Annotated in this window: 857 protein-coding genes, 4 tRNA genes, 1 other RNA gene, 16 pseudogenes and 1 other annotated feature (2 of these 879 only partly in view); of the genes and pseudogenes, 385 read left to right on the forward strand and 493 right to left on the reverse strand. The window is 55.7% G+C overall.

Annotation, left to right across the window (positions count from 1 at the left end; all coding sequences use genetic code 11):
• The 8 genes from ACW9E7_RS07605 to ldtE all read left to right on the forward strand — a co-directional run.
• Window positions 1-694, forward strand: partial view of a MerR family transcriptional regulator gene (locus tag ACW9E7_RS07605; protein WP_023311326.1) — the 3' portion only. It extends 35 nt beyond the left edge of the window; the window shows 694 of its 729 coding nt (coding positions 36-729); its start codon lies off the left edge, out of view; it ends in the stop codon at window positions 692-694.
• A gap of 313 nt (window positions 695-1007) precedes the next feature.
• Complete coding sequence (gene sufA / locus ACW9E7_RS07610) at window positions 1008-1376, forward strand: Fe-S cluster assembly scaffold SufA (protein ID WP_008500631.1); 369 nt, start codon at window positions 1008-1010, stop codon at window positions 1374-1376.
• Window positions 1377-1384: 8 nt separating this feature from the next.
• Window positions 1385-2875, forward strand: a complete 1491-nt coding sequence (gene sufB, locus ACW9E7_RS07615; protein ID WP_023311328.1) for a Fe-S cluster assembly protein SufB — start codon at window positions 1385-1387, stop codon at window positions 2873-2875.
• Window positions 2876-2884: 9 nt separating this feature from the next.
• The gene (gene sufC, locus ACW9E7_RS07620; protein WP_014831592.1) at window positions 2885-3631 is read left to right on the forward strand and encodes a Fe-S cluster assembly ATPase SufC; all 747 of its coding nucleotides are present in this window, start codon (window positions 2885-2887) and stop codon (window positions 3629-3631) included.
• Window positions 3606-4877: a Fe-S cluster assembly protein SufD gene (gene sufD, locus ACW9E7_RS07625; protein ID WP_458727508.1), complete on the forward strand. Its 1272-nt coding sequence runs from the start codon at window positions 3606-3608 to the stop codon at window positions 4875-4877. Before sufC ends, sufD begins: the two co-directional genes overlap by 26 nt.
• Window positions 4874-6094 (forward strand): cysteine desulfurase SufS, encoded by a 1221-nt coding sequence (sufS, locus tag ACW9E7_RS07630; RefSeq protein ID WP_458727509.1) that lies wholly within the window; start codon window positions 4874-4876, stop codon window positions 6092-6094. The genes sufD and sufS overlap by 4 nt, the downstream gene beginning before the upstream one ends.
• Window positions 6095-6108: 14 nt before the next feature.
• Window positions 6109-6525, forward strand: a complete 417-nt coding sequence (gene sufE, locus ACW9E7_RS07635; protein WP_458727510.1) for a cysteine desulfuration protein SufE — start codon at window positions 6109-6111, stop codon at window positions 6523-6525.
• Window positions 6526-6622: 97 nt separating this feature from the next.
• Window positions 6623-7636, forward strand: coding sequence for a L,D-transpeptidase LdtE (gene ldtE / locus ACW9E7_RS07640; RefSeq protein WP_248173622.1), 1014 nt, complete (start codon window positions 6623-6625; stop codon window positions 7634-7636).
• A 60-nt stretch (window positions 7637-7696) separates the two neighbouring features.
• Here the strand turns inward: ldtE and lpp are convergent, their stop codons facing one another.
• The 5 genes from lpp to ACW9E7_RS07665 form a co-directional block, all read right to left on the reverse strand.
• Window positions 7697-7933, reverse strand: a complete 237-nt coding sequence (gene lpp / locus ACW9E7_RS07645; protein ID WP_001082307.1) for a murein lipoprotein Lpp — start codon at window positions 7931-7933, stop codon at window positions 7697-7699.
• Between the two features lie 309 nt (window positions 7934-8242).
• Window positions 8243-9664 (reverse strand): pyruvate kinase PykF, encoded by a 1422-nt coding sequence (gene pykF / locus ACW9E7_RS07650; protein WP_115874849.1) that lies wholly within the window; start codon window positions 9662-9664, stop codon window positions 8243-8245.
• Between the two features lie 7 nt (window positions 9665-9671).
• Window positions 9672-9968 (reverse strand): protein YnhH, encoded by a 297-nt coding sequence (gene ynhH, locus ACW9E7_RS07655; protein WP_420889903.1) that lies wholly within the window; start codon window positions 9966-9968, stop codon window positions 9672-9674.
• A 73-nt stretch (window positions 9969-10041) separates the two neighbouring features.
• Window positions 10042-11187, reverse strand: coding sequence for a trans-sulfuration enzyme family protein (locus ACW9E7_RS07660; RefSeq protein WP_458728376.1), 1146 nt, complete (start codon window positions 11185-11187; stop codon window positions 10042-10044).
• An 11-nt stretch (window positions 11188-11198) separates the two neighbouring features.
• Window positions 11199-12569: a pyridoxal-phosphate dependent enzyme gene (locus ACW9E7_RS07665; protein ID WP_136194727.1), complete on the reverse strand. Its 1371-nt coding sequence runs from the start codon at window positions 12567-12569 to the stop codon at window positions 11199-11201.
• A 400-nt stretch (window positions 12570-12969) separates the two neighbouring features.
• Here ACW9E7_RS07665 and ACW9E7_RS07670 point away from each other — a divergent pair, with 400 nt between their 5' ends.
• The 4 genes from ACW9E7_RS07670 to fumD all read left to right on the forward strand — a co-directional run bounded on the left by ACW9E7_RS07670 (window position 12970) and on the right by fumD (window position 15809).
• Window positions 12970-13992 (forward strand): methionine ABC transporter ATP-binding protein, encoded by a 1023-nt coding sequence (locus tag ACW9E7_RS07670; RefSeq protein ID WP_045910313.1) that lies wholly within the window; start codon window positions 12970-12972, stop codon window positions 13990-13992.
• Window positions 13985-14653: a methionine ABC transporter permease gene (locus ACW9E7_RS07675; protein WP_008500617.1), complete on the forward strand. Its 669-nt coding sequence runs from the start codon at window positions 13985-13987 to the stop codon at window positions 14651-14653. Before ACW9E7_RS07670 ends, ACW9E7_RS07675 begins: the two co-directional genes overlap by 8 nt.
• A 23-nt stretch (window positions 14654-14676) precedes the next feature.
• Complete coding sequence (locus tag ACW9E7_RS07680; RefSeq protein ID WP_008500616.1) at window positions 14677-15489, forward strand: MetQ/NlpA family ABC transporter substrate-binding protein; 813 nt, start codon at window positions 14677-14679, stop codon at window positions 15487-15489.
• Window positions 15490-15599: 110 nt separating this feature from the next.
• Window positions 15600-15809 (forward strand): fumarate hydratase FumD, encoded by a 210-nt coding sequence (gene fumD, locus ACW9E7_RS07685; protein ID WP_023343959.1) that lies wholly within the window; start codon window positions 15600-15602, stop codon window positions 15807-15809.
• On the opposite strand, the gene ACW9E7_RS07690 is transcribed toward fumD, so the two are convergent.
• The 4 genes from ACW9E7_RS07690 to ACW9E7_RS07705 are packed head-to-tail and all read right to left on the reverse strand — an operon-like array spanning window position 15790 to window position 18884.
• Window positions 15790-16476 (reverse strand): amino acid ABC transporter permease, encoded by a 687-nt coding sequence (locus tag ACW9E7_RS07690; protein ID WP_458727511.1) that lies wholly within the window; start codon window positions 16474-16476, stop codon window positions 15790-15792. The two genes, fumD and ACW9E7_RS07690, sit on opposite strands and share 20 nt — an antisense overlap.
• Window positions 16460-17236 carry an amino acid ABC transporter permease gene (locus ACW9E7_RS07695; protein WP_458727512.1) on the reverse strand — a complete coding sequence of 259 codons (777 nt, stop codon included), beginning with the start codon at window positions 17234-17236 and terminating at the stop codon, window positions 16460-16462. Before ACW9E7_RS07695 ends, ACW9E7_RS07690 begins: the two co-directional genes overlap by 17 nt.
• Window positions 17236-18051, reverse strand: a complete 816-nt coding sequence (locus tag ACW9E7_RS07700) for an amino acid ABC transporter ATP-binding protein (protein ID WP_458727513.1) — start codon at window positions 18049-18051, stop codon at window positions 17236-17238. Before ACW9E7_RS07700 ends, ACW9E7_RS07695 begins: the two co-directional genes overlap by 1 nt.
• 2 nt (window positions 18052-18053) lie before the next feature.
• Window positions 18054-18884: an ABC transporter substrate-binding protein gene (locus ACW9E7_RS07705; protein WP_458728377.1), complete on the reverse strand. Its 831-nt coding sequence runs from the start codon at window positions 18882-18884 to the stop codon at window positions 18054-18056.
• Window positions 18885-19129: 245 nt separating this feature from the next.
• On the opposite strand from ACW9E7_RS07705, the gene ACW9E7_RS07710 reads away from it, so the two are divergent.
• A complete protein-coding gene (locus ACW9E7_RS07710) occupies window positions 19130-19297 on the forward strand; it encodes a hypothetical protein (protein WP_038419198.1) in 168 nt (55 codons plus the stop codon).
• Window positions 19298-19389: 92 nt separating this feature from the next.
• Here ACW9E7_RS07710 and ACW9E7_RS07715 read toward each other — a convergent pair whose 3' ends face one another.
• Entirely contained in the window at window positions 19390-19530 is a 141-nt protein-coding gene (locus ACW9E7_RS07715; protein ID WP_003857665.1) for a hypothetical protein, read from the reverse strand.
• A gap of 125 nt (window positions 19531-19655) precedes the next feature.
• On the opposite strand from ACW9E7_RS07715, the gene ACW9E7_RS07720 reads away from it, so the two are divergent.
• Both ACW9E7_RS07720 and ACW9E7_RS07725 read left to right on the forward strand, forming a co-directional pair.
• The gene (locus ACW9E7_RS07720; RefSeq protein WP_458727514.1) at window positions 19656-20438 is read left to right on the forward strand and encodes an MBL fold metallo-hydrolase; all 783 of its coding nucleotides are present in this window, start codon (window positions 19656-19658) and stop codon (window positions 20436-20438) included.
• A gap of 72 nt (window positions 20439-20510) precedes the next feature.
• Window positions 20511-21146 (forward strand): carbonic anhydrase, encoded by a 636-nt coding sequence (locus ACW9E7_RS07725; RefSeq protein ID WP_109844381.1) that lies wholly within the window; start codon window positions 20511-20513, stop codon window positions 21144-21146.
• Window positions 21147-21174: 28 nt separating this feature from the next.
• On the opposite strand, the gene ACW9E7_RS07730 is transcribed toward ACW9E7_RS07725, so the two are convergent.
• From ACW9E7_RS07730 to mdtK, 4 genes are all read right to left on the reverse strand, one after another.
• The gene (locus ACW9E7_RS07730; protein WP_458727515.1) at window positions 21175-22770 is read right to left on the reverse strand and encodes an FAD-NAD(P)-binding protein; all 1596 of its coding nucleotides are present in this window, start codon (window positions 22768-22770) and stop codon (window positions 21175-21177) included.
• Between the two features lie 119 nt (window positions 22771-22889).
• Window positions 22890-22966, reverse strand: a tRNA-Val gene (locus ACW9E7_RS07735).
• Between the two features lie 4 nt (window positions 22967-22970).
• Window positions 22971-23047: transfer RNA gene (locus tag ACW9E7_RS07740), tRNA-Val, on the reverse strand.
• A gap of 153 nt (window positions 23048-23200) precedes the next feature.
• Window positions 23201-24574 carry an MdtK family multidrug efflux MATE transporter gene (gene mdtK, locus ACW9E7_RS07745; RefSeq protein ID WP_458727516.1) on the reverse strand — a complete coding sequence of 458 codons (1374 nt, stop codon included), beginning with the start codon at window positions 24572-24574 and terminating at the stop codon, window positions 23201-23203.
• Between the two features lie 225 nt (window positions 24575-24799).
• Here mdtK and ACW9E7_RS07750 point away from each other — a divergent pair, with 225 nt between their 5' ends.
• Window positions 24800-25441, forward strand: coding sequence for a riboflavin synthase subunit alpha (locus ACW9E7_RS07750; protein WP_095442481.1), 642 nt, complete (start codon window positions 24800-24802; stop codon window positions 25439-25441).
• A 32-nt stretch (window positions 25442-25473) separates the two neighbouring features.
• Here the strand turns inward: ACW9E7_RS07750 and cfa are convergent, their stop codons facing one another.
• A complete protein-coding gene (gene cfa, locus ACW9E7_RS07755) occupies window positions 25474-26622 on the reverse strand; it encodes a cyclopropane fatty acyl phospholipid synthase (RefSeq protein WP_458727517.1) in 1149 nt (382 codons plus the stop codon).
• 298 nt (window positions 26623-26920) lie between these two features.
• Complete coding sequence (gene punC / locus ACW9E7_RS07760) at window positions 26921-28120, reverse strand: purine nucleoside transporter PunC (protein ID WP_143345013.1); 1200 nt, start codon at window positions 28118-28120, stop codon at window positions 26921-26923.
• 114 nt (window positions 28121-28234) lie between these two features.
• On the opposite strand from punC, the gene punR reads away from it, so the two are divergent.
• Entirely contained in the window at window positions 28235-29146 is a 912-nt protein-coding gene (gene punR / locus ACW9E7_RS07765; RefSeq protein WP_048222755.1) for a DNA-binding transcriptional activator PunR, read from the forward strand.
• Window positions 29147-29163: 17 nt separating this feature from the next.
• Here punR and purR read toward each other — a convergent pair whose 3' ends face one another.
• On the reverse strand, window positions 29164-30189 hold the full coding sequence (gene purR / locus ACW9E7_RS07770) for an HTH-type transcriptional repressor PurR (protein ID WP_194400987.1): 1026 nt from the start codon (window positions 30187-30189) through the stop codon (window positions 29164-29166).
• Between the two features lie 297 nt (window positions 30190-30486).
• Here purR and cydH point away from each other — a divergent pair, with 297 nt between their 5' ends.
• Both cydH and ACW9E7_RS07780 read left to right on the forward strand, forming a co-directional pair.
• Window positions 30487-30576, forward strand: a complete 90-nt coding sequence (gene cydH / locus ACW9E7_RS07775) for a cytochrome bd-I oxidase subunit CydH (protein WP_136194736.1) — start codon at window positions 30487-30489, stop codon at window positions 30574-30576.
• Between the two features lie 163 nt (window positions 30577-30739).
• Window positions 30740-31906, forward strand: coding sequence for an MFS transporter (locus ACW9E7_RS07780; protein WP_149366745.1), 1167 nt, complete (start codon window positions 30740-30742; stop codon window positions 31904-31906).
• Between the two features lie 38 nt (window positions 31907-31944).
• On the opposite strand, the gene sodB is transcribed toward ACW9E7_RS07780, so the two are convergent.
• The gene (gene sodB, locus ACW9E7_RS07785) at window positions 31945-32526 is read right to left on the reverse strand and encodes a superoxide dismutase [Fe] (protein ID WP_023311353.1); all 582 of its coding nucleotides are present in this window, start codon (window positions 32524-32526) and stop codon (window positions 31945-31947) included.
• Window positions 32527-32648: 122 nt separating this feature from the next.
• Window positions 32649-33422 (reverse strand): C40 family peptidase, encoded by a 774-nt coding sequence (locus ACW9E7_RS07790; protein ID WP_136194737.1) that lies wholly within the window; start codon window positions 33420-33422, stop codon window positions 32649-32651.
• A 338-nt stretch (window positions 33423-33760) separates the two neighbouring features.
• On the opposite strand from ACW9E7_RS07790, the gene grxD reads away from it, so the two are divergent.
• Window positions 33761-34108, forward strand: a complete 348-nt coding sequence (grxD, locus tag ACW9E7_RS07795) for a monothiol glutaredoxin 4 (RefSeq protein WP_458727518.1) — start codon at window positions 33761-33763, stop codon at window positions 34106-34108.
• Between the two features lie 45 nt (window positions 34109-34153).
• On the opposite strand, the gene rnt is transcribed toward grxD, so the two are convergent.
• The 5 genes from rnt to eptA all read right to left on the reverse strand — a co-directional run bounded on the left by rnt (window position 34154) and on the right by eptA (window position 38826).
• Window positions 34154-34804, reverse strand: coding sequence for a ribonuclease T (gene rnt, locus ACW9E7_RS07800; RefSeq protein WP_061098432.1), 651 nt, complete (start codon window positions 34802-34804; stop codon window positions 34154-34156).
• Window positions 34805-34899: 95 nt separating this feature from the next.
• On the reverse strand, window positions 34900-35307 hold the full coding sequence (gene gloA / locus ACW9E7_RS07805; protein ID WP_008500591.1) for a lactoylglutathione lyase: 408 nt from the start codon (window positions 35305-35307) through the stop codon (window positions 34900-34902).
• A gap of 100 nt (window positions 35308-35407) precedes the next feature.
• Window positions 35408-36505, reverse strand: a complete 1098-nt coding sequence (nemA, locus tag ACW9E7_RS07810; RefSeq protein WP_115874861.1) for an alkene reductase — start codon at window positions 36503-36505, stop codon at window positions 35408-35410.
• A 54-nt stretch (window positions 36506-36559) separates the two neighbouring features.
• Complete coding sequence (locus ACW9E7_RS07815; protein WP_111965654.1) at window positions 36560-37159, reverse strand: TetR/AcrR family transcriptional regulator; 600 nt, start codon at window positions 37157-37159, stop codon at window positions 36560-36562.
• 41 nt (window positions 37160-37200) lie between these two features.
• Window positions 37201-38826, reverse strand: coding sequence for a phosphoethanolamine transferase EptA (gene eptA / locus ACW9E7_RS07820; protein WP_127730531.1), 1626 nt, complete (start codon window positions 38824-38826; stop codon window positions 37201-37203).
• A gap of 149 nt (window positions 38827-38975) precedes the next feature.
• Between eptA and ACW9E7_RS07825 the strand changes: the two genes are divergently transcribed.
• From ACW9E7_RS07825 to sodC, 3 genes are all read left to right on the forward strand, one after another.
• Window positions 38976-39215, forward strand: a complete 240-nt coding sequence (locus ACW9E7_RS07825) for a DUF1289 domain-containing protein (protein WP_008500587.1) — start codon at window positions 38976-38978, stop codon at window positions 39213-39215.
• A gap of 48 nt (window positions 39216-39263) precedes the next feature.
• Window positions 39264-40160 carry an aldo/keto reductase gene (locus ACW9E7_RS07830; RefSeq protein ID WP_032638255.1) on the forward strand — a complete coding sequence of 299 codons (897 nt, stop codon included), beginning with the start codon at window positions 39264-39266 and terminating at the stop codon, window positions 40158-40160.
• An 80-nt stretch (window positions 40161-40240) separates the two neighbouring features.
• Window positions 40241-40759: a superoxide dismutase [Cu-Zn] SodC gene (gene sodC / locus ACW9E7_RS07835; RefSeq protein ID WP_115874864.1), complete on the forward strand. Its 519-nt coding sequence runs from the start codon at window positions 40241-40243 to the stop codon at window positions 40757-40759.
• On the opposite strand, the gene ACW9E7_RS07840 is transcribed toward sodC, so the two are convergent.
• The 3 genes from ACW9E7_RS07840 to ACW9E7_RS07850 are packed head-to-tail and all read right to left on the reverse strand — an operon-like array spanning window position 40738 to window position 43870.
• Entirely contained in the window at window positions 40738-42771 is a 2034-nt protein-coding gene (locus ACW9E7_RS07840) for an FUSC family protein (RefSeq protein WP_252092802.1), read from the reverse strand. The two genes, sodC and ACW9E7_RS07840, sit on opposite strands and share 22 nt — an antisense overlap.
• Entirely contained in the window at window positions 42771-43631 is an 861-nt protein-coding gene (locus tag ACW9E7_RS07845) for an efflux RND transporter periplasmic adaptor subunit (RefSeq protein ID WP_115874865.1), read from the reverse strand. Before ACW9E7_RS07845 ends, ACW9E7_RS07840 begins: the two co-directional genes overlap by 1 nt.
• Before the next feature lie 2 nt (window positions 43632-43633).
• Window positions 43634-43870, reverse strand: a complete 237-nt coding sequence (locus ACW9E7_RS07850) for a DUF1656 domain-containing protein (RefSeq protein ID WP_111965660.1) — start codon at window positions 43868-43870, stop codon at window positions 43634-43636.
• 186 nt (window positions 43871-44056) lie between these two features.
• Here ACW9E7_RS07850 and slyA point away from each other — a divergent pair, with 186 nt between their 5' ends.
• Window positions 44057-44497: a transcriptional regulator SlyA gene (gene slyA / locus ACW9E7_RS07855; RefSeq protein WP_111965661.1), complete on the forward strand. Its 441-nt coding sequence runs from the start codon at window positions 44057-44059 to the stop codon at window positions 44495-44497.
• 35 nt (window positions 44498-44532) lie between these two features.
• Here slyA and ACW9E7_RS07860 read toward each other — a convergent pair whose 3' ends face one another.
• Entirely contained in the window at window positions 44533-45894 is a 1362-nt protein-coding gene (locus tag ACW9E7_RS07860) for a sensor domain-containing diguanylate cyclase (RefSeq protein WP_271367736.1), read from the reverse strand.
• 198 nt (window positions 45895-46092) lie between these two features.
• Window positions 46093-46560, reverse strand: a complete 468-nt coding sequence (slyB, locus tag ACW9E7_RS07865; RefSeq protein ID WP_047348789.1) for an outer membrane lipoprotein SlyB — start codon at window positions 46558-46560, stop codon at window positions 46093-46095.
• A 254-nt stretch (window positions 46561-46814) separates the two neighbouring features.
• On the opposite strand from slyB, the gene anmK reads away from it, so the two are divergent.
• From anmK to pdxY, 5 genes are all read left to right on the forward strand, one after another.
• Window positions 46815-47939 (forward strand): anhydro-N-acetylmuramic acid kinase, encoded by a 1125-nt coding sequence (anmK, locus tag ACW9E7_RS07870; protein ID WP_458727519.1) that lies wholly within the window; start codon window positions 46815-46817, stop codon window positions 47937-47939.
• A 93-nt stretch (window positions 47940-48032) separates the two neighbouring features.
• Entirely contained in the window at window positions 48033-48356 is a 324-nt protein-coding gene (gene mliC, locus ACW9E7_RS07875) for a C-type lysozyme inhibitor (RefSeq protein WP_025758348.1), read from the forward strand.
• Window positions 48357-48413: 57 nt separating this feature from the next.
• Window positions 48414-49070, forward strand: a complete 657-nt coding sequence (pdxH, locus tag ACW9E7_RS07880) for a pyridoxamine 5'-phosphate oxidase (protein WP_111965664.1) — start codon at window positions 48414-48416, stop codon at window positions 49068-49070.
• A gap of 126 nt (window positions 49071-49196) precedes the next feature.
• The gene (gene tyrS, locus ACW9E7_RS07885) at window positions 49197-50471 is read left to right on the forward strand and encodes a tyrosine--tRNA ligase (RefSeq protein WP_136194739.1); all 1275 of its coding nucleotides are present in this window, start codon (window positions 49197-49199) and stop codon (window positions 50469-50471) included.
• Window positions 50472-50537: 66 nt separating this feature from the next.
• The gene (pdxY, locus tag ACW9E7_RS07890; RefSeq protein WP_458727520.1) at window positions 50538-51398 is read left to right on the forward strand and encodes a pyridoxal kinase PdxY; all 861 of its coding nucleotides are present in this window, start codon (window positions 50538-50540) and stop codon (window positions 51396-51398) included.
• 87 nt (window positions 51399-51485) lie between these two features.
• On the opposite strand, the gene gstA is transcribed toward pdxY, so the two are convergent.
• From gstA to blr, 12 genes are all read right to left on the reverse strand, one after another.
• A complete protein-coding gene (gene gstA / locus ACW9E7_RS07895) occupies window positions 51486-52091 on the reverse strand; it encodes a glutathione transferase GstA (RefSeq protein ID WP_135346211.1) in 606 nt (201 codons plus the stop codon).
• 105 nt (window positions 52092-52196) lie between these two features.
• Window positions 52197-53705 carry a dipeptide/tripeptide permease DtpA gene (gene dtpA / locus ACW9E7_RS07900; protein ID WP_302234800.1) on the reverse strand — a complete coding sequence of 503 codons (1509 nt, stop codon included), beginning with the start codon at window positions 53703-53705 and terminating at the stop codon, window positions 52197-52199.
• A gap of 591 nt (window positions 53706-54296) precedes the next feature.
• Window positions 54297-54932: an endonuclease III gene (gene nth, locus ACW9E7_RS07905; RefSeq protein WP_008500570.1), complete on the reverse strand. Its 636-nt coding sequence runs from the start codon at window positions 54930-54932 to the stop codon at window positions 54297-54299.
• Window positions 54929-55615, reverse strand: a complete 687-nt coding sequence (locus ACW9E7_RS07910; RefSeq protein ID WP_023617347.1) for an electron transport complex subunit E — start codon at window positions 55613-55615, stop codon at window positions 54929-54931. The genes nth and ACW9E7_RS07910 overlap by 4 nt, the downstream gene beginning before the upstream one ends.
• A gap of 2 nt (window positions 55616-55617) precedes the next feature.
• Window positions 55618-56238, reverse strand: a complete 621-nt coding sequence (gene rsxG / locus ACW9E7_RS07915; protein ID WP_458727521.1) for an electron transport complex subunit RsxG — start codon at window positions 56236-56238, stop codon at window positions 55618-55620.
• Window positions 56239-56248: 10 nt separating this feature from the next.
• Entirely contained in the window at window positions 56249-57301 is a 1053-nt protein-coding gene (gene rsxD, locus ACW9E7_RS07920) for an electron transport complex subunit RsxD (protein ID WP_458727522.1), read from the reverse strand.
• Entirely contained in the window at window positions 57302-59323 is a 2022-nt protein-coding gene (rsxC, locus tag ACW9E7_RS07925) for an electron transport complex subunit RsxC (protein ID WP_248173666.1), read from the reverse strand.
• The gene (gene rsxB / locus ACW9E7_RS07930; RefSeq protein ID WP_458727523.1) at window positions 59316-59894 is read right to left on the reverse strand and encodes an electron transport complex subunit RsxB; all 579 of its coding nucleotides are present in this window, start codon (window positions 59892-59894) and stop codon (window positions 59316-59318) included. Before rsxB ends, rsxC begins: the two co-directional genes overlap by 8 nt.
• Entirely contained in the window at window positions 59894-60475 is a 582-nt protein-coding gene (gene rsxA / locus ACW9E7_RS07935) for an electron transport complex subunit RsxA (protein WP_063438368.1), read from the reverse strand. Before rsxA ends, rsxB begins: the two co-directional genes overlap by 1 nt.
• Window positions 60476-60551: 76 nt before the next feature.
• Window positions 60552-60992, reverse strand: coding sequence for a DUF2569 domain-containing protein (locus tag ACW9E7_RS07940; RefSeq protein ID WP_115874872.1), 441 nt, complete (start codon window positions 60990-60992; stop codon window positions 60552-60554).
• Window positions 60993-61078: 86 nt separating this feature from the next.
• The gene (gene ydgT, locus ACW9E7_RS07945) at window positions 61079-61294 is read right to left on the reverse strand and encodes a transcription modulator YdgT (RefSeq protein ID WP_013096896.1); all 216 of its coding nucleotides are present in this window, start codon (window positions 61292-61294) and stop codon (window positions 61079-61081) included.
• Between the two features lie 231 nt (window positions 61295-61525).
• Window positions 61526-61651, reverse strand: coding sequence for a division septum protein Blr (gene blr, locus ACW9E7_RS07950; protein ID WP_168112406.1), 126 nt, complete (start codon window positions 61649-61651; stop codon window positions 61526-61528).
• Window positions 61652-61894: 243 nt separating this feature from the next.
• Between blr and ACW9E7_RS07955 the strand changes: the two genes are divergently transcribed.
• The gene (locus ACW9E7_RS07955; RefSeq protein WP_458727524.1) at window positions 61895-62935 is read left to right on the forward strand and encodes an oxidoreductase; all 1041 of its coding nucleotides are present in this window, start codon (window positions 61895-61897) and stop codon (window positions 62933-62935) included.
• Between the two features lie 51 nt (window positions 62936-62986).
• Here the strand turns inward: ACW9E7_RS07955 and add are convergent, their stop codons facing one another.
• The 3 genes from add to malX all read right to left on the reverse strand — a co-directional run bounded on the left by add (window position 62987) and on the right by malX (window position 66898).
• Window positions 62987-63988 carry an adenosine deaminase gene (add, locus tag ACW9E7_RS07960; protein WP_115874874.1) on the reverse strand — a complete coding sequence of 334 codons (1002 nt, stop codon included), beginning with the start codon at window positions 63986-63988 and terminating at the stop codon, window positions 62987-62989.
• A gap of 96 nt (window positions 63989-64084) precedes the next feature.
• A complete protein-coding gene (locus ACW9E7_RS07965; protein WP_458727525.1) occupies window positions 64085-65257 on the reverse strand; it encodes a MalY/PatB family protein in 1173 nt (390 codons plus the stop codon).
• A 48-nt stretch (window positions 65258-65305) separates the two neighbouring features.
• Window positions 65306-66898 carry a maltose/glucose-specific PTS transporter subunit IIBC gene (gene malX, locus ACW9E7_RS07970; RefSeq protein WP_133294255.1) on the reverse strand — a complete coding sequence of 531 codons (1593 nt, stop codon included), beginning with the start codon at window positions 66896-66898 and terminating at the stop codon, window positions 65306-65308.
• Window positions 66899-67076: 178 nt separating this feature from the next.
• Here malX and ACW9E7_RS07975 point away from each other — a divergent pair, with 178 nt between their 5' ends.
• The gene (locus ACW9E7_RS07975; RefSeq protein WP_115874877.1) at window positions 67077-68105 is read left to right on the forward strand and encodes a Mal regulon transcriptional regulator MalI; all 1029 of its coding nucleotides are present in this window, start codon (window positions 67077-67079) and stop codon (window positions 68103-68105) included.
• Between the two features lie 2 nt (window positions 68106-68107).
• On the opposite strand, the gene ACW9E7_RS07980 is transcribed toward ACW9E7_RS07975, so the two are convergent.
• Complete coding sequence (locus ACW9E7_RS07980; RefSeq protein ID WP_458727526.1) at window positions 68108-69004, reverse strand: LysR family transcriptional regulator; 897 nt, start codon at window positions 69002-69004, stop codon at window positions 68108-68110.
• Between the two features lie 108 nt (window positions 69005-69112).
• Between ACW9E7_RS07980 and ACW9E7_RS07985 the strand changes: the two genes are divergently transcribed.
• Both ACW9E7_RS07985 and ACW9E7_RS07990 read left to right on the forward strand, forming a co-directional pair.
• Window positions 69113-70093, forward strand: a complete 981-nt coding sequence (locus ACW9E7_RS07985; RefSeq protein WP_458727527.1) for an MBL fold metallo-hydrolase — start codon at window positions 69113-69115, stop codon at window positions 70091-70093.
• A 15-nt stretch (window positions 70094-70108) separates the two neighbouring features.
• On the forward strand, window positions 70109-70963 hold the full coding sequence (locus ACW9E7_RS07990) for an alpha/beta fold hydrolase (RefSeq protein WP_458727528.1): 855 nt from the start codon (window positions 70109-70111) through the stop codon (window positions 70961-70963).
• 38 nt (window positions 70964-71001) lie between these two features.
• Here ACW9E7_RS07990 and ACW9E7_RS07995 read toward each other — a convergent pair whose 3' ends face one another.
• Both ACW9E7_RS07995 and manA read right to left on the reverse strand, forming a co-directional pair.
• Window positions 71002-72534, reverse strand: coding sequence for a YdgA family protein (locus tag ACW9E7_RS07995; RefSeq protein ID WP_274242947.1), 1533 nt, complete (start codon window positions 72532-72534; stop codon window positions 71002-71004).
• 99 nt (window positions 72535-72633) lie between these two features.
• Window positions 72634-73809, reverse strand: a complete 1176-nt coding sequence (gene manA, locus ACW9E7_RS08000) for a mannose-6-phosphate isomerase (RefSeq protein WP_136194745.1) — start codon at window positions 73807-73809, stop codon at window positions 72634-72636.
• Window positions 73810-74008: 199 nt separating this feature from the next.
• On the opposite strand from manA, the gene fumA reads away from it, so the two are divergent.
• Complete coding sequence (gene fumA, locus ACW9E7_RS08005; RefSeq protein ID WP_024909338.1) at window positions 74009-75655, forward strand: class I fumarate hydratase FumA; 1647 nt, start codon at window positions 74009-74011, stop codon at window positions 75653-75655.
• Window positions 75656-75837: 182 nt separating this feature from the next.
• Window positions 75838-77232 carry a class II fumarate hydratase gene (gene fumC, locus ACW9E7_RS08010; RefSeq protein WP_458727529.1) on the forward strand — a complete coding sequence of 465 codons (1395 nt, stop codon included), beginning with the start codon at window positions 75838-75840 and terminating at the stop codon, window positions 77230-77232.
• On the opposite strand, the gene tus is transcribed toward fumC, so the two are convergent.
• The 7 genes from tus to ydgH form a co-directional block, all read right to left on the reverse strand.
• Complete coding sequence (gene tus / locus ACW9E7_RS08015) at window positions 77233-78162, reverse strand: DNA replication terminus site-binding protein (protein WP_059446677.1); 930 nt, start codon at window positions 78160-78162, stop codon at window positions 77233-77235.
• Between the two features lie 73 nt (window positions 78163-78235).
• The gene (rstB, locus tag ACW9E7_RS08020) at window positions 78236-79534 is read right to left on the reverse strand and encodes a two-component system sensor histidine kinase RstB (RefSeq protein WP_458727530.1); all 1299 of its coding nucleotides are present in this window, start codon (window positions 79532-79534) and stop codon (window positions 78236-78238) included.
• A gap of 75 nt (window positions 79535-79609) precedes the next feature.
• The gene (locus ACW9E7_RS08025; protein ID WP_045401321.1) at window positions 79610-79870 is read right to left on the reverse strand and encodes a hypothetical protein; all 261 of its coding nucleotides are present in this window, start codon (window positions 79868-79870) and stop codon (window positions 79610-79612) included.
• A 246-nt stretch (window positions 79871-80116) separates the two neighbouring features.
• Window positions 80117-80833 carry a two-component system response regulator RstA gene (gene rstA / locus ACW9E7_RS08030; protein ID WP_021241154.1) on the reverse strand — a complete coding sequence of 239 codons (717 nt, stop codon included), beginning with the start codon at window positions 80831-80833 and terminating at the stop codon, window positions 80117-80119.
• A 110-nt stretch (window positions 80834-80943) separates the two neighbouring features.
• The gene (gene folM, locus ACW9E7_RS08035; protein WP_111965687.1) at window positions 80944-81666 is read right to left on the reverse strand and encodes a dihydromonapterin reductase; all 723 of its coding nucleotides are present in this window, start codon (window positions 81664-81666) and stop codon (window positions 80944-80946) included.
• 39 nt (window positions 81667-81705) lie between these two features.
• Window positions 81706-83088, reverse strand: coding sequence for an amino acid permease (locus ACW9E7_RS08040; RefSeq protein WP_115874886.1), 1383 nt, complete (start codon window positions 83086-83088; stop codon window positions 81706-81708).
• A 185-nt stretch (window positions 83089-83273) separates the two neighbouring features.
• The gene (ydgH, locus tag ACW9E7_RS08045) at window positions 83274-84218 is read right to left on the reverse strand and encodes a DUF1471 family protein YdgH (protein ID WP_111965689.1); all 945 of its coding nucleotides are present in this window, start codon (window positions 84216-84218) and stop codon (window positions 83274-83276) included.
• A 535-nt stretch (window positions 84219-84753) separates the two neighbouring features.
• On the opposite strand from ydgH, the gene pntA reads away from it, so the two are divergent.
• Window positions 84754-86283 (forward strand): Re/Si-specific NAD(P)(+) transhydrogenase subunit alpha, encoded by a 1530-nt coding sequence (gene pntA, locus ACW9E7_RS08050; protein WP_115874887.1) that lies wholly within the window; start codon window positions 84754-84756, stop codon window positions 86281-86283.
• A 10-nt stretch (window positions 86284-86293) separates the two neighbouring features.
• Complete coding sequence (gene pntB, locus ACW9E7_RS08055) at window positions 86294-87682, forward strand: Re/Si-specific NAD(P)(+) transhydrogenase subunit beta (protein ID WP_458727531.1); 1389 nt, start codon at window positions 86294-86296, stop codon at window positions 87680-87682.
• A gap of 63 nt (window positions 87683-87745) precedes the next feature.
• On the opposite strand, the gene uspE is transcribed toward pntB, so the two are convergent.
• The 7 genes from uspE to ACW9E7_RS08090 form a co-directional block, all read right to left on the reverse strand.
• Entirely contained in the window at window positions 87746-88696 is a 951-nt protein-coding gene (gene uspE / locus ACW9E7_RS08060) for a universal stress protein UspE (RefSeq protein WP_032640084.1), read from the reverse strand.
• 109 nt (window positions 88697-88805) lie between these two features.
• Window positions 88806-88988, reverse strand: coding sequence for a hypothetical protein (locus tag ACW9E7_RS08065; protein WP_014883604.1), 183 nt, complete (start codon window positions 88986-88988; stop codon window positions 88806-88808).
• 146 nt (window positions 88989-89134) lie between these two features.
• The gene (gene fnr / locus ACW9E7_RS08070; protein ID WP_006174991.1) at window positions 89135-89887 is read right to left on the reverse strand and encodes a fumarate/nitrate reduction transcriptional regulator Fnr; all 753 of its coding nucleotides are present in this window, start codon (window positions 89885-89887) and stop codon (window positions 89135-89137) included.
• 183 nt (window positions 89888-90070) lie between these two features.
• The gene (gene ogt, locus ACW9E7_RS08075) at window positions 90071-90586 is read right to left on the reverse strand and encodes a methylated-DNA--[protein]-cysteine S-methyltransferase (RefSeq protein ID WP_115874888.1); all 516 of its coding nucleotides are present in this window, start codon (window positions 90584-90586) and stop codon (window positions 90071-90073) included.
• A gap of 10 nt (window positions 90587-90596) precedes the next feature.
• The gene (gene abgT, locus ACW9E7_RS08080; protein ID WP_458727532.1) at window positions 90597-92123 is read right to left on the reverse strand and encodes a p-aminobenzoyl-glutamate transporter; all 1527 of its coding nucleotides are present in this window, start codon (window positions 92121-92123) and stop codon (window positions 90597-90599) included.
• 41 nt (window positions 92124-92164) lie between these two features.
• Window positions 92165-93610 (reverse strand): M20 family metallopeptidase, encoded by a 1446-nt coding sequence (locus ACW9E7_RS08085; RefSeq protein ID WP_458727533.1) that lies wholly within the window; start codon window positions 93608-93610, stop codon window positions 92165-92167.
• Entirely contained in the window at window positions 93610-94920 is a 1311-nt protein-coding gene (locus ACW9E7_RS08090) for a M20 family metallo-hydrolase (RefSeq protein ID WP_458727534.1), read from the reverse strand. Before ACW9E7_RS08090 ends, ACW9E7_RS08085 begins: the two co-directional genes overlap by 1 nt.
• A gap of 175 nt (window positions 94921-95095) precedes the next feature.
• Here ACW9E7_RS08090 and ACW9E7_RS08095 point away from each other — a divergent pair, with 175 nt between their 5' ends.
• Window positions 95096-96007 (forward strand): LysR family transcriptional regulator, encoded by a 912-nt coding sequence (locus ACW9E7_RS08095; protein ID WP_111965698.1) that lies wholly within the window; start codon window positions 95096-95098, stop codon window positions 96005-96007.
• Between the two features lie 356 nt (window positions 96008-96363).
• On the forward strand, window positions 96364-96927 hold the full coding sequence (gene smrA, locus ACW9E7_RS08100; protein WP_133294270.1) for a DNA endonuclease SmrA: 564 nt from the start codon (window positions 96364-96366) through the stop codon (window positions 96925-96927).
• Window positions 96928-96954: 27 nt separating this feature from the next.
• Here smrA and tcp read toward each other — a convergent pair whose 3' ends face one another.
• Window positions 96955-98616: a methyl-accepting chemotaxis citrate transducer gene (gene tcp / locus ACW9E7_RS08105; protein WP_115874892.1), complete on the reverse strand. Its 1662-nt coding sequence runs from the start codon at window positions 98614-98616 to the stop codon at window positions 96955-96957.
• 144 nt (window positions 98617-98760) lie between these two features.
• Here tcp and ACW9E7_RS08110 point away from each other — a divergent pair, with 144 nt between their 5' ends.
• A complete protein-coding gene (locus tag ACW9E7_RS08110) occupies window positions 98761-99627 on the forward strand; it encodes an aldo/keto reductase family oxidoreductase (protein ID WP_458727535.1) in 867 nt (288 codons plus the stop codon).
• Between the two features lie 45 nt (window positions 99628-99672).
• On the opposite strand, the gene ACW9E7_RS08115 is transcribed toward ACW9E7_RS08110, so the two are convergent.
• From ACW9E7_RS08115 to ACW9E7_RS08125, 3 genes are all read right to left on the reverse strand, one after another.
• Entirely contained in the window at window positions 99673-99873 is a 201-nt protein-coding gene (locus tag ACW9E7_RS08115) for a hypothetical protein (RefSeq protein WP_458727536.1), read from the reverse strand.
• 211 nt (window positions 99874-100084) lie between these two features.
• Window positions 100085-101350, reverse strand: a complete 1266-nt coding sequence (locus tag ACW9E7_RS08120; RefSeq protein ID WP_458727537.1) for a Y-family DNA polymerase — start codon at window positions 101348-101350, stop codon at window positions 100085-100087.
• A gap of 2 nt (window positions 101351-101352) precedes the next feature.
• Complete coding sequence (locus tag ACW9E7_RS08125) at window positions 101353-101772, reverse strand: translesion error-prone DNA polymerase V autoproteolytic subunit (RefSeq protein ID WP_458727538.1); 420 nt, start codon at window positions 101770-101772, stop codon at window positions 101353-101355.
• Between the two features lie 158 nt (window positions 101773-101930).
• On the opposite strand from ACW9E7_RS08125, the pseudogene ACW9E7_RS08130 reads away from it, so the two are divergent.
• Both ACW9E7_RS08130 and ACW9E7_RS08135 read left to right on the forward strand, forming a co-directional pair.
• Window positions 101931-102059, forward strand: a pseudogene (locus tag ACW9E7_RS08130) (transcriptional regulator); the annotation flags it as partial.
• Complete coding sequence (locus ACW9E7_RS08135; RefSeq protein ID WP_458727539.1) at window positions 102060-102359, forward strand: P-loop NTPase fold protein; 300 nt, start codon at window positions 102060-102062, stop codon at window positions 102357-102359. It abuts the pseudogene before it with no gap.
• A gap of 277 nt (window positions 102360-102636) precedes the next feature.
• Here the strand turns inward: ACW9E7_RS08135 and ACW9E7_RS08140 are convergent, their stop codons facing one another.
• From ACW9E7_RS08140 to ACW9E7_RS08160, 5 genes are all read right to left on the reverse strand, one after another.
• On the reverse strand, window positions 102637-103164 hold the full coding sequence (locus ACW9E7_RS08140) for a helix-turn-helix transcriptional regulator (protein ID WP_458727540.1): 528 nt from the start codon (window positions 103162-103164) through the stop codon (window positions 102637-102639).
• A 193-nt stretch (window positions 103165-103357) separates the two neighbouring features.
• Window positions 103358-103624 carry a hypothetical protein gene (locus ACW9E7_RS08145; RefSeq protein WP_325813383.1) on the reverse strand — a complete coding sequence of 89 codons (267 nt, stop codon included), beginning with the start codon at window positions 103622-103624 and terminating at the stop codon, window positions 103358-103360.
• A gap of 107 nt (window positions 103625-103731) precedes the next feature.
• Window positions 103732-104340 (reverse strand): helix-turn-helix domain-containing protein, encoded by a 609-nt coding sequence (locus ACW9E7_RS08150; RefSeq protein WP_458727541.1) that lies wholly within the window; start codon window positions 104338-104340, stop codon window positions 103732-103734.
• Between the two features lie 154 nt (window positions 104341-104494).
• Window positions 104495-105040 (reverse strand): fimbrial protein, encoded by a 546-nt coding sequence (locus tag ACW9E7_RS08155; RefSeq protein WP_458727542.1) that lies wholly within the window; start codon window positions 105038-105040, stop codon window positions 104495-104497.
• 13 nt (window positions 105041-105053) lie between these two features.
• A complete protein-coding gene (locus tag ACW9E7_RS08160) occupies window positions 105054-105731 on the reverse strand; it encodes a fimbrial biogenesis chaperone (RefSeq protein WP_458727543.1) in 678 nt (225 codons plus the stop codon).
• A gap of 243 nt (window positions 105732-105974) precedes the next feature.
• On the opposite strand from ACW9E7_RS08160, the gene ACW9E7_RS08165 reads away from it, so the two are divergent.
• From ACW9E7_RS08165 to ACW9E7_RS08195, 7 genes are all read left to right on the forward strand, one after another.
• A complete protein-coding gene (locus ACW9E7_RS08165; protein ID WP_458727544.1) occupies window positions 105975-106520 on the forward strand; it encodes a fimbrial protein in 546 nt (181 codons plus the stop codon).
• 76 nt (window positions 106521-106596) lie between these two features.
• Window positions 106597-107133, forward strand: coding sequence for a fimbrial protein (locus tag ACW9E7_RS08170; protein ID WP_458727545.1), 537 nt, complete (start codon window positions 106597-106599; stop codon window positions 107131-107133).
• Between the two features lie 54 nt (window positions 107134-107187).
• Window positions 107188-107895 carry a fimbria/pilus periplasmic chaperone gene (locus ACW9E7_RS08175; RefSeq protein WP_458727546.1) on the forward strand — a complete coding sequence of 236 codons (708 nt, stop codon included), beginning with the start codon at window positions 107188-107190 and terminating at the stop codon, window positions 107893-107895.
• A gap of 20 nt (window positions 107896-107915) precedes the next feature.
• Complete coding sequence (locus tag ACW9E7_RS08180; protein ID WP_458728378.1) at window positions 107916-110534, forward strand: fimbrial biogenesis usher protein; 2619 nt, start codon at window positions 107916-107918, stop codon at window positions 110532-110534.
• An 11-nt stretch (window positions 110535-110545) separates the two neighbouring features.
• Complete coding sequence (locus ACW9E7_RS08185) at window positions 110546-111085, forward strand: fimbrial protein (protein ID WP_458727547.1); 540 nt, start codon at window positions 110546-110548, stop codon at window positions 111083-111085.
• Between the two features lie 37 nt (window positions 111086-111122).
• The gene (locus tag ACW9E7_RS08190) at window positions 111123-111623 is read left to right on the forward strand and encodes a fimbrial protein (RefSeq protein ID WP_458728379.1); all 501 of its coding nucleotides are present in this window, start codon (window positions 111123-111125) and stop codon (window positions 111621-111623) included.
• 159 nt (window positions 111624-111782) lie between these two features.
• A complete protein-coding gene (locus ACW9E7_RS08195) occupies window positions 111783-112757 on the forward strand; it encodes a fimbrial protein (protein WP_458727548.1) in 975 nt (324 codons plus the stop codon).
• 640 nt (window positions 112758-113397) lie between these two features.
• Here ACW9E7_RS08195 and ACW9E7_RS08200 read toward each other — a convergent pair.
• The 3 genes and pseudogenes from ACW9E7_RS08200 to ACW9E7_RS08210 form a co-directional block, all read right to left on the reverse strand.
• Window positions 113398-114969, reverse strand: a complete 1572-nt coding sequence (locus ACW9E7_RS08200; RefSeq protein ID WP_458727549.1) for an O-antigen ligase family protein — start codon at window positions 114967-114969, stop codon at window positions 113398-113400.
• A 414-nt stretch (window positions 114970-115383) separates the two neighbouring features.
• Window positions 115384-115562: pseudogene (locus ACW9E7_RS08205) on the reverse strand (type II toxin-antitoxin system RelE/ParE family toxin).
• A gap of 350 nt (window positions 115563-115912) precedes the next feature.
• On the reverse strand, window positions 115913-116104 hold the full coding sequence (locus tag ACW9E7_RS08210) for a hypothetical protein (RefSeq protein WP_458727550.1): 192 nt from the start codon (window positions 116102-116104) through the stop codon (window positions 115913-115915).
• A 420-nt stretch (window positions 116105-116524) separates the two neighbouring features.
• Between ACW9E7_RS08210 and umuC the strand changes: the two are divergent.
• Window positions 116525-117490: pseudogene (umuC, locus tag ACW9E7_RS08215) on the forward strand (translesion error-prone DNA polymerase V subunit UmuC); the annotation flags it as partial.
• A 12-nt stretch (window positions 117491-117502) separates the two neighbouring features.
• Here umuC and ACW9E7_RS08220 read toward each other — a convergent pair.
• Together ACW9E7_RS08220 and ACW9E7_RS08225 are read right to left on the reverse strand one after the other, a co-directional pair.
• Window positions 117503-117772 (reverse strand): hypothetical protein, encoded by a 270-nt coding sequence (locus ACW9E7_RS08220; RefSeq protein ID WP_458727551.1) that lies wholly within the window; start codon window positions 117770-117772, stop codon window positions 117503-117505.
• A gap of 82 nt (window positions 117773-117854) precedes the next feature.
• Complete coding sequence (locus ACW9E7_RS08225; RefSeq protein WP_458727552.1) at window positions 117855-118742, reverse strand: LysR family transcriptional regulator; 888 nt, start codon at window positions 118740-118742, stop codon at window positions 117855-117857.
• 97 nt (window positions 118743-118839) lie between these two features.
• Between ACW9E7_RS08225 and ACW9E7_RS08230 the strand changes: the two genes are divergently transcribed.
• Both ACW9E7_RS08230 and ACW9E7_RS08235 read left to right on the forward strand, forming a co-directional pair.
• Window positions 118840-119895 (forward strand): SDR family oxidoreductase, encoded by a 1056-nt coding sequence (locus ACW9E7_RS08230; RefSeq protein WP_458727553.1) that lies wholly within the window; start codon window positions 118840-118842, stop codon window positions 119893-119895.
• A 76-nt stretch (window positions 119896-119971) separates the two neighbouring features.
• Window positions 119972-120418, forward strand: a complete 447-nt coding sequence (locus tag ACW9E7_RS08235) for a hypothetical protein (RefSeq protein ID WP_045356940.1) — start codon at window positions 119972-119974, stop codon at window positions 120416-120418.
• A gap of 2 nt (window positions 120419-120420) precedes the next feature.
• Here the strand turns inward: ACW9E7_RS08235 and ACW9E7_RS08240 are convergent, their stop codons facing one another.
• On the reverse strand, window positions 120421-121857 hold the full coding sequence (locus ACW9E7_RS08240) for an aminotransferase-like domain-containing protein (RefSeq protein ID WP_047174619.1): 1437 nt from the start codon (window positions 121855-121857) through the stop codon (window positions 120421-120423).
• A gap of 96 nt (window positions 121858-121953) precedes the next feature.
• Between ACW9E7_RS08240 and ACW9E7_RS08245 the strand changes: the two genes are divergently transcribed.
• On the forward strand, window positions 121954-122721 hold the full coding sequence (locus ACW9E7_RS08245) for an arylamine N-acetyltransferase family protein (RefSeq protein WP_134866417.1): 768 nt from the start codon (window positions 121954-121956) through the stop codon (window positions 122719-122721).
• Between the two features lie 31 nt (window positions 122722-122752).
• On the opposite strand, the gene ACW9E7_RS08250 is transcribed toward ACW9E7_RS08245, so the two are convergent.
• The 4 genes from ACW9E7_RS08250 to ACW9E7_RS08265 form a co-directional block, all read right to left on the reverse strand.
• The gene (locus ACW9E7_RS08250; protein WP_458727554.1) at window positions 122753-125821 is read right to left on the reverse strand and encodes an efflux RND transporter permease subunit; all 3069 of its coding nucleotides are present in this window, start codon (window positions 125819-125821) and stop codon (window positions 122753-122755) included.
• Complete coding sequence (locus tag ACW9E7_RS08255) at window positions 125818-126966, reverse strand: efflux RND transporter periplasmic adaptor subunit (RefSeq protein WP_458727555.1); 1149 nt, start codon at window positions 126964-126966, stop codon at window positions 125818-125820. Before ACW9E7_RS08255 ends, ACW9E7_RS08250 begins: the two co-directional genes overlap by 4 nt.
• A gap of 78 nt (window positions 126967-127044) precedes the next feature.
• Complete coding sequence (locus ACW9E7_RS08260) at window positions 127045-128241, reverse strand: sensor histidine kinase (protein ID WP_458727556.1); 1197 nt, start codon at window positions 128239-128241, stop codon at window positions 127045-127047.
• Window positions 128238-128933, reverse strand: coding sequence for a response regulator (locus ACW9E7_RS08265; protein WP_458727557.1), 696 nt, complete (start codon window positions 128931-128933; stop codon window positions 128238-128240). Before ACW9E7_RS08265 ends, ACW9E7_RS08260 begins: the two co-directional genes overlap by 4 nt.
• A 124-nt stretch (window positions 128934-129057) precedes the next feature.
• Between ACW9E7_RS08265 and ACW9E7_RS08270 the strand changes: the two genes are divergently transcribed.
• A complete protein-coding gene (locus ACW9E7_RS08270; RefSeq protein WP_458727558.1) occupies window positions 129058-129843 on the forward strand; it encodes a MipA/OmpV family protein in 786 nt (261 codons plus the stop codon).
• A 37-nt stretch (window positions 129844-129880) separates the two neighbouring features.
• On the opposite strand, the gene yajD is transcribed toward ACW9E7_RS08270, so the two are convergent.
• Window positions 129881-130228 carry an HNH nuclease YajD gene (gene yajD / locus ACW9E7_RS08275; protein ID WP_023617218.1) on the reverse strand — a complete coding sequence of 116 codons (348 nt, stop codon included), beginning with the start codon at window positions 130226-130228 and terminating at the stop codon, window positions 129881-129883.
• Window positions 130229-130406: 178 nt separating this feature from the next.
• Here yajD and ACW9E7_RS08280 point away from each other — a divergent pair, with 178 nt between their 5' ends.
• Both ACW9E7_RS08280 and ACW9E7_RS08285 read left to right on the forward strand, forming a co-directional pair.
• The gene (locus ACW9E7_RS08280; RefSeq protein ID WP_008500518.1) at window positions 130407-131432 is read left to right on the forward strand and encodes an LLM class flavin-dependent oxidoreductase; all 1026 of its coding nucleotides are present in this window, start codon (window positions 130407-130409) and stop codon (window positions 131430-131432) included.
• Between the two features lie 25 nt (window positions 131433-131457).
• On the forward strand, window positions 131458-132405 hold the full coding sequence (locus ACW9E7_RS08285) for a zinc-dependent alcohol dehydrogenase family protein (protein WP_458727559.1): 948 nt from the start codon (window positions 131458-131460) through the stop codon (window positions 132403-132405).
• A 3-nt stretch (window positions 132406-132408) separates the two neighbouring features.
• Here ACW9E7_RS08285 and ACW9E7_RS08290 read toward each other — a convergent pair whose 3' ends face one another.
• Complete coding sequence (locus tag ACW9E7_RS08290) at window positions 132409-133443, reverse strand: AI-2E family transporter (protein WP_111965717.1); 1035 nt, start codon at window positions 133441-133443, stop codon at window positions 132409-132411.
• A 133-nt stretch (window positions 133444-133576) separates the two neighbouring features.
• On the opposite strand from ACW9E7_RS08290, the gene ACW9E7_RS08295 reads away from it, so the two are divergent.
• The 4 genes from ACW9E7_RS08295 (at window position 133577) to ACW9E7_RS08310 (ending at window position 136789) form a co-directional block, all read left to right on the forward strand.
• Window positions 133577-133747: a protein YdgV gene (locus tag ACW9E7_RS08295; protein ID WP_085930315.1), complete on the forward strand. Its 171-nt coding sequence runs from the start codon at window positions 133577-133579 to the stop codon at window positions 133745-133747.
• Between the two features lie 117 nt (window positions 133748-133864).
• On the forward strand, window positions 133865-134227 hold the full coding sequence (gene mdtJ, locus ACW9E7_RS08300) for a multidrug/spermidine efflux SMR transporter subunit MdtJ (protein WP_458727560.1): 363 nt from the start codon (window positions 133865-133867) through the stop codon (window positions 134225-134227).
• The gene (gene mdtI / locus ACW9E7_RS08305; RefSeq protein ID WP_024909144.1) at window positions 134214-134543 is read left to right on the forward strand and encodes a multidrug/spermidine efflux SMR transporter subunit MdtI; all 330 of its coding nucleotides are present in this window, start codon (window positions 134214-134216) and stop codon (window positions 134541-134543) included. The genes mdtJ and mdtI overlap by 14 nt, the downstream gene beginning before the upstream one ends.
• 83 nt (window positions 134544-134626) lie before the next feature.
• Window positions 134627-136789 (forward strand): bifunctional diguanylate cyclase/phosphodiesterase, encoded by a 2163-nt coding sequence (locus tag ACW9E7_RS08310; protein ID WP_458727561.1) that lies wholly within the window; start codon window positions 134627-134629, stop codon window positions 136787-136789.
• 1 nt (window position 136790) lies between these two features.
• Here ACW9E7_RS08310 and ACW9E7_RS08315 read toward each other — a convergent pair whose 3' ends face one another.
• From ACW9E7_RS08315 to puuD, 9 genes are all read right to left on the reverse strand, one after another.
• The gene (locus tag ACW9E7_RS08315; protein WP_127730589.1) at window positions 136791-137612 is read right to left on the reverse strand and encodes a trypsin-like serine peptidase; all 822 of its coding nucleotides are present in this window, start codon (window positions 137610-137612) and stop codon (window positions 136791-136793) included.
• 103 nt (window positions 137613-137715) lie between these two features.
• Entirely contained in the window at window positions 137716-137799 is an 84-nt protein-coding gene (ydgU, locus tag ACW9E7_RS08320; RefSeq protein ID WP_021241182.1) for a small membrane protein YdgU, read from the reverse strand.
• A gap of 92 nt (window positions 137800-137891) precedes the next feature.
• A complete protein-coding gene (gene asr, locus ACW9E7_RS08325) occupies window positions 137892-138323 on the reverse strand; it encodes an acid resistance repetitive basic protein Asr (protein WP_302234839.1) in 432 nt (143 codons plus the stop codon).
• A 230-nt stretch (window positions 138324-138553) separates the two neighbouring features.
• Window positions 138554-140041: a carboxypeptidase M32 gene (locus ACW9E7_RS08330; RefSeq protein ID WP_458727562.1), complete on the reverse strand. Its 1488-nt coding sequence runs from the start codon at window positions 140039-140041 to the stop codon at window positions 138554-138556.
• A 150-nt stretch (window positions 140042-140191) separates the two neighbouring features.
• Window positions 140192-141463, reverse strand: a complete 1272-nt coding sequence (gene puuE, locus ACW9E7_RS08335; protein ID WP_458727563.1) for a 4-aminobutyrate transaminase — start codon at window positions 141461-141463, stop codon at window positions 140192-140194.
• A gap of 25 nt (window positions 141464-141488) precedes the next feature.
• Entirely contained in the window at window positions 141489-142769 is a 1281-nt protein-coding gene (locus ACW9E7_RS08340) for an NAD(P)/FAD-dependent oxidoreductase (RefSeq protein ID WP_274243007.1), read from the reverse strand.
• Entirely contained in the window at window positions 142766-144259 is a 1494-nt protein-coding gene (gene puuC, locus ACW9E7_RS08345) for an aldehyde dehydrogenase PuuC (protein WP_458727564.1), read from the reverse strand. The genes ACW9E7_RS08340 and puuC overlap by 4 nt, the downstream gene beginning before the upstream one ends.
• A 157-nt stretch (window positions 144260-144416) precedes the next feature.
• On the reverse strand, window positions 144417-144974 hold the full coding sequence (puuR, locus tag ACW9E7_RS08350; protein WP_008502454.1) for an HTH-type transcriptional regulator PuuR: 558 nt from the start codon (window positions 144972-144974) through the stop codon (window positions 144417-144419).
• 25 nt (window positions 144975-144999) lie between these two features.
• Window positions 145000-145764 carry a gamma-glutamyl-gamma-aminobutyrate hydrolase gene (puuD, locus tag ACW9E7_RS08355; RefSeq protein WP_045910614.1) on the reverse strand — a complete coding sequence of 255 codons (765 nt, stop codon included), beginning with the start codon at window positions 145762-145764 and terminating at the stop codon, window positions 145000-145002.
• Between the two features lie 214 nt (window positions 145765-145978).
• Between puuD and ACW9E7_RS08360 the strand changes: the two genes are divergently transcribed.
• The 3 genes from ACW9E7_RS08360 to ACW9E7_RS08370 all read left to right on the forward strand — a co-directional run bounded on the left by ACW9E7_RS08360 (window position 145979) and on the right by ACW9E7_RS08370 (window position 149145).
• Window positions 145979-147397: a glutamine synthetase family protein gene (locus tag ACW9E7_RS08360; RefSeq protein WP_008502452.1), complete on the forward strand. Its 1419-nt coding sequence runs from the start codon at window positions 145979-145981 to the stop codon at window positions 147395-147397.
• Between the two features lie 181 nt (window positions 147398-147578).
• The gene (locus ACW9E7_RS08365) at window positions 147579-147764 is read left to right on the forward strand and encodes a YmjE family protein (protein ID WP_418251760.1); all 186 of its coding nucleotides are present in this window, start codon (window positions 147579-147581) and stop codon (window positions 147762-147764) included.
• A complete protein-coding gene (locus ACW9E7_RS08370) occupies window positions 147754-149145 on the forward strand; it encodes an APC family permease (RefSeq protein ID WP_458727565.1) in 1392 nt (463 codons plus the stop codon). The genes ACW9E7_RS08365 and ACW9E7_RS08370 overlap by 11 nt, the downstream gene beginning before the upstream one ends.
• A gap of 75 nt (window positions 149146-149220) precedes the next feature.
• Here the strand turns inward: ACW9E7_RS08370 and ACW9E7_RS08375 are convergent, their stop codons facing one another.
• Window positions 149221-150474 carry an MFS transporter gene (locus tag ACW9E7_RS08375; protein ID WP_111965727.1) on the reverse strand — a complete coding sequence of 418 codons (1254 nt, stop codon included), beginning with the start codon at window positions 150472-150474 and terminating at the stop codon, window positions 149221-149223.
• A gap of 121 nt (window positions 150475-150595) precedes the next feature.
• On the opposite strand from ACW9E7_RS08375, the gene ACW9E7_RS08380 reads away from it, so the two are divergent.
• From ACW9E7_RS08380 to bioD, 3 genes are all read left to right on the forward strand, one after another.
• Window positions 150596-151528, forward strand: a complete 933-nt coding sequence (locus ACW9E7_RS08380; protein ID WP_115874914.1) for a LysR family transcriptional regulator — start codon at window positions 150596-150598, stop codon at window positions 151526-151528.
• 94 nt (window positions 151529-151622) lie between these two features.
• The gene (gene mlc / locus ACW9E7_RS08385) at window positions 151623-152843 is read left to right on the forward strand and encodes a sugar metabolism global transcriptional regulator Mlc (protein ID WP_111965729.1); all 1221 of its coding nucleotides are present in this window, start codon (window positions 151623-151625) and stop codon (window positions 152841-152843) included.
• A gap of 130 nt (window positions 152844-152973) precedes the next feature.
• On the forward strand, window positions 152974-153669 hold the full coding sequence (bioD, locus tag ACW9E7_RS08390) for a dethiobiotin synthase (protein WP_111965730.1): 696 nt from the start codon (window positions 152974-152976) through the stop codon (window positions 153667-153669).
• On the opposite strand, the gene clcB is transcribed toward bioD, so the two are convergent.
• From clcB to ACW9E7_RS08430, 8 genes are all read right to left on the reverse strand, one after another.
• Window positions 153604-154914: a voltage-gated ClC-type chloride channel ClcB gene (clcB, locus tag ACW9E7_RS08395; protein WP_458727566.1), complete on the reverse strand. Its 1311-nt coding sequence runs from the start codon at window positions 154912-154914 to the stop codon at window positions 153604-153606. The two genes, bioD and clcB, sit on opposite strands and share 66 nt — an antisense overlap.
• Before the next feature lie 102 nt (window positions 154915-155016).
• Window positions 155017-156165, reverse strand: coding sequence for an osmoprotectant ABC transporter ATP-binding protein OsmV (gene osmV / locus ACW9E7_RS08400; RefSeq protein WP_111965732.1), 1149 nt, complete (start codon window positions 156163-156165; stop codon window positions 155017-155019).
• The gene (osmW, locus tag ACW9E7_RS08405) at window positions 156165-156812 is read right to left on the reverse strand and encodes an osmoprotectant ABC transporter permease OsmW (RefSeq protein ID WP_021241193.1); all 648 of its coding nucleotides are present in this window, start codon (window positions 156810-156812) and stop codon (window positions 156165-156167) included. The genes osmV and osmW overlap by 1 nt, the downstream gene beginning before the upstream one ends.
• Window positions 156813-156820: 8 nt before the next feature.
• On the reverse strand, window positions 156821-157720 hold the full coding sequence (osmX, locus tag ACW9E7_RS08410; protein ID WP_048030685.1) for an osmoprotectant ABC transporter substrate-binding protein OsmX: 900 nt from the start codon (window positions 157718-157720) through the stop codon (window positions 156821-156823).
• 18 nt (window positions 157721-157738) lie between these two features.
• Entirely contained in the window at window positions 157739-158449 is a 711-nt protein-coding gene (gene osmY, locus ACW9E7_RS08415; protein WP_143345036.1) for an osmoprotectant ABC transporter permease OsmY, read from the reverse strand.
• 276 nt (window positions 158450-158725) lie between these two features.
• A complete protein-coding gene (locus tag ACW9E7_RS08420) occupies window positions 158726-159463 on the reverse strand; it encodes a YoaK family protein (RefSeq protein ID WP_133294297.1) in 738 nt (245 codons plus the stop codon).
• Window positions 159464-159622: 159 nt separating this feature from the next.
• Window positions 159623-160246, reverse strand: a complete 624-nt coding sequence (locus ACW9E7_RS08425; protein ID WP_458727567.1) for a glutathione S-transferase family protein — start codon at window positions 160244-160246, stop codon at window positions 159623-159625.
• 142 nt (window positions 160247-160388) lie between these two features.
• A complete protein-coding gene (locus ACW9E7_RS08430; protein WP_288459461.1) occupies window positions 160389-160943 on the reverse strand; it encodes a VOC family protein in 555 nt (184 codons plus the stop codon).
• A gap of 9 nt (window positions 160944-160952) precedes the next feature.
• Here ACW9E7_RS08430 and ACW9E7_RS08435 point away from each other — a divergent pair, with 9 nt between their 5' ends.
• Complete coding sequence (locus ACW9E7_RS08435; RefSeq protein ID WP_115874924.1) at window positions 160953-161513, forward strand: TetR/AcrR family transcriptional regulator; 561 nt, start codon at window positions 160953-160955, stop codon at window positions 161511-161513.
• Window positions 161514-161567: 54 nt separating this feature from the next.
• On the opposite strand, the gene asd is transcribed toward ACW9E7_RS08435, so the two are convergent.
• The 3 genes from asd to ACW9E7_RS08450 form a co-directional block, all read right to left on the reverse strand.
• On the reverse strand, window positions 161568-162686 hold the full coding sequence (gene asd, locus ACW9E7_RS08440) for an aspartate-semialdehyde dehydrogenase (RefSeq protein WP_111965739.1): 1119 nt from the start codon (window positions 162684-162686) through the stop codon (window positions 161568-161570).
• A gap of 305 nt (window positions 162687-162991) precedes the next feature.
• Window positions 162992-163309: a YebG family protein gene (locus ACW9E7_RS08445; RefSeq protein ID WP_059365166.1), complete on the reverse strand. Its 318-nt coding sequence runs from the start codon at window positions 163307-163309 to the stop codon at window positions 162992-162994.
• 70 nt (window positions 163310-163379) lie between these two features.
• Window positions 163380-163733 carry a helix-turn-helix domain-containing protein gene (locus tag ACW9E7_RS08450; protein ID WP_458727568.1) on the reverse strand — a complete coding sequence of 118 codons (354 nt, stop codon included), beginning with the start codon at window positions 163731-163733 and terminating at the stop codon, window positions 163380-163382.
• A gap of 337 nt (window positions 163734-164070) precedes the next feature.
• On the opposite strand from ACW9E7_RS08450, the gene ACW9E7_RS08455 reads away from it, so the two are divergent.
• Window positions 164071-165246 (forward strand): efflux RND transporter periplasmic adaptor subunit, encoded by a 1176-nt coding sequence (locus ACW9E7_RS08455; protein WP_274243029.1) that lies wholly within the window; start codon window positions 164071-164073, stop codon window positions 165244-165246.
• Window positions 165247-165270: 24 nt separating this feature from the next.
• Window positions 165271-168426 (forward strand): multidrug efflux RND transporter permease subunit OqxB, encoded by a 3156-nt coding sequence (oqxB, locus tag ACW9E7_RS08460; protein ID WP_149366796.1) that lies wholly within the window; start codon window positions 165271-165273, stop codon window positions 168424-168426.
• Between the two features lie 67 nt (window positions 168427-168493).
• Here oqxB and ACW9E7_RS08465 read toward each other — a convergent pair whose 3' ends face one another.
• From ACW9E7_RS08465 to ACW9E7_RS08475, 3 genes are all read right to left on the reverse strand, one after another.
• Window positions 168494-168973, reverse strand: a complete 480-nt coding sequence (locus tag ACW9E7_RS08465; RefSeq protein ID WP_029739386.1) for an RrF2 family transcriptional regulator — start codon at window positions 168971-168973, stop codon at window positions 168494-168496.
• Between the two features lie 137 nt (window positions 168974-169110).
• On the reverse strand, window positions 169111-170499 hold the full coding sequence (locus tag ACW9E7_RS08470; protein ID WP_133294303.1) for a sensor histidine kinase: 1389 nt from the start codon (window positions 170497-170499) through the stop codon (window positions 169111-169113).
• Window positions 170499-171176, reverse strand: coding sequence for a response regulator (locus ACW9E7_RS08475; protein WP_111965744.1), 678 nt, complete (start codon window positions 171174-171176; stop codon window positions 170499-170501). The genes ACW9E7_RS08470 and ACW9E7_RS08475 overlap by 1 nt, the downstream gene beginning before the upstream one ends.
• Window positions 171177-171378: 202 nt before the next feature.
• Here ACW9E7_RS08475 and ACW9E7_RS08480 point away from each other — a divergent pair, with 202 nt between their 5' ends.
• Window positions 171379-172215 (forward strand): MipA/OmpV family protein, encoded by an 837-nt coding sequence (locus tag ACW9E7_RS08480; RefSeq protein ID WP_458727569.1) that lies wholly within the window; start codon window positions 171379-171381, stop codon window positions 172213-172215.
• Window positions 172216-172322: 107 nt separating this feature from the next.
• Here the strand turns inward: ACW9E7_RS08480 and ACW9E7_RS08485 are convergent, their stop codons facing one another.
• On the reverse strand, window positions 172323-172871 hold the full coding sequence (locus tag ACW9E7_RS08485) for a hypothetical protein (RefSeq protein ID WP_232057384.1): 549 nt from the start codon (window positions 172869-172871) through the stop codon (window positions 172323-172325).
• 257 nt (window positions 172872-173128) lie between these two features.
• Here ACW9E7_RS08485 and ACW9E7_RS08490 point away from each other — a divergent pair, with 257 nt between their 5' ends.
• Window positions 173129-173554: a VOC family protein gene (locus tag ACW9E7_RS08490; RefSeq protein ID WP_136194779.1), complete on the forward strand. Its 426-nt coding sequence runs from the start codon at window positions 173129-173131 to the stop codon at window positions 173552-173554.
• A 581-nt stretch (window positions 173555-174135) separates the two neighbouring features.
• Complete coding sequence (locus ACW9E7_RS08495; protein ID WP_136194780.1) at window positions 174136-175851, forward strand: SulP family inorganic anion transporter; 1716 nt, start codon at window positions 174136-174138, stop codon at window positions 175849-175851.
• Between the two features lie 42 nt (window positions 175852-175893).
• Here ACW9E7_RS08495 and dmsD read toward each other — a convergent pair whose 3' ends face one another.
• From dmsD to ACW9E7_RS08515, 4 genes are all read right to left on the reverse strand, one after another.
• A complete protein-coding gene (dmsD, locus tag ACW9E7_RS08500) occupies window positions 175894-176508 on the reverse strand; it encodes a Tat proofreading chaperone DmsD (protein ID WP_367897248.1) in 615 nt (204 codons plus the stop codon).
• Window positions 176509-176601: 93 nt separating this feature from the next.
• Window positions 176602-179040 (reverse strand): selenate/tellurate reductase subunit YnfE, encoded by a 2439-nt coding sequence (gene ynfE / locus ACW9E7_RS08505; RefSeq protein WP_133294308.1) that lies wholly within the window; start codon window positions 179038-179040, stop codon window positions 176602-176604.
• A 131-nt stretch (window positions 179041-179171) separates the two neighbouring features.
• On the reverse strand, window positions 179172-179441 hold the full coding sequence (locus tag ACW9E7_RS08510) for a DUF1161 domain-containing protein (protein WP_021241220.1): 270 nt from the start codon (window positions 179439-179441) through the stop codon (window positions 179172-179174).
• A gap of 131 nt (window positions 179442-179572) precedes the next feature.
• Window positions 179573-180361, reverse strand: a complete 789-nt coding sequence (locus tag ACW9E7_RS08515; RefSeq protein WP_136194783.1) for a hypothetical protein — start codon at window positions 180359-180361, stop codon at window positions 179573-179575.
• Between the two features lie 63 nt (window positions 180362-180424).
• Between ACW9E7_RS08515 and ACW9E7_RS08520 the strand changes: the two genes are divergently transcribed.
• The gene (locus ACW9E7_RS08520; protein ID WP_458727570.1) at window positions 180425-181135 is read left to right on the forward strand and encodes a YnfC family lipoprotein; all 711 of its coding nucleotides are present in this window, start codon (window positions 180425-180427) and stop codon (window positions 181133-181135) included.
• A 17-nt stretch (window positions 181136-181152) separates the two neighbouring features.
• Here the strand turns inward: ACW9E7_RS08520 and speG are convergent, their stop codons facing one another.
• The gene (speG, locus tag ACW9E7_RS08525; protein ID WP_048030664.1) at window positions 181153-181713 is read right to left on the reverse strand and encodes a spermidine N1-acetyltransferase; all 561 of its coding nucleotides are present in this window, start codon (window positions 181711-181713) and stop codon (window positions 181153-181155) included.
• Window positions 181713-182051 (reverse strand): DUF1283 family protein, encoded by a 339-nt coding sequence (locus tag ACW9E7_RS08530; RefSeq protein ID WP_008502414.1) that lies wholly within the window; start codon window positions 182049-182051, stop codon window positions 181713-181715. The genes speG and ACW9E7_RS08530 overlap by 1 nt, the downstream gene beginning before the upstream one ends.
• A gap of 152 nt (window positions 182052-182203) precedes the next feature.
• Here ACW9E7_RS08530 and ACW9E7_RS08535 point away from each other — a divergent pair, with 152 nt between their 5' ends.
• From ACW9E7_RS08535 to ACW9E7_RS08555, 5 genes are all read left to right on the forward strand, one after another.
• Entirely contained in the window at window positions 182204-182530 is a 327-nt protein-coding gene (locus ACW9E7_RS08535; RefSeq protein WP_458727571.1) for a YnfA family protein, read from the forward strand.
• 111 nt (window positions 182531-182641) lie between these two features.
• The gene (gene manD / locus ACW9E7_RS08540; protein ID WP_458727572.1) at window positions 182642-183856 is read left to right on the forward strand and encodes a D-mannonate dehydratase ManD; all 1215 of its coding nucleotides are present in this window, start codon (window positions 182642-182644) and stop codon (window positions 183854-183856) included.
• A 14-nt stretch (window positions 183857-183870) separates the two neighbouring features.
• On the forward strand, window positions 183871-184890 hold the full coding sequence (locus ACW9E7_RS08545; protein WP_458727573.1) for a Zn-dependent oxidoreductase: 1020 nt from the start codon (window positions 183871-183873) through the stop codon (window positions 184888-184890).
• Window positions 184891-184962: 72 nt separating this feature from the next.
• Window positions 184963-186330, forward strand: coding sequence for an MFS transporter (locus ACW9E7_RS08550; protein WP_458727574.1), 1368 nt, complete (start codon window positions 184963-184965; stop codon window positions 186328-186330).
• A gap of 220 nt (window positions 186331-186550) precedes the next feature.
• Complete coding sequence (locus tag ACW9E7_RS08555) at window positions 186551-188014, forward strand: mannitol dehydrogenase family protein (protein ID WP_458727575.1); 1464 nt, start codon at window positions 186551-186553, stop codon at window positions 188012-188014.
• 43 nt (window positions 188015-188057) lie between these two features.
• On the opposite strand, the gene ydfZ is transcribed toward ACW9E7_RS08555, so the two are convergent.
• Complete coding sequence (ydfZ, locus tag ACW9E7_RS08560; protein WP_014883679.1) at window positions 188058-188261, reverse strand: putative selenium delivery protein YdfZ; 204 nt, start codon at window positions 188259-188261, stop codon at window positions 188058-188060.
• Between the two features lie 287 nt (window positions 188262-188548).
• Between ydfZ and ACW9E7_RS08565 the strand changes: the two genes are divergently transcribed.
• Entirely contained in the window at window positions 188549-188980 is a 432-nt protein-coding gene (locus ACW9E7_RS08565) for a universal stress protein (RefSeq protein ID WP_111965759.1), read from the forward strand.
• Window positions 188981-189013: 33 nt separating this feature from the next.
• Here the strand turns inward: ACW9E7_RS08565 and ACW9E7_RS08570 are convergent, their stop codons facing one another.
• Together ACW9E7_RS08570 and ydfG are read right to left on the reverse strand one after the other, a co-directional pair.
• Entirely contained in the window at window positions 189014-189700 is a 687-nt protein-coding gene (locus ACW9E7_RS08570; RefSeq protein ID WP_008502405.1) for a GntR family transcriptional regulator, read from the reverse strand.
• A gap of 91 nt (window positions 189701-189791) precedes the next feature.
• Complete coding sequence (ydfG, locus tag ACW9E7_RS08575) at window positions 189792-190538, reverse strand: bifunctional NADP-dependent 3-hydroxy acid dehydrogenase/3-hydroxypropionate dehydrogenase YdfG (RefSeq protein WP_023292548.1); 747 nt, start codon at window positions 190536-190538, stop codon at window positions 189792-189794.
• 142 nt (window positions 190539-190680) lie between these two features.
• On the opposite strand from ydfG, the gene dcp reads away from it, so the two are divergent.
• Window positions 190681-192714, forward strand: a complete 2034-nt coding sequence (gene dcp / locus ACW9E7_RS08580; RefSeq protein WP_458727576.1) for a peptidyl-dipeptidase Dcp — start codon at window positions 190681-190683, stop codon at window positions 192712-192714.
• 316 nt (window positions 192715-193030) lie between these two features.
• Window positions 193031-195613 (forward strand): bifunctional diguanylate cyclase/phosphodiesterase, encoded by a 2583-nt coding sequence (locus tag ACW9E7_RS08585; protein WP_458727577.1) that lies wholly within the window; start codon window positions 193031-193033, stop codon window positions 195611-195613.
• A 60-nt stretch (window positions 195614-195673) separates the two neighbouring features.
• On the opposite strand, the gene ACW9E7_RS08590 is transcribed toward ACW9E7_RS08585, so the two are convergent.
• Window positions 195674-196345 carry an MgtC family protein gene (locus ACW9E7_RS08590; protein ID WP_136194788.1) on the reverse strand — a complete coding sequence of 224 codons (672 nt, stop codon included), beginning with the start codon at window positions 196343-196345 and terminating at the stop codon, window positions 195674-195676.
• 455 nt (window positions 196346-196800) lie between these two features.
• On the opposite strand from ACW9E7_RS08590, the gene ACW9E7_RS08595 reads away from it, so the two are divergent.
• A complete protein-coding gene (locus tag ACW9E7_RS08595; protein WP_458727578.1) occupies window positions 196801-198009 on the forward strand; it encodes an MFS transporter in 1209 nt (402 codons plus the stop codon).
• A gap of 19 nt (window positions 198010-198028) precedes the next feature.
• Here the strand turns inward: ACW9E7_RS08595 and ACW9E7_RS08600 are convergent, their stop codons facing one another.
• Entirely contained in the window at window positions 198029-199018 is a 990-nt protein-coding gene (locus ACW9E7_RS08600) for a 2-hydroxyacid dehydrogenase (protein WP_127730659.1), read from the reverse strand.
• A 210-nt stretch (window positions 199019-199228) separates the two neighbouring features.
• On the opposite strand from ACW9E7_RS08600, the gene ACW9E7_RS08605 reads away from it, so the two are divergent.
• The 3 genes from ACW9E7_RS08605 to ACW9E7_RS08615 are packed head-to-tail and all read left to right on the forward strand — an operon-like array spanning window position 199229 to window position 202381.
• Window positions 199229-201868 (forward strand): YdbH family protein, encoded by a 2640-nt coding sequence (locus ACW9E7_RS08605; RefSeq protein ID WP_458727579.1) that lies wholly within the window; start codon window positions 199229-199231, stop codon window positions 201866-201868.
• Window positions 201865-202056 carry a YnbE family lipoprotein gene (locus ACW9E7_RS08610; protein WP_014169918.1) on the forward strand — a complete coding sequence of 64 codons (192 nt, stop codon included), beginning with the start codon at window positions 201865-201867 and terminating at the stop codon, window positions 202054-202056. Before ACW9E7_RS08605 ends, ACW9E7_RS08610 begins: the two co-directional genes overlap by 4 nt.
• 7 nt (window positions 202057-202063) lie before the next feature.
• Window positions 202064-202381, forward strand: a complete 318-nt coding sequence (locus ACW9E7_RS08615) for a YdbL family probable chaperone protein (protein WP_127730663.1) — start codon at window positions 202064-202066, stop codon at window positions 202379-202381.
• Here the strand turns inward: ACW9E7_RS08615 and feaR are convergent, their stop codons facing one another.
• Window positions 202382-203290, reverse strand: a complete 909-nt coding sequence (gene feaR / locus ACW9E7_RS08620; RefSeq protein ID WP_143345721.1) for a transcriptional regulator FeaR — start codon at window positions 203288-203290, stop codon at window positions 202382-202384.
• Between the two features lie 241 nt (window positions 203291-203531).
• Between feaR and ACW9E7_RS08625 the strand changes: the two genes are divergently transcribed.
• The gene (locus tag ACW9E7_RS08625) at window positions 203532-205031 is read left to right on the forward strand and encodes an aldehyde dehydrogenase family protein (protein ID WP_271367795.1); all 1500 of its coding nucleotides are present in this window, start codon (window positions 203532-203534) and stop codon (window positions 205029-205031) included.
• Between the two features lie 39 nt (window positions 205032-205070).
• On the opposite strand, the gene ACW9E7_RS08630 is transcribed toward ACW9E7_RS08625, so the two are convergent.
• The 3 genes from ACW9E7_RS08630 to paaZ all read right to left on the reverse strand — a co-directional run bounded on the left by ACW9E7_RS08630 (window position 205071) and on the right by paaZ (window position 211210).
• On the reverse strand, window positions 205071-206177 hold the full coding sequence (locus ACW9E7_RS08630) for a GGDEF domain-containing protein (RefSeq protein WP_115874951.1): 1107 nt from the start codon (window positions 206175-206177) through the stop codon (window positions 205071-205073).
• A 118-nt stretch (window positions 206178-206295) separates the two neighbouring features.
• On the reverse strand, window positions 206296-208569 hold the full coding sequence (tynA, locus tag ACW9E7_RS08635) for a primary-amine oxidase (protein ID WP_458727580.1): 2274 nt from the start codon (window positions 208567-208569) through the stop codon (window positions 206296-206298).
• Between the two features lie 598 nt (window positions 208570-209167).
• Window positions 209168-211210 carry a phenylacetic acid degradation bifunctional protein PaaZ gene (paaZ, locus tag ACW9E7_RS08640; RefSeq protein WP_458727581.1) on the reverse strand — a complete coding sequence of 681 codons (2043 nt, stop codon included), beginning with the start codon at window positions 211208-211210 and terminating at the stop codon, window positions 209168-209170.
• A gap of 285 nt (window positions 211211-211495) precedes the next feature.
• Between paaZ and paaA the strand changes: the two genes are divergently transcribed.
• From paaA to ACW9E7_RS08710, 14 genes and pseudogenes are all read left to right on the forward strand, one after another.
• On the forward strand, window positions 211496-212425 hold the full coding sequence (gene paaA, locus ACW9E7_RS08645; protein ID WP_271367799.1) for a 1,2-phenylacetyl-CoA epoxidase subunit PaaA: 930 nt from the start codon (window positions 211496-211498) through the stop codon (window positions 212423-212425).
• 12 nt (window positions 212426-212437) lie between these two features.
• Window positions 212438-212725, forward strand: a complete 288-nt coding sequence (gene paaB, locus ACW9E7_RS08650) for a 1,2-phenylacetyl-CoA epoxidase subunit PaaB (protein WP_003857353.1) — start codon at window positions 212438-212440, stop codon at window positions 212723-212725.
• Between the two features lie 8 nt (window positions 212726-212733).
• Entirely contained in the window at window positions 212734-213480 is a 747-nt protein-coding gene (paaC, locus tag ACW9E7_RS08655) for a 1,2-phenylacetyl-CoA epoxidase subunit PaaC (protein ID WP_458727582.1), read from the forward strand.
• Window positions 213481-213491: 11 nt separating this feature from the next.
• Complete coding sequence (paaD, locus tag ACW9E7_RS08660) at window positions 213492-213989, forward strand: 1,2-phenylacetyl-CoA epoxidase subunit PaaD (RefSeq protein ID WP_458727583.1); 498 nt, start codon at window positions 213492-213494, stop codon at window positions 213987-213989.
• Window positions 213990-213996: 7 nt separating this feature from the next.
• Window positions 213997-215067 (forward strand): 1,2-phenylacetyl-CoA epoxidase subunit PaaE, encoded by a 1071-nt coding sequence (paaE, locus tag ACW9E7_RS08665; RefSeq protein WP_458727584.1) that lies wholly within the window; start codon window positions 213997-213999, stop codon window positions 215065-215067.
• On the forward strand, window positions 215064-215831 hold the full coding sequence (paaF, locus tag ACW9E7_RS08670) for a 2,3-dehydroadipyl-CoA hydratase PaaF (RefSeq protein WP_458727585.1): 768 nt from the start codon (window positions 215064-215066) through the stop codon (window positions 215829-215831). The genes paaE and paaF overlap by 4 nt, the downstream gene beginning before the upstream one ends.
• Window positions 215831-216619 carry a 2-(1,2-epoxy-1,2-dihydrophenyl)acetyl-CoA isomerase PaaG gene (gene paaG / locus ACW9E7_RS08675; protein ID WP_320739513.1) on the forward strand — a complete coding sequence of 263 codons (789 nt, stop codon included), beginning with the start codon at window positions 215831-215833 and terminating at the stop codon, window positions 216617-216619. The genes paaF and paaG overlap by 1 nt, the downstream gene beginning before the upstream one ends.
• Before the next feature lies 1 nt (window position 216620).
• Window positions 216621-218045 (forward strand): 3-hydroxyacyl-CoA dehydrogenase PaaH, encoded by a 1425-nt coding sequence (gene paaH, locus ACW9E7_RS08680; protein WP_458727586.1) that lies wholly within the window; start codon window positions 216621-216623, stop codon window positions 218043-218045.
• Window positions 218035-218457, forward strand: a complete 423-nt coding sequence (paaI, locus tag ACW9E7_RS08685; RefSeq protein WP_458727587.1) for a hydroxyphenylacetyl-CoA thioesterase PaaI — start codon at window positions 218035-218037, stop codon at window positions 218455-218457. Before paaH ends, paaI begins: the two co-directional genes overlap by 11 nt.
• Window positions 218457-219662 carry a 3-oxoadipyl-CoA thiolase gene (gene pcaF, locus ACW9E7_RS08690; protein ID WP_458727588.1) on the forward strand — a complete coding sequence of 402 codons (1206 nt, stop codon included), beginning with the start codon at window positions 218457-218459 and terminating at the stop codon, window positions 219660-219662. Before paaI ends, pcaF begins: the two co-directional genes overlap by 1 nt.
• A 27-nt stretch (window positions 219663-219689) precedes the next feature.
• On the forward strand, window positions 219690-221006 hold the full coding sequence (gene paaK, locus ACW9E7_RS08695; protein WP_063145626.1) for a phenylacetate--CoA ligase PaaK: 1317 nt from the start codon (window positions 219690-219692) through the stop codon (window positions 221004-221006).
• Between the two features lie 102 nt (window positions 221007-221108).
• Complete coding sequence (paaX, locus tag ACW9E7_RS08700; RefSeq protein WP_021241337.1) at window positions 221109-222044, forward strand: phenylacetic acid degradation operon negative regulatory protein PaaX; 936 nt, start codon at window positions 221109-221111, stop codon at window positions 222042-222044.
• Between the two features lie 9 nt (window positions 222045-222053).
• Window positions 222054-222650, forward strand: a complete 597-nt coding sequence (paaY, locus tag ACW9E7_RS08705) for a phenylacetic acid degradation protein PaaY (RefSeq protein WP_143345056.1) — start codon at window positions 222054-222056, stop codon at window positions 222648-222650.
• Window positions 222651-222752: 102 nt separating this feature from the next.
• Window positions 222753-223500: pseudogene (locus ACW9E7_RS08710) on the forward strand (SDR family oxidoreductase).
• 10 nt (window positions 223501-223510) lie between these two features.
• Here the strand turns inward: ACW9E7_RS08710 and ACW9E7_RS08715 are convergent.
• Window positions 223511-224752, reverse strand: coding sequence for a serine hydrolase domain-containing protein (locus ACW9E7_RS08715; RefSeq protein ID WP_458727589.1), 1242 nt, complete (start codon window positions 224750-224752; stop codon window positions 223511-223513).
• 137 nt (window positions 224753-224889) lie between these two features.
• On the opposite strand from ACW9E7_RS08715, the gene ACW9E7_RS08720 reads away from it, so the two are divergent.
• Window positions 224890-225372 (forward strand): glutathione peroxidase, encoded by a 483-nt coding sequence (locus ACW9E7_RS08720; RefSeq protein WP_458727590.1) that lies wholly within the window; start codon window positions 224890-224892, stop codon window positions 225370-225372.
• A gap of 152 nt (window positions 225373-225524) precedes the next feature.
• Here the strand turns inward: ACW9E7_RS08720 and ACW9E7_RS08725 are convergent, their stop codons facing one another.
• Window positions 225525-226421, reverse strand: a complete 897-nt coding sequence (locus ACW9E7_RS08725) for a LysR family transcriptional regulator (RefSeq protein ID WP_458727591.1) — start codon at window positions 226419-226421, stop codon at window positions 225525-225527.
• Window positions 226422-226550: 129 nt separating this feature from the next.
• On the opposite strand from ACW9E7_RS08725, the gene ACW9E7_RS08730 reads away from it, so the two are divergent.
• On the forward strand, window positions 226551-227123 hold the full coding sequence (locus ACW9E7_RS08730) for a flavin reductase family protein (RefSeq protein WP_047174584.1): 573 nt from the start codon (window positions 226551-226553) through the stop codon (window positions 227121-227123).
• Window positions 227124-227266: 143 nt separating this feature from the next.
• Here the strand turns inward: ACW9E7_RS08730 and ACW9E7_RS08735 are convergent, their stop codons facing one another.
• The gene (locus tag ACW9E7_RS08735) at window positions 227267-227704 is read right to left on the reverse strand and encodes a VOC family protein (protein ID WP_458727592.1); all 438 of its coding nucleotides are present in this window, start codon (window positions 227702-227704) and stop codon (window positions 227267-227269) included.
• An 82-nt stretch (window positions 227705-227786) separates the two neighbouring features.
• A complete protein-coding gene (locus ACW9E7_RS08740; protein WP_458727593.1) occupies window positions 227787-228944 on the reverse strand; it encodes an MFS transporter in 1158 nt (385 codons plus the stop codon).
• Between the two features lie 133 nt (window positions 228945-229077).
• On the opposite strand from ACW9E7_RS08740, the gene ACW9E7_RS08745 reads away from it, so the two are divergent.
• Window positions 229078-229614 carry a MarR family winged helix-turn-helix transcriptional regulator gene (locus tag ACW9E7_RS08745; RefSeq protein ID WP_458727594.1) on the forward strand — a complete coding sequence of 179 codons (537 nt, stop codon included), beginning with the start codon at window positions 229078-229080 and terminating at the stop codon, window positions 229612-229614.
• A 24-nt stretch (window positions 229615-229638) separates the two neighbouring features.
• On the forward strand, window positions 229639-230562 hold the full coding sequence (locus ACW9E7_RS08750; RefSeq protein WP_127730698.1) for a LysR substrate-binding domain-containing protein: 924 nt from the start codon (window positions 229639-229641) through the stop codon (window positions 230560-230562).
• A gap of 47 nt (window positions 230563-230609) precedes the next feature.
• Here ACW9E7_RS08750 and ACW9E7_RS08755 read toward each other — a convergent pair whose 3' ends face one another.
• Window positions 230610-231080, reverse strand: coding sequence for a hypothetical protein (locus ACW9E7_RS08755; protein ID WP_458727595.1), 471 nt, complete (start codon window positions 231078-231080; stop codon window positions 230610-230612).
• Between the two features lie 182 nt (window positions 231081-231262).
• Here ACW9E7_RS08755 and ACW9E7_RS08760 point away from each other — a divergent pair, with 182 nt between their 5' ends.
• Window positions 231263-232048 (forward strand): phosphotransferase family protein, encoded by a 786-nt coding sequence (locus ACW9E7_RS08760; RefSeq protein ID WP_136194808.1) that lies wholly within the window; start codon window positions 231263-231265, stop codon window positions 232046-232048.
• Between the two features lie 136 nt (window positions 232049-232184).
• On the forward strand, window positions 232185-232661 hold the full coding sequence (locus ACW9E7_RS08765) for a WbuC family cupin fold metalloprotein (protein WP_136194809.1): 477 nt from the start codon (window positions 232185-232187) through the stop codon (window positions 232659-232661).
• A gap of 65 nt (window positions 232662-232726) precedes the next feature.
• Here the strand turns inward: ACW9E7_RS08765 and ACW9E7_RS08770 are convergent, their stop codons facing one another.
• From ACW9E7_RS08770 to ACW9E7_RS08800, 7 genes are all read right to left on the reverse strand, one after another.
• Window positions 232727-233269, reverse strand: a complete 543-nt coding sequence (locus ACW9E7_RS08770) for a cysteine hydrolase family protein (protein ID WP_288461685.1) — start codon at window positions 233267-233269, stop codon at window positions 232727-232729.
• Between the two features lie 284 nt (window positions 233270-233553).
• Complete coding sequence (locus tag ACW9E7_RS08775) at window positions 233554-234153, reverse strand: NAD(P)H-dependent oxidoreductase (RefSeq protein WP_458727596.1); 600 nt, start codon at window positions 234151-234153, stop codon at window positions 233554-233556.
• Window positions 234154-234227: 74 nt separating this feature from the next.
• Window positions 234228-234821: a TetR/AcrR family transcriptional regulator gene (locus ACW9E7_RS08780; RefSeq protein WP_111964699.1), complete on the reverse strand. Its 594-nt coding sequence runs from the start codon at window positions 234819-234821 to the stop codon at window positions 234228-234230.
• 34 nt (window positions 234822-234855) lie between these two features.
• Window positions 234856-237945 (reverse strand): efflux RND transporter permease subunit, encoded by a 3090-nt coding sequence (locus ACW9E7_RS08785; protein WP_458727597.1) that lies wholly within the window; start codon window positions 237943-237945, stop codon window positions 234856-234858.
• The gene (locus ACW9E7_RS08790) at window positions 237942-239051 is read right to left on the reverse strand and encodes an efflux RND transporter periplasmic adaptor subunit (protein ID WP_458727598.1); all 1110 of its coding nucleotides are present in this window, start codon (window positions 239049-239051) and stop codon (window positions 237942-237944) included. The genes ACW9E7_RS08785 and ACW9E7_RS08790 overlap by 4 nt, the downstream gene beginning before the upstream one ends.
• A 74-nt stretch (window positions 239052-239125) precedes the next feature.
• Window positions 239126-239740 (reverse strand): TetR/AcrR family transcriptional regulator, encoded by a 615-nt coding sequence (locus ACW9E7_RS08795; protein WP_115874978.1) that lies wholly within the window; start codon window positions 239738-239740, stop codon window positions 239126-239128.
• Window positions 239741-239873: 133 nt separating this feature from the next.
• Entirely contained in the window at window positions 239874-240785 is a 912-nt protein-coding gene (locus tag ACW9E7_RS08800; RefSeq protein WP_136194814.1) for a LysR family transcriptional regulator, read from the reverse strand.
• 99 nt (window positions 240786-240884) lie between these two features.
• On the opposite strand from ACW9E7_RS08800, the gene ACW9E7_RS08805 reads away from it, so the two are divergent.
• The 3 genes from ACW9E7_RS08805 (at window position 240885) to ACW9E7_RS08815 (ending at window position 243320) form a co-directional block, all read left to right on the forward strand.
• Entirely contained in the window at window positions 240885-242000 is a 1116-nt protein-coding gene (locus ACW9E7_RS08805) for an alkene reductase (RefSeq protein WP_458727599.1), read from the forward strand.
• On the forward strand, window positions 241997-242716 hold the full coding sequence (locus ACW9E7_RS08810) for an SDR family oxidoreductase (RefSeq protein ID WP_458727600.1): 720 nt from the start codon (window positions 241997-241999) through the stop codon (window positions 242714-242716). The genes ACW9E7_RS08805 and ACW9E7_RS08810 overlap by 4 nt, the downstream gene beginning before the upstream one ends.
• Before the next feature lie 64 nt (window positions 242717-242780).
• A complete protein-coding gene (locus ACW9E7_RS08815; RefSeq protein WP_133295426.1) occupies window positions 242781-243320 on the forward strand; it encodes an ester cyclase in 540 nt (179 codons plus the stop codon).
• Window positions 243321-243359: 39 nt separating this feature from the next.
• Here ACW9E7_RS08815 and ACW9E7_RS08820 read toward each other — a convergent pair whose 3' ends face one another.
• Window positions 243360-243827, reverse strand: coding sequence for a nuclear transport factor 2 family protein (locus ACW9E7_RS08820; protein WP_143345068.1), 468 nt, complete (start codon window positions 243825-243827; stop codon window positions 243360-243362).
• A gap of 103 nt (window positions 243828-243930) precedes the next feature.
• Here ACW9E7_RS08820 and ACW9E7_RS08825 point away from each other — a divergent pair, with 103 nt between their 5' ends.
• A complete protein-coding gene (locus tag ACW9E7_RS08825; RefSeq protein WP_136194816.1) occupies window positions 243931-244509 on the forward strand; it encodes a TetR/AcrR family transcriptional regulator in 579 nt (192 codons plus the stop codon).
• Window positions 244510-244558: 49 nt separating this feature from the next.
• On the opposite strand, the gene ACW9E7_RS08830 is transcribed toward ACW9E7_RS08825, so the two are convergent.
• The gene (locus tag ACW9E7_RS08830) at window positions 244559-245338 is read right to left on the reverse strand and encodes an SDR family oxidoreductase (RefSeq protein WP_458727601.1); all 780 of its coding nucleotides are present in this window, start codon (window positions 245336-245338) and stop codon (window positions 244559-244561) included.
• A gap of 90 nt (window positions 245339-245428) precedes the next feature.
• Here ACW9E7_RS08830 and ACW9E7_RS08835 point away from each other — a divergent pair, with 90 nt between their 5' ends.
• Together ACW9E7_RS08835 and ACW9E7_RS08840 are read left to right on the forward strand one after the other, a co-directional pair.
• Complete coding sequence (locus tag ACW9E7_RS08835; RefSeq protein WP_115874985.1) at window positions 245429-245767, forward strand: winged helix-turn-helix transcriptional regulator; 339 nt, start codon at window positions 245429-245431, stop codon at window positions 245765-245767.
• Between the two features lie 69 nt (window positions 245768-245836).
• Entirely contained in the window at window positions 245837-246238 is a 402-nt protein-coding gene (locus ACW9E7_RS08840; protein WP_458727602.1) for a VOC family protein, read from the forward strand.
• A gap of 67 nt (window positions 246239-246305) precedes the next feature.
• On the opposite strand, the gene ACW9E7_RS08845 is transcribed toward ACW9E7_RS08840, so the two are convergent.
• Window positions 246306-247094, reverse strand: a complete 789-nt coding sequence (locus ACW9E7_RS08845) for a hypothetical protein (protein ID WP_115874987.1) — start codon at window positions 247092-247094, stop codon at window positions 246306-246308.
• Window position 247095: 1 nt separating this feature from the next.
• Window positions 247096-247293, reverse strand: a complete 198-nt coding sequence (locus tag ACW9E7_RS08850; RefSeq protein WP_023311615.1) for a hypothetical protein — start codon at window positions 247291-247293, stop codon at window positions 247096-247098.
• A gap of 257 nt (window positions 247294-247550) precedes the next feature.
• Here ACW9E7_RS08850 and ACW9E7_RS08855 point away from each other — a divergent pair, with 257 nt between their 5' ends.
• The 8 genes from ACW9E7_RS08855 to ACW9E7_RS08890 are packed head-to-tail and all read left to right on the forward strand — an operon-like array spanning window position 247551 to window position 253425.
• Entirely contained in the window at window positions 247551-247985 is a 435-nt protein-coding gene (locus ACW9E7_RS08855; protein WP_115874988.1) for a nuclear transport factor 2 family protein, read from the forward strand.
• Window positions 247982-248701, forward strand: coding sequence for an SDR family NAD(P)-dependent oxidoreductase (locus tag ACW9E7_RS08860; protein WP_458727603.1), 720 nt, complete (start codon window positions 247982-247984; stop codon window positions 248699-248701). Before ACW9E7_RS08855 ends, ACW9E7_RS08860 begins: the two co-directional genes overlap by 4 nt.
• On the forward strand, window positions 248698-249957 hold the full coding sequence (locus tag ACW9E7_RS08865) for an NAD(P)/FAD-dependent oxidoreductase (RefSeq protein WP_458727604.1): 1260 nt from the start codon (window positions 248698-248700) through the stop codon (window positions 249955-249957). The genes ACW9E7_RS08860 and ACW9E7_RS08865 overlap by 4 nt, the downstream gene beginning before the upstream one ends.
• 1 nt (window position 249958) lies before the next feature.
• Window positions 249959-250681 (forward strand): DUF1365 domain-containing protein, encoded by a 723-nt coding sequence (locus ACW9E7_RS08870; protein WP_458727605.1) that lies wholly within the window; start codon window positions 249959-249961, stop codon window positions 250679-250681.
• Window positions 250678-251898, forward strand: a complete 1221-nt coding sequence (locus ACW9E7_RS08875) for a class I SAM-dependent methyltransferase (RefSeq protein ID WP_458727606.1) — start codon at window positions 250678-250680, stop codon at window positions 251896-251898. Before ACW9E7_RS08870 ends, ACW9E7_RS08875 begins: the two co-directional genes overlap by 4 nt.
• Complete coding sequence (locus ACW9E7_RS08880) at window positions 251895-252380, forward strand: DUF2878 domain-containing protein (protein WP_111964682.1); 486 nt, start codon at window positions 251895-251897, stop codon at window positions 252378-252380. The genes ACW9E7_RS08875 and ACW9E7_RS08880 overlap by 4 nt, the downstream gene beginning before the upstream one ends.
• On the forward strand, window positions 252377-252901 hold the full coding sequence (locus tag ACW9E7_RS08885; RefSeq protein ID WP_458727607.1) for a hypothetical protein: 525 nt from the start codon (window positions 252377-252379) through the stop codon (window positions 252899-252901). Before ACW9E7_RS08880 ends, ACW9E7_RS08885 begins: the two co-directional genes overlap by 4 nt.
• On the forward strand, window positions 252898-253425 hold the full coding sequence (locus ACW9E7_RS08890) for a DUF3833 domain-containing protein (RefSeq protein ID WP_111964680.1): 528 nt from the start codon (window positions 252898-252900) through the stop codon (window positions 253423-253425). Before ACW9E7_RS08885 ends, ACW9E7_RS08890 begins: the two co-directional genes overlap by 4 nt.
• 2 nt (window positions 253426-253427) lie before the next feature.
• On the opposite strand, the gene ACW9E7_RS08895 is transcribed toward ACW9E7_RS08890, so the two are convergent.
• Together ACW9E7_RS08895 and ACW9E7_RS08900 are read right to left on the reverse strand one after the other, a co-directional pair.
• Entirely contained in the window at window positions 253428-253886 is a 459-nt protein-coding gene (locus ACW9E7_RS08895; RefSeq protein WP_127730741.1) for a DMT family transporter, read from the reverse strand.
• Window positions 253887-253889: 3 nt separating this feature from the next.
• The gene (locus tag ACW9E7_RS08900) at window positions 253890-254324 is read right to left on the reverse strand and encodes a DMT family transporter (protein WP_127730743.1); all 435 of its coding nucleotides are present in this window, start codon (window positions 254322-254324) and stop codon (window positions 253890-253892) included.
• A 95-nt stretch (window positions 254325-254419) separates the two neighbouring features.
• Here ACW9E7_RS08900 and ACW9E7_RS08905 point away from each other — a divergent pair, with 95 nt between their 5' ends.
• Window positions 254420-255352 carry a LysR family transcriptional regulator gene (locus tag ACW9E7_RS08905; RefSeq protein WP_458727608.1) on the forward strand — a complete coding sequence of 311 codons (933 nt, stop codon included), beginning with the start codon at window positions 254420-254422 and terminating at the stop codon, window positions 255350-255352.
• Between the two features lie 4 nt (window positions 255353-255356).
• Here the strand turns inward: ACW9E7_RS08905 and ACW9E7_RS08910 are convergent, their stop codons facing one another.
• The 4 genes from ACW9E7_RS08910 to ACW9E7_RS08925 all read right to left on the reverse strand — a co-directional run bounded on the left by ACW9E7_RS08910 (window position 255357) and on the right by ACW9E7_RS08925 (window position 258823).
• Window positions 255357-256385, reverse strand: a complete 1029-nt coding sequence (locus ACW9E7_RS08910) for a methionine synthase (RefSeq protein WP_111964677.1) — start codon at window positions 256383-256385, stop codon at window positions 255357-255359.
• Between the two features lie 23 nt (window positions 256386-256408).
• The gene (locus tag ACW9E7_RS08915) at window positions 256409-257383 is read right to left on the reverse strand and encodes a DUF1852 domain-containing protein (RefSeq protein ID WP_458727609.1); all 975 of its coding nucleotides are present in this window, start codon (window positions 257381-257383) and stop codon (window positions 256409-256411) included.
• A gap of 173 nt (window positions 257384-257556) precedes the next feature.
• Complete coding sequence (locus tag ACW9E7_RS08920) at window positions 257557-258048, reverse strand: Hcp family type VI secretion system effector (RefSeq protein WP_047651223.1); 492 nt, start codon at window positions 258046-258048, stop codon at window positions 257557-257559.
• 253 nt (window positions 258049-258301) lie between these two features.
• Complete coding sequence (locus ACW9E7_RS08925) at window positions 258302-258823, reverse strand: DUF2778 domain-containing protein (RefSeq protein ID WP_458727610.1); 522 nt, start codon at window positions 258821-258823, stop codon at window positions 258302-258304.
• A 269-nt stretch (window positions 258824-259092) separates the two neighbouring features.
• Here ACW9E7_RS08925 and ACW9E7_RS08930 point away from each other — a divergent pair, with 269 nt between their 5' ends.
• On the forward strand, window positions 259093-259632 hold the full coding sequence (locus ACW9E7_RS08930) for a DUF2058 domain-containing protein (protein WP_115875000.1): 540 nt from the start codon (window positions 259093-259095) through the stop codon (window positions 259630-259632).
• Window positions 259633-259639: 7 nt separating this feature from the next.
• Here ACW9E7_RS08930 and ACW9E7_RS08935 read toward each other — a convergent pair whose 3' ends face one another.
• Together ACW9E7_RS08935 and azoR are read right to left on the reverse strand one after the other, a co-directional pair.
• Window positions 259640-260326: an RluA family pseudouridine synthase gene (locus ACW9E7_RS08935; protein ID WP_367897267.1), complete on the reverse strand. Its 687-nt coding sequence runs from the start codon at window positions 260324-260326 to the stop codon at window positions 259640-259642.
• A gap of 90 nt (window positions 260327-260416) precedes the next feature.
• Complete coding sequence (gene azoR / locus ACW9E7_RS08940) at window positions 260417-261022, reverse strand: FMN-dependent NADH-azoreductase (protein ID WP_008502313.1); 606 nt, start codon at window positions 261020-261022, stop codon at window positions 260417-260419.
• A 205-nt stretch (window positions 261023-261227) separates the two neighbouring features.
• Here azoR and hrpA point away from each other — a divergent pair, with 205 nt between their 5' ends.
• Window positions 261228-265130, forward strand: a complete 3903-nt coding sequence (gene hrpA / locus ACW9E7_RS08945) for an ATP-dependent RNA helicase HrpA (RefSeq protein ID WP_367897268.1) — start codon at window positions 261228-261230, stop codon at window positions 265128-265130.
• 70 nt (window positions 265131-265200) lie between these two features.
• On the opposite strand, the gene ACW9E7_RS08950 is transcribed toward hrpA, so the two are convergent.
• The 5 genes from ACW9E7_RS08950 to ACW9E7_RS08970 all read right to left on the reverse strand — a co-directional run bounded on the left by ACW9E7_RS08950 (window position 265201) and on the right by ACW9E7_RS08970 (window position 271547).
• The gene (locus tag ACW9E7_RS08950; RefSeq protein ID WP_367897269.1) at window positions 265201-265860 is read right to left on the reverse strand and encodes an O-methyltransferase; all 660 of its coding nucleotides are present in this window, start codon (window positions 265858-265860) and stop codon (window positions 265201-265203) included.
• Window positions 265861-265935: 75 nt separating this feature from the next.
• Window positions 265936-267315, reverse strand: coding sequence for an efflux transporter outer membrane subunit (locus tag ACW9E7_RS08955; protein WP_367897270.1), 1380 nt, complete (start codon window positions 267313-267315; stop codon window positions 265936-265938).
• Entirely contained in the window at window positions 267315-268394 is a 1080-nt protein-coding gene (locus ACW9E7_RS08960; protein WP_367897271.1) for an HlyD family secretion protein, read from the reverse strand. The genes ACW9E7_RS08955 and ACW9E7_RS08960 overlap by 1 nt, the downstream gene beginning before the upstream one ends.
• A gap of 22 nt (window positions 268395-268416) precedes the next feature.
• Window positions 268417-270069 (reverse strand): MFS transporter, encoded by a 1653-nt coding sequence (locus ACW9E7_RS08965; protein WP_064790983.1) that lies wholly within the window; start codon window positions 270067-270069, stop codon window positions 268417-268419.
• A 158-nt stretch (window positions 270070-270227) separates the two neighbouring features.
• On the reverse strand, window positions 270228-271547 hold the full coding sequence (locus ACW9E7_RS08970; RefSeq protein ID WP_248174042.1) for an MFS transporter: 1320 nt from the start codon (window positions 271545-271547) through the stop codon (window positions 270228-270230).
• A gap of 328 nt (window positions 271548-271875) precedes the next feature.
• On the opposite strand from ACW9E7_RS08970, the gene ACW9E7_RS08975 reads away from it, so the two are divergent.
• Window positions 271876-272670, forward strand: a complete 795-nt coding sequence (locus ACW9E7_RS08975; RefSeq protein ID WP_367897272.1) for a YdcF family protein — start codon at window positions 271876-271878, stop codon at window positions 272668-272670.
• A 55-nt stretch (window positions 272671-272725) separates the two neighbouring features.
• Here ACW9E7_RS08975 and gap (ACW9E7_RS08980) read toward each other — a convergent pair whose 3' ends face one another.
• The gene (gene gap / locus ACW9E7_RS08980) at window positions 272726-273727 is read right to left on the reverse strand and encodes a type I glyceraldehyde-3-phosphate dehydrogenase (RefSeq protein ID WP_288461741.1); all 1002 of its coding nucleotides are present in this window, start codon (window positions 273725-273727) and stop codon (window positions 272726-272728) included.
• A gap of 189 nt (window positions 273728-273916) precedes the next feature.
• On the opposite strand from gap (ACW9E7_RS08980), the gene cybB reads away from it, so the two are divergent.
• Window positions 273917-274447 (forward strand): cytochrome b561, encoded by a 531-nt coding sequence (gene cybB, locus ACW9E7_RS08985; RefSeq protein WP_111964665.1) that lies wholly within the window; start codon window positions 273917-273919, stop codon window positions 274445-274447.
• A 44-nt stretch (window positions 274448-274491) separates the two neighbouring features.
• Here cybB and ACW9E7_RS08990 read toward each other — a convergent pair whose 3' ends face one another.
• Together ACW9E7_RS08990 and ACW9E7_RS08995 are read right to left on the reverse strand one after the other, a co-directional pair.
• Window positions 274492-275559 (reverse strand): oxidoreductase, encoded by a 1068-nt coding sequence (locus tag ACW9E7_RS08990; RefSeq protein WP_136194833.1) that lies wholly within the window; start codon window positions 275557-275559, stop codon window positions 274492-274494.
• Between the two features lie 13 nt (window positions 275560-275572).
• Window positions 275573-276316: a DeoR/GlpR family DNA-binding transcription regulator gene (locus ACW9E7_RS08995; protein WP_115875010.1), complete on the reverse strand. Its 744-nt coding sequence runs from the start codon at window positions 276314-276316 to the stop codon at window positions 275573-275575.
• 741 nt (window positions 276317-277057) lie between these two features.
• Here ACW9E7_RS08995 and ACW9E7_RS09000 point away from each other — a divergent pair.
• The 4 genes from ACW9E7_RS09000 to ACW9E7_RS09015 all read left to right on the forward strand — a co-directional run bounded on the left by ACW9E7_RS09000 (window position 277058) and on the right by ACW9E7_RS09015 (window position 300052).
• Window positions 277058-278395, forward strand: coding sequence for a TolC family outer membrane protein (locus ACW9E7_RS09000; RefSeq protein ID WP_133294365.1), 1338 nt, complete (start codon window positions 277058-277060; stop codon window positions 278393-278395).
• A 121-nt stretch (window positions 278396-278516) separates the two neighbouring features.
• The gene (locus tag ACW9E7_RS09005) at window positions 278517-296522 is read left to right on the forward strand and encodes an Ig-like domain-containing protein (protein WP_458727611.1); all 18006 of its coding nucleotides are present in this window, start codon (window positions 278517-278519) and stop codon (window positions 296520-296522) included.
• A 177-nt stretch (window positions 296523-296699) separates the two neighbouring features.
• Window positions 296700-298880, forward strand: coding sequence for a type I secretion system permease/ATPase (locus ACW9E7_RS09010; RefSeq protein ID WP_458727612.1), 2181 nt, complete (start codon window positions 296700-296702; stop codon window positions 298878-298880).
• On the forward strand, window positions 298877-300052 hold the full coding sequence (locus ACW9E7_RS09015; RefSeq protein ID WP_115875014.1) for an HlyD family type I secretion periplasmic adaptor subunit: 1176 nt from the start codon (window positions 298877-298879) through the stop codon (window positions 300050-300052). The genes ACW9E7_RS09010 and ACW9E7_RS09015 overlap by 4 nt, the downstream gene beginning before the upstream one ends.
• A gap of 35 nt (window positions 300053-300087) precedes the next feature.
• Here ACW9E7_RS09015 and ACW9E7_RS09020 read toward each other — a convergent pair whose 3' ends face one another.
• Window positions 300088-300972: a MarR family transcriptional regulator gene (locus ACW9E7_RS09020; RefSeq protein ID WP_367897275.1), complete on the reverse strand. Its 885-nt coding sequence runs from the start codon at window positions 300970-300972 to the stop codon at window positions 300088-300090.
• 276 nt (window positions 300973-301248) lie between these two features.
• Between ACW9E7_RS09020 and ACW9E7_RS09025 the strand changes: the two genes are divergently transcribed.
• The gene (locus ACW9E7_RS09025) at window positions 301249-302712 is read left to right on the forward strand and encodes an EAL domain-containing protein (RefSeq protein ID WP_458727613.1); all 1464 of its coding nucleotides are present in this window, start codon (window positions 301249-301251) and stop codon (window positions 302710-302712) included.
• A 29-nt stretch (window positions 302713-302741) separates the two neighbouring features.
• Here the strand turns inward: ACW9E7_RS09025 and ACW9E7_RS09030 are convergent, their stop codons facing one another.
• The 3 genes from ACW9E7_RS09030 to ACW9E7_RS09040 all read right to left on the reverse strand — a co-directional run bounded on the left by ACW9E7_RS09030 (window position 302742) and on the right by ACW9E7_RS09040 (window position 304403).
• Complete coding sequence (locus ACW9E7_RS09030; RefSeq protein WP_023311651.1) at window positions 302742-303014, reverse strand: DUF883 family protein; 273 nt, start codon at window positions 303012-303014, stop codon at window positions 302742-302744.
• A 119-nt stretch (window positions 303015-303133) separates the two neighbouring features.
• Window positions 303134-303802, reverse strand: coding sequence for an epoxyqueuosine reductase QueH (locus ACW9E7_RS09035; protein WP_008502293.1), 669 nt, complete (start codon window positions 303800-303802; stop codon window positions 303134-303136).
• Between the two features lie 124 nt (window positions 303803-303926).
• Entirely contained in the window at window positions 303927-304403 is a 477-nt protein-coding gene (locus ACW9E7_RS09040; RefSeq protein WP_458727614.1) for an N-acetyltransferase family protein, read from the reverse strand.
• 90 nt (window positions 304404-304493) lie between these two features.
• Between ACW9E7_RS09040 and ACW9E7_RS09045 the strand changes: the two are divergent.
• Window positions 304494-305420: pseudogene (locus ACW9E7_RS09045) on the forward strand (LysR family transcriptional regulator); the annotation flags it as partial.
• Here ACW9E7_RS09045 and ACW9E7_RS09050 read toward each other — a convergent pair.
• Entirely contained in the window at window positions 305411-305464 is a 54-nt protein-coding gene (locus tag ACW9E7_RS09050; protein ID WP_458728380.1) for a hypothetical protein, read from the reverse strand. The pseudogene ACW9E7_RS09045 and the gene ACW9E7_RS09050 sit on opposite strands and share 10 nt — an antisense overlap.
• 131 nt (window positions 305465-305595) lie before the next feature.
• Here ACW9E7_RS09050 and ACW9E7_RS09055 point away from each other — a divergent pair, with 131 nt between their 5' ends.
• Window positions 305596-306489 carry a LysR family transcriptional regulator gene (locus ACW9E7_RS09055; RefSeq protein ID WP_045354903.1) on the forward strand — a complete coding sequence of 298 codons (894 nt, stop codon included), beginning with the start codon at window positions 305596-305598 and terminating at the stop codon, window positions 306487-306489.
• Between the two features lie 4 nt (window positions 306490-306493).
• Here ACW9E7_RS09055 and ACW9E7_RS09060 read toward each other — a convergent pair whose 3' ends face one another.
• Window positions 306494-307084, reverse strand: coding sequence for a LysE family translocator (locus tag ACW9E7_RS09060; RefSeq protein WP_133294371.1), 591 nt, complete (start codon window positions 307082-307084; stop codon window positions 306494-306496).
• Window positions 307085-307374: 290 nt separating this feature from the next.
• Window positions 307375-308240 (reverse strand): annotated as a pseudogene (locus tag ACW9E7_RS09065) (AraC family transcriptional regulator).
• Window positions 308241-308464: 224 nt separating this feature from the next.
• On the opposite strand from ACW9E7_RS09065, the gene ACW9E7_RS09070 reads away from it, so the two are divergent.
• Window positions 308465-308770, forward strand: coding sequence for a nitroreductase (locus tag ACW9E7_RS09070; RefSeq protein WP_133294372.1), 306 nt, complete (start codon window positions 308465-308467; stop codon window positions 308768-308770).
• Between the two features lie 123 nt (window positions 308771-308893).
• On the opposite strand, the gene ACW9E7_RS09075 is transcribed toward ACW9E7_RS09070, so the two are convergent.
• On the reverse strand, window positions 308894-309808 hold the full coding sequence (locus tag ACW9E7_RS09075) for a LysR family transcriptional regulator (RefSeq protein WP_458727615.1): 915 nt from the start codon (window positions 309806-309808) through the stop codon (window positions 308894-308896).
• A gap of 169 nt (window positions 309809-309977) precedes the next feature.
• On the opposite strand from ACW9E7_RS09075, the gene ACW9E7_RS09080 reads away from it, so the two are divergent.
• The 6 genes from ACW9E7_RS09080 (at window position 309978) to ACW9E7_RS09105 (ending at window position 316772) form a co-directional block, all read left to right on the forward strand.
• Window positions 309978-311300 carry an amidohydrolase family protein gene (locus ACW9E7_RS09080; protein WP_458727616.1) on the forward strand — a complete coding sequence of 441 codons (1323 nt, stop codon included), beginning with the start codon at window positions 309978-309980 and terminating at the stop codon, window positions 311298-311300.
• 66 nt (window positions 311301-311366) lie between these two features.
• Window positions 311367-312566 (forward strand): arabinose transporter, encoded by a 1200-nt coding sequence (locus ACW9E7_RS09085; RefSeq protein ID WP_458727617.1) that lies wholly within the window; start codon window positions 311367-311369, stop codon window positions 312564-312566.
• Between the two features lie 55 nt (window positions 312567-312621).
• Window positions 312622-313392, forward strand: a complete 771-nt coding sequence (locus ACW9E7_RS09090) for an SDR family NAD(P)-dependent oxidoreductase (RefSeq protein WP_458727618.1) — start codon at window positions 312622-312624, stop codon at window positions 313390-313392.
• 100 nt (window positions 313393-313492) lie between these two features.
• A complete protein-coding gene (locus tag ACW9E7_RS09095; RefSeq protein ID WP_021242544.1) occupies window positions 313493-313768 on the forward strand; it encodes a metal/formaldehyde-sensitive transcriptional repressor in 276 nt (91 codons plus the stop codon).
• A 30-nt stretch (window positions 313769-313798) separates the two neighbouring features.
• Complete coding sequence (locus ACW9E7_RS09100) at window positions 313799-314917, forward strand: S-(hydroxymethyl)glutathione dehydrogenase/class III alcohol dehydrogenase (protein ID WP_458727619.1); 1119 nt, start codon at window positions 313799-313801, stop codon at window positions 314915-314917.
• 160 nt (window positions 314918-315077) lie between these two features.
• Entirely contained in the window at window positions 315078-316772 is a 1695-nt protein-coding gene (locus ACW9E7_RS09105) for a methyl-accepting chemotaxis protein (RefSeq protein WP_458727620.1), read from the forward strand.
• An 89-nt stretch (window positions 316773-316861) separates the two neighbouring features.
• On the opposite strand, the gene ACW9E7_RS09110 is transcribed toward ACW9E7_RS09105, so the two are convergent.
• From ACW9E7_RS09110 to ACW9E7_RS09125, 4 genes are all read right to left on the reverse strand, one after another.
• Window positions 316862-319243, reverse strand: a complete 2382-nt coding sequence (locus ACW9E7_RS09110; RefSeq protein ID WP_458727621.1) for a glucose/quinate/shikimate family membrane-bound PQQ-dependent dehydrogenase — start codon at window positions 319241-319243, stop codon at window positions 316862-316864.
• Between the two features lie 255 nt (window positions 319244-319498).
• The gene (locus ACW9E7_RS09115) at window positions 319499-320422 is read right to left on the reverse strand and encodes a LysR substrate-binding domain-containing protein (RefSeq protein ID WP_111964646.1); all 924 of its coding nucleotides are present in this window, start codon (window positions 320420-320422) and stop codon (window positions 319499-319501) included.
• 180 nt (window positions 320423-320602) lie between these two features.
• A complete protein-coding gene (locus ACW9E7_RS09120; protein ID WP_021242539.1) occupies window positions 320603-321487 on the reverse strand; it encodes an SDR family oxidoreductase in 885 nt (294 codons plus the stop codon).
• A 64-nt stretch (window positions 321488-321551) separates the two neighbouring features.
• Complete coding sequence (locus tag ACW9E7_RS09125) at window positions 321552-321941, reverse strand: YdeI family stress tolerance OB fold protein (protein ID WP_045910503.1); 390 nt, start codon at window positions 321939-321941, stop codon at window positions 321552-321554.
• A 138-nt stretch (window positions 321942-322079) separates the two neighbouring features.
• Here ACW9E7_RS09125 and ACW9E7_RS09130 point away from each other — a divergent pair, with 138 nt between their 5' ends.
• From ACW9E7_RS09130 to ACW9E7_RS09145, 4 genes are read left to right on the forward strand one after another with little or no spacing between them, the layout of a single operon-like run.
• Window positions 322080-322583 (forward strand): hypothetical protein, encoded by a 504-nt coding sequence (locus tag ACW9E7_RS09130; protein ID WP_458727622.1) that lies wholly within the window; start codon window positions 322080-322082, stop codon window positions 322581-322583.
• Window positions 322584-322592: 9 nt separating this feature from the next.
• On the forward strand, window positions 322593-323039 hold the full coding sequence (locus ACW9E7_RS09135; RefSeq protein WP_458727623.1) for a DUF421 domain-containing protein: 447 nt from the start codon (window positions 322593-322595) through the stop codon (window positions 323037-323039).
• Window positions 323040-323050: 11 nt separating this feature from the next.
• Complete coding sequence (locus ACW9E7_RS09140) at window positions 323051-323569, forward strand: 2-oxo-tetronate isomerase (RefSeq protein WP_458727624.1); 519 nt, start codon at window positions 323051-323053, stop codon at window positions 323567-323569.
• A gap of 17 nt (window positions 323570-323586) precedes the next feature.
• On the forward strand, window positions 323587-324573 hold the full coding sequence (locus ACW9E7_RS09145) for an SDR family oxidoreductase (protein ID WP_023311673.1): 987 nt from the start codon (window positions 323587-323589) through the stop codon (window positions 324571-324573).
• On the opposite strand, the gene ACW9E7_RS09150 is transcribed toward ACW9E7_RS09145, so the two are convergent.
• The 8 genes from ACW9E7_RS09150 to ACW9E7_RS09185 form a co-directional block, all read right to left on the reverse strand.
• Window positions 324574-326199, reverse strand: coding sequence for an alpha-amylase family protein (locus ACW9E7_RS09150; RefSeq protein ID WP_458727625.1), 1626 nt, complete (start codon window positions 326197-326199; stop codon window positions 324574-324576).
• Window positions 326200-326207: 8 nt separating this feature from the next.
• A complete protein-coding gene (gene cydB / locus ACW9E7_RS09155) occupies window positions 326208-327218 on the reverse strand; it encodes a cytochrome d ubiquinol oxidase subunit II (protein WP_133294382.1) in 1011 nt (336 codons plus the stop codon).
• Complete coding sequence (locus ACW9E7_RS09160) at window positions 327218-328621, reverse strand: cytochrome ubiquinol oxidase subunit I (protein WP_111964640.1); 1404 nt, start codon at window positions 328619-328621, stop codon at window positions 327218-327220. Before ACW9E7_RS09160 ends, cydB (ACW9E7_RS09155) begins: the two co-directional genes overlap by 1 nt.
• Before the next feature lie 67 nt (window positions 328622-328688).
• Window positions 328689-329561, reverse strand: a complete 873-nt coding sequence (locus ACW9E7_RS09165) for a manganese catalase family protein (protein ID WP_008502274.1) — start codon at window positions 329559-329561, stop codon at window positions 328689-328691.
• Between the two features lie 17 nt (window positions 329562-329578).
• Entirely contained in the window at window positions 329579-330085 is a 507-nt protein-coding gene (locus ACW9E7_RS09170; protein ID WP_014883791.1) for a ferritin-like domain-containing protein, read from the reverse strand.
• Between the two features lie 25 nt (window positions 330086-330110).
• A complete protein-coding gene (locus ACW9E7_RS09175; protein ID WP_111964639.1) occupies window positions 330111-330314 on the reverse strand; it encodes a hypothetical protein in 204 nt (67 codons plus the stop codon).
• A gap of 23 nt (window positions 330315-330337) precedes the next feature.
• On the reverse strand, window positions 330338-330832 hold the full coding sequence (locus tag ACW9E7_RS09180; protein ID WP_111964638.1) for a YciE/YciF ferroxidase family protein: 495 nt from the start codon (window positions 330830-330832) through the stop codon (window positions 330338-330340).
• A 94-nt stretch (window positions 330833-330926) separates the two neighbouring features.
• On the reverse strand, window positions 330927-331112 hold the full coding sequence (locus ACW9E7_RS09185; RefSeq protein ID WP_004150795.1) for a con-10 family general stress protein: 186 nt from the start codon (window positions 331110-331112) through the stop codon (window positions 330927-330929).
• A gap of 529 nt (window positions 331113-331641) precedes the next feature.
• Here ACW9E7_RS09185 and hglS point away from each other — a divergent pair.
• Both hglS and ACW9E7_RS09195 read left to right on the forward strand, forming a co-directional pair.
• A complete protein-coding gene (gene hglS / locus ACW9E7_RS09190) occupies window positions 331642-332985 on the forward strand; it encodes a 2-oxoadipate dioxygenase/decarboxylase HglS (protein WP_458727626.1) in 1344 nt (447 codons plus the stop codon).
• Window positions 332986-333028: 43 nt separating this feature from the next.
• The gene (locus ACW9E7_RS09195; protein ID WP_458727627.1) at window positions 333029-334534 is read left to right on the forward strand and encodes a carboxylesterase/lipase family protein; all 1506 of its coding nucleotides are present in this window, start codon (window positions 333029-333031) and stop codon (window positions 334532-334534) included.
• On the opposite strand, the gene ACW9E7_RS09200 is transcribed toward ACW9E7_RS09195, so the two are convergent.
• Complete coding sequence (locus ACW9E7_RS09200) at window positions 334521-335363, reverse strand: LysR family transcriptional regulator (protein WP_149366879.1); 843 nt, start codon at window positions 335361-335363, stop codon at window positions 334521-334523. The genes ACW9E7_RS09195 and ACW9E7_RS09200 overlap by 14 nt on opposite strands.
• Window positions 335364-335477: 114 nt before the next feature.
• On the opposite strand from ACW9E7_RS09200, the gene ACW9E7_RS09205 reads away from it, so the two are divergent.
• The 4 genes from ACW9E7_RS09205 to rimL all read left to right on the forward strand — a co-directional run bounded on the left by ACW9E7_RS09205 (window position 335478) and on the right by rimL (window position 339935).
• Complete coding sequence (locus ACW9E7_RS09205) at window positions 335478-336647, forward strand: methionine aminotransferase (RefSeq protein WP_458727628.1); 1170 nt, start codon at window positions 335478-335480, stop codon at window positions 336645-336647.
• A 22-nt stretch (window positions 336648-336669) separates the two neighbouring features.
• On the forward strand, window positions 336670-337443 hold the full coding sequence (locus tag ACW9E7_RS09210; protein WP_021242531.1) for a transporter substrate-binding domain-containing protein: 774 nt from the start codon (window positions 336670-336672) through the stop codon (window positions 337441-337443).
• A 242-nt stretch (window positions 337444-337685) separates the two neighbouring features.
• Window positions 337686-339341, forward strand: coding sequence for a glucan biosynthesis protein (locus ACW9E7_RS09215; protein ID WP_458727629.1), 1656 nt, complete (start codon window positions 337686-337688; stop codon window positions 339339-339341).
• Between the two features lie 45 nt (window positions 339342-339386).
• On the forward strand, window positions 339387-339935 hold the full coding sequence (gene rimL, locus ACW9E7_RS09220; protein ID WP_458727630.1) for a 50S ribosomal protein L7/L12-serine acetyltransferase: 549 nt from the start codon (window positions 339387-339389) through the stop codon (window positions 339933-339935).
• On the opposite strand, the gene ydcK is transcribed toward rimL, so the two are convergent.
• Window positions 339930-340910, reverse strand: coding sequence for a YdcK family protein (ydcK, locus tag ACW9E7_RS09225; protein ID WP_458727631.1), 981 nt, complete (start codon window positions 340908-340910; stop codon window positions 339930-339932). The two genes, rimL and ydcK, sit on opposite strands and share 6 nt — an antisense overlap.
• Window positions 340911-341044: 134 nt before the next feature.
• On the opposite strand from ydcK, the gene tehB reads away from it, so the two are divergent.
• Window positions 341045-341638, forward strand: coding sequence for a tellurite resistance methyltransferase TehB (tehB, locus tag ACW9E7_RS09230; protein WP_458727632.1), 594 nt, complete (start codon window positions 341045-341047; stop codon window positions 341636-341638).
• On the opposite strand, the gene pepT is transcribed toward tehB, so the two are convergent.
• Complete coding sequence (gene pepT, locus ACW9E7_RS09235; protein ID WP_458727633.1) at window positions 341635-342864, reverse strand: peptidase T; 1230 nt, start codon at window positions 342862-342864, stop codon at window positions 341635-341637. The two genes, tehB and pepT, sit on opposite strands and share 4 nt — an antisense overlap.
• A gap of 111 nt (window positions 342865-342975) precedes the next feature.
• Between pepT and ACW9E7_RS09240 the strand changes: the two genes are divergently transcribed.
• Window positions 342976-344571, forward strand: coding sequence for an ABC transporter substrate-binding protein (locus ACW9E7_RS09240; protein ID WP_458728381.1), 1596 nt, complete (start codon window positions 342976-342978; stop codon window positions 344569-344571).
• Between the two features lie 135 nt (window positions 344572-344706).
• Window positions 344707-345381, forward strand: coding sequence for a DUF3313 domain-containing protein (locus tag ACW9E7_RS09245; RefSeq protein ID WP_111964626.1), 675 nt, complete (start codon window positions 344707-344709; stop codon window positions 345379-345381).
• A 41-nt stretch (window positions 345382-345422) separates the two neighbouring features.
• On the opposite strand, the gene ACW9E7_RS09250 is transcribed toward ACW9E7_RS09245, so the two are convergent.
• On the reverse strand, window positions 345423-346319 hold the full coding sequence (locus ACW9E7_RS09250) for a DMT family transporter (protein WP_458727634.1): 897 nt from the start codon (window positions 346317-346319) through the stop codon (window positions 345423-345425).
• 174 nt (window positions 346320-346493) lie between these two features.
• Between ACW9E7_RS09250 and ACW9E7_RS09255 the strand changes: the two genes are divergently transcribed.
• Complete coding sequence (locus ACW9E7_RS09255) at window positions 346494-347366, forward strand: helix-turn-helix transcriptional regulator (protein WP_032657103.1); 873 nt, start codon at window positions 346494-346496, stop codon at window positions 347364-347366.
• On the opposite strand, the gene ACW9E7_RS09260 is transcribed toward ACW9E7_RS09255, so the two are convergent.
• Window positions 347346-348512 (reverse strand): benzoate/H(+) symporter BenE family transporter, encoded by a 1167-nt coding sequence (locus ACW9E7_RS09260; protein ID WP_458727635.1) that lies wholly within the window; start codon window positions 348510-348512, stop codon window positions 347346-347348. The two genes, ACW9E7_RS09255 and ACW9E7_RS09260, sit on opposite strands and share 21 nt — an antisense overlap.
• A gap of 92 nt (window positions 348513-348604) precedes the next feature.
• Between ACW9E7_RS09260 and ACW9E7_RS09265 the strand changes: the two genes are divergently transcribed.
• Together ACW9E7_RS09265 and ACW9E7_RS09270 are read left to right on the forward strand one after the other, a co-directional pair.
• Window positions 348605-349132, forward strand: a complete 528-nt coding sequence (locus tag ACW9E7_RS09265; protein ID WP_133294397.1) for a helix-turn-helix domain-containing protein — start codon at window positions 348605-348607, stop codon at window positions 349130-349132.
• Between the two features lie 80 nt (window positions 349133-349212).
• Window positions 349213-351177, forward strand: a complete 1965-nt coding sequence (locus ACW9E7_RS09270) for a peptidase U32 family protein (RefSeq protein WP_458727636.1) — start codon at window positions 349213-349215, stop codon at window positions 351175-351177.
• Here the strand turns inward: ACW9E7_RS09270 and ACW9E7_RS09275 are convergent, their stop codons facing one another.
• Entirely contained in the window at window positions 351178-351408 is a 231-nt protein-coding gene (locus ACW9E7_RS09275) for a DUF2554 family protein (protein WP_008502251.1), read from the reverse strand.
• Window positions 351409-351653: 245 nt separating this feature from the next.
• Here ACW9E7_RS09275 and ACW9E7_RS09280 point away from each other — a divergent pair, with 245 nt between their 5' ends.
• Window positions 351654-352016 (forward strand): hypothetical protein, encoded by a 363-nt coding sequence (locus ACW9E7_RS09280; RefSeq protein ID WP_458727637.1) that lies wholly within the window; start codon window positions 351654-351656, stop codon window positions 352014-352016.
• A 162-nt stretch (window positions 352017-352178) separates the two neighbouring features.
• Here ACW9E7_RS09280 and ACW9E7_RS09285 read toward each other — a convergent pair whose 3' ends face one another.
• Both ACW9E7_RS09285 and ftrA read right to left on the reverse strand, forming a co-directional pair.
• Window positions 352179-352715, reverse strand: a complete 537-nt coding sequence (locus ACW9E7_RS09285; RefSeq protein WP_136194852.1) for a dihydrofolate reductase family protein — start codon at window positions 352713-352715, stop codon at window positions 352179-352181.
• A 40-nt stretch (window positions 352716-352755) separates the two neighbouring features.
• The gene (ftrA, locus tag ACW9E7_RS09290; protein WP_133294401.1) at window positions 352756-353763 is read right to left on the reverse strand and encodes a transcriptional regulator FtrA; all 1008 of its coding nucleotides are present in this window, start codon (window positions 353761-353763) and stop codon (window positions 352756-352758) included.
• Window positions 353764-353836: 73 nt separating this feature from the next.
• Between ftrA and ACW9E7_RS09295 the strand changes: the two genes are divergently transcribed.
• From ACW9E7_RS09295 to zinT, 8 genes are all read left to right on the forward strand, one after another.
• Window positions 353837-354250, forward strand: a complete 414-nt coding sequence (locus ACW9E7_RS09295; RefSeq protein ID WP_271367859.1) for a rhodanese-like domain-containing protein — start codon at window positions 353837-353839, stop codon at window positions 354248-354250.
• Window positions 354251-354406: 156 nt separating this feature from the next.
• Window positions 354407-355510, forward strand: coding sequence for a cobalamin-independent methionine synthase II family protein (locus ACW9E7_RS09300; protein ID WP_111964617.1), 1104 nt, complete (start codon window positions 354407-354409; stop codon window positions 355508-355510).
• Window positions 355511-355713: 203 nt separating this feature from the next.
• On the forward strand, window positions 355714-356985 hold the full coding sequence (gene urtA / locus ACW9E7_RS09305) for an urea ABC transporter substrate-binding protein (protein ID WP_047958573.1): 1272 nt from the start codon (window positions 355714-355716) through the stop codon (window positions 356983-356985).
• 24 nt (window positions 356986-357009) lie between these two features.
• Window positions 357010-358584: an urea ABC transporter permease subunit UrtB gene (urtB, locus tag ACW9E7_RS09310; RefSeq protein WP_458727638.1), complete on the forward strand. Its 1575-nt coding sequence runs from the start codon at window positions 357010-357012 to the stop codon at window positions 358582-358584.
• The gene (gene urtC / locus ACW9E7_RS09315) at window positions 358584-359657 is read left to right on the forward strand and encodes an urea ABC transporter permease subunit UrtC (protein WP_136194855.1); all 1074 of its coding nucleotides are present in this window, start codon (window positions 358584-358586) and stop codon (window positions 359655-359657) included. The genes urtB and urtC overlap by 1 nt, the downstream gene beginning before the upstream one ends.
• Window positions 359657-360454: an urea ABC transporter ATP-binding protein UrtD gene (gene urtD / locus ACW9E7_RS09320; protein ID WP_458727639.1), complete on the forward strand. Its 798-nt coding sequence runs from the start codon at window positions 359657-359659 to the stop codon at window positions 360452-360454. Before urtC ends, urtD begins: the two co-directional genes overlap by 1 nt.
• A gap of 9 nt (window positions 360455-360463) precedes the next feature.
• Window positions 360464-361162: an urea ABC transporter ATP-binding subunit UrtE gene (gene urtE / locus ACW9E7_RS09325; protein WP_458728382.1), complete on the forward strand. Its 699-nt coding sequence runs from the start codon at window positions 360464-360466 to the stop codon at window positions 361160-361162.
• 52 nt (window positions 361163-361214) lie between these two features.
• Window positions 361215-361856 (forward strand): metal-binding protein ZinT, encoded by a 642-nt coding sequence (zinT, locus tag ACW9E7_RS09330; protein WP_115876066.1) that lies wholly within the window; start codon window positions 361215-361217, stop codon window positions 361854-361856.
• A gap of 46 nt (window positions 361857-361902) precedes the next feature.
• On the opposite strand, the gene ydeE is transcribed toward zinT, so the two are convergent.
• The gene (gene ydeE, locus ACW9E7_RS09335) at window positions 361903-363096 is read right to left on the reverse strand and encodes an efflux MFS transporter YdeE (protein WP_458727640.1); all 1194 of its coding nucleotides are present in this window, start codon (window positions 363094-363096) and stop codon (window positions 361903-361905) included.
• Between the two features lie 194 nt (window positions 363097-363290).
• On the opposite strand from ydeE, the gene eamA reads away from it, so the two are divergent.
• Complete coding sequence (gene eamA, locus ACW9E7_RS09340) at window positions 363291-364196, forward strand: O-acetylserine/cysteine exporter (protein WP_111964610.1); 906 nt, start codon at window positions 363291-363293, stop codon at window positions 364194-364196.
• 32 nt (window positions 364197-364228) lie between these two features.
• Here eamA and marB read toward each other — a convergent pair whose 3' ends face one another.
• Genes marB through marR form a run of 3 tightly spaced genes read right to left on the reverse strand, consistent with a single transcriptional unit; the run spans window position 364229 to window position 365317 of the window.
• Window positions 364229-364447 (reverse strand): multiple antibiotic resistance protein MarB, encoded by a 219-nt coding sequence (gene marB, locus ACW9E7_RS09345; RefSeq protein ID WP_111964609.1) that lies wholly within the window; start codon window positions 364445-364447, stop codon window positions 364229-364231.
• Window positions 364448-364480: 33 nt separating this feature from the next.
• Complete coding sequence (gene marA / locus ACW9E7_RS09350; RefSeq protein ID WP_008502237.1) at window positions 364481-364861, reverse strand: MDR efflux pump AcrAB transcriptional activator MarA; 381 nt, start codon at window positions 364859-364861, stop codon at window positions 364481-364483.
• 21 nt (window positions 364862-364882) lie between these two features.
• Complete coding sequence (marR, locus tag ACW9E7_RS09355; RefSeq protein ID WP_111964608.1) at window positions 364883-365317, reverse strand: multiple antibiotic resistance transcriptional regulator MarR; 435 nt, start codon at window positions 365315-365317, stop codon at window positions 364883-364885.
• 255 nt (window positions 365318-365572) lie between these two features.
• On the opposite strand from marR, the gene ACW9E7_RS09360 reads away from it, so the two are divergent.
• Window positions 365573-366238 (forward strand): MarC family NAAT transporter, encoded by a 666-nt coding sequence (locus ACW9E7_RS09360; RefSeq protein ID WP_023335699.1) that lies wholly within the window; start codon window positions 365573-365575, stop codon window positions 366236-366238.
• Window positions 366239-366282: 44 nt separating this feature from the next.
• Here the strand turns inward: ACW9E7_RS09360 and ACW9E7_RS09365 are convergent, their stop codons facing one another.
• A complete protein-coding gene (locus tag ACW9E7_RS09365; protein ID WP_136194858.1) occupies window positions 366283-367479 on the reverse strand; it encodes a sugar transporter in 1197 nt (398 codons plus the stop codon).
• 177 nt (window positions 367480-367656) lie between these two features.
• On the opposite strand from ACW9E7_RS09365, the gene ACW9E7_RS09370 reads away from it, so the two are divergent.
• From ACW9E7_RS09370 to ACW9E7_RS09380, 3 genes are all read left to right on the forward strand, one after another.
• Window positions 367657-368445, forward strand: coding sequence for a PhzF family phenazine biosynthesis protein (locus tag ACW9E7_RS09370; protein ID WP_458727641.1), 789 nt, complete (start codon window positions 367657-367659; stop codon window positions 368443-368445).
• Window positions 368446-368472: 27 nt separating this feature from the next.
• Window positions 368473-369264, forward strand: a complete 792-nt coding sequence (locus ACW9E7_RS09375; protein ID WP_111964605.1) for a PhzF family phenazine biosynthesis protein — start codon at window positions 368473-368475, stop codon at window positions 369262-369264.
• Between the two features lie 91 nt (window positions 369265-369355).
• On the forward strand, window positions 369356-369838 hold the full coding sequence (locus tag ACW9E7_RS09380; protein WP_127730865.1) for a GNAT family N-acetyltransferase: 483 nt from the start codon (window positions 369356-369358) through the stop codon (window positions 369836-369838).
• Here the strand turns inward: ACW9E7_RS09380 and ptrR are convergent.
• Entirely contained in the window at window positions 369792-370670 is an 879-nt protein-coding gene (gene ptrR, locus ACW9E7_RS09385; RefSeq protein ID WP_458727642.1) for a putrescine utilization regulator PtrR, read from the reverse strand. The genes ACW9E7_RS09380 and ptrR overlap by 47 nt on opposite strands.
• 98 nt (window positions 370671-370768) lie before the next feature.
• Here ptrR and sad point away from each other — a divergent pair, with 98 nt between their 5' ends.
• The 9 genes from sad to ACW9E7_RS09430 all read left to right on the forward strand — a co-directional run bounded on the left by sad (window position 370769) and on the right by ACW9E7_RS09430 (window position 381038).
• On the forward strand, window positions 370769-372157 hold the full coding sequence (gene sad / locus ACW9E7_RS09390; RefSeq protein ID WP_458727643.1) for a succinate-semialdehyde dehydrogenase: 1389 nt from the start codon (window positions 370769-370771) through the stop codon (window positions 372155-372157).
• 111 nt (window positions 372158-372268) lie between these two features.
• Complete coding sequence (locus tag ACW9E7_RS09395) at window positions 372269-373858, forward strand: methyl-accepting chemotaxis protein (protein WP_458727644.1); 1590 nt, start codon at window positions 372269-372271, stop codon at window positions 373856-373858.
• Window positions 373859-373920: 62 nt separating this feature from the next.
• Window positions 373921-374847: a glutaminase B gene (gene glsB / locus ACW9E7_RS09400; protein ID WP_111964600.1), complete on the forward strand. Its 927-nt coding sequence runs from the start codon at window positions 373921-373923 to the stop codon at window positions 374845-374847.
• Entirely contained in the window at window positions 374847-375104 is a 258-nt protein-coding gene (locus ACW9E7_RS09405; protein ID WP_458727645.1) for a DUF4186 family protein, read from the forward strand. The genes glsB and ACW9E7_RS09405 overlap by 1 nt, the downstream gene beginning before the upstream one ends.
• A 113-nt stretch (window positions 375105-375217) precedes the next feature.
• Window positions 375218-376657: a sensor domain-containing diguanylate cyclase gene (locus ACW9E7_RS09410; RefSeq protein WP_458727646.1), complete on the forward strand. Its 1440-nt coding sequence runs from the start codon at window positions 375218-375220 to the stop codon at window positions 376655-376657.
• Window positions 376658-376776: 119 nt separating this feature from the next.
• A complete protein-coding gene (locus ACW9E7_RS09415) occupies window positions 376777-377742 on the forward strand; it encodes a sensor domain-containing diguanylate cyclase (RefSeq protein ID WP_115875055.1) in 966 nt (321 codons plus the stop codon).
• Between the two features lie 82 nt (window positions 377743-377824).
• A complete protein-coding gene (locus tag ACW9E7_RS09420; protein ID WP_133294414.1) occupies window positions 377825-378352 on the forward strand; it encodes a GNAT family N-acetyltransferase in 528 nt (175 codons plus the stop codon).
• A 117-nt stretch (window positions 378353-378469) separates the two neighbouring features.
• Window positions 378470-379921 (forward strand): tagaturonate reductase, encoded by a 1452-nt coding sequence (locus tag ACW9E7_RS09425; protein ID WP_458727647.1) that lies wholly within the window; start codon window positions 378470-378472, stop codon window positions 379919-379921.
• Between the two features lie 202 nt (window positions 379922-380123).
• A complete protein-coding gene (locus ACW9E7_RS09430) occupies window positions 380124-381038 on the forward strand; it encodes a bestrophin family protein (protein WP_458727648.1) in 915 nt (304 codons plus the stop codon).
• Here ACW9E7_RS09430 and ACW9E7_RS09435 read toward each other — a convergent pair.
• Window positions 381026-381574 carry a GNAT family N-acetyltransferase gene (locus ACW9E7_RS09435; protein WP_458727649.1) on the reverse strand — a complete coding sequence of 183 codons (549 nt, stop codon included), beginning with the start codon at window positions 381572-381574 and terminating at the stop codon, window positions 381026-381028. The genes ACW9E7_RS09430 and ACW9E7_RS09435 overlap by 13 nt on opposite strands.
• Before the next feature lie 134 nt (window positions 381575-381708).
• On the opposite strand from ACW9E7_RS09435, the gene ACW9E7_RS09440 reads away from it, so the two are divergent.
• The 7 genes from ACW9E7_RS09440 to ACW9E7_RS09470 all read left to right on the forward strand — a co-directional run bounded on the left by ACW9E7_RS09440 (window position 381709) and on the right by ACW9E7_RS09470 (window position 387783).
• A complete protein-coding gene (locus ACW9E7_RS09440; protein ID WP_458727650.1) occupies window positions 381709-382296 on the forward strand; it encodes a hypothetical protein in 588 nt (195 codons plus the stop codon).
• Between the two features lie 11 nt (window positions 382297-382307).
• Window positions 382308-382778 (forward strand): N-acetyltransferase family protein, encoded by a 471-nt coding sequence (locus ACW9E7_RS09445; protein ID WP_458727651.1) that lies wholly within the window; start codon window positions 382308-382310, stop codon window positions 382776-382778.
• A gap of 12 nt (window positions 382779-382790) precedes the next feature.
• Entirely contained in the window at window positions 382791-383231 is a 441-nt protein-coding gene (locus ACW9E7_RS09450) for an N-acetyltransferase family protein (RefSeq protein WP_458727652.1), read from the forward strand.
• Between the two features lie 145 nt (window positions 383232-383376).
• Window positions 383377-384372: an alpha/beta fold hydrolase gene (locus tag ACW9E7_RS09455; protein ID WP_458727653.1), complete on the forward strand. Its 996-nt coding sequence runs from the start codon at window positions 383377-383379 to the stop codon at window positions 384370-384372.
• Window positions 384373-384416: 44 nt separating this feature from the next.
• Window positions 384417-385157, forward strand: coding sequence for a response regulator (locus tag ACW9E7_RS09460; protein ID WP_133294419.1), 741 nt, complete (start codon window positions 384417-384419; stop codon window positions 385155-385157).
• On the forward strand, window positions 385154-386455 hold the full coding sequence (locus ACW9E7_RS09465) for an ATP-binding protein (protein WP_458727654.1): 1302 nt from the start codon (window positions 385154-385156) through the stop codon (window positions 386453-386455). Before ACW9E7_RS09460 ends, ACW9E7_RS09465 begins: the two co-directional genes overlap by 4 nt.
• A gap of 137 nt (window positions 386456-386592) precedes the next feature.
• On the forward strand, window positions 386593-387783 hold the full coding sequence (locus ACW9E7_RS09470; RefSeq protein WP_458727655.1) for a cytochrome c biogenesis protein/redoxin: 1191 nt from the start codon (window positions 386593-386595) through the stop codon (window positions 387781-387783).
• A gap of 5 nt (window positions 387784-387788) precedes the next feature.
• Here the strand turns inward: ACW9E7_RS09470 and tam are convergent, their stop codons facing one another.
• Window positions 387789-388547: a trans-aconitate 2-methyltransferase gene (gene tam, locus ACW9E7_RS09475; protein ID WP_458728383.1), complete on the reverse strand. Its 759-nt coding sequence runs from the start codon at window positions 388545-388547 to the stop codon at window positions 387789-387791.
• A gap of 435 nt (window positions 388548-388982) precedes the next feature.
• Between tam and ACW9E7_RS09480 the strand changes: the two genes are divergently transcribed.
• Window positions 388983-389621, forward strand: a complete 639-nt coding sequence (locus tag ACW9E7_RS09480) for an acyl-homoserine-lactone synthase (protein WP_271367875.1) — start codon at window positions 388983-388985, stop codon at window positions 389619-389621.
• Between the two features lie 14 nt (window positions 389622-389635).
• Here ACW9E7_RS09480 and ACW9E7_RS09485 read toward each other — a convergent pair whose 3' ends face one another.
• Window positions 389636-390328 carry a helix-turn-helix transcriptional regulator gene (locus tag ACW9E7_RS09485; protein ID WP_111964585.1) on the reverse strand — a complete coding sequence of 231 codons (693 nt, stop codon included), beginning with the start codon at window positions 390326-390328 and terminating at the stop codon, window positions 389636-389638.
• Between the two features lie 305 nt (window positions 390329-390633).
• Window positions 390634-391218, reverse strand: coding sequence for an NUDIX hydrolase (locus tag ACW9E7_RS09490; RefSeq protein WP_127730894.1), 585 nt, complete (start codon window positions 391216-391218; stop codon window positions 390634-390636).
• 86 nt (window positions 391219-391304) lie between these two features.
• Here ACW9E7_RS09490 and ACW9E7_RS09495 point away from each other — a divergent pair, with 86 nt between their 5' ends.
• Window positions 391305-392078 carry a DeoR/GlpR family DNA-binding transcription regulator gene (locus ACW9E7_RS09495; RefSeq protein WP_458728384.1) on the forward strand — a complete coding sequence of 258 codons (774 nt, stop codon included), beginning with the start codon at window positions 391305-391307 and terminating at the stop codon, window positions 392076-392078.
• A gap of 38 nt (window positions 392079-392116) precedes the next feature.
• Here the strand turns inward: ACW9E7_RS09495 and ACW9E7_RS09500 are convergent, their stop codons facing one another.
• The 4 genes from ACW9E7_RS09500 to ACW9E7_RS09515 all read right to left on the reverse strand — a co-directional run bounded on the left by ACW9E7_RS09500 (window position 392117) and on the right by ACW9E7_RS09515 (window position 394576).
• Window positions 392117-392479 (reverse strand): TIR domain-containing protein, encoded by a 363-nt coding sequence (locus ACW9E7_RS09500; RefSeq protein ID WP_115875067.1) that lies wholly within the window; start codon window positions 392477-392479, stop codon window positions 392117-392119.
• A 149-nt stretch (window positions 392480-392628) separates the two neighbouring features.
• Window positions 392629-393000, reverse strand: a complete 372-nt coding sequence (locus ACW9E7_RS09505) for a VOC family protein (RefSeq protein WP_115875068.1) — start codon at window positions 392998-393000, stop codon at window positions 392629-392631.
• A 94-nt stretch (window positions 393001-393094) separates the two neighbouring features.
• Window positions 393095-393538 carry a PACE efflux transporter gene (locus ACW9E7_RS09510; RefSeq protein WP_115875069.1) on the reverse strand — a complete coding sequence of 148 codons (444 nt, stop codon included), beginning with the start codon at window positions 393536-393538 and terminating at the stop codon, window positions 393095-393097.
• 75 nt (window positions 393539-393613) lie between these two features.
• Entirely contained in the window at window positions 393614-394576 is a 963-nt protein-coding gene (locus ACW9E7_RS09515; protein ID WP_458727656.1) for an NAD-dependent epimerase/dehydratase family protein, read from the reverse strand.
• Window positions 394577-394670: 94 nt separating this feature from the next.
• Between ACW9E7_RS09515 and ACW9E7_RS09520 the strand changes: the two genes are divergently transcribed.
• Window positions 394671-395579: a LysR family transcriptional regulator gene (locus ACW9E7_RS09520; protein ID WP_458727657.1), complete on the forward strand. Its 909-nt coding sequence runs from the start codon at window positions 394671-394673 to the stop codon at window positions 395577-395579.
• A gap of 374 nt (window positions 395580-395953) precedes the next feature.
• Here ACW9E7_RS09520 and ACW9E7_RS09525 read toward each other — a convergent pair.
• The 6 genes and pseudogenes from ACW9E7_RS09525 to ACW9E7_RS09550 all read right to left on the reverse strand — a co-directional run.
• Window positions 395954-396289 (reverse strand): annotated as a pseudogene (locus ACW9E7_RS09525) (helix-turn-helix domain-containing protein); the annotation flags it as partial.
• A 76-nt stretch (window positions 396290-396365) separates the two neighbouring features.
• The gene (locus tag ACW9E7_RS09530; RefSeq protein WP_458727658.1) at window positions 396366-396680 is read right to left on the reverse strand and encodes a hypothetical protein; all 315 of its coding nucleotides are present in this window, start codon (window positions 396678-396680) and stop codon (window positions 396366-396368) included.
• A gap of 151 nt (window positions 396681-396831) precedes the next feature.
• Window positions 396832-397833: a fimbrial protein gene (locus tag ACW9E7_RS09535; protein WP_458727659.1), complete on the reverse strand. Its 1002-nt coding sequence runs from the start codon at window positions 397831-397833 to the stop codon at window positions 396832-396834.
• An 18-nt stretch (window positions 397834-397851) separates the two neighbouring features.
• A complete protein-coding gene (locus ACW9E7_RS09540) occupies window positions 397852-400386 on the reverse strand; it encodes a fimbria/pilus outer membrane usher protein (RefSeq protein WP_458727660.1) in 2535 nt (844 codons plus the stop codon).
• Complete coding sequence (locus ACW9E7_RS09545) at window positions 400387-401067, reverse strand: fimbrial biogenesis chaperone (protein ID WP_458727661.1); 681 nt, start codon at window positions 401065-401067, stop codon at window positions 400387-400389.
• Window positions 401068-401135: 68 nt separating this feature from the next.
• The gene (locus ACW9E7_RS09550) at window positions 401136-401648 is read right to left on the reverse strand and encodes a fimbrial protein (RefSeq protein ID WP_165556744.1); all 513 of its coding nucleotides are present in this window, start codon (window positions 401646-401648) and stop codon (window positions 401136-401138) included.
• 360 nt (window positions 401649-402008) lie between these two features.
• Here ACW9E7_RS09550 and ACW9E7_RS09555 point away from each other — a divergent pair, with 360 nt between their 5' ends.
• Window positions 402009-402596, forward strand: a complete 588-nt coding sequence (locus ACW9E7_RS09555) for a LuxR C-terminal-related transcriptional regulator (RefSeq protein WP_458727662.1) — start codon at window positions 402009-402011, stop codon at window positions 402594-402596.
• Between the two features lie 24 nt (window positions 402597-402620).
• On the opposite strand, the gene ACW9E7_RS09560 is transcribed toward ACW9E7_RS09555, so the two are convergent.
• Window positions 402621-406238, reverse strand: coding sequence for a transporter substrate-binding domain-containing protein (locus ACW9E7_RS09560; protein ID WP_458727663.1), 3618 nt, complete (start codon window positions 406236-406238; stop codon window positions 402621-402623).
• Window positions 406239-406241: 3 nt separating this feature from the next.
• Entirely contained in the window at window positions 406242-406865 is a 624-nt protein-coding gene (locus ACW9E7_RS09565; RefSeq protein WP_458727664.1) for a response regulator, read from the reverse strand.
• Window positions 406866-407285: 420 nt separating this feature from the next.
• Between ACW9E7_RS09565 and ACW9E7_RS09570 the strand changes: the two genes are divergently transcribed.
• The 4 genes and pseudogenes from ACW9E7_RS09570 to ACW9E7_RS09585 all read left to right on the forward strand — a co-directional run bounded on the left by ACW9E7_RS09570 (window position 407286) and on the right by ACW9E7_RS09585 (window position 410760).
• The gene (locus tag ACW9E7_RS09570; protein WP_458727665.1) at window positions 407286-408185 is read left to right on the forward strand and encodes an EAL domain-containing protein; all 900 of its coding nucleotides are present in this window, start codon (window positions 407286-407288) and stop codon (window positions 408183-408185) included.
• A 550-nt stretch (window positions 408186-408735) separates the two neighbouring features.
• Window positions 408736-409055 (forward strand): annotated as a pseudogene (locus tag ACW9E7_RS09575) (helix-turn-helix domain-containing protein); the annotation flags it as partial.
• 154 nt (window positions 409056-409209) lie between these two features.
• Window positions 409210-410175, forward strand: a complete 966-nt coding sequence (locus ACW9E7_RS09580; RefSeq protein ID WP_111963557.1) for a hypothetical protein — start codon at window positions 409210-409212, stop codon at window positions 410173-410175.
• Window positions 410176-410190: 15 nt separating this feature from the next.
• The gene (locus ACW9E7_RS09585; protein ID WP_136194875.1) at window positions 410191-410760 is read left to right on the forward strand and encodes a hypothetical protein; all 570 of its coding nucleotides are present in this window, start codon (window positions 410191-410193) and stop codon (window positions 410758-410760) included.
• Between the two features lie 40 nt (window positions 410761-410800).
• On the opposite strand, the gene silA is transcribed toward ACW9E7_RS09585, so the two are convergent.
• From silA to ACW9E7_RS09605, 4 genes are read right to left on the reverse strand one after another with little or no spacing between them, the layout of a single operon-like run.
• Window positions 410801-413941, reverse strand: a complete 3141-nt coding sequence (gene silA, locus ACW9E7_RS09590) for a Cu(+)/Ag(+) efflux RND transporter permease subunit SilA (RefSeq protein WP_458728385.1) — start codon at window positions 413939-413941, stop codon at window positions 410801-410803.
• A gap of 10 nt (window positions 413942-413951) precedes the next feature.
• Window positions 413952-415202, reverse strand: a complete 1251-nt coding sequence (locus ACW9E7_RS09595) for an efflux RND transporter periplasmic adaptor subunit (RefSeq protein WP_458727666.1) — start codon at window positions 415200-415202, stop codon at window positions 413952-413954.
• A gap of 11 nt (window positions 415203-415213) precedes the next feature.
• Window positions 415214-415552: a cation efflux system protein CusF gene (gene cusF, locus ACW9E7_RS09600; protein ID WP_458727667.1), complete on the reverse strand. Its 339-nt coding sequence runs from the start codon at window positions 415550-415552 to the stop codon at window positions 415214-415216.
• 28 nt (window positions 415553-415580) lie between these two features.
• Window positions 415581-416966 (reverse strand): efflux transporter outer membrane subunit, encoded by a 1386-nt coding sequence (locus tag ACW9E7_RS09605; RefSeq protein WP_458727668.1) that lies wholly within the window; start codon window positions 416964-416966, stop codon window positions 415581-415583.
• 162 nt (window positions 416967-417128) lie between these two features.
• On the opposite strand from ACW9E7_RS09605, the gene ACW9E7_RS09610 reads away from it, so the two are divergent.
• Complete coding sequence (locus ACW9E7_RS09610) at window positions 417129-417812, forward strand: copper/silver response regulator transcription factor (RefSeq protein ID WP_111963563.1); 684 nt, start codon at window positions 417129-417131, stop codon at window positions 417810-417812.
• Window positions 417802-419256, forward strand: a complete 1455-nt coding sequence (locus ACW9E7_RS09615) for a Cu(+)/Ag(+) sensor histidine kinase (protein ID WP_458727669.1) — start codon at window positions 417802-417804, stop codon at window positions 419254-419256. Before ACW9E7_RS09610 ends, ACW9E7_RS09615 begins: the two co-directional genes overlap by 11 nt.
• A 3-nt stretch (window positions 419257-419259) precedes the next feature.
• Here the strand turns inward: ACW9E7_RS09615 and ACW9E7_RS09620 are convergent, their stop codons facing one another.
• The gene (locus ACW9E7_RS09620) at window positions 419260-420165 is read right to left on the reverse strand and encodes a LysR family transcriptional regulator (protein WP_458727670.1); all 906 of its coding nucleotides are present in this window, start codon (window positions 420163-420165) and stop codon (window positions 419260-419262) included.
• Between the two features lie 117 nt (window positions 420166-420282).
• Here ACW9E7_RS09620 and ACW9E7_RS09625 point away from each other — a divergent pair, with 117 nt between their 5' ends.
• Window positions 420283-421698 carry an MFS transporter gene (locus ACW9E7_RS09625; protein ID WP_458727671.1) on the forward strand — a complete coding sequence of 472 codons (1416 nt, stop codon included), beginning with the start codon at window positions 420283-420285 and terminating at the stop codon, window positions 421696-421698.
• Window positions 421699-421729: 31 nt separating this feature from the next.
• On the opposite strand, the gene ACW9E7_RS09630 is transcribed toward ACW9E7_RS09625, so the two are convergent.
• From ACW9E7_RS09630 to ACW9E7_RS09640, 3 genes are read right to left on the reverse strand one after another with little or no spacing between them, the layout of a single operon-like run.
• Window positions 421730-422725, reverse strand: a complete 996-nt coding sequence (locus tag ACW9E7_RS09630) for a DUF2891 domain-containing protein (protein ID WP_458727672.1) — start codon at window positions 422723-422725, stop codon at window positions 421730-421732.
• Between the two features lie 9 nt (window positions 422726-422734).
• Complete coding sequence (locus ACW9E7_RS09635; protein ID WP_115875082.1) at window positions 422735-423721, reverse strand: DUF979 domain-containing protein; 987 nt, start codon at window positions 423719-423721, stop codon at window positions 422735-422737.
• Complete coding sequence (locus ACW9E7_RS09640; protein WP_023327494.1) at window positions 423718-424440, reverse strand: DUF969 domain-containing protein; 723 nt, start codon at window positions 424438-424440, stop codon at window positions 423718-423720. The genes ACW9E7_RS09635 and ACW9E7_RS09640 overlap by 4 nt, the downstream gene beginning before the upstream one ends.
• A gap of 200 nt (window positions 424441-424640) precedes the next feature.
• Between ACW9E7_RS09640 and ACW9E7_RS09645 the strand changes: the two genes are divergently transcribed.
• A complete protein-coding gene (locus ACW9E7_RS09645; protein ID WP_127730931.1) occupies window positions 424641-425186 on the forward strand; it encodes a winged helix DNA-binding protein in 546 nt (181 codons plus the stop codon).
• Here ACW9E7_RS09645 and glgX read toward each other — a convergent pair whose 3' ends face one another.
• Genes glgX through treZ form a run of 3 tightly spaced genes read right to left on the reverse strand, consistent with a single transcriptional unit; the run spans window position 425187 to window position 431530 of the window.
• Window positions 425187-427262 (reverse strand): glycogen debranching protein GlgX, encoded by a 2076-nt coding sequence (gene glgX, locus ACW9E7_RS09650; RefSeq protein WP_458727673.1) that lies wholly within the window; start codon window positions 427260-427262, stop codon window positions 425187-425189.
• Between the two features lie 15 nt (window positions 427263-427277).
• The gene (treY, locus tag ACW9E7_RS09655; RefSeq protein WP_458727674.1) at window positions 427278-429746 is read right to left on the reverse strand and encodes a malto-oligosyltrehalose synthase; all 2469 of its coding nucleotides are present in this window, start codon (window positions 429744-429746) and stop codon (window positions 427278-427280) included.
• Window positions 429743-431530: a malto-oligosyltrehalose trehalohydrolase gene (gene treZ, locus ACW9E7_RS09660; RefSeq protein WP_458727675.1), complete on the reverse strand. Its 1788-nt coding sequence runs from the start codon at window positions 431528-431530 to the stop codon at window positions 429743-429745. The genes treY and treZ overlap by 4 nt, the downstream gene beginning before the upstream one ends.
• 132 nt (window positions 431531-431662) lie before the next feature.
• Between treZ and ACW9E7_RS09665 the strand changes: the two genes are divergently transcribed.
• From ACW9E7_RS09665 to ACW9E7_RS09680, 4 genes are all read left to right on the forward strand, one after another.
• On the forward strand, window positions 431663-432190 hold the full coding sequence (locus ACW9E7_RS09665) for a GNAT family N-acetyltransferase (protein WP_458727676.1): 528 nt from the start codon (window positions 431663-431665) through the stop codon (window positions 432188-432190).
• 90 nt (window positions 432191-432280) lie between these two features.
• A complete protein-coding gene (locus tag ACW9E7_RS09670) occupies window positions 432281-433039 on the forward strand; it encodes a 5'-nucleotidase, lipoprotein e(P4) family (RefSeq protein ID WP_458727677.1) in 759 nt (252 codons plus the stop codon).
• Window positions 433040-433180: 141 nt separating this feature from the next.
• Window positions 433181-434167 carry an MBL fold metallo-hydrolase gene (locus ACW9E7_RS09675; RefSeq protein WP_458727678.1) on the forward strand — a complete coding sequence of 329 codons (987 nt, stop codon included), beginning with the start codon at window positions 433181-433183 and terminating at the stop codon, window positions 434165-434167.
• A 1-nt stretch (window position 434168) separates the two neighbouring features.
• Window positions 434169-435080, forward strand: a complete 912-nt coding sequence (locus ACW9E7_RS09680; protein ID WP_458727679.1) for a LysR family transcriptional regulator — start codon at window positions 434169-434171, stop codon at window positions 435078-435080.
• Here ACW9E7_RS09680 and ACW9E7_RS09685 read toward each other — a convergent pair.
• Window positions 435071-435955, reverse strand: a complete 885-nt coding sequence (locus tag ACW9E7_RS09685; RefSeq protein ID WP_458727680.1) for a LysR substrate-binding domain-containing protein — start codon at window positions 435953-435955, stop codon at window positions 435071-435073. The two genes, ACW9E7_RS09680 and ACW9E7_RS09685, sit on opposite strands and share 10 nt — an antisense overlap.
• Before the next feature lie 113 nt (window positions 435956-436068).
• On the opposite strand from ACW9E7_RS09685, the gene ACW9E7_RS09690 reads away from it, so the two are divergent.
• Window positions 436069-437559: a UbiD family decarboxylase gene (locus ACW9E7_RS09690; RefSeq protein ID WP_223582327.1), complete on the forward strand. Its 1491-nt coding sequence runs from the start codon at window positions 436069-436071 to the stop codon at window positions 437557-437559.
• Window positions 437560-437584: 25 nt separating this feature from the next.
• Here the strand turns inward: ACW9E7_RS09690 and ACW9E7_RS09695 are convergent, their stop codons facing one another.
• The 5 genes from ACW9E7_RS09695 to opgC are packed head-to-tail and all read right to left on the reverse strand — an operon-like array spanning window position 437585 to window position 441691.
• Window positions 437585-438010, reverse strand: a complete 426-nt coding sequence (locus tag ACW9E7_RS09695; RefSeq protein WP_111963579.1) for an ATP-binding protein — start codon at window positions 438008-438010, stop codon at window positions 437585-437587.
• Window positions 438011-438349 carry an STAS domain-containing protein gene (locus tag ACW9E7_RS09700; protein ID WP_133294445.1) on the reverse strand — a complete coding sequence of 113 codons (339 nt, stop codon included), beginning with the start codon at window positions 438347-438349 and terminating at the stop codon, window positions 438011-438013.
• On the reverse strand, window positions 438339-439553 hold the full coding sequence (locus tag ACW9E7_RS09705) for a PP2C family protein-serine/threonine phosphatase (RefSeq protein ID WP_458727681.1): 1215 nt from the start codon (window positions 439551-439553) through the stop codon (window positions 438339-438341). The genes ACW9E7_RS09700 and ACW9E7_RS09705 overlap by 11 nt, the downstream gene beginning before the upstream one ends.
• 9 nt (window positions 439554-439562) lie before the next feature.
• Entirely contained in the window at window positions 439563-440462 is a 900-nt protein-coding gene (locus ACW9E7_RS09710; protein ID WP_143345136.1) for a hypothetical protein, read from the reverse strand.
• Window positions 440463-440473: 11 nt separating this feature from the next.
• Entirely contained in the window at window positions 440474-441691 is a 1218-nt protein-coding gene (gene opgC / locus ACW9E7_RS09715; RefSeq protein WP_133294447.1) for an OpgC domain-containing protein, read from the reverse strand.
• A 280-nt stretch (window positions 441692-441971) separates the two neighbouring features.
• Here opgC and ACW9E7_RS09720 point away from each other — a divergent pair, with 280 nt between their 5' ends.
• From ACW9E7_RS09720 to ACW9E7_RS09760, 9 genes are all read left to right on the forward strand, one after another.
• Window positions 441972-443789 (forward strand): glycosyltransferase family 2 protein, encoded by a 1818-nt coding sequence (locus ACW9E7_RS09720; RefSeq protein ID WP_133294448.1) that lies wholly within the window; start codon window positions 441972-441974, stop codon window positions 443787-443789.
• On the forward strand, window positions 443786-445117 hold the full coding sequence (locus ACW9E7_RS09725) for a DUF3131 domain-containing protein (RefSeq protein WP_458727682.1): 1332 nt from the start codon (window positions 443786-443788) through the stop codon (window positions 445115-445117). The genes ACW9E7_RS09720 and ACW9E7_RS09725 overlap by 4 nt, the downstream gene beginning before the upstream one ends.
• Window positions 445114-446661 carry a DUF3131 domain-containing protein gene (locus ACW9E7_RS09730; RefSeq protein ID WP_458727683.1) on the forward strand — a complete coding sequence of 516 codons (1548 nt, stop codon included), beginning with the start codon at window positions 445114-445116 and terminating at the stop codon, window positions 446659-446661. The genes ACW9E7_RS09725 and ACW9E7_RS09730 overlap by 4 nt, the downstream gene beginning before the upstream one ends.
• The gene (locus ACW9E7_RS09735) at window positions 446646-448040 is read left to right on the forward strand and encodes a DUF3131 domain-containing protein (protein ID WP_458727684.1); all 1395 of its coding nucleotides are present in this window, start codon (window positions 446646-446648) and stop codon (window positions 448038-448040) included. The genes ACW9E7_RS09730 and ACW9E7_RS09735 overlap by 16 nt, the downstream gene beginning before the upstream one ends.
• A complete protein-coding gene (locus ACW9E7_RS09740) occupies window positions 448037-448462 on the forward strand; it encodes a globin family protein (protein ID WP_008501676.1) in 426 nt (141 codons plus the stop codon). Before ACW9E7_RS09735 ends, ACW9E7_RS09740 begins: the two co-directional genes overlap by 4 nt.
• A 10-nt stretch (window positions 448463-448472) precedes the next feature.
• Window positions 448473-451139 (forward strand): hybrid sensor histidine kinase/response regulator, encoded by a 2667-nt coding sequence (locus tag ACW9E7_RS09745; RefSeq protein ID WP_458727685.1) that lies wholly within the window; start codon window positions 448473-448475, stop codon window positions 451137-451139.
• Entirely contained in the window at window positions 451136-453310 is a 2175-nt protein-coding gene (locus ACW9E7_RS09750; protein ID WP_458727686.1) for a glycoside hydrolase family 2 protein, read from the forward strand. The genes ACW9E7_RS09745 and ACW9E7_RS09750 overlap by 4 nt, the downstream gene beginning before the upstream one ends.
• Before the next feature lie 94 nt (window positions 453311-453404).
• Window positions 453405-453692 (forward strand): VF530 family protein, encoded by a 288-nt coding sequence (locus ACW9E7_RS09755; RefSeq protein ID WP_032647326.1) that lies wholly within the window; start codon window positions 453405-453407, stop codon window positions 453690-453692.
• Between the two features lie 7 nt (window positions 453693-453699).
• Window positions 453700-454992: a glycoside hydrolase family 10 protein gene (locus tag ACW9E7_RS09760; protein WP_458727687.1), complete on the forward strand. Its 1293-nt coding sequence runs from the start codon at window positions 453700-453702 to the stop codon at window positions 454990-454992.
• A gap of 39 nt (window positions 454993-455031) precedes the next feature.
• Here the strand turns inward: ACW9E7_RS09760 and dsbG are convergent, their stop codons facing one another.
• The 15 genes from dsbG to ACW9E7_RS09835 all read right to left on the reverse strand — a co-directional run bounded on the left by dsbG (window position 455032) and on the right by ACW9E7_RS09835 (window position 471737).
• Window positions 455032-455790: a thiol:disulfide interchange protein DsbG gene (gene dsbG, locus ACW9E7_RS09765; RefSeq protein ID WP_115875116.1), complete on the reverse strand. Its 759-nt coding sequence runs from the start codon at window positions 455788-455790 to the stop codon at window positions 455032-455034.
• Between the two features lie 41 nt (window positions 455791-455831).
• Window positions 455832-456443, reverse strand: coding sequence for a DsbA family protein (locus ACW9E7_RS09770; protein ID WP_023292370.1), 612 nt, complete (start codon window positions 456441-456443; stop codon window positions 455832-455834).
• A gap of 7 nt (window positions 456444-456450) precedes the next feature.
• Complete coding sequence (locus ACW9E7_RS09775; protein ID WP_458727688.1) at window positions 456451-458475, reverse strand: protein-disulfide reductase DsbD family protein; 2025 nt, start codon at window positions 458473-458475, stop codon at window positions 456451-456453.
• A gap of 48 nt (window positions 458476-458523) precedes the next feature.
• Window positions 458524-458892 (reverse strand): hypothetical protein, encoded by a 369-nt coding sequence (locus ACW9E7_RS09780; protein WP_458727689.1) that lies wholly within the window; start codon window positions 458890-458892, stop codon window positions 458524-458526.
• Between the two features lie 87 nt (window positions 458893-458979).
• Complete coding sequence (locus ACW9E7_RS09785; protein ID WP_458728386.1) at window positions 458980-459540, reverse strand: RNA polymerase sigma factor; 561 nt, start codon at window positions 459538-459540, stop codon at window positions 458980-458982.
• A gap of 5 nt (window positions 459541-459545) precedes the next feature.
• Window positions 459546-459965 carry a hypothetical protein gene (locus ACW9E7_RS09790; protein WP_023327517.1) on the reverse strand — a complete coding sequence of 140 codons (420 nt, stop codon included), beginning with the start codon at window positions 459963-459965 and terminating at the stop codon, window positions 459546-459548.
• Window positions 459966-460113: 148 nt separating this feature from the next.
• Window positions 460114-460632: an AAA family ATPase gene (locus ACW9E7_RS09795; RefSeq protein ID WP_458727690.1), complete on the reverse strand. Its 519-nt coding sequence runs from the start codon at window positions 460630-460632 to the stop codon at window positions 460114-460116.
• Between the two features lie 118 nt (window positions 460633-460750).
• Window positions 460751-462301 (reverse strand): methyl-accepting chemotaxis protein, encoded by a 1551-nt coding sequence (locus ACW9E7_RS09800; RefSeq protein ID WP_458727691.1) that lies wholly within the window; start codon window positions 462299-462301, stop codon window positions 460751-460753.
• Window positions 462302-462390: 89 nt separating this feature from the next.
• Entirely contained in the window at window positions 462391-463407 is a 1017-nt protein-coding gene (locus ACW9E7_RS09805; RefSeq protein ID WP_115875128.1) for a LacI family DNA-binding transcriptional regulator, read from the reverse strand.
• 28 nt (window positions 463408-463435) lie between these two features.
• On the reverse strand, window positions 463436-464842 hold the full coding sequence (locus ACW9E7_RS09810; protein ID WP_458727692.1) for a sucrose-6-phosphate hydrolase: 1407 nt from the start codon (window positions 464840-464842) through the stop codon (window positions 463436-463438).
• Window positions 464842-466212 carry a sucrose-specific PTS transporter subunit IIBC gene (locus ACW9E7_RS09815; protein ID WP_032656958.1) on the reverse strand — a complete coding sequence of 457 codons (1371 nt, stop codon included), beginning with the start codon at window positions 466210-466212 and terminating at the stop codon, window positions 464842-464844. The genes ACW9E7_RS09810 and ACW9E7_RS09815 overlap by 1 nt, the downstream gene beginning before the upstream one ends.
• A 66-nt stretch (window positions 466213-466278) precedes the next feature.
• Complete coding sequence (locus tag ACW9E7_RS09820) at window positions 466279-467796, reverse strand: carbohydrate porin (protein ID WP_458727693.1); 1518 nt, start codon at window positions 467794-467796, stop codon at window positions 466279-466281.
• Between the two features lie 173 nt (window positions 467797-467969).
• The gene (locus ACW9E7_RS09825; RefSeq protein WP_458727694.1) at window positions 467970-468860 is read right to left on the reverse strand and encodes an aminoimidazole riboside kinase; all 891 of its coding nucleotides are present in this window, start codon (window positions 468858-468860) and stop codon (window positions 467970-467972) included.
• Between the two features lie 88 nt (window positions 468861-468948).
• Entirely contained in the window at window positions 468949-470160 is a 1212-nt protein-coding gene (locus ACW9E7_RS09830; RefSeq protein WP_458727695.1) for a diguanylate phosphodiesterase, read from the reverse strand.
• Window positions 470161-470255: 95 nt separating this feature from the next.
• Complete coding sequence (locus ACW9E7_RS09835) at window positions 470256-471737, reverse strand: alpha/beta hydrolase (RefSeq protein WP_458727696.1); 1482 nt, start codon at window positions 471735-471737, stop codon at window positions 470256-470258.
• Between the two features lie 266 nt (window positions 471738-472003).
• On the opposite strand from ACW9E7_RS09835, the gene ACW9E7_RS09840 reads away from it, so the two are divergent.
• The 7 genes from ACW9E7_RS09840 to ACW9E7_RS09870 are packed head-to-tail and all read left to right on the forward strand — an operon-like array spanning window position 472004 to window position 478837.
• Window positions 472004-472858 (forward strand): MurR/RpiR family transcriptional regulator, encoded by an 855-nt coding sequence (locus ACW9E7_RS09840; RefSeq protein ID WP_458727697.1) that lies wholly within the window; start codon window positions 472004-472006, stop codon window positions 472856-472858.
• A gap of 12 nt (window positions 472859-472870) precedes the next feature.
• Window positions 472871-473446, forward strand: coding sequence for a D-alanyl-D-alanine dipeptidase (gene ddpX, locus ACW9E7_RS09845; RefSeq protein WP_133294466.1), 576 nt, complete (start codon window positions 472871-472873; stop codon window positions 473444-473446).
• Between the two features lie 15 nt (window positions 473447-473461).
• The gene (locus ACW9E7_RS09850; RefSeq protein ID WP_458727698.1) at window positions 473462-474994 is read left to right on the forward strand and encodes an ABC transporter substrate-binding protein; all 1533 of its coding nucleotides are present in this window, start codon (window positions 473462-473464) and stop codon (window positions 474992-474994) included.
• A gap of 22 nt (window positions 474995-475016) precedes the next feature.
• Window positions 475017-476039 (forward strand): ABC transporter permease, encoded by a 1023-nt coding sequence (locus ACW9E7_RS09855; RefSeq protein WP_115875146.1) that lies wholly within the window; start codon window positions 475017-475019, stop codon window positions 476037-476039.
• Window positions 476036-476932, forward strand: coding sequence for a D,D-dipeptide ABC transporter permease (ddpC, locus tag ACW9E7_RS09860; RefSeq protein WP_458727699.1), 897 nt, complete (start codon window positions 476036-476038; stop codon window positions 476930-476932). The genes ACW9E7_RS09855 and ddpC overlap by 4 nt, the downstream gene beginning before the upstream one ends.
• Window positions 476929-477915 (forward strand): ABC transporter ATP-binding protein, encoded by a 987-nt coding sequence (locus tag ACW9E7_RS09865; protein ID WP_458727700.1) that lies wholly within the window; start codon window positions 476929-476931, stop codon window positions 477913-477915. Before ddpC ends, ACW9E7_RS09865 begins: the two co-directional genes overlap by 4 nt.
• Window positions 477908-478837: an oligopeptide/dipeptide ABC transporter ATP-binding protein gene (locus tag ACW9E7_RS09870; RefSeq protein ID WP_458727701.1), complete on the forward strand. Its 930-nt coding sequence runs from the start codon at window positions 477908-477910 to the stop codon at window positions 478835-478837. The genes ACW9E7_RS09865 and ACW9E7_RS09870 overlap by 8 nt, the downstream gene beginning before the upstream one ends.
• Here the strand turns inward: ACW9E7_RS09870 and ACW9E7_RS09875 are convergent.
• Complete coding sequence (locus ACW9E7_RS09875) at window positions 478834-479583, reverse strand: SDR family NAD(P)-dependent oxidoreductase (RefSeq protein ID WP_458727702.1); 750 nt, start codon at window positions 479581-479583, stop codon at window positions 478834-478836. The genes ACW9E7_RS09870 and ACW9E7_RS09875 overlap by 4 nt on opposite strands.
• A 115-nt stretch (window positions 479584-479698) precedes the next feature.
• Here ACW9E7_RS09875 and ACW9E7_RS09880 point away from each other — a divergent pair, with 115 nt between their 5' ends.
• A complete protein-coding gene (locus tag ACW9E7_RS09880) occupies window positions 479699-480604 on the forward strand; it encodes a LysR family transcriptional regulator (RefSeq protein ID WP_458727703.1) in 906 nt (301 codons plus the stop codon).
• A 23-nt stretch (window positions 480605-480627) separates the two neighbouring features.
• On the opposite strand, the gene ACW9E7_RS09885 is transcribed toward ACW9E7_RS09880, so the two are convergent.
• Window positions 480628-481056, reverse strand: coding sequence for an OsmC family protein (locus ACW9E7_RS09885; protein WP_023311893.1), 429 nt, complete (start codon window positions 481054-481056; stop codon window positions 480628-480630).
• Window positions 481057-481171: 115 nt separating this feature from the next.
• On the opposite strand from ACW9E7_RS09885, the gene ACW9E7_RS09890 reads away from it, so the two are divergent.
• Window positions 481172-482131, forward strand: coding sequence for a hypothetical protein (locus ACW9E7_RS09890; RefSeq protein ID WP_458727704.1), 960 nt, complete (start codon window positions 481172-481174; stop codon window positions 482129-482131).
• 19 nt (window positions 482132-482150) lie between these two features.
• Here ACW9E7_RS09890 and ACW9E7_RS09895 read toward each other — a convergent pair whose 3' ends face one another.
• Window positions 482151-483026 carry a LysR family transcriptional regulator gene (locus tag ACW9E7_RS09895; RefSeq protein WP_325848177.1) on the reverse strand — a complete coding sequence of 292 codons (876 nt, stop codon included), beginning with the start codon at window positions 483024-483026 and terminating at the stop codon, window positions 482151-482153.
• A 110-nt stretch (window positions 483027-483136) separates the two neighbouring features.
• Between ACW9E7_RS09895 and ACW9E7_RS09900 the strand changes: the two genes are divergently transcribed.
• From ACW9E7_RS09900 to ACW9E7_RS09955, 12 genes are all read left to right on the forward strand, one after another.
• Window positions 483137-483988 carry a Vmh family MBL fold metallo-hydrolase gene (locus ACW9E7_RS09900; RefSeq protein ID WP_127730997.1) on the forward strand — a complete coding sequence of 284 codons (852 nt, stop codon included), beginning with the start codon at window positions 483137-483139 and terminating at the stop codon, window positions 483986-483988.
• 232 nt (window positions 483989-484220) lie between these two features.
• Window positions 484221-484436 carry a biofilm-dependent modulation protein gene (gene bdm / locus ACW9E7_RS09905; protein WP_008501713.1) on the forward strand — a complete coding sequence of 72 codons (216 nt, stop codon included), beginning with the start codon at window positions 484221-484223 and terminating at the stop codon, window positions 484434-484436.
• A gap of 95 nt (window positions 484437-484531) precedes the next feature.
• Window positions 484532-484669 (forward strand): stationary-phase-induced ribosome-associated protein, encoded by a 138-nt coding sequence (gene sra / locus ACW9E7_RS09910; RefSeq protein ID WP_008501714.1) that lies wholly within the window; start codon window positions 484532-484534, stop codon window positions 484667-484669.
• A 176-nt stretch (window positions 484670-484845) separates the two neighbouring features.
• Window positions 484846-486543, forward strand: coding sequence for an NAD-dependent malic enzyme (locus ACW9E7_RS09915; protein WP_023311897.1), 1698 nt, complete (start codon window positions 484846-484848; stop codon window positions 486541-486543).
• Window positions 486544-486925: 382 nt separating this feature from the next.
• Window positions 486926-488638 carry an ABC-F family ATP-binding cassette domain-containing protein gene (locus tag ACW9E7_RS09920; protein ID WP_458727705.1) on the forward strand — a complete coding sequence of 571 codons (1713 nt, stop codon included), beginning with the start codon at window positions 486926-486928 and terminating at the stop codon, window positions 488636-488638.
• Window positions 488639-488836: 198 nt separating this feature from the next.
• A complete protein-coding gene (gene adhP / locus ACW9E7_RS09925; RefSeq protein ID WP_032647362.1) occupies window positions 488837-489847 on the forward strand; it encodes an alcohol dehydrogenase AdhP in 1011 nt (336 codons plus the stop codon).
• Between the two features lie 149 nt (window positions 489848-489996).
• Entirely contained in the window at window positions 489997-491616 is a 1620-nt protein-coding gene (locus tag ACW9E7_RS09930; RefSeq protein ID WP_458727706.1) for a TIGR04028 family ABC transporter substrate-binding protein, read from the forward strand.
• 10 nt (window positions 491617-491626) lie between these two features.
• Entirely contained in the window at window positions 491627-492571 is a 945-nt protein-coding gene (locus ACW9E7_RS09935; RefSeq protein WP_133294479.1) for an ABC transporter permease, read from the forward strand.
• The gene (locus ACW9E7_RS09940; RefSeq protein ID WP_115875177.1) at window positions 492568-493419 is read left to right on the forward strand and encodes an ABC transporter permease; all 852 of its coding nucleotides are present in this window, start codon (window positions 492568-492570) and stop codon (window positions 493417-493419) included. Before ACW9E7_RS09935 ends, ACW9E7_RS09940 begins: the two co-directional genes overlap by 4 nt.
• Entirely contained in the window at window positions 493416-495023 is a 1608-nt protein-coding gene (locus ACW9E7_RS09945) for a dipeptide ABC transporter ATP-binding protein (RefSeq protein ID WP_458727707.1), read from the forward strand. The genes ACW9E7_RS09940 and ACW9E7_RS09945 overlap by 4 nt, the downstream gene beginning before the upstream one ends.
• Entirely contained in the window at window positions 495020-496009 is a 990-nt protein-coding gene (locus ACW9E7_RS09950) for a putative FMN-dependent luciferase-like monooxygenase (RefSeq protein ID WP_458727708.1), read from the forward strand. Before ACW9E7_RS09945 ends, ACW9E7_RS09950 begins: the two co-directional genes overlap by 4 nt.
• Window positions 496010-496019: 10 nt before the next feature.
• Window positions 496020-497111: an alkylhydroperoxidase domain protein gene (locus tag ACW9E7_RS09955; protein ID WP_302235456.1), complete on the forward strand. Its 1092-nt coding sequence runs from the start codon at window positions 496020-496022 to the stop codon at window positions 497109-497111.
• 6 nt (window positions 497112-497117) lie between these two features.
• Here ACW9E7_RS09955 and araJ read toward each other — a convergent pair whose 3' ends face one another.
• Window positions 497118-498293: an MFS transporter AraJ gene (gene araJ / locus ACW9E7_RS09960; protein WP_458727709.1), complete on the reverse strand. Its 1176-nt coding sequence runs from the start codon at window positions 498291-498293 to the stop codon at window positions 497118-497120.
• A 188-nt stretch (window positions 498294-498481) separates the two neighbouring features.
• Window positions 498482-498952 carry a YqhG/Tai3 family protein gene (locus ACW9E7_RS09965; protein WP_458728387.1) on the reverse strand — a complete coding sequence of 157 codons (471 nt, stop codon included), beginning with the start codon at window positions 498950-498952 and terminating at the stop codon, window positions 498482-498484.
• Window positions 498953-499490: 538 nt separating this feature from the next.
• On the opposite strand from ACW9E7_RS09965, the gene ACW9E7_RS09970 reads away from it, so the two are divergent.
• Complete coding sequence (locus ACW9E7_RS09970) at window positions 499491-499730, forward strand: hypothetical protein (protein ID WP_133294485.1); 240 nt, start codon at window positions 499491-499493, stop codon at window positions 499728-499730.
• A 237-nt stretch (window positions 499731-499967) separates the two neighbouring features.
• Here ACW9E7_RS09970 and ACW9E7_RS09975 read toward each other — a convergent pair whose 3' ends face one another.
• Window positions 499968-500465: a YqhG/Tai3 family protein gene (locus ACW9E7_RS09975; protein WP_133294486.1), complete on the reverse strand. Its 498-nt coding sequence runs from the start codon at window positions 500463-500465 to the stop codon at window positions 499968-499970.
• Window positions 500465-500833: an NlpC/P60 family protein gene (locus ACW9E7_RS09980; RefSeq protein WP_133294487.1), complete on the reverse strand. Its 369-nt coding sequence runs from the start codon at window positions 500831-500833 to the stop codon at window positions 500465-500467. Before ACW9E7_RS09980 ends, ACW9E7_RS09975 begins: the two co-directional genes overlap by 1 nt.
• A gap of 260 nt (window positions 500834-501093) precedes the next feature.
• Between ACW9E7_RS09980 and ppk2 the strand changes: the two genes are divergently transcribed.
• A complete protein-coding gene (ppk2, locus tag ACW9E7_RS09985) occupies window positions 501094-501912 on the forward strand; it encodes a polyphosphate kinase 2 (protein WP_008501727.1) in 819 nt (272 codons plus the stop codon).
• A gap of 58 nt (window positions 501913-501970) precedes the next feature.
• Here the strand turns inward: ppk2 and fdnI are convergent, their stop codons facing one another.
• From fdnI to fdnG, 3 genes and pseudogenes are all read right to left on the reverse strand, one after another.
• Window positions 501971-502627, reverse strand: a complete 657-nt coding sequence (fdnI, locus tag ACW9E7_RS09990) for a formate dehydrogenase-N subunit gamma (RefSeq protein WP_458727710.1) — start codon at window positions 502625-502627, stop codon at window positions 501971-501973.
• The gene (gene fdxH / locus ACW9E7_RS09995) at window positions 502620-503504 is read right to left on the reverse strand and encodes a formate dehydrogenase subunit beta (RefSeq protein ID WP_458727711.1); all 885 of its coding nucleotides are present in this window, start codon (window positions 503502-503504) and stop codon (window positions 502620-502622) included. The genes fdnI and fdxH overlap by 8 nt, the downstream gene beginning before the upstream one ends.
• A gap of 11 nt (window positions 503505-503515) precedes the next feature.
• A pseudogene (gene fdnG, locus ACW9E7_RS10000) lies at window positions 503516-506563 on the reverse strand (formate dehydrogenase-N subunit alpha).
• 221 nt (window positions 506564-506784) lie between these two features.
• On the opposite strand from fdnG, the gene yddG reads away from it, so the two are divergent.
• Together yddG and ACW9E7_RS10010 are read left to right on the forward strand one after the other, a co-directional pair.
• Window positions 506785-507663: an aromatic amino acid DMT transporter YddG gene (gene yddG / locus ACW9E7_RS10005; RefSeq protein WP_115875195.1), complete on the forward strand. Its 879-nt coding sequence runs from the start codon at window positions 506785-506787 to the stop codon at window positions 507661-507663.
• A gap of 630 nt (window positions 507664-508293) precedes the next feature.
• The gene (locus ACW9E7_RS10010) at window positions 508294-509403 is read left to right on the forward strand and encodes a porin OmpC (protein WP_115875197.1); all 1110 of its coding nucleotides are present in this window, start codon (window positions 508294-508296) and stop codon (window positions 509401-509403) included.
• A 54-nt stretch (window positions 509404-509457) separates the two neighbouring features.
• Here the strand turns inward: ACW9E7_RS10010 and ACW9E7_RS10015 are convergent, their stop codons facing one another.
• Window positions 509458-510402: a LysR substrate-binding domain-containing protein gene (locus ACW9E7_RS10015; protein ID WP_111963631.1), complete on the reverse strand. Its 945-nt coding sequence runs from the start codon at window positions 510400-510402 to the stop codon at window positions 509458-509460.
• Window positions 510403-510572: 170 nt separating this feature from the next.
• Between ACW9E7_RS10015 and ACW9E7_RS10020 the strand changes: the two genes are divergently transcribed.
• Genes ACW9E7_RS10020 through ACW9E7_RS10050 form a run of 7 tightly spaced genes read left to right on the forward strand, consistent with a single transcriptional unit; the run spans window position 510573 to window position 517023 of the window.
• Window positions 510573-511523, forward strand: a complete 951-nt coding sequence (locus ACW9E7_RS10020; protein WP_458727712.1) for a branched-chain amino acid ABC transporter permease — start codon at window positions 510573-510575, stop codon at window positions 511521-511523.
• Between the two features lie 8 nt (window positions 511524-511531).
• Window positions 511532-512638: a branched-chain amino acid ABC transporter permease gene (locus ACW9E7_RS10025; protein ID WP_115875203.1), complete on the forward strand. Its 1107-nt coding sequence runs from the start codon at window positions 511532-511534 to the stop codon at window positions 512636-512638.
• Window positions 512635-513402, forward strand: a complete 768-nt coding sequence (locus tag ACW9E7_RS10030; RefSeq protein WP_248174293.1) for an ABC transporter ATP-binding protein — start codon at window positions 512635-512637, stop codon at window positions 513400-513402. Before ACW9E7_RS10025 ends, ACW9E7_RS10030 begins: the two co-directional genes overlap by 4 nt.
• Window positions 513395-514114 carry an ABC transporter ATP-binding protein gene (locus ACW9E7_RS10035; RefSeq protein WP_458727713.1) on the forward strand — a complete coding sequence of 240 codons (720 nt, stop codon included), beginning with the start codon at window positions 513395-513397 and terminating at the stop codon, window positions 514112-514114. The genes ACW9E7_RS10030 and ACW9E7_RS10035 overlap by 8 nt, the downstream gene beginning before the upstream one ends.
• A 28-nt stretch (window positions 514115-514142) precedes the next feature.
• Complete coding sequence (locus ACW9E7_RS10040; protein ID WP_458727714.1) at window positions 514143-515300, forward strand: branched-chain amino acid ABC transporter substrate-binding protein; 1158 nt, start codon at window positions 514143-514145, stop codon at window positions 515298-515300.
• A 17-nt stretch (window positions 515301-515317) separates the two neighbouring features.
• Entirely contained in the window at window positions 515318-515800 is a 483-nt protein-coding gene (locus tag ACW9E7_RS10045; RefSeq protein ID WP_458727715.1) for an L-2-amino-thiazoline-4-carboxylic acid hydrolase, read from the forward strand.
• Entirely contained in the window at window positions 515797-517023 is a 1227-nt protein-coding gene (locus tag ACW9E7_RS10050) for a Zn-dependent hydrolase (protein WP_458727716.1), read from the forward strand. The genes ACW9E7_RS10045 and ACW9E7_RS10050 overlap by 4 nt, the downstream gene beginning before the upstream one ends.
• Before the next feature lie 16 nt (window positions 517024-517039).
• Here the strand turns inward: ACW9E7_RS10050 and ACW9E7_RS10055 are convergent, their stop codons facing one another.
• Window positions 517040-518923, reverse strand: coding sequence for a potassium transporter Kup (locus tag ACW9E7_RS10055; RefSeq protein ID WP_458728388.1), 1884 nt, complete (start codon window positions 518921-518923; stop codon window positions 517040-517042).
• Between the two features lie 77 nt (window positions 518924-519000).
• Entirely contained in the window at window positions 519001-520488 is a 1488-nt protein-coding gene (locus tag ACW9E7_RS10060) for a SmvA family efflux MFS transporter (protein WP_458727717.1), read from the reverse strand.
• 116 nt (window positions 520489-520604) lie between these two features.
• Here ACW9E7_RS10060 and ACW9E7_RS10065 point away from each other — a divergent pair, with 116 nt between their 5' ends.
• On the forward strand, window positions 520605-521198 hold the full coding sequence (locus ACW9E7_RS10065; protein ID WP_458727718.1) for a TetR family transcriptional regulator: 594 nt from the start codon (window positions 520605-520607) through the stop codon (window positions 521196-521198).
• A 54-nt stretch (window positions 521199-521252) separates the two neighbouring features.
• Here the strand turns inward: ACW9E7_RS10065 and nhoA are convergent, their stop codons facing one another.
• On the reverse strand, window positions 521253-522098 hold the full coding sequence (gene nhoA, locus ACW9E7_RS10070; protein ID WP_458727719.1) for an N-hydroxyarylamine O-acetyltransferase: 846 nt from the start codon (window positions 522096-522098) through the stop codon (window positions 521253-521255).
• Window positions 522099-522206: 108 nt separating this feature from the next.
• On the opposite strand from nhoA, the gene ACW9E7_RS10075 reads away from it, so the two are divergent.
• Window positions 522207-522779 (forward strand): flavin reductase family protein, encoded by a 573-nt coding sequence (locus ACW9E7_RS10075; RefSeq protein ID WP_458727720.1) that lies wholly within the window; start codon window positions 522207-522209, stop codon window positions 522777-522779.
• Window positions 522780-522814: 35 nt separating this feature from the next.
• Here the strand turns inward: ACW9E7_RS10075 and fusA are convergent, their stop codons facing one another.
• Window positions 522815-524914, reverse strand: a complete 2100-nt coding sequence (fusA, locus tag ACW9E7_RS10080) for an elongation factor G (RefSeq protein WP_127731047.1) — start codon at window positions 524912-524914, stop codon at window positions 522815-522817.
• Window positions 524915-525074: 160 nt separating this feature from the next.
• On the opposite strand from fusA, the gene ACW9E7_RS10085 reads away from it, so the two are divergent.
• Window positions 525075-525374, forward strand: a complete 300-nt coding sequence (locus ACW9E7_RS10085) for a winged helix-turn-helix domain-containing protein (RefSeq protein WP_115875225.1) — start codon at window positions 525075-525077, stop codon at window positions 525372-525374.
• On the opposite strand, the gene ACW9E7_RS10090 is transcribed toward ACW9E7_RS10085, so the two are convergent.
• Together ACW9E7_RS10090 and ACW9E7_RS10095 are read right to left on the reverse strand one after the other, a co-directional pair.
• Window positions 525367-526008 (reverse strand): ECs1377 family protein, encoded by a 642-nt coding sequence (locus ACW9E7_RS10090; protein ID WP_458727721.1) that lies wholly within the window; start codon window positions 526006-526008, stop codon window positions 525367-525369. The two genes, ACW9E7_RS10085 and ACW9E7_RS10090, sit on opposite strands and share 8 nt — an antisense overlap.
• Window positions 526009-526129: 121 nt before the next feature.
• Entirely contained in the window at window positions 526130-527461 is a 1332-nt protein-coding gene (locus ACW9E7_RS10095; RefSeq protein ID WP_458727722.1) for a 2-hydroxycarboxylate transporter family protein, read from the reverse strand.
• Window positions 527462-527867: 406 nt separating this feature from the next.
• On the opposite strand from ACW9E7_RS10095, the gene ACW9E7_RS10100 reads away from it, so the two are divergent.
• Window positions 527868-528815, forward strand: a complete 948-nt coding sequence (locus tag ACW9E7_RS10100; protein WP_115875230.1) for an AEC family transporter — start codon at window positions 527868-527870, stop codon at window positions 528813-528815.
• 32 nt (window positions 528816-528847) lie between these two features.
• Window positions 528848-530533: an NAD-dependent malic enzyme gene (locus tag ACW9E7_RS10105; protein WP_248174313.1), complete on the forward strand. Its 1686-nt coding sequence runs from the start codon at window positions 528848-528850 to the stop codon at window positions 530531-530533.
• A gap of 44 nt (window positions 530534-530577) precedes the next feature.
• Here the strand turns inward: ACW9E7_RS10105 and ACW9E7_RS10110 are convergent, their stop codons facing one another.
• The 11 genes and pseudogenes from ACW9E7_RS10110 to ACW9E7_RS10160 form a co-directional block, all read right to left on the reverse strand.
• On the reverse strand, window positions 530578-531579 hold the full coding sequence (locus tag ACW9E7_RS10110; RefSeq protein ID WP_252093041.1) for a Kdo(2)-lipid IV(A) acyltransferase: 1002 nt from the start codon (window positions 531577-531579) through the stop codon (window positions 530578-530580).
• Between the two features lie 184 nt (window positions 531580-531763).
• Window positions 531764-531994, reverse strand: a complete 231-nt coding sequence (pptA, locus tag ACW9E7_RS10115) for a tautomerase PptA (RefSeq protein WP_458727723.1) — start codon at window positions 531992-531994, stop codon at window positions 531764-531766.
• Between the two features lie 37 nt (window positions 531995-532031).
• Window positions 532032-532649: a glutathione S-transferase family protein gene (locus ACW9E7_RS10120; RefSeq protein ID WP_458727724.1), complete on the reverse strand. Its 618-nt coding sequence runs from the start codon at window positions 532647-532649 to the stop codon at window positions 532032-532034.
• Between the two features lie 166 nt (window positions 532650-532815).
• Window positions 532816-533703: a transporter substrate-binding domain-containing protein gene (locus tag ACW9E7_RS10125; RefSeq protein ID WP_458727725.1), complete on the reverse strand. Its 888-nt coding sequence runs from the start codon at window positions 533701-533703 to the stop codon at window positions 532816-532818.
• A gap of 9 nt (window positions 533704-533712) precedes the next feature.
• A complete protein-coding gene (locus ACW9E7_RS10130; protein WP_023311967.1) occupies window positions 533713-534486 on the reverse strand; it encodes an amino acid ABC transporter ATP-binding protein in 774 nt (257 codons plus the stop codon).
• Entirely contained in the window at window positions 534470-535396 is a 927-nt protein-coding gene (locus tag ACW9E7_RS10135) for an amino acid ABC transporter permease (protein ID WP_458727726.1), read from the reverse strand. The genes ACW9E7_RS10130 and ACW9E7_RS10135 overlap by 17 nt, the downstream gene beginning before the upstream one ends.
• A 9-nt stretch (window positions 535397-535405) precedes the next feature.
• The gene (locus tag ACW9E7_RS10140; RefSeq protein ID WP_458727727.1) at window positions 535406-535915 is read right to left on the reverse strand and encodes a GNAT family N-acetyltransferase; all 510 of its coding nucleotides are present in this window, start codon (window positions 535913-535915) and stop codon (window positions 535406-535408) included.
• A 9-nt stretch (window positions 535916-535924) separates the two neighbouring features.
• A pseudogene (locus tag ACW9E7_RS10145) lies at window positions 535925-538188 on the reverse strand (NtaA/DmoA family FMN-dependent monooxygenase).
• A 16-nt stretch (window positions 538189-538204) separates the two neighbouring features.
• Window positions 538205-539326 carry an amidohydrolase gene (locus ACW9E7_RS10150; protein ID WP_136194937.1) on the reverse strand — a complete coding sequence of 374 codons (1122 nt, stop codon included), beginning with the start codon at window positions 539324-539326 and terminating at the stop codon, window positions 538205-538207.
• Window positions 539323-540324 carry an LLM class flavin-dependent oxidoreductase gene (locus tag ACW9E7_RS10155; protein ID WP_458727728.1) on the reverse strand — a complete coding sequence of 334 codons (1002 nt, stop codon included), beginning with the start codon at window positions 540322-540324 and terminating at the stop codon, window positions 539323-539325. Before ACW9E7_RS10155 ends, ACW9E7_RS10150 begins: the two co-directional genes overlap by 4 nt.
• Window positions 540325-540434: 110 nt before the next feature.
• Entirely contained in the window at window positions 540435-540974 is a 540-nt protein-coding gene (locus tag ACW9E7_RS10160; RefSeq protein ID WP_115875251.1) for an AAA family ATPase, read from the reverse strand.
• Between the two features lie 344 nt (window positions 540975-541318).
• Here ACW9E7_RS10160 and ACW9E7_RS10165 point away from each other — a divergent pair, with 344 nt between their 5' ends.
• A complete protein-coding gene (locus ACW9E7_RS10165) occupies window positions 541319-542854 on the forward strand; it encodes a methyl-accepting chemotaxis protein (protein ID WP_458727729.1) in 1536 nt (511 codons plus the stop codon).
• A 435-nt stretch (window positions 542855-543289) separates the two neighbouring features.
• Window positions 543290-544786: an L-asparagine permease gene (ansP, locus tag ACW9E7_RS10170; protein ID WP_111963662.1), complete on the forward strand. Its 1497-nt coding sequence runs from the start codon at window positions 543290-543292 to the stop codon at window positions 544784-544786.
• Between the two features lie 51 nt (window positions 544787-544837).
• Here the strand turns inward: ansP and yncE are convergent, their stop codons facing one another.
• Window positions 544838-545899 carry a 7-bladed beta-propeller protein YncE gene (gene yncE / locus ACW9E7_RS10175; protein WP_252093048.1) on the reverse strand — a complete coding sequence of 354 codons (1062 nt, stop codon included), beginning with the start codon at window positions 545897-545899 and terminating at the stop codon, window positions 544838-544840.
• Window positions 545900-546140: 241 nt separating this feature from the next.
• Here yncE and pqqU point away from each other — a divergent pair, with 241 nt between their 5' ends.
• Window positions 546141-548255: a TonB-dependent receptor PqqU gene (pqqU, locus tag ACW9E7_RS10180; RefSeq protein ID WP_458727730.1), complete on the forward strand. Its 2115-nt coding sequence runs from the start codon at window positions 546141-546143 to the stop codon at window positions 548253-548255.
• A gap of 119 nt (window positions 548256-548374) precedes the next feature.
• On the opposite strand, the gene ACW9E7_RS10185 is transcribed toward pqqU, so the two are convergent.
• The 3 genes from ACW9E7_RS10185 to ACW9E7_RS10195 all read right to left on the reverse strand — a co-directional run bounded on the left by ACW9E7_RS10185 (window position 548375) and on the right by ACW9E7_RS10195 (window position 550980).
• Window positions 548375-549043, reverse strand: coding sequence for a GntR family transcriptional regulator (locus ACW9E7_RS10185; protein WP_111963665.1), 669 nt, complete (start codon window positions 549041-549043; stop codon window positions 548375-548377).
• A 255-nt stretch (window positions 549044-549298) separates the two neighbouring features.
• A complete protein-coding gene (locus tag ACW9E7_RS10190; RefSeq protein ID WP_133294520.1) occupies window positions 549299-550339 on the reverse strand; it encodes an NADP-dependent oxidoreductase in 1041 nt (346 codons plus the stop codon).
• Between the two features lie 65 nt (window positions 550340-550404).
• Entirely contained in the window at window positions 550405-550980 is a 576-nt protein-coding gene (locus ACW9E7_RS10195; RefSeq protein WP_008501301.1) for a helix-turn-helix domain-containing protein, read from the reverse strand.
• A gap of 148 nt (window positions 550981-551128) precedes the next feature.
• On the opposite strand from ACW9E7_RS10195, the gene ACW9E7_RS10200 reads away from it, so the two are divergent.
• Window positions 551129-551647: a GNAT family N-acetyltransferase gene (locus ACW9E7_RS10200; RefSeq protein WP_127731077.1), complete on the forward strand. Its 519-nt coding sequence runs from the start codon at window positions 551129-551131 to the stop codon at window positions 551645-551647.
• Window positions 551644-552093 carry a DMT family transporter gene (locus ACW9E7_RS10205; protein ID WP_032656841.1) on the forward strand — a complete coding sequence of 150 codons (450 nt, stop codon included), beginning with the start codon at window positions 551644-551646 and terminating at the stop codon, window positions 552091-552093. The genes ACW9E7_RS10200 and ACW9E7_RS10205 overlap by 4 nt, the downstream gene beginning before the upstream one ends.
• A gap of 3 nt (window positions 552094-552096) precedes the next feature.
• On the opposite strand, the gene ACW9E7_RS10210 is transcribed toward ACW9E7_RS10205, so the two are convergent.
• Both ACW9E7_RS10210 and ACW9E7_RS10215 read right to left on the reverse strand, forming a co-directional pair.
• Window positions 552097-552330 carry a YdcY family protein gene (locus tag ACW9E7_RS10210; protein WP_008501298.1) on the reverse strand — a complete coding sequence of 78 codons (234 nt, stop codon included), beginning with the start codon at window positions 552328-552330 and terminating at the stop codon, window positions 552097-552099.
• Between the two features lie 50 nt (window positions 552331-552380).
• Entirely contained in the window at window positions 552381-553979 is a 1599-nt protein-coding gene (locus tag ACW9E7_RS10215) for an ABC transporter substrate-binding protein (protein WP_045908830.1), read from the reverse strand.
• 283 nt (window positions 553980-554262) lie between these two features.
• Between ACW9E7_RS10215 and ACW9E7_RS10220 the strand changes: the two genes are divergently transcribed.
• From ACW9E7_RS10220 to ACW9E7_RS10230, 3 genes are read left to right on the forward strand one after another with little or no spacing between them, the layout of a single operon-like run.
• The gene (locus ACW9E7_RS10220) at window positions 554263-555609 is read left to right on the forward strand and encodes an SrfA family protein (RefSeq protein WP_458727731.1); all 1347 of its coding nucleotides are present in this window, start codon (window positions 554263-554265) and stop codon (window positions 555607-555609) included.
• Window positions 555610-555613: 4 nt separating this feature from the next.
• Window positions 555614-558595, forward strand: a complete 2982-nt coding sequence (locus ACW9E7_RS10225) for a virulence factor SrfB (RefSeq protein WP_143345184.1) — start codon at window positions 555614-555616, stop codon at window positions 558593-558595.
• Window positions 558592-560769 (forward strand): virulence factor SrfC family protein, encoded by a 2178-nt coding sequence (locus ACW9E7_RS10230; RefSeq protein ID WP_136194944.1) that lies wholly within the window; start codon window positions 558592-558594, stop codon window positions 560767-560769. Before ACW9E7_RS10225 ends, ACW9E7_RS10230 begins: the two co-directional genes overlap by 4 nt.
• Before the next feature lie 71 nt (window positions 560770-560840).
• Here ACW9E7_RS10230 and ACW9E7_RS10235 read toward each other — a convergent pair whose 3' ends face one another.
• The 9 genes from ACW9E7_RS10235 to ymcF form a co-directional block, all read right to left on the reverse strand.
• Window positions 560841-561596 carry an alpha/beta fold hydrolase gene (locus tag ACW9E7_RS10235; RefSeq protein WP_133294525.1) on the reverse strand — a complete coding sequence of 252 codons (756 nt, stop codon included), beginning with the start codon at window positions 561594-561596 and terminating at the stop codon, window positions 560841-560843.
• 87 nt (window positions 561597-561683) lie between these two features.
• The gene (locus ACW9E7_RS10240) at window positions 561684-561857 is read right to left on the reverse strand and encodes a GhoT/OrtT family toxin (RefSeq protein ID WP_013096478.1); all 174 of its coding nucleotides are present in this window, start codon (window positions 561855-561857) and stop codon (window positions 561684-561686) included.
• Window positions 561858-562039: 182 nt separating this feature from the next.
• Entirely contained in the window at window positions 562040-563464 is a 1425-nt protein-coding gene (gene patD / locus ACW9E7_RS10245; RefSeq protein WP_127731088.1) for an aminobutyraldehyde dehydrogenase, read from the reverse strand.
• A 24-nt stretch (window positions 563465-563488) separates the two neighbouring features.
• Entirely contained in the window at window positions 563489-564295 is an 807-nt protein-coding gene (locus ACW9E7_RS10250) for an ABC transporter permease (protein WP_029741505.1), read from the reverse strand.
• Window positions 564285-565223, reverse strand: a complete 939-nt coding sequence (locus tag ACW9E7_RS10255; RefSeq protein WP_411800915.1) for an ABC transporter permease — start codon at window positions 565221-565223, stop codon at window positions 564285-564287. The genes ACW9E7_RS10250 and ACW9E7_RS10255 overlap by 11 nt, the downstream gene beginning before the upstream one ends.
• 7 nt (window positions 565224-565230) lie before the next feature.
• Window positions 565231-566244, reverse strand: coding sequence for an ABC transporter ATP-binding protein (locus ACW9E7_RS10260; protein WP_133294529.1), 1014 nt, complete (start codon window positions 566242-566244; stop codon window positions 565231-565233).
• Window positions 566245-566261: 17 nt separating this feature from the next.
• On the reverse strand, window positions 566262-567407 hold the full coding sequence (gene ydcS, locus ACW9E7_RS10265) for a putative ABC transporter substrate-binding protein YdcS (RefSeq protein WP_023344246.1): 1146 nt from the start codon (window positions 567405-567407) through the stop codon (window positions 566262-566264).
• A gap of 271 nt (window positions 567408-567678) precedes the next feature.
• Window positions 567679-569088: an aminotransferase-like domain-containing protein gene (locus tag ACW9E7_RS10270; RefSeq protein WP_127731091.1), complete on the reverse strand. Its 1410-nt coding sequence runs from the start codon at window positions 569086-569088 to the stop codon at window positions 567679-567681.
• An 82-nt stretch (window positions 569089-569170) separates the two neighbouring features.
• A complete protein-coding gene (gene ymcF, locus ACW9E7_RS10275) occupies window positions 569171-569359 on the reverse strand; it encodes a cold shock small protein YmcF (protein WP_028013309.1) in 189 nt (62 codons plus the stop codon).
• Window positions 569360-569751: 392 nt separating this feature from the next.
• Between ymcF and ACW9E7_RS10280 the strand changes: the two genes are divergently transcribed.
• From ACW9E7_RS10280 to hslJ, 4 genes are all read left to right on the forward strand, one after another.
• Window positions 569752-571152: a cytochrome ubiquinol oxidase subunit I gene (locus tag ACW9E7_RS10280; RefSeq protein WP_458727732.1), complete on the forward strand. Its 1401-nt coding sequence runs from the start codon at window positions 569752-569754 to the stop codon at window positions 571150-571152.
• A complete protein-coding gene (cydB, locus tag ACW9E7_RS10285; protein ID WP_115875298.1) occupies window positions 571152-572162 on the forward strand; it encodes a cytochrome d ubiquinol oxidase subunit II in 1011 nt (336 codons plus the stop codon). Before ACW9E7_RS10280 ends, cydB (ACW9E7_RS10285) begins: the two co-directional genes overlap by 1 nt.
• Window positions 572162-572290, forward strand: a complete 129-nt coding sequence (locus ACW9E7_RS10290) for a DUF2474 domain-containing protein (RefSeq protein ID WP_008501283.1) — start codon at window positions 572162-572164, stop codon at window positions 572288-572290. Before cydB (ACW9E7_RS10285) ends, ACW9E7_RS10290 begins: the two co-directional genes overlap by 1 nt.
• A gap of 124 nt (window positions 572291-572414) precedes the next feature.
• Window positions 572415-572852 carry a heat shock protein HslJ gene (gene hslJ / locus ACW9E7_RS10295; RefSeq protein ID WP_115875300.1) on the forward strand — a complete coding sequence of 146 codons (438 nt, stop codon included), beginning with the start codon at window positions 572415-572417 and terminating at the stop codon, window positions 572850-572852.
• Here hslJ and ACW9E7_RS10300 read toward each other — a convergent pair whose 3' ends face one another.
• Window positions 572853-573119 carry a putative hemolysin gene (locus tag ACW9E7_RS10300; protein ID WP_458727733.1) on the reverse strand — a complete coding sequence of 89 codons (267 nt, stop codon included), beginning with the start codon at window positions 573117-573119 and terminating at the stop codon, window positions 572853-572855.
• Window positions 573120-573390: 271 nt separating this feature from the next.
• On the opposite strand from ACW9E7_RS10300, the gene nifJ reads away from it, so the two are divergent.
• From nifJ to ACW9E7_RS10315, 3 genes are all read left to right on the forward strand, one after another.
• Window positions 573391-576915, forward strand: coding sequence for a pyruvate:ferredoxin (flavodoxin) oxidoreductase (gene nifJ, locus ACW9E7_RS10305; RefSeq protein ID WP_458727734.1), 3525 nt, complete (start codon window positions 573391-573393; stop codon window positions 576913-576915).
• A gap of 387 nt (window positions 576916-577302) precedes the next feature.
• On the forward strand, window positions 577303-578412 hold the full coding sequence (gene ompC, locus ACW9E7_RS10310; RefSeq protein ID WP_133294536.1) for a porin OmpC: 1110 nt from the start codon (window positions 577303-577305) through the stop codon (window positions 578410-578412).
• A gap of 147 nt (window positions 578413-578559) precedes the next feature.
• A complete protein-coding gene (locus ACW9E7_RS10315) occupies window positions 578560-578685 on the forward strand; it encodes a hypothetical protein (RefSeq protein ID WP_258525023.1) in 126 nt (41 codons plus the stop codon).
• 62 nt (window positions 578686-578747) lie between these two features.
• Here ACW9E7_RS10315 and ACW9E7_RS10320 read toward each other — a convergent pair whose 3' ends face one another.
• The 7 genes from ACW9E7_RS10320 to ACW9E7_RS10350 form a co-directional block, all read right to left on the reverse strand.
• Complete coding sequence (locus ACW9E7_RS10320) at window positions 578748-578825, reverse strand: hypothetical protein (RefSeq protein ID WP_223239581.1); 78 nt, start codon at window positions 578823-578825, stop codon at window positions 578748-578750.
• A 68-nt stretch (window positions 578826-578893) separates the two neighbouring features.
• On the reverse strand, window positions 578894-579316 hold the full coding sequence (locus ACW9E7_RS10325; protein ID WP_127731096.1) for a GFA family protein: 423 nt from the start codon (window positions 579314-579316) through the stop codon (window positions 578894-578896).
• Between the two features lie 3 nt (window positions 579317-579319).
• The gene (locus ACW9E7_RS10330) at window positions 579320-579517 is read right to left on the reverse strand and encodes a hypothetical protein (protein ID WP_023312007.1); all 198 of its coding nucleotides are present in this window, start codon (window positions 579515-579517) and stop codon (window positions 579320-579322) included.
• Window positions 579518-579607: 90 nt separating this feature from the next.
• Window positions 579608-580639 carry a methyltransferase gene (locus ACW9E7_RS10335; protein WP_458727735.1) on the reverse strand — a complete coding sequence of 344 codons (1032 nt, stop codon included), beginning with the start codon at window positions 580637-580639 and terminating at the stop codon, window positions 579608-579610.
• A 258-nt stretch (window positions 580640-580897) separates the two neighbouring features.
• Complete coding sequence (locus tag ACW9E7_RS10340; protein WP_115875309.1) at window positions 580898-581347, reverse strand: hypothetical protein; 450 nt, start codon at window positions 581345-581347, stop codon at window positions 580898-580900.
• Between the two features lie 100 nt (window positions 581348-581447).
• A complete protein-coding gene (locus ACW9E7_RS10345) occupies window positions 581448-581795 on the reverse strand; it encodes a DUF1294 domain-containing protein (RefSeq protein WP_127731102.1) in 348 nt (115 codons plus the stop codon).
• A gap of 475 nt (window positions 581796-582270) precedes the next feature.
• The gene (locus ACW9E7_RS10350; protein WP_115875312.1) at window positions 582271-583794 is read right to left on the reverse strand and encodes an EAL domain-containing protein; all 1524 of its coding nucleotides are present in this window, start codon (window positions 583792-583794) and stop codon (window positions 582271-582273) included.
• 680 nt (window positions 583795-584474) lie between these two features.
• Here ACW9E7_RS10350 and ACW9E7_RS10355 point away from each other — a divergent pair.
• From ACW9E7_RS10355 to ttcA, 3 genes and pseudogenes are all read left to right on the forward strand, one after another.
• Window positions 584475-584885 carry an ASCH domain-containing protein gene (locus tag ACW9E7_RS10355; protein WP_458727736.1) on the forward strand — a complete coding sequence of 137 codons (411 nt, stop codon included), beginning with the start codon at window positions 584475-584477 and terminating at the stop codon, window positions 584883-584885.
• Between the two features lie 87 nt (window positions 584886-584972).
• Window positions 584973-585123: pseudogene (locus ACW9E7_RS10360) on the forward strand (site-specific integrase); the annotation flags it as partial.
• Between the two features lie 35 nt (window positions 585124-585158).
• Window positions 585159-586094, forward strand: a complete 936-nt coding sequence (gene ttcA, locus ACW9E7_RS10365) for a tRNA 2-thiocytidine(32) synthetase TtcA (RefSeq protein ID WP_249576967.1) — start codon at window positions 585159-585161, stop codon at window positions 586092-586094.
• Window positions 586095-586136: 42 nt separating this feature from the next.
• Here the strand turns inward: ttcA and dbpA are convergent, their stop codons facing one another.
• From dbpA to ACW9E7_RS10385, 4 genes are all read right to left on the reverse strand, one after another.
• The gene (dbpA, locus tag ACW9E7_RS10370) at window positions 586137-587510 is read right to left on the reverse strand and encodes an ATP-dependent RNA helicase DbpA (RefSeq protein ID WP_458727737.1); all 1374 of its coding nucleotides are present in this window, start codon (window positions 587508-587510) and stop codon (window positions 586137-586139) included.
• 27 nt (window positions 587511-587537) lie between these two features.
• Window positions 587538-587720: a proline-rich small protein YnaL gene (gene ynaL / locus ACW9E7_RS10375; protein WP_115875320.1), complete on the reverse strand. Its 183-nt coding sequence runs from the start codon at window positions 587718-587720 to the stop codon at window positions 587538-587540.
• 273 nt (window positions 587721-587993) lie between these two features.
• Window positions 587994-588977 carry a zinc transporter ZntB gene (gene zntB, locus ACW9E7_RS10380; protein ID WP_111965070.1) on the reverse strand — a complete coding sequence of 328 codons (984 nt, stop codon included), beginning with the start codon at window positions 588975-588977 and terminating at the stop codon, window positions 587994-587996.
• Window positions 588978-589131: 154 nt separating this feature from the next.
• Entirely contained in the window at window positions 589132-590274 is a 1143-nt protein-coding gene (locus tag ACW9E7_RS10385; RefSeq protein ID WP_458727738.1) for a methyl-accepting chemotaxis protein, read from the reverse strand.
• A gap of 457 nt (window positions 590275-590731) precedes the next feature.
• Between ACW9E7_RS10385 and ACW9E7_RS10390 the strand changes: the two genes are divergently transcribed.
• The 4 genes and pseudogenes from ACW9E7_RS10390 (at window position 590732) to ACW9E7_RS10405 (ending at window position 595181) form a co-directional block, all read left to right on the forward strand.
• The gene (locus tag ACW9E7_RS10390) at window positions 590732-592861 is read left to right on the forward strand and encodes a putative bifunctional diguanylate cyclase/phosphodiesterase (protein WP_458727739.1); all 2130 of its coding nucleotides are present in this window, start codon (window positions 590732-590734) and stop codon (window positions 592859-592861) included.
• Window positions 592862-592953: 92 nt separating this feature from the next.
• Window positions 592954-594186, forward strand: a complete 1233-nt coding sequence (locus ACW9E7_RS10395) for a sensor domain-containing diguanylate cyclase (protein ID WP_115875325.1) — start codon at window positions 592954-592956, stop codon at window positions 594184-594186.
• 74 nt (window positions 594187-594260) lie between these two features.
• Window positions 594261-594401, forward strand: coding sequence for an Ecr family regulatory small membrane protein (locus ACW9E7_RS10400; RefSeq protein WP_143345725.1), 141 nt, complete (start codon window positions 594261-594263; stop codon window positions 594399-594401).
• 217 nt (window positions 594402-594618) lie between these two features.
• Window positions 594619-595181, forward strand: a pseudogene (locus ACW9E7_RS10405) (DJ-1/PfpI family protein).
• Between the two features lie 98 nt (window positions 595182-595279).
• Here ACW9E7_RS10405 and ACW9E7_RS10410 read toward each other — a convergent pair.
• Both ACW9E7_RS10410 and ACW9E7_RS10415 read right to left on the reverse strand, forming a co-directional pair.
• Window positions 595280-596035: a hypothetical protein gene (locus ACW9E7_RS10410; RefSeq protein ID WP_133294543.1), complete on the reverse strand. Its 756-nt coding sequence runs from the start codon at window positions 596033-596035 to the stop codon at window positions 595280-595282.
• Window positions 596036-596155: 120 nt separating this feature from the next.
• Window positions 596156-597772 carry a peptide ABC transporter substrate-binding protein gene (locus ACW9E7_RS10415; protein ID WP_458727740.1) on the reverse strand — a complete coding sequence of 539 codons (1617 nt, stop codon included), beginning with the start codon at window positions 597770-597772 and terminating at the stop codon, window positions 596156-596158.
• A gap of 185 nt (window positions 597773-597957) precedes the next feature.
• Between ACW9E7_RS10415 and mpaA the strand changes: the two genes are divergently transcribed.
• A complete protein-coding gene (gene mpaA / locus ACW9E7_RS10420; protein WP_214575916.1) occupies window positions 597958-598671 on the forward strand; it encodes a murein tripeptide amidase MpaA in 714 nt (237 codons plus the stop codon).
• Here mpaA and ycjG read toward each other — a convergent pair.
• Window positions 598662-599627 (reverse strand): L-Ala-D/L-Glu epimerase, encoded by a 966-nt coding sequence (gene ycjG / locus ACW9E7_RS10425; protein WP_458727741.1) that lies wholly within the window; start codon window positions 599625-599627, stop codon window positions 598662-598664. The genes mpaA and ycjG overlap by 10 nt on opposite strands.
• A 107-nt stretch (window positions 599628-599734) precedes the next feature.
• Between ycjG and tpx the strand changes: the two genes are divergently transcribed.
• Window positions 599735-600241, forward strand: coding sequence for a thiol peroxidase (gene tpx, locus ACW9E7_RS10430; RefSeq protein WP_023335907.1), 507 nt, complete (start codon window positions 599735-599737; stop codon window positions 600239-600241).
• Window positions 600242-600516: 275 nt separating this feature from the next.
• Entirely contained in the window at window positions 600517-601725 is a 1209-nt protein-coding gene (locus tag ACW9E7_RS10435; RefSeq protein ID WP_133294546.1) for an aldose 1-epimerase family protein, read from the forward strand.
• Between the two features lie 37 nt (window positions 601726-601762).
• Here the strand turns inward: ACW9E7_RS10435 and tyrR are convergent, their stop codons facing one another.
• The 3 genes from tyrR to ACW9E7_RS10450 all read right to left on the reverse strand — a co-directional run bounded on the left by tyrR (window position 601763) and on the right by ACW9E7_RS10450 (window position 605863).
• Window positions 601763-603304: a transcriptional regulator TyrR gene (gene tyrR / locus ACW9E7_RS10440; RefSeq protein WP_458727742.1), complete on the reverse strand. Its 1542-nt coding sequence runs from the start codon at window positions 603302-603304 to the stop codon at window positions 601763-601765.
• A 112-nt stretch (window positions 603305-603416) separates the two neighbouring features.
• Window positions 603417-604469: a TIGR01620 family protein gene (locus ACW9E7_RS10445; RefSeq protein ID WP_458727743.1), complete on the reverse strand. Its 1053-nt coding sequence runs from the start codon at window positions 604467-604469 to the stop codon at window positions 603417-603419.
• Window positions 604466-605863 carry a YcjX family GTP-binding protein gene (locus tag ACW9E7_RS10450; protein WP_458727744.1) on the reverse strand — a complete coding sequence of 466 codons (1398 nt, stop codon included), beginning with the start codon at window positions 605861-605863 and terminating at the stop codon, window positions 604466-604468. Before ACW9E7_RS10450 ends, ACW9E7_RS10445 begins: the two co-directional genes overlap by 4 nt.
• A 155-nt stretch (window positions 605864-606018) precedes the next feature.
• Here ACW9E7_RS10450 and ACW9E7_RS10455 point away from each other — a divergent pair, with 155 nt between their 5' ends.
• Window positions 606019-607029, forward strand: coding sequence for a LacI family DNA-binding transcriptional regulator (locus ACW9E7_RS10455; protein WP_458727745.1), 1011 nt, complete (start codon window positions 606019-606021; stop codon window positions 607027-607029).
• A 34-nt stretch (window positions 607030-607063) separates the two neighbouring features.
• Here the strand turns inward: ACW9E7_RS10455 and ACW9E7_RS10460 are convergent, their stop codons facing one another.
• The 15 genes from ACW9E7_RS10460 to pspA all read right to left on the reverse strand — a co-directional run bounded on the left by ACW9E7_RS10460 (window position 607064) and on the right by pspA (window position 621498).
• Window positions 607064-607978 carry an OmpG family monomeric porin gene (locus ACW9E7_RS10460; protein WP_136194961.1) on the reverse strand — a complete coding sequence of 305 codons (915 nt, stop codon included), beginning with the start codon at window positions 607976-607978 and terminating at the stop codon, window positions 607064-607066.
• A gap of 66 nt (window positions 607979-608044) precedes the next feature.
• Window positions 608045-609127, reverse strand: a complete 1083-nt coding sequence (locus ACW9E7_RS10465; RefSeq protein ID WP_115875346.1) for an ABC transporter ATP-binding protein — start codon at window positions 609125-609127, stop codon at window positions 608045-608047.
• A gap of 13 nt (window positions 609128-609140) precedes the next feature.
• Window positions 609141-609806, reverse strand: a complete 666-nt coding sequence (gene pgmB, locus ACW9E7_RS10470; RefSeq protein WP_302235380.1) for a beta-phosphoglucomutase — start codon at window positions 609804-609806, stop codon at window positions 609141-609143.
• Entirely contained in the window at window positions 609796-612075 is a 2280-nt protein-coding gene (locus ACW9E7_RS10475; protein ID WP_458727746.1) for a glycoside hydrolase family 65 protein, read from the reverse strand. The genes pgmB and ACW9E7_RS10475 overlap by 11 nt, the downstream gene beginning before the upstream one ends.
• Complete coding sequence (locus ACW9E7_RS10480; RefSeq protein ID WP_458727747.1) at window positions 612069-613127, reverse strand: Gfo/Idh/MocA family protein; 1059 nt, start codon at window positions 613125-613127, stop codon at window positions 612069-612071. The genes ACW9E7_RS10475 and ACW9E7_RS10480 overlap by 7 nt, the downstream gene beginning before the upstream one ends.
• A gap of 11 nt (window positions 613128-613138) precedes the next feature.
• The gene (locus ACW9E7_RS10485; protein ID WP_458727748.1) at window positions 613139-613927 is read right to left on the reverse strand and encodes a sugar phosphate isomerase/epimerase family protein; all 789 of its coding nucleotides are present in this window, start codon (window positions 613925-613927) and stop codon (window positions 613139-613141) included.
• A gap of 17 nt (window positions 613928-613944) precedes the next feature.
• The gene (locus tag ACW9E7_RS10490; RefSeq protein WP_458727749.1) at window positions 613945-614997 is read right to left on the reverse strand and encodes a zinc-dependent alcohol dehydrogenase; all 1053 of its coding nucleotides are present in this window, start codon (window positions 614995-614997) and stop codon (window positions 613945-613947) included.
• Between the two features lie 28 nt (window positions 614998-615025).
• The gene (locus ACW9E7_RS10495; protein WP_133294558.1) at window positions 615026-615868 is read right to left on the reverse strand and encodes a carbohydrate ABC transporter permease; all 843 of its coding nucleotides are present in this window, start codon (window positions 615866-615868) and stop codon (window positions 615026-615028) included.
• Window positions 615855-616736, reverse strand: a complete 882-nt coding sequence (locus ACW9E7_RS10500) for a carbohydrate ABC transporter permease (RefSeq protein ID WP_114977065.1) — start codon at window positions 616734-616736, stop codon at window positions 615855-615857. The genes ACW9E7_RS10495 and ACW9E7_RS10500 overlap by 14 nt, the downstream gene beginning before the upstream one ends.
• A gap of 22 nt (window positions 616737-616758) precedes the next feature.
• Window positions 616759-618051, reverse strand: coding sequence for an ABC transporter substrate-binding protein (locus tag ACW9E7_RS10505; protein WP_458727750.1), 1293 nt, complete (start codon window positions 618049-618051; stop codon window positions 616759-616761).
• Window positions 618052-618065: 14 nt separating this feature from the next.
• Window positions 618066-619763: a sugar phosphorylase gene (locus ACW9E7_RS10510; protein ID WP_458727751.1), complete on the reverse strand. Its 1698-nt coding sequence runs from the start codon at window positions 619761-619763 to the stop codon at window positions 618066-618068.
• Between the two features lie 196 nt (window positions 619764-619959).
• The gene (pspD, locus tag ACW9E7_RS10515; protein WP_111965095.1) at window positions 619960-620184 is read right to left on the reverse strand and encodes a phage shock protein PspD; all 225 of its coding nucleotides are present in this window, start codon (window positions 620182-620184) and stop codon (window positions 619960-619962) included.
• A gap of 12 nt (window positions 620185-620196) precedes the next feature.
• Window positions 620197-620556, reverse strand: a complete 360-nt coding sequence (gene pspC / locus ACW9E7_RS10520; protein ID WP_008501237.1) for an envelope stress response membrane protein PspC — start codon at window positions 620554-620556, stop codon at window positions 620197-620199.
• Window positions 620556-620780, reverse strand: a complete 225-nt coding sequence (pspB, locus tag ACW9E7_RS10525; protein WP_023312045.1) for an envelope stress response membrane protein PspB — start codon at window positions 620778-620780, stop codon at window positions 620556-620558. Before pspB ends, pspC begins: the two co-directional genes overlap by 1 nt.
• 49 nt (window positions 620781-620829) lie before the next feature.
• On the reverse strand, window positions 620830-621498 hold the full coding sequence (gene pspA, locus ACW9E7_RS10530; protein ID WP_136194969.1) for a phage shock protein PspA: 669 nt from the start codon (window positions 621496-621498) through the stop codon (window positions 620830-620832).
• A 166-nt stretch (window positions 621499-621664) separates the two neighbouring features.
• On the opposite strand from pspA, the gene pspF reads away from it, so the two are divergent.
• From pspF to ACW9E7_RS10580, 10 genes are all read left to right on the forward strand, one after another.
• Complete coding sequence (gene pspF / locus ACW9E7_RS10535; protein ID WP_136194970.1) at window positions 621665-622642, forward strand: phage shock protein operon transcriptional activator; 978 nt, start codon at window positions 621665-621667, stop codon at window positions 622640-622642.
• 205 nt (window positions 622643-622847) lie between these two features.
• Window positions 622848-623387 carry a DUF2778 domain-containing protein gene (locus tag ACW9E7_RS10540; RefSeq protein ID WP_370883573.1) on the forward strand — a complete coding sequence of 180 codons (540 nt, stop codon included), beginning with the start codon at window positions 622848-622850 and terminating at the stop codon, window positions 623385-623387.
• Window positions 623384-623599 (forward strand): hypothetical protein, encoded by a 216-nt coding sequence (locus ACW9E7_RS10545; protein ID WP_371898316.1) that lies wholly within the window; start codon window positions 623384-623386, stop codon window positions 623597-623599. The genes ACW9E7_RS10540 and ACW9E7_RS10545 overlap by 4 nt, the downstream gene beginning before the upstream one ends.
• Before the next feature lie 14 nt (window positions 623600-623613).
• The gene (locus tag ACW9E7_RS10550) at window positions 623614-623892 is read left to right on the forward strand and encodes a hypothetical protein (RefSeq protein WP_458727752.1); all 279 of its coding nucleotides are present in this window, start codon (window positions 623614-623616) and stop codon (window positions 623890-623892) included.
• Window positions 623893-624260: 368 nt separating this feature from the next.
• Window positions 624261-625901, forward strand: a complete 1641-nt coding sequence (sapA, locus tag ACW9E7_RS10555; protein ID WP_115875366.1) for an ABC transporter substrate-binding protein SapA — start codon at window positions 624261-624263, stop codon at window positions 625899-625901.
• Window positions 625898-626863 (forward strand): putrescine export ABC transporter permease SapB, encoded by a 966-nt coding sequence (sapB, locus tag ACW9E7_RS10560; RefSeq protein ID WP_069719064.1) that lies wholly within the window; start codon window positions 625898-625900, stop codon window positions 626861-626863. Before sapA ends, sapB begins: the two co-directional genes overlap by 4 nt.
• The gene (sapC, locus tag ACW9E7_RS10565; RefSeq protein ID WP_458727753.1) at window positions 626850-627740 is read left to right on the forward strand and encodes a putrescine export ABC transporter permease SapC; all 891 of its coding nucleotides are present in this window, start codon (window positions 626850-626852) and stop codon (window positions 627738-627740) included. Before sapB ends, sapC begins: the two co-directional genes overlap by 14 nt.
• Window positions 627740-628732, forward strand: coding sequence for a putrescine export ABC transporter ATP-binding protein SapD (gene sapD, locus ACW9E7_RS10570; protein WP_008501228.1), 993 nt, complete (start codon window positions 627740-627742; stop codon window positions 628730-628732). The genes sapC and sapD overlap by 1 nt, the downstream gene beginning before the upstream one ends.
• Before the next feature lies 1 nt (window position 628733).
• On the forward strand, window positions 628734-629540 hold the full coding sequence (sapF, locus tag ACW9E7_RS10575; protein ID WP_023312051.1) for a putrescine export ABC transporter ATP-binding protein SapF: 807 nt from the start codon (window positions 628734-628736) through the stop codon (window positions 629538-629540).
• Window positions 629541-629700: 160 nt separating this feature from the next.
• Window positions 629701-630642, forward strand: a complete 942-nt coding sequence (locus tag ACW9E7_RS10580; protein ID WP_458727754.1) for an ATP-grasp fold amidoligase family protein — start codon at window positions 629701-629703, stop codon at window positions 630640-630642.
• Here the strand turns inward: ACW9E7_RS10580 and ACW9E7_RS10585 are convergent.
• Both ACW9E7_RS10585 and ACW9E7_RS10590 read right to left on the reverse strand, forming a co-directional pair.
• Window positions 630623-631687: an ATP-binding protein gene (locus tag ACW9E7_RS10585; RefSeq protein ID WP_458727755.1), complete on the reverse strand. Its 1065-nt coding sequence runs from the start codon at window positions 631685-631687 to the stop codon at window positions 630623-630625. The two genes, ACW9E7_RS10580 and ACW9E7_RS10585, sit on opposite strands and share 20 nt — an antisense overlap.
• Entirely contained in the window at window positions 631684-632388 is a 705-nt protein-coding gene (locus ACW9E7_RS10590; protein WP_252093076.1) for a response regulator, read from the reverse strand. The genes ACW9E7_RS10585 and ACW9E7_RS10590 overlap by 4 nt, the downstream gene beginning before the upstream one ends.
• Window positions 632389-632659: 271 nt before the next feature.
• Here ACW9E7_RS10590 and crrC point away from each other — a divergent pair, with 271 nt between their 5' ends.
• The 7 genes from crrC to pdeR all read left to right on the forward strand — a co-directional run bounded on the left by crrC (window position 632660) and on the right by pdeR (window position 643715).
• Complete coding sequence (crrC, locus tag ACW9E7_RS10595; RefSeq protein ID WP_032668468.1) at window positions 632660-633046, forward strand: colistin resistant protein CrrC; 387 nt, start codon at window positions 632660-632662, stop codon at window positions 633044-633046.
• A gap of 123 nt (window positions 633047-633169) precedes the next feature.
• Complete coding sequence (locus tag ACW9E7_RS10600; RefSeq protein ID WP_239632638.1) at window positions 633170-634081, forward strand: ABC transporter six-transmembrane domain-containing protein; 912 nt, start codon at window positions 633170-633172, stop codon at window positions 634079-634081.
• 4 nt (window positions 634082-634085) lie between these two features.
• Complete coding sequence (locus ACW9E7_RS10605) at window positions 634086-637181, forward strand: multidrug efflux RND transporter permease subunit (protein ID WP_458727756.1); 3096 nt, start codon at window positions 634086-634088, stop codon at window positions 637179-637181.
• A 270-nt stretch (window positions 637182-637451) separates the two neighbouring features.
• Window positions 637452-638240 (forward strand): enoyl-ACP reductase FabI, encoded by a 789-nt coding sequence (fabI, locus tag ACW9E7_RS10610; protein WP_003856831.1) that lies wholly within the window; start codon window positions 637452-637454, stop codon window positions 638238-638240.
• Between the two features lie 151 nt (window positions 638241-638391).
• A complete protein-coding gene (locus ACW9E7_RS10615) occupies window positions 638392-639378 on the forward strand; it encodes a CMD domain-containing protein (protein ID WP_133294568.1) in 987 nt (328 codons plus the stop codon).
• Window positions 639379-639466: 88 nt separating this feature from the next.
• Window positions 639467-641401 (forward strand): exoribonuclease II, encoded by a 1935-nt coding sequence (locus tag ACW9E7_RS10620; RefSeq protein WP_143345206.1) that lies wholly within the window; start codon window positions 639467-639469, stop codon window positions 641399-641401.
• Window positions 641402-641723: 322 nt separating this feature from the next.
• Entirely contained in the window at window positions 641724-643715 is a 1992-nt protein-coding gene (gene pdeR, locus ACW9E7_RS10625) for a cyclic di-GMP phosphodiesterase (RefSeq protein ID WP_111965957.1), read from the forward strand.
• Here the strand turns inward: pdeR and ACW9E7_RS10630 are convergent.
• A complete protein-coding gene (locus tag ACW9E7_RS10630) occupies window positions 643712-644581 on the reverse strand; it encodes a crotonase/enoyl-CoA hydratase family protein (protein WP_325813548.1) in 870 nt (289 codons plus the stop codon). The two genes, pdeR and ACW9E7_RS10630, sit on opposite strands and share 4 nt — an antisense overlap.
• A gap of 193 nt (window positions 644582-644774) precedes the next feature.
• On the opposite strand from ACW9E7_RS10630, the gene ACW9E7_RS10635 reads away from it, so the two are divergent.
• The 3 genes from ACW9E7_RS10635 (at window position 644775) to osmB (ending at window position 646235) form a co-directional block, all read left to right on the forward strand.
• The gene (locus tag ACW9E7_RS10635; protein ID WP_111965955.1) at window positions 644775-644957 is read left to right on the forward strand and encodes a YciZ family protein; all 183 of its coding nucleotides are present in this window, start codon (window positions 644775-644777) and stop codon (window positions 644955-644957) included.
• A gap of 43 nt (window positions 644958-645000) precedes the next feature.
• Complete coding sequence (yciT, locus tag ACW9E7_RS10640; RefSeq protein ID WP_115875425.1) at window positions 645001-645753, forward strand: DNA-binding transcriptional regulator YciT; 753 nt, start codon at window positions 645001-645003, stop codon at window positions 645751-645753.
• A 263-nt stretch (window positions 645754-646016) separates the two neighbouring features.
• Window positions 646017-646235 (forward strand): osmotically-inducible lipoprotein OsmB, encoded by a 219-nt coding sequence (gene osmB / locus ACW9E7_RS10645; RefSeq protein WP_008501216.1) that lies wholly within the window; start codon window positions 646017-646019, stop codon window positions 646233-646235.
• A gap of 105 nt (window positions 646236-646340) precedes the next feature.
• Here the strand turns inward: osmB and yciH are convergent, their stop codons facing one another.
• The 5 genes from yciH to pgpB all read right to left on the reverse strand — a co-directional run bounded on the left by yciH (window position 646341) and on the right by pgpB (window position 649990).
• On the reverse strand, window positions 646341-646667 hold the full coding sequence (yciH, locus tag ACW9E7_RS10650) for a stress response translation initiation inhibitor YciH (RefSeq protein ID WP_115875427.1): 327 nt from the start codon (window positions 646665-646667) through the stop codon (window positions 646341-646343).
• The gene (gene pyrF / locus ACW9E7_RS10655; RefSeq protein WP_023335943.1) at window positions 646667-647404 is read right to left on the reverse strand and encodes an orotidine-5'-phosphate decarboxylase; all 738 of its coding nucleotides are present in this window, start codon (window positions 647402-647404) and stop codon (window positions 646667-646669) included. Before pyrF ends, yciH begins: the two co-directional genes overlap by 1 nt.
• A 185-nt stretch (window positions 647405-647589) precedes the next feature.
• Complete coding sequence (lapB, locus tag ACW9E7_RS10660; RefSeq protein WP_115875429.1) at window positions 647590-648759, reverse strand: lipopolysaccharide assembly protein LapB; 1170 nt, start codon at window positions 648757-648759, stop codon at window positions 647590-647592.
• Between the two features lie 6 nt (window positions 648760-648765).
• A complete protein-coding gene (locus ACW9E7_RS10665) occupies window positions 648766-649074 on the reverse strand; it encodes a LapA family protein (protein ID WP_458727757.1) in 309 nt (102 codons plus the stop codon).
• 148 nt (window positions 649075-649222) lie between these two features.
• Complete coding sequence (gene pgpB / locus ACW9E7_RS10670; RefSeq protein WP_133294571.1) at window positions 649223-649990, reverse strand: phosphatidylglycerophosphatase B; 768 nt, start codon at window positions 649988-649990, stop codon at window positions 649223-649225.
• Between the two features lie 197 nt (window positions 649991-650187).
• Between pgpB and ribA the strand changes: the two genes are divergently transcribed.
• Entirely contained in the window at window positions 650188-650778 is a 591-nt protein-coding gene (gene ribA / locus ACW9E7_RS10675) for a GTP cyclohydrolase II (protein WP_008501210.1), read from the forward strand.
• 37 nt (window positions 650779-650815) lie between these two features.
• Here the strand turns inward: ribA and acnA are convergent, their stop codons facing one another.
• From acnA to topA, 6 genes are all read right to left on the reverse strand, one after another.
• The gene (gene acnA / locus ACW9E7_RS10680) at window positions 650816-653491 is read right to left on the reverse strand and encodes an aconitate hydratase AcnA (protein ID WP_458727758.1); all 2676 of its coding nucleotides are present in this window, start codon (window positions 653489-653491) and stop codon (window positions 650816-650818) included.
• Between the two features lie 161 nt (window positions 653492-653652).
• Window positions 653653-653751 carry a small membrane protein YmiC gene (gene ymiC, locus ACW9E7_RS10685; protein ID WP_032623144.1) on the reverse strand — a complete coding sequence of 33 codons (99 nt, stop codon included), beginning with the start codon at window positions 653749-653751 and terminating at the stop codon, window positions 653653-653655.
• Window positions 653752-653889: 138 nt separating this feature from the next.
• Window positions 653890-654060 (reverse strand): hypothetical protein, encoded by a 171-nt coding sequence (locus ACW9E7_RS10690; protein ID WP_032656727.1) that lies wholly within the window; start codon window positions 654058-654060, stop codon window positions 653890-653892.
• A gap of 2 nt (window positions 654061-654062) precedes the next feature.
• The gene (locus ACW9E7_RS10695; protein ID WP_213327741.1) at window positions 654063-654203 is read right to left on the reverse strand and encodes a YmiA family putative membrane protein; all 141 of its coding nucleotides are present in this window, start codon (window positions 654201-654203) and stop codon (window positions 654063-654065) included.
• Window positions 654204-654541: 338 nt separating this feature from the next.
• Window positions 654542-655516, reverse strand: coding sequence for an HTH-type transcriptional regulator CysB (gene cysB / locus ACW9E7_RS10700; protein WP_008502814.1), 975 nt, complete (start codon window positions 655514-655516; stop codon window positions 654542-654544).
• A gap of 187 nt (window positions 655517-655703) precedes the next feature.
• Window positions 655704-658301, reverse strand: coding sequence for a type I DNA topoisomerase (gene topA, locus ACW9E7_RS10705; protein WP_143345209.1), 2598 nt, complete (start codon window positions 658299-658301; stop codon window positions 655704-655706).
• A 399-nt stretch (window positions 658302-658700) separates the two neighbouring features.
• Between topA and ACW9E7_RS10710 the strand changes: the two genes are divergently transcribed.
• A complete protein-coding gene (locus ACW9E7_RS10710) occupies window positions 658701-658952 on the forward strand; it encodes a YciN family protein (RefSeq protein ID WP_003856804.1) in 252 nt (83 codons plus the stop codon).
• 34 nt (window positions 658953-658986) lie between these two features.
• Here the strand turns inward: ACW9E7_RS10710 and sohB are convergent, their stop codons facing one another.
• Window positions 658987-660033: a protease SohB gene (sohB, locus tag ACW9E7_RS10715; RefSeq protein ID WP_458727759.1), complete on the reverse strand. Its 1047-nt coding sequence runs from the start codon at window positions 660031-660033 to the stop codon at window positions 658987-658989.
• A gap of 251 nt (window positions 660034-660284) precedes the next feature.
• Between sohB and ACW9E7_RS10720 the strand changes: the two genes are divergently transcribed.
• A complete protein-coding gene (locus ACW9E7_RS10720; protein ID WP_458727760.1) occupies window positions 660285-661046 on the forward strand; it encodes a YciK family oxidoreductase in 762 nt (253 codons plus the stop codon).
• A complete protein-coding gene (gene cobO, locus ACW9E7_RS10725) occupies window positions 661043-661633 on the forward strand; it encodes a cob(I)yrinic acid a,c-diamide adenosyltransferase (RefSeq protein ID WP_045908891.1) in 591 nt (196 codons plus the stop codon). Before ACW9E7_RS10720 ends, cobO begins: the two co-directional genes overlap by 4 nt.
• 35 nt (window positions 661634-661668) lie before the next feature.
• Here cobO and rluB read toward each other — a convergent pair whose 3' ends face one another.
• Window positions 661669-662544 (reverse strand): 23S rRNA pseudouridine(2605) synthase RluB, encoded by an 876-nt coding sequence (gene rluB / locus ACW9E7_RS10730; protein ID WP_023312076.1) that lies wholly within the window; start codon window positions 662542-662544, stop codon window positions 661669-661671.
• 372 nt (window positions 662545-662916) lie between these two features.
• Between rluB and ACW9E7_RS10735 the strand changes: the two genes are divergently transcribed.
• Genes ACW9E7_RS10735 through ACW9E7_RS10745 form a run of 3 tightly spaced genes read left to right on the forward strand, consistent with a single transcriptional unit; the run spans window position 662917 to window position 664779 of the window.
• Window positions 662917-663390 (forward strand): PAAR domain-containing protein, encoded by a 474-nt coding sequence (locus tag ACW9E7_RS10735; protein ID WP_133294577.1) that lies wholly within the window; start codon window positions 662917-662919, stop codon window positions 663388-663390.
• On the forward strand, window positions 663390-664523 hold the full coding sequence (locus ACW9E7_RS10740; RefSeq protein WP_133294578.1) for a PAAR domain-containing protein: 1134 nt from the start codon (window positions 663390-663392) through the stop codon (window positions 664521-664523). Before ACW9E7_RS10735 ends, ACW9E7_RS10740 begins: the two co-directional genes overlap by 1 nt.
• A complete protein-coding gene (locus ACW9E7_RS10745; RefSeq protein ID WP_133294579.1) occupies window positions 664507-664779 on the forward strand; it encodes a hypothetical protein in 273 nt (90 codons plus the stop codon). The genes ACW9E7_RS10740 and ACW9E7_RS10745 overlap by 17 nt, the downstream gene beginning before the upstream one ends.
• A gap of 50 nt (window positions 664780-664829) precedes the next feature.
• Here ACW9E7_RS10745 and ACW9E7_RS10750 read toward each other — a convergent pair whose 3' ends face one another.
• From ACW9E7_RS10750 to rnm, 3 genes are all read right to left on the reverse strand, one after another.
• The gene (locus ACW9E7_RS10750; protein ID WP_458727761.1) at window positions 664830-666470 is read right to left on the reverse strand and encodes a tyrosine-type recombinase/integrase; all 1641 of its coding nucleotides are present in this window, start codon (window positions 666468-666470) and stop codon (window positions 664830-664832) included.
• A 160-nt stretch (window positions 666471-666630) separates the two neighbouring features.
• Complete coding sequence (locus tag ACW9E7_RS10755) at window positions 666631-667251, reverse strand: L-threonylcarbamoyladenylate synthase (RefSeq protein ID WP_003856793.1); 621 nt, start codon at window positions 667249-667251, stop codon at window positions 666631-666633.
• Complete coding sequence (rnm, locus tag ACW9E7_RS10760; protein WP_133294581.1) at window positions 667248-668129, reverse strand: RNase RNM; 882 nt, start codon at window positions 668127-668129, stop codon at window positions 667248-667250. The genes ACW9E7_RS10755 and rnm overlap by 4 nt, the downstream gene beginning before the upstream one ends.
• A 139-nt stretch (window positions 668130-668268) precedes the next feature.
• On the opposite strand from rnm, the gene trpL reads away from it, so the two are divergent.
• The 8 genes from trpL to yedF all read left to right on the forward strand — a co-directional run bounded on the left by trpL (window position 668269) and on the right by yedF (window position 676563).
• Window positions 668269-668313, forward strand: coding sequence for a trp operon leader peptide (gene trpL, locus ACW9E7_RS10765; RefSeq protein WP_106993556.1), 45 nt, complete (start codon window positions 668269-668271; stop codon window positions 668311-668313).
• Window positions 668290-668384: a sequence feature (Trp leader region), on the forward strand. It overlaps the preceding gene by 24 nt.
• 23 nt (window positions 668385-668407) lie before the next feature.
• The gene (locus ACW9E7_RS10770; protein ID WP_136194979.1) at window positions 668408-669970 is read left to right on the forward strand and encodes an anthranilate synthase component 1; all 1563 of its coding nucleotides are present in this window, start codon (window positions 668408-668410) and stop codon (window positions 669968-669970) included.
• Window positions 669970-671565: a bifunctional anthranilate synthase glutamate amidotransferase component TrpG/anthranilate phosphoribosyltransferase TrpD gene (trpD, locus tag ACW9E7_RS10775; RefSeq protein ID WP_111965943.1), complete on the forward strand. Its 1596-nt coding sequence runs from the start codon at window positions 669970-669972 to the stop codon at window positions 671563-671565. Before ACW9E7_RS10770 ends, trpD begins: the two co-directional genes overlap by 1 nt.
• Before the next feature lie 3 nt (window positions 671566-671568).
• Complete coding sequence (gene trpCF / locus ACW9E7_RS10780) at window positions 671569-672927, forward strand: bifunctional indole-3-glycerol-phosphate synthase TrpC/phosphoribosylanthranilate isomerase TrpF (protein ID WP_458727762.1); 1359 nt, start codon at window positions 671569-671571, stop codon at window positions 672925-672927.
• A gap of 10 nt (window positions 672928-672937) precedes the next feature.
• Window positions 672938-674131, forward strand: a complete 1194-nt coding sequence (gene trpB, locus ACW9E7_RS10785; RefSeq protein ID WP_248174411.1) for a tryptophan synthase subunit beta — start codon at window positions 672938-672940, stop codon at window positions 674129-674131.
• On the forward strand, window positions 674131-674940 hold the full coding sequence (trpA, locus tag ACW9E7_RS10790; protein ID WP_045334893.1) for a tryptophan synthase subunit alpha: 810 nt from the start codon (window positions 674131-674133) through the stop codon (window positions 674938-674940). The genes trpB and trpA overlap by 1 nt, the downstream gene beginning before the upstream one ends.
• Window positions 674941-675121: 181 nt before the next feature.
• On the forward strand, window positions 675122-676333 hold the full coding sequence (yedE, locus tag ACW9E7_RS10795; RefSeq protein ID WP_458727763.1) for a selenium metabolism membrane protein YedE/FdhT: 1212 nt from the start codon (window positions 675122-675124) through the stop codon (window positions 676331-676333).
• The gene (gene yedF / locus ACW9E7_RS10800; protein ID WP_003856774.1) at window positions 676330-676563 is read left to right on the forward strand and encodes a sulfurtransferase-like selenium metabolism protein YedF; all 234 of its coding nucleotides are present in this window, start codon (window positions 676330-676332) and stop codon (window positions 676561-676563) included. Before yedE ends, yedF begins: the two co-directional genes overlap by 4 nt.
• A 156-nt stretch (window positions 676564-676719) precedes the next feature.
• On the opposite strand, the gene ACW9E7_RS10805 is transcribed toward yedF, so the two are convergent.
• From ACW9E7_RS10805 to ACW9E7_RS10815, 3 genes are all read right to left on the reverse strand, one after another.
• Entirely contained in the window at window positions 676720-676929 is a 210-nt protein-coding gene (locus ACW9E7_RS10805) for a hypothetical protein (RefSeq protein ID WP_458727764.1), read from the reverse strand.
• A gap of 145 nt (window positions 676930-677074) precedes the next feature.
• Window positions 677075-677707 (reverse strand): outer membrane protein OmpW, encoded by a 633-nt coding sequence (ompW, locus tag ACW9E7_RS10810; RefSeq protein WP_458727765.1) that lies wholly within the window; start codon window positions 677705-677707, stop codon window positions 677075-677077.
• A gap of 114 nt (window positions 677708-677821) precedes the next feature.
• Window positions 677822-678097, reverse strand: a complete 276-nt coding sequence (locus tag ACW9E7_RS10815) for a hypothetical protein (protein WP_168707998.1) — start codon at window positions 678095-678097, stop codon at window positions 677822-677824.
• Here ACW9E7_RS10815 and ACW9E7_RS10820 point away from each other — a divergent pair.
• The 4 genes from ACW9E7_RS10820 (at window position 677990) to yciA (ending at window position 680259) form a co-directional block, all read left to right on the forward strand.
• Window positions 677990-678394: a YkgJ family cysteine cluster protein gene (locus tag ACW9E7_RS10820; protein WP_021240310.1), complete on the forward strand. Its 405-nt coding sequence runs from the start codon at window positions 677990-677992 to the stop codon at window positions 678392-678394. The two genes, ACW9E7_RS10815 and ACW9E7_RS10820, sit on opposite strands and share 108 nt — an antisense overlap.
• Window positions 678395-678419: 25 nt before the next feature.
• Window positions 678420-679163 (forward strand): YciC family protein, encoded by a 744-nt coding sequence (locus ACW9E7_RS10825; protein WP_033145752.1) that lies wholly within the window; start codon window positions 678420-678422, stop codon window positions 679161-679163.
• 56 nt (window positions 679164-679219) lie between these two features.
• Window positions 679220-679759: a septation protein A gene (locus ACW9E7_RS10830; RefSeq protein WP_025756566.1), complete on the forward strand. Its 540-nt coding sequence runs from the start codon at window positions 679220-679222 to the stop codon at window positions 679757-679759.
• Window positions 679760-679863: 104 nt separating this feature from the next.
• Window positions 679864-680259 (forward strand): acyl-CoA thioester hydrolase YciA, encoded by a 396-nt coding sequence (gene yciA / locus ACW9E7_RS10835; protein ID WP_133294585.1) that lies wholly within the window; start codon window positions 679864-679866, stop codon window positions 680257-680259.
• Between the two features lie 38 nt (window positions 680260-680297).
• Here the strand turns inward: yciA and tonB are convergent, their stop codons facing one another.
• Window positions 680298-681020 carry a TonB system transport protein TonB gene (tonB, locus tag ACW9E7_RS10840; RefSeq protein WP_458728389.1) on the reverse strand — a complete coding sequence of 241 codons (723 nt, stop codon included), beginning with the start codon at window positions 681018-681020 and terminating at the stop codon, window positions 680298-680300.
• Window positions 681021-681240: 220 nt separating this feature from the next.
• Here tonB and ACW9E7_RS10845 point away from each other — a divergent pair, with 220 nt between their 5' ends.
• Window positions 681241-681537, forward strand: coding sequence for a YciI family protein (locus ACW9E7_RS10845; protein ID WP_023327637.1), 297 nt, complete (start codon window positions 681241-681243; stop codon window positions 681535-681537).
• 41 nt (window positions 681538-681578) lie between these two features.
• Here the strand turns inward: ACW9E7_RS10845 and ACW9E7_RS10850 are convergent, their stop codons facing one another.
• The 3 genes from ACW9E7_RS10850 to ACW9E7_RS10860 form a co-directional block, all read right to left on the reverse strand.
• Complete coding sequence (locus ACW9E7_RS10850) at window positions 681579-682532, reverse strand: bifunctional helix-turn-helix transcriptional regulator/GNAT family N-acetyltransferase (RefSeq protein ID WP_133294587.1); 954 nt, start codon at window positions 682530-682532, stop codon at window positions 681579-681581.
• Window positions 682533-682626: 94 nt separating this feature from the next.
• On the reverse strand, window positions 682627-683262 hold the full coding sequence (gene leuE / locus ACW9E7_RS10855; RefSeq protein ID WP_045404924.1) for a leucine efflux protein LeuE: 636 nt from the start codon (window positions 683260-683262) through the stop codon (window positions 682627-682629).
• A 110-nt stretch (window positions 683263-683372) separates the two neighbouring features.
• On the reverse strand, window positions 683373-683546 hold the full coding sequence (locus ACW9E7_RS10860) for a YciY family protein (protein ID WP_086379783.1): 174 nt from the start codon (window positions 683544-683546) through the stop codon (window positions 683373-683375).
• Window positions 683547-683704: 158 nt separating this feature from the next.
• Here ACW9E7_RS10860 and cls point away from each other — a divergent pair, with 158 nt between their 5' ends.
• Window positions 683705-685165 carry a cardiolipin synthase gene (gene cls / locus ACW9E7_RS10865; RefSeq protein WP_458727766.1) on the forward strand — a complete coding sequence of 487 codons (1461 nt, stop codon included), beginning with the start codon at window positions 683705-683707 and terminating at the stop codon, window positions 685163-685165.
• 33 nt (window positions 685166-685198) lie between these two features.
• A complete protein-coding gene (locus tag ACW9E7_RS10870; protein ID WP_006810881.1) occupies window positions 685199-685528 on the forward strand; it encodes an HI1450 family dsDNA-mimic protein in 330 nt (109 codons plus the stop codon).
• A 31-nt stretch (window positions 685529-685559) separates the two neighbouring features.
• On the opposite strand, the gene ACW9E7_RS10875 is transcribed toward ACW9E7_RS10870, so the two are convergent.
• The 7 genes from ACW9E7_RS10875 to ACW9E7_RS10905 all read right to left on the reverse strand — a co-directional run bounded on the left by ACW9E7_RS10875 (window position 685560) and on the right by ACW9E7_RS10905 (window position 693445).
• Window positions 685560-686429, reverse strand: coding sequence for an ion transporter (locus ACW9E7_RS10875; protein WP_458727767.1), 870 nt, complete (start codon window positions 686427-686429; stop codon window positions 685560-685562).
• A gap of 14 nt (window positions 686430-686443) precedes the next feature.
• Window positions 686444-687448, reverse strand: coding sequence for a murein tripeptide/oligopeptide ABC transporter ATP-binding protein OppF (gene oppF, locus ACW9E7_RS10880; protein ID WP_045404928.1), 1005 nt, complete (start codon window positions 687446-687448; stop codon window positions 686444-686446).
• Complete coding sequence (gene oppD / locus ACW9E7_RS10885) at window positions 687445-688458, reverse strand: ABC transporter ATP-binding protein (RefSeq protein ID WP_045404931.1); 1014 nt, start codon at window positions 688456-688458, stop codon at window positions 687445-687447. The genes oppF and oppD overlap by 4 nt, the downstream gene beginning before the upstream one ends.
• Before the next feature lie 11 nt (window positions 688459-688469).
• Window positions 688470-689378 (reverse strand): oligopeptide ABC transporter permease OppC, encoded by a 909-nt coding sequence (gene oppC, locus ACW9E7_RS10890; RefSeq protein ID WP_008502787.1) that lies wholly within the window; start codon window positions 689376-689378, stop codon window positions 688470-688472.
• Between the two features lie 12 nt (window positions 689379-689390).
• A complete protein-coding gene (gene oppB, locus ACW9E7_RS10895) occupies window positions 689391-690311 on the reverse strand; it encodes an oligopeptide ABC transporter permease OppB (RefSeq protein ID WP_008502786.1) in 921 nt (306 codons plus the stop codon).
• Between the two features lie 84 nt (window positions 690312-690395).
• Window positions 690396-692027, reverse strand: coding sequence for an oligopeptide ABC transporter substrate-binding protein OppA (gene oppA / locus ACW9E7_RS10900; protein WP_008502785.1), 1632 nt, complete (start codon window positions 692025-692027; stop codon window positions 690396-690398).
• 770 nt (window positions 692028-692797) lie between these two features.
• Window positions 692798-693445, reverse strand: a complete 648-nt coding sequence (locus ACW9E7_RS10905; protein WP_458727768.1) for a YchE family NAAT transporter — start codon at window positions 693443-693445, stop codon at window positions 692798-692800.
• A gap of 478 nt (window positions 693446-693923) precedes the next feature.
• On the opposite strand from ACW9E7_RS10905, the gene adhE reads away from it, so the two are divergent.
• Window positions 693924-696602, forward strand: coding sequence for a bifunctional acetaldehyde-CoA/alcohol dehydrogenase (gene adhE, locus ACW9E7_RS10910; RefSeq protein ID WP_059446810.1), 2679 nt, complete (start codon window positions 693924-693926; stop codon window positions 696600-696602).
• A gap of 68 nt (window positions 696603-696670) precedes the next feature.
• Here adhE and tdk read toward each other — a convergent pair whose 3' ends face one another.
• Window positions 696671-697285 carry a thymidine kinase gene (tdk, locus tag ACW9E7_RS10915; protein WP_111965933.1) on the reverse strand — a complete coding sequence of 205 codons (615 nt, stop codon included), beginning with the start codon at window positions 697283-697285 and terminating at the stop codon, window positions 696671-696673.
• A 549-nt stretch (window positions 697286-697834) separates the two neighbouring features.
• On the opposite strand from tdk, the gene hns reads away from it, so the two are divergent.
• On the forward strand, window positions 697835-698248 hold the full coding sequence (gene hns, locus ACW9E7_RS10920) for a histone-like nucleoid-structuring protein H-NS (RefSeq protein ID WP_458728390.1): 414 nt from the start codon (window positions 697835-697837) through the stop codon (window positions 698246-698248).
• A 202-nt stretch (window positions 698249-698450) separates the two neighbouring features.
• Here the strand turns inward: hns and galU are convergent, their stop codons facing one another.
• From galU to rssA, 3 genes are all read right to left on the reverse strand, one after another.
• A complete protein-coding gene (gene galU / locus ACW9E7_RS10925; RefSeq protein WP_008502780.1) occupies window positions 698451-699359 on the reverse strand; it encodes a UTP--glucose-1-phosphate uridylyltransferase GalU in 909 nt (302 codons plus the stop codon).
• A gap of 200 nt (window positions 699360-699559) precedes the next feature.
• Window positions 699560-700573 (reverse strand): two-component system response regulator RssB, encoded by a 1014-nt coding sequence (gene rssB, locus ACW9E7_RS10930; protein WP_127731313.1) that lies wholly within the window; start codon window positions 700571-700573, stop codon window positions 699560-699562.
• Between the two features lie 91 nt (window positions 700574-700664).
• Window positions 700665-701567 carry a patatin-like phospholipase RssA gene (rssA, locus tag ACW9E7_RS10935; RefSeq protein ID WP_133294612.1) on the reverse strand — a complete coding sequence of 301 codons (903 nt, stop codon included), beginning with the start codon at window positions 701565-701567 and terminating at the stop codon, window positions 700665-700667.
• Window positions 701568-701681: 114 nt separating this feature from the next.
• Here rssA and ACW9E7_RS10940 point away from each other — a divergent pair, with 114 nt between their 5' ends.
• The 5 genes from ACW9E7_RS10940 (at window position 701682) to ACW9E7_RS10960 (ending at window position 703567) form a co-directional block, all read left to right on the forward strand.
• Entirely contained in the window at window positions 701682-702140 is a 459-nt protein-coding gene (locus ACW9E7_RS10940; protein WP_111965930.1) for a YchJ family protein, read from the forward strand.
• A 46-nt stretch (window positions 702141-702186) separates the two neighbouring features.
• Complete coding sequence (gene purU / locus ACW9E7_RS10945) at window positions 702187-703029, forward strand: formyltetrahydrofolate deformylase (RefSeq protein WP_023312104.1); 843 nt, start codon at window positions 702187-702189, stop codon at window positions 703027-703029.
• Between the two features lie 158 nt (window positions 703030-703187).
• Window positions 703188-703272 (forward strand) — tRNA-Tyr (locus ACW9E7_RS10950).
• A 35-nt stretch (window positions 703273-703307) separates the two neighbouring features.
• Window positions 703308-703392 (forward strand) — tRNA-Tyr (locus tag ACW9E7_RS10955).
• Between the two features lie 44 nt (window positions 703393-703436).
• Window positions 703437-703567, forward strand: a non-coding RNA gene (locus ACW9E7_RS10960) — RtT sRNA.
• A gap of 84 nt (window positions 703568-703651) precedes the next feature.
• On the opposite strand, the gene ACW9E7_RS10965 is transcribed toward ACW9E7_RS10960, so the two are convergent.
• Entirely contained in the window at window positions 703652-704095 is a 444-nt protein-coding gene (locus ACW9E7_RS10965; protein ID WP_458727769.1) for an Lrp/AsnC family transcriptional regulator, read from the reverse strand.
• 107 nt (window positions 704096-704202) lie between these two features.
• Here ACW9E7_RS10965 and ACW9E7_RS10970 point away from each other — a divergent pair, with 107 nt between their 5' ends.
• Complete coding sequence (locus ACW9E7_RS10970) at window positions 704203-705099, forward strand: DMT family transporter (protein ID WP_458728391.1); 897 nt, start codon at window positions 704203-704205, stop codon at window positions 705097-705099.
• Here ACW9E7_RS10970 and narI read toward each other — a convergent pair.
• The 5 genes from narI to ACW9E7_RS10995 all read right to left on the reverse strand — a co-directional run bounded on the left by narI (window position 705096) and on the right by ACW9E7_RS10995 (window position 713533).
• Window positions 705096-705773, reverse strand: a complete 678-nt coding sequence (gene narI / locus ACW9E7_RS10975; RefSeq protein ID WP_023312107.1) for a respiratory nitrate reductase subunit gamma — start codon at window positions 705771-705773, stop codon at window positions 705096-705098. The genes ACW9E7_RS10970 and narI overlap by 4 nt on opposite strands.
• Window positions 705773-706483: a nitrate reductase molybdenum cofactor assembly chaperone gene (gene narJ / locus ACW9E7_RS10980; protein ID WP_458727770.1), complete on the reverse strand. Its 711-nt coding sequence runs from the start codon at window positions 706481-706483 to the stop codon at window positions 705773-705775. The genes narI and narJ overlap by 1 nt, the downstream gene beginning before the upstream one ends.
• Window positions 706480-708015: a nitrate reductase subunit beta gene (gene narH, locus ACW9E7_RS10985; RefSeq protein ID WP_458727771.1), complete on the reverse strand. Its 1536-nt coding sequence runs from the start codon at window positions 708013-708015 to the stop codon at window positions 706480-706482. The genes narJ and narH overlap by 4 nt, the downstream gene beginning before the upstream one ends.
• On the reverse strand, window positions 708012-711755 hold the full coding sequence (locus ACW9E7_RS10990) for a nitrate reductase subunit alpha (RefSeq protein WP_367896751.1): 3744 nt from the start codon (window positions 711753-711755) through the stop codon (window positions 708012-708014). The genes narH and ACW9E7_RS10990 overlap by 4 nt, the downstream gene beginning before the upstream one ends.
• Window positions 711756-712135: 380 nt before the next feature.
• Window positions 712136-713533 carry a NarK family nitrate/nitrite MFS transporter gene (locus tag ACW9E7_RS10995; RefSeq protein WP_048989619.1) on the reverse strand — a complete coding sequence of 466 codons (1398 nt, stop codon included), beginning with the start codon at window positions 713531-713533 and terminating at the stop codon, window positions 712136-712138.
• Window positions 713534-713842: 309 nt separating this feature from the next.
• Here ACW9E7_RS10995 and narX point away from each other — a divergent pair, with 309 nt between their 5' ends.
• Window positions 713843-715639, forward strand: a complete 1797-nt coding sequence (narX, locus tag ACW9E7_RS11000) for a nitrate/nitrite two-component system sensor histidine kinase NarX (protein WP_111965926.1) — start codon at window positions 713843-713845, stop codon at window positions 715637-715639.
• Window positions 715632-716282, forward strand: coding sequence for a two-component system response regulator NarL (narL, locus tag ACW9E7_RS11005; RefSeq protein WP_008499531.1), 651 nt, complete (start codon window positions 715632-715634; stop codon window positions 716280-716282). Before narX ends, narL begins: the two co-directional genes overlap by 8 nt.
• Window positions 716283-716285: 3 nt before the next feature.
• Here the strand turns inward: narL and ACW9E7_RS11010 are convergent, their stop codons facing one another.
• From ACW9E7_RS11010 to nasR, 7 genes are all read right to left on the reverse strand, one after another.
• Entirely contained in the window at window positions 716286-717692 is a 1407-nt protein-coding gene (locus ACW9E7_RS11010) for a YchO/YchP family invasin (protein ID WP_458727772.1), read from the reverse strand.
• Window positions 717693-717739: 47 nt separating this feature from the next.
• Window positions 717740-720265 (reverse strand): nitrate reductase, encoded by a 2526-nt coding sequence (locus tag ACW9E7_RS11015; RefSeq protein WP_458727773.1) that lies wholly within the window; start codon window positions 720263-720265, stop codon window positions 717740-717742.
• The gene (gene nirB, locus ACW9E7_RS11020; protein ID WP_458727774.1) at window positions 720262-724248 is read right to left on the reverse strand and encodes a nitrite reductase large subunit NirB; all 3987 of its coding nucleotides are present in this window, start codon (window positions 724246-724248) and stop codon (window positions 720262-720264) included. The genes ACW9E7_RS11015 and nirB overlap by 4 nt, the downstream gene beginning before the upstream one ends.
• 13 nt (window positions 724249-724261) lie before the next feature.
• Window positions 724262-725050, reverse strand: coding sequence for an ABC transporter ATP-binding protein (locus tag ACW9E7_RS11025; RefSeq protein ID WP_033145769.1), 789 nt, complete (start codon window positions 725048-725050; stop codon window positions 724262-724264).
• A gap of 9 nt (window positions 725051-725059) precedes the next feature.
• Entirely contained in the window at window positions 725060-725938 is an 879-nt protein-coding gene (gene ntrB, locus ACW9E7_RS11030) for a nitrate ABC transporter permease (RefSeq protein WP_127731329.1), read from the reverse strand.
• 2 nt (window positions 725939-725940) lie between these two features.
• Complete coding sequence (locus ACW9E7_RS11035; RefSeq protein WP_133294619.1) at window positions 725941-727188, reverse strand: CmpA/NrtA family ABC transporter substrate-binding protein; 1248 nt, start codon at window positions 727186-727188, stop codon at window positions 725941-725943.
• A 228-nt stretch (window positions 727189-727416) separates the two neighbouring features.
• Complete coding sequence (gene nasR, locus ACW9E7_RS11040; RefSeq protein WP_458727775.1) at window positions 727417-728601, reverse strand: nitrate regulatory protein NasR; 1185 nt, start codon at window positions 728599-728601, stop codon at window positions 727417-727419.
• Between the two features lie 72 nt (window positions 728602-728673).
• Between nasR and ACW9E7_RS11045 the strand changes: the two genes are divergently transcribed.
• From ACW9E7_RS11045 to ACW9E7_RS11055, 3 genes are all read left to right on the forward strand, one after another.
• Entirely contained in the window at window positions 728674-729027 is a 354-nt protein-coding gene (locus tag ACW9E7_RS11045) for a DsrE/DsrF/TusD sulfur relay family protein (protein WP_008499522.1), read from the forward strand.
• A gap of 106 nt (window positions 729028-729133) precedes the next feature.
• Window positions 729134-730918 carry a methyl-accepting chemotaxis protein gene (locus tag ACW9E7_RS11050; RefSeq protein ID WP_458727776.1) on the forward strand — a complete coding sequence of 595 codons (1785 nt, stop codon included), beginning with the start codon at window positions 729134-729136 and terminating at the stop codon, window positions 730916-730918.
• Window positions 730919-731129: 211 nt separating this feature from the next.
• Window positions 731130-731369 carry a DUF1883 domain-containing protein gene (locus ACW9E7_RS11055; protein WP_111965917.1) on the forward strand — a complete coding sequence of 80 codons (240 nt, stop codon included), beginning with the start codon at window positions 731130-731132 and terminating at the stop codon, window positions 731367-731369.
• A gap of 30 nt (window positions 731370-731399) precedes the next feature.
• Here the strand turns inward: ACW9E7_RS11055 and ACW9E7_RS11060 are convergent, their stop codons facing one another.
• Both ACW9E7_RS11060 and chaB read right to left on the reverse strand, forming a co-directional pair.
• Window positions 731400-732095, reverse strand: coding sequence for a gamma-glutamylcyclotransferase (locus ACW9E7_RS11060; protein WP_458727777.1), 696 nt, complete (start codon window positions 732093-732095; stop codon window positions 731400-731402).
• 177 nt (window positions 732096-732272) lie between these two features.
• Complete coding sequence (gene chaB / locus ACW9E7_RS11065; protein WP_458727778.1) at window positions 732273-732503, reverse strand: putative cation transport regulator ChaB; 231 nt, start codon at window positions 732501-732503, stop codon at window positions 732273-732275.
• Window positions 732504-732773: 270 nt separating this feature from the next.
• Here chaB and chaA point away from each other — a divergent pair, with 270 nt between their 5' ends.
• Window positions 732774-733874 carry a sodium-potassium/proton antiporter ChaA gene (gene chaA, locus ACW9E7_RS11070; protein ID WP_039024239.1) on the forward strand — a complete coding sequence of 367 codons (1101 nt, stop codon included), beginning with the start codon at window positions 732774-732776 and terminating at the stop codon, window positions 733872-733874.
• Window positions 733875-733964: 90 nt separating this feature from the next.
• Here the strand turns inward: chaA and kdsA are convergent, their stop codons facing one another.
• The 6 genes from kdsA to hemA are packed head-to-tail and all read right to left on the reverse strand — an operon-like array spanning window position 733965 to window position 739268.
• Entirely contained in the window at window positions 733965-734819 is an 855-nt protein-coding gene (gene kdsA / locus ACW9E7_RS11075) for a 3-deoxy-8-phosphooctulonate synthase (RefSeq protein ID WP_104950756.1), read from the reverse strand.
• A 36-nt stretch (window positions 734820-734855) separates the two neighbouring features.
• Window positions 734856-735665, reverse strand: coding sequence for an invasion regulator SirB1 (gene sirB1 / locus ACW9E7_RS11080; RefSeq protein WP_024907069.1), 810 nt, complete (start codon window positions 735663-735665; stop codon window positions 734856-734858).
• A 3-nt stretch (window positions 735666-735668) separates the two neighbouring features.
• Complete coding sequence (sirB2, locus tag ACW9E7_RS11085) at window positions 735669-736061, reverse strand: invasion regulator SirB2 (RefSeq protein WP_111965916.1); 393 nt, start codon at window positions 736059-736061, stop codon at window positions 735669-735671.
• Window positions 736058-736888, reverse strand: a complete 831-nt coding sequence (gene prmC, locus ACW9E7_RS11090; RefSeq protein ID WP_136194995.1) for a peptide chain release factor N(5)-glutamine methyltransferase — start codon at window positions 736886-736888, stop codon at window positions 736058-736060. Before prmC ends, sirB2 begins: the two co-directional genes overlap by 4 nt.
• Window positions 736888-737970: a peptide chain release factor 1 gene (gene prfA / locus ACW9E7_RS11095; protein WP_021240360.1), complete on the reverse strand. Its 1083-nt coding sequence runs from the start codon at window positions 737968-737970 to the stop codon at window positions 736888-736890. Before prfA ends, prmC begins: the two co-directional genes overlap by 1 nt.
• Before the next feature lie 41 nt (window positions 737971-738011).
• Window positions 738012-739268 (reverse strand): glutamyl-tRNA reductase, encoded by a 1257-nt coding sequence (gene hemA, locus ACW9E7_RS11100; RefSeq protein WP_024907067.1) that lies wholly within the window; start codon window positions 739266-739268, stop codon window positions 738012-738014.
• Between the two features lie 201 nt (window positions 739269-739469).
• On the opposite strand from hemA, the gene lolB reads away from it, so the two are divergent.
• The 4 genes from lolB (at window position 739470) to dauA (ending at window position 743824) form a co-directional block, all read left to right on the forward strand.
• Complete coding sequence (gene lolB, locus ACW9E7_RS11105) at window positions 739470-740081, forward strand: lipoprotein insertase outer membrane protein LolB (RefSeq protein ID WP_063621904.1); 612 nt, start codon at window positions 739470-739472, stop codon at window positions 740079-740081.
• Window positions 740078-740947: a 4-(cytidine 5'-diphospho)-2-C-methyl-D-erythritol kinase gene (gene ispE / locus ACW9E7_RS11110; RefSeq protein WP_458727779.1), complete on the forward strand. Its 870-nt coding sequence runs from the start codon at window positions 740078-740080 to the stop codon at window positions 740945-740947. The genes lolB and ispE overlap by 4 nt, the downstream gene beginning before the upstream one ends.
• 125 nt (window positions 740948-741072) lie before the next feature.
• Window positions 741073-742020: a ribose-phosphate diphosphokinase gene (gene prs / locus ACW9E7_RS11115; RefSeq protein ID WP_003856663.1), complete on the forward strand. Its 948-nt coding sequence runs from the start codon at window positions 741073-741075 to the stop codon at window positions 742018-742020.
• A gap of 124 nt (window positions 742021-742144) precedes the next feature.
• Window positions 742145-743824, forward strand: coding sequence for a C4-dicarboxylic acid transporter DauA (gene dauA / locus ACW9E7_RS11120; protein ID WP_458727780.1), 1680 nt, complete (start codon window positions 742145-742147; stop codon window positions 743822-743824).
• Here the strand turns inward: dauA and ACW9E7_RS11125 are convergent.
• Together ACW9E7_RS11125 and ychH are read right to left on the reverse strand one after the other, a co-directional pair.
• Complete coding sequence (locus tag ACW9E7_RS11125) at window positions 743810-744868, reverse strand: MerR family transcriptional regulator (protein WP_458727781.1); 1059 nt, start codon at window positions 744866-744868, stop codon at window positions 743810-743812. The two genes, dauA and ACW9E7_RS11125, sit on opposite strands and share 15 nt — an antisense overlap.
• Before the next feature lie 122 nt (window positions 744869-744990).
• The gene (ychH, locus tag ACW9E7_RS11130) at window positions 744991-745266 is read right to left on the reverse strand and encodes a stress-induced protein YchH (RefSeq protein WP_111965910.1); all 276 of its coding nucleotides are present in this window, start codon (window positions 745264-745266) and stop codon (window positions 744991-744993) included.
• A 274-nt stretch (window positions 745267-745540) separates the two neighbouring features.
• Here ychH and pth point away from each other — a divergent pair, with 274 nt between their 5' ends.
• A complete protein-coding gene (gene pth, locus ACW9E7_RS11135; RefSeq protein WP_133294627.1) occupies window positions 745541-746125 on the forward strand; it encodes an aminoacyl-tRNA hydrolase in 585 nt (194 codons plus the stop codon).
• A gap of 126 nt (window positions 746126-746251) precedes the next feature.
• Window positions 746252-747346 carry a redox-regulated ATPase YchF gene (gene ychF / locus ACW9E7_RS11140; RefSeq protein ID WP_003856650.1) on the forward strand — a complete coding sequence of 365 codons (1095 nt, stop codon included), beginning with the start codon at window positions 746252-746254 and terminating at the stop codon, window positions 747344-747346.
• Window positions 747347-747404: 58 nt separating this feature from the next.
• Here the strand turns inward: ychF and ACW9E7_RS11145 are convergent, their stop codons facing one another.
• From ACW9E7_RS11145 to ACW9E7_RS11155, 3 genes and pseudogenes are all read right to left on the reverse strand, one after another.
• Window positions 747405-747848: a hypothetical protein gene (locus ACW9E7_RS11145; protein ID WP_458727782.1), complete on the reverse strand. Its 444-nt coding sequence runs from the start codon at window positions 747846-747848 to the stop codon at window positions 747405-747407.
• Window positions 747849-747944: 96 nt separating this feature from the next.
• On the reverse strand, window positions 747945-748508 hold the full coding sequence (locus tag ACW9E7_RS11150) for a hypothetical protein (RefSeq protein ID WP_458727783.1): 564 nt from the start codon (window positions 748506-748508) through the stop codon (window positions 747945-747947).
• Window positions 748474-749535: pseudogene (locus ACW9E7_RS11155) on the reverse strand (RHS repeat domain-containing protein); the annotation flags it as partial. The gene ACW9E7_RS11150 and the pseudogene ACW9E7_RS11155, both read right to left, overlap by 35 nt.
• Window positions 749536-749537: 2 nt before the next feature.
• Between ACW9E7_RS11155 and ACW9E7_RS11160 the strand changes: the two are divergent.
• Window positions 749538-749639 (forward strand): annotated as a pseudogene (locus ACW9E7_RS11160) (DUF933 domain-containing protein); the annotation flags it as partial.
• A gap of 53 nt (window positions 749640-749692) precedes the next feature.
• Here ACW9E7_RS11160 and ACW9E7_RS11165 read toward each other — a convergent pair.
• From ACW9E7_RS11165 to ACW9E7_RS11390, 46 genes are all read right to left on the reverse strand, one after another.
• Window positions 749693-749986: a YciI family protein gene (locus ACW9E7_RS11165; RefSeq protein WP_133294630.1), complete on the reverse strand. Its 294-nt coding sequence runs from the start codon at window positions 749984-749986 to the stop codon at window positions 749693-749695.
• 99 nt (window positions 749987-750085) lie between these two features.
• Window positions 750086-750451: a hypothetical protein gene (locus ACW9E7_RS11170; protein ID WP_133294631.1), complete on the reverse strand. Its 366-nt coding sequence runs from the start codon at window positions 750449-750451 to the stop codon at window positions 750086-750088.
• Window positions 750452-750467: 16 nt separating this feature from the next.
• Window positions 750468-750812, reverse strand: a complete 345-nt coding sequence (locus ACW9E7_RS11175; RefSeq protein ID WP_232057346.1) for a hypothetical protein — start codon at window positions 750810-750812, stop codon at window positions 750468-750470.
• 120 nt (window positions 750813-750932) lie between these two features.
• Window positions 750933-751409 carry a hypothetical protein gene (locus ACW9E7_RS11180; RefSeq protein WP_163353908.1) on the reverse strand — a complete coding sequence of 159 codons (477 nt, stop codon included), beginning with the start codon at window positions 751407-751409 and terminating at the stop codon, window positions 750933-750935.
• 26 nt (window positions 751410-751435) lie between these two features.
• A complete protein-coding gene (locus ACW9E7_RS11185; RefSeq protein ID WP_070533130.1) occupies window positions 751436-751918 on the reverse strand; it encodes a hypothetical protein in 483 nt (160 codons plus the stop codon).
• Between the two features lie 146 nt (window positions 751919-752064).
• The gene (locus ACW9E7_RS11190; protein ID WP_126304651.1) at window positions 752065-752310 is read right to left on the reverse strand and encodes a hypothetical protein; all 246 of its coding nucleotides are present in this window, start codon (window positions 752308-752310) and stop codon (window positions 752065-752067) included.
• Between the two features lie 575 nt (window positions 752311-752885).
• Entirely contained in the window at window positions 752886-753092 is a 207-nt protein-coding gene (locus ACW9E7_RS11195) for a hypothetical protein (RefSeq protein ID WP_126304639.1), read from the reverse strand.
• A 381-nt stretch (window positions 753093-753473) separates the two neighbouring features.
• Complete coding sequence (locus tag ACW9E7_RS11200; protein WP_458727784.1) at window positions 753474-757952, reverse strand: RHS repeat-associated core domain-containing protein; 4479 nt, start codon at window positions 757950-757952, stop codon at window positions 753474-753476.
• A 3-nt stretch (window positions 757953-757955) separates the two neighbouring features.
• The gene (locus ACW9E7_RS11205; protein ID WP_111964743.1) at window positions 757956-758396 is read right to left on the reverse strand and encodes a DcrB-related protein; all 441 of its coding nucleotides are present in this window, start codon (window positions 758394-758396) and stop codon (window positions 757956-757958) included.
• 75 nt (window positions 758397-758471) lie between these two features.
• Entirely contained in the window at window positions 758472-759365 is an 894-nt protein-coding gene (locus ACW9E7_RS11210; RefSeq protein ID WP_136195742.1) for a hypothetical protein, read from the reverse strand.
• Window positions 759366-759368: 3 nt separating this feature from the next.
• Complete coding sequence (locus ACW9E7_RS11215) at window positions 759369-759923, reverse strand: hypothetical protein (protein WP_232057347.1); 555 nt, start codon at window positions 759921-759923, stop codon at window positions 759369-759371.
• 75 nt (window positions 759924-759998) lie between these two features.
• Complete coding sequence (locus ACW9E7_RS11220) at window positions 759999-760496, reverse strand: hypothetical protein (RefSeq protein WP_232057348.1); 498 nt, start codon at window positions 760494-760496, stop codon at window positions 759999-760001.
• Window positions 760489-762411: a type VI secretion system Vgr family protein gene (locus ACW9E7_RS11225; protein WP_163353909.1), complete on the reverse strand. Its 1923-nt coding sequence runs from the start codon at window positions 762409-762411 to the stop codon at window positions 760489-760491. Before ACW9E7_RS11225 ends, ACW9E7_RS11220 begins: the two co-directional genes overlap by 8 nt.
• 59 nt (window positions 762412-762470) lie before the next feature.
• A complete protein-coding gene (locus ACW9E7_RS11230; RefSeq protein ID WP_143345236.1) occupies window positions 762471-762920 on the reverse strand; it encodes a hypothetical protein in 450 nt (149 codons plus the stop codon).
• A 51-nt stretch (window positions 762921-762971) separates the two neighbouring features.
• Entirely contained in the window at window positions 762972-763508 is a 537-nt protein-coding gene (locus ACW9E7_RS11235; RefSeq protein WP_133294639.1) for a hypothetical protein, read from the reverse strand.
• Between the two features lie 16 nt (window positions 763509-763524).
• Window positions 763525-764622 (reverse strand): ADP-ribosylarginine hydrolase Tri1, encoded by a 1098-nt coding sequence (tri1, locus tag ACW9E7_RS11240; protein ID WP_133294640.1) that lies wholly within the window; start codon window positions 764620-764622, stop codon window positions 763525-763527.
• Between the two features lie 37 nt (window positions 764623-764659).
• Window positions 764660-765040 (reverse strand): immunity protein Tsi6 family protein, encoded by a 381-nt coding sequence (locus ACW9E7_RS11245; protein ID WP_133294641.1) that lies wholly within the window; start codon window positions 765038-765040, stop codon window positions 764660-764662.
• 80 nt (window positions 765041-765120) lie between these two features.
• Entirely contained in the window at window positions 765121-766191 is a 1071-nt protein-coding gene (gene tri1 / locus ACW9E7_RS11250) for an ADP-ribosylarginine hydrolase Tri1 (protein WP_133294642.1), read from the reverse strand.
• Window positions 766192-766391: 200 nt separating this feature from the next.
• Window positions 766392-766739: an immunity protein Tsi6 family protein gene (locus tag ACW9E7_RS11255; RefSeq protein ID WP_045404268.1), complete on the reverse strand. Its 348-nt coding sequence runs from the start codon at window positions 766737-766739 to the stop codon at window positions 766392-766394.
• A complete protein-coding gene (locus tag ACW9E7_RS11260; RefSeq protein ID WP_045404269.1) occupies window positions 766732-767994 on the reverse strand; it encodes a polymorphic toxin type 46 domain-containing protein in 1263 nt (420 codons plus the stop codon). The genes ACW9E7_RS11255 and ACW9E7_RS11260 overlap by 8 nt, the downstream gene beginning before the upstream one ends.
• A 2-nt stretch (window positions 767995-767996) precedes the next feature.
• Window positions 767997-768791, reverse strand: a complete 795-nt coding sequence (locus tag ACW9E7_RS11265) for a DcrB-related protein (RefSeq protein WP_458727785.1) — start codon at window positions 768789-768791, stop codon at window positions 767997-767999.
• A gap of 11 nt (window positions 768792-768802) precedes the next feature.
• The gene (locus tag ACW9E7_RS11270) at window positions 768803-770731 is read right to left on the reverse strand and encodes a type VI secretion system Vgr family protein (protein WP_143345238.1); all 1929 of its coding nucleotides are present in this window, start codon (window positions 770729-770731) and stop codon (window positions 768803-768805) included.
• Window positions 770732-770802: 71 nt separating this feature from the next.
• On the reverse strand, window positions 770803-771255 hold the full coding sequence (locus ACW9E7_RS11275) for a hypothetical protein (RefSeq protein ID WP_045404275.1): 453 nt from the start codon (window positions 771253-771255) through the stop codon (window positions 770803-770805).
• Window positions 771239-772042 (reverse strand): hypothetical protein, encoded by an 804-nt coding sequence (locus ACW9E7_RS11280; RefSeq protein WP_458727786.1) that lies wholly within the window; start codon window positions 772040-772042, stop codon window positions 771239-771241. Before ACW9E7_RS11280 ends, ACW9E7_RS11275 begins: the two co-directional genes overlap by 17 nt.
• A 20-nt stretch (window positions 772043-772062) precedes the next feature.
• Window positions 772063-773481, reverse strand: coding sequence for a serine/threonine protein kinase (locus ACW9E7_RS11285; protein ID WP_458727787.1), 1419 nt, complete (start codon window positions 773479-773481; stop codon window positions 772063-772065).
• 24 nt (window positions 773482-773505) lie between these two features.
• Window positions 773506-776121: a type VI secretion system ATPase TssH gene (tssH, locus tag ACW9E7_RS11290; RefSeq protein ID WP_458727788.1), complete on the reverse strand. Its 2616-nt coding sequence runs from the start codon at window positions 776119-776121 to the stop codon at window positions 773506-773508.
• Between the two features lie 38 nt (window positions 776122-776159).
• A complete protein-coding gene (gene tssG, locus ACW9E7_RS11295) occupies window positions 776160-777203 on the reverse strand; it encodes a type VI secretion system baseplate subunit TssG (RefSeq protein ID WP_458727789.1) in 1044 nt (347 codons plus the stop codon).
• Window positions 777200-779071 (reverse strand): type VI secretion system baseplate subunit TssF, encoded by a 1872-nt coding sequence (gene tssF, locus ACW9E7_RS11300; RefSeq protein WP_458727790.1) that lies wholly within the window; start codon window positions 779069-779071, stop codon window positions 777200-777202. Before tssF ends, tssG begins: the two co-directional genes overlap by 4 nt.
• Before the next feature lie 2 nt (window positions 779072-779073).
• Window positions 779074-779637, reverse strand: coding sequence for a type VI secretion system baseplate subunit TssE (tssE, locus tag ACW9E7_RS11305; protein ID WP_111964760.1), 564 nt, complete (start codon window positions 779635-779637; stop codon window positions 779074-779076).
• Complete coding sequence (locus ACW9E7_RS11310; protein WP_458727791.1) at window positions 779630-780442, reverse strand: type VI secretion system accessory protein TagJ; 813 nt, start codon at window positions 780440-780442, stop codon at window positions 779630-779632. The genes tssE and ACW9E7_RS11310 overlap by 8 nt, the downstream gene beginning before the upstream one ends.
• Window positions 780443-780451: 9 nt before the next feature.
• Window positions 780452-781450 (reverse strand): hypothetical protein, encoded by a 999-nt coding sequence (locus ACW9E7_RS11315; RefSeq protein WP_133294650.1) that lies wholly within the window; start codon window positions 781448-781450, stop codon window positions 780452-780454.
• Window positions 781451-781466: 16 nt separating this feature from the next.
• A complete protein-coding gene (locus ACW9E7_RS11320) occupies window positions 781467-782264 on the reverse strand; it encodes a PP2C family protein-serine/threonine phosphatase (RefSeq protein ID WP_014884226.1) in 798 nt (265 codons plus the stop codon).
• Window positions 782261-784024 (reverse strand): type VI secretion system-associated FHA domain protein TagH, encoded by a 1764-nt coding sequence (tagH, locus tag ACW9E7_RS11325; protein WP_458727792.1) that lies wholly within the window; start codon window positions 784022-784024, stop codon window positions 782261-782263. The genes ACW9E7_RS11320 and tagH overlap by 4 nt, the downstream gene beginning before the upstream one ends.
• A gap of 81 nt (window positions 784025-784105) precedes the next feature.
• Window positions 784106-784513 (reverse strand): putative T6SS immunity periplasmic lipoprotein, encoded by a 408-nt coding sequence (locus ACW9E7_RS11330; RefSeq protein WP_111964764.1) that lies wholly within the window; start codon window positions 784511-784513, stop codon window positions 784106-784108.
• Window positions 784504-785046, reverse strand: a complete 543-nt coding sequence (locus ACW9E7_RS11335) for a hypothetical protein (protein ID WP_021240381.1) — start codon at window positions 785044-785046, stop codon at window positions 784504-784506. Before ACW9E7_RS11335 ends, ACW9E7_RS11330 begins: the two co-directional genes overlap by 10 nt.
• 56 nt (window positions 785047-785102) lie before the next feature.
• The gene (locus ACW9E7_RS11340) at window positions 785103-785585 is read right to left on the reverse strand and encodes an Hcp family type VI secretion system effector (RefSeq protein ID WP_008502640.1); all 483 of its coding nucleotides are present in this window, start codon (window positions 785583-785585) and stop codon (window positions 785103-785105) included.
• A 180-nt stretch (window positions 785586-785765) separates the two neighbouring features.
• Complete coding sequence (locus ACW9E7_RS11345) at window positions 785766-786185, reverse strand: T6SS amidase immunity protein Tai4 family protein (protein WP_458727793.1); 420 nt, start codon at window positions 786183-786185, stop codon at window positions 785766-785768.
• Window positions 786186-786522: 337 nt separating this feature from the next.
• Window positions 786523-788022: a type VI secretion system contractile sheath large subunit gene (gene tssC / locus ACW9E7_RS11350; protein WP_014884232.1), complete on the reverse strand. Its 1500-nt coding sequence runs from the start codon at window positions 788020-788022 to the stop codon at window positions 786523-786525.
• Between the two features lie 3 nt (window positions 788023-788025).
• Window positions 788026-788550, reverse strand: a complete 525-nt coding sequence (gene tssB / locus ACW9E7_RS11355) for a type VI secretion system contractile sheath small subunit (RefSeq protein WP_008502644.1) — start codon at window positions 788548-788550, stop codon at window positions 788026-788028.
• Window positions 788551-788625: 75 nt separating this feature from the next.
• Window positions 788626-789642, reverse strand: a complete 1017-nt coding sequence (tssA, locus tag ACW9E7_RS11360) for a type VI secretion system protein TssA (protein ID WP_458727794.1) — start codon at window positions 789640-789642, stop codon at window positions 788626-788628.
• 11 nt (window positions 789643-789653) lie between these two features.
• Window positions 789654-790370 (reverse strand): type VI secretion system-associated protein TagF, encoded by a 717-nt coding sequence (gene tagF, locus ACW9E7_RS11365; RefSeq protein ID WP_029740102.1) that lies wholly within the window; start codon window positions 790368-790370, stop codon window positions 789654-789656.
• A gap of 16 nt (window positions 790371-790386) precedes the next feature.
• Window positions 790387-794007 (reverse strand): type VI secretion system membrane subunit TssM, encoded by a 3621-nt coding sequence (gene tssM, locus ACW9E7_RS11370; RefSeq protein ID WP_458727795.1) that lies wholly within the window; start codon window positions 794005-794007, stop codon window positions 790387-790389.
• 2 nt (window positions 794008-794009) lie between these two features.
• Window positions 794010-795248, reverse strand: coding sequence for a DotU family type VI secretion system protein (locus ACW9E7_RS11375; protein WP_045404313.1), 1239 nt, complete (start codon window positions 795246-795248; stop codon window positions 794010-794012).
• A 17-nt stretch (window positions 795249-795265) separates the two neighbouring features.
• Window positions 795266-796609: a type VI secretion system baseplate subunit TssK gene (gene tssK / locus ACW9E7_RS11380; RefSeq protein WP_111964768.1), complete on the reverse strand. Its 1344-nt coding sequence runs from the start codon at window positions 796607-796609 to the stop codon at window positions 795266-795268.
• 28 nt (window positions 796610-796637) lie between these two features.
• Window positions 796638-797141 (reverse strand): type VI secretion system lipoprotein TssJ, encoded by a 504-nt coding sequence (gene tssJ / locus ACW9E7_RS11385; protein ID WP_047652274.1) that lies wholly within the window; start codon window positions 797139-797141, stop codon window positions 796638-796640.
• A 23-nt stretch (window positions 797142-797164) separates the two neighbouring features.
• Window positions 797165-797659, reverse strand: a complete 495-nt coding sequence (locus ACW9E7_RS11390) for an SH3 domain-containing protein (RefSeq protein ID WP_111964770.1) — start codon at window positions 797657-797659, stop codon at window positions 797165-797167.
• Window positions 797660-798660: 1001 nt separating this feature from the next.
• Here ACW9E7_RS11390 and ACW9E7_RS11395 point away from each other — a divergent pair.
• Both ACW9E7_RS11395 and ACW9E7_RS11400 read left to right on the forward strand, forming a co-directional pair.
• Window positions 798661-800949 carry an FdhF/YdeP family oxidoreductase gene (locus tag ACW9E7_RS11395; protein WP_458727796.1) on the forward strand — a complete coding sequence of 763 codons (2289 nt, stop codon included), beginning with the start codon at window positions 798661-798663 and terminating at the stop codon, window positions 800947-800949.
• A 22-nt stretch (window positions 800950-800971) separates the two neighbouring features.
• Window positions 800972-801868 (forward strand): LysR family transcriptional regulator, encoded by an 897-nt coding sequence (locus ACW9E7_RS11400; protein WP_127731385.1) that lies wholly within the window; start codon window positions 800972-800974, stop codon window positions 801866-801868.
• On the opposite strand, the gene ACW9E7_RS11405 is transcribed toward ACW9E7_RS11400, so the two are convergent.
• The gene (locus ACW9E7_RS11405; protein ID WP_325848361.1) at window positions 801847-802605 is read right to left on the reverse strand and encodes a phosphate/phosphite/phosphonate ABC transporter substrate-binding protein; all 759 of its coding nucleotides are present in this window, start codon (window positions 802603-802605) and stop codon (window positions 801847-801849) included. The two genes, ACW9E7_RS11400 and ACW9E7_RS11405, sit on opposite strands and share 22 nt — an antisense overlap.
• Window positions 802598-803569: a fatty acid desaturase gene (locus ACW9E7_RS11410; protein WP_458727797.1), complete on the reverse strand. Its 972-nt coding sequence runs from the start codon at window positions 803567-803569 to the stop codon at window positions 802598-802600. Before ACW9E7_RS11410 ends, ACW9E7_RS11405 begins: the two co-directional genes overlap by 8 nt.
• A gap of 149 nt (window positions 803570-803718) precedes the next feature.
• Between ACW9E7_RS11410 and ACW9E7_RS11415 the strand changes: the two genes are divergently transcribed.
• Both ACW9E7_RS11415 and gap (ACW9E7_RS11420) read left to right on the forward strand, forming a co-directional pair.
• The gene (locus ACW9E7_RS11415) at window positions 803719-804699 is read left to right on the forward strand and encodes a GlxA family transcriptional regulator (RefSeq protein WP_252093123.1); all 981 of its coding nucleotides are present in this window, start codon (window positions 803719-803721) and stop codon (window positions 804697-804699) included.
• 78 nt (window positions 804700-804777) lie between these two features.
• Window positions 804778-805788, forward strand: a complete 1011-nt coding sequence (gap, locus tag ACW9E7_RS11420) for a type I glyceraldehyde-3-phosphate dehydrogenase (protein WP_458727798.1) — start codon at window positions 804778-804780, stop codon at window positions 805786-805788.
• A gap of 41 nt (window positions 805789-805829) precedes the next feature.
• Here gap (ACW9E7_RS11420) and ACW9E7_RS11425 read toward each other — a convergent pair whose 3' ends face one another.
• Window positions 805830-807017, reverse strand: a complete 1188-nt coding sequence (locus ACW9E7_RS11425; protein WP_143345249.1) for an MFS transporter — start codon at window positions 807015-807017, stop codon at window positions 805830-805832.
• Between the two features lie 115 nt (window positions 807018-807132).
• On the opposite strand from ACW9E7_RS11425, the gene ACW9E7_RS11430 reads away from it, so the two are divergent.
• Entirely contained in the window at window positions 807133-808089 is a 957-nt protein-coding gene (locus ACW9E7_RS11430; protein ID WP_111964777.1) for an AraC family transcriptional regulator, read from the forward strand.
• 102 nt (window positions 808090-808191) lie between these two features.
• Window positions 808192-809877, forward strand: coding sequence for an alpha,alpha-trehalase (locus tag ACW9E7_RS11435; protein WP_458727799.1), 1686 nt, complete (start codon window positions 808192-808194; stop codon window positions 809875-809877).
• A 63-nt stretch (window positions 809878-809940) separates the two neighbouring features.
• On the opposite strand, the gene ACW9E7_RS11440 is transcribed toward ACW9E7_RS11435, so the two are convergent.
• Entirely contained in the window at window positions 809941-812043 is a 2103-nt protein-coding gene (locus ACW9E7_RS11440) for a TonB-dependent siderophore receptor (protein ID WP_458727800.1), read from the reverse strand.
• A gap of 112 nt (window positions 812044-812155) precedes the next feature.
• Window positions 812156-812410, reverse strand: coding sequence for a GlsB/YeaQ/YmgE family stress response membrane protein (locus ACW9E7_RS11445; protein ID WP_008502662.1), 255 nt, complete (start codon window positions 812408-812410; stop codon window positions 812156-812158).
• 208 nt (window positions 812411-812618) lie between these two features.
• On the opposite strand from ACW9E7_RS11445, the gene ycgR reads away from it, so the two are divergent.
• Entirely contained in the window at window positions 812619-813350 is a 732-nt protein-coding gene (gene ycgR / locus ACW9E7_RS11450) for a flagellar brake protein YcgR (protein ID WP_023312174.1), read from the forward strand.
• 37 nt (window positions 813351-813387) lie between these two features.
• Here ycgR and emtA read toward each other — a convergent pair whose 3' ends face one another.
• Window positions 813388-813999: a membrane-bound lytic murein transglycosylase EmtA gene (emtA, locus tag ACW9E7_RS11455; protein WP_024909815.1), complete on the reverse strand. Its 612-nt coding sequence runs from the start codon at window positions 813997-813999 to the stop codon at window positions 813388-813390.
• A gap of 106 nt (window positions 814000-814105) precedes the next feature.
• On the opposite strand from emtA, the gene ldcA reads away from it, so the two are divergent.
• Window positions 814106-815020 carry a muramoyltetrapeptide carboxypeptidase gene (gene ldcA, locus ACW9E7_RS11460; RefSeq protein WP_458727801.1) on the forward strand — a complete coding sequence of 305 codons (915 nt, stop codon included), beginning with the start codon at window positions 814106-814108 and terminating at the stop codon, window positions 815018-815020.
• Window positions 815021-815117: 97 nt separating this feature from the next.
• Window positions 815118-816851 carry a potassium/proton antiporter gene (locus ACW9E7_RS11465; RefSeq protein WP_111964781.1) on the forward strand — a complete coding sequence of 578 codons (1734 nt, stop codon included), beginning with the start codon at window positions 815118-815120 and terminating at the stop codon, window positions 816849-816851.
• Here ACW9E7_RS11465 and ACW9E7_RS11470 read toward each other — a convergent pair.
• The 3 genes and pseudogenes from ACW9E7_RS11470 to ACW9E7_RS11480 form a co-directional block, all read right to left on the reverse strand.
• Window positions 816789-816938 (reverse strand): annotated as a pseudogene (locus ACW9E7_RS11470) (hypothetical protein); the annotation flags it as partial. The gene ACW9E7_RS11465 and the pseudogene ACW9E7_RS11470 overlap by 63 nt on opposite strands.
• Window positions 816899-817969 carry a catabolic alanine racemase DadX gene (gene dadX, locus ACW9E7_RS11475; protein WP_127731402.1) on the reverse strand — a complete coding sequence of 357 codons (1071 nt, stop codon included), beginning with the start codon at window positions 817967-817969 and terminating at the stop codon, window positions 816899-816901. The gene dadX and the pseudogene ACW9E7_RS11470, both read right to left, overlap by 40 nt.
• Before the next feature lie 9 nt (window positions 817970-817978).
• Window positions 817979-819277 (reverse strand): D-amino acid dehydrogenase, encoded by a 1299-nt coding sequence (locus ACW9E7_RS11480; protein ID WP_127731404.1) that lies wholly within the window; start codon window positions 819275-819277, stop codon window positions 817979-817981.
• Between the two features lie 321 nt (window positions 819278-819598).
• On the opposite strand from ACW9E7_RS11480, the gene ACW9E7_RS11485 reads away from it, so the two are divergent.
• Complete coding sequence (locus tag ACW9E7_RS11485) at window positions 819599-821131, forward strand: SpoVR family protein (protein WP_023293929.1); 1533 nt, start codon at window positions 819599-819601, stop codon at window positions 821129-821131.
• A gap of 44 nt (window positions 821132-821175) precedes the next feature.
• On the opposite strand, the gene fadR is transcribed toward ACW9E7_RS11485, so the two are convergent.
• Window positions 821176-821895 carry a fatty acid metabolism transcriptional regulator FadR gene (fadR, locus tag ACW9E7_RS11490; RefSeq protein ID WP_023336056.1) on the reverse strand — a complete coding sequence of 240 codons (720 nt, stop codon included), beginning with the start codon at window positions 821893-821895 and terminating at the stop codon, window positions 821176-821178.
• 200 nt (window positions 821896-822095) lie between these two features.
• On the opposite strand from fadR, the gene nhaB reads away from it, so the two are divergent.
• Both nhaB and dsbB read left to right on the forward strand, forming a co-directional pair.
• Window positions 822096-823634, forward strand: a complete 1539-nt coding sequence (gene nhaB / locus ACW9E7_RS11495; RefSeq protein WP_458727802.1) for a Na(+)/H(+) antiporter NhaB — start codon at window positions 822096-822098, stop codon at window positions 823632-823634.
• Between the two features lie 143 nt (window positions 823635-823777).
• Window positions 823778-824308 (forward strand): disulfide bond formation protein DsbB, encoded by a 531-nt coding sequence (dsbB, locus tag ACW9E7_RS11500; RefSeq protein WP_063408593.1) that lies wholly within the window; start codon window positions 823778-823780, stop codon window positions 824306-824308.
• Window positions 824309-824422: 114 nt separating this feature from the next.
• Here dsbB and ACW9E7_RS11505 read toward each other — a convergent pair whose 3' ends face one another.
• The 3 genes from ACW9E7_RS11505 to ACW9E7_RS11515 all read right to left on the reverse strand — a co-directional run bounded on the left by ACW9E7_RS11505 (window position 824423) and on the right by ACW9E7_RS11515 (window position 825939).
• Window positions 824423-824863: a YcgN family cysteine cluster protein gene (locus ACW9E7_RS11505; RefSeq protein ID WP_024909872.1), complete on the reverse strand. Its 441-nt coding sequence runs from the start codon at window positions 824861-824863 to the stop codon at window positions 824423-824425.
• Between the two features lie 93 nt (window positions 824864-824956).
• Window positions 824957-825616, reverse strand: coding sequence for a fumarylacetoacetate hydrolase family protein (locus ACW9E7_RS11510; protein ID WP_024909871.1), 660 nt, complete (start codon window positions 825614-825616; stop codon window positions 824957-824959).
• A 47-nt stretch (window positions 825617-825663) separates the two neighbouring features.
• Complete coding sequence (locus ACW9E7_RS11515) at window positions 825664-825939, reverse strand: YcgL domain-containing protein (RefSeq protein WP_029742143.1); 276 nt, start codon at window positions 825937-825939, stop codon at window positions 825664-825666.
• 123 nt (window positions 825940-826062) lie between these two features.
• Between ACW9E7_RS11515 and minC the strand changes: the two genes are divergently transcribed.
• The 3 genes from minC to minE are packed head-to-tail and all read left to right on the forward strand — an operon-like array spanning window position 826063 to window position 827879.
• Entirely contained in the window at window positions 826063-826770 is a 708-nt protein-coding gene (minC, locus tag ACW9E7_RS11520) for a septum site-determining protein MinC (RefSeq protein ID WP_111964785.1), read from the forward strand.
• Window positions 826771-826793: 23 nt separating this feature from the next.
• Complete coding sequence (gene minD, locus ACW9E7_RS11525; protein ID WP_023312187.1) at window positions 826794-827606, forward strand: septum site-determining protein MinD; 813 nt, start codon at window positions 826794-826796, stop codon at window positions 827604-827606.
• Between the two features lie 3 nt (window positions 827607-827609).
• The gene (gene minE, locus ACW9E7_RS11530; protein ID WP_008500504.1) at window positions 827610-827879 is read left to right on the forward strand and encodes a cell division topological specificity factor MinE; all 270 of its coding nucleotides are present in this window, start codon (window positions 827610-827612) and stop codon (window positions 827877-827879) included.
• Between the two features lie 74 nt (window positions 827880-827953).
• Here the strand turns inward: minE and rnd are convergent, their stop codons facing one another.
• The 5 genes from rnd to ACW9E7_RS11555 form a co-directional block, all read right to left on the reverse strand.
• Entirely contained in the window at window positions 827954-829081 is a 1128-nt protein-coding gene (gene rnd, locus ACW9E7_RS11535; RefSeq protein WP_127732801.1) for a ribonuclease D, read from the reverse strand.
• 71 nt (window positions 829082-829152) lie between these two features.
• Window positions 829153-830838: a long-chain-fatty-acid--CoA ligase FadD gene (gene fadD / locus ACW9E7_RS11540; RefSeq protein ID WP_072253790.1), complete on the reverse strand. Its 1686-nt coding sequence runs from the start codon at window positions 830836-830838 to the stop codon at window positions 829153-829155.
• A gap of 203 nt (window positions 830839-831041) precedes the next feature.
• Window positions 831042-831623 carry a Slp family lipoprotein gene (locus ACW9E7_RS11545; RefSeq protein WP_111964786.1) on the reverse strand — a complete coding sequence of 194 codons (582 nt, stop codon included), beginning with the start codon at window positions 831621-831623 and terminating at the stop codon, window positions 831042-831044.
• Between the two features lie 37 nt (window positions 831624-831660).
• A complete protein-coding gene (tsaB, locus tag ACW9E7_RS11550) occupies window positions 831661-832356 on the reverse strand; it encodes a tRNA (adenosine(37)-N6)-threonylcarbamoyltransferase complex dimerization subunit type 1 TsaB (RefSeq protein ID WP_149366594.1) in 696 nt (231 codons plus the stop codon).
• Window positions 832357-832422: 66 nt separating this feature from the next.
• On the reverse strand, window positions 832423-834333 hold the full coding sequence (locus ACW9E7_RS11555) for an ATP-dependent DNA helicase (RefSeq protein WP_023293935.1): 1911 nt from the start codon (window positions 834331-834333) through the stop codon (window positions 832423-832425).
• A gap of 133 nt (window positions 834334-834466) precedes the next feature.
• On the opposite strand from ACW9E7_RS11555, the gene ACW9E7_RS11560 reads away from it, so the two are divergent.
• Window positions 834467-834811 carry a RidA family protein gene (locus tag ACW9E7_RS11560; protein WP_008500498.1) on the forward strand — a complete coding sequence of 115 codons (345 nt, stop codon included), beginning with the start codon at window positions 834467-834469 and terminating at the stop codon, window positions 834809-834811.
• Window positions 834812-834817: 6 nt separating this feature from the next.
• Here ACW9E7_RS11560 and ACW9E7_RS11565 read toward each other — a convergent pair whose 3' ends face one another.
• Window positions 834818-835000, reverse strand: coding sequence for a YoaH family protein (locus tag ACW9E7_RS11565; RefSeq protein WP_008500497.1), 183 nt, complete (start codon window positions 834998-835000; stop codon window positions 834818-834820).
• Between the two features lie 61 nt (window positions 835001-835061).
• Here ACW9E7_RS11565 and pabB point away from each other — a divergent pair, with 61 nt between their 5' ends.
• The 4 genes from pabB to ACW9E7_RS11585 all read left to right on the forward strand — a co-directional run bounded on the left by pabB (window position 835062) and on the right by ACW9E7_RS11585 (window position 840250).
• On the forward strand, window positions 835062-836387 hold the full coding sequence (pabB, locus tag ACW9E7_RS11570) for an aminodeoxychorismate synthase component 1 (RefSeq protein WP_458728392.1): 1326 nt from the start codon (window positions 835062-835064) through the stop codon (window positions 836385-836387).
• A 6-nt stretch (window positions 836388-836393) separates the two neighbouring features.
• Window positions 836394-836972, forward strand: coding sequence for a CoA pyrophosphatase (locus ACW9E7_RS11575; protein WP_458727803.1), 579 nt, complete (start codon window positions 836394-836396; stop codon window positions 836970-836972).
• Window positions 836973-837156: 184 nt separating this feature from the next.
• Window positions 837157-838521: an L-serine ammonia-lyase gene (gene sdaA / locus ACW9E7_RS11580; protein ID WP_023312197.1), complete on the forward strand. Its 1365-nt coding sequence runs from the start codon at window positions 837157-837159 to the stop codon at window positions 838519-838521.
• Window positions 838522-838651: 130 nt separating this feature from the next.
• Window positions 838652-840250 carry an EAL domain-containing protein gene (locus ACW9E7_RS11585; protein WP_458727804.1) on the forward strand — a complete coding sequence of 533 codons (1599 nt, stop codon included), beginning with the start codon at window positions 838652-838654 and terminating at the stop codon, window positions 840248-840250.
• A gap of 6 nt (window positions 840251-840256) precedes the next feature.
• Here ACW9E7_RS11585 and yoaE read toward each other — a convergent pair whose 3' ends face one another.
• Window positions 840257-841816 carry a CNNM family cation transport protein YoaE gene (yoaE, locus tag ACW9E7_RS11590; protein ID WP_111964792.1) on the reverse strand — a complete coding sequence of 520 codons (1560 nt, stop codon included), beginning with the start codon at window positions 841814-841816 and terminating at the stop codon, window positions 840257-840259.
• Window positions 841804-842013 (reverse strand): protein YoaL, encoded by a 210-nt coding sequence (locus tag ACW9E7_RS11595; protein WP_072015543.1) that lies wholly within the window; start codon window positions 842011-842013, stop codon window positions 841804-841806. The genes yoaE and ACW9E7_RS11595 overlap by 13 nt, the downstream gene beginning before the upstream one ends.
• Before the next feature lie 266 nt (window positions 842014-842279).
• On the opposite strand from ACW9E7_RS11595, the gene manX reads away from it, so the two are divergent.
• The 5 genes from manX (at window position 842280) to mntP (ending at window position 846435) form a co-directional block, all read left to right on the forward strand.
• Window positions 842280-843245 (forward strand): PTS mannose transporter subunit IIAB, encoded by a 966-nt coding sequence (gene manX, locus ACW9E7_RS11600; RefSeq protein WP_271369288.1) that lies wholly within the window; start codon window positions 842280-842282, stop codon window positions 843243-843245.
• Window positions 843246-843291: 46 nt separating this feature from the next.
• Window positions 843292-844092 carry a PTS mannose transporter subunit IIC gene (gene manY / locus ACW9E7_RS11605; RefSeq protein ID WP_008500490.1) on the forward strand — a complete coding sequence of 267 codons (801 nt, stop codon included), beginning with the start codon at window positions 843292-843294 and terminating at the stop codon, window positions 844090-844092.
• A 12-nt stretch (window positions 844093-844104) separates the two neighbouring features.
• Window positions 844105-844956, forward strand: a complete 852-nt coding sequence (locus ACW9E7_RS11610; protein WP_028018668.1) for a PTS mannose transporter subunit IID — start codon at window positions 844105-844107, stop codon at window positions 844954-844956.
• Between the two features lie 55 nt (window positions 844957-845011).
• The gene (locus ACW9E7_RS11615; RefSeq protein ID WP_111964794.1) at window positions 845012-845470 is read left to right on the forward strand and encodes a DUF986 family protein; all 459 of its coding nucleotides are present in this window, start codon (window positions 845012-845014) and stop codon (window positions 845468-845470) included.
• Window positions 845471-845868: 398 nt separating this feature from the next.
• Window positions 845869-846435, forward strand: coding sequence for a manganese efflux pump MntP (mntP, locus tag ACW9E7_RS11620; RefSeq protein WP_127731419.1), 567 nt, complete (start codon window positions 845869-845871; stop codon window positions 846433-846435).
• Here mntP and rlmA read toward each other — a convergent pair.
• From rlmA to mgrB, 7 genes and pseudogenes are all read right to left on the reverse strand, one after another.
• Window positions 846432-847247: a 23S rRNA (guanine(745)-N(1))-methyltransferase gene (rlmA, locus tag ACW9E7_RS11625; protein ID WP_133294675.1), complete on the reverse strand. Its 816-nt coding sequence runs from the start codon at window positions 847245-847247 to the stop codon at window positions 846432-846434. The genes mntP and rlmA overlap by 4 nt on opposite strands.
• A 65-nt stretch (window positions 847248-847312) precedes the next feature.
• Complete coding sequence (gene ftsI, locus ACW9E7_RS11630; protein ID WP_458727805.1) at window positions 847313-849019, reverse strand: peptidoglycan glycosyltransferase FtsI; 1707 nt, start codon at window positions 849017-849019, stop codon at window positions 847313-847315.
• A 231-nt stretch (window positions 849020-849250) separates the two neighbouring features.
• A complete protein-coding gene (cspE, locus tag ACW9E7_RS11635; RefSeq protein WP_001062678.1) occupies window positions 849251-849460 on the reverse strand; it encodes a transcription antiterminator/RNA stability regulator CspE in 210 nt (69 codons plus the stop codon).
• A 13-nt stretch (window positions 849461-849473) separates the two neighbouring features.
• Window positions 849474-849618: pseudogene (locus ACW9E7_RS11640) on the reverse strand (DUF2627 domain-containing protein).
• A gap of 525 nt (window positions 849619-850143) precedes the next feature.
• On the reverse strand, window positions 850144-851133 hold the full coding sequence (locus ACW9E7_RS11645; protein WP_127731425.1) for an MBL fold metallo-hydrolase: 990 nt from the start codon (window positions 851131-851133) through the stop codon (window positions 850144-850146).
• 23 nt (window positions 851134-851156) lie between these two features.
• Complete coding sequence (locus ACW9E7_RS11650) at window positions 851157-851447, reverse strand: YebO family protein (protein ID WP_111964798.1); 291 nt, start codon at window positions 851445-851447, stop codon at window positions 851157-851159.
• Between the two features lie 74 nt (window positions 851448-851521).
• The gene (mgrB, locus tag ACW9E7_RS11655) at window positions 851522-851665 is read right to left on the reverse strand and encodes a PhoP/PhoQ regulator MgrB (RefSeq protein WP_013096124.1); all 144 of its coding nucleotides are present in this window, start codon (window positions 851663-851665) and stop codon (window positions 851522-851524) included.
• 161 nt (window positions 851666-851826) lie between these two features.
• On the opposite strand from mgrB, the gene ACW9E7_RS11660 reads away from it, so the two are divergent.
• Entirely contained in the window at window positions 851827-852066 is a 240-nt protein-coding gene (locus tag ACW9E7_RS11660) for a YobH family protein (RefSeq protein ID WP_111964799.1), read from the forward strand.
• Between the two features lie 61 nt (window positions 852067-852127).
• Here ACW9E7_RS11660 and kdgR read toward each other — a convergent pair whose 3' ends face one another.
• Window positions 852128-852919: a DNA-binding transcriptional regulator KdgR gene (gene kdgR, locus ACW9E7_RS11665; protein WP_136195770.1), complete on the reverse strand. Its 792-nt coding sequence runs from the start codon at window positions 852917-852919 to the stop codon at window positions 852128-852130.
• A gap of 179 nt (window positions 852920-853098) precedes the next feature.
• On the opposite strand from kdgR, the gene ACW9E7_RS11670 reads away from it, so the two are divergent.
• Window positions 853099-854472: an MFS transporter gene (locus tag ACW9E7_RS11670; protein WP_458727806.1), complete on the forward strand. Its 1374-nt coding sequence runs from the start codon at window positions 853099-853101 to the stop codon at window positions 854470-854472.
• A 50-nt stretch (window positions 854473-854522) separates the two neighbouring features.
• On the opposite strand, the gene htpX is transcribed toward ACW9E7_RS11670, so the two are convergent.
• The 4 genes from htpX to ACW9E7_RS11690 form a co-directional block, all read right to left on the reverse strand.
• The gene (htpX, locus tag ACW9E7_RS11675; protein WP_014884290.1) at window positions 854523-855404 is read right to left on the reverse strand and encodes a protease HtpX; all 882 of its coding nucleotides are present in this window, start codon (window positions 855402-855404) and stop codon (window positions 854523-854525) included.
• Between the two features lie 193 nt (window positions 855405-855597).
• Window positions 855598-857646: a carboxy terminal-processing peptidase gene (prc, locus tag ACW9E7_RS11680; RefSeq protein WP_025910096.1), complete on the reverse strand. Its 2049-nt coding sequence runs from the start codon at window positions 857644-857646 to the stop codon at window positions 855598-855600.
• Between the two features lie 19 nt (window positions 857647-857665).
• Complete coding sequence (gene proQ, locus ACW9E7_RS11685) at window positions 857666-858352, reverse strand: RNA chaperone ProQ (protein WP_028018656.1); 687 nt, start codon at window positions 858350-858352, stop codon at window positions 857666-857668.
• 96 nt (window positions 858353-858448) lie between these two features.
• Window positions 858449-858946, reverse strand: a complete 498-nt coding sequence (locus ACW9E7_RS11690) for a GAF domain-containing protein (protein ID WP_008500476.1) — start codon at window positions 858944-858946, stop codon at window positions 858449-858451.
• 132 nt (window positions 858947-859078) lie between these two features.
• Here ACW9E7_RS11690 and yebS point away from each other — a divergent pair, with 132 nt between their 5' ends.
• The 4 genes from yebS (at window position 859079) to ACW9E7_RS11710 (ending at window position 864831) form a co-directional block, all read left to right on the forward strand.
• Entirely contained in the window at window positions 859079-860362 is a 1284-nt protein-coding gene (gene yebS / locus ACW9E7_RS11695; protein ID WP_458727807.1) for a membrane integrity lipid transport subunit YebS, read from the forward strand.
• Window positions 860331-862964: a PqiB family protein gene (locus ACW9E7_RS11700; protein ID WP_302235259.1), complete on the forward strand. Its 2634-nt coding sequence runs from the start codon at window positions 860331-860333 to the stop codon at window positions 862962-862964. The genes yebS and ACW9E7_RS11700 overlap by 32 nt, the downstream gene beginning before the upstream one ends.
• Before the next feature lie 77 nt (window positions 862965-863041).
• A complete protein-coding gene (rsmF, locus tag ACW9E7_RS11705) occupies window positions 863042-864484 on the forward strand; it encodes a 16S rRNA (cytosine(1407)-C(5))-methyltransferase RsmF (protein WP_127731434.1) in 1443 nt (480 codons plus the stop codon).
• 107 nt (window positions 864485-864591) lie between these two features.
• The gene (locus tag ACW9E7_RS11710; RefSeq protein WP_008500472.1) at window positions 864592-864831 is read left to right on the forward strand and encodes a YebV family protein; all 240 of its coding nucleotides are present in this window, start codon (window positions 864592-864594) and stop codon (window positions 864829-864831) included.
• Window positions 864832-864865: 34 nt separating this feature from the next.
• Here the strand turns inward: ACW9E7_RS11710 and pphA are convergent, their stop codons facing one another.
• A complete protein-coding gene (gene pphA / locus ACW9E7_RS11715) occupies window positions 864866-865510 on the reverse strand; it encodes a protein-serine/threonine phosphatase (protein WP_458727808.1) in 645 nt (214 codons plus the stop codon).
• A 166-nt stretch (window positions 865511-865676) separates the two neighbouring features.
• On the opposite strand from pphA, the gene ACW9E7_RS11720 reads away from it, so the two are divergent.
• Together ACW9E7_RS11720 and ACW9E7_RS11725 are read left to right on the forward strand one after the other, a co-directional pair.
• Window positions 865677-866618 carry a VirK/YbjX family protein gene (locus ACW9E7_RS11720; protein ID WP_458727809.1) on the forward strand — a complete coding sequence of 314 codons (942 nt, stop codon included), beginning with the start codon at window positions 865677-865679 and terminating at the stop codon, window positions 866616-866618.
• 173 nt (window positions 866619-866791) lie between these two features.
• A complete protein-coding gene (locus ACW9E7_RS11725; RefSeq protein ID WP_133294683.1) occupies window positions 866792-867688 on the forward strand; it encodes a glycosyltransferase family 17 protein in 897 nt (298 codons plus the stop codon).
• 440 nt (window positions 867689-868128) lie between these two features.
• Here the strand turns inward: ACW9E7_RS11725 and ACW9E7_RS11730 are convergent, their stop codons facing one another.
• The 3 genes from ACW9E7_RS11730 to yobA are packed head-to-tail and all read right to left on the reverse strand — an operon-like array spanning window position 868129 to window position 869726.
• Complete coding sequence (locus ACW9E7_RS11730) at window positions 868129-868467, reverse strand: YebY family protein (protein WP_111964807.1); 339 nt, start codon at window positions 868465-868467, stop codon at window positions 868129-868131.
• Window positions 868468-868483: 16 nt separating this feature from the next.
• A complete protein-coding gene (gene copD, locus ACW9E7_RS11735; protein WP_458727810.1) occupies window positions 868484-869353 on the reverse strand; it encodes a copper homeostasis membrane protein CopD in 870 nt (289 codons plus the stop codon).
• Window position 869354: 1 nt separating this feature from the next.
• Window positions 869355-869726, reverse strand: a complete 372-nt coding sequence (yobA, locus tag ACW9E7_RS11740) for a CopC domain-containing protein YobA (RefSeq protein ID WP_458727811.1) — start codon at window positions 869724-869726, stop codon at window positions 869355-869357.
• A 137-nt stretch (window positions 869727-869863) separates the two neighbouring features.
• On the opposite strand from yobA, the gene ACW9E7_RS11745 reads away from it, so the two are divergent.
• The 3 genes from ACW9E7_RS11745 (at window position 869864) to exoX (ending at window position 871542) form a co-directional block, all read left to right on the forward strand.
• Window positions 869864-870094, forward strand: coding sequence for a DNA polymerase III subunit theta (locus ACW9E7_RS11745; RefSeq protein WP_008500465.1), 231 nt, complete (start codon window positions 869864-869866; stop codon window positions 870092-870094).
• 110 nt (window positions 870095-870204) lie between these two features.
• Window positions 870205-870855: a nitrilase-related carbon-nitrogen hydrolase gene (locus ACW9E7_RS11750; RefSeq protein WP_458727812.1), complete on the forward strand. Its 651-nt coding sequence runs from the start codon at window positions 870205-870207 to the stop codon at window positions 870853-870855.
• A 24-nt stretch (window positions 870856-870879) separates the two neighbouring features.
• Window positions 870880-871542 carry an exodeoxyribonuclease X gene (gene exoX, locus ACW9E7_RS11755; protein WP_010432611.1) on the forward strand — a complete coding sequence of 221 codons (663 nt, stop codon included), beginning with the start codon at window positions 870880-870882 and terminating at the stop codon, window positions 871540-871542.
• On the opposite strand, the gene ptrB is transcribed toward exoX, so the two are convergent.
• Together ptrB and ACW9E7_RS11765 are read right to left on the reverse strand one after the other, a co-directional pair.
• Window positions 871539-873599 (reverse strand): oligopeptidase B, encoded by a 2061-nt coding sequence (ptrB, locus tag ACW9E7_RS11760; RefSeq protein WP_458727813.1) that lies wholly within the window; start codon window positions 873597-873599, stop codon window positions 871539-871541. The genes exoX and ptrB overlap by 4 nt on opposite strands.
• Window positions 873600-873684: 85 nt before the next feature.
• On the reverse strand, window positions 873685-874332 hold the full coding sequence (locus tag ACW9E7_RS11765) for a tellurite resistance TerB family protein (protein WP_325848544.1): 648 nt from the start codon (window positions 874330-874332) through the stop codon (window positions 873685-873687).
• Window positions 874333-874503: 171 nt separating this feature from the next.
• Between ACW9E7_RS11765 and purT the strand changes: the two genes are divergently transcribed.
• Window positions 874504-875682: a formate-dependent phosphoribosylglycinamide formyltransferase gene (gene purT, locus ACW9E7_RS11770; RefSeq protein WP_127731444.1), complete on the forward strand. Its 1179-nt coding sequence runs from the start codon at window positions 874504-874506 to the stop codon at window positions 875680-875682.
• Between the two features lie 41 nt (window positions 875683-875723).
• Here the strand turns inward: purT and kdgA are convergent, their stop codons facing one another.
• The 3 genes from kdgA to zwf form a co-directional block, all read right to left on the reverse strand.
• A complete protein-coding gene (gene kdgA / locus ACW9E7_RS11775) occupies window positions 875724-876365 on the reverse strand; it encodes a bifunctional 4-hydroxy-2-oxoglutarate aldolase/2-dehydro-3-deoxy-phosphogluconate aldolase (RefSeq protein ID WP_063409039.1) in 642 nt (213 codons plus the stop codon).
• Between the two features lie 39 nt (window positions 876366-876404).
• Window positions 876405-878216, reverse strand: a complete 1812-nt coding sequence (gene edd / locus ACW9E7_RS11780; protein WP_115875686.1) for a phosphogluconate dehydratase — start codon at window positions 878214-878216, stop codon at window positions 876405-876407.
• 233 nt (window positions 878217-878449) lie between these two features.
• Window positions 878450-879925: a glucose-6-phosphate dehydrogenase gene (zwf, locus tag ACW9E7_RS11785; protein WP_008500457.1), complete on the reverse strand. Its 1476-nt coding sequence runs from the start codon at window positions 879923-879925 to the stop codon at window positions 878450-878452.
• Between the two features lie 356 nt (window positions 879926-880281).
• Here zwf and ACW9E7_RS11790 point away from each other — a divergent pair, with 356 nt between their 5' ends.
• Entirely contained in the window at window positions 880282-881151 is an 870-nt protein-coding gene (locus ACW9E7_RS11790) for a MurR/RpiR family transcriptional regulator (RefSeq protein WP_115875687.1), read from the forward strand.
• Between the two features lie 140 nt (window positions 881152-881291).
• Window positions 881292-882734, forward strand: a complete 1443-nt coding sequence (gene pyk / locus ACW9E7_RS11795) for a pyruvate kinase (protein ID WP_008500455.1) — start codon at window positions 881292-881294, stop codon at window positions 882732-882734.
• Between the two features lie 45 nt (window positions 882735-882779).
• Here the strand turns inward: pyk and lpxM are convergent, their stop codons facing one another.
• From lpxM to znuA, 3 genes are all read right to left on the reverse strand, one after another.
• A complete protein-coding gene (gene lpxM, locus ACW9E7_RS11800) occupies window positions 882780-883751 on the reverse strand; it encodes a lauroyl-Kdo(2)-lipid IV(A) myristoyltransferase (protein WP_029741765.1) in 972 nt (323 codons plus the stop codon).
• A 121-nt stretch (window positions 883752-883872) separates the two neighbouring features.
• On the reverse strand, window positions 883873-885192 hold the full coding sequence (gene mepM / locus ACW9E7_RS11805) for a murein DD-endopeptidase MepM (RefSeq protein ID WP_045326742.1): 1320 nt from the start codon (window positions 885190-885192) through the stop codon (window positions 883873-883875).
• Window positions 885193-885207: 15 nt separating this feature from the next.
• The gene (gene znuA / locus ACW9E7_RS11810) at window positions 885208-886152 is read right to left on the reverse strand and encodes a zinc ABC transporter substrate-binding protein ZnuA (RefSeq protein WP_127732807.1); all 945 of its coding nucleotides are present in this window, start codon (window positions 886150-886152) and stop codon (window positions 885208-885210) included.
• A gap of 77 nt (window positions 886153-886229) precedes the next feature.
• On the opposite strand from znuA, the gene znuC reads away from it, so the two are divergent.
• Together znuC and znuB are read left to right on the forward strand one after the other, a co-directional pair.
• Window positions 886230-886985: a zinc ABC transporter ATP-binding protein ZnuC gene (gene znuC, locus ACW9E7_RS11815; protein ID WP_458727814.1), complete on the forward strand. Its 756-nt coding sequence runs from the start codon at window positions 886230-886232 to the stop codon at window positions 886983-886985.
• On the forward strand, window positions 886982-887767 hold the full coding sequence (gene znuB / locus ACW9E7_RS11820; RefSeq protein WP_302235248.1) for a zinc ABC transporter permease subunit ZnuB: 786 nt from the start codon (window positions 886982-886984) through the stop codon (window positions 887765-887767). The genes znuC and znuB overlap by 4 nt, the downstream gene beginning before the upstream one ends.
• 52 nt (window positions 887768-887819) lie before the next feature.
• Here znuB and ruvB read toward each other — a convergent pair whose 3' ends face one another.
• From ruvB to aspS, 6 genes are all read right to left on the reverse strand, one after another.
• On the reverse strand, window positions 887820-888830 hold the full coding sequence (gene ruvB / locus ACW9E7_RS11825; RefSeq protein ID WP_045372540.1) for a Holliday junction branch migration DNA helicase RuvB: 1011 nt from the start codon (window positions 888828-888830) through the stop codon (window positions 887820-887822).
• An 8-nt stretch (window positions 888831-888838) separates the two neighbouring features.
• Entirely contained in the window at window positions 888839-889453 is a 615-nt protein-coding gene (gene ruvA, locus ACW9E7_RS11830) for a Holliday junction branch migration protein RuvA (RefSeq protein ID WP_023617042.1), read from the reverse strand.
• A gap of 80 nt (window positions 889454-889533) precedes the next feature.
• Window positions 889534-890055 (reverse strand): crossover junction endodeoxyribonuclease RuvC, encoded by a 522-nt coding sequence (gene ruvC / locus ACW9E7_RS11835; RefSeq protein ID WP_003859749.1) that lies wholly within the window; start codon window positions 890053-890055, stop codon window positions 889534-889536.
• A 34-nt stretch (window positions 890056-890089) separates the two neighbouring features.
• Window positions 890090-890830 (reverse strand): YebC/PmpR family DNA-binding transcriptional regulator, encoded by a 741-nt coding sequence (locus ACW9E7_RS11840; RefSeq protein WP_008500447.1) that lies wholly within the window; start codon window positions 890828-890830, stop codon window positions 890090-890092.
• A gap of 27 nt (window positions 890831-890857) precedes the next feature.
• Complete coding sequence (nudB, locus tag ACW9E7_RS11845) at window positions 890858-891301, reverse strand: dihydroneopterin triphosphate diphosphatase (protein ID WP_008500446.1); 444 nt, start codon at window positions 891299-891301, stop codon at window positions 890858-890860.
• Window position 891302: 1 nt separating this feature from the next.
• A complete protein-coding gene (aspS, locus tag ACW9E7_RS11850) occupies window positions 891303-893075 on the reverse strand; it encodes an aspartate--tRNA ligase (protein WP_111964818.1) in 1773 nt (590 codons plus the stop codon).
• A 263-nt stretch (window positions 893076-893338) separates the two neighbouring features.
• Here aspS and ACW9E7_RS11855 point away from each other — a divergent pair, with 263 nt between their 5' ends.
• From ACW9E7_RS11855 to cmoB, 5 genes are read left to right on the forward strand one after another with little or no spacing between them, the layout of a single operon-like run.
• A complete protein-coding gene (locus ACW9E7_RS11855; RefSeq protein WP_121932053.1) occupies window positions 893339-893905 on the forward strand; it encodes a hydrolase in 567 nt (188 codons plus the stop codon).
• On the forward strand, window positions 893902-894720 hold the full coding sequence (locus ACW9E7_RS11860; RefSeq protein ID WP_458727815.1) for a DUF72 domain-containing protein: 819 nt from the start codon (window positions 893902-893904) through the stop codon (window positions 894718-894720). The genes ACW9E7_RS11855 and ACW9E7_RS11860 overlap by 4 nt, the downstream gene beginning before the upstream one ends.
• 51 nt (window positions 894721-894771) lie before the next feature.
• The gene (locus ACW9E7_RS11865; protein ID WP_021240443.1) at window positions 894772-895167 is read left to right on the forward strand and encodes an MAPEG family protein; all 396 of its coding nucleotides are present in this window, start codon (window positions 894772-894774) and stop codon (window positions 895165-895167) included.
• A gap of 40 nt (window positions 895168-895207) precedes the next feature.
• Window positions 895208-895951 carry a carboxy-S-adenosyl-L-methionine synthase CmoA gene (cmoA, locus tag ACW9E7_RS11870; protein ID WP_111964821.1) on the forward strand — a complete coding sequence of 248 codons (744 nt, stop codon included), beginning with the start codon at window positions 895208-895210 and terminating at the stop codon, window positions 895949-895951.
• Window positions 895948-896919, forward strand: coding sequence for a tRNA 5-methoxyuridine(34)/uridine 5-oxyacetic acid(34) synthase CmoB (gene cmoB / locus ACW9E7_RS11875; RefSeq protein ID WP_111964822.1), 972 nt, complete (start codon window positions 895948-895950; stop codon window positions 896917-896919). The genes cmoA and cmoB overlap by 4 nt, the downstream gene beginning before the upstream one ends.
• A 205-nt stretch (window positions 896920-897124) precedes the next feature.
• Here the strand turns inward: cmoB and cutC are convergent, their stop codons facing one another.
• Both cutC and ACW9E7_RS11885 read right to left on the reverse strand, forming a co-directional pair.
• Complete coding sequence (cutC, locus tag ACW9E7_RS11880; protein ID WP_271369336.1) at window positions 897125-897868, reverse strand: copper homeostasis protein CutC; 744 nt, start codon at window positions 897866-897868, stop codon at window positions 897125-897127.
• Window positions 897869-897946: 78 nt separating this feature from the next.
• Complete coding sequence (locus tag ACW9E7_RS11885) at window positions 897947-898507, reverse strand: VOC family protein (protein WP_127731458.1); 561 nt, start codon at window positions 898505-898507, stop codon at window positions 897947-897949.
• Between the two features lie 239 nt (window positions 898508-898746).
• Here ACW9E7_RS11885 and argS point away from each other — a divergent pair, with 239 nt between their 5' ends.
• On the forward strand, window positions 898747-900480 hold the full coding sequence (gene argS, locus ACW9E7_RS11890) for an arginine--tRNA ligase (RefSeq protein WP_248174521.1): 1734 nt from the start codon (window positions 898747-898749) through the stop codon (window positions 900478-900480).
• A 56-nt stretch (window positions 900481-900536) separates the two neighbouring features.
• On the opposite strand, the gene flhE is transcribed toward argS, so the two are convergent.
• The 14 genes from flhE to ACW9E7_RS11960 form a co-directional block, all read right to left on the reverse strand.
• On the reverse strand, window positions 900537-900929 hold the full coding sequence (gene flhE / locus ACW9E7_RS11895; RefSeq protein ID WP_111964826.1) for a flagellar protein FlhE: 393 nt from the start codon (window positions 900927-900929) through the stop codon (window positions 900537-900539).
• Window positions 900929-903007 (reverse strand): flagellar biosynthesis protein FlhA, encoded by a 2079-nt coding sequence (flhA, locus tag ACW9E7_RS11900; RefSeq protein WP_111964827.1) that lies wholly within the window; start codon window positions 903005-903007, stop codon window positions 900929-900931. The genes flhE and flhA overlap by 1 nt, the downstream gene beginning before the upstream one ends.
• Window positions 903000-904148, reverse strand: a complete 1149-nt coding sequence (gene flhB / locus ACW9E7_RS11905; RefSeq protein ID WP_048992249.1) for a flagellar biosynthesis protein FlhB — start codon at window positions 904146-904148, stop codon at window positions 903000-903002. The genes flhA and flhB overlap by 8 nt, the downstream gene beginning before the upstream one ends.
• A 147-nt stretch (window positions 904149-904295) precedes the next feature.
• On the reverse strand, window positions 904296-904940 hold the full coding sequence (gene cheZ, locus ACW9E7_RS11910; RefSeq protein ID WP_111964828.1) for a protein phosphatase CheZ: 645 nt from the start codon (window positions 904938-904940) through the stop codon (window positions 904296-904298).
• Between the two features lie 10 nt (window positions 904941-904950).
• Window positions 904951-905340: a chemotaxis response regulator CheY gene (gene cheY, locus ACW9E7_RS11915; RefSeq protein WP_008500431.1), complete on the reverse strand. Its 390-nt coding sequence runs from the start codon at window positions 905338-905340 to the stop codon at window positions 904951-904953.
• A 17-nt stretch (window positions 905341-905357) separates the two neighbouring features.
• The gene (locus ACW9E7_RS11920; RefSeq protein ID WP_008500430.1) at window positions 905358-906407 is read right to left on the reverse strand and encodes a protein-glutamate methylesterase/protein-glutamine glutaminase; all 1050 of its coding nucleotides are present in this window, start codon (window positions 906405-906407) and stop codon (window positions 905358-905360) included.
• Window positions 906404-907270 carry a protein-glutamate O-methyltransferase CheR gene (cheR, locus tag ACW9E7_RS11925; RefSeq protein ID WP_111964829.1) on the reverse strand — a complete coding sequence of 289 codons (867 nt, stop codon included), beginning with the start codon at window positions 907268-907270 and terminating at the stop codon, window positions 906404-906406. Before cheR ends, ACW9E7_RS11920 begins: the two co-directional genes overlap by 4 nt.
• A 19-nt stretch (window positions 907271-907289) precedes the next feature.
• Window positions 907290-908891 carry a methyl-accepting chemotaxis protein IV gene (gene tap / locus ACW9E7_RS11930; protein WP_133294695.1) on the reverse strand — a complete coding sequence of 534 codons (1602 nt, stop codon included), beginning with the start codon at window positions 908889-908891 and terminating at the stop codon, window positions 907290-907292.
• A gap of 44 nt (window positions 908892-908935) precedes the next feature.
• Entirely contained in the window at window positions 908936-910603 is a 1668-nt protein-coding gene (gene tar / locus ACW9E7_RS11935; RefSeq protein ID WP_111964830.1) for a methyl-accepting chemotaxis protein II, read from the reverse strand.
• A gap of 84 nt (window positions 910604-910687) precedes the next feature.
• The gene (locus tag ACW9E7_RS11940; protein WP_133294697.1) at window positions 910688-911650 is read right to left on the reverse strand and encodes a Csu type fimbrial protein; all 963 of its coding nucleotides are present in this window, start codon (window positions 911648-911650) and stop codon (window positions 910688-910690) included.
• Window positions 911647-914031, reverse strand: coding sequence for a fimbria/pilus outer membrane usher protein (locus ACW9E7_RS11945; RefSeq protein ID WP_248174533.1), 2385 nt, complete (start codon window positions 914029-914031; stop codon window positions 911647-911649). The genes ACW9E7_RS11940 and ACW9E7_RS11945 overlap by 4 nt, the downstream gene beginning before the upstream one ends.
• On the reverse strand, window positions 914007-914762 hold the full coding sequence (locus tag ACW9E7_RS11950) for a fimbrial biogenesis chaperone (RefSeq protein WP_136195787.1): 756 nt from the start codon (window positions 914760-914762) through the stop codon (window positions 914007-914009). Before ACW9E7_RS11950 ends, ACW9E7_RS11945 begins: the two co-directional genes overlap by 25 nt.
• 16 nt (window positions 914763-914778) lie before the next feature.
• Entirely contained in the window at window positions 914779-915327 is a 549-nt protein-coding gene (locus ACW9E7_RS11955; protein WP_111964834.1) for a Csu type fimbrial protein, read from the reverse strand.
• A gap of 12 nt (window positions 915328-915339) precedes the next feature.
• Window positions 915340-915912, reverse strand: a complete 573-nt coding sequence (locus ACW9E7_RS11960; protein WP_115875706.1) for a Csu type fimbrial protein — start codon at window positions 915910-915912, stop codon at window positions 915340-915342.
• Between the two features lie 430 nt (window positions 915913-916342).
• Between ACW9E7_RS11960 and ACW9E7_RS11965 the strand changes: the two genes are divergently transcribed.
• The gene (locus tag ACW9E7_RS11965; protein ID WP_111964836.1) at window positions 916343-917608 is read left to right on the forward strand and encodes a dicarboxylate/amino acid:cation symporter; all 1266 of its coding nucleotides are present in this window, start codon (window positions 916343-916345) and stop codon (window positions 917606-917608) included.
• A 104-nt stretch (window positions 917609-917712) separates the two neighbouring features.
• Here ACW9E7_RS11965 and cheW read toward each other — a convergent pair whose 3' ends face one another.
• The 5 genes from cheW to flhC form a co-directional block, all read right to left on the reverse strand.
• The gene (gene cheW / locus ACW9E7_RS11970; RefSeq protein ID WP_458727816.1) at window positions 917713-918216 is read right to left on the reverse strand and encodes a chemotaxis protein CheW; all 504 of its coding nucleotides are present in this window, start codon (window positions 918214-918216) and stop codon (window positions 917713-917715) included.
• A 19-nt stretch (window positions 918217-918235) separates the two neighbouring features.
• Window positions 918236-920275: a chemotaxis protein CheA gene (gene cheA / locus ACW9E7_RS11975; protein WP_458727817.1), complete on the reverse strand. Its 2040-nt coding sequence runs from the start codon at window positions 920273-920275 to the stop codon at window positions 918236-918238.
• Between the two features lie 4 nt (window positions 920276-920279).
• The gene (gene motB, locus ACW9E7_RS11980) at window positions 920280-921209 is read right to left on the reverse strand and encodes a flagellar motor protein MotB (RefSeq protein WP_109845187.1); all 930 of its coding nucleotides are present in this window, start codon (window positions 921207-921209) and stop codon (window positions 920280-920282) included.
• Window positions 921206-922093 (reverse strand): flagellar motor stator protein MotA, encoded by an 888-nt coding sequence (gene motA / locus ACW9E7_RS11985; protein WP_008500417.1) that lies wholly within the window; start codon window positions 922091-922093, stop codon window positions 921206-921208. The genes motB and motA overlap by 4 nt, the downstream gene beginning before the upstream one ends.
• 123 nt (window positions 922094-922216) lie before the next feature.
• Window positions 922217-922746, reverse strand: partial view of a flagellar transcriptional regulator FlhC gene (gene flhC / locus ACW9E7_RS11990; protein WP_013096051.1) — the 3' portion only. It continues 49 nt past the right edge of the window; only the last 530 of its 579 coding nucleotides appear in the window; its start codon lies beyond the right edge, outside the window; its stop codon occupies window positions 922217-922219.

A 922746-nucleotide genomic window follows, 5' to 3' on the forward strand; every position in this document is an offset into this window, starting at 1 on the left:
ATGCGGTATCAACCCCGTTACGCTGCGTGCCTGGCAGCGCCGTTATGGATTGTTGAAGCCGCAGCGCAGCGAAGGGGGCCATCGTCAGTTTGACGATGAAGATATCCTGCGTATCGAAGAGATCAAACGCCTGATGAAAAGCGGCGTCTCGGTCGGAAAAGTCAAAGCCTTGCTGGAAAACAAAGAAGTATTGACTCAGGGCAACTGGGTTTCATTCCAGGAAGAGATGATGACCGTTCTGCGTTACGCCAGCCCGGCAAAGCTGCGTGCCAAAATTGGCGAGTTCCGCCGCGATCACGCGATAGACGCGCTGATTGACAATATTATTTCTCCCGTCCGTCAGCGCATGAACCAGGACCAAAATACCGTGCGTCACATGGCAAGCCTGTTAGACGGAGTTCTGATTGAATTCGCGATTGCAAGCCTGGCGGAGTCCCGCAAGAAAGCCGGTAAAGACGCACTGTTGATTGGCTGGGAATGCGATGACCGCACCCACCTGTGGCTGGAAGCCGCGCGCCTGGCGCAGAAGGGCTGGCACATTGACGTCCTGGCGGAACCCATCGATTCGCCGCGTCCTGAACTGTTCCCCGGGCAAAAAATCTTCGTCTGGACGGGGAAATCCCCAACGCCTCGCCAGCAGGAACAGCTCGACCACTGGCGTGAACAGGGATTTGCTGTCGCATTTCATCATTGAGTATTAAGAGGCCTTAAGGGCCTTTTTTGTTTTTGTCATTTTCTGTGCAAAATCTATCTCAAAAATAGGCATTTCCGATGCATATTTTACTTTTCTTCTCTTCGTTATGAATGCCGCGACGAAATGCATTATTAATCAATGCATTGAACAAATACATCCATCCTGACTGCATCCTCTCACAGGGTCTATGCTTAATAAAACCAGGTAAAAAGGGCGCTTTAGCCGAATGCCCCTGCTGACAGAGGGTTGAAGTGATAATCGTTATCACTAACATGGTGTTATGCCCTGATGGCTTATCAGATGAGGTGGACCTATGGAACTGCATTCAGAAACCTTTAATCCTGCCGATTTCGCCTGGCGCGGCTTAACGCTCACGCCAGCGGCGGCGGCACATATTCACGAGCTGGTGGCGAAAAAGCCCGAGATCCTCGGCGTGCGTTTAGGCGTCAAACAGACCGGCTGCGCAGGTTTCGGCTACGTGCTCGACACCGTCACCGAACCCGAGAAAGATGACCTGGTGTTCGAGACTGACGGCGCGAAGCTGTACGTCGCGCTGCAGGCCATGCCGTTTATTGACGGCACCGAAGTGGACTACGTCCGCGAAGGCTTAAACCAGTTATTCAAATTTCATAACCCGAAAGCCCAGAACGAATGCGGCTGTGGCGAAAGCTTTGGGGTATAGGCGGTACTATGTCTCGTAATACTGAAGCAACGAGTGATGTAAATACCTGGAGCGGTGGGCACCTCAACTATAAAGAGGGGTTCTTCACCCAGCTCCAGACAGATGAGCTGGCGAAAGGCATTAACGAAGATGTCGTGCGGGCGATCTCGGCGAAACGTAACGAGCCCGAGTGGATGCTGGAGTTTCGTCTGAGCGCATTCCGCGCCTGGCTGGAGATGGAAGAGCCGCACTGGCTGAAAGCGCATTATGACAAGCTGAACTATCAGGACTATAGCTACTACTCCGCGCCCTCATGCGGTAGCTGCGACGACACCTGCGCCTCACAGCCCGGCGCGGTGCAGCAAACCGGCGCGGAAAACAGCTTCCTCAGCAAAGAGGTTGAAGAAGCCTTTAACCAGCTGGGCGTGCCCGTGCGTGAGGGGAAAGAGGTGGCGGTGGACGCCATTTTCGACTCCGTCTCGGTGGCAACCACCTACCGCGAGAAGCTGGCAGAGCAGGGGATCATTTTCTGCTCCTTTGGCGAAGCGATTCACGATCATCCGGAACTGGTGAAAAAGTACATTGGGACCGTGGTGCCTTCAAACGATAACTTCTTTGCGGCTCTTAACGCGGCGGTGGCCTCGGACGGCACCTTTATCTATGTACCGAAAGGCGTGCGCTGTCCGATGGAGCTTTCCACCTATTTCCGCATCAATGCCGAAAAAACCGGCCAGTTCGAACGCACGATTCTGGTCGCGGATGAAGGCAGCTACGTCAGCTATATCGAAGGGTGCTCCGCCCCGGTTCGCGACAGCTACCAGCTGCACGCGGCGGTGGTGGAGGTCATCATCCATAAAGATGCCGAGGTGAAATACTCCACGGTGCAAAACTGGTTCCCGGGCGACGGCAATACCGGCGGTATCCTGAACTTCGTCACCAAGCGCGCGCTGTGCGAAGGCGAAAACAGCAAGATGTCGTGGACCCAGTCTGAAACCGGCTCGGCCATCACCTGGAAATACCCGAGCTGCATTCTGCGCGGGGATAACTCCATCGGTGAGTTTTACTCCGTGGCGCTGACCAGCGGCCACCAGCAGGCCGATACCGGCACCAAGATGATCCACATTGGTAAAAACACCAGGTCGACCATCATCTCGAAAGGGATCTCTGCCGGGCACAGCCAGAACAGCTATCGCGGGCTGGTGAAAATCATGCCGACGGCCACCAATGCGCGAAACTTTACCCAGTGTGATTCGATGCTGATCGGCGCAGACTGCGGGGCGCACACCTTCCCGTACGTTGAGTGCCGTAACAATACGGCCCAGCTTGAGCACGAGGCGACGACGTCACGCATTGGGGAAGATCAGCTCTTCTACTGCCTGCAGCGCGGGATCAGCGAAGAAGACGCCATCTCGATGATCGTTAACGGCTTCTGTAAGGATGTGTTCTCTGAACTGCCGCTGGAATTTGCCGTTGAAGCCCAGAAACTCCTCGCCATTAGTCTTGAACACAGCGTCGGTTAAGGAAAGCACATGTTAAGCATTAAAGATTTACAGGTCAGCGTAGAAGACAAAGCCATCCTGCGTGGCCTCAATTTTGACGTCAAGCCGGGTGAAGTTCACGCCATCATGGGGCCGAATGGTTCCGGGAAAAGTACGCTTTCCGCGACGCTGGCGGGCCGCGAAGATTATGAGGTAACCCATGGCTCGGTCGAGTTCAACGGCAAAGATCTGCTGGAAATGTCACCGGAAGATCGCGCGGGAGAGGGCATCTTCATGGCCTTCCAGTACCCGGTCGAAATTCCGGGCGTCAGCAACCAGTTCTTCCTGCAGACGGCGCTGAATGCGGTGCGCAAGTATCGCGGCCTGGAGGCGCTCGATCGCTTCGACTTCCAGGATTTAATGGAAGAGAAAATCAAGCTGCTGAAAATGCCGGAAGATTTGCTCACCCGCTCGGTGAACGTCGGTTTTTCCGGCGGCGAGAAAAAGCGTAATGACATTCTGCAGATGGCCGTTCTGGAGCCCGAGCTGTGCATTCTGGATGAGACCGACTCCGGTCTGGATATCGACGCCCTGAAGATTGTCGCTGACGGAGTTAACTCCCTGCGCGACGGCAAGCGTTCATTCATTATCGTCACCCACTACCAGCGCATTCTGGACTACATCAAGCCGGATTACGTCCATGTGCTTTACCAGGGGCGTATTGTGAAATCCGGAGATTTCACGCTGGTTAAACAACTGGAGGAGCAGGGTTATGGCTGGCTTACCGAACAGCAGTAATGCGCTCCAGCAGTGGCACCGGCTGTTTGAAGCCCAGGGCGGCACGCGCTCGGCGCAGGCGCAGCAGCATCTGCAGCAGATGCTGCGTCTTGGTCTGCCGACGCGTAAGCATGAGAACTGGAAATATACTCCGCTCGATGGCCTGCTAAACGCCGAGTTTGTGACTCGTCTGGCGGATCTCACCCCAGCACAGCGCGACGCGCTGGCCTTGCGTGTCGATGCCCTGCGCCTGGTGTTTGTCGACGGTCAGTTCCGTCCGGAGCTGAGCGACGCCCTTCAGGGGAGCGGATTTGAGATTGAGATAAACGACGATCGCCAGCCACTGAGCGCCCCGGTTCAGCCTGAGGTTTTCCTGCACCTGACCGAGAGCCTGGCCCGCAGTGTGACGCATATCGGCGTGAAGCGTAACCAGCGTCCGGCAAAGCCGCTGCTGCTGATGCACATCACCCAGGGGCTGGGCGGCGACGAAATCAACACCGCGCACTATCGCCATCATCTTGAGCTGGCGGAGGGGGCTGAGGCCACGGTGATTGAACATTACGTCAGCCTCAACGAGACGCGCCATTTTACCGGCTCGCGTTTGACGATGAATGTGACGGCCAATGCCCAGCTTCACCACGTCAAGCTGGCGTTTGAGAATGCGCAGAGCCACCACTTTGCCCATAACGACATTGTGCTGGGTCAGGATGCCGCAGCGTACAGCCATAGCTTCCTGCTCGGCGGGTCTGTGCTGCGTCACAATACCAGCACGCAGCTTAACGGTGAGAACACCACGCTGCGCATCAACAGCCTGGCGATGCCGGTTAAATCAGAGGTGTGCGACACGCGCACCTGGCTGGAGCACAACAAGGGCTACTGCAACAGCCGCCAGCTACATAAAACCATCGTGAGTGACAGAGGTCGCGCGGTGTTTAACGGCCTGATTAACGTGGCGCAGCACGCCATTAAAACCGACGGGCAGATGACCAACAACAATCTGCTGTTAGGGCGCCTGGCGGAGGTGGACACCAAACCGCAGCTGGAGATCTACGCCGACGACGTGAAGTGCAGCCACGGTGCGACGGTCGGGCGAATCGACGACGAACAGATGTTCTACCTGCGTTCCCGCGGTATCGACCAGCAGGCGGCGCAGAAAATGATTATCTATGCGTTTGCCGCCGAACTGACGGAAGCGCTGCACGATGGTCAGTTAAAACAGCAGGTGCTGGCGCGTATCGGTCAGCGTCTGCCTGGAGGCGAAGCATGAGTTTTCCCGTCGAGAAAGTACGGGCAGATTTCCCGGTTCTGACCCGTGAAGTGAACGGTCTTCCTCTGGCCTATCTGGACAGCGCGGCCAGCGCGCAGAAGCCGAATCAGGTGGTGGATGCCGAAGCCGAGTTTTATCGCCACGGCTATGCCGCCGTGCATCGCGGTATTCATACCCTGAGCGCCGAGGCGACCCAGCGGATGGAAAACGTGCGGACGCAGCTTGCCGCCTTCCTCAATGCACGTTCGCCGGAAGAGCTGGTCTTCGTGCGCGGAACCACCGAAGGGATCAACCTTGTCGCTAACAGCTGGGGCAACGCACAGGTCCACGCGGGGGATAACATCATCATCACCCAGATGGAGCACCACGCCAATATCGTGCCGTGGCAGATGCTCTGCGAGCGCGTGGGCGCCCAGCTGCGGGTGATCCCATTAAATGCTGACGGGACGCTTCAGCTTGAGCAGCTTGACGTCTTGCTGGATGACCGCACGCGGCTGGTGGCGGTTACCCAGGTCTCCAACGTGCTGGGGACTGAAAACCCGGTGGCAGCGATTGTCGAAAAAGCCCGTCAGGTGGGCGCAAAAGTCCTGATTGACGGCGCCCAGGCGGTGATGCACCACGCGGTTGACGTTCAGGCGCTGGACTGTGATTTCTACGTCTTTTCAGGCCACAAGCTCTATGGGCCGACCGGGATAGGCGTGCTGTATGTAAAAGAAGACATTCTGCAGGCGATGCCGCCGTGGGAAGGGGGCGGGTCGATGATCGCCACCGTCAGCCTGACGGAAGGCACGACCTACGCGCGCGCGCCGTGGCGTTTTGAAGCGGGCACGCCCAACACCGGTGGGATTATCGGTCTGGGGGCGGCGGTCTCTTACGTCTCTGCCATCGGTCTTGATGCCATTCAGGAGTATGAACGGCTGCTGATGCACTATGCGCTTGCGGAGCTTGCCAGCGTGCCGGATTTGACCCTCTACGGGCCTGTCGACCGGCAAGGGGTGATCGCGTTCAATCTCGGGAAACACCACGCCTATGACGTGGGCAGTTTCCTTGATAACTACGGCGTGGCTGTCCGCACCGGGCACCACTGCGCCATGCCGCTGATGGCGTTTTACCAGGTGCCGGCAATGTGCCGCGCGTCGCTGGTGATGTACAACACGACGGAAGAGGTCGACAGGCTGGTGGCGGGGCTTAAGCGCATTCACCAGCTGCTGGGCTAACGGAGAGGCAAACGATGGCAGAACTGCCGGACAGAGACAAATTGCTGCGCAACTTTGGGCGTTGCGCAAACTGGGAAGAGAAGTACCTTTATATCATCGAGCTGGGGCAGCGTCTGCCGCCGCTCGGTGAAGAGGCGCACAGCCCGGAAAACAGTATTCAGGGCTGTCAGAGCCAGGTGTGGATTGTGATGGAGCAGTCTGACGACGGCACGATAGAATTGCGCGGCGACAGCGATGCCGCCATTGTAAAAGGGCTTATTGCGGTCGTCTTTAGCCTTTATCAGCAGATGTCGGCGCAGGATATTGTCGCGTTCGATGTCCGCCCGTGGTTTGAAAAAATGGCCTTAACCCAACACCTCACCCCGTCCCGTTCTCAGGGACTGGAAGCGATGATTCGCGCCATCCGCGCCAAAGCTTCAATCCTTAGCTAGACTTACAGAACAGCATTCATTCTGTTTCGCGAGGTGGTTCCCGCCTCGCTGGTTTTTCAGCTTTCTGGCGTCCTGCCAGTGAATAAGGAATCTCAGCATGAAGCGCGCGTCTCTCATAACTCTATTACTCCTCAGTTCGCTCGGCGCACTTAATTCGGCCCGCGCGATGGACTATCCGTTGCCGCCCGCAGGCAGTCGCCTGATTGGGCAAAATCAAACCTACACGATACAGGAAGGGGATAATAAGCTGCAGACCATCGCCCGCCGGTTTAATACCGCGGCGCAGGTGATACTGGAAACCAACAATACCATTGCGCCGGTAAACCCTGCGCCGGGAACCGTCATTACCATTCCGTCGCAAATGCTGTTGCCGGACACGCCGCGCGAGGGGATTGTGGTGAATCTCGCAGAGCTTCGGCTCTACTACTTCCCGCCGGGAGAAAACATTGTTCAGGTCTTCCCGCTCGGCATCGGACAGCTGGGGCTGGAAACGCCGGTGACGACCACGCGGGTGAGCCAGAAGATCCCGAATCCCACCTGGACACCCACGCCGGGCATCAGAGCACGCTCTCTGGAGCAGGGCATTAAATTGCCTCCGGTGGTACCTGCCGGGCCAAACAACCCGCTGGGGCGCTTTGCACTGCGTTTAGGCGTGGGCAACGGGGAATATCTCATCCACGGCACCAGCGCGCCGGACAGCGTGGGCCTGCGGGTCAGCTCCGGTTGTATGCGGATGAACGCCCCGGATATCAAAGCGCTGTTCGAACAGGTGCGGGTTGGCACGCGGGTACAGATTATTAATGAACCCGTGAAGTTCTCCGTGGAGCCGGACGGTAAACGCTATATTGAGGTCCACCGTCCGCTGGCGCAGGTTGAGGGGGAAAATCCGCAGGTCTCGCCAATTGCCCATTCCGCGGACTTTGCGACTTTTGTTTCTCAGGCGGGAAGCGATAAGGCGCTGATTGAGAAAGCCCTGGCACGTCGTGCGGGCATCCCGGTTATCGTGTCGTCAGGGAGCGGTCCTTCAGCCAGCAATAGCGTATTGTCGGTGCAGAACAGCCGGGTGTCTGCTGCGGTAGCGGAAGATGAAGTGGAGAAGGTGACGCAGTAGCCGTTTGACTCAGGCAAAAAAAATGGCGCACAATGTGCGCCATTTTATTAACAGGTACTATTACTTACGGTATTTAGTAGCCTGGTTGTCCAGACGCTGGTTAGCGCGAGCTGCGTCGTCTTTAGCAGCCTGAACGTCGGAACGCATTGCGTTCACGTCGTTGCTCAGCTGGTCAACTTTAGCGTTCAGAGTCTGAACGTCAGAAGACAGCTGATCGATTTTAGCGTTGCTGGAGCAACCAGCCAGCAGAGTAGAACCCAGGATTACCGCGCCCAGTACCAGTTTAGTACGATTCATTATTAATACCCTCTAGATTGAGTTAATCTCCATGTAGCGTTACAAGTATTACACAAAGTTTTTTGGGTTGAGAATATTTTTTTGATGGGAATACACCTATTTTTGATCGTTCGCTCAAAGAAGCATCGAATCAGCCCTTTTCGGGCAAAAATCTAAGGAAAAAAAGGCATTTATCATCGGATTCATCTTAGATAATTCGCAATTAAATAGAAAAACCCGATTTGCATTTTGAATGCGTTTGGCTAATGCCAGGAATAAAAAAAGCGCCCGGAGGGCGCTTTTTATCCAAATTAATTCGTTCAGGAATTATTACAGCACGTGAACAGATGCGGTATTGGTAGTGCCGCTTGGTACCAGTGCGCCAGAAACCATGACCACAACGTCACCTTTCTGTGCCAGACCACGATCAACCAGCTCCAGAGCCACTTCTTTACCCAGACGGTAGAAATCATCCGTAGACGCGATCTCTTTCACCAGGTGTGGGATCACGCCTTTGCTCAGCACCAGCTGACGCGCAGTGGTTTCGTTGGTGGTCAGCGCCAGGATAGTCGCATCCGGGAAGTATTTACGCACGGCGCGAGCAGATTTACCGCCCTGGGTGGCAACCACGATCAGTGGGGCTTCCAGTTTCTCAGCCGTTTCTACCGCACCGCGGCATACCGCTTCGGTGATGCGCAGCTTGCGGCTGTCGTTGTTGTAGTCCAGACGGCTTTTCATCACGCGGTCGGTACGTTCGCAGATGGTGGCCATGATGGACACCGCTTCCAGCGGATATTTACCTTTGGCGGATTCGCCGGACAGCATAACCGCATCAGTACCGTCGAGGATGGCGTTTGCCACGTCGCCTGCTTCAGCGCGGGTAGGGCGTGGGTTTTTGATCATGGAGTCCAGCATCTGCGTTGCGGTGATAACCACTTTACGCGCGCGCACGCATTTCTCGATCATCATCTTCTGCGCGAAGATCACTTCTTCAACCGGGATTTCTACACCCAGGTCGCCACGTGCAACCATGATGCCGTCAGACGCTTCGAGGATTTCGTCGAAGTTATTCAGGCCTTCCTGGTTTTCAATTTTGGAGATGATCTGGATCTTCTCGCCGCCGTGGGCTTTCAGGTGCTCACGAATTTCAACCACGTCAGAACGCTTACGGATGAAGGATGCCGCAACAAAGTCAACGCCTTGTTCGCAACCGAAGATCAGGTCCTGTTTGTCTTTTTCAGCCAGCGCTGGCAGTGCGATAGAAACGCCCGGCAGGTTAACGCCTTTGTTTTCGCCCAGGTCGCCGTTGTTCAGTACTTTACAGATAACCTTGTTGCCTTCGATAGCGGTAACTTCCATACCGATCAGACCATCGTCTACCAGCACGGTGTTACCGACGGACAGGTCGTTGGTGAAGCCTTCATAGGTCACTGCAACGATTTCGCTGTTGCCGACAACGGATTTGTCGGTGGTGAAGGTGAAGGTCTGGCCTGCTTTCAGAGAGACGTCGTTACCGCCTTCCAGTTTGATAGTACGGATTTCTGGACCTTTGGTATCCAGCAGGATCGCGGCTTTTTTACCGGTCTTGCTCATCACGTTGCGCAAGTTCTGGATACGCTGACCGTGTTCTGCGTAGTCACCGTGGGAGAAGTTCAGACGCATCACGTTCATGCCGGCATCCAGCATTTTGCTCAGCATCTCTTCAGATTCGGTTTTCGGGCCGATAGTACAAACAATTTTCGTCTTTTTCATGACAGTCTTAGTCTTTAAGTTGGGAAGGATATGGAAATCTCGCTCCGGGGGCGCACCGCCGCGGAGTCAAACCTGTGTTGCAAAAGAGTATATGACACGCACTAAGGATAGGAGACATCAAATGAGCGTGCAGAAGAAAGTGTGCCTGAGTGACAGCCCAACGAAGGAGAGGAGAAGTTGTACGTTGTTTTTTGTATTCCAAGCGCTGAAACCATTCACCAGGGATTAGGCGCGCATTATACGCTGATTTGAAGATAAAAGGAAAATGGAAACGGTGTTTCAGAAATAATCTGTGCAGTTTCACATAATATTGTTATCAATGCGTTAAGCCATGATGACAACTTGTGGCGGCAGGTGAGGGACCTGCCGCATTTTGCTTATTTTTGCAGCGCCTGGCTGAGGTCGGCAATCAGGTCTTTGGGATCTTCAATCCCGACTGACAGGCGGATCAGCTGCGGCACAATGCCGTTTGCCTGGCGTTGCTCGAGCGGAATCGACGCGTGGGTCATGCTGTAAGGCTGGCTCACCAGACTTTCCACGCCGCCCAGGCTCTCCGCGAGGGTGAAAAGCTTCAGGTTACGAATCACCTCGGTGGCGCGTTGCGCATCGCCTTTTACCACGACGGAAATCATGCCACCGGGCAGGGCCATCTGGGTGCGGGCAAGCTGATATTGCGGATGCGACTCCAGGCCGGGATAGAACACCTTTTCGACCAGAGGGTGTTGCTCCAGCCATTGCGCAATCGCCAGCGCGTTGGTGCTGTGCTTTTCGACCCTCAGCGCGAGCGTGCGAATACCGCGCAGCGTCAGGAAACTGCTGAACGGATCCAGAACGCCGCCCACCGCGTTTTGCAGATAGCCCAGCTTGTCCGCCAGTTCCTTGTTATCCCCGACAATCGCCAGCCCGGCGACCACGTCAGAGTGGCCGTTAAGGTATTTGGTGGCAGAGTGCACCACGATATCGAAACCAGACTCCAGCGGACGGTGGATCACCGGCGACGCGAAGGTGTTATCCGCCACGCTGATGACGTTATGACGACGGGCGATTGCCGCGATGGCCGCCAGATCCGCCAGCTTCAGCAGCGGGTTGGTCGGCGTCTCGACCCACACCATACGCGTATCCGGGCGGATGGCGGCCTCGAGCCCGGCGAGGTCGTCCGGTTTAACCCAGCTGACCTGCAGGCCGGTGCTGCGTTTGCGCACGTTTTCGATCAGGCGGTACGTCCCGCCGTAAACGTCATCAATGGCGACGATATGGCTGTCTTTATCCAGCAGTTCGAGCACCGTGGAGATGGCCGCCAGACCGGAAGCGAAGGCGTAGCCGCGCGCGCCGCCCTCCAGTTCGGCGATCGCGGTTTCCAGCGCGTGGCGGGTAGGGTTGCCGCTGCGCGAATACTCATAGCCGGTATGCTCGCCGGGTGACGGTTGCGCAAACGTCGAGGTGGCGTAAATCGGCGGCATGACGGCGCCGTGCTGGTCGTTGAACTCGCCGCTGTGGACGCTCAGGGTAGCCAGGTTTTTCATCATCTGTTCCTTTATTGCTGAAGACGGTTGCGCCAGGCGGTCAGAACGTCGCTGCGCGTAATCAGACCGAGAAAACGGTCGTTGTCATTAATGACGGCCACCAGGCCGCGGTCGAAGATGGCGTGCAGGGCGCTTTCCGGGGCGTGTTTATCAAGAAACTCCACCTGACGCGTCATGGCTGCCGTCACCGGCAGCGCGAAGCGATCGCCGTCGCCGCCGATATGCCGCAGGAGATCCCACTCGTCGATAATGCCGACCACCTTGCCGTTCTCCAGCACCGGCAGCTGGGAGATGTCATACAGACGCATGCGTGCCAGAACGGTGGAAAGCGTGTCGTCCGGGGCCGCGGTAACGGTGGCGCCTTCATCGTGACGCAGGGCGATGTAGTCAGACAGGTCGCCGGCCTGAGGACGCGTGATGAGCCCCTGCTGTCGCATCCAGTCGTCGTTGAACATCTTCGAAAGATACTTATTGCCGCTGTCGCAGGCGAAGGTCACCACGCGCTTCGGCGTGGTCTGCGCCTGGCAATACTTCAGCGCGGCCGCAAGCAGCGTGCCGCTGGAGGAGCCCGCCAGAATGCCCTCCGTTTTCAGCAGCTCGCGCGCGGTGGTGAAGGCTTCGCGGTCGGTGATGCGCCAGGCGCGATTCACCCCTTCAATGTGGGCCAGCGGCGGAATAAAGTCTTCGCCAATTCCCTCAACCAGCCAGGAGCCCGCGTCGTGGTAGCATCCGGTTTCCACCTGGTCGGCTAGCACGGATCCGGCCGGGTCTGCCAGGACAAATTCAGTATGCGGAGAGTGCTCGGCGAACCACGCCTGCAGGCCGCCCAGCGTGCCGCCTGAGCCGACGCCCACGACGATGGCGTCGATCCGGCCGTCAAGCTGTTCATACAGTTCCGGCGCCGTGGTTGTGCGGTGCGCCAGCGGGTTGGCTTCGTTGTTGAACTGGTCGATGTAAAACGCGCCGGGCAGCTCACTGGCCAGGCGCTGGGCGTAATCCTGGTAATAGGCCGGGTGGCCCTTATTGACGTCGGAGCGGGTCAGCACCACCTGGGCACCCAGCGCGCGCAGGTGGAAAATCTTCTCGCGGCTCATTTTGTCCGGCACCACCAGAATCAGCGAGTAGCCTTTCTGGGCGGCGATCAGGGCCAGGCCGAGGCCGGTATTGCCCGCCGTAGCCTCAATTATCGTGCCGCCAGGCTTCAGCTTACCGGTACGTTCCGCTTCGTTAATCATCGACAGCGCAACGCGATCCTTAATCGAACCGCCCGGGTTCTGGTTTTCCAGCTTCAGAAAGAGCGAGCAGGGACCGGTATCAAGCTTATGCAGCTGGATCAGCGGGGTACGACCAATCAGTTCGGTGACGGAGTGATAAATCGTCATGATGTTTTCCTTTCTGGATGTCATGACGGGATGATAGGGCGGTGAAATTTTCTCAATAAAGAACCATTCACTGCCGTTTAGAACAGAAAGGAATATAAATGCCATTTCTGGATGGCAGGACAGCAAGACGTAAAGTTGTCTGGATGTGAGGATGGCTATATCGGGATAAAATGCTGCAAAAATGACCGTTTTTTGCGCCCGTCCGCCAGCAGATATGCATCCGGCAGATAATCATTGCTGAAATTGGTCTAAATGCTTCCCACCCGGTAAATCCGCTGTTTATTTCGGAAAGTTATAACACATTCTTTTTTGTTCATTTAAAAGCGGGTAACGGCTGTTTACTATCGTTTGGACATCCATACTGCTAAACCGCCACGGGCGGCACGGATAATGAATAAGAATGATTGTACTGAGCAATATTTCGAAGGTTTTTGACAACGGAAAGGTGGCACTCACAGCCGTTGATAACGTCAATTTGACGATAGCACAGGGACAGATATACGGGATCATTGGTTACAGCGGCGCAGGTAAAAGTACGCTTATCCGCCTGCTCAACGGGCTGGAAAAACCGAGCAGCGGCAGCGTAACCATCAACGGGCAGAACATTTCTGCCGCAAAAGGTGAAGCGCTGCGCCAGGCGCGTCTGAAGATCAGCATGGTGTTTCAACACTTTAACCTGCTGTGGTCGCGCACGGTCAGCGAGAATATTGCGTTCTCGATGCAAATTGCCGGCGTACCGAAAGCCGAAATAAAGGCCCGCGTGGCCGAGCTTATTGAACTCGTTGGCCTGAAAGGTCGCGAGCATGCCTATCCGTCGCAGCTGAGCGGTGGTCAAAAGCAGCGCGTGGGCATTGCGCGTGCGCTGGCTAATCGCCCGGATGTGCTGCTCTGCGATGAAGCCACCTCCGCGCTTGACCCGCAGACCACCGATCAGATCCTCGATCTGCTGCTGGATATTAACCGCCGCTTTAAGCTGACCATCGTGCTCATCACGCACGAGATGCACGTGGTGCGCAAAATCTGCGACCGCGTGGCGGTAATGGAGAACGGTAAGGTGGTGGAAGAAGGAGACGTGCTGAGCGTCTTTACCCATCCGCAGCAGCCGATTACGCAGCAGTTTGTGCGTCAGGTGAGCCAGTACGCTGAAGAAGAAACGTTCAATACCGAACTGGCAAACGATCTGGAAGGGACGGTCATCAGGCTGACCTTTACCGGGCACAGCACGCATAAGCCGATTGTGGGCGAACTGACGCTGCGCTACGGCCTGCCGTTTAACATCCTGCACGGAAAAATGACCCAAACCGCTCACGGCGTGTTTGGTCAACTCTGGGTGCACGTCGTGGCATCTGACGAACAACTGAACAATATCCTCGCCGACCTGCAGCACAGCGATATTGAAGGCGAGGTGATTAAACATGGCTGAGAATCTCTTTCCGCATCTCAAGTGGGATCAGCTCTGGGCGGCGACGCTTGAGACGCTGTACATGACCGCGCTGTCCGGGGTGGCGACCTTTGTGCTGGGCATCGTGCTGGGTCTGGCGCTGTTTTTAACCGCGCGCGGCGGATTGTTCCACAACCGCACGGTCTACAGCGTGATTTCGATTGTGGTGAACGTGTTCCGCTCGATTCCGTTCATCATTTTGATTGTGCTGCTGATCCCGTTCACCAAGACCGTCGTCGGCACCATTCTTGGCGCCAACGCGGCGCTGCCGGCCCTGATAGTGGGTGCCGCACCGTTCTACGCACGCCTGGTGGAGATCGCCCTGCGTGAAGTGGATAAAGGCGTGATTGAAGCGACGCGCTCGATGGGCGCACGACTGAGCACGCTCGTGTTTCGGGTTTTACTGCCGGAATCATCACCCGCACTGGTATCAGGTATTACGGTGACGCTGATTGCGCTGGTGAGCTACAGCGCAATGGCGGGGGTGATTGGCGCCGGTGGTTTGGGAAATCTGGCTTATCTGGAAGGATTCCAGCGCAACCATGGTGACGTCACGCTGGTGGCAACGGTGACCATTTTAATCATCGTTTTCATTATCCAGTTCTGCGGCGATGTCATTACTTCACTGTTAGATAAACGCTAATAAATACACACAGGAACCACATCATGAAAAAGACACTGACACTGATCGCCGCTGCAACCCTGAGCGCCCTGAGCTTCGCCTCCTGGGCCGACACCCTGACCGTGGGTGCATCCAACACGCCGCATGCGGAAATTCTGGAGCAGGCAAAGCCGATTCTGGCGAAGCAGGGTATCGACCTGGAGATTAAACCGTTCCAGGATTACATTCTGCCGAATACCGCGCTGGCGGGTCATGACATCGACGCGAACTATTTCCAGCATATTCCTTACCTGAACAGCGTGCTGAAAGATCATGCGGGCGATAAGGACTACGATTTTGTCAGTGCGGGCGCGATCCACATTGAGCCAATCGGCATCTACTCCAAAAAATACAAGTCGCTGAAAGACCTGCCGGAAGGCGGCAAGATCATCATGCGTGACGCGGTTTCTGAAGAGGGCCGTATTCTTTCCATCTTCGAGAAAGAGGGCGTGATCAAGCTGAAGCCGGGCATCGATAAAGTGACCGCGCGCATCAGCGACATCGTCGAGAACCCGAAAAAGCTGAAGTTCACGCCTAACGTTGAAGCGTCTCTGCTGCCGCAGATGTACAACAACAACGAAGGCGATGCGGTGGTGATCAACGCCAACTACGCGATTGACGCCGGTCTGGATCCGGTTCACGACCCGATTGCGGTAGAGAGCGGTGAAAACAACCCGTACGCCAACATCATTACCGTACACCGCGGTGACGAGAAGAAGAAAGATATCGTCGCGCTGGTGAACGTGCTGCACTCGAAAGAGATTCAGGACTGGATCCGCACCAAGTACAAAGGCGCGGTTATTCCTGTAAACAACTAATTTACTGATTTTACTGATGAAGCCCGGCGAGTCTATCGCCGGGCTTCTTTTTTGTATCCGGCTGGAGAATCATTTAAGCTCAACGTTTAACAGGCAATGGAGTGATGACGATGGGTAACGTGACCAAAGATGAAGCGCTGTATCAGGAGATGTGCCGGGTGGTCGGGAAAGTCGTGCTTGAGATGCGTGATTTAGGGCAGGAGCCAAAGCATATTGTCATTGCCGGAGTCCTGCGTACCGCGCTGGCGAACCAGCGCGTGAAACGCAGTGCATTGACAACCGAGGCAATGGAAACGGTGGTTAAAGCGCTGGCCGGGTAAGGCGCCAGCGTTTCGCAAGCTGCTCGAGCGAGCAGCAGAGCAGGTAGTAGACCACGCCCGTAAAGATTAAAATGGCCGCCGGATAGATTTGCACCCGGTTGTTGACCTGTCCCGCCACCGTGGTCAGTTCCGGGACGTTCACGATAAACGCCAGCGACGTATCCTTCAGCAGGCTGATAAAAATCCCCACCTGCGACGGCAGAATATTCCTCAGCGCCTGCGGCAGCAGCACGTGCAACAGGGTTTGTTGGGTGCTGAAGCCCTGAGACAGCGCGGCCTCGTACTGCCCGGTCGGCAGTGCGCTCAGCCCGGCCAGCACCGAGTGCATCACGGTGGCCGCCGTAAACCAGGCCAGTGCCAGCGTGACGGTCAGCGCCCCGGGAAGATCGCCCCCGGTGATGAGCGGCAGGAGATACCACATCCAGAAAATCACGAAGATGAGCGGGATCCCGCGAATCAGCTCTGCCCATAAAAAGAGGACTTTTCGCACGAGCCCGGTAAAGCGCCAGGCCAGGCACGCGAGCAGTATCCCTCCGGGCAGAGCGATAACCGCAGCGCCTGCTGCCATCATTAACGAAAGCAGCACGCCTCCCGGTTCACCGGCTGCCGCGCGTCCCCACAGCAGATAATCGAGGTTATCGGTGATGACATTAAGTCCGGCAATCATGTTTTTCACTCCCTGTGGTGGCGACGATCGGGCGTTTACGTTTCGCCTGTGGCCCAAGGCGTACCAGCACCATCCCCATGACCAGGCCGGTCAGCAGATAGAGCACGGTACCGAGGGTAAACGCCTCCAGCGCGTGCGCGTTATAGCTTTCGATCTGCCTGACCTGATAGGTGAGCTCGGCGAAGCCAATCCCGCTGGCGAGCGAGGAGAGCTTCATCAGATTGAGATACTGGCCCACAACGGGCTGCCAGGCGTTGGCCAGGCCCTGCGGCAGAAGGATGAAGCGAAACAAGCGCCACGTGGAGAATCCCTGGGCGAGCGCCGCCTCCCGCTGCCCGGCGGGCACGGAACGCAACCCGGCTTCCACCTCTTCGATTAAAAACGCCGAGGTAAAAACGCCCAGCCCCCAGGCAGAGCATAAAAATTCGGGCGTAAACCACCAGACGTCGCCGGGCAGAATGGACCAGCTGTGATCGGCGTTGACCGCGTCGCGAAACGCCTGCGGCAGCCCGTTCCAGGCGGCAAAATACCAGAACAGCAGCTGCACCAGCAGCGGCGTATTGCGAAACAGCGATACCCAGCCGCTGACGATCGCTTTCCCGACGCGTCCACCGGACAGGCGCAGGAGCATAAAGAGCAGTGCGAGCAGGCTGGCCAGCACGATCCCCGCCAGCGTCACCCACAGGGTGGTGAGAAATCCGGAAAGTATCCACTGCAGAGGCTGTCCGGTCAGTACCCCCTGCCAGTCGAGCGCGGGCATTACAGATGCTCCTGATGCAGCGGATCCAGCACCTTTTGCAGGAAGCGCTGCGCGCGCGGATGCGCTGGCTGGCTGAAAAACTGCGCCGGCGGCGCGGTTTCCAGAATTTGCCCGCCGTCGATAAAGACAATCCGGTCGGCGATTTCCCGGGCAAACTGCATCTCATGAGTCACCACGATCATCGTGATCCCGCTGTGGGCGAGGGCTTTCATCACGAACAGCACTTCACCAATCATCTCCGGATCCAGCGCGGAGGTGGGTTCATCGAACAGAATGATTTGCGGTGAAGAGGCGAGGGCGCGGGCTATCGCCACGCGCTGCTGCTGTCCGCCGGATAGCTCTGCCGGGTAATGGTGGGCCTTTTCCAGCATCCCGACCTTCTCCAGCAGGGCCAGCGCGCGCGCCTGGGCTGGCTGTGGCTTCCAGCCGTGAACGTGCTCCAGTGCCAGGGTGATGTTCTGGCTGGCGGTGAGATGGGCGTAAAGATTGAACTGCTGGAACACAAACCCCACGCGGCTACGCAGCTGACGCAGCCCGGTACCGGAGAGCTTTCCGGTAGGCTTGTTGTCGACCAGAATCTCCCCGCCGCTCAGGGTTTCAAGCTGGTTGATAAGACGGATCAGGGTGGATTTACCGGAGCCTGAAGGGCCGAGGATGGCAACCACTTCTCCGGGCGTGATGGTGAGGTTAATGTCGTTTAAAACCTGATGGTCACCGTAGCGTTTGTCCACATGACGAAACTCGACGCTGGCCTGTTCCAGATGTGAAAAATCCGCGGCACCGGCCGCGGAGTGTGAAAATAAACCTGAGAGCATAATTACCTGGCTTCTATTTTAAAGGCGCGCGGCTGTGGAGCAGGGGTGCCAGGACCAAACCAGACATCATAGATTTTTGCCGCCTGACCGGTCTTCTCGAGATTAACCAGTTCGTCGTTAACGGCTTTCAGCAGCGCCGTTTCACCTTTCTTCACCCCTACGCCAATCTCTTCTTTACTGAGCAGGTCGGGCAGGATTTTGAAGTTGGCTTTGTCCGGCGCCTGCGCCAGCAGGCCGGCCAGAATGGTGCTGTCCTGGGTAATGGCCTGTACGTTGCCATTGCGCAGTGCGGTCAACGCCAGCGGGATGTCGTCATAAGAGAGGACGCGGGACTGCGGGAAATGCTGGTGCAGCGCCTGCTCGCCCGTCGTTCCTTTTACTGCGCCAATGCGCGCCCGGCTATAGTCATCAAGCTTGTCCGGTGATTTTGCCGGAACGAGGAACTGCTGGCCGGTAACGAAGTAAGGCGTAGAAAAATCAATGACCTGTGCGCGTTCCGGGGTGATGGTGATATCCGCCACGATCAGGTCGGCTTTGCCGGACTGCAGCAGCGGAATGCGGTTGGCCGGATTGGTGGCAACCAGTTCAAGCTTCACGCCGAGCGATTTTGCCAGCGCTTTGGCAAAGTCCACGTCATAACCCACGATCTCATGCGTTTTGGCATCAATCGAGCCAAACGGCGGGTTGGCGTCAAACGTGGCCACTTTCACCACCCCTGCTGCCTTAATATCCGCCAACTGATCGGCCTGTGCCTGAGCTGAAAGCAGGCTCCCCGCCGCCAGTAATCCCAGAACCAGTGTCCGTTTGGTAAACCCTTTCATATTTGCTGCCATAGTCATTCGCCATCCCGTTGTTTTTGTTTTACCCCGTTACGCTCCCATAAGGGAAAGCTATCGCCAAATAAGAAATCGTTCTTTGCTATGAGCAAAAAAGCATTAGTGAACAAGGTGTTAATGAAGCGTGAAAAGGACGGGGTGCTATTTGCAGATCCTGCACATAGACAGTAGATTTTGGTATTTCCCCTGCACGGGATTTGGGTGCTTAACTGAGGTCAGACACGGCGAGAGAGGGTAAGACGATGAAAAAGTGGATCAGCACGTTACGGCGGTTTTTTGCGGCCCGGCCAGCGAATGCGGAGAACAGCGCGCAACGTGTTCTTGAGTCGATACTGCCTGTCGCCAGCCTGTATGGCGTAGACGTTGCCAACATTGACCCGGAGTGGTTCCATGATAAAACGTCACGCTGAACTGCGCCGCACGCGCGAAACCTACTGGAACGAGGTGTGCGTGACGTTTAACGAGTGAAATAAAAAAGCACCGGTTTCCCGGTGCTTTTTTATTAGATCTTGCAGGCGTCGCCGCAGTCATCGTCGGCGACAATCGCCTGCGCTTTTTTGTCTGCATCGTCCAGACGTTCCGCATTACGCTCTTCAGCTTCATCCAGACCGTTAAAGACTAAGTTATCGAGATCAATTTCCATGTTGCACCTGCTCTGTTCAGTTTTCGATACTGGCACAGTATAGGGCAAAAAAAGCCAGCAATGTACCTCGCAGCACATAAGGATAATCCCTGCCATACTCAGTGCTTTATCGCTGAGGAGAGCACATGATTACACTCTGTAAAACCTGTGGAACCGCCTACGATACGCAGCCGGACAGATGCCCGATTTGTGAGGATGAACGCCAGTATGTGCCCATCACGGGGCAGGCGTGGACCGATCTCGATACCGTCACCGCCACGCACAGCAACAAATGGCAGCAGCTGGAGCCGCGATTATTCGGTATCAAAACGGTTCCTGCGTTTGCGATTAACCAGCGGGCGCTGCTCCTGCAAACGCCCCACGGCAATATCCTCTGGGACTGCATCGCCAACCTCGATCCCGCAACCCAAACCCTCATCGCCGCCCTTGGCGGCATCAGCGCGATTGCGATTTCACATCCGCACTATTACACCACGATGCAGGAGTGGGCTGCGGCGTTTGATGCGCCGGTGTACCTGCACGCCAGCGACAAAGAGTGGGTGATGCGCGACAGCCCGGCCATTCATTTCTGGGAGGGGGAAACGCAGGAGATTTTCCCGTCGGTGACCCTGCTGCGTCTGGGTGGGCATTTTGCCGGGGGAACGGTGCTGCACTGGCAGGAGGGGGACGGGGTATTGCTGGTTGGCGATATTCTGCAGGTCACGCCGGGTAAAGACGCCGTCTCGTTTATGTGGAGCTACCCGAATTATCTCCCGCTGCCGGCCCGAACGGTGGCGTCGGTGGTGAGTCATCTCGAAGGCAAAACCTTTGAACGTCTTTACGGCGCGTTCGAAGGGCAGAACATCCTGGCCAGTGCGGACGAGATCGTGCAGCGGTCGGGCCAGAAATATATTGCTTGTCTGAAGTAAACCACGATGGGTAAACTTTACGAGTGTGATCTCGATCATGCCTAAACTAAAACAGATAAAAGAGACATTGCTATGCAACATATCATTGAAGGTTTTCTCAGCTTTCAAAAAGAGATTTTCCCGCAACGTAAAGAACTCTTCCGCAGTTTAGCGTCCAGCCAGAATCCCAAAGCGCTGTTCATCTCATGCTCCGACAGCCGTCTGGTCCCGGAACTGGTCACCCAGCAAGAGCCAGGACAACTCTTTGTCATTCGTAATGCTGGCAACATTGTGCCGCCGTTCGGACCGGAGCCAGGCGGTGTGTCCGCTACCATCGAATACGCCGTCGTGGCGCTGGGCGTCACGGATATCGTGATTTGCGGTCACTCCAACTGCGGCGCGATGAAGGCGATTGCCGATAACGCGAACCTGGAGCCGATGCCTGCGGTGTCACACTGGCTGCGCTATTCCGACGCGGCGAAAGCCGTGGTTGAGAAGAAAACCTGGGATAAGCCGATCGATAAGGTCAATGCGATGGTGCAGGAAAACGTCTTTGCGCAGCTGAGCAACATCAAGACCCATCCGTCCGTTGCGGTGGGCCTGCGTAATAACTCCATCCGACTGCACGGCTGGGTGTACGATATTGAAAGCGGCGAAATCCTCGCGCTGGATAAAGCGACGAAAAGTTTCGTTTCGCTGTCGGAAAACCCGGAAGTCTTCTTCGAGTAATTACCGACAGCAGGGCATGGAAGCCCTGTCAGATCTCAATATACGGCAAACTTCTCCGCGATCCCGACGCGGGTTTTTCAGCCGCCTTCGCCATCGCTTCTGCAATCTCTGCACATTCCGCCAGCCCCTGCACGAAGGGATGGTCGTGCATCAGCCACGGTATCGCGCCGAAGGTGATGCGTCCGCGCACGGTGTCAGGCGCTTTTAAGGTGTAATCCTCGCCGATATCGGGTATCTCATCGCCGGTTGCTTCCAGCTGTTTTCGCAGCGTCGGGAAAGGCAGATCTTTCGTTTTGAGCGGCTTTTGTCCGCGTGCGTCAATAAATACGTCGAAACGATAGACGGTCTCTTTTGTGGTTATCACCGTTCGATCGCTGCCAACGTCGAGCGTATAGTCGTCACCGAGCGCGGCCACGCTGATGATGCCGGCTTCGCGAAGTGCGAGCAGCCTGCGGATAGACTGCGGAGGAATGGCGGCATAATTGTCGATAAATACCCGAGCCAGCCCCTGACTGAAGCGTTCACCGTCTTGCTCATCGAGATGGGGGACGATCTCCTGAACCACTTCATGCAGCCGAAGCACGGTATAGCGCCAGGCCACGGTACGGCGTTCCCGTTTGTTGCGTTCAACCTCGTTGAGATTCTCTTCCGCCCAGGTAAAGGGGCCGTGCCGTTTACGATCCTCAAACCAGGCCTCACGAATAGTGTCCGCATTCAGCGTATGCAGAGACATTTTCTCGCACCATGCCGGATCGGCAAGCTGAAGCTCTTTGACCATCAGGGCAAAAATGCGGTCAAGCAGGCCATCCGGTCCTTTGGCTATCTCGCTTTCCACCACGAATTCGGTCAAAACCGACAGCGGTTCGTAAGGAATAGGGCAGTAAAAATCGGCTTCCGGCAGAATGCCCGTCCGGGACATCAGCGTAATGTGTAACCCTTCGCTGCCGTTGTCGAGGATGAATTTACCGTCACGAAACTCACCGTGCTGCATCACCACCGCCATAGCCGCGTCGAGACCGCTCAACGAGGTGCCCATAATGCCCACGCGGCAAGGGGGAATGCTGGCATCCATCAGGCCGGACCACGGGCTTGGGAAGAACGTGCGCGTGGCTTCATCCTCCTCTGGCCAGACGTGGCCGGTGGCGATAACCGCCAGGTCGAATTTATCCGGTAGGGTGCGGTCGTTGACCGAAATCGTCACGCCGGTTGTCGAAGGGTTGATGTCGGTGACCTTCGCTGATTCATGGATCTCAACCTGGAACCCCAGGTTTTTCGCCTCTTTTACGATTGATCGAAAGCTGTCGCGAAAATACTCCCCCAGCAGGATCCTCGGCAGGAACTGCCGATCGTGCAGGCGGGCTTTATCAACCTTAAAACGCGCCAGATGGGCGTCGCTCTGTTCCTTGAGCCAGTCGAGGTAGGTCATAAAAATGGGCGGGATTTCAATGCTCGCAATGTTCGCCAGCATCAGCCGGGAATTATCGCCTTCGTTATAGGGCATGCCCACGCCGGCTTCATCTGCCTGCTCGAAAACGGAAACGGAGAGCGGAGTGCTGTTTTGAAGCAGGTGATAAAAGGTGTAAATCCCTGTGGGGCCGGAGCCGATAATCGCGATTTTCTTCATCGACACGTTTCCTGTGTTTTTTTCCATAGGAAAAGCGTAGCAGGAGAATAATGATGAAAATAAAGGATTAAGAAAATTCAGGCTATCAGAGGAGAATTTGCACCATTTCAGGACTGAAATGGTGCGTCCGAGTGGACTCGAACCACCGACCCCCACCATGTCAAGGTGGTGCTCTAACCAACTGAGCTACGGACGCAGAATGGTGCGTTCAATTGGACTCGAACCAACGACCCCCACCATGTCAAGGTGGTGCTCTAACCAACTGAGCTATGAACGCAACGTGTTGTCGGTGACAACGGGGACGAATATTAGCGGCACAGCCCCGAGGTGGCAAGAGGGAAAATGCAATTTTCTCTCTGATTTCACGCGATTGCTGTATTACCGCGCAAAGTGAAGAGAAAGTAGCCGCCGGGCGGCGGCTACTGCGTATTTAACGGGCAGCGCGTTGCAAAATGATCGTTGATGGCTGGCGCTGCAGGAAGCGCATGCGCATCATCATCATAATCGCCGCCGACGTCAGGCCGATGATAAAGCCCATCCAGAACCCCGCCGGCCCCATGCGGTCAACCACCAGGTCGGTCAGGGCCAGAATATAGCCACACGGCAGACCCAGCACCCAGTAGGCGATGAAGGTGATAAAGAAGATGGAACGCGTGTCTTTATAGCCGCGCAGCACGCCGCTGCCAATCACCTGAATGGAGTCAGAAATCTGGTAAATCGCGGCCAGCAGCATCAGGTGCGATGCCAGCGTGACGACTTCCGGATTGTCGTTATAGAGCAGGGCGATCTGCTCGCGTAATGCAACGGTAAAGAGCGCAGTACAGATCGCCATGCAGACGCCGACGCCCAGCCCGGTTCGGGCGGCCGTTTGCGCATCGAGCGTTGAGCCCTGGCCCAGACGAAAGCCCACGCGAATCGTCACCGCCGCCGCCAGCGACATCGGCAGGACGAACATCAGGGAGCTAAAGTTCAGCGCGATCTGGTGCCCGGCGACGTTCACAATGCCCAGCGGGGAGACCAGCAGGGCGACCACGGCAAACAGGGTCACCTCAAAGAACAGCGCGAGGGCAATCGGCAGCCCTAACTGCACCAGACGCGTCATGATGTTCCAGTCCGGCGTGCTGAATCTGTGCTCGTTACGAATATCGCGCATGGAGCGGGCGCGCTTCACGAAGGTAAGCATCGAGAAGAACATTACCCAGTAAACGGCGGCCGTCGCCACGCCGCAGCCGACGCCGCCCAGCTCCGGCATCCCGAAATGACCGTAAATAAAGATATAGTTAACGGGAATGTTGACCAGCAGCCCGATAAAGCCCATCACCATGCCGGGCTTAGTTTTCGCCAGGCCTTCACACTGGTTACGCGCCACCTGGAAGAAGAGGTAGCCAGGCGCACCCCAGAGCAGCGCGCGCAAATAACCCACGGCTTTGTCCGCCAGTGCCGGGTCAATGTTATGCATAGCGCGAATGATATGGCCCGCGTTCCAGAGCACGACCATAATCAGCACCGAGACAAATCCTGCCAGCCAGAAGCCCTGGCGGACCTGATGGGCAATGCGCTCGCGGCGCCCCGAACCATTGAGCTGAGCGATAACAGGCGTGAGCGCGAGCAGCAGACCGTGACCGAACAGGATGGCCGGAAGCCAGATTGACGTACCGATAGCTACGGCCGCCATGTCGGTGGCGCTGTAGCCACCCGCCATTACCGTATCCACAAATCCCATTGCGGTCTGGGCCACCTGCGCGACGATCACTGGTATAGCCAGTGCCAATAGCTGGCGCGCTTCATTCATGTACTTCTGCACGTGAACACCTTTATTTTGTAGTTATATGAGAGACTAAAAAAGCCGCCGAAACTGGCAGCAAGAAGAAAATGCAGGGGGGTGCCAGCTATTGTAGCGGGCTTTAGCTATTTATCTAGTGAAAAAATCGCCAGAAAATGCGCTCTGCTGGCAACCTGTTTTTCCAACTGTTATTGTGGAGGGATTAAACGGTGTCATCACCGTTCGGAAAAAACAGGAGTTGTAAGCATGTTTACTGGTATTGTGCAGGGCACTGCCAAAGTGGTGTCCATTGATGAAAAACCTAATTTCCGTACTCATGTTGTTGAGCTGCCGGAATATATGCTCGAGGGCATTGAAACCGGCGCGTCGATTGCCCATAACGGCTGCTGCCTGACCGTTACCGAAATTAACGGCAACCAGATTAGCTTTGATTTAATGAAAGAGACGCTGCGCATCACTAACCTGGGCGAGCTGGTGGTAGGCGATACCATCAACGTTGAGCGCGCGGCGAAGTTCAGCGATGAGATTGGCGGTCATCTTATGTCGGGGCACATCATGACCACCGCCGAAGTGGCGAAAATCGTGACCTCGGAAAATAACCGTCAAATCTGGTTTAAAATGCAGGACCCGTCATTAATGAAATACATCCTCTATAAAGGATTTATTGGCATTGACGGGATTAGCCTGACGGTAGGGGAAGTGACGCCAACGCGTTTTTGCGTGCATTTAATTCCTGAAACGCTGCAGCGCACCACGCTGGGCGCGAAAAAACTGGGGCATCGCGTGAATATCGAAATCGATCCTCAGACCCAGGCTGTGGTGGATACGGTTGAGCGCGTGCTGGCAGCAAAAGAAGCCGCAATAATAAAGACCGCCGAAGAGGAATAAAAAAATAACCCCGGATATCCGGGGTTATTTTTTTAGCGTGCGACACGCAGTCCGTGTTCTATCCCACGGCTGAATACCACCTGCCAGAGCTGAATATCCCGTGCGCGAAACGCCCCCGCGCAGGCATTCAGATAATAGCTAAACATTCGTTTGAATCGTTCAGAATAGTTGTCCGCAATCTCTGGCCAGGCTTTCTGGAAACGTTCATGCCATGCCATTAAGGTGGTGTCGTAGTCCGCGCCAAAGTTATGCCAGTCTTCCATCACGAAATGGGGTTCACTGGCGTTGGCAATCTGGCGAACGGACGGTAAACAGCCATTCGGAAAGATGTATTTGTTGATCCACGGGTCAACGTTGTTGTCGGTCCGCTTAGAGCCGATGGTGTGCAGCAGGAAGAGCCCGTCCGGTTTCAGATTACGATCCACCACCTCAAAGTAGGTATCGTAGTTTTTTGGCCCCACGTGCTCGAACATGCCGACGGAAACGATCCGGTCGAACTGCTCGTTCAGGTCGCGGTAGTCCTGCAGCCGGATATCCACATCGAGACCCTGGCAGCGCTCTCGCGCCATTTTTTGCTGTTCCGCTGAGATCGTCACGCCGACCACGCTGACGCCATAGTGCTTCGCCATAAAATACGCCAGCCCGCCCCAGCCGCAACCGATATCCAGCACGCGCATGCCGGGCTGTAGCTGCAGTTTTTCACTGATCAGACGCAGCTTGGCCTGCTGAGCCTCTTCAAGCGTCGAGGCCTCTTTCCAGTAGGCGCAGGAGTATTGCATGAAAGGGTCCAGCATACGGCTGAACAAATCGTTGCCAAGATCGTAATGTTCTTTGCCAACGATCCACGCGCGTTTTTTACTCTGGAGATTGAAAAGTCGGGCAGAGGCGACGCGCAGGGTGTCTTTCAGGTTGCGAGGGAGTTGATTTTCAAGACCGGCACGCAACACGCTGGCGAAAAAGGTATCCAGACGTTCACACTCCCACCAGCCGTCCATGTAGCTTTCTCCCAGGCCTAACGACCCTTCCCGCAACACGCGTTTAAAAAAGTCGGGATGTTTAACCTGAGGATCGGATGGCGATGATCCATTGATAGTGATGCCTGCTCGACCTAACAGTTCACTGACGATCCGGGACCAGTTATCGTCCGGAACGCTGACTTCTTCTATACACGATGAACTCATAGCTTCTCCATCACCCTACTGTGATCAGAACCTTAAAACAGCGTAGACGCTTTTTTTGGTTTGTGAGAAATCTCACGGTAAATACCGCGAGGCTAGTATCCGACGTAGAACAGAGGAAGGGAGATAACCCTTGCCGAAATGCCTTCCATGGTAAAACGGGAGCACTCCGGCTCCCGTTAACACTTAATATTTATCGTATTTAATCGAACCAAATTTAGTATAGGCTTCAAAATTTGGTGATTCAATAGAAAATTGTTAGCAACCTAATCACTGAAATATAACATGATTTCTGGCGCAATCAGGCATGCGAGGTTTCCACCTGAGCACCGTTATCCTGCTCACGCTGCGCGGAGGCCTGCATGCGATAGCCCAATACCGCCAGCGCTACGGTGAACAGCATCACGCTGGTGGTGGTCAAAAGCGGCGTAGCAATCAGCGCCGAGACCACCAGGCTTGCCAGGAAGCACAAACCCAGCTGCAGGGTGTTCTGCAGCGCGGCGGCGCGGCCTGTTGCCTGCGGGAATGGACGCAGCGCCTGCGCCACAACGATAGGGTAAATCGCCCCGTTCGCAATGGCCATCACGCAGAACGGGATCAAAATTTCGGCCAGACCGGCACCCGGAATAAAGCCAACGGCCCAGGTCCCGATGACGCTCAGCGCATACAGCACCAGCAGCCACGGCAGCATCTGCTGGCCTTCCCATTTTTGCAGCGCCGCGCGACAGCCGTACCCGCCCACAAGGAACGCGATTGTCTGCGGAACATAGCTCAGGCCGATGGCTGCCGGGCTGTAGCCCATATCGTGCAGAATGAACGGCGAGCCGGTGAGCCATGCGAAGAAGCTTGCCGAGCAGGCGGCATAGATCAGGACATTCCCGCGATACGCTTTGGCGCTCAACAGTGAGGTGAAGGTAATCGGCTTCGCGTCGGCATGCGCCTCTTTTTTATGCGCAGGCTTGAGGGCAAACGCCGGCAGCATCAGCACCAGCGTGATGGCAAACAGCGTGGCAAAAATGGCCTGCCAGTCAAAGTGCGCGAGGATCCAGCTGCCCAGCAGCGGAGCCAGGGCAGGGGAGAGGCCCACCAGCGGCATAATGGTGGCGAAAATACGGTTTGTGCGGTTAGCCGGGTAGTAGTCGGTCACCAGCGCCTGCCAGGTCACGGCCGCGGCACAGACGCCCACGGCCTGAACGAAGCGCAGCACCAGCAGCCAGGTGGCGTCGCGTACCCATAACATCCCCAGGCAGCCCACGGCAAAAATGGCCAGACCCAGCAGCAGTACCGGTTTACGACCAAAGCGATCCGAGAGCGGTCCCCAGAGCAGCTGTGCAAAAGCAAAACCGGCGAGGAACAAACTCAGGCTGGCACTGATGGCGGCAGCGGGGGTTTGCAAATCTTCCTGCATCGCGGCAAAAGCCGGCAGGTACATATCGGTGGCCAAAAAGCCCAGCACGCTTAAGCCGCCGAGCCAGACTAAAAAACCGTTCCTGGGTTGCATTATTTTATTCTCCTGAGGAGGCAGGTATACATTGGCGCTGAGTGTAGGGAGTGCAAAGCCGCTTGTGAAACGCTAATATTTGGCGGGTGCATTCAAATTTTTTGCAGGCAGAAAATGTGGTCAGATTATTCTCTTGAAGTGGTCGATGCTGTCGCGCGTAACGGCAGCTTCAGCGGTGCGGCGCAGGAGCTGCACCGCGTCCCTTCGGCCATCAGCTACACGGTGCGTCAACTGGAGGAGTGGCTGGCGGTTCCGCTGTTTGAGCGGCGGCATCGTGACGTGGAATTGACGCCCGCCGGGGCGTGGTTTTTGAAGGAAGGGCGTTCTGTTATCAAAAAAATGCAGATCACCCGCGAACAGTGCCAGCAGATCGCCAACGGCTGGCGGGGACATCTTTCCATCGCGGTGGATAACATCGTGAAGCCGGAACGCACCCGACAGATGATTGTCGATTTCTATCGTCATTTCTCTGACGTTGAGCTGCGGGTCTCGCAGGAGGTGTTCAACGGGGTGTGGGATGCGCTGGCGGACGGCAGGGCGGAGATGGCGATTGGCGCGACGCAGGCGATCCCGGTCGGGGGACGTTACGCCTTTCGCGACATGGGGATGCTGAGCTGGAAATGCGTGGTGGCCAGCGATCATCCTCTGGCAGCGATGGACGGGCCGCTTAGCGACGATACGCTGCGCAACTGGCCCTCGCTGGTGCTGGAGGATACGTCCCGTTCATTGCCCAAGCGTATCACCTGGCTTCTGGACAACCAGCGGCGGGTGGTGGCTCCGGACTGGGAATCGTCGGCGACGTGCCTCAGTGCCGGACTGTGCGTCGCGATGGTGCCCGTTCATTTTGCGCGTCCGCGCATCGATACCGGCGAATGGGTTGAACTGACGCTGGAAAATCCGTTCCCGGACGCGGCCTGCTGCCTGACCTGGCAACAAAATGATGTCTCGCCCGCCATGGCCTGGCTGCTGGATTATCTGGGGGACAGCGAAACGCTGAACCGGGAATGGTTACGGGAGCCAGCGTAGCTGGCCCCGTAAAGGGATTAACGACGGTAGTCGCGGAACGGACCGTCCGCAACGGAACGGCGTTCAATCAGGCGCGGGTGAACTTCAATGGACTGCGACTCTTCGCGCTTGTTGACGATCCTGTCGAGCAGCATATTGAAGGCCGTTTCGCCCAGCGAATCTTTCGGCTGGTGAATGGTGGTCAGCGCTGGGGTGAAGAAGCGCGCGTTACGCACGTTGTCATACCCGATCACGGAAATATCCTGCGGTACGCGCAGACCCAGCTCATCGGCGGCGCAGAGCGCGCCCATGGCCATGATGTCACCCCCGCAGAAAACGGCGGTCGGACGGTGCGGCTGGGAAACGATCTGCTGCATCGCGCGGTAGCCTGATTCCGGCTCAAAGTCGCCCTGCACGATCCAGTTTTCCGGCACGTTGATCAGCGCTTCTTCCATCGCTTTCATAAAACCGGCAAGACGGCCCGCCCCGGTGTTGCGCTCCAGCGGACCCGGGATCACGCCAATCTCGCGGTGACCGCGTTCGATCAAATAACGACCGGCCATATAGCCGCCTTCAAAAGCGTTATCGATAACGGAATCGGTGAAGTCTGCGCGCGCTTCGCCCCAGTCCATCACCACCATCGGAATATGGCGATACTCTTCCAGCATCGACAGCACTGACTCCGGATACTCGGAGCACATTACCAGCAGGCCATCAACGCGCTTTTGCGCCATCATCGACAGGTAGGCACGCTGTTTTTCAATGCTGTTCCACGCGTTGCCCAGAATCAGGGTATAGCCTTTCTGGAAGCAGTTCTTTTCGACCGCTTCAATGATCTCGGCAAAATAGGCCGCTTCACTGCTGGTTGCCAGCAATCCAATGGATTTGGTGTGATTAACCTTGAGGCTACGCGCAACCGCACTTGGCGAATAGTGCAGCTCTTTGATCGCTGCCCAGACGGCGTTGCGCGTCTCTTCCGCCACAAAGCGGGTTTTGTTAATTACATGTGATACGGTTGTGGTGGAAACGTTTGCGCGTTTTGCTACGTCTTTAATTGTTGCCATTAAATGTCACTCCAGACCATATCCTAAGCTCCTGAAAAACTTGAAGGTAAACGTTTGCCTTCTCTCACCCTTATCTCGCAATGTTGAATTGCGGCACGCCGGGAAAACGACACGGGACGTCAGGAGGGGGTCAATGGCCGGTACGCTAATAAATTTAGCGTGGAATTTTGTCCTATCTTGATGAAAAGGGGAAGAGGTAAAGTGGTTATCAGTATAAATCCAGGAAGATTTTTGACGTAATCTGTGCAAAAATGAGCAAGCTCACTTTTCGTGTGGGGATTAAAAGGAGAAAAATTGATGAGTTCCGATCTTAAGTTTTCGCTGTTCACCACCGTTGTTGTGCTGGCTCTGATTGTTGTGGCCGGTCTGACGGCTGCGCTGCACTGATTTACGCGGAGGGAGAGCCTTCTCCCTCCCGACTCCCCGGATTGTTACTTCTCTGGCAAAAATCTTTTGCCATTTTGTTAACTTCTCATTTTTTGTGATTGATGTCATGCTTTCCGCTTCTTTGTTCTGTGTCACCACGTGACACGGCATCCGGAGTTGACGCATGAAAATCAATTTTCCCCTGCTGGCCCTGGCGATTGGCGCTTTTGGGATTGGCACCACTGAATTCTCCCCGATGGGGTTACTGCCCGTCATCGCCCGCGGCGTGGACGTCTCGATCCCCGCGGCAGGCATGTTGATCAGCGCCTACGCTATCGGCGTGATGGTGGGGGCGCCGCTGATGACGCTTCTCCTTTCGCACCGCGCGCGCCGCAATGCGCTGATTTTCCTGATGGCGATTTTCACCCTCGGCAACGTGCTATCGGCCATTTCGCCGGACTACACCACGCTGATGCTGTCGCGTATTCTGACCAGCCTTAACCACGGCGCGTTCTTTGGGCTGGGATCGGTCGTTGCTGCCAGCGTGGTGCCAAAACACAAGCAGGCGAGCGCCGTGGCCACCATGTTTATGGGTCTGACCATCGCTAACATCGGCGGTGTTCCTGCTGCAACCTGGCTGGGAGAAGCGATCGGCTGGCGTATGTCTTTCCTGGCGACGGCCGGGCTGGGCGTGGTCGCGATGGTGGCATTGTTCTTCTCCCTGCCGAAAGGCAGCGCCGGAGAACGTCCGGAAGTGCGTAAGGAGCTGTCGGTGCTGGTGCGCCCGCAGGTGCTTTCCGCACTGCTTACCACCGTTCTCGGGGCAGGGGCGATGTTTACCCTCTATACCTATATTTCACCGGTACTGCACGATATCACCCACGCAACGCCTCTCTTTGTGACCGCGATGCTGGTGCTGATTGGCGTGGGCTTCTCGATTGGTAACTATCTCGGCGGGAAATTTGCCGACCGTTCCGTGAGCGGGACGCTGAAGGGCTTCTTAACCCTGCTGATTGTCATCATGATCGCCATTCCGTGGCTGGCGCGTAACGAGTTTGGCGCCGCGATGGCGATGGTCGTCTGGGGTGCAGCAACGTTCGCCGTGGTGCCACCGCTGCAGATGCGCGTGATGCGTGTTGCGCATGAAGCGCCGGGCCTCTCATCCTCGGTCAATATCGGTGCCTTTAACCTGGGCAATGCGCTCGGTGCGGCGGCCGGTGGGGCCGTTATTTCAGGTGGTCTGGGATACAGCTTTGTGCCGGTGATGGGGGCAATCATTGCCGCGCTCGGCCTGCTGTTGGTGATGATGTCGGGTCGTAAACAGCCAGAAGCAGCCTGCGCTGCGGAATAAACCAAAAACGCAGAAGGGCGAACCCTTCTGCGTGTCTTTTACGCGGCGAAGTTCTTCGCCACAAAGTCCCAGTTAACCAGTGCCCAGAAGTGTTCCAGGTAGTTCGGGCGCGCGTTACGGTAATCGATGTAGTAAGCGTGTTCCCATACGTCCACGGTCATCAGCGGCTTCGCGCTGGTGGTCAGCGGGGTGCCCGCGTTAGAGGTGGATACGATAGCCAGTTTGCCATCCGCCTCTTTAACCAGCCACGTCCAGCCTGAACCGAAGTTCTTGATGGCGGCATCGGTGAATTTCGCCTTGAAGTCCGCGAAGCTGCCAAAGGCGGCGTTGATGGCGGTAGCCAGTTCACCGGCAGGTTCACCGCCGGCATTCGGCGCCAGGCAGTGCCAGTAGAAGGTATGGTTCCACACCTGAGCGGCGTTGTTGAATACGCCACCTTCTGAGCTGCGGACGATCTCTTCCAGCGTTTTGCCTTCAAAATCGGTGCCCTTGATCAGGTTGTTCAGGTTGGTGACGTAAGTCTGGTGATGTTTGCCGTAGTGATATTCCAGGGTTTCCGCAGAAATGTGCGGTGCCAGGGCGTCTTTTGCATACGGTAGTGCAGGTAATTCGAACGACATTGCTTCTCTCCTTATTGTATTTTGCGTTGCCAATAACCACACAGACAACAAGGACAGGATAGCAAATTGAAAGGGTATGCAAAAGAGGAACTTACCCTGCCAAGGGTGTGGCAGGGCAGGGGTTAGCGAATGGTTTTCGGCGTCATCACGCGGCGTGCGCCGACGTAGTGGCGTACCCAGTAGTCTTCACTGAGAGAGGTGATCTGAATATCCTGACCGCTACGTGGAGACTGGATGAATTTTCCGTTGCCGACATAGACGCCAACGTGGTCAGCCGTCCCGCGGCCCTGGGTGCGGAAGAACACCAGATCGCCATTTTCCAGCTCACCGCGGTCAACCGGTGAGGCATCGCGCAGGTGGTACATTTCGTTGGCGGTGCGCGGAATGCGGAACTTGACCAGATCTTTATAGGCGTAATAGACGAGGCCGCTGCAGTCAAAACCGGTACGCGGCGAAGTCCCACCCCAGTGATAAGGTTTACCAATCTGCCCCATCAGTTTATTCATTGCGGTTTTTTGCGCTTTCTGTACGCGCACTTTATGCACTTCCGCAATTTTGGTGACCTTCGTGCATTTCGCCTTATGGCCTTTACGCGTGATGCATTTTTCAGTAACGAGGTTAGCGGCGGTTTGCGAAGCTTTACTTTTGGCAGAGTGGGCAGTGCGGGAAGGTTTTGTTTTCGTTTTGCTGGAAGCGGTCTGTTTCGTCTGAGCCGGTGTTTTTTTCTTGTCGTTCTTAGCGGTGGTTTTTTTCTTACGTTCTGTGGCTTTCACCAGATGGTTTTTTTGTACAGCAGAATGCCGCGCCTGCTGAGAGGCGTTTGCCACTGGCGTGAAAGTGAGTGAAGTAAACAGTAAAGCACAGAGCGTGATCGAGATTTTATTTATCCGCGCCACTGGGCAGTCCCCTGATAAATGCAGGTCATCAATAATACCCGCGTGTGATTTACAAAGCCCGTCGATTCTAATCTATAAAAAGCCAGAAAGTTAATAGCATTTTTCAATCTACAATCGTGTTTCGTTAGCAAGTGCAAAAAAATTCATCGTTCTGTCGCACATTTGCCCGCTCCCTAAGCAAAACCCTGAATGCGGCAGGGGTAAACACCATTTGCAATGCAACTTTTCGTGACTCGGGGTAGAATGTATAAACGTGACAAAAATGTTATTTTCCGATGCCAGTCTGAACCGCTACAATGTCAGACGAATGCCGTAACAGAAGTTAAAGGAAGCAAGACATGAGCACCACTATTGAAAAAATCCAGCGCCAGATCGCTGAAAACCCGATTCTGCTGTATATGAAAGGTTCTCCGAAGCTGCCAAGCTGCGGCTTCTCCGCACAAGCGGTTCAGGCGCTGTCAGCCTGTGGTGAGCGTTTTGCTTACGTTGATATCCTGCAGAATCCGGACATCCGCGCTGAGCTGCCTAAGTACGCTAACTGGCCGACTTTCCCACAGCTGTGGGTTGACGGCGAACTGGTTGGCGGCTGCGATATCCTGATTGAAATGTATCAGCGCGGCGAACTGCAGCAGCTGATCAAAGAGACGGCGGCGAAGTACAAAACGGAAGAGCGGGACGCAGAGTAATTTTCTGCGCAAATAAAAAAGCGACCAGATAAGGTCGCTTTTTTTTTATTCTTCGCTGTCACCCATCGGCAGCGGCCAGCCGCCAAGACGCTTCCAGCGGTTGACGATCTCACAGAACAGCTCTGCGGTGCGCTCCGTATCGTATAGAGCGGAGTGCGCCTGCGTTCCGTCGAACGGAATGCCAGCCGTAATGCAGGCTTTAGATAACACCGTTTGTCCCAGCGCCAGGCCGCTCAATGCGGCGGTGTCGAAGGTGACAAAAGGGTGGAAGGGGTTGCGTTTGAGCGACGCGCGCTCCGCGGCAGCCATGGTAAAGCTGTGATCGAAGGTGGCGTTATGGGCCACCATAATGGCGCGGCTGCAGTTGCTCTCTTTCATGCCTTTACGCACCATTTTAAAAATGGCGTGCAGCGCATCATATTCACTGACGGCACCGCGCAGCGGGTTATGCGGATCGATACCGTTAAACGCCAGCGCTTCCGGCTGTAAGTTTGCCCCTTCGAAAGGTTCAACGTGGAAATGCAGCGTGGTGTCCGGTGTAAGCCAGCCCTGTTCATCCATCTTCAGCGTGATGGCGGCAATTTCGAGCAGCGCATCGGTTTTAGCGTTAAATCCGGCTGTTTCTACATCAATGACAACGGGATAAAAACCACGAAAACGGTCGCACAGACCGCTAAATTGAGCGTTATCGGACATCAGGGTCTCTTACATGGGGAAAAAGCAGAGCGCATTATGGCAAATTTTGCGGGGTGATGCAGTAAAACTACGGGCGCACGTTGCGCCCTGAGGGATCAGTTGCCCAGACCGCGACCGGCGTCTTTGGCTTCAATCAGCTCGATTTTGTAACCGTCCGGATCTTCCACAAACGCAATCACGGTGGTGCCGCCTTTTACCGGGCCCGCTTCGCGCGTGACGTTACCGCCATTTTTGCGAATGCGTTCGCACGCATCGGCCGCGTTATCCACTTCCAGCGCGATATGGCCGTAGGCCGTGCCCAGCTCATAGCTGTCAACGCCCCAGTTGTAGGTCAGCTCGATCACTGCTTCATCCGTTTCCGGGCCGTAACCCACGAACGCCAGCGAGTATTTGTATTCCGGGTTTTCGCTGGTGCGCAGCAGCTTCATGCCCAGGACGTTAGTGTAGAAATCGATAGAACGTTGCAGGTCGCCAACGCGCAGCATGGTGTGAAGTAGGCGCATAATTTCCTCATTAACCAATGGAATAAAAAAGCTTTTTGATCAGAAACGATGTTTTAGTATAGCGGCGAACTGTCGCCGCTATCAATGAACAATGGCGAGATTACAGTGAAGGGTAGTCGGTGTAGCCTTCCGCGCCGCCGCCGTAGAAGCTTTCCGGACGCTGCGGGTTGAGCGCTGCTTTTTTCTGCAGACGAGCAACCAGATCCGGGTTGGCGATGTAGTCACGGCCAAACGCGACGGCATCAATCAGCCCTTTATTAATCAGATCTTCGGCTTTCTCCGGCGTATACGCCCCTGCACCAATGATGACCCCGTGGAAACGTTCGCGCACTTTCTGACGGAAAGCCTCAGTGTATGGCTTGCCGCCGGCCCAGTCCGGCTCGGACATGTGCAGATAAGCGATGCCACGTTTAGCCAGTTCTTCGATCAGGTACAGTGCATCGGCTTCTTCGTTCGGACCGTTGTCGACGTTCTGGAAAGAACCGATTGGGGAAACGCGGATCCCGATACGATCCGGGCTCCACTCCTGACATACGGCATCAACCACTTCCAGTACCAGGCGAGCGCGATTTTCGACGCTGCCGCCGTACTGGTCGGTGCGATGGTTAGACGACGGTGACAGGAACTGGTGCAGCAGGTAGCCGTGCGCGGAGTGCAGCTCAATCAGGTCAAAACCGGCTTCACGAGCGTTGGCCACGGCCTGGCGGAAGTCGTTAACGATACCCGGGATTTCATCCAGCTCCAGGGCACGTGGCATAGAGGTATCCACGCGGATCGCATTACCATTTTCATCACGCAGGGAAGTGCGGGTATTTGCACTCAGGGCCGAAGCGGAGACCGGAGCCTGGCCGCCAGGCTGAATGCTGCTGTGAGAGATACGACCGGTATGCCACAGCTGGACCGCAATGCGACCCTCTTCAGCGTGAACGCCTGCGGTAATTTTCTGCCATGCGGCGATCTGTTCCGGGCTGTGAAGGCCTGGCGCGCCCGCATAACCCTTCGCCTGAGCAGAAATCTGTGTGGCCTCCGTAATGATCAGGCCAGAGCTTGCGCGCTGACGATAGTATTCGCCCATCAGGGGGGTGGGGATGTCACCCGGCTCAATGCTGCGCAGACGGGTCAGCGGAGCCATAAACACGCGGTTTGGCGCCGTGACGGCACCCACTTTCAATGGGGTAAACAGTTTTTCAGCTGACATAAAGACTCCTGAGTAGACCAGTCGACTAGTAATAAGGTAAATAAAAAGCGCCCGTTATACGCCTGGCGCAGTAATACTGTTTTTCACATGTGCCAGCGCGCTTTCCAGCGGCAGGGCACTGCGCGAAATTTTTGCCTGCAGGTTGGCTCCTAACCAGAGGGAGTAGAGCACCTGAGACTGCATTAAGGGGTCGCCGGAAAAGGCCAGCGTTTTTTCTTCGCGGCCTTTTTCCAGCGCCTGGGCCAGCAGGGCGATTACGCCGCGGGCACCCTTATCCATCGCCGAGCGCATATCTTCGGAAAGATCGCACACTTCGGCAGACAGTTTGACCGTCAGGCATCCGCTGATAATGCCCTGCTGGCAGAACTGGTTCAGCGTTTCCTGATAGTAATTCAGAACACGATCCCGGTAGTTTCCCTCACCCGACGCAAAGTGGGTCGCCAGACGCTGGTGATAGCCAGCATAATGACGCTCCAGCATCGCCACGCCAAAGGCCTCTTTGGACCGGAAGTAGTGATAAAACGACCCCTTCGGTACTTCAGCGGTTTTTAATAACTCGCTCAACCCCATACCGGTAAACCCGCGATGCATGCAAAGCTGCTCGCCGGTTGCCAGTAGATGTTCGCGGGTATCGTGTTCAGTATTTCTGCTCATGGCCGCACTCTAATAGACCGTTCGGTCTAATGCAAGCGAGTTTACTGACGACATGCACTCAGTATATCCAGCTGCGGTTGATAAACCGTTGATTTCACGTCCATCATACCCAATACGGTTGAGAACAAATTGTCCTGGGAAACCGCATTTTTTGCTGCCTGGTCACGCAAACACTGTCCGTTGATGCCAAAGTTTTTTGCATAATCCGGTGACAGCCAGAACATAAACGGAATATGAGTTTGCTGCTCCGGCGCCAGCATGTACGGCGTGCCGTGCAGATAAATACCGCTTTCACCCAGTGATTCACCGTGATCCGAAAGGTAAATCAGCGCGGTGTTCATGCTTGCCTGTCGCGCTTTCAGCGCATCAATGGTTTTGCTGACCATGCTGTCGGTATAGAGGATAGTGTTGTCATAGGTGTTTACCAGCGCCTGATGGTCGCAATCCTGAATTTCATTGGTGTCGCAGGTTGGGGTGAATTTCCGGAAATTGTCCGGGTAACGGCGATAGTACGCCGGTCCATGACTCCCCATCAGGTGGATAACCAGCACCGTATCTTGCTTCACGCCATCCAGCACGTTGTCCAGACGGTAGAAGTTCACGTCGTCAATACAGGATTTATCTTTACAGAACTGATCCAGATTCCACTGCGTCATATCGGTATGGGGGATGCGATCGCAGGCACCTTTACACCCGCCGTCGTTGTCGCGCCACAGCAGATTGATTCCCGCATGCTTCAGCACATCGAGCAGACCTTCCTGATGGTGTGCAAGGTCGGCATCGTACTTGCTGCGCGTCATGCCGGAGAACATGCACGGAACGGAAACCGCGGTTTCAGTGCCGCATGAGGAGGCCTGCGGGAAGTTAATCACATCCTGCTTTTTTAGCTCCGGGTTGGTTTCACGATCGTAACCGTTCAGGGAGTAGTTTGCCGCGCGAGACGCTTCGCCGACGACAAGCACCAGAACGGTTTTCTTTTGTTGACCGGAAATCAGTGGCCCTTTATGGGCATCTTCACCAATCCGCACCAGCGTCTGATCGCCGGCAAACCAGCGCATCTTGCTGTACTTCACCACGGCGCTGACATAGTTCGCCGGAGTGACCATTTTGACGATGCTTTTGTTATTGCGGAAAAGCGACGCGTAATCTTTATAAAACAGCGCGGCAACCAGAATAATCACCAGCAGAGCGCCGAGCATCGCGGCAACCCGCGTCAGCAGGGCATACCACCATTTCCCGGTACGAATGCGGGTAAGAGCCAGCACCACCGAGGGAACGAGGCCTGCGATAACAATCCACAGAATCATCTGCGGGGTCACCAGGGCGGTTGCTTCCTGAGAGTTGGTTTCGAAGACATTCACAATCATATTCTGATCGATCACCGCGCCGTAAGTGTACATAAAATACGTCGCAGCGGCGCAACCGATGGTTAAAACAATCAGCAGCGGTTTACGGATATACGGGATATTAAGCAGGCTAAAGACAATCACCCAGCCACAAAACAGCACCAGCGGTACGGAGGCGGCAAAGAGGAAGTCGTGCAGATGGATTGGGCCGATGATGGCCCAGCTGCGCTGGATAAACAGCCCGTTGATTAACGTAAAGAAGAGAGCACAACCCAGAGTAAATTTAATGTCGTTACAGTGTAACTTTTTGATTGACCACATCGATCGGTAAACCTGTTATTGTCATGATGGGCCGAGTATAGAGAGGGAAGATTAGTGAAACCTTAATGCCACAAATCTGTGCTACAGGCCTTGCACGTGGCGCGTTTAGCGTCTTCACTGTAGGTGAGAGTGGCTATCTGGAGGTGAGTGTGGCAGAGCAGCTGGAGTTTTTCCCCATCCAGAGCCCGTGCCGGGGTATTTGTCAGGTGGATGAACGCGGATATTGCCGTGGATGCATGCGTACCCGTGACGAGCGTTTCAACTGGCAAAACTTTAGCGACACGCAAAAGCAGGAGGTACTACGCCTCTGTCGACAGCGCCTTCTGCGCAAAATACGCGCAAACAAAGCGGGTGAGACCGAAGAACCCCAGCAACCTTCACTTTTTTAACACGGTAATTGCGTATACTCATGACATCACGTCCTTGAGGAAAATGTTATGGTTCAGCGAATTACCCTTGCCCCCCAGGGGCCAGAATTCTCCCGTTTTGTGATGGGCTACTGGCGCCTGATGGACTGGAATATGTCTCCGCTCCAGCTGGCGAGCTTTATTGAAGAGCACCTCGATTTAGGCATCACCACGGTCGATCATGCGGATATTTACGGTGGCTACCAGTGCGAGGCCGCGTTCGGCGAGGCGCTTAAGCTGGTTCCGGCACTGCGCGATCGCATGGAAATTGTCACGAAGTGTGGGATTGCCACCACGGCAAAGCCGGAACACGCCCTCGGTCATTACATCACCGACAGCGCGCATATCATCAAGAGCGCCGAGCAGTCGCTGGTCAATCTGGCGACCGATCGTATCGACCTGCTGTTAATCCACCGCCCCGACCCGCTGATGGATGCTGACGAGGTGGCCGAAGCTTTCCTGAACCTCCATCAGAGTGGGAAAGTGCGTCATTTCGGCGTTTCTAACTTTACCCCGGCGCAGTTTGCGCTTCTTCAGTCTCGTCTGCCGTTTACCCTGGCCACAAACCAGGTTGAGATCTCCCCGGTTCACCAGCCGCTGCTGCTGGATGGTACCCTCGATCAGCTACAACAGCTGCGCATTCGCCCGATGGCCTGGTCCTGCCTGGGGGGCGGACGCCTGTTTAATGATGATGAATTCCAGCCGCTGCGCAACGAGCTTGAGACGATCGCCCGCGAACTGAACGCGGAAAGCATCGAACAGGTGGTTTACGCGTGGATCCTGCGCCTGCCGTCAAAACCGCTGCCCATTATCGGTTCCGGCAAAATAGAACGCGTGCGTTCTGCACTGGCCGCTGAAGAGCTGCAGATGACCCGCCAGCAGTGGTTCCGCATCCGCAAAGCCGCTCTGGGTTACGACGTGCCATAAACCGCCAGAAGGTGACTTTCCGGTGAAATCTTTGCCCCTGGTATACACTTAAGGGGCAAAAAATAACCCGCGGAGGTCATATGAAGCGTTTTGCTCTGGCACTGATCACGCTGGTTGTTTGCGCAGGGGCGCAGGCAGCCAGCGACGAAGTGGAAATGAATCTCGTCACCCCACAAGGAGTGGGTCAGTCCATCGGGACGGTGAAAATCACGGAAACCGATAAAGGACTGGAGTTTGCCCCCAGCCTCAAAGCACTCCCGCCCGGTGAGCATGGTTTCCATGTTCATGCCAAAGGCAGCTGTCAGCCCGCTTTAAAAGAAGGTAAACCGTCGGCGGCGGAAGCGGCAGGAGGGCACCTCGATCCCCAGCATTCCGGTAAGCATGAAGGCCCGGATGGAATGGGGCATTTAGGCGATCTGCCCGTGCTGGTGGTCAATAACGACGGTAAAGCCACCGAACCCGTCGTCGCGCCGCGTCTGAAAAAGCTGGATGAGGTGAAAGGCAAAGCGCTGATGATCCATGTCGGCGGCGACAATATGTCCGATCGGCCTAAACCGCTTGGCGGCGGAGGGGCACGCTATGCGTGCGGCGTGATCTGATCCCCAATCGTTCCCGGCGGTGGTGCCTGCTCCAGCTGCGACAGCGAGCAGTGCAGCCGCCAGATTATCGAGGCCAAATCACGGGCTGCAGGCAGATGATGCTGTGCAAGCGTATCGCAGATCCGCTGCAGTTCATTAAGAGTGGTTGCCAGCGGGCGCTGCTGAACACCGCGTTCGCTCATCACATCGCGCAGCAGGGATATGCAAACATCACGAACCTGCGACAGCGGGTCGGAACGCGTTTCCCACCCGCGAAGCTGCCAGACCACGTGCGAGCAGTTCAACAGCACCACGCCCCAGCGCAGTAGCCAGCGCCGGGAAAGTGCGTCCTGGCTGCTGTTCAGCTGGCTGACGTGATGATAAACCAGCGATTCATATTCGTTTTCACTCATGTGTGGTTTACGGCTGAGCTGGTCGACAAACCCTCTGCGTAACTCTCGGATATGCCTGCGGCTCTTGCGTGCATCGGAGCCGGGACGCAACACCGCGAATGCCAGCCACGCCAGCCCCACGCCAAGGATCTTTGCCAGGTTGTCATTGAGAAAGTCGGCGTAATCATAAACCGGCGGATTCGTTACGGAGATAAACGAGCCCATAAAGACAATCAGCTGTCCCCAGAGGCCCGCCAGCTTCGGCATCTGCAGCTTCAGAAGCTGCATGGTGGTCAACAGGGGAAACAGGAACAGCAGGAACTGCCAAAGATCGCTTATCTGCACCATCAGGCCAAATTTCACCACGAAGCTGAACAGCGATAGCAGCACCAGCGTGCGCAACAGGAGAGTCAGAGAGTTGAACGGCGATGCCGCGACGGAGTAAAGCACGCAGCTGATGGCGGCAAGCGTCAGGGCCGCCGTACCGGACTCCCACTGCGTGGTAATGCTCCATGCTCCCACCAGCATCAGCGCACAGAAGGTGCGAAAACCGCTCCACAACGCTTCAAGATAGTCGGTATGGCGTGCAAGTGCCGGGCTGCCGGGGACGTTGAACTCCGTCAATGGGGTCGCATTCTCGACGGCCATAATCCAGCGGCTGCTGCGCAGGTACAGACGGCAGAAGTAGTTCAGGCGCTGCCAGAAGGCGCGATGGCGGTAGTCGTACTCATCAACCGGGGCGAGCGGGGCGATGATCTTCGCAACGGTGTAGATGTCCGCATCCGGGCGCGCAAGTGCCGCGAGCAGCGTTTCGATAACGGCACGGGTGTTATCCGGCGGCGTCGGCCAGTTGAGCAGCATCCGGCGCAGGCTGGAGATGGCGCTGGTCATACGCAGCTGCTGATGCAGCAAATAGTTAAGTAGGGTGTTCTGGCGGCGAAAGCGGTAGTGACTCCAGAACGCCTGAATACGCAACAGATTCATCGTCAGAATCTGTCCGATAACCTTTTCATGCGCGAGGCGGATATCGTCGCTGTTATCCGGTTGCCACAGCAGGCTCGCGTGTTCCAGTAGCCGGGTGTGCATGGTTTTTAGCGCAGTGATAAGCGCTGTGCCGTCGGATGTGCTGGGGAGGATCATCATCATGAAGCCGCCGCTGAGGATCCCGACAATCACTTCACAGACGCGCGCCTGGGCGATATTCCACAGCTCGGTGGTGTCGAGCACGTTAACTACCGGAAAGGCGATAATGGCGGCGGTATAGCCCGCCAGCTGAAAAGCGTAGGCGACGTTATTAGTAAAATGGGCGCAGGCCCAGGTACAGCCCCCCAGCCATGCCGCCATACTGAGCAGGAACAGCCACGGATCGTTCAGCGTATGCCCGGCGATAATTAACGCTGCGGTGGCGCCCAGCAGGCTGCCTGCGATACGGCCAAGGCTTTTACTGATCACCCCGCCCACCGTTGGGAAACTAACCACCGCCGCAGACGTCATCGCCCAGTAGGGCTCATCCAGGTTCAGGTAATAGGCGACGGTCAGCGCCAGACACATGGCAATGCCGTTACGTAGGGCGTAGCGCCACTGTGGGCGCGTCGCTTTCATCCACGGCGTGTTTTGCCAGGCGATCCCCTGCAGCTTCATTAACGGGTTCCAATGGAGACTGTGCAGGTGGTGCCGGACACCAGCGTAATGTCCTGCGGTAAACGGTCAAACTCCACGCGAACCGGAACGCGCTGGGCCAGACGCACCCAGGGTACGTTCGGCTTAATATCCGGCACAAGACCTGAATCCGTTTCAACGCTTTGATCGTAAATGGCACGGCCAACGCTGGATACGTGACCCTGTAACCTCTGAGAGCCGCTGTAAAGCGTTATCGTGGCTGGCGAGCCCTCGCGAATATGCCGAAGCTTGGTCTCTTCGAAATAGCCCACGACGTAGAAGGAGTGACTGTCGACGAGGGCGAATATCGGTTGTCCCGTGGTGGCATAATTCCCCACGCGGGCGGAGAGGTTGGTCACCCATCCATCGACAGGTGCTGTAATCACAGTTTGGGTCAGCTGCCACTGCGCCTGCTTCAGCGTCGCCTCCGCCACGTTGACGTTAGCCTGCATTGCCTTCACGTTGATATTGGCGGTATCTAAGTCTTCCGCTGAGATGTAGTTTTGCGACAGGTGACGGCGGCGATTGGCCTCGTTGTTGGCCTTTGCCAGATCCGACTGGGCTTTTGCCAGCTGGGCCTGGGCGTTCAGAATCGCAATGTGGTACGGGGTATCGTCGATACGGAATAAAACGTCCCCCTTTTTGACAAACTGGTTATCCTTAACTAAAAGCGTTGTGATACTTCCCGACACCTGAGGAGTAATGCTGACCTGTTCAGCGCGAACTTTGCCGTCACGCGTCCAGGGCGACTGCATATAAAAATTCCACATCCACCACCCCGCAACCAGCGCGAGGGCAAGGACAAAAAGGGTGGAAAAGTACTTTAGCGTTTTCAAGGACATATTCACCACACAGTCAAAACGGCAAGGCCCAGGCATACGGAAAGGGCAAACAGGGAAAGATCCATCAGCATGGGATGCCAGATTTCACCGGAGTACATCCAGTCGCGAAGCAGACGATGCGCGATGAGCCAGAGCAGAAAACCCACCAGAACGGCCTTAAACAGCGGAGGAAAATAGACTGACGCACCGAAGATCAGGTCCTGAAGGGGCAACCCCTCTGAGCGATGAAAAAACGTCACGGGCAGAAATCCTTTGCAGTGAACAGAATGCCGCGTTGGCTTGTCTTAGTATGATGAAGCATAACAATTCAGTGTAAGTCATACTTTTAAGTTCGATGAATGCAGTATTGCATTTGTTTTGGCAATACAAATGCTGCACACTATTCTAAAATCAGTATAATAACTTAGCAAGCTAATTATAAGGAGATGAAATTGGAATCGCCATTAGGTTCTGATCTGGCAAGGTTGGTACGCGTCTGGCGTGCTCTGATTGACCATCGCCTGAAACCTCTGGAACTCACACAGACGCATTGGGTCACGCTGCACAACATCCATCAGCTGCCGCCCGATCAGTCGCAAATTCAGCTGGCAAAAGCGATAGGGATTGAGCAACCGTCGCTGGTGCGCACGCTTGACCAGCTGGAAGAGAAGGGGTTGATCTCGCGGCAAACCTGCGCCAGCGATCGTCGCGCCAAGCGGATTAAACTCACCGAGAAAGCGGCGCCAATCATCACGGAAATGGAAGCCGTGATCACCAGGACGCGCGGTGAAATCCTGTCAGGCGTTTCACCCGCGGAGCTGGAAATGCTCATCAGCCTTATTGCTCGCCTTGAGCAAAACATCCATGAGCTGCATTCTCGCGACTAATAAACACCAAGGCCTTGCAGCAGCAAGGCCTTTTTTTATTTAAAGACGACCACACGATTACGTCCCGTCTCCTTCGCTTCATACATCGCTTTGTCGGCGTTTTCCACGCACGTTTCTGCGGCTATCGCGGGTGACGTCGCCGTATACACCCCCATGCTGATGGTGACTGGCTCCGGTAGTTGACCGCCGCTGCTGGTGTTATCGAAGCTGCTCAGATTTAACCGTATGCGCTCCGCCACCTGGTGCGCTGCTTCTGATGAGGTGTTGGCCAGCATCAGAACAAACTCCTCACCACCGATACGGGCCGCGATGTCCTGCGGGCGTACGGAATCCATCAGCAGGTTAGCGACAAACTGAAGGACTTTGTCGCCCTGAAGATGCCCGTAGGTGTCGTTGATACGCTTGAAGCGATCGAGATCGCTGACGATGACGGAAACAGGGCGGCTGGGTTTGGCAATATCCAGCGCCTGCTTTAATGTTTCATAAAAATAGCTGCGGTTATAAAGGCGCGTCAGCGGGTCGCGAATTGAGTTCTGGTACGACTGCTGATACTTGGCGTGCGAGTCGCGATACAGCCTGAAAACATCGTAGAGCAGAACAAAAATGAGCAGCAGCGTGGCGACAGTCTCAAATAAGCGGGCGCGATACCAGGAGATATCTTCGACATTTCCACCCGCTAACAGCATTGTGAGCGTGACGATATAGCAGACGCACAGAAAATTACCGCCCACCCAGAATAAGTTGCGTATGCGCGTAATAAACATCAGCGTTCCTAATGTCACCACCCAGAGTGCAATTAATGCAATATTAATGAAGTGGCTCCAGAGAACCATAAACTCACGGGTTTCATTATCCACCAGATCAATGGATAAAAATGAAGAGTGACTGGAATACATCCAGGCCAACCCTACTGCAAAGACGGTAAAGAGAAACTCGCCGCCCACAATAAGGATATGCGCCAGTCGTGAAAGAGGACAATTGCGCGTGGTATAGAGTATTGCCGAAACGATTATTAGCACCGCCATTAAAAGATGGCGGAACATATAGAAGATCATCGCATCGTTGTAGTTTACAGCGTTGAACTGATAGAGGTCCAGCCAGGCGGGAAAGCAGGACAACGTTCCGACCATCAGCGATGCCGCCCCGGCAAAGGCAAAAGCGATCGCTACCAGATACAACCGTTTTCGGTCACACCAGTATTTCATTGCCATAAAGAAGGCAATAAACAGGTTAAACACCAGCAAAAAAATGGTGAGCGTAGGGAACAAATGAGACGAGAAGCTAGGTACCCATTCGGCAATTTTCGAAAACAGGGCGTGTAATATGCCAATGACAACAATACAACCCAGACAGAACGAGGTATAACGACCCTTTACGGAACGATGATTAGAAAACATATACGTTTTTAATGGCTTTATAATGAATTAAGGTGAGGTAATTGCGAGAGTTTAATCAATTAGCCTGCTAAATACTTTGCGCAAAAACAATATATGATGTGGTTAAAAATTGGCGGGGTGAATTTATTTTGTAAATATATTTGTGGGAGTGATATATATTGTAAATGGATGTGGTCCGATGACCACATCCATTTTTAATTAACGTGGAGAAACGGTCACCTGGCTTCCGTTGCTTGCCAGAACGACGCGCTGGCCTGCAGAGAAGCGAGTGTTGCCTTGTTTCTGGACAACCATGATAGTGCTGCCATCGTCTTTACGAATTTCCAGCTCTACGCCCTGAGTTTTGTTCATTGCGCCCTGAACGCCCTGGCCAGCTACACCACCTGCAACGGCGCCTGCGGCCGTCGCCAGCGAGCGGCCAGTGCCACCGCCGACGGTATTACCCAGGAAACCACCCAGGACGGCACCGCCGATTGCGCCCATCACGTTGTTTTCATCACCACCCTGGATCTGTACAGGGCGTGCGTTAACAACGGTACCGTAAGTTACGTTCTGAACCTGTTTCGCTTCAGAAGCGCTGTAAACGTCGCCAGAGAGTGAACTGTCATTCACACAGCCAGCCAGAGTTAAACCAATCAGCGAAACGCCCAGTACACGTAAAATCATTTGAATCTCCTGTTCACCAAAAACGCCCGGTTGGGGCATCCGTTATGGCTAAATTATATGGCATAAGGAGCCATAGTTCATATCTTTGCACTAACAATAAGAAAATTGTACTTGAATTTGACTTAACGAGAGATAAACAGGAACCGCCCGCGTTACGCGTCTGACATTGTTAAAAAATATTATCGCCGGATGGCAAAGCTGCGCCGTTTATGGTTGAGTGGGTATCCTTAGCCCACGCAACGTAAGGAAAGCGCATGAAATCGGGTCGCTACATTGGTGTGATGTCAGGCACCAGTCTGGATGGGGTAGATGTCGTTCTGGCCGCCATTGACGAAAACATGGTGGCACAGCAGGCGAGCCTGACCTGGCCAATCCCCATTTCACTGAAAGAGGATATTTTGAGCATTTGTCAGGGGCAGCAGCTGACCCTCTCCCAGCTTGGACAGCTTGATGTTCGCCTGGGGGCGCTGTTTGCGGATGCGGTGTTGGCTTTAATGCAGAAAGAACATCTTCGCCCGCAGGATGTGGTGGCCATCGGGTGTCATGGACAAACGGTCTGGCATGAACCCGGAGGAGTTGCCCCGCATACGCTGCAAATCGGTGATAACAACCAGATTGTGGCGAAGACGGGCGTGACGGTGGTTGGCGATTTCCGTCGTCGCGATATCGCCCTTGGCGGACAGGGCGCGCCGCTGGTGCCTGCGTTCCATCAGGCGCTACTGGCGCACCCTTCAGAACGTCGTATGGTGCTCAACATTGGTGGGATCGCCAATCTGTCGATGCTGATCCCGGGGCAGCCGGTGCGCGGCTACGATACCGGCCCGGGCAATATGCTGATGGATGCCTGGATCTGGCGTCAGTGCGGTCAACCTTATGATAAAAACGCGGAGTGGGCGAGCGAGGGTAAGGTGATTATCCCGCTGCTGCAGTCCATGCTGAGCGACCCTTATTTTGCCTTACCGGCACCGAAAAGTACGGGGCGTGAATACTTCAACTTTGGCTGGCTTGAGCGCCAGCTGGCGTTATTCCCGGCGCTTGCACCGCAGGATGTCCAGGCGACGCTTGCCGAGCTCACGGCCGTGTCGATTTCCGAACAGGTGCTCCTCAGCGGCGGATGCGAACGCCTGCTGGTGTGCGGCGGGGGAAGCCGTAACCCGCTGGTGATGGCGCGTCTTGCGGGGCTACTGCCGGGTACCGAAGTGTCTACGACCGATGAGGCTGGCATCAGCGGGGATGACATGGAGGCGCTGGCTTTCGCCTGGCTTGCCTGGCGTACGATTGCCGGGCTGCCGGGCAATTTGCCGTCGGTAACCGGTGCTCGCGAGGCGAGCGTTCTTGGGGCGATTTTCCCGGCGAATCCGCGTCATAATCAGAGTTAACTGAAATTCAGCGCGGTGCGTCGCCGTTAGAATGAAACGAAACAGGAGGGCGGACATGCCCTCCAGGACCAGGAAAGTCTTCGGAATACGCCCATGAAAAAACTTCTTCTTATTGCCGCTCCTTTGTTGCTGTCAGGATGCAGCGTCTACAACCAGCTCCTTGAGCGCATGCAGACCGATACGCTGGAGTATCGCTGCGACGAAAAACCGCTGACCGTGAAGCTGAACAATCCACGCCAGGAAGCCAGTTTTGTTTACGACAATAAATTGCTTACGCTGAAGCAGGGCATTTCAGCCTCAGGCGCCCGCTACACTGACGGTATCTATGTCTTCTGGTCGAAAGGCGACAGCGCCACGGTCTACAAACGCGACCGCATTGTGCTGAACAATTGCCAGCTTGAAAATCCGAAGCGTTGAGATTTTTACAGGGGCGGCGCACAATAGCGCCACCCACTCTCAATGTCAGCTAACGCCATGTCAGATAACGACGAACTGCAGCAAATTGCGCATCTGCGCCGTGAATACACCAAAGGCGGCCTGCGTCGCCAGGATCTTCCCGCTGAACCCCTCGTGCTTTTTGAACGCTGGCTGAAACAGGCCTGCGAAGCGAAGCTCGCCGACCCCACGGCCATGGTTGTCGCGACGGTGGATGAAAACGGTCAACCCTATCAGCGCATCGTATTGCTCAAGCATTATGACGAGAAAGGACTGGTGTTCTACACCAACCTTGGCAGCCGCAAAGCGCACCATCTGGAAAACAATCCGCGTATCAGCCTGCTGTTCCCGTGGCACATGCTGGAACGTCAGGTCATGGTGACCGGCAAAGCGGAACGTCTTTCGACGCTGGAAGTGGTGAAGTATTTCCACAGCCGCCCGCGTGACAGCCAGATTGGCGCCTGGGTATCAAAACAGTCGAGCCGCATTTCCGCCCGCGGCGTGCTGGAAAGTAAATTCCTGGAGCTGAAGCAGAAGTTCCAGCAGGGTGAAATCCCACTGCCGAGCTTCTGGGGTGGTTTCCGCATCCCGATAGATCAGATTGAGTTCTGGCAGGGGGGCGAACATCGCCTGCACGACCGCTTTTTATACCAGCGCGAGAATGGCGGCTGGAAAATCGACAGACTGGCACCGTAATCCCCGAAATTTGTTGATTTAAGCGCTAGCGCACGCCGCGCTTGCGCTTTATTCTATGGGTCCTTTCGCATCAGGCGAAAAGTCGTGTACCGGCAAAGGTGCAGTCGTTTATACATGGAGAATTTGATGGCAAGCAGTAACTTGATTAAACAATTGCAAGAGCGGGGCCTCGTGGCCCAGGTGACGGACGAGGAAGCGTTAGCAGAGCGACTGGCGCAAGGCCCGATCGCGCTCTATTGCGGCTTCGATCCCACCGCTGACAGCTTGCATTTGGGGCATCTTGTTCCATTGTTATGCCTGAAACGCTTCCAGATGGCGGGCCATAAGCCTGTTGCCCTGGTGGGCGGCGCGACCGGTCTGATTGGTGACCCAAGCTTTAAAGCCGCTGAGCGTAAACTGAACACTGAAGATACCGTGCAGGAGTGGGTGGATAAGATCCGCAAACAGGTTGCGCCGTTCCTCGACTTCAACTGTGGTGACAACGCCGCGATTGCCGCCAACAACTACGACTGGTTTGGCAGCATGAACGTGCTGACCTTCCTGCGTGACATCGGCAAACACTTCTCTGTTAACCAGATGATTAACAAAGAGGCCGTGAAGCAGCGTCTGAACCGTGACGACCAGGGTATCTCCTTTACCGAGTTCTCCTACAACCTGCTGCAGGGGTATGACTTTGCCTGCCTGAACAAACTGCACGGCGTTTCCCTGCAGATTGGCGGTTCTGACCAGTGGGGCAACATCACCTCCGGTATCGATCTGACCCGTCGTCTGCACCAGAACCAGGTGTTTGGTCTGACCGTTCCGCTGATTACCAAAGCAGACGGCACCAAATTTGGTAAGACTGAGGGCGGCGCGGTATGGCTCGATCCGAAGAAAACCAGTCCGTACAAATTCTACCAGTTCTGGATCAACACGGCGGATGCCGATGTTTATCGCTTCCTGAAGTTCTTCACCTTCATGGATATCGCAGAGATCAACGCGCTGGAAGAAGAAGATAAGAACAGCGGTAAAGCGCCACGCGCGCAGTACGTGCTGGCGGATGAAGTGACCAAACTGGTTCACGGTGAAGAAGGTCTGGCCGCGGCAAAACGCATTACCGCTAGCCTGTTTAACGGCACCCTGAGCGATCTGAGCGAAGCGGACTTTGAACAGCTGGCGCAGGACGGCGTGCCAATGGTTGAGATGGAGAGAGGGGCTGACCTGATGCAGGCGCTGGTGGACTCTGAACTGCAGCCTTCCCGCGGTCAGGCGCGTAAAACCATCGCGTCTAACGCGATCACCATCAACGGTGAGAAACAGGCCGACCCGGAATACACCTTCGTTGACGGCGATCGTCTGTATGGTCGCTACACGCTGCTGCGTCGCGGCAAGAAAAACTACTGCCTTGTCTGCTGGAAGTAATTAACAGTCTCCAGGGGCGTGGGAAACCACGCCCCTTTTGTTTTTTCAGGGTTTGGTAAGAAAATAATGAAGAACATCCTCGCCATTCAGTCCCACGTCGTTTTTGGACATGCTGGCAATAGCGCAGCGGAATTCCCGATGCGTCGCCTCGGCGTCAACGTCTGGCCCCTCAATACCGTCCAGTTTTCCAATCACACGCAGTACGGCAAATGGACCGGCTGCGTGATGCCGCCTTCGCACCTTACCGAGGTTGTGCAGGGCATTGCCGATATCGACCAGCTCAAGCGCTGTGATGCCGTACTGAGCGGTTATCTTGGTTCAGCGGAGCAGGGGGAGCATATCCTCGACATCGTACGCCAGGTGAAAGCCGCAAATCCGTCGGCAAAATACTTCTGCGACCCGGTTATGGGTCATCCGGAAAAAGGCTGCATCGTGGCGCCAGGCGTTGCGGAGTTCCACGTCCGCCACGCTCTGCCCGGCAGCGATATCATTGCGCCAAACCTGGTAGAACTGGAGATCCTCTGCGAGCATCCGGTTAACAGCGTAGAAGAGGCAGTAACTGCATCTCGCGAGCTGATCGCGCAGGGGCCTGAGGTTGTGCTGGTAAAACATCTCGCACGCGCAGGGCTAAGTCAGGATCGCTTTGAGATGCTGCTGGTGACGAAAGACGATGCCTGGCACATCAGCCGTCCGCTGGTGGATTTTGGCAAACGCCAGCCGGTGGGCGTGGGGGATGTGACCAGCGGCCTGCTGCTGGTGAAATTACTTCAGGGGGCAACGCTGCGCGATGCGCTGGAGCATGTGACTGCGGCAGTATACGAAATTATGATGGCGACGAAAGAAATGCAGGAATATGAACTGCAGGTGGTCGCAGCACAGGATCGAATCGCGAAGCCGGAGCACTATTTCAGCGCAACCCAGCTTTAAACGATACCGGGTGGCGCTGCGCGTGAGGGGCTGTGAATTTTGTAGGCCGGGTAAGCGCAGTGCCACCCGGCAACAGAGGCCGCTCGGTTAGTTCAACCCTTCCGCTTTCAGCGCCGCAGCCACCGCAGGACGCTCTGCCACACGCTTCATATACGATGCAATGTGGTCTAACCCTTCCAGATTCAGCTTAATCGCGCGCGCCCAGCGCAGCACGGTGAACAGATACGCATCGGCAATCGTGAAGCGCGACCCGCCAATCCACTGTTCGTCTTTCAGCGATTCGTTAACGTACTGCAGCTTTTTCTCAAGCAGGGCACGCAGGGTAGGCTTAAACTCTTCCGGCGTATCCGGGCGGAACAGGGGGGTAAAGCCTTTATGCAGCTCGGTGGCAATGTAGTTCAGCCATTCCAGCGTCTTATAGCGAGAAATGGTACTGACCGGTGCCAGCAGCTGGCGATCGGGCACGCTATCGGCCAGGAACTGCATAATCGCCACGCCTTCGGTCAGCAGAGTACCGTCATCCAGCAGGAGCGCCGGAACTTGTCCTTTCGGGTTAATGGCAAGAAAGTCATCGCCATTTTCCAGGCGCTTTTTCATCAGATCAACGCCATCCAGCGTGAAATCTTTGCCGCTCTCGCGCAGGGTGATATGGGAAGCAAGAGAGCACGCGCCCGGTTTGTAGAACAGTTTCATCGGTAACTCCTTTTTGCTGAGGTTTCAGCTATGTTAGTGCGCGAACGGCTAAAAAAAAAGCCGCTAATGCATTAGCGGCTTCTGTTCAGTCGTTTCTCAATAATCTTACGCAGTAGCGGTTTTGGTCGCTTCAGCCGTCTTGTCGTCGTCCTGAGTCATACGATTCAGTTTCGGCGCGGTCAGCAGCATCAGCGCAGCGATCACCGCTGTCGCGATACCAATCTGCATGAACACGGTACCGTAGACGTTCAGGGAGACCAGTGGGTCAGTGACGTTTTCAGGCACAGCCATCAGGTTCGCAATTTTACCCGCAATGATTGCCGCGCCGGCAGTGGTCAGGAACCAGCTACCCATAATGAAGCCCATCAGACGCTGCGGCACCAGCTGTGCAACCATCGCCAGACCCAGACCGGAGATCATCAGTTCGCCGATAGACTGCAGCGCGTAGCTCAGGATCAGCCAGTTAACGGAGACGATGCCTGCTTCAGTGGCAAACTTGGTACCCAGCGGCAGCACCAGGAACGCGCCTGAGCACAGTACCATACCGATTGCGAACTTGTGCGGCATTGGCAGACGGTCACCCATCTTGTTATAGATAGCGGCCAGAATCGGGCTACCAATCATGATCCAGAACGGGTTCAGCGCCTGATACTGCTCCGGCTCGAATGCGATGCCCAGAATAGAGTGCTCAACGTTACGAATGGCGAAGAAGTTCAGTGAGGTTGGCATCTGGCTGTACAGCACGAAGAAGATAATCGCTTCCAGCATCAGAATGAACGCCACAATCATCTTACGACGGGCAGCACCCTGCATGGCGAACGCTTCTTTCGCAAAGATAACCACGATACCCAGTGCAACTACGCCCAGAACGGCGCGAGCGATACCCTGGTTGTGCAGTAGCCAGGTGGCGATTGCCGCGAGGACAACAACGCCCACGATAGTCGCCAGCAGTTTGCCCATGTGTACAGGCTCGAAGTCAGGTTTTGAACCGTAGTCTTTCACCCAGCTGCGGCAGAACAGGAAGTTCACAACGGTGATCAGCATACCCACGAAGCTCAGCGCAAACGCCACGCTCCAGCCGAATTTCGCGGCGAGCCATGGGGTTGCCAGCATCGAGAAGAATGAACCGATGTTGATGGACATGTAGTACATGGTAAATGCACCGTCCAGACGCGGGTCATCTTTGCTGTAGCAAGTAGAGAGCAGGGAAGACGGGTTCGCTTTGAACAGACCGTTACCCACGGCGATCGTCGCCATACCCATATACACGACAGCGGCATCGTGCCCTGACCATGCCACCAGACCATAGCCAATTGCCAGTACAATAGCGCCCAGCATAATGACGCGCTTAGTACCCAGAACTTTATCACCCAGCCAGCCGCCGATAGCAACCAGACCATAGACAAGGGCACTGAAGGAGGAGAACAGCGTGATGGAATCAGCTTCAGACATACCCAGCTGTTTGACCAGGTAAACCGCCATGATCCCTTGCAGGCCGTAATAACCAAAACGCTCCCATAACTCGATAGAGAAGATGAGATAGAACGCTTTAGGCTGTTTAAAAGCGTTAAGACTCACGCTTTCATCTGTTGGTTTATTGTTTGCAGTAGACACATATACCTCTTTTTTTACATCCCATATTAACGGGGGTGTTCATAGCGTGATGGCCGTAGTCCATACGCCTTATAGTTATATTGGGAGGAGAAACGGCGGGTAATGTTCACTATCCTGCCCCATCTGGCAATACGTTTGTAATAATCTGTTACATATATCTGAAGTGGTATAATCGTCGGTTCATGCAAATGTTATTCAGCGTTAAATTTTATACGATGTGTAAAGGTAGTTTTTTCGACTGGCAGAGAGCCATCAGGACCGGTGTATGGCGATATGTTCTGCTATTTGCCGCTTCTGGCAGTGATATAGCCCATATTCTGAAAAATAGATGGTCTTATCGTCGGCAAAAAAAGAAGAGTGTCTTGTCAGATAAAGGGTTTAGGTTGATTTTGACAACAAAAATACAACATGAAGTTATCAGGGTGATCGCGATCACAGATGTATAGAAATTTTTGGCTATGAAAAAACTATTAATCTGTTTGAGCGTTAAACAACCGAAGAAGTGACAGGTGAGGGTAAACGAAAGGCGGACAAATAGCGGGCAAAAGAAGGGCTTCTGGTAGCCCTTCTTTTGGTAAGGGATTGTGACATTCAGGGATACACTTTTTCTTTGTATTCGCAGAGATCTTCAATAATACAGGAGCCGCAGCGAGGCTTACGGGCAATACACGTGTAACGACCGTGCAGAATCAGCCAGTGATGGCAATCAACCTTAAACTCAGCCGGAACCACTTTAAGCAGCTTCTCTTCAACCTGCTCGACATTTTTCCCCGGCGCGAAGTTGGTCCGGTTAGAGACGCGAAAAATATGCGTATCTACGGCAATAGTGGGCCAGCCAAATGCGGTGTTGAGCACCACGTTGGCAGTCTTACGCCCCACCCCCGGTAAGGCTTCCAGCGCGGCGCGATCTTCCGGCACTTCGCCTCCATGCTGTTCCAGCAGGATCCGGCAGGTCTTAATGACGTTCTCGGCTTTGCTGTTAAACAGGCCGATGGTTTTGATATACGACTTCACGCCTTCCACGCCCAGCTCCAGCATGGCCTTCGGCGTATTGGCGACCGGATAGAGCAGGGCGGTGGCTTTATTGACGCTCACGTCGGTAGCCTGTGCAGAGAGCAACACGGCGATCAGCAGCTCAAACGGGGAGGTAAAATTCAGCTCCGTCGTCGGGTGCGGGTTCTCGTCCCGCAGACGGGTCAGGATCGCAATCCGCTTTTCTTTATTCATGAAGCCTTCTCGGGTGTCCCTTCCAGAACGCTGCGCTCAGCCGCGCGGCGCTTACGTTTCTCATCAATCAGGTATTTTATCGCCAGCATCATGCCAAGGCCAATAAACGCGCCGGGCGGCAGCATCGCCAGCAGGAACGGCGTATCGGTGTGGAACACTTCAACGCGCAGGGCTTTGGCCCAGCCGCCCAGCAGGGCATCTGCGCCGTCGAACAGCGTACCGTTGCCGAGGATTTCGCGCAGAGAGCCCAGCACGAACATGGCGCAGGTGGCGCCCATGCCTATGGAAAAACCGTCCAGCGCCGACATGGCGGGGCTATTTTTCACCGCGAACGCTTCCGCACGCCCAACGACGATACAGTTGGTGACGATAAGAGGAATAAAGATCCCGAGCGACTGGTACAGGCCGAACGCGTAGGCGTTAATCAGCATCTGAACAATACTGACCACCGACGCAATGATCATGACGTAAATCGGAATACGAATTTCCGACGGCGTCCAGCGTCGCAGCGCAGAGATGGAGAGGTTGGTCAGGGTCAATACCAGGGTGGTTGCCAGACCCAGACCGAGCGCGTTGGTGGCGGTGGACGTTACCGCCAGCAGGGGGCACATCCCCAGAAGCTGCACCAGCGCGGAGTTGTTCTTCCACAACCCCTGGACAATAACCTCTTTAACCTGGCTCATGATTACTCCTCACAGACCGGAAGATTGTTGATCTGCGCGGGCAGCGTTTCAGCGTACAGCCCGGCTCGTTTTACGGCATTTACCACCGCGCGCGGCGTGATGGTCGCGCCGGTGAACTGGTCGAACTCGCCGCCGTCTTTCTTCACCGTAAACGCGGTGTCACCTTCGCCATGGATCGCTTTACCGGCGAAGTGCAAAATCCAGTCGCTCAGACGGGTTTCAATTTTGTCGCCAAGACCCGGCGTTTCATGGTGTTCCGTTACGCGGGTACCCAGTATGGTGCCGGAGAAATCGCTGCCCACGAGCAGCTGAATGGCGCCGGAATAGCCGTCAGGCGCGGTCGCTTCCATCACCGCGCCGACCGGTTTATCCCCTTTGCGGGCGATAAAGAGGCGGTGCGGGCCTTTCCCAAGCTGCGGCGCGTCTACCACAAAGCAGCTTTTTTGCAGATCGTTATCGTAGAAATCGGACGGGATCACCTGATCGAACAGCGCCTTTTGCTGCTTCGAGGCCTGTTCTTCGATGGTCGTTTTGGTCAGCGCATTAACCAGTGCCGTCAGCCCCGTCAGCACCGCGGCGAAGACAGCCAGCGTGACGCCGTGTTTTTGCATCGTTTTTAACATGGCGAAACCCCTAGCGATGACCGTACACGCGAGGGCGCGTGTAGTAGTCGATGAGCGGAACGGTAATGTTGGCAAGCAGGACGGCAAAGGCGACACCGTCCGGGTACCCGCCAAAGCTGCGGATGAGCCAGACCAGCAGGCCCGCCAGCGCGCCGAAGATCAGGCGGCCGCGGTTAGTCGTTGACGCCGTCACCGGATCCGTCAGGATAAAGAAGGCTCCTAACATGGTGGCACCGGAGAGCAAATGCATCTGCGGGCTGGCCAGTGATTCAGGAGAAAAGACCCATCCCAGCGTGGCGCACACCGCCAGCGTCACGAGGAAGCTGACCGGAATATGCCAGCGGATGGCTTTCTGCTGCAGCAGGAACAGGCCGCCCAGCAGATACGCCAGGTTGACCCACTGCCAGCCCGCGCCCGCCAGCATGCCGCTGTAGATCGCGGACTTCATGATCTGCTCAACGCTGTGCCCGGCATGCAGGGATGTTTTAAAGGTATCGAGAGGCGTCGCCTGGCTGATACCGTCCACGCCCATGCGCAGGGCGTTCATATCCGCACCGAGTGTCGTATGGCCGGTAAAGATGACGTGCAGGGCATCCATAAAGCCCGGAACCGTGGCCGCAATCTCGTGCGGTGGCAGCCAGCTGGTCATCTGCACCGGGAAGGAGATCAGCAGCACCACGTAGCCAATCATCGCCGGGTTAAACGGGTTATGGCCCAGTCCACCATACAGCTGTTTGGCAATGATCACGGCAAACACGGTGCCGAGCACTACCATCCACCACGGGGCAAACGGCGGAATACTGATGGCGAGAAGCAGGCCGGTCAGCAGCGCGGAGTTATCGGCAAGAATGCGGGAGACAGCCGCCTTACGCAGCTTAAGCACAAGGGCTTCCGCCGCTAAGGCGCTGGCACAGCCCAGGATTATCTGGAACAGGGTTCCCCAGCCGAAAAACCAGCACTGAACGGCAATGCCCGGCAGCGCCGCCAGGCAGACCAGCATCATAATGCGCGACGTCTGGCGCTGATTGTGGGTGTAAGGGGAGCTTGCGATTCTGAAAACCATTTAATCCTCGTTAACTGCTTGCTGTGCGGCTTTCTTCGCCTGAACGCGCGCGATGGCGGCGGCCACGGCGGCTTTGCGCGGGTCATCGTTGGCGGCCTGCGGCTGCTCTTCCTGCTGCGCCGCCTTACGGGCTTTAGCCCGGGCAATCGCCGCTTCGACGGCGGCTTTACGCGGGTCGACCGGTGCTTCTGTTTCTGCAGCTGGCGTCTGCTGCGCCGCCTTGCGCGCTTTGGCCCGGGCAATCGCTGCCTCAACGGCCGCTTTGCGAGGGTCGACCGCTTCCTGCTCAACCACCACGTTCTGCTCGCCGGCTTTGCGCGCTTTGGCGCGGGCTATTGCCGCTTCAACTGCGGCTTTGCGCGGGTCAACCTCGGCATCCGTCTGGACCGTTTGCGCTTTTTCAGCCTGACGAGCGCGAGCCTGGGCTTTGCGAGCTTCACGCGCCGCGATGGCTTCACTGTTGTCAGGCTTCTCGCCAGCCGGGATCACCACAGGCTGCGCCGCTGTCGCTTTTTTCTCACGAACGCGCGCCAGTGCGGCGTTAATCGCATCCTGATCTTTCTCGCCGGGCTGAACCGCGGCCTGCTTATGGCGCTCCTGACGGGCGATTTTTTCGCGCTCCAGTCGCGCCTGGCGCGCTTCGAAACGTGCCTTAGCTTCCGCGGCGCGTTTTTCTTCCATGGAGATAGCATAAATCTCAGCCTTCTCCTGGCGGAAATACTGCACCAGCGGGATGTTGCTTGGGCAGACCCAGGCGCAGGCGCCGCATTCGATGCAGTCGGCCAGGTTATGGGCTTTTGCCTTGTCGTGCAGCTGCCCTTTGCTGTACCAGTACAGCTGCTGCGGCAGCAGATCCGCCGGGCAGGCATCGGCGCAGGCGCTGCAGCGGATGCAGCCTTTCTCTTCCTGCTCTTCGCCCATCTCGGTCGGGGAAGGGGCGAGCAGACAGTTGGTAATTTTCACTACAGGCACATCGAGCCACGGCAGGGTAAAGCCCATCAGCGGGCCTCCCATGATCACCATCTGGTCGCTGCCCGGGCAAAACTCAGCCTGCTCCAGCAGGTGACGCACCGGCGTACCCAGACGTGCCCAGACGTTGCCCGGACGAGAGACCGATTCCCCGGTCAGCGTTACCACGCGCTCGGTCAGCGGCTCGCCGTCGATCACCGCGCGCTTCACGGCGTACGCGGTGCCGACGTTCTGCATCAGCACGCCGATATCCGAAGAGCGTCCGCCGTGCGGCACCTGCTTACCGGTAAGGATTTGCGTCAGCTGTTTAGCACCGCCAGAGGGGTACTTGGTCGGGATGACGCGCAGGCTGATATCGTGGCTACCGGCCAGCACGGCGCGCAGCATCGAGATAGCCTGAGGTTTATTGTCTTCGATACCGATCAGCACTTCCCGCGGCTGCAGAATGTGCGCCAGGATGCGGATGCCTTCCACCACCTGGGCGGCGCAGTCCTGCATCAGACGATCGTCAGCGGTAATGTACGGTTCGCATTCGGCGGCGTTGATAATCAGCGTCTGAATATTATCGCCACCGCCGCGCAGCTTGACGCCTGTCGGGAAGCCTGCGCCGCCGAGGCCGGCAACGCCGAACTGATGAATACGTTCAATAAGTGCTTCGCGGCTCTGGCTGCGGTAATCGCTCCAGCCATCACGGTCGATCCAGCGGTCTTCACCGTCGGCTTCAATAATCACGCTCAGCTCTGAAAGCGCTGACGGATGGGCCACCGTATGGGGTGCGATGGCGACCACCTTACCGGAGGTGGGAGCGTGCACCGGCAGCATACGTCCGCGGCCAAAGGTCAGCGGCTGACCGCGAAGGACCGTATCGCCTTCTTTGACGCACAGCTCACCCTCAGCGCCGATGTGCTGCTTGAGCGGCATAACGAAACGGGTCGCCAGCGGAATTTGACGCAGCGGCGTGCCGCTAGACTGGGTTTTCATCTCCGGTGGGTGAATACCCCCGTCAAAATCCCAAATCTTCTCTTTTCTGAAAGCAGAAAATAACTTAAGCATGTTGTTCCATAGGAATATTGCGAACCGGAATGGTTTGAAGATCCCACTTCCAGCTTTCGGTAGTCGTTTCAACCGGGCGCAGCTCGATACATTGCGTCGGGCAGGGTGCTACGCAGAGGTTACAGCCGGTGCACAGGTCCGCCACCACGGTGTGCATGGCGCGCGTTGCGCCAACAATGGCGTCGACCGGGCAGGCCTGAATACATTTGGTGCAGCCGATGCAGTTCGCTTCGTCGATCAGGGCCAGCGCGCGGACCGGCTCCTGCACCTCCGCATCGCCGTCAACGGGCTGCGGATCAACGTTAAGCAGGGCCGCAATTTTCAACATCACCGCTTCGCCGCCGGGCGCACAGCGGTTAATTTTTTCACCCTGAATGCCTACCGCTTCCGCGTAGGGACGGCAGCCAGGGTAGCCGCACTGCCCGCACTGGCTTTGCGGCAGGAGTTCATCAATTTTCTCAACAACAGGATCGTCCTCTACCGCGAAGCGGCGGGAGGCGTAACCCAGGATAAGGCCAAACACCAACCCCAGAACGCTAATAGAGGCGATGGCAATCCAGATAGCACTCATTACAACTTCACCAGACCACTAAAGCCCATAAAGGCCAGAGACATTAAACCTGCGGTCACCAGCGCAATCGCGTTACCGCGGAAGGGGGCGGGGATATCCGCTGCCGCCAGACGCTCGCGAATCGACGCGAACAGAACCATAACAAATGAGAAACCGACTGCAGCGGAAAAACCGTACAGCGCCGACTGCATAAAGTTATGGCCAAGGTTGATATTCAGCAGCGCCACGCCGAGAACGGCGCAGTTGGTAGTGATCAGCGGCAGGAAGATACCCAGCAGGCGATAGAGCGCCGGGCTGGTTTTGCGCACCACCATTTCGGTAAATTGCACTACCACCGCGATAACCAGAATAAAGGCCAGCGTCCGGAGATAGGTTAACCCCAGCGGAATGAGGATCCAGGTATCAATCCACCACGCGCAGATGGACGCCAGAGTCATGACGAAGGTCGTCGCTAGCCCCATGCCCATTGCCGTTTCCAGCTTTTTGGAAACGCCCATAAACGGACACAGGCCAAGGAACTTCACCAGAACGAAGTTGTTAACCAGCACGGTGCCGACAAAGAGCAGTAAGTAATCGGTCATTATTTAGCCTGAAATAAAAAAGCCGCCTATTATCGGACAAACACACGCAGGCGACAACAGGTTATCTGTAGGGTTATTACGGGTTCACGAAGGTGTTTTTCACCCGCGTCGAACGCTTGAAGTAGGGTACCAGCAGCGCCGCGGCCAGCAACGGGAAAAGCAGCTGACGAACGGCCAGCGCGTCTGAAACGGGCGAAAAAGCAAACGCCTTAACCGCCAGCAGGACCGAAACCAGCAGCCAGATAATGTAGTGCTTAGGCACATTCTTACGGCGCTTAAAGAAGGCGATGGTCAGCCACAGCGTGTAGTACCACATCCCGATCGCGAAAACGAATGACACAAACCACAAAGCAATATTCAGCACGTTTTGCGACATCAGGGTCTGGATGGCGTGAGGGGTAATCAGTGCGGTGGTATAAAGCAGCAGCGCAAGTGATGCGCTTAATAAGGCAACCAGCAGCCATGCCAGTGGGGCGATTAACCAGCCTCCAATGCGTTCTCCAGGCGTTGCGGTCATGAACTCTCCCATAATCTGCGCGAAATGTTTTACAGCCAGTTGGCAGGGCGGAGAGTATATAACATTTCGCGCGGATGGCTACTTTCTTATAAAACGTAGCGCCATACGGACTTAGGCACTTCACCCACGTTGAACAAACGACCGCCGGAAACCAGCTCCGCACGGCGATGGTCAGCGGCACGATACATATTAATGATGTCCTGATTATCAGACAGGGTGTAGTTCAGATGGTCAAACAGTTTTTCCAGGCTCTCAAGCGAATTGATCTTGCGAAATTTTAATAAATAGTCCTGAACTGTCATATTAATAAGTTTCCATATAAAAGTGAGTAATACCAGTTAAGGTAATTCGTTCGAATAATAAACGGATTAATAAAGACGTAAACAGCCCACTCAGGTAACGCGACGAAATTAGGAGTTTTCTTTGCTGAAATTCAGGCATCAGACGATGCCTGGAAGAGAAGGTTAACCGTGTTCACCGGGGCTGGCAATAAGTAACTGACATATTATGTCACTCTTTATTGCGGTAACCGGTTACTTGGGTTGGGCGACTGTGACAGGCTCCGGCGGCTGGTAGTTATCGATATGGCTGGCAACACCCAGCAAAATGACCGAAACCCCAAGGACAATCCATCCCGCTAATTCAATGATTCGATTAATAATTGACGTCATGATTCGTAGTTGTACTTTATCCTTAAATACAGGGTGCAAATGTTACAGCGACGTTTCCCCGGCCGCAAGCGCTTTGGGAACGGTTCCCTTAAACAAAATCAGTAGGTTAATACTATGTAACAAAAACAACCCGTACGACCTGCTATTTTAAGTCATATGGCACATTATTAATCTGTGGTAATGCCAGGCTAGCCAGTGTGAAATAAGAACGTCATAAAAGAGGATGGCACTATGAGTGATAATATCCGCGTTGGGCTTATCGGCTACGGGTATGCAAGCAAAACGTTTCATGCGCCTCTGATAGCCGGGACGCCGGGAATGGCGCTGGCAGCGGTAACCAGCAGCGATGCCGCTAAAGTCCATACAGACTGGCCTTCCGTGCCGGTTGTCTCTGAGCCAAAACACCTTTTCAACGATCCGAATATTGATTTAATCGTTATCCCCACGCCGAACGACACCCACTTTCCACTGGCAAAGGCCGCGCTGGAAGCCGGCAAGCACGTGGTTGTCGATAAGCCCTTTACCGTTACGTTGTCTCAGGCGCGCGAGTTGGATGCGCTGGCAAAGAGTCTGGGCAGGTTGCTGTCGGTGTTCCATAACCGCCGCTGGGACAGCGACTTTTTAACGGTAAAAAGGCTTCTCAGTGAGGGCACATTAGGGGAGATCCTCTTTTTTGAATCGCACTTTGACCGCTTCCGTCCGCAGGTACGAAACCGCTGGCGCGAGCAGGCCGGTCCGGGCAGCGGCATCTGGTACGATTTAGCCCCGCATCTGCTGGATCAGGCCGTCAATCTTTTTGGTCTGCCGGTGAGCATGACGGTCGATCTGGCCCAGCTCAGGCCCGGAGCACAGACGACCGATTACTTCCACGCGGTGCTGAGTTACCCGCAGCGGCGGATTGTGCTCCACGGTACGATGGTCGCGGCCGCGGAATCGGCCCGCTATATTATGCACGGCACGCGCGGGAGCTACGTGAAGTTTGGTCTCGACCCGCAGGAAGACCGGCTGAAAAGCGGTGAACGTTTACCGCAGGAAGACTGGGGCTATGATATGCGCGACGGCGTAGTGACGCGGGTGGAAGGCGAGGAGCTGGTCGAGGAGACCTTTCTGACGATACCGGGTAACTATCCGGCCTATTATGCGGGCATCCGCGATGCGCTGAACGGTACGGGCGAAAATCCGGTTCCGGCCAACCAGGCGATACAGATTATGGAGCTGATTGAGCTGGGTATTGAATCTGCCAAACATCGCGCGACGCTCTGTCTGGCATAATTTTAAATATTTTAGTAGGCCGGGTAAGCGTAGCGCCACCCGGCAGCGGAGTTAACCGCGAGCCACTTTATCTTTCAGCGCCTGCTTCTCTGCAGGCGTCAGGAAGGCACTCTCCAGCCCGTTGATCTGCGCCTGACGGATCTGCTCGCGGCTCAGACCCGCCTGCGGTGCGGCGATGTTGTACTCATGGATGATATCCACGCCCTGTACCGCCGGATCGTCAGTGTTCAGAGAGGCCAGCACGCCGTGCTCAAGGAACGTTTTCAGCGGGTGCTGCGACAGCGATGCGACGGTGCTGGTCTGAATGTTAGACGTCAGGCACGACTCAATCCCGATACGCTGCTCCGCCAGGAAATCCATCAGCGCGCGATCTTCGACCGCCTTCACGCCGTGACCGATACGCTCGGCGCCCAGCTCGCGGATGGCCTGCCAGATGCTTTCCGGGCCAGCCGCTTCACCCGCATGTACGGTAATGTGCCAGCCGGCATCGCGCGCGCGGTTGAAGTGGGAGAGGAACAGACTGCCCGGGAAGCCCAGCTCGTCACCGGCGAGATCGACGGCGGTGATGGCATCGCGATGGGCCAGCAGCGCCTCCAGCTCCTGCAGGCAGGCGGCTTCACCGAAGGTACGGCTCATGATGCCGATCAGGCGAGCCTGAACGTCGAAGGTTTTACACCCTTCGCGGACCCCCTCAATGACGGCTTCCACCACGCCTGCAACGGGCAGGCTGTGGGTCATCGCCATGTAGCCCGGCGAGAAGCGCAGCTCGACGTAGTGCAGGCCGTTGCGGGCGGCATCTTCGATGTTCTCAAACGCCACGCGGCGGCAGGCATCCAGCGATGCCAGCATCTTTACGCCCCAGTCGAGTTTACTCAGGAAGCTGACCAGGTCCGGTTCATTAGAGGTCACCTGTACGTGAGGGATCAGGGACTCAAGGGTCTGAGCAGGAAGCGTTAAATTGAACTGGCGGCCAAGATCGAGGATGGTTTGGGCACGAATGTTACCGTCAAGGTGACGATGAATATCAGTTAAAGGCAGGCGTGTATCAATCATGGTCGCACTCTTTTCTGGTTAAAGTGCGCCATATTATAAAAACAAAACGGGGTAAAAAGCTATTTGCGCAAGGGAATATTCCGTTGCGCAAATTGATTACAGGATCGTATTAATCCCGGCAATCAGGCGTTGAACCCCTTGCTCAAGCTTGCTTCGCGGGCAGCCCGCATTCAAGCGTACGAAGCCATTTCCCTCTATTCCATAGGTATATCCCGGCATGATGGCGACCTTTTGCTGCTCGATCAGCACTTTTTGCAGCGCCCGATCGTCAATGTTCAGCGGGCGCAGATCGATCCAGGCCAGATAGGTCGCTTCCGGCGGCTGCCAGTTTAGTTTCGGAAAAGCGTGGTTTACTTCCTGCGCGATATACGACAAATTCCCTTCGAGATAACCCCGCAGGGCATCCAGCCACGGCTCCCCCTGCTGATAGGCCGCGATGTGGGCCGTAAGCGCCAGCACGGAAGGGGAAGAGAGTCCGTCCCGTCCTTTTAGCGCGCTGAGATAACCGTTACGGCTCTCTTCATCGCCAATCATGCCGTAAGCGCCCGTAAGAGCTGGAATATTAAAGCTTTTCGAGCCGGAAGTGAGAAGCGCCCATTTCCCGCGCGCCACCGCGATCCACGGCGTGTGACGATGCTCTCCCCACACCATATCCATATGAATTTCATCGCTGATCACCGCCACGTCATAGCGTGCGCACAGTTCCGCCATGTGCGTCAGCTCATCCCGCGTCCAGACCTTACCGGTCGGATTCTGCGGGCTGCACAGCAGCAAAATTTTGTTTTCCGGTTTCGCCAGCGCCGCTTCGAGGGCCGCCATATTGCCCTGCCAGCCTGCCGCCTGCTTTTCCATCTCAACCGCCACAACACGACGCGCGTTACCCTCTATGGCCTTATAAAACGCATCGTATGCCGGGGTGTGTACCACCACGCCGTCGCCGGGGTTTGACCAGAGGCGTATCAGTTCAGAGACCATGTAGATGACGGAGGGGCCATAAACCACGCTTTCGGTATCAATCCGGCTGTTAAAACGCTGCTGGAACCAGTGCGCGACGGCTGCGAGAAACTCGTCGTTTTTCCAGCGGCTATAGCCAAACACGCCGTGATGAATGCGCTGATGCAGCGCGTCGATTATGCAGGGGGCGGTGGCGAAATCCATATCCGAGATGGTGAAGGGCAGCAGATCCGCCGCGCCAAAGCGGTCGGCGACGTAGTCCCACTGCGTACACCAGGTGCCGTGTCGATCCACGACGGTTGAGAAATCAAACATGCTTTAATCCTTAACGTAAAACCCCCTCATGGAGAGGGGGCTGAGGCATCAGGCTTCTACTGTTCGCATCAGGGTAGCCAGCTCATCTTTCACTGACTGTACCTGCGGGCCGATAACCACCTGCAAATTGTGCTGATTTAACTGTACCACGCCGATGGCCCGGTTGGCTTTCAGGGCGTTGGTATCGACTTTTGACATATCCGCCACCGACAAACGCAGGCGGGTAATGCAGTTATCCAGCGAGGTAATGTTATCCGCACCGCCCAGCGCTGCCAGAATTGCTGGGGTGTTATAGCCGGATTTGCCCACGGTACCGGCTACCGCCTGCTCGACGCTGGTGGCCGTATCGGTATCGCGGCCTGGCGTTTTCAGGTTAAAGCGGGTGATGGCGAAGCGGAAGATCCCGTAGTACACCACGAACCAAATCGCCGCCACGACCGGCACCAGATACCACTTGGTGGAGAGGCCGTGCAGGATCCCGAACACCACGAAGTCGATCACGTTGCCGTCGGTGTTGCCGATGGTGACGCCCAGCACCGCCATCACGGTAAAGCCCAGACCGGTCAGCACCGCGTGGATGAGGTACAGCACCGGTGCGACGAACAGGAACAGGAATTCGATTGGCTCGGTGGTACCGCCCACAACGCAGGCGATCACGCCGGAAATCAGCAGGCCTTTAATTTTATGACGGTTTTCCGGGCGCGCGCAGTGGTACATCGCCAGCGCGGCACCCGGCAGGCCGCCGAGGAAGGCAGGCATTTTACCCTGAGACAGGAAGCGGGTTGCGCTTTCGGAGAAGCCGTGGGTGGTCGGGCAGCTCAGCTGCGCCTGGAAGATGGTCAGCGCGCCGCTCACATCGTGACCGCACACCTCCATGGTGCCGCCCGCTTCGGTGAAGCGAATCAGAGCCACCAGGATATGCTGCAGGCCAAACGGCAGGAGCAGACGCTCGCCGGTGCCGAAGATCATCGGACCAAAATCTCCCGCGCCGTTGATGATGCGGCCAATACCGTTAATGCCCATCGCAAAGACCGGCCAGATCAGCGGAATGATCAAACCAAACAAACCCATGACCACCAGGGTCACAATCGGCACAAAGCGGGTACCGCCGAAGAAGGCCAGGGCATCCGGCAGACGAATATTGTGGAAGCGCTCGTGCAGCATCCAGATAATCACGCCCGCGATCACTGCACCGAGGATCCCGGTATCAATAGACTGGATACCGATCACGCTCTGAATGTTGTTAGCTTTCAGCACGGCAGCGTCGGTGGTCGGCAGAATGCCTTTCGCGGTCAGCCAGAAGTTAACCGCCAGGTTCATCACCGCGTAACCCACAAAACCGGCAAACGCCGCGACGCCTTTGTTCTCGCGGGCCAGGCCCAGCGGGATAGCGATACAGAACATCACGGGAAGGAAACTAAATGCAAAGGAGCCGACTTTACTCATCCAGATAAAGATCGCCTGCAGCACGGGGGTGCCGAGGAACGGGATCAGCGTAATGACGTCTTTACTGCTGAGTGAACTGCCGATCCCCAGCATGATCCCGCAGAACGAGAGAAGTGCCACGGGCAGCATGAAGGTTTTACCCAGTTGCTGGAAAAATTCCCACAGCGATATTTTTTGTGCTGCTTTCGCCGTCATAAAACGACTCCTTTATTGTTAAAATCAGTTTGTCTGCCTCAATGCTGCGAGAAGATAAAACGTTTTATCAAAGTTTAGTGCGCGCTAAATCACATTCTCAGGCTTTGACTGGTAGTATAAAGATAACGTATTGATAAAACGTTTTACCGATCTCATTTTCAGGGAGTCACGCCAACACATGGCCGTAGCGAAAAAAGTCACCATCAACGATGTCGCGCTGGCGGCGGGGGTTTCCGTCAGCACCGTTTCTCTGGTACTGAGCGGAAAAGGGCGCATCTCTCCCGCGACCGGTCAGCGGGTGAACGAGGCGGTTGAACAGTTGGGCTTTGTGCGTAACCGCCAGGCGTCGGCGCTGCGCGGGGGGCAAAGCGGGGTGATTGGCCTGATCGTTCGTGACCTGACGTCACCTTTCTATGCGGAGTTGACGGCCGGGTTAACCGAAGCGCTTGAAGCGCAGGGGCGGATGGTCTTTCTGCTTCACGGCGGCCGCGAAGCCGATCAGCTGCTTTCCCGGCTCGATATGCTGCTGAACCAGGGGGTGGACGGGGTGATCGTCGCAGGGGCGTCGGGCGTGGGCAGCGAGCTGTGCGAGCGTGCCGCCGAAAAAGGCGTGCCGCTGGTGTTTGCCTCGCGCGCCAGCTACCTCGACGAAGCCGATACGCTGCGTCCGGATAACATGCAGGCCGCGCAAATGCTGACCGAGCATCTTATTCGTCGCGGTCATCAGCGCATTGCCTGGCTGGGCGGGAAAAGCTCGTCCCTGACCCGCGCCGAGCGGGTCGGCGGCTACTGTGCGACGCTGATTAAATACGGCCTGCCGTTCCACAGCGAGTGGGTCGTGGAGTGTGAGTCCAGCCAGAAGATGGCGGCGGAAGCGATAGGCGCGCTGCTGCGAAGCAGCCCGACGATCAGCGCCGTGATTTGCTATAACGATGTGATCGCTATGGGGGCCTGGTTTGGCCTGATCCGCGCCGGGCGTCAGAGCGGCGAGGGCGGGGTGGAAACCTTCTTCGGCCACCAGGTGGCGCTGGGGGCGTTCGCCGACGTCGGTGAAAACGCGCTGGACGATCTGCCGATCGTCTGGGCCACTACCCCCGCGCGGGAGATGGGTTACACCCTGGCGGACAGAATCATGCAGCGTATCGAAAATACGGATGTGCAGGCCGGGCACCAGATTGTGGCGGCGCGCCTGGTGCCGGTAAAATAGTATCAGGTGAGTTGCGTTAGCGGATTGAGCAACAGTTCGGCTTCCAGTGCCTCCACAAATTTTCGTATTTTTGCCGGGATCAGCCTGGAGGTCGGATAAACCGCCCAAACGGCCAGCGATTCCGGCCGGGCATCCTCCAGGACGATCCGCTCGAGTTTACCCTCTCTGAAGGCCGGTTCTACGTACCAGCGAGATAAATTGGCGATGCCCAACCCTCCAAGGCAGGCTTCGAAAATGGCCTCAACAGAGTTCGCGGAGAATCGACCCGACACCTTTTGCCTGTAGCGCTGTTCGCCCTGTTCGAATGACCAGTGGACGGTATCTGACGTGGTCAGACAGCTATGTGCCTCCAGATCGTTAAACGATTTTGGATAGCCATTTGCGGCAAGATACGCCGCGCTGGCGCAGAGATCCCGTGGGTTGTGACACAGGCGATGGGCAACTAATCGGTTGTCTCGCAGCGGAGCAATGCGTAACGCCACGTCTATGCCTTTACCGACAATATCCACCTTTTCGTCAGTGGCGAGTAAATCGACCTGCAGGGCGTGATGTTGCTGCATAAACCGGGTCAGCATGGGAGCAACGATCTTACGGCCAAACCCTGCTGAGGCGGTAATGCGCAGGCGTCCGGTAAGATGCGTCCCCTCGGGAAACAGATCGGCCAGCGCATTATTTTTATCTTCCAGCAGCGCCTGCGCATGGGGTAAAAAAACGTCCCCATCGCTGGTGGGTGAGAGGGAACGCGTGGTGCGGTGCACCAGCCTGACCCCCAGTTCCGCCTCAAGATTATTAAGAGACCGTGACGCCGCCATAGGGCTCACAGAGAGCCGACGCGCGGCGCCCGCCAGGCTACCCGCCTTGACGGCTTCGACAAACACTTCAACGTCTTCCAGCTTCATTGTATCGCTTTTCGTTATGCTGACCTATCAAAGTACATGTCTACATTATTAATCGTTACGCTGCCATAGTCTCTTCACAACCTGAAAAAATATCAGTCTGGAGTGAAGATGAAAAAGTTGAAAACGGTTCTGGCGTTCAGCGGCCTGCTCTTTGCAAGCACATCATGGGCAGATGCCCCCGCGCAGGTGAAACAGCAGGTCCCCGGTTATTATCGTCTGGCGATAGGGGAATATGAGGTGACGGCGCTGTTCGACGGCTATAACGATCTTTCGCCTTCCCTACTGCACGGGCTCTCAGGTGACAAGGTTCGCGAACTGCTGGCTCAACACAAAATTGATGCCGAACGCATGCCTACCGCCTTCAACGCGTTTTTGGTCAATACCGGTAAACACCTTGTGATGATTGACAGCGGAGGAGGCCACTGCATGTCGGAAACGGCCGGCCAGCTGGTCAGCAATATAAACGCATCAGGGTATCGTCCTGAGCAGGTCGATACCATTTTCCTGACCCACCTGCATCTTGACCACGTGTGCGGCCTGAGCGATGCAGACGGTAAGGCGCTGTTCCCCAATGCCACCGTCTACGTACCGCAGGGGGAGGCCGACTACTGGCTTGACCCTGCAAAAGAAGCGAGCGCGCCGGCTAACGCGAAGGAGTATTTCGCTATCGCCAGGAATGCGCTGTCTGCGTATAAAGCCACCGGGCATCTTAAAACCTTCGTCCCGCCAGCTTCGCCGATCCCGGAAGTCCAGACGACCTATGCCACTGGTCATACGCCTGGCAGTACCGTTTATCGCTTTGCGTCGCAGGGTACGGCTATCAACTTCATTGGGGATTTGATTCATGCGCCTGCCGTCCAGTTCCCGCACCCTGAAGTGTCTATTCGCTTCGATGTCGATCCGAAAAAAGCCATCTCGTCCCGGACGCAGGAATTTAACGCGCTGGCGAAAGACGGTGAGTGGATGGCCGCAGCGCATTTGCCTTTCCCCGGTATCGGGCATATCACTGCCGGGCGGCAGGGCTTTAGCTGGAACCCGGTAAATTACGGTCCTTATCAACGTGCGGCCAACGTGCCTCTGCTGAAATAATATGAGGTTATGAACATGAGAAGTTACACTGTAACGGCAAACGGTATCCGTCAGTATGTGGTCGAAGAGGGTGAAGGCGCACCGGTTATTCTCCTGCATGGTTTCCCTGAAACAAACTATGCCTGGCGCTACCAGATACCTGTATTGTCCCGGCACTACCGAGTGATTGCGCCGGATTTACGCGGGTATGGCGAAACGGATAAACCTGCTTCTGGCTATGATAAACGCAACATGGCGCGGGACATCCGGGAACTGATGCGTGTGCTTGGCTTACAGAAAGTGGTACTGGTGGGGCACGATCGCGGCGCGCGCGTCGCGACGCGGTTTGCAAAAGATTACCCTGAACTGGTGGATCGACTGGTGGTGATGGATAACGTGCCAACGCGTATTGTGGCGCGCGATCTGAATGCGTCGATTGCGCGTGCATACTGGTTCTTTCTGTTTCATCTTGTACCAGACCTGCCGGAAGCGCTGATTGCGGGTCGGGAGCATATCTGGCTGCGCCACTTTTTCTCGGACTGGACCTACGATCCGTCGACCATCAGCGGTGAGGCGTTTGATACCTATGTTCGGGCGTATACGGCACCGGGGACCGTGCGAGGCGCTATGGCTGACTATCGCGCCAACGCAGAGGATATTGCGCAGGATATGGCAGACGCTGAGGTGAAAATCACCTGCCCGGTAATGTCGCTGTGGGGTAATGATTTTCATGCGGTCGGCAAGCTTTTCGATATGGAAAGCGTCTGGGCCGAAATGGCGGAGAACCTGCGGGCGCATGGTATCGATGAGTGCGGCCACCTTCCGCAGGAGGAGCAGCCAGAGAAAGTAAACGCGCTTCTGCTGGATTTCCTGGCGGGATGGAAAAGCTAGCGGGCAATAAAAAACCCCTCATGCGAGGGGTTTTGACGTTACTGCTGCGGTGCCGCCGGTTCGGCTGGCGCTGCCGGTTCAGCCGGTTCCGGCATCCCCAGAGCAGGCATACCAAACATGCCGACGAAGTCTTCCAGCGGCATTTTGTCGCCGTTGAGCGTGACCTGGCCGTTGGCGTACTGCAGGCTGGTGGAAATCGCGTTGTTGTCCACCTTCGTGATGCGGAACATCTGGCCCATTGCCGCCAGGCCTTTCACCTGCTGGTTCGCCAGCTTGCCGGCATCTTCATCGCCGTAGCCTTCCAGCTTCGCAATCTGGGTCATGAACTCGGTTGCCATATCCATCGGAATGGTCAGCTTGCTGTCGAGCGACTTCACGCTGCGATCCACTTCCTGCGCCAGCGTCTGCGGTTCACCCGTTGCGGTGGCCGGATCTTTCAGGAACAGCGACAGGTTGAAGCTGGTTTCGCCTTTGCTGTTTTTCCAGCTCAGCGGCGCAACGGTGACCACCGGCTCACCTTTCAGCAGGATCGGCAGGTTGTTGAACAGCACCGCCATCGCCTGCTGCTGGTAGACTTCCGGGTTTTGCTGCAGGGCGGCATCGGTCAGCAGCGCCTGGCTCTCTTTGCTGTATTTCTGGCTAAACTCGTGCCACGCCTGACCGTCGATATTGCCGATCTTGAGCGAGAGTTTGCCGGTGCCCAGATCCTGATTCTGCACTTTCAGGCTCTTCAGCGTGTAATCCAGCTGGGTATTGATGCTCTTACCATCTTTAGAAACGTCGGATTTTCCGTTGACGTCCATGCCTTCCAGCACGGCCATCTCTTTTCCTTCAACAGCTATGGCGACTTTGTCGAGAGACAGTTTCTGATCGCCGATACGCTCCTGGAAATCGGTCATGCGGCTGTTGCCGTCGGCTTTCAGGTTATTGAAGGTGAGCTGAACTTTTTGGTTATATTCGTTCACGGCATTGACCAGGCCGCTTTCCGCTTCACCCGTCAGGGAGAACACGTTTCCATCGCGGTCAGCATCGAGTTTGAAGTGACCGCCGCTGAAGGCGACTTTCTCATTCTCTTTCTCGTAGTTCAGCGCTTTCAGAGCAATATCGGAACTCGTGTCACCGGAATAGCTAATGCGGGTATTAATGTCGAAAGGCGATTCATTCTTCGCCAGGTCAAAAAGCGGTTTGGTGACGTCATTATTCACCAGCACGGTATGGACGGACGCCATCGACGGGATCAGGTTAAAGGACTTCAGCTGCGCCAGCGGCAGGGGACCGTGGCTCACCACCTCGTCCAGCACCACGCTCTGGCCCGGTTTCAGCCAGCCGTTTGCAGCACCGGCAACCGGCTTCACTACCAGCTGCATGCGGCTGGTAAACACGCCGCGATGATAATTCTGGTAGCTCAGTTCCAGACCTGCTTCCGGCGCGCTGCGCTTAATCTCTCCGTTAGCCTGCGCCACCATCTCAGCCAGACGGCCTTCCAACTGTTTCCCGGTAAACCAGGAGGCACCCGTCCAGACCACGCCTAACGCTACAATCACTCCAACCGCTACGACCGATTTTTTCATTGCGACTATCCCTAAAATGAAACCAGGCGGTAAAAACCGCCTGGAGATATTAAGCCTGCAACTAGCTTAGCAAGAGTTGTTAAAAAATTCAGTAAGTGGTTAAAGCTTATTGAAAACGCGCGCCAGGCGACCGGTGCCGCTTACGCTAACCGGAGACTCATTGGCTGCAACGAAGGCTGACTCACCGGGCTTAAGCACCAGACGCTGTTCGCCTTTGTGCAGCGTCGCTTCGCCTTCCACGCAGAACAGGATCGCCGCGCTTTCCTGTGCGATGGCGGTTTCGGCCTGGCTCAGGTCGTGCAGGGAAAAGGCAAAATCTTCAACCGGAATCGGGAAGTCCAGCTCTGCGCCGTTTTTCACCGGCTGAGTCAGCAGCTCCGCGGCAGGTTTCGCCACGAACTTCACGTTGGCTACCAGTTCAGGGATGTCGATGTATTTTGGCGTCAGGCCCGCGCGCAGCACGTTATCGGAGTTGGCCATCACCTCCAGCGCCACGCCCTGAAGGTAGGCGTGCGGGGTTTCCGCGAAGAGGAACATCGCTTCACCCGGATTGAGCTTCACCACGTTCAGCAGCAGAGGGGAGAACAGGCCGCTGTCGTCCGGATAGAATTCGGAAATCAGACGGATGGTCTCCCACGGTTCACCTTGCTGGCTGTCCAGGGCGGCTTTCAGCACCGCCAGGGCGTGGGTTTTCTCTTCATCCTGCATATTCAGCAGGCTGGCAAACAGCTGGCTCAGCGCATCGGCGTTCGGGTTTTCAAGGAAATGCGCGATGGCTTTATGGGCACCCGCGACCGGCTGCAGCAGGGAGATAATTTCTGAAAACTCGCGGAACGCGTTCATCGCCAGGAACGGCGTCAGCGCGAACACCAGCTCAGGCTTGTGGTTAGGATCTTTGTAATTACGCTCAGCAGCATCTAACGGAATACCCGCCGCGTTCTCTTTCGCAAACCCGATTTCTGAGGCTTTCTTGTTCGGGTGAACCTGGATGGAGAGCGGCTGGTCAGCGCACAAAACTTTAAACAGGAACGGCAGCTCGCCAAAGCGCTGAGCGACTTTGTCACCCAGCAGCGCGGCTTTATCGGCATTAATCACGTCGCGCAGGCTGCGTACCTGGCCGCTGGCGTCTTCAATTTTTGAGCTGCTCTTCGGGTGCGCACCCATCCACAGTTCCGCCATCGGCAGGTTGTTCGGGTTCGCGATACCGTAGAGATCCGTTAACGCAGTTTTACTTCCCCAGGCGTAGTTTTGCACTGAGTTAATGAGTTTTTGCATTATCAAGCCCTGATTCAATTGTGGAATTAACTCCGGGTATTAAAGCAATAAACCTCATGGAAGTAACCTGTGGATGTAAAAAGTCGTACTAGTCTCAGTTTTTGTTAAAAAATTGTGTAGGATAAGCTGACTCGCTTTTAAGCCGGGCAGCGGAACATCTGCCCTGAATAAACAGACCGAAGCAGTAAGTGAGAGACCAATGTCGAATAAACCCTTCCATTATCAGGATCCTTTCCCCCTCAGTAAGGATCAGACCGAGTATTACCTGTTAACCCGCGATCACGTCTCCGTCTCTGAATTTGAAGGACAAGAGATCCTCAAGGTGGATCCGCAGGCGCTGACGCTGCTGGCGCAGCACGCTTTCCACGACGCCTCGTTTATGCTCCGTCCTGCGCATCAGCAGCAGGTGGCCGATATTCTGAGCGACCCGGAAGCCAGCGAAAACGATAAGTACGTTGCCCTGCAGTTCCTGCGTAACTCCGATATCGCGGCGAAAGGCATTCTGCCAACCTGTCAGGATACCGGCACGGCGATCATCGTCGGTAAAAAAGGGCAGCGCGTCTGGACCGGCGGCGGTGACGAAGCGGCGCTGGCACACGGCGTTTATAACACCTACACCGAAGACAACCTGCGCTATTCGCAAAACGCGGCGCTGGACATGTATAAAGAGGTCAACACCGGCACCAACCTGCCTGCACAGATTGACCTCTACAGCGTCGACGGGGACGAGTACAAATTCCTCTGTATCGCCAAAGGCGGCGGTTCGGCCAACAAAACCTATCTCTATCAGGAAACCAAAGCGCTGCTCACCCCGGGTAAGCTGAAGAACTACCTGGTTGAGAAGATGCGCACCCTCGGTACCGCGGCGTGCCCACCGTACCATATCGCGTTTGTGATTGGCGGCACGTCGGCTGAAAGCACGCTGAAGACCGTGAAGCTGGCCTCAACCAAATACTACGACGGCCTGCCAACCGAAGGTAACGAGCACGGCCAGGCGTTCCGCGACGTTCAGCTTGAGCAGGAGCTTCTGGAAGAAGCGCGTAACCTGGGTCTTGGCGCGCAGTTTGGCGGCAAATACTTTGCCCACGACGTGCGCGTGATCCGTCTGCCGCGTCACGGTGCTTCCTGTCCGGTCGGGATGGGCGTCTCCTGCTCTGCGGATCGCAACATCAAGGCGAAGATCAACCGCGAAGGCGTGTGGATCGAAAAACTGGAAAACAACCCGGGCAAATATATCCCGGAAGAGCTGCGCAAAGCGGGCGAGGGGGAAGCGGTCCGCGTTGACCTGAACCGTCCGATGAAAGAGATTCTGGCGCAGCTTTCGCAGTATCCGGTCTCGACCCGTCTCTCCCTGAACGGCACGATTATCGTGGGCCGCGACATCGCGCACGCGAAGCTGAAAGAGCGTCTGGACAACGGCGAAGGGCTGCCGCAGTACATTAAAGATCACCCGATCTACTACGCGGGTCCGGCGAAAACGCCTGAAGGCTACGCCTCTGGCTCGTTAGGCCCAACCACGGCGGGCCGTATGGACTCGTACGTTGACCAGCTGCAGGCCAATGGCGGCAGCATGATCATGCTCGCGAAAGGCAACCGCAGCCAGCAGGTGACGGACGCCTGCCACAAGCACGGCGGCTTCTACCTCGGCAGCATCGGCGGCCCGGCTGCGGTTCTGGCGCAGGGCAGCATCAAGAGCCTGGAGTGCGTGGAATACCCGGAACTGGGTATGGAAGCGATCTGGAAAATTGAAGTGGAAGATTTCCCGGCGTTTATCCTCGTGGATGACAAAGGCAACGACTTCTTCAAGCAGATCCAGTCGTCCCAGTGTTCGGCGTGTGTGAAGTAAATCTGTAAATTGCCGGGTGGCGCTGACGCTTACCCGGCCTGGATTTTCGTAGGTCGGGTAGGGCGCAGCCGACACCCGACACCAAAAAGAGCGCACAAAGCGCCATAACGTTTCTCAGAAGTCATCAATACTTATCCCTTAAGCATGTGAGCTATCCCTCTTTTGTTATCAAGGAGAAAGTAATGACCACGGTACGCCATGAGAAAGACTCGATGGGCGCCATCGACGTCCCGGCCGACAAGCTATGGGGCGCGCAAACCCAGCGTTCGCTGGAGCATTTCCGTATCTCGACTGAAAAAATGCCCGTCTCGCTGATTCAGGCGCTGGCGCTCACCAAACGTGCAGCCGCGAAAGTGAACCAGGATTTAGGCCTGCTGACGGCAGACAAAGCGACCGCCATCATCAACGCCGCCGACGAAGTGCTGGCGGGCAAGCATCCCGATGAATTTCCCCTCGCTATCTGGCAGACCGGTTCCGGCACCCAGAGCAATATGAACATGAACGAAGTGCTGGCGAACCGGGCAAGCGAACTGCTGGGCGGCGTGCGCGGCATGGAGCGCAAGGTTCACCCGAACGATGACGTCAACAAAAGCCAGAGTTCTAACGACGTCTTCCCGACGGCCATGCACGTGGCGGCGGTGATTGCTATCCGCGAGCAGCTTATCCCGCAGCTCAACGTCCTGAAGTCTACGCTCAACGAGAAGGCGCAGGCCTTCCGCGACATCGTCAAAATTGGCCGTACGCACCTGCAGGACGCCACGCCGCTGACGCTCGGCCAGGAGATTTCCGGCTGGGTGGCGATGCTGGAACACAACCTGAAGCATATTGAGAACAGCCTGCCGCATCTGGCGGGGCTGGCGCTCGGCGGGACGGCGGTTGGGACCGGGTTGAACACCCATCCGGAGTATGCGGTGCGCGTGGCGGAGGAGCTGGCAAACATCACCGGGCAGCCGTTCGTCACGGCGCCCAACAAGTTCGAGGCGCTGGCGACCTGCGATGCGCTGGTCCACACCCACGGCGCGCTGAAAGGGCTGGCGGCCTCGCTGATGAAAATCGCCAACGACGTGCGCTGGCTGGCCTCGGGCCCGCGCTGCGGCATCGGTGAAATCAGCATTCCGGAAAACGAGCCGGGCAGCTCCATCATGCCGGGTAAAGTCAACCCGACCCAGTGCGAAGCCATGACCATGCTCTGCTGCCAGGTATTGGGCAACGACGTGGCCGTTAACCTGGGCGGTGCATCAGGCAACTTCGAGCTGAACGTCTATCGCCCGATGGTGATCCACAACGTTCTGCAATCGATTCGTCTGCTGGCGGACGGCATGGAGAGCTTTAATGAACACTGTGCGGTGGGGATCGAGCCAAACCGCGAGCGCATCAGCCAGCTGTTGAACGAATCGCTGATGCTGGTGACCGCGCTCAATACCCATATTGGCTACGACAAAGCCGCCGAGATCGCTAAAAAAGCGCACAAAGAGGGGCTGACGCTGAAAGCCTCCGCCCTGGCGCTGGGCTATCTCACGGAGGAGGATTTCGATGCCTGGGTGCGCCCTGAGGCGATGGTCGGCAGCCTGAAATAGTCATCCCGCCACGTACAGGTGCAGCCGCGGAATAATCAGCTGCAGCGGCTGCGCCTGAGGTCGGTAACGGTGCTGGACATTTTCAGCATCGTAATTCAGCAACTCACCAATATCCGGCACGATAGCTCCCTGGTCGGCATCATAGAGCGCAATCAGCGGCGTAGGGCAGGCATGCTGAACCTGTTTTTGCTGGCCGGAATACCAGACGCGGGCGATAGGCTGCACCTTCACCGGGCGCTTTATCTTGAGGCGCGCGTCCGCCGGAAGCGAGGCGATGCTGTGGTACTCCTGCTCCAGGCGCTCAATCCACTGCTCGCGCGACCACGGTGCGACGGTGCGCGGCGTCTTCAGGCTTTTTTCCAGCTGCGCCAGAATCTCATCCCGGGTGAAGTTTTTAATGATGTGCTTATTCGCCCAGCCGAAGCGCAGCGTGGCGGGGTGACGCAGTACCGTCAGCGTGCGATAGGCGTTCAGGGTAATCAGCCCCGGAAGCTGACGGTGCACCCATTCAAACCGGGCGGCAGGGGCGAGGCCGGACTCTTCGGTAACGATCTTTTCAAAGGCCGCTTTCAGGGTGTTGATATGGGTAATCTGGCTTTCCAGCGCGTCACGCGTTGTCGCATCGGTTTGCAGGCAGATCACACCGGGCAGACGCACGGCGGCCTTACTGCTGCGGTTTTCTGACTGCTGCTGGATAAACAGTCGGCGATAGTGCTTCAGCGCCAGCTCAAGGGCGGCGCTGCCGATGTGCTGTTCAACCTCGATGGTGTCCAGCGGGTCGTGCTCGGCCCCTTTAGCCACCTCGGGCAGGGTAAAGACGCGCGCGGCCAGCAGGCGGCAGTTCTGCAAACGTTCGGTCAGGGTCAGGAGCTCGTGTTCTATTTCCCGAAACGTGCTGTTCAGCCGTTCGAGGAGATCGTAGGTCGCCATAAGCACTCTCGTTAGTTACAACATACTTATCATATAGCACAGCACGCCGGGTCAGGCCAGCGTGCGGTTGAGGTCAGGCAGGGACGGGAAGGGCGATGTTATGGTACACCGGCCAGCTAAAGCAGAAGTGCGCGCCGCCGAGCTCGCTCTCCTCGCAATGCACCGTACCGCCCATGGCCTGGGCGATAGAGTAGACAATGGCCAGCCCCAGGCCACATCCTCCGGTGGCGCGATCGCGGCTGGGATCGAGGCGGACAAACGGTTCAAACACGGTTTCGCGTGCCTCCGGGGCAATCCCCGGTCCGTCATCCTCTACCGTCAGGCTGGCCTGGTTTCCCTGCAAATCCAGCCCAATCTGCAGCGTACTTTCGCTGTAGCGCATGGCGTTGTTCATCAGGTTGTCCAGCACGCGCTCCATCAGGCGCATATCAAGCGCGCCGTAATCACCCGGCGTGACGCGCGTCAACAGCGTGCGCTGCGGGTTTACGCTCTGAACATCGTCAATATGGGTTTGCAGCCACGCGGGCAGATCCGGCGTGCTGAGGTTCAGTTCGTTTTGCGGGCGATCGAGGCGCGCATAGGTCAGCAGCTCCTCAATCAGCGCTTCGAGCTGGCCAATATCGCGGTTCAGAGCCTGAGACTCCGCTTCCGTCAGATTCTCGCTCATCTCCAGACGATAGCGCAGGCGCACCAGCGGCGTGCGCAGCTCATGTGCAATCCCGTCGATCAGCTGCTTTTTACTGGCGATCAGGGCATTAATGTTATCGGCCATCTGGTTAAAGGCCACGCCAAGGCGTTCAAAGCTGGAACCGCTGTCGAAGTGAATACGTTCGGTGAAATGCCCTTCGCCAAAACGCTGCGCGGCGGATTCCAGTTTCAGCATGTCCTGCCAGTGGGGGCGCATCCAGATAAAAACCGGAAAAGCGAGCGAAATGGCGATAAAGGCCATCAGCGCCATGTCCAGCAGACGCATCTGGTGGAGATAGTAGAGATAGGGCACCGGCCCGACGGCCAGCACGTAATGGCTGCGCGGTATGCGCTGGATAAAGGTGTATTTCTCATCCAGCGCGACGATGTCCCCGTCGCGCAGACGCTGCATAGCGGGCGGATCCAGATCGAAATCTTTCAACGGCTCGATGCGTAAATCGAACGACAGATTCAGGTCCAGCTCTTTGAGGGTTTTCGCCCAGTCGTGTGGGGGGATCTCTCTGAGCTCGCTGCGCATCAGGTAGAGCGAGCTTTTCATCAGATCGTCCAGCGACTGCCTGCCCGCACGTTCGGCGGTGAATTTATAGACCAGCCCGACCAGCATGGTCATGACCAGGAAGCAGACAAACAGTAAAAGATAAAACTGCACAAACAGCTTTTTCATTGGGTCTCACCGAAAAAACGCTATGTGCAGAATATACATGAAAACCCTTCGCGTTTTTCACGTCTGTCGCGCGTGTTACATGGCTTTCGCGCTGTTTTTTACCTTGGCGATGAGTTTTTCCGTCACGGCCAGGCCTTCTGCAATGTGCGTATCAATCACATCGGTACCGAATTCGTTAATTAAATCCAGGAGTATTTCGAAATACTGGATAAGTTCCAGCAGGTCAAAAAGCGCTTTTTGATCGGAGCGCGAGGGAGAGGCGCGCCTTAAAGCTGCCTGATTAACAATCCACTCGAGATTGGTTTTGATGGCTTCTACCTGATTGTAGCTATACATATGCCATAGGCTTAAATCCTCATTTCAAGATTGTATGGGAGAGATATCGTAACGCTTCGCGGTGAAAGCGAGTCTACATGCAGTCGGGGCGAGCTGAAGAAAGGAGAGTGGGAGACTTAATTATGGAATAGTTCGCGTGCTTAGCAAGTCAATTGTTGCGCAAACGGATAAATAAACGCGCGAAAGAGAGGGCATCGGTGTTTAATCCCTTCATTTCGCGCAGGTTATGCTAACCGGATAACGGAGTCAGGTTTCCCAGGCGTGCGGGGCAAACAGATAACCCTTGTTACGCACGGTTTTAATGCGGTAGGGCTCGGTAGCGTTATCCTGCAGCTTTTTGCGCAGACGCGAAATCGCCACGTCAACGCTGCGGTCCATTCCGTCATAGCTCACGCCACGCAGGTTTTTCAGCAGCGCGTCGCGGTCCATGATTTGCCCGGCGTGCGTTGCCAGCTCCCACAGCAGGTCAAAGTCTGCGGTGGAGAGGGCGATAAGCTCGCCGGAGAGCAGCACCTGGCGGTTAATAGGGTCGATAGACAGCGTACCGAAGCGCATCGCTTTGTGCGGCGTCAGAGAAGGCGCGGGCGCTTCGCGTTCGATGCTGGCGTGCTGGCGCAAATGCAGGCGCAGGCGGGCAAGCAGGACGGCAGGCGGTGTGGTTTTCAGAATGTAGTCATTTGCGCCCATCTCCAGCGACAAAATGTGGTTCATATCGCTGTCCAGTGAGGTGAGCAGGACAATAGGGCCCTCCCACCGGGCGCGCAGGTCACGGCAGAGCGTCATGCCGTCTTTGCCTGGCAACATGATATCCAGCAGCACCAGATCCGGGTTTTCACGGACGACCACCTCTTCGGCACGATCGCCGCGAGGTTCAACAATGACGTCCATATCATGTTTACCCAGATAGGCGGCGATCAGCTGCCCGACTTCGGGTTCGTCTTCAACATAAACAATCTTATTCATACAGCGTCTGTTTTCGTGAAAAAAGCCAACATACACCGCGAAACCTTAACCTTCCATTAATCTTTCAAAATTAACGCCGGTTCCGTAATTCTGGCTGTTATTCGCTTTCACTAGCGCAGCGGACGGCCACCGTCCACGGCAAAGGTTCTGCCGGTGACGTAGCAGCTGGTGAGCAGGTAATCCACGAGGTCGATGACCTCTTTCTCGCCGGGGGCGATTTTCATGAGCGACTTATTCAGCGCCTGCTGGCGATACTCTGCATCATCGTTTTCGTTAAACAAAATCATCGCCGGGGCGATGGCATTCACCTTCACCTCGGGGGCGAGCTTGCGGGCAAACGAGCGGGTCATGTTATCCAGCGCGGCTTTACTGGCCGCGTAGGCGATGTGCTTGTCGCTGCCACGCTCCACTACATAATCGGTGAAGTGAATGATGTCGCCCGCAGCGTGCCCGTGGCCGCGCAGCAGGTCCTGCAGAGCGTGGTTAAGCAGATAAGGGGCATTGACGTGGATCTGCAGCATGGAGGAGAGCGTTTCGCTAAGTGACGTACCGGGTTTTTCGGCACGCCATGCGCTGGCGTTATGGATCACGGCGCGCAGCCCCGTCGTGGTGGCTTTTACCGTTTCCGCGAAAGCCAGAATGCCTTCATCGGTTGAAAAATCAGCCTGAATGCAGACCGCCCCCGCTTTGCGTAACCCTTCAATCGACGGGTATTCCGTACGGTAGCTGACAATGACCGGATGGCGAAGGTTGAGAAAGTGATGGGCGAGGGCGAGGCCGATACGGCGGCCTCCACCGGTAATCAGTATTGGGCGAAGCGGTGCATTTCCCATCGTATTCTCCTTTACAGTTCAACAATGGGAAAGGCGATGCTATCCCATTAACATCCAGGTTGCCGGTAGGGCAGCAACCAGTAACAGTCCAATCAATGCCATCTCACGGCGTTTCAGCGCGTTCTCCAACTGATGCGTGCGGCGGGCATAGATAAACACCAGCAGACCCGGTGCGTACAGCACCACCGACAGTAGCAGATGCATAGGACCGGAAGCATACAACAACCAAAGGCCGTAAATACAGGCTCCGACACCCACAACATAATGCGCCGGGCGTGTGGCAATTTTTAACAGATACGCACCCACTAAGAAATAGGGTACCAGAATCATCTCCGAGGCGATGGTCAGCAAGGTGTTATAGTCTGAACCTGTGAGCCAGATCAGCACCAGACAGACCTGAACGCTGATGTTGGTCAGCCAGAGCGATGCCGACGGCGCGCTGTTTTGGTTTTGACGGGCGAAAAGGCGTGGAAACGCTTTGTGCGTCGCGGCCAGGAAAGGAACTTCAGCCGCCATGATGGTCCAGCTCAGGTACGCGCCGCAGACGGAGATGATAAGGCCAGCCGCAATCACCACGTCGCCCCAGGGGCCGAGCATTTTCACCATCAGCCCTGCCATTGACGGGTTACGCATTTCAGCCAGTTCAGGACGCGCCACCACGCCCAGCGACAGCAGCGTTACCAGCAGATAGACCCCGAGCGCAGCGAGTACGGCCAGCAGCGTGGCGCGGCCCACATCGCGTTTATTTCGGGCTCGGGCAGAAACCACGACCGCGCCTTCTACACCGATGAACACCCACAGGGTAATCAGCATCGTGTTTTTCACCTGCTCCCAGACGGGGACGCCCAGCGCAACACCGCTGAAATCAAGCTTAAACACGTCCATACGGAACGCAATGAAGGCCAGAACGATAAACAGGCCGAGCGGAACCAGCTTCGCGAGCGTCGCTACCAGGTTGATGCTGGCGGCCGTTTGTACGCCACGTAACACCAGCCAGTGGACGAACCACAATAACACCGAGGCGCCCACAATAGACTGCCAGGTATTTCCGTCGCCAAAGAGGCGCAGCTCAGGCGTATCGGTAAAGAAACTGAGCGCCGAGAAGACGATTACCAGATAGGAGACGTTGGCGATAACGGCACACAGCCAGTATCCCCACGCGGAACAGAAGCCAATCAGCTCGCCGAAACCTTCACGCGCATAGGTGAAAATGCCGCCGTCCAGATCCGGGCGAATGCGGGTGAGCAGCAGCATAGCGAAGGCCAGCAGCAATATTCCGACACCCGTAATGCCCCAGCCAATGATGAGCGCAGAAGGGCTCGCGACTGCCGCCATATTTTGCGGCAAACTGAATACGCCCGCACCCAGCATTGAGCTTAAAACGAGTGCAGTCAGAGCACTCAGGCCAAGTTTCTTTTCCATTGGCTTCCTGTTATGAAAGGTCAAAATCCAGAATAATTATTTCGCTCAGGCGCATAAAAATGGTGGATCACACTAAGGCGCGGGATTTTACGGAGTGTAACGAAAGCATGCAATGACGTGAGGCAGAAATTCAAAAAAAGTAACAAAAAAGGCGGCATTGCGCCGCCTTTCGTAAACGACTTTTGTTACTTGTACAGATCGGCGCTGATGGTCACGTTGTTACCACGTTCCTGCCACTGGCGGGTGATGTGGTAGTACTTCGCCCCTTTCTTCGCCGCACGCTTCGCGACCTGGTAAGAGACTTCCGTCATGTTGCCGTAGTTGCCGGTAAATTTGATGCTGTCGAACGGCACCATCTGCGCTGCAGTGGCGTTGTTCAACTCTTCAATTTTGGTACCGTCCGGCAGCGTAACGGAGTAACGGCCACCTTTCGTGGACTGCGTTTCAAAGAAACGACCCACTTCAGCGCTTGGGGCCGCCGTCGTTGCGACGCCTGGAATTTCAACTTTCTTCGCGGCTTCGCCACCTTTCGCTATCGCCGCGCGACCCGCTTCTGAATTCGCCGGGATGGCATCCGGGCTTTGCAGAACACGTTTTTTCGCATCTTTTTTATAGATGAACGCGGTAATGCGCTGGTTGCCACCCTGGTTAGCATCGACCTGACGCACGATGTAGAAAGAATAAGCTCCTTTCTCTTTCGCGGCTTTGGTGATGGCATCGTTCACTTCAGGCTGGCTGCGGTAAAAGCCCTGAACAGTGACGGTGTCGTAGGGTTCCAGCTCAATCGCCTGATCTTTCGGCAGTTCAACAACACCGTTGATCACGCGGTTTTTCGGTGCGTCAGCTTTTGGCGCATTGTCTTTGAATAGCGCGATGGTCACGCGCAGGTTACCGCTGTTGCCGTAATCGGACTGGTCAACGACATAAAACGAGGCCGCCCCGTTTTTATCAGCAGCTTTTGATGCAGCGGCGACGGCGTCGCCAATAGAATTATAACGACCCACAATGACCGTATGGTCAAAAGGTTTTAACGCTGCCGCTTGCTCCGGCGTTAACTCTGTTGCGGCATTCGCAGACAGGGCGGTCGCGGAAAGAAGTGCGGACGCCAGGAGTGTGTTCTTAAGCTTCATAAAAATGATCCTTCGCCTTGCGCAAACCATGTACTGGTATTGTTGTTAATTTAAGACGGTCCCGATTATTGCATTTAAAACCCGTCGCTGTCTGCGCCATTTTTCACTGCCTGTGCTCACTGAATCACCTTATTCGATAACATTTAGTGATATGTTGAAAAAACACGCGTTTGACAAGTAAAACTGATAAAGCATATGACTTTTACAAGTTAATTTAATGTTAATAAGTTGTTCTCTTACGGCGCTATATCATGTTTTTACCGCTTCGCTTGCGCGATTTATCGGTTCCGGCGATGAATTTAAGGTAAATATCACTGTCAGTGACGCCGATCGCTTATTTTTCACAGATAAAGTAAGAAATAGTGTTTTCTGGCGGTAGATCACGGGCGCTATTTTCAGTAGGTTATAGACAGTTTGTTACTGTTTTATTTTCCGGGGTTAATCATATCTCGTCGCTGGCGCGATGGTGAAAATTGATACAAACCGCGGGCATTTATCGATAAACCATCATCAAGAACCGATGGAAGGGAAAACTATGCGTATTGGGGTACCAAAAGAACGGTTAGCCAATGAAACCCGCGTAGCGGCAACACCGAAAACGGTGGAGCAACTGCTTAAGCTGGGTTTTACGGTCGCGGTTGAAAGCGGCGCGGGCAAACTGGCGAGTTTCGATGACGAGGCCTTTATCCAGGCTGGCGCGGAAGTGGTCGACGGTGCTGACGTCTGGCAGTCGCAGGTGATTCTGAAGGTCAACGCACCGGAAGAGGGTGAGATTGCGCTGCTGAATCCGGGGACAACCCTGGTGAGCTTCATCTGGCCTGCGCAAAACCCGGAGCTAATGGAGAAGCTGGCGGCCCGTGGCGTGACCGTAATGGCGATGGACTCCGTGCCGCGCATTTCGCGCGCGCAGTCGCTGGATGCCTTAAGCTCCATGGCAAACATTGCTGGCTACCGCGCCATTGTTGAAGCAGCCCACGAATTTGGTCGCTTCTTTACCGGTCAAATCACCGCCGCGGGTAAAGTCCCTCCGGCGAAAGTCATGGTGATTGGCGCGGGCGTGGCGGGCCTTGCTGCAATCGGTGCGGCAAATAGCCTGGGCGCTATCGTACGCGCCTTTGACACCCGTCCTGAAGTAAAGGAACAGGTCCAGAGTATGGGCGCCGAATTCCTTGAGCTGGATTTCAAGGAAGAAGCCGGCAGCGGCGATGGTTACGCGAAGGTGATGTCCGAAGCCTTTATCAAAGCCGAAATGGAACTCTTCGCCGCTCAGGCGAAAGATGTCGACATTATTGTCACCACCGCGCTTATCCCGGGTAAACCTGCGCCGAAGCTGATTACCCGTGAGATGGTTGATTCCATGAAGCCGGGCAGCGTGATTGTCGACCTGGCCGCCCAAAACGGCGGTAACTGTGAATATACCGTACCGAATCAGGTGACCACGACCGCTAACGGCGTGAAGGTGATCGGCTATACCGATCTGCCGGGCCGTCTGCCAACGCAGTCTTCTCAGCTGTACGGAACCAACCTCGTCAACCTGCTTAAGCTGCTCTGCAAAGAGAAAGACGGCAACGTCACCGTTGATTTCGACGATGTGGTGGTGCGCGGTGTGACCGTGGTCCGTGAAGGTGAAATTACCTGGCCTGCGCCGCCTATTCAGGTTTCTGCTCAGCCTCAGGCGGCACCAAAAGCGGCGCCTGAGCCAAAAGAACCTGCTAAACCGGCTTCACCGTGGCGTAAATACGCGATCATGGCGCTGGTAATTATTCTGTTCGGCTGGCTGGCTGACGTCGCGCCAAAAGAGTTCCTCGGCCATTTTACCGTCTTCGCGCTCTCCTGCGTCGTAGGCTACTACGTGGTGTGGAATGTCTCCCATGCGCTGCACACGCCGCTGATGTCGGTAACCAACGCTATCTCCGGGATCATCGTGGTGGGGGCGTTACTGCAGATTGGTCACGGCGGCTGGATCAGCTTCCTGAGCTTTATCGCGGTGCTGATCGCCAGTATCAATATTTTCGGTGGTTTCACCGTGACTCAGCGCATGCTGAAAATGTTTCGTAAAGGCTAAGGGGTAGCATATGTCTGGAGGATTAGTGACAGCCGCATACATTGTTGCTGCAATCCTGTTTATTTTCAGTCTGGCGGGGCTTTCCAAACACGAAACGTCTCAGCAGGGGAATAACTTTGGTATCGCCGGGATGGCGATTGCGCTGATTGCCACCATCTTCGGGCCGGATACCGGCAACGTAGCGTGGATCCTGGTGGCGATGATCATCGGCGGCGCGATTGGTATTCGTCTGGCAAAACGCGTTGAAATGACCGAGATGCCGGAGCTGGTTGCCATTCTGCACAGCTTTGTGGGTCTGGCCGCGGTGCTGGTGGGCTTCAACAGCTACCTGTATCACGAACCGGGTCTGGAACCGATTCTGGTCAACATCCACCTGACTGAAGTGTTCCTGGGCATCTTCATCGGTGCGGTGACCTTCACGGGCTCCATTGTCGCGTTTGGTAAACTGCGCGGAAAGATCTCCTCTAAACCGCTGATGCTGCCAAACCGTCATAAGCTGAACCTGGCGGCGCTGGTGGTGTCATTTGTTCTGCTGGTGGTCTTCGTGCGTACCGAAAGCGTCGGTCTGCAGGTGCTGGCGTTGCTGGTAATGACCATCATCGCGCTGGCATTCGGCTGGCACCTGGTGGCATCCATCGGTGGTGCGGATATGCCGGTAGTTGTCTCGATGCTGAACTCCTACTCCGGTTGGGCGGCAGCGGCGGCAGGCTTTATGCTGAGCAACGACCTGCTGATCGTCACCGGTGCGCTGGTGGGTTCTTCCGGTGCGATCCTGTCTTATATCATGTGTAAGGCGATGAACCGTTCGTTCATTAGCGTAATCGCCGGTGGTTTCGGGACAGATGGCACTTCTTCCAGTGCTGATGAAGAAGTGGGTGAGCACCGTGAAATTTCTGCGGAAGATACCGCAGACATGCTGAAAAACTCGCATTCTGTGATCATCACCCCCGGCTACGGCATGGCGGTGGCGCAGGCGCAGTATCCGGTTGCGGAAATCACCGAGAAGCTGCGCGCGCGGGGCATCAAGGTTCGCTTTGGTATTCACCCGGTGGCAGGGCGTCTGCCGGGCCACATGAACGTGCTGCTGGCGGAAGCGAAAGTACCTTACGACATCGTGCTGGAAATGGATGAGATCAACGATGATTTCGCCGACACCGACACCGTGCTGGTCATTGGTGCCAACGATACCGTTAACCCTGCTGCACAGGACGATCCGGGTAGCCCAATCGCCGGTATGCCGGTTCTGGAAGTGTGGAAGGCGCAGAACGTAATCGTCTTCAAACGTTCTATGAATACCGGTTATGCCGGGGTGCAGAACCCGCTGTTCTTCAAAGAGAATACCCACATGCTGTTTGGCGATGCTAAAGCCAGCGTGGATGCGATTCTGAAAGCGCTGTAAGTTACGCTGAAACGAAAAAACCGCCGAATTTGGCGGTTTTTTTATTGTCGGGCGGCGCAGGTGTTAATCGTCTTCCGGATCGTCCAGCTCAACCGGCGTCTGGTACTCATCCGGCTTAATGACCAGCAGGTCGCAGCGCAGATGGTCGATCACCTGTTCAGCGGTATTGCCGAGGAAGGCGGCAGAAATACCGGTCCGGCCGATAGTACCCAGCACCACAATCCCCGCCTGCAGGTGTTCCGCCAGGTCCGGGATCACCTCTTCAGGCAACCCTTTTTCCACGTGGGTCATTTTCTCATCAATGCTGAATTTCTGGCGCAGCGCTTTCATGGCCAGCAGATGCTGACCACGGATCGCGTCGTTGTACACGCTCGGGTCAAATTCAGGTAGCTCAATGGCAATGTTAATAGGGGTGACCGGATAGGCACCTACCAGGTGCACTTCAGTATGATTGACCTGGTCGGCAAGCTGGATGGTCTCCTTCACCAGCTTCTCGTTCAGGGAGTTGTGGTAATCCTCTTCGCTAGCGAGGTTTACCGCCACAACGGCTTTCCCGCCTTCAGGCCACGGCTGGTCTTTAACCATCCAGACCGGGCAAGGGCATTTGCGCAGCAGGTGCCAGTCGGTCGGGGTGAAGATCACGGATTCCAGCTTGTCGTGCTGGTGCGCCATCTTCAGCAGCAGATCGTGCCCACCGGCGACAACTTCCTGGATGATGGCTTCGAAAGGTCGGTTGTGCCAGACCACTTTAATATCAATGGGAACACCCGCTTCCAGGTAATACTTCGCCTGTTCTCGGATCCACGCGGTACGCTGGCTGATGACGCCCTGGCGCATAGCGGTGCGCTCGTCAGGCGACAGAAGGGTGGTCATCTCATACGAGAAGTCATAGATCGGCAAAAACGCTTTGATTTTGCCACCAATCCGTTGATGTAAATACACAGCACGTCGTAATGCCGGCTGATCGTCCTGGTTCGGATCGATAGCTACCAGCATGTTTTGATACTTGGCCATACAGGTCTCCTTACTACTGTCACCACAGTCTGTAATTAAAAGAGTAACCTATATATCCTGAATGAAACAGAGGGGAGGTTTTGCCAGATCAATATTTCATGAAAATTTATCAGAGGAAAAGTACCGTCGTCGTCACCGCGATAAACGCAATAAACAGCAGCACCATCACTGCTATCGCAAAGGTCGTGGAGTCCTGGACGTAGGTTTTTTCTTCCCCCTTCATTGGGCCGACAAGCATGATCCAGATGAAGATAAAGGTCACTGAGGCAATCACGACTGAAACGAAAAACAAACTTTCTCTCAATTCATAACCTCAACGAGAACCTTTCGGGCGCTGTGTGGGGACGTACTACGGTGAAAATATCTTGAAACGGAAGTGATTACACCAGACCAATAAATCACAAGAATTTATCAGTCTGGTCATCAATATGCGGAGTGTTACGCCACGTTACGGGCGTGCCCGGCAAGAACGGCCAGCGCTTCACCGTTTTCGATAGTGATGTATTTACCCTTAACGGCCAGCATCCCGCTTTTCTGGAAACGACCCAGCAGACGGCTGATGGTTTCCACGGTCAGACCCAGGTAGTTGCCGATATCGCCACGCGTCATCGTCAGACGGAATTCACGCGGCGAGAAGCCACGCTCGGCGAAGCGGCGGGAGAGGTTGTAGATAAACGCGGCCAGGCGCTCTTCGGCATTCTTTTTAGAAAGCAGCAGGATCATGTCCTGATCGCCTTTGATCTCACCGCTCATCAGACGCATCATCTGCTGACGCAGGTTAGGCATCTTGCCGGACAGATCGTCCAGGGTTTCAAACGGAATTTCGCAAACCATCGAGGTTTCGAGTGCCTGAGCAAAGCTCGGGTGGTGGCCCGTACCGATGGCATCAAAGCCTACCAGGTCACCCGCCAGATGGAAGCCGGTGATCTGCTCATCGCCCTGTTCGGTGATGGTGTAGCTCTTGATGGTGCCAGAACGGATAGCATAGAGCGATTTCAGTTCGTCTCCCGCTTTAAACAGAGTCTGCCCTTTCTGAATAGGCTTCTTACGCTCGATAATATTATCAAGCTGATCGAGTTCATGCTCATTCAGGGTAAACGGGATACAGAGCTGGCTGATGCTGCAATCCTGGCAATGGATAGCACAACCGCCAGACTGAATGCGTCGTATAATTCGCTTTTCCGGGATCATAGGTTTGCTCAAGCCTTAATTGATATTGGTCAATTTTAACATCTTTTTGGTAAGTACGTAAGCCTGACAAATCCTCAATAAGGACAAGAGACGACAATGCGTCGCCATCTTCTTGAAATTCCACAGCTTGATTATGGATTTTTAGCCTAACCGGTAGAAAATTAAGCACAAAAAGCCTGGGAACTAGAGCAAGAGATACCCTTCGTGACGCAGCAACCACTCTTTTCGCTGCACGCCACCGGCATAGCCTGTCATGGTACCGTTGCGGCCAATGACGCGATGGCAGGGCACCACTATGCTGACCGGGTTAGAGCCGTTAGCGGCACCCACCGCGCGTGCAGCGCCTGCGCGACCTAACTGCTCCGCGAGCTGGCCGTAATGCATGACCTGCCCGCACGGAATCGACCGCAGCGCCTGCCACACTTCGCGCTGAAAAGGCGTGCCAGCCGTGGCGGTCGGCAGAGTATCAATGATGCTGAGATCGCCTTCGAAGTACGCCGCAAGCTTGTCGCTCAGCCCACCCGGGTTGGTGGCGCTGATACGTTCATAACCCTGCAGGCGGTAATGAATATTGAGCAGCTCTTCCATGCGGTCGCTGTGCTCTTCCCACTCAACGGCGCGCAGGCAAAACTGCTCGTCCGCGATCACCCACAGCGGCCCAAGCGGCGTCGCAATCTTATCTTCGAGTAATCTCAGCATCCTCATTCCTTTAGTTTAGCCTCGGGTATATTCCCGGCCCAATCGGCAGGCCGACAAGATACCACGCCACCAGCATCACCAGCCATACCCCTAAAAAGATAAGCGGGTAGGGTAAAACCAGCGAATAGTAGGTACCCAGTTTGGCCTCGGGTTTATAGCGCTGGAGGAAGCCTAAAAACAGCGGAACAAACGGCGAAACCGGTGCCAGCGGTATCACCGAGGAGTCCGCGATACGGAACAGGATCTGGGCAAACGCCGGGTGAAAACCCAGCATCATAAACATCGGCACGAAGATCGGGGCCAGAATCGACCAGATGGCGGAGCCGCTGGCGATAAACATGCACAGCAGGGATGACAGCAGCGCCAGGCCGACAAACGCCGGTACGCCGCTTAGCCCTGCCGCTTCCAGCGCGTCGGTCAGGCCCACGGCCATAAACTTGCCCATGTTGCTCCAGTTAAACATCGCCACAAACTGCGCCAGCGGGAACACCATCACGATAAAGCCCGCCATCTCTTTCATCGGCTCGATCATCAGCTGCGGCAGATCGCCCTGGCGGCGGATTTTACCGGTGGCGATACCGTAGGCGAGCGAGACGACAAAGAAAAACAGAATAATCAGCGGCACGATGCCCTGGATAAACGGCGAAGGCAGGACCGTATGTTTAACCGGATCGCGCAGTATGCCGTTTTCCGGCACCACCATCAGCGCCACCGCGGCGATAAAGGCCAGCGAGACAATCCCCGCCACGCGCAGGCCAAAGCGCTGCGTTTCGCTCAGCGTCTCCAGCTTTTCATCGCTACGGCCTTCCCATTTGCCCAGGCGTGGCTCGACGATCTTATCGGTAATCAGCCCGCCGACAATCGTCAGGACAATGACCGAGCTTGCCATAAAGTACCAGTTGTCGATCACGCTGACGTGCATGGCCGCATCAATGGTTTTCGCCGCCTCCGTACTGATGCCCGAGAGCAGCACGTCGGTGGTGACGATCAGCAGGTTGGCGGTAAATCCACAGCCCACCCCCGCAATCGCCGACAGTAGGCCCGCCACGGGGTGGCGCCCGACGGCGAGGAAGATCAGCGCCCCCATCGGCGGCATGATCACCAGCGCGGCGTCGGAGGAGATATGGCTGAAGAAGGCGATAAACAGCACCATATAGCTGGCGTAACGCGCGCTGACGTGAGAAGCCATCTTCACCATTAATGCAGGCAGCAAGCCCACGCGTTCAGCCAGCCCGGCGCCCAGCACCAGCGCCAGAATGGCGCCGAGCGGGGCGAAGCCGCTGAAGTTTTTAATCACGTTGGGTAAAAACCAGTGCAGCCCGTCAACGCTGAGCAGGTTTTTTACCGCCACCAGGCTGCCGTCGGCCGGGCTGCGCACGCTCACGTCAAAGGCGGAGAGCACGGCGGTGGCGACCATCAAAATCACAATCAGATAGATAAACAGCAGGAAAGGGTGCGGCACTTTATTGCCGATCCTTTCAACCCAGCCATAGAGCTTACCGGATGGGGAATGCGAAGGTATGGATGACATACTCATGGGCGTTCCTCGGGAGTGTTGTGTTGTTGTGTTGTGTTTTTTTATTTTAAAGGTGACGGTGTCACGCCCTGTGGGATCGGACACGCGTACGGTTTTTCCTGTATTTGCTGTTCAAACTCTTCACGGCATTCTTTCAGCAGCGATGCGTCCTGCAGCAGGTTGAGCGCGGTTGCGCCCATCACTTTTCCGGCCAGCAGCATGCCTTTGTGGGCAATAGAGGTTCGCCCCTGAGACACCAGCTGCCAGGTGTGCAGCGGCGTGCCGACGGTAAAGCAGGGGCTGAAGCACTGGGCGACCGGCATTTTCCAGCTGACGTCGCCCACGTCGGTTGAACCCGCCAGCACGTTGTCGGTGACGGCGTAAGGCGCGACTTCATCCACCAGCAGCGTCGCCTGATGACGACGGGCAAAGGCTTTACCCGCGTCGCCACCCGTGGCGGCAATATTTTTCAGGCTGTTTTGCAGATCGTTGGGCGTCAGCGTGGCGCGGATCTCGCGGGCAAACTCTCGCTCTTCGTCGGTCCACTGCGGCGTGCCGTAGTGCTGCAGGGCGCGATACATCGCCGCCTCGAGCGTGCGGTTCGGCAGGTAGCTGGAGCAGGCTTTATCAAAGCGGCACTCGACGGTGGTTTCGGTCATCATTGCCGCGCCCTGGGCAATTTTCTCGATGCGCTCGTAGATCTGCTGCGCATCCGCCATCTCAGGGGCGCGGATCAGGTACAGTACCTCGGCCTGCGCCTGCACCACGTTGGGCGAAATCCCGCCGGTGTCGGTAATGGCGTAATGGACGCGCGCTTTCTCGATGATGTGTTCGTTAAGGAAGTTGGTGCCGGTGGTCATCAGCGTCACGGCGTCCAGCGCGCTGCGTCCCAGGTGAGGAGAGTTGGCCGCATGCGCCGCCACGCCGTGAAAGCGCCAGGCGGCCTGAATATTCGCCAGCGTGCTGACGTTAAACATCCCGGCAAAGGCTTCCGGGTGCCAGGTGACGGCGGCATCGACGTCATCAAATAGCCCTTCGCGCACCATAAAGGTTTTCCCGGAGCCGCCTTCCTCACCGGGACAGCCGTAGAAACGCACCGTTCCGCTGCCGCCGTGCTGCTCCAGCCAGCTTTTCACCGCCACCGCGCCCGCAAGCGCCGCGGTGCCTAAGAGGTTATGTCCGCAGCCGTGGCCGTTAGCCCCCGGCGTGGCGGTTTGCGCGGTCGCGCAGTGTGCCTGCTGGCTTAACCCGGCCAGCGCGTCGTACTCGCCCAGCAGGGCGATAACCGGTTTTCCGCTGCCGAAGCTGGCGATAAAGGCATTTGGAATACCGCCTGCCTCGCGGGTCAGCGTGAAGCCTTCTGCTTCCAGCTCGCTGGCCAGCCGTTCGGCGGACCAGAACTCTTCAAAGCGGGTTTCGGGACGATCCCAGATCGCGTCGGCAATATCGGTTAACGTCCGACATCGCGTGTCGATTGCATCGGCAATAAAAGCGTAGTTCTCCTGCATTACACACCTCGCGTCCACGGGAAATTAAGCGCAGTTCGCGCCAGCGTTTCGATGGCGACAGGCATCACCTGCTCATCGAAGTCGAATTTTTCGTTGTGATGCCCGGCGCTCAAATCCGTGCCAAACACCATATAGGACGCCATGCCGCCGTTCTGCTGCACGCGGGCCATCATCAGCGTGGCGTCTTCGGAGCCCGCTGGCGCCTTCACCTTATCGATGGCGTGAACAACCCCGGAAACCCGGCTCGCCTGTTCGCGCAGATAATCAACCCAGGCCGGCGTCGGCGCGCTGGAGGTGGCTGCCCCCATCAGGCGCATCTCCGCGCTCACGCCGTAGAGCGCCGCCGCGCCGGTAATCACCGCCTTCGCGCGTTCAAAGACGTACTGATTAATCGCTTCGCTTTCGCCGCGGGTTTCAACCTTAATCAGCGCATTCGCGGGGACCACGTTGCGCCCGCTGCCCGCCTGCATCACCCCGACGTTCACCCGGGATGCGCCGTCGCTGTGCGGGGCGATGCTGTGCAGGGCGAGGGCGGCCTGCGCGGCGGCGAGCAGGGCGTTACGACCGTCCTCCGGCTTACCGCCCGCGTGCGCGGCCACGCCGGTGAAGCTCACGTCGAACTTGGTGGTGGCCATAAAGTTATCGCTGCCGCAGATTACCGTCCCGGCAGGTACGCCGGTGCCAATATGGATAGCCGTGAAATAGTCCACGTCATCCAGCGCCCCGGCGGCAACCATGGCGCGCGCGCCGCGCGTTCCTTCTTCGGCAGGCTGGAAGATCAGCTTGATGGTGCCGTTGAGCCGGGCTTCATTCTGCTTAAGCACCTGTGCCAGTCCCAGACCAATCGTGGTGTGGCCGTCGTGCGCGCAGGCGTGCATCATGCCCGGATTGCAGGAGGCAAACCCGTCGCGGAACGGGCGATGGCTGTCGTCAAGCGCTTCGCTTAAATCAAGGGCGTCCATGTCGACGCGAAATGCCAGGGTTGAGCCCGGGCGGCCGGTATTCAGGGTGGCGACAATGCCGGTGAACCCGCCTTCAAACGGCGCCAGCCATTTCTCAGGCGCGCCCTGCGCCCGCGCGCGGGCAAACTCTCGCGCCAGGGTTGTGTCATCGGGTAACCCCATCCGGCTTTCGGCATCGACCACGTCGCGGCCCATCGCCAGTGCGTAACCCAGCGAGTCCAGTATTTCCGCGACTTTCGCGGCGGTACGAAACTCTACCCAGCCGGATTCCGCAAAATGGTGAAAATCGCGACGCCACGCGCTCAGCTGCGGCGTTAACGTCTGGATGTACTGCGCCAGTGTGTCCATATCTGTTCCTGTCATCATTAAAATATGTGAACTGCTTCACGCCGTGATAGTTTTTACTTATCACTAACCGATTTTTCACAGTTTTAACCATTCAGGAATTACCCTCGCACATCCCTTTCCATTAAAGTAGATGACAGTTTCTTTACTCTGATAAACAACGGTTATCGGTCGGGCTATGACATTCCAGATTAAATTTCATCAAATCCGGGCGTTTGTTGAGGTTGCGCGTCAGGGCAGCATTCGCGGTGCCAGCAGGACGCTGAATCTTTCGCAACCGGCGCTGACCAAATCCATCAAAGAGCTGGAGGAGGGCATGGCGGCGCAGCTTTTCGTGCGCAGGAGTAAGGGCGTCGCGTTGACCGAATGCGGTGAGGGCTTTTACCAGCGCGCCCGGTTGATTCTGGAAGAGCTGCGTGCCGCGCAGGATGACATCCGTCAGCGGCAGGGTGAGCTGGCCGGGCAGATCAACATCGGAATGGGGGCCAGCGTTTCGCGCACGCTTATGCCCGCCGTTATCACACGCTTCCATGCGCAGCATCCGCAGGTCAAGGTGCGGATAATGGAAGGGCAGCTGGTGTCGATGATCAATGAATTACGCCAGGGCGAGCTGGACTTCACCATCAACACCTATTATCAGGGACCTTACGACCAGGAATTTACGTTTGAAAAACTCTTCGAGAAGCCGTTTGCGGTATTTTGTCGCGAAGGGCATCCGGCAACGGGGGCAACGTCGATTAATGAACTTCTGCATTATAACTGGACAATGCCGACGCCGCGGGGAAGTTATTATAAGCAGTTAGAAGAGGTATTTAGCCATCGCTCGCAAATACCGCGAATTGGTGTGGTCTGCGAAACATTTTCATCCTGTATTAGCCTGGTCGCGCAAAGTGATTTCTTAAGCATATTGCCGCAGGAATTAGGCTGTGACCCGCTTCTGGCGCACCGCCTGGTCATGCTGCCGGTTGTCGAATCGCTTCCCAAAGCAGCATATTATTTAATTCAACGCCGCGATTCACGTCAGACGCCTCTGGCTGAATCGTTAATTACGCAATTCAGGAGGGAAGCGAGGAAAATAATCGTGGCGTGAAAGTGAGATAATAAAAAAACAGGATCTGCCCGACATCAGACAGATCCTCCAGTACACACAGCAGTGCGTCCTTTCGCCAATCCTGAGTATTATATCCATGAAGCAGGTATATTTAGGTATAACACCTTTTCCGCAAAATGAAAGGATATTGAGTGTTTGATTTTACGAAAATTTAACACAAATCACTTATTTCATCCTTGCTGAAATTTTAGTTAAGTCCGATTTAAATCCATTTTATAAATACTATATATATTCATCAGGTTAATATTTATGGCGCGCGGCGGCCTGTAACGGTGATTGAGGCCTGTCTCGGGCGCAGGTATAGTACCGTCCTCAGTTGTAGCCGGAGGATATCCATGAACCCTGACGACAAATCCTTTTTTCTTGACGCCATGGAAGATGTCCAGCCGCTGAAGCGTGGCCCGGATATTCACTGGCAGCCCAGCCGCAATACGCGGACGCGCCAGGAGGTGGATAGCGAACAGCTGGATAACTTCCTTACGCTGGATTTTCTTGACCTGCTTCCCCTGGAAGAACCGCTGGCGTTCCAGCGCGAAGGGGTACAGCAGGGCGTTATTGATAAGCTGCGCTCGGGTAAATATGCCCGCCAGGCCAGCTTAAACCTCCTGCGTCAGCCTGCCGAACGCTGCCGTCAGATGCTCTATTCTTTTATTCGCCAGGCCGGACGAGACGGGTTACGCAATCTGATTATCATTCACGGGAAAGGGCGCGAGCAAAACTCGCATCCCAATGTGGTGCGCAGCTATCTGGCGCGCTGGTTAACCGAATTTGAGGAAGTACAGGCCTTTTGCGTGGCGCTGCCGCATCACGGCGGCAGCGGGGCATGTTACGTTTCACTGCGTAAATCCGGTGAAGCAAAACAGGAGAACTGGGAGCGGCACGCCAAGCGCAGCCGCTAGCGGGCGATATTCTCGCCCGCCTGAAACTCAGAAGGTTTCCCAGTTGCTGTCGGTGGAGGCGTTTGCGGTTGCCGGGCGCAACAGCTGGGGCGTTTTCACGCTGGCCGGGCGCGGGGCTACCGCTTTTTCTTTGCCGTTCAGACGAAACGCGGCCACCGCCTGGCGCAGCTGCTCGGACTGATCTTCCAGCGCCGCCGCCGCTGTGGCGGATTCCTGCACCAGCGCGGCGTTTTGCTGCGTCACGCTGTCCATCTGCGAAACGGCCAGGCTCACCTGCTCAATGCCGCGGCTCTGCTCGTCAGAGGCAGAGGAAATCTCGCCCATAATATCGGTCACGCGGGTGACGGCGGCGACAATTTCCTTCATGGTGGAGCCCGCCTCGCTGACCTGCTCAGAACCGGTATTCACCCGGCTGACGGAGTTCTCGATAAGCCCTTTGATCTCTTTCGCCGCCTGCGCGCTGCGGCTCGCCAGGGTACGGACTTCACCTGCAACGACCGCAAAACCACGGCCCTGTTCCCCGGCGCGTGCCGCTTCCACCGCGGCGTTTAGCGCCAGAATGTTGGTCTGGAACGCGATGCTGTCGATCACGCCGGTAATATGCGCAATTTGCTGCGAACTGTCGGCGATTTCGTTCATGGTGCGAACCACGTTATCCACGACGTGACCGCCGCGCGCGGCCGTTTCAGAGGCATTTTTCGCCAGCAGCGTGGCCTGACGGGCGTTATCGGAGTTCTGCTTAACCGTCGCGGTCAGCTCTTCCATGCTGGCAGCGGTCTCTTCGAGCGAGGCGGCCTGCTGTTCGGTGCGAGCGGAAAGATCGTTGCTCCCTGCGGCAATTTCACCTGCGCCGGTGTAGATGGAATCCGTACTTCCCCGTACGGCGCTGACGGTGGTCACCAGCGACTGCTGCATCTCATGCAGGCCGGCGGCCAGCTGACCCATCTCATTGCGACCCGAGATAGCGATCTCCTGCGTCAGGTCGCCCCCTGCAATGGCGCGAATATGGTTCATAATGGAGTGGAGTGGTTTTAACAGCAGGTGCTGTAACCCCTGCCAGATGACCACCAGAACCGCGATCACGGCCAGCAGAATAGCCGCCAGCGTCCACTGCATCTGCGTGAAGCTGCTCTGGTTCTCTTCGGTTGCCGCCTTCAGCAGGGTATTGTTTTCGGCGCGCCAGCGGTTATAGACCGCTTCCATCTCGTCCTGTGCCTGCTGGGCGTCCAGATCGCCATAGGCCTGATAGTTGTCGGCGCGCAGATACTCAATTGATAAACGCATGACTTCGTGCATCTGGTTCCAGGATTTCTGCATCTCGTCGGTCAATGCCGCCTCCTGGCCCTTAACCTGCGGCAGTTTCTGCCACTCTTTGTTATAGGCTTCGGCTTTTGCCAGCGAGTCGCCTGCGGTGCCCAGCAGTTTATTGATCGCCGCAAGGGAAGCCGGGTCACGCTGGTTTTTCAGGTAGCGGATCGCCACGCGGGTGACGGTGACGCGCGTTTTCACCAGCGTGTTCACGCTGTCGCTCAGGCTTTCCTGCTGGGCGTTGAGCACGCCGGAATTCTGGAAGTTATGGCGATCGTTGCTGACGGCAGAGTAGAACAACCCTCCCGTGACAACTTGCAGCAGACAGAATATGGTGAGGGCAAAGATAATTCCGGTAATCACGTGCAGATTTTTCAGCATAGCGGTCGTCCGTTAGAAAGGATGCAGAGGTACACCAATACTATCGTCGTATAGAATTTAAACTTTAATTTAACTCGCGCTTAACTAAGGGCTCCGGTGAGGAACCTGTTGTAAATCCGGATCATTTTTATGAGGAAGGTCAACATGAGCAGCATTGATAAAAGCGGGACGTACGCGCTCGGGACGCGGACGGTTAAAAGACTGGGCTACGGTGCGATGCAGCTCGCCGGGCCGGGCGTCTTTGGCCCACCGAAGGATAAGCAGGCCGCGCTGGACGTGCTGCGCGAAGCGGTGACGGCGGGGGTGAACCATATTGATACCAGTGATTTTTATGGTCCTCATATCACCAACCAGCTGATCCGCGAGGCGCTTCATCCTTACCGGGACGATCTGACGATCGTCACCAAGATTGGCGCCCGTCGCAACGACAAAGGCGCCTGGCTGCCGGCCTTTTCCGCGCAGGAACTGACGCAGGCGGTGCATGACAACCTGCGTAATCTGCAGCTGGACGTGCTGGACGTGGTGAATCTGCGGATCATGTTTAGCGCACACGGGCCTGCGGAAGGGTCGATTGCTGAACCGCTCTCCACCCTGGCAGAATTACAGCAGCAGGGGCTGGTGCGGCATATTGGCCTGAGCAACGTCACGGCCACCCAGGTTGCAGAAGCGCAGAAGATGGTGCCGGTGGTGTGCGTGCAGAACATGTACAACATTGTGAACCGGGGTGACGACGCGCTGGTGGATCTGCTGGCGCAGCAGGGGATTGCGTATGTGCCGTTCTTCCCACTGGGAGGCTTTACGCCGCTGCAATCTTCCGGGCTGAAGGCTGTCGCGGATTCACTGGGCGTCACGGCAATGCAGGTTGCGCTGGCATGGCTGCTGCAGCGTTCTCCGAATATTCTGCTGATCCCGGGCACCTCTTCCGTGGCGCATCTGCGGCAAAACCTCGCGGCGGGGGAACTGCAGCTGCCGCCTGAAGCACTGGAAACGCTGAATTCGCTGATGGATTAAAGGTGACACGCGCAAAGCCTGAAGGATGCTTCCGGCTTTGCGCGCTTAGGCTCCTGTCTGACTTTTCTGCCTGTGCAGCGCTAATGCTTCCGCCACAATCTCCTGCTTGCTCTTACGCGTCTCAAAGGCGGTGGTTCTGATGTACTCCATCAGATCGGGATCGATGCGGGCGCTCAACATCCTGAGATCGGCCTCCTTTGCCAGACCGCGTGCAACAAGCTTGTCTGGATAGTCACGGGCTGGCATTGAAAATATTCTCCAGTAAGTCTTGTTAATTCGTTAGGTAAAATATGCTTTTATCTGACTTTAAAGTCAATGCTTAGTTATGTCGTAGTGAATTCTTTTTTATAAGTCATAAATAAGTGATTTGCTATTACTTGTATATGGCTTGTGCTGTTAAGTCCGTTAACGCATATCGGGGAGAACCGTAGGGCGGGTTAAGGGCGATTCAGTCTATTCATTTAACAGTGGGGAGATCAGCAAATCGTGTTGTGTATCGAGGTGAAAGCATTTCCCGTTTCATCTGCCATTGTTGCTGGATCCCTTGTCCAGCGAAATAGAGCGTTCCACGGCCATTTTCAGCATTCAAATGATCTAATACATCCATTAACTTTTGGCTATTTTTCCTTGGTGTATTGTCGTCAAACAGATTAAGTTGGGCGACACCTTGGCTATAAAAATCACCCAGCATGACGCCCGCTTTCTGATACCGATGCCCGTTTTTCCAGATAACATCCAGACAGCGGATGGCCGCATCGATGATATCTCTGCTGTCTCGGGTCGGTATGAGCAGTTTTACCGAAGCGCTATTACCATAATACGGTTCGTTAGGCGCGAAGGGGGAGGTTTTAACAAATGCTGAGATAAATCGGCAGTGCTGGTGTTCATTACGCAATTTCTCCGCGGCCCGGGTCGCATAACTACAGATTGCCTGACGCATCTCTTCGTATCCGGTGATGCGCCCACCGAACGAACGAGAACAGATGATCTCCTGCTTTACCGGTGTAAATTCTTCCAGCTCAAGGCACGGTTCCCCCCGCAATTCGCGGACCGTTCTCTCCAGCACAACATTAAAATGCTTTCTGATGAACCGAATATCGGTTTCCGCCAGTTGCAATACCGTTTTGATGCCCATAGCTTCAAGATTTTTGGTAATTCGTCGACCGATCCCCCAGACCTCTTCGACCGGCAGGACTGACATCAGTTTTCTCTGGCGATCCACATTCGATAGATCAACGACGCCTCCAGTCTGCCGCTGCCATCGTTTTGCCGCATGGTTTGCCAGTTTGGCCAGGGTTTTTGTCTGTGCAATACCGACTCCTATTGTCAGATGCGTACGCTGTAGTACTGTAGCTCTGATTTCACGCCCAAATTCGGAAAGATCGCGACAGTTCCTGACACCGGTTAGGTCACAAAATAATTCGTCAATTGAGTATATTTCACAGCGAGGAGACATCTCTTCCAGCGTGGTCATCACCCGGTTTGACATATCGGCGTAGAGTTCATAGTTGCTGCTGAAGCACACCACACCGTGCCGTCTGAAGATATCCTTTTGTTTAAAATAGGGCTCGCCCATTTTTACAAAAGGTTTTGCTTCGGCAGAACGAGAAATAACGCAACCGTCATTATTTGACAAAACAACCACGGGTCGGCCCTTCAGGTCCGGGCGAAAAACGGTTTCGCAGGAAGCATAAAAAGAGTTCACATCACACAGTGCAAACATGGTCAGCTCGCAGATTTCACGATATAGGTTACTACGCCGAAAACCTCTAGATTGTCTTCGCTACCGATCAGTATGGGCTTGTAAGCGGGATTTTCAGGCTTGAGCATAACAATAGGATGCAACTGCAGGCGTTTAACAGTGAACTCACCGTTGACGGTAGCAATGATAATGTTGCCGTGTTTAGCCTTGCGGGAGCTGTCTACAACCAGTAAATCGCCTTCGCCAATTCCTGCTTCAACCATTGAGTCACCGCTAGATTTGACGAAATAGGTCGCACTTGGGTGCTGGACCATAAGTTCATTCAGATCTATACGACGCTCAACATAGTCCTGCGCAGGACTGGGAAAACCGCAAGGAACAAGGTCATTGAACATGGGAAACGCCATTATCTGGCGTAGCTCGGTAGGCGCGAAGAACCGCATGATGATCACCGTTAATGATTACTGTATTTATATACAGTATTGTAGATCGATAGCAAAGATCAAGGGGGCAGATGAGTTCTGTGTAGCGAGGATAAGGGTGATAATCATGCCTAGCATTGTTGGCGATGCTAATCTGTCTGGAGGCACACAGTCACTAGGGTGAACGCGTGATGTTCTCCCCGCCGGGAAACGTCACGCCACAAGGAGGCTTTGGTATTGACGGGTTACGAATTTTTATGGTGGCGGAGGCCCTGACCGGTCTGCGCTGCCTGTACGAAGATTTGTAGATGGTGACTAAAAATGCACTGTCTCGCGCCGGCTTTGAAGGTCCGGTACTGAAGGCTGAAGATGACCGTTACGGGTATACGGCGATAGGGGAGGGGCTGGCCCACAGCATCAGCGTCTTGGATGAAAATGTCAGTACCGTTATTGGTATTGAAGGGAAGTGGGGTGCCGGCAAAACCAGCCTTCTGAATCTCCTGACAGACCACCTGAAAGTTCAGGTTCCGGCCACTACGAAGATCGTGGTTTTCTCCCCCTTGGTCAACTCACCTGATGAAAGTCCGGTAAACAGGCCGTCATCCTGAGGCCTGACAGTTATTCAGCGATGCAATTCGTATTCCTTTTCACCGTTACTGAATGATTCTATACGGATACGTGTAGAATCATTCGTGGGTTTCGGCGGTCAGATAAAATCACTTCATTTATGCTTGACGACCAGAGCCCACATTTCATCTATAACACGATACGGCAGTGATTACTCTCATTGAGGGAAACGGCATACCTTATTCCTCAGCAACTCTTACTAACATCGCGTCGTACTAACCAACGGGGGAAGATTATCATGTCTGAAGAAAAATATTGTTATTTAATTTTATTTATTTCCTTGGAAAGGAAGAGATTAAAGTGCATCTGGTTATTAATATGTAGTTTTTTTGCTAGTTTGTATTTCATGCCGTAAATGGTTTTGATAGATAAGCATTCAAGTTTTGCTACTTCTTTAATATCAATTTGAGCTAACAATCTGCATAATTTTTTTTCATTTAAAGTAAGCAGATCAAGAGCCTTGAGAGAAGAAATATATTCTTTAGCATAATCAACAGTGACTCCCTTGTTTTCAGTAAAAAAATGCATAATCTTATATCGACTATCATTCATTCTAACAGGATGTAATGGTGTTAATAATTCGTTGTAAATACTGTTGTTACCAATGAAAAAAACTCTGTATCTGGAGTTTATAACCTCTGTTGTTAGCAGTGAGTATATTTCTGTTAGGCTGCTGCAATAATTCAGATCTATGCAGCACCAGAAATGTTCTGTATTTAATGATTTTAAACACTCATTTAACCCTTCTCGTAAAAAACTGTTATTGCTGATGATAAAGTGATTCATATATTATAAACCATCCATAAAAATCATCTAGTGATGTTTTATTAGTGCTGAAGTAATTTCAAGCGTTAAACGTGTGCTTTGTTATAAATTTCGCATCCGTCCAATCTAAATTCTTACCATTATTGATTTTTAATTAAGTTATTTATTTGAAACGCATAAGATTGAAAAGCAACAAACTGTAATATTTTTTAGTTTATCTCTTTTTATCAAATATTACTCCTACACAATGTAGTATAAAATCGTTACTTAAATATAGCAATGCAATATCCTCCTTAATAATCAATGGGATGCACGGGTATTTTTCCGGCCTGTCATCCTGAATGGCTAGCTTTATTTCTTCTTCAGAAAACATACTGAAATCATATTGTTCTCGATACCAGTTTTCGAATTCATTTTCGGAGGATAATACGCGCATTTTTTTGTTGGTATTATCTGTAATGGAAATGATTTTTTTTGGCATATATAAAAAACCCATTAATAGTGACAATTGGTTTACCTCCCCCCCCAGAAAGAGTTTATTTCAGAGGGCTGATGTCTATCAAAGAAGGGGATGCTTCAAATCGCAATTTAAAACTTCGAAGGAAGTTTGTTGAGCCTGTTTAAGATACCTTTTGTAAGTTCTATGTACCCCCCAATTTTTAATTCGCGAAGAATGGCCATAATTCTGCTTCTTGATAGGTTTGTTTTTTCCTGGATGTAATCACAAGCATTTATATTTAAACGCACATATTCTTCTTCATCCATAAGATTTTGAAGGTTTATTTTTATCAATTCGTAAGTACTTAAACCTACGCTTGTTTCATATGATTCTACTAGCCGTTTAGCGCTAAACATTAGGATATATGATACATCCTTCCAGAGATTATCACGTTCAACAATAGCGAATAGTTCTCTGGTCGGTATGATTTCGTAGCAGACGTTTTCACCAGCCTTCAAATAGATTCCGTCATTTATATCCATTAGATCATTCAACCCGAAAATCATAACCCCTCTAATATAACGCATTAATAAATTATCATTGTTGCGATATATGGCCATGGTACCTTTATGTAAAATCATGGTCATCGGTTCAGGAGAATGACTAAGCGATATAATTTGGCGAGGCTGAGCACTACGAATATTTGATGGAACGGATGCTGCCATAATGACGTTTTCAATATGCCTCAGAGGTTTCATAGCTGTCTAACTCCACTTGAATTATTTACTAAGTATAACAAAAAAATAAAAAAACAATAAATTAAAAATTCGATGAATAGTTAAACAACCTAATTATAATGTTTTTTCGTTAAACAGCCAGTCACTAGGCTGTTTAACGAATTTTTAAAATGTTTTAATTGTAGGCGAAGGACATCGTAATCACTGAACTGATGGTTCCCGGGGTCACGCCACCTGATTTGCTGAATGCACGTGTCTGTAGATCCCAGGTTGGTTTACCGTCAGTGGCATCAGCAATAGTTATTGTGGATGTCTTACCGTTACCGTATGCCTCTCCGGACTTGCCTTCCAGTTGTACGGCCACGTTGGTTGCTGTACCGGTGTTGCTGTAGAGGGTGTCCGCATCACTTGCATCTGCGGTGCCGTGGAAGGTTGCCGTTACGCTGGATGTACCTGCAGGGCAATTTTCCAGGGAAACCTTAACAGGTATCCATGCAGAACTACTGCCTGCGGCATTCAGATCCGTGGTCTGCAGATCTTTACCGCCGCCCAAGTCAATAGTCATATTTTCGCTGGCGGCGCTGACTTCGCACGGAGATGCAACCACGTTGCCTGTTATGTTCAGCGTCACTGGGTCGGTGGCGAGGGCATAATGAGACAGACCCGATGCGATATAAAGCACTGTCAGTGTTGAAAGAAAATATTTATTAATGTGAATCATAGTCATAACTCGGTTATACAGATGTAGAATGCAGTGAGCCCACTGCGCCAAAGTCGCTAATAACACTAAATTCTAGATTTCCGCTCCTTACTCCTGAGGGGAGAGTAAAAGTCGTGGTTGTGCCTGGCGCAGCATAAGACACGTTCTGAAGTTTCTTTCCGGCAACGATAATTTCGTTGAAGTTGATAAAGCTCGGTGTCGGATTAGTGACTTCCAGTTTATCGCCGGAGACTCGCCAGCTGAGTTTTTCGCTCTCTTTTTCAACATTGATATCTTTTAGTCCCGCCGGGCGATAAATCAGCTTGATGCTGGTCGCGACGGCAATCTGCAAGGTATTTTTTTCACGAGGTGCAGAAGGAATAGCCTTAACGCGCAGCCAGTACATTGACTCTTTATCCTGCGGCAGGCTGCCGGACATGATGATTCGCATCAAGTTCTCTTTTCCACCATCCAACCGATACAACGGAGGGGTAATGATAAAAGGTGGTTTTTGCGAATCGTTAGTCAGGTTATCAACAACGGTTTGAATCAGATAAGGTGTACTATCCGGATTGCGTACACTTAATGACACCTCTTTTTTATCACCATTATAAAGCAGACGCGTGCCGCCAATATTGACGGTAGCGTTAGCGTTAAAACAGCTTGCCGAAATTATACAGCTAATTAGTGCAGATAATATTATTTTCAACATTAATCTCCCGGGTAGGTGAATCACTCCATAATAAAGTGGTAAGCAAAATCCGTGCTGATAAGGAAACTATATTCCTTGAGTTAGAAGATGTCTCAGGATTTTCTGTCCTGTTTGAAATCCTAAATAGGATTTATTTTTTGTGTGATTGAGAAGAGTAATCCTGGATAATTTTCCTGTCAGATGAACGCTTAACGCGAAATCTGTGACAAGGGAAAGTTAAATTTAGTTTCGGGAGTTTGAAAAATGAAAAAACGCGTTTTAGCCATTATTGCCACGTCCTTTATCGCTGGCACAACGTTCACTACTCAGGCAGCAAGCACGACGACGGTAAGCGGCGGCACAATTCAATTTGTGGGTTCCGTTGCTGATGCGCCCTGCTCTGTGAGTGCTGATTCTGAACATGGTATCGTGACTCTGGATCAGGTCACCCTTGATAGTTTGGGGACAAAAGGCACTGCATCTGGCCAGGCTAAGCCATTTAGCATCAATCTGGAGAATTGTGATGTGACGACCTATACAAATGCGACCGTGACTTTCCACGGTCAGTCCAGCCCAGACCAGGCGGGCGTACTGGCTAACACCGCAGGTTCCGGGGCGGCAACGGGCGTGGCGCTGCAGCTGTATGGTCCTGATGGTAACAAACTGGACGTAGAGAAAGAATCTTCCAGCCAGTCCTTATCTACCGGCACCAATAAGATCCCAATGAGTGTGGACTACGTGACGACTGCCGATACGCCAACCGCTGGTGCGGTTGAATCTATCGCGACATTCCAGATCACTTACTCCTGATCTGACAATGCTCTCCCGATACAAAGGGAGAGCGTTAGTTTCACACCGAATAATTATTTTTAAAGAGCAAGAGAAAATGTTTCGTCTTTTTTTAATGATAATTATCATCCCTTTATTCAGTTTTTTTGCCAATGCTAACAGTCCAGTAAATTTCAGCGGTGGCGACATGCATTTTTATGGTTCTGTGGTAAATGCACCTTGCTCCATAGAAGCACAAAGTCTTCACCAAAGCGTGATGATGGATCAGGTTAAGGCTGCAGATTTCCCGTCTCGTGGCAGCTGGTCTGCACCAAAAACCTTCTGGATTAAGCTGGATAACTGCGATAACGGACTTTTTCAGTTTGCCTCGGTCGCCTTTACGGGTTCAGTTGATGAGAATGACCCCCAGGTATTTAAAGCCGGTTTTGGGGCTGATTCAGCCAAAGGTATGGGGATCGGTATTTTCGACAGTAAAGGGGAGTTAATTATTCCTAACTCATCACCGATTTCACACTATCCGGTTCTTGATGGTAAGTCCGTCTTGTATTTTACCGCCAAATACCGATCGGTCTCTGAAAAAGTCGTTGCGGGCGACGCTAGCGCGGCAGTGAACTTTTCAGTGATTTATCAGTAAGCAGTACAGGAATGAAACAAGGATTAATTAATAATTTAATTTTCGGAATATCCAATGAAATCCACTTTTACATCATCACATCTTATACGACTTTCGTTAGCTGTTGCATGTATATCGGCTTCAGTTATTTCTCTCGCGCTGTCAAACAGTGCAGCTGCGGCGGGCGTTGCGCTGGGCGCTACCCGTGTGATTTATCCTCAGGACGCAAAACAGGCCAGTATCAATGTGACCAACAGCGATCCGCATGATGCTTTTCTGGTCCAGTCCTGGGTATCTGACGACAAGGGCAATAAAGTCTCCACGTTTGTTGTCACGCCACCGCTGTTTGTGTTGAAACCGGGCAAAGTCAATATCCTGCGTATGATCTATAGTGGCCCGGCGCTGCCCAACGATAGAGAGTCCGTTTTCTATCTCAATAATAAAGCCATTCCTTCGCTGGACAAATCGACTCCGGCGGGAAATTCCCTGCAAATTGCCACCCAGTCTGTGATCAAAATTTTTGTTCGCCCGACGCATCTGACCGTTAAGCCCGCTGATGCCGCCGCCATGCTGCGTTGCCGGGGCGAAGGTCCAAACCTAACTGTTTCTAACCCATCTCCCTATTTTGTCACCCTGGTCAACATTACCGTAGCAGGTAAAAAACAGCCGAACATGATGGTTCCGCCAAAAGGCAGTCAGACCATCAAGGCTGCTGGCGCTGTCGCTTACCAGACGCTGAATGACTTCGGCGCAGTGACTCCCGTGCTGACCTGTAAAGCTTAACAGTGGTAAGCGTGATGGCTATCCGAAAAGAAATACACATGATATCAGTGGTGCAATGGCGCATTTCGCCGTTGGCGCTGATGATTGGTGCCAGCCTGTTTTCAGGTTCTGTGCTAGCGGACGAATATTTTAATCCGGCTTTTCTGACCGACGGCAAAGGGCAGATAGCCGATCTGTCGAGCTTTGAGCGGGGCGGCGGACAGGCACCAGGCGTCTATCGCGTTGATGTTTACCTGAATAATGATTTCGTGGTCAGCCGCGACATCGAGTTTAAGGCGCAGGAAGCCGCGAACCCTGCCGTTGATGATACGGGGCTGTTGGCCTGTCTGTCGGCAAAAACTCTGTCAGATATGGGCATCGATCTCAATATTCCTGAAGACAAAGCGCAGGCTGTTGGCGGTCAGTGTGTCAACATCGCTTCCTTGATTGATGGCGCAACGGCTAGCTTCGACTTTGGTCATCAGCGTCTGGATCTCAGCGTGCCGCAGGCGGCGCTGAAGAACACCGCACGCGGCTACATTGCGCCCGAAAAATGGGATCAGGGCATTAATGCCCTGCTGATGAACTACAGCTTCAGCGGATCGAACAGCAAAGATCAGAGTGGTAAAAGCAGCAGTAACTTTCTCGGCCTGAACGGCGGGATTAACGTTGGCCCGTGGCGCTATCGCGACTATTCCACCTTTAACCGCAACACCAGCAGTAACGGACAAACCTCTACCGAGTGGGAGCATGTCAGTGGGTTTATTGAGCGCACGATTATCGCAATGAAAAGCGAGTTCACGGCGGGCGATAACTACACGTCGGGCGACGTGTTCGATAGCATTAGCTTTCGCGGCGTACAGTTGGCCTCAGATGACAACATGCTGCCGGACAGCCTGAAAGGCTTTGCGCCCACGGTGCGCGGAATTGCCAAAAGTAACGCGCAGGTTACCATCAAGCAGAACGGCTATATCGTTTACCAGACGTATGTTGCGCCGGGTGCCTTTGCCATAAACGATCTGTTCCCGACCTCTTCGAGCGGCGATCTAATGGTGGAAGTGAAAGAGCATGACGGAACAATTCGCACCTACAGCATCCCGTACTCGGCGGTACCGTTGCTGCAGCGTGAAGGTCGCATTAAATACTCTCTAACCGCTGCGAAGTATCGCACCAGCAATGCTCAGCAGGAGCAGACGCCGTTTGGCCAGGGTACCCTGATCTGGGGGTTGGCGCACGGTATTACCCTTTATGGCGGCACGCAACTCTCCAGCAACTACAAAGCCGTTGCGTTCGGGGCGGGAGTCAATATGGGGAACTGGGGGGCACTATCAGCGGATATCACCGGCGCGAAAAGCACGTTGAATGATGACTCTCAGCATAGTGGGCAGTCGCTGCGCCTGCTCTATGCCAAATCCCTCAACGAGTTTGGCACAAATTTCCAGTTGCTGGGGTACCGCTACTCGACATCCGGGTATTACACCTTCGCTGATACCACTTACAAACATATGGATGGTTATAACAGCGATCCGGAAAACGAAGACGCCGATCCCAATAATGACCATCCCCACTGGTATGACTATTACAACCTCTACTACACCAAACGTGGCAAGGTGCAGGTTGATATTTCCCAGCAGCTGGGCGGACTGGGTTCATTGTACGTGAGCGGCAGTCAGCAGACCTACTGGCATACCGAGGACAAAGATACCCTGGTGCAGGTGGGGTACAACACGACATGGCACGATATCAACATGGGGCTGAGCTACAACTACAGCAAATCCTCAGGCCAGCCGAAGGCGGATAAAATGATCGCCCTCAACGTCTCTTTGCCCATCGGCAAATGGCTGTCACCTAAAGACACCACTACGCCGAACAATGCTTTTGCGACCTATAGCGTTAACCATGACAACCACGGTAGCGCCACACGTAACGCCGGGATCAGCGGGACCCTGCTGGAAGGGAACAACCTGAGCTACACCGTGCAGGAAGGTTTTTCTAATAACGGTGCAGGCAACAGCGGCAATGCTAGCCTGGCGTATCAGGGCAGTTACGGCAGCTCGAACATCAGCTACAACTACAGCGATAACGGTGATTCCCAACAGGTTAACTACGGTATCTCTGGCGGCGTAGTCGCCCATCGTCATGGCGTGACCTTCAGCCAGCCGTTGGGGGAAACCAACGTGCTGATTGAAGCGCCGGGTGCGGACCGGGTACGTGTTGAAAATACCACCGGCGTAAGGACCGACTGGCGCGGCTATGCCGTGCTCCCTTACGCCAATACCTATCGCAAAAACCGCATTGCCCTGGACACCACCACGCTGGGAGACAAAGTGGACATTGACGATGCCGTAGTTGATGTGGTGCCGACCAAAGGGGCGCTGGTACGTGCTTCTTTTAAAGCCCATGTAGGTATCCGTGCGCTGCTGACGATGCTGCACAACAACGAGCCGATTCCTTTTGGTGCCACTGTCACCCGTGACGATGAGGGGGCTGGCAGCATAGTTGGGGAAGAGGGGCAGGTCTATCTCTCTGGACTTGCGCCGAAGGGCAAGCTGAAGGTGCAGTGGGGGGAGGGAACCGATCAGACATGCAGCGCAGCCTATCAGCTGCCAGCGGATAGAGAAAATGTTGCTATTACCCGGATGAACGTTATTTGCCTCTAATAAGGATTAACATGAAGAAGCCAATAATATTAACGCCAGGCGCAGCCCTCATAATATGTCTATTACTAACATCCGCTGTGTCGGCTTCGGACTCCACTCTGGCGGTCATCGGCAACGTGAAAGCCAGTAGCTGTGACGTGGACACCGGTAGTGCAGATCAAAAGGTGAAGATCGGTACTTTTTCTGGTCAGGATTTCCCGTCGGTGGGGAGCACCTCGGCATTTAAAGCGATGAACATCAACCTGTCGAATTGCTATGAGAAACTGAAGACGATTCAGGTGACATTTTCCGGTACTGCCGATGCTGATAACCCCACGCTCCTGGCAATAACTGATACCGGAAGTGGTAGCACACTGGCAACTGGCGTTGGAGTCGAGTTGCTGGACAATAGCGGTAAAACCATTCCTTTTAATAAGGCGTCCCCACGGACATTTGACCTGGATGCAGGGAATAACACGCTATCGTTTCTACTGCGCTACAAGTCCACCCGTTACCCGGTAACCCCTGGCGAGGCCTCGGCGGTGATGTATTTCGATTTAATCTATCAGTGAGTATCCGCGAATGACTTTAGGACAAGAGAAAGGTGTGATGATTCTGCTGATGGTTTTATGTATTTCAGCGGCTAACGCTCATGATGGTACGGTTAATATTTCTGGAACGATTCAGGATAATACCTGCGAGCTGGCACCGGATTCACGAAATAAAAGCGTTGATATGGGGACCGTAGCAGGTTCGCAATTCAAACGAGCAGGAGATATTTCCCCTGCTAAACACTTTACGCTTAACCTGCAAAACTGTGGCCCAGCAGCCAGCGAAGCGACGGTGACGTTTTCAGGCACAGCGGATATGCAAAACCCGAATCTGTTTGCTATTGAAGCAGGAGAGGATTCTGCAAGTGGCCTGGCGCTGGGCATCTATGACAGTAATGGTCAGCTTATTGCACCAGGAGAAACAAGCTCGAACATTGCACTTAAGCCGGGGCAAGTTTCGGTGGCGATAGATTTTTCTGCGCGATATATGGCTGTGATGGATAACGTTTCGGCGGGGGTGGCGAATGTGACAGCGACGTTTGTTATAAACTATGGATAAAGTAAAGTTATATTTTTATTGCCAAATAAAAATAAGTAATAGTATTTATAAGAGGCTCCTTATATAAGGTAAATTCGTTATCCATTAAAAAGATGATTGCTTTTTGATGTGTGTTAATTGCGTTATTTAAGTTCCCTGTGTTATCTTGAGGTAATGAATGTGATAAATTATAAACAGCTAAAGAAACTTGCTGCAGTTTTTGTTCTCTTTATATCTGGGTTGAATGTTGCGTATGCTAAATGCACAAATACAGGTGCGGTCACTTCTGCGACTATAGTAATTCCTCCAGTTTATGATGATGTGCAAACGCCTGTTGGCGCAACTCTCGGATATTTTGCAATAGGAGCATCATCTAGTGCTGATAATGTAATGTGTACAGGTGATAATACGATTTCAATAACTCCTATGTATACAGACCATTCGATGTATGATGAGCAAAATCATATTGTAACTACATCAGTGCGTGGTATTGGTCTTCAAGCGGTAATTGAGGGTGGTGCATATTTCACAGATAATGGTTCAAGTAAAGTCATCAAAACGGTTGATCCTCTGGAAAAAACGAACTTACATGATGTTAAAAAGATTTTCAGAGTGATTAAAACAGGGTCTATCCAACATATGCCATATGAATCAAGTCTTGCTACAATCAAAATTTATGCTGGAACAGACGCGAGTACTTCCCAGGCTACAATTTTCGCAGGTCAAGTACATATATTAGCCACTTATGAATCACCTTGCTATGTAGACACCAGTAATATTAGTATTCCTATGGGTACAGTTTTTGCTAAAACTGATTTTAATGGTGTGAACTCTACTTCAAAAACTGTGGATTTTACAATAAAAATGCAATGTAGTGGCAGATTAGCAATACGTGGTGAAATTGCTGCCACACCAGAGTCGGGTTATGATAATGCCATCAAGATAACTGATACAGTAAATCGAGCTTCAGGAATAGCTGTTCAGATCGTTCGTGATGGAACACCTATTACTCTTAATACACCTTTTACTGTTGTTGATCAAATACAGCAAAGTGTAATATCACTTACTTTAGGGGCGAGATATGTACAAACTCAACAGGAAATTACTGCGGGACAAGCAAACGCAGTTGCTGTAATTAATTTCTATTATAATTGAAAATATATTTAATTCCTGTGAGTAAATTTAAAAAAGTAATCGTAAGTCCTGGCCAAATACTAATTTCCAGAGATTAACCGGGCAGGATGCCCGGGCGCGAATTGATTACCCATGCTTCTTCTCAATCCGATCTATAAACTTCTTCAATTCTCGCGTTTTAAGTATAACCAGCGCAGACACAATCTCTTTCACCACCGATTTCTCGGGTTTAGCTATTACCTTCAGCTCCATTCACTCGTTTTCGACCACAATATCAGCCGATGTGGTCGTGATAAAACTCGCGGCTTCCAGCCATTTACCCTTCACGAGCCTCGAAGTAAAGAGCGTATATCCTGGCGAATTCACTGCATAACTGATCGCAAAACGGCGGATTTTATGTTTAACGCTTTCTTTGGCTGTGCGTTCTGAACTATCTTGCGTACTGCCATAATGACGACCTTTGCTAGTTATTGTGATAAGCGGTCCGGAGGTGTTTCGCCATCTTCGCGCCGCGCAAGATAATGATATAAACTACAGGTATAATAATATCGGACCATCAAGGAGAAGGTCCGTTAAGCAATAATTTAGACTGCATTTTATACACGCATCAATATATAAAATCCGCGTATAAAAACGCGGTTTAAATTTTCTGAATGTTCATTTATGGATTAAAACGATCGTCCCATGGCATCAGGCGGTGAGCCTCTGATTTCAAATTTTCCGCATCTGCTCGCCGCTGTAAGAAATAAAGTATATTGATCTGATCGTTATACGCATCTTCTTCCATATGCAGCGTTATCCACTGGCCATTACTTTGAGCATATTTTTCCAGTTCGACCAAATCGCCATGCTCATTGAAATCCGCCAGATGCAAAAGCGTAATATCTCGCTGATAACGCATCTGCATCAGCCATGGGACGTGCAGACGGGTAATAATGTGTGGATCTGCAAGCCGGGCCGTTTCAAAATTCCCCAGCGTGATGCTCGCGCAAAAGAGCTGAATAGAGAGCACTACGCCATATAATGCAACAGCCACGAGTGGCAACCGGAACAGGGTGGGGCGCAGGGTTAAAGCGGGAGCATTCCCTTCGGAGGCTGCCATCAATAGCAGTAAAGCAAAGAAATGCGCTACCGAGTAGTACAGCGGAAACTCCACCTGAGTGTGGAACAGGATCGGAAAAGTTGCTAACAGTGCTGACCACTGCCATATATTTTTGCGGCGACGGCATAGCACAATCCAGCCCCACAGCAGGCAAAGTCCACCTGCCAGCGCCAGCACGCCACCTTCTGCCCATATAAAGAGAGTTTCGTTGTGCGGATGCTGCATCATTTCCCGGCTTGGGTTACCACCGGGTAATGCAGCCATGTAATGCTGGAACGCCGACTCGAACATTCCCAGACCCCAGCCTTGCCATGGGTGTAAGCATATCATGCGCAGCGTGTATTCCAGGGTTAGCCAGCGCTGGCGATTAGAGCTTTCATGGAGCAGCGAAACAATGACTGACTGATGAATCATCAGCGTACCAAGCAGCCCGCCGAGCAGCGGCAGGGTTAGAATTAGCGCCCGCCGCATTCGGGTGGTACGGTGCCGAAAACGCGACTGGCTAAACAGTACTGACGAGCAACCCATTGCCGTGATCCCGCCGATCAAGCCAATGCGGGAGTGAAACATTACAAGGGTTGCCGTCAAAATCATGATGGTTACGCATATCACCATAAACCGCACACGCTCGGCTACCGGCCGATAAAACCCTCGCCGCACATCAGCGAGGAGATAAAGCAGTACTGCAAGTCCGGTCGCAAGAAACGAGGCGGTAACGTTAACCTGTTGAAATATGCCTGGGGCGTAGCCAGCGTATTTTTCTGCCAGCGAATTCAGAGGAAAAGGCAGATATTTTGGGCAGAATAACCCGGCAAGTGACAGCGCACATTCAATAACAGCTGCGGCGGCCAGCAGGTAAAACAGAGCAACGGTTTCCTTTTCGTGAAGAGGTTGCTGCAGAAGCGTAAGATAAGCGAAGAAACCACCCCAGATACCGACAAGTCTTGGCAAGGCGATAGGCAGTGCATCGTGAGAGGACCATAACGCTGGAATGGTAAATAACGCTGCACTTACCAGCATCAGCAAACCTGTAGTGGTGATGCGTACCGTTTTTACCCGCAGGAACAGCCATACCATCATCCCCAATAATGAAATAACACTCCAGCTTAGCAAGTTCATTGGCAGGTTCATGCCATAATCACCGCTGTTCGGCCAGGGGAGATGCATAAGTACCAGCCAATACAGGCTGATAATGAGATACAGGCTTGTGACCTGGATAGTGTCTCGATTGTGAGAAAAGAGAGATGAGTAAGAACGCATAAGAGTTGATGACCTAAAGCTTTATTTTATTTTTTTCATATCTTGTATCTCAAACGATCTTTAGTCCAATTTAGCATTAATGAAGTCTGTTTTACGCTCTGAAAATTTGTTTACATTTGGAATGTAGTGCAGCTATCGGTCATCTGTTCGTATTGGGAAAGTTGAGAAAGGGATGGTTCTTGCGTCAAAAATTAACTGAAGCATATGTGATGCATAACATTTTATACAGATGCGCTTAGAATGATAAGTTTTTAAATTTAATGTAATATTTCTACGGTATCCCGGTTATCTCCAGGGTCCATACCGCGCCGAATCCTGAGACTGACTGAGAATACGAGTGATCGTAATCACCGAATGTGAAGTCACAAAATAGAGCATGGGCTGTTTACCGGTAGAGAACAGATATTTTCTCCCAGCTCTGCGCGATGCGTGAAGATGTCATGAATAGCCAGCACATCAAACACAGCGGCTATACGACCGAAATACGCATCCGTCCGAACTTTCCCTAACTTTCTGAAGCTGTAATGCCAGATAGCCTCCGGAACTTCATCAGCTTTTAGTATCAGCTCAATATCCTTCATTTGCCATCTTGGCCTGACATTCTGCAGGAATGCATACCTGCAAAGCCAAAGTGACTTTTTTGCGACTATGAGTCATGAAATATGTACGGCGACAAATTATTATCGTAAAAGTGCTTTCAGTTCGGTGGTGTCATCCGAGAACAATATTGGCTGAACCACGAACAGTTTTTTCCGGAAGCTTGTATATATCAAGTGCGGTTATTGTAGCGATATTTTTATCAGAAAAACAATATTTAATAATTTCGCCAGATTTTCGCCCACCACCGCGCAAGTGGAACATCTTTAGTCACGACCGCATCCGCAGCCACTACCGCGTTTTCGCGGATAGTGACACTGGTCAGAATCATTGCACACATGCCGATCCAGCCTTCATCTTTAAGCGTGGTATCGCCGTTTGATATGTAGGCTTCCTTTATTGATCCCATTCACGAATATAGGCTTATCCAGTTCGTGAAATGGAGACTGTTTTCGCATGTTCAAATCCGATGTTCAAGAAGTTACTGTAATAACTGCGAGTGCTTTTAATATGAATATTAGGGTGCGAGACGGTCTGAGAAAGGTGTTCCATTTTTGACAAGTGTTTGTCAGTCATTTAGAGGTTTGTAATTATGTTAATTTGGAATTGACCAATAAATATTATGTACCGTGGTTGAAATGAAAATTACTCATTTTTACATTAAGCCATCACTCATACCTGTCTCCTTATCGGGAGAAGTTTTATCCCATGGACATACCTTGATAAGACAGTGTATAGAAGTTATTTTCTATGGACAAAGAAACATCAAATTAACTCTCTGATTTAATTGTTTTTAAAGATTGGCCACAGAGAATCATCTTACCTTTAGATTGATGAGGCGTTCGTGAACGTTTCAGGGGTCAGTCACTGCCTGTCACTGGAAGCGTTTGGTCACCAGATGCGCTCGCAGGTCTTTAAAAATACGGGATTAACCGTTGGCGTCGGTATTGCCCCGACCAAAACGCTGGCGAAGCTGGCCAACTATTCGGCGAAACGGTGGTCCGGCACCGGCGGCGTGGTCGATCTCTCAGGCCGCGAGCGGCAGCGTAAACTGCTGGAAAAGGTTCCGGTAGAGGGGGGGTGGGGGGTAGGCCGACGCATCACGAAAAAGCTCAACGCGATGGGGATCACCACGGCGCTGGAGCTGGCGGAGGCCTCCTCGTGGGTCATTCGCAAACATTTTAACGTGGTGCTGGAGCGTACGGCCCGCGAGCTTCGCGGTGAGCCCTGCCTTGACCTGGAGGAGTTCACCCCCACGAAGCAGCAAATTATCTGTAGCCGTTCGTTTGGACACCGTATTACGCAGTACGAGGAAATGCACCAGGCGATTTGCGCCTACGCGGAACGCGCCGCAGAGAAACTGCGCGGCGAGCATCAATACTGTCGTTTTATCAGCGTGTTTGTGCGCACCAGCCCGCATGCGGACAACGAAATTTATTACGGCAATCAGGCTTCGGTCACCCTGATGACGCCCACCAATGACTCGCGCGATATCATCCGCGCCGCCACGGAAGCGCTGGGGCGGATATGGCTCGACGGGTATCGCTATATGAAGGCCGGGGTCATGCTGGCGGACTTTTTCAGCAGCGGCGTCGCCCAGCTTAACCTGTTTGACGATAATCGCCTGCGCGCCAACAGCGCGGCGCTGATGGAAACGATCGACAGCGTAAATCATTCCGGCAAAGGGAAGATATGGTTTGCCGGGCAGGGTATTGAGAAACCGTGGGCGATGAAGCGGGAAATGTTGTCACCGGCCTATACAACGCGGTACGCCGATTTGCCGGTGGCGAGGTAGAGTATCGTTGCGTTATTTCTTTTGAATCAACCAGGTTGCCGCAGCCGCCAGCGCGCCGATCAGCGGCATTTCGCCCGCACCGGCCAGGAAGTTATGGCGATCGATCTCGTTATTTTTACGGATATCGGCAAGGCGGGTAAGCGCCTCTTTTTCATCCGCGGCGCCGATCTCCTCGAACTGTTTTTCGAACCCCTGGGCGATGAGCTGTTCAGCCGCATCGGTGTTTGCGCTTTCGATTGCTATGAGGTTTGGGCCTTTTTGGAAAAAAAAGTACTCCGGCATAAGTGCTCCAGAAAAAGGGGATACGGTAAAAATACTCTATTCCTGGCGGTTGAAAAATGCACGTAATTTACGGGGGGAATCATCAGCATTTCTTTAGTATTTCAGGCAGTAACTGCTCAATCACGCTGACGACCTTTCTGACGCGCTGCGGAATAAAGCGGGCATCAGGATAAACGGCATAGAGGAAGCGATCGGATAACCGCCAGTTGGGCAGCACCGGTACCAGCGTGCCCGCCTGCAGCGCCCTGGCCACGAGCGGTCGCTGCATGCCGCCGATACCCATGCCGGATTCCAGCGCCTGCAGCAGCGCGTCGCTGGTGTTGGCACGGAAAACGGTATTCACGTTGACCTCGACCGTTTCCTCGTCAGAAATCAGGCGCAGGGGGGCATCCAGCGGAATACCGCTGAACCGTACGTGTGGCAGCGTGGTCAGTTCGCTGACGGTGTGTACCGCCTGAGAACCGGGAGCGGCAAACAGCGCGGCTTCAATACGCGCCAGCACGCGAGCCGCGTGCGCCTGCGGAGGCTCGCTGCTCAGCCGTATCGCGACATCCACGCCCTCCGTCACCAGATCGGCAAGGCGGTCATCCAGGGAAATCATCAGCTGCAGTTCGGGATGCAGGTGCTGTAGCGCCAGCAGATGCGGCAAAATGATCTGCCCCAGGCCGCTCGGCAACTGGACATGGACGCGTCCCTGAACGCGATGATCGGCAGGATGTAAACGCCTTTCCGCTTCCCCCATAGCGTCCAGCACAAGCTGCATATCTCGCCGGTAACGTTCACCCTGTTCGGTCAGCTTCATCGTACGCGTCGTACGGTGCAGCAGCACCACGCCAAGTTCATCCTCAAGCGCCGCGATCTGTTGACTGACGGCGGACTGCTTAATACCGGTCTGACGGGCGGCCGCTGAAAACGAGCCCGCTTCAGCGACGCGTAGAAAGGTAGAAATGGCGGTGAGCTTATTATTCATTTAATGATTCTGCTTATAAGTGCCATCGGTTTCAGGGGATATCTCCAGAAAAAATAATAGATCACACTGCGTCTGTCACCCTTTCCGGAGAAACACCATGAATAAGATGCAGCAACACAACGTCGCCCTGGTCGCGGGGGCCAGCGGCATTGTCGGCAGACAGCTGGTCAATACGCTCCTGCACCATCAGTGGGAGGTGATTGGCCTCAGTCGCCGCGAGGTAACCCATCCGGACGGCATTCCCGTGGTGAACGTCGATTTACTGGATGCGCAGGATACCGCACGGGCGCTGCACGCCCTGAACGGTGTCACCCACATCTTTTACAGCGCCTGGGCGAATGCGGCTAACTGGACGGACATGGTTGAGCCGAACGTCACCATGCTGCGCAATCTGGTCAGCACCCTCGAAACAGCGGCACCTTTGCAGACGATAAGCCTGATGCAGGGGTACAAGGTCTACGGCGCGCATCTGGGGCCGTTTAAAACCCCGGCGCGGGAAAGCGATCCCGACGTACCGGGTGCCGAATTTAACGCCGCGCAGCTCGCGTGGCTCAGCCAGTTTCAGCGGGGAAAACGCTGGCACTGGAATGCCATCAGGCCGGGCGTGGTGGGGAGCGCGGTACCGGGTAATGCCATGAACCTTGCGCTGAGCATCGCCCTGTACGCCTCCCTGTGCAAGGCGCTGGGGTTACCGCTGCGTTTTCCCGGTTCGGAACAGGCATGGCACAGCATCGTTGACCATACCGAGGCCGGGCTGCTGGCCGAGGCCACGGTGTGGGCCGCCGCGTCACCTGCGGCACAGAATCAGGCGTTCAACGTAAACAATGGCGATATCTGGCGCTGGAGCGAGCTGTGGCCGCGCATCGCACGCTGGTTTGAACTGGACTCTGCGCCGCCGGTGAGGCTGTCATTTCATCAGCTGTTTAACGACTATCGCGGCGTATGGCGCGAGCTTGCCGAAGAGCGGCTGGTGGAAGCGGATATTCTGCAGCTGAGCGACGGGCGGTTTGCCGATTTTGTCTTTAGCTGGGATTACGACATGTTCGGTGACGGGAGCAAGCTGCGCAGGGCGGGTTTTACGCAAATGCAGGCGACCGATGAGATGTTTTTCCGCCTGTTCGCGCAGTTGAGAGCCGCGCGGATTATTCCCTGACCGTAAGGGTTGTTGTCATCAACGATCGGCGCGTTATACTCACGCGTTAATAAAAAAGGTATGGTGGGGCAGAGGGATGCACGAGAGTTTAAAAATTATATCAGTCGCGCTGCCCCTCATTGCGCTTTTCATTCTGTTAAGCTTTTTTGTCAGACGCATTCGCCAGGCAAAACGCATCATTTCAGACTGTAACGGGATGAAAAAGATATCTGCCAACCCCTCAATATTTGGCGGGAATGCAGGTAAAACCTGGTTTTATGATGACCTGTTTTTATATGAAGTTAAAAAAAACGCCACCCGTAAGATTGCGCTGGCTAACATCATTAAAATCGGGCCGGGAAATACCGAAATAAATAGCAGACGGGTCTGGATTGTTATTTACCGTGATGGTGCTAATGAAAAGCAAGTACAGTTTTATAACAATCTCACCCTCTGGAATCACAACTTCACGGCTTTTCTGGCAGCGGTAAAAAGTGCCAATCCTGAAGCAGTCGTTAAAGAACGATCAATCCTCAATCTGTGAAATTATCCCTGCCGGGCGGCCAGCTCGTGACACAGCGCTCCAATCTGTTCTACGGCGTTCAGCAGGCGGGGCGTGGGTTCGTTTGCGCAGTTTAGCCGCAGAAAGTGCGTGAGTTCTGCGGCAGGTGAAAACAGGGGGCCAGGGCTGACGCCAATGCCCAGCGCCAGCGCGCGACGATGCACCTCCAGCGCGTTGACCCGCTGAGGCAGTTCAACCCACAGCAGGAAACCGGCAGCGGGTACGTTAACGCGCGTACCGGGCGGAAAGCTCGCCTTGACCTGCGCCACGACGGCGCGAACGCCCTCTGAGATCCGGCGCTTCAGCCGCCGCAGATGGCGATCGTAGTCGCCGCTCGCCAGAACATCGCTCGTCGCCGCTTCCAGCAGCGGGGCGCCAGCCCATTCTCCGGCCATGCGGGCCTGTAAGACCTGCGGGGAGTAGCGTCCGGCGGCGATCCAGCCGATTCGCCATCCGGGCGCAAGCGTTTTAGACAGGGAACTGCAGTAGATCACATTCCCGCTCAGGTCGAACGCCTTGCAGGCCGGAGGGCGTTGCCCCTCGCCGACCAGATCACCGTAAACATCGTCCTCAATTAAAGGAATTTCAGCCTCTTCAAGCAGGGCAACCAGTTCCTGCTTGCGCGCGACGGGCATGCTGGCACCCAAAGGATTTTGCACCGTGGGCGAGGCCAGAACGGCCGCGGGGCGGTGGCAGCGAATAGCGTCCGCCAGCGGTTCCAGCAGCAGGCCTTCTACAGGGTCGGTGGGGATCGCTAAAGCCTTCAGGCCTAAATCCTCCAGCAGCAGGAGCGTACCAAAGTAGGCTGGCTGCTCAATCGCCACGACATCACCCGGCTGGCACACGGCCCGAAGTGCCAGGCGCAGCGCCTGCGTCGCGCCTGCGGTAATAATGAGATCGTCCGCGCCGAACCGGGCTCCCCACTGCGCAGAGCGCGCGGCAATCTTGCTTCGCAAATCCCGCCTTCCCGGAGGCAGGCTGTAGCTCTGTCCATGCGCGTCCAGACGACGGCCCGCAGAGTGCAACGCCCGCTGCAGCGCATCTCCCGGCAGCCACGCGGGATCGGGCAGGGCGGCGCCCAGCGGGATCAGCCGGGCTTCTGCACTGCTGAACAGCGACCGGGCCACGGCGGACATGGTGACGGGGACCGGGCCCGGCGAGGAACGCGCGGGCTCCGCGCGCGGAGGCTGGCTGGTCTGACGGATGTAATAGCCTGAACGCGGGCGCGCAACGATCAGCCCCTCAGCCTCAAGGCAGCGGAGGGCCTCCAGCGCCGTCGGAAGGCTAACGCGCTCGCGTTCGGCCAGTTTGCGCGCGGAGATCATCCTGTCACCGGCGCGCAGCGCGCCGGACGTAATGGTAAAACGCAGCATATCCGCAATACGGCGATAGTGAGGAGAGGACCGGGACGGGGCAGACATGGGGAACTGTTCAGGCTAATTTTCGATAAAACTGACTATACAGCCAATGATGCGCGCCATCTATAGTGTCCGGCATGTTCAGGACAAGGAGGCATTATGCAAAGCGATAACTTCAACATTTCCACCTATTTCAAACGCATAAACTATACCGGACCGGCGGGTGCCGATACGGTCACCCTGCATGCACTCATGCGCCATCAGCTCTTTTCCGTTCCCTTTGAAAATCTGGACGTACAGGCGGGCAAAGTTGTCTCGCTTGCGCCAGACGATATCGCCGATAAGGTGTTAACGCAGGGGCGCGGCGGCTACTGCTATGAGGTAAACGGGCTTTTTGCCATGGCGCTGGAGGCGTTAGGGATCCCTTACCGCTTCGTGGCGGCGCGCCCGATGTTCTACCCCGCGCGGCGGCCGAAAACCCACATGGCGATCGTTGCTGAGGTAGATAGCCGACAGTGGCTTTGCGACCTCGGTTTCGGCAGCTACGGTATTCGTGCGCCGATGGCGCTGGACACGCTTGATGTTGAGATCGTACAGGATTTCGACACGTTCCGACTGAGCCGCAGCGCGGAGGGTGAGTATTTGCTTGAGGCGAAGGTTGAGGGAGAGTGGGCCCGGCAGTACGGCTTTGATCTCACCCCTCAGGAATGGATTGATTTCGTTCCGGCCAACTATCTTAACTCCACGCACCCGGATGCCATCTTTGTGCAGAAGCGGGTGGTGGTGCAGCACAGCCCGGAGGGACGCCAGATTTTGCTGGGGGATGTGCTGAAAACCATCACGGCGAACGGCACTGAAACGCGGCAGCTGGCGGAGGAGGAAATCCGCCATGTCCTGAAAGACCGTTTTGCGCTGACCGCCGCGTAATCTGCCGGGAAACGGTGGAGCCTCAGCGCAGTCAGTCTTCTGCGGCGTTGCGCTGAGCTCCCCGCTGTAACAGCAGGCTAAACGACGCGGGTAACACGGTCAGCGTCACCAGCGTCGCGACCAGCAGCCCGCCGATAATGGCATAGGCCATTGGGCCCCAGAAGACCTGGTGAGAAATGGGGATCATGCCCAGAATGGCGGCGCAGGCGGTCAGACAGATGGGTCTGGCCCGGTGCTCCGCCGCCGCCATAATCGCGGCATCGCTTGTCATCCCCTGAGCAAGATTGCTGTCAACCTCGCTAATCAATATCACCGCGTTACGCGCGATCATCCCCGCCAGAGCGATGACGCCCAGCAGCGCGACAAACCCCATCGGCGTGCCGCCGGGCAGCATAGCCAGCACGATCCCCGGTAAACCAAACGGGGCCATCAGAAGGGCCAGCAGCATCCGGGAATATCGCCGCAGCTGAAGCATCAGCAGCAACAGCATGATGACCAGCGTCACCGGAAGAACGGTAAAGACGGAGCTGTTCCCCTTATCCGATTCGGCGACCGCGCCGCCTTCTTCAATGCTGTAACCTGCCGGCAGGCTCGCGCGCAGTTTATCCACCGTCGGACGCAGCGCGGCGGATACCGCTTCAGCCTTCAGCCCCGGGGCAAGGTCGGTTTGCACCGTGATAAAGGGCACGCGCTGGCGGCGCCAGATGACCGGATCGTCCACGCCCCAGACCGGCGTCGCGACGGCGCTGAGCGGAATTTTTTTACCGCCATTCCCCTGAATCGTGAGCGAGGAGAGGGTGACGGTGCTGTGGCGCGCGCTGTCCTCGGCCCGCAGCACCACGTCGACAAGGCGGTCATTATCTCTGATGGACGTAACAACGCTGCCGGACCAGACGGTATTCAGCGTGCGGGCGAGGCTTTCGGACGATATTCCCGCCGCCCTGGCCGCCGTCTGATTCACCTTAAGGGTGATGACGCTTTCAGGCTCTCCGGCCGTCTGGTTAACGTCGCGTGAGAACGGGGAGCGGCCAATCGCGTCCGTGAGACGGTTCGCAAACGCCCGGACCTGCAGATAATCCGGTCCGCTCACCCGGTATTTGATGGGCCAGCCGACGGGAGGCCCCAGCTCAAGGGGCGACACGCGGGTGATGATGTCGCTAAACTGCGTCGCCAGGATCGTGTTGAGCTGTGCGTGCAGACGATCCCGCGCCGCAAGATCCTTCGCGACCACAACCATCTGGGCGATATTTTCATTTTCCAGCAGCACGTCCATCGGCAGGTAAAAACGGATGGCGCCTGAGCCAACGTACGTCGAAAAGCGATCGATATTGCCGTTGCCGGCCAGCGCTTTTTCCAGCTTTTCCACCTCTCTGAGGGTTTCCGGCTGGGAGGCGTTGGCCGGAAGCGTCAGGCTGACCAGCAGCTCGGGCCGGTCCGAGGCGGGGAAAAACTCGCCCTGCATAAACGTCGTGCCGTACGCTGACAGCCCCAGCGCGGAAAGGGCGAGCAGCACGGTAGCGACTCGGTGACGCAATGCCAGGCGTAAAAGCCGTCCGTACCCGCGCGCGATCCTTCCGGGTCCTGCCGCGTGATGTCTGACTGTTTCCGGCAGCAGCCACGTGCCCGTTAGCGGCGAAAACAGGATCGCGACAACCCAGGAGCAGAGCAGGGCAATGAGCACTACCGCAAAGAGGGAAAAACAGTATTCACCGGCGCTGGAGGCCGCAAAACCAACGGGAATAAAACCGGCAATCATCACCAGAGTCCCGGTTAGCATCGGGAAGGCCGTCGTTTTGAATGCACAGGTGGCCGCGTGTCGACGGGAATCCCCCGCCTCCAGCCGGGAGACCATCGTTTCGACGGCGATCATGGCGTCATCCACCAGCAGGCCCAGGGCAATGATCAGCGCCCCGAGCGAGATACGCTGAAGGCCAATACCTGCGAGCATCATGCCGGCAAACGTCATGGCGAGCACCAGCGGAATGGCCGTCGCCACCACCAGTCCGGCCCGTAAACCCAGCGAGACAAATGAAACCGCCAGCACGATAACAACGGCTTCGATAAGCACCCGGATAAACCCGCTTACCGCGTCACTCACCACCGCGGACTGATCGGCGACTTTTACCATCTCGATACCGTGCGGCAGCCCGGCGCTGAGGGCCGCCATTTTTGCGTTCAGCGCAGCGCCGAAACGCAGCATGTTGCCCGTTGGCGCCATCGACACCGCCAGCCCGATAGCCGGCTTGCCGTTCACCCGGTAGGCCGGAGCCGGTGGCTCGGCGATTTCGCGGGTGACGGTGGCAATATCGGTCAGCGGAATATAGCGATTGTTAACGTACAGCGTGACGGCGCGTAAGCTCTCTTCGGTGGTGAGCGCTCCGCTGACCTTTATCGCCATGTTCTCCTGCCCGGTTCGCATAACGCCAGCCGGGACAACCGCGTTTTGCGCCCGGAGGGCGTCGGCAACTTCCTGAATATCGAGCCCCATACCGGCCAGACGTGCCGGAGAAAAGGCGAGGACCCACTGCTCCTGCTGTTCGCCCAGCAGGGTGGTCTTACCCATATCCGGCAGGGACATGAGCTCGCGACGTATTGTCTCTGCGCGATCCCGCACCTCCCGCAGGGTAAAACCGTCGGGAATAAAGGCATAAATAGTGCCGAACGTGTCGTCAAACTCGTCGTCCACGGCAGGGCCCTGCACCCCGTCAGGCAGGGACGGCGCGATGTCCTGCATTTTTTTGCGAACCTGATACCAGATATCGGGCACGCGTTGCGGGGGCGTATCGTCACGGAGGTTGACGTGGATAACGGTGCGTCCGGCCCGGGTTTCACTTTCGAGATAGTCCAGCCAGGGCGTTTCCTGCAGCTTTTTTTCAAGCGTATCGGTCAGCAGGCGGGTGGTATCCGTCACGGAGGCTCCCGGCCACTGCGCGGAGACGACGGCCGTTTTAATGGTGAATGCCGGATCTTCGTTACGCGGCAGCTTCTCATAGCAGAACACGCCCATCGCAATCACCAGCAGCATGAAAAAGCTGACCATCTGCTGGTTCTTAAGCGCCCAGGCGGAGAGGTTAAATTTGGCTTCCGCTCCGGTACTCATGGCTGAACCTCCCCTGGCACCACCGGCTCGCCGGATCGTAATGTGCTCACGCCCGCCGTAATCACCCTGTCGCCGGGCTCAAGGCCGGAGGCAATCATGACGGAGGAGGCCGTATAGCTCGCGGGCACTACCGCGCGCAGCTGCGCCTGCGACCGCGGGGTAATGACAAAAACGGCCGGTTTGTCGCCGACGCGGGTCAGCGCCGACGCGGGAAGGGTGTACCCGTGCGGGGATGACGATGGCAACGTAACGGTGACGCTGGCGCCCAGCGCCATAGCCTCCGGCGGGTTTTGCAGGGTGGCTCTGACGCGCCACGTGCGGGTCTGAGGATCGGCCTGCGGGGTAATATCCCGCAGCACGGCAGACGCCTGTACCGACGGGTCGCTGAGGAGGGAAACCCGCAATTCTGTCTTATCCAGAGGCGGGATCGCATCCGGAGTAGCAATATCAAACGCCACGTCGCGACCTTCCCCGGTCGCCAGCGTCAGCACGGACTGGCCGTCGCTGACAACCTGCCCCGCTGAGGCGCTCACGGCAGTGATGACGCCCGCTTGTGGCGCGATCAGGCGCGTCCAGCCGAGGCTTTCGCGAGCATTTCGCCACGCGGCCTCGCTGCTTTTTAAGCGCGCGCGGGCGACAAGCCAGTCAGCCCGGGCGCTGTCGAGCTGCGTGCGGGCTATCGCACCCGTTGGCATGAGCTTTTGCATTCGACTAACGTTAAGCGCGGCGACCTGGGCAGAGGCTTTGGCGCCTTCATAGTCGGCCGCGGCGCTGTCGAGCTGGTTTTGCCCGGTCGTATTATCAAGCGTGGCCAGCAGCTGTCCGGCAGTGACCCGGTCGCCAATATCAACGCTGCGCGTCAGTACCCGGCCTCCGGTACGAAAGCTCAGGGTCGTTTCATCGTGGGCATGGATCTCACCGGTTCTTTCCAGCGCGGGAAGGGTCTGGGCGGTCCCGACGACGACGTAGCGTACCGCTCGCGCAGGGTCGGGCTTATTTTCGTGTTTATCACCGCAGCCGGTCAGCGGAAAAATCGCCAGCGCAAGCAGGGCCAGGGGAAGAAAATGCAGCCAGGAAAGGGTGCGCGCCACGCCGTACAAATGATGCAGGCAGTGGCGGAGGGAGAGAAAAAATTCGTCTGACATAACGCCGCTCCATAAAGGGAATGGCGTTATTAAATGCGCGCTACGTCGAGAAAGATTCGACGTTCTGTCAAGGCTTTATCAAGAGTGGATATTTTCATTACCGGACGGGTGCCAGGGCAATACGATGCGTACGGCGAGGCCGCCCGTTTCGGATAATGACGCGCTAATCTCACCCCCATGCGCCTGGCAAATTGCCCGGGCGATGGACAATCCGAGGCCGCTGCCGCCAGAATGCCGCGCGCGGGACTGCTCCTCGCGGCTAAAGCGTTTAAACATTTCCGGTAAAAACTGGGGCGAAACGCCCGGCCCGTCATCGGTGAATTCGAGGATGTAACGCCCGCTGGCGTAACGCAGCGTCACCTCAAGATGTCCGCCCTCGCGCCCGTAGCGTAGTGCATTTTCCATGAGGATGGTAACAACCTGCCCCATGCGGAACGCATCGCCTCTGAACGGGCACGTACGCGGGTTACGCAGCGTAATCGTAAAATGATGCGCTTCGGCCTGCGGCATGATCCAGGCCGCCCGCTCCTGAATCAGCTCATCCAGACAGAACGGCTGGTTCTCCAGCACAAGGTTACCCGCGTCGGCGAGCGAGAGAAGATGGAGCTCATCGGTGAGACGATTGAGGTGCTGGAGCTGTTTCATCACCATGCCCAGCTGTGCCGGGCTGGCATCAAACACGCCGTCCAACATGCCCTGCAGACGACCAATGGCGGCCGTCAGGGGCGAGCGCAGCTCGTGCGCCATCGCGACGTGCGAGGCGCGGAGCTCTTTTTCATAGCGGGCGAGTTGCCCCGTCATGGAGTTAAAGTCGTTTGCAAAGCTGACCATTTCCGCTGGCGCATCCTTGACGAGTTCAGCCTGACGGCCAAACTGCCCGTCGGCTACATCTTTGGCGGCATCGCGAAGACGGCTGAACTGCAGCGCCAGCGGCCGGGCGTGTTTGAGCCCCATCACCACGATAAACGGGATCATCACCAGCACCAGCAGGGCCACCGTAACCCAGTCCGCAGAGGCGATGGATGGCGTGGAATAACTCAGCCCCCACCAGGTATCCACAATGCTGTGGAAGCGGGCCGGATCGGCCTGTGGGTTCTGGCTGAGAGTCAGGAATTCCTGGCGGACCGCCGGTGGCATCCTGCCCATGATCCAGTAGTTCTGGACCGCATAGCGCAGCCACATGCAGGTGGCAATGACGATCACGCTGCCGATAGCCAGAGCCAGGATGCGCGCGCAAATCCAGCGCCACAGAGAGGAGTGCCGGTTTTTTATCATGGCTGTCTGAACCTGTAACCCACGCCGCGAACGTTGATCAGCACGCCGGAGATGCCCGCCGCTTCGAGTTTTTTACGCAGGTTATAAATATGGGTGTCCACCACGCGCTCCAGCGCCTCGCTTTCCGGCAGACAGTGTTCCAGCAGGTACTGACGGGAAAAGGGGCGTGCGGGAGAGCGCAGCAGCGTTGCCAGAAGCGAGAATTCCGTTGGCGTAAGATCGAGCATCACGGGCGCGTCGTCGCCGTTGTCTACGCTCGCCACAATGGCGGCGACATCCACCGCCAGCGTTTGCCAGCGGAGGATCTCTTCGTCAGCCTCTTTTTTACTGCTGCGCCGCAGCACCGCCTGCACCCGAGCCACCACTTCGCCCGGATGATAAGGCTTCACAACGTAATCATCGGCACCGTACCGCAGGGCGCCAATGCGATCGGGAGTATCCCCCATGGCCGTGACCATAATCACCGGCACATCGCTTTTACGACGCAGGCCAGCCAGCACTTCGGTGCCGTTAAGCCCCGGCAGCATCACGTCCAGCAGAATGAGGTCTGGCTTCCACCGCTGTGCTATATCCAGCCCGGAATGACCGTCCCCGGTAATGGTCACGTCGTAATTTTCCCGCCGTAAATAGGCTTCGAGCACGCCGGCCGCATCGGCGTCATCTTCAATAATAAGCACTCTTCTGGACAACATCCGTTCACCTTGACCATTTCTTAACACTATCCCGACGATTCATTGATTCAGCCAAATCATACTGCGCCAACATTGTGTGGCCGCCCCCGTATCAGGAGGCGCCAGCGTCCGTATGGAGAGCAGTATGATAGCGATAAATAAAGTCCTGTATATGTCCGTCCCGCTTCTGATGGTCGTGACTTCCGGCGTGCAGGCGGATGATGGCACCGCTTCCGATTCCCTAACCGTCGGGCTGGGAGGGCAATACGCCCCGCGTTACTCAGGCTCAGACAAGCAGGTGTGGCAGGTGGTTCCTGTGCTGCAGGGACGCAAAGGCGCTTTCTTCGTTGATGCGCAAAAAGGGGTGGGGTATGACCTGCAAAACGACAGCGGCTGGTATTTCGAACACACGCTGGGCTACGACTTCGGAAGGGCTGATAAAAATTCTGGCTGGCGTGAGGGCGCAAACAATCTGAAAGGAATGGGGGACATTGATGCCACCCTGAATACCGGCCTTGCCGTCGGCTGGCAGGCCGCGCCATGGCTGAGTATGGAAGGCAAAACGACGCTGCCGTTAACCGACAGCCAGGGGGCAAGCTATCAGGCCTCCGTTACGCTGATCCCGGTACAAAATAACCAGGACACGATCGCCTTACAGTCTGCGGCCCTGTTTGGCGACAGCCGTTATCTGAATACCTGGTATGGGGTCAGCGAGCAGCAGAGCCGCCGCACCGGCTATCGCCGCTATGCTGCGCCGGGTGGATTTTACGGCGTCGACACCAGCCTGACCTGGAGCCATCAGTTTGATGCCCACTGGGGGACGGTCCTGAGCGCGGACTATACCTGGCTTGGCGACCATGCAAATGACAGCCCGATAGTGATGCGGCGCAATGAGGGGTCTGCAACCGCCGCTATCACCTGGACATTCTAAATTCGTGGATCACGATGTGAGCGAGGGGGCGAGAGGATTACTTCTTCTTATCCATCATCGCCTTTAAATCGGCAAACGGGTTAAACGTGGCGACGCCCACGTCTTTTTGCGCGTCTTCCCCGGCGACCACGGTGGTGCCGTACCGATCCGCTTCGGTGTATTTCGAATGCTCGTGATCGTGGCAAAACAGGCACAACAGCTCCCAGTTGCTGCCATCTTCCGGGTTGTTGGTATGGTCGTGATCGATATGGTGAACCGTGAGTTCGCGAAGATTGGAATAGACAAACTCGCGCGAGCAGCGTCCACACACCCATGGATAGATTTTTAATGCTTTTTCGCGATAGCCGCTTTCCAGCCGCGCGTAGTTTTTGGGGATCAAAGCCATTGCCGGTTTTACCTGCCATGAAAAGAGTGGGGAAGATTATATCCCATTATGGGGCGGAATGAAGAACCACGCTATTCTGTCAATTTATTTGATGCTTTCCGTTAAATAAACGGCATTTATTCTTATCGGGTAATGCGTAAAGTGGACAGAACGCAACGTATTATCAGGAAAAATGGTTATGAAAAAGATCGGATTTTTATCCTTTGGTCACTGGACGCCTTCGCCACAGTCGGGCACGCGCTCGGCGGCAGACACGCTGCTGCAGTCTATTGATTTAGCAGTGGCGGCTGAGGAACTGGGGGCAGACGGCGCCTATTTCCGCGTGCACCACTTCGCCCGACAGCTTAGCTCGCCGTTCCCTCTGCTGGCCGCTATTGGCGCAAAAACGAAAACCATCGAAATCGGCACCGGCGTGATCGACATGCGTTACGAAAACCCGATGTACATGGCCGAGGATGCGGGCGCGGCGGATTTGATTTCCGGCGGTCGCCTGCAGCTCGGCATCAGCCGCGGCTCCCCGGAGCAGGTTATTGATGGCTGGCGTCATTTCGGCTATGTCCCGCAGGAAGGGGAAAACGAGTCGGACATGGCGCGCCGTCATACCGAGGTGCTGCTTGAGGTGCTGCGTGGGGAAGGGTTTGCCAAACCGAACCCACAGCCAATGTTCCCTAATCCGCCGGGGCTGCTGCGCCTGGAGCCGTATTCTGAAGGGCTGCGCGAGCGTATCTGGTGGGGCGCCGGTTCCAATGCGACGGCCGTGTGGGCGGCAAAACTGGGCATGAACCTGCAAAGTTCAACCCTGAAGGACGATGAAACCGGTGAGCCGTTCCATATTCAGCAGGCAAAACAGATCCGCGCGTACCGTCAGGCCTGGAAAGACGCAGGGCATACGCGCGAGCCGCGGGTGTCGGTCAGCCGCAGTATTTTTGCGCTGATGGACGACCGTGACCGGATGTATTTCGGTGCCAGCCGCAACGACAGCGATAGCGTGGGTTACCTCGATGAGAAAACGCGCGCCATCTTCGGGCGCAGCTATGCCGCGGAGCCGGACAAGCTGGTTGAACAGCTGAAAAAAGACGAGGCAATTGCCGAAGCCGATACGCTCTTACTGACCGTACCGAACCAGCTGGGTGTGGATTATAATGCGCACGTGATTGAGTCTATTCTCAAGCATGTCGCACCGGCAATGGGCTGGCGCGAGTAGTTCCGCTATCAGCCTTGAGATCGTAATGGAAAATCTGGCCCTCTGGTATCGCCGTTTTGGCGAGCCAGAAACCGTTCTGCAACCTGAAACCACGCCCCCGGGCGCGCTTGCGCCGGGACAGCTCCGCGTGCGGATGCTGTTTTCTCCGGTGAACGCGTCCGATCTTATTCCCATCACCGGCGCCTATCGCCACCGAACCCCGTTACCGGCGATCGCGGGGTATGAAGGTGTTGGGGTTGTCATCGAGGCGCCCGCCTCGTTTAAGCATCTGGTGGGTCAGCGCGTCCTGCCGCTGCGCGGTCAGGGAACCTGGCAGCGCTATGTTGATTGCCCGGCAGAGTATGCGATACCCGTTCCGGACACCGTCGACGCACAGCTGGCCGCGCGGGCCTATATCAACCCGCTGGCGGCGCAGATGATGCTGACCCGCTACCCGCCTCGTGGAAAGCGGGTCTTGCTCACGGCTGCCGGATCGGATTGCGCCATTCTGCTGGGGCAGTGGGCGCGTCAGGCGGGGGCTGAAGCGGTGTATGGCATTCACCGTTCTGCCGTGCATGCTGAACGGCTGGAAGCGATGGGCATCACGCCTGTCGCGCAGCATGACGCAAACAGAATCGGCATCGTCGCCGCCCGTAGCGATATCGTCTACGATGCCACCGGCGGACCGCTTGCGGAAGCGATCCTCAGCGTGATGCACGAGCAGGGCATGTTTGTCTGCTACGGGCTGCTCTCCGGGCAAGCCTTCACACAGCGGCGGCCTGCGCCGCGCGTGGCGTGGTTCCATATCCGAAACGGTCTGGATGCGCTCGGCGTTGAGGCGTGGCGCGCGGAGTTCGAGCGCATCTGGCGGATGTTGCCCGGCAGTGAGTACAGCGACGTTACGGTATACCCGCTGGCGGATTGGCAGAGGGCGCTCAGCGCTTATCGTGAAGGTGGAAGGACCCGCAAGCCCCTCCTGTCGATGGAGGACTGAGCGCTATTTATGGCTCATATCGCTCAGCAGCACGGCGATACTTTGCCCGCCGGCCGTCTGTTCCAGACCAATCTTGACGATGATGGTTAGCGGGACGGAGAGCAGCATCCCAACGGGCCCGAGCAGCCAGCCCCAGAAAATCAGGGACAAAAAGACCACCAGCGTGGAGAGCCCCAGGCCACGACCCATCATGCGTGGCTCAAGAATGTTACCGAACACAAGATTGATGACCAGGTATCCGGCAAGCAGGATCAGCGCGTCATAAAGCCCGCTGAAAACCAGCACCTGGAGGATAGGGGGGATCGCCGCCAGCACGGAGCCAATGTTGGGAATGTAGTTGAGCGCAAACGCCAGCAACCCCCAGACAAACGCAAAGCGAACGTCCAGCGCCAGAAGCATCAACCAGACGACAACGCCCGTCACCAGGCTAATGGCGGTTTTCAGTACCAGATAGCGGGAAACGCTGTCCAGTGCGCGTTGAATCGCCCCCATTCCTTCGACCGGACGGACCATCATTTGCTGCAGCTTTGCTGGCAGCTGCGGCACCTCCAGCAGCATGAACACCACCGTTAAAAACAGCAGAAAAATGGAGGTCATGGCATTGGAAAGCTGCGCCAGCAGGCTGGTGACGATCGTCATCGCCGCGTTGGGGTCGATATATTTCAGCAGTTCTTCCACCGAGACTTCGATACCCGCCCGCTGCAGCCAGGGTTCTAGCTGCAGCAGGGGGATAGCCAGCGAAGAGCGGTATTTTGGCAGCGTTCGCGCCAGTTCATTGAGCGAGGTACCCAGATAAGCCACCAGCAGTACCATCGCCACAATAATGATGCTGATAAGCAGCGTGATGGCCAGCACGCGCGGAATGCGTAGCCGCGTCATGCGCTGCACCAGCGGGTTGAGGATCACCGCAATAAACAGGGCCAGAATAAAGGGCACAATAATGTCGGCGGCGAAGCGCACGCCTGTCAATATGATCACCAGCATGCCCAGCATGATGACAATTTTTAACCCGTTCAGGGTAATGATGGGTTTAGCCATGGTGACTCCGAAATTTTCTTTATATTTATAATAAAGGTGAAAGGCTTTGCAATAAACTAACCAAAATCAAACGGAGTGGGTAAAGAATTGCAAAGACTTTGAGTAAAATCCTGGCTTATGGTACAAATTCGGTGTGTTTAACTACCGAGGACAATTTTCATCCGCAAAGACGAGAAGCAACAACGCGGATAATTGTAATTTTATGGACAATATGTTCAGGACGTACTCTTCAAACAATACTGCTGTATACTCCACTTCTTTCTGCCTGCTTTCTGGTGAGCAACACTGGCGCACCGCACTATAGTCATTTCTTCTGCCTGAGCTGGCGCTAAGCGCTTAGCTGTCTGATTTCAATTCGTATTTTTGGGTTTGCTGCACGCAGCGGGCCACGATGGATTATATTCTCAAGCAGGAGAAAAACATGTTTTACTGGATTTTATTAGCGCTGGCTATTATCGCTGAAATTACCGGCACGCTGTCTATGAAGTGGGCAAGCGTCAGCGATGGCAACACCGGTTTTATTTTGATGCTGGTGATGATTTCACTGTCTTATATTTTCCTCTCGTTTGCAGTGAAAAAAATTGCGCTGGGCGTCGCGTATGCCCTGTGGGAGGGGATCGGTATTTTGTTGATTACGCTGTTCAGCGTGCTGATATTTGACGAAACATTAACAACAATGAAGGTCACCGGTTTAACGACGCTGGTCGCGGGTATTGTGCTGATTAAATCGGGTACCCGTAAGCCTGGCAAACAGCAGAAGGAGCAGAACCATGCAACAGTTTGAGTGGGTTCATGCGGCCTGGCTGGGGCTCGCCATCGTGCTGGAAATCCTGGCGAACGTTCTGCTGAAATTCTCGGATGGTTTTCGCCGTAAACTGTACGGCCTGATGTCGATTGCCGCGGTTCTGGGGGCATTCAGCGCCCTGTCCCAGGCGGTAAAAGGGATCGATCTGTCGGTGGCCTATGCGCTGTGGGGCGGTTTTGGTATCGCCGCCACGCTGGCCGCAGGCTGGGTGCTCTTCGGCCAGCGTTTAAACAACAAGGGCTGGATGGGGCTCATCTTGCTGCTTGCCGGCATGATCATGATAAAACTCGCCTGACGGTCATAAAGCCATCCTTTACAGGCAGCGAAATTCGCTGCCTGTATTACGCTTAGAAAAGCAAAACATGAAGAGGATGGCTGATGTATCGCACATTAAGCTGGCGCAATATTCCCAATGCGAGAACGTTGTTTGCCATGGTCTTTATGGCGGGCATCGGCTTAATCATCTCCGTCGTCGCACTCCTCTATCTTTCCCTGCATCTTATCAGCACCAAAACCAATGAAATTGATGAACACCGCACGGCGCTTTCCGTGCAGGGGGCTATTCAGACATCGGTTAACCGCGTCTCATCTCTGGTGCTTGACAACGCCGTCTGGGACGATGCTGTGCGGGAAGCTTACCGTCCCACGCTTAATACCGACTGGCTCTACGACACCTGGGGCACCGGCTTTAAAATTAATAACCTCTATGACGGCACCTTCGTGCTGGATGAACATTTCAACGTCCTCTGGGGATCGTTTAAAAGTCAGCCTTTTCAGGAGACGAATCTCGATTTTTTCGGTAAGGGGCTGAAAGCCCTTATTGCTCAGCACGCGCGCGCCTTATCAGGCGATAAAAATATCTATGCCGGGATCAGCAAAACGCGAAGCGGCGTCGCCTTTGTGGGCATTGGGCTGATTCGCCCAATGGTCGGAAGATTACAGGTTACCGACGGAACGCGCCGCTATCTGGTGATCACCCGTCATCTGAACGCCAGAATCTTATCCGACCTGGGGGCGACCTTTCAGATCGATAACCTTCACTTTACGCCAGATAAAGTTAACGAGATGAGTATGCCGCTGCGCAGTTCGGCTGGGGAGCTGCTGGGCTATCTGAACTGGCAGGCGCGGCTTCCGGGGGCGCAGGCCGCCCGGGCGGCATCCTCTGATATCACGCAGATTGTTGTGCTGGCATCGGCTCTGATCCTGCTCTTTATTCTGGTGAGCAGCGTGGGGCTGTACAAGCTTGCGCGAGCACAAAGCCAGGCACGTCTGGTGGCCAGAACGGACTGGTTAAGCCATCTGCCGAACCGGCGAGCGCTTATCGAGGCGCTGGATCGGGTGAGCTTACGCGGAGATATCGACGTCAAAAGCGTGGTGTTTATCGATCTGGATGGTTTTAAAGATGTGAATGATATCTACGGCCACAGCGTGGGGGACGATCTCATCGTGGCGATTGCGAAAACGCTGAGTGAACGGGTGCCGCCGGGCGGGATGCTGGCCCGCATGGGCGGGGATGAGTTTGCCATGACAATCGGCGGTGATGATGCAGAGGCCCGAGCCACCGCGTTTGCCGTTTCGGTGCTGGATTACCTCGCCACCCCGGTTCAGCTGGGGGAACGCACGATCCATATCGGGGCCAGCATCGGTATCGCCAGCGGAACTCTGATTGAATGCACCAGCTCAGAACTGTTTCGCCGCGCCGATATTGCCATGTATCACGCCAAAATGAGTGGGAAAGGGCGGATTACCCACTACGATGCGGAGCTGAACAGCGTCCGGGAACGCAAGCTGGCGATTGAAAATCAGATCCGTAGCGGTCTGGAGCGCGATGAGTTTGAGGTCTGGTATCAGCCGATCGTTGACGCCCGCACTCAGACAATGAGCAGCGTCGAAGCGTTGGTCCGCTGGCCGCGTCGCCCGGAAGGGCCGCTGGGCCCGGATACCTTCATCGCCATCGCGGAGACCAGCGGTCTGATTTACAAACTGGGCCAGTTTGTGTTGCAGCGCGCCTGTCAGGATCTCCAGCCATACGGTGACTTAAAGCTTTCCGTTAATATCTCTCCCGCGCAATTTCGCGATCCCGCCTTCGAAGACAAAGTGGCCAGCGTGCTGGAGAGTACCCGTTTCCCGGCCCACCGGCTGCAGCTTGAGGTAACGGAGAGCTATGTGCTGGAAAATCCGGATCGTGCCCGCATGGCAATAGCCAATCTTAAAGCGCTGGGTACCGCGGTGGCGCTGGATGACTTTGGCACCGGCTATTCCAGCATTGGCTATTTGCGGCGTTTTAACTTCGACACCATCAAGATCGATAAATCCCTGGCCGGGCTGGTGGACAACGATGAACAGGCAGCCGCGCTGGTGAGCGGCACGGTGCGGATCGCCAACGCGCTGGGGATGGCGGTGGTCGCCGAAGGGGTGGAAACCGAGAAGCAAATGAAACTGCTGCGGCTGGCTGGCTGCGATCAACTGCAGGGTTTTTGGTTCAGCCAGCCGATGCCGATTGAGTCAATCAGGGCACTGCATCAGGTCAGACGATGCTGATTTATTGCTGTGCCAGCGCTTCCAGCTTGTCGCGAAAACCGGTCACGGACAAGGCCCGGTTATCTGCGCGCCAGCGATCTTTCGCCGCCGGTGCAGAGCTCTGCACGCCAATCAACTGCCAGCCGTTATCTGTTTTCAGCATTAGCGGTGAGCCACTGTCACCCGGCAACGTATCGCACTGGTGCGAAAGTACGCTGTTTTGCGCCCAGCCCGTCACAATACAGTCGGTGTGGGTGTAAAGCGTATCCAGATGGTCGACAGGATAGCCGGACTGCGTCACCTTTCGGTCAGCGGCTTTCAGGGCAGCGGTGAGTGCGTCTTTGTCGCCGTCAAATAACGGCAGCGGCGTAATGCCGGAAGGGGGGTAGCGTAAAACGATCAGGCCAAAGTCCCATGAGGCGGCCGCCGGTGGCACGATCCAGCCGTCACCATCCGGCTTCAGGCGTTTGCCGAGAGACGGATCGACACGGCCTTCAATACCGTGGATTTCATAGCGCCAGGTCCCTTTTTGCGACACAAACCGCAAGGCCACCGCTTTATCCGGCTTGCCGTTTGGCGGCGTTAACAGACAGTGGCCTGCCGTCAGGGCAAGCTGAGGGGTGATCAACGTCGCAGTACATAAGTTACCGCTGGCGGTTTCCAGTTGACCTATAGCATCCCAGGGCGCCTGGGTCGGATCGGTGACGCGCGTGCGGTCGTCATGATTGAAAAAAAGCGTCTTGAGCTCTTTCGCGCTAATGGTGTCATCACCGCCATCATCCGCATGTGAGAATCCAGAAAAAAGACCAAACGTTCCCAGTAACAACACAACAGATTTACGCATATCTCACTCTGGTGGGGGGTAATTATGATTATTAAAAGTGAACCCTATGAAAATACTATAGACGGGACAGCGCTAAAGTGGGAGTAAAATCAGCGTGCTACAATCAGGAAAGATAAAAATGGCTGGCAATGAGCGCGCATAAAATAAGCAGGATCAGAATCAGCTCAAACCGATAGCGTCGCAGCATACGCCCTCCGGATAAAAAAAACGGCGCGGAACCTGTCCGGTTCAGCGCCGGTTTACCAACGTGCCCCGAAGGGCACGGTTAAGCTTGTACTCTTACGCAGCTGGCTGTGCAGCTGGTTTAGCAGCTTCGTGTTTTACTGCTTTTTTGTGATGTTTTTTAGCAGCCTGAGCTTTCTGTTCTACAGCCGGTTTGGTCGCTTTTTTGTGGTGCTTTTTAGCAGCCTGAGCTTTCTGTTCTACAGCCGGTTTGGTCGCTTTTTTGTGGTGCTTTTTAGCAGCCTGAGCTTTCTGCTCTACAGCCGGTTTGGTCGCTTTTTTGTGGTGCTTTTTAGCAGCCTGAGCTTTCTGCTCTACAGCCGGTTTAGCGGCTTTATGATGTTTCTTGTGATGGACAGTTTTTGCTGGCGCCGCGGTGGTCGTTGCAGCAGGTGCCGCAGCAGCCGGTGCAGCAGTGGTTTCAGCAGCGAACGCAGCAGAAGACAGACCCATAGCAGCGGCAACAACCAGAGCTAATACTTTTTTCATGTTCATACCCTCGAATTTGGTTTTTCATTTAACCCCACTGCGGGGCCGTTGAAATAACTATATCCCTGTAAATTCGGGGTTTCCGTGAGTGATTGGTATCGGCGTGTAACCATATGTACATTGCCGGGGTCCTGCTCAGACGGCTCCCTCTCCCATGAGGGGGTACGGGCTGGGGTGAGGGGGAACATACGGCTCTTTTACCTGAGGTCCCTCACCCCCGGCCAAACAGATTACAAATAACGGGAGGTCAGATGCTCGTGGAAGTAACGGATATTCAGATCTTCACCCGTCGCCTGGGTGATTAACTGCGACGTGCTGAAGCGACTGCCGTGCTGCCAGATGTTCTGGCGCAGCCACTCAAAGAGTGCGGAAAAATCGCCCTCAGCGATGGAGGCCTGCAGACCCGGAAGCGCCGTTTTCGCGGCGTGGAACAGCTGTGCGGCATACATGGCCCCCAGCGTATATGACGGGAAGTAGCCAAAACCGCCGTCGGTCCAGTGGATATCCTGCATGCAGCCGTTGCGGTAGTTGTCTTTGGTGGACAACCCGAGCCAGGCCTGCATTTTCTCGTCCCACAGGGCGGGAATATCGTCTACCTCAATCTCGCCGTTGATCAGCGCCCGCTCAATCTCATAGCGCAGCACCACGTGTGCCGGGTAGCTCACTTCGTCCGCATCGACGCGGATATAGCCCGGCTTCACGCGCTGGTTCCAGGCAATAAAGTTCTCTTCGCTGAACGCCGCCTGGCTGCCAAAACGGGCGTGCACCGCAGGGAGAAGATGTTTGAGGAAGGCTTCACTCCGTCCCAGCTGCATCTCAAAGAACAGGCTCTGCGATTCATGGATCGCGGTTGAGCGGGCCAGCGCAATCGGCTGTCCTGCCCACGCGCGCGGCAGGTTTTGTTCGTAGCGCGCGTGTCCGGTTTCGTGGATTACGCCAAACAGCGCGCTGAGCAGTTCATCCTCGTCGTAGCGCGTGGTGATGCGCACGTCTTCCGGTACGCCGCCGCAGAACGGGTGCGCACTCACGTCGAGGCGACCGCCGTTAAAATCGAAGCCGAGCATCTTCATGGCTTCCAGGCCCAGTTCACGCTGTGTTGCCGTCGGAAAGGGACCCTGCGGGGGAATAAATGACCGCTGAGCCTGTTTTTCCACCACGCTTGCCAGCAGGTCCGGCAGCCAGGACTTCATGTCGGCGAACAGAACGTCCAGACGCGCGCTGGTCATGTCGGGTTCAAAAATGTCCAGCAGCGCGTCGTACGGCGTACAGCCTTTGGCTCCAGCCCGCAGGCGAGCCTCTTCGCGGCTGAGTTTAACCACCTCTTTCAGGTTGGCGGAAAAGCCCTGCCAGTCGTTGGCGGGGCGCTGAGTACGCCAGGCGTGTTCACACCTGCTGCCCGCCAGGGATTTGGCCTCCACCAGCGATTCCGGCAGCAGGGTCGCCTGCTGGTAGTGGCGCGTCATTTCGCGCAGGTTGGCCTGTTCGACGTCATTCAGATCTTCTCCTGCCGCCGCGGCTAACAGGTCGCCGACTTTTTTATCGGTCAGGATCTGGTGCTGCAGGACGCTCATCTCCGCGAGTGCTTCACCGCGCGCGGCGCTGCCGCCGGGCGGCATCATGGTGAACATGTCCCAGCTGGCGATGGAGGAGAGGTGCGAGAAGCGGGAGAGACGCTGGAAGGTTTTGACAAGTGACTGATAGGCTGATGTTTTTTGCAATTCTTATTTCCTCATGCCGGGGATGTGTTTCAGGGAGCATACAATGAAACGGACCAAATTCCCCAACATTTCCCACGCGGAGGAAATCTGTTCCGATCTCCTCCGTTGAAACCGTCCCCGGCATTCCGGGAGACGGTTTTCGGTGGGCACTCAGGACTTATCGCGCATAACCTGTTGCAGGATCGCCAGCGCCTGGTTGAACTGGGCATCCGGGATGGTCAGCGGATAAAGGAAGCGGATCACGTTGCCGTACTGGCCGCAGATCAATAGCAGCAGGCCCTGAGCGAGCGCCTTTTGCTGGATCGCCTGCGCGATGGCGGCTGAAGGTTCACGGCTCTCGGGGTCAAAAAACTCCGCCGCAATCATCGATCCTCTTCCCCTTATCGCCACGAGCGCAGGGAAGGTGCCCTGAATCTCCTCCAGCGTGGCTTTCAGCCGATCGCCCAGCTGACGGGCGCGCGCGCACAGCGACTCGTTGTCGATAATCTTCAGCACCGCGTGCGCGGCGGCCACCGCAAGCGGGTTGCCGGCATAGGTTCCCCCCAGGCCGCCGGGAGCCGGCGCGTCCATGATGTCGGCGCGACCCACCACACCGGACAGCGGCATTCCGCCTGCCAGGCTTTTAGCCATCGTCATCAGGTCGGGTTTGTCCGTGTAGTGTTCCATGGCAAACAGCTTACCCGTACGGGCGAAGCCGCTCTGCACTTCGTCGGCAATCATCACGATCCCGTGCTCATCACAGATGCGGCGGATGGCGGCCACCAGCTCTGGTGGGGCGACGTTGAATCCGCCTTCACCCTGGATGGGTTCAAAAATAATCGCCGCCACCTGTTTCGCCTCAATATCCGCTTTGAACAGGCGCTCTATTGCCGTGATGGCATCCTGCGTCGTGATGCCGTGCAGCTCGGAGGGATACGGCACGTGATAAACCGACCCCGGGAAGGGACCAAATCCGAGCTTGTAAGGCGCGACCTTGCCGGTTAACGCCATGGTCATATAGGTTCGGCCGTGAAAACCTCCCCCGAAGGCAATCACGCCCGGTCTGCCGGTGTGGGCCCGGGCGATTTTAACGGCGTTTTCCACCGCTTCCGCGCCCGTTGTGAAGAACGCCGTTTTGGCCGGGCTCTGCACCGGGGCCAGCTCGTTAAGCTTTTCGGCTAATGAAACGTAGCTTTCATACGGCACAATCTGGTAGGCCGTGTGGGTGAACTGGTGAAGCTGTTTTTCCACTGCGGCCACCAGTTCAGGATGGCGATGGCCGGTGTTCAGTACCGCGATCCCGGCGGCGAAATCAATATAGTCGTTGCCTTCCACGTCGGTAAGCGTGGCATTCTCCGCCGTGCGGGCAAAGAAATCACACATTACGCCTACGCCGCGCGGGGTGGCAGAAAGTCTGCGCTGATGAAATTCCTGGTTACTCATGTCAGATACCCTTTTGTCGAAACGATCATACGCCAAGACGATCGCGCAGGCTGTAGTACGCCGCGCCCATCGCCGTAAATGGAATCCGCAGGCTGCGGCCGCCCGGGAAGGGGTAGTGCGGGAGGTTAGCAAACGCATCAAAGCGCTCTGCGTCACCGCGCAACAGTTCCGAGATCAGCCGTCCGGCCAGGTGGGTGCAGGTCACGCCGTGGCCGCTGTAGCCCTGCATGTAATAGATGTTTTTATCCAGACGACCAAACTGCGGCATACGGGACAGGGTCAGCAGGAAGTTGCCCGTCCAGCGGTAGTCGATTTTGACGCCTGCCAGCTGAGGGAAGGTTTTCAGCAGCTTTGGCATCACCAGGCGCTCGACATCGTCCGGATCGCGCGCGCCATACACTACGCCACCGCCGTACAGCAGGCGGTTGTCGGCGGTGAGACGGTAGTAATCCAGCAGGTAGTTACAATCTTCCACGCAGTAGTTATTGGGGATCAGCGTGCGGGCGACCTCTTCCGCCAGCGGGGCGGTGGTTACAACCTGGGTGCCGCAGGGCATGCTGCGTTTTGCCAGTTCCGGTTCGATCTTATCGCCGAGATAGGCATTCCCGGCGACGATCACGTAGCGGGCCGTCACCTGGCCATGCTGCGTGCTCACCACGGCCGGGCTGGTGTGCTGAATGGCGGTCACCGGGGACTGTTCATACACCCGCCCGCCGTTCAGGCGAATGGCGTCCGCTTCGCCGATCGCCAGGTTCAGCGGATGAATATGCCCCCCGCTGCGGTCCAGCAGCGCGCCGGTATAGCGTTCGCTGTCGACCTCCCGGCGGATGGCGCTGGCGTCCAGCAGCTCCAGCTGCGTGTTGCCGTAGCGTTCCCAGTTGGCTTTTTGCTCCTCCAGCGTCTCCAGCTGCTTATGGTTTAGCGCCACAAACAGCCCGCCGGGACGATAGTCGCACTGGATCTGATAGCGCTGGATGCGTTCCCGGATGATTTCCCCGCCTTCAAACATCATGCTCCCGAGCATTCTGGCGGCATCGGGGCCGTAGTTTTTCTCGATCACGTCGATATCGCGGCTGTAGGAGTTAACCAACTGGCCGCCGTTGCGTCCGCTGGCGCCGAAGCCGATGCGCGCCCCTTCAAGGAGCACCACGTCATAGCCCATTTCGGCGAGATGCAGCGCGGAGGAGAGGCCGGTATAGCCGCCGCCCACCACGCACACGTCACAGCTGATCGACTCGTTAAGCGTCGGGAAGGGTTCGTAAGCGTTCGCGCTGGCCGCGTAGTAGCTGGTGGTATGTTCGGTCATGATTGAGGCTCCAGGGCAATCCAGATGGTTTTCAGTTCGGTAAATTTTTCCAGCGCATGCAGGGACTTATCGCGACCGTTGCCGCTCTGCTTATAGCCGCCAAAGGGTACGGTCATATCACCGTCGTTATAGTTATTGACGAAGACCGAGCCGGCCTTCAGGCGGCGGCTCATGCGGTGCGCGCGGGAGAGATCGCGGGTCCATACCGCTGCGCCAAGCCCGTATTCACTGTCGTTGGCCAGCGTTAAGGCTTCCTCTTCGGATTTAAAACGGGTGACGACCAGCACCGGCCCGAAAATTTCTTCCCGGCACAGCGGGGAGGCGGGGTCGATGTCGACAAAAATGGTTGGACCGACAGCGGAAGGCCATGATTGTTCCCGCCCGTCCAACAGCAGCGTGCCTTTCCGGGTTCCCTCGCGAATGAACGTGTGGACGGTATCGGCGTGCGCAGCGTCGATGAGCATGCCCATCGTGCTGTCCGGGTCGAGCGGATCGCCCGGCTGCCAGTGACGAGCCTGCGCTTTTAGCCTGGCCAGGAACTCATCGGCGATGCTGTCTTCGAGCAGCAGACGGGTACCGGCGATACAGACTTGCCCCTGGTTATAAAAAATCCCGGCGGCGGTCGCGCTCACGGCCTTGTCCAGGTCAGGACAGTCGGCAAAGATAATGTTGGCGCTCTTGCCGCCTGCCTCCAGCCAGACGCGCTTCATGTTGCTTTCGCCTGCGTCCTTCAACAGCTGCTTGCCGGTATGGGTAGAGCCGGTAAACGTCAGCACCTCGACCTCCGGATGCAGCGCCAGCGCCTGGCCCGCTTCGTGGCCGTAACCGCTTATCACGTTCAGCACGCCGTCCGGCAGGCCCGCCTCTTTCGCCAGCCCGGCCAGCCGCAGGGCGGTGAGGGGGGATTTCTCCGACGGTTTCAGTACCACGCTATTACCCGCGATCAGCGCCGGGCCCAGCTTCCAGCAGGCCAGCAGCAGCGGGAAGTTCCAGGGGACGATGGCCGCGACAACCCCGATGGGCTCGCGCACGATCATCGCCAGCTCGCCCGGCCCCGTAGGCGCCACTTCGCCGTAGACTTTATCCGCCACTTCGGCGTACCAGCGAATGGCGCGCGCCGCGCCGGGAATATCGTCGCGCAGGCTGTGGCGGATGGGTTTACCGGTGTCCAGCGTTTCCAGTAAGGCCAGCTCTTCGCTATGGCGTTCCATCAAATCGGCGAGCGTATTTAGCACGGCCTTGCGCTGCGCCGGAGACGCCTGCGACCAGTCACCGCGCTCAAATACCTCGCGCGCGGCCTGAACCGCGCGGTCCACGTCCGCCTGCTTGCCCCGGGCGACGTTCGCCAGCGTCTGCCGGGTCGCGGGATTGACGGTTGCAAACGTGGCATTATCGGCGGCGTCACAATAGGCACCGTTAATAAATAACCGGGTCTCAATGGCGCTGTTTTTTGCTTTATCCTGCCAGTAAGTCAGGTGCTGAAAATGCATATTCACTCCTTTCTTTCGCAATCAGATAAATAAAGGCATGGCCGTTTCAGGCAATACGAAGCCGTGGGGCATCCCGGGAATTAACCCGTTAAATGCCGACATTGATCGTTTTTATATTTCCCGGCGTAAGCGCGCTTACGCCGGGACTGAGTGGTAATTAGAACGTGGTGGGGGTGTGGGCACTGATAATGCGGCAGATGCCTGCCGAGGTGTTGCTGAAGCTGTGCGGTATGCCGGTATTGATGGCATAGCTTTGCCCCGCAACCAGGTGATATTGCTGGCCATTGATGGTCAACAATATTTCACCTTCCAGTATCGTACCGATCTCCTCACCCTGGTGTTTGATCCTCTCTCCGGTCGTGGTTCCAGGCTGGTAAGTTTCAAAAATCATCGCCAGCGTACGGTTCGGATTTCCGTTATGAACCAGCTTCATCGAAACCCCCTGACTGCCTATTTCGATAAGGTCTTCCTGATTAATAACCACCTGCGGTTCATCAGGTTTTTCCGGTTCCGAAAAGAATTCCGAGAGCGACAGCCCATAAACTTTCAGCAGCTTTTGCAGCGTACTGATAGCAGGACTGACTTTGTCCTGCTCAATGGTGCTGATGGCACTGTGTGTTAACCCAGACAGTTCGGCGGCACGCCGCTGCGAGAGACCCAGCTGTTGGCGGATCTCAGACAGACGTTTCCCTGGCGCCAGTCCGTCATCGCTCATAGTTGCATTTCCTTTACGGTAGTGGTCAAAGCCGCTGCTTCTCGGCAATGTGGCTTTGACAGGCGGTGATAAAACCTTCAAACAACATACGGGACAGGGCGTACTCGCTGCTGTTCCATTCGGGGTGCCATTGCACGCCGAGGGCAAAAGGGTGGTCATGAACGCTGACCGCCTCGACCAGCCCATCCGTCGAGCGGGCCTCCACGCGAAGCCGTGGTCCTAACGTCCGTGCACCTTGCCCGTGTAACGAGTTTACCCAAAATGTGTTACAGCCTGGTATTAATTGAGACAGCAGTCCTCCCTCCTGAACCTGAACTTCATGAGACGGAGCGTATTGTAGCTCAACCGGCAGTTCAGGATCTTCCCGGTGCTCGAGCAGGTCGTTCTGCTCGAACAGGCGGCGATACAGCGTCCCCCCCGTCGCAACAACCAGCTCCTGCAGCCCCCGGCAGATGGCGAAAATGGGGATGCGCCTTTCGAGCGCGGCGGCAATCAGCGCCATACTCAGAAGATCTCGCCCGGGATCGGCGTTAGGCTCATCGCCGTTTTCACCATAAAGGTGCGGCTGCACGTTACTTGGGCTGCCCGGAAGGTAAATCCCGTCCAGGGTTGGGAGCAGAGCGGTAAGGAGCTCTGGCTCTGCCAGCGCATGCGGTAAGGCAATCGGTAAACCCCCCGCGTTAATAATGGCATTCAGGTACTTTTCTTGCAGGGTCTGGGTCTCATGACCCTTAAGCCTGTTTCTACACATCACCACGCCAATAACTGGCTTGTTCATTATATTTTCCATGATCGCCCTCACAAAGTGGACTAAATTTAGGCCATTTTCGCCTGATAAACGGCCTTTTCGTTCAATATTTTCTCAATCTAGCAACGAGATCTGCCTTTTGCAAACTTAATTTAACATTTGACAAACAATTTATTTGCATACAGATTCGATAGGGTGGACATTATATTTGACAGTCCAGAGCAGCGAACGCAAATCCCAAAAACGGTGGTAAATCATGGAAACCAATATCGTAGAAGTTGAGAACTTTGTGCAGCACACGGATGAGAGGCGGGGCAGCGCCTTTACGCAGGAAGTGAAGCGCTATTTAGAAAAGTATCCTGACACCCAGTTTATTGATGTCCTCCTGACCGACCTGAACGGCTGTTTTCGCGGCAAACGCATCCCGGTTGCCGGACTGAGCAAGCTTGAAAAAGGCTGCTATTTCCCGGCATCGGTTTTCGCCATGGACATTTTGGGTAACGTCGTGGAAGAGGCGGGCCTGGGACAGGAACTCGGCGAGCCGGACTGTATCTGCGTGCCGGTACCGGGCACCCTGACGCCGTCCGCCGCCGACCCGGAATACATTGGTCAGGTGCAGCTCACCATGGTCGATGAAGATGGCGCTCCCTTTGACGTTGAGCCGCGGAACGTACTCAACCGACTCTGGCAGCAGCTGCGCCAGCGCGGCCTGTTCCCCGTGGTAGCGGTAGAGCTGGAGTTCTATTTACTTGACCGTAAACGCGATGCCGACGGCTATCTGCAGCCACCCTGCGCGCCGGGCACCGACGTGCGCAACACGCAGAGTCAGGTCTACTCGGTTGATAATCTGAACCACTTTGCTGACGTGCTGAACGACATTGACGAACTGGCGCAGCTGCAGCTGATCCCCGCCGACGGGGCAGTGGCTGAGGCCTCTCCGGGCCAGTTTGAGATAAACCTGCACCATACGGAAAACGTGCTCGATGCCTGCGATGATGCGCTGGCGCTAAAACGTCTCGTCAGGCAGATGGCGGAAAAACATAAGATGCACGCCACGTTTATGGCAAAGCCGTATGAAGAGCATGCGGGCAGCGGGATGCATATCCACATCAGCATGCAAAACAACCGAGGTGAAAACGTGCTCGCAGATGCCAACGGCGAGGATTCCGCGCTGCTGAAACGCGCGCTGGCCGGGATGATCGACCTGATGCCTGCGTCCATGGCGCTGCTGGCACCGAACGTCAACTCCTACCGCCGTTTCCAGCCGGGAATGTACGTGCCGACGCAGGCGTCATGGGGGCACAACAATCGCACCGTTGCCCTGCGTATCCCCTGTGGCGATCGCCATAACCATCGGGTCGAGTACCGGGTGGCGGGCGCTGACGCGAATCCGTATCTGGTGATGGCGGCGATTTTTGCCGGCATTTTACATGGCCTGGATAACGATTTACCCCTTCAGGAAGAAGTGGAAGGCAATGGTCTGGAGCAGGACGGACTGCCGTTCCCGATCCGTCAGAGCGATGCGCTGTGGGAATTTATGCAAAACGATAGCCTTCGCGAGCGGCTGGGCGAACGCTTCTGCCACGTCTATCACGCCTGCAAAAACGATGAATTGCTGCAGTTTGAACGCCTGATTACCGAAACGGAAATTGAGTGGATGCTGAAAAACGCCTGATCACGTGCCCCGGTATGGGGCCGCTTTGTTTCATCTGACACGTATCACCAAACGGCCTGCGCGGAGCCTGGCCTGACTGTTCGCTGGCACGCCAGCTTTCTCCCGGGAGTCGCGTTATGGAGCGCAGGCGGCACAGGGATTTTCTTAACGACACTGTGTGACGAGGTAGGAAATGATGCAGATGTTCAACTATCCGCAGGGCGAAGGGGGCCAGTCAGGCGCCTGCTGTGAGTGCGAGCCAGAGACGGTGCGCTGGTACGATCGCGTGTGTTCTTTACAACTTCCCCCTTTGCTAAGCAGGTTTGCGTTAAGGACAGCGCGATTGCAAACCACGGTAAGCATGGGGGGGACGGTTTATGGCGACTAACACCTCTCTTGACTCGCCGCGCATGGCCGGAAGAACCCGGCTGCGCAGTTCCCTTAAGCTCTGGCAGGTGGTCATGATGGGGCTGGCTTATCTCACCCCCATGACCGTGTTTGATACCTTCGGCATTGTGTCCGGTATCAGCAACGGCCACGTGCCCGCCTCGTATCTCCTGGCGCTGGCTGGCGTCATGTTTACCGCCATCAGCTACGGTAAACTGGTACGACAGTTCCCGGAAGCAGGCTCTGCGTATACCTACACGCAGAAATCGATCGGCCCCCACTTAGGCTTTATGGTCGGCTGGTCATCGCTGCTGGACTATCTCTTCCTGCCGATGATCAACGTGCTGCTGGCGAAGATCTACCTTTCCGCGCTGTTCCCTGAAGTCCCGCCATGGATCTGGGTGGTAGGGTTTGTGACGATCCTGACGCTGGCGAACCTGAAGAGTGTGAATCTGGTCGCCAACTTCAACACCCTGTTTGTGCTGGTGCAGATCGCCATCATGGTGGTGTTTGTCATCCTCGTGGTGCACGGACTGCATAAGGGGGAGGGCGTTGGCACCGTCTGGTCGCTCCAGCCGTTTATCAGCGAGAACGCACACCTGATCCCGATTATTACCGGCGCGACTATCGTCTGCTTCTCTTTCCTCGGCTTTGACGCGGTCACCACGCTCTCGGAAGAGACGCCAAACGCGGCGCGGGTGATCCCTAAAGCGATTTTCCTCACCGCTCTGTATGGCGGGCTGATATTCATTGTTGCCTCGTTTTTCATGCAGCTCTTTTTCCCGACGATCGCGCGCTTCAAGAACCCGGACGCCGCGCTGCCGGAAATCGCGCTGTACGTGGGCGGCAAGCTCTTCCAGTCGGTGTTTCTGTGTACCACGTTTGTGAATACGCTCGCTTCAGGCCTGGCCTCGCACGCCAGCGTCTCGCGCTTACTGTACGTGATGGGGCGTGACAACGTGTTTCCGGAGCGGGTGTTTGGCTACGTGCATCCGAAATGGCGTACGCCGGCCCTGAACGTCATTATGGTTGGGATAGTGGCGCTGTCGGCCCTGTACTTCGATCTCGTGACCGCGACGGCGCTGATCAATTTTGGCGCGCTGGTAGCGTTTACGTTTGTTAATCTCTCGGTGTACAACCATTTCTGGCGGCGTAAGGGGCTGAACAAAACGTGGAAAGATCGGTTCCACTATCTCCTGCTGCCGCTCATCGGTGCCGTCACGGTCGGCGTGCTGTGGATAAACCTCGAAGCGACCTCCCTGACGCTTGGCCTCATCTGGGCGGCACTGGGTATCCTTTACCTGACGTGGCTCACGCGCCGTTTCCGCAAACCGCCTCCGCAGTTTGAAGCCGGTAAGATAGAGCAGGCCTGGGATTCCTGAACGTGAAACGGCACCAGTACGCTGGTGCCGTTTTTGTGGATGGAGCGTCTTAACGGACATCAGCCCGCAGGCGTATTATCTCAGACGTTTATGAAGACTTGCGCCAACCAGCAGCGCGGCGCACAGCATCAGCGCGATAAACCCGCCCACGCCGTTCCAGCCGTAGTTATGCCAGAAGACACCGCCGAGCGTCCCGGCGATGCTGGACCCCAGGTAATAGCTAAACAGATACAGCGACGATGCCTGACCTTTGGCGCGACGGGCGCGCGGTCCAATCCAGCTGCTGGCGACCGAATGCGCGGCGAAGAACCCCGCGGAGAAGAGCAGCATGCCGGCAAAAATCAGCCACAGGGAGGAGAAGAGCGTCAGCAACAGGCCGACCAGCATCATCGCCGTGAAGAACAGCATGACCGGACCGCGGCCATAGCGTGCGGTCATCGCCCCGGCCTTCGGCGAGCTCCAGGTGCCGGTAAGGTACGCCACGGAAAGCAGGCCGACCACCGCCTGGCTCAGATGCCACGGCGAGAGCATCAGGCGGTAGCCAATATAGTTAAACAGCGTGACGAACGAGCCCATCAGCAGGAAGCCGGTCAGGAACAGGCGCGGCAGCCCCTTGTCGCGCCAGTGCAGACGGAAATTGATAAACAGCGTTTTCGGACGCAGCGATGTCGGGCGGAAATGACGCGATTCCGGCAGAATTTTCCAGAACATCAGGGCAGATGCCAGCGCAAAACACCCGATGACTGCCAGCGCAATACGCCAGTTAAAGAAGTCCGTGAATACCCCGCTCAGCAGACGTCCGCTCATTCCGCCAATCGAGTTCCCGCTGATGTAAAGCCCCATAGAGAAGGCAACAAAGCTCGGGTGGATCTCCTCGCTGAGATAGGTCATCCCGACCGCCGCCACGCCGCTGAGCGAGAGCCCAATCAGCGCGCGCATCACCAGAATACCGTGCCAGCTGGTCATCATGGTAGAGAGTAACGTACAGACCGAGGCCAGCATCAGCGCGGTTACCATCACCGGTTTACGGCCAATGGCGTCGGACAGCGGCCCGGTAAAGAGCAGGCCAATCGCCAGCATGCCGGTAGAAATAGAGAGTGAAACGCTGCTGCTGGCAGGCGATACGCCAAACTCATGGGAGAGAACGGGCAGGATCGGCTGTACGCAATAGAGCAGGGCGAAGGTTGCCAGACCGGCGGAAAAGAGCGCCAGCGTGACGCGCATAAATTGGGGTGTACCACGTTTAATGAACTGAACCGGCTGCGATGCTGCGGGTAAATCATTGATATCTCTTGCCGGATCGATATCAATAGTAGTTGTACGACTCACACAGTTTCCTTGCTTAAACATCCCCGTGATTTCTGGTGACGGGTATGACCACCTGTTAAGGGTAGGAAAATGTAAATATTCTGTCTAATATATTAATAATCTCAAATGATACTTTAGAAATATGAATATCGAGCTGCGTCATCTCCGCTACTTTGTCGCCGTCGCCGAAGAGCTGCATTTTGGCCGCGCGGCGGCACGGCTAAACATCTCTCAGCCACCGTTAAGCCAGCAGATTCAGATCCTGGAGCAGCAGGTCGGGGCGCGCCTGCTGGCCCGCACCAACCGCAGCGTGAGCCTGACGGCGGCGGGTAAGCAGTTTCTGAACGACAGCCGACAAATTCTGAGCATGGTCGATGACGCCGCCGCCCGGGCAGAACGGCTCTATCTCGGGGAAGCCGGAGAGTTGCGCATCGGGTTTACCTCGTCCGCGCCGTTTATCAGCGCCGTCTCGGAAACCCTGTCGTCATTCCGCCGCCATTTCCCGGATGTTCACATTCAAACGCGCGAGATCAACACCCGCGAGCAGATCGCGCCGCTGAATGAAGGCTCGCTGGATCTGGGGCTGATGCGTAATACCCAGCTGCCGGACTCGCTGGCGTGGGAGGTGATCCTGCGCGAGCCGCTGATGGCCATGATCCCTCACGATCACCCGCTGGCGTCGCGTCCGGCGGTTTCGCTGGCAGAGCTGGCAAAAGAGCCGTTTGTCTTTTTTGACCCGCAGGTTGGAACGGGTCTGTATGACGATATTCTGGGGCTGATGCGCCGCTACGATCTTGCCCCGGTCATCACCCAGGAAGTCGGGGAAGCGATGACGATTATCGGCCTGGTCGCCGCCGGGCTGGGCGTCTCTATTCTTCCAGCCTCCTTTAAACGGGTACAACTGCGCGAAATGCGCTGGGTAACCATTGCCGAAGAGGATGCCGTTTCAGAGATGTGGCTGGTCTGGTCAAAACATCGCGAACAGAGCCACGCCGCGCAGCGCTTCAAACAGCAGTTGATGAACGCCTCCGCCGGGCAGCATTTTCAGGCAAAAGTGGGCAAAAATGTGCGGTAAATCACATGGCTAAGTAAATATTTGACGGCAACCATACAAGTGCTTCACCATAGCCAACAGTTTATTTCGAAGCTCGAAAATAAGGGAGTACGAGGTGGTCGCGGATAGTCAGCCAGGGCATATTGATCAGATTAAGCAGACCAACGCTGGCGCGGTGTATCGCCTGATTGATCAGCTTGGTCCGGTTTCGCGTATCGATCTTTCGCGCCTGGCACAGCTGGCACCTGCCAGTATCACCAAGATAGTCCGCGAGATGCTGGAAGCGCACCTGGTTCAGGAGACGGAAATTCAGGAGCCGGGCAGCCGTGGCCGTCCGGCCGTTGGGCTGGTGGTGGAAACGGAAGCCTGGCATTACCTGTCGCTGCGCATCAGCCGCGGCGAGATCTTCCTTGCGCTGCGCGACCTGAGCAGCAAGCTGGTGGTGGAAGACCGTCTTGAACTGCCGCTCAACGCCGAGGAGTCGCTCCTTGAGGCGATAGTCTCGCACATCGATCGCTTCTTTATCCGCCATCAGCAGCGCCTTGAACGCTTAACGGCGATCGCCATCACCATGCCGGGTATTATTGATACCGAAAATGGTATTGTTCACCGCATGCCGTTCTACGACGATGTGAAAGAGATGCCGCTGGGAGAGGTGCTGAAAAACCATACCGGCGTGCCGGTCTATATTCAGCATGACATCAGCGCCTGGACGATGGCGGAAGCGCTGTTCGGCGCGTCCCGGGGCGCGCGGGATGTGATTCAGGTGGTTATCGACCATAACGTCGGCGCGGGGGTGATTACCGACGGACGGCTTCTCCACGCCGGAAGCAGCAGCCTGGTGGAAATCGGACATACCCAGGTCGACCCTTACGGCAAGCGCTGCTACTGCGGGAACCACGGCTGTCTCGAGACCATTGCCAGCGTGGAAAGCGTGCTGGAACTGGCGCAGGTCCGGCTCAGCCAGTCCATGAGCTCCTCGCTGCACGGACAGCCCTTAACGGTGGATTCTCTCTGCGCCGCCGCGCGCCAGGGCGATCTGCTGGCGAAGGACATTATTACTGGAGTAGGGAATAACGTTGGCCGCATTCTGGCCATTATGGTGAACCTCTTCAACCCGCAAAAAATCCTCATTGGCTCACCGCTGAGCCAGGCGGCGGAAATCCTCTTCCCGGCGATCTCGGCCTGTATCCATCAGCAGTCGCTTCCCGCCTACAGCAAAAATATTGCGGTAGAAAGCACCCAGTTTTCCAACCAGGGCACGATGGCAGGCGCGGCGCTGGTCAAAGATGCCATGTATAACGGCTCGCTGTTGATCCGCCTGCTACAGGGTTAACTCTTTTCCGCTGATGTAAGAAAAATTGCGCTATCTCAAGCCGGGTAGCGCATGCATCCCGTAGACTTCCTCCACTGAATTATTTACCTGGTTTATATTTTCGAAGCATACCCAAGAGGTGGAGTGAGTCATGCTTAAGCGTTTCTTTGTTACTGGTACAGATACCTCTGTCGGCAAGACCGTCGTATCCCGCGCATTGCTGCAGGCGCTGGCAGCAAGCGGTAAACGCGTGGCAGGGTACAAACCGGTCGCAAAAGGGAGTAAAGAGACGCCAGAGGGATTGCGTAATAAAGACGCCCTGGTGCTGCAAAGCGTCTCGTCACTGGAGTTGCCTTATCACGCGGTCAATCCCATCGCGTTAAGCGAAGAGGAGAGCAGCGTGGCGCACAGCGGCCTGATTAATTATCCCCTGTTGTCCGACGGACTGGCGAACCTGAGCGAGAAGGTTGACCACGTAGTGGTTGAAGGGACGGGCGGCTGGCGCAGCCTGATGAATGATTTGCGCCCGCTGTCTGAATGGGTTGTGCAGGAGCAGCTTCCGGTGGTGATGGTGGTGGGGATCCAGGAAGGGTGCATCAACCACGCGCTGCTGACGGCGCAGGCGATTGCCAATGACGGCCTGCCGTTGATTGGCTGGGTGGCAAACCGCATCAACCCGGGCCTGGCGCACTACGCCGAGATTATTGACGTGCTGAGCACCAAACTGCCTGGACCATTAGTGGGCGAGCTGCCTTATTTGCCACGCGCCGAGCAGCGCGAGCTAGCGCAGTACATCGATCTCTCTGCCCTCGGTGGCGTGCTGACCGTAGACAGAGTCGTGGCGTAACGTCCGCGACAATACGGACGCCACCACGCAGGCGACCAGCAGGCCGGGCAGTAAAAAATACTGTCCGGTCATTTCACAGACCATCAGCGCCGACATAATGGGCGCATGCGTGGTCGCGGCGAGTAGCGTTGCCATCCCTGCCATCCCCAGCAAAATAGCCGTTTCAGAACCCGGCAGCCACAGCGCGAAAAGCTGCGCGAACAGCATACCCGTTGCCATACCGACAAACAGCGTCGGCGTGAACACCCCGCCCGGCGCACCCGATCCGCTGCTCGCCAGCACTGCCAGCAATTTACAGATGAACACTCCGGCAATCACCGACAGCAGCGGCGGCGCGAGCAGAAAAGCCTGAACCACGCTGTAGCCGTTCCCCCACACCTTCGGCGTCAGAAGAGACAGCAGCCCGACGATCGCACCGCCCAGCGCTAATTGCCACGGAGGCGAAAGCTTAAGGCGCAGGAACAGCCCGTGGCTGAATGCCATCAACCCCATCAGCAGCGGTCCGCAAAGCCCTGCCAGCAGCCCCATGGCGATCAGCAGGGCATAATCGGCTGCGGTGAGTGTGCCGCTCAAATGGACCGCGTAGAGCGTGCCGGTACCCGGCGCCAGAAGCTGCGTGGTGAGCAGCGCCACCACCGCCGCGATAACCACGGGCCCGAGCGAGGCCAGCATCAGGGTGCCAAACAGAATCTCCGCAATGAAAAGGCTTCCGGCTAACGGAGCATGGTAGGCGCTGGCCATCCCGGCCGCGGCGCCGCAGGCGATCCATAACTTCCATTCGGATTTGGGCGTAAAGCGCCGGGCAAAAAAGGAGGCGGCGAGGGCGGCAAGCAGGATCATCGCCCCTTCACGCCCGATGGCGCTGCCGCTGGCAAGGACAAGCAGAGAGGCAAGAGATTTCACCAGGCTGGCGCCGTAGTCAAACTGACCGTCGCCCGTCTCCAGCGCTTCCATGTAATCGGTAGGGGCATGAGGCCGCTGGGTGGTCAGCCGCTGCCATCCCCAGAGCAGCAGCCCGGCAGCCAGCCCGCCCAGAGCGGGCGTCAGCGCACGCCGCCAGGGTGAGAGCGACGCGGCGGCATTCACCAGGCTGCCGCTGTCGTTGCTGAGAAGCAGCCACTCCAGCAGATACATGCTGTGGCGGAACACCGCAACGGCCAGCGCGGCCAGCACGCCGGTGACGGTTGCAATCAGCAGTCGACGAAACATCGCGCGGATGTCGGGGTAGGTATGAAGACGTTGCATGGGGTGCGTTTTAACGGGGACGATACGATATTGTGGCGGGAAATCGCGGGGTTAGCAAAAGGTCTGCGTGCGAAAAGGCCGGGCAATGCCCGGCCAGAAAGGTTAGCTGTCGGTGTGAATATTCAGCGCCCGGCGCGTACGACCTGAACTCAGATACTCGGCAATATAGTCCTGAGAAATCTCGCCGTTGTAGCGCCCGTCCTCATCTACGATCGGCATCCAGCTGGTGTTGCTCTCATACAGGCGTGACAGCACCACGCGGAGGTTGTCTTCCGCCTTGCCGGTCATGCGGAACGGATGCAGGATGTCGGCGCAGGTCCCGCTGGCGTTACGCGCTTCGCGACGCTTCACAAAGCCCAGCGGCTTGCCGTGCTCGTCGACTACGGTAATTGCGCGAATATCATTATCATCCATGGTCGCAAAGGCTTCGGAAAGCGGAGTAGAGCCCCGCACCGTAATGGTCGGCTGCTGGTCGGTGACGTCGCCCGCCGATACCAGCAGCAGGCGCTTCAGGGTGCGGTCCTGACCGACAAACGAGCCGACAAACTCGTTTGCTGGTTTCGCCAGCAGTTCGTCCGGGCTGGCGCACTGCACGATTTTCCCCTGACGGAACACCGCGATACGGTCGCCGAGCTTCAGGGCTTCGTCGATATCGTGGCTCACCAGCATGACGGTTTTTTTCAGCTTGCGCTGCATCTCCAGGAACTGGTTCTGGATCACCTCGCGGTTGATCGGGTCCACCGCGCCGAAAGGTTCATCCATCAGCAGTACCGGAGGATCCGCCGCCAGGGCGCGGATCACGCCGATGCGCTGCTGCTGGCCGCCGGACATCTCGCGCGGATAGCGATTCAGGAACTTATGCGGATCCAGCGCCACCATATCCATTAGCTCTTCGGCGCGGGTTTTACAGCGCGCTTTATCCCAGCCCAGCATGCGCGGCACGACGGTAATGTTCTCTTCGATGGTCATGTTCGGGAACAGGCCAATCTGCTGGATCACGTAGCCAATGTTGCGGCGCAGTGTGACGGTGTCCATCCCGCTGGTGTCTTCGCCGTTGATCAGGATCGTCCCGCTGCTTGGGGTAATGAGGCGGTTAATCATCTTCAGTGTGGTGGTCTTCCCGCAGCCGGACGGGCCCAGCAGCACACACATTTCCCCTTCAGGCACGTTCAGGTTGACGTTGTCGACGGCCTTAAAGGTCTGGCCGTGCTTCTGTGAAAATTGTTTGGTGAGGTTTTCCAGTTTTATCATTATCGAATCCCCTTCGGAGTCAGAACCACCTGCAGACGGTGCAGCAGCCAGTCGAGCACAATAGCTAAAAGACAAATCATCAGCGCGCCCGCAATCAACATGCGGATATCACTTCCGCCGATGCCGTTGAGCAGCAGCAGGCCCAAACCGCCCGCGCCGATCACCGCGGCAATCGCCATCACGCCGATGTTCATCACCACGGCGGTGCGGATCCCGCCGAAAATCACCGGCAGCGCCATCGGGATTTCGACCCAGCGCAGGCGCTGCCAGAAGGTCATGCCGATACCGCGTCCGGCTTCACGCAGGCCGGGCGGCAGGCTGTCGAGCGCCGTATGGGTGTTACGCACAATCGGCAGCAGCGAGTAGAGAAATACCGCCGTGATCGCGGGCAGGGCGCCAATTCCCTGACCGATCAGCGAAAACAGCGGGATCATCAGGCCAAACAGCGCAATGGACGGAATGGTCAGCACGATGGTGGCAATCCCCAGCACCGGCGTTGCCAGCCACCTGTGGCGGACAATCAGAATGCCCAGCGGTACGCCGATGAGAATGGCTAAGCCCACGGCCAGCGCCACCAGCCACAGGTGCTGCAGCGTCAGGGTTAACAGGTAGTCCCAGTTGTCCAGAATGTAGTGAATCGTCTCCATAGCGCCTCCTACAGCAGCTGTTTGCTACGCAGGAAATCGCGGGCGACCTGCTGCGGTGACTGATGGTCGATATCCACCTTCTTGTTCAGCTCGGTGATAACGTCGTTGTTGAGCTGGGCCGAGAGGGTGTTGAGCGCCTCTTCCAGGCCGGGGTTGGCCTCCAGCGTGTCTTTACGTACCACCGGCGTCACCGCATAGCTCGGGAAGAAGCCTTTATCATCTTCCAGCACCTTGAGGTCGAAGCCCTTCACGCGGCCGTCGGTGGTATAAATCAGCCCGGCGTCGACGAAGCCGTCGCGCACCGCGTTATAGACCAGTCCGGGGTCCATCTGACGGATCTGCGGGCGGTCCAGGTCCATCTTATAGGCGGCCTGAAGCGGCTTCATACCGTCGCTACGCCCGGCGAATTCCAGGTCTAAGCCCAGCAGCCAGTTTTTGTCCGGGTTGGTTTTACGGATCTGCTCAATCTTCGCCACCATCTCCGACATGGTGTTGATATGTTCCGCCTCGGCGCGCTTGCGCTGCATGGCGAACGCATAGGTATTGTTCATGTCGGCGGGCTTGAGCCAGACCAGACCGTGCTTCGCGTCCAGGCGTTTCACCGTCTCGTAAGACTCCTCTGGCGACATGCGCTTGTTGATGTGGTTAAAGATGATTAATGACGTGCCGGTGTACTCCCAGGTCATGTCAATCTGCTTGTTGATCATCGCGTTACGGGAAATCACCGTGGCGATATTGGTTTGCGGCTGAACCTGGAATCCTTTCTTTTGCAGGTACTGCACGGTCATCGCCGAGAGAATATGCTGCTCGGTAAAGCTCTTGGTTGCCAGAATCAGCGGGGCCGCCATCGCCTGGCTGGTGAACAGCGCCGCGGCACACAGCGCCGTCAGGCCGGAAAACAGTCTCATAAAAGCTCCTTGTTATTGTTATCGGGGGAGATGGGGACTCATCACGCGACCCAGCGCCGCCAGCAGGGTATCGAGGATCAGGGCGAACAGGGCGGTGGCCGCCGCGCCGAGGATCAGGGTCGGGAAATCGTTCAAATAAATGCCGGGGAAAATTAGCTCGCCGTAGCTGCTGGCGCCAATAAGGAACGCCAGCGGCGCGGTACCAACGTTAATGGCGGTCGCAATGCGAATGCCGGAGAGCATCACCGGCCAGGCGGCTGGCAGCTCAACCTGACGCAGACGCTGCCATTTGGTCATCCCGATGCCGTTTGCCGCTTCCAGCAGCGACGGCGGGACCGAGCACAGCCCGGCATAAGTATTACGCACGATCGGCAGCAGCGAGGCGAGGAACAGGGCGATGATGGCGGGCGTATCGCCAATGCCAATCACCACCATCGCCAGGGCCAGCACGGCCAGCGGCGGCAGCGTGTTGCCTACGTTGAAGATTTGCATCACATATTCGGAGATTCCCCGCGCGGCCGGGCGGCTCAGCAGAATACCCGCCGGAATACCCACCAGCAGGGCAAAGAACATTGATGAGAAAACCAGAATCATATGCTGTTGCCCGAGATAGATCAGGTCAACCTTACGCGCCTTGATCGTTTCCAGCCCGATCCCCCAGACGAGGAGGGCGAGAACCACGATAATGGCGCCGACAAACAGCAGCGAACGTTTGAGTAATGGGTGCATTGCGGTGTGTCTCCCTGTGCGCATGCGTTATAGCAACCACCGGTTGCCTGTTGTTATGCCATGTTTCGGCAGGGGTATTTCACCTATAGCAAGCGTTTGGGAAGGGTTCCAGCGAAGGGGTAAAATCAGTAACCCTATGAAAACAGTGACAACCTGGTGTTAAGCCTTATGGCGTAAGGGCTGATTGTGTAGCGGGCAGAATAGTCCTAAAGCGAATCTTTCGATGTGACAACGTCACATCGAAAGAGCTCTTACACCGAAAATATGGCACAACCTTCATAGAGTGGCACGCACTCGTCGAACCCGCGACGAGACGGTGATAATTGATACCACGGCGACAACCGCAAGCATCAACCCCAGCGCCAGCATGGCGTTGAAGCCAATCCATCGGAACAGCAGCAGCCCCGCGATACCGCCCGTAATGAAGGAAAACAGGGTGGTTAAGTGGGTTTTTAGCTGACTTTTTTGTGCCGCCGTATCTTTGGAGTAATCCCTGCGCAGCATCGCCACCATTACGGAGGCCAGGGAAATCCCCGCGTCCGTTAGCGTGCCGGTAATGTGCGTCGATCTTACCCGTCCGCCGGAAAGCTGCGTGGAGGTGGAATTATGAATGCCCATCAGAAAGCAGAGAAAAAGAATAATTTCGCGGTTGCTATTGAGCGCATGGAAATACATTTCGTAGAAGGAAACGCCGGTCAGTAATATCCCCTCGACAAAAAGGATCTGGCAAAAAACCAGCCTGACGTTATGGATAATACCCCATATGACGATCGTGCGCGCAATAATGGCGCCAGCCACAAATGAGAGAATGATCGAGCCGAAGAAAATAATATCGCTCAGATCGGTAGAAGAAACTTCGCTGGATAACTGTGAGGTGTTGCCGGTCATGTGTGAGGGAAAAAAACCAAATGCCCCAAGGGCGATGGCGTTAAGCAAACCTGCCGAGGTCGCCAGCCAGAGAGCAAGCCGGCGATCCTCCTTATGCGTTCGTTCTTTCTTGAGTCTTATCAGCAAGAATACCTCCGGGTTGAGCTTTGCCTGCCTATTCAGGCTAGCAAAGCGATTCAACGGGCTGTCCAGGATAGAGCTTAATTATTATTCCCTCTGATGACTTTCAGGGTTTCGTAATTAAATAAAACAGCCCCGTTGCGGTATTCATTCAGGCATTAAGTTTTACACCATGCCGTTATTGCCGTGACGCAAAAATGCCTGACGCTGGTTAAGGCGCTCGAACCAGGCCACAATGGCGGGTACGTCTGGCTTATCAAACGGCGTCATTTTCCAGCGATTCACCGACAGCCCAAGCACCACGTCCGCAAGGGTAAACGTCTCGCCCGCCGCAAAAGCCCCGGTGCGCTGCAGCTGGTTTTCCAGAATGGTGATGCAGTGGTTCCACTCCTTGATTCCTGCCGCAATGCGCTCAGGGTCGTTAAAGTCCGGGTTTTTACGCCCCAGGGCCGGGAAGACATAGCGCCAGGCGTTGTTAAATTCAGTGGCCTGCCAGTCCATCCAGCGCTCAACGTTGGAGCAGGCCTGCGGTTCTGCGGGCAGCAGATCGTGACGTTCGGCCTTGCGCGCCAGATAACGGCAGATGGAATTGGACTCCCACAGCACGAAATCGCCATCAATCAGCACCGGCACCATGGCGTTGGGGTTCAGGGCGCGGAAGGCATCCGTTTCCGTCGAGGCGAAACCGCTGCCGTAATCTTCCTGCTGATAGGTTACGCCCGCTTCTTCGCAGGTCCAGAGCACTTTACGAACGTTGATGGAGGTGGTTTTGCCGAGGATGGTGATCATTGCGCAGGTGTCCTTTAGAGGAATGAATTGTCTAAAACAATACACCCGTTGTGCGTCAGAGGCTGGGGCAAAATTTGGTGGGGGCAGCTGAAGGTAGTAGTGCGAAGCATTTTCGGAGAGCACTTCGCAGTCTAAAACTGATTTAAACAGGCTGTTGGCTACAGTGGCTGGTATAGAAACTTATACCGTTTCCATCCGGATCCTGCAGGGAAAAATAATGATGTCCAAATAGCGTTTCCTGCGCAATTTCCTGAGCTGAATATCCCTTTGCGATGAGGCCAGTTCGATACGTTTCAAGTTCCGATCTGGAATGGCCCGCGATCATGAGATCAATTTTTTCTGCAGCAAAATCTGGCCGCTGACCAACGCGGCTGATATGCAGACTCTGCGTTTCAGGCACATCCTTTTCGGTCAACAATAAATGGGTGCCGCCGCGTAACTCAATAATCGCCATGCCCGGAAATTTGTCGAGCGCACGCAGGCCTAGCCCCTGGTAAAATGCATAGCTGGCATCAACATCGTTCACTTTCATCACAAAATGTGCGAGTGCTGCAGAGAGTAATAATTCATTCATTTTCTTGCCTTTCATAGGTTTATCAGGGAATGAACGCATTGCAATCTTGTCGGGCAAGGCTTGCAGTGCTAATGTGACTGGCCAGTCGAAAACATTATCCGACTGATCAGTCGAATTAAGCAAGGGGAAATCGTGACGCGCAAAAAAGAAATCGATCGGGAGCAGGTTTTAGATGCTGCTGAAAGCATCATCCTTGAGTCTGGAGGGCGCGTATTTACGCTGGATGCCGTCGCGGAACGTGCTGGCATCAGTAAAGGCGGCCTTGTGTATACCTTTTCATCAAAGGATGGCCTGATATACGCCGTGCTTGAGCGCGAAGTGACGCGTTTCCAGCAGGCAGTCAGTCAGCGTCTTACAGATACCGCCGCAGGGCCACGAGAATTAATTCTTGCGCACATCGAGGAAGCGCTGGAGGAAGAGGATGCTGTAACACAGATGGCGGCGTTTCTTATTACGGCTCTCGTGCATGCGCCAGGTATGCTGGCGCCCGTTCGCAACCTGTATCGCACACTTCTCGAACCGCTACGCGAGGCTGGAGAGGAGATGGCCGATGTCAGGCACGCGTTTCTCGCTGTAGAAGGCATATTCCTGCTACGCGGACTGGGGCTCGCTGATATCCCGGCAGGCGAAATAAAATCGGTATTGCGTCACGCGCGTGAAATGATTTTGGCGGCGTTGGCACGAACCTGCTGAGACAATACAATAAAAGCACCTGTTCAATAGATGCTTTTATTCAGAAAATATGTCTTAGATTTTGCCCAGCAGAATATTCAACATGCGGCGCAAGGGCTCCGCCGCTCCCCACAATAGCTGATCGCCAACCGTCAGAACCGAATATATTGGATCGTTGTTGAGAGACATTTTCTTGTAACGGCCAATACCAACCTGAAGCGAACCGCTGATATAAGCCGGGGTCAATTTACTGACGCTTTCAACCTTGTTATTGGGCACATAGTTAACCCAGGGATGAGAATGCGTCACTAACGCTGCAAATTCTTCTTCGCTGACGTCACGCCTGAGCTTCATGGTGATTGCGGCGCTGTGGCAGCGTATCACGCCAACACGAATACACAATCCATTTACCGGGATCGCACCAGGAGACAAACCAAGAATTTTGTTTGTTTCGGCTTCACCTTTCCACTCTTCACGGCTATTACCATCCCCTAAATCGCTGTCAATCCACGGTATAATGCTGCCCATTAAAGGCGCGCCGAAATTCTGTATCGGCATGTCAGCGCTGTTAATTAACGCACTGACTTTATTGACTAAAGGCAGCACTGAACCTGATGATGCCAGTTCATCAGAGGACAAATGCTCACTGATCCAGGCACTTTGAACAATTAATTCCCTGACATATTGCGCTCCCGCACCTGATGCAGACTGATAGGTCATAACGCTCATCCATTCGATCAGGTCAGCCTTAATCAACCCTGCCAGCCCCATAAGACTCAGCGTGATGGAACAGTTGCCACCGACAAAAAGTTTAATTCCCTCTTTAACGGCACGATCAATCGTGGGGCGATTGACGGGGTCGAGAATAATGCAGGCTTTCTCATCCATCCGTAGCGCTGAGGCCGCGTCAATCCAGTAGCCTTGCCAGCCACAATTAATCAAAGCAGGATAGATTGCTTTTGTGTAATCACCGCCCTGACAGGTAATGATGATATCCATTTCGGCCAGGTCACTGATAGAATTAGCATCTTTGAGTGTGTAGCTGACGCCGCCAATGACTGGACCGGCGGCCCCGGCGCTTGAAGTACTGTAAAAATGCGCTGAGATATCGTCGAAGTCGTTCTCTTCGACCATTCTCTGTAATAAAACAGAACCAACCATTCCTCGCCAACCAACAATACCAACCTGCTTCATTTGTTTAGCCTTATCAACGTTACAAGAATGTTAATTTCCGCAGCAGGTTATATCTCATCCAAACATGAAGATCACTACGAACTGCAGCTAATTCCTTCATTATTAAAATGTTTTATAAGACATCAGCAATATTTATACCTGATGAAGCCATCAGTTAAAAAACGATCGCAGGCATGACGTGCAATGACTGTCAATTAAGAATGAAAGAGCAATTATTAAGAAGCGAATCTCTGGCAAAGGGGGAGCCCGGAATTGGCTGCCGGGCCTGGTGAATAGTTCAAAATTGGTGATGATTGTTCAGACAATCAGGCCGCTTTCACTGCCCTGATTTTTTTCGTGTCAGCCGCATCGGATTCTGTTTTATCCGCTACCGCTGGAGCAGTGAGATCGGGAAGCTTGCTGGTACGAAGAATATGCTGCACGGTCTCTTTCTGCTCGGCGAGATACAGGCCAAGGTTTTCAGCCTGCGTTTCATCCATCTGCATTCCGCTTTGCAACAGCCAGTCGGTGAACGCGTCGGCCATATCAAGCAGCTTGTCGTGAGCGTCAGCCTCTTTCTTACTGGCAAATGTCATTTTCTCTTCACCTTTTCTTACGACAACAAATTTTGTTTCAACAGCCATCGTGCACCTCGCTATACTGTGTTTATATACAGTATATCAGCAACAGATCGACGTTGCAGCAAAATATGCATTATTGGTGAAGCTGCTGCGTTGCGGGGCCACCTATACTGCGCCGCCATGCCCCAGGCGCCTGACCATACTGACGCTTAAAGCTGCGGTTGAAGGACTGCTGGGAGTCAAAGCCCAGCGCGATCGCCACGTTCAGAATCGGTTCGTCGCTGTGGGATAACCGCTCAACCGATTTTTGCAGCTTTTGCGCACGAATATACCCGGCGAGGGGATAGCCCGTATGCTCTTTGAACAGGCGCTGGAGGTGCCATTTCGAGTAGCCGGAACGCCTGGCGACGGTCTCAATGTCCAGGCGACTGTCCAGGTTGTTGTCGATCCAGTCGAGTAAATCATGCATAAATGCGCCAGTGTTCATCTGGTTACCCCCACGCAGCGGATGAAAAAGTATCTTTGTCTGTTGCATTTAAAGGTGGCGCGTTTTTTCAGTAATTGCAAGTTTTATTGTTGCATTTAAATCCCTGACCGAAACGGGTCTTTTCACATCCGCTCAAATAGCACATAAAGTGCAACAATTATTCTTGCACTTAGTTAAGCGCCTTCCTACAATCGCCGCGAATAGTGTATTCGCAACTGTTACAGTTTTGTGGCGATGAACGACACAAATGGCCTGAAGACAGCCCCCGGACAAAGGAAGTGGCGCGGTGCCTCCTGCTGCGTCTTGCCCGGTGGCGACAATTACTGGAATAAAAATAATGAGCCTGCAAAAAACCTGGGGTAACTCTCCTCTGAGCGCGCTGGGGGCAATATTGCTCTCCGTGCTGCTCGTCGGATGCGATAACAGCGTCGCGCAAAATGCCGCGCCACCTGCGCCTGCCGTGAGTGCCGCTGACGTGGTGGTGAAATCGATTAGCCAGTGGGATAGCTTTAACGGCCGGATTGAAGCGGTGGAGAGCGTTCAGCTGCGCCCGCGCGTTTCCGGCTACATTGATAAGGTGAATTACACCGACGGCCAGGAAGTGAAGAAGGGCGAGGTGCTGTTCACTATTGATGACCGTACCTATCGCGCCGCGCTGGAACAGGCGCAGGCGAACCTGGCGAGGGCCAAAACGCAGGCCAGCCTCGCGCAAAGTGAGGCTAACCGTACCGATAAGCTGATCAATACCCATCTGGTCTCACGGGAAGAGTGGGAGCAGCGACGTTCGGCTGCCGTTCAGGCGCAGGCCGACATTCGCGCCGCGCAGGCGGCGGTTGACGCAGCCCAGCTCAACCTGGACTTCACCAAAGTGACCGCGCCTATCGACGGTCGCGCCAGCCGGGCGCTGATCACCAGCGGGAACCTGGTGACTGCGGGCGATACCGCCAGCGTCCTCACCACGCTGGTCTCGCAGAAGACGGTGTACGTCTACTTTGACGTGGACGAGTCAACCTATCTTCACTATCAAAATCTGGCCCGCAGCGGGCAGGGGGCGTCCAGCAATCACACGGCGCTGCCGGTTGAGATTGGCCTGACGGGCGAGGAGGGTTATCCCCATCAGGGCAAAGTGGATTTCCTGGATAACCAGCTCACGCCGAGCACCGGGACAATCCGCATGCGCGCGCTGCTGGATAACTCACAGCGTCAGTTCACGCCGGGACTGTTTGCCCGCGTACGCCTGCCGGGCAGCGCGGAATTCAAAGCCACGCTGATTGACGACAAGGCGGTGCTGACCGATCAGGATCGTAAATACGTTTATATCGTCGATAAAGAGGGGAAAGCGCAGCGTCGCGACATTACGCCGGGTCGTCTGGTAGACGGTTTACGCATCGTGCGGCAGGGGCTGAATCCTGGCGACAAAGTCATCGTCGAGGGTTTACAGAAAGTGTTTATGCCGGGTATGCCGGTTAACGCCAAAACCGTTGCCATGACCGCCACCAGCGCCCTCAACTGATCCCTTGACCTGAGAATCCAACCCATGGACTTTTCCCGCTTTTTCATCGACAGGCCGATCTTTGCTGCCGTCCTGTCGATTCTGATTTTTATCACAGGGTTAATCGCCATCCCGCTGCTGCCGGTGAGCGAATATCCTGACGTCGTGCCGCCAAGCGTGCAGGTGCGCGCGGAGTACCCGGGCGCTAACCCGAAAGTGATTGCCGAGACCGTGGCGACGCCGCTGGAAGAGGCGATCAACGGCGTTGAGAACATGATGTACATGAAATCCGTCGCGGGCTCGGACGGCGTGCTGGTGACCACCGTCACCTTCCGTCCGGGGACTGACCCCGATCAGGCGCAGGTTCAGGTACAAAACCGCGTCGCGCAGGCCGAGGCGCGTCTGCCGGAAGACGTGCGGCGTCTGGGCATTACCACCCAGAAGCAGTCGCCCACGCTGACGCTGGTGGTGCATCTGTTTTCGCCAAACGGTAAGTACGATTCGCTGTATATGCGCAACTACGCCACGCTGAAGGTGAAGGACGAGCTGGCGCGTCTGCCCGGCGTCGGCCAGATCCAGATTTTCGGCTCAGGCGAATACGCGATGCGCGTGTGGCTGGACCCAAATAAGGTGGCGGCGCGCGGGCTGACCGCTTCGGACGTGGTCACGGCGATGCAGGAGCAAAACGTACAGGTCTCCGCCGGTCAGCTTGGCGCCGAGCCGCTGCCGAAAGAAAGCGATTTCCTGATCTCCATTAACGCCCAGGGGCGTCTGCACACCGAAGAAGAGTTTGGCAATATTGTCCTGAAAACGACGGAGGACGGTACTGTCGTCCGCCTGCGCGACGTGGCGCGGATTGAAATGGGCTCCGGGAGCTATGCTCTGCGTTCCCAGCTTAACAATAAAGATGCGGTCGGGATTGGTATCTTCCAGTCGCCGGGGGCGAACGCCATCGATCTGTCTAACGCGGTGCGCGCGAAAATGGACGAACTGTCGACGCGCTTCCCGGCGGACATGAAGTGGGCGGCACCTTACGATCCGACGGTCTTTGTGCGCGATTCGATCCGTGCGGTGGTGCAAACGCTGCTGGAAGCCGTGGTGCTGGTCGTGCTGGTGGTCATTCTGTTCCTGCAAACCTGGCGCGCGTCGATCATTCCGCTGATCGCGGTGCCGGTGTCGGTGGTGGGTACCTTCAGCATTCTTTACCTGCTCGGCTTCTCGCTGAATACCCTCAGCCTGTTCGGGCTGGTGCTCGCCATCGGTATCGTGGTGGACGACGCCATCGTGGTGGTGGAAAACGTCGAGCGAAACATAGAAGAGGGGCTTGCGCCGCTTGCGGCCGCGCACCAGGCGATGCGTGAAGTGTCCGGGCCGATTATCGCGATTGCGCTGGTGCTGTGCGCGGTATTTGTGCCGATGGCGTTTCTCTCGGGCGTTACCGGTCAGTTCTACAAGCAGTTTGCGGTGACGATCGCGATATCGACGGTGATCTCCGCTATTAACTCGCTGACGCTCTCTCCGGCGCTGGCGGCACTGCTGTTAAAGCCGCACGGCGCGCCGAAGGATTTCCCGACCCGGCTTATCGATCGTCTGTTCGGCTGGATTTTCCGTCCGTTTAACCGCTTTTTCCTCCGCAGCTCAAACGGCTATCAGGGACTGGTGGGTAAAACGCTGGGACGACGCGGCGCGGTATTCGTGGTTTATCTGCTGCTGCTCTGTGCCGCAGGCGTCATGTTTAAAGCGGTGCCCGGCGGGTTTATTCCGACGCAGGATAAGCTTTACCTGATTGGCGGTGTGAAGATGCCGGAAGGCTCTTCGCTGGCGCGTACCGACGCGGTGATCCGCAAAATGAGCGAAATCGGGATGAATACCGAAGGCGTGGACTATGCGGTCGCGTTTCCGGGGCTGAACGCGCTGCAGTTCACCAATACGCCGAATACCGGTACGGTGTTCTTTGGCCTGAAGCCGTTCGATCAGCGTAAACATTCCGCTGCGGAAATTAATGCGGAAATTAATGCGAAAATCGCGCAAATCCAGGAAGGCTTTGGCTTCTCCATTCTGCCGCCGCCGATTTTAGGGCTGGGTCAGGGGTCGGGCTATTCCCTGTACATCCAGGATCGCGGCGGTCTGGGCTATGGCGCGCTGCAGAACGCGGTGAACACCATGTCCGGTGCGATTATGCAGACCCCGGGAATGCATTTCCCGATCTCAACCTACCAGGCTAACGTTCCGCAGCTGGACGTCCAGGTTGACCGCGATAAGGCGAAAGCGCAGGGCGTGTCGCTGACCGATCTTTTCGGGACGCTGCAAACCTATCTGGGGTCGTCGTACGTCAATGACTTCAACCAGTTCGGACGAACCTGGCGCGTGATGGCGCAGGCCGACGGGCAGTTCCGCGACAGCGTGGAAGATATTGCGAATCTGCGCACCCGCAACAGCCAGGGCGAAATGGTGCCGATTGGCAGTATGGTGAAAATCACGACCACCTACGGGCCGGATCCGGTGATTCGCTATAACGGCTATCCGGCGGCGGATTTGATTGGCGATGCCGACCCGCGCGTGCTCTCATCTGCGCAGGCGATGACGCAGCTGGACGCGATGTCTAAGCAGATCCTGCCAAACGGGATGAACATTGAATGGACGGATCTGAGCTTCCAGCAGGCCACTCAGGGCAATACGGCGCTGATCGTCTTCCCGGTGGCGGTGCTGCTGGCGTTCCTGGTGCTGGCGGCGCTGTATGAAAGCTGGACGCTGCCGCTGGCGGTGATCCTCATCGTGCCGATGACCATGCTCTCCGCACTGTTTGGCGTCTGGCTGACCGGGGGCGATAACAACGTCTTCGTGCAGGTGGGGCTGGTGGTGCTGATGGGGCTGGCCTGTAAAAACGCCATTCTTATCGTGGAGTTTGCCCGCGAGCTTGAAATTCAGGGCAAAGGCATCATGGAGGCCGCGCTGGAGGCTTGCCGCCTGCGTTTACGCCCGATTGTGATGACCTCCATCGCCTTTATCGCCGGGACCATTCCGCTGATCCTCGGTCACGGCGCTGGCGCAGAAGTGCGCGGCGTCACGGGGATCACGGTATTCTCCGGCATGCTGGGGGTGACGCTGTTTGGTCTGTTCCTGACGCCGGTGTTCTACGTGACGCTGCGTAAGTTCGTGACGCGTGGGAAAAAAGAGGAAAGGGACGTTCTGCCCGCGTAAGGACGTTGCCGATAATAAAAAACCGCCTTCATAGTGAAGGCGGTTTTTTTTCGCATCAGGTAAAACGTTATGACGTTTTTTGATACTGGGCAATAAGGTCGGGGAGTGGATCCCATCCGCTGCTGTCGGCGTTTTTCACCGCTTCCAGGGCGCTTGCCACGGTATGGCGGGCCAGTACTGCTAACGAAGCCTCTTCGGCTTCTTCAGAAATGGATTTGAAGTACCAGCAGGCGTTGGCGCTGACCACGCAGCGGGCCGGCACGTCAGGGCGGGAGGCCCACAGCTTTTTATCTTCGATGACCGAAAGGTAGATGTCGCGCAGGGTGATCTCTTCCGGCGGGCGACCAAGATGAATGGAGCCGTTACGGCCAAGCGTTGAGACGATAATGCCGTCTCGCGTCAGCGGAACCATCAATTTGCGGATGAAGCTCGGGTTCGCTTCCAGACCGTAGGCCAGAATCGCACTCGTCGAACGTTCACCCAATTGCTCCGCCATCGCTACGCTGAGAACCATCTGCAAAGCTGTCGGGAAGCGGTAATCTAACATTTCTCTGTCCTGGGTTGCGGTGAATCTTGTTCTTTTTGGCACCGCAGAGGTGAATAAGCAATAAACAACAATATAACAAACACGGTAATTTTTTTGAAGCAATCTGCGGCATTTGCGATCAAACCCCCTGTTCTGCTTTAGCTAAACGTGCGGTTCGGGAAGTCTACCGTCACCAGGAGGCCACCTTCTGCAGAGGTTGTCAGGTTTACGCTGCTGTTGTGTTGCTGCGCCACCGCTTTAACGATGGCAAGTCCCAGCCCGCTGCCGCTCTGCACCTGATTAGGATCGCGGAAAAAGCGGTCGAACACGCGCTCCTGCAGCTCGACCGGAATACCCGGGCCCGCATCGGAGACGCGCAGCTGGACGACGCGATCGCCCGCCCGCACGTCGACCTGAATCCGCCCGCCCTCGGGGCTGTACTTCACCGCATTCTCAATGAGATTATCAATCAACGACACCAGGCGTTCCCTGGCGCCGGGGATCCAGACTTCATCCTCGGCAAAGAATTCCAGCTCGATCCTGCGCGCAGACGCTAAGGGTTCCAGCTCGGCCATGCGTTCCTGGACGAGCGTCGTCAGCGGCACGGGCTCCATGACCGTATCAATACTCGCTTCACTGTGCATCATCAGCAGAAGCTGATTGACGAGACGTGCGGCGCGGCTGTTGCTGCGGATCACGCCGGCAAGCAGCTCCTGCTGGCTTTCGCTGATGACCCAGGACTGCAGCGCCTCCACGTTGATGCGCATCGCCGCGAGGGGCGTACGCAGCTCGTGTGCGGCATCCGCGATGAAAACCCGCTCCCTTTCCGCGCTTTCACGCACCCGGGCAAGGAAGTCATTGATCGCGTCCACCATCTGGCGAAGCTCTCTGTGCTTCGGTACGGCTTTTAACGGAGAGAGATCGTCCGGCGTGCGTAACGTAATTTCATTGACCACCTTATTCCACGGACGCATCGCAATGCGGATGGAGAGCCATGCGGGAAACAGCAGAAAAGGGAAACAAACCAGCAGCGGCAGAATGTAGTATCCGCGCGAGTTCAGGTAGATAAAGAAGTTCCAGCCGCTGGCAGGGGTGAAAAGGGTTACCTCCACGTCGGAGTTGGGCGATTTCAGGGTTCGGCTGGTCCAGATGCGACCTTCACTTTGAACGTGCTCCATTTCACCTTGTCGGGTATTTGTTACCCCTGCGGGTGCTCCGTCGGATGAAAAAATAACGGTATTATTTTTGCGAACGATGAGGTTAATCGACAGCAGGGGATCTTCCCCTCCGCCGTAACCTTCACGCAGCGCCTTGCTGAAGGCCTCCAGCACGGCGGTACGATCCTGCGGGCGTCCGTCCATACGCTCAGCCAGGGTAAAAACGGTTTCGTACGTTTTGCTGCCCGTGATGATAGGAGGGCTACGCAGGTCCTCCCACAGAATGAAGGTTAAAAAAAGACACCACAGCAGGGTAAGCAGCAGCATCTGGGCGATGGTAATTCGCCGTACCAGCGTCGGTCGCCTCAGGTGATACCAGACGTTTTGCATCAACCGGTCACCTTCTGTATTGAGACGGTATCAATAACGTACCCGACGCCCCGGACCGTTCGCACATAGCCGTCGCCGATTTTTCGCCGTAAATTTCCCATATGCACGTCGAGCGCGTTGCTGAGGTTCTCTTTGTTGCCGAATATCCTTTCTTCCAGAAACCGCCGGGTCAGCACGCGGTCCGCGCGCAGCATCAACGTTTCCAGCAGCGCGTATTCACTGGCCGTTAAATCGATATGGCGCGCGCTCACCGTCACGCGACGCGTCGGTATATGAAGAGAGAGCCCGCGAATTTCTATCGCCTCATTCTCAAAACCGTAGCTGCGCCGTGCAAGAGCCCTCACTCGCGCCAGCAGCTCGGCGAGAATAAAAGGTTTGACGAGATAGTCGTCCGCGCCGGCATCCAACCCCCGCAGGCGATCCTGCAATGTTCCTCGCGCCGTCAGGATGATGACCGGGATCCCCTTGAGCTGCTGACGCAAACGCGTCATCAGGCTCATGCCATCTCCGTCGGGCAGGCCGAGGTCGAGCAAAATAAGTTCCGGCACGCAGACGTCAAGCTGATGCAGCGCATCCTCTTTACGGCGAACCCATATGACGTCAAACCCTTGATCTGAGAGAGCGATACGTACGCCATTGCCGAGATCCAGGTCGTCTTCGATTAGTAGAATTTTCACATTGGTAACGGTATCAACCGTGAATGAAGAACATCTTAAGAAGAAACGGTATCAGGAAATCAGCCTGGTATACAGCACCTGCTTGCGCTTCAGCGTTTCTTCATTTTCGGCTCATAAGAACCTTAGGGTGAGTATTCAAAATGGGCGTTCTGGCGGTTAACCGCATGCATCGTCATCATTTGAATCCATAAGGACTTCCTTAATGAGAAACATCGAACTGCGTCATACGTTCCCTCATTTACTTTCGGGCCGCTGCCTGAAAACCATCGTGCCGGGCGTCGTTCTGGCGTTACTGGCTACGCCTGTGCTGGCGGAAGAACAGCGGCAGGGTAACGTCTTAACCCTGGGGGGCGGCGTGGACGTAGGACCACGCTATTCGGGTTCAGATAAAACCCGCGTCTCAGCGGCTCAGGTAGTGGATTATTCCATGGAAAATGGATTCTTTATCGGCACCACGCGAGGGATCGGTTACGGTAACAACATCGGCAACCTGGATTACAGCGCAGCGCTGAGCTATAGAACGGGCCGTAAAGATAAAGACGTGAGCAGCGATTCGATCGGCTCCGGCAGCGACGAGCTGCGAGGAATGGGGAAGATTAAAGGCTCGGCTATCGTAGTGCCCGGGCTTGAGTATAAGGTGACCGACTGGCTTCATCTGCAGCTGCAGGTTGAGGTACCGGTTTCTGAAAGAGACAACGGTGAAGCGGTACATTTTGGTATTTCCAGCCCGTTCTACACCTCACCAAAAAATGAGGTGGCGCTGGCGCTGACCGGCAGTTGGGGATCGGACAAGTATATGCAGACGTACTACGGGGTAAACGCCGCCCAATCGGCCGCATCGGGTTTTGCCCGACATGACGCCGGGGCCGGGATTTATGCCTGGTCGATGAACCTTGACTGGACCCACAAGCTCACCTCGCGCTGGAGCGTACTTGCCTCAGCGGGTGTGACGCAGCTGACGGGGGATGCAGGGGGCAGCCCGATTGTGCAACGCAAAACGTCACCTACGGGGAGTTTGAAGGTGACGTATAGTTTTTAGCTTGTGGTTTTGAGCGTGCACCAGCGGTAATTTAAGCCCCTCCGGTTGAGACGGTGGGGCGGTTCCCCTTACGGGCAGTTACAGCACTGCACACATGGTTGACGGATTTATCTAAAGCTCCATTGGGCCGTGATGACAAAAACGGAGGGGATGATAATACCCACATCCATACCAAAATAAGAGGTAAAATTATACTGAAATCCATGATATATGTAGGGAGAAAAACCTATCCCTGTTACTTTTTTAAAATCATGGTATGAACCATGGTCGCCACAATCATCGAAAGTATCAAAGAAAAATTCGCCTACATATCCATAGATTCCCTTAAAAACCCAACCGTTATTCCATCCAGCCCAGTCTCTTCTTACGCCGGCGGCCAGACATCTGTCATTAAAGCTGTTTTTCATTGTGCCTAGCACAACACTATATTTCGACGTATCCGAGAATTTCCGCTCCACGGATATAAACTTGTTTTCAAAGTTCTCCGTGTATTGTCCGTGATTATTTGTCAGATGATAAACGTATGAGCCAGTGTTAATTGAATACAGATTTATTTCATCTGCAGAGCAATTCAATGTCGCCAGATAGAAACTTCCGCACCAAAGCCATGCGGAGTATCTTTTCAGGACTATCTGCTTATGTGGAATATTATCCATATTCGCTCGCTTTGGCTAACGTACTGAAATTTTAAAGGGGGATTTTCGATCTGCAGTTGCAAAAATTTTAGCATATATACGGAAACTTGAGATACTCACGTAATGGGGCGGGGGCTGAGATCGCCTTACAGAACATGTTCAGCAAACCATTTCGCCCACACGCTTACAATGCTCAAAATCCGCTTTTTTATAACCCCTTAATTCATAGCCCCAGGTATAATGTCTGCTCAGATAAACGGCAAAGAGGAGGTGACAAGATGCTGACATATATCACCATAGGTACAAATGACCTTCAGCGCTCCGTGGCGTTTTATGACGCTGTTTTTAACGTGCTTGGCTATTCACGTTTGCCTGCCTGGACAGAGAACTGGGCAATGTGGGGAGATGAAAATCATCCGGATGAGGGATTCAGCTTCTGTATTTGCCCTCCTTTTGACGGGCATCCCGCAACGGCGGGAAACGGGACAATGTTCGCATTCCGTGCAGATAACGCGGACCTTGTCAGACGTTTCCATGCAGCAGGACTTCTTGCGGGAGGGAAAAATGAAGGCGCGCCAGGGACACGAACCGCGTACGGCCCCGATTTTTATGTTGCCTATCTTCGCGATCCTGACGGGAATAAGCTGGCATGTGTTTTTCAGCACTATTCGCCGGAATCAGATGAAAATTCAAAGGAACAATAGTTACTCCATGGATGAAATTTTAGGATGTTTAGCGGTGACGAAATCAGCCGTGCGATAAAGCTATATCAATAAAGGTGTCTACAGCAAATTGTGAAAGTAACGCTGTTGTTCCATAGTTGCTGAAGCAGTTTTGAGCGAGGAGTGGACGCTGGCCTTTTATACTCGCCGATCTGTCTGACGTATGTATCATAGATTCATAGGCTCATGACTATGCGCGGAGATTGCACATGCTTATTTATAACGTTTTGGACGTCATATGGCGTTAAGCGTAAGAACGATCGATGGCTGGTATTTCGCGCTAACCTGACCGAGATAGTTTTCTCGACTCTATGACATCGCTATTCCAGACGATATGAGAGAAGGTGAGATTACCAGCGTGCAGCACTGCAGCGTCCGGCCAGGCCAACCCCGGCTAAGGGGTAGTTTATGAACTATGTTTAATACCAGTCAGAAAAGTACGATGGCTGTAGTTTTATCAGGAACTGAGAGGCGGCGGCCTCAGTCCGGAGCATTTGAAAGCCAGAACCTCACTGAGAAGTGTGCCAGCATGACGTGGCAAATATCCCTGTCCGGAGAAGAATGTGTTCGGAAAACTATTGTTAAACTACATGCCAGGTTTACAAAATTTGTTAGCCTACGATAAAAGCTGGCTAAAACATGATGTTAAAGCCGGGTTATCCGTTGCGGCTGTAGCGCTACCCGTTGCGATTGCTTACGCTGAGCTGGCGGGTGTTGGGGCAATTGTAGGGCTCTATTCCTGCGTTTTACCAATGATAGCTTACGCACTGTTTGGCTCTTCACGCCAGCTTATTGTGGGCCCAGATGCAACGACATGCGCGGTGATTGCGGCCGTCGTGTTTCCGCTTTCTGCGGGGAATCCCGAACTACACTGGCAGCTGACAATTATCATGACATTGATGATGGGCGGGTGGTGCCTGCTTGCCAGTAAATTCCGCCTGGGCGCACTTGCCGATCTGCTTTCTCATCCCATTCTTACCGGCCTGCTTAACGGCGTAGCGGTGACGATTATTGTCGGGCAACTAGGCAAGGTGTTGGCGATTAAGCTTGATGAGGCGCAGGTTATTGAAAAAATAATCGCCTTGCCAGGCCGACTTTCAGATAGCCATTTATTAACCGTAGGGATATCCCTTTTTACGTTAATTATTTTAATGGCGATTAAAACGTATCGCAGCCAGTGGCCAGCGCCTTTAATTGCTATTGTGATAACAACGGCGCTGGTATGGGTGACCTCTGCGCAACAGTATGGAATTGCCACGATTGGGGGAGAAGGCTTCCATCCCGGTTTACCCATCGTTAACTGGGGGGCGTTCCAGCCCGGTCCGATGCGTGATTTAGTGATCCCGGCGCTGAACCTGGCGTTGGTCAGTTTTGTCAGCCTGATGCTGACCGCCCGCAGTTTCGCCGCGAAAAATGGCTATGAAATTAATGCTGATGCAGAGTTCCGCGCGCTGGGTATTGCGAACATTATGTCGGGGTTATCTCAGGGGTTTGCTATCAGTGGCGCCGATTCCCGGACCGCGGTTAATGATTCGGTTGGGGGGAAAAGTCAGCTGGTTTCGGTGGTCGCAGCTTTGATCATCGGTATTGTCGTGGTGTTTTTCACTCAGCCATTACAATACATTCCGGTATCTGCGTTAGGTATAGTTCTAATGTATGCCTCGTGGTCATTAATCGATTTACGTGGATTATGGAACCTGAGGCGCAGAAATAAGCAGGCATTTCGTCTGGCCTTTTTCACGTTTGGCTGCGTTTTAATTATCGGCGTTATCCAGGGGATCGGCCTTGCGGTGTTGCTTGGCCTGTTACAGTTCCTTCGTACAGTGTTTCGTCCCTCTGAGCACCTGCTGGGCACTGACGACGATGGAATGATTCACTCATTAGGAAATACGAACGATATTAAAATGGTCCCGGGCGTGCTGATGTATCGATTTAACTCGCCGTTGACCTATTTTAACGTGGCTTATTTTAAACGTCGGGTTTTGAACCTGGTTGATGGGGCTGCCTTACAGCCTAAATGGGTGGTCATTGATGCCGTTGCCTGCTTCACCTATTCAGACATCAGCGTTCTGGCAACCATTAATGAGTTAAAGCGCGATCTGAAAGGTCGACAGATAAAATTAATCCTTGCGGGCAGGAAAACAGAGTTAACCCGCTGGTTTAAAGAGAGTCGGCCAACAATGAATGATGATGACATGATTCTGGCGCCAGACCTCTACCTGGCACTTCGGTTCATTCAAAGTAAAGAGAGTGCGAGTGAATCAGGAGGAGAGGTTTAAACCATCCTGGCTTGCCCGCCATCCGCGAGCAAGCCACACCCCTTAGCGATACAGCGTCTTTTCCGCAACCGGAATAAGCAGCCCGGAGCGCCAGTCCGCGAGCGTCAGCTGCGCAAGCCTACCCAGCGCGGTATAAAACGGATGCCCGGCGTTGTCGACAAATACGGACAGGAAGCGGGTGCTCCATGGCAGCAGGTGCCAGGCCAGAAGCCGATCGCACTCAGCATCGCGACCATTCTCGGCCAGCCACGCTGCCAGCAGCAGCAATGTCCCAAAGTGGTCTTCCGGTTCGTTCTGCTGCATCTCAAACGCGATATTGTTCTCCCGCATCCACTGACGCAGGGCGAGGGTCGAGTCGCCGAACAGCACGGATTCGCGGTCGAGCCAGATGGAGCCCCACGGCGGAGCGGGCAGGGCGTAAGGGCCAATAAACAGCCGTTGCCACGCGTCCGTCAGCGGCTCGTCGGCAGGCGAGGCAAAGGATTCGTCAATGGGCTGCAGCGTTTCCGGCGGCAGAGGCCAGTCCTGAACCCAGTCGCCCGCGGTCAGGGCCTTGACCAGCGGAGCAGCCTGCTCGCTGTCGGGTGAAAAATAAAACAGCGCGCCCAGTACGCGGGCGCTAAACGCGAACGATTCACGCTGTGAGACGTCTTTCATTACATCTTCCTTGCTCGCGCGGATTTCGCCCGCGCGACTGTGTTAAACCAATTTATAGACCATAGAATAAACAACGGTCATGCGCTTCACTTTTTAGACCTTCTCGATCTGCACCAGATTGGTGTGCTGCGGGTTGCCTTTTGCCAGCGGCGACGGGCGGTGCGTGGTAAGCGTGTTGATGCATGAGCCGTGGTCGATACGATCGCCGTTCATGTTGGCGTCGTGCCAGGCACCCTGGCCCATGGCGCTCACGCCGGGCATGATGCGCGGCGTGACTTTCGCTTCAATTCTCACCTCACCGCGATCGTTAAACACGCGCACCGTATCCCCGTTCTTAATACCGCGTTTTTCGGCATCAACAGGATTAAGCCAGACCTCCTGGCGGCAGGCTGCTTTAAGCACGTCGACGTTACCGTAGCTTGAGTGGGTACGGGCTTTGAAGTGGAAGCCAAACAGCTGCAGCGGGAACCGCGCGCGCTCGGGCGCATCCCAGCCGTCAAAGGTCGAGGCATAGACGGGCAGAGGGCTGATGGTCTCATCTTTTTCAAGCTCCCAGGTGGCCGCAATCTCCGCCAGCTTGCTGGAGTAAATCTCAATCTTGCCCGAAGGCGTTTTCAGCGGATTGGCATCCGGGTTTTCGCGGAACTTTTTATAGGCCACAAAATGTCCGTTCGGATCTTTACGCTTGTAAATGCCCATTTTTTTCAGCTCGTCATAGGACGGCAGCTGAGGGTCTTTTTCGAGCATTTTGGCATACAGATACTGCAGCCACTGCTCCTGCGTGCGTCCTTCGGTAAATTTCTGATGGATATCCGGCCCGAGGCGTTTCGCCACTTCGCTCATGATCCAGTAGATGGGCTTGCGCTCAAACTTCGGCGCAGTCACGGGCTGGAGGAAAATCAGGTAGCCCATATTGCCCGCATAATCGTTAGGAATGATGTCTTCCTGCTCGACGGTCATCAGGTCCGGCAAGATGATATCGGCGTATTTCGCTGACGACGTCATGAAGTTATCGATGACCACAATCATTTCGCACTTGCTTTCATCCTGCAGGATATCGTGGGTTTTATTGATATCGGAGTGCTGGTTGATGATGGTATTGCCCGCGTAGTTCCATATGAACTTAATCGGCACGTCCAGCTTATCCTTTCCGCGTACGCCGTCGCGCAGGGCGGTCATTTCCGGCCCGCGGGCGATGGCGTCCGTCCAGCTGAAGCAGGAGATTTGCGTTTTGACCGGGTTATCCGGCAGCGGCATACGCTCAATGGTGATGGTGTAGGTCGACTCTCGCGCGCCGCTGTTCCCGCCGTTGATCCCCACGTTTCCGGTGAGGATCGGCAGCATCGCGATGGCGCGCGAGGTCAGCTCGCCGTTCGCCTGACGCTGGGGTCCCCAGCCCTGACAGATATAGGCCGGCTTCGCGGAGCCAATTTCCCGGGCAAGCTTAACGATGCGTTCTGCAGGAATGCCGGTGATGCGTGAGGCCCACTCCGGCGTTTTCGCCGTGTGGTCATCGCCCTGGCCGAGAATATACGCTTTGTAGTGACCGTTAGCGGGCGCGCCTTCCGGCAGCGTTTTTTGGTCGTAGCCAACGCAGTATTTATCCAGGAACGGCTGGTCGACCAGGTTTTCGTCGATTAATACCCAGGCAATACCCGCCACCAGCGCGGCATCGGTTCCAGGACGGATCGGGATCCATTCATCTTCGCGTCCGGCTGCCGTGTCGGTGTAGCGCGGGTCGATAACAATCATGCGCGCGTTGGACCGCTCGCGGGCCTGCTCAAGATAGTATGTAATCCCGCCGCCGCTCATGCGCGTTTCCGCCGGGTTATTGCCGAACATCACCACCAGTTTAGTGTTTTCGATATCCGAGGTGCTGTTGCCGTCGTTGCTGCCATAGGTGTAGGGCATCGCGCAGGCAATTTGCGCCGTGCTGTAGGTGCCGTAGTGGCTCAGGAAACCGCCGTAGCAGTTCATCAGGCGCGCCACCAGCGAAGCGTAAGGGGAAGAGCGGGTGATATTGCCGCCGACAATTCCGGAAGAGTAGTTGATATACACCGCTTCGTTGCCATATTTAGCCACCACGTCTTTCAGGCTGGCGGTGATAGTGTCGAGCGCTTCATCCCACGTGATGCGTTCAAACCTGCCTTCGCCGCGTTTGCCCACGCGCTTCATCGGGTAGTTCAGACGGTCAGGGTGATTGATGCGGCGGCGGATTGAACGTCCGCGCAGGCAGGCGCGCACCTGGTGATCGCCATACACATCCTCGCCGGTGTTGTCCGTTTCGACCCAGTACACTTCGTTGTCACGCACGTGCAGACGCAGCGCACAGCGGCTGCCGCAGTTGACAGAGCAGGCGCCCCACACGACGGTATCTTCAGGGGGCTGGACGGCGCCCTTCACCGCGGCGGCAGCGCTTTTAAGACCAAATGGAAGCGAGATCCCACCAGCGGCAAGCGCCAGAGAACCTATCGCCGTAGATTTCACGAGAGTTCGACGGCTAATTCCGCCGTGATTTTCAGCATCGGACATGGCTCACCCCATCATTATAATTGCGTATTATTTTTCCCGAAATGATATCCGGGCTAATGATGGGGTGAGTGTCACTAATTTGGGGAGACTAAATATTAATCCTTATCAAATCAAAGTGGATTGAAGCTCAATTACTGAGGTTCAGCTGCCGCACCGCTGCCAGTGCGGGTGTACAAAATCTTAAACGTGTCGTTAGCGCAGTGGCCCACCACCTGCGTGCCCGGCTGGTCGGCCTGGTCGTTCGGCACGATGTTCAGCGTAAAACCTGACTCAGGCACGCCGTTGTTGACGATCTTCTGCTGAATGTCGCTTTTCACGCGCTCGCAGGAATCCGGTGCCGCCAGCGCGGCCGTCGAGGCACTCATTAACAGCAGGGCGGTAATCCAGGGTAACCGTTTCATCTATAGCTCCTTTTCTCTGTGTGTTGAATTAGTGTAGCAGGGGAGACTTAAGTCTATGTTTTTATATGTAATTTTCTGATTAATCTTAATGCTGTTACGCGTAGCTGGCTCCCCCGCGCGGCGAGCCGCTATCATTTAATCGAACGGGAATGCTCTGGTGAGACATTCTCAAATATTTCATCAAAAAAACGATGAAACGCATTAAAACACTCAGCAATCATCTGGCTGGCTTTATTTCTTTCCTCTTCCGTTAAATTCAGGGTATCTACAATCTCATCCTCGCTCCCCATTGAATGTCCAGTCTCATGACTCAAATGTAAATGACCGCAGTATTCCAGCTGTTTATCCGTGCCCTTTGTTATGGATGCCAGCGTATCAAATGTCGCATTGCCGGTTGCCTCCATGACTTCAATTACGATTAAACGCATTTTGGCGCTTTGATTGTGAAGTGTCTGAATTAAATGGTAAGTCAGCTTTCGGCTGTTAATCAGGTTATCAGACCACAGAAAGCTCAGGTGTTCTGTGAGGCTAGCGGCGGAATTTTGCCCGCTGGTCTGCAGATCGTTTAGAAACCAGGGCCAGTGTTCGGCATCCTCCCTGGCATGGGTATTCACTGCCCGTTCCAGCGCATTGGCGGGCGTCGCAAACGGCAAAATATATTTATTAATATCGGCAAAGCTCATGACAAAATGTGAAATATAGGGTAAAAACCTCAGTCGCTCATCAAGCGATAATGCATCGTCATTGAGATAATTAAATAACGGATGATTCAGGAAGTTCGTTTTGTAATATTCAATCTCTTTTGAAATGCCCGTCATAATATATCCTTTAGCGTTGACCGTTCCCCATAAAATATAGCCTGGTTTCCCGTCTGCGTGGGCGAGACCGGTTTTCTCCGCGTTCAGATGATTCGTTTTCACTATCGCGTAAGCCGCTGTATTTGCTAATATGATTGGGAATAATCTCCCTTTACGGAAATGAATGTGAAGATATACGCAGCGATAACGCTACTGGCAGCAACACTGGTGGGGTGCGACAACAGCTCCGCGCCGCTGTCGTTTACGCCCGAGATGGCGAGTTTTTCAAACGAGTTTGATTTTGACCCGCTGCGCGGCCCGGTCAAAGACTTTACCCAGACGCTGTTCAACGAGAAGGGCGAAGTGTCCAAACGGGTCACCGGCACCGTCTCGTCGGAAGGGTGTTTCGATACGCTGGAGCTGCACGACCTGGAGGCCAACACCGGCGTGGCGCTGGTGCTGGATGCCAATTACTATCTTGACGCTGAAACCCAGCAGCGCAAAGTGAAGCTGCAGGGGAAATGCCAGCTGGCCGAACTGCCGTCAGCCGGGATAACGTGGGATACCGACGACAACGGTTTTGTGGTGGCGGCGCACGGCAAAGAGATGGAAGTGAAGTATCGCTATGACGCGGATGGCTACCCGCTGGGCAAAACCACCGTTTCCGGGGATCAGTACCTGTCCGTTCAGTCGACGCCGTCTAAAGATCTTCGCAAAAGAATGGATTACTCGGCCGTGAGCATGTTGAACGACAAGCCGCTGGGTAACGTGAAGCAGAGCTGCGACTACGACCGCCACAATAACCCGGTGAGCTGCGATCTGACGATCACGGACGACAGCGTCAAACCCGCCGTTGAGCGCAAGTACACCATCAAAAATACGATTGAATACTACTGAGAATAAAACCGCGCAGGTTACTGCGCGGTCGGTTTCAGCAGGCTGGCGCCAGACGGTTTATGTCCGGCCAGGTGCTGATGCTGGAAAATGCACATGCGAATGGTATTGCGGTATTCACCGTTAATAAAGAACTCGTGAATCAGCTCGCCTTCCACCATAAAGCCCAGCTTGCGGTAGATATGGATCGCTTTCTCGTTCTCTTTATCCACAATCAGGTAAAGCTTGTAGAGATTCAGAACGTTGAATCCGTAATCCATTGCCAGCTTAGCCGCCCGTGACGCAAGGCCTTTTCCCTGATGCTCAGGGGAGATGATTATCTGGAACTCCGCCCGGCGGTGAACGTGGTTGATCTCAACCAGCTCCACCAGCCCGGCTTTTTCACCTTCACACTCCACCACAAAACGACGTTCACTCTGATCGTGAATGTGTTTATCGTAGAGATCGGACAGCTCGACAAACGCCTCGTAAGGCTCTTCGAACCAGTAGCGCATTACGCTGGCATTGTTGTCGAGCTGGTGCACAAAGCGCAGGTCTTCACGCTCCAGCGGACGGAGTTTGACGTCGCAGGACACCGACATTACGGGGCTACCGTGCGGCCAGTGCGGCGATCCAGGCAGCGCAGGGTGTTTGGCTCCCAGTATGCATTGACGTTTGCACTTTGCTGACACTTATCGCGTGCGTCAAAAGCAACATCTTCTTTGTCCCACTCTTTTTCGGCACGTTTGTTGACCTTCTGGCGAAGGCTACGGGTGTCATTCCATTGTTCTTTGTCCATAGCGGCGTTCTGGCGGCTTTGCGCGCTGTCACCAGACTCAATAATGAGCTTGCTGGTTTCCGCTGTCGCAGAGGCGGCAAAGGCGAACGATGACAGCGCCAGCAGGGCTGTCAGACAAAGGCGTTTGCTTAATGTGGTCATAGCGTTTCCTTTTAAATGGGTGCAGGTAATCAGGTTACCCCGTACAGATTCTACACTAATGCGAAATGACGGCATACCCGCGGGGCAAGTATGGAAAAGTAAAGAGCATCATCAGGTATGATGGTTAAATAAATCCTCACCTGACGTGAAATATGCTTAAAACGACACTGCTTTTTTTTTCCACCGCGCTATGCGAAATCATCGGCTGCTTCCTGCCCTGGCTCTGGCTGAAGAAGGGGGGAAGCGCACTGCTGCTGATCCCTGCGGGCGTCGCGCTTGCCCTGTTTGTCTGGCTGTTAACGCTGCATCCGGCGGCCAGTGGTCGCGTTTACGCGGCTTACGGTGGTGTTTATGTGTGTACAGCGCTGCTGTGGTTGCGCGTCGTGGACGGCGTCAAACTCAGCGCATACGACTGGGCCGAGGCGCTGATTGCCCTGTGCGGTATGCTGATTATTGTGGTGGGATGGGGGCGCGCCTGAGCCCCCGGTTTTTGTGATCGTTAGCTGATTTTATGATCTTTATACTTGTATGGTAGTAGTGTAGTTGCGTAAGTTTCCAGCATCACAACGAGCGATGTAAGGAAAGGAATTATGAAGATTGTCGCGGCTGACGTGTTTGTTACCTGCCCGGGGCGGAACTTTGTCACCCTTAAAATCACCACCGATGAGGGGATTGTCGGTCTCGGTGACGCTACGCTAAACGGGCGCGAGCTCTCCGTGGCCTCATACCTGAAGGATCACCTTTGCCCGCAGCTGATTGGCCGCGATGCGCACCGCATCGAAGACATCTGGCAGTTTTTCTATAAAGGCGCCTACTGGCGTCGCGGCCCAGTTACCATGTCGGCCATCTCCGCCGTAGATATGGCGCTGTGGGATATCAAAGCCAAAGCGGCCAACATGCCGCTCTACCAGCTGCTGGGCGGCGCCTCCCGGGAAGGAGTGATGGTCTATTGCCATACCACCGGCCATACCATTGACGACGTGCTGGAAGATTACGTCCGCCATAAAGAGATGGGCTTCAAGGCGATCCGCGTGCAGTGCGGCGTGCCGGGCATGAAAACCACCTACGGCATGGCCAAAGGGAAGGGGCTGGCCTACGAGCCTGCGACCAAAGGCGACTGGCCGGAAGAACAGCTCTGGTCCACCGAAAAATACCTCGATTTCACGCCGAAGCTGTTCGACGCGGTGCGCAGTAAATTCGGGTTCAATGAGCATCTCCTGCACGACATGCACCACCGCCTGACGCCCATTGAAGCGGCGCGCTTCGGCAAGAGCATCGAGGAATTCCGCATGTTCTGGATGGAAGACCCAACGCCTGCGGAAAACCAGGCCTGCTTCCGACTGATCCGCCAGCACACCGTCACGCCGATTGCCGTGGGGGAAGTGTTTAACAGCATCTGGGACTGCAAGCAGCTCATCGAAGAGCAGCTCATCGACTATATCCGCACCACCATTACCCACGCGGGCGGGATCACCGGGATGCGTCGCATCGCGGACTTCGCCTCGCTCTACCAGGTGCGTACCGGTTCGCACGGTCCGTCTGATCTCTCGCCCGTGTGCCACGCCGCCGCGCTGCATTTCGACCTGTGGGTGCCGAACTTTGGCGTGCAGGAATTTATGGGCTACTCCGAACAGATGCTGGAGGTCTTCCCGCACAGCTGGCGCTTTGATAACGGCTATATGCATCCGGGGGATAAGCCGGGGCTGGGCATCGAGTTTGATGAAAAGCTGGCGGCGAAATACCCGTACGATCCGGCCTATCTGCCGGTGGCCCGTCTCGAAGACGGCACGCTGTGGAACTGGTAAGCGAGGAGAGAACGATGAAAAGCGTAGTGATTCAGCAGCCGAACGAACTGGTGATTGAAGAGCGGCCACGCCCGGAGCCAGGCGCAGGCGAAGTGCGCGTCAAGATTAAACTGGCCGGGATTTGCGGTTCAGACAGCCACATCTACCGCGGGCATAACCCGTTTGCTAAGTACCCACGCGTCATTGGCCATGAGTTCTTTGGCGCGATCGACGCCGTAGGCGAGGGCGTTGATGCTGCCCGCCTGGGCCAGCGCGTCTCGGTTGACCCGGTGATCAGCTGCGGGCACTGCTACCCGTGCTCGGTGGGAAAACCGAACGTCTGCACCTCGCTGGTGGTGCTGGGCGTTCACCGTGACGGCGGCTTCAGCGAATATGCGGCAGTACCTGCACAAAATGCCTGGCCCATTCCGGATGACATTCCTGATAAACACGCCGTTATGGTGGAGCCCTTCACCATCGCCGCCAACGTGACGGGGCAGGCCAGTCCCACCGGGCAGGACGTCGCGCTGATTTACGGCGCAGGCCCGATGGGGCTGGTCACCGTGCAGGCGCTGAAAGGCGTCTATCAGGTGAAGCAGGTTATCGTGGTTGACCGCATAGACGAGCGCCTGGCGATGGCCCGGCGCAGCGGCGCGGATTGGGTCTTTAATAACGGTGAGCAGTCGCTGCAGGCCGCGCTGGACGAAAAGGGCATCAAACCGACGTTAATCATTGATGCCGCCTGCCATCCAGCTATTTTGCAGGAAGCGATAACCCTGGCCTCTCCGGCGGCGCGCATCGTGCTGATGGGCTTTTCCAGCGAGCCGAGCCAGATTGTTCATCAGGGCATCACCGGCAAAGAGCTGGCGATCTTCTCCTCGCGCCTCAATGCCAATAAATTCCCGGTCGTCATCGACTGGCTGAAGAAAGGGCTGATCGACCCGGAAAAACTGATCACCCATACCTTTGACTATCACCATGTAACAGACGCCATCGAACTGTTTGAAAAAGACCAGCGGCAGTGCTGCAAGGTCTTACTCACGTTCGGCCAATAATCAAATACGCGGTTAAGAGCCTGCGCAGACAGGCTCTGGTGGTACGCATCTTACCTTTCAGAGATAGCCATTATGACGCAAGCACAACCTCAAAGAACCACCTCCGATCTGGTGAAAGCCGCCGTTTCCGGCTGGCTGGGCACCGCTCTGGAGTTTATGGACTTTCAGCTTTACTCGCTGGGGGCCGCCCTGGTCTTTCATGAGATCTTCTTCCCCGAACAGTCCGCCGCGATGGCGCTGATCCTGGCGATGGGGACCTACGGCGCAGGCTATATCGCACGCATTGTCGGCGCCTTTATCTTCGGCAGAATGGGCGACAGCATTGGCCGTAAGAAGGTGCTGTTCATCACCATCACCATGATGGGGATCTGCACCACGCTGATTGGCGTCCTGCCGACCTACGCGCAGATCGGGATTTTTGCCCCCGTGCTGCTGGTGACGCTGCGCATTATTCAGGGCCTGGGCGCCGGGGCTGAGATCTCCGGGGCGGGGACCATGCTGGCGGAGTACGCGCCGAAAGGAAAACGCGGCATCATCTCCTCGCTGGTGGCGATGGGCACGAACTGCGGGACGCTCAGCGCCACGGCGATCTGGGCGGTGATGTTCTTTGCTCTCGATCGTGAAGAGCTGATTGCCTGGGGCTGGCGCGTGCCGTTCCTCGCCAGCGTCGTGGTGATGATCTTCGCCATCTGGCTGCGTATGAATCTCAAGGAGAGCCCGGTCTTTGAGAAAGTAAACGATGCACAAAGCGTGCAGCCGGATACCTCGCTGGGTTCGATGGTGAAAAGCAAATCCTTCTGGCTGGCGACCGGCCTGCGGTTTGGTCAGGCGGGTAATTCGGGTCTGATCCAGACTTTCCTTGCCGGGTATCTGGTCCAGACGCTGCTGTTCGATAAGGCCATCCCGACCGATGCGCTGATGATCAGCTCCATTCTCGGGTTTATCTCCATCCCGCTGCTGGGCTGGCTTTCCGATAAAGTGGGGCGCCGTCTGCCGTATATTATCCTCAACATCTCCGCCATTCTGCTCGCCTACCCGATGCTGTCGATCATCGTCGATAAGAGCTATGCGCCGGGGACGATCATGCTCTCTATCATCGTTATCCATAACTTCGCCGTTCTGGGGCTCTTCGCGCTGGAAAATATCACCATGGCGGAGATGTTTGGCTCGGGAAATCGCTTTACGCGTATGGCCATCTCCAAAGAGGCGGGCGGTCTGGTGGCGGTGGGCTTTGGTCCGGTGCTGGCAGGGATCTTCTGCAATATGACCGGCTCCTGGTGGCCCATTGTTGCCATGCTGGTGGCCTATTCCGCGATTGGACTGGTCTCGGCGATCCTGATGCCGGAAGTGCGCGACCGTGATTTGAGCGCGGCGCATGACGCAGCCGAGTCTGCGCCAGAAGAGAGTGTGGGTTACGGCGCTGTCTCTTCGCGACGCTAGTGGTTTACAGCCTGCGCGACCTGTCACACAACTTTGTTTTTATGTCACACCAGATGAGCAAAAGTTAATATATATCAAAAAATCAAACGGCAGTTTCAGTATGGTTGATGGCAGTTCTCTTTTTACTCCAACTGCCATTCTAGTTGGTATAGTCAGCAGGCGCTGCCGCTTCAAAAAGAGCGGCAGCGATCCACAGCTTTCTAATTAACGAGTCTTAATCATGGAAAACACATTATTAGAGGCCAACGCGACGCTGCCTCAGTACGATCGCGACAGCCTTCAATCACGCATTGTACATTTAGGCTTCGGCGCGTTTCACCGGGCGCACCAGGCGGTATACGCCGACATCCTCGCCGCTGAGCACGGCAGCGACTGGGGCTACTGTGAGGTTAACCTGATTGGCGGCGAGCAGCAGATTGCCGATCTGAAGGCCCAGGATAATCTCTATACCGTGGCGGAGATGTCTGCCGATGCGTGGACTTCCCGCGTAGTTGGCGTAGTCAAAAAGGCGCTGCATGCGCAGGTTGACGGGCTGGAGACGGTGCTGGCGGCGATGTGCGAACCGCAGGTGGCGATTGTCTCGCTGACCATCACTGAGAAGGGGTACTGTCACTCACCGGCGACCGGGCAACTGATGCTCGATCATCCGTTTATCGTCGCAGACCTGCAAAACCCGCACCAGCCAAAATCCGCGCCGGGTGTCGTCGTGGAAGCGCTCGCGCGCCGTAAGGCGGCGGGTCTGCCGGCGTTTAGCGTGATGTCCTGCGACAACATGCCGGAGAACGGTCACGTGATGCGCAATGTCACCTGCGCGTACGCCCGAGCGGTAAACGGTGAGCTGGCGGACTGGATCGAATCCCACGTCACCTTCCCGTCAACTATGGTGGATCGCATCGTGCCCGCGGTCACTCCCGATACGCTGGATAAAATCGAACGGCTGACCGGCGTGCGCGATCCGGCGGCGGTGGCCTGTGAACCGTTCCGCCAGTGGGTGATCGAAGATAACTTTGTGGCGGGTCGGCCTGCGTGGGAAAAAGCCGGAGCCGAGCTGGTCTCGGACGTGATCCCGTTTGAAGAGATGAAGCTGCGCATGCTCAACGGCAGCCACTCGTTCCTGGCGTACCTGGGCTATCTGGCGGGCTATCAGCATATCAACGACTGCATGGAAGATAAGAACTACCGCCTCGCCGCGCACGCGCTGATGCTCAACGAGCAGGCGCCCACGCTGAAGGTCAAAGGCGTCGATTTAGGACGCTATGCCGATCTCCTGATTGCCCGCTACAGCAACCCGGCCCTGCGCCATCGGACCTGGCAAATTGCGATGGACGGCAGCCAGAAGCTTCCGCTGCGCATGCTGGATTCCGTGCGCTGGTACCTGGTGCATCAGAAGCCTTTCCCGCTGCTGGCACTGGGCGTGGCAGGGTGGATGCGGTATGTCGGCGGCGTGGACGAGCAGGGTAATGCGATTGACGTGAGCGATCCGCAGCTGGCAGTGATTCAGGCGGCGGTTAAAGGCAGTGCGGAAGGGGAAAGCCGGGTCAAGGCGCTGCTCGGCATCGAGGCCATCTTCGGCAAGGAGTTACCGCGTGAAGCCGTCTTTGTTGACGCGGTGATGAAGGCCTACCTGACGCTGCTGCAAAAGGGAGCGAAAGCGACCGTGGAGCAGTATGTGTCTCATCGGTAATTCAGCACATGCCGCCGTGCGCGGCGGCATGTCTGCGCACCGCTTAGTGCATACCCAGGCGAATCAGCTCAATCGGTTCGAACTTACCTTCGCATCCTTCCACTTCAACCGTTTTGCTGCGGCGCACCTGCGCGGCATCCAGCCCGTCGCTGTGGATCGCTTTAATCACGCCAGTTTTGCCCGTGCCGCTAATCATGACGCGGCTGCCGGTAGTGATTGCATTGCGGTTACGGTCGTATGTCATCATGGTATTTTCTCCTCTCTAACCTGTTCGTTACGGCGTTATTTCAGGGTTGCCGTTCACGGAGCATATAAATACGCCTGTCTGCATCACATGTTTTTGTTTTTGATCAAACTCACACTTTTTTCTTTATTGTGCCGGGCGCTGACGGTTCACTACAGCAATTTACAAAGCAGACCGTTATTTTCATTAAATGATAGTTTCAGCAGGGAAGCGTTGAGGGTTGGTTTATATTCCTGATGCCATTCTGGGTACAGGAAATAACCCTTTCATCGGAATAAGGAGTCAGGCTTATGTATAAGAAGATTTTGATGCCTGTTGATGTGTTTGAAATGGATTTGAGCGACAAAGCGGTTCGCCACGCGGCAAACCTTGCGAAGGCGGAGGGCGCCTCGATTACCCTGGTCAATATTCTGCCGGCCAGCAGCCGATCCCTGCTGCGTGGATTTAACGCCGATATTAAAAAGTTCGAAGAGTATATGACCGAGGAATCCGGTAAGAAGATGAACGCGTTAAAAAGACTTTTCGATATTTCGCCGGAGAAAATTGACAGCCTGGTTCGCTTTGGCAACGTCCGCGATGAAATCATCAGGCTGAGCAAAGAAGGGGAATATGACGCGATCGTCATCGGGTCGAAAAATCCGGGCATCAGCACCCATCTGCTGGGGTCAAATGCGGAATCTATCCTGCGCTACGCCACTATTCCGGTGTTAGTCGTTCGCTAAACCCATCGCCGCGTCCGAAAGGGGCGGCGAATATTACTCTTCGCTAAACCACTCGCTATTTTCCTGACGAATCAGCTGCACGGATTCGCTAATTTCCTGCAGATGCAGCGTCATCGCTTTTTCCACGCCGTCCGGGTCGCGTTTTTCCAGCGCGCTGAAAATATCATGATGCTGTCGAAGCAGCATTTCCGGCGGGGAGACGTGATCGAGGCTCATATAACGCACGCGGTCGATGGTGGCCTTGATGTTTTCGATGGTGTCCCAGGCAAGCTGGCAATCCGCAATCTGCGCCAGTTTCTGGTGGAATTCATCATCAAGCTGGAAGAAATCATTCAGCTGCTTACGGTCAATCGCAATTCGCTGCTGATGCAGGTTTTGCTCCAGCAGGTAACACTGCTTGTCGTTGATGAGCGTTGCGGCACGGCGCGCCACCGCGCATTCAATGGCCTGGCGAACAAAACAGCCGTTGCGCACCTGAGAGAGTGAAATTTTGTTCACGTAGCTGCCGCGCTGCGGGCGGATCTGAATCAGACCGTTTTCAGCAAGCTTAATAAACGCTTCACGCACCGGCTGACGGGAAACGTCAAAACGCACGGACACCTCTTTTTCAGAAAGCGGCGTTCCCGGTGGGATCAGGCAATGGACAATATCACGTCGCAAAATGCGATAGATTTGCTGGTTTACGGGCTGGGTGGGATTGAGTTGCGATTCAGCGGCCATGAGTTGTCATTTCTCAGAGAGTTAGCCCGAACATACTACCATTCTTTTATAGACCGAAACAGACCCGGCCCGCAGGCCGGGAAGGGCAGATTTAGCCACGATGGACGCTAAGTCCGGCAAAACTTTGGCTGACCGGCATCATTTCTACGGTATTGATGTTGACGTGTTTTGGCAGCGTCGCCACCCACCAGACCGTTTCGGTGACATCTTCCGGCGTCAGGGCGTTAGCGTTTTCGTAGGTTTTGTCTGCTTTCGCGTCATCGCCCTTGAAGCGCACGTTGGAAAACTCGGTGCCGCCCACGAGGCCCGGCTCGATGTCGGTGACGCGAATGGCGGTGCCGTGCAGATCGGTCCGCAGGTTAAGGCTGAACTGGCGCACAAACGCTTTCGTCGCGCCGTAGACGTTGCCGCCCGCATAAGGCCAGCTTCCGGCGGTGGAGCCGATATTGATAATGTGGCCGCGATTACGTTCAACCATGCCCGGCAGCACCGCGCGGGTCATATAGACCAGCCCTTTATTGTTGGTGTCGATCATGTTTTCCCAGTCTTCCACGCTGGCTTTATGGGCGGGCTCCATGCCCAGCGCCAGACCGGCATTGTTGACCAGCACGTCGATGGCGCGCCACTCGGCGGGCAGGTTAGCAATCATCTCTTCAATCGCCGCGCGGTTACGCACGTCCAGCTGCGCGGTCAGGATGCTGTCGCCTAATTCGTCCTTCAGCTCCTGCAGACGTTCCTGACGACGGCCGGTCGCAATAACCTTGTGCCCGTTGGCGACGAAGCGACGCGTGATGCTTTCACCAAAACCTGCCGTTGCCCCGGTAACTAAAATAATCATCTCACTGTTCCTCAACGCTTTTTGTGTTGTACTAACATAGCACGGCCGCAGAGGGTGCGTTAAGGCAACATTTGTATGACGGCGTTGCAGGGGATGGCGGCCTGGCCTACTCTGGGAGGATACCCGTACTCAGGAGCGAAAGATGACGGCCACGAATCCTTTTTTTGAAATCAGCCTGCTGCCTTACCAGGCACCCCATTTTGATAAGATCGACGACAGCCACTATCGTCCGGCCTTCGATGAAGCCCTTCGCCAGAAGCGGGCGGACATTAACGCTATTGTCTCTCAGGCCGCTGCGCCTGACTTCACGAACACCGTGCTGGCGCTGGAGAAAAGCGGCGCTTTGCTCGCGCGCGTCAGCAGCGTGTTCTTCGCCATGACTTCCGCGCACACCAATCCGTATTTACAGGAGCTGGAAGAACAGTTCTCCACCGAGCTTGCCGCGCTGGCAAACGATATCTGGCTGAATGACGTGCTGTTCGCCCGCGTGGAAAGCGTCTGGCAGGACCGTGCCGCGCTGGACGCCGAATCCCGTCGTCTGGTCGAGGAGACGTATCAGCGGTTTATTCTGGCCGGTGCGCGTCTGAATGAGACGGAAAAGGCCGAGCTGAAGGCACTGAATACCGAGGCTGCCTCCCTGACCAGCCAGTTTAACCAGCGCCTGCTGGCTGCCGATAAAACGGGTGGGCTGGTGGTGGATTACGCGCACCAGCTTGACGGGCTCAGCGCCGGTGAAATCGCGGACGCCGCGCAGGCTGCCGCGGAGCGAGGGCTGAACGATCGCTGGCTGATCCCGCTTCTGAACACCACCCAGCAGCCCGCGCTTTCCGCGCTGCGCAATCGTCAGACCCGCGAAAACCTTTTCAACGCAGGCTGGACGCGCACCCAGAAAGGGGATGAAAACGACACTCGCGAGCTGATCCTTCGTCTGACGGCGCTGCGCGCGCGGCAAGCCCGCCTGCTGGGCTTTGAGGATTACGCCAGCTGGAGTATCGCCGATCAGATGGCGAAAACCCCGGCCGCCGCGCTGGAATTTATGCGCGGCATTGTGCCTGCCGCGCGCGCCCGCGCGGAACGCGAACAGGCCGACATTCAGAAAGTCATTGACGATGAGCAGGGCGATTTCACCGTCCAGGCCTGGGACTGGGCGTTTTATGCCGAGCGCGTACGACAGGCAAAATATGCCCTTGATGAGTCGCAGATCAGGCCCTACTTTGCGCTCAATACCGTGCTGCAGGATGGCGTATTCTGGGCCGCCAGCCAGCTGTTTGGCATTCGCTTCGTCGAGCGCTTTGATATCCCGGTGTATCATCCGGACGTCCGCGTATGGGAAATTTTCGACCACACCGGTGAGGGCATGGCGCTGTTTTACGGTGACTTCTTTGCCCGTGATTCCAAACAGGGCGGGGCATGGATGGGGAATTTCGTCGAGCAATCCTTCGAGTTTGCTGCCCGTCCGGTGATCTACAACGTCTGTAACTATCAAAAACCGGCGAATGGCGGTGTCGCGCTTCTCTCCTGGGATGACGTGATAACCCTGTTCCACGAGTTTGGCCATACGCTGCACGGTCTTTTTGCCAGCCAGCGTTTCGCCACGCTTTCCGGCACCAATACGCCGCGTGATTTTGTTGAGTTCCCGTCGCAAATCAACGAGCACTGGGCCAGCCATCCACAGGTGTTTACCCATTATGCGCGCCATTACGAAACCGGGGAGCCGATGCCGGACGCTCTGCGGGAAAGCATGCTCAACGCGACCCATTTCAACAAGGGGTATGACATGACGGAGCTGCTGGCTGCCGCGCTGCTGGACATGAACTGGCACGGCATCGGCGAGGCCGTTTCGGACGTTGAAGGCTTTGAAGCGGTAGCGTTGAAAAAAGAAGGGCTGGATCTGCCCGCCGTACCGCCGCGCTACCGCAGCAGCTATTTTGCCCATATTTTCGGCGGCGGGTACGCGGCGGGGTATTACGCCTACCTGTGGACGCAGATGCTGGCGGATGATGGCTATCAATGGTTTGTCGAGCAGGGCGGCTTAACTCGTGAAAACGGGCAAAAATTCCGCGAGGCGATTTTGTCTCGTGGTAACAGCACGGATCTGGCTGAACTTTATCGCAGCTGGCGCGGGCGCGATCCGAAGATTGAACCGATGCTGGAGAATCGCGGGTTGAGCGAATAGCGACAGTTTCGTCAGAAAAAAGAGCCGGGCTTTACGCCCGGTTTTTTAATTTCATCTTGCTGGTAAATGCTTTAGCAAAAAAGTTTTAACAGGCATTCTTTATAAATAAAAAATGTGAGATTAAAACTCGCTTCTACCGGTATATATAATTTTCCAAGTGTAGTCTGTAAGTGAGTGAATAATTAATACTTTGATCTGGATTGTAAAAATAAAAAATCTTTTAACTGCGAATTTTTAGCTATAAATTTTTATTATTTTGTGCCGATAAATGAAAATGGCATAAGAATCGACGCAGTAGCAGTCAAGAAGGCGAAAGATGACCCTACCTCTGAACAATCCGGGCTTCACGGATACCGAGCCTTCTAAAGGCCTGATAAATAAAACTTTTAGCTATATAGTAACGTTGTTGATAAGTATTTTTATTGCAGCAATAATTTCCCTGCTCATAATAAAAGATAATGTTAATGAAATCAGCGACAAGCACGATGAATTTTTGTTAAGGAAGGCCCTGGATACCCGCCAGGAAAACATGCGAAGTCATTTGAAAGACAATGCCGAGTGGGGAGATGCCTACAAACATCTTCATCTGACCACTGACGTTCACTGGGCATGGGATAAGCAGAATCTGGGTAAGTCCCTGTATGACAACTTTGGCTACGAAGGGGTGTTTGTTCTCTCTCCGGAAGGGAGCACGCGATACAGCGTGGTTGACGGGAAACTGAAGCTTCAGGATCTGGAGCGCTGGTTAGACAAATCAACCAAAGACCGTTTACTGCGTGAGATAAGCATAAAAAATGGATTGCCGGTTTCTGTGCTAACGCTTATCAATTCGGTCCCGGCCATTGTTTCTGCTGAATGGATAACGACCGGCGATGATACGAGCGTGCAACCCTTACCGGGAAAATCTTCGACAATGGTGTTTATAGATAAGTTAACGGCTAAAAAACTCCTCACGATTGGGCAGGATGCCGGCATTCTGAATGTTCGTACCTCACCGACTACAGTGACTTCTCAAATAAATAATCAGACGGAATTTACCTTAAGCACCCAGAATGGTGATGTGCAAATTATCTGGGACGGTGAAAATCCCGGCCAGGCGTTGATAATTTATTTTTTGCCATTACTCATTCTTTCAGTCGTTCTGACGGTATCAATGACGCTAATATTAATGCGTCATATTATGCACAAGGCGAGAATGCTTGATGAAAATAGCTTTCTCCTTGAGCAGGCGCGATTAAATCTAATTACGAGTGAAAAACGATTCCGGGACGTCAGTGAAACAACCAGCGACTGGTTCTGGGAAACAGATTTATCGTTAAAGATAACATGGCTGTCAGGTCGTTTTACTACAATAACGGGATATGAAAATAGCAAATGGATAGGCCGCAGCCTGGATGAACTCTTTCCGTCGACTAGCGGGTTATCACATGCCTGTGCCAGCCAGCGGGACTTAACTGAGCGCTTTGAATTTAAAAACTGTCCTTATACTCACGCGCATCAAACCACGTCATATTGCACGCTCCTGGCAAAATTTTCTGCTCAGCCTGATGGAACGGTGGTTTTGCGAGGCGCGGCAACCGATGTCTCTCAGGAAGTTGAAGCAACAAAACGTGTGGAGTTTCTGTCACGTCATGATGAATTAACCGGTCTGCCGAACCGCTATCATATTAAGGAATTTCTGGCAGGCCAGCTGGCTAAAGAAGACCTTAACCATTATCCCTTTGCCATGATTTGTCTCGATTTAGACAAGTTTAAACCCGTCAATGATATTTTTGGGCACTCTACTGGGGATGCTCTGCTCGGTGAGGTCGCTTCACGTCTTAAATATTGCGTTCGACGAGGTGATTTTGTCGCACGGCAGGGAGGGGATGAATTTATGATTCTCCTCGGCAACACCAGCCAGCAAGACCAGATTGAAGAGGTGTGTCGCCGCATCGTGCAAGAACTGAACCGACCTTTTTCCATTGAAGGGAATGAGTTAGCGATAGGTGTAAGCATGGGCATTGCACAGGCTCCCCGGGATAGCATCAGCGCAAACGATCTTCTACGCTATGCAGATATTGCGCTGTATCAGGCAAAGCAATCCGGCAGAAACCGATGGGTCTATTATCGCCCGGATATGTCGGAAAAGCTGACCGAACGCAGGAAACTGGAAGTAGAGCTGAAGACCGCGATTCGCGAAGAACAACTCTACCTGGTTTACCAGCCCCGTTATAACCTCCGGTATTCTAAAATAGAGGCCGTCGAAGCGCTGGTACGCTGGCAGCACCCGACTCGGGGGACCATAATGCCCGACCAGTTTATTCCGCTGGCAGAAGAAACCGGGCTTATTATTAGCCTGAGCAACTGGGTCATACGCAAAGCGTGTGCGGAAACGAAAGAAAAATTGCCGGGATTATCGGTATCCGTAAATATTTCTGCTATCGAATTCCAGGCAAGCGATCTTGCTGAAAGGATAAAAGAGTTACTTCACGAAACAGGGCTTGAATCCAACCGGCTGGAAATAGAAGTGACGGAAAACGTAACGCTTTCCGATCCTGAAAAAACGCTGCAGACCATGAAGTCTCTCAAAAAAATGGGCGTCCGCATTCTGATTGACGATTTCGGAACCGGCTACGCCTCTCTGAGCTATCTGCGGAAGTTTCAGTTTGATGGGCTTAAGCTCGACAAGAGCTTTATTTTTACCCTGGGTGACTCGCCGCAGAACCAGTCAGTCGTGGAGAAAATTATCGACCTGGGGAAAGCCTATTCCATGGCGGTAACCGCAGAGGGGGTGGAGACCGTCGAACAGCTCTCTTTTCTTAAAGAAAATAAATGTGATGAGGTTCAGGGCTACCTGCTTGGAAAACCGGTCGCCATTACGGACTTAAATTTAAACGCAAGCAGAGTAAATCTCTAAATCGCGTTTTCACTCAGGTAAGCGTAACTGAAAAACCGGGCTTCTCGCCCGGTTGAGTATTTACATTGCGTGACAGCTAACGGACGCGATAATTTTATTCCCGCCCATATTGCCCATAATCAGTTCGAGTAATTTTCGGTATTCCTCACGGGTAATCACCTCAGCCCGAATTTCGGTTTTTCCCTCAGCCTGCGCCGTGGCGGAATAAATCGCTTTCAGACTTAACGTCAACTCTTTCGCCATATTTACGACGCTTTGCCGCACCGCATCTTCATGCTCGTCAGCACAGGTGATTTTCAGAACATAGCTTTTTTCGCCTTCATGGAGCACGGGCAGCTGATTAATCCGCTGCGCGGCTTCGCGAAGCAATATGTTGGCGCAGAGAATAATTAAGCTGGCCATAGCGGCATTCCAGAACTGGCCTAAACCACATAGCACGCCAATTCCGGCCGAGCACCACAGCGTGGCGGCGGTGTTCAGACCACGAATATTCATTCCTTCACGCATAATGACGCCTGCGCCAAGAAAGCCTATTCCGGAGACGATTTGTGCTGCGATGCGCCCCGGGCTATCAGGAGAGGTGGATACCGAGCTTAAGATGAACACTGCCGCGCCCGTGGCAACCAGTGCATTGGTACGAAGTCCGGCCATACGCTGGCGCCACTGTCTTTCCGCGCCAATAATTGCGCCCAGCAGCATCGCTGCGAGCAGATGAGAGATATAAGGGAACATCAGCCTGTCGCCTGTAAACGTTAATAAATAATAAGCGTCAGTGCTTTGCTAAGCACATCATAACGCCGTTTAAATGCTAAACGTGTCAGGACGACGGTGGCGGAAAGAGTGAATGTGTAAACATGAACATGCGATGCCCCACAAATTGAGTGGTTTTACTATTTCGGGATACAATCGCTTAAAGAGGATTGCTGCCCACCCTTTCAGGTAAGCAGCGAGAAAATTGCGCTAGCTTACCTTCGTATCGACGATAAAATGACTTTCCAACGAAGGTCTCCTGTGAAAATTTATTGCCAGTATAGTCAGGCGAAATAATGAGTAAAGCGAAAAAACAGCCTCCGTTATGAATTGTTTAAGTTCGAAAGGCATATTTTTAAGACGTCATCTGATTTTCAAAAATACCCGGTATACTACATTTCCTTTTTTTCAGGCGATAACAGACAAAGGCAGGAAGTATGTCTCTTCGTTCGCTGCGGGCATTGTGCCTGACAAGTTTTTTCATCGCGGATGTCCGCGATGGCCTCGGTCCTTTTCTCGGTATTTTTCTGACCGAACGCCACTGGACCCCCGATGATATCGGCATCCTGATGACGGCCGGTGGGCTGGCGGGACTACTCGCTACGCTGCCGGCGGGATTCATCACCGACACCTCGCGCAGCAAGCGGACCGTGCTGGCGCTGGTGTGCCTGCTCATCACCCTTAGCACGCTTCTGCTCTGGTTTAGCCAGCAGAGCGGCATTGTCGCTGTTTCGCAAATCGTCACCGGTATCTGTGCGGCGTTTGTCGGGCCGCTGATCGCCGGAATTACGCTGGGTCTGACCGGCCAGAGCGGGTTCAGCGCGCAGATGGGTAGAAACGAAGCGTTCAATCACGGCGGCAACTTTGTTACCGCACTGATTGCAGGCGGCATTGCCTGGTACTGGGGCGTCGGCGGGATTTTTCTGCTGATGACCTGTACCACGCTGTTAACGCTCTGCGCGCTGCTTGCCATTCGCAACCGGGATATTGATAACGACGCGGCGAGAGGACTGTCCTCTTCGGAGAGCCTGCCGGTTCCCGGCTTTGCCGTGCTGATTAAAAACCGGGCGCTGTTTGTGACAGGCCTGACGCTGCTGCTGTTTCATCTGGCGAACGCCGCGCTGCTGCCGATGCTGAGCATGAGGGTGGCCGCGGCACCCGCATCGATCAACCCCGGTTTGTACGCGGCGGGCACCGTTATCATCTCTCAGGCCGTGATGATCCCCGTCGCCATCTGGGTCGCCCACCGAATAGACCGCTACGGCTACTGGCGCTTGATTATGCTGGCGCTGCTGGTGATGCCGGTGCGCGCCGCGCTGGCGGCGTCTACGGACGCGCCGCTCATGATGATCCCGGTACAAATTCTTGACGGGCTGGCCGCAGGGATCCTGGGCGTCGCGGTACCGTCGTTTATCGTGGTGCTGTTGCGCGGGAGCGGGCACGTCAATGCCGGGCAGAGTGTGGTGATGCTGATGCAGGGGATTGGGGCATCCATGAGCCCGGCGTTAACCGGCACGATTGCAGGTCATTACTCATTTGCCACGGCATTCAGTGTCCTGAGCGCGCTTGCGCTGGTGGCCGTCCTGCTCTGGTGGCGCGTTGCGCACCGGAGCTGGGAAACGGACAGTACGCCGGGTGGGCCATAGCCGCCACCCGGCGTCACGCTTACGCCAGTTCGTTAGGGCACGCTTCGCCCTTTTCCAGCTGCTGCAGGTTACCCAGCGTGGTTTCCGAAATGCTGATCAGCGCTTCGGCAGTCAGAAACGCCTGGTGTCCGGTAAACAGCACGTTATGGCAGGCTGACAGGCGGCGGAACACGTCGTCCTGGATGACGTCATTAGACTTGTCTTCAAAGAACAGATCGCGTTCGTTCTCATACACGTCCATCCCCAGCGCGCCAATTTTCTGGGTCTTCAGCGCTTCGATAGCGGCCTGAGAATCAACCAGCCCGCCGCGGCTGGTGTTGATGATCATCACGCCATCCTTCATCTGGTCAAATGCCGCCTGGTTAAGCAGGTGGTAGTTCTCCGGCGTCAGCGGGCAGTGCAGGGAGATCACGTCGGACTGCGAGAACAGCGTCGGCAGGTCGACATATTCCACGCCCAGATCCAGCGCTGCGGCGCTCGGGTACGGATCGAACGCCAGCAGACGCATGCCAAAGCCTTTCAGAATGCGCAGGGCAGCCACGCCAATTTTACCGGTGCCGATCACGCCGGCGGTTTTGCCGTACATGGTAAAGCCGGTCAGTCCTTCCAGCGAGAAGTTAGCGTCACGGGTACGCTGATAAGCGCGGTGAATACGACGGTTAAGCGACATCATCATGCCAATCGCATGTTCAGCCACCGCTTCCGGGGAGTACGCCGGAACGCGCACCACCTTCAGACCCAGCTCTTTCGCCGCATCGAGATCCACGTTGTTAAAGCCCGCACAGCGCAGGGCGATGTACTTCACCCCTTGTCTTTTCAACTCTTCCAGCACCGGGCGACTGCCGTCATCGTTTACGAAAATGCAGACGCCTTCACAGCCGTGCGCCGTTTTGGCGGTTTTTTCGGACAGCAGAAAGTCGAAAAATTCAAGCTCAAACCCGTAAGCCTCGTTAACATGTTGCAGATACTTTTTGTCGTACTGCTTTGTGCTATATACCGCGAGTTTCATAAGACTTTCTCCAGTGATTTTGCATTCACGTTAGCATGATTAAAATTATCTTACAATTTCTAAAATATTATTTAATTCAATAAGTTCTATCAATTATTCTAGAGCATCTATCCTTAAAAATGGCATTCCCTTCAACTGACTGGCTAAACATGCGACAATGATCGGCACTGCCGGCTTAATTCTTTCGCTAAATCAGGATATTAACTGCCCATGAAGGGTAAATACAAAGCCGCTCTTGCGCTTTTACTGCTGTTCATACTGTTGCCGCTGACGCTGCTGATGACGCTCGCCCAGTGGGTCCCGACGCTCGCCGGGATCTGGCTGCCCGTGGGGACGCGCATCGCGTTCGAAGAGAGCCCGAAACTAACCCGCCACGCGCTGGTGATCCCCAATCTTCGCTATCTGGTTGAAGACTGCGAAATTGCCCGCATCGATAACGTGACGCTGTCACATCCGAGCCGCTGGAAGCTGGATATCGGCGCGCTGGATTTAAATTCCGTCTGTCTGAGCAAAATTCCTCAGTCAGCGCCTTCAACGGTCGCCCCGAAAACGCTCGCGCAATGGCAGGCAGTATTACCCAATACCTGGCTCACGATTCACCGTCTGACGCTCTCTCCCTGGCAGCAGTGGCAGGGCGAGCTGCGTGCGTCGCTGACCCCGTCCAGTCAGGAGATCGCCTATAAAGGCGAGCAGGTCAGCATTAAAGGCACGCTTCGCGGTCAGACGCTCTCGGTCAGCCAGTTCGATGTACAGCTCCCGGACCAGCCGCAGCCGATTAAGCTGGTGGGCGAATTTACCCTGCCGCTGGTACCGGATGGCGTACCGGTGAAAGGCCACGCGGTCGCGACCTTTAACGTGCCACAGTTGACGTCTCTGGTCGATGCCGATCTGGACTGGGAAGACAATCAGGGACAGCTGGTGGTGATGGCGCGGGACAATCCCGATCCGCTGCTCGACCTGCCGTGGCAGATCACGGCGGAACAGCTGAACATCAGCGACGGGCGCTGGAACTGGGATCTCTCGGGTATGCCGCTGAGCGGGCGGGTGTCCCTTCGCGCCGACAACTGGCAGCTGGGGCTGGAGAAAGCCACCCTGACCGGACGACTGAATGTGTTGACGCAAGGCGATGCGGGTAAAGGCAACGCGGTACTGAATATTGGGCCCGGCAGGCTCAGCATGGAAAACAGCGACATGCCTCTGCACCTGAGCGGCGAGGCAAAGCAAAACGATCTCATTCTTTACGCCAAATTGCCCGCAACGCTGACCGGCAGCCTGTATGAACCGCAGCTGGCCTTTGAGCCGGGCGCGCTGCTCCGCTCGCGCGGGCGCATCATTGACTCACTTGATATCGATGAAATCCGCTGGCCGCTGGCGGGCGTGAAGCTCACCCAGAAGGGGGTGGACGGTCGTTTACAGGCGATTCTGCGCGCCCATGAAAACGAGATGGGCGATTTTGAACTCCACCTGGACGGTCAGGCCAGCGACTTCTTACCCGATAACGGCCTGTGGCAGTGGCGCTACTGGGGGAAAGGCGGTTTTACGCCGATGCATGCCCGCTGGGATGTCGCCGGGAAAGGCGAGTGGCGCGACAACCTTATTGAGCTGACGGCGCTTTCCACCGGTTTTGACAAGCTCCAGTACGGCACGATGGAGGTCAGCAAGCCTCGCCTGGTGCTGGATCAACCGGTGCGCTGGTTACGTGACCCCGAAAAACCGACCTTCAGCGGCGCGCTGTCGCTTAACGCCGGGCAAACCCGTTTCTCCGGCGGCAGCGTGTTGCCGCCATCGGTCCTGACCTTTAGCGTCGACGGCACCGACCCGACTATTTTTCAGTTTAAGGGCGACCTCCACGCGGACAAAATCGGTCCGGTACAGGTAAACGGGCGCTGGGATGGCGTACGCCTGCGCGGGCAGGCCTGGTGGCCGAAACAGTCTCTCACCGTATTCCAGCCGCTGATCCCGCCTGACTGGAAAATGACGCTGCGCGACGGGGAACTGTATGCGCAGGTCGCCTTCTCGGCGGCGGCCGATCAGGGCTTTGAAGCGGGTGGGCACGGCGTGCTGAAATCCGGCAGCGCCTGGATGCCGGATAACCAGATTAACGGCGTCGATTTTTTGCTGCCGTTTCGCTTCAGCGACGGAACCTGGTCTCTGGGCACGCGCGGTCCGGTGACGCTGCGCATCGGTGAAGTGGTAAACCTGGTGACCGCGCGCAACATTACTGCCGATCTACAGGGGGACTATCCCTGGACGGAGGACAATCCGCTGCTGCTCACCAACGTGAAGGTGGAAACCCTCGGCGGGAAGATCACCATGCAGCAGCTGCGGATGCCGCAGCACGATCCGGCCCTGCTGCGGGTGGACAATATCTCTTCGAGCGAGCTGATTAGCGCCGTTAATCCGAAACAGTTTGCCATGTCGGGGCCAGTCAGCGGGGCGCTGCCGTTCTGGCTGGACAATGAAAAATGGATCATTGAAGATGGCTGGCTCACCAACCCGGGCCCAATGACGCTGCGCATCGACAAAGATACGGCCGACGCCATCGTCAAGGATAATATGGTCGCGGGTGCCGCGATTAACTGGCTCCGCTATATGGAAATTTCGCGTTCGTGGACGAGAATCAATTTAGATAATCTGGGTGAGTTGACCATGCAGGCGACCATCAAGGGGAACAGCCGGGTGGATGGCAAAAGCAGCTCCGTCAACCTGAACTATACCCATGACGAGAATGTCTTTACCCTCTGGCGTAGCCTGCGCTTTGGGGACAACCTGCAAACCTGGTTTGAGCAACATGCGGCGATACCTGCTCCCCGCAGTTTGACCGGCAAGGAAAGTGAGGAACAACAATGAAAAAGATGGCTGGTGTGCTCACCGTTGCCGTTGCCGCGCTACTGACCGGCTGTACGCCGCGTATTGAAGTCGCTGCGCCAAAGGAGCCGATTACCATCAATATGAATGTCAAAATCGAACATGAGATCCACATTAAGGTCGATAAAGACGTCGAAACCCTGCTTAAATCGCGCAGCGATCTGTTCTGAGGACGCCATGAAACGAGTAGCACTGATTTTACTGGCGCTGGGGATGAACGTGCAGGCGGCTGCGCTCACCCTGAACGATGCCCGGGCGCAGGGGCGCGTGGGGGAAACCCTCAGCGGTTATCTTGCCCCGATTCAGCAGGACGCCGAAACGCTGGCGCTGGTCAATCGCATCAACGCGGCGCGCACGGAAAGCTACCAGAAGCTGGCTGACAGCAATAATTTGCCGGTCGATGAAGTGGCCAAAATGGCTGGGCAAAAACTGGTTGCCCGCGCGCAGCCGGGCGAGTACGTGAAGGGTATTAACGGAAAATGGCTCAGAAAGTAGCTAGCGGTAGCGCCTGCGGTATTCACCCGGCGAGACGCCAAAACGCTGCTTAAACGCCGTTGAAAAATGGCTATGGTCGGTAAAGCCCCAGCTGTAGCCAATGCCCGCCAGCTTTTCATCATCGCCTGCAGTGCGCAGTACCTGCGCGCAGAGATCCAGGCGACGGTTTTTAATGTACTGCGCGACCACCAGCCCCTTTTCGGCAAACATGCGGTAGAGGCTGCGCACGGACATACCGCTCTCGGCGGCAATCCATTCAGGACGCAGCGATTCAGACTGAATATGGTCGTCAATCAGCGCCACCACATGCTGGAACTGGCGCTCCTTGCGCGGCTGAATGATTTCACGCTGCTGGAAAGCGGGGCGCAGCAGGCAGATCATCGCTTCGAGCGCCGCTTCGCTTTCACGATCGCTCAGGTCGGCATTGCTCATACTCTCCATCAACAGGCGATGGCTCAGCTGTACCGTGGGTAAGGTGCGGGAAAGGGCGGTCGCGCAGCTTATCTCCTGGAAACGACACTGCTGCTCAATAATCTGACGCGGAACCAGGAGCGAAATCTGGCGGGATTTTTCCTGCCAGTTGATTGAACAGGGACGCGACGCGTCAATCAGCGTGATATCACCGGTTTTGAGCAGCGCGCGACGGTCATCCTGCTCAATTTCTGCACTCCCTTCGAGCTGGAACACGGTATAGAACCAGGCATCGTTACTCTGTTTGATCTCCTGACGGGAGCGGAACAGGTTAACGCCACCCGCGGTCACGGTACTGAGCTTCAGACTGCGCGCATAGCTGGTCTCCAGCTCGCCGTAGAATTTACCCCCGGTGGGCTGCGCGTTAAAACGCCCGCAAACCTGGTTAATTTGCGCCAGCCAATGCTGATACTGTTCCTGCTCGCTTGCACACGCCATCGTTTCTCTCACTGCACCGTCAACGTTTTCGCATTGTTGCATTTGTGTTGCATTTTGTCAGAGCTATGAGGCTGACTATAGGAAAGAACACTCACCGGTTACAGCGATATAAGCGGCAATTATCGCGATTTGCGGAGCCTGTCACAGGTGGCAAAGCGAATGTCACAGAGACAAAAGCGAGAATGCAAAACCCCTCTTAGACTGGATGAACACCCTGCGAAGAATAACGAAGGAGTATCCTATGTCTGAATCACAGGTGGCTATTCAGCCTGCCGTGCAGCAGTTTTTAGACCGACATCATGGCCTGTGGATTGAAGGGCGTCAGGCCGCGTCGGACAGTGAAAAGCGGCTGAATGTCTTCAACCCGGCTACGGGCGAGGTGATTGCCTCGACTGCCGATGCCAGCGTCGATGACGTTGATCGTGCCGTCATGTCCGGCTGGCGCGCCTTTGTGGCCCGCACCTGGGCCGGAAAACTCCCGGCGGAGCGCGAGCGGATCCTGCTCCATTTCGCCGATCTGGTGGAACAGCACAGCGAGGAGCTGGCCCAGCTTGAAACGCTGGAGCAGGGCAAATCCATCAACATTTCCCGTATGTTTGAAGTCGGCTGCACCCTGAACTGGATGCGCTATACCGCCGGGCTGACCACCAAAATTTCGGGTAAAACTCTCGATCTTTCTATCCCGCTGCCGCAGGGCGCCCGCTATCAGGCGTGGACGCGTAAAGAGCCGGTTGGCGTGGTGGCCGGGATTGTGCCCTGGAACTTCCCGCTGATGATCGGCATGTGGAAAGTGATGCCAGCGCTGGCAGCTGGCTGCTCTATCGTCATTAAGCCGTCTGAAACCACGCCGCTGACCATGCTGCGCGTGGCGGAACTGGCCAGTGAAGCGGGCATCCCGGATGGGGTGTTCAACGTGGTGACCGGGAGCGGCGCGGTGTGTGGCGCGGCGCTGACCTCGCATCCGCATATCGCGAAGGTGAGCTTCACCGGCTCAACGGCGACGGGTAAGCAAATTGCCCGCGCGGCGGCGGACACGCTAACCGGCGTGACCCTGGAGCTGGGCGGGAAAAACCCGGCAATTGTGCTCAAGGATGCGGACCCTGCGTGGGTGATCGAAGGCCTGATGACCGGCAGCTTCCTGAACCAGGGGCAGGTGTGCGCGGCGAGCTCGCGCATCTACATTGAGGCGCCGCTGTTTGACACGCTGGTCAGCGGGTTTGAACAGGCGGTGAAATCCCTGAGCGTCGGGCCAGGCATGTCGCCGGAAGCGTTTATTAACCCGCTGGTGTCGCGCGCGCATTGCGACAAGGTGCAGACCTTCCTCGATGAGGCGAAGTCGCGCCACGCGGAGCTGATCGTCGGTAACCGGGGGCCGGAAGGCAAAGGCTATTACGTTTCACCTACGCTGGTGGTCAACCCGGATGCCTCGCTGCGCCTGACCCGCGAAGAGGTGTTTGGCCCGGTGGTCAACCTTGTGCGCGTCGCCGACGGGGAAGAGGCGCTCCAGCTGGCAAACGACACCGAATATGGCCTGACGGCCAGCGTCTGGACGCAGAATATCAGCAAGGCGCTGGAGTATACCGACCGGCTGCAGGCGGGCACCGTGTGGGTGAATAGCCATACGCTGATCGACGCCAACCTGCCGTTCGGCGGCATGAAGCAGTCCGGTACCGGACGCGATTTTGGCCCGGACTGGCTGGACGGCTGGTGTGAAACCAAGTCGGTGTGCGTGCGGTATTAAAAAGCAAGCCGGGTAAGCGCAGCGCCACCCGGCTTTTATCTACAGCGACCACCGATCCCGCCCGGCCTCCTTCGCCCGATACAGCGCCGCATCGGCGCGGGCGATGATCTCGGTGCCCGCTAACCCCTCGGCCATGCTCGCAATCCCCATGCTCACGGTGACATGGTCGCTGACCGTCGAGGCGCCGTGCGGTATGGCTTCCGTACGCAGGCCGTCCTGAATACGCAGGGCAACCTTTTCCGCGATGTTCTCCGGGCAATTAAACAGAATCACCAGAAACTCTTCGCCGCCGTAGCGTGACACCACATCGTCAGGCGTGCGCACGGACTGCTTCAGCACGCGCGCCACGCGCGTCAGACAGTCGTCGCCCGCCTGGTGCCCGTAGGTATCGTTGTAGCGCTTGAAGTAGTCGATATCCAGCATGATCACCGAGAAGGTTTTTTTCTGCTCAACCGCGTTCTCCAGCACCACCTCCATTTTCCGGCGATTGGCGGTTTTGGTTAACGGGTCCTGATGTGCCAGCGCGTCCAGCCGCGAAATAAGCAGCTGATTTTGCTGGTTACGTCGCCAGGCTTCGTCAAACCAGCTCAGCAGAATGAAACGCCCGCAGATCAGGATCAGCGTAAACACGCTCCAGATAACAACGAAGTGTAGGTTGAGGCCATCGTTTCGTATCCAGCTTGCTATCGGCAGGGTGATCCAGAGCGGGAGCACAAAGGCGAGCAGCCCTTCAGGGTAGAAATAGAGCGCCGTCAAACCGGCGAGTAACAGAATAACGCACAGCGGCCAGACGTGCGGGAGCAGCAGCTGGGTGATAAACCAGAAGCAGGAGACCGACCAGATGGCGCTACAGATAAACAACACCACGCTGATACCGGCGATACGCCGCCAGGCCATGAGGATCAGCGCGGCCGAGAGGATGATAATACCGAGCATGGAGGCATCAACCATTCTCGTCAGCTGGGGCGAGTGGGGATAAAGGGGATCGCTGGGCTTAAGCAGAACGTGTCGCAGCAGAATCATCACCGCAAAGCTGATATTGACGAAGGCCAGCCACGGCAGGTTCATCGCCAACCCGTGCATGACCATGGCATGGCGCGTTGGCCAGGTCGCCCGTTCCAGCGACGGTTTTTTTCTTTTTTCCATAAAGCCCTTTCCCGTCCGGGGGATAAATCATGTCGATGAGATATCTGTAACTATAAGCAAGCCAGGACGATCCTCAAACGCCAGGGCAAAAAAAACCGGGCTATTGCCCGGCGGGTGGTTATTTTTCGTCTTTTTTCTTCCCGAGCGTTGGCGTCTCGTCGAAGAAGTTCCACGGCTTAAGCAGGGTATGCACCCATTCCGTTGGCATGATCGGCCACTCTTCCGCGCGCGCCACGTGGGTGGTGCCGGTGGTTATCCAGACTACGTCGTCCCGATCGTTGAGCGACTCGTTATCCTTGCTGTACTGCCCGAGGCCCGTGTCGTGTACGGAGCGGTTAGGGAATTTACCTTCCGGGTAGAGCTCATCAGGGTGGTAGCGGGTCACCCACAGCTGTTTGTCCATAAAGCTCAGGCGATGGTAGATCCACTCGTCCGGGGCAAATTTCGCGCCGGTCGCCACCGGGTGCGTACCGCCCGCGTAAGGGATGATCTGGTACGAGACCGGGTTACCCATGCGGTTCTCTTTACTTGTGTTGCTCAGCAGGCGAATCGTGCCCGGGTCGAACTTCTGCGCCGCCTGCTGCTCGGTATCAATATCATACTGATTGATCTGCATGGTGCTGGTGCGAGGTCCACCGGCGGTATTCGGCTTCACTTCCGGATCCATGGCCACCAGCTTGTTGTTGATGCCATCCACGTCCATATCAAGACGGAAGTTGTAGATGTGCTGGTGCGTGGTGCCCACGATGTTGTGGTCGATCAGCGTACCGTATTTTGTATCGTCTTTGGCGGTGGCATCGTGCATGGTTTTCGCCTGCACGCCTTTCACCGCTTCGATACCCGTCGCGCCGGCGTCAATGCCGATGGTGCCATTTTCATGGAACACCCAGTCGAAGATGTAATCGTAGTTGCCCACGGTACTCACCCAGCGCACGACCAGCTCGCGGCGCTCGGTGCTGACGTTAGGCTGGCCCATCTCCTGATGCTTATATTCCGGGCCCGCGTAGCGTTCGAAAATGGCGATTGCGCGCGGGATCTCCATCGGCGCGCCGGTGTAATCCGGAATGGTTTCATTGAGCATCACCGCGTTGGACGGCACGTCTTTACCGCGCACCAGCGGCGAGGTCAGGGTGCCCATGCCGTAGTCGCCGGAATCAAGATAGGCCTTGAAATACCAGCCCACGTCCGGATCGCCGTAAGGAACGATCATGCCGCCGAGCGACCCCTGATACATAATCTGACGCTTTTTGCCGTTGTCGTTGTAGGTAACGGTCGAAATCATCGGACCGACGCGAGAGTCCAGGCTCAGGTGGAAATCCCAGTTCTGCCAGTGCACCATATCGCCGGTAATGGTGTAGTTCTTACCTTCCGGCTCGATGATGTCGAGCGGTTTTTTCGGCGTTTCTATACGATCTCGGCCATCGTAGGGGCGCGGCGTCATCGGAACCGGAACAACGGCACCTTCCTCAATCTTCTGGATTTTCTTCTGCTCAAGATCGACCACGGCCACCAGGTTCTCAATCGGGTGCGCCCAGTAGTTGCCGTCGCCCACATCCAGATAGCTCACCACCTTCAGCAGGCGATCTTCCTGCTTCAGGCCGTCTTTACCGTCGAAATAGCCGACGGTCAGCGGCGTGGTAATCACTTTTTTCGGGTCGGTGATGCCGTGTTTTTTAAGCACCTCGGCAAATTCCGTACTCTCGTTAACGATCTGCTGTACCGCGGTGAAATCATCCAGCAGCACCATGCCGTGCGCGTCTTTCACCGGCTCCCAGCGCAGGATTTTTTTATCCTTCAGATCCACCAGGCTTTCGATAACGTGCTTTCCATCGAGCATCACAATCTTTGCCTGACGCGGTGCATCCACCGCCGTACCGTTAAGCACAAAGTCCCACACTTTGGCTTTCTCTGGCTCTGCAAGGGCAATCTGGGTAAAGCGGGTATTAGGCTTAAAGTCCGCCGAGGCTTTCACAGTCTCAACGGCCTGCTTAATTTCGTCCGCCGTCAGCGCGTTTAGCGGGTGAGGGCGTTTTTCAACCTGGAAGGTCTGGTCAAGGCCGGACTGGAAAACATCATTGATGAAGCTGTCAGAGATAAAGGCTTTCTTGCCTTTCATCACCACCGGCACCTCGAGCCTGAGGGTTTTGCCGTTGACGATGGCGGTTTTGGCACCCGGTTTGACCTTCACAAAGGCACCGTCTTTCGCAATGGTGAACATCTGTGCGTAATCATCCCACTGAACGTCGGCGCCAAAGTCCTGCAGCGTTTTGTCCATCGGGACCATATGCGCCTCGCTGCCGTGGGCGAAAACAGGGGATTGCCAGGCGCAACACAGCGCAACGGCCATAGCCAGCGCCGTTCTACGGGCAGAAAAAGAAGAATTGCTTCCCATCGTAGACCTCATCTTGTTGTGTTTATTGTGTTGTGACAGCCTTATCCTGACAGGCGCCTGAGAAAAGCGTTTGCCTGCATCTGCCAGATTATTTGTCAGTCTTGCCAGGTTAAAAAAAGAGCGGGGATACATCACATGCCGGGCCATTTCCTCTCCCCACAAATGATGTCAGCACAGGCGACCCCCTCTCCCTTGAGGGAGAGGGCTGGGGTGAGGGGGAACATACGGCTGTGGTGGTCATTCCGTTCACTTTATGTTCCTTACTACTCTGTAACGACATGACCGGTGAACGTGCCAGGGTGGCTCAATCGCCACCACCCTGGCGACCCGGGCTCCCGGCGGTAAATCGCCGCTTCGCGGTGCCCTCAGCTTATTCCTTCAGGCTATCGGGTCGGGCATGAGCCTGCATCCCTGCAGGCCACGCCCTCTCGGCGCATCCCTGCGCCTCGCCCCGGCCTTACGGAAACGCTTCGGCGATTTACAGCCGGACCAGGGTATCGCTGTAAGCCATTAATTTTCCTGAAGCAATTTATCGCTTCTGGTTAAAAAAATTACAGGGATTCCTCCCCCTTTGGGGAGAGGGTCAGGGTGAGGGGCGTTAGCTGAAATCTCCCTGCTGGCGCGCCACCAGCGTCAGGATGGAGTAAAGCGCCACGGCCTGCTGGTGCTGGTTGAAGATCTCAACCGCCCATTCCACCACGCCGGTCGGTTTTTCCTCGGCGGTGCGCTGTTTCTTCAGCGTTTTACGCTTGCAGGTCAGACGTACCTGAATGGTATCGCCCGGTTTGACCGGCTCGATAAAGCGCAGGTTTTCCATGCCGTAGTTGGCAATCACCGGCCCGACGCCCGCATCGACGAACAGTCCCGCCGCGGCGGAGATCAGGAAGTAGCCGTGCACCACGCGCTCGCCAAAGATCGACTCTGCCGCGCCGATCTTGTCCATATGGGCGTAGAAGTGATCGCCGCTCAGGCATGCAAAGTTCACGATGTCCGCTTCCGTGAGGGTGCGGCGCGGCGTCAGCAGGCTGTCGCCCGGCTGTAGCTCCTCAAAGTATTTGCGGAACGGATGCACGCGATCTTCCTGCACCGCTGCGCCACGCACCCACTGCTTGCCGATGGCGGCCAGCATGGTCGGGCTGCCCTGGATCGCGGTGCGCTGCAGGTAGTGCTTCACCGCGCGCAGGCCGCCCAGCTCTTCGCCGCCGCCCGCGCGGCCCGGACCGCCGTGGACCAGCTGCGGCAGCGGAGAGCCGTGGCCGGTAGACTCTTTTGCTGATTCCTCGTTAAGGATCTGAATACGCCCGTGGGCGCCCGCCGCGCCGGCAATAAACCGGCGGGCAATCGCCGAATCGGTGGTGACCAGCGTACCCGCCAGGCTGCCGCCGCCCGCGCGGGCAAGCTGCTCCGCGTGCTGTGCATTGCGATACGGCATCAGCGTCGCTACCGGGCCGAAAGCCTCCGTCGCGTGGACGGCGGGGGTTTCATCCGGCTGCGGGCAGAACAGCAGCGTCGGCGGGAAGAACGCGCCAGCGGCCTGCAAATCCGCTTTGCCGCCCAGACGGACCTGGCAGCCTGCGGCGATCAGGTGATCCACTTTCTCCTGCACGTCCGCACGCTGTTCGGCGTTGACCAGCGCGCCCATTTTCACCCCTTCCTGCGTCGGGTCGCCCACCAACACCTTTTCCAGCCGGGCAATCAGCGCCTTGCTCACGGCCTCAATCTGGCTCTGCGGGACGATAATGCGGCGAATGGCCGTACATTTCTGCCCGGCTTTGGCGGTCATCTCGCGGACCACTTCCCGGATGAACAGGGCAAATTCCGGCTGCTCAGGGGTGACGTCTTCCCCCAGCACGCAGCAGTTCAGGGAGTCGGCCTCCATGGTGAACGGAATGGCATTCGCCACAATATTCGGGTGCACGCGAAGGCTTTGCCCGGTGCTGGCGGAGCCTGTAAAGGTCACCACGTCCTGGCTGTCGAGCTGGTCGAGCAGATCGCCCGCGCCGCCGCAGATCAGGCTGATGGCACCGTCCGGCACCAGCCCGCTGTCGACGATGGATTTCACCATCGCCTGCGTCACCTGCGCGGTGGCGGTGGCGGGTTTGATGATGGCGGGCATGCCGGCAAGCCAGGTCGGCGCCAGCTTTTCCAGCATCCCCCAGCAGGGGAAGTTAAAGGCGTTGATGTGCACCGCCACCCCGGATTTTGAGGTCAGGACGTGGCGCGCCGCAAAGCCGCCTTGTTTCGACAGCGGGATTAACTCGTCTTCCGGCCACACGGTGTCATCCGGCAGCTCGCGGCTGCCCAGGCTGGCGTAAGTGAAAAGGGTGCCGATCCCGCCTTCAATGTCCACCCAGCTGTCCGCTTTAGTCGCCCCGGTCTGGGCGGACAGGGCATAAAACGTCTCTTTCTCGCTAAGCAGGTGCTTTGCCACCGCCTTCAGCATGGCTGCGCGTTCGATAAAGGTCATCGAGTGAAGCGCTTCGCCGCCGCGATCAATCGCATAGCGGCGGGCGGCCGCCATATCCAGCCCTTCGCTGGTCACGCTCCACAGCGCTTCGCCACTGATGGCGTGATGAATAGTGCGTTCGCGGCCCCGGCCAGACTGCCAGGAACCGGACAAGAAGCTGGCTAACTGCTGCATCGCTTATCTCCAAATGTTACGTGATTTACTCATTAATAGTTTAATCATGAATCATAAAAATCAAGCGGCGTTTTTAATGAATTGTTAATGATGTGATCTGGCTGGATGAATTTCAGAATACGAAGGCCCGCTTATCAAGGCTTTCAGCAAAAGGCTTGCGAGCAGCGTCACAGAATCAGGAAACAATTCTTGGGGTTATATTTAACCTTTGTGTAACTTTTAAAAAACAAAGTGATTCAACATTACGCTTTAATTTGCAAACTAACGAATCATAAAGGTGATGACGTGACGCAAGAACAACGGTTTGAGCAGCGCATAGCGCAGGAGACGGCGATTGAGCCTCAGGACTGGATGCCTGACGCCTACCGTAAGACGTTGATCCGACAGATTGGCCAGCATGCGCACTCCGAAATTGTCGGCATGCTGCCGGAAGGGAACTGGATCGCTCGCGCCCCGACGCTGCGCCGAAAAGCGATCCTGCTGGCGAAGGTGCAGGACGAAGCCGGACACGGGCTTTACCTCTACAGCGCGGCGGAAACGCTGGGCTGCGCGCGGGAAGACATCTACCAGAAGATGCTCGACGGCAGGATGAAATACTCCTCCATCTTCAACTATCCGACCCTGAGCTGGGCCGATATCGGCGTGATCGGCTGGCTGGTGGACGGCGCGGCCATCGTCAACCAGGTGGCGCTGTGCCGCACTTCCTATGGTCCGTATGCCCGCGCGATGGTGAAAATCTGTAAAGAAGAGAGCTTCCACCAGCGTCAGGGCTTTGAGGCCTGCATGGCGCTGGCGCAGGGCAGTGAAGCCCAGCGCCAGATGCTCCAGGATGCCATCAACCGCTTCTGGTGGCCGGCGCTGATGATGTTCGGGCCGAACGACGACAATTCGCCGAACAGCGCCCGCAGCCTGGCGTGGAAAATCAAACGCTTCGGCAACGACGAGCTGCGCCAGCGTTTTGTCGACAACACGGTGCCGCAGGTGGAAATGCTGGGCATGACGGTGCCCGATCCCGACCTGCGTTTTGATGAAGAGAGCGGTCATTATCGCTTCGGCGAGATCGACTGGCAGGAGTTTGACGAGGTCATTAACGGGCGCGGCATCTGCAACCACGAACGCCTGGCCGCGAAACGTAAAGCCTGGGAAGAGGGCGCGTGGGTGCGGGAAGCCGCGCTTGCGCACGCCGAAAAACAGCGCGCCCGGCAGGCCGCGTAAGAGGAAACAACCATGAGCAATGTCTACTGGCCGCTGTACGAAGTGTTCGTACGCAGCAAACAGGGGTTATCCCACCGTCACGTTGGCAGTCTGCATGCCGCCGACGATCGCATGGCGCTGGAAAATGCGCGTGATGCCTATACCCGCCGCAGCGAAGGGTGTTCTATCTGGGTGGTTAAGGCGAGCGAGATTGTCGCCTCCCAGCCGGAAGAGAGCGGCGAGTTCTTCGATCCGGCGGAAAGCAAGGTTTACCGCCATCCGACGTTCTACACCATCCCCGACGGCATCGAGCATATGTGAGGCAACGAATGAATTCAGTGACTGCCTATGCCCTGCGTCTGGGCGACAACGGTCTGGTGCTATCCCAGCGTCTCGGCGCCTGGTGCGGCCACGCGCCGGAGCTGGAAATCGACCTCGCGCTCGCCAATATCGGTCTCGACCTGCTGGGGCAGGCGCGCAATTTCCTGACCTATGCCGCGGAGCTGGAAGGCCAGGGCGATGAAGACACGCTGGCGTTTGGCCGAGACGAGCGCCAGTTCCGCAACGTCCTGCTGGTGGAGCAGCCGAACGGCAGCTTCGCCGACACGATTGCCCGCCAGTACCTGATGGATGCCTGGAACGTGGCGCTATACGAACGCCTGACCCATAGCCGCGACGGCCAGCTTGCCGCCATTGCCGCCAAGGCGATTAAAGAGGCGCGCTACCACCTGCGCTTCAGCCGCGGCTGGCTGGTGCGTCTGGGGGACGGGACCGAAACGTCAGCGCAAAAAATGCAGCAGGCCATCGACAACCTGTGGCGTTTTACGGCCGAGCTGTTTGAAGCCGATGACGTCGAGCGGGAGCTGATTGAGTCCGGCGTGGCGGTTGACCCGCGCGTCCTGCGCCAGCCGTGGGAAAGCGAAGTCTTTGCCGGTCTGAATGAAGCCTGCCTGCAGGTTCCCGCAGAGGTGGCGTACCGCACCGGGGGTAAGAGGGGGCTGCATACCGAACATCTGGGCCCGATGCTGGCGGAAATGCAGTATCTCCAGCGCGCGTATCCCGGTCAGCAGTGGTAAAGGAGAACGCTATGCAACGCCTCGTCGACATCGCGCCCGCGCAAATCCCGCAGATCTGGGCGCTGTTAGGCCAGATCCCCGATCCGGAAGTGCCGGTATTAACCATCACCGATTTAGGCATGGTGCGCAGCGTGAAGGCGCAGGGGGAAGGCTGGGTCATTGGCTTCACGCCAACCTACTCGGGCTGTCCGGCAACGGAACACCTGCTGGGGGCGATCCGCGAGGCGATGACCGCGCACGGCTTTACCCCAGTGCACATTGTGCTCCAGCTTGAACCCGCCTGGACCACCGACTGGATGACCGCAGACGCGCGCGAGCGTCTGCGGGCGTACGGCATCAGCCCGCCCGTGGGGCATAGCTGCCACGCGCACGTTCCGGCAGAGGTGAGCTGCCCGCGCTGCGCCAGCACCGACACCGCGCTTATCAGTGAATTTGGTTCGACGGCCTGCAAAGCGCTCTATCGCTGCAACACCTGCCGTGAGCCCTTCGACTATTTCAAATGCATTTGAGGCTGCCATGACAACGTTTCATTCATTAACAGTGGCAAAAGTGGAACCCGAAACCCGCGACGCGGTGACCATCACCTTTGCGGTGCCGCAGGCGCTGCAGGAGGCCTACCGCTTCCGTCCCGGCCAGCACCTGACGTTAAAAACGACGCTTGGCGGAGACGAGCTGCGCCGCTGCTACTCCATCTGCCGGAGTACCGCCCCGGGCGAAATCAGCGTGGCGGTCAAGGCGATTGAAGGCGGGCGCTTTTCCCGCTATGCCCGGGATGAGATCAAAGCGGGCATGGCGCTGGAGGTAATGGTTCCTCAGGGGCAGTTTGGCTACCAGCCGCGGGCCGAACGCGAAGGCCACTATCTGGCAATTGCGGCAGGCTCCGGGATCACTCCGATGCTGGCGATTATCTCCGCGACGCTTGAGACCGAACCGAACAGCCATTTCACCCTGATCTACGGCAACCGCAGCAGCCAGAGCATGATGTTCCGCCAGGCGCTGGCGGACCTGAAGGACAAATACCCGCAGCGCCTGCAGCTGGTCTCCATCTTCAGCCAGGAGCGGCTGGACAGCGACCTGCTGTATGGCCGCATCGACGGGGAAAAGCTGCAGGCGCTGGCGAAAACCCTGATCAACTTCCGCCAGTACGACGAGGCGTTTATCTGCGGCCCGTCCGCAATGATGGACGACGCGGAAGCCACGCTGAAGGCGCTGGGGATGCCGGACAAATCCATTCACCTTGAGCGCTTTAACACCTCCGGAATCACCGTTAAGCGCGCGGCGCACGTGCAGGTGGATGGACAAAAAGTGACCGTTCGCCAGGACGGGCGCGACCGTGAAATCACCCTGACGGCGGACGACGAAAGCATTCTCGATGCCGCCCTGCGTCAGGGGGCGGATCTGCCTTATGCCTGTAAGGGCGGCGTCTGCGCCACCTGTAAATGCAAAGTGCTGCGCGGGAAGGTGGACATGGCAACCAACTACAGTCTGGAGCCGGACGAGCTGGCGGCCGGGTATGTGCTCAGCTGCCAGTCGCTGCCGTTAACCGCCGACGTGATCGTCGACTTCGACGCGAAGGGGATGGCATGAGCGAACTGATTGTTACCCGTCATGGCCGCGTGCTGCAGCTGACGCTAAACCGTCCGGCGGCGCGCAACGCTCTGAATAATGCGCTGTTGACCCAGCTTGCGGAACAGCTTGAGGCCGCCGCCGTGGATGCCGAGATTTCCGTCTGCGTGATTTACGGCAGCGAGCGCTGCTTTGCCGCCGGAGCCGATCTCAACGAAATGGCGGAGAAAGACCTGCCCGCCACGCTGAACGATATCCGCCCGCAGCTGTGGGCGCGTATCAACGCTTTTCCTAAACCGCTGATCGCCGCCGTGAACGGCTTCGCGCTGGGCGCAGGCTGCGAGCTGGCGCTGCTGTGCGACGTGGTGATTGCCGGTGACAACGCCCGTTTCGGCCTGCCGGAAATCACGCTCGGCATTATGCCCGGCGCGGGCGGCACCCAGCGTCTTATCCGCAGCGTCGGTAAATCGCTGGCCAGCAAAATGGTGCTGACCGGCGAGAGCATTACCGCAGAGCAGGCGCTGAGCGCCGGGCTGGTGAGCGATGTTTTCCCGGCAGCGCTGACGCTGGAGTATGCCCTGAAGCAGGCGGCCCTGATGGGACGCCACTCGCCGCTGGCTTTACAGGCAGCCAAACAGGCGCTGCGCCAGTCTCAGGAGGTGCCGCTTCAGGCCGGTCTGGCCCAGGAGCGCCAGCTGTTTACGCTGCTTTCTGCCACCGAAGACCGCCGGGAAGGCATCAACGCCTTCCTACAAAAACGCACTCCCGACTTTAAAGGACGCTAATTGTGGAATTTATTCTCAGTCATGTAGAACAGGGCGTGATGACCATTACGCTGAACCGTCCGGAGCGTCTGAACAGCTTTAACGACGTGATGCACCAGCAGCTGGCCGAGTGCCTGAAACAGGCCGAGCGCGATGACACTATCCGCTGCCTGCTGCTCACCGGCGCAGGACGTGGTTTCTGTGCCGGTCAGGACCTGAATGACCGCAACGTCGACCCCAACGGCCCGGCGCCGGATCTGGGCATGTCCGTTGAAACCTTCTACAACCCGCTGGTGCGCCGCCTGGCAAAGCTGCCGAAGCCCGTCATCTGTGCCGTTAACGGCGTGGCGGCGGGCGCGGGCGCCACGCTGGCGCTCGGGTGCGACATGGTGATCGCGGCGCGCTCCGCCAGCTTCGTGATGGCCTTCAGCAAGCTCGGCCTGGTGCCGGACTGCGGCGGCACCTGGCTGCTGCCGCGCGTGGCCGGACGCGCCCGCGCCATGGGGCTGGCGCTGCTCGGCGACAAGCTCAGCGCCGAACAGGCGCAGGCGTGGGGCATGATCTGGCAGGTGGTGGATGACGAGCAGCTCTCCACCACGGCACAGCAGATGGCCCTGCATTTTGCGTCGCAGCCGACCTTCGGCCTGGGGCTGATCAAGCAGGCGATCAACGCCGCGGAAACCAATACTCTGGACGCTCAGCTCGATCTCGAGCGCGACTATCAGCGGCTGGCCGGGCGCAGCGACGACTACCGCGAGGGCGTCAGCGCCTTCCTCGCGAAGCGCGCGCCGAACTTTACGGGGAAATAAGATGCTGAACATACGTACGGTCGCCGTGATTGGCAGCGGCACGATGGGTGCCGGGATTGCCGAAGTGGCGGCCAGCCACGGGCATCAGGTGCTGCTCTATGACATCTCCAGCGATGCGATATCACGCGCCATCGACGGGATCCGCCAGCGTCTGGCCTCCCGTGTGACGCGCGGAAAACTCTCCGCCGATGCCGGGAGCCAGACCCTTGCCCGGCTTGTTCCCGTCACGGAGATCGACGCGCTCTCCGCGGCCGATCTGGTGATTGAAGCGGCCTCCGAGCGGCTGGAGGTGAAAAAGGCGCTGTTTGCCCAGCTGGCTGAGATCTGCCCGCCGCAGACGGTGCTGACCAGCAATACCTCCTCCATCTCCGTCACGGCGATTGCGGCGGACGTCCACCACCCGGAGCGCGTCGCAGGGCTGCATTTCTTTAACCCGGCGCCGGTGATGAAGCTGGTGGAGGTGGTCAGCGGGCTGGCGACCTCCCCGGAAGTGGCCGACGCGCTGTGCGAGCTGGCGCTGAACTGGGGCAAACAGCCCGTTCGCTGCCAGTCAACGCCGGGGTTCATCGTCAACCGCGTCGCCCGTCCGTTTTATTCCGAAGCCTGGCGCGCGCTGGAAGAGCAGGTCGCGCCGCCGGAGGTGATTGATGCCGCCCTGCGCGAAGGCGGCGGCTTCCCGATGGGGCCGCTGGAGCTGACCGACATGATTGGTCAGGACGTAAATTTTGCGGTGACCTGCTCGGTATTTAACGCCTTCTGGCAGGAGCGTCGTTTTCTGCCTTCGCTGGTGCAGCAGGAGCTGGTGCTGGCTGGAAGGCTGGGCAAGAAAAGCGGGAAGGGCGTGTACAACTGGCAGGGCGACAAACCTGACGTGCAGTGGGTTGAGTCGGTGAACGACAGCTATAGCCCGATGCGCGTGGAAAAGCGACGTGACGGTGTCACGGAAATTGATGATGTGTACCTGATTGAAACGCAGGGAGAGACCGCGCAGGCGCTGGCGCTGCGGCTCAACGGCCCGGTGGTGGTGGTAGACCGCATCGAGCGTGACGTGGCGGTCATTGCCGCCGCCGCCAGCAACCCGCATACCGCAACGCAAAAATCCATCCGCTACCTGCAGCAGCAGGGACACCGGGTGGTGCGAATTGCCGATTATCCCGGCCTGCTGATCTGGCGAACGCTGGCGATGATTGCCAACGAAGCGCTGGATGCCCTGCAAAAAGGGGTCGCCAGCGAGAAGGATATCGACACGGCCATGCGCCTGGGCGTGAACTACCCGAGCGGGCCAATCGCCTGGGGTGAGCGCCTGGGCTGGCAGCGCCTGCTGACGCTGCTGGAGAACCTGCAGCGTCATTACGGCGAAGAGCGCTATCGCCCCTGTTCACTGCTGCGCCAGCGCGCGCTTCTGGAGAGTAGCTATGAGTCATAACGCATGGCATAACGCCCGCACCATGTACGAACGGGACGCCTGTGCTCAGGCGATGGGGATGGACATTGTCGAGATGGACGAGGGCTACGCGGTTGTCACCATGACCATCACCCCGCAGATGCTTAACGGCCACAAAACGTGCCACGGCGGACAGCTGTTTTCGCTGGCGGACACTGCCTTTGCCTACGCCTGCAATAGTCAGGGGCTGGCGGCGGTGGCCTCCGGCTGCTCGATTGATTTTCTGCATCCGGGCTTCGCCGGGGACACGCTCACCGCCACCGCGCGGGTGAAGCATCAGGGCAAGCTGACCGGCGTATACGACATTGAAATCCAGAACCAACAACAGAAAACCGTCGCCCTTTTTCGCGGAAAATCTCACCGCATCGGCGGCAGCGTGACAGGAGAGGCCTGATGCGTGACGCATTTATTTGTGATGGCGTTCGAACCCCGGTGGGGCGCTACGGCGGCGCGCTTGCCGCAGTCCGAACCGACGATCTCGGTGCCGTGCCGCTGCGCGCGCTGCTGGCCCGCTATCCGCAGCTCGACCTCGAGCGGATCGACGACGTGATCTTCGGCTGCGCCAACCAGGCGGGGGAAGATAACCGCAACGTGGCGCGCATGTCGTCCCTGCTGGCCGGGCTGCCGCAGACGGTGTCCGGAACCACCATTAACCGCCTGTGCGGGTCGGGTCTGGACGCGATTGGGTTTGCTGCCCGCGCCATTAAGGCGGGCGACGGCGACCTGCTGATCGCGGGCGGCGTGGAGTCGATGTCCCGCGCGCCGTTCGTGATGGGCAAAGCCACCGCCGCGTTTCAGCGTCAGGCGGAGATCTTTGATACCACCATCGGCTGGCGATTTGTGAATCCGCTCATGCATCAGCAATTCGGAACTGACAGTATGCCGGAAACGGCAGAGAATGTAGCTGAATTGTTAAATATCAGCCGTGCCGATCAGGACGCGTTCGCCCTGCGCAGCCAGCAGCGTACCGCGCTGGCACAGCAGAACGGCATTCTGGCGCAGGAGATCGTGCCGGTGCAGGTGCCGGGTAAAAAAGGGGCGGTCACAGCGTTCAGCGTGGATGAACATCCGCGGGCGGACACCACGCTTGAACAGCTTGCCGGGCTGAAAACGCCGTTCCGTAAGAACGGGGTGGTCACGGCGGGGAATGCCTCCGGGGTCAACGACGGCGCTGCGGCGCTGATCGTCGCCAGCGAGAAGATGGCGCTGGCGCAGGGGTTAGTCCCGCGCACGCGGATCGTGGCGATGGCGACGGCAGGCGTGGAGCCACGTCTGATGGGGCTCGGCCCGGTGCCGGCCACCCGCAGGGTGCTGGAGCGCGCCGGACTCAGTATTCACGATATGGACGTCATCGAGCTTAACGAAGCTTTCGCCGCGCAGGCGCTGGGCGTGCTGCGTCAGCTGGGCCTGCCGGACGATGCCGCGCACGTTAACCCGAACGGTGGCGCGATTGCGCTGGGCCACCCGCTGGGCATGAGCGGCGCCAGGCTGGCGCTGGCCGCGAGTAATGAACTGCACCGACGCGGCGGGCGCTACGCGCTGTGTACGATGTGCATCGGTGTGGGTCAGGGCATTGCCATGATCCTTGAGCGTGTTTGAGCATAAAAACAATGTGAGTACCCTACAATGACAAATACAACAAAGCTTGATCCGATTGAAACGGCCTCCCTTGACGAGTTACAGGCGCTGCAGACAGAGCGTCTGAAATGGACGCTGCATCACGCCTACAACAACGTGCCGATGTACAAACGCAAGTTTGACGCCGCGGGCGTTCACCCTGACGATTTCAAAGAGCTGGCGGATATCCGTAAATTCCCTTGCACCACCAAGCAGGACCTGCGGGATAACTATCCGTTCGATACCTTTGCCGTGCCGATGGAGCAGGTGGTGCGCATTCACGCGTCTTCCGGCACCACCGGCAAACCGACCGTTGTCGGCTATACGCAGGGCGACATTGATAACTGGGCCAACCTGGTGGCCCGCTCCCTGCGCGCGGCGGGCGGCAGCGCGAAGGACAAAATTCACGTGGCGTATGGCTACGGCCTGTTTACCGGCGGGCTGGGGGCGCACTACGGGGCCGAGCGTTTAGGCGCGACGGTGATCCCGATGTCCGGCGGCCAGACGGAGAAACAGGCGCAGCTGATCCGTGATTTCCAGCCGGACATGATCATGGTGACGCCATCCTACTGCCTCAACCTGATTGAAGAGCTGGAACGCCAGATGGGCGGCGATGCCAGCACCTGTTCCCTGCGCGTGGGCGTCTTCGGCGCCGAGCCGTGGACGCAGGCCATGCGCCGGGAAATTGAAAAACGCTTAGGCATTACGGCGCTGGACATCTATGGCCTCTCCGAAGTGATGGGGCCGGGCGTGGCGATGGAGTGTATCGAAACCGTCGACGGCCCGACCATCTGGGAAGATCATTTCTACCCTGAGATCGTCAACCCGAACGACGGCACGCCGCTGGATGACGGCCAGCAGGGCGAGCTGCTGTTCACCACGCTGACCAAAGAGGCGCTGCCGGTGATCCGCTACCGCACCCGCGATCTGACGCGCCTGCTCCCGGCCACCGCGCGCAGCATGCGCCGTATGGACCGGATCAGCGGCCGCAGCGACGATATGCTGATCATCCGCGGCGTCAACGTCTTCCCGTCGCAGCTGGAAGAGGAGATCGTGAAGTTCGAACATCTTTCGCCGCACTACCAGCTGGAGGTGAATCGTCGCGGACATCTTGATTCACTTTCCGTGAAGGTGGAGCTAAAAGAGAGCAGTCTGACGCTGACCCACGAGCAGCGTTGTCAGGTGTGCCACCAGCTGCGCCACCGCATTAAGTCGATGGTGGGGATTTCCACCGACGTCACGATCGTTAACTGCGGCAGCATCCCGCGCTCGGAGGGCAAAGCCTGCCGGGTGTTTGACCTGCGTAAAGTTGCGGCCAACGGCTAAGTTTCCTCTCACTCCGGCCCTCTTCCAAAGAGAGGGGGTTAGGGTGAGGGGCTATCCCAGAATCCTATGCTATGATTCATCCAGGACAAAAATAACAACAGAATGAATCACATGAATAAACTCGACGCCTTTATCCAGCACGCGGTCAGCTCCGTTCCCGTCAGCGGGACCTCGCTTATCTCCTCGTTATACGGTGACGCGCTTTCCCATCGCGGCGGTGAGATTTGGCTCGGCAGCCTGGCTGCCTTACTGGAAGGCATGGGGTTTGGCGAACGGTTCGTGCGTACCGCGCTGTTTCGCCTCAACAAAGAGGGCTGGCTGGACGTCTCGCGCATCGGACGACGTAGCTTTTACCGCCTGAGCGATAAGGGGCTGCGCCTGACGCGTCGCGCGGAGAATAAGATCTACCGCGCGGAACTGCCCGCCTGGGACGGAAAATGGCTATTGCTGCTCTCAGAAGGGCTGGACAAAACCACCCTTGCCGACGTCAAAAAACAGCTGATCTGGCAGGGGTTTGGCACGCTGGCGCCAAGCCTGATGGCCTCGCCGTCGCAGCATCTTGCGGACGTGCAGTCCCTGCTTCACGATGCTGGGGTGGCGGAAAACGTGATTTTCTTTGAAGCCCACTCGCCGCTGGCGCTCTCCCGCGCCGCGCTGCGTTCACGCGTGGAAGAGTGCTGGCAGTTAACCGAGCAAAACGCGATGTACGAGTCCTTTATCAATTCGTTCCGTCCGCTGCTGCCGCTGCTGAAAGAGGCCGCGCCCGAGGAGCTGACGCCGGAACGCTGCTTCCAGATCCAGCTGCTGCTGATTCACTTTTATCGTCGCGTGGTGCTGAAGGATCCGCTACTGCCGGAAGAGTTACTGCCCGCGCACTGGGCGGGGCAAAGCGCCCGACAGCTCTGCATAAATATCTATCAGCGTGTCGCGCCGGGAGCGCTGGCGTTTGTCAGCGAGAAGGGCGAAACCTCCGTCGGCGAACTGCCCGTGCCCGGCACGCTCTACTATCAGCGCTTTGGTGGTCTCACAAGCGCATAAGGAGGGAAGATGCCTGTTTATCAAATTGACGGCCTGACGCCGGTCGTGCCTGACGAGAGCTACGTTCACCCAACGGCGGTGCTGATTGGCGACGTGATTCTGGGCAAAGGCGTTTATGTCGGTCCTAATGCCAGCCTGCGCGGTGATTTTGGCCGTATCGTGGTGAAAGACGGGGCGAACATTCAGGATAATTGCGTGATGCACGGCTTCCCGGAGCAGGACACGGTGGTGGAAGAGGACGGGCATATCGGCCACAGCGCCATTCTTCACGGCTGCGTGATCCGCCGCAATGCGCTGGTGGGCATGAACGCGGTGGTGATGGACGGGGCGGTCATTGGTGAAAACAGCATCGTCGGCGCGGCTGCGTTCGTGAAGGCGAAAGCGGAGATGCCCGCCAACCATTTGATTATCGGCAGCCCGGCCAAAGCGATTCGCGAGCTGAGCGAGCAGGAGCTCGTCTGGAAGCAGCAGGGCACGCGGGAATACCAGGTGCTGGTGGAGCGCTGCAAGCTGACGATGCATCAGGTTGAACCGTTGCGCGAGGTTGAGCCTGAACGGAAGCGGCTGACGTTTGATGAGAATTTAAGGCCGAAGTCTGCGGTGTAGGACGGGAAGTCTGCGCCAGGGCACTAACGGGAAGATGTGACCCCGCCTCATCATGCTATAAATCCTCCGACATAGACTCATCACGATAAAGGACGCAGAGTTATGCTGAGAGGAAAACGCGCTGTTATCACGGGCGGCGGCGGGGGATTTGGTCAGGCGCTTTGCGTCTGGCTGGCGCGAGAGGGCGTTGACGTTGATTTTAGCGCCCGTCGCGAGGAGGATATAGAAAAAACTTGCGCCCTCATAGCGGCTGAAGGGGGGGGCAAGAGGGTATCTCTGTGATTTAGCCCAGCCGGAATCCGTTTCTCAGTTCTCTTCGCAAGTCTTACATTCAGACAGGCCAATCGATATTTTAATACTGAATGCTGCTCAGTGGCTGTCAGGAACAATAGACGAACAATCGAGCTCTGAAATCGTCAATACCGTCAGTTCAGGCCTGACAGGTTCAATCCTGCTCACCCAGACGCTGCTTTCAGGATTGCGACGCTCAGACGGCGCAGACATCATTGCGATTATATCCGCATGCGGTATTCCGAACTTTACAGATTCCATTGCCCATCCCGCTTTTTTTGCCAGTAAACACGGGCTAAGCGGCTTTCTAACGAAACTGTCAGCACACTTATCCAAAGAAAATATTCGGGTAAACGGGTTATATCCGCCTGATTTTGAACTGACCGGTTTAGATGCGCATGTCGATCGTCAAACAAGAATGGGGGAGCGTCTGGTGAATGGACGGTCCATCTGGGAAACGATGCGTTTTGTGCTGACTCAGCCTCGAAGTTGCCATATTAGTACCATCTACTTTCAGGGGCCGACTCGTGAAGATCTGGCGCATCAGGCCTTAATCTGACGGCGGGCACTCACCGTAATTGCTGATAAACGCGTTCAGACATCCCGTTATTCGCAAAACGGTTGCCAGAGATAATAAGGCTGTCTTTTTTCGCCATATCCATCAACAGCGCGATGCCAATGTAATTACTCCAGTTAAAGGTATTTTGCAGCACCACCACCGCATTGCCTTTTTCTTTGTCATAACCGATAAAGCTGGAGTAGCCGCCGATATAGCCGACCTGATAGGTGATTTTTTCCATACCGATAAAGTCGGTGGTCCAGGCAATACCCTGTATCCCGTCGGGACGTTGAATATCGGTATTTCTGACTTCGGCAAAGACGCTGTCCAGCAAGGGATTGTGTGTCGTCGATACGTGATAGCGCGCATAGGCCGCCAGATCTTCCGCGTTGCTGTATAAGCTTGCTGCCGCCACCATGTTGTTGGAAAAATGCCAGTCCGGCGTGAGCTGTCCGCGCGGGATGAATTTCGGCTGATCGCCCGCGTGGCCGAGGGCGCGCTGCGGGTATCCTTTTAGCTGCTGTGGCGTAAAGCTGCTGTTAGCCATTTGCAGCGGATGGAAAATATAGCGCGAGGCTAAACTCTGGATATCTTCGCATGTTTTGTGTTTCAGGATATAGCCGATCAGCGCGTAGCCGGTATTGGAGTATTGCGGCACTTTATTCTTTGGCGCTTGCCATTCGGCGAGGTAACGCAGCACGTTATCGCTATCCAGCTCGCCGTAGAAATTATCGCCCGTGCTTAAATAGCTGATGAATTTTCCAAGCATCGGAACATCCATATTCTGACGCGGCAGGCCGGAGGTGTGGGTTACCAGTTCAAGCAGAGTGATTTTTTGTGCATCCGCGCTAAGCGGCGTACCCGGCGGTAATAATGTTGCCAGGCTATCGTTCCAGTTCAGTTGCCCTTCATTGACCAGACAAGCCACTACTTCCGCCGTAATCCCTTTGCTGAGCGAGCCGAGTGCAAACAGGGTGTCGGGCCTGACCGGATAACGATTGACCGCATCGGTTACGCCCCAGGTGTAAAACTGCGGTGAGCCGTGATTATGAATGACCGCGACCGTCATTCCTGGAACGGATTTTTGCGCCATGTAGTGACGCACCACGCTGTCAACGTCGCCATCCAGCGAATCATGGGTGAGAAGTTCCTGAGTACCTTCCGGGGAGGACATTTGTGAAAGCGTGCCACAACCGCTGAGGAGTGGGAGAGTAAGCAGAAGCCAGCGAAATTTTTTTGTTATGTTCTGCATACCTGATAGCGAGTGTGGTGGTCATTGGCGCGCCAGGAATGTATCACAAATAGCCTGCTTGAATGTAAACTTTCTACACGGTGACGGCCCTGTGGATGGTCACCGTGACTTTTCGGCCAGCTTTGAGGGATTTTTGTATGACTCGCTTTTATCAACTTACCGCCACCCGTCTGGATGGACAGCTTACCTCTATGGCCGACTATGCCGGAAAGGTGGTTTTGGTCGTGAATACCGCCAGCCAGTGTGGCTTCACGCCGCAATATGCTGGTCTTGAAGCGCTGTACAAGAAGTACGCCGATCGGGGGTTAGTGGTGCTGGGCTTCCCCTGCAACCAGTTCGGTAAACAGGAACCCGGCGGCGCCGACGAAATCTCGAAAACCTGTTACATCAACTACGGCGTGAGTTTCCCGATGTTCGAGAAGGTTGAGGTTAACGGTAGCGCAGCGCATCCGCTGTTTCGTTATCTTAAAAACGAATTACCCGGCGTGCTGGGTGAGCGAATGAAGTGGAACTTTACTAAGTTTCTTATCGGACGCGACGGTAAACCACTGAAGCGCTTTGCTCCGATGACTACCCCAGAGAAAATGGAGGGGGCGATTGTTGAGGCTTTGCGGAGTTAGGTGCTGTGGTGACTGGAGCATTCCACAAATCCAGTGCTAACGAAAATGAATTATATGGAAGCTGGCAACGGACGCCCCTCGATTGTGGTAGATCTTACTGCCTTTTCTTATGACTGCTTTGTGCCAGCAGCGGACGTTGCGCGGTATGTTAGTTATGATACGAAATGTTTGCGTAAGATTTTTTCTAATAGTGAAAAAATTACTGTGACCCTTTTTGGAGTAATCGTCTGATAAGGCCGATATAAATAAAATTGCCATTTCTCCTGTCGCAGTTCTGGCAGGGGGTTTATGAGTTGACCATTTGCTAAGTACTCTCTACAGATAAAATCGCTGGACTGTACAACCGTTTTGCCAGCCAAAGCGGCCTGAATTTCTGCGTATGGGTCCGTAGTATAAAATTCAATATGACGAGGGACAAAGGTATTCACTGCGTCACTCATAAATTCAAAGATTTTTCCCGTTTCAGGATTAAGTAAACCACTGAATGGATAACGTTGCCGAAGATCTTCTAAATCCGTTGGAGCTCCCAGGCGCGCAACGAGTTCTGGGGATGCTACCAAAATATGTTCCACCTGCGTGATATTTTTAATGATAAAGTTTGGATTAGGTTCTCGCCCGACGCGTATACCTATATCGATACGATGCTCGACAGTATCAAGTTTCATCATGTCTAAACGCCAGTCGATAAATAATTCAGGATATGGGCGTAGCGCAGTCAATAGTTCATATAATACTTGTTCATGCTTTGGAAATCGAAGCGACGTGATACGGACAATGCCCTTCATTTCATTATCATCTTTCGCCGTCTGAAATAGTTTTTCCGAATCCTCAAGCAGTCGCCTGGCTTGAGGTAAAAAAAGCTCACCGAAGCTTGTGAGAAAGATCGAGCGAGTATTGCGTCTGAAAAGGGGTTCATCAAGCTGTTTCTCCAGCTCAGCGATTGTTCGTGTTACAACCGATGGTGAAACCGAAAGCTTTATAGAGGCTTCGCGGAAGTTGAGGGTCTCAGCGGCGATGATAAAAAACTTCAGAGCATCAAGTTTGTTCATGATTGTTGTGAAAGTTGCAATAATGTTTTTTGATATTAGCAATTAATTTGCAATTATTCCAGTCGTATAATCAAACCATCAAACAAGTAATCTATCGTATCCTTTTATCAGAACTTTGAAGAGTAATTTATGGCAATACAACCAGTAGAATTAAACAAAGCCTATCGTTTATTGCAGGTCGGGCCAACGACGATGATATCGGCTAAAAATAATGGTATTGAAAATGTCATGGCAGCTGCCTGGGTGGGATTAGTAGGCAATAACAAAGTGATGGCTTTTATAGGTCCACAGGCATTTACACGCGGCCTTGTCGAAAAAAGTGGATATTACGTTGTCCAGGTCCCAGTAGTAAATCAGATGGAAATGGTTTTATATGCAGGCGGTCACAGTTATTCTGACACACCCGAAAAAAACAATAAAATCCCACTTTTTTATCAGAAAGAGTTTGATCTGCCTTTAGTTGTAGGTTGCGCTGGCTGGCTAGTCTGTAAGGTTATACCCAATGAAGAAAATGAAAAGCAGCACAACTTGTTCATGGGGGAAATTGTCGGAGCATGGAGTGATGACCGCGTTTTCAGGAATGGGCACTGGATTTTTGATGATGCGCCTGATGAACTACGTACTGTCCATTACGTAGCTGGCGGACAGTTTTACGCCATTGGCAAAGGTACAAAATTTAATTATGGTCCGGGAAAAGACTAATCCTTACTTCTGTATAAATGTAGCGATAGAAAATGGCTACATAGAGGTAAGAACACCAAAATCAACCCATTAAAGATGTCCGCTCTTCGCTCAAAGCAGACATTATCCTCATCCAAGTCTGCATCGCGCCAGGATAAAACCCATTACCCCCGCAGCCACGGCGTAATCGTCAGCCCGGTAAGCAAACCTTCCGGGCTGAGCAGGCGAGTGACGGTTTGCCCCCACGGCTCTATACGGTTAGCCACCAGCAACCGATAGCCTTTTTCGCTCAGAACGCGGGTAGCCGAGTCCAGATCCTGTACCTCGTACTCAATCCATCCCTGTGGTATCGGGTGCTCCGTGGGCCACTGTTCTTCTCCAAAACAGGACGCAGCCGCCTGTGCGAGCGGCCAGACGGCAAAATGCTTCACGCCTTCCAGCTGGCCCTCTTCAGTGAGCAGATATTCGCTGTTCCCCTCCATCGGCCTCAGCGGAAGGCCGAGTGTCTGGACATAAAACGCGGCGCTGGACTCCGTATCCCGCGATATGGGCCCGAACCCGGCGACGGACAAGACATTAATACCCGGTAACGTCTGCAACATATCCACTCCTGAATGAGGTGAAATTCACCCTGAAATTATCTCACGATCGGCTGAAATACGACTCTAAATTCTGGTATCGCATTCACCGTGCCTGAACGTCCACGACGGGTTTAAAATTCAGCGCGATGACGATCAGCAGCACGACTCCCGCACTCATGATCAACCATGCGCTGGTCAGCGAGACCGAACTGTCGCGAACGATCCCCGCAATTAACGGCATAAGCGCGGCAATCATATATCCACCTCCCTGAACTTTAGACAGTAACTTCCCGGCCTGCGCGGGCGTTCGCGCATGATCGAACGTGACGATAAGCGACAGCGGGAAGAGGGCGCCGATCCCGGTGCCAAGCAGCAGCGTGGATAAGACGGGCGTTGTACCCGGCGAAAAGACCAGGCACAGGAGTCCCGCCAGCAGCAGCAACAATACGGCGATCAGCGGCACGCGGCGATCGGGGAATTTACCGATCAGCGCGGAGACGACAAACCCTGCAACAACCTCGGTTAACGTCAGCCAGGCCAGCATGTAGCCGCTGCTGCGTGCGGTCCATCCCGCCTGAATATAGAGCGGGGGCAGCCAGGCCAGTACCAGCGTATAGGCTCCCGTTCCCACGCCGAAAAAGAACAACAGTTGTGCCGTACGGGAGGACGAGAGCGTAACGGTTTCGCGTGCTGGTTTTTCCCCCTGAGGATGCTTAACCAGAGTTAACCACATTATCAACGCCAGCAGCGCTAACAGTCCTGCCATAGCCAGTGCGGGCTTGAGCGTGAGCCATGAAAACAGCGGCTCGGCGCTGGCGGCGGCGACAGCAGCTCCGGCCATAATGCCCGTGCTGAATAGCGACATAATCGTGCTGGCCGTTTGCGTATACTCCTTTTTTATCAGGGCGGGCATTAACGCCTGGATAGTGCCTATGCTGGCCCCGCCGAGTAACGCGGTGCACATAAGACTCTCCGGTGAGGCGCTAAAACCGCGTAATAAGCAGGCTACCAGCAGGATGAACAGCCCGAACATAATTCCCCGTACGGCGCCGACTGTGGCCAAAAGCCAGGGACCACACAGGGCGGCGAGTCCCATCATCGCCACCGGCAGGGTGGTCTGCAGGCTAAATTGCGTAGCGGTCAGTCCCGCTTCGCGCTGCAGCACGGAGAAAAGTGGTCCGACCGAGGCCAGAATGGGGCGCAGGTTCAGCCCGACGATAAAAGCGATAACGGCGAAGAGTAACGGCGATGTGCGTTTCAACAGGAGATCCTTTTCGGTTGTGAATGGCCCGGGCAAATCGCCGCGAGCATTTATCTTAACGTTAAGATAAAATGTGTTTTTGCGTAAGATGTACCGCACAACAGGATAAATACCCACCCCATTAGAGGTGAAAATGAAAGACCATGTAGATTTCGTCGTCGGCCAGTGGGGCCGCGCCATGCCGGAGCTGGACGCCTCGTCGATGAAAATTTTTGGCCGAATGCTCCGGCTGATGAAGCATCTTGGAAAAGAATGGGCGGAGGCGATGGCGCAGTTTGGCTTTCGCGAGGGCGAGTTTGACGTCCTCGCCACGCTGCGTCGCGCCGGGGAGCCGTACTGCCTTTCGCCCACGCAGCTCTATACATCGCTGTTGATCACCTCAGGGGCGATGACGAACCGGCTCAACCGTCTTGAACAACAAGGGCTTATCAGGCGGATTGCCGATCCCGATGACAAGCGCAGCTCGCTCGTCAGCCTGACGCCGCGCGGGCAGGCTCTTATCGAACAGGCGCTGGTCGTGCACACGGAAACGCAGAATGCGCTACTGAGCAGCTTGTCGGACGCGCAGCGCGCGCAGCTAGAGTCCCTGCTCAGGGAGCTGCTGCTGACGTTCCCATCTGAGGAATTGGGCGACAAGTCACCGAGTGCCGATAATACAAAAACTGCATGATTACACCTTACAGAAAGGGAACGTATGTCTTTACCGCCACTGTATGCGCTGCGCGCGTTTGAAGTTGCCGCACGGCTGAACTCCTTCAGCAAAGCGGCTGAAGTCCTGAATATCACGCCGGGTGCGGTCAGCAGGCATGTCCAGACGCTTGAAATGTGGTTCGACTGCGAGCTGTTTAAACGACAGGGACCGAGAGTGGAGGTCAGCGACGCCGGGCGTATTCTGGCCGGTCAGCTTAGCGAAAGTTTCTCGAATATTGAGTGGGCCTGTCGCGCATTTAAAAGTGAAAACCACCTTCTGCGACTCAAAGCGCCAAGCTCCCTGACGATGCGATGGCTTCTGAATGTGCTTAAATCCTTTCGCGAGAACCATGCGAAGCCGAAAATCGAAATTGCCAGCGTCTGGATGGACTTCGACACGGTTGACTTCAGCCGGGAACCTTACGATTGTGCGATCCTCCTCGGTAACGGCTATTTCGGCGAGTCAACGGAGAGCCGGCTGCTGTTCAGCGAATGGCTTATTCCGGTTTGTACCCCGTCTTTGCTGGAGTCTGCCCGGCATCAGCTTGCACAGTGCGAGCTTATCCACCCCTCACCGGACCGACGAGACTGGCGACGCTGGCTTAAAAGGACGGGCTTATTCCCCGGACTCGACATGAGTGGCGGGATCGTGTTCGACACCCTGGAGCAGGGAAGCCTTGCGGCCATGCACGGACATGGTGTTGCTATAGCCGATCTTCGACTCACGCTTGAAGCCCTGAAAAGCGGGCTGCTCGCATTGCCCTTCAGGGAAGCCATCGCAACCGGTGACGGCTACTATCTTGTCTGGCCCAAAAATTCGCTCAGAGGAGAGAGCATTGAACGGTTGCTGGCCTGGCTTAACCTTAATGCGCCTGTGGTGCCTTCTTTGGATATCGTCTGTCTTGATTTCAATGAAAAGCGGGTTTGATAAATAGCGGAATATTAATTGCGAGATATTCCGCATATTGAACGTATTTATGCGTAGGGGATATTTGCCATCTTTTTATATCTATCCGGCAGGGCGCTGTTCAGGTTGAGTAATTTATCCAGTATATAAAGCGCAGGCGTTCCCTTTGCGCGTTCAGCGTCGATCAGCGCAGAGCGTAACAGATTGGCAGCCGATGTCATTTCACGGAAGTACTCCTCAGATTCAGCCGTCTGAACTTCGCCTGACGCGGCGTAATGCACCCTTGGCCAGTCCGCAAAGTCAAGCAGCGGAAGGAGACCATCTTCTTTGGGCAAATGCGCTGAAAGCAACTCTTCAGCGTTACCCGGATTGCTTTGGGCGAAAGACAGAAGATGCAGTCGATGCAAGAAAGGCGAAAGCGCTTCTGAACTTTCTTTTTCTGCTGAAAGTAATGTTATTAACTCATGCATATTTGCATCGCCGCTAAATTTACGCGGCGAGATAATATTTATTACAGGGAATAAAACATCGAGAGTCATAGGTGCTCCATACAAGCTTAGTAATATTTTTTTTTATCCCAGGGATGAGGGGATGGTATTCAGGGCAATCACTTTTTAAAAACGATAAATAGTGGGAATCAATGTGAGTTTTACTCAACCTCGAATGTTGACACATCACGCTATACTTACGTTCTGTAACCAAACGAGTGGCTGAGGATGGTATGGCTGGCGAAAACCTGTCCAGAATGGGGGCAGCAAAAGTCCAATTGATTGCAGATCAACATGGCAACCAGGTAATAGAAAAATGCCCCGTTAGTGATGTTGAATACGGCTTTTATGAACATGCGGCGGAACCACTCATTGGCGTTGTTGAATCCCCTCGACTGTTGCACGCAGATACCCATCGACGCAGCCTGACGCTCGAATACGTTCCTCATAAGATCTCCCAGGAAGAGGTTGCAGGGGACGACATACTGAAACGACTTTCCCGCCTTCACGATTATCCTGCCGAACCGGGATGGATTTATCACAGCCATACCTGGTCTGAGTCAGCGCTTGAGAAATCCTTATCTCTTTTGGAATTACCCGTCCGCGCCGAGCAGCAGATGCGATGTTTTCAGCAGGCGGGCAGCGTTTTGTTTAGTCAGGAAGGTTTAATTTCTGGTGATACCAATGCGGGCAACTGGGGCAGAAGAGAAAACGGCGATGCGGTGCTCTTCGACTGGGAAAGGTTCGGCACAGGCAGCCCGGCCATTGACCTTGCTCCTCTGGTGAAGGGGATGGGCTCAAAACATAGCATTTCACAGCTTGCCGAGCGCTACTGTGTTTTTGCCACGCATTCGGCCACAGGCAGGTTAGCCAGAGAGATTGCTCTCGCTAAAGCATGGATTGTGACTGAAGTCGTATTACTTCTGCACGAAAGGAAAAAAAGTGATTTTCATCGCTACCTGAGCTGGTACAGAGAACATCTCCCCGGCTGGCTGGATGAGTCCATCACACTGCTTTGAGCACGATATAACAGAGCATGCGAAAACGTTGCAGCGTTTTGTTTCACAAACGCCATAGCTCATCGGCTTTTGAGGATGGTATAACGTCCTGCGGCAATCGGGTTGCCGTCCGCTGATCCCATCCACAAAGGTGTATATGAAACAAATTACTTTCAGTGACCTGCAGCAGCAAAGCGAGCAGGCGGCTAATTCCCCTCGCTTACGCGCGCATCGCAATTTACATCCTGAGCTTAGCGACCCGGTGCAGCGCCTGGCCATTGCAATGGAGCCCGGCACCTATGTTCGTCCCCATCGCCATCCGCACACCTTTGAACTGCTGACGGCGCTGAGCGGTCGCTTTCTGGTGTTGAACTTTGATGACAGCGGTAGCGTGACCCGGCGCGTCGTATTAGGCGAAGAGTGCAAGGTGCTGGAGATGGATGCCGGTACCTGGCATGCCGTTCTGTCGCTGGATAAAGGCGGCGTCATTTTTGAGGTTAAGCACGGGGGGTATCAACCCGTGCCCGAGCACGATACCGCCCCATGGTCACCTCCAGAAAACGAGCCCGGCACCGGGAAGCTGATGAAATGGTACGCACAGGCACAGGTGGGTGATGGTGGGTTTACCCTGTAATTATTCTCTTATGTGCCCGGCGCGCGGAAAGGCGAGCCGGGTAAAGAGATAAGCGATCACCTGAGTCAACTCACAGTACTAAAAAGCCAGTCACGAGCAGTCGACAGCGTCACAAACGGGCCTGACAGAGTGCTGTTGTGATGGGCGATAATATCGCTGGCGGATAAACAGTCATTATCCATTGTGGTATGCGCATCTGAAATCAATACCGTCCTGAAACCCAGCTCCGGTGCGGCACGGCAGGTGGTGTCGACACAAAATTCTGTTTTCATCCCGGCAATCACCAGCTGTTTGATGCCTCTCTGATTAAGTTCACGCAGCAATTTGGTATCCCGAAAACAGCTGGGATAGCGCTTGGTGAAAACAACGTCCTGCTTCTTCACGTCCAGTTCAGGTATCAGCTGTGTTAACGGCCCCTTTTCTGAGAAGGGGGAGTCGTCCGGCCCAATATGGCGGGCAAAAAAGACGGGTACCTGCGCGTCTCGGGCGTTGGCGATTAACAAGCGGATATTGGCCAGAACGGCATCGGCGGAGCGGGGGGAAACCGGGCCCCGAAAGAGGCCCTGCTGCATGTCGATAATCAAGAGAGCATTGTCAGATGAAACCATTTTCTTTCTCCATTCAAAGGGTGGTGAACGGAGAGAGATTTCCCCGTCCTGGCCGGCGGGGAGTGAGGTTCTGTTTGTCAGTCGTTTGCTACAGATACGCTCGCACCGCCGAAGGTTCCGGTGGTGGTGAGGGTGGTTGTTGGCTGAACTGACTGATACATGCAATGACCTTTGTTTATTTCGCTGTTAGCGTAACTATCGCGTAGAGTTATAGCGCTGGTGAGAGATTCTCTTCAATACACCAACATCAGTAGGTGCAACGTTAGCGTTGCGCCTGGCTGATATTATTTAATACTGTCGAGCCCTTTCAGGAAATCCTCAACCTGTTCAGGCGTCGCCGTGTCTGCCTGGTAAAGGATATCGAGCTTGACGTTCTTCAACCCGCAGAAGCCAAACACGCCTTCGATAATCTGCGTCTGAATCGCCGTCGAATAGCCGTGTTTATCAAATCCGGTCAGATCGCTACCGCCAGAGGCAATCAGGCGGACGGGAACATCCCGTAAGTTGCCCACAATCCGGCCGTCTTCGGCCACCTTATACGCCCAGTTCAGGGTTAACACGCGATCGAACCAGCCTTTCAACAGCGCGGGAACCGACCACCAGTACACCGGGAAGACGAATACCAGCATATCCGCGCGCTCGACGCGCTGCTGCTCGCGCAGAATATCGTCGGGGAGGGCGCTCGGATTGCCGTGATACAAATCGAGATCGGCGCGGGTCATCGCCGGATTAAACCCTTCAGCATGCAGATCGGCGAACTCAACCTGCGTACCTTCCTCGCGTAATTTCCCGACAATACGGGCTGCCAGCGTATGGGATAACGAATTGTCGAACGGGTGTGCCGTCACGATCAGCGCGTTTTTAATGGCATGTGTTGCAGACATAGCGACCTCCAGATGGGGGAGAAGTAACGCCTATATTACTATTGGTAACTTAGGTGTCAATCCGCCCCCGGCGATCATTTTGTGCTATTCGCGTAGGTCTCCAGCACCCCGGTCATGGCGCCGCTGAGCGTATCTTCCGCCACGTTCCGGGCGAGCACGCCGTTGCCCGCCGCGGTGCTGAGCGCCTCCGCCGCGCCAATAATAGCCGTCAGTACCGCTTCCCCCTGAACGCCTTTTAAGACGATAAAAGGGGAAAGCGCGGTGCGCAGGCAGTCGGCACATTCGGCCACGCATGCTTCCCGAAACGTCTGCAGCGCGCGAGAACCGGACAGCGCCGCGGCGATTGGCCCGGTTTCAGGCCCGGCGGCAATCGCACAGTCGATATAGGCCGCGCTGAAAAAGCGGATCGTCTTCTCCAGCGTTTTGCTGTCGACCGCCAGCGTCTCGCGGAATTTCGCGAGCTGCCGATCGCTATAATCCTTGTACAGCGCCATCAGCAACCCTTCACGATCGCCAAAGTGGTCGTAGGGGATAGGTTTGGTCACGTTGGCCCGCTCGGCCAGGTAGCCAAGCGTCAGCGCCTCCGTGCCTTGCTGACGCACGATCCCTCGCGCAACCTCCAGCAGCTGCACGCGGCGATCCTCTTTTCTTAAGCGCTTAACAACCATGTTTTCCTCAGAAGTATTATCTACTCATGGTAGTTTACACGTTTTCAGCAACGTGCTGCACGCGTTGTTCCGCGGGGCGGATCCGAAACCAGATCGCATACATCGCGGGCAGGAAGACGAGCGTAATAATCGTCCCGCCCAGCGTTCCGCCGATCAGCGTCCAGGCCAGCGTGCCCCAGAATACCGAATGCGTCAGGGGAATGAACGCCAGCACGGCCGCCATGGCGGTCAGTAAGACCGGGCGTGCGCGCTGGACAGTCGCTTCAACCACCGCCTGGAACGGCTCGAGGCCGTCCTTCTGGTTATGATCGATTTGACCGATCAGGATCAGCGTATTGCGCATCAGAATGCCGGAAAGGGCGATCAGACCGACCAGCGCGTTAATGCCAAACGGCTGATTAAATATCAGCAGGGTCGGCACGACGCCAATCAGCCCCAGCGGCGCGGTTAAGAACACCATGACCATCGCGGAGAGTGAGCGCACCTGCAAAATGATAATCAGCAGCGTCAGGGCAATCATTATCGGGAACAGCGGTAACATGGCCTGCGTGGCTTTACCCGATTCCTCAATCGAACCCGCCATGTCGATACGGTACCCGGCCGGCAGCGCATCGGCGATCGGCTGGAGCTCTTTCATGATGGCGACCGACACGTCCGGCGGCTGAAGATTGTCGGCGATATCACCCCGTACGGTAATTGTCGGGGTGCGATCGCGGCGGCGCAGGATCGGGTCTTCCATACCGATCTCAATCCTGCCGATTTGAGACAGCGGCACGCGCTGTCCCGCATTGCCGACCAGGGTAAAGCCTTCGATTTTTGCCGGGTCAAGACGGATATCGCCCGCCGCGCGGGCAATGACGTCTACCGATCGAATATCTTCCCGCACGGAGGTGACAGGCACGCCTGAAAGCAGAAACTGAAGCTGATCGGCAACGGCGCTGGAGGTTAAGCCGGTCGCCTGCAGGCGGTTTTGATCGAGAGTGAAATGCAGGACGGGAACGCGTGACCCCCAGTCGGTGTTGACGGTTCGCATCATCGGGCTTGCCTGGAGCACGGCTTTCACCCGTTCGGCGATGTCCTGCACCTGTTTGACATCCGGCCCCGACACGCGCCAGGCAACCGGGAAGGGCGAGTAGGGGCCAAACACCAGCTGCGTCACCCGCACGCGGGCTTCGGGCGCAATACCGCTGGCGACGGCCTCCCTGAGCCTGAACTTAAGCGCCTCGCGTGACGTCTCGCTGTCCGTCAGGATCACGATTTTTGCAAAAGAGGGATCGGGCAGTTCAGGCGCCATTGCCAGATAAAAACGGGGCGACCCCTGACCAATATAGGCCGTGACGATTTTGGCTTCCGGCTGCTGGCCCAGCCACGCTTCTATTTTTGCGGTGGCGGCGCTGGTTTGCGCAATCGAGGTGCCGTAGGGCATCTGTACTTCAACCAGCACTTCCGGGCGATCGGAGGTCGGGAAAAACTGTTTTTTTACCAGCCCCATACCGAGCACGGCCAGAATGAAAATGGCAACCACGGAGCCGGCCACGCGCCACTTTCTGGCGATAACGCGGCCAAGCAGCTGGCGAAAACGGTTATAGCGGGGCGTGTTATAGATGGCGGCATGACCCCCTTCTACTTTGGGGATCGCCGGCAGGATCTTCACCCCAAGATAGGGCGTGAACACCACCGCGACAAACCACGATGCAATCAGGGCGAGGCCGACAATCCAGAACATATTGCTGGTGTATTCCCCGGCGGTCGACTGGGCAAACCCATTCGGCATAAAGCCAATCGCCGTCACCAGGGTTCCGGCCAGCATGGGCGCGGCGGTATGGCTCCAGGCGTAAGCTGAGGCTTTGATTCTGTCGTAACCTTCCTCCATCTTCACCACCATCATTTCGATGGCGATAATGGCATCATCAACCAGCAGGCCGAGGGCGAGTATCAGGGAGCCCAGCGTGACGCGGTCAAAGTTTATTCCCGCGGCCTCCATCACCACGAAGACGACCGCCAGCGTCAGCGGGACCGCCGCCGCAACGACTACCCCCACGCGCCAGCCCATGCTGACAAAACAGACCACCATGACCACAAGCAGGGCGACAAAGAATTTGATCATGAACTCATCGACCGACGAGCGAATATTGACGGACTGATCGGTGACTTTGGTCAGGGACATGCCAAGCGGCAGGCTATCATTAATTTTTGCCGTTTCCGCATCCAGCGCTTTACCCAGCGCCAGACCGTTCCAGCCTTCGCGCATTACGATACCCAGCAGAAGGGCGGGTTCATGCTGATTGCGTATCAGCATCGTCGGGGGATCTTCGTAGCCTCGCTCAACCGTTGCCACATCGGACAGCTTGAGGGTTTTGCCCTGAGCGACAAAAGGCGTATCGCGGATTTTCTGCAGTTCATCGAACGCGCCGTCAAGGCGGATAAAAATCTGCGCTCCTCGGGTCTCAATCGAACCCGCCGCGGTCAACGCGTTCTGGCTGTTGAGGGCCTTGAAAATATCCTGGGGTGAGAGCCCTATCGTCGCCAGACGGTCGTGGGAGAAGGCGACATAAATCCGCTCGGCCTGTTCGCCGATAATGTTCACTTTCTTCACGCCGGGAACGTGCAGAAGCTGCTGGCGCACGCCTTCGGCATCGCGTACCAGCTGCCGCTGCGGTTCGCCTTTTGCTTTCAGGGCAAAGAGGGCAAAGGTGACATCCGAGAATTCGTCATTGATCATCGGGCCGATGACGCCCGCCGGGAGACGCTGCGATTCATCTCCAAGCTTTTTACGCGCCTGATAGAACTCCTCCTGCACTTCGGCTGGCGGGGTCTTGTCCTGCAACGACAGCGTGATAAATGCCATGCCGGGACGGGTATAGGTTTCGGTACGGTCATACCACTTGAGTTCCTGCAGGCGCTTTTCCAGCGGCTCCGCGACCTGATCCTGGATCTCCTGCGCGGTCGCACCCGGCCAGACGGTTATCACCGTCATTTGCTTCACCGTGAAGGGCGGATCTTCCGCGCGGCCGAGCCCAAAGAAGGCGTAAATTCCGGCAATCGTCACCAGAACGATCAGAAACAGCGTGATGGAACGTTCGCGGACGGCCAGCGCGGACAGGTTGAAGCGGCTTCCGCTCATGGCGTGTTCTCCGCCAGGGCGTTATTGCGTTGTTTCGCGAGCCTGACGACCTCACCTTCGTGCAGAAGATGTGCGCCTAGCGCAACAATCTTCTCACCGGGCTTCAAGCCGCCCGTGACCTGCGCCGCATCTTCACCCACGCTCAGCACCCTGACGGGCGTCCATGCGACCTTTGCCGGCTGGGCGGAAATGCGCCAGACGCCGGGACCTTTTCCTGCATCATAGAGTGAAGCCAGCGGGACCTGCATGACCTGACCTTCCGCTTTATTGTCCTGAATGTTCAGCGTAACGGTCGCCCCCAGCGGCGCGTTCGCCAGCAGGCCATCCAGCACGTAGCGGGCTTCATACGTGCGGGTCGCGGCATCGGCCGAGTCAGACAGCAGGCGCAGCGTTGCGGTGACCGGGTGTTTTTCATTGCCATAAAGCGTGGCCTGCGCTTCGCTGCCGACGGCAGGGCGCAATGTTTCCGGAAGCTGCACGAGCGCTTCACGCTGTCCCGCTCTGGCGAGCCTGATCGTCACCTGTCCGGCACTGACGACCTGACCCGGCTCGGCGAGCGTCTCCATGACCACGCCGTCTGAATCCGCCAGCAGGACGGCATATCCCGTGGCGTTTTGCGCCACGTTGGCCTGCGCGCGGGCGGCGCTGAGATCGGCCCTGGCCGTATCGGCTGCCGCTTTGATCTGGTCATACTCCGAGGCAGAAACGGCGCCGGACGCCACAAGTCCGCGATAGCGCGCCTCATCGCTGGTGGCTTTTCTCGCCCGCGCCTGGGCCGCATCCACCGCGCGCTGCTGCGCCTGAGCCTGTAATTTCAGGTCAACCGGATCCAGGCGCAGCAAGGGCTGACCCTGTTTGACGGTCTGGCCCGTATCAACCAGTCGCTCAAGGATTTTGCCCTGAACTCTGAAACCTAAATCGCTTTGCGTTCTTGCGACCACCACGCCCGTGAAGGTGCGGGCGCTATTGTTCGCAAGCTCGACGGATGCGGATCGGACAAGCGGTAGCTTTGTACGCGGATCGTCACTTGCGGAAATATCGCCGCATGCCACCAGGGCAAACGGCAGGAGACAAACGGCAACGCGGGCTGAAGTGAGCCTGAGCATGGGAAACCTTTTCGACGTAACAGGACGGTTTCCGCATTCTCTGACTAGTGACCAAAAATGTCAATGGTCACAAATTAGGGGGCAAGGCTTCTTAAAATGAGTGAAGAGAGAAGCACCGCCGCGGTGGGAGCCATTTCGAGATTGTACTGCAGCTGAACGGGATTAATAAAAGGACACATCACCATGTGGATAGCCTGAGTGACCTCATCCAGCGGCGTTTTTCTTTCAAACTCTCCGGCCTGCCTGCCTTCGATAATGATGCTCTCAATCAGCTTCATCAGGCTTTCTGCATACCGTTCTGTCGACGGCCACTGCTCGCGCGCGGCGACGGCGGCGATGTCGTAAAGCTTACGATCGTGGAAAAACAGCTCGCTTCCGGCCTCGGTGAGCGCCTTGAAAAGACGGCGGAGTTTTTCGCTTGCTGACGGCGCATCCTCAATGGCGGAAAGCACCGCCGCCATGATCAGCTCCAGGCGGTTAGCGCAGATCACTTCGCCGATAGCCTGCTTGGAATCGAAGAACTTATAAATGTAAGATTTTGAAAAACCGATAGATTTCGCCAGCTCGGCGACGGTGGTTTTTTCATAGCCGTAATGGCCGAAGTGCTCAAAGGCCGCTTCGACGATTTGCTCTCTGACAGAATGGTCAAGTGGACCACGTATTGATGGGGCGTTCATAGTTTTAGTCATTATGTAAGCTTAGCGTGACGGGCCAGGGTTGGCAACGAGTGACCATTTTGTATTTTGGTTACAGTTGTGCTGCCTTACGCCGTAAAGACGGGACAATCGGCCAGGTGGAGTAAGTGTATCACTGTTTTTTACGTTAATGTTTTTTAAGCCAGTCGAGAAAAAACTGGCTAAACGCCGTGACCTGAAGCGGCTGCAGTTTGCGCTGGGGGTAAACAAGCTGCAGCCCGACATCTTTGCGATCGTATCGGCTAAACCCGGTGAAGCTGTCGGCAAACAGCACCGTGAGCCTTCCGGTTTCAACGTCGTCTTTGACGTCCCACCACGATTTCCCCGCGATGCCCGCTCCGCTGAGCGCCCACTGACGAAGCAATGCTCCGTCGTCGCACACCATGGCGGGCTCAACGCGAACAATGCTTTCCTCACCATTAGTTTCAAAGCGCCATTCGTTCATCACCACGCCCTGCGATTCCAGCGCCAGGCACCGGTGCCGGGCTAAATCGGCAAACGTGGCGGGGACGCCGCGGTCGTTAAGATATTCTCCGGAGGCGACCAGCACCCGACGGTTCGGGCGGATGTTTCTTACGACAAGACTGCTGTCCGGCAGGTTGCCAAAACGCACGCTCATATCCAGCCGGTTAGCGACCAGATCCTCAACGTGTTCTCTTAACGAAATGAAAAATTTAACGTCAGGATGGCGCCGGGAAAAATCAATGACGGCGGGGCTAAGATACTGTCTGCCAAAATCCGAGGGCGCGGAAAGGCGAATATTGCCGCTGAGCACGCCCTCTTTTTGCGTCAGTAACGACTCGGCATGATGCATCTCTTCCAGCACGCGCAGCGCGGCATGGTAAAACTCTTCCCCGGCGCGGGTCAGGGTGAGGGATCGCGTTGAGCGGTGAAACAGGCGCGTCTGGTAACGCTCCTCAATCGCCTTCAGCCTGGCCGTCATGGTAGCGGGGGAAAGCGACAGGCGTCGTCCGGCGGCGGAAAGACTTCCGGCCTCGGCAACTTCCACCAGTAAGGCCATGTCTTCGAGTTTGCCCATTATTCATATTTTCCGAAAAGTGCATCTACTTTTAGCGTAATTATCAAAATCAGATGCCGGCTGTAAAGTGATTTTATCCAAACCATAAGGGATAAAATCATGCAACGTACCTCACTTTTTGAACGCTACAGGCTGGGTTCGCTGGACCTGAAAAATCGTATCGTCATGGCGCCGATGACCCGCGCGCGCTCCCTTCAGCCGGGAAATATCCCCTCCGCGCTGATGGCAGAGTATTACCGGCAGCGTGCCAGCGCGGGATTAATCATCACGGAAGCCACGCAGATTTCGCCTCAGGGCCAGGGATACTCATGGACACCCGGCATCCATTCGCCTGAACAGGTTTCGGGATGGCAACTCACGACGGGCGCCGTGCATCAGGCGGGCGGAGTGATTTTTTCGCAGCTCTGGCACGTCGGGCGAATGTCGCACGCCAGTTTTCACCAGGATGGTCAGCCCGTCGCCCCGTCAGCGCTGGCCCCGGATGCGCAGGTGTGGGTGGTGAATGAGCGTGGGGAAGGCCAGATGGTTGACTGCCCGCAGCCGAGAACGCTCTCGCGCAAGGACATTCAGAACATCGTTGCGGACTATCGCCAGGCCGCTTTGAATGCCGTTCAGGCCGGGTTTGATGGTGTCGAGGTTCACGGCGGAAACGGGTATCTGATAGACCAGTTCCTGCGCCAAACCTCCAACAAACGCACGGATGAGTACGGCGGTACGCTGGTGAACCGCATCCGTTTTGCCCAGGAGGTGTTAAGCGCCATTGCCGAGGCCATTGGTCACGAGCGCACGGGCATCCGCCTTTCCCCATTTATTACCCAGCGCGGGATGAACGACCCGCAGGTCTCTGAAGCCATACTTGCGCTTGCGGCCTGGTGTGAACAAAAAGGTATTGCGTTCATCCACCTGGCGGAAGCCGACTGGGATGATGCCCCTCAGGTACCCGAGCGTTTCCGTCAGTCCCTTCGCGAGATCTTTAGCGGAACTCTTATCGTCGCGGGTAACTATGACCTTGATAAAGCTGAAAAGATCCTTGCTGCCGGCTATGCCGATTTGATTGCTTTCGGCCGTCCGTTTATTGCCAACCCCGATTTGCCCCACCGGCTGGCAAACCAGCTGCCTCTTGCCCAGGTGCGCGACCCCGCCACGCTGTTTGGCGGTACCGGCACGGGATATACCGATTACCCAACGTACGCTCTACAGGAGGAAACATTATGACCCGTAAAACTTTAATTATCGGCGGCGGTTCCGGCATCGGTTTCGCCTTGGGCAGCCTGCTTGCCGGGCGCGGTGAGGAGATTATTCTTGCGGGACGCGACAGCGCAAAACTGGACGCCGCGCGACAGCGGCTGAGCGCCCACGCCGCGTCCGTTCATACCCTCGTGCTGGACATCAGCCGTGAGGAAGAGCTTGTTGCGCTCGGTGAAACGCTGGGCGAGGTCAATAATATTGTCGTCACGGCGGGTTCACAGGCGCCGGGCGGGTTGCTTTCCGGACTGGATCTCCGTGCGGCAAGGCAGGCCTTTGATACAAAATTCTGGGGAAGCCTCAATGTCGCTCGCTATCTCAGCGGGAATATTGCCCCCCGCGGTACGTTGACGTTCACCAGCGGTTTCGTGGCGCGCCGCACCGTGGCGGGCGCCATCGTAAAAACAACGATGAATGCCGCCATTGAAGCTGCGACAAAAGTGCTGGCGAAAGAGCTTTCACCGCTGCGCGTCAACGTCGTCAGTCCGGGGCTGACCGACACGGAAGCGTATGCGGGGATGGACGCCGCCGCGCGGGAAAAAATGCTCGTCGGCGCGGCGGAAACCCTGCCAGCCAAGGCCTGGGGAAGGGCGGAGGACATCGCGCAGGGGTATCTTTTCGCCATTGATAATCCCTTTGTGACGGGATCGATTATTGATATTGAGGGCGGGGCGTTAATTAACTGACCCTCATTAAATTGGTCCGCAGGTCTTCGTCTGCGGGTGACGTAATACTCTATTGAGAAACAACATGAAATATACGACGTGTTTTCGTCCCGCTATCGCGGCGCTTATTTTTGCCGGTCTGTCGGGCAATGCTATTTCCTCGCAGGGGGAATGGCTACAGCCGAAACAGCTTATTGTGGACAACAGTCTGTCACAGGCACAATTAAAGGCGAATGAAGCCGCTGCCAGAAAATATGCCACGTTCTGGAACACCGGTAATGAAACTCTGGCGCGTGATGCCCTGGCAGTAAACTTTATTGATAAAACGCCCCCGGAAGGACGTAAGCAAGGTCCCGAGGGCGCTATTCTAGCTTCCCGGACGTTTAGGACAGCCGTTCCTGATTTGCGTTGTGACGTTGAGCAAATGATTATTTCAGGCGATCGCGTGGTATCGCATTTACATTTTCACGGCACCTTCACCGGGACATTTGGCAAGCTGAAAGGACAGGGGCAGAAAATAGATTTTATCGCTACGGATATTTATGAAGTCGCTGACGGTAAGATTGCGGCAAACTGGCACATTGAGGACAACCTGACGCTGATGAAACAGCTCGGCGCGCTGTAAAGTCACCACTCCGGGGCGGCCCGGAGTGATGCGAAAATCCTATAAGCCAAGATCGCTCAGCGAAGGGTGATCGTCCGGGCGTCTGCCCAGCGGCCAGTGGAACAGCCGCTCGGATTCTTTTATCGGCATATCGTTTACGCAGGCAAAGCGGCGCTTCATCAGGCCGTCCGGCTCAAACTCCCAGTTTTCATTGCCGTAAGAGCGGAACCAGTTGCCGGAATCATCATGCCATTCATAGGCATAGCGCACCGCGATCCGGTTATCCGTAAATGCCCAGAGCTCTTTAATCAGACGATACTCCAGCTCTCTTTTCCATTTCCGCTCCAGAAACGCCTGGGCTTCTTCACGGTTGGTGGCGAACTCTGCGCGGTTACGCCATTGGGTGTCCAGCGTATAGGCAAGCGCGACTTTCGCCGGATCGCGGCTGTTCCAGCCATCTTCTGCCAGCCTGACTTTTTCGATGGCGCTTTCACGAGTGAACGGCGGTAAAGGAGGACGAGTGTTCATGGCGATTACCTCAGTGTGATTTATGTAGACAGGTCTGTCTACTTGCGGTAATCTATGCCTGAAAAATAACGCTGTCAACACTCTTTTTGAGGCTGTCGAAAAAATGAAAACCGAACCCGCAGGTAACGAGACAAAAATCAGCGTCAGAGATAAAATATTACTCACGGCGCACGATCTTTTTTATTCCACTGGCTTCAGGGCGACGGGGGTGGACACGCTGATTAAAGCATCGAAAGTGACTAAGGTGACGTTTTATCGCCATTTTCCGAGTAAGAGCTTGCTTATTCTCGCCTATTTACACTATCGACATGAAATATGGATTAACTGGTTTGAGGCCACGCTTCGTCGACATCTCGTTGAAGGCCAGACGCCTGCGGACGCTCTATCGGCTACCCTCTATGAATGGTTTATTTCGCCCGAGTTCCACGGCTGCGCGTTTATTAACGCCAGCGCGGAAGCCAAATCCGAAGAGATTGAAAGCGAAATAAAAGAGATTTGCCGCGATCATAAAATCGAAACAAAGAAGATTATTGCGTTGCTGACGAAGATTGCTGATGAGCGCGTCGTCAATGAAATCATGTTGCTCATTGACGGCGCGATTATTCATGCGCAAATGGGCATGGATACAGAAACGATAATAAATGCGTTAAAAAGGGTCTTAGCGGAACTGACCGGCCAGTGAGATTCCGGTGCTTAATCAACTCTTGCACCAGGTCGATTAAGCATCCGCGTTACACTGTTGGAATGGTGCCGCCATCAATCACAAATTCAGTACCTGTGATACTCGCAGCATGCGATGAAGCGAGGAAGACGATGAGGTTGGCAACCTCAATCGGTCGGGCAGGGCGTCCGAGCGGTATTCCACCTAACGCCTTCATAATGATCTGTTTGCCACCTTCATAGTCTGTTCCTGCCTGCTTTGCCAGTCTATCCGCCAGTGCCACTGCCGCTTCAGTTTCGATCCAGCCGGGGGCAACGCGCACCACCCGAACACCTTTCGGCGAGACTTCCTTTGAAAGACTTTTACTGTAGGTTGAGAGGGCTGCCTTAGCCGCCGCATAACCCGTTGTTGAATCCGGTAAAGGCAGTTCACGCTGGATAGACGTCACGTGAATAATCACCCCATTTCCCTGCTCAAGCATTCCGGGAAGCAGGGCGCGATCTAAGCGTACTGCAGGTAACAAATTAAGATTGAGCTCCTGCTGCCACTCGTCTTCGCCAAGTGAAGCAAAACCGCCGCCGGGTGAGGTTGAACCGCCTGCAACATGGATAATTACGTCGACACCTCCCATCTGTTCCTGCACTGCGGATGCGACTGAGGCACATCCAGCGACCGTAGTAAGATCAGCGGCTACGAAAGTATCCGCGATATTTACGTCTGGATCGTGGCGCGCCGTGGTAAATACCGTTGCACCGAGTTGTTTTAAAAGTTCGACGACTGCTTTGCCGAGCCCTTTCGTGCCAGCGGTAACAAGCACGCGCTTGCCTTTAAAATCAATATCTAATGACATGGACTTTCGCTCCCATTATTTACAGTACAGGTATATTCAACATAGACTGAGTAATTAACAAGTACGCACGAAAAAGTGAGTTACTAAATTATGAGTAAGTTATATAGTCCGGAATCTGCCGCAAGCGGCGTGGAGCAAGTATTACGGTTGCTGGAAGGGCGCTGGAAATTAATTATTCTTTTTCATCTTTTCGACGGAAAAGTGCAGCGCTATTCTGATTTCGAAAAACTGATCCCCGGTATTTCCCAAAAGATGCTGGCGCAGCAACTTCGACAACTCGAGTCCGACGGTATCGTTTCGCGGATGGTTTACCCTCAAGTGCCACCGAAAGTAGAGTATCGCCTCACCGATTGGGGGCAGGCATTATGTCCGGCGCTTGATGCCATGCTGAAATGGGCAGAAAAACGTGAGGCTTACGCAAGCCTGTAAGCCTGGCGGTCAGCACGCTTCAATGGAATAGCGTTATCCGTAACCCATTTGTGCAAAGGAAACGAAAAAATGAGAACACAGAAACGATGCCTTGGCTGCGTGGCTATTGTGGTTGATGACTACGATCGTGCCATTGAATACTACACCGACAAGCTGGGGTTTACCCTTGTAGAGGATACGCCGCAACCGGGAAAACGCTGGGTAGTCGTCTCACCCAACCCGGAAAGCGACTGCAATATCCTGCTGGCTCGTGCCTCTAACGAGAGGCAGGAAGGTTTTATCGGTAATCAAAGCGGCGGCAGAGTTTTCCTGTTCCTTCAGACGGATGATTTTTGGCGCGATTACCATGCCATGAAGGCAAAAGGCGTTCATTTCTGCGAAGAACCTCGTGAGGAAGAGTACGGTATGGTGGTGGTGTTTGAAGATATTTACGGCAACCGCTGGGATCTTTATCAGACTGCGCAACCGTGAATACAACCGCAAATGATGTGTCATTCGCCTTTTGTCCTGTACGCTTCCCAGCAGAGCGTACTCAAAATTATGGGGATGTCTCTTTAGGGCCAGGGCTCTCGTCCCGCTGTGCCAGCGACAGCGCGCTGGCGCTTGCGGGATCGAACAGCGAGATGCTCTCAATCTGATTGAGTAAAATCACCTTGCGGAATGACATGGCGCTGCGGGGTTCAGAGTCGAGCGTAATGTCATGCTCCGCATACCACCTGCTGTAATTATTCTCGATGCGCAGGTTCATCGTCTTCGCATCCCGGTACCCGCTCAACATCGGGATCAGCACGATATTGGCCGTTTTTTCATATTCCAGCGTCGCGGTGTGGATCATGCCGACGTAAATCCGTCTCGAGCGGAGCGTGACCTGCGCCAGCTCGCCTTGTTCCATACACTGGTATAGCAGCTGTTCGATACCGCTCGACTGCGCCAGACGTTTGTAGAGCTTTTTCCGGCTTTCGCCGTCCAGCCTGGCGCTGCCTGCCCAGTTAGAGCGGTAGAGGCAAAACAGGATGGCGAACGCCAGCATCACGACAACCGGCGCCTGAATGCCCAAAAAACTCCAGTTCATAAAGTCGATTTGCCAGTCGGTGTATTTCGGTGAGGCAAAGTGAAAAGCGTTATTGGCGGCGGAAAGGGCGAGCAAGAGTAGCCAGAGCAGACCCGTGGCAATCACCCCCTGCAGAACGAAAATACAGCCGTACAGCGCCACAAGAAAATAGACGTCCCAGCCGAAGGAACGCTTGATTTTAAAGCGGGTCGACAGGTCGCGGCTGGTGTACCAGTACCCGCAGACCATCAGCACCATAAATATCGCCGTTCCCATATCAGGCCCTCTTCAGCATGTTGACGTGACGCAGAAAATCCTGCCGCACCTCGTTGCTTTTGTAGTTAACGGAGGCGTTCCCGTCCTGGTCGATGATGATGCGATCGCCATCTTCGACGGCTTCAATAATTTCCTGCTGGCTCATCACCTGCAGTAAGGATTCCGGGCTGGAGAAAAGGGAGAGAAAGAAACGTTTCATGTCAGGCATCCTTATGAATAAAAAGGATAAGCCTGGAAGATGACCGCTGAATTTGCCTTAAGGATAACCTGAAAGTGAAAGCCAGTTGGCGGCTACGCCTTACCCGGCATACAAAAACGTCAAATGATTGAGTTATCAAGTTGTTGATATTTATAAGTAATAAAAAATAATTTTGCACAAACTTGGACAAATAACGTTAATTGTGTAAGTTTTAAGTATGCGATTACGCCACGTTGTTTACAGCCAGGATGTGACCCATGAGCACTTTGCCCTCTGTCGTGAGTCGGTTTGTTGAGTACTACGCCGCACTGGATAGCCAGCCGCCGTCCGCTCTGGTCGGGCTTTACCATTCAAACGCCACGCTTGTCGATCCGTTCGGCGAGCATGACGGTATTTTTGCGCTCCAGCGCTATTTCACCCATCTGCTGGCCAACGTCGAGAATTGCCGTTTTTCTATCGATCCGCCGCTGTGCAGTGGGAACCGGTTTGTTGTCACCTGGGTGATGCACTGGTCGCATCCGCGCATTGCCGGAGGTGAGCCGCTCGATCTGCCGGGGTGCTCGGTGGTGGAGACGGAAAACGATCTCATCACGCGCCAGCGCGACTACTACGACGCGGGAGAGATGATCTACGAGCATCTCCCTCTGCTGGGCTGGGCGGTACGCGGCGTGAAGCGGAGGGTTAAATCATGAAGACGGTGCTGATTACCGGCGCAAGCTCGGGCATTGGCGCCGGGCTGGCAAAATCCTTTGCCGCTGACGGCTACCATGTGATTGCCTGCGGGCGCGATCCGGCGCGTCTGGAAGCGCTGCATCAGACCTGCCCCAATCTTACCGTTCGTCTGTTCGATATGACGGACCGGGACGCCTGTCGCCAGGCGCTGACCGGCAGTTACGCCGATCTGATTATTCTCTGCGCCGGAACCTGCGAATATCTCGACCAGGGCGTGGTGGACGCAGCGCTGGTAGAGCGGATCATGAACACCAATTTCCTCGGGCCGGTGAACTGCCTTGAGGCGCTACAGCCGCAGCTGGTTGCCGGTAACCGCGTGGTGCTGGTGAGTTCGATGGCCCACTGGCTTCCCTTCCCGCGTGCAGAGGCCTATGGCGCGTCCAAAGCCGCGCTGAGCTGGTTTGCCGAAAGCCTGCGCCTGGACTGGGAGCCAAAAGGCATTGCCGTGACGGTTGTTTCCCCGGGCTTTGTCGATACGCCCCTGACGCAAAAAAACGATTTCGCCATGCCGGGCAGGGTGACCGTCGACGAGGCGGTGAAGGCGATCCGTATCGGTCTGGCGGCCGGGAAAATGCACATCGCGTTTCCGTCCGGGTTTGGCTTCATTTTGCGGCTGCTCTCCGGGCTGCCTGCGTTTCTACAGCGCGCGCTGCTGCGCAGGATGGTGCGTTCATGAACATTGCGATTATCGGCAGCGGCATTGCCGGGCTGACCTGCGCCTGGCGCCTGGCCGGGCATCATCAGGTGACCCTGTTTGAAGCGGGATCCACACCGGGCGGCCATACCGCAACGGTTGACGTGACGACGCCCCAGGGCACATACGCGATCGATACCGGTTTTATCGTCTACAACGACCGCACCTATCCGCGCTTTATGGGCCTGCTCAGCGAGCTGGGCATCAGCGGGCAAAAAACGCAGATGAGCTTTTCGGTACACAACCCCGAAACGGGGCTGGAGTACAACGGTCACACCCTGACGTCGCTGTTTGCCCAGCGTCGCAACCTGGTGAATCCGGCGTTCTGGCGTCTGCTTGGCGAGATCGTCCGCTTCAATCGTCTGGCAAAACAGGCGCTGGACGGGGAGGTGGACCCGAACGCCACGCTGCAGACGTTTCTGGACCAGCACGGCTTTACGCCGTTTTTTGCGCGCCACTATATTTTGCCGATGGGAGCCGCGATCTGGTCATCCTCGCTGCAGGAGATGAAGCGCTTCCCGCTGCCGCTTTTCTTACGTTTCTTCCAGAATCACGGGCTGCTGGATATCACCCATCGCCCGCAGTGGTACGTGGTGCCGGGCGGCTCGCGAGAGTATATCCGCGCGATGCTGGACAAATTAGGCGATCGGCTGACGCTGCATCTCAATTCACCGGTGCAGCGGGTGAGCCGCCACGAGGACGGGGTTACGCTTCAGCTTGAAAACGGCAGCCATACTTTCGATCGGGTGATTTTTGCCTGCCACTCCGCCAGTGCTCTGGCGATGCTTGACGATCCCACCTCCGCAGAGCGCGAGGTGCTGGGCGATATTGGCTGGCAGCGCAACGAGGTTGTGTTGCACAGCGACCCGCGCTGGCTGCCGGTGCGGCCGCGCGCGTGGGCGAGCTGGAACTACCGCCTGAGCGCGCAGGAGCAGGCCAGCGCCTGTGTTACCTACAACATGAACATTCTGCAGGGGCTGCCTGCGGGCAGTCCGCTGTTCTGCGTCACCCTGAACCCTGACGCACCGGTAGATGAACGCTTCGTTCTGCAACGCTTCGTTTATGAACATCCGCTGTTTAACCCGCAAAGCTGGCGGGCGCAGGCGCGGCGCGGCGAGATCAACGGTCATAACCGGAGCTGGTACTGCGGGGCCTACTGGTACAACGGTTTTCATGAGGATGGCGTGCGCAGCGCGCTGGACGTGGTCAATGCGATAGCGGCCGGAGAGGGGAACTAAGATGAACAGCTGCCTCTACCACGGCGTATTACGCCACCGCCGCCTCCAGCCGAAAAACCACGAATTCAGCTACAGCGTCTTTATGGCCTGGCTGGATCTCGATGAACTGCCGCTGCTGCCGTCCGTCGGCGTACGGCACAATCGCTTTGCCGCCGCCTCGTTCCACGACGCGGACTATCCGCTCGGCACGCCGCTTAAGGAGAACGTGCTCAGCAGGCTGGAGAGCCTGACCGGAGAACGTCCGGACGGGCGGGTCATGCTCCTGACGCAGCTGCGCTATTTCGGCTTTCATTTCAATCCGGTCAACTTTTACTACTGCTATGACGAGAAGGAGACGCTGCGCTGGGTGCTGGCGGAGGTCCGAAACACGCCGTGGAATGAACGTCATTACTATGCCGTCAACGGACAGAATGCACAGCCCACGGAAAAAGCGTTTCACGTATCCCCCTTTAACCCGATGGACATGACCTACCACTGGCGCTTTAACGACCCGGACAACACGCTGCATATGCACATTGAAAATCATCAGGAAGCGAAGGTCTTTGACGCCACGCTGGCCCTGCGCCGGGAGCCTTTGACGCGCCCGGCGCTGCGTTCGCTTTTGGTTCGCGTCCCGCTTATGACCCTGAAAACTGTTTTTGCCATCTACTGGCAGGCGCTGCGGCTCTGGCTCAAGCGCGTGCCGCTGTATAACCATCCCGTCAGCAGGAGTGAACGCTCATGACCGATCCCGTCTTTGCGTTAGAACCCGATATCCCGCGCAACGTGCGCATCGCGCGCTGGCTGCTTTTTCGTCTGTTAAGCGGTATCCGCGGCGGCTCGCTCACCCTGCGTGAAGGGGCGCAGACCTTCCATTTTGGCGAGACATCCTCCGCGCTGCACGCCGACGTACAAATCCTCACGCCCGGCGTTTACTGGCGAGTTTTAACGGGCGGTAGCCTTGCTGCCGCAGAAGCCTGGATGGACGGCGAATGGGAAACCACGCACCTTACGCCGCTTCTGGAACTGCTGGCGCTCAACGGCGAGGTGCTTGGCCGTCTGGAAAACGGGTTCCGCCTGTTCGGCAGGCCGCTGGAGCGTCTGCGCCACTGGACGCGGCGTAACTCCCGCGCGCAGGCGCGTGAAAATATTGCCGCTCATTACGATCTGGGCAATACCTTCTACGCCCATTTTCTGGATAAAGAGCTGCTCTATTCCAGCGCCTTGTTTACGGAGGACGAGCAGGACCTGACGGCGGCCCAGCAGGCCAAAATGGCGCGCATGTGTGACCAGTTAATGCTAGAACCGAATGACCACCTGCTGGAGATCGGTACCGGCTGGGGCGCGATGGCGGAATACGCGGCCCGTCGTTATGGCTGTCGGGTGACTACCACCACGCTGTCACAGGAGCAATACGTCTGGGCGACCGAGCGAATTGCGCGCGCCGGACTGCAGGATCGGGTCGAGGTGCTGCTCTGCGACTATCGCGACCTCACCGGACAGTACGACAAGCTAGTCTCGATAGAGATGATTGAAGCCGTCGGTCAGCGCTATCTGCCCACGTTCTTCCGTACCTGCCAGGCGCGGCTGCGCCCGGGAGGACGGATGGCGATTCAGGCCATCACGATTCAGGACCAGCGCTATCGCGACTACAGCAAAAGCGTCGATTTTATCCAGCGCTACATCTTCCCCGGCGGCTTCCTGCCGAGCATCACCGCGATGAACGAGCTGATGACGCGCCACACCGATTTCGTGGTGCGCAATCTTTTCGACATGGGACCGGACTACGCCCGCACGCTGGCCCTCTGGCGGCAGCGCTTTGTCCACGCCTGGCAGGAGATTGAAAAGCTCGGCTTCGATGAGCGGTTTCGCCGTATGTGGCTGTACTACTTTGGCTACTGCGAAGCCGGGTTTAACGCCCGCACCATCAGCGTGGTGCAGCTGACCGCCGAGCGCGTATGAAACGATATCTTCAGGTCTTTCTGCTGGCCGTCGCGTTCGATCTTTACTGGACGCTGGTGGTGCTCTTTCGCGAAAAGGGCCTGATTATCTGGCTCGCGCTGGCGGTTCTGGCGTGCCTGCTTTTGCCGTCTGTATACCGTTTTTACGCCATTGGGCTGGCCGCGGCGGGAAGTTTGCTGGATACGCTCTGGGCGCTGACGGGACTGATTGCCTTTACGGGCGACTCCCTGATGCCGCTATGGATGGTGGCATTGTGGCTGATGTTTGCCACCGTCTGGACGCAGCTTACGCGCACCACCACGTTGCCCGGCTGGCTGCTGACCCTGCTTGCCGCCGTGGGAGGCCCGGTAGCGTACCTGATTGGCGAGCGGCTGGGTGCCATCACGTTTCTGGAGCCAACCTTTATCGTCGTCAGCTGGATGGCGCCGGGGTGGCTGGTATTGATGCTGTTTTTCCACCTGCTGATGGGGAGACAAAAATGAAAGCTGCATTTTTGCTGCTTTGTCTGACGCTGGTTGTTCCCGTTGGCCAGGCCGCCGACTGGCTGGCGTGGCGGAAGGTGGGCGACGCCACGCTTACCTGGGGGCCGTTCACGGTCTATACCTCCCAGCTGCGTACTCCGGACGGGCGTTACGGTCGGGAGGGCCAGGATCAGGCGCTGATTATTACCTATGCGCGCGACATCGATCGCGATGAACTGGTCGAGGCGACCCGCGACCAGTGGCAGGCGCAGGGTATCCTGGCGCAGGAAGCGCAAAGCGAAGCCTGGCTGCGGATGCTCCAGTCGCTGTGGCCTGATGTCCGACAGGGCTCACAGCTGGCGTTTGTTCTCAACGATAAGCAGGGGCAGTTCTGGTATCGCGATCCGACCCTTCAGAAAACCTTTATTCCCCTGGGACCACGCCAGTCAGAAGCGTTCAGCACCCGCTTTCTGGCCATCTGGCTCGATCCCCGCACGCAATATCCTGAACTGCGTCAGCAGTTAATCGGAGGCCAAAAATGAAACGTTTTCTGATGATGGCGCTGGCATTGACGATGCTTCTGGCGGGCTGTAGCACGGAGGTGACCGAGTACCGCCAGCAGCAGCCGCGGCTGGATATCTTCCACTACTTCCAGGGTAAAACTGAAGCGTGGGGGATGGTGCAGGATCGCAGCGGCAAGCAGATCCGCCGCTTTCACGTTGAGATTGCCGGGGATGTGATTGGCGATACGCTGACGCTCAACGAGCACTTCGTTTATGACGACGGTGAGAAGCAGCAGCGGGTCTGGCATATCCGGCGCCTGGGGAACGATCGCTACGAGGGAACGGCGGGGGATATCGAAGGGGTGGCGACGGGGCAGGCCGCCGGCAACGCGTTCAACTGGCATTACAGCATGAACGTGAAGGCCAACGGGAGCACGTGGCTACTGAACTTTGACGACTGGATGTACCTGCAGGATGAGAACCATCTGTTTAATAAAACCGAGATGAAGAAGCTGGGCGTTACCGTCGCCACGGTAACGCTGTTCTTTACCCGTAAGACATGAGTCTAGTCGCGGGTGCTGTGAATTTTACTGCTCGAGTAGATGAACCAGAGAGCAATACCCAGGCAGACTACCGCCCCCAGACGGCTCGGCGAAAAGGGAATAGCGGCATTACCCAGCCAGCCAAAGTTATCAATCAACATGCTCATGGCGAGCTGGCCGAATATGACCGCCACCGTGGCGACGGCGGTGCCGATGCGCTGTACGGCGAGGACCATTATCACGATATAGGGCACGCCAAACATTGCCCCGAGAAGCTGCCATTTCGGCACGTCCAGCAGGCTGACGGCCTGCTTAGGCTCAAAGAAGAAAATCAGCAGGGCGGTCACCAGCGCGCCGACGGAGAATGTCAGGAAGGCGCTTTTGAATACGCCCACGCTGCTGCCAAGCTGGCCGTTAATGGCGGCCTGAATGCTCAGCGTCGCGCCGCCGCAGACGGCCAGAAGAATCATAATCAGCGTCATACGTTACCCCTGTGCGACCAGAACAAGTGCCGCAATGATGAACCCCAGTGCAATAATGCGCTTCGCGTTTATCTTCCTGTGCGGCGAACCCAGCAGACCATAGTGGTCAATGATCAGGCTTTTAAAGACCTGGCCGGCCAGAATGCCAATCATGGTCATGGCGATGCCGATGGCGGGTGTCGCCACGGTCAGGATGACCACGTATACCGGACCGAGCACGCCGCCGAGCAGCTGCCAGCCGGGCTGTGCGAAAAACGACGGGCTGTTGCGCGGGCTGAAAAACAGCATCAGCAGAAACGTCAGCGCGGCGCCGACGCCAAAAATGCTGAACGTCGCCCATAAATCTCCGACTTTTCCCCCCAGCGGTCCCAGCAGCCCCGCCTCGACGGAGAGGCCCATCCCGCCAGCAATCACCAGTAAAATCAAAACAAACTGCATTCTTCTTCCTCCGTTTTCAGGCGAAGAAGATTACGTCGCGAGCCTGGTGAGAAAAATGCCATAATGCTGGAAACACCTTTGCAGGATTTGCATTAATGGTCGACGCCAGCAACATCAACATCCGCACGCTGCTGATCTTCATCGACGTGTATGAAGCGCAGAATTTCTCCGTTGTGGCGCGGCGGCAGGGCATTTCGGCCTCGCAGATATCGCGCGTGATCCACCAGCTTGAGGATGCGCTCGGGCAGCAGCTTTTCTATCGCAATACGCGGGCCGTCATTCCCACGGAAAGCGGTCATCTGTTTATCCGCTACGCCCGGTCAATGGCGGAAAACCTGGAAGAGGCGCGACGGGAGCTGGACGCGCGTGCGGTGGAACCGTCCGGTGCGATCCGCATTAACGGACCGGTGTTTTTCGGCCAGAAGCACATTGCGCCCGGCCTTCCCGGCCTGTCGGAACGCTATCCCCGCCTGAACGTAGAGCTGACGCTGACCGATGATTTTATCGACCCGCACCGGGATGCCGCCGACGTGATCTTCCGGATTGGCGTGCTAACGGACTCATCTTTTCACGCGCGGGTGTTCGGGCAGCAGGTGTATCATCTGGCCGCGTCGCCAGATTACGTGCGTAGACACGGTGCGCCTGAAGGGCCGGACGATCTGAATCGCCATCACTGTCTGGTCTATCGCGGATCGTCAGGGCCTAACCGCTGGCTGTTGCGCAGGGCGGGCGAGGCGTGGAGACACTATCCCGTGACGCCATTGATGACCTCGAATAATGCGGAGGCGCTGCTGGCTGCGGCGCGGGGCGGGATGGGGATTGTATTGTTTCCGGACTGGCTGGTGAGCGAGCCGCTCCAGCGCGGTGAGCTGATTCCGCTCCTGCCCGCGCTGGAGTGCGCCATCAATACGGAACAGCAGGCGATCGCGGCGATCTACCCTGATGCCCGACATCCGCCCCTGAACGTCAGGGCGGTAATTGATTATTACGTTGAGCGTTTTGGTACGCCGCCGTACTGGCAAACGTAAGGGATTACGCGCCAAGCTCTTTGCGGATAATCTCTGCGCCAGCGCTGAGTGCTCTCAGCTTGCCGTTAGCCACCTGACGGGAGAGGGGAGCCATGCCGCAGTTGGTTGACGGATAAAGCTTGTCCGCATCGACAAACTGCAGCGCTTTACGCAGCGTATCGGCCACTTCCTCCGGCGTTTCAACCGTGTTGGTTGCTACGTCAATCGCGCCAACCATCACTTTTTTACCTCGGATCAGCTCAAGCAGATCCATCGGCACGCGGGAGTTGTGGCACTCCAGGGAGATGATGTCGATGTTAGAGGTCTGCAGCTTAGGGAAGGCCTCTTCGTACTGGCGCCACTCGGATCCGAGCGTCTTTTTCCAGTCGGTATTGGCCTTGATGCCGTAGCCGTAGCAGATGTGGACCGCGGTCTCGCACTTCAGCCCTTCGATGGCGCGCTCCAGCGCGGCGATGCCCCAGTCATTGACCTCGTCAAAAAAGACGTTAAACGCCGGTTCGTCGAACTGGATAATATCCACGCCCGCGGCCTCTAACTCACGCGCTTCCTGGTTGAGGATTTTGGCGAATTCCCAGGCCAGCTTTTCGCGGCTTTTATAGTGCGCGTCGTAAAGGGTGTCGATCATGGTCATCGGCCCCGGCAGGGCCCATTTGATCGGCTTGTCCGTAAGCTGGCGCAGGTACCTGGCATCGTCGACGAAGACCGGTTTCTGGCGCGCAACCGCAGAAACTACGGTCGGCACGCTGGCGTCATAGCGGTTACGAATGCGAACCGTCTGGCGGTTCTCAAAATCAACGCCGCTCAGGTGTTCAATGAAGGTGGTGACGAAGTGCTGACGGGTCTGTTCCCCGTCGCTGACGATATCGATTCCCGCACGGATCTGCTCATCCAGAGACAGGCGCAGCGCATCCTGCTTGCCCGCCAGCAGTTCCTGATCCTGTAATTTCCAGGGTGACCACAGCGTTTCAGGTTGCGCAAGCCAGGTCGGCTTTGGCAGGCTGCCAGCGGTAGAAGTCGGGAGCAATGTTTTCATAATAAAAGACCTTTTTTAATGTATTAAAGCGTGTAGTTATCAGACCACTGCTCAATAATGTGTTTGTAAGGCTTAATAAAGTATTCTTCGGTAAACCGACCCTGTTCAATCGCCAGACGGCTTCGCTCTTCCCGGTCATACACAATTTTGGTTAAGGAGTGATCCTGCTGGTTCAGATCCGGTCGGTAGCACAGCCCGGCCGCCGAGTTGGCGTTATAAATCTCCGGGCGATAGATCTTCTGGAACGTCTCCATCGTGCTGATGGTGGCGATCAGTTCGAGATCGGTGTAGTCGCTCAGCAAATCCCCGGTGAAGAAGAAGGCGAAAGGCGCCACGCTGTGTTCCGGCATAAAGTAGCGCACGTTCAGGCCCATCTTCGCGAAGTACTGTTCCGTTAGCGACTCGCCGTCCGGCTGATACTCCACGCCCAGCACGGGGTGCTGGTTGCCGGTGCGGCGATAGGTATCTTTGCTGGATACGCTCAGGCAGATCACCGGTCCTTTTTTGAAGTTCTCTTTGTATTCCGGTGAACGCACAAAATGGCGGAAAATATTACCGTGCAGTTCGCCAAACTTTTCCGGGATGCTGAAGTGCTGCTGGTTCTTGTTGTGCTCCAGCAGCAGGACGCTGAAATCATAATCCCGCACGTAAGACGAGAAGTTATTCCCGACGATGCCAGGGATGCGCAGGTTGTTTTTCTTGTCGACAATAGTGGTTTGCAGTATCTCAATAGCCGGGAATGGCTTTTCCGCGCCAATGTTCAAATCGACAGAGATGATTTCAAGCTCAACCGCATAGCGATCGGCGTTTGGGTTATCCCAGCGCGCCAGAGCGTTGAAGCGGTTGTTGATCATCACCAGCGTATTGCGCAGGTTTTCCTGACGTTTTTCCCCGCGCGCCAGGTTGGCAAAGTTGGTGGTCGTACGCGTATTTTCAGACGGGTTGTAATTCTCATCGAAGCAACTGCGCTTAAGGGAATATGTGAAAGCTTTGCTCATTGTGGTTATGCATCCTAAGTTCATGTTGCTAAGAAGTTACCGATGCATAATTTATGCCTTAGCCCGCGGCGCAGGGGAAGTGACTTAATTTCAATGCAACATGAGGGAAGTTCATGAACAGTGTTGCGCACATGCTGGCATAGGAAGAGTAAGGGGCATCGCGCCCCTTAGCGTTATGCTGTAGGACGTTCGTTCCAGGCGTCACTGTGCATGATGTTGCCGTCGACAATGCGCCAGGTGATTTTTTCGTACTGCAAACTTACGCTTTCAATATGGTTCATTTTATTGTTGGCAGCGATCTTCACGTTCGGCACGCTGCAGTTAACACCCGTAACCTTTACGTTCTCCATCAAGACGGTGTAATAACAGACTTCCTGTCCGGCATCATTAATATGATAGAACTTGATTTCAGCGCTTTTAAGCGCCTGACCGGTAGATGCTGCTTTATAGAGATAGGGCGTGGAGCTATCAACCTCCTTTTCAATCCGCATGGATGAGTGTTGACGCGTGCCGGTGATCTTGCCGTTAGCGCTGTCTACCGGTAGGTTAAGGCCATGACTCAGCCCTATGATCTCAATGCTACCTTCACGGTCCTGAACATCAACGGAACCTTTAATATCTGCTCCACCATCGTCTTTTAGCCACATGTAGGGAGGAATTGGCATTCTTTATTTCCTTATTTTATTGAGTAGCAGTGTTGTTAAGCGATAAATAACCGTTGCGAGGGTCAGTACGATTAAAATATCGATATTGGTATATGTGTCATATATTGTTTCTGCATTCACGTCGCCATAAATAAAATCACATATAGATGAGGCCACGTCATGATCAAGATAGCGTTCAGCGGGTCCCAATATGCGGCCTACTATAATGCTGATGCATATAAACCAGACCGTTTTGAATAGCCTGAGGCCCCATTTACGGACAAGCGTTGGTGTAGCCACTTTCAATCACCTCAACCCAGCCGCGTGCCATCAATGAACGCATACAGGGAACCTGAATAAGTTCCGTACTCATCAGAGCATTGCGGATCAATGCGTAATCAGAATCATGGGCAATCGTGATACATCCCTCAGATAGCGTACCCGGATGCAGCCGAAACAAACCCCGATAGACGTTATCAATCCAGGTGCCATCATCGATACCCCAGTCATCCTTGTATAAAGCAAACCACTCATCGCGGCCAAATTCTGCCCCGGATCTAACCTTGTTCCACCGATCCTGAACCTTCGCTTTTAACCCTGAAAAGAAACCTCCAGTCCCTCTGTCAACAATCCAGTATTTCCCTGGGGGAATTGGGCCTGAGCCTTTAACAGCACCACATAATCCATTGTTTCTGTAAATACCCTGCCCGGAATGGGCCATAAACACGCCGACGCCGTGCAGGTTAAAAGGCGCATAGTCAGCACCGTTAAGCAGCATTGTTCCTTTTAAGGTCATATTTTCTCCTTGCTCTTTTAATAAGAGAAAAGCAGCCTAAGCCTGAAGCGGGTACAGATATTCAACTCACATCATATTTATGAGTTGCTCATTTTTTTTTAAGAAAATGACCTGACAATTTTTAATCACTCTTGCGGCTATACCACTAGTAAACGCTGAATAAAGAATAAACAAGGCTCAGGCGACAAAACGCGATGCCTACTTCTCTGGCACACGCTCTGTAATTCCCGCTATAATCCCCAAAATTTCCAACCGGTTTAGAAACAATCATGACAAAACTCACCTTACAAGAGCAGATGCTGAAAGCGGGCCTGGTCAGCAGCAAGAAAGCGGCGAAAGTGCAGCGCACGGCAAAGAAATCACGCGTTCAGGCGCGTGAGGCTCGGGAAGCGGTAGAAGAGAACAAGAAGGCGCAGATCGAGCGTGACAAGCTGCTGAGCGAGCAGCAGAAGCAGGCCGTGATGGCGAAAGAGTTTAAGGCGCAGGTGAAACAGCTGATTGAGATGAACCGCATCACCGTGGCGAAAGGCAACATCACCTTTAACTTCACCGACGGTAATCTGATCAAAAAAATCGACGTCGACAAGCAAACCCAGGCTCAGCTGATCAACGGCCGTCTGGCGATTGCCCGTCTGGTGATTAACGCCAGCGGCGACTGCGAATACGCGATTATTCCGGCGGTGGTAGCCGATAAAATTGCCCAGCGCGATGCCGACAGCATCGTGTTAAACAGCGCGCTCAGCCAGGAAGAGCAGGACGAAGACGATCCGTACGCTGACTTCAAAATCCCTGACGATTTGATGTGGTAAAACGCGTTCAGAACGGGGCGGCGTGTCGGGCGTTAACCGGCTCTCCGCTCACGGGATGAATAAAATTCAGCTCGCTGGCATGCAGCATCAGCCGGGGCGTTCCTTCAGCGCCCGGTACGTCAAGACCACCATACAGATCGCAGCCCAGAATCGGGTGCCCCAGCCCCTGGCAGTGAATACGCAGCTGATGGGTTCGCCCGGTCTCCGGAGTAAGTTCAACCCGCGTTAACGGCAGTCCCGTCTCCTGATAAAACCGTTCCATCACCCGGTAGCGGGAGCGGGCGGGTTTCCCGGTGATGGCGCAGATCGACATCAGCGGGAACAGCGCCGGGTCTTTGGCAATCGGCGCATCGATTACACCTTCGTCATTTTCCACATGTCCGCAAAGCAGGGCGCTGTAGACTTTCTCCACGCTACGCTGGCTGAACTGCTGGCACAGTGCCGCGTTGATGGTCTTATTGCGCGCAACCACCATCAGCCCGGACGTGCCGAAGTCCAGGCGGTGTACCAGCGTGCAGCCGGGGAAGGTCTGGACCAGACGATAGTGAACGGAATCAAGGTTTTGCGGATTTTTTCCCGAGAGGCTGAGCAGGCCGGAAGGCTTATCGATCAGCAGCAGATGTTCATCCTGCCAGAGGATCTGAATGTCATCGTGACACGGTGGGGCAATAAAAGAATCAATGATCGCAGACATCAGGCCGCCCGGCTGGAGAGTGGGAGCGGATGATAACGAAATGCGGGGGAAAAGAAAAACCCTCCCACCGGGCGGTGAGAGGGTGAAGTCTTACGCTGCAACCAGGCTGTCGATAGCGGCTTTCGCGTCGGTCTGCGCTTTGGTCGCCACTTCAGGACCGTAGGCGATACCTTCAGCGAACACGAAGTTCACGTCAGTGATGCCGATGAAGCCCAGGAACAGGCTCAGGTACGGCGCAACCAGGTCGGTTGGGGTGTCTTTATGGATGCCGCCACGGCTGGTCAGTACGATCGCACGTTTGCCTTTCACCAGACCTTCAGGGCCATTCTCGGTGTAACGGAAGGTTACGCCAGCGCGTGCCACCAGGTCGAAGTAGTTCTTCAGCTGGGTAGGGATGTTGAAGTTGTACATTGGGGCGTTGATGACGATAACGTCGTGCGCCTGCAGCTCGGCAATCAGCTCGTCAGAGAGCGCCAGGGCTTCCTGCTGACGTGGGCTCAGCGGTGCATCGCTTGGGCGCAGCGCGCCAACCAGCTCGCCATCCAGCACAGGAATTGGGTTTGCAGCCAGGTCACGCACGGTGATTTCGTCAGCAGAATGCTGTTCACGCCACTGTTCAACGAAGTAATCAGACAGCTGACCAGACTGAGAGTACCCTGCCAGAATACTGGATTTCAAAACTAATACTTTGCTCATGGGTGATTCCTGTTTTTGCATTTGATTGAAGGGGGTTGCCCCGTTGCTTGTTGACACTCTATTCACAATCCTGCCATAGAGATAGCGCAATATATCGAAGCCTATGTTCGAATTTTTTGAATAAGGCGCGAAAGGCGTCATTGTGGTACTCTATAGCAATCATTAAAAAGAGAATTTATCAGGGCGTGTACTGCCCTTTAACGCTATGACAGAACAACAAAAATTCACCTTCCCGATCCTCCTGCAACAGCTCGATTCTCTGATGCTGCGCGACAAACAGCGTTTCGCCCGCCGTCTGCACGGCGTTAAGAAGGTTAAAAATCCTGATGCTCAGCAGGCCATTTACCAGGAGATGGGGAAAGAGATTGAACAGGCGGCAGGGAAAGTCTTGCTGCGCGAAGCCGCGCGACCGGCGATTACCTACCCGGAAAACCTGCCCGTCAGCCAGAAAAAACAGGACATCCTTGAGGCCGTCCGCGACCACCAGGTGGTGATTGTCGCGGGTGAAACCGGTTCGGGGAAAACCACCCAGCTGCCGAAAATCTGTATGGAGCTGGGCCGCGGGATCAAAGGCCTGATTGGCCACACCCAGCCGCGTCGTCTGGCGGCGCGCACCGTTGCCAACCGTATTGCCGAAGAGCTGCAGACGGAGCCGGGCGGCTGCATCGGCTACAAGGTCCGTTTCAGCGACCACGTGAGCGATAACACCATGGTCAAGCTGATGACCGACGGTATTCTGCTGGCGGAAATCCAGCAGGATCGCCTGCTGATGCAGTACGACACCATCATCATTGACGAAGCGCACGAGCGCAGCCTGAACATCGATTTCCTGCTCGGCTACCTGAAAGAGCTGCTGCCGCGCCGCCCGGATCTGAAAATCATCATCACCTCCGCGACCATCGATCCGGAGCGCTTCTCGAAGCACTTCAACAATGCGCCGATCGTCGAGGTGTCAGGACGCACGTACCCCGTGGAAGTGCGCTATCGCCCGATTGTGGAAGAGGCGGATGATACCGAGCGCGACCAGCTGCAGGCCATTTTTGATGCCGTTGACGAGCTGGGTAACGAAAGCGCGGGCGACATTCTGATCTTCATGAGCGGCGAGCGCGAAATCCGCGACACCGCCGATGCGCTCAGCAAGCGCGACCTGCGCCATACCGAGATCCTGCCGCTGTACGCCCGTCTGTCCAACAGCGAGCAGAACCGCGTCTTCCAGCCGCACGGCGGGCGCCGCATCGTCCTGGCGACCAACGTGGCGGAAACCTCGCTGACCGTGCCGGGAATTAAATACGTTATCGACCCGGGCACGGCGCGCATCAGCCGCTACAGCTACCGCACCAAGGTCCAGCGGCTGCCGATTGAGCCGGTCTCTCAGGCGTCCGCAAACCAGCGTAAAGGCCGTTGCGGCCGCGTGTCGGAAGGGATCTGTATTCGTCTCTATTCCGAAGATGATTTCCTGTCGCGCCCGGAGTTTACCGACCCGGAAATTCTGCGCACCAACCTGGCGTCCGTTATCCTGCAGATGACCGCGCTGGGGCTGGGCGACATCGCGGCGTTCCCGTTCGTCGAAGCGCCGGATAAACGCAACATTCAGGACGGCGTGCGTCTGCTGGAAGAGCTCGGGGCGATTACCACCGACGAGCAGGCGACGGTCTACAAGCTGACGCCGCTGGGCCGCCAGCTCAGTCAATTGCCGGTCGACCCGCGTCTGGCGCGCATGGTTCTGGAAGCGCAAAAGCACGGCTGCGTGCGCGAGGCGATGATCATCACCTCTGCGCTCTCCATTCAGGACCCGCGCGAGCGCCCGATGGACAAACAGCAGGCGTCTGACGAAAAGCACCGCCGCTTCCACGACAAAGAGTCCGATTTCCTCGCCTTCGTGAACCTGTGGAACTACCTCGGCGAGCAGCAGAAAGCGCTCTCCTCGAACCAGTTCCGCCGCCAGTGCCGCGTGGATTTCCTCAACTACCTGCGCGTGCGCGAGTGGCAGGATATCTACACCCAGCTGCGCCAGGTGGTGAAAGAGCTGGGCATTCCGGTGAACAGCGAACCGGCGGAGTACCGCGAAATCCATATCGCGCTGCTGACCGGCCTGCTGTCCCACATTGGAATGAAGGACGCCGAGAAGCAGGAGTATACCGGCGCGCGCAACGCCCGTTTCGCCATCTTCCCGGGTTCCGGCCTTTTCAAGAAGCCGCCGAAGTGGACCATGGTCGCGGAGCTGGTGGAAACCAGCCGCCTGTGGGGACGCATTGCGGCCCGTATCGATCCGGAATGGGTGGAGCCGGTGGCGCAGCATCTGCTTAAGCGCTCGTACAGTGAACCGCACTGGGAGCGCGCGCAGGGCGCGGTGATGGCGACCGAGAAAGTGACCGTTTACGGCCTGCCGGTGGTCGCCGCGCGTAAGGTCAACTACAGCCAGATCGATCCGGCCCTGTGCCGCGAGCTGTTTATCCGCCACGCGCTGGTGGAGGGTGACTGGCAGACGCGGCACGCCTTCTTCCGTGAAAACCTGAAGCTGCGCGCCGAAGTGGAAGAGCTGGAGCATAAATCGCGCCGCCGCGACATCCTGGTGGATGATGAAGCGCTGTTCGAGTTTTACGACCAGCGCATCAGCCACGATGTTATCTCTGCCCGCCACTTCGACAGCTGGTGGAAGAAGGCCAGCAAAGAGACGCCGGACCTGCTCAACTTTGAAAAGAGCATGCTGATTAAAGAGGGAGCGGAGTCGGTCAGCAAGCTCGACTACCCGAACTTCTGGCATCAGGGCAACCTCAAGCTGCGTCTGACCTATCAGTTTGAGCCAGGGGCAGACGCGGACGGCGTGACCGTCCACATTCCGCTGCCGCTGTTAAACCAGGTGGACGAGAGCGGGTTCGAGTGGCAAATCCCCGGCCTGCGCCGCGAGCTGGTGATTGCGCTGATCAAATCCCTGCCGAAACCGGTGCGCCGCAACTTTGTGCCTGCGCCAAACTACGCGGAAGCGTTTTTGGGCCGCGTCACGCCGCTGGAGCTGCCGCTGCTGGACGCGCTGGAGCGTGAATTCCGCCGCATGACCGGGACGACCATCGACCGCGACGACTGGAACTGGGATCAGGTGCCCGATCACCTGAAAATCAGCTTCCGCGTGGTGGACGATAAAAACAAAAAGCTGCTGGAAGGGCGTTCCCTGAGCGAGCTGAAAGAGGCGCTGAAAGGCAAAGTCCAGGAGACGCTCTCTGCGGTGGCCGACGACGGCATCGAGCAGAGCGGGCTGCATATCTGGAGCTTTGGCCAACTTCCGGAAAGCTACGAACAGAAGCGCGGCAACTATAAGGTCAAAGCCTGGCCTGCGCTGGTGGACGAGCGCGACAGCGTGGCAATCAAACTGTTTGATAACCCGCAGGAACAGCAGCAGATGATGTGGCGCGGGCTGCGTCGCCTGCTGCTGCTTAATATCCCGTCGCCGATTAAATATCTGCACGAGAAGCTGCCGAACAAGGCCAAGCTGGGGCTCTACTTTAACCCGTACGGCAAGGTGCTGGATCTGATTGACGACTGCATCTCCTGCGGCGTGGACAAGCTGATCCACGAGGCGGGCGGTCCGGTCTGGACGGAAGAGGGCTTTGCCCAGCTTCATGAAAAGGTGCGCGCGGAGCTGAACGACACCGTGGTGGACATCGCGAAGCAGGTGGAGCAGATCCTCACCACCGTGTTCAATATCAACAAGCGCCTGAAGGGGCGCGTGGATATGACCATGGCGCTCGGGCTGTCAGACGTGAAGGCGCAGATGACCGGCCTGGTTTACCGCGGCTTTGTGACCGGCAACGGCTTCAATCGTCTCGGCGATACGCTGCGCTATCTGCAGGCGATTGAAAAACGGCTGGAGAAGATGGCCATCGATCCGCACCGCGATCGCGCGCAGATGCTGAAAGTGGAGAGCGTCCAGCAGGCGTGGCAGCAGTGGCTCAACAAACTGCCGCCTGCCCGCCGCGACGATGAATACGTGCAGGCGATCCGCTGGATGATCGAGGAGCTGCGCGTCAGCTTCTTTGCCCAGCAGCTCGGTACGCCGTATCCGATTTCGGATAAGCGTATTCTGCAGGCGATGGAGCAGATTTCCGGTTAAACCCTTGCCGGGTTTTCTCCCTCTCCCTGTGGGAGAGGGTCGGGGTGAGGGCATCAGCCCCGCACAATTTTCACCCGTTCACAATCGCCAGCGTAAACCCATCCCATCCCTTAACCCCCACCGTTTGCAGCGCGGTGGCGGTTAAACGCGGATTATCTCCTTCCATCTCAATAAAACGCCGCACGCCCAGCACGCGCGCGTCGTCGCTTTCCCCGTTGATTACCTCGCCGTCACGCACCACATTATCGCCGATAATTACCGTGCCGGGGCGGGAGTAGTGCAGTGCCCACTCCAGATAGCCGGGATTGTTTGGCTTATCGGCATCAATAAAGATCAGGTCGAACGGCGGAACGTCGCCGAAATTCTCCAGCGAGCTCAGCGCCGGGCCTTCAATTAATTCAATGCGTTCGTTTAACCCCGCAAGCTGAATATTCTCGCGCGCAACGCGGGCATGCGTGGGATCGGCCTCAAGCGTAATGAGCTTACCGTCCGGCGGCAGCGCACGCGCCATCCAGATTGAGCTGTAGGCACCCAGCGTACCGATCTCAAGTATCCGCCGCGCCTGCGTCATGCGCACGAACAGCGCCAGCAGCTGCCCCTGATTGGCCGCTACGTCGTGCTCGGGGAGCCCGGCGCGTTTGTTGTTTTCCAGAACCTGATTCAGTACGTCATCGTCAGGGATAAGAGAAGAAATCATGTAATTATCTACGGCAGACCATTTTTGTTGCATAGATTGACTCCTTGGGTTTTCTTCCTCGCCCTGTGGGAGAGGGCCGGGGTGAGGGCATCAGCGCCCAAACCGGGTTTACGCGCCATTCCAGCCGCCGCCCAGCGCTCTGTACAAATCAATCTGCGCCAGCAGCAGGTTATTTTTCACCTGCACGACGCTGGTCTGAACCGAGTACAGCGTGCGCTGCGCGTCCAGCACGTCCAGATAGGAGGAGTAGCCGTTGCGATTGCGGTTCTGCGCAATGCGCAGCGTCTCCTGGGCCACCTCCTGCTGGGCAAGCAGCTCCTTCAGCTGTTCCTGATAGCGACTTATCGCATCAAGGCTGTTGTTCACTTCGGCAAACGCGTTACGCACGGTTTTTTCATAGGCGTACAGCGCCTGGTTACGCTGGGACTGAGAAATATCCACCTGCGCATTCAGCGCCTGGCGGTTCAGCAGCGGGGCAAGGATACTACCTCCGACGCTCCAGAGCTGAAGCGGGTTGTCCAGCAGGCCGGAAAGGGTGCGATCCTGAACCGAACCGGTGGCGGTCAGGTTGATCGACGGCAGCAGGCTGGCGCGCGACGCCGCGAGCGAGGCGTCAGCCGCCACCAGCTGGCGTTCGGCCTGGACGATATCCGGCCTGCGGTTCAGGAGCGCAGAAGGCAGCTGTGACGGGAGCTTCAGGGGCGTCAGCGTCTCATAGCGTTCGCTGCGCGCCACCGCGCCGGGATTGCTTCCCAGCAGCAGGCTGAGGGCATTCTCCTGCTGCGCAATCTGATGCCGCAGCACGGGAACCTGCGCCCGCGTTGAGCGCAGTTCGGAATCCGACTGCATCAGCTCCAGGCGCGAGCTGTAGCCCGTCTCAAACTGACGTTTCGCGAGGTTAAACGCCTCTTCGCGCGATTTCAGCGTGGATTCGGTCACGCGCAGCTGTTCGTCAAGCGAGAGCAGGGTGACGTAGCCGGATGCAACGGAGGAGGCAACGGTCAAATCCGCGGCCGCGGCGGCGGCTTTTTGCGCCGCCAGCGAGGCCTCGGCGGCATTGGCCGTGCTGCGGTTGACGCCCCAGATATCCACGTCATAGCTCGCCGTCAGGCTACCTCTGTACAGCGTGCCGTAGACCGGCAGCCCGGTCGCGGCGGATTGTGAACGGGCGCGCGTCCCGGTTACGCCCGCGTCAAGCGAAGGAAACAGGCTCCCGTCAGCCGCATAGACCCGCGCCTGATACTCGTTAATTCGTTCGCGGGCGATCAGCACGTCGCTGTTATTCTTAAGCGCCTGATCCACATAGCGGTTGAGGTGGTTGTCATGAAAATTGCGCCACCAGAGCTGCTCCGCCGGGCTGGCAGGGCCGGAGACGGTGCGCCACTGCGCAGGAATTTGCAGCGTCGGCTGCACCGGTTTTACGTCTGCGGACTGGCATCCGGCCAGCATGACCGCCGCCGCCAGCGCGGCAATCGGGCGAAGGATCATTACTTCGCCTCCCGCGTATCAATGGTCACCTGTACCGACATACCCGGACGCAGCAGCGCGGAATCTTCTGGCTTACCGAGCACCTCAATGCGCACCGGAATACGTTGGGCGATTTTGACAAAGTTGCCGGTGGCGTTGTCCGGCGTGATGGCGCTGAACTCCACGCCGGTCGCCGGGGAAATACTCTCCACGCGGCCCTGATACGCTTTGTTGTTCAGGGCATCTACGGTGAACTTCACCGGCTGGCCGACGCGCAGCTCTGCGAGCTGAGTCTCTTTAATATTCGCAATGACCCAGTGCTGAGGAGGCACAAGGGTGGTGAGATGGGTTCCGGCGGTCACATACGCCCCGAGACGCACGGCGATCTGGCCGAGCTGGCCGTCGCGCGGGGCGATGATGCGGGTGTTTTGCAGGTCAATCTGCGCCAGCTCAAGCGCCGCTTTCGCGTTTTCGACATCCGCCTCCAGCGCGCCGCGGTTCACAATCACCGTCTGCAGATCCTGACGCGACATCTCAAGGGCGGCTTTCGCCTGGTCGATGTCGGCACTGCCCTGGGCGGCACTGGCCAGCGCCGCGTCGCGCTCGCGAATGGAAAGCGAGCCGTCAGAGGTCAGCTCTTTCACCCGCTTTAAATCCGCCTGGCTTTTCAGGCTCTGGGCGCGGGCATTTTTCAGCGCGGCGTCATTTTTGGCGATGACGGCTTCGGCGCTTTTACGCTGCTGCAGGTTGTTATTCAGGGCGGCAATTTTCATCGCCAGCTGCGCCTCGGCCTGATGCACGCGCTGCCGATAGATTCGGTCATCGATCTGCACCAGCAGGTCGCCTTTTTTGACCTGCTCAAAGTCCTGAACCTTGACCTCAGTGATATAGCCGTTTACCTGCGGGCTTATAAACGTCGTCTGACCGCGCACGTAGGCATTATCGGTAAACTGTGTGTGGCGGGTGAACGGCGGCAGCTGCCACGCGTAAAGGATCACCAGCACGCCAACAATACCGATGGCGGCGGCGGTAAAAACGGAAACAATGCGCACATTTTTGCGGGTGTTGGCCTGCTCTTTGGCGGCATCCTGCTGACTCATAAACTCTCCAGAACTCTTTCAATTATTTATTGCCGGTGGCGTTCTTCAGCGCCAGACGGGCAGTGATGCGCAGGCGCAGCAAGCGCCATAAAATCCAGACCAGCGTGGCGGCAGCGATGCTCGCCGTCAGCAGATAAGTATCGTTATAAGCCAGAATATTCGCCTCCAGCGTTGTGACCGTTTGCAGCTGCGTTATCGCCTGCGTTCCCAGCAGCGCGCTGTCGCCGATCAGGCTTTTATACATCTGGGTATAAAGCTGAATTCGCTCGTTGACCAGCGGATTGAGCGTGGTGAGCTGGTCCGCCAGCAGGCTGGAGTGGTACTTCTCGCGCCAGGTCTGGAAGGTGCCGAGGATCGCGGAGCCCAGCAGGCCGCCGAGGTTCTGGCTCATGCCAAACATCACCGAGAAGCTGACCAGGTTGCGTGGGTCGGCGATCACGCCGCCAATGGCGGCCAGCATGGCGGGCGCCAGGAAGAAGGCGCTGCCGAAGCCGAGCAGGAACTGGCTTACCATCAGCTGATCCGGGCGGGTCAGGTTGTTGGACTGGCTGTCCAGCAGCGAGGCAACAATCATCAGCGCCAGAGACGTGATGATTGGCCACGCCAGTTTCGTCGGCTTGATGGTGAGACAGCTGGTGACAATTCCGCAGACGATCCCAGCGAAAATAGACCACGCCAGGTGCGTCATCTGCTCGTTCTGTAAGCCTACGTACTGCAGCCAGCCGATGACACCGGTGTTTTGCTCTGCCAGCACGATACGGATCAGCAGCATAATCAGCCCCAGGCGGACGATGCTGCCGCTCGACAGCCAGCGGGTGTTCAGCAGCGGGTTAGTGCGGTTATGTTCAAAGACGATGGCCGCCACAATCAGCACCAGCGATAGCGCCAGCGACCAGCCAATCCACGGCGCTTCGAACCACCAGTCAAGGCGGCCTAACGAGAGTACGGCGCAGAGCAGGGCCATCCCGGGGGCCATTAAAAAGAAGGTGATAAAGTCTTTTTTCTCGAATACCTTGCGCCGGTCGCCCGGCGGCAGTTTTAAGGCTATCACGCAGGCCAGGGAGATCAGCGCCAGCCCTAGCTCGAAGAAATAGAGCCCGCGCCACTCGTCCAGCTGCAGCAGCTCGGTTGAAAACAGGCGCGCCAGCGGGATGGCGAGCGACGACCCGGTGATGCCAATGGTCAGCGCCTTCAGGCGGTGCTTCGCAGGCCAGGCCTGGATCTGGTAATAAATCCCCAGCGAGCTGAGCGCGGCGGCCACCATGCCGTGCGCGGCGCGAACCATCAGCGCCGAGCTGAGATCGTTAACGAACAGGTGGAAAAAGGTGACCAGCACGTACAGCACCAGAAACCCTTCCGTAAAGGCCCGCAAACCGTACTGCTGGCGGAATTTGACCAGTAGCAGGTTAATGGAGATGTTGGTCATCACATAGACCGCGGGCAGCCATGCGATTTCGGTCGACCAGGCGCCGAATGTCCCCTGCAAATTTTGCAAGTTGGCGGTCACCACCGCATTCCCCAGCGCCCCCGTCAGGCAGACCAGCAGGCCCACGACGCCGTAGGCAATGCGTTTTGGCGTACTGTGTTCTGGCGTGGAGGGCGAACCCAGCAGGGCGGGTTTCTCATGTGGCTGCCACTCGCGAGGAGCATAAGGGTCGCGTTCGGGCAGGCGCATAACGTCGTTTACCTTAGAAATGATTGAATAATTAGCGGGCTAGCGATTCTACGTCTGCCGCAAATGATAATTCAAGTGAATATGATTTACGCATGTTAATCAAATGGTGAAGGGAAATTTAAGGAAAAAGAGCGGCCCGCAGGACGGGCCGGGAACGGTCAGAGACGTTCGGGCTGCGCCTGGATGAGTGTTGCACGCTTAACGCGGCTGGCGCAGAAAATCGCGATTAAGGAAATGGTTACCGTGACGGCAAGATACCAGGCCACCGGCACCCAGTCGCCGTCATATTTTGCCAGCAGGCCGGTGGCAATCAGCGGGGCGGTACCGCCGGCCAGCGCGGCACCCAGCTGATAGCCGAGTGTAATGCCGGTGTAGCGCACGTTTGCACTAAAAATTTCAGAGCACAGCGTGCCGAGTACCGCCGTGACAGGGGCCCACAGCACGCCAAAGGCGATGACCGTCGCGAGCACGATGCCCCAGGTTGTACCGGTATTGAGCAGCATAAACCACGGTACGATAAACAGGCCAAGCACGAAGACGCTGATTGCGTACATGCGCTGACGGCCTATTTTATCGGAGAGCAGCCCCATCAGCGGGATCATAATGGTCGCCACCAGGGCTCCCAGCGTCACGGCCTCAAGCGCCTGTGATTTTTGATAGGTCAGCGTGCTGGTGGCATAGCTCACTACAAACGTAGAGAAGATGTAGAAGGGGGCGGTTTCAACCACCTTCAGACCGGCGGCGATCAGCACTTCACGCCAGTGATGCTTCAGCGTATCGCGCAGCGGGGCCTTAGCCACCTGACCGGACGCTTTGACTCTCTTAAAATCGGGCGTTTCATCAATATCCTTGCGGATCCACAGGCCGAGCAACACCAGAACCGAACTCAGCAGGAACGGGATACGCCAGCCCCAGGAGAGAAAATCCTCCTCGCTGAACAGAGTCATCAGCGAAACGATAAAGGTTGCCATCAGCATGCCGATGGTGACGCCCGCTTGCGGAATGCTGCCGAAGAAGCCTTTACGTTTTTCTGGCGCGTATTCATAGGCCAGCAGCAGCGCGCCGCCCCATTCACCGCCGATGCCCATCCCCTGAATGATGCGCATCAGGATCAGCAGAGCGGGAGCCCACAGGCCAATCATCTCATACGTGGGCAGCAGACCAATCATGACGGTTGCACCCCCCATTAGTGAGAGGGTTAGAACGAGGGTTTTTTTACGTCCGATGCGGTCGCCAATATGGGCGAAAAGTACCCCGCCAATGGGGCGAATAAAAAAGGTTAATGAGAAAGAGAGATACGAGAGAATGAGACCGATCACCGGATCGACCATCGGGAAAAAGATCTTATTGAAGACCAGCGCGGCCGCCGTACCGTAGAGAAAATAGTCAAACCATTCAATGGCGCTCCCGGTAAGGCTGGCGATTAATACCTTTTTATTTTTTCGTAATACCGTCGTCGTACTTTCATGTTCTGTCATGACCTGAAACCCCGCCACGTTGATGATGAGAGAGAGGTGTCACCTGGCGCGCTTCAGGTGCAACCTGTGATGATGAAAAAGGTTGTGAAATTGTTAAGCAACTTAGGGTTGGATGTTGTTTTTGGCAAGCGAAGGGGGGATAAAACTGGTCAGATCACGGTGAAATAAGCAGCGCCGGGTGCTTTTACATAACGTCTGCACAATACAATGTTTTGTAAGGCTGGAAATCAAAAGCATAATAGGCAGGTGCAACCCGATGATTTTTGGATGTTTCTGGTTATTTCAGAAAATGATAAATTCGGCGCTTCAACAACGTGAGGAGTTCACCATGGTTCAGCCCCATTTTCCCGTTCTGGCGAATGCCACGCTGGCGGCCATCAATACTGTCGGTGAATGGCTGGCGCAGGATGATCTGAGCGTGACGCGTCAGGCCCCGGAGATAGATGCGGTGATTCTGGCTGGAAACGCGGTGATCCCAACCATTGACGCGGCCTGCCGTATTGCCGCGCAGAGAGAAATCCCGCTCCTGATTAGCGGCGGCATCGGGCATTCGACCACCTTTTTATATGCTGCCATCGCCAGTCATCCGCGTTACCACACCGTACCGGTCGCAGGGCGGGCCGAAGCAAGCATTCTTGCCGACATTGCGCGGGAGTTCTGGCAGATCCCGCAGGGGCATCTGTGGGTTGAGGATCAATCCACCAACTGCGGTGAAAACGCGCGCTTTAGCTGGAACATGCTGAAACAGCGTCATCGAACGACCGGGCGGGTGCTGGTGGTGCAGGATCCGACGATGCAGCGCCGCACGATGGCGACGTTTGCCCGCGTTTGTCGGGATGAGTCCGAGTCACCGGAGTGGACAAGCCATCCCGGGTTTACGCCAACGCTGCAAAACGGAAAAGAGGGCGTGGAATTCGGTGAGGGCAACACCGGGCTGTGGCCCGTTGACCGCTATCTTTCTCTGGTTCTGGGGGAACTGCCGCGCCTGTATGATGACGCCAACGGCTATGGCCCGGCCGGGCGGGATTATATTGCTCACGTTGAATTCCCCGAGGCCGTCATGGACGCATGGAAACAGCTGCAGCAGGATCCGGTCCTGAAGGTGACGCGAAAAATCATCTGAGCACGGAACAATTCCCTCGCCCCAATGGGGAGAGGGTTAGGATGAGGGGAAAAAATCACAGTGCCGCAAACTTATCCAGCGTCCGCACCAGTTGAGTGACGAAACCGTATTCGTTGTCATACCAGGCAACGGCTTTCACCAGCTGAAGTTCTCCCGCCTCTGACACCTCCGTCTGCGTGGCGTCAAACACCGAACCATAGTGCGAGCCAATCACATCTGACGACACAATTTCTTCGTCGGTATACCCAAACGATTTATTGCCCTGCGTCGCCTTTTTCAGCGCGGCGTTGATCTCCTCAACGGTGACTTTCTTGCCCAGAATGGCCACGAGCTCGGTTACCGAACCCGTTTTTACCGGCACGCGCTGCGCGTGGCCCTTAAGTTTGCCGCTGAGCGCAGGGATCACCAGGCCAATGGCTTTGGCGGCACCAGTGGTGTGCGGAATAATGTTCTCTGCCGCCGCCCGGGAGGCGCGAAGGTCTTTCCCGCGCGGGCCATCTACCAGCGCCTGCGTACCGGTATAGGCGTGAATGGTGGTCATGGTGCCCACCTTAATTTCAAACGCATCGTTCAGGGCTTTCGCCAGCGGAGCGAGGCAGTTGGTGGTGCAGGAGGCGACGGAGATGATGGTATCACTGGCGTTAATGGTGTCGTCATTAACGCTGTAGACGATAGTTTTCATGTCACCCGCAGGCGCAGAAATCAGCACTTTCTTCGCGCCGGCGTCCAGGTGCGCCCGTGATTTCTCTTCAGAAGTATAAAAGCCGGTGCACTCCACGACGATATCCACGCCTGCGGCTTTCCACGGAATGTGCTTCGCCTCTTTCTCGGCGTACACCGCAATGGTTTTACCGTCCACAATCAGCGCATCCTCGGTGAAGTCCACGCTCCACGGGAAGCCACCGTAGTTGGAATCATGCCTTAGCAGGTAGGCCAGCACTTTCGGGGAGGTGAGGTCGTTGATGGCGACGACGGTATTACTGTCCTGGGTTTCAAGAAGGCGACGCAGTACAAGGCGCCCAATGCGTCCAAAGCCGTTAATGCCAATTTTACTCATGGTGTTCTCCTGTAAACGTGTCGATGCGACAGTTTGAACTCATCCAGGCTTAGACCATCACGGGCAGGGCGGCAATTGAAGATGCTTCATGCGGGAGGAAGTATTTGAAAAACCATACAGAAAAGTTAATGAATTTTTAAGGAAAGGGGATTATGTTGGCGCGGTAACTGTTTTTAATCGAGAAATCACATGCGCACTAAATATACAAGCCTGCAAATCGGCATCCACTGGCTGGTGTTTCTGTTAATCATCGTCGCCTACTGCGCCATGGAGTTCAGAGGTTTCTTCCCGCGCACCGCGCGCCCGGCGATCAACATGATCCACGTCTCTTGCGGTATCAGTATCCTGGTGCTGATGGTGACGCGTCTTCTGGTTCGCCTGAAGTTCCGCGCGCCACCGATTCAACCGAAGCCAAAAGCGATGGTGACGGGGATGTCCCATCTGGGGCATCTGGTGGTTTATCTGCTGTTTATTGCGCTGCCGCTGATTGGCATTGTGATGATGTATAACCGGGGTAGCGACTGGTTTGCTTTTGGCCTGGCGATGCCGCATGCGGCAGAGTCAAATTTTGACCTGGTTGATGTGCTGAAAGAGTGGCACGAAACGCTGGCAAATCTGGGCTATTTTGTGATTGGCCTGCACGCCGCGGCGGCGCTGATGCACCACTATTTCTGGAAAGATAATACCCTTCTGCGCATGATGCCGAAAAAGCGTTCGTAGTCTTTAACGCTTGCCGGGTGGCGATGCGCCACCCGGCTTGTTTTTTAACCCAGCAAAGCACGCTCTTCGGCAGTTAACGCCAGCCCCTGAGTTGACCCCGTCTCCGACGACTTCACCGCCGCTTCCAGCACGGCCATCACCGCTAATGCCTCAACAGGGTGGACAGGATTGGCGATTTCCCCGCGTAGCGCATCACGCACGTTAATATAGTACTGTCGCTGATCGCCTTTCGGGGTAGGGATCGTCTGCGGTGCGCCGTCGGCCCCAAAGAACACCATACTGTCGCTGTCTTCGCCCCAGGTTTCACTGCCAGGAGTCACCCCTGCGAGCAGCTGTGCTTCCTGCTGATCGATTCTGGCCTTCACCACGCTGCCCTTGTCCCCGTTGACGGCAAAGCGCGCCGTACCGCCTGCCACCAGCATGCTGGCGTGCAGAATCACCTTATGCTCCGGGTAGTTTAAGACCACGTGCGCCCAGTCGTTAACTTCAGCGCCGTCGCGCAGCGTCGCGATATTCCCCTGAACCGACTGCGGCAGGCCAAAGAGCTGCAGCGTCTGGTCTATAAGATGAGGCCCCAGGTCAAACCACAGGCCACTCCCGGGGACGTTCTGCTCGCGCCAGCGCACGCGCACTTCCGGGCGGAAGCGGTCGATGTGCGATTCAAGGTGTTTAACCTTGCCGAGCGTGCCTTGCTCAATAACCTGCTTAATGCCGAGGAAATCGCTGTCCCAGCGGCGGTTGTGGAAGACGGAGAGCAGCAGCTGCTTTTCCTCCGCCAGCGCAATCAGGTCGCGGGCTTCCTGCATGTCAAGTGTAAAAGGTTTATCCACGACCACGTGTTTACCCGAGTTCAGGGCCAGCGTCGCCAGCGGGGCGTGCGTGGCGTTGGGGGAGGCAATCACTACCAGGTCAACATCAGGATGCTGAATAGCCTCTTCAGGGGTGGAGACCACCTGTACGTCCGGCAGATCGCGTTTTACCTTCTCTTCATCGCGAGAAGAGACAACTGCCAGCTTAAGCCCGTCCACAGACTGGATCAGCGGGGCATGGAAGGTTTTCCCGACAAATCCATACCCGATCAGCGCAATGTTGATTGTTTGAACTTTACTCATGACCTTCTCCACGTTAATTCGCGCACACCGTGACCTGCAATGCGCCAGGGTCCCCAAGCTCAGGCCAGGGACGATCTAAAAAGAGTTGTTGAATGTTGGATAACCCGGAAACCAGATACGGCTCGCAGCGGTTAATTTTCAGATGATCGGCGACAATCCAGTGCACGTGGCTTGCGTCGAGCATTGCGCGTTTAACCTCGGCATCCGCTTCTTTACCGGCGCTCAGACCGAGTTCGGCATGAATGGCGCACGCCCCGAGGATGGCGATATCTGCCCGATAACGGGACAGCAAAGATAACGTGGCGCTTCCGGCAAACAGGCGCTGCTGGTGGTCCCATTTGCCGCCGAGCAGGATCAGCTCAACGTCTTCCCGGTCGCTAAAGTGCTGGGCGATATCCAGCGACGTGGTAATGACGGTGAGCGGCCCCTGAAGAAAGGTGGCGACGGCCATCACCGTGCTCCCGGCATCCAGAAAAAGGGTGGAGCCCGGTGGAACCTGCTGTGCGACCTGCTTACCCAGGCGCTGTTTGGTCTCCGGCAGCAGCGTATTGCGGCCCTGACGGTTCATGGCTGAGAGATTCAACGCGATGGCTCCGCCGTGGTTCTTCTGCGCCAGGCCCTGGTTCTCCAGGTCGGTCAGATCCCGACGAATGGTATCGGCTGAAACCTGCAGCTTTTCGGCCAGCTCGGTGATGCTGGCCTGGCCTTGCTCGCTCAGGATATCCAGAACGTAGCGTTGACGAGCGGTTTTGTGCATGGGGGTACATTCCTGCAAAATGTCGCAATAGTTTGCATAATACAGCATTTTAACGCAGAGAAAAGGGCAATGTCGTTTTGATGTCGGGGAGTGAGGTGATGATTCAGATGCGTGATTATTAAAATTTTATTAAAAAGGTATAAGCAAGCCGTTTTGAATGTTAATCATAATGTTATTGTTATGTTTTATTTAACAGTTTGGGTTATGTAACCACTGCACCATCATTGTCTGGGTTTTAATTCTGTTAAATGGTGATAGTTCGGTTTTTAATTGCTTTAATTAGTTTATTAATGGCATTAAATTTTAATTGGGCCTGTTTGGCTACTTAAATTGACACTTCTTTGAAAATCTTTGTGTCTGACCCGAGCGGAAATTAACGCAAAAATGTGCAGGGAGCAAATTAAGAATTTTCCTTAAATAACAGTCGGTTTATATGTTTCATCTGAAAGGTCATTTTAAGAGTTTTGTCCAGAAACCCCATATTTTTTCTTAATTGTAACACCGCCTTAACATTGAGGGTGTAGTGGCCTATAACACATTTTGTTATGCTGCTAACCACTTTAGGAAATAAGTAAATTCTTAATTTAAATAAGACGCAGGCAGATCTCATCTCCAGAGGAAATGGGTATGGGGGAGTTTTACCTAAAATACGGCAAGGATGCTAAATAAGATATTTGTCTAATTATCTATACCTCTTTTTGGGTAATTGCTTCAGTGTCACTCAGAGTCAGGGAGATAACAATGACGATATTACGAAAGCCTATGTTACGCCGATTTACAGCAGCACTGGCATTCATTTCATTAGCCATAAATACGGCGTACGCCAATAGCAGTCAGGTGGGCATTGCCCCGGTTGCCACGACAACCTTAAAAGAAAGTATTCTTTTTGCTATCGATCGCGATCCGTCTATTAGTCAGCAGGCCGCACAATTGGGTATTGGCCAGGCACAAATAGATGAAGCGCGCAGCGGCTGGATGCCGCAAATATCGTTGAACGGGAGTACAGGGCACAGCCAGACCACCGATTCCAGCGGGTCGCTGAAGAATTCGGCCGCCTGGGGGCTGAGCCTGACGCAGCTGCTGTACGATTTTGGCAAGACTAATAACAGCATCAGCCAGTCTTCCGCCCAGCGCGATAGCTATCGCTATCAGCTGATGGGCACGCTCTCTGACGTGGCGGAAAAAACGGCGCTGAGCTACGTCGAGGTCAAACGCTATGCCGATCTGCTGCAGGCGGCAAAGGAGAACGTTCAGGCGCTGAAAAACGTTGAGCAGCTGGCAAAGCTGCGTGCCGATGCGGGCGTGAGCTCGACCTCCGATGAGCTCCAGACCCGCACGCGTATTGCCGGCATGCAGGCGACGGTCGCGCAGTATCAGGCCGCCTTAAACAGCGCCCGCGCGCGGCTTGCGGTATTAACCGGTATGCAGGCAGAAAACTATTCGCCTGTACCTGCAAACCTCGCGGTTGAACCTGATTCGCTCAACCGCATTGATTACTCGCTGATACCGGCGGTTATGGCCGCGCAAAACATGGAGCGCTCTGCCCAGTACGGCGTGGAAACGGCGAAGTCCCAGCACTGGCCGACGTTAAGCCTGAAGGGTGGGCGCACCCGTTATGAATCGGACAACCGTTCGTACTGGGACGACCAGATCCAGCTCAATATTGACGCACCGCTTTATCAGGGGGGCGCAGTTTCCGCACGAGTGCGGCAGGCTGAAGGAGCACGAGCGATGGCCTCCTCTCAGGTCGATCAGGCGCGTTTTGACGTCCTGCAAAAAGCCTCCGTCGCGCAGGCGGACTGGACCGGCGCACGGGGAAGAATGGAGGCCGGAAAGCAGCAGCTGGAAAATGCCCTGCGCGCCCGGGATGTTTATAAAAATGAGTACACCCTGAGCAAGCGGAGCATTAACGATCTGCTCAGCGTTGAGCAGGATGTCTGGCAGGCTACTTCGGCGAAAATAATCGCTGAGTATGATGGCTGGAGTTCGGCAATTAATTATGCTTCCGCGGTTGATAATTTAATGCCGCTTATTGGAATAGAGAAAAACGCTGCCGCAAAATTACCCGATTTGAGTTAATAAAAGACGCGCAGTGTTGCGCAAAGTAAGACTGAAAATAATGGGTGTTTTTTCCCAGGGATAGCTACATCCATCTGGTGGACATATCCACAGGAATCCGTACACCTGCAAGGAGAAGAATATGAGTAACATAAAAGTTGTTGATGTCATCATTCGCAAAACGGCGGAGAAAACGAAATTAACCGGCGAAGGAAATCTGTCGGTCTCTATTTCATCCCCGAGCGTGATTGAAATCCAGGGTTCTGCTCAGGATGTGGTGCGCTATGTCCGCCAGGGTAAAGACCTCCTCATTTATATGAAAGATGGCAGCGTTATTCGCTGCAATAACTATTTTGTTGAAGATCCTGAAACGCATACTCAGTCAGAGCTGGTATTCAACGATCGTCAGGAACTGACGCATATTTCTTTTGCCGATGCCGGGGACGCGTCAGGCGCTGCGGTGACCGAGTTAACCGCGCAGGCCACACCGATTAGCAGCATTCAACCTTTCCTTGAACAGGAAAGCGTCTTAAGCGACGCGCCGTGGGGCTGGATTGCGGGAGCTGCATTAGGTGGCGGTGCCATCGGGGCGCTGCTGGCAAACGGCGGCGACGGCGAAACTAAGACAAAAGTTATTGATAATACGAAAGAGGTGGAAAGCGCCACGCCAACCTTCCTGCTGTCGGATAAAGCGGGTGACAAGCAGGGCGTGCTGAGCGCAAACGAGATCACGGACGACAGCAACCCAACCTTTAGCGGTACCGGTCAGCCAGGCGCGACCATCCAGGTTAAAGACAGCAGCGGCAGCACCATTGCGAGCACGATGGTCGGCAAAGACGGCACGTGGACGGTAATGTTACCGACCCAGACGGACGGGGAGCACACCTGGTCGGTCGTGCAGATCGACGGCAGTAAAACCACCTCTGCGGGCAGTATCACCGTGACGGTTTCAACCGCCGATGCCGCCATTACGCTTGCCACCACGGCGGGCGATAACGTGCTGAACGCCAGCGAACAATCCGCGGGCTTTACGGTTTCCGGAGCCAGCAAAAACCTGGCGCAGGGTACCTTACTTACCGTAACGCTGAACGGCAAAACCTACGCGGCTGAAGTCGGGGCAGACGGCGCGTGGAGCGTGAACGTGCCTGCAGCAGACGCGCAGGCGCTGGGCGACGGCACCTGGACGATTAACGTCAGCGGCAAAGACGCGGCGGGTAATACCGTGAGCGGCAGCCAGACGATCGGCGTGGATACCACCGCACCAACCCTCTCTGTCGATACCCTCGCGCAGGACAACATCATTAATGCGGCTGAGCACAATCAGCCGCTGACCCTGACCGGTAAAACGAATGCGGAAGCCGGTCAGATCGTCACGGTCACGCTGAACGGTAAAAACTATAACGCTACGGTGGGTAGCGCCGGCACCTGGTCCGTCACGCTTGCAGCGAACGACGTGCAGGCGCTCAACGAGGGCAATCACACTCTGACGGTTAACGTTAGCGACAAAGCGGGCAACGGTACGTCCGTGACGGGAGATTTCACGGTTGATACCACTGCGCCGGTCGTCACTATCGATACCGTGGCGGGCGACGATACCCTCAATATCAGCGAGCAGGGGCAGGCGCAGATTATTTCCGGGCAGGCGAGCGGCGCGTCGGCAGGCGATGTGGTCACCGTGACCGTTGGCGGACAGTCTTTCACCGGCGTGGTGCTGGCGGACGGCAGCTGGAGCGTAGGTGTTCCGGCGTCCGTGCTGGGCGCGTTGGGAGAAGGTAACCATACGATTTCAGTTTCCGTGACCGACGCGGCAGGCAACACCGGCAGCGCCACGCACGATATTACGCTGAGCGGAAACCCGCCAGAATTTACGATTGACGCCATCAGCCAGGACAACGTGCTGAATGCTCAGGAAGCAATGCAGCCGCTGAGCCTCACCGGCACCAGCAACCTGCCTGACGGCAGCGCCATCACCGTGACGCTGAACAACGTCAGCTATCAGGCCACCGTTGAAAACGGTATCTGGGCGGTCCAGGTGCCGGTTTCCGACGTGCTGAATCTGGCGAACACCCTTTACACCGTCAGCGTCAGCGGTACCGACAGCGTGGGTAACAGCGGCTCTGCCGGGGCGACGCTGCTGGTGGATACCGTACTTCCGCAGGTCATTATCAACACCTTTGCGGGCGACAACCTGGTCAATAACGCCGAAGCGGGCGTCGATCAAACCCTCAGCGGTCGCGTCACCGGCGCGGCGGCGGGCGATACCGTGTCTGTCACCGTGGGCGGCAAGAGCTACACCGCAACGGTTGGCAGCGACCTGACCTGGAGCGTGAAAATTCCGTCGGCGGATCTTCAGGCCTTCGGCGACGGGGATTTAACCTTTACCGCGTCGGTGACCAACGGGCACGGCAATACCGGCACCGGCGAGCGCGATATCAATATCAATGCTGAACTGCCGGGCCTGCGCGTAAACACCATTTCCGGCGATGACGTGATCAACGCCATTGAGCAACAGCAGGATCTGACCGTCACCGGCTCCAGCACCCATCTGGCAGCGGGCACGCAGATTATCGTCACCATCAACAACGTTGATTACGTTACCGCGGTTAACGCCAGCGGCAACTGGCAGATCGGCGTCCCGGCGGCGGACCTGCAGGCCTGGAGCGCGGGAGGCATCACGGTTAGCGTCAGCGCGGTAGATGCCTGGGGCAACACCGTTGCGGCTGAACACCCGATTGAACTGGATCTGAACGCCGTAGCGGTCACTATTGATACCGTCTCCGGCGACGACCTGCTGAATGCCGCAGAAAAAGGGGCCGATTTAACCCTTTCCGGCCAAACGCAGGGTGTAGAGGCGGGGCAGACCGTGGTGGTGAAATTCGCCGACCAGACCTTCACCGCGCAGGTGCAGCAGGACGGCTCCTGGAGCCTGACCGTGCCCGCCAGCGCCATGGAAACCCTGATTGACGGGCGCGCGCAGGTGAGCGTCAGCGTCACTAACGTCAACGGCAACAGTGCCGACGCGTCGCGCGTGGTCACGGTGGATACGCAGCCACCGGCGATTACGCTCGATAACCTGACCGCCGATAACATTATCAACGCGGCTGAAGCGCAGCAGGATTTACTGTTAAGCGGTAGCAGCAGTGCGGAACCCGGCCAGACGGTTACCGTGACGCTGAACGGCAAAACGTATCAGACCACGGTCCAGACGGACGGTACCTGGCAGCTGAGCGTCCCGGCGGCTGACGTCGATGCCCTCAACGATGGCATCGTTACCGTGACGGCCACCGTGAGCGACGTGGCGGGCAACACCAGCAGCGCCGACCGCGTGGGTCTGGTGGACGCGACCGTGCCGCAGGTGACCATCAACAGCTTTGTCACCGACACCAACACCGTTAACCAGCTCGCCCATTCACAGGCGCAGGTCCTGAGCGGCTCCGTCACCGGCGCGGCAGCGGGCGATTTGGTGACCATCACCATTAACAGCGTCGATTACACCACCGTGGTGGATGCGGCGGGCAACTGGAGCCTTGGCCTGCCGGCGTCCGTCGTGCAGGGGCTGGCTGACGGCACCTGGACAGTTGACGTCTCCGTGACCGACAGATCCGGCAATACCGGAAGCAGTTCGCTGGATGTGGTGGTGAATACCGTGACGCCCGTCATCGGTATCAACACGCTGGCGGCGGACGACGTGATTAACGCGACCGAGAAAGGCGAAGATCTGCAGATTTCCGGCACCAGCAACCAGCCGGAAGGCACGACTATTACGGTGACCCTGAACGGCATTCAGTACACGGCCACCGCTGACGCCAGCGGCAACTGGAGCGTGACCGTACCGGCGGCAAACGTGCTGGCGCTGGGCGAAGCGAATTACACCGTGACGGCGAACGTCACCGATAGCGTAGGCAACAGCGCCTCAGCCTCACACGATGTGCTGGTAGACAGCTCGCTGCCGGTGGTGACGATTAACACGCTGGCGGGCGACAATATCGTTAACGCGGCGGAAGTGGCGGCAGGGCAAACCCTGTCCGGTAAAGTCACGAACGCGGCGCCAGGTGACACTGTCACGATTATCCTTGGCGGCCAGACATACACGGCTACCGTGCAGGACGATATGACCTGGAGCCTGCCGTTAAGCGAGAGCCAGTTCACCGCGCTCGGCAACGGGGATCTCACCGTATCGGCAAGCGTCACCAACGCGCACGGCAATACCGGTTCCTCTTCGCTCGACTTCACCATCGACGCCCAGCTTCCGGGACTGCGTATTGATACGGTCGCAGGCGACGACGTGATCAACGTGATTGAACACGCTCAGAACCTGATTGTGTCCGGCACCAGCACCGATCTGGCGGCGGGCAGCGCCGTGACCGTGACCATCAACGGCAAAGCCTATTCCGCAACGGTGCTGGCGGACGGCACCTGGCAGGCAGCGGTACCTGCTGCGGACGTGTCCCAGTGGGCGGATGGCTCGCTGGATATCAAGGCAAGCGCGCAGGATGCTTCTGGCAACCCGGTAACCATCGGGACCGTCGTGGACGTCGATCTCGCGCCGGTCGCCATCACCATCAACAGCGTGACCGACGACAACGTGCTTAACGCGGCGGAAAAAGGCCAGGATCTGGTGCTGTCCGGCACCACTTCCGGTGTTGAAGCGGGCCAGACCGTGACCATCACCTTCGCAGGGAAAACCTACACCACGACGGTGGATGGCAACGGCGACTGGACCTGGACCGTTCCGGCTGCCGATCTGAGCGGCCTGAAAGACGGCGACGCCAGCGTTCAGGTCAGCGTCATCAACGTTAACGGCAACGCCGCGTCTTCGGCGCAGGAGTTCAGCGTCGACACCACCGCGCCGACGGTGACCATCAACACCATCAGCGGCGATAACATGCTGAATGCGGCAGAGGCGGCGCAGGATCTGACCCTGAGCGGGACCTCTACTGCCGAAGCGGGCCAGACGGTCACCGTGACCTTCAACGGCAATCAATACAGCGCGCAGGTGCAGGCGGACGGCAGCTGGACGCTGGACGTGCCTGCGGCGGATCTGGCGGGCATCACCGACGGCAGCGCCGCGGTAACGGCGACCGTGTCCGATAAAGCAGGTAACCCGGCCAGCGCGGGCTCATCGGTGCTGGTCGACACCACCGTACCGCAGATTAGCTTCAACATCGTTGCGGGCGATGACATCATCAATATTGCCGAGCACGGCCAGGCGCTGATCGTCTCCGGTAAGGTGACGGGCGCGCAGGCGGGTGACGCGATCACCGTGACCCTGAATGGTAAAGATTACACCGCCATGCTGGATGCGTCCGGCAACTGGAGCGTGGGCGTTCCGGCGGCGGACGTGGGCGCGCTGGTCAACGGTGAGCAGACGATTTCTGCGACCCTCACCGACAAAGCCGGTAACAGCACCACCGCGACGCACGAGTTTGACGTCTCCCTGACCGCGCCGGTCATTGCCATCAATACCCTGGCGGCTGACGACGTGATCAACGCGACCGAGAAAGGCCAGGATCTGCAGGTGTCCGGCACCAGCAACCAGCCGGAAGGAACCGCCATTACGGTGACGCTGAACGGCATCAGCTATACGGCCACCGCCGACGCGAGCGGGAACTGGAGCGTGACCGTTCCGGCGGCAAACGTCTCCGCGCTGGGCGAAGCGAGCTACGTGGTGACGGCGAGCGTAACCGACACCGCGGGCAACAGCGCGAGCACCGGTCACAGCGTGCTGGTCGACAGCGCGCTGCCGCAGGTCACCATCAACCCGGTCGCCACGGACGACGTTATTAACGCGGCGGAAGTGGCTGCCGGACAGACCCTGAGCGGGAAAGTGAGCGGCGCGGCGAGCGGTGACACCGTCACGATTTCAATTGGCGGCAATACGTACACCGCGATGGTTCAGGACGATCTGAGCTGGTCGGTCAACGTGCCGTCCACGATCTTAACCGCCATCGGGAACGGCGATCTGACCGTGTCAGCCAGCGTCACCAACGGCCACGGCAACACCGGAACCGGCGAGCGCGAAATCGTGATAGACGCTAACCTGCCTGGCCTGCGGGTCGACACCGTGGCGGGCGACGATGTCATCAACAGCATCGAGCACGCTCAAAACCTGATTATCACCGGCTCCAGCGAAGGCCTGGCAGCGGGCGCGGCGTTAACGGTGACCGTCAATGGTAAAACTTACGCCGCAACCGTGCTGGCGGACGGGACCTGGACGGCGGCCATTCCGGCGGCAGACGTCAGCGCGCTGAATGCGGGCACGGTCACCGTGACCGTGGACGGCCAGAGCGCGGCGGGCAATCCGGTTTCCATCAGCCATGACGTGAAGGTGGATCTGGCGGCAGTCGCCATCAGCATTGACCCGATTGCCTCTGACGACGTGATTAACGCGGCGGAGAAAGGCGCGGACCTGGTGCTGTCCGGCTCCACCACCAACGTGGAAGAAAACCAGACCGTCACCATCATCTTCGGCGGTAAGTCGTACACCGCGACGGTCGATGCCGACGGCAACTGGACGGCTACCGTGCCGTCCGCCGATTTGGGCAGCCTGAAGGACGGCGATGCCAGCGTGCAGGTGAGCGTCACCAACGTGAACGGCAACAGCGCGTCCGCGGGCCGCGAGTACAGCGTGGACGCTACCGCGCCGACGGTGTCTATTGAAATCATCAGCGACAACAACATCATCAATGCGGCCGAAGCGCAGCAGGATCTGGTGATTAACGGCGTCACCAACGCCGAAGCGGGTCAGACCGTCACCGTGACCCTGAACGGCGTGGACTACACCACCACCGTTGAGGCTAACGGCAGCTGGAGCGTGACCGTACCGTCCGCCGATCTGGGCGCGATTGCCGACGGGAACTACACCGTCAGCGCCGCCGTATCGGATAAAGCGGGCAACCCGGCCTCCGCGGATCGCGACGTGCTGGTTGATACCACCGTTCCACAGCTGACCATTCACACCGTTTCCGACGACGACGTGATCAACAGCGCCGAGCATGCGCAGGCCCTGATTGTCACCGGTTCCGTGACCGGCGCGGCGGCGGGCGATGTGGTCACCGTCACCCTCAATGGCAAATCGTACACCGCCACTCTCGACGCCTCCGGCAACTGGAGCGTTGGCGTGCCTGCGGCGGACGTAACCGCGCTGGCCGCCGGGGATTACACCATCACCGCGGCGCTGACCGATAAAGCCGGCAACAGCAACAGCGCCACGCACGGCGTAGAGGTGAACCTGACCGCGCCGGGGCTGACCATTGACACCGTTTCCGGTGACGATGTAATCAACAATACTGAGAAAACCCAGGATCTGACCCTCTCCGGTACGGCTTCCGGCCTGGCGGCAGGCGCGGTGGTGACCGTGATGCTCAACGGCAAAGCGTACAGTGCGCAGGTGGACGATAACGGAAAATGGACCACCACCGTTCCGGCGAGCGAAGTCGGTCAGCTGGGCGAGGCGCTTTACACCGTCACCGCCTCGGCGACGGACGGCGTCGGTAACAGCACCAGCGCGTCGCACACCGTGAACGTGGAGTCCGTTCTGCCGGGTGTGATCGTTAACACCATTGCGGGCGACGACGTCATTAACGCGGCAGAGCTGGCAGCCGGCCAGACCATCAGCGGTAAGGTGGTGAATGCCGAAGCGGGCAACACCGTGACCGTGACCATTGGCGGTAACATCTACACCGCAACGGTGCAGAGCGATCTCACCTGGTCCGTCGATGTGCCTGAATCTGTTCTGACGGCGCTGGGCAACGGCGATTTGACGGTGTCAGCCAGCGTGACCAACGGCGTCGGCAACAGCGGATCCGCTGAGCGCGATATCACGATCGACGCTAACCTGCCGGGCCTGCGCGTGGATACCGTGGCGGGTGACAACGTGATCAACAGCATCGAACACGGGCAGAACCTGATTATCACCGGTTCCAGCGACGGGCTGATGGCAGGCGCGGCGCTGACCGTGACCGTAAACGGCAAAACCTATCCGGCGACCGTGCTGGCGGACGGCACCTGGAGCGCGGCGATCCCGGCCGCGGACGTGGGTGCGCTGAATGCAGGCACGGTCACCGTGACCGTTGCGGGCCAGAGCAGCGCCGGTAACCCGGTTTCCATCAGCCACGATGTAACGGTGGATCTGGCGAGCGTTGCCATCAGCATTGACGCCATCGCCACCGATGACGTGATTAACGCGGCCGAGAAGGGCGCGGATCTGGTGCTCTCAGGCACTACCTCAAACGTCGAAGAAAACCAGACCGTCACCATCATCTTCGGCGGCAAAAGCTACACCGCGACCGTAGGCGCCGACGGCAAGTGGACGACCACGGTGCCAGCGGCCGATCTGGCGGGTCTGAAAGACGGCGACGCCAGCGTGCAGGTGAGCGTCACCAACGTCAACGGCAACAGCGCCTCGGCGGGCCGCGAGTACAGCGTGGATGCGACCGCGCCGTCCGTGACCATCAATACCCTGGCGACGGACGACATTCTCAATGCCACCGAAGCGAAGAGCGATCTGACGGTTTCCGGCACCAGCACCGCCGAAGCGGGCCAGACGGTCACCGTATCGCTGAACGGCAAAGACTACACCACAACCGTCAGCGCGGACGGCAGCTGGACGCTGAACGTTCCGGCGGCCGATCTGGCAGGATTAACCGACGGCAGCGTCACCGTTACCGCATCAGTCAGCGACAAGGCGGGTAACCCGGCGTCCGTGGATCACAACCTGGCGGTAGATATCACCGTCCCGGCGGTGACCATCAATACCGTGGCGGGCGATGACGTGATTAACATCGCAGAACACGGCCAGGCGCAAATCATCAGCGGCACCGCCACCGGCGCGGCTGCGGGCGATAAGGTCACCGTCACCATCGGCGGCCAGACGTACACCACCGTGCTGGACGCGGCGGGGAACTGGAGCGTGGGCGTCCCGGCGAACGTGATTTCCGGCCTCAGCGACGGCACCGTGACCGTCACCGCGTCGGTCACCGACGCGGCGGGCAACACCGGCACCGGCACGCATAGCGTGACCGTCGATACCGGTCTGCCTTCGGTCAGCTTCAACGCCATCAGCGGCGATAACGTGCTGAACGCGGTGGAGAAAGGTCAGGACCTGAGCGTCAGCGGCACCAGCGCCAACCTCGCGGAAGGCACCGTGGTGACCGTGACCCTGAACGGCAAAAACTACGCGGCCACGACGGCGGCAGACGGCACCTGGAGCCTGACGGTTCCGGCGGCGGATCTGGCGGGTCTGGGCCAGGCCAACTACACCCTGAACGCAAGCGCCACCAACGGCGTGGGCAACAGCGTGAGCAACACCGCGAACCTGCTGGTGGACACCGCGCTGCCAACGGTCACCATCAACACCGTGGCGGGCGATAACGTCATTAACGCGGCGGAAGTGGCGGCAGGCCAGACCCTGAGCGGCACCGTGGCGAATGCCGAAGCGGGCAATACCGTCACCGTGACCATTGGCGGCAACACCTACACCGCGACGGTGCAGAGCGATCTGACCTGGTCCGTCAACGTGCCGTCTGACGTGCTGACCGCGCTGGGTAACGGCAGCCTGAGCGTAACGGCGACCGTCACCAACGGCCACGGCAACACCGGTACCGACGAGCGCGAAATCGCTATCGACGCTAACCTGCCGGGCCTGCGCGTTGATACCGTGGCGGGCGACAACGTGGTCAACAGCATCGAACATACTCAAAACCTGATCGTCAGCGGATCCAGCGACGGGCTGGCGCCGGGCACGGCGCTGACCGTCACCGTCAACGGTAAAGACTATGCGGCCACGGTGCTGGCGGACGGCACCTGGAGTGCGGCTGTTCCGTCTACCGACGTGAGCGCGTGGCCGGAAGGCACCGTCAAAATCAGCGTGACCGGCGACAGCTCAGCGGGTAACCCGATTACCATCAGCCATGATGTGACGGTAGATCTGGCGACCGTTGCCATCAGCATCAATGCGATTGCGACCGACGACGTGATTAACGCGGCGGAGAAGGGCGCGGATCTGGTGCTGTCCGGTGCGACCACCAACGTGGAAGCCGGGCAGACCGTGACCATCAGCCTGAACGGCAAAATCTACACCACCACGGTGGACGACAGCGGCAGCTGGACCTGGACCGTACCGTCTGCGGATCTGGCTGGCCTGAAGGACGGCGATGCCAGCGTGCAGGTGAGCGTCACCAACGTCAACGGCAACAGCGCCTCGGCGGGACGTGAGTACAGCGTGGATGCCACCGCGCCGACCGTCACGATTAATACCCTGGCGACGGACGATATTCTGAATGCCGCCGAAGCGAAGAGCGATCTGACCGTGTCCGGTACCAGCTCTGCAGAAGCTGGCCAGACGGTGACCGTGTCGCTGAACGGCAAAGACTACACCACAACCGTCAGCGCGGACGGCAGCTGGACGCTCAACGTCCCGGCGGCCGATGTTGCGGCCCTGACGGACGGCAGCGTGACCGTTACCGCATCGGTAAGCGACAAGGCGGGCAACCCGGCGTTGGTTGATCACACTCTGACGGTGGACGTCACCGTTCCTGCGGTGACCATCAATACCGTGGCGGGCGACGATGTCATTAACCTCGCAGAACACAGCCAGGCGCACATCATCAGCGGCACCGCCACCGGCGCGGCTGCGGGCGATAAGGTCACCGTCACCATCGGCGGCCAGACGTACACCACCGTGCTGGACGCGGCGGGGAACTGGAGCGTGGGCGTCCCGGCGAGCGTGATTTCCGGCCTCAGCGACGGCACCGTGACCGTCACCGCGTCGGTTACCGACGCGGCGGGCAACACCGGTACCGGCAGCCATAACGTGACCGTCGATACCGGTCTGCCTTCGGTCAGCTTCAATGCCATCAGCGGCGATAACGTGCTGAACGCGGTAGAAAAAGGTCAGGACCTGAGCGTCAGCGGCACCAGCGCCAACCTGGCGGAAGGCACCGTGGTGACCGTGACCCTGAACGGTAAAAACTACGCGGCCACGACGGCGGCAGACGGCACCTGGAGCCTGACCGTTCCGGCAGCGGATCTGGCGGGTCTGGGCGAAGCGAATTACACCCTGAGCGCGAGCGCCACCAACGGCGTGGGCAACAGCGTGAGCAACACCGCGAACCTGCTGGTGGATACCGCGCTGCCGACCGTCACCATCAACACCGTGGCGGGCGATAACGTCATCAACGCGGCGGAAGTGGCCACGGGCCAGACCCTCAGCGGCAAGGTAACGAACGCGGAGGCGGGCAATACCGTCACCGTGACCATTGGTGGCAACACCTACACCGCGACGGTGCAGAGCGATCTGACCTGGTCCGTGAACGTTCCGGAGTCCGTCCTGACGGCGCTGGGCAACGGTGACCTGACCGTGTCAGCCACCGTCACCAACGGCCATGGCAACACCGGGACCGGCGAGCGCGAAATCGTTATCGACGCCAGCCTGCCGGGCCTGCGCGTTGATACCGTGGCGGGCGACGATGTGATCAATAGCATCGAACATACTCAAAACCTGATCGTCTCCGGCACCAGCGACGGGCTGGCGGCAGGCACAACGCTCACCGTGACCGTCAATGGCAAAACCTATGCGGCCTCCGTGCTGGCAGACGGTTCCTGGAGCGCGGCGATCCCGGCGGCAGACGTCGCGGCCTTCGCAGCAGGTACGGTCACCGTGACCGTTGCAGGCCAGAGCGCGGTGGGTAACCCGGTGACCATCAGCCATGACGTGACCGTCGACCTGGCGTCGGTGGCTATCAGCATCGATGCGATTGCCACCGACGACGTGATTAACGCGGCGGAAAAAGGCGCGGATCTGGTGCTCTCCGGCAGCACCTCGAACGTGGAGGAAAACCAGACCGTTACTGTTACCTTTGGCGGCAAGACGTACACCGCGAAGGTGGACGCCGACGGTAACTGGACGGCCACCGTGCCGTCTGCGGATCTCGCGGGCCTGAAGGACGGCGATGCCAGCGTACAGGTGAGCGTCACCAACGCGCACGGCAACAGCGCGTCGGCGGGGCGTGAGTACAGCGTAGACGCCACCGCACCAACCGTGACCATTGATACGGTTGCAGGCGATAACGTGATTAACGGCAGCGAAGCGGCTGCGGGCGTTGCCATCTCCGGCACCACTACGGCGGAAGTCGGTCAGACGGTCACCGTGACGCTGGGCGGTAAGAGCTATACCGCGCAGGTGCAGCAGGGCGGCATCTGGAGCGTTAACGTTCCGGGCAGCGATCTCTCCACGCTGGCGGATAACGGCTACACCGTGCAGGTTAGCGTGAGCGACGCCGCGGGTAACCCGGGCAGCGCGGGCAAGACAATTACGCTTGATACCACGCCGCCGACCGTCAGCTTTAACGTTGTCGCGGGCGATGACGTGATTAACAGCGTGGAGCACGGCCAGGCGCAGATCGTCAGCGGGTCGGCAACCGGCGCGAACGTTGGGGATAAAGTGGTTATCACCCTCGGTTCGCACCAGTACACCACCACCGTTGACGCCAGCGGCAACTGGAGCGTGGGCGTTCCGGCCAGCGTGATTTCCGCCCTGACCGACGGCACCGTGACCCTCAGCGCGACCATTACCGACAGCGCGGGTAACAGCAGCTCCCAGACCCATGACGTGGTGGTCAACACCGCCTCCGTGGCGCTGACGGTGAACACCCTTAGCGGTGACGACGTGATCAACGCGGCTGAAGCCGGTTCGTCACTGGTGATTAACGGCTCCAGCGCGCAGTTCGCCAGCGGGACTCAGGTCACCGTGACCCTGAACGGCAAGAGCTATACGGCCACCATTCAGAGCGACGGCACCTGGACGACTACCGTACCGGTTGCAGACGTCAGCGCCCTGGCCGATGGCGCCAGCTATCAGGTGTCCGTATCGGCACAGGACAGCGCGGGCAACAGCGCCTCCGCAACGCATACTATCAGCGTGGATACCACTGCGCCGGTGGTGAGCATTGGGACGCTGTCGGTTGACGACATGCTGAACGCCGCGGAAGCGCAGCAGCCGCTGACCGTGCACGGTTCTTCCAGCGCGGAGGCGGGTCAGACCGTTACCGTGACGCTGGGCGGCAAAACCTATACTGCGCTTGTCGGCAGCGACGGCACCTGGACGCTCGACGTGCCGGCGGCAGATCTGGCCGTCCTGAGCCAGGGCGCGCTGACGGTGACCGCCTCGGTCAACGATAAAGCCGGTAATAACGGCCAGACCACGCACACCTTAACGGTAGACACCGTTGCGCCAACCGTGACCATCAGCACCGTGGCCGATGACGATATCGTCAACAACGCGGAGCAGCTGGCGGGCCAGACGATCCGTGGTACGACCACGGCGGAACAGGGCCAGACGGTGACCGTCTCCTTCAACGGGCACAGCTATCAGGCGACCGTCGGGGCGGACGGATCGTGGTCGGTCTTCGTGCCGGGCCGTGATTTCCTCGGCCTGAGCGACGGGGAGTACACCATCACCGCTTCGGTGAACGATAAGGCGGGCAACCCGGGCAGCGCAACGCACGGCGTGACGCTGAACGGCGATGTCCCAACCATAACCATTAACACCTTTGCGCAGGACGACATCGTCAACGCCGCCGAGCACGGCACGCCGCTGGTCATCAGCGGTACCACCGACGCGCCTGCAGGCCAGAAGGTGACCATCACGCTGAACGGTAAAACCTATGCGGCTACCGTCCAGAATGACGGTACCTGGAGCTACACGGTGGGCAGCGCTGACGTGACCGCGCTGGCAGACGGCGGCTCGTACGTCATCAATGCGCAGGTGAGCAACACCATCGGCAACAGCGCCAGCGATAACCATACCGTCACGGTGGATCTCACCGCGCCGTCGATGGGGATAAGTATTGATTCGCTGCAAAACGATACCGGCCTGAGCGCAACGGATTTCATCACCAACGACAGCCAGGTCGTCGTCAACGGCTCGCTGACCGCGCAGCTCGGCAATAACGAGAAGGCGCAGATCAGCCTCGACGGCGGCGTCACCTGGATTGACCTGACCGTGACCGGCACCACCTGGCGCTACGCCGATGGCCGCACCCTGACGGACGGTACGTATCAGTACCAGGTCCGCGTGATTGATAACGCGGGCAACGTGGGGGCAACGGACAGCCAGGACGTGGTGATTGATCTGACGAAGCCTGCGGCAACCACCATTACCGTGGATTCCATTACGCAGGATACCGGTCTGTCCGGCAGCGACTTTATCACCAGCGACAACCAGATCAGCCTGAAAGGGACGCTCGGCGCGGCGCTGGGCAGCGGCGACCACGCGCAGATCAGCCTTGACGGCGGCGTCACCTGGACCGACGTCAGCGTCAGCGGCCTGAGCTGGACGTACGTCGATGGCCGCACGCTGGCCGACGGGGATTACAACTACCAGCTGCGCGTGATTGACGATGCGGGCAACATCAGCGCCACCGCCTCTCAGGTGGTGACCATTGATACCGTTGCGCCGGACGCCAGCAAAACGATCGCCATCGACAGCATCAGCGACGATACCGGCCTGAGCAGCAGCGACTTTATCACTCGCGACACGTCCCTGACGCTGCACGGCTCGCTCGGCGCGACGCTGGCCGACGGCGAATACGCGCAGATCAGCATCGACGGCGGCGTCACCTGGCAGAACGTGATTGTCACCGGCAACAGCTGGTACTACGTGGACGGCCGCACGCTGGGTAACCAGACCTATGACTACTACGTTCGCGTGGTGGATGCGGCCGGCAACGTCGGGGCCAGCGCCCATCAGCAGGTGACCGTCGATACGGTCGCCCCGGATGCGGCGATTACGGTGACCGTGGATAACATCACCGTGGATACCGGCTTCGACAATAACGACTTCCTGACCAGTTCGACCTCGTACACGCTGCACGGAACGCTCGGCGCAGAACTCGGCGCGGGTGAATTCGTGCAGGTGAGCATGGACGGCGGCAGCACCTGGGTATACGCCACCGTAAGCGGCACGCAGTGGAGCTACAGCGACACGCGTACCCTGACCGACGGCAGCCACAACTATCAGGTACGGGTCGTCGATCTGGCGGGGAACGTTGGGGCAACCACCTCGCAGGCGGTGACGGTGGATACCCAGGCGCCGCAGTACGGCGTCACCATCGACAGCATCAGCGAAGATACCGGCCAGTCCGGCAGTGATTTCATCACCATGGACACCACGCTGACCATTAACGGTTCGCTGGGCAGCGCGCTGGCAAGCGACGAGCGCGTACAGATCAGCCTGGACGGCGGGAATACGTGGCTCGATACCACGGTCACCAACCAGCGCTGGAGCTACACCGATACCCGCGATCTGCCTGACGGCGACTACACCTACCAGGTGCGGATTATCGACCTGGCGGGCAACGTGGGTTCGACCGCGTCTCAGGTCGTCACGGTAGACACCACGCCGCCGACCACGGTCGGCACGGTCGTCAGCTATACCGACGGCGAAGGCGAGCGTCAGGGCACCTTTGGCAGCGCGGTGGCAACGGACGATAACTCGCCGCTGATCAACGGGACGCTGAACCGTGCCCCGGATGACGGCGAGATCGTGCAGCTCTACCGTGATGGGGTACTGCTCGGCCAGGTGACCATGAACGGCAGCGCGAGCTGGTCCTTCCAGGACAACGGCCTGAGCGACGGGAATCACACCTACATCGTGCGCGTCACCGACAGGGCCGGAAACTACACGGAATCCGACGGCTTTGTGCTGAACGTCGACACCAGCATTCCGACCACCACTGCGGCGATTACCGCGCAGACCACGTCGGACACTACGCCGATCGTCACCGGTACCGTCTCCGCTGACCTGGTGAACGGCGAATATCTGGTGGTGACGGTGAACGGCAAAACCTACACCTCCCAGACCGGCGGTGCGGTGGTGGTCGACCCGGATCACAACACCTGGTATCTGCAGATCCCGGACGGCGATGCGCTGAGCGTGGCGAGCTACAGCGTGACCGCGCAGGTGAAGAGCAGCGCGGGTAACGGCAATACCACGGGTACGGCGACCGGCAGCCTGGTGATTGATACCACCTCGGTGAATACCGACTGGGCAACCGCGGCGGGGAACAGCAACAACTCCACCATGACTCTCGGCATGAACAGCAGCGGTCTGTGGAACATCATTGCTAACGGCCAGTCATACTCCAGCAGCGATAGCTCGACCTATGCCGGCAATACGCTGACCAACACCCGTAACTACTACGTGGTGAGCCAGACCGCCGCCGACTTTGACCGTAACGGCACGCAGGACATTTTCGCGACGGAAAATACCTACGCCGGGTCAACGCAGGTGATGTGGACCTACGATGGCAGCACCTATAACGCCAGCCAGCTGGCAATGGGTACTACCATCTGGTACGGCGGCGTGATTGCGTACGATAAAACCGGCGATGGCTATCTGGATCTGGCCTACGGTGACTCCGGCGCGGACTCCATTACGTACCTGATCAACAAGAACGGCGTACTGTCGCCGGATGGGACCAATGGCGGAGCAGGTTTCTGGGGGCAATTCACCACCATGCGTGAAATCTCCGGCGTCGATCTGAACAACGACGGCACGGTAGATATTGTCCAGCACACCAACCGCAGCGGCGCGTACTCGTTAACCGTGATCAACAACAACGGTAACGGCACGCTCTCCATCGGTCAGAACCTGACGAACGTGTTTGTGGCAAACGCCTCGAATACCACCACGGCGGCATCCATGACGTGGGCGGATTTCAACGGCGATGGCTACATGGATCTGTACCTGGGCAGCAGCTACAACAACAACGGCGGGGTGATCTACTACAACGACGGTACCGGGAAGCTCTCGGCCACCAAGAGCGCGGTAGAAGCCTCTAACGCAGCGGCGGGCTATTTGTCTGTGGCGGTGGACTGGAACGGCGACGGACAGATGGACATCGTCAAGCTCAGCACCTACAGCGGATCGCAAACGGCGACCCTGTTCACCAACAACGGTTACGGCTCAACCTGGACCTCAAGCCAGCTGGCTTCAGGCCTGGCGAACGTCACCGGCGTGGCGGCTGTCGACTACAACTGGGACGGCGCGCAGGACCTGCTGGTTTCTCAGCAGAACGGCAAGGTGGTGCTGGTGCAAAACAGCAAAACCATTGCTGACGGCACCGCGATGCATCTGCACATTGTCGACAGCGAGGGCATCAACGCCTACTACGGCAACACGGTCAATCTGTACAACGCCGCGGGCGTGCTGGTGGCCTCGCAGATCATCAACGCCCAGTCCGGTATCGGTTCGAACGATACCTCTGCGCTGGTGAGCTTCTACGGGCTTGATCCGAATGAAACCTATTCGGCTGAGATCCTGAAGATCACCAACGGCGTGTCGGATAACGTCACCTGGAGCGGTCTGGAAGCGGGCAACGGCAAAGAGGGCTACGTTCTGACGGCCGAAGCGGCCACCGGTGGCCACAGCGGGACTATCACCGGGACCGGGTATAACGACACCTTTATCGCGGAAAACGGCACCTATACCTACAACGGTTCCGGCGGCTGGAATACCCATTCCGACTATGACACCTGGAGCAACACCGGTGGGATGGACGTGGTGGATTACCGCAATGCGACCTCCGGCGTAACCGTTGACCTGCGCCTCTCAACCGCGCAGGACACCGGGTTCGGCACCACGCGTCTGCTGAACATTGAAGGGATTAACGGTTCGGATTTCGACGACGTCATCACCGGCAACAGCGGTGATAACCGGTTCGAAGGCCGCGGCGGAAATGACACCTTCAACATCGGCAGCGGCGGTCACGATACGTTGCTCTACAAGCTGATCAACGCGTCGGATGCGACGGGCGGTAACGGTCACGACGTGGTGAACGGCTTTACGGTCGGGACCTGGGAAGGGACAGCGGACACGGATCGTATTGACCTGCGCGATCTGCTCTCCGGAAGCGGCTATACCGGCACGGGCTCGGCGAGCTATGTGAATGGCGTGGCCACGCTGGACAGCAGCGCGGGCAATATCAGCGATTACATCCGCGTGGTGCAGAACGGCAGCAATACCGAGATCCAGGTTGACCTGGACGGTACGGGCGGCCAGTTCTCGCCGACCACTCTGGTGACCCTGAACGGCGTGCAGACGGATCTGGCGACGCTGCTGGCGAACCATCAGCTGTTAATTGCGTAAAACAACGCCGCGGGGAGCGATCCCCGCGGCCTTTTGGCATTTCTTTACACGAATAGTCATAACCCTATATTTCACAAGATTATTTTGCGGGCTCGTTTAGAAAGCGTTCGTTTTTTAATCATCCCGTAAAGGTATCATTTCAGGGCGGAATTACCGCTCTGGACAGGACGTAGCCTTATGAAGACACATCCACAGTACGAACCCTGGCTGCAGGGCATGCTCATCATCGCGAAGCACTACCGGCTGGATTTTTCCGCGGAGCATGTTCGGGTCACAATTAACCATGAAAGCCAGTCTCCGCGCCAGCTGGTGCTGGAGGAGATGGCGCGCCAGCTTGGGCTGGGGATGCGTGTGGTGGCGGCTGAAGCGGTATCCCTCGATCCGTGGCGCCTGCCGCTGCTGGCGGAATTCACCGGCGGACAAATCGCGGTGATCAACCGCATGGACAGCGAAGGCAACGTCAGCCTGCAGTTCAGCGGCGATGCGGGGCTGGAGACGACGCTGACGCGCGAGGAGATCGGGTCGCGGTTAAAGGGCCTGATGGTGCTGCGCCCGCTCGAATCCACGCCGGATGCCCGCGTGGATGACTACATCAAACCGTACGAGAAAAACTGGTTCTGGCAGCTGGCGCTGAAGGACTGGCGACGCTACAGCGACATTATGCTGGTGGCGCTGGTGGCTAACGTGCTGGCGCTCTCAGGCATGGTCTTCTCCATGCAGGTGTACGACAGGGTGGTGCCGTCGCAGTCGGAGGCCACGCTGTGGGTGCTGTTTGGCGGCGTGATGATTGCCATCGTGTTCGAATTCATCATGCGTATGCTGCGGGTGCATATTTCTGATGTAGTGGGCAAGCGCGCCGACCTGCGTATCTCTGAACGCGTTTTTGCCCACGCGCTGCGGATGAAAAACGGCGCGCGATCGAAATCAACCGGATCGTTTATCGCGCAGATCCGCGAGCTGGAGTCGGTGCGCGAGCTGATCACCTCCACCACCATTGCGGCGATTTCCGATCTGCCGTTCTTCCTGCTGTTCGTCTTCATTCTGTGGATGATTGGTGGTCCGCTGGTGCTGGTGGTTCTGCTCGCCGTGCCGCTGCTGCTCATCCCGGGCCTGCTGGTACAGCGCCCGCTGGGGAAACTCTCCAGCGAAGGGATGCGCGAATCCGCCATCCGTAACGCTACGCTGGTGGAAGCGGTGCAGGGCATTGAAGACATCAAGCTGATGCGCGCCGAACAGCGTTTCCAGAACCAGTGGAATAACACCAACGACGTCGCCGCCAGCGTCGGCATGAAGCAGCGCTGGCTGACGGGCCTGCTGCTCACCTGGACGCAGGAGGTGCAGTCCATCGTTTATGCGGTAGTGCTGCTGGTGGGGTGTTATCTGGTCATCAGCGGCGATATGACCACCGGTGCGCTGGTCGGGACCTCGATTCTGGCGTCGCGGACCATTGCGCCGCTGTCGCAGATCTCAGGCGTGCTCTCGCGCTGGCAGTCGGCGAAAGTGGCCCGCAAGGGGCTGGACGATCTGATGCAGCGTCCGATTGACGATCCGCAGCACGGCAAGAAGGTGCACAAGGCCCACCTGCGCGGCGACTATTCGCTTGAGGACGTCGGGTTTTATTACGACGAGGAAGAGAAACTCACCGTGCTCAACATCAGCAAGCTGCAGATCCGCGCCGGAGAGCGCGTGGCGGTGCTTGGACGCAATGGTTCCGGGAAAAGCACGCTGTTACAGCTTCTGGCGGGCATGCAGGAGCCTCAGCAGGGCAGCATTCTGCTGGACGATATTGCGCTCAATCACCTCGACCCGGCCGACGTGCGTCGGGATATGCAGCTGCTCAGCCAGCAGGCCCGGCTGTTCTTTGGCTCCGTGCGGGACAACATCCTGATGGGGAACCCGCTCGCCACCGATGACGAAATTCATCAGGCGCTGGTCAACAGCGGCGCGCTGGAGTTTGTGCGCAAGCAGAAAATGGGGCTGAACACCGTCATCAACGAGGGCGGAACGGGCCTCTCCGGCGGACAGCGTCAGGCGCTGCTGCTGGCGCGCGCCCTGATCACCTCGCCAAATATCCTGCTGCTGGACGAGCCTACCGCCTGGCTGGACGAAATGAGCGAGAAGCAGTTTATTCAGCATCTTCACAAATGGCTGGGTAAACGCCGGACGCTGGTCGTGGCGACGCATCGCCTGCCGATTCTGGACCTGGTCGATCGCATCATCGTGCTGGAAAACGGCAAGGTGGTGATGGACGGACCGCGCGACGCTATTCTGCACCAGCACGGTATGGCACCGCAAAAAGCAGCACAGCGCACCGTGACCATGAAGCCGGCGGCGGTTGCAGAGGAGGGCGCGGCATGAATGATTTGTCTCGTTTCAATAGCCGGCTGAAGGAGCCTCGCCTGCCGCGCTCTACCCTGGTGGCATGGTCGCTGTTTGCCCTGCTGGCGGTGTTTATCGCCTGGGCAAGCCTGTTCCATCTGGATGAGGTGACCACCGGCAGCGGTAAGGTGATACCGTCTTCGCATGAGCAGGTGATTCAGTCCCTGGAAGGCGGCATTATCCACAGCCTGATGGTGCGCGAAGGCGACATTGTGGAACGCGGCCAGCAGCTCGCGCAGCTTGACCGGACGAAAACCGAGTCGAGCGTGCTGGAGAGCGAGTCTCGTCTGAATGCGGCGCTGGCAACGGCGGCGCGCCTGAAGGCCGAGGTGAACGACACGGAACTCGCGTTTCCGGAAGAGCTGGATGACGACGTTGAGCTGGTCAAACAGGAAACGGCGCTCTACCAGTCCCGTCGTGAAAGCCTCGAAAAAGGACTGGCCGGTTTGCGTCAGGGGGCCGAGCTGGTGCAGCGCGAACTGTCGTTAACCCGTCCGCTGGTGACACAGGGAGCGGCCAGCAAGGTGGAGGTGCTGCGTCTTGAGCGTCAGAAAAATGAGCTTGAGAACAAAATCACCGAGATGAAAAACCAGTATTACGTTCGCGCCCGTGAAGAGCTGGCGAAAGCCAATGCGGAGATTGAAGCCCAGCGTTCGGTGATGAAGGGGCGTGAAGACTCTCTGACCCGGCTGACCTTCAATGCCCCGGTTCGCGGGATCGTGAAGGATATTGACGTCACGACCGTGGGAGGCGTCATCCCGCCGAACGGCAAGCTGATGAGTCTGGTTCCGCTTGACGATCAGATGGTGATTGAAGCGAAAATCTCGCCGCGCGATGTGGCGTTTATTCATCCTGGCCAGAAGGCGCTGGTGAAAGTGACGGCCTATGACTACTCCATTTACGGCGGGCTGGAAGGGGAAGTGACCATGATTTCGCCGGACACCCTGCAGGATGAGGTGAAAAGAGATGTTTACTACTATCGCGTCTATATTCGTACCGACAGTAACCATCTGACCAATAAGCAAGGTCAGGAGTTCCCGGTCTTTCCCGGCATGATTGCCACCGTAGACATTAAAACCGGCAGCAAAACCATTCTGGATTATCTGTTAAAACCGCTGAACAAGGCAAAAGAGGCGTTGCGGGAACGATAGATGAGTGGCGTTCGGAATTCCGAACGCCTGGTGAATTATACGGTTGACGTCATGTTATGAGCGTGGCGTCGCTCTTTAGGTACGACGTTGATGTAATGGGTAACATACGCAAAATATAATCCGGCATAATTTTCAACAAGTTCGAGAAACGCCGGGTATATCGACATTCGACCATCACCACGATCTTTAAGATAACCCGCCTCTTGTGCCGATTTAATAATTCGGTTGACGTGAATGCGCGAAACAAAAAATTCTTTTGCTAGCGTGCTTGCTGAGTATTCAATGACGGCACCATGGGCAGATTTGTTTTTCATGGCCTGCAGGTAAAGATAAAGCATAATCATACGCCCGCCATCTTTATCGATAAATAATCCCACTTCTGGCAGCACCTTTCGGAACGTTAATCCCCGAAAAAGATATTCAGCCGCACGGCGAAAAAAGTTGTTTCTCAAAATATCATTATCCAGCAGGTTAACATTAATGTTAAATGCTGGGTAAAGAATGCTGACGGGCAAAAAAGCACCGGACATATAACGCTTAAGTTCATTGAGACCTTTTTCAGTTGGCGCGATTCTCGTTTTACGCCGGTCTTCCTTGCAGCGCCAGGTCCTGATGCGCCCGGTGGTTCTGAGTATCGTAATGATCGCAATAACGCTGTTAGGGCTGGCTATTTTATAGCGAGAACATAACTCTTTAATCTCTGAAACTGACTCGGCCTGATTCCCAAAAATAAAGCAACACATTGAGAGAATAATATTGAATCGTGATTCCTGCAGCATTGTCTTGTAGAACAAAGGTTGTTTTTTGTAGATGGTGTCATTAATTGTGTAGTGCTCTAATATTGCCTCACCGAATCGCGGATTGCTCTTTATAACATCCCTTCGATGTAGCAAGGCCCTGGATGAGATATGATTATCCATAGCATTTTTCTCGTATTTGAATGAACCGATAGATGAAGTATCCAGTCTTCTTTTTCGGAATTTTCATTATACCCTGAGAATGAGATGTTTGTCGGGGTTATTTGAAAAGAAAAGTATATTTAAACCGCGGTGATTAACGCAAAGATGTTCCGGTGAGTTCAGCTGATAATTGTTTCGTACCCTGTGGCTGTATTGTAAAATTAATGATTATAAAAGGTGCGTTAAATTTTACGTATTCACAAATGGAAAAGGTGCGTTAGTGCCCAGGAGCAGTTTATGACCCACAAAATTTCTCACAGAAATGGGGCGTGCGATGAACAAAAATTTGTCATTTCAGCCTGCGGTTTTACGTTCCAGGGATATCGTCTGATCCTAAGCCAGTACGAAATAGAGGCTTCGCATCTGCACTTTGAGGGGGATGAGATATCCGAGCGGGATATAGAAAATATCCTTATAAATCAAAATGCTCATATCGTTGTCTTTCTTGGTAAGGGGGTCGTGAATCTCCTGGAAAGCCTGAAGCGTCTGGCATCCGTGCTCAATACACTTCCCGTTATTAGACGTGTCACCCTGTATGGTGACATACCGGATGGCTGGCTGTATCGCACCCTGGGCAGTCTTTTAAATAATAGTTATCAGTTATCATTGATTCGTATAGCCCGCGTTTCAGATATTATAACCTTTATTCATACGCACCATAATGTATTTAAGGACCGTTCGTACTTATTACGCGATCGTTACCGGGATAACTCTTCCCAGGAAAACGTAAAGTGGCTAACAAAAAGAGAGATTGATGTTTTATTAAATTTCTATCGCGGTATGTCAGTAAAAGAAATGTGCGAAAGAATGGGGTTGTCGAATAAAACGGTTTATACCCATCGGAAGGAGGGTGTGCTCAAATTAAACTTAATTAAGCGATGGCTACACGATCCGCATAATTTAAAAGCGGAAGGGCGAATTAAACATCAGCGCCAGAAAACAGAATTCACGGATAAGGAAGCAGAAATATTTAATGCGCTACTTAAAAGAGAGATCTTCCCTGCCTATCAGATTATTACCGATCGTGACAAAAAGGGCGTAGGTTTTGAAATACTTATTCGCTGGAATAAAAATGGTAAAATTGTCAAGCCAGCCAGTTTTCTCACGGACATCTCAAATCATGAGATATGGTTAAAAATAACAGCGTTAGTCATCCATGCCGCCGTTTCGGGTATTAATAAGTATAACGGGAAATATTATTTTTCTGTGAACATCCCGCCTCGCCTGGCTTCCGGAAATGCATTGCCTGATATGGCACGCAAAGCCATCGATATGCTGCTCAAACCGCAGTGGGCCGAAAAGCTGGTCTTTGAATTTGCAGAGGATATTGACGTAACGAAGGACAAAAGGATCCCTGAAACCATGCGGCATTTACGTAATACAGGGTGTCGATTGTATCTGGATGACTGCTTCTCAAATCATCAAACCATGTTCCCGGTGCGCCAGGTGCATTTTGATGGACTTAAGCTGGATCGGGACATCGTTGAGCATTTTGTGGCAAACGACAATGACTATAACCTGATTAAAGCGATACAGCTTTATAGCGATATGACCGGAACGGACTGTATTGCCGAGGGGGTTGATAGTGAAGAAAAGTTTGAAAAATTAGTCGCGCTGGGCGTCAAGAACTTTCAGGGGTATTATTTATCGCGGGCCGTGAAAGAGGAAGAGCTAGACCGTATGGTAAGATTGTTTAGTTAGGTAAAAATAAAGCCCCGAAGGGGCTTTTGTTATTTTCGACCCAGCAACAGACCGAGAACAATACCGACAGCACCCGCGGCGACGAGGCCGGTGAGGGGATTATTTCTGACCGCTTCTGTTACATCGGAAACGGCATCGCTGGCCTGCGCGGCATATTTTTTAGCTGCACCTTTTACCTGATGCTTTGGTGAATCAACGAATTCACCAAACTGCTGCTGCGCTGAGCCTGCTAGTTCATCAAATTTATTTTTTGCTTTATCTTCAGCAAACTGGGTGTTTTTATCAGTACCGAAATCAGACATTTTTGCCTCCTTTTGTTGATAATTAAAGGATAGCCGCTCTTTGTGGATACGAGAGACGCAAGGCTAAATTCGGCACCTGAAAGGGCGGTTTTCGGATATATCTCTATATCCGGAACCTATTATTTCTCATTGTCATCCTGACCGTAAAACAGTTTCCCGATGCGGATCAGCGGGCGGCCCTGTGACTTACGGTGCAGGTTACTGTCTCTGAGCGAATAAACGCAGCCGCAGTATTCCTGCTGGTAAAACTGTTCCCGCTTGCTGATCTCAATCATGCGTGAAGAGCCGCCCTGTTTGCGCCAGTTATAGTCCCAGTAAACCATACCCGGATAGCGCGCGGCCGCACGCTGGCCGCAGTCGTTTATCTGCTGCATGTTCTTCCAGCGGGAGATCCCGAGCGAGCTGCTGATGACGCTGAATCCATTCTCTGCCGCATAGAGCGCCGTACGCTCGAAACGCATATCGAAGCACATGGTGCAGCGGACGCCGCGCTCGGGTTCCCATTCCATGCCTTTCGCGCGTTCAAACCAGTTATCGGTGTCGTAATCGGCATCAACAAACGGCACGCCGTGTTTTTCCGCAAAGCGTATATTCTCCTCTTTACGAATGAGGTATTCCTTTTGCGGATGGATATTGGGGTTATAGAAGAAAATGGTGTACTCAATGCCCGACGCCTGGATGGCCTCCATCACTTCACCCGAGCAGGGGGCGCAGCAGGAGTGCAGCAGCAGTTTGTCAGCGCCGTTTGGCAAGGTGAGTTGAGGGCGGATAAAAGGGGCTGTCGTCATGGCGTTCTGCACTATGTTTATGAAATTTATGGAAGGGTAGCATAAATTCAGAATCTGTTGAGACGGGATCGACGCAGGAAAGAGCGATCCCGCGGGGCGGGATCTTCTCGGGTATGACGTGCCGCTATTCGGCAAATTTGAGCAACGCTTCTCCGTCAAGACGGTATCGCACCCATTCGGACTGCGGCAGCGCGCCAATGCTCAGATAAAAATCAATGGCGGGCTGGTTCCAGTCCAGCACGCTCCATTCAAGGCGGCCGCACTGCCGTTTTACCGCGAGCTGCGCGATATGTTTCAGCAGCGCTCTTCCCGCGCCTTTACCGCGATAATCCGGAGAAACGTACAGGTCTTCCATATAAATCCCGTTGCGTCCCAGCCAGGTCGAATAGCTGGTGAAGAACACGGCATAGCCGGCTATCTTGCCGTCATACTCCGCGATCAATGCCTCGGTTTTTGTGCCTGCGCCAAAGAGCGTTTCGCGGATCTCCTCCGGCGTGGTAACCACTTCTTCCGGGGCTTTTTCATACACCGCCAGCTCGTAAATCATGGCGTAAATGGCCGCCGCATCTTCGGGGCGTGCCTGACGAAGGGTGATGCTCATTGTTTTTCCTGCTTTTTAGCGTGTGTCCTGATTGATGGCGTTAAGCATACGGAGTATTGTCCGAAGAATTAAGTGCAATGAAATCAACATATGATGAATATTATGCATCCGGCCCTGAGACGACTTGATTTAAACCTGCTGCCCGTTTTCGACGCGATCTACCGCCACCGTTCCGTTCGGCTGGCCGCTGACGAGCTGGCGATGAGCACATCCGCGCTCAGCCATGCGCTGTCGCGCCTGCGCGCCAGCTTGAATGACCCGCTGTTTTTCCGCGAAGGGCATCGTATGTCCCCCAGCGTTTATGCCTCTCAGCTCGCACCTTCGATTGCTACCACACTCTCGTTCCTTAATCATGAACTGACCCCGCAGCCGGAGTTTGATGCGGCCAGCAGTACGGAGAGCCTGCAGATTGCGATAACGGACTTTACCGCGCTTTGCATTTTTCCGGCTCTGATGCACAGTCTGCAGCTTACTGCCCCTGGGTTACGCTTTGAATTGCGCTATCTGCCGCACAGTCCGGCGCTGACGGAACTGCTGGCGGGCGAGGTGGATCTGGCGCTGGGCTTCAGCACTCAGGATGATATCCGACACCCGGAACTGGAAGAAATCGACTGGTTTGAAGATGAGTATGTGGTCATCAGCAACGCGCAGCGGACGCGTCTGACGCTGGAGGACTATCTCGCGGCCCGACATCTGGTGGTGACCCCATGGAATGAGAAGCAGGGCGTTCTGGACGTGCGGCTGGAACAACTGGGCTATACCCGACAAATCGCGATCAAAACGCCGTCGATGCTCAGCGCGCCGTTTATCGTTGCGGAGAGCGACCTGCTGATGGCGATCCCCCGTTTTGCCGCTGAGAAGCTGGCTGCGGCAGCGGACCTGAGGATTTTTCCTTTACCGTTTTCGATACGCACGTTTGAGGTGAAAATTTACTCGCATAAACGCTGTGGCCAGCGGGGCGCAACGCGCTGGCTTAAGGAGGAGCTGCAAACGCTGGCGCAGGCGCGTCATTCCGGGCTGTCCGGCTCCCAGGAGAGGATGTCGCTGGGCTGACACTGCAGCGCCTCGCAAAATGAGTAGGGCGCTAAAGTCTAAACGATAAAAAGAGATGCGACCGGAAAGGAAAGTACGATATCGTAACTCTATGATTAAACGCGTAGTTCGCAGGAACACCGTCGCGACAGGACGATAAATGATTGATGACATCCGTTATCTGATAGTGTTTGCAAAGATTGCTGAGGCAGGATCCATTTCGGGTGGGGCGGAAGCGTTAGGGCTTACAACCGCAACGGCAAGCGCGCATTTATCAAAGCTGGAAAAAAATCTTGGCTGCGCGTTACTGTACAGAAATACCCGTAAACTCTCTCTGACTCACGATGGAGCCAATTTGCTGGAAACGGCCAAATCGATGCTGGCGCTGTATGAGCAGGGGGTCATTGAATTTAAGCAGCGTTCGATATCAACGGCGAATAAGCTGACTGTTTCTCTTCCTGCCGTTTTTCTGAAGAGTGCGTTTACTCGCCATCTGGCCGATTTTATAAAACGTCATCCGGGCATTTTACTGAATATCTCTTATAGCGATACGCGCAGAGATATTATTGCCGACGGTATCGATGTGGCATTTCGAATCGGCGAGCTTCCGGACAGTTCTCTTAAAGCGCGCCATCTTTTTGTGCTCCCGCGCCAGGTAGTTGCGTCCCGGGAATTGCTCAGCCATTACCCGACGATTACGCATCCTGATGACCTGGCGAAACTGCCATGGATTGGACTCAATATGAGGCAGAATAACCGGGAATTTCGACATAAAAATGGAGAAGTGGCCGTCGTAACGTATACGCCCACGGTGTATGTAGATAATGTCGAAGCCGCTTATGCCCTTGCCAGACAACAAATTGGTCTCGCAGCACCTCCTCGCTATTTAAGCGAAGAGGATGTTAAGCGCGGAGAAATGCTGGAAATACTTCCTGACTGGTCATTAGAACCGCTGAAAGTCTATGCCGTATGGCCTTCTAATATGTCGACCAGCAGTATTGCCTACAAATTGATTAATGATATTTATAACGCGATTGAGTTTCACGCGTTATAACGGGTTAAAATGCTAAAAAGAGCATGTAACACGCCGTAATAAGCAGCAGTCCGCCCATCAACACGTTAAACGTGCGGAGCTGCCGCGTGCTCCTGAGCAGCACAGATACTTTTTCTCCCATCAATGCCCATGCTGAAAGCGACATATAACAGACTAAAAAATAGACCGTGATAAAGACGAGAGCTGTAACAGGGCTAGAGGGTTCAGAAAACATCGCTGCCCCAGAGGCGCACGCGGTCCATGCTTTGGGGTTGAACCACTGCATGACAAAACCCTGAATAAAACCGGGTGAATCTGTTTTTGTTAATGACATATCGGACCGTGACGACGCTATCTTATAGCCCAGATACATTATAAATAAAGAACCGGCAATATTAAGATACCGGAAAAACACTGGATATTTTTCGATTGCAGCGTAAAAGCCGAAACATATAAAGATGAGTAATAACGTAAACCCTATCGTTGCACCGGAGACAAATGAGAAGGTCTTTCTAAAGCCGTGAACGGCACCAGACGATATAATCACCATATTAACGGGGCCAGGAGAAAATGAAAGCGTCAGTGAAAATATAAACATTGTAAAAAGTACCAGCATTTTATCTCCGTGGGTTGGTTTATCTGCATTAGAGGTACTGCGACTATTAATTCACAACTTTACTCGTCATGTGTCTGAATCCTACCTTGTAACGTATGCCAGAATAAGTGGCCTTTATCTAAAGGTGTGTTTGATTTTTTGCACCAATCGCGCAGGCGCGGATGGCCCATTAGTGACAGGGTTTCAGTTGCTATCTCAAGGAGGAACGGCAAACGCTGGCGCTGTTTGCAAGGGAGTTCTATGCCGGGCAAGCTCAGCGCTACCCGGAAAAAGGTGGAAACAAGGGATAGTCAATTTAACGGCAGATAGATATCCGTTTGCAGCGCATGTTCTGGCACCTCGTGAATGAAGTTGAGGTAGTGGAAAAATACCGGGGCATCGCGCAGCGTTTCGCCGCTGGCCGGTAGCCAGTCGCGAAACATCGCCCACACCGTGGCGGAAATGGTATCCAGAGAACCCGTGTGGCGGGCTACGGCGTAACGTCCGCCGTCGATTTCGCCACTGCAAACCCCGAATTCATTTTCTGGTATCGCTTCAGAGATACTGCCGCAGATATCGAAACGAAAGGCGTCTGCGGGTGTGGTTGCCGGGTCATCCCAGGCGATACCAAACGTGCTGCTTTCGTGTACTGGCGATAGGCCCGTGCTTTTACGCCAGGCAATAAATTTCGCCGCGCTGCCATTTACCCGATCCGGGTTGCCACGGTGCTGAAGCATTGCCACTTGGGTCTGTGGGAAATCGACAATCTTAATTTCCATCGTTTTTTGCTCCTGAAAGGTCATTTTCGGTACGCGCTGGTGCCAGTTCAGCCAGTCCGGCTGCTGCCGAAACTGACGCGGGCTTTTTCCAAACGCGTTTCTGAAGGCGCGACTGAACGATTCAGGGCTCTGGAACCAGGCATCGAGCGCAATATCAATCACCTTATCCTGAGGATTAAACGCCAGTCGCAGGACGCATGACGCAGGCGCAGCCACTGAATATAGCGATACAAAGGCTGGCCGCTAAACGCCAGGAACTGCCGGTGAAAATGATAAGGCGAACAGCAGGCTAACGCGCTGAGCTTCTCCAGCGTGAGCGGTTCATCGAGATGTTGGGCGATATAGTCGCACACCGTCGTGAAGCGCTCGCGGTAAGCCGTTTTGATTGCATCGTTCATTGCATCCTCCTGATGACCTACTTTGCCTCACCGAACGGCCAAAATCCTGACCGATCTTGCCGATTATGGAGAGGTTATACTGGCGGTATATCGTTGTGCGGCAGCAATCGTTCCGTCGTACCTAAGATACTGCTGAATGATGAATGAAGACTCACTTCCTGTACTTATATTAGGTTTGTCATAATCCAAATTTTCTTAGCTACAAAATTTTATGAGAGGTAGTGATGGAAAAGGACTTAAAGCCAGAACAAATCGAAATCATAAACCGTATTGTATTTGAGCAAATCGAAAAGATGCAGGCCAGCGTAGCCAAAATTGTTGCTGAAACGGAGAGAACTACGCACCAGCAGCTGCAGGATAGCGGGATTGATATGATCGATTTTTATCCGGCTAATAAGGATTTTTTGATGATGACTCTCGTTCAACACTTAATAGATCAAGTACATGGCGGCAATATGGTTCTTGCCCAAAGAATGATATCCATGGAAGCAAAACGGCTGAATATCAGCGTACATGTTGAGGCAGAGTAAATAATCTCGAATAAGGAATAAATTAATGGGGCCATGCTTGTGAGCAGACAAATTCTTTGATTATCGCTGAGGCTATCAGCTGCTCGCCGCTGAAGTGCGGCCAGCAGCTGATAGCTTCTTTTTTCAATTCGCTGCATGATTTGCGCAAATTTCAGCGCAAAATTCCATAAAGGCTTCGACAGCAGCGGGGGGCAGTCGACGAGATGGCCGCGTGATATACAGCGGATAGGTTTCGCCAGGCCATTCCGGAAAAATTTCGACCAGCATTCCGTCAGCGATCAACTGCGTGACGCTGAGTGAAAGTACCTGGGCAATGCCAACACCACTTACGCAGGATTGCACCATCAGATCTACATCGGTTGTCGTCAAATGACCATGAGTATCAATAGCCAGTACTTCGCGATCACGCCGGAATTCCCACTCAAACGGTTTCCCGCGGCGAGGATCGATATACTGAATGCACTCATGCGTGACTAGTTCTTCAGGATGTTCAGGTCGACCATGCCGTTTCAGATATGCCGGTGATGCCACCGTGAGTACGCGCGTCTGAAAGAGCAATTTCGAAGAAATAGTTGAGGGGAGTTGCGGCCCGAAACGCACCGCAACATCTATACCCTCTGTCACAAGATCCCCTACGTCAGGCTGCTGCACTACTGTAAGTTCCAGTTCCGGATGACGTTCGCGCAAAAGAGGCAGTTTCGGGGCCAAAATATAACGAGCGAAGATTGGATTAACGCTGACCCGTAATGATCCTCGTACAGCAATGGCGGCACCGGATACGTAGCTTGCCGCAACTTCAATCCCTTCAAGATGTGGCGAGGCGCGCTCATACAAAGCCCGGCCTTCGTTCGTCAGGTTCATCGTACGCGTCGTACGGTTTAGCAAGCGCACACCGAGCCTCTCTTCAAGGCGATCTATCGATCTGCTCACGCCAGAAGCGGACAGTCCCAGCACCTCGCCAGCGCGACTGAAACTACCCGCCTCGACAACTGCGGCCAACACGCTCAATCCTGACAGTAACCGTCCGTCAAAACTCATTCCCGCTTACCTTTGACTTTATGCAAATATAATTTTAATAAAGCTACCTTTATCAAAGATGGCGCGCAACCTATTGTGTCAGCCAATTCGTTGCGAAGAGCAATTTTCACGATCGTCGTCCTGGCGAACCGCGCAACGAACGGCACCACTTAACCCTGAGGAACATGAAATGACAACGACGCGCACACTTTTTAAAGGCGGCATCATCCTGACCCTGGATGCTGACGTACCCAATCTCTCCGTGGGCGATGTGCTTGTGCAGGACGACCGGATAGCGGCTGTCGGCCCGGATCTGCATGCGGATGAAGCCCATGTGATTGACGCCACCGATCATATTGTTATGCCCGGCCTGATTGATGCCCATCACCACGCGTGGCTGGGGGTTATGCGCCGCATGATGCCGGACGTCGACGATCTTTTTGCTTACATTGATGTCGTCGCAGAGAAACTGGGCAAACACTATCGTCCACTGGACATGTACCTGAGTACCATGCTCACGGCACTTGCCTCACTGGACGCTGGTATCACGACCATTATTGATGCCTGCCACAACTCGCGCAGCCCCGAGCACACTGATGCAGCACTAGATGCTCTAAAGGAGAGCGGCATCCGTGCGTTACATATGGTTGGTGCGGCAATGGATAAAGAAGCTTCATCGGCGCATTTGCCTGCCGATTTGGAGCGACTGTCGCGAAGCTGGAATACAAACGACAGCCTTGTGCAGGTTGGTCTGTTTGGTCAGCTCAATCTTGCCTGGTGGGAGATCGCACACAAGCTCGACATGCGCATTCTGACTGAATTCATCGGCGATCTCGCTAGCCTCGGCCCTGAGTTTGCCAGACCGGGCGTACTGGGCACGGATAACATCTTCAATCACTGCTCAAGAGTTCCTCAGGATACGTGGAAGCTGCTGGCCGATGCACGGGTCAACGTCACGGTCAATCCACGTTCGGATGCGTTATTTGGTTTCGACGATGAAAGTTTTGCCTACCAGCAGGCTGTCGATCGCGGCTTGACCCCGGCACTGGGCATTGACCTTGATACTGCCTTTGGCAGCGATATGTTCGGGGAAATGCACGCTCTGTTCGGGCAACAGCGATCGGCTATGCGCTACCGTCGCTTCCGTGGTGAGGACAATGTGCCGTCACCCATCACGGCCGAGGAGGTCCTGAAAGCGGCAACGGTTAATGGCGCGCTTGCGGCCGGTTTGGAGGATCAGATTGGCACCCTTACGCCAGGCAAGCAGGCCGACATTATCATGGTTCGCACCAGCGGAGCCGCTGTTTTCCCGGTAACCAACGTAATTGGTACCGTCGTGCAGGCGATAGAGCGGTCTGATGTGGATACCGTGATGGTGGCCGGCCAGCTTCGTAAACGTGCGGGCAAGTTGGTGGATATTGATCTGGCGGCGCTAAGCACAGAGATAACCGCTTCTCGTGATTACCTGCTCAACGCCAGCGGCTATTACATCGATCTTTTTAAAGCATCCTGATGACAGAGCGGCCTGATACACCGGGCCGTTCAACCCACTTAATCATATTTCATAAAGGATAATGACATGGGAGCCCTCGCCATTAAGCGGTTTGCGGAGGATAACACCCCGCGCGTCCTGCTTCCCCGCCCGGCAACGGGCGTTATTGCCGCACTTTTCTTTGGCTATCTGTCAGTCGGACTGCCACTGCCGGTGATTCCATTGTTCATCCATGGTCATCTCGGCTTCAGCAACCTGGTGGTGGGACTGGTGGTCGGCATCCAGTTTCTGGCCACCGTCCTGACCCGCGGCTATGCCGGACGGGTTACGGACCAGCAGGGCGGTAAACGTTCTGCTCTGCAGGGAGCAATCCTTTCAGCGATAGCAGGGGCGCTGTATCTGGTGGCTTCGGTAACGGATTTATCGCCTGCTGCAACCCTTTGCATTGTTATCGCAGGTCGTCTGATGGCCGGTTTTGGCGAAAGTCAGTTCGTGACGGGATGTGTGTCCTGGGCCATTGCCTCAGTTGGCCCTCAGCGCGCCGGTAAGTCCATGTCCTGGACCGGCATCGCGATGTTCGCGGCGCTGTCGATTGGTGCTCCTGTTGGCATGGCGTTATACCAGCATTACAGCCTCGCTATGGCGATGATTGCCTGTATTGCTGCACCGATGTTGGCCGCTCTGGTCGCATTTTGTACCCCATCATATATATCGCCTGGAGGTCCTCGACTGCCATTCCATCGCGTAGTAGGGCGCATCTGGCGCGAAGGGCTGGGATTAATGCTGCAGGGCGTTGGGTTGTCAGGACTAACCGCTTTTGCCTCGCTGTACTTTGCGGCGCATCACTGGCAGAACGCCGGCCTGGTGATGACTGCGTTTGGTCTGGGTTTTATTTTCGTTCGCCTCGCCCTGGGGCATCTGCCAGACCAAACAGGCGGCTATCGCGTTGCGGTTTGGTCACTGGTGGTTGAAGCGCTTGGCCAGGCAATGTTGTGGTTGGGTTCAAACGAATGGATGGCTCTTGCAGGTGCTCTGGTTACCGGACTGGGCTGTGCACTGGTTTTCCCCGCACTGGGCGTTGAAGCCTTAAAACGTGTTCCACAAGCCAACCGCGGCAGTGCAATGGGCGCATTCGTTGCATTTCTGGATGTCGCTTATGGAATCGCCGGGCCGGTAGCTGGCCTGATCGCCGGTCAGTTTAGTTATGCCGCTGTATATCTGTCTGGTGCGGTCTGTGCGCTGCTGGGGGCTCTGATTGCGAGCGCGTCTCGCATGCAGCAGTCCTGAATAAACATTCGAGCCGGTAGCCCTTGCTGTCGGTTCAATAATCTGGAGAAATTATATGTCACGCATTTTCATCTCCGGTTCGTCTACAGGCCTCGGCCTGATGGCAGCCGAACTGCTGGTTCAACAAGGACATCAGGTTGTATTGCACGCGCGTAATGCCAATCGTGCTGAAGATGCCCTGAGCACCTTACCCCAGGCTGAAGCCGTCGTTGTAGGTGACCTGGAGACCATTGCCGGTGCCAGGGAAACGGCTTTATGCGTCAACGACCTGGGGCATTTCGATGCCGTGATCCACAATGCTGCCGTTGGCTACAACGAAGCCTATCGCGTGACCCGCGACGGGCTGCCGCATGTTTTCGCGATCAACACGCTCTCGGCTTACATACTTACCGCGTTGATTGAACGTCCGCAGCGCCTCGTCTATCTGAGTTCGGGTATGCATCATCATGCCCGGGCAAACCTGGATGATATTCTCTGGCAAAAACGTCGCTGGAATGGTGCTGACGCCTATGCTGAGAGCAAATTACATGACGCTATGCTGGCTTTTGCTCTGGCGCGTCGCTGGCGTAACGTGCGGATCAACAGCCTTGAGCCAGGCTGGGTGCCAACAAAAATGGGTGGGCCGCACGCTCCGGACGATATGGACCTGGCACATCTCACTCAGGCATGGCTCGCAGCCAGCCATGATTCTGCGGCTGATGTGACGGGCAAATATTTCTACCACATGAAGCGCATGGCCGCTAATCCACAGGCTCTCAATGCGGCATTGCAGGATCGTCTCATTGATATTTGTACTGAGATTTCAGGGATAGCGCTGCCGGAGTAATACGTAACGTTAACAAAATGTGTGTTAACTATAAAAACAGAGTGTTTACATTATATTAATAATAAATGTACCATACCCCCCTATAGTATCAGGAGGGCGTATGCCGCATTCACCCGAAGATAAAAAACGTATTCTTACCCGCGTCCGGCGCATTCGGGGCCAGGTTGATGCCCTTGAACGCGCGCTGGAGTCGGGCGATCCCTGTCTGGCCATCCTGCAGCAAATTGCCGCCGTGCGCGGGGCTGCCAATGGCCTGATGGGCGAAATGGTTGAGATTCACCTCAAAGATGAGCTGGTAGCGGGGGAAACCACGCCGGATCAGCGTGCCGTACGCATGGCGGAAGTCGGCCATTTGCTGCGCTCTTATCTAAAATAAATCCACATACCTGACAAGAAGGGAAGACATATGAAATCTCGCGCTGCAGTTGCATTTGGCCCCGGCCAGCCGCTCAAAATCGTTGAAATTGACGTGGCACCGCCAAAGAAAGGTGAAGTGCTGATCAAAATTACCCATACCGGCGTATGTCATACCGATGCGTTTACGCTCTCGGGCGACGATCCGGAAGGCGTTTTCCCGGCGGTGCTCGGCCATGAAGGCGGCGGGATTGTGGTGGAAGTGGGCGAGGGCGTGACCAGCCTGAAGCCAGGGGATCACGTGATCCCGCTGTACACCGCGGAATGCGGCGAGTGTAAGTTCTGTAAATCCGGCAAAACTAACCTCTGCCAGGCGGTGCGCTCCACCCAGGGGAAAGGGCTGATGCCGGACGGTACTACCCGTTTCTCGTATAACGGCCAGCCGGTTTATCACTATATGGGCACCAGCACCTTCAGCGAATACACCGTTTGCGCGGAGATCTCGCTGGCGAAGGTGAACCCGCAGGCGCCGCTGGACAAAGTCTGCCTGCTGGGCTGCGGCGTAACCACCGGCATCGGCGCGGTGCACAACACGGCAAAAGTTAAAGAGGGCGATACCGTGGCGGTGTTCGGTCTCGGCGGCATTGGTCTGGCGGTGATCCAGGGCGCGGTGCAGGCGAAAGCCGGTCGTATCATCGCGGTCGACACCAACCCGGAGAAATTCAGGCTGGCGGGTGAAATGGGCGCGACCGATTTCGTTAACCCGAAGGATCACGAAAAACCGATTCAGGATGTCATCGTTGAGATGACCGATGGCGGCGTTGACTTCAGCTTCGAATGTATCGGCAACGTGAACGTGATGCGTTCAGCGCTGGAGTGCTGCCACAAAGGCTGGGGCGAGAGCATCATCATTGGCGTGGCTGGCGCGGGCCAGGAGATTAAAACCCGTCCATTCCAGCTGGTCACCGGTCGCGTGTGGCGCGGTTCCGCGTTTGGCGGCGTGAAGGGCCGTACTCAGCTTCCGGGTATGGTTGAAGATGCTATGGTCGGCAAGATTCAGCTCGACCCGTTCATTACCCACCGTTTGCCGCTGGAGCAGATCAACGACGCGTTCGATCTGATGCACGAAGGAAAATCCATCCGTACCGTCATTCATTTCGGCGACAAGTAACTCTTCTGCCAGCGGTTTTTCACCGCTGGCGTTTCTTTAATAATCTTCTCTAAAGTGTGACCAGTGCGGCGTTTTTAGCCGTAATCTAAATCCCCACCGTGCCGATGACTATTTAACACGCATGTTTTTACGCATCTTACCTACAAGAGAGTCGACGGTCATGGACAACACTACTTCGATGCAGGCGCAGCGCAAGTTGAGCTTCTTGCATCACATCAGGCTGGTTCCGCTGTTTTCCTCCATTCTCGGTGGCATTATTCTTCTGTTCGCCTTGAGCTCGGGTCTGGCGGGGTATTTCCTGCTGCAGGCCGATAACGATCAGCAGGATGTCACATCCGAAATTCAGGTGCGTATGGGGCTGTCGAACAGCTCAAACCATCTGCGAACCGCACGTATCAATCTGATTCACGCCGGTGCGGCAAGCCGCATCGCGGAGATGGATGCGATGAAGCAGAACATCAGCGAGGCGGAAAAGCGCATTAAGCAGTCCCAGGACAGTTTTACCGCCTATATGAACCGTACGGTGCGCACCTCTTCAGACGAAGCGCTGGACGCTGATCTGAAAGCACGCTACGAGGCTTATATCTCGGGCATGCAGCCGATGGTGAAATTTGCCAAAAACGGCATGTTCGAAGCGATTATCAACCACGAAAACGAAACGGCGCGTCCGCTGGATGACGCTTACAACGCCGTGCTGCTAAAGGCGATTAAGATCCGTACCGAGCGTGCCAATGCGCTGACGGCGCAGGCGCACAGCCGCACGCAGCTGGGCCTGATGTTTATGGTGGGCGCGTTTGCGCTGGCGCTGGTGCTGACGGCGATGACCTTTGTCGTGCTGCGCCGCACGGTAATCAATCCGCTGCAGCGTGCAGCGAAACGTATCGAGAATATCGCTAAGGGCGACCTGACGATGCCGGACGACGTGGCCGGGCGCAGCGAGATTGGCCGCCTGACGCGCGATCTGCAAACCATGCAGCACTCGCTTGAAAAAACGGTCGGCACCGTGCGTCAGGGGGCGGAGGAGATTTACCGCGGCACCAGCGAGATCTCTGCCGGTAACACCGATCTCTCTTCCCGCACCGAGCAGCAGGCTGCCGCCATCGAGCAAACCGCCGCCAGCATGGAACAGCTGACCGCGACGGTGAAGCAGAACGCCGATAACGCCCATCATGCCAGCAAGCTGGCGGAAGATGCCTCCGGGAAAGCCACCCGCGGCGGTCAGATGGTTTCCGGCGTGGTGAAAACCATGGGCAATATCTCCAGCAGCTCGAAGAAGATCTCTGAAATCACCGCCGTGATTAACAGCATTGCCTTCCAGACCAATATCCTGGCGCTTAACGCGGCGGTAGAAGCGGCGCGGGCGGGCGAGCAGGGGCGCGGATTTGCTGTGGTGGCAAGTGAAGTGCGCACTCTGGCAAGCCGCAGTGCGAATGCCGCAAAAGAGATCGAAAGCCTGATCAACGAATCGGTATCGCTGATCGACCAGGGTTCCGGCGAGGTTGTCGCCGCCGGTAACACCATGAATGAAATCGTCGAAGCGGTTAAACGCGTGACCGACATCATGCTGGAGATTGCCGCAGCGTCCGATGAGCAGAGCCGCGGTATCGTGCAGGTGAGCCAGGCGATTTCCGAGATGGATAAAGTGACCCAGCAGAACGCCTCGCTGGTGGAGGAAGCCTCCGCGGCGGCGGCGTCTCTGGAAGAACAGGGCGCGCGTCTGACCGAGGCGGTCGGCGCGTTTCGGTTGAGCAGCAAGACACAGGGGCGTACTCAACCGCAGAACTCCGCAGCGGTAAAACCGGCTGCACTACGTCCGGCGGTTGCAGATAGCGGGGACAACTGGGAGACGTTCTGAGTCGACAGTCGTGTCGGGTGGCGCTTCGCTTACCCGACCTACAAAAACTGACCTACAAAAAAGGGACCTTTCGGTCCCTTTTTCACATCTTATTTCTTATCGGGTAATGCGTACGCGATAACGTAATCACCGCGGTCCGGCGACTGGCGGGCGCCACCGGCGTTAATGATGATGTACTGCTTACCGGTTTTCGGCGACACGTAGGTCATCGGGCCGGACTGGCTGCCAACCGGCAGGCGGTCTTTCCAGATCTCTTTCCCGGTGGCGGTATCAAACGCGCGCAGGTAGAAATCCTGGGTACCGGCAAAGAACAGCAGGCCGGACTGGGTAGAGAGCGACGCGCCCAGGGTCGGCATGCCGATCGGGATTGGCATGTGCATGCGAATGCCCAGCGGGCCGGTATCTTCCACCGTGCCGACAGGAACCTGCCACACCAGCTTGCCGGTTTTCAGGTCAACGGCTGACATGGTGCCAAACGGCGGCTTCTGGCACGGAATGCCCAGCGGCGACAGGAAGCGTTCACGCATCGCGCCGAACGGCGTGCCGTCCATTGGAACTATCCCCATCTCGATGCCGCTGGCATTTTTCGCCACGTTTGCGCGCGGCACCATATAGTTTGCCAGGCCCAGGCGCATATCGTTGACAAACATCAGGCTGTTGTTCGGGTCAACGGAGACGCTGCCCCAGTTCATCCCGCCGAGTGAGCCAGGGAACTGCAGGGAACGGTCGAGACCCGGTGGGGTGAAGACGCCCTGATGACGCATCTCTTTAAACTGAATGCGGCACAGCAGCAGGTCGACAGGCGTCGCGCCCCACATGTCGGATTCGGTCAGCGTCTGGTTGCCAATCATCGGCATGCCGACGGAGTACGGCTGGGTCGGGGAGTAGCGTTCACCTTCAACGTTACCCGCCGGGACAGGGCGTTCCTCTACCTTCGCGACCGGCTTACCGGTTTCGCGGTTAAGCATGAAGATCATGCCCTGCTTGCTGGTCTGCACCAGCACAGGCGTGGTGCCGCCCTTACCGTCAGGCAGGTCGTACAGCAGCGGCTGGGAAGGCAGGTCGAAGTCCCACAGGTCGTGGTGGGTGGTCTGGAAATGCCAGCGAACCTGACCGGTGGCCGCGTCGACGGCGACGATGGATGAACTGTACTTATCGTCCAGCGCGGTACGCTCTCCCGCCCAGAAGTCCGGGGTGGCGTTGCCGGTTGGCAGGTAGATCAGGTTCAGCTTAGCGTCGTAGGACATCGCTGACCAGACGTTCGGCGTGCCGCGGGTGTAGGTCTGGCCTTCTGGCGGCAGGCCGGTCAGGTTCGGATTACCCGGATCCCACGCCCAGGCCAGCTTACCGGTGTGAACGTCGTAGGCGCGCACCACGCCCGGCGGCTCGCCGGTTGAGTAGTTATCCGCGACGCGACCGCCGACGACGACAACGTTCCCGGCAACCAGCGGCGTCGAGGTTTGCTGATAATATCCGGGCTTAATCTCACCCATGCCGACGCTCAGATCCACGGTGCCGTGGTCGCCGAAGTCGTCGCAGACCTTGCCGGTATCCGCGTTGATGGCAATCAGGCGGGCATCGGTAGTGGGCAGGAACAGGCGGCGAGGGCATGCCGCAGGCTGTGTTTCTGCCTGTGACGTTGTCACGCTGGAGTGGTCTTCAAAATAGCCCAGACCGCGGCAGCGCTGCCAGTTAGGCGCCGTGGCTTTGGAATCGTAGCGCCATTTTTCTTTGCCGGAATCCACGTCCAGCGCCAGCACTTTACTGTATGGGGTACAGACGTACAGCGTGTCGCCAATCTGCAGAGGCGTGTTCTGATCTTCCGCACCCGAGCCGTTGCTCTGCGGAATATCGCCGGTGTGTGCAACCCACGCGACTTTCAGCGAGCTGACGTTTTGCTTGTTGATCTGGTCCAGCGCGGCGAAACGGTCGCCGTGGGTGGTATTGCCCCAGTGCTCCCAGTTCTTTTGCTGCTCGCCAGGGGCGACGGGTTTCACCGGAACGGGCTCGTTGGCAGCCACAAGGGTCTGAGGCTTAAACATCCAGCCCAGGCTGACCAGCATCGCCACCGCGAGCACGGCCGCGACGCCAAAAGCGGGAGCCTTGTTCGCGGCGCTGTGGTTTGCCGTGCGCAGGAAGGGCCAGACGATGGCGCACAGGAACGCCAGTACGGCAAAGGTAAACAGGCGGGAGAAGAGCGGCCAGAAATCCCAGCCTGCATCGCTTACCGCCCAGAACAGCGAGGCAATAAACGCGATGCCGTAAAGCAGGATCCCGCTGGTGCGGTTGAGGAAAATCAGGATCGCGGCAATCACCATTACCACGCCCATTATCAGGAAGTAACTACTTCCGCCCACGGTGGCGAGCTTAAAGCCCAACCCGCCGACCGCCAGACCGATGAGCATCATCAGTCCGGCAAGAAGCCACTGCAGAATACGAGGTATCCCGCGCGGCGCGCTGCCAAATGCCATTTCTGTCTCCTTAGATCCCCCGCCGTGTCGGGTATGTACCAGTTGGGTAATAAATGCGGTGGGATTGATGGTTGATGCCGGTGAATTCGTTTATATCAAATAATTTGCGAACCATTTGGTGAATTCGCCGCTATGATAAAACTGTTAAATTGTTTTAAGCAATTGTTAATGATTTATTCCGCATTATTTGATTAAGGCACAGGTCAACCCCCTCGCCCCTGAGGGGAGAGGGTCAGGGCGAGGGGCAAAAAGTTTCTAAACCGGCATTGATTTACGGATGGCGCTCAGCAGCGTCTGCGCACCCGTTGAGAGTGGGGTGTCGACGCGGGTCAATATGCCGATAGGTTCACCGGGGCCAGGGGAGGTAATCGGCAGCGCGATCAGCGTTCCCTGGCGTAAATCATCTTTTACCGCCCCGGAAGGGACGAACCAGACGTAGTCATAATCCAGCGTAAGCTGGCGTGAAAGCGAGGCTGACAGCGTTTCGATACACCCTGAGGGCAGCGTACACCCCTGCATTTGCAGCAAGGTTTCGGCGGTCTGGCGCGGGACGGTCCCTTTCGGACACACCACCACCGGCCACTCCATTACGCGGCTTAACGTCACCGTGTCCTGCAGCAGCGGGTGATCGGGACGAACCACCAGCTTCAGGGACTCCAGGAACAGCAGTTCGTAATTGAGACCCCCCATCAGTTCAGGGTCGGACATGCGGCCGATACCGATATCCAGTTCGCCCGATTTCAGCCCCGCGAGCAGCATGGTGTTATTCATGGTGGCAACCTGAATCGTGGTATGCCGTTGCTGCTTGTGGAACTGGCCAATCACCGGCGGAAGAATGCCCAGCGCGGCGGTGGGCAGGGCCCCGACGCGGACGACCTCGCTGGTGTGTTCTTCTTTTCGGTGCAGGGACTGGCCTGCGGTATTGAGCGCATCCAGCACCTTAACGGCGTGCGTAAGGAACTGTTCGCCCACGATGGTAAGCTGCGCCCCCAGCCGACCGCGGTCAAAAAGACGGGCGCCGGTCAGCTGTTCAAGCTCGTTGAGGGTTTTTGAGAGCGCAGGCTGGCTAAGGTTAAGAGTTTCAGCCGCACGCCCCAGCGTTCCCTGTTGAGCGACGGCCACAAATGTATGCAAATGGCGCAAGCGTATGCGCTGACTGAACAGACCATTTTTTTCCATAGGCGATGTTAAAAACAGAGCGATGCGGGTGACAAGTTAAGTTATTTAATTTTGATAACCTGATAGCAAAATATTTTTAACATTTGATCTGTTTGAGTTACAACATGTTTTTCGGCGGGGAATAAGAGCGAACGTCCTTGTTCATTTATTGCTCATTACTGAGGGGAAAGGGTTAAGCGGTTAGATTACGCCGTCACCGCCGTCAGAACACCACACTTGGCCGGACGTAAACGAACATTCATCCGAGGCCAGCGTGACGTACAGCGGGGCGATCTCGACGGGCTGACCCGGACGTCCCAGCGGCGTATCGCCGCCAAACTCCTTCACTTTTTCCATCGGCTGGCCGCCGCTGGACTGCAGCACCGTCCAGTATGGGCCGGGAGCGACCGCGTTGACGCGAATGCCTTTCGGACCCAGCTGCTTGGCTAAGGATTTGGTAAATACCGCCAGACAGGCTTTGGTCTGGGCGTAGTCCAGCAGCACCGGGCTTGGCTTCACAGCCTGAACGGAGGAGGTATTAATGATAACGGACGAGGCCTTCAGGTGCCGCAGCGCCGCCTTCGTGATCCAGAAAGGGGCATATACGTTGGTTTTAAACGTCGCGTCAAAATCTTCGGTAGTCAGCTCTTCAAGGGATTCACGGAACTGCTGGCGACCGGCGTTGTTGACCAGAATATCCAGCCCGCCCAGCTTCGAGACGGCTTCTTCGACCAGGTTCTGGCAGAAGGTTTCGTCCCGAACGTCCCCCGGCAGCGCGACGGCGTTCCGGCCTTCGGCTTTGATAAGGTCGATGACCTCCGCGGCGTCTTTTTCCTCTTCAGGCAGATAGTTAATCGCCACGTCAGCGCCTTCACGGGCATAGGCGATGGCCACTGCGCGACCGATACCCGAGTCACCGCCGGTGATCAGCGCTTTTTTACCGGCCAGGCGGCCATGCCCTTTGTAGCTGGTTTCCCCGTGGTCGGGTACAGGCTGCATTTCGGATGCCAGTCCCGGTGGCGTTTGTGGCTGTTCCGGGAACGGGGGCTGCGGATAAGCGTTCGTACGTTGTTGGGTATCACTCATAGCTGACTCCTTAAGCCAAGGGGTGAAATTTGATGGATAACTGCAGCGTTAACGCTTCGCTGAATTATTTCTGCAAACGATCGACGCGGACGACGGCAGGAGATGATTTTTTATCAAGCGAACCGTTGATGCTGATCATCTGGTCGGGTTTTACCGTTCTGCCGTCAAAGACTGCCTGGGGAATAATAACGTCGATTTTTCCGGTTTTATCCTGAAATACAAACTTATCGCCGCTACCGTCAATAAGATTACCGCGCAGTGAAATGGTCGCACCGTCGTGCAGTTGTTTTGCCTGATCGATGGTCATAATACGCGCGTCATCGGTTCCGCGATATCCGCTATCCAGCGCATGGGGTGGCGGCGGAGCTTCACCTTTTTGTAACCCGCCGTTATTATCTGCGAAGGCGGCCGGAACCAGAAATATCATAAAAGCGGAAATAAGCGATAATTTCATCGGATATCCTTCATTTTGGGTGTCTTGACTTATTAAGTATTGTTGCTATTTCTTTATGTGGCAAATGTGATAAGTCCTAAAAACATTCGCGTGAGAAATCAAACTTATCGGATAATAAGCGAAACGGTGACGATGACCATGAAGCGTGAAAATGAAAAGTTGCCCGGGATAGATGAGAGTTTTCGCTTGCTGACGTTTGAATACGCGTTTCGTCAGGTGGGTTTTATTGTTCTGCTGGCTATTATCATCGCGGCTATCGCCGGTCTGTTTTCAAGCGGGTGGGTCAGCGATACGGTCAAAACCAATTCCGCAAAATCACTGACCATAAGCTATGAACGGTTTGGCCGACGGGAGACGGAGACGCGAATGGCGCTGGCGTTCCCGGTACAATCAGAGGGTAAGTATGTTCTCAGCATGACCAGCGAGAGCAGCGATGTTTACGAGCCTGGCAGCGTCTGGCCGAAGCCTGACAGCATGTTCAGCCGGGGCAAGACCCTCTATTTTGTCTATAACAACTTGAAAAAATCAGACAACTTCTCTGTGTTATTCTTCACCACGCCTTCGAGAGCCGGTAAATGGAACACAACCATCCGTATTAACAGCGAGCCGGAGATAACCTTCTGGCAATTTATTTACCCCTAGGAGGCTGATATGGATATGGTCTTTCGTGCGCTGGCGATTTATCTGTTCCTCGTGGTGGTTTTTAAAGTGGCCGGGCGGCGTGCGCTGCTGCAGATGACTAGCTTCGATCTCATTCTGCTCCTGATAATTAGTGAAGCCACGCAACAGGCGCTTCTCGGACAAGATTTTTCCGTCACCGGTGCGATGATTACGATTACCACCCTGGTGGTAGTGGATATTATTTTTGGCCTTATGAAGAAGTATTTTTCCCCGGTGGAGAATATTCTGGACGGCACTCCAGTGATTCTTGTGGAAAACGGCGTACCCCTGGCTGATAAACTCAAAAAGGTCGATGTCTCTTGCGATGATATTCTGGTGTCGGCGCGCCAGAATAATGGCATTACACAAGTGAGTGAAATTAAATATGCCATACTTGAACGCAATGGGCATATTTCAATTATTCCCTTCGAGAAATAAGAGGCGCAAAGATGAGCAATCTTTTTCACGATAACAATTATACCGTGGGTGAGCTGACGAAAAAACTGGCGAGCAAATTAACCGATCTCGGGCTTCGCTTAACCACGGCGGAATCCTGCACCGGCGGAAAGCTATCGGTAGCGCTCTGTACCGAAGAGAACACGGCCGATTTTTATGATGTTGGCCTGGTCGTATTCAGCGACGAAGCCAAAGCGCGGATCCTCGGCGTTCGTCCTGAGACGCTCGCGCGCTGTACCGCGGTCAGTGAGCAGACGGTGACCGAGATGGCCGCCAGCATCCGCGACATCGCCCAGGCGGATATCAGTATCGCCATCAGCGGCTATGCTGGCCCGGAAGGGGGCGACGACGGCACGGCGGCGGGGACGGTCTGCTTTGCGTGGAACATCCAGGGCGAGACGCAAACCCGCACCGTACTGTTTTCCGGAGACTGTCAGGACGTGGTGGAAAAAGCGGTGCATTTTTCGCTGGCCGAGCTGGTGACAGCATTGTCGGACGGGCATAAAGGTTGAGTTCACGTGGAGGTTCTATGGCTGTCATAGTGATTACCGGTGGGACGGCGGGCGTGGGAAAAGCCACGGCGCTGCACTTTGCAAAAGCAGGTTACGACGTGGGGCTCATCGCCCGCGATGAAGCCAGCCTGCACTCTACCCAGGAGGAGCTACGGCGCTTTGGCGTTAATGCCCACGCCGTGCAGGCGGACGTCGCCGACAGCCAGGCGGTGGTGGATGCCGCTAACGAAATTGAGTATCGCCTCGGCGCGATAGATGTCTGGGTGAACAACGCCATGGGGGCCGTTCTGGCACCGTTCCGAACCCTCACGCCGGACGAGTTTCGCCGCGTGACTGAGGTGACGTACCTCGGCTACGTGAACGGCACTCGCGCCGCGCTCGAACTTATGGTTCCGCGCGACAGGGGCGTAATAATCCAGGTGGGGTCCGCGCTGGCCTACCGTTCCATTCCGCTGCAGTCAGCCTACTGCGGGGCAAAAGCGGCGATCCGCGGGTTCACCGACGCGGTTCGTACCGAGCTGATGCATGAGAACAGCCGAGTTCAGCTTTCGATGGTGCAGATGCCCGGGCTCAATACCCCGCAGTTCGAATGGGCGAGGAATAAGTTTGCCTGGGCGATGCGCCCGGTGCCGCCTGTCTTTGAGCCTGAGGTGGCCGCCAGCGCCATCTTCAGGGTGGCGCAAAAACCGGTTCGCGAGCTGTGGGTCGGCAGCAGCACCATCCAGTCAATTGTCGGGCAATTTTTCTTCCCCGGTTTTCTCGATCGGCTGATGGTGAAAAAGGCGTGGGAAGGCCAAATGACCGACGATCTCAACGCGCCGGATCGTCGGGACTATCTCGACCAGCCGGTTAACGATCTGCATAAAATCCATGGCCGCTTTACTGACGAGGCGAAAACCCGCGCACCGTCCGTCACCTCCGGCATGCCGGGTAAGGTGGCGCTGGGCGCCCTCGCGGTGGCGGGAATAGTGCTGACGCGTCTGATAACCCGCCGGAAACCGTAATCAGCGCAGCGCGCTGCGGTGCGTCCAGAACCAGCGATAGCCGTAGCCGCCAAGGCTGAGCTCTGCGGTTTTACCGCAAACCAGCGCGTCATCGTAGCGTTTGTCCGCAAGACAGGCGGTCCAGGTGGCGTTGCGGATCCCCTTGACGGTGAACCGTACCGGCTGGTCGCTGAAGTTAACAAAGGTCAGGATGCTGCGTTCTTCGGTCTCGTAATAGATCCCCAGCACCGCGTCATTATCGATCGTGAGGAGCCGAAAGGGCGCAACGGCGATTTCGGGGAACTCCGAGCGGGTATTGGCGATATCAATGATCCGGTGCAGAAGCGAGTTGCGGTGGAGGAGCGAATCGGCGACGTTGATTTTCTGATAGCGATAAGGGCCGCGGTCGATAATCGGCGCGATAAATTTTTTCGGGTCGGCTGCCGAAAAACCGCCCCCCTGTGACCCCGCCCACTGCATTGGGGTGCGGACGGCGTAGCGCTCCTCCAGCTGCAGGTCGTCACCCATGCCGATCTCGTCGCCGTAGCGCATCACCGGGACACCCGGCAGGGAAAACAGCACCGCGTGGCAGAACGCCAGCCGCTTCCGATCGCCGTTGAGCATCGGGGCCAGGCGACGGCGGATCCCGCGCTGATAGACGTTCATCTCCTCATCAGGGGCGAAGGTATCGAGGACAAACTGTTTGTCTTTCTGACTAATGCCTTCCAGATCCAGCTCGTCGTGGTTGCGCAGCCAGTTGGCAAAACAGCATGAATCGGGCGGGACGATCATCTTCTTCACCGCATTGCGCAGCGGGCGGGCGCTTTTGCGGGCCAGGCTGACGTAGAAATACTTGTTGAGCCAGAAGTTGAACACCAGATTCAGGCGGTCGTTTTTGCCGAAGTAGTCTTTATAGGTCTCAACGTCTACGTCAACTTCGCCAAGCAGGATCGCGTCCGGGTTGTGTTGCTCGATAAGACGACGCATATGCTCGAGGATCCACAGGCCCTTTTTTTCATCACCGTTTCCCGCCTGGGTGGTCAGGTGAGATGCGGCATCCAGTCGAAATCCCGACACGCCTAGCTTGAGCCAGAAGAGGATGATGTTCTCAATCTCTTTCAGCACCGCGGGCGAGGTCAGGTTCAGGTCCGGTTCGTGGCGATAGAACATGTGCCGGTAGTATTGTCCCGCCTCGTCGTCCCAGCTCCAGATGCTCTTTTCGACGCCGGGAAACATGGGGGGCGTATCGTCCTCGTCGTTATCTGACCAGAGGTAGTAATCCCGGTAGGGTGATGCCGGGTTGCGGCGGGCCTGCTGGAACCAGGGATGCGCGTCGGAGGTGTGCTGGATCAGCAGCTCGATAATGACCTGCATGCCCAGCTCGCGGGCCTGTTCGATAAAGGTGATGATATCGGCCAGCTTTCCGAAGCGGGGATCCACCTGGAGATGGTCGCTGACGTCATAGCCTTCATCAAGAAAGGGCGTGAGGTAAAACGGGGTGATCCAGATAACTGTCGCCCCCATGCGGCGAATGTAGCGCAGCTTGGCCGTTATCCCGGCGATGTCCCCGCAGCCATCGCCGTTCAGGTCATAAAAGAGTGCGGTATCAATCTGGTAAATAATGGCCCGTGTATGCCAGTCCGTCATAGCGTTCCTCAGTGATAGCCTTCAGTATCCGAAACCTTGCCCCGGAACACGTAATAGCTCCAGGCGGTGTACACCAGGATCACCGGAATAATCAATAACGTCCCGACCAGCATAAACAGCTGGCTGGCAGGCGGAGCTGCGGCCTCCCACAGGGTGATGCGCGGCGGAATAATGTTCGGCCAGAGGCTGATGCCCAGCCCGCTGAACCCGAGGAAGATCAGCCCCAGCGTCAGCAGGAAAGGGCGCGCGTGGCTGTCCGGATTGCGGGTCAGGCGCCAGATCAGCACGCTGAAGATCCCGACCAGCAGCGGAACCGGCAGGAACCAGAAGAAGTTGGGCAGGGTAAACCAGCGGTCGGCGACGTACTGCCAGCCGAGCGGGGTCCAGACGCTGACTACCGCGATAACCACCATCAGGGCCAGCAGCACGTGGCGGGTCAGCTCGCGCATGCGCTGTTGCAGCGCGCCTTCGCTTTTCATAATGAGCCAGGTGGTGCCCAGCAGCGTGTAGGCGACGACCAGCCCGATGCCGCAGAACAGGTTGAAGGGGGTGAGCCAGTCCAGCGCCGAGCCGACATAGCGTCGGCCCTCCACGTCAAAGCCGTTGATCACGGCGCCCACCACCACGCCCTGGCTGAAGGTAGCGAGCAGGGAGCCGCCGGCAAAGGAGTAGTCCCAGAATTTACGGTGTGAAGGGGTGGCTTTGAAGCGGAACTCAAAGGCGACGCCGCGAAAGATGAGGCCGATCAGCATTGCGGTGAGCGGGATCGTCAGCGCATCAATAATGACCGCATAGGCCAGCGGAAACGCGCCGAAAAGCCCCGCGCCGCCGAGCACCAGCCAGGTCTCGTTGCCGTCCCAGACGGGCGCGACGCTGTTGACCATCACATCGCGCTCTTTCGCATCGCCCACGAAGTTAAACAGCAGGCCAATCCCCAGGTCGAAGCCGTCCATAATGATATACATCAGCGTGGCAAACACGATGATGGCAAACCAAATCACCGAGATATCGACGCCCATCAGATTCTCTCCTCTTCCGGAACAGACTCCGCGGCAGACAGCGGACGGGCAGGCGTGCCCGAGGTGTTTGACGTCAGCGTATCGACGGGCTGAGGACCTTTCTTAATCAGCCGGATAAGATAAACATAGCCCACGCCAAATACGGATGAGTAGACGACGAAGAACGCCAGCAGGCTGATGCTCATCTGCAGGGTGCTGTGCAGCGATACCGCGTCGATGGTGCGCAGGTAGCCATAGACGACCCACGGCTGACGGCCCACTTCGGTGGTCACCCAGCCGGCGAGCAGCGCCAGCAGCCCCGCAGGCCCCATGCAGAGGGCAAACCAGTGGAACGGGCGCGAATGATACAGTCGATGGCGATAGCGCAGCCAGACGCTGACCAGACCGAGGGTAATCATCAGCAGCCCCATCCCGACCATCACGCGGAACGACCAGAAAACGATGGTCGAGTTTGGGCGATCCTCTTTTGGGAAGTCTTTCAGCGCGGGGACCTGTTTATCCAGACTGTGCGTCAGGATCAGGCTGCCGAGGGCAGGGATCTCCAGACCGTATTTGGTGCGCTCCTCCTCCATATCCGGCAGGCCAAACAGCAGCAGCGGGGTGGCCTCGCCGGGCGGATTTTCCCAGTGCCCCTCAATAGCGGCGATTTTCGCCGGCTGATGCTCAAGCGTGTTCAGGCCGTGCATATCGCCCACCACCGCCTGAATGGGTGCGACCAGCAGCGCCATCCACATCGCCATCGAAAACATGGTGCGAACGGCTGGCGTATCGTTCCCGCGCAGCAGGTGCCAGGCACCCGACGCGCCGACAAACAGCGCGCTGCTCAGGAACGCGGCGATAGCCATATGAATAAGACGGTAAGGGAAGGAGGGGTTAAAAACGATGGCCAGCCAGTCCTGCGGGATAACCTGCCCATTTTCGATAGTGAAACCCTGCGGCGTATGCATCCAGCTGTTGGAGGCGAGGATCCAGAAGGTCGACATTAGCGTGCCGAGCGCCACCATGCAGGTCGAAAAGAAGTGCAGCCCCGGGCCGACCTTGTTCCAGCCGAACATCATAACGCCGAGGAATCCGGCCTCCAGGAAGAAGGCGGTTAACACCTCATAGGTCAGAAGCGGGCCGGTAATGCTGCCCGCGAACTGGGAGAACCCGCTCCAGTTGGTGCCAAACTGATACGCCATAACCAGCCCGGAAACGACGCCCATGCCGAAGTTAACGGCAAATATCTTTAGCCAGAAGTGGTATAGCGATCGCCAGACGTCGTTTTTGGTGCGCAGCCACATGCCTTCCAGCACCACCAGATAGCTGGCGAGGCCGATGGTGATCGCGGGAAAAAGGATATGGAACGAGACGGTAAAAGCGAACTGAATTCTGGCCAGATGAAATGCATCGAGTTCGAACATGGTCCGTACCTCTGAGACGATGGGGCACGCGACTTGCCGGGCAGTTCAGGACTGCCCGGCAAACCGATTACGGTTTAGTCTTACCGGCACCCAGCTCGGCACCGGTCAGCGGGTCGGAATGTGGATCGGACTTCGTGCGGGCAGACATCGCCTTAACCAGAGTTGCCTGCTCGGTTGTGAGCGTCACGCTGGCACTGCCATCGCCGCCGTCAACCGCAGGCTGGGGGGACTCAACGTAATCGAAATGTTTATCGCTGTTCCAGCTTCCGCGAACCTCTCCACCTTCAGACATATTGTAGTACTTGTTGGTGAATTCCTCGATTGGCGGCAGTTTTCCCGGCGGGAAATTATTACGGATGGACTGCAGCGCCTTCTCAAAGGAGAGCTGATGCGCCGCCTCACGCGTCATCAGAAACGCCAGCGCGTCCTTAACGCCGGGATCGTCGGTCACGTTGATCAGCCGTTCATAGATGATTTTGGCTCTGGCTTCGGCCGCCACGTTCGAACGCAGATCCGCCGTCGGCTCGCCAATGGTGTCGACGTAGGCCGCCGTCCAGGGCACGCCCGCTGAGTTGGTGAGCGGAGTGCCGCCGCCGTAGAGCAGGGAGGTGATGTGGCTGTCATTCCCGTTTTCGGTCATGGAGCGATACAGCTCGGCCTCATTTTCCACCCCTTCCGCCAGCGCCCCCTTGGCACCTTTATTCAGCATGCCGACCAGGGTGCCGATAATTTCGAGGTGGCTTAACTCCTCGGTTGCGATATCCATCAGCATATCCTTACGGCCCGGATCGTCATCGCTCAACCCTTGCGTAAAGTACCTGCAGGCGGCAGCCAGTTCACCCTGCGGCCCGCCAAATTGTTCCAGTAAAAGGTTGGCAAGGCCGGGATTCGGTTCGGCGACGCGAACCGTGTATTGCAGCTGTTTGACGTGTCGAAACATGCTCACTCTCCTGTGGGTTATTTTTTCGCTTCGACACCCGACGCGTCTGAACGCAGCAGGAACTGTTCCGTCGTTTGCGGGATATGACGAATCAGCCAGTCGGCCATTTCGCGCTCTTCGGCGAGGATCGTCTCAATAGCGGGTATTGAAGCGGTATCGCCCGCTTTTTTCGCCGCCGCGAGCAGGGAGGTATAGCAGGCGATTTCAAACTGTTCGAAAACATAGCCGCTGATCGAGCCCTTCACGATTTCGTCGGAAGGGAACATGCCGCCGATGGATTGTCCCAGCGCCGCCATTTTGCTCATCGAGTCTTTTAAGACCGAACGAGAAATATCATTACGGTCGAGGATTTCCTCCAGCAATGTGATTTGCCGTTTTGTCTCATTAATATGTTGCTCAATTCTGGCGCGAACATCAGGATAATTATCGATACGGCTGGCCATGGATTCCAGCATTGATTCGGCTTGCTTTTCCATTGCATGGGCATCGCGTAGCCAGTCATGGTAGTGTTCTACGTGATTCATCATTGTATCCTCATTAGGGGTTCGCTTATTTGTTCTCACTTTCAGCAGCCTGATCGGCACGTGCGGCACTGTAGCCAGATAAATGGCCGACAATATTGGCATAAATACTGATGATAATGACCCATAGCACGCTGTTCTTCCACCATATTACGGAAGGAATAGCGAGAATGAACCATATTATTGCTGCCGCTAAATGGCACCGTTTAATTGTCCTGGGACTGATGCTCATTTTATTTAACCTGTGTTATAGCGTCATTTTTGCGCTTTTTGGTTAATGTTGCCTACGGCCAGATCGGTGAGTTTCAGGTCGGTCTCTTTTTCTTCTTCCAGGGTTTCGGCAAGAAGCTTAACGGCTTTTTTATAGCCCAGTTGTTCTGCTAATGTGGCAAGGGTACCGTAGCTGGCTATTTCATAATGCTCGACTTTTTGCGCAGCGGCAATTAAGGCAGCATCACGCACTTCATTTTTTTCCGTACTTTCGATAACTTCGTTGGCTTCTTCAATTAAGCCTTCCATCGCCACGCACTTCATGCGTTTAATCTTAATTCCTTCTTCCTGTTCGACAATCTGGTCGATACGTTCGATCTGACCCTGCGTCTCCTCCAGGTGCGCGGTAAAGGCTGCGCTCAGCTTCTCGCTGGATGCTGCGCGGGCAAGCTTGCTAAGCGCGCGAGTCAGCTGCTTTTCCGCACTGTAGGTATCGGAGAGAAGATGAATAAATACATCCTCAACACTTTTCATATTCATAATAATTACGCTCCGGTAAAATAAAGAATGGGTGCTGCGAGCTTTTCAGCCCGCAGCATGCTCTCTGGTTTTATTAAAAGAGTACTAAATAAGATCAGGAGTTATCAGACTTACGGCCTCCGCCGTGACTGTTCTGTCCCCCTTTCTTACCCGCTTCAGATGCGCGTTGCGGATCGTTTTTAAAATTACCACCGCTGTGCTGGCCACCTTTACGTCCAGCTTCTGATGCTTTTTCACGGTCTTCAGCGAAATTACCGGAACCACCACGATGCTCTGCCATATTAAACCTCATAGTCATATATTGGTTATGTCAGTACGATACGAAAATATTCCGTATCACTCGTCGTTCGAGTAATAACTCTAGTCGCTGTGTGAGAACCGTCAAATGCGTTTTGCTATTTACGGCTGCGTTGTTTTTAAATATTTGTAAATTTGCGCTTCGCTTGAGCTGGAAATATGGATAGACAGGAAGGACTTGTAAAAATCTGTTCAGATTATTCCTAACTTTGAGCTAAAAATTTGAAAGCTGGGGATAAAAATAATGACGCGTTAAAATTGGTTAATTTGCCGTCAGAGGAAAATAAAAAAATACTCCTTTATAGCTAGAAAGCGAAACCCTAAATAATTATAAGGAAAAACCTGGATAAAAAGCGTCGGGCACGAAAGGGCGGTTTCGTTGAGGCTTGTTAAGAGGCCAGTCGCACACGGTTTGACCACTGTTGTCTTAAGATCACAAATCAGAAATCTTTCCCCCCGGAAGGAACGGGTTTCTCTACACTCCAGGTAATATTCACTGGAGGCATGACATCATGGCGAACACCATCACGGCTGATGACATTCGGGAACACTTTTCGCAGGCTATGTCGGCGATGTACCAGCAGGAAGTTCCGCAGTACGGCACCTTGCTTGAACTGGTAGCGGACGTAAACCTGGCGGTGCTGGAAAATAACCCACTATTACATGAACAACTGGCAAACGCCGATGAGCTTGCGCGCCTGAACGTGGAGCGTCACGGGGCAATTCGTGTTGGCAGTGCGCAAGAGCTTTCAACCCTGCGCCGTATGTTTGCCATCATGGGCATGTACCCGGTCAGCTATTACGATCTCTCCCAGGCGGGGGTGCCGGTTCACTCAACGGCGTTTCGCCCGATCGATGATGCGGCGCTGTGCCGTAATCCGTTCCGCATCTTTACTTCGCTGCTGCGCCTTGAGCTGATTGAAAACGTCGCGCTGCGCGAACGGGCGGCGGAAATCCTGTCTCACCGGAACATCTTCACCCCGCGCTGCCTGGAACTGATCGACCTGCACGAGTCGGAAGGGGAGTTTTCTGACGCACAGGCCCATGAGTTTGTGCAGGAAGCGTTAGAAACTTTTCGCTGGCACCGTCACGCGACGGTCGATCGGGAGACCTATCTGGCGCTGCACAACGAGCACCGTCTGATTGCCGACGTGGTCTGCTTCCCGGGCTGCCACATTAACCATCTCACGCCTCGCACGCTGGACATTGACCGGGTGCAGGAGCTGATGCCGAAGTACGGTATCGAGCCGAAAATTCTGATAGAAGGCCCGCCGCGTCGCGAGGTGCCCGTCCTGCTGCGTCAAACCAGCTTCAAGGCGCTGGAAGAGCCGGTGCTGTTTGCCGGGGAACATAAGGGCACCCACACCGCGCGCTTCGGTGAGATTGAACAGCGCGGCATGGCGCTGACCCCGAAAGGCCGGGAACTGTACGATAGCCTGCTTGCCCAGGCCGGTACCGGTAAAGATAACCTGACCCATCAGCTGCATCTGCGGGAGATCTTTAGCGCCTTCCCGGACAGCGAACTGTTAATGCGCCGTCAGGAGCTGGCGTATTTCCGCTATCGCCTGACGCCTGCGGGTGAAGCGCATCGCCATGCGTTCCGGCCGGGAGACGATCCGCAACCGCTGATCGAGCGCGGATGGGTGGTTGCCCAGCCGATCACCTACGAAGATTTCCTCCCGGTCAGCGCCGCGGGGATTTTCCAGTCCAATCTCGGGAATGAAACACAGGCCCGCAGCCACGGTAACGCCAGCCGCGATGCGTTTGAAGACGCGCTGGGCTGCCCGGTATATGACGAGTTTACGCTCTACCAGGAGGCTGAAACGCGCAGCAAACAGCGTTGCGGTTTGCTCTGAAATCGTTACTCTGCTGGGGTGTGATGGAAAAAATAAGGTCGTTATGCAAAATCCTTCCGCCCCTGTGGTTGAAACGCGCCAGGGCGCACTCTCTGGTTTAACCGATGAAAATGTCCATGTCTGGTGCGGTATTCCCTACGCAGCACCGCCCGTGGGCGAGTGGCGCTGGCGCTCCCCGCGGCATCCTGAGCCGTGGGATGGCGTTCGCGAGGCCACCGCCTTTTCGGCCTCAAGCTGGCAAAGCAGCGAATATTGTCAGGAGCTGGGCGGTGGCGATCCCGGCCAGTTCTCAGAAGACTGTCTTTATCTGAACGTCTGGTCCCCCAAAGAGCGCGCCGGGGCGCTTCCGGTTATGGTATGGCTGCACGGTGGTGGCTTTACCATTGGCGCGGGGGGCTTACCGCCCTATAACGGCAAAGCGCTGGCTACGCGCGGCGTTGTTGTCGTGACGATCAACTACCGTCTCGGCCATCTCGGCTTTTTCGCCCATCCCGCGCTGGAAGGCGAGGAAGATCGCGTGGTGCATAATTTTGCATTGCTGGATCAGATCGCCGCGCTCGAATGGGTTAGGGACAATATCACCGCATTTGGTGGCGACCCCGCTAACGTGACCCTGTTTGGAGAATCCGCCGGTGCGCGCAGCGTGCTTTCTCTGCTGGCATCGCCCCTGGCGGCTGGCTTGTTCCACAAGGCGATTGTGCAAAGCGGGTACACCTTGCCGGACACGCCGCGCGAACAGGCGCTGCAAAAAGGGGAGGCGCTGGCCGCCCATTTTGGCCTGGAGAAGGCGACTGCTGAGCAGCTGCGCGCCATTCCGCCGGACGCGTTCTGGCCGTTAACCGCGCCGCTGAACGTCGCACCGGCGCCCATCGTCGGGGACTGCGTTCTGCCCGAAGCGATGCTGGACGTCTTTTTCGCTGCCCGCCAGCATCCCGTACCGGTGATGATTGGGTCGAACAGCGATGAGGCCAGCGTGATGGCGGTGTTTGGCATCGATCTCGCCGGGCAAATCCAGAAGCTCCGCCGGGAGCGACGCTTCGGACTGGGGCTGATTAAGCTGCTCTATCCGGGCGTCAAAGGCGATGAAGAGCTGGGCAGGCAGGTGTGCCGCGACATGGCGTTCACCACGATGGGCTACGTCGTGATGCAGGCTCAGCAGCGCGTCGGCGGATTGTGCTGGCGCTACTGGTTTGACTATGTCGCGGAGGCGGAACATGCCACCTATATCAACGGTGCCTGGCACGGCAACGAGGTTCCCTATGTCTTTGATACGTTAGGTCAGGTGGAGCCTTCACGTCAGTACGTCAACGAACGGGATCTGCAGTTTGCTGCCCACGTGGCCGATTACTGGGTGAGCTTTGCGCGTGACGCTGGTCCTCGCGAGATCCTGCCAGGGCCGACGCACTGGCCCGCATGCCGTAAAGGCCGGGACGTTTTATTACGCATTGGCGTGAATAAACATGCAGGTTTCAGGCTTGAAAACCGCTTTATGCGCGCCCGGATGAGCCTCTTCAAACGGGTGATGAAGCACCACGTCAGCCTCGATTAAGCAAACAGGCGCGAAACGCCGCCAGTCCATTTTCCTCGCCTGGCGTTTCGCGCAGCACCAGCCGGTAGCTGGCGCCGGTTTTAATGCTTGTCTCATAGGGCCGCATCAGCCTTCCGGCGCGGACATCTTCGGCCACCAGCGTTTCGTCGGCAATGGCCACGCCCAGCCCCTGAATGGCGGCCGTAATCGCGAGATCCATCGTGTCGAAGTGTTGATTTTTGTGCATGGCAAAGCCCGGACCTTCCTGTTTCGTCAGCCACAGCGACCAGTCTGTCTTATCCCTTGTGGGGTGCAGGAACGTCAGCGATCCCAGCGTTGCACCCGCCCGCACCGGGCTTATCACCGGGGTGAGCGCCTCTTCGAACAGCAGGTCGCCTGCGCTCATGTGCGTCCCGAACACGATGGCCGCGTCGTAAGATTCGGTTTTGAAATTGACGTTGTGATCGGTGGTGGTGGTCAGGGCGATCTGCAGATCCGGCTGCTCACGCTCAACCTCCAGCAGGCGCGGCACCAGCCAGCGCATGGCGCAGGTGGGTGCCTTGAGCCGGATCACGGTCTGCTGGCTGCGGGCCTGGTCGGCCACGGTCAGCAATTGTTCAAAAGCAGACTGCAGCTCCGGAAGCAGGGCGCTGCCCTGCGAAGAGAGGCGCAGGCCGCGCGCGTGGCGTTCAAAAAGCGGAAAGCCAAACCACGCTTCGAGGGAGGCGATCTTGCGGCTCACGGCTCCCTGCGTCAGGCAAAGTTCTGCGGCAGCATGGGTCAGATTCAGGTGACGCGCGGTGACTAAAAATGCGTCGATGGCATTGAGCGGGAGCGAACGGCGCGACATGGAAAACCCTCAGCTATGCATTTTTATCATGGCTATTATGACAACAATTCGATTGTCCCGACAACAGAGATGTTGTTTGAATAGTTATGCAATGTCCATGAGAAGGGAAAGAGGATGACTTTACGAACGCCAGTGCAGACGCGCTCCAAACTGCCCGATGTGGGGACCACCATTTTTACCGTTATCGGCCAGCTCTCGGCGCAGCATAACGCGATTAACCTTTCTCAGGGCGCACCGAATTTTTCCTGCGACCCGAAGCTGATTGCGGGCGTCACCCGCGCAATGGAGTCGGGGCATAACCAGTATGCGGCGATGACCGGCCTGCAGCCGCTTAAAGAGCGCATTGCCGATAAAATTGCCACGCTTTACGGCACGCGCTATGACCCGGCCGGCGAGGTCCTGGTGACCGCCAGCGCCAGCGAAGGTCTCTACTCTGCAATCAGCGGGCTGGTGCACCCGGGTGATGAGGTGATTTACTTTGAGCCCTCTTTTGACAGCTACGCGCCGATTGTCCGTCTGCAGGGGGCAACCCCAATTGCCATCAAGCTGACCGTGCCGGATTTTGCCGTCAACTGGGATGAGGTCCGTGCTGCCATCACCCCGCGCACGCGCATGATTATCATCAATACGCCACACAACCCGAGCGGTCAGGTCTTCTCCGCCGACGATCTGCAGCAGCTGGCGGCGCTGACCCGCAATACTGACATCATTATTTTGTCTGACGAAGTGTACGAACACGTGGTGTTTGACGGTGAGCCGCACCACGGGATGGCTACGCACCCGCAGCTGGCGGAGCGTAGCGTGATTATTTCTTCTTTCGGAAAAACCTATCACGTCACCGGCTGGCGCGTGGGTTACTGTGTTGCACCGGCGGTGCTGATGGACGAGATTTGTAAAGTCCATCAATTTTTAATGTTTTCTGCCGATACGCCAATGCAGCACGCGTTTGCTGAACATATGGTCGACCCGCAAACCTGGCTGTCGCTGTCGGCGTTTTACCAGCGCAAGCGCGATCTGCTGCAGAGTCTGCTGGCCGATTCGCCGTTCACGCTGCTGCCCAGCGCCGGATCGTTCTTCATGCTGGCGGACTACAGCCAGTTCAGCGACGAGCGCGACAGCGATCTGGTGAAGCGGCTGATCGTCGAGTACGGTGTTGCCACTATTCCGCTGTCGGCGTTTTATGCGGACGGTACGGATAATAAATTGATTCGTCTCTCTTTTGCGAAAGATGAGGCGACGTTACGGGCAGGTGCCCAGGCCCTGTGTCGGGTTAAACCACGCTGAGATAGGCTCTGAGGAGTATGAGATGAAATTACGCGCGTTAGTTGTCGGCATGGGATTGCTGTGTACCTTTTCCTCCTTCGCGGCGTCCGAGCTGCGTTACGGTCTGGAAGCAGAGTATCCGCCGTTTGAAAGCCGCAATGCGGCAGGCGAACTGGAAGGGTTTGACGTTGAGCTGGGGAACGCCATCTGCAAAGCGGCAGCGCTGAAGTGCAGCTGGGTGGAAACCTCGTTTGATGCGCTGATCCCGGGCCTGGTGGCGAAGAAATTCGACGCCATCAACTCGGCGATGAATATCACCGAGCAGCGCCGCAAGAGCATTGATTTTACCCAGCCTATCTACCGTATTCCGTCGCAGCTGGTGGGCAAGGCCGGTACGGCGGTCGAGGCGACGCCTGAAGGGCTGAAGGGGAAAACCATCGGCGTGCTGCAGGGCTCCATTCAGGAAACCTATGCCAAAGAGCACTGGGAAAAGCAGGGTGTCACCGTGGTGTCTTATAAAGATCAGAATATGGCCTGGGGCGATCTGCTGAATGGTCGTATCGACGCCTCGCTGGTCATGTCCGCGGCCGGGCAGGCAGGTTTCCTCAGCAAGCCGCAGGGAAAAGGGTTTGGCTTCATCGGCAAGCCGGTGTCTGACGACACTATCCTCGGCAGTGGGATCGGCTTTGGGTTGCGTAAAGGTGACGAGGCCACCAAAAAGCAGCTTGACGCCGCAATTGATAAAGTACGTGCCGACGGCACGATCGCCAAACTCGCTGATAAGTACTTCCCGGGTATCGATGTCAGCGTAAAATAACCACCTCATTAGCCCCGGCGAACGATGTCGCGCCGGGGCATTTTTCTACACATTTTCCAGGCTTTCTTTACACCACTTTCGGGCCGTTCTGGTCGACAGAAAATATTTCTCACTTTGTTCATATAATCACCGGCCAACAATTGGATTCTTAACCATTTTTGTTTAGGCTGTGCGTTCTTTCTTGCCGTCATTTCGCCGAGCGCGGAACACATTCACACGACCATAAGGACGTTTTTCCAGGCATGAATCGCAGACGTTTTCTAAAAGGCTCGCTGGCAGCGGCAGCCCTGAGCGGCACATCCGGCCTTGCCTCCCTGTTTTCCAAAGCGGCATACGCCGCCGACTCTGACATTGCTGACGGCCAGAGCCGTCGTTTTGACTTCTCCGTACTGCAATCCATGGCGCATGACCTGGCAAAAACCCCGTGGGGTGGCGCGCCGCGCCCGCTGCCGGAGACGCTGGCGACCATGACGCCGCAGGCGTACAACGCCATCCGCTACGATGAAAAGCAGTCTCTGTGGAACAACATTGAAGGGCGTCAGCTGGACGTGCAGTTCTTCCATATGGGAATGGGGTTCCGCCGTCGCGTGCGGATGTTCTCGCTGGACCAGTCGACCTCTATGGCGCGCGAGATCCACTTCCGTCCTGAGCTGTTCAGCTACGGTGAAACGGGCGTGGATACCAAACAGCTGGAAGGGCAAAGCGATCTCGGCTTTGCGGGCTTCCGCGCCTTTAAGGCGCCGGAGCTGGCGCGTCGCGATATCGTCTCCTTCCTGGGCGCGAGCTACTTCCGCGCGGTGGATGACACCTACCAGTACGGCCTTTCCGCCCGCGGTCTGGCGGTAGACACCTTTACCGACACGCCGGAAGAGTTCCCGGACTTTACCTCCTTCTGGTTTGAAACCGTCAAGCCAGGCGACACGACCTTTACCGTTTATACGCTGCTCGACAGCCCGAGCATCACGGGTGCCTATAAATTCGTGATCCACTGCGAGAAGAGCCAGGTGATCATGGAGGTGGAAAACCACCTCTACGCGCGTAAGGACATCAAGCAGCTCGGCATCGCGCCGATGACCAGCATGTTCAGCTGCGGTAATAATGAACGCCGCATGTGTGACACCATTCACCCGCAAATTCATGACTCCGACCGCCTGGCGATGTGGCGCGGCAACGGGGAGTGGATCTGTCGTCCGCTGAACAACCCGCAGAAGCTGCAGTTCAATGCCTATATGGACAAAAACCCGAAAGGGTTCGGTCTGCTGCAGCTCGATCGCGATTTCTCGCACTATCAGGACGTAATGGGGTGGTACAACAAGCGTCCAAGCCTGTGGGTGGAACCGCGTAACGACTGGGGTAAAGGCGCGGTTGGCCTGATGGAGATCCCGACCACCGGTGAAACGCTGGATAACGTGGTCTGCTTCTGGCAGCCGGAAAAAGCCGTCAAAGCGGGCGACGAGCTGGACTTCAAATATCGCCTCTACTGGAGCGCGATGCCGCCTGTGCGCTCCCTGCTGGCCAACGTCTTCGCCACCCGTACCGGCATGGGCGGCTTCCCGGAAGGCTGGGCGCCGGGCGAAAATTACCCGAAAGTATGGGCCCGTCGCTTTGCGATAGATTTTGTCGGCGGCGATCTGAAGGCCGCTGCGCCAAAAGGCATCGAGCCGGTGATTACGCTCTCCAGCGGTGAAGCGAAGCAGGTGGAGATCCTCTACGTTGAGCCGTTTGACGGCTATCGCATTCTCTTTGACTGGTACCCGACGTCGGATTCGACGGAGCCGGTGGATATGCGTCTGTTCCTGCGCTGCCAGGGCGACGCCATCAGTGAAACCTGGCTGTACCAGTATTTCCCACCGGCGCCGGATAAACGTAACTACGTTGACGACAGGGTAATGCGTTAACGTTCGATTCCCTCTCCCTCCGGGAGAGGGTTAGGGTGAGGGGCAATGACCGCAGTAAAATCCGAAATTATCCCGGTATCTGACGCTCTCGAGCTTCGCGCCGTCGAAGAGCGCTATACCGCCGATCTGCACAACCTCGTCGTCAAAAACAGAATCTTTCTGCAAACCGCCTTTGACTGGGCGCAGCACGTAGGTAGCGAAGAGGATACCCGCCGCAACGTGCAGAGTAACCAGATGCTGCACCAGCGCGGCTACGCCAAAATGTTTTTGATCTTCAAGGATGATGCGCTGGTTGGCGTCCTGTCGTTCAACACCATTGAACCGACCAACAAGGCCGGGTACATCGGCTACTGGCTGGATGAAGACCACCAGGGGCAGGGCATTCTCTCCCGGTCTCTGCAGGCGTTTATGCGCTACTACGTCGAACGCGGTGAGATCCGTCGTTTTGTGATCAAGTGTCGGGTGGCGAATCAGCACAGCAACAGCGTTGCCGTGCGCAACGGTTTTTCGCTGGAAGGGTGCCTGCGGGAAGCGGAATACCTGAACGGCCGCTTTGACGACGTGAATATCTACGGCAGAATTTATACCCTATAACGCACCCAGCAGCGGCGTGCGGGTGATGCGCTGGTCGCCGTTAATCACTTTTTCGCCGCGCAGGTGAATGCTCTCGCCGGCAAATGCTTCAATAACCGCATCGTCGGTGATTTCAACCCGATGTTCGATCAGCACATCCCCGCTGATGCGCGCGCGCCCCTGAATCACCACTTTATCATCCAGCATGATCGGCCCGCCGCGCAGCCAGGCCTGCCCGCCAATCAGGACGTGATGCTTGATGACGCAGTTGCCTTCGACCACGGCATTCTCCGCAATCTGCGAGCTGTAGCGCACCGTCGGGATGGCATCGTCGTCAAAGCCGGCAATCACGCGGGCGTTACCATAGACTTTTGCACAGTCGCACACCCACACGTTGTTGAGTTCGTTACCCTCGAGGATCGCGTTGTCGAAGACCTCGGCCCGGTGTTCAACAAAGGCAAAATTAACCATCGCCTCGCCGTAGATTTGCGCCTGGTGCACAATGCGCGACTGGCTCACCGTCGCCTTGTCGTAAATTTGCAGGATCTGCTCATGGTCCGGCGTCAGTCCTTTGGCGGCAATGATCAGGCTGTGGTGCAGCACGCGCGCTTCGCCGTAGATATGGCACTCGCCCCGTACGCAGGATTGCTGAATGGTGACGTTGTCACTTATTCGCGCCCCGTGGCTGACCTCCGCGCCGTCCAGCCAGCAGCTGTCGCCGATACAAGCTTCATGGCTCACGACGCACGGCAGGGTAAGACGCGCGTTTCCGGACACGGTCGCTCCGGCGAACACCACGCTGTTTTCATCGTAGATCCAGCAGTCGCCGTCCTGCGCGAGGGCGCGCTCATCGTCAATCCAGCCGCCTCTCGTGCCGACCGTCACGTCATTAAAGTCCGCCGTGGCGATAATCTGCCGCAGCGTAGTGGCGTGGGTGGTTTCGCCATTTTTCCAATGCCAGAGGCGGGTCTCGTCGCTGAGGCGATATTTGTTCATCTTTATTTCTCTGATAAGCGTCTTCACTAAACGTAGCAAATTTTTCGATTTTCGAGCGGCTGGTAACCAGACGGTAAACGCCTTAAAATGGCATCCAGAATGCACTTTCAGCTTATGTAGGCTCAGGAAAAACAATGACCGTCGATGAGAATTACTTCACAGAGAAATATGGCTTAACCCGTACCCATTCCGAAGTGCTGTACAGCGCGGAGATTGTGAAGCCCGGTAAAACGCTGGATCTGGGCTGCGGCAACGGCCGTAACAGCCTGTACCTTGCGGCCAACGGGTACGACGTGACCGCGTGGGACAAGAACCCGATGAGCATCGACAATATCGAGCGCATCAAGGCGGAAGAAGGGATCGATAACCTCCACGCGGCGATTAAAGATCTCAACAACCTGAGCTTTGACGGCCAGTACGATTTTATTCTCTCCACCGTGGTGCTGATGTTCCTGGAGGCAAAAACCATCCCGGGCCTTATCGCCAATATGCAGCGTTGCACGACGCCGGGCGGTTACAACCTGATTGTTGCCGCGATGGACACGGTGGATTACCCGTGCACCGTCGGCTTCCCGTTTGCGTTCAGGAGCGGTGAGCTGAGCAACTACTATGAAGGCTGGGAGTTGCTCAAATACAACGAAGACGTTGGCGAACTGCACCGCACCGATGAAAACGGTAACCGCATCAGGCTGCGCTTTGCCACGATGCTGGCACGCAAGCCCGCTTAACGGGCGGCCAGCAGGCAGATCTGCAGGGCAGTCTTATAAGACGCCTCGAACGAGGAGAGCGGCAGGAATTCAAACTTCGAGTGGAAGTTATGCGCCCCGGTGAAGAAGTTCGGCGTGAGTAGCCCTTTTGCCGAGAGCGCCGCGCCGTCGGTGCCGCCGCGCATCGGCGTCGGTTTCGGCGTGATGCCGAGCGATTCCATCGCCTCGAACATCAGATCGACAGCGCGCCGGTCTTCACCAATCGCATTGCTGATATTGCTGTAGGTATCTTCAATGCGATAATCCACTCTGGCCGTCGGATATTGGGCGGCAATCAGTGCGGCCACGTCGGCAATCTGCTGCTTGCGCGCGGCAAAGCTGTCCTTGTCAAAGTCGCGGATATTGGCCTTAAGAACGGCCTCGTTCTGTCCGGCCTGAATGCCGTTAAACCAGATATAGCCTTCACGTCCCTCGGTGCACTCCGGCGTTTGCTGGCGGTCAAAATGGCTGATGTAATCAGTCGCCATCAGCAGGGGATTCACCAGCACGCCTTTGGCGGACATTGGGTGCGCCGTCACGCCGGTAAAGCGGATCTCCGCGGCGGCCGCATTAAAATTCTCGTAAACAATTTCACCCAGCTCGCAGCAGTCGATGGTCCAGGCAAAGTCGACGTCGAAGCGCTTAAGATCCAGCGCCTTGGCACCGTTCAGGCCGATCTCTTCGTCAGGCACAAACGCCACGACGATATCCCCATGCCGATGCTCCGCCGTGAGGTTTTCCAGCACCGTCATGACCACCGTGACCGCCGATTTATTATCCGCGCCCAATACGCTGGTTCCGTCGCTGAAAATAATCTCCTCATTCGGATAAGCCAGAATTTCAGGGTGCTCGTTAACCCGCAGCCAGATGTCTTTCTCTTTATTCAGACAGAGATCTTCACCGGTAAACGTTAATATTTGTGGATGAATATCCGGTGAAAGTCCCACGTCGACGGTATCAATATGGGTAATAAAGCCGATGCGCGGCGCACCGGGCACGTTGCCTTTTTTTACCGCCGTCACCGTGGCGAATTCATCAATCACAATGTCGTCTAACCCCAGCTGTGCCAGCTCCTGCGCCAGCTCGCGCGCCATGTCATGCTGGCCCGGCGTTGAGGGCAGGGTTTTGACTTTGGGATCGCTCTGGCTGGTGATCGCGAGATAGCGGAAAAAACGGTGCGTTAATTGTCTGGAAAGCGGCGAGCCCATAGTGATTTATTCCTTATTTATTTTTCAGGTGTTTGCCACATCACTTTAATGTTATTTATGAAATGGCAAAAGAATTAATTAGCCGTCGAATTAAAAAGACAGGAATAAATGATGACAAGCAAACTCACAACTATAGCGCTGGCGTTCGCTGCACTCACGGTCAGTTCCACCGTTGCTGCGAAAACGCTGGTGTATTGCTCCGAAGGATCGCCGGAAAACTTTAACCCTCAGCTATATACCTCGGGAACCAGCGTGGACGCCAGCGCCGTGCCGGTCTATAACCGTCTGGTCGATTTCAAACCCGGCACCACGGAGCTGGTGCCGAGCCTGGCGGAGCGCTGGGAGGTGAGCGACGACGGCAAGGTCTACACCTTCTTTCTGCGTAAAGGCGTGAAGTTCCAGAGCAATAAATCCTTTACGCCGACCCGCGACTTTAACGCCGACGACGTGATCTTCTCGTTTATGCGGCAGAAAGACGTGAATCATCCCTACCACAACGTCTCTAACGGCAGCTATTCCAACTTCGAAAGCCTGGAGTTCGGCAGCCTGATTACCGCCATTGATAAAGTCGATGACCACACCGTGCGCTTTACCCTGGCGCACCCGGAAGCGCCGTTTGTCGCCGATCTGGCCTGGTATTTTGCCTCAATCCTTTCGGCGGAGTATGCCGACGCGATGCTAAAAGCGGGCACGCCGGAGAAGGTGGATATGGAGCCCATCGGCACCGGGCCGTTTAAGCTGGCGCAGTATCAGAAAGATTCCCGGATCCTTTTCACGGCGTTTGCCGACTACTGGCAGGGGAAATCGAAGCTGGACAGGCTGGTGTTTAGCATCACCCCAGATGCCTCCGTGCGCTTTGCCAAAATTGAGAAGAACGAATGTCAGGTCATGCCCTTCCCAAACCCGGCCGATCTGCCGCGCATGAAGGCCAACAAAGACATTAATCTGATGAGTAAGGCGGGGCTAAATACCGGCTTCCTGGCGTTCAACACGCAGAAGCCGCCGCTGGATAACGTGAAGGTCCGTCAGGCGCTGGCGATGGCCATCAATAAACCAGCCATTATTGATGCGGTGTTCCACGGTACCGGCACCGCTGCGAAGAACCTGCTGCCGCCGGGCGTATGGAGCACAGACAGCGAGCTTAAGGATTACGACTACGATCCTGAAAAGGCCAAAGCGCTGCTGAAAGAGGCCGGTTTTGCCAACGGCGTGAACGTCGACCTGTGGGCGATGCCGGTGCAGCGTCCCTATAACCCGAATGCGAAACGCATGGCGGAGATGATTCAGGCGGACTGGGCGAAAATAGGCGTGCAGACCAAAATCGTTACCTACGAATGGGGCGAGTATTTGAAACGCGTGAAGGGCGGAGAGCATCAGGCCGCGCTGATGGGCTGGACGACGGCAACGGGCGATCCGGACAACTTTTTCGGCCCGCTATTTACCTGCACCTCGGCAAACGGTGGGTCAAATTCGGCGAAATGGTGCTATAAGCCCTTTGATAAAATTATTGCGGAAGCAAAATCAACGACCGATCGCGATAAGCGCGTGGCGCTATATAAAGAGGCGCAGCAAATGATGCATGACCTGATGCCCGCGGTGATGATTGCGCATTCAACCATTTTCGAACCGGTGCGCAAGGAGGTGACGGGCTATGAAATTGACCCGTTTGGCAAACATCTGTTCTGGCAACTGGATATAAATCAGTAATTTTTCACTGCCCGGCACGCCTCCGGGCAGTCTTTTCGCAATTTGTGCTCTCCGCATCATTTTTTGTCACAACAAACCCGCCGGTCTTTTGCTATAACTTCAAATGCATACTTGCAGATAACATGGAAAACTATCATGCGTACTCAAACTTTTTTTAAAGTTGCAGTGCTTACTGGTCTGTTGGCGTTAGCGGGCTGTTCTTCGAAAGTCGCAGCTCCCGAACAATATTCTGGCTTTTTAAAAGACTATTCAGGCTTGCAGCAGACAACGTCTGCGACGGGTAAACCAACGCTGCGTTGGGTTGATCCTTCCTATAACGAAGCTAATTACGACAGTATTCTCTGGACACCGATTACGTATTATCCAACGCCAAAACCAACCACGCAAATTGGGCAAAAAACGCTTGATGAGCTGTTGAACTACACCAATACCAAAATGAAAACTGCGATTGGCACGCGTAAGCCGATTGTGACCACGCCGGGTAAACATAGCCTGATTTTCCGCGGCGCTATTACCGGGGTAAGTTCGCAGAAAGAAGGTCTGCAGTTCTATGAAGTGGTGCCTGTTGCGCTGGTGGTAGCAGGTACGCAGATGGCAACCGGGCATCGCACCATGGATACGCATCTCTTCTTTGAAGGCGAACTGATCGATGCGGCTACCAACAAACCGGTCATGAAGGTGGTGCGCAAAGGCGAAGGTAAAGATCTGAACAACGAAAGTACGCCGATGACCTTTGCAACCCTGAAGCAGGTTGTTGATGACATGGCGACGGACGCCACCATGTTTGATGTGAAAAAGACCGCGAAATAAAATAAAACGGCCTGCGTAATGCAGGCCTTTTTATTTACGATTTACGCCGTTCGTAAGCGCCTGAACCAGGTCTCTGGTTTGGTAAACATCACCATATTTCCCCCCAGAATCAGCAATAACCCCACGATACCGTTGATATGCCAGACGTAGCCTTCATACACCGTAGAGATGGACAGTGCCACCAGCGGGAAGAGCAGCGTACTGTAGGCCGCTTTGCCCGGACCGATGCGTCCCACCAGCGTGAAATAGGCGCCAAACGCAATCACCGAACCAAATACAGCCAGATAGAGCAGCGCGCCAATGTAGCTGATGGTCCACTCTGGCGCGAAGCTATCGCCTCTGAACAGCGCAATGCAGCCCATCACCAGCGTGCCGTAGAGCATCGCCCAGGCGTTGGTGGTCATGGTTTCCAGGCCTCTGCGCTGATGGCGCATGCTGATCATATTGCCCAGCGAGAAGCCGTAGGTACCGAGTGCGGAGAGACCAATGCCGGTCAGGAGCGATGCGCTCCAGCCGCTGGCCAGCAGATCGTCCCAGAAGAGGGTGACGATCCCGATCAGGCCCAGCGCCGCCGCCGTCCAGAAACGCGCCGGCGGGCGCTGCCCGAAAAAAATAAAGCTGTTGATGGCGTTATAGAGCACGGCCATTGAGAAGATCACCGACTCCAGCCCGGTATTAATGTGCGAGGCTGCGGTGTAAAAACACCAGAAGTTAAAGCAGAAAACGCAGCATCCCTGAAGCAGGCAAAAAAGGTGATCCCGCAGCGCCAGCTTGCGCAGGCGGCGCAGGGCGATTAACACCGCCATCATCGTGAGGCTGGCGACGGCGAAGCGCCAGAAAATCGACACCGGCGCCGCGACGGGGCCCTGCTGCAGGAAAATCGCAATCCAGGTGGTTCCCCAGATGACCACCACCAGTCCGTATAATAATGCGTTCATACTTTTTCTCTTCTCAAACCACGGAAGCCCGCAGTATGGCGCCGAGATCGGTCAGGGGCTTTCACTGGCTTGCGGTCGACTTGCAAAATCTTGCGCTTTTTTCTTTCCCGGGGGCTGGCAACGGGAGACAACTCTTCTTAGACTGATATTCCAGTCAATCACGCGCTTACGGTCATGTCTCACGCTTACGATACCTTTGAAACGCTTTGCCAACAGAATGCGGTCCTGCGGGAAACCGTCTCGCTGAATTCGGGCATTCAGCTGGCAGCGTGGTACAACAAGCACGATACGATAACGGTAAAAAGTAACCACCATACCCTGAGCCTGTACGTAGCGGATGGCTACGAAAGCTATCAAAAAACGCCGGGCGGCTGGAAGAACGGCGGGGGACCGGACCGCTTCTGTTTGATGCCAAAAGAGAGCGAATCGACGTGGGATATCCGTGATGACCTGTCGTTTGTGCATCTGTACTGCACCGATGAACACCTGCGCGACGTGGGGGAAAAGATCTGGGACAAGCGCCCGCTTTCGCTGACGCTGGACGAGCGCATTTTTGGTAGCGATCCGAAGATCACCGCGCTGTATCGCCAGTTTTTGCTCGGCTGCGACTGGCAGCAGCACGCCAACCAGCTAACCCTGAGCACGGCCTCTACGCTGCTCCTGACCCATCTGCTGCAAAACTACTCAAACGTTCAGTGGAAGCTGCCGGTCGTCACCGGCGGGCTATCGCCATTCGTGCTGCGAAACGTGCTGGCCTTTATTGAAGAGAACCTCGGGCAACCCCTGACGCTGGCTGAACTGGCGGCGCAGGCCGCCCTCAGCGAATACCATTTTGCCCGCATGTTCCGCCAGTCGACGGGGCTGGCGCCGCATCAGTACGTGATGCAGAGAAGAATGGAAAAAGCGAAGGCGCTGGTGCAGAACACGGCGACGCCGCTGACGGACATCGCCCTTGCCTGTGGGTTTAACTCCGCCAGCCACTTCAGCAACCGCTTTCGCAGCGCGACGGGCATGACGCCTTCGCAGCTACGCGCGGCGAGCGCGTGAAAACAGGGCATAGCACACGCCGCCCAGCACCAGCCCCCAGAATGCCGAACCGATGCCCAGGATCGTGACGCCGCTCGCGGTCATCAGGAACGTGACGATGGCCGCATCGCGCTCCGCCTCGTGGCTCAGTGCCTGATATAAACTTCCGCTGATGGTGCCCAGCAGCGCCAGACCGGCCAGCGTCTGGATCCAGCTGAGCGGCAGAGCGGCCATCAGCCCGGTAATCGAGCCGCCGAAAATCCCCGCCAGCAGATAAAATCCTCCGGCTGCGATGGCCGCCAGCCAGCGTTTTGCGGGATCCGGGTGCGCATCGGGGCTTTGACAAATGGCGGCAGTAATGGCTGCGATACAGATAGAAAAGACGCCAAAAGGGGAAAACAGCAGCGCCAGCGCTCCCGTAACGATGATGAGCGGCGAGACCGCCAGCGGGTAACCGGAGGCCTTCATCGTGGCGAACCCCGGCGCGTTTTGCGATGCCATGGTGACCAGGAAGAAGGGCACGCCAATACTCACCAGGCTGGTGAAGGTGAACGTGGGCGCAATAAACTCGGGCATCACAAGGGAGAACGCGAGCTTATCGGTGACAACGTCACCTCCCGCCCATGCCACGATACCGCCCACCAGCAGCGTGACCACGATGGCATAGCGCGGCGACAGCGCTTTTGCGATTAGCCACGCCGCAATCATGCTGCCGCACAGCAGAAAGTGCCCCTCAAGATGCGCAAAGGCATGCAGGCCAAACTGCAGCAATACCCCTGCCAGCATGGCGGCAGCAAGCGAATGAGGGATCAGCTTCATCAGACGGGCGAAGAGCCCGGTAATGCCGCAGAGAAAAATAAGCGCGTTAGCAAAGATGAACACGCCGATGGTTTCTGCCAGCGTGACGCCGTGCAGGCTGGTGGCGAGCAGCGCCGCGCCGGGCGTTGACCAGGCGGTCAGCACCGGCGCTTTGTACCACCAGGAAAGCGCCAGCGTGCTGACGCCCATTCCAATCCCCAGTGCGGTCATCCAGCCTGCGATCTGCTGTGCGCTGGCACCAGCCGCCGCGGCAGCCTGCCAGATGATGGCGGCCGAGCTGGCGTAACCGACCAGCACGGCGACAAATCCAGCCAGTGCGACTGGAACAAGGTGAGAGGAAGGGCGCATAAAAACTCCATTGTGCGTTATAACGTCCGATATAAGGTAACACTGTGCGCTATAGCGTACAAGTGGTATGCTGATCGCCATCAGGAGGGACCATGGACATCACACTACACCTTGCAACAACGCTGAAAACGCTGCGCCAGGCGCGCGGCTGGAGTTTGTCGAAGCTCGCGGACGAGACCGGCGTGTCAAAAGCGATGCTGGGGCAAATCGAGCGCAATGAATCCAGCCCGACGGTGTCGACGCTATGGAAAATTGCCACCGGGCTGAACGTGCCGTTTTCCGCGTTCATCACCCCAGAGGCGGACCGGCAGGCGGTATTTGATCCCCAGCAGCAGGCGATGGTCGTCAAGCCGCTCTTTCCGTGGGACGAGACGCTCGGGTTTGATTATTTCTCCATCACGCTGGCACCCGGCGCGCTGAGCGAATCCACGCCGCATGAGGCCGGAGTAATTGAACATGTCGTCGTAATAAGCGGCGAGCTGGAGATGAAGCTTGGCGGCAAATGGCAGATGATTTCTGCCGATTCGGGCATCCGTTTCGCAGGCGATAAACCGCACGCCTACCGCAACAGCAGCGACCGGACGGTGCATTTTCACTCCCTGATCCATTATCCCCGCTGACGCTGCGCAAAACTGTTTCGCTGACGCATACTTCTGACTACAATAGCCGCCATTTTGACCATAACGGATAACGACGAAGTATGCGCCTGCAATCCCATCATCTTGAACTTTTAAGCCCGGCCCGCGACGCCGCCATTGCCCGTGAAGCGATCCTTCATGGCGCAGATGCCGTCTACATTGGTGGCCCAGGCTTCGGTGCCCGCCATAACGCCAGTAACAGCCTGAGCGATATTGCTGAACTGGTGCCGTTCGCCCACCGTTTCGGGGCGAAAGTGTTCGTGACCCTGAACACCATTCTTCATGATGATGAGCTGGAGCCTGCGCAACGTCTGATTACCGATCTCTACCAGGCCGGGGTGGATGCCCTGATTGTTCAGGATATGGGCGTGCTGGAGCTGGATATTCCCCCCATTGAACTGCATGCCAGTACCCAGTGTGATATCCGCACGGTAGAGAAGGCGAAGTTTCTCTCTGACGTCGGCTTTTCGCAGATCGTTCTGGCGCGTGAGCTGAACCTGAATCAGATCCGCGATATTCACCAGGCGACAGACGCGACGATTGAATTCTTTATCCACGGCGCGCTGTGCGTCGCCTATTCCGGTCAGTGTAATATTTCCCACGCGCAGACGGGCCGCAGCGCCAACCGCGGCGACTGCTCTCAGGCCTGCCGTCTGCCGTATACCCTGAAAGACGATCAGGGCCGCGTCGTGGCGTTCGAAAAACACCTGCTCTCCATGAAGGATAACGATCAGACGGCCAACCTGGGCGCGCTGATCGACGCGGGCGTGCGTTCCTTCAAGATTGAAGGGCGCTACAAAGATATGAGCTACGTGAAGAACATCACCGCGCACTATCGCCAGATGCTCGACGCCATTATTGAGGATCGCGGCGACCTGGCACGCGCGTCGGCCGGGCGCACCGAGCATTTCTTCGTTCCGTCGACGGACAAAACGTTCCACCGCGGCAGCACGGACTATTTCGTTAATGCCCGTAAAGGGGATATCGGCGCGTTTGACTCACCGAAGTTTATCGGTTTACCGGTGGGTGAAGTGCTGAAAGTGGCGAAAGATCACCTTGATGTCCAGGTGACGGAACCGCTAGCGAATGGCGATGGCCTTAACGTGATGATTAAGCGTGAGGTCGTGGGCTTCCGCGCCAACACGGTCGAGAAAACCGGCGAGAACCGCTACCGCGTCTGGCCGAATGAAATGCCCGCCGATCTCTACAAGGCGCGGCCGAACGCGGCGCTTAACCGTAACCTCGATCATAACTGGCAGCAGGCGCTGCTGAAAACCTCCAGCGAACGTCGTATCGCTGTGGACATTGAGCTGGGCGGTTGGGAAGAGCAGCTGATTCTGACCATGACCTGTGAAGACGGCATCAGCGTAACGCATACGCTCGATGGCCTGTTCGAGGTGGCAAACAACGCGGAAAAAGCGCTCAACAGCCTGAAGGATGGGGTGGCGAAGCTTGGCCAGACGATTTACTACGCCCGTAACGTTGAGGTCAGTCTGCCGGATGCCCTGTTCGTGCCGAACAGCCTGCTTAACCAGTTCCGTCGTGAAACGGCAGAGATGCTGGATGCCGCGCGCATGGCGCAGTATCCGCGCGCTAGCCGTAAAGCGGAAGCCGTACCTGCACCCGTATACCCGGAGACACATTTATCCTTCCTGGCCAACGTTTATAACCATAAAGCGCGTGAATTCTATCATCGCCACGGCGTGCAGCTGATCGACGCGGCTTATGAAGCGCATGAAGAGAAGGGCGATGTGCCGGTGATGATCACCAAGCACTGCCTGCGCTTTGCGTTTAACCTTTGCCCTAAGCAGGCGAAAGGGAATATCAAGAGCTGGAAGGCAACCCCCATGCAGCTTGTAAACGGTGATGAAGTTCTGACTCTCAAGTTCGACTGCCGTCCTTGCGAAATGCATGTGATTGGCAAGATGAAAAACCACATCTTCAAAATGCCGCAGCCGGGCAGTATTGTGGCGTCCGTCAGCCCGGACGATCTGATGAAAACCCTGCCAAAACGCAAGGGCAGCTAACTACCGAACGTGCGTGTCCGGTTTGCGCGATTTCTGCCACAGGTGGTGTTCGCGCAAACCCTCCGCCGACTCCTCCGCCGCGCTTCGCAATTCATCGCTATCGGCTTCATGACGCAGCTGATGATCCACATTCTTTACCCACAGATATTCATGTCCTTTGTGCCCGGCCATAAGCTGGCCTGAAAAGAGGGCACAGATAAGCATCACGAGAGATAAACCTTTTTTAACCATGAAGTCACCGCCGAATAACGTTGCGGCTTAATGATGCCGATTATTTATTATTGTTATTATTCAACTATTCAAACTAGCGCAAAGAGAATGTCAAATAATGTACGTTCATAATAGGGGTTAAGACTTTTCCTAAAGTACATATACGTATGGTAAACGTCCCATTTCTGGTCCAAAGTTGGATATTTGCATTAAGGACAAATCCTATATAATAGAGAACATCTGGCTAAGGAATGGGTCATTACTAAATGAAAAAAATAATAGCGCTTGCGCTTCTGGCGGTTGCGATCGGGGCTGTTGTGGGAATTCGTTATGCAGTTAATGACGAACCAGAATATATTCAATCAGCAGAAATTCGCGTTGGTTCCTATTTGACCAGCGATTATGGAGCCGTAACCTGTAACAGTAAAAAAATTAACGATGTGCGTTGGGAATTAGACTGCACCCAGCAGACGATAGGAAAAACATTCCAGTTTGCGGCGTACCCCTCTGATAAAGCACCTTATGGAGTGGCGCGGTCATTTTATCTTGAAGCCATAAATGATGACGCAAAACAGAGCGCTGAACAGGGCCTTATGCGTTATTTGCAGATCAATACTCATGCAGGTTAATAAGACTGTTTAACCTTTGTTAAGACAACGGGTGTTAGGTTGTATGGGATCCGCAGCCCGGCCATGGGGTGTCGGGACGTAGAGACCAAAATACAAATCTATCCATGCAAGCATTTACCGCCATTTTTTGGCGGTTTTTTTTGCGCTGTGTTTACCGTCGTTTTATGACAGCAGTCGATAGTGCGACTGTACCAGACCCGAAGGGAAGCTGCGGCTGGATACCAGCGTCAAATCGATATCCTCTGGCAGGGCGCCAAACAGCGATTTTCCCGAACCGAGCAGGACAGGAACGGTTGTGATCACCATATCGGCCACCAGTCCTTCTCGCAGGAACGACTGTATCACCTGCCCGCCATCGAGATACACGCGATGGACGTTCTGCAACGCCAGGTAGTCGAGCACCTCCTTTGGCGTGCGCCCTGAAAATTGTACTTTTCCCTTCAGCGCGTCGGGCACGGGCGTGTCGGCCAGCTGTCTGGAGAGCACCAGCACGGGCCGGTCATAAGGCCATGCGTCAAAGGTCAGCACTTTCTCATAGCTGCCTCGGCCCATCACTATCCACTCTTTGTCAGCGATGAACGCCGCATAGCCATGATCTTCAGTCGGGTCATCGCGCTGCAGGAGCCAGTCGATATCATCATTGTGTCGGGCGATGTAACCATCAAGACTGGTTGCGATAAAAACGTGTGTAGTGACCATAAGGTTCTCCGTATTCCTGCGAAACCAAAAGACTGACGCCTCAGCGGGCTGTAGCGGAATGAGAAAATTGTTTGCGGTACTGGGCCGGGGAAATCGCGAACTGCTGGCGAAAGTGATGACGCAGCGTCGATGCCTGGCCAAACCCGGTCTGTTCCGCGATGCTGTCGATACTTAAACGACTGCTTTCCAGATAATCTTTCGCCCGCAGCAGGCGCTCATTGAGTAACCAGCGGGCAGGCGTCGTTCCTGTTGCCGCCTCGAAGCGACGAAGAAACGTGCGCTGACTCATACCGACACGACGCGCCAGCGAGTCGACGCTGTGCGGCTCGGTAAGATGCGTGTGCAGAAAATCAAACAGCTGGCCGAGGCGCTGGCTTTCCCGCAGCTGCGCCACCGGGCGGCTCAGCTGTTGCGGCTGAGAGCCATCCCGGTGAGGAGGAATGACCAGCCGCCGCGCCACGCTGTTAGCGGTTTCCATTCCATAATCCCTTCGTACAACGTGAAGGCAGAGATCGATCCCCGCCGCGCTGCCTGCAGAAGTCAGGATATCGCCTTCGTCCTGGTAGAGCACATCCTCAACCACGTCGATGTCAGGGTAGCGGGCTTTAAGCGTCTCAATGTAGCGCCAGTGCGTCGTGGCTTTGCGCCCGTTGAGCAGCCCCGTAGCGGCCAGCACAAATACGCCCGAACAGATGGACAGCAGCTGGCATCCTCGCGCGCTGGCCTGACGTAATGCCTCGCTGAGTGCGTCCGGAACCGGCGAGTCCAGCCCACGCCAGCCGGGAACCACAATCAGGTCCGCAGACGCAAGCAGGCTTAAATCACCATCGGTGACGATACGGATCCCGCCTGTTGCCCGAAGTTCACCGCTATCCACGCTCGCCACCGCAAAACGATACCATTCATCGCCCAGCTCGGGACGTGGCAGACCGAAGATCTCCACCGCTACGCCAAACTCAAAGGTACACAGGCCGTCATAGGCCAGCACCACCACCTGCGGGCGGGCAATTTGTCTTAAGTTTGTCATCTTTTTGCTGTTTTCTGGCATAAGCGTGCGCATTCACGGGCTGAATTTCTGGATAGAGTAGTGTTAACACAAACGCCAAAGATGAGGAAGGATCATGAGCTATGTTACTGAATTTCCGGCTGCTGAGCCGCAGGAAGCCGTCACCCATTTTCTGCGCCGCCTGAGCGTAGAAACCGACTGCGCCGATGTGCATCACGCCATCGCCAATAATGAGCAGGACTTTGTTTTGCTGCACGTGGTGGGGAGCCCGGAGCAGTTTGCCCGTCGCCATGTGCCGGGCGCTCTGCATATGCCGTGGAGCCAGATGACCGCTGAGCGCATGGCCCAATGGCCTGAAGGGACGCTGTTCGTCGTCTACTGCGCAGGGCCGCACTGTAACGGTGCGGACAGAGCCGCGCTGAAGCTGGCGCGTCTCGGGCTGCCGGTCAAAATCATGCTCGGTGGGATCACCGGCTGGGAAGATGAACGCTACGCGTTTGCCAGCAGCGAAACCACTGCCGCGCTGTGAAGATGAATTTTTTTCAACACCCGTGAAATTTTCTCGTTTGCCGGCACCGGGGAGGTATGACATTGTTTTTGGACATTTAGACATCCAGAAGTCTAAAAATTCGAATAATGAATTATCACTGCGGGCAATTATCGCCGGCAGACAGAGGAGATTTCCATGCAACGACACCACGCCCCGTACCGCGCCGACGTAGTCGGCAGTTTTTTACGCCCGGATGCCATCAAGCAGGCTCGCCTGCAATTTGCCAGCGGCGAGATTGACGCGAGACAGCTTCGCGCGGTGGAGGACGAAGCCATTCGCCACGTCGTTGAGCAGCAGTGCGCGTGCGGCCTGCATGTCGTGACCGACGGTGAGTTTCGCCGTGCCTGGTGGCACTTCGACTTCTTCGACGGTCTGCAGGGCGTTGAGCGTTACGATTCCCAGCAGGGCATCCAGTTTAACGGCGTGCAAACCAAAGCCCACGGCGTGCGCGTCACCGGCAAACTGGGCTTTGGCGAGCACCCGATGCTGGACGATTTCCGCTATCTGAAAAGCATCAGCGGTAACGCCCAGCCAAAAATGACCATTCCCAGCCCGAGCGTGCTGCATTTCCGCGGCGGTCGCAAAGACATTGATGCGACGGTGTATCCGGACCTGAACGTCTATTTCGACGATCTGGCGACCACCTGGCGCGACGCGATTCGAGCATTCTATGATGCAGGCTGCCGCTACCTGCAGCTGGACGATACCGTATGGGCCTACCTCTGTTCGGACGATCAGCGTCGTCAGATCCGCGAGCGCGGCGACGATGCCGATGAGCTTGCACGTATCTATGCCCGCGTCCTGAACAAGGCGCTGGAGGGCAAGCCGGACGATCTGACCATCGGGCTGCACGTCTGCCGCGGTAACTTCCGCTCCACCTGGATTTCCGAAGGCGGCTACGAGCCGGTGGCGGAAGTGCTGTTCGGAACGGTCAACGTTGATGCCTTCTTCCTGGAATACGATAACGACCGCAGCGGGGATTTCGCGCCGTTGCGCTTTGTTCGCCCGGGCAAGCAGCAGGTGGTGCTGGGTCTTATCACCACGAAAAACGGCGAGCTGGAGAACCCGGAGGGAATCAAAGCCCGTCTGGAAGAGGCGGCGAAATACGTGGCGAAAGAGCAAATTTGCCTCAGCCCGCAGTGCGGCTTTGCCTCGACCGAAGAGGGCAACAGCCTGAGCGAAACCCAGCAGTGGGACAAAGTCCGGTTGGTGACGCAGATCGCCAGCGAAGTCTGGTAAAACCTTCCTCCTCAGCGCTGCATTATAAAAGTGCAGCGCTGTGCCATTCTGAGACGTTCTCTTTACATCCTGCGCTCCCCTCCCGGAAATAGCGCTATCTCCATTCTGGCATTCTTTTTGCTCCTGCTTCGCTGACACATTTATTTCCGCGTCCACGCCGTAACGGACGTTTTCGCACAGCGTTCTTTTTCAGGAGTGAAAATATGCACCGTCGTACCTTATTAAAAGCCTTTGCGTTATCCGCGTCCGTCGTGGCGATGGGAATGAGTTTTGGCGTGCAGGCGGCCGATACCATCAAAGTGGGGATCATGCATTCTCTTTCCGGCACGATGGCTATCTCCGAGACCCCGCTTAAAGATGTCGCCCTGATGACCATCGATGAGATCAACGCCAAAGGCGGCGTGCTGGGCAAGAAACTGGAGCCGGTAGTGGTGGATCCGGCCTCAAACTGGCCGCTGTTTGCCGAGAAGGCCCGTCAGCTGCTGAGCCAGGATAAAGTGGCGGTGGTATTCGGCTGCTGGACCTCGGTTTCGCGCAAATCCGTACTGCCGGTCTTTGAGGAGCTGAACGGCCTGCTATTCTATCCGGTGCAGTATGAAGGCGAGGAAATGTCGCCAAACGTGTTCTATACCGGCGCGGCGCCGAACCAGCAGGCCATCCCGGCGGTTGAATACCTGATGAGCGAAGACGGCGGCGCGGCGAAACGCTTCTTCCTGCTGGGTACTGACTACGTTTATCCGCGCACCACCAACAAGATCCTGCGCGCGTTCCTGCATTCGAAAGGGGTGGAGGATAAGGATATCGAAGAGGTTTACACCCCGTTCGGTCATAGCGACTACCAGACCATCGTCGCCAACATCAAAAAATTCTCCGCGGGCGGCAAAACCGCCGTGGTGTCGACCATCAACGGCGACTCCAACGTGCCGTTCTACAAAGAGCTGGCTAACCAGGGGCTGAAGGCGACGGATGTGCCGGTAGTGGCGTTCTCCGTGGGTGAAGAAGAGCTGCGCGGGATCGACACCAAACCGCTGGTGGGTAACCTGGCGGCCTGGAACTACTTTGAGTCCGTGGATAACCCGACCAACCAGGCCTTCGTCGCGGATTACAAAGCCTATGCGAAGGCGCACAAGCTGCCGAACGCCGACACCGTGGTCACCAACGACCCGATGGAGGCGACCTACGTGGGCATTCATATGTGGGCGCAGGCGGTGGAAAAAGCAGGTACTACCGATGTGGACAAAGTGCGTGCGGCGATGGCCGGTCAGTCCTTTAAAGCGCCATCAGGCTTTACGCTCACCATGGATGCAACCAACCATCATCTGCATAAGCCGGTCATGATCGGTGAAATCGAAGGTAACGGCCAGTTCAACGTGGTGTGGCAGACGGAACAGCCGGTACGCGCCCAGCCGTGGAGCCCGTTCATCGCCGGAAATGACAAAAAGCCCGACCAGCCGATGAAAACCGCCAGCAACTAAGCCATCACCGCAGGGAGAAACGTCATGAACGCCATGCGCCTGTTCATCGCTCTTGTATGGCTTTCCGGACTGCTGCCAGGGATGGTGCAGGCATCGGATGCCGATCGTTTTGTTGCCGCCAGCCGCAGCCAGCAGGCGGATTTGTTGACGCAGTGGGCCGCCGCGCCGGATGCCGCCAGACTTCCGCTGCTTCAGTCCCTGCAGAAGGAAAACCTGTATGCCGACAGTCAAAAGCACGCCTTTGCGCAGCGTAACGGGCAAATGGTGTCGCTTGGGGACGCCCGTGCGGCAGAAGCGCCAACCAAAGCCGTTCGTCTGACGAACCGGCTGCGCGTGCTGGCTGCGACCGCCATCGCCACCCATCAGCTGGTGAGTGACAGTGTCACCGAGAGGCGGGCGGCTGCGCGTCAGCTGCAGCGCGATGCCCAGCCCGGTATGCTCGCTTTTCTGGAAAAACGTGTGAACGATGAAACGGACGCCGTGGCGCGTCAGGCGCTGCTGCTGGCGGTCGCGAACCTCCAGCTGGCAAGCCCGCAGGCAGAGGTGCGCCGCAAGGCCGTCGAACTATTAGGTCAGTCCGACGATCCGGACGTACAGTCCAGGATCACTCCGTTTACCCAGCCAGACACTGAGCCGGATGGCGGCGTGCGCGCGGCCGCAGAAGAGAGTCTTAGCCAGATCCAGCATCGGCTGATGTGGGGCGATCTGCTGGGCCAGGCGTTTATGGGGCTCTCCCTCGGGTCGGTGCTGCTGCTGGCCGCGCTGGGGCTGGCTATCACCTACGGCCTGCTGGGCGTCATTAATATGGCGCACGGCGAGATGCTGATGCTGGGGGCATATGCCACCTGGATGGTGCAGCAGGCGATGGCCGGGCTTGCGCCCCAGTGGCTGGCGCTCTATCCCGTTATCGCCTTGCCGGTCGCGTTCTGCCTGACGGCGGGCATTGGAATGGTGCTGGAACGCACGGTGATCCGTCATCTGTACGGTCGTCCGCTGGAAACGCTGCTGGCGACGTGGGGCATCAGCCTGATGCTTATCCAGCTGGTGCGCATGACCTTTGGCGCCCAGAACCTGGAGGTGGCGAACCCGGCATGGCTCTCCGGCGGGGTGCAGGTTTTTGCCAACCTGACGCTGCCGTGGAACCGTATTGTGGTGCTGGGCTTCGTGCTGCTGGTGCTGTTCTTTACCTGGCTCATTCTGAATAAAACCCGTCTGGGGCTCAACGTGCGGGCGGTGACGCAGAACCGCAGCATGGCCGGCTGCTGCGGGGTACCGACAGGTCGCGTCGATATGCTGGCGTTCGGGCTTGGCTCCGGGATTGCGGGGTTAGGCGGCGTGGCGTTATCGCAGCTCGGTAACGTCGGGCCGGAGCTGGGCCAGGGCTATATCATCGACTCCTTCCTTGTGGTGGTGCTCGGAGGCGTAGGCCAGCTGGCAGGCAGCGTGGCCGCGGCGTTTGGTCTGGGGATTTTTAATAAAATCCTTGAACCCCAGATGGGGGCGGTGCTGGGCAAGATCGTGATTCTGGTGGCGATCGTGCTGTTTATTCAAAAACGCCCGCAGGGGCTGTTTGCGCTGAAAGGGAGGGTGATTGACTGATGAGCCAGCCGCTGACCTTAACGCTGGCGCGCAAAGCGCCACGCACAACGCAGATTGCAGGCAGCCTGCTGGTGGTGTGCTTGCTGATATTGCCGTTTTTCGCCTTACTGCCTGCGACGCATCCGCTGGCGCTGTCAACCTGGATGCTGACGCTGACTGGCAAGATCCTCTGCTATGCCATCGTTGCGGTGGCGCTGGATCTGGTATGGGGCTACGCCGGGATGCTCTCTCTTGGGCACGGCATTTTTTTCGCCCTGGGCGGCTACGCGATGGGCATGTACCTGATGCGCCAGGCCGCGGGTGACGGTCTGCCCGCGTTTATGTCGTTTCTTTCCTGGAGCGAGCTGCCGTGGTTCTGGTGGGGAACCCAGCATTTTGCCTGGGCGCTGGTGCTGATTGTGCTGGTGCCGGGGCTGCTGGCGCTGGTGTTTGGCTGGTTCGCCTTCCGCTCGAAGATCAAAGGGGTCTATTTCTCGATTATGACCCAGGCGCTGACCTATGCCGGGATGCTGTTGTTCTTTCGCAACGAAACCGGCTTTGGCGGCAATAACGGCTTTACCGGCTTCACCACGCTGCTCGGGTTTTCGGTAACGGAAACGACCACCCGTATCGCGCTGTTTCTGGCCACCGTGCTGTTGCTGCTCCTGGCCCTGGGCTGCGGATTTGCGCTGGCGAAGAGCAAGTTTGGCCGCATTCTGACCGCCGTTCGCGACGCCGAAAATCGCCTGACGTTTTGCGGCTACGATCCGCGCGGGTTCAAGCTGCTGGTGTGGACGCTTTCTGCCGTACTGTGCGGTCTGGCGGGGGCGCTCTATGTCCCGCAGGTGGGCATTATCAACCCGGGCGAAATGTCGCCGACGAACTCGATAGAGGCCGCCATCTGGGTAGCGCTTGGCGGGCGCGGCACGCTGGTGGGGCCGGTGATTGGCGCGGCGCTGGTGAACGGGGCGAAAAGTTTCTTCACCGTCGCGATGCCGGAATACTGGCAGCTGTTTCTGGGGCTGATTTTTATCGCCGTTACGCTGTTTTTACCGCGCGGCGTCTACGGACTGTTTCGTAAGGGAGAAAAATAATGCAGCCAGCCGAAGGGTTATTCACCCGCCAGCTGCCCGGCGATCGCTACCGGGACCAGACTGATCCTGTACTTCAGCTTGAATCCATTAACGTTAATTTTGATGGCTTTCAGGCCCTGACCGATCTCTCGCTGAATATCGGCGTAGGCGAACTGCGCTGCGTGATCGGTCCCAACGGGGCCGGTAAAACCACGCTGATGGACGTCATCACCGGCAAAACGCGTCCAGAGAGCGGCAGGGCGATTTACGACCAGTCCATCGACCTGACCGCGCTGGAGCCTGCGGCCATAGCCCGCCAGGGCATCGGGCGTAAATTCCAGAAACCCACGGTTTTTGAAGCCCTGACGGTGTGGGAAAACCTGGAGATCGCGATGAAAACGGATAAATCCGTCTGGGCCAGCCTGCGGGCAAAACTCAACGGCGCGCAGCGCGACCGGATCGATGAGATGCTGGTTTTACTGCGGCTGACCGCCGAGCGCGACCGCCGCGCCGGGCTGCTTTCCCATGGACAAAAGCAGTTTCTGGAGATCGGCATGCTGCTGGTGCAGGACCCGCATCTTCTGCTGCTGGATGAACCCGCAGCCGGGATGACCGACGCGGAAACCGAATACACCGCAGAGCTGTTCAAAACGCTGGCAGGCAAGCATTCCCTGATGGTTGTTGAGCACGATATGGGCTTTGTCGAAACCATCGCCGATCGCGTCACGGTGCTGCATCAGGGGTGCGTGCTGGCGGAAGGTTCACTTCGCGAGGTGCAGGCCAACGAGCAGGTGATTGAGGTCTATCTGGGACGTTAAGGAGCGATGATGTTACAGATTAATGAACTGAATCAATATTACGGCGGCAGCCATATCCTGCGCGGCGTCAGCTTTGAGGCTGTAACCGGCGAAGTCACCTGCCTGCTGGGGCGCAACGGCGTAGGGAAAACCACGCTGCTGAAGTGTCTGATGGGGCTGATCCCGGCCAAAACCGGGGAGGTTATCTGGCAGGGAAAAACGATCACCCATAGCAAACCGCACCAGCGGGTGCAGTCTGGCGTGGCGTATGTCCCGCAGGGCCGAGAGATTTTCCCGCGCCTGAGCGTAGAGGAAAATCTCCTGATGGGGCTGTCGCGATTTTCCGCACGCGAGGCGAAGCAGGTGCCGGAGGAGATCTGGCAGCTGTTCCCGGTGCTCAAAGAGATGAAGCATCGTCGCGGGGGCGATCTCTCCGGCGGGCAACAGCAGCAGCTGGCGATTGGTCGCGCGCTGGCGAGCCGTCCGCAGCTGCTGATCCTGGATGAACCGACCGAAGGCATACAGCCTTCCGTTATTAAAGAGATCGGCCACGTGATCCGTACTCTGGCAAGCAGAGGCGACATGGCGATCCTGCTGGTGGAGCAGTTTTACGACTTTGCCGCCGAGCTGGCCGACAGCTATCTGCTGATGTCGCGCGGCACGATTATTCAGCGCGGGCGGGGTGAAAACATGGAGCAGGAGGGCGTTCGCGGCCTGGTTGCGATCTGAAATGTTATATTATAACATCCTCATTCTTATAAAACGGAATGAGGATGTTATCTTGGCTGAACATATTGGAAAATTTGCCATGACTCTGGGGGCGCTGCTGGTCAGCGGCCAGCTGTTTGCTCATTCGCACGGCCATCAGATGACCGAAGCGGAACAGAAGGCGGCGAACGGCGTGTTTGAGGATAAGGACGTGAAGGACAGAGCATTGTCTGACTGGGACGGGACCTGGCAGTCGGTCTATCCGTTCCTGCTCGATGGTTCGCTGGATCCGGTCTTTAAGCAGAAAGCGCAGAAGGATAAAAGCAAATCCTTTGACGAGGTGAAAGCCTACTACCGCACGGGCTATGCGACGGACGTGGATGCCATCGGCATCGAAAATAACGTGATGGAATTCCATCAGGGCAAAGCGGTCAGCCGCTGTCAGTATGATTACAGCGGCTACAAAATTCTGACCTACGCGTCAGGTAAGAAAGGCGTTCGCTATCTGTTTGAGTGTAAGGACGCCGCTAGCAAGGCGCCGAAGTTCGTGCAGTTCAGCGACCACACCATCGGGCCGAAAGCCTCTTCGCACTTCCACATTTTCATGGGCAATACCTCCCACGAGGCACTGCTGAAAGAGATGGATAACTGGCCGACCTATTACCCGAATGAGATGTACAAAGAGCAGGTGGTGGAGGAGATGTTGCACCACTGATGCTTTATTGCCGGGTGGCGGCTTTGCCTTACCCGGCCTGCATTCGCTACGCCGCTTTGGGTGACTCGCACCAGGCCTTCACGCTCATCCCACGCAGAATCATCAGCCAGGCCATGACGATGGCGACCATCATGATCGCAAACAAGGACCAGTGCGGCAGATTGGTCAGGATAATACCGGTGATCATCGGGTTTGCCGCCGCGCCGAGCCAGCCCAGCGCCTGGGCGGAGAAATAGCTCGCCTTCATACCCGGTGGGGCAATGTTGTCGATCAGCATGTATTCACCCGGTGCATAGATAATCTCCCCCAGCGTGAAAATGGCGGCAGCGATGCCCCAGTAAACCAGGTTTTCCCCGGAGAGCATAAAGCCGCCCAGCCCCAGGATAAAAAACAGGGTGGCGAGGGTCATCAGCGGGCGAATATTGCTGGCTGAGATCTTGCGGCCCAGCGCATATTGCAGCGTCACCACCACGGCGGCGTTGACGGGCAGCACCACGGCGACCACCTTTTCGGCGAAATCACTGTCCGCATGCGCGGCCAGAACGTATTGCGAAATACAGCTCGCGAACGACCCGCCCACGTACGACGCCAGCAGGCCAGAGAGCGTGTACCAGAACAGCGCGCGGTCTTTCAGCAATACCGACGGCTGCCACGGCGTCTTCTCCTCTGCGGTATCTAACGCCACGCTTTTCTGTACAAAGAAATGGATAAAGCCCAGCGGCAGGGCGGCAAAGAAGGCCGCCAGCCAGAACGGCAGCTGCAGGCTGTACATCACCAGCAGGGTGCCAATCGGCGGGCCGACCGTCCAGCCAATGTTCAGGAAGCTGTAGTTAAGCGAGAAGACCCGCGCCTTCTGGCTGGAGGTGAGCACGTCGGAGAACCAGGCTTTCAGCACCGTCGAAAAGACGGAGTAGGCGCAGTTGATCAGCGCAAAGAACAGCACCACCAGCGTGACGTTATTGACCAGTGGGATCGCCACAAAGCCGGCGATAAACGCCACGATCGCGATCAGCATGTAGCGTTTTTTATCAAACTTATCGGCCAGAATGCCAAATCCCAGGCTGAATACCACGCCAATGGTCAGCGCCACGGTCAGGGCATAACCAATATTCTCAACGCTCATGCTGTAGACGCGCGTGAGATAAATGGTCATGAACGGCAGCGTTGCCCCTCTACCGATGGTTAACAACAATGACGATGTCAGCAGCGCTGCGGTTGAGCGCCTGAGAGATGGTTTCATATTCCTGCCCGACAGTTGCTTATGCTTTTATTAGATGTGTGTTAACAGGATTACCATGACATAAGGGGCTTGTATAGCGCCTGATTTATCCCTAAGTGCTTCAGCTGCCTGCCAGAATTAATGATCTTCTCGCAGCGTGCTTTTTTCTGTTACCTTGAAGTGTTAACAAATTATTAATAATTCAGGGGCAGGGTATGACGCGTAAAGACGGGCTGCTGGCTTTGCTGGTGGTCGTAGTATGGGGGCTTAATTTTGTGGTCATTAAGCTGGGGCTGCACAACATGCCGCCGCTGATGCTGGCCGGTTTACGCTTTATGCTGGTCGCTTTTCCGGCCATCTTCTTTGTGGCGCGTCCAAAGATCCCCTTTAAACTGCTGCTGGGCTACGGTCTGACCATTAGCTTTGGCCAGTTCGCGTTTCTCTTTTGCGCCATCAAGTTCGGTATGCCGGCGGGTCTTGCCTCGCTGGTGTTACAGGCGCAGGCGTTCTTTACCATTATTCTCGGGGCGTTTGTGTTTGGCGAGCGCCTGCAGGGCAAACAGCTGGCGGGGATCACCCTGGCGGTGTTCGGCGTGCTGGTGCTGATCGAGGCCAGCCTGAATGGTCAGCATGTGGCGCTGCTCGGGTTTATGCTGACGCTGGCGGCGGGGCTGAGCTGGGCCTGCGGGAATATCTTCAACAAGCTGATCATGCAGCACGAGGCGCGCCCGGCGGTGATGTCGCTGGTGGTCTGGAGTGCGCTGATCCCGGTTATCCCGTTTCTGCTGGCGTCGTGCATTCTGGACGGTCCGGCGGTGATGCTGAACAGCCTTGTCGACATTGATATGACCACGATCCTTTCTCTTGTCTATCTGGCCTTTGTCGCCACCATTGTGGGCTACGGGATCTGGGGATCGCTGCTGGGGCGTTATGAAACCTGGCGCGTCGCGCCGTTATCCCTGCTGGTGCCGGTGGTAGGACTTGCCAGTGCGGCGATATTGCTGGATGAAACGCTGAGCGCGCTGCAGCTGTTTGGCGCCGTGCTGATCATGGCCGGGCTGTATATTAACGTGTTTGGTCTGCGGGTGCGTCGGACGACGCGGGTAAGCGAAAAGGCATAAAAAAAGCCCCGCGTCTGCGGGGCAAAAACGAATCAGAGGCCGTGCTGATTATAGTAAGGCACGCCTAATTCGTCGGATTTGTCGCTACCAGCACCCATGTGGTTGAAATCATAAGGCGACTGGTCATGTGCTGACGGCAAAATCATCGAATCAGGATTATTTTGCTGCGTTGCACGAGGGGTTTGCTCCGCGAAGGTCTGGCTGGAGAACAGCACCAGCAAGGCGAGGGCGGCGGAGGCGATAGCTTTCATGATTTCCTCGGTTACGTCTGTTACAGGCGATAATTAACTACAGTGTTTTAACGGATACAGGTATCGGGATTCGCCCGGCACGCTGGTGATTCGGTACTTATGAGGCGGCACGTCAAAATAGTTTTTGAAAGTACGCGTCAGGGTTTGCTGCGATTCAAAGCCGTAACGCTCCGCCAGATAAAGGATCGGCTCGTTGCTTTCTTTCAGTTTCTGGGCAATTTCCGTCAGCTTGCGGCTGCGAATATATTGACCTAATGAATGGCCGGTCTCTTTTTTGAACATCCGTTGCAGGTGCCATTTGGAGTAACCCGAACGCTCTGACACTTTTTCAAGGGAGAGCGGCGATTCCAGGTTATCCTCGATCCAGTCCAAAATGCTATGAATGGTGATAGCGTCAGTATTGCGTCTGGACATCGTCATACCTCTTTTTTCTGTTTACGGCAGGATTTTCTTCAGCAGAAGCTCAAGGGTTGCCACTTCATCTGCCGTTAAGTTTTTTGTTAGTTCCTGATGCAGTGTTTGTCCTACTAATTGATGACATTTCTCGCACATGGCCGCGCCATCGCTGGTTAGCTTCACCAGTACGCCGCGTTTGTCATTCGGGTTAGGGCTTCGTTCTATCCATCCTTTGCAGACGAGACGATCGAGCATGCGGGTTAACGCACCCAGATCGACAGAGAGCACCTTTTTGAGCTCAACCGGCGTGATACACACTTCGCAGCGAATGGAACACAGCACTTTGAACTGTGTTGCGGTGATATCCAGCGGTGACAGGTAGTCATTGAGCAGGCGATCTTTTTTCTGATTGACCATATGAATAAGACGACCCAGCGGAACAACGTCGTTAAAGATATCACTGGTGCTTTTCACAATGGTTGCCCTGGCAAGTAGTTAGTCACGGCAGATATTATTGCTCAGGCAAGTATAAGTCAACTGAATGAACCAGCCGATGCCACGAATTGCTAAAACGTTTCATGAACTTTTTTTAAGGTGTTTCAAATCATAGAGATAACTTCCTGTTATCTTTTCAGAAGGAAAATAATCGTTACGTTGCGCCCATGGCTGAATGTCACACTTTCCCCCTATAATTGCTGTGTTAAATATGGATAAGGACGACAACGCACTATGTTGGATTTAATAAAAGCAATCAGCCTTGGGCTGGTGGTCTTGCTGCCGTTGGCTAACCCGTTAACGACGGTAGCGCTGTTCCTCGGGCTGGCAGGGAACATGAACAGCGCCGAGCGCAACCATCAGTCGATGATGGCCTCGGTGTATGTGTTTGCCATCATGATGGTGGCTTATTACGCCGGACAGGTGGTGATGAATACCTTCGGGATTTCCATCCCTGGCCTGCGTATCGCCGGTGGGCTGATTGTGGCCTTCATTGGTTTCCGCATGTTGTTCCCGGCGCAAAAAGCGCATGAGTCGCCGGAAGCGACCAGCAAATCGGAAGAGCTGGAAACCGAACCGAGTGCGAATATCGCCTTTGTGCCGATTGCCATGCCCAGTACGGCGGGGCCGGGTACCATCGCGATGATCATCAGCTCCGCGTCGACGGTGCGCGACAGCGCAACCTTCCCGGACTGGGTCCTGACGGTGGCACCGCCGCTGATTTTTGCGATTATCGGGGTTATCGTGTGGGCGTCGCTGCGCAGCTCCGGCGCCATTATGCGCTGGGTGGGCAAGGGCGGTATCGAGGCGATTTCTCGTCTGATGGGCTTCTTACTGGTCTGTATGGGCGTGCAGTTTATTATTAACGGCGTGCTGGAGATTATTAAGACCTATCATTGATGTGATTGCCGGGTAGGCGCAGCGCTGCCCGGCATAAATAAACCTTACCCGTGCTGCCCCTGTTCCTCCAGCGCCACCGGCCACTTACGGAAGATGAGCACTGACCAGATCAGCGCCACCAGTGCCGGAATGGCACCCAGATAGCCAATCGCCGACATCGACACGTGCAGTATGACCTGATTTCCCACCAGCGCACCCGCGCCAATGCCGAGATTGAAAATCCCCGAGAACAGCGACATGGCGACATCCGTTGCATCCGGTGCCAGGGCCAGGACCTTCACCTGCATGCCGAGGCCAATAATCATGATTGCCACGCCCCAGAACAGGCTGAGGATTGCCAGATGGCTTTCGCTGCCCGCGGCAGGTAGCAGCAACAGCAGGCAGGCCAGCAGCAGACCAATAGCGCAGCTCACCAGCGTCGAGGCGTGCCGGTTACCCAGCTTGCCGAACAGCACGCTGCCAATAATGCCCGCGCCGCCGAGGATCAGCAGTAATACGGTGGCAAAGTTGGCGCTAAAGCCCGCCACCACCTGCACAAACGGTTCAATGTAGCTGTACGCCGTGTAGTGTGCCGTCACGACGATGGCGGTCAGCAGGTAGATGCTCAGCAGCGCAGGGCGACGCATCAGCAGCGGCAGGCTTTTCAGCGAGCCGGAATGTTCGCTCGGCAGCGCGGGCAGAAGTTTAATCAGACACACCAGCGTCACCAGCGCGCCCATGCCGATAGCGAAGAAGGTGGTACGCCAGCCGAAGTATTGCCCCACGATGCGGCCAATCGGCAGACCCAGCACCATCGCCAGTGCGGTACCGGTGGCAATCAGGCTCAGCGCCTGGGCGCGTTTACCCGCCGGTGCGAGTCGAATAGCCAGCGAGGCGGTGATCGACCAGAACACCGCATGGGCAAAGGCAATGCCGATGCGGCTAATGACCAGCACCGTAAAATTCCACGCCATAAACGACAGTACGTGGCTCGCGATGAACAAGACAAACAGGCCGATCAACAGCCTGCGTCGCTCCATCTGGCTGGTCAGTAGCATAAACGGCAAGGACATCAGCGCCACTACCCAGGCGTAGATGGTCAACATAATGCCTACCTGAGCCGTTTCCATCTGAAAACTTTCAGCGATGTCAGACAACAGCCCAACCGGAACAAATTCTGTGGTGTTAAAAATAAACGCGGCAATGGCCAGCGTGACCACGCGTAGCCACGCAACCCTGCGGGAAACTGTGTTCGTTGTCATAGGGATGTCGGAGATTCGTTGCTGAAAAGAAGAGGAGACGATCTTAAAACGTTGAACGGCGAAAACTCAACCATTATGTGATGCAGATCTCAAAATTTACCTTGTGAAAGCGGTAGCCGGGAACGCTGTTTTCACTGAATATAAAAGAACAACACAATAAAAACAGGCGGTAAGACAATGCAGGAGATTGATTTTTATCTGATCGATGCGTTCAGCGATATCACGTTCGGCGGCAACCCGGCTGCCGTTTGTCCGCTCAAGGAATGGTTGCCCGATGAGACCTTGCTGAAGATGGCGCAGCAGCATAATCAGTCGGAAACGGCTTTTTTCGTCTGCACTAAACGGGGCATTGAGCTACGCTGGTTTACCACGCTTACAGAGGTCAATCTCTGCGGCCACGCCACCCTTGCCGCTGCGTACGTTCTGTTTAATGAACTGGATTACCCCGACTCGCGGATCCACTTTGACACCACCTCTGGCCGCCTGACGGTAGCTCGGGAGGGGGAATGGATGACGCTGGACTTCCCGGCATGTCCAACCCATCAAGAGACACCTCCGCCGGAGATGCTCTCGGCGCTGGGTATCAGCCGCTACGTTGAAGCCCGTAAGGGGCGCGCCTGGCTGATCGTGCTGGAAAATCGCCAGCAGGTCGAGGCGCTTGCGCCACACTTTTCGGCGATGACGCCGGGCGAGCATAAGGTGAGCGTGACGGCGCGCGGCGAGGGGGAATACGATTTTGTCAGCCGCTTTTTCTCCCCCGGCGTTTCCGTTCCGGAAGACCCGGTCACCGGCTCCGCGCACACGATGCTGATCCCGTACTGGGGTGAACAGTTGGGGAAAACAGCCATGCTTGCCCGTCAGGTTTCCGCGCGCGGCGGCGACGTGCGCTGTGAGCTGAAAGGCTCGCGCGTGCTGATGAGCGGACAGGCTTCACTTTATCTGAAAGGCACAGTTTTTCTGCGCTAAATACCCATAACAAGAGAGGAAGAGACAATGCAGGAAATTGATTTTTATCTGGTGGATGCCTTCAGCGACAAAACATTTGGCGGCAACGCGGCAGCGGTATGTCCTCTGGAAGAGTGGCTGCCGGACGAGACGCTGCTCAAAATGGCGCAGCAGCATAACCAGTCTGAAACCGCCTTTTTCGTGCGCACCGACGGCGGGTTTGAGCTGCGCTGGTTCACCACGCTGGATGAAATTAACCTCTGCGGTCACGCTACGCTTGCCGCATCGCACGTCATTTTCGAATACCTTGATTATCCGCATACCGAAATCACCTTCACCACGCGCTTCGTGGGCGAGCTTACGGTGAAACGCAGCGGCGACTGGCTGACGCTGAACTTCCCGGCGTGGTCAACGGAGGTTGTCGAGAACCCACCTGCGCTGCTGTTTAGCGCGCTGGGCATCACTGAGGCAAAAGAGGTGCGCGTCGGACGTGATTACCTGGTGGTGCTGGAGAGCCAGCAGCAGGTGGAAGCGTTAACGCCGGATATTGGGGCGCTGCTTCCGCTGGATAAAATGGTCTGCGTGACGGCGCCGGGAGAAGAATATGACTTCGTCAGCCGCTTCTTCTGCCCGGGCGAAGGGGTGCCGGAAGACCCGGTCACCGGATCTGCCCACAGCATGCTGATCCCTTACTGGAGCGAAAAGCTGGGCAAAACGTCGCTCAATGCCCGCCAGGTGTCACACCGTGGCGGAGATCTGCGCTGCGAGCTGAAGGGCGACCGCGTGCTCATAGGCGGTCAGGCCACCCTGTATCTGAAAGGGCGTGTCTTTTTGCGCTAACAGAGCGGAGCGATAAGTTAATACTATGAAGCACCCTGGCAGGCCTGCGCTATGTTGAAATTTAGCCTCATAAAAAAGCAAGGAGCCTGCCATGTATTCCATTACCTCTGAATCTGCACGTCACCCGGACATCCTCAGTCTGATCGCGGCGCTTGACCGCTATCAGAGCGAACTCTATCCCGCTGAAAGCAATCATCTGCTCGATCTGGCTTCGCTGCCGGAAGCCTCGCTGATCCTGATGGTCATTCGCGACCAGCAGCTTCAGGCCGTTGGCTGTGGCGCTATTGTTCTCAACGGCGACGGAACGGGCGAGATGAAGCGGGTCTATATCGATCCGGCCCATCGCGGGCAGCATCTCGGCGAGACGCTGCTGGCCGCCCTGGAAGATGAGGCCCTGAGCCGTCATTGCCACACGGTACGGCTGGAGACCGGTATTAAACAGCGCGCCGCGGTGCGTCTTTATGAACAGTGCGGATACGATTTACGCCCGGCGTTTGCCCCGTACGTTGACGACCCGCTCAGCCTGTTTATGGAGAAGGCGCTGGTTGAAGACGTTCGTTTAGCAGCGCTATAAAGGCCTCCAGCTGGCGGGTCATCGCCCCGCGTCGCCACACCAGCCAGGTGGTGAGCCAGCGCCAGTTTTCCGCCAGCGGCCAGGCTTCAATCTGATGATGCCCTGGCATACTCTCCAGCATTGAGCGCGGCATCAGCGCGATGCCTGCGCCCGCGATAACGCAGGCGAGCATGCCGTGATAGGACTCCATCTCATGAATGCGGCCGGGCGCGGCGCGGTCAGCATGAAACCAGCTCTCCAGGTGTCGACGGTACGAGCAGTTGGCGCGAAAAGCGTAAACGTCGCTGCCGCTAACCTGCGCGGCGCGTGCGACCTCCGCGTGCCCGGCAGGCGTGACCAGCATCATCTCCTCCCGATAGACCGGCATGCCTTCCAGCTCCGGGTGCGACAGCGGCCCGTCGACGAAGGCGGCGCTGAGGGTTCCCTCCAGTACGCCATCGATCATCGTCCCGGATGGCCCGGTAGAAAGGGCAAACTGGATGCGCGGATAGCGCTGGTTAAACTGCGCCAGCGCTTCAGGAATGCGCACGGCTGCGGTACTTTCCAGCGCGCCGAGGGCAAATAACCCCTGCGGCTCATCTCCCGCTACAACCATGCGCGCTTCATCCACCAGGGCGAGGATTTGCTTGCTGTAGCGCAGGAAGTTATGCCCGGCCGGGGATAAGCGCAAACGCTGGTTCTCACGAATAAACAGCTCAACGCCAAGATCGGCTTCCAGCTGGCGAATGCGGGTCGTCAGGTTAGACGGCACGCGATGCACCTTCTGCGCCGCCTGGGTGATACTGCCCGTCAGTGCGACGGCGTTAAACATTTCAAGCTGGGTTAAATCCATAATGTTCTCGTTTCGTGAATAAGGTGGTTAGTATTATTCATTTTTAAGAAATAGCAGAGTGAGCCACAATTAATCAACCGAAACACGTGGAGAACAACATGACTTATTCATCTGCTACACATGCCTTCTCTGTCAGCCCGGCCACGGGTGAAACCCTCTCAACCTGGCCTTGGGCGACGCCGGAACAGGTTGACCGCGCAATTTCTCAGTCCGACGCGGGGTACCGCCAGTGGCGTCGTGAAAGCGTTGCCCACAGGGCGCAAAAGCTGCGCGATCTCGGCGCAGCGCTGCGACACCGCGCGGAAGAGATGGCGCAGACGATCTCCCGTGAAATGGGCAAACCCATCCTGCAGGCGCGGGCGGAAGTGGCAAAATCCGCGGGTCTGTGCGACTGGTATGCCGAGCACGGCCCGGCGATGCTGCGTGCGGAGCCTACGCTGGTGGAAAACCAGAACGCGGTCATTGAATACCGTCCTCTGGGGCCGATCCTCGCGGTGATGCCGTGGAACTTCCCTCTCTGGCAGGTGCTGCGCGGCGCGGTGCCAATTCTGCTGGCCGGTAACAGCTATCTGCTCAAACACGCCCCCAACGTGCTCGGCTCTGCAGATCTTATCGCGCAGATCTTTGCGGATGCGGGTTTCCCAGAAGGCGTGTTCGGCTGGGTGAACGCCACCAATGACGGCGTCAGCCAGGCGATTAACGATCGTCGTATTGCGGCGGTGACCGTCACCGGCAGCGTGCGTGCCGGGGCTGCCATTGGTGCTCAGGCGGGGGCCGCGCTGAAAAAATGCGTGCTTGAGCTGGGTGGCTCAGACCCGTTCATCGTCCTCAACGATGCCGACCTGGATCTTGCCGTGAAGGCGGCGGTGGCGGGTCGCTATCAGAATACCGGGCAGGTGTGCGCGGCGGCCAAACGCTTCATTGTGGAAGAGGGTATTGCGAAGAACTTTACACAGCGCTTTGTCGATGCAGTTGCTGCGTTAAAGATGGGCGCGCCGGAAGAAGAAGAGAACTACCTGGGCCCGATGGCGCGTTTTGACCTGCGCGATGAGCTGCATCAGCAGGTGCAGGCCACCCTGGCCGAAGGGGCAACGCTGCTGCTGGGCGGAGAGAAAATCAGCGGAGAGGGCAATTACTACGCGCCAACCGTGCTGGCGAACGTTACCCCGTCGATGACGGCGTTCCGTCAGGAGCTGTTTGGTCCGGTCGCGGCCATTACGGTCGCGAAAGACGCGGAGCACGCCCTGACGCTTGCCAACGACAGCGACTTTGGCCTGTCTGCGACGGTCTTCACCGCTGACGCAGAGCTTGCGGATAAATTCTCGCGCGAGCTGGAGTGCGGCGGCGTGTTTATCAACGGCTATAGCGCCAGCGATGCGCGCGTGGCCTTCGGTGGCGTGAAGAAAAGCGGCTTTGGACGCGAGCTTTCCCACTTTGGGTTGCACGAGTTCTGTAACGCGCAGACGGTATGGAAGGATCGCGTGTAATCCTAAATTTCGGCCCTCAGAGCGAGGGCCGTTGTCACTAATCTGCAATGGTTCTGTCATTTTCATTTCGTAGACTCGCTCGCGTCTAACGCCTTGTAAATGAAGCTAATTATGAACCTAACGCAAATTTTTCGCCGTATTGCGCAGCGTCTTACTCCCCGTCACTTTGGCCTATTGACAGGGATCTTTTGTATTATTGGCCTTTTCTCCGCGCTGCAGCTCTCCTCGTCATTTCTGCTTAACGCCTCCCTGAACGACGCCCAGCGCAACGAGCAGCAAAACCTTCTGGCCTGGCAGCAGCAGAGCAAGCTGGATCAGGCCCGTGTTTCCCTGCTGGCGGCAAGCGACCTGCTTAACCGGTCCGGCGTCTGGTTTATGCAGGATAAAGAGACCGGATCCGACGGGAGCTGGCATAGCCTGATGGATGATGCGCAAAAGGCGCTGAAGATTTCTCAGCAGGCATGGAAGGCCTGGCTGGCGCTTAATCCGCCGAAAGACGACGCGCTGGTGAACAGCTATCAACTTTTCTACGGCGCGATCGAAGAGCAGGCTGAAGGTCTGGTCAAAACCAACACCATCGACGCTTTTTTTGCCGTCCCGGCGCAGGCGTTTCAGACAGATTTTAACGACAACTATGCGCGCTATCAGCAGGCAAGCGAGAAGCTGGCCATGCAGGGGCGCCAGAGCCTCATGGCACAGCTATCCGGCCTGCAAACGTTGTTCCTGTTTGCGCCTGTGCTGTTGCTCGCCATCGCGGTTATCGTGTGGTTCGGCATGTCGAGATGGGTGATTACGCCGCTTCGTCGGCTCATCGCGCATATCAACCGGCTGGCAGCAGGGGATCTCTCCGGCACGCCGCCCAACGTCATGCGCTTCAACCGGGAGATAGGGCAGCTCAGCGACAGTATCGCCACGATGCAGCACGGCCTGCAGCAGCTGGTGACGCAGGTCAGCCATGCCACCGCCACGATGGTGGAAAACATCGGCTCCCTCGCGGAGGGTAACCAGAAGCTGTATCAGCAGTCAGCGCGTCAGGCGAAAGAGCTTGAGGACGTGACGGCGCATATTGCGGCGCTGGAAAGCCACGTGGAAGGGAATACCGGCTATGCCAGGCTCGCCAGCTCGCGGGCCGATGAGGCGCGCCAGGCCGCCGTGGGCGGCGACCAGATAATGTTAACCGTAAACGCGTCCATGCAGGCGATCGTCGACCGATCGTCTGAGATGCGCGGGATCGTGGCGATGATCGACAGCGTGGCGTTTCAGACTAACATCCTGGCGCTCAATGCCGCCATCGAAGCTGCCCATGCAGGAAACCAGGGACGCGGGTTTGCCGTCGTCGCCCGGGAGGTCGGTCTTTTGGCCAGAAAGAGCAGCCACTCGACGCAGACCATACAGGAGCTGATCAACCGCTCGCTGCAGGGCATTGAAGACGGTTCCCGCGCCGTCACCCTGATGGAAGAAAATCTCCAGCAGGTCACCGGGCTGGTGGGCAATCTAAGCAGTTTGCTTAATGAGATCTCCACCGCCACGCTCAGCCAGGGAGAGAGTATTCACCAGATGACGCGTCAGCTTCAGGCGCTGAATCAGGTCTCCCGTCAGACGGACCTGCTGGTCTCTGACGCCTCAGATGCCTCAGAGCGGCTGCAAAAGCAATCCGATCTTTTATTGCAGGCCGTTTCGCGTTTTCGTCTTAGCGCCTGACGTAATACATAAGCCTCTGTTATACTCGCAGCCCGTTTTAGCCTGAGGGCAAGGAGCAAAGTGTGGCTGCGGTCATCCATAATGAGATGTTGGACGAGATTCTGGCGCAGGTTCGTCCTTTAATTGGAAAGGGGAAGGTTGCCGACTATATTCCGGCCCTTGCCTCGGTAAGCGGGAATAAGCTGGGCATCGCTATCTGTACTATCGACGGACAGCGATTCCAGGCAGGCGATGCCACTGAACGTTTTTCCATTCAGTCCATTTCGAAAGTGCTGAGTCTGGTTGCAGCGATGCGCCAGTACGAAGAAGAAGAGATTTGGCAGCGCGTGGGTAAAGATCCTTCCGGCCAGCCTTTTAACTCGCTGCTTCAGCTCGAAATTGAACAGGGGAAACCGCGAAACCCCTTCATCAATGCCGGGGCGCTGGTGGTCTGCGATATGCTGCAAAGCCGCCTCAGCGCTCCGCGCCAGCGAATGCTTGAGATTGTTCGTCAGCTCTCGGGCGTTGACGATATTGCCTATGATGCGCTGGTAGCGCGCTCGGAGTTTGAACACTCCGCCCGTAACGCGGCTATCGCGTGGCTGATGAAATCCTTCGGTAATTTCCACAACGACGTGGCGACCGTCCTGCAAAACTACTTCCATTACTGCGCCCTGAAAATGAGCTGCGTTGAGCTGGCTCAGACGTTCCTGTTCCTTGCGCATCAGGGTCATGCGCCGCATCTCGATCAGGAAGTGGTTTCTCCTCTACAGGCTCGCCAGGTTAACGCGCTGATGGCCACCAGCGGGATGTATCAAAACGCCGGTGAGTTTGCCTGGCGCGTTGGATTGCCAGCTAAATCGGGCGTTGGCGGCGGAGTCGTGGCGATTGTGCCGCACGAAATGGCGATTGCCGTCTGGAGCCCGGAACTGGATGAAACGGGAAATTCGCTTGCCGGTGTCGCGGTTCTGGAGAAACTGACCCAGCGTCTGGGACGTTCCGTATACTGATGTCCGATCTTGATCCTCTTTTTTCCCGTCTGGCGCGATCGACATTTCGCTCGCGCTTTCGCTTAGGCGATAAGGAACGACAGTACTGCTGGGACAAAGGCCCCGAAACCATTGACCAGCATGCCACGGCCACCTGTTGTCGGGGCTGTCTGGCAAAATGGCATAACATTCCACAGGGTGTGACGCTCACTGCGCAGCAGCAAAATTATATTGTCGGCGTCATTCACCACTGGCTGGTGTTGCAAATGAACGCCTAAATTTGACGAGTTATGCTCCTGTGTTATTTGTGTTATAGATGCATCCTAAGTTAGTCCCAATCGTGCTGACGACCGCAATAATTGCCGTAAGCTTTCATATGGAATGATATTTAATGCGTTCTGCTCTTACTGCCTTCAGGCCGTTCCAGGTTGACACGCCGCTGCGAAATGCATCGACGATCTTTATCCTCACCACCTTATTCTATGTTGTGGGCGCGGAGTTACGGCTCGTTGAGGCCCTCTCTCTGTTCTGGCCGCTGAATGGCGTCATGGCAGGGATCTTCGCCCGCTATGTTTACCTGAATCGCCTGCACTACTATGCGGTATGTTATGTCGCGATGCTGTTGTACGACGCGGTGACGACCAACTGGGGTATCGCTTCAGCGGTGATCAACCTGTCTAACATGATCTTTATCGTTGCCGTCGCCGTGCTGATTCAGCGCGACAAGCGGCTAATGAAGAAAACCCCGGATCCGCTTAACGCATTACGCCTGTTTAACTACTGCCTGATTGCCGCGCTGCTTTGTGCCTTGCTCGGCGCGGTGGGGTCGGTTGGGATTGACAGTCACACCTTCTGGCCGCTGTTTGCCGACTGGTTTAGCGAGCAGTTCTCAACCGGCGTGCTTGTTGTGCCTTGTATGCTCACGTTACGCATGCCCGGGCGTGAACTCAGGTTACGTCTGGAGCAGTTGCTGCCTGTGATTGCGCTGATCGTCTCGGTGGTCGCTTCGGTGGTGATTGGCGGAGCGGGGAGCCTCTCGTTTCCTCTGCCTGCACTTATCTGGTGTGCGGTTCGTTACTCATTGCCTGCGACCTGCCTGCTGACGTTTATCACGGGCGCCACTGAAATCATTTTGGTCGCCAATTCGATTATTAATATTGCCGTGGCGACGCCGTTTACGACGCCAATGATGTTTTCAGCCCGGCTGGGGATCGCCACGATGGCGATCTGTCCGGTGATGGTCTCCGTCAGCATGGCGGCGATTAACTCCCTGATCCGTCAGGTTTCGCTCAGGGCGGATTATGACTTCTTAACGCACGTCTATTCGCGTTCCGGGCTTTATGAGGCGTTAAAGCAGGAAGAAACCTACCGGCATACACGTTTTCTGACCGTCATGCTGTTGGATATTGATTATTTCAAAAGCATTAATGATAACTACGGCCACGAGTGCGGAGACCGCGTGCTGGCGTCGTTTGCCCGACAGGTTCAGCAGGTTGTCGGTGAAGACGGCATGGTGGCGCGCATGGGCGGGGAAGAGTTCGCGGTGGTAGTTAATTCAGGCGACGCGCAGCACGGTTTTGAACTGGCTGAACGTATCCGGTCCACCGTGGCCAGCCATCCTTTTACATGGCGCAACCAGACCCTCTATCTGACGGTCAGTATTGGCCTCGGAAGTGGAAAGGCAGAGTCATGGCAGTTGACCGAGGTCTTCAACAAGCTCATGGCCGAGGCGGACGATCATCTCTATCGTTCAAAAAAAGCGGGTCGAAACCGTACCAGCGCCCGGGTGGCGGACGAGCAAATTGCTACGCCCTCCGGGAGTGAAACATAGCTGCGTTAATCGTCATAAGGCATTGACGTGAATAGTAAGCGGCTTAACAGGACGTCAGAACACTGACAATGCCTCTGTTTAAGCTACGCTTTTAGTAACGCTTTACGTCAGGAGACATTATGAAAGCACCTGCAACCCCTGAAAATGAAACGGAACGTCTCAACTCGCTGCGCGAGTCTGGTTTGCTTGAGATTGACAGTTCCCCGGCGTTTGACCGCTTAACGCGTCTGGCAAAACGCTTTTTCCAGGTGCCGCTGGCGATGGTCAATCTTATCGATGAGCATTCGTTGATCGTCAAGTCGGCTGATGGTCAGGCACCGAGCGCCGTTCCGCGTAACATCTCATTCTGTGGACATACGATCCTCACCGAAGCGCCGCTGGTGGTGGGGGATATGCTTCAGGACGATCGCTTTGCGGATAATCCGCTGGTGGCCGGTGAGCCGCGCGTGCGGTTTTACGCGGGCTTCCCGCTGCGCCTGCGTGACGGCGCGAGCGTGGGCTCGCTGTGCCTGATTGATTACGCTCCCCGTGAGTTTTCAGCGTCCGACCTCGCCGTGCTGGGGGACCTGGGCGCGCTGGCGGAAGATGAATTTGCTGCCATCAGTGCGGCGACCACGGATGAATTAACCGGGTTATTCAACCGTCGGGGCTTTAATCAGCTTGTACGTTTCACGCTTTCCGTTGCCCGGCGCCGGGCTGAGCCGCTGACGCTTGGCTGGCTGGATTTGGATCGTTTTAAGGAAATTAACGATCGCTACGGCCATGAAGAGGGAGATAAGGCGCTGAAAGCCATGGCGCAACTGATGCGCAGCTCTTTCCGTGAAGCAGATCTACTGGTGCGTTTTGGCGGGGACGAGTTCGCCGTGCTGTTTGCGGATACGGATGAGCAGGGGGCCTGGATTGCCATGCAGTATCTCGCTGAGCAGGTGGAACACTATAACGCCCGCAAGCTGCATCCCTGGTCGCTTCATTTCTCATGGGGGCTTAGCGAATTCGATCATAACGGCAACGACCTGCAGCAGTGGTTAAAAGATGCCGATGAAAAGATGTATGCCATGAAACAGCAGCGCCAGCGCGCCCGGTGACATAATAAAAACGTATGTTCGATCCGTTTGCGTTAAGAAGATGTTAAATGCACAGTGATGGTATTCAACGTAAGGAAAAACAATGAATACCTCACTGCAAATCAAAAACCTCACCCGAGACGAAATTCTTACCCATATTGATGCGCTGGCCGGGATCCTCGAAAACTGTGTGAACGGCGGGGCATCCGTCAGCTTTATGCTCCCTTATAGCCTGGATAAGGCCCGTATTTTCTGGCGCGGTATTGCCGAAAGCGTAGCGCGAGGCGAGCGGCTGGTGCTTGTCTGCGTCGATGCGCAGGACGGCATCATCGGAACGGTGCAGCTGATCACAGACCAGCCGGAAAACCAGCCGCATCGGGCCGATGTGGCAAAGCTGCTGGTTCATGAGAAAGCGCGCCGGAAAGGGGCCGCGATGGCATTGATGGAAGCGCTGGAAGCTGAGGCCCGGGCCAAAGATATTTCGGTTCTGGTGCTTGATACCTCCACCGGCAGCGGGGCCGAAACCTTCTACCAGCGTGCCGGCTGGCAAAAGGTTGGTGAGATCCCGCGCTACGCGCTGATGCCGGACGGTGCCATGACGGCCACGTCCGTGTTTTATAAGTTCCTGTAAATATTCTGCACAACTACGCGACGTATTGATCAAAACAGGGTTTCTGGTCGTTAAGTTTTGATAAGTTATCGTACCAATCCTATCAGGCTGTATGACTAATCATAAAAGGAACCCCTTGTGAACACGCTCAACCGTCGTGATTTTCCCGGTGCTCAATACCCAGAACGCATCATTCAGTTTGGTGAAGGCAACTTCCTGCGTGCGTTTGTCGACTGGCAAATCGACCTGCTAAATGAACATACCGATCTTAATGCCGGCGTGGTTATCGTCCGTCCTATTCAGAGCGATTTTCCACCGTCGCTGAGCACTCAGGATGGTCTCTATACCACTATCGTTCGTGGCCTGAACGGGCAGGGGGAAGCGGTGAGCGAGAGCCGTCTTATCCGCTCCGTTAACCGTGAAATCAGCGTCTACGAAGACTATGACGCGTTTCTGAAACTGGCTCGCAATCCGGATATGCGGTTTGTTTTCTCGAATACCACCGAAGCGGGTATTAGCTACCACGCAGGTGACAAATTCGACGATGCCCCTGCAGTGAGCTATCCGGCGAAGCTGACGCGACTACTGTTTGAGCGCTTCAGCCACTTTAACGGCGCGCCGGATAAAGGCTGGATCATCATCCCGTGCGAACTGATTGACTACAACGGAGATGCCTTACGTGAACTCGTTCTGCGCTATGCGCAGGAATGGGCGCTGCCTGTGGCCTTTATCCGGTGGCTAAACGACGCCAACTGCTTCTGCTCGACGCTGGTAGACCGTATCGTGACCGGTTACCCGCGCGATGAAGCGGCTGCGCTTGAAGCTGAGCTGGGTTATCACGATCGGTTCCTGGACACGGCTGAACATTTCTATCTGTTCGTTATCCAGGGGCCAGCATCCCTTGAGCACGAGCTTCGTCTGGATAAGTACCCGTTAAACGTGCTGATTGTCGATGACATCAGGCCTTACAAAGAGCGCAAAGTCGCCATCCTGAACGGCGCGCACACGGCGCTGGTACCGGTCGCGTTCCTGGCCGGGCTGGATACGGTAGGCGAGGCGATGAATGATGCCGAGGTCTGCGCGTTCGTCGAAAAAGCGATTTATCAGGAGATTATTCCGGTCCTCGATCTGCCGCGTGACGAGCTGGAAACTTTCGCCAGTGCGGTAACTGGGCGTTTTCGCAACCCCTACATCCGACACCAGCTGCTCTCCATCGCGCTTAACGGCATGACCAAATACCGCACCCGCATCCTGCCGCAGCTGCTGGCAGGGCAGAAGGCTACGGGGCAATTACCAGCACGCCTGACGTATGCTCTGGCCGCACTGATCGCTTTTTATCGCGCGGAGCGTAACGGGGAGAACTATCCGGTGCAGGATGATGCATGCTGGCTGGAACGTTATCAGCAGCTGTGGGCGCAGCACCGCGATCGGCAGCTGAGCACCCGTGAACTGGTGCAGTCGGTGCTCAGCGTGAGTGAGCACTGGGAACAGGATCTGACGCAGGTGAACGGTCTTGTCGACCAGGTGACGCTGGATCTGGATGCCATTCTGCTTAAGGGCATGCGCGCCGCGGCTAAACCGCTTTGTTAATAGATTCACCCGGCTTCGGCCGGGTTTGAATACGACATTATTTAGTTACAACATACTATTGTCTTTGTTTTTAAAAAAACACATGCACCACCGTGCGGTTTTCGTAACTCAGGGGAGAAAATGCAATGTTCCGTTAACATGCTTGCAACGGTGACGGGGATCACGTTTAATAGCCTCGCTCTTTTCTTTCCTGAAACTCACTATGATCGTTCGTCCTAAACAGCACTGGCTACAACTGATTTTTGTCTGGCACGGTTCGGTACTTCCCAAGATCTATACCCGATTGCTGCTCAACTTCCTGCTTTCTATCGCCGTTATCCTTATGCTGCCGTGGTATACCTCGCTGGGGATCAAATTTACCGTGGCGCCATTCAGCATTCTCGGCGTGGCGATCGCTATCTTTCTGGGTTTCAGAAACAACGCCTGTTATTCACGCTACGTCGAGGCGAGGCTGCTCTGGGGGCAGCTGATGATAGCGGCACGCTCGCTGTTTCGCGAGGTAAAAAACACCTTGCCTGACGATAAGCATCTGGGCGAATTTGTCCGCCTGCAGATTGCTTTTGCCAATTGCCTGCGCATGACCCTGCGCCGGGAGCTGAACGCCGAGCAACTCTCTCGCTATCTTTCTCCGGAAGATTTACGTCAGGTGATGAACGCCAACTCACCCGCAAACCGTATTTTACTGATCATGGGGGAGTGGCTGGCCGTGCGGCGGCGTAATGGAGAGCTCTCAGATATCCTGTTCCACAGCCTGAACAACCGTCTAAACGATATGTCCATCGTCCTGTCCGGCTGCGAGCGCATTGCAACCACGCCTGTGCCGTTTGCCTACACGCTGATTTTGCACCGCACTGTGTATCTGTTCTGCATCATGCTGCCGTTCGCGCTGGTTGTAGATCTGCACTACATGACGCCCTTTGTCTCGGCGCTGATCTCCTACACCTTTATCTCGCTGGACACCCTGGCGGAAGAGCTGGAAGATCCGTTTGGCACCGAAGATAACGACCTGCCGCTGGACGCCATCTGCAACATGATGGAACGCGATCTGCTGCAGATGAACGATGAAGAGAACATCCCGGAAAGGCTGATGCCGGATAAACATTATCAGCTGACCTGACGGACGTTCCACTCTTCGCGGGTGATTTCCCACAGCTCGGAGTCCAGCATCCCGCTAACGTAGGCTTTCTTTTCAATTCTGATAAGCCGCATGCCGCTACTGTCTGAAATACGTCGGGAGCGGCTGTTAGCGGCGGCTTTCGGCGCGCGCAATACGGGTTTGTTTAGCGTGTTGAACCAGTAATCCGTCGCGGCAATGCTGGCTTCACGCATATATCCCTGACCCTGGAACTCCGGCGCGAGCCAGAACCCGCGGTTGTTGTCCTCGACGTCGTACAAGCAAATAATGCCCATCAATTCATCCGGCACCTCACGTCGCCGGATGCTCCAGAACCAGGCAATCCCTTTTGCCATATCCGGCAGCGCCACGTTGTTGACATAGTTTTCTGCACCATTATCCGGGTAGGGCCAGGGCACGGAGGAGACCATATAGCGGACGATCTCCCAGCGCGGATAAAGCGTTTGTATCTGGGCAGCATCTTCGGCTACCAGCGGTTTCAGCAGTAAGCGTTCTGTCGTGAGCGTCGGTATCGTCATGCGCGGATCTCCCTGTTTAGGCGTTATGCTTTTGTTTGCGTTCTGGTATTTTCATCTCTATCACATTCAGTTGAGGCGTGCTGGGTTCATTCCCTACCAGAAATGGGCATCCTTTCTTTAATGGCGAAATATTAATGAGCTTTGTGTCTCTTTTAACCGGACGGGTTTTCCAGGATCTCCTGCAGCATGGCAAAGAGATAGAGGAGGCTATTGCTCATCGTGATACCCGCCTTCTGGATAATTCCACTCCCGAGCTGGAACGGTATTTTTCGCGTCCCCTCAGCGAGCTTCCGCGTCAAAATCCTTATCCGGTAGCTGCGCTGTTACCTCTGTTTTTAGTGGCGTTTGCGCTAAACCTTTTGCCTTTTCTCAGCACATTGCAGGGTTTGTCACCTTTACATCATGCATTGAGCTTTTTCTTACCATCATTGATGATGACAGGCGCGCTGATTGTGACAAGCGTACCACTGGCTCGTGGAAAGACGTCGGGATTGTCGGGCTTTATGGCGTTGTTTATCATCCTGCTGATAACGACCCTCGTTCAGGGTCTACATATCCTGCTTTCCCATGATGGAAGCCTCTGGCCGCTCGTCATTGCATCTTTCGCGCTGTTACTTTGTCGGGTGGTGATGAACAGCAGCGGCTTTGTGCTGTTTACGCTCTATTGTCGTACTCAGCGTCTTGCCAGATTGGCACGGGAAATGCGGCTAAAAAGCCGTTAAAGGGGGAGGTTATGACATTACGAAAAGCCACGCCGCAGGAAGCCGAAACACTCTGGAACATTCGCAACCAGGCGATTCGTCACGGCTGTAAAACCAGTTACGATGCCGACGTCATTGCGCGCTGGACGCCGGATCTGATGCCCGAACGCTATCGGCAGATGGTCATTGAATACCCTTTTTACGTCGTGGAAGATGAAAAGGGCGACGTTGCGGCGACCGGCTATCTGGATCTGGATACCCACTGTCTGGAGGCGATATTCACCTTGCCCGCGGCATTCGGTAAAGGCATGGCGACCCGGATTATCGAGGCGCTCCAAAATGAAGCCCGTAGCCGGGGGATAACCCGTCTGAGGCTGGATGCAACGCCTAACGCCCAGTCGTTTTATCAGAAATTGGGGTTTGTCACGCTGCGCGAAAACTATCATCACTCGCGTATGGCGGGGGCTGATTTACGCTGTTTTGAAATGGCAATTGACCTGTAATGTGAGGAAAAAATGGCAGTTACGGTAAGATCTTTACGCGCAGAGGACTATTCCCAATGGCGACCGCTGTGGGATGGTTACACCCATTTTTATGATTGCTACCTTGAGGAATCCGTCACCGCAGCGACGTGGGAAAGGGCGCTCTCAGCGCATTCATCGATGTTCTGCCGGGTGGTCGAGAAGGACCAAAAGGTCATCGGTTTCGCGATGTGTATTCTGCATGAGGGAACCTGGTCTACCGCGCCCATCTGCTATCTGGAAGATCTGTTTGTTGATGCAGATGAACGCGGGGCGGGAGCAGCTAAAGCGCTCATTGACGCCCTGATTGAGGAAGGCAAGCGCGAAGGGTGGTCAAAACTGTACTGGGTCACCCGGGAGAACAACCCGGCGCGTAAACTCTATGACAAATACGGTGAGGCTGACGATTACGTCCGCTATCGCCTCTCCCTTTAAGGCGACAACGCCTGTGTTTGTATCACACTGTATCAAGGTCCCGGATACATACACAGGCTTGCAATAAACCCGCTTTCGCACATATCCGCTATACACTGCAGTGTTGTTATATCCCCGTGAATTGTAATCAACCGGAGATACCAACATGTTTAGCAAACTCGCGTACTCGACCCTTGCACTGACCGTTTCGCTTGGCACCGTGATGGCCTGTCAGGCTGAAGTCACCGGCACGAATGTCGCGGCCGCCTTTGATCATCCGCAGCAAATTAACGCCGGCGATCTGAACGTCGGCTATGTCGACCTCGGCCCGAAAGACGGTCAGCCGGTTATTTTACTGCACGGCTGGCCCTATGATATTCACAGCTACGCCGAGGTTGCACCCGCACTGGCGACAAAAGGCTATCGGGTGATTGTGCCTTCTCTGCGCGGCTACGGCACCACGCGCTTCCTGTCAGCCAAAACGCCGCGCAACGGCCAGCCTTCAGCCATGGCGAAAGATATTGTGAACCTCATGGACGCCCTGAATATTAAGCAGGCGGTATTTGCAGGATATGACTGGGGTGCCCGAACGGCAGATATCGTTGCGGCGCTGTGGCCCGAGCGCGTTAAGTCACTTGTTTCAGTGAGCGGGTATCTCATCAGCAGCCAGCAGATTGGCAAACAGCCGTTGCCGCCAAAAGCGGAGCAGCAGTGGTGGTATCAGTTCTACTTCGCCACCGCGCGCGGTGCTGAAGGCTATGCGAAAAACACGCATGACTTCGCCCGTTTAATCTGGTCTCAGGCCTCGCCTGACTGGAAATTTAGCGATGCTGTCTTTAACGCCAGCGCCAAATCCCTCGACAACCCGGACCACGTCGCCGTGACGCTCAGCAACTATCGCTGGCGCTTAGGGCTGGAAAAAGGTGAGCGCAAATACGACAGCTACGAGCAGAAACTGGCCACGCTGCCGAATATCACCGTTCCAACGATCACCATCGAAGGTGGGAACAACGGCGCGCCGCATCCTGCACCGCAGGCCTATGCGGGTAAATTTACCGGTAAGTACGAGCACCGCACTTTTGGGGCCACCGTAGGGCACAACCCGCCTCAGGAAGATCCGCAGGATTTTGTTAAGGCCGTTGTTGACGCTGACAAACTCTGAAATGTGCTATTTTCAGTACGTTACCCTTCGGTCTGGAGATTTCGGTGGAGCATATTGATCATATCCTTGTCGTCGATGACGACAGGGATATTCGTGAACTGATTGTCGATTACCTCGCTAAGTCTGGTTATCGCGCGACGGGCGCGGCCAACGGCAAAGAGATGCGCGTCGTGCTGGATAAACAGCATATCGACCTGGTTGTGCTGGATGTCATGATGCCCGGCGATGACGGCCTTACGCTGTGTCGAGAGCTGCGCGTCGGGAAACATAAAGATCTCCCCATCCTGATGCTGACGGCGCGCAACGAGGAGACGGACAGGATCCTGGGTCTGGAGATGGGCGCGGATGACTACGTGGTGAAACCATTTGTCGCCCGCGAGCTGCTGGCGCGTATCAAAGCGATTTTACGGCGTTTTCGCACGATGCCGCCCAATCTACAGGTGACGGAAGCAGGGCGGCTAGTGATGTTTGGTGAATGGCAGCTCGATACCGTCGCTCGCCACTTAATCGATCCGGAAGGGGTAATTGTGGCGCTCAGCGGCGCGGAGTATCGGCTGCTGCGCGTTTTCCTTGACCATCCGCAGCGCGTGCTGACCCGTGACCAGCTGCTCAACCTGACGCAGGGGCGAGACGCCGAGCTGTTTGAACGCTCAATCGACCTGCTGGTTAGCCGGGTTCGCCAGCGTCTCAACGAAGATGCCCGCATGCCCGCTTATATCAAAACCGTGCGCAGCGAAGGCTACGTTTTTACGATGCCGGTGACCATCAAAGAGGTTAACGAATGAGGCTCTGGCCACGCTCGCTGCTGGCCCGTTTGCTGCTAGTCGTGCTGGCCGGTCTGCTGCTGGCTAACGCCCTGAGCCTGACGCTGGTCATGGTTGAACGCATGCACAGCGCCCGCACGGTGATGCTCGGTAATCTGGAAAACGATGTCGCAACCAGCGTCGCCATATTAGACCGCTTACCGGCGAGCGAACGTGCCGCCTGGCTGCCGCGGCTTGAACGGGGTAACTATCGTTATATTCTGGGCACAGGGGAACCAGGCGCAGCGCCGACGGATAAGCGTTCGCAAGATGCTATCCGAACCTTAGACGCGACGCTTGCCGCGCATTACCCGCTTAGCTTTACCGCGGTTCCTGGCGCCATTTCACATATTCAGGCCCATCTTACGTTACGCGATGGCGCACCGTTGACCATTGACCTGATCCCGCGCATGCCGCCCGTCGCCAGCTGGCTACCGGTCGTTCTCATCCTGCAGCTGCTGGTTCTGGCTGTCTGCTCCTGGATAGCCGTGCGGCAGGTCGTGCGGCCTTTTTCACACTTTACCCGCGCGGTGGATGCGCTGGATCCGGCGGCCAGCACGCCAATGACGGAAAAAGGGCCGCTTGAGGTGCAGCGGGCAGCGCATGCCTTCAACGCCATGCAGGCGCGCATTGAGTCTTATCTCCGGGAACGCGCGCAGATCCTGGCCTCGATTTCTCACGATCTCCAGACGCCCATTACCCGCATGAAGCTGCGCGTCGAAATGGCCGGAGAGCCTGAACTTCGCGACAAACTCCTGAACGATCTTGATAACATGTCTCGTCTGGTGCGGGAGGGCATTGCGTATGCCCGGTCATCGGAATCACTGGAGGAGACGTCGCTTAAGCTGGAGCTGAACGCCTGGATCAACAGCATCGCCTGCGATTACCAGGACATTGGTAAAAACGTGCACTTTCAGGCAGGCGAAGCCCGCTTGCCCATCGTCACGCGGCCGCAGGCGCTTCGCCGGGTGATGACCAATCTGCTGGATAACGCCCTCAAATTCGGCGAGCATGCTGCGATTTCAATAGACGATTCATCAGACAGCGAGGTCATTATTCACATTGTGGACGACGGACCGGGGATCCCCGAAACCGAGCTTGAGGCAGTTTTACAGCCGTTTTATCGGGTTGAAACCTCGCGCAACCGCGAGACTGGCGGGACAGGACTCGGACTGGCGATCGCCGCGCAGCTCACCGCTCAGCTGGAAGGAAAGCTCAGGCTGGCGAACCGTAACGGGGGCGGGCTGGACGTCTCCATTACGCTACCGCGCCGTGAGTAAAATTGTACGGCTTTGTATCTCCCTACCTGGGCGATACAGAGCCAGACAAAACCCTCGCATTTACACATATCCTGAACACATCCGCACGCTGAAATAGCCTCACTGCAGCGTCGCAGGACTTGTATTGTGAGGTTTCTATGTTTCTGGTTATCGCTTTTCTGGGTGGGATGATAAGCCTGCTCAGCCCATGTACGCTCCCGGTTATTCCACTTTTGTTCGCCGGTTTCCAGGGCCAGCGTCGGCATATTCTGGCCCTGCTGGCGGGGATGATCGTGATGTTTACCCTGGTGGCGATGGCCGTCACCGTCGCCAGCGAGTGGATCGCAGAGGCAACCATCGTCGGGCGCTGGGTCGCGCTCGTCATTCTGGCCACTGCCGCGCTAGCCTTAATTTTCCCGTCTTTCGCCCAGCGTATTGCGGGACCGGCCGTCAGCGCGGGCAATGTTCTCAACACCCGAAGCGGGCAAACGCGCGGAATGGCATCGGCTTTTCTGGCCGGGCTTGCTGTAGGACTGCTCTGGTCTCCCTGCGCCGGTCCCATTCTGGGTGCGATTTTCGGCATTAACATTGCGGGGCATTCCGCTATTACCACCGGCGCTCTGCTGGCCGCCTATGGCAGCGGATGCGCAATGATGCTGGGATTACTCGTCATTGGAGGCCGCACGCTGATGGCACCTTTAAGGGCAAAATCGGCGCTAATGGAAAAGCTGCGACAGGGTGCAGGCGTTGTGATGTTAGCGACCGTCGCATTTAACGCGACGGGGATGACTTCGCTGCTTAAAGGGGCAAACGGCGTCTCGGACCGTCTTGAAACCGCGCTGTTAAATCTGACGAAACCCACAGCCACGCCGGTGAAGCTTGAGCCGATAGTGATTACAGAGCCCAGCAGTCAGCTGCCTTCGCTCAGCGGTGGAACAGGGTGGGTGAACGGTGACCCTGTCACGTCTGAATCGTTACGCGGGAAGGTTGTACTTATTGATTTCTGGACGTGGGACTGCATTAATTGCCAGCATACGCTCCCCCATGTGCGGGAGTGGGCCACTAAGTACCAACCGCAGGGTCTGGTGGTGATCGGAGTTCACACCCCGGAATACCCCTGGGAAAAACCGCTTTCGTCGGTTAAAAATGCGGTGAATAAATGGCAACTGCCGTATCGGGTGGTCACGGATAACAACTATAAAATCTGGAATGCTTTCGGCAACCAGTACTGGCCAGCGCATTACTTTTTTGATGCCAAAGGGCAGCTGCGCTATACCGCCTTTGGCGAGGGTGACTATGAGCAACAGGAAAAGGTTATCCAGCAGTTGCTCAAAGAAGCTCGGTCATAGCCCGTTCAGGGCTGGCGTTGAGCCACGATAAACAACCGGGGGAAAGCCAGCAGTATCTGCCCGTTTTCCTGAAGCGGATACTGCTCTTCCAGCAGTTCATGGTAGCGTTTCAGGAAACGTTTCTGCTCGCTTTCATTCAGTTCCTGGAGCCAGGGCCGCAGGCCGGTGGCGCTTACCCAGTCAATAATGGCCTGATGAGAGCTCATTTTGTGATAATAGGTCGTCCGCCAGATATCCACGTCACAGCCAGCCTCCGACAGAATATCGTAATAAGCATGTACGCCTGGCAGAGGCTCGCGGCCACGGTCTGGGTAGTCTTGCTCAAGCGCCACTTCACGCATCGCCACATGGGTCGGTTCCAGCCAGTTGTCAGGCATCTGGATCGCCAGTACGCCATTTAGCTTAAGCAGGGAGACAAGATGCGGCAGGAGATCGTAATGGTCCGGAACCCATTGCAGCGACGCGTTGGCATAAATCAGGTCCAGCGGCTGGCCAGGCTTGTACTGACGGATATCCGCCTCAATAAAGTGGCAGTCAGGTAAGGCTGCGCGCGCTTCCTCAAGCATAGCAGGGGAGTTATCGACCCCGGTAATGTGAGCAGAAGGCCATCGATGCTTCAATAGCGCCGTGCTGTTTCCTGGTCCACAGCCCAGATCGGCGATGGTAGCGATCTCATCCAGAGGAATTCTGGCGAGCAGTTCTGCAGCTGGACGCGTTCTTTCTGCGCCAAATTGCAGGTAAAGAGAAGGGTTCCAGTCGGCCATCATCAATTCTCCGTTTGGCATGCTTCTGGAAGAATAGCACAGGCAGGCGCCTTCAAAGCGGTACGGGAGAGGTTAAGGGCAGATGAATTCCGCAGATTCTGTGAAACAACAAAGAGGAAAAAATAAGCAAATAGAAATATTACCCCTTAAAGGATTAAGGGGCAATGTTTTTATTGTAATAATTTTATGATTATTGTTTTTTAATATTTTATCGGCAAAGTGCTTCTTATGTTCTGTACCCGAAACTTTAAATATTAGATAATAATCGATGGGTATATCCCTGGTGTTTCATAGGTCTTTGACCTCCTGACCGCTTAGTTTTGCGAGAACTTCGTGGTCAGGTACTTTTTAAGTATAGGGAATATGCGGCACAATGAAAGCTGTCCTAAGAGACAGGTGAAACTAGTTTCAGGTGTTATTATCAGGAACATGAGAATGAATTCTGTCATTGAATTTTTTTTACACGACTACGATGAATTACCACCAGCATTAGCGCGCGAACTCTACAGACTCAGGAGAAAAACTTTTCGGGACCGACTCGACTGGAAGGTGGAATGCGTCGAAGGTATGGAAAAGGATCAATTTGATTCCCATAACACGACATACTTACTGGGTATGTATGATGGGCAGCTGCTATGCGGCGCGCGATTTATTAACGCAACGCAGCCGACAATGATAAGCGAGATCTTTCACAACTATTTCGATAATCCCATTGTTTTTCCAGAAGATGTTCCCTGCTGTGAAGTGAGTCGTTTATTTTTAGATAAAGAAATACGAGACTCCGCAAGCCTTCAGGGCGTGCCCGCCAGTAAGGCATTGTTTCTTGCAATGATTATTTATTGCATTAAGAATAAATATCATGGGATGTACGCAGTAGCCAGCCGTGGTATGTATGCCATATTTCGCCATGCTAACTGGAAAGTTGAGGTTATTCAGCGCGGTGTTTCTGAAAAAGGGGAGGTTATTTACTATATTTACATGCCTGCCAGTATAGGCATTATTGAAGACATTATTAGCAAAGATAAATCCAGTCACTGGCTTCGCGAAATGCTCGAGCATCTACACCATTTATAACCAGTGGCTGAGGCTTACTCCTCCAGTAACCGGAGTTCCGTTCCAAGTTTTATTGCGTGTCTGGCATTATTCACACCGAGTTTTTTCATTATATTGCCCATATGGAATTTAACGGTGCGCTCGGCAATAGACAAAATAACAGCAATTTCTGCGTACGTTTTCCCGGCACTGACCCATTTAAGGATTTGGCGCTCACGTGGCGACAAGAAAACATTCTTTTTCTGCTGATGCTGGCTATACAGATTGAGTGTCTTCTGATGTAACTGGACAAGGAAGCGTAGAAATTGCGGCCGATACTTATCTATGTCAATGCCAGAATGCTTAGGACTGATGACGGATAAGACAACAAGATTATTCAGATAGTCATGCAGAGGAAACGTCTGTCCCTGGTAAATATCATACTGGACACTTTCGTCGAAAATGCGTGTCAGGTTGTAACCATCCGACAGCACGACATCACTTTCCCAGAAAAAATCTTCAACACAGCGCAAAGCCCTAATAATGACAGGGTCAATGAACTGGTATTTTCTTTCAAGGTAGATATTAAACCACTCAGGGCTATTATTGATTATCCTCATCTGTGAAGGATCTTTCTTGTTCATAATAGCGTAGGCAAAGACGATCCCTTTGAAATCCTCAAAAAACGCGTCAAGCTCACTCTGAATTAGCGTATTGATCGTTATGTCGTTGTAATATGTATCCTTCACGTGAGATGCTGCCTCCTGTTCGAATGGAGGAGCAAGTATAATATGCTTCGTTATCCGTAGCGAGTCGCATTTTAATCCAGATAACAGATAAGACAGGCTACCTCAGCGGGCAGCCTTGTGAACGTTTGGCATTTTTGAATGGTAAATGCAGATGACTCAGGGAATTGTTGATGATTTTATCGAATTGCGAAATCGTTCACTAAATATAGTAGGCTGCAAAATTTAGGAGGTTTTCCCTTTTCTTACGCGTAACGTACAAGCATACCGTTTACATACGTCTATAAATCAGGATTTAAACCAGTAGGTTACAGAATACCTTTAAGGGCAACATGATACAGCAGCATGATGGTTTTACCGTCGACAATCTTGCCCGTTTCAATGCTGCGTAAAGCCTCTTCAAGGGTCATTTCCAGCACGTCGATATCTTCTCCTTCAGCCTTGATCCCGCCGCCTGCGCTGGTTCTGTCATGTGGTTGGTACTCGGCAAGATAAAAGTAGAGTTTCTCCGTGACGGAGCCTGGGCTCATATAGGCTTCAAAGATTTTCTGCACGCGCGAAACGTGAAATCCGGTCTCTTCTTCCGCTTCTGCTTTAATGCGGCTTTCGGGATCCATGTTGTCCAGCAATCCTGCTGCTGCCTCAATTAAATCGTCTTCATGGCCGTTGATAAAGACAGGGAAGCGGAACTGGCGCGTCAGGATCACCGTCTTTTTCTCACGGTTATAGAGTAGAATCGTCGCGCCGTTGCCACGGTCATAGACTTCCCGATGCTGCCGCTGCCATTCACCATCACGCCGCTGCAGGTCAAAGGTGTATTTTTTGAGGATGTACCAGTTGTCTGACAGGGTTTCACTGTCGATGATGCGCACATCTGCACGTTTTGATTGCACGAATGTCCCTCCTTACGTAGAGTAATGATCATAAACAGCATCATCATGCATGTTCAGGATAAAACATGCAACATCAGGAATTCACCATGCTCACCAGTCAGCGAAAACAATTGATCCTTGAGAAGCTGGGTGCCGAAGGTCAGGTACAGTCAAAAGCGCTCAGCATTCTCTTTGACGTCTCTGAAGACACCATCCGGCGCGATCTGCGCGAGCTGGCGGCAGAAGGGCGTTTGCAGCGTGTTCACGGCGGCGCGCTGCCGTCATCTTCCGCTATTGCTCCGTTTGCCGAACGGCAATCCGTGAAGATGGATGCGAAAAAAAGGGTGGCCCGAAAAGGGGCACAGCTAATTTCATCAGGCCAGGTGGTGATTGTCGACGGTGGCACGACAACCTCCGAGCTGATTACGTTTTTCCCTCCTGACTTGCGCATCACCGTGGTGACGCACAGCCCGAGCATTGCTCTGGGGCTCGTTGATCATCCTTCCATTGAGGTGATTTTGATCGGCGGACGCTTGTATAAACATTCAATTGTTGCGGTCGGCGCTGCGGCCATCGAAGGCATAGCGAATATACATGCGGACCTGTTCTTTATGGGCGTGACCGGCATTCATCCTGACGCGGGGCTGACAACCGGTGATTTCGAAGAGGCATGCATCAAACGTGCATTTTCCGGCAGAGCCGCGGAGACGGTTGTTCTGGCTTCTCCGGAAAAGATCAACACCGCGTCTTCGTTTGTGATTGGCGATGTGTCTTCGGTAAATACCATCGTCGTTGAAGACGGTACAGATAAGGACTGGGTCCGCGCGGTATCGGAAAAGGGCGTATCCGTCGTGCTGACCTCAGATCGTGCCCCCCTCTGACAGCCAGCCTTTGACCACGGGCTGGCTGACGTCCCGGATTAAGCTTCTGGAATGTTTTCAAGCGCGGTATAAACGATGAGACCATATTTTCGGGCTACTTCAATATCCATATCGGCACCTTTAGACGCACCGGCAATACGATAAATCGCATCGCATTTAGCGATGAGGCGGTGAGCAACGGGGTACAGCATCGCTTCGCTGATTTCATCACCCACCGTTATTGAGCCTGCGGCTTTTGCCAACGGCAACGCAAGCCATTCACCGATGACCGGAATGTGGCCACGCTGGTATACGGCTAATGCTGCGCTTTCGAGACGCGCCAGATTCTCATCAATTCGTGCCTGAACGCCATCGGTTCCGCTGCGATAGGGACCGGCAATTAAAATCAACTGTTGTGTCATAAATACCTCTGTCAGTGTTGTTGCATGAAAATGCACATTTACAGACGAGACTTTACGACATCACTGGCCAGGAATGCAGCTTTTCGTGCAGTATCGTGCAGAAAACCGCATGAGTAAATCGTTTTACGGGTTCTGAAAGACCCGTTGAGCTACTCGCTCTCCGGCGTATGGCACACGGCCTCGATGTTATGTCCATCAGGTGAGATGACAAAAGCGGCATAATAATTTTCACCGTACGAACGCAATCCCGGCCCGCCGTTATCACGTCCGCCAGCGCGCAGCGCGGCATGGTAAAAATCATCAACCTGCTGACGCGTATTAGCCACAAACGCCAGATGCAGGGGCGCGGGTTTGTCATTTGTATGGAAAAGGCAAAGTGAAACGTCCCCTGAGCTCATTTCAACACCATACTCCGGCGCGCCTTCATCGATGATTTTTACTCCAAGCGGGCGAAGTGCCTCGAGGAAGAAAGTTTTACTTGTTTCATAATCGCTGACGCCGAATTTCACATGATCGAACATTATCGACTCCTCAAAAGAGATAGAGAAATGAAGAGTATAGAAGGTGAGAGGAGTCGAATACGATAAAAGGCGTGTCAATGTGACAGGTATCTCTCTACATAGCAGACCGTTTCCGCCCAACAAATGTCCAGCGCAGGTAGTCGTAAATCCAGTTAAACAGTAACGTGTACGGCAGGAAAAACAGTACAAGACCGATCTCAACAAAAAATGCCTCAGTCACTGTAAGATTCAGCATAACCATCGCGACAGGAATTAGGGTGATGATGAGTCCCGTTTCAAAACCTACCGCATGGATCGCTCGAATGAGAAACGTCCGTTGAAAGCGGTATTTTTTCTGCAGCGAGTCGAAGAGTTTATTAAAAATAAAATTCCAGACCGTTGCGGTAAGGGCTGATATCACGGACAACGAGCCCGACTGGAGTACCGACACGTTCATCAGCCAGGCAAGAGACAGCGCGATAATAATGTTGGCCATCACTTCAAAAATGACTGCGTGGAAAATTCTCTCTTTAACACTTTTATTTAATTCAATTTCCATTTGCTTAGGGCTGCGTTTTTCAAAAGCTGAAGTATATCAGACCTCGTTCAACCCTTTCTAAACGTACAGGTTATGTTAAATGCAGCCCAGGCCCGCTAATGTGGAATGTACAGCTTCAATAAGAGGGGTCTGGGGCTCATGGCCCAAAAAGGAAATCAGTTTTGAATTATCCATTTCTATTGACTGCTCCCAGAGATAACGCATCTCCTGCATTTCATGAAGTGTGGTATTAAAGGGGCTTATCGCCGAGATAAGCCACCAGGGAAACGATTTCACCTTCGCCTGAATACCGGCACGCTCCGCGACGTGCTTTATGGCGGCAGTCATCGCTGTCCCGTCAGGATCCCAATGCCCGCGCATATGGAAACTGGCAAACGGTTCGAGTTCCTCCCGACGCGACAGCAGTGCAACGAGCGTTTCGGCGACATCCGGCAGATAAGCCCACTGGTGGCCTGCGCCGGTTTTCCCTGGGTTTTGAATTATCTTCGGTGGTTGCCCCGGTTTGACCAATCCCTGCGAAAACCAGTTATTGCCGGCATGGGGACCAAAAAAGTCACCTGCACGTAAAATCAGCACCTTTCCGCCACGCTGCGCATAGTCTGCGAGTTCCTGCTCCATTTGCACCCGTATAGCGCCTTTTCGGGTAAACGGATTCTGAGGAGAATCCTCGCGTAAGAGGGGAAAAGCATCCGGGCCGTAGTTATAAATCGTGCCCGGCAGAACGATTAACGCACCGTTTCGCTCCGCTGCATTTATGGTGTTATGTAGCATGGGCAAAACCAGCTGTTCCCAGTTTCGATAACCCGCAGGGTTAACGGCATGGACAATAACGCTGCATTCGCACGCCGCAGCCTCAACCTGTTCTGCATTCTGCGCATCACCGCTTATCCACGAAATGCTTTTGTTGCGATCGTCAGTTTTCGGAGCGCTGCGGCGCAATGCACGCACATCCCATTCTTCACGGAACAATTTGCGGGCTACTTCGCCACCGATCCCACCCGTTGCGCCCAGTATCAGTACCTTATTTGTGTTTTTCATCGTTTGACCCTTATTGGATATCTGCTTGACATCATAATGACCGCACGGGCTAAATGTAATTGCATAATATTAGCCAGCAGGTATTCATTTTTGTATGAAGCTAAATATCCCGTGGGAATGGTATCGCACCTTTCTGGCCGTGATGAGGGAAGGGTCTCTGTCAGGGGCCGCACGCAGGCTTGCCATTACCCAGCCAACCGCCGGACGCCATATTGCGGCGCTGGAGTCAGCCCTGGGCCTTGTTTTATTTACCCGTTCGCAGACCGGATTGCAGGCCACGGATGCAGCCGCTGAGCTGAAGGGTCATGCGCAGGCGATGGAAAATACGGCCATGATGATTGAGCGGTCGGCAGCCAGTTTCAGTTCCGGCGCAACCGGATTACGAGGCATTGTGCGCGTCGCCGCCAGTGAAATCATCGGCACGGAGGTTCTGCCTCCAGTGATTGCACAGATAAAGGAGGAATACCCGCAAATAGTTATTGAACTGGTTTTGTCTAATCGCGTTCAGGATTTACTGAACCGGGAAGCGGATATTGCCGTACGCATGGCCACGCCGGTGCAGGAGCAACTGATTACACGTCGGATGGGCAGGGTTGAAATAGGTCTTCATGCCGCGCCAGCCTATCTGTCACGATGTGGTGCTCCGGAAAGTATTGATGAGCTATTCACCCATACGCTCGTGGGTTTCGATAATACGACTCCCTTTATTTTACAGGCACTTAAACAATATCCACAGCTAAGCCGTGAATTGTTTACCGTGCGGAGCGACAGTGATATTGCACAATTAAACCTCATTCGTGCAGGAGCGGGTATCGGTATGTGCCAGGCACAACTGGCCGATTTTTCTCCGCCGTTACAGAGGGTCATGCCTGATTTCTTTGCATTTCATCTCGACACCTGGCTGGTGATGCATGAGGATTTACGCCATAGCCAGGCCTGTAAAACGGTGTTTGAGTATCTTGCGGAGGGTTTGCAGGCTTATATCAACAGGAAAAAACGGTAAGTAAGCGTGGGAAGAACAGTACCGTCAAGCTGGCGTGCTATCTGCGTTTTAAGGAATGTGAAATGCGTAAGTTCAGTTCAAAGTTCTGATGCGGCAGATGAGCGTATTCAACACGGCCTTTGCTTTGAGCAAAAGCTGGATGCACAGTAAGCTGTGTCAGCTAAGACTCTTTAATAGACCGTCAGCATCCAGGCAACGATGCCCACAAAACACCAGATTTCCCCTGACTTCATATTGGTGCGCATAATGTATATTATGTTAAATTGCATTTAATGGACATTTAGTTCATATACTTCCACAGTCTTCCGGCAATCATGTTCTTACATCATCCCTGCTATTTCTCTTGTTGTGCATCATGTTTACCCGCTGATCAACGCAACAAGAATCCGCTGGCACAACAGCCACAGCGAGAAATTCTCCCCCGTCGATTGCTGAAATCGCCGGGTAAAGCTGCGACGGCTCATGAGGGCTTTCTCCGCCACGCAGTCCAGCGTGATTGCTAACTGTAAATTCTCCGTTGCCCAGGCCAATGCGTCGGTGAAATAATCTCCTCGACGCGTATTCTGAACCGGCAACTCCACAAATTGCCGTTGTCCACCCTGACGATGAGGTGGTACAACCAACAAACGCGCCACGCGGTTGGCTACATCCGCTCCCCACGCCTGCCGTACCAGATGCAGGCAGCAGTCAATACTGGCTGCCGTTCCCGCTGGAGAGGTACATTTTTATAAGACGACCTTCCTTTTTTTACTCAGGCAGTTCCCCCCTGCCTGATGTTGTTTTCAACTATTTGTGCGTCACTATCGGTGTGCATGATGGTGCACTCAACGCGGGCGCGGCTCCAAGGATACCCGGCATCATTTGTGACTGGCAGTCAAAAATACGACCCTTTTCCGTGGTGGCCCGATAGGTCAGTTTTTGGCTACCTAACATATCGGGCTGACTGCCATTAACATTCGTGACTGTAATTTCGTCAGATGAACCCAGTCCCAGCATTTTAGCGGTGTCAGCCTGTAACAAAGGGATGGCTTGATCGGTTTTTAAGGTTGAACACCCTGAAAGCGTTAACGCGATAGCTAAAACAATAATTGCCTTATTCATAAGCTTCCTAATATAAATTAAAAGTACTTGTTAAGAGATTATGCTTAATATTCACTCGGAGAATTCATTTTGTCGCGACATAAAAATTAGTGTTTTAGATACCCCTCCCGTTATAGTAGTTTTGAAATAGATACCATCACGAGCCAGATATTTACTGATATGTCATTGTAAATGTTGCACTCGCATTTGCTTTCCCTGCGGTGATATCTGCAGCTGTCTGAATATATTGCGCCTGTAAAGGCACCGAAAATGCCCCTTCCGCGCTGGTTGTCCCGATACGTTTCATCTGGCCAAACTGCACTGGGACTCCCTGAGACAATATCTGCAGACCAATCCCGCTTGCTGTCTGTCCTCCGGCATTATCGAGCTTCAGTATGCCATTCGCGCTGTTTTCAGCTCCTGCCGAGCCGGGATCGATTGTGACATTTACGTTAGTCGATGCATCACAATTAAGGTCAATTTTGAAATCCGTTTTACCCGCAATACCGCTGTTTTTACGAAAATCTGTCGCGCTGGCTGGGTTCATGTTGACCTGAATGTTGCTATTAACGACTGAACACGCCACGGTGGTAACTTTGGAGGAGGTTAAATTTGTGGTAAATACCGGACCTTCCCCATTCGTAAAGCCTCGTATGAGTATTTCACCGCTCTTAATTGATCCACTCTCCGTTTTGCCTATTTTCACGAGCTCTATGGAGTTGCTTTGATATCCCCATGAAAAGCGAGCACACCAGCGATAAGTCGTATCAGCAGCACTGCACCAGCTGCCTGATGTTCTTGGCATGCGGTTGTTATTCATAGCTCTTACTCGAATAGCTAATCCGTTTATGCCCGTCTGGAAGAGTTCCTCCCCATTAAACATGACGCGAGTATATTCAGCCCCAACGTCTATCGAGGGATAATATCCACCCGTCCGCGGACAGTCGGCGACATTGCCGTGACTTAAATAGCGCTGCCAAAGGTTTATCGAGCCAAGCACGGTTCCTATAGGGGCATCTCGCTGAATAATAATGTCGCCGAAGCTGACGGTCTCTGAACCCTCGGTGTTAGATCCAACAAAATGACAATTCACAAGTGCAAAACTGTTAAAACTCAACAATGTGAGTACCGACGCCAGAGCTAACTTTAAAATGTTTTTATTTACTCGATTCATTTTCACTATTCCGTTCGTTTATCTACACACTGCGGCTATGTCAATCAGTGATTTTTTAATATCAGGCAATTCAAATTTAGCCGCACATTGTCTGGATAATTCATTACCCCACTTGACGTTCAGCGTATTTTTATTCGTTAAACCACTCAGATAGACTTGCCCCTGATCGCCAACAATTGCGGCCTCGTTACTTTCAGACCCGTAGCTTACCGTGGCGCCGAACGGAACAAATGTACCGTCAGCTTTTTTTAGCGTCACCAGAGCACGCTGGCCCACTTTGGCACTGAAGGTCGCTCGTACCACAGCGCCGCGCGTTGGAACAACGTTACGGCTTGTTACCTCCACATCCACATCTTCCGGCATGCTTTCCGTACTCAACGCCAGCTCGTTATTTCTGAATGGACTCACAAACGGAACCAGCGCATATCCGCGGTAGTCCGTTTTTACGCCCTGCTGGTTATTTACCCTCAGGCCCGAGGCACCAGGAACTTTAATCAGTGCAAGCGTTTCTCCCCCACTTTGGCCGGCGGTTATTCCGTCTTCATGGATAAGAAGCGTGCCTTGCGCCCCATAATTTAATATTTGCCCCTGAGCACTGTAGCTGTAGGCTCCATTCACCTCACCATAGGTGCCCTTGTAGTTAGCCCGGCTGTAACCGGTATTTCCCTGCCCTTTACTGCCGTAACCTTCTGCTACGGACCAGCTGAGGCTATCGCCTTCCAGGGCGGTACCGCTTAACGATACATTCTGGTTCGTCCCGCCAGTACGGTTATTGCTAAAGTTGTAGCCTGCATATGCTGTTGTCGAGAAGAGACTCAATGGCATACTCAGCGTAAAGGCGACGAGCCGATCAGAAGTCTGCTGCCGGGAAGTATTCACATCCTTATTCAGAGAGTAATTCAGGCTGTAGCCAACGCCTCTGAAACTATTCGAATACCCCAGGGTCCATGAGTCGGTTTTTCTGTTATTCCCCCAGTAATCCTGACGGACTATCGATGCAGATAAATACCCTGCGTTATCACCAAGATTTTGAGTTAATGTGAGCTCGGCCCTGTTGCGCTTGCGCTCCTGGTAAAAGAATTCGTTTCTATTATTCCGCATTTCAAATGCATCATTAAGGGTATAAAAATCGGATGTCGAATAGCGATATCCTGCAATAGCGATATTGGTGCCAGTGGTTGCCATACTTTTACTGTATCTGGCACGTACAGACTGACCTTTTTCTGTCTTTCCATCATTTTTTGAATTCGAAGAATGAGTAATATCGGTAGAGAACGCGCCTAAATTACCCAGATTTTTCCCGATTCCCAAAGATGACGAACGGTAATGACTGGCTAGCTGTACACCACCATAAACAGTGAAACCTGCAGGTAGACCATAGATTAAGGTGCTCTGCCAAACTGGATCATCTTCAGCGTTATTGTCATAGCTACGGTAGTGCCCCACGCTGAAGGCATACCGCAAATTGCCCGTACGTTGAAGAATAGGCAGGGAAGCAAATGGAACAATCTGGTACTGTTCGCTCCCGTCACTTTCTTTTATCGTTACGCTTAAATCACCACTTCCACCCGTTGGATAGAGGTCTTTAATTTCAAACGGCCCGGCGGGCAAAAATGCCTGGTAAATGACAAAACCGTTTTGCCGGATTGTCACTTCAGCATTGTCGCCTCGTGCTATGCCTCGAACGACTGGCGCATATCCGCGAAGGCTTTCAGGGAGCATTTCGTCATCGGAAGCCAGCTGCACGCCTCTTATTGATACGCTATCAAAAATCTCGCCAGGCGTACTGCTATCGCCCAGCGTCAGCTGCCCTTTTACTGATGAAATGCCCCTCTGCGCGTAGGTATAGGCACTGTCCCAACGACCGGTACCGTGGGTATCCCGCACGTAGTTTGAATAATTACGCAGGCGCCATGCCCCGAGGTTTACCCCAGGACGAAGGCTTAAATATTGTGACGAGCCACCCTCGTCATTGTCGGTATAAGTGTGGCTCGATGTCACATTGTAATTGATAATTGCCGCGGTAAGCCCGTCGTCCCATTTATCGGGGGGCACATAGCCGCGAACCGCGCTGACAAGGGATGCCTGCGGTACGCTGATCTTTAAGGCCTGTGCCTTAAAATCAAGTGAAGCCGTCGCTTCAGGAATCTCTCCCAGGTCGACACAGCTACTCTGAGCGGTTTCCAGATTGCTGAAGGAGTCAGTACGTACACCGTATCGTTTCAACATCTCAACTGTCAGGCATGGGGACAATTCCGTCTTACCGTTGAGCCTGATTTTTTTAAAAGCAATTGACGACGTATCAACATAACTGTCGTTCACATAAATATCGACATAATACTCACCCTCTGCCTGACCACCGCTTTCAAATTGGGTTAAGTCTGGAGTGTCTCCGGTATCGTTTACACGCTCAAGCAAAGCCGGATTAAAATAATCAGAACCGTACGCACCGGACATTAAAGGTGTCAAGACCAGCATAAGCGCAACGCGCCCATAGTTAAGCTTAAATTTTTGTGGTGGCATACTTTTCATCATTATTTTAAAACCTGTCATTTAATAGCTGGCACTGAAAACCTGTCCGGGCACGCCGAAATCGTTAAATACTTTCCATTCTATTTTTCCGCCTGTGGGTACTGACCCGAGGGAGAAAGTCTTGCTGGATTTAGGCGCAACATATGTCACGTTATTAAGTTCAACACCATTCAACGCTACTGAAGCGAAATTCATATAGAAAGCACTGTCGTTATTCACCGTCAGGCTGTTGCCTGTTTTCTGCCATTTAAGCCGGGAGGCGAAATCTTCCGGGCTATTCTTTTTCAGGCTGTCAGGTCTGTAAATAAGTTTAATTCGCGTTTTAACGGCTAATTGCAGCTGATTCTCTCCACCCGATGGGTTGGCAGAAGGGATCGCTTTTACATTTAACCAAAAAAGCGTCTCTCGGTCGGACTGCAGCGGTGAGCCACGAAATAAAATACGCAATGCATTATTTTGCTGCGCATCCAGACGAAATAATGGTGGAGTGACTGCAAATGTTTTATCTGGGCTACCTGTCTCCGTCTCCGTCCAGGACTGAACAAGAAACGCTTTATCGTCAGGATTGCGTAACTGTATGGAGGCTTCTTTCTCTTTTTCGTTATAAATAACACGCGTTCCGCCAATCTGGACGCCCGCAATGGCGTCAAGAGATGAAAACGCTACTGCTGCCAGCAGCAGGGACTGGGTTATTTTTTTCATTATATTCTCGCGATTGAGGTCATGAGGGTACTGCTGCACGTTAAGAACGCGCAGCAGTATGCGAAGAATCAGTTGTACACGACGGTGAAGTTAGCCGTGGAGTTTGCATCACCCGCAGTCACGGTACTGGAGGTAGAAACATATGCTGCGCTGAAATTGAGTGTTGCATTACCAGAGTTGATCGCAACAGGTTTCGAATCGGTGAAGAGCGGCAGAACAGAGCCATCTGCATCACGTAACTGGATGCCCACACCCGTTGCTTTTGTTGGCGTATCGGTTAACGCCAGAACAGCTGGGTTACCGCCGTCCGGTGTACCGTCAAATTTCACCGCAATATTACTGTGTGTAGCAGGACAGTTGCTCAGAACAACGCTAAAACCAGTGGCGGCCGACGGATTGCCTGAAGCAAACGAACTGCTGCTAATCGTGCCCAGTTTCACCGTCTGGGTTTTAGATGCGGTTGAGATATCACAGGTATCATCGGTGATATTACCGTTGAAGTTAATCGTACCATCAGCTGCGTGAGATGATGCTACGAACAGTGAGCTAATAATTGCGAAGGCCAGGATGTTGGTTTTCATATTTTTTTCCAGATAAAAGTTTAACGGCTACATAGCGATATATCTCTTAAGAGATACCTTCTTTTTAATCCCTGCATGCCATCATTAATACGGCAATACTCAGAATAATTATCCCGCGATTCATACTCGGGATGACGCTTATAGTGCCAGCAGTACTAATCTGGATCATTCAGATGGAGGCGGTAAACCTGTAGTCTGCGACCTCCTGTTTTGTAGTCCTTTTCCTCAGCAAAAACGAAAAAGTAGGACAGTACGCCAGCATCCGGTAAGTTATGTAGAATTTTGACTACACAATTCGACGTGCAATCTGATTTCATTCTTTTATTTCTAACTCTATTCTGTGGTTTTTGGAGTTCAGAAATGATCAGCGTCTATACCAACGATCTTGTTTTTTACTACGGAATAACACAGCTTTTAAAACCTGTCGTAACAGACATACAACGTTCACCTGCAAACTGTACTGACGTCTCTTCTTCCGAGATAAAAATATCTCTTTTCATTGTCGATATGCATGGTTTAACCTTCACTCTGGAGGAGATGCTCCTGGCCCTGGAGAATATAAAAGAACAACAGCCTTCTGCCAAAGTATTGCTGATTGCCACACGAATTAATAAGGTGACGTATAATACGTTATGTAAGTTTAACAAGGAGATTTCAGTTGTGTCGGCGAGAAGTTTTTTTGAATATTGCATGCTTAAATTTTCACAAACCCACAAGACATCCCCATCAAACATCATAGGTAATGAACGTGCAGCTTTGACAAAAAGAGAAATACAGGTATTGAAATATATTGCAACAGGAAATCCTCTTAAAAGAATCAGTAGTGCAACAAACCTTAATGAAAAAACCATCAGCTACTATAAGTGTTCAATCATGAGAAAATATGGATGCAATAACATGCTAGAGCTTAAAAAGGTCATGGAAGAACTCGGTTATTATTCATTCTAGTAAAAGGGGGCCTGGCCCCCTACCTTACTTATGGTTTTCTAACCAATGTTCAATGCAGCTGTTAAGTTGCTTAACTTCTCTTTCTACACTCTGCCATGTCATTGTTAATTGATGGAGGTTCGGCGTAACATCCAAACATAGCGTTTCTAAACTTCTGCAGTGCTTCTCGGCACTGCGAGCGCCGATAATTTGTGCTGCGCCTGAAATTCTATGGATACACTTAGCGAGTTCAGGCCAGTCCTCTAGCTGGTATAAATCCTCCGCTAAAAGGAGATCCTCCTGGTTACTTTTAAGAGTCACAGACAAGAGCTCTGATAACATTCCGTTATCATTGTGAGTCAAAACAGATAAATCACTTAAGCTGAGCAAATCACTTAACTGAACTGAACAATCAGATTCACTCCCTAACCGGTCGGCGACAGTATTTAAAATCGCCTGGAGTTGAGGAAGCTGAAGCGGCTTAAAGAGACAATCATCCATTCCGGCCTGTAGACACTTATTGCGCTCTTCCGGCCAGGCATTAGCCGTGAGCCCAAGAATAGTAACATGCCTGGTCTGATGCTGACGGATATGTTTCGTTAGTGCTAAACCGTCCATACCCGGCATACTACAATCGGTGATAATCGCATCAAATTCCTGAGCTTGCCATATTTCCCACGCCTCATTGCCCTCTTTTGCCTCAGTAACCTGATGGCCAAGATGTAAAAGCTGATGTTTTAACAACATTCTGTTCGCTGGGTGATCGTCGACGGCAAGAATACGCAATGTCCTGTGAGGAGCATTATTCTCTGGTTCAATTTGGGTATCCGGCTCTCTGCGTTCCATATGACTATCAGCAGGGATCTCAAAAGTAACCGTTGTGCCTTTGCCCAGCTCACTTTTCATCCTGATATCGCCCCCCATCATTCTTACAAGCTGCAAGCAAATTGCCAGCCCAAGACCTGAGCCACTTTGCGTTCGTCCTGCGCGGGCCTGGACCCAGGGGTCAAAAATATCTGCCTGCTCTTCCTTAGAAATCCCTTTTCCGGTATCGCTTACGCTGACGCTCAATATGATATTTCCGTCGTTTCTGCTGTAATTGATGTCCAGATCTACCTCAACATGGCCCTGCTCAGTGAATTTTATGGCGTTGCTGACCAGGTTGGATAAAACCTGCCTGAAGCGTAATGGGTCAAGAAAAACTTCATATGGCATAACACCGGGCAACATGCTTTTGAGCTGGAGGTTTTTTTGTCTGGCAAGTCCCTCAAAGACGCGAACAATGGGAGGTAGCAAGTCGCTTGTTCTGACCCATTCAGGAGCCAGCTCCAGCCGACCGGACTCAATACGAGCCATATCCAGGATATCACCAATAAGACCCATAAGGTTTTTCGCTGATTCCCATGCAACTCTGATTGTGTCCTCTTTATCCGCTTCTGTTTGGGTTGTTTTTACAGCTAACTCGAGGAGACCAATAATCGCACTGACCGGGGTCCGAATTTCATGGCTCATCGTGGCCAGGAAGGTGCTTTTTGCACGGTTCGCCTGTTCAGCTCTCTCACGGGCGTCTTTCAGCGCGCCATTCAGTTCTTCCTGTTCGGTCATATCCATCCACGTACATATAAAACCGCCCGGGAGACCTAACCCATCAGTAAATGTCACCGCGTAATGGAGGACACTTCTGTTTTTCTCACCGTCAAAGACTTGCTCATAGCCGATGTAAGGATGCATGGTATCACCCGATTCAGTTATGTTTTGCGTGACGTTGATCCACAGTGCATGCATTGGATGCGGCTCTTCGTACAATCCTTTTTGTAATAGCGCGTGACTGGAGCCAGAGAAAAACGCCTCGAAAGAGGGATTGCACAAGCGCAGGTTGCCATCAAGATCGGTAACATAGACAGGGAGAGGCAACGTATTGATAAGTGTTTCATTAAATCGTAACTGATCCTGTAGCCCTGTTTGCGCTTTTTTCCTGGCGGAAATCTCCTTGCGCATATAATAGACCCACAAAAGTGAGGTTAATACAATGATCCCCGCGACGCCTGACACGAGCCAGAATTGCGTTCGGTAGAGCTCCCATGTGTTCAGTCGAACATCGGGACGAATCTGCCATTTTTTAATTATGTCGCTGATGTCAGAAGGAGAAATACTCTCAAGGGCTTTATTCAGTATCCTGAGCAGCTCAGGCTGATTACGCGCAACCGCAAAGCTGATTTCACCATCCGGAGCATCAATGCTTTCCGCTATCTTTAACTTACCCTGAAAATAACGGTTAATCATATAGCTTGCGCCATAAAGTGTATGAACGGCAACGTCAGCGTTACCTTCAACAACGTTTTGCATCGCGACACTCGCATTCGGTGTCTCTATCAACTGAGTAGCTGGATGTTCTGCCGTAAATTTTTCCGCAAGTGGGTTATCTTTTACAAGGGCGACACGAAGATCGGTTTTTTCCTTGAGGTTTTCGGTCTCTCCCTCCCGCGTGACAGTAACGAAAGGAGATTTAAAATAAGGGCGGGTAAAAAAGAATGCATCATTGCGTTTATCGCTATGGCTCAACGCGCCGATGAATAACGCTTCACCCTGATCTAATTGCTGCTGCATCGCCTTCAATGATTTTGCAGGCACAGGGATAAACTCAATACCGGTGCGTTGACTAATCAATTTCAAAATATCAGCAGTAACGCCGTAAAAATTGCCATTAGCATCCGTCATTGTAAAAGGCGCATAAAACGCGTTTACTGAAACTTTTACCGCGCGGTGACGATCGATCCATTTGCGTTCCCGCTCATTAAAAATAACGGAGTTACCCAGACTCCATATATCCGAGCCCTCACTCCATTGCTGCATAATGACTTTTGACTGTGCCAGAGGAATTGCATTGAGGCCTTCGTTCAGCGTTCTTAACAGAATCTCATCTTCACGCCTTACAACAAAGCGGCTTCCTGTATCTCGTTCAGGATATACCCCCTGAAATTCCAGGTAATTGGTGAAGTTTCGATCGAGTAAGTATGACGTTGTTACCAGATTGCCGATGAAAAAATCATTTTTATTAAATGCAACTGATGCAAGTGCCTGCTCATCAGTGTCAAAATGCATAATCCTGACGCCAGGGAAATTTTCATTAATCCATTCGTCATCCACATACCATTTTGCAATCGCCAGTCTCATGCCGGGTTGATAGGTGAAGTTTTTCCCCGAAGAGATCTTCTGGTGAACTAAGACGGGATGATCAGGGATAAAACGCTCGGTATAGCTGAGTTCACCGCTAAAAGGTGGGGTTTTACCGGAGGAGTCCACCATCAGATCAACATCGCGATTGCGGAGCGCATTTAAGGCGCTTTCACGGCTTGGGAAGTCCTTTACCTCAACTTTCACACCAAGATAGCTTGAGACCAGCATCAGATAGTCTGCGGTCATACCTTCAAACTTACCGTCCTGAGTAAACATATCCAGAGGCGGAATCTCGGGTCGCCATACTGCCACCGTAAGCACTCTTTTTTTACCCAGCCAACGCCAGTCTTCATCACTGAGGTTAAACGCACGAGGATCGTAGGTTTCTCTGCTTAGCATTTGAAGCGGCTGAACGGTATCCGTCCCAGCAGCATGCGCGCCAAAAGAAGCAATTAAGGCAATTGCTAAAAAGATAAAAGGTTTCACTATTTAGTCCAGATTATGTCGGCGAGCGAAATCAATAAGTTCAAGGGTTGTTTTCAGCTCAAGCTTAGAGAGAATTCGGGTTTTATAGGTGCTTACCGTTTTGTTGCTAATATGCATTTTTTCAGCAATCTCTATAACTTTGTCACCACGTGCGATGTTTTGAAGAACCTGTAGCTCTCGATTAGAGAGTGATTTGATAATTGCGACTTCAGCAGTCGGAAGCCTGGTTTGTCCGGAGTCCTTACGATTCAGAGGGAAATAACCATAACCTCGAAGCACGGCCCGAACGGCATCACCAAGCTCCTCCAGGTTATTTTTTTTACCAATAAAACCATCTGCTCCCGTACTCATGCAACGACTAAGGTAATGTTCATCATCGCGGGCAGTAAGAACGAGGATACCCCCGCTGTAATCGTTCGCCCTGAGTTTTCCGATGAGCTCAATACCGCCCAATCCCGGCATATCGAGATCAACAACAATCATATCGGGTTTTAACTCTCTGATTAGCCGCAGAGCTTCATATCCCTCCCCGGCTTCTGCAACGATGTTATACCCGTCTTTTTCCAAAAGCATGCGAACAGCCAGACGTGCTACTGGATGATCGTCAATAATTAAAATGTTAGCCATAGCCGTCCCGAAGTCAGATCGCGAAGTTTGGTAAAATGATATTAACCAATTGTAGTTTAAGCACAATCAGACTGGCTGTACTATTTTCAAAAAATGTAGTCCATGGACTACAAGTCGCCTGACTACATCCTACAGGTAGCAATCCGATGCCATGAGGATAAGTAGGCGTTTACGTATCGCTGGGACAAGCGTGACGCATATCATAAGTGGAAGACAACAGACGTGAGCGTACTTTCCGCCTAAATGTGTCGGCATGATACGCAATTGACGGAGGTAAAACTGCATTTTCGGTCGAATGGTTTAACTTTACCTGCCCTGTATGTCGTCTTTTTCATACAAAGCATGTTATGGGGTCTCATATCCTTATAAAGTTTGATTTGGCAAACTGTTTCTGGATACTTTAAAATAGAAGTCGAGACTATGATTAATGAAACTGGCCAAATTATTTTCTTAAATATTATCATTATATCAGCTATATATTTGTTGCTAACTGCCATAAAATTGTTACGAAACAGGCATTTATATAAAAGCTCCATAAAGCATGAAATACTTAAAGGAATAAGAAATGGAGAGTTTTATGTTCATTATCAACCCGTATTTGAGACAAATTCTGGATCTTGCTGCGGAGCAGAGGCCTTAATGCGCTGGCGCCGTGTTGACGGCAAGTCCATACCTCCTTCGATTTTCATTCCTGAAGCAGAGAAAGAGGGTATTATCATACAGTTGACTCAGCATCTTTTCAGTCTCATTGCAGATGATCTTAAAGAATGGGAAATATCAGCACCGTTTCATTTAGGAGTGAACATTTCTGGTGCACACTTGATTGATGAGAAATTCACTACTGATATCATTAGCTTTTTCGAGACACTTGATGATTCATTTAAGTTGGTTCTTGAAATTACTGAACACAGTGCAGTACAGAAAACAGAATTAGTATATCAAAGGCTGAATGCACTTCGTCATAAGGGATGCTATGTGGCTATAGATGACTTTGGAACGGGATACAGTTCGCTGGGACTGCTTCAAACCCTACCGGTCGACTATCTCAAAATTGATAAAATGTTTATAGATTGCGTCAGATTAGAAAATATGGACACTGATATTTTGGAATGCATTATTAGTCTCTGCAAAAAACTGGGCATTTACGCTATTGCCGAAGGCGTTACCGATGACTACCAAGCTGATTGGCTCAAAAGTCAGCAGGTCAATTTTACTCAAGGTTTTTACTATTCAATACCTAAAAATGCATTGAATTTTATTGAATGGTATTATGATTTTAATAAAAATATTAATTTCCGGTCGGTAATGCAATCGAAATAATGCTTAGAGAACATAAAATTTGTAGATAACAAAACGTTAGTTTATTGATGCACATCAATAATTCGAGTTCAGCCTACGGGTGGTTTATACAAACCCGGAAACCATAGAAAAGTGCTGCAGCATTTTCTTGTGAGTTCAACGGTACACCGCAACGCTTTACATTGGTTGAACTCTCTCCAGCTATCGCAACAGGCACATAAATTAAAACGACCAAATAGCATTAAAACAGCCTCAAAAGCTGTTGTTCGGGGTTGGTTCTTGAAGTTAATTTGTGACGTAAGCATTTTTAATGACAAAAAATCATAAACATCAATCAATTATACGCACTATTGTCTATGAACTAGATTTTAGAACAACATAAGTAAAATTGCATTCATGGGTCAATTCTCCATGGTGCTCTCATGCAGCAACAGAATTCAGGACGTTGGTGTCCTCCCTTCTCGATAAAATCCACCGTCGATCACAAACCTTTTGTGAGAAAAACTCACATTACCCATCTGGCGTTCTACTCAGGTTGGCCAAACGCATTTATCGCTGCTCCTGTTGTCGGAGAGGTATCGACTGGTTAAAGACCAATATCACATCACCTTTACGTGTCGAGGAGTTGGCAAGCCGCGTGCAAATGAGCACGCCCTCTTTCCACCAACATTTCAGAAAGCTTGTGGGAATGAGCCAGCTCCGCTATCAGAAATGGCTGCGCCTCAATGAAGCCTGGAGACTAATGCTGAATGAGCATTACGATGTCACCACAGCGGCCTATGCTGACGGTTACGAAAGCTTATCCCATTTCAGTTGGGAATATACGCGGATGTTCGGTCAATCACCTAAGAGGATATTACGGTGCTGAGAAAGTCTGACGCTAAGCTTTAATACACCCTGGTATCGTTTACATTTAAGTCAAGCAATATCATTTGATCACCGAGTTAACGCTGCTATTATCTAAGTCTTAATGTTCGAATCATAAATTTTTTCAATAAATTACCCTGCTAATTAATAGTCCTCACGGAATGAAGGAGCTTCCTCGATGAACTTACCCGGTCAGCAGTCGCCTGACAGCACCCTTCCCTCATATGATCTCTCGCGAAGCCTTGGCCTACAGGCCGGTGCAGATATCGATTTTAAAAAGCTGGCCGCGCAGCTCGACTGCTCGCGTAATTTTTACAATGTCGGCATCATTTTTGATGATGGCAAGCAACGCTGGCTGGTTCGCCCGTCTCGACGCATTGCTGATGTGAATCAGAGCACCGTCAGCCATGTAGTCATCAGTAAAATTCCAGATGCTAAGGAAATCAGTGCAGAAAAAGCTGTGGTTGCGACGCTAACTACTCCGTCACTTGCTACGGAAATTACCTCGACCGGTTTTGCCTGTGGCGCGATGATTGTTACGCTTGTCATGGCGTTTGGTGCCGGTGCGGCAGTACCGTTTACCGCTGGCGGGTCTGGTGTGATTGCGGCGATTAGCCTGTCCGGTACGCTGGCTACGGGAGCGCAATGCATGATTGGCGCGGGCCGTCTGCTGGCTATCCATAACGACCATGGTTCCGACGTTGCATGGCTTGACAGCCAGGACTGGTACGTTGCTACCACGACAGTTCTGGATGTTATTTCGCTTGCTGCGGCAGGAACCGCGCTAAGAGGTACTTTAGAAACGTACAAGCTGATGAAAGCGGCGTCTTCAAGTAAAGTTACCGCCTGGTTCCAGAGCCTGAGCCGTGCCGAGCGTAAGCGCATCACGGAAGAGATCATTAAAGCGCAGAATCCAGGTATCTCCAGTGCCGGGGTAAAGGCCGCGATCCGCGCAGGTGTTTATCCGAAACGTTTCCCAAGCGAATCGTTACAAAAATCACTGCAGCGCGAGCTGATGAGTGCGGTCAACAACGCATCGGCCTTTGTGGGGAGCTCACTCACTGGGACTATCCGCAATCCGCAAAATACCGTCCAGTCAGGACGCTATGTGGTTGGTGTGCTGCAATCATTTTTACCTAACTGAACGCTGAGTATTCAAATGTTTAAAGTTTTAACCCGTCGCCTGCAACACTGTAACGAGGTGGCTACCAGCATAAGCAATACCTCCCCGACACAGCTGCAACAGCTAAAGACTCAGTTGGCTGAAGAAATGGGCAAACCTGTGGGTCTACACACCATGGGTATTCCGGCGGCAATCAGTACTCTCGGGGTAATTGTTAGCTTCGCGATTCCTCAGCTGTGGTTGGGCTATGGCGTATTCGCCGCACTCGGCCAGCCAGCCGAACGCGTATTCGTGTGGATTGTGCTGATCGCCCTACTGTTCGCAGGCGTCAACGGCGTGACGATGTTTATGATTGGCAAAGGAAGCATGCGCGCCGTGCGGTTACATCTTACGCTAGCGGTGATAAGTCTGGTATTAACGGCAGCCTATCTGCTGGCCGCACTGAGCGGTAGCGCTGCTCCGGGCGTCAGTCTGGCCGCTGCGATGGTGAGTACCGTCATGCTGGGGCTTAGCGGCAGCTGCATCTTCTCTACCGCTTTCTATAAGATGCTGCTATTTACTCTGCATAACAGAGCCTGGCGCAAACTGATCAGCAAGGCGCGCTAAGCATTCATCACGTAAAAACCCGCCGCTAACGGCGGTTTTTTTATGGTTTTTTAAGCCTGCGCAACCAAATCAACTTATACGCCGCAGGGATAATAAACAGCGATAGCAGCGGAGCCGTGATCATGCCGCCAATCATTGGCGCCGCGATCCGGCTCATGACTTCTGATCCGGCACCGGTTCCCCAGAGAATGGGCAGCAGACCGGCAATAATCACCGCGACGGTCATCGCCTTTGGCCGCACGCGCAGCACGGCGCCATGATAAAGGGCGTCATCAAGTCCCCGTTCAGTGAATGTTTCCCGGCGGGACAACGCCGGATGTTCTTCAACGGCATGACGCAAATACATCAGCATGACCACCCCAAATTCTGCCGCCACCCCGGCCAGAGCGATAAAGCCGGTGCCGGTTGCCACAGACATATGGAAGCCCTGCCAGTACAGGAACCATATCCCCCCGACCAGGGCGAACGGCAGGCTCATCAGGATCAGCAACGCTTCATCCACGCGACGGAATGCCAGATAGAGCAGAATGAAAATGATCATCACCGTCATCGGTACCATTAACTTCAGTTTCTTGTTGGCGTGCTCGAGCAGTTCGAACTGTCCGGAGAATGACACGCTGGTACCCGGTCTCAGCTTTACGTTCTGACTGATGGCCGTTTTAATGTCGTTCACTACGGACACCATATCCCTGCCACGGGCATCAATATAAATCCAGCTTGCAGGTCGGGCATTCTCCGTTTTTAGCATCGTGGGGCCGGAAACCACGTTGATATCCGCCACATCACCCAGCGTGATCTGCTGTTTCATCGGCGTCAGGATCGGCATCTGCTTCAACGCGTTCGGGCTGTTCCGGTAGTCCTGAGGATAACGAATATTAATCGGGTAGCGGGCGACGCCTTCCACCGTTTCTCCCACCGTCGCGCCGCCGATGGCCGAGGAGACGAACAGCTGCACGTCGCCCACCGTCATCCCGTAGCGGGAGGCTTTTTCCCGGTTGATATCAACATCAATGTAGCGCCCGCCTTCCAGACGTTCAGCCAGGGCTGACACCACGCCCGGCACCGTTTTAGCTACCGCTTCAATGCTCTGCGCCGTGGCGTCGATATCAGCCAGAACGGTACCTGACACCTTGATGCCAATGGGGCTTTTAATGCCGGTCGAAAGCATATCGATGCGGTTGCGGATGGGCGGAACCCAGAGATTCGCCAGGCCAGGCAAACGAACGGTCTTATCGAGTTCGTCAACGATCTTGTCAATCGTCATTCCGGGTCGCCACTCATTCTCAGGCTTAAGCTGAATGGTGGTTTCCACCATTTCAAGCGGTGCGGAGTCCGTGGCCGTTTCGGCTTTACCGGTCTTGCCGAAGACAGAGGCCACTTCAGGGACGGTTTTTATTAACTTGTCCGTGGTCTGTAACAATGCCGCCGCTTCTGCCGGTGAGACGCCGGGCAACGTCGACGGCATATACAGCAGGTCACCTTCATTTATCTTTGGCAGGAACTCGCCACCCACCTGGCTCAGGGGCCAGATCACCGTAAAGATGGATAAGGTCGCAACCAGCAGGGTGGTTTTAGGCCAGTGGAGCACCCGAATCAGAAGCGGATGATAGGCGTTAATCAACAGTCTGTTCAGAGGATTACGGGTCTCTGCGGGGATTTTACCCCGGATCCAGAATCCCATCAGAATGGGGATCACGATGATGGCCAGCGCGGCCGCCCCTGCCATAGCGTACGTTTTGGTGAAGGCCAGCGGACCAAACAGCCGCCCTTCCTGCCCCTCGAGGGTAAAGATGGGAATGAACGACAAGGTGATGATCAGCAGGCTGATAAACAGCGCGGGGCCAACCTCTACAGAGGCGTTGGTGATCACCTTCCAGCGGGTGGCGTTATCAATCGGCTCCCCCGGGTGGCGGTGGTCCCACTCTTCCAGCCGTTTATGCGCATTTTCAATCATCACGATGGCGGCATCCACCATCGCGCCGACGGCAATGGCAATGCCTCCCAGCGACATGATATTAGCGTTCAGCCCCTGGAAATGCATAACGATAAAGGCAATACACAGGCCAAGCGGCAGAGAGATAATTGCCACCAGCGCCGAGCGAATGTGCCAGAGGAACAGCGCGCAGACGATGGCCACCACGATAAGCTCTTCGAGAAGCTTGCCGCTCAGGTTATCAATGGCCCGGTCGATGAGCTGGCTGCGATCGTAGGTAGTCACAATCTCAACGCCTTCCGGCAGGCTGGCCTTCAGCGTCTCCAGCTTGTCTTTCACCGCCGTTATGACCTCGCGCGCGTTTTTGCCTGAGCGCAGGATCACCACCCCACCAGCAACTTCCCCCTGCCCGTTCTGCTCGGCAATACCGCGCCGCATTTCCGGCCCGGTTTGTACGCGGGCAACATCACGCAGGTAAATCGGCACGCCGTTCTCACCGGTTTTCAGGACGATGTGATTGAAATCATCAATGGTCTGCAGATAGCCGCTGGCCCGGACCATATATTCCGCTTCCGCGAGTTCTACGGACGATCCCCCCGCTTCCTGATTAGACGATTCAAGGGCCTGCTTAACCTCCGGCAGGCTGACGCCGAACTGCGCCAGCTTTAACGGGTCAACCTGAATCTGATACTGCTTCACCACGCCGCCGACGGAGGCCACCTCGGCCACGTTCGGGATAGTTTTTAGCTCAAACTTCAGGAACCAGTCCTGCAATGATCGCAGCTCGGCGAGATCGTGTTTTCCGCTGCGGTCCACCAGCGCATACTCAAATATCCAGCCTACGCCCGTGGCGTCCGGGCCGATTTCTGAGCTCACGCCGGCAGGGAGTTTGCCCTGTACCTGATTCAGGTACTCCAGCACGCGCGAACGGGCCCAGTACAAATCGGTGCCATCTTCAAAAATGACATAGACATACGAATCACCAAACTGCGAAAAACCGCGCACGGTCTTTGCGCCGGGAACCGAGAGCATGGTGGTGGTGAGTGGATAGGTCACCTGGTTTTCAACAATCTGCGGGGCCTGGCCGGGATAGCGGGTTTTGATAATCACCTGCACGTCAGACAGATCGGGTAAGGCATCGACCGGCGTGTTAATAATCGTCCATGTGCCCCAGACGGTGAGGAACAGCGCCCCCATCATGACCAGGAAACGATTGGCCACTGACCGTCGGATAATCCATTCAATCATCATCGTCTCCTTAATGGCCAGAATGCGCGTCTTCAGTTGTTTCAGCGTGGCGCATGCGGTCCAACGCACCGGTAATATTGGCCTCCGAGTCAATCAGGAACAGACCGCTGACCACCACCGACTCCCCCTCCTCCAGTCCGCTACCAATGCCGGACTGCTGCTGAGATTCATGCAGAACGCGGATCCTTTTCGGTACAAAATTCCCGTTCGCATCAACGGTAATAACGCGCTGCTCTTTGCCGATATCAATAACGGCCAGGGAGGGGATCAGCAGCATTTCCTGACTTTGGGTGTTCAGCTTCAGGTACGCGTTCATGCCAGGTTTCAGCAGCTCATCCTTGTTGGAGACCTGCAGGCGCACCTGCAGCGTACGGGTGGTTGGATCCACGCTCGGCAGAAGACTCCATTTTTCAACCGGGAAGGATTTATCCGGCCAGGCCGGTATCGAAACAGCAAACTGCGAGGTATCTTTCAGCAGATAAGCAATGGACTCAGGGACCGCAGCACCGATCCAGACCGGATCCATCCCCTGAATTTGTGCCACGACCTTATCTTTCGAAATATTCATCCCGGTACGGAGGTCAAAGGCCGTAATCACCCCGTCGATCGGCGCCCTGATGGTAAACCGGGTCTGGATCGCTCGGGTCGCACGCAGCCGCTGAATATCCTCATCCGGCATACCCGCCAGCCGAAGCCGTTCCAGAACCCCTTTAATCTGCGTGGGCGTTCCGCCGGTGCCGGAGAGCAACAGGAACTCGCTCTGCGCCTCTACCCAGTCCGGAATGGTGATATCAATCAGCGGCGTGCCTTTCTTCACCTTATCGCCGATCGTCAGCGGGTAGACTTTCTCAACGAACCCTTCCGCGCGCGCCTGCACAATGACAAACTGATAGTCGTTATAGCTGACGTTGGCCGGGATCGTCTGGGCATAATTCAGCGTTCCACGCGTCACTTTTTGCGTTTTTAATCCTAAATTCTGTACCTGCGTCGGATCGATACGGATACCGCCACCGGTTTTATCGTTATTTTCGTCCGCATATTTCGGGACCAGATCCATATCCATAAACGGTGATTTACCGGGCTTATCGAATTTCACGTCTGGCTTCATCGGGTCATACCAGAAAAGTACCCTTCTTTCAGAGACGCTATTTACTGTTTTTTCAGATGAATGAAACGCCTGCAAAGCCGTCACCGATATCAGCCCTCCCGCAATAAGGCTGCTGACTATCATGGCAGCATATTTTATTTTGAATGAGGCCATGCCGTTTCTCGCTATTTAATGCTCTTCAGTAAAGAGATATTGCCCTGCTGAACAAATGAAAAATCAACATGACTGCCGACTTTCAATGCATTGATACTCTCGTCAGACTGAATAAAGGTGAAACGCATGGTCATCGCGGGCCAGCCAATCGCCTGGATCGCTTCATGAGAAATCGTCACTTTTTTATTCGTGAGATCAACATCCTTCACGATGCCGGTCCCGGTGATGAGCTGCTCTGAGGTCGCTTCGCTGGTAGAGTTCATCCCCTCGTGCTGATGAACCTCAGCCTGGAGGCTGGCAGAAAACATAATAATTGCACCAAATACAACAGCCTTAAGAGAATTGCGCATGCTTATTTTCCTGTTTAATTAAATGAGGTTATTCGACCCAACCGCCGCCCAGCGCGGTGAAGAGATTAATTTCATTAACCTGTCGGGCATAAATAAGGTCGAGAATATTTTGCTGTGTAGCGAAAAGAGAACGTTCCGCGTCCAGAACTTCGATATAGCTGACTGCACCGCTGGAATATAACCCTCCTGCACGTTGAAGAGTAATGCGGAGGGAATCAAGGTACCGCTGCTGCGCAGCAAGCTGCTGGTTGATGCTGTCCCGCAGCGCGAGCGCGTCGGCAACCTGTTTGAATGCAGCCTGTATTTTTTGTTCGTAATTCACGACCGACTGCTGCTGGCGAATTTCGGCCAGCTTCAGGTTTGCCTTATTCCTGCCCGCATTAAAAATGGGTATGTCTATTTTAGGGATAAAATTCCACATCCCGCTGCCCGCGGTAAACAGGCTGGATAATTCCGGACTGCCAGTTGAAAGCCCGCTGGTTAATGATATTGACGGGAAAAAGGCCGCACGCGCGGCGCCGATATTCGCATCGGCCGCTTTAAGCTGATACTCCGCTTCCAAAATGTCCGGGCGCTGCAGCAGTATCGCTGAGGAGAGATGAGGCGGCAGTTTTACCGGCGCAACGTCGCTGGCGTTCATGCCGCTCTCGCCCGGGAGCGCGCGATACGTGCCGAGGACCAGCTGCAGGGCATGATTGGCCTGCGCCAGCTCTCCCTCTCTTTTGGCAATCTCTGCCTGCGTGCTTTCGATCTGTCCCCGGGCCTGTTCCAGCGCCAGGACGTTCGTACTGCCCGTCACCAGCTGTTGCTCAACGAACGCATAAGACTGCCGGTAATTTTTCAGCGTATCCCGCGCGATACGCAGCTGTTTAAACGCCAGCTGCTGGTTGAAATAACTCTGTGAAACGTTAGAGACGAGCAGGATATGCACCGCGCGACGGGCCTCTTCGCTGGCGAAATAGCTTTGTCGGCCGGCCTCGCTCATGTTCTTCAGCTTGCCGAAGAAGTCGAGTTCATAGCTAAGCTCAAAACCCGCGTCGTACTGTTGAGAGGTCGGTTTGTCACTTTTCAACCCACCGCTGTAGGTGATACCCGAGGAGGCATTCAGCTGAGGATAACGATCCGCATCCGTCACGCTGAACTGCGCCCGCGCCTCTTCAACCTTCAGAGCGGCCATTTTTACATCGCGATTATTGTTCAGCGCTTCCGTAATCAGCCCGGCTACCTGCGGGTCGACGAAAAAGTTGCGCCACCCGGTATCCTGATACCCCACCACCGCAGGCGTCAGGCCGTTGCGCGAAAGTGAAAACTGCTGGGGTACCGGTGATGCCGGGCGCTGGTATTCGGGGGCCAGCGAGACGCAGCCCGCCAGGATAAATACCGTACTGATGCTGAGTCGTTTTAACAGGAACATAGCGGTTCAAATGAAGTCCAGAGTATTTTTAGGGCTACTCTACTGAACGCTTCCTGTTTGACGGGTGACGGGATAATGACAATGTTGTCATTTTTAACGTAAGTCATTGTGAACGGTTGCGGGCTCCATAGAATGTCATCAGCAGCCAGTCAGGGGAGCAAGATGAAAATACTGATCGTTGAAGATGAAATGAAAACCGGCGAGTACCTCAGCAAGGGGCTCACTGAAGCGGGGTTTGTCGTGGACCACGCTGTTAATGGCCTCAACGGCTACCATCTCGCCATGACCGCTGAATACGATCTGCTGATTCTGGATATCATGCTGCCCGATGTGAACGGCTGGGACATTGTCCGCATGCTCCGCTCTGCCGGCAAAGGGATGCCCATACTACTTCTGACGGCTCTCGGTACGATTGAACACCGGGTTAAGGGGCTTGAGCTGGGCGCGGATGACTATCTGATTAAGCCTTTCGCCTTTGCCGAGCTGCTCGCCCGGGTCAGGACGCTGTTGAGGCGCGGAAATACGGTGATCGCCGAAAGCCAGCTTCAGGTGGCTGACCTGACGGTTGACCTTGTGTCGAGAAAGGTCAGCCGAGCCGGAAGCCGCATCCTGTTAACCAGCAAAGAGTTCAGCCTGCTGGAGTTTTTCATGCGTCATCAGGGAGAGGTGCTTCCTCGTTCACTGATTGCCTCCCAGGTATGGGACATGAATTTTGACAGCGACACAAACGCGATTGACGTGGCGGTAAAACGGCTTCGCGCGAAAATCGATAACGATTTTGAACCGAAGCTGATCCAGACGGTGCGCGGCGTGGGTTATATGCTGGAGGTGCCGGATGCGCGTTAAGCCCCTCCGACGCCCGTTCTCGCTTGCGCTGCGGCTGACCTTTTTTATCAGCCTCTCCACGATACTGGCCTTTTTCGCCTTTACCTGGTTTATGCTGCATTCCGTCGAGAAGCACTTCGCCGAGCAGGATATCAGCGACCTGCAGCAAATCAGCACCGCGATGCACCGCATCCTGCAGTCACCGGCCGATCCTGACCAAAAGAAAATCAGCAAGATCAAAGAGTCGATCGCCAGCTACCGCAACGTGGCCGTCCTGCTTCTGGATCCGCAGGGCAATACTCTGTTCAGCTCGGCGCAAGGAGCGGCACTGCGCCCGGCGATGAACACGGCGAACTTTAGCGAACACCGTCGTGCACAGGATGTGTTTCTCTGGACGGTAGAAGACCCGGCCAACCCCATGCACGCCGGGTCCGACATGAAAATGGAAACGTACCGGATTATCGCCTCCTCAGGCACGGCGACGCTGCAGGGCAAAACGCAGGGCTACGTGATGCTGATCGGGCTCTCCATTAATTTTCATCTGCACTACCTTGAGGCGCTGAAAAAAAACCTTCTGGCGATTGCCGCCGTTATCAGCCTGCTGATTATTCTTGTCATCCGCATCGCCGTGCGCCAGGGACATTTGCCCCTGCGTAACGTCAGTAACGCCATTAAAAACATCACCTCCGAAAATCTTGACGCGCGGCTGGAGCCGTCCCGCGTCCCCGTTGAGCTGGAGCAGCTGGTCATCTCCTTCAACCAGATGATCGAAAAGATTGAAGATGTTTTTACCCGTCAGGCTAACTTTTCCGCCGACATCGCGCATGAAATCAGAACCCCCATCACCAACCTGGTGACGCAAACGGAAATCGCGCTGAGCCAGAACCGTTCTCAGAAGGAGCTGGAAGATGTGTTGTACTCCAGCCTCGAAGAGTACAGCCGGATGACCCGCATGGTCAGCGACATGCTGTTCCTTGCGCAGGCGGATAATAATCAGCTTATCCCGGATCGGGTGGTGTTTGATTTAAGCGCCGAGGTCATGAAGGTGTTTGATTTCTTCGAAGCCTGGGCGGAAGAACGCCACATCGCGCTGAAATTTAACGGGATGCCCTGCCTGATAGAAGGCGATCCGCAGATGTTCAGAAGAGCAATCAATAATCTGCTCTCCAACGCCCTGCGCTATACGCCGGAAGGGAAAACGGTAACGGTCTCCATCATAAAACGGGATAACGATGTTGAGCTGGTGACAGAAAACCCCGGTACGCCGATCCCGCAGGCGCATCTGTCGAAGCTGTTTGACCGTTTTTATCGCGTCGATCCGTCCAGGCAGCGTAAAGGCGAAGGCAGCGGAATTGGGCTTGCCATCGTAAAGTCCATCGTCACGGCGCACCACGGAAAAGTCCGCGTGGAATCGGATGCGGTGTCGACGCGCTTCATTCTCACCGTGCCAGGGAAAATGCTCTGAGCGTCAGCAAACCGCGCGGCACACCTCAAGGACCTTTTCCCTGAGCCAGCGATGCGCCGGGTCCCGTTCCATGCGCGGATGCCACATCTGTGACACCGTAATGGTCCTGGTCTTAAAGGGCAGTTCAAAGATATGTACGCGCTCGGTCATCTCCTGATTGAGCAGGTACAACGCAGGCACCATGGCAATCAGATCGGAGGCCAGCGCCACGGATAACGCCGTCGGAAAGCCGGGCACCACGCTGGCGATCTTGCGTTTCATCCCCTTTTCTGCCAGCGCGTCATCGACAGACCCATGCAACGATCCGTTCGGAGAGGCCACCACATGGCCCCAGGCGACATAATCGTCAAGGCTGACATCATGCCGTAATGACAGCGGATGCCCCTTGCGCACCGCGCCAACAAACCGATCCTGAAAGAGCCTTTGCAGCCGTATTTCAGGCCCCATATTGTTCTGCACGCCAATCTCCAGATCGACAAGCCCCTCGCGCAAATAGCGCGACGTTTTTTCAGGTTTCGGCGAAAAACGAATACATACGTCGGGCGCCACCTCCGCCACCGCCGCAATAAGTAGTGGCCCAAATGCCACCACAAAACCGTCGTTGGCCCGGATGGTGAACAACCGCTCGAGATTTTCCACCTTCAGCGTGTCGGTGGAGGGCTGCAGAACCGCCCTTGCCTCGTAGACGGCGCTTCTGGCGCGGTCCCGGGTAGCTTCGGCCCAGGGCGTCAGCACCATATGACGTCCGGCCCGTACCAGAATAGGATCGCCGGTCACCTCCCGCAGCCGGCTCAAGGTGCGGCTCATGGCGGAGGTGCTCAGGTTCAAACGTCGCGCCGCGCCCGCAACGCTGGCTTCTGCCAGCAAAACGTCGAGCGCAACCAGAAGGTTAAAATCAGGATCGGACACGGTGGCTCCTCAGATATGGCGTTACGCGCAATGATTAAGTGCAAATGCTGCGTCTTCCGCCCTGTATACCGCATGATTATAGTTTCGTCATCACGATTCTTATCCGGAGTAACGACGATGACGCTATTTTCAAACCTGCCCGGCGATGAAGGTTTACCCGGGCATGAACGCGCCAGGGTCCTGGCCGCCGTTATGACCACCACGCTGATGGGCGTCTTTGACGGCACCATGATCAACATCGCGCTCCCCTCTATGGCAAGGGCGATGCAGGTCCCCGCGAACGTTGCGGTCTGGTTCGCCAACGGCTATCTGCTGTCAGCGGCGATGACGTTGGCCATCTTCGCGGCGCTGGCGGCGCGCGTGGGCTATCGCCCGGTCTTTCTGAGCGGGCTTGCCACCTTTACGCTCACCTCGCTCGGCTGCGCGCTGGCAACAACGCCGGAAATGTTAACCGGGATGCGGATCCTGCAGGGCATCGGCGGGGCGGCGACCCTGAGTATCGCCCCGGCGATCCTGCGTTCGGTTTTTCCTGGCCGACTGCTTGGCCGCATTCTGGGGCTGCACGCCCTGCTTATCGCCTCCAGCACGGCGATTGCTCCTGTGCTCGGAGGAACAATACTGGACGCCCTGAGCTGGCAATGGCTGTTCGCCATTAACCTCATTCCGGGCAGCATCGCCCTGCTGCTGGCATGGCGGGCCTTACCGCGGGAATCGGCCGTGGACCGAACTCCCTTTGACGCGCCGGGCGCTGTTCTCTCCGCCGTCCTGCTAGGTTCCGCGATCATGCTGGCCGACAGCCTTCAGCACGTGGCGCAACAGATTAGCGCGCAGGCCATCTTCTGGGGCGTTCTCGCGCTGGTAAGCGCCTTCGCCTTTACCTGGCGGATTCGGCGTGCGCAACATCCGTTACTGCCGCCGGTGATGTTCAGAAACGGGCGCTTCACCCTCGCCGCGCTGACCTCGCTGGCCTCGTTTGTGAGCCAGGGGATCACGTTTGTCGCGCTGCCGTTCCTGTTTCAGAGCGTATATGGCTACAGCCCGGTGGTGTCGGCGCTGCTGTTTACCCCGTGGCCGATTGGCATCGTACTGATCGCGCAGCATGCGGGACGCTGGGCAGATACGATTTCCGCGCCGCTAATCTCGACAATCGGGCTGATGATTTTTGTCGGTGGGCTGGTCCTGCTGGCCACCCTGCCGGACAATCCTTCCGCGTGGAACATCTGCCTGCGCAGCCTGGTTTGTGGGATTGGGTTTGGCTGCTTCCAGAGTCCCAATAACCGGGAAATGCTCTCTAACGTGGCGCGGGAATATGCCAGCTATGCCTCTGGCGTGCTTTCTATCGTCAGGACATTCGGCCAGTGTCTCGGCGCTGCCGCGGTGGGGGTGCTGATGGCTGTGACGACAGGGTTAGATCATCAAACGCTTGATGACCAGGCCGTGCATCTGGCGCTGTGGATTGCGGTGATTGCTTCAACGGGATCGGTCTTATTTAGCCTGAGCAGGTTGCGCCCTGCGGTTCGGGCATCGGCTTAACAGGCTGCGCCTGACGGCGCAGCGCGTTTATTTACTCCAGCGCCAGTAGCGCAAAGCTCGCCAGCCAGTGCCCGCCGCTGTAGTGGCTGCCGACCACATGCTCGACGCTTGCGGCCAGATGTTTCGTCACCGCCTCGCGCAATGCCGGTTGCGCCGGGTGGCTGGCAGGAAGCGCTTTAGCAATATGCTTCATGCACCAGGCGCGGCTGAGGTTTAACCCGTCGAGATGGGCAATTTTCGGGTCAGTGCGATCGCTCACTTCCGCAGGGTTCATCAGCGCCGTAACGGCACCCACCTCCGGGAGAAACGCGTCAAACCAGGCCGGGAAGTCTTCAGACACTTTGCTCATCAGCAGCGCCTCCGTCAGCGCGCCGGAAATATACTCGTCTCCGCCGGGCTCATAATGAGCCGGATAGCGCGTGTCGGCGAGATAAAACCGCTCCGCCGCTGCCACAATCGCCTGTTCAAGCGCCTTGTCTCCCCCTGCGCGACCGTAATCGAGCGCCAGCGCGAGGGCAAACGCGGTGTTGTAGTGCGTCCCGACGCGGATCGGATAGGTGAGCTTGCCGAGGTAATCCACCAGCCGGTTGCGAATGTCCTGAGTTAACGGCTCCAGCATCTGATACCAGCCCGCGGCCTGCGGCAGCGACGACTGTTTCAGCTCCTGGGCCAGCGCAAGCAGCCAGCCGTAGCCATACGGCCGCTCAAACGAGGCGCGGAACGGCGCGGTGAAATAGGCCAGCTCCTTCGCCACGTTCTCTTCGGTTATGTGCTCGTCAAAAAGCGCGACGATCGCGTCCCGGCAAGGTAATTCTGGATAGAGCCGCACGCAGCGCAGCAGCAGCCAGTAGCCGTGCACCGCCGAGTGCCAGTCAAAACAGCCGTAGAAAATGGGATGCAGCTCGCGCGGCGGCAGAACGTCACCATCATCATTCAGCAGGTGCATGATGTGGTTCGGGTATTCCTGGCGCAAATAGGTCAAAGGCATGCGGGCAAACGCGTCGGCCTGATGTTGCGTTAATTCCATGACAGCTCCTTAGCGAAACACGAGGAAATACATTAAGAACACGTTCACCACCAGCAGGGTTAACGCGGTCGGGATCTGGATCTTGATCACCTGATATTTGTCCTTCAGCTCCAGCAGCGCGGCGGGAACGATATTGAAGTTCGCGGCCATCGGCGTCATCAGCGTGCCGCAGTAGCCCGCGTACATGCCAATCGCCAGCAGCGGCGCCGGGTTGCCGTGATGCACGTTGATGAGAAACGGCAAGGCGATACCGGCACTTAACACCGGGAATGCCGCAAAGGCGTTACCCATGATCATGGTAAACAGCGCCATACCCACGCAGTAAATGACCACCAGCATGAAGCGGCTATCCGGGTTCACAAACAGGCTCACCACCTTCTGCACCGAGTCACCCGTGTTGGCCACCACGAACACGCCGCCGAGCATGGCCAGCATCTGCGGCAGGATCACCGCCCAGCCAATGGTATCGACAAGACGACGGGACTGACGAACGGCATGCAGCGGCGTGCCTTTGGTCAGCCACCAGCCGGTGAGGATCGCCGCGACGCAGGCCACGCACAGCGCCGCCAGAGTCAGCTGCTTCTGATCGAGCAGAAACACGCCGCCGATCGAAACGCCCTTCAGGAATAACGTGCCCAGCACCGTCACCACCGGGATCATCAGCGCGGGCAGGAACAGCCAGTTTTTAAGACGGTTTGACGACGCGACGCGCTCCTCCTCGGTCGACATTTTATAGTGCCCTTTCCCGACGAGGCCAAAACCCGCCAGCAGCGCGATAACGATAACGCCGCCGCCGATTATCCGGTACGCCAGCGATTTCCCCAGCTCCTGAACCATCAGATCGCCAAACAGAAAGATCCCGCCAAACAAGAACCAGAACAGCGCGGTGGTAAAACGCTTTGGATTAGCGCGATCGCGCAGGGTCATCACAACCAGCAGCATCACGACAAAGCCAATCAGGTAGTACACGCGGTTAATGGTGATAAGCGTCATCATTGCGCAGCCTCCTGCGTACCCTGCTCTGCACGCCAGGCCATTACGTCGCGGCGGATGCTTGCATCGAGGCGCAGCAGGCGCGTCATATGAATAACTAATGCCGCAATGGCGGTTGGAATGGCCCACAGGCCGATATGCAGCGGTTCAATGCCCTGAATACCATTTTCTTTCAGGAACGCGTCGATCAGCAGCACCGCCCCGAAGGCAATAAAGATATCTTCCCCAAAGAAGACCGCGATGTTGTCGCACGCGGCGGCGTGGGCTTTGATTTTGTCGCGAATGTGCTGCGGCAGCTCGCCATATTCGTTCAGCGCCGCCCCTTCGGCCATCGGCGCCAGCAGCGGGCGCACCGTCTGGGCATGACCGCCCAGCGACATCAGGCCCAGCGCGGCGGTGCCTTCACGGGCGACAAAATAGAGCATCAGAATACGCGCCGAGGTGGCGCTGGCGATCTTCGCCACCCAGGCCTGGGCGCGCTCTTTTAGCCCGTAATACTCCAGCAGACCAATCACCGGCAGGATCAGGATGAAGGTGGCCAGCGATCGGCTATTGACGAACTTCTCGCCAAAGGTCTCCAGCAGCATGCCGAAATCCATGCCGACCAGCAGACCCGTCGCCAGCCCCGCCACCACGACCACCAGCAGCGGGTTGAAGCGCAGTGCAAAACCAATAACCACGATCGGTATCCCGATCAGCGGCAGCAGCGTAGTACCGTCCATAACGTTTACCCTATCGAAAGTGAGCGTTGCGCGCCGACGGCTATTTTTTTAATTTGCGGCGAGCGATGTTGTGTTTTGTTGGCAGGCTTCGCAAAACCTGCGCTAAAAAGCTATATCTGAACCTCAAAAACATGTAAACAAATTATCAATAAAATGTTCTTATTCTATCGATGAGTTTACATTTCTGGCTAAGGAACGTTATGACCTCAGAAAAGAGTGCTTCACCCGATCGCGACGATATCAACGATGGCCGGATCGTCTCTTCCCGCCATCTGGTATCCGAGCGCTGCGCGGAGCTGTCAGAGCTGGAATATGCGCTGATCATGACCAGCAACGCGTTCAACAAATGGATGGTGCGCTGCATGACGGCTGCCGGCGAGCCCGATATGGGCGCCTTTGACGTTTCGCTGCTGCATCACGTGAACCACCGCAACCGCAAGAAAAAGCTGGCCGATATCTGCTTCGTCCTCAACGTGGAAGATACCCACGTGGTGACCTATGCCCTGAAAAAACTGGTCAAAGCAGGCTACGTGACGAGCGAGAAAGCGGGTAAAGAGCTCTTTTTCTCTACCACCGAGGAAGGGAAAGCACTGTGCATGAAATACCGGGACGTGCGGGAGGCGTGTCTGATTGCGATCCACGCGGAGAGCGGCATTGCCGGGAAGTCGATTGGCGAGACCGCGCAGCTGTTACGCACGATCTCCTCCCTGTATGACACCGCCGCAAGGGCAGCGGCGTCACTGTAATTAAGGACGCCGGAACAGCGTAATGCTCCGTCCGGCCAGCGCGTACTCAACGGTTTCGGTGATCGCTGTCCCGGTGGCAGCGTCATCCGCCGTAGACAGCTCCAGCACCCATCCCCCTTCGCCAAACTGCGGGATCTGGAACGGCACGGTGCCTTCAAACGGATTGAACAGCATCAGCACGTCGTGCCAGATGCCGTCCTCCTGCTGAAGATCCGGCCTGCTGATGGAGACCCCGAGCGTCGAGCCTTCATCCCACTGCTCGGCCTGCTGTGGGCCACCCCCGGCATTGAACCAGCGGATCTCCAGCCCGTCGCGCCAGCTTTCACGGCGCAGCAGCGGCTGTTGCGCGCGAAGGGCAATGAGACGACGGGTAAACTCGCGCAGCGCAGCGTCGTTTTCGGAGAGCCCCTTCCAGTCGATCCACGAGATCTCACTGTCCTGGCAGTAGCCGTTGTTGTTCCCCTTCTGCGTACGGCCAAACTCGTCCCCCGCCAGCAGCATCGGCGTGCCGTGGGAGAGCAGCAGCGTGGTCAGGAAATTACGTTTCTGCCGTTCGCGGGTAGCAATAATATCCGGATTCTCGGTTGGCCCTTCCTCGCCGTAGTTGTACGAGCGGTTATCGTTATGCCCGTCGTTATTGTCCTCGCCGTTGTCGGCGTTGTGCTTCTCGTTGTACGACACCAGGTCATTCAGCGTAAAGCCGTCGTGGGCGGTGATAAAATTGACGCTGGCCCACGGACGACGTCCGCGCAGATCGTACAGATCGCCGGAACCGAGCAGGCGCGCGGCAAAGTCCGTGGAGACGTTGTCCCCCTTCCAGTACTCGCGAACGGTGTCGCGGTATTTGTCGTTCCACTCACCCCAGCCCGGCGGGAAACCGCCGACCTGATACCCGCCGGGGCCGATATCCCAGGGTTCACCAATCAGCTTCAGTCGGGATAACACCGGATCCTGAGTCACGGCGTCGAAGAAACCGCCGCGCGGGTCAAACCCTTCGGGCTCGCGGCCCAGGATCGTCCCGAGGTCGAAGCGAAAACCGTCGATGTGCATCGATTCCGCCCAGTAGCGCAGGGAATCCATCACCATCTGCAGCACGCGCGGGTGCGAGGTGTTGACCGTGTTTCCCGTCCCGGTGTCGTTGATGTAGTACCGGTGCTGGTCCGGGAGCGTGCGGTAATAGCTGTAGTTATCAATCCCCTTAAACGAGAGCGTCGGTCCAAGCTCGTTCCCTTCCGCCGTGTGGTTGTACACCACGTCCAGAATGACCTCGATGCCCGCGTCATGATATGCGCGCACCATATCGCGAAAGCCCTGGATCCCCGCCGGGCCGTAGTAGCGTGACGCAGGGGCAAAAAAGCCCAGCGTGTTATAGCCCCAGAAGTTCTTCAGGCCGCGGTCGAGCAGGTGCCGATCGTTCGGAAACCAGTGAACCGGCAGCAGCTCCACCGAGGTAATGCCGAGGCTTTTGATATAGTCGACCGAGGCTTTGTGCCCCATCCCCTCAAACGTGCCCTGCAGCTCGGGCGGAATGGCCGGGTTCATCTGGGTAAACCCTTTCACGTGGCTCTCATAGACAACGGTATGCGGCCAGGGCACGTTCGGCCGGCTGTTGTCCTGCCAGTCAAAGGCATTCGGGTCGATGACCCTGCATTTCGGCGTAAACGGCGCGCTGTCGCGGGTATCAAAGCTCAAATCCAGCTCGTCATGCCCCAGCTCATAGCCGAAATGGGCGTCGTTCCAGTCGATGTCACCCATCAGTTCGCGAGCGTAAGGGTCGATAAGCAGCTTATGCGGGTTAAAGCGATGACCATTTTCCGGGTCGTAGGGGCCGTAGACGCGATAGCCGTACAGCGCACCCGGCTTCAGATCGGGCACATAGCCGTGCCAGACCTCATGGGTATACTCCGGCAGCTCCAGCCGGGCGATTTCCGTTTTCCCGGACGGGTCAAACAGACAGAGCTCCACCCGTTCAGCGTGAGCGGAGAACAGCGCGAAGTTGACCCCTTTCCCGTCATAATTCGCACCCAACTGCTGGCCATGACCGGCCCGAATTTCAAACGTTGTATCCTTTGCCATTTTCGTTCTCCACGATTATTCGCAGGTAAGCAGAACCAGTACACATCCCTTTTCTGACGTTAAATCCAGCGTCTCTTGCAGAATGCGGCTCTCACCGCTGAACAGATCCCGATAGCGTTTCCCCGTCAGCTCCTCGGGTATCGCCACCGTGGTATTGACCCACAGCTGATGATTATCGGTGACATCAAAAACCAGACGCGGCACGGCAACAATCAGCGCCTCGTCGTCCTTAACGCGCGCGTAGACAATCAGGTTATCTTCGCGCTCGCCGCTGACCTTAAGCGGCAGCCAGTCGCCGTAGCGGAAAAGCGCGTCGTAGTGCGGTCGAAGCCGCAGCAGCGTGGCGGTAACAAACTGCTTCACCCTGCCGTCCCGCCAGCATGCCGGGTTGTCAAACACCCCGGCATCCGCCGCGCTGAGGCTCTGCACCAGCGCGTTGAAATCCGGCTCCCGTCGGTTATCCGGGTCAACGAGGCTAAAGTTAAGCGCCTCGCTGCCCTGATAGATATCCGGCACGCCGGGCGCCGTCAGCTTAATCACCGTCTGGCTGAGGCTGTTCATTAACCCGGCGCGGATAAAGGGCTGCATCGCCTCGCTGAAATCATGCAGGAACGGGCTGTTGTCCGGCGAAAGCATGTGCCGCGCGTAGCTCAGCACCACGCTCTCATAGCTCTCGTTGCTGTCAATCCAGTCGGTGCGCTGTTTCGCCTCGCGAAGCGCTTTCTCGAGGAAGCCAAGGAAGCGTTCTTGCAGTGATTTCAGCCCGTCGGCGTCGTCCGGTGACAGCGTGGCGGGCCAGACGCCCGCCAGGGCCTGGTAGATCATCCACGTATCGGCGGCGTTCGGCGCGGTACCGTCATTGAGAAAGCGCACCTGGGTCTGGTTCATCTGCCTCCAGCGGGCAAGGTTGTCGCCCCACCGCTCCGGGGCTTCCGTCAGGGTGTAAAGGCGCGCGCGGGCATCCTCCCCGCGCTTGGTATCGTGTGTGGAGGTGCCCAGCAGCGCGTCGGGCTGACGGGCCAGACGAATGCGCATCTCCTGGTGGAAGCGGGATAATGAAAACGCGCGCGGCGTCGGGTCGGCACCCACTTCGTTGAGCGCAAGCTCGAGGTTGTGGCGAAAGAAGAGCGTGTCTTCAACGGACTTCGCCATCAGCGGCCCGGTCAGCTGCTGGAAGCGGCTCCTGAAAAGCGCGGCGCTCTCGCGGCAATCTTCCGGCAGGTCGCCGGTAAGAATGCGCACGATCAGGCTGAGCGCCGCTTCCGACGTCTCCACGCTGGCAACCACGCGGTTAAGCAGCGCCACGTCCGGCGGGGTTAATCCTTCCCGGGTGCCGTAGGTGCGGTAGACCGGAAACGCAATAAGCAGTTCGCGCAGCGCGTGACGGATTTCTTCGCGCGGCAGCGCAACCTCATTGCGACGGGCCAGATCCTCAGCAAGGTTAAGCAGCGTGGTGAATTCACCCTCAAAATTACGATCGGCCATCAGGCCTTTGGCATCGCGCAGCTCCGCATGGCGATCGACCGTGATGCCCAGCGTCTCGTCGTGGATTTTCTCAAGACGCCCCAGGCTACTGTCGTCGACCAGCAATTCCGCCAGCGAGGCAATAAACTCGTAGCCGGTGGTGCCGGATACCGGCCAGTCAGCGGGGAGCTGTTCCCCTTTGGCGAGAATCTTTTCGACCGTGATGTAGCAGTCGGGCCCGGCTGCCTGCCGCAGGCGCTGCAGATAGCCCAGCGGATCCGCCAGACCGTCGACATGGTCAATGCGCAGGCCGTCCACCACGCCCGCGTGGACCAGCTCAAGGATCAGCCGGTGCGTATCGTCGAAGACCGCATCATCCTCAACCCGAACGCCGACCAGCCCGGTGATCTCAAAGAAGCGCCGCCATGAGAGCAGCTTCGGCGCCTCCCGCCAGGACATCAGCCGCCAGCTTTGCGCGTCGTGCAGCTCGGCTATGCTCTTCTCCTCGCTGTACGTGCCCGGGTTGAGCGTATACTCGGCGTCGTAGTAAACCAGTGCGGCCTTTTCCGTGACAGGGTCACGTTTTAAGGTGATGGCACCCTTCTCCAGCTCCGCCTCAAAGGTATCGCCAAGAAACGGCAGCGTAAGCGGTCGTGACCCGTCGATATCGAAGTAGCGGAAATAGCGGCTCTGCTGGCCATACTCAATCACGTCGCGCCACCAGGCGTTTTCCAGCGAGGTGGACATATGGTTAGGGACAATGTCCAGAATCAGCCCCATGCCGGCCTGCTTAAGCGCCGCCGCCATACGGTCAAACCCGTCTCGCCCGCCGATGGCGGGGTCGATTTCATTCGGGTTGGTCACGTCATAGCCGTGGGTAGACCCCGTCGTGGCAGTGAACACGGGCGACGCGTAAAGGTGGCTGATGCCGAGGTCCTTCATATACGGCACCAGCGCCACAACGCGGTCAAAGGTCATGCCGTTACGGAACTGAATTCGGTACGTGGCGGAAGGGATCATAACGATGCTTCTCCATCAGCAAAGCGAACGACAATACCGTTCGGCGGTAAAACGTCAGTGACTTCCGGCCAGGCAAAGCGCGTCTCACCCGCGAGATCGGGCAGCGCGACGGGCTTAATGCCGATATTAAGCGCCAGCGAGAGCGTCCCCGACGGGAAGCGCCAGCACACCGCCACCATGCCGGGCGCGGTCTTGAGCACATGGCCCTCAACGGCGCCACCCGGATGCAGAAGCGGAACGATATAGCGATGGCGCAGCGTCAACAGATGGCGCGTATAGCGCAGCCACGTTTTGCCCTCGTCGGTGGCGATTTTGTGCCAGTCGAGCTTTGAGCGGATAAACGTATTCACGTCGTTCGGGTCCGGGACGGTTTCATCGTGCCCGGCATGGCCGATAAACTCTTTCGCGCGCCCTTCCCGTACCGCCTTTGCCAGATCGCCGTGAAAGTCGGTGAAGAACAGGAACGGATGCGTTTCCCCAAACTCCTCGCCCATAAACAGCAGCGGGATATGAGGGGAAAGCAGCAGCGCGGCAAGCAGCACCCGCGTCTTGTCGGCACCCGCGAGGGAGATAAGCCGCTCGCCCTGGGCGCGATTGCCGGTCTGATCGTGGTTTTGAATAAAATCGACGAAGAACTGCGGCGGCTGCGTGCGGCACTCCACGCCGCGGGATTCTCCGGTTTGCAGCGAAATCTCGCCCTGGTAGACAAAGCCTTCCGCCAGCGCCCGGGCGAACTTTTTCTCCGGCTCAAAGGCAAAATCCTGGTAATACGCGTGGGTCTCGCCGGTGGCAAATACGTGGGCAGCGTTGTGAAAATCATCGTTCCACTCGCCGGTAAACAGCGGCGCGTTGCCCTGTTCATCGCGCGGATGCAGGAAAATCACGTTGCGGCTGTCTTCCGTGGTCAGGTGAACGTGACGGTGCGGAATGGTCTCGCGGATCCGGGTGGCAATCTCCTCGAGAACATGGGTGTCCGAGCCGTCCTTAATCTGGTCGATGGCATCAAAGCGCAGCCCGTCCAGACGGTATTCCGTCAGCCAGTAGAGCGGCGCGTCGGTGATGTACTGCCTGACCGGCTCGCGCTCGTAGGCGATGCCGTTACCCCACGGCGTCATCCGCTGTGCATCAAAAAACGCGGGCGACAGCAGAGGCAGATAGTTTCCTTCGGGCCCAAAGTGGTTGAGCACGATATCCAGCACCACGGAAAGCCCCAGCCCGTGCGCGGCGTCGATAAACGCGTGGAAATCCTCCGGCGTGCCGTACGCTGAGTGTGGGGCATACAGCAGCACGCCGTCATATCCCCAGCCGCGGGAACCGCCAAACTGGGAGACGGGCATCACTTCAAGCTGGGTAATCCCGAGTTCTGCCAGATACGGCAGCTTGTCGATGGCCGCCCGGAAGGTGCCCTCCGGGGTAAAGGTGCCGATGTGCAGTTCGTAAATGACCGTCTCTTCCCACGGACGCCCTGCCCAGTCGCGGTTGACCGGCTGGTAAAGTCGGGGATCGATCACCACCGAGGGACCGTTAACGTCGCCCTTTTGCGCCCGCGAGGCGGGATCGGGCACCGCCATGCCGTCCTGAAGAACAAACTGATATTCTGCACCGTGCCTGACGCCGGGGACGTCAGCCTGAAACCAGCCGTCGCCGGTTGCCGTCATCGGCACGTCGGTGGCGGCAAGACGTAGCGTAAGTTCTTTCTGTCCTTCTGCCCAGACGCGAAAACGTACAACGTCATCGGAAATAAACTCAGCACCCCACTGCTTTTGAAATGTCCTGAATTCCATTCATTGTCCTCGAATGACCCACATTTTACGCGGAACGAAGTACAAGCTTAGTTCAGGATTAAAAGTGCGTGAGCTCAGCGGATTTAACCGCTTCGTCTATTCTTTATGAAATAACTCACTAACGGGAATACTATGCAGATTCGAAAAGGACTCAATACCGACTTCGCGCGCCTTGAATGCTGTGACTTTTCTTTCACCATTAGCCACATTGCCCGGGAGCCGTTTATCCATTGTGATTTGCATATCGAAGCCGTCGCCGAGCCCTGGATAAAAACCTACGAACTCGACATTCAAACGCTTGAAAATCACTGCGTTAATCCGGACGCCATATTTCTCGTCGCGGAAACGGACGACGGTGAAATAGCGGGATTTATTACAGCGTCAGTCGGCTGGAATAAGTTTATTTCAGTGGATTATATTGCCGTCGATCGCACCAGACGCAGAACCGGCGCCGCGCAAAAATTAATGGCCGCCGCGCACGTGTGGGCCCGCAGCGTAAACGCGCCGGGATTACGGCTTGAAACACAAAATGTGAACGTCTCTGCCTGTCTGTTTTACCGTAATTACGGATTTACCCTGGGCGGATACGACCGTTATCTCTACAACGCTTTACCGGAAAAAGACGAGGTTGCCCTCTTCTGGTATTACATGCTGGTCTAGCGGAAACACATTGCCACATCGCGGTCATATTTCTGTCACTGAATTTCATTACGCTTTCGGGATTTTAACCAGGGTGTTGAGGAAAAAAGCGTGAATTCAATGGCTAAGGCATTACTGCTGGCATTACCTGTTATGAGTGCAGCGGCAACCGCGACGGCTGCCGGGCGCGACCTGTGCGAACCGAAAGCGTACGAAATGGCGCTGCGCTATCAGCAGAAATCGGCAGAGATTATGGCCCTTCAGCTGCAAACCTATCGGTTTGCCACCGAGCGTTTTAACGAAAAGTTAAAGGATCTGAAAACGCCAGAAAACTACGCCGTGGTGATGGACCTCGACGAAACGGTGCTGGATAACACCCCTCTGCTGGTGCGCGACGCGGAGCAGTGTCACGACTATACGAAATGGGACACCTGGAGCGACTGGGAGAAACAGGGTAAACCCGGCTTAATTCCGGGGGCGAAAGCGTTTCTTGACCACGTGAATCAAAGCAAAGTCCGCATCTACTACGTTTCGGATCGTATGCAGGAAAACAAAGCCGACACGCTGAAGACGTTAAATGCTCTCGGCCTGCCGCAGGTGTCTGACGAAAGCGTGCTGCTGGATACGGTCAGCAAGGAAGAGCGTCGCCAGAGCATTCTCAAAAAGCAGCAGATCGTGATGCTGTTCGGCGACAGCCTGCCGGACTTCGCCGTGCAGTTTAAAAACAAAAAGCCGAGCGAGCAGCAGCGTGAGCTGGTTGAAGCCAGCGCCGAACACTTCGGCAACGACTGGATTGTGCTGCCTAATGCCGCTTATGGCTCATGGTCCAAAGCCACGCCGGACAGCTGGAACGTACCGCTGAAAAAATAATGTCTACGGGCCGGGAAAGCTATCGCGCGCCTTCCCGGCCCTTCGATTTCCTATCCATCCCGTTTATAGGTCCTATCATTTCTGGGCAGGTTCTTATAATTTTACGGAGCAGTAAGATGAGCACTTTCAAAGGAGACTCGTATGCTTACCGTGAAAAAACTTGCTCTTTCCACGCTGATTTCCAGTTCACTGCTTTTTTACCCTGCGCTCCAGGCCTCGGCGGAGACGCCCCAGCACGTCGTTAAACAACCGGCGGGCGGTTACAGCGTGCAGGTCGGCGACGTTCTGGTCACCTCGTTTACCGACGGGACCGTCGCGCAGGATCTGCACAAGCTGCTGCGCCGGACAACGCCGCAAAACATTGATGCGCTGCTCGCGAAAAACTTTCAGACCAACCCGGCTGAGGTCTCCATCAACGCTTTTCTGATTGCGATACCCGGACATAAAATTCTGGTGGATACAGGCTCGGGCCAGCTCTTTGGCCCTGATACCGGCGGACGTCTGGTTGAAAGCCTCGCCACGCAGGGGATAAAACCCGAGGACATCACTGAAGTCCTGCTGACCCACGCCCACTCCGATCATGCCGGTGGTCTGGTGAAGGATGGCAAGGTGGTGTTCAACAACGCGCGCGTTTTCGTTGGCAAACCAGATATCGACTTTTTCTTTAACGACGACAATCAGAAGAAAACCGGCTACGGCAAGAACTACTTTGACGTCGCGCAGAAGACCTTAAAACCCTATCTGGATGCGGGAAAAGTGGTGCCGTTTAGCGGCACATCGGAGATTCTACCGGGGCTGACCGGCACGGTTCATCCCGGCCACACGCCGGGCTCAGCCTTCTACACGCTGACGAGCAAAGGCGAGAAGATCACCTTTGTCGGCGACATCATTCATGCCGCGGCGGTTCAGTTTCCGCAGCCTGCGGTGACCATCACCTACGATGAAGATGAGAACAAAGCGGCAAGCGTTCGCGAGCATGCGTTCGCTGACTTTGTGAAAAACAAGGACCTGGTTGCCGCCCCGCACCTGCCTTTCCCGGGCATCGGCTATGTTACGAAAGGCGAGAAAGGCGGCTATGCCTGGGTCCCTGTGACCTATACCAACCGTGACGCCAGCAGCGCGAAATAGGATGACGCCCATCTCTGATATGGACATAGACCTGATCCTGACGCTGGACGCCCTGCTTCAGGACAGGAATATCACCCATGCGGCCGCGCGGCTGGGCATCAGCCAGCCCGCGCTGTCCGCCCGTCTGGCGCGTCTGCGCACGCTGTTTGGCGAACCGCTGTTTATTCCCTCCCCGCATGGACGCGGGGTATTGCCCACGCCGCGAGCGGAAGCGCTCAGGCCGCAGGTGGCAAGCGTGCTGCGCGGCATCAGCGCGATGTTTGCGCCCACCGCGTTTGATGCGCAAACCAGCAGCCGGACCTTTGTTATCGCGCTGCATGAGAATCCGGCGCTGATGCTCGGCACCGGGCTACTTAACCAGATTAGAACCGATGCCCCCGGTATCCGCCTGCGCTTCGCCCTGCCGGAGATAGCTGACCTGCCGCAGCAGCTGGAGAACGGCGATGTGGATCTCTACATCGGCGTAAGCGCGGGCGCCCATGACGGATGGGTGAGGCGCAAACTTCTCGACGACACGTTTGCCACCGCCCAGCGAAAAGGCCATCCGCGCGGAACGGGTGCGTTAGATCTGGAGATCTACTGCGCGCTTTCCCATCTGGTGGTGTCGTCGGCGGGCGATCCGTTTACCGGATTTGTCGACCAAACCCTCGCCGGGCTGGGCTATCAGCGACACGTTGCCATGTCCACCCAGAGCTACGCTATGGCGCCTGCGCTGGTTGCCGGTACCGACCTGGTGTGCACCCTGCCGGAACGGATGCTGAAGCAGTTCGCCAGCACGCTGGATCTCTTTGCACCACCGCTGCCGCTCCAGCCCATTACCATCAACATGTACTGGCACCCGAAAAACAGCCAGGATCCGGCGAACGCCTGGCTGCGCGAGCTGCTGCTGCGGGCCGCCGGACGTCAGGTGTGATCGAGCGTTACCAGAAACTTTTTAAGCACCTCTGAGCGAATAATCCGGTGGCAAACCAGGGTGAGTTCGCTCTCCCGCAGCCGGTCGAGGATGTCCACGTAGACGACATTCTCGACGCTCACCGCCTTTGCCGACGCGGGAAGCAGCGCCAGCCCAAACCCCGCCGAAACCAGGCTTATCACCGTGGGCACGTCGGTCGCATTCTGCACGACGTCCGGCTGAAAGCCCGCTCCGCTGCAGGCGTCATAGAAGTACTGTTCCAGCCCCATTCCCTCCGGATCGCGCAGGGAGATCCATTTTTCGTCTTTCACCGACGAAAGCGTCAGCGCGGCGGATCCGGCCAGCGGATGCTGACGATACAGCGCCAGCACCGTTTTCTCCGAGGCAAACGGGCGGCTTTGCAGATCGTCCGGCAGCGACGGCAGCGGCGCGCGGATTATGGCCACATCCAGCTGGTTGCTCTGCACGGCGGCGTAGAGCGTCTGCACGTTTCCCGTCATCAGGGACATGGTAATGGCCGGCCAGCGGCTGTGCATCTGGCGAAGCGCGGCGGGCAGCCTGCCGTCAAACATCGCGCTCGACACGCACCCGAGGTTTAACACGCCCTGCTCGCCCCGTGCCGTTTGTCTGGCGTCCAGCACCGCCTGTTCGGTCAGCGAGATGGCGAGCCTGGCCTTTACCAGAAACGCTTCGCCCGCGGGCGTCAGGGTTAAGCGGCGGTTCGCCCGGCTGAAAAGCGTGACGCCTAAACGTTCTTCCAGCGCCTTTATCTGCTGGCTCAGCGCCGGCTGCGCCATGTTCAGACGCTCGGCGGCCCGGTGCATGTGGAGCTCTTCGGCCACGACGATGAAGTGGTGCATCTGACGAAACTGCACGAGACGTCCCCCTGTATTGATATAAATTTCGTTATCAATTTAACAGTAATGATGCAATTGATGCTATTGGTCATTGCCATAAAAATGGAGGGATTCAACCGAGGGAGGAAAATATGGAAAACAAGATTAACGATCTTCGCAGCGCCATCGCCTTACTGCAGCGCCACGACGGGCAGTATATTGAAACCGATCGTCCGGTCGACCCCAACGCCGAACTGGCGGGCGTCTATCGCCATATCGGCGCAGGCGGCACGGTCAAACGCCCGACCCGCACGGGCCCGGCCATGATGTTCAACAGCATTAAGGGCTATCCGCACTCCCGCATCCTGGTGGGCATGCACGCCAGCCGCGAGCGCGCGGCGCTGCTGTTAGGCTGCGAGCCTTCTGAACTGGCAAAACACGTCGGCCAGGCGGTGAAAAAGCCGGTTGCGCCGGTTGTCGTTCCGGCCTCGCAGGCTCCATGTCAGGAACAGGTCTTCTACGCTGACGATCCTGACTTCGATCTGCGCAAGCTGCTTCCGGCCCCGACCAACACGCCGATTGATGCGGGTCCGTTCTTCTGTCTGGGACTGGTGCTGGCAAGCGATCCGGAAGACAGCTCGCTGACGGATGTCACCATTCACCGCCTCTGCGTGCAGGAGCGCGACGAGCTTTCCATGTTCCTTGCCGCCGGGCGCCATATCGAAGTGTTCCGCAAAAAGGCGGAGGATGCCGGAAAACCGCTGCCGGTGACGATCAACATGGGTCTCGACCCCGCCATCTATATCGGCGCGTGCTTTGAGGCCCCGACCACGCCGTTTGGCTACAACGAGCTGGGCGTCGCCGGGGCGCTGCGCCAGCAGCCGGTCGAGCTGGTGCAGGGCGTGGCGGTCAAAGAGAAAGCCATCGCGCGGGCGGAAATCATCATCGAAGGTGAACTGCTGCCGGGCGTGCGCGTGAGAGAGGATCAGCATACCAACACCGGCCACGCGATGCCGGAGTTCCCGGGCTACTGCGGCGAGGCGAACCCCTCCCTGCCGGTGATTAAAGTGAAAGCCGTGACCATGCGAAACCACGCGATCCTGCAAACGCTGGTGGGACCGGGGGAAGAACATACCACGCTGGCCGGACTGCCGACGGAGGCCAGCATCCGTAATGCCGTTGAAGAGGCAATTCCGGGTTTCCTGCAAAACGTCTATGCCCATACCGCGGGCGGCGGCAAGTTCCTCGGGATACTGCAGGTGAAAAAACGCCAGCCGTCAGACGAAGGACGTCAGGGCCAGGCGGCGCTTATCGCCCTGGCCACCTATTCGGAGCTGAAAAACATTATTCTGGTCGACGAAGACGTGGATATTTTCGACAGTGACGACATCCTGTGGGCGATGACGACGCGCATGCAGGGCGATGTCAGCATCACCAATATTCCGGGGATCCGCGGCCACCAGCTGGATCCATCCCAGTCGCCGGATTACAGCACCTCGATTCGCGGAAACGGGATCTCCTGCAAGACGATCTTCGACTGCACGGTGCCGTGGGCGCTGAAGGATCGCTTCGAGCGCGCGCCGTTTATGGAGGTGGATCCGCGTCCGTGGGCGCCGGAGCTGTTTGCTGGCAACGCGAAATAAAAACACCACGCGTATGGCCCGCGGGTCATACGCTAATTTTCTTTTCAAGCGTGGCGATGTTTTCACCCGTCACGCGTTCCACAGTGAAACGATCGACGCTCAGCAAAATGAGCATCAGCCCCCTGCCGCTCTCCAGCAGCGGCGAGATTTCACAAAAACGGTCTCGCCTGGCGGCCTCAAGCCGCTCCAGCGGGAACGCGTCACCCGCGTCGGTAAAAACAATGCAGACATCGCTGTCGCGGATGTCGAACCGTACGCTGAATGCGCGCGAGGCATCCTCATGCAGCGCGTGGCGGATGATATTCGTCGCCACCTCACAGACGGCAAGATCGAGCGCGAAACGCCACTCGTCATCTACGGGAAGCGCCCTCAGCCGCTCTTCCAGCCAGCCGGCCAGCGGCGTCAGGGAACCGAGCACCGCCGGAAATTCTGCCTGCACCGGCGTCTGCATCTACTGCCCCAGCTGCGCAAGCGCGCTGCTTTTATCCGGATAGATACGGAATATGCGATCCATGCGGGTCAGGGTGAACATATTCATTATCCCGGGGTTCAGGGAGCACAGCGCCATGTCGCCTTTCCCGTTCATCAGCTTAAACAACGACACCAGCATTCCCAGCCCGCTGCTGTCGATGAAATCCACTTTGCTGAAGTCAACAATCAAGGCCTTGCGATCGTCGCCAATTTCCTCCGTCACGGACGCTTTAAAGCTCGCGGCAACGGAGGCATCCAGCCGCCGGACCGCGGGCGTGAGAATATTGGCGTGCGGTAGTCGTTCGGTGTTAATAATCATTCTGTTCTCCCTGACGCTCGATCACGAGCAGTGAAACGTCATCGGTTAAGGCGGTCGGTTCATCACGATTTGCGTTGCGCCAGCCGGTCAGGTGGTCACCGAACCGCGGCAGGAGCTGGTCAACCGGAAGTCGGGCATGGTCATGAAGCCAGCGTTCGAGACGCTGCGGGCCAAACTGCTCGCCGCTGACGTTCTCACACTCCGTAATACCGTCACTGAATAAGCATAAGCGATCCCCCGGATTGAGGGTAAACGCGACGTCCTCCCAGCTGAGGTCAGGCATCAGCCCGACCGGCGGGCCGCCGTTGCCCACGGACGTGACGGCGCTGTCTGCGTTCACAATGACGGGAGTAGGATGCCCGGCCTGACACAACACCCCTCGTCCGCTCTCGGGGTCGATTACCCCGTAGATAATGGTGAAATAGCTGGTAATGTCGCTCTCTTCACTGCAAAAGCGGCTGTTCAGGATCCTGATCACCTCCGCAGGCGACTGAATGCCGCCCCGATCGGTAAACAAAAAACGGTCTACCACCCGGCCATGTAAGAACTGGCGCGCCACCGCGAGGGACATCATCGCGGCCCCCACGCCGTGACCGGACACATCCACGCAATAGAACCCAACGTGAGAATCCAGCGGAAAAATATTGAACACATCCCCCGAGACCCACGCAGACGGCAAGAAAAGCCAGTCGGAAAAGTAGTTCCCAAAGCGTAAGCGGTGCGATGGCAGCACCGAGTGCTGAACGCGCGCCGCGAGTTCAAGATCCTGTTCAATCTGATGCAACGCTTCACTCAGGCGCTTGTTGTGCGCCGCGAGGGTCGCCTCCAGGGTCAAAATACGGACCCCGGCGTGGAGCCGCGCCCGCAGTTCATCCTGCTCGACCGGCTTGCTTAAAAAGTCGTCCGCCCCGGCATCAAAGCCCTGCGTTAAATCCCCTGCATTCTCGCGGGCCGTCAAAAGAATGATATACACATAGTGGCCAAACTGACGGTTGCGAATGGTCTGACACAGCGTGAGACCGTCCATTTCCGGCATGTCCCAGTCGCTTATCACCATGCTGATCGGCTGGCTGGACAGTATTTCCAGCGCGGCGACGCCATTTTCCGCCTCGCTCACGATATACCCCCACTGGGTGAGCATTCGGGAGAGTAACCGACGATAAATCAGCGAATCTTCAACGATTAACACGTGCAGCGCCGACATACATCCCTCCTAAAGCGGTAAGAACCAGATGAGGCTCACGGTCCCTTCCCTGAATTTTGCATTCCCGTTACCGTGCCCCGGATAGCGCGTTCCCGCATAGTTCGCGTACTGGATGGAGAACGAACCCGGCGTATAGCCGGCATAACCGAAGCTGTAGCTGTAATCGCCGTTCCAGGGCTGCTGCTGGCTGCTGTCCGGGAACCAGAATGCCGTCGCGCGAACGAAGAAATGTTGTTTGAAGGTGTAGCCGCAGCCGCCGAGCATGACGTTTTTATTTTTGCGAATGTCATCGCTGCTGAGATCGTAGTACCGCGGCACCCAGCTGTACCCGACCTGGCAAATGATGGAATCCCCTTTATTAATCAGGAGCGTGTTTTCGACCGGTTTCGGTAGCGAAAACTTGTAGGCCAGCGTAAAGGCGCCCTGTTCGAAATAGGTGTGTCGTCGGCTACCCGACGTCCAGAAGTGGTTATCGCCGTAGTTGCTGTAAACCAGGCTCACCGTGTTGGCGTGCCAGTCATCGTAGCCGAAGCTGTAGCGAAAATCGGCGGTGTAGCGGCTGGTGTCTCTGACCGGCAGTCGGGACGTGATGTTGGCAAACCAGAAGCTGTAGGGGGAATACTGAAGGCTGAGATTTAGCGTCTGGTTAAACTTTTTCTTTTCCGTGGCGGTGTCTGAACTGTTCGGAATGCTCATCCACTGCTCTTTCAGTCCCGAGCTAAAGCTCAGCGCACCTGAGAATTTCTTGTCGTTACCCGAGAACAGGCGCCCCCAGCGGCTGGTAAAGACGCCAGCCTGAACGGGTTCACCGTTCTTATCGCGCAGGGATTCATTTTCACTGCTTTTCGCCGCCTCCGCGGCGGGTATCGCGGCGAGCAGCACGCCCGCCAGAAGCCATTTTTCGCGCATAACCGCCATCCTTAGTTAGGTATCCAGCGTGCGCCGACGTCGTATTTTGCCATCAGCCACAAAATACCCAGTGCCGCCGCATGCACTAACGTGTTCTCTATCCAGGCATGACGCCATAAGTCGAAGGTGATGAACTGGCTCACCAGCAGCACCACGTACACATGCAAAATAAAGGTATAAAGCGAGTGCTGGCCGAGCGGGATCAGGAACCATCCCAGCAGGCGATTGAGCGGCGTCCAGCAATACGTCAGCACCAGGTAGACGGTGACCATCAGGGCGATATCGTTTAACACTCTCACCGGGCCCAGCCCGTTCTTCGCCGCCCAGGTGTGATAAAACGAATTGAAGCTGTCAGGCGGGATGACGTGCATCAGCAGCGCGGGCGGCATAAACGGGTTGGTATGGTTCTGGGCTACAAATCCCAGCACCAGCGACACCATGACCAGCGCCACTACCACCCCTTTCCCCGGAGGCGTCCGGGCGAAAGAGAGCAGTTCGGCTTTATACCAGCCGCTGGCCATGCCCAGCACAAAGATGAACTGCCAGGCGAGCAGCGGGAAGGCAAATTCGAATTCCGACGGCGTCAGCCGAAGCGGCCACCGCTGCCACAGGCCGTACACCAGCAGCGACAGCCCCAGCAGCCACCACACTTTTCCTTTCTGCAGCATCCCCAAAAATAGCGGGCTGAGTAGCAGCAAAAAGATATACAGCCCCAGAATTTGCGTCTGATGGGGGCCGATCTGCAAATAGAGGATAATGTTGAACCAGGTCTCTTTAATTTGCGGCGTAACCGGATAAAGCGACCAGCTTTCACCCGAAAAACGGTCGGTAAAATGGGTGACCTCGAAAACGTTAATATGCGGGATATAGGCCAGAAGAATAAACGACACTATGATAATGATATTTACACGATATATTTTCCACGCCCTGAGATAAAGCCCCCAGGAAACCGTGAGCAAAACCACTTTTTGCAAACGCGCGCGGTTCAGCATGCCCAGCATAAACCCCGAGAGAATAACAAAACCTTCTGCACCGGTTGTTAACCCAAAACGCTCCCAGGAGAATATATTAAATACCGACATCACCTCCGTATGCGCCACGACCATCATGACGAGGGCAATGCCGCGCATAAAGTCGATTCTCAGGTCCCTGGTACCTGCAACGACATACTGCCATGCTGTTGATTTAGCGTCATCTTCTTGCGCTACCGACGGCGCAACATGGCTCATAGGGTGTCCTTTGCCTGAAAACGAAAATTAAGGTCTAAATAAAGTAGATAGCCTAAAGGAATAGTAACCGCAATTTATCGTCAGCAGATGAAAGATATTAAGCAGAATTTAAGTTGAATTAAACACCGCTAAATATTAATAAAAACGTGGCTGGACACTTTTATTCGGCGTTCTACACTTATCTTAAATCTTGTTTAATCGCTATTTTCTTTCGCTTTTGAGCAACTATCTGCGCAGCAGAATGGGTCTGCATTTTCACGGAATCAGGAACGCCGGAACTATGGATTTTTATTTTTCCCGTTTTGAACATCGTCGTCCTCCGGAACCGTTAACAACACCGCGCTGGGTAATGATGACCTGGCAGGTATTAGCGGTCGCGGCGCTTATTCTTGGTGCAAATTATATTTACTGGCGCTGGACCGCCTCCCTGAATACTGACGCATTATGGTATGCCATTCCGCTGGTCCTCGCCGAAACCCTGGCCTGGATAGGGACCGTGCTGTTTACCATCAATTTGTGGAAAGAACAGGATCCTCCTCAGAGTCCGCCGCCCGGCGAAATTAACGAATGTCTGTCGCCTGAGGAGGCCGTTGAACCCCGTCCTGTAAAAGTGGATTTGTTCATTGCCACATACTCGGAAGACACCGAGCTGGTCAGGCTGTCCATTCGCGATGCCCTGAAGATGGCGTACCCGTTCCCGATTGACTACCGCATCCACGTGCTTGATGACGGCCGCCGCCCGGAGATGAAAGCCGTCTGTGAAGAGGAAGGCGTTAACTATATCACTCGCCAGACCAACATCGGCTTTAAGGCCGGCAACCTGCGCAACGGCCTTGAGCAAACCGACGGCGATTTCATTGTTATCTGCGACGCCGATACCCGGGTATTTCCCACCCTGCTCAGCCATACGCTGGGTTATTTTCGCGATCCGGACGTGGCCTGGGTACAGACGCCGCAGTGGTTCTTCGATCTTCCGGAAGGAGAAAACCTGTCGCGCTGGGGCCAGCGAAAAGCCGGAAAAGTGGGCTACGGTCTGGGCTGGCTGATTCAAAAGTGTGTTGGCCCGGTCACGATAGGCCGCGACCCGTTTTTTAACGATCCGCGCATGTTCTATGACGTGATCCTGCGGCGGCGCAACTGGGCGAACGCGGCTTTCTGCTGTGGCGCGGCGTCCATTCACCGTCGCGAGGCGGTCATGCAGGCCGCGCTGAGAAGCTACGTCTGGTCCGTCGAAGAGGAGATCCATCGTCATACGCGCGACATTCGCGATGAGGAGACCCGGGACGCGCTGCAGAATGCAATGCGTCCGCACGTGGCGTTTGACACCGAGCTAACCCCCTACAAATTCCACGTCTCGGAAGATATTTACACCTCGGTGCTGCTGCACGGTGACGCCGCACGACGCTGGCGCTCGGTTATGCATCCGCGGGTTGAGTCGAAGATGCTCTCTCCGCAGGATATGCTCACCTGGATGATCCAGCGCTTTAAGTACGCCGCCGGCTCGCTGGATATTTTGTTTCATGACAACATCTTCAGCCGTCGCCGCTTCAGGCTCTCTCTGCCCCAGACGCTGATGTATGCCACCACCTTCTGGTCATACATGGCCTGCGTATGGAACACGGTGTTTTTGATTTCACCCATTATCTATCTGTTCACCGGCATTCCGCCGGTGTCCGCCTGGTCGACGCCGTTCTATCTGCATTTTCTCCCGTTTTTTATTTTCTCCGAGCTGGCCTTTATGTTCGGCACCTGGGGGATCTCGGCCTGGGACGGCAGGGCCTCATACCTCTCCTTCTTTTCCATGAACCTGCGCGCGCTCAATACGGTGCTGCGGGGCGAACAGATCAAATTTCACGTCACGCCAAAAGAGCGGCAGACGGGCCGTTTTCTCTACCTGGTGAAGCCGCAAATTGCCATCGTGGTGCTGACCCTCGCAGGGCTTATCTGGGGCGGTATCCAGGTGGCGCGTGGACAGGTGGATGACCCCTCCGGCTATGTCATCAATATTTTCTGGGGAGGGGTGAACATCGCCGCCATGCTGCCGCTGATTTTCGCAGCCATGTGGACGCCCGCTGAAGAGGACGAGGTCACCCAATGAGGATACGTGATGCCCTGCTGCCCGCGCGCAGCTACCTCACCATTTTGCTCGGCTTCCTGATCGGCTTTGCCATTGTGGTCTGGGTGGAGAAACAGATGCCCACGCGCGTGGAAAGCAGCGGCGGCATCGCGCTCAGTAAAGACTTTCCGCCGCTGCCCACAAAACGGGCGCTGACCTATGACGAAGCCATCTGGGCGCGGGTCGCCTGGCAATACTACGTGAATAATACCCAGCCAAACGGGCTGGCGAACGCCAGCGACGGTGAACCCTGGCTGAGCCTCTGGAGCGTGGGAAGCTACCTGTTTGCGACCGCTGCCGCAGAGCAGCTCAATATTATTTCCGCCGATGAGTTTGACGAGAGAGTCAGCACCGCCGTGTTCACGCTGGGGCAACTGCCGCTCAATGACAAAGGTCTCCCCGCCGCCTATTACCATGCGGACACGCTCAAGATCCTGGGCAAGCCTGAGGCCTCCGCAATCGGTCTGAGCCGGCTGCTGACGGCATTACAGACCCTGCTGTGGCGCTATCCTCAGCACGCGGCGGCCATCCGCGATCTGTTTAGCGTCTGGCGCACCGGCGCGCTGATGGAAAACAGCACCCAAAGCCAGGCGGCGGTACCGCTCCATCACTGGACTCTGGCTGCCGACGAGCAGCGGGACAGCTTTGGCTACCGTCTCTATGCCAGCCATACGCTGCGCATGATTGACAGCGCGGCAGGACTCGCGGTGACCAACCCGCCTGAAGGGCAAAAGATGATCGATCTGGATGGCGTAATGGTGCCCGATGAAGGGCTACGTACGCCCTGGGGCAAGCAAACTTCGCTGATTAGTCTCCCCTACCTGTTAACCGGTCTTGAGCTGGGCTTTGATGCGCAGAGCGCTGAAATTGCGTGGCGAATTATGCAGATCCAGCAGCGGCGCCACGGCCTGCGTTCACCAAAACCTCCCATCAGCACGGATTACGCCGAACCGGCACCGGATTACGTTACCGATCTGCCCAACAGGCAGCCGGTACAGGCGCGCGCCCTGCGTGACGAAGTGCCGGAGAAAGTCGCGATCGCCTCCACCCGCACCGCGTTTGCCTGGTATGCCCTGTTCCGCAACAGCTGGAGCGAGGCGCTGCGCCAGCAGGTTCTGCCGCTTCTGGTGCCGGGTAAAGGCTGGCAACGCGGCTTCAATCTTAATAACAGCGTTAATAGCGTCGTGGACGCCGACACCAACGCCATCGTGCTGGAAAGTCTGTCGTATATCGCGCACGGCCAGATGCTTTGTCTGGCCTGCTTCTCCACAGCCACTCATTCATCCACTCCCGCAGGAGCAACGCCATGAAGCCAAGATCCCCGATCCTTTTCCACCTGCTCACGGGAATAACGATCTGCTGGCTGGCGCTCTCGACCGCGCGCGCGGAAACCGTGCTGCCTGCATCAGGCTACGCCCCGCGCAGCGGCGAGCTGACGGCCCGAGAGATGACCATTGCGAAAAACGCCTGGCAGTATTTCGTCACCAACTATCAGCCCACGACGGGCCTAGTGAATGCGGTCAACAAATATCCCTCCACCACCATGTGGGACAGCGCCTCCTATCTGGCCGCCCTGACGGCGGCGCGCGAACTCGGGATCGTTGATAAAGCGGAATTTGACCGCCGGATGCTGAAGTTTCTCGCCACGTTAAACACCCTGGTACTGTTCCGCAACGAGCTGCCCAACAAGGCCTATAACACCATCAGCGGTCAGAAGGTGGACTACACCAACAAGCCCGGCGAAATTGGCTTCTCGGCGCTGGATATCGGGCGAATGCTGGTCTGGCTGAAAATCATCAAAGAGCGTTATCCGGAATACGGCAACAGCATTGATAACGTGGTGCTCGGCTGGGATTTCAGCCACGCGATCGACCCCTGCGGCACGCTGTACGGGGCCTATCTGGAGAACGGCCAGCCGAAGTACGTTCAGGAAGGGCGGCTGGGCTATGAAGAGTACGGCGCGGCCGGTTACCAGCTGTGGGGGTTTAATACCTGCAAAGCCAGCCGTCCGCAGCCTTACGAGCTGGCCGAGATCTACTGCGTGCTGGTCCCTTACGATACGCGCGACCCGCGCAACACGTCACAGCATAACTACGTGGTGACGGAATCCTACCTGCTCTATGGGCTGGAGTTCGGCTTTGATAAACCGACCGACCGGGATAACGCCCCGCGCGACTACTCCCTGACGTGGATGAAAAACTTTGCTGACCGCGTTTATCAGGCTCAGGAAAACCGCTACACCATTACCGGCGTCCTCACCGCGCGCTCCGAGCACCAGCTCGATAAGGCCCCTTACTTCGTCTATGACACCGTCTTCAGCGACGGGTACAACTGGAACACCATTACCGATAAGGGACAGTTCGTCCCTAACGCTGCCGCGATTTCGCTGAAGGCGGCGCTGGGCATGTGGGTGCTGTGGAACTCACCTTATACCGACCGCCTGCTCAATACCATTGAGAATGCCAATGAAGAGGGAAAAGGCTACTACGAAGGGCTGTATGAAAACGGCGACGGGCCGATCAAAGAGTTCACCGCGAACAATAACGGCATCATGCTGGAGGCCCTGTTGTTCAAAAAAGAGGGAAAACTGCTGGCCTTCAACACCGACAATCCGAAGAGCAAGGATTTTGCCCCGTCTCTGTGGGATCAAAAGCTGCTCGATCAGTTTGAAGAGAACAACGCGCTGCGCAGCCGTCCGTTCCTGACCAGCACACCGGCCGTAAAAAGCTGGTGCGACCGGACCGGCGTCACGCAGCGCACCAAACCCGCCTGCCAGGCCTGCCAGTGCGCGTCATGCAGCGTGGACGAGCCCGTTAAACTGCCTCCGGTGACTGCGCAATGCTTAAAACCTTAGCCAGAGGGCTTGCGGGATTACTCCTTGCAGGCGCGATCGTCTTTGCGCTGTTTGCCCATCAGGGCGCAGGCTGGCGCTGGCTCATCAGTGGCGGCTGGCACTCCAGCGCGCGTATTGCCGCCCTGACGCCGGAAGAGCAGACGTGGGCGGCGATCGCCTGGCGCTATTTCGTCAATAATACCCAGCCGCAAACCGGGCTGGTCAACGGCAGCGACAAACAGCCCCGCGTCACGCTCTGGCAAATGGGCGATACGCTTATCGCCCTGCTGGCGGCCAAAGAGCTTGGGCTGATTGAGGAGGCCGAGTATGACGCTCGCCTGACGCGGCTGATGGGCACCCTCAACCGCATGATGCTGACCGAGGCCCGGACGCCGGGTCGACTTTATTCCAGCCAGACGGCGACGCCGATCGACTTTAGCGGCAAGCCCGTTAAAAATGGCTGGTCCGCACGCGATATGGCGCGTCTGATGCTCGCCCTGCGCCTCACCGCAGAGCGGGAACCGCAGTACAGCGAATACCTGGATAAAATTATCCTGCGTTGGAATTTCTGTCCGGTCATCGACAGCGAAGGCGAACTGTGGTCATCTTCCCTGCAAAACGGCCAGCCGGTGGTGCGCGAGGAGCTGCGCCTGGGCGAGAGCGAATATGCCGCAACGGCGTTTCGGCTGTGGGGGTTTTCCCCGGAGAAAGCGTTTACGCCCCCGGCGCACCACGTCATCATCGCCCAGCGGCGTCTGGCCGTCGATGCCCGGGATCCGCGCACCACCTGGCAGCCCTCCCTGATCGCCACCCTTCCCTATATGCTGCCGGGCCTGGAGTTTGGCTGGGAGCCCGAAGGCGTTGCGGCCGATCGGCAAAAGCACCTGCGCAAGCAGGCCGAAAACGTCTGGCTAAGCCAGAAGGCCCGCTGGGAGACCGATAAGATCCTGACGGCCAGAGCAGATTTCTCGCTCCCGCAGGCCCCCTGGCATATTCAGGATACGGTCTGGGGAAATGGCTATGCCTGGAACTCTGTCGGTGACGATGGACGAGACTACACCCGTTTCGCGCAGGTATCGACCAAAGCGGTCTTTGCCCTGTGGGCACTGTGGGACACCCCTTACACCGACGTGCTGATGACGGTGACAAAGCATCTTAACGATCCGCAGAAAGGCTGGTACGAAGGCCGCCAGGAAGCCACGGGCGATACCAACGCTGCGCTCACCCTTTCCACCAATGCCACGGTGCTGGAAGCCCTGTTCTTTAAACACAACGCGGGCCCCCTGTTTGATGCCCGCCGGGCCAAAAAAGAGAGCTACTTTACGCGCCGTGTGGCAGATGACTATACGCCCGTCGGGCACTGTCTACCGGGCGAAAATGCCGTAAGGAGGACGCCGTGAAATTTTACCGCGATCTGTTTGAATCCAGCCTGAACCGCGTCTTTCCGGATAATGATAAAACGGCGTTTTTCCAGACGTTCTATGACGCCTTCGTTCATATGTCGCCCGAGACGGAGCAGCATTTTTCTCGCCTGCCGGATAGCGAGGGTCAGCAGACTCTGTTTAAGAGTTTCTTCGCCATGCTTGCGGTAGACGGCGCGTTAATCGTGCCTGATTTTCTCGAGCGCCTGGCGCGGGAGCAAAGCGACGACGGTCTCCACCTCCCCCCGCGTTTTTTCGCCCTGTGGCGCGAAGCGATGTTGAACACCGTGAGCCTGCGCGATCCGCAGTGCGACGATGAGATCCTGACGGCCTGGGCCATGGCGATCGCGCCCGGGCTGGAATACCTGCGCCGGCAGGCAGAACTGCACTACCGCGCGTAGGAGGATCACGATGAGCGCATTCACGTACGATCTTAACGCGCTGCCGGCGGCCGTCATGATTTATGACCGCGAGGAACGCCTGCAGGCCTGGAATCACAACGTGGCCCTGTTTTATCCGGTCATCACCCCGTGGCTGAAGGCGGGCACAACGCTGGAGTCGCTGGCGGAACGCTTTATCGACGCCGTTTACAACGTCGACCCCGGCCTGCGTCAGACGCTGCGCGAGTCGATCGTGCGCAACTGTCGGCAGGATAAACACTGCGAAGTGCGGCAGGCGGGCCAGCGGCGCATCTTCGTCCAGCATCAGCGGCTTGCGGACGGCGGCATTGTCAGCCTGCACAGCGATATTACCGAGCTGGATGAAGCACAGCGGGCGCGGCACCAGCTGCATGACGATTTTCTGCTGACCGCGGAATCCATCCATATCGGGATCTGGGACTGGCAGGTTTCCGGCGACACGCTCCAGGTGAACGACACCCTGCTTGCCATGCTGGGCCAGTCGCGCACCCAGTGGCGATATCCGGTGCGTTTTTTACTTAACCAGGTTCACGAGGACGATCGCGCAGCGCTGCGCAAGGCTCTACAGGCTTCGAAGCAGGATCATCGCCCGGTCTTTGAATGTGAAATTCGCGTGCATCACCCTACCGAAGGACTGCGCTGGATGCTGCTCTCCGGCCAGGTGGTCACGCTCTCCATTGAGGGAAACGCCGAGCGCGTGATTGGCACGCTGCAGGATATTACGCGGCGCAAGGAGGCTGAAATTCAGGCGTTCGCCTCGGCCATTGAGGCACAAAAAGCCAATGAGGCGAAAAGCGCGTTTCTGGCGAATATGAGCCATGAAATTCGCACCCCCATGAACGGCATTATTGGCATGACCCAGCTGTGCCTGGATACGGCGCTCAGCGCCGATCAGCGCGATTATCTGCCCCTGGTAATGAGTTCTGCCCAGTCTCTGCTGCATATCATCAACGACATTCTCGACTTTTCCCGGATTGAAGCCGGAAAAGTGGAGCTGGAGGCGGAGCCCGTCCCGGTCCGCCCCTTCATTCAGTCGCTTATTCGCCCGCACATGCCGGGGGCCAGCGAAAAAGGCATCGAGCTGCTGGTCGATATTGCGCCCGACGTTCCCGACGTGCTGCTGGTCGACGGCGCGCGGCTGCGCCAGATCCTGACCAATCTGCTGGGCAACGCGCTGAAGTTTACCCATAAGGGGGAAGTGATCCTGATTGTTGAGCCCGGCGATAGCGCGGATCGATGGCGTTTCCGGGTGTGCGACAGCGGCATTGGCATACCGGCAGATAAGCAGAAAGCCATTTTTGAAGCCTTCAGCCAGGCGGATAACTCAACCACGCGCCGCTATGGCGGTACGGGGCTCGGGCTAACCATCTCTGCGCGACTGGTCGCAGCGATGGGCGGCGAATTAACGGTGTCCAGCGAGCCGGGAAAAGGCAGCGAATTTTCCTTCGCGCTGCCGCTTGCGGCCCAGGCGCCTGGCCCGGATGAACGCCGGCATAGCCATCGCTTTAACGGGGAGCCCGTGCTGGTGGTTGATGATAACGCGACCAACCTGCGGCTATTGGCCGCCATGCTTAGCCAGATGGGGCTGAAACCCACCTGCGTTAATAACGCCAGCGAGGCCATCAACCGGGTTAAAACCGGAACGGCATGGCCCCTGATCCTGCTGGACGCGCAGATGCCGGATATGGACGGCGTGTCGCTGGCTCTCGAACTTTCGGTGCTGCCGCAGGTTGCTGAGAGCCACATCATCATGCTGAGCTCCATGAGCCGACATTTTGATATCAATATGCTGAAGCGGATCGGTATCCAGAACTACCTGCATAAACCTATCGCCCAGAATGAATTGCATCAGGCGATTGCCGCGGCGTTTGAACGTGCGCCGAAGACGGTGAGTGAAAGCGCGCCCGCGCCCACCGTCGCGCCGGACACAGCCGGGCTCAGGGTCCTGCTTGCGGAAGATAATCTGGTCAACCAGAAGGTCGCTGCGCGCCTGCTCGAGCGGCTCGGCCACACCTGTCAGATCGTCGATAATGGCGTCGCGCTGCTGGAACGCTGGCGCGCGGGCGTGTGGGACGTTTTGCTGATCGATCTTCAGATGCCTGAGATGGACGGTGAAACCGCCATTCGCCTGCTGCGCGAAGAAGAACGCGCCCGGCCCGGACCGGCTCAGCCCACCGTCGCCATGACGGCACACGCCATGCAGGGGGATAAAGAGCGCTGTCTTCAGATGGGTTTCGACGGCTACATTGCCAAACCCATCAGCCAGGAGCGTCTCGCTGAAGAGATTGCTCGCGTGCTTCCGCGCCACGATGCCCCTTCCGACTTCCCGGATGAAGCACGCCTGCTGAAGCAGTGTGCTGACGACCCTGCTCTGGTTCAGGAGCTGCTGGCCCTGTTTGGCGAAGGGCTGGAGGAGGCCATGAAGACCATCACCCTGGCTATCGACAGCGACGATCGTGAAGCGCTGCGCCGCGCGGCCCACAAGCTGCGAGGAGAAGCCGTCACCCTGGACTTCAGCACGCTCGCACAGCAGCTACAGGTGCTGGAGAGCGAGGCGCACACGCTGGAGGGGCAACAGCTTGCGACGCTAAACCAGCAGCTTCAGAAGGAATCGCTGCGCCTGATGGCGTGGCTCAACGCGCGCGGGGTAAACGCATGATTGCTCGCAACTGCGCGCTGCTCTTTGCCCTGTTGACCACCCACACTGTGGCTAACTCTGCACCGGTCAGCTGGTCTCTGGCCGGAGAATGGCAGGTTCAGGACGCCAATAATAGTGCGCATCCTGCTGCATCAGGCTGGCGCCCGCTTCAGGTCCCCGCCAACTGGTACAGCGCCGGATACGATCATCAGGGCGCGCTGTGGTACAAGCACGCCTTTTCCCTGCCCGTGCAGCCGCCCGACGTAATGAGCACCCTGGTTTTTGACGGCGTCGATTACCTGGCCGAGGTCACCCTGAACGGCCAGCCGCTCGGCCAGCATGAGGGCTATTTTCAGCGCTTTTCGCTGGATGCCAGCCAGGCGTTACAACGTCACAACCAGCTCGTGGTCAGGGTGGACAGCCCTTACGAAGATCCCACTAAGGTCTGGCCGCTGCATAAAACGCTCATGAAAGGGATCCTTAACCAGCATGACACGCGTCCCGGCGGGGCCTGGTCGCCGCAAGGACAGGACGCCAACTCAGGCGGCATCTGGGCACCGGTGAGGCTGCATCTTAGCCGGGGCGCTACCCTGGATGAGACCATCCTGCGACCAGACTGGTCACAGGGGCTGACGCACCCCGCGCTGAAAGCAGATATTCGTTATCGCGCGCTCGGTCAGGGCCCGGCGACCGTGCGTCTCACCGCCACGCCCGCCAATTTCAGCGGCAAGCGCTTCCAGGCTGACTTTCCGGTTACCCTCGAAAGCGGCGCCCATTCCGTGCAGCTGACGCTGCCCATGCCGAAGGCAAAACTGTGGTGGCCCGTCGGTACGGGGAAACCGCACCTGTATACCATTCGCGTGGCATTACGCGATGAAAACGGCCTGATGGATACGGCGGTCACCCGCACCGGGCTGCGCAAGATCGTCGAGCAGCCCGACAATAAGGGCTGGCTCATTAACGACAAACGCCTTTTCATTAAGGGCAGCAATTACATCGGCTCCCCCTGGCTCAGCACCATGACGCGAGAAAAATACCGTCGCGACCTTCGTCTGGTTGAAGCCATGAACGCCAACGCCATACGCGTGCACGGACACGTTGCCGGACGTGCGCTGTATGACGTGGCCGATGAGATGGGCATGATGATCTGGCAGGATGTTCCGCTGCAGTGGGGCTACAACAACAGTGCGGCTTTCACGGAAAATGCGGTTCGACAGACGCGGGAGATGATCGAACAGTTCGGTAATTCTCCCGCCATTATCGTCTGGGGTGGGCATAACGAACCGCCGTGGAACTCGCCGTGGATGGAAAAACGCTTCCCGGACTGGAATAAAAACCTCAACCGCGAACTCACGCAAAAGGTAGCGGATACGCTTGCCGAAGATACCTCCCGCATCGTGCACCGCTTCTCCGCCGTTGAGGAGCATTACTGGGCGGGCTGGTACTTTGGTACCGTACGCGACCTGCTTGCTCCGGCCAAAACGGGGATCATCACCGAGTTCGGCGCGCAGGCGCTTCCCCGCTTATCGACGCTAAAAACCATCATCCCGGCGGCGTCGCTCTGGCCAAAAACGACCGCCGCTGACGATCCCGGCTGGACCGTCTGGAAATACCATAATTTTCAGCCCTTCCAGACCTTTAAGTTTGCCGGTATTTCGCGTGGGGACAACATTCAGGCGATGATCCGCAATACTCAGGCGTACCAGTCGCAGCTGGTGGCCACGGCGGCAGAGAGCTACCGTCGTCAGCGCTACCAGCCGGTGACGGCCCTGTTCCACTTCATGTTTGTAGAAACCTGGCCCTCCATCAACTGGGGCGTGGTGGACTACCTGCGTAAGCCTAAAGCTGGGTTTTACGCCTTAAAACGCGCCTACCAGCCTGTTTTGCCGTCCATTGAACCCGTCACGGCGCAGTGGCAATCCGGGGCGGCGGCGACCTTGCGTCTGTGGGCCATCAACGACACCTGGAAACCGTGCCGCGAATGCCGTCTGACCTGGCGCATCACCCAGCGCGACAAGGTGCTGGCAAAAGGCACGACGGCGATGACGATCGCAGCAGATTCGGGAACGATGGTTAAAACGCTTACGGCCACGCCCGTGGGCCAGGACGACGTGTCGATTCGGTTTACGATTGAAAACAGCTCGGGAAAAATTATCGGTGAAAATCAGCGCACGGAGTCCGTCATAAAGTGAGCGAGGGGAAAAGGAAAATTGCCGCTTCCCCTGCTTTCTTGTACCCTTTCAGCGTTTACCCCAATCCCCTAAAAATCGAGACATCCGGACGCCTATGACTGCACATATTTCCAAAGATCCTTTGCATGGCGTAACGCTGGAGATGATGGTCAACGCCCTGGTGGCGAAATATGGCTGGAGCGAGTTGGGCGACCGAATCAAAATTAACTGTTTCAGAAAAGACCCCAGCGTTAAATCGAGCCTGAAATTTCTGCGCCGTACCCCGTGGGCGCGCGCGGAGGTCGAAGCCCTGTATCTGGACTCTCTCAACGATGAGGGAAATACAGAGCAGGCGGCGCCCGCCTTTAATCCCTGGGCCAACAGCAGGATTATCAAGAGCTAATACGCAAATGACGCGACACGTAAAACGGATTGGTGCGCTGGCTGCCTGCGCACTTTTACTTGTAAGCTGCTCCTCAAAACCACCCAAATCACTGGTTACCCCTCTCCCCACCGTCAATAAACCGACGCCGCAGGCAAACGAGCCGATGCGCGGGATCTGGCTGGCGACCGTCTCGCGTCTCGACTGGCCGCCGGTGGCCTCGGTGAATGGCCGCAGCGCGGACCAGCGCATCGCGATGCAAAAGCAGGCGCTGATTGCAAAACTCGACAACCTTAAGCAGCTCGGCATCAACACGGTATTTTTCCAGGTGAAGCCGGACAGCACGGCGCTCTGGTCATCCAAAATTTTACCGTGGTCAGATATGCTGACCGGCAACATCGGTGAGTATCCGGGATACGATCCGCTGCAGTTTATGCTTGATGAAGCGCACAGGCGCGGCATGAAGGTCCATGCCTGGTTTAACCCCTATCGCGTATCGACCAACACCAAGCCGTCCACCATCGCCGCCCTTAACCGGACCGCCTATCAGACCCCGTCCAGCGTTTATGTCCAGCACCCGGAATGGGTCCGCATCTCGGGCGACCGCTTTGTGCTTGACCCGGGCATTCCCGAGGTGCGGGACTGGATAACCAAAGTGGTGACCGAAGTGGTGGCGAACTACCCGGTAGACGGCGTGCAGTTTGATGATTACTTCTATGCCGAATCGCCGGGCTCCGCGCTGAATGATTCGCAGACCTGGCGGCAGTACGGCCAGGGGTTTGCCTCAAAAGCCGACTGGCGTAGACACAACACGCAGCAGCTGATCGTCCAGGTCTCCCGCGCGATCAAGCAGACAAAACCCAACGTGGAGTTTGGCGTCAGCCCGGCGGGCGTGTGGCGCAACCGATCCTTTGACCCGGCAGGCTCCGACACCCGCGGCGCCGCGGCCTATGATGAATCCTACGCCGATACGCGTCAGTGGGTGCAGCAGGGCCTGCTGGACTACATCGCGCCGCAGATTTACTGGCCCTTCGCGCGTGATGCCGCGCGCTACGACGTGCTGACCAGATGGTGGGCCGACGTCGTGAAGCCGACCCACACGCGCCTGTATATCGGCATTGCGTTCTACAAGGTGGGCGAACCGTCGAGAAACGAGCCGGACTGGACGGTTCAGGGCGGCGTGCCGGAGCTGAAAAAGCAGCTCGATCTCAACGATTCGCTGCCCAACGTCAACGGCACCATCCTGTTCCGGGAAGATTACCTGAACCAGCCGCAGACGCAGCAGGCGGTAAACTACCTCCGCGGACGCTGGGGTAGCTAAATGCCACCAGGCAGAAACGCCCCGTTTCTGCCTGGTCTTTTACGGCTTCGGCCCGAACATCGCCTCAAGCTGCTGGGCATCCGGCATACCCACCACCTGCTGCAGCTCGTTTTCCGCATTCAGATAGTAAATGGCCGGCGTGGCGTTTGCGCCCAGGCTGTCCATCAGCGCCTGATGTTTTTGCAGGATCGCTACCGTTTCGCGGGAAGCGTCCCCTTCAGGTTTTGGCAATTTTTTCCCACCGGAAAGCTCGTATTCGCGCCAGGCCGAAACCGGATCTTTCGCATTCAGAATCGCTGAGGCGTTACGTCCGCTGTTGGGGTTGAGAAACGCCACCAGCAGCGTGTTAAGCTGAACCTTGCCGGCCTTCACCCACGGCTGCGCTTCGGACCAGAACTGCTTGCAGTACGGACAGAACGGATCGGCAAAGACAAAGACCTTACGCGGGGCACTATCCGCCCCTTCCTTCAGGGGATGCGCCGCGCTGAGGTTCTTCCACATCTCGCGTCCCATTGGGGCGTAGATCTCTTTCTGGAAGTAGCCCTCGCTGAGGTTCTTCCCTTTGTCATCATAAAGATAACCTGAGATCACGTGCTTGCCGTCCGGCGTGAGAAAGAGCGTCACGCCCATATCCTGATACTGCCCGAGCCAGGCTGGCGCCCCGCCGGGAGCATCCAGCTTCTTGATGATTTTGATCTGCTGCTGCTCGCTGAACTGCTTCACCACGTCCGGTATGGCTTCAGCCGCCTGTACCAGCCCTGACGTCGCCAGCGCCGAAAGTAACAGTAATTTTTTCATTTCCCTCTCCGGTTTATCGGGGGCATTTCGCCCCCTTCAGGTTAGCGGTTTTTCAGTGCTTCACTGACCATTTCGTCGAACTGTTCGAACGGCACCCAGCCGGGAAGCAGCCCCTCGCCGATAAGCGTGGCGGGCGTGCCCTGGATCCCCATTTTTTCCGCCACAATGAGGCTGCGCCTTATCGTCAGAAAACTCTCCTCATCCGGCGTCGTCACGCTCACGCCCGCCCGCTTTTGCGCCTCCTGAATGCTGGCGTCATCGTGGTACCCCTTTTTCGCCATCAGGGTGTGGTTCAGCTTCATAAACTGCTCAGGATGCGCACGCCAGACGGTTAGCGCGTCTCGTGCGGCGGTCAGCGAACTTTCCGAGCGGAAAGGTAAAAACTTAAAGACCACCGCCACGTCCGGATGTTTTTCGACAATCTTCTCCAGGTACGGATCGAATTTTTTACAGTACGGGCAGTTGTAGTCGGTAAACACCACCAGGGTGAGCTTTGGGTTTTTCGCGCCGATGCGCGGGGAGTTTGGATCGTTAAACAGGAAATCAGCGATCGTCTTCTGCGCGCGCTGCTCCTGGTCCGGCGTCAGCGGCTGGGCGGCAAATACCTGAAGCGGGGCCAGCAGGAGCAGCAGCGTAATAAGGAATTTTTTCATGACACAGTTAACCTTTTGCGTTGTTCAGGGTGGTGACCAGGGTGCGCTTGTCCAGCAGCGGCGAGAGGATCTCGCCATCAGGCAGGCCGGGGCCATACACCGCGTTAAACGGAATGGCGTAGCGGTTTCGCTTCGCCAGAAAATCCGCGATAAACGCGGACGGCTGGCTCCAGTCCCCTCGCAGGGCCACCACGTCCGGCTGGCGCAGCGCGGCAATCACGTCCGGCTGGCTGAGCACCCGGTGTTCGTTGACTTTGCAGGTCACGCACCAGTCCGCCGAGATATCTACAAACACCCGTTTCCCCTGCGCCAGCGCGTTCTCGATACCCTCTTCGCTGAGCGGCTGCCACGGGATAGTCTGCGCAACGTTTTGTGCCGGAGCGTCAGGCGGCGCGTTAAGCAGACCGCGCACCTGATACCCGCCGAACGCCGACAGCGCGATGACTACCAGCCAGAACAGCGGCGAAGATTTTTGCCCCTTTAGCGCAAACAGCACCAGCGCGACGGCAGTCAGCCCCAGCATCACGATCTGGCTGACCGCCTCGCCCAGATGCACGCTCAACAGCGTCGCCAGCCAGAGGCTGGAGGCCAGCATCATCAAGCCGAGGATGACCCTGAGCGTGTTCATCCAGCGGCCGGGTTTCGGCAGCAGCATGGCCGTGTTCGGTACCAGGGCAACGAACAGCCACGGCAGACTCATGCCCACGCCGAGCATCAGGAAGATCAGCCACAGGGCGTGCAGCGGCGCGCCAAGGGCAAAAGCGACCGCGGTACCGAGGAACGGTGCGGAGCACGGCGTCGCCAGCAGGGTGGCGAACATTCCTTCGCAGAAGCTGCCGCCAATCCCCGCTCCCCCTGCCGTCGCCAGCCGTCCTGCGGCAGAAGAAGGCAGCAGCATTTCAAACGTCCCAAACAGGTTCAGCGCAAACAGGAAGGTCACGGCGACCATCAGGCCAATAAACCACGGGTTCTGGAACTGAATGCCCCACCCCAGCGACGCCCCGGCCAGCTTCAGCGCGGTCACCATTCCCGCCAGCAGCATAAAGGAGGTGAGGATCCCGGCGCTGGTGGCCAGAAAGCGCAGCCTGATGGCGCGCCTGTCCGATCCCGCCTGCAGGATGCTGTTAAGCTTCATCCCCATGACCGGCAGCACGCAGGGCATCAGGTTGAGGATCAGCCCGCCCAGCAGCGCAAAGAGCACCATTTTGCCCGTCCCTTCAGGCGCAGAGGGCGCTACGGGCGTCGCGCCAACGCTCATGGTGGTTTGCTGCGCGTGACCACCACTGGTCAGCACAAACGACAGCCTCTTGCCCTCCAGCGAGGCGGGCTTGTCTCCCCATTCGTCGGTCACGGGTACCGTCACCCGAAGCGTATTGCCGTCATGTTTAATAACCGGCTCGCCGGGCAGAATATCGCCCTCCAGCGGGTCAAAGTAGATCCCCGGATTGTCCCACTTCCCGTCCGTGGTGCTGGTAATCACCAGCTTGTCGCCAGAGAGCCAGGCGGAGAGATCCGTGGATACGCCAGACGTGCCCGGCACGGCGCGCATCGCTTGCTCGAAGGCGCTGCGGAAGCCCTCATCCACCGGCTGGGTAAAATCGAGGTGGAGCGGGTAGTCCGTCAGCAGGCAGACGTTGCTGCACGTAGAGAGCGTCAGCGTCCCGTCGAGCGTGTCGCCCTTCGCTCCGTCGAGCGTAATCGGGATCGTCACCATATCGTGATAGCCCTGCGTGGTCATGCCGGAGATGTCGAAGCGCGACGGCACCGGCCAGGACCAGCTGTCCGTTACGCCTTCCGGCCAGCTGATTCTCGGCGCCACGCCGCCCTCGCCCGGCGATCGCCAGTAGGTTTTCCAGCCGGGCTTTAGCTCAACGGTGAGCAGGCCCTTAATGTGCGTTTGTTCCCTCTCCGCCTGAAAGCGGATGCGGGCGTGATCGTTATGAGGGGAGACCAGCCAGCCGGTGTCCGCCGCATGGGCAATGCCGATGCAGAACAGCCACAGGAAGACGAATCCCCTGAAGAGGTTAACCATGTTGTACTCCGTGAACAGTGAAAAATTATCGTGTGGTGACGATGTTTTTCATTCACGGAAAACGCAGTTTTTCAGGTGTATTCGGGGAGGCGGTGCCTGAACGGACTGTTCCGCCGGAGCCATTGCCCGCCCTTGCGTAAACAGCTGCAGCAGCGCGAAGAAGATAATAATGGCCGGCAGCGCGCCGTCGAAAAACAGCGGCTGGGCGCAGAGAAGCGAGTGCGCGCCTAGCTGACAGGGCGATGGCCCGGACTGCTCGGTGCTGGTTTGCGTTGGGGCATCTGCACGCAGTGAAATCTGCGGATCCAGTCCCTGTAAAAAATGGTTGAGCATCACCGCACGCTGCACGAGGCAAAGCGCCATCGCGAGACAGGTGATAATCAAAAGCCATTTTCCGAGGAGCTGACGGTTGCGCATAACATTCCAGAGTGACGAGACGCCCCGATCATAAACGATAGTGATGAATCTACAAGTGCCGGAAGTGTAAGGTTTTGTCTGTCGCCGCTATTCGCCCGTCAGCGCGTCATAGACGTCCCGCAGCCGCGTGCGCAGAAACAGCACCGCCTTGTGCTTGCGGGATAACAGCGCCTGTTCGCTGGCGCCGGTCTCCTCTGCCAGCATTTTAATGCTGTAACCGTGGAGCTCGGTCTTTTCAAACGCCTCGCGCTGCGGCGGAGGAAGGTCAGACAGCGCCTGCCCCAGCTCTTGCCACAGCAGCGTCTTGAGGTACTCCTCTTCCGGCGTGTGCGGTACGCCGAACAGGGTTTCGGCCAGCTCGTCTTCCGGAAAACCGTCGTCGTCATCGCCCGTAAAATAGCCGGAGAGCGATACCTCACGCTTTTTACGCGCCCGGTCGGTCATCTCGTTACGCGCCGCGCGGAACAGCCAGGCGGCGACGTTTTCGACCGGCTGCTCCACTTTCATCAGCTGATACGTCACTTCCTGCAAAATGTCGTCGGCATCATCGCGAACGGACGTCCGTCCGCGAATGAAGGCTGTCAGCCGGGCGCGGCAGGCGTTTAGCGCCGACATCAGCATGGATCCGCCCGCCTCCCCGGCTTTCATCTCGCTCACTCTGCGTCCGGCGCTTTCGGCGTGGCGTCGTCGCGCTTATCGTCACGATGGCCGTGCCAGCCGCAGTGCCCGCGACCGTGACGACCAAACCCTTCGCGACGCTGCTGAATAAACGCCTCGCGCTGTTCGGGCGTCATGTTCATCCAGCGCTCGTGCATCCGGCGGTGCGCGCCAAACATTCCGGGGCGGAAACCCAGCCCGCCAAACAGAATGCGGCTCAGCACCAGAATGCCCAGCGCCTGCCAGAATCCGATGGCCTTCACGCCGAGGATCGCCGGGAGCAAGGCGTTCCACAGGGACATCACCAGCAGGCCGAGCACGATGAAAATCACCGCGCCGATGACTAAGCCTTTACCCATGCGGTGGCGACCGAATCCGCGCCCGTGACCTCTGCCGTGCATTTCAAAATCTCTCATGGTGTTTACCTCGTTTACAGTAACTGATTATGGCGTGTGATGAGGTAGACGGATGAGGGAGGGAAATATTGCTGGGGTGAATGGAAAATTTTGCGAGGAGCGTTTTTCACACGCCCCGTGAAAGCCATTGCAGGCGCTTGTCCATGGTTTAAGGCCGGTTAAGCGCAATCTTATTCCTTATTTCCAGGATTTTATCTGCACACTCTTCCGCTGATAACGCAGCGGTGTCCAAGATGAGATGTTCTCTCTCCCAGGGTTCATACTCACGGTTTTTTACGCGTTCCCAGTCAGGAGGCGTGAGTCCCGGGATATCAGATATTCTGTTCTCTACGCGAAAACGATGTTCTTTTTCGTCTGAGCAGACAATTTCAACTTCCAGGAAAGGGACATTCAACGACAGAGCAATATTGCGGAAAGCATCTCGCACAAGGTTAATATCATTAACGGAATCGGTCACAACGGTGGAACCCAGCTTAAGATTCTCACTTGCTAAGCCATAGAGGGCAAAATAGCCCTCCGGACCCGTTTTCTGGCCGGGTTCAGAAACTGAACGAATGGCCTGCTCAACGGTATCAACCCGCAGATAAACAGCCCCCAGCCTTTGAGCAACAATTTTTGCAACGGTACTTTTACCGCTGCCGGGTAGCCCACTAAAAATGATTAACATAACTTTCCCTGGTGATAGTTAATATTAGATTTGTGCTGCCTGTAGAGATCTCCTGAATTATACAGTTACAGTTATGCCAGGTACAAAAAAGGCTCCTTACGGAGCCTCCTTCATTCAATCAAGCCTGCAACGGCAACCTAAAACTCGAAATACTCCGTGAAAGCTGCTGCGCCTGCTCTTCCAGCGAGGCCGCTGCCGCAGCGGACTGCTGCACCAGCGCGGCGTTCTGCTGGGTCACGCCGTCCATTTCGGTCACCGCCTGCCCGACTTGGCCGATCCCGCGGCTCTGCTCTTCAGAGGCGACGGAGATCTGCTCCATCAGCGTATTCACTTTATTCACTGACGAAATAATCGAGTCAATCACCTCGCCCGAGCGGCTCACCAGCTCTGCACCGTTTTTCACGCTGGAAACCGACTGCGCGATCAGGCTTTCGATATCCTTGGCCGCCACAGCGCTTTTCTGCGCCAGGGTGCGTACTTCGCTGGCCACGACCGCAAAGCCGCGTCCCTGGGTACCGGCGCGCGCCGCTTCAACCGCCGCGTTCAGCGCCAGGATGTTCGTCTGGAAGGCGATGCTGTTAATCACGCTGGTAATGTCTTCGATGCGCTTCGAGTTCGCCGCGATGGTATTCATCGTGTCGATGACTTCACGGGTCACCGCTTCACCGGTGTGGGCATTTTTCACCGCGTCCTGCACCAGTTTACCGGCCTGATAAACGTTGTCGGTATTGTTCGCCACCGTCGCGCTCAGCTCTTCCATGCTGGCCGCCGTCTGGGTTAACGCGGAAGCCTGCTGTTCGGTGCGTGACGCCAGGTCGATATTTCCCGAGGCAATCTCCTGCGCTGCGTGCGTTACGGTATGGCTCGCATCGCGCACCTGGGCGATTGTCGCCAGCAGTGCCTGACGCATCTGCTCCATCGAGTTCATAAGATGATCGATTTCGTTATGTGCGCTCCCCTTCACCGGCACCGGAATGTCCAGCTTGCCTGCCGCAATCTGGCTGCAGTGTTCGCGCGCCAGGTTGATCGGCGCAAAGACAAAGCGCTTCATCAGCAGGCTGACGGCGATAATCACCACCACAAACAGGCTGGCGATAGCGGCAACAATCGCCAGGCCAGAGACGAAGTTACTGCTCGCATCTTCGTTCAGGCTTTTGGCGTATTTCTGGTGGACGGAAAGCACCTGGTCGAGAACGATCTCGTACTGGCGGTCAAGGCGGGAGACTTCCGGGATCAGCGCGTTAAATTTGGCGACATCGTGCGCCTCGGCGGCATCGATCAGCGGCGCCAGCCCCTGGTTGCGGTAGTTTTGCCAGCCGTCCTGATAGGCAGTCACCAGCGGCGCTTCATCCGGCAGACGCGGCGACGCCATAAATGCCGCAAAGGCGTGGTCCGCTTTGGTCAGCGCCTCTTTCACGGCGGTAAGCTTGGCAGCCTCGTCGGCAGTATTACCCGCTTCCACCATCTTCACATACTCCATCACCCTCACGCGTAGCGTACGGCTGTGGTTGATGGGGTCAATAATGGACAACACAACCTGGATCTCTTTGTTGACGTTATCCAGCGAATTATTACTTTTAATGATGAGGCCAACGCTGGTGACGGTGCTGACAACAAAGAAGAAAAGCAGCGAGAACAGGACAATCAGGGACAACTTTTTCAACGACATAAACCAATACCTCAAGGAGAATTATTCCTTATGGTTATCGGCGCTTCCAAAACTTAAATTAATTAAAGTTATTGAAGTATCCAGTCGGGCTATTTAGATGACTTATAGCGCCGCTGCAGGGTGGCAGATAGCTTGCGTTGCAACGGTTCCGGGGTCTCCCCCTCGATCAGTTTGCTAATCAAATCAAAGCAGTGCCACGCCAGCTGTCGGTTATCCTGGCGGATGGTATCCACCGGGATCGTCAGCGAATCGTAGAGATAGTGATCGTCAAAACTGGCTAACCTGATATCGCTTTGCAGCAGGTTATGCTGGCCCATATAGCGCAGCACCCCTTCCAGCAGCCCGCAGGCGGCGGCGAAGAGCGCTTTTGGCGGACGCCCCAGGCGGGCGCAGAGTTCAGCAAACATCTCGTATCCCGAGCTCGGGTGATAGTTGCCGTGAATGATCCACTCGGGGCGCAGCTCCACGCCGGCCTCACGCAGCCCTTGCTTAAACCCTTCCAGACGGTCGCGCGTCGGGGATAAGCGGGGCTGGCCGCCGAGAAAGTAGAACTCATCAGGATGCTGGCGCGCAATGTCGGCCACCAGTTCGGTCGTCGGGGTAATGGAATCGGTGATCACCAGCGGCAGCGCGCTGTCGTTGATGTGGCGGTCAAACAGGACCACCGGCAGCTGCTCGCTGAGCTTATGGTAGTCCGCATCGTTGAGCATGCTGGAAGCCACAATCAGCCCGTCCACCTGACGCGCCACCATGTTGTTCACCACTACCGTCTCCTGCCCCGGGTTTTCATCGCTGCAGGAGATCAGCAGCTGAACGCCCGCCTCGCGGCACAGCGTTTCCAGCTCGTGAGAAAAGACGGCAAAACCGTAGTTGGTGATCTCCGGGACCACCAGACCAATGGTGTGGCTGCGGTTATCGCGCAGCGACCGGGCGTGAATGCTGGGCTGATAGTGGTGCTCTTTTGCAATCGCCAGCACGCGCTCGCGCGTCTCTTCCGCCACGCGAAGCTCTTTGCTGCGCCCGTTCAGGACCAGGCTGGCGGTGGCTTTTGACACGCCCGCCAGTTCCGCGATGTCTTTAATGGTGACGCGTTTTGTTTTTCTCACAACGACTTAGATCCGGCTGCCAAAACCCTCATTCTATCATGCAGGCGCGCAGCGACCAGTAGCGTAATGTGATATCGGACGCACCTTCGAATCGCACCCGGGCCGGATGGGCAGGAAAATAGCGGCTGCTCATCACCCCTTCGCCGTGGTTAATGAAGATTTCGACGCTGGAGCGGTCGCAGAGAACGCGTAAATGAGTGACGTCGCCCTGCCAGTAGCGGGTCAGCGTTTCACCGGTTTTCAGGCTCGCGCGTTCCAGACGCACGCCCTGCTCATCGACCATAAGACGCAGCGCGCCGGCAAAATCGACGCTCACGTGCGCGGCGCCCAGCTCAAACTCCAGACGCGTCGCGTCCAGTTCGGGCGCGTCGCTGGCGCGCCCCTGCCAGCGCTGCTCATCTTCACGCAGCGCCGCCAGCTCGCGCGCCGGGGTCTGCCAGAGCCTTCCGTCGCGGTACCGTAATTCGCGCGGGCAGGTCATCTGGTGCATCCAGCCGTGCGCCCGGGTTGGCTGAAGCATCTCTTCCCCGTCCGGTACGCCCATCCAGCCGATCAGGATGCGGCGACCGTCTTCCGCCAGCGTGGTTTGCGGGGCGTAGAACTCAAACCCCGCGTCCAGCTCGTGCAGCTCGCCGTGATCGAATGCCGCATTGGCATAGTCAAACGCCCCGCTCATCCAGGTTGCCGGATAGGTGTTGAGGTAGCGATGCGGCTCACGCGCCAGCCCCTGCGGGCAGCAGATCAGGACATGCGTTCCGTCGAGGGCAAACAGGTCCGGACACTCCCACATATACCCCGCGTCCGTCAGGCCGTTAACCCCGTGACCGGCGATCTCCCCGCAGGACGTCCAGGCGTGCAAATCGGCTGACTTAAAGAGCAGCACCTTGCCGCGCTTTTGCATATCCTGCGCGCCGAGCACCATGTACCACTCCCCGTCGTGCTGCCACACCTTCGGGTCGCGCACGTGTCCGGTGTAGCCTTCCGGCAGCGCCAGCACCGGCCCCAGCTTGGTAAACGTTCCGTCCGGCTGCTCCACGGCCAGGCACTGCCAGGCGGTGCGGCTGCCGTCATCAAACTTGACGTTGCCGGTGTAGCAAAGCGTCAGGACGCCCTCTTTACCCACGGCGCTACCGGAGTAGCAGCCGTTGCGGTCATACTCTTCGTCGGGCATCAGCGCCAGCGGCTCATGCCTCCAGTGCACGAGGTCCGCAGAGCTCCAGTGCCCCCAACACTTAAAGCGATGCTCGCAGCCCAGCGGGTTCCACTGATAGAACAGGTGGTAGCGGCCGGCAAACCAGATAAACCCGTTCGGATCGTTCATCAGCCCCGTCACCGGCGCGGCGTGCCATTGCGGATAGTGGCTGTCCGCCAGCGCCCGCGGCTGACCTTTCATAACGGCCTGCAGGATCGCAGGCCAGCGGGAAGGTAACGTCATTATTCAGAATCCGTTTTATATTTCAGCAGCAGCGAGACGGTAAACGCCACGCCGAAGGCAATCACCATGCCGATAATATAGTTCAGCAGCGAGCTGGCCTGCACGATGGCCATGCCCGGGATGGCGGTCAGCCCGACGGCGGTCATGTATACATGTACGGAGACCACCCAGGCCCCGCCCACCGCGCCGCCAATCAGCGCGGCGATAAACGGCTTAACGAAGCGCAGGTTGATACCAAAAATGGCCGCTTCGGTGATGCCCAGCATCGCAGAGAACGCCGACGGCAGGGTAATGGCTTTGATTTTGGCGTCTTTGGTTTTGAACCACACCGCCAGGCAGGCACCGCCCTGCGCCACGTTCGCCATGGCCCAGATCGGCAGCAGGAAGTTAACGCCAATCGACGGGTTGCCCAGCAGTCCGGCCTCAATCGCGTGGAAGCTGTGGTGAATACCGGTGATCACAATTACCGAGTAAAGCCCGCCGAACAGCAACCCGGCCAGCCAGCCCGCGTGTTCAATTAACGTGCTCAGGATAAAGGAGATACCGTCCCCCAGAGCGCGCCCTGCCGGGCCGATAATCAGCAAGGCGATGAATCCGGAGATGACGACGGTGAGGAACGGGGTCAGGATCAGGTCCAGCGCGTCCGGGATCGCGCGGCGCAGGTTTTTCTCGACGATGCTCATAAACCAGACGGCCAGCAGCACCGGGAATACCGTGCCCTGATAGCCAATCATCGCGATCTCAAGACCGAAGAAGTTCATGGTGTGGAAGCCCGACGCCACGCCCCAGGCGTTGGTCAGCGCCGGGTGGGTCAGAATTCCGCCCAGCGTCGCGCCGAGGTACGGGTTACCGCCAAATTCGCGCGCGGCGGTAAAGCCAATCAGAATAGGCAGAATGATGAACGCCGCGGAGCTGCACATGTCCAGCATGATGTAGAGGGCGTTATCGGCATTGACCCAGCCGTAGGTTTTCACCATGCCTAGCAGGCCCATCAGCAGACCGGACGCCACAATCGCGGGGATGATCGGCACAAAGATGTTGGAGAGCAGACGGGCAATGCGCTGGAACGGGTTCAGCTTGCGCGCCGCCAGATCCGCAGCTTCCGACTTGCTGGACTCACTTATCCCGGCCGCCTGAATAAACGCGGCGTAAACCTTGTTGACCACGCCCGTACCAAAAATCACCTGCATCTGCCCGGCGTTACGGAAGCAGCCTTTTACGCCGTCGACCTTGCCGATAGCCTGCTGATCCGCCAGCGCGTCATCAACCAGCACCAGACGAAGACGCGTTGCGCAGTGCGCCGCGCTGGCGATATTTTCCTTGCCACCGAGCAGCGGGATAAGCTCGCGGGCGATTTGATTAAAATCCATAGATACCTCTGCCTGACTTCTTTTTATGATGTACGAGACGCTCCCGCCAGGCGGGAGCGTGATGGGTTAAAACCAGGTTTCCATCTGGACCCCAAAGTTCCATTCCCCGCCGGCGTTGAAGCCGCTGCTGCCAAAGGCATCATCGCTGGCGTAATGATCCAGTTTGCTGCTCCAGTCCATCCAGGTGGCAAACAGGCGCAGCTCAGGACGGCTGAAGAAATCGCCGATTTTGCTCGCTTTTAAGGTTGGCGCAAAGGTCAGCTTGTAGAAACTGCCGTTGACGGCGTTGCGGTCCTTATAGCCTTCCGGATTTAAATCCATGTACTGATAGCTTCCCTCGAACGCCAGCGCGAAATTCTGGGTGACCTCTTTAATCAGGCGGGTGTTGAGCGTTACCCACTCATAGCTATCGCCCTTGACGTAGCGATCTTTACTGCTTTGTGCCAGAACGGCGGGCGCAATGCTCCAGCCGCCGCCGACAGGCGTGACACCGTAACTTGCGAAGCGCCAGGTATCCGCCTCAGACAGCAGCGCGCCGTCGGAGCCGATGCTTTTGACTTCCGCCCCCAGACCGTGACCGTACAGCAGCGCCGTTTTTGCAGTCCCTTCGCGAAGGCCGTAGAAGCTCTCATTATGCAAGCCGACCAGGGCATGAACGCCGGTATTGGCAGCATCGGTTTTGATGAGATCGCCGTTAGTGTCTTTACGGTCGTCGTTATCTTTCGCCCGCAGGCCGCTCACCATCAGCTGGAACGGGCCGGCGAAGTGGTTCATGCTGAGAATATAGTTTTGAACGTTGTTGTCGGTCTGCTCCACGCTGCCGAAGTTGCGGCCGTAAATGGAGAAGTTGCTGCGCAGCGAATCGTTCCATTTCACGTCGTAAACGCCGCCGCCGGTACCGGCCAGGAACACCACGTCGGAGTCCAGCCAGTGAATGTCAAAGTTGTCGCGGTCGAAGCGTTTACCCGCCCAGAAGGTACTCCCCTTCAGCGCGCCGGTAAAATCAGGCAGGTTGCCCAGCTCCGCGAAGGCCTGACGAATATTGAGATCGCTGGTATCGGCTGACCAGTCGTTATAGGTTCTCTGACCGTCGGCCAGCATCGCCTTAAAGCGCGTGGTCGCCCCGTTGTCCAGGGTTTGCTTGTGCTCCAGGTTCAGCTCGACGTAGGTGTCGGCTTCGTTCCCCAGACGCCCTACCGCGCCGCCGGTTTCACCAGCTGGGGTCAGGTAAGGGCCGCTTTTGCTGCTGGAGGCGGCATCGTTCATCAGCAGGCCAGAGCGGGCATAGCCGTGGAACTCAAACCCGCCGGTCTGATCCGCCTTCTTCTCCAGCGCGGTGGTGCGCTGCGCTACCGCCTGAGTTGTCGTTTGCGTCTGTTGCTGAGCGGCAACCAGCTGCTGCGTTTTTTGTTCCGCATCGGCGGCGCGTTTTTCAGCCACCTGCGCACGCGTTTCCGCCGCCTGGAGGCGCTGCTCCATCGCGGCAAGACGCGCTTCGATACTTGTCATATCCGTTTGGGCAAAAACAGAGGTACTTCCGGCCAGCATGCCTATCATCACGGCAAGTCTGCGTTTTTTATACATTTTGTCGCATCCCTAAAAGAAGTCATTAAACGTGCTAAATTGCTAAACCGGTTTAGGTTGCTGATACTAAACCTGTGAATTTTGGATCGGCAATCTTTTTTGCTAAACCGTTTTAGTAAGTGTGATCGAGGCGACAATTCAGGCCGCCGGATGGCGGCCTGTGAAGGGAGGAATTACAGTTCGTGCTGCCACGGCAAGGCGGTCATCGCCCCTTTGGCCGTGGTGGCTAATGCGCCGCAGCGCTGGGCTAAGGCGATGACCGGCGTCAGGTCCTGCCCGGCAGCCAGCCCGTAGAGCAGTCCCGCCACGAAGGCATCGCCCGCGCCGGTGGTATCGACACACTCCACAGGCGTTGCCGGATAGTGCTCCACGGCGCCGTCATGCCAGGCGATGACGCCCTCTTTACCCTGAGTGACCAGCACCAGACGCGCCGGGCAGCGCTGCATCAGCACCTCCAGACCGACGTTGACCTCCGCGCTGCCGGTGAAAAAGACCAGCTCTTCTACCGAAAGTTTCACCACGTCGGCGCTTTGCAGGGCCTGCTCCAGGCAGCCATGCAGTGCGTTCTCATCCGGCCAGAGGTCCGGGCGAATATTGGGGTCGAAGCTGACGTAACCGCCCGCTTCACGGATGGCGGCCATTGCCTCAAATGTCGCCGTACGGCTCGGCTCGGCGCTTAGCGCGATGGAGCAGACGTGCAGCCACTCTCCGGCGCTAAACGGTGGCAGATCGGCGGGTTCCAGAAAAAGATCGGCGCTCGGGCGCACCATGAACGTAAACGAGCGCTCGCCGTGGTCGTCGAGATCGACCACTACCGTTGAGGTGCGGTGCGCCGGGTCAAGGCGCATCCACGTCACGTCAACCCGCTCGTCGGCGAGCGTTTTCGCCATAAAGCGCCCGAAAGGATCGTCGCCAACCCTGCCGATAAAGGCGCTCTGGCCGCCGAGCCGGGCAATACCGACCGCAACGTTCGCCGGTGCGCCACCGGGACACTGCAGCAATCTGCCTTCTCCATCGGGCAGCAAATCCACTACCGCATCGCCAAGTACCCAGATTTTCTTCATGTGATCCTCTTAGCTAAACTATGTTAAACCGTTTTAGCTATTTAAGCACAGGCCGGGCAAAGGGGAAACAACGGGAGGGAAAATTGGCTTAACGCACCAGATGAGGCCAGTGAATATCACCAACGCCATTTAGCTGCGGCCGGGCAAACAGGAAGCCCTGGAAACGACGGATACCGGCGGATTCAAGCCAGCACCACTCCTCTATTTTCTCAATGCCTTCAGCCACCAGGGTGATTTCCAGATCGGAGCAACAGCTGATGATGGAGCGCACGATCGCCTGCTTCGGGCCGCTCAGGTGGACGTTGCTGACAATTTCGCGGTCGATTTTAATTTTGTCCGGCTGGAAGCGGGTCAGCAGCGAAAGCCCGGCATAGCCCGAACCAAAATCATCGATCGCCAGGCCAATCCCCTCGCCGCGAAGCTGCTTGATGGCGCTGTTAAACTGGTTGAACCCTGAGATCATCTCGTTTTCAGTGACTTCAATGACCACCTGCTCCGGCTGAAGGCCATGCTTTTTAATCTGATTGACCAGAAATTCCACTGCGCCAGGGACATTTACCAGCGACATGGGAAGCAGGTTTACCGCGATTTTATGGCTGCCAATGCCCAGCTTTTCCGCCAGCGCAAAGGCATACGCTTTTGTCTGGAGATCGACTTCGTAGACGTTGTCCGGGTTAACGGTGCTGAAGAAATGCTCCGGGCTGCCGCCGTCGTTGCCGCGGATAAGCGCCTCAAGGGAGCTGATCTTCCCTTCCGAGGGCTCGACAATAGGCTGCAGCGCAAACTGGCAGGTTTGCCCGACAATCAGGCCCAGATGCTCACCAAAGGGTAACGTTTCGGTCGAGAGCGTCCATTTGTCCGGGGTGTAGCGTGCCCCCGACGGGGCCGGACGTTTACCGGTTATAAAGGTCTGAATAAATTTGAACACCCGATCGTCGGAGGTCAGATAGCTCTCCAGCTTGCTGTAGCGCAGCACCGACTGCAGCACCTCTTTAGGCGACTGCATTTGCAGATCGAACAGCAGCATGCCGACGTTTTCGAAGCGTCTGCGCGGACCATAGTCCCGCAGCAGTTCTACCACCCCGCTGTGCCGCTTGTCCTCACGGATGGTATGGAACAGTTTGACCACACTCTCTTCGGACCCTTCGAGGATCTGCAGAACGTCGTTCCCTTTAGCCAGGAGGACGCCGGTAATATCCAGTTTTGTGTTGCGGCCCCTGGCGCGCTCCACCAGCTCCCGCAGTTCGGTGGACGGGCGGGATAAATTCAACTGGCTTCGGTAAATCAGAGTCGTCAGCACAAAAATGGGTTCCGATGAGAAAAAGAGGTGCCTTGAAGCTACTATTTAACATACTTAATCAATGCGACCTAACTTATTCACACCACAAAGGAACGTTACTTTCCCCCGTCGCCAATCCGGCTGTCGATCCTCTCCTGCATATAGTCGTAGGACGGGTTCGAGGTGACCCGCATCAGCGCCTCTTTTCCGACGCTCAACACGGACGTTTCTCCCCAGAGCGCAATCGTCCCGAGGCTGATGCCGTAGCGGTTTTTCACTGCAGGTTCACGACCATAAAGATCGTCATCCGGCGGGAACGGCACCGCAACGTGCGACAGGGAATAGACATCCTGCGGCCAGGACTGCGCAAGCGGCATGACCGTCTCCTGCGTGCTGCCTGCTGGAGTGATTTTCGCCACCGTCGAGAAACTGTGCTCGCCAGCATTGGTAATAATAGTGACACTGTAACGCCTTTGCGCAACCGGCAGTAGGGCCGAGGTAGCCGTCCACGACGACGGTTTGAACAGCGGGCGGAAGCTCGCCGCCTGGTTGATGTCAAACACCACCAGCTCGCTGCCGTTTGCGGGAAGCTGGTCGAACAGGCCGGTCACCACCGCGCGGGTGCTGACCGTAGAATCCATGACCGACTGGAACGCCAGCACCGGCGGCAATTTCGCCAGCCTGTTTACCCGCGCCTCACGGCCAATCTGCTCCTGCAGGGCCTTCGTCAGCAGCCACGACTGGCGAGCGGCGTTAACCGGGAAAGAATTGTATTTATACGGGTTATATTCCGGCGCAATATTCAGCCAGGCTGCTTTAGCAAACGCCGGCAGCAGCGCCGGTAACCCGGCGAAACCGGCAAAGCGCGCAAAGGACGTCACGCCGATCATCGGTGAGAGCAGGATCACCTGCTGGGGTTTACGCAGCGCAGAAGTGTCAAGCGCATCGAGGGTATATTTCATCGCCAGCGCCCCGCCGTTGGAGTAGCCCACCAGATGCAAAGGCACAGCCTCACCCGCCAGGCGCGTGGCTTCCCGCACCGCAAGACGCGTCGCCGCCAGCCACATTTCCCAGTCAACGTCCGTCAGCGCACCGGGCGCGGTGCCGTGCCCGGGTAGACGCGGGACCACGGCCACAAAGCCGTGCTGTTGATAATTCACGGCAAGGCGTCGGACGCTGTAAGGCGAGTCCGTCAAACCGTGCAGCAGCACCACCGCGCCGCGTGGCTTTCCGGCCGGCATCAGCACAAAGGAGCGGTTGGCATCGGGGTCAAACTGACCGGGCCACACCAGGCTCTGGCGGTAATAGCGGTTTAACGGGTTTTGTTCCTCGCCCGCTGTTTTCGCCGTCACCGCGTTATCCAGATCGGTGAAAATCGCCCTTTCCCGGGCCTGATACCCGGCAAAGTCGGTGTTGTCCATCTCGCGCGCGGACATCTCATTGGCCCGCCAGGTGTGCCACAGGTGCAGTTCCGGCCCCTGCTGCGAGAGATAGACCCGCACCGCCAGCAGGACGACCAGTACGATCCCCACGATCATTCCTGTTTTCTTTGCAAGCGCCATCAGGCGCACGCTGACTCGCCAGGGCAAATTTGCCATGCCGGGATCCCTTTTATATTCACAGTACATCTATCTTATCAAAAATGTGAACGGACTGACGTATTCACCAAATTCATATCTGCCGCGTCAGACAGTGCACCAAAAGTGAACTACGCTGCACAAATGTTGATCATTGGTTAAACAAATATTGCATGAAGTTTACTGCACAGCGGGTTTCACCCGCCCTGTGAACATGGCACGCGTCATGCATTGTTAACCCGGTAACAAAAATTCGGCCTTTGACAGCCTGTTAACAGCGAGGCGGTATGACGACGAAACCTGAGATGTTGAGCCGTATCGAAGCGACGTTCAGCCAGCTCACGCCCAGCGAAAAGCGGGTCGGAAGCTGGCTGCTGGCGCACGCCGCGCAAATCCCGTTTGAAACGGCGGAGAGCATCGGTCAGGCAAGCGGGACCAGCGGAATTACCGTCGGACGCTTCCTGCGGAAGCTGGGGTATCGCAACCTGGAGGATGCCAAAAAGAGCCTGCGCGATCCGTATCAGCCCTGGGGCATGAACGAGCGGCTGGACTCCTGGCAGCAGCAGCGCCCCCTTTCCAGCCGCCTTCAGCACGCCCTGTCGCTGGAAGTGGATGCCATCACGCAGGTGTACCAGCTGGCGCAAACGGACGCTTTTCGTCAGGTGGTGCACCATCTGGCCCACGCGGACGCGGTCTTTGTGCTGGGGATCCAGTCCACGCGCGGGATTGCCAACGCCTTCTTCAGCCACCTCGAGTACCTCCGCCCGCGCGTGAGCTATTCGGAGGGCGCTTCCGGCAGCTGGGTGGAATCCCTCAACTCGGGGTTTTCGCATCCGTACGTCGTGCTGACTGACACGCGCACCTACTCTGCGATGGCCCGTCAGTACTGCCGCGTCGCCAGCGAGAAAGGCATTCCGCTGGCCTTAATCACCGACATCTGGTGCCCGTGGGCGCGGGATTACCCAATGGATTTGCTGCAGGTGAAAACCGATACCGGTCATTTCTGGGATTCACTTGCCCCCGTGAGCTGCCTGTTCAACCTGCTGCTGTCGGGCGTGGTGGAAGCGCTGGGTGAAGCGCTCCCGGCGCGCCTGGCAGTAAACCGACAATTACAACAAGAGTTTGGTCAATTCGAACGCTAAAGGAGCGGAGCTATGCCCGTAGAGAGTGAACTGATTGATGTGGCGAAGACGTTCCCCACGCTGCATGTCGATCTGAAGTACGCCACCGCCGACAACATCACCGGCCGCCCTATCTATCAGGAGGCGCTGTGCCTGCTGCATACCGATGCCGCTACCGCGCTGGCAAAAGCCATCAGCATTGCCACGCTGGCCGGGCTGAAGCTGGTGGTCTACGACGCCTATCGGCCGCAGCAGGCGCAGGCTCAGCTGTGGGAGGCCTGCCCGAACCCGGAATACGTGGTCGACGTGGCGATTGGCTCCAACCACAGTCGCGGCACGGCCATCGACGTGACCCTGATGGACGAGCATAACGCCGTGCTGGATATGGGCGCCGGTTTTGACGAAATGCATGACCGCTCGCATCCGTATCACCCTTCCGTGCCGCCCCACGCCCAGCGCAACCGTCTGCTGTTGAACGCCATCATGTTCGGCGGCGGTTTTGTCGGGATCGGCAGCGAATGGTGGCACTTCGAACTGCCGAACGCCGCCAGCTACCCGCTGCTTGACGACCGTTTTGCCTGTTTTCCCCTGACGCACACCTCTCTTTGAACCTGGAGCACTGCCATGAAAACATCGCTTCTCTCGACCATCATTGCCGCCACGCTGGCCCTGAGCGCACCGCTGGCGCTGGCTGCCGTCCCGAAAGACATGCTGGCGATCGGTAAAGCCGCCGACCCGCAAACGCTCGATCCGGCCATCACCATTGATAACAACGACTGGACCGTCACCTATCCGTCCTACCAGCGTCTGGTCAAGTACAAGCCAGGCTCTACCGAGGTAGAAGGCGATCTGTCGACGGGCTGGAAAGCTTCCGACGACCAGAAAGAGTGGACCTTCACCCTGGCGGATAACGCCAAATTTTCCGACGGCACGCCGGTTACCGCCGAGGCGGTCAAACTCTCCTTTGAGCGCCTGCTGAAGCTCAGCCAGGGGCCGTCTGAAGCCTTCCCGAAAGATCTGAAAATAGATGCCGTCGATGACCATACGGTGAAGTTCACCCTCAGCCAGCCCTTCGCGCCTTTCCTCTACACGCTGGCAAACGACGGGGCGTCCATCATTAACCCGGCGGTGCTGAAGGCCAATGCCGCAGACGATGCGCGCGGTTTTCTGGCGCAAAACACCGCCGGTTCCGGGCCGTTTATGCTCAAAAGCTGGCAGAAAGGCCAGCAGCTGATTCTGATCCCTAACCCTCACTGGCAGGGTGAAAAGCCGCACTTTAAGCGCGTATCGGTGAAAATTATCGGTGAGAGCGCCTCGCGCCGACTGCAGCTTTCCCGCGGCGATCTGGACATTGCCGACTCCCTGCCGGTCGATCAGCTCGCAGCGCTGAAGCAGGAAGGTAAAGTCGCCGTCGCGGAATACCCGTCCCTGCGCGTGACTTACCTCTATCTCAACAACGGTAAAGCGCCGCTCAATCAGGTGGATTTACGCCGCGCGGTCTCCTGGGCGACGGACTATCAGGGGATGGTGAAAGGCATTCTGAGCGGCAACGGCAAGCAGATGCGCGGCCCGATCCCGGAAGGCATGTGGGGCTTTGACGCCACGGCCATGCAGTACAGCCTCGACGAGGCCAAAGCCAAAGCGGCGCTGGAGAAGGTCAAAGACAAACCCGCCAGCCTGACCTTCCTCTACTCGGACAACGATCCGAACTGGGAGCCTATCGCCCTCTCCACTCAGGCCAGCCTCGGCAAGATCGGCATTAACGTCAAGCTGGAAAAACTGGCCAATGCGACCATGCGCGACCGCGTCGGAAAAGGCGATTACGACATTGCCATCGGCAACTGGAGCCCGGACTTTGCCGACCCGTACATGTTCATGAACTACTGGTTCGAATCGGACAAAAAAGGGCTGCCGGGCAACCGCTCGTTCTATGAGAACAAAGAGGTCGATTCCCTGCTGCAGGCCGCGCTGAAAACCACGGACCAGGCGGAACGCACCAAAGATTACCAGCAGGCGCAAAAGGTGGTCATCGACGAAGCGGCCTACGTTTATCTGTTCCAGAAGAACTACCAGCTGGCGATGAACAAAGAGGTCAAAGGCTTCACCTTTAATCCGATGCTCGAGCAGGTGTTCAACATCGCCACCATGAGCAAGTAACCGTTTCGCCGGGGGAAAGCGTATGACGTTCTGGAGCATAGTGCGCCAGCGCTGCTGGGGGTTACTCCTGGTAGTGGCCGGTGTCTGTATTATCACCTTTATTATTTCGCACCTGATCCCCGGCGATCCGGCCCGTCTGCTGGCCGGCGATCGCGCCAGCGACGAAATCGTGCAGAACATTCGCCAGCAGCTGGGGCTGGATCAGCCGCTGTACGTTCAGTTTGGCCGTTACGTGGACGCCCTGGCCCACGGTGATTTAGGCACGTCCATCCGTACCGGACGCCCGGTCGCGGAAGACCTGAAGGCCTTTTTCCCCGCCACGCTGGAGCTGGCCTTTTGTTCTCTGCTGCTGGCGCTGGTCATCGGCGTGCCGCTGGGGATTTTGTCGGCGGTCTACCGCAACCGCTGGCTGGATCACCTGGTGCGTTTAATGGCGATGACCGGAATCTCCACCCCGGCATTCTGGCTAGGTCTGGGCGTCATCGTACTGTTCTACGGGCACCTGCAGATCCTGCCGGGCGGCGGCAGGCTGGACGACTGGCTCGACCCGCCGACGCACGTCACCGGCTTCTATCTGCTGGATGCCCTGCTGGAAGGCAACGGTGAGGTCTTTTTTAATGCGCTGCAGCACCTGATTTTGCCCTCCCTGACGCTGGCGTTTGTGCATCTGGGCATCGTGGCGCGGCAGGTCCGTTCCGCAATGCTGGAGCAGCTAAGCGAAGACTACATACGCACGGCCCGCGCCAGCGGCCTGCCCGGCTGGTATATCGTCCTGCGCTACGCCCTGCCGAATGCGATGATCCCGTCGATTACCGTGCTCGGGCTGGCGCTGGGGGATCTGCTGTACGGCGCCGTGCTGACCGAAACCGTCTTTGCCTGGCCGGGCATGGGGGCCTGGGTGGTGACGTCCATTCAGGCGCTCGATTTCCCTGCCGTGATGGGCTTTGCCGTCGTTGTTTCGCTAGCCTACGTGCTGGTTAATCTGGTGGTCGATCTGCTTTACCTGTGGATTGACCCGCGAATCGGGCGCGGAGGTGCCGAATGATGTTAACGCAGGAAACGCTCGTCCCGGTTAAAACCACCAGACAACGCATCAGCTGGGCAAAGCTGTTCTGGATGCTGCGTCAAAGCCCGCTCACGATCGTTGGCGGCGTCATTATGCTCTTGATGCTTTTCATTATGGTGGCGGCACCGTGGATCGTGCCGCACGACCCGAACGCGCTGGATCTGACCGCGCGCCTGCAGGCGCCTTCCGGGCAGCACTGGTTTGGTACCGACGAGGTGGGCCGCGATCTGTTCAGCCGCGTGCTGGCGGGCAGCCAGCAGTCCATTACCGCCGGACTGGCGGTGGTGGTGATTGCGGGCGGCATCGGCTCGCTGCTGGGCTATCTGTCCGGCGTGCTGGGCGGGCGCGGCGACGCCATTATCATGCGGGTGATGGACATTATGCTCTCCATTCCTTCCCTGGTGCTGACCATGGCGCTGGCCGCCGCGCTCGGGCCGAGCCTGTTTAACGCCATGCTGGCGATTGCGATTGTCCGCATTCCCTTCTACGTCCGCCTGGCACGCGGCCAAACCCTGGTGGTGCGCCAGTTCACCTACGTGCAGGCCGCCCGCACGTTTGGCGCCTCCCGCTGGCATTTGATCCGCTGGCATATCCTGCGCAACGCCCTGCCGCCGCTGATCGTGCAGGCGTCGCTGGACATCGGCAGCGCCATCCTGATGGCCGCCACGCTGGGGTTTATTGGCCTGGGGGCGCAGCAGCCGACCGCCGAATGGGGCGCGATGGTGGCCGTCGGCCGTAACTACGTGCTGGACCAGTGGTGGTACTGCGCGTTTCCCGGTGCGGCGATTTTGATAACCGCCGTGGGCTTTAACCTGTTTGGCGACGGCATTCGCGATCTGCTGGATCCGAAGTCAGGAGGGAAACAGTTATGACCGACCCGGTACTGAAGATTGAAGACCTGCACCTGAGCTTCCCTATTTTTCGCGGCGAGGTCCACGCGCTGAACCACGTCTCGCTGGAGATCGGCAGGGGTGAAATTGTCGGCGTGGTGGGCGAATCCGGTTCGGGTAAATCGGTGACCGCCATGCTCGCCATGCGTCTGCTGCCGGAAGGCAGCTACCGCATTCATCACGGCCAGGTGAAGTTACTCGGCGAAAACGTCCTGACGGCGTCCGAGAAACAGCTTCGCCAGTGGCGCGGCGCAAAGGTGGCGATGATTTTTCAGGAGCCCATGACCGCCCTCAACCCGACGCGGCGGATTGGCAAACAGATGGTCGAGGTGATCCGCCAGCATCAGCCGCTTTCCCGGCATGAGGCGCAGCAGAAGGCGATTACCCTGCTGGAAGAGATGCAAATCCCGGACGCGAAAGAGGTCATGGCGCGCTATCCGTTTGAACTGTCCGGCGGCATGCGCCAGCGGGTGATGATCGCCCTTGCCTTCTCCTGCGAGCCGGAGCTGATTATCGCCGACGAACCGACTACCGCGCTGGACGTCACCGTCCAGCTGCAGGTGCTGCGCCTGCTGAAGCACAAGGCGCGGGCCAGCGGCACCTCGGTGCTGTTTATCAGCCACGATATGGCCGTGGTGTCCCAGCTCTGCGACAGAATGTACGTGATGTATGCGGGCAGCGTGATCGAGAGCGGTGCCACGCAAACGCTGATCCACCAGCCTGTGCATCCCTACTCCATCGGCCTGCTGCAGTGCGCGCCGGAGCACGGCCAGCCGCGCGCCCCGCTTCCCGCCATCCCCGGCACGGTCCCCAACCTCAGCCAGCTTCCGCCGGGATGCGCGTTCCGCGAGCGATGCTTTGCCGCCGGGGCGAAATGCAGCGAAACGCCGCGCTTAGCGCCCACTGGCGCAGAGGGCCAACAGGCTGCCTGCTGGTATCCACAACGGGAGAAAGCCCATGTCTGATGTACTGCTGGAACTGGATAGCGTGCACGTCAATTTTGCGGCACGTAAAAACTGGCTGGGGCGCGTGACGGAACAGGTGCATGCCCTCAACGGGCTCGACCTTGAGATCCGTCGGGGAGAAACGCTCGGTATCGTCGGGGAATCGGGCTGCGGGAAAAGCACGCTGGCCCAGCTGCTGATGGGCATGCTTAAGCCCAGCACCGGCGCCTGCCAGCGGGCGCACCATGCGGGCGGCATGCAGATGGTGTTTCAGGATCCGCTCTCCTCGCTCGACCCGCGCCTGCCGGTCTGGCGCATCATCACCGAGCCGGTTTGGGTACAAAAGCGCAGCAGCGAGCGCGAACGCCGCCAGCTGGCTGAAAACCTGGCGCTGCAGGTGGGCATTCGCCCGGAGTATCTCGACCGGCTTCCGCACGCCTTCTCCGGCGGGCAGCGCCAGCGCATTGCCATCGCGCGGGCGCTCTCGTCCGATCCGGATATCATCGTGCTCGATGAACCCACCAGCGCGCTGGATATCTCCGTGCAGGCGCAGATCCTCAACCTGCTGGTGACCCTACAACAGCAGCGTAATCTGACCTACGTGTTGATCTCACATAACGTCTCGGTGGTCAGACACATGAGCGACCGCGTGGCGGTGATGTACCTCGGGCAGATTGTCGAGCTGGGCAGCGCCGCGCAGGTACTTGGGGAGCCGCGCCATCCTTACACCCGCCTGCTGCTCGATTCGGTTCCCCGCACCGGTGAACCGCTGGATGAGACGCTAGCCTTACGCAAAACGGAGCTTCCCGGCAACCGCCGTCTTCCCGAAGGCTGTTTTTTCCGCGACCGATGCCCGATGGCCGCGCAGGGGTGCGAGCGTCCCCAGCCGTTACAGCCCTCTCGCGAGGGCCGTGACGTCCGCTGCTGGCGAAGTCTGGGTTAAATTTGCGCCATTCCGCCGTCCACGAACAGCTCGGCGGCGTTAATAAAGCTGGCCGCGTCGGAGGCCAGAAACGCCACCGCTTTCCCCACCTCGCCCGGCGCGCCTAAACGGCCGAGCGGCACCTGTGCGGCCAGCGCGTCGTACAGACCCTGGCGGTGCTCTTCCGGCACCAGATCGCCGAGACCCGGGGTTTTGATCGGCCCCGGGCTTACCACGTTGACGCGGATCCCACGGCCCTGCAAATCCAGCGCCCAGGAGCGGGCAAAGTTGCGCACGGCGGCTTTGCTGGCGCTGTAGACGCTAAAGTTTGCCGTCCCCTTAATGGAGACCGTCGAGCCGGTCAGAATAATCGACGATCCGGCGGAGAGCAGAGGCAGCGCCTTCTGCACCGTAAACAGCACCCCGCGGACGTTGGTGCCAAAAATCCGGTCAAACTGCTCTTCGGTGATCGCGCCCAGCGGCAGCATATCGCCGCCACCTGCATTGGCGAACAGAATATCGAGGCGACCTTCTTCTTTGGCTATCCGGGCATAGACCTCGTCCAGATCCGCCAGTTTTGACACGTCCGCGCGAATGCCCACTGCCGTTGAAGCAATTTCTGCGACCGCCGCGTCAAGTTCGGCCTGACGGCGTCCGGTGATATACACCTTCGCGCCCTGCGCCGCCAGCTCCTGGGCCGTGGCAAGTCCGATGCCGGTGCTGCCGCCGGTGACCAGTGCGATTTTTCCTGAGAGAGTCGTGTTCATGTCATTTACCTTTTGTTGGGTTTGCGTTGGACAAACTTTAGCCCTTGCGGGATTAGTGAAAAACCGGCAAAAATGAAAATAACTATTCACACAAAGAAATAATCAGGGGAGCCTAATGGACCAGCTAATGGCGATGCGCGCGTTTACCCGGGTGGTGGAAACCGGCAGCTTTACCCGCGCGGCGGACTCGCTGAATATGCCGATCGCCACCCTGAGCAAGCTGGTCAAATCGCTTGAGGCGCACCTGGATATACGCCTTCTGCACCGCACCACTCGACGGGTGGTCGCGACGCCTGAAGGGATGGAATACTATGAAAAAGCGCTGAGGGTCTTGATAGATATCGAAGACATCGACACCGCGTTTCGCATTTCCCGCGCGACGCCAAAAGGGCATCTGCGGGTTGATATAGGCGGATCCACCGCCCGCGACGTGCTTATCCCCCTGCTGCCGGATTTTATGCAGCGTTATCCGGAAATCCGCATCGACCTTGGAGTAGCCGATCGTCCGGTGGATCTCATCAGCGGTAACGTAGACTGCGTCATCCGCGGCGGCCCGCTGAACGACTCGACCCTCATCGCCCGCCATATTGGCAACGCCGAAATGGTCACCTGCGCGACGCCGGGTTACCTGAAAAATCACGGCGTTCCGGCCTATCCGCAGGAGCTGTGCAACGGCCACAAGCTCATTAGCTACCTCTCGCCCGTCACCGGGCGGGCGTTTCCGTTTCGCTTCAGAGAGAACGGCGAGGCGCTGGAAATCAACATTCCGCATTATCTCGGCGTAAATGAAAGTAATGCCCATCTGGCGGCTGCCGCGGCGGGGCTGGGGATCGTTCAGACCTTTGAGTATTCGGCAAACGCGTATTTACGGGCGGGAACGCTGACGGCGATTCTGAGCGACTGGCGCCCTGCCGCCTATCCGTTTCATGTGGTTTACCCTCAGAACCGGCATCTGACGCACCGTCTTAAGGTGTTTATTGCCTGGCTGGCGGAGGTGTTTCCCGCCGCGCTGAAGGGATAGCCGGGCGCAAACCCGGCTGCGGTTTAATTAAGCTTATAGTCCAGCGTAATCTCAGCTTTCAGGAGCTGCGATACCGGACAGCCCGCTTTGGCTTTCTGAATAATACCGTCGAACTGCTGGGGGGCGATGCCCGGAACGGTCACCTTGCTTTTCAGGGCAACCTTCGTAATCGCAAAGCCGCCGTCGGTTTTATCCAGAGAGACGTCCGCCGTAGTATCAATAGAGTCAGCGGTATAGCCCGCTTCACCGAGCATCAGCGACAGCGCCATTGAGAAGCAGGCCGCATGTGCCGCGCCAATCAATTCTTCGGGGTTGGTCCCCTTTTCGCCCTCAAAGCGGGTATTGAAACCGTAAGGCTGCTGATTGAGAACGCCGCTCTCGGTGGAAACCGTTCCTTTACCGCGCTTAATGTCGCCAGACCAGTGTGCCGAACCGTGCTTATGAATAGTCATTCTTGCTCTCCTTTTGGCTTACAAAGGGTTAAGTATAGACTACGCATCTGACCCACCCTGGAACACAGACAATTCCAGGACTTTCACCTGCTGTACCAACAAAAAGGATAATGATATGGCGCTAAAAATCAGGATGGCCGTTGCCGTCACCACACTGGCGGTATCGCTGTCTTCACTGGCGAAAACGCCGGAGAATTTTATCTATACCAGCTCCGGCGAGCTCGACGCGGTGTTTCCGCTCGTTGCGCGAAGCGATATCGGCGGCGTGCAGATCGTTTACAACTGGCGCTTGCTGGAGCCCGGAAAAGACAACTATGACTTCTCGCGGATAGAACAGGATCTGGCGCGCGTTAAGGCCGCCGGAAAAAAACTCTTTATTCAAATCCAGGATCGTTTTTTTGAGGCGGACGCCCGCTACGTGCCGGACTATCTGATGCACGATAAGCAATACGGTGGGGGGATTGCGCCGCAGTTCGATAACCCCGGCGAAGGCAAGCCTGTCGGTTCAGGATGGGTGGCGCGTCAGTGGGATCCCGCCGTGCGTCAGCGCTACCAGGCTTTGCTGGCCGCCCTCGCGAAACGCTTTGATGGTGAGGTGTATGGCGTAAACCTGCCCGAAACCGCCATCGATCTCGACGAAAAAAATCCGCCCGCCGGGTTTACCTGCGACAGCTATTTCGCTGGAGAAATGGAAAATCTGGCCTTTGCGCGAAAGGCTTTTAAGAAATCACACGTGGTGCAATACGTGAACTTCTGGCCGTGCGAGTGGGATAATGACCACAACTACATGAGGCGTCTGTTTAAGTATGCCAGCGCCAACAATGTCGGTCTGGGTGGGCCGGATATTGTTCCCAACCGCAAGGCACACATGAAGAATGCCTATCCCTTCTTCCATAAAAATAAACAGACGCTGCCGCTCATCGCCATGGCGGTTCAGGAACCGACCCTGACCTATAAAAATCCTGAGACCGGCAAGCCCTTCACCAAAGCAGAATTTGATCGGTTCGCGGAAAATTATCTCGGGGCGGATATTATTTTCTGGAGCACGTCCTCTCCCTGGCTAAAGGCAAAATAATCACCCGTAAACCCTACTCTTAAGCCAGGTAGCGGGCCAGTTCGTCGAGAAACACGCGCAGCGCGGCAGGCTGATATTCCCGTGACTGATAAATACCATGGATGGCAAGCGGTTTCGGCTCCAGCGCCTCCAGTATCGGTACCAGCAATCCCTGATCCAGCGCGGCACGCGCCTCGCGCTCCGGCAGCATGGCAATACCACAGTGCTTAATCGCCGCGTCCATCAACAGCGAAGAGATGCTGGCGCTCAGGTTGCCGCTGACGGCCACGCTCAGGCTTTCGCCCTCCGGCGTCAGGAAGTGCCAGGACTGCCCGGCAAAAAAGCTGTAGTGCAGGCAGTTATGCCGGGCTAGTTCTTCGGGGCTGCCGGGCGTGCCTTGCTGCGCCAGATAGTCCGGCGAGGCGCAAAGCACCGAGCGGCACTCCCCCAGCCGGCGGGCAATCATGCCGGGTTCAGGGTTATCGGTAATACGTACGGCGACATCAATGCGCTCTCCCACCAGGCTCACCGGGTGGTTGTTCACGTCAAGCTCGATGCGCAGCTGCGGGTAGCGCGCGAGCAGACCGGGCAGCACCGGCGCAATCAGATGCATGGCGGTAAAGTGCGCGCAGGCCACCCGCAGGGTGCCGGACGGAAGATCTTTTTCCGACTGGCCTTCAATTTCCTGCGAGATCTGCGAGAGGGTCCGCGTTTTTTGCAGCACCTTTTCCCCAGCCGCGGTCAGCGTCAGCTTGCGCGTGGAGCGGTTTACCAGCCGCGTGCCCGCCCACTTCTCCATCTGTTCAAGGTACCGGCTGACCATCGGTCGGGAAATACCCAGCGCGCGGGCTGCAGCGCTCAAACTCCCCAGCTCGCATATCCGGTTGTAAACCTGAGCGGCAATAACGCGATCCATATAAGCTCCATTTGCTCGATTTATGAAACTAAGCATGTCTTGTTTCAGGAATTCTGGCAAATGCAAATATCCGTACAATAAAGACATTCCTGAACAACCGAGACAACAGCATGAAATTCACTCACCTTGCCCTGCTTTCCACCCTTTTCACACCCGCTGTTTTTGCCGCGCCGCTGAACATTGATACCTATAACCCGCAGGAGAAAGGCATTTTCGCTGTCTCCTCCACGCTGGTTTCCGGCCCGAAAGAAGCTGTACTGTTTGACGCGCAGTTCAGCGTGAAGGATGGCGAAGCGCTGGTAGAGAAAATTCGCCGCAGCGGTAAAACCCTGAATAAGATTGTGATCACCTCCGGCGATCCGGATTTCTATTTTGGCCTGCAGCCGCTGGTCAAAGCCTTCCCGAACGCCAAAGTGGTGGCCACGCAGCACGTGGTTGACCACATCAAGGCCACCAAAGACGCCAAGCTCGCCTTCTGGGGTCCACAAATGAAAGACGGCGCACCGACCGAGCTGGTCGTCCCGCAGGTGCTCGCCTCCACCACGTTTATGGTTGACGGGGAGAAGATCGACATCGAACAGCCTGACAGCTACGCGGCCTATGTGTGGATCCCGTCAGCGAAAACCATCCTCGGCGGCACCGGGGTAGCCTGGGGGATTCACGTCTGGACGGCAGACACCCAGACGGCGGAAAGCCGTAAGCAGTGGCAGGAAACGCTGGTGAACATGGCGGCGCACAAACCCGAGCGCGTGATTCCGGGTCACTATCTGGGTACCCCGCCAGCCGGGACAGGGGCGATTGATTTTACCCGCGACTATCTGCAGCATTTTGAACAGGCGTTATCGGCACATAAAGATTCTGCGGGCGTCATCAGCACCCTGAAAAAACAGTATCCAAACCTGGCCGAAGAGAGCTCGCTGGAATTAAGCGCAAAGGTGAATACCGGCGAAATGAAGTGGTAATTTAAATTCTGCTCCTGCTATATTTTCGTGATAGCAGGAGCACCGTTATAATATCCTCTCAACAGCACTTCGATTAACCCCCACATTTCAAAAGCGCATAAAAGCATGCACTTATGTCATTTTTATTTCTAAGATGAATCTGAACCACAACCGGGAAAATATTTGCCATTCTGTTTATGAATTACATTTTTTGCGAGCCGTACCATTAAACAGAAAACGACACGGAGGCAGCATGTTTACTTATTACCCGGCTAATACCGCAGCAGCACAACCTGAACTCGTTAACGCGATTGCGCAGGGTCTTCACGCCGAGCACGGTGCTGTGACTGAAGATGACATTTTGATGGAACTGACCAGGTGGGTGGAATCCACAGATAATGACATCCTCAGTGACATCTACCAGCAGACCATAAACTACGTCGTCAGCGGGCAAAACGCACCCTTGTAAAAACCTGCTAAGCTGGATCTGCAACCTAAGGGGTTACATTTCGTTTGCGTAAGCAAACTGGTCCTTAAAACTATCAACAGGATTGAGGAGTTAACATGAAATCGAACCGTCAGGCACGCCATATTCTGGGACTGAACTACAAGCTTTCAAATCAGCGTAAAGTGGTGATTGAAGGCGACCACGAAACGCAGGTCACGCACGCCACCGGCAGAAAACGCCACGCCGGCAAGTAAGTTCCAGACTCAGATCCAGAACACCATCGGTAATCCCGATGGTGTTTTTGTTTATGTGTTGCGGTAATTAATATTTAGCTCCTTTATAATACCGCCTGACCGCACCCCATCGCACAGGCCAGAAAGATGACAAACAGCAGTGTCAGGGACGGATCTTCATAAAAAGAGTGAGTGACATGGACAACAAACTGAAAAAACATCGTTCCTTATACATCCCATACGCCGGACCGGTTTTACTCGAATTCCCCCTGCTCAACAAAGGCAGCGCCTTCAGCATGGAAGAGCGCAGCAGCTTTAACCTGCTGGGTTTACTGCCCGAAGTGGTTGAAACCATTGAAGAACAGGCGGAGCGCGCGTGGATCCAGTATCAGGGTTTCAAAACCGAAATCGACAAGCACATCTACCTGCGTAACATTCAGGACACCAATGAAACCCTCTTCTATCGCCTGGTGCAGAACCATCTCGAAGAGATGATGCCGGTGATCTACACCCCGACGGTGGGTGCGGCCTGCGAGCGTTTCTCAGAGATCTACCGTCGTTCACGCGGAGTTTTCATCTCCTATCAGAACCGCCACAACATGGACGATATTCTGCAGAACGTGCCGAACCACAATATCAAAGTGATTGTGGTGACCGACGGCGAACGTATTCTCGGCCTCGGCGACCAGGGCATTGGCGGGATGGGGATCCCAATCGGTAAGCTCTCTCTCTACACCGCCTGCGGCGGCATCAGCCCGGCGTATACCCTGCCGGTCGTGCTGGACGTCGGCACCAACAACCAGCAGTTGCTAAACGACCCGCTCTATATGGGCTGGCGTCATCCGCGTATTACCGACGACGAGTACTATCAGTTTGTCGACGACTTCATCCAGGCCGTGAAGCACCGCTGGCCGGACGTGCTGCTGCAGTTTGAAGACTTCGCGCAGAAAAACGCGATGCCGCTGCTGAACCGCTATCGCGATGAGATCTGCTCTTTTAACGACGACATCCAGGGCACCGCAGCCGTGACCGTGGGTACGCTTATCGCCGCCAGCCGCGCAGCCGGCAGTCAGCTGAGCTACCAGAAAATCGTCTTCCTGGGCGCAGGCTCTGCGGGCTGTGGCATCGCCGAGCAGATCATCGCCCAGACGCAGCGCGAAGGCTTAAGCGAAGAGCTGGCCCGCTCCCGCGTCTTTATGGTTGACCGTTTCGGCCTGCTGACCGACGCTATGCCGAACCTGCTGCCGTTCCAGAACAAGCTGGTGCAGAAGCGCGAGAACCTGAAAAACTGGGATACCGACAACGAAGTCCTTTCCCTGCTGGACGTGGTGCGCAACGTGAAGCCGGATATTCTGATCGGCGTTTCCGGGCAAACCGGTCTCTTCACCGAAGAGATTATTCGCGAGATGCACAAGCACTGCGAGCGCCCTATCGTGATGCCGCTGTCCAACCCGACCTCCCGCGTGGAAGCAACGCCGCAGGACATCATTGCCTGGACCGAAGGTAACGCGCTGGTTGCGACCGGCAGTCCGTTCGACCCGGTGGTGTGGAAGGATAAAACCTATCCGATTGCGCAGTGCAACAACTCCTATATCTTCCCGGGCATTGGACTGGGCGTCATCGCCTCCGGCGCGTCCCGCATTACCGATGAGATGCTGATGTCGGCGAGCGAAACCCTCGCGGGCTACTCTCCGCTGGTCAACAACGGTGAAGGGCTGGTGCTGCCGGAGCTGAAGGACATACATAAGGTGTCGCGTGCAATCGCCTTCGCGGTAGGTAAAATGGCGCAGCAGCAGGGCGTGGCGGTGAAAACCTCTGCCGACGCGCTGCAGCAGGCCATCGACGACAACTTCTGGAAGCCTGAATACCGCAGCTATCGCCGTACGTCGATTTAATCCGCTCCGCCCGGTGGCACTTCGCTTACCGGGCCTACGGGCCGGGTGTTTTCCCTCTCCCTGTGGGAGAGGGTCAGGGTGAGGGCAACAGACCGCACCATCGAATACCCACTAGCCAAACCCCTTTTCCCCCGCTACACTCCATTCATCCATTAACCCACTGAATATATAAGGAGGCCAATTATGCTGTATCGTGAAATTTTCAATGTTTCACATACATTTGGCGATCGCACCAGCTCAAGCGTTATCGGTATCGTGCTGCGATAACTTCTGCTTGAGCGAAGACACCAACCCCTGAAATCCCTTCTCTCGGGCTTACTGAGTTATCGTCAGCGATGTTTGACGAGGCATAAACATGCCTGTAACTCTTGGGTAAGCAACAATGAGCACTTTACTCACTGCACAATCTTTACGCGTTGATACGGCGTTTGGCACGCTCTTCGACTCACTCTCCTTTACGCTGAAAAAAGGCGACCGCATTGGTCTGCTGGGCGACAACGGCTGCGGTAAAAGTACGCTGCTGAAGGTGCTGGACGGCACGGATTCCCCTGCGGCCGGAACGGTAGCGTTGGCCGGGCACTGCCTTATGGCGCGCGTGGAGCAACATCTCCCGGACGCTATTTTTCCGCTGACCATGCTGGATGCCGTCCTGGCCCAGTTGCCCTCAACTGAACGGGACAGCCTGCGCTGGAAAGCCGAAACGCTGCTGGCAGGCATGGGCTTCACGCCGCAGGATATGTTGCTGCAATCCTCCACGCTGAGCGGCGGACAGCACACCCGCCTGCTGCTGGCGCGGGCGCTGATTCACGAGCCGGACCTGCTTCTGCTCGATGAACCCAGCAACCACCTTGATTTGCCGACCATGCTCTGGCTGGAACACTTTCTACAGAACTGGTCGGGTAGCTTTGTGCTGGTCTCGCATGACAGACAGCTGCTGGATGCCGTCACCAACGGCAGCTGGATCCTGCGCGATAAAACGCTGCACTACTTTGCCCTTCCCTGCACGGCTGCACGCCAGGCTCTTGACGCCAAAGATGAAAGCGACGCGCAGCGCCACAAGGCGGAGCAAAAGGAGATCGACCGCGTAACCGCCAGCGCCAAACGTCTGGCGACCTGGGGCAAGGTTTACGACAACGAAGACCTGGCCCGCAAAGCCAAACAGATGGAAAAACAGGTCGAACGGCTCAAAGAGAGCCAGACCGCGCTCACGGCGGGCAGCCCGTGGACGTTAACTCTGCGCGGCGACGCGCTGCGGGCGGACCGTCTACTGGAGATGGAAAACCTCGGCGTCCCGCCCGCGCCTGGGCTACCGCCGCTGTTTAACATCGAAACGGCGCGGCTGAAAAGCGGCGATCGCGTGGCGATTGTTGGTCGTAACGGCTGCGGCAAATCGTCACTGATGAAGCTTATCTGGCGACATTTTACGGATGAACCGGCGGAAAGCGGGCTGAAAATCCATCCGCGCGTGTCGCCAGGCTATTACGACCAGACGCTTCATCAGCTTGCAGACAACGCCACGCTTCTCGACGCGCTGGAGCCTTTCGCACCGGATCCGCAGAATCGCAAAATGGCCCTGATAAGCGCCGGGTTCCCGTGGTCCCGCCACGGGCAAAGAGTCAGTACGCTCAGCGGCGGCGAGCGTTCGCGACTGCTGTTCGTGGGCCTGACGCTTGCCCGCTACAGCCTGCTGATGCTGGATGAGCCAACTAACCACCTCGACATGGAAGGCAAAGAGGCGCTGGCGCAAACCCTTCAGCAGTTTGAAGGCGGCGTTCTGCTGGTCAGCCATGACCGACAGTTAATTAGCCAAAGCTGCAACCGTTTCTGGCTGATTGAAGATGAAAAGCTGAGCGAGTGGCACGATGCAGAAGCGGTCTTTGAGCGTCTGCGTGAAAGCGCGGGGCTGGTGACATCCACCGCACCTGCTATCACCGCTTCGGCGGTTCAATCCTCGCCGTATGACGATCTGCTCGAACGGCTGGTCGCGCTGGAAACGCTGCTGGAAGACGATCTGGCGCGTAAGCCTAAGCATCAAAAGCCGCAGCTGCAGGCGCAATGGCGTAAAGAGATTAAGGAGATAGAAGCACAGCTGTAAGTCTGCGCCCGGCGAGTCTCTCTCGCCGGGCCAGTATTTTCCCCCTAAATTATTAGAGGAACGCCGTATTCTTATTCTGAAAATGGATTAAATAATGACATTATGTTGCCGTTGCCTTGCATTACAGCGCCAAACCACTAATCCTTGAGGAGTATTACACCTGCTATGCAGATACTCATCATGAACAAGGAGATACACATGAAGGCTGCTGTTGTCACTCAGGATCATCAGGTTAATGTCACCGAAAAAACCTTACGCCCGCTAAAGCACGGGGAGGCCCTGCTGAAGATGGAATGCTGTGGCGTATGCCATACCGACCTCCACGTAAAGAACGGTGATTTTGGCGATAAAACCGGGGTTATCCTGGGCCACGAAGGGATTGGTATCGTAAAAGAAGTCGGCCCCGGCGTGAAGTCGCTGAAAGTCGGCGATCGCGCAAGCGTGGCCTGGTTTTTTGAAGGCTGCGGCCACTGCGAATACTGTAATACCGGCAACGAAACCCTGTGCCGCGACGTGAAAAACGCCGGTTACTCCGTTGACGGCGGGATGGCGGAAGAGTGCATCGTCACCGCGGATTACGCGGTAAAAGTGCCGGACGGTCTGGATTCGGCGGCGGCCAGCAGCATCACCTGCGCCGGCGTCACCACCTATAAAGCGGTGAAGGTGTCGGGTATTAAACCGGGCCAGTGGATCGCAATCTATGGTCTGGGCGGTCTGGGCAACCTTGCGCTGCAGTACGCCAAAAACGTCTTTAACGCCAAAGTCATCGCTCTCGACGTTAACGACGAACAGCTGAAGCTGGCGGCCAGCATGGGTGCGGATTTAACCATCAACTCCCGTAGCGAAGACGCCGCGAAAATTGTGCAGGAGAAAACCGGCGGCGCGCATGCCGCAGTCGTTACTGCCGTCGCAAAAGCGGCCTTTAACTCAGCCGTTGACGCCGTGCGTGCCGGTGGCCGCGTGGTCGCGGTTGGCCTGCCGCCGGAAGCGATGAGCCTCGACATTCCGCGTCTGGTGCTGGACGGCATCCAGGTGGTAGGTTCCCTGGTCGGCACCCGTCAGGATCTGCAGGAAGCCTTCCAGTTCGCCGCAGAAGGTAAGGTGGTGCCGAAAGTCACGATGCGTCCAATCGAGGACATCAACGCCATCTTTAAAGAGATGGAACAGGGCCAGATCCGCGGCCGTATGGTGATCGACCTACGTTCATAATCGTTCATCTTTCATTACCGCTCCTCGCTGGAGCGGTTTTTTTATAGCCATTTTCCGGCAATCCTTATCTTAATTCCTTTGTTCCCTTGTTTTCCCCCGCGCCCGATGATGAATCCGACGCTAACAAGAAGATAACAAAGGAATTCACCATGCAAACCCCATTTCGTCTGCCGCTGCTGACGGCGCTGATTCTGACGACCACCGCAGCGTGGGCAGCAGATGTGCCCGTCAAAGGCGGCACGCTGATTTATCTGGAGCAACAGGCGCATACCAACCTTTACCCGCCTGCCGGCGGCTTCTACCCGAACGGCGGCATTCTGAACCAGATCACCGACAAACTGACGTGGCAGAACCCGAAAACGTTACAGGTGGAGCCCTGGGTAGCCGAAAGCTGGACCACCAACGCCGATAAAACCGAATACACTTTTAAGCTTCGTCCCGGCATCACCTTCTCCGACGGCACGCCGCTGGACGCCAACGCCGTAGCGAAGAACTTTGATACCTACGGCTTAGGCAACAAAGCGCAGCGTCTTCCGGTGTCAGAAGTGATCAATAACTACGATCGCAGCGAAGTGGTCGACCCGCTGACCGTGAAGTTCTACTTCAAAAAACCGTCGCCGGGGTTCCTGCAGGGCACCGCCACCATTGGCTCGGGCCTGGTCTCGCTCAGCACGCTGAAGCGCAACTTCGAAGAGCTGGGAGATGCACGCCACATCATCGGTTCCGGCCCGTTTGTGGTGAAGGACGAGAAGCTGGGTCGTGAAGTGACGCTCGAAGCCCGCAAAGACTACCAGTGGGGACCGAAAAACCTGGAGCAGCAGGGGCCCGCTAATCTCGATGGCATCAAGTTTATCGTGACCCAGGAAGACAGCGTGCGCGTCGGCGCCCTGCTGGCCGGTCAGGCCGACTTTATTCGCCAGGTTCAGGCGTATGACGAAAAGCAGGCGACAGACCAGGGCTATAAGATCTACGCCGCCCCGACGCGCGGGGTGAACGACAGCATCAGCTTCCGCCCGGATAACCCGCTGGTCGCCGACGTTCGCGTTCGCCAGGCGCTGCTGCATGCCACCAATGCAAAACAGGTGGTCGAGACCCTCTTCTCGGCCAACTATCCTCAGGCGAAGTCGGTGATTGCCGATTCCGCCGCCGGCTTTGTCGATCTCAGCGATAAATTGACCTTTGACCCGGCAAAAGCCAACCAGCTGCTGGACGAGGCGGGCTGGAAAGCGGGCAGCGACGGGATCCGCGCCAAAGACGGGCAACGGCTGGCGCTGACGGTATATGAATCCCTGCCGCAGCCGCAAAACAAAGAGGTGCTGCAGCTGGTTGCCCAGCAGTGGCGCCAGGTGGGCGTGGCGCTGAGCGTGAAGGCCGGCGACGCTGGCAGCCGCACGCTGGATAACCTTGATCCGCTGAAAACCCCGTTAACCGTCTCCGAAGTGGGACGCGCCGATCCTGACGTGGTGAAAAGCATGTTCTACCCCGCTAACCGCGACGCACTGCTGCAAAAAGGCGGCTCCAGCGACAAGGTCAAAAGCTTCCGTGACGACAAGCTGAATGCGCTGCTGGTAAATATCTCCTCAGAGGTCGATCCGCAAAAACGCCTGCAGCTGACCGGCGACGCCCAGCGCTACCTGCTGGATAACGCCTACGTCATTCCAATTTTCGAGGAGCCGCAGGTCTTTGCCGGTGCGCCGTGGCTAAAAGGCGTCAATTTTGAAGCGGTCGGCCGCCCGTCGTTCTACGGCGCGTGGATTGAGAAACACTGAGGAGCTGACGATGCGCCACGCACTTCTTCAACGCTTTGGGCACGGGCTGCTGGTACTGTGGGCCGCCTTTACCCTCTCGTTCGTGTTGCTCCAGGTGCTGCCGGGCGACGCGGTGCTGATTAAATTTCAGAACCCGGACCTGGGCTTAAGCCCGGCGCAAATTGAGGAGATGCGAGTGGCCTACGGCGCGGACAGCCCGCTGTGGCAGCAATACGGCCATACGCTGCTGGCGATGCTGCTCGGGGATTTCGGCTATTCGTTACAGGCCGGGGTGCCGGTCAGCGAGCTGATTGCCAGCAATCTGCCGGATACCCTGAGCCTCGCCCTGCCCGCCTTTTTACTCGCGGTTCTGCTGGCGTTTGCGCTGGCCTTTGCGTCGCGTCTGCCGGGTCTGCGCTGGCTGAGCAATACCCTCCAGTCTCTGCCGGTCCTGTTTATCTCCTTACCCACGTTCTGGCTGGGGATTGCCCTCATCCAGCTCTTTTCTTTTCAGCTGCGGCTGATCCCGGTGATTAACCCGACGCCGCTGCAGGGGCTGATCCTGCCGATCGTGACCGTCGCGATCCCGATCTCCGCTCCGCTGGCACAAATCCTGATGCGCAGCCTCGACCAGGTGGCGACGCAGCCGTTTGTTGCCGTAGCCCGCGCCAAAGGGCTGAGTGAAACCGCCGTGCTGTGGCGTCACGTGACCCGCAACGCCCTGCTGCCTGTCCTGAACATTGCCGGGCTGCTGCTGGGCGAGCTGATTGCCGGGGCGCTGATCACCGAAACCGTTTTTGGCCGCAGCGGGCTCGGGCAGCTGACCCAGCAGGCGGTGAATAACCAGGATATTGCCGTGCTTCAGGCGGTAGTAATGATTTCCGCCCTCGGCTTTGTCCTGATCAACCTGCTGGTGGACCTGCTTATGCCGCTGCTGGATCCCCGTCTGCAAACCGTTACCGGAGGTGCATCATGAGCCTGGTCGATTACGCTGCCGCCGCGCGAAAACGCGTTCCCGGCTGGCAGGGCGTCGCGTGGCAGCCCGGACTGTGGCTGGCATGGGCGGTAATTATCATTGCGATTTTCGCCGCCGTGGCGCCCGGCCTGTTAACCCACTACAGCCCGATTGAGGGCATCGCCGGAGCGCAACGTCTGGCGCCGCAGGCGGGACACTGGCTCGGCACCGATCAGCTTGGTCGCGATGTTTACACCCGTATTGTGTACGGTGCGTCCCACTCCCTGAGCGCGGCGCTCGCTGCCGTCACGATGGGGCTGGTGGTCGGCACAGGTCTGGGGGTCATCGCCGGGGCGTTCGCCGGACGCGTCGAGTCTTTCCTGATGCGTTTTGTCGACGTGCTGTTGTCCATTCCGTCACTGCTGCTCTCGCTGACGGTTATTATTCTGCTCGGGTTTGGCACCGTTAACGCCGCCATTGCCGTCGGCGTGGCCTCCATTGCCAGCTTCGCCCGCCTCGCGCGCGGTGAAGTGGTGCGCATCCGCCATACGGATTATGTCGAGGCGGCGTTCGGCAGCGGCGGGACGTTCCTGGCGGTGCTGTGGCGACACATCCTGCCCAACGCGTTAACCGCCGTCCTTGCCTTTGCCACGCTGCAGTTTGGTCAGGCTATCCTGGCCCTTTCAACGCTGAGCTTTCTCGGCTACGGCACCCCGCCGCCCGTGCCGGAATGGGGCTTATTGATCGCCGAAGGCCGTAACTATCTCTCTACCGCCTGGTGGCTAACCACCTTCCCCGGCGTCGTCGTCATCGCCGTCGTGCTTGCCACCAACCGTATCAGCCAGCAGTTCAGCGGAGGCCTGAAATGACCGTACTCTCGGTAGAAAACCTGACCATCAGCTACCGTACCGCGCGCCAGTGGCGCGAGGTGGTGCATAACGTCAGCTTCACCCTCAGGCGAGGGGAAATGCTGGCGTTTGTCGGCGAATCCGGATCCGGCAAAACGACCACGGCACAGGCGATCATTGGCCTGCTGGCGGATAACGCCCGTCGCGATGCGGGGAAAATCGTGCTCAACGGCGAGGAGATTAGCCGGTGGTCAGCGAAGCGTCTCGATACCCTGCGCGGGGCGCGAATCAGCCTGGTTCCGCAGGATCCGGGTAATTCACTCAACCCGGTGAAGACGATCGGTGGTCAGGTCGGGGAAATTATTCAGCTGCACCAGAAGGTGACCCGCGCCGAGCGCGACGAGCAGGTGCTTGCCCTGCTGACAAAGGTCGGCCTGAGCCACCCCGAACAGCGCATGAAGCAGTATCCGCACCAGCTCTCCGGCGGAATGAAACAGCGCGTGTTGATTGCCATCGCGATAGCGCTGCGTCCGGACGTCATCATTGCCGATGAGCCCACCAGCGCGCTGGACGTGACGGTGCAAAAACGCATTCTCGATCTGCTGGATATCCTGCGCCGGGAATCGGGTACTGCCGTTCTGTTTGTCACCCACGATCTGGCGCTGGCCGCTCAGCGCGCGGACAGGCTGCTGGTTTTTCGCCATGGTGAGGTTCAGGAGCACGGCGACACCGCCGACATCGTCCGCACGCCGCAGCACGCCTACACCCGCCAGCTGCTGAGCGATCTCCAGGGCCAGCGCCTGACCATCGCCCCGGTAGCCGGCCTGCCGCTCGCGTCACCGGCCATTCGCGCCCGCGCCATCAGCAAACGGTTCTCGCTGGGCAAAGATCATCAGCTTCAGGCGCTGGATCGGGTGACGTTTGACGTCAGGCGCGGCAGCACGCACGCTCTGGTCGGTGAATCCGGCTCCGGGAAGACCACCCTCGCCCGTATTTTGCTGGGTTTTGAACAGGCCGACAGCGGACAGGTCATTATTGATGACATTGATGCCACCGCGCTCAGCCGCGAGGCCCGTCGTCAGCTGCGCCAGAAGATCCAGTTTGTTTACCAGAACCCGTTCGCCTCTCTCGATCCGCGTCAGACGCTGTTTGACATCATCGAAGAGCCCCTGAAGAACTTTTCCCGCCTCGCGAAGGCTGAGCGAAAGGTCCGGGTGGAAATCGTGGCGCAGCGGGTTGCCCTGCCTACCGAACTCCTGACCCGCACCGCCAGGGAGCTATCAGGCGGTCAGCGCCAGCGCGTGGCCATCGCCCGGGCGCTGATTCTGGAGCCGACTATTCTGGTGCTGGACGAAGCCACCTCCGCGCTGGACGTCACCGTGCAGGCGCAGATCCTGGCACTGCTTCAGCAGCTGCAGCAGCAGCTGGGATTAACCTACCTGTTCATCACGCACGATCTCTCCACCGTTCGCCGGATCGCCCACAGCGTCACGGTGCTGCGCAGCGGTCAGGTGGTCGAACAGGGCGACGTCGAAACCTTATTCACATCACCACAGAACGACTATACCCGCGAGCTGATTGCTGCCATTCCCCATTTTTCACCCGCTACGGAGGAGTTCGCATGACGCGAAAACGCCTGGGATTTTTCACCCGCCTGCTTGACGACGCCACGCCGAAGGAGCGCTATCGTCTGGCAACCGAACAGATCCGCCACGCCGAACGCCACGGTTTTGACAGCGCCTGGATTGCTCAGCACCACTTCCATGAAAGTGAAGGCGGCCTGCCGTCGCCGCTGCTGTTTCTGGCACACGTTGCGGCGCATACTGAAACCATTCGACTCGGCACGGCCATCATTACGCTGCCGATGGAAAACCCGCTGCGCGTCGCAGAAGATGCCGCGGTGCTGGATTTACTCGCCGATGGACGTCTCGAAGTCGGTTTTGGTTCGGGCGGCACGCCGACCTCTTTCCTTCCGTTCGGACTGACGTTCGAACAGCGCGGCGCGGCCTTTGCTGACCATCTACATGTGATCCAGAGCGCCTGGCGCGGGGACTCGCTCACCCATCCGGATAACCACCTGTACCCGCCAGCGCCACAGCTGGCTGACCGGATCTGGATTGCCACCTTTTCCGTCGACGGTGCCGTTCGCGCCGCGCGGGCTGGACACGGTTTGATGCTCTCCCGCACGCAGCCGCGCCCGGCAGACCAGTTGGATTTAACGCTCGACGCGATCCAGAACCCGATTGTGGATGCCTACCTTGAGGCGCTGCCCGCGGGCATCGCACCGCGCATTCTGGCTTCCCGTACCGCGTTCGTCGCCGACAGCGATGACTATGCGCTGAAAGTTGCGACGCCGGGCCTCACGAAACAGGCCCAGCAGCAACGCGCCGCCGGGCACGCGGTTAAAGGTGACACCGTCACAGATTTTCGTCGTCAGTTCGACGCCCACATCGGTTCGCCCGAGACGGTGCTGCGTTCGCTGCAGGCCGATTCCGTTCTCCGGCGCGCCACGGACATCTCATTCCAGGTCCATTCGGTCGAGCCCACCCATCGCGACACGCTGCGCTCTATCGAACTGATCGCCGAACATATTGCCCCCCACATCCTTTGAGGAGACACCTATGTCATTAAGTCACGACATTCTCGCCGAGCTGGCGGAAATTAAACCCGGTTCCCCTCTGGCAGAGGCGCGCGCCACGCGGGACGCCGCCACGAGACACGCGCAGGGCAGCTACGAAATCTTATTTACCCAGCAGGACAGCGTTTTTGCGCTGGACGAGCGCTTCGCCGTCGCGGCAAAAGTCGCGAGGTGGCACAACGCGGAGGCGCTGGCCGCGCACTATGCGGGGTTTGGCCTGGCGGACCCGACCTCCGACCGTCTGACCCCGGCGCTGAACTTCGCGCGCCTGCTGACCTTCTCACCCGTTGAAGCTTCGCCCGCATCGTTAAAGGCGCTGACCCAGGCGGGATGGAGCAAAGAAGGTATCGTGACCCTGGCGCAGCTGATCGCCTTTGTCAGCTTCCAGAGCCGACTGATTGCCGGGCTGCGGCTGCTGAACGACAGGCCAGTCGCCACAAGCGATGCCCCGGTGGCGGCAGGCGTCTGGCACACGACCGCAACCACGGCCACCGGCAAGGCGGCTCCCGTCGCCTTCACCCAGCAGGAACTGGGCTGGGAACCGTGGATCGCCGCCAAACCGCTGGCGGATTTTCGTGATGACGAGGTTGCGATCCTGGCGAAGTTTGGCCACACCGATTCCGACTATTTCCGCCTGCTGGGCCGCAACCTGCCGGTGCTTGAACAGCGCACGCTAACGGATAAAGGGATTTTTTATACGCCGGGAGGATTGCCGCGCGCCGAGCGCGAGCTGGCCGCAACGGTCGCCAGTAAAATTAACGGCTGCATCTACTGCGCATCTGTCCATGCGCGGAAAGCCAGCCAGCTGTCAAAGGATGACGCTGCGGTAGAGGCCCTGCTGGCCGTGCGTCCAGGACAATCCCTGAGCGAGGGACAATCTGCGCGCTGGCAGGCGGAGATAAATTTTGCGGCGGCGCTGTCGGTTACTCCGCCTGCCGCCACGCCGCTGCACCTTGCCGCGCTTGAAAAAGAGGGGCTGGACACCTTAGCCCAGCTTGACCTGGTGCAGTCCGCCGCGTTCTTCGCCTGGGCCAACCGCCTGATGCTGACCCTGGGCGAGCCCTGGCTTGCCTGAATTCGATCAGGCTAGCGCGCGAGCGTTAGCCTGAGCCCGTCTGGCCCGCAGGTAACCGTAGATCAACAGCGCGCTCATGGCCGAGAACGAGAGTATCGCCGCAGGCAGCGTGACGTAGCGCCAGCTAAAGCCGAGGGTAATCATCATCCCGCCAAAATATGCCCCGATCGCGCTGCCGAGATTAAACGCCATCTGCCCGCCCGCGGCACCCAGCATCTCACCGCCCTTCGCATTTTGCAGAAGCAGAATTTGTAGCGGCGCAGAGAGCGCAAACAGCCCGGCACAGCAGATAAAACCCATGACCAGCGAGGCCGTTTTCAGTTCGCCACAGGCGAAAAGCAACAGCAGCGAGGCGACAATCACCATGTCGGTGGTCGCCGCAATGCGCAGCGGGCTAAAGCGTCCCGAGAGCTTGCCGCTCAGCAAATTGCCCAACACCATGCCAAGCCCCATTAGCATCATGATGGCCGTCATCACCCCTTCTGAAAAACCGGAGACGTTGACCATAAACGGCTTAACGAAGCTGAACCACGCGAACACCCCGGCGTTGCCAAACATGGTGGCGGCAAAAATCAGCCAGGGTTCTGGTTTTTTCAGAAAGTGGAACTGCTCGGTCAATTTGATTTCCGATTTGTCGCGGATGTCCGGCACCCAGAGCAGAACCGAAAGGATCACCAGCGCATCGAACACGGCAATCAGAAAAAAAGTATAGCGCCAGCTAAACTGGTGCCCGAGCCAGGTCCCCAGCGGAACGCCCATCAGGTTGGCCACGGTCATCCCGGCGATCATCCCGGCCACCGCGACCGTCACCTTCCCCGGCGGCGCGATTTTAGAAAGAATAATCGCCCCGACGCCGAAAATGGCGCCGTGCGGGAAACCGGAAATCAAGCGCCCGATCGCCAGCCAGAAATATGACGTAGAAAACGTAAACAGAGCGTTCCCAACCGCGCACATGGCAACCAGAAACAGCAGCGTAGTTTTTAAGGAGAACCTGCCTGAGAACAGCGCCACAATCGGGGCGCCAATAACCACGCCGAAGGCATAAAACGAGATCATATTCCCGGCGGAGGGAATCGAAATACCGGTGTCATGCGCCAGCTCGGTTAACACGCCCATAATGCCAAATTCGGCCATGCCAAGGCCAAATGTGCCAAGCGCCAGCGAAAATATTGTCTTTTTCATGCCTCAACCACGGGTTAATCACTCGCAGCGGGCATTATTGAATAATCTTGTATGGTGAGCCAGTTCAAATCAGATGGCTGACAGGTTAATCCATTAATTCAGGAGTTTTCTCCAACCGCGACACGGGGCAATGGAAAACAAAAAGCCCCGGCAGGCGTCAGGGCTTTAAAGGGTTTAAGGTCTGGCTTTTACGGTGTGCTTTCTGCCGCTGCTTTAGCGCGTGTAATCGCGCCAGCATTGAAAATTGGGTGCTCGTGATTGTTCGTTACGTCACGAACACGGTAAATTTTCCATGCATCATCTTCACGACGAAGAAATACCTCCAGGTGAATGCTTCTCCCGTTACCCGCCCCTTCAAAAACCTGGACTGCTTCACCGTTTAAAAATAGTCTGGCGTTTTCCACTCGTAACGCAGGTATCCATTCACGGGAGTAATCTTGTGTATACGTAAAATAGTCAGACTCTATTAACTCTTGTTCAGAGATTTCCTGAATAGCATTGATACGAGCAATAGTATCAGCAGAAATATATTTGTGCAGTTCATCGGCAGGATAAGGCCTGGCTTCATCGCTGCCGAATACGGAAAGATAGGATTTATAAAATGATTCAGTAGCGTCTTGTGCGCTACGTTCTAGATTGGCAGCCGAACTACATCCCACCAGCAATTAAAGTTGAACCGGGCGGCAGCTCACTGAATCCAGCACGTAATAATTCAACCCCATAATCTTTTGCATAATCTGTGTTCGCTACCTTAACACCGCCAGCCAGAATGGCAAGGAGGGTAAACTTAGCACATTCACTATGAGAGCGCCCCAGAGCGTGTGAACGGAGATACGAAACAGTAGCTTATTTATTCCAACTCATTCTTAGTTCCTTTAAGTAAGTGAGAAGGAAATTATTACGTTAACCTTTGATAAGCTGTGGGATTAAAAATGCTGAAATGTAGTATTAATACTAAAACGAATAGCGACGATATGACAGGGGTACTGTGCCGTGGCACATTCGCGAATACCCCTGCCGTATCGCCGGAAAGCAAAAAAACTGTCAGCGGTCTTAATGAATGCGTCCCGTAGGACGCACTATAAGATCACTTACATTGAAAATCCGCATTATGATCAAGGTTATTATTAGCGTGCTTAGTTACCATCAAGCCTCAGCTCACCCATGCAGCAACATGTGTGCAATCAGCAAAGAGGAATGGCTGATAACCTCTTGATAAGGAAATTTTTTATGCCGCATCATGATGTGAATATTAAGCTAAACACAAGTACTAAAACCTTTGACGACGTTAACGGAGAAATTACTGCAATCAAATTACTTATTGGCTTGATTGCCACAAAACTCACCCAAGATTGCCGCGATAACTTACTTAGCGAGTTAAATTCGTTAGGAAAGCCAGATCTAGCGAAAATGTTGGAGCAGTTTTTTCCCAAGTGAAGCAAAGTAAAGCTTAATTGAAGCAAAGGGACGAGGGGATTCGTAAGAAAAACTCGTCCTTTTACATTTAACACACCGCTATTTTGTTACATTAGACATCTCTCTATCTGCTTGTTTAAATTGCTAATGGTGGGCCTTAACTGGATGTGCCGAACGCACAACCGGGCGCGCTCCGTACACCTGGTACGCGCGCAATAAAAAGCCCCGGCAGGTGCCAGGGCTTGTGAGGTTTATTCTTTACAGGCCGCTTTCAGCAGCAGACTTCACGCGAGTTATTGCACCCGAGTTAAATATGGGATGCTCATAGTTATCGCTTACATCACGGACCCTGTATATCTTCCATTTATCAGCCTCACGCCGAACGAAAACTTCCAGTTCTAACTTCCCGCCGTTTTCCTTACCAATCCAAACTGGCATTACCTCACCACCCAAAAAGGGGTTCGAGGTACCGACAGTGAGCGCCGATATCCACGACGGGTCATAATCCTGCGCGTAAGCGAAGTAATCAGAGCCAAGTAAATCTTGTTCGGGTATCGACTCTATATCGTCCAGTCTCTTGAGCGTGTCTGCAGAGACATATTCGCTCATTTCGGATAGTGGGAATTCTCTGTCACTACTGGTAAGGGTCGGTAGATATGCTGCGTAGAAAGCTCGGACGCGGTCTGAAGCGCTGATATCGGGCTTAACAGTACATGCGGAAAGCAGACACGCAAACAACACCATTGCAGCTCGCATCAATTCTTCCTGTAAATTTTGAAAGACGGTTGAGCCGCGCGATACCCCGGCCCAGGGTACATGCCGTGTTGTCGAAAATCGGAAATCCACTGTGTGCCGTCATACATTGTCATATGTCCGCTTGAGTTTCCGCCCGGATAGGGTTGAATGACAGCAACATCGCCACTTAATAATGTAGAACCCGGAGGAACTTCATGAAATCCCGCTCGCAGTAATGATGGCCCGTAATCTTTTGCGTTTAGCGTTCTCTCCAGCCTGACGCCACCTGCTTTTATTGCTTCCCTGGTAAACATTGCACATTCGTTATGTGAACGACCGAGAGCGCGTGATCGGAGGTGTGAAACAGCAGCTTCTTTATTCCAACTCATTCTTAGTTCCTTTAAGTAAATAAGAACGAAATTATCACGCTAACCATATTTAGCGTGTGGGCTTAAACGTGCTGATTTTTCGCATCCGTGACGTTCTAAAAGGGGAACGGGTGCTAAGCACCTTCGTTAATACCTAAATAACTGCTTGAAAAAGTGTTGCTAAATTAATTACCTAAAAACAATACGTTTAATATCAGGTGGATTACACTTCATAGTGCGGCCTCGCTTTTTCCACGCCGGACAACCTGAGGATGACAATCATGGGAAGCAAAAAGAAAACCCCTGTCGCTGTTGATGTCGTATCGAATGCACCGCTTAAGACCAAAGAGTATGAAAAAGAGCTCCGCCGCCTGCACGTCGAACTGGTTAAGCTCCAGCAGTGGGTCGTCGCCAAAGGGTTAAAAGTGTGTATTGTTTTTGAAGGTCGCGATGGTGCAGGCAAAGGTGGCACCATTAAAGCGATCACCGAGCGCGTCAGCCCGCGCGTGTTTCGCGTTGTTGCGCTCCCTGCCCCGACGGAAAAGGAAAAAAGCCAGCTCTACTTCCAGCGCTATGTGCCGCATCTGCCTTCGGCTGGCGAAATCGTGATCTTCGATCGCAGCTGGTATAACCGCGCGGGCGTGGAACGGGTGATGGGGTTCTGCACGGAGGAACAGGCGGAGAAATTTTTGGACGGCGCGCCGGTTATGGAAAAAGCGATGGTCGATGCCGGAATTATCCTGCTGAAGTACTGGCTGGAGGTGACGCCGAAAGAGCAGGAGCGGCGCCTGCGCGACCGTATTAACGATGGTCGTAAAATCTGGAAGCTATCACCGATGGATATTAAATCCTTTAACCTGTGGGATGAGTATACCCTTGCGCGCGACGCCATGTTTGAAGCCACCGATACCGCCTGGGCGCCGTGGTTTGTGGCGCGTTCAGAGGATAAAAAACGCGTGCGCCTGAATATTATTTCGCATCTGCTTTCGCAGATACCGTATAAAGAAATTCACGTCGACAAGGTGGATTTACCGAAGCGCAAAATCGGCAAAGTCAAACCCACGAAATACCCGTTCCGCTATGTGGAAGAGCGGTTCTGATTTGAAGAGTAGGCCCGCGCAAGCGCAGCGCCGCCGGGCAGAGCCGACGGCGCAGGTCTTACTTGATCCCTTCCGTACTTTCCTGTTTCGCTTCCAGCCGTTCCACGTCACGATACCAGCGCGGATGGTGTTTCTGCGCCCAGAGGCGACTCACCTTCCCTTCAATCATGCCTTTAATCGATCCTTTCACCCAGAACGCCATATACATATGGATCAGGATGGCGTGAATCAGAATGATGGCCGACGTCGCGTGGATCAGCAGCGCGTAGCGAATCACCTGTATCGGGAAGTAGTGTGCAAAATACGGACGCCAGATAATCACCCCGGTCACCAGCAGCACAAAAATCATGCTCATGATGGTCCAGAACATCATCTTTTGCCCGGCATTGTATTTCCCCACCTTCGCGACTTTGTGCTCGTTGCCCTTCAGGACTTCGACGATCCCTTTCACCCACGGGATATCCTGCTTGTCCGGGATGTTATGGTGGACGAAGCGCACGAACATAAACATCAGCACCACGAAAATCAGCACGCCGAAGAACGGGTGCAGAATGCGCCCCATCTGCGGCGTACCGAAGGTTTCGGTCAGCCACTGCAGCGTCGGGAAGAAGAACGAAATTCCCGATACCGCCACCAGGAAGAAGCAGATCACCACCGTCCAGTGACAGGCGCGGTCGACAAACTTTGTGCGCACTATCATTTTCGACTTACTCATGATGCTCCTCCTCGTCGTCATCCACCTCTTTGTTTGGCCCGATACCGATGTAGTGATAAATCAGCCCAGCGAAGGTGGCGATAAAGCCCACCGCGGATAGAGGCTTGAGCGCCCCTTTCCACAGGTTAATGGAGGTATCGATCGCCGGATCCTTCGGCAAGTTGTGGTACAGCTCGGGCTGGTCGCTATGGTGCAGCACATACATCACGTGCGTACCGCCCACGCCCTGCGGGTTATAAATGCCCGCATTCTCGTAGCCGCGCGCTTTCAGCTTGTCGACCCGCGCCTGCGCCACGTCAAGCATCTCTTTTTTAGTGCCGAAGTGGATCGCCCCGGTCGGACAGGTTTTCACACAGGCAGGCTCCTGCCCGATGCTGACGCGGTCCACGCACAGGGTACATTTGTATACCCGGTTATCCTCTTTATTGAGACGCGGGACATTAAACGGACAGCCCGCGATGCAGTAACCGCAGCCGATGCAGTTGTCCTGCTGGAAATCGACTATCCCATTGGCGTACTGAATAATCGCGCCGGCAGACGGGCACGCCTTCAGGCAGCCCGGATCCTCGCAGTGCATGCAGCCGTCTTTGCGGATGAGCCACTCCAGCCTGCCGTTCTGGTCGGTTTCGCTAAAACGCATCACCGTCCAGGATTTAGCGCTCAGATCCGCCGGATTGTCGTAGACCCCAACGCAGTGCCCCACCTCGTCGCGGATGTCGTTCCACTCCGAGCACGCCACCTGGCAGGCCTTACAGCCCACGCAGGAGGAGACGTCGATAAGCTTGGCGACCTCTGCCTTGTAGTCCCGCGCGCGGGGCGCGGGCGTTATCGGGTTAGTCGCGGAGCGTTTGATAACGTCTTGTGTTTCCATCGCCATTGAATCGCTCCTTACGCTTTCTCGATGTTGACCAGAAACGCCTTGTACTCCGGCGTTTGCGAGTTGGAATCCCCAACGTTTGGCGTCAGGGTATTGGCGATGTAGCCTTTCTGCGCCACGCCCTCAAAGCCTCAGTGAAGCGGGATACCGACGGTTTCCACCTGCTGACCATGCACGTTCAGCGACTGCAGGCGGCGGGTCACCACCGCCACCGCGCGAATAAAGCCGCGCTTGCTGCTCACCTTAACGCGGTCGCCGTTGGCAATGCCTTTCGCCTTCGCCAGCGTCTCGCTTATCTCCACAAACTGTTCCGGCTGCGCGATGGCGTTAAGCCGCGCGTGCTTGGTCCAGGTATGGAAATGCTCGGTCAGGCGGTAGGTCGTTCCCACATACGGGAATTTGTCCTTTTTGCCCAGGCGCAGGACGTCGTCTTCGTAGATACGCACCACCGGGCTGGAGACCACGTTCGGGTGCAGTGGGTTCGTGCCCAGCGGCGTTTCCATCGGCTCGTAATGCTCCGGGAACGGCCCTTCCGCCAGCTTGTTGAGAGCAAACAGACGTCCCAGCCCTTCCGGCTGCATAATAAACGGCCCGGTGCTGCTGCCCGGCGCGGCGGTGTTGTAGTCAGGGATATCGTTCCCCGTCCATTTCGCCCCGTTCCACTGGATCAGCATGCGTTTCGGATCCCACGGCTTGCCGTTAATATCCGCCGATGCACGGTTGTACAGCACGCGACGATTCAGCGGCCACGCCCATGCCCAGCCCAGGGTGTTGCCCAGCCCGGACGGGTCGGCGTTGTCGCGGTTGGCCATCTGGTTGCCCTGCTCCGTCCAGCTGCCGGTGTAGATCCAGCACGACGATGCCGTGGTGCCGTCATCGCGCAGCAGCGCAAAGCTGTTCAGCAGCTGGCCCTTTTTCGCCACCAGGTTGCCGCTCGGGTCATACAGATCCGCCAGCGCCACGCCGTTGTTCTCTTTCGCGACCTCTTCGGATTCAGGACGATCGGGCTGCTTGTAGCTCCAGCTCATCTTCAGCAGCGGCTCCGCGCCTTTACCGCCTTCGGTGCGGTACATCTCGCGCAGGCGGTGGTAAATTCCGGCGAGGATCTCGCCGTCGTTACGCGCTTCGCCCGGTGCGTCCTGGCCTTTCCAGTGCCACTGCAGCCAGCGGCCGGAGTTGGCAATGGAGCCGTCCTCTTCCGCAAAGCAGGTGGACGGCAGGCGGAAAACTTCGGTCTGAATCGACGCCGGATCGACATCGTTTGATTCCCCGTGGTTCTGCCAGAAGGTGGAGGTCTCGGTCACCAGCGGATCGATAACGACCATGTACTTCAGCTTGCTCAGGCTGCGAACGACTTTGTTTTTGTCCGGGAAAGAGGCTACCGGGTTGAAGCCCTGGCAGATATACCCCGTGACGTCGCCCTTATCCATCATGTTGAAATACTTGATGACGTCATAAGCCTGATCCCACTTCGGCAGCCATTCAAAGCCCCAGTCGTTCTCTTTCTGCGCCGCATCGCCGTAGAAGGATTTCATCAGGCTGACGTAGAACTTCGGATAGTTGCTCCAGTAGTTCACCTGGTCCGGCAGCGTCGCTTTTGGCGTATTGGCCTCAAGATACGTTTGCAGATCCGTCTGCTTTTCAGACGGCAGCGTCAGGTAGCCCGGCAGGCTGGTCGAGAGCAGGCCGAGGTCGGTTAAGCCCTGAATATTGGAGTGACCGCGAAGCGCGTTCACGCCGCCACCGGCCATCCCCATATTGCCGAGCAGCAGCTGGATCATCGCCATGGTGCGGATGTTCTGCGCGCCCACGGTGTGCTGCGTCCAGCCCAGCGCGTACAGGAACGTCGTGGTTCTGTCGGCGGCGCTGGTGGAGGCCAGTACCTCACACACCTTCAGGAAGTCCGCTTTCGGCGTGCCGCAGATGTTTTCCACGACGTCCGGCGTATAGCGGGAGACGTGCTGCTTTAGCAGGTTCCACACGCAGCGCGGATGTGTGAGCGTTTCATCGCGCATAGCATAGCCGTTTTCATCGAACTGATAGTTCCAGGACGTTTTATCGTACTGGCGCTTTTCGGCGTCATAGCCGCTAAACAGCCCGTCATCGAAGGCAAAATCATCCCGCACCAGCAGGTTCGCGTTGGTGTAGTGCTTAACGTATTCCGCGTTAATTTTGTTGTTTTCGATCAGGTACAACAGCACGCCGGACAGGAACGTAATGTCCGTACCGGAGCGGATCGGCGCATAGATATCGGCCACCGATGCCGTACGCGTAAAGCGCGGATCGACGACGATAAGCGTCGCATCGTTGTTGTTTTTCGCTTCCATCGCCCAGCGGAACCCCACCGGATGGGCTTCAGCGGCGTTACCGCCCATCACCACCACGACATTCGCGTTTTTGATATCAACCCAGTGGTTGGTCATCGCACCGCGACCAAATGTTGGAGCAAGACTTGCTACCGTTGGTCCGTGTCAGACGCGCGCCTGGTTGTCTACCGCCAGCATGCCGAGCGAGCGCACAAACTTTTGCGTCAGCATGCCGGTTTCATTACTGGCCGCAGAGGCACACAGCATCCCGGTGGAAAGCCAGCGGTTGACCGTTACGCCCTGCGCGTTCTTTTCAATAAAGTTGGCATCGCGGTCGGCTTTCATTAACGCTGCTATACGGGAGAAGGCCTCATCCCAGGAGATACGCTGCCATTTATCAGAACCCGGCGCGCGGTATTCCGGGTAGCGCAGGCGGTTTTCGCTGTGAACATAGTCCAGCAGCCCCGCCCCTTTCGGGCATAACGCCCCGCGGCTCACCGGATGATCCGGATCCCCTTCAATGTGGTAAATCGCTTCTCTGGCGTTCTTCGCACCATCGCCCAGGCTATACATTAAAAGCCCACAACCCACGGAGCAGTATGTGCAGGTGTTACGGATCTCTTTCGCGCGCAGCAGCTTATAGTTGCGTGCCTGAGCCAGCGCCATTTTGGGGGCAAATCCCAGCATGGCTGCCGTTGTTCCGGCCATACCGCCCGCGCAGATTTTAAAAAATTGTCTGCGGCTGACGTCCATTGTTGTCCTCGTTATCTGAAAACATTTCGCGCCGCAAACTAACAGCAAAGCCCCTGATTTTTTTGCGTCAAATCAAGGTCATCTGCCTTCCCCCCCTTAATAGTCACCCCCGGAACATTTCATTACCCCTTATTGATTAACGGTTTAAGAGAATAATTCACGACAGCATCAGGATGATTGCGATACATTTTCCCTCTGATTTTTATTGCGATGACGAAGTAATGGACAGAAAGAGAGCAACGCTTATTGGGCTGGCGGCGATATTGTTATGGAGCACCATGGTCGGCCTTATTCGCAGCGTGAGTGAGGGGCTTGGGCCGGTAGGCGGTGCGGCGATGATCTACACCCTCAGCGGATTACTGTGTCTGGTGACGGTAGGATTTCCTGATCTCAGGCGGTTTTCACTCCGCTATCTTATTGCCGGCAGCGTTTTATTTGTCAGCTATGAAATATGTCTGGCGCTGTCGCTGGGCTATGCCGCAACGCGCGCTCAGGCGATTGAAGTGGGTATGGTGAATTACCTTTGGCCAAGCCTGACGATAGTATTTGCGATTTTGTTCAACGGGCAAAAGTCTACCCTGTGGGTGCTCCCCGGCCTGGTCATTTCGCTGCTGGGCGTCTGCTGGGTATTGGGCGGTGAAGAAGGGTTACATCTTGAGGAAATAACCCGCAATGTCGTTTCCAGCCCTCTGAGCTACGCGCTGGCGTTTGCCGGAGCCTTTATCTGGGCTGCCTATTGCACCGTCACCAGCAAATTTGCGAAAGGACAAAACGGTATTACCCTGTTTGTTTTGCTGACCGCGCTGAGCCTGTGGGTGAAATATTTTCTGAGCGATCAGCCCGAGATGGTGTTCACGCTTCCGGTGGTGGTTAAGCTCGTCATGTGCGGGATCGCGCTTGGGTTTGGTTACGCCGCATGGAATATTGGCATTCTGCACGGGAACGTCACGGTTCTGGCTGCCGTATCCTATTTTACCCCCGTGCTCTCTGCCGCGCTTGCCGCCGCGGTGCTAAGCTCTCCCCTTTCATTCTCGTTCTGGCAAGGGGCGCTGATGGTCTGCGCCGGGTCGTTGCTCTGCTGGTACGCAACAAGACAATAGCGCATCTCCAGCGGCCGGGTTAATTTCAACCCGGCAACATAATTAACATAAATTTAAAATGTGATCGCACCTCAGAATATTTATCATAATAATAGAGCGTCTGTTTAAGTTCGGTTTATATTGAGCGCCTTCTGTAAAGCCACCTGAAGCGAGTTGACGTAAACTGACAACCCAGTGAAATTAGTCAGTGATAAATATTAACGCTCTGTATAGCATTACATGCAATAATTCAGCCCTGGCCGCTTTAATGAAATATACGAAATAGACGTTGAAAAATTAAATCAACACATTGTTTTTAAGGAGAAACAGGCGATATCATCCCCACCAAAACCTCGGAAATTGCGAAATTTAACGCAATAGACTAAAACCATCAGAAATTATCTTAAAAGCAATAATCCCACAGACTAAATAACCATTAATCGTATAAATTCCGGCCATATTGTTTGAATAATCGCCTTCTCGCACGATCGAGATCACACTAATTGAAATTATCTCTAATATTTTGAAACTTATTATTGAAATAAGACTACGAGATTCTTAAAAATAGCATGCCATTGACGAACAGCCTCGTTTAGAAATCGTTCACAGTGGTTCAGGAAATACTGAAAAAAATTATAAGGAATATTTAAGATGAAACTTAAATTAGTTGCAGTGGCAGTCACTTCCATGCTGGCAGCAGGCGTTGTTAATGCTGCCGAAATTTACAACAAAGACGGTAACAAGCTGGATCTGTACGGTAAAGTAACAGGTCTGCACTATTTCTCTGATGACGCTGGCGCAGATGGCGATAAAACCTACATGCGTATCGGCTTCAAGGGCGAAACCCAGGTTAACGATCGGCTGTCCGGCTACGGCCAGTGGGAATACCAGATTCAGGGTAACAAAGACGAAGGCGACAACCAGTCCTGGACCCGTGTGGCGTTTGCAGGTCTGAAGTTCGCGGAAGCAGGCTCCTTTGATTACGGTCGTAACTACGGCGTAATTTACGACGTGACTTCCTGGACCGACGTTCTGCCAGAATTCGGCGGTGACACCTACGGTGCCGACAACTTCCTGCAGTCTCGTGCTAACGGCGTTGCGACCTACCGTAACCAGGACTTCTTTGGTCTGGTTGACGGCCTGAACTTTGCTCTGCAGTACCAGGGCAAAAACGGCAGCGTAAGCGGTGAAAACACCAGCGGCCGCAGCCTGCTGAACCAGAACGGTGACGGCTACGGCGCGTCCCTGACTTACGATCTGGGCGAAGGCTTCAGCGTAGGTGGTGCAATGTCCTCTTCCCGTCGTACCGCTGACCAGAATGCGGCTGGCGTATACGGTGAAGGCGACCGCGCAGAAGTATACAGCGGTGGTGTGAAATACGACGCGAACAACATTTACCTCGCGGCACAGTACTCTCAGACCTATAACGCAACCCGCTTCGGTACCTCTAACGGTAATCGCAGCGACATCTACGGTTTTGCAAACAAGGCGCAAAACTTCGAAGTTGTGGCTCAGTATCAGTTCGACTTTGGCCTGCGTCCATCCATCGCCTACCTGCAGTCTAAAGGTAAAGACATCGAAAACTTCGGCGACCAGGATCTGGTTAAATACATCGATGTTGGCACGACCTACTATTTTAACAAAAACATGTCCACCTACGTGGATTACAAAATCAACCTGCTCGACGACAACCAGTTCACTCGCCAGGCAGGCATCGGTACCGACAACATCGTTGCGCTGGGTCTGACCTACCAGTTCTAAATCTTGTCTGTACAAAAGCCAGCTGCACAAGCTGGCTTTTTTTATCTCCCTCTTTTACCCGCCAGACGACTCACCACCCGCCGCCCGACGCAGCCAGTTTTGCAGCAGCTTGCCGTCTTCAGTCATCTCTGAGTCAGTACGCACGCAGAGGTAATAGTCGCGCCCGTCATCAATCGGCAGGTCAAATATCTTCACCAGTTCGCCGCTCTCAAGATAAGGCGCAATCAGCGGCTCACGCATTAACGCACACCCCAGACCAGCCTGAACGCCCGCCAGCGTCAGCAGACCATCCTCAAACATCGGACCGCTGCGGCGCACGGGGCGCTTCACCCCCTGTTGTACAAACCACTGCGCCCATGTGCTGCGCTCCTCATCGTGCAGCAGCGGCATTTGCAGCAGTTGCTCGGGCGTGTCGATATGGCCGTGAATGCGCAAAAACGCGCGGCTGCACACCGGGACCATCTGACCGGAAATCAGCTTTTCGCTTTGATAGCCCGCCCACTGCCCGTTGCCAAAACGAATCGACATATCCGACGCGTCGCTCAGATAGTTACGATGGTTGGCATACACCACGTTGATCTCCGTTTGCGGATTGGCGCGCATAAACGCAGGCAAACGTGGGATAAACCACCCCATACCAAAAAGTGGGATCAGGCTGATGGTGACCTGACGCGTTTGCGCCTGCTCCGCCAGGTGCTCCGTCGCCTGGCGCAGCACGTTAAACGCCGCGCGGATAGAGCGGTAATATTCCCGCCCGTGCTGGCTCAGCACCAGCCTGCGCCCCTGACGCTCCGTGAGCGGCATTTGCAGATACCCTTCAAGCACCCTGAGCTGATGGCTTACGGCCGACGGAGAGATGTCCAGCTCCTGCGCGGCCAGCGTGACGCTGCCCAGCCGGGCGATGGCCTCGAACGCACGTACGGCCCGAAGCGGCGGATCGTTTGCCAGTCGGCTTTCTGCATACGCCGTCAGGCTCGCCAATTGTTCTGTTTTATTCATATGTTGATTTCTTTAGGCTTTTCACCCCAAAACAGGCATTAACTATCTTCATATAAATCATAAAGATAAAACAATATTTATTTATCATAAGAAATAATAGATGCGTATTTTACAATTTAATTCATTTATTGGATGGTAGCCGCAGAACGAGCACTTTGCGGGTACAGACGTTGGATACACTCATACAACAACTGATCAACGGTGTGATGCTGGGCAGCATCTACGCGCTGATCGCGCTGGGCTATACCATGGTGTATGGCATCTTGCGCATTATTAACTTCGCTCACGGCGATATTCTGATGGTCGGTGCGCTCACCACGCTCTCCGCCATAAACGCCCTGAATACCACCTTTCCACACATGCAGCTGCTGTTGCAGCTTGGCGTTGCCCTGGTGATTGCCATGGCCGTTTGCGCCCTGCTGGCAATGGCCGTGGAGCGCTTTGCCTACCGTCGACTGCGCAACGCACCGCGCCTGGCGCCGCTGATCTCGGGTATCGGCGTCTCCGTCCTGCTGCAAACCGTGGCGATGATTATCTGGACGCGCAACCCGCTGATGTTCCCGCAGATCCTGCCGATGGACCCTATCGCCGTCACGTCCGGCAGCGGAGCGCACCCGCCCGCCATCGTGACCGTTACCGGTATTGTCACCGTGGCGCTGGCGTTGGCTGTGATGACCGGGCTGTGGCTGCTGGTCGAATACACCCGTCTGGGGCGCGGCATGCGCGCCGTGGCGGAAAACCCGCGCGTGGCCACGCTGATGGGGGTTAACCCAAACGCCATTATTACCCTGACGTTTGCCATTGGCGGCGTGTTCGCCGCGCTGGCAGGCGTAATGATGGCGAGCAACTACGGCAACGCCAGCTTCTCGATGGGCTTTTTGCCCGGGATCAAGGCCTTTACCGCCGCCGTGCTGGGGGGCATTGGCAACATTCGTGGCGCCATGATCGGCGGGATACTGCTCGGCATTATCGAAGCGCTGGGCGCGGGCTACCTGGGTGAACTGACCCACGGCGTATTTGGCAGCAACTATCAGGATGTCTTTGCCTTTATGGTGCTGATCCTGGTGCTGGTCTTCCGTCCGGCTGGCCTGCTGGGCGAGCGCGTGGCGCAAAGGGCGTAAGGAATACCATGACAACACTTCAACTCCAGACTCCGGCGACGACGCGCAAATTCTGGTCAGGCATGAGCCTGTTCTGCCTCGCGCTGCTGGTGGCTCCCGTGGTGGCCACGCAGCTTGGCGGCAACTACTGGGTGCGCGTTATCGACTTCGCCCTGCTCTACATCATGCTGGCTCTGGGGCTCAATATTGTGGTGGGCTATACCGGCCTGCTGGACATGGGCTTTATCGCCTTTTACGCGGTTGGCGCTTATCTCGCTGCGCTGATGGCCTCTCCACACCTGCTGGAGGTGTTTCCTGTTCTCGGCGTCTGGTTCCCGGACGGGCTGCACACCTCGTATCTGCTCATTATTCCGCTGGCTGCGCTCGTCGCTGCAGTCTGCGGCATTTTACTGGGAGCGCCCACGCTGAAGCTACGCGGAGACTACCTGGCGATAGTGACCCTTGGCTTCGGCGAAATTATCCGCATCCTGATGCGCAACCTCGACCGTCCCGTGAACATCACCAACGGCGCAAAGGGCATAACCGGAGTGGATACGCTGAACCTGTTCGGCCTGAAGTTTAGCGGCGTCTACCACTGGTTTGGTTTCAAAGTACCCGCCCTGTGGCTGTGGTACTACCTGCTGATGCTGGTGATTGTGGCGATTATTTTTGTCTGCCTGCGCCTGCAGCATTCCCGTATTGGTCGCGCCTGGCACGCTATCCGCGAGGATGAAGATGTAGCCCGCGCGATGGGCATCAACGTGCGTAACTATAAGCTGCTCGCCTTTGCGATGGGGGCCTCCTTTGGCGGCGTAGCGGGTGCGCTTTTCGGCGCGTTTCAGGGATTTGTCTCGCCGGAATCCTTCACGTTACAGGAATCCATTGCCGTACTGGCGATGGTGGTGCTGGGCGGTATGGGGCATATTCCAGGGGTGATCCTCGGCGCGGTACTGCTTACCGCCCTGCCGGAACTGCTGCGCAGCCAGGCAGCGCCGGTTCAGCAGGCGCTGTTCGGTACGGTGCTGATTGACCCGGAAGTGCTGCGTCAGCTGTTTTACGGTCTGGCACTGGTGCTGGTGATGCTGGTGCGTCCGTCCGGGATCTGGCCGGTACGCCACAAGGAGGCGAAAGCATGAGCCTGTTAACCGTACGCAACATGACAAAACGCTTCGGCGGCCTTACCGCCGTGGATGACGTTTCCATTACCGTGAACAAGGGCGAGATCTACGGCCTGATTGGTCCTAACGGGGCGGGAAAAACCACCTGTTTTAACCTGATCACCGGGCTTTATCCGGCGGACAGCGGCGAATTTTCCATTGCCGATAAGCCCTATTTTCCAAAGCACATTGAGAAAGTCACCGCCGCAGGAATTGCGCGCACCTTCCAGAACGTTCGCCTCTTCAACGAGATGTCGGTGCTGGAAAACGTGATGGTGGGCCGCCACGTGCGCACCCGTAACGGTCTGTGGGCCGCGCTTAGCCGCCACAAACGCGCTCGCGAGGAAGAAAAGCAGACCCGCGAACTGGCCTGGCACTGGCTGGAATACACCGGCATTGCGCATTTCGCCCACTATCGCGCGTGCGATCTGGCCTATGGTCATCAGCGTCGCCTTGAGATCGCCCGCGCGCTGGCAACGGATCCGCTCCTGCTGGCGCTGGACGAGCCCGCCGCCGGGATGAACGCGGCGGAAAAAGTGGCGCTCGGCGAACTGCTCATCCGCATCCGCGATGACGGCAAAACCCTGCTGATGATTGAACATGACGTCAAGCTGGTGATGGGCATCTGCGATCGCCTGACGGTCCTTGATTACGGCAAAACGCTCGCCAGCGGCACGCCGGATAGCGTGCGGCGCGACCCGGCAGTGATCGCCGCCTGGCTTGGAGGTCACGCTCATGTCTGAATTGCTGAAGGTGGAACGTCTGGACGTGCATTACGGTGGCATTCAGGCCGTACGCGATGTCTCCTTTACCCTGCGCGAGGGTGAGCAGGCTACGCTGATCGGCGCGAACGGCGCGGGGAAAAGCTCCACCGTGCGCGCCATTACCGGGCTGGAAAGCTTTAGCGGCAGTATTGAATTCAGCGGTAAAGTGGTGCGTAAACAGAGCCCGGAGACCCTGCTTCGCGACGGGCTGGTGATGGTCCCGGAAGGCCGCGGGATTTTCTCCCGCATGACGGTACTGGAAAACCTGCAGATGGGTGCCTGGCTCAGGCGTGACACTGTCACCGTTAAGCGTGAAATGAACGAGGTGTTCGAGCGCTTCCCGCGCCTGGGTGAACGCCAGCATCAGCTTGCCGGTCTGCTTTCCGGCGGCGAACAACAGCTGCTGGCCCTTAACCGCGCCCTGCTCAGCCGCCCGCGCCTGCTGATCCTCGACGAACCGTCGATGGGCCTTGCCCCGAAGATGGTCGAGAACATTTTTGCCGTCATCGCCGGGCTGCGCGAGCGCGGCGTCGCCCTGCTGCTCATCGAACAAAACGCCCGTCTCGCGCTGGAAGTCACCGACAGCGCGTGGGTGATGGACAGCGGCAGCATTGTTCATCATGGCGAATCGACAGCGCTGCTTAACGATGACCAGATTGCACAGATTTATTTGGGCGAAATGCCCGTTTAACCACACCAGCCAACATCAGGGAAATACCATGAAAACAGTAAAAATCAGTGCGCTCAGCGCCGCTATTCTGCTCGGTAGTTTTGCCTCCACGTCCGCGTGGGCCGCCGACGGTGAAACCGTGGTCATCGGTCTGGCGGGGCCGCTGACCGGCCCGTCTGCCCGTATCGGTAAAGATCTGGAGAACGGCGCGCAGCTGGCAATTGACGACATTAACAAGCAGCACCCGACCATCGGTGGCAAAGCGGTGACCTTCAGGCTGCAGTCCGAAGACGATCAGTCCGACCCGCGCACCGCCGTAGCCGTCGCACAGCGTCTGGTGGACAGCGGCGTGGCGGGCGTGGTCGGTCACTGGAACACCGGCACCAGCATTCCAGCGGCCCGCGTTTATCACGATGCGGGCATCGCACAGGTGGCACCGGTCGCGACCGGTCACGCCTATACCAAACAGGGTTTTGACACCAGCTTCCGCGTGATGGGCCACGACGATGACGGCGGCCAGCTCGCCGGCCAGTACGCGGTGAATACCCTGAAAGCCAAACGGATTGCGGTGATCGACGACCGCACCGCATTTGGTCAGGGGCTTGCAGACCAGTTTATTAAATCGCTGGAAGCGCAGGGCGTGAAAATTGTCGATCGTCAGTACGTTGATGACAAAACGGTCGATTTCAGCGCCGTGCTGACCGCCATCCGCAGTAAAAACGCCGATCTGATCTTCTTCGGCGGCGTCGACAGCCAGGCCGCACCGCTGGCGCGTCGCATCAAACAGCTGGGCATGAACGCCACCCTGATGGGCGCAGGCGGATTTGTCAGCCAGACGTTCCTGCAGCTGGCGCAGAAAGAAGGCGAAGGCGTGGTGGCGCTGGAGCCGGGTCTGCCCGTTGACCAGATGCCGGGTGGAAAGGCATTCGAACAAGCCTATCAGTCCCGCTACCACACCCATATCGAACTGCACGCCCCGTTCGCCTATGACGCCACCCGCGTGCTGGTGGCGGCAATGGAAAAAGCAGACTCCGTTGAGCCCTCCGACTATCTGCCAGCCCTGCGCGCCATCAGCTATTCCGGCGTCACCGGGCAGATTGCGTTTGATAAAGAGGGCAACCTGAAATCGCCGTCGTTCACGGTCTATAAGGTTGTCGACGGCAAATGGCAGCCGCAGACCGTGCTGGGCGGCGCAAAAGCGAAGTAACGCAGCGAGGCAATGTGATGAGTGATAATAACGAGCTGGGCATTCTCGCCCGCCGCAAAATTGAAGCCGAAATTATTAAGCCAATTTATGAAATCCTGGTGCGCGAGATAGGGAAAGCCCGCGCCCAGGCGGTGATTGGCGAGGCTATTGAGCAGGCCGCAATTGACGCAGGCAAAGCGTTTGCCAGCAAAGAGCCCAACATCGCGGACGTAAAGAGCTTTATCGCCCTGCAGTATCTGTGGGAGAAAGATAATGCCCTGGACGTGAAGGTGATCGACGCCGACGACCAGCAGTACAACTACAACGTGACCCGCTGTCGCTACGCGGAGATGTATCACGAGATGGGGCTGGGCGAGATTGGTCACCTGCTCTCCTGCGCGCGCGATGAAAAATTCATCGTTGGCTATGCGCCGGACGTGAAGCTGACCCGCACCACCACAATCATGCAGGGCGGTTCGTGCTGTGATTTCCGCTACCGCAGCACTAAGGACAAGACATGATCCGCGTCAACGCCGAAAGGCTGTGGTCAACGCTTGAGATGATGGCGCAGATCGGCGGCACGCCCGCCGGTGGCGTCACCCGTCTGGCATTGAGCGAGGAAGATCGTATTGCGCGCAACCTGCTGCGCGACTGGGCGCTGGATGCCGGTTTTACCTGTGACGTCGACAGCATGGGCAATATGTTTATCCGTCGCGCCGGGAAAAAACCGCAGCTTGCCCCGGTCATGACCGGTTCGCACGTTGATACCCAGCCGCTGGGGGGGAACTACGACGGTGTTTACGGCGTGCTGGCCGGGCTGGAGCTGCTGCGAACCCTTAACGATAATAACGTTGAGACCGAGCGTGACGTTGTGCTGGTGAACTGGACTAACGAAGAAGGCGCGCGCTTTGCGCCAGCCATGCTCTCATCAGGGGTCTGGACGGGACAGTTTAGCGAAGCCTACGCCCATGCCCGCGCGGATATCGACGGTATCACCGTAGGTGAAGCGCTGGAGAGCATTGGCTACCGGGGTGAAGCCCCTGCCCGCGCGTTTCCGGTTCACGCCTGCTACGAACTGCACATCGAACAGGGCCCGATTCTGGAAGATGAAGCCATCGATATCGGGTTAGTCCGCGCGGCCATGGGCCAGCGCTGGTTTACCCTGACGCTGGACGGATTTGCCGCCCACGCGGGCACCACGCCGATGCACAGCCGCCGCGACGCGCTGACCGCCTTCGCCGAGCTGGCGCTGAAGGTGGAAGAGATTGGCTATCGGCATGCGCCGGACGGACGCGCGACGATCGGTATGGCGCAGGCTACGCCAAACTCGCGCAACGTCGTGCCGTCTCGCGTGGTATGCAGCGTGGAGTTTCGCCATCCGGCGCAGCAGGCTCTGGAAGCCATGGAGGCAGCGCTGCATAAGGTAGCTGAAAGCCTGAGCCTGCGCGGCGTGGCGGCTACCGTTGAACGCATTTTTGACTACGCGCCCATCGCGTTTGATGCCGAATGCCTGGCGCGTTCGGAGAAGGCCGTGGCGGAACTGGGCTATTCGTTGAAACCGATGGTCTCCGGTGCGGGACACGACGCCTGCTATGTCAGCAAAATTGCGCCCGCCAGCATGATCTTTATCCCCTGCGTGAAAGGCGTCAGCCATAACGAAGCGGAGAGGATCCTGCCAGAGTGGTCGGAAAAAGGGGCGAACGTGCTGCTGCATAGCGTCCTGTCCGCGGCCCAGGAGAGCTAGAACGGCGCGAGCGACGCTAGACGGCAACGCGCCGGCTAATTTCTACCACCCGATCGCTGGGAAGATGGTAGTGGTTGATTACGTGCGTGCAGTTGCGCTTCATGAAGGCAAAAATGTGCCGTTGCCAGGCCGCCATACCGGACCCGCCTTCGCCTGCCACAATGGTTTCATGCCCGACATACCAGGTGGCGTCATCGGTGGCGAAAAGCGCGTTAATCTCGCTGACGCCCTGCAACAAACGCGGGATGTCCGGGTGTTCCATAAAACCATATTGCGCTACGCCGTGCCAGTAGCCCGGCGCGCGCTGTTCCACCCTGATACGCTGCTCTTCTCCGACGTAGGGCACGTTGAGAATATCAATGGTCAGCGACAACACGTCCTGCTGTAGCGCCCGGTTTCGCGCGACGTGCCAGCGCATTACCGGCGGGATATTGTTCTGCGTGCGGGTCAAAAAGACGGCAGATCCCGCCACTCTGGGCACCGTCTTTTGCTGAAGCTGGGCAAAGAACGCATCCACGCTGACGCCCTTCTCGCCCACCGATGCGGATACCGCCTTAACGCCGCGGTGCCAAATCAGCATCACCGTACAAATAGCTGCGGCCATCAGCAGCGGTATATAGCCGCCTTCCAGGACCTTTATCAGATTGGCAAATAAGAATGTGGCATCAATTACCAGAAAACAGAGGGCAATAACCGCGCTGCTGGCCAGGCTCCAGCGCCACACTTCCCGCATCGCCACAAACAACAGCCCCGTAGTCATCAGCATGGTTAATGACACGGCAATGCCGTACGCCGCGGCAAGCTTATCTGAGGATTTAAAGAACACCACCAGCCCGATGGTTACTACCATCAGCAGCCAGTTGATTATCCCGATATAAATTTGACCGTAGCTTTCTGCCGCCGTCTGCTTGATGCGTAATCGAGGTAGCCAGCCGAGCTGAATCGCCTGACGCGTCATGGAAAAAGCGCCGGTAATAATCGCCTGACTGGCGATGATCGTCGCCAGCGCGGCAAGAATGATGAGCGGTACCTGCAGGGCTGGCGGACAGAGCGTATAGAATAAATTTTGTTTGCTGTCGGCACCGGCCAGAATCAGCGCTGACTGACCAGCATAGTTGAGCAGCAGCGAAGGAAAGACGATGCCGTACCAGGCAAGCCAGATGGGCTTTTTACCAAAATGCCCCATGTCAGCATACAGCGCCTCGGCCCCCGTCACGCAGAGAAATACGCCGCCCAGGACCAGGAAACTGGTGTACCCGTTCGAAAACAAAAACGCGATGCCGTACGCAGGATTGAGGGCCAGCAATACCGAGGGGTGCTGAACGATCCCCCGCACGCCCAGAGCCGCAATCGCCAGAAACCACAGCGCCATCACTGGGCCAAATATCTTCCCTATACGGGCGGTACCAAAAGGCTGGATCAGGAACAGCGCCAGCAACACCGCCACCGTCAGGGGTAATATGTACGGCTGGGACTCCGGAATGACCATCTCCAGCCCTTCCAGAGCGGAAAGCACGGAGATGGCCGGGGTTATCGCGCCATCTCCGTAAATTAAAGCGGCGCCGATGAGGGCAGCAAAAATGACCCAGCGTCCGCCTTTGCCTTTTTCCACCAGAAGCGACATCAGGGCCATGATGCCCCCCTCGCCATGATTATCAATTCGCATGGCGAAGGCGGCATATTTAATTGAGGTCACCAGGATAAGCGTCCAGGTAATAAGAGAGAGCAGGCCCAGGATGACGCCTGGCGTAGGGTCATGCTCTGAGAGCGACAGCACCGTCCGGAAGGTATAAAGCGGGCTGGTGCCGATATCACCAAAAACGACGCCCAGCGCGCCCCCCGCAAGCAGGGTTAACCGGGAGAGAGGTTGTGACGGTTCACAGCTGTGGCGCGGGCTCATATTTTCCAGCAAGAGTCAGATAATCCTGTAAAAAACATAGCCCATCTGCCCCACCCGCGCCAACCGCGCGCCCTGTATTACTGCGGCTTGGCCTTCGCCAGGCTAAACCAGATCCCCACTGCCAGCAACAGCAGCATTCCGCCCGCGCTGCCCAGCGCCACGCTGTGGGAGGTAATAAACGCGCTTTTCGCCGCCTCAATCACCGGCTCAGCCAGAGACGGCGTCAGGTTCTGCGCCACCTTCATCGCTTCACCAATCGATGACGAGGCTTTGTCGACGAGCGAGGCGTCCAGCCCCTGCGGCAGCTCAATTGAAGCCGAGAAGCTGCGGGTCAACAGCAGGCCAAAAATGGCAATCCCCAACCCGGCCCCCAGCTCATAGGACATGGTTTCAATCGCCCCCGCTGCGGCGGCTTTCTCCTTCGGCGCGGCAGCCATAATTGCCGAGGTCGAAGCCAGCAGCGCGCTGGCGGCACTGAAGCCGAGCAGCACCATCAGCCCCCACGCCTGCCACTGCTGCGTGCTGAAGTCGAGCGTCGACAGGCCGATAAAGCTGACGGCGCTGAGCCCCATGCCGCCGGCCGCGACGATGCGTAGCCCCAAACGCCCAACCAGCACGCCCGCGATCGGCCCGCTGAACCCGCTGGCGACCATCACCGGCAGCATAAACATGCCCGCTTCAAACGGCGTAAAGGCGTGAACAAACTGCAGCTCCTGGGCCATCAGCAGCTCAAACCCGACCAGGGCAATCATGGCGGTCATCGCCATCACCACGCCGCTCAGAATGATGCGGTGACAGAACAGGCGCATGTCGATCATCGGTACGCGGGCGCGAAGCTGAATACGCACAAAGATAAACAACAGCACCGAGCCGCTCACCAGCGCGGAAGCCACCAGCCACGGCGACAGCGCGCCTTTTAGCGCGGTTTTGGCGCTGTAGACCAGCAGCAAAATCGCCACAATCAGCATGATGGCATGGCTGATATTCAGCGGCTGCTCCGGGCGTCCCTGCTGAGGAGGGACAAAACGCGCGGCCAGCGAAACCACCACCAGCACGATCGGCACGTTGATTAAAAACACCGATCCCCAGTAAAAATGCTCCAGCAGCATACCGCCGATCAGCGGGCCAAACGCCGCCCCGCCGGAACCGACCGCCGCCCAGACGCCGAGCGCGATATTGCGATCTTTCGCGTCGGTAAACAGCGTGCGGATCCCAGCCAGGGTGGCAGGAATGATCATTGCAGCACCGATCGCCAGCGAGGCGCGCGCCGCGATCAGCCATCCTGCTGAAGGGGCAAACGCTGCCGCCAGCGACGACAGGCCAAACAGCGTGCTGCCAATCATGAGCAGTCGTTTAAAACCAATCCGATCACCCAGGGCGCCCATCGGCAGCACCATACCCGCCATCACCAGCGAGTAGATATCGATGATCCACAATAATTCGTTACCGCTGGCGCCCAGCGTCATGCTCAATGTTGGCGCCGCCACGTGCAGCACCGTCGCGTCAATCGCGACCGGGATATACACCAGCACGATAATCACTAACGCTAACCACTGACGAAACATAAATTTCCTTTTCATTTTAAACCTGGACACATGTCCAGATTGCGATCCTACGTAAAGTTGAACGCGTGTCCAGCTTTTTGTTACACTCGTTCCGTTCCCATTGAGAGTGAGTAACGATGCGATATCTGAGCAAGGATGAACGGCGCGAAGCCATCTTACAGGCCGCCATGCGCGTGGCGCTGGCCGAAGGACTGGCGGCAATGACGGTACGCCGCGTTGCGGCTGAAGCCGGGGTTGCGACCGGACAGGTTCACCATCATTTTACCTCCGGCGGAGAGCTAAAATCGCTGGCCTTCGTACGGTTAATTCGCGAGCTGTTAGATGCGGATGTCGCGGGTAAACAGGCGGGATGGCGGGAGCAGCTTCATGCCATGCTCGGCAGCGATGACGGCAGGTTCGAGCCCTATATTCGCCTGTGGCGCGAAGCGCAGATCCTGGCCAGCCGCGATGCCGATATCAAAGGCGCCTATGTAATGACCATGGAGATGTGGCATCAGGAAACGGTGGCGCTGATCGGCGCGGGAACGGAGGCCGGGGTATTTCGTCCTGGCGATCGGGCAGAAAATATCGCCTGGCGCTTGATTGGCCTGGTATGCGGTCTTGACGGGATGTATATCTTAAACATGCCCGAAATGGATGAAACCGCGTTTAACAATCATCTGGATAAATTAATCACGCTCGAATTGTTTACTCCCCGGTCTCAGTCGTGATGTTGCCGGGTGGCAGCGACGCCTTACCCGGCCTACAGCCCACCTCTTTGCGCATTATTTCCCGGCCTGAGGATGTGTATCAAAGCCCGCCATTACCGCCGTTAGCTCCGCCAGGGAAAATCCGTGTTTTGCATCGTCAACGCCCAGTCCAAAGCGTTCCTGCATCAGCTGGTAAAGCGCCTCGGCATCCGGCAAATGGATCTGCTCCTCCACATGGCCATTCTGCCAGTGGGTAAAGTTGAAGTTGGTCAGCGTCAGCTTGCCGCCGTCCGGCAGATGGCGACACATCAACAGATGATGACGGAAATGCGACTGCGGCCAGTGCGCCGACCAGAAATTCCCCATCACGTAATCGCTGAAATACTGCGTCGTCAGGTCAAACTGGTACATCGACTGCCAGTGCTCGTGGTGACGGAACTGCAGCACCCAGTCGTTGCCCTCGCTCAGCAGACGATACAGCCTGTGCGGCGTCTCCTGTTCTTCATTAGCGAGCAATCGAATCGGCGCCGTCAGCGTCTGGCCGCCAAAACCGACATCGGCTATCCAGCGCTCACCGTTAAGCTCAACCAGCAGCAGGCGATGCGTGCGCGGCGGCATTTGCGGCGGACTCGCTAATACCACGCGTCCCAGCACGCTGCGCACCGTAAATCCGACCTCACGCAATACGCGCTCGAACAGGCCGTTTTGCTCAAAGCAGTAGCCTCCGCGACGTGCGGTGACCAGCTTGTCAACGAGGCACCGATCGTCAAGCTGGATTTCGCGCGGCAGAACGACATCGATATTCTCAAAAGGGATCGCACAGTTGTGATGTAAATGCAGCGCGCGCAGGGTATCGATATCCACCCGTGTCGGCTGCGTCCGGCCGATGCGGGCGAAATAGGCGGTCAGGAATGGGGACATGCATCAGTTTCCTTTGATTGTGATGTTCTGTTTATAAACTAATTTTACCCACTCACTTTGATTTACGTGCTTTTTCGCCATAATCATCGGTGTAGATGAGGAGATCCTATGAGCCACTTTCGCCCTGTTGAATTACGTCATGCCAGCCGTCTGCTGAACCACGGCCCTACTGTGCTTATCACCAGTCGGGATGAAAGCCTCGACAGACGTAACGTGATGGCCGCCGCATGGTCAATGCCCGTTGAGTTTGAACCGCCGCGCATCGCGATCGTCGTGGATAAAAGTACCTGGTCACGCGAGCTGATCGAGCGCAGCGGAAAGTTTGGCATCGTCATCCCCGGCGTGGCGGCGGCCAACTGGACTTACGCGGTCGGCAGCGTCAGCGGGCGCGACGAGGACAAATTCAACTGCTATGGGATCCCGGTGGTGAATGGCCCGGAGCTCGGCCTGCCGGTCATTGAAGAGAAATGCCTGGCGTGGATGGAATGCCGGTTATTACCCGTGACCTCCGCGGCAGAGAAATACGACACGCTGTTTGGCGAAGTGGTTTCAGCGGCAGCGGATGAGCGGGCGTTTATCGCCGGACGCTGGCAGTTTGACGGGGATAAGCTTAATACCCTGCATCATCTTGGGGCCGGGACGTTTGTGGCGAGCGGGAAAATGGTGAGGGCTCTGGATTGAGAAAACCCTCCCCCAATTGGGAGAGGGTGACCGTATTACTTCGCACGACGCGCAATAATTTCATCCGCAACATTCCGCGGGGCTTCCGCAAAATGATGGAACTCCATCGTATACGTCGCGCGTCCCTGGGACATCGAGCGCAATGTCGTGGCATAGCCAAACATCTCTGCCAGCGGCACGTCAGCGCGAATAATCTGGCTTCCGTACTGCTCCGCCATCCCCTGCACCATACCGCGACGTGAAGAGAGATCGCCCATGATGTTACCGGCGTACTCTTCCGGCGTTTCCACCTCCACATGCATGATCGGCTCAAGGATCACCGGGTCCGCCCTGCGGGCGCCCTCTTTAAAGCCGAGGATCGCCGCCATGCGGAACGCCATCTCCGAGGAGTCAACGTCATGATACGAGCCAAACGTCAGCGTCGCTTTGACGTCTACAACCGGATAGCCCGCCAGCACGCCGCTGTTCATCGCTTCCCGCAGCCCTTTCTCAACGGACGGAATATACTCGCGCGGAACCACGCCGCCCTTAGTGGCATCTTCAAATTTAAAACCACTTCCAGGCTCCAGCGGCTCCAGGCTCAGCACCACATGGCCGTACTGCCCTTTGCCGCCGGACTGACGGACAAATTTGCCTTCGATATCCTTCACCGTTTTACGCAGGGTTTCGCGGTAGGTTACCTGCGGACGACCAATGTTCGCTTCGACGCCAAACTCACGCTTCATGCGGTCGACGATGATCTCAAGATGTAGCTCACCCATCCCGGAGATAATGGTCTGGCCGGACTCTTCGTCAGTATGCAGGCGGAAAGATGGATCTTCCGCCGCCAGACGCTGCAGCGCGATCCCCATTTTCTCCTGATCGCCTTTGGTTTTCGGCTCAATCGCCAGCGAAATCACCGGATCCGGGAACTCCATGCGCTCAAGCGTAATGACGGCGTTCGGATCGGTGAGCGTGTCACCGGTGGTCACGTCTTTCAGCCCCACGCAGGCCGCGATATCCCCGGCGCGCAGTTCGTCCACCTCGTGACGATCGTTGGCATGCATCAGCACGATACGCCCGATACGCTCTTTCTTCCCTTTCACCGGGTTATACACCGCGTCGCCTTTACGCAGCACGCCCGAGTACACGCGGATAAAGGTCAGCTGACCAACGTACGGGTCGCTCATCAGCTTGAACGCCAGGGCCGAGAACGGCTCATCATCGCTAGGATGACGCTCCGCGTGCTGCCCTTTTTCATCCACGCCATCAATAGCAGGCACGTCCAGCGGCGACGGCATAAGCTCAATCACCGCATCGAGCATGCGCTGCACGCCTTTATTTTTGAACGCGCTGCCGCACAGCATCGGCTGGATTTCGCCCGAGATAGTGCGAATACGCAGCCCTTTGATGATTTCCGCTTCCGACAGGTCGCCCGTTTCCAGGTATTTGTCCATCAGTTCATCGCTGGCTTCCGCTGCCGCAGAGACCATTTTTTCACGCCACTCCTGGGCGGTGCTGACTAAATCGTCCGGCACGGGCGCATAGGTAAACACCATGCCCTGCGTCGCATCGTCCCACAGAATAGTGCGCATCTTGATGAGATCCACCACGCCGGTGAAACGATCTTCTGCGCCTACCGGGATGACAATCGGCACCGGATTGGCCTTCAGGCGTTCCTGCATCATCCGCACGACGCGGAAGAAATCGGCACCCGGACGGTCCATTTTGTTAACGAAGGCCAGACGCGGAACGTGATATTTATTGGCCTGACGCCAGACGGTTTCCGACTGAGGCTGCACGCCGCCCACGGAGTCATACACCATCACGGCGCCGTCGAGCACGCGCATGGAACGTTCCACCTCAATGGTGAAATCCACGTGCCCCGGGGTGTCGATGATGTTGATACGGTGCGGTTCATATCCTCTGTCCATACCCGGCCAGAAGCAGCTGACCGCCGCGGACGTAATGGTGATCCCGCGCTCTTGCTCCTGCGCCATCCAGTCAGTGGTTGCCGCGCCATCGTGTACTTCACCCAGCTTGTGGCTCATCCCGGTATAAAAGAGGATGCGCTCGGTGGTGGTGGTTTTACCGGCATCGATATGCGCGGAGATACCGATGTTGCGATAACGTTCGAGAGGGATGGGTCGGGGCATGATATTTCCTTAAGTCTTATGACTTGTCTGTGACGACCAGGATGGTCGTGCATTCGTTCGTTTGCTATAATAGTCCTATTGTACGAGTATTATCGAACTATTTTTTAAGGGTTGACCTATTGTTGATATAGCTCAATCTGACACCATACGCAGGAAAACGATGATCCCAAACCACCCTGAAACTGAACAAATACAGCTAGAAAATGTGCTGTTTGCCCTCGGCAACCCGCTCCGGCTTGCGATAATTCGCCGGCTGGCAGATGGCAGCGAACTCAGCTGTAACGCGCTGCGCCCGGAAGATGTGGTGAAGTCCACGATGACCCATCACTGGCGCGTACTGCGCGACAGCGGAGTCATCTGGCAGCGTCCGCAGGGACGCGAAAACATGATTTCATTGCGAAGAGACGATCTGGATACCCGCTTTCCGGGACTGATGGCGATCCTGCTGCAGGTTAAGTAATTTCAGTCCCTTCCAGGCGATAGACCGGGACCTGCCGGGTTGTTTTGGTCAGCGTATCGAACACCTCGGCGTTGGACGTCACTATCCGCATCCCTGTTTTGCGTAGCCGTTGTACATCGGCCGCGATACGCTGAATGCCAAACCAGAAAAGCCCGTCGAGCGCGGTCACAGACAGCCCGTTTTCCAGCGCCAGCTTGAGGCGTTCCTTTGGCGCTTTCACCTGCTGGGCAATTTGTCGGTAAGACGCTTCCGTCGCGCCCGTGGCGTCACTGCGCTGGATCCGCGTCTTCAGCTGATAGGTAAACTCGTCAGGTATGCCGTCCAGATCCCTTTTAAGGCTATAGACGCAGCCAAAGCGCTTGCCGTTAAACAGAACATTTTTCTGACTGAGCTGAAGCTCTTTTCTGACAGCGTCAATCAGCTGGGGCGCGCGGGTGAGGAGCAGCCTGAACGGCAGCTCGAAGCTGGTGACATAATCCACATTAAGCAGCGCGAGACGCAGACGATCCTCCGCACCGGCCTTTTGCTCACGACACTCCTCCAGCACCTCCGCCCACTGGCGCGTCAGGCGCTCCGGTTCGGCGGCTTCGGTCAGGAGATATTTTTCAATCTGATAATCAACTCTTCCGGTCATCGTGTGGTATCCCGTCGCTGTGGCTGCGGTAATTCTATACAGCGCGGTGAGTTTTATAAAGGACTGAACCGCAGCGACACGCTGTAAATGTCGTTGCGATTCAGTATCCTGAGGTTTCGAATCAGTGCGCCATAACCCAGCCCATCAGCAGCGTGGCGAAAATGACCGTCGAGGCACCGCCGATACGCGTCGCAATCTGCGCGAACGGCATGAGCGACATGCGGTTGGAGGCGGACAGAATGGCCACATCTCCCGTACCGCCCAGCCCACTGTGGCAGCAGGTTACAATCGCCGCTTCCACCGGATACATATTCAGACGCGACGCAATCACGTAGCCGCTCAGCGCCATCGCAATCACCACCGATCCGCATACCACTACATAGCCCACCGAGAAGACCGACACCACGCTTTCAAGCGGCACGTATAGCATCCCGAGGCCGATCATCAGCGGCCAGACCAGCGCAGCCGAAACGAATTTATAGCAGCTGTGCGCACCCTGCTCCATTGAGGCCGGGATCACCCTGAAGTATTTACACAGGACGGCAATCAGGATCATCAGCACCGGGCCGGGAATGTGGACCAGTTTTTCAAACAAGCCTCCGACGATGAAAAACGCGCACACCATCAGCAATCCGCCGCCCATCAGATGAAAATCCGTCTGCTGTGCGCTTTGCGCCCCGGCAAACAGGCTGGCGTCGTCTTTACTCCGCGTGAGCATGCCATTTCCCGAAAGCGCAGGACGTTTCGCGCCGAGTCGCGCCAGCGAGCCCGCACAAATAATGGCGAAGATATTCCCAACGACCGCAGCGGGTGCCAGCTGCGCAACGTAGACGTCAGGCGTCTGCCCCAGTATTGCCGAATAGGCCAGGGACAGCGGCAAAATCCCCTCGCCGATCCCGCCGCCAATGATGGGCACAATGATGAAGAAGAAGGTGTGGTAAGGCGTATAACCAAACAGTGAGCCCACAATGAGGCCGCTCAGCACGGCCATGCATGTTCCCGCCACCAGCGGAACAAACATGCGCATCATCCCCTGGATCAGCAGCACCCGATTCATCCCCAGAATGCTGCCGACTACCAGGCAGGCGATGACGAAATAGAGCAGATTCGCCTCTTTCATCAGCAGATGCACGGTCTCAAGGGTATGTTTCCCGAATACGCCAAAATAAACCAGCACGGAGGGGACCATCAGGCACAGGATCGCCGGGCCGCCGATATCTTTCAGTACCGGGATTTGACGCCCCACTTTGGCAAACGCGAAACCAAGGGTCATGATGACCGCGAGTCCACCTATCATATTTTTCGGCAGCAGCCCTGCCCAGGCGGACGTCGCCACAATGGCGGCAATCCCGACGAACAGCATCAACGGGACCGTGCCCACCTCGGTATTGCTGAGCCCAAAGGCGAAACGCGAGGTAGACAGCTCAGAAGTCGGTACAGGATTATCTTTCATATAATCACCTGAAAATTGTGTTCGGATATACAGAGAAAGGAATAAACTGGAGCTATTCCTGATACGAATAAATGTTTTTAAATATAAATAATGACTTAGATGGCCTTTTCTTAAACCAGGCTCAATATGAAATTATCACGAGCCTGCCGGGAGAAATGTGAACAATACGGCCCTTTATCTTTAAATAACTTAATTCATCATTAAGTAACTAAAGTTATTTATGATGACCAGCATCGCTTTCTTGCGCCTTATCAATATTTGACGAAAGCATTAGTTATTCAACTAATGCAATCTTTTTGAAATTAATTAAACCAGAGAGAGTGTGACCCTTGTCACTCCTGCCCTGCTTTCTAAGCGCTAGATTAGCGCTGCAATAAAACACATAAAATACCCTACAGGAAATACTATGCCTTCATTACTATTACAGTCACTGTTTCCACTCGTCTTTATTATGTTACTTGGATGGCTAAGTGGAAAGTTGGGATATTCCCGGCGTGAAGATGCAAACGTCATGGCAACCGTGGTGATTCGTTTCGCCCTTCCTTTTCATCTTTTTATTGGTGCATTGCATACCGATCCCAATAAAATTAAGAACCTGACCTTTATGGCCGTTTTGGTGGTCGGTTTAATGGGATCGTATTTGCTGACCTTATTTATTTCACGCTACGTTTTTCGCCACGATATCAAAACCAGCGCCATTCAGTCTCTGGTTTGCGCCTTTCCTGATATGGCCTACTTTGGCGCACCGGTTCTGGCGGTATTGATTGGGCCGGAAGGATTTATCGGCGTGCTGATCGGCAATATTATTACCAGCGTTATCATGATCCCCCTGACTATCGTCCTGATTCGTATGGGTGATAAAAGCGGTCATGATGGCCTGGAGGCGCTGCATCCGGGCGCGATGATCGTGCAAAACCTCATCAAAGCGGCACGCAACCCTATCGTCTGGATCCCGGTCTCCGGCGTATTGCTCAGCCTGGCCGGCGTGCAAATCCCTGCTATTCTCAGCATGCCTATTGAGATGGTTGGCAAAGTTTCAGGCGGACTGTCCCTGTTTGCCCTCGGCCTGCTGTTTTACGGCGAACGTCCAAAACTGAACGTGCAGACATTTACCAATATCAGTATTAAAAACTTAATTCAGCCAGCAATGATGGCCGCCGCCGGGCTCGCCTTTGGCCTGAGCCATACCTTACTACAGCAGGTCGTAATTATTGGCGCAACACCTTCCGCGATTGCGGCGGGGATGTTTGCGTTGCGCAGCGATACCTATATTGATACCGCATCCTCTTCCATATTAATTGGCACGGCCATCGGGGTCGTGACCGAAGGCATCATGATTTATTTAATCTCTTAATCTGTTTTGTTAAAAAAATTCAGGAGTTAACCATGTCCCGGAAAGAAGTTCTGTACACCCCCTATAACGGTGCCGTATTGCTGGAAAACCCGCTACTAAATAAAGGCCTCGCATTTATTAAAGAAGAGCGTGATAATTTTAATCTGCATGGATTATTGCCGCATAACGTTGAAACCATTGAAGAGCAAACCGAGCGCGCCTGGGTGCAGTTCTGCCATTTTAAAAGCGATATTTCGCGTCATGTTTACCTGCGAAATATTCAGGACACCAATGAAACTCTCTTTTATAACCTCTTGCGTTCGCATCTGAAAGAGACGTTACCGATTATCTATACCCCGACGGTCGGTGAAGCCTGCGAGCATTTCTCCACGATTTATCGACGCGCGCGCGGCCTGTTTATTTCATGGCCTAACCGCCATCGTATTGATGAGATGCTGCAAAGCTTTTCGCGTAACGACGTTCGCGTGATAGTGGTAACGGACGGGGAACGTATTTTAGGGCTTGGCGATCAGGGTATCGGCGGGATGGGCATTCCAATTGGCAAGCTGTCGCTTTATACCGCCTGCGGAGGGATCCACCCGGCCTCTACCCTTCCGATTATGCTGGATGTCGGCACCAATAATCAGCAACACCTCGACGACCCGATGTACATGGGCTGGCGCCACCCGCGCATCAGCGACGACCAGTACGCTGAGTTTATGGATATGTTTGTCAGCACCGTTAAAGCGCGCTGGCCCAACGTTCTCCTGCAGTTTGAAGACTTTGCGCAGAAAAACGCCACGCGACTTCTCCAGCGCTACCGCAACCAGCTGTGCTGTTTCAATGATGACATCCAGGGCACGGCAGCCGTCACCGCCGGTACGCTGATGGCTGCGGCCCATGCCGCGGGTACGCGCATTCGCGATCAGCGCGTGGTCTTTTTGGGCAGCGGCTCTGCCGGGTGCGGGATCGCTGAAAAAATTGTGGCGCTGATGGTGGACGACGGCCTGACCGAGTCCGAAGCCCGCAGCCGGATCTTTATGGTCGATCGCTTCGGCCTGCTGACCGATGACATGACAAACCTGCTCGATTTCCAGAAAAACCTGCTTACCGCGCGCGATGCCGTTTGCAGCTGGCAGGTGGACGCGAAGAATATTTCCCTTCTGGACGTGGTGAAGAACGCGCATCCCACGGTGATGATCGGCGTTTCAGGCCAGCCTGGGCTGTTCAGCGAAGAGATCGTCAAAGAGATGCATCGCCATTGTCCGCGCCCCATCATCATGCCGCTCTCGAACCCGACCTCGCGGGCGGAAGCCCAGCCGCAGGATCTTATCGCCTGGACACAGGGTGCCGCGCTGGTGGCCACCGGCAGCCCGTTCGCTCCGGTATTCTGGGAGAATACGCACTACGAGATCGCCCAGTGTAACAACGCCTATATTTTCCCTGGTCTGGGGCTTGGCGTGCTGGCCTGCAACGCGCGCCGGGTGACGGAAGAGATGCTGATGGCAGCAAGCCGCAGCCTGGCCGCACAGTCTCCACTGGTGACCACGGAAAGAGGCGGACTGCTGCCGCCGGTAGATCAGATTGAAACGGTTTCACGCCAGATTGCCGTCGCCGTCGCCCGGGCCGCCATTGAACAAGGCGTGGCGCCGTCTTTAGATGATGAAACCCTGATGGCGCGCATTGAGAAGACCTGGTGGCAGGCAGACTATGCGCCGTACCGCCGTTCTGCGCTGTAGCGCTGGTCATGCCCTCACCGCAGGGTGAGGGCATTGCTGAGGGTTTAGTGCTGTACGCCTGAGCGGTCAGAAAATTCGCTGGCGGAGAGAATATCACCCCGTGTAGCCGCCTGTTTCTGGCGAGCATAACGGTCAGGTACACCTTCAGGTCGCGTTTTGAAGCGACGGTGCAGCCACATATATTGTTCAGGCGCCATGCGTACGGCCTGCTCAATTGCCTTGTTCATCTGCGTCGCCACGGCTTCTTTATCGCCGCCCTGCAACGCCTCACTGATATCTTCCAGAATAATCAGCTCGTAGCCGGTGCCATTCGCCCTGCGCCGCGGCACAAAGGGTATGACGGCAGGGTTAGCGCTTTTGACCAGCATATAGCTGCCCGCCGTCGTCGCGGCATCCGGCACCGCGAAGAACGGCACAAACACGCTGTTGGTTTTGCCATAGTCGTGGTCCGGGGCGTACCACAAAATTTCATTCTGCTTCAGCGAACGGATCATTCCCTTTAAATCATGGCGATCGAGCATGGTTTTGTTGGAGCGCAGGCGCCCGCGCGTCTGAAGCCAGTCCAGCAGAGCATTGTTATTAGGACGATAAACCCCGATACCGGGGTTAAGCATGCCAAATATCCGCGCGCCCAGCTCAAGCGTCAGAAAATGCATTCCCACCAGCACCACGCCCTTTCCTTGCGCTCTGGCTTTCTCCATGTGCTCATAACCCGTCACGGTAAAGCATTTCCGCACTCGCCATGCAGGCCAGAACCACGCCATCCCGGTTTCGATTACCCCCATTCCTACCGATTCAAAATTACGCTGCAGCAATGACTCTCTCTCCGCCTTTTTCATCTCCGGGAAACAGAGCTCCAGGTTGCGGCGTGCAATCTCGACGCGGCGCGGAAGCAGGCGCATCGCCAGTCGACCCAGGCCATAACCGATTCTGAACAGAAGCGGATAAGGGAGCAGCATGATGAGCCACAGTGCCGCAATGCCGGCCCAGCTTAGCCAGTAACGGGGATGAAGAAAGGCGAATGAAAAACGGGGTAATTTTGTCATCAGAAAATTATCCTTTAACGTGTCTGTCCTTAATTGATTCTGTTGAAGATCTTTCCTAAGGATGAATAATATGCCAGTCAGAAACGTTAATTGTAGCGGATAAGACAAAACGCATTTTTATCGATTTTTGCGAAAAACGGGAAATCGAGCCGGGGAGGATTTATTCGCCCCCCGGCAGAAGATCTTACATCGTATACCCGGGCTTCTTAATAAGCTCCTCCAGCTTCGGTCCAATTTCGGTATCCCAGACCTGCGCCTTCCAGTCTTCAGGCGCGATCTGCTTCAACGCCACCGACACGGAACTGTCTTTGCTGTTGAAATGGCGAATAATCACGTCGGCAATATCTGCCGCCAGTGCAGCTTTTTGTTCGTCGTTCAAATCACGGGGAAAACATTTGATATCTACGTGTGGCATGTGCAGGCTTCCGGTTGTGAATGAGAGTTCCACGTTATCAGATAATTTTGTTTGCCTTTAACACCTTGTGCAGTTCCGGCAGCTGACATACGGCGTCCGCAATCGCCGTGAATTTAGGGGCATTTTCGGCAAACCAGGAGTGACGGGGCCCCCAGGTGCGCGCCACCGCAATATACACATCGAGCAGCGTCAGCCGTTCCCCCAGCGCAAACGGGGTAGCCTTAAGCTGGCTTTCGAACCACAAATAGAGGGACTTCCGGTATTCGATGCAGTTTTTCTGCAGCTGTTCGGGCGCATCCGGCACCCAGCGTTCGGGATAGTCTGCATAGGTAAACGTGGGATAGACGTTGGCTACGAACCAGATGAGCAAACGCTGAAACTGCTGACGTTCAGCCTGCCCCACGGGCGGGGCGAGATCGGTACACCGGTCGAGCACCATCAGGGCAATCGCCGCCGTTTCGGTCATGATGGCACCATTTTCCAGCTCCAGCGTCGGCACCTGGCACAGCGGATTGAGCTTGTGCAGCAATTCACGCTGCGGACCGGGCTGGTCAAACCCGTCCACGTTGATAAATTGATAAGGGATATCAGCCAGGGTCAGCATCACTTCACCGATCGCCGAGCCCCAGCCGGGTACGCCATAAAGTTTAATCATGTTGCCTCCTCAGGGATGAAAACCCTAAGTGTATACCCGTCATACTTCAAGTTGCAGGTGCGTTGGCTGCACTCACTCACCCCAGTCACGTACTTATGTACGCTCCCGGGAATTCGTTCCCTTGCCGCCTTCCTGCAACTCGAATTATTTTGGGTATAGAGCACCCTTAGTAGGTTATCCCAGGCGGGTTGACATCCGATTGCGCCACCGCTTCGCCCTGCTCGCCCCAGCGAGCCAGCACCTTCTGGTACTCTCCGCGCTTAATCGCGCCGTCCAGCGCGGCCTGCAGCGCGTAAACCAGCTCATTGCCCTTTTTAGTGGTCGTGGCAACAAACGCCTTCTTCGGCCCTAACCCCACGACGCGGGTTTTGCCGGTGAGCGCGGCTTTCCAGGATGAAACCGACTGAGGGCCAAAGAACACATCTGCCCTGCCGGACTGGATATAGAGATTGCCCGAGGCATCGTCGTGGAGATAGACCGGCAGCGCGGGCGCCCGCCCCGCCTTTTTATTCTCTTCGTTCCAGCCCAGCAGGATGCGCTCCTGATTGGTGCCAGAGCCAACAATCACCCTTTTTCCGGCCAGATCTGCCGCGCTTTTGATTGACTGAATCTCGCTGGTCGATTTCACCGAAAACGCCAGCGAATCGACGCGGTAGGTCGCAAAATCAAACTTCTCTTTACGCTGTTCGGTCACCGCAATGTTCACCAGCGCCACGTCGTAGCGCCCGGAAGCGATCCCCAGCGGCCAGTCTTCCCACGCCGTCGGCACCAGCTTCAGCTTCAGCCCCAGGCTGCCCGCCAGCAGGCGGGCGATATCCGGGTCGCTGCCAATCCGCGTGCGGTTATCGCTGGCCAGCAGCGCCAGCGGCGGGGAGTTCAGAATCGAGACGGCGACCGTCAGCGTACCCGGCTCAACGAATTTATAACCGGCGGGGATCTTCGCCACGGCCTGCCGATCCACCGTCACCGGCAGCGGCTGCTCGTTGGCTTTCAGATCGATGCTGGCGTGGCTCGCCGCCGTAAAAAGCAGTCCTGCCAGAAGTCCATATTTCATCTGCGCTCCTTACAGCACTTTTGACAGGAACTGGCGCGTTCGCGCGTGTGACGGACGGTTTAACACCTCGTCACTGCTGCCCTGCTCGACAATTTTTCCGTCGACCATAAATACCACCTGATCCGCCACCTCCCGGGCAAAGCCGATCTCGTGGGTCACTACCACCAGCGTGGTGCCGGACCGGGCCAGCTTTTTGATCACGTCCAGCACTTCGCCCACCAGCTCCGGATCCAGCGCCGAGGTGGGCTCATCAAACAGCATCACGCGGGGACGCAGCGCCAGCGCGCGGGCAATCGCAATGCGCTGCTGCTGTCCGCCGGAGAGATGGCGGGACCAGGCATCGGCTTTATCCCGCAGCCCGACCACGTCCAGCAGGCTGTACGCCCTTTCCACCGCCTCTTTTTTGCTGAGCTTTTTATGCGCGATGGGCGCCTCAATCAGGTTTTCCAGCACCGTGAGGTGCGGAAAGAGGTTGAAGTTCTGAAAAACGTAGCCCACGTTGACGCGCTGCTTGAGGATCTCTTTCTCCTTCAGCTCGTAGAGCTTGTCGCCCTGACGACGGTAGCCAATGTAGTCCCCGTCAATCTGAATAAAGCCTTCGTCGACGCGCTCCAGGTGGTTAATGGTGCGCAGCAGCGTCGATTTGCCCGACCCGGACGGCCCGAGAATAACCGTCACGGAACCGGGCGGGATCTCAAGCGAAACGTTGTCGAGCGCCTTATGGCGTCCAAAATACTTGCTGACGCCGGTAATCGAGATATGTCCTTCAGGAGAGGCTTGCATGGATAGGCTCCTGTGCTGTCGTGGTGGTGACGGAACGGGTACGACGAGCGGCACGGTTCTGATTAACCGCAGAGCGGCGTTCGCTGCGGGCAAGTGCGCGTTCAACACCGTACTGGATAGCGGACAGGACGGTGGTGATCGCCAGGTACCACGCGGCACCGACCATCAGCAGCGGGATCACCTCCTGCGTGCGGTTGTAGATCATCTGGATGGTATAGAACAGTTCCGGCATCGCCAGGACGTACACCATCGCCGTGCCCTTGGCGAGGCTGATGATTTCATTGAAGCCCGACGGCAGAATAGTGCGCAGCGCCTGAGGCAAAATAATGCGGACCGTGCGGCGCCAGGCCGGCAGGCCGAGCGCGGAGGCGGCCTCATACTGCCCGTGATCGACCCCGAGGAATCCGCCGCGAACGATCTCGGCGGTATAGGCGCTCTGCACCAGGGTTAACCCCAGCACGGCGGTAGAGAACTGCCCCAGCACGTTGATAGTTTCAAAGCTGCCCCAGGTGATGCCGGTAAACGGCACGCCGAGAGAGAGCGTGTCGTAGAGATAGGAAAAGTTGTACAGGATAATCAGTACGACGATCAGCGGCAGCGAGCGAAACAGCCAGATGTAGGCCCACGCCAGGCTGCTCAGCAGCCAGGAAGAAGAGAGTCTCGCCAGGGCCAGCATGCCGCCAAACACCACGCTCAGCGCGGTACCGATCAGCGTCAGCAGCAGGGTCTGCCCGACGCCTTCGAGGATCACCGGGTCGAAGAACCAGCGGGCGAACACCGCCCACTCCCAGCGCGGGTTAAAGGCGACTGACTGAATCACGACCGCCAGGACAAACAGCGCCACCGCGGCGCCGACGGCCCGCAGCGGATAACGCGCCGGGACCACCTTAATGGTTTCAACGTTGCTCATCGTCGTTCCTCATGCGGTTTTACTGAACGCTTCGCGTACCAGCGTTTTAGTGAATCGCAGCCGACCGTCAAACGGCGGCTGGCTGTACTCTTCCGGATCGCGGTTCAGATCGAACTGCGCCTGATAGCCCAGGCTGAGATAGAGCCTGACCGCTTCCGGCTGGCGAAAGCCGGTTGTCAGGTAGATCTGACTGTACCCTGCCAGCACCGCCCTGCGCTCAAGCTCCTGCACCACGCGCCCGGCAAGCCCCTGCTGACGCAGGGTTTTGTCCGTCCAGATGCGTTTGATTTCTGCGGTGCGTTCGTCGAACGGTTTGTACGCGCCGGTGGCAATAATCTTCCCGTCGCGCTCCAGCACGATAAACAGCCCCTGCGGCGCTAAATACCACTCGGTGAGCTCAATTTCCGCATCTTTGGAGAAGTAGTCCCCGTAGCGGGCCGCATATTCCCCGAACAGCCCCTCGATAATGGGCTGAAGCTCGGCATCTTCCGGTGAAACATCACGAAATCGTTCGCTCATCACGCCTCCTTAATCGCCCAGGCCTGCCGGGTTCACTTCTGACTGAGGAATGCGCTCAACCCCTTCACCCCAGCGGTTCAGCACTTTGTCGTAATCGCCGTTTTTGATGACGCCGTTCAGCGCGGTTTGCACCGGCTCAACCAGCCCGCTGCCTTTCTTCAGCGTGACCGCGATGTGCGCAGCCTTCGGCCAGCCGCCGTCGACGCTGCCTACCAGTTTGGTTTTCCCGTTCAGCGCCGCTTTCCATGCGCCAATCACGTTCGGACCAAAGTAGGCATCCGCGCGCCCGGACTGCAGCGCCAGGGTTTGGGCCGCATCGTCTTTGGTATAGATCGGGGTAAAGGGCTTCAGCCCCTTCTTCAGGTTTTCGGCATTCCATGCCAGCAGGATGGCCTCCTGGTTGGTGCCGGAGCCGACGATAATCCGCAGCCCGGCAATGTCTTCCGCCTTCTGCAGCGACGTAATCGGGCTGGTGGATTTCACATAAAAGCCGAGGGAGTCCTTCCGGTAGGTGGCGAAATCAAACTTCTCTTTACGCTCTTTGGTAACGGTGATGTTGCTGATGGCCGCATCGTATTTCCCGGACGCCACGCCCAGGGGCCAGTCTTCCCAGGAGGTTGGCACCACGTTTAGCTCCAGCCCCAGGCTGTCGGCGACCAGACGGGCGACGTCAACCTCGCTTCCCAGCAGCGTTTTGTTGTCGTCGGAGAAAACCGTCAGCGGCGGCTGATTGAGGCCCGCCACCGCCACGGTAAATTTCCCCGGCACGGCAAAGCGATAGTCTTTCGGCAGCTGTGCCACCGCATCATTGTTTTTGGCGGTATTAATCGGCGTTTTATTGGCCTCAATGCTCACGCCGGTGCCGTTAATATTGACGTTCTCTGCCCAGACGGCAGGGGTAAAAGCCAGCGCGAGCGCCAGAACAAGCGATGATTTCTGCATAGCGGGGTTCTCTTTTATTGTTGTGTGTACTGGTTTTTCGGTTGGTCTAAGCCAAGGCTTTCGCGCAGCGTGGTGCCCGGGTAGTCGGTACGGAACAGGCCGCGGGCCTGCAGAACAGGTACCACCTGGTCAACAAAGCGCGGGAAGGTGTCCGGCGTGCCGCCCTGAATGATGAAGCCGTCTGCGGCATAGCCTTCGAACCAGGCCTGCAGACCATCGGCTACCTCTTCCGGCGTACCGGAAAAGCGTGGACGAGGCGAAGCGGCTTCAAGAGCCACCTGACGCAGGGTTAAGCTGCGCTCTCGGGCATTACGCTTAATTTCATCGGTGGTGCTGCGGAAGCTGTTTTTGCCTAAGTCGCCGATATCCGGGAACGGCTCGTCGAGCGGATACTGGCTGAAATCGTGATGTTCAAAATAGCGTCCGAGGTAATTGAGGGCGTCGTTAATCGACACCAGCGCCGCCGTGGTCTGGTACTGATTTTCCACGTCATCGGCGTCTTTACCCACAATCACGCTGACGCCCTGGAAAATATGTAAATCTGAGGCGCGGCGGCCGTTTGTTTCCAGCTGCTGTTTTACGTCGTGATAAAAGGCTTTTGCCTCGTCGAAGGTCTCGTGGTGGGTGAAAATGGCGTCGGCATGTTTCGCCGCCAGTTTTTTCCCGTCGTCCGACGCCCCGGCCTGAAAGACAATCGGGCGACCCTGCGGCGTGCGGCCAATATTCAGCGGACCGGAGACCTGGAAGAAGTCACCGTGGTGATCGAGCGTATGCAGTTTGGCCGGGTCAAAAAATTGACCGCTCTCTTTGTTGCGGATAAACGCGTCGCCTTCCCAGGAATCCCACAGCCCTTTCACCACGTCGAGATACTCATCCGCAATCCGGTAGCGCAGCGCGTGTTCGGGGTGTTTTTCTCGGGAAAAGTTCTTCGCCGACCCTTCCAGCGGCGAGGTCACCACGTTCCAGCCCGCGCGGCCGTTACTGAGGTGATCGAGGCTGGCAAACTGGCGCGCCGTGGTGAAGGGCTCGCTGTAGGAGGTGGATAAGGTTCCCACCAGTCCCAGGCGCGAGGTGATGCTGGCCAGTGCGGAAAGCACGGTTAACGGTTCAAAACGATTCAGAAAATGAGGGATCGATTTCTCGTTAATATAGAGACCATCGGCCACAAAGAGAAAATCGAGCTTCCCTTCCTCGGCCTTTAACGCCGTCGCTTTCACGAAGTCGAAATTAATACTGGCGTCGGCGATCGCCGCAGGATGGCGCCACGCGGACATATTTCCGGATGCACCATGCAGAATGGTGCCCAGCCGCAGTTGTCGGGTTGCAGACATATTTACCTCTCCTGAATTAAACATGTTGCAGGGCTTTTTCCGCAAGCTGTGCAAAATAGCGGGCAGCGGGCTCAATCAGTGCTTCATCAGGGTTGAAGGCCGGGTGATGTAAACCAAACGGGCTGTTGCTGCCAATGCTGACAAACGCGCCGGGAACTGACTGCAAATAGACCGCAAAATCTTCCCCGCCCATATGCAGTTCCGCGTGCCGGGTTTCATATCCGGCGTCACGCGCGACCGAGGTGGCAAAATCGGCCCAGCGCTCATCGTTCACCAGCGCGGTGGGCCCGGCATACCAGGTGATATCAATCTGCGCGCTAAAGGCGCTGGCAAACCCGGCGGCGATTTCACCCACGCGGGCTTTCACATTCTGCTGCACTTCCGTGCGATGGGTGCGCAGCGTGCCTTCCAGCTCGACGCTTTCCGGCAGCACGTTCCAGGTGTTACCGCCCGCGATGCGGGTCACGCTCAGCACCACCGAATCCAGCGTGTTGACGTTGCGGCTGGCGACGCTTTGCAGCGCCGTCACCAGCTGGCTTGCCAGCACAATGGCGTCGTTGCCTTCGTGAGGACGCGCGGCGTGCGCGCCTTTACCGGTAATGCGGATCACAAAGCGGTCGACGTTGGCATAGAACGGCCCGCCGCGGGTGGCGAACTCACCGACCGGCAGGCCGGGCTCGTTGTGCATGCCGAAAATCGCGCTGACATCGCGCAGGGCACCGGCGCGCACCATGCTCTTCGCACCGCCAAAATTCTCTTCGGCAGGCTGAAACAGGATCCGCACCCGGCCGTTTAGCGAGGCTTCTCGCTCTTTCAGCTTTAACGCGGCGCCGAGGATCACGCTGGTGTGGATATCGTGTCCGCAGGCGTGCATTACGCCTGCACGCTGCGAGCTGAACGGCACGCCGCTGCGCTCTTCAATCGGCAGGGCATCAATATCCGCCCGTAGCGCAATCAGTTTGCTGCCCGAGCCGATTTCCGCCACCAGCCCGGTCGACAGGTCGTAAGGCTGCAGGGTAATCCCGGCATTCGTCAGCCACTGGCGCAGGCGCGTTGTGGTCTCCACTTCCTGGCCGGACAGCTCCGGGTTCTGGTGCAGTTCGCGACGCCAGGCAATCAGCTGTTCGCCAAAGCTCATACGGTGACCTCCTTGTTAAGACGCGCCTCGGCCAGCAGACGCAGCGACGCGACGCGCGTTGCTCCCTCCGCCACCGGCGTGTCGATGATAAATTCGTCAATGCCCCACTGCTGATGCAGCGCGTTGAGCTGTTCCAGAACCGAATCAGCGGTGCCCGCCAGCAGCGACTGCGCGCGACGTGCGATGCGCACCGGCTCGCTGCCCGCCTGCCGCGCAAACGCGTAGGCCTGCTCTTCGCTGGCCACGGTGACACGCTGTCCGTTTGCAAGCTCAACGCCCCACACTTCGACCTTCTGCGCCAGCGCGTCTGCTTCGGCCTGCGTCGGCGCGACGATCGCCTGTACCGCCACAATCACGTCCCGCGCGCTGTGCTTACGCCAGGTCGATACCACCTCGCGCAGCAGGTCCGGATCGCCGTTCAGGTGCGCGGCAAACACAAAGTTCCAGTCGAGCCCGGCGGCCAGCAGCGCGCTATCGATACTCGCGCCCAGCAGGAAACCCTCAGCAGGCGACGGCGGCAGCGGCGTGGCGCGGACGGCCTCTTCATTTGACTGATGCTCAGGACGGATCCAGCGATCGAGCTGGGCCAGCTGTTCTGCAAAGCTGCCCTTTTCCTGTTGATTCAGGCCCTGCTGCAGCGCGCGGGTTGAGAGCGGTAATCCGCCGGGGGCTTTCCCGACGCCGAGATCCACACGGCCGGGCGCCAGCGCGGCCAGCACGTTGAAATTCTCGGCGACTTTATAAGGGCTGTAGTGCTGTAGCATCACGCCGCCAGAGCCAACGCGAATGCGCGTGGTCTGTCCGAGGATCCAGGCAATCAGCAGCTCCGGCGAAGGGCTGGCAAGCTGTGGGGTGTTGTGGTGTTCGGCAATCCAGAAGCGGTGATAGCCCAGATTTTCTGCCTGCTGCGCCAGCGCCAGGCTACGCGCCAGCGCATCGGCAGCCGTTTCGTTTTCAGCGATGGGGCTTTTATCCAGAATGCTGATTTGCCATGACATGTTGCGTTCTCGTTTGACTTAACATGTCGACATTATTAAAGGCGCATTTCACCACTGAGAAACAATTAATTTACATTTAGTTTGCCGGAAATCAGATATATAAAACCATGCTAAGAATAAGACTTTAAGGAGGCGATCAGCGTTTCCACCTGCTCCCGACGGGTAATGCGGACGAAGCGAATATGGCTGTATTGCGGGTTTTGCAGATCGGCTTCATAGCGCGTGCGGTTATTACGCCAGGTTTTAATCGTCCAGATGATAATGGATTCTCTGCTGAAGAACGCGCGCCGGAAACTCTCTTTATTTCCCGTTCCGGGCCAAAGCTCGTGTTTATGCCAGGCCCGTTTTATTGCTCGGGTGACCGCCTGCCTGAGGGTGCGGGCAAACCCATAATCCACCCAAACCACCACGTCTACATTGCGCCATTTCACCGGTCGCGTACGGTTGTAGTTTCCGTCGAGCACCCAGTCTGGAGAAGCCTGTAGCGCCTGCTCCAGCTTTTCCTGAAACTCATCGTCCGGCGTGCCCTGCCAGTCAGCCTGCCAGTAGAGTCTGTCCATCTCGATACAGGGAATAGACAGCGCGGTCGCAATCTGCTTCGCCAGCGTGCTTTTTCCGCTCCCGCTGGTTCCGATGACGTTAATTTTCACCTCAGCCTCACTGTGTTAACGAAAACTGACCAAATGATAGCGTTTTCATCCTGTTAACGAAATGCTATTTCAGCTTTGCAGTTTTACCAGAGGGGCGATCTCCCCCTTTCAATTTGGCTTATGTCATTTATTTGCATCGCCATCCAAAAATGCCCCTGTGAATATTTTCATTTTTATTACATTCGACAACATTAACAGATTAAAAATAATGAACGATGGGTATTTCGGGCAGTCAGAATTTCAGAGAGAATAAGTACAAGACAGTTATAAAAAATAATCACACTCATCTTGCCGGAGCGTTTTCCGGATGTTTTTTATTCTTGCACATCATCATGGAGTTACTCATGAGGCGTAACACTCCCGTTACACAAAACGAGTATTTATTTAACGATGGTTCGACGTTAATGTCGACCACCGATACAAAAAGTCATATTACCTACGCTAATTCCGCTTTTATTGAAGCCAGCGGATATAAAGAAGAGCATCTTTTGGGCGAGCCGCATAACCTCATCCGCCATCCCGACATGCCTGCCGAAGCGTTTGGCGACATGTGGTTTACCCTGCAGCAAGGTGAGACCTGGACCGGGCTGGTGAAGAATCGTCGTCATAATGGCGATCACTACTGGGTGCGAGCAAACGTGACGCCGGTCTGGCAGGGCGGCTCCCTGACGGGCTATATTTCCGTGCGAAATAAACCCACACGCGAGGAGATTGCGGCCAGTGAAAAACTCTATACAAAAGTGCGTAATAACGAATTAAAACATTACCGTTTTTATAAAGGATTGCTGGTTCGACGCGGTTTATTTTCATTTATCTCGCTCTTTAAATGTCTCAGCACCCGTAAACGAATCCATCTTGGTATTGCGACGACGGCGTTACTCTCCTGTCTGGCCGTGTATTTATTTCCTGATAAATTTGTGCAATCGGCAAGTCTGGTGCTGCTGTTTACTTCCCTGGGTTATTATCTTCATGCGCAGATCGCCAGTCCGTTAAAATCCATTGTGCAACAGATGCAGCGCGTGGTTTCAGGACGTAAAACGGACTATTACCATTTTGACAGGATCGATGACATCGGGCTGATGATGCGCCTGGTGAATCAATCAGGTTTGAACCTGAATTCGCTGGTTGACGATGTCGGGGCGCAAATCAGCGGAATTAGCACCATCAGCCAGCAGGTTGCCAAAGAAGGTGCGGCGCTACAGACGCGCTCTGAAGAAACAGCAGACTTTCTGCAGCAAACCGCGTCGGCAGTAGAAGAGATTGCCAGCGCGGTGAAGCAGACGGCTGAAACCGCGAACGAGGCGATCCAGATGGCCGATCGCACCAGCGACAGCGCACACCGCGGTGAAGCGATGATGAAAGTGACCATCGGTATGATGCAGTCCGTGTCGCAGGATAACAGCCAGATCGTTGATATTATCAGCGTTATCGATCGCATTGCCTTCCAGACTAACATTCTTGCGCTGAACGCTGCCGTTGAAGCGGCGCGTGCGGGTGAAGCCGGGCGCGGTTTTGCCGTGGTGGCGGCTGAAGTGCGTAATCTTGCGCAGCACTCCGCGACGGCGGCAAAAGAGATCAAAGCGCTGATCGAGAAAAACGTCGCCAGCGTCAACGCTGGCGTGGAGAAAGTGGAACAGACCGAAACGCAGCTGACGGTTATGATCGACAACGTGCTGCGTGTCTCCTCCCTGATTAAGGAGATCGGCCACGCCACGCAGGAGCAAACCCAGGCGCTGACGCTCATCAACGCATCCATCTCCCGCATCGGTGCAATGACCCACAACAATACGGGGATGGTGGATAACGTCACTCACGCCGCGAATCACCTGACGGAGCGCACGACGCGCCTTAAGCAGGCGATTGCCGTTTTTGGCGGTTAGCCGTTCGGGGTCTGTGAAGCCTGAGATTATTTTTGTGCGTTATCGAAGACCCGTCACCCGCCTGTTACCGTTTCATGTTAACGGCGGGTGCTCTGAGGTAACCCCAATTTATACCATCTGGTAATAATTAAGATATTCTGATGATTAAATAATCAACCTCGCGATTGTTTTGACTAAAAACTCATCACGATTCAGCGTGTTGTGATCCCCGTCTGCTCTGACCACACGATTTCCTTCGACGTGCATCACTTTCGGCACGGTTATATTTTGCGTCGCTTATGAATTGCAGGTAGGATGCCTCGCCATGTTTCGCCTTATCCATACGCAGAATGACTGGGAAGGCGACATGTGTTTGCGCAGAAGCAATCGTTTGTATTGCTCTCTGCCAGGCAGGACTATCACGATAATGGTTCAGACAGGCAAACAGGTAACTCAATGAAAACAAGCAATAAAAGCGCAGCCGATCATCACGCTGCTAAACGTCGCTGGTTGAACTCCCACGAAGAGGGCTACCACAAAGCGATGGGCAACCGTCAGGTTCAAATGATCGCCATCGGCGGCGCTATCGGAACGGGTCTGTTTTTAGGTGCTGGTGCACGCCTGCAGATGGCTGGCCCGGCTCTCGCCCTGGTCTATCTGGTGTGCGGGATCTTCTCTTTCTTCATTCTACGCGCGCTGGGCGAACTGGTACTGCATCGCCCTTCCAGCGGCAGCTTCGTCTCTTATGCCCGTGAATTCCTCGGTGAAAAAGCCGCTTACGTTGCGGGCTGGATGTACTTCGTCAACTGGGCAATGACCGGTATCGTCGATATCACCGCCGTAGCGCTGTATATGCACTACTGGGGCGCGTTTGGCGATGTGCCACAGTGGGTCTTTGCGCTTGGCGCGCTGGCGATTGTCGGCACCATGAACATGATCGGCGTGAAGTGGTTCGCGGAGATGGAGTTCTGGTTTGCGCTGGTAAAAGTACTGGCCATCGTGGTGTTCCTGGTCGTGGGTACCGTCTTCCTCGGCAGCGGTAAGCCGCTGGACGGCAATGCCACCGGCTTCCACCTGATAACCGATAACGGTGGATTCTTCCCGCACGGTCTGCTGCCTGCGCTGGTGCTGGTTCAGGGCGTCGTGTTCGCCTTCGCCTCCATCGAGCTGGTGGGCACCGCAGCAGGGGAATGTAAAGACCCGCAGACCATGGTGCCAAAAGCCATTAATAGCGTGATCTGGCGTATCGGTCTGTTCTACGTCGGTTCCGTGGTGCTGCTGGTTCTGCTGCTCCCGTGGACTGCCTATCAGGCCGGTCAGAGTCCGTTCGTGACCTTCTTCTCTAAGCTGGGCGTGCCTTACGTTGGCAGCATCATGAACATCGTGGTCCTGACCGCAGCGCTCTCCAGCCTGAACTCCGGTCTTTACTCTACCGGCCGTATCCTGCGCTCCATGTCCATGGGCGGTTCTGCGCCGAAATTCATGTCGAAGATGAGCAAGCAGCACGTGCCGTACGCCGGTATTCTGGCTACGCTGGTTGTCTATGTCTTCGGCGTGTTCCTGAACTATCTGGTGCCGTCTCAGGTATTCGAAATCGTTCTGAACGTGGCGGCACTCGGGATTATCGCGTCCTGGGGCTTTATCGTGGTCTGCCAGATGCGTCTGCGTAAAGCGATTAAAGAAGGCAAAGCCGCTGACGTCAGCTTTAAGCTGCCTGGCGCGCCGGTGACCTCCTGGCTCACCCTGCTCTTCCTGTTCAGCGTGCTGGTGCTGATGGCGTTCGACTACCCGAACGGCACCTACACCATCGCGACCATTCCGCTGCTGGCCGTGCTGCTTATTGCGGGCTGGTTCGGCGTGCGTAAACGCGTTCATGAAATTCACAGCACCGCGCCGGTTCATCCTGATGATGAAAAACACGACGCGCCGCTGGTGGAAGAAACCTCGCGTTAAGCATCCGGTAAGCATTAAAAAGGGAAGGCAAATGCCTTCCCTTTTTTTATCTTACAGCGCGATACGAATGACATCGTCAGGCTGGGTGGCTTCCTGCTGGCGGGTGGATTTTTGCTTCACCGTCACGTACAGGGTTTTGCCATCCGCAGAGAGCGCCAGGCTGTTCGGGTAGACCGGCGTGTCGAACGTTTTAGTCACCTTATACGTTTTCGCATCTATCACGCTCACCTTGCCGGCTTCACGGTGCGTCACATAGGCTTCATTGCGGGCCGGGTTAAACAGGACCGCCAGGGATTCCGGCGCGGCTATTTTCGCGATCACGCTGCCGTCTTTCAGGCTCACCACCAGCACTTCCGGCTGCTTTGAATCAGTCAGGAACGCACGCTGACCGGCTGTGTCGAGGCTCAGGTTCAGGTAGAAGTGCTCTTTCCCGTCATCCTGCACTTTTTTACGGCTCAGGATTTTGTTCGTGGCCGTATCAATGGTTAACAGCTCGCCGTCCGCATTCGTGGTGTAAAGACGTTTAGCCTGCGCATCCAGCGCAAGGCCGGTGCTGTAAGTACCGGTCCTGGCAATGGTCTCTTTTAGCTTCAGCGTGGCGCCATCCACCACCCAAATCACGCTCTCTTTACCGACACCGGTGATGTAAATGGTGTTGCTCGCGTCGTCCGCCACCAGCTGGCGCGGCTGCAGCGGTTTGACGGTTTCGCTGCGTTGACGCCCGTCCAGCACCAGCCGCCCTTTTACGTCACCCGTTTTAGCATCAATCGCGGTTACCGCGCCGTTGATCGTATTGCCGAACCACAGCGTTTGGGTCGCATTGTCAATGGTGGCACCAAAGGGCTTGAGATCGCTATGGATCGCCTGCGTCACGTCCAGCGTGACCGGATCAAGACGGTAGACAACTCCGCCCTTATCGGTTTTACGGCTTTGCGAGGTCGCCACCCACAGCGCATTCTCCTGCTGGCTGACCGCCATTTCATACGCCCCTTTGCCCACCGCTTTACGCAGCACCTCTTCGGCGGCATGCACCTGGAACGTCCCGGCAAGCAGTAAAGTGGCAGACAGCAGTGACAGGCTCAGACGCGGTGAGCACAGATGACGTAAAGACATAACAATTCCTTTTCTGAAAAGTGGGGTTGGGCTGACATCACTTCCGGCAGACAACGTCATGGCATTGCCTTTTGATAATGAGAATAGTAATCATTAATGTGTTAAATGTGGAGTTTTTCTTTCCCGCTTCGCCTTCCATTAACGCAATGTGCGGTTATAGTTTTCAAAACTTTTACAAAACCTTTAACATATATGGACATGTTCCATTTGGTTCGTTTACATACCACAACCGGTTTTATTCATGAAAATCATTTCTGCCCGTAAGGCTTCTCTCCCGCTGCTGCTGGTTCCTGTTATTTTTGCGCCGCTCACCGCAATGAGCGCGGAAGAACAAACCATGATCGTCAGCGCCACGCCGCAAACCGTATCGGAACTCGATACACCGGCCGCGGTCAGCGTCGTCAATGGCGACGATCTGCGCCAGGCCGCGCCCCGCATTAACCTGTCTGAATCCCTTGGCAGCGTACCCGGGCTGCAAATTCAGAACCGTCAAAACTACGCCCAGGATCTCCAGCTTTCGATGCGCGGATTTGGTGCCCGCTCAACGTTTGGCGTGCGCGGTATCCGTATGTATGTCGACGGTATCCCTGCCACCATGCCGGACGGTCAGGGCCAGACCTCCAACATCGATCTTTCCAGCGTGGAGAGCGTTGAAGTGCTGCGCGGCCCCTTCTCAGCCCTGTACGGCAACGCCTCCGGCGGCGTGATTAACATCAACACCCAGACCGGTAAGCAGCCGACGACCATTGAAGCCAGCAGCTATTACGGCAGCTACGGTACCTGGCGCTACGGCATGAAAGCCACCGGCGCGATGGGTGATGGCACCCACGCGGGCGATGTGGATTACACCGTTTCCACCACCCGTTTCACCACCAAAGGCTACCGCGACCACAGCGGCGCGCGGAAAAACCTCGCTAACGCCAAACTGGGCGTGCGCATTGACGACGTCAGCAAGCTGACGCTGATTTTCAACAGCGTGGACATGAAGGCCAACGATCCGGGCGGGCTGAGCTATCAGGAGTGGCAGAACAATCCGCGTCAGTCTCCGCGCGGCGACCAGTACAACACCCGCAAGACCATCAAGCAGACCCAGGCCGGTCTGCGCTACGATCGTCAGCTCAGCGCTCAGGACGACCTGAGCGTGATGATGTACGCCGGTGAGCGTGAAATGACGCAGTACCAGTCGATTCCGTATCAGCCGCAGCTAAAAGCCTCCCATTCCGGCGGGGTGATTGATATGCAGCGCCACTATCAGGGCGTGGATACCCGCTGGACGCACCGCGGCGAGCTGCTGGTACCGGTGACTTTTACCACCGGTCTGAACTACGAAAACCTGAGTGAAGATCGTCGCGGATACGAGAACTTCGCGATGAGCAACGGCGTGCCGGACTACGGGGTCAAAGGCGATAAACGTCGCGACGAACGCAACCTGATGTGGAACGTTGACCCTTACCTGCAAACGAGCTGGCAGCTGACGCAGAAACTCTCTGTTGATGCGGGGGTGCGCTACAGTTCGGTCTGGTTTGATTCCAACGATCATTACGTTACGCCGGGCAACGGCGATGACAGCGGTGACGCGAGCTATCACAAATGGCTTCCGGCCGGTTCCGTGAAGTATGCGGTGACGGACGCATGGAACCTCTACGCTGCCGCAGGGCGTGGATTCGAAACGCCAACTATCAACGAACTCTCCTATCGCGCCGATAACCAGGGAGGCCTCAACATTGGGCTGCAGCCGTCCACCAACAACACGTATGAAGTGGGCAGCAAAACCCGCATCGGCAATGGCCTGCTGACCGCAGCGCTGTTCCGCACCGATACGGATGATGAGATCGTGGTGGATGCAAGCTCTGGCGGGCGTACCAGCTATAAAAATGCCGGGAAAACTCGTCGTCAGGGTGTGGAAGTTTCCCTCGATCAGCAGTTTGCTGAGAACTGGAAGCTGAAGATGGCGTGGACGTATCTGGATGCCACCTACCGGACTAACGTCTGCAGCGACGCAGACTGTAACGGTAACCGGATGCCGGGTATTGCCCGCAATATGGGGTTCGCCTCGTTTGGCTGGCAGCCGGAGGAAGGCTGGTACGCGGGCACGGACGTGCGTTACATGAGCGATATCATGGCCGACGACGAGAATACGGCGAAAGCGCCGTCGTATACGGTGGTCGGGCTGAACACAGGGTACAAATTCAACTACGGCAGCTGGGGCATGGACGTCTTTGGCCGCGTCGATAACCTGTTCGATAAAGAGTACGCGGGCTCGGTTATTGTCAACGAGTCTAACGGTCGTTATTACGAGCCTGCACCTGGCCGTAACTACGGGGTCGGGCTGTCGGTCTCTTATCGCTTCGAGTAAGCTAAAAGAAAAGTTTATTTGATTAATGAAATAACGCTCCTGATGGCAATAAACCATCAGGAGTTATTCACCGGATAAATAATTAGGTGCGAAATATAGTCGCCCTGCTAAATAATCTCTTAGTTAAAATATTGTCGCTGTAAAAGCAAATTCGCTTCATCAATCACCTTATCAATCGCCTTCTGGCAGGCAACAACATCTCTTCTCTCAAGGGCGGAAAGGAGTTCGTCATAGTGATATGTCGAGGCTTTGATATCGTTAAGCTCCTGATGCAGATAGTTCATACAGGGCCCGATGCGCACCCAGAGCTGCTCAATTAATGCATTAAGCGTAGGCATTTCCGCATACTGATACAGCGTAAACCGGAAGACGCGATTCGCATGCAACGCCTGCTGGACGTTCCCGTTGCGCATGGCCTCATGGAAGGCCTCCGACAATTTGCGCAACGCCTCCAGTTTGCTATCAGACATATTCCGACAGGCTGCGGCAACCGCCATTGGCTCAAGCTGTTTTCTTATGGCGTTAATCTCGTTATAGCGCTCCAGCGTAACCTCCGGAACCAGAAATGCCTGCGCGGGCGTAGCGTGTAATGCCCCTGATGACACCAGGCGCAAAAGCGCCTCGCGAACAGGGGTAATACTGGTTCCTAATTTATCGGCAATCTCTTTCGTAATCAGTCGCGCCCCAGGTTTGAGTGAGCCTGTAATTAACGCTCCTTTCAAACTGAGTTCAACTTGCATAGTAAGACTGACCCTTTGGGCTTTTTCTAAGTGATCCAAATCAAGCATGTGGAATTCCTGTAGCTAAAACTTAATGCTATTTTTAAACGCCAGTTTTAATAAAACGGCGCTGGTCCGATATATCCTGTATCGTCATGCCTGGTGGTGGGAAGTATGTAAAAACAGCAAAAAAAGCAAATTTTGTTTTTTTATCGTTTTCGGGCTCATCCGGGATGATGGCGCGAAAAGCTATGTCCAGTAATTAAAGACAATATATCGTATCTTCACAAATAAATATGGCGGGAAACCCCGCCATATTGCTGTTTATTTATTGTCACTCGCGACGCGAATCACGACTTTGCCGAAGTTTCGTCCTTCCAGCAGGCCAATCAGCGCCTCGGGGGCGTTCTCCAGCCCGTCCGTTACCTGTTCGCGATAGTGGATTTTCCCCTCCTGCACCCAGCGCCCCATCTCTTCCTGGAACTCCTTAATGCGGTGCCCGTAATCCTGTCCGATGATAAAGCCCTGCATACGAATGCGTTTCTTCAGGATGGTCGCCATCAGGAGCGGCAGGCGATCCGGCCCCTCGGGCAATCCCGTCGCATTGTAGCCGCTTACCAGACCGCATACCGGCACGCGCGCGGAGGTATTGAGTAACGGCAGCACGGCGTCAAATACTTTTCCGCCAACGTTTTCATAATAGACATCAATTCCTTTCGGGCAGGCGTGCTTCAGCTGGTCGGCAAAATCGGCCGCGTGATGATCCAGACACAGGTCAAACCCGAGAACCTCAACGGCATGGCGGCATTTCTCTGCGCCACCGGCCACACCAACCACCCGACAACCCTTGATTTTGCCGATCTGCCCGACGGTCGCGCCAACCGGACCGGTTGCCGCAGCCACCACCAGCGTTTCACCGGCTTTCGGTTGCCCGATATCCAGCAGCCCCATATAGGCGGTAAAGCCCGGCATACCCAGTATCCCCAGCGACCAGGAAGGATGAGACGGATTTTCGCCCAGCTTCACAAGGCCGCTGCCGTCCGAGAGGTCATACTCCTGCCAGCCGCTGTAGCCCAGCACCCATTCACCCGGTTTGAAATCGGGATGATTTGACTGCTCAACCCGGCTGACCGTTCCCCCCACCATCACCGCACCCAGCTCAACCGGCGGTGAATAGGATGGCGCATCGCTCATGCGCCCCCGCATGTACGGGTCCAGCGACAGCCAGACGGTACGAAGCAAAAGCTGCCCCTCAACAGGGGCTGGAACAGGCTGCGTTTCCAGACGAAAATTTTCCGCCACCGGCGCGCCCTGAGGACGAGAGGCCAGCACCCAGCGGCGATTTTGCGAAACAGATTGATTCATCAGGATCTCCTTCTGGTACAAATGTTATTACAGCCTGGCTCACGATCGGCGTTATCGCATTAGCATTACGAGCCGGACTGGTTAAGCCGTACAACCAGATAGATGCAGGTTTCATTCGTTTCGTTGATGAACCGGCAGTCATTTGGCGGCCCCAGTTCGAGACAGTCGCCGGCGTGCATTTCGTGGCGAGTGTCGCCCTCCTGAAACACCAGCTCACCGGACTGCAGCCAGATAAGCTGACGCGCCAGCGCGTAAGAAGAGGCAGGCATCGGAACATCGCTGCCCGCAGGCAGTTCAACCTGAACAAGGTCGATGGGCAGATCGGTGCGGGGAGAAACATGACGGCGCAGGTAGTGCGTCTGCGGATCGCGCCAGACGGGCTGGTTTGCAAGGCGCAGCAGCTTGCCCTCCTGCATCTCGGCCCGGGCAATCAGCGTGGACATGCTGATGCCAAACGCGCCTGACAGGCGGGCAAGCAAGGTGGCCGTCGGGCTACTGTCCCCGCGTTCAATCTTGTGGATCATGGCGCGGGAGACGCCTGCCCGGTCGGCCAGCTCGCTCAGGGACCATCCGCGAGACTCACGCTCCAGGCGAATTCTTGCGCTAATCCGTTGATTCATCGTGTCTGTTATGGTGTTCATGACGTCATACTATAGTGAATGAAGAGCATTTCAATGGGCTTTTGATAACAAAAAAATATGGCTTATGCCGTAGCGTTCGAGCTATACGATTGTGTAATATCGTAGCCACAACGTAATACTATAGTGAACAACACACAGAGGTTTAATCATGATCGTTCGTCATGCCTGCAAAGAAGACTGCGCTGCGATAGGAGAGATTTACAACCACGCGGTGCTGCATACTGCCGCGATCTGGAACGATAAAACCGTCGATACCGATAACCGAATCGCCTGGTTTGAGGCACGCACTCTCGCGGGTTACCCGGTTCTGGTAAGCGAAGAGGACGGCGTGATTACCGGCTACGCCTCTTTCGGCGACTGGCGCGCCTTCGACGGTTTTCGTCATACGGTTGAGCACTCGGTCTACGTCCACCCGGAACATCAGGGAAAAGGCATTGGCCGCACGCTGATGATCGCGCTGATAAACGAGGCCCGCGCCATCGGTAAACACGTGATGGTGGCCGGGATTGAAGCGCAAAACCATGCCTCGATTCACCTCCACGAAACGCTTGGTTTTGTCACCACGGGGCAGATGCCGCAGGTGGGAACCAAGTTTGGCCGCTGGCTGGACTTAACCTTTATGCAGCTGCAGCTGGACGAGCGCAGCGAACCGGACGCAATCCCATGAATCAGTCGCTGACGCTGGCGTTTCTGGTGGCGGCGGGAATTGGTCTGGTGGTGCAAAACACCTTGATGGTGCGTATCACCCAGTCCTCCTCCACCATTCTCATCGCGATGCTGCTGAACTCCCTGGTCGGCATTGTGCTGTTTGTCAGCATTCTGCTGCTGAAACAGGGCGTCGCCGGGTTCAGCGAGCTGGCCGCAACGGTTCGCTGGTGGACGCTTATCCCGGGGCTGCTGGGGTCGTTTTTCGTGTTTGCCAGCATCAGCGGATATCAGAACGTTGGCGCGGCGACGACCATCGCCGTGCTGGTAGCAAGCCAGCTGATTGGCGGGCTGGTGATGGACGTGCTGAGGAGCAATGGCATTCCGCTGCGCGCCCTGATTGGCCCGGTGTGCGGTGCGGTGATGCTGGTGGTCGGAGCCTGGCTGGTGGCGCGACGCCAGTTTTGAACGTTACAGTATGGTGCCGCCTTTCGTCAGCTGTTCCTCACGTGCGTCCATCTCCTCTTTATGCTGCTTACCGTGGTGCGAAATCGCGGTGCGCAGACGCTGCTGCTGGGTATAGCGATCTTCACGACTGAGCTCAGCATCATCGCTTAATTCGATCAGCAGCTCGTTCATGTGGGTAATCACGCTCTCTTCGATGGCGGCATCGACGCGGGCGATAACTTCATTTAAATGTGACATTGTCACTCCTTGTTATGTGCCCGGTAAGCGCAGCGCCACCGGGCAAACGATCAGTTCAGCTTTGCCTTAGAGAAATCGCTGCCCATCAGGCTCACGCTGTATCCGGTCACGTTGCTGCGGGTCGCGTAGAACGTTTTCCCGTTTGCCAGTGCGATCCACGGCGCCTGCTGGTAGAAGATCTCCTGCGCCTGGCCGTAGAGTTTCGCGCGCTCGGCCGGGCTGCTGGTCAGCTTCGCTTTTTGCACCAGCGCATCATACCCCTTATCGCACCAGCGCGCGGCGTTTGAGCCGGTTTTAATGCTGTTGCAGCCCAGCAGCACGTCGGCAAAGTTGTCCGGGTCGCCGTTATCGGACATCCAGCCAAACAGCGCGGAGTCATGTTCGCCTTTACGCATTCCGGAGAGATATTCGCCCCACTCGTAGGAGACAATTTTGGCTTTAACGCCGACTTTCGCCCAGTCGCTCTGGATCATCTCCGCGATACGACGCGAGTTCGGGTTATACGGACGCTGAACCGGCATTGACCACAGCGTGACTTCAGCGCCCTTCTCCAGACCCGCCTGCTTCAGCAGTGCTTTCGCTTTTTCAGGATCGTAGCTGTAGTCCTTCAGGTCTTTATTGAAGCCCAGCATATTTGGCGGGATCGGCGATTTTGCCACCGTGCCCGATCCCATAAAGACCGCATTAACGATGGCCTTCTTGTCGGTCGCGTAGTTAAGCGCCTGACGCACCAGCACGTTATCGAACGGTTTTTTCTCTGTGTTGAACGCCAGATAGCCGACGTTCAGCGCATCGACCGAGTGCAGCGTCAGGTCTTTGTTGTTCTTAATGGCGTCAAACTGAACCGGGGATGGCGCAGGAATAATCTGGCACTCGTTGGTCTGCAGCTTCGCCAGGCGGGTTTCCACGTTTGGCGTAATGGAGAAGATGAGATGCTTCGTCGGCACTTCGCCTTCCCAGTAGTTCGGGTTTGCGACGTAGCGGATCAGCGAATCCACTTTGTACTGCTGCAGCACGTAAGGCCCGGTACCAATCGGCCAGGTGTCCACGTTCTCAGGCGTGCCTTTTTTCAGCATCGCGTCGGCGTATTCGGCGGAGAGAATGGAGGCGAAATCCATCCCCCAGTCGGCCAGAAACGCGGCGTTGGGTTCGCTGAGGGTGAACTGAACGTGATAATCGTCGACCTTTTTAACGTCCTGGATCAGCTTATCGAGACCCACATCGTTAAAGTATTCGTAGTTGCCCTGCGACACGTTGTGGTACGGGTGTTTAGGGTCTTTCTGACGCATGACCGAGAAAATAACGTCATCGGCGTTAAAGTCGCGCGTCGGTTTGAAGTATTTATTGCTGTTGAACTTCACCCCTTTGCGCAGGGCAAAGGTATAAGTCTTGCCGTCCGGCGAGATCGTCCAGGACTCTGCCAGCGACGGCACCGGGGTGTTTTTCACCGGGTCGAAATTGATCAGGCGGTTGTACAGTACCTGAGAACTCGCCACAAAAGACGGGCCAGAGCTGGCGATTTGCGGGTTGAAGGACTCGGGGGACGCTTCAGAACAGTAAATAAGGGTGTCGTTGTTTGCCGCCCATGCGGCACCGGCTGGTAACAGCGCGCTCAGCGCAAGGGCGAGCAGTGTTTTCCCTGTAGACATGGTTATAACCCTGACAGTTTTATTATATAGGACAGTAATAACAGCACAGGCGTTTTGACCTGGCAAATAACGAAACACTATCAGGTTATTCTAAAGCCGCGTTTTTTGCTGTTTTAACCGCCAGCGCCCAAAAAGATGATTTGCCTTAAGTGCCATTATTCGTCAAGCACAACCGTCACTTTCTATGCCGCAAGAAATCGGTCCTTTTAGCGTCTCTTCCCCCGTTTGGTTGCTTCCTGGTTTCGTTAAAGTAACGGTGTGAAGAAGTATATGGGATCAAATCGTGGCAAAAACTCTTTTACGCAGCGGTAACCTGGATGACTTTCAGGCCGTTGGCGGCGGCGGACAAGCCGTTTTTGAATCAGCGTTACAAATCCGGGAAGCGCTCCGGTTGCGCAAACAACAGGCCATCGTCGACTGTCTGGCGATCCCTCAGGTCAACGACAGCGGTGACCGCGTGGACTGGTATTCTCCCGTTGAAGGGAGCGTAACCAGCTGGAAAGCGGCAGATGAAGATGACCGCTATCGCGCCCTGCGCTATCTGGAAAACACGCTCGCCAGCGTCGAGTCGTTAAGCAAGAAATGCCTCCAGTCCCCCAAAACCGCGCAGCAGCTTTTTGGCTCTCTGCTGTCAAAGGCGTTTCAGTTCCCGGGTGAAAACTTCCTCTTCCTGGTGGACGGAAAGCCTGTCATCAGCTTCTGGGGCTTTGTAAACCTGAACGAAAATGCGCGCGACGATGTTCTCGACTGCCTGCGAGAATCGCTGGTCCCTGAGCCTGCCCCCGTTGTGATTGAAGATCCTGAGCCCGAGCCTGAGCCAGAACCGGTTGTAGCCTTTGAACACGCCGACGAGCCGCTGATCGCCCCTTCCACGGTGGTGCGCATCACGCCGGAAGAGCTGTATGAGCCAAAGCCAGCCCCGGCGGTTGCGCAACCCGCTCAGGAACCTGCTCTGCCGATCGTCGCGAAAAAACGTCGTGTTCCCCTGTGGACGCTGCCGGTTGCTGTCGCGATCGTTGCCGCCATTGCCGCACCGCTGCTGTGGCCAAAACAGTCGCCTTCCGCTGAGCCCGCACCGGTGCCCACACCAGAACCCGTCGAGATTGCGCCAAAGCCGATCAAAGCGGTTGAGCCGCTGGCGATGAAACTGCCGCTGCATCAGGCAGAGGTGCTGGCAAACAAAGAAAAAGAGCCTGTTCCAGCGCCTGCGCCACAGCCTGCCCCGGTGGTGATTGTCGCCATCCCGAAAGATGCCATGGTGATGGAAGCGAATCAGGTGAAAGCGGGATCGACGCGTTTCCTGAACGGTACCTGGCGTGCGGTTCTCGACGTGAAAGATCCGGTCACCGGCAAACCGCCGTCAATGCGCTATCAGATCCAGAACAATAAAGGCTTCGCCCGGGTTGTCCATGGCGACAACGTCGTCTGCCGCGCGGAGGTCTTCTCCGGGCTGCACAGCAACGGCGAGCTGATGATTAAAAGTCGCGGTACTGCCCGCTGCACCGACGGTTCCCGCTACCCGATGCCGGAAGTTGCCTGTAAAGCAGGCGCCAGCGATATCGCAGAATGTCGCGCCCGTTATGATGCCAATACCGTCGTTCCACTGACGTTCAAGAAAGCAGGTGCCTGATCCTATGCTGGTAAATCTTTGCGACTATAAACAAAGCGTCACGCTTATTGCCAACAGCGGCGTGCAGTTCCTTGATTTCGGTCTGACGCCGCAGGACACCGCCAGCAACGGGCGCTTCGTACGTAAAACCGCGAACGGCCCGCTTTTGCGACTCGATTTCGACCTGGTTAACGGGCGCTATACCCTGCCGGGAACGAACGGCGGGCAGCCTGAAGTGGTTAAGCCGGAAACCACCATCCCGCTGCATCAGTCCCTGGCGGTGCTGGACGGCGTCTGGCTTCCGGTTCCGTTCCTGCGCTTCAACCCGCCGCGAACCTTCGTTGAGGGGCCGGATAACTGGGCGCGCGTTCAGGTGCGCAGGCTGGATACACCCGACACGGCAGGCAATACGCACCGCGTCACTCTCGCCCTTGACAGCCAGATTGCTGACCACGCCACGTCCGCCCTTTCCCCGGTCGAAAACGATATTCTGAACGGGACCCGTTTCGCGCTGGCCTGGCGAGACAAGGAGGTTGAAAGCTTCCTCGACCAGACGTGGATTGACGGCTGGCTGCGCGAGGCATTTACCCAGTATGCCGACGGCGTTGAAAACCGCTCAGAACGCGATCTCCAGCAGGCGATGCGCGGTTTTGAATATCAGGCCCACTGGCTCAACCTGATGACCATGCTCGGTGAACAGCTCACCGTGCCGGAAGTGAAATTTGTAACCCATACGCTCAGCACGCCTGCCATTCCGGTCGATCTGATCCTCGACGTGGGCAATACCCACACCTGTGGCGTCATTATTGAAGACCACGGCGATGCCAACGATGGCCTGCGCCAGACCGCCGAGCTGCAGGTTCGCTCGCTAAGCGAGCCGCAGTTCCTGAATGCGCCGCTGTTCACCAGCCGTCTCGAGTTTTCGGAAGCGCGTTTTGGCAAGCAGCACTTCTCGGTTGAAAGCGGTCGCGAAGATGCCTTTGTCTGGCCGTCCATTGTTCGCGTGGGTGATGAAGCCCGCAAGCTGGCGATGCAGCGCCTGGGGACCGAAGGCAACAGCGGCATCTCGAGCCCGCGTCGCTACCTGTGGGATGAAACGCCGGTCGTGCAGGACTGGCGCTTTAGCCAGATGAACAGCAAGACCCAGCGTGAACCGCTTGCCACCGCGTTTCCGCTGATGAACCTGATGAACGATGACGGCGAGCCGCTCTTCACGCTGCCGCAGGACGAGCGGCTGCCGGTCTTCTCGCCGCAGTACAGCCGCAGTACGCTGATGACCCACATGCTGTGCGAGCTGCTGGCGCAGGCGCTGGGGCAGATCAACAGCGTCGCCACGCGCTTACGTCTGGGATTCCCGGCGTCGCCGCGCCAGCTGCGCACGCTGATCCTGACGCTGCCCTCCGCCATGCCAAAGCAGGAGCGCGAGATCTTCCGTCGCCGCATGTTTGAAGCCATCGCCATCGTCTGGAAAGCGATGGGATGGCACCCGCAGGATGAGGATTTTGTCACCCGCAAACAGCAGGAAAAAAGCGTGGTGCCGGTACCTGAAATCCAGATGGAGTGGGATGAAGCCAGCTGCGGTCAGCTGGTCTGGCTGTATAACGAAGCCATCTCCCGCTTTGGCGGCCAGACCGAAGCCTTCTTCGCCTCTCTTGCTCGTCCGGACCGCGAACCTGAGCCGGGTAGCCAGCCGGGCCGCGCGCTGCGCGTCGCGTCCATCGACATCGGCGGCGGCACAACGGATATGGCGATCACCCATTATCAGCTGGACGACGGTTCCGGCAATAACGTCAAAATCACCCCTCAGCTGCTGTTCCGTGAAGGATTTAAGGTCGCGGGCGACGATACGCTTCTGGACGTGATTCAGCGCTACGTGTTGCCCGCGCTGCAAACGCAGCTGCAGAAATCCGGTATTGCTGATGCCTCGCTGCTGATGGCCTCGCTGTTCGGCGACTCCGGGCGTATTGATACCCAGGCCGTACTCCGCCAGCAGACGGCGCTGCAGCTCTTCATGCCGATTGGCCATGCCATTCTTGCCGCGTGGGAATCGAGCGACGTTGACGATCCGCTGGCCGGTCTGCATGCCACCTTTGGCGATCTCCTGCCGCAGAAGCCGACGCGCAACGTGATGAACTACCTGCAGCAGGCGATCGATCATGCCCTGCCTGCGGGGTCTGACGCTTTCGACCTGTTCGCCGTGCCGCTGCACGTCAGCTTCCGCGAAATGCAGGATGCGATGCTGGCCGGGCAGTTTACGCTGGCCTCCCCGCTGCACGCGGTGTGTGAAGCGATTTCACATTACAGCTGCGATATTCTGCTGATCACCGGACGCCCCGGCTGCCTGCCCGGCGTGCAGGCGCTCATTCGACATCTGCAGCCGGTGCCGGTCAATCGCATCGTCTGGCTGGATAAATACCAGGTACATGAGTGGTATCCGTTCAGCCAGCAGGGGCGCATTGGCAACCCGAAATCGACAGCCGCCGTCGGGGCCATGCTCTGCAGCCTGGCGCTTGACCTGCGCCTGCCGCGCTTCAACTTTAAAGCCGCGGACATTGGCGCGTATTCCACCGTGCGCTATCTGGGCGTGCTGGATAACACCGTCAATACCCTGCGCGAGGAAAACGTCTGGTACCAGGATATCGATCTGGATAAACCCGGCGCGAAGCTTGACGCGCGTCTGCACTTCCCGCTGCGCGGTAACGTGACGCTCGGCTTCCGCCAGCTGGCGAACGCGCGCTGGCCCGCCACGCCGCTCTACACGCTCAGCATCAACTCGGCTGAACTGGCGAAAGCCATTGCCGGTGACGGCGTGCTGAACGTGCGGCTCAGGCTCTGCGGCGGCAGCAAGCAGGAGGGGCCGGAGGCCTTCGAGCTGAGCGATGCCTGGCTGCAGGACGGCACGCCTGTTGCGTCTGACGCATTAACCTTCAAACTGAATACTTTGGCCGATCGCCGACACAGCGGTAGCCACTACTGGATCGACAGCGGGAGCGTATACCTGAAATGACAGCGACGACGACCACCACTCAGGCCTTAATTGGGTGGATTAATGAGACGCGCCTGAACGCCCCTGTGCTGGATAACGATGCCGACGCCCTGCTTGCCCGCATCAACGCGGCGCAGGCGCGGGAACAGGCTATTGAACGCGCCATGACCCGCCAGAGCAGCGTTGGGCTTTACGGCCATTCGCAGAGCGCGAAAGCACACCTGCTGTTGTCTCTTTGCGGCAGCGGTAATGGACGCCTGAACGTGACGCCGGGCCAGCGCACCTTTGACTATTTTTCGCATATCAATCCGGGACATGCCCTGACCAACATGGCCGTCCGCTTTACCCGTGAAAACACGGAGGTGGCGGATGAGGCGTTCCCGCTGCGTCTGAGTCTTGTCACCGAGGCCGAGCTGGTACAGCTGTTTATTGCCCGTACGACCCTCCATCCACAGATGCGTGCGGTAGATAAAGCGGTCATTGAGACACGTCTGGAGAAGTGGCGCGGGCTGCGCCAGCCGCAGAGCGTGCCCGGCATCACGGCTCAGGAAGTGGGGACGATTGCCCGCTTCTGGCAAAGCACGGTTCCCGCAGCTAAGCAGCAAATTGATGATGCCCTGTGGCATGAGTTTGCCCAACTGGTACCTTCTCTCGATCTCAGCACGCGAGCCAGCGTCTGGTCGCTGCTCTGGGGCGAGCAGCAGGAGTTGACCCAGCAGTGGTTAAAACTGGCCCATGTGCTGCACCAGACCAGCCATGCCGGCGATCTTGCTGCCCCGCTTAGCCTGCTGGTGGACAGCTTTGGGCTGCCGGGTGAAGGGTTCCTGACGCACGACGGCGCGTTAGACCTTCAGGACGCGCAGGAGACGCTGCTTCATCCGCTGAATAGCGGTGAAATGCTTAACGCCATCAGCATCCCGGTCGACGTGCTGGCATTCCTGACCCGCGAGCTGGTGCTGCCGGTTGAGAACGGGGCTCTGGATAACGTCGATATTATTGATATTCCGGTTTTTGAAGATAACCGTGCCGATCCGCTACGCCAGGCAAAATCCCAGTGGCTTCTTGAACATTACCGTCAACAGCTTCAGCCGGATGTGCTGGTGATTTGCAACGCGACGGCACAGCACGAACAGACGGCCAAAAAAGCAAAAGTGTTAATGAACTGGGTGAAGGAAACGCAGCCTGCTGAAGAATCTGCCCTGCCGGGGCTGGTGTGGGCGATCACCCCGCATGACGCCCGCTTTACTACCCGGCAGAATCTCGATGAAGCCGTACAGCATCTGCTCGGAAAGCCGGGTTTACGCTGGGGCACGCTGCAGGCGCTGGACAGCCACAGCATGCAGCGCGTCATCGAATGGCTGTCTCAGGCCACGTTGCCCGCGCAGCGACAGAAACGTCTCGGCACGCTGAAAAACGCGCTGCGTCAGGAGCTGTCGGCGCTGATGCAAAGCTATCTGGCACCGCTGGTTGAAGAACCGGGGATAAGACGCGCTCAGGCGGAAAACATGGTGCGCATGCTGCAAAGCAGCGCCGCCCGCCACGGCGAACTGCTTGAAGGCATGCTGCCGCCTCTGAAAGCCTTTGAAACGCTGCTCGCCGTTCAGCAGCCTCGCGAGGAGCAGGTTAACGGGCTATTTACGGATACCATTGACCTGTTTGCCGAGAACGCCCAGGAAAGCACTGGCCTGTTCCAGACAAAAGACAAAGCGCGTCTCGCGCACCGAGTCTGGATAAATCATCTGCGCCAGTGGAGCCGCAACGAGGCGACCGCCGCCCGTCTTGGGCTGGATCCTGAGGTGTTACAGCAAATCGCGGATGTGCTGGTCGTCACCAGCTACCGGCTGGATCTGCCTCAACAGCTTCAGCGCATTGTCGAAGCGGATAAAAGTAGCGCGGCACAGCTGCATGCCGTGATGGGCAATTTCGTTGGCTGGCTGGGTTACGACCAGACGCCCGTGGCGACGCGTCCGGCAAGCCGCATCCGCAAGGGCCAGGCCATCTTCGTCACGCCGGTGGTCAGCAGCGCCGAGCCTCGTTTGACGCGCCTGGGAGAACAGCCTGTACATGCGGCCACCGCGTACGTGTACGACTGGCTGGTCGCACTCTATAGCCGCGCGATAGAGAACATTGATTACCAGCACCCGCATGATGTTCAGCCTGACGCACGTCAGGCACTGCGGGCTTTAATAAAGTAGCCGCCCTTCTTGCCGGGTGGCGCTGCGCTTACCCGGCCTACATTTCGCAACAATGATAAATCGCACAATAATCACATCGTCATACATTCGGCTAAGGCCCGCGCCAGCGCAGAGGGGTTTTCCCACGACATCGAGTGCCCCGCCGCAGGGATAATTTTTACCTCAACGCCCTTTTGCTTCAGATTATCCGCATCGTCATCCGGCAGAGAGAGCTCGCCAAAAATCAACGTTACCGGGCAAGGGAGTGACAGGAACTGCGCTTCCCACTCGGGCTCAACGCCCGCCACCAGGCTCGATGCGCCCCGCCAGACGGCATACGGCGCATTACTCTGCAGGCACCCGGCCCACGCCGTTTTTTCTGCGCTAAGCATGGCGTCATAACCCTGCTCCAGAAACTGTTGCTCGGTTTGCGCTGCAATAGACCGGCTGAACATGCCCCCACCCGCGTGGAAATTGGGCTCTGACACCATCAGTCCCTTCACGCGCGACCCCAGCAGCCCCGCCGTTTCGATAGCGATACTGCCGCCCATGCTGTGGCCGTATAACCAGAATGAATCCAGCTCAAGATGGTCAATCAGTTCCGCGACAACGTGCGCCTGGTCAGTGGTTTTATAGCTGTAGTGCTCAGGCTTATCGCTGTAGCCGCTGCCGGGCAAGTCGATGAGTATCGCCCTGCGCGCGCCAAACAGCGGGTCATGTACGACGCGGGGATATTCGTAGGAAGAGGCGCAGCCCAGCCCGTGAATAAACACCACGGGATCGCCGGTGCCGGGCAGGTCATGCCAGCGCACGGTGCAACCGGCCTGCTGTGAGTAAAAACTGTTCATAAGCACTCCTTTTTATGATGCACTGTGTATTTATACAGTCACCACATCAGGAATGCTATGTTCATCTTTTAAAACTGGAAGCGTGCTTCAGAAAAGCGAGACCAGCAGCGCAACGGGAAAGCTCATTGGCCAGGTTGACCCCACCAGAAAAGCGCTGAGCAGGCGGATACGTTTGCGGTCTTTAGAGAGGAACCAGGTGATTAATGCGCAGATGGAAGCCATGATTGCGTAAAAAACCAACATCTTTTGATACAACGTCATTCTGTATACCAGAGCCGAAAAAATAACCGCACGCAATATGCGTCATATGTTGACACAGATCAAGTTTTTTCGTTACAGAATAACCACTTAAAAATTACGGCTAATAACAATTGAGTATCTTTCGTAACACGTGTGGCGGGCAAGGAGAACGCCTGGCCACGCATGCGGCCAGGCTGGGAGGATTAGTGTTTTATCATGACATGCCGCACGACCGTATAATCCTCAAGCCCGTAGACCGACATATCCTTCCCGTAGCCCGATAGTTTCATGCCGCCGTGCGGCATTTCGCTCACCAGCATAAAATGGGTATTCACCCAGGTGCAGCCATACTGCAGGCGCGCGCTCAGGCGATGGGCGCGGCCAACGTCTTTGGTCCAGACCGAAGACGCCAGGCCGTATTGCGAGTCGTTTGCCCAGGCCAGCACCTGCGCCTCATCATCAAATTCGGTGACGCTCACCACCGGGCCAAACACCTCGCGCTGCACAATGGCATCTTCCTGTTTGGCCCCCGCCAGCAGGGTTGGCTGGAAGTAGTAGCCCGCCCCCTCTTTTTTGCTGCCCCCGGTCACGACGGTGATGTGGCTCAGGGCTTTGGCCTCATCCACCGCTTTGCACACGCGGGATAAATGCGCCGCCGAACTCAGCGGCCCCAGCTCGGTTGATTCGTCCTCGGGTGCGCCCATTTTCAGGCTCGCAACCGCGGCACCCAGTTTTTCCACCAGCGCGGCGTAAATGCCCTTTTGCGCGTAGATACGACAGGCGGCGGTACAGTCCTGCCCGGCGTTGTAGAAGCCAAACGTCCTCACCCCTTCGACGACCGCATCCAGGTCGGCATCATCAAACACGATCACCGGCGCTTTACCGCCCAGCTCCATGTGGGTGCGTTTAATGGAGGACGCCGTATGGCCGATGATATGTTCCCCGGTAGCAATTGAACCGGTCAGCGAGACCATACGGACTTTTTCATGTCCGGTAAGCGGATCGCCGACCGTTTTGCCCCGACCAAACAGCACGTTAAGAACGCCCGCCGGGAAGATATCTTTTGCCAGCTCTGCCAGCTTAAGCGCGGTCAGGGGCGTAATCTCAGAGGGCTTAATCACCACGCAGTTCCCTGCCGCCAGCGCGGGTGCCAGTTTCCAGGCTGCCATCATCAGCGGGTAGTTCCACGGTGCAATAGAGGCAACCACGCCCACCGGGTCGCGGCGGATCATCGACGTATGGCCGTCAAGGTACTCTCCGGCGGCCAGCCCGTTAAGGCAGCGGGCGGCCCCGGCAAAGAAACGGAAAACGTCAACCACCGCCGGAATTTCATCACCCAGCGCGCAGTGCAGCGGCTTACCGCAGTTGAGGGATTCGAGCCGGGCAAACTCCTCGCCGTGGGCTTCAATCGCATCCGCCAGCTTCAGCAGGCTCTCGGCGCGGGTTTTCGGCGTCGTTTGTCCCCACGCCACAAAAGCACGGTCGGCCGCCTGAACCGCCGCGTCGACCTGGGCCGCTGACGCCTCAGCAATCTCCAGCAGCACCTCTCCGGTGGCCGGGTTATAAACCGGCTGTTTCTCACCCTCTCCGGCAACCAGTTCACCGTTTATCAGCAGATGTTTTTGCATAGCATTTTCCTGTTGAATTCACTGTTATTTCCCGCTGCCGGCAATGTTTTCGCCGTCGCGGGTTAGCCACCAGGCTCCCAGAATGGGGATAGTTGTCACCAGCATCACCAGCAGAGCCACGACGTTGGTGACCGGCACGTCGCGCGGACGCCCGAGCTGGTTGAGCAACCACAGCGGTAACGTGCGCTCGTGTCCCGCCGTAAATGTTGTGACGATTATCTCGTCAAACGACAGGGCAAACGCCAGCATACCCCCGGCCAGCAGCGCTGAACCCAGATTGGGCAGCACCACATATCGGAAGGTTTGCCATCCGTCGGCCCCGAGATCCATCGACGCTTCGACCAGACTCCAGGAGGTGCGCCTGAACCGGGCAATTACGTTGTTAAACACCACCACCACGCAAAAGGTGGCGTGTCCCACCACGATGGTGAAAAAGCCCGGCTCAAGGTCGATCGTTTTGAAGGCCGTCAGCAGCGCCAGGCCGGTGATGATCCCCGGTAACGCAATCGGTAACAGCAGCAGCAGAGAGATCGCATTCTTGCCAAAAAACTCGCTTCGCCACAGCGCCGCTGCAGCAAGCGTGCCAAGCACAAGGGCTATCGCGGTGGAGAGCGCGGCAATTTGAAGTGACAACGTCACGGATTCGATAATATCGCCGCGCCCCGCCGCCACGCTAAACCACTTCAGCGTCAGCCCCTGCGGCGGAAAGCTAAAGGCAGCGTCTTCGGTGTTAAAGGCATAGGTTGCGATAATCAGCAGCGGGAAGTGCAGGAAGATGACGCCTCCCCACGCTGCCACTTTCAGGAACAGCGGTGCGCGTTCAGAGTGCATCGAATGCTCCCAGACGTTTCACGAACGCCAGATAAAGAGAAATCAGCACGATGGGTACCAGCGTGAACGCGGCGGCCATGGGCATATTGCCAATGGCACCCTGCTGCGAGTAGACCATGTTACCGATGAAGTAGCCCGGCGGCCCCACCAGCTGTGGAACGATGAAATCCCCCAGCGTCAGGGAGAAGGTGAAAATGGATCCCGCCGCAATGCCCGGAATGGCCAGCGGCAGAACGACGTAGCGAAAGGTCTGGCGCGGGCGGGCGCCGAGGTCGGCCGAGGCCTGCAGCAGCGAGGCCGGCAGGCGTTCCAGCGCCGCCTGGACAGGCAGGATCATAAACGGCAGCCAGATGTAAACGAAGACCAGAAACCGTCCCAGCCCGGAGGTGGATAAGGTGTTGCCGCCAATCGCCGGGAGCGTAAGGAGTGAAGTCAGGATCGGTTCCAGCCCCATATGGTTGAGAAACCATTGCGCCACGCCGTCCTTCGCCAGCAGCAGCGTCCAGGCGTAGGCTTTGACGATATAGCTCGCCCACATTGGCAGCATCACGGCGATATAGAAGAAAGCCTTCCACTTGCCGCGGGTGTATCGCGCCATGTACCAGGCCATCGGGAATGCGAGAATGGCGCTGGCAATCGTCACCGCAATCGCCATCGTTAAGGTTCGCAGGATGATGTCGTAGTTTGCCGGGTTGAAGAGCGCCTGAATATTCGCCAGCGTCAGATCCGGCGTGACCGCCATGGTGAAATCGTCAAAGGTGTAGAAACCTTGCCACAGCAGCGTCAGCAACGATCCTAAATAGACGATGCCAAACCACATGAGCGGCGCGAGCAGAAGCAGGAACAGGCCGAGCGACGGTTTCCGCCAGAACAGCGCCGTCATTCGGCTGAAGCGGCCGTGCGAGGCGGGAGGATGCGCGACACTCATAGACATTTCACCTCTCCTCATGCAGGCGAATCATCGCCTCGCGTGACCACGACGCCATCACCGCCTGCCCCGGCGCAATGCCGCTCAGCGGCGAGGTTTCACTGAGATTGGCCTGGCTCACCAGCAGTTTGGCGCCATCGGCAAGCTTCAGCTCCAGCCGCGTGGCCGCCCCCAGGTACTGAACGGCCTGCACGATGCCCTGAACCTGAACGTCTCCGCCCTCGTTAAGACGGATATGTTCCGGACGCAGGGAATAGCTGCCTTCCATGCCGCATATTTTCTGCGCTAGTCCTGCATCAAAGACGTTGGAAGTGCCCACAAAACTCGCGACAAACGGCGTGCGCGGACGCATGTAGAGATCGCGCGGGGTGTCCACCTGCTCGATCCGCCCGTTATTAAACACCGCCACCCGGTCTGACATTGAAAGGGCTTCACCCTGATCGTGGGTGACGAAAATGAAGGTGATGCCGAGTTCCTGCTGAAGTTTCTTCAGCTCGAACTGCATCTGTTCACGCAGTTTGAGATCGAGCGCACCTAAGGGCTCATCCAGCAGCAGGACGCGCGGCTCATTGACCAGCGCGCGGGCGATGGCGACACGCTGCCGCTGGCCGCCGGAAAGTTGCGAAGGTTTGCGGGCAACGGCAAAGCTCAGGCCCACTTTTTCGAGGGCATCACGGGCCTGCGCATGGCGTTTTTTCTTGTCGATGCCTTTGACCATCAGCCCGTAGGCAACGTTGTCGAGGATCGACATATGCGGGAACAGCGCGTAATCCTGAAAGACGGTGTTCACATCCCGCTCCCAGGGAGGCAGTTCGCTCGCCTCTATGCCGAAGATAGAAATCGTGCCGCCTGACAGCTGTTCAAAACCGGCTATCAGGCGCAGGCAGGTGGTTTTGCCGGAGCCCGAAGGCCCCAGCATGGAGAAAAACTCTCCGTCACGAATCGCAATGGTGACCCCATCCACCGCCCGTACGTCGCCGTACAGACGGGAAACATTGTTAAACTCTACCGCGTACGTCATGTTCTGCTCCCGGGCAATTAACGACCGCCCATGATGGCGATGTAATCCTGCGTCCAGCGGCTGTAAGGCACAAATTTGCCGCCTTCGGCGATGGGGGTTTTCCAGAACATGATTTTGTCGAACTCGTTATATCCGTTTGTTTCACAGCCTTTATCGCCCAGCAGCGTGCTGGCTTTACACCCTTCCGGCACCACGGGCAGGGAGCCAAACCATGCTGCCAGATCGCCCTGCACTTTCGGCGTCAGCGACCAGTTCATCCACTTGTAGGCGCACATCGGGTGTTTTGCCTGCGCGTGCAGCATGGTGGTATCCGCCCAGCCGGTCACCCCCTCTTTCGGGAAGACGGTTGCAATAGGCTGGTTCTCGGCCTTCAGGGCATTCGCCTGATACGGCCAGGCGCTGGAGGCCACGACGCCCTCGTTTTTGAAATCGCTCATCTGGACGGTGGTGTCGTGCCAGTAGCGGTGAATCAGAGCATGCTGGTCGCGAAGCACCTTAAGCACGGCAGCATACTGTGCTTCGGTAAGCTGGTATGGGTCTTTGATACCCAGCTGCGGCTGCGTGGCCTTGACGAACAGCGCGGCATCCGCGATGTAAATCGGGCCGTCATACGCCTGCACGCGTCCCTGATTGGTTTTCCCGTCCGGCAGATCCTGTTTGGTAAAGACCACGCTCCAGCTGTCCGGCGGCGTCGGGAAGGTTTTGGTGTTGTACATCAGCAGGTTTGGCCCCCACTGGTACGGCGTGCCGTAGACTTTCCCGCCGACGTTAAACCATTCCCCTTTCACAATCCGTTCGTCGAGGGTTTTCCAGTTGGGGATAAGATCGGGGTTAATCGGCTGGACGCGTTTGCCCATGATCAGGCGCAGGGAAGCGTCACCTGATGCGGTGACCAGGTCATATCCCCCTTTCGCCATCAGGCTGACCATTTCATCCGACGTGGCCGCCGTTTTGACGTTCACCGCACACCCGGTCTCTTTTTCAAACTGGGTGACCCAGTCGTAGTTTTTGTCCGTCTGTCCGCGTTCGATGTATCCCGGCCAGGCGATAATATCCAGTCGACCTTCCCCGTCGCCGATGGCCTTTGGTGGTTCTGCGGCTTGCGCTGTCATGATAGTCATGCCGAGCGCGCACAGGCTGCTGCGGGCAAATTTTTTGCTCATAAGGGTTACTCCTGTCGCAATGAAATTTAGCGGCAGCCGTGCCGTAAAAATATCTCCCTTATTAAACGTAGACCGCGCGAATGCGCCGCACCGTTCGGCTTAAGGAAATTTCATCAAGGTGTGACCGAGGGCGCATTCCCCGTTAACTGGATTATAGACAAGGAGTTAGCCGCGAGAGATGGTATGCAGATTTCCTATGACAGGGCACCGCGAAATATTCACAGTGCCGTCATCAGGATAAGAAATGAATATTTAAAAAACGAAAAAAGGATTATTCAAGCATCGTGCTAATTAATTTGCCTAACTGAATGACCGCCTGCTCTTCTCGCTCTCCCCAGGCCCACGACGTATTAAAACGGAAGAACGGCGTCCATGCGTCAGAAGTGGAAAACATCTTTCCGGGGGCAATGCTGATGTGATGCGTTAGGGCTTTTTCGCTCAGCAGCCCCGCGTCCAGATGCGCCGGAAGCTCCAGCCATAAAAAGTAACCGCTGTCGTTATGATGGATTTTGACGCCGGCAGGCATATGGCGCAAAAGGGACTGCCAGGCCTGCTGCTTTCGCTCGGCGAGCGTACGCCGCAGGCGGCGCAGATGGGCGTCGTAGCGTTTCGTCGCCAGGTAATCAACCAGCGCCAGCTGCACAGGTGAGCTTGTGGAGAGCGTGCTCATCAGCTGCAGCTGCTGAATACGTCGCGCGTGTTTTCCTGCCGCAACCCAGCCGATGCGAAAACCGGCCACCAGACATTTTGAAAAGGACGAGCAGTGCAGCGTCATATCCTGACGATCCCATGCTTTCGCCGGAAGCGGTTTTTCGCGCCCAAAATAGAGCTCGCTGTAGACGTCGTCTTCAATCAGAGGAACGTTGTGCTGCGTTAACAGGGCGACAAGCTGCGCTTTTTTCTCCGCGCTCAGCGTGAAGCCAAGCGGGTTCTGACTGTTGGTCATTATCCAGCAGGCTTTAACCGGATACTCCTTCAGCGCCTGTTCAAGGGCATTCAGGTCAATCCCTTCGCGGACGTCCGTCGCAATCGACAACGCTTTAAGCTTCAGGCGTTCCAGGGCCTGCAGCGCGCCGTAAAAACAGGGGTTTTCGACTATCACCCAGTCGCCCGGCTCGGTCACCGCCTGCAGGCTGAGATTGAGCGCTTCAAGGGCGCCTGCGGTGATCACGATCTCTTCCGGGGAGATGTTCATCCCCTGCTGCGCGTAACGGCGGGCAATGGCGTGGCGGAGATCGACATTACCCGGCGGCAGGTTCTCAATCACGCTCATCGCCGTCGCGGTTTTGCTGACGTTCGCCAGCGAGCGGTTGAGCTGCTGCAGCGGGAAAAGCCGTGGGTCGGGAAAGGCGGAGGCAAAAGGGACAACGGACGGGTCGCGGCTGGCCTGTAAGACGTCGAAGATGTAGGTGTTAATATCCACGACTTCGTCACGCATCACCTGGGCAGGTGGAGCAGGCTGATGTGCGGTCGGGCGCGAGGCAACGTAATAGCCCGACTGCGGTCTGGCGACAATGCGCCCCTGACTTTCCAGCATCTGATACGCGTGGCCAACGGTCATAAAACTCATGCCGCTGCTCGCCACCTGCTCTCGCAGAGAAGGCAGCTTATCGCCCGGCAGCCATACGCCAAGCTCTATCTGCGAGATAATTTGTTGCGCCAGACGCTGGTATTTTTTCATCAGATTCTCCTTGTGGCTGACAGTGTATATCAGCAGGAGAAAAAGAGAAGATTTAGCTAACTGTTATAGTTCGGGAAATGAATTACTTACGGTACTCGGTAACGTGGCTTTGCGCCTGACGCGCAGCGGCCAGGTGATCGAGCGTTATCATCGACGATTTGCAAAAGATGCATTTCGCGCCGAGTGGGTTTTTCTCAGACACATCAAAGACTGAGGTACGGTACTGCGAGCCATGACAGCATGGGCAGCGGAAATGAATATAAGAAGTCATAAGATTCTCCTGTAAACGTAAAAACGTAAATTACTAATGGGCCGATTGGGCATAATGGTTTTAAACAAAACGAATCGGAATGTAGATAAAGACCCAAGAGAGGCTGCGGAGAGGCACAACGTGATGAGAACTGCTTTATAAAACTACGTCAGATATTTATTTGGACTCAAAACCAGAAGACCATTAACGCACGGCGTTGACGACAAAGCAAGCTGTTTTATGTGTAAAATGCATAAAAACAGTGTTTTTATTCCTCATCCGAGAAGTATATCAGATGGCTAAAGCATGAGTATTATGCCAACTGTTATGGTTAAAAATCACTTTTCTGAGTCTGATAGTCAGATCTTCGCCCCTATACCATAACAGCACACCGTTTGACATTGAGGCTGTGCATGTTTGGTTTAGATGCGTTTCACCTTGCACGGATACAGTTTGCCTTTACCGTATCCTTTCACATTATTTTCCCGGCCATTACCATTGGTCTCGCAAGCTACCTTGCCGTGCTCGAAGGGCTGTGGCTGAAAACAAAAAATCCGGTCTGGCGCTCGCTGTACCATTTCTGGTCGAAGATTTTTGCCGTCAACTTTGGCATGGGCGTGGTCTCCGGGCTGGTGATGGCCTACCAGTTTGGCACCAACTGGAGCGGCTTTTCACAGTTTGCGGGCAGTATTACCGGCCCGCTTCTGACCTACGAAGTGCTTACCGCCTTCTTCCTCGAAGCCGGGTTCCTCGGCGTAATGCTGTTCGGCTGGAACAAGGTCGGACCGGGTCTGCACTTCTTCTCCACCTGCATGGTGGCGCTGGGGACCATTATCTCTACCTTCTGGATCCTCTCTTCAAACAGCTGGATGCAGACCCCGCAGGGCTATGAGATCGTCAACGGTCAGGTGGTGCCGGTGGACTGGTTCGCGGTGGTGTTTAACCCCTCCTTCCCTTACCGCCTGCTGCATATGTCGATAGCCGCGTTCCTGAGCAGCGCCCTGTTTGTGGGCGCATCCGCGGCATGGCATCTGCTGCGCGGGAATAATACCCCCGCCATCCGGGCGATGTTTTCGATGGCGCTGTGGATGACGCTGATTGTCGCCCCCATCCAGGCCATGGTTGGCGATATGCACGGGTTGAACACCTTAAAGCACCAGCCCGCCAAGATAGCCGCGATTGAAGGACACTGGGAAAATCCGCCGGGTGAGCCTACCCCGCTGCTGCTGTTTGGCTGGCCGGATATGGAGCAGGAGCGCACCCGCTTTGGGCTGGAGATCCCGGCGCTGGGGAGTCTCATCCTGACGCACAGCCTGGATAAACAGGTTCCGGCGCTGAAAGAGTTTCCAAAGGAAGACCGCCCGAATTCCACCATCGTCTTCTGGTCGTTCCGCATTATGGCGGGTCTGGGCATGCTGATGCTGCTTCTTGGGGTAACGGCACTCTGGCTGCGATATAAAAAGCGCGTTTATTCATCGCGCCCTTTCCTGTGGTTTGCGCTGCTGATGGGGCCATCGGGGCTGATTGCCATTCTGGCCGGGTGGATCACCACCGAAGTGGGCCGCCAGCCGTGGGTGGTCTATGGGCTTCAGCGAACGAAGGATGCGGTTTCTGCCCATGGTGATTTGCATATGAGCGTGAGCCTGCTGGCCTTCTTCATCGTTTACACCTCGGTATTCGGCGTGGGTTACAGCTATATGGTGCGCCTCATCCGAAAAGGCCCGCAGCCGCATGAGTCTTTCGCCACCGAGTCCGACGGACGTCCGGCGCGCCCGCTTTCTGCCGTCACAACTGAACATAAGGAGCAGCCATAATGGGTATCGATCTTTCCATTATCTGGTTTGTGATCATCGTTTTCGCCACGCTGATGTATATCGTCATGGACGGTTTTGATCTGGGGATTGGCATTCTGTTCCCGGCAACGCAGAACGCCGACGATCGCGACGTAATGGTCAACAGCGTCGCGCCGGTCTGGGACGGAAATGAAACCTGGCTGGTGCTTGGCGGCGCTGCGCTGTTTGGCGCATTCCCACTTGCCTACGCGGTGATCGTGGATGCCCTCACCATTCCACTGACGTTAATGCTGATCGGACTTATTTTCCGCGGGGTGGCATTTGAATTTCGTTTTAAGGCCACCCCGGCGCACCGTCCGTTCTGGGATAAGGCGTTTATAGGTGGTTCCATTCTGGCGACGTTTACCCAGGGCGTGACGGTGGGCGCCGTCATTAACGGCTTTACCGTCACCGGCCGGGCCTATACCGGCGGCCCCTTTGACTGGTTTACCGCGTTTAACCTGTTTTGCGGCGCCGGGCTGGTGGTGGCCTATGCGCTGTTAGGCTCGACCTGGCTGGTGATGAAAAGCGAAAACGCATTGCAACAGCGGATGCGTGAAGTATCGAAAACGCTGTTAATCGTGCTGCTGGCGTTTATTGCCGCCATTAGCCTCTGGACGCCGCTGGCACAACCGGCCATCGCCGCGCGCTGGTTTACGCTGCCGAATCTGTTTTATCTGCTGCCGGTTCCTGCTCTGGTGGTGATTTTTAGCCTGTACCAGTGGCGCTGCCTGAATAATCCCGCCAGCCATAGCCGTCCGTTTATTCTGACACTGGGGCTGGTATTCCTCGGCTTTAGCGGGCTTGGAATCAGCATCTGGCCGCATATTATTCCACCGTCGATCACCCTTTGGCAGGCCGCCGCACCGACGCAAAGCCAGGGCTTTATGCTGGTCGGCGCGCTGTTGATCATTCCCGTTATTCTGGTCTACACCTTCTGGAGTTACTACGTATTTCGCGGCAAAGTTCAGCATGGGGAGGGTTATCACTGATGCAACAACCGGTCTGGAAAAGATTACTGTGGCTGGCCATTATCTGGGGCGGCAGCGTACTGGCACTGGCTGCTGTCAGCATGCTCTTCCGTATGCTAATGACGGCTGCAGGGTTTAAATCGCATTAACATCATTCCGGGCAACCGCTGCGTTGCCCTGTTCCCCCGCACTTTCAGATAAACCCCATTAACGCATGGCAGCGTATCGTTACACTGGAAAAAGATTCACAGTGTTTATAGTTTGAGAAGAAAAATGAAAAAGCTCATCGCGTTAAGTGTTATCAGTCTTGTTCTTACCGGCTGCGTTAATCCGGGTAAAGCCTCCGTTCAGCCGGAGCAACTTCAGAATCACCGCTTCGTGCTGGAAAACGTGAACGGTAAGGCCGTGAAGACCGCGACAACGCCACCTGAGCTCAGTTTTAGCGCGCTGCCTGATATCAGCCTGGTGAATAACATCAGCGTTTCCGGCCAGATGTGTAACCGCTTCAACGGACAGGGGAAATTGTCCGAAGGCGAGCTTAAGGTTAAAACGCTGGCCATGACGCGCAAGCTCTGTACTGAACCGCAGCTGAATGAGCTGGATCAGGCCATCGGCGACATGCTGCGCAAAGGGGCGCAGGTCGACCTGACTGAGGACCAGTTAACGCTGGCGACAGCCGATAAAACGCTGATGTTTAAGCGTGTAGAATAATCAGTAGTTACCGCAGCTTCCAACGGCAAGCGACTGTTCGCTACAGCGTTTGCCGTTTGGCAAGGCGCACATCCCAATAGCAGAACCATCAAGCTGGCGAGCGACAGACAGCGAACCGCCAATCATTGCGCAGTTAGCCTGACCAGCGCTGGACATCGCCGCTTTCATTCCCGGCGCCATGTGGGCTGCCGTTGCCTGCTGAACGGGTTCACTGCTACATGCCGACAACAATAATGCGGCACACCCTACCAAAAACGCTGAGCGCATGCTTTATCCCCCATAAATGATGCGAAACCTATGCATAATAGGCATCACAGCCCGTGTCGTCGAGAGCGAAAGTGCGTATTTATGCGCTCCGGAAACAATTTTTCGCAATTTTTTCGCCAAAAGTTTGATCTACTCATTGATGGCGAGAATACCAAGGACACAAAAGCGAAAATCGTAAAATCCCCCGTTTGCTAGAATACACAGATAATATTCAGGGTTTGTTGCCGTAATACAGACCCCTATTTTTTGCGCAATGTAAGGGTGTTGTCCTATGCAAACTATTGACGGTAATGGTGCAGTTGCCTCAGTCGCGTTTCGCACCAGTGAAGTTATCGCCATCTACCCGATTACGCCAAGTTCTACCATGGCCGAGCAGGCGGATGCCTGGGCTGGTAACGGGTTAAAAAACGTCTGGGGCGATGTCCCGAGAGTGGTAGAAATGCAGTCTGAAGCCGGTGCGATTGCCACGGTGCACGGCGCGCTGCAAACCGGCGCGCTTTCCACGTCGTTTACCTCATCTCAGGGATTGCTGTTAATGATCCCTACTCTTTACAAACTCGCCGGTCAACTGACCCCCTTCGTTCTGCACGTTGCGGCGCGTACCGTTGCCACTCACGCGCTCTCTATCTTTGGCGATCACTCTGACGTGATGGCGGTACGTCAGACCGGCTGCGCGATGCTGTGCGCCAGCAGCGTTCAGGAAGCCCAGGACTTTGCCTTGATTTCGCATATCGCCACGCTCAAAAGCCGCGTGCCGTTTATTCACTTCTTTGATGGTTTCCGAACCTCTCACGAAATTAACAAAATCGTCCCGCTGGCTGACGAGACAATCCTGAATCTGCTCCCGCAGGCGGACATTGACGCGCACCGTGCCCGGGCCCTTAATCCGGAACACCCGGTTATTCGTGGCACATCGGCAAACCCGGATACCTATTTCCAGTCCCGTGAGGCCACGAACCCGTGGTACAACGCGGTTTACGACCATGTTGAACAGGCTATGAATGACTTTGCCGCCGCGACCGGTCGGGAATATAAACCTTTTGAGTACTACGGCCATCCGCAGGCGGAACGGGTCATTGTGCTGATGGGGTCGGCCATTGGCACCTGCGAGGAAGTTGTTGATGAACTGCTGACGCGCGGCGAAAAAGTTGGCGTGCTTAAGGTACGGCTCTATCGCCCGTTCTCGGCCAAACATCTGCTTTCGGCTCTGCCTGAAAGCGCACGCGCTGTGGCGGTGCTCGATCGCACTAAAGAGCCGGGCGCGCAGGCGGAACCGCTATATCTGGATGTGATGACGGCCCTGGCAGAAGCCTTTAATCAGGGCGAACGTGAAACGCTGCCGCGCGTGATCGGAGGTCGCTATGGGTTATCGTCCAAGGAATTTGGGCCGGACTGCGTGCAGGCGGTATTCAACGAACTTAGCGAAGCGAAGCCCAAGCCGCGCTTTACCGTCGGCATTTATGATGATGTGACGAATCTGTCCCTGTCGCTGCCGGAAAACACCCTGTCCTCGACCGCCAAACTTGAGGCGCTGTTCTATGGTCTGGGCAGCGACGGCAGCGTCTCCGCGACCAAAAACAACATCAAAATCATCGGTAACTCCACGCCGTGGTATGCCCAGGGGTACTTCGTTTACGACTCCAAAAAGGCAGGCGGCCTGACCGTTTCCCACCTGCGCGTGAGCGAACAGCCCATCCGCTCTGCGTATCTTATTTCTCAGGCTGATTTTGTTGGCTGTCACCAGCTGCAGTTTATCGATAAATACCAGATGGCCGAGCGCCTGAAGCCTGGCGGTATTTTCCTCCTGAATACGCCATACAGCGTGGATGAAGTCTGGTCTCGCCTGCCGCGGGAAGTGCAGGCGGTGCTGAACCAGAAAAAAGCCCGTTTCTTTGTGGTGAACGCGGCGAAAATTGCCCGCGAATGTGGCCTGGCCGCGCGCATCAATACCGTTATGCAGATGGCCTTCTTCCATCTGACGAACATCCTGCCGGGCGACAGCGCGCTGGCGGAACTGCAGGGCGCGATTGCCAAAAGCTACAGCAGCAAAGGACAGGAATTAGTCGAGCGTAACTGGCAGGCGCTGGCGCTGGCGCGCGAGTCGCTGTATGAGGTACCGCTGCAGCCGGTCAATGCTGAAAGCCCGAACCGCCCTCCGGTGGTGTCCGATGCGGCGCCTGATTTCGTTAAGACCGTGACGGCGGCGATGCTGGCCGGTCTGGGTGATGCCCTGCCCGTCTCTGCGCTGCCGCCGGATGGCACCTGGCCGATGGGCACCACGCGCTGGGAAAAACGTAACATCGCCGAAGCGATCCCTATCTGGAAAGAAGAACTGTGTACCCAGTGCAACCACTGCGTAGCGGCATGCCCGCACTCGGCCATTCGTGCCAAAGTGGTTTCACCGGAAGAGATGGAATCCGCGCCTGCGAGCCTGCATTCACTGGATGTGAAATCCCGCGATATGCGCGGTCAGAAATACGTTCTGCAGGTCGCGCCGGAAGATTGCACCGGCTGTAACCTGTGCGTCGAGGTCTGTCCGGCGAAAGACAGGCAGGATCCGGAGATCAAAGCCATCAATATGATGTCGCGTCTGGAGCACGTTGAAGAGGAGAAAATTAATTACGACTTCTTCCTGAATCTGCCGGAAATCGACCGCAGCAAACTGGAACGTATTGATATTCGCACTTCGCAGCTGATCACGCCGCTGTTTGAATACTCCGGCGCCTGTTCAGGCTGCGGTGAAACGCCGTATATCAAGCTGCTTACCCAGCTGTACGGTGACAGGATGCTGATTGCCAACGCAACCGGCTGTTCGTCTATTTATGGCGGTAACCTGCCCTCCACGCCCTACACCACCGATGCCAACGGTCGCGGTCCGGCATGGGCAAACTCGCTGTTCGAGGACAACGCCGAATTTGGTCTGGGCTTCCGCCTGACCGTTGATCAGCACCGCGCACGCGTGATGCGCCTGCTGGAGCAGTTTGCCGGGCAGCTCCCTGCCGGGCTCAATGACGCGCTTCATGCGGATGCAACGCCAGATGAACGTCGTGAGCAAGTCGCCGAGCTGCGTCAGGCGCTTCAGGGCGTGGCGGGAGCTGAGCAGCTGCTGACCGACGCGGACGCGCTGGTCGAAAAATCGATCTGGCTGATTGGCGGTGACGGCTGGGCTTACGACATCGGCTTTGGCGGGCTGGATCACGTGCTGAGCCTGACCGAAAACGTCAATATCCTGGTTCTGGATACGCAGTGTTATTCCAACACCGGCGGTCAGGCGTCGAAAGCGACACCGTTAGGCGCTGTGACGAAATTCGGCGAACACGGCAAACGCAAGGCGCGCAAAGATATCGGTGTAAGCATGATGATGTATGGTCATGTTTACGTCGCGCAAATCTCGCTGGGTGCCCAGCTTAACCAGACGGTAAAAGCGATTCAGGAAGCGGAAGCGTATCCTGGCCCATCGCTGATCGTTGCATACAGCCCTTGCGAAGAGCATGGCTACGATCTGGCGCTCAGCCACGACCAGATGCGTCAGCTGACCGCGACGGGCTTCTGGCCGCTGTACCGGTTCGACCCGCGTCGTGCTGATGAGGGTAAATTACCGCTGGCGCTGGATTCGCGTCCGCCGTCAGATGCCCTGGCCGAGACCTTAATGCAGGAACAGCGCTTCCGTCGCCTTAACGCGCAGCAGCCGGAAGTGGCCGAACAGCTCTGGAAAGATGCCGCGGCCGATCTGCAAAAACGTTATGACTTCCTGGCGCAAATGGCGGGTAAAGCCGAAAAACCGACCAGCGACTAGTACCTCTGCCCGGCTTGTCCGGGCATATTTTTGCCATAAAAAAGCCCGGCGCATTCACACCGGGCGAATCCAGATAATCAATGAATATCTATTTTGTTTACTTAATAGTATTCATGCTAATTATGGATGAATGATCTTAAAGGCATATAACGCATCAAGGTTACCTTAATTAACGCCCGATTAATAATTTCAATTTAATATGCTTAACTTTAAATCATTCATCAAGTCAATGACCGTTTCAGTTGATTTATTCGGTTTAGATTTTACTTAGTTCGTAACAATTATATTTTATTACTCTCGCAGCGGAGTGATTTAGCATGAGACAACTTTCTCATTCTGAAAGTTCAACAGTTAATTAAATAAAAACAACCACAATGGAATATCAAAATGCAAAGAAAAGTACTGGCCCTGATGATTCCGGCTCTGTTAATGGCTGGCGCAACTCATGCAGCAGAGATTTATAATAAAGACGGCAACAAATTAGATCTGTACGGAAAAGTAGATGGTCTGCACTATTTCTCCGACGATAAAGGCGCTGACGGGGATCAAACCTACATGCGTCTGGGCTTCAAAGGCGAAACCCAGATCAATGACATGATGACCGGCTACGCGCAGTGGGAATACAACATTCAGGCAAATAACACCGAAGGGTCTGATAATCAGTCCTGGACGCGTCTGGCCTTCGCGGGCGTCAAAGTGGGTGACTACGGCTCCTTCGATTACGGTCGTAACTACGGCGTGCTGTACGATGTGGAAGGCTGGACCGATATGCTGCCTGAGTTCGGCGGCGACTCCTACTCTATAGCCGACAACTTTATGACCAGCCGCGCCAACGGTGTGGCAACCTACCGTAACACCGACTTCTATGGTCTGGTGCAGGGCCTGAACTTTGCGCTGCAGTATCAGGGCAAGAATGAAGACGCCAGCAACAACCAGGAAGGCACCAACAACGGTCGCGACACGCGTCACGAGAACGGCGACGGCTTCGGTATCTCTACCACCTATGACTTCGGCATGGGCATTACTGCAGGTGCGGCGTACACCTCTTCAGACCGTACCAACGAACAGGTCATGAATACCACAGCGGGCGGTGACAAAGCGGATGCGTGGACTGCGGGTCTGAAATATGACGCCAATAACATCTATCTGGCGGCAATGTACTCTGAAACCCGCAATATGACCCCGTATGGTGATAAAACCGATTCCGTTGCGAATAAAACCCAGAACTTTGAAGTGACCGCCCAGTACCAGTTCGACTTTGGCCTGCGTCCGTCCCTTTCCTACCTGCAGTCGAAAGGTAAGGATCTGGGCAACGGTCAGGGCGATCGGGATCTGGTTAAATACGCTGACGTAGGCGCGACCTATTACTTCAATAAAAACATGTCCACCTACGTTGATTACAAAATTAACCTGTTGGATGAAGATGACAGCTTCTACAAAAACAACGGCATCGGCACGGATGACGTCGTAGCGTTAGGTCTGGTTTACCAGTTCTGATTGTCAGAGCCCGCATCATGGTGCGGGCTCGCTTGTTTTTGAAGTAAGTCACAAGAGATAGTGTCAGAAAGGGATTGGTTGAGGGAAAGTTGAAAGAAAGCTGGTTAGACTACGGAGATAGCCCTTTTTCCATTAAGGATAACAGCGTTGTTTGGTCGTGTATCTCTTGCCGTCCTTACCCTTTTAGCATTGGTGTGGATGGCGTTAATTTTTGATTTTGGTGATATTGTCGGGCATCTCGGCGCGCTGTTAAACCATCTGGATGGCAGTTGACCGTTTCCCTGGAAACAAAAAGCCACCAGCAGTGCCGGTGGCGGATATACGCATAGGTCGCGTTATTTTTTCACAGGTTGAGGCTTTTTATCGCCTGATTCAGGGGCCTCACGCGGATCGTCTTTTTCAACACAAAGCATAGTTTCTCCTGTATCAGATAACCATTCTCCACTATAGCCAGGCTGATTAAAGAGTGGCCAGGCGGCAATCATGCCTGCTGTTCACCTTTCTTGCGAAAAGTGAGATAGCCAAATACGCCACTTTCTCCATCCATGGGATGGTTAACCCCGTCCATCACCTTCACCTCAGGAAAATCAAATGGTGAAACGTTTTCAAAACAGGCGACATTCACGCCATATTCGTTTGGGTTAGAACGCCGCTGATGGAACGTGTAAATCCCGCACACCGAGCAGAAGAAATGCCGTGCCGTTCCCGTGTTAAAGCGGTACTCGGTGAGCTTATCCTCACCTTTGGTCACCGTAATCCCCGACAGGGGCGCAGAAACGACGACAGCGCCTCGCATTCGACAAAAGGAACAGCTGCAGCGCCGCGCGGTGTTGAGGCCATCAGTAAGTTCAACGGTGAATGCCACCGCGCCGCAGTGGCACTTCGCATTTCGTCTTTCAGCCATGGGCTATACCCCTTTTCTCACGAGCTCGGCCGCTTTAACGAAAACCTCGTCTTCTACACCATCGCCTTTTTGCCTGCCGAGTCTGACCAGTTCATCCACTATACTGTTGCGATGGATCGGTTTTTGCGCTGAAACCAGCCCAATAACGGCGGCCCCAATCGCCAGCCCCACTAATCCGGTTTGTTCATCTTTGTTTTTCATATTCATGCTCCTGGTACAACAAACAAGGGTAGCAGGAATATGGTAAAACGGAATGCCAGACACATGATCTGTGAATAATATTTAAACAGTTCAAACAGGTACGACTTCTAAAATCGACAGATACGAACGGGTGTCTATTATTTTGTTTAGCTTCAGACGAGTCTTTTCAAACAAGGTCTGATACTCAGACTCTGTTCTTGCACGTCCTCCATCAAAGCTTGTTAACAAAAGAAGATCAATTTCAAATCGTCCCTGTTCATTATTTTCTTTTTTAATAAGTGGCTCAAAAATTAATAGCCTGGAGTTTTCTTTCATAGCATTTCTGCAGCATTGAAGTATCTGAATGGCCTTTTCATCAGGCCAGTCCATTAAAATGTATTTAAGTAGATAAATGTCTGCTACAGGACAGGCTTCAAAAAAACTGCCCTCTACGGTCTCCCATCGGCGATGATCATTCAACAGATACAGTCGATTCCGCTCAAGCACGTCTGTTTGATCAAAAAGGATCCCCGTCAGGGTCGGGTTTCGACGTAAAACGGCCAGCAATAAATTACCCAGCCCACCGGCGATATCGGCAACGACAGCGCTTTGAGGGAACGAATAGCTATCTGCGATGACTTCATTCTCTACGGATGACATAGAGGCCATACCGGCATGAAAAATGTTGCTGTCAGCCCCACTATCGTCATGCTGCCAGTATTCGTAAAAAGGCTTGCCAAACAATTCATTAAAGACAGGTTTGCCTTGCAATATCTCATCCATTTTTGCCGCTGGCTGCCAGAATGTCTGGTCTGTCAGCATGAGCACTGCTGCACGCAAGGAAAATTCATGCTCAGAACAGAGGAATTGTGCTGATTGGCTAAGGCTGTATTCGGCGTCAGATAATTCGTTGAAAACCCCACGAGAGGACAATAAGCGCATGATCCGATGAAGATAGTCGCCATCGACATTAAGCTCCTCCGCCAGTTGCGTAACGGATTTTTTTCCTTCAACCAGACGATCTGCGACCCCTAATACCGCGACAGTCCGAAGTGCTGCCTGCCAGACAAAACCCATGCTTTGCTCTAACAAACACATTCCTTCTTTACGGCTTAGTAAATCCAGACTATTACGTTGTGACATTTTCTGCTCCTTACCAATAAAGATGTGTTGAACAACTAAAAAGTTGCTAACAAGCGTAAGTCTGGCAGTGAGCTTTATCCATAATTTCAGCAAGGTTTACTTATGCTGCTTCGTATTGGTTTGCATACAGTACATTTAAACACGTAAAAAAACAGGGCCACTTACTCTTCATTTTGATTAGTAATGCGCAGAAACTATTACTTTATAAATGATTGTCTTACATCCAAAAAATCCTGTGACAACACAGGCATTCTCTGTTTAGAATCTCGGCGTCAGCCCATACTTTGGCGTTTTGATATTTGCAGCCCAAACCTTGATATTGTTTTGCAACAGAATAGTGAAATCTGATTTTAAATGCGTCACCATTCCATTGACGCTGTCCGCATCAACCACAGAAAAATGTTCAATTCTATTTTGCCCTACCTCAACACAATAATATTTTGCGGGCAGCTCCTTACCATTAACATTTAGCGACTGGTTGTTTTCACCACAACGGCCTTCAGTAATAAATGACACCAGCAAGTTAGCGGATTTCCTCCCTGGCTGAGAAACACTCACCATGACCGGGAAACCTTCCGAGGTCTGTGTCATATCATAAAGGACGGCATTTTTCATATACCAGGTATTATATTCCCGCTCCTGAAAAGCAGACCAGGAAGGCGCAGAAAAGACCACCAGCACTGCCAGTATAAGAGATTCTATTTTCATGGGATGTTGTCGTCCGTGTTGTTGCACGTATTATTCAGATTGTGCAAAAAACAGCAACCCCTTAAGAAAAGCCCTACTACTATTGGCAGTAACGGAGGGATTAATACAAAGAAGAATAAGAAGATAAATGGTAAACCACCGCCATCATGGCGATGCTGACCACGACGCTGATGAAAAAGTACGTTTTGAAAGGCTGCTTTTGGGTTTTATGGCGAAAGAGCTGTTGCCCCACAATGGCGCCAGGCCAGCCACCTGTTACGCCAAATACCAGCAAAGTAGCTTCCGGCACCCTGCGCATCCCCTTCCGCGCCGCCATTTTATCGGCGCCATACATGACTATTGTCAGCAGATTGATCAGCAGAAACCAGATTACCAACGGATTCGGAGTCAACAGGCTAGCAATAGCAGCGAAAATCAGTAGTACATAGCAAAAGCGATTGAGAGTCATTGTTCTGGTCACAGGCTGTTAAACGGTTTTCGACGGCATATGATACCCAAAACAGGTAAAGTTTACTTCTTTAAAACAGGGTGAATGCCTGGCGCTTTACTGATTAACATTTAAACTGCATTAATCAGTAAAGCATCCTTTCATTATAATCGTGCAGTTTACATATTTTTCTTAAAAAAATATTCTGAAACGGCTCACTGCAAAAACACATTGTGCGTGCATCCCTTTAACAAAATAAAAACGAATGCAGTGGCTGTGTAAACAGACGGGTAAGAAATATTGATGGAGATCAATTTATAAAACAAGCAGATAATTTTTAGCCGCGTCGTGTCATGCCCAGCGTTTAGCATTACAGTTGAACACAATTAATTTGACCAGATGGTCAATGAATAACAAAATATCACCGTAGTTAAAAAATAATATCTGCATTCCTTTAGGGGGGTGATGTCCCCCCATTTTTCCGATGTGATAAACCTCATTCCACCATTATCTTCACTTTTGGTTTCGACAGAAGGACTTTTACCAGTTCCTTAAACGGCGTGGGTTTGTAGAAGAAGAAACCTTGTAAGAACTTGATGTGGTTATGGGTGAGATAATCAAGTTGCTCTTGTGTTTCAACACCTTCCGCCACAATACTGATTGATAATTTTTTTGCCAGTTCCAGTACCGAATCCAGTATAACGGTTGAGTCCTCACTGGCATTAACCCTGGCAACAAAGCTTTGGTCGATTTTAATGTAATCGATATGCAGATCCTGCAGGTAGGACAGACCAGAATACCCCGTACCAAAATCATCAAGAGCAATGGCAAATCCAATCTCATGTAGCGCATTGAGGGTCTTAACGAGATGGTCATCGATATCGAGAGGTTCACGCTCGGTCACCTCAATGACCAGGTTAAGATCCTGTCGAGTAAAGCTTTGCTTGTAATGGAGACACTCTTCAACGAAGGTGGACGCAACGATATGGGACGCGCTGAAGTTAATACCGACGTGGAACCCTTCTGGCAGCAACGTAGAGATCGAATTCATATGCGATGCAACCTGACGCATTAAGCTCTGAGTTAAGGGAATGATTAAGCCTGATTTCTCCGCGAGAGGAATAAATGAAGCCGGAGAAATAAACCCTGACTGTGGATGCTTCCATCTGGCCAGCACTTCCACACCTCGTAGCGCCCCCTCTTTGCCGCTGACTACGGGCTGGTAATACGGAATAATTTCATTTCTGTATATGGCGGTACGCAGTGACTCTTCCGGTGAAACATCCTTAGAAAGATATCGCTGAAGAATATAAGCAGAAAGAGACGATATTATCAGCAGGAATAACACTACGCCTCCGGCTCGATTGAGTAATCTCTTAAGACTAAAAAGAGGTGGAGAATTAAATTGTACCGAGAAAGGAAAAGCTGAGGCCTTGACCGTTAATACCTCTTTCTTCGTATGGTCTACCGTAGTCACATCGCCTGTCAGGCCTAAAAGGGTATTGCCTACTCTTAGAGAATATTCAACGCCGTTTAATGGCATATCCAGCGCATCCCGGATATGGCTATCACTGATACTAACGATGATTCGGCTTCCGGCGTGGGTTGTCTGGTATAAGAGAACCGGAAGACCGTTGACGGTACTCCCCGAAGGAACCAGGAGCAATGATGACTCAGGCAGCACTGAGCTATTGACCAACAATACGCGGTTTCCCGGTAATGAGGAGCACCAGACCGCGTTATTTTTCAGAATAATGATCGTTCTCAGGTGAGGCTGTAATGCTGCCTCGGTACCCAGCCGATATTGCCCTTCTGCATCACACTCATTCTCGGCAAGTTGCATTGCCATCTGAGTCGCATGACGGGCTTCTTTAAGAATAACGTTCATGTTCCGTACGACGTAGCGCGCCTCTGCCAGGCTGTCAGCACGTGCAGAATACCAAACCTGTAAATTGATGATAAAAACGCCGAGCAAAAACATTGTCGTGGCTGCAGCTAAGGGAATAGATGCATGGCGCATTTAGGGTTCTCGATTTGAGTAAAGTTGCCGCTTCAGCGATCCTGAAGTGATTGAATTATCTTCGTCTTAAGCATGGTTGATAAAGAAATAAATACCATATCAGGCGTCAGAAATTTTCTCGCAAGCCAGATGGAGTGGAAACAAAAGGCCGCCGAACGGCAGCCCTGGTGGATAAGTGTTTATTAGTACCGCTTTATTGTATTGATCGGGGTTCTTTCTGACCAGTCAGGTCGCTCGCCAGCCATGATGGCACGCTGTTGCGTTGGCGTCACAGACTGCGTAATTTCTGGCATTGACTTGTATTCGGGTTGCGTAGGTGGATTGAGAACAAGATCGGAACTACAGCCTGATAACAGCAAAACCGCCAGTAGTAATGAATTAAATTTGAACACGTGCCCCCTTCCAATGGGATAAAGTTATAAGAAAAAGCATGGTGCTGATTGCATCCTGGTGACACGTTAATGATATACAAAGCCACGCGCCTGGCTGAAGACAGCAGATTCACCATACAGATAACCCCATAAGGTTATATTTAGTCGGGCAATACGCGCAACGCTTTGTTTTCGTACTCACCAGAGCAAAAAGGTGGAAGGAAAGCCGACTACGCTTCTAATATCGAGGGGGCTTATGCTAAAAACGCTACTTCGTTTCTTTTGGTCAAGTGTTTAGAAGGAATTTGAATGGTTAAGGTTGAGGTATTAAAAACGAAGTACCCAGGCGCAGCGGCCTGGCAAATGGGTGACAGCCCGGAACTGGCGAGCAAGCTTGCGGACCTGATTAAAAAAGGAATCAAAACGGCCACCTGCGGATCTTTTGCCTCGTACTCGCAGGATCTGTCTGCACCGAGGGTGGGGAGCTACAACATAATCCTTGATGGACAAAACGTCCCGGTCTGTGTGATCAGGCTGGTTTCACAGCGGCTGGTGCGTTTTTGCGATGTTACTGAAGAATTCGCTCGCAAAGAGGGTGAAGGTGATTTAAGCCTTGAATACTGGCAGAAAGAGCATCAGCGATTTTTCGTCCGCGAAGGCCATTTTTCTGAAGATATGGAACTGATCGCAGAAGAATTTGAATTGGTTGATGTGCTGTAAGCGGAGATTAAGTGGCCAGGATGGTAGCTTCGCTGTATTCGTTCCGGTAAAAGACAACGTAAGTTCTCCTCGCGCTGGTCCTCATGGGAGCATCAAAACCTGCGATTTGTTTTTATGCCCAGAATGCACAGGGGCACACAGAAAGCCTGCTACGCTTTTCGCGTATCGGCTCCGGATTTAATGAGCTGTAAAACGTGCTGGTATTCGTCGCCGGAATCCGTACCATACGCGGCATACAATGTTTGCCCCTGCTGGCTCCGAAGGTAGTACTCAATGCAAGAGAATCAAGAGATTAACAAAAAAGAGCAATACAACCTCAACAAACTGCAAAAGCGACTGCGCCGTAACGTGGGCGAAGCCATTGCAGACTTCAACATGATTGAAGAAGGCGACCGCATCATGGTTTGCCTGTCAGGGGGTAAAGACAGCTATACCATGCTGGAGATCCTGCGTAATCTCCAGCAAAGTGCGCCAGTGAATTTTTCCCTGGTGGCGGTCAACCTTGACCAGAAACAGCCGGGTTTCCCGGAGCACATTCTGCCGGAATACCTCGAAAAGCTGGGCGTTGAGTACAAAATCGTCGAAGAGAATACCTACGGCATTGTGAAAGAGAAAATCCCGGAGGGGAAAACCACCTGCTCACTCTGCTCTCGCCTGCGCCGCGGCATTCTGTATCGTACCGCGACGGAGCTGGGCGCGACCAAAATTGCGCTGGGCCATCACCGCGACGATATCCTGCAAACGCTGTTCCTGAACATGTTCTACGGCGGCAAGATGAAAGGCATGCCGCCTAAGCTGATGAGCGATGACGGCAAGCACATTGTGATCCGCCCTCTCGCCTACTGCCGCGAAAAAGACATTGAGCGTTTTTCTCAGGCGAAAGCGTTCCCGATCATTCCATGTAACCTGTGCGGCTCTCAGCCGAACCTGCAGCGTCAGGTAATTGGCGACATGCTGCGCGACTGGGATAAGCGTTATCCGGGTCGTATCGAAACCATGTTCAGCGCGATGCAGAATGTCGTCCCTTCCCATCTCGCGGATGTGGAGCTGTTCGACTTTAAAGGCATCAACCACGAGTCAGAAGTTGTGAACGGCGGGGACCTGGCGTTCGATCGGGAAGATATTCCCATGCAGCCAGCGGGCTGGCAGCCGGAAGAAGATGACAATCAGTTTGAAGAGCTGCGTCTGAACGTGCTTGAAGTGAAGTAAACGATTAGCGTCTCAGAAAAACCGTCTGAGACGCTTCATTCTTTATTTCAGCAGACGTACGCGACAGGTTTTACCCTTAATTTTCCCGTTTTGCAGCTGCTTCCATGCCTTATGAGCAACCTTCTGGCGAACCGCGACATAGACATGCGCCGGATGGACCGCAATCTTACCGATATCCGCCCCGTCCAGCCCCACATCCCCGGTCAGCGCGCCTAATACGTCACCTGGACGCATCTTAGCTTTTTTACCGCCATCAATGCACAGCGTCGCCATTTCAGCCTCCAGCGGCACAAGGCTAACGCCGGCCGGTGCATTCACCCAGTTCAGCTTAATCTGCAGCATCTCAGAAAGAATATTGGCGCGCTGCGCCTCTTCAGGTGCGCAGAAGCTGATGGCCAGTCCGCTGTTTCCCGCGCGCGCGGTACGGCCAATACGGTGCACGTGTACTTCAGGATCCCATGCCAGCTCAAAGTTCACCACCAGCTCAAGCGATTTGATATCCAGACCGCGTGCAGCGACGTCGGTTGCGACAAGAACTCGGGCGCTGCCGTTAGCGAAACGAACCAGCGTCTGATCGCGATCGCGCTGTTCCAGATCGCCATGCAGCGACAATGCGCTCTGACCGGCGGCATTCAGAGCATCACAGACCGCCTGACAGTCTTTTTTGGTATTACAGAACACCACGCAGGATGCAGGCTGATGCTGGCTCAGCAATTTCTGCAGGAGCGGGATTTTACCCTGCTGAGAGGTTTCAAAGAACTGCTGCTCGATGGCGGGCAGCGCATCAACGCTGTCGATTTCAATGGTGAGTGGATTTTTCTGCACGCGACCACTGATGGCGGCGATGGCTTCGGGCCAGGTCGCAGAGAACAGCAGCGTCTGACGATCGGACGGTGCGAAACGGATCACCTCGTCAATCGCATCGCTGAAGCCCATATCCAGCATCCGATCGGCCTCATCCATGACCAGCGTTTGTAACGCATCCAGCGAGACGGTGCCTTTTTGCAGGTGATCCAGCAGGCGTCCGGGCGTGGCGACAATAATGTGCGGCGCATGCTGGAGTGAATCACGCTGGGCGCCGAACGGCTGTCCGCCACAGAGGGTTAAAATCTTGGTGTTGGGCAGGAAACGCGCCAGGCGACGCAGTTCACCCGCGACCTGGTCTGCCAGTTCGCGGGTCGGGCACAGTACCAGAGACTGGGTCTGAAAAAGCGCCGCATCGATATGCTGCAACAGGCCAAGGCCAAATGCCGCCGTTTTCCCGCTGCCCGTTTTCGCCTGTACGCGCACGTCACGGCCCTCGAGGATGGCGGGCAACGCGGCCGCCTGAACAGGCGTCATCGTGAGATATCCCAACTCGTTGAGGTTAGCGAGTTGGGCGTCGGGCAGAACATTCAGGGTAGAAAAAGCGGTCACAATTGTCTCTCGTGGTGATCTTAGCGGTCAGATGGCGCGTATCCTCGCAGATCTCGCGGTCCGATGCGACAATTTAATCGGTTCTTCATCGGGCGGCGGGTCGGGCATTGGCTGCGGACGCGGTATGGGATCGGGCATGGGCACCGGATCGGTAGGGATGGGATCGGATTGACGTGAATGTTGCAGTAGCAGAGCGTAAAGGATGCTCATCATTCCCTCCAGAATTGGCTGTCATCCCTTTTAGGGTAGACGCTGAGAATCAGGAGGCAAAAAAAAGCCGACTATGAAGTCGGCGTCGTACGAATCAATTGTGCTATGCAGTAATTCAAAAAAGGAAGTAAGACAATATGGAGCGCAACGCCCATCGCTTGACGTTGCATTCACCTGCGGGAGTAATATTGCACCTTACGGGGTAGATGTTTATTGACTTCGCTCAATTAAAAGAGCGTTTTAATCCCGGAAAAAGAGGAAAAAAGCGTAAATTTACAGCCATTTACTACGATGCAACCACCATGCAACACCCCCAATCAAAACAACTAACATCACGCAAAAGGCCGTAAAGCCGTAGCGATAAGCGCCCCCCGGAATACCGCCCAGGTTGACGCCAAACAACCCGGTCAGAAACGTGCTCGGTAAAAACACCATCGCCATCAGGGACATCGTATAGGTTCTTCTCGCCAGAGATTCCTGCATTACCTGCGCGATTTCGTCCGCCATCACCGCCGTTCTGGCAATACAGGAATCTATTTCATCCAGCCCGCGGCCCAGCCTGTCGGCAATATCCTGCATTCTGCGTCGCTGATCGTCATTCATCCAGGCGAGCCTTTCGCTGGCAAGGCGCGCATAAACGTCGCGCTGCGGCGTCATATAGCGGCGCATCACAATCAGCTGCTTACGCAGCAAGGCCAGAAAACCGCGCGGCGGGATCTGCTGATCGAGAAGGTTATCTTCCAGGTCGATGATTTTGTCGTGCAGCTCTTCGATGAACTCGCTCGCGTGATCGGTAAGCGCGTCGCACACGTCCACCAGCCAGCTGCCGCAGTCGGTTGGCCCGGTGCCCTCTTTCAGATCGTTGACGATGTCATCCAGCGCCAGAACTTTTCGCTGCCGGGTGGACACAATCAGCCCATCGTCCATGTAGACACGCATCGCAACCAGCTGATCCGGGCGTTCATCCGTGCTGCCGTTAATGCAGCGTAGGGTGATCAGCGTCCCGTCACCCATTCGGCTCACGCGGGGCCGCAGGCTTTCACCCGCCAGCGCATCGCGCACGTTATTAGGCAAGAGCGGAGTCGAGGCCAGCCAGTCAGCGCTGTCCGTATGGGTGTAGTTCAGATGTAGCCAGCAGGGATGCGCGCTATCGATCGCATCATTATCTTCCAGCGGTCGCGCACCGCCGCGACCATCCAGCACCCACGCAAAAACTGCGTCAGGAACGTTAAGTTCAGATCCTTTAATGCTTTCCACAGCGCCTCCGCCTTTTTAGCTCTATCGGTGTCAGTCTAGCCTCCATCAGGGCTTAATCAACAACTATGTTTTCCATCGCGCTGAAATCGCTCAGGAAATGAACATGCTGGCAAGAGGCAAAAAAAAGCCTGGCACGCCAGGCTTTGAGGTTGAATCAGAGAGAGTGTTCTGGCCGGTGGAGGAAGGATGGCGAGCCGCCAGGTAATGAGGAAGAAGAGTTCTGGTCAAGTCTGAAATTGCGCGTTCTGGCCTGCAGCTCAATCACCTGATTACGCAGTACATCAGAGGAGCCGTTGAGTTCCTCTGCCATTGACACATTACTTTGCGTGACCCGCTCCAGCTCCGATAGCGCCAGGGTAATCTGAGAAATGCCTTTCTCCTGCTCTGACGTCGACGCGGAAATTTCGTCCATTAAGCGGCTGACATTCCCTGAACCCGTTACGATTTCATGCATATTTTTCTCTGCCTGTGACACAACGCTGGCTCCCTGCGTGACGTTACTGCTGGTGACTTCAATCAGCGTTTTGATATTCTTCGCGGCCTCTGCGCTGCGGTGTGCCAGGTTTCTTACCTCTTCCGCAACCACAGAAAAACCCTTGCCATGATCGCCCGCCCTTGCCGCCTCAACGGCCGCGTTGAGCGCAAGAATATTCGTCTGGAACGCAATGCCGTCAATGAGCGAAATAATCTCCGTCATCTGCTGCGCACATTCGGTAATGGACTGCATATTGCTGGCGACCTGTCCCATCAGCTCACCGCCTTTGCGCGCCTGCAGCGTCGCCACATTTGCCTGCTCGCTCGCCAGACGCGTGTTATCGGCATTGTTTTTGGTGCTCGCGGCCATTTGCTCCATGCTGGCTGCGGTTTGCACTAATGATGCAGACTGCTGCTCGGTTTTCACCGAAAGCTGAGCGCTACGTTGCGAGAGTTGATCCGATAAGGTCATGGCGGTTTGCGATGACGCCCTGATCTCACGTACAAGCGTCGCAATATTACCGGAAAGGCTATTGATCCCGGGGATGAGTCGGCCCGCACAGTTATTGCCAAATTCAGGGATAGATACACCAAGGTTGCCTGCTGTCACCTCTTCAATACTTTTCTTCACCGTATTGATCGGCGTCACAAGATACTTCGTCATGTAGACCCAGAGCAAAAATAGTGCAACGAAATTGATGGCATTAAGCGAAATAAAGAGAGAGGGATTGCTGGAAAATAGAACAACGACACCTGCACTTACCAAAAAAAGAGATAAAAGGAACCCGATAATAAAGGTCCTGACACTAATATTTTTTAGCATGATAATACCCACGTTTTATATTTAAGTCGGCACTTAGACTTATAGCATTGGCCCAGAAGTTTTTCATCGCAAACAACGCTTGTTTTTTGTTTCGCCGTTAGCATCCTGAGATTTACCTTAAGTCAGATTAAAAGAGCATATTAGCAAAAATGTTCTACTCAGCATGCTGCAATACTGGTTTCCAGCCATCTTAAGCGATAGTATCGCCCGCGGTGAGACGATACGATCGCACTCATATTTAAGGAGCTTTGCTACTGTTATTCGTTCTTGTTTAGCAATGCTTAATACATTAACAAAAAGAATATATTTTATATTCTTGATGAGTTTTAGAGTATTAATATGACTGGTCATTATTCACGATAAATAACTAATATGGTTTGAATGCGCATGTTCGTTGCCCGATAAAGATGTACCCGGCAGGCGAAATCGGTAACCCTCTCAGGCGTGGGATTGCATAATGCTCAATATATCGTGGGACCCTGTGTTAATCGCTATCTCTTATCTGGTGGCGTTTATTGCCTCATTTGTGGCGCTGGACAGCGCCGGAAAGATCCCTCTCTCCAGCCGAAAGGCTGCACTCTTCTGGCGGATTGCCGGTGGGGTCACGCTGGGTATTGGCATCTGGTCGATGCACTTTATCGGCATGCTGTCGATGCAAATGCCCATGATGATGAGCTACGACCTCTGGTTAACCCTTGCGTCACTGGGCGTCGCGGTGATTGCGTCGACAACGGCGCTTAATATTGCCGTCACGGGTAAAAAACTTTCCCCTTTTCGACTGATCTTTGCCACGACGCTCCTGAGCGCTGGCGTGGTGTCTATGCACTATATCGGTATGGCAGCCCTGATGCTGGATGGCAGCATCATCTGGGATCGACGCATTGTGGGGTTATCCGTGGTCATTGCCGTTGTTGCCTCAGGTACGGCGCTGTGGCTGGCTTTCCGACTGCGCGATAAACATAAAGGCGTCTTTATCGATCGAATTATCGCGGCCTTCGTTATGGCTGCCGCGATTTGTGCGATGCATTATACCGGCATGAGCGCCGCGCAATTTCAGGAAATGGCGCATGCCGTCCCCGGAGGGATCGGCGAGCTGGGTTTATCCATCTGGGTTTCAGTCACCACGCTCTGCCTGCTCGGCGTGATGTTAATCATTTCACTTATCGATTCTCACCGGCGCACCAGCCGGCTGACGGATAATCTGCAGCAGCTCAACCGTCAGCTAGAGCTGCAGGCGCGTTTTGACGCACTCACCGGGCTCGCAAACCGCCACCAGATGGATCTCCGCATGCAGGATTGTCTGCGCAGCGCGCTGCTGAGCAAGAAGCCATTTGCGGTTATTTTCCTGAACGTCGATCACTTCAAACGCGTTAACGATACGTGGGGTCACAGCGTCGGTGATGAGTTATTGATCGCTGTCGCGCAGCGCATCACGGCAAGGCTCACGCGTGAGATGACCCTGGCAAGACTGGGAGGTGACGCCTTTATCCTGCTGGTGCCTGAATGTGATGACGACAAGCTCAGCGCCCTGCTCACCGCGTTGCTCGAAGATGTACGACGCCCTCTGTCGATATGCGGGCATACGTTAAGCACGACCATCAGCGCGGGCGTCAGCCTCTATCCTCAGGATGGCGAAACGCTGCATGAGCTGAAACTCAAGGCGGATGCAGCTTTACACCGCGTCAAGGAAGATGGCCGTAACGGCTGGGCGATTTACCGGGCCGAGATGTCAACAGCGATCCCGGCGAAACCCGGCTTTCTGCAGGAACTCTCGCAGGCGCTTGAACGGGATCAGTTTGAACTCTGGTATCAGCCAACCTGGCATGCGGGAGAGAAAACAATTCATGGTTTTGAAGCCCTTCTGCGCTGGCGACATCCAGAGCAAGGCGTTGTATTGCCCAATCTGTTTATCCCCTCGCTGGAACAAACAGGCTTAATTATTCCGGTAGGTAACTGGGCCATTGAAGCCGCCTGTCGACAGCTTCATTTCTGGACTGAACAAGGGTTCAGCCAGTGGACGTTGTCGCTCAACCTATCCCCCGTTCAGTTCGAACAGCCAGACATTTTCCAGATCATCTCGTCGATGCTGGAAAAATATAACCTGCCTCCGTCCCGACTGATCCTGGAGGTAACGGAAAGCACCGCGCTTAAAAATCTCGACCGCAGCATTGAGTTGCTTAACGCGTTTAATCATGCGGGGATCGTCGTCTCGATTGATGATTTTGGTACGGGCTATTCCAACCTGCTGATGCTTAGCGTGCTTCCCGCAAAAGAACTCAAGATCGACAGAAGCTTTGTCACATCGATGCTGGGAAATGAAAAAAGCTACAAGCTGGTCGAGACCATAATCAGTATCGCCCGGACCATGGAGATGAATGTGGTGGCAGAAGGGATCGAGACGGAAGAACAGCAGGCGGTCCTCACCCGTCTCGGCTGCGATTACCTGCAGGGGTATCTTTTCTCCCGGCCCTTACCTGCCGAACAGGTACCGTGGCTACTGCTGCAGATAAACTCAGACAAACAGATTATCCCCATTAATAAAATTCAAACGGACCCCGCATTTATTTCACAAAAAAATCATGCCTGACGGGGTTAAGTGGAGTATGTTTCAAAGGAGTACACGCGAGTCAATTCTGGCATGATTGTCAGGCACATGTTGTCGATGAACAGGAAACGCCTATGTCGCAACCTTGTTTTGATGCGTTGAATGTAATTAAAACACCCGTGTGGCTCGTTTCACCCGTGTCGGAAAAGATCATTTTTGCGAATGTGGCAGCAAGGCAGCTCATGGGGGATAAAACCCTCGAGGACCTTCGCAAAGGGATCTATTCTGCCAGGGCGCAAACCCTCCTGACGATGTATGTACCTGAACTGAAAACAGAGCAGGAGATCGTCGAAATCTGGACGGCTAGCCGGGATGGACAGGACACGCCGTTAAGCTGTCGGCTCTCGCTCGCCCACTACGCTCCCTGGGGAGATGTGATTGTTTTCGAAGGCATCTCCCAACAAATGCTCTCAGGATTGAAGGCAAGCCGTTCCGCCACCTATCGACGGAAAAAACAGGGTTTCTATGCGCGCTTTTTTCTGACCAACAGCGCCCCGATGCTGTTAATCGATCCGGCCCGCGACGGGCAAATTGTCGATGCAAATCTGGCCGCACTCAATTTTTATGGTTACTCACATGATGACATGTGCAGTAAGCATACCTGGGAAATCAATACGCTGGGGCGAGATGTGATGCCCATTATGACTGCGATTGCCGCGCTGCCCGGTGGTCATAAGCCGCTCAATTTTATTCACCGCCTTGCCGATGGAACCACCCGCCACGTTCAGACGTATGCCGGGCCCATTGAGATTTACGGCGACAAGCTGATGCTGTGCATCATCCACGATATCACCGAGCAAAAAAGGCTGGAGCAGGAGCTGGAACATGCCGCGTTACGTGACTCCATGACGGGACTACTCAACCGGCGCCAGTTCTACGCAATTACCGATCAAAGCAACCGGAATAAACTTCCTGCGCAGCAGCAATTTAGCCTGCTGCTGGTGGATACCGACCATTTCAAAAACATTAATGACCTGTTCGGTCATCTGAAAGGCGATGAGGTTCTAATCGCCCTTTCCCGAACGCTGGAAGCCTGTAGTCGGGAGGGCGACATGGTGTTCCGCTGGGGTGGCGAAGAGTTCGTTATCCTGCTGCCGCGTACCTCTCTCGATACCGCCCTGCAGATTGCCGAGTTAATCCGTGCAGCCGTTGCACGCATCACGATTCCGGGCTTGCCGCGGTTTACCGTCAGCATTGGGGTGGCGCGGCACAATCAGGGAGAGAGTATTGACGAGCTGTTTAAGCGTGTGGACGATGCCCTGTATCGCGCTAAAAATGACGGACGCAATAAAGTCCTTGCTGCATGAAACTGGAGTATCCGGAAAAGCCCCGCTACAATGCCCACCTCGAATCAATTAGCTTCAGGTGGGTAAAAGCAGCAATGGGAAAAACTGAAATAATACTCACCTTTATTATTTTGCTCCTTATTATATTTGGCTTCTGGTTTATTTTTAGCGGTGAGATCTGGTATCTCGTAGAATTCCTTGAAAATAGCCTTTACCCGACCTTCGACGCACTGTAACGCACGTTTAATCGCTTGTTTCACCTACCGAATATGTCAGGTATCTGCTTGTCTTACTGCCGCGTAAAATATACGGCGTTATCCTCCAACAACGTTGATAACGAATCATTTATTCATTTGCTTATGTTGCCCGTGCTCTGACGGGCTTTTTTATTTCCGGCAATTCAGCCATGCCAGGCTATATCTTAATCATCTTTATTGAAAAAGGTGAGGAATGATGAGCAAGAAGATCCTGATGCTGGTTGGCGATTACGCCGAAGATTACGAAACCATGGTGCCTTTTCAGGCTTTGCAGATGATTGGCCATCAGGTTGATGCGGTCTGCCCCGACAAACCGAAAGGCGACTACATCATGACGGCAATCCATGATTTTGACGGTGCCCAGACCTACAGCGAAAAACCCGGTCACCGCTTTACCCTCAACGCCGATTTTTCAACCGTAAAGGAGCAGGATTACGACGCGCTGCTCATCCCCGGCGGGAGAGCCCCCGAGTATCTGCGGCTAAATGAGGACGTGTTAAAGCTGGTACAGGCATTTGACGCCGCGCGTAAGCCGATTGCTGCGGTGTGCCACGGCCCGCAGCTGCTTGCTGCCGCGGGCATTCTGAAAGGACGAACCTGTAGCGCCTACCCGGCCTGCGCACTAAAGTACGTCTCGCGGGTGGACACTACGCCACTATCGGCATCGATCAGGCCCATGTAGACGGCAACCTGGTGACGGCTCCCGCCTGGCCTGCGCATCCGCAGTGGCTGGCGAAGTTTAGTGAGTTGTTAGAATAGCCCACCTCTGCTCCCGCCAGCTCCGCATGGGCGGGAGCGATATCTCAGACAAAGCCAAAAAAATAGTATGTATGGAGCACTGGTTAGCAGGGAATTATTTACTCATTCTGGCGACGCCATTGCGCTTCTCTCTCTCGCTCCTTTCTTCGAGCTTCTTCTTTTTTACGATACAGCGGTGGATAATAAATATTTCCCCAGTCCCATTTGCCGAACCAGACATTCATCAGGGCGCTAAATACAATGATAAGGACGATATAAAATATAACAAAACCCTCATCACCACCCAGATTAAAAAGATCGCTGGCTAAGGAATGCTGAGCGTGACTGAACCAGTGCGGATGGTAATCAAGTATCATAAAAAACAGGATACCAAAAAGTAAATCGCCAACTTTGAATCTTTCAGTGAATTTACTGCGCCAGGCGGAATCATGTTTTTCATAGTAATTAAGTAAAAACTGATTATTCTCTTCCAGTGCTAAATCAAGGACTTCTCTTGAGGGTACCTTACCCGGGTATCTCTCGTAATCGCTCTGCGGGCGAAGAATATCCGGAAAGATGCTGCTGTATATGATCTCATTCAGCACTTGCCTGAAGAGACTGGCGACAAAGGGCATGAGGGTTGTGGCTATCAGCCCCAGAGCCGCCAGCGCGACGCAGAAGAAACCAAGGTGTTCGGTCCAGCTAATGGCCTGTATGGGCCAGGTCAAAATCCCCTGTCCGCTGTAAGCCAGCAGCGCCAGATCGGCGAAAAGGACAATATAAATAAAGCGTATAATCCACTGCCATTCCCAGATTTTATCCATAATGCCTAAGCCTGCCGGAAAAGAGGGTTTATCTTTCTTTTCTTCCGTCATAATTTATCCCTGCGATTATATGTGAAACAGACATCTTTTCTGGAATAAAGAAACTGGCGCTAAATGCGCCAGTTCTTAATGTACTCTCATTAACGACAGTTACCGCATAATCCGGGCTCGTCAGTGCTTCTCAATATACATGGTCCGGCTATACGCCACGTCTTCCGGGTTATTAATCGGATATCCTTTAACCCAGGGCTTAATCAGGCGACCGTTGGTGTACTGATAAATTGGCGCGATAGGTGCTTTCTCCATAAGGATTTTCTCCGCCATGTTGTAGTCCGTATTACGCGCTTTCGCCGTGGTTTCCAGCGTCGCCTGGTGAATAATTTTATCGTAAGCCGGATCGTTATAACGCGAGATATTGCCGCTGTGGGTTGAGGTCAGCAGGGACAGGAAGGTCGAAGGCTCGTTGTAATCACCTACCCATGACGCGCGGATCACATCAAAATTGCCGGTGTTGCGGCTGTCGATATAGGTTTTCCACTCCTGGTTTTGCAGTTTGACATCCACACCAAGATTTTTCTTCCACATGGACGCCACCGCAATGGCGATCTTCTGGTGGTTTTCCGACGTGTTGTACAGCAGGTTCAGCTTCAGCGGACGCTGAGGACCGTAGCCTGCGGCCTGGAGCAAGGTTTTCGCCTGAGCGTTCAGCTCCTGCTGCGACATCTGCTCGAACGGTGAAGGGTCAGGGGTGAAACCCGCCGTCACGTCAGGGGTGAAATGCCAGGCCGGCTTCTCGCCGGTACCTAACACCTTCTCTGCCATAATGCGGCGATCGATAGTCATGCTCAGCGCAAGACGCACCCGGGCATCGGCCGTCGGGCCCTTTTGCGTGTTAAACGCATAGTAATAGGTCCCGAGCTGAGGCGGCGTATACACCTGTCCCGGAATGTCCTTCAGGAGCTTCTGATACATGTTTTTCGGGAACGATTCGGTGATATCAATATCCCCCGCCAGATAGCGCTTAGTGGCGGACGATTCCTGGTTAATCGGAATGAAGGTCACTTTTTGCAGAACAGTTTTCGCGTTGTCCCAGTAGTGCGTATTCGGCACGACAACCAGTTTTTCATTCACCACGCGGTCGTTCAGGACGTACGCGCCGTTACCCACCAGGGCGCCCGGACGCGTCCACTCTTTGCCGCTTTCAACGTTCGCTTTTTGCACCGGATAGAAGGCAAAGTTCGCCGTCAGGTTGCTAAACCACGGGAGCGGTTTGTCCAGCTGGACGCGTAAGGTTCTGGCATCCACCGCCGTCACGCCCAGGGTATCTGGCGCCGCTTTGCCATCGATAATGGCCTGCGCGTTGTTTATGCCTGCCAGCGCCGCAAACCAGGCAAACGGAGACGTGGTTTTCGGGTCAACCAGACGCTGCCAGCTGTAGACAAAATCCTGCGCGGTGACGGGCGTACCGTCAGACCATTTCGCGTTATCGCGCAGGGTAAACGTCCAGATACGGTTATCGTTGCTCTGCCAGCGCGTCGCCACGCCCGGGGTCAGCTCCCCTTTCTCGTTCTGATTCACCAGCCCTTCGAAAAGATCGCGAATCACCTGAATCTCGGGTAATCCCACCGCTTTTGCCGGATCGAGCGAAGCGGGTTCGTCTTTAATATGCCTGACCAGCTCCTGTTTTTGCGCCAGTACCGTGCCCTGGGGCACATCAGCAGCGTACGAGAGTGTAGAGAGTCCGCACAGGTACAGTGCAGCGCAAAGACGCAAAACAGGATGCTTCATAAGATCCCCTTTAATGAATTCAGGTAACAAGCAGATGCGTAATTATTTGTTTCGAAACAGAGAAATGCAAATACCTTACGCCTGAATAGTGATTTGAGGCAATTCTCAAGCGTTACGGAAACTATTTGATTAACAGCGGGTTTTGCACAACACTGCCAGTAGAGACTTCTTTATCAGGATTTCGTATGGCAATCACCCGACCACGAGCGGAGCGCGGGGCCTTTCCGCCGGGCGCTGAGCAATATGGCCGCTCATTTTTAGGCGCATCGCTGATCTGGTTCCCGGCGCCCGATGCCGATCGCAACAGCGGTTTGATCATTGCCGGCACGCACGGAGATGAGAACTCGTCCATCGTCACGCTTTCCTGCGCGCTGCGGACGCTGACGCCTTCATTGCGACGTCACCACGTGATTCTTGCCGTCAATCCGGACGGCTGTCAGCTTGGATTACGGGCGAATGCGAGGGGCGTTGACCTGAACCGTAATTTCCCGGCGGCAAACTGGCGCGCCGGCGAAACGGTTTATCGCTGGAACAGCTCCGCCGAGGAGCGGGACGTGGTGCTGCTGACGGGAGACAAGCCCGGCTCCGAGCCGGAAACGCAGGCGCTGTGCCAGCTTATCCATAAGATCCACCCCGCCTGGGTTGTCTCCTTCCACGATCCGCTGGCCTGCATTGAAGATCCGCGTCATTCCGACCTGGGCGCGTGGCTGGCGCAGGCTTTCGCCCTGCCGCTTGTCACCAGCGTGGGCTATGAAACACCCGGATCGTTCGGTAGCTGGTGCGCCGATTTGAGCCTGCCCTGCATCACCGCTGAATTCCCGCCGATTTCCTCCGACGAAGCCAGCGAAAAATACTTAAACGCGATGATGGAGCTTCTGCGCTGGCAGCCTCAGAGATGAAGCACGCCGCTGGTAAAATTAAGCGCCGGTGAAACGTCAACCGCCAGCCACGTCGGGCCGTCCAGATCGGCGAAACGGACCTGATTGACCAGCGGCAGCGCCGCGCCGATCGCCCGTGATGTGCAGAGCATGCATCCCAGCATCAGGGAAAAGCCCTGCGCCTGCGCTTCCGCCGCCAGGGCCAGCGCCTCTGTCAGCCCGCCGGTCTTGTCGAGCTTGATATTGACCATCTCATAGCAGCCCTTAAGCGCGCTCAAATTCTCGCGGGTATGACAGCTTTCATCCGCACAGACGGGCAGCGGATGGATAAAATTCTTCAGCGCCGCATCATCCTTCGCTGGCAGAGGCTGCTCCAGCATCGCCACGCCCAGGTCAGCCAGCAGCTGGCATCGGGCGGCAAGCCCCTCGGGATGCCACGACTCGTTGGCGTCAACAATCAGCGTGGCCGAGGGAACCGCCGAGCGAATGGCAACCATCCGCTCGCTGATCAGGCGATCGTCGAGCTTCACTTTTAACAGCGTGGCCCCGGCGTCATAGAGCGCTTTTGCGCTGGCGGCCATCTGCTCCGGCTCACCAATCACGACCGTTTGCGCCGTCACGACGGACTCAGGCAGCACCACACCCAGCAAGGACGTCAGCGATTTTTGCTGCTGAGCGGCTTCAAGGCTCCAGAGCGCACAGTCGATAGCGTTACGCGCCGCCCCGGCGGGCAAACGCTGCTGTAACGACTCACGCGGGAGACCTTTTTGCAGGTCAGGCACAAGGGTCATGATCTGCGCCATCACCGACGCGACACTTTCTCCGTAGCGAGGGTAAGGCGTACATTCCCCAACGCCTTTAAACCCCTCTTCTTCGATTTCGACTACGACCACGCTGGCTTCACTACGACTGCCGCGGGAGATCACAAACGGGGTATGCAATGGCCAGGCTTCTTCATAGACCTTAACGCTTCTCATCACTGACTCCTTGCGGCCCGGAAAGGCGAAAAATTTGGTTTGCCGTGTTATCCGCTGATGGCATACACTAGCCCCGACGTTAACTATATGTAAACAGGAAGATATCTATGTCACAACTCGTTCATTTCCAGGGCAACCCGGTTGCTGTTGCAGGTTCCATTCCGCAGGCTGGCAGCAAAGCGCAGGCTTTTACTCTGGTGGCTAAAGATCTGTCTGACGTCACACTGGCTCAGTTTGCGGGTAAACGCAAAGTACTGAACATTTTCCCAAGCATTGATACCGGCGTTTGTGCCGCGTCCGTGCGTAAATTCAACCAGCTGGCGACTGAAATGGACAACACCGTTGTGCTGTGCATTTCCGCTGACCTGCCGTTTGCCCAGTCCCGTTTCTGCGGTGCTGAAGGCCTGAGCAACGTTATTACCCTCTCCACCCTGCGCAGCGCAGATTTCCTCGAGAAATACGGCGTCAGCATCGCGGAAGGCCCACTGAAAGGTCTGGCAGCACGTGCCGTACTGGTTCTGGATGAAAACGACACCGTTGTCTTCAGCGAACTGGTTAACGAAATTACCACCGAGCCGGATTACACTGCCGCGCTGGACGTGCTGAAAGCATAATAAGTACTTAGCATTCTATACAACTTATTCTCAACCTCGCCGCGGCGGGGTTTTTTATTGCGCTAAAGCTGAATCGTTAAATCATAAATGCACAAAAATCACATTAATCATGCAATAACTTAGAGAACATGTAACATAAGCGTGATCAAGAACGCATAATAATCGTTAAATTTCCCTATTTTCATCCCCAGTGAAGCACATCACATTTCCCTTTCTGCCTAAACATTAGATTTGCTTACGAAAGAAAATAATCGTTTCAGCAAAAAGGATAATATATGAAGATTAAATTCGCTTTTACGCTCCTTGCGGTACTGATTTCTGGCCATGCAGCGGCTAAAACCTGGGTGCTGACAAGCGCTGAAAGCAGCGTAGAGAAAGGAAACTGGAAGATTTCCAGTGATGAGCTGAAAGTTAAAGATCGGACGTTCAGCATTGAGCAAAAAGTCTTACACGGTGGTAAACAGGAAGGCAGCAAAGTCATCATAATTAGCAGCAAAGATGGCCTGACAATTACCCTGAGCCCGACCCGCGGGATGAACCTTCTGCATGTAGAAGGCTTTGGCACCCGACTGGGGTGGAATTCGCCCGTTAAAGAGGTTGTTAACCCGGCTTATATCAATCTTGAAAGCCGCAACGGTCTCGGCTGGCTGGATGGTTTCAACGAAATGATGGTGCGCTGTGGCTATGAGTGGACCGGGCACCCGGTCACCGCGGACGGGCAAATTTACACCCTGCACGGCAGGGCCGGTAATACCCCTGTTTCGCAGGTCGAGGTTGAAATCGCGGATGCCGCCCCGCATGAGATCCGCGTTCGCGGTTTGATCAAAGAGAGCACGTTTAAAAAATCGGATCTGCAAACCATGACCGAACTGCGCTACGTTCCCGGAACCAACCAGTTCAGCCTGCATGATGTTCTGACCAACCATGCGGATTACCCTCATGATTACCAAATCATCTATCACAGCAACTTCGGCACGCCGATCCTCGAAGAAGGTGCCCGTTTCCTTGCGCCGGCGGCGAGCGTGAGCCCATTCAATGACTACGCCAAAGCGGGCGTAAACGACTGGCAAACCTACGCCGGGCCGACAAAAGGCTTTGATGAGATGGTCTTTAATATTAAACCGCTGGCAGACAATAACCACGAAACGCTTGCGGCGGTGGTCAATAAAGCCGGAGATAAAGGCGCGTCAATCCAGTTTGATACCCGCCAGCTGCCCGTGCTGACCTTATGGAAGAACACCGACACGCTGAAGCAGGGCTACGTCACGGGCATAGAACCGGGCACCAGCTACGCCTACCCCGTCACGATCGAACGTGAGCAGAAGCGGGTTAAGCAGCTGCAGCCCGGTGCCAGCGCGCAGTTTGATCTGACCTATACCCTGCTCCACAGCCCGCAGCAGGTGAAAGAGGTTGAAAGCAGGATTGTGTCGATTCAGGGCGAGACAAAAACAGAAATCGTTAACACGCCGATGGCGAAGGAATAAACGTAAAGTAAAAAGCCTCTTTGCAGAGGCTTTTTTGTTATTCGTCACCTTTCTTATGATTCAAACCGTACTCACGCAGCTTGTTCGCGATCGCGGTGTGCGAGACACCAAGGCGTTTTGCCAGCTTGCGGGTGCTGGGATAGCTGCGGTACAGCTGCGTCAGCACTGAGCGTTCAAAACGGCTGGTAATATCATCCAGCGAACCTTCCATCGCCTCTTCCCCTACCGATACCGTTCCGGCGTCGTAATCCGGCAACAGGATATCCTGCGGGCGCAGTTCATACCCTTCAAGCTGGGTCAGGGCGCGATAAACGGCGTTTTTGAGCTGACGAATATTGCCCGGCCAGCCGTAGCGCATGAGCACCGTGCCAAGATCGGCTGACAGCTTCGGACGCGGCACACCCTGCTCGTCGGCAAAGCGGGCGACGAACAGCTCCGTTAGCGGCATGATGTCCTGCGGACAATCGCGCAGCGGCGGAATGTTCAGCGTCAGGACGTTGAGGCGGTAATAGAGATCCTCGCGGAAGATCCCCTTTTGCACCAGTTCAACCAGGTTTTTCTGGGTGGCGCAAATGACGCGCACGTCCACATGCACTTCGTGATCCTCACCGACGCGGCGGAAGGTTCCGTCGTTCAGGAAGCGCAGCAGCTTAGCCTGCATACGTGGCGACATTTCGCCAATTTCGTCCAGCAGCACGGAGCCGCCGTTAGCCTGCTCGAAGAACCCTTTCTTACCTTCCGGCGCGTGACCAAACAGCTCGCTTTCAACGGCATCTTCCGGAATAGAGGCGCAGTTAAGTGCCAGATAAGGCTTAGCCGCACGCGGGCTCGCCAGATGCACCGCGTGAGCCAGCAGGTCTTTCCCTGTGCCGGTGTCCCCGGTTATCAGCAGCGGCGCGGTCAGGCTTGCGAGCTTACGCGCCTGATCAACCACATGGCGCATTTTCGGGCTGACGGCAATAATCTGGCTGAACGCGCCAACGTCCTGACTGGAGAGGTTTTGCAGCTGGCGACCCATGCGTAGCGTCGAGCGCAGCATGATCACCGCCCCGGTGAGCATGCGAGTGTTCCCTTCCCCTTTCAGATAGACCGGCGTGATCTCCATCAGGAAATTCTGCCCGTTAATCACCACATGCTCGCTAAGCGTGTTCTGCGGATTGCTGTCCAGCCAGCGCTGGAAGTTAAAGCCGGGGATCAGCTGCGCGGCGTTATGATTGCTGAGCTTCTCCTGGCTCTGCGCGAAAAGCTGGCTGCTCGCGTGGTTAACGCGCTCAACTTTGCTTTTCAAATCCAGGGAGAGGAACGGTTCAGGCATGGCCTCCAGCAGCGCGCTCAGCGCCAGGTGCTCACGTTCAGAAGGCATCCAGGGAATGGTGCGTACATCCGTAACGCCAGCGATACGGCGGATTTCCGCCATCAGGCTGCTGAATGTATTAAATTCAATTTCGGCAAAATTGAGGTAAATTCGCCCGACAGGATCGATCTCAATGCCACGTAAATCAATGCTACGTAAAACAAGAAGATCGAGTAATTCGCGGGTCAGACCGAGACGGTCTTCACAGAAGACTTCAAGACGCATGGGAAATTCACCGTTTTAAGCCAGTAACAGTAAAATGATATGTCAGAACACGGTGATCGGGAAGATGGCTGTCAACAAATATTGACAGCCAGCACGATTAGTGAACAAAACCTCATGGAGCCGGTTTTTTATTGAGCGTCTCTTTGAGCTGGCCGATCAGCTCGCGTCTGAAATCCCCCAGTCGCGGCTTATCGCCGTCAATCCAGGGTAGCGGACGGCAGACCTCCATCGCTTTAATCCCCAAACGCGCCGTCAATAATCCTGCGCCAATCCCCTGGGCGGCACGAGCAGAAAGACGCGCCGCCAGATCCTGCGACATCCAGTCCATTCCCACTTCGCGCACCAGCTCACTCGCCCCGGCAAACGCGATATTGAGCAGGACCAGCTTAAACAGCCTGAGCCGACTGTAGTAACCCAGCTCTATGCCGTAAAGGTTCGCGATACGGTTGATCAGGCGCAGATTACGCCAGGCGATGAAGGCCATATCAACCAGCGCCAGCGGGCTGACGGCAATCATCAGGGTGGATTCTGCCGCAGAACGGCTAATCTCGCGCCGCGCCTGGGCATCCAGCACCGGCTGAACCATGTGGGAGTAGAGCGTCACCACTTCCCGATCGTTCTGGGTCTCATGGATGGCGGCGTACCAGCGCTGAAGCGCCGGGTGCGACTGATCGATTCCGGCCTGGCTGGCCAGCTTTTCACAGAAGGCACGGCCTTTGCCGGTGCCGTGACTGTGGAGCAGATCCCGCGCTTCATCACGCTCGTGCGCGCGCTGGCGCAAACGCCAGAGCCGACGCCACTCGGTGGTAACCGACCCGATGCCCGCCCCCACAATCAGCGCGCCTGCGGCACATCCGCCGAGCGCGACCCAGTCCTGAGTTTGCCAGGCATTCATCGTCCACTGCACGCCCTGCCCAACCACGCTTACGCCAAACAGCGCCAGACCGGCGGTGACCATCCTGCGCCACAGGCTTCGTTTTGGACGCAGAGCGGCTTCCACAACCGCCTCTGCCGGACCTTCCTCAACGGCGGGCTCCTCGATCAGGGCCGGGGAAAAGTTATCGGCCTGCGTGCCGCTGAACGTCTGCGCGGTTTTGAACGCCTCCTGAGGGTCGTGCTCAAGCGTTCCGGTAAAGTCTATGCGCGGTTTTAACGGTTCCGTCATCGCAATTTATCTCCAATCAAAAACTCCAGCGCCGCATCCAGACGGATGTGTGGTAAAGGCCTGTCGACACTCATTGCCTGCGGGCGGAAGGCTTCAAACTGGAAGCCCTGGTTCTGCCAGAAGGCCTGACCCGGCAGCCGCGCAGGCACTTCGCCCGGATAGACGGTAAGCGGTTCACCGTCGCTGAGCCGGTTCCCGCGTAATGCCGGTATTTTCTCGCCGTTAAGATCGATCAGCCCGCTTTGTGTCGCCTGCACGGACGCGAGCCCAAGGCAATCCATGCCGATCCCTTCGAAGGCGGCGTTTTGCCAGGCGTCCTGCACCAGCTGCTGCAGCAGCGATACCATATTGGCATGCTGGTCGACCGTGACGTGATCGGCCTTCGTGGCCGCAAAGAGCAGTTTGTCGATCACCGGTGAGAAAAGACGACGGAACAGCGTCCGCTGCCCGTAGTGAAAACTTTGCATCAGCTGCGTCAGCGCCAGGCGCATATCGTTGAAGGCCTGCGGCCCGCTGTTGAGAGGCTGCAGGCAATCCACCAGCACAATCTGACGATCAAATCGCAAGAAGTGGTTTTTATAGAATCCCTTGACCACTTTTTCACAGTAGTAATTGTAACGCTCGCGGAGCATCCCGGCGTTCGTGTGCTTATCAGCCTGCGCCAGCTTCGACTCACCCACCCCATCCACATCCGGCCAGGGGAAGAACTGAAGCGCAGGTGCGCCCGCTAAATCACCCGGCAGAACAAAGCGACCCGGCTGAATGAAGTGCAACCCTTCCTGCTTGCACTGATGCAAATACGCCGTCCAGGCTTCGGCAATGGCCGCCAGACGGTTTTCATCGGCCGGTGCAAGCGGATCCAGGCCTTCGCACAGCTGTCGCCATTTGGCCGACCACCCGGCGCGCTGCCCCTGCAACAACCCCGTCATCTGGCGGGACCAGCTGAGGTAGTCCTGCGCCAGCATCGGCAGGTCGAGCAACCATTCACCGGGGTAATCGACGATTTCAAGGTACAGCGTAGAAGTATCCTTGAAGTGGCGCATCAGGGATTCATTCGAGCGAAAGCGCAGCGCGAGGCGAATCTCACTCACCCCTCGCGTCGGCGTCGGCCACGTGGGCGGATCGCCGTAGAGCTGCGCCAGCCCTTCGTCATAGGTAAAGCGTGGAATACCAAAATCACGCTGAGGGACGCGCTTCACGCCCAGCAGGCGTTCTTCCCGCACCGCGCTGAGCAGCGGCAGACGCGCGCCGGCGTGCAGGTTCAGGAGCTGGTTTACCATCGCGGTGATAAACGCCGTCTTACCGCTGCGGCTAAGCCCCGTCACGGCCAGACGCAGATGGCGGTCAACGCCACGGTTCACCAGTGAATTGATTTCGTTTTTAAGTCGCTTCATCGCCGTCCTTCGTTGCCTGGAAGCCTTGAATGCATGGCTTCAGAATACAATAAATGGGGGCAGATCGTTGATTATCAATTCTTATTTATTGCTATTGCCGTTTTCTCTCCAGTAAGATGAACGACATTGCTGTCAGTCCGGAGTGAGTAAGGTGTATGTCACCCACCATCTATGATATCGCACGGGTTGCGGGCGTATCGAAATCAACCGTTTCCCGCGTTCTGAATAAACAAACGAATATTTCTCCCGAAGCGCGTGAAAAAGTGCTGAAGGCGATTGACGAATTAAATTATCAGCCCAACAAACTGGCCCGCGCCCTGACCTCTTCAGGCTTCGATGCCATTATGGTTATTTCGACCCGTTCAACCAAAACCACTGCCGGAAATCCTTTTTTCTCCGATGTCCTGCATGCCATTACGGCAAAAGCGGAAGATGAAGGATTTGACGTTATTTTACAAACGTCAAAAAGCAGCGAAGACGATCTGCTGAAATGCGTGAATAAAATAAAACAGAAGATGATCAAAGGGATCATTATGCTGAGCTCACCGGCAAATGAATCCTTTTTCACCACGCTGGATGCGTATGGCGTACCGGTGGTAGTTATCGGCAAAGTCGAAGGTGAGTTTCAGAATATTTATTCCGTCGACACGGATAATTTCCATGACAGCGCCATGCTGACCGAAACCTTTATTAAAAACGGACGCCGTAAAATTGCCTGTCTGCATGCCCCGCTTGATTATCATGTTTCGATCGATCGTCTTGCGGGCTATAAAGCCAGCCTGGAAAAGCACCATATTGCCCTTCACCCGGACTGGATCAGGGATGGCGGTTATACCCATGAGAGTGCGCTTACTGCGGCTCTGGAGCTGTTGTCTTCATCCACGCCGCCCGATGCGGTATTCGCTACCGACAGCATGAAGTTACTCAGCCTCTATCGTGCGGCGGATGAGTTGAATCTGATGATTCCAGAGCAGGTGGTGATAGCCGGATACAGTGACCCGATGCTGTCTCTCATTTTAACGCCCGCACCTGGCGGGTTTGATATCCCCACCCGAAAGCTGGGGGAAGAGAGCTGCGATCTTCTTTTCAGACGTATTGCAGGTCATCCCGCCCCGCAAAAAGTGCTGGTTGATACCCATTTTATACTGGCGGCCTCGCTGCGCTAAAACCAGGGGCTTAGCGCCCCTGGCGTGCTCTCGGTCAGAACGCGTAATTTACCCCAACGCCCGCATAGTGGAAGCGGTCGTTTTTACCCTCGTCATGGTTTTCCCATTCATAGGCGTATTCAAGCGTCATGGATAAACCGTTATTGAAGTTATAGGCGTACTGCATACCCAGGCGGTTGAAATTATGTCCTTCACGCTCGGGATCGTCCCGCCAGTCCCAGTTCGACCAGCGATCGAGCCCCAGTCGTGTGTAAGGCGTTAAGGTGGTCTGGCCTAACGAAATTGGCAGATAGGCACGAATTTCCTGGGTGGAGAATTCTCCGTTATTGCGGGAACCGTCCATGTTGAACCCGCGTTCTAAATAGTAATTCACTTTAGCAGCAAAGGTGTCGTTAATGGTCCAGGTAAAGCCCGTTTCGGTTTCGACGCGGCTGTCTGAATAGCCGGTTTTTTCCAGATCGTTAGCAAACTGATACATGGCAAACCAGCCGCCAAAACGCCAGTCGTCGGTTAATTTTATATCCCAGTCAGGCTGAATTTTGTAGCGCTGCATATTAGCGCTGCCGTCTCTGGCGCCGTGTTCATCCTTAAAGTGATAGCCGTAATTACGGAAGCCTCCGGTCAGACCGAACGTAAAATCATCTGTTCCGATAAAGCGATAGCGTAATTCAAATTCAGGACGATCGAAATAGGTGCCACGGGTCATGCTGCTATAATCAACCGGCCCTTCCTGATACATCGCCAGCGAAATAGTCCAGGCATCCCAGGTCGCATTAAACCACACGGAAGGTTCATATAACCCGTCTTTATCCTCCCCCTGGCCTTCGACGTTTTCTATTTCATACATCGCGCCAATATTAAATTCCCACTTTTTAGCGCTTTCTGTTGCGTGTGCGCAGCTAACCCCTGCGCACAGCACGAGCGCAGCACTTTTTAGTAGAGTACTCATCAAATATTCCCTTTATAAGTAACAAACAAAAAAACCGGAAATGGGTATTTCCGGCGAACACCTTTCTTATCTAATAGCCGCTTCGGTTTCAGCGTCGAAGAAATGGCACTTATTCATATCGAACTGGATGCCGATATTATCCCCAGCGGCATAATCATTCGCAGCGCCAGCACGAACAACCAGCTCATGACCGCCAACGGTGGCGTAGAGCATGAACTCCGCGCCGGTCAGTTCGGCTACGCTGACTTTCGCCTCGATATTTTTACCGCTGCTCTGCAGAGTGAGAATATCTTCCGGGCGGATCCCAAAGACCACGGCTTTGCGCTGATACCCTGCGGCATTCAGTGAAGCGAGCTTGTCTTCCGGGATCGCCAGACGCAGCGTTTCCGTAACGAAATAGCGGTCGTCGATAGCACCGCGAATGAAGTTCATGGCTGGCGATCCAATAAACCCTGCGACAAACATGTTTGCCGGTTCGTTGTAAACCTGCTTAGGTGCACCGACCTGCTGAATAATGCCGTCTTTTAAGATCACGATGCGGGTCGCCATCGTCATGGCTTCCGTCTGATCGTGGGTCACGTAAATCATGGTGGTGTTAAGCTTCTGATGCAGCTTGCTAATTTCAGCCCGCATCTGCACGCGAAGCTTGGCATCGAGGTTTGAGAGCGGTTCATCCATCAGGAACACGCCCGCCTCACGTACGATCGCCCTGCCTAACGCCACGCGCTGGCGCTGGCCGCCGGACAGCGCGCCGGGTTTACGCTTTAGGTATTCACGTAATCCGAGGATCTGTGCCGCCCAGTTAACGCGCTCTTCGATAACCGCAGGCGCAATTTTTTGCATCTTCAGGCCGAACGCCATGTTGTCGTAGACCGTCATATGCGGATAAAGCGCATAGTTCTGGAATACCATGGCGATATCGCGTGACTTGGCGGGCACATCGTTCATACAAACGCCGTCAATCACCAGTTCGCCAGCGGAGATCTCCTCCAGACCGGCGATCATGCGCAGCGTCGTGGATTTACCGCAGCCTGAAGGCCCGACGAAGACGATGAACTCCTTGTCTTCGATTTCGAGATTGAAATCCTTAACCACGTGGACCTGGTTATCATAGATTTTCTGAATGTTTTTCAGAGACAGTTGAGCCATTGTTAATTCCTTATCAGTACGTCCGGGATGCCCAAAACTCGGTAAGGCATTTCCAGGTCAGTTCCCGCGTTGAATGAAGCTGTAGTCCCGCATGGTTCAGGCCAGAACCCACACCAACCGACAGCATGCCCGCCGCGTTGATCGCCGCTACGCCTGCAGGTGCATCTTCGATGCCCATGGCCTCTTCAGGACGCACATTCAGGCCAGCACAGGCTGCAAGGAAGATCTCCGGATCTGGCTTTGAGCGGCGAATACGGGAAGCATCGGCGCAATAATCGAAGGCCTGATAAATGCCCAGCGCGTGCAGGATCCCAGGGGCATTCAGGGAAACGGAGGCGAGTCCAGTTTTGACGTTCGCTTTACGTATATCCGTCAGCACGTCACGAATACCCGGAAGCAGTGAATCTTCCGTCAGCGACGCCAGAGACTGGACATAAAGCGCGTTTTTTTTCGTCGCCAGCGCGAGGCACTGCTCTTCACTAAACATCCCCTCTTTCCCGCCATGCTTCAGGATGCGCTGAAGGGAATCCATGCGGCTAATTCCCTTCAGCTGTTCATTAAACACTTCGTCGAAGGTGATGCCGATTTCGTCAGCCACTGCACGCCAGGCCAGAAAATGGAGGTGTGCGGTATCGGTGATAACACCGTCCAGATCGAATACAACAGCCTTAAGCGTCATGGCGCCCCTCTGTGGTAGCGGTCCCACTTACAGGTGCAAGAAAATCCTTATAAGCGCATACCTTGCGCCCCGCTACGCGTAGCGTCTTGCCCCACAGCGTCAGAGTGACAGGTGTCGTCGTTTCAATGGTTAACACCTCATTTTCATAGGTGACGTGCAGCGTTGCGTTCCGCCAGCGCAGGGGGAAAGCAAGCCTTCGCCAGTGGGCAGGCAGGCTGGGCGCAAGGTGTAGTTCCCCTTCCACAATCTGCATACCGGCAAACCCCTGGATGACGCCGGACCAGATAGCGCCGGTCGCAGCGGCATGAATACCGTCATCGCAGCTGTGTGGATCGTCCCCAAGGTCAATGGCGACGCCATCACGCCAGAAGGCGTATGCACCTTCGGTGTCACCACAGCGGGCGGTCACAATGCCGTGTATGGCCTTACTCAGCGAAGAGTCATGGATCGTGCGGGGCTCGTAGAAAGCCAGATTGGCGGCACATTGCTGTGGGGTAAACCGCTCCGGCAAGAGGTAGGTAAGCATTACCACATCAGCCTGCTTCAGGATCTGCATGTCGTTTACTTCCGCGCGGGAGTAATCGAGCAGAATGGTCTGCTTCCCTGCTTTTTCTTTATAGCGGCTCAGGTCAATGGCTGGTTTCGCCATGAAGGTATCATCCTGCGGGATCACACCGTCTGAATTGGCCTCCGGCAGCCATAAGCGCGTCAGGAACCGCGTGGCATTCTCCGTAAAACGCGCATCTTCACGCCCAAACTGCGCCATAAACCGGCGCGCGCAGGCAACGTTATGCCACGCCAGATAATTGGTATAGGCGTTGTTGTTCACATGCTCGGTGTATTCGTCAGGCCCAATCACATCATGAATTTCCATGCGCCCGTCTACCTCCGTGGCGCGGCCCATCCAGAACGCAGCAGTTTCCATCAGCAGCGTCAGGCCTTCATTTCGCATAAAGGCATCATCGTGTGTCGCCTGCCAGTAAGCGACGACGGCCCAGGCAATGTCCGCCACGATGTGGTGTTCTGCCAGCGCGGAGGCCACCTTCTGGCGCATGCCGGTTCGGATGTTGATAGCCGCGAACTCCGGCGTTTCCTCTTTGCCGCTCGAGGCGCTCTCCCACGGGAAAAGTGCGCCCGGCCAGCCGTTGCGGCGGGCTTTTTCCCGGGCCCCGGCCAGGTTAAGCCAGCGATAGCGCAGAAGATTGCGGGCCACCTGAGGACGGGTGAAAAGATGGAAAGGCAGCAGGAATATTTCGGTATCCCAGAAGACGTGTCCTTTATACCCCTCGCCGGTCAATCCCTTAGCGGCAATGCTGCTTCGCTCATCATGGGCGGGCGTCATGGTGGTCAGATGCCAGACGGCATAGTCCAGCGCCATCTGATCGTCAGGAGCAGCAGAAGCCACTTCCACCCGGGTGTTACGCCATACGTCTTCCCATGCGCAGGATGAACTCTCCAGCAGCGAGGCATACCCCCTTGCCGCACAAACCTTGAGATCCGCCAGCGCCCTTCGCGCGAACGATTCCTGCGAAAGGGCTTTATCGCTGCGATGGGCAACCCAGACAATCTTATCCAGAGTGACAGTGTCACCTTGCGGTATCGTCAGGCAATAGTGGGCAGAGACCCGACGATTTTTGGCGGTGAAACAGCTGTCACTCTTCGCAGAGAGCTGACAAAACGCCGAAACAACAACTTCCGACGCCCGGTCCTGCGTTTCATACACACCCTGCATATAGTGCTGGTCGAACACCCTGACTGAAATTTCATCCAGATGCTGCCGGCCGGTATTGGTTTGTGTCGCATCAATGCCGGTTTTCATCACCACCTGTGAAGCAGCATCAAGCGGGGTGATCGCAAGCTGCATGGCCACCAGCGGCAGTTGATCCAGAGAGACAAAACGACGACTCTCCAGTCGATAGCGTTTCCCGTGGGGCGAGCGCCAGATCACGCTGCGACGAAGTTCGCCATTAGCAAACGCCAGCTCGCGCTGCCACTCGAGAATGTCCCCCGACAGAAGGGTAAAATTTACCCCGTCCAGCTCAACCTCAATACCGGTGATATCGGGCAAATTGACCAGCTCAGTGGTCTCGTTGCGACCAGCACGATGATACAGACCCGCAAGATACATGCCTCGGGTTTGCTGGGTGTAATCCTCTTCATGCGCAGCGCGGATCCCCATGTAGCCATTACCGCAGGCCATGATGGAGGCGTATTTATTCAGGCTGTGCGGACAAAAGCCCGGGTCGGTTAATACAGACACGTTTAGCATAACGTCACGCTTCCCCCTGTTTCTGCTGATTCATACAGCGCGGCGACAAGCTGCTGGATAATCAGCCCCTGCTCAGCATCAGCGATCATGACGGGCTCACCCAGCACATGGCGCACGAAGGCATCCATACAGCGCAGGTGGCGTTGGTCGTCAGCCTCTTCGCGCTGGGTAAGAGTTTTTAAAACACCAGCTTCGTCGTTGTAGATGTGCGCCGGGAACAGCGTGGCACCCGCCTTTTCACCGCAGAATGCGACGTTCATGATGGACTGCTCGCGGATATTGAGCGCAAACGACGTGTCCAGACGCAGAATGCCGCCGTTGCAAAATTCAATCGTGCCAAACAGAGCATCTTCGACGGTAAACTGCGTGGGATCCCACGCGCCAAACTGACCGCTGCTTTTACGGTTGCCCAGCCTCTGAAAGCTATGCGCGGTCACCCGTTTTACCGCCGGGAACCCCAGAACATACATTGCGGCATCAAGCATATGGATGCCGATATCAATCAGCGGACCACCGCCCTGTAGCGATTTATTGGTAAAAACGCCCCATCCGGGCACACCACAGCGACGCAGCGCCTGCGCCGACGTGAAGTAAATTTCTCCGAGCGTTCCGTTCATTACCGCATCGCGCAGCAGCTGAGTATCCAGGGCAAAACGATGGTGAAAATCATACGCCAGCACTTTTCCCGCCTTGCGCGCAGCCAGGCGCATCCGATCGGCCTCCTGCGGCGTCATAGCAGGCGGTTTTTCACACATCACGTGGCAGCCTGCTTCCAGCGCTGCCATGACGTGCTCGAAATGAAACCGGTTAGGCGAGCAGACGCTCACCGCATCCGGCTTAACCGCCTTGAGCATTTCTCGCGCATCCTGCCATGCCGAGGGAATACCATGACGTTCCGCAAACGCCCGAGCCTGTTCAGGGTGGCTGTCCATGACGGCCACCATCTGAACATCACTGCGCGTGGCGTAATACGAGGCGTGCACTTTATCCGCGACCTGCCCGGCGCCAATGATGGCGACGCGCAGAGGCGAAGGTGTAGAAGCACTCATCACGCTCGTCATCCTTAGCATTTACGCAGATAAGTGAGCGAATCCCGGTATGCCTGAGCCGGATCATCGGCGCGAACACGGCACTCATATACCACGTAACCCTGATAGTTATCCGCACGCAGCTGATCGAACAGGCTGGCAAAATCGAGGCTGCCGCTGCCCGGCTGGTAGCGGTGATTATCGGCGATGTGCACATGGCCAAGCAGATCGCGGTTCCGATGCAGCGCATCCGTCAGCGAGTCTTCTTCGATGTTCATATGATAGAAATCGCCGATGATCTGCACGTGCTTCAGGCCGTTATCTTCGATGTATCGACGCGCGTCTGCCAGGGTATTAATCATATGATCCTGATAGCGGTTCAGCGGCTCCAGATAGACGGTGGTTCCGGTGCGCGCTGCCACCTCATCCAGCCAGCGCAGCGAAGCACTCACCGCTTTGCGGTCGCCTTCAAGGCTGCGTGGAGAGGTCATTGGCGGCAGTCGAAAGGTAAACATCCCCCACGCGGCAGGGACGATAATGCCCTTACCGCCCACTTCAGCCAGCGCTTCCAGAATGCGTTCAATCTGCTGTAATCCGTTCAGACGGCGCTCTTCGATGAAGTCTCCGATCCAGCCATCGTATCCACCGCAGGCCGTCGTCACTGGCAGACCAGTGGCTTTGATGGCCGCTTTCACCTCGGCGAGGTTTTCCACCAGCAGCTTGCCGTCAATTTCGTAGCCATCAAAACCCATCGCTTTGATGTACTCGAATTTCTCCATGATATTGACCGGGAAAAAGGCCTGGTTCTGTGTTGCGATTTTCATGATTTGCTCTCCTTAGCTTAAAAAGTGACGCCCATTTTGATGCTCAGTTCCGGATGCTGGTCCACATATTTCATGTAGCTTTCAGCGCTGGTGGTGAAGGTTACGACCGGGTCGATCAGATCTTCACAATTGAGATAACCGTTCATCAGCAGTTCCCAGCAGGTCTCTTCGATACGCTTGCGGCTCCAGCGCGGATAGTCCGGGTTGGGTTCGCTGCAGGCGCGGGAGAAGACAATCTTCGCGTTATTGAAATGCGCCTCGCGGCCGAGGTTAAAGCCTTCAGCGAACGGTTTCGCGAAGGCTACGTAGGAGATGGTACCGCCGTAGGCGAGCCCGCGCAGCGCGGACTGCAGCGCATCGGCAAAACCACTGGTTTCGATGATCGCGTCCGCGCCCTGCTTGCCGGTCAGATTTTTGATTTCCAGGCCGACATCGGTGCCGATTGGGTTCAGGCAGTGGTCCGCACCGTGACGACGGGCGATCTCGCAGCGGTGTTCGATTGGATCAACGCCGATAACCACTGACGCACCGGCTTTTTTAGCCAGCTGAATCGCAATCTGCCCGATTGCTCCCAGACCGACCACGACGACAAAGTCGCCCACGCGGACGTTGGCATCACGCACGCCGCTCATGGCGAACTGCGCCGGATCGTAGCAGACGGCGTTCTTCCAGGACGCGCCCTGCGGCATTTTACGCAGCTTATAGTTGTTCACCGCGTTGACGATGACCGTTTCCTGCAACGGGCCGTAGCAGCAGACAAGATCGCCGATCTGGTAATCCGTCACGTCCGCACCGCATTCAATAATGTCGCCAACAACCATGTTACCCAGCTGAAACTTACCGAACTCAATACCGCGCGCTGCGCCCTCTTTACGCGGCGTGAACATCTGCCACTCCGCGTTGAACTCTTCATCAATAAACGGGCTGGCGGCGCGGAAATCCACCACTTCTGTACCGTGTTTCGGCGCGCCAAAACGGGCACGAATTTTTACTTCATGGACTGCAACCGGACGATCTTCATATTCAACCAGCGCCGCCACGCGTGGCGCTGTCGCAACTAATTTTTTCATGACTGACTCCTTGTTAATATTGGCCGCCTCAGCCCTTCACGCCACCGGCGGTCAAACCACTTTTAATAAAACGTTCAGACAGGGCGTACATGATGACCACCGGAAGCGCCGTCACCAGCGATGCCGCCATCATGCGGCCCCAGATATAATCTGGCGTGCTAAAGAGCGTGTTCAGCCCGACCGGCAAGGTGAAATTGCTGGCGCTGGACAGGAAAATGGACGCAAACAGGTAGTCGTTCCACGCCACCATGAAGCAGTAGACAAACACCGATACGAGTCCGGAAATCGCCAAAGGCACGGTGATGCGAAAGATGATTTGCAGGCGGTTGAGGCCGTCCATCATCGCGGCTTCTTCGATTTCGTCCGGGATGGTGTCGAAATAGCTGCGCAGCATGAACACCGCTGTCGGCAATGTCTGGGTCACCATGGTGACGATCAGCGCCAGCTCGGTGTCGTAGATCCCGAGGGCGGTGATGATTTTGAACAGCGGTACCACCAGCAAGATCCCGGAGAACATATAGACGGTGTAAAAGCTTGCATTGATCGTCGTGCGTCCTTTAAAACGCAGTTTGGACAAGGCATAAGCACCCAGCGTGCCGAGAAATACGGCAATCACCGAGGAGGTCAGCGATACCACCATGCTGTTTTTGAAGTAATCCACAAACGGGAAGATCAGTGGGTTAAAGATGTCGATGTAATGCTGCAGCGTCCACTCCTGGGGCAGAATGGTCGGATGGAGCGAGATCGCCTCTTTCGCACTCTTAAACGACGTCATTAGCATCACGAAGAACGGGAACAGCGTGATAACCAGAAACACCGCCAGCCCCAGATAAAAACCAATACGGCTCAGTACGCGTTTATTTGTTGCCATTGAGGTTTACCCTTTTTCTGGTCAGCAGAATCACCGCGAAGATGATCACGAACAGCACGACGGAGATCGCCGCAGCTTTACCCAGGTCATTGAAAGCGAATGCCGTTTTGTAGAGGTAGACGCCCAAAATATCGACCTTGGTAGTCAACAGGTAGACATCCGCAAACATGTAGAACATCCAGATAGTGCGGAGCGTCACCACCGTTGCCAGCACCGGCATAATCGCGGGCAGCGTAACGATTCGAAAACGCTGCCAGGCATTCGCGCCATCCATTTCCGCCGCTTCATACAGGGATTTATCAATGGTCTGTAAAATCGCCAGGAATGAGATAAACGCGTACGGGAAGTAACGCCAGATGGCGAACAGCACCACCAGTACAAAGCTGCTGCCAGGATTGTCGAACCACAGGGGCGCCTGGTCATACAGATGCAGCAGGTCAACGCCCAGATAGTTCACGATGCCGTAGCCGTTGTTGAACATGTATTTCCATGCAAACACCAGCGAAATGGACGGGGTGACGTAGGATAAAATCACCAGTGAACGTGCTGTTTTCCGCAGACGAAACTCCCGGTTAAAGAAGATGGCGACGGCAAGCCCCAGCCCGGTACTGCCGAGCACGACCAGCGCGGTGTACCAGAACGTCATCCACAGCGAGTGCCAGAAGGCGGCATCGCTGAGGATGCGAATATAGTTATCCAGCCCGACAAACACAGCGCTAATGCGCGGGTTAAGCGGCAGTCGTAAAAAACTGATTTCAATATTGGAAATCATTGGCCAGGCCACCAGGCCCCCCAGTAAAATCAGGCTGGGGGCCAACAGCAGCATGGCGAAAGGCATATCTGAACGACCAGAAAACAACGTCTTCATAATTTCCTTCCGCAGAGCGCCCCTATCGTTGTGAAATAAGATCAGTCAGTCGCTTCTGGCTGCTGCTTAACGTTGTATTAATGTCCTTATGCCCCACCGTGACGTTATGCACCATGGAACTGATAATGCCGGAGCCCGTTACATCGCCCATGCGGGTGAAGTTTTTATCCCCAACCGCGCCAAACACCTGCACGTTCGGGAACTGCGCAATCAGTTCATAAGGCAGTTGCCCAAACGCTTTAATCACGTCGTTGTTTTTCCAGGTATCGGTGCCCACCACTAGCTTGTTTACCGGCAGTGCCGCGCCCGGCGACATCATGACCCAGTCCGTCGCGTTTTGAGCCTGTTCCATCCAGGTCACAAACTTCTCGGCCGCTGCGGTCTCCTCTTCAGTTTGTCCGGTGGTGATCGTCAGGGAGGTGATCATGCCGTACACCGCAGATGACTTTTCAGTCGGGACAACGAAGCCCAGGTTAGAGGGGTTTCCGTCCTTGTAGACGGCAGGCAGGATGTAGGTGGAGTAAACCGCCATCGGCGCAGAACCGTTCATGAAGGCGTCTTTGATCTCCATGACATCGTTTGAACCCGGCATGGTGGTCGCGGCCAGCGCTTTATAAAACGCCAGCGCTTTTGCCATTTCCGGGGTATCGATATCGACGTTCCCTTTGGCATCAAATACGTTCGCGTCGCCGGAAAGCGCAAACTGAGAGAACGACTGCTCGGTCATCACGCTTTCCGCCGTCGGCAGCGCGATGCCGTAATGCTTTTTAGCCGGGTCGTTAAGGCGCTGGCTGGCTTGAAGTAGCTGTTCCCAGTTATGTGGCTCCTGAATGCCCGCCGCGGCCAGCACATCTTTGTGATACCAGACGCCGGAAAGCCAGGCGCTGACCGGCACGCCCGTCCAGGCTGAACCGTCTTCCGTACGAACAACACGCAAGATGCCGTCATAGAAAGTGTTTTCGCCTACCGCGTTAATGGCTTCGCCGATAGCTTTGCGATCCAGCAGCTGTTCCTTGTCCATTACTTTTGCGTAGTCATGGCTGACCTCAATCACTTCAGGCAGCGCGCCGGTTCTCGCCAGCGTAATCACCTTAGTGTTGTAGGCATCCTCTTCCACCGGTACCTGTTTTACCGTGATGCCAGGGTTCTCTTTCTCGAACTTTTCGATCAGCTTCGTGATAACCGCCTGACGCTCCTGCTCGACTGATGAGTGCATAAACTCAATGGTGACAGCGGACTTTTTGTCATCCTTACAGCCTGATAACAAAGCGCACGAAACCAGTGCTGAAATCAGCACAATTCTGGGCATTTTCATTTTTAAGGTCCTTTTTAGTTTTCTTTAATCCACAACACCTGCCATGGATGTAGGGTCAGCGTTTTATCTGTAATAACTTCTCCTGAAATCAAATCCGTTCCGGATTGAATATCGGACTCTACCGTTTGAATGCCATCACTGAAATTAAACAGCGCCGTTATTTTCTCGCCACAATCCGCCACGCGAACGATTTTTAAAACATGTTCACCTGACGCACTAAAATAAGCCTGGCTGTCAGGGTGGAATGCTTTTTCCGCACGTCGCAGCGCGATTAACTGGCTTAACGCACAATAGACCTGATAACGCAGACTGCTTTTATCTTCAAGCGCACTATCAATTTGTCCTGCGGTATATTTCTCGCGATTTATCGCACGGTTATATCCCAGACGCTTAACACCTGCATAGTCATTACGGGAGCCGAGAATACTCTGGATATAAACAGCAGGCACGCCGGGGAAGCTTAAGAGGACGGCATGCGCCAGAATAAACCGGGCAATGCGTTCGCTATCATGACTTTCTCGCGTACTCAAAGCATCCAGATAGGTCACATTAATTTCATACGGGCTTCGTGTGCCATCCGGGTTATTTTTCCAGTTAACCAACGCACCTTCAGCCTGAAGTTTTTCCACAAGCGAGAGGATTTCCGACTCGGGTAAAATTCCGCGTAACGGATTCAGACCAATCCCGTCATGCGAGGCCAGGAAGTTAAACCAGGTGGTTTTCGTGGAAGGCAAGGTCAGCGACGCCGCCCACTGGCTCAGCGTACGGACGTCCTGAGAATGCACCGCGTGCAGCACAAGCGGCGGCAAAGAGAATTGATAAACCATCTGCGCTTCATTTTCACCGTCACCGAAGTAAGCAACGTTATCTTTATGCGGAACATTCGTCTCGGTGATAATCACCGTGCCCGGGGCGACAGCCTCGGTAATGGCGCGGAAAAGCTGGATGAGCTGATGGGTTTGCTTAAGATGAATGCAGGTTGTTCCGGGTATTTTCCACATGAAGCCCACAGCATCCAGACGAATGTATCGCGCCCCTTCAATCAGGTAATGCAGCAGCACGTCGACCATCGCAATCAGTACCTGCGGGGAGGCGAAGTTGAGATCAACCTGGTCCTCGCTGAAGGTAGTCCACAGGTATCGCACGCTGCCATCATGCAGTGTGAAAGGCGTAAGAAGCGGTAAGGCACGCGGACGCGTCACCGCGGATAAATCTGTATCAGGATCGACAGAAATAAAGAAATCGTCATACCCTGGCGTTTGCCTCAGGTAATTAGCGAACCATTTGCTTTTGGCTGACATATGGTTGCAGACGAAATCAAACATTAAACTGGCTGACTGTTTTAATTCGGCAACGTCTCGCCATGTTCCGGTTTCAGGCGCAACTTCATGATAATCAATAACAGAAAACCCATCGTCAGAAGACCACGGATAAAAAGGCAAGAGATGGACATGAGAAAAAGAATGCGAAAGCCATTTGTTATAAAAACGTGTAAAAACCGGTAGCGCCTTCTCCCCTTTCGCTGAAAACTGGTCGGCATAGGTTATCAGAACGACATCTTTTTCATCCCAGCCCATTTTACGTTTTTCTGTAATAACAGAGGCGGCCTTTCCGATATTTTCCAGCAGCACATTTAAATGGGCTTCAGAAAACGTTTCCCCGTAAACAAGATTAATGAGTTCTTTAATTTTTGGATTCATTTCATTTTCCATGGTAGCGGTCCCACGAAGTGGCAATCTACTCCCATGAAAAATATCTGTCAACGGACCGGGGAGGTGAAAAAGGTGATTGCAAAGCAGCTCAGCACAATATTGTGAGCTGCCGCAAAGAAAGAACGGGTAAAGAGGAAATGCGGTGAGCTATCGCCAGTCCCTCGCCCGTCAGGGAAAGGACTAGCGCCAGCGGGAATTATTGGGATAAGTAGCGGCGAGAAAGCCGTTTTGCCACCTTTTGCAACAGCGGTTCGAGCGCCACGGCCAGCACCATTCTGATCGGCTTGCGGGCAACGGATTTGATCGCCCAGCCCGCCACGCCTGCCGGGCCGAACCGTAACGCGGTCAGCAGGACCAGTTTACCTGCGATTTTCAGGCCGGGTTTTACCTTCTGACCGGCCTGTTGCCAGTGTTGTTTCATCTCATCTCTCTCTTAAAGCTGACGAAAACGACTTCTCAGCGTAAAGGTATCCGACGTGACATAGCGTTCCATTTCCCGTAACCGCTTCTCACCGGCGGCGAGTTGCGCATCAACCGCATTGAGAAGATCGCTGCTGGTTGGGGCACCCTCCGCAGCCAGCTCTCCTTCCGGCATCGGGTCAAGAACAAACGACAGCACGATATAAGCTACCAGGGTGATAAATGCCAGACCAAAGAAGATCGACAGCACCGTCACCACGCGTACCAGCTTAACCGGGACGTCAAGATAATGAGCCAGCCCGGCACAGACGCCGCGCACCATGCCCTGCTGAGGAATTCGCCACAGCTTTTTGTTCAGATTCAGTCCAGACATTAACGGTCCCTCCAGTTTGGATGTTCAGCATCCAGGATGGCTTCCAGCGCCTGAATGCGTTCGCGCATTTTGTTCGCCTCATCGGAGAGCTGTACCAGACGCTGTTGTTCACTCTGGGAAAGTTCGCCCCGTGAAGAACGGTTGCTATAGTGCAGCCACAGCCAAATCGGCAAAACGAACAGCACGAAAATTGTCAGGGGAATGGCCAGAAAAAGCGCGCTCATGTGTACTCCTTGTCTTACGATGCGGCACGTTCAGGTGCCGCAGGAATTATTATTGGTTGTCTTGCTTCATTTTGGCTTTCAGTGCCGCCAGCTGCTCGCTGATTTCATCATCAGCCTTCAGGTCGGCGAACTGTTGATCCAGCGACTTCTGCTTACCGATGCCGTGGCTTTCGGCTTCAGCTTCCATCTGATCGATACGACGTTCAAACGATTCAAAACGGGCCATCGCTTCATCCAGCTTACCGCTGTCCAGCTGACGACGCACGTCGCGGGAGGAGCTCGCAGCCTGGTGACGCAGGGTCAGCGCCTGCTGACGCGCGCGGGTTTCGCTCAGTTTGTTTTCAAGCTCGCCAATCTCTTTCTTCATACGGGTGAGCGTGTCGTCCACCAGCGTCACTTCATGCTCAAGCGTCGCGACCATATCAGCCAGCTTCTGTTTTTCGATCAGCGCCGCACGGGCCAGCTCTTCTTTGTCTTTGCGCAGCGCCAGTTCCGCTTTTTCCTGCCATTCGTTCAGCTGAGCGGTAGCCTGTTCAATGCGACGCGTAAGCTGTTTTTTCTCCGCCAGCGCGCGGGCGGAGGTTGAACGCACTTCAACCAGCGTGTCTTCCATCTCCTGAATCATCAGACGCACCAGCTTCTGCGGATCTTCCGCTTTCTCAAGCAGTGAGTTGATGTTGGCGTTCACGATGTCGGCAAAACGAGAAAAAATACCCATAATCAAATCCTCATAGTTCTGTTATCGGGCTATGCCCTGCTGTACTGATAATACAAACATCATGCCAACTTTTTATCTTATTGATTTCACTGAGTCTGATTGATTTTCATGCAATGAAGGTTTACTCTTTCCTGGTGAATATCGCTAAGGAGTGGTTAATTTCATCATGCCTGGATACAAAGACAATTTACTCGGCGAAGCAAATAGCTTTCTCGAAGTGCTGGAACAGGTCTCTCGCCTGGCGCCGCTTAACAAACCGGTGCTAATCATCGGCGAGCGCGGTACGGGTAAGGAACTCATCGCCAACCGTCTGCACTATTTATCCGGGCGCTGGGACGGCCCCTTCATTTCCCTGAACTGCGCGGCGCTGAATGAAAACCTGCTCGACACCGAGCTCTTCGGCCATGAAGCGGGCGCGTTTACCGGTGCCCAGAAACGCCATCCAGGACGCTTTGAGCGCGCCGACGGCGGTACGCTGTTTCTGGATGAACTGGCAACCGCGCCCATGCTGGTGCAGGAAAAACTGCTGCGCGTGATTGAGTACGGCGAGCTGGAGCGCGTCGGCGGTAGCCAGCCGCTGCAGGTGAACGTGCGCCTGGTGTGCGCCACTAACGCCAACCTGCCGGAGATGGTGGCGGAGGAGAAATTCCGCGCCGACCTGCTCGACCGCCTGGCCTTTGACGTCGTTCAGCTTCCTCCGCTGCGCGAGCGCAAAAGCGACATCATGCTGCTGGCAGACCAGTTTGCGATTCAGATGTGCCGCGAGCTCGGACTGCCGCTCTTCCCCGGCTTCAGCGATTATGCTCGGGAGACGCTGCTGGCTTACCACTGGCCGGGAAATATCCGCGAGCTAAAAAACGTCGTGGAGCGTTCCGTCTATCGCCACGGCAGCAGCGAGACCGAGCTGGACAACATCATTATCGATCCTTTTCAGCGCAGCGCGACTCCGCTGCCGGCACCAGCGTCTTCAGGCGATCTCCCCTCTCTGCCTCTCGATTTACGCCAGTTCCAGCACGAACAGGAGAAACAGCTGCTGGAGCACAGCCTTAAGACGGCGAAATATAACCAGAAACGGGCGGCTGAACTGCTGGGTCTGACCTACCATCAGTTAAGGGCATTGCTCAAAAAGCATCAAATGCGCTGACAATATCAGCACTTACCTGCAGACATTTTTACGGAGCATGGTCTGATTGATATTCTTCATAAGGTTTACAGCACTCTGCTGACATCCCACCCCGTTACTACCAAACATGCTTAATCACTAACCTGCCTGTAATGAAAATTTAGTAGGTTAACCAGCCATTTATTATCAATTATCATTTCTGCAAAATGACAATCGAAACGGGAGTATGAGCTTGCAGATTTGCATGATGGATTATGGTCGGCTGTCGCCAGATGGGAAAACGCTCAAGCTGGATTGTTATGGTATTGGATCGTTTGACGTACTGTCAGGAATTGAACGGTATATAAACAATCCAAACTGTTCAGATATCGAAAAAGCCGCTATACCGCCGGGTACTTACTGGATTGTTGACCGCCCCGCTGGCAGTTTTGTTAACCAGGTCAGAGCAGAATTTATCGATATGGTGCACCTGTACAAAAACCATCACTCTGAATGGTTCGGTTTGTATAGCGCACAAACCATGAGCGATTACGTCTATGTTAATGGAGCGAGACGCGGAAGTTTCAGACTTCATCCTCTCAACACCGATGGTTCTGGTGTATCGTGGGGCTGTATCACCCTTTACAGAGCGGCCGACTTCCAGATTTTACGGAATGCGTTACTCAACCGGAAAAAAGTGATTGTACCCGGCGGTAAAGGATTGATGGCTTACGGACGTATTGATGTTCGTGGTGTACCTGACTTCAGTAAATGTGGTGTGAGATGAAAATCATAATATTCGTTGTTTTACTTATTGCCTGTTTTATCCTCTTACCGGACAGCTGGATTAATGATGTTTTCATGCAACATATTCAGATTTCAGGCGATGGTGAAGAAGCCATGAATAACTATGATTTCACAGCAATTCTGATTAAGTTTGGCCTGTCTGCAACGATAGCGTTTGTACTGATAATGCTAATGAAAGCGCTGAAAAAGTGAACCAGGGGGCATGTATGCACGTGAACAATAAAGTAAGGATTTTTACTTTATGCTACTTAGTCTGTGCGTATGCCATTGCGTTACCAGTGCTTGCTCTGTTCTCAGATCTGGTAATACACGGCGGCGTTATTGATATATGGAAGGGAGTATACTCTTTCGCAGACCTTCTCAGTTTTCGCAAAGTTCTTTTCCTGAAGTTTGCCGGGTTAGGTGCTGTGCTTGGCTTTTTTTACTGGCTTTTTTTCTTCAGAAAGTACAGGTATCACGATCCACTGGACAAATACTTTAAGTAGTCTTTGAGCCTATGTGGTGTTCGGATGCCTTCCTGCAGCGACCTCAATCATGTCTGTCCGCAGATGATCCCAGACCTTATAGTGAGAACGTTTATTCCTGTATTTCGCGGTATATTTGCGCTTGCCTGATGCTATCGGCCGGAGCAAATCCTTCGTTTATAGCGAGTCAGATGCGCCACGAAAATGCTAAGATAGTCCATGAGGTATATTCAAAGTGGATTGCAGGTATGAACGTGCATCGGGTTGTGACGCTGAGTGACCGACTGCAAACGTTACTGCCCCCATTATGCCCTCAGGCTTAAACGATACTGGATAATGTCGTTTAAAATTAGTAGGATAGCCACTTCATATTTAATACCTTAAAAATTATGCGTCTGGTTTTATCGTCCTTTTTTGCACTTGGTCTGTTTAGCAGCCTGGCCTTTGCCGCGCCCGGGCAAACGCCACAGCCTGACATTCGTGACAGCGGCTTCGTCTATTGCGTAAGCGGACAGGTGGACACCTTCAACCCGCAAAAAGCGGGCAGCGGCCTGATCGTGGATACCCTTGCCGCGCAGCTTTACGATCGTCTGCTTGACGTCGACCCGTACACCTACCGTCTGGTGCCCGAGCTTGCGGAAAGCTGGGAAGTGCTGGATAACGGGGCAACCTACCGTTTTCACCTGCGCGATGATGTCGCGTTCCAGCGTACGCCGTGGTTTACCCCCTCGCGCAAGCTGAACGCGGATGACGTGGTCTTTACCTTCCAGCGTATCTTCAACCGTAATCACCCGTGGCATAACGTTAACGGCAGCAACTTCCCCTATTTCGACAGCCTGCAGTTTGCCGACACCGTGAAAAGCGTGCGTAAGCTGGACAACCGCACGGTTGAATTCACGCTGACGCGCCCGGATGCCTCCTTCCTCTGGCATCTGGCAACCCACTATGCGTCGGTTATGTCCGCCGAATACGCGGCTCAGCTGACGAAAAAAGATCGTCAGGAACTGCTCGATCGTCAGCCGGTCGGCACCGGTCCTTTCCAGCTGGCCGAATACCGCGCCGGGCAATATATACGTCTGCAGCGCCATGAACACTTCTGGCGCGGTACGCCGCTAATGCCGCAGGTGGTGGTCGATTTGGGTTCTGGCGGGACGGGGCGTCTGTCGAAACTGCTCACCGGGGAATGCGACGTGCTCGCCTGGCCCGCGGCAAGCCAGCTGACGATTTTACGCGACGATCCGCGTCTGCGCCTGACGTTACGTCCCGGCATGAATATCGCGTATCTGGCCTTTAACACGGATAAGCCGCCGTTGAATAACCCTGCCGTTCGACACGCTCTGGCGCTGGCGATTAACAACCAGCGCCTGATGCAGTCGATCTACTACGGCACGGCGGAAACCGCCGCCTCAATATTACCGCGCGCCTCGTGGGCCTACGACGGTGAGGCTAAAATTACGGAATACAATCCGGCAAAAGCGCGTGAACAGCTGAAAGCGCTGGGGGCGGAAAACCTGACGCTGCAGCTTTGGGTGCCAACCAGTTCCCAGGCGTGGAACCCGAGCCCGCTCAAGACCGCCGAACTGCTGCAGGCGGATATGGCCCAGGTGGGCGTCAAAGTGATCATCGTACCGGTTGAGGGCCGTTTCCAGGAGGCGCGCCTGATGGACATGAATCATGATTTAACCCTGACCGGCTGGGCTACCGACAGTAACGACCCGGACAGCTTCTTCCGGCCGCTGCTGAGCTGTGCGGCGATAAACTCGCAGACCAACTACGCCCACTGGTGTAACCGGGAGTTTGACGCCGTGCTGCAAAAAGCGCTGTCTTCCCAACAGCTGGCCTCGCGCATCGACGCCTATGATGAAGCGCAGAAGATCCTGGCCCAGGAGCTGCCGGTGCTGCCGCTGGCCTCTTCCCTGCGTCTTCAGGCCTATCGTTATGATATTAAGGGCCTGGTGCTGAGCCCGTTCGGCAACGCCTCGTTCGCCGGCGTATCGCGTGAAAAAGACCAAGAGGTGAAAAAACCATGATTATTTTTACCTTGCGTCGTCTCCTTTTGCTGCTGGTGACGCTCTTTTTCCTGAACTTTGTCGGCTTCAGCCTGAGCTATTTCACGCCCCACGCCCCGCTCCAGGGGTCGTCTCTGTGGGATGCCTGGCTGTTCTGGTTTAACGGGCTGCTGCACTGGGATTTCGGCGTATCCAGCATTAACGGGCAGCTTATTTCCGATCAGTTGAAAGAGGTTTTCCCGGCCACGATGGAACTGTGCATTCTGGCCTTCGGTTTTGCCCTGATGGTCGGGATCCCAGTGGGCATGCTGGCCGGGATTTATCGCAACAAATGGCAGGATAAGTTTATCAGCGCCCTCGCCCTGCTCGGCTTCTCCATCCCGGTCTTTTGGCTGGCGCTGCTGCTGACGCTTTTCTTCTCGCTGACGATGGGCTGGCTTCCGGTTTCTGGCCGTTTTGATCTGCTCTATACGGTTAAAACGGTGACGGGATTTGCCATCATTGACGCGTGGCTGTCCGATTCCGTGTGGCGCCACGAGATGATCGTCAGCGCCCTGCGCCATATGGTATTGCCGGTGCTTACGCTGGCGGTTGCGCCAACAACCGAAGTGATCCGCCTGATGCGCCTGAGCACCATCGAGGTGTTTGACCAGAACTATGTCAAAGCCGCCGCCACGCGCGGACTGTCGCGCCTGACCATCCTGCGCCGCAACGTCCTGCACAACGCGCTGCCGCCGGTTATTCCGCGCCTGGGATTACAGTTTTCCACCATGCTGACGCTGGCCATGATCACCGAGATGGTCTTTAGCTGGCCAGGCCTGGGGCGATGGCTGATTAACGCCATTCGCCAGCAGGATTATGCCGCTATTTCTGCGGGTGTGATGGTGATTGGTTCGCTGGTCATTATTGTTAACGTGTTGTCCGATATTCTGGGTGCCATGGCTAACCCATTGAAGCATAAGGAATGGTATGCCTTACGATAACGTATACAGTGAAAAGCGCACGCCCGGCGTGCTGCGTACCGTGTGGCGTAAATTCTATGGTGACACCACGGCAATGATCGGCCTTTATGGCTGTGCAGGCCTGGTGTTGCTGTGCGTCTTTGGCTCGTGGTTTGCGCCGTATGGCATTGACCAGCAGTTCCTCGGCTATCAGCTGCTGCCGCCGTCCTGGTCGCGCTACGGCGAAGTATCTTTCTTCCTGGGAACGGACGATCTCGGACGTGACGTGTTGAGCCGCCTGCTGAGCGGTGCGGCCCCGACGGTGGGCGGCGCGTTTGTGGTGACGCTCGCGGCAACGATCTGCGGGCTGGCGCTCGGTATTTTTGCGGGATCCACCCATGGCCTGCGTTCGGCGGTGCTTAACCACATTCTGGATACCCTGCTGTCGATTCCGTCCCTGCTGCTGGCGATCATCGTTGTTGCCTTTGCCGGTCCGCACCTGTCGCACGCCATGTTCGCCGTCTGGCTGGCTATCCTGCCCCGCATCGTGCGCTCGGTTTACAGCATGGTGCATGATGAACTCGAAAAAGAGTACGTCGTTGCCGCGCGTCTGGACGGCGCGACGACCTTCAACATTCTGTGGTTTGCCGTACTGCCCAACATCGCCGCCGGGCTGGTCACAGAGATCACCCGCGCCCTGTCGATGGCGATCCTGGACATCGCGGCGCTCGGCTTCCTCGATCTCGGTGCACAGCTGCCGTCGCCCGAATGGGGTGCGATGCTCGGCGACGCGCTGGAGTTAATCTACGTGGCACCGTGGACGGTCATGCTGCCGGGTGCGGCCATTATGGTGAGCGTGCTGCTTATCAACCTGCTGGGCGACGGTATTCGCCGTGCAATTAACGCGGGGGTGCAATAATGCCGCTTCTTGATATTCGCAACCTCACCATCGAATTCAAAACCGGTGAAGGCTGGGTTAAAGCCGTCGATCGCATCAGTATCACCCTCGCGGAGGGTGAAATTCGCGGGCTGGTGGGGGAATCCGGCTCGGGAAAAAGCCTGATTGCCAAAGCTATATGCGGCGTGGCGAAAGACAACTGGCGCGTGACGGCAGACCGTATGCGTTTTGACGATATCGATCTGCTGCGCCTCTCCCCCCGCGAGCGGCGTAAGCTGGTCGGGCATAACGTCTCGATGATTTTCCAGGAGCCGCAGTCCTGTCTCGATCCGTCCGAACGCGTGGGTAAACAGCTCATGCAGAATATTCCCGGCTGGACCTATAAAGGCCGCTGGTGGCAACGCGTTGGCTGGCGCAAGCGCCGCGCCATCGAGCTTTTACACCGCGTCGGGATCAAAGATCACAAAGATGCGATGCGCAGCTTCCCTTATGAGCTGACCGACGGCGAATGTCAGAAAGTGATGATTGCTATCGCGCTGGCAAATCAGCCGCGTTTGCTGATTGCGGATGAGCCCACCAACGCGATGGAACCCACCACGCAGGCGCAAATTTTCCGCCTGCTGTCGCGTCTCAACCAGAATAACAACACCACCATTTTGCTGATCAGCCATGACCTGCAAATGCTCAGCAAATGGGCGGATAAAATTGACGTGATGTACTGCGGACAAACGGTCGAAACCGCGCCGAGTGAAGATCTGATCACCGCGCCGCACCACCCGTATACGCAGGCGCTTATCCGCGCCATTCCAGATTTTGGTAGCGCGATGCCGCATAAGAGTCGCCTGAATACCCTGCCGGGGGCGATTCCGCTGCTGGAATCCCTGCCGATAGGCTGTCGTCTGGGGCCGCGGTGCCCCTATGCTCAGCGTAAATGTATCGAGACGCCACGCCTGACCGGGGCCAAAAATCATCTATACGCCTGTCATTTCCCGCTGAACATGGAGAGAGAGTGAAATGGTCGAAACCTTACTGGAAGTCCGCAACCTGAGTAAGACCTTTCGCTACCGCACGGGGCTGTTTCATCGTCAAACTGTCGACGCGGTGAAGCCGCTGAGCTTTACGCTGCGTGAAAAACAGACCCTGGCGATCATCGGCGAGAACGGTTCCGGGAAATCCACCCTGGCGAAAATGCTCGCTGGCATGGTTGAACCGACTGCAGGCGAAGTGCTGATTGACGATCATCCTCTGACGTTCGGCGACTACTCTTTCCGCAGCCAGCGCATCCGCATGATCTTCCAGGATCCGTCTACCTCGCTTAACCCGCGCCAGCGCATTTCTCAGATCCTCGATTTTCCGCTGCGTCTGAACACCGACCTGGAGCCGGAGGCGCGCCGTAAGCGCGTATTTGAAACCCTGCGTATGGTTGGGCTGTTGCCGGATCACGAAAGCTACTACCCGCATATGCTGGCACCAGGCCAGAAACAGCGTCTGGGTCTGGCGCGTGCGTTGATTTTGCGGCCAAAAGTGATCATTGCGGATGAAGCGCTTGCCTCGCTGGATATGTCGATGCGCTCGCAGCTGATTAACCTGATGCTGGAATTGCAGGAAAAACAGGGGATCTCGTATATCTACGTTACCCAGCATCTGGGAATGATGAAGCACATCAGCGATCAGGTGATGGTCATGCACCAGGGTGAAGTGGTTGAGCGCGGCAGCACCGCGGATGTGATGGCCTCCCCGCTTCATGAGCTGACGAAACGACTGATTGCGGGTCACTTTGGTGAAGCATTGACCGCCGATGCATGGAGAAAGGACCGCTAAGCGCGACGGCAAACAAAAATCGTCCCACTAAATTAGGGATTAAATAGACTTCTTCGCTATTTAATCCTTAACTCTTTCGTCTCCATCCCTGCTCCATATTTTATGCAATATCAATCAACAGTTCTTCTCCAGAATACCGGGACATTACGGAGGAGAAGAAATGAACACCACTACCTATGTTCTAAAATATACCGAGTATCTCATCAGAAAATGCCGTTCTTTTTTAATGACGGACCTGCACTTTCATACTATCAGGCTAAAGAAAATATCCGGGCAAAGCCCTGACATTCAATCCCCCACTACGCTGAGTGAAAAAATATGCCATCGTCTGGTCTATGACCATAATAACTTCTACACCATGCTTGCCGATAAACTCGCCGTTCGGGCCTACGTTTCCTCCAGAACAACGCGCGTGAAAACGGTGCCATTAATTGGCGTTTATACCCGGGCGTCGCAGATTGATTTTTCAGTACTCCCTGACAAATTCGTCCTTAAGTGCAATCATGACAGCGGCAGCACAATAATATGTTCAAACAAAGCGCAATTTAACGTCAGGGATGCGTGTAAAAAACTGAGTCTCGCGTTAAAGAAAAATCTCTACTACACCACGCGCGAATGGCAGTACAAAAATATTACGCCCAGTATACTCTGCGAGCCGTTTGTCGATCTCTTCGATGATGCTGACAAAAACACAACGCCGGAAATGCTGAGGATCCATTGCTTTCATGGCGTTGCGCACTATGTTGAAGCGGATTTTACGGATAATAACGGCCAAGGTTTTATCAACGTTTACGACAGGCACTGGAACTTACAACCCTTCCAGATGGAATATCCGAATACTTCAGCAACGCCTGGCGAACCGGTCTTGTTCCGAGAGGCGTTGCTGGCATCCCAGGAGCTGGCGGATGGCATTGACTACTGCCGCGTTGACCTTATGCTAAAAAAAGATGAAATCTATTTCAGTGAAATAACCTTAAGCCCGAGACGCGGTAAACTCTCGATTACCCCGCAGGAATGGGATGCTAAGCTAGGAAAAATATGGCATTTATCGCCGGCAGGCACATTTGACCTGCCGCTCACGCTCACGAGTCGGGCCAGGTGAGCTTAAATATCGAGTGGTTTTGCTTCGATAAGGTATAGGTAACATCGCCACCATGCGCCAGCATGATGGCTTTTACCACCGACAAGCCCAAACCACAGCCTTCCGGGTTCAACTCTCTGGCACCATTATCGCGCTGAAAGGGCTGAAATAAGAAATCATGAAACTCCCCTGGAATACCAGGTCCCCCGTCCTGAATAAGGATATAATTGCCTTTATCAGAAACGCCATTTTTCACGATGAGTGTGCGCGAGGTTGAATAGTGTAAGGCATTATCAAACAAAACGGTCAGACACTGATTGATGCGTAATGGATCGAATACGCATTGCTGATCCCTCAGTTCTGTTTTGATGGTAAATGCCTTACGGTTGAACTCGGGCATGAAGGTATCGAGCGCATTCTGTATTTCCCCTTTAAGATCCGTTCTGGACTGGCATAACGAGTATCCCGCCCCGCCATCCGAACTGACAACCCGGAGATCTTCAATCAGGCGGGTTAACCCTTCCGTCTGTTTGAGAAGGTTACTAAACAGAACCGGGTCCGGGGTAAAAACACCGTCAACCAGCCCCTGAAGCCGTCCACGTAAGATCGTGACCGGGGTTCTCAGCTCGTGCGCAATCGCAGCATTCCAGGATTTCCTCTGTATATCCAGCGTCTGTAATTTTTCCGCCATTTCATTGAAATCCGTCACCAGGTGATTGATCTCACCCAGCCGGGAGCTGGCGCAGAATGCCCGTGCGTCAAGATCGCCCTGTGAAATCTTTTTCAGGCTGGATGCTACCGCGTTTAGCGGGGTGAGTATTCGCGATGAAAGTTTGACCGTGAAAAAGAGTGCGATAATCAGACTGATCGTCGTCGCGGTCCCAATCCACACCCAGTCCCACATCGTCATCTGCTCGTCATCGCCCGCAGCAGGACCGCCCGGGAGGTGATCCAGAATAAAGGAGTAAAAAAACCAGGAGCCCAGTATGGCGATGGCAATTATCGTAAACGTCAGCAACAGCATATAGGTTAAGATCTGACGACTCAGGACAGACTCTTTGTTCATTTCTTTTCCCCAAGCCGGTAACCCAGGCCTCGTATGCTCTCGGGAACGCCATAAAGGCCAGCAAGTTCCAGTTTTTTACGCAACTTGCTCATATGGCTGTCGACCGTTCTGTCGAGTGTATCCCCTTCCGGCAGACACGCGTTGAGTAGCTCTTCGCGTGAGCAGACCTTTCGCGGATATCTCACCAGGTATGTGAGCAATTTAAATTCAGTCGTCGTTAATACCGGGGAGACAACCTCTGCCCCCACGGTGACTTCCACGTAGAAGTCATCCGGGTAGACCGTAATAAATGGCGTTCTGAGCGGCTGGGAACCCGCCTGCTGAAGCGCGGGTTTTGTCCTGCGCAGCACCGCCTCAACCCGGGCGACGACTTCAGAAGGGTTGAAGGGTTTGATCACGTAATCATCCGCGCCCAGCCTCAGCCCCATGAGCTTATCGACATCCTGATCGAGAGCGGAAACCATAATGACGGGGACAGCGCTTTCCTGACGAAGCGTGGTAAGTACGCTCCAGCCGTCACATACGGGCAGGTGAATGTCCAGCAATATGAGATCCGGTTTATGGAGGCGATTGAGCGTTATCGCCTGCTCGCCCTGCCTGGCTCTGAGCGTTTTCATTCCCGAACGCTCTAAGTAGCTCATCAGTATATCGGCGATTTCGTCTTCATCTTCAACAATAAGGATCAGCGTATTTTTGTGCATTTTATCTCCGTGGGTGAAATCCCTTTGAGCACGCTATCAGATATCTTTAGCACAATAAGACACGGCCTCCGCGAAAAAGTGCCGTGGTCACGAAAATTTCCAGGTTGATTTAAATGCCCGGTTATTTCTCCACACAGCCTACACATTCAGTCAATAAAGACTCGACAATGTCCGCGCATAATCGCTATTGAGGCATAGTCCTTTGTGCATTGCGCGTTGCAAATTACCACTGTTTCTTCAAGATTTTATGAAGTTGGCTGAAATAATGAACATGGAACTTTCTAAATATTTCTCTCCTAAAAAACTGGGTATATATTCCCTGTTCCTGCTGCTGTCGTGGGGATTACTTTATACCTGGCTGGTACTGGTGCACAGAATGGATGAAAAAGTCGCCTCGACGCTGCTCTCTTCACCCATTATCTATGGCTGCATCGCATTATCAGTGGTCTCTCTGATGATCCAAAATAAAGCCGGCGCGTTGACTGAGCTACTCGTCGTCGCCTTCTGGCTGATGATGATTTTTGTCTATCTCATTATTACGTTCACCGTACTGTTAAACGCGATGCCCGATATCGAAGATCTGATCTTTTACTACGAGTGTTATTTGATCATTTTTTTTGGCGGAGCACCGCTGTACCTCATTATGAGAATGATTTGAGCCGCTGCTCCACACGTCCTCCATAAACCGCCCATGTCCGCTAAACAGGCGCGCGGTAGAATCTCTACCTCACTCTTTCACACAAAAATAACTCACTGAAAAGTCTGACATGACTTACCCATAATGATGAACCGTAATAATAATTTTCGTTCTTCTGAACCTGCCGGTATGATGCGCTCGCTTAAAAAACTCGCGATACGGCACCGAAAAAAACTGGCTGTCACTTTCTTCCTGGTGGTGGCCGAAAACGTGACGTTTTTACTTTATCCCGTTCTGGCTGGCATCGCGATAAATGCCATCCTCGCCGGTGAAACGCTTAACGCCGCGCTGTATGGCCTGATGGTGCTTTGCATGTGGTTCATCGGTGCGGCCAGACGAAGCGTAGACACGCGCACGTTTGCACGCATTTATGCCGGACTCGCGGTTTCCGTCGTCCTGGCACAGCGCAAATACCAGCTTAACCATTCGGCGATCGCCGCCAGGGTAACGCTCTCGCGCGAATATGTGGATTTCTTTGAAATGCACCTTCCCCTGCTTATTACCTCGCTGAGCTCACTTTTTGGTGCCGCAATCATGTTGTTGTTTATTGAATTTTGGGCCGGCGTCATGTGCTTTGCGATTGTATTTATCCTGCTCGGATTTGTCTCAGAATATGCCCGTAAAAATGAATGGCTGTTCATGCGCCTGAATAATCGGCTGGAAAAAGAAGTGGATTATGTCCATAAGGCGGGCACGGCCACGCTTCACCGACATTACTCCACGCTGGCGCGTTTACGTATCGCATTATCTGACCGCGAGGCGTGGGGCTATTTGTGGGTTGGCGTGCTTGTTGCCGCGCTTTTTACGCTGACCATCGTCTGGATGACGCGCTCAACCGGCATCACCGCCGGACATATTTACTCGGTGATGACCTATATGTGGATGTTCGCAACGAGCCTCGATGACGCGCCGCAGCTTCTTGAGAAATTTTCGCAGCTCAGGGATATCGGCAAGCGCGTATCCACTGATGATGAAATTCACGTAACCGGACGTTAATTTAATGCCGCATTTTTTTATTGAACGCCCCGTTTTCGCCTGGGTAGTAGCGCTTTTTATCGTTCTGGCAGGACTCCTGTCTATTCCCCGTTTACCGGTTGCGCAGTATCCGGCGGTAGCACCGCCTGGAATCATTATTTCCGTCAGTTATCCGGGGGCCAGTCCCGATATCATGAACACGTCGGTGGTATCGTTAATCGAGCGCGAAATCTCTGGCGTAGATAATTTGCTCTACTTTGAATCATCCAGTGACACAACCGGTTCGGCATCGATTACCGTCACGTTTAAACCGGGCACGGACATCAAGCTGGCGCAGATGGATCTGCAAAATCAGATTAAGATCGTCGAGCCTCGTCTACCTCAGGCGGTAAGGCAAAACGGGATTAACGTCGAGGCCGCTAATTCGGGTTTTCTGATGATGGTGGGGCTTAAGTCCACGACAGGTCAATTTGAGGAAGCCGACTTAAGCGACTATTTTGCCCGAAACGTCAGTGACGAGCTTCGTCGCGTGCCCGGCGTAGGGAAAGTTCAGCTGTTTGGCGGCGAAAAAGCGCTACGAATCTGGTTGGATCCGATGAAGCTCCACACCTACGGCCTTTCGGTGAGCGATGTGCTTATCGCTGTTGGCCAGCAGAATGCCCTCGTTTCGCCCGGTAAAACGGGAGATGAGCCAGCATCTGAAGGACAAGGGGTAACGTATCCCATCACGGTGAAGGGACAGCTCTCCTCGGTAGAGGCGTTCAGGAATATCACCCTGAAATCTGACGCATCCGGCGCCCGCCTGAAACTGTCCGACATTGCGCGGATTGAATCTGGTCTGCAAAGCTACGCTTTTGGTATCCGCGAAAATGGCGTGCCCGCAACGGCGGCGGCAATCCAGCTCTCGCCTGGCGCCAACGCAATGAGTACGGCTTCCGGCGTACGGGCTCGCATCGACGAACTTTCCCGGGTGTTACCCGAAGGAATGGCGTTTACGATCCCCTTCGATACCGCGCCGTTTGTGAAACTTTCTATCATGAAGGTTGTTCAGACATTTGTGGAAGCGATGGTCCTGGTCTTCCTGGTTATGCTGCTGTTTCTGCACAAGATACGCTGTACGCTTATCCCGGCGATTGTTGCTCCCGTCGCCCTTCTTGGCACCTTCACCGTGATGCTGTTGAGCGGCTACTCCATCAATATTCTGACGATGTTCGGCATGGTGCTGGCGATAGGGATTATCGTTGATGATGCCATTGTGGTCGTAGAAAACGTCGAACGGCTGATGGAGGAAAAAAGCCTGTCCCCGCGTGACGCCACGCGGCAAGCCATGCAGGAAATCACCCCGGCGATTATTGGCATCACGCTGGTGCTGACCGCCGTCTTTATCCCCATGGGGTTTGCTGAAGGATCCGTCGGGATTATCTACCGACAATTTTGTATTTCCATGGCGGTCTCCATACTGCTGTCCGCGTTTCTTGCCCTGACGCTGACGCCTGCCCTGTGCGCAACGTTACTCAAGCCGCATAAGGCAGGAAAGAGCGGAGGCGGAAGGTTCGCGGTCGGGTTTAACGCGCGCTTTCGTTCGCTCACCGCCTGTTACGAAGCCGGGCTGGGTGCCGTTCTGAAGCGAACCGGGCGTATGCTGCTCCTTTACGCTGCGCTTTGTGCTGCGCTGTTTTTGGGATTGTCTTCGCTACCGTCGTCTTTTCTGCCGGATGAAGATCAGGGCTACTTTATGTCCTCAATCCAGCTGCCTTCTGATGCCACGATGCAGCGCACCCTCAACGTGGTTAAAAAATTTGAAGAGGAAATTGCGGCCCGGCCGGATATTGAAAGCAACATTATGATCCTGGGCTTTGGATTTTCAGGTTCAGGGCCAAACTCGGCTATGGCCTTCACCACGCTGAAGGACTGGAAAGATCGGCAGGGCTCGACGGCCCAGGGGGAAGCCGACCAGATACAGGCCAGCATGGCGAACGTCTCTGATGCCGTCACGATGAGCCTGCTCCCGCCGGCCATTTCGGATATGGGCACCTCGTCGGGCTTCACCTGGTACGTGCAGGACAGAGCGGGACTGGGCTACGAGGCGTTAAAGCGCGCTGCCGACGCGCTGGTCCTGCAGGCCAACCAGCGCCCTGAACTGAGTGACGTGTATATAGACGGTCTGCCGGAAGGAACAAACCTTGCGCTCCAGGTGGACAGAGAAAAGGCGGAAGCAATGGGCGTCTCGTTTGATGAAATCAACCAGACGCTCTCCGTCACCCTGGGCTCAAATTACGTTAATGACTATACGAACAACGGCCGCGTTCAGCAGGTGATTGTTCAGGCCGATGCGCCCTACCGAATGCAGCCTGAGCAGATACTGACATTATCAGTGAAAAACCGGATGGGGCAGATGGTGCCGGTATCGACGTTTGCCACGCTTTCCTGGCACGTTGCGCCGCAGCAGTTGACGCGTTATCAGGGATATTCGGCTATTCGCATTACCGGAAATGCGGCGCCGGGAGAGTCCAGCGGCACCGCAATGAAGGTTATGGAGAGTTTGTCCAGAGATTTACCTCAGGGCATGGCGGGCGAGTGGGCAGGGAGTTCATTGCAGGAGAGAAAATCGGAATCTCAGCTTCCGGGCCTTATCGTCCTGTCGATACTGGTCGTGTTTATGGTGCTGGCCGCCCTGTATGAGAGCTGGTCTATTCCATTTGCGGTCATGCTGGTCGTTCCGCTGGGCCTTATCGGCGCGGTGATAGCGGTGTCCGTTGCCGACATGACGAATGACGTTTTCTTCAAGGTCGGCCTGATTACGCTTATCGGCCTGTCGGCCAAAAACGCCATTCTGATTGTTGAATTTGCGAGGCAGCTCCATCGCCAGGGGCAGCCCCTGCTGGCGGCAACCATTCATGCCGCCGGCCAGCGCCTGCGCCCTATTCTGATGACGTCGTTAGCCTTCACCTTGGGGGTTGTTCCGTTGATGCTGGCCAATGGTGCGAGCGACAGTACGCAGCATGCCATCGGTACCGGCGTATTTGGCGGGATGATTAGCGGTACGCTTCTCGCCATTTTCTTCGTACCGGTTTTCTTTATCGTCATCGCGCGCTTCATCGACAACCTCAGGAAAGCGTGAATACCCTTGCGGGATCGCACTTCCTCGCTGGTTGGATGAGGCGAAGCTGTTGCCGGGTGATATACTGGACGAATGCTGAAATTTTGAGCCCCCGCGAGTCCGCGGCGCATTCTTCGGAGCAGGCGTCTTCGGAGAACAGCGAGAAATATCGTGACACAAGGGGCTGTGAGTGGGCTATAATTTCGAGCTAATTTCGAATGATTTTGAAATACTGCCTGTAACACTATGAATTACAAGGCAAAATTAGCAATGAATATAAGGATTAAAGCTATGGGTTTTCTTTCCGGTAAGCGCATTCTGGTGACTGGCGTTGCCAGCAAACTGTCCATCGCATACGGCATCGCACAGGCAATGCATCGCGAAGGCGCTGAACTGGCGTTCACCTATCAGAACGACAAGCTGAAAGGCCGTGTTGAAGAGTTTGCCGCGCAGCTGGGTTCCAGCATCGTGCTGGAATGCGACGTTGCACAAGACGAAAGCATCGACGGGATGTTTGCTGAACTGGCAAAAGCATGGCCGAAATTCGACGGTTTCGTTCACTCCATCGGCTTCGCTCCTGGCGACCAGCTGGACGGCGACTACGTAAACGCGGTTACCCGTGATGGCTTTAAAATCGCTCACGACATCAGCTCCTACAGCTTCGTTGCGATGGCGAAATCCTGCCGCGCGATGCTGAACCCGGGCGCAGCCCTGCTGACTCTGTCCTACCTGGGCGCTGAGCGTGCTATCCCTAACTACAACGTTATGGGCCTGGCGAAAGCCTCTCTGGAAGCCAACGTACGCTACATGGCGAACGCAATGGGTCCTGAAGGCGTGCGCGTTAACGCCATCTCTGCAGGTCCTATCCGCACCCTGGCGGCTTCCGGTATTAAAGATTTCCGTAAAATGCTGGCTCACTGCGAAGCGGTTACCCCGATTCGTCGTACCGTTACCATTGAAGATGTGGGTAACTCTGCAGCATTCCTGTGCTCTGACCTTTCCGCGGGTATCTCCGGCGAAGTGGTTCACGTTGACGGCGGCTTCAACATCGCTGCAATGAACGAGCTGGAAATTAAATAAGCTGTGACTCTCTTCCCGCACGGGAAGAGAGTTTCCCCCCTCCCCTCCCTTCGTTATTCCGTTCTGCTATTTGTTATCACCTAACAATATTTTTCCCTTTATCTGCCTTACGCCAGGATATTGATCGCCATTTTGAGATCAAGGAACGCACATGGAACAACGCCGTTTTTCCGGCAAAGGCCACTGGTATCACGAGACCCAGTCAAACCACGCGCAGACTGATGTTCTGCCCCTGGTGCCCGAAGCCGCTAACGTCGACGATCGTTTTTTGCTCGATTTAGCCTTGCCTGATGAGATTGTCGCCGCCTGTTCTGGCTGGCTTGCTCCTGCCAGAGCCTTATGCCACCAGCTGTTTCCGCTCTCGATTCCCGTGAACCGCCTGCATACGCTCAGCGCCTACGATCGGCTCAGTACCGCGCTAACGGTCGCACAGGCCTGCGGCGTTCAGCGGCTCTGTAACCACTATGCCGCCCTCCTCGCTCCGCTTCCCGGCCCGGACTCCTCGCGCGAAAGCAACCGACGTCTGGCGCAAATTACGCAGTATGCCCGCCAGCTTTCCAGCTCTCCTGATGTGATCGATGATAAAGCCCGCAACCAGCTTGACGAGGTGGGCCTGTCCACGTACGACATCGTGGTAATTAACCAGATTATCGGCTTTATCGGTTTTCAGGCGCGCGTGGTCGCAATTTTTCAGGCCCTGCTGGGACATCCTGTTCGCTGGTTGCCGGGACATCATATTCAGCCGCACACGCTCCCCGCTAGCCACGATGCGTGGACGCCGCTTTTACCTGTCGTTGAGCTGCGCTATGCGAATGCGCATCAGCTTGAGTCCTTGTCCCGCTGGCAGGCTGAACCCGCGCTTGAGGCGTTGACGCCGGTTCTTTGTCATGAGCCGACGCTGCTCGATCTGACCGGCGAAATCCTGTTAAACACTCGCGAAGAGATCCCACTGACTTCCACCGAACTTTCAGCGGCGCTCGAACTGCTGACACGCTCTCCGGACCGCTTCAGCGCCGCGCAGTTTACCCCGATCACGGATCAAGGGCTCACGGGCGAACAAGCCATCACGCTGCTTACCCGGAGTGCGTTTGATGGCTGGCTTAATCGTCTGAAAGTCGCGTTTGGTAAAGAGGAATAACCACACTCATTACCCAAAGACCGCTTGCTGAGACAGTGAGAATCGCGTAAAACTGTCAGCCGCTCAATGGCTACGAAAATAGAACATTATGTTTCAGGACAACCCGCTGCTAGCGCAGCTTAAACAGCAACTGCATTCCCAGACGCCGCGTGCAGAAGGGGTCGTAAAAGCCACGGAAAAGGGCTTTGGCTTCCTTGAGGTTGACGCGCAGAAAAGCTACTTCATTCCGCCTCCGCAGATGAAGAAAGTGATGCATGGCGATCGCGTCATGGCCGTCATTCATACCGAGAAGGACCGCGAGTCTGCCGAGCCGGAAGAACTGATCGAACCGTTCCTGACCCGTTTTGTGGGTAAGGTACAGAGAAAAGACGATCGTCTTTCTATCGTGCCGGATCATCCCCTGCTGAAAGATGCTATTCCCTGCCGCGCCGCCCGTGGCGTTGAGCATGATTTTAAAGAAGGTGACTGGGCCGTAGCAGAAATGCGCCGTCATCCTCTGAAAGGCGATCGCGGTTTTTATGCTGAACTGACCCAGTTCATCACCTTTGGCGCCGACCATTTCGTGCCATGGTGGGTCACGCTGGCACGCCATAATCTTGAAAAAGAAGCGCCGAACGGCGTAGCGACCGAGATGCAGGATGAGGGTCTGACCCGTCGCGATCTCACCGCGCTGGAGTTTGTCACCATCGACAGCGCGAGCACAGAAGATATGGATGACGCGCTGTACGCTGAAGAGAGCGCCGACGGCAAACTGCATCTGACCGTTGCCATTGCCGATCCCACCGCATGGATTGCCGAGGGCAGCAAGCTGGATGACGCGGCGAAAATCCGTGCGTTCACCAACTACCTACCGGGCTTCAATATTCCGATGCTGCCGCGCGAATTGTCAGACGATCTCTGCTCGCTGCGTCCAAATGAAGTGCGCCCGGTCCTTGCCTGCCGCATGACTATCGCCGCAGATGGCGCGATTGAAGACGATATCGAGTTCTTCGCCGCCACTATCGAGTCGAAAGCCAAGCTTGCCTACGATAACGTCTCCGACTGGCTGGAAAATACCGGTAGCTGGAAACCTGATTCCGACGCCATTGCCGCGCAGATCCGTCTCCTGCATCGCATCTGCCTGAACCGCGGCGAGTGGCGTAAAACCCACGCGCTGGTGTTCAAAGACCGCCCGGATTATCGCTTTGTTCTGGGCGAGAAAGGCGAAGTGCTGGACATCGTGGCCGAACCGCGACGCATTGCAAACCGCATCGTTGAAGAGGCGATGATTTCCGCCAACATCTGTGCCGCACGCGTGCTGCGCGACAAACTGGGCTTTGGCATTTACAACGTTCACACCGGGTTTGACCCGGCGAATACCGAAGCGCTGGCGGCACTGCTGAAGAATCACGATGTGCACGTTGATCCGGAAGAAGTGCTCACGCTGCCGGGCTTCTGCAAGCTTCGCCGCGAACTGGACGCGCAGCCGTCAGGTTTCCTGGACAGCCGCATTCGTCGCTTCCAGTCCTTCGCTGAAATCAGCACCGAGCCTGGGCCGCACTTTGGTCTTGGCCTTGAAGCTTACGCCACCTGGACATCGCCGATCCGTAAGTATGGCGATATGGTTAACCACCGTCTGCTGAAAGCGATTATCAAAGGTGAAACCATTGCCCGTCCTGAGGAGGACACCACGCAGCAGATGGCCGATCGTCGCCGTCTGAACCGCATGGCGGAACGTGACGTCGGGGACTGGCTGTACGCACGCTTCCTGCAGGATAAAGCAGGTACGGATACCCATTTTGCCGCAGAGATCATCGATATCAGCCGCGGGGGGATGCGCGTCCGTCTGGTCGATAACGGCGCTGTCGCGTTTATTCCTGCGCCATTCCTGCATGCGGTTCGCGACGAAATGGTCTGTAGTCAGGAAAACGGTACCGTGCAAATTAAAGGTGAAACAGTTTACAAAGTCACCGACGTGATTGACGTTAATATCGCCGAAGTTCGCATGGAAACCCGCAGTATTATCGCGCGTCCTGTCGCCTGATAACCGCTTACATTGTCGGTCTTTTCGTTTCGGAAGGGCCGACAATTTTTATTTTAATCCTCGCCACAAAATCATTATTTTTCCTTACTATTTTCAGTATCCCTTCGCCTAAAACCGCCATAATTATCTACAGTAAAAGAGTGTTGTTATATTCGGTTGCATGAATTTTTATACGCTCAGTATCCTTTTTAACCTGACTCGTTTTATTATAAGAAAGCAGGGAAAAACAACAGGTTCACTTCGGTTTTGCCGCTGTTTCTCAACGGAAAAGTCGACAACAAATGAATAATTTGTGCGCTAATGAACAGCTGCGGGAGAAAACATGATGGACGATCTGGAGCAGAATTTGCTGTTTCGCTACATGGGGACTCACAGCCCGTGGTGGCGCTTATCAGCTGACAGCAACGCTCTGCACCTTTCCACCAGCGAAAATGCCGATGTCACTCAGGTCGTGGCGCTGGACGATGAACAGGCCGATCTCATCCGTCATTTAACCGTTATTACCTCCAGCATTTCCATGTCGCTCTCCCTGTACGGAGAAGATGTCCCGGTGCATCTTGTGGGTCGTAAAATTACCCGTAACGAGTGGGCCGGAACCGCTTCCGCCTGGAACGATACGCCCTCCGTGGCACGCGATCTGGCTCAAGGGCTCTCTTTTGCGGAACAGGTTGTCTCTGAGGCCAACTCCGTCATTGTTATTCTCGATCGGCACGGCAATATCCAGCGTTTTAACCGGCTTAGCGAAGAGTATACCGGCCTGAAAGAGCAAGAAGTGATTGGCCAGAACGTGTTTAAGCTGTTTATGAGCCGCAGCGAAGCGGCCGCTTCAAAGCGCAATATTACCGGTTTTTTTCGCAACGGCAGCTCCTACGAAGTCGAACGCTGGATCAAAACGCGTAAAGGGCAGCGGCTGTTTCTGTTCAGAAACAAATTCGTTCACAGCGGCAGCGGTAAAAATGAAATTTTCCTTATCTGTTCCGGGACAGATATTACCGAGGAACGCCGCGCTCAGGAGCGGCTGCGCGTGCTGGCCAATACCGATACCATCACCGGCTTGCCAAACCGCAATGCGATCCACGATCTGATTTCTGACGCCATCGTCAACCGCGGCGACACGCAGGTAGGCGTGGTGTATCTCGATCTGGATAACTTTAAAAAGGTCAACGACGCTTACGGGCATATGTTTGGCGATCAGCTGTTACAGGCTGTCGCCCTCGCCATTTTGAGCTGTCTGGATGAGGAACAGGTGCTGGCGCGACTGGGCGGTGATGAGTTTATCGTCATGGCCACCAATACCTCACAGGGCTCTCTGGAGGCGATGGCGTCGCGCATTTTAACCCGTCTGCGCCAGCCGTTCCGAATCGGTCTGATTGAGATTTATACCGGCTGCTCTCTGGGTATCGCCCTCGCCCCGCAGCATGGTAGCGACCGGGAAAGCGTCATTCGTAACGCCGATACCGCCATGTACACCGCCAAAGAGAACGGCCGGGGCAAGTTCTGCGTCTTCTCACCCGAGATGAACCAGCGCGTATTTGAGTATCTCTGGCTCGATACCAACCTGCGTAAAGCACTGGATAACGATCAGCTTCTAATCCACTATCAGCCCAAAATAACCTGGCGTGGGGAAGTCAGAAGCCTTGAAGCACTGGTCCGCTGGCAATCACCAGAACGCGGCCTGATCCCGCCGCTGGAGTTTATCTCTTATGCCGAGGAGTCGGGGCTGATTGTGCCGCTGGGCCGCTGGGTGATGCTTGATGTGGTTCGCCAGGTGGCAAAATGGCGCGATAAGGGAATTAACCTGCGCGTGGCGGTGAACGTCTCTGCACGACAGCTGGCCGACCAGACTATCTTCAGCGACTTAAAGCAGGCGCTGAAGGATCTGAATTTTGAATACTGCCCTGTCGACGTTGAGTTGACCGAAAGCTGTCTTATCGAGAACGAAGAGCTGGCGCTGTCCGTGATCCAGCAGTTCAGCAGACTCGGGGCGCAAATTCATCTGGATGATTTTGGCACCGGCTACTCTTCTCTTTCGCAGCTCGCCCGCTTCCCTATCGACGCCATTAAACTCGATCAATCCTTTGTCAGGGACATTCATAAGCAGTCTATTTCCCAGTCACTGGTGCGCGCTATTGTCGCGGTGGCGCAGGCGTTAAATCTGCAGGTAATTGCCGAAGGTGTGGAAAATGCAAAAGAAGACGCCTTTCTGACCAAGAACGGCGTCAACGAGCGGCAGGGTTTTCTGTTTGCTAAGCCGATGCCCGCTGCCGCATTCGAGCGGTGGCTAAAACGATATCAAGCGCGAAATCAACGTTAACTGGCTTTACGCAGACCCGCCGCGTGATGGCGGTTTTGCAGCGTGACCAGGCGCTCCATGTAGGCGATATCTTTCGGCTCCAGGCAGAAAGCAGCATCCACCCAGTCTTCCGTTATGTCCATCAGTTCACTGCGGGGCAATTGCAGAACGCGGGTACGGGCGCGCAGCATCGCCCTTACGCCGTTCAGTTTTGGCCGCAGCGTATCGATGAAGGTTCGGGTGGAGACATAGCTTTGTCCGGGTTCAAACAGGACATCCACCAGCCCATGCTGTTCGTACCATTCAGCCGTATGGGATTCCCCTTTGTAGATGAGTTCTTCCGCCAGCTTCATGCCTGAACGGCGTGCAACCAGGGAATATCCTCCCATACCCGGAAACAGGTTGAAGGCTATCTCCGGGAAACCTAAACGGGCATCGCGCTGAGCCAGGACGAAATGGTGCGCCAGAGCGGCCTCAAAACCACCTCCTAACGCACTGCCCTCGACCATTGCCAGAGTGATGGCTCCCGTATCAAACCCTCGTGAGGCCGCATGGACGCAATCAACGCAGGCGCGCGCGTACGCCCGCAACGCTTCCCGACGTCCGTTCTGAATGCACTCGACGAAGAATTGTAAGTCACCGCCCACATTGTACATCTCCGGAACCAGCGATCCGGTTACCCAAAAATCAACCGCAAAACCAGACTGGCGAACCAGCCATGAAAAGTTCATGATCTCCTCAATTAACGCATGGTTAAAGCAAGGTCGCGGCTGAGCCCGCAGCATCATCCAGACGGTGTGACGCTCCGCCTCGTAATAACCCGACAGCTGCGTGAACCGTTCAGTGTCGGTAAACAGTGTACAGGTAGGCTGATTGATAACTGTCATAGTCTAATTCCTCTTATAAAAAAGCGCCTTGCGCGCAGTTTTAGACTAATCCACTCATTAAGCCTGCTGCATGAGGGGGAATAAATTTATCACTTACGTTTATGTAATTTAGTTATTGCATTTTTTCCCTTCTCTTTTGACCCTAATTTCTGCATCATTGAAAATATTAACTTTTCGCGCCTGGAGTGAGATTATGTCGACTATTGACGCACAAGCTGTAGCACAACGAATTGATACCGTGCTGGATATCCTGGTGGCAGGCGATTACCACTCTGCTATCCGTAATCTCGAGATCCTGAAGTCTGAACTTCTCGCTCAGAATGGCGCTGACAATACGCCTGAAAACGGACAGCCAAAAGCGCCGTGGGAAGTTTAACCCCACTGTCTCCGACCTCGTTTCGCTTTATTAAATGGATGCTATGAATTCCCGACAACAACTCATTTTGCAGATGGTCATCGATCAGGGACGCGTAAGCGTAGTCGATCTCGCTAAAACCACTGGCGTTTCTGAAGTCACCATACGTCAGGATCTTAATCTGCTGGAAAAACAGAGCTACCTGCGTCGCGCGCACGGATATGCTGTCCCTCTGGACAGTGATGACGTTGAGACGCGCATGATGAACAACTACGCGCTCAAACGTGAACTGGCTGAATTTGCCGCGTCCCTGGTGAACAACGGCGAGACCGTCTTTATTGAAAACGGCAGCAGTAATGCCCTTCTGGCGCGCACGCTTGCCGATCAAAAAGACGTGACCATCATCACCGTCAGCAGCTATATCGCGCATTTGCTCAAAGAGACGCGCTGCGAGGTGATACTGCTCGGCGGAATTTACCAGAAAAAAAGCGAAAGCATGGTAGGCCCGCTGACCCGTCAGTACGTCCAGCAGGTTCATTTCAGCAAGGCCTTTATTGGGATTGACGGCTGGCAGCCGGAGACAGGTTTTACCGGCCGGGATATGATGCGCTCCGACGTGGTGAATGCCGTGCTGGAAAAAGAGTGTGAAGCCATTGTGCTCACAGACAGCTCTAAATTTGGCGCCGTTCACCCTTACACGATGGGCCCCGTTTCACGCTTTAGCCGTGTGATTACCGACGAGCGGTTGAGCGACGCGCACCGTAATAAACTGGAAGACAGTGGTCTGATCGTCAATATTATTAAAACCAGCGCCTGACTCCCCTCCGCGCCCGAACTTCGGGCGCATTCGCCCTTCTTTCTCTGAGATGATTCTTAACCCTGCTTTAAGAGTTTTTACCTGTTTAACCTGCATTAAAGTCGTAAAATTACTGTTAGCGATATAACAGGAAGTGACTATCACCTGCGTGATGAAGTAACGCCTGCGCGACCAGCTTTCACGGGGATAAGAATTAAGTATTCAATTCGTCTATACTTAACGCGTACGTCTTTCCGTGAATCTATAATTCAGGAGAAAGTATTATGACCTTAACCAGCAAAAAATTAGCCGCCGCTGTTCTGGCAATCACTGTAGCAATGTCCCTGAGCGCGTGCTCTAACTGGTCTAAACGCGACCGTAACACCGCTATTGGTGCCGGTGCCGGTGCTCTCGGTGGTGCAGTATTAACGGATGGTAGTACGCTGGGTACATTAGGTGGCGCTGCTGTCGGTGGTATTATCGGTCACCAGGTTGGCAAATAATAATTATCCAAGCCTTCCCCGGTAATGCGATATTTAAACGCATTTCAGGTCTGACATACGCACGTATATAACACGAGCCACGGCATTTGCCGTGGCTCATTTATTTTAGCCGCCTGCCAGTTTGACTTTCATACCTTTGGCTTCCAGCAGAGATTTAATTAAATCACGTTTATCACCCTGGATTTCAATAATGCCGTCTTTCACGGCACCGCCGCAGCCACATTTCTTTTTCAGTTCGGCTGCCAGCGCTGTCAGTTCAGCATCATCAAGGTCAATGCCGGAGATAAGACAAACCCCTTTTCCTTTTCGTCCACTGGTCTGGCGCTGGATCCGAACAATGCCGTCCCCCTTTGGACGTTCCACTTTCGCTTTCGGTTCGTCAATACGCCCGCTATCGGTTGAATAGACCAGGCGGCTGTTGGAATCGGTCATTACGCCCCCTTCTTCAGCGATGCGTTAATAGCCTTAAGCGTCTCAGCCGGGTTTGCAGACTGCGTCACCGGACGCCCAATGACCATGTAGTCAACGCCTGCAGCCAGCGCCTGCTCAGGCGTCATAATGCGGCGCTGATCGCCCACGTCGCTGCCTGCAGGACGGATACCCGGCGTGACGAGTTTAAAATCCTTGCCCAGCGCTGATTTGAAACGTACCGCTTCCTGCGCGGAGCAGACGACGCCATCCAGGCCGCAATGCTGGGTCAGACGCGCGAGGCGCTCAGCGTGCTCTGCTGGTGACAACGTCACACCCAGGTCGCGTAAATCGTTTTCGTCCATACTGGTCAGCACGGTGACCGCAATCAGCAACGGTGCATCTTTACCGAACGGCAGGAGCGCCTCACGGGCAGCGGTCATCATTCTTGCCCCACCCGACGCGTGGACATTAACCATCCATACGCCCAGTTCTGCGGCTGCGGCAACGGCGTGCGCCGTGGTATTCGGGATATCATGGAATTTCAGATCGAGGAAAACGTCAAAGCCGCGCTGCTGCAGATCGCGAACGATTTGCGGTCCAAACAGCGTGAACATCTCTTTGCCAACTTTCAGACGGCAGTCGCGAGGGTCAATGCCGTCGACAAACGCCAGTGCAGCGTCACGCTTATTGTAATCAAGCGCAACAACAACAGGAGAATCCGTAATTACTCGGGAAGTGGAGGATGTAACAGACGTCATGACCAGCCCTTTTCGTCTATGGGCGCGCAGCGGCGCGGAACAGATAAACGGCCAGCATTCTACCTGCCGTCGTCGCAAATTGACAGAATCCATTTATTTCCCTGACAGGCCAGCAAACCGCACGGTGTTGAGAAACCGTTAAAAGCCAGCAGTATGTTGTAACTAAAATAAAGGCTTTTAAAAAATTACTGCCCGTCCAGGCCACGGATTGGCTTGATAGTGGACCAGGCGCGGCAGGAAGGACAGTGCCAGTAGAGCGTATACGCGGTAAAACCACACTTCTGACAACGATAGCGTGGCTTGCTGCGCACCTGCTCGCCAACCATATCGCGCAGCACCATCAGGCTCTCTTTGGCGCGCCCTTCTTCCGCGTCGTTAAGGTGGTAATCCATCAGCTTATGGAAGACCCGCATGGTCGGATGACGCTGCAGCTGACGCGTAATGTAAACCTGCGCGGTGTCGCTTCCCTCATACTTCTCAACGACGTCTGAGAGCATCAGTTCAGCGGTGGCGCCGGTGTTCTCTTCCACGCAGCGACGCAGGAATGCTACCCACTCTTCCTGCTTATCCAGCTGCTGATAGCAGGTTTGCAGCATTTCCAGCGTTTCACTGACCAGCTCTTTGTCCTGGTCGATCACCCGCAGCAGGCTTTCAACGGCTTTGGCGTAGTCGCCATTCGCCATAAACACGCGCCCCATCATGATGGATATTCGCGCGCTGTTGCGATCCGCGGCGGCACCTTTCTTCAGTAACGCCATGGCTTTGTCCATGTCGTCATTGCCCATCTGCTGAAGCGCAAGCTCACAGTAGAAATGGGCTATCTCAACGCGCTGCTTATCTTTCCCCAGCTTCACCAGACGTTCAGCCGTATCAATGGCTTTCTGCCAGTCGCTGGTGGCCTGATAAATCTGCAGGAGCTGCTGCAGCGCGCCGATGCGGAACTCTGTTTCATCCACCAGCTGGGAGAACATATCTTCAGCACGATCGTACAACCCCGCGGCCATGTAATCCCGCCCCAGCTGTTGCACTGCAAGTAGACGTTGATCGTAGGTCAGAGAGGCGCTTTCCATCAGCGTCTGGTGAATACGAATGGCGCGGTCAACCTCGCCGCGAGAGCGGAACAGGTTTCCCAAGGTGAGATGCGCTTCAACCGTCCCGGTATCCTCTTTCAGCATATCGAGGAACAGGTCTACCGCTTTGTCCTGCTGATTGCTCAGGAGGAAGTTTACCCCCGCAACGTAGTCGCGGGAGAGCCGATTGGCCTCATCCTGTTTTGTTTGTTGCGCACTTCTGCGGCCCATATACCAGCCATAGGCTGCGGCTACAGGCAAAAGCAGAAACAACAACTCCAGCATAGTCGATTATTCCTTCACGACCGGCACGCCAGAGCTTTCCGGGATGTCAGACGCAGGGGCAATGTTATTTTCAAGTCGCTTAATTTTACGTTCAGCGCGCGCAAGCGAAACACGGACTTTCAGCCAGAAAAGACCGCAAACCAGCCAGGCAATGGCAAAGCCGGCAGCAAATAAGACCGCCAGCAGGCTCGAGACGCGATACTCACCCTGAGCCAGCAGATAGTTAAACGTCACCTGCTGATCGTTTTGTGCACCCAACGTGACTGAAATGACAAAAATCGCCAATACCAGTAAGAAAATGAGTAAATATTTCACATTACTTCCCGTTATGTGGTTCAAGCGAATAAAGTGTGTTCAATTCACCGCAATCAGCCTTATAAACTACCATTTTAGCGACGAGCGCGAAACGGAAAAAGTGACGCGCAGGTCATGGATCTATGGGCAAAATACGGAATATCAACCGTCAGGCGTCGGTTTGGTCCCTTTCGGCTATTTCTGCTTTCTCTTCTGGCGGTGGCGTTAGCGGGCCGCAGAATCGTTCAGTGAGCCAGGTCGCCAGCACGATCAGCAACCATGAGATGAGCGTGGCGACGACCAGGTCGCGCGGCCAGTGCATCCCCAGCAGCAAGCGGCTTCCCATAACCCCCGTCGCCCAGACCAGTAAAATCGCGATCGTAATCGTTCGACGCCTAGGCCAAAGCAGCCCAACCCCCAGCAACGCCCAGCTGGCCGCAAACATGGTGTGACCCGAAGGAAACGCGAACCCCGTCTCTTTCTGCCAGTGTTTACGCAAGAATTTCGGGATATCCTGCTGTTCCGCAAGCTGTTCTTTTACCAGCGCGCCACGATCTTTACGCTTTAAATTGTAGAACTCATCCACCGGAACATGATGGGTTTTTTCCAGCCAGACGACAAAAGGACGCGGCTCCTGAACGCGATCTTTCACCCAGGACTTCACCCCCTGACCGACAATGATAGCGCCACCGAGGATAGCAAAGAGCATCAGTGCCGCACGCAGGCGAAAGCGCAGGCACCACAGAAACCAGGCGCACAGGAGTACGTGGGTAATTATTCCCCATGGCTGGGTGACCGTTTCCGTTATCCAGTATAAGGTTTTCAGCCACATGGCATTATGCCCGGGCTGCCACATCCAGCCTGAAAGCCATACGGTCAGAGGCATAATCAGTAAAATGGCCGCACCTGCTGCCGTACGTCTGGCGATTGAAAGCATGTCTTCTCCTTTTTCGCTAAGCGTCACAATCATAACTGAAATTAATCCTTTGGGTGGATATGTCGGATCGTGCGTTTAACGTTCATATAGCATGGTGCCCATTAGGCGAACCTGCTGAGCTTGTGGCAAAATGAACTGATACAGAAAGCAAAACAGGGCAAAGGCACGAAACGTGTCAGCCTACTCTGGAGAATCACATGCAGCTTAAACGTGTGGCAGAAGCCAAACTGCCAACCCCCTGGGGCGATTTCCTGATGGTGGGTTTTGAAGAACTGGCAACCGGACAGGATCATGTCGCGCTGGTGTATGGCGACATTTCAGGGCAGACGCCGGTGCTGTCCCGCGTCCATTCAGAGTGTCTCACCGGCGACGCGCTGTTCAGCCTGCGCTGTGATTGTGGTTTCCAGCTGGAAGCCGCCCTGTCTCATATTGCAGAAGAAGGCCGCGGCGTGCTGCTTTATCACCGTCAGGAAGGTCGTAATATAGGCCTGCTAAATAAAATTCGCGCCTACGCGCTTCAGGATCAGGGCTACGATACGGTTGAAGCAAACCATCAGCTCGGCTTTGCCGCTGACGAACGCGACTTCACCTTGTGCGCCGATATGTTCAAGCTGCTGGGCGTGGACGAAGTTCGCCTGCTGACCAATAACCCGAAAAAAGTGGAGATCCTGACCGAAGCGGGGATCAACATCGTCGAGCGTGTACCGCTGATTGTCGGCCGTAACCCGAAAAACGCCCACTACCTTGATACCAAAGCCGCCAAAATGGGCCATCTGCTGAAAGAGTGATGCTAAAAAGCCCGGCACGCGTGCCGGGCTCGTATCATCAATCCAGCATCTTACGAATCACATAATGTAAAATGCCGTCGTTCTGGTAATAGGTCAGCTCGGTTGCCGTATCTATACGGCACCGGCAATCCAGCACCTCGGTTTTCCCGTCTGCACGGGTTAACTTCACCGGCACCATTTTACCCGGCTGCAGGCTTTGCAGACCGCTAATCTCAATCAGCTCTTCCCCGGTCAGGCCCAGCGTTTTACGCGTCACGCCCTGCGGGAACTCAAGCGGCAGGATCCCCATACCGATCAGATTCGAACGGTGAATACGTTCGAACGATTCGGCGATGACCACGCGAACGCCAAGCAGACGCGGACCTTTCGCCGCCCAGTCGCGGCTGGAGCCGGAACCGTACTCTTTCCCGGCGATCACCGCCAGCGGCGTACCTTCCTGCTGATATTTGACCGCCGCATCATAAATCGAAACGACTTCCGTTCCCGGCAGATGACGGGTCATGCCCCCTTCCACGCCAGGTACCATTTCGTTACGAATGCGGATGTTGGCAAAGGTCCCGCGCATCATCACCTCATGGTTGCCGCGACGCGATCCGTAGGAGTTAAAATCGCGACGCTCGACGCCCCGGCTCTGCAGGTAACGGCCCGCCGGGCTATCGGCTTTGATACTCCCCGCCGGAGAGATATGGTCCGTCGTGACGGAATCTCCCAGCATCGCCAGGATGCGCGCGCCGTGGATATCCTTAAGCGGTGCCGGCTCGGCGAGCATCTCATCAAAGAACGGCGACAGACGAATATAGGTCGAGTCATCCTGCCAGCCATAGGTATCCGAACCTGCAACGTTGATGGCTTTCCATTCCGGCGTGCCTTCAAAGACTTCCGCGTATTCTTTACGGAACATCTCGGTAGAAACCTTCTCAACGGCCAGCGCGATTTCACGCGATGATGGCCAGATATCTTTCAGGTAGACAGGGTCATTCTTGCGATCGTGACCAATCGGATCGGTCACCAGGTTGATATTCATGTTCCCTGCCAGGGCATATGCCACAACCAGCGGCGGTGAGGCGAGCCAGTTGGTTTTCACCAGCGGGTGAATGCGCCCTTCAAAGTTTCGGTTACCGGACAGGACCGCGCCTACCGTCAGGTCACCCTGCTTGATCGCCGTTTCAATGGGTTCAGGCAGCGGGCCGGAGTTACCAATACAGGTCGTACAGCCGTAGCCCACGAGGTTAAAGCCCAGTTCGTCAAGGTACGGCGTCAGTTTGGCCTGCGCCAGGTAATCCGATACCACTTTGGAACCCGGTGCCAGCGAGGCCTTGACCCATGGCTGAGGTTTTAGCCCAAGCTCTACCGCCTTTTTAGCCAACAAACCAGCCGCCATTAACACGCTGGGGTTCGAAGTGTTGGTGCAGGAGGTAATGGCTGCAATAACTACCGCGCCATCCGGGAGCTGATACTGATGTCCGTTCAGAACATAGTCTACGGGGCGATGGTCTTTCTGCGCCACGTTCACCTCCAGCGCATTGCTGGCGGCAAAGGCTTTTGGCACGTCACTCAGCGTAACCCGATCCTGCGGACGTTTCGGCCCGGCGAGGCTCGCCTCGACGCTTCCCATATCGAGTTCTAGCGTACTGGTGAAGACCGGTTCATCACCCGGGTTTCGCCACATGCCCTGCGCTTTGGTATAGGCCTCCACCAGCGCGACCTGCTCTTCGCTGCGCCCGCTAAGGCGCATGTATTCCAGCGTGACATCATCAATGGGGAAAAAGCCACAGGTTGCACCGTATTCCGGCGCCATATTGGCAATGGTGGCACGGTCGGCCAGCGGCAGCGAATCCAGACCATCACCGTAGAATTCTACAAACTTGCCCACCACACCATGCTTACGCAGCATCTGAGTGACGGTGAGCACCAGATCGGTGGCGGTAATGCCTTCAGACAGCTTGCCGGTGAGCTTGAAGCCCACCACATCAGGAATAAGCATGGACACCGGCTGGCCGAGCATGGCCGCTTCTGCTTCGATACCGCCGACGCCCCAGCCCAACACGCCCAGACCGTTAATCATAGTGGTATGGGAGTCCGTGCCCACCAGCGTGTCCGGATAGGCGACCCACTCTTTATCCTGCAACTCACTCCAGACGGCTTTCCCCAGATATTCAAGGTTAACCTGGTGACAAATACCGGTACCCGGCGGGACCACGCTAAACCGGCTGAACGCCTGCTGTCCCCACTTCAGGAATACATACCGCTCGTGGTTACGTTCCATCTCGAGACGCACGTTCTCGCCAAAGGCGTCATCATCGCCAAAGCGGTCAACGGTTACGGAGTGGTCAATGACAAGGTCAACAGGGGAAAGCGGATTCACTTTTGCGGTATCTCCGCCGAGACGCTTAACGGCCTCGCGCATCGCGGCTAAATCAACGACGGCAGGGACACCGGTAAAGTCCTGCATCAGCACCCTGGCCGGGCGATAGGCGATTTCTCTGTCGGCATGGGCATTTTCAAGCCACCCTGCCAGCGCCTTGATATCATCGAGGGTGACAGAGTCACCGTCCTGCCAGCGCAAAAGATTTTCCAGTAAAACTTTCAATGACTTGGGTAAACGCGAAATGTCCCCAAGCGTTCTGGCAGCCAGCGGCAGGCTGTAGTAATGCCAGGTTTTATTTTCTGCCTGTAATGTGTCCTTACTGGCTTCGCGTAGGGTTAACGACATAAGCTCCTCCTTAATCACAGAGATGCCCCGACAATCATCAGGGCCGTAATTAAAGATAACACAAAGATGTCGTAACGTTTTGATAACAACCCAAATTGATAAATTTAGGATTGGTCCCTGACAGGAAAACAAAAAACCCCGCCGTAGCGAGGTTTTACAATTTAGTGGAGGGCCAACCAGATGAGCTGACTCCAGAACAGAATCGACACGGTAAAAACGCCGATCCATGACCAGTATTTGTGAGACGTCATGTTATTCATCATAGGGAAACCAGGCATTATTTATAAAAAGTTCCGAGGTTTGTCCTCAGTGCTATATTGCTGATGTGTATTTATTAAAGAGTACAAAAGTGCAGAGTCGATATTCAGACTATTTGCATCATTACGCAATAAACTAAATTATTGTTTTTTGGGTTCGTCTTCTGCGAACACATCAATAAACGCCTGCTGCTGCGGCGTCAGTTTCCAGGACGCGGGTACAACAGTCGCAGGTGCTTTACGCCCTCTGTGGCCGTTGTCACGATGCTGACACATCTGTTTTACCGTTTCTGTACGTACCGTCACTGCCATATTCAACCCCAATATTTCCAGGCCAGGAGAGCAACCACCACCCAAAACAGGGTAGAGACGAGAAAGACCGCCAGCCAGGCTTTACGCTTGAGCGCAGGATCCCTTTGCGGTTCTTCACTTCCTGAAGGCATTGCTAACCTCATACAATCGACATCGCTTATCATTTAGGACCAAACAATTGGTACAATTAATCATCTGTTGAGATAAATCCTAAAGAAACTTTAGCCGAAAAGCCAGTGAATTTACGCACCGGAAGGTATGAAATATTCATTCTTTTGACCAGAAATAAATAATTGAAAAGAAAAATTTGCGAAGGCGTTAATTAGTTTCTACTTTTGTCGTCAATTCGCGACATTATAACCTTACTGATTAAATGGATAATGACATTATATGACAGGGGATACGCAGATGATGATAATTCTAATTTAGCTTTGAGGCGTTATTTCGGTATCTTTCCCTTAGGGAAAGATACCGGGTGTGATTATTTTTCGGGGAGTTTGATGTCTTTAAACATCTCTTCAATATCTTCATTTGAGCGTAATGCAACGGCGGTATCAACAACGTCACGCGTTAAATGAGGGGCAAAGCGCTGAATAAAATCATACATATAGCTGCGCAGGAAGGTGCTACGACGGAAGCCAATCTTAGTGGTGCTATGACTGAAAACATCGTGCGCATCAAGACGCACCAGGTCAGGGTCTGACACCGGGTCCACCGCCATGCTGGCAATAACACCCACCCCCAGACCAAGCCGCACATAGGTCTTAATCACGTCGGCATCCGTCGCGGTAAAGACAATGCGCGGCGTTAACCCTGCCCGGTTAAAGGCCGTATCAAGCTCGGAGCGTCCGGTAAAGCCAAACGTATACGTCACCAGGGGATATTGGGCCAGCTCTTCGATAGTGACCGACCCTTTACCTGCCAGTGGGTGATCGGGGGTCACCACGATAGAACGGTTCCAGTGGTAGCACGGGAGCATCACCAGATCGTCATAGAGGTGAAGCGCTTCGGTGGCGATGGCAAAGTCTGCATTCCCCTTGGAAACGGCTTCAGCGATTTGTGTTGGCGACCCCTGGTGCATATGCAGAGAGACGCGAGGATAACGCTCTATAAAGCCTTTGATGACGCCGGGTAACGCATAGCGCGCCTGAGTATGCGTCGTGGCAATATACAGCGAGCCTTTATCCGGCCAGGTATGCTCCCCCGCCACAGACTTGATCGCATCGACTTTAGAGAGAACTTCCCGCGCAATGCGGATGATTTCCTGCCCCGCAGGCGTCACCTGGGTAAGATGCTTACCGCTGCGGGCAAATATCTGGATACCTAGTTCATCCTCCAGCATACGAACTTGTTTGCTGATGCCCGGTTGCGAGGTATACAACCCCTCGGCGGTAGAAGAGACGTTAAGGTTATGATTCACCACCTCAACGATATAACGAAGCTGCTGTAATTTCATGCCAGACCATCCGATTTAGCGCATGCGGTCAATCGCTTAAGACGATTTAATAATAAGAAACAGGTTAACTATAACCACTATATCATTTATAGCCTGACTGTATAGTACGGAACAAAAAATAATAACAAGGCAATAAAAAAGGGCCGGAAATCCGGCCCTTTCACAGGTAAGTTACGGTTAGGGAAGATTATTTCTTGCCTTCAACCCATTTGCCATCGACAAAGAAGGCTGACCATCCGGTCGCTTTACCCTCTTTCTCTGCCGCAACATACTGCTGCTTGGTTTTACGGCTAAACCGCACCACGGTTTTGTTGCCTTCCGGATCCTGCTGTGGCGCGTCGGCCAGATAACGCAGTTTCTCAGGCAGACGATCGCGGAAGCGATGCAGCTCTTCCACCAGCGGCGCGCGCGTTTCACGCGATTTCGGGAAGGTGTTGGCGGCGAGGAAGACACCCGCAGCGCCGTCACGCAGCACGAAGTACGCGTCGGATTTCTCACAAGGCAGCTCTGGCAGCGGAACCGGATCTTCCTTCGGCGGAGCCACTTCACCGTTACGCAGAATTTTGCGCGTGTTTTTACACTCGTCGTTGGTACACGCCATGTACTTACCGAAGCGCCCCATTTTCAGGTGCATTTCAGAACCGCACTTCTCGCACTCAACGATCGGGCCATCATAGCCCTTAATGCGGAACTCACCTTCTTCGATCTCATATCCGTCGCAGGTCGGGTTATTACCGCAGACGTGCAGTTTACGCTTAGGATCGATCAGGTAGCTGTCCATCGCCGTGCCGCATTTCTGACAGCGACGCTTGGCGCGCAGCGCGTTGGTTTCTGCATCGTCACCTTCCAGCACGTTGAGCACTTCGTTCTCAGGCACCAGGTTGATGGTGGTTTTGCAGCGCTCTTTTGGCGACAGCGCGTAGCCGGAGCAGCCAAGGAAGACGCCCGTGGTTGCGGTGCGGATCCCCATCTTGCGGCCGCAGGTTGGGCAGTCGATGCTGGTCAGAACCATCTGGTTAGGCAGCATGCCGCCCTCTTCAGGATCTTTCTCCGCTTTTTCAAGCTGGTCGGTAAAGTCGCTGAAGAAGCTGTCGAGTACCTTTTTCCATTCCGCCTGATGGCTGGCAACCTGGTCGAGGCTGTCTTCCATTTGCGCGGTGAAATCGTAGTTCATCAACTCGCGGAAGTTAGCTTCCAGACGGTCGGTGACGATCTCACCCATTTTTTCCGCATAGAAACGGCGGTTTTCAACGCGCACGTAGCCACGGTCCTGAATCGTCGAAATGATGGACGCGTAGGTCGAAGGACGACCAATACCGCGTTTTTCCAGCTCTTTCACCAGGGACGCTTCACTGAAGCGCGCAGGCGGCTTGGTGAAGTGCTGGGCAGGCACGAGGTCAACCAGCGAGAGTGCATCCCCTTTGTTCACTGCCGGCAGCGTTCGGTCTTCATCGCCTTTACGCAGCGCAGGCATCACTTTCGTCCAGCCGTCAAAACGCAGGATACGACCGCGAGCTTTAAGACGGAACTCACCCGCGCCTACGGTCAGCGTGGTGGAGTCGTACTGCGCTGGCGTCATCTGGCACGCCACGAACTGGCGCCAGATCAGCTGATACAGCTTCTGCGCGTCGGCTTCCATATCCTTCAGCGATTCAGCCAGGACAGAGACATCAGAAGGACGAATCGCTTCGTGCGCTTCCTGAGAGTTCTCTTTGCTGGCAAACTGGTTAGCGCTCTCCGGCAGGTATTTCTTACCGAAGTTGTCGCTGATGTAGCCACGCACCATATTGACCGCGTCCTGGCTCAGGTTGGTCGAGTCGGTACGCATGTAGGTGATGTAGCCCGCTTCATACAGACGCTGGGCCATCATCATGGTCTTCTTCACGCCATAACCCAGACGCGTGCTTGCAGCCTGTTGCAGGGTGGAGGTGATAAACGGCGCACCAGGCTTACTGCTGGTCGGTTTGTCTTCACGTTCCAGCACCTGATAGCGTGCCTTTTCAAGCAGCGCCACGGCGGCCATAGTCTGGTCGCGGTTTTCTGGACGGAAAGGCTTATCGTTCTGATGGCTGACCTGCAGCGGCAGAGCGTCACCGCCCGGCGTGGTCACATTGGCGTCAACTTCCCAGAACTCTTCCGGGACGAAGGCTTTAATCTCGCGCTCACGCTCAACGACCAGACGCACGGCGACGGATTGCACACGCCCTGCGGACAGGCCACGGGCAATCTTCTTCCACAGCAGTGGAGAAACCATGTAGCCCACAACGCGGTCCATAAAGCGACGTGCCTGCTGGGCGTTTACACGGTCAATATTCAGTTCGCCCGGCTTCTCAAACGCCTGACGAATCGCATTCTTCGTAATTTCGTTAAACACTACACGGCTGTAGCGTTTGTCATCACCACCAATCACTTCCCGCAGGTGCCACGCAATGGCTTCCCCTTCGCGGTCAAGGTCGGTTGCGAGATAGATGTGGTCTGCTTTTTCAGCAAGCTGCTTCAGCTCGTTAACGACTTTTTCTTTCCCTGGAAGCACTTCATATTGTGCATCCCAGTTATGCCATGGGTTAACACCCATGCGGTTGACAAGCGCGCTACGTTCATCCTTTTTAGGCTTTTTAGCCCCTTTGGTGGAGGTAGAGTCTGCGCTCTTTTTGCTGGCTGAGCCACTGGTCGGCAAATCGCGGATATGACCCACGCTGGACTTAACCACGTAGTCATTACCCAGATACTTATTGATCGTTTTGGCTTTTGCCGGGGACTCAACGATGACGAGAGCTTTACCCATATTCACCTTTACCTAATTTAATTCTTCCAGGAATACGCCGCACGTTGATTTCCCTTCCGCTGACGACGAGCCAATGATATTGCGACTGCGTCAGGAGATATCAACCCCTTTGTCTTACCGGGCGTTAAAGAAAAGACGCCCAGGTGATTGAGTTCTCGGGTATTTTTCTCACATCTCGTGTAATTCGTGACGAATTCCCGGTTGAATGTCAAGCAATTCTGTTGCCAGAATGACGAAAGCGCACACTCTACCTGATAAAATTCGTTACGCAACTTTATTAGCATGCAAAAGCAAATCCCGCCAGCCAGGCCCCTGCAGCTTATCCCCTCACATTACAGGGAAAATTTGCCCCCAAAGCGCCCCCGGCGTAGACTATTGTCACTGTTTAAGGAGTGGATTATGCAGAATACGACCCAACCTATTGACCGAGCCTCTCTGCTTATCGAAGCAAACAAGCTTATCCGTGACCATGAAGATACGCTGGCGGGTATTGAAGCCACCGGCGTAGAACAGCGTAATGGGGTGCTGGTTTTCAGCGGCGAATACTTCCTTGACGAACAGGGGTTGCCGACCCCGAAAAGCACCGCCGTGTTTAACATGTTTAAATATCTGGCGCATACGCTTTCAGAGAAATATCACCTGGTCGATTAACGCAAAACGCGAGGCATGTGCCTCGCGTTTTTGTTTACAACAGCGGTTTTTGTCCGCGCTGTAGCCAGCGCAGCAGCAGGCGGTCAGCACTTTCTGCCGCACTGTTGGTAAAGCGGTCCATCAGTCGCTTGCGCTGAGCAAAGCGGACGCCTACCAGTTCCCTACCTTCCATCAGGTTGAGCAGCAGATCGTCGCTGGTTCCGACTTCATCTACCAGCCCTTTCTCCTGCGCCTGAACGCCGTACCAGTGCTCACCCGTCGCGACCAGCTCAATGTCCAGCGTCGGGCGCATACGGTGTACAAAATCTTTAAAGAGATGATGCGTTTCGTTGAGATCCTCACGGAATTTTTGACGCCCTTCCTCCGTGTTTTCCCCCAGCAGCGTCAGGGTGCGTTTGTACTGACCCGCCGTGTGAAGTTCGATATCAATCTCTTTGTTTTTCAGGAAGCGGTTAAAGTTCGGGATCTGTGCGACCACGCCGATCGAGCCGATAATGGAGAACGGCGCGGCAACAATTTTGTCCGCCACACAGGCCATCATGTAGCCCCCGCTGGCAGCCACTTTATCCACGGCCACGGTCAGCGGGATCTGTTTTTCACGCAGGCGCTGTAGCTGTGAGGCGGCCAGCCCGTAACCGTGAACCACCCCGCCCGGGCTTTCAAGACGCACGACAACTTGATCCTGCGGTGTCGCCACGGCCAGAACGGCAGTCACCTCCTCCCGCAAAGAGGACACTTCATGCGCATCCATACTGCCTCTAAAATCGAGCACATAGACACGTGGCGTGGCCTTATCCTGCGGCGCGTTCAGCTTTGCTTTTGCCTTTGCCGCTTTGGCTTCCTGTTTATGCTTTTTCTTCTGCGCTTTCAGCCAGAGTTTCTGTTGATGACTATCCAGCAGCGCCAGAGACATCTCTTCCTGCATCTCTTTATACTGCTCGCTCAGGCGGGTGATGCGTAACTCCCCACGCTGACGCTTGCGCTGCGTCAGGTTGACAATCAGAACGGCAACTACCGCAATGGCAACCACCACCGTCGCGATTTTGGCCAAAAACAACCCATATTGAGAAAGTAATTCCACGCGTTCCACCTTGATTTAACCACGAATCTTTCACGGCAGTGTACAACAGCCCTGCCCATGCGTCTCGCTCGTGACATTACCTCTGCGAGCCGCCTTCAGGAATCCCCGGGCTGGTCTTTAAATATTTGCAAATTGTTAATTTTACAGTAATGCGTCCTGTAGACTGATTGAATTATCAGGCGAATTCGGGCATAAAGCCGAAAAGTCATCACAAAGGCGCCATTGCGTCACTGGTCGCCTGAGGAGTCACCGTGCATTATCAACCGCAAAAAAATCTGCTGCAAAACCGGATTATTCTTGTCACCGGTGCCAGCGACGGGATTGGTCGCGAGGCGGCCCTGACATACGCCGAATATGGCGCGAACGTCATTCTGATTGGGCGCAACGAAGAAAAACTGAAAAGCGTCGCTCAGGAGATTGAGTCGGTATCTGGTACGCCAGCCCCGTGGTATACCCTCGATTTACTGACCTGCACGCCCGCAGTGTGCCAGGAATTAGCCCAGCGCATTAGCGCTCACTATCCGAGACTCGACGGCGTACTTCATAACGCCGGCTTGTTAGGTGAAGTGCGTCCGATGGATGAACAGGATCCTGATATCTGGCAGCAGGTGATGCAGGTCAACGTCAACGGCACGTTTTTCCTTACGCAGGCATTGCTTCCTTTATTACTCAAATCCGAGTCAGGGTCTCTGGTCTTTACCTCTTCCAGCGTTGGTCGTGAAGGACGCGCATACTGGGGAGCCTATGCCGTATCCAAATTCGCGACCGAAGGCATGATGCAGGTACTGGCGGAGGAGTATCAAAGCCGCCATCTGCGCGTAAACTGCATTAACCCGGGTGGTACGCGTACCAAAATGCGCGCCAGCGCGTTCCCGAGCGAAGATCCGCAGAAGCTGAAAACCCCGGCAGACATTATGCCGCTCTATCTCTGGCTGATGGGCGACGACAGCCGCCGCAAAACCGGGATGACCTTCGACGCCCAGCCGGGCCGTAAACCAGGAATTTCGCAATGAGTGAAGAACGTCATCAGCAGCGCCAGCAGCGTCTGAAAGAACAGGTCGATGCGCGCGTCGCGGCAGCACAGGACGAGCGAGGGATCGTCATCGTCTTTACCGGCAACGGCAAAGGCAAAACCACCGCCGCGTTTGGCACCGCTACCCGCGCCGTCGGCCACGGGCAGAAGGTCGGCGTTATCCAGTTTATTAAAGGTGAGTGGCCTAACGGCGAGCGTAATCTGCTTGAGCCCCACGGGGTTGAGTTTCAGGTGATGGCGACCGGATTTACGTGGGACACCCAGAATCGTGAAACCGACACCGCCGCCTGTCTGGCCGTCTGGGAGCACGCTAAAAGAATGCTGGCCGATCCTTCACTCAATATGGTTCTGCTGGATGAGATCACCTATATGGTCGCCTACGACTATTTGCCGCTGGAAGACGTGCTTAATGCACTGAAAGACCGTCCCGCCCATCAGACGGTCATCATCACGGGCCGCGGGTGTCATCGGGATATTCTGGAGCTGGCAGATACCGTCAGCGAGCTGCGTCCGGTTAAACATGCGTTTGATGCGGGCATCAAAGCGCAAATTGGGATTGATTACTAAAGAAAAAAGCCCGGTGACTTCACCGGGCTTTTACGTTAACCGTTGTTATTACGGCTGCCGGAGCGGCGGCTGCTGCTCACCTGGCTGTGACGCTTCACCGCACGGCGAATCTGGTTCGCCTTCATGCGGCGACGATCTTTCTCCACCGCCACTTTAGAGGTGGTTTCCGGCGTCAGGCCGACCAGCTCGCGCAGGTAGTTGGTTTGGGTCAGATCCAGTTCGGTATAACCCCCACGCGGCAAACCTTTCGGCAGCAGGATGTCGCCGTAGCGGACGCGGATCAGGCGGCTAACCTGCACGCCTACCGCTTCCCAGAGACGACGCACTTCGCGGTTGCGGCCTTCGGTCAGGGTCACGTTGTACCACTGGTTAATGCCTTCCCCACCGGTAAACTTGATGGTTTTGAACGCCGCAGGACCGTCTTCCAGCTGAACGCCACGCGAGAGATCGCGCAGTTTATTCTCATCAACCTGGCCGAACACGCGCACCGCGTATTCACGTTCCACTTCACGGCTTGGATGCATCAGACGGTTTGCCAGTTCACCATCGGTGGTAAACAGCAGCAGACCGCAGGTATTCACGTCCAGACGACCAACGGCAATCCAGCGAGCGCCACGCAGTTTAGGCAGACGGTCAAACACCGTCGGGCGACCTTCCGGGTCATTGCGGGTACACAGCTCGCCTTCCGGCTTGTAGTAAGCCAGCACGCGGCAGATTTGTTCAGCGGACTCTTTCACGGAGATAAGATGACCGTCGATACGGATCTTCAGCCCCGGTACGATTTCTACGCGGTCACCCAGCGTGGCGATTTTACCGTCCACACTCACGCGGCCCGCTTCAATAATGGCTTCGATTTCACGGCGTGAACCGTGGCCGGCACGCGCCAGCACTTTCTGTAACTTCTCGCTCATTGAGCTTCCTCAGGTGTCGCCTTCACAGGCGTCGAACAGGCACTAACAAATCTATATAAATCAATGCGTTAGCATATATTACTGAATGCCATTATACGCGATGTTCACCACGTTGTAACCTACTTTGTTGTACAGCGTGTTCACCACTTAAAACTTTGCCTATGATTAAGTTTTAAACAAAAAAAGGGGCGTAACCGTCACGATCAGACCGTCCGAACAGTGCAAATACACCAGGACATTCGAGGAGGATCAACTCCCTCTTTACTGCTTGTAACGAATTTCAGTTTCACTTAAGTCTAATACTTGTTGCGCATGTGGTTATTGTTTGTAAAATGACCACGATGATTGTTTCCATAACAAGTAGAGGGACTTATGCAGCAATACACCAACGAGATCATGCCTGAACTCCGGGAATCCTCTTCACAGCCACCCTATGACGAGGAGCTTTTGTCACTTTGCGACGACAAAACCCGGAAAGAACTTGAAGAAATAAATGAACAGTATTTAAGCCGCCCGTTAGCTCACATTTTCCGGTTTGCAGTCGTTGGAAGTCTGACCCGTCGCGGCGGGGTCATTCGCCACGCTTCAGGCAGTGCGACTACAGGAGGGCTACAAGTTGCTCGGGTTGGTGACAAGGTTGTATATGCTGATGGCAGCGAGGCCACTATTATTTCCGGTGCTGGCAAGGCCCGAATCATGCAGGGCGCATCCGCTGCACTCGTTGGCAGTATGCTTGATAATGGCGACGAAATAATCTCAACACCACAATCCAGAAGCAGGCTGGTATTCCGTGAAGGTGACACACTCCCGGAAGGATTCCTGACCATGCCAGAGAGTAAGCACTAATGGGAGTCAAAGGTTACTTTCTGTTTAGAGGTGATAAGACTGTTTGCGGCGGAAAAATCCTTGAAGGATGTACCGATCATCAGTTTTTCGATAAAGACATGGCTTGCGAAGGTCATAAAGTGACCTGCGGCAAACATCCTGGATATTACCGTATTTGCGGCGGGCTTGAAGACGACATACATGGTAAAAGGATAGCCGGAACGCTACACAGCTTTAGCTCCTGCCCATGCAAATCGAAATTTGTTCCATCAAACTGGGATGATGATTATGAGCTTGGTGGAGAACCAACAGTAACGCACATCGATCTATCTCATCTCGTCGCGATGCCTGTGCTTCCGGGACCTATTGCAGATCCTAAAACTGATAACTTTGCTGACACCTGCAAGCCAGAAAATAACCCGCTATTGAACGGCGTTTACCTCTGGACTGAAACCACGGACGCAGGACATGCGTTCGTTTCCGTACATCAAGACAATTCGATTTATCTCTATACCTATGGTCGCTACGGCAGAACGGGCCCAGGGAATTTAACTGGTGATGGAATTTTAAACTTTCTGCAAGGTGAAGATGCGAGGGTTTACTATAGAGCAGAGTTGTACCGGATGGGCGCAAGAGCGTTTCGAATAGATGATGCTGATCCGACGAAAACAAGGCAGTTCTTTGAAGATCTTTGGAATAAGGGTGAACCAGCGATTCGCACATCGGAAATGAAAGAAACAACCCAACGCAGAGGCCGCACAATTGATGAGTACGATGTAACAGGAAACAACTGTACCACTCACTCTGTCGAAGGGATTAAGTTTGCTGGTTCAAGGGTATTCGAGCACAACTACACATCTACTACGACGCAGATTCCTATAGAATCCGAAGAAGATTTCACAATCCCTGTCTCATTGCAACGTTATCTTGAGTCAAAAAGTTCTGACTTCTCATCAATGACAGTTGTTGAAATGACAGGCGAGTTTAAAAAAATGTATCCCAACAAGGATAATTTGCCGCGATACCAAGAGTCGCCAAAGGGTAAAGTTCAGCACATTGCAGCCGAAGCAGCGGCTACAGGCGATTCATTATCACAGTATTCCAGCGGTACTTTTGGCGGTGTATTAGGTGGATCTTATGACGTTGACGAATAGGACTAAAACCATTCTCCGATGGGGAGGGATTTGCATTGTCAGCGTAGGTTACTTCCTCGGACTGTTTGTAGCCTCGCAAGCATTCGCGGTTTTCTCTGAAAATCAGACTCTTGTCTCAAATCCTGTTCCATTGAAAGAGTATTACCAAGCGGTTGATTCACTTGGTCAAGCTACAAGCGGTGTTTTTGATGCAGCAATTTATGGTTTCGTGATCAGTGTACCTCTGATCCTACTTATCTTCAAAAAGGTGAGATGACCGCCAAAGGCTGGACTCCACCAGCCTTATTTCCCGTTGGTGAGGTAGTTTTACCAACTTATGCAATCAACCACCTGAAGTAAGTCTCTCAACGGTGGCCTATGCGTGTACCTTGCGGTGATACCTAACGATTGAGTTCTGGAGTGTCCGACGCAGAACTGCACCATTACGGGCAAGACTTTTGTCATTGCCTCTGAAATGAAAGTGTGACGAAGAGCATGGATCACCCTCTTCTGTCCAAACTCATTAAACTTTTGTATGTTGCAATGAGCCATAATGCTGTTCCATTCAAGCCCGATCTGTTCATAGGTCGGCAAATCACCGAAAACAGGATCGGAAGATTTGAGCGATTTAATACGCGCTAAAAGTAACTTTTCTAAGACTGCGTTTAGTGGTATCTGCCGTACAGCCTGATCAGTTTTGCCGCCGTCAATGAAAATATACCTGCGCCGCGTTTCCTCATCTTTTCGAATGTGCTCTTTGCGGATAGCAGCGATTTCGCCCCGGCGTGCTCCGGTATATATCAGAGTCAGAAAATAATCACGTCGCCAATCGGCGCAAGTGTTCAGATGCTTTACAAGGCGCTGCATCTCAGGTTTAGAGTAAGAGCCGCCCTTGTTTTCCGTTACCTCGTATTTGATACCTTCTGTCGGGGCTTTCTCTAAATTGTCCTTTTCATCTTTCAGGAAGTCTTTGAAGAATGAGGAGTAAATCTTGAGATGCTTTTTGACGTTGGCGCTGCTCATCAAATCCTCTTCCGGCACATCAAAATCAATGCACTCTATAAGCGTCATTTCGCAGTAAGGCTTTCTATTTCGACGAGGAAGATTTTCAATAACGGTAATAGTTTGCCGTAGGTGCTGCTTCGTGATCGCTCCGACAGGAAGATCACCGATAACATGCATCAACACATCATAGAAACGCTGGTTTTCGTTGGCGACAGTCGCCGCCCAGCCCTTTCCTTTCTCAGTGGTAAACATTTTCCATGCAACAGAGAGCAGAGGCGTAGCGTTACTTTCAGGCTCAACAGTTGGCACTACAACCTGTTTAGTTACTGGATTCTTCAACCGTTCGGCTTCTGTTAGCTTAGATTGCATCTCATCGACCAAAGTGCGATATCGAACAAGATCACCAGAATAGAAAGCATCGTAGGCTTGCTGGAGCATAGCCTGATGTAAATCAATCTGCCCCGCCACCTCGTAAGCCTGTTCTACATCACTTTGGTCAAAGGAAACCTTCTTCTTAAACAAAGTGGCAAGTAGCATTCGCGCTGTTGAATCATCGCCGCTGTACACCCTATTCAGATGAACATCCGCGCGGCCTTTCGCCTCAGTCACACTGGTAGTCGGAGAGATCGCAGCATCAGAATCAATCTGGCGCTGGAGCCGTCCAAATTCAGGCATTCGTTTAGCCTCATCAACGCCCATCCGCAACCAATCCAACAGATAAGTATCGAAATCGCGCTGAGTGGCCTCTCTGAAACCGTCAATGTGCATTTTGAACTGTTCGACGGACAGCGAACAATTTTGAACAAGGGGGATGTAAGCACTTAGACGTGACATTGTAACCTCGACCGCTTGCAATGAATCTGTGCCGAGGCTACGACGGAAAAATGTTCCGTCGGGAAGTCGAAAGTTGATGTAGTAGACGTTACCGCGCTTCGTCGTGAATCGAGGATGTCTGTTGTACACTCTGTTCCTCATTGCGTTGACCCTTTTGTTTTACATATCATAAGGTTAACGCCAACGCTTTGATTTAACATGGAAATTTAGCGCCTTCACAGGCGTCGAATCAGGTCAAAAGAGGGCCGAGCCCTGCTTTGATGGCCGCGTAGTATATCTGCTTATACCATTACAAGAAAGGCTTTACGTCACCCACGCCTTCTCGAATCACTTCCGGTGCATCTTCGGTTAAGTCGACCACGGTGGTCGGCTGCTGGCCGAGATAGCCGCCGTGAATAATTAGCTCGACCACCTTTTCCAGACGATCTTTGATCTCTTCCGGATCGGACTCGGTAAACTCGCTGCCGGGCAGCATCAGCGAGGTAGACAGCATCGGTTCGCCGAGGGTTTCCAGCAGCGCCTGCGCTATCGGGTTCGACGGCACGCGCATACCGATAGTCTTACGCTTTTCCTGCAGCAGGCGGCGCGGCACCTCTTTCGTCCCTTTCAGGATGAAGGTGTAGTTGCCCGGCGTATTGTTCTTGATCAGGCGAAACGCCACGTTATCGACGTAAGCATAGGTCGACAGCTCAGAAAGATCGCGGCACATCAGGGTAAAGTTATGGCCGTCCGGCAGCTGGCGAATGCGGCAAATGCGCTCCATCGCCCCTTTATCTTCAATTTTGCAGCCCAGCGCGTAGCCGGAATCGGTCGGGTAGACAATTACGCCGCCTTTGCGGACGATCTCCACCGCCTGGTTAATCAAACGTGGCTGCGGGTTATCCGGATGGATATAGAAAAACTGACTCATACTTCCCTCTCTTCAATTTGCTGCGGCTGTTCCCAGAGCTGCCAGACCGGCTCAACGCCAGCGGGCAGCCAGAGCTTGCGCCCCAGTTCGATCCAGGCGCAGGGCTGGTGGAAATCAGAACCCTGTGAGCCAAGCAGGCCGAACTGGCGGGCATAGGTCGCGAGCTGCGCGCGCTCGTTGGGGGCCTGCTGGCACTGGGCGACTTCCATCGCCTCGCCACCGCTTTCGGCAAAGTGCGCCAGCAGCCTTTTCAGCCATTTAGCAGAAAGATTATACCGGCCCGGATGGGCCAGCACGGCCTTACCGCCAGAATGATGAATCACATCAATAGCTTGTTTTATTGTACACCACTGTGGCGGAACGTATCCGGTTTTCCCGCGCGCCAGATATTTTTTAAAGACATCCGCCATCGTCGTGGCTTTACCCGCCTCTACCAGAAAACGGGCGAAATGACCGCGCGTGACCGCCCCGCCGTTCGCCAGCTTTTGGGCACCTTCCAGCGCGCCCGGAATATGCGCCTTTTCCAGACGCTCGCCGATCATCTCTGCGCGCTGGTTGCGGCGCGTTTTTTGTTCTTGCAAAAAGGCAGTAAGTGCCGGATGGTCTATATCGATGTTCAGGCCAACGATATGAATCTCATGGTTTTCCCAGACGGTCGAAATTTCGACACCAGACACCAGATTAAGCGCCAGCCCGCTGCGGGCGATCTCGGCGCGCGCCGCCGGTATTGCATCCGTCGTATCGTGATCGGTTATCGCCAGCGTACCGACGCGCATTTCAACGGCACGATGAACCAGGGCTTCGGGTGTCAGCAGGCCATCAGAGGCCTGAGTATGGCTGTGTAAATCATAAATAATAGCGTAGGTGGTATCGCTCAAAGCACTTCCCATAACAGGTTGGAGACATCCGAAACCATCATGATACCGACTTATATCGAAATTCTGAAATCAAGGGTTGACAACACGCTATCGAACTAGTTAACTAGTACGCAAGTTCACACGAGAAAGGTATCTGAAAATGACAGCACATTTCACTCTGCACGGTTGGTGGCGTACTTCCTGATCATCGGGCAGTGTCACGCGTCTGCGAAATGCAAACAGATACCCAGCCCGCTTCCAAGCGGGCTTTTTTTTGAACAGAAAATGAGAACAATATAATGCAAACAGCCAAACCTCATCTCGAACTGCTGACCTGCGAGGCGGCCTACCGCCACAACCCGACCGCGCTGTTTCATCAGGTGTGCGGGGCACGCCCGGCAACGCTGCTGCTGGAATCTGCGGACATCGACAGCAAGGACGATCTCAAGAGCCTGCTGCTGGTCGACAGCGCGTTGCGCATTACCGCTCTAGGTGACACTGTCACAATTAAGGCTTTGTCAGACAATGGCGCATCGCTGCTGCCGCTGCTGGATGCCGCCCTGCCGTCAGGCATTGAAAACGAACGTCATCCAGAAATGCGCATTCTGCATTTCCCGCCGGTTAGCCAGCTGCTGGATGAAGACGCGCGCCTGTGCTCCCTTTCCGTCTTTGATGCCTTCCGCCTGCTGCAGAACCTGGTCACCGTTCCACACGATGAGCGTGAAGCGATGTTCTTTGGCGGGCTGTTTGCCTACGATCTGGTCGCTGGCTTTGAAGATTTACCGGAAACCGAGCAGGGCAATCGCTGCCCGGACTATTGTTTCTATCTGGCCGAAACCCTGCTGGTGATCGACCATCAGAAACAATACACCCGCATTCAGGCCAGCCTGTTCACGCCTTCGACCGCTGAGAAAAACCGTCTTGAGCATCGCATCGCGCAGCTTCAGCAGCAGATGACGGAAGCGCCGCCTGCGCTTCCGGTGCAGCGAGTGGAAAAAATGACCTGCGATGTGAACCAGACCGACGATCAGTACGGCGCCGTGGTTCGCCAGATGCAAAAAGCGATTCGCGCCGGGGAAATTTTCCAGGTTGTACCGTCCCGCCGCTTCTCGCTGCCCTGCCCGTCTCCGCTGGCAGCCTACGACGTGCTGAAAAAGAGCAACCCGAGCCCGTACATGTTCTTTATGCAGGACAACGAATTCACGCTGTTCGGCGCCTCGCCGGAAAGCTCGCTGAAGTACGACGCCACCAGCCGCCAGATTGAAATTTACCCGATCGCCGGAACCCGTCCGCGCGGACGACGCGCCGATGGCTCGCTGGATCGCGATCTCGACAGCCGCATCGAGCTGGAAATGCGTACCGACCACAAAGAGCTCTCCGAGCATCTTATGCTGGTTGACCTGGCGCGTAACGACCTGGCACGCATTTGCACCCCGGGCAGCCGCTACGTGGCGGACCTGACCAAAGTTGACCGCTATTCGTTCGTGATGCACCTGGTTTCCCGCGTGGTCGGTGAGCTGCGCCACGACCTCGACGTCCTGCACGCCTACCGCGCCTGCATGAATATGGGCACCCTGAGCGGCGCGCCGAAAGTGCGCGCCATGCAGCTGATTGCCGCCGCCGAAGGGCGTCGTCGCGGCAGCTACGGCGGCGCGGTGGGTTACTTCACCGCCCACGGCGACCTCGATACCTGCATCGTGATCCGCTCCGCCTATGTAGAAGACGGCATTGCCACCGTCCAGGCGGGAGCCGGGATTGTTCTTGATTCCGTTCCGCAGTCTGAAGCTGACGAAACGCGCAGTAAAGCCCGAGCGGTCCTTCGCGCCATTGCTACCGCACACCATGCACAGGAGATTTTCTGATGGCTGACATTCTGCTGCTCGATAATATCGATTCCTTTACCTACAACCTGGCAGATCAGCTGCGTGCGAATGGCCATAACGTCGTTATCTATCGCAACCACGTGCCGGCCCAGACCTTGATTGACCGTCTGGCAACCATGCAAAACCCGGTGCTGATGCTCTCTCCTGGGCCTGGCGCACCGAGCGAAGCGGGCTGTATGCCGGAGCTGCTGACCCGTATGCGCGGCAAGCTGCCGATTATCGGCATCTGCCTCGGCCATCAGGCGATTGTTGAAGCCTACGGCGGCTACGTTGGCCAGGCGGGAGAGATCCTGCACGGTAAAGCGTCCAGCATTGAACATGACGGCCAGGCAATGTTTGCCGGGCTGCCGAATCCGCTCCCGGTCGCGCGCTACCACTCGCTGGTCGGCAGCAACATTCCCGCCGGGCTGACGATCAACGCCTCGTTTGAAGGGATGGTGATGGCGGTGCGTCACGACGCGGATCGCGTCTGCGGGATGCAGTTCCATCCGGAATCCATCCTGACCTCTCACGGTGCTCGCCTGCTGGAACAGACGCTCGACTGGGCGTTACAGAAGCTGGAGCAGACCAACACCCTGCAGCCGATTCTGGAAAAACTGTACCAGGCGCAGACCCTGAGCCAGCAGGAGAGCCACCAGCTCTTCTCCGCCGTGGTTCGCGGTGAGCTGAAGCCGGAACAGCTGGCGGCCGCGCTGGTGAGCATGAAGGTCCGCGGCGAAAGCCCGCAGGAGATCGCCGGTGCCGCTACGGCCCTGCTGGAAAATGCCGCCCCGTTCCCGCGCCCGGACTATCAGTTTGCCGATATCGTCGGTACCGGCGGTGATGGCAGCAACAGTATCAATATTTCAACCGCCAGCGCCTTCGTAGCGGCAGCGTGTGGTTTAAAGGTCGCGAAGCACGGTAACCGCAGCGTGTCCAGCCGGTCAGGTTCTTCCGATCTGCTCGCCGCATTCGGCATTAATCTCGATATGAACGCCGAACGTTCCCGTGAAGCGCTGGATGACCTGGGCGTCTGCTTCCTGTTTGCGCCGAAGTATCACACCGGTTTCCGCCACGCGATGCCGGTTCGTCAGCAGCTTAAAACCCGCACGCTGTTTAACGTGCTCGGCCCGCTGATCAACCCGGCGCACCCGCCGCTGGCGCTGATCGGTGTCTACAGCCCGGAGCTGGTCCTGCCGATTGCCGAGACGCTGCGCGTGCTGGGTTACCAGCGTGCCGCCGTGGTGCACAGCGGCGGAATGGACGAAGTGTCACTGCATGCGCCGACGCTGGTGGCCGAACTGCGCGACGGTGAAATCCTGAGCTACCAGCTCGAAGCCGATGACTTTGGTTTAACTCCGTATCACCAGGAAGCGCTGGCAGGCGGTACCCCGGAAGAAAACCGTGACATTCTGACGCGCTTATTACAAGGTAAGGGAGAGGTCGCTCATGAGGCCGCCGTTGCCGCCAACGTCGCCATGCTGATGCGTTTGCACGGTGAGGAAGACCTGAAGGCCAACGTTCAAAAAGTTCTGGATGTACTGCGCTCCGGTGCAGCTTACGATCGCGTTACCGCACTTGCGGCAAGAGGGTAAAGAATGCAGACCGTTTTAGCGAAAATCGTTGCCGATAAGGCCATCTGGGTGGAAGCCCGCAAGCAACAGCAGCCGCTTGCCAGTTTTCAGAACGATGTCGTCCCTAGCAGCCGTCGTTTCTATGACGCCCTGCAGGGTGCGCGCACCGCGTTTATTCTTGAGTGCAAAAAAGCGTCCCCGTCCAAAGGCGTTATCCGTGACGATTTCGACCCGGCGCGCATTGCCGGTATTTATAAGCATCATGCCTCAGCCATCTCCGTGCTGACGGATGAGAAATATTTTCAGGGCAGCTTCGATTTTCTGCCGATCGTCAGCGGCATCGCGCCGCAGCCGATCCTGTGCAAAGACTTTATTATCGACCCTTATCAGATTTGGCTGGCGCGCTTTTACCAGGCTGACGCCTGCCTGCTGATGCTCTCGGTGCTTGACGACGAGCAGTACCGCCAGCTCTCTGCCGTCGCGCACAGCCTGAAAATGGGCGTGCTGACCGAAGTGAGCAACGAAGAGGAGCTGGAGCGCGCGATTGCGCTGGAAGCCAAAGTGGTCGGCATTAACAACCGCGATCTGCGTGACCTGTCTATTGACCTGAACCGCACGCGCCAGCTGGCGCCGCGTCTGGGCGCTGGCGTCACGGTGATCAGCGAATCCGGCATTAACAGCTACGCCCAGGTGCGCGAGCTGAGCCACTTCGCCAACGGTTTCCTGATTGGCTCCGCCATGATGGAACATGACGATCTCAATGCGGCAGTGCGTCGCGTGCTGCTGGGTGAAAACAAAGTCTGCGGCTTAACTCGCGAACAGGACGCCCAGGCCGCGTATGAAGCCGGAGCGATTTATGGCGGGCTGATTTTTGTGGATTCCTCTCCTCGCGCGGTTAGCGAAGAGCAGGCGCGTAAGATCATCGCCGCGGCACCGCTCAGCTATGTTGGCGTGTTCCGCAATGCGGATATCGCCGAGGTGGTTGAAAAAGCCGACGCGTTATCCCTGAGCGCGGTGCAGCTGCACGGCGATGAAGATCAGGCCTATATCGATGCCCTGCGCGCCGCGCTGGCACCGCAGGTGCAAATCTGGAAAGCGCAAAGCGTTGGCGATACGTTGCCCCCGCGTAACCTGAACCACGTGGATAAATACGTCCTCGATAACGGCCAGGGCGGAAGCGGCCAGCGTTTTGACTGGTCTCTGCTGAACGGCGAAAAGCTGGACAACGTCCTGCTGGCGGGCGGATTAAGCCCGGACAACTGCGTAGAAGCCGCGAAAACCGGCTGCGCAGGCCTCGATTTCAATTCAGGCGTAGAGTCCCAGCCCGGCATAAAAGATGCCAGCAAACTGGCCTCCGTATTTAAAACTCTGCGTGCATATTAAGGAAGAGAAGATGACGACATTACTTAACCCGTATTTTGGTGAGTTTGGTGGGATGTACGTCCCGCAAATCCTGATGCCCGCACTACGCCAGCTGGAAGAAGCCTTTGTCAGCGCACAGAAAGATCCGGCGTTTCAGGCTGAATTTACCGATCTGCTGAAAAACTATGCAGGCCGTCCAACGGCGCTGACCAAATGCCGCAACCTGACGGAAGGCACGAAAACCACGCTGTATCTTAAGCGTGAAGACCTGCTTCACGGCGGCGCGCACAAGACTAATCAGGTGCTGGGCCAGGCGCTGCTTGCGAAGCGTATGGGCAAAACCGAAATCATCGCCGAAACCGGCGCAGGCCAGCACGGCGTGGCCTCGGCGCTCGCCAGCGCCCTGCTCGGCCTGAAATGCCGCATCTATATGGGGGCGAAAGACGTTGAGCGTCAGTCTCCGAACGTCTTCCGTATGCGCCTGATGGGTGCGGAAGTGATCCCGGTGCACAGCGGCTCCGCGACGCTGAAGGATGCCTGTAACGAAGCGCTGCGCGACTGGTCCGGCAGCTATGAAACCGCGCACTATATGCTCGGAACCGCGGCGGGCCCGCACCCGTTCCCGACCATCGTGCGCGAATTCCAGCGCATGATCGGGGAAGAGACCAAAGCGCAGATCCTTGAAAAAGAGGGTCGCCTGCCGGATGCGGTGATCGCCTGCGTCGGCGGCGGGTCAAACGCCATCGGCATGTTCGCAGACTTTATCGACGACACCAGCGTGGGTCTGATTGGCGTTGAGCCTGCCGGTCACGGCATTGAATCAGGTGAACACGGCGCGCCGCTGAAGCATGGCCGCGTGGGGATCTACTTCGGCATGAAATCCCCGATGATGCAGACCGATGAGGGCCAGATTGAAGAGTCTTACTCTATCTCTGCCGGCCTCGACTTCCCTTCCGTCGGGCCGCAGCACGCCTATCTGAACAGTACGGGTCGCGCGGACTATGTCTCCATTACCGATGACGAAGCGCTGGAAGCGTTCAAAACGCTGTGCCGCAGCGAAGGGATCATCCCGGCGCTGGAGTCTTCACACGCTCTGGCCCAAGCGCTGAAAATGATGAAAGACAATCCGGAAAAAGAGCAGCTGCTGGTGGTAAACCTTTCCGGACGCGGTGACAAAGATATCTTCACCGTTCACGATATTCTGAAAGCACGAGGGGAAATTTGATGGAACGCTACGATAACGTATTTGCAGAACTGAAATCCCGCCAGGAAGGCGCGTTCGTTCCCTTCGTCACCCTGGGCGACCCGGGCCCGGAACAGTCGCTGAAGATTATCGACACCCTGATTGAGGCCGGTGCCGACGCGCTGGAGCTGGGGATCCCGTTCTCTGACCCGCTGGCGGATGGCCCAACCATTCAGAATGCGACGCTGCGCGCGTTTGCCTCTGGTGTGACGCCAACCCAGTGCTTTGAGATGCTGGCGGCAATTCGCCAGAAGCATCCGACCATTCCCATTGGCCTGCTTATGTACGCCAACCTGGTGTTCAACCGCGGTATCGATGAGTTTTACGCCGAGTGCGCACGCGTAGGCGTCGACTCCGTTCTGGTCGCCGACGTGCCGGTCGAGGAGTCCGCGCCGTTCCGCCAGGCTGCGATGCGTCACAACGTCGCCCCGATTTTCATCTGCCCGCCGAACGCGGATGACACACTGCTGCGCCAGATAGCCTCTTACGGGCGCGGATACACCTACCTGCTCTCCCGCGCAGGCGTGACCGGTGCCGAGAATAAAGCCGCCCTGCCGCTGCATCATCTTGTGGAAAAGCTGGCCGAGTACCATGCCGCGCCGCCGCTGCAGGGCTTCGGGATCTCTTCTCCGGATCAGGTCACAGCGGCGATTGACGCGAAGGCTGCGGGTGCCATCTCCGGCTCTGCAATTGTGAAGATCATCGAGAAGAACGTGGATAAACCCGAGCAGATGCTGGCCGAGCTGAAAGCGTTTGTGACTGCCATGAAGGCGGCGACGCGTAAAGCCTGACCCCTCCACCGTCTGGCACCCCTGCCAGACGGTTACCCTTTCTTCCCCGCCATCAACAAAGGATTACGTCAAAATTGATCCTTTCGATATTTTCGGTGTGAATGGCTTTTCAAACTGTTATGTAAGCGTATGATCTGGACTCTTTTTTATCTTTAATCCTTCTGAGTTCAGAGGCTTATTCATGTCATGGCAATCCTTCAAACAGACTTACCTGGTTAAGTTCTGGTCACCCGTTCCGGCCGTTATCGCGGCTGGCATTCTCTCAACTTATTATTTTGGCATTACCGGTACGTTCTGGGCAGTGACCGGCGAGTTCACCCGCTGGGGTGGTCAGCTGCTGCAGCTCGCAGGCGTGCATGCCGAAGAGTGGGGTTACTTTAAACTCATTCATCTGGACGGCACCCCGCTTACCCGCATCGACGGGATGATGATCATCGGCATGTTCGGCGGCTGTTTCGCGGCGGCGCTGTGGGCAAACAACGTTAAGTTGCGTATGCCCAAAAGCCGGATCCGCATTCTTCAGGCAGTTGTCGGCGGTATCATTGCCGGGTTTGGCGCCCGTCTGGCGATGGGCTGTAACCTGGCCGCTTTCTTTACGGGGATTCCTCAGTTTTCGCTTCACGCCTGGTTCTTTGCCGTCGCCACGGCCATCGGCTCTTATTTTGGGGCAAAATTTACCCTGCTGCCGCTGTTTCGCATTCCAGTGAAAATGACCAAAGTCAGCGCAGCGTCTCCGTTAACCCAGAAGCCCTCTCAGGCACGCCGCCGTTTCCGTCTCGGAATGCTGGTCTTTTTCGCTATGGTGGCATGGGCGCTGTGTACAGCTCTGAACCAGCCCAAACTCGGTCTGGCGATGCTGTTCGGCGTGGGTTTTGGTCTGCTCATTGAACGCGCGCAGATCTGCTTCACCTCCGCGTTTCGCGATATGTGGATCACCGGCCGCACGATGATGGCGAAGGCGATTATCGCCGGGATGGCGGTCAGCGCCATCGGCATCTTCAGCTATGTTCAACTGGGCGTCGAACCGAAAATCATGTGGGCCGGTCCTAACGCGGTCATTGGCGGCCTGCTGTTCGGCTTCGGGATCGTGCTGGCCGGCGGGTGTGAAACCGGCTGGATGTACCGTGCCGTCGAAGGTCAGGTGCACTACTGGTGGGTGGGTCTTGGAAATGTGATTGGCTCGACGGTCCTGGCGTACTTCTGGGACGATTTGTCCCCGGCGCTTGCCACAAGTTGGGACAAGGTCAACCTGCTGAACACCTTTGGGCCTCTCGGCGGCCTTCTGGTCACCTACGCCCTGCTGTTGGTTGCTTTTTTACTGGTCGTCGCACAGGAGAAACGTTTCTTCCGCCGTGCGAGCGTTAAAACAGAAACGCAGGAGAATGCTGCATGAAAGAGATCGTGCCTGATTATCGTCTGGATATGGTTGGCGAGCCCTGTCCATATCCGGCGGTGGCTACGCTTGAAGCGCTACCGCAGCTAAAGAAAGGGGAAATTCTGGAGGTGGTGAGCGACTGCCCGCAGTCCATCAACAACATACCGCTGGATGCAAAAAACCACGGTTATACGGTGCTGGATATCCAGCAGGATGGCCCAACCATTCGCTATCTGATTCAAAAATGATCCCTAAGGGCCTCGCCAGGGGCCTTTATCGTATTGAATTATAAGACATCTTGATCCACGGCAAAAACGCGATTTTTGACTTAAGTAAAATCTCATTTCCCTTTTGAAGGAGGTTTTCGCGATTTGATGTATTTACGAGCTTTACTGGTTTTCGCCTTATTGATTCCCTTCCATGCGCTGTCCCTGAATTTCTCTTCCACCTTCCTGCGCCTTGATTGTCCGCAAAGAGGACTTGTCGAGGTTATTCTGCACGTCTATGACCATACCCAGGAACGGTGGCGCGGCCATTTTGAAACCGGCGCGGGACATAAACGTGCGGGTGATACCGAAATTATCCCGTTTGCCAACGGCGATATTCTTTTCCATTCCCTGTCCAGCGACGCTTTCAGCTATTTATATGATGGGGAAACGATCCTGAGGCACTGCGTAAAGCTTGATGAGCGGCCGGTTTATCCGTCGTTTTGAAGTGAGCAAAGCAAACTGGCCACCCTGTGGCCAGTTTGACGGGGGATCAGAAACGATAACCCGCAGAGAACATAAACACCCACGGATCCAGTCGCGTGTTGATGCTTTGCTGCTGACCGCCCGCCTTGAAGCGTACGTCCGTATCAATATCCATATACCAGACGGAGGCGTTAATTAACCAGTCGCGGTTAATCAGGTAATCCAGACCGACCTGCCCCGCCATGCCCCACGAATCTTTCAGGCTGAGGTCAGTCAGACCGGCCTCTTTACCGGTATCGTTAAACTTCTCGTCAAAGAAGGTGGTGTAGTTCAAACCAGCGCCAATATAAGGGCGCACCTTGCTGCTTGAGTCGCCAAAGTACCATTGCGCCATCAGCGTTGGCGGTAAATGGTGAACCGTTGCAATATCACCGGTTGCGCCCAGACCCACGCGATGACGGAACGGCGTTGCAGCAAGAAGCTCAACCCCCACGTTATCCGTCGCCATCCAGGTAAAGGTTAAACCGAGCTGGGTGTTATTACTGACGTTAAAACCGCCCATTCCCAGCACGTTATCCGATCCTTCAGTTGGGCGAACCGTAGCCGAACCGGCACGAATAAAGAATTCGCCTGCTTCATGCGCGTACGCGCCGCCAGAGAGACTGCTTAATACAAGGGCTGCCACCGCTAATTTTTTCATATCCGCTCCATCGTTGTGGTTTTAATCGCGGATGAGAATATACTCACAAAAGGGTAATAAGTGATCTGCCACAGATCACATTAAAACCAGTAACTTAACATTCATTGATCTGGGTTAATTTTTTGTGGCGCGTTCAAAAGCGATAAGTTGTTTCCATGTCAATTTTTGGCATTTCACGGTTACAAAATTTTCCCTTTCCCCCCTCTTGCTCTTCCTCTGGCGGCTGGATAATTTATCGCTCTCACAAATTGATTTGATGCGTTCTTCTTTTGCAGGTGTGCCATGAGTGATATCAACCCGTGCATGACGTGCGGAGCCTGTTGTGCGTATTTTCGAGTCTCTTTCTACTGGGCCGAAGCCAGCGATGGCGGCGGTACCGTTCCGGTTCATCTCACCGAGCCGTTAACCCCCTTTCTGCGCTGCATGAGCGGCACGAACCAAAAGCAGGCTCGCTGTGTGGCGCTACAGGGTGAGCCTGGGGTCTCTACCCGATGTTCCATCTATGAGGATCGCCCCAGCCCGTGCCGGGAATTTGCCATGTCGGGGGAAGATGGCCAGGTCAACGAAGCCTGCAATCGCGCACGCGCACGCGTGGGATTACCGCCGCTTTACAAAGATATGCTTTTCCATACAAGCCTTGATGCTGCCACAGCAGGTGCATCCGGTGTACAATTGCCGGCTAATTAACACCTGCAATACTCAAGGAGAGTGCATGTCTATCACGGCGAAGTCTGTCTACCGTGACACGGGAAACTTTTTCCGCAATCAGTTCATAACCTTTTTACTGATCGCGTTGCTTTGCGCCTTTATCACGGTGGTGCTGGGTCATGCGTTTTCACCGAGTGAAGAACAGATTGCCAGCCTGAGCCAGGGCGACCATCTTGCGGGTAGCGTGGGGTTGTTTGAGCTTGTGCAAAACATGACGCCGGAACAGCAGCAAATCCTGCTGCGCGCCTCTGCCGCGTCCACCTTCTCGGGCCTGATTGGTAATGCAGTTCTGGCGGGCGGCGTTTTGCTGATGATTCAGCTTGTATCGGCGGGTCACCGGGTCAGCGCCTTACGGGCGATTGGAGCCAGCGCGCCGGTCTTACCTAAGCTGTTTATCCTGATCTTTTTGACCACCCTGCTGGTGCAGATGGGGATAATGCTGGTCGTGGTGCCGGGCGTACTGCTGGCTATCGTGCTCTCGTTTGCGCCTGTGATGGTCGTGCAGGATAAGATGGGTATTTTTACCGCGATGCGCAGCAGCATCCGACTGGCATGGGCTAATATGCGTCTGGTGGCTCCCGCCGTGATCGGCTGGCTGCTCGCCAAAACGCTCCTGCTGTTGTTTGCACCGAATTTTGCGGTATTAACGCCGAACGTTGGCGCGGTAGTGGCGAATACGCTGAGCAACCTGATTTCAGCGGTACTGCTGGTCTATCTGTTCCGCCTGTATATGTTAATTCGTCAGTAATCCAGAGGCGGGAGGCATCGCAGCCTCCCGCCCCGCTCAGAAGATGGAATCACAGAATGAAGCAGTTTCTTGATTTTTTACCGCTCGTGGTCTTTTTTGCTTTTTATAAGCTGTACGATATTTATGCCGCGACCACTGCGCTGATCGTTGCAACGGCAGTTGTTCTGATCTACAGCTGGGTTCGCTATCGTAAAGTCGAAAAAATGGCGCTGGTCACCTTCGTGCTGGTCGCCGTATTCGGCGGACTGACTCTGTTCTTCCATAACGATGAATTTATCAAGTGGAAAGTGACCGTGATTTACGCCCTGTTTGCGGGCGCATTATTAATCAGCCAGTGGGTGATGAAAAAACCGCTGATCCAACGCATGCTGGGCAAAGAGCTGACGCTGCCTCAGGAAGTCTGGTCCCGTCTGAATATCGCGTGGGCGGTCTTCTTTATTCTCTGCGGTCTCGCTAACATCTATATTGCTTTCTGGCTGCCGCAGAATATTTGGGTCAACTTTAAGGTCTTCGGCCTGACCGCACTGACCCTTATCTTCACGCTGTTAAGCGGCGTATACATTTATCGGCACATGCCGCAGGACGACAAGCACTGATTAACGACTGACCAGAACGTCAGAGACAGGCGTTCCGGTCTATTCTCTCCGCTGTAAAATCATAGTAGCATCCCGCCTGAAGTCTTCCGTTACGAGTTAAAACAATGACAACAACTAACGCCCCGCAGGGCGAACTGGTTTTACGCACACTGGCAATGCCCGCTGACACCAATGCCAATGGCGATATTTTTGGCGGCTGGCTGATGTCGCAGATGGATATGGGCGGCGCAATTCTGGCAAAAGAGATCGCCCACGGGCGCGTGGTGACTGTGCGAGTGGACGGCATGACCTTCCTGCGCCCGGTTGCGGTAGGTGATGTGGTTTGCTGCTATGCGCGCTGCATCAAACGCGGCAATACCTCTATTTCAATTAACATCGAAGTGTGGGTTAAGAAAGTCTCTTCTGAGCCGATTGGGCAGCGTTATAAGGCCACTGAGGCCCTGTTTATTTATGTCGCAGTGGACAGCGAGGGTAAACCTCGTCAACTTCCGCAGGCCTGATCGACAGGCAAAAAAAAGCCTCCTTTCGGAGGCTTTTTTTATTCCATCTGCGCCCCGCCGTTCAGGCGGAAAACGATATTCACAATCAATCCGCTGCCCGGCTTGCCTGGCTCATAACGCCATCTGCGCATTGCAGATTTCACTTCGCGCTCAAACATATTAGAAGGCTGAGCGGACAAGATTTCCACGTTATCCACTCGGCCATCCGCAGTCACGTCAAATTTCACCCTCACGCGGCCTTCAATACGCAAAGCCTGAGCTCGCGCCGGATACTGAGGCTGGTTGCGGCTTACGGCACGCGGGCCCGCTGGCGTACTAACCGTTGGCTTTGATGTCGTTGCCGTATTGTTCATCACCGGACGTGAAGGCGCTGCATTTTCAACCGGCTGGGTCGCACGCGGTTCAACCGGACGTTCCTCACGTTTCGGACGCTCCTCGACCTTCTTCACCGGCTTTGGCTTCGGCTTAGGTTTTGGCTTCGGTTCAGGCTTGTGGATCACCACCGGGGCTTCCTTCGGTGGCTCCGGAACGGGCTCGGGTTCTGGCTCAGGTTCAGCCACCGGCTGTGGTGGTGGAGGGGCAACCTGCGGCGGTTCAAGATCCGCTGGCGAGACCATCGTTACCGAAATCGGCTGCGCGGGCGCGGGCATTTCAATAACCTGATGAACCGAGGTATACAGCAAACCCGCCACAACGGCACCGTGAATCACGACGGAAAGCAGCGTCGGCCAGGGAAAGCGGCGAGGTAAATCAAGGGTCATCGAAGTCATATTCATCAACGTTAAAAAACCGAACCATGATTTTAAATGCAAATAGCAATCATATTCAATAAGACACTATGCTCTGGCGCAACTTTAGCGCCTGAGAGGCCAAAAAAGACGCAGTCAGATCAGGGTATTAACATTGTTTTTATTTTACATTGCAGTCGTTTGCCCTTTCACATAACGTAACTGACACTTTTACCGGTTAAGGAGCTTCGCCGTGTTTTACGTAATTTACTCTGAAGATGTTGCTGATTCGCTCGAAAAACGCCAGTCTGTACGCCCTGCGCATCTGGCACGTTTGCAGCTGCTCCAGGATGAAGGCCGATTACTGACCGCTGGCCCCATGCCCGCAGTCGACAGCAACGATCCGGGTGCTGCCGGTTTTGCCGGCTCCACGGTTATTGCTGAATTTGAATCCCAGGAAGCCGCTCAGGCCTGGGCTGATGCAGACCCGTACGTTGCAGCGGGTGTGTATGCAAAAGTGACGGTGAGGCCGTACAAAAAAGTGTTCTGATACCGAAGCGGCTCCGAAAGGAGCCTTTTTTATGGTGGCGATTACGCGTCTCTGTGCCGGGTAAACTGCTGTTCTGTAATCAGGCTCCCCCACTGGTCGCCTTCCCACTCTTTTACCAGCGTAAACCCAAACGACTCGTACAGACGTCGTGCGGCGCTCAGCTTATTGAATGTCCAGAGATGCACGGCAGAAAAACCAACGCTGTCACAAAAGCGCATCGCTTCATTCAGCAGTTTTTTCCCCACGCCGTGTCCCCGACAGCCATCATCAAGAATAAACCAGCGAAGATGGGCTTCACCCGGCGCCAGATCCTCGCCATCGATCGCCACCGAGCCGACAATTTTGTCGTTGAGTACTGCCAGCCAAATCTGGTTACAGGGCTTCTCCAGTCTTTCACTGAACTCGGCCAGCCCTGAAGCCACTTTGGCCTCGAAGAAGCGACCAAAGTTATGCTCCCGAGAATAATAGCTGCCATGCATCTCCGCGATACGGCCAATCATGCCGGGGATGTACCCCTGCACTATCTTCAACTCGTCGGGCTGCATATCGTTGCCCGCCTCGCGGCATGCCAGCAGCGCGTTGGCATAAAGGGAGAGCCCCTCAGAAATGGTCTGCTGCTGCGCTGGAGCAAGACCCTTTATTGCTGTGACCACGCGCTCGTTGCTGAAGGCATTAATTTTGCTGACCGTCTCGTGACCTTTCGCGGTCAGCCTGAGGCTCTTTGCTCTCGCATCCTCAGTAGAAATGACCTCCTCAAGTTCGCCCGCGGCAATCAGGCGAGCCAGCATCCGGCTGACGCTGGACTTTTCCAGGCCCAGCAGTTGCACCAGCTGACTCGCCGTCATCTCCTTACGCAGAGCAATTTCGACCAGAGTATGGACGGCCGAAGGCGAGTAATTCGTTGAGGCCAGGGTAGACCCCATAAAACCTAACTCTCGCACCATCAGGCGCGAGGAACGTCGAATAACACTGACTACCGGGGTTTCGCTGTGCATGTTATGTCCTCACCATTTAGTTGTACTATACAACTAAATGGTGAGGGATTGTCAAACAGAATAAAAAAGGCTCCCTCAGGAGCCTTTCAAATCATCAATGCAGCGACGCTAATCTCGCCGCAAACCCGACAAACAGCAGCCCTATTAGCCCGTTCCCCAGCTTTGCCAGCTTCTTTTTTGTTTTCAGATAACGCGTGACAAACGCACCGGAGAAGATCAGGAAGCTCATGTACATAAAGCTTATCAACTCCAGCGTCGTCGCAAGGATCAGGAAAGAAGTGCCGGTACTCTTCGCATTCACGTCAATGAACTGAACGAAGAACGATACGTAGAACAGAATCGCTTTGGGGTTGGTCAGGCTTAACACCAGGGAACGTTTCATGATCATACTGGCAGGTTCGGGGCCGCTCTCATGCGCGTTTTTTTGACGGTTTACCACCGACCAGAGCATTTTGCCCCCCAGCCAGAGCAGATAGAAAGCCCCGAGATAGCGCACGATATTAAACAGTACCGGCGTGGTCTGGATTAATGCCGCGACGCCCGCCCAGGCGAGAAACATCAGCACCGCATCGCCAATAAATACGCCCGTAGCGGCGAGATACCCTTTTTTAACACCGTGACCGATCCCGGTTTTTAGCACGAACAGGGTATTCGGTCCTGGCACCAGAACGATAAAAAACGCGCCAACAACATATGTCCAGAAATTCAGTACGCCAAACTCCGCAAACACTTCTCCCTCCTTTTGCTAAACACAACAGGAACAACGCTGCAAATACGCTATCCCCAAAAAATCAGACGCTATAAAATCAGCGGGCACCAGTTACGGTGCCCTCATGTTTCTCAGATATCCTGGACTGCGAACAGCAACGCATTGCGGTGCCGCGTCAATCCACATTTCCTGATGGCGTGAATACGCATATTGCGGCGGGATTGTGCTTCCAGCCAACGAGCCTTGCGACGACTCACCTGTCGCAACATGCGCCAGCGCCCTACTTCTGTTCTACTGCGCTTCATGTCTACAACTCTTTCTCTAACACTTTTTCTCTAAAAGAAAGGCCATTATAAACCCAACCCGGCAGCAAACCAGCGCTTTTACCTGGCGTTTTTATTTGCCAGATGAATCCTGATGCGTACACTCATAACAATACGCTTTCAAAAGGATTTTTTTACCTATGACAACCTTCTACACCGTGGTGAGTTGGCTGGTCATTCTGGGATACTGGCTGTTAATCGCGGGTGTGACGTTACGCATCCTGATGAAGCGCAGAGCCGTACCCTCTGCCATGGCCTGGCTTCTGATCATTTATATCCTCCCGCTGGTGGGAATTATTGCCTATCTCTCTTTTGGTGAGCTTCATCTTGGTAAACGCCGTGCCGAGCGCGCCCGTGCCATGTGGCCCTCCACCGCGAAGTGGCTGAACGATCTTAAAGCCTGCAAACATATTTTTGCCGAGGAGAACAGCAGCGTCGCCTCCTCACTGTTTAAGCTGTGCGAGCGCCGCCAGGGGATTGGCGGCGTTAAGGGCAATCAACTGCAGCTGCTGACCTCGTCTGACGACGTCATGCAGGCGTTAATCCGCGATATTCAGCTGGCTCGTCATAATATCGAGATGGTTTTTTATATCTGGCAGCCCGGCGGGATGGCTGACCAGGTCGCTGAGTCGCTGATGGCCGCCGCGCGGCGCGGCATTCATTGCCGCCTGATGCTTGACTCCGCGGGTAGCGTGGCATTTTTCCGCAGCCCCTGGGCAGGCATGATGCGTAATGCCGGGATCGAAGTGGTTGAAGCGCTGAAGGTCAATCTCCTTCGCGTGTTTCTGCGCCGGATGGATCTCCGCCAGCATCGCAAAATGATCATGATCGATAACTATATTGCCTACACCGGCAGCATGAACATGGTCGACCCGCGCTTCTTCAAACAGGACTCAGGAGTAGGTCAATGGGTTGATTTGATGGCGCGAATGGAGGGGCCGATTGCCACCTCGATGGGCATCGTTTATTCCTGCGACTGGGAGATTGAAACCGGCAAGCGTATCCTGCCGCCGCCGCCGGACGGCAATATTATGCCGTTTGAAGAGGCCAGCGGTCACACTATTCATACCATTGCTTCCGGGCCGGGCTTCCCGGAGGATTTGATTCATCAGGCGCTGCTGACGGCGACCTATTCGGCGCGTGAATATCTGATCATGACGACGCCCTACTTTGTCCCCAGCGACGACCTCCTGCACGCCATCTGTACAGCCGCGCAGCGCGGTGTCGATGTGAGCATCATTTTGCCGCGCAAAAATGACTCTCTCCTGGTGGGCTGGGCCAGCCGGGCATTCTTCAGCGAACTGCTGGCCGCCGGGGTGAAAATTTACCAGTTTGAAGGCGGATTGCTCCACACCAAGAGCGTGCTCGTCGACGGTGAGCTGAGCCTGGTGGGCACGGTCAACCTGGATATGCGCAGCCTGTGGCTCAACTTTGAAATCACGCTGGTCATTGATGATGCCGGCTTTAGCGGCGATCTCGCGGCGGTGCAGGATGATTATATCTCCCGCTCGCGTCTGCTGGATGCCAGACTGTGGGTAAAACGTCCGCTGTGGCAGAGAATTGCCGAACGACTGTTTTACTTCTTTAGTCCGTTGCTGTAAAACGTGCCCAACGATGTTAAACAGGTAGTCATCATGGAAATGGATCTGAACAATCGCCTGACCGAAGACGAAACGCTCGAGCAGGCCTATGACATTTTTCTCGAACTGGCGGTTGATAACCTCGATCCCGCAGACGTGATCCTTTTTAATCTGCAGTTCGAAGAGCGCGGCGGTGCCGAGCTGTTTGACCCTTCAGAAGACTGGGCTGAGCATGTGGATTTCGACCTGAACCCTGACTTTTTTGCCGAAGTGGTGATTGGGCTGGCAGATGAAGACGGTGGCGAAATTAACGATATTTTCGCTCGCGTCCTGCTGTGTCGAGAGAAAGACCATAAGCTGTGCCATATACTCTGGCGCGAATAATAAAAAAGGCTGCGATTGCAGCCTTTTTTATTTACTCCGGCAATTTATTGCCACAGCGATGACAAAACCGCGCGTCGTGATCATGTTCACCCTGCTCGCAATGAGGACACTTGCGCTGCTGCTTGCGGCTCTGAAACGCGCTGCTCATGTGTGTGGTAATAAGTCCAGTCGGAATGGCAATCACCGAATAGCCAATCAAAATCAGCACTGACGCCACAATGCGGCCCAGCGGCGTGTGGGGAGTAATATCACCATAACCCACGGTCGTGACGGTCACAATCGCCCAGTAGACGGAGGCATTGAGCGTCGTAAAGCCATATTTGGGTCCTTCTATTAAATACATCAGCGCGCCAAAAACAATCATGACGATGGCGATAAACGAGTAGAACAGAATGAGCTGATGCCGTGCGCTGACGATTGCACTCCAGAACACGCGTAATGAGGGCATAAAACGCAGTAATTTCAGAATACGTAATACGCGAATAACGCGCATCGCTCGCCAGGCAAAGACATAGCTCAGGCTGATTTCCGGCCACAGCCACATGACGTAGAGCGGCAAAATGGTGGCTAAATCAATAAATCCCCAGAAGCTGAAAACATATCGGGCCGGGTTGGGCCAGGCTATTACCCGGAGGAGATATTCAGCGGTAAAAACCAGGGTAATCGCCAGCTCAAGCCAGACAAAGATGTGCCATTCGTCAAACGTCAGGTGATATTGCGTCCCGGCACCCGATTCAATAAAGATGACGACCACGCTGAGAAGCGCAAATAAACCGCAAAGACCTTCGAAGCGTCGTCCGGATACCGTTTCAGGATCGAATAAAAAATGATAAAGCCGCCGACGGGCTGACGTGAATAAATGCGACACGATTACCTCGCAAAAAATAAGGGCTGACATCATGTCAGCCCTTGCGATTATAACGGGTCTACTTTCAGGCAGGAAACCGCATGTCGGAAACTGCCTTCCAGAACCGGACGCGTTTTCGCGCATTCCGGCCCGGCCATTGGGCAGCGCGTGCGGAAGACGCAGCCCGACGGCGGGTTAATCGGTGAGGGCAATTCACCTTCCAGCAGCTGGATGGTCTTATTCTTTTCCAGATCCGGATCGGGGATTGGCACAGCGGACATCAGCGCTTTGGTGTAAGGGTGCAGCGGATTGTGGTACACCTCGTCATAGGTACCCAGCTCCACGGCGTGACCCAGATACATCACCAGCACGCGGTCTGAAATGTGTTTCACTACGGCCAGGTCATGCGCGATGAAGATCAGCGACAGCCCCATTTCACGCTGCAGCTTCTGCAGCAGGTTAACCACCTGTGCCTGAATGGACACGTCCAGCGCGGAAACCGGCTCGTCGCAGATAATCAGCTTCGGTTCGAGGATCAGCGCACGGGCGATACCAATACGCTGGCACTGGCCGCCGGAGAATTCGTGCGGGTAGCGGTTGATGAGGTTAGGCAACAGGCCGACTTTCATCATCATCGCCTTAACGCGATCGCGCACTTCCTGACGAGACATCTTCGGATGATAGGTCCGCAGCGGCTCGGCAATAATCTCGCCGATGGTCATACGCGGGTTTAACGACGCCAGCGGATCCTGGAAAATCATCTGGATATCGCTGCGCACCTCGCGCCACTCGTCGGGTTTCATGCCCAGCAGATCTTTACCCAGCCAGGCCACTTTGCCGTCGGTCGCTTTTACCAGACCGATAATGGCGCGCGCAAAGGTCGATTTACCGCAGCCGGACTCTCCGACCACGCCCAGGGTTTCCCCTTCGTACAGGCGCAGCGTAACGCCATCCACCGCTTTCAGGGTCTTCGACGGCTGCCAGAACCACTGTTTTCCGTCTTTAATGTCGAAATGCACCTTAAGGTCAGCAATTTCGAGCAGCACGTTGCGTTTTTCATCTAATGCGTTCATACCAGTTCCTCCTGCGGCTTAAAGCAGGCGCGCAGACGGCCTGGTGCAAACTCTTCCAGCGGCGGAGCGCTGTTGCAGATTTCCATCGCGTGCGGGCAGCGCGGCTGGAACGGACAGCCTTTCGGCAGGCGCAGCAGGTTTGGCGGGTTGCCAGGAATGGTGAGCAGGGATTCCCCTTCCGCATCAAGACGCGGCACCGCGTTCAGCAGGCCAATGGAGTACGGGTGAGCTGGCTGATAGAAGACATCGCGCGCTTTGCCATATTCCATCGTTCGCCCGGCGTACATTACCAGCACTTTGTCACAGATGCCCGCCACCACGCCCAGGTCGTGGGTAATCATGATAATCGCCGTGTTGAACTCACGCTTCAGCTCGTTCAACAGGGTCATGATTTGCGCCTGAACGGTAACGTCCAGCGCGGTAGTAGGTTCGTCGGCAATCAGCAGCTTAGGCCGGCAGAGCAGCGCCATCGCAATCATCACGCGCTGACGCATACCGCCAGAGAACTCGTGCGGGAACATGCGCATGCGCTTGCGTGCCTCCGGCATTTTCACCGCATCGAGCATTTTGACCGACTCTTCAAAGGCTTCGGCTTTGCCCAGACCTTTGTGCAGCATCAGGACTTCCATCAGCTGCTCACCAACGCGCATGTACGGGTTCAGCGAAGTCATCGGATCCTGGAAAATCATCGAGATCTGTTCGGCGCGCAGCTTGTTCAGCTCGTGCTCCGGCAGGTTAAGGATTTCACGCCCGTTGAATTTCGCGGAACCTCCAATCACGCCGTTAGCAGCCAGCAGGCCCATTAACGCAAAGGCGGTCTGAGATTTCCCGGAACCGGATTCACCGACGATGCCGAGCGTTTCACCCGCGCGCAGGTTGAAGTTGAGATCGTTCACGGCGGTGACATCCCCGTCCGGAGTCTTAAAGGTGACGCGAAGATCTTTTACGTCCAGCAGAAGGTCGCTCCGCTGCTGCGCCTGTGGCGCGGTTGCCGTTTCAATAATTGTCATGACGGCGCTCCTTAACGGTCTTTCGGGTCGAGGGCATCACGCAGGCCATCGCCGATAAAGTTAAAACAAAACAGGGTAACGACCAGGAAACCCGCCGGATAAAGCAGCAGCCACGGAGACACTTCCATTGAGTTTGCGCCATCGCTCAGCAGCGCGCCCCAGCTGCTCAGCGGCTCTTGTGTACCGAGACCCAGGAAGCTCAGGAAAGATTCAAACAGGATCATGCTTGGCACCAGCAGTGAGGCATAGACCACCACCACACCCAGCACATTAGGAACGATATGGCGAACCACGATATTACCGGTAGAGACACCGCCTACCTGCGCCGCTTCGATAAACTCTTTGCGTTTGAGGCTCAGCGTCTGGCCTCGGACGATACGCGCCATATCCAGCCAGGAAACCATCCCGATGGCCACGAAGATCAACAGGATATTCTGACCGAAGAAGGTCACCAGCAGGATGACGAAGAACATAAACGGGAAGGAGTTCAGGATTTCCAGCAGACGCATCATCACCGAGTCCACTTTACCGCCAAGGTAGCCGGACAGTGAGCCGTAGAGCGTCCCCACGATCACCGCCACCAGAGCGGCAGCAATACCGACCATAAGAGAGATACGACCACCGATAGCGACACGCACCAGCAGATCGCGTCCGGATGAATCCGTGCCAAAATAGTGGCCTGATTCCATATCCGGCGCGCTGGACATCATGCCCCAGTCGGTGTCGAAATAGGTAAATTGCGACAGCATCGGCGCCAGGGTCACAAACAGCGCGATGATCACCAGAACCACCAGACTCGCAACCGCCGCGCGGTTGTGCATAAAGCGACGGCGCGCGTCCTGCCAGAGGCTACGACCTTCCACTTCCAGTTTTTCACTGAAGTTTTCCAGCGCCTCGCTGTTTTTCTTACTCAACATCATGGCGTGCTCCAGTTAGTAACGGATTTTCGGGTCGATGACGGCGTACAGGACATCAACGATAGCGTTAAAGAGAATGGTCAGCGCACCGACGAGAATAGTCAGGCTCAGTACCAGCGAATAGTCGCGATTAAGCGCGCCGTTAACAAACAGCTGGCCGATGCCCGGCAGGCCGTAAATTGTTTCGATAACCATCGAGCCGGTAATGATCCCGACGAATGCCGGTCCCATGTAGGAGAGCACGGGCAACAGTGCCGGCTTAAGCGCGTGGCGGAAGATAATCCGACGCATCGGCAGCCCTTTAGCACGCGCGGTACGAATGAAGTTCGAGTGCAGCACTTCGATCATTGAACCACGGGTGATACGCGCGATACTGGCGATGTACGCCAGAGATAATGCCACCATCGGCAAAATCATGAACTTCAATGCCCCGCCGTTCCAGCCGCCGCCAGGCAGCCACTTCAGCGTAATGGCAAATATCATCACCAGTAATGGCGCAACAACGAAGCTGGGTATGACTACCCCGGTCATTGCCACCCCCATTACGGCATAATCCCATTTGGTATTTTGTCTGAGCGCGGCGATAACGCCTGCGGTGACCCCGAAAACGATTGCCAGAATGAATGCCGCAGCACCCAATTTCGCCGAAACCGGGAAGCTGGAGGCCACCAGGTCGTTAACGGAATAGTCTTTATATTTAAATGACGGTCCAAAATCACCGTGGGCCAGCTGCTTCAGGTAATTGAAGTACTGGGTAGAGATAGGATCGTTTAAGTGGTATTTCGCTTCGATATTCGCCATGACTTCTGGCGGCAGCGTACGCTCACCGGTAAATGGACTTCCCGGCGCGAGGCGCATCATGAAGAAGGAAATCGTGATGAGAATAAATAGCGTTGGAATCGCTTCAAGACAGCGACGTAGGATAAATTTCAACATTGCCCGTACCTTCTGGCGTGTGCCTATATAATGTGACGTTGGTTAGACACCGTGGGGCGAGCACGCCCGCCCCACTCATTGCCATTAATGCTTGATAATATACAAGTTTTTAACGTAGATATTATCCATCGGGTCTTTACCGGTGTACCCACCTACCCACGGTTTCACCAGACGGGCGTTAACGTAGTAGTAAACCGGAACGATCGCGGAATCTTTATCCAGCTGCTGCTCGGCTTTAGAGTACAGTTCAGTACGCTGTGCTTCGTCAGTGGTTTTCAGCGTGTCGGCGATCAGCTTGTCAAACGCCGGGCTCTTATAGTGCGCGGTGTTGTTTGAGCTGTCACTCAGCATGGTGTTCAGGAAGGAGGTCGGTTCGTTATAGTCCGCACACCAGCCAGCACGCGCCACGTCAAAGGTGCCCTGATGACGGCTGTCGAGGAAGGTCTTCCACTCCTGGTTCTCCAGCTTCACGTTCGCGCCCAGGTTCTTTTTCCAGATCGAGGCGACGGCGATAGCCAGTTTTTTGTGCAGATCGGAGGTGTTGTACAACAGGCTGAAGGTTAGCGGCTTATCTGCGGTGTAGCCCGCTTCGGCCAGCAGTTTCTTCGCTTCTGCGTTACGCTGTTCCTGAGTCTGTTTGAACCAGTCTGGCTCGGTCAGTTTTGCGCCATCGGTGTATGGAGGGGTATAGCTGTACGCAGGCAGATCGCCCTGGTTTTTCACTTTGTTGACGATGATATCGCGATCCAGTGCCAGCTTCAGCGCGGTACGAACACGTACGTCGGTAAACGGTGCTTTCTGGTTGTTGATTTCATAGTAATAGGTGCACAGGTACGGATCGACGTGAACTTCTTTAGGGATCTCTTTCTTCAGTTTCTGGAACAGCTCAATCGGCATGTTGTTATAGGTCATGTCGATTTCACCGCTGCGGTAGCGGTTAACGTCAGTCACTTCGGACGAAATTGGCAGGTAGGTCACCTGATTAATAACGGTTTTAGCGTTGTCCCAGTATTGCGGGTTACGCTCAAGCACCATACGCTCGTTGACCACCCAGTCTTTCAGCTTATAGGCACCGTTGGTCACTATATTGGCAGGCTGGGTCCATTTCTCACCAAATTTTTCCACGGCAGATTTTGGTACCGGGGAGACGGACGGGTGAACCAGCAGCTTATAGAAGTACGGAACAGGTTCGCTCAACGTCACTTCGAAGGTATTGGCATCGATCGCTTTAACGCCCAGATCGGTGATCGGTTTTTTGCCCGCGATGATGTCATCAATATTGGCGATGTGGCCATATTGCAGGTAGCTCGCATACGGAGAGGCGGTTGTAGGATTCGCCAGACGCTGCCAGCTATAAACGAAATCTTCAGCCGTGACCGGCGTACCGTCGGACCATTTCGCATCCTTACGCAGATGGAAGGTCCAGACTTTGAAATCTTTGTTTTCCCATTTTTCTGCGACACCCGGTGCCGGGTGGCCGTCTACGTCTGTCACCAGCAGGCCTTCGAACAGGTCGCGGTTAACGTTAGACTCAGGAACACCTTCAATTTTGTGCGGATCAAGAGACTGAACTTCCGCACCGTTGTTACGCACCAGCGTCTGTTTCTCAGCCAGTTGAACACCTGCAGGAACGTCCGCAGCCATTGCAGCGTTGCCCGCGATTAGCGCAGTTAAAATCCCCGCCGCTACCAGATTTTTTTTTGTGATGATGGACATTGTGTTGGTACTCCACTCATTATAATGACTGGCCTTCGCCAGCTGTGTAATCCCCTGTTGGGGCCTGTACAGCGCAGGAGTTTTTTTTGCTGCTGTCAGGTTCTTCTTTTACTGCTTGCTATCACCGACTTTTTTATTACTGACCGCTCGTATGGCCGTCTTGCGTCGATTCTTTACAGGCCTCCCCTGTTTGAGGCCTGGGCTGGATATCTGAGATGAGAACCATATGAAAATAATTCTCATCTGCTTGTTTTATGCTGCAAAATATTAGGCCGGAAAGTATCAAATGGCGTAAACGTGCGCCAATACATTTTGCAAATTTGTTAAGCAATTCTCTTTTACGGTGAGTGCCGTATCGTTGAGGGCAGCCTTGCCGGACATCAAACATCACTAAAAAAACATGACATTCAATAGGATAGAGAAAATCTTCTCTACAAGCGCGTCGCTGCGCTATCATCGAGTGATTTTGTACAAAAATTTAACAACTGGTTATTATTTAGCACATTCATCTAGGGGAATGTTGAAATTACTAATATCATTTCGGTTATCTCTCAGCAAGCCCCAGAGTATCATGTGAGTAAAATAACAGAGCGATCGAAGATTTTCTGTGCAGGCGGGTTTTAGGGGGATTAATAACTTATTGAAATACAAGTAATGAACATTATTAGTAGAATTTATTATGATATGTGAGCATTTCAACTTTAGTTATAGGATTTACTGATAATGACGTAAAAAAACGGAGCCGTTGCTCCGTTCTTTCATACGAAATATCAGTGCAGCAAACCGGGGAAAATGCTTTTAATTCCCGTCACGATAAATTCAATCCCTAACGCCATCAACAGCAGGCCCATGATACGCGTTATGACGTTAATTCCCGTCTGCCCCAACAGGCGTACAAGCCAGGGCGCCATGCGGAACACTCCCCAACAGCAGAGCGCAAAAATAGCAATTGCGACGGAAAAACCGATCAGGTGCATCAGGCTATGGTATCGCGTCCCCCAGACAATGGTTGAACTGATGGCACCAGGACCGGCCATCAGCGGTAAGGCCAGTGGCACCACGCCAATACTTTCGCGGATGGCGGTTTCTGACTTCTCCTGCTTGTTCTGTTTATCCTCGCCGAGCTTACCGCTGATCATGGACATAGCGATGGTCACGACCAGGATCCCACCCGCAATGCGGAAAGAATCAATTGAAATCCCGAACAGCTGAAGAATCGTGTCTCCGAGAAAAAGGGAGGTCAACAATATGATAGCGACCGACAGGTTAGCGGTAAGATTTGTCTTGTTCCTGGCCGTCGCCGTCTGGTAACTCGTCATACTAATGAAGACTGGAATGATTCCCACCGGGTTGACCAGGGCAAACAAACCAATAAAAAATTTAAAATACGTTGGAAAATCAAAGAGCGTTTGGATCACGTTTTGCTCCGCTTATACACATGCCCGGGACTGACAATTTGTCGTGAGAAATCGCGCTGAAGATACCCTTTTTATCAGCATACTTCACTTGAAATCTGTACCAAAACGTTATCATTTCAGGATGTTAAACAGATGTATAATCAATGATAGTGCTGCTTCCAATACTTACTTAATTATTTAACACTGGAAAAATCTCAAAGAAATAACCCTGCTGAAAGGTATCAGCTTGGGGAAAAATTGACACAGATCATGATTTCAGTACTCAGAAGTGAGTAATCTTGGTTACACCCCCAGGGAGGTCACCTGACAAAAAGGGATGATGCTAAGGTAAGGCTCTTTTAGTAAATTAGTGTGCTAATGCAGAAAGTAACTCTTTGTTTTACTTTGTGTTACGCAAGTCGTATCGGCTCTGTCTATACTGTGTGACGTATCGAGCGCTGGTTTACTAAAAGAGTTTAAACATTATCAGGAGAGCATTATGGCTGTTACTAATATCGCTGAACTGAACGCCCTCGTCGAGCGCGTTAAAAAAGCCCAGCGTGAATATGCCAATTTCACCCAAGAACAGGTTGATAAAATCTTCCGCGCGGCCGCACTGGCTGCTGCAGATGCTCGAATCCCTCTCGCTAAAATGGCCGTTGCCGAATCCGGCATGGGTATCGTGGAAGATAAAGTGATTAAAAACCACTTCGCTTCCGAGTATATCTACAACGCCTATAAAGATGAGAAAACCTGTGGCGTGCTGTCCGAAGACGACACCTTCGGTACCATCACTATCGCTGAACCTATCGGCATTATCTGCGGTATCGTTCCGACCACTAACCCAACGTCTACAGCTATCTTCAAATCACTGATTAGCCTGAAGACCCGTAACGCAATCATCTTCTCTCCACATCCACGTGCGAAAGATGCGACTAACAAAGCTGCGGATATCGTCCTTCAGGCGGCGATCGCTGCTGGTGCACCAAAAGATCTGATTGGCTGGATCGACCAACCTTCCGTTGAGCTCTCCAATGCGCTGATGCATCACCCGGACATTAACCTGATCCTGGCGACCGGTGGTCCTGGCATGGTTAAAGCCGCATACAGCTCCGGTAAACCAGCGATCGGTGTTGGCGCCGGTAACACACCTGTTGTTATCGACGAAACCGCTGACATCAAACGTGCCGTTGCGTCTGTACTGATGTCTAAAACCTTCGATAACGGCGTTATCTGTGCATCTGAACAGTCTGTTGTTGTCGTAGACTCTGTTTACGACGCAGTTCGTGAACGTTTCGCCAGCCACGGCGGCTACCTGCTGCAGGGCAAAGAGCTGAAAGCAGTTCAGGACATTATCCTGAAAAATGGCGCGCTGAACGCCGCTATCGTGGGTCAGCCAGCGTACAAAATCGCTGAACTTGCAGGCTTTACCGTCCCGGCTACAACCAAAATCCTGATCGGTGAAGTGAAAGTTGTCGACGAGAGCGAGCCGTTTGCACACGAAAAACTGTCTCCTACGCTTGCCATGTACCGTGCGAAAGATTTCGAAGACGCGGTAGAGAAAGCTGAGAAGCTGGTTGCCATGGGCGGTATCGGTCACACGTCTTGCCTGTACACCGACCAGGATAACCAGCCAGAACGCGTCGCTCACTTCGGTCAGATGATGAAAACTGCGCGTATCCTGATCAACACCCCTGCTTCCCAGGGTGGTATCGGTGACCTTTACAACTTCAAACTCGCACCTTCCCTGACTCTGGGTTGTGGTTCCTGGGGCGGTAACTCCATCTCTGAAAACGTTGGTCCAAAACACCTGATCAACAAGAAAACCGTTGCTAAGCGAGCTGAAAACATGTTGTGGCACAAACTTCCGAAATCTATCTACTTCCGCCGTGGCTCACTGCCAATCGCGCTGGATGAAGTGATTACTGATGGCCACAAACGTGCGCTCATCGTGACTGACCGTTTCCTGTTCAACAACGGCTACGCTGACCAGATTACCTCTGTGCTGAAAGCGGCTGGCGTTGAAACTGAAGTGTTCTTTGAAGTTGAAGCTGACCCTACCCTGAGCGTTGTACGTAAAGGTGCTGAGCTGGCTAACTCCTTCAAACCAGATGTGATTATCGCACTGGGCGGTGGTTCCCCAATGGATGCCGCGAAAATCATGTGGGTCATGTACGAGCACCCTGAAACCCACTTCGAAGAACTGGCGCTGCGCTTTATGGATATCCGTAAACGTATCTACAAGTTCCCGAAAATGGGCGTAAAAGCAAAAATGATCGCGGTAACCACTACTTCCGGTACCGGTTCAGAAGTTACACCATTTGCGGTAGTAACAGACGATGCGACAGGTCAGAAATACCCGCTGGCTGACTACGCGCTGACCCCAGACATGGCTATCGTTGATGCAAACCTGGTCATGGAAATGCCTAAGTCACTGTGTGCGTTCGGTGGTCTGGATGCGGTAACTCACGCCCTGGAAGCCTATGTTTCTGTACTGGCATCTGAGTTCTCTGACGGTCAGGCTCTGCAGGCTCTGAAACTGCTGAAAGAAAACCTGCCAGCGTCCTACAATGAAGGGTCTAAAAACCCGGTAGCACGTGAACGCGTTCACAGTGCAGCAACCATCGCAGGTATCGCGTTTGCCAACGCCTTCCTGGGTGTTTGCCACTCAATGGCGCACAAACTGGGCTCACAGTTCCACATTCCTCACGGTCTGGCGAACGCCCTGTTGATCAGCAACGTTATCCGTTATAACGCTAACGACAACCCAACTAAACAGACTGCTTTCAGCCAGTACGACCGTCCACAAGCACGTCGTCGCTATGCTGAAATCGCTGACCACCTTGGTCTGAGCGCACCGGGCGACCGTACTGCTGCGAAGATTGAGAAACTGCTGGCATGGCTGGAAAGCCTGAAAGCTGAGCTGGGTATTCCTAAATCTATCCGTGAAGCAGGCGTTCAGGAAGCTGACTTCCTCGCTCATGTAGATAAGCTGTCTGAAGATGCCTTCGATGACCAGTGTACTGGTGCTAACCCGCGCTACCCACTGATCTCCGAGCTGAAACAGATTCTGCTGGATACTTACTATGGTCGTGAGTTCAAAGAAGGTGATGTTGCCGCTGTGAAAACAGAAGTTCCTGTCATCAAAGCTGACAAGAAAGCGAAGAAAAGCGCTTAATTGACAGCAGCAGATGAAAAACCCGCCTTATTGGCGGGTTTTTTTATGTCTGAATAACAAGACTGACATTATTTTCTGTTGTCGTGCTGAATCGCCGTCAGCGAGCCTACAGACAACGCTTCTTTATAATGCTTACGGCAGACCGAAACATAGCGTTCATTACCGCCTATCACCACCTGCTCACCATCTGCATAAGGTTTACCGGCCTGGTCAAGACGAAGCACCATACTGGCTTTGCGACCGCAGAAGCAGATTGTTTTCAATTCAACAAGTTTATCCGACCAGGCAAGCAAATACTGACTCCCGGCAAAGAGCTCACCGCGAAAATCCGTGCGCAGACCGTAACAAAGAACGGGGATATCAAGCTCATCGACCACTTCTGACAGGGCATATACCTGTTCACGCGTCAGAAACTGGCTCTCATCTACCAGGACACAGTGAATCGGCTGCGCAGCATGTTCTGCATGAATGTCTTCAAACAGATCGGTTTTCGGGTTAAAAAGCCTCGCAGGCGACGAGAGTCCTATTCTTGAGCTCACCTTACCTGCGCCAAAGCGATCGTCAATTTCAGCAGTATAAACAACGGTACGCATCCCGCGCTCCTGGTAATTGTACGAGGATTGCAGCAACGCGGTGGATTTCCCGGCATTCATTGCCGAATAGTAGAAATAAAGTTGTGCCATTGGCCGTAAAACCCTAATCAATGTGTAATATTCCCGATGAGTCATTGTACCATATTTTGTCTGGTCATCAGCGATGTAGCACACAGGGGAAGCGTTTCAGCGCGGAGTTTACAACCTTCTTTTCATGAAAATAACCCGTTAAAACATGTAGTAAACGCCCTCTCCTCGGCCAATATGTTATATGTTCAGCAAAACATAACACTGCTTTTTATAGTGGAATCCCCGTTCATTAAAATTCACTATTTATTAACTATTTCAGTCTTAACATCACGGAGGGGAACTAATACAAAAGGCTGATATTTCTCCGCCGCAACTATAATTCCTGCGGGAAATGTCACAAAAAAAAGACACAATCGACCGGGTTAAGCAGCTTCCGGTGATAACAACCGAGACTGCCGGGTGGTGAAATTTAAGTTAGCGTAATTAATAATAGCGCCTTTATTTAGTATTTTTTGAATTCCTTACATTCCTGGCTATTGCACAACTGAATTTATGGCTCTATTATTAGGTCAACAAACCACCCCCCATTATAAGTTTGAGATTACTACAATGAGCGAAGCACTTAAAATTCTGAACAACATCCGTACTCTTCGTGCGCAGGCAAGAGAATGCACCCTCGAAACGCTTGAAGAAATGCTGGAAAAATTAGAAGTTGTAGTTAATGAACGTCGTGAAGAAGAAAGCGCTGCTGCGGCTGAAACCGAAGAGCGTACTCGTAAACTGCAGCAATATCGTGAAATGCTGATTGCTGATGGTATCGATCCAAATGAATTGCTGAACAGCATGGCTGCCGCTAAAACCGGTACTAAAGCCAAGCGTGCGGCACGTCCTGCTAAATATAGCTACGTTGACGAGAACGGCGAAACTAAAACCTGGACTGGCCAGGGTCGTACTCCTGCTGTAATCAAGAAAGCGATGGATGAGCAGGGTAAACAGCTGGACGACTTCCTGATCAAGGATTAATCGAGCCATATTCAGAAAAATCCCGCATATTGCGGGATTTTTTTTAACCTAAATTTGTCGCATACATCCTCTTACACTCTGTCATAAAGCATTATTTAGCAATTTCATCGACTGTACTTTCAGACAGGTTTTTGGGAGTGTTATGGGCATAAAAAAACCGGTGGGCAATGCCTCACCGGTTTCGAACATTTACAACCGTGGCTTATTTCTTAATACCTACGCTCTCTTTGAGCCAGGTTTTAAATTCTTCACCAAGGGTATTGTGGCGGATACCATATTCAACAAATGCCTGCATATAACCGAGCTTATTACCGCAGTCATGGCTCTTACCTTTCATATGGTAGGCCTCAACGGTCTCTTTCTCGATCAGCATATCGATGGCATCCGTCAGCTGGATCTCATCACCCGCGCCTGGAGGCGTTTTAGCCAGCAGAGGCCAGATTTCAGCACTCAGGACATAGCGACCTACAACGGCAAGGTTTGAAGGCGCTACGTCGGCTTTAGGCTTCTCTACGACACCAACCATTGGCACACTTTCGCCCGGCTCAAGGTTAACGCCTTTGCAGTCAACCACACCGTATGCCGTTACGTCTTCAACAGGCTCAACCATAATCTGGCTACTGCCGGTTTCGTCGAAACGTTTGATCATTTCAGCCAGGTTATCCTGAGAAAGATCGGATTCGTATTCGTCCAGAATTACGTCGGGCAGAATTACCGCTACAGGCTCATCACCTACAACAGGATGCGCACACATAACAGCGTGGCCCAGACCTTTAGCCAGGCCCTGACGAACCTGCATAATGGTGACGTGTGGAGGGCAAATAGATTGAACTTCTTCTAACAGCTGACGCTTAACACGCTTTTCCAGCATGGCTTCAAGTTCAAAGCTTGTATCGAAATGGTTTTCGATAGAGTTTTTAGATGAATGCGTAACCAGCACAATTTCAGTGATGCCGGCTGCGATACATTCATTAACGACATACTGGATTAATGGCTTATCAACCAGAGGCAGCATCTCTTTAGGAATCGCCTTAGTTGCTGGTAACATCCTGGTCCCCAATCCCGCTACCGGGATAACGGCCTTTCTGACTTTCGAATTTAGGGCAGCCATTCAAATTCTCCTGAGCTGTTCAAGTTTTGAACTTTTATGCAATAAATAACGCGTTGAGTATATCAGCCTCGCCCCGCAGTCCGGGTCTGAAAAGAACGCGTTGCCGATCAATTAGGACAAATACGCATGAATCTGGGCAGCGATAGTAGCACTCCCCGTAAAACACAGGTAAAGCAATCTTAAAATTAAGATCCAATTGCTTATTCCGTGGACAACATTAAGCGTAGCCGTCCCCCTGCGCCCCAAATTTGGCACTGCCAGGAGGAACAGCGGTGGCTAATTTGATTAAGATAAGCCGTTCCCAATGTCCCAAGCGGCACGCCGTTACTCACCTGAATATGATGTTCACCGGTATTCAGTGAAGCGTTGAGACCTGCTGAGACGAGGATCAGATTTTTTAAACCGCTGTGGTAATAGCCGACCAGCAGCGGGAACTGTCCGGGTAAATTGGCCTGACGAAAAAGCTGGTTTACTTGTTTGAGTAAACTGCCTAACTCCGGTAGCCGTTGTCCCTGATGCGATAACTGTTCCTGCAACAAACCATTAAATAGCGCGCGAAGAAGTAACGCGGCTAATACACCGTTATCCCCTGCCCGGGTGACATCCAGAGAATAAAACGCAAGGTCGGTATCAGATAAAGGTGCGATATCCAGCACCAGTCCGGGCTGGTCAGCCGCCACCAGCTGGCGATAATTTACGCGACAGTGTGAAATAGTTTGCTGCACGGGCGGCTGGAGCTCTTGCAATAGTTTCGCCGCAGCAGGCGGATTACTCACCAGGGCATCCCAGTCCTGGAAAAGACGTTCCTCTTCCTCTACCCGGGAATTAAACATATTGGGATAAAGGCACGCCAGGACCGTTTCACGCAGCCGGTTCAGATCCTTGACCGGTTTAAGCAGAATATCCTGGACGCCAAGACGTAATGCTTTGGCAATATCCGCCATATTCTCTGTGGCCGAGATCACCAGAATCGGCGTCTGGTTACCTTCGTTACGCAGATGTTCAACCAGCTTCAGTCCATTCATGCGCGGCATCGCTATGTCGCAAATCATCAAATCGGGCGTAATGCCGATCATTTTTTCCAGGGCGTCGATGCCATCTTCTGCCAGTGACGTCATTGCGCCCAGCGAGGATAACCACGAATCCAGTAGCGATCGGAAAACGGGCTCGTCTTCAACAATCAAAATGTGTTTTCCGGCCAATGGCTGCGTCATGGTTCCTCCCCTGGCTGACAGTAACTAAATAGTGGCATGCGATCGGCACTATCGCCTGTCAGATTTTGCTGAAGTAGTCAAAAAAAGGTGCTTAACGTGCGGTCTGCACAAAAGGCAACAATTCGTCTATTTTCTTTTCGACGGCTAACGAGCCCGCTGCGATGGCGGCCTCAGCCCGATGGAAATCAAGAGTAGAGATTTGCGGACAGTACGGCTGAATAAGGATATCCGGAGGGTCGCCTGCCATACGGTTACGTTTAAGGCGATTCTCGAGTACCTGTATTGACGTGGTCATGATTTCTATCGCCGTCGGCGCGGTAACCGAGCGTCGCGCGGCCATACGCCCGATTCTGCCGCGCAGGCGCTCGTGCCAGGCAAGTTTCTCGCCCTCAGCATCTTCTCTCTGCAGATTGACCGGCATGAGATCCTGTTGCATCAGGTGGGCATCGTGCTGCAGATCGACGGCAATTACGATATCCGCCCCCATTGCACGGGTCAGAGAGATGGGAACCGGGTTAACGACGCCGCCATCGACAAGCCAGTAACCGTTGTGTGGGACAGGCGCCATGAGCCCCGGCATACTGCAGGAGGCGCGCACGGCAAGATGGATATCCCCTTCGGTTAGCCAAAGTTCGCGTCCTGTACTGAGGTTCGTCGCGACGGCGCCGAAAGGCATCTGACAATCAGTGAAGTCTTCAAGAGGCATAACCTGGCGGAACTGGTTAAAAACGCGTTCGCCGCGCAACAGTCCACCACGCTGCCAGGAGAGGTCCATCAGACGCAGCACGTCCCAGTAGCTGAAGGAACGCACCCAAGTCTCGAGTTCCGTAAGCTTTCCGCACGCGTAAGCGGATCCGACAAGCGATCCGATTGAACATCCTGCGACAATATCTACGTCAATGCCCATCTTGTTTAAGGCATTAATCACGCCGATGTGTGACCATCCCCGGGCTGCACCTGAGCCCAGCGCCAGTCCAATTTTAACCTTTCTCATTAGCCCTGTTTTACTTCCCCTGGATTCCTGACATAGCGTCAACGCAACAGCTCAGTTAACATAGTGCTACCCGAAGCGTTTTACGCCTTTATTTTTTGTTCCAGGAAGAGAATCGTGTCTCAACTCTGCCCTTGTGGTAGCGCTCTGGAGTATAGCCTATGTTGCCAGCGATATCTGTCTGGCGATCAGGTTGCACCAGACCCGTCACACCTCATGCGTTCACGTTACACCGCTTTTGTGATCAAAGACGCAGACTACCTGATTAAAACCTGGCATCCCTCCTGCCACGCTGCCGAATTCAGAAAGGACATCGAAGCCGGCTTCGCGAACACGCAGTGGCTCGGCCTCACCGTCTATGAATCCTCAACTGGCAGTCATGTTGATGAAGGTTACGTCAGCTTTGTAGCCCGTTTTAACGAGAATAATAAACCGGGGGCCATTATCGAACGTTCCCGGTTCTTAAAGGAAAGCGGGCAGTGGTATTATATTGACGGAACGCGCCCACAGTTTGGTCGTAACGATCCTTGCCCGTGTGGTTCAGGTAAAAAATTTAAAAAGTGTTGCGGGCAGTAATGCCTGACAACCCAGACTTCGCAAATACAAACAGGATTTCCCGGCGATGCAATCATTACAACGTAAAGTTCTGCGCACCATCTGTCCCGATCAAAAAGGGCTGATCGCACGAATTACCAACATTTGCTATAAACATGAACTGAATATCGTGCAGAACAACGAGTTCGTTGACCACCGTACCGGCCGCTTCTTTATGCGTACCGAACTGGAAGGTATTTTCAACGACACCACTCTGCTGGCCGATCTGGACAGCGCGCTTCCGGAGGGTTCCGTGCGCGAACTGACCCCAGCCGGTCGACGCCGCATCGTGATCCTGGTGACCAAAGAAGCACACTGTCTTGGCGACCTGCTGATGAAAGCAAACTACGGCGGTCTGGACGTCGAAATTGCTGCCGTTATTGGCAACCACGAGACGCTGCGCACGCTGGTCGAACGCTTTGATATTCCGTTCGAGCTGGTCAGCCACGAAGGCCATACGCGTGAAGAACACGACGATTTGATGGCCCAGGCCATTGAAGCGCATAACCCGGACTACGTGGTGCTGGCAAAATACATGCGCGTGTTAACGCCATCTTTCGTGGCGCGTTTCCCGAACAAGATCATCAACATTCACCACTCGTTCCTGCCGGCCTTTATTGGTGCGCGTCCATACCACCAGGCGTACGAGCGTGGCGTTAAGATTATTGGCGCGACAGCCCACTACGTGAATGACAACCTGGACGAAGGTCCCATCATCATGCAGGACGTGATTCATGTGGATCACACTTACACCGCTGAGGACATGATGCGTGCAGGGCGTGACGTTGAGAAGAATGTGTTAAGCCGCGCGCTGTATCAGGTGCTGGCACAGCGTGTCTTCGTTTACGGCAACAGAACCATCATTCTTTAATCTTTCGGAAAATGAATTGATTAGCTTTGCGCCTTTACGGATAAAAAGCAGGCAAACAGCTTCATTTCCCTAAAGGAATGCTTTACAGGGGCGTCTCATTTGATATGATGCGCCCCGCTTCCAGCAGGAAGCAGGCCAGTAAAAAAGCATTACCCCGTGGTGGGGTTCCCGAGCGGCCAAAGGGAGCAGACTGTAAATCTGCCGTCATCGACTTCGAAGGTTCGAATCCTTCCCCCACCACCATCTCTCAGCACGACCTCAAAATTTGAATTACCCCTGGTGGGGTTCCCGAGCGGCCAAAGGGAGCAGACTGTAAATCTGCCGTCATCGACTTCGAAGGTTCGAATCCTTCCCCCACCACCATCACTTTCAAACGACACTTAACATTCTGCTCGCACCGTGCATCATGTATTTCCGCAAGGGGAAGGATGAGAAGCTTCGACTAAGGTTCGATTCGAGCGCAGCTAGAAAGCGTTGCCGCAGGCAACGACCCGAAGGGCGAGGCGCAACGCGCCGAGTAATCCTTCCCCCACCACCATCACTTCAAAAAACCCGAACAAAATCGAACCGAGTCCGCCTTCGTAGGCCGGGTAAGGCGCAGCTGCCACCCGGCAACAAATGGCTACATCGGCGGCAAACGACGCCTGACCGGTGAACTTTTCACAATCGACGTATTACACTGGGCATGTTCCGCCAGCCCATCCTGCAGCGCATCAAGCTGTTCGATTGACCTCACCACCAGCCTAATCACAAAACAATCTTCCCCGGTCACCTTGTCGCTCTCAATACACTCCGGCATCGCCTGAATATACTTATCCACCTTATGCAACAACCCCGGCAAAGGCCGCACGCGCACCAGCGCCTGCAGCGTATACCCCAGCGCCGCCAGGTTCACCCGAGCACCATAACCCTGAATCACACCGCGCTCTTCCAGCCTTTTAAGACGTTCTGCCGTGCTGGGAGACGTCAGACCGATGCGGCCGCTGAGCACCTTCAACGACATGCGCGCATCCTCAACCAGGCAGGCTAAAATTTGCCGGTCGATATCATCGAGAAGGTATTCCATCGCTTTCACCTAATTTTAAAAAGCCATTGCTGCATTTCACCTTATCTCATCCCTGTAAAACCCGACAGCGATTTTCGACAATAACGTCATTAATCAGGAGGTGGATGATGCGTGATTTACATAAAGGCGTCTGGCAAATGGGCCTGGCGATGTTAATTTCCGGCTCTATCGGTGCGTTTGTTTTGCTCAGCGGCCTGCCGGTAACGGAAGTGGTGTTCTGGCGCTGCCTTATCGGGGCAATGGCGCTTTTTATTTTTATCCGGGTGAGTCAAAAGCCCTTTAGCCCCCTCACCCGCACCACGCTGATGCTGGCTATTCTCGGCGGCGTAGCGCTCGTGGTGAACTGGCTGCTGCTCTTCGCGGCCTATGAACGGATCTCGATTGGTCTTTCGACCGTGGTCTATAACACCCAGCCGTTTATGCTGGTCCTGATGGGGATGTTTTTAGGCGAGCGCGTCAGCCTGGTGAAATGGGGCTGGTTGTTCCTCGCCTTTGGCGGCGTGGTGATCCTGCTCTCCAGCGAGCTGACCGGCGCGCATGGCAGTGAATGGCTCGCCGGAATCGGCCTGGCAATGGCCGCGGCCTTCTTCTACGCGCTGACGGCAATCATTGCGCGCAAGCTGAAAACAATCGCACCGCAGCATATTGCCTTTATCCAGGTGCTGACGGGCGTCGTGATGCTTTTTCCGTTTGCCAGCATGCCGTCATTTTCAGGTGATTTTCCCTGGCCGATCCTGCTGACGCTGGGCATCGTCCATACCGGCATTATGTACCAGTTGCTCTACAGCGCGATCCAGAAGCTGCCTACGCCCATTACCGGCTCCCTGTCGTTTATCTATCCGGTGGTGGCGATCGTTGTCGATAATCTGGTGTTCGGACACTCGCTGAACCTGACGCAGCTGGCGGGCGGCGCGCTGATCCTGTTTGCTGCCGCGGGCAATAACCTGGGCTGGGGCGAAAAAAAACCCCGCCAGTGCGGGGTTGGTATCAAAACGGCGAATTAGCGACGGGCGCGCACAATCTGGTATTTGCGCGTCAGGTACTCTACCGGCGCGCTCCAGATATGCACCAGACGAGAGAACGGGAACAGCACAAACAGCGTCATCCCCAGCACCAGGTGAACGCGGAAGATAAACGCCACGCCGTCCAGGTGCGCGGACGCTCCGCCGTGGAAGGTCACCACGGACTGCGCCCATCCGACCAGCTTCATCATTTCGCTCCCGTCCATATGCTGCGCCGAGAACGGAATGGTCAGCAGGCCCAGCGCGCACTGCACCATCAGCAGGGAGAGGATCAGAATATCTGCGGCGGTCGTGGTCGCACGCACGCGCGGGCTGAACAGGCGACGTTTCAGCAGCAGCAGGCCACCTACTAAGGTCATCACCCCGCAGGCACCGCCGGCGATCATCGCCATCTTCTGCTTCACCTCGATCGGTAGCCACGCTTCATACATCCAGTGCGGCGTCAGCATCCCGAGGAAGTGACCGGCAAAAATGCCCAGAATACCGATGTGGAACAGGTTAGAACCCACATGCATCCCTTTACGATCCAGCATCTGGCTGGAGGCGGCACGCCAGGTGTACTGGCCGTAGTCGTAGCGCAGCCAGCTTCCCACCAGGAACACGGTGCCCGCGATATACGGGTAAATGTCAAAGAAGAACATATTCAGGAAGTGCATTAGTGCCGTCCTCCGTTAGAGATATTCAAATATTGCGGGGCAACCGCGCCGGCAAAACGACGCTGGTGAGCGGAGATTTCAGACTCGCCGCAGTTCTGGTCAGCAAAGAATTTCACCTGCTCTTCTTCCCAGACCGCATCCAGCGCTTGTGGAGTATCGTCCCGGGCTTCATCCGCAATTTTCTCCGCCACTTTTTCACTGTCGACCGAGGCGTTGGCCAGCTTCACCAGCAGATCGAACAGCACCGCATAGCGGCTCTCGCGCTGCTGAAGACGCGCGCCGAGCAGCGCCAGGATCGGCGCGATATCCTGCAGACCACCCAGCGCCTCCTCTTTCGGCAGCTGCGCCAGGTACTCCAGATAGAGCGGCAGATGATCCGGCAGCTCGCGGCTGTCGAGCTGCAGGCCGTGCTGTTCGTACTGGGCCATCAGGTCCACCATCGCCTGCCCGCGTTCACGGGACTCACCGTGAACGTGTTCAAACAGCAGCAGCGAGGTCGCACGCCCCCGGTCAAACAGCTGGCTGTAGTCCGACTGGGCATCCAGAAGGTCGCGCGCCAGCAGATCGCGGAGGAAAACGCCAAGCCGCTGGGCATCGTCTTTATCCAGGTTTTCAGATGACGCGAGCGCGTCAAAGAGCTCCTGCTGATGCTGCGCAAGCGCAGCATCCGGGTACTCGAGCAGACGCGAAACAATGACGAGTTCAATCATGAGTGCGGCTCCGTTTTACTGGTCACATCCATGGCGTCGATGCGGCGGCTGTTGAACAGGTTGAATTTACTGTCTGACCCGTGGCAACCGTCGCCAAAGGTAAAGCCACAGCCATTTTTTTCCGGGAAGGCTTCGCGGGCCAGCTCTCGGTGGCTGCTCGGCACCACGAACCGGTCTTCGTAGTTGGCAATCGCCAGATAGCGGTACATCTCCTGCGCCTGCGCTTCGGTCAGGCCGACCTCTTCCAGCGCGCGGGTATCGGTTACGCCATCAACGGTTTCGGCACGCTTGAAGTGGCGCATCGCCAGCATACGCTTCAGCGCCAGCAGTACCGGCTGGGTATCACCGGCGGTCAGCAGGTTAGCCAGGTACTGAACCGGGATACGCAGGCTTTCCACGTCCGGCAGAATGCCGTTACTGCCCAGTTCGCCCGCGTCAGCCGCAGACTGAATCGGCGACAGCGGCGGCACGTACCAGACCATCGGCAGGGTGCGGTATTCCGGATGCAGCGGCAGGGCCAGCTTCCAGTCCATCGCCATTTTGTACACCGGAGACTGCTGCGCCGCGTCAATCACGCTCTGCGGCACGCCGTCCTTCAGCGCCTGCTCAATCACCTTCGGATCGTTCGGATCGAGGAACACGTCCAGCTGACGCTGATACAGATCTTTCTCGTGCTCGGTGCTCGCGGCGTTTTCAATCGCGTCCGCGTCATACAGCAGCACGCCGAGGTAGCGAATACGGCCTACGCAGCTTTCTGAGCAGACGGTCGGCATTCCGGCTTCGATACGCGGGTAGCAGAAGATGCACTTCTCAGACTTGCCGCTTTTCCAGTTGAAGTAGATTTTTTTGTACGGGCAGCCGGTGATGCACATACGCCAGCCGCGGCACTTGTCCTGGTCGATCAGCACGATACCGTCTTCTTCACGCTTGTAGATCGCGCCGCTCGGGCAGGTCGCTACGCACGCCGGGTTGAGGCAGTGCTCGCACAGACGCGGCAGATACATCATGAAGGTGTTTTCGAACTGGCCGTACATCGCCTTCTGCATATTCTCGAAGTTCTGGTCTTTGGCGCGTTTCTCGAACTCGCCGCCCAGAATCTCTTCCCAGTTTGGACCGCTGGTGATCTTGTCCATGCGCTGACCGGTGATCAGCGAGCGAGGACGGGCAATCGGCTGGTGTTTGCTTTCCGGCGCGTTATGCAGGTTCTGGTAGTCGTAATCAAACGGCTCGTAGTAATCGTCGATGCCCGGCAGGTGCGGGTTGGCGAAGATTTTTCCCAGAAGCCAAGCGCGGTTGCCCATGCGCGGCTGCAGCTTGCCGTTGATTTTACGGATCCAGCCGCCCTTCCACTTCTCCTGGTTTTCCCAGTCGGTCGGGAAACCGGTGCCCGGTTTACTTTCCACGTTGTTGAACCAGGCGTATTCCATACCTTCGCGGCTGGTCCAGACGTTTTTACAGGTGACCGAACAGGTATGGCAGCCGATGCATTTATCCAGATTCAGCACCATGCCGACTTGTGAACGAATTTTCATTTTACGCTCTCCTGTACCTGGTCATTACCTTCGCCGTCTAACCAGTTAATGTTCTTCATCTTACGTACCACCACGAACTCATCGCGGTTCGATCCTACGGTGCCGTAGTAGTTAAAGCCGTAGGCCAGCTGTGCATAACCACCGATCATGTGGGTCGGCTTAGGCGTAATGCGGGTCACGGAGTTGTGGATCCCGCCGCGCTGCTCGGTAATTTCTGACCCCGGCAGGTTAACGATACGTTCCTGCGCGTGGTACATCATGGTCATCCCGGCCGGTACGCGCTGGCTCACCACCGCACGCGCCGTCAGGGCACCGTTGCTGTTGAACACTTCGATCCAGTCGTTATCTTCAATACCCAGGTCTTTGGCGTCCGTTTCGCTCATCCAGACAATCGGACCGCCGCGCGACAGGGTCAGCATCAGCAGGTTGTCGCTGTAGGTGGAGTGGATACCCCACTTCTGATGCGGCGTCAGGAAGTTCAGCGCCTTCTCAGGGTTACCGTTCGATTTCGCGCCCATCACCGCTTTCACGGAGCGGGTGTCGATTGGCGGCCGGTAAACCAGCAGGCTTTCACCGAAGTCACGCATCCACTGGTGATCCTGATACAGCGACTGTCGGCCTGACAGGGTGCGCCACGGGATCAGCTCGTGAACGTTGGTATAGCCCGCGTTGTAGGACACATGCTCATCTTCCAGGCCTGACCAGGTCGGGCTGGAGATAATCTTGCGCGGCTGGGCCTGAATATCGCGGAAGCGGATTTTCTCTTCCTCTTTATTTGTCGCCAGATGCGTATGGTCGCGACCGGTGAACTCGCTCAGTGCCGCCCAGGCCTTCACCGCAACGTGGCCGTTGGTTTCCGGTGCCAGGGTCAGGATCATCTCCGCCGCATCAATTGCCGTATTGAGCATTGGCTGGCCTTTCGCCGGGCCGTCCGCTTTGGTGTAGTTGAGCTTGCGCAGCAGGTCCATTTCGCTCTGGGTGTTCCAGGCGATCCCTTTCCCGCCGTTACCGATTTTCTCCATCAGTGGGCCGATAGAGGTAAAGCGCTCGTACGTTGCCGGGTAGTCACGTTCAACCGGAATAATGTGCGGCGCGGTCACGCCCGGGATCAGGTCGCATTCGCCTTTTTTCCAGTCCTTCACGTCCAGCGGCTGCGCCAGTTCGGCGGCAGAGTCGTGCTGGATTGGCAGCGTCACCACGTCGGTCTCTTTGCCCAGGTGACCTACGCAGACTTCGGAGAATTTCTTCGCGATGTCTTTGTAGATCTCCCAGTCGCTTTTCGATTCCCACGCCGGGTCAACGGCGGCAGACAGCGGATGAATAAACGGATGCATATCCGAGGTATTCATGTCGTCTTTTTCGTACCAGGTCGCGGTTGGCAGCACGATGTCGGAGTACAGGCAGGTGCTGGACAGACGGAAGTCGAGGGTTACCACCAGATCCAGCTTGCCGTCGAGACCGTTATCTTTCCACTCCACCTCTTCCGGCTTCACGCCGCCCTGCTTGCCGAGATCTTTCCCCTGGATACCGTTTTCGGTACCGAGCAGGTATTTCAGCATATACTCGTGGCCTTTACCGGACGAGCCCAGCAGGTTGGAACGCCAGATGAACAGGTTGCGCGGGTGGTTTTTACCGTTTTCCGGCTGTTCCGCCGCGAAGCGGATTGAGCCATCCTTCAGCGATTGCACGGTGTAATCCACCGGTGACATACCCGCCTGCTTCGCCGCTTCCGCAATGCGCAGCGGGTTAGTGCCCAGCTGCGGTGCCGACGGCAGCCAGCCCATGCGTTCAGCACGCACGTTGAAGTCAATCAGGTGGCCGCTGTAGCGGGATTTATCCGCCATCGGCGAGAGCAGTTCCTGCGCGGTGACCGTCTCGTAGCGCCACTGGCTGGAGTGGTTATAGAAGTAGGAGGTGCTGTTCATGTGGCGTGCAGGACGCTGCCAGTCAAGTGCAAACGCCAGAGGCTGCCAGCCGGTCTGCGGACGCAGTTTCTCCTGGCCAACGTAGTGCGCCCAGCCGCCGCCGCTCTGACCGACGCAGCCGCAGAAGATCAGCATGTTGATCAGTCCACGGTAGTTCATATCGAGGTGATACCAGTGGTTCAGACCGGCACCGACGATGATCATCGAACGGCCGTGCGTTTTGTCCGCGTTTTCTGCGAACTCGCGTGCGATACGGGTAATGTGCGCGCGAGGAACTCCGGTGATCTGTTCCGCCCAGGCCGGGGTGTAGGCCTTCACGTCGTCATAGCCGGTTGCGCAGTTTTCATCGCCCAGGCCGCGTTCCAGACCGTAGTTCGCCATGGTCAGGTCATAGACGGTGGTGACCAGCGCGGTAGAGCCGTCGGCAAGCTGCAGGCGTTTCACCGGCAGCTTGTGCATCAGTACGTTTTTCAGTTCAACCTTGTTGAAGTGCTCGGAACCTTCGCCGCCGAAGTACGGGAACCCGACCTCGGCGATCTCGTCCTGGCTACCCAGCATGCTGAGGCGCAGCTCAGTCTCTTCGCCGGTGGTGCCGTTACGTTGCTCAAGGTTCCACTTGCCCTTCTCGCCCCAGCGGAAGCCGATAGAGCCGTTTGGCGCCACCAGCTCGCCGTTGCTGTTATAGGCAACGGTTTTCCACTCTGGGTTATTTTCCTGACCCAGCGCGTCCACCAGATCGGCAGCACGCAGCGTACGTCCTGCGGCATAGTACCCGTCACGCTCTTCCAGCATGACCAGCATTGGCATGTCGGTGTAGCGGCGGACGTAGTCGGTGAAGTACTGGCTTGGCTTATCAAGATGGAATTCGCGCAGCATGACGTGGCCCATCGCCATCGCCATCGCGGCATCGGTACCCTGTTTCGGTGCCAGCCACAGATCGCACAGCTTGGCGATTTCCGCGTAGTCAGGGGTTACCGCCACGGTTTTGGTGCCTTTGTAACGGACTTCGGTAAAGAAGTGCGCATCCGGCGTACGCGTCTGCGGCACGTTAGAGCCCCAGGCGATGATGTAGCTGGAGTTGTACCAGTCGGCGGATTCCGGCACGTCGGTCTGCTCGCCCCAGGTCTGCGGAGACGCTGGCGGCAGGTCGCAGTACCAGTCGTAGAAGCTCAGGCAGGTACCGCCGATAAGTGACAGATAGCGCGCGCCGGAAGCGTAAGAGACCATCGACATCGCCGGGATCGGCGAAAAGCCCGCCACGCGGTCAGGACCGTAGGTTTTCACGGTGTAGACGTTGGAGGCGGCAATCAGCTCGTTCACTTCTTTCCATGAGGAACGCACAAAGCCGCCGCGGCCTCGGGCCTGCTTGAAGCTTTTCGCTTTATCCGCGTCTTCAATGATGGAGGCCCAGGCATCAACCGGATCGCTGTGCTGCGCTTTCGCTTCACGCCACATTTTCATCAGACGCTTGCGCATCAGCGGATATTTCAGACGGTTAGCGCTGTAGAGATACCAGGAGTAGCTGGCGCCACGCGGGCAGCCACGCGGTTCATGGTTTGGCATATCCGGGCGGGTGCGCGGGTAGTCGGTCTGCTGCATTTCCCAGGTCACCAGACCATTTTTAACGAAAATCTTCCAGCTGCATGAGCCAGTACAGTTCACGCCGTGGGTCGAACGGACGACTTTGTCATGCTGCCAGCGCTGACGGTAACCGTCTTCCCAGTCCCGGTTGGTATCCAGAACCTGGCCGTGCCCATCGGCAAAAGTTTCACCCTTCTGTTTGAAGTAGCGAAACCGGTCCAAAAATTTGCTCATCGGGTATCTCCTGTATGGAGCCTGTGGCTCTCTAAATCGACATTGCTGATTTGCAGCGAAGGTAACGCCCTGAAAGAGGGGGATAATTGATAACGATCAAGACGAGGAGGGACTCTCAGGCGAGGGGTTACACCGAATACCACCAAAGCGGTATCTCCAAAAAAACCATATCAATATGAAAAATAAGGCTAATTTTATTTCATCGTACAAAAAGCCAGTCGAAATTTAACATCTCAGGTATTAAGGGGTAGACCCACCTGCAAAGCGATGGCGATCGCAGTGCCCCCGCAGGCGTCTGTCGAAAAAGTCGTGAGTATGTTGTAACTATTACTCAGGATAAAAAAACGCGGCCCGAAGGCCGCGTAAACGGATAATCACACTTACTTATTTTTTTTGGTATTACGGCCATATACCAGCCACGTAATCACGACGCAGGCGATATAGAAGACGAGGAAAACTTTCATGGCGCCAGCCGGAGAGCCGGTCAGATCCAGAGAGATACCGAACGCTTTCGGGATAAAGAAGCCGCCAATCGCGCCGATGGCTGAGATAAAGCCCAGCGCCGCAGCCGTATCCGTCGCCGCTTCGCGCATTGCCTGCTCTTCGCTCCCGCCCTGCGCTTTCACGCGATCCATCGTCAGCTTACGGAAGATCACGGAGATCATCTGGAAGGTGGACGCACTCCCCAGCCCCGCCGTCAGGAACAGCACCATAAACACACCGAAGAAGGCGATGAAGTTACCGCCCTGCCCGTCGGCCGGCAGCGTGAGGAACAGCAGCGCGCAGAAGACCGCCATCACCACGAAGTTAACCAGCGTCACGCGGGTACCGCCCAGGCGGTCAGAGACCATGCCGCCCAGCGAACGTGCAAGGGCACCAATAAACGGCCCGAAGAAGGCAAAGTGCAGGATCTGAATCTCCGGGAACTGCGTTTTCGACAGCATCGCGAAGCCCGCCGAGAAGCCGATAAACGAACCGAAGGTGGCCAGATACAGCAGCGCCATCACCCAGAGGTGTCCACGCTTCAGCACCGGCAGCTGTTCGCTAAGCGACGCCTTCGACGCGGACAGGTCGTTCATAAAGAACCAGGCTGCGAGGGTGAAGACCACCAGGAAAGGTACCCAGATCCAGGCGGCGTTCTGCAGATAGAGGGAAGAACCATCCGCCTGCTCAACGCCACCGCCGCCAAAGGCCGCAAAAATAGAAACAGAGATCGCCAGCGGGGCAATCAGCTGCATCACGCTCACGCCCATATTGCCCAGACCGCCGTTAATACCCAGCGCGCCGCCCTGCTTCGCTTTCGGGAAGAAGAAGCTGATGTTTGCCATGCTGGAGGCGAAGTTCGCACCCGCAAAACCGCACAGCAGGGAGATAATCACGAATACGCTGAACGGCGTAGAGGTATCCTGCACCGCGAAGCCGAGCCAGACGCAGGGGACGATCATGATGCCCGTACTGAATGCCGTCCAGCGACGGCCGCCAAAGACCGGCACCATAAACGCGTAAGGCACACGCAGCAGCGCGCCTGACAGCGACGGCAGCGCGGTCAGCATAAACAGCTGATCGGTCGTAAACGTAAAACCCACTTTCGGCAGGTTTACCGCCACCGCGCTAAACAACATCCATACGCAAAACGCCAATAACAAACACGGCACGGAAATCCAAAGATTCCGGCTTGCTACACGATGGCCGCGCTGTTGCCAGAACGCCGGATCCTCTGGACGCCAGTCTGTAATAACGGCACCATTTTCCCTTTCGGGAGCGGATGAGTGACTCATAGACACCTCTGATTCTCGAATGATGCTGCAAACATTAGGGTTTTAGGGCGGCGGTAAGTTGATATAAATCAAAGGAAAAGTGGGAGGATTTGCGGCGCAAAATAAGGTCTCACCCTTAGTGAGTAGGCTAATTCGGTAAAAAAGACGTGGTTTTTCACGGCACTGACGGTTCCTGGCTACTCCCACCTCCTTGCCCCTACTCCGTTGGCAATTTAGGGGTAATCCTTTATTGGTATGGGTATACTCCAGGGTATGCACCAGAATAGCGCCATTCCTGCAAGCAGGCCACGTCAGGAGCACGCCACCTCTATGTTAAAAAGATGTTTATCTCCGCTGACGCTCGTGAATCAGCTAGCCCTGATTGTTTTGCTGTCCACCGCCATCGGCGTGACCGGCATGGCGATCTCCGGCTGGCTGGTACAGGGAGTACAGGGTAATGCGCATGCCATCAACGAGGCAGGCTCGCTACGCATGCAGAGTTATCGCCTGCTGGCGTCGGTCCCCCTGACGCAGGACGATCGGCCTCTGATTGATGAAATGGAGCGCACGGTCTTCAGCCCCGAGCTGGAAAACGCCGCCATCCGCGCCGGTCAGCAGTCCCAGCTTAACGCCCTTCAGGGTTACTGGCACACCCAGCTGCAGCCCGGGCTGAAACAGGCTCGCAGCACGGAAACCGTTGCGCAGGACGTTGCGGGGTTCGTCTCACGTATTGATGCGCTGGTCTCCGCTTTTGACCAGACGACCGAATTACGCATCGACCGGGTGGTGATGGTGCACCGCGCAATGGCGCTGTTTATGGGGCTGCTGCTGATCTTCACCATCGTCTGGCTCCGCGCGCGGCTGCTGAACCCGTGGAAACAGCTGCTGGCGATGGCCCGCGCGGTGACCGCACGCGATTTTACCCAGCGCACGCACATCAGCGGGCGTAACGAGATGGCCATGCTTGGCCAGGCGCTCAACACCATGTCGGCAGAGCTCTCCGAGAGCTACGCGGTACTGGAACAGCGCGTTCAGGAAAAAACGGCGGGACTGGAGCAGAAAAACGAGATCCTCTCCTTCCTGTGGCAAGCCAACCGCCGTCTGCACATGCAGGTGCCGCTATGCGAGCGCCTCTCTCCGGTGCTGAACGGCCTGCAAAATCTGACCCTGCTGCACGACCTTGAGCTGCGCGTCTACGACGTGGAAGACGAAGATAACCATCAGGAATTTACCTGCCAGTCGGATATGTCGTGCGATGACAAAGGCTGCCATCTTTGCCCTCGTGGCCTGCCGCCGCTGACGTCCGGCGGCACCACCCTGAAGTGGCGCCTGACCGACAGCCACACTCAGTACGGTATTCTGCTGGCAACGCTGCCAGCCGGGCGTCACCTGAGCCACGACCAGCAGCAGCTGGTCGATACGCTGGTCGAACAGCTAACGGCCACGCTGGCGCTCGACAGGCATCAGGAAAAGCAACAGCAGCTTATCGTCATGGAGGAGCGCGCAACCATCGCCCGCGAGCTTCACGACTCTATCGCCCAGTCGCTCTCCTGTATGAAAATGCAGGTGAGCTGCCTGCAGATGCAGGATGCAGAGATGCCGGAAAGCAATAAGCAGCTGCTTAGCCAGATCCGCAACGAGCTGAACACCTCCTGGGTACAGCTTCGCGAGCTGCTGACCACCTTCCGCCTGCAGCTGACCGAGCCGGGCCTGCGCCCGGCGCTGGAGGCCAGCTGTCATGAATTTAGCGCCCGGCTGGGGTTCCCGGTGAAGCTTGACTACCAGCTGCCGCCGCGGTTTGTCCCCTCCCATCAGGCCATACATTTACTGCAGATCGCCCGTGAAGCGTTGAGCAACGTGCTCAAGCACTCCGGCGCGACGGCGGTAACGGTCACCGTCAGCCAGCACAACAACCAGGTGAAGCTTACGGTTCACGACAACGGCCGCGGCGTGCCGGAAAATGCCGAACGCACTAACCACTATGGTTTAATTATTATGCGAGACCGCGCCCAAAGCCTGCGCGGTGATTGCCAGGTTCGCCGGAGAGAGACGGGCGGCACGGAAGTTGTCGTCACCTTTATTCCCGAGAAACCGCTTACAACTGCTCAAGGAGAAACCCATGACTAATCAGGAACCGGCATCCATCCTGTTGATCGACGACCATCCGATGCTGCGTACTGGCGTGAAACAGCTGGTCAGCATGGCGCCCGATATCACGGTGGTTGGCGAAGCCAGCAACGGCGAACAGGGCATTGAGCTTGCCGAATCCCTCGATCCCGATCTGATCCTGCTCGATCTGAATATGCCCGGCATGAACGGTCTGGAGACCCTCGACAAGCTGCGGGAAAAATCGCTTTCCGGGCGCATCGTCGTCTTTAGCGTCTCGAACCATGAAGAGGATGTGGTCACGGCGCTGAAGCGCGGGGCGGATGGTTATCTGCTCAAAGACATGGAGCCGGAAGACTTGCTTAAGGCGCTGCAGCAGGCTGCGGCGGGCGAGATGGTTCTCAGCGAAGCCTTAACGCCGGTGCTGGCCGCCAGCCTGCGCGCCAACCGCGCCACCTCTGACCGCGACGTCAGCCAGCTAACGCCGCGCGAGCGCGACATTCTCAAGCTCATTGCCCAGGGGTTGCCGAATAAAATGATCGCCCGTCGTCTGGACATCACGGAAAGTACGGTCAAAGTGCACGTGAAGCATATGCTGAAGAAAATGAAGCTTAAATCCCGCGTCGAAGCCGCGGTGTGGGTGCATCAGGAACGCATTTTTTAAGAGCTACTCATCCGGCAGCAGCTTCCAGCGCGGATCGTCGTCAGGCAATGCGACCAGCGGCTGCACCACCGCAAGCGCGATCTCATTGGACGAGACGCGCTGGCCTTTCTCATCTTCCACCACCGCCGACAGGTGCCAGCGGTTTGTCGCCCCTTCGCTGTCATCCCAGGCAGGCATAATCACGCTCCAGCCGTCTGTGCTGTTGCTTTTCGCCGGTGACGTCAGGCTCAATGCCTGCGTATCCCCCTGCCAGTGGATCTGACGAATGCCGTGCGTGCTGCGGACCTGGAGCTTCAGCATGACGGTCTCGCCCCCTTTCAGATCCCACGGAGGCGTTGCCAGCCACACGGACAGCGTTTTGCGCTGACGGAACTCCATCACCGGCAGGCTATTGCGCTCCGGCGAGTCGTAGCGGCTTCCGCGCAGGGATCGCGTAGCGGCGACTTCACCGGCGGAAAGCTGTTTCACCAGCGGCACGCCAAAGCGATAGTTGAGCTTCAGCCCGAGGTTATTCTGGCTCTCGCCGCTTTCGCCCTGCTTATGCCCGGCAGTCAACGTGACCAGCGGGACGGGGGTGTAGTTAAGCCCCAGATTCACCGCTACCGGATTGTGGTAGCCGGTTCCGCTGTTGAAGAGATCGACGTTATCGCCAAAGTATTGCTCGAAGCTGACGCTGGTGTTCAGGTGATGGAACCACGGCAGCCAGGCTTTAGCGGTGACGTCATAGCCGCGCGCCATGCGCTGCTCCTGGAGGTCAGAGCGATCGCGCCAGCCGGCAAAGGGCTGATAATAGTTGGCTGACAGGCGCAGATTTTCCCCCCACGCTTCCGCGCCCAGCCCGGCACGCTGCAGGTTTTCATCCAGCAGGTTATCGTAAAAAGTGTTGTAACCCAGCAGCCATTTCCCGGCGACCCAGCGCTGGCCGATTCCAGCGTTACTCACCAGGCCATCCGTCTGCTGGGTCAGGCCAAGCTGGCTCCAGCTTAGATAACGGTTGTTATCATTCCACGGGATAAACCAGCTCCCGCTGCTGCCGTTAAATTTGCCATCGTTATCCACCAGTAAGTTCACGCTGGCGTTCCCCCAGGGCGAAAGCCAGGATTCAATCTGCTGGTTCACTTCGCCGCTTACCGCGTCGCGCACCTGGCCAAACGCGAACTGACGCGCCTGCTCGCCGGTCGTCAGTCCATTGTCGGTCATGCTGGCTTCACCAAAGGCTTTCGCCATTTCGGCCAGATGCTTCCCCCCCTCGCCGGTTGGCGCCGCCATTCCGAGGTCGGGCAGGTTATCCCCGTCGTTATCAAAGGGATTTTGTGCCTGCTGGATAAAGGAATTCGGCGCACCGTGAACGGCTCCGACCGTAAGAAGGGGGAGTAAAAACAGCAAACGAATGCGGGACGATACAGCCATCAACGTCGTCAATAAGAACCTGTGTTTATGAATAAACTCTTATTATGTTAACGCGATAAGCCCTGAAATGCAGTCCTGGCGGACATTTCAGGATTATCCTGAAACAGCCCTTTCAGCTCCGGCACGCAGGAACCACAGTTCGTACCACAGCGCAGCTTCGCCCCCAGCGCGTTGACGGAATCACACCCTCCGACGATCGCCTCCCGTATCGTATTCTCCCCGACGCTGAAACAGCTGCAGATGATGCGTCCCGGATCCGCATCCTTCCCGACGCTCTGTCCGTTCAGCAAGGCGTGGCGTTCTGCGAGAAGCACGGGTGGGGCTTGAAAAGCGGCTTCAATCACCGTATGCGCCAGCGCCGGTAACGCGGTGCCCTCCCAGAAGCCCAGCATCAGCTGGCCTTCATGCCAGGCCAGCACGCTGCTGCGTTCGCCGGTTTGGGCAACCTGCAGCTGCCAGCCCCGGACGCCGGCGTATTCCATTACCCACGACAGCAAAGGTTTATCGCACGCCACCGTCAGACGTGAGGCTTTGCGCCACCAGTAAACCGAAGAAGGCATTTCCGGCCATTCCCGGGCATAGAGTTCCCCCTGCCAGGCAGGCTGCCACGGCAGAATTCTGACCGCGGTTTGTTTACTCTCCGGCTGGCCCGAAACCGGATCGCAGCGCCCTTCCACCAGGGCATTCACCTTTCCCTGGCGGGCAAACTCAGCGTTCCAGTGCATCGGGGCAAACGCCTCGCCTTCCCGTATCCCATCATTGATTCGTACTCTGACGACCATCACGGCGCGCGGCGAGCTAATTCGCGCCAGCTGGCCGTCGCACAGGGAAAGCCGAACGGCGTCTGCGGGGCAAACCTCAACAAACGGTTCGGCGATATGCTGCATCAGTCTGGCTACGTATCCCGTTCGGGTCATGGTATGCCACTGATCGCGGATGCGCCCCGAGTTAAGAATCAGCGGGTACAACGCGCTGACCGTCGCACCGTGCGACAGAGGATTAACGGGAACAATGTTTCGACGCGGGAAATCCCCTGTCGGCCACTGATAAGGCTCAAGCTGATCCCACTCCTCACGGGTTAGTGCAGCCAGGTCATGAAGATTCAATGCCCGCGCGCCGTCATTTTCAAAGGTCGTCAGCGCCGCATGTTCGCAAAAAATCTCGTGCGGATGTTGCCAGGCAAAGGCCTCGCCGTAGCCCAGCCGCTTCGCCATCTGCGCGACCATCCACCAGTCCGGCTTCGCCTCGCCCGGCGCAGGCAGAAACGCGCGCTGGCGTGAAATGCGCCGCTCGGAATTGGTCACCGTCCCGTCCTTTTCTCCCCAGCCCAAAGCCGGAAAACGGATATGGGCGAACCGGCTGGTGTCAGTATCGTTCATCACCTCAGAGACCATCACCAGCGGGCAGCCCGCCAGCGCCTGACACACCGCGTGGCTGTCCGGCAGCGACACGGCAGGGTTGGTGCCCATGATCCACACCGCCTTCACCTCACCGCGGGCAATGGCGTCAAACAACTCCACCGCCATCAGGCCCGGCGTCTGCGCCAGCCGTTCCGTTCCCCAGAAACGCGCCACCCGCGAAAGATCGTCCGGCTCAAAGTTCATGTGTGCCGCCAGCTGGTTCGCCAGTCCGCCCACCTCCCTTCCTCCCATGGCGTTTGGCTGTCCGGTCAGCGAAAACGGGCCGCAGCCCGGACGGTTGAACTTCCCGCTGGCAAGATGAACGTTAATAATAGCGTTACACTTGTCGCTGCCGCTGGCGGACTGGTTGATACCCATGGTGTAGAGCGTAATTGCGCGAGGCGCGGTGATAAACCAGTCGTAAAAGGTACCAATGTCTTCTGACGGAAGATCGCAAAACGCCGCCACGCGGGCAATCGGCCACGCTTCGGTCCCCTGAATCAGATTGAGCAATCCTACAAACAGACCGGCGTCGCTGCCGGGGGCGAGCGCCAGATGCAGGTCAGCAATATCACAGGTGGCGGTTCTGCGCGGATCGATTACCACCACCTTCATCTGCGGGTTGTTGCGCTTCGCCTGCACCAGCCGCTGATAGAGCACCGGATGCGTCCAGGCCGCGTTTGAACCCACCAGCACCACCAGCTCGCTGTTTTCGACGTCCTCGTAGCTGCACGGCACCACGTCTTCGCCGAAGGCGCGCTTGTAGCCCACCACCGCCGAAGACATGCAGAGCCGGGAGTTGGTATCGATGTTTGCCGCACCGATAAACCCTTTCATCAGCTTGTTGGCGGCGTAGTAGTCCTCGGTAAGCAATTGTCCCGAGGCGTAAAACGCCACCGCCTGCGGTCCCCATGTGTCGATAATCTCCCGCAGACGCTCCCCTGCCGCGTTCAGCGCCTGCGCCCAGTCCACCTCAAGTCCGTCAACAACGGGGCGCAGCAATCGCCCCTGTAACCCCGTCGTTTCCCCCAGGGCCGATCCTTTCACGCACAGACGTCCCAGGTTCGCAGGATGGGTTTCATCTCCCCGAACGCTGACCGCTTCACCTTCCACGCTGGCAACTACGCCGCAGCCGACCCCGCAGTAGGGGCACGTTGTCCGGATTTCCGTCATGAAGCCTCCGCACGCATTACCAGGGCGTCGCTGCCAACCCATACCTTGCCGTTTTCAATTTTCACCGGCCAGGCGCGCACCGCGGGTTCGCCGTTCTCTACCTGACAGCCGTCGCGCAGGCGAATGCGCTGCTTATACAGCGGTGAAATCACCACCGGCTCGCCCGCCGCATCGCCAAGAATGCCGCGTGAAAGCACGTTCGCATTACCGCCCGGTTCCCGATCGTCGAGGGCGTAAACGGTTTTGCCAAAACGGAAAAGCGCAATCGGCTTACGTCCAAGCCGCGCACCGATGCCCGCCTGCTCGGGGATATCGTCGATGCCGCAAATTTCCTGCCAGCGCTTGCTTTCATCCGGCGCGGTGTCGTTCACCGTCGTGCGGAACAGCGCCAGCCGGTTGGGATCGTTAAGCGTTGTTTGCCATTCGCACTGATAGGTTTCCACCACCCGGGCCATCTCCTGCTCCAGCTCGTGGGCGATACCCAGGCTGTCGTTGAGGATCACCTCCCGCAGGTAGTCGAGACCGCCTTCCAGGTTATCCATCCAGGTGCTGGTGCGCTGCAGGCGTTCCGCCGTGCGGATGTAGAACATCAGGAAGCGGTCGACGGTGCGGATTAACGTTTCGTCATCCAGATCGCTGGCGAAGAGATCCGCATGGCGCGGCTTCATCCCGCCGTTGCCGCAGAGATAGAGGTTCCAGCCTTTATCGGTGGCAATCACCCCAACGTCTTTGCTCTGCGCCTCCGCGCACTCGCGGGTGCAGCCGGAGACCGCCATTTTGATTTTGTGCGGCGCGCGCAGCCCCTTGTAGCGGTGCTCAAGCCTGACCGCGAGGCCGGTGGAGTCCTGCACCCCGTAGCGGCACCAGGTTGAACCGACGCAGGATTTCACCGTGCGCAGGGATTTCCCGTAAGCGTGCCCGGTTTCAAACCCGGCCTCGACCAGCGCCTGCCAGATCATAGGCAGCTGTTCAAGAGTGGCGCCGAAAAGGTCGATACGCTGCCCGCCGGTAATTTTGCTGTACAGGCTGTAGCGTTTCGCAATCTGCCCGATGGCGATCAGCCCGTCCGCGGTCACTTCCCCCGCCGGCATGCGCGGCACGATAGAGTAGGTACCGTCTTTCTGGATATTGGCGAAGTAGCGGTCATTGGTGTCCTGCAGCGGCAGGTGTGCCGGTTTCAGCAGATACTCGTTCCAGCACGAGGCAAGCACTGACCCCACCAGCGGCTTACAAATTTCGCACCCGTGTCCCTGTCCGTAGCGGCTGATAAGCTGGTCAAAGGTGCGAATATGGTTGACGCGCACGAGGTGGTAAATCTCCTGGCGCGAGTACGGGAAGTGCTCGCAGATGTCCTTTTTCACCTCCACGCCCTGCTCCGCCAGCTGGAACTCCATCACCTGCTTCACCAGCGCGCTACATCCCCCGCAGCCGGACGCCGCTTTGGTGCACTGCTTAACGGCGCCGATATCCGTCGCGCCCGAGCTCACCGCCCGGCAGATATCGCCCTTGCTGACGTTATGACACGAACAGATTTGCGCGCTTTCCGGCAGCGCCGCCACGCCGAGCGCTTTCGGCGCGCTGCCTGACGACGCGGGTAATATCAGCGTTTCCGGCTCTTTTGGCAGGGCTATCCCGTTAAGCATCATCTGCACCAGCGTGGCGTATTCGCTGGCGTCACCCACCAGCACGCCACCGAGCAGCGTTTTGCCGTCGTGGCTGACCACGATTTTCTTGTAGATTTGCTGCGGACCGTGCGTCCACTGATAGCTCAGCGCCCCCGGCGTGCGCCCGTGAGCGTCGCCGAACGAGGCGACGTCCACGCCGAGCAGCTTGAGCTTAGTGCTCATATCCGCGCCGGCGAAGGTTTTATCCTCACCCGCCAGCGCGGCGGCGGCCACCCGCGCCATCTGATAGCCGGGCGCGACCAGACCGAAGATTTTCCCTTCCCACAGCGCGCATTCACCGATGGCCAGCACGTCTGGATCGGAGGTCTGGCAACCGTCGTCAATGCAGATCCCGCCGCGTTCGCCGATAGCCAGCCCGCAGCTGCGCGCCAGCGCGTCCTGGGGACGAATGCCGGCAGAAAAGACCACCATGTCCGTTTCCAGCTGTTCGCCATCGGCAAAGCGCAGCACCAGCCCGCCGTCCGCCGTGGCGATCTCCGTTGTCGCTTTACTGGTGTGAACGCCGACGCCCAGCGCCTCAATTTTCTTGCGCAGCATCATCGCGCCGTCGCCGTCGAGCTGGACCGCCATCAGGTTAGGCGCAAATTCCACCACGTGGGTTTCCAGCCCGAGCTGCTTCAGGGCATTCGCCGCCTCCAGCCCGAGCAGGCCGCCGCCAATCACCACGCCGCGGCGCGAGCCCGCCGCGTGCGCCGCAATGTTGTCCAGGTCGTCAAGGGTGCGGTAGACAAAACAGCCCGGCAAATCGTTGCCCGGCACGGGCGGCACGAACGGGTATGAGCCGGTCGCCAGTACCAGCTTGTCCCAGTGGGTTTCGTGCCCGCTGGCGGTACGCACCACGCGCGCGTCGCGATCGATAGCGACGATCTGCTGCGACAGGCGCAGCTCAATGCCGTTGTCGGCAAAGAAATTCCCCTCCACCAGCGAAAGCGACGCCGCGCTGCGGCCGCCAAAATATTCCGACAGATGCACGCGGTCATAGGCGGCATAGCGCTCCTCGCCAAAGACAACGATCTGATACTGCTGATGCAGATTGCGGTTAACGCAGTCTTCGAGGAAATGATGGCCGACCATACCGTGCCCAACCACCACCAGAGTAGGTTTTGTCATAGCGTTCTGTCCTGCAACCTGCGGTTGCGTAGTGAAACGATCGAACAGCCAGTCCGCGTGTGCGGGCGCAGCCGTTGCCAGTAAATCGGTAAATGTAGCCGCGCTGCGGCAGTCCCCCATCAGCAGCACGCCAGCCAGCGCCCCCTGATGGATCAGTAAACGACGATAGTGACGGGTCAACGGATCCCATGCGCTCCAGACCACGTCGCCCTCCTGCTCTGCCGCGCGACCGAGGCTGAACAGCTCCACGCCGGTCACCTTGAGGCGTACGCCGCTGTCAGTCAGGACAAACGGCGCGGTGACGTCCCCGGCCAGCCGCGCGGCAAGAATATCCGCCTGCGCCAGACAGGGGGCGACCAGGCCAAACGTCTGGCCGTCAATTTCGCAGCACTCGCCAATGGCGTAGACGTCCGGCTCGGAGGTTTGCATCTGGTGATCCACCACGATGCCGCGCGCGCAGCGTATGCCGCTGGCCTGCGCCAGCGCGACGCTGGGCTGCACGCCCGTCGCCAGCACCACGCGCGCGGCGGCGATACTGCGTCCGTTAAGCAGCGTCACGCTATCTCCGTTCACCGCTGCGATGCCAGAGACGAGCTCACAGCGCACGCCCCGCGCCGCCAGCGCCTCTTCCAGCAGCATTCCCGCCTGCCGATCCAGCTGCTGCTCCATCAGCCACGGACCGCGATGAACAAGCGTGACCTCGTCACCTGAACGCGCCAGCGCTGCTGCCGCCTCAACCCCGAGCACGCCGCCGCCCAGCACCACCGCCGGACCGACGATCGCCTGAATGGTCCGGGTATCTGCCAGGGTACGGAACGTGAACACATGCAGCGCATCGCAGCCGGGGATTGGCGGAATAAAGGGCGTTGATCCGGTGGCAAACACCAGCGCATCCCAGTCCAGCGTGCGGGCGGCGGTTTGCACTTCCCGCGTGTCCACGTTTACGGCGATCGCCTTTTCGCCCCGCAGCAACGTCACGCCGCGCGCCTGGTACCAGTCGTCATCCTGAAGACAGATGTCTGCAGCCTGCTTTTCACCGCCCAGCACCGGCGAAAGCTGGATGCGGTTATAGGCATGTTCCGGCTCGTCACCGATGACGGTGATAGCGAAACGACCTGCAGCACGCCCGGTGAGCGAGGCAATCAGCCGCGTAGCCGCCATGCCATTTCCGATAATGACCAGTCGCATCAAAGCCCCCTCGCTACGCCGCTTTTGGCTGCTTTTCATAGAGGAAATGAAGGATCTGCTGGCGCATGTGGTGATAGCGGCTGTCGTCCGCCAGCTGCACCCGGTTGCGCGGGCGCGGCAGATCGACGCGCAGGATCTCCCCGACGGTCGCCGCCGGGCCGTTGGTCATCATCAGCACGCGATCGGAGAGCAGCACCGCCTCGTCCACGTCGTGGGTAATGAGCACGATGGTGGTGTTCAGCGCCTGCTGGATCTGCATTACCGAGTCCTGCAGATGAGCGCGCGTTAGCGCATCGAGCGCGCCGAAGGGTTCATCCATCAGCAGCACTTTCGGCTTCATCGCCAGCGCGCGGGCAATACCGACGCGCTGCTTCATGCCGCCGGAGATCTCCCCCGGACGCTTGTGCAGAGCGTGCCCCATCTGCACGCGGTCGAGATTGTGTTCAATCCACTCCCGGCGCTCAGCCTTGCTCATGCTGTGGCGAAACACGTGATCTACCGCCAGGGCCACGTTGTCGAAGCAGGTGAGCCACGGCAGCAGCGAGTGGTTCTGGAACACCACCGCGCGCTCCGGCCCCGGCCCGGCGATTTCGCGGTTGTCACAAATCAGCCCACCTTCGGTCGGCAGGGTAATACCGGCGATGAGGTTCAGCAGCGTCGATTTGCCGCAGCCAGAGTGCCCAATCAGGCTCACGGTTTCGCCCTCGTGGATATCAAAAGAGACGTTCTGCAGCGCCAGAAACTCGCCGCTGGCGGTGGAAAAACGCTGGCTCACGGCCTGGACCTGAATTAATGGTTTCATGTTCGCTCCTTATTTTTCCTGCCAGCTAAAGCGCCGGGCGATCAGCATCAGCCCCTGCTCCAGCAGCAGCCCGACCACGCCAATGATGACGATGGCGATGAGAATGTTTTCGACGTTGAGGTTGTTCCACTCGTTCCAGATCCAGAAGCCGATCCCCAGCCCTCCGGTCAGCATCTCGGCGGCGACAATCACCAGCCAGGCGATGCCGATGGAGAGGCGCACCCCGGTCAGCACCGCGGGCAGCACCGCCGGGAAGAGAATGCGGCGCAGGATGGTCCACTCGGAAAGCTGCAGCACCCGGGCAACGTTGAGGTAGTCCTGCGGAATGCGGCGCACGCCTTCGGCGGTGTTGATCACCATCGGCCAGATAGAGCAGATAAAAATGGTCCAGCTCGACGCGGGCTCCGCTTTCTGGAACAGCAGCAGGCCGATGGGCAGCCAGGCCAGCGGGCTAACCGGGCGTAACAGCGCGATCAGCGGGCCGAACATGCGCGAAAAAAAGGTGAAGCGGCCAATCAGGAAGCCGAGCGGGATCCCGGCGAACGCGGCCAGGCCAAAGCCCACCGCCACGCGCTGTAATGAAGCGAGCACGTTCCAGCCGATGCCCATATCGTTAGGCCCGTCGCGATAAAACGGATCGGCAAACAGAGTAATGGCGGAATCGAGCGTGCTGAGCGGCGTCGGGAAACCTTTGCTGTTAATCGCCGCCAGCTGCCACAGCACGACCAGCAGTCCCAGACCGATTAACGCCGGAATGATGCGTTGAATGATCGCGTTAATCCGACGCGCAAACGTCGGCGTACGGCGGCGAACCTGCACCGGAGGGAGGACAATCACCTCCCCACTCTCTGGCGTATCTGGTGATTTCGTCTTTTGCAGATGCTGCATAATCAGGCCCCTTTACGATGAATGGCGAAACGGCTGGCGTATCCTTCCGGGTCGGTACCGTTCCAGACGGTGCCGTCCATCAATGTGCTGCTGCGTAATGGTGAAGTCGGTGTGGTGATGCCCCCCACCGCCGTGGCGGCATCCTGCCAGACAGCGGTCTGGTTAATGCGCTGTGCAATAGCCGCGTAGTCCGGCGCGGATTTGAGCAAGCCCCAGCGGCGGAACTGGGTTAAGAACCACATACCGTCGGAGAGATATGGGTAGCTGACGGCCCCCTCGTTGAAGAAACGGATCGGGTGCGCGTCCTGCCAGCGCTGGCCCAGGCCGTTGTCGTACTCGCCGAGCATTCGCCCGGTGAGAAACTGTTCCTTGCAGTTGAGCCACGCCCGGCGGGAGAGGATCCGCGCGGTCTCGCGCTTGTTTTCCGGGGAGGCTTCGATCCAGCGTGCGGCCTCCAGCACCGCGCTGACCAGCGCCCGCGCGGTGTGCGGGTTTTTCTCCACCCAGTCGCGACGCGTGCCGAGGATTTTTTCCGGATGGTCGGCCCAGACAGACTGTGACGTCGCGGCGGTAAAGCCGATGCGGTCGTTAATCGCCCGCGCGTTCCACGGCTCGCCGACGCAAAAGCCGACCATGTTGCCAATGCGCATGTTCATCACCATCTGCGGCGGCGGCACCACCACCGTGCGCACGTCGTCAAAGGGGTTAATGCCCGCGCTGGCCAGCCAGTAGTAGAGCCACATGGCGTGCGTCCCGGTCGGGAAGGTGTGCGCGAAGGTGTAGGTGCCGGGCGCCTGCTGACCAATTAGCTTTTTCAGCCCGTCAAGGTCTCGAACGCCCTTCTCCGCCAGATCGCTGGAAAGCGTAATCGCCTGGCCGTTCTGATTAAGCGTCATCAGGTTTGCCATCTGCTGCGGCTTGCCGGCAATGCCCAGCTCCAGGCCGTACAGCAGGCCGTAGAGAATGTGCGCGGCATCAAGCTCGCCCGCCACCAGCTTGTCGCGCACCGCCGCCCAGCTCGCCTCTTTGGTGGGCACGATGGTAATGCCGTATTTTTTATCAAAGCCTTTCAGCGCCGCGATAACCACGGGCGCGCAGTCTGTCAGCGGGATAAACCCGATGCGCACTGTTTCCTGCTCCGGTTTATCCGAGCCTGCCGCCCATGCGGCCTGCATAATACCCGGTAACAGCATTGCGCCACTCGCCAGCATGCTGGCCTGCAAAAAACGCCGTCTCGACAAATCCGCCATGACCACTCCTGAATAAAAACCAAAAAAAAGCGCCCACGATGCCGAAGCACCAGTGGACGCCTTTATCCCGAAGACGAATGCACCGCCGTTGGCGCATCGTCAAAAATGGTTAATCTGATAATGCAAAGCGAATGCCAGGTTTTAACACGCGGTTTTCGCGGTGTATCCCGCTTTACTCCTCAGGTTTACGCACCTCAATCAGGCACAAAATGCCCGCTAACCGTGCAGCTACTCCTTTGGTATTACCTGCCACAAATTCTTCACCATGAGCAGCGCGCGGGCGATATCCACCATCCTTTGGTTCTTATCCATCGCCATTTTGCGCAGCGCCGTCCAGGCCTGTTCCTCACTCATATTCTGGTGGGTCATCAAAACGCTTTTCGCTTTATCTATGACTTTGCGCTCTTCAAGCGTATCGCGCAGCGACGCAAGCTGGCGCGAGAGCTGTTCTATCTCACGCGCCTGCTGGCGTACCAGGGTGAGCAACGGTTTTTCCGGGTACTGTATCAGCGGATCGTCCTGCTCATCGGCGGGAGGCACGTACTCATCGTTACGGTAAATACGCTCGTCCACCGCCGTCATCAGATCGGCGATGAGCGTCTCCTCCAGCGCGCGCAGATGCTCAAGGCGCGCGGTTTGCAGCGCAAACCAGGCCAGTGCGGTATGGCCGTTATCGGCGGCGGGCTGGCGGGTGCAGGCCACCCTTCGTAGCTGCTCCGTTTCACGATCGGGCTGGCAGTTTAAGGCAAAGGTGGCCTGTACCTCAGCGTGGCTGTGCGAGAGAAAGATTTCAAAGCAGGCCTGCTGCCCATCGATGCGGTCAACCAGCCTCTGGCGAGTCACATCATCGAAAAAACCCTGCGTGAAGCCAATCGCCCCCAGCGCCCGCTCCTGTCCCGCCAGCTCTTTCCCCTGCATCAGGCTATACAGGGCGACAAAACGCCCGGCTATTTGCGGATCGTCAATGCTGTCATTAAGCTGCGGTACGATACTGAGCAGATGGCGAAGCATGCGGGAGTAGTGTTCCATCGCCTGCGGTGCCGTTACCGTTTGCTGAATAACTCCGTCGCGCAGCGCGGGAAGCATATCCAGGCTCAGGAGCGCGCCGCCGATGCGTTCACAGACGGCACTTCCCGGAATCGGCGACTGTGTTTCAAGAATGCCGTAAAGGGCTGCGAGGTTTTCATCCACCAGCGCCCGGCTGGCTTTGCATTCGGGGGCGTAAAGCTTACCCTGTGAGCAGAGCCAGACGTTGGACGCCCCGCGCTCGCACTGTAACATGTGCACCAGTTGGCTAATGCCGTGCACAAGCTCGCCAAGCTGTGCCAGCTTGCTGAGCTGCTCCCGGCGCATCATCTTTGCGCGCTCGAGCCATTCGGCAGCGCCTGGCGAAATGCCAGCCATTAATGTCATGCTTTCTCTCCGGAACAGCGAAACTCGGGAATGCTAAGCAATATTCGTGCCTTTATAAGAACAGGAGTCAACATGCAAAAGATTGTGATCGTCGCCAACGGTGCGGCCTACGGCAGCGAATCCCTTTTTAACAGCCTGCGCCTGGCGATTGCGCTGCGTGAAAAAGAGAGTGACCTCGCGTTACGACTCTTTTTAATGTCGGACGCGGTCACCGCGGGGCTGAAGGGACAAAAACCGGCCGAGGGCTATAACATTCAGCAGATGCTGGAGATCCTGACCGCGCAAAACGTACCGGTGAAGCTTTGCAAGACCTGTACCGATGGCCGCGGTATTACCGGTCTGCCGCTGATTGATGGCGTAGAGATTGGTACGCTGGTTGAGCTGGCCGAGTGGACGCTGTCCGCGGATAAAGTATTAACTTTTTAATAATAAACCCGTAAAAATATTATTTTCTTATGGACGCGGTTTCAGCATCAAGTTTACCTGCGGGGTTGCCGATAGGCATGGAAACAACACAGCAGGTATTTCACTTATGTTCAGATCGATTCGTGCACGCATCATCGCGACGACGGCAGGCTGTCTGGTCGTCGCACTTCTCCTTAATACCGTTATTAACTTCCAGGTCACGCGCCAGGATAACCAGCAGTCCCAGCGCGATATTCTGACCAGCACCAGCGCCAGCCATAACATGGCGATTGCCGACTGGGTAAAAAGCAAGATGGCGGTGATCGCCTCCGCGCAAACCGTTGCGCTGAGTGAAGACCCGGTTCCGGTGTTTAAACAGCTTGCGCAGGCGGGTGGCTTCACCAACGTCTATGTTGGCTACGCCAGCAAAACAGCGAAATTCTCTGAACCGGCGGGTGTCCCGGCGGACTATGACCCGACTATCCGCCCGTGGTATCAGCAGGTGGTCAGCACGGACGGTCCGGTTGTCACCGCGCCCTACGTTGACGCGGGGACCGGCAAACTGGTGGTAACCTTCGCCGTGCCGGTAAAAGAGAATGGTACGCTGAAAGCGGTGGTGGCGGGCGATGTGGCGATGGACAGCGTGGTGGCTAACGTGCGCGGGATCCATCCAACCCCGGCCAGCAGCGGGTTGCTTCTGAACAGTGACGGCAGCGTGATTGCCGCTAACGATCCGGCGCTCACGCTTAAACCATTCGCTGAGACGATCAAAGGCATTGATTTTGCTGCGCTGAAAAGCGGTAACCTCGTCGACGGAACGCTGAACGGCGCTGAAAAAACCTTCGTGGCGACAGCCGTGCCGGGCACAAACTGGCTGTTAGTCGTCGCGCTCGACAACGGTGATGCCACCTCCGGCATGCGTTCTCTGCTTAAAGCCTCGGCGATTTCGCTGGTGATCCTGGCACTGCTGAGCGCGGCCATTGTGCATTTCCTGATTGCCCGCCTGCTCAAGCGTTTGTCAGACATTCGCGACGCGATGCACAACATTGCTAACGGGACTAACGATCTGTCCCAGCGCCTGCCGGACAACGGCGAGGACGAGGTTGCGCAGATTGCGCAGGCCTTTAACGCCTTCAGCGATAAGCTGTCGGTGGTGATGGTGCAGCTCCGTGATGCCAGCGAATCGGTTAAAAACGCTGCGCAGGAGATTGCCGCCGGTAACCAGGATCTTTCCGGACGTACCGAGCAGGCCGCATCCAGCCTGCGCGAGACGGCCAGCGCCGTGGAGCAGATCACCGCCTCCGTGACCCAGTCGAACGAATCGGCGGCAGAAGCGAATGACCAGGCGAGCAAAGCCTCAGCGGCCGCTGCGCGCGGCGGCGAGGTGGTATCCCAGGCGATCAGCACTATGCAGTCCATCGAAGTCGCGTCGGCTAAAATTGGCGATATCACCAGCGTGATTGACGGCATTGCTTTCCAGACCAACATTCTGGCGCTGAACGCCTCCGTCGAGGCGGCGCGTGCGGGTGAGCAGGGACGCGGGTTTGCCGTGGTGGCGGGCGAAGTGCGTAACCTGGCGAGCCGCAGCGCCCAGGCGGCGAAAGAGATCAAATACCTGATTGACTCCACCACCGACAGCGTGGCGACCGGCTCCCGCTACGTGCATCTGGCCGGGGAAAGCATGGATGAGATCCGCTCCAGCATCGGCAGCGTCTCCGGTATCATGCGCGAAATCTCCATCGCCACCAGCGAGCAGATGAAAGGGATTCATGAGATTAACCACGCGGTGACCCATCTCGACAGAATGGTTCAGCAGAACGCCGAGCTGGTCGTGCAATCCGCCGCCGCTGCGGGCGCCCTGCAGAGCCAGGCGGGCGACCTTGCTGAAACAGCCGGTCATTTCCGCATTTAATTTTCTGGCGGCGCGCGTTTAGCGGGTAAAACGCGCGCCAGCTGAAATTTTGAGGAATTTTGTCATTTTTGTTTAATCGTTATGCCATTTTTTGATCAAAATCAGCATCCCACCCCCTCCCCTTTGGTGTTATGCCATGAGTGAATTGTGAACAACATCACGCTCGGATATGGCTGCAGGGAGAGCGTTGTTTAAGACTACGGGGTAAAAAATGGCACTGGTAAAAACAAGTTTGAAGCTGTTTGGCGGGGATACGGTGGTGGTGCGTTGCTCAGAACGCTGTCGTATTCATCTGATGAGTTCGAAAGCACAAAAACAGTCCCAGGCGGATATTCTCACCGTACAGGATGATAAGGCCTGGCTTACAGTGCCCTACACCGGCACATGGGATGTGCTGATTGACAGCCACAGTCAGTCTCTGGAGCATTCCATCAGCTACGTGGCAGCATAATATTAAACGCCCGGCAAGCCGGGCGTAATATCAGGCAAAACCCGGTTGCAGCGTGCCGTTGAGCGGGTTCCCTTCCAGCAACGCCTTCACCTTCACCACCAGCTCATTCAGACAATCGTCCTGCATGCCGAGGCGGGTCAACTCCTGATCGAGGGAGAAGAGATACTGCGCGTTGGTACCCAGCGGTCCGCTGGCAGCGGCTATTAACGGAGCAATCACCTGCGTGCGGGTATCCGCTTCATACAGCGGATGGCGCGGGTCCATGATAAACACCAGCGCATTGACGGTGCGTCCGTCGTCCAGTTCCAGCTTGCACCAGCTTGGCATGTAGCAGCCGGTGATCATCTCGCGCTTCCAGAGCAGCGTAAGCTCCTCTTCCAGCGTGGCATCCGGCAGGCGATACGCCACGCCAGTGGTGCGCCCGCCCTCTTTCAGTGCAAGCATGCGCCCGGGCTGGCACGCGCTGCCGCGTCCGGCCGTCAGACGCAGGCAAAATGCGCGGTGCCAGCCAGGCAGCGTTCCCGTTGCCGATTCGACAAATTCGAGCGCCGGGTTCCACATCAGGGAACCGTAGCCAAAAATCCATACCGGGCCATCATCCGGGCGGCAGGCAAGCGTGGCAGCGAGCGACGCCGCACGTTGTTCAGCTGACCAGAGAAGCGATTCCTCAATAGCACCAAATGCCGTCTTACAATCTGCCTTCATTAAGAAATCACGCGTTAACACTTTCCACCTCCGCCACTGCATGCTTCCTTGCGACATCTGTAATTCGCCTTCCCGGCCTTAGGTGCTGGTCATTTTGCCAGCAGTTGAATAACGATAAGCAATTAGCGGACCAGTTGCAATACAACGGCAGTTCAACCGCCTGAAAAGTCAAAATGAAGGTAGCGAATTATTTCACGGCTATTTCTTTTTATGCCATTTATCGTCGTCTCCTTTTTCATATTCATGTTTTACGGCGGCCCAGGCGACTTTGTGGGCCGTCTCTTCACGGCTGGCATCATCCCGGCGATCTTCCTTGTCTTTGTATTGATCCCAGGCGCTGTTAAACGCCTCTTTATAGATATCCTGCGCGTGAGCGGGCAGCACGTTTTGCACGTTATTGGGTAATTCGCGTTTCGTTTTATATGGCATCACTCACCTCTCTTTTGCTTAAAGAGATAAGTGTGGACGACGATATGCCAGCGTGCCACCCGGCCTTAATTTATGGATTAACATTACATGTAATTAGTTGTTATTTAATAAATATTATGTGAAAGCTGTCAATTACAGGAGTCAGGAGTTAAATTTATGAAAAAGGGTAAAATTAAGTAAAAAATTAAGGGTATTTAACAGAGATCTGTTAATTTAATGCCCTCAAAAATCTATCTATAATTACAAGCACCTGCATTGATGGAGAAGCACATGACAGCAACACACGAGGCGGTAAAGACCCGCCACAAGGAGACGTCACTCATTTTCCCGGTTCTGGCACTGGCTGTGCTGCTCTTCTGGGGAAGCAGTCAGTCACTGCCAGTGGTGGTTGGTATCAATATTCTTGCCCTGGTCGGCATCTTAACCAGCGCATTTAGCGTCGTTCGCCATGCGGACGTCCTGGCCCACCGTCTGGGCGAGCCGTATGGTTCTTTAATTCTCAGCCTTTCCGTTGTTATTCTCGAAGTTAGCCTGATTTCCGCGCTCATGGCGACCGGCGATGCCGCGCCGACGCTGATGCGCGATACGCTTTACTCGATCATTATGATTGTGACGGGTGGTCTGGTGGGCTTCTCTCTGCTGTTGGGTGGGCGTAAATTCGCGACCCAGTATATGAACCTGTTTGGCATCAAACAGTATCTGATTGCCCTCTTCCCGCTTGCCATTATCGTGCTGGTCTTCCCGATGGCGCTGCCGGGTGCAAACTTCTCCACCGGTCAGGCGCTGCTGGTCGCGCTGATTTCCGCCGCCATGTACGGCGTGTTCCTGTTGATTCAGACCAAAACGCACCAGAGCCTGTTTGTGTATGAGCATGAAGACGACGGCGACGACGATGATCCGCACCACGGTAAGCCGTCGGCCCACAGCAGCGCGTGGCATACGGTTTGGCTGATCGTACATCTGATTGCGGTGATTGCCGTTACCAAGATGAACGCTAACCCGCTGGAGACGCTGTTAACCGAGCTGAACGCGCCGGTGGCGTTTACCGGCTTCCTGGTGGCGCTGCTGATCCTTTCCCCTGAAGGGCTGGGCGCGCTGAAAGCGGTGTTGAATAATCAGGTGCAGCGCGCAATGAACCTGTTCTTCGGCTCCGTGCTGGCGACGATTTCACTCACCGTACCGGTGGTGACGCTGATTGCCTTTATGACCGGTAACGAGCTGCAGTTTGCGCTGGGTGCGCCGGAGATGATCGTGATGGTAGCATCATTGCTGCTGTGCCAGATTTCGTTCTCCACCGGGCGCACCAACGTGCTGAACGGAGCGGCGCATATGGCGTTGTTTGTTGCGTATCTGATGACGATATTTGCGTAAGAGTGGGCCGGTGCAGGCTGATGCCCCCACCCTAACCCTCTCCGCCAGGGAGAGGGAGGCATAAAAAACCCGCCGAAGCGGGTTTTTTTATTATTTGCTGGTATCCAGCTCGTCGAAGCTCTTCACCAGATCGTCAATCGCTTTGATCTGTTTCAGGAACGGCTCAAGCTTATCCAGCGGCAGCGCGGATGGACCGTCGCATTTTGCGTTATCCGGATCCGGGTGCGCTTCAATGAACAGGCCAGCCAGGCCGGTTGCCATACCGGCGCGCGCCAGTTCGGTCACCTGAGCACGGCGGCCGCCGGACGCGGCGCCAAACGGGTCGCGGCACTGCAGAGCATGGGTCACGTCGAAAATCACCGGAGACTGGTTAGAGACGTTCTTCATTACGCTGAAGCCCAGCATATCCACGACCAGGTTGTCGTAACCGAAGTTTGCACCACGGTCGCACAGGATGACCTGATCGTTACCACCTTCGATAAACTTATCGACGATGTTACCCATCTGACCCGGGCTGACGAACTGTGGTTTTTTTACGTTGATCACGGCACCGGTTTTCGCCATCGCGGCAACCAGGTCGGTCTGGCGAGCCAGGAATGCCGGGAGCTGAATCACGTCCACCACGTCTGCCACCGGCTGCGCCTGGGAGGCTTCATGCACGTCGGTGATCACTTTCACGCCAAACGTCTGCTTCAGCTCCTGGAAAATTTTCATACCCTCTTCCAGGCCCGGGCCACGGTAAGAGTTGATGGAGGAGCGGTTGGCTTTGTCAAAAGAGGCTTTAAACACGTACGGGATGCCCAGCTTCTGGGTCACGGTCACGTAGTGTTCGCAGATACGCATGGCGAGATCGCGGGATTCCAGCACGTTCATGCCGCCAAACAGTACGAACGGCAGGTCGTTTGCTACCTTGATATCACCAATGCTAACCACTTTTTGTTTCATAGGATCGCCTTATTCAGGTGTGAATCGGAATTAAGATTAATGCAGTGTAATTTGTTTGTGCGAGATCGCGTTGATCTGCGCACGAATCATTTCGCTAATGGGGTCTTCCGGGCACTGCTCGACGAAATAGCTCAGATCGTTCAGCGCCACGTGCTCGCAGTCGAGCTGGGCATAAATCAGCCCTCTGTCGCGGATTTCGTACGGATCTTCCGGGTTGAACTGCAGCAGTACTTCACTGGCGCGCAACGCCAGCTCCATCTGACGCTCTTCCATTAACGCGGACTTTAGCGTGTCCAGCAGCTTACGAATGACCTCTGCGTTATCCGCCTCGTCGAGATCTTCGTTGAAGAGTTCAGCCACCGGGCTAATATTGCCTTTCAGCCATACGTCCAGCGTATGTTCATCCAGCGTGTCGCCGTTGAAAGGATTAATGAGCCACATTTCGCCGTCCAGCCACTCAGCACGCAGGATCATCTGCGTCGGGAAAATGACCGGGACCAGCGGAATATCCAGACGGTGCGCGACCCATAGCAAAATAGAGCCCAGCGCCACGGCGCTGCCCTGACGATTTTTTAAGACCTGGTCCAGCCATAATGCGTCAGACAGGCGATACACGCCCCGCGTGTCGCAGAAACCCCATTCGCCGTAGAAAAGCTCCAGCAGCTTCTCTAATTGCCAGTCTTGCGGGCGAGCCTGATTAATCTCTTCACGCGCCAGGCTGACCAGATTCTCCAGCTCATCGTAGACAAACTGCGACGTAAAATCGTCGCGAATCATCTCTGAAATCAGGATCATGCCATCGCAAAGCGGCACTTTATTAAATTCGAAATCGGCTAAGGACCTCATGACTTACCCCAGTAACGGTATTCTTGTGGTGGCGAGTTTAATGATGATGTACAGCACCACCAGACCCAGCAGAAAGGCGATAAACCCGACCTGCTGGCTGCGCGGACGACGACGCCCAAGCGCGATAAAACCCAAAACGATGTAGATGATAACGCCAAACAGCTTTTCAGTCAGCCATGCGCCTTTATCAGTAAATGGCAGATAGCCGGTCTTCCACATAAGCCCGGCACCGGAAAGGAGCAACACCGTGTCGATACAGTGTGGCGCGATACGCACCCAGCGGGCATCCATCAGCGGATTGTTGCTGTAGCGCCACCAGTAACGGACAATGAAAAAGGTGATGGTCAGCGCAACGGAAATCAAGTGGACGGTAATAAGTACGGTAAACAGGCTCATAACCACTGCCCCAGCGTCAGGCGCTCGTTGCCGCCGTAGTCGCGGCAGGTTTCGACAGCGGCGTAGCCTGCTTGCATAAACAGCGCTCGCACGGCTTCCCCCTGCGTCCAGCCATGCTCCACGAGCAGCCAGCCACCGGGAAGTAAATGTTTTCGTGACGTTGTCACAATGTGATCAAGATCGGCTAATCCCGCGTTGGCAGCAACCAGCGCCGTGAGCGGTTCAAAGCGAACATCTCCCTGCGCAAGGTGCGGATCATGTTCGTCGATGTAGGGAGGATTGCTGACAATCATCGCAAATGAACGATTCTCAAGCGCGGCAAACCAGCTGCTTTGCAGCACCGTCACGTTGCTGAGCCCGATTCGTTCCACGTTACGCTGCGCCAGCGTGACCGCATCAGGCATCACGTCCACCGCCGTAACGGTGCAGTCCGGCCGCTCGCTGGCGAGCGCCAGCGCGATGGCCCCGGTACCGGTACCGAGATCGAGAATGCTGCAGGCCTCCGCAGATAAACGCGCCAGCGCCTGCTCAACCAGACACTCGGTGTCCGGACGCGGGATCAGCGTTGCCGCCGAAACGTACAGCGGTAACGACCAGAACTCGCGCTCGCCGACAAGGTGCGCCACCGGCTCGCCGGTTTTACGGCGGGCAAGCAGCGCGGCGAGCTGTGCTTCCTGTTCCGCGGTCAGTTCAGTTTCGCCGAAGGCCAGCAGGTACGTGCGGGCTTTACCCGTCACATGCTCAAGCAAAATTTCGGCATCGCGTTTAGGGCTTTCACTTTCGGAAAGCTCACCGGCAGCCTCACGTAACCAGCGCTGAAAATCCATTATTCCTGCTCGGACAGTGCCGCCAGCTGGTCGGCCTGGTATTCCTGCACGATAGGCTCAATAAGCATGTCCAGCTTGCCTTCCATCACCTCGTCCAGACGGTACAGCGTCAGGTTGATGCGGTGGTCGGTTACGCGCCCCTGCGGGAAGTTGTAGGTGCGGTTTCGGTCGCTGCGATCGCCGCTGCCCAGCAGGTTACGACGCGTGGATGCTTCCGCCTGCTGGCGTTTCGCCATTTCGGCAGCGTGGATACGCGCGCCCAGCACCGACAACGCTTTGGCTTTGTTTTTATGCTGGGAACGCTCGTCCTGACATTCGACAACTATACCGGTTGGCAGGTGGGTAATACGAATGGCGGAATCGGTGGTGTTAACGTGCTGACCGCCCGCGCCAGAGGAGCGGAAAGTATCAATACGCAGGTCCGCCGGATTGATGTCCGGCAGTTCCGCTTCCGGCAGCTCCGGCATCACCGCCACCGTACAGGCAGAGGTGTGAATGCGGCCCTGAGATTCGGTGGCCGGTACGCGCTGCACGCGGTGACCGCCGGATTCAAACTTGAGACGTCCATACACGCCGTCGCCGCTGATCTTGGCGATAACCTCTTTATAGCCACCGTGTTCGCCTTCGTTGGCGCTCATGATCTCCACGCGCCAGCGACGCGACTCGGCGTAGCGGCTGTACATGCGGAACAGATCCCCGGCAAACAGCGCCGCTTCGTCACCGCCGGTACCGGCGCGAACTTCCACAAAGGCGTTACGCTCATCGTCCGGATCTTTCGGCAGGAGAAGTACCTGAAGCTGCTGCTCCATCTCTTCAGAACGCGCTTTCGCATCCTGCAGCTCTTCCTGCGCCATCTCGCGCATTTCAGGATCGTCGAGCATCATCTGCGCGGTTTCGATATCTTCCTGAACCTGTCGCCAGTCGGTAAAGCATTTAGAAACATCACTTAACTGCGCGTATTCACGTGAAAGCGCGCGAAAACGTTCCTGGTCCGCAATGGTCCCGGCATCCCCGAGCAGCGCCTGTACTTCTTCATGGCGCTCGTGCAGAGCTTCCAGTTTAGCTACGATAGAAGGCTTCATAGGCGTAAGTGCACCTTGTCTTAGAAAATGGGTATAAGGCGCTATTCCAGCCCGAGGCTGTTGCGCAGAATAGTCAGGCGTTCATCATCCCCGTCACGGGCGGCCTGCTGAAGAGATTTGGTTGGAGCATGGATAAGGCGGTTGGTCAGTTTCCACGCCAGATCCTGCATAATTGCGTGCGCGTCACCGCCCTGTTCAAGGGCCGCTAACGCTTTGGCAGTCAGGTCGTCACGCACCTGCTCCGCCTGTCCGCGATACTCGCGGATGGTCTCGCTGACGCTTTGCGCGCGCAGCCAGGCCATAAACTCACTGGTTTCCTGCTCAACGATGGTTTCCGCCTGAACCGCCGCCGCTTTACGCTGGGCAAGGTTGTGCGAAATGATGCTTTGCAGGTCATCCACGCTGTAGAGGTAGGCGTTAGGCAGCTTGCCCACTTCCGGCTCAACATCGCGCGGGACGGCGATATCCACCAGCAGCATCGGCTGATTACGACGGGACTTCAGCGCACGCTCCACCATCCCTTTTCCGATAATCGGCAGCGGGCTGGCGGTAGAGCTGATGATAATGTCCGCCTCTTTCAGGCGTTCATCGATGTCGCTCAGGGCAACCACCTCTGCCCCCACTTCATCCGCCAGCACCTGCGCGCGTTCGCGGGTGCGGTTAGCGATGATCATCTTTTTCACTTTATGCTCGCGCAGATGGCGCGCCACAAGTTCGATGGTTTCGCCCGCGCCCACCAGCATCACGGTGACGGTAGAAAGGGATTCAAAGATTTGGCGTGCAAGGGTGCAGGCCGCGAAAGCAACAGAAACCGCACTGGCACCAATGTCGGTTTCGGTTCGCACACGCTTCGCCACGGAGAACGACTTCTGGAACATGCGCTCCAGCTCGCTGGCCTTCAGATGCCCTTTTTGTGAATCGGCAAACGCTTTTTTCACCTGACCGAGAATTTGCGGCTCGCCCAGCACCAGCGAATCCAGACCGCTGGCCACGCGCATCAGATGGCTGACGGCATCGTTGTCCTGATGCCAGTACAGGCTGTTACGCAGCTCGTCTTCGTTGAGATTGTGGTAGTCGCATAGCCAGCGGATCAGCGCTTCGTGCAGGTTGTCCTGCTCTTCCACGCTTAAATAGAGCTCGGTACGGTTGCACGTCGAGAGCACCACGCCACCCTGCACCATCGGCTGTGCAAGCAGGCTGTCCAGCGCCAGGTCAAGCGTATCCGGCGAAAACGTTACGCGTTCTCGCAGCGAAACCGGGGCTGTTTTGTGGTTGATACCGAGTGCTAATAGGGTCATGTTGAGCGGGAGTAGTACCAGCGTTAATAAGGTTAGCAGAACGCATCATACAGGATGCGCGAGATCAATAAAAGAGACAGCCCCCTTTCGGAGTAATAGGTTACACAGTGCTTTGAGATAATTTGAACGTAGACGGTAGCCCCCTTCGACGCTAGCATTAACAGTCATAACTGCAACGTATCTCAAGGATTTGTCCTCATTATGACCCGACTGATTCGCCTGCTGCCGCTGGCAGCACTGGTTCTGACCGCCTGTACCGTCACCCAACCAAAAGGCCCGGGCAAAAGCCCTGACTCGCCTCAGTGGCGTCAGCACCAGCAGGACGTCCGTAATTTGAACCAGTACCAAACCCGCGGTGCCTTCGCTTATCTTTCTGACGAGCAAAAGGTTTATGCCCGCTTCTTCTGGCAGCAGACGGGGCAGGACAACTACCGCCTTCTGCTGCTGAACCCGCTGGGCAGCACCGAACTGGAGCTTATCGCCAAACCGGGCGAAGCGCAGATCACCGATAACAAAGGCCAGCACTATACCGCGACCGATGCCGAAGAAATGATTGGCAAGCTGACCGGGATGCCTATCCCGCTCAACAGCCTGCGCCAGTGGATTCTGGGCCTGCCGGGTGACGCCACCGACTACACCCTGGACGACCAGTACCGTCTGAGCCAGGTGAACTACACCCAGAACGGCAAGACCTGGAAAGTGGTGTACAGCGACTATGACAGCAAGAGTAAACCGTCGCTGCCATCCAACATGGAACTGACCCAGGGCAGCCAGCGCATCAAGCTGAAAATGGACAACTGGATCGTTAAATGATGACCCAATGGCCCTCTCCGGCAAAGCTAAACCTATTTTTATACATTACCGGCCAGCGCGCTGATGGCTATCACACGCTGCAGACGCTGTTTCAGTTTATTGACTATGGCGACACGATCTCCATTGAACAGCGCCAGGACGGGCAGATTTGCCTCCTGACGCCGGTCGACGGCGTGGCGCATGAGGACAACCTGATCGTGCGCGCCGCGCGTCTGCTGATGAAAGCCGCAGCGGAATCAGGCCGTCTACCCGCGGGAAGCGGCGCGGAAATCCGTATCGAGAAGCGGCTGCCGATGGGCGGCGGTCTGGGCGGTGGCTCATCCAACGCTGCAACCGTGCTGGTTGCGCTGAACCATCTCTGGGGCTGCGGGCTGTCGAAGGATGAACTGGCAGTACTGGGCTTGACGCTAGGGGCTGATGTCCCGGTGTTTGTGCGCGGTCATGCGGCCTTTGCCGAGGGCGTGGGGGAAATTCTCTCCCCTGTAGAACCGCCGGAAAAATGGTACCTGGTTGCCCATCCTGGCGTAAGCATTCCGACCCCGGTCATCTTTAAAGATCCTGACCTGAAAAGGAATACCCCGGTTCGGTCAATAGAAACGTTATTAAATTGTGAATTCAGCAACGATTGCGAGGATATCGCAAGAAAACGTTTTCGCGAGGTTGATGCGGTGCTTTCCTGGCTGTTAGAATACGCGCCGTCGCGCCTGACTGGTACAGGAGCCTGTGTCTTTGCTGAATTTGACACCGAATCCGCCGCTCGTCAGGTGCTTGAGCAAGCGCCGGTTTGGCTGCATGGTTTTGTAGCACGTGGGATGAACACCTCCCCCCTACAGCAGGCCATTCTGGCGCAGACTGAGTTTCGGTGACAACGTCACCCTGTTCCAGACGTTGCATCGCGCTCTTTAATACACCGCCTGGATAGCCTTTGCCTGGCCCGCACAGTTTACGGCGAACGCTATCCACCACTGGACGCATGCCTGAGGTTCTTCTCGTGCCTGATATGAAGCTTTTTGCTGGTAACGCCACCCCGGAACTAGCACAACGTATTGCCAACCGCCTGTACACTTCCCTCGGCGACGCCGCCGTAGGTCGCTTTAGCGACGGCGAAGTCAGCGTACAAATTAACGAAAATGTACGCGGTGGTGATATTTTCATCATCCAGTCCACCTGTGCTCCAACGAACGACAACCTGATGGAACTGGTTGTTATGGTCGACGCTCTGCGTCGCGCTTCCGCAGGCCGTATCACTGCTGTAATCCCTTACTTCGGCTATGCACGTCAGGACCGTCGCGTCCGTTCCGCGCGTGTGCCAATTACCGCTAAAGTTGTCGCTGACTTCCTGTCAAGCGTCGGCGTTGACCGCGTACTGACCGTTGACCTGCACGCTGAGCAGATCCAGGGCTTCTTCGACGTCCCGGTTGATAACGTATTCGGCAGCCCAATCCTGCTGGAAGACATGCTGCAGCTGAACCTGGATAACCCAATCGTGGTTTCTCCGGACATCGGCGGCGTGGTACGTGCCCGTGCTATCGCTAAGCTGCTGAATGATACCGACATGGCGATCATCGACAAACGTCGTCCGCGCGCTAACGTTTCTCAGGTGATGCACATCATCGGTGACGTGGCTGGCCGCGACTGCGTGCTGGTCGACGACATGATCGATACCGGCGGTACGCTGTGTAAAGCAGCTGAAGCGCTGAAAGAGCGTGGTGCCAAGCGCGTGTTCGCGTACGCGACTCACCCGATCTTCTCCGGTAATGCGGTAAACAACCTGCGCAACTCCGTCATTGACGAAGTTGTAGTATGCGATACCATCCCACTGAGCGACGAGATCAAGGCACTGCCAAACGTGCGTACCCTGACCCTGTCCGGGATGCTGGCCGAAGCGATTCGTCGTATCAGCAACGAAGAATCCATCTCTGCAATGTTCGAACACTAATCGAACACGGCCTAAAAACCCGCTGCGGCGGGTTTTTTTGTCTCCGGGTTTTATTTGTATGATTAATGCCTCCTTCACCTGCCATTCATATGACAGATGATGCGCATACGGATGATAGATAATTGTGAAAAACGTAGCCTCCTCACATGTTCTGCCCTTTCGCGCCCTCATCGACGCCTGCTGGAAAGAGAAGTACACCTCGTCACGCTTTGTCCGTGACCTGATTGCCGGGATCACCGTCGGCATTATCGCCATCCCGCTGGCGATGGCGCTGGCAATTGGCAGCGGCGTTGCGCCGCAGTACGGTCTGTACACCTCGGCCGTTGCCGGGATCGTCATTGCCCTGACGGGCGGCTCGCGCTTCAGCGTATCCGGCCCGACTGCCGCCTTTGTGGTGATCCTCTACCCGGTTTCGCAGCAGTTTGGTCTGGCAGGCCTGCTGGTCGCCACCCTGATGTCCGGCGTCTTTTTGATTCTGTTTGGCCTGGCTCGCTTTGGTCGCCTGATAGAGTACATTCCCCTTTCCGTGACGCTGGGGTTTACCTCGGGGATTGGTATCACCATCGGAACCATGCAGATTAAGGATTTCCTCGGCCTGCAGATGCCCCACGTACCGGAGCACTACCTGCAAAAAGTGGGGGCGCTGTTTATGGCGCTGCCGACTGCTAACCTGGGCGACGCCGCCATCGGGATTGTGACGCTGGGCACGCTGATCGTCTGGCCTCGTCTGGGGATCCGTCTGCCGGGTCACCTGCCCGCGCTGCTGCTGGGCTGCGCGGTGATGGCCATCGTCAATATGTCCGGTGGTCACGTCGCGACTATCGGCTCGCAGTTCCACTATGTTCTGGCGGACGGTTCACAGGGTAGCGGCATTCCGCAACTGCTACCGCAGCTGGTGCTGCCGTGGGACATGCCCGGTTCCAGCTTTACCCTAAGCTGGGATTCCCTGCGCGCCCTGCTTCCCGCCGCGTTCTCGATGGCGATGCTGGGAGCGATTGAATCCCTGCTCTGCGCCGTCGTTCTGGACGGCATGACCGGCACCAAGCACAAAGCTAACAGCGAACTGGTCGGTCAGGGTTTGGGGAACCTCGTCGCGCCGTTCTTTGGCGGTATTACCGCAACGGCAGCCATCGCCCGCTCTGCGGCCAACGTGCGCGCGGGTGCAACGTCACCTGTTTCGGCGGTTATCCACTCCGTGCTGGTGATCCTTGCCCTGCTGATCCTCGCCCCGCTGCTCTCCTGGCTACCGCTTTCCGCCATGGCCGCCCTGCTGCTGATGGTGGCCTGGAACATGAGTGAGGCGCATAAGGTGGTGAACCTTCTGCGTCGCGCGCCGAAAGACGACATAATCGTGATGCTGATCTGCATGTCGCTGACCGTGCTGTTCGATATGGTTATCGCCATCAGCGTCGGGATCGTGCTGGCTTCTCTGCTGTTTATGCGCCGTATCGCGCAGATGACGCGCCTTTCCCCGGTTAACGTCGAGGTGCCTGACGATGTGCTGGTGCTGCGCGTGATTGGCCCGCTGTTCTTCGCCGCGGCGGAAGGTCTGTTCAGCGATCTTGAGTCCCGCATCGCGGGCAAACGGGTTGTGGTGCTGAAATGGGATGCCGTACCGGTGCTGGATGCCGGCGGTCTGGATGCCTTCCAGCGCTTTGTGACACGTCTGCCGGAAGGCTGCGAGCTGCGGGTGAGTAATCTGGAGTTCCAGCCCCTGCGCACCATGGCGCGTGCGGGTGTCCAGCCTATCCCTGGCCGACTCTCCTTCTATCCTAACCGTGAAGCCGCGCTAGCGGATATGTGAGTTATCTGATGCAGAGAAACGTCTCTGCATCATCACTCCGATCGCCTGCTGGAGCCATGCAAGCACGGCAGGCGTCATCCAGGTTCCTTTCATCAGGTGCGGCTCCTGCTGCATGGCGGCGCGAAACTTTTGCTGAGTTTCCGGGCTGGTGCCCGCGTAGGACTGGAACAATGCCAGCCAGTTTTCAGCCAGCTTTTGCGCCTCCTCCGAGGCAGGATCGATATTTTCCCGCTGCGCCTGATGCAGTTTCGCCACCAGCGGCGGCCACTCCATCATACGGTCAAAATAGTGCTTCCGGGTAAAGGCCATCTCCTCGGCAGAAAGATATTTCTCCCAGATAATCAGCTTCGACTCGGCAAACGCCCGCGTAATGTAATCGGTCATCTCCGGCGTGATGCCGGTCTGCGCCTGCATCTGCGGTTCAACGCTGTGCATCTCGTTCAGCCGGGTGAGAAACTCCGGCTTGCCCGCCGTGTCCTGCTCCAGGCGTTCCATCCAGCGCGTCGCCAGATCCATCGCCCGCGCGTCCGTAGCGGGTATACCGTGTTCCAGCAGCGTGTTGGCCTCTGCAACCAGCCCTGACCAGATAGCCGCCAGCGCATCCTTCTGCACCGCAAACGGCAGCTGCTGTAACTCTTCTTTGCTAAACCAGCGATCGTACATATTCATTAACTCCAGAGTCTGTAGCCAGGATTCCAGATCAGGCGTCGCATCGTCGAGAAGCCCGGCTCGCAGCTCCACCAGCCGGTCGCGCAGCGTATGTATGCTGCGCAGCTGTTTATCCAGCAGCGTGATTTGCGCATCGAGTAACTCGGTTAACGACAGCGACTCCTGCTCCAGGAAATCCCTGATTTCAGCAAGTTCCAGCCCCGCTTTTGCCAGCGCCTGGATCATGTGCAGACGCTGGACATCCGCCAGGTTGTAAAGCCGGTAACCTGCCGCGCTTCTGGCAGAAGGCAGCAACAACCCTGTTTGCTCATAGTGGTGCAATGTCCGCACGGTGATCCCGGCACGTTTCGCCAGCTCACCCACCTGAATCAACATAACTGCTCCTTTTTCTTTGCCAGTGGCGCCACTCTGGAGCCTTACGTTACGTGAGGGTCAACCCCTGATGCAAAAAAAAAACGACTCCCTCGGGAGCCGTTTCGGTGTTCTTTATCGCAGCACTAGCTGTGCTTATGCTGGTCGCGACGACAGCGTTTGTCGTAGTGGCGCACCCACCAGTATTTATCGCACACTTCCTCATGTCCGCTCATGCGCGCACCGGCGAGCCACAATACCGCACCGAGGAAGATGCTCAGTATCGCGCCATGGGCGAAGTATTGCGGGAGATCAAGCTGCGGCAACTGGTTCAAAATGGAATAACCCACGCCGCCTACCATCACGAACAGCCCCAACCCCATCAGCACGTTACCGAGTAACGAAGCGTTTTTGCGTTTCATGTGTCACCTCCGGAACTTTGGGTTGTCATGGGAAAAGCCCCTAATCCTTGTGTGTAAAGTATAGACAACGCCCCTTTTATGAGTTGCGTGAATGATCACAATTACAGATAACTCCCAAACAAAAGTTTACAAATAAGACTTTGAACAGCTTGAAATTCTAATTGTTCAAATCAGAAATTATTCGTATTTCGCCGAGAAGATCGCAGAATTTTGTCAAGCGGCGCGCCAGACAGTAAACTACGCGCCAGATCTGGAACCCATTAGGAATTGAATCGTGACGATTAAACTGATTGTCGGCCTCGCCAACCCGGGCGCAGAATATGCGGCTACCCGCCATAATGCCGGTGCATGGTACGTCGATCTGCTGGCCGAGCGGTCACGTGCGCCCCTGCGTGAAGAACCTAAATTCTTCGGGTATACCTCACGTATCAACCTTGCAGGCGCGGACGTTCGCCTGCTGGTACCCACCACGTTTATGAACCTGAGCGGTAAAGCCGTGGCGGCGATGGCAACGTTTTATCGCATCAATCCGGATGAAATTCTGGTCGCCCACGATGAGCTGGATCTCCCCCCTGGCGTGGCGAAATTCAAGCTGGGCGGCGGCCACGGCGGCCACAACGGCCTTAAAGACATCATCAGCAAGCTGGGCAATAACCCGAATTTCCACCGTTTGCGCGTGGGAATCGGCCATCCGGGCGATAAAAACAAAGTTGTCGGTTTCGTGCTCGGTAAGCCCCCGGTTTCCGAACAGAAACTGATTGACGAGGCGGTAGACGAAGCGGCGCGCTGCACTGAAATCTGGCTGCAAGACGGCTTAACCAAAGCGACAAACCGCCTGCACGCTTTCAAAGCGCAATAATCCGCCCGATACGGCTTTTTTACCGCGCGTCATGCGGGTTACGTGTATAATAGGCGTAGTTATTTACTTTTCATCAATCGGTTATCGTTAACGGATTGATTATCAAGATATTAAGGTGATTTAGAAATGGGATTCAAATGCGGTATCGTCGGTCTGCCAAACGTGGGCAAATCCACCCTGTTTAACGCGCTTACCAAAGCGGGTATCGAAGCGGCGAACTTCCCGTTCTGTACCATCGAACCTAACACCGGCGTGGTGCCAATGCCGGACCCGCGTCTGGATCAGCTCGCGGAAATCGTGAAGCCGCAGCGCATTCTGCCAACCACCATGGAATTCGTGGACATCGCGGGCCTGGTAAAAGGCGCATCCAAAGGTGAAGGCCTGGGCAACCAGTTCCTGACCAACATCCGTGAAACCGAAGCGATCGGCCACGTTGTGCGCTGCTTCGAGAACGACAACATCATCCACGTAAACAACAAAGTGGATCCGGCTGACGACATCGACGTTATCAACACCGAGCTGGCGCTCTCTGACCTCGACACCTGCGAACGCGCGATTCACCGCGTGCAGAAGAAAGCCAAAGGCGGCGACAAGGACGCGAAAGCGGAACTGGCTGCGCTGGAAAAATGTCTGCCACAGCTGGAAAACGCCGGCATGCTGCGCGCGCTGAAAAACCTGACTGACGAAGACAAGGCGGCGATCAAATACCTGAGCTTCCTGACACTGAAGCCAACCATGTACATCGCCAACGTTAACGAAGACGGTTTCGAGAACAACCCTTACCTCGACAAAGTGCGTGAAATCGCCGCGGCGGAAGGTTCTGTGGTTGTTGCCGTGTGCGCTGCCGTTGAATCCGACATCGCCGAGCTGGACGATGCCGACCGTGAAGAGTTCATGGCCGAGCTGGGTCTGGAAGAGCCGGGCCTGAACCGCGTGATCCGCGCAGGCTATGAGCTGCTGAACCTGCAGACCTACTTCACCGCTGGCGTGAAGGAAGTTCGTGCCTGGACGATCCCTGTAGGTGCGACCGCGCCTCAGGCGGCCGGTAAGATCCACACCGACTTCGAGAAAGGCTTTATTCGTGCGCAGACTATCGCGTTTGAAGACTTTATCACCTACAAGGGTGAGCAAGGCGCGAAAGAAGCAGGCAAGATGCGTGCGGAAGGGAAAGATTACATCGTTAAAGATGGCGATGTGATGAACTTCCTGTTTAACGTTTGATTGGTTTTGAATGAAAAAAATCCACGCTTTGGCGTGGATTTTTTTTAAGTTAACGAACTTAAGCCCTCTTGCGCAGATAGAACTCAAGATATTTTTTAGGTCTATCTTGAAATGCTCGTTCTTTGCCGTAATTATAAGCATCGTTAAAATATCTATACGCTTCATCGAATTGATTCAGCTCGTAACAGACCATACCCAGGTCGATTAATGGTGCGGTGTCTATATCCGATCTACGTGTGCGCAAAGTCGTCTCTCCCCATTTCTTCGCCTCATCGTAATCCTCAAGATCAAAGTAAGCGCTGTACATGCACGCAGCGATCCAGTTAGCAAATTCCGATTCAAACTTTGGCTCAGGAAGAGCTTGCCAGGCTTTTTGGTATTGCTCTAAAGCCTCGGCGTATTTTTGGTTGTCGTGAAACTCGTTTCCTTTTTCTACAAGAGATGTAACTCTTTTTTCATCGAATTTATAGCATACATTTTTCATATATTTATTCATTATCATTCGAAAAGAGACCTCCTTGCCTATATAAAAGGGATATAAGCAATAAATGCCTTCAGAAGCATGGAGGTCTCTAAAAGAGTAAGTTTTTATTGTTAACTAACCAAAAAAGAAATATTTAAAAGCTTCTGCCTCAACATCCTTAAGCTTGCTTTTTAGCACTAAATCGATATCTTCCAGAAAGTCCTCTCTGAAATTAAAATCATCATCTGTAGCATCACCATCATATTTACTTTGTTCTATCTCAATGGCAGAACAAAAAGCATCCAAAAAGTCGGCTAAAGAATTGGAAATAATGAAATTTCTTTTTTGAATACTACCATATACAGGAGATGTAATATTTTGGGTATCACAAAAAAGAACATCTCCATTTCTTTCAGCAAAGATTATATATTCATCGCGCCAGGTCGTGTCATTTTGAACTCGCCAGCCTGATAACATTTCATTAAGCTCTTGGGGCTCAACAATCTGTATAAAGAAAGTACCATCAAATGTTGGGTGGTCATTTAAAATCAAATGGCTATAAAAAAAACGAATTTCGCCATTTAAATTCACTGGAAAAGAAGTTTCATTTTCATCGTCTGTATAGTCTATCTCTCCCATATTTAAATCATTCATTTTGAATTTGCTAACAAAGTCTTGGACTGCATTTTTTATGTTCATCTTTCCCCCTATAATTGCTTACAAGAGAATCGTGTGGGCGGTAGCGAATCAGATCTTCAGGAGTTAACCCCCACGGATCCACCCACCCCAGCGCATTCGGCGCATACTGGTAAAAGGTTTATCCCCCCCGCCAGCCCTATCGGGTCCTGCTGCGTAAACCTTCCGCAGTCCGGGTCGTAATACCGGAACAGATTGTAGTGCAGCCCTGTCTCACGGTCCAGGTATTGCCCCTGCATGCGCAGGTTCTGGGAATATCCTGATACCTGCGTCTCGCTTTCCCGCAGCAGCTTGCCCCAGGCGCTGTTGACCCCTTCCCAGCGCACCTGCCCTTCGACATCCGTCATCCGCTCCGGCGTGCCGTTCGGCTGGTAGTGGAACCAGAAAATCTCCGGCGCTTCCACACCGTCAATACGTGCCAGAGGGTCGTAGCTGTCCTGGTCGCTGTAGACGTAGGTCAGCGGCACATCTCCGTGCTGCTCTTGCAGCAGGCGGAACCCTTCCCAGACAAACCGGGTGGTGACCGGCTTGCCGGTTGGCTGTCCGCCCAGCACCTGGCGGCGCGTTTTGCTGATGCGGCGCCCGAGCGGATCGTAGCGGAAGCTGACCTGCGTCTGCGGCTTGTTGCGATCCCGCGGCTGGTTGATGACCTCCGTCAGGCGATGTTCGCCGTCGTAGCGGTAGTGCCAGCGCGTCTGGCCGTTATCCTTCTCCACGGTGCGGCCGTGGATGTCATAGCGCCAGCGAATGCCGTTCAGCTGCGTACGGCGGTTGTGCGTGACCTTCTCAGCAGCCCCTTCGAGCGGGTTATCGTCCCGCTCTTCACGCACCAGGTTATTGCGGTAGTCGTAATCCCTGCGGCGGGACCAGCGGCGCGGCGACGGCACCTGGCATTGCAGGTAAAGACGTCCCGGCAATGCGGTTGGCCAAGACGATCGTATTCGCTGCGGGTGGTCAGCAGCCCCTGGGTGCGGCTGGTCTCCCGGTGGAGTTCGTCGCGGGTAAAGTCGGAGACCGACAGCTTATTGAGAACAAGGTGAGCAAGGCGCGAAAGAAGCAGGCAAGATGCGTGCGAATGGGAAAGATTACATCGTTAAAGATGGCGAAGTGATGAACTTCCTGTTTAACGTTTGATTTGTTTTGAATGAAAAAAATCCACGCTTTGGCGTGTTTTTTTTATTGCGGGGTTAAAACACATTGTCCAGGAGTTCGGTTTTCATGCAGGGTTCAAAGGGAATGATTTCAGCAGTCGCAAGTTTTAACCTCTGAAAAGGATCCTCGCGCAAGCGCTCTTCAAGAGAGGCAAGACTCTCACATTTAGCGAGTATGACTCCACCGGTCCTTGGGATCCGTCTACCGGACGTCAGGAAAATCCCCTCTGCATACCCCTTTTTAAGCCACTCCACATGAGCAGGTTTCGCTGCGTCGATTTCTTCGTGTGGTTTTATATAGGTCAAAATGACAATGTAAACCGTGCTCATCCTTTACCACTCAGTTCAGTTTTAAACCGCTTGTTGGAACTGCTTATGCGGCCCTCTTTGGCTACCGGTTATTGTTATCGTTTTTTGGCGCTTTTGATGTTAATACGCAGGGCCCAATTGAGACAAAGCATTACGCTTCATATCCCAGGAATAAAACCAATCATGCCAGCAGTTTTGCTTTTCTGCATAGCTACAGACCACAACCACTTCCTTTGACAGGTTGAAGGTTAAGTAATAGAAAAATGCGCCTTCAGGAGGTGCTGACCAAAATAGTTTTTCGCCCTGCGCATTGAAGATGGTCAAAACGGTTGGTAATGGCTTTGGCTTGCTTAACGCAAAGACTAACTGGCGTGTTGAGTCGACCATTGCATAGTCTAAAAATGGCATACTAACCTGTATGTTACTTTCGCCACGCGCCCATTGAAGCAGGTCATTTTCTTTAATACAAATGAGATTTTCAATCATTGGTAAACCTCAACTTTTAAAGTTTGATCTGTTTCAAATCACCTTCAAAAAGCCCTACAAGATATACCCGGTATCGGGCTGGCTGCACTTCTTTATACGTTAATACAGTAGAAAACTCTTTCAAACACTTTGTACATGTATTTTTCGAAACATCTAATTGGCTATCGTCGTAGCTATATTTCTTATGTTCACTGACAAGCTTCACACCTCTCATTTTCTTTACCAAAAAGCATTTTACCTCTTCAGTGAGCGTGTCAAAATCATATGAGTTTACGATAGAATAGACTATTACCCCCTCGCATTCAGGGCATGCTATTTTTGCGCCATAATCTATAAAGTCATTATCAGTGCCATCCAGCACTAATATCTTCTTCTTTAGTCGATTAGTTAATTTCAATTTTTATTGAGCCTTTAAGTTATTAATAGAAAAGTAAGGCGAGAAGAAAATGAGGAATTTTATTAATTAATAACATTATTTATGTCAAACATTCCATTCGATATAAATACCACAATCGAAGCTTTTTTCATTAGACTGCACAACAATACTCCCCCATTCATGCACCCATTGAAATCCATATGGGGGATTGGTAATTTTAAGCTTAGGCTTTGAGCTTATTTCATTCTCAACCCATGCTGTCAAACGCTGCCGCTCATCCGATAAATTACTCAGACTAGCCCTTTTATCCCAATCCTCTAGCGTTTTATAAAAATTTCCATCCTTACTAGTAAGGAATAATGATGGAGTAAAAGAAAATGCTGAGGGCCTCAGTTCCAAAATGAAAACTTGATCTTTCCATTTAATATTATCGATAGCGAAATAAAAAGGACCTATTTTAGTCAATGGCGAGAAGAACTTGTAAAATGCGGAATTTTTAAAAGTATCAACATCTTTTAATTCGATTGGGTAGTTGTTAATTGCTACAAATCCAGTATGAACATCAAGTTTCATTTCTAACATATCTAAACAACCTTGTCTGGAAGTGACTACGTTATATTCCAAACTATATATATCCCATGATTAAACGACTTTGTCTCATATGAGACTGAAACCCGCCCCCACGCAAAGTTCCACCTAATGATGTCTGTTTCCATGGTATCAGGCGTGTCCAGGTTTAGTGATTCTTTCAGCCAATCAGACAAACTTTTTACTGATTCATTTAGTATGTGAATATTAGTTCGAGCATTCCAATCATTTAATGCTTTATAGTATTGACTGTTTTTATCAACAAGATGAAGCATAAAAGGAAAACCATAGCACACTGGGCGTATAGTAACTTGAAATTCTTTATCGGAAAACACTGCTGAGTCAACAAGGTAGTGATTTGGCATGGTTTTCTTAACGGCTTTGTGCTTTACTAATTCGCGGTATAAATCACACTTACAAAAGCCTTCTTCAGTATCAATTTCCAAAGGCAGATCATCAAGATTTAGTTCACCTGTAATCGGTTTAAATTTTAATTCAATCATTTTGTCCTAATTGACTTTTTATTGTCTGACAAGTTCTTAATAATATAATCGACTCAACATGAGAATATCCATATGAGGAGCATTTTCCGCGTACAAATTATATTTATTATAACCATTTACAATGACACCCGCATAACAATAAAGTCTTATTGCCAATGGTGCAATAAGTCAATCCACATTTCTTTTTCCTCAGCGTTAATTTTTATGCCATCACTACTTTGTTTTACATACTGCATGTACGTTTCATAAATTGCTCTTATTATCACCGTTTTTTCAGTGCGAGATCCTTCAATCAAAGTCATTAGTTTTTCTAAATAAATTGATGAATCCACTCTTTCGTTGAAAAAAAACCTCAGATAATCAAGTACTTCATTATATGAATCGTAATTCATGATAGGCATCCCTGATTTCATACACTGGTTTGTTTGGCACATCCAATTCTGGAGATACTCGGATATCTGCGTCTCGCTTTCCAGCAGTAGCTTACGCAGGCTCCGTTCGCCCCTTCCCAGCGCTTCTGCCCTTCGATATCCATTATCCGCTCTGGCGTGCCGTTGGGCTGGCAGTGGAACCAGAAGATCTCTGGGGCATTAACGTCGTCAGCATGTGCCAACGGGTCATCACTGTCTGGTCGCAGTATACTTAGGTCATCGGCACGTCCACGTGCACCTCCTGCAGCAGGCGGTTATGGGTAATTTTCTCAATCGCCCTTCGAACGGATTATCATCAGCGGCGAACAGGTTTTGAATAAAGTTAAAACAAGGAAATCAGCATAATGCGTGATATATAAAATAAAATCTGTAATTAATATATTTCTAATGTCCCTCATAGGGGAGGGTAAGGATTGGGACGACTCAAGAGTCATTTACCCTTCCCCATGCATCAACCTACTCACCTTCCATAAAAAAACTAAAAAAACAAACATAATAAACAACCTGAAAAAATCAATTCCCCGTATAACTATTAGTTAGCAAAAATAAAAGTAAATATCACGTATCAAATCTCCATCCGCTTCATCAACGGTTCTTGTTTTGACTTTATTAAAGTCAGCTAAAATACCTTTCACTGGCACATCAGGCTTTGATATGTCATCATAAAATGCTTCCCGTTGACTTTCCCGAACATATTTTTTTATTAAAAAAACAAGATTCTTTCGTAACTTTTCCACTGTCATTCATTTTACTCCTGAATTTTAATAACACATTCGAAAAAAACAGATTACCTCCTGACACCGATGGTAATAGCATAACCTTAGCAAAATAATACGGGATATTAAGTAAAAACCCACCCAGCCATTTTTATTTAATATTTTACTGCCATATATTGAACAACTGTTTCCATACCTCCTGTTCCTCATGAGTAGGGACTCTATAATCTTGAGTCTTTCGCCTATATTCCATAAAACATGAGTCTATAGCTCGAATAGCCACCATTTTTTCTTTTCGACAATCATCTAAAATAGATTGCATATCCTGCAAACAATTAGAATCAAGAATATATTTTTGAAAAAACAGCTCCAGGAAATCTAACACTTCATTATAAGATTGTAAATTTATCATGGTTCCTCTGGCAGAATATCAATCTTGTCGAAATTAATAACTCTATTTTCAGCATGCAGCTGTTGAACATTACCTTGGCCGTATTCAGGGTATGCCTTAGTAAACGGTTCAAGTGGCGCTCCTGGTCTATCGCCGAACATTCTCGGGGTTCGCACTTGCGGAACACCATTTTCATATAATTGAAGCGTATCAAACTCAGCTCTAAGACGTCCATCACTCCATGATTTATCCAAAGGATCAAGTGGATTCAATTTATCTGCTCCTTTGATCTGGAATGCATCTCTTACTGTGCGGCCGGAGTCTAATTTATCAAAACCAAAATAAGTGACTGGTGCGGATTTGGATTCAAATGTTTTAGGCACCCATGCATTAATAGTACCGTCATCCTCAAGATACCTCATATAGCGATAGGCTGTAGAAGGCATTGTAGCGCTTGGCCCCGCTGGACCGACGTAGAAATCAGGTTTCGTTTTACCGCTACACTCACGGCTCAACCCCCACGGATCCACCCATCCCAGCGCATTCGGCGCATACTGGTAAAGGTTTATCCCCCCCGCCAGCCCTATCGGGTCCTGCTGCGTAAACCGCCCGCAGTCCGGGTCGTAATACCGGAACAGATTGTAGTGCAGCCCTGTCTCACGGTCCAGGTATTGCCCCTGCATGCGCAGGTTCTGAGAATATCCTGATACCTGCGACTCGCTTTCCCGCAGCAGCTTGCCCCAGGCGCTGTTGACCCCTTCCCAGCGCACCTGCCCTTCGATATCCGTCATCCGCTCCGGCGTGCCGTTCGGCTGGCAGTGGAACCAGAAGATCTCCGGAGCATTAACGCCATCAATACGCGCCAGCGGATCGTAGCTGTCCTGATCGCTGTAGACGTAGGTCAGCGGCACATCCCCGTGCACCTCCTGCAGCAGACGGAACCCTTCCCAGACAAACCGGGTGGTGACCGGCTTGCCGGTTGGCTGTCCGCCCAGCATCTGGCGGCGCGTTTTGCTGATGCGTCGCCCGAGCGGATCGTAGCGGAAGCTGACCTGCGTCTGCGGCTTGTTGCGATCCCGCGGCTGGCTGATGACTTCCGTCAGGCGATGTTCACCGTCGTAGCGGTAGTACCAGCGGGTCTGGCCGTTATCTTTTTCCACGGTGCGGCCGTGGATATCATAACGCCAGCGAATGCCGTTCAGCTGCGTCAGGCGGTTGTGCGTGACCTTCTCAACAGATCCTTCGAGCGGGTTACCGGCAGCATCCCAGCGCCACTGCTCCTGTCCGGGCAGCGTGCCGTCCTGAACGAGCAGGCGCCCGGCGCTGTCGTACTGCCAGCGGTACCAGCTGAACGGGTTATCGTCCCGCTCTTCCCGCACCAGGTTATTGCGATAGTCGTAGTCCCAGCGGCGGGACCAGCGGCGCGGCGACGGGCGCTGCGCATTGCCGGTAAAGACGTCCCGGCGATGCAGTCGGCCAAGACGATCGTATTCGCTGCGGGTGGTCAGCAGCCCCTGGGTGCGGCTGGTCTCCCGGTGGAGTTCGTCGCGGGTAAAATCAGAGACCGACAGCTTATTGAGCGCAATGCTGAGCAGATGCCCGCTGCCGTAGTAGAACTGCTTCAGCTCGCGGCCATCGGGCAGCGTGACGGAGGTGCGGTTGCCCAGCGTGTCATACTCCCACGCCAGCTCGCCGTGCTCGCCCGCTTCGCGCGTCACGCGACCGAGCGCGTCATACTCAAAGGCAAGCTCCTGCTCTGCCTCGGTGGTCCACGCGTCGGCTGCAAGTGCAGGATGCAGCCCAATCCGGCTTAATAGCCCGGACGGTGTGTAATGGTAGCGGGTCTGCCCCTCCGGCGTGGTGCGGGCGACCAGCTGGCCGCTCGCGCTCCAGGCGAAGACGTGGGTGATGGCCTCCGGATGACCGGCGGCAAAGGTGCGCGCAATCGTGCGCCCGCAGGCATCATAGCGATACTGCGAGGCCACGCCATCGAGCCCCACCTCTTCCAGCAGCAGCGAGTCTGGCCCCCAGCGGAACTGATACGCTTCGCCGTTCTCGTTTTCCAGGGCAATCAGACGCCCGCGGCTGTCCCAGCGGCGTCGCACTTCTTCACCCTGCGTATTACGGGTGGCGGTTAAGCGCCCCGCCTCGTCGTATCTGAACTCACTTTCTTTCCCGTCAGCACCCGCATGCTTCACCGGCAGGCCACGTTCGTTCCATTTGAGCGATTCCATCCAGCCTTCCGGGCGATCGAGCTGCACCGGACGCCCTGCGGCGTCGTAGCGGTAGCGCGTCTCTTCCCCGTCGGCGCCAGTCTCAGCCACCAGCCAGCCCAGCGGATGATAGCGATAGCGGGTAATACGCCCGGAACAGTCCGTCGAACGGACAATCTGCCCGGCCTCGTTGTACTCCTGGTAACGGCTGTTGCCAGCGGCATCGACCTCTTCCACGACCTGGCCAAACTCGTCCCGGCGCAGCTGCGTCGTCTGCCCCATCGGGTCTACTACGCGCTTGAGCCCGTGATGTTCGTCGTACCAGAACCGGGTGGCGCTGCCGTCGGCTTCAATAATGGCCGCAGGAAGCGCGCGGTGCTCCAGCCAGGTGGTGGTGCGGGTGTTGCCGTCGGCATCGGTCTCCTGCACCCGGTTGCCCATCTCGTCGTAGACAAAGGTGACGGCGTTGCCGAGCGGATCGATGCGACGCGTGAGAAGCTCGTTTTCGTCCCACTCGTAGCGCCAGTTTTCACCGCGCTCGTCAACGTAGCGGACAATAAGATTCTGCGCGTTCCAGTAGTGACGGCGCGTCTGACCATCGTAGTGCTCGACGGTCGTCAGCCCGGCGGCTAAATCGTAGCTAAAGCGGCACCCGTCGCCGGTGCTGGTACGGTTTTCCACCACGCGCCAGTGGTCGAATTTTTGCCACCGGTATTCGCTCTCCAGACCGCCCGGCATCCGGTGCCAGACCATCAGGCCGTGGTCGTTGTAGCGGTATTCACGCGTCACCACGCCAGAGGCATCCGTCGCGCTCGCCAGCTGACCGCGCGCGTCGTAGCCCCACTGCATCAGCGGCCAGGTCTGGTTGCCGTCGAAGTGGCTGGCTGCGGTCACGCGCTGCGGGAAACGTTCATCGTCATAGCGCAGGGTGACGTCGATTGCCCGCGGCTCGTCATGAATACCAGTCAGCCTGCCGTGCTCGTCCCACTCCGTCAGCAGCGCGTTGCCGTATTCGTCGCTGAGGGAGGCCAGACGCAGGATGGAGGGGTTCGCCCGGGTTGGTTTATACAGACGCCACACCGCGCCGTCATCGTCGGCAATCGCCACGTCGCCGCTCTCGTTGCGGCGGATAATAATGCCTTCGCTGATGCTGTAAAATGCCCGGTCGACCGGCGGCAGCTCGAAGCTCAGCTCGCGCCCGGTTTCGTCGAACCAGGTCGCGTTGTCTTCTTCCAGCGCCAGGTAGCTGTCAAAAGTGGTTGCCCAGCCCAGACCAAACAGCCCTTCGCGGGTGGTCAGGCTGTTGTAGCTGCGCTGCCAGCGAAGCGGGAAGCGCCCCGGCAGCGAGAAGTCGAGTTCGTCGTCGTCATTCAGCACCTTCACGCCGGTAGCGGCGTGAACCGGGTGCGAGGAGCCGAACACGGCGTTGACCGCCATATCGGCCAGCATCCCGCCGCCGGCCGCCGCCAGCGCGCAGGGCATATTTTTCAGGATCTTGCCCGGACGCCCGCGCAGCAGGGAGAGCGCAATCATCCCCAGCGCCAGACCCGGCGTTTTACCGCTTTTGATATCGCGAACCGTGAGCGTGTCCCCGCCGATGATTACGTTCGGGGAAACATCGTCGGACACAGTACCTTCGCAGGTGGTGCGATCTTTCGCACGCACCGCGGGCTGCCCGTTGATGAAGACGCTTTTAGAGCCTTCCGCCAGATACTGCGGCCCGGAGTGCTTTTCGCACGCCACCTTGTCTTCTTCCAGCGGCGAGGTTCCGGCAGCGGCAGAGGCCACGCTCGGCTGCCACATTTCGCTGCCAAACTGTCCGGCGGCAGAAAGCAGCATGCCCGCGTAATCGGCAAAGCTGCCCGGCGACTGCGGCTCAGGTGAAGGAGTATCTGTGGGCGTCAGCGTGCCTGCCGCGCGTGCGGCGGGGATTGCGTTGGTGAGAACGTTACTGGAACCGGTCGTGATTTTACCCGCAGGCGACGGCGGGAAAAGCGCATTGCCTAACCCCTCAGCGGCGTTGCTGATATCGTCGGTGATCCCCGCAACGTTCGCCAGCACGCCACCGATAATGCCGCTTAACAGACAGCTGGAGCCAATCGCCGCCACGCCTGCAGCTGCTGCCCCGGCCCCCAGCAATGGCGCAGCTACGGTTGCTGCTGCGCCTACCGCCGCGCCGATCACCGCATAGGCGGCACCTTCCGCCACAATGCTGGTGATGTCAGCAAAAATGCTGGAGTGAATAATCTCGTCGCCCTTACGGGCCGCGTTGTTATCGCTCATGCCTTACACATTCCGGTTGTCGTTTAGCGTCAGACTCTGCTTAAGCGCGCTCCAGCGCACCTCGTCCTCTTCGGTAAAGGCTCTGAGTGCCGAGAGGGTAAAAATCATCAATACCGGTTTGCCCGGCGTCTGCACGGCCAGCTGTTTTTGCCACAGGCGCTGCCCGTTACGGTCAAACGTGGTCTCAACTTCCAGCCCGTTAATGTTGCCGTCAGGCCCGGCCTTTACGTTCCTAAATTCGCTCTGGGCGATCTCACCCATCTGAGGACGCAGTACATCCCACTGGCGGTGGAACTCTTGTTCATAGTCGCTGCCATCGGGGATCACGCCGCGGCTGACCACCACGGACAGCCCGCTTTCGTCATCGCGAATAATGTTCATGCTGTTATCCTGCCAGGCAGCAGGAAAAAGGGAAAACGAACCTTCCTGGAGGGTGTATTTCATAAGTGAACTCGGGATGATTGATATTGAGAGAAACAAGAAGGCCAATCCATGCTGGCCTTTTGGCTGGCTGTATAGTTATTTAAGCCACTGGCCTGACTGCTCGACTAAAATATGGTTGCCTTTGCTGACAACCAGATTCACGGGGGCGTACGTCACGGTATAAGCGACCTCGCCATTCTTGTACGTTGAGCCGATTATTTTACCTGCGGAGTCGTGCAACGTTTTTCCCTTTAAGGAGATCGTACTGTTATCGCTTTTTCGCACGCCGAGATAGAGCATCTCGTCACATTCGCTCTCAAAATGACCGCACCTGTTTTTCAGAGAAATAGCGAACTTTTCGGTATCCAGTTTTCTGGTTTCAGCGTGATGAACCGAAGCGGCTTTACGTAACGTATAGCGCTGTGGAGCATAATCATTTCCTTTTTGAGGAGGCGTTACCAGACGCCATTCCATTTCACTCCCCTTTATTTCCAGAACAGCCCGTCCGCCTGCGCCGCCTGCCCAAACCCCGTCAAACGCAGGTCTCGACTGGCTGTTCGTTGCAAACTGCATCGTATTGAACCTGGCGGCCCATTGCTGGATATCAACATTAATACCCGGGCTATTATCAGAGGATTGGTAATGGATTACGTCCGACTCCGGAACCACCCAGGCCGCAAAGATTTTGCCGTCAGGATTGATAACCAGCGCTGACGCGTTCTCCAGATAAAGATCTTTTAGCCAGCCTTCAACAAACAATCCTCCACCTGTGGTGGTATGCGGTTCGCCGAAGACGTCAAAGTTATCAATAAAGGTTTGGTAGTGATTTCCCAGCAGCGTCCTGAGATTGTCTGTCACTTCACTGTCGTTAAGGATGCGACCTACCGTATCGAGCTTATTATATTGCGATAATTCAAGTGCCGATGACGTTTCAACGACGCCTGTCAATAAAGCCGTGAACAATACGACTGCCAGATATTTTTTGGTCATAAATTATTCTTGAGAATCATTTTTGTAATTCATCGTTATTTTTATAACGTTGCCGCCTTTTATCTCAAAAGAGAGCAATTCTTTATCCAATTCGTAGGTAATCCACTGCTCCCCCGCATCATTGTCGACCTGACCGGTACCGTATGCGCTGTTCAGTTCCTTTCTCGTTGAACCCACATGGACACCACGCGGCGTTGCGAATTCTTCGGCAGTCAGCGTAATCTGCGACACGATATAATCATCAACGCTTCGTTCAGCTTTATCCCACCAGAGATTGGAAGTGAATATCTCTACTCCAGCGTTTTGATGCTGAAAGAATTTATATTGGACTCCATCAAAAGGAACCTCACCGGTAAAACTGCCTTCCACCGGCACGCCAATTTTACGGGCAATATCAGGCGTCCATCTGTCGCCCAAGGCGACAGGCAGGTCTTTGATCTGTACTGAAAAATCCTGTTTAGTCAGAATGGATGGCTTACCTTGAGCGAAAACCACATTGCTGCCAGGACAGCTAAACATCAGGACCGAACAAAGAAATATTGGCGTATGTTTTTTCACGTTAATCGTCATTTATTAAATGTGTATGGCCATTATCACCCTGAAGAAACCGTCAGGACATGAGTGCAGTATTTCTTAGTCGGCGCTAATGACGACTGAACCCAGACAGTGAGGATTTTTCACGGTGAAGCTGAAGCTCACTTTTTGTCCATTCATATCTTTTCGGGCTGTATAGCTGGTCACTTCGTTCTCCGAACGGCCGCGCGGATAATCAGTTAACCTCAGCTGCGGATAGCGCTTTTTAACGGTATCAAGCGTTATGCATTGACCTGAGGAAGGTGAAAAATTCAGTAAAGGCGCCATGCCGTCGTTTTGTTTGCTTAAACGTAACCCAATTGCGGTTATGTTCGTTCCATCAGCGAGTTTGATATCGTCGGCATTGTAGAAATTGATATATTCATTTTGCCTGGTCATCTTAAACGATAACGGCGCGTTACTAAGGGTTGTAACGGATAACGTCTTAAGCGATGCACTCATCCCGGAAATAAACATCCAAAGATCCTTTTTCTGTGCATCACCTCCAGCCATTCCCGTCGTTAGTAACGCGATAAGCACCGCACCTGCTTTACTCATCTTTGGCCGTAAATTTCGCCTGCACCGCCGCATCAATATCCCCTTTATGCCCCGATCCCGGTGCCGTGGTGCCCGGTTTTGTACCAGAGGTATTCAGATGCAGCTTACCGCCAGTGGTGATATACCCATCCCCTTCCACGAAGAAGTTAAATTCTTTACCGATCAGGTTAATCTTGCCGTTAGCATTCAGCTCAATGGCACTCTCACCGGAGACCAGCCGCAGCTTCGTCCCGGAAGCAATGACGTACTGCTCCACCGCCGCATCCAGCTTGCCTTTCCCCGTCAGGATCTCGGTGCCACCTTTCACGGCCTGAGTCTGATTCGCTTCCACGCGATGCAGTTCATTTTTCTTCACGTAATGGCTGCGCTCGCCGCCGACGCTGTGCGTTTCATCATTTTTAATGCTGGTGTCCATGTTACGCTCGGCCTGGATCCACACCTGCTCTGCACCCGCTTTATCCTCAAAGCGCAGGGCGTTGGCGTTGTCCACGGAACCGTCTTTCGTGCGGCTCATAAAACCCATCTGCGTCGCCGCGGCAGGCAGCGCCCACGGCGGCATGCTCGCGTCGTTGTACACGCGACCGGTAATAATCGGCCGGTCCGGGTCGCCGTTGATAAAGTCCACCACCACCTCATCGCCGACGCGCGGGATCTGCACCCCGCCGTAGCCCTGGCCCGCCCACGCGCTCGACACGCGCACCCAGCAGGAGCTGGTGTCATCGCCCTTCGCCAGGCGGTCCCAGTGGAACTTCACCTTTACGCGGCCGTATTTGTCCGTCCAGATGCTCTCGCCGTTCGGCCCCACCACTTTTGCGGTCTGCGGGCCGTAGGTGCGCGGCCACGCCGTGGTCTGCGCCGGACGGTACACCACCGCCGACGGGATCACCGTGAAATCGGTGCGGTGAATGGTCTCCCCCTCGCCGCTGGCGTAACGGTTCTCTTCAAAGTGATAGCCCGCCGCCGTGACCAGATACTCACCGTTGTCGCTGAAGAACGGCGCGTTGGTTAACGTGAAGGTGTGCCCTGGCGCAATCCCCGCCGCCGTGGCGGTGGCCTGAATCTGCTGATGCTCCACCTGCCAGCGCTCCTGACGAATGCGGGCATAGAACTCCCCGTGCCCTTTGTCCACAAAGCGCCCCGGCCAGTCGTACACGTCGATGCTGCCCGGCTTCGGCGATGCCGGGTTCTGCTGGGCCTGGAACAGCCACGCGTTCGGCTTGCGGAAGTCATAGTCGTCGAGGCTGTAAATCCCCGGCGTCACGCTGTCCTCCAGCGCCCACTGGCTGATGCCCTCTTCATCCGTACTGCCGCCTGACGGCGTCTGGTGGTAAGGAATAACCTCATAGCCGCTGAACGGCTGATGCTGCGTGGCGGCATCGGTCAGCACCAGGGTGTGTTTGTCCGCCTCATGGCGGAAGTGATAGGCAATCCCCTCCAGCTCCATCAGGCGGCTGATGAAGTCCAGGCTCGACTCCTGATACTGCACGCAGTAGTCCCACACCCGGTAGCTGCCGGTGAGTTTATCCTCAACGTTGACCTGATGCTCACCCAGCAGGGTTTTCACAATCTGCGGCACCGTCTGGCCCTGGAAAATACGCAGGTTACGGTCGCGCTTCATCGGCCACAGGTCCGGCTCCACCGTCAGCTGGTACACCGCATAGCGGGTGCCCGTCAGCTCAACGGCGCTGACCGCCACGCGCGTCACCTTGCCGTTAATATAGCGGGACGTCAGCAGATTCTGCGTCGGGATAGCCACCGTGACCGGCTGGCCCAGCAGCTTGCTGCGGTCGATGCGCGCGTCCGTGCCGAGCACGGTCAGCGTCAGCGCGAACGACTCGGACATCGCCTCGCGGCCCGTCAGTTTCCAGAACAGAAGCCCCTCCACCGGGAGCTGAACGGTAATTCGGTTGAGCATAATCTTTATTCCACTATGGACTAATCTCGGTGTTCATTGAGATATTTTTTAAATCGTGCTTATTTAAGCCATAAACCTGAAAACATAAGGACGCTACCCAGGGAAACTACGCTTTTAGCAACGATAAGTAAGCAAGGCGCAACAACGCGTGTTATAGACGATATTGCTTCATAATTTTCAGCATTGTATTTTTTGTGCCCTCCTGTAATCCCGGAAAAGATCGTACAGAGCAGCACAACGGTAACTTTTAGTCCCCATACGCACAGGAAAGACATGGAAAAGATAATCGAATATTGTTTCGCCGTTGCGACGGAGAATAATGACATTGACAGCGCGAGCCATTTCAATGTAAAGCCAATAACAACCGTAACCGCTAGCACCAGAACGAACATCACACCAGCAAGGAACCATTGTTTTTTGTTGAACAAATCCTTTCCATTCCAGATAAGTGCTAGCGTCCAAATCATAAAAATAAAAAAGAAAAACAAATGCATCATAATATCCCGCATTTACTTATTTTCATATCCTGGCATTGCTGGCATCTAACTAACCTCTTTATATCAGCCTGTACTGCCAAACCAGATGCCATAGAGCATCAAGATACAGCCTAACGAGGCGAGACATTTTGCTACCAGGTGTAATTTGGCCCCATACCGGGCAGACAGAGACGATAGTTTTAAATACATTTCTTTGGTATTATACCGTTTATGAAATCGCATAATACTCTCGAAAATAGCATTCAACATCACAACAAAAAATTTCGACAGTAACATTGCCACCAGGGATGCCGGTAATATTAATGCTATCGCCCGCGCGCTTTCTCTGTCCAGTAACGGGGTTAATTTTGATACGCCAATTAAAATGAGTGTCAATGCAAGCGCACCAACCAACACTGAAATGAATTTAATTCGAAAGTCTCGCCACTCTTTTAGGGTGTAAAGATCTTTCCCGTTCCAGATATAGACTAAGGCGATGAGTATAAAAATTATAAAGCCAGTCCATTTCATTATTTCATCTTTTATCCATGCTTTTTGCCAGAGTAAAAAACAGCCACTACTTTTCTTCAGATTTATGACACGGATATCCTTCCGTGCCATAGATGATGAACAATTTCTAAGCGATGTATTCAGGAGCTCTATCGAACAATTCACCTGCCATTGTAGCAATCCGTTCGTATTGAACGAGTTTGTTTTTCCACTCCTTCGGAATACCGGAGCACCCATATAATGCCCCAGCTATTTGTCCCGCCGTGGCCGCAACGCTGTCAGCGTCATCGGCAAGATTGGCAGCCAGCAGAATCGCATCCCGGAAATTATCAGTATTCCATACGGACCACATCGCGGCCTCAAGCGTATCGATTACATAACCACTTGAACGAATCTGATCGCGAGTTTTTTGCTTATATTCACCCGCGTTGATAATCATTACACGTGGCTGTAGCGGCATGACGTGCGGAGAAAAAACAAAATCTTTATTGCTACCGTTAATCATATGCACGAGCAAATAACTTAAATACTGTGTGCTATTTATTGCTTCCGCGGCTCCATGCGTTGCTATACTTTGTTTTTTAGCCTCATAAAACGCTTTACTTAATGACTTTCTAAAAAAAATAGAGACAGGTGCTTGCCTGATGATGGAAGCATTACCTGCAGTTTCTGGTGCTGTATTACCGTTCCACCCGGGACCAACAGTTAAATATTGCTCTAAAGCAAACCGAGTTGTATTTCCTATATCAAAACAGACGCCATTTGAACTATTATAACCATGCTGATACCATTCCAGAAGTTTATTCCTGAAGCATATAGTATCAGCATCACCTTTCTCAAGAAGCGTTTCCGCAAGACATAATGCCATGGATGTATCATCCGTCCATTCACCTGCGCGGAGTCGAAATGGCCCACCACCTATCATATCTTTGACATGTGCTTTGTCACGAGGTAAAAATTCGAGCGTCGTACCTACAGCATCTCCAACAGCAAGACCTATAAGCGCACCGACAGCACGGTCTCGCGATTCCGCTAGTGAGATGTTACATGATGGCGTTAAGTCCCATTGTTTTTGTACATCACTATTCGAGGATGATTCTAAGGGTTTATTATCATAAATATACTGCAGCCTCCGCTGGACGGAAGGATTGCTAATCGGTAAGTATTCGCGATATTTATCCACATATTTTATCAGGGCATGCAAATTGGTATGTAAATCTATCATCCATCACCTAAAATATAGTTACATTCAATATCGTAACCTAAAACTCATCAGGATATTTCATCTTTAGGTTTTGTTGTTTTATTGTGTAATTGGCGTCAACCTCGTGCGGTAGTCTAACCTTTAACCCTCGACGTATTTGATCCACAATAAACCAGGCATCCGACAACCTTTCAAAAAACAACTCATCAGAATTATCAAACTCCTTCGCTGCAAACATACCGAAAGTCATTTTCCATAACTTTGCTTTATCCTTTTCCTTGCCTTCGATTAAGTCCCGTAAAAATATTAATTGTTGTACAATAGAGTCGTACATTTGTAAAATCGGGGCGTGAGAATTACGATTCGTGACGTCTGCATATCTCTTTTGTGCTAAAGTTAATGCTTTATCAACATAACCAAAGGTTGTCATTTCATTCATTGCAGTAGATTCAGTTAAATTGAAATACGACACCTTAGTGCGAGTTGTTTTATCACCTCGCTTCCCCCTATTAATTCTAACTATAAAAAATTATCCTCAGGTGCTCTATCGAATAACTCACCTGCCATTGTGGCGATACGTTCGTGTTGCACGAGTTTATCTTTCCACCCCTGCGGGATACCGGAATAACCATATAATGCTCCCGCTATTTGTCCCGCCGTCGCCGCAACGCTGTCAGCATCATCGGCAAGATTGGCAGCCAGCAGAATCGCATCCCGGAAGTTGTCAGTATTCCATACGGACCACATCGCGGCCTCAAGCGTATCGATAACATAACCACTTGAACGAATCTGATCGCGAGTTTTTTGCTTATACTCACCCGCGTTTATGATCATTACACGCGCGCACAGTGGGAAAATATGAGGCGAAAAAGCTTCTTCTTTTTGATAACCGTTAATTAAATAGTGCAATACCAATCCGAGAAATTGGCATGCGTTAATTGATTCTACCGCGCCATGCGTTGCTCTACTCTGAGCCTGGGATTCGAAGTAAATCGCACGCAGCGATTTTCGACGAAAGATAGATACCGGGGCTTGACGAATAACCCCAGCATTACCAGCAGTGTGTTTCTCTGTATTGCCATACCAGGAAGGTCCGACACGCATATACTGTTCAAGCGCGAATCGCGTCGTATTCCCGATATCGAAGCACCGACCATTACTGCTATTATCTCCGTTAAGATACCATTTCAAGAGATATTTTCTAAGCACATCGGTATGCATTCTTTTTTCTGAAAGATAAGTCTCTGCCAGACATAATGCCATGGACGTATCATCTGTCCATTCACCAGGTTTTAATTGAAAAGGCCCGCCACCAATCATATCCTCTACATGTTCACTGTCTCTTTTCTTAAACTCAAGAGTGGTGCCGACGGCGTCCCCGGCTGCCAAACCGACCAGCGATCCAAGTGCCTTATCACGTGAAACATCTTCAGTTATGGTTAAAGGTAATGTTGCATCCCATGAGTGAGATGAATTCGACGCATCAAGACTAGTGTTTCTTCTTCCATTACGGATATTAATTGGCATGTAGCTACGATAACGATCGGCATAACGATTGATTACCGAGTCTTCACTGTGAAGATCTTCCATTATGCATTCTTTATAAAAGGATTAAACCAGGGAAACTGCGCATGACAGATTATAATCTATCATTCTCTCTTTTTTTCCGTGAAACAGAAGACTTAATTACATTAAAAAATGGAGATAGCAATCAAGTGTATATGATAGTTACAGCAAAAAAGTGTTAACGATACCGGACAATCACATTTAAAAATAAAAAAAACTGCCTATCACTTACGATATCTTTTTTGCCTTTTCAGGTACTCTACGTCTTGCTCATGGGGAAGAATAACCTTCAATCCTTGCCCCATCTGCGAGGCTATATAATTAGCATTGGACAAATGCTGAGCAAGTTCGGCATCGGTAGTATCAAACTCTTTAGACGCAAGCACTCCAAGATTCAATGTGTGTAATTTACTTTTATCTTTTTCAGCACCAGTTAGAATAGATTTAATATAATCCAACTGATTTTTCGCCATAACATATAAAGAAAATGTAGGATTTTGTTCTAATCGATTATTAATTGCATCAATAGCATCATTTATATAATCTAGCGCGGTGTAATTTTCTTTATTCATGAGCCACCTTAAATATATCCTTTTCGCTTGAAAGCATCTGTATTGCCCCACCTTTTGTCTGATAGGGTACATCTTTCACTGACCAAGTATCAAGTGCGGGCAAAGAAGTACTACGTAACATTTCAACTTTTTGTTGTGAAACATACGGTTTTGCTACTTTATCAACAACTTGATCAGTGCCATAAATAGTACCTTTTGGATTGATACCCAACTCTGTTGGCTCAACATCTTCTCGAAGAGCATACCAGTTTCCCTGTCGTCCTCCTGGCACTTGGTTTTGATAGAGTGTTTTATTTCTGTTTATTGTTTCAACACTCACTCTATTTGTATAGTCAATGCCATTATCAAAGTCACGAATCTGTTGCGGAGTGAAGCCCTTAGATTCGAGCCAGTTTCTTGCCAGCTCTTTATTTCCTCTGGCTGTAATATCTCTATTGAGATCGCCCGTGCGTCCAAATTTTTCATTAAGTTCAGCTCTTCGGGCCGAAATATTTGGCTTAACCGGTTCGAGAACAGGCTTACCAGCCCGCCACGCATCAAACCTTGCCCCTCCCTTCATGCCAGCCCCGCCGCCGATAACAGAGCCAATCAGCATCCCCCATTTCTGACCGTCGCTGCCTTCGCCAAACAGCATTCCACCCGCGTAGCTACCCACAGTGCCACCGCCCATCGCACCGAGGGTACTCAGAAGTGCGATTGCCGGACTGGCCAGCACCGCCATAGCTCCGGCACCAACGGCGAGCATCGTCCAGTTAACCCATTCCGGGATTTCAGGACTTATTTCATCGGTCTGAACCTTGCTTCCACCGATAATAACATTACGCGATCCCTGACTAATCTCGGCGCTGCAAGTCAACTTATCGCCTGTGCGAGAGGCGGGAAAGTTATTGATGTAAACTTTTATCGAACCTTCCGCAACCCGTTGCAGGCTACCGCTGTGCTCATCACACTCTCCGGCTGACAGATGAGCGCGGATAGCCTTTCGGCTGTTGATAAAGACATTGGGTGAACCTTCTTTTAGCGTACCGGTGGTATGGCGTGGAGCCCATGACATACTGCCGAGGAGCTCACCCAACCCACCCGCAGCACATGCCCCAGCCGCAACGGCAGAAACAGCAACCAACGCGGTCCCTCCTGTGACGACAACGGCAGCTGCGCCCAGAATTGCCCCACCAACCAATCCTGCGATCATCCAGCCTTTTGAGGCTGTATGAGCAATCTCATCATCTACGCGAGCGGCCAGACATTCGGACATAACTATTCGGCTCGCTGTGCCATCAGATACCCACGTATCCGATCGGGTGTATTAAGTTGGTCAGAACCAGAGACCTGGCGGCATACGGAAAGCTGTGAAAGTAGGTGATGTGATTTGTCTGCGAAAGTCGTCCAGAGCGCGTAACGAAGGGGTTGGCTGTCCGGAACGGGTGCAATACTGAGTGGTTTACCCTGTTTTTCAAAAAGCAAATATTGCCCCTCTTTCGCCCGCTGAAGCGAAAGATGTCCATACAGTTCCTGAATGTTTTCAAAGACACTCAATTCCTTACTCTCACTATCAAGCGCAAAAAATGGCCCCTGGCTGTCGGCAGCGAGCATTTCTCTAGTTTCAGTCTGAGCCGGTTTGTGGAACTTAATACTGCGGATAATTTCCTGATATTGATTATGATAATAATCGCTAAACTCGCCCGGGCAAGTACCGATATAACACACCATCTTTTGGCCGCCAGGATGGTCACCGAGCAAAATAACGGTCTGCCTCTGGAAAATGATCGCATTATCATTTTTGAATTGATAAAAAAGCTCAACCGCCGGGAGACCATCAACAGAGGTCATCTGCGAGGATTCGAGACGAAAGTCGGGCACCGTAATTTCCAGTTCACGTACCAAACGGGTTGCCGCATCATGGACTTTATCTTCGTTTTTAGCACTCGCACGAGAAACAATAAAAGTAAACTCGCTGGCTCCGTTATCACTCAGGGTAAATAAATTCATGGTTCTGTCTTTAAAAACATCGGGTAAGGCAAGGGATGCTTCCTGAAGAATATATTCAGCCATTCGGGTTACTCTTATTTATTGCCATTAATAACAAAAAAACTATCCACTTCCTGCTGGATTTCACCCTGAAGGGATGCGCCAGGCGGATCGATGACATTTTGTCCATCATCAGGGTTCAAATGTAATTCGCCGGAAAGCGTATTAATTTGCGCATTCTCTTTTGCAGTAAAGTTAAAATTATTCCCAATGATATTAACGCTGCCGTCTTTTGATAGCTCGATAGCACTTTCACCACATTCAAGTCTCAGTGTATTACCTGCGGAAAGGATAAAATTGTTAACCACTTTATCGTTTCGACTGTTACCCGTCAGGCATATCACATCGCCTTTAATCCCTGATTTCTGATTTTTCGCTACCCGTAAGGTTTCATCTTCGCCAACAAACTGAGTGCGATTTTTTTCAGTAGAATGCGACTCGTCGTTTTTGACGTTAATATCCAGATTCCGCTCGGCCTGGATCCACACCTGCTCTGCGCCCGCCTTGTCCTCAAAGCGCAGGGCGTTGGCGTTGTCCACGGAACCGTCTTTCGTGCGGCTCATAAAGCCCATCTGCGTCGCAGCGGCAGGCAGCGCCCACGGCGGCATGCTCGCGTCGTTGTACACGCGACCGGTAATAATCGGCCGGTCCGGGTCGCCGTTGATAAAGTCCACCACCACCTCATCGCCGACGCGCGGGATCTGCACCCCGCCGTAGCCCTGGCCCGCCCACGCGCTCGACACGCGCACCCAGCAGGAGCTGGTGTCATCGCCCTTCGCCAGGCGGTCCCAGTGGAACTTCACCTTTACGCGGCCGTATTTGTCCGTCCAGATGCTCTCGCCGTTCGGCCCCACCACTTTTGCGGTCTGCGGGCCGTAGGTGCGCGGCCACGCCGTGGTCTGCGCCGGACGGTACACCACCGCCGACGGGATCACCGTGAAATCGGTGCGGTGAATAGTTTCACCCTCGCCGCTGGCGTAGCGGTTCTCTTCGAGGTGGTAACCCGCCGCCGTGACCAGATACTCACCGTTGTCGCTGAAGAACGGCGCGTTGGTTAACGTGAAGGTGTGCCCTGGCGCAATCCCCGCCGCCGTGGCGGTGGCCTGAATCTGCTGATGCTCCACCTGCCAGCGCTCCTGACGAATGCGGGCATAGAACTCCCCGTGCCCTTTGTCCACAAAGCGCCCCGGCCAGTCGTACACGTCGATGCTGCCCGGCTTCGGCGATGCCGGGTTCTGCTGGGCCTGGAACAGCCACGCGTTCGGCTTGCGGAAGTCATAGTCGTCGAGGCTGTAAATCCCCGGCGTCACGCTGTCCTCCAGCGCCCACTGGCTGATGCCCTCTTCATCCGTACTGCCGCCTGACGGCGTCTGGTGGTAAGGAATAACCTCATAGCCGCTGAACGGCTGATGCTGCGTGGCGGCATCGGTCAGCACCAGGGTGTGTTTGTCCGCCTCATGGCGGAAGTGATAGGCAATCCCCTCCAGCTCCATCAGGCGGCTGATGAAGTCCAGGCTCGACTCCTGATACTGCACGCAGTAGTCCCACACCCGGTAGCTGCCGGTGAGTTTATCCTCAACGTTGACCTGATGCTCACCCAGCAGGGTTTTCACAATCTGCGGCACCGTCTGGCCCTGGAAAATACGCAGGTTACGGTCGCGCTTCATCGGCCACAGGTCCGGCTCCACCGTCAGCTGGTACACCGCATAGCGGGTGCCCGTCAGCTCAACGGCGCTGACCGCCACGCGGGTAATTTTGCCGTTAACATAGCGGGACGTCAGCAGGTTCTGCGTCGGGATGGTCACCGTGACCGGCTGGCCCAGCAGCTTGCTGCGGTCGATGCGCGCGTCCGTGCCGAGCACGGTCAGCGTCAGCGCGAACGACTCGGACATCGCCTCGCGGCCCGTCAGTTTCCAGAACAGAAGCCCCTCCACCGGGAGCTGAACGGTAATTCGGTTGAGCATAATCTTTATTCCATCTAGCTTATGCGATTCAGAAAAGAGGTTCGCATCTATGCATGAGCGTCATTTATATATCAAAGTGAATGAGTTTTTTCTCTTTTGCCCATTACGTAAATGAGAGAATATATCTTCAGAAACTCCGATATAACAAACAACCCTAAATTCACCCACACATTTGAAATACCAAACACACTTATCAGAAGTGGGAAAAGAGAAACCGAACATCTGAATGAAATGAGACGAAAGACTTCCTGAATAAGGGCAAACTTAATCGCAACATTTTTTCTCTTAAAAAACATCCAGGCCGAAGCAAAAAGAGAAAGCAACAAAAGCAAATCAAATATAAAAAAGAGGGTTACGATAAAGCTGTAACCGCCTCCTGAAATGACATCTGAGTTCCCTGTGAACGCGATGATATCTGAAATGAAGGGGATCCTGTCCTGGCGAAGTGAATTTATAGCGTAAAGCAAGATAGCCAGTACATCCATACATCCCCAGAAATACCATAATTTACTTTTTAAATTCATAATCCTCTTCTCTGACTCCAGGTATCCATTGCCATGATTTACCACTTACTGCCCAGGCATCATCGCTCTCAAGGTATTTCTGATAAATGGATCGTTGTTCTCCGAATCGTCTAATTACAGATTTTTCAGATATCAACGCGCGTGATACTCCGTCCAGGTCTGCGGGTAGTGCTGTCCAGCGCTGGATTTTATCGCGCGACGTATTCATGTAATCTTTACCGTCCGATCCAAACACCCGTCCCTCGTCCCCCATGCTCGTCAGGCGATTAATCGCCATGATCACAACATTTTTTGTGCCATGATAATCATCTTCCACAGTTTTCCAGTAACCCGGTCCGTAGTAAGCGGTCGATGGAGTAAATGAATCACGCGTTGGGGCTGGTTTTCCAAATAGAGCGACATTGTTTCGGTAACGTTCGAGGATGTAACTCACGAAAGCTGAGCTGTACATCTTCTCATCTACACAAAACAACTCTCCTGACTCAGAGATGAAAAAGGGATATATGGCTTTTGTCCGTTGACGGTGGTCTGTTAAAACTACTTCTCCTGAGTCAATTAACCGTTCAATTTTACTAAGATTTTGTGCGTAGAGAGGATCAAACACGGCATTAGGATTAAATTCGAAGCGACGTCGCAACGTTAAACCATCAATGCTGTGAAATGGATTTAAAGCACCGCGCACCACAACAAATTCACGTCCTACGTCGCTCCGCGCATAAACAGGAGAGACAATCTTTTCGAATTCCTTTGGATGAAGCCTCTGGCTTCGAAGATCGTACACTTCCATAGTTTCTCCTGTTTATATTTCTACGGATTCACCAGCCAGGTGCCCGGCCTGGTGATATCCAGCGTCTGGCCACGCGTTCTTCCGTTGCCCTGCAGTTCAATCTTCACCTCACCGGCCGGCAGCTTGAGCGACGCATAACCGTTGGTCGCTGGACGGAGCGCTTTTTGCTCGCCGTTCACTTTCAGCGTTTCGCCATCAAGGATGCGGATATAGACCAACGCAATCGGGCTCTCGACAGGCGGTGGCGTCTGCTGTGCCGTCGCCTGCTCGCTCACCTTCGCCGTTTCCGGCTTCACGTCTGGCGCGTTTGCGACGGTTTCGGTTGGACGCGTCTCGCCCGGTGTCTGTGCAGCCTGCTCAGGGGCATCGTTACCGCCGCTGAACAGCATCGCCCCGGCGATAACCCCTACCAGCACGCCTGCGGCAACCATGCCCGGGATCTTGTAGAGGCGCCAGTCGAGCAGCGAAGCCGGTTTCTCGTCTTCAACCGGAACCAGCATCGTGCCGGGCTTTTTCGCCGTCAGCACGTCGTTGATCCCGGCGACCGGCATCTCTATCAGCGCGGCGAACTCGTCGATTGACTGCGGACGATCCTCCATGTGCAGCGCCAGCGCACGGTCAATGGCCTGCAGCAGCGGAATGGAATAGCCCTGCGGCATGATTTCCACCAGCGGTTTGCAGGTATCCTGAATAGAGCGCACCACGCTGACCGGCGGCGGAGAACCCACAATCAGGGTTCGCAGCACGGCGCCGAGGGCGTAAATATCCGTCCACGGGCCCTGCTCGCTTTCGTTGTCGTCGGTGTACTGTTCAATCGGCGCAAAGCCCGGGCGCAGCATGGTTTCCGTTTCGTCGGAGAGATTACCGATGGTGCGGCGCGCGGAGCCGAAATCAAGCAGCACCGGCAGGCCGTTATCCTGGATCTGAATGTTATCCAGAGAGATGTCGCGGTGCAGGTAGCCTTCGTTGTGGATAGTCTTGATCGCGCCAAACAGCATCGGCAGCGTGCGGCGGATCCAGGCTTCGTTAATCAGCTCCGGCTTTTGTTCGCGCAGGCGCGAAAGCGTGGTGCCGCTGTAAAACAGCGTCCCCATGTAGGCCGTGTCGTTTTGCACCCAGAAGCGCAGGACGTGCAGCAGGTTCGGGTGGTTAAAGCGCGCCAGCAGACGGGCTTCCTGAATGAAGCTGTTCAGGCCTGCGGAAAACGCTTTGCCAAAACGCTCGCTGCGCAGCACCAGGGTCATGTCGTCGCCGCGCACGGCGAGCGAGGAAGGCATAAATTCTTTGATAGCGATAGTGCGTTCGAGCTGGTGATCCCACGCGCGATAGACGATGCCAAAACCCCCGCCGCCGATCACCTCTTTGATTTCAAACTCGTTGAAGCGGTACCCGACCGGGAGCGCGTTTGGGACAGTCCGATTGTTATCATTATCCGTCATCTTTTACAGTTCTCTTGATGATTATTACGCGGCAAACTGACAGTGAAACTCGCCCTGCTCGCAGGTGACGTGCAGACGTCGGTACTGCTCGTCGCTGCGGCTGGCGGTAAGTAAGATCTGGCTCATCTGAGGCAGCAGAGTGTTGGTCAGAATAGCGTCCACCATGCGTCCCCCGGACTCCACCTCGGTACAGCGCTGAACGATCTGTTCCACCACGCTGTCGTCAAACTCAGAAATTATGCTGTGATTCTCTTCCAGACGACGCTGAATGCGCTTGAGCTGCAGGCGAACAATCTGCCCCAGCATCTCGTCGCTGAGCGGGTAGTAAGGCACTACCAGCAGGCGGCCCAGCAGCGCCGGAGGGAAGACCTCCAGCAGCGGCTGGCGCAGCGCGCCGCTTAACGCCTCAGGCTCCGGCATCAGGTCCGGATCGGCGCACATGGCGCTAATCAGCTCGGTGCCGACGTTGGAGGTCAGAATAATGATGGTGTTACGGAAATCAATGTGGCGTCCCTCGCCGTCCTCCATCCAGCCTTTATCAAACACCTGGAAAAAGATCTCGTGGACGTCCGGGTGCGCTTTTTCAATTTCGTCCAGCAGCACCACGCTGTAAGGACGGCGGCGCACGGCCTCGGTCAACACGCCGCCTTCACCATACCCTACGTACCCCGGAGGCGCACCTTTTAAGGTGGAAACGGTGTGCGCTTCCTGGAACTCACTCATGTTGATGGTGATGACGTTCTGCTCGCCGCCGTAAAGGGATTCGGCGAGCGCAAGCGCGGTTTCAGTTTTACCGACCCCGGACGGTCCGCAGAGCATAAAAACGCCCACCGGCTTGTTGGGATCGTCCAGCTTCGCCCGCGAGGTTTTCACGCGGCGGGCAATGAGATCCAGACCGTGACGCTGGCCGATAACGCGCTGGTTGAGCGTGTCTGCCAGGTTAAGCACCGCGTCGATCTCGTTTTTCACCATCCGGCCCAGCGGGATCCCGGTCCAGTCGGAGACCACCGCGGCGACCACGTTTTCATCTACAGCCGCAAACAGCAGCGGTTCATCGCCCTGAAGGGCGTTCAGCGCCTGCTGCTGCTCCGCCAGCTGGCTGCGCAGATCGGCGCTATCTTCATCACCCGCCGCGAACAGCGCCGCGCGCAGGCGAATAATTTCCTGCACCAGGCTGCGTTCTTCTTCCCAGCGCAGGGCCAGGGCTTCGCGTTTTGTTTCATACGCGTCGCGTTCTGCGCGTAACGTCGTCACGCGCTCGGCGTCACCGGCCCCCACGCGCGCTTCGCGTTCAGCAATCTCAATTTCCACGTCCAGCGCGGCAAGGTGGCGCAGGCAGTCTTCGAGCTGCGCAGGGGGCGCGCTCTGGCTGACCGCGACGCGGGCGCAGGCGGTGTCGAGCAGCGCAACGGCTTTGTCCGGCAGCTGACGCGCCGGGATGTAACGATGCGACAGCTTCACCGCCGCGCTGACCGCCTCGTCGAGCAGCAGGACCTGATGGTGCGTCTCCAGCGGCGACACGGTGCTGCGCAGCATCAGAATAGCTTTCGCTTCATCCGGCTCGTGCACCTGCACCGTCTGGAAACGACGGGTCAGCGCCGGATCTTTCTCAATGTACTTTTTATATTCTGCCCAGGTAGTTGCGCCGATGGTGCGCAGCTGGCCGCGAGCCAGGGCTGGCTTCAGCAGGTTCGCCGCATCGCCGGTCCCCTGCTGGCCGCCTGCGCCAATCAGGGTGTGTATCTCATCGATAAACAGAATAATCGGCGTGGCGCTGGACTGGACTTCGTTAATGAGCGCCTGCAGACGGGCTTCAAACTCGCCTTTCATGCCTGCGCCCGCCTGCAGCATGCCGATATCCAGCAGCCACAGCTGAATATTTTGCAGCGGCTCCGGGACGTCGCCGTCGGCGATGCGCAGCGCCAGCCCTTCAACAACGGCGGTTTTGCCGACCCCTGCTTCCCCGGTCAGCAGCGGGTTGTTCTGACGGCGACGCATCAGGATATCCACCATCTGGCGGATCTCCTCGTCGCGCCCGACAACCGGGTCAATCTTCCCGTCCCGGGCGCGGGCGGTCAGGTCCTGGCCATACTGGGCCAGCGTCCCCTGTGCAGCCGGTACCGCACCCGCCGGTGCGTCGACGGCGGCAGCGGCCTGCTGCGTCTCTTTGCTGTTGGCGCAGATGGTATCGAACTGCTCAATCAGCACCTCGACGTTAAGGCGGGTAAATTGCGCCGAAATGCTTTTCAGCACGTTGGCCAGGTTCCAGGTTTTCAGCATGCCGATCAGCAAATGGCCGCCGCGAATACGGCTGACGCCAAACTTCAGCGAGCCGAAGACCCAGGCGCGCTCCACGGCGCTGTCGATATGCTCGGAGAGATCGGAAACTGAACTGGCGCCACGCGGAAGGACATCCAGCGCGGCCACGATATCGCGCGTCAGCTGCTGTTCGTCGAGGGCAAAGTGGCGGATGACCTGCTGCAGATCGCCATCCTGCTGCTGCATCAGCTGATGCAGCCAGTGCACCAGCTCAACGTACGGGTTACCGCGCAGCTTGCAGAACGCAGTGGCGCTTTCCAGAGAGGTAAATAACAGCGTATCCAGTTTGCCGAAAAGCACGGCACGGCTAATTTCTGACATGTTAGTTTCCATTAACAATGATTCGGTATACGGAAGGATTACCGCTCTGCGCGATACACCAGATCGCCGCGCGGGACAGGCTGCGGCTGAAGGCCCAGCCAGGTGTTATAGCCTAATCGCCCATTGCTGCCGAGCGTGGTGCCCTGCACCGCGTCTTCACGCAGGATCACCCGCGTTTCCCATTCAAATTCTACCCCAGCGTACTGACGCACCCAGTCGCGCAGCTCGGTGACCCACGCTTCACCCGGCAAAAAGCGGTTGTACTCCTCCGCGCTCAGCGGGCCAATCTCGATGCGAAACTTATGCTGCACGTCGCGGACGGCGACGCCGAGAAAGGCCGATTCACCCATGCGCGGCATGCGGCGTCCTGCTCCCAGCTGCGCCTGCTCGCGCGTGGAGAGGGGCATCCACTGCGGCACATTGCTCACCAGCTTAACCGGCGCCTTAAAATAGCTGCGCAGGATCTTCTCCAGCCCCTCGGGATCCCGCCCGTGGCGGGTCAGGTGCCCGGCGTGGGTAAAGCGCGCGTGCGAGCTCAGGCTGCCTTTGTTCATCTGCCCCGGCTGGCCCATGCCAATCAGCGACGCCAGATAGCCCTCAAAGCGCTTGTTATCAGCACGATCCAGGGAGACGGTAGGCTGCGCATCCGCCCAGGCGCGGTAAAACAGCAGCGCAAGACGGTGATGGAACAGATCGGCAAACGCGCTGAGGCTGGTGTCCTGATGATGATAAATACGCTCGCGGGCGTACTCGGTCATATGGACCGGGAGCGGGCCGTTCGGGCCAAACAGGCCGAAGCTGAGGATAGACACCTCGTGCAGCCCGCTCTCTTCCCGCTGACGTACGTGGGCCAGCGTCGACGGCGCAAAGCTCATCGACGGCTGCTGGCCGATGCGCAGCGGTTCAAATTTCGGCAGCGGCGCGCGTCCCAGCGGGTAGCGCTCGCCGCCCTGGGCATCAATGCGCCTTAACAGCTGAAACAGATCGTAGCGCCAGGGCGTCTCACGGACGCCGTGCCAGAACGCGTCCGGCAGCCTGGTCAGGCGATGCACGCGCAGCGGTGCAGTGGCAGCGTCACTCATATCAGCGCCCTTTTACCCATGCGCGGCGCCCAGTAGCCAATCTCGCCGCGCTGCTGACTTTTCAGGGTGAACTCCGTAAAGCTGTTGATAGACACCAGGCGGGCAAAGAGGCGCTCCATCACGCTACCGAAGAGCCACGGGCTGGCCCCGGAAAAGGCTCGCTCATCCACCGTCAGGGTAATGCCGATCCCGCGGGCGAACACGACCGGGCCGGGTTCAGGCACGCGGCGGTGAACCGGCTCCAGCACGCAGTGGCGCACCCCCTCCACCTGACGCGCAACGGGCGTTTCGGCCAGGTTGGCATAAAGCCCTAACAGCTGGCGCAGCGCGGCCGCCCCCTCTTCGTTTTCGCTGTCCATCAGGCTGAGGTAGTTCATCTGCAGCTGGCTGATAAGCCGCCAGGTGCTGAACCCTTCCGCCAGCGCCGGACGCGGCGGCGTCGGCCCTTTACGCAGGGTGAGGGATTTCACCGGCATGGAGTCCGCCACAATGAACTGCCCGAGTTCCTGCTGCAGCATCAGCGGCAGGTCGCGGCTGGTGCAGAGCACCTCGGCAGAGATATAGCGCAGGTTCTCCTGCCAGGGGGCATGCTGTTCATCCACCAGTGAAACAAACACCTCCGAGCCGATATAGCCGGTACGGGTGCCGTAGCGCAGGGCGTGCTCGGACAGCACGCGCTGCTCGCGTCGCAGCGAAAAATAGGCCCCGTAGTTGCCCGCATCGCCGCTCCAGGTGCTCCAGAATGGACGAAACGTCTGGTCATCGCGCTGGCCGTCCGCGCTGCCATAAATTTTTTTGACCGCGTAAATTTCATAATCCAGTGGACGAATGTTATCGACCACCAGATGGTATTCATGCTGGCCGTCATTCAGCTTCTGACGCGCCGCGACCTTTGGAAACAGGTTGATGACCGGCGTACAGTGCAGCGCCAGATGGCTGGCATCGACCACGCGCTCCAGCTGTTCATCTGACTTATCCAGCAGAATGAAGATGTCGAAGGCTTTTTCGCCTTCACAGCGCTGGATCAGCGTGCTCAGACCGCTCAGGCTGATGAAGCGGAAGCGGGCCGGAAACGCAAAGTACTCCTGAAGCAGGCGATAGCCGTCAAAGTTGCGCAGATCGTCCGGCAGCAGCGCCTGGTCAGGCTCAAAGCCCTCCTGGCGCAGCGCATCTGATGCCAGCAGCTGCCGCTGCGGCTGCGGACTGACCGTCTGACAGACGATCCCGGCGTGGTGCTCCATCACCAGCTCCAGCAGCTTCAGCGCTTCAATATCCGGACCGCCGAGGAAAAATTCCAGGCGGTCGAAATCCAGGTGCCCGAGGTTTTGCGGGCCGTCGCAGGCAATGCGGATCCGCAGGGCGCTGCCGATCCCCCGCTGGCTCAGTCCCAGCTGCGCCAGCGGCAGATCGGCGGGGACGCCGCCCAGTTCGACCTTGTCGATTTTCAGCGGCAGCAGATTGACCTCTTGCGCCGTGGTATAGCTGCAGGTCACGCCGGTTTTTTTCAGCGCCAGGCTGTCCATCATGGTGCCACGCGGGACAATAAAGCCTTTGCTCAGGTCGCCCCGGCTGCTGTCGGGCTCAATCTCCGCAATCGCCATCGACGGCGTGGGCGCGAGATAGTTAGGCGCGATCATCTCCAGCAGACGCTGGGAGAAGCGCGGAAACTCCGCGTCCATTTTCATCTGCACGCGGGAAGTCAGGAAGGCGAAGCCCTCCATCAGACGTTCGGTATACGGGTCCGCCACCTCGATGCCGCGCATGCCCAGCCGTCCGGCGACCTTCGGATAGCGTTCGGCAAACTCGGCCCCCATTTCGCGCAGATAGGCCAGCTCACGGTTGTAATATTCGAGCAGTTTACTTTCCATGATTACCCCGCATCCTTCAGTTCAAAATGGCCGTTTTCCAGATCGACATCGGTACGAAACAGAAACTCCAGCGGGTACGGCACGCACCATAAACGCCCTTTGATCTCGATGGAGAGCACGTTGTGCAGATCCAGCGAGGAGGTATCCGACACGCAGCGAACCTGCAGCCCCTGCGGCAAAATGCGCGGCTCAAAATTAATGATGGCCTCGGTGAGCTTGCGCTGAATATCGTGCCATTCGATGTCCGACATTCTTTTCCCGGCCAGCGGCGCGACGCCGAAGTTGACCACCGAGCGGTTCACGTGCGGCAAGGCGCTCAAATCGCCGGAGGCATCGTGGTTGATGGTGTTAAACAGCCACTGCAGATCGCGCAGGACGTTGCGGCGCAGGGCGGCGTGGGTGATCAGATTGCTGTTGGCCGACTCGCGCTTTTTTTCCGGGTCGTCATCGGTAAGGCGATCGAGCAGCGAGGGCTGCATTTTGTCGCGCGCCCCCACCTTCTCCTGCTTGCTGCGGGCTTGCCAGCCGCTGCGCAGCAGATCGCCTTCGCCAGCGGGATTACTCATCGGCTCCATCCGTCACAAACGTCACGAGGCTCAAGGACAGCAGCGGGCTTTCGCTTTGCTCGCTCAGCCAGGCTTTCTGGCCCCTGCCTTCGTAAAGGGTACCGTCTTCGTCGAGCGCCTGCCATTCGGTGGTGCGGCCTAATTTGACCGCATCAGCGGCATCGGCAGCAAAAGGATAACGCGCCGGGATCTGACACACCTGCTCCGTACCGTCGGTCAGGCGCACCAGCGCGTGACGCCAGACCAGATCGGTGACGCTGGCAGGCGCCTGGAAACGGATCTCCGCGATAGCGTTAAACGGCAGCCAGAAATAGCGGCCGTTCACTATGGTTTCGCAGACCGGGCCGAGACGGGCATCGCCGTCCATCAGCCAGTCAAAAGCCTGCGTCTCCTCGTTTTCGAGGGTGATGTGACCCGCAGTGGCCTGCGCCTGTTCGAGGGCTTCGAGACGCAGTTCCCGGGCGCGCTCGCCCTTCTCGCTCAGCGCCTCGGCCAGAGTAGTCAGCCACGGCCACTGGGTTTCAGGCATGGCCGGGCGCGCCTGTCCCGCCATCACCTGCGCGCGCTGCAGCTCGCCCTGAATGGACTGCTCCAGCAGCGTGACGGTAGGTTTCGCCTGAGGCTTCAGCGCCAGCCAGCTTTTCAGCTGGGTAAGAGCCCGCGTCCAGTTGCCGCTGAGGGTTAAAAACTGCACAAACGCAGCGCGAAGGTCGGCATCCGCCGGACGAGCTTTGATTTCAGCTTCCAGACGCGCCAGCGCATCGTTGAGCGACTCGCCCGCCAGGTGTTGATAAAGCGTATTCATAGCCATTCCTTAATTCGCCGCGCGCCATGCGCCGACGGCCGGATCGCGCAGTTGAGGACGCAGGGTGTCAATCAGAACGATATTCAGGGGAGTACCCGGTGCGACCCAGGCGCTCCACGTTTTTTTCACCGCCGCGATACGAGCCTGCAGTTTTGCGTCATCGCTGGCGATTTCACGGGAAATCTCCACCGCTACGGTGCCGTTGCTCTTCCAGCTGTTCAGGCTGTTATCGTAAGGCAGGATCATCCAGCTCTGGTCGCTGTTTGGGGTGCTGAATACCATGCGCTCTTTGTTGACGGAGGTGATCAGCGCGTTTTCCGGGTCGGCGCTTTGATTTAGTCCGGTCACCGGGAAACCGTGGATGTACGTCACCGCCATCTCTTTCTGTCCGCCGTTGCGGGACTGCGAAACTACGGTGTGTCCGCTCAGCCAGCTGCCGTTGCCGCAGCGGGTGGTGTCAGAATCCGGAATAAAGAGCGCCGGAGCAGAGGCGCCCCCTTCCCAGAAGGTGCGCAGGTGGCAGCCGTCCTGAAGCGTAAACTCCTGCCACGGCGTACGGTCGGCGGCAACGGTGCGGGAAGCCACATTTTGATCTGGCGGCATTAACGTGCCGCTGGCTGTGGCAGCGGTGACGGTTGCGGCAGGCGTGGCCTGCTCCTGTTTCACCACCAGCGCCCAGTCCTGCGCTTTGCCTGCGGTGCCCTGCGCCAGCGTGGTACCTGCCGGATCGTTGAGCGTCCAGCTGAGTTTATTCACTTTGCTGCACTGGTGTTCCAGCAGTGAGCCAAGACGCGGTACAAAGTTCTCCAGCACGGAGACGTCTTTCTTGCCGTTCGCCACAATGCGCAGCGCCACCTCAGGCTTACACCAGCTCTGCGGCGTGTTGTCTTTGATGTTGTCGATCCAGATATCCAGCTTCTGCGCAGGAGACTGCACGATGCGGAAATTTTCAGCCTGCGCGGTGGAGGTGACCGCCAGAAGTGCCAAACCCGATAGCCAAAGTTTCATATCGTTCCTTGTGTGTCTAATCAGTTCCGCAGGGAAGAAATTGTGCTGCGTCAGAGAGGGTGTGCAGCAAAGTGGTGTCCTGAGGGTTGCCCATCCATACCGCCAGGGCAGTATAGTTATCCTGAGCATTCCCCTCCTGCTCGCCATTCTTTTGAATGATTTGGTTCATTAAGGTGAGCCACTCCTGCGGCGTATTCACCATGTGCAGCGACTGCTTCATTTGCTCTTCGCTGACGCCGTGCCAGAACCCGTCGGTGCAGAGTAAGAATGCATCGCCGTCTTCAACCTGCACCACATCGCTGTAGCTCGCTTCCGGCCCGCCGTTTTCAATCCCCAGCGCAAGATAGAGCAGGTTGCTGTTCAGGTTGTCGGTCTGGTGTCCGGCATCTTTCATCTGCTGCACCAGGCTGTGGTCGGTGGTCACATGCCACAGCCATCCCCGGCGGAACAGGTACAGGCGGCTGTCTCCGGCATGCGCCCAGTAGGCCAGGCCGTAATCACGGTCAATGAACAGACTGACCAGCGTCGTGCCCATCCGGCGATAGTCCTGAACGGCCTGCTGCTCGCTGAGGATGGTGCGGTTCGCCGTCTGCACGTAGTCGCGGATGTGCTGCGCATTAAGATGTTTGTCGCCATCGAAGCGGGAGATAATGCTGTTGCGTGCCAGCTCTGCAGCTACCTCACCGCCCGGCAGGCCCGCGATGCCGTCGCAGACGACAAAGCAGGCTGAACGTTCCCCTATGGTTTCTCCCGTCTGATCCTGGTTGCTGGCGCGCGTCCCCTGGCGGGAGAGAGAAGCCGTTGCGATATTCATTTGTCTTCCGATCCGCTCTGTGAGTCTTTGTACTGATTCACCTCCATGTCGTACGCATGAAGGAAGGCCTCGCCGAACAGGGTGTGGAAGTCATCCTCAATCTCGCCCGCCGTCTCGCCATAGCTGCGAACAAAATAGTCCCACAGGGCGGCTTTGCGGCTGCCCGGCAGCGCCAGACGCGAGGTCATGCCGTTCTGCTTCGCCTGCTCTTCCAGCTGTTCCGGGTTAAAGGACTGCAGCATCGCGGCAATGATGGCGCGGATGCCGGAGATCATGCCCAGCTGGTGCGCCTGCAGATCGATCAGCGCGTCGCGCACGGATTTGGTCGGCGGCATAAAGCCCGGCATTGGGGTGCCGAACATCTGGATCAGCACGGTTTTGCCGGTCGGCAACAGCTTGAACGGGTTGTTGGCATCGTCCAGGACCATGGTCATATCGGCTTTTACGCCGCGCTTGAGGATAGAGCGCGAGGAAAGCAGCGCCACCGTTCCCTGAGAGAACATACCGAGGATCTGTCCCAGCTGACGCATATTTTCACGGTCAAACTGCGGAACGGGCTGCATTTCGCTCAGGCCCATGCCTTCCAGCAGCGCCTCCAGAAGCTCGCCCTGGAGCACTTCGCCCTTCTCACCGCTGTTTGCCGTGGCGGCTGGGGCGGCGGCGTTATTGACCGGGTCGATGCGCAGACGGCCCTTAGGGGCCTGGGCACTGCTGCGGGCAACGGCCTGCGGCGTAGGCATGGTGAAGCCTGCGTAATCCGGTCGCGCGGGCTCTTCTTCAGCGCGCGGTTCTTCCTGCGGCTCAGGGGCGAACAGCGGAGAATCGGCCAGCACGTCCTCTTCCTGCTCAGGCTCCGGCACTGGCGCAGGCTTTTCGGCGACTATGTCACCCGGATGGGTTAACGGCGCGCCGCCCATCAGCCCGAGCGGGTCGTCATTACGCGCGGCTGGCGCGCTGGCCTTACCGCCAAACAGGGCCAGCGGATCGAGCTCATCCGTCGCCTCGTCTTCTGGCTTAGCGGGGCTATTCTCGCCCGGCGGCACCAGCGTTGACGGGGTGACGTCGTCAAAAATACTCTCTTTCTTGAACAACGCTTCGTCGCTGAACAGCGTGTCCGGGTCAACGTTCTTACGCTCAAGCCTTGGATCGCTGTCGTTGAACATCGCCAGCGGATCTTCAGCGTTACGCTCCGGGGCCGCTGGCTGGGAGAATGGATCGTGCGATGCAGCTGGCTGCGGTTTTGTACGGTTGCTGGAGATGCTGTCGGAGATGGAGAACTCCTGCATCAGGCTATCCCAGATTTCCGTTGGCACGGCGGTCGGCTCGGCCTTCCCGCGCGGTGCGTTGCTCGCCGGCTTCGGTTGCGGAGCGGGCGCGGACGCGGCTGCCGGACGCGCCTGCTGATGCATGCTGGCCGCCATCCGGCTCACGGGCTGCGTATCGTGGATCAGTTCGGTCACTTCGATACGGTAGTCATCAATACCGAGAATGTCGCCATCCTGCAGCTCAACCTGACGCCCTCGCTCCAGCGGAATGTCATTTAATACCACGCGGGTGACGCTGCCACGGTTGGTCACGCGGCATTCGCCCTGGGCGTCAACGTGAACAATGGCCTGCAGACGAGAGATGGTGCGGTCATTGTCCGGCAACACCAGATTGTTATCCGTACCGCGCCCAATGGTGCCGCCCGGGGCGTAAAAATCACAGCTGCTTTGCGGCGGCTGATGACCGGGTTTTGTAGAAATAATCGTGAATCGCATGGCGTATTCCTGCTGGTATGATTAGCGCTCAAACGCTGCCGCTCTCGGGGCGAGAACGGCGGCGTTTGGGGTTAACACATTCTATTCAGTCTGCGTAAGCTTAAACTGGCCTGAAGGACCTTCCTGTAAGGTGAAGCGGGCAGCATAGCGAACAGAATCGTTTTTCCCTGACACTTTCAGAGCAACATCATATTCTCCGGCTTGCCACGCAATCCCCTGCCACTGGTGACACTGTTGGGTCGTTAACGTCACTTCAGGGCTAAACGTTGACGGCGGCGATACCGCTTTCCATTCATTTCCCGCGCGTTTCATTATGGTGGGCGAATGGCTGGTGACAGGCGCGTCTAACCCGGAGTTAGCGGGAATAGCAAAGCAGGGTTCGTTGTTTTTTAGCGTAACCGAAAGCGACTGATATTGTGCAGGATGAGATACACAGGCACTCACCGTTAATGCGATTGCTACAACACTGAGTAACTGTTTCATAACCATACCCGCCGATCTTTAGGATTTTGAATAAACAACGATAATACCTGCAGGTATTTATCCTTCAGGTCGGGCCCGATAATTCCCTCAAAACCTGCAATGTTTCGGAAATCACCCAGACCGTAATTTATCAAATAATAAAAATCTGAAATGATAGAAGCCTGCTGCTCCATACCAAAGTCCGATAGTTTTTTATCGGGGGGCAGAGAATAATTATAACTTGCTGCCCAACTGAATGCGCCTCGGGTTCGGACATTCATTCCAATCTGATGCTGCAATACATGCACCATTTCGTGAATAAACCAGTGTTTATATCGCGGAACCTCTATTGAGAAGTCATCCCGATAATGCGGCTCGCGAAAATAGAGCTCACCATTGGGGGTCATCGCGACATCTGTCGACTGCATATTAAACGGCAAATAGCTTTTATTATGGACTTTAACTTCTGAATACTTTATTGCGTCACCAAAAACCGAGCGAGCCAGTGCTATTTCGCCAATGGTGAGAGGACGGGCGCCTCCTTCCTGCAAACTTGCCATGCTATCTTCCTTCCCGGTTGATAATGACCGGGGAAACTCCCCGGCCACATACGCAATTACGCTTCTTTGTTTTCTTTGATGTTCCAGCCAGCGCTGCTTTCAGCACCTTTACCACCAGACGTGGTCTGCTCCCAGTACTGCTGTTTCACTTTCGCAGCCTGGAATGCATAGGTCACACCAACGGTATCGCCGTTGTCTGCACCGGTGTACTGAACAGAGGTGACCAGCACATCTTCCAGCGTGATGCGGGAGTATTCCACCTGCTGGCCGCCGGCTTTACAGACGGACAGCTCAACTTTGGTCAGGTGTTTACCGCTGGCGCAGTGTTTCAGGATAGCGGTGGTGGATTTGTCGATCAGCGCGTTAACGTGCAGGTCGTTAAAGTTAACTTTACCGGCACCGCCGCCACCGCCAACGCTCATATTACCTGGCTGGGAAGCGCCCCAGGAGAAGGAGGTAATATCAGTCCAGCCGGTGTGGTTAGAATCTTTAGATTCGCCCGTAACACCCTCGACCTTCAGAAACATATCAATAGCCATAATATCTACTCTTCGTGGATGAACAATATTGCTTTCGAAAAAGCACTTATATGGCAAACAGGAAAGCATGGGGCTGAATAAAACCGTCCATATTTTACCTCTGCCTCATATCAAATGACCCGTGTCATTTGACAGTCTTACATTCCCCCTGAATGAACGGGAAGAATGTGAAGTCTTTTACTACTCAGGGTTATCCTGGATCCAGCTACGATCAGGATCGCCAATGATGACTTGCGGAACCAGTTTGTTCAGTTCGTCGCTATGATAAAGACGTAGACAGTTTAAGGTTACGCCTTTGACATCGGGTTTTCGCTCTGAATGAAAACCATTAATTTGATTTTTATATTTTTCGATGAGGGCATTCACTTTATCCGTGCCATTTTCAGCATCAAAAGGTATCCACTCAATAAATGCGCTCGCACTTCGGGCCGCATCAGCAGAAAAATGACTGCCTTTATCTGCCACCTGAGCAAGACAGCGCGACAGAACTAAATCTTTTAAAACCTGCCGGTATGTTTGCTGCTGATAAAAATCAGGATAGTTATCTCCAGCACACACATAAAAAGTCATAAATGCGAGGAAAAAACAGAAATGCTTCACCTTATATCCTTTGCCATAGAACCACAGCGCATCAGTCCGACCAAAATACTAACTTTTATCTTTCCATTTTTCTGCGACAACGTATATCCCTATCGCTAATGCATTAAGTCCAGCGCATAAGAATCCATGCATTGCGATTCGCGGAACATCTTCCGGCCAGTCAAAGATAAACAGATAGTAGCCGGATACCGCCACAAACAGCATAAATGAAATTATTTGCAATATATAAACGGTTAAATAGCTGATGAATTTTCGTATTAACGCTTTCACAGTCAAATTCATTAGCTATCTCGTATTCACCGAAATGGTGCCGACCCTCCAGGGCCGGCACTCATCATCACGCGTCTTTCGTCTTCAGCGACGGCAGTTTAGATACCAGACGCAGAGAAACGGTCAGACCTTCCAGCTGGTAGTGTGGGCGCAGGAAGAACTTCGCGGCGTAGTAGCCCGGGTTATCCTCAATCTCCTGCACCTGCACTTCCGCAGCCGCCAGCGGTTTACGGGACTTGGTCTCCTGGGAGGAGTTAGCCGGGTCACCGTCGACGTAGTTCATCACCCAGTCGTTCAGCCAGCGCTCCATCTCTTCGCGCTCGCGGAAGGAGCCGATTTTGTCGCGCACGATGCACTTCAGGTAGTGGGCAAAGCGGCAGCAGGCGAACAGGTACGGCAGACGAGAGGCCAGACGCGCGTTGGCGGTGGCATCCGGGTCGTGGTACTCCGCCGGTTTCTGCAGGGACTGCGCGCCGATGAAGGCGGCAAAGTCGGAGTTTTTGCGGTGAACCAGCGGCATAAAGCCGTTTTTCGCCAGCTCGGCTTCACGACGATCGCTGATGGCGATCTCGGTCGGGCACTTCATGTCTACGCCGCCGTCATCGCTCGGGAAGGTGTGGCACGGCAGATTTTCCACCGCCCCGCCGGACTCCACGCCGCGAATCGAGGTACACCAGCCGTACTCTTTGAAGGAGCGGTTGATGTTGGCGGCCATCGCGTACGCGGCGTTCGCCCACGAGTAGCTATTGTGGTTCGCGCCATCGGTCTGCTCTTCAAAATCGAAGCTGTCCACCGGGTTGGTGCGAATGCCGTACGGCAGACGCGACAGGAAGCGCGGCATCACCAGGCCCAGATAGCGGGCATCTTCCGATTCACGCAGCGAACGCCAGGCGGCGTATTCGGTGTTCTGGAAGATCTTGGTCAGGTCGCGCGGGTTAGCCAGCTCCTGCCAGGACTCCATCTGCATCACGCCCGGTGCGGTACCGGTGATAAACGGACAGTGCGCCGCAGAGCCGATGCGCGCCATTTCGCCCAGCAGCTCAACGTCCTGCGGGCTGTGGTCGAAGTAATAGTCGCCGACGATGCAGCCAAACGGCTCGCCGCCGAACTGACCGTACTCCTGCTCGTAGATTTTTTTGAAGATCGGGCTCTGGTCCCAGCCCACGCCCTTGAAGCGCTTCAGGGTGCGGCCCAGCTCCTGCTTGGAGATGCTCATAAAGCGGATCTTCAGCATCTCGTCAGTTTCAGTGTTGTTCACCAGGTAGCTCAGACCGCGCCAGGCGCTCTCCAGCTTCTGAAACTCTTCGTGGTGAATGATCTGGTTTACCTGCTGCGAAAGCTGCTCGTCGATACCGGCAATCAGGTTCTGAATGGTACGGTAGGTATCGTTCGAGAAGGTGACGGTATTTTCCAGCGCCTGCTGCGCCAGGGTTTTGACCGCGCTTTCTACGGCGGAACGCGCCTGGTCAGTTTTCGGGCGGAACTCTTTGTTCAGCAGCGCGCTGAATTCATCCTGGCTGAACGCCTGACCCGCCTGCTGCTCGTGTTGTTGAGTCTGGTTGCTCATCGATTATTCCTCGCTACCTTTCGCGCTTTCGTCATTTTTCGGCAACTGGCTCAGGGATTTGAGCAGCGTCGGATCCTGCAGAATTTTAGCGATCAGCTCTTCCGCACCGTTTTTACCGTCCATATAGGTCAACAGGTTGGAGAGCTGGGTACGCGCTTCCAGCAGCTTGTTCAGCGGCTCGACCTTGCGGGCCACCGCATCCGGCAGGAAGTCGTCCATGCTGTCGAAGGTCAGATCCACGTTGAGCTTACCTTCGCCGGTCAGGGTGTTATCCACCTGGAACGCCACGCGCGGCTTAAGCGCCTTCATGCGTTCGTCAAAGTTGTCGATGTCGATTTCGAGGAATTTACGCTCGTCGACGGCCGGCAGGTTTTCAACCGGTTTGCCGACCAGATCGGCCATGACGCCCATCACAAACGGCAGCTGAATCTTACGTTCTGCACCGTAGATCTCTACGTCGTACTCGATCTGCACGCGGGGGGCACGGTTACGTGCGATGAATTTCTGCCCACTGTTACTCATTGCCATGATGTTCTCCATCAAAGATGCGCGGTGAAGGTGAAACGGCAGGCTCCATGCCTGTCGTCATAATGCCTGGACGCGTTATTCGCGGCGCCCAAAGATGTTTTCAAGTTGGTTAACGCCGTCTGGCGCCAGGTCGCGAATAATGTCCATAAAGTTGAGTTCTGACAGCCGCTGCACCCGTTCAATCATCAGCGGTGCGGGGTGGCTCGGTTCGTACTGCGCAAAATACTGTTTTGCTTTTTCCAGCATCAGCTGCGCGTCGGCACGGCTGGTGACCTGCACGCTGCGCCAGTCGGTGACCGGCTGAGCGGGCTGCGCTGCCGACGACGGCTGCTCTGCCTGTGGTTCTGCATGCGCCTCACGGTTCGGCAGCAGCTTGCTGATGTCGGTTACCTGACACGCGCTTGCTACCAGTCCGACGGTTTTAAGCAGCTGCTCCATCTCGGGCACGCCGCTTTCACCGAGATGCCCGGTGAGCAGCTCGCGAATGGCCAGCAGCCGTTCGTTGATGACGATAACCGCTGCGGTCCCCGGCTGGTCGCCGCGGGCCAGCTCGTCAATCAGCCGTGGACGCCCGCCGGGATAGTCCGGGCATTCGGTTTTACTGCCGTCCAGCAGGGCCTGAGCATCCCGGAGCGAAATTTCGTCGCCGTTTGAACGCAGCAGCGAGGCGTTACGCACGGCGACGGTGAGGTCGGATTTATCGCTCAGCCCTGCCAGGGCGTTAATGCGGTAGAACGGGTCGGTTTCGCCATACTCTTCCAGCAGCGGATAGAGCGGCTCCCAGTAGCGGGCGATCGCCTCCTGCACCAGCAGCAATCCGTCCGCGTAACCCGCCAGCCCGCGACGGCGGGTCCAGGCATGGGTTAACGCCAGCAGGACGCGAAGATCCTTGGTGCGGGTCAGCAGGCTGGTGGCGTATTTTTCCACCGTGTTCCAGTCAGCTGGTTCTGCCGGAATAATGGTCTCGCCAAACTGCTGTTCCGCTTTCCCAAGACTTGCCTGATTCATGCTCTGGAAGTCGGCGTCGTACTCCAGGTTTTCGCCACAGGGTTTTTCGGGACTTATTGGCGCGAGAAATTCTTCGATATTCATGAGATCCCTGCTTATTCAAACATAGGCGGATAGAGACCGTGACGGCCCGGACGAGCGCCCCCTGCCGGGTCGAACAGCAGGGTGAAAAGCTGCCCGGTAAAGTTACCGCTGTGAACGTGGGTGTACAGCGGGTAGCCGTCGCAGCGGTTGGTCCACCAGTAGCTGGTCTGACGCAGAGGATCAAAACATTCAGCCGCCTGCGGCCAGCCCAGCGTGCTCTGGCCGTCCTCGTCATAGCCAATCACATCAAGTATGTCGGAACGCTTTTGCGGCTCGACCGGCTGCGGCGCCGGAATGGTCATCAGCATTTCGTCGAGCTGCGAGGCGGAAAAACTGTTGCGCACCGCGTGCAGCCCCAGGCGCCCAATCTGCTGATACCAGCTTTCGGCCTGGCTGAGCAGGCTGGTCGACCATTCGGACGGCGCGAAGCTCAGCTGAAGGCAAACAGGATACTGTCGGCCAACGCTGTCGCGGCCGGGCAGCAGACAGCCCATCTGAATCATCTGGCTGCCCAGCATGGGCGGTACCACAAAATTCCACACTGGCGCTTTCTGAAACTGGCGCTCGCCGCTGCGCTGCTCTTCCTGCTGCCAGGCCAGCAGACCGACCTGGAACCAGTGTGACCACTGGCGCTGTAAAGTGTCAGGAAAGCGACGCTGCAAAAAATCTCCGGCGCTGGGTAACTTGCCATACCAGCTGTAGCGGTTCATCGCAGGGGTATTCGTCATACGGCTGTCCTTGCGGTTATGGGCATGAGAAACGGGGAAGCTGGAACGGGTTACGAATGCTGTTTGGCGCAAACTCCAGCGTGACCTGATGTCCGTCGACGTTAAAGGTGGCCTGACGGCTGAGGCTACCCGCCCCCGGGCTGGTGCTCGCTTTATCAAAGAAGCGGTTCAGCGCCCAGGAACCGTTGGTCACCAGCGTCGCCGTGCTGCCGTTAGCCAGACCCAGCTGCATGCGCACCTGGTTGGTGCCGCCCGGCCCCGGCCAGTTCATGATCTGCACGGCCTGCGGGCCGTGGCTGTAGCGCAGCAGCTGGCCGTCAACGTCCAGCGTCAGGTTCAGAATGGAGTTATCCATTCGCACGGTGCGAACCGTCACCTTAAAGGACGGCGTGGTTGCGCCGTTAGCAAAGAAGGCGTCGCGAATCGACTGGGCCTGCTGGAACGGTCTCAGCAACCCTTCACTGCCCGGCAGCGTTTTACCGTCGATACCCGGCATAAAGCGCCAGTTTGCCTGGGTGGTGTCCACTTTGCTGGTCAGGTTATCGCGAAAGAAGGTATCCATAAGCCCGGTCCCCGGCGCAAACATGCGCGCGAGATCGTCAGGGGTGACCTCGGTGCTGGCGCTGCGCACCAGCGGGTAGCGACCGGCAATTGCCTGGCGACAGAACCCGCCCACTTCAACGTTAATCCGCTTCCGTACGTTTTCCAGGTCACGACGCTGGGTATCGCTGCTGGCGCCCACAGCCATGTTGCTGAACATGGTTTGCAGCCCGCCCGGCAGACGACCGGCGCTGGCCTGCAGGCGGCTGATCGCCTCCCCGCCCGGCGCCGGCATGCCGCTGTTGGCCGCATCCTGAACGGCGGTCAGGTAGCGATACAGCTCATCCACCTGCTTGAGAAAATCGTCAAACACGATGGTCTTCCCGCCCTTCTCCAGCGGCTGGGCCAGCTCAATCATCGGCGCGTAGTGGTCGGTCACCAGCTGCTCCGGCGCCTGGGTAACCGCGGCGGCCTGCGTCGGCGCATTGTCATTATTACTGAACAGCGCTTCCAGCGTGCGGGTGGCGCGGTTGCTTTGCGCCTGTGCTTTACCTGCATCTTCCGGCGCTGGCGTATCGCGGGAGAGCGTCAGGACCTGGCTCAGGTTCTGCACCAGACGGCGCAGCGGCGAGTTGGCTCCGGAGAGCAGGCGCGCGGTGTTGATGCGCTGGGAAAGATCGGCGCTGTTGTTCAGCTGAATGTCGGCGAGGAAGCGATCCCAGTTCGCGATAAAGTCGCGCATGTACAGCTGGCGCACGGCGTTGTCGATCTGCTGTTTATCCTCCTGCGCCATCGCGGCCCCCAGCACCCAGGCGTCGTCCTCGTGCAGAGCGGTGGTTACGCTGTCAATCTGGCCGTTAAAGCTTTTCCAGTAGCCGTCCGGCGTATAGAGCCCCGGTACGCCTTCGCTGACCGGCTTGCCGCTTTTACGGGAAAATACCAGCTCGCTCTGCGGCCCGCCCAGGTCGGAAAGGGAAACCGGCTTCAGGTTGTCATCATGCTCCAGCAGGCGCTTGAGGCGACCGTACACCCGCGTGGAGAGCGGCTGCTGGCCGATCATCGCCCTTTCGCGGGCAACCAGCGATTCGTCCTGCGCGTACGGCGAGGCCTGAATCTTCGGCTCCAGCAGCTGCGTCAGGTGCCATTCAAGCTGCTGCAGCTGCGCCTTCGTGACGTTCTGCGGCAGATTCCGCTGCAGGTTGAGCATCACCCACGAATGCAGGAATTTACCGTCGTAGTGCTTTGGCTGATAGAGCATCTGATAGGCTTTCAGCGCTTCATAGCTGTATTCCACATCGCTGCCGTTGTCGTTACGAAGCCAGGTGGTGATGTGCATGGCAACGGCAGGGAGCAGCATCTGATCCAGCGCTTTCTGATACAGCGACTGCGAGGCGTCGCTGACGTCATCCCCGCGATAGAGTCCCATACGGCGGGATACCGGCGGATCGTTGACATCAAACGCGTCGCTTTTCGGCAGGTCAACCAGACCGTTCAGCAGCGGCAGCAGATCGAACAGGTCACGCTGGGTCTGGTTCTGTAAGGCTTTGCTCTGCTGGTCCAGCAGCGGCACCTTCGCATCCACCTCTTCCAGGTAGGCCTTGTTTTTGGCATAGCTGGTCAGCCACAGACCGCCCAGGATCACCAGCAGGGCCAGCAGCGCCGCGTAGCCGGACCATATCACCGCCCGGTTGCGCAGTTCCCACCAGCGGTTTTCGCCTGCGATCCCGGCTTCCTGGAAGATGACGTTTTGCAGCAGGTTCTTAATGAAGAAACTCTGGCCTTTTGCGCCCGGGATTGGCGCTTCTTTGCTGACTGAATCCCAGTTATCCGCCTCTCCCCCTTCCGGCAGCGACAGCGCGCGGTTCAGTTCGCCCATCACGCGGTCGAACGGCATGCCTTCCTGCGTCCCGCTGGCGAAGTAGATCCCGCGCGGAGAGAACTCGGTTTCGAAGTTGGAGCGGGCGAAGACGGTGCTCAGGTAGTCCGCCAGCAGCGGACGCAGCGCGGCGAACTCCTGCGGGAAGAGATACGCTTCTGCGCGGGTTTTCGCGTCATGCTCTTTCAGCATGGTTTCCGGCAGCCCGGCATCGAGGCGCTGCTGCAGCAGAGAAAACTCCTGCTGGAAGTTGCCCATCAGGTCGTAATCGGCGTGTTTGGTTTGCTCCCACGGCAGCGTAAAGCCCCAGATCTGGTCGCGCTGCGCTTTATCGTAGTCGGCAAACCAGGCGCGGAAGCCTTTAAGCAGGTCGGCCTTGGTCACCATCACGTAGACCGGGAAGCGGATACCCAGCTGTTCATGCAGCTCGGACAGGCGCTGGCGCAGGTTCACCGCCTGCTGGCGGGACGCCTCGGCAGACTGGGTCAGCAGGTCCGAAATGCTGATCGTGACGATGACGCCGTTGATCGGCTGGCGGCGACGGTACTTGCGCAGTAACCCCATGAACTGCAGCCACTCACCGGCATCCTGCGCCTGCTCGCTCTCCTGGGTGGTATAACGACCCGCGGTGTCCAGCAGCACGGCCTCGTTGGTGAACCACCAGTCGCAGTTACGCGTGCCGCCAATACCCCGCAGGGCGGTCTTACCGAAACGATCGGCCAGCGGGAACTGCAGCCCGGAGTTGACCAGCGCCGTGGTTTTGCCGGAGCCCGGCGCGCCGATAATGACGTACCACGGCAGCTGATAGAGATATTGCGTGCTGAAGCGCTGCGTCCACTGGGCGCCCTGGCCCGCTTTGCTGAAGTGCGCTTTTTTAAGCATCTGCGCGGCTTCATCAAAGCGGCTGGCGAGGATCTGCTCCTCGCTGTTCAGCCGCTTCTGCGGATCCGCCGCTTCCTGGCTGGCGGTGTTCTCCTTGAGCTTGTCCATCAGCTTGCGGTTAAGCCAGGCATTATACAGGCGCGGCAGAATGTGGCCCTGCGCCCAGAGCAGATAGACCACGGCGATGCTGATAATACGGTTCTGCTCAGATTCGAGCGGTCGGGTGTCCACGATGGACAATAGGGGACCAATCATCCAGATCACCGCCGCAAGCGCCGTTACGCCGAGGAAGCTCCACAGAATGCGATTGGTCAAAATGGAAAGAAGTGTAGTCAGCATCCTTAGTTTCCTTGCGGCAATCCGTTCAGCTCAGCCTGCGTATTTTCAGGCGACACCAGCAGAGTAATTTCCACACGGCGGTTACGGGCGCGGTTTTCTGGCGTCGTGTTCGGCGCTACCGGGTTAATCTCGCCCCGCCCTTCCGCTTTCACGCGGCCAGGCTGAGAGAGGCTTCCCTGCAGCATTTTCTGTACCGAGCGGGCACGTTCCAGAGAGAGTTCATAGTTAGAGGCAAAGCGCGCGCTGCGAATCGGCACGTTGTCGCTGTAGCCCACCACCAGAATTTTGCCGCTGACGTTATTCATCGCCTGTGCAATGCGGTTGATGACCGGTTCATAGCGGTCGCGCACGACGGTCGAGGCGGAGGCAAACAGACCATCCCCCTTCAGGATAACGACGCTGCGGTCCGCTTCGTCTTTCACCGCCACCAGGCCAGCCTCGATTTCAGGCTTCAGGAAACCGCGAAGGTTCAGCACCGCCGGTAGCTGACGGGCCGGTTGCTGAATAGTGGTTTCCGGCAGCTGGGACTGGTAAATCTTCGCCAGCACCGGGTTGGTGCTGTCGCCAAGACGCCAGTTAAGCACGATATAGAAGAGACAGGCGATAAACCCGGCCAGCGCCACGCAGGCCCACAGGGGAACCATCGGCCGCCAGAGCTTACGCAGCACGGGACGATCTTCCGGATGGGGAGAAAGCGGCGGCGGATAGCTGCCGCGCACGCCGCGGATCATCTGCCACAGCCGCTGCTTGATGGTCTCAAGCTGGGTGCGGCCGTTATCCAGCACCCGATAGCGCCCTTCGAAACCCAGCAGCAGGCAGTAGTTGATCATCTCCAGCAGCAGAATGTGCTCGCGCGGGTTTTGCGACAGGCGCGCCAGCAGCTGGAAGAACTTCTCGCCACCCCATGTTTCGTTATGGAACGTCACCAGCAGACCGTTGCTGGACCAGACGCCGCTGCTGCCCCAGGGGGTGAGCGCGGCGGCCTCGTCGAGCGCCGTACACAGGCAGTAACGTGCCCCGACGATCACTTCGTAGGGCAGCCCTGCCTGCTGGCAGCGGACTTCAAAACGGCGAATTTCATCGATCAGGCGCTGGCGTAACGCCACCTGATCGTCATGGGAGACCGAATGACGGATCTGCGGAATCGCATTGAGCAGCGGATTGGCGGCCGCCACCAGCTGATTGTTGCTACTGGCCCCGGTAAACGCGGCATCGCTGCCGGTGTCCTGTCGTTCCTGCATATTAAGCGCTCGCTTTATTATTCTGTCGGGCTACGGATGGCCCAAAACTCCATATCCAGCCCCGGGAACTCCCCTGCAAGGTGCAGGGCGAATGCGCCGGACTTATCCATCTCGTGCCACAGCTCGCTGCCCTTCTCGAGCTCGAAGTAGCTGTAGCCGGCATGCCACGGGATCTGCGGCGGCGCGACCGGCATGGCCCGCAGCATAATGCCCGGCAGCTGAAGCTGAACCAGATCGCGGATTTTCGACACCGGTGCGACCTTCATCTGCGCCGGGAAATGGGTTTGCAGGTGTTCGCCCGGCACGTTGGCTTTTACCGCCAGCACGAAGCCGAACTCACGCACCATGCTGGTTTCAGGCACCGTGGCGATGTTCAGGCCGTGAGAGCGTTCGTTAAGCGGGATCTGAATCGCGTGGTCTTCCATCACCAGCGACAGTCCCTGACGCAGCATCAGCATGAGCTTGCTGAAGCAGTTTGCCAGATCGTCATGATCGTAAATCGGCAGCACGCTTTCAGCGGTCCGCTGCGACGTCCAGGTGGCAAGTTCGGTCGCAAACGGCAGCCAGCTGCGCCAGAGCGTTTCCGGATGCAGCAGCGGGAGGGTTTTTAAATGAGACACCTCGCCCAGATGACGATTAACCAGCGACAGCAGCGTGAACTCAATCAGTTCAGAAGTATTAAAGCGACCGGGCTGGCGCAAACGACCACCAATTTGCTGGCTGCGCTGTACCAGCAAGCCGTGCAGATCGTTGATCATGCTGTAGATCTGCGGGCTGTTGTTGGCATTGAGCATCGGCGGGATGTAGCTGTTGTCGAGCCGCACGTGGTTGTCGTTACGTTTCTCCGTCACAAACGCCACGCCGATGGCGGTCCATTCTGCCGTGAGGTCTTTTTCCAGCATCAGGGTCAGACGCAGGCGGCCAAACTGAACGGTGGCATCTCCCACCGACATGGCGTTGTCGTCTTCCACCTCTTGCTCGAAAGCGATAAAGCGCGCCAGCGAGGCTGCCTCTTCGCTAAAGATCACCTCTTCTCTCTCGCCACGACGAACCGGCAGCGCGAGCACCACCTTTTCGTTAGTGAGATTGTCAGGAATTTTCAGCGGTACAGGACCGTTGCGCCCGTTACGGACCTGGAAAAAGGTGCCGTCCGGCAGCAACCCACTGCAGTAGCTCAGGGCTATGCATCCCTGACGAAGCATCGCTTCATCCAGTTCAACGTCAAGAAAGCCCCAGAGATACGATCGCTGCAGCGCGCCCCATTCACGAACATGGTTGAGCAGATAGCTTTCAGTCCGCTGAAAATGGTGTGGACGCAGGAACATGCCTTCGGTCCAGACAACCTTTTCTGCTTTCGTCATGATGATGTATTTCCTGTTTTGAAGCGCGTTACTGGCTGATGACCCGAATGCCGTTCACGTCGAGAAAAACGTTGGCCTGGAGTTCATCTGCGGACCATTTCCAGAACTGGTAGATATGATTTTCGCCAGGCACGGGCAGAGGAAGTGAAACGCGCCATTTTTTGCCATCCAGCACCTGATACTCCGCCATCACGCCGATGTAGCGGGCCTCCGGAGAGCTTTGCCCGCTGAGGGTTTTGGACAGCTGTCCCGGCATCAGGAAAAACACGTCGCTGTTCAGCAGATTCGCGCCAAGCGTGGCTGACGCGTTGTTCTGCAGGGAGTAAAAGTCGCTGGACATGAAATCCGCATCGGATTTCAGCAACAGCACCCGGACCTTAAGCGGCGCAGATTCATTGATTTGTGGATGAGCCTGAAACTGCAGATTGTAGCGGGAGGGGTCGCTGTGTGAAGACGACGTACAACCACTGACCAGGGCGAAAATCACCGCGTAAAAGAATAACCACAGCTTATGAAAATTTTTATTATTCATAAAAATGCGCTCATTAAAGCCGTTTAGTTCAGGATCCAGGTACCGTTAGCGCTGTCTTTGCAGGCTTTGCTGTTGCCATCGACATCGACACAGGTCGCTTTTTTACGCGTCTTCGGACGAATAGCCTGTTTACGCACGGCGGCGTCGTACAGGTCGGCCTTGATCACGGCGCGCATCGGGACGTAACCAATCAGCTGCTCGTTACCTTCATCGGCAAGCGCCATCCAGTAGTGTTCAACCTGACCCAGCACCACGTACGTTTTTCCGGTATCAAGAGTGCGGATAACTTTACCGCCGAAGTCAGGGCGGCTCATCAGAGAGGCCGGATACATAGCACGATACGGCTCGTTGACCGGCGTGAACTCCGCCGGCGGGGTAACAGCGTGACGGTGGGTTAAGGTGACGCCGTTGACCTGACTGGTCTCGATCGTATCGTCGTTGATCACAGGTTTCTGCGGCGCTTTACAGCCCGCCACCGCCATTACAAACAGAAGTGAAAACAGTACGCGCATTTTCATATGCTTTTCCGTAGCGATATTTCGATGATGAAGATAAGGGGGTGAAGTTTGACTTAAGTGCTATTGTTAAAATAGCCAGGGTATTTTCGGGGCGTTACTATTTTAAGGGCATAGCTACCGCACGAGCCCTTCAGAATAAGGCCCAGCGTCTTCCTGACATATTTTGACAAACGGTAAGCAAGTTTACATGAGCTTTGCCTCAATTCAATATTTACCGTTGCGTAACTGTTGCTAAATGAAGCAGTCGGAAAATTATAGGATTAATCCTATGAAAAAACCCGACATAGCCCAAACTCTCTTATTTCCCTACCAAAATACACTGCAACTTAATGTTTTATATACCAAAAACACAAAAGAGAAATACTTTCATTAACGCAATACTGCTATTATCGCCACTACCATAATTAGTAGAATTTGCGTATTGATGAGGTCAGCAGAATATATCAACGATGAATTATTTGTTGCACTAACAGAGTATCTTTAATATCGATCGGACTCTAAGACTTGAATGTGACTATTTCACTTATGTTGCAGGGCGTTAATTTCACGCCTAAAAATAACTTTATATTTCTCGTTATGGCAATTATCCCGTCAGGCCTAAATTTTATCCATTAATCATTAAGCCTGAGTTAACCTTCCTGACCTTATAGCAGCCGAAAATGCTCGCGATAGCCCGCCAGCTGTGAATGTTTTTTATTGTCACCGCTCAAAGGCTTCATTCGAAACTTTATTGGTGCTACATCCTCTCCTGCTCGCCCCATCTATCTTGCTTACCATGCGATAGATAAGATTTATTATTAAAATGATAAAAAATCGTTATAATTTCTTTAAATATTTCAACACCAGACCCTATAAAAAACTGTAATAAAAAGAATTTAAGTTAAAGCATCTTTTCGTACCGTACGCGCGTCGCCATCCGGTCGTCATTGCTTTCGCCTATCGTTCTTTGCAGCGCTTTTAGGGGTTCAGACGTTGTGTGACCGAACAAATCAGGAGTGGGTATGAACAAGAAAAGACGCTCGGTGCCGGGTATCAGACACTATGACGGTCCTGCCGGCGGCTGGGGCGCATTGAAAGCGACGGCCATTGCGGTACGTACCCAAATGGATACCCTTGATGCCCCCGCGACGCTGCTGCGCACCAACCAGCCTGACGGCTTTGACTGCCCGGGCTGCGCGTGGCCGGATAAAGAACACAAATCGACCTTCCAGTTCTGCGAGAACGGCGCCAAAGCGGTGACCTGGGAAGCCACCAGCAAACGCGTTACCCCCGCGTTTCTGGCCGAAAACAGCGTCTCCTCGCTGCTGGCAAAATCGGACTTTGAGCTGGAAGGTTACGGTCGACTCACGCATCCCCTGCGCTATGACCGGGCAAGCGATACCTTCCGGCCCGTCGTCTGGGACGAGGCGTTTGAACGCATCGGCGAAGTGCTGCGCGGGCTTGAACCGGACCAGGTTGAGTTCTATACCTCCGGACGGGCCTCTAATGAAGCGGCTTATCTGTTCCAGCTGTTCGCTCGCGAATACGGCACCAATAACTTCCCCGACTGCTCTAATATGTGTCACGAGGCCACCAGCGTCGGTTTGCCGCGTTCGATTGGCATCGGGAAAGGCACCGTCTCGCTGGATGATTTCGACAAGACCGAGTTGGTTATCTCCATCGGTCACAACCCCGGCACGAACCATCCGCGAATGATGGGCACCCTCCACGAGCTGGCCCGCCGCAACGTGCCGATTATCGTCTTTAACCCGCTGCGCGAGCGCGCCCTCGAACGTTTCGCCGATCCGCAAAGCGTGATTGAAATGGCAACTTACGGCTCTACGGATATTGCCTCAACCTACTTCCAGGTAAAGGCCGGGGGCGACGCCGCCGCGCTGAAAGGCATAGCTAAACACCTGCTTGAAATGGAGGCCGAACGCGGCGACGTGCTCGATCGCGCGTTTATCGCCGGACATACCCAGGGCATTGAAGATTTCACCGCCGATATCGCACAGACCCGCTGGGACGAGATCGAGCGGGAGTCAGGTCTCAGTCAGGCGGCCCTCAAAACGGTAGCAGAGGCCTATGCGAAATCGAATGCCACCATCATCACCTACGGGATGGGCATTACCCAGCACAATAAAGGCACGGCGAACGTCCGCCTGATTGCGGACCTGCTGCTGCTGCGCGGGAATATTGGCAAGCCCGGTGCGGGAATATGCCCCCTGCGAGGTCATTCAAACGTTCAGGGGAACCGTACCGTCGGGATTAGCGAGAAACCCACGCCGGCCTTCCTGAACCGTCTGAAGGACGTTTTCGGCTTTGAGCCGCCGTCTCACCATGGACACGATGCGGTGCAGGCCACGCAGGCGATGATCGACGGCCGCGCGAAGGCGCTCATCTGCCTCGGGGGTAATTTTGCGGTGGCGATGCCCGATCACGAACGTGGTTTTCCGGCGATGGGTAACCTGGACTTGAGCGTGCACGTCGGCACCAAGCTGAACCGTACCCATCTGCTGGTGGGCAAAGAGACCTTTATTTTCCCGTGTCTTGGCCGTACCGAGCTGGATGTTCAGGCTACCGGTCGTCAGTCCATTACCGTCGAAGACTCGATGTCGATGGTCCATGCCTCATCCGGCAAGCTGAAACCCGCCTCACCGTTACTCCGTTCGGAACCGGCTATCGTCGCCGGCATGGCGAAAGCCACACTGCCGGAAACCCGCGTGGACTGGCTGATGCTGGTTGAGGATTACGACCGCATCCGCGATCTGATCGAGCAGACCATCCCGGGCTTTGAGAACTACAATGCGCGGATCCGCGTTCCCGGTGGCTTCCGTATGCCGCTGCCGCCCACGCAACGCATCTGGCCAACGGCGACGGGAAAAGCGATGTTCTCGGTGTTCGACGGTGTTCACGAAAACGCCAGCGGCGAAGGTGAGCATGTTATGCGGCTAATCACGCTGCGCAGCCACGACCAGTACAACACCACCATTTACGCCCTTGACGACCGCTACCGTGGCGTATTTGGCCGCCGCGACGTGTTGTTCATGAACGAGGACGACATGGCGCAGTCAGGGCTGGAACATGGCGACCGCGTGGATATCGAAACCGCCCTCCCCGGCAGCGTTCAGCGTCTGAAAGACATTACCGTGGTGGCGTACAACATCGCGCCGGGGACCGTCGGCGCCTATTATCCGGAGGCCAACGTGCTGGTACCGCTGGATTATCTGGATAAGGACAGCGGTACGCCGTCGTATAAATCCGTTCCGGTTCGCATCACCCTGCGCTCTAAAGAGATCCGCATGCTGTAAGGTAGTTCGCGCAGAGAAAAAGATGGATATTAAACAGTTAAAATATTTAATCGCGCTCGACGAGACCCGCCATTTTGGCAAGGCGGCCTCGCAGTGCAACATCACCCAGCCGACCCTCTCCATGCGCATCCGCAGCCTGGAAGAGGAGCTGGGGCTGGTGCTGATTGTTCGAGGACAGCGCTTTGAAGGGTTTACGCCGGAGGGTGAACGCATACTCGCGTGGGCACGCGCGCTGCTGGCCGCGCACGACGGGCTGCAGGCGGAAGCGGCGCTGTGCAAAGGCCAGGTGGTGGGCGAACTACGTCTCGGGATGGTGCCGCTGGCGAGCGTGGATCCGATGATCTTTATTCGCCTGCTGACCCAAAAATATCCGGAGCTGACCTACAGCCTCTATTCCATGTCCTCCGCACAGATTGCCGACGGCGTCAGCCGCAATCAGCTTGAGCTGGGAATTTGCTACCTCAACAGCATCGACACCAGCCTGTTCGATATTATCCAGCTACCCAAAACCAAGATGGGCCTGCTGCACGACGTCCGCCATTTCCAGCTCGGCCAGGAGACGTTGACCTGGCGCGATCTGACGGATTTTCCGCTGGGGTTTCTGACTAAAGGGATGCATTACCGGGCGCATATGGAGGCCAGCTTTAAGTCTGCAGGCATCGAACCGGCGTCCGTTTTCGAGAGCGACTCCACGTTTCAGATCATCCAGGCGGTGCAAAGCGGCGTATGCTGCGCCGTGATGCCGCTGAATAACGGTCTGGAAGATCTGAACAGTAATTTCAGGATTGTCCCCATCGCCGACGCGAACATTGAGGCCCCTGTCGGCCTGATTATGCGCAGGCAGAAGCCCGTCTCCTCGCTGGCGCTGCGCTGTTTTACCGACGCGCAGGAGATTTATCACGCCAACAATGAGGCGTAGGCCTGGCGCGTCACCACGCTAAAACCGTCAATCAGCACCGCGCCGCGCACGGCCCGATATTCCGGCAAACTCACCAGCGCGCGGAGCGCATCGCGAAGGGCGTTCAGGGTCTCAGGCGAGGCGTGGGGCGAGGTAATGAGCGGCAGCCCCGGCGTCAGAGGGGTATGGTCAATCACCGCCAGCCCCGTCAGTCTTTCCGGCTCGTGACGCTGCAGTAACGCCCATGTCACGCAGTCGATGGCCGCGATATCCCCTGCCCCGCGTTTGACATCGATCAGCGACTGGCGATGGCTGCCGCTGAAGGACGTTTGCGCGAAAAATGGACTGTTGCTCACCAGGGGAGCGACTATTTTTCGCAGCGCATTGTAGCCGGACTGCGAATCCGGAGAATTACAGACCGCACGACATCCGCGAAAATCCGCCAGCGTGAGATGCCGATCCTCCTCGCGCACCACCAGAAAGCTGCGGTACTGGATCCCTTCGCAGCCAGGTGCCACGTAGTGAAAACAGCCGACCACCTGCACGTCCGGAAGCTGGGTAACCAGCGGATAACCGCAGGTCTGGCTGAGGACAAGCGCAGGCTGTCGCCAGTGGGTCAGCAGATCGGACTCCGGCCAGCCGGGATCGCGATCGACGGACACACCGCGCGCAGCCAGCAGCCCTTTTACCGCCAGCCAGAGCGCAAGGGTGTCGGCGCGATCCACAGCATACATGGGAAACGCCAGCAGGTTACTCATACCCTTCCCCCTGTTGTTTTCCTGGGTGAACGGTGACGTCAACGGGCCTGCCCCAGAACTGACGCAGCCATTCACCATAGCCCCTGACGAGAAAACCGTGGTTTCGCTGCCGGTACGCCTCCCGGTTTTGCTGGTAGATCGCCTTCAGCCCGTACCAGGGCACGCCCGGCAGATCGTGATGTACTGAATGGTAGTTGAGATTCAAAAACAGTACCCGCCAGAACAGCCCGGCCTCGTTAATGACGGAGCGCGCCAGCGGATCGTCCGCCGCGCGATGCTCGAAAAACGATCGGACCTTGGTCAGCGCCAGCGCCGGATAGCTGACTGCCAGCACGAACCAGAAGGGAGAAAAACCGGTATGCGCCATCCAGGCGAAGAGCACCACCAGCAGCAAAGCGTGCACCAGCCACATCGTCATTGCGCGCAGGTGAAGGTGACGAAATGCCGCCGCGGCGCTGCCCAGCGTCTGAAGGATATCCAGCAGCGGTGCCAGCATCAGCCGTCCGGCAAAGGTATTCCGGGCCCTGATAAGCCGTTTCTGCCAGGGAGAAAAGCGCGCCCAGCTCTCGTCGGTAAAATAGTACGACTCCGGGTCATCCACCGGATGGGTCAGGCTATGGTGCCGATGATGGGCGAGATGGGAGTCCCGGTACAGGCCGTACGGATACCAGACCGCCAGCGGGAGCGTGCCAAACAGCTGGTTCAGCCAGGCAAAACGGGTGGGATGCCCGTGGATCAGCTCATGCTGCAGCGACATGTACCAGGCGGTAAACCCGATGAGCAGCAGCGTGGCGGGCAGCAGGCCCAGCGTTTGCCAGAACGCCAGCGTGGTAAACCAGCCTGCATAAATAGTGATAATCAGCAGCCACGTGGGCAGTTCGCTTCGCCATAAAAAACCCGATGCGAGCTGGCGGATTTGTTCGCGTTGTTGCGGATGTAAATAGAGGGAGCTTCGTTGACTCATTCCTTCAGACGCCGTTTCGCCAGAGATAATTCTCTGACGATCGGGGAAAACGCCTGAAATAACAAAGAACATTAATCGCTTTGCTTTGCCAGAAACGTGGGGGTCATGCGTTCCTTGACTTATTCTGTAATAAAGGTACTTTTCAGGACATGAAAAAGATCCTGATTATTGTTCCCGACGGCGGCATGCTGTTTGAAGCCGCCGGTATCGCCGACATTCTGATGCAGGCCAACCGGCTGCATCCGGAAGGGCTTGCGCAGCCCCGCTACCGGATTATCATCGCCACCACGCAGCCTCACCAGGTGATCCACGGCCAGTCCGGCCTGAATTTGCTGGCGGACTATCGCCTGCCGGAGCTGGATCCGCGTGAACCGCTGGATACCATTATCATCACCGGACGCGGCATGAACGAGCAGGAGAGCACGGCCGTTGTGGACTGGCTGCACCTCGCTGCGCCGCACGCCCGGCGGGTAGCCTCTATCTGCGGCGGCGCGATGCTGCTGGCCCAGACTGGCCTGCTGGACGGTCGCCGCGCGACCACCCACTGGCGGCTGCTGGAGACAATGCAGACACAGTATCCGTCAATCAGGGTCGAAGGCGGCCCGCTTTACATTCAGGACGGCCCCATCTGGACCTCCGGCGGCGTCAGTTCCGGGTTCGATCTGACCCTGGCGCTGGTGGAGGACGACTACGGATTTACCCTCGCCCGCGATGTCGCGCAGGATATGGTGATGTACCTGCGCCGTCCCGGCGGGCAGCTGCAGTTCAGCCGCTACAGCCTTCAGCAGCCCGGCACATCCGGTCCGATAAGCGAACTGCAAACCTGGATCCTGCAGAACCTCACCGCCGATCTGTGCGTGGAAAATCTGGCCGAGAAAGCGGCAATGAGCCCGCGTAACTTCACCCGCGTGTTTACCCGCGACGCGGGAGTCTCTCCCGCTCGCTATGTGACCGAAGCGCGCCTGGCCGCGGCCCGTCAGCTGCTTGAGCAGACCCATGACCCCCTTGAGCGCGTTGCCGAGCAAAGCGGGTTTGGCACCAGCATTAACTTGCGCCGCATCTTTGAGAAACAGCTTCACCTCACGCCCGGCGAGTACCGCCAGCGCTTCCACTGCCGCAAGATGGCGTAATCTGATCCTTTTTTGTCGTTTACGCCAACCGGCCCGACGCCTACAGTGACTCCAGACAACAGAGATAAGGAGTGCACCATGGTTAAGGTCGGTATTAACGGTTTCGGCCGTATCGGACGTAATTTCCTGCGCGCGGCGCTGGGCAACCCGGCTCTGCAGATTGTGGCCATTAACGATCTGACGGACAGCAAAACCCTCGCCCATCTGCTGAAGCATGATTCCCTTCTGGGCAAACTGCCCGCGCCCGTTGAAGCGGGTGACGGCGCGCTGCAGGTAGACGGCCAGCGGATCGCCGTATTTAGCGAACGCGATCCGGCGAATATCCCGTGGCGTGAAGCTGGGGTAGACGTGGTGATTGAGGCCACCGGCTTCTTCACTGAACGGGAGAAAGCGGCGGTGCATATCACCCACGGCGGCGCTAAGCGCGTCATCATTTCCGCTCCCGCGAAAAACGATGATCTGACGATTGTGATGGGCGTCAACCATGAGCAGTACGATCCCGCCAAACACGCGGTGGTAAGCAACGGGAGTTGCACCACGAACGGTCTGGCGCCGGCCGCTCAGGTGCTGCACCAGCAGTTCGGGATTGAGCATGGCCTGATGAACACGACGCACGCCTACACCAACAGCCAGGCGCTGCACGATCAGCCGGAAAAAGATCTGCGCGGCGCACGCGCGGCGGCGCTGTCGATTGTGCCTTATTCAAGCGGTGCGGCGAAAGCGCTGGGGAAAGTGATCCCTTCCCTTGACGGCAAACTGACCGGGTACTCCCTGCGCGTGCCGGTGCCGGTGGTGTCGATTGTGGATTTAACGGTAACGCTGAGCCGTCACGTAACCGCCGAAGAGGTGAATGACGCGTTCCGCAACGCGGCCGCCAGCGGGCCTCTTAAAGGCATTCTGGGCTATAGCGATGAACCGCTAGTCTCCAGCGACTACCAGGGCGACCCACGCTCCTCAATTATCGACGGGCTTTCCACGCTGGTGATTGGCGGGAACATGGTGAAGATCCTGGCGTGGTATGACAACGAGTGGGGCTTCTCTAACCGCCTGGTGGATCTGGCGGTGCTGATGGATAAGAAAGGGCTGTAAGCCTGATGCCGGGTGGCGCATGCGCCCACCCGGCAAATAATTCAATCCGCTTTCACTTTCACGCCCATAAACACAATCACCATCGCCGTTACTAACAGGAAACCGCTTCCCGCGAACACGCCGCTGGCACCGTTGAGGTCAAAGACCGCCCCGCCCCCGGCCGCACCGGCACTGATTGCCAGTTGAATTGAGGCCACCAGCAGCCCTCCTGCACTTTCGGCTTCATCCGGAACGGTAGTGGCAAGCCATGTTGACCAGCCCACCGGAACCAGACCAAATGCAAAGCCCCATAGCGCGACAAGCAGCCCGTCCAGCATCGCCAGATGACCAAAGGCGACCATCATGAGCGCGAGAACGCCCATCGCAAACGGCACCAGCGCCAGCGTCAGGCGCAGATTGCGTGCCAGCAGATGCCCTGCAACAGAAGTGCCCACAAAGTTGGCGATACCAAAGCCCAGCAGGATCAGCGAAATGGTCTCCACGCTCGCCTGCCCCACCGTCTCCAGGAACGGACGCAGGTAGGTAAAGAAGGCGAAATGGCCGCTGAAGATCAGAATGGTCGCCAGCATGCCGCCGATCATTCCCGGACGACGCAGCACGCGGAACAGCGTACTCAGGCTGCCGCTGCTCTCCGGCTTCATGGACGGCAGCACCCAGAGCTGCCACAGCAGCGCCAGCATGCTCGGCAGAATGCAGAGTATAAAGACGTTGCGCCAGCCGATCAGGCTGCCCAGATAGCTGCCGAGCGGCGCCGCGACCACCGTGGCAATTGATACGCTGGAGAAGATCACCGCCAGCGCTTTCGGCACTTTATCTGCCGGAACCAGACGCATCGTAGTCGCCGTCGACATCGCCCAGAATCCCCCAATGGCTACCCCCAGCAGCAGACGCCCCATCAGCAGGACGTGCAGGTTGGGCGCAAAGGCCACCAGCAGGCTGGAGATAATTTGCAGCACCGAGAAAAACATCAGCACCCAGCGGCGGTCAATACTTTTGGTGGCAGGCGTAATCAGCAGCCCGGTGACCAGCGCCACCAGCGCGGTGGCAGTGACGGCCTGTCCGGCCATCCCCTCGGTCACGCCCAGGCTCGCGGCCATGGGCGTTAACAAACTCGCCGGCAGAAATTCTGCCGTAATCAAACCAAATACCCCCAGCCCCAGTGAATAGACGGCCCGCCAGGCGGGTTTTGCAGGCGCTACCGCCTCGCTCGCCGCGACACATGAACTCATCTGTTGATCTCCCGTTATAAAAATGTGACTACTGTCGCAAAAGAATAGAAGGTTCACCCTGGACGATCTATGACATATAATCTCCACTTATTGATTATTCGTCCGGAGTTGTGCCATGACCGTACAGTCACCCGATCTGATCAGCGAACTTTTACGCGGCATGCGTCTTTCAGGCGTGAAATACCGGCGGATCCAGGCCAGCGCGCCGTTTGGCGTCGCGTTTCATCAGGCGCCCGGCCGGGCACAGTTTCATTTTGTGAGCCACGGTAGCGCCCTGCTGCGCATGGAGAGCGGTGCAACGTTCGAACTGAGCGGTGGCGACGCCCTCTTTATTCCCGGCGGGAATTCCCATGCCCTGCTCTCTGACGAGCAGGCCACCATTACGCCCATCAACGCCTTCCCGAGCGAGCCTATCTGCAGCTCGGTGTGTGCTATCACCTGCGAGCCCTGCCCGGAAAGCGAGAACACCCTCATCTTCAGCGGGTGCATGGATTTTGAGCTGGGCGGGATGCAGCCGCTGATCAAAGCGATGCCGGAAGTGATGATGGTCAGCCGGCTGATGTCCACCTGGCCGGAAATTCATCCGCTGCTGGCGGCGATGGAGCGGGAATCCGCGGCGCGTCAGGCCGGGTATGCCGGGATCCTTGCGCGCCTTGCCGACGTGGTGGCGGCATTAATCGTGCGCGGCTGGGTTGAAGGCGGCTGCGGTAAAGCCACCGGCTGGGTGCAGGTTCTGCGCGACCCGCGACTCAGCCGCGCCATTTACGCCATGCATCAGCAGCCAGGCCTGAACTGGAGCGTCGCGGATCTGGCAAAAGAAGCGGGCACGTCCCGCTCCGTGTTCGCCGAACGGTTTCTGGCCGCGACGGGAACCACTCCGGCAAAATATCTCAGCGAGCTGAGAATGCGGCTGGCGATTCAGTACATTCGGCATGAAAATCAACCCATTGAAACCGTCGCGCTGCGGCTGGGATACGGCTCTCTGGCGGCCTTCAGCCGGGCATTCAAGCGCATTATTGGACATGCGCCGGGCACGCTGCGGGAAGCCAGCCAGACCGCGGAAGAGGTCTGAAATACCGGCAATATTTAACGCGAAGCGGACAATATTCGTCTAAGGTTTTCAGGTGATTGACAACAGCGGTCACGCTGTTTAGTGAAGACAGGAGACGAACTGATGATAAGACCTCGTACACTACGCCCCGCGTTTTTGCCCCTTGTGTTAGGCGGCGCGCTGCTCGGCGTAACGACACTGGGATATGCCGACGATAGCCCCGCAGCCCAGACAACCTCACCCGATATTTTGCTGGGCCCTCTGTTTAACGATGTGCAGAGCGCCAAACTGTTTCCCGATCAGAAAACCTTTGCTGATGCCGTCCCCAAAAGCGACCCGCTGATGATTCTGGCGGACTACCGGATGCAGCACACGCAGTCCAGCTTTGACTTACGCCACTTTGTCGAGATGAACTTTACGCTCCCTGCGGAAGGGGAAAAATATGTTCCGCCTGCTGGACAAAGTTTACGTGAGCACATTGACGATCTCTGGCCCGTGCTGACGCGCACCACCGATAAAGCCAGCAACAAATGGGATTCCCTTCTGCCGTTACCGAAACCTTACGTTGTGCCCGGCGGACGTTTCCGCGAGGTCTACTACTGGGACAGCTATTTCACCATGCTGGGCCTGGCAGAGAGCGATCATTGGGACAAAATCAGCGACATGGTGGATAACTTTGCCTATGAGATTGACACCTTCGGCCACATTCCCAACGGCAACCGCAGCTATTACCTGAGCCGCTCCCAGCCGCCGTTTTTCTCAATGATGGTTGAACTGCTGGCGACCCACGACAGCGATGCGTTGAAGAAGTATCGTCCGCAGATGGAAAAAGAGTATGCCTACTGGATGGATGGCGTTAATGCCCTTCAGCCGGGCCAGGCCAACAAGCGCGTGGTGAAGCTGGACGACGGCGCTATCCTCAACCGCTACTGGGATGACCGCGATACCCCGCGTCCGGAGTCCTGGCTTGACGATGTGAATACTGCCAAAAGTAACCCTAACCGACCCGCGACCGAGATCTATCGTGATTTACGTTCCGCCGCGGCCTCGGGCTGGGACTTTAGCTCCCGCTGGATGGACGACCCGCAAAAGCTCGGCACCATCCGGACCACCAGCATTGTTCCCGTGGATCTGAACGCCCTGATGTTTAAGATGGAAAAACTGCTGGCGCGGGCAAGCCAGGAGAGCGGTGACGCCGCCAGCGCAAGTAAATACGAAGCGCTGGCTACGGCGCGTCAGAAAGCCATCGAGAGCCACCTGTGGAATGATAAAGAGGGCTGGTACGCGGATTACGATCTGAAGAGCAAGAAGGTACGCAATCAGCTCACCGCCGCAGCCCTGTTCCCGCTTTACGTGAAGGCGGCGGCGCAGGATCGTGCCGATAAAGTCGCCGCGGCAACCTCGTCGCGCCTGTTGAAACCGGGCGGGATAGCGACCACCACCGTAAACAGCGGCCAGCAGTGGGATGCGCCAAACGGCTGGGCTCCCCTGCAATGGGTGGCTGCGGAAGGGCTGCAGAATTACGGGCAAGAGAAGGTCTCGATGGACGTGACCTGGCGCTTCCTGAAGAACGTTCAGCATACTTACGACCGGGAAAAGAAACTGGTTGAGAAGTATGACGTGTCGACCACCGGTACGGGAGGCGGCGGCGGCGAGTATCCGCTGCAGGACGGCTTCGGCTGGAGCAACGGCGTGACGCTGAAAATGCTGGATCGGGTCTGCCCGAAAGAGAAACCTTGCGACAGCGTGCCGGAGAATCGGCCTGCGGCGAATGATGAGGCTGCGCCGGTGAAAGCGACGGCGCAGTAAGGGAGTAATGCCGGGTGCGGTTACGCCTTACCCGGCCTACATTTTGAAATCACAGGGAGTTACCTAGAAGCTGTAACTCGCCCCTAGCTGATACGTCCTGTCACGCCCAATCCAGCAGTTGGTCGCATCGTAGCAGGTCAGCGTCTCTTTGTTGGTGACGTTCTGCGCGCTGGCCTTAAGCGTCAGCCCTGCCAGGAAAGGCAGGATCTCGCCCATCCGATATGAAGCCGCCAGATCGAACTGGGTGGTGCCGCCCAGCTTACCCGCGTCGTTTGCCGGAGAGATTTCCATCGGCCCGGTGTAGCGGGCACCCGCTCCCAGCATCAGTCCTTTGAGCGGCGTGTTCTCAAAGGTGTAATCCCCCCAGAGGTTGAAGGCATTCTCGGGGACCTGCGTTGGACGTTTACCTTTGTACTTGTCATCTTCCCTGTTGATCGCGTGGGTGTACGCATAGTTGGCAATCAGCGTCAGGTTGTCCGTCGGACGGCTAATGGCGGAGAGCTCTGCCCCTTTAGATTCCACTTCCCCGGTCTGACGATAGTTCAGGAAGCCCGGATCGGAGGTGACGACATTTTTCTGACGGATGTTAAACACCGAGGCGGTAAAGGTGGTAGCGTAGTCGGCCAGCAGATATTTTACCCCGCCTTCCACCTGCTTGCTGGTGGTCGGCTTAACGTCTTTCGCCACGAGCGTGCCCTGCGGCGACACCGGCGCAAAACCTTCGGAATAGCTGATAAACGGCGAAATTCCGCTATCGAAGGCGTAAAGCGCGCCCAGGCGCTTGGTGACGCGATCCTGCGATACCCAGGCTTTATCACCGTTTTGCAGGTAGTTGGTGGTGACGGAGCGATAATCATCGTAGCGCAGGCTGCCCAACAGATTGAGGCCGCCAAACTCTACCTGATCCTGTAAGTAATAGCCGTTCTGCTGGTAGCTGAGGCGGTTTTTCTGAGCAGTGTAGAGCCCCAGCGCGCTTTCCTGGATCTGCGAATAGTCTGGCTGACGCATATCCATACCCGGGGTGGCCGACGCGTAGCGGTAGTGGAAGTGGGAGTTCAGCTTCTGGTAGTCAAACCCGGCCAGCAGGTGGTGTTTCCACTCGCCCAGCGCAACGGTTTTGGTCACCTGGTTGTCAATGTTGAAGCTCTGCAGATCTTCATCCGTGGTGTAGGCAAAGCGGTTGAGCTGATACGCCTCGCTTCCCGTCCCCGTTGCATAGACGCTGCGCTGATGGGTATCGACATCAAAATAGCGCGCCTTCTGATTAAAGCCCCAGCCGCTGTCAAATTCATGTTCAAAGCTGTAGCCCAGCATCCACTGACGCTGCTTAAAACCGCTCCACTCATCACCGGCGTAGTCGCGCTTGCCCGCGTATTTCGAGCGCAGGTAGGCGAGCGGCAGCGGGTTAGACGGCGTCAGGCTCGGGGTGTTTTGCGCCAGCGCGTCCAGGGTGAGGCGGGTTTTGCTGTCCGGTTGCCAGGTGACGGACGGCGCAACCAGGTAGTTTTCATACCGGGTGGTGTGCGGCTGATCGTCGTTTTCCGTGGCTTTGCCCAGCAGACGGTAGTTCCAGTTGCTGTCGGCAACCTGCCCGGTTGAATCGAGATAACCCTCTTTCAGATTACGGTTTCCGGTGTTAACGCCGATTTCGGTTCGGGCTTCACGCTGCGGTTTTTTGCTTTGAATATTCACCAGCCCGCCCGGTGAACCGCCGCCGTAAAGTACCGATGAGGGGCCTTTCAGGATATCAACGCTGTCAATCAACAGCGGATCGATTCGCGCTTTGGTATTGCCGGTAACGTTATAGGGCAGTTGCAGCCCGTTGTAGAACTCCTGGTCGACGGTAAAGCCACGAATTTTGTATTCGCTCATGTATGACGTATTCCCCCGCACCTCGGTTGAGACGCCCGGAGCATAGCGCAGGATTTCATTCACGGAATTCGCATGACGCTTTTCAATTTCCGGCGCAGAGACGGTCGTGATGACCTGCGGCGTTTTACTTTCGGCAACGGCCGATTTCGTGGCGCTGTTCGTCCAGGCCGGCAGCGCGCTGCCCTGCTCTGAGCCGGTGACGACGATAGTGGATTCTTCGGCGAATGCAGGAACATGCAGTGCGAGCGTGACGGCGCCTGCCAGGGCGCATAGCGTAAAACGTGAGGTATTCATAATGTCGTCTTGTTGTCAGATGCGATACGGAACGACAATTATTATCATTTAGATTAACAATTCAATACGCAGGCAAAAAAACGGCCCTCCTCAGAGAGCCGTTTATGTGAATTTATGCTCGTCGCAGTAACCTGAATATGCCCAGCACCACAATGGCACCCACGACAGCGACCAGAAAACTGTGCAGGTCGAAACCACTTATGTTGCCTCCAAAACCAAACATCGTCGCCAGCCAGCCGCCCACAACCGCACCAACGACCCCGAGTACACAGGTCAAAATAAAACCGCCGCCATCGTTTCCCGGCATGATCAGTTTAGCGATAGCGCCAGCAATAAGACCAAAGATAATCCAGGCGATGATACCCATAGCGATGCCCTCTTGCAGGTTTAACGCATGCGCAGAAAACCTTCTGCACAGCTAACTTAAGTATAGGTCATCGCCGGAAAACCATTTTCATCTCACCGACTTATCTTTGGTTAAACAGGCAAAAAAAACTCACCGGTTTGTATTAAGTTTCATTGCAGATTGCCGATAACGCTAAGACAGTCTGTCATCAATCAAGGAGCCATCCGGCGTGAGTCATTACAGTGAGCAGTTCCTCAAGCAAAATCCGCTGGCTGTATTAGGGGTATTACGCGACCTGCAAAAAGGTGAAGTGCCGCTGCGCATCAGCTGGTCGAATAATCAGTTCATCAGCAAGATCCTTGACGCCTCGCAGGATCGGCTGGTGATTGATTTAGGCAGTCAGGAGTACGAAAACCGCGCGGCGCTGAAAGCGGAGAACATCGCGGTGATGGCCGAAACGCAGGGGGCCAAAGTGGAGTTTGTCCTGTCGCGACTGGAACTCAGCGAATACCAGGGACTTCCGGCTTTTGTGACCCCCCTTCCGACCAATCTCTGGTTTGTTCAGCGTCGTGAATATTTCCGCATCAGCGCCCCGCTCCATCCCGCCTATTTTTGTAAGGCCAAAATGCCGGACAAAAAAGAGATCCGCTTTCGCCTCTTCGATCTGTCGCTGGGCGGCATGGGCGCACTGATGGATACGCCGAAACCCGACGGGCTGGTAGAGGGCATGCGGTTTACGCAAATTGAACTGGATATGGGTGGCTGGGGTCGCTTCTATTTCGATGCGCAGCTGATTGCCATCAGCGACCGCACCGTCGTGGACAGCAAAAACGAAACCATCACCACGCCGCGTCTGAGCTTCCGTTTCCTGAACGTCGGGCCCGGCGCAGAGCGTGAGCTTCAGCGTATTATCTATTCCCTGGAGCGGGAGGCGCGGGAACGCGCAAATAAAGTCCTGTGAAGAAATCGGGCAGCGTGACCGCCGCCCGTCTGCGGCATTACATAGCATCCATCGCTTTCTGTACTTTCCAGATATAACGAGGCGCCTGTGGTGCCGGATGATTTTTCGCCACGTGTTCAAAGAATTCGTCTTTGTCCATGCCGTTAATCTCTTCAATCGCCTCTTTGCGGTCAGAAGAGAAGGTTCTGAGCAACGCGCCGGCACCGTTAACGTAAGACACCACCAGCGCGTACTGCATCACCTCCGGATCCTTAATGCCCTTCAGCACGCCATGCTCCATGATGCTCAGATAGGCCGTGCCCATTGAAATGTTGCGTTCCGGGTTCTTCAGCTCGCTAGTCGACGGCTGGCCGCTCCAGCCCATATAGCGGTAAACTTCTTTCCCCGCCGTTGACGCTTTAAGCTGCATCAGGCCCACCGCGTTGGATTTGCTGACGAGGGTGGGATTACCGCCTGACTCCACCGCGATGATCGCCGTGATGAGGCGCGGACTGACGCCCCAGGCCTTCCCGGCTTGCTCACTGATCGGCATCCACTGCATGGCCCGCTTCACCGGCACTTCCGGGTTCCAGGGCGGGTTTTGATAATCATGTTTTGAACTACAGCCAGCGAGCAACACAATCAAAAAAGCAAACCATCTCAATTTCACGTCATCTATCCTTATAGCCGGTCATTGCGGTGCGCCGCTCTTGAAGCAGGCGGCGAATAAGCGGCATGATATAGACAATTAGTTTCTCATTCAGCAAGGATTTGCCATGTCTCAGTTTCATCTCATCGCGCCGTCGGGCTACTGCATTAACCAGGACGCGGCGCAGCGGGGCGTTCAGCGTTTACTGGAGTCGGGCCACCAGGTAGAAAATCAGACAATTATCCCCCGCCGCCAGCAGCGTTTTGCCGGTACCGAAGCGCAGCGGCTGAATGATATCAATAGTCTGGTGAGCCTGACGGGCGAAAACCGGATTGTGCTGGCGGTGCGCGGCGGATATGGTGCGAGCCGGTTACTGGAGAGCATTGACTGGCAGGGGCTGGCACAGCGTCAGCAGCAGGATCCGCTGCTGATCTGCGGCCACAGCGATTTCACCGTCATCCAGCTTGGGCTGCTGGCGCTGTATGAAATTATCACCTTCAGCGGCCCAATGCTGGCCGGTAACTTCGGCGCACCGGAACTGGATGCGTTTACCGTGGAACACTTCTGGCGTGCGCTGCGCAATTCCACCTACAGCGTGGAGTGGCAAGGCAATGGACCGCACTGGGAATGTGAAGGTCAGCTCTGGGGCGGTAACCTGGCCATGCTGGTCTCGCTTATCGGCACGCCGTGGATGCCGCAAATCGAGGACGGCATTCTGGTGCTGGAAGACATCAACGAACATCCGTTCCGCGTCGAGCGCATGCTCTTGCAGCTTTATCATGCCGGTATTCTTGAACGCCAGTCCGCGATTGTGCTGGGCAGCTTCAGCGGCTCTGCCCCGAATGACTATGACGCGGGTTACTCCCTGGAAACCATGGTTGAGTTCATTCGCTCGCGGCTGGATGTTCCGGTCATCACCGGTCTGGATTTTGGTCATGAGCAGCAAACCGTGACCCTGGCGCTGGGGGCGCACGCCTCCCTGATCCACAATGATTCAGGCAGTCGGCTGACCATCAGCGGCCATCCTGTCATAAAGGCATAAAAAAGCCGTTATACCCCCTTAATAAAACGCTGTTGCCGTCGTTAATATGTTAGGGTTTTAGTAACAGCGTTAACATTGAGGTGGGAGTAAGAGAACATTGGATGCCGCAGCGATAATCAGCCTTTTCATTCTGGGTTCGGTCCTTGTAACCAGCAGTATTTTATTAAGTTCATTTTCATCGCGTCTCGGCATACCTATTCTTGTCATTTTCCTCGCCATCGGCATGCTGGCCGGCATTGATGGTATTGGTGGTATCCCATTCGATAACTACCCTTTCGCCTACATGGTGAGTAACCTCGCGCTGGCGGTGATCCTGCTGGACGGCGGGATGCGCACCCAGGCAAGCTCCTTCCGCGTGGCCTTAGGGCCCGCGCTGTCGCTCGCGACGGTTGGCGTGTTGATTACCTCAGGCCTCACCGGAATGATGGCCGCGTGGCTTTTCCATCTCAACATCATGGAAGGTTTGCTGATTGGCGCGATTGTTGGCTCAACCGATGCGGCAGCGGTGTTTTCCCTGCTCGGCGGAAAAGGGCTTAACGAACGCGTCGGCTCCACGCTTGAGATTGAATCCGGCAGTAACGATCCGATGGCGGTGTTTCTCACCATCACGCTGATTGAGATGATCCAGCAGCACGAGACGGGCCTGAGCTGGATGTTCGTCTGGCATATCCTGCAGCAGTTCGGGCTGGGGATTGTTATTGGCCTGGCGGGGGGATACCTCTTACAGCAGATGATCAACCGCATCTCCCTCCCCGCGGGGCTTTACCCCCTGCTGGCGCTGAGCGGCGGCATTCTTATTTTTGCCGTTACCACCGCGCTGGACGGCAGCGGCATTCTCGCCGTCTATCTCTGCGGTTTCCTGATGGGCAACCGACCGATCCGTAACCGTCATGCCATTTTGCAGAACTTCGACGGCCTGGCCTGGCTGGCGCAAATTGGCATGTTCCTGGTGCTGGGCCTGCTGGTTACGCCTTCGGACCTGCTGCCGATCGCCGTTCCGGCGCTGCTGCTGTCCGCGTGGATGATCTTCTTCGCCCGTCCGCTGTCGGTATTTGCAGGACTGCTGCCGTTTCGCGGCTTCAACCTGCGCGAGCGGGTCTTTATCAGCTGGGTGGGCCTACGCGGCGCGGTACCGATTATTCTTGCGGTCTTCCCGATGATGGCCGGTCTGGATAACGCCCGGCTGTTCTTTAACGTGGCCTTCTTCGTGGTGCTGATTTCGCTGCTGTTCCAGGGAACCTCGCTCGGGTGGGCGGCGAAGAAAGCCAAAGTCGTGGTGCCTCCCGTGGGCTGGCCGGTCTCTCGCGTGGGGCTCGATATTCACCCAGAGAATCCTTGGGAACAGTTTGTCTATCAGCTGAGCGCTGACAAATGGTGCGTGGGGGCCTCGCTGCGCGATTTGCACATGCCGACTGAAACGCGCATTGCCGCCCTGTTCCGCGATAATGTCCTGCTGCACCCTACAGGCAGCACCCGCCTGCGCGAAGGGGATATTCTCTGCGTGATTGGCCGCGAGCGCGACCTGCCCGCGCTGGGCAAACTGTTTAGCCAGTCGCCTCCGGTGGCGCTGGATCAGCGTTTCTTCGGCGATTTTATTCTGGAAGCCAGCGCTAAATTTGCCGATGTGGCGCTGATTTACGGCCTGGATGAAGGGCTGGAGTACCGCGACAAGCAGCAAACGCTGGGGGAAATCATTCAGCAGCTTCTGGGAGCAGCCCCTGTTGTCGGCGACCAGGTGGAGTTCGCCGGGATGATCTGGACGGTTGCGGAGAAAGAAGATAACGCGGTCAGGAAAGTCGGCGTCAGGCCGATGGAAGATGAAGCGGAGTAGCGGTTTTTTTGCCGGGTGGCGCTTGCGCCACCCGGCACTAATACTCGTTACACCGTCACAACCGGCACTCGCGGAGCCAGGGCACACATCAGTTCATACCCCACCGTGCCCGCAGCGGCAGCAACGTCATCAATCTTGATTTCGTTACCCCACAGCTCGACCGGTGAACCGATGCCCGCCTGCGGGCATGGCGTCAGGTCAACGGCCAGCATATCCATTGATATGGTGCCCACCGTTCCCGTGCGAACCCCATCGACCCAGACAGGCGTGCCGGTCGGCGCGATGCGCGGGTAGCCGTCGGCATAGCCGCCCGCCACGATGCCAATCCGCTGTTCGCCCTTTGCCCGGTAGCGGCTGCCGTAGCCCACCGTGTCGCCGGCCTTCAGGGTTTGCACGCCAATGATTTCGCTGCGCAGGGTCATCACCGGCTTCAGGCCGCTGTTGGCGATGTCCTGCCACTGGCCCGAGGGTGACGCACCGTAAAGAACGATCCCCGGACGCACCCAGTTGTAGTGCGCCTCAGGATGCCAGAGCGTGGCCGCCGAATTTGACAGCGAGCGCGGGCAGTCCAGCCCTTCTGCCGCCTGCTCAATGCGGACCATGGCATCGGCAATGCCGTCCGGTTTTTCCGCGTCGGCAAAATGGGCCATCAGCGTCATTTCGCCCACGTTTTTCATGGCGCGCAGCTGCTGCCAGACCGTATGCACGCGCTCAGGCTGGAAGCCCAGGCGGTTCATGCCGCTGTTCACCTTGAGGTAAATATCCAGCGGCGCGTGGAGTTTCGCATCCTGAATCGCCTTAATCTGCCAGTTGCTGTGAACGCTGGTGGTCAGCCGATATTTATCCAGCAGCGGCAGATCGTCCGCGTGGAAGAAGCCCTCCAGAAGCAGTATCGGCCCTTTCCAGCCGCGCTCGCGCAGCAGAATGGCCTCTTCCAGATTCAGGAGCGCAAAGCCATCGGTGGCGCTCAGGGCGCTCCAGATACGGTCAATACCGTGGCCGTAGGCATTCGCTTTCACCACAGACCAGACGCGCGAACCAGGCGCCGCCCGGCGAACAATTTGCAGATTATCCTTCAGGGCCTGCAGGTTCAGCTGGGCCAGAACAGGACGGGACATGACAACTCCTTAGCTATGCGCGCCGTGCAGGTGCTGTGGACGCGACGGCGTAAACCCCGATTGATAGCGCGCGGCGCTTAAATCGTCAAACGGAATTGCCGGCGTGCGCCCGGAAATCAGGTCGCTCAGCAGCTGGCCCGATCCGCAGGCCATCGTCCAGCCAAGCGTGCCGTGTCCTGTATTGGTCCACAGGTTTTTAAACGGCGTGCGGCCCACGATCGGCGTGCCGTCCGGGGTCATCGGACGCAGGCCGGTCCAGAACGTCGCCTGCTCAACAAAACCTCCTCGCGGGAAGAGATCGCCCACGACCATCTCCAGCGTTTCACGACGCGGTTTCAGCAGTTCGGTGTTGAAGCCGACGATCTCCGCCATGCCGCCTACGCGGATGCGGTTATCGAAGCGGGTAATGGCGATTTTGTAGGTTTCATCCAGAATGGTCGACACCGGAGCGCCGCTCTCTTCTTTTACCGGAATGGTCAGCGAGTAGCCCTTCAGCGGGTAGACCGGAATATCGAGAATACCTTTCAGCATGGCGGTGGAGTACGAACCAAACGCCATCACGTAGGCATCGGCTTTGATCACCTCCTCGCCGCACTTCACGCCGTAAATTTTTTCCCCTTCCGACAGCAGCTTGTCGACAGATGTGTTAAAGCGGAATTTCACCCCCGCCTGTTCGCACATTTGCGCCAGACGCTGCGTAAAGAGCTGGCAGTCGCCGGTTTCGTCATTCGGCAGGCGCAGGCCGCCCGTCAGCTTATGCGCAACTTCCGCCAGCGCCGGTTCAACCTGGCCTAGCTGGCTGGCTTCCAGCAGCTGGTAAGGTACACCGGCATCTTCCAGCACGGCGATATCGCGGGTGGCATTTTCGTACTGCTGCTCGGTGCGGAAAAGCTGCAGCGTCCCGCCCTGGCGGCCTTCATACTCAATACCCGTCGACGCGCGCAGCGCTTTCAGGCAGTCGCGGCTGTATTCCGCCAGGCGCACCATGCGCCCTTTGTTCTCCATGTAGTGGCGGGTGTCACAGTTACGCAGCATCTGCCACATCCACTTGAGCTGGAACTGCGTGCCGTCAAGGCTGATGGCCAGCGGCGCGTGGCGCTGGAACATCCATTTAATCGCCTTCAGCGGAACGCCCGGCGCTGCCCACGGTGCCGCATACCCCGGAGAGATTTGCCCGGCGTTCGCCGCGCTGGTTTCAAGCGCAGGACCGGACTCACGATCGATAACGGTGACGTCATGTCCCGCCTGACTTAAATACCAGGCGCTGGTTACCCCAACGACACCACTTCCCAGTATGACAACACGCATAGCCACTCCATTATGTGTAAAAGAACAATCTTCTAATTACAGATTGATAACCTAGTTGAAAATATTATTCAACATACGACTTTTTTATGGTGACTTACCTCACACATCCCCCAGCATCAGGGGATAGTGCTAATTTGGGATCTCCTGCTGCGCGTTATTTTTAACCAGCATAAAATGCTGATGGACACCGTTTTTTTGCCGTATCAAAAACGCGAAATCGCAAAGAAAAAATTTCTGCCCCAGCACGCTTTTTAACACGTTGATCTATGCTTGAAAGGAGGCTCTCCAGACAGAGAGAGCACCCACAACGAGGGCGCGCTAATGGCTACTATTGATTCCCTGAACAAGGACAACACACGTCTGAGCGATGGACCCGACTGGACCTTCGAGCTGCTGGATGTTTACCTCGCCGAAATCGACCGGGTCGCAAAGCTGTATCGTCTGGATACCTATCCCCATCAGATTGAAGTCATTACGTCCGAACAGATGATGGACGCCTACTCCAGCGTCGGGATGCCGATTAACTATCCGCACTGGTCTTTTGGTAAGAAATTCATTGAAACGGAGCGGCTGTATAAGCACGGGCAGCAGGGTCTGGCGTATGAGATCGTCATCAACTCCAATCCGTGTATCGCCTATTTAATGGAAGAGAACACCATTACCATGCAGGCGCTGGTGATGGCGCACGCCTGCTACGGGCACAACTCCTTTTTCAAGAATAACTATCTGTTCCGCAGCTGGACGGATGCCAGCTCCATCGTCGATTACCTGATCTTCGCCCGTAAATACATTACCGACTGCGAAGAGCGCTACGGCGTGGACGAAGTGGAAAAACTGCTCGACTCCTGCCACGCGCTGATGAACTACGGCGTGGACCGCTACAAACGTCCGCAGAAAATCTCCCTGCAGGAGGAGAAAGCCCGGCAGAAAAGCCGCGAAGAGTATCTGCAAAGCCAGGTGAACATGCTGTGGCGCACCCTGCCGAAGCGTGAGGAGGAAAAAACGATCGCCGAAGCGCGTCGTTATCCGTCCGAGCCGCAGGAAAACCTGCTCTATTTTATGGAGAAGAACGCCCCGCTGCTGGAGCCGTGGCAGCGTGAGATCCTGCGTATCGTGCGCAAGGTGAGCCAGTATTTTTACCCGCAAAAGCAGACGCAGGTGATGAACGAAGGCTGGGCGACCTTCTGGCACTACACTATCCTCAACCATCTGTACGACGAGGGGAAAGTCACCGAGCGGTTCATGATGGAGTTCCTCCACAGCCATACTAACGTGGTGTTCCAGCCGCCCTACAACAGCCCGTGGTACAGCGGCATTAACCCGTATGCCCTTGGCTTTGCCATGTTCCAGGACATTAAGCGTATCTGCCAGTCGCCGACGGAAGAAGACAAGTACTGGTTCCCGGATATCGCCGGGTCAGACTGGCTGGAAACGCTGCACTTTGCGATGCGCGACTTTAAGGATGAGAGCTTCATCAGCCAGTTTATGTCGCCGAAGATCATGCGTGACTTCCGCTTCTTCACCGTGCTGGACGACGATCGCAACAACTATCTGGAGATCTCCGCAATCCACAACGAGGAGGGATACCGTGAGATCCGCTCTCGCCTTTCCTCCCAGTACAACCTGAGCAACCTTGAACCGAATATTCAGGTATGGAACGTCGATTTGCGCGGTGACCGCTCCCTGACGTTGCGCTATATCCCGCACAATCGCGCGCCGCTGGATAAAGGGCGTAAAGAGGTGCTGAAGCATGTGCATCGCCTGTGGGGCTTTGACGTGCAGCTGGAGCAGCAGAATGAAGACGGCAGCGTCGAGCTGCTGGAACGTTGCCCGGCGCGGTTGAATACGCTGTAGCGCCACCCGACGAAAAAAAACCTCTCATACGAGAGGTTTTTCTTTTAGCGGGTCTGAATCGCTAAATCACCCGGCAGCGTTTTCTGCATACGGTGCCAGATTTCACCGGAATCGTGACCGTAGCGGCGCACCGTCTCATAAACCTGATCGTGCAGGCCTTCGGTACAGAGCTTGCTCAGCTTATGGTAGAAGCCCAGAGCCAGGCTGCGGGCTTCCGGATTGGCAAAGTAGTGGCGGCCAATGCGGGTATAGAGCCCTTTCATACCGTTGAGGATCAGGCCGTAAACCGGGTTGCCGGAGGCAAACGCCAGGCCGCGAAACACGTTGTAATCGAGGGTGGCAAAGGCATCGGCATGATCTTCCACCTCGTTCGCGCTGGCCAGCACCGCAAGGGCGTCTTCCGGATGCTGACGGAAAGCTGTACGAATAAAGATCGTCGCGATGTTGGTGCGAACGGAGAGCAGATTATCAATGAGCTGCGGCACGCTTTCATGGTCGAGACGCGCCAGCGTTTCAAGAATGTTTAACCCGGATGTTTCCCAGAAGTTGTTTACTTTCGTAGGCTTACCATGCTGGATCGTCAACCAGCCATCGCGCGCCAGCCGCTGAAGCACTTCACGCAGCGTGGTGCGAGTGACGCCAATCAGTTCAGAGAGTTCGCGTTCAGCCGGAAGAATGGACCCCGCAGGGAAACGATTATTCCAGATGCTTTCAATGATGTACTCTTCCGCGAAACCCGCCGGGCTCTGCGCCTTAATGACCATAGTGAGATTTCCATTACACAGCTTTAGCAAATTGGACTCATCATACCAGAGGCAGCCAGTGGCAGGTAGCGCGGCAAAGAGAGAAAAGAGGGATCGCCGTTTCATTTTTGTGAAATTTACAATGCCGCCTCATCCGCCTCCAGGCCGCATTTTTTGCGTATACTGATGTTTTGTCTTACTTGACGGGAAGGACGTCTGTTGTGGAAATTTCTTTTGGGCGCGCGCTGTGGCGCAATTTTTTAGGTCAGTCTCCTGACTGGTATAAGCTGATACTGCTGGTTTTCCTGGTCGTTAATCCCATCATTTTTAGTGTGAATCCCTTTATCGCCGGCTGGCTGCTGGTGGCAGAGTTTATCTTCACCCTGGCCATGGCGCTAAAATGTTATCCCCTGCTGCCGGGCGGATTGCTGGGGTTTGAAGCCGTCGTCATCGGCATGACCAGCGCCGAACATGTCAAAGCAGAGCTGGCGTCAAATCTCGAAGTGCTTCTGCTGCTGATGTTTATGGTGGCGGGCATCTACTTCATGAAACAGCTCCTGCTGTTTATCTTCACGCGCCTGCTGCTCAGCATTCCGTCAAAAATGTTCCTCTCGCTGGCGTTTTGCCTTGCCGCCGCCTTCCTGTCGGCCTTCCTGGACGCGCTGACGGTCGTCGCGGTGGTGATAAGCGTCGCGGTTGGGTTTTACGGTATTTATCACCGCGTGGCCTCCTCTCGTCCGGGTGAAGATTTGCAGGATGACAGTCACGTCGATGCGCATAACCGTGACGTGCTGGAACAGTTCCGCGCGTTTCTGCGCAGCCTGATGATGCACGCTGGGGTCGGTACCGCGCTGGGCGGCGTAATGACCATGGTGGGCGAGCCGCAAAACCTGATCATTGCCAAAGCGGCGGGCTGGCACTTCGGTGATTTCTTCCTGAGAATGGCCCCGGTCAGCGCACCGGTGCTTATCTGCGGCCTGGCGACCTGTCTGCTGGTGGAAAAATTTCGCCTCTTTGGCTATGGGGCCCAACTCCCGGAGCCGGTACGTCAGGAACTGCATAAATTCGATCTGCAGAGCCGACGCCAGCGGACCCGCCAGGAGACGCTGCGCCTGATTGCTCAGGGGATCATCGGCGTCTGGCTTATCGCCGCGCTGGCGCTTCATCTTGCCGAAGTGGGGCTGATAGGCCTGTCAGTCATTATTCTCGCCACCACCTTTACCGGCGTGACGGACGAACATGCCATCGGTAAAGCGTTTACCGAAGCCCTGCCGTTTACCGCCCTGCTGGCGGTGTTCTTTGCGGTCGTGGCGGTGATTATCGACCAGCATCTCTTCGCGCCGATTATTGCCTTTGTATTACAGGCGTCACCGGATGCTCAGCTGTCGCTGTTTTACCTGTTTAACGGCCTGCTCTCGTCAATCTCAGATAACGTCTTTGTCGGGACGGTCTACATCAACGAGGCCAAAGCCGCTATGGAGCAAGGCGTTATCAGCGCCGGACAGTTTGAACTGCTGGCCGTGGCGATCAATACCGGCACCAACCTTCCGTCGGTGGCGACGCCAAACGGCCAGGCCGCCTTCCTGTTCCTGCTGACCTCCGCCCTCGCGCCGCTCATACGTCTATCTTATGGCCGGATGGTGTGGATGGCGCTGCCCTACACGCTGGTGCTCACGATCGTGGGATTGCTTTGCGTCAAAATTACCCTCATTCCCTGTACGCAATGGTTGATACAAGCGGGTATACTTGCGGCGCAGTAAACTATGCATCTCGGGCAGTTCGCTGCCCGTTTGCCTTTTCGCACGATAAACATCCAATTACGTTTTATTTCGCCAGGTACAGGTGGCGTGAAAAACGAATTCGTTTACACTGCGCTTTCTAAGCATGTTCCAGGGAAATGATTATGTTGAGATTTTTAAACCAGTGCTCCCGCGGTCGCGGAGCGTGGTTGTTAATGGCCCTGACCGCCTTTGCGCTGGAAATGGTCGCGCTGTGGTTCCAGCACGTAATGGGACTGAAACCTTGCGTGCTTTGTATTTATGAACGCTGCGCGCTGTTCGGCATTATGGGGGCGGGCCTGGTGGGCGCGATTGCGCCGAAGTCGCCGCTTCGCTATGCCGCTATCGCGATCTGGCTGTACAGCGCCTGGAAAGGGATTGAACTCTCCTGGCAGCACACCATGATGCAGCTGCATCCGTCGCCGTTTATGACCTGCGATTTTGCCGCCCGCTTCCCGAGCTGGCTGCCGCTGGATAAATGGCTGCCGCAGGTGTTTGTCGCATCCGGTGACTGCTCCGTTCGTCAGTGGGAATTCCTGACGCTGGAGATGCCGCAGTGGCTGGTAGGCATTTTTGCCGCCTACTTCATCGTGGCGCTGCTGGTGCTGATCGCTCAGCCGTTCAAACCGAAGAAACGCGATCTCTTTGGGCGCTAAGTTGCCCGGCGGCGCTTCGCTTGCGCGGGCCTACGGTTTATAGGTCGGGTAAGCGCAGCGCCACCCGACACACCCGCGCATAATAATAAACCCGCTTCGGCGGGTTTTTTAATCTCAACGGGTCGGGTGATTCATGATGTGATCTTCCCAGTCCCGCACCTCGGACTCTTTCACCGCAATGTGGCGCACAGAGATACGCTCGCCGTGCATCGCCGCTTTTGAACCGGTTAACAACGGATGCCAGTCAGGCAGACCTTTCCCTTCCGCCAGCAGGCGATACGCGCAGGTATGCGGCAGCCATTCAAACGTCGGCAGATTATCCCGGGTTAACTTTATGCAGTCCGGCTCAAATTCAAACCGGCGCTCATAGTTGCGGCACTGGCAGGTTTTAATGTTTAGCTGCTTGCAGGCAACGTTGGTGAAGTAGATTTCATCCGTATCTTCATCCATCAGCTTGTGCAGGCAGCACTGCCCGCAGCCGTCGCACAATGATTCCCATTCCGCGTCAGTCATGTCGTCGAGAGTTTTGCTTTGCCAGAAAGGGATGTCGTTCATCAGGATGTCCACACGTCAAAAGAAAGCGCACCTTATAACGAGTCTGGCACGTTGTTGCAAGTTTTGCCGCCCTCTTCAGGCGGCAAGAGGAGATTACAGCACGCGGGTTTTCAGCGACAGGCCGTTAAAACCGACCTCTAGCTCGTCACCGCTCACGAGCGGGCCAACGCCTTCCGGCGTGCCGGTCAGGATCACATCACCCGGTTTCAGGGTAAAGAAGCGGCTCATGTAGGCGATCAGCGGCACAATCTTATGGATCATGTCTGCCGTGGTGCCCTGCTGGCGGATCTCGCCGTTAACCTTCAGGCTGAGCGGGGTATCCTGCGGATCGCCGGTAAATTCGCTCACCGGCACAAACGCCGAGATCGGGCAGGAATTATCAAACCCTTTGGCTTTTTCCCACGGCTGCCCTGCTTTCTTCATTTTTCCCTGCACGTCACGCAGGGTCAGGTCCAGCGCCACGCCGTATCCGGCAATCGCTTTCTGAACATGTTCTTCTGAGGCCTGGCGAAGCGTTGCACCAATCAGCACGGCAAGTTCCACTTCGTGATGCACCGAGCCGAGCCCCTGCGGCAGCGCCAGCGGCTGGCGGATATCGCAAAGCGCCGTTTCAGGCTTAATAAACAGAACCGGCTCTTCTGGCGTCGCGCTGCCCATCTCCTGAATATGTTTTGCATAGTTGCTGCCTACGCAAACCACTTTGCTGACGGGATAATCCAGTAATGCACCTTGCCAGTTATGATGTTGATACATGGTCGACCCCTAAACGGTTGATGTGTTGTGCGCAAAAACAGTTGAGGCTATTTTTTACCGTTCGCCTCAAGATGCTGTTTTAATAAATTCTCGGGTGGCGGTGGAAGCTGTAAATAATAGCCCTGCTCGGCTAAGGCCGTTTTCACTTTATCCAGATCGGCATTAATCAGTTTCTTACGACCATCAAGCGGCAGCAGCATAGCCAGCTGTGGTCGGCCAAAGTTCTTCATTAATTCTTCAGGCACGCGTGAAAAATCGTCTTTCTTTTCGACATAAAGATAGGTCTGGTCACGGCTTGTACTTCTGTAGATCACACAAAACATGTTTTTACTCTGAATTAATGGGTGGTTGCTTGCCTCAATATACTCCTGACTATAACATGCCTGATACTCTTCGGAATATCGCAGCGAGTGGTTGCGGTTAATAGCAAATTGAGTAAGGCCAGGATGTCAAACACGCCCATCGAGCTTAAAGGCAGTAGCTTCACCTTATCAGTGGTACATTTGCATGATGCAAAACCCGAGGTTATTCGTCAGGCGTTAGAAGACAAAATCGCCCAGGCTCCCGCCTTTCTGAAGCACGCCCCTGTTGTTATCAACGTCAGCGGTCTTGAGGCTCCGGTTAACTGGAAACTTCTCCAGCAGGCCGTCTCCTCCACCGGACTGCGTATCGTGGGCATCAGCGGCTGCAAAGATTCTGAGCTGAAAGCGGAAATTGAGCGTGCGGGGCTGCCCCTTCTGAATGAGGGAAAAGAAAAAGCCTCGCGTGCGGCCCCCGTTGCCGTCGAAACGCCCCCTCCTGCGGTGCAAAACGTTACTACCGTCACAAAAACGCGAATGATTGATGTGCCGGTTCGTTCCGGTCAGCGCATTTATGCACCAAACTGTGATCTGATTGTTACAAGCCACGTCAGTGCTGGCGCTGAGCTGATTGCAGATGGCAATATTCACGTATACGGTATGATGCGTGGACGTGCGCTCGCAGGCGCAAGTGGCGATCGAGATGCGCAAATATTTTGTACTCACCTGACGGCGGAACTGGTGTCCATCGCAGGTGAATATTGGCTGAGCGACAAGATCCCAGCCGAATTTTATGGCAAAGCGGCTCGCCTGCTTCTGGCAGACGACGCGTTGACCGTTCAACCGTTGAATTGATCCCTTTTTAACAAGGAATTTCTATGGCACGCATTATTGTTGTTACTTCGGGTAAAGGAGGCGTTGGCAAGACCACCTCCAGCGCGGCCATCGCTACTGGTTTGGCCCAGAAGGGAAAGAAAACCATCGTTATCGACTTCGATATCGGTCTGCGTAACCTCGACCTCATCATGGGATGTGAGCGTCGCGTCGTGTATGACTTTGTGAACGTCATTCAGGGCGATGCCACGCTGAACCAGGCGATGATTAAAGACAAGCGCACCGAGAACCTCTACATTCTCCCGGCATCTCAGACGCGTGACAAAGACGCCCTGACCCGTGAAGGGGTGGAAAAGGTGCTCGACGATCTGAAAAAAATGGATTTCGACTTCATTGTCTGCGACTCCCCTGCCGGCATCGAAACCGGTGCCCTGATGGCGCTCTACTTCGCTGATGAAGCGATCATCACCACCAACCCTGAAGTTTCATCCGTGCGTGACTCAGACCGCATTCTGGGGATCCTCGCCTCTAAATCCCGTCGTGCGGAAAATGGCGAAGACCCGATTAAAGAACACCTGCTGCTCACCCGCTACAATCCGGGCCGCGTGAACAAAGGTGACATGCTGAGCATGGAAGACGTGCTTGAGATCCTGCGCATTAAGCTGGTCGGCGTTATCCCGGAAGATCAGTCCGTGTTACGCGCCTCTAACCAGGGCGAGCCAGTGATCCTTGATACAATGGCAGATGCAGGTAAAGCTTACGCCGATACCGTTGACCGTCTGCTGGGAGAAGAACGTCCTTTCCGCTTCATTGAAGAAGAGAAGAAAGGTTTCCTCAAACGCCTGTTCGGAGGATAAGTTATGGCATTACTGGACTTTTTTCTCTCGCGGAAAAAGAACACCGCCAACATCGCAAAAGAACGTCTGCAAATTATCGTTGCGGAGCGTCGTCGTAGCGACGCCGAGCCTCACTACCTGCCGCAGCTGCGCAAGGACATCCTGGAAGTGATCTGTAAGTACGTGCAGATTGACCCGGAGATGGTGACGGTGCAGCTGGAACAAAAAGACGGGGATATTTCGATTCTGGAGCTGAACGTGACGCTCCCGGAAGCGGAAGAGTCGCGTCCGTAGGTTTGTGATTTCATAGCCCCGGTAAGCGCAGCGCCACCGGGGGAATATGCCGGGTTTATCACCCGGCATATTTTTTATCGCGGATAGCCTTCCAGCAGCGTATTCAGGCGATCGGCCATCAATTCCCCGCGCCATCCCGCCATCATTTCCGGCACGCCATTCTGCGGCTTCAGCTTCCAGTGCCAGTTCAGCAGCTGGTTAATCTGACGACGTGAGGCGAGCAGTTCCGCGCTCAGTTTGCTTTCGGTTGCAACTGCCTGCACCAGCGCTTTGATGTCCTTGAAAGCCTTGCGATAGCCCGGCATGTCCATCAGGTTCAGCAGCGGTTCCGGCAGCGCATCTTCCGGCAGCTCCTGCGCTTTTGCGACCAGCGCCAGCAGGGTTTTACCGTGGAAACGGATCTCGCTGCCCGAAAGCCCAATGCTGTCAAGCTCGCCGAGGCTGCCCGGCATATAGCGCGCCACCGCCCAGAGATGCTCTTCACGGACGACGAAGTTAACGGCCAGGTCGCGCTCGCGTGCTTTACGCAAGCGCCAGTCTGCCAGCAGCTGCAGGCATGCCAGCTGACGCGTGCGCAGCTGCCAGGCGTTGCTGATGTCGCGCCATGCCTCTTTCGGATCCACCACTTCCTGACGGCGCTGCTGGGTCATTCGGCACTCGTCCAGCGCAGCAGCGAGCCATCCGGAGGCTTCCGCCTCTTTCATCAGCTGTCCGGCGATCGGCAGCAGGTAAAACACGTCTGCCGCCGCATATTCCAGCTGGCGTGCGGTTAGCGGACGCGCCAGCCAGTCGGTGCGGGATTCACTCTTATCCAGCGTCAGGCCCGTATATTCCTCCACCATGGCGGCAAAACCCCACGACAGTGGACGACCGCTGAACGCCGCGAGGATCTGCGTATCAATCAGCGGCTGAGGCATGATGCCAAAGGTGTTCAGAAAGACTTCCAGATCTTCACTGCCCGCGTGCAGGTATTTCGTCACGGCGGTATCGAGCAGCAGGTCACGCATCGGCGTCCAGTCGGTAATGCCGAGAGGGTCGATCAGCGACACGTGTTTACCGTCGTACATCTGAATCAAACCCAGCTGCGGATAATAGGTTCGGGTACGGACAAACTCGGTATCCAGGGCAATGGCAGGAAAGTCGCGCGTCACTTCGCACAGCGAAGCCAGCTCGTCGTTGGTCGTGATCATCTGGTAATTCAAATCGGATTCTCTTTTGTTTGCGCCCATAAAAAACGCCGGCTTAACCGGCGTCTGGACGATTAACGTGAAGCTCAGGCCTTATTGTCTACTTTGGCACGGGCTTCGTCACGTAATTCTCGTCGTAATATCTTCCCGACGTTGGATTTCGGCAGCTCGTCGCGGAATTCCACCAGCTTCGGCACTTTATAGCCCGTCAGCTGACGACGACAAAACGTTATCAGCGCTTCCTCGGTGAGAGAAGGATCTTTCTTGACCACAAATATCTTCACCGCTTCACCGCTGCTGCCGGAAGGCACCCCTACTGCTGCCACTTCGAGTACGCCGCTGTGCTGCATAACCACGTCTTCGATCTCATTCGGATAGACGTTGAAGCCGGAGACCAGAATCATATCTTTCTTGCGATCGACAATACGCAGGAAGCCTTCCTCATCCATCACCGCGATGTCGCCGGTATGCAGCCAGCCGTCTTTGATGATTTCGTCGGTCGCGTCGGGACGCTGCCAGTAGCCCAGCATCACCTGCGGACCTTTAACGCACAGCTCACCCGGCTCACCCGGCGCAACTTCATTATCGTTATCATCGACCAGTTTCGCTTCAGTGGAAGGAACGGGCAGACCAATGCTTCCGCTGTGATAGTCGATATCATGCGGGTTAACGCTGACCAGCGGCGCGCATTCCGTCAGGCCATAGCCCTCCAGCAGATACTGACCGGTGAGCTTCACCCAGCGCTCGGCAACCGCCTGCTGGACCGGCATGCCGCCGCCCGCAGAGAGGTGCAGCGTGGAAAAATCCAGCTGCTGGAACTCTTTGTTATTAAGCAGCGCGTTGAACAGAGTATTTACCCCGGTCATGGCGGTGAACGGGTATTTCGCCAGCTCTTTCACCAGCCCTGGAATATCGCGCGGGTTGGTGATCAGCACGTTTTGACCGCCGAGCTCAATAAACAGCAGGCAGTTCATGGTCAGTGCGAAAATGTGGTACAGCGGCAGCGCCGTAATGACCAGCTCTTTGCCGGGATGCAGCAGCGGCCCGTAGGTTGCGTTGACCTGCTCAAGGTTCGCCAGCATGTTGCGGTGGGTCAACATAGCGCCTTTCGCCACGCCGGTGGTGCCACCGGTATACTGCAGGAAGGCGAGATCTTCTGAGACCACTTCCGGCTTGACGTACTGCATCCGATAGCCCGCATGCAGCGCGCGGCGGAAGGAGATAGCGTCCGGCAGATGGTATTTTGGCACCAGACGCTTGACGTATTTGACGACAAAGTTAACCAGCGTGCCTTTGGCGGTAGAGAGCTGGTCCCCCATGCGCGTCAGGATGACGTGTTTCACCTGGGTTTTGTCGACCACTTTTTCCAGCGTATGGGCAAAGTTGGACACAATGACAATCGCGACCGCGCCGCTGTCGTTAAGCTGATGCTCCAGCTCGCGCGGGGTGTACAGCGGGTTGACGTTGACGACAATCATCCCGGCACGCAGGATACCGAACAGCGCCACCGGGTATTGCAGCAGGTTTGGCATCATCAGCGCGACGCGGTCCCCTTTTTGCAGCCCCAGCCCTTCCTGAAGATACGCCGCAAACGCCCGGCTACGCTCCTCAAGCTTACGGAACGTCATCACCTCGCCCATATTCACGAATGCGGGCTGGTCCGCGTAGCGCCTTACCGAGTGTTCAAATAATTCCACCAGGGATTGATAACGGTCAGGATTGATCTCAGCAGGAACATCTGCGGGATAACGGTTAAGCCAAACCTTCTTCAATGCATCACCTCTGAAATGAGTGTTCGTCGTCATCACAACCCCGATAATAAACAGTTTGTTAACATTATATTAACTCAGCGTACCAGTTTATTAATTGTTCAGATTTAAGGTTGCGAAGCGCGTCACTCTTTTTTTTCGTTTTATCCGTAAAAAAACAGAGACAGCGGCTGAGCCGCTGTCTCTTTTCTAACAATAACAGTAAGTTACTCAGTAACGATCGTCTGTACCTGTGCAGGTCCCGGGTTATACCAACCCCAGCCCGGGTAGCCGTAACGATAAGGATGCGGACCCCACATCCACGGATCGATCGGCTGAGGCGGCATGATCACCTGCTGTGCTAACCGCCAGCGCTTATACCCGTTGACCTGCATGGTCATAAATTTATACGGCGTGCTGCCGATTTTGCCCTGTACGGCGCCGGTAATCGGCCCGACGACGGTGACCAGCTGTCCGCGAAAATCGACAGGATCGAGGAAACCACTCACGTCCGCGTAGATACGCCCGCGAGAGGCCTCACCCAGTACAGGCCGCGCGCCGCTGTCCAGCGGAACGGTTGCGATCTCGAGGCGGGTTTTCCCCTGCTGATTTTGTACGTCTATCACCTTACCGCCAAAGCGCGCTTCCTGGCCGACGTACAGCTCAGGGGCATTCATCACCCGAACCAGATCCTGCTGTGGCGTCGGGCTGGTGCCCTTAATCGCATCAGGAACGGAAACGCATCCGCTCAGTGCTATGGCAACTGCGCCTGCCATAATAAGGCGTACTACTTTAGTCTGGACCGCCATGATGCGACTCCTTTTTCTCAGTTCCTGTTACTGAGATTCACTCGCGGCCCGGAAGTTTCTTCCACGCAACGGTGTTTCGCAAATAAACCGGCTCCGCGTGTTCAACGGCCACGGTTTTGCCTGCTGCGAGCAGCTGGCAGGCAATCGGAAGCATATCTTCCGCAGCAGGCAGCAGCATGTTGCCGTCCACCAGCGTCAACCCGGTGTCGTTCGCCATGTCTGGCCACGCCGGCCAGCCGGTGCCGACGGTTGCCCACTCGCCTGACAGCTGTTGCAGTCGTTCAGTGACCGCTTCCGGCTTAAGCACGGCTTCCGTCTCTTCACCGTGCCACACGCCCTGCTCGTCGCGAGTGTATTCGGCCCAGTAAACTTCGCCCATGCGGGCATCAATCGCGGCCAGCACGCGCGTTGCCCCGGTCATGCGCCATGCGCCCTGTGCCATGGTGGCGAGGGTAGAAACGCCGATCATCGGCAGCTCGGCGCCCAGCGCCAGCCCCTGCGCAATGCCAATCCCGATACGTACGCCCGTAAAGCTGCCGGGGCCGCGGCCAAAGGCCAGCGCGTCGAGGTCGGTTAAGGAGGTGTTGCCCTGGGTTAAAATGGCTTTTACCAGGGGCAGAATGCGTTGGGTGTGTTCCCGGGGGCACTCTTCGAAATGGGCAGAAACAGCACCGTCGTTCAACAGAGCGACAGAGCAAGCCTCTGTCGCGGTATCAATAGCCAGAATTCGCATCAGTCGTCGCGCTCTCGCAAGGGTCAGTCACAAAATGGCGCGCATCTTAGCATACTCCGGGGTAAATTACTCCGCCGTTGGATTTGCCAGGAAACGCACCGCGCGTTTTATGTCCCGCGTCCGCGGCGCGGGCGGCAGGCTTGCAAGGAAGGTTGCCCCGTAAGGACGCATCACCAGCCGGTTATCGCAGATGACCAACACGCCCCGATCGGTGACGTCACGGATTAGGCGCCCTACCCCTTGCTTAAGGGTAATGACCGCATCCGGCAGCTGAACCTCGTCAAACGGATCGCCGCCGCGCAGGCGGCAGTCTTCCATCCTCGCCTTGAGCAGCGGATCGTCCGGGGAGGTAAACGGAAGCTTATCAATGATCACCAGCGAGAGCGTATCGCCGCGCACGTCCACCCCTTCCCAGAAGCTGCTGGTGGCTACCAGCAGGGCATTTCCGGCGCTGACAAACTGCTGGAGCAACTGGCCTTTGCTGGTTTCGCCCTGCAGCAGTACCGGCAGCGTCATGGTGGCGCGGAACTGCTCGGCGAGGTCGCGCATCATAGCGTGAGAGGTGCAGAGCATAAAACAGCGGCCGTTGTTGGCCTCGATCATCGGTTTTAACATCGCGGCCAGATGGCGCGCCGCACCCGGCTGGTTCGGCAGCGGCAGATTACGGGGAACACAGAGCAGCGCCTGCTTTTCGTAATCGAACGGGCTGGGCAGGAGCAAGGATTCCGCCTGCTCAATGCCGAGACGCTCGGTGAAGTGATGCAGATCGTCATTCACCGACAGGGTTGCCGAGGTGAAGATCCAGCTTCCCGGCTTTTGCGCCATCACCTCTTTAAATTTATCCGCCACCGTCAGCGGCGTGAGCGCCAGCGTGAAATGCCGCGAAGTGCATTCATACCAGTAGCTGTACCCCGGCTGATTGATCTCTTTAAGCCGTTTGAGCCGCCCGCGATACAGCGTGGCGCGCTCAAAGGCCGCGTCCAGCAGGGCGGAACGTCCAAGCGACAGTTTCGCCACGTCGTAGCAGAGTTCAAGGGCATCATCGAGCAGCAGCAGCGCGCGCTGGATGTTTTTGTCCGCCAGCAGCTCGCGCAGGTTGCCGCGATAGCCCGGCTCGCCGAGCTGTAAACGGAAATCCTGCGCGCTCTGCGCCAGACGGTCGGCGCACTTCTGCAGCTGCTGGGTATCTTTGAGTTCGGTCCGGTAGGCAATGGTGAAATCTTTCGCCAGATCCTGCAGCTGGCGGCTGGAAAGCGACTGACCAAAGTACTGGCTGGCGATGTCCGGCAGCTGGTGGGCCTCGTCGAAGATCATCACGTCCGCCTCCGGAATCAGCTCGCCGAAACCGCTATCCTTGACGACCATATCCGCGAGGAACAGATGGTGGTTCACTACCACCACATCCGCATCCATCGCCGTTTTGCGCGCTTTCACCACGAAGCAGTCTTTATACAGCGGACAGTCGCTGCCGAGACAGTTGTCGTTAGTGCTGGTCACCAGCGGCCAGGCCGGGGAATCTTCCGGCACGCTCGCGCAGGTGCTGATATCGCCCTCTTCCGTCTGGTTCGCCCAGGCGCGAAGGATAATGACGTCGCTGAGGGTTTGCACCGGCAGGTCGCCGCCCGCCAGCGCCTGCTGCTCAAGGCGTTCCAGGCAGAGATAGTTGGATCGCCCCTTCAGCAGGGCCAGACGGCCTTTATATTTCAGCGCCTTTGCCACCGTGGGCAAATCGCGGCTGTAGAGCTGGTCCTGCAGCGCTTTCGAACCGGTCGAGATAATCACCTTTTTTTTCGCCCGCAGCGCTGGCGCAAGGTAAGCATAGGTTTTACCCGTGCCGGTTCCGGCTTCGACCACCAGCGGCTGAGCCTTATCGATGGCGCGTGCAACGGCGTGCGCCATCTGGCGCTGAGGTTCACGGGGTTTGAAGCCGGGAATAGCCTGCGCTAATTGACCTTCAGGGGAAAAATCGTCTGCCACGGTGCTCTCTCACTGTATTTTTGCACAGGGATTATGTCAGCCCATCCTCTCCTGTGCCACCCCAAATAGTGACGACACGAGAACAATATGGCAGTCTTGCCGCCTGACGACGAAAAATAACGAGGAAACGTTTATGACAATTGTGCGCATTGATGCCGAAGCCCGCTGGTCTGATGTGGTTATCCATAACCAGACGCTCTACTACACCGGCGTACCGGCTAACCTGGATGCGGATGCGTTCGAGCAAACGGCTAACACTCTGGCGCAGATTGATGCCGTGCTGGAAAAACAGGGCAGCGACAAATCCCGCATTCTGGATGCGACGATTTTCCTGGCAAACAAAGATGATTTCGCGGCAATGAATAAAGCCTGGGATGCGTGGGTTGTGGCGGGTCACGCGCCTGTACGCTGCACCGTACAGGCCACGCTGATGAAGCCGGAATACAAGGTAGAGATTAAGATTATCGCGGCGGTTTAAGCCCGATTACTCTTCATCTTCATCCTCGAAACGCGCCACGATCCGCTCGCCGGTATGCGTGGCGCGCAGTTCTTCCGCCACCTGGGAAATCGCCTGTCCGCTGCTCATCCCCTGGGACATCAGTTCCTGAATTCGCTCAACCGCTTTCTGCTGCTGTTCATGGCTCAGAGAAGGTAAACCTGCAAACATCGTCAACTCCTGCTAAATTATTCGCGCTAATTATTTCACGCTGCCCGGTAGTATGCCACACATGAACATGCGCTTCCCCACTGTTATTACCCTGCCCTGGCGGACAGACGCCGCTGAATACTGGTTTGCCCGCCTGAGCCATCTTCCGTTTGCGATGCTGCTGCACTCCGGCCATGCGGACCACCCCTACAGCCGCTTCGACATTCTGGTGGCCGATCCGCTAAAGACGCTGACAACCGATGACCTGTCCTTAACTGGCGATCCGCTGGCGCAGCTTCAGCAAGCCATTAACGCGCTGGGCCTATCCGCTACGCCAAACCCGGACCTTCCCTTTCAGGGGGGCGCGCTGGGCCTGTTTGGCTACGATCTGGGTCGCCGTTTCGAAGCGCTGCCCGAGCATGCGCAGGCTGATATTCCCCTGCCCGACATGGCCGTGGGGCTGTACGACTGGGCGTTAATTGTCGATCACCTGAAAAAAACGGTTTCCCTGCTGAGCCATCGTGACGTGCAGGCGCGTCTGGCGTGGCTTGAATCGCAGCAGCCTGCACCGGCACAGACGTTCATATTGACCTCCGGCTGGCGCTCAAATATGAGTGCAGCGGAGTATGCCGAAAAATTCGCTCGCGTTCAGGCGTACCTGCATAGCGGCGACTGCTATCAGGTTAACCTCGCCCAGCGTTTCCAGGCGACGTATCAGGGGGACGAGTGGCAGGCGTTTTCCCGTCTTAACGCCAGCAATAAGGCGCCGTTTAGCGCGTTTGTGCGTCTGGAACAGGGTGCAATACTCAGTCTTTCACCCGAGCGATTTATTCATCTGGCCGAGGGCACGATTCAAACCCGTCCTATTAAAGGCACCTTGCCGCGTCTTGCCGATCCCGACGCCGATCGCCAGCAGGCGGAAAAACTTGCCGCCTCGCCGAAAGACCGCGCCGAGAACCTGATGATTGTGGATCTGATGCGTAACGACATCGGCCGCGTCGCCGAACCGGGCAGCGTGCGCGTGCCGGAACTGTTTGTCGTCGAGCCTTTCCCGGCAGTCCATCATCTGGTCAGCACCATAACCGCGTGTCTGCCCGCCTCTCGCGCCGCCTGCGATCTGCTCCGCGCCGCGTTTCCGGGTGGCTCCATCACCGGCGCGCCCAAAATTCGCGCCATGGAAATCATCGACGAACTGGAACCGCACCGCCGCAACGCCTGGTGCGGCAGCATCGGCTATATCAGCCTGTGCGGCACCATGGATACCAGCATCACCATTCGCACGCTGACCGCCTGCAGCGGAAATCTCTACTGTTCGGCCGGGGGCGGTATTGTTGCCGACAGCCAGGTCGACGCGGAATATCAGGAAACCTTTGATAAAGTTAACCGTATCCTGAAACAACTGGAGTAATCACGGGTGGAAAAAGAGAACCTGACGCTGGATGATTTTTTATCTCGATTTCAGCTACTAAGACCGCAGGTCAACCGCGAGGCGCTGAATCAGCGTCAGGCGGCCGTGCTGATCCCGGTCGTGCGTCGCGCGCAGCCGGGCCTGCTGCTCACCCAGCGTTCTCCCCATTTACGCAAGCACGCGGGTCAGGTCGCCTTTCCGGGTGGTGCGGTTGACAGCTCCGACGCCTCGCTGATTGCCGCCGCGCTGCGGGAAGCGCAGGAAGAGGTGGCCATTCCGCCGGAGGCGGTGGAAGTTATCGGCGTGCTGCCGCCCGTCGACAGCGTCACCGGTTTTCAGGTCACGCCGGTGGTAGGTATTATCCCGCCGGACCTGCAGTATCACGCCAGCGTCGATGAAGTCTCTGCAGTGTTTGAAATGCCGCTTGAAGAGGCGCTCCGGCTAAGCCGTTATCATCCGCTGGATATTCATCGACGAGGGCATGACCATCGGGTCTGGTTGTCCTGGTATCAGCATTATTTTGTCTGGGGCATGACGGCGGGCATTATTCGTGAACTGGCGTTGCAAATCGGCCTGAAGCCTTGACTATACTTTACATTCCATCCTTTTTCGCAGGTTTGCGATCCGCGTCGCGCTATTAGCAAAACCCATCGTCAACCATTAGTTTAATTCATGTGAATAGTTAAGCCGAGGTCGGTGTTCCCTCTTACACTATGCGCAGTTATAACATCGTTACTGGAACCCCGGTAACCCTGTCAGGAGTGTGAAAGTGATTAGTATATTCGACATGTTCAAAGTGGGAATTGGCCCTTCGTCTTCCCATACTGTTGGCCCGATGAAGGCCGGTAAACAGTTCGTCGATGATCTGGTCGAAAAAGGATTACTGGAAAGCGTTACCCGTGTCGCCGTGGATGTTTACGGCTCGCTGTCATTAACGGGTAAAGGCCACCACACCGATATCGCCATTATTATGGGTCTGGCAGGCAATATGCCGGATACCGTTGATATTGATGCCATCCCGGCATTCATCCGCGACGTGGAAACACGCGGCCGCCTGCTGCTGGCAAACGGCCAGCAGGAAGTCGATTTCCCGCAGGATGACGGCATGCGTTTCCGTAGCGACAACCTGCCGCTGCATGAAAACGGCATGACCATTCACGCTTACAGCGGTGAAAAAGAGATTTACAGCAAAACGTACTACTCCATCGGCGGTGGCTTCATCGTGGATGAAGAGCATTTTGGCAAAGATAGCGTCGGCGACGTCAGCGTACCGTACCCGTTCAAATCGGCTACCGAGATGCTGGGCTACTGCAAAGAGACCGGTCTTTCACTGTCCGGCATGGTGATGCAGAACGAACTGGCCCTGCACAGCAAGAAAGAGATTGAAGACTATTTTGCCAACGTCTGGCAAACCATGCGCGCCTGTATCGATCGCGGGATGAACACCGAAGGCGTTCTGCCGGGTCCACTGCGCGTGCCGCGTCGTGCCTCCGCCCTGCGCCGTATGCTGGTGACCACGGACAAGTTTTCCAACGACCCGATGAACGTGGTCGACTGGGTAAACATGTTTGCCCTGGCGGTTAACGAAGAAAACGCCGCCGGTGGACGCGTCGTGACGGCGCCAACCAACGGTGCGTGCGGTATCGTTCCGGCAGTGCTGGCCTACTACGATCACTTTATTGAGCCCGTGACGCCGGATATCTACATCCGCTATTTCCTGGCGGCAGGTGCCATCGGTGCGCTGTACAAAATGAATGCATCCATCTCCGGTGCTGAAGTAGGATGTCAGGGTGAAGTTGGCGTTGCCTGCTCCATGGCGGCGGCGGGCCTGGCAGAGCTGCTGGGCGCAAGCCCTGAGCAGGTCTGCGTGGCGGCTGAAATCGGTATGGAGCATAACCTCGGTCTGACCTGCGATCCGGTCGCGGGCCAGGTGCAGGTGCCGTGCATCGAGCGTAACGCGATTGCCTCGGTGAAAGCCATCAACGCCTCACGTATGGCGATGCGCCGTACCAGCGAACCTCGCGTATCGCTGGATAAGGTGATTGAAACCATGTACGAAACCGGTAAAGACATGAACGCGAAATACCGCGAGACGTCCCGTGGTGGCCTGGCCATTAAGGTGCAGTGCGACTAATACTGCTTTTCGCCCATCTGCAACGGATGGGCGAATTTCCCTCTTCTTTCTCGTCTCCTTCTGCTTTCCCCACTACACTTTCACTGTTGCGTCCGGCTTTTGTGGCTGGTGGCTTATCAGGCGACCGTTCATGCAAACTGCACAAACGATCATTAAAAACTATCGCCGAAAACGCGTTATCGTCTGTGTCACGGTTGCGCTCCTCACGCTCATCCTGACGTTAGGCATTCGCTTTATTTCGCAGCGCAATGTTAACCAACAGCGGATCCTCGATTTTACCAGCCACACCGTTCGCGCCCTTGATAACGTCCTGCTTTCTTTAGAGAACCGCCGCAGCGTGCTGCAGCCCCTGGTGGGGCAGCCCTGCCCGCAGGCGCACCTCGCGCTGCGAAAGCAAGCAGCCATTTTGCAGACGGTACGCTCCATCGCCCTGATTAAAGACGGTATTCTGTACTGCTCGAGTATTTTCGGCAGCCGCAATGTGCCCGTTCGCGACTTCCTGAAAGAATTACCCGCCAGCACAGCGAAGCTGATTTTATCGAGCGACCAGTGGCTGCTTAAGGGTAGCCCGATATTGATCCAGTGGTATCCTGTTTCTCAGGACGGTGAAGCAGGCGTCATCGAGATCATTAATATCGATCTGATCGCCAAAATGATTCTGGAGCCCCAGCGCCCGCTCATCAATGACGTGGCGCTGACCGTAGGCGATCGCTTTCTGCGCTATGGACAACGCGTCAGCGACAGCCTGACGTTTGATAAGGAAGGCTCGCTTTTCCAGCAATCATCAACCCGAAATCCTTTCACCATTACGGTCAGCGGGCCAGGCCCTGGAGAGTTAGCCTTAAAAAGCCTGCCAGCCCAGCTGCCTCTCGGGCTTATGCTGAGCCTGCTGCTGGGCTATCTCGCCTGGCTGGCAACGGCAAACCGGATGAGCTTCACGTGGGAGATCGATATGGGGATTGCGGGCCGGGAATTTGAGCTTTTCTGCCAGCCGCTGGTGAATGCCCGTACCCAGGCGTGCACTGGCGTGGAGATCCTGCTGCGCTGGAATAATCCGCGTCAGGGATGGATCTCTCCGGAAGTGTTTATTCCTCTGGCAGAAGAACATAACCTGATTGTCCCCCTGACCCGCTATGTGATCGCCGAAACGGTGCGCCAGATAGGCTACTTTCCCGCCAGCGCCGGTTTTCACATCGGCATTAACGTCGCCGCCAGCCATTTCCGTAACGCGGTGTTGATACAGGACCTGAACCGTCTATGGTTCAGCGCCAGTCCGCGCCAGCAGCTGGTGATAGAACTCACGGAACGGGATGCGCTGCTGGATGCGGATTATCGCATCGTGCGCGAACTGCATCGCAAAGGGGTGAAGCTCGCCATCGACGATTTTGGTACAGGAAACAGTTCCCTATCCTGGCTTGAAAAGCTGCACCCGGACGTGTTGAAAATCGACCAGTCCTTCACCACCGCCATTGGTACAGACGCCGTGAATTCAACGGTGACGGATATGATTATTGCGCTGGGCCAGCGGCTGAATATTGAACTGGTTGCTGAAGGGGTCGAGACAGAGGAGCAGGCGCGCTATTTGCGCCGCCATGGCGTGCCTGTTCTGCAGGGCTTTTTCTATGCGCGGCCTATGCCGCTACGGGATTTTCCTAAGTGGCTGGCGGGAAGCGCGTCCCCGCCAGCGCATCATAACGGGCACATCGTGCCCTTAATGCCGCTGCGCTAAGCCGGCTTACTCATCTTCGTCGTGGGCAGATTGTTCTTTAACAATACGCACCATATCAACGCGATAGTCGTTGGCTTCAACGATCGTAATGTGCAGCGGCGAAAGCTCGATCACATCTCCGACGCGCGGGATTTGCCCGTTAACCGCGATAACCAGACCGGCAACGGTCGCGATGTCTTCTTCATCGTTGATGACGTTTTCCAGCCCCAGCGTATGCGAGAGCGCGTGCAGGTCGGTGGTACCTTTAACCAGCCAGCCTTCACCGTCGGCAACGATCTCTGGCGTTTCGTCTTCATCCGGGAATTCACCGGCAATCGCTTCCAGCACGTCCAGCGGCGTGACCAGCCCCTGCACCACGCCAAACTCGTTGGTGACGATAACAAAGCTACCGCGAGCGCGGCGCAGCACCCCGAGAAGGTTGATCGGATCCAGCGTTTCCGGTACGACAATCGCAGGCGATGCGGCAGCAACGGCTTCCACGTTGACGCCCTCTTCCAGGGCCACCAGCATCTCTTTCGCCCGCACGACGCCGATGATCTCATCCAGCTCACCGCGACAAACCGGGAACAGGCTGTGCGGTGAAGAGAGCAGCTGCTGGCGAATTTCATCCACGCTCAGGTTAGCATCGACCCAGCTGATTTCACCGCGCGGCGTCATGATGCCGCGCAGCGAACGGGAGGCCAGAGAGAGCACGCCGTTAATCATGTAGCGTTCCTGTTCCACAAACGCCCCTTCAGGCACCGGAACCGGGTTGTGGTTTTCGGAATCAGACTGAACGTTCACCTGACGGCGACCGCCCATCAGGCGCAGAATGGCATCTGCGGTACGGGCGCGCAGCGGCTGATTCGACTGCTGCTTAATAAAGTTACGACGCGCAATCTGGTTGAACAGCTCGATCAGGATCGAGAAGCCAATCGCGGCGTACAGGTAGCCTTTTGGAATATGGAAGCCAAAACCTTCCGCCACCAGGCTCAGGCCGATCATCAGCAGGAAGCTCAGACACAGCACGACCACCGTCGGATGCTGGTTCACGAAGCGCGTCAGAGGCTTTGAGGCCAGCAGCATGACCGCCATTGCAATAACGACAGCCGCCATCATTACCGGCAGATGGTTCACCATGCCGACCGCCGTGATCACCGCATCCAGCGAGAAGACGGCATCAAGCACCACAATCTGCAGCACCACCACCCAGAAGCTGGCATAGCCTTTACCGTGCCCATCATCGTGCTGACGGTTTTCCAGCCGCTCGTGTAGCTCCGTCGTCGCTTTGAAAAGCAGGAATATCCCCCCGATCAGCATGATTAAATCACGCCCTGAGAAGGTGTAATCCATGACGGAGAACAGCGGTTTGGTCAACGTGACCATCCAGGAGATGACGGAGAGCAGCCCCAGTCGCATGACCAGCGCCAGCGAGAGACCAATCAGACGCGCTTTATCACGCTGTTTTGGCGGCAGTTTGTCCGCAAGGATGGCGATAAACACCAGGTTATCAATGCCGAGAACAATCTCGAGCACTACCAGCGTGAGCAATCCCACCCAGATTGACGGGTCCATTAAGAATTCCATGACAAGCTCCTGCTAAAGGAATGACGAAACGGTGCCCCACTCAACGTGGGCAAAACAGAGGTAGACAGAGTCGATACGTGGCGAGGATCGCCGGTGAATAAGGCGCGAAATGGCCTGGCAGATGACTGACGTCGGTGACGGTCCATATAGTGGGCTGTAGCCCTATACTCCTGAACAATTAAACGGAGGCTAAACATATCAGAGACAATGTGTTTTTAGCAAAGATTTACGTTCCTTTGCAAAGTTCTGTAACACAGCGGCTTTACTCTACGGATAAATCTCTAACGCGAGGCTAAATTACGGATCTTCATCACATAAATTATTTTTTCACTATCTAAAATAATTCGCGGAAGTCTTAGTTTTTTTGAACTCTAACCCTTATCTGAATCGATTCGGTTCGCCAATACGATTCTCAGTACGGCTGCCTGGCAGACGTATTAATGATAATAAAAGGAGGTAGCAAGTGACCATTGCTATTGTCATAGGCACACATGGTTGGGCTGCTGAGCAGCTACTCAAAACGGCAGAGATGCTGTTGGGCGAGCAGGAAAACGTCGGCTGGATCGATTTCGTTCCCGGTGAAAACGCCGAGACGCTGATAGAGAAGTACAACGCTCAACTCGCGAAGCTGGATACCAGCAAAGGCGTGCTGTTTCTCGTTGATACATGGGGCGGCAGCCCGTTCAATGCCGCCAGCCGCATTGTCGTCGATAAAGAGCACTATGAAGTTGTCGCCGGGGTCAATATTCCCATGCTGGTGGAAACCCTCATGGCGCGAGACGACAATCCGTCCTTCGATGAGCTGGTTGCGCTGGCCGTTGAAACCGGTCGCGAAGGGGTAAAAGCCCTGAAAGCACAGCCGGTTGAAAAACCTGCCCCTGCGCCTGCTGCGACACCAAAAGCAGCTGCACCGGCAAAACCAATGGGCCCGAACGATTACATGGTGATCGGCCTTGCGCGTATTGATGACCGCTTAATCCACGGTCAGGTTGCCACGCGCTGGACCAAAGAGACCAATGTTCGACGCATCATCGTGGTCAGCGACGAAGTGGCCGCTGATACCGTACGTAAAACCCTTCTGACTCAGGTTGCTCCTCCTGGCGTTACCGCGCACGTCGTGGATGTCGCCAAGATGATTCGCGTTTACAACAACCCGAAATACGCGGGCGAACGCGTGATGCTCCTGTTCACTAACCCGACAGACGTTGAGCGCATTGTTGAAGGCGGCGTGAAAATCACCTCCGTGAACATTGGTGGTATGGCATTCCGTCAGGGCAAAACGCAGGTCAACAACGCCATTTCAGTCGATGCGAAAGATATCGAGGCATTCAACAAGCTGAATGCGCGCGGTATTGAACTGGAAGCCCGTAAGGTTTCCACGGATCAAAAACTGAAAATGATGGATTTGATCGGCAAAGTTGGGAAATAAGCCCCCGCCGGTTCTCATATAAAGTTTATGTAATAGGAGAAGTGCAATGGAGATTACCACTCTTCAGATTGTGCTGGTGTTCGTCGTCGCATGTATTGCGGGTATGGAATCCGTACTTGATGAATTTCAGTTCCACCGCCCTCTGGTAGCCTGTACGCTGATTGGGGCCGTTCTGGGTGACATGAAAACCGGTATCATCATCGGTGGTACCCTGGAAATGATCGCCCTGGGCTGGATGAACATCGGCGCGGCAGTTGCGCCCGATGCCGCGCTGGCCTCTATCATTTCTACCGTTCTGGTTATTGCCGGTCACCAGAGTATCGGTGCAGGTATCGCCCTGGCGATCCCGCTGGCAGCCGCAGGCCAGGTGCTGACTATCATCGTTCGTACTATCACCGTTGCCTTCCAGCACGCGGCGGATAAGGCGGCCGAAAACGGCAACCTCACGGCACTGTCGTGGATCCACGTTTCATCCCTGTTCCTGCAGGCGATGCGTATCGCGATCCCGGCGGTTATCGTGGCGATCTCTGTCGGTACCAGCGAAGTGCAGAGCATGCTGAACGCCATTCCTGAAGTGGTCACCGGCGGTCTGAATATCGCGGGCGGTATGATCGTGGTCGTCGGTTATGCGATGGTCATCAACATGATGCGGGCAGGCTACCTGATGCCGTTCTTCTACCTCGGCTTCGTGACCGCTGCCTTCACCAACTTCAACCTGGTTGCACTGGGTGTTATTGGTGCGGTAATGGCGATTCTCTACATCCAGCTCAGCCCGAAATATAACCGCGTCGCGGGTGCCCCAGCGCAGGCTGCTGGTAACAACGATCTCGATAACGAACTGGACTAACAGGTGAGCGAAATGGTTGATATGACAAAAACTACCACCGAGAAAAAACTCACTCCGGGTGATATTCGTGGCGTGTTCATCCGTTCTAACCTGTTTCAGGGTTCATGGAACTTCGAACGTATGCAGGCGCTCGGCTTCTGCTTCTCCATGGTTCCGGCGATCAAACGCCTGTATCCGGAAAACAACGAAGCGCGCCGTCAGGCGATCAAGCGTCACCTGGAATTCTTTAACACTCATCCTTACGTTGCGGCTCCGGTTCTGGGCGTAACGCTGGCGATGGAAGAACAGCGTGCAAACGGCGCAGAGATCGACGATGGTGCCATCAACGGTATTAAAGTCGGCCTGATGGGTCCGCTGGCCGGTGTCGGTGACCCTATCTTCTGGGGTACCGTGCGTCCGGTCTTCGCAGCGCTGGGGGCAGGTATCGCGATGAGCGGCAGCCTGCTTGGCCCACTGCTGTTCTTCATCCTGTTTAACGCCGTGCGTCTGCTGACCCGTTACTACGGTGTGGCCTACGGCTACCGTAAAGGGGTGGACATCGTTAAGGACATGGGCGGCGGCTTCCTGCAGAAACTGACTGAGGGGGCGTCAATCCTGGGCCTGTTTGTCATGGGAGCACTGGTTAACAAGTGGACGCACGTGAACATCCCACTGGTGGTATCGACCATCACCGGTCAGGATGGTCAGACCCGCGTCACCACCGTGCAGACGATTCTGGATCAGCTGATGCCGGGCCTGGTGCCGCTGCTGTTAACCTTCGCCTGCATGTGGCTGCTGCGTAAGAAAGTGAACCCGCTGTGGATTATCGTTGGCTTCTTCATCATCGGTATCGCGGGCTACGCTGTCGGCCTGCTGGGTCTCTAAGTTTCAACGCTATTGGCCGGGGGCTTGCCCCCGGTTTTTTTTATCTGGAGGATGAATGACTGTCACGGACATCGTACTGGTTCTATTTATTGCTGCCCTTCTGGCTTACGCGATCTATGACGAGTTCATCATGCCGCGCCGTCACGGCGAGACGCTGCTCTCCCTTCCCCTTCTGCGACGCGGGCGCGTGGATGCGTTTATCTTCGCGGGTCTCATCGTTATTCTTATTTACAATAACGTCACCAGCCATGGTGCAATATTAACCACATGGTTATTATGTGCGCTGGCATTAATGGCTGTTTATCTGTTCTGGATCCGTACGCCGAAAATCATTTTTAAATCACGCGGATTTTTCTTCGCCAATGTATGGATAGAATATAACCGTATTAAAGAGATGAATTTGTCGGAAGACGGCGTGCTGGTGATGCAATTAGAACAACGCCGCCTGCTTATTCGGGTGAAGAATATTGACGATCTGGAAAAGATATACAATTTACTCCTGAAAACTCAATAGCTTAGATATATAGCAACGGCTATATTCTGCGTTTGTCTTGTGCAAGAAATATAGCCGTTGCTATATCCCATTCGTTAATTTGATCTCTATTTGTTAACGATATCTTCACGCTTAAAGACAAATGAAAATCGTTATCAACAAACGTTTTAAATAATGCCTCCTCATTGTTGTTTTATATTCTCAAAATATGTTAAGGTTGCGCCCGTCGTTGGGGAGTAGCCGATTTCCTGTTTACAGGAAATGTACGTGTCAACATACTCGTTGAAAAACGTGGCGCGTACGGATCGCTTACTGCACATCTTATGTGCATTGGGATCAGGCGAGACCATAGATACATCAACTGCTGTTTACTGGGGGTAGTGATGTGTCATATGGATATCCCCGGTCTGGACGCTGTTATGAATATCTCCGCTACGATCCTCCTCGCTTTTGGCATGTCCATGGACGCATTTGCTGCATCCATCGGAAAAGGCGCCACGCTTCACAAACCTAAATTCTCAGAAGCCCTGCGTACCGGCCTGATTTTTGGTGCGATCGAAACGCTGACCCCGCTTATCGGCTGGGGACTTGGCATGCTCGCCAGCCAGTTCGTGCTGGAGTGGAACCACTGGATTGCCTTCGTCCTGCTGGTGTTCCTCGGAGGCCGAATGGTCATTGAAGGTTTTCGCGGCGGTGATGAAGATGACGAGGAGCCGCAGCAGCGCCACGGATTCTGGCTACTGGTCACCACGGCAATTGCCACCAGCCTTGATGCGATGGCCGTCGGTGTCGGTCTGGCATTCCTGCAGGTCAATATTATCGCCACCGCGCTGGCCATTGGCTGTGCAACCCTGATTATGTCCACGCTGGGCATGATGGTCGGACGGTTTATCGGCCCGTTGTTGGGTAAACGCGCAGAGATCCTGGGCGGGATTGTGCTCATTGGCATTGGTGCCCAGATCCTCTGGGCACACTTCGCCGGTTAATCTTCGCGCTGCCAGACGTGGATGCTGAAATCCGTCTGGCAGTGAAATATTGTGTGTGCAGCTAACGTTCCCCATACTTCCGGTTTTGCCCGCCATGCGAACGGCGTCATCTGCAGCAACGCGGTGGCCTCTTCCCCTGTGAGCGACATATCATACGCCACGGTTTGCTCCTGCTTCAGGCTAAAACCGGCCAGCTGTTCAGAATGAGGGGCATGCAGACGTACTTCGTCGTAGATCAGACCTTTCAGCTCCATCAGATGGCGCGGGCCCGGCGTCACGGTGATAACCCATCCGCCCGGTTTCACCACGCGAGCCAGTTCTTCCGCTTTGCAGGGCGCGTAAATGCGGATAACAGCATCCATGCTGGCATCATCAAACGGCAGTCGGTGGCTGGATGCCACGCAGAACATCACTTCCGCGTAACGCTTTGCCGCCGCACGAATGGCCACTTTCGACACGTCCAGACCGAATGTGTTTAGACCCTTATCACGGGCAACCTCTGCAAATCGTGCGGTGTAGTACCCTTCCCCACAGCCGATATCCAGCACGGCGGTGGCTGAAGCAGGCAGTATGTCATTCACCATATGCGCGACGGCCTCCCGCAGCGGCAGATAGTGCCCGGCATCAAGAAACGCGCGACGCGCCTGCATCATCTCTGCACTGTCGCCTGGATCGCGGGAACGCTTATGCTGCACCGGCAAAAGATTCACATAGCCTTCTTTTGCCATATCAAACTGATGCCCCTGCGGACAGGTATAACTTTTATCTGAGTGCGTCAGGGGCGCGTGGCAAAGAGGACAGCTGAAGGACATGGTGACTCCGGAGCATAATCAAAGGGCGAAGTGTACCGCTATTCGCCCTGGTTATAAACGCCCGGTTAACGCATAACGATTAGGTGATCGGAACCCGCCGGTAGCCCGTCAGGTTTCACATTTTCCAGACGCAGCACGTTACCCATAATTTCACTGAAGACAGGCGCGGAGACGGCCCCGCCGTAGTAGGCGCCATTTTGCGGATCGTTAATGACCACCACCAGGGCAAATCGCGGATCGCTGGCAGGCGCAACGCCGGCAGTATAGGCGACGTATTTATCGACGTACTTCCCGCTATCGTCAATTTTCTTCGCCGTACCGGTTTTCACCGCCACCCGGTAATCACGAACGGCCGCCTTCACGCCCCCGCCGCCGGGCAGCGCGACGCTCTCCATCATGTGCTCCACCTCGTGCGCAATCTCTTCCGGCATGACGCGGTGCCCGATAACGGGTGGATCGATACGCGTAATCGAAAGAGGTCGCTCGAGCCCGAAGCCGCCAATCGTGGCGTAGACGTGAGCCAGCTGGAGCGGCGTTACCATCAACCCGTAGCCGAAGGCAAAGGTCGCCCGGTCGAGCTGGCTCCAGTATTTACGCTGGGGCAGCAGCCCCGCGCTCTCCCCCGTTAAGCCAAGCCCCGTATTCGTACCAAAACCAAAGTTTCGATAGGTATCAATAAGGTGCTGGACAGGCATCGCCAGCGAAAGTCGGGACACGCCGGTGTCGCTCGATTTTTGCAGGATCCCGGTCATCGTCAGTTCAGGATAATAGCCCACATCGCGGATACGATGCCCGTCCAGGGTATACGGATGAGTGTCAATCACGCTGTCGGGCTGAACCAGACCCTGCTGCAGGGCCGTCATCAGCACCAGCGGCTTGACGGTCGAACCGGGCTCGAACGTATCGCTGATCGCGCGGTTGCGAAAATCATTTATCGTCGCACCTTCCCGATTATTGGGATTGAAATCCGGATAGCTCGCCATCGCGAGTATTTCCCCGGTTGGGATATTAATGAGCACCGAAGCACCCGACTCGGCCTTATTCCAGGCCACGGCATTATCAAGCGCATCTTCAGTAATGGTCTGCAGCCGCTCGTCAATACTCAACTGAATGTTATGCGCTGGCGAGGGTGCCACTTCCGTCAGGTTTTCAACCACGCGACCGTAGCGATCTTCCCTTACCTGCCGAACTCCGGCCTTGCCGGTCAGCTGCGCGTTAAAGCTTTTTTCCACGCCTTCAATGCCCTGCCCGTCAATATTGGTGAAGCCAATCAGGTTCGCTGCCACATGGCCTGCAGGATAAAAACGGCGGGATTCATCGCGTAAATTGATGCCGGGCAGATTCAGCTTATCGATCCACTTTGCCTGTGCGGGATCGACCTGGCGGGCAAGATAAATAAAACGCCCCTGCGGGTTGGCGTTAATTCGCGCCGAGAGTGTGCCCAGGGAGAGATGCAGCGCATTTGCCAACGCCTGCCAGCGTTCATCAACGCCAACGCCTCCTTTTGCCAGCACCATTTTAGGATCGGCCCAAACGGCCTGGACGGGCACGCTCACCGCCAGGGGTCGACCTGCGCGATCCATTATCATGCCGCGCGGCGCATCAATCGTCAGCTGGCGGAGGGATCGCATATCTTCCTGCTTTACCAGATTGTCAGGCTTGATGATTTGCAGCCAGGCAACACGGCCCAGCAAAAAAGCCAGACTACAAAAAATCGCTAAGCAGAGCAGTGCAAAACGCGCCGGCGTGAAATTGCCAGCGGTCGTAATCATTTTCTTCTTCACCTGAACCCCAGGACTGTAAAACAACGCCCTGATTTAACGGGAAAAGATGCGTTATGGGTGGCAAAACAGTGCTACTAACCTCGCAGCTTTGCAACAAGTTACTAACAAGACCGCGAATGGTAATATTTTGAAAGATAAGGGACATAAAAAAGCCCCGCGGTATGCGAGGCTTTATGTCTGAGAGTGAAGTGCTAAGCGCTTCAGTCAGCAGCGGTTCGATCAGATAGCAGTTACGTTAACTGCAGCTGGGCCTTTCTGGCCGTCCTGAATTTCGAACTCAACGTTCTGGCCTTCAGCCAGAGTTTTGAAGCCGTTACCCTGGATTGCAGAGAAGTGTACGAACACGTCTTTGCTGCCGTCAGCAGGAGTAATGAAACCAAAACCTTTAGACTCGTTGAACCACTTAACTTGACCTTTAATCTTTGCCATTTTGCAAAATTCCTTAGAGTGTTTTCTTAGCCCGCAGGCATTAACTGAGATAAAACTGAGACATTACTGCATGAGGCACTAATATAAGGTTCGGCAGAGAAGCGGTATTCAACGACAACGTGTTTACTCAGGACTTCTTTACTGAAAATGCCACACATAAACAGAACTGTACCTCGTTTGACCCAAAACGTGTTATCACACACTATGTTTAATATGGCAAGCCATTTTTAAACATGTCTCGATCCGCCGCACAAATTCGAACAGTGCCTGTCAGGTTTTGCACAATTATGCGCATCACGTACAGACAGCCCTGCTGCGTAACAAAGACCCAGCATTGCTTGCACAACCGCTGTAATCTAAGACTTTTTTAACATAGCTCAATCATTACGAACCGTCCAGCAACCGGGAAAAGAAATCTTACGTCTTGATTGAGTTAGAACAATTTGTGAAAACTTATGCTTAAATCATTGTAACGCGACCAAATTGTTTCAGAGAAAAAACACTGTTAAAAAACCACTTCCGTCTGTATTAAAATGCACCAGTTAATAAACAGCGTTATGCACCAAAATAATGAAATTTTTATGACTCTGCATCAAAAGAAGGCAAGCAAAACGTTTCGATAAAAATAAAACATTCCTGCGAGCGTTTACATCAAGAATATATGCAACAATTTAACGCTTCGTTTATAAGGATAAATATTCACCAATTTTCAGTATCCTGAAAGAATGATTAACTGGTGCTAAATTATCGAGCGCGTTAGTTAACTCCTGCACAGGTTCATCTAGCGCTTCATCTGCCAGTTCAAATACGCCCCAGTGGATGGGAAACGTCAGTGGACAGCCCAGCTGCTGCCACAATGCCACCGCAGATTGCGGATCCATATGATGGACAGCCATGAACCATCGTGGGGCATAGGCACCAATCGGTAACGCGGCAACATCTATCTGGCCCAGGCGTTCAGGAATCAACAGCAGCTCAGGTGAATAGCCTGTATCACCGCTGAACCAGAAACGGTGATGCCGTCCTTCCATCACCCAGCCGCACCACAAGGAACGATTGCGGTTCCATGGCGTGCGCATGCTCCAGTGCTGTGCCGGTACGGCGGTCAGCGTCATCCCCTGCCAGGTGAAACTCTGCCACCAGTCAAGCTCAACTACGCGTTTTGCTCCCCGACGACGAAACCAGTCGGCCAGACCCAGGGGAACAAAAACACTAACGTCGGGAAAGCGCTTGAGAATTCGGCGAATGGTCGCGTCATCAAGATGATCGTAATGATTATGGGAGATGACGACCGCATCAAGCTGATGAAGTTGCTCGACAGACAGTACGGGAGGCGTTTTGCGCTGTGGTCCCAGGAAAGGGAGCGGAGAAGCGCGCCGTGAAAATACCGGATCGGTAAGGATAATATTACCGTCCAGCTGCAGCAACACGCTCGCGTGTCCGAGCCACCATACCCCATCTCCATGAGGTTGCGTGAGCTCTACAGGTTGCCACCAATGTTGGATAAAATCTTCATAACCCAGCGCAGGTGGTTTCGGTAAACCGGCCTCTTTACGCGCTTTACGCCAACGGTCAATGTCGCCGGGTTGATGTCCGACAGGGAGGGTATTACGAAAACCGTTCGGGGTATGATGTTTCAGGGAGGGGTCATACCAGGGGTTTTTCCAGACCACAGCCACCTCCCAGGACAAAAAGATTAACGCTCAGCCACCAGGCGGATAAAGTCATCTTCGTCTTTGTTTTCTTCGACGACCGCGTCTTTCGGCGCGTCTTTCTCTTCCGGTTCGTTAGCCTCACACAAACGACGGAGCAGCGCATTCTGACGTTTTTGCTGATCGAGCAGCGCTTCCAGCAGTTCGATCTGCTCGTTAGTCCGGGAGCTGGCTCGGTTCACGAAAAACCAAATGACCAGACCCACGAGCAGAACAACCAAAGAAATCATCAGGGATGCTATATTCAGCAGCCCTGAATTCAGTAACTCACCCATTTCACCACCTCAATAAAAACGTCTATTTTACCACTGGCGCGAAGGAAGGAAATCACGTTGAGAAAAAATGTCTCTTACCACGGAATAAACTTGTTGATTGCGCAAACGCCGCTAAAAAACTGTACATCCTGATCGCACATCACATTGATCGTCTGCGTCCATAACACCACGCACGCTATCAGCACGATAACCAGAATCACCCAGCGTATTTTTTTCACTCCACACTCCGTCTTAAAACCTGATGTAGCGAGGTTATCACGCTTATCTTAAACAAGGACTAACTGTGCCTCTATCACGCTTTTTTTCAGAATCATTCACTTGTTTCATCACGTAAACACATTACGCTAGCATTACGATAACAACGATAAAAGAGGTAATGATGCGCTTTATTGTTCGAACAATTATTGTACTCGCCCTTGTCTGGATTGGCCTTCTGTTATCGGGCTATGGCGTGCTCGTGGGGAGCACCGAAAACGCAGCCGGGCTAGGCATTCAGTGTAAATATTTAACAGCACAAGGAATGAGCACAGCCCAGTATCTGCATACTGACAGCGGGATCGTTGGCTTAACCCACTGCCCTGTACTGCGTAAAACATCCGTCGTGATTGATAATGGCTAATCAGTCTGATTATGACGCAAAAAAACGCCGCATCAGATGCGGCGTTTTTTACGAAGAGGGATTAAAACGGGTATTCGTGATATCCCATCTGTGCAGAAATTTTACGTGCGGCAGTGTGCAGAATAGCCACATACTCATGCAAACGCTCTTCAGAGAAGCGTAAGGTTGGGAAGGAGATACTTAAGCCCGCAATCACCACGCCAAAGCGGTCAAACACCGGAACGCCTATGCAGCGCAGCCCCTCTTCCTGCTCTTCATTATCTTCGCCATACCCCTGCTGGCGTACGTGATCCAGCACCGTTAACAGTGCGTCTGTGCTGGTAATGGTTCGTGAGGTACTTTGCTTGTATTCAACGCCTTCGAGGATCTGCTTCACTTCCTCACGATCGCGCCACGCCAGCAGAACCTTACCAATTGCGGTACTGTAGAGCGGGTTGCGACGACCAATGCGCGAATACATGCGCAGATTGTACATGGAGTCGATTTTATGGATGTAAACAATACTGTCTTCATCCAGCGCACCGAGATGGATGGTCTCTTTAGTCAGACGAGAGATTTCGCGCATCTGAATATCAGCGCTGCGGATCAGGTCAACATTTTGTAGCGCGCGGGCACCCAGTTCAAACAGCTTCAGCGTCAGAGAATATTTTTCAGATTCGCCTTCCTGGGCGACATAGCCCAGCGACTTCATGGTTTGCAAAAAGCGATATACGGTGCTTTTAGACATCATCACGCGCTGCGACAACTCTGTAATACCTATTTCACGCTCTTCTCCCAGCGCCTGTAAGATGCCAAACACCTTCAGCACGGAAGAAACAGAATCTGGCTGTTTATCCAAATCCGCAATAGCCATTTACCACCTCATAGAGAGTGTTTTATAAAAATCAGAACCGGTTTTTATTATAAGTTCCCGTCATGTCACCTGCAATCAATCCGCGTTTACTTCGTTACAAATCTGCGACATATCGCGGCTGTAACAATGCTAAAATAGTTATCCTGAGAATAATTTCACGCTGAGCTTTTTTAATCTTAATGGAAAAGACCCTTTCCGATGGCCTGCCTTTACCCCAGCGGTATGGCGCGATAGCCACCATCATTATCGGTATCTCAATGGCCGTCCTTGACGGCGCAATCGCGAACGTTGCCTTGCCAACCATCGCCAGCGACCTGCACGCCTCTCCCGCCAGTTCGATATGGATAGTTAATGCCTACCAGATTGCGATCGTGGTTTCCCTGCTCTCGTTCTCTTTCCTGGGCGATATGTTCGGTTACCGTCGGGTGTATCAGTGCGGTCTGGTGGTTTTCACCTTTACGTCGTTGTTATGCGCCCTTTCAGATTCACTGCATACCCTGACGCTTGCCCGCATAGCGCAGGGTTTTGGCGGCGCGGCGCTCATGAGCGTAAACACGGCGTTGATCCGCTTAATTTATCCGCAACGCCATCTGGGGCGCGGTATGGGGATAAACTCTTTTATTGTCGCCGTCTCTTCCGCCGCCGGACCAACCATTGCGGCGGCGATCCTTTCCGTTGCGTCATGGCAATGGCTGTTCGCCATTAACGTGCCGCTGGGTATTGTCGCCATCTTCTTTGCCCTGCGCTTTCTACCCGCTAACGGTCCCAAAAGCACCATGCCGCGCTTCGACGTGGCGAGTGCGGTGATGAATGCCCTGACCTTTGGCCTGCTGATTACGGCGCTGAGCGGCTTTGCGCAGGGACAGTCCCTGATGCTTACCGGTGTGGAGCTTATCGCCCTGCTGGCGATCGGCTTCTTCTTTGTTCGCCGCCAGCTCACTCTCCCTGTGCCTTTACTGCCCGTTGACCTGCTGCGTATCCCCCTCTTTTCCCTCTCCATTTGCACGTCCGTCTGCTCCTTCTGCGCCCAGATGCTGGCCCTGGTTTCTCTGCCCTTCTTTTTGCAGAGCGTGGTAGGCCGTTCAGAAGTGGAGACCGGCCTGCTGTTAACCCCCTGGCCGCTGGCGACAATGGTGATGGCGCCGCTGGCAGGTTACCTCATTGAACGCGTCCATGCCGGTTTATTGGGCGCTTTGGGGCTGGCGGTGTTGGCGACAGGCCTTTTCGCGCTGGCTCTGCTGCCGTCATCGCCAACCGATCTGGACATCATCTGGCGCATGATCCTGTGCGGCGCAGGGTTTGGCCTGTTCCAGTCCCCTAACAATCACACCATCATCACCTCCGCGCCGCGCCATCGCAGTGGAGGTGCCAGCGGCATGCTGGGGACCGCTCGACTTCTGGGGCAAAGCAGCGGTGCGGCGCTGGTCGCCCTGATGTTTAACCTCGCAGGCCAAAACGGCAACCATGTTGCACTCCTCACCGCCGGTGTACTTGCCACCCTCGCAGCTATCGTCAGCGGCCTGCGGGTGACCCAGCCCAGGGTTCAGGCATAAAAAAAGCCGGGCGGAGTGCTCTCCTGCCCGGCTTAGTAGGGTTCTTTGCCTTACTTAAGGTATTCCCCACTGCGCAGCGCTTCAATACGTTTATCCAGCGGCGGGTGAGACATAAACAGCTCGCTCAGCGATTTGGACTTACCGTTAATGCAGAAGGCCATCATGCTGTTCGCTTCCTGCGGCTCATAGCTGGTTTTCAGGCGCTGCAGCGCGGCAATCATCTTCTCACGACCAACCAGCTTCGCCGAGCCGGCATCCGCGTGGAATTCACGGTGGCGGGAGAACCACATGGTGATGATGCTGGCCAGAATACCGAATACCAGCTCCAGAACCATCGAAACGGCGAAGTAGATCAGCGGGTTGCCGTTGCTCTCTTCACCTTCGTCACGGTTTCCGCCCATAAAGCCTGCCGCGATCTGCGCCAGAATACGGGAGATGAAGATCACGAAGGTGTTTACCACGCCCTGAATCAGGGTCATGGTCACCATGTCACCGTTGGCGATATGGCTGATTTCGTGGGCAATAACCGCTTCGGCTTCGTCACGGCTCATGTTCTGCAGCAATCCGGTGCTGACGGCCACCAGCGACGCATCGCGACGGGCGCCCGTGGCAAAAGCGTTGATGTCCGGGGCATGGTAAATCGCCACCTGCGGCATGGCGATCCCTGCCTGACGGGATTGCTGAGCCACCGTATTCATTAGCCACTGTTCCATATCGTTACGCGGCTGTTCAATAACCTCACCACCCACCGATTTCAGTGCCATCCACTTCGACATCAGCAGGGAGATGAACGAGCCACCAAAACCAAACAGCAGCGCCATAATCAACAGACCCTGAACGCTGCTCGACTGAATTCCTGTCAGGCTTAGCACGAGCCCGAAAACCACCATAACCGCCAGGTTGGTGAGCAGGAAGAGCGCGATTCGCATCATAATTTTCTTTTTACCTCAGTTTAACAAAACGCACTATGCGATTACCCACATCGTATGGGTATTGCGGCTATTTTCAAGCATCAAACGGGCGTAAGTCACCAGAAAGACACAACTTTACACAATTGGAAATCTGACTGACGGAAGGATGCAGAACAAAAAGAAACAGGCACAATTTCTTGTGCCTGTCAGGAGGTTATTTTGCCGGAGCGGGCTGTACGGCAGGTTTCTCTTTTTCCTGATTCGCCAGGTCGAGAGCGATATGCACCGTCTCGTCCAGATACGGATCCGGCTCCTGGTAATCTTTTGGCAGATCGTCCAGTTTCTTGAGAAGAGGCTTACCTTCGCGCTTGAAGCGATCGTTGATACGCGCCAGGCGAGTTGCGTCGTCTTCGTTGTTCTCTTTCTCACGCTGTGCGTAATTCAGAGAAACAATATTCCGCTTATCTTTCAGGGCATTGAATCGTGCAATATCCTTCATGATGTACTGGAATTCCGGATCCTTCGCGATGCGGTCGTTATGCGCTTTCAGCAGTTCAGGGCCAAACTGGGTCATATCACCCGCCTTCACGTAAGTCGCGGCATTGATGCTGTCCCACGGCAACGCGTTATCTTCAAACTTCTCGCCGGTTTCCGTCTCCTGGGTGCCAGTCGGCATGATGATGTCCGGCGTGACGCCCTTACGCTGCGTACTGCCGCCGTTCACGCGGTAGAATTTCTGAATGGTGTACTGAACCGAGCCCAGCGCAGGCCATTCCGGACGCAGCATCTGATCGTAAATACGATTCAGAGAGCGGTACTGCTGAACGGTGCCTTTCCCGAAGGTTGGCTCACCGACGATCAGCGCGCGGCCATAGTCCTGCATTGCAGCGGCAAAGATCTCAGACGCGGAAGCGCTGAAGCGGTCAACCAGGACCACCAGCGGGCCTTTGTAGTAGACCACACCGTCGTTGTCGGCATCTTCGCGCACTTTACCGTTGTTATCGCGCACCTGAACCACCGGGCCAGATGGGATGAACAGGCCAGAGAGTGAAACCGCTTCCGTCAGCGCACCGCCGCCGTTACTACGCAAGTCGATGATGATGCTGCTAACGTTCTGCTTTTCAAGCTTCTGCAGCTGAACTTTCACATCGTCAGTCAGCCCCACGTAGAAGCCAGGAATATCCAGGACACCTACCTTCTCTTTACCCACGGTTTTCACCGACATTTTCACCGCGCGGTCTTCCAGACGGATACGCTCGCGGGTCAGGGTAACAATACGGGTTTTGGTGCCTTTACCGGCAGGCAGAATTTCCAGACGTACCTTGCTGCCTTTCGGACCTTTGATCAGCGCAACTACGTCATCGAGACGCCAGCCGATCACATCGACCATGTTCTGGCCGGTTTGTCCAACCCCCACAATGCGATCGCCTACGCTAATCGCTTTGCTTTTGGATGCCGGGCCACCCGCGACCATTGAATTGATCACCGTGTAATCATCGTCCATCTGCAGTACCGCGCCGATACCTTCCAGAGACAGGCTCATCTCGGTATTAAACTGCTCAGTGTTGCGCGGAGAGAGATAGTTGGTGTGCGGATCGATTTCGTGCGCAAAGGCGGTCATCGCGAGTGAGAAAACATCCTCGCTGTTGGTCTGCGCCAGACGACGGATAGCAAATTTATAACGACGCGTCAGCGTGTCACGGATCTCTTTTTCGTCTTTGCCGGTCAGCTTGAGGCTCAGTTCGTCGTATTTAACTTTGCCGTCCCAAAGCGCATTCAGCTCGGCTTCATCTTTTGGCCAGGGCGCTTTACTGCGATCCAGATTAAAGGTGTCGTTGCCGGTGAAGTCCATTGGACGTTCCAGCACTTTAAGCGCGTACTGATAGCGTTCAAAACGACGCTTTTGCGACAGGTTATAGAGATCGTAGAACAGATCCAGCTTGCCTGAACGCAACTCGTCACCCACCTCGGATTTGCGCTTAGCGAACTGCTCGACATCGCTGGCGAGCAAAACGTTATGGCTGTAATCCAGCAAGTTCAGATAGCGGTCAAAGATTTTGGCCGAAAAGGCCTGATCGAGATCGAACTGACGATAGTGCGAGCGGGTAAAACGTGAGGTCACGCGCTCGCTCACCGTCGCGTGCTGCGTCTCTTCCTTGAGTACCGGAATTTGATCAACACGCGTGATATCGTCCACTGCAAAAGCGTGACCTGTTATAGCAAACAGACCCGCCAGCGCGGTGAGCTTAAAAAAAGTGTTCATGCCAGGCTTGGCCTCCGTTTCAGAACAACAAGTGTTCTGCGCGTACAATCATTGACATACCAGAAGTCAGCTGTACACGAACGCCATCTTTGGTGATTTCCAGTACGGTGGCGTCCATAGCATTGTTACCCGCTTTTACCTTCAGCGCCTGACCCACGCTCAGAGCGTTAATGTCAGAAACCGGCGTATGGCGCGGCTCTTCACGAGGGGCACGCGGGGCTTTTGCTGCTGGTTTGTCTGCACGCGGTTTGCGATCGTTATTATCGTTACGGCGCGGCGCAGGGCGCGGTTTACGCTCACGACGAGGCGCTTCTTCCTGGCCGTTTGCCGCGGCGGCTTCGCGTTTTTTCGCCTGCTGTTCTGCACGTTGTGCCTGAACGCGTGCTTTGGCTTCTTCAAGCTGCTTGCGCGCGTGCTCAACGTGCTGCTCGTCCAGCTCACCGCAAGGGTTGCCGTCGAGGTCCACGCGGGTAGCGCCTGGTTTGATACCGTACAGGTAACGCCAGCTCGAAGTATAAAGACGTAAGGCGGAACGCAGCTGAGTTTTGCTGAGGTTCATTTCCCCTTCAACACGCGCCACCAGATCCTGAAAAATACCGACTTTCAGGGGACGAGCTTCACCTTCCGCGCTGAAGCACTGCGGGAAACGCTCGGCCAGAAATGCGATAACTTCTTTACTGCTATTCAACTTAGGTTGATTTTCCATGAAATTTCCTGATTACAACGGACGTTGCCAACAAGCGCAGGCATGAACAGGCGTCATTATAATGACGCTATCAGTAAATGCTACGTTATCCGTTGATTATCCTGCGACGCTCGCAAAGAATTTTTGATAATCGGTTGCAGCGAGTACGTTTTCCAGATTCGCCACCAGCTCGCGCAGCCCCTGTTCGTCCTCGGTTGTAAAGCGACTGAAGACCGTACTGTCGATATCCAGAACGCCAATAATCTGATTTTTGACCACCAGCGGCAAAACGATTTCAGAATTACTGGCGGCATCACAGGCAATGTGTCCGTCAAACGCATGGACATCTTCCACACGCTGGACCTGATTCTCTGCCACCGCCGTGCCGCATACGCCACGCCCTACCGGAATACGCACGCAGGCCAGTTTGCCCTGGAACGGACCGAGCACCAGCGTTTCACCTTCCAGAAGGTAAAAGCCAGCCCAGTTTACGTCAGAGAGACGTTCAAACAGCAATGCGCTAGTATTTGCCAGAGTGGCTAAGAAGCTGGTCTCACCCGCCATCAATGCCTTAAAATCGCGGTTCAGATCCGCGTAGAATTCTGTTTTGTTCATTATTCAATCACTTAGTTGTCTTACAAATTTACCGCATAGCCTATTAAAATAAGCATTAAATGCGCTCATGCTCAAGATGAATCCGTTCATGAGTTATTATAACTTTCAACAATACTTATTTGTGCGCAGCTGATGGCCTTAAAAACAACCAAAATTACGCCGACGAGAAAGATAACTGTCCATACGGTAAGCGAAGCTTTGCCTCGTGCACATTATCAGCGTTGCCCCCAGTGCGATACGCTTTTTATGTTGCCGAAGATGAAATCGCACCAAAGTGCCTTTTGTCCTCGCTGCGACGCTAAAATTCGCGATGGTCGCGACTGGTCGTTGACCCGCCTCGCCGCCATGGCCGTCACCATGCTGCTGCTGATGCCCTTCGCCTGGAGCGAACCGCTGCTGAAACTCTACCTGCTTGGCGTGCGCATTGACGCCAACGTGCTGCAGGGTATCTGGCAGATGACCCGTCAGGGCGATCCCATCACCGCCGCCATGGTGCTGTTCTGCACCGTTGGCGCGCCGCTGGTGCTGGTCGCCGCCATTGCCTATCTTTGGTTTGGCAATATTCTCGGCATGAACCTTCGCCCGGTGCTGCTGATGCTGGATAAACTCAAAGAGTGGGTGATGCTGGATATTTATCTGGTCGGCGTGGGCGTTGCGTCAATAAAGGTACAGGACTATGCCTTTTTGCAGCCCGGCATCGGACTCTTTGCCTTCATCTGTCTGGTATTGCTGAGCATCCTGACGCTGATACACCTGAACGTTGAGCAGCTCTGGGAGCGATTTTACCCGCAGCGCCCCGCCACCCGTCCCGATGAAAATCTGCGCGTCTGTCTGGGTTGCCACTATACCGGGTTACCCGACCCGCGCGGACGCTGCCCGCGGTGCCACATTCCATTAAGGCTGCGTCGACACAACAGCCTGCAAAAATGCTGGGCGGCGCTGATCGCCTCCCTGGTGTTTCTGATCCCCGCCAATATGCTGCCTATTTCCATCATTTACGTGAATGGCGGACGACAGGAGGATACTATCCTCTCCGGGATAATCTCCCTTGCGCACAGCAATGTCGGGGTGGCGGCGATCGTTTTTATTGCCAGTATTCTGGTTCCCTTTACCAAAGTGGTGGTGATGATTACCCTGCTCATCAGCATTCACTTAAAGTGTGAACAAGGCTTACGAACCCGCATTCTGCTTCTGCGATTCGTCACCTGGATTGGCCGCTGGTCAATGTTAGATTTGTTCGTAATTTCGCTGATGATGTCTCTCATCAATCGCGACCAGTTACTTGCTTTTACAATGGGACCCGCGGCTTTTTATTTCGGCTCTGCGGTGATATTGACTATTCTTGCTGTGGAATGGCTGGATAGCCGCTTACTTTGGGATGCACATGAGTCAGGAAACCCCCGCTTCGCCGACTGAAGCGAGAATTAAAACAAAACGCCGCATTTCGCCATTCTGGTTGCTGCCCGTCATCGCCCTGATGATTGCAGGCTGGCTTATCTGGACGAGCTATGAAGATCGCGGTAGCACCGTCACCATTGATTTCCAGACCGCCGACGGCATCGTCGCCGGGCGAACGCCCGTTCGCTTCCAGGGGGTTGAAGTGGGTACGGTTCAGGACATCTCTCTTGGAAAAGGGCTGAACAAGATTCAGGTGCGGGTCAGTATTAAATCTGACATGCAGGATGCCCTGCGCAGCGAAACGCAGTTCTGGCTGGTGACGCCAAAAGCCTCTCTGGCCGGTGTGTCCGGGCTGGATGCGCTCGTGGGCGGTAACTATATTGGCATGATGCCGGGTAAAGGAGAGCCGCGGGATCACTTTGTTGCCCTGGATACACAGCCGAAGTACCGCCTCAATAACGGCGATTTAATGATCCATCTGCAGGCGCCGGATCTCGGTTCTCTGAACAGTGGCTCACTGGTCTATTTCCGCAAAATCCCGGTTGGCCGTGTGTACGATTACGCGATCAACCCAAATAAACAGGGCGTCACCATTGACGTGCTGATCGAGCGTCGCTTCACCAATCTGGTGAAAAAAGGCAGCCGCTTCTGGAACGTGTCCGGCGTGGACGCGGATCTCAGCCTGAGCGGTGCGAAAGTGAAGCTGGAGAGTCTGGCCGCGCTGGTTAATGGTGCCATTGCCTTTGACTCGCCGGAAAACTCAAGCCCTGCCACCGCTGATGATTCATTTGGATTGTACGCTGACCTGGCGCACAGCCAGCGCGGCGTGATCGTCAAACTCGCCCTGCCCGATGCTAAAGGGCTAAAAGCGGGTTCAACACCGCTGATGTATCAGGGATTGCAGGTTGGTCAGCTCACCAAAATGACCCTCAACCCGGGCGGCTCGGTCACCGGCGAAATGACGGTCGACCCGAGCGTGGTCGATCTCCTGCGCGAGAAAACGCGTATCGAAATGCGCAGTCCAAAGCTCTCTCTGAACGATGCCAGCCTCAGCACGCTGTTGACCGGCAATACGTTTGAGCTCATCCCCGGCGAAGGTGAACCCAGCAATAGCTTCGTGATTGCCCCGGCTGATAAAGCCCTGCTGCAAAAGCCGGGCGTAGTGACGGTCACGCTGAATGCGCCAGAAAGTTACGGTATCGAAGCCGGACAGCCGTTAATTTTACACGGCGTGCAGGTTGGTCAGGTGCTGGAGCGTAAGCTCTCCGCGAATGGCGTGACTTTCTCGGTCGCCATCGATCCGCAATACAGCGACCTGGTGCATGGCGATAGCAAATTCGTGGTGAACAGTCGCGTCGACGTGAAGGTGGGTCTGGACGGCGTGGAGTTCCTCGGCGCCAGCGCCAGCGAATGGGTTAACGGCGGTATCCGCATTTTGCCGGGGAATAAAGGCCCCGTGCGCGACAGCTATCCGCTGTATGCCAACCTGGAGAAAGCGGTTGAAAACAGCCTGAGCGATCTTCCTACCACCACGCTGACCTTAAGCGCCGAGACGCTGCCGGACGTACAGGCGGGTTCCGTGGTGCTGTATCGCAAGTTTGAAGTCGGGGAAGTGATCACCGTTCGCCCGCGTGCGGACGCGTTCGATATCGAACTGCACATCAAGCCGGAGTACCGCAAGCTGCTGACGCCAAACAGCGTCTTCTGGGCCGAAGGCGGCGCGAAAGTTCAGCTTAACGGTAACGGGCTCACCGTACAGGCCTCTCCGCTGTCACGCGCGCTGCGGGGGGCGATTAGCTTCGATAACCTCAGCGGCGCGGGCGCGAATCTGCGTAAAGGCGATAAGCGTATTCTCTTCCCGTCCGAGACCGCCGCCCGCGCGGTGGGTGGGCAGATTACCCTGCACGCCTTTGATGCCGGCAAGCTGGCGGAAGGCATGCCAATCCGCTATCTGGGCATTGATATCGGGCAGATCCAGAAGCTGACGCTGATCACCTCGCGCAACGAGGTGCAGGCCACCGCCGTGCTCTACCCGGAATATGTGCAGACCTTCGCCCGCACCGGCTCTCGCTTCTCGGTGGTGACGCCGCAGATCTCGGCCGCGGGCGTTGAGCATCTCGACACCATCCTGCAGCCGTACATCAACGTAGAGCCAGGCCAGGGCAATGCCCGCCGTGATTTCGAGCTGCAGGAAGCCACGATCACCGACTCGCGCTACCTTGGCGGCCTGAGCATCGTGGTGGAAGTGCCGGAAGCGGGCTCGCTGAACATCGGCACTCCGGTACTATTCCGCGGTATTGAAGTGGGTACGGTCACGGGCCTGACGCTCGGTACGCTCTCCGACCGCGTGATGGTGGCATTACGTATTAGCGAACGTTACCAGCACCTGGTTCGAAATAACTCGGTATTCTGGCTGGCATCCGGCTATTCGCTGGACTTTGGCCTGACGGGAGGCGTGGTGAAAACCGGCACCTTCAACCAGTTCATTCGCGGCGGTATCGCGTTTGCCACGCCGCCGGGAACGCCGCTGGCGCCAAAAGCGCAGCCGGGTAAACACTTCCTGCTGCTCGAGAGCGAACCAAAAGAGTGGCGCGAATGGGGAACCGCCCTGCCGCGTTAATCTGACAGGCTCCGGTGTCAACGCACCGGAGCCTTTATGCTACACTGCGCACCTGAATTTTTCCCTGTGGTGTGCCCGTGGCTCAAAACTCCGTATTTCTTCCTGAACAATTCCTGGCGCAGATGCGCGAGGCGCTTCCTTCTCACCTGTCGTTAGACGATTTTATCGCCGCCTGCCAGCGTCCGCTACGCCGGAGTATTCGCGTCAACACGCTGAAAATCAGCGTCGATGATTTTCTGGCGCTGGTCGCTCCGTACGGCTGGCAGCTTACGCCGGTACCGTGGTGCGCTGAGGGGTTCTGGATAGAACGCGATGACGAAGCCTCACTGCCGCTGGGCAGTACCGCTGAACATCTGAGCGGTCTGTTCTATATTCAGGAAGCCAGCTCGATGCTGCCGGTTGCCGCCCTGTTTGCCGATGGCAATTCACCAGAGCGCGTAATGGATGTTGCCGCAGCGCCCGGCTCAAAAACCACCCAAATTGCCGCCCGTATGGGTAATCAAGGGGCGATCCTCGCCAACGAGTTTTCCGCCAGCCGCGTGAAGGTGTTGCATGCCAACATCAGCCGCTGCGGTATTCATAATGTTGCCCTGACGCACTTCGACGGACGCGTGTTTGGCGCCGCCCTGCCGGAAGTCTTCGACGCCATTCTGCTGGACGCCCCCTGCTCAGGCGAAGGGGTGGTGCGTAAAGATCCCGATGCGTTAAAAAACTGGTCAGTTGAGAGCAACCTTGAGATCGCGGCCACGCAGCGAGAGCTGATCGACAGCGCATTCCATGCCCTGCGCCCCGGCGGCACGCTGGTTTATTCGACGTGCACCTTAAACCGCGATGAGAACGAAGATGTCTGCCTGTGGCTGCAAGCGCAATATCCGGATGCGGTCGAGTTTCTGCCGCTCGACGATCTGTTCGCCTCAGCACAGGAGGCTGTCACCCCGGAGGGGTTCCTCCATGTTTTCCCGCAGATTTACGACTGCGAAGGGTTCTTTGTGGCGCGTCTGCGTAAAACGCAGGTGGTGGCTCCCCTGCCCGCACCTAAATTCAAGGTCGGTAACTTCCCGTTTTCCCCCCTTAAAGGTCGAGAAACCGCACAGCTTGAAGCCGCCGCTAAAAAAGCGGGACTGGTCTGGGATGAGAGCCTGCGCCCCTGGATGCGTGATAAAGAGATATGGCTGTTCCCGGCACAGATCGAGCCGCTCATCGGAAAGGTCCGTTTTTCCCGAATCGGGATCCGCCTGGCGGAAGTGCATAATAAAGGGTATCGCTGGCAGCATGAGGCCGTAATCGCCCTTGCCGGACGCGACAATACCTTTGCCCTGACGCATCAGGAAGCCGAAGAGTGGTACCGTGGTCGCGATGTCTATCCGGAGAGCACGCCATCAGGCGATGAAGTGATTGTGACGTATCAGGGATACCCGCTGGGCCTGGCAAAAAAGGTCGGCTCAAGGCTGAAAAACAGCTATCCACGCGAGCTGGTTCGGGACGGTCGGCTGTTTACCGGTAACGATCGCACGGATTGATAAAAAGCGCATTTTTTTACTGGCGATTTTGCTCTCTTTGTCTACGATCAAAAATGGGTGGCCACACTGGTCATACCAGATTTTTGACAACCGACCCGGAGAGCACTATGACGAAAACCAGCGTGCGTATTGGCGCTTTTGAGATCGACGACGCAGAGCTGCGCGGCGAAGCACAAGGCGATCGAACGTTAAGTATTCCCTGCAAATCCGACCCGGATTTGTGCATGCAGCTTGATGCATGGGATGCAGATACCAGCGTCCCGGCAATACTTGATGGCGAACATTCAGTCCTTTACCGTGAGCATTACGATAGTAAAACCGATGCCTGGGTCATGCGTCTTGCCTGACCTAAAGAGAACCCGCCCGAAGGCGGGTTATTTATTACTGCAGCTGCGCCAGCGTAAAGTAACCGTCAAATACGGCACCCGTATCAATGTAGTGGAGATTGTCAAAATCATACCTTCTGTCGACGGGCGTATGTCCGAACCAGAAATGATCCGCGCCGCTGATGCCCTCTCCTTTGCCCACCATAAACCCCATCAACCGATCGCGGTTCCATAAGACGCGCTGGTCACTGACCGGTTTTTGCCAGCGGTATTCCGCGGCCGGATAATCAGCATGGGCAATCACATTCAGACCGTTCGCACAGGTTATCTCGATGATATGCGGTAAGTCGCGACAGGCGTCGAGCAACGACAGCGCAAGCTGTTGCCGATCGCGTTCAAGACGCGAAAACCACATTCCGCCATTCATCATCCAGAGAGAAAAATCGTTATTATCCAGACCGTCGAGCGCCATTTGCTCATGGTTTCCCCGCACGGCACGAAACCATTTTTCATTAATTAACTGCAGGCATTTAACGCTATCAGGGCCGCGATCGATCATATCCCCGACAGAAATAAGTAAATCCTCATACGGATTAAAATGACGGCGTTTAAGTTCATCCATTAGCCACTGGTAGCAACCGTGTATATCGCTGACAACCCAGACGTGACGCCACATTCCACCTTCAATTCGCTGATACATAGCACCTCCTTTAAACAGTATAGCTGCCGTAGAAAAGTCGACGGACAGGCGTGGTCATCACGAAATCAAACAAACGGTAAACCAAACAGAAATAAAGATCCTCGCGCTATTAATCCCCTTTTCCTGGCTCTTTAGAATAAGGGCAGAAAAAAAGAGGGGTCTTCACGTGTCTAATACGCACCTGCATAACGATGTTTTCTATCCGCATCGCACAAATATTATTTCCGAGCTGGTGAACGGCAAACGCGTTCCGGGGCCGATCTGGCGCAAACGCGAATATCGCCTGAAGTTCCTGTTACGTTCGCTGGTGTTCTGGTCTTCTACACATCGCATGCTGGAAACCCTTTCGGGTCGCGACGATTTTGACAGGCTGCTGGCCTCTCAAATTACATTGCCGAGCAAGACCCACCGGCAGTACCTGATGCGCGGCCTGACGGCTAACGATCGCGCCGACGCTATCGTTAACCATTATTACTGGATTGACCGCCTGAAAGAGAGCGGTCTCGCCCAGGCCCTGACCAGCCCGCAGGAACAAGCCGTTGCGCAGTTCCATGCAAAAGACGGTGTAACCTATACGGTCAATGCTTCCTCTGCGGGGAAAGCCGAGCGCGAAGGCGAAAGCACGCTGTGGCTACGCGACAACGAGGACACGCTGCTGGCCAGCCTGACCTTTAGCGTCGCGCGCAGCAACGGTCAGCAAGTCATGGTGATTGGCGGGCTTCAGGGACCCCGCCGCTGCGTATCGCGAGACGTCATTAAACAGGCCACCCGCGCCTGTCATGGTCTTTTCCCCAAACGGGTGTTGATGGAAGTCCTCTTCCAGCTGGCTGCGCAGTCATCCGTCCGGGCGATTTTTGCCGTCAGCGATGAGGGTCACGTTTTCCGCGCGTTGCGATATCGCCTGAGCAAAGGTCGCCATTTCCATGCCAGCTACGATGAATTTTGGGCATCGCTGGACGGTAAAAAGCTTTCGGCCTTCTGCTGGCAGCTGCCGCTACAGATGGAGCGTAAATCGCTTGAAGAGATCGCCAGTAAAAAACGTGCAGAATACCGCCGTCGCTTTGAGCTGCTCGATGAAATAGAGGTATCCATTAAGTCCCACTTTTAGCCTGGCTGGCGTCTTCGCTCACTGCATAGTGGATGCATTCTGTTTAAAAGATGAATGATAAAGCAGCGTACTATTGCGCAGGGCGAGTGCGCTCAGTTAGCATTGCGCGAAATGATACCGGCGAATGCGTTGGGAAAAGCGCAATGTGGGCGCACAAATGAGGGACTTCGGTAATGATCTATGACTGCTTCTTATATTACGATGAAGATATGCTTCTCGAAATCAGGCTGAACACGCTAGCGGACGTTGTCGATCGCTTCGTTATCGTTGAGTCAACGCATACCTTTACCGGTAAAAAGAGGCAGCTGCATTTTGACATTAATAAATACCGTCAGTTTAAAGATAAAATTATCTACGTTGTGCATGATAAAGAACCGATTACGAAAGCCGCTGAAGAATCACATCCGGCCCGAGAGGTGATCCCGGGTTTGCCAGAGGGAATGGTAGTGGATGCGTGGGCAAATGAAGCCGCGCAGAGGAATGCCATCATGCAGGGTTTGTCCCATGCCAGCGATGATGATTTGATTTTAGTTTCCGATGTGGACGAGATATTTTCACCTCAGGTAGTAGCATCGATAAACCCCAAAAAGCTCTGCACTACTATTTATCAGAATTTTTATAATTATCAGTTTAACCTGCAGGTTTTTAATACAGATAACACGCCAAGAAAATGTAAATTACCGAGAGCCACCCAGTATAAAAATCTCGTTAACTTCTTTGGCGGTGAACCTGAGTCATTCAGGAATCTTAAACGCACCCGAAGTGTTAAAAACTGGTCCTGGCTAAAGTGGAACTGGTTCAAGATTAACAACCGCATCATTGAAAATGGTGGCTGGCATTTCTCATGGGTGATGACACCCGAGCGCATCTCAGAAAAAATGTCGACCATTTCCCATACTGAATACGATCTCCCTGAGTTTAACAACCCGGAACACATCATGAAGGTCATTAAAAACGCGGAAGATATCTGGGGGCGGGACAGGACGTTAATCAGGCAAGAGCTAACGGTTGAAAACTTCCCTGAGTACATTGTCCAACACAAAGACAAATTCAGCGCGTTCATTATTTAACTTAAGGGTTGCCCTTTCGAACGTCAGGAGGCGTTTGCTCAGCGGTCGCTCGGCCACAAAATTTTAACAAAGATCCCAAAAAACCCTGGACGCACGCGGTCCTGAGTATGTTATGGTTTAGACAGGATATGGAAAGTTCGAGAAAGTTTCGGATGATGTCGAGTCAGCACCGAAAAATGCTTTAAAAAACACACAGATAAAAAGAGACCGAATACGATTCCTGTATTCGGTCCAGGGAAATGGCTCTTGGGAGAGAGCCGTGCGCTAAAAGTTGGCATTAATGCAGGCTAAGTCGCCTTGCCTTTTAAGAATAGATGACGACGCCAGGTTTTCCAGTCCACAGCTAAAGCGGTCGGAAAAAAAGCGCCAGAGCATCATTAAATGTGAAAAACCGCAGTGCTTTCGCAAGCATCTGCGGTTTTTTATTGTAAACCCGAACGTTAGCAGAGCTTGTCGGCGCGCTCGATAAACGGTGCCAGACTCATTTTTTGTCCCGGATGCGACGGGTCATCGATCTGAATAATGCTAATCGGCTGGCCGCTGCTTTTACCGCTGGCTACCTGCTGCTCTGCGATATCATTCAGCGGATATTGCACCAGCGTGCTCGGGTTGATCGCATACAGCGCATGGCCCGGACGGCAGGTCAGCATCACCTCTTCGCGATTGAAAGCCCATTTGTCCTTACCCACTTCAAAACGGCTGACGGTGATAACCTGCGGTGCGGCAAGCGCGCTCCCCGTACAGGCCAGCAAGATGAGAGAAAGTACTGTCTTTTTCATATGATATTTAACCTTATCAGAAGGGTTCCCAGGTGGCGAACAGACTGACCGTTGCCAGCACCAGCGCTCCCAGCACCACTTCTGCCTGCGTCATCCTGATAAAAATCTGTTGTGCTCGCCCGCTCTCCGGACGAAACCGTGGCACCAGAAAATACCGATTTGCCAGCGCAATTACCACCATCAACGCCACCAGCGCACATTTGAACAACAAAAACTGTACGTAACCAGCCTGCCAGGGAATATGGACACCCAGTATCATGAGCGCATTGATCGCTCCGCTGAGCAGCACGCCCGCGACGGCGTAATGGCCCACGCGCGAAAAGCGCATCATGGTATAAATGGCGGCATTCTGCCAGCGTCCTTTAGCCAGACGCATGCAGAACAGCAGAGGCAGTAATCCGCCAAGCCAGGTTGCGGCGCAGATCAGGTGAAAAGCATAATTAAGACGCTGCAACGCCCCCATCGGACCGTCGTTCATTGCCGCGTGCCCTACCCCAGCCAGCAGGATAAGCTGGCCCATCGTAAGCAACAGCAGCCGCGAACCTTTCAGCGGTGCGAGCCATGCTGCGCCGACCGTGGTCGCAGCGAGTATGATTTGCCACAGCCAGACGCTGCCAAACTGCGTCCTCATTACGCCGTACCAGACCTGCGGGGCAAACACATCTCCCCAGCCGTTACCCATCAGTCCGCCCTGAAGCATAAACATCAGGAGCGCTGCCGCCAGGCTCATTAAGGCCGCCACTTTCTGCTGCAGCTGAAATCGCCGGGACATCAGGCGGTGGAGAGAGGAAGGCGCAAACCAGACGCTGTAAAGCGCGTTGCCAAAAACAAGCATCAGCGCCCCGAAATGGATAAAGCGCAACCCGATATAACACAGCGCCAGCATGCTATTTCACGCTAAAGTGATAGCTGCCTTTGGTTTTATGGCCGTCTACGGAGACGACATGCCAGTCTACCTGGTACGTCCCCGACGTCAGCGTTTGTTCCAGCGGAACGGTGAGTTGCGCCTTGTTCTTTTCATCGCGCGTGGCGGTTCCCGTTTTGATGACCTGCTTTTGCGCATCCGTTACCACCACACCGCTAAACCCCGGTTCGATGCCTTCTGAAAAATTCAGCGTAAGCGCCTGCGGAGCGCTCACCACGCTCTCCGCTGCCGGGCTCTGCTGTTTAAGATGTGCATGTGCCAGCGCGGAGGGCGCCATCATTGTCGAGGCCACAAAAACCAGTGCGCATACCGCGCGGGAGGCGGAGAAACCCATCGCAATCATTCCTTTTTGTTATGTCTGTATGCTAAAGAATAACGCTGTATAATAAACGAGTCGAGGATCATCCTGCCTCCGCTTGTCATCGTCGTGCAATCGCGGTAACGTTGCCGCCGCAGAAAAAGGAGAAGGTAATGAAGATCAATCTGGCCGCCCTTCCGCAGGACGAGATGGATAAAGTGAATGTCGATCTCGCTGCCGCTGGCGTAGCTTTCAAAGAGCGTTACAACATGCCTGTCGTGGCTGAAGTCGTTGAACGGGAACAACCCGCCCATCTGCGCGACTGGTTTCGCGAAAGATTAATCGCCCACCGTCTCGCCTCGGTTAACCTCTCCCGTTTACCGTACGAACCTAAAGTTAAATAAGCTTAACGAGTCGTTACACTTCCTTACGCGGAATCTGGCAGGATAAGAAACCCCTGATAAATTTAGGTGTATTCTTATATCCCTGCGACTCAGTGTATAAGGAAGTCACGATGTCACATTGGAACATAGCGGCAGCCCAGTATGGCGGGCTGCATCAGAGTGTGAATGACCATGTTACGCACCACCTGCGCTTCATCGCCGAAGCCGCACGGCAGGGGTGCGATCTGCTGGTCTTCCCTGAACTCTCCTTAACGGGCTCTGGCGCGCCGACGCTACCTTTCCCACCCGATGACGCGCAGCTGGAGCCGCTGCTTAACGCGGCACATTTTTACCAGATTACCGTTATTGCGGGACTCCCCCTGGATCAGGATGGGCAGAGACAGAAAGGTCTTGTGCTGTTTTCGCCTGCCCGCCATCGCATTTTGCGCTATCCGCAAGGGCGCGGAGCGAGCCTGGTGCCGGGGGACAAGCACCTTAGCATCATTGATGCACATCCCGATTCTCCCAATCTCGATCCCAGAGCAACGCTTGTTACCAGCTGCCAGTCGGTGGGGGATAATCGCTGGCGGCAGTCCATCAGTAACCTGCAGCGCTTCGCGCATAAATATGCTATCGCGGTGCTAATGGCGAACGCCTGCGGCGGCAGCGCGCTGTGGGATGATAAAGGCCAGCTGATCGTCCGCGCGGATGAGGGCGAGCTTCTGGTGACCGGCACGCTCGGCGGAGAGGGTTGGCAAGGCGATATCATTCCTTTAGGCTAGGCGTTTTAAGCTCAGGAGTTTTCAATGCTGCGCGTCATCGATACCGAAACTTGCGATCTTCAGGGCGGAATAGTGGAAGTGGCCTCTGTCGACGTGGTTGATGGTAAAATCGTCAACCCAATGAGCCATCTGGTGCGTCCCGATCGCCCCATCAGCCCCCAGGCGATGGCTATCCATCGCATTACAGAATCGATGGTGGCGGATAAGCCCTGGATTGAAGAGATCATTCCGCACTACTACGGTAGCCCGTGGTACGTCGCGCATAACGCCAGCTTTGACCGCCGGGTGCTACCTGAAATGCCGGGCGAATGGATTTGCACCATGAAGCTGGCGCGTCGTCTCTGGCCGGGCATCAAATACAGCAATATGGCGCTGTACAAGTCCCGCAAGCTCAGCGTTCGTACCCCTGAGGGGCTTCACCATCACCGCGCCCTGTATGACTGCTATATCACCGCCGCGTTGCTGATTGATATTATGAATATCTCAGGCTGGACACCGGATGATATGGCGACGATCACCGGACGCCCCGCGTTACTGACCACATTTACCTTTGGTAAATATCGCGGGAAGCCGGTGTCCGAGGTAGCGGATAAAGACCCGGGCTATTTGCGCTGGCTGTATAACAACCTCGACAGAATGAGTCCGGAACTGCGCTTAACGCTGAAACATTATCTGGGCGACGCTTAACCCTCCGCACGGCCTGGCAGCGTGTCCTGCGCCAGGCCAATCAGGAAGGCATATTCCAGGGCAACCCCTTCGTACGATTTAAATCGTCCCGATTTCCCGCCGTGTCCGGAGTCCATATCGGTACACAGCAGCAGCAGATTGCCATCGGTTTTCAGCTCCCGCAGCTTTGCCACCCATTTTGCCGGCTCCCAGTACTGCACCTGAGAATCATGCAAACCGGTGGTGACCAGCATGTGCGGGTAGGCTTTCGCCTCCACGTTATCGTACGGGCTGTACTCTTTCATATAGCGGTAGTACATCTCATCCTGCGGATTTCCCCACTCCTCAAACTCCCCGGTGGTAAGAGGGATAGATTCATCGAGCATGGTCGTGACCACATCGACAAACGGTACCTGCGCGACAATCCCCTTAAAGCGATCGGGACGCTGGTTGATAACCGCCCCCATCAGCATGCCGCCCGCGCTGCCTCCCATGCCAAAGCAGAGTTGCGGATCGCCATAGCCCTGCTCAATTAGCGCATCGCAGACGTCGAGATAATCATTGAAGGTGTTTTTCTTTTTCAGGAATTTCCCGTCTTCATACCAGTGTTGGCCCAGCTCACCGCCGCCGCGAATATGGGCTATGGCGAAAACAAAACCGCGATCGAGCAGGCTTAATCGGCTGCTGCTGAAATCGGCGTCCATGCTTGAGCCATACGAACCGTAGCCGTAAACCAGGATCGGGTTTTTGCCTTTCTGGAAATGGGCTTGGTGATAGACGAGCGAGACGGGGACCTCAACGCCATCCCGGGCGGTGACCCAGAGGTGCTCGCTGCGGTAGTTTTCAGACTCAAAACCTTTTACCTCGGTCTGTTTAATCACCTGGCGCTGCCCGGTATCCATGTCCAGCTCAAACAGGGTGTCCGGTGTGGTCATGGATGAGTAGCCGTAGCGCAGCCGCGATGATTCGGGTTCGGGATTGAATCCAATCCACGTCACATAGGCCGGGTCGTCGAACGCAATCCCCACCACTTCACGCGTTTTGCGATTGATTTGCCGGATACTGGTCAGCCCGCGCTGACGCTCCTCCACCACCAGCCAGTCGGTAAACAGGGTGAACCCTTCCAGCATCACCTGATCCCGCGCGGGAATAAGCACCTCCCACTTGCGCTCATCGCGCACTTTGGTTTTATAGAGACCAAAGTTTTTGCCCTCACGATTGGAGCGCAAATAAAAGCTGTGCTGGAAATGATCCAGGCTGTACTCGTGATCCTTGCGGCGCGGCAGAAAACAGAGCGGCTGGGCGTCAGGCAGTTCGGCATCCAGCAGCAGAACTTCCGACGTCGTCGCGCTGGCAAGGAAGATAATCACATAGTGGCGCGAGGAGGTTTTATGCAGGCTGACATAAAACGTTTCGTCTTTCTCTTCATAAACCAGCTCGTCGTCAGCGGAGTCCGTTCCCACGGTATGCCGCCATACCTGATAAGGTAGTAGCGTCGAGGCGTGCTTTTTGACGTAGTAAACCGTCTCGGAATCATTCGCCCAGACAAAATCCGGGGAGACGTTTTCCAGCATTTCCGGATACCAGTTGCCGGTCTCCAGATTGCGAAACCGCAGGCCGTACTGGCGGCGGGAGAGATAATCCTCCGCCAGTGCCATCACCGCATTGTCAGGCGAAATGGACATGCCACCCAGGGTATAAAACTCGCTGTGGGCAGCGCGCTGGTTGGCATCCAGCAGAATATCCCACTCGTCCCATTCGGCGCTTAACACCGACTGGCGCTGATAGATGGGATACTCATTGCCGGGCTCGTAAATATGGCGATAGCGATAGCCGTTTTTGGTCCAGGGCGCGGAGATATCGCGCTGAGGAATACGCTGCACCATTTCATTCAGCAGCTGGTCCTGAAGCGTCTGCTGGCTGGACATGACCTTGCGGCCATAGTCGTTTTCCTCGTGCAGGTAGTCGAGCACATCTGGCCGGGAGCGCGAATCGTCCCGTAGCCAGTAATAATTGTCTATACGCGTATCGCCATGCGTGGTGATCGCATAAGGTATACGTCGGGCTTTCGGTGGCATGTCATCATTCTTTTTCGTTTTACACCCTATAAGGTTGGCAAAACCCACGCATGATGCAAGCGAAACAGGGTCGCAACGGCGAGAACTATCCCTGTAACGCCTGTTTTTGTTCCCGGATATCCCGCTCAATGCCTTCGCGCACGTCTTGTGGGATCTTTAACGCATCGCCCAGGGCGTTAAGGTAGCTCCGCTCCATAAAGTGATCGATATCGATGGCGGCACAGCTGAGGAAATAGAGTTCAAGCGCCTCTTCCTCATTTTTCACGCTTTGTGCCAGACGCTGCGGCTCCAGAGGCTGTTCGATGGCCTGCGCCACCAGCGTTCTGCCCTTCTCTTCAACGCCGGCTTCACGCAGCTGCTGCTCGATCGCCAGTCGTTCCTTATCGTCGATATGTCCGTCACTTTTCGCGGCAAAGACCAGCGCCAGGATCAGCCGTTCGGTACGCAGATCCAGCGGCGAGGTGTGCTCGCCGTAATGCGGTTCATCGCTGTGCGCGGTCCTAACCCTGTCCTTGTATTTGTTCCACAGGACGGTACCCGCAATGGCGCCCCCACCGGCCAGCAGTGCGCCTGTCCCGTACTTTGCCAGCAGCTTGCGCGAGGATTTATTCGCAACCAGCAGGCCTGCCAGCCCGCCGAGCGCCCCGGGTACCAGCAGTTTGCTCAGGTCCAGCTCGCCAGACGATGTTTTCTGCCCTAACAGGGATTGCAATTGATTTAGCCAGCCAGACATAGTTTCCCTCACTTAACGGTGAACATAGTCCACAGCGTAAGCGAGCGGGCGTCAGGAAATGTCTGGACGGGCTAAAGAAGCGCAAATTTCTTCTCCCCTCACCTGGCCGTGTACAAGACATACGCAAACGTTTTCGTTTATACTGCCCGCAACTTTTTCAGGGGGATTGTTATGATTCGTTTAGGAACCGCGCTGCGACCTGCGGCGACGCGAGTGATGCTGTTGGGATCGGGCGAGCTGGGGAAAGAAGTCGCCATTGAGTGCCAGCGTTTAGGCGTGGAAGTGATTGCCGTGGACCGTTACGCCGACGCCCCAGCCATGCACGTCGCCCATCGTGCTTATGTGATTAACATGCTGGATGGCGATGCCCTTCGCGAGCTGATTACGCGCGAGAAACCTGATTTTGTCGTGCCGGAAATTGAAGCCATTGCCACCGATACGCTGATCGCGCTTGAGCAGGAAGGCCAGCGCGTGGTGCCCTGCGCGAAAGCCGCAAAGCTGACCATGAACCGCGAAGGCATTCGTCGCCTGGCGGCAGAAGAGCTGGGATTGCCCACGTCGAGCTATCGTTTTGCTGGCGATAAGGCGGCATTCCTGCAGGCTGTAGACGAGATTGGTTACCCGTGCATCGTTAAGCCGGTGATGAGCTCCTCCGGTAAAGGACAGAGCTTTATTCGCGACAGCAGCACGCTCGAGAAGGCGTGGGAGTACGCCCAGCAGGGCGGCCGCGCCGGCGCCGGTCGCGTCATCGTCGAAGGCGTCGTGAAGTTTGATTTCGAGATCACCCTGCTGACCGTCAGCGCCGTTGACGGCGTCCATTTCTGCGACCCGATTGGCCACCGCCAGGAAGATGGCGATTATCGCGAATCCTGGCAGCCGCAGCAGATGAGCGCCCTGGCGCTGGAACGTGCTCAGGAGATCGCCCGTAAAACCGTCCTGGCGCTGGGCGGCTATGGCCTGTTCGGCGTCGAGCTGTTTGTGTGCGGCGACGAGGTGATTTTCAGCGAAGTTTCCCCTCGCCCGCATGACACCGGCATGGTGACGCTGATTTCGCAGGATCTCTCCGAATTCGCTCTGCACGTGCGTGCCTTCCTCGGCCTGCCCGTCGGGGGTATCCGTCAGTACGGCCCGGCCGCCTCGGCGGTGATCCTGCCGCAACTAACCAGCCAGAACGTCACGTTTGATAACGTCGACGGGGCGGTGGGTGCCGGGTTGCAGGTACGTTTGTTCGGCAAGCCGGAGATTGATGGAACCCGGCGTCTTGGCGTGGCGTTAGCCACCGGGGATAACGTTGACGACGCCGTGGCGAGAGCCAAAGCGGCCGCAGCAAGCGTTAAGGTAACGGGATAAAAAAACGGGCCGAAAGGCCCGTTTTTCATGCGACGAGAGACTTACTGCTTCGCGCCTTCTACCGCTTCGCGAGCCAGTTTGGTGATGCGATCCCAGTCGCCCGCTTCCAGCGCATCCGCCGGAACCAGCCATGAGCCACCGATGCACAGGACGCTTTTCAGTGCCAGGTAGTCACGGTAGTTGGCAGGAGAGATGCCGCCCGTCGGGCAGAAGCGTACCTGAGAGAATGGACCCGCAATCGCCTGCAGCGCTTTGGTGCCGCCGTTCGCTTCAGCCGGGAAGAATTTAAACTCTTTTAGACCGTAGTCCATGCCCAGCATCAGTTCGGAGACGGTGCTGATACCCGGGATCAGTGGAATAGTGCCTTCGGTCGCGGCTTTCAGCAGCGACTCGGTCAGCCCCGGGCTAATGGCAAACTGTGCGCCCGCTTCGGTCACTTCAGCCAGCTGTTTTGCGTTCGTCACGGTACCCGCACCGATGATGGCGTCCGGCACTTCTTTGGCAATCGCGCGAATGGCATCCATCGCGCAGGCGGTGCGCAGGGTCACTTCCAGAACGCGAACGCCACCCGCAACCAGCGCTTTCGCCATCGGTACAGCGTGCTCCAGCTTGTTTACCACGATAACCGGCACGACAGGGCCAGTGGTCAGGATTGATTCTGCACTTGTTTTCCAGTTTTTCATCAGAGTTTTCTCTCGCCAGATCGTTAAAATCAAGTCGTCTTAAAACGTAATACAGGTAGCGCCCTGCTCCGCACCGGAGAGTTTCTCACGCAGCGCGCTGAACATTTCGCGTCCGGTCCCCACGCGCGATGCGCTCAGGTCAGGAATATGGGGCTGACGTGCCGCCAGCTCGGCGTCATCGACCAGCAGGGTTAACTCACCTGTCTGACCGTTCACGCGGATCGTGTCACCGTCACGCACTTTCGCCAGTAAACCGCCGTCGTAAGCTTCAGGCGTCACGTGGATGGCTGAAGGCACTTTACCGGATGCCCCAGAGAGGCGTCCATCGGTTACTAACGCAATTTTGAAACGGCGGTCCAATAATACACCAAGTGGTGGCATAAGTTTATGTAATTCTGGCATCCCGTTAGCTTTAGGCCCCTGGTGACGCACCACCACCACGCAGTCTTTATCAAGCAGGCCGGCGTCAAAGGCAGGTAATACGTCGTGCTGGCTTTCAAATACCACCGCCGGCGCTTCGATAATCTGGTTCTCTTCCGGTACGGCAGAGGTTTTCATCACCGCGCGACCGAGGTTGCCGCTCAGCACTTTGGTGCCACCGTGAGGAGAGAAAGGTTTGTCGATAGTGGCAATCACCTGCGCATCAAGAGACGCGCTCGCCCCATCACGCCAGTCCAGCTCGCCGTTGTTCAGCCACGGCTCCTGGGTGTAGCGCTGCAGGCCAAAGCCAGCCACGGTATTCACGTCTTCATGCAGCAGACCGCCCTTCAGCAGCTCGCGCATCAGCAGCGGTACGCCGCCAGCGGCCTGGAAGTGGTTGATGTCCGCCGGGCCATTCGGGTACAGGCGTGCCATCAGCGGCACCACGGAAGAGATCTCGGAGAAGTCATCCCAGTTAATCAGAATGCCCGCCGCACGCGCCATAGCCACCAGGTGCATGGTGTGGTTGGTTGACCCCCCGGTTGCCAGCAGCGCGACAATCCCGTTGACGATGACTTTTTCATCGACCATTTTACCCATCGGCATCCATTCGTTGCCGTTTCCGGTCAGACGCGTAACCTGACGGGCCGCGGCCTCGGTCAGCGCCTTGCGCAGCGGCGCATCCGGCTGGATAAAGGACGAGCCCGGAAGCTGCATCCCCATAAACTCCACCACCATCTGGTTAGTGTTAGCCGTACCGTAGAACGTACAGGTCCCCGGCGCATGATAGGACGCGGCTTCCGCCTCCAGCAGCGCCTGACGGTCTGCTTTCCCTTCCGCGTACAGCTGGCGGATACGCACTTTTTCTTTGTTCGGCAGGCCGCTTGCCATTGGACCGGACGGCACGAAGATAGCAGGCAGATGCCCAAACGACAGCGCCGCCATCACCAGACCCGGGACAATCTTGTCGCACACGCCGAGATAGAGCGCGCCATCAAACATGTTGTGTGAAAGACCCACCGCCGCGGACATGGCAATCACTTCGCGGCTCAGCAGGGAGAGCTCCATACCGTCCTGACCCTGCGTTACGCCGTCGCACATGGCGGGTACCCCACCCGCGACCTGGCCCACCGCATTCACGCTGTGCAGCGCTTTACGGATGATATCCGGGTAAACCTCATAGGGCTGGTGCGCGGAGAGCATATCGTTATAAGCGGTAATGATGGCGATATTGTTACGCAACATGCTTTTCAGCGACGCTTTATCGTCAGGCTGGCAGGCGGCGAAGCCGTGCGCCAGGTTACCGCAGGCCAGCTGAGATCGGTGGACGGTGTTGCTCTTTGCCTGCTCAATCCGGGCGAGGTAGGCCGAACGGGTCTCTTTCGAGCGCTCAATAATGCGCTGTGTTACGCGTAACAATGTCGGATTCATAAAAGCTCCTCTCATTTATCTGTCCGGGCTCGGGAGTTTACAAAGTCGCTGGCAGTTGTTAACAACGCTGAAACGCTTGCTGTCCGGAGCTCAGGGGCAAAATCACTTCCGGCAGTGTAATAAAAAAAGCTCCGCGGGTGAATCCACACGGAGCTTAAAAGTTGAAAATTGTGCCACTAGCTGTGTTAGATCATGTTACCGGTAAAATAACACTTTCGGGCTAGCGGATTATCTTACTCAAACTCGTTCCAGGAGCGGCCATCGCGGGTGATCATCGCCACCGACGCGACAGGTCCCCAGGTGCCCGCCTGATACGGTTTTGGCGCATCCTGATCGGCAGCCCAGGCTTCGGTGATGGAGTCGACCCATTTCCATGCTTCTTCCACTTCATCGCGGCGCACGAACAGCGCCTGAATACCGCGCATGGTTTCCAGCAGCAGACGCTCGTAAGCATCGGCCAGGTGCGTCTGGTTGAAAGTTTCGGAATAGCTCAGATCCAGCTTGGTGGTCTGCAGGTTGTGTTTATGATCCAGGCCCGGCACTTTGTTCAGGATCTGGATATCCACGCCCTCGTCCGGCTGCAGACGAATGGTCAGTTTATTTTGCGGCAGTTCCTGCCAGGACTCTTTGAACAGGTTCAATTCCGGGTTCTTAAAGTAGACAACCACTTCGGAACATTTGGCCGGCAGACGTTTACCGGTGCGCAGGTAGAATGGAACACCCGCCCAGCGCCAGTCGTCGATATCCACGCGGATCGCCACAAACGTCTCGGTGTTGCTGGACTTGTTCGCGCCCTCTTCTTCCAGGTAGCCTGGCACTTTTTTGCCTTGCGCAAACCCGGCGGTGTACTGGCCGCGAACGGTCTTCTCGCGCACGTTGGAGCGGTCGATACGGCGCAGCGACTTCAGCACTTTCACTTTGGCGTCGCGGATGCTGTCAGCCGTCAGGTCAGACGGAGGAGACATTGCAATCATGCACAGAATCTGCAGCAGGTGGTTCTGGATCATGTCGCGCATCTGACCGGCCTGGTCAAAGTAACCCCAGCGACCTTCAATCCCCACCTCTTCCGCCACGGTGATTTCCACGTGGTCGATAGTGCGGTTGTCCCAGTTATTCACAAACAGGGAGTTAGCGAAACGCAGCGCCAGCAGGTTCAGAACCGTCTCTTTACCGAGGTAGTGGTCGATACGGTAGACCTGGCATTCTTCAAAGAACTCGCCCACCTGGTCGTTGATTTCGCGCGAGGTTGCCAGCGACGTACCCAGCGGCTTCTCCATCACGACGCGCGCCGGTTTGGCGTTCAGTTTGGCTTCGCCCAGGCCTTTGCAAATGGCGCCGAAGGTGCTTGGCGGCATAGCGAAATAGTTTATGGTGACACGGTTTTTCTGATCCAGCATCGCGCCCAGGCGGGCGAATGCGCTGACGTCATTCACGTCCAGGTTGCAGAAATCGAGGCGTCCACTCAGGGTATCCCACAAACTTTCATCAATTTTTTCTTTCATGAAAGTTTCGAGCGCCTCGCGGACGACTTTGGTATAAGCGTCCTTGTCCCAGTCGGCGCGCCCTACACCCAGGATACGGGTATCCGGATGAATTTGGCCCGCTTTCTCCAGTTGATACAGGGAAGGCAGCAATTTTCGGCGTGCAAGATCGCCTTTCGCGCCGAAAATGACCAGGTCACATGCCTGGGCTGTTTGCGTTACCGCCATGTCATTCTCCTCAGTTGGATCACCTGGTACTTCTGCCAGGTATCGTTGTAATTTTATTACAATGCACTGTACTGCTTTTACGTCATTCCCGAAACCATTTGCGCTTATCGTCGCGTGCGATACCGCGATTTTTCACCCTTCGGATGATTTCGACGGCTTAATGACGCAACAACCGTCGTTTCTTTGCGCAACAGGGTCATAGCAAAACCCGACACCGATCAAGTAATGAAAAAAAACAACAACATTATCTTGTCGATTGTTACCCTTAAGGGAGGCCACAAGGGTAATATCGGCTAAATCGAATCTCGATTTCATCAATTTATGAAATCGTTTACACCCATGAGCGTCCTGTTAACATGAACATGCTGGAAAAAATCCAGTTTCAACTGGAACACCTTAGCAAATCCGAGCGTAAAGTGGCCGAGGTCATTATGGCCTCCCCCGCTCAGGCGATTCATTCAAGCATCGCCGCTCTGGCACAGGAAGCGGGTGTTAGCGAACCCACGGTCAATCGCTTTTGCCGCAGTCTGGAAACGCGCGGCTTTCCTGATTTTAAACTGCATCTGGCACAAAGTCTGGCTAACGGCACCCCTTATGTTAATCGTAATGTGGATGAAGACGACAGCGTTGATGCCTATACCACGAAAATTTTTGAGTCGGCCATGGCTTCGCTTGACCACGTCCGTCAGTCTCTGGACATGAGCTCCGTGAATCGCGCGGTGGATTTACTCACCCAGGCCAAGCGAATTGCGTTCTTTGGGCTCGGGTCGTCGGCGGCCGTCGCGCATGACGCCATGAATAAATTTTTCCGCTTTAACGTTCCGGTTATTTATTCCGATGACATTGTGCTGCAACGCATGAGCTGTATGAATTGCAGTGAAGATGACGTCGTGGTACTGATTTCGCATACCGGCCGCACCAAAAGTCAGGTAGAGCTGGCGCAGCTGGCCCGTGAAAACGATGCCATGGTGATTGCCCTCACTACAGCCGGCACGCCGCTGGCGCGTGAGGCAACGCTGGCAATCACCCTCGACGTGCCGGAAGACACAGACATTTATATGCCGATGGTCTCCCGACTGGCCCAGCTCACCGTGATTGACGTGCTTGCGACCGGTTTTACCCTACGTCGCGGGGCAAAATTCCGGGATAACTTGAAGCGGGTCAAGGAAGCGCTGAAGGAATCGCGTTTTGATAAAGAATTGCTTATAAAGAGCGATGTTCCCTGATAGTTGATAACGAATACGTCACGAATAATGACGATGTAACGATTTACGGCATTCGGTCCCCTCGCCGCTGCCTTGCAGCAGATGAAGGCCGATTCAATGTTCACGCAACACCAAAGTTGTTTCAGTCAACGGAGTATTACATGTCCAGAAGGCTTCGCAGAACCAAGATCGTAACCACCTTAGGCCCGGCCACCGATCGCGATAATAATCTCGAAAAAATTATCGCCGCCGGTGCCAACGTGGTGCGTATGAACTTCTCTCACGGTACGCCAGAAGACCATAAATTACGTGCCGATAAAGTGCGTGAAATTGCAGCAAAACTGGGCCGCCACGTTGCTATCCTCGGCGATTTGCAGGGTCCAAAAATCCGTGTATCGACCTTTAAAGAGGGTAAAGTTTTCCTCAATATCGGCGACAAATTCCTGCTTGATGCCAACCTGGGCAAAGGCGAAGGCGATAAAGAGAAAGTTGGTATCGACTATAAAGGCCTGCCGGCTGACGTGGTGCCTGGCGATATCCTGCTGCTCGACGACGGTCGCGTACAGCTGAAAGTGCTGGAAGTTCAGGGCATGAAAGTGTTCACCGAAGTCACCGTTGGCGGCCCGCTCTCCAACAATAAAGGCATCAACAAACTGGGTGGCGGCCTCTCAGCAGAAGCGCTTACCGATAAAGACAAAGCGGACATCGTAACTGCCGCGCTGATCGGCGTTGACTACCTGGCCGTCTCCTTCCCGCGCTGTGGCGAAGATCTTAACTATGCGCGTCGCCTGGCACGTGATGCAGGCTGCGATGCTAAAATCGTCGCTAAAGTTGAACGCGCGGAGGCCGTTTGCGATCAGGATGCCATGGACGATGTGATCCTCGCCTCTGACGTTGTCATGGTTGCGCGTGGTGACCTGGGCGTGGAAATCGGCGACCCTGAGCTGGTCGGTATCCAGAAAGCGCTGATTCGTCGCGCACGTCAGCTGAACCGCGCGGTGATCACCGCCACTCAGATGATGGAATCGATGATCACCAACCCAATGCCAACCCGTGCGGAAGTCATGGACGTGGCCAACGCCGTGCTGGACGGTACGGATGCGGTGATGCTCTCTGCGGAAACCGCTGCGGGCCAGTATCCGGCAGAAACCGTGGCCGCCATGGCGCGAGTCTGCCTGGGCGCTGAAAAGATCCCAAGCATCAACGTCTCTAAACATCGTCTGGACGTGCAGTTCGACAACGTGGAAGAAGCGATTGCGATGTCTGCGATGTACGCGGCAAACCACCTGAAGGGCGTTACCGCGATCATCACCATGACCGAATCTGGCCGCACCGCGCTGATGACCTCTCGTATCAGCTCTGGCCTGCCAATTTTCGCCATGTCCCGTCACGAACGTACCCTGAACCTGACGGCGTTGTACCGCGGCGTGACGCCGGTTCACTTCGACAGCACTAATGATGGCGTAGCTGCAGCGCACGATGCCGTAAACCTGCTGCGCGACAAAGGCTATCTGGTGTCCGGTGATATCGTTATCGTGACCCAGGGCGATGTGATGAGCACCATCGGCTCAACCAACACCACGCGCGTTATGACCGTCGAGTAATAACGTTTGTGTTAAAAAGCCCTCTCCGTCTGGAGAGGGCTTTTTTTATTTCCTCGGATAAAGCTCTTTGCGTTTGTAGGGCTCTGTTTCACCCGGTTTACGCGTTTTAAGCAGCTTCAAAATCCACGTGTACTGTTCGGCATGCGGCCCCACCAGGATCTCCACCTCTTCGTTCATTCGACGCGCGATGGTGTGGTCGTCCGCGGTGAGCAGATCGTCCATCGGCGGACGGACCTCAATACTCAGGCGATGCGTTTTGCCGTCATAGACCGGGAATAGCGGGATCACGCGGGCACGACAGACTTTCATCAGTCGACCAATCGCGGGGAGCGTCGCTTTATAGGTCGCAAAGAAATCGACAAACTCGCTGTGCTCGGGGCCGTGGTCCTGATCCGGCAGATAGTAGCCCCAGTACCCCTGACGTACCGACTGAATGAAGGGCTTAATGCCATCGTTACGCGCATGCAAACGTCCGCCAAAACGACGACGCACCGTGTTCCAGACAAAATCGTAGATTTTATTTCCCTGGTTATGGAACATCGCCGCCATTTTCTGGCCCTGAGACGCCATGAGCATCGCCGGAATATCAACGCCCCAGCCGTGGGGGACAAGGAAAATGACTTTCTCGTCATTGCGGCGCATCTCCTCGATGATGTCCAGCCCTTTCCAGTCAACGCGATCGACGATTTTATCCGGCCCTTTCAGCGCCAGTTCCGCCATCATCGCCATTGCCTGCGGGGCAGTGGTATACATCTCATCAATAATTGCCTCACGTTCGGCGTCGCTTTTCTCAGGAAAACAGTAGTAGAGATTAATCTGCGCGCGGCGGCGAGCGCTCTTGCCTAAACGCCCGGCCAGACGGCCAATTTTCCCCAGAACTGGGTCTCGGACGGAAGCCGGCAGCAACGCCATCCCCGCAAAGGCGTAAACACCAAGCCAGGCGCCCCAGTTGCGCGGATGGCGGAAGGATTTTTCAAACTCAGGAATGTATTCAATATTGTTTTTTTTGGTTTCCATGCTGGATCCAGGGTCTGATGACGCAAAATTTTATTCAGATAGTGTAGCGAGGCAGTCGTCCCCGCACAAAAGAAAAAGCCGGCGTCAGTGTGCGCCGGCTTTTTTAACAAAAACAGAGGGCTTAGTTTAAGCTCAGCTGCGGTATCACCTCTTTCACCTGCGCCAGATAATCAGTACGATCTTTACCTGTCAGGCCTTCGGTGCGCGGCAGTTTCGCCGTCAGCGGGTTCACTGCCTGTTGGTTGATCCACACTTCATAGTGCAGATGCGGGCCGGTGGAGCGTCCGGTATTGCCGGAAATCGCGATACGGTCACCACGCTTCACCTTCTGGCCCGGTTTGACCAGCAGCTTGCGCAGGTGCATGTAGCGGGTCGTATAAGTACGACCATGACGTACCGCGACATAATATCCGGCGGCACCGCTACGCTTGGCCACCACCACTTCGCCATCCCCTACCGCCAGTACCGGCGTACCCTGCGGCATGGCAAAGTCAACGCCACGGTGCGGCGCGACGCGCCCGGTTACCGGGTTCAGACGACGCGGGTTAAAGTTAGAGGAAACGCGGAACTGTTTTGCCGTCGGGAAGCGCAGGAAGCCTTTCGCAAGGCCCGTACCGCTGCGATCGTAGAACTTACCGTCTTCGGCACGAATCGCGTAATAATCTTTACCTTCAGAGCGCAGTCGGACGCCCAGCAGCTGGCTTTGCTCGCGCTTGCCGTCCAGCATCTCGCGTGACATCAGGACGGAGAACTCATCGCCCTTCTTCAGCTTGCGGAAATCCATCTGCCACTGCATGGCTTTGATCACCGAACTGATTTCAGCGCTGGTCAACCCTGCATCGCGCGCGCTGGAGACAAAGCTCGCGCCCACGGTGCCTTTCAGAACGCTGTTAACCCAGTCGCCCTTTTGCATTTCGCTGGTCATCTTGAAACCGTTTGCAGTGCGATCGTAGGTGCGGGTTTCGCGGCGGGACATTTCCCAGGTCAGACGCTGGAGATCGCCATCCGCCGTTAATGTCCAGGAGAGCTGCTGTCCGATTTTCAGATTACGAAGATCTTTATCCGCAGCCGCCAGCTGGCTGATATTGCCCATGTCGATGCCGTACTGGTTCAGCACGCTGCTCAGCGTGTCACCGGTAGACACTACATATTCGTGGATACCCGCTTCGTTCTCGGTTTTATCGTCCAGTTCATCCTGCGGGATAGCTTCATCTTCCTGAGCCGCCTGGTCGATAGGCTCACTGGCTTCAGGCAGCAAAGAACGGATTTCGCTCTTTTCAAGCTCAATGGTTTTGATAATAGGGGCAGAACTCGGGTGGTACACATAGGGCCGCCAGACGGCGACCGCTAAGGTGAGTACTGTAAGCGACCCCAGCATAACGCGGTGGGGTCGAGGCAGATTGTTAAATGCCAGGGCGACAGAGCGGGCTATCTGTTGCACGTATTCACTTCCTCGTTATTCTCCTTTCAGGCAGCTCGCATACTGGTTCGCCAGTTGGCTGAGGAACTGCGAATAGCTCGCTTTGCTCAACTGGATATTCGTACCTAGCGGGTCAAGGGTTCCCATGCGCACGGATGTTCCCCTGGCCACGGCTTCTACGACCGCTGGCCTGAACTGTGGCTCAGCAAAAACGCACGTCGCTTTCTGCTCAACCAGCTGTGTTCTGATTTCATGTAAACGCTGCGCACCAGGCTGAATTTCAGGGTTGACGGTGAAGTGGCCCAGCGGGGTCAAACCGTAGTGTTTTTCGTAATAGCCGTAGGCGTCATGAAAAACGAAATACCCTTTTCCTTTCAACGGTGCGAGCTCATTACCCACCTGCTTATCGGTTGCGGCTAATTGTGCCTCAAAATCCTTCAGGTTGGCGTCTAGTTTGGCTCGACTTTGCGGCATAAGTTCCACTAATTTGTCATGGATTGCAACCGCTGAAAGCCGCGCTATCTCTGGGGATAACCAAAGATGCATGTTGTACTCGCCGTGATGGTGATCTCCATCACCTTTTTCACCGTCTGCAGCATGGTGGTCATGTTCGTCGCCGTCGTCATCAGCCCCTTTCATGAGCAACGGTTTCACGCCGGGGAGGTCGGCAATCGCGACCTGTTTTTCACCCGCCACCTGTTTTGCTGACTTCTGCATGAACGCTTCCATTTCAGGACCAATCCAGACGACTAAGTCCGCGTTTTGCAAGCGTTTTACATCTGACGGGCGCAGGGAATAGTCATGCTCAGATGCACCATCAGGGAGCAGAACCTGGGTCTCCGTTACGCCGTCTGCAATGGCGGACGCGATGAATCCAAGTGGCTTAAGCGAAGCGACAACCGCAGCGTTAACATCTTGTGCGGTTGTCCCCCAAAGGGCAGCAGATAATGCTGCGAAAAGAAGCGTATTTTTATGTAACATAATGCGACTAATCATCGTAGTGAATGCGTGGAGTGTGATATTATAACATTCGTTGACTTCTTCAAGCTTAAAATGACATGACGACATTGGTTTCTCTTGAAAATATTTCGGTCTCATTTGGCCAGCGCCGCGTCCTCTCTGACGTGTCGCTCGATCTGAAGCCCGGCAAAATTCTGACGCTTCTCGGCCCCAATGGCGCAGGTAAATCCACCCTGGTACGCGTGGTGCTGGGTTTGGTCGCACCCGATGAAGGCGTGATTAAGCGTGAGGAAAAATTGCGTATTGGCTATGTGCCGCAAAAACTTCATCTCGACGCCACGCTGCCGCTGACGGTCAGCCGTTTCCTGCGTCTGCGCCCCGGCACGCGTAAAGCCGATATTCTCCCGGCACTGAAACGCGTGCAGGCGGGCCATCTTGTCGATGCGGCGCTGCAAAAACTGTCCGGCGGTGAAACTCAGCGTGTTTTACTTGCCCGCGCGCTGCTGAGCAGCCCGCAGCTTCTGGTGCTGGATGAGCCGACTCAGGGTGTGGATGTGAATGGTCAGGTTGCGCTTTATGATTTGATCGACCAGCTACGTCGAGAGCTCGATTGCGCAGTGCTGATGGTCTCCCATGATCTCCATCTGGTAATGGCAAAAACCGACGAAGTGCTGTGCCTCAACCATCATATCTGCTGCTCAGGTACGCCTGAAGTCGTCTCCATGCATCCGGAGTTTATCTCCATGTTCGGCCCTCGCGGCGCCGAGCAGCTTGGCATTTATCGTCATCATCATAATCATCGCCATGATTTACAGGGACGAATCGTACTGCGTCGGGGAAATGGACACTCATGATTGAACTGTTACTGCCCGGCTGGCTGGCCGGGATTATGCTTGCCTGCGCCGCGGGCCCGCTCGGCTCGTTTGTGGTATGGCGCAGAATGTCTTACTTCGGTGATACCCTGGCGCATGCGTCCCTGCTGGGCGTGGCTTTTGGCCTGCTGCTGAACGTCAACCCGTTCTACGCGGTGATTGTGGTCACGCTGCTGCTGGCGGCCGGTCTGGTCTGGCTGGAGAAGCGCCCTCACCTCGCCATCGATACCCTGCTTGGCATCATGGCGCACAGTGCCCTGTCGCTGGGCCTGGTGGTGGTCAGCCTGATGTCGAACATCCGCGTGGATCTGATGGCCTACCTCTTCGGTGACCTGCTGGCCGTGACGCCGGAGGATCTCATCGCTATAGCCATTGGCGTGCTGGTGGTGCTCGCTATTCTGTTCTGGCAGTGGCGGAATTTACTGGCCATGACCGTCAGCCCGGATCTGGCGTTTGTCGACGGCGTGAAGCTGCAGCGCGTTAAGCTGCTGCTGATGCTGGTGACGGCGTTAACCATTGGCGTAGCGATGAAGTTTGTCGGCGCGCTGATTATTACGTCCCTGCTGATCATCCCTGCCGCTACGGCGCGTCGTTTTGCCCGTACGCCTGAGCAGATGGCCGGCGTAGCCGTGATCGTCGGGATGATTGCGGTAACGGGTGGACTCACCTTCTCGGCGTTCTATGACACGCCTGCGGGGCCGTCCGTGGTGCTGAGTGCTGCGGTGCTGTTTATCCTCAGTATGATGAAGAAGACCGCACAGTAGTGGGTATGTCCCCGGTGGCGCTTCGCTTACCGGGGCTACAAATTATCGCTGCTTACGGCATTGCCGGTGGCGTAATGCCGAAATGATTCCACGCCCGCACCGTTGCCATACGTCCACGCGGGGTGCGCTGCAGGAAGCCCTGCTGAATCAGATACGGCTCCAGCACATCTTCAATCGTCTCACGCTCTTCCCCGATTGCCGCCGCCAGGTTATCCAGCCCGACCGGGCCACCAAAGAACTTGTCCAGCACCGCCAGCAGCAGCTTGCGGTCCATGTAATCAAAACCTTCGGCATCGACGTTCAGCATGTCCAGCGCCTGGGCGGCAATCTCGGCGGAAATCGAACCGTTGTGCTTCACCTCAGCAAAATCACGCACGCGGCGCAGCAGGCGGTTGGCGATACGCGGCGTACCGCGGGAACGCTTCGCCACTTCAAACGCGCCCTCTTCGCTCATTTCCAGCCCCATATAGCGGGCGCTGCGGCCAACGATGTGCTGGAGATCGGCAACCTGATAAAATTCCAGACGCTGCACGATCCCGAAACGGTCGCGCAGGGGAGAGGTCAACGACCCGGCTCGCGTCGTTGCGCCAATCAGGGTAAACGGCGGCAGATCGATTTTGATGGAGCGCGCGGCCGGACCTTCGCCAATCATGATATCCAGCTGGTAATCTTCCATCGCCGGATAGAGCACCTCTTCTACCACCGGTGAGAGACGGTGGATCTCATCGATAAACAGCACGTCATGCGGTTCGAGGTTGGTCAGCATGGCCGCCAAATCGCCCGCCTTCTCCAGCACCGGGCCGGAGGTGGTGCGCAGGTTAACGCCCATCTCATTGGCGACGATATTCGCCAGCGTGGTTTTGCCTAAACCGGGAGGGCCAAAAATCAGCAGGTGATCGAGCGCATCGCCGCGCAGTTTTGCCGCCTGGATGAAAATCTCCATCTGGGAACGAACCTGCGGCTGGCCAATGTACTCATCAAGCAGTTTTGGGCGAATCGCGCGATCCACCACATCCTCAGCCTGAATAGTGCCTGCCGAAACCAGGCGGTCTGCTTCAATCATCCTTTACCTCACAATGCAGCGCGCAGCGCTTCACGAATCAGGGTTTCACTGCTGGCGTCCGGTTTGGCAATTTTGCTCACCATACGGCTGGCCTCCTGAGGTTTATAGCCCAGCGCCACCAGCGCGGCAACCGCTTCCTGCTCGGCATCATCATCCGTCGCAGGCGCACCTGGAGAGGTCAGTACCAGATCGGCCGCCGGCGTGAAGAGATCGCCATGCAGGCCTTTAAAGCGGTCTTTCATCTCGACAATCAGACGCTCTGCCGTTTTCTTACCGATGCCCGGAAGCTTAATCAGCGCCGCAGGATCTTCGCGCTCAACGGCATTCACAAACTGTGGTGCAGACATGCCGGATAAGATCGCCAGCGCCAGCTTCGGCCCGACGCCGTTGGTTTTAATCAGCTCGCGGAACAGCGTGCGTTCCTGCTTGTTATTGAAGCCGTACAGCAGCTGGGCATCTTCACGCACGACAAACTGAGTAAAGACAATCGCCTCTTTGCCCGCGTCCGGCAGCTCGTAGAAGCAGGTCATCGGCATATGGACTTCATAGCCCACGCCACCCACTTCCAGCAGCACTAACGGGGGTTGTTTTTCAATGATGATGCCTCTGAGTCTGCCTATCACGTGACGCTCCTGCGTTCTGGAAGAAATTAACTGCCGACATAATAAAAAAAGGCTGGATAAACATCCAGCCTGATTTGTCATTATCGTAACCTGCCTCGCGCCAGATTGAGCCGCGACTCGCTCATTTGCATCGCGTTCTGGCTCACGTGACAGTGGGTAATCGCAATCGCCAGCGCATCCGCGGCATCGGCCTGCGGGTTCGCAGGGAGCTTCAGCAGGGTACGCACCATGTGCTGCACCTGACTTTTCTCCGCGCTACCAATACCCACCACCGTCTGCTTAACCTGACGCGCCGCGTATTCAAATACCGGCAAATCCTGGTTCACGGCAGCGACAATGGCAACGCCACGCGCCTGGCCGAGCTTCAGCGCCGAATCGGCGTTTTTCGCCATGAAGACCTGCTCGATGGCGAAATAGTCCGGCTGAAACTGGGTGATGATCTCCGATACGCCCGCATAAATGAGCTTCAGGCGCGACGGCAGATCGTCCACTTTGGTGCGGATACAGCCGCTGCCCAGGTAGGTTAACTGGCGTCCCACCTGACGGATAACGCCATAACCGGTGACGCGTGAGCCTGGGTCAATCCCGAGAATAATCGACATCACGCGTCTCCTGTAACGGATTTATACGCTCTCATCAGAGAGTCGCTGCAACCTCATCAGAGATTTCACCGTTGTGGTACACTTCCTGCACGTCGTCACAGTCTTCGAGCATGTCGATCAGACGCAGCAGTTTTGGTGCAGTTTCCGCATCCATGTCCGCTTTGGTGGACGGGATCATGGAGACTTCAGCGTTGTCCGCTTTCAGGCCTGCCGCTTCCAGCGCGTCGCGCACGGCACCCATCTCTTCCCATGCGGTATAAACGTCGATAGCACCGTCGTCAAAGGTCACCACGTCTTCCGCACCGGCTTCCAGCGCCGCTTCCATGATCGCATCTTCGTCGCCTTTCTCGAAAGAGATGACGCCTTTTTTGCTGAACAGGTACGCAACGGAACCGTCAGTGCCCAGGTTGCCACCGGTTTTGGTGAACGCGTGGCGCACTTCCGCAACGGTACGGTTACGGTTGTCGGACAGGCACTCAACCATCACCGCCGTACCGCCAGGACCGTAACCTTCATAAATGATGGTTTCCATGTTCGCGTCTTCGTCACCGCCCACGCCACGTGCGATTGCACGGTTCAGGGTGTCACGCGTCATGTTGTTGGACAGCGCTTTATCAACCGCCGCGCGCAGACGCGGGTTAGACGCCGGGTCGCCGCCGCCCAGACGCGCTGCCGTCACCAGCTCGCGAATGATTTTGGTAAAGATCTTACCGCGCTTGGCATCCTGTGCCGCTTTGCGGTGTTTGGTGTTGGCCCACTTACTATGACCTGCCATAAAAATATCCTCAAAGAGCGCGCCTTTTCAGGCAGCGTTAATTACAAATTCTTCAATCGCCTGCCGGTTGCTCCACGACTTGGTCAGCGCGGCGGCATCCGCCGCATTCACCCAGCGGTAGGTCAGGTGTTCGGTAAACACGATCTCCCGTTCATGGGGGAGCGCGAGACAGAACCACGATTCCGTATTGCGCTCGGTACCCGGCGCGTAGCGATGACGTAAATGGCTAAAAATTTCGAACTCCACCGTGCGCTGACAGTCCTTCAGGGTCAGTTGCTCGCGGGCAACGTCAATGGCGACCTCTTCCTTTACTTCACGCGCGGCGGCCTGCGGCGCGGTCTCCCCCTCTTCCAGACTGCCGGTAACCGACTGCCAGAATTCAGGGTCATCACGCCGCTGCAACATCAGCACCCGCTTCGTGTCTTCTGCATAAATGACCACCAGGACCGAAACGGGGAGCTTATATGTCATATCAGTTTTTCTCTTCCTTCTTCACCACCTCAATGCCCAGCTCAGCCAGTGCGGCCGGGTTGGCAAAGCTTGGCGCTTCGGTCATAAGACACGCTGCGGCAGTGGTTTTCGGGAAGGCGATAACATCACGGATGTTATCGGTGCCGGTCAGCAGCATGGTCAGACGGTCAAGACCAAAGGCCAGACCCGCGTGCGGAGGCGTACCGTATTTCAGCGCGTCCAGCAGGAAGCCGAATTTCTCGCGCTGCTCCTGCTCGTTGATGCCCAGGATGCCGAACACGGTCTGCTGCATTTCACCGCTGTGAATACGCACGGAACCGCCGCCCACTTCGTAGCCGTTAATGACCATATCGTAGGCGTTGGCGACGGCCTCTTCCGGTGCCGCTTTCAGCTCTGCCGCCGTCATCTCTTTTGGCGAGGTGAACGGGTGGTGCATCGCGGTCAGGCCGCCTTCACCGTCGTCTTCAAACATTGGGAAGTCGATAACCCACAGCGGCGCCCATTTGCTCTCGTCGGTCAGGTTCAGGTCTTTGCCGAGCTTCAGACGCAGCGCGCCCATCGCATCCGCAACAACTTTCTTGTTATCTGCGCCGAAGAAGATCATGTCGCCGTCCTGCGCGCCGGTGCGCTCAAGGATCGCTTCCACGATGTCCGCGTTCAGGAATTTCGCGACCGGGCTGGTGATACCTTCCAGACCTTTCGCACGCTCGGTCACTTTAATATAGGCCAGACCTTTAGCGCCGTAGATCTTGATGAAGTTGCCGTAATCGTCGATCTGCTTACGGCTCAGTGCTGCACCACCCGGTACGCGCAGGGCCGCCACGCGACCTTTCGGATCGTTAGCCGGGCCGGAGAAGACGGCAAACTCAACGGCTTTCACCAGGTCTGCAACGTCCACCAGCTCCATCGGGTTACGCAGGTCTGGTTTGTCAGAGCCATAACGACGCTCGGCTTCCGCGAAGGTCATGATTGGGAAATCGCCCAGCTCAACGCCTTTAACGTCGTTCCACAGGCTACGCACCAGGGCTTCCATCACTTCACGCACCTGCTCAGCGGTCATGAAGGAGGTTTCCACATCGATCTGGGTAAATTCAGGCTGGCGGTCAGCACGTAGGTCTTCGTCGCGGAAGCATTTCACGATCTGATAGTAGCGATCGAAGCCGGACATCATCAGCAGCTGTTTGAACAGCTGTGGAGACTGCGGCAGCGCGTAGAATTTGCCTTTATGGACGCGGGATGGCACCAGGTAATCGCGCGCGCCTTCCGGCGTGGCTTTGGTCAGCATCGGGGTTTCGATATCGAGGAAACCGTGGTCATCCATAAAGCGACGCACCAGGCTGGTGATTTTCGCACGGGTTTTCAGGCGCTGAGCCATCTCCGGACGACGCAGATCCAGATAGCGGTATTTCAGACGCGCTTCTTCAGTGTTGACGTGGTTGGAGTCCAGCGGCAGCGCTTCAGCACGGTTAATGATCGTCAGATCGGACGCCAGCACTTCAATGGCACCCGTCGCCATGTCGGCGTTAACGTTTTTCTCGTCACGCGCACGCACGGTGCCGGTGACCTGAATGCAGAACTCATTACGCAGCTCAGAGGCCAGCTTCAACGCATCAGCGCGATCCGGATCGAAGAACACCTGAACGATACCTTCGCGGTCGCGCATATCGATGAAGATAAGGCTACCAAGATCACGACGACGATTGACCCAACCACACAGGGTGACCTGCTGTCCGACGTGGGACTGACGCAGCTGCCCGCAATATTCTGTACGCATGAGATATCCCTTAATTAGCCGCAGGCTAAATGTCGCCTGGTATGCAGGCTACTATGTCGCAGCTTTCTGTATGTCACAACTGGATGAAAAAAGGCGGCTATTATACTGGAAATTCCGCCGGACGATAAGAGCGAACCACGGCCTGGCGGTCGTTTGCTGCACTCTTATTGCGCATTCTCACAAAAATTAACAAAATTATCCGCCCAGGAACAGGCCATCACGTCGTATGGTGTCCGGAAGTGATTCATTTAACGGGAGTAACGATGTTAACACTTGATGCCAGTAAAACCGCGCTTGTCGTGATTGATTTACAGGAAGGCATTTTGCCCTTCGCCGGCGGCCCGCATACCGCGGACGATGTAGTCAGCCGCGCCGCTCGCCTGGCGGAAACCTGTCGTGCCAGCGGTGCCCCGGTTGTCATGGTGCGCGTCGGCTGGTCTGCTGATTACGCCGAAGCGTTAAAACAGCCCGTTGATGCCCAGGCTCCTGCACGCGCCCTGCCGGAAAACTGGTGGACGTACCCGGCCTCACTGGGTAAACGCGACAGCGATATTGAAGTGACCAAACGTCAGTGGGGTGCATTCTACGGCACCGATCTTGAACTGCAGCTCCGCCGTCGCGGCATTGACACCATTATCCTGTGCGGTATTTCCACCAACATCGGCGTGGAGTCGACTGCCCGCAACGCGTGGGAGCTGGGGTTTAATCTGGTGATTGCCGAAGATGCCTGCAGCGCGGCCTCCGCGGAACAGCATCAGGGCAGCATGACCCACATCTTCCCGCGCATCGGCCGCGTGCGCAGCACGGATGAGATTGTCAGCGCGCTATGATGTATGTCGGTTTACCCCAGTGGTCGCACCCGAAATGGGTGCGCCTTGGCATCACCGGCCTTGAGGAATATGCCCGGCACTTCAACTGTGTCGAGGGTAACACCACCCTGTATGCGCTTCCGAAAGCCGAGATTGTTGCACGCTGGCGGGAACAAACGACCGACGACTTCCGATTCTGCTTTAAGTTTCCGGCGACCATTTCTCACCAGGCCGCGCTGCGCAACTGCGGTGAGTTGACTGACGAATTCTTTGCCCGGATGGCGCCTCTGGCAAACCGCATCGGCCAGTACTGGCTGCAGCTTCCGGCCGTCTTTGGCCCGCGCGACCTGCCCGCGCTGTGGACGTTTCTGGACGCCCTGCCCCGGGAGTTTACCTACGGCGTTGAAGTCAGGCATCCTGAGTTTTTTGCTAAGGGCGAAGCGGAAAAAGCGCTCAATCGCGGCCTGCTTGAGCGTTCCGTTAACCGGGTGATCCTCGACAGCCGTCCGGTGCACAGCGCTATCCCGCATAGCGAAGCCATCGTTGAAGCTCAGCGTAAAAAACCGAAAGTACCGGTTCACGCCATCGTGACCGCACATAACCCAATGGTCAGGTTTATCGGCAGCGATAACATGCAGCAAAACCAGGCGCTGTTCACCGTCTGGCTGGAAAAACTGGCAGCGTGGGAACACACCACTACGCCGTATCTCTTTTTGCACACGCCGGATATTGCCCAGGCCCCCGAACTGGTCGATGCTCTATGGCAGGCCTTGCAGGCTGCGGTGCCGTCCGTGGGAAGCGCCCCTTCCATCCCACAACAATCTTCTCTTTTCTGATATCACCCCCTATCATAGTGAAGTGCCATCTGCCAAAAACAGGGAGTTTGTATGGTCAGCGCGCTGTATGCGGTGTTAGGTGCATTACTGCTGATTAAGTTTTCATTTGATGTTGTGCGCCTCAGAACGCTCTACCGCGTCTCCTACGGTGACGGCGGGTTTTCAGAGCTACAAAGCGCTATCCGCATTCATGGCAACGCGGTTGAATACATCCCCGCAGCCCTAATCCTGCTGCTGTTTATGGAGATGAATGGCGCAGAAACCTGGATGGTGCACATCTGTGGCCTGCTGCTTATTGCTGGCCGCCTGATGCATTATTACGGCTTTCACCATCGCTTAATCCGCTGGCGTCGTTCCGGCATGAGTGCAACCTGGTGTTCACTTTTGCTGATGGTGCTGGCTAACCTGTGGTATATGCCGTGGGAGTTGGTTTTCTCCCTCCATTAGCGCACAATACGCCACTTTATTTTTCCCGGATTTTTACGTTATGTCAGATCGCGACACGCTTTTTTCCGCGCCTATCGCCAGCCTGGGCGACTGGACCTTCGATGAACGGGTAGCCGAAGTCTTCCCGGATATGATCCAGCGCTCTGTTCCCGGTTATTCCAATATTATCTCTATGATCGGCATGCTGGCTGAGCGCTTCGTTCAACCCGGCACGCAGGTCTATGACCTGGGCTGCTCGCTCGGCGCGGCAACGCTGTCGGTTCGTCGTAACGTTCACCACGAAGGCTGCCGCATTATTGCCGTCGATAACTCCCCGGCCATGGTTGAGCGCTGCCGTCGCCATATTGACGCGTACAAAGCTCCTGTTCCGGTAGACGTGGTGGAAGGTGATATCCGCGAGATTGAGATCAATAACGCGTCGATGGTGGTGCTGAATTTCACGCTTCAGTTCCTGGTACCGGAAGACCGCCAGCTGCTGCTGGACAAAATTTATCAGGGGCTGAATCCTGGCGGCGCGCTGGTGCTCTCGGAGAAATTCAGCTTCGAAGATGCCGAGGTTGGCGAGCTGCTGTTCAATATGCACCACGATTTCAAACGGGCGAATGGCTACAGCGAGCTGGAGATCAGCCAGAAGCGCAGCATGCTCGAAAACGTGATGCTGACGGATTCCGTAGAAACCCATAAAGCGCGTCTGAGCAAAGCCGGTTTTGAGCACAGCGAACTGTGGTTCCAGTGCTTTAACTTTGGTTCGCTGGTAGCGCTGAAAGCGGGGAAACCGGCATGATCGAGTTCAGTAACTTCTATCAGCTGATTGCCAAAAATCAGCTCTCCCACTGGCTGGAAACCTTGCCCGCGCAGATTGCCGCCTGGCAGCGGGACCAGCAGCACGGCCTGTTAAAGCAGTGGTCAAATGCAGTGGAGTTTCTGCCCGAACTGACCCCGCATCGTCTGGATCTTCTTCACAGCGTCACCGCAGAGAGTGAAGAACCGCTTCCGCCAGGTCAGATCAACCGCATCGAAACGCTGATGCGTAACCTGATGCCGTGGCGCAAAGGGCCGTTTTCACTTTACGGCGTGAACATCAATACCGAATGGCGCTCTGACTGGAAATGGGATCGCGTTCTGCCCCACCTTTCCGACCTGACCGGGCGCACCATTCTGGACGTGGGCTGCGGCAGCGGTTACCACATGTGGCGCATGATTGGCGCGGGCGCGCATCTGGCGGTAGGTATTGACCCGATGCAGCTGTTCCTGTGCCAGTTTGAAGCGGTACGTAAGCTGCTGGGTAACGATCAGCGCGCGCACCTGCTGCCGCTGGGCATTGAGCAGCTGCCAGCTCTGAAAGCGTTTGATACCGTGTTCTCCATGGGCGTGCTTTATCACCGCCGCTCCCCGCTTGAACATCTGTGGCAATTGAAAGATCAGCTGGTCAGCGGCGGCGAGCTGGTGCTCGAAACGCTGGTGATTGAAGGCGATGAACACGCCGTTCTGGTACCGGGCGATCGCTACGCGCAGATGCGCAACGTTTACTTCATCCCTTCCGCGCTGGCGCTGAAGAACTGGCTGGAGAAATGCGGGTTTGTGGACGTGCGGATTGCCGATGTCAGCGTGACCTCAATTGAAGAGCAGCGCCGCACCGACTGGATGATCACCGAATCGCTGGAGCAATTCCTCGACCCAACCGATCACAGCAAAACCATCGAAGGCTATCCGGCCCCGATGCGTGCGGTATTGATTGCGACTAAGCCGTAGTCTTTTAGTCGGGTGGCGGCTGCGCCTTACCCGGCCTACTCGTAGCACGTTTTCTCCGAAATAGTTCAAGTTGCAGCAAGGCGGCCAACGCAGCTGCGGCTTGAAATATGAAGGAGAAAAAAAGGCCCCTGTGTAATTGGCAGGGGCCTGGTACAAGCAAGCATCATATTGGGCGACATGATGCGCGGTAAAAATCGGTACGTTGCTACACGTGATGGCGCTCAATCAGCGACTTCATTTCCGCAACCGACTCTCCCTCTACGCCATAGCGTGAATACTCATCCGCTTCAGCATCCGTCGACATTGACAATCCTGTATTGCGATAACGCATGGGCGAAGGTATCCATTTCCCCGCAGAGCTGTGCAGCTCTTCTACCCCAGCGTTTAAAAACCGTTCCATATTGCTGGCGCGTACTCCCGCACCCGCCATTATTATTGGAACACCAGAATGTGCTTTTAGTTCCGTAATTAATTGCAGTCCTTTTTCAGCTGACGCCTGCTGACCCGATGTCAGGATGCGCGCCACGCCAAGTTCTCCAAGCGTTTCAAAGGCCTGAAGCGGATCTTTACACATATCAAATGCGCGATGAAAAGTGACGGACATCCCCTGCGCGGCGCTCATAATCTGACGCATACGCGGTATATCGATATTGCCGTCTTCATCCAGCAGCCCGGTCACCAGCCCTGAAAACCCCAGGTCCCGAACGAGGGCGATATCATCAAGCATGGCACTGAACTCGCCCGCCGTGTAACAAAAATCACCGCCGCGCGGACGAATAATTGGGTGAACGGGAATAGTGACGGCCTGACGGGCTGACTTCAACACGCCGTAAGACGGCGTCAGCCCGCCCTCCTTGGGTGCCGCGCACAGTTCAATGCGGTCAGCCCCGTGCTTTTGCGCGGTCACGGCACACTCCACGCTGTAACAACAAATCTCCAGCAGCGCCATTTAATCCTCCTGAAATTCCACTAAGCAAAACATCATGACACGCCGTTCGTTTTCGGTCCCGGCGTGAACTCACATCTCTTATGCTTCACTGGCAACGATCTGCTCAATGGTCCACGGATGAAACTTCACCGTAACCTGTCCGTCAGTAACGGCCAGCGTCGGGTTAGGTAACCGCTCGCGCTCGCCTTTGGGAGAACTGGTCTTCACAAAAATTCCCGGCTGGCTTAAGCCTTCGTCCGCTAACAGGGCCAGCGCGCGCGCGTTTAACGTCTCCGGCTCACCCGGCAGGACAATCTCGATATGTTCCCAGCCTTCGTGCGGATAGCGTTTCTCGCCCGGCCACGGCAGTTCAACCACACTGAACTGCCAGTGCGCCACGTTCACCGGCTCATGCAGTTTGAACAGGCAAATGGGGCGGCCATTAATGATATTCTCGGACAGTAACTCGCCGCACTGTTCGAACCCGCGACGCCAGCGCTCGGCGGTGGCATTCTGATGACAGCGCAAAGAGATATGATCGGCCTCAAGCGGCGCAATATCCAGACCCAGACGGGTGGCAAGTTCTGTGAACGCCTGGGTGAAGCGCGGTAAATCTGCGGAAATATCATGCAGTTCGTCAATGGATTGCCAGTTCGCCATAAGTCATTCTCTTTTCATGTCGCAAAGCCGCTAATTTACTCTGTTGCCCTGTTTTGACCAACCTCAGAAACCGGCTTTTTGCGACTGCATGATTATGCACACCTTCACTGCCTGGATTCTGAGCAATCTTCAGGCCCCGCACTGCTGACGTCAGAAGGCATTTGCAGTATACTCCCGCCCTAAATTCTTTAACTGGCGCGGGCGGTTGTAAGCCCGCATCAAAAACGTAAGGTATCCAGGTGAATATTCAGGCTCTTCTCTCCGAAAAAGTCAGTCAGGCACTGATTGCCGCAGGTGCCCCTGCGGATTGCGAACCGCAGGTTCGTCAGTCAGCAAAAGTACAGTTTGGCGACTATCAGGCTAATGGCGTGATGGCAGTGGCTAAAAAACTGGGCATGCCGCCGCGACAGCTCGCTGAGCAGGTACTGACGCATCTGGATCTTTCCGGCATTGCCAGCAAAACCGAAATCGCCGGTCCGGGCTTTATCAACATCTTCCTTGAGCCTGCTTTCCTGGCAAGCCACGTTGACGCGGCGCTGAAATCCGATCGTCTGGGAGTGTCCCAGCCGGAAGCGCAGACCGTCGTGATCGACTATTCTGCGCCGAACGTGGCGAAAGAGATGCACGTTGGCCACCTGCGCTCCACCATCATCGGTGATGCCGCAGTGCGCACGCTCGAGTTCCTCGGTCACAAGGTGATCCGCGCGAACCACGTGGGCGACTGGGGCACCCAGTTCGGCATGCTGATCGCTTACCTGGAAAAACAGCAGCAGGAAAACGCGGGTGAAATGGCGCTGGCGGACCTGGAAGGATTCTATCGCGAAGCCAAAAAACACTACGACGAAGACGAAGCTTTTGCCGAACGTGCGCGTAGTTACGTGGTTAAACTGCAGGGAGGCGATCAATACTTCCTCGAAATGTGGCGCAAGCTGGTTGACATCACCATGTCCCAGAACCAGCTGACCTATAACCGTCTGAACGTCACCCTGACCCGCGATGACGTAATGGGTGAAAGCCTGTACAACCCAATGCTGCCCGGCATTGTGGCTGACCTGAAAGCGAAAAACCTGGCGGTGGAGAGCGAAGGCGCAACGGTTGTGTTCCTTGATGAGTACAAAAACAAGGAAGGTGAACCGATGGGCGTGATCATCCAGAAAAAGGATGGCGGCTATCTCTACACTACGACCGACATTGCCTGCGCGAAATACCGTTACGAAACGCTGCATGCCGACCGCGTGCTGTACTACATAGACTCCCGTCAGCACCAGCACCTGATGCAGGCGTGGACCATCGTGCGTAAAGCCGGTTACGTGCCGGACAGCGTTCCGCTGGAACACCACATGTTCGGCATGATGCTGGGTAAAGACGGCAAGCCGTTCAAAACCCGCGCGGGCGGAACCGTGAAACTGTCAGACCTGCTGGACGAAGCGCTGGAACGCGCCCGTCGTCTGGTGGCCGAGAAGAACCCGGACATGCCGGCCGACGAGCTGGAAAAACTGGCCAACGCCGTGGGTATCGGTGCGGTGAAATACGCGGATCTCTCCAAGAACCGTACCACCGACTATATCTTCGACTGGGATAACATGCTGGCGTTTGAAGGTAACACGGCGCCATACATGCAGTACGCCTACACCCGCGTGCTCTCGGTATTCCGTAAAGCCAGTATCGACGAAAGCGTGCTGGCGAATACCACCGTGACCATCACGGAAGATCGTGAAGCACAGCTGGCGGCGCGTCTGCTGCAGTTCGAAGAGACGCTGACGGTTGTCGCGCGTGACGGCACGCCGCACGTAATGTGTGCTTACCTGTATGACCTGGCGGGTCTGTTCTCCGGCTTCTACGAGCACTGCCCTATTCTTTCTGCGGAAAACGAATCGGTTCGCAACAGCCGCCTGAAGCTGGCGCAGCTAACGGCGAAGACCCTGAAGCTGGGTCTGGATACCCTGGGTATCGAAACCGTAGAACGCATGTAATACAAAAAACCCGGCAATCGCCGGGTTTTGTTTTTGCAGTCCTGGTAATCCAACCGTCAGCGATAGTTCACGATGACGGAATTGCTTTGCACCTTCAGCGCCGGAATCAAACGCCCCCCACCCGGCACTTCCCAGATGAAACGCAAAGGTTCAATAGCCGGTACGCCGTTGAACGCCTGCGTTGTCCCATTTTCGCCGTCGATTTCGGTACAGCGCGTCTGAGAGCAGAGGCGCACCCGCAAGCCCGCTGGCGTAGGGCCAATCAGCCGATAGTTCCAGACCACAAGGCCCATCTGACCGGAGACCTCTTCTGAAGGCGCCAGCGGGTTAGACGACATAGCAACACCGCGATTGCTGAGGGTCACCCCCATGCTGCTCGCCTGCCAGGTGCCCCCCCCGGCAGCCTGCGCCGCCAGCGGGAAGAGCAACATCCAAAGCCATTTACGCATTATTTTCCTCCAATCGTCGCGGTCATGCGGATATGACGGTTATCCGACAGCTCCAGATTCGACAGCACGACCAGCTGGTTCAGGCTACGACGCAGGAAGCGGGACAGCAGCGGACGCAGCGCGTGGTTCACCAGCAGCACCGGCGGCGCGCCGAGCATCTCCTGACGCGCCAGCGCCTCCTGCGTTTGCGCCAGCAGACGGTCCGCCAGGCCCGGCTCCAGACCGCCTCCGCCCTGCAGAGCCTGCAGCAGCAGACGCTCAAGCGGCGTATCGAGGCCGATCACCTGCACTTCCCCGGTTCCCGGGAACCACTGCTGGGTAATGGCGCGTCCCAGCGCCACGCGCACCACCGCCGTCAGCTCGTGCGGATCGCTTTGTATCGGCGCGTGTTCGGCAAGGGTTTCCAGAATGGTGCGCATATCGCGGATCGGCACCTTCTCGTCGAGCAGGTTTTGCAGCACCTTGTGCAGCGTGGTTAAGGTCAGCACGCCCGGGACCAGATCTTCCGTCAGCTTCGGCATCTCCTGCGTGACGCGGTCCAGCAGCTGCTGCGCTTCCTGACGGCCAAACAGCTCCGCCGAGAATTGCCCAATCAGGTGATTAAGATGGGTCGCCACCACGGTACTGGCTTCAACAACCGTATACCCCTGGATCTGCGCCTGCTCTTTCAGGGCGCTTTCAATCCAGATAGCGGCCAGGCCAAAGGCCGGATCGATAGTTTGCTCTCCCGGCAGCGTGCCTGCGGCGGTGCCGGGGTTAATCGCCAGCCAGCGGCCCGGATAGGCATCACCGCTGCCAATTTCGACACCTTTCATCAGGATACGATAGCGCGCGGGCGGCAGGTCCATATTGTCGCGGATGTGTACCACCGGCGGCAGGAAGCCCATATCCTGCGCGAATTTTTTACGGATACTGCGGATACGGCCGAGCAGCTCGCCGTCCTGCTGGAAATCGACCATCGGGATCAGGCGATACCCGACTTCCATTCCCAGGGAATCTTCCAGCTGAACGTCGTTCCAGGTCGCTTCAACGGCCTGGGTATTCTCCGGCATTTTAACCTGAACAGGTTCCGCTGCCGGTTTGGTTTCACGGCCACGCATCCACCACGCAAGCCCCAGCAGCCCCGCCGTAAACAGCAGGAAGACGAGGTTTGGCATCCCCGGCACCAGGCCGAGCAACCCGAGAACCGCAGCGGCCAGCAGCATCACGCGCGGGTTGCTGAACAGCTGGCCCACCATCTGCTCGCCAACGTCCTGATCGGTGCTCACGCGGGTCACAATCACACCCGCCGCAGTGGAGATAACCAGCGCCGGGATCTGCGCGACCAGACCGTCACCGATGGTCAGCAGCGTATAGCTTTCCGCCGCGTGGCCCATGTCCATCCCATGCTGCAGCACGCCCACCAGCAGGCCGCCAACCACGTTAATCACCATGATCAGAATGCCCGCGATGGCGTCACCGCGCACAAACTTACTCGCACCGTCCATGGAGCCGTAGAAGTCCGCCTCCTGCGTCACCTCCGCACGGCGTTTTTTGGCTTCATCTTCGGCGATAAGACCGGCGTTCAGGTCGGCGTCGATCGCCATCTGCTTGCCCGGCATCCCGTCGAGCACAAAGCGCGCGCCCACTTCCGCAATACGCCCTGCACCTTTGGTGATGACCATAAAGTTGATGATCACGAGGATGACGAACACCACGATACCGATAGCGAAATTGCCGCCCACCAGGAAGTGGCCGAACGCTTCCACCACTTTACCTGCCGCTGCCGCCCCGGTGTGTCCTTCCATCAGAATGATACGCGTGGATGCCACGTTCAGCGCCAGTCGCAGCAGGGTGGTAAACAGCAGAATGGTCGGGAACGCGGCGAACTCCAGGGTACGCTGGGTGAACATCGCCACCAGCAGCACCATAATGGACAGCGCAATATTGAAAGTGAAAAGCAGATCGAGGATGAACGCCGGGAGCGGCAGTACCATCATCGACAGAATTAGCAGGATCAGAATCGGCCCGGCAAGGATTTGCCATTGGGTCGATTTCAGGTTGCCGGGCAGGCGCAACATTGCCACCAGATTAGCCATCAGTGTCCTTCTCGTTCATAAAATCCAGCGCGGCAGGCACCGGAAGGTTCTCAGGTTTCACAGGCCGTTGACCGCCGGCCAGACGCCAGCGCTTCAACTGCCATACCCAGGCCAGCACTTCCGCCACGGCGGCGTAGAGTTGTCCCGGGATCTGTTGTCCAATATCCGCATGGCGGTAAAGGGCACGCGCCAGCGGAGGGGCTTCCAGGATCGGCACGCGGTGTTCCGTGCCGATTTCCCGGATGCGCAGCGCGATCAGCCCTGCCCCTTTCGCCACCACTTTCGGCGCGCTCATTTTGTTTTCGTCATAGCGCAGGGCAACGGAATAGTGCGTCGGGTTGGTGACGATGACGTCGGCCTTCGGCACATCTTCCATCATGCGGCGACGGGCGGCGGCACGCTGCATCTGGCGGATACGCCCCTTAACGTGCGGGTCACCTTCCATCTGCTTATATTCGTCACGGATATCCTGACGTGACATGCGCAGCTTTTTGAAGTGGGTATAAAGCTGGAAGATCACGTCAAAACCCACCATCGGGATAATGCTGAGCACCACCAGCAGTGCGCAAAGCCCGACCAGATTCAGCGCGTTGCTCATCGCGGTGAGAGGCGATTCGCTGATGAGACGCATCATTTCCGGCCAGTGGTACCAGAGGTAAAACCCCGCGGAACTGCCCATCAGCACAGATTTGAGAATGGCTTTGAGCAGCTCAGCCCCGGTCTGAGCAGAGAACATTTTCGCAATGCCCGGCAGCGGGTTCAGTTTGGAAAATTTCGGCTGCAGCGATTTGGCGCTGAAGACCAGACCGCCGAGCATCACCGGCGAGACCAGCGCGACCAGCACAACCCCGGTAATCAGGGGCAACAGCGCGACCATGGCCCCTTTAATCAGTTGAATAATCTGGCTGAGGATCAGATTCGGATCGTTGACCATGCTGTGGTCAAAACGCAAGCCGGTTGAAAGCATTCCCGCCAGCTTGCGGGCGAGCGACTCCCCGCCCCACCAGATAATGCACACGCCTACGATAAGGATCAGCAGGGAGGTCAATTCTCGGGATCGGGGGATTTGCCCTTCCTCACGCGCCTTTTCTAGTCGGTGGGGTGTGGGGGCTTCCGTTTTGTCGTCGTTCTCTTCTGCCACAGTGCATGCTCAGCCCATTACGTCACGGGTATCATGCCAGCGCAGCGGAAATCCAATGGCGGGAAAAGCCCGTTTATTCGGGCTCTTTTCGGTGATTTTGTCGCAAACCGCCTCAGGCGGCGTAACCTCCTGAGGCGGAAAGGACTATCAGAAGCCGAGGCTGTCCAGCAGGTCGTCTACCTGATCCTGGCTTGCCACAACGCCTGCCTTGGTGGCGTCGAGCTGTGGACCATTGAGCAGGCTTTCGTTCTCGCGTTTTGGACGGGCTGCCGGTTCCGGAATGTTCTCCAGCAGAACCATCAGCAGCTGGCGCTCAATCTCCTGGATAACATCCATCATGCGCTTGATGACCTGACCGGTCAGGTCCTGGAAATCCTGCGCCATCATGATGTCCAGTAGCTGGGCGTTGGTGAAGCTGGTGTGGCCCGGCACATCGCCAAGATACTGACGAGTATCCGTTACCAGCTCGCGGGCATCAGCCAGCTCGATAGGGTTTTCAAACCACTCGTCCCAGCGTTTGCTCAGGGCTTTCGCCCCCTTTTCCATCGCATCCTGGTGCGGCTGTGATGCTTCAACGCTGTTCAGCGCACGTTCCGCAGCCTGAGCGGTCATCTGCACGACATAGTCCAGACGATCGCGGGCATCAGGAATCGCTTCCGCCGCTTCGGCAATCGCCTGATCCAGACCCAGCTCGCGCAGGCTGTCACGCAGCATGCGCGTCAGGCTGCCGATGCGGACGATGATATCGCTCGGCGAGTGTTCTTCAACGGGTTTCATAGCAGGTTGCAACATTTCCATCACCTCACATGCCGAGTTTCTCGAAGATCTTACCGAGCTTCTCTTCCAGGGTTGCCGCGGTGAATGGCTTCACCACATAGCCGCTTGCGCCCGCCTGTGCAGCGGCAATGATGTTCTCTTTTTTCGCTTCTGCAGTGACCATCAGAACCGGCATAGAGGCCATTCCCGCATCGGCACGAATGGTTTTCAGCAGTTCCAGACCGTCCATGTTTGGCATGTTCCAGTCGGAGATAACAAAACCAAACCCGCCAGCCTGCAGTTTGTTCAGCGCATCAACGCCATCTTCTGCTTCTTCAACGTTGTTGAAGCCCAGCTCTTTCAGCAGGTTGCGTACGATGCGACGCATGGTGGAAAAGTCATCCACAACCAAAAACTTAAGCTCTTTATCCGCCATAAAATAATACTCCTGAGTCAAATACGTATTGCCTGTCCGGCACTGATTTTCGCCAGCATCTGCTGGCTTACCTGGCTAAGATCGACCACTTCGCTCACGCCACCCATATTGATGGCCTCGCGCGGCATGCCGAACACCACACAACTTGCTTCATTCTGCGCAATCGTCCAGGCGCCAGCCTGGTGCATTGCAAGCATTCCGGCGGCACCGTCGTTGCCCATCCCCGTCAGGATCACCCCTACGGCGTTGCGCCCCGCATGTTTCGCCACCGAATGAAACAGCACATCCACCGACGGACGGTGCCGGTTGACCGGCGGTCCGTCATGAATTTTGATTTGATAGTTAGCGCCGCTGCGCGCCAGCTCCATATGCTTGTCGCCCGGCGCGATATAGGCATGCCCCGGGAGCACGCGCTCGCCGTCTTCCGCCTCTTTCACGCTGATCTGGCACAGCTTGTTCAGGCGTTCGGCGAACGAACGGGTAAAGCCAGGCGGCATATGCTGAGTGATCAGAATACCCGGACTTGAAAGCGGCAATGGCTGGAGTACATGACGAATTGCCTCTGTTCCTCCGGTTGACGCCCCAATGACCAGCAGTTTTTCCGAGCTGAGTAATGGACCGGCCTTCAGGGTCGCCGGCGCGGCCATCGGCGTGTGGGCGGCAAGCTTCGCACGCGACGCGGTGCGGATCTTCTCGGCGATCATTTCGCTGTAGGCCAGCATCCCTTCACGAATGCCGAGCTGCGGCTTGGTGACAAAATCCACCGCCCCCAGCTCCAGCGCGCGCAGGGTGATTTCCGATCCTTTCCCGGTCAGGGAGGAGACCATCACCACCGGCATAGGCCGCAGCCGCATTAATTTTTCGAGGAAATCGATGCCATCCATGCGCGGCATCTCGACATCCAGCGTTAGCACATCGGGGTTATATTTTTTAATTAAATCCCGCGCTACCAGCGGATCGGGCGCGGTTGCCACCATCTCCATGTCGCTGTGGCTATTGATAATTTCAGTCATGATCTGACGCATCAGCGCTGAATCATCGACAGACAACACCCTGATTTTACTCATGCTTTTTCCTTACTCAGCGCATATACCGTTTGCCCACGCAGGCTAAACTCACGCACGAGGTTGCTGAAGTTTTCCGAGTGCCCGGCAAACAGTAAACCGTCAGGCTTGAGCAACGGAACAAACCGACGCAGAATGTCCTGTTGCGTCGTTTTATCAAAATAGATCATGACGTTACGGCAAAAAATGGCGTCGAACGGCCCCGGCACGTTGTACTGCTTATCCAGCAGGTTAACGGGCGCGAATTCGACGCAGTTCGCCAGCTCCTGGCGTACGCGCACCAGGCCTTCATGCGGGCCCGTCCCGCGCATGAAGTAACGCTGCAGCTGCTGCGGCGACAGCGTTTTCAGTTCATCCTGGCGATAAACACCGTTACGCGCCTTCTCCAGCACTTCAGTATCGATATCGCTGGCGTAGACCTTCCAGCGTCCCGGCGTCATTCCCAGCGTATCGGCAAGGGTGATCGCCAGCGAGTACGGCTCTTCACCCGTCGAGGCGGCCGCACTCCAGACGCGATACTCCCCGGTGCGACGGCGCGCATGCTCGGCCAGAACCGGGAAGTGGTGAGCTTCACGGAAAAACGCCGTCAGGTTGGTGGTTAACGAGTTAATAAAAGCCTGCCACTCGGCGCTGTTCTGGTTCGCCTCGAGCATGCTCAGATAGCGGCCAAAATCATCCAGCCCCAGCGTACGCAAGCGCCGCACCAGACGGTTGTAGACCATGTCCCGCTTATGATCCGCAAGCACGATCCCCGCACGCTGGTAGATTAACTGACATATCCGACGAAAATGCGCGTCGGACAGCGCGAGGCGCTGTGTCATCTGCAACAATAATGACGTTTGCCCAGGGGGCATTGGTGATGTCATAGCGCCTTCTTAATTACATTCAGGATACAACTGGCACGGCCTGCGACCGCCCGACTTCTGTTACTGCTTCAACGTGCTCTTTCACATTAAATACCGCGACCAGTCCGGTAAGACGATCCGCCTGGCTGGCCAGCTGATCGGTTGCCGCTGCCGCTTCCTCAACTAACGAGGCGTTCTGTTGCGTCACCTGATCCATCTGGCTGACCGCCTGGGCAACCTGCTCAATGCCGCGACGCTGTTCATCCGACGCCGAGGCAATTTCGCCCATAATGTCGTTAACCCGCGTCACGGAGGTGACGATCTCGTGCATGGTTTTCGCCGCCGTATCCACAAGCGTTGAGCCCTGCTGAACGCGCGAGACCGACTCTTCGATCAGGACCTTGATTTCTTTCGCCGCGTTGGCGCTGCGGCTCGCCAGGTTACGTACTTCCCCCGCCACCACCGCAAACCCGCGCCCCTGCTCCCCGGCTCGCGCCGCTTCCACAGCGGCATTCAGCGCCAGAATGTTGGTCTGGAACGCGATACCGTCAATCACGCTGATGATGTCACCAATTTTCTGCGAGCTGGTGGCAATCTCCTGCATGGTGCTGGCGACATGGGACGCCTGGTCACCGCCTTTCTTCGCCGTCATCGCCGCCTGTTTTGACAGGTCAGACGCCTGACGCGCGTTATCGGCGTTCTGGCTTACCGTCGCCGTCAGCTGCTCCATGCTGGCCGCCGTCTGCGCCAGCGAGGCCGCCTGCTGCTCTGTGCGAGATGAGAGATCGTTGTTACCTGCCGCAATCTCTGAGATCCCGGTGTGCATGGCATAGCTGCCCTGCCGCACGTCGCTCACCGTTTCCCGCAGCGATCCCTGCATCGCCTTCAGGCTGGCAAAAATCGCCGAAATTTCGTTTTTGCCGAACACCGCCACCGGACGCGCCAGGTCGCCTTTTGCAATACTGTCGAAGTGGCTGCTGACGATCGCCAACGGCTGCACAATCATTCTGCGCGACCAGAGCAGCGCCCCACCGGTCAGCAACCCTGCCAGAATCACCACCACGGCGAAGATGACGCCCGACATGTGATAGCTTTGACGGCTCTGGTCACCGGCACGCTGTACAGACTGGTTAATATCCTGCTGCCAGGCGTTAAAGCTGCCGTCAAACGCTGCCTGAGACGCCTGGACCGGTGCGGTCATAAAGTCCGACAGCTGGTTGTTCTCAAGCCACGTCGCCTGGTGGTCCAGATCGCTGTACCACTGCTCAAAGTTCGTCTTCATGGCGGCCTTCAGCGCTTTCTCTTTCTCGCTGTCGGCGGCCTGCGCCGTAAAGGCTTTAAACTGTGCGTCAGCCTGTTTCAGGCTGTCGCGCGCGGTTGCCATCAGCGCTTTAATGTCATCCGGCGGATAGCTCAGCGCGGTTAAGGTTCCCGCCTTGTTCAGCGCAGTGCTTGCCTGCAACAGCACGGCACGCGTTTGTGCCAGTGCGGAGCGCTGCTGATTACTCGCCTCAACTTCCTGCAAATTCTGATAGCCATCGCGAAACGCCCAAAAAGACAACCCGTTACTGCCAACCTGCAACACACCGCAAAGGATCAGAATCAAAAACAGTGTGGTCGAGATACGAATACGATTTAACATCCACGCTCCCATCAAGCGGCAAGCAGCCGCGGTTTATTTATCAGTCAAAATGTTTCCCAGTTTTCATCTTGTCCGGTCGTCGCGGTACGCGTACGGAGTGCAGCCGGTTCAGCGGCTGGCGCGCGGTACGTCGCCTGCGGAGTGACCGTGTTTCCAGCGAGTGAAGCGAGACGAAACGCCGAGACGGCCATCTTCAGACGGCTCGCCTGGTCTTCCAGGGCAGCGGCCGCCGCAGCGGACTCCTGCACCAGCGCGGCGTTTTGCTGTGTCACGCGATCCATTTCCGATACCGCCAGGGCAACCTGGTCGATACCACGACTCTGCTCATCAGACGCAGAGGCGATTTCCCCCATGATGTCCGTCACGCGGGTAACGGCATTCACGATGTCATTCATGGTCTCCCCGGCGCTTTCCACCAGCACGGAACCGGTATCCACGCGGGAGACAGAGTCTTCAATCAGCGACTTGATCTCTTTTGCCGCGTTGGCGCTGCGGCTGGCCAGGTTGCGCACTTCCCCGGCCACCACGGCAAACCCGCGCCCCTGTTCGCCCGCTCGCGCCGCTTCCACGGCGGCGTTCAGCGCCAGAATGTTGGTCTGGAAGGCAATGCCGTCGATGACGCTGATGATGTCGGCGATTTTCTTCGAGCTGTCGGCGATTTCGTGCATGGTTTTCACCACGCCATCCACCACGCGTCCGCCGCGCTGCGCCGTCTCGGAGGCGCTTTCTGCCAGCTGAGACGCCTGGCGGGCGTTATCGGCGTTCTGCTTCACGGTCGCGGTGAGCTGCTCCATGCTGGCGGCAGTCTCTTCCAGGGCGGAAGCCTGCTGTTCGGTACGGGATGAGAGATCGTTATTCCCCATCGCAATTTCGCTGGTGCCGGTATAGATAGCCTCCGACCCGTTACGCACGTTGGCGACGGTTTCGATTAACGAACGCTGCATATGGTCAACGCTGTTTGCCAGCTCGGTGATCTCATTGCGCCCGGAAACGGTCAGCGTTTTAGTCAGATCGCCTCCGGCAATTTCACGAATGTGGGCAATGACGCGCCCAAGAGGATTCAGCAGGATATGGCGAATGCCGTACCAGACCGCGACCAGCACGATGACCAGCGCCAGCGCCATTACGGCCATCTGCCATTTCGCAAAGCGGTAGTCATTCTGACTTGCCGTAAAGGCCGAGTGATAGAGATCGCCACTGGCCTTCGCGTATTCCCCCAGCGCCGCGCCGAGTGCGTTTTGCATCCCCTGCGTCGGCTGCGCGAAATAGGCGTCCATATTTCCGCTCTCCAGGAACTGAATGAGTTCTGTCAGACCAGTATGGTAGGCATTGTATTTTTCATCGATGTTCTGGCTCACCTGCTCCATAGCAGGCTGCGGGGCGATCTTTTTGAAGGCGTCGTAATGTTTCGCGGCGTCAGCGAGGGTGGCACGGGCATTTTTCAACAGATCGGTTTTCGCGCTGCTCTGCTGATTGTTAGGGTCCATCATCATGCGCGCGGACGAGCGGCTCAGGTTGATACGCGTTTGCAGCATCAGATCCCACGTCGACGTGAGTTCACTCTGCTGCAGGCGGAGATCGTTCGAGGCCGCGAAACTGTCCTGGTTCTGTTTTAATGACGAGAAAAAAAGCCCGCCGGAGATGAGCTGAAGAAGTGCGAAAATGACCAGCACCATCATGAGCATTGTGACAACGCGGATACGGTTCAACATACAACACCTTCTCATAGATTTATTAACGGTGTTATCGGCACAGCCCACAGGAACTTTACATTTGCGAAAGGGAAAAGCGCGGGGTTAAAACGCCACGTCGACAATAAGCGTGTCGGTGTAGGTTCCGGCAGGAGGCGTGGCCTGACTGGTCAGGACTTTCGCGGTGTAGTTGTAGGTGCGCAGTAAACCGTCGGCACTTACCTGCGATGACGTCGCGCTGGACCAGCGCTCGCTGCCGCTGCCGCCCCAGCGGTTACCGGTGGCTTCCTTATAGATGTCGTAGCTCATGGCGTTACTGCCGCTCACCATGCGCCGCACGTTGTTCAGCGCGTTGGCACCGTTATTAATGCCGATGGTATACGTACTGCCTTTGGTACAGGTGACGGCAATCGCCTGCGAGACGGTAGGGAAACTTTGCACCAGCGGCGCGCTGTTGAAGTTGACGTCCGGCGTGGTCATGGCGCTGCAGTCGTTGGTGACGGTCATATCTAACAGGATGGTGGTTGTCGCGGTTCCCGTCTGATTGATTGTGCAAGCGCCGAGCGCGCCCACGGAGCAGACGCTGTAGTTAACGCTGAAGGTTAACTGCACCTGATATGGCCCGGCAGTCACGTTTTGCCCGGCGACGGTGCGGAAATAAAGCGGAATGTTGTACTGCTTTGATCCCAGTAACCCCAGCAGGGTATTCCCGCTCCAGGTATACGATTTACTTATCTGTACCTCGCTGCTGCTCGCGCACCCCGATAGCCCGCACAGCCGGGTGGGGATCACGTCGGTGATGGCCGCATTATCCGTGCGTTTCATCGTGGCCCGGCTGCTGCCCGAAACCGATGCCGCGGTGTAGGTCAGCGTTACCGAGTCGCTGGTCAGCAGATTCAACACGGCATCGCAGGCCACCACCAGCGTGCCGGTGGTTTGAACTTCCCCGGTTCCGCTGAGCGCGAACGAAGTGACGCTGCCAAACGACGCATTAACCGTACTGACGGTACACGCCGCCCAGCCGCCGCCGGAGAAAAGCAGCAGGATCAACAGCAGCAGGCGCGTCATGGCTCCTCCCGACAAATCAGCGGCCCGTAGGTTTTTAGCTTGTGCTCCGGATTGGCCCCCACGGTTAGGGTGGCCTTGCAGCGTTTACCGTCAGGCGCAGTCACCTCGAGCGGGTTCACATCGCTGAGATTTTCCAGCCATGCGATGCCGTCATACCCCACCACCGCATTGCTGCGCGAGACCCGTCGGACCTGGCTTCCCACCGGCAGCGCCTGGCCGCGCGCATCATGCAAAATGACGCTTGCCACCCGCTCCTGCTCCATCGGGAAATCGACCAGATAGCCGCTGTGGCGGCGGATCGCTATCCGCCGTTCGGTCTCTTTCAGACGGGTATCCGCCGGCAGATTCAGGGTATCAATCCGGTAGCTTGCCGGATAATACGCCGACACCCCGCTGATCAGCAGGTAGCCGTTATTATTGGTTTTACCGACGGGCTGGTTCTCATAGCTGACGGGCACATCCGGGTGGCCGTCGGTACTGATAACCACAAATGCATCGTTGATCTTATTCGCTGCAAACAGCTCGCCGTCCATCAGCACAATTGCGCCCATCGCCTCGCCCCACCAGGTCATGGTGTCCCTTTCGCCATAGCCGCCGCCCTGCAGCTCTATGTTGTTATTGCGCCAGCCCAGCGTAGCCTGTTGATAATCGCTGGATCTTGACTGGTTGGCCCAGGCCATGTTCCAGCTGAAACCGCCGTCAGAAGGCATAGAGTGGTTGTAGTTAATGCGCTGGGTACTGCCGGCATCCGGGGTATTTTCAACGGTGACGGCAGCGCTGTCGCGTGCCCCCAGCGGCACCTGCAGCGACAGCGCGACCGTCCAGTCTCCCCGCTGCTGGTCCCGGCTGCCGGCCAGGTAAATGCTGCTCGCCCCCCACAGGTTGCGGCTCCAGGAGAGATTGAGCAGTTCGGTTTTTTGACTGTCAAAACTCTCCACCCCAATCCAGGCCGCGCCGATATTTCCATACCGTCCCAGATTGAAGGTCAGAGAATACTGATCCGTATTACGGCTAAAGCTGGCGATGGGCTTATCGTTTTCGTCATACACCGTCGGCTGGTCGTAGAGGGCCAGATTGCCAAAGCCGCGGTCGCGACGCGTGTGTTGAGTGGCGACGCTAAATTCGCTGGTACTGTACTGGTAACCCCAGTTGATTTGCCCGCCCGCATCCCCGCGCATGCGGCTCTGCGAGTAAGAGGTATTTACCACGCCAAACTGGCCGAGTTTTATTACCGTTCCCGCACCACCCAGCGCCAGCTCCTGCGCCCCTTCTGCATGCCCTTCCAGCGTTAGCCAGTCCGTCACCCCGTAGCGATACGAGCCGCTGCCTGCCGCCGAGCCGTAGTCAAAATTCTTGATACCGTAATTACGCCGCAGGCTGCCGAGCGTCACGGCGCCGTCGCTCAGCCCTTGTTTAAGTAAGTCACTGGTGACGTAAAACGGGAGCGTGGTGCTTACCTGGCGTCCCAGCGCATCCGTTGTGACCAGAACCGCATCCCCGGCGCCGTTGATATAGGGTAAATTAGTCAGGGTGAAGGGGCCGGGCTGAAGCTGGGTCGAACCGGAGCGATAGCCGTTGATAAAAAGATCGACCGAGGTGGGTACCGCGGCTTCCCCTGCGAACTCGGGCAGCGGCCATGTCACCAGGTCAGGTCGCAGGGAGAAATCCCGCCCTACGCTTACGCCCCCCATCCGCACGCTGGAGCTCCAGCTCAGGGCATCGCTGATCACGTCCCCGACGCTCCAGCTCATCGCGTCATCTTCGTGAGTGAACAGCAGGGTCGTATCATAGCGGACATACCCTTCCTGCTGGCCGTCATTACCGGTGAAATTTTCCCGCGCGTAACCGGTGGAGGAAAACGAGCCGTTCTCGTTGAAGTAGCGGAACTCATGCCAGAGCGACGCCTGACCGCCGATATGTTCCGTGTGGTTAGTGTAGAGATCGTAATTCAGCAGCGCCCCGCGGCCAAAGTGCGGTTTGGCCTGCGCCGTTTGCCCACTAAAAGACGTCACGCGGGCCGTCACCCAGTCACGGGGCACGGTCAGCAGCAGGCGCTGCGCGGCGCTGTCATACTCGACCCGAACCTGAGCAAGCGAGGAGAGATTCACCTCTCCGGTGGGAACATGCGCCGGGGGCAGCCCCGCGCGCAGCAAATCGGCGCTTGAGATAAAGAAAGCGCCTTTACGCTGCGTCACGGGCACGACCAGACCGGTATCGTAGTGGTTCAGCACGAGGGCAAGCTGGAAAACCGCTTCATCATTTATCGTCTGCGCCTGGGGAGGTGGCGGCAAACTGTCGTCGCCGGGCTCGGCCAGGGTCGCGGAACTGACGCAAAGCAGTATTATCATCGCCGGCTTCAGTTGACGGGCGTCGACTGCCATTGTGCGTCCCTGGCATTAATCTGTGCGCTCATCCGCTCTGGCTGACGAACGCCAGCGGGTATGGGCCAGCTGCGGGTGCTGCCCGGGAGGACGTAACCCAGTAGTCCTTCCGCTACCGTGCGTTTCTGCCCTCCCTGCTCCAGCGTCACCTGGCTCAGCCTGACATGGACATCCCCCCGATTTCTGACCTCCAGCACAGGCTGCCCCTCCGCGCGCGTCACACGCCAGCTCAGGTTTTGGGTTTCCGCCAGCGCGTGATGCGCGCCCTCTTTGATGGTTCGGACCCCCTGTCCATACACGAACAGAGGGATGGAGTAACGCATCTGCAATTTGAGGCCGATGGTGGGTTCGGCTTTTGCATCAGGCTGGGGGATTTCATCTACGATAATGCGGTAAGCCTGTTCGACGCCCGCGGGAACCGCAGCCTGTTTGATAAGGCGAATAAGCTGCTTGCTGCCTGTGCCAATCGTGACGATGGGCGGGCTGGCGACCACGTCCTGCTGCGAGGTATATCGCTCGTGTCCGTCCTCCTGCTTCCAGCGCACGATGCGGACCTGCATCGTCGTGGCGCTGTTCCCCTGGTTCTGGATCCACAGTTCAGTGGCGTTGGCGTCCGCTGCAAGCCACGGGTCGATAGGCCAGAGCAGAATGGTGGCTGCCGCCTGCGCCTGGCCGGCAACCGCCATTCCCAACGCGCCCGCCAGACAAACGGGTCTGAAAAATGGCTTCATCAACACTCTCCCTTTATTACCATGACAAGGTCACGGTGAGCTGATCGGAATAGGTTCCCGCCGGGCTAAACCCGGTCAGTAGCGCCACGCCAAAAAGCGGTAGCGCGATGTTATTGCTGTTGGTATAGGTCACCGGTATCGCCTGGTTGACGCCAATTTCACTGTTTGCGGCCAGCGAGCTGCTGCTGTAGAGCCGGTATGGCACCAGCTCTGTTCCACCGGACCGCTTCATGCGGCGAACGGATGAATAATTCTGGCCGCCATTAATGCTCATGCTCAGCGACACGCCCGGCGTACAGGCGATAGACAACGCCCCGTTTGGCACAAAGCTGGTGCTGACCGGCGCGCTCTCGACGCCGTTATGGCTGCCAAAATCCAGCGTACCGAGAAGCCCTCCGCTACCGGTGGCCACCGCGCACCCTGGAACAATCGTCGCGCTGACCTTAAAGGACTGGGATGTCACAGCATCCGCTGCGGGCATCATGAGCAATCCAGCGATCAGCGCGAAAAAAGGCTGCACGATTCCCTCTGCGCGATTGCGCAGACCAGTAAGAGTTGCCTTCATGGCGGTGCAGGACTAATAGGTGACGCTGACGTTTATCGTGTCGGTGTAGGTGCCCGGGACGACCGTCACGCTGTTACCGCCGCCGGTAATCCGTCCGTAGAGGGTGTAACTGTCCACCCCTCCGGCCGTTGAGGCGATCGGCAGCGCGGCATTATTGGCAATCACGCTGTTAAACCCGCTGTCGCTGTACAGGCTGTATGCCACACCCTGAGCCGCGTTGGCGGTGTTAACCAGATAGCGCGCAGGTGTTCCCGGGGTGCCGACAACGGTGCCGGGGGCGGTAGAGTTGGTGTTGCCGGTGATCGCCACCGTATAGCTGGCGGTTGTACATTGAATGGTGAAGGTGTTTCCGCCGCTGGCGCCGGTTAGCTGCGTGGTCAGAGTGGAAAACGTTGCGGGATGGGTACCGAAATCCAGTGTCCCGAAGTTAATGCCGTTTTGCGTGGGCGATCCGTTTATCAGACAACCATTCGTGAGCGTCAGCGTCGCCCCGATGGTGCCGCTGCTGGTAACGGCCAGCGCCTGATGGACCGTTGCCGCAGTCAGTAAAGTGCCTGCGCAGATCAAAAGGAGTTTTCTTTTCATTTACCACCCTCCAGAAGACGTCTCCGTTCCCTTGCCACGTTTTATTTTTGTCGTTCAAGATGTTAGCCCCGCTTAATGTTCCTCTGAGGGGGGTTATTGAGAATTTAGTTTACGGATATCGCTTCGACCACCTGCCATACAACGCATAAGCCATATGTCTTATTGACTAATTTTCCCTATAAATAACAGAGAGTTAAATTAAAGTAAGCAGCAATTTTATTATATCTGAAGAGAATATATCCATTAAAGTGTGACGGCGATCACAATATATCGTCTGCACATTAACAACAAAATTAATAAAACTTAAAAAGGAGTTGTATCCCCCTACACTTTGCGTCAATTTATGTGCCGAATAATTTCCTGCGCCGTAATAAAAAATTTATATGTATCGACGCGGGCTACATCTGAAGCGCATAGAGGGTCTTTTTTCGTGGCAAGTGCAAACAAACTCACACTCTTCATCGTGATATTCATGCTGGCGGGTATTCTTTCAGGGGCAGCAATTCATGAGTATGCATCTGCGGATGCCATCAAAGCCTGGTCGGATAATATTACCCTTCTGACCGATATTTTCCTCCGTCTGATTAAAATGGTCATTGCACCGTTGGTCTTTAGTACGCTCACCGTTGGCATTATGAAGCTGGGCGAAACTTCCACCATTGGCCGCGTCGGCGGTAAAGCGATGGTGTGGTTTATCAGTTCATCCGTGCTCTCTATTCTGGTCGGACTGTTTATCGTCACGCTGGAGCATCCGGGGAGCGGTCTGAACCTGACGATCCCAACCGAGGCGGTAGATACCGGTCTGGCCGTTGGAGGCATGACGCTGAAAGCGTTCCTGTCTCACACCATTCCAACCAGTATCGCAGGGGCGATGTCAAACAATGAGATCCTGCAGATTGTGGTGTTCTCGATGTTCTTCGGCATTGGCGGCGCGTCGCTGGGACAGAAATTCAACGCCCCGCTGGTAGCCGCGCTGGATGTGGTTTCCCATATCATGCTGAAGGTCACGGGTTATGTGATGTACGTTGCGCCGCTGGCCATTTTCGCGGCGATTTCCTCCGTCATTGCCACGCAGGGTCTGGGCATTCTGCTGAACTACGCCTCGTTTATTGGTGGCTACTATGTTGCCATTCTTCTTACCTGCATGGTGCTGCTGGCCGTGGGTTACATGGTGCTGAAAAAAGAGGTGTTTCGCCTGGTCAGCATGCTGAAAGACCCTGTTCTGGTGGCGTTTACCACCAGCAGCTCTGAAGCCGCCTACCCTAAAACGCTGGAACAGCTGGAGCGCTTTGGCTGCTCGCGCAACATCGCCTCTTTCGTTCTGCCGATTGGCTACTCCTTCAACCTGGTAGGTTCGATGGTGTACTGCTCATTCGCCTCGATGTTTATCGCGCAGGCATACAACATTCACCTGAGCTTCTCTGAAGTGACGGTGCTGATGCTGACTCTGATGCTGGCGTCGAAAGGGATTGCAGGCGTACCGCGTTCTTCCCTGGTGGTGCTGGCAGCAACCATTCCGAGCTTTAATATTCCGGTGGCGGGTATTCTGCTCCTCATGGGGATCGACCACTTCCTGGATATGGGCCGTTCCGCAATTAACGTTCTGGGGAATGGTATTGCGACCGCGATGCTGTCGCAGAATGAAGGTGCGCGGGAAGCGGACGCTGAAGCTGAACTGGTAAAGCAGGAAGCGTAAGGTGAAAAAAAGGGTGAGGCCTGATGCCCTCACCCCAGCCCTCACCCTGTGGGTGAGGGAGCAAATACAAAAAACGGCAACCTCGGTTGCCGTTTTGCATTTACTTACGCGACGTGATTCGCGGCGATGTCCAGCAGCGCCATCTCATCGCTGTTCAGCAGCTTCTCAATATTCACCAGAATCAGCATACGCTCGCCGAGCGCGCCCAGTCCGGTCAGATATTCGGTCGACAGCGTGACCGCAAACTCCGGTGCAGGACGAATTTGGTCAGAGGTCAGGGAAAGCACATCAGATACGCCATCCACCACGATACCTACCACGCGCTGCCCCAGATTCAGAACGATCACCACGGTGTTGTCGTCGTAGTCAACGTCGCCCTGGCTGAACTTCACGCGCAGGTCCACGATTGGCACAATGACGCCACGCAGGTTAGTGACACCTTTAATAAACGCAGGCGTGTTAGCGATGCGGGTAACCTGGTCGTAACCACGGATTTCCTGCACTTTCAGGATATCGATGCCGTACTCCTCATCGCCTAAAGTGAATACCAGGAATTCCTGCCCTGATGGCTCGCCCGCCAGTTTCGTTACATTACTCATACCGGTCATGTTATTACCTTCTACTTAATCAGGCGGCTGTGTACGCCACACGTTGTTCACGATTTAATCCCTGAAGCGCCGACACGTCGACGATCAGCGCCACGCTACCATCACCCAGAATGGTGGCGGCAGAAATACCCGGCACTTTGCGGTAGTTGCTTTCGAGGTTCTTCACCACCACCTGGTGCTGACCAATCAGCTGATCGACCAGCAGCGCGTAGCGGCGGCCCGCGCTTTGCAGGATCACAACGATGCCCTGCGTGGCCTCGGTCTTCGCCCCGTCCACTTCGAACACTTTCCACAGTTCCACCAGCGGCAGGTACTCACCGCGCACTTCGAGGACGCGCTCGCCGCCCGCCAGCGGATGCAGATCTTCTTCACGCGGCTGCAGGGATTCCATCACGGCGTTCAGCGGCAGGATAAAGACTTCGTCCGCCACTTTGACCGACATCCCGTCGAGGATCGCCAGCGTCAGCGGCAGCAGGATGCGAATGGTGGTGCCGGAACCCTGTTTAGACTGGATCTCAACGTGGCCGCCCATCTCCTGGATGTTACGTTTCACCACGTCCATGCCAACGCCGCGTCCGGAGACGTCGGTCACCTGCTCCGCGGTAGAGAAGCCCGGCGCGAAGATCAGCATGCCCACTTCTTCGTCGGTCATGTTTTCATTGACCGCCATCCCCTGCGAAATCGCTTTTGCCAGGATGCGCTCGCGGTTAAGACCCGCGCCGTCGTCGGTCACTTCGATGCAGATGTTTCCGCCCTGGTGTTCCGCAGAGAGGATCAGGTTGCCGACCGGGGATTTACCGGCGGCAATGCGGTTTTCCGGCAGCTCGATCCCGTGGTCGAGGCTGTTACGCACCAGGTGCGTTAACGGGTCAATAATGCGCTCGATCAGGCTCTTATCCAGTTCGGTTGAGCTGCCCATCAGGGTCAGTTCAATCTGTTTATTCAGCTTGCTGGCAAGGTCGCGGACCAGACGCGGGAAGCGGCTGAAGACATATTCCATCGGCATCATACGGATGGACATGACCGATTCCTGCAGGTCGCGGGCGTTACGCTGCAGCTGACCCATGCTGGTAATCAGGTCGCCGTGCGTGACCGGATCCAGTTCGTTAGAACGCTGTGCCAGCATCGACTGGGTGATCACCAGTTCGCCAACCAGGTTAATCAGCTGGTCAACCTTCTCAACGGCAACGCGGATACTGGTTGACTCGCTGGAGCGAGCGGCAGGTTTCTCACCACGTCCACCGGGTGCCGCAGCCTCTTTTGGCACGGCCTTCAGCGCCGGGGCCGCAGGTGCCACAGCCGGTACGGCGGCCTGAGCCAGAACAGCCACCTCTTCCGCAGCGGCAGGGGCGTCAACCGCAGCAGTTTCGGTTTCGAAGGCAATCTGGTCAGCTTCAATCACAAAGCACAACACCGCTACGATATCGTCCTGGCCAATACCGTCATCAAGCGTCGCGGCCAGGCTGTCTTTGCCTTTTACCACGTTGCTTAACTTCGCCAGGTTGCCCAGCTCTTCTTCCAGCAGGTTAACTTCATTCTCTTTGAGGCGTGACAGCACAACGCGCAGTTTTCCCGCCTGTGCAGCGGCTGGCGCGGCCTCATCGACAGCAACCGCATCGACAACGCTCAGTTTCGCCGCAGGGACAACGGCTGCAGCGACCTCACCTTTTGCTTCCAGGGCGAGCTGGCGCAGCGCATTGCAGATGTATTCAAAGCTGGCGGCATCAGGCTCTGCCGAACTTTTATAGGCGTCGAGCTGTTCCTGCATAATATCTTTGGTTTCCAAAAACAGGTTGATAATGTCGGTATTGAGCTGCATCTCACCGCGTCGTGCTTCATCAAGCAGGTTTTCCATTAAATGGGTCGTTTCCTGCAGGATGGTAAATCCAAACGTTCCGGCTCCGCCTTTAATAGAGTGCGCCGCACGGAAGATGGCATTGAGCTGCTCGGAGTCCGGTGCTTCAGGCACCAAATCGAGCAAGTGTTGCTCCATATCGGCCAACAATTCGTCGGCTTCATCAAAGAATGTCTGGTAAAAATCGCTAATATCCATGCTCACGCTATCACCTCGGATTGGCTGGTGGCGATGTTGGAACGGCAGCCGAAGGAACGGCCCCAGGCTGTTTTAAATCGTCCAGTGACTCATTCTGACTTTCGGCGTTTTCATGCAGGATGGCCTGCTCCGCCTGCTGGTTCAGCACTAAAAGACTGATACGACGGTTGATGGCATCATCCGGCCCGCGGTCGGAAACGCGCATGGTTGCGGCCATGCCGACTACGCGCAGTACCTTGCCATCATCAAGCCCACCTACCACCAGCTCGCGACGCGAGGCGTTGGCACGATCGGCAGAAAGCTCCCAGTTGCTGTATCCCTTCTCCCCACTGGCGTACGGGAAATCATCCGTGTGTCCTGACAGGCTGATTCGGTTAGGAATGCCGTTCAGCACCGGTGCAATGGCACGCAGAATGTCGCGCATATACGGTTCGACTTCCGCACTCCCGGTTTTAAACATGGGGCGGTTCTGGCTGTCGATAATCTGAATACGCAGCCCTTCCTGCACCAGGTCGATCTTCAGATGCGGGCGCAGCGCGCGCAGTTTCGGATCTGCTTCAATCAGCTGATCGAGATCGCCACGCAGTTTCTTCAGGCGCGCCTGCTCCATCTTTCTTTTCAGCTCGTCGATGTTCGGCTCTTTTTTCACCTCACCCTTCTGCTGGGTGTAATCATCGCCGCCGCCCGGGATCGGGCTATCGCTGTTAGAGATACGCGGCCCGCCGGCTACCGCCGTTGCCAGCGGCGTGCGGAAATATTCGGCAATCTGGATCAGTTCTTTTGGGCTGGAGATGGAGATCAGCCACATCACCAGAAAGAACGCCATCATTGCCGTCATAAAGTCGGCGTACGCAATTTTCCACGAGCCGTGTGCGCCATGCCCGCCGCCCTTGTGCTTACGTTTTTTTACGATGACGATCGGATGGGACTGGTTTTTCATGCGTCCTCAGTTGTCGTCTGTTGGTTTGGGTTTTTCACCGCACGCACGTGTTCTTCAAGCTCGATAAACGACGGACGCTCGCTGGAGTAAAGCGTTTTACGGCCAAACTCAACCGCGATCGGTGGCGCGTAACCGTTGAGGTTAGAGAGCAGCGTAATCTTCACGCACTGCATCATTTTGGTGGTTTCGGCGCTCTTCTGGCGCAGAACGCTTGCCAGCGGAGAGATGAAGCCGTACGCCAGCAAAATACCGAGGAAGGTTCCCACCATCGCGTGGGCAATCAGCGCACCGAGCTCGGCTGCCGGACGGTCTGCCGAGGCCAGGGCGTGAACCACCCCCATCACCGCTGCAACGATACCGAATGCCGGAAGCGAGTCGCCGACCAGCGCCAGGCTATTGGCCGGCACTTCTGATTCGCTTTCGTGGGTTTCGATCTCTTCGTCCATCAGCGCTTCGATTTCGAAGGTATTCATGTTGCCGCTGATGATCAGTCGCAGATAGTCGACGATAAAATCCAGCATCATGGCGTCAGCAAGAATGCGCGGATAGCTGGCAAAAATTTCGCTCTCTTTCGGGTTTTCGATATCCCGTTCAAGCGAGAACATGCCCTGCTGACGCGACTTCGCCATCAGGCGATAGAGCAGTGCCAGCAGATCCATATACATGCTTTTCGTGTATTTCGAGCGACGGAACAGCAACGGAATTGCTTTCAGCGTGCCCTTGATCGATTTACCGTTGTTACCAACGATAAAAGCCCCTACCCCTGCGCCGCCGATGATAATAAGTTCAGCCGGTTGATAGAGTGCTCCAAGGTGCCCGCCGGTCATCATGTAACCGCCGAAAACTGTACCGAGAACTACCAGGTAACCTAATAAGATAAGCACGACATCATCCTTCCGCTAGTGACTATGGCAAGGATGTCCAGCTCGCAGCGTTGACCGATTGCGGGGTAAAAAAAAGCAGCGGTAATTGCTTACCGCTGCTGGAATCTTTCCCACACGTTCGGGTTAAACAGCCTGTTCGATCTGTTCATCCAGCAGTTGTGGAATAATATCGGCAGCATCCCGGGAAAGTTTACGTCTTTTTACTGCGCGGGATGGAGGCTGACATAAACTACAGGCGAAGCTGCCTGCAGGTTGATGAGCATGGGTAATAAAATTGCCATCGCAGCAGTTGCAGCGCGACAGTTCAAGCATTCCGCTCTCAACAAAACGCACCAGCGTCCATGCGCGGGTCAGCGCCAGCAGAGGGCCTTCTTCCTGCTGTGGGCATTGTTCAAGGTAAAGTTTGTATGCTTTGATCACGGCGTCAACGCCGCTACACAAACCGGTTTTGAGAAGATACTGCCAGGCATTACAGAACATGGAAGCGTGAATATTCTGCTCCCACGTCATAAACCAGTCGGTAGAAAACGGCAGCATGCCTTTCGGCGGGGGACTACCACGTAACTCTTTGTACAGTTTGATGAGACGACCACGGCTCAGCTGAGTCTCGCTTTCCAGCATTTGTAAACGAGCACCCAGTGTAATCAGCTCCA

This window comes from Enterobacter sp. H2G27 (assembly GCF_054403075.1).

Coding starts and splice junctions, on each gene's coding strand:
- ACW9E7_RS10130 (WP_023311967.1), bottom strand. CDS start 534,486: ATGCAAGCCTCTCCTGAAGGACATATCTCGATTACCGGCGTCAGCAAG.
- paaI (WP_458727587.1), top strand. CDS start 218,035: ATGAGTCATAACGCATGGCATAACGCCCGCACCATGTACGAACGGGAC.
- tssH (WP_458727788.1), bottom strand. CDS start 776,121: ATGTCAGAAATTAGCCGTGCCGTGCTTTTCGGCAAACTGGATACGCTG.
- ACW9E7_RS10590 (WP_252093076.1), bottom strand. CDS start 632,388: ATGCACAAAAATACGCTGATCCTTATTGTTGAAGATGAAGACGAAATC.
- ACW9E7_RS10585 (WP_458727755.1), bottom strand. CDS start 631,687: ATGAACAAAGAGTCTGTCCTGAGTCGTCAGATCTTAACCTATATGCTG.
- ACW9E7_RS08315 (WP_127730589.1), bottom strand. CDS start 137,612: ATGCGTAAATCTGTTGTGTTGTTACTGGGAACGTTTGGTCTTTTTTCT.
- ddpX (WP_133294466.1), top strand. CDS start 472,871: ATGCCCGTAGAGAGTGAACTGATTGATGTGGCGAAGACGTTCCCCACG.
- ACW9E7_RS08150 (WP_458727541.1), bottom strand. CDS start 104,340: ATGAAACCTCTGAGGCATATTGAAAACGTCATTATGGCAGCATCCGTT.
- manY (WP_008500490.1), top strand. CDS start 843,292: ATGGAGATTACCACTCTTCAGATTGTGCTGGTGTTCGTCGTCGCATGT.
- pptA (WP_458727723.1), bottom strand. CDS start 531,994: ATGCCACACGTAGATATCAAATGTTTTCCCCGTGATTTGAACGACGAA.
- ACW9E7_RS10290 (WP_008501283.1), top strand. CDS start 572,162: ATGCAACAACCGGTCTGGAAAAGATTACTGTGGCTGGCCATTATCTGG.
- yciA (WP_133294585.1), top strand. CDS start 679,864: ATGACAACAACTAACGCCCCGCAGGGCGAACTGGTTTTACGCACACTG.
- ACW9E7_RS11790 (WP_115875687.1), top strand. CDS start 880,282: ATGAACATGCTGGAAAAAATCCAGTTTCAACTGGAACACCTTAGCAAA.
- ACW9E7_RS10150 (WP_136194937.1), bottom strand. CDS start 539,326: ATGAGCTTTGGCGAACAGCTGATTGCCTGGCGTCGCGAACTGCACCAG.
- pspC (WP_008501237.1), bottom strand. CDS start 620,556: ATGTCTGGACTGAATCTGAACAAAAAGCTGTGGCGAATTCCTCAGCAG.
- ACW9E7_RS09255 (WP_032657103.1), top strand. CDS start 346,494: ATGTCTCACGCTTACGATACCTTTGAAACGCTTTGCCAACAGAATGCG.
- dsbB (WP_063408593.1), top strand. CDS start 823,778: ATGTTGAGATTTTTAAACCAGTGCTCCCGCGGTCGCGGAGCGTGGTTG.
- ACW9E7_RS08880 (WP_111964682.1), top strand. CDS start 251,895: ATGAAACGATATCTTCAGGTCTTTCTGCTGGCCGTCGCGTTCGATCTT.
- sufA (WP_008500631.1), top strand. CDS start 1,008: ATGGAACTGCATTCAGAAACCTTTAATCCTGCCGATTTCGCCTGGCGC.
- ACW9E7_RS08485 (WP_232057384.1), bottom strand. CDS start 172,871: ATGGATAATATTCCACATAAGCAGATAGTCCTGAAAAGATACTCCGCA.
- ACW9E7_RS10025 (WP_115875203.1), top strand. CDS start 511,532: ATGACAACACTTCAACTCCAGACTCCGGCGACGACGCGCAAATTCTGG.
- ACW9E7_RS10335 (WP_458727735.1), bottom strand. CDS start 580,639: ATGTCACAACGTAATAGTCTGGATTTACTAAGCCGTAAAGAAGGAATG.
- ACW9E7_RS11445 (WP_008502662.1), bottom strand. CDS start 812,410: ATGGGTATCATCGCCTGGATTATCTTTGGTCTTATTGCTGGCGCTATC.
- ACW9E7_RS09450 (WP_458727652.1), top strand. CDS start 382,791: ATGGCAGTTACGGTAAGATCTTTACGCGCAGAGGACTATTCCCAATGG.
- ACW9E7_RS09940 (WP_115875177.1), top strand. CDS start 492,568: ATGAGCCTGGTCGATTACGCTGCCGCCGCGCGAAAACGCGTTCCCGGC.
- ACW9E7_RS10075 (WP_458727720.1), top strand. CDS start 522,207: ATGAGCCACTTTCGCCCTGTTGAATTACGTCATGCCAGCCGTCTGCTG.
- fnr (WP_006174991.1), bottom strand. CDS start 89,887: ATGATCCCGGAAAAGCGAATTATACGACGCATTCAGTCTGGCGGTTGT.
- ACW9E7_RS09030 (WP_023311651.1), bottom strand. CDS start 303,014: ATGTCTGATTTCGGTACTGATAAAAACACCCAGTTTGCTGAAGATAAA.
- ACW9E7_RS07910 (WP_023617347.1), bottom strand. CDS start 55,615: ATGAGCCAGGTTAAAGAGGTTATTGTCCAGGGGTTGTGGAAGAACAAC.
- sodC (WP_115874864.1), top strand. CDS start 40,241: ATGAAGCGTTTTGCTCTGGCACTGATCACGCTGGTTGTTTGCGCAGGG.
- ACW9E7_RS09360 (WP_023335699.1), top strand. CDS start 365,573: ATGTTGGATTTAATAAAAGCAATCAGCCTTGGGCTGGTGGTCTTGCTG.
- ACW9E7_RS10225 (WP_143345184.1), top strand. CDS start 555,614: ATGCTGGTAAATCTTTGCGACTATAAACAAAGCGTCACGCTTATTGCC.
- sodB (WP_023311353.1), bottom strand. CDS start 32,526: ATGTCGTTCGAATTACCTGCACTACCGTATGCAAAAGACGCCCTGGCA.
- azoR (WP_008502313.1), bottom strand. CDS start 261,022: ATGAGCAAAGTATTAGTTTTGAAATCCAGTATTCTGGCAGGGTACTCT.
- ymiC (WP_032623144.1), bottom strand. CDS start 653,751: ATGAATAACATGACGTCTCACAAATACTGGTCATGGATCGGCGTTTTT.
- ACW9E7_RS08935 (WP_367897267.1), bottom strand. CDS start 260,326: ATGTCTGCGATCATTGATTCTTTTATTGCCCCACCGTGTCACGATGAC.
- cfa (WP_458727517.1), bottom strand. CDS start 26,622: ATGAGTTCATCGTGTATAGAAGAAGTCAGCGTTCCGGACGATAACTGG.
- ACW9E7_RS10495 (WP_133294558.1), bottom strand. CDS start 615,868: ATGGCAACAAATAAACGCGTACTGAGCCGTATTGGTTTTTATCTGGGG.
- ACW9E7_RS09885 (WP_023311893.1), bottom strand. CDS start 481,056: ATGACTATTCATAAGCACGGTTCGGCACACTGGTCTGGCGACATTAAG.
- ppk2 (WP_008501727.1), top strand. CDS start 501,094: ATGGGAAGCAAAAAGAAAACCCCTGTCGCTGTTGATGTCGTATCGAAT.
- ACW9E7_RS11200 (WP_458727784.1), bottom strand. CDS start 757,952: ATGAGCGATAACAACGCGGCCCGTAAGGGCGACGAGATTATTCACTCC.
- ACW9E7_RS08535 (WP_458727571.1), top strand. CDS start 182,204: ATGCTTAAAACGACACTGCTTTTTTTTTCCACCGCGCTATGCGAAATC.
- ACW9E7_RS11015 (WP_458727773.1), bottom strand. CDS start 720,265: ATGACGGAAATCCGGACAACGTGCCCCTACTGCGGGGTCGGCTGCGGC.
- znuA (WP_127732807.1), bottom strand. CDS start 886,152: ATGTTACATAAAAATACGCTTCTTTTCGCAGCATTATCTGCTGCCCTT.
- ACW9E7_RS10400 (WP_143345725.1), top strand. CDS start 594,261: ATGGGAAAAACTGAAATAATACTCACCTTTATTATTTTGCTCCTTATT.
- ACW9E7_RS08115 (WP_458727536.1), bottom strand. CDS start 99,873: ATGCCAGCCCGTGACTATCCAGACAAGCTTGTTGCACGCGGTCTGGCA.
- tri1 (WP_133294642.1), bottom strand. CDS start 766,191: ATGGAAGATCTTCACAGTGAAGACTCGGTAATCAATCGTTATGCCGAT.
- ynfE (WP_133294308.1), bottom strand. CDS start 179,040: ATGTCCGATGCTGAAAATCACGGCGGAATTAGCCGTCGAACTCTCGTG.
- ACW9E7_RS11125 (WP_458727781.1), bottom strand. CDS start 744,868: ATGTTGATTCAGGTGGGTGAGCTGGCGAAACGTGCCGGGATCACCGTG.
- ACW9E7_RS09645 (WP_127730931.1), top strand. CDS start 424,641: ATGACCTCAGAAAAGAGTGCTTCACCCGATCGCGACGATATCAACGAT.
- rsxA (WP_063438368.1), bottom strand. CDS start 60,475: ATGACCGATTACTTACTGCTCTTTGTCGGCACCGTGCTGGTTAACAAC.
- ACW9E7_RS07665 (WP_136194727.1), bottom strand. CDS start 12,569: ATGACGATTTATCACTCCGTCACCGAACTGATTGGTCGTACCCCGCTG.
- cmoA (WP_111964821.1), top strand. CDS start 895,208: ATGTCAGATCGCGACACGCTTTTTTCCGCGCCTATCGCCAGCCTGGGC.
- ACW9E7_RS11410 (WP_458727797.1), bottom strand. CDS start 803,569: ATGAGTCAACGAAGCTCCCTCTATTTACATCCGCAACAACGCGAACAA.
- glgX (WP_458727673.1), bottom strand. CDS start 427,262: ATGGCAAAGGATACAACGTTTGAAATTCGGGCCGGTCATGGCCAGCAG.
- rstB (WP_458727530.1), bottom strand. CDS start 79,534: ATGAAAAAGCTGTTTGTGCAGTTTTATCTTTTACTGTTTGTCTGCTTC.
- ACW9E7_RS10820 (WP_021240310.1), top strand. CDS start 677,990: ATGAGTGATATCAACCCGTGCATGACGTGCGGAGCCTGTTGTGCGTAT.
- narI (WP_023312107.1), bottom strand. CDS start 705,773: ATGCACTTCCTGAATATGTTCTTCTTTGACATTTACCCGTATATCGCG.
- ACW9E7_RS08380 (WP_115874914.1), top strand. CDS start 150,596: ATGAATATCGAGCTGCGTCATCTCCGCTACTTTGTCGCCGTCGCCGAA.
- urtC (WP_136194855.1), top strand. CDS start 358,584: ATGAGCCAGCCGCTGACCTTAACGCTGGCGCGCAAAGCGCCACGCACA.
- ACW9E7_RS07700 (WP_458727513.1), bottom strand. CDS start 18,051: ATGCTCTCAGGTTTATTTTCACACTCCGCGGCCGGTGCCGCGGATTTT.
- ACW9E7_RS08755 (WP_458727595.1), bottom strand. CDS start 231,080: ATGACTCTCGATGTTTTATTCCCTGTAATAAATATTATCTCGCCGCGT.
- ACW9E7_RS11745 (WP_008500465.1), top strand. CDS start 869,864: ATGAAGATCAATCTGGCCGCCCTTCCGCAGGACGAGATGGATAAAGTG.
- manA (WP_136194745.1), bottom strand. CDS start 73,809: ATGCAAAAACTCATTAACTCAGTGCAAAACTACGCCTGGGGAAGTAAA.
- ACW9E7_RS08905 (WP_458727608.1), top strand. CDS start 254,420: ATGGTCGACGCCAGCAACATCAACATCCGCACGCTGCTGATCTTCATC.
- ACW9E7_RS09790 (WP_023327517.1), bottom strand. CDS start 459,965: ATGAGAGATTTTGAAATGCACGGCAGAGGTCACGGGCGCGGATTCGGT.
- ACW9E7_RS09815 (WP_032656958.1), bottom strand. CDS start 466,212: ATGGATTTTAATCAAATCGCCCGCGAGCTTATCCCGCTGCTCGGTGGC.
- tap (WP_133294695.1), bottom strand. CDS start 908,891: ATGTTAAATCGTATTCGTATCTCGACCACACTGTTTTTGATTCTGATC.
- ACW9E7_RS11045 (WP_008499522.1), top strand. CDS start 728,674: ATGCAAAAGATTGTGATCGTCGCCAACGGTGCGGCCTACGGCAGCGAA.
- dmsD (WP_367897248.1), bottom strand. CDS start 176,508: ATGAAAGACGTCTCACAGCGTGAATCGTTCGCGTTTAGCGCCCGCGTA.
- pepT (WP_458727633.1), bottom strand. CDS start 342,864: ATGGGCTCGCCGCTTTCCAGACAATTAACGCACCGTTTTTTCCGCTAT.
- osmW (WP_021241193.1), bottom strand. CDS start 156,812: ATGGAGACGATTCACTACATTCTGGACAACTGGGACTACCTGTTAACC.
- ACW9E7_RS07940 (WP_115874872.1), bottom strand. CDS start 60,992: ATGACCGCAACGCCTGGAGAACGCATTGGAGGCTGGTTAATCGCCCCA.
- sufS (WP_458727509.1), top strand. CDS start 4,874: ATGAGTTTTCCCGTCGAGAAAGTACGGGCAGATTTCCCGGTTCTGACC.
- ACW9E7_RS10450 (WP_458727744.1), bottom strand. CDS start 605,863: ATGAAGCGACTTAAAAACGAAATCAATTCACTGGTGAACCGTGGCGTT.
- ACW9E7_RS08835 (WP_115874985.1), top strand. CDS start 245,429: ATGAGTAAGTTATATAGTCCGGAATCTGCCGCAAGCGGCGTGGAGCAA.
- ACW9E7_RS08155 (WP_458727542.1), bottom strand. CDS start 105,040: ATGATTCACATTAATAAATATTTTCTTTCAACACTGACAGTGCTTTAT.
- ACW9E7_RS09980 (WP_133294487.1), bottom strand. CDS start 500,833: ATGAGTTGGAATAAAGAAGCTGCTGTTTCACACCTCCGATCACGCGCT.
- ACW9E7_RS09165 (WP_008502274.1), bottom strand. CDS start 329,561: ATGTTTCGACACGTCAAACAGCTGCAATACACGGTTCGCGTCGCCGAA.
- ACW9E7_RS09125 (WP_045910503.1), bottom strand. CDS start 321,941: ATGAAATTATCGCTTATTTCCGCTTTTATGATATTTCTGGTTCCGGCC.
- ACW9E7_RS10970 (WP_458728391.1), top strand. CDS start 704,203: ATGCGTGATTTACATAAAGGCGTCTGGCAAATGGGCCTGGCGATGTTA.
- ACW9E7_RS11260 (WP_045404269.1), bottom strand. CDS start 767,994: ATGTCCGAATGTCTGGCCGCTCGCGTAGATGATGAGATTGCTCATACA.
- pykF (WP_115874849.1), bottom strand. CDS start 9,664: ATGAAAAAGACGAAAATTGTTTGTACTATCGGCCCGAAAACCGAATCT.
- ACW9E7_RS09455 (WP_458727653.1), top strand. CDS start 383,377: ATGTTTAGCAAACTCGCGTACTCGACCCTTGCACTGACCGTTTCGCTT.
- urtB (WP_458727638.1), top strand. CDS start 357,010: ATGAACGCCATGCGCCTGTTCATCGCTCTTGTATGGCTTTCCGGACTG.
- ACW9E7_RS09850 (WP_458727698.1), top strand. CDS start 473,462: ATGAAAACATCGCTTCTCTCGACCATCATTGCCGCCACGCTGGCCCTG.
- ACW9E7_RS09550 (WP_165556744.1), bottom strand. CDS start 401,648: ATGAAAACCAACATCCTGGCCTTCGCAATTATTAGCTCACTGTTCGTA.
- pyrF (WP_023335943.1), bottom strand. CDS start 647,404: ATGACGTCTGTTACATCCTCCACTTCCCGAGTAATTACGGATTCTCCT.
- rnt (WP_061098432.1), bottom strand. CDS start 34,804: ATGTCCGATAACGCTCAATTTAGCGGTCTGTGCGACCGTTTTCGTGGT.
- ACW9E7_RS07975 (WP_115874877.1), top strand. CDS start 67,077: ATGGCCGTAGCGAAAAAAGTCACCATCAACGATGTCGCGCTGGCGGCG.
- ACW9E7_RS09755 (WP_032647326.1), top strand. CDS start 453,405: ATGACTGCACATATTTCCAAAGATCCTTTGCATGGCGTAACGCTGGAG.
- tri1 (WP_133294640.1), bottom strand. CDS start 764,622: ATGATAGATTTACATACCAATTTGCATGCCCTGATAAAATATGTGGAT.
- ACW9E7_RS11505 (WP_024909872.1), bottom strand. CDS start 824,863: ATGAACGACATCCCTTTCTGGCAAAGCAAAACTCTCGACGACATGACT.
- ACW9E7_RS09895 (WP_325848177.1), bottom strand. CDS start 483,026: ATGGATCGCGTTATTGCCGCTCAGGTTTACAACCGGATATGCGAGCTG.
- galU (WP_008502780.1), bottom strand. CDS start 699,359: ATGGCTGCCCTAAATTCGAAAGTCAGAAAGGCCGTTATCCCGGTAGCG.
- ACW9E7_RS08365 (WP_418251760.1), top strand. CDS start 147,579: ATGTTCAACTATCCGCAGGGCGAAGGGGGCCAGTCAGGCGCCTGCTGT.
- ACW9E7_RS07675 (WP_008500617.1), top strand. CDS start 13,985: ATGGCTGAGAATCTCTTTCCGCATCTCAAGTGGGATCAGCTCTGGGCG.
- ACW9E7_RS09705 (WP_458727681.1), bottom strand. CDS start 439,553: ATGTCGGCGCTGCACGTGTTAATCGTTGAAGATTCGCTGATTTATCGT.
- ACW9E7_RS09640 (WP_023327494.1), bottom strand. CDS start 424,440: ATGGACGGTACTACGCTGCTGCCGCTGATCGGGATACCGATCGTGGTT.
- ACW9E7_RS09040 (WP_458727614.1), bottom strand. CDS start 304,403: ATGAGCATCACCCTTCGTCAGGCACGCCCCGAAGATGCGGCGGCCATT.
- ACW9E7_RS11565 (WP_008500497.1), bottom strand. CDS start 835,000: ATGTTTGCAGGTTTACCTTCTCTGAGCCATGAACAGCAGCAGAAAGCG.
- prc (WP_025910096.1), bottom strand. CDS start 857,646: ATGAACACTTTTTTTAAGCTCACCGCGCTGGCGGGTCTGTTTGCTATA.
- pphA (WP_458727808.1), bottom strand. CDS start 865,510: ATGTATCAGCGAATTGAAGGTGGAATGTGGCGTCACGTCTGGGTTGTC.
- ACW9E7_RS08585 (WP_458727577.1), top strand. CDS start 193,031: ATGACCCTACCTCTGAACAATCCGGGCTTCACGGATACCGAGCCTTCT.
- sufD (WP_458727508.1), top strand. CDS start 3,606: ATGGCTGGCTTACCGAACAGCAGTAATGCGCTCCAGCAGTGGCACCGG.
- ACW9E7_RS11230 (WP_143345236.1), bottom strand. CDS start 762,920: ATGCGGGATATTATGATGCATTTGTTTTTCTTTTTTATTTTTATGATT.
- fumA (WP_024909338.1), top strand. CDS start 74,009: ATGTCGAATAAACCCTTCCATTATCAGGATCCTTTCCCCCTCAGTAAG.
- ACW9E7_RS09610 (WP_111963563.1), top strand. CDS start 417,129: ATGAAAATACTGATCGTTGAAGATGAAATGAAAACCGGCGAGTACCTC.
- ACW9E7_RS10065 (WP_458727718.1), top strand. CDS start 520,605: ATGCGATATCTGAGCAAGGATGAACGGCGCGAAGCCATCTTACAGGCC.
- ACW9E7_RS08095 (WP_111965698.1), top strand. CDS start 95,096: ATGACATTCCAGATTAAATTTCATCAAATCCGGGCGTTTGTTGAGGTT.
- ACW9E7_RS11510 (WP_024909871.1), bottom strand. CDS start 825,616: ATGTATCAACATCATAACTGGCAAGGTGCATTACTGGATTATCCCGTC.
- paaZ (WP_458727581.1), bottom strand. CDS start 211,210: ATGCAGCAGTTAGCCAGCTTCTTGTCCGGTTCCTGGCAGTCTGGCCGG.
- ACW9E7_RS08490 (WP_136194779.1), top strand. CDS start 173,129: ATGCTGACATATATCACCATAGGTACAAATGACCTTCAGCGCTCCGTG.
- ACW9E7_RS08170 (WP_458727545.1), top strand. CDS start 106,597: ATGTTTCGTCTTTTTTTAATGATAATTATCATCCCTTTATTCAGTTTT.
- ACW9E7_RS10990 (WP_367896751.1), bottom strand. CDS start 711,755: ATGAGCAAATTTTTGGACCGGTTTCGCTACTTCAAACAGAAGGGTGAA.
- ACW9E7_RS11955 (WP_111964834.1), bottom strand. CDS start 915,327: ATGAAGGCAACTCTTACTGGTCTGCGCAATCGCGCAGAGGGAATCGTG.
- ACW9E7_RS07845 (WP_115874865.1), bottom strand. CDS start 43,631: ATGTCCTTGAAAACGCTAAAGTACTTTTCCACCCTTTTTGTCCTTGCC.
- ACW9E7_RS10630 (WP_325813548.1), bottom strand. CDS start 644,581: ATGACAGTTATCAATCAGCCTACCTGTACACTGTTTACCGACACTGAA.
- ACW9E7_RS11700 (WP_302235259.1), top strand. CDS start 860,331: ATGAGTCAGGAAACCCCCGCTTCGCCGACTGAAGCGAGAATTAAAACA.
- ACW9E7_RS07965 (WP_458727525.1), bottom strand. CDS start 65,257: ATGTTTGATTTCTCAACCGTCGTGGATCGACACGGCACCTGGTGTACG.
- treZ (WP_458727675.1), bottom strand. CDS start 431,530: ATGGAATTCAGGACATTTCAAAAGCAGTGGGGTGCTGAGTTTATTTCC.
- ACW9E7_RS10830 (WP_025756566.1), top strand. CDS start 679,220: ATGAAGCAGTTTCTTGATTTTTTACCGCTCGTGGTCTTTTTTGCTTTT.
- ACW9E7_RS11310 (WP_458727791.1), bottom strand. CDS start 780,442: ATGAATACGCTTTATCAACACCTGGCGGGCGAGTCGCTCAACGATGCG.
- sirB1 (WP_024907069.1), bottom strand. CDS start 735,665: ATGAGGTCCTTAGCCGATTTCGAATTTAATAAAGTGCCGCTTTGCGAT.
- ACW9E7_RS08510 (WP_021241220.1), bottom strand. CDS start 179,441: ATGAAACGGTTACCCTGGATTACCGCCCTGCTGTTAATGAGTGCCTCG.
- ACW9E7_RS10390 (WP_458727739.1), top strand. CDS start 590,732: ATGCTCAATATATCGTGGGACCCTGTGTTAATCGCTATCTCTTATCTG.
- grxD (WP_458727518.1), top strand. CDS start 33,761: ATGAGCACCACTATTGAAAAAATCCAGCGCCAGATCGCTGAAAACCCG.
- ACW9E7_RS08630 (WP_115874951.1), bottom strand. CDS start 206,177: ATGGAAAAAAGAAAAAAACCGTCGCTGGAACGGGCGACCTGGCCAACG.
- ACW9E7_RS09915 (WP_023311897.1), top strand. CDS start 484,846: ATGGACAACAAACTGAAAAAACATCGTTCCTTATACATCCCATACGCC.
- asd (WP_111965739.1), bottom strand. CDS start 162,686: ATGAAGCAGGTTGGTATTGTTGGTTGGCGAGGAATGGTTGGTTCTGTT.
- ACW9E7_RS10325 (WP_127731096.1), bottom strand. CDS start 579,316: ATGGCTGAAAGACGAAATGCGAAGTGCCACTGCGGCGCGGTGGCATTC.
- ACW9E7_RS11375 (WP_045404313.1), bottom strand. CDS start 795,248: ATGCAGGAACGACAGGACACCGGCAGCGATGCCGCGTTTACCGGGGCC.
- ACW9E7_RS09840 (WP_458727697.1), top strand. CDS start 472,004: ATGACGACGAAACCTGAGATGTTGAGCCGTATCGAAGCGACGTTCAGC.
- yajD (WP_023617218.1), bottom strand. CDS start 130,228: ATGGCTTTGATCCCCAAAAACTACGCGCGGCTGGAAAGCGGCTATCGC.
- trpB (WP_248174411.1), top strand. CDS start 672,938: ATGACGACATTACTTAACCCGTATTTTGGTGAGTTTGGTGGGATGTAC.
- yobA (WP_458727811.1), bottom strand. CDS start 869,726: ATGGGTTTCTCCGCCTCCCGCGCGGTATGCGCACTGGTTTTTGTGGCC.
- ACW9E7_RS10190 (WP_133294520.1), bottom strand. CDS start 550,339: ATGAATCAATCTGTTTCGCAAAATCGCCGCTGGGTGCTGGCCTCTCGT.
- pqqU (WP_458727730.1), top strand. CDS start 546,141: ATGAAAATCATTTCTGCCCGTAAGGCTTCTCTCCCGCTGCTGCTGGTT.
- ACW9E7_RS08260 (WP_458727556.1), bottom strand. CDS start 128,241: ATGATAAAAAACCGGCACTCCTCTCTGTGGCGCTGGATTTGCGCGCGC.
- ACW9E7_RS11560 (WP_008500498.1), top strand. CDS start 834,467: ATGACAATTGTGCGCATTGATGCCGAAGCCCGCTGGTCTGATGTGGTT.
- ACW9E7_RS08225 (WP_458727552.1), bottom strand. CDS start 118,742: ATGAATAATAAGCTCACCGCCATTTCTACCTTTCTACGCGTCGCTGAA.
- ACW9E7_RS08565 (WP_111965759.1), top strand. CDS start 188,549: ATGTATAAGAAGATTTTGATGCCTGTTGATGTGTTTGAAATGGATTTG.
- ACW9E7_RS07830 (WP_032638255.1), top strand. CDS start 39,264: ATGGTTCAGCGAATTACCCTTGCCCCCCAGGGGCCAGAATTCTCCCGT.
- ACW9E7_RS10710 (WP_003856804.1), top strand. CDS start 658,701: ATGCAGAATACGACCCAACCTATTGACCGAGCCTCTCTGCTTATCGAA.
- ACW9E7_RS08735 (WP_458727592.1), bottom strand. CDS start 227,704: ATGTTGCAGACGTTACCGGGTATTAATGTCTTGTCCGTCGCCGGGTTC.
- ACW9E7_RS08910 (WP_111964677.1), bottom strand. CDS start 256,385: ATGAAAACATTGCTCCCGACTTCTACCGCTGGCAGCCTGCCAAAGCCG.
- cheZ (WP_111964828.1), bottom strand. CDS start 904,940: ATGTTGCAACCTGCTATGAAACCCGTTGAAGAACACTCGCCGAGCGAT.
- ACW9E7_RS09140 (WP_458727624.1), top strand. CDS start 323,051: ATGAGCAATCTTTTTCACGATAACAATTATACCGTGGGTGAGCTGACG.
- ACW9E7_RS08610 (WP_014169918.1), top strand. CDS start 201,865: ATGAAAAAGATGGCTGGTGTGCTCACCGTTGCCGTTGCCGCGCTACTG.
- ACW9E7_RS10050 (WP_458727716.1), top strand. CDS start 515,797: ATGATCCGCGTCAACGCCGAAAGGCTGTGGTCAACGCTTGAGATGATG.
- araJ (WP_458727709.1), bottom strand. CDS start 498,293: ATGAAAAAGACAATATTTTCGCTGGCGCTTGGCACATTTGGCCTTGGC.
- ttcA (WP_249576967.1), top strand. CDS start 585,159: ATGCAAGAGAATCAAGAGATTAACAAAAAAGAGCAATACAACCTCAAC.
- ldtE (WP_248173622.1), top strand. CDS start 6,623: ATGAAGCGCGCGTCTCTCATAACTCTATTACTCCTCAGTTCGCTCGGC.
- ACW9E7_RS09975 (WP_133294486.1), bottom strand. CDS start 500,465: ATGCGAGCTGCAATGGTGTTGTTTGCGTGTCTGCTTTCCGCATGTACT.
- tagH (WP_458727792.1), bottom strand. CDS start 784,024: ATGCGATTCACGATTATTTCTACAAAACCCGGTCATCAGCCGCCGCAA.
- rlmA (WP_133294675.1), bottom strand. CDS start 847,247: ATGTCCTTCAGCTGTCCTCTTTGCCACGCGCCCCTGACGCACTCAGAT.
- ACW9E7_RS10455 (WP_458727745.1), top strand. CDS start 606,019: ATGTCACCCACCATCTATGATATCGCACGGGTTGCGGGCGTATCGAAA.
- ACW9E7_RS08445 (WP_059365166.1), bottom strand. CDS start 163,309: ATGGCTGTTGAAACAAAATTTGTTGTCGTAAGAAAAGGTGAAGAGAAA.
- gloA (WP_008500591.1), bottom strand. CDS start 35,307: ATGCGCCTACTTCACACCATGCTGCGCGTTGGCGACCTGCAACGTTCT.
- ACW9E7_RS08455 (WP_274243029.1), top strand. CDS start 164,071: ATGAGCCTGCAAAAAACCTGGGGTAACTCTCCTCTGAGCGCGCTGGGG.
- cheW (WP_458727816.1), bottom strand. CDS start 918,216: ATGACCGGTATGAGTAATGTAACGAAACTGGCGGGCGAGCCATCAGGG.
- ACW9E7_RS08855 (WP_115874988.1), top strand. CDS start 247,551: ATGAGCACTTTGCCCTCTGTCGTGAGTCGGTTTGTTGAGTACTACGCC.
- ACW9E7_RS11330 (WP_111964764.1), bottom strand. CDS start 784,513: ATGGTTATGAAACAGTTACTCAGTGTTGTAGCAATCGCATTAACGGTG.
- smrA (WP_133294270.1), top strand. CDS start 96,364: ATGAACCCTGACGACAAATCCTTTTTTCTTGACGCCATGGAAGATGTC.
- ACW9E7_RS08230 (WP_458727553.1), top strand. CDS start 118,840: ATGAATAAGATGCAGCAACACAACGTCGCCCTGGTCGCGGGGGCCAGC.
- ACW9E7_RS10135 (WP_458727726.1), bottom strand. CDS start 535,396: ATGAGCAACGTTGAAACCATTAAGGTGGTCCCGGCGCGTTATCCGCTG.
- rssA (WP_133294612.1), bottom strand. CDS start 701,567: ATGAGAAAGGTTAAAATTGGACTGGCGCTGGGCTCAGGTGCAGCCCGG.
- malX (WP_133294255.1), bottom strand. CDS start 66,898: ATGACGGCGAAAGCAGCACAAAAAATATCGCTGTGGGAATTTTTCCAG.
- sad (WP_458727643.1), top strand. CDS start 370,769: ATGACTTATTCATCTGCTACACATGCCTTCTCTGTCAGCCCGGCCACG.
- ACW9E7_RS11245 (WP_133294641.1), bottom strand. CDS start 765,040: ATGAATGAAATGACAACCTTTGGTTATGTTGATAAAGCATTAACTTTA.
- ACW9E7_RS08830 (WP_458727601.1), bottom strand. CDS start 245,338: ATGTCATTAGATATTGATTTTAAAGGCAAGCGCGTGCTTGTTACCGCT.
- topA (WP_143345209.1), bottom strand. CDS start 658,301: ATGGGTAAAGCTCTCGTCATCGTTGAGTCCCCGGCAAAAGCCAAAACG.
- exoX (WP_010432611.1), top strand. CDS start 870,880: ATGCTGCGCGTCATCGATACCGAAACTTGCGATCTTCAGGGCGGAATA.
- ACW9E7_RS11940 (WP_133294697.1), bottom strand. CDS start 911,650: ATGACGCGCCTGCTGCTGTTGATCCTGCTGCTTTTCTCCGGCGGCGGC.
- ACW9E7_RS09630 (WP_458727672.1), bottom strand. CDS start 422,725: ATGGAATTAACGCAACATCAGGCCGACGCGTTTGCCCGCATGCCTTTG.
- slyA (WP_111965661.1), top strand. CDS start 44,057: ATGAAATTGGAATCGCCATTAGGTTCTGATCTGGCAAGGTTGGTACGC.
- ACW9E7_RS07840 (WP_252092802.1), bottom strand. CDS start 42,771: ATGAAGCTGCAGGGGATCGCCTGGCAAAACACGCCGTGGATGAAAGCG.
- ACW9E7_RS08750 (WP_127730698.1), top strand. CDS start 229,639: ATGTCTTTACCGCCACTGTATGCGCTGCGCGCGTTTGAAGTTGCCGCA.
- lolB (WP_063621904.1), top strand. CDS start 739,470: ATGACCCGACTGATTCGCCTGCTGCCGCTGGCAGCACTGGTTCTGACC.
- ACW9E7_RS10345 (WP_127731102.1), bottom strand. CDS start 581,795: ATGACTCTCAATCGCTTTTGCTATGTACTACTGATTTTCGCTGCTATT.
- ACW9E7_RS09270 (WP_458727636.1), top strand. CDS start 349,213: ATGCGCCTGCAATCCCATCATCTTGAACTTTTAAGCCCGGCCCGCGAC.
- ACW9E7_RS09820 (WP_458727693.1), bottom strand. CDS start 467,796: ATGTATAAAAAACGCAGACTTGCCGTGATGATAGGCATGCTGGCCGGA.
- yciT (WP_115875425.1), top strand. CDS start 645,001: ATGAATTCCCGACAACAACTCATTTTGCAGATGGTCATCGATCAGGGA.
- ACW9E7_RS09880 (WP_458727703.1), top strand. CDS start 479,699: ATGGACCAGCTAATGGCGATGCGCGCGTTTACCCGGGTGGTGGAAACC.
- ydcK (WP_458727631.1), bottom strand. CDS start 340,910: ATGAACAAATATCGCCTCAGCGACGAGACCCGCCTCTGGCATTGGAAA.
- htpX (WP_014884290.1), bottom strand. CDS start 855,404: ATGATGCGAATCGCGCTCTTCCTGCTCACCAACCTGGCGGTTATGGTG.
- sapB (WP_069719064.1), top strand. CDS start 625,898: ATGATTATTTTTACCTTGCGTCGTCTCCTTTTGCTGCTGGTGACGCTC.
- ACW9E7_RS09085 (WP_458727617.1), top strand. CDS start 311,367: ATGGGAGCCCTCGCCATTAAGCGGTTTGCGGAGGATAACACCCCGCGC.
- ACW9E7_RS09420 (WP_133294414.1), top strand. CDS start 377,825: ATGAATACCTCACTGCAAATCAAAAACCTCACCCGAGACGAAATTCTT.
- ACW9E7_RS08165 (WP_458727544.1), top strand. CDS start 105,975: ATGAAAAAACGCGTTTTAGCCATTATTGCCACGTCCTTTATCGCTGGC.
- cheR (WP_111964829.1), bottom strand. CDS start 907,270: ATGACATCACCAATGCCCCCTGGGCAAACGTCATTATTGTTGCAGATG.
- ACW9E7_RS09760 (WP_458727687.1), top strand. CDS start 453,700: ATGACGCGACACGTAAAACGGATTGGTGCGCTGGCTGCCTGCGCACTT.
- tsaB (WP_149366594.1), bottom strand. CDS start 832,356: ATGCGAATTCTGGCTATTGATACCGCGACAGAGGCTTGCTCTGTCGCT.
- fusA (WP_127731047.1), bottom strand. CDS start 524,914: ATGCCCCGACCCATCCCTCTCGAACGTTATCGCAACATCGGTATCTCC.
- ACW9E7_RS09875 (WP_458727702.1), bottom strand. CDS start 479,583: ATGAACACGACTCTCTCAGGAAAAATCGCACTGGTCACCGGCGGCAGC.
- add (WP_115874874.1), bottom strand. CDS start 63,988: ATGATTGATACACGCCTGCCTTTAACTGATATTCATCGTCACCTTGAC.
- ACW9E7_RS09200 (WP_149366879.1), bottom strand. CDS start 335,363: ATGTCGCGCCGTTCGCTCCCGCTCAATGCCATCGACGCATTTTTAGTC.
- ACW9E7_RS10825 (WP_033145752.1), top strand. CDS start 678,420: ATGTCTATCACGGCGAAGTCTGTCTACCGTGACACGGGAAACTTTTTC.
- motB (WP_109845187.1), bottom strand. CDS start 921,209: ATGAAAAACCAGTCCCATCCGATCGTCATCGTAAAAAAACGTAAGCAC.
- ACW9E7_RS09775 (WP_458727688.1), bottom strand. CDS start 458,475: ATGGTTAACCTCTTCAGGGGATTCGTCTTCCTGTGGCTGTTCTGCATC.
- ACW9E7_RS09585 (WP_136194875.1), top strand. CDS start 410,191: ATGTTTAAAGTTTTAACCCGTCGCCTGCAACACTGTAACGAGGTGGCT.
- ACW9E7_RS10770 (WP_136194979.1), top strand. CDS start 668,408: ATGCAAACAGCCAAACCTCATCTCGAACTGCTGACCTGCGAGGCGGCC.
- trpD (WP_111965943.1), top strand. CDS start 669,970: ATGGCTGACATTCTGCTGCTCGATAATATCGATTCCTTTACCTACAAC.
- ACW9E7_RS09370 (WP_458727641.1), top strand. CDS start 367,657: ATGCAGGAGATTGATTTTTATCTGATCGATGCGTTCAGCGATATCACG.
- ACW9E7_RS09865 (WP_458727700.1), top strand. CDS start 476,929: ATGACCGACCCGGTACTGAAGATTGAAGACCTGCACCTGAGCTTCCCT.
- ACW9E7_RS09240 (WP_458728381.1), top strand. CDS start 342,976: ATGACAAGCAAACTCACAACTATAGCGCTGGCGTTCGCTGCACTCACG.
- ACW9E7_RS08140 (WP_458727540.1), bottom strand. CDS start 103,164: ATGAATCACTTTATCATCAGCAATAACAGTTTTTTACGAGAAGGGTTA.
- ACW9E7_RS10460 (WP_136194961.1), bottom strand. CDS start 607,978: ATGAGTACTCTACTAAAAAGTGCTGCGCTCGTGCTGTGCGCAGGGGTT.
- ACW9E7_RS09435 (WP_458727649.1), bottom strand. CDS start 381,574: ATGACGATACCGACGCTCACGACAGAACGCTTACTGCTGAAACCGCTG.
- ACW9E7_RS08285 (WP_458727559.1), top strand. CDS start 131,458: ATGGAAAATCTGGCCCTCTGGTATCGCCGTTTTGGCGAGCCAGAAACC.
- ACW9E7_RS11610 (WP_028018668.1), top strand. CDS start 844,105: ATGGTTGATATGACAAAAACTACCACCGAGAAAAAACTCACTCCGGGT.
- minE (WP_008500504.1), top strand. CDS start 827,610: ATGGCATTACTGGACTTTTTTCTCTCGCGGAAAAAGAACACCGCCAAC.
- ACW9E7_RS07985 (WP_458727527.1), top strand. CDS start 69,113: ATGAAAAAGTTGAAAACGGTTCTGGCGTTCAGCGGCCTGCTCTTTGCA.
- mdtI (WP_024909144.1), top strand. CDS start 134,214: ATGCAACAGTTTGAGTGGGTTCATGCGGCCTGGCTGGGGCTCGCCATC.
- tdk (WP_111965933.1), bottom strand. CDS start 697,285: ATGGCACAACTTTATTTCTACTATTCGGCAATGAATGCCGGGAAATCC.
- ACW9E7_RS10580 (WP_458727754.1), top strand. CDS start 629,701: ATGAACACCACTACCTATGTTCTAAAATATACCGAGTATCTCATCAGA.
- ACW9E7_RS08085 (WP_458727533.1), bottom strand. CDS start 93,610: ATGCAGGAGAACTACGCTTTTATTGCCGATGCAATCGACACGCGATGT.
- ACW9E7_RS10260 (WP_133294529.1), bottom strand. CDS start 566,244: ATGACGTACGCGGTAGAGTTTAACAATGTTTCCCGTCTGTACGGCGAC.
- ACW9E7_RS09735 (WP_458727684.1), top strand. CDS start 446,646: ATGCTTAAAACCTTAGCCAGAGGGCTTGCGGGATTACTCCTTGCAGGC.
- pdeR (WP_111965957.1), top strand. CDS start 641,724: ATGATGGACGATCTGGAGCAGAATTTGCTGTTTCGCTACATGGGGACT.
- edd (WP_115875686.1), bottom strand. CDS start 878,216: ATGAATCCGACATTGTTACGCGTAACACAGCGCATTATTGAGCGCTCG.
- sapF (WP_023312051.1), top strand. CDS start 628,734: ATGGTCGAAACCTTACTGGAAGTCCGCAACCTGAGTAAGACCTTTCGC.
- lpxM (WP_029741765.1), bottom strand. CDS start 883,751: ATGGAAACCAAAAAAAACAATATTGAATACATTCCTGAGTTTGAAAAA.
- ACW9E7_RS09825 (WP_458727694.1), bottom strand. CDS start 468,860: ATGAAGAAAATCTGGGTACTTGGCGATGCGGTAGTGGATTTGCTGCCC.
- osmV (WP_111965732.1), bottom strand. CDS start 156,165: ATGATAAAACTGGAAAACCTCACCAAACAATTTTCACAGAAGCACGGC.
- ACW9E7_RS08960 (WP_367897271.1), bottom strand. CDS start 268,394: ATGAGTCAGCAGGATGCCGCCAAAGAGCAGGCCAACACCCGCAAAAAT.
- ACW9E7_RS11010 (WP_458727772.1), bottom strand. CDS start 717,692: ATGGCTGTATCGTCCCGCATTCGTTTGCTGTTTTTACTCCCCCTTCTT.
- pspD (WP_111965095.1), bottom strand. CDS start 620,184: ATGAAACAACACTGGCAACAGGCCGGTCAGAAGGTAAAACCCGGCCTG.
- patD (WP_127731088.1), bottom strand. CDS start 563,464: ATGCAAAAACATCTGCTGATAAACGGTGAACTGGTTGCCGGAGAGGGT.
- ydeE (WP_458727640.1), bottom strand. CDS start 363,096: ATGAAACCATCTCTCAGGCGCTCAACCGCAGCGCTGCTGACATCGTCA.
- ACW9E7_RS07695 (WP_458727512.1), bottom strand. CDS start 17,236: ATGCCCGCGCTCGACTGGCAGGGGGTACTGACCGGACAGCCTCTGCAG.
- ACW9E7_RS10965 (WP_458727769.1), bottom strand. CDS start 704,095: ATGGAATACCTTCTCGATGATATCGACCGGCAAATTTTAGCCTGCCTG.
- ACW9E7_RS09785 (WP_458728386.1), bottom strand. CDS start 459,540: ATGAAAGCCGGGGAGGCGGGCGGATCCATGCTGATGTCGGCGCTAAAC.
- ACW9E7_RS09500 (WP_115875067.1), bottom strand. CDS start 392,479: ATGACACAACAGTTGATTTTAATTGCCGGTCCCTATCGCAGCGGAACC.
- ACW9E7_RS09555 (WP_458727662.1), top strand. CDS start 402,009: ATGATCAGCGTCTATACCAACGATCTTGTTTTTTACTACGGAATAACA.
- urtD (WP_458727639.1), top strand. CDS start 359,657: ATGCAGCCAGCCGAAGGGTTATTCACCCGCCAGCTGCCCGGCGATCGC.
- ACW9E7_RS09950 (WP_458727708.1), top strand. CDS start 495,020: ATGACGCGAAAACGCCTGGGATTTTTCACCCGCCTGCTTGACGACGCC.
- ACW9E7_RS11765 (WP_325848544.1), bottom strand. CDS start 874,332: ATGTCTGGCTGGCTAAATCAATTGCAATCCCTGTTAGGGCAGAAAACA.
- mdtJ (WP_458727560.1), top strand. CDS start 133,865: ATGTTTTACTGGATTTTATTAGCGCTGGCTATTATCGCTGAAATTACC.
- ACW9E7_RS09175 (WP_111964639.1), bottom strand. CDS start 330,314: ATGAGCATCAGTCCCAGGACAATTAAACGGTGCCATTTAGCGGCAGCA.
- ydgU (WP_021241182.1), bottom strand. CDS start 137,799: ATGCTGCGACGCTATCGGTTTGAGCTGATTCTGATCCTGCTTATTTTA.
- paaC (WP_458727582.1), top strand. CDS start 212,734: ATGAATTCAGTGACTGCCTATGCCCTGCGTCTGGGCGACAACGGTCTG.
- ACW9E7_RS09675 (WP_458727678.1), top strand. CDS start 433,181: ATGCTTACCGTGAAAAAACTTGCTCTTTCCACGCTGATTTCCAGTTCA.
- ACW9E7_RS08220 (WP_458727551.1), bottom strand. CDS start 117,772: ATGCCGGAGTACTTTTTTTTCCAAAAAGGCCCAAACCTCATAGCAATC.
- ACW9E7_RS10805 (WP_458727764.1), bottom strand. CDS start 676,929: ATGGAAAAGAATATCGCCGTTGGCAAACGGGATAATTTCGGTATCACC.
- asr (WP_302234839.1), bottom strand. CDS start 138,323: ATGAAAAAAGTATTAGCTCTGGTTGTTGCCGCTGCTATGGGTCTGTCT.
- ACW9E7_RS10485 (WP_458727748.1), bottom strand. CDS start 613,927: ATGAAAATCGCAACACAGAACCAGGCCTTTTTCCCGGTCAATATCATG.
- rimL (WP_458727630.1), top strand. CDS start 339,387: ATGACCGCAGTAAAATCCGAAATTATCCCGGTATCTGACGCTCTCGAG.
- minC (WP_111964785.1), top strand. CDS start 826,063: ATGTCAAACACGCCCATCGAGCTTAAAGGCAGTAGCTTCACCTTATCA.
- purU (WP_023312104.1), top strand. CDS start 702,187: ATGCAATCATTACAACGTAAAGTTCTGCGCACCATCTGTCCCGATCAA.
- ACW9E7_RS08265 (WP_458727557.1), bottom strand. CDS start 128,933: ATGTTGTCCAGAAGAGTGCTTATTATTGAAGATGACGCCGATGCGGCC.
- ACW9E7_RS09110 (WP_458727621.1), bottom strand. CDS start 319,243: ATGGCATTTGGCAGCGCGCCGCGCGGGATACCTCGTATTCTGCAGTGG.
- ACW9E7_RS10250 (WP_029741505.1), bottom strand. CDS start 564,295: ATGCACTCTGAACGCGCACCGCTGTTCCTGAAAGTGGCAGCGTGGGGA.
- ACW9E7_RS09945 (WP_458727707.1), top strand. CDS start 493,416: ATGACCGTACTCTCGGTAGAAAACCTGACCATCAGCTACCGTACCGCG.
- ACW9E7_RS10395 (WP_115875325.1), top strand. CDS start 592,954: ATGTCGCAACCTTGTTTTGATGCGTTGAATGTAATTAAAACACCCGTG.
- ACW9E7_RS09795 (WP_458727690.1), bottom strand. CDS start 460,632: ATGTTAATCATTTTTAGTGGGCTACCCGGCAGCGGTAAAAGTACCGTT.
- ACW9E7_RS09210 (WP_021242531.1), top strand. CDS start 336,670: ATGAAATTACGCGCGTTAGTTGTCGGCATGGGATTGCTGTGTACCTTT.
- nemA (WP_115874861.1), bottom strand. CDS start 36,505: ATGTCAGCTGAAAAACTGTTTACCCCATTGAAAGTGGGTGCCGTCACG.
- oppA (WP_008502785.1), bottom strand. CDS start 692,027: ATGTCCATCATCACAAAAAAAAATCTGGTAGCGGCGGGGATTTTAACT.
- ansP (WP_111963662.1), top strand. CDS start 543,290: ATGAAAACAAGCAATAAAAGCGCAGCCGATCATCACGCTGCTAAACGT.
- ACW9E7_RS09285 (WP_136194852.1), bottom strand. CDS start 352,715: ATGGTCACTACACACGTTTTTATCGCAACCAGTCTTGATGGTTACATC.
- ACW9E7_RS08870 (WP_458727605.1), top strand. CDS start 249,959: ATGAACAGCTGCCTCTACCACGGCGTATTACGCCACCGCCGCCTCCAG.
- ACW9E7_RS10100 (WP_115875230.1), top strand. CDS start 527,868: ATGCCTTCATTACTATTACAGTCACTGTTTCCACTCGTCTTTATTATG.
- ACW9E7_RS10500 (WP_114977065.1), bottom strand. CDS start 616,736: ATGAAGACGTTGTTTTCTGGTCGTTCAGATATGCCTTTCGCCATGCTG.
- ACW9E7_RS09260 (WP_458727635.1), bottom strand. CDS start 348,512: ATGCGCCCTTCCTCTCACCTTGTTCCAGTCGCACTGGCTGGATTTGTC.
- silA (WP_458728385.1), bottom strand. CDS start 413,941: ATGATTGAATGGATTATCCGACGGTCAGTGGCCAATCGTTTCCTGGTC.
- ACW9E7_RS09535 (WP_458727659.1), bottom strand. CDS start 397,833: ATGAATCGAGTAAATAAAAACATTTTAAAGTTAGCTCTGGCGTCGGTA.
- ACW9E7_RS10235 (WP_133294525.1), bottom strand. CDS start 561,596: ATGAACAGTTTTTACTCACAGCAGGCCGGTTGCACCGTGCGCTGGCAT.
- ACW9E7_RS08465 (WP_029739386.1), bottom strand. CDS start 168,973: ATGTTAGATTACCGCTTCCCGACAGCTTTGCAGATGGTTCTCAGCGTA.
- ACW9E7_RS10540 (WP_370883573.1), top strand. CDS start 622,848: ATGAGCTTGCAGATTTGCATGATGGATTATGGTCGGCTGTCGCCAGAT.
- ACW9E7_RS09445 (WP_458727651.1), top strand. CDS start 382,308: ATGACATTACGAAAAGCCACGCCGCAGGAAGCCGAAACACTCTGGAAC.
- ACW9E7_RS08860 (WP_458727603.1), top strand. CDS start 247,982: ATGAAGACGGTGCTGATTACCGGCGCAAGCTCGGGCATTGGCGCCGGG.
- ACW9E7_RS08550 (WP_458727574.1), top strand. CDS start 184,963: ATGACGCAAGCACAACCTCAAAGAACCACCTCCGATCTGGTGAAAGCC.
- adhE (WP_059446810.1), top strand. CDS start 693,924: ATGGCTGTTACTAATATCGCTGAACTGAACGCCCTCGTCGAGCGCGTT.
- pspF (WP_136194970.1), top strand. CDS start 621,665: ATGCCTGGATACAAAGACAATTTACTCGGCGAAGCAAATAGCTTTCTC.
- ACW9E7_RS09395 (WP_458727644.1), top strand. CDS start 372,269: ATGAACCTAACGCAAATTTTTCGCCGTATTGCGCAGCGTCTTACTCCC.
- ACW9E7_RS07815 (WP_111965654.1), bottom strand. CDS start 37,159: ATGAGCAGAAATACTGAACACGATACCCGCGAACATCTACTGGCAACC.
- yebS (WP_458727807.1), top strand. CDS start 859,079: ATGGCCTTAAAAACAACCAAAATTACGCCGACGAGAAAGATAACTGTC.
- ACW9E7_RS08930 (WP_115875000.1), top strand. CDS start 259,093: ATGACAAAACTCACCTTACAAGAGCAGATGCTGAAAGCGGGCCTGGTC.
- ACW9E7_RS09430 (WP_458727648.1), top strand. CDS start 380,124: ATGATCGTTCGTCCTAAACAGCACTGGCTACAACTGATTTTTGTCTGG.
- ACW9E7_RS08765 (WP_136194809.1), top strand. CDS start 232,185: ATGAAACAAATTACTTTCAGTGACCTGCAGCAGCAAAGCGAGCAGGCG.
- ACW9E7_RS11220 (WP_232057348.1), bottom strand. CDS start 760,496: ATGAGTAAAGCAGGTGCGGTGCTTATCGCGTTACTAACGACGGGAATG.
- hglS (WP_458727626.1), top strand. CDS start 331,642: ATGGCGAACACCATCACGGCTGATGACATTCGGGAACACTTTTCGCAG.
- ACW9E7_RS10280 (WP_458727732.1), top strand. CDS start 569,752: ATGTTTGGTTTAGATGCGTTTCACCTTGCACGGATACAGTTTGCCTTT.
- copD (WP_458727810.1), bottom strand. CDS start 869,353: ATGCTGGCGCTGTGTTATATCGGGTTGCGCTTTATCCATTTCGGGGCG.
- ACW9E7_RS08255 (WP_458727555.1), bottom strand. CDS start 126,966: ATGTCAGACGAATTTTTTCTCTCCCTCCGCCACTGCCTGCATCATTTG.
- cysB (WP_008502814.1), bottom strand. CDS start 655,516: ATGAAATTACAGCAGCTTCGTTATATCGTTGAGGTGGTGAATCATAAC.
- slyB (WP_047348789.1), bottom strand. CDS start 46,560: ATGATTTTACGTGTACTGGGCGTTTCGCTGATTGGTTTAACTCTGGCT.
- gap (WP_288461741.1), bottom strand. CDS start 273,727: ATGAGTAAAATTGGCATTAACGGCTTTGGACGCATTGGGCGCCTTGTA.
- ACW9E7_RS09505 (WP_115875068.1), bottom strand. CDS start 393,000: ATGTTCGATCATGTGAAATTCGGCGTCAGCGATTATGAAACAAGTAAA.
- ACW9E7_RS08340 (WP_274243007.1), bottom strand. CDS start 142,769: ATGACCGAACATACCACCAGCTACTACGCGGCCAGCGCGAACGCTTAC.
- yciH (WP_115875427.1), bottom strand. CDS start 646,667: ATGACCGATTCCAACAGCCGCCTGGTCTATTCAACCGATAGCGGGCGT.
- ydgH (WP_111965689.1), bottom strand. CDS start 84,218: ATGAAGCTTAAGAACACACTCCTGGCGTCCGCACTTCTTTCCGCGACC.
- osmY (WP_143345036.1), bottom strand. CDS start 158,449: ATGCACCCATTACTCAAACGTTCGCTGCTGTTTGTCGGCGCCATTATC.
- ACW9E7_RS10055 (WP_458728388.1), bottom strand. CDS start 518,923: ATGAGCCCGCGCCACAGCTGTGAACCGTCACAACCTCTCTCCCGGTTA.
- ACW9E7_RS08785 (WP_458727597.1), bottom strand. CDS start 237,945: ATGAGCGGAAGCCGCTTCAACCTGTCCGCGCTGGCCGTCCGCGAACGT.
- ACW9E7_RS11390 (WP_111964770.1), bottom strand. CDS start 797,659: ATGAAAATGCGCGTACTGTTTTCACTTCTGTTTGTAATGGCGGTGGCG.
- hns (WP_458728390.1), top strand. CDS start 697,835: ATGAGCGAAGCACTTAAAATTCTGAACAACATCCGTACTCTTCGTGCG.
- ACW9E7_RS09690 (WP_223582327.1), top strand. CDS start 436,069: ATGGAAAACAAGATTAACGATCTTCGCAGCGCCATCGCCTTACTGCAG.
- ACW9E7_RS11585 (WP_458727804.1), top strand. CDS start 838,652: ATGCAAACTGCACAAACGATCATTAAAAACTATCGCCGAAAACGCGTT.
- ACW9E7_RS11480 (WP_127731404.1), bottom strand. CDS start 819,277: ATGCGTGTTGTCATACTGGGAAGTGGTGTCGTTGGGGTAACCAGCGCC.
- ACW9E7_RS11035 (WP_133294619.1), bottom strand. CDS start 727,188: ATGGCGGATTTGTCGAGACGGCGTTTTTTGCAGGCCAGCATGCTGGCG.
- ACW9E7_RS08965 (WP_064790983.1), bottom strand. CDS start 270,069: ATGCGCCTGCCCGAACGCGACCCTTATGCTCCTCGCGAGTGGCAGCCA.
- ACW9E7_RS10815 (WP_168707998.1), bottom strand. CDS start 678,097: ATGAACCGGAACGGTACCGCCGCCATCGCTGGCTTCGGCCCAGTAGAA.
- pntA (WP_115874887.1), top strand. CDS start 84,754: ATGCGTATTGGGGTACCAAAAGAACGGTTAGCCAATGAAACCCGCGTA.
- ACW9E7_RS08770 (WP_288461685.1), bottom strand. CDS start 233,269: ATGGTTTCATCTGACAATGCTCTCTTGATTATCGACATGCAGCAGGGC.
- ACW9E7_RS11885 (WP_127731458.1), bottom strand. CDS start 898,507: ATGGCGAACTGGCAATCCATTGACGAACTGCATGATATTTCCGCAGAT.
- ACW9E7_RS08370 (WP_458727565.1), top strand. CDS start 147,754: ATGGCGACTAACACCTCTCTTGACTCGCCGCGCATGGCCGGAAGAACC.
- ACW9E7_RS10045 (WP_458727715.1), top strand. CDS start 515,318: ATGAGTGATAATAACGAGCTGGGCATTCTCGCCCGCCGCAAAATTGAA.
- tssF (WP_458727790.1), bottom strand. CDS start 779,071: ATGGAAAGTAAACTGCTCGAATATTACAACCGTGAGCTGGCCTATCTG.
- puuD (WP_045910614.1), bottom strand. CDS start 145,764: ATGGAAAATATAATGAACAAGCCAGTTATTGGCGTGGTGATGTGTAGA.
- lapB (WP_115875429.1), bottom strand. CDS start 648,759: ATGCTGGAGTTGTTGTTTCTGCTTTTGCCTGTAGCCGCAGCCTATGGC.
- ACW9E7_RS08990 (WP_136194833.1), bottom strand. CDS start 275,559: ATGAGTAAAGTTCAAACAATCAACATTGCGCTGATCGGGTATGGATTT.
- ACW9E7_RS09135 (WP_458727623.1), top strand. CDS start 322,593: ATGGATATGGTCTTTCGTGCGCTGGCGATTTATCTGTTCCTCGTGGTG.
- cusF (WP_458727667.1), bottom strand. CDS start 415,552: ATGCGCAATTCTCTTAAGGCTGTTGTATTTGGTGCAATTATTATGTTT.
- ACW9E7_RS10445 (WP_458727743.1), bottom strand. CDS start 604,469: ATGACGGAACCGTTAAAACCGCGCATAGACTTTACCGGAACGCTTGAG.
- narX (WP_111965926.1), top strand. CDS start 713,843: ATGTTAAAAAGATGTTTATCTCCGCTGACGCTCGTGAATCAGCTAGCC.
- anmK (WP_458727519.1), top strand. CDS start 46,815: ATGAAATCGGGTCGCTACATTGGTGTGATGTCAGGCACCAGTCTGGAT.
- ACW9E7_RS09545 (WP_458727661.1), bottom strand. CDS start 401,067: ATGAAAAAAATAACCCAGTCCCTGCTGCTGGCAGCAGTAGCGTTTTCA.
- ACW9E7_RS09855 (WP_115875146.1), top strand. CDS start 475,017: ATGACGTTCTGGAGCATAGTGCGCCAGCGCTGCTGGGGGTTACTCCTG.
- ACW9E7_RS09680 (WP_458727679.1), top strand. CDS start 434,169: ATGACGCCCATCTCTGATATGGACATAGACCTGATCCTGACGCTGGAC.
- ACW9E7_RS08780 (WP_111964699.1), bottom strand. CDS start 234,821: ATGGTTGTTAAGCGCTTAAGAAAAGAGGATCGCCGCGTGCAGCTGCTG.
- ACW9E7_RS09835 (WP_458727696.1), bottom strand. CDS start 471,737: ATGGCAAATTTGCCCTGGCGAGTCAGCGTGCGCCTGATGGCGCTTGCA.
- chaA (WP_039024239.1), top strand. CDS start 732,774: ATGACAGCAACACACGAGGCGGTAAAGACCCGCCACAAGGAGACGTCA.
- purR (WP_194400987.1), bottom strand. CDS start 30,189: ATGGCAACAATTAAAGACGTAGCAAAACGCGCAAACGTTTCCACCACA.
- narJ (WP_458727770.1), bottom strand. CDS start 706,483: ATGATTGAACTCGTCATTGTTTCGCGTCTGCTCGAGTACCCGGATGCT.
- cmoB (WP_111964822.1), top strand. CDS start 895,948: ATGATCGAGTTCAGTAACTTCTATCAGCTGATTGCCAAAAATCAGCTC.
- ACW9E7_RS09365 (WP_136194858.1), bottom strand. CDS start 367,479: ATGACAACGAACACAGTTTCCCGCAGGGTTGCGTGGCTACGCGTGGTC.
- ACW9E7_RS07995 (WP_274242947.1), bottom strand. CDS start 72,534: ATGAAAAAATCGGTCGTAGCGGTTGGAGTGATTGTAGCGTTAGGCGTG.
- ACW9E7_RS07725 (WP_109844381.1), top strand. CDS start 20,511: ATGCAACATATCATTGAAGGTTTTCTCAGCTTTCAAAAAGAGATTTTC.
- ACW9E7_RS08270 (WP_458727558.1), top strand. CDS start 129,058: ATGATAGCGATAAATAAAGTCCTGTATATGTCCGTCCCGCTTCTGATG.
- ACW9E7_RS08815 (WP_133295426.1), top strand. CDS start 242,781: ATGAAATATACGACGTGTTTTCGTCCCGCTATCGCGGCGCTTATTTTT.
- ACW9E7_RS09510 (WP_115875069.1), bottom strand. CDS start 393,538: ATGGAAATTGAATTAAATAAAAGTGTTAAAGAGAGAATTTTCCACGCA.
- ACW9E7_RS08850 (WP_023311615.1), bottom strand. CDS start 247,293: ATGAAACGTTTCTTTCTCTCCCTTTTCTCCAGCCCGGAATCCTTACTG.
- ACW9E7_RS08950 (WP_367897269.1), bottom strand. CDS start 265,860: ATGCAACAAAAATGGTCTGCCGTAGATAATTACATGATTTCTTCTCTT.
- paaB (WP_003857353.1), top strand. CDS start 212,438: ATGAGCAATGTCTACTGGCCGCTGTACGAAGTGTTCGTACGCAGCAAA.
- ACW9E7_RS08555 (WP_458727575.1), top strand. CDS start 186,551: ATGGAAAACACATTATTAGAGGCCAACGCGACGCTGCCTCAGTACGAT.
- ACW9E7_RS09015 (WP_115875014.1), top strand. CDS start 298,877: ATGAATGATTTGTCTCGTTTCAATAGCCGGCTGAAGGAGCCTCGCCTG.
- ACW9E7_RS09440 (WP_458727650.1), top strand. CDS start 381,709: ATGAGCTTTGTGTCTCTTTTAACCGGACGGGTTTTCCAGGATCTCCTG.
- fadR (WP_023336056.1), bottom strand. CDS start 821,895: ATGGTCATTAAGGCGCAGAGCCCGGCGGGTTTCGCGGAAGAGTACATC.
- nhoA (WP_458727719.1), bottom strand. CDS start 522,098: ATGTCCCCATTCCTGACCGCCTATTTCGCCCGCATCGGCCGGACGCAG.
- hslJ (WP_115875300.1), top strand. CDS start 572,415: ATGAAAAAGCTCATCGCGTTAAGTGTTATCAGTCTTGTTCTTACCGGC.
- ACW9E7_RS10270 (WP_127731091.1), bottom strand. CDS start 569,088: ATGAAAAAATACCAGCGTCTGGCGCAACAAATTATCTCGCAGATAGAG.
- ychH (WP_111965910.1), bottom strand. CDS start 745,266: ATGAAACGCAAAAACGCTTCGTTACTCGGTAACGTGCTGATGGGGTTG.
- ACW9E7_RS08160 (WP_458727543.1), bottom strand. CDS start 105,731: ATGTTGAAAATAATATTATCTGCACTAATTAGCTGTATAATTTCGGCA.
- zwf (WP_008500457.1), bottom strand. CDS start 879,925: ATGGCGGTAACGCAAACAGCCCAGGCATGTGACCTGGTCATTTTCGGC.
- ptrB (WP_458727813.1), bottom strand. CDS start 873,599: ATGCCACCGAAAGCCCGACGTATACCTTATGCGATCACCACGCATGGC.
- punR (WP_048222755.1), top strand. CDS start 28,235: ATGTGGTCAGATTATTCTCTTGAAGTGGTCGATGCTGTCGCGCGTAAC.
- tus (WP_059446677.1), bottom strand. CDS start 78,162: ATGGCGACCTACGATCTCCTCGAACGGCTGAACAGCACGTTTCGGGAA.
- ACW9E7_RS08190 (WP_458728379.1), top strand. CDS start 111,123: ATGATTCTGCTGATGGTTTTATGTATTTCAGCGGCTAACGCTCATGAT.
- ACW9E7_RS09595 (WP_458727666.1), bottom strand. CDS start 415,202: ATGGCCTCATTCAAAATAAAATATGCTGCCATGATAGTCAGCAGCCTT.
- ACW9E7_RS08625 (WP_271367795.1), top strand. CDS start 203,532: ATGTCTGAATCACAGGTGGCTATTCAGCCTGCCGTGCAGCAGTTTTTA.
- kdgR (WP_136195770.1), bottom strand. CDS start 852,919: ATGGCTATTGCGGATTTGGATAAACAGCCAGATTCTGTTTCTTCCGTG.
- ACW9E7_RS09070 (WP_133294372.1), top strand. CDS start 308,465: ATGGAAAAGGACTTAAAGCCAGAACAAATCGAAATCATAAACCGTATT.
- paaY (WP_143345056.1), top strand. CDS start 222,054: ATGCCTGTTTATCAAATTGACGGCCTGACGCCGGTCGTGCCTGACGAG.
- ACW9E7_RS09635 (WP_115875082.1), bottom strand. CDS start 423,721: ATGATGACGCTTATCACCATTAACCGCGTGTACTACCTGATTGGCTTT.
- feaR (WP_143345721.1), bottom strand. CDS start 203,290: ATGGCGTGTGCAAGCGAGCAGGAACAGTATCAGCATTGGCTGGCGCAA.
- ACW9E7_RS09180 (WP_111964638.1), bottom strand. CDS start 330,832: ATGAATATGAAAAGTGTTGAGGATGTATTTATTCATCTTCTCTCCGAT.
- ACW9E7_RS09380 (WP_127730865.1), top strand. CDS start 369,356: ATGTATTCCATTACCTCTGAATCTGCACGTCACCCGGACATCCTCAGT.
- ACW9E7_RS07705 (WP_458728377.1), bottom strand. CDS start 18,884: ATGGCAGCAAATATGAAAGGGTTTACCAAACGGACACTGGTTCTGGGA.
- hrpA (WP_367897268.1), top strand. CDS start 261,228: ATGACAGAACAACAAAAATTCACCTTCCCGATCCTCCTGCAACAGCTC.
- ACW9E7_RS08795 (WP_115874978.1), bottom strand. CDS start 239,740: ATGACTAAAACTATGAACGCCCCATCAATACGTGGTCCACTTGACCAT.
- rsxB (WP_458727523.1), bottom strand. CDS start 59,894: ATGAGTGCTATCTGGATTGCCATCGCCTCTATTAGCGTTCTGGGGTTG.
- ACW9E7_RS11690 (WP_008500476.1), bottom strand. CDS start 858,946: ATGAACAAAACAGAATTCTACGCGGATCTGAACCGCGATTTTAAGGCA.
- tam (WP_458728383.1), bottom strand. CDS start 388,547: ATGGCCGACTGGAACCCTTCTCTTTACCTGCAATTTGGCGCAGAAAGA.
- fumD (WP_023343959.1), top strand. CDS start 15,600: ATGGGTAACGTGACCAAAGATGAAGCGCTGTATCAGGAGATGTGCCGG.
- ACW9E7_RS09265 (WP_133294397.1), top strand. CDS start 348,605: ATGGACATCACACTACACCTTGCAACAACGCTGAAAACGCTGCGCCAG.
- ACW9E7_RS11210 (WP_136195742.1), bottom strand. CDS start 759,365: ATGACCAAAAAATATCTGGCAGTCGTATTGTTCACGGCTTTATTGACA.
- ACW9E7_RS08135 (WP_458727539.1), top strand. CDS start 102,060: ATGGTGACTAAAAATGCACTGTCTCGCGCCGGCTTTGAAGGTCCGGTA.
- ACW9E7_RS11150 (WP_458727783.1), bottom strand. CDS start 748,508: ATGAACATAAAAAATGCAGTCCAAGACTTTGTTAGCAAATTCAAAATG.
- ACW9E7_RS08185 (WP_458727547.1), top strand. CDS start 110,546: ATGAAGAAGCCAATAATATTAACGCCAGGCGCAGCCCTCATAATATGT.
- ACW9E7_RS08425 (WP_458727567.1), bottom strand. CDS start 160,246: ATGATCACCATCCTCGGCAAAACCACCTCCATCAACGTTCGTAAAGTG.
- ACW9E7_RS07955 (WP_458727524.1), top strand. CDS start 61,895: ATGAGTGATAATATCCGCGTTGGGCTTATCGGCTACGGGTATGCAAGC.
- ACW9E7_RS10200 (WP_127731077.1), top strand. CDS start 551,129: ATGATCGTTCGTCATGCCTGCAAAGAAGACTGCGCTGCGATAGGAGAG.
- paaD (WP_458727583.1), top strand. CDS start 213,492: ATGCAACGCCTCGTCGACATCGCGCCCGCGCAAATCCCGCAGATCTGG.
- ACW9E7_RS08110 (WP_458727535.1), top strand. CDS start 98,761: ATGAGCAGCATTGATAAAAGCGGGACGTACGCGCTCGGGACGCGGACG.
- ACW9E7_RS07730 (WP_458727515.1), bottom strand. CDS start 22,770: ATGAAGAAAATCGCGATTATCGGCTCCGGCCCCACAGGGATTTACACC.
- paaF (WP_458727585.1), top strand. CDS start 215,064: ATGAGCGAACTGATTGTTACCCGTCATGGCCGCGTGCTGCAGCTGACG.
- ACW9E7_RS08200 (WP_458727549.1), bottom strand. CDS start 114,969: ATGAACCTGCCAATGAACTTGCTAAGCTGGAGTGTTATTTCATTATTG.
- ACW9E7_RS08250 (WP_458727554.1), bottom strand. CDS start 125,821: ATGAGTACCGGAGCGGAAGCCAAATTTAACCTCTCCGCCTGGGCGCTT.
- ACW9E7_RS08825 (WP_136194816.1), top strand. CDS start 243,931: ATGAAAACCGAACCCGCAGGTAACGAGACAAAAATCAGCGTCAGAGAT.
- ACW9E7_RS09480 (WP_271367875.1), top strand. CDS start 388,983: ATGAATTCTGTCATTGAATTTTTTTTACACGACTACGATGAATTACCA.
- ACW9E7_RS08745 (WP_458727594.1), top strand. CDS start 229,078: ATGAAAGACCATGTAGATTTCGTCGTCGGCCAGTGGGGCCGCGCCATG.
- ACW9E7_RS11225 (WP_163353909.1), bottom strand. CDS start 762,411: ATGCTCAACCGAATTACCGTTCAGCTCCCGGTGGAGGGGCTTCTGTTC.
- treY (WP_458727674.1), bottom strand. CDS start 429,746: ATGATCCCTTCCGCCACGTACCGAATTCAGTTCCGTAACGGCATGACC.
- ACW9E7_RS09185 (WP_004150795.1), bottom strand. CDS start 331,112: ATGGCAGAGCATCGTGGTGGTTCCGGTAATTTCGCTGAAGACCGTGAA.
- fabI (WP_003856831.1), top strand. CDS start 637,452: ATGGGTTTTCTTTCCGGTAAGCGCATTCTGGTGACTGGCGTTGCCAGC.
- ACW9E7_RS09195 (WP_458727627.1), top strand. CDS start 333,029: ATGCAAAATCCTTCCGCCCCTGTGGTTGAAACGCGCCAGGGCGCACTC.
- mliC (WP_025758348.1), top strand. CDS start 48,033: ATGAAAAAACTTCTTCTTATTGCCGCTCCTTTGTTGCTGTCAGGATGC.
- ACW9E7_RS09170 (WP_014883791.1), bottom strand. CDS start 330,085: ATGAATCACGTAGAACACTACCATGACTGGCTACGCGATGCCCATGCA.
- ACW9E7_RS11670 (WP_458727806.1), top strand. CDS start 853,099: ATGGAAAAGACCCTTTCCGATGGCCTGCCTTTACCCCAGCGGTATGGC.
- sufC (WP_014831592.1), top strand. CDS start 2,885: ATGTTAAGCATTAAAGATTTACAGGTCAGCGTAGAAGACAAAGCCATC.
- ACW9E7_RS08810 (WP_458727600.1), top strand. CDS start 241,997: ATGACCCGTAAAACTTTAATTATCGGCGGCGGTTCCGGCATCGGTTTC.
- ACW9E7_RS11615 (WP_111964794.1), top strand. CDS start 845,012: ATGACTGTCACGGACATCGTACTGGTTCTATTTATTGCTGCCCTTCTG.
- ACW9E7_RS11195 (WP_126304639.1), bottom strand. CDS start 753,092: ATGACAGTGGAAAAGTTACGAAAGAATCTTGTTTTTTTAATAAAAAAA.
- ACW9E7_RS10230 (WP_136194944.1), top strand. CDS start 558,592: ATGACAGCGACGACGACCACCACTCAGGCCTTAATTGGGTGGATTAAT.
- hemA (WP_024907067.1), bottom strand. CDS start 739,268: ATGACCCTATTAGCACTCGGTATCAACCACAAAACAGCCCCGGTTTCG.
- ACW9E7_RS09080 (WP_458727616.1), top strand. CDS start 309,978: ATGACAACGACGCGCACACTTTTTAAAGGCGGCATCATCCTGACCCTG.
- ACW9E7_RS08840 (WP_458727602.1), top strand. CDS start 245,837: ATGAGAACACAGAAACGATGCCTTGGCTGCGTGGCTATTGTGGTTGAT.
- ACW9E7_RS10605 (WP_458727756.1), top strand. CDS start 634,086: ATGCCGCATTTTTTTATTGAACGCCCCGTTTTCGCCTGGGTAGTAGCG.
- trpA (WP_045334893.1), top strand. CDS start 674,131: ATGGAACGCTACGATAACGTATTTGCAGAACTGAAATCCCGCCAGGAA.
- tynA (WP_458727580.1), bottom strand. CDS start 208,569: ATGGGAAGCAATTCTTCTTTTTCTGCCCGTAGAACGGCGCTGGCTATG.
- ACW9E7_RS11255 (WP_045404268.1), bottom strand. CDS start 766,739: ATGAATAAAGAAAATTACACCGCGCTAGATTATATAAATGATGCTATT.
- ACW9E7_RS08875 (WP_458727606.1), top strand. CDS start 250,678: ATGACCGATCCCGTCTTTGCGTTAGAACCCGATATCCCGCGCAACGTG.
- sirB2 (WP_111965916.1), bottom strand. CDS start 736,061: ATGAGCCTGTTTACCGTACTTATTACCGTCCACTTGATTTCCGTTGCG.
- ACW9E7_RS09295 (WP_271367859.1), top strand. CDS start 353,837: ATGAGCTATGTTACTGAATTTCCGGCTGCTGAGCCGCAGGAAGCCGTC.
- cydB (WP_115875298.1), top strand. CDS start 571,152: ATGGGTATCGATCTTTCCATTATCTGGTTTGTGATCATCGTTTTCGCC.
- ACW9E7_RS08900 (WP_127730743.1), bottom strand. CDS start 254,324: ATGCAGTTTGTTTTGATTTTACTGGTGATTGCTGGCGGGATGGGCCTC.
- ACW9E7_RS10300 (WP_458727733.1), bottom strand. CDS start 573,119: ATGCGCTCAGCGTTTTTGGTAGGGTGTGCCGCATTATTGTTGTCGGCA.
- ydfG (WP_023292548.1), bottom strand. CDS start 190,538: ATGATTATTTTAGTTACCGGGGCAACGGCAGGTTTTGGTGAAAGCATC.
- ACW9E7_RS08885 (WP_458727607.1), top strand. CDS start 252,377: ATGAAAGCTGCATTTTTGCTGCTTTGTCTGACGCTGGTTGTTCCCGTT.
- fdxH (WP_458727711.1), bottom strand. CDS start 503,504: ATGGCGATGGAAACACAAGACGTTATCAAACGCTCCGCGACTAACCCG.
- ACW9E7_RS07980 (WP_458727526.1), bottom strand. CDS start 69,004: ATGAAGCTGGAAGACGTTGAAGTGTTTGTCGAAGCCGTCAAGGCGGGT.
- oppB (WP_008502786.1), bottom strand. CDS start 690,311: ATGTTGAAATTTATCCTACGTCGCTGTCTTGAAGCGATTCCAACGCTA.
- ACW9E7_RS09060 (WP_133294371.1), bottom strand. CDS start 307,084: ATGCTGGTACTTTTTACAATGTTTATATTTTCACTGACGCTTTCATTT.
- ACW9E7_RS10600 (WP_239632638.1), top strand. CDS start 633,170: ATGATGAACCGTAATAATAATTTTCGTTCTTCTGAACCTGCCGGTATG.
- ACW9E7_RS11165 (WP_133294630.1), bottom strand. CDS start 749,986: ATGAGCACGGTTTACATTGTCATTTTGACCTATATAAAACCACACGAA.
- ACW9E7_RS11055 (WP_111965917.1), top strand. CDS start 731,130: ATGGCACTGGTAAAAACAAGTTTGAAGCTGTTTGGCGGGGATACGGTG.
- ACW9E7_RS09095 (WP_021242544.1), top strand. CDS start 313,493: ATGCCGCATTCACCCGAAGATAAAAAACGTATTCTTACCCGCGTCCGG.
- ACW9E7_RS11320 (WP_014884226.1), bottom strand. CDS start 782,264: ATGAATATCGCAACGGCTTCTCTCTCCCGCCAGGGGACGCGCGCCAGC.
- ynaL (WP_115875320.1), bottom strand. CDS start 587,720: ATGAGCATCCTTTACGCTCTGCTACTGCAACATTCACGTCAATCCGAT.
- sapA (WP_115875366.1), top strand. CDS start 624,261: ATGCGTCTGGTTTTATCGTCCTTTTTTGCACTTGGTCTGTTTAGCAGC.
- ACW9E7_RS10185 (WP_111963665.1), bottom strand. CDS start 549,043: ATGCTTGATTTGGATCACTTAGAAAAAGCCCAAAGGGTCAGTCTTACT.
- paaX (WP_021241337.1), top strand. CDS start 221,109: ATGAATCACATGAATAAACTCGACGCCTTTATCCAGCACGCGGTCAGC.
- ACW9E7_RS08955 (WP_367897270.1), bottom strand. CDS start 267,315: ATGATCCTTCGCCCGATTGCCGCGCTGGCGGCGGCGGTCATGCTGGCC.
- ACW9E7_RS10095 (WP_458727722.1), bottom strand. CDS start 527,461: ATGAAAGATAATCCTGTACCGACTTCTGAGCTGTCTACCTCGCGTTTC.
- ftrA (WP_133294401.1), bottom strand. CDS start 353,763: ATGCCAGAAAACAGCAAAAAGATGACAAACTTAAGACAAATTGCCCGC.
- ACW9E7_RS07780 (WP_149366745.1), top strand. CDS start 30,740: ATGAAAATCAATTTTCCCCTGCTGGCCCTGGCGATTGGCGCTTTTGGG.
- ptrR (WP_458727642.1), bottom strand. CDS start 370,670: ATGGATTTAACCCAGCTTGAAATGTTTAACGCCGTCGCACTGACGGGC.
- ACW9E7_RS09005 (WP_458727611.1), top strand. CDS start 278,517: ATGAGTAACATAAAAGTTGTTGATGTCATCATTCGCAAAACGGCGGAG.
- ACW9E7_RS07690 (WP_458727511.1), bottom strand. CDS start 16,476: ATGATTGCCGGACTTAATGTCATCACCGATAACCTCGATTATCTGCTG.
- ACW9E7_RS11425 (WP_143345249.1), bottom strand. CDS start 807,017: ATGAGTTCATGTGTCGCGGCGAGCGAGGCGGTAGCGCCTGCAAAACCC.
- ACW9E7_RS11650 (WP_111964798.1), bottom strand. CDS start 851,447: ATGGGTGAGTTACTGAATTCAGGGCTGCTGAATATAGCATCCCTGATG.
- sapD (WP_008501228.1), top strand. CDS start 627,740: ATGCCGCTTCTTGATATTCGCAACCTCACCATCGAATTCAAAACCGGT.
- rssB (WP_127731313.1), bottom strand. CDS start 700,573: ATGACGCAGCCATTGGCCGGAAAACACATTTTGATTGTTGAAGACGAG.
- ACW9E7_RS09970 (WP_133294485.1), top strand. CDS start 499,491: ATGGCTGATAACCTCTTGATAAGGAAATTTTTTATGCCGCATCATGAT.
- dcp (WP_458727576.1), top strand. CDS start 190,681: ATGACGGCCACGAATCCTTTTTTTGAAATCAGCCTGCTGCCTTACCAG.
- ddpC (WP_458727699.1), top strand. CDS start 476,036: ATGATGTTAACGCAGGAAACGCTCGTCCCGGTTAAAACCACCAGACAA.
- ACW9E7_RS08805 (WP_458727599.1), top strand. CDS start 240,885: ATGCAACGTACCTCACTTTTTGAACGCTACAGGCTGGGTTCGCTGGAC.
- ACW9E7_RS11440 (WP_458727800.1), bottom strand. CDS start 812,043: ATGAATACCTCACGTTTTACGCTATGCGCCCTGGCAGGCGCCGTCACG.
- mntP (WP_127731419.1), top strand. CDS start 845,869: ATGAATATCTCCGCTACGATCCTCCTCGCTTTTGGCATGTCCATGGAC.
- ACW9E7_RS08915 (WP_458727609.1), bottom strand. CDS start 257,383: ATGAGCAAAGCTTTCACATATTCCCTTAAGCGCAGTTGCTTCGATGAG.
- ACW9E7_RS09470 (WP_458727655.1), top strand. CDS start 386,593: ATGTTTCTGGTTATCGCTTTTCTGGGTGGGATGATAAGCCTGCTCAGC.
- ACW9E7_RS10475 (WP_458727746.1), bottom strand. CDS start 612,075: ATGCTAAACGTGTCTGTATTAACCGACCCGGGCTTTTGTCCGCACAGC.
- ldcA (WP_458727801.1), top strand. CDS start 814,106: ATGTCTCAGTTTCATCTCATCGCGCCGTCGGGCTACTGCATTAACCAG.
- ACW9E7_RS09565 (WP_458727664.1), bottom strand. CDS start 406,865: ATGGCTAACATTTTAATTATTGACGATCATCCAGTAGCACGTCTGGCT.
- ACW9E7_RS08730 (WP_047174584.1), top strand. CDS start 226,551: ATGGCAATACAACCAGTAGAATTAAACAAAGCCTATCGTTTATTGCAG.
- ACW9E7_RS11280 (WP_458727786.1), bottom strand. CDS start 772,042: ATGGAAGTGTACGATCTTCGAAGCCAGAGGCTTCATCCAAAGGAATTC.
- tssK (WP_111964768.1), bottom strand. CDS start 796,609: ATGACGAAAGCAGAAAAGGTTGTCTGGACCGAAGGCATGTTCCTGCGT.
- ACW9E7_RS08760 (WP_136194808.1), top strand. CDS start 231,263: ATGGCTGGCGAAAACCTGTCCAGAATGGGGGCAGCAAAAGTCCAATTG.
- ACW9E7_RS10995 (WP_048989619.1), bottom strand. CDS start 713,533: ATGAGTCACTCATCCGCTCCCGAAAGGGAAAATGGTGCCGTTATTACA.
- ACW9E7_RS10620 (WP_143345206.1), top strand. CDS start 639,467: ATGTTTCAGGACAACCCGCTGCTAGCGCAGCTTAAACAGCAACTGCAT.
- speG (WP_048030664.1), bottom strand. CDS start 181,713: ATGTCGGTGTCCTGCGACGTCAAACTCCGTCCGCTGGAGCGTGAAGAC.
- ACW9E7_RS11180 (WP_163353908.1), bottom strand. CDS start 751,409: ATGTTAGAAATGAAACTTGATGTTCATACTGGATTTGTAGCAATTAAC.
- kdsA (WP_104950756.1), bottom strand. CDS start 734,819: ATGAAACAAAAAGTGGTTAGCATTGGTGATATCAAGGTAGCAAACGAC.
- ACW9E7_RS08545 (WP_458727573.1), top strand. CDS start 183,871: ATGAAAAGCGTAGTGATTCAGCAGCCGAACGAACTGGTGATTGAAGAG.
- ACW9E7_RS08720 (WP_458727590.1), top strand. CDS start 224,890: ATGACTCGCTTTTATCAACTTACCGCCACCCGTCTGGATGGACAGCTT.
- ACW9E7_RS09035 (WP_008502293.1), bottom strand. CDS start 303,802: ATGACGACAGCCCCTTTTATCCGCCCTCAACTCACCTTGCCAAACGGC.
- ACW9E7_RS10545 (WP_371898316.1), top strand. CDS start 623,384: ATGAAAATCATAATATTCGTTGTTTTACTTATTGCCTGTTTTATCCTC.
- ACW9E7_RS10090 (WP_458727721.1), bottom strand. CDS start 526,008: ATGACCGGAAGAGTTGATTATCAGATTGAAAAATATCTCCTGACCGAA.
- cydH (WP_136194736.1), top strand. CDS start 30,487: ATGAGTTCCGATCTTAAGTTTTCGCTGTTCACCACCGTTGTTGTGCTG.
- ACW9E7_RS09700 (WP_133294445.1), bottom strand. CDS start 438,349: ATGATTATTAACACCGAACGACTACCGCACGCCAATATTCTCACGCCC.
- osmX (WP_048030685.1), bottom strand. CDS start 157,720: ATGAGACTGTTTTCCGGCCTGACGGCGCTGTGTGCCGCGGCGCTGTTC.
- ymcF (WP_028013309.1), bottom strand. CDS start 569,359: ATGACTTCTTATATTCATTTCCGCTGCCCATGCTGTCATGGCTCGCAG.
- ACW9E7_RS11515 (WP_029742143.1), bottom strand. CDS start 825,939: ATGTTTTGTGTGATCTACAGAAGTACAAGCCGTGACCAGACCTATCTT.
- ycjG (WP_458727741.1), bottom strand. CDS start 599,627: ATGAGAAGCGTTAAGGTCTATGAAGAAGCCTGGCCATTGCATACCCCG.
- ACW9E7_RS09530 (WP_458727658.1), bottom strand. CDS start 396,680: ATGAATAAGGCAATTATTGTTTTAGCTATCGCGTTAACGCTTTCAGGG.
- ACW9E7_RS10125 (WP_458727725.1), bottom strand. CDS start 533,703: ATGAAATATGGACTTCTGGCAGGACTGCTTTTTACGGCGGCGAGCCAC.
- ACW9E7_RS11050 (WP_458727776.1), top strand. CDS start 729,134: ATGTTCAGATCGATTCGTGCACGCATCATCGCGACGACGGCAGGCTGT.
- pdxY (WP_458727520.1), top strand. CDS start 50,538: ATGAAGAACATCCTCGCCATTCAGTCCCACGTCGTTTTTGGACATGCT.
- ACW9E7_RS11185 (WP_070533130.1), bottom strand. CDS start 751,918: ATGATTGAATTAAAATTTAAACCGATTACAGGTGAACTAAATCTTGAT.
- paaH (WP_458727586.1), top strand. CDS start 216,621: ATGCTGAACATACGTACGGTCGCCGTGATTGGCAGCGGCACGATGGGT.
- ACW9E7_RS10635 (WP_111965955.1), top strand. CDS start 644,775: ATGTCGACTATTGACGCACAAGCTGTAGCACAACGAATTGATACCGTG.
- ACW9E7_RS10110 (WP_252093041.1), bottom strand. CDS start 531,579: ATGACAAAATTACCCCGTTTTTCATTCGCCTTTCTTCATCCCCGTTAC.
- ACW9E7_RS10505 (WP_458727750.1), bottom strand. CDS start 618,051: ATGAAAATGCCCAGAATTGTGCTGATTTCAGCACTGGTTTCGTGCGCT.
- ACW9E7_RS08920 (WP_047651223.1), bottom strand. CDS start 258,048: ATGCCAATTCCTCCCTACATGTGGCTAAAAGACGATGGTGGAGCAGAT.
- proQ (WP_028018656.1), bottom strand. CDS start 858,352: ATGGAAAATCAACCTAAGTTGAATAGCAGTAAAGAAGTTATCGCATTT.
- ACW9E7_RS09810 (WP_458727692.1), bottom strand. CDS start 464,842: ATGACGTTACCTTCCCGCTGGCCTGCGATCCTGCAGGCCGTTATGAAA.
- dadX (WP_127731402.1), bottom strand. CDS start 817,969: ATGTCCCGTCCTGTTCTGGCCCAGCTGAACCTGCAGGCCCTGAAGGAT.
- ACW9E7_RS10435 (WP_133294546.1), top strand. CDS start 600,517: ATGAAGATTAAATTCGCTTTTACGCTCCTTGCGGTACTGATTTCTGGC.
- ruvC (WP_003859749.1), bottom strand. CDS start 890,055: ATGTCGATTATTCTCGGGATTGACCCAGGCTCACGCGTCACCGGTTAT.
- ACW9E7_RS09465 (WP_458727654.1), top strand. CDS start 385,154: ATGAGGCTCTGGCCACGCTCGCTGCTGGCCCGTTTGCTGCTAGTCGTG.
- ACW9E7_RS09570 (WP_458727665.1), top strand. CDS start 407,286: ATGATTAATGAAACTGGCCAAATTATTTTCTTAAATATTATCATTATA.
- ACW9E7_RS10870 (WP_006810881.1), top strand. CDS start 685,199: ATGGAAATGGATCTGAACAATCGCCTGACCGAAGACGAAACGCTCGAG.
- ACW9E7_RS11335 (WP_021240381.1), bottom strand. CDS start 785,046: ATGGCAAGTTTGCAGGAAGGAGGCGCCCGTCCTCTCACCATTGGCGAA.
- ACW9E7_RS08590 (WP_136194788.1), bottom strand. CDS start 196,345: ATGTTCCCTTATATCTCTCATCTGCTCGCAGCGATGCTGCTGGGCGCA.
- lpp (WP_001082307.1), bottom strand. CDS start 7,933: ATGAATCGTACTAAACTGGTACTGGGCGCGGTAATCCTGGGTTCTACT.
- ACW9E7_RS10385 (WP_458727738.1), bottom strand. CDS start 590,274: ATGCTAAAAAATATTAGTGTCAGGACCTTTATTATCGGGTTCCTTTTA.
- ACW9E7_RS11395 (WP_458727796.1), top strand. CDS start 798,661: ATGAACAAGAAAAGACGCTCGGTGCCGGGTATCAGACACTATGACGGT.
- urtA (WP_047958573.1), top strand. CDS start 355,714: ATGCACCGTCGTACCTTATTAAAAGCCTTTGCGTTATCCGCGTCCGTC.
- tssE (WP_111964760.1), bottom strand. CDS start 779,637: ATGAGTAATCCCGCTGGCGAAGGCGATCTGCTGCGCAGCGGCTGGCAA.
- ACW9E7_RS11730 (WP_111964807.1), bottom strand. CDS start 868,467: ATGAAAAAGACAGTACTTTCTCTCATCTTGCTGGCCTGTACGGGGAGC.
- ACW9E7_RS10695 (WP_213327741.1), bottom strand. CDS start 654,203: ATGAGGTTAGCAATGCCTTCAGGAAGTGAAGAACCGCAAAGGGATCCT.
- mpaA (WP_214575916.1), top strand. CDS start 597,958: ATGGCAATCACCCGACCACGAGCGGAGCGCGGGGCCTTTCCGCCGGGC.
- yoaE (WP_111964792.1), bottom strand. CDS start 841,816: ATGGAATTCTTAATGGACCCGTCAATCTGGGTGGGATTGCTCACGCTG.
- pcaF (WP_458727588.1), top strand. CDS start 218,457: ATGCGTGACGCATTTATTTGTGATGGCGTTCGAACCCCGGTGGGGCGC.
- ACW9E7_RS10030 (WP_248174293.1), top strand. CDS start 512,635: ATGAGCCTGTTAACCGTACGCAACATGACAAAACGCTTCGGCGGCCTT.
- ACW9E7_RS11275 (WP_045404275.1), bottom strand. CDS start 771,255: ATGAATTTAAAAAGTAAATTATGGTATTTCTGGGGATGTATGGATGTA.
- adhP (WP_032647362.1), top strand. CDS start 488,837: ATGAAGGCTGCTGTTGTCACTCAGGATCATCAGGTTAATGTCACCGAA.
- ACW9E7_RS10745 (WP_133294579.1), top strand. CDS start 664,507: ATGACGTTGACGAATAGGACTAAAACCATTCTCCGATGGGGAGGGATT.
- ACW9E7_RS07860 (WP_271367736.1), bottom strand. CDS start 45,894: ATGTTTTCTAATCATCGTTCCGTAAAGGGTCGTTATACCTCGTTCTGT.
- yncE (WP_252093048.1), bottom strand. CDS start 545,899: ATGTCTTTACGTCATCTGTGCTCACCGCGTCTGAGCCTGTCACTGCTG.
- ACW9E7_RS09025 (WP_458727613.1), top strand. CDS start 301,249: ATGACCCACAAAATTTCTCACAGAAATGGGGCGTGCGATGAACAAAAA.
- ACW9E7_RS08800 (WP_136194814.1), bottom strand. CDS start 240,785: ATGGGCAAACTCGAAGACATGGCCTTACTGGTGGAAGTTGCCGAGGCC.
- ychF (WP_003856650.1), top strand. CDS start 746,252: ATGGGATTCAAATGCGGTATCGTCGGTCTGCCAAACGTGGGCAAATCC.
- paaK (WP_063145626.1), top strand. CDS start 219,690: ATGACAAATACAACAAAGCTTGATCCGATTGAAACGGCCTCCCTTGAC.
- ACW9E7_RS08240 (WP_047174619.1), bottom strand. CDS start 121,857: ATGTCTGCCCCGTCCCGGTCCTCTCCTCACTATCGCCGTATTGCGGAT.
- cls (WP_458727766.1), top strand. CDS start 683,705: ATGACAACCTTCTACACCGTGGTGAGTTGGCTGGTCATTCTGGGATAC.
- cutC (WP_271369336.1), bottom strand. CDS start 897,868: ATGGCGCTGCTGGAGATTTGTTGTTACAGCGTGGAGTGTGCCGTGACC.
- ACW9E7_RS08530 (WP_008502414.1), bottom strand. CDS start 182,051: ATGACCACATTAAGCAAACGCCTTTGTCTGACAGCCCTGCTGGCGCTG.
- ACW9E7_RS10105 (WP_248174313.1), top strand. CDS start 528,848: ATGTCCCGGAAAGAAGTTCTGTACACCCCCTATAACGGTGCCGTATTG.
- ACW9E7_RS08975 (WP_367897272.1), top strand. CDS start 271,876: ATGGTTCAGCCCCATTTTCCCGTTCTGGCGAATGCCACGCTGGCGGCC.
- rsxG (WP_458727521.1), bottom strand. CDS start 56,238: ATGTTAAAAACGATGCAAAAACACGGCGTCACGCTGGCTGTCTTCGCC.
- ACW9E7_RS09780 (WP_458727689.1), bottom strand. CDS start 458,892: ATGCGCAACCGTCAGCTCCTCGGAAAATGGCTTTTGATTATCACCTGT.
- ACW9E7_RS09150 (WP_458727625.1), bottom strand. CDS start 326,199: ATGACGGACTGGCATACACGGGCCATTATTTACCAGATTGATACCGCA.
- ACW9E7_RS08925 (WP_458727610.1), bottom strand. CDS start 258,823: ATGACCTTAAAAGGAACAATGCTGCTTAACGGTGCTGACTATGCGCCT.
- ACW9E7_RS10355 (WP_458727736.1), top strand. CDS start 584,475: ATGGTTAAGGTTGAGGTATTAAAAACGAAGTACCCAGGCGCAGCGGCC.
- nth (WP_008500570.1), bottom strand. CDS start 54,932: ATGAATAAAGAAAAGCGGATTGCGATCCTGACCCGTCTGCGGGACGAG.
- pyk (WP_008500455.1), top strand. CDS start 881,292: ATGTCCAGAAGGCTTCGCAGAACCAAGATCGTAACCACCTTAGGCCCG.
- ACW9E7_RS08360 (WP_008502452.1), top strand. CDS start 145,979: ATGGAAACCAATATCGTAGAAGTTGAGAACTTTGTGCAGCACACGGAT.
- ntrB (WP_127731329.1), bottom strand. CDS start 725,938: ATGCAGCATCTGCAAAAGACGAAATCACCAGATACGCCAGAGAGTGGG.
- ACW9E7_RS11485 (WP_023293929.1), top strand. CDS start 819,599: ATGGCTACTATTGATTCCCTGAACAAGGACAACACACGTCTGAGCGAT.
- ACW9E7_RS07720 (WP_458727514.1), top strand. CDS start 19,656: ATGATTACACTCTGTAAAACCTGTGGAACCGCCTACGATACGCAGCCG.
- ACW9E7_RS08245 (WP_134866417.1), top strand. CDS start 121,954: ATGCAAAGCGATAACTTCAACATTTCCACCTATTTCAAACGCATAAAC.
- ACW9E7_RS10340 (WP_115875309.1), bottom strand. CDS start 581,347: ATGAAAATAGAATCTCTTATACTGGCAGTGCTGGTGGTCTTTTCTGCG.
- ACW9E7_RS09300 (WP_111964617.1), top strand. CDS start 354,407: ATGCAACGACACCACGCCCCGTACCGCGCCGACGTAGTCGGCAGTTTT.
- ACW9E7_RS10735 (WP_133294577.1), top strand. CDS start 662,917: ATGCAGCAATACACCAACGAGATCATGCCTGAACTCCGGGAATCCTCT.
- ACW9E7_RS09405 (WP_458727645.1), top strand. CDS start 374,847: ATGTCCGATCTTGATCCTCTTTTTTCCCGTCTGGCGCGATCGACATTT.
- ACW9E7_RS09520 (WP_458727657.1), top strand. CDS start 394,671: ATGAAGCTAAATATCCCGTGGGAATGGTATCGCACCTTTCTGGCCGTG.
- ACW9E7_RS08600 (WP_127730659.1), bottom strand. CDS start 199,018: ATGAAACTCGCGGTATATAGCACAAAGCAGTACGACAAAAAGTATCTG.
- ACW9E7_RS09100 (WP_458727619.1), top strand. CDS start 313,799: ATGAAATCTCGCGCTGCAGTTGCATTTGGCCCCGGCCAGCCGCTCAAA.
- ACW9E7_RS08145 (WP_325813383.1), bottom strand. CDS start 103,624: ATGCCAAAAAAAATCATTTCCATTACAGATAATACCAACAAAAAAATG.
- ogt (WP_115874888.1), bottom strand. CDS start 90,586: ATGCTGAGATTACTCGAAGATAAGATTGCGACGCCGCTTGGGCCGCTG.
- yddG (WP_115875195.1), top strand. CDS start 506,785: ATGGACAGAAAGAGAGCAACGCTTATTGGGCTGGCGGCGATATTGTTA.
- pgmB (WP_302235380.1), bottom strand. CDS start 609,806: ATGACGCTTAAGGCTGTTGTATTCGATCTGGACGGTGTTATCACCGAT.
- ACW9E7_RS09800 (WP_458727691.1), bottom strand. CDS start 462,301: ATGTCGTTGAAAAAGTTGTCCCTGATTGTCCTGTTCTCGCTGCTTTTC.
- kdgA (WP_063409039.1), bottom strand. CDS start 876,365: ATGAAAAACTGGAAAACAAGTGCAGAATCAATCCTGACCACTGGCCCT.
- rsxD (WP_458727522.1), bottom strand. CDS start 57,301: ATGGTTTTCAGAATCGCAAGCTCCCCTTACACCCACAATCAGCGCCAG.
- ACW9E7_RS09930 (WP_458727706.1), top strand. CDS start 489,997: ATGCAAACCCCATTTCGTCTGCCGCTGCTGACGGCGCTGATTCTGACG.
- ACW9E7_RS07990 (WP_458727528.1), top strand. CDS start 70,109: ATGAGAAGTTACACTGTAACGGCAAACGGTATCCGTCAGTATGTGGTC.
- ACW9E7_RS09000 (WP_133294365.1), top strand. CDS start 277,058: ATGACGATATTACGAAAGCCTATGTTACGCCGATTTACAGCAGCACTG.
- tcp (WP_115874892.1), bottom strand. CDS start 98,616: ATGCTGAAAAATCTGCACGTGATTACCGGAATTATCTTTGCCCTCACC.
- ACW9E7_RS11285 (WP_458727787.1), bottom strand. CDS start 773,481: ATGACGGATAATGATAACAATCGGACTGTCCCAAACGCGCTCCCGGTC.
- oppF (WP_045404928.1), bottom strand. CDS start 687,448: ATGAACGCATTAGATGAAAAACGCAACGTGCTGCTCGAAATTGCTGAC.
- tssM (WP_458727795.1), bottom strand. CDS start 794,007: ATGCTGACTACACTTCTTTCCATTTTGACCAATCGCATTCTGTGGAGC.
- tssJ (WP_047652274.1), bottom strand. CDS start 797,141: ATGAATAATAAAAATTTTCATAAGCTGTGGTTATTCTTTTACGCGGTG.
- ACW9E7_RS09010 (WP_458727612.1), top strand. CDS start 296,700: ATGAAGACACATCCACAGTACGAACCCTGGCTGCAGGGCATGCTCATC.
- tssB (WP_008502644.1), bottom strand. CDS start 788,550: ATGGCAATGAGTAACAGTGGGCAGAAATTCATCGCACGTAACCGTGCC.
- ACW9E7_RS11270 (WP_143345238.1), bottom strand. CDS start 770,731: ATGCTCAACCGAATTACCGTTCAGCTCCCGGTGGAGGGGCTTCTGTTC.
- ACW9E7_RS08820 (WP_143345068.1), bottom strand. CDS start 243,827: ATGAACACTCGTCCTCCTTTACCGCCGTTCACTCGTGAAAGCGCCATC.
- ydgT (WP_013096896.1), bottom strand. CDS start 61,294: ATGACAGTTCAGGACTATTTATTAAAATTTCGCAAGATCAATTCGCTT.
- paaE (WP_458727584.1), top strand. CDS start 213,997: ATGACAACGTTTCATTCATTAACAGTGGCAAAAGTGGAACCCGAAACC.
- ACW9E7_RS11660 (WP_111964799.1), top strand. CDS start 851,827: ATGCGCTTTATTGTTCGAACAATTATTGTACTCGCCCTTGTCTGGATT.
- ACW9E7_RS10120 (WP_458727724.1), bottom strand. CDS start 532,649: ATGATTAAACTTTATGGCGTACCCGGCTGGGGCTCGGCGATCGGTGAA.
- ACW9E7_RS09115 (WP_111964646.1), bottom strand. CDS start 320,422: ATGGAAAAAAATGGTCTGTTCAGTCAGCGCATACGCTTGCGCCATTTG.
- ACW9E7_RS10060 (WP_458727717.1), bottom strand. CDS start 520,488: ATGTTTCGTCAGTGGTTAGCGTTAGTGATTATCGTGCTGGTGTATATC.
- ACW9E7_RS10465 (WP_115875346.1), bottom strand. CDS start 609,127: ATGGCTCAACTGTCTCTGAAAAACATTCAGAAAATCTATGATAACCAG.
- gap (WP_458727798.1), top strand. CDS start 804,778: ATGGTTAAGGTCGGTATTAACGGTTTCGGCCGTATCGGACGTAATTTC.
- ACW9E7_RS10085 (WP_115875225.1), top strand. CDS start 525,075: ATGATCCCAAACCACCCTGAAACTGAACAAATACAGCTAGAAAATGTG.
- nirB (WP_458727774.1), bottom strand. CDS start 724,248: ATGCGACTGGTCATTATCGGAAATGGCATGGCGGCTACGCGGCTGATT.
- ACW9E7_RS09105 (WP_458727620.1), top strand. CDS start 315,078: ATGGACAACACTACTTCGATGCAGGCGCAGCGCAAGTTGAGCTTCTTG.
- ACW9E7_RS09900 (WP_127730997.1), top strand. CDS start 483,137: ATGAAATTCACTCACCTTGCCCTGCTTTCCACCCTTTTCACACCCGCT.
- cydB (WP_133294382.1), bottom strand. CDS start 327,218: ATGGGCGTCGATATCTCGGTGATTTGGTTTGCCATCATCGTGTTTGCC.
- ACW9E7_RS09750 (WP_458727686.1), top strand. CDS start 451,136: ATGATTGCTCGCAACTGCGCGCTGCTCTTTGCCCTGTTGACCACCCAC.
- yedE (WP_458727763.1), top strand. CDS start 675,122: ATGTCATGGCAATCCTTCAAACAGACTTACCTGGTTAAGTTCTGGTCA.
- ftsI (WP_458727805.1), bottom strand. CDS start 849,019: ATGATTACGACCGCTGGCAATTTCACGCCGGCGCGTTTTGCACTGCTC.
- ACW9E7_RS09870 (WP_458727701.1), top strand. CDS start 477,908: ATGTCTGATGTACTGCTGGAACTGGATAGCGTGCACGTCAATTTTGCG.
- ACW9E7_RS08865 (WP_458727604.1), top strand. CDS start 248,698: ATGAACATTGCGATTATCGGCAGCGGCATTGCCGGGCTGACCTGCGCC.
- ACW9E7_RS09515 (WP_458727656.1), bottom strand. CDS start 394,576: ATGAAAAACACAAATAAGGTACTGATACTGGGCGCAACGGGTGGGATC.
- chaB (WP_458727778.1), bottom strand. CDS start 732,503: ATGCCATATAAAACGAAACGCGAATTACCCAATAACGTGCAAAACGTG.
- sra (WP_008501714.1), top strand. CDS start 484,532: ATGAAATCGAACCGTCAGGCACGCCATATTCTGGGACTGAACTACAAG.
- ACW9E7_RS08715 (WP_458727589.1), bottom strand. CDS start 224,752: ATGCAGAACATAACAAAAAAATTTCGCTGGCTTCTGCTTACTCTCCCA.
- punC (WP_143345013.1), bottom strand. CDS start 28,120: ATGCAACCCAGGAACGGTTTTTTAGTCTGGCTCGGCGGCTTAAGCGTG.
- ACW9E7_RS11265 (WP_458727785.1), bottom strand. CDS start 768,791: ATGGCTGAATATATTCTTCAGGAAGCATCCCTTGCCTTACCCGATGTT.
- ACW9E7_RS09605 (WP_458727668.1), bottom strand. CDS start 416,966: ATGTTCCTGTTAAAACGACTCAGCATCAGTACGGTATTTATCCTGGCG.
- ACW9E7_RS10010 (WP_115875197.1), top strand. CDS start 508,294: ATGAAACTTAAATTAGTTGCAGTGGCAGTCACTTCCATGCTGGCAGCA.
- ACW9E7_RS07660 (WP_458728376.1), bottom strand. CDS start 11,187: ATGAAAAACCTGGCTACCCTGAGCGTCCACAGCGGCGAGTTCAACGAC.
- ACW9E7_RS08790 (WP_458727598.1), bottom strand. CDS start 239,051: ATGCTCAGGCTCACTTCAGCCCGCGTTGCCGTTTGTCTCCTGCCGTTT.
- flhA (WP_111964827.1), bottom strand. CDS start 903,007: ATGGCTAATCTGGTGGCAATGTTGCGCCTGCCCGGCAACCTGAAATCG.
- ACW9E7_RS10490 (WP_458727749.1), bottom strand. CDS start 614,997: ATGAAAAAATTAGTTGCGACAGCGCCACGCGTGGCGGCGCTGGTTGAA.
- ACW9E7_RS08775 (WP_458727596.1), bottom strand. CDS start 234,153: ATGTCTGCAACACATGCCATTAAAAACGCGCTGATCGTGACGGCACAC.
- tssC (WP_014884232.1), bottom strand. CDS start 788,022: ATGAGCAACCAGACTCAACAACACGAGCAGCAGGCGGGTCAGGCGTTC.
- ACW9E7_RS11545 (WP_111964786.1), bottom strand. CDS start 831,623: ATGGCGGTCCAGACTAAAGTAGTACGCCTTATTATGGCAGGCGCAGTT.
- ACW9E7_RS10040 (WP_458727714.1), top strand. CDS start 514,143: ATGAAAACAGTAAAAATCAGTGCGCTCAGCGCCGCTATTCTGCTCGGT.
- puuC (WP_458727564.1), bottom strand. CDS start 144,259: ATGCATTTTCAGCACCTGACTTACTGGCAGGATAAAGCAAAAAACAGC.
- ACW9E7_RS11315 (WP_133294650.1), bottom strand. CDS start 781,450: ATGAAACTTTGGCTATCGGGTTTGGCACTTCTGGCGGTCACCTCCACC.
- dsbG (WP_115875116.1), bottom strand. CDS start 455,790: ATGAAAAAATTACTGTTACTTTCGGCGCTGGCGACGTCAGGGCTGGTA.
- cspE (WP_001062678.1), bottom strand. CDS start 849,460: ATGGCAAAGATTAAAGGTCAAGTTAAGTGGTTCAACGAGTCTAAAGGT.
- tyrR (WP_458727742.1), bottom strand. CDS start 603,304: ATGCGTCTTGAAGTCTTCTGTGAAGACCGTCTCGGTCTGACCCGCGAA.
- ACW9E7_RS08450 (WP_458727568.1), bottom strand. CDS start 163,733: ATGAACACTGGCGCATTTATGCATGATTTACTCGACTGGATCGACAAC.
- znuB (WP_302235248.1), top strand. CDS start 886,982: ATGATTGAACTGTTACTGCCCGGCTGGCTGGCCGGGATTATGCTTGCC.
- ACW9E7_RS09415 (WP_115875055.1), top strand. CDS start 376,777: ATGAAAGCACCTGCAACCCCTGAAAATGAAACGGAACGTCTCAACTCG.
- ACW9E7_RS10035 (WP_458727713.1), top strand. CDS start 513,395: ATGTCTGAATTGCTGAAGGTGGAACGTCTGGACGTGCATTACGGTGGC.
- uspE (WP_032640084.1), bottom strand. CDS start 88,696: ATGGCCAAGTATCAAAACATGCTGGTAGCTATCGATCCGAACCAGGAC.
- tar (WP_111964830.1), bottom strand. CDS start 910,603: ATGTTGAACCGTATCCGCGTTGTCACAATGCTCATGATGGTGCTGGTC.
- tonB (WP_458728389.1), bottom strand. CDS start 681,020: ATGACCCTTGATTTACCTCGCCGCTTTCCCTGGCCGACGCTGCTTTCC.
- ACW9E7_RS11725 (WP_133294683.1), top strand. CDS start 866,792: ATGATCTATGACTGCTTCTTATATTACGATGAAGATATGCTTCTCGAA.
- ydcS (WP_023344246.1), bottom strand. CDS start 567,407: ATGAGCAAAAAATTTGCCCGCAGCAGCCTGTGCGCGCTCGGCATGACT.
- ACW9E7_RS10155 (WP_458727728.1), bottom strand. CDS start 540,324: ATGTCATGGCAAATCAGCATTCTGGATAAAAGCCCCATCGCTGAAAAC.
- rluB (WP_023312076.1), bottom strand. CDS start 662,544: ATGAGCGAGAAGTTACAGAAAGTGCTGGCGCGTGCCGGCCACGGTTCA.
- ACW9E7_RS08290 (WP_111965717.1), bottom strand. CDS start 133,443: ATGGCTAAACCCATCATTACCCTGAACGGGTTAAAAATTGTCATCATG.
- ACW9E7_RS11945 (WP_248174533.1), bottom strand. CDS start 914,031: ATGGCAGTCGACGCCCGTCAACTGAAGCCGGCGATGATAATACTGCTT.
- ACW9E7_RS09120 (WP_021242539.1), bottom strand. CDS start 321,487: ATGAGTGATACCCAACAACGTACGAACGCTTATCCGCAGCCCCCGTTC.
- ACW9E7_RS09890 (WP_458727704.1), top strand. CDS start 481,172: ATGGCGCTAAAAATCAGGATGGCCGTTGCCGTCACCACACTGGCGGTA.
- ACW9E7_RS08970 (WP_248174042.1), bottom strand. CDS start 271,547: ATGACAGAACATGAAAGTACGACGACGGTATTACGAAAAAATAAAAAG.
- eamA (WP_111964610.1), top strand. CDS start 363,291: ATGACGCGTAAAGACGGGCTGCTGGCTTTGCTGGTGGTCGTAGTATGG.
- ACW9E7_RS09770 (WP_023292370.1), bottom strand. CDS start 456,443: ATGAAAAAATTCCTTATTACGCTGCTGCTCCTGCTGGCCCCGCTTCAG.
- ACW9E7_RS11435 (WP_458727799.1), top strand. CDS start 808,192: ATGATAAGACCTCGTACACTACGCCCCGCGTTTTTGCCCCTTGTGTTA.
- ACW9E7_RS11235 (WP_133294639.1), bottom strand. CDS start 763,508: ATGGCACGGAAGGATATCCGTGTCATAAATCTGAAGAAAAGTAGTGGC.
- ACW9E7_RS09145 (WP_023311673.1), top strand. CDS start 323,587: ATGGCTGTCATAGTGATTACCGGTGGGACGGCGGGCGTGGGAAAAGCC.
- ACW9E7_RS07710 (WP_038419198.1), top strand. CDS start 19,130: ATGAAAAAGTGGATCAGCACGTTACGGCGGTTTTTTGCGGCCCGGCCA.
- ACW9E7_RS09090 (WP_458727618.1), top strand. CDS start 312,622: ATGTCACGCATTTTCATCTCCGGTTCGTCTACAGGCCTCGGCCTGATG.
- ACW9E7_RS08235 (WP_045356940.1), top strand. CDS start 119,972: ATGCACGAGAGTTTAAAAATTATATCAGTCGCGCTGCCCCTCATTGCG.
- prmC (WP_136194995.1), bottom strand. CDS start 736,888: ATGGATTTTCAGCGCTGGTTACGTGAGGCTGCCGGTGAGCTTTCCGAA.
- tagF (WP_029740102.1), bottom strand. CDS start 790,370: ATGACGAATACCCCTGCGATGAACCGCTACAGCTGGTATGGCAAGTTA.
- ACW9E7_RS08120 (WP_458727537.1), bottom strand. CDS start 101,350: ATGTTTGCACTGTGTGATGTGAACTCTTTTTATGCTTCCTGCGAAACC.
- ACW9E7_RS08995 (WP_115875010.1), bottom strand. CDS start 276,316: ATGCACAAAACCGCTCGTCAACGCTACGTTCTGGATATCCTGAGCGAG.
- ACW9E7_RS09075 (WP_458727615.1), bottom strand. CDS start 309,808: ATGAGTTTTGACGGACGGTTACTGTCAGGATTGAGCGTGTTGGCCGCA.
- ACW9E7_RS11855 (WP_121932053.1), top strand. CDS start 893,339: ATGTTAACACTTGATGCCAGTAAAACCGCGCTTGTCGTGATTGATTTA.
- marB (WP_111964609.1), bottom strand. CDS start 364,447: ATGAAAGCTATCGCCTCCGCCGCCCTCGCCTTGCTGGTGCTGTTCTCC.
- ACW9E7_RS08125 (WP_458727538.1), bottom strand. CDS start 101,772: ATGCGGTTCTTCGCGCCTACCGAGCTACGCCAGATAATGGCGTTTCCC.
- ACW9E7_RS08595 (WP_458727578.1), top strand. CDS start 196,801: ATGTCTCTTCGTTCGCTGCGGGCATTGTGCCTGACAAGTTTTTTCATC.
- ACW9E7_RS11190 (WP_126304651.1), bottom strand. CDS start 752,310: ATGAATTACGATTCATATAATGAAGTACTTGATTATCTGAGGTTTTTT.
- trpCF (WP_458727762.1), top strand. CDS start 671,569: ATGCAGACCGTTTTAGCGAAAATCGTTGCCGATAAGGCCATCTGGGTG.
- ACW9E7_RS08310 (WP_458727561.1), top strand. CDS start 134,627: ATGTATCGCACATTAAGCTGGCGCAATATTCCCAATGCGAGAACGTTG.
- ACW9E7_RS09615 (WP_458727669.1), top strand. CDS start 417,802: ATGCGCGTTAAGCCCCTCCGACGCCCGTTCTCGCTTGCGCTGCGGCTG.
- ACW9E7_RS07670 (WP_045910313.1), top strand. CDS start 12,970: ATGATTGTACTGAGCAATATTTCGAAGGTTTTTGACAACGGAAAGGTG.
- opgC (WP_133294447.1), bottom strand. CDS start 441,691: ATGAGCCATGTTGCGCCGTCGGTAGCGCAAGAAGATGACGCTAAATCA.
- ruvB (WP_045372540.1), bottom strand. CDS start 888,830: ATGATTGAAGCAGACCGCCTGGTTTCGGCAGGCACTATTCAGGCTGAG.
- puuE (WP_458727563.1), bottom strand. CDS start 141,463: ATGAGTAACCAGGAATTTCATCAGCGCAGACTTTCTGCCACCCCGCGC.
- ACW9E7_RS10205 (WP_032656841.1), top strand. CDS start 551,644: ATGAATCAGTCGCTGACGCTGGCGTTTCTGGTGGCGGCGGGAATTGGT.
- ACW9E7_RS08040 (WP_115874886.1), bottom strand. CDS start 83,088: ATGGAAAAGAAACTTGGCCTGAGTGCTCTGACTGCACTCGTTTTAAGC.
- ACW9E7_RS09055 (WP_045354903.1), top strand. CDS start 305,596: ATGATTGATGACATCCGTTATCTGATAGTGTTTGCAAAGATTGCTGAG.
- ACW9E7_RS11340 (WP_008502640.1), bottom strand. CDS start 785,585: ATGGCTATTGATATGTTTCTGAAGGTCGAGGGTGTTACGGGCGAATCT.
- ACW9E7_RS11170 (WP_133294631.1), bottom strand. CDS start 750,451: ATGATTGAAAATCTCATTTGTATTAAAGAAAATGACCTGCTTCAATGG.
- ACW9E7_RS08470 (WP_133294303.1), bottom strand. CDS start 170,499: ATGCAAAACGTCTGGTATCACCTGAGGCGACCGACGCTGGTACGGCGA.
- manD (WP_458727572.1), top strand. CDS start 182,642: ATGAAGATTGTCGCGGCTGACGTGTTTGTTACCTGCCCGGGGCGGAAC.
- ACW9E7_RS09280 (WP_458727637.1), top strand. CDS start 351,654: ATGAAAAAAATAATAGCGCTTGCGCTTCTGGCGGTTGCGATCGGGGCT.
- ACW9E7_RS08175 (WP_458727546.1), top strand. CDS start 107,188: ATGAAATCCACTTTTACATCATCACATCTTATACGACTTTCGTTAGCT.
- eptA (WP_127730531.1), bottom strand. CDS start 38,826: ATGTGGTCAATCAAAAAGTTACACTGTAACGACATTAAATTTACTCTG.
- ACW9E7_RS10330 (WP_023312007.1), bottom strand. CDS start 579,517: ATGAAAAACAAAGATGAACAAACCGGATTAGTGGGGCTGGCGATTGGG.
- nasR (WP_458727775.1), bottom strand. CDS start 728,601: ATGACATTAATGGCTGGCATTTCGCCAGGCGCTGCCGAATGGCTCGAG.
- cybB (WP_111964665.1), top strand. CDS start 273,917: ATGCGCACTAAATATACAAGCCTGCAAATCGGCATCCACTGGCTGGTG.
- ACW9E7_RS09725 (WP_458727682.1), top strand. CDS start 443,786: ATGAGGATACGTGATGCCCTGCTGCCCGCGCGCAGCTACCTCACCATT.
- bioD (WP_111965730.1), top strand. CDS start 152,974: ATGCTTAAGCGTTTCTTTGTTACTGGTACAGATACCTCTGTCGGCAAG.
- ACW9E7_RS09205 (WP_458727628.1), top strand. CDS start 335,478: ATGACTTTACGAACGCCAGTGCAGACGCGCTCCAAACTGCCCGATGTG.
- ACW9E7_RS11840 (WP_008500447.1), bottom strand. CDS start 890,830: ATGGCAGGTCATAGTAAGTGGGCCAACACCAAACACCGCAAAGCGGCA.
- nudB (WP_008500446.1), bottom strand. CDS start 891,301: ATGACATATAAGCTCCCCGTTTCGGTCCTGGTGGTCATTTATGCAGAA.
- cheY (WP_008500431.1), bottom strand. CDS start 905,340: ATGGCGGATAAAGAGCTTAAGTTTTTGGTTGTGGATGACTTTTCCACC.
- ACW9E7_RS09215 (WP_458727629.1), top strand. CDS start 337,686: ATGAATCGCAGACGTTTTCTAAAAGGCTCGCTGGCAGCGGCAGCCCTG.
- ACW9E7_RS10320 (WP_223239581.1), bottom strand. CDS start 578,825: ATGCTTTGTGTTGAAAAAGACGATCCGCGTGAGGCCCCTGAATCAGGC.
- ACW9E7_RS07715 (WP_003857665.1), bottom strand. CDS start 19,530: ATGGAAATTGATCTCGATAACTTAGTCTTTAACGGTCTGGATGAAGCT.
- ACW9E7_RS11405 (WP_325848361.1), bottom strand. CDS start 802,605: ATGAGTAACCTGCTGGCGTTTCCCATGTATGCTGTGGATCGCGCCGAC.
- ispE (WP_458727779.1), top strand. CDS start 740,078: ATGATGACCCAATGGCCCTCTCCGGCAAAGCTAAACCTATTTTTATAC.
- ACW9E7_RS10215 (WP_045908830.1), bottom strand. CDS start 553,979: ATGTCTACAGGGAAAACACTGCTCGCCCTTGCGCTGAGCGCGCTGTTA.
- pspB (WP_023312045.1), bottom strand. CDS start 620,780: ATGAGCGCGCTTTTTCTGGCCATTCCCCTGACAATTTTCGTGCTGTTC.
- marA (WP_008502237.1), bottom strand. CDS start 364,861: ATGTCCAGACGCAATACTGACGCTATCACCATTCATAGCATTTTGGAC.
- ACW9E7_RS09710 (WP_143345136.1), bottom strand. CDS start 440,462: ATGCGCGAAAAATGGCTTCTGGCGGGCGTGCTGCTCGCCGCGATACCC.
- ACW9E7_RS10850 (WP_133294587.1), bottom strand. CDS start 682,532: ATGCACAGCGAAACCCCGGTAGTCAGTGTTATTCGACGTTCCTCGCGC.
- ACW9E7_RS08725 (WP_458727591.1), bottom strand. CDS start 226,421: ATGAACAAACTTGATGCTCTGAAGTTTTTTATCATCGCCGCTGAGACC.
- ACW9E7_RS09540 (WP_458727660.1), bottom strand. CDS start 400,386: ATGACAGGTTTTAAAATAATGATGAAAAGTATGCCACCACAAAAATTT.
- ACW9E7_RS09275 (WP_008502251.1), bottom strand. CDS start 351,408: ATGGTTAAAAAAGGTTTATCTCTCGTGATGCTTATCTGTGCCCTCTTT.
- rsxC (WP_248173666.1), bottom strand. CDS start 59,323: ATGCTTAAGTTATTTTCTGCTTTCAGAAAAGAGAAGATTTGGGATTTT.
- abgT (WP_458727532.1), bottom strand. CDS start 92,123: ATGAGTATGTCATCCATACCTTCGCATTCCCCATCCGGTAAGCTCTAT.
- ACW9E7_RS10210 (WP_008501298.1), bottom strand. CDS start 552,330: ATGTCACATTTAAATGAAGTTATCGCCCGCGTCGATGCCGCCATCGAA.
- ACW9E7_RS11750 (WP_458727812.1), top strand. CDS start 870,205: ATGTCACATTGGAACATAGCGGCAGCCCAGTATGGCGGGCTGCATCAG.
- ACW9E7_RS11415 (WP_252093123.1), top strand. CDS start 803,719: ATGAAAAAGATCCTGATTATTGTTCCCGACGGCGGCATGCTGTTTGAA.
- ACW9E7_RS09955 (WP_302235456.1), top strand. CDS start 496,020: ATGTCATTAAGTCACGACATTCTCGCCGAGCTGGCGGAAATTAAACCC.
- ACW9E7_RS08570 (WP_008502405.1), bottom strand. CDS start 189,700: ATGGCCGCTGAATCGCAACTCAATCCCACCCAGCCCGTAAACCAGCAA.
- yedF (WP_003856774.1), top strand. CDS start 676,330: ATGAAAGAGATCGTGCCTGATTATCGTCTGGATATGGTTGGCGAGCCC.
- ACW9E7_RS10510 (WP_458727751.1), bottom strand. CDS start 619,763: ATGGAAAATGAAATGAATCCAAAAATTAAAGAACTCATTAATCTTGTT.
- ACW9E7_RS09160 (WP_111964640.1), bottom strand. CDS start 328,621: ATGTTCGAACTCGATGCATTTCATCTGGCCAGAATTCAGTTCGCTTTT.
- ACW9E7_RS11960 (WP_115875706.1), bottom strand. CDS start 915,912: ATGAAAAGAAAACTCCTTTTGATCTGCGCAGGCACTTTACTGACTGCG.
- purT (WP_127731444.1), top strand. CDS start 874,504: ATGATTCGTTTAGGAACCGCGCTGCGACCTGCGGCGACGCGAGTGATG.
- ACW9E7_RS10195 (WP_008501301.1), bottom strand. CDS start 550,980: ATGAACACCATAACAGACACGATGAATCAACGGATTAGCGCAAGAATT.
- ACW9E7_RS08025 (WP_045401321.1), bottom strand. CDS start 79,870: ATGTATAGCTACAATCAGGTAGAAGCCATCAAAACCAATCTCGAGTGG.
- narL (WP_008499531.1), top strand. CDS start 715,632: ATGACTAATCAGGAACCGGCATCCATCCTGTTGATCGACGACCATCCG.
- cobO (WP_045908891.1), top strand. CDS start 661,043: ATGAGTGAAGAACGTCATCAGCAGCGCCAGCAGCGTCTGAAAGAACAG.
- ACW9E7_RS09720 (WP_133294448.1), top strand. CDS start 441,972: ATGGATTTTTATTTTTCCCGTTTTGAACATCGTCGTCCTCCGGAACCG.
- crrC (WP_032668468.1), top strand. CDS start 632,660: ATGGAACTTTCTAAATATTTCTCTCCTAAAAAACTGGGTATATATTCC.
- ACW9E7_RS10550 (WP_458727752.1), top strand. CDS start 623,614: ATGCACGTGAACAATAAAGTAAGGATTTTTACTTTATGCTACTTAGTC.
- ribA (WP_008501210.1), top strand. CDS start 650,188: ATGCAGCTTAAACGTGTGGCAGAAGCCAAACTGCCAACCCCCTGGGGC.
- ACW9E7_RS08895 (WP_127730741.1), bottom strand. CDS start 253,886: ATGACGCTGATTATGATTCTTCTGGCCGTCTGCGGCGGCGCGACGCTG.
- ACW9E7_RS10240 (WP_013096478.1), bottom strand. CDS start 561,857: ATGACGTTGTATCAAAAGATGTTGGTTTTTTACGCAATCATGGCTTCC.
- ompW (WP_458727765.1), bottom strand. CDS start 677,707: ATGAAAAAATTAGCGGTGGCAGCCCTTGTATTAAGCAGTCTCTCTGGC.
- ACW9E7_RS08845 (WP_115874987.1), bottom strand. CDS start 247,094: ATGGGAACGGCGATATTTATGGTGCTGATGGTCTGCGGGTACTGGTAC.
- ACW9E7_RS09730 (WP_458727683.1), top strand. CDS start 445,114: ATGAAGCCAAGATCCCCGATCCTTTTCCACCTGCTCACGGGAATAACG.
- oppD (WP_045404931.1), bottom strand. CDS start 688,458: ATGACAATTATTGAAACGGCAACCGCGCCACAGGCGCAGCAGCGGAGC.
- pdxH (WP_111965664.1), top strand. CDS start 48,414: ATGTCAGATAACGACGAACTGCAGCAAATTGCGCATCTGCGCCGTGAA.
- oqxB (WP_149366796.1), top strand. CDS start 165,271: ATGGACTTTTCCCGCTTTTTCATCGACAGGCCGATCTTTGCTGCCGTC.
- ACW9E7_RS10615 (WP_133294568.1), top strand. CDS start 638,392: ATGGAACAACGCCGTTTTTCCGGCAAAGGCCACTGGTATCACGAGACC.
- nifJ (WP_458727734.1), top strand. CDS start 573,391: ATGCAAACTATTGACGGTAATGGTGCAGTTGCCTCAGTCGCGTTTCGC.
- sapC (WP_458727753.1), top strand. CDS start 626,850: ATGCCTTACGATAACGTATACAGTGAAAAGCGCACGCCCGGCGTGCTG.
- ACW9E7_RS10350 (WP_115875312.1), bottom strand. CDS start 583,794: ATGCGCCATGCATCTATTCCCTTAGCTGCAGCCACGACAATGTTTTTG.
- ACW9E7_RS10755 (WP_003856793.1), bottom strand. CDS start 667,251: ATGAGTCAGTTTTTCTATATCCATCCGGATAACCCGCAGCCACGTTTG.
- ACW9E7_RS10690 (WP_032656727.1), bottom strand. CDS start 654,060: ATGGCAGTGACGGTACGTACAGAAACGGTAAAACAGATGTGTCAGCAT.
- gstA (WP_135346211.1), bottom strand. CDS start 52,091: ATGAAACTGTTCTACAAACCGGGCGCGTGCTCTCTTGCTTCCCATATC.
- ACW9E7_RS11865 (WP_021240443.1), top strand. CDS start 894,772: ATGGTCAGCGCGCTGTATGCGGTGTTAGGTGCATTACTGCTGATTAAG.
- ACW9E7_RS09920 (WP_458727705.1), top strand. CDS start 486,926: ATGAGCACTTTACTCACTGCACAATCTTTACGCGTTGATACGGCGTTT.
- ACW9E7_RS09245 (WP_111964626.1), top strand. CDS start 344,707: ATGCGTACTCAAACTTTTTTTAAAGTTGCAGTGCTTACTGGTCTGTTG.
- ompC (WP_133294536.1), top strand. CDS start 577,303: ATGCAAAGAAAAGTACTGGCCCTGATGATTCCGGCTCTGTTAATGGCT.
- aspS (WP_111964818.1), bottom strand. CDS start 893,075: ATGCGTACAGAATATTGCGGGCAGCTGCGTCAGTCCCACGTCGGACAG.
- ACW9E7_RS11205 (WP_111964743.1), bottom strand. CDS start 758,396: ATGAAATACACCCTCCAGGAAGGTTCGTTTTCCCTTTTTCCTGCTGCC.
- tpx (WP_023335907.1), top strand. CDS start 599,735: ATGTCACAACTCGTTCATTTCCAGGGCAACCCGGTTGCTGTTGCAGGT.
- ACW9E7_RS11430 (WP_111964777.1), top strand. CDS start 807,133: ATGACCGTACAGTCACCCGATCTGATCAGCGAACTTTTACGCGGCATG.
- ACW9E7_RS09130 (WP_458727622.1), top strand. CDS start 322,080: ATGAAGCGTGAAAATGAAAAGTTGCCCGGGATAGATGAGAGTTTTCGC.
- sufE (WP_458727510.1), top strand. CDS start 6,109: ATGGCAGAACTGCCGGACAGAGACAAATTGCTGCGCAACTTTGGGCGT.
- ACW9E7_RS08090 (WP_458727534.1), bottom strand. CDS start 94,920: ATGGACACACTGGCGCAGTACATCCAGACGTTAACGCCGCAGCTGAGC.
- pntB (WP_458727531.1), top strand. CDS start 86,294: ATGTCTGGAGGATTAGTGACAGCCGCATACATTGTTGCTGCAATCCTG.
- ACW9E7_RS11710 (WP_008500472.1), top strand. CDS start 864,592: ATGACGAAAACCAGCGTGCGTATTGGCGCTTTTGAGATCGACGACGCA.
- ACW9E7_RS10255 (WP_411800915.1), bottom strand. CDS start 565,223: ATGAGTGTCGCGCATCCTCCCGCCTCGCACGGCCGCTTCAGCCGAATG.
- ACW9E7_RS09250 (WP_458727634.1), bottom strand. CDS start 346,319: ATGAACGCATTATTATACGGACTGGTGGTGGTCATCTGGGGAACCACC.
- bdm (WP_008501713.1), top strand. CDS start 484,221: ATGTTTACTTATTACCCGGCTAATACCGCAGCAGCACAACCTGAACTC.
- ACW9E7_RS09935 (WP_133294479.1), top strand. CDS start 491,627: ATGCGCCACGCACTTCTTCAACGCTTTGGGCACGGGCTGCTGGTACTG.
- ACW9E7_RS08280 (WP_008500518.1), top strand. CDS start 130,407: ATGAAAAAGATCGGATTTTTATCCTTTGGTCACTGGACGCCTTCGCCA.
- flhE (WP_111964826.1), bottom strand. CDS start 900,929: ATGCGTAAATGGCTTTGGATGTTGCTCTTCCCGCTGGCGGCGCAGGCT.
- prfA (WP_021240360.1), bottom strand. CDS start 737,970: ATGAAGCCTTCTATCGTAGCTAAACTGGAAGCTCTGCACGAGCGCCAT.
- ACW9E7_RS09580 (WP_111963557.1), top strand. CDS start 409,210: ATGAACTTACCCGGTCAGCAGTCGCCTGACAGCACCCTTCCCTCATAT.
- urtE (WP_458728382.1), top strand. CDS start 360,464: ATGTTACAGATTAATGAACTGAATCAATATTACGGCGGCAGCCATATC.
- tssG (WP_458727789.1), bottom strand. CDS start 777,203: ATGAGTGACGCTGCCACTGCACCGCTGCGCGTGCATCGCCTGACCAGG.
- pspA (WP_136194969.1), bottom strand. CDS start 621,498: ATGGGTATTTTTTCTCGTTTTGCCGACATCGTGAACGCCAACATCAAC.
- ACW9E7_RS11400 (WP_127731385.1), top strand. CDS start 800,972: ATGGATATTAAACAGTTAAAATATTTAATCGCGCTCGACGAGACCCGC.
- znuC (WP_458727814.1), top strand. CDS start 886,230: ATGACGACATTGGTTTCTCTTGAAAATATTTCGGTCTCATTTGGCCAG.
- ACW9E7_RS09695 (WP_111963579.1), bottom strand. CDS start 438,010: ATGCAGACGCCGGTGCAGGCAGAATTTCCGGCGGTGCTCGGTTCCCTG.
- ACW9E7_RS10860 (WP_086379783.1), bottom strand. CDS start 683,546: ATGAAGCGCAGTAGAACAGAAGTAGGGCGCTGGCGCATGTTGCGACAG.
- ACW9E7_RS10875 (WP_458727767.1), bottom strand. CDS start 686,429: ATGATGTCAGCCCTTATTTTTTGCGAGGTAATCGTGTCGCATTTATTC.
- ACW9E7_RS10165 (WP_458727729.1), top strand. CDS start 541,319: ATGAGGCGTAACACTCCCGTTACACAAAACGAGTATTTATTTAACGAT.
- ACW9E7_RS09625 (WP_458727671.1), top strand. CDS start 420,283: ATGACGCTATTTTCAAACCTGCCCGGCGATGAAGGTTTACCCGGGCAT.
- sufB (WP_023311328.1), top strand. CDS start 1,385: ATGTCTCGTAATACTGAAGCAACGAGTGATGTAAATACCTGGAGCGGT.
- clcB (WP_458727566.1), bottom strand. CDS start 154,914: ATGCAACGTCTTCATACCTACCCCGACATCCGCGCGATGTTTCGTCGA.
- ACW9E7_RS07680 (WP_008500616.1), top strand. CDS start 14,677: ATGAAAAAGACACTGACACTGATCGCCGCTGCAACCCTGAGCGCCCTG.
- rstA (WP_021241154.1), bottom strand. CDS start 80,833: ATGAATAAGATTGTTTATGTTGAAGACGAACCCGAAGTCGGGCAGCTG.
- tssA (WP_458727794.1), bottom strand. CDS start 789,642: ATGAATATCGAAGAATTTCTCGCGCCAATAAGTCCCGAAAAACCCTGT.
- narH (WP_458727771.1), bottom strand. CDS start 708,015: ATGAAAATTCGTTCACAAGTCGGCATGGTGCTGAATCTGGATAAATGC.
- ACW9E7_RS10740 (WP_133294578.1), top strand. CDS start 663,390: ATGGGAGTCAAAGGTTACTTTCTGTTTAGAGGTGATAAGACTGTTTGC.
- ACW9E7_RS11920 (WP_008500430.1), bottom strand. CDS start 906,407: ATGAGTAAAATCAGGGTGTTGTCTGTCGATGATTCAGCGCTGATGCGT.
- ACW9E7_RS09665 (WP_458727676.1), top strand. CDS start 431,663: ATGCAGATTCGAAAAGGACTCAATACCGACTTCGCGCGCCTTGAATGC.
- pgpB (WP_133294571.1), bottom strand. CDS start 649,990: ATGCTTTCAATCGCCAGACGTACGGCAGCAGGTGCGGCCATTTTACTG.
- ACW9E7_RS10415 (WP_458727740.1), bottom strand. CDS start 597,772: ATGAAGCATCCTGTTTTGCGTCTTTGCGCTGCACTGTACCTGTGCGGA.
- ACW9E7_RS09745 (WP_458727685.1), top strand. CDS start 448,473: ATGAGCGCATTCACGTACGATCTTAACGCGCTGCCGGCGGCCGTCATG.
- ACW9E7_RS08890 (WP_111964680.1), top strand. CDS start 252,898: ATGAAACGTTTTCTGATGATGGCGCTGGCATTGACGATGCTTCTGGCG.
- tyrS (WP_136194739.1), top strand. CDS start 49,197: ATGGCAAGCAGTAACTTGATTAAACAATTGCAAGAGCGGGGCCTCGTG.
- osmB (WP_008501216.1), top strand. CDS start 646,017: ATGACCTTAACCAGCAAAAAATTAGCCGCCGCTGTTCTGGCAATCACT.
- ACW9E7_RS10015 (WP_111963631.1), bottom strand. CDS start 510,402: ATGAATAAAACAGAACAATTGGCGAGCCTGACGGCGTATGCAGAAAGC.
- ACW9E7_RS09020 (WP_367897275.1), bottom strand. CDS start 300,972: ATGGATAATCATATCTCATCCAGGGCCTTGCTACATCGAAGGGATGTT.
- ACW9E7_RS11145 (WP_458727782.1), bottom strand. CDS start 747,848: ATGATAATGAATAAATATATGAAAAATGTATGCTATAAATTCGATGAA.
- tehB (WP_458727632.1), top strand. CDS start 341,045: ATGACCGTCGATGAGAATTACTTCACAGAGAAATATGGCTTAACCCGT.
- ACW9E7_RS11860 (WP_458727815.1), top strand. CDS start 893,902: ATGATGTATGTCGGTTTACCCCAGTGGTCGCACCCGAAATGGGTGCGC.
- oppC (WP_008502787.1), bottom strand. CDS start 689,378: ATGATGTTGAGTAAGAAAAACAGCGAGGCGCTGGAAAACTTCAGTGAA.
- ACW9E7_RS08480 (WP_458727569.1), top strand. CDS start 171,379: ATGAGAAACATCGAACTGCGTCATACGTTCCCTCATTTACTTTCGGGC.
- acnA (WP_458727758.1), bottom strand. CDS start 653,491: ATGTCGTTAACCCTACGCGAAGCCAGTAAGGACACATTACAGGCAGAA.
- ACW9E7_RS07750 (WP_095442481.1), top strand. CDS start 24,800: ATGTTTACTGGTATTGTGCAGGGCACTGCCAAAGTGGTGTCCATTGAT.
- puuR (WP_008502454.1), bottom strand. CDS start 144,974: ATGAGCGATGACGGACTGGCGCCAGGGAAACGTCTGTCTGAGATCCGC.
- ACW9E7_RS09410 (WP_458727646.1), top strand. CDS start 375,218: ATGCGTTCTGCTCTTACTGCCTTCAGGCCGTTCCAGGTTGACACGCCG.
- folM (WP_111965687.1), bottom strand. CDS start 81,666: ATGGGAAATGCACCGCTTCGCCCAATACTGATTACCGGTGGAGGCCGC.
- ACW9E7_RS08615 (WP_127730663.1), top strand. CDS start 202,064: ATGAAACGAGTAGCACTGATTTTACTGGCGCTGGGGATGAACGTGCAG.
- pabB (WP_458728392.1), top strand. CDS start 835,062: ATGAACATGCGCTTCCCCACTGTTATTACCCTGCCCTGGCGGACAGAC.
- ACW9E7_RS11950 (WP_136195787.1), bottom strand. CDS start 914,762: ATGAAGCCATTTTTCAGACCCGTTTGTCTGGCGGGCGCGTTGGGAATG.
- ACW9E7_RS11025 (WP_033145769.1), bottom strand. CDS start 725,050: ATGAAACCATTAATTCAGGTCCAGGCCGTGAGCCAGCGTTTTTCCACC.
- ACW9E7_RS08605 (WP_458727579.1), top strand. CDS start 199,229: ATGAAGGGTAAATACAAAGCCGCTCTTGCGCTTTTACTGCTGTTCATA.
- fumC (WP_458727529.1), top strand. CDS start 75,838: ATGACCACGGTACGCCATGAGAAAGACTCGATGGGCGCCATCGACGTC.
- ACW9E7_RS08210 (WP_458727550.1), bottom strand. CDS start 116,104: ATGGGATCAATAAAGGAAGCCTACATATCAAACGGCGATACCACGCTT.
- fdnI (WP_458727710.1), bottom strand. CDS start 502,627: ATGAGTAAGTCGAAAATGATAGTGCGCACAAAGTTTGTCGACCGCGCC.
- ydfZ (WP_014883679.1), bottom strand. CDS start 188,261: ATGATGACATACGACCGTAACCGCAATGCAATCACTACCGGCAGCCGC.
- ACW9E7_RS11595 (WP_072015543.1), bottom strand. CDS start 842,013: ATGTTTAGCCTCCGTTTAATTGTTCAGGAGTATAGGGCTACAGCCCAC.
- ACW9E7_RS09495 (WP_458728384.1), top strand. CDS start 391,305: ATGCTCACCAGTCAGCGAAAACAATTGATCCTTGAGAAGCTGGGTGCC.
- ACW9E7_RS10410 (WP_133294543.1), bottom strand. CDS start 596,035: ATGACGGAAGAAAAGAAAGATAAACCCTCTTTTCCGGCAGGCTTAGGC.
- ACW9E7_RS10140 (WP_458727727.1), bottom strand. CDS start 535,915: ATGAGCGAACGATTTCGTGATGTTTCACCGGAAGATGCCGAGCTTCAG.
- ACW9E7_RS09375 (WP_111964605.1), top strand. CDS start 368,473: ATGCAGGAAATTGATTTTTATCTGGTGGATGCCTTCAGCGACAAAACA.
- minD (WP_023312187.1), top strand. CDS start 826,794: ATGGCACGCATTATTGTTGTTACTTCGGGTAAAGGAGGCGTTGGCAAG.